This is a genomic window from Thioclava sp. F36-6, assembly GCF_002020305.1.
Taxonomy (GTDB): domain Bacteria; phylum Pseudomonadota; class Alphaproteobacteria; order Rhodobacterales; family Rhodobacteraceae; genus Thioclava; species Thioclava sediminum.
On sequence record NZ_MPZX01000002.1, the window covers coordinates 455,147 to 1,354,284 of the forward strand.

The 899,138-nt window shown below is 63.9% G+C and carries 886 protein-coding genes, 9 tRNA genes, 1 other RNA gene and 8 pseudogenes (2 of these 904 running past the window's edge); 332 read left to right on the plus strand and 572 right to left on the minus strand.

Annotated elements, in window-relative coordinates; genetic code table 11:
• From BMI88_RS09250 to ureE, 11 genes are all read right to left on the minus strand, one after another.
• Positions 1–311, minus strand: partial view of a CHAP domain-containing protein gene (locus BMI88_RS09250; RefSeq protein ID WP_078541839.1) — the 5' portion only. Its footprint begins 253 nt before the window's first position; the window shows 311 of its 564 coding nt (coding positions 1–311); its start codon is at positions 309–311; its stop codon lies beyond the left edge, outside the window.
• Positions 312–476: 165 nt separating this feature from the next.
• A complete protein-coding gene (locus tag BMI88_RS09255; protein WP_078520253.1) occupies positions 477–971 on the minus strand; it encodes a DUF6647 family protein in 495 nt (164 codons plus the stop codon).
• Between the two features lie 89 nt (positions 972–1,060).
• Positions 1,061–1,534, minus strand: a complete 474-nt coding sequence (locus BMI88_RS09260; protein WP_078548004.1) for a c-type cytochrome — start codon at positions 1,532–1,534, stop codon at positions 1,061–1,063.
• Positions 1,535–1,750: 216 nt separating this feature from the next.
• Entirely contained in the window at positions 1,751–2,446 is a 696-nt protein-coding gene (gene urtE / locus BMI88_RS09265; protein ID WP_075776995.1) for an urea ABC transporter ATP-binding subunit UrtE, read from the minus strand.
• A gap of 16 nt (positions 2,447–2,462) precedes the next feature.
• Positions 2,463–3,233, minus strand: a complete 771-nt coding sequence (gene urtD, locus BMI88_RS09270; protein WP_078548007.1) for an urea ABC transporter ATP-binding protein UrtD — start codon at positions 3,231–3,233, stop codon at positions 2,463–2,465.
• Positions 3,230–4,453 (minus strand): urea ABC transporter permease subunit UrtC, encoded by a 1,224-nt coding sequence (gene urtC / locus BMI88_RS09275; RefSeq protein WP_078548010.1) that lies wholly within the window; start codon positions 4,451–4,453, stop codon positions 3,230–3,232. The genes urtD and urtC overlap by 4 nt, the downstream gene beginning before the upstream one ends.
• Positions 4,454–4,547: 94 nt before the next feature.
• A complete protein-coding gene (urtB, locus tag BMI88_RS09280; RefSeq protein ID WP_078548012.1) occupies positions 4,548–6,530 on the minus strand; it encodes an urea ABC transporter permease subunit UrtB in 1,983 nt (660 codons plus the stop codon).
• A gap of 58 nt (positions 6,531–6,588) precedes the next feature.
• Complete coding sequence (gene urtA, locus BMI88_RS09285) at positions 6,589–7,869, minus strand: urea ABC transporter substrate-binding protein (protein ID WP_168173992.1); 1,281 nt, start codon at positions 7,867–7,869, stop codon at positions 6,589–6,591.
• Between the two features lie 289 nt (positions 7,870–8,158).
• The gene (gene ureG / locus BMI88_RS09290) at positions 8,159–8,785 is read right to left on the minus strand and encodes an urease accessory protein UreG (RefSeq protein WP_078548017.1); all 627 of its coding nucleotides are present in this window, start codon (positions 8,783–8,785) and stop codon (positions 8,159–8,161) included.
• A 9-nt stretch (positions 8,786–8,794) separates the two neighbouring features.
• A complete protein-coding gene (locus BMI88_RS09295) occupies positions 8,795–9,433 on the minus strand; it encodes an urease accessory UreF family protein (protein ID WP_078548020.1) in 639 nt (212 codons plus the stop codon).
• Entirely contained in the window at positions 9,426–9,956 is a 531-nt protein-coding gene (gene ureE, locus BMI88_RS09300) for an urease accessory protein UreE (RefSeq protein WP_078548022.1), read from the minus strand. Before ureE ends, BMI88_RS09295 begins: the two co-directional genes overlap by 8 nt.
• Before the next feature lie 70 nt (positions 9,957–10,026).
• On the opposite strand from ureE, the gene BMI88_RS09305 reads away from it, so the two are divergent.
• Positions 10,027–10,377, plus strand: coding sequence for a hypothetical protein (locus tag BMI88_RS09305; protein WP_078520262.1), 351 nt, complete (start codon positions 10,027–10,029; stop codon positions 10,375–10,377).
• An 8-nt stretch (positions 10,378–10,385) separates the two neighbouring features.
• On the opposite strand, the gene ureC is transcribed toward BMI88_RS09305, so the two are convergent.
• The 7 genes from ureC to BMI88_RS09340 form a co-directional block, all read right to left on the minus strand.
• The gene (ureC, locus tag BMI88_RS09310; protein ID WP_078548024.1) at positions 10,386–12,092 is read right to left on the minus strand and encodes an urease subunit alpha; all 1,707 of its coding nucleotides are present in this window, start codon (positions 12,090–12,092) and stop codon (positions 10,386–10,388) included.
• Positions 12,092–12,397 carry an urease subunit beta gene (locus BMI88_RS09315; protein WP_078548026.1) on the minus strand — a complete coding sequence of 102 codons (306 nt, stop codon included), beginning with the start codon at positions 12,395–12,397 and terminating at the stop codon, positions 12,092–12,094. Before BMI88_RS09315 ends, ureC begins: the two co-directional genes overlap by 1 nt.
• Positions 12,398–12,401: 4 nt before the next feature.
• Positions 12,402–12,581, minus strand: coding sequence for a hypothetical protein (locus BMI88_RS09320; protein ID WP_134330715.1), 180 nt, complete (start codon positions 12,579–12,581; stop codon positions 12,402–12,404).
• A 59-nt stretch (positions 12,582–12,640) separates the two neighbouring features.
• Positions 12,641–12,943 carry an urease subunit gamma gene (locus tag BMI88_RS09325; protein WP_075776945.1) on the minus strand — a complete coding sequence of 101 codons (303 nt, stop codon included), beginning with the start codon at positions 12,941–12,943 and terminating at the stop codon, positions 12,641–12,643.
• Between the two features lie 9 nt (positions 12,944–12,952).
• Entirely contained in the window at positions 12,953–13,738 is a 786-nt protein-coding gene (locus tag BMI88_RS09330; protein ID WP_348638897.1) for an urease accessory protein UreD, read from the minus strand.
• Between the two features lie 177 nt (positions 13,739–13,915).
• Positions 13,916–14,377, minus strand: a complete 462-nt coding sequence (locus tag BMI88_RS09335) for an Lrp/AsnC family transcriptional regulator (protein WP_078548032.1) — start codon at positions 14,375–14,377, stop codon at positions 13,916–13,918.
• Entirely contained in the window at positions 14,374–14,832 is a 459-nt protein-coding gene (locus BMI88_RS09340) for an Lrp/AsnC family transcriptional regulator (protein WP_078520268.1), read from the minus strand. Before BMI88_RS09340 ends, BMI88_RS09335 begins: the two co-directional genes overlap by 4 nt.
• A 29-nt stretch (positions 14,833–14,861) precedes the next feature.
• On the opposite strand from BMI88_RS09340, the gene ilvC reads away from it, so the two are divergent.
• Positions 14,862–15,980, plus strand: coding sequence for a ketol-acid reductoisomerase (ilvC, locus tag BMI88_RS09345; RefSeq protein ID WP_281480187.1), 1,119 nt, complete (start codon positions 14,862–14,864; stop codon positions 15,978–15,980).
• Positions 15,981–16,043: 63 nt separating this feature from the next.
• Here the strand turns inward: ilvC and BMI88_RS09350 are convergent, their stop codons facing one another.
• Complete coding sequence (locus tag BMI88_RS09350) at positions 16,044–16,649, minus strand: hypothetical protein (RefSeq protein WP_078548034.1); 606 nt, start codon at positions 16,647–16,649, stop codon at positions 16,044–16,046.
• 161 nt (positions 16,650–16,810) lie between these two features.
• Between BMI88_RS09350 and BMI88_RS09355 the strand changes: the two genes are divergently transcribed.
• Positions 16,811–17,203, plus strand: coding sequence for a hypothetical protein (locus tag BMI88_RS09355; protein WP_078548036.1), 393 nt, complete (start codon positions 16,811–16,813; stop codon positions 17,201–17,203).
• A 129-nt stretch (positions 17,204–17,332) separates the two neighbouring features.
• Here the strand turns inward: BMI88_RS09355 and glmM are convergent, their stop codons facing one another.
• The 8 genes from glmM to BMI88_RS09395 form a co-directional block, all read right to left on the minus strand.
• Positions 17,333–18,676 carry a phosphoglucosamine mutase gene (glmM, locus tag BMI88_RS09360; RefSeq protein ID WP_078548038.1) on the minus strand — a complete coding sequence of 448 codons (1,344 nt, stop codon included), beginning with the start codon at positions 18,674–18,676 and terminating at the stop codon, positions 17,333–17,335.
• A complete protein-coding gene (gene folP / locus BMI88_RS09365) occupies positions 18,673–19,692 on the minus strand; it encodes a dihydropteroate synthase (RefSeq protein ID WP_078548040.1) in 1,020 nt (339 codons plus the stop codon). The genes glmM and folP overlap by 4 nt, the downstream gene beginning before the upstream one ends.
• Before the next feature lie 40 nt (positions 19,693–19,732).
• Positions 19,733–20,653, minus strand: coding sequence for a dihydroneopterin aldolase (locus tag BMI88_RS09370; protein WP_078520272.1), 921 nt, complete (start codon positions 20,651–20,653; stop codon positions 19,733–19,735).
• 114 nt (positions 20,654–20,767) lie between these two features.
• Positions 20,768–21,448 carry a cell wall hydrolase gene (locus BMI88_RS09375; protein ID WP_078541858.1) on the minus strand — a complete coding sequence of 227 codons (681 nt, stop codon included), beginning with the start codon at positions 21,446–21,448 and terminating at the stop codon, positions 20,768–20,770.
• Between the two features lie 256 nt (positions 21,449–21,704).
• Positions 21,705–24,245: a putative PEP-binding protein gene (locus tag BMI88_RS09380; RefSeq protein WP_078541859.1), complete on the minus strand. Its 2,541-nt coding sequence runs from the start codon at positions 24,243–24,245 to the stop codon at positions 21,705–21,707.
• 165 nt (positions 24,246–24,410) lie between these two features.
• Positions 24,411–26,471 (minus strand): glycine--tRNA ligase subunit beta, encoded by a 2,061-nt coding sequence (gene glyS / locus BMI88_RS09385; RefSeq protein ID WP_078548043.1) that lies wholly within the window; start codon positions 26,469–26,471, stop codon positions 24,411–24,413.
• Between the two features lies 1 nt (position 26,472).
• The gene (locus BMI88_RS09390; RefSeq protein WP_078520276.1) at positions 26,473–26,949 is read right to left on the minus strand and encodes a DUF6446 family protein; all 477 of its coding nucleotides are present in this window, start codon (positions 26,947–26,949) and stop codon (positions 26,473–26,475) included.
• Entirely contained in the window at positions 26,946–27,893 is a 948-nt protein-coding gene (locus BMI88_RS09395) for a glycine--tRNA ligase subunit alpha (protein ID WP_078548045.1), read from the minus strand. The genes BMI88_RS09390 and BMI88_RS09395 overlap by 4 nt, the downstream gene beginning before the upstream one ends.
• A gap of 222 nt (positions 27,894–28,115) precedes the next feature.
• Between BMI88_RS09395 and BMI88_RS09400 the strand changes: the two genes are divergently transcribed.
• Positions 28,116–30,050, plus strand: a complete 1,935-nt coding sequence (locus tag BMI88_RS09400) for a trypsin-like peptidase domain-containing protein (protein WP_078548047.1) — start codon at positions 28,116–28,118, stop codon at positions 30,048–30,050.
• Here the strand turns inward: BMI88_RS09400 and BMI88_RS09405 are convergent, their stop codons facing one another.
• Positions 30,051–31,499 (minus strand): TrkH family potassium uptake protein, encoded by a 1,449-nt coding sequence (locus BMI88_RS09405; protein WP_078548050.1) that lies wholly within the window; start codon positions 31,497–31,499, stop codon positions 30,051–30,053.
• A 191-nt stretch (positions 31,500–31,690) separates the two neighbouring features.
• On the opposite strand from BMI88_RS09405, the gene BMI88_RS09410 reads away from it, so the two are divergent.
• Both BMI88_RS09410 and BMI88_RS09415 read left to right on the plus strand, forming a co-directional pair.
• Positions 31,691–35,125 carry a pyruvate carboxylase gene (locus BMI88_RS09410; RefSeq protein WP_078548052.1) on the plus strand — a complete coding sequence of 1,145 codons (3,435 nt, stop codon included), beginning with the start codon at positions 31,691–31,693 and terminating at the stop codon, positions 35,123–35,125.
• A gap of 219 nt (positions 35,126–35,344) precedes the next feature.
• A complete protein-coding gene (locus tag BMI88_RS09415) occupies positions 35,345–36,934 on the plus strand; it encodes a hypothetical protein (protein WP_078548055.1) in 1,590 nt (529 codons plus the stop codon).
• A gap of 196 nt (positions 36,935–37,130) precedes the next feature.
• On the opposite strand, the gene BMI88_RS09420 is transcribed toward BMI88_RS09415, so the two are convergent.
• From BMI88_RS09420 to BMI88_RS09440, 5 genes are all read right to left on the minus strand, one after another.
• The gene (locus BMI88_RS09420; protein WP_078548057.1) at positions 37,131–37,601 is read right to left on the minus strand and encodes a hypothetical protein; all 471 of its coding nucleotides are present in this window, start codon (positions 37,599–37,601) and stop codon (positions 37,131–37,133) included.
• A 63-nt stretch (positions 37,602–37,664) separates the two neighbouring features.
• The gene (locus BMI88_RS09425) at positions 37,665–38,216 is read right to left on the minus strand and encodes a sarcosine oxidase subunit gamma family protein (RefSeq protein WP_078548059.1); all 552 of its coding nucleotides are present in this window, start codon (positions 38,214–38,216) and stop codon (positions 37,665–37,667) included.
• The gene (locus BMI88_RS09430; protein ID WP_078548061.1) at positions 38,209–41,163 is read right to left on the minus strand and encodes a sarcosine oxidase subunit alpha family protein; all 2,955 of its coding nucleotides are present in this window, start codon (positions 41,161–41,163) and stop codon (positions 38,209–38,211) included. The genes BMI88_RS09425 and BMI88_RS09430 overlap by 8 nt, the downstream gene beginning before the upstream one ends.
• Entirely contained in the window at positions 41,160–41,483 is a 324-nt protein-coding gene (locus BMI88_RS09435; protein WP_078548063.1) for a sarcosine oxidase subunit delta, read from the minus strand. Before BMI88_RS09435 ends, BMI88_RS09430 begins: the two co-directional genes overlap by 4 nt.
• Before the next feature lie 70 nt (positions 41,484–41,553).
• Complete coding sequence (locus BMI88_RS09440) at positions 41,554–42,798, minus strand: sarcosine oxidase subunit beta family protein (protein ID WP_078548065.1); 1,245 nt, start codon at positions 42,796–42,798, stop codon at positions 41,554–41,556.
• A gap of 192 nt (positions 42,799–42,990) precedes the next feature.
• Here BMI88_RS09440 and ccmI point away from each other — a divergent pair, with 192 nt between their 5' ends.
• Genes ccmI through BMI88_RS09455 form a run of 3 tightly spaced genes read left to right on the plus strand, consistent with a single transcriptional unit; the run spans position 42,991 to position 45,277 of the window.
• Complete coding sequence (gene ccmI / locus BMI88_RS09445; RefSeq protein ID WP_078548067.1) at positions 42,991–44,565, plus strand: c-type cytochrome biogenesis protein CcmI; 1,575 nt, start codon at positions 42,991–42,993, stop codon at positions 44,563–44,565.
• Positions 44,562–45,035, plus strand: coding sequence for a Holliday junction resolvase RuvX (gene ruvX, locus BMI88_RS09450; protein ID WP_078548069.1), 474 nt, complete (start codon positions 44,562–44,564; stop codon positions 45,033–45,035). Before ccmI ends, ruvX begins: the two co-directional genes overlap by 4 nt.
• A complete protein-coding gene (locus BMI88_RS09455; RefSeq protein ID WP_078548071.1) occupies positions 45,032–45,277 on the plus strand; it encodes a DUF1289 domain-containing protein in 246 nt (81 codons plus the stop codon). The genes ruvX and BMI88_RS09455 overlap by 4 nt, the downstream gene beginning before the upstream one ends.
• Before the next feature lie 4 nt (positions 45,278–45,281).
• Here BMI88_RS09455 and BMI88_RS09460 read toward each other — a convergent pair whose 3' ends face one another.
• Both BMI88_RS09460 and BMI88_RS09465 read right to left on the minus strand, forming a co-directional pair.
• The gene (locus tag BMI88_RS09460; protein ID WP_078548073.1) at positions 45,282–46,382 is read right to left on the minus strand and encodes an ABC transporter ATP-binding protein; all 1,101 of its coding nucleotides are present in this window, start codon (positions 46,380–46,382) and stop codon (positions 45,282–45,284) included.
• 95 nt (positions 46,383–46,477) lie between these two features.
• The gene (locus BMI88_RS09465; RefSeq protein ID WP_078548075.1) at positions 46,478–47,257 is read right to left on the minus strand and encodes an SDR family oxidoreductase; all 780 of its coding nucleotides are present in this window, start codon (positions 47,255–47,257) and stop codon (positions 46,478–46,480) included.
• A 212-nt stretch (positions 47,258–47,469) separates the two neighbouring features.
• Here BMI88_RS09465 and BMI88_RS09470 point away from each other — a divergent pair, with 212 nt between their 5' ends.
• The gene (locus BMI88_RS09470) at positions 47,470–48,453 is read left to right on the plus strand and encodes a Hint domain-containing protein (protein WP_078548077.1); all 984 of its coding nucleotides are present in this window, start codon (positions 47,470–47,472) and stop codon (positions 48,451–48,453) included.
• A gap of 132 nt (positions 48,454–48,585) precedes the next feature.
• Here BMI88_RS09470 and BMI88_RS09475 read toward each other — a convergent pair whose 3' ends face one another.
• Both BMI88_RS09475 and BMI88_RS09480 read right to left on the minus strand, forming a co-directional pair.
• On the minus strand, positions 48,586–49,404 hold the full coding sequence (locus tag BMI88_RS09475; protein ID WP_078548079.1) for an inositol monophosphatase family protein: 819 nt from the start codon (positions 49,402–49,404) through the stop codon (positions 48,586–48,588).
• A gap of 146 nt (positions 49,405–49,550) precedes the next feature.
• Positions 49,551–49,913, minus strand: coding sequence for a helix-turn-helix transcriptional regulator (locus tag BMI88_RS09480; protein WP_078541876.1), 363 nt, complete (start codon positions 49,911–49,913; stop codon positions 49,551–49,553).
• 394 nt (positions 49,914–50,307) lie between these two features.
• On the opposite strand from BMI88_RS09480, the gene BMI88_RS09485 reads away from it, so the two are divergent.
• Positions 50,308–51,276 carry an NADPH:quinone oxidoreductase family protein gene (locus BMI88_RS09485; protein ID WP_078548081.1) on the plus strand — a complete coding sequence of 323 codons (969 nt, stop codon included), beginning with the start codon at positions 50,308–50,310 and terminating at the stop codon, positions 51,274–51,276.
• Here the strand turns inward: BMI88_RS09485 and BMI88_RS09490 are convergent.
• The gene (locus tag BMI88_RS09490) at positions 51,267–52,115 is read right to left on the minus strand and encodes a LysR family transcriptional regulator (RefSeq protein WP_078548083.1); all 849 of its coding nucleotides are present in this window, start codon (positions 52,113–52,115) and stop codon (positions 51,267–51,269) included. The genes BMI88_RS09485 and BMI88_RS09490 overlap by 10 nt on opposite strands.
• Before the next feature lie 114 nt (positions 52,116–52,229).
• Between BMI88_RS09490 and BMI88_RS09495 the strand changes: the two genes are divergently transcribed.
• Both BMI88_RS09495 and BMI88_RS09500 read left to right on the plus strand, forming a co-directional pair.
• The gene (locus tag BMI88_RS09495) at positions 52,230–52,460 is read left to right on the plus strand and encodes a DUF1127 domain-containing protein (protein ID WP_078548085.1); all 231 of its coding nucleotides are present in this window, start codon (positions 52,230–52,232) and stop codon (positions 52,458–52,460) included.
• Between the two features lie 134 nt (positions 52,461–52,594).
• Complete coding sequence (locus BMI88_RS09500) at positions 52,595–53,314, plus strand: Bax inhibitor-1/YccA family protein (RefSeq protein ID WP_078541880.1); 720 nt, start codon at positions 52,595–52,597, stop codon at positions 53,312–53,314.
• A gap of 55 nt (positions 53,315–53,369) precedes the next feature.
• Here the strand turns inward: BMI88_RS09500 and BMI88_RS09505 are convergent, their stop codons facing one another.
• The 14 genes from BMI88_RS09505 to chvE all read right to left on the minus strand — a co-directional run bounded on the left by BMI88_RS09505 (position 53,370) and on the right by chvE (position 69,694).
• The gene (locus tag BMI88_RS09505) at positions 53,370–54,344 is read right to left on the minus strand and encodes a glyceraldehyde 3-phosphate dehydrogenase NAD-binding domain-containing protein (protein ID WP_078548087.1); all 975 of its coding nucleotides are present in this window, start codon (positions 54,342–54,344) and stop codon (positions 53,370–53,372) included.
• 79 nt (positions 54,345–54,423) lie between these two features.
• Positions 54,424–55,521, minus strand: coding sequence for a transglutaminase-like domain-containing protein (locus tag BMI88_RS09510; RefSeq protein ID WP_078548089.1), 1,098 nt, complete (start codon positions 55,519–55,521; stop codon positions 54,424–54,426).
• Between the two features lie 69 nt (positions 55,522–55,590).
• Entirely contained in the window at positions 55,591–56,370 is a 780-nt protein-coding gene (gene pstB / locus BMI88_RS09515; RefSeq protein WP_078549746.1) for a phosphate ABC transporter ATP-binding protein PstB, read from the minus strand.
• Positions 56,371–56,399: 29 nt separating this feature from the next.
• Entirely contained in the window at positions 56,400–57,239 is an 840-nt protein-coding gene (gene pstA, locus BMI88_RS19555) for a phosphate ABC transporter permease PstA (RefSeq protein WP_083079010.1), read from the minus strand.
• Positions 57,240–57,242: 3 nt separating this feature from the next.
• A complete protein-coding gene (gene pstC / locus BMI88_RS19560; protein ID WP_078570087.1) occupies positions 57,243–58,211 on the minus strand; it encodes a phosphate ABC transporter permease subunit PstC in 969 nt (322 codons plus the stop codon).
• Between the two features lie 78 nt (positions 58,212–58,289).
• Complete coding sequence (pstS, locus tag BMI88_RS09525) at positions 58,290–59,342, minus strand: phosphate ABC transporter substrate-binding protein PstS (RefSeq protein WP_078548091.1); 1,053 nt, start codon at positions 59,340–59,342, stop codon at positions 58,290–58,292.
• A 433-nt stretch (positions 59,343–59,775) separates the two neighbouring features.
• The gene (locus BMI88_RS09530) at positions 59,776–60,624 is read right to left on the minus strand and encodes an SMP-30/gluconolactonase/LRE family protein (RefSeq protein ID WP_146673536.1); all 849 of its coding nucleotides are present in this window, start codon (positions 60,622–60,624) and stop codon (positions 59,776–59,778) included.
• Between the two features lie 24 nt (positions 60,625–60,648).
• Positions 60,649–62,166 carry an aldehyde dehydrogenase (NADP(+)) gene (locus BMI88_RS09535; RefSeq protein WP_078548095.1) on the minus strand — a complete coding sequence of 506 codons (1,518 nt, stop codon included), beginning with the start codon at positions 62,164–62,166 and terminating at the stop codon, positions 60,649–60,651.
• 10 nt (positions 62,167–62,176) lie between these two features.
• On the minus strand, positions 62,177–63,088 hold the full coding sequence (locus BMI88_RS09540; RefSeq protein WP_078548097.1) for a Gfo/Idh/MocA family oxidoreductase: 912 nt from the start codon (positions 63,086–63,088) through the stop codon (positions 62,177–62,179).
• Positions 63,088–64,830 (minus strand): L-arabinonate dehydratase, encoded by a 1,743-nt coding sequence (gene araD / locus BMI88_RS09545; RefSeq protein ID WP_078548099.1) that lies wholly within the window; start codon positions 64,828–64,830, stop codon positions 63,088–63,090. Before araD ends, BMI88_RS09540 begins: the two co-directional genes overlap by 1 nt.
• Positions 64,831–64,838: 8 nt before the next feature.
• A complete protein-coding gene (gene araD1, locus BMI88_RS09550) occupies positions 64,839–65,825 on the minus strand; it encodes an AraD1 family protein (protein ID WP_078548101.1) in 987 nt (328 codons plus the stop codon).
• Position 65,826: 1 nt separating this feature from the next.
• On the minus strand, positions 65,827–67,029 hold the full coding sequence (mmsB, locus tag BMI88_RS09555; protein ID WP_078520305.1) for a multiple monosaccharide ABC transporter permease: 1,203 nt from the start codon (positions 67,027–67,029) through the stop codon (positions 65,827–65,829).
• Between the two features lie 8 nt (positions 67,030–67,037).
• Positions 67,038–68,558 (minus strand): multiple monosaccharide ABC transporter ATP-binding protein, encoded by a 1,521-nt coding sequence (mmsA, locus tag BMI88_RS09560; RefSeq protein WP_078520306.1) that lies wholly within the window; start codon positions 68,556–68,558, stop codon positions 67,038–67,040.
• 80 nt (positions 68,559–68,638) lie between these two features.
• Complete coding sequence (gene chvE, locus BMI88_RS09565) at positions 68,639–69,694, minus strand: multiple monosaccharide ABC transporter substrate-binding protein (RefSeq protein ID WP_078541891.1); 1,056 nt, start codon at positions 69,692–69,694, stop codon at positions 68,639–68,641.
• Positions 69,695–69,829: 135 nt separating this feature from the next.
• Here chvE and BMI88_RS09570 point away from each other — a divergent pair, with 135 nt between their 5' ends.
• Positions 69,830–70,762 (plus strand): LysR family transcriptional regulator, encoded by a 933-nt coding sequence (locus BMI88_RS09570; RefSeq protein ID WP_078548103.1) that lies wholly within the window; start codon positions 69,830–69,832, stop codon positions 70,760–70,762.
• Positions 70,763–70,789: 27 nt separating this feature from the next.
• Here BMI88_RS09570 and BMI88_RS09575 read toward each other — a convergent pair whose 3' ends face one another.
• On the minus strand, positions 70,790–72,427 hold the full coding sequence (locus tag BMI88_RS09575) for a Na/Pi cotransporter family protein (RefSeq protein ID WP_078548105.1): 1,638 nt from the start codon (positions 72,425–72,427) through the stop codon (positions 70,790–70,792).
• Between the two features lie 181 nt (positions 72,428–72,608).
• Here BMI88_RS09575 and BMI88_RS09580 point away from each other — a divergent pair, with 181 nt between their 5' ends.
• The 5 genes from BMI88_RS09580 to BMI88_RS09600 all read left to right on the plus strand — a co-directional run bounded on the left by BMI88_RS09580 (position 72,609) and on the right by BMI88_RS09600 (position 78,928).
• Positions 72,609–73,391 carry a DeoR/GlpR family DNA-binding transcription regulator gene (locus BMI88_RS09580; protein WP_246831855.1) on the plus strand — a complete coding sequence of 261 codons (783 nt, stop codon included), beginning with the start codon at positions 72,609–72,611 and terminating at the stop codon, positions 73,389–73,391.
• A gap of 121 nt (positions 73,392–73,512) precedes the next feature.
• Complete coding sequence (locus tag BMI88_RS09585) at positions 73,513–74,412, plus strand: HAD-IIA family hydrolase (RefSeq protein ID WP_246831856.1); 900 nt, start codon at positions 73,513–73,515, stop codon at positions 74,410–74,412.
• A gap of 141 nt (positions 74,413–74,553) precedes the next feature.
• Positions 74,554–75,543, plus strand: a complete 990-nt coding sequence (locus BMI88_RS09590; RefSeq protein WP_078548109.1) for a PAS domain S-box protein — start codon at positions 74,554–74,556, stop codon at positions 75,541–75,543.
• A gap of 118 nt (positions 75,544–75,661) precedes the next feature.
• Complete coding sequence (locus BMI88_RS09595) at positions 75,662–76,957, plus strand: MFS transporter (RefSeq protein ID WP_210402024.1); 1,296 nt, start codon at positions 75,662–75,664, stop codon at positions 76,955–76,957.
• A gap of 132 nt (positions 76,958–77,089) precedes the next feature.
• Positions 77,090–78,928 (plus strand): heavy metal translocating P-type ATPase, encoded by a 1,839-nt coding sequence (locus BMI88_RS09600; protein WP_078548111.1) that lies wholly within the window; start codon positions 77,090–77,092, stop codon positions 78,926–78,928.
• Between the two features lie 48 nt (positions 78,929–78,976).
• On the opposite strand, the gene BMI88_RS09605 is transcribed toward BMI88_RS09600, so the two are convergent.
• From BMI88_RS09605 to BMI88_RS09625, 5 genes are all read right to left on the minus strand, one after another.
• On the minus strand, positions 78,977–79,450 hold the full coding sequence (locus BMI88_RS09605; protein ID WP_078548114.1) for a glycine zipper 2TM domain-containing protein: 474 nt from the start codon (positions 79,448–79,450) through the stop codon (positions 78,977–78,979).
• 147 nt (positions 79,451–79,597) lie between these two features.
• Positions 79,598–79,674 (minus strand) — tRNA-Arg (locus tag BMI88_RS09610).
• A 42-nt stretch (positions 79,675–79,716) separates the two neighbouring features.
• On the minus strand, positions 79,717–80,184 hold the full coding sequence (locus BMI88_RS09615; protein ID WP_078548116.1) for a GNAT family N-acetyltransferase: 468 nt from the start codon (positions 80,182–80,184) through the stop codon (positions 79,717–79,719).
• Between the two features lie 68 nt (positions 80,185–80,252).
• A complete protein-coding gene (locus tag BMI88_RS09620) occupies positions 80,253–81,146 on the minus strand; it encodes a lytic transglycosylase domain-containing protein (protein WP_078548119.1) in 894 nt (297 codons plus the stop codon).
• Between the two features lie 56 nt (positions 81,147–81,202).
• On the minus strand, positions 81,203–82,051 hold the full coding sequence (locus BMI88_RS09625; RefSeq protein ID WP_078548121.1) for a hypothetical protein: 849 nt from the start codon (positions 82,049–82,051) through the stop codon (positions 81,203–81,205).
• Positions 82,052–82,210: 159 nt separating this feature from the next.
• On the opposite strand from BMI88_RS09625, the gene BMI88_RS09630 reads away from it, so the two are divergent.
• From BMI88_RS09630 to BMI88_RS09645, 4 genes are all read left to right on the plus strand, one after another.
• The gene (locus BMI88_RS09630) at positions 82,211–84,283 is read left to right on the plus strand and encodes a [FeFe] hydrogenase, group A (RefSeq protein WP_078548123.1); all 2,073 of its coding nucleotides are present in this window, start codon (positions 82,211–82,213) and stop codon (positions 84,281–84,283) included.
• Positions 84,284–84,473: 190 nt separating this feature from the next.
• Positions 84,474–85,724, plus strand: coding sequence for an efflux RND transporter periplasmic adaptor subunit (locus BMI88_RS09635; RefSeq protein ID WP_078548125.1), 1,251 nt, complete (start codon positions 84,474–84,476; stop codon positions 85,722–85,724).
• The gene (locus BMI88_RS09640) at positions 85,721–86,425 is read left to right on the plus strand and encodes an ABC transporter ATP-binding protein (RefSeq protein ID WP_078548127.1); all 705 of its coding nucleotides are present in this window, start codon (positions 85,721–85,723) and stop codon (positions 86,423–86,425) included. Before BMI88_RS09635 ends, BMI88_RS09640 begins: the two co-directional genes overlap by 4 nt.
• Positions 86,425–87,630 (plus strand): ABC transporter permease, encoded by a 1,206-nt coding sequence (locus BMI88_RS09645; RefSeq protein WP_078520321.1) that lies wholly within the window; start codon positions 86,425–86,427, stop codon positions 87,628–87,630. Before BMI88_RS09640 ends, BMI88_RS09645 begins: the two co-directional genes overlap by 1 nt.
• Before the next feature lie 70 nt (positions 87,631–87,700).
• Here BMI88_RS09645 and BMI88_RS09650 read toward each other — a convergent pair whose 3' ends face one another.
• Together BMI88_RS09650 and BMI88_RS09655 are read right to left on the minus strand one after the other, a co-directional pair.
• The gene (locus BMI88_RS09650) at positions 87,701–88,231 is read right to left on the minus strand and encodes a hypothetical protein (protein WP_078548129.1); all 531 of its coding nucleotides are present in this window, start codon (positions 88,229–88,231) and stop codon (positions 87,701–87,703) included.
• Between the two features lie 356 nt (positions 88,232–88,587).
• A complete protein-coding gene (locus BMI88_RS09655) occupies positions 88,588–88,899 on the minus strand; it encodes an ETC complex I subunit (protein ID WP_078520323.1) in 312 nt (103 codons plus the stop codon).
• A 413-nt stretch (positions 88,900–89,312) separates the two neighbouring features.
• On the opposite strand from BMI88_RS09655, the gene uvrB reads away from it, so the two are divergent.
• Positions 89,313–91,496 (plus strand): excinuclease ABC subunit UvrB, encoded by a 2,184-nt coding sequence (uvrB, locus tag BMI88_RS09660; RefSeq protein WP_078549752.1) that lies wholly within the window; start codon positions 89,313–89,315, stop codon positions 91,494–91,496.
• A gap of 41 nt (positions 91,497–91,537) precedes the next feature.
• The gene (locus tag BMI88_RS09665) at positions 91,538–92,251 is read left to right on the plus strand and encodes a DUF6782 family putative metallopeptidase (protein ID WP_146673537.1); all 714 of its coding nucleotides are present in this window, start codon (positions 91,538–91,540) and stop codon (positions 92,249–92,251) included.
• 3 nt (positions 92,252–92,254) lie between these two features.
• On the opposite strand, the gene BMI88_RS09670 is transcribed toward BMI88_RS09665, so the two are convergent.
• A complete protein-coding gene (locus BMI88_RS09670; RefSeq protein WP_078548133.1) occupies positions 92,255–92,854 on the minus strand; it encodes a rhodanese-like domain-containing protein in 600 nt (199 codons plus the stop codon).
• Between the two features lie 88 nt (positions 92,855–92,942).
• Here BMI88_RS09670 and BMI88_RS09675 point away from each other — a divergent pair, with 88 nt between their 5' ends.
• Complete coding sequence (locus tag BMI88_RS09675) at positions 92,943–93,395, plus strand: YdcF family protein (protein WP_246831857.1); 453 nt, start codon at positions 92,943–92,945, stop codon at positions 93,393–93,395.
• A gap of 15 nt (positions 93,396–93,410) precedes the next feature.
• On the opposite strand, the gene BMI88_RS09680 is transcribed toward BMI88_RS09675, so the two are convergent.
• The 4 genes from BMI88_RS09680 to BMI88_RS09695 all read right to left on the minus strand — a co-directional run bounded on the left by BMI88_RS09680 (position 93,411) and on the right by BMI88_RS09695 (position 95,770).
• The gene (locus BMI88_RS09680) at positions 93,411–93,683 is read right to left on the minus strand and encodes a hypothetical protein (RefSeq protein ID WP_078520327.1); all 273 of its coding nucleotides are present in this window, start codon (positions 93,681–93,683) and stop codon (positions 93,411–93,413) included.
• Between the two features lie 102 nt (positions 93,684–93,785).
• On the minus strand, positions 93,786–94,103 hold the full coding sequence (locus BMI88_RS09685; protein ID WP_078520328.1) for an antibiotic biosynthesis monooxygenase: 318 nt from the start codon (positions 94,101–94,103) through the stop codon (positions 93,786–93,788).
• A 162-nt stretch (positions 94,104–94,265) separates the two neighbouring features.
• Positions 94,266–95,309, minus strand: coding sequence for a TRAP transporter substrate-binding protein (locus BMI88_RS09690; protein ID WP_078548137.1), 1,044 nt, complete (start codon positions 95,307–95,309; stop codon positions 94,266–94,268).
• Positions 95,310–95,581: 272 nt separating this feature from the next.
• Positions 95,582–95,770, minus strand: a complete 189-nt coding sequence (locus BMI88_RS09695; protein ID WP_172976163.1) for a hypothetical protein — start codon at positions 95,768–95,770, stop codon at positions 95,582–95,584.
• Positions 95,771–96,082: 312 nt separating this feature from the next.
• Here BMI88_RS09695 and BMI88_RS09700 point away from each other — a divergent pair, with 312 nt between their 5' ends.
• A complete protein-coding gene (locus tag BMI88_RS09700; protein ID WP_078548139.1) occupies positions 96,083–97,387 on the plus strand; it encodes a UDP-glucose/GDP-mannose dehydrogenase family protein in 1,305 nt (434 codons plus the stop codon).
• Between the two features lie 139 nt (positions 97,388–97,526).
• Here the strand turns inward: BMI88_RS09700 and BMI88_RS09705 are convergent, their stop codons facing one another.
• Positions 97,527–98,717 (minus strand): NAD(P)/FAD-dependent oxidoreductase, encoded by a 1,191-nt coding sequence (locus tag BMI88_RS09705; protein ID WP_078548141.1) that lies wholly within the window; start codon positions 98,715–98,717, stop codon positions 97,527–97,529.
• Between the two features lie 99 nt (positions 98,718–98,816).
• On the opposite strand from BMI88_RS09705, the gene BMI88_RS09710 reads away from it, so the two are divergent.
• Positions 98,817–98,891, plus strand: a tRNA-Gln gene (locus tag BMI88_RS09710).
• 503 nt (positions 98,892–99,394) lie between these two features.
• Here the strand turns inward: BMI88_RS09710 and BMI88_RS09715 are convergent.
• The 4 genes from BMI88_RS09715 to BMI88_RS09730 all read right to left on the minus strand — a co-directional run bounded on the left by BMI88_RS09715 (position 99,395) and on the right by BMI88_RS09730 (position 103,905).
• Positions 99,395–100,435 (minus strand): HlyD family secretion protein, encoded by a 1,041-nt coding sequence (locus BMI88_RS09715; RefSeq protein ID WP_078548144.1) that lies wholly within the window; start codon positions 100,433–100,435, stop codon positions 99,395–99,397.
• Between the two features lie 4 nt (positions 100,436–100,439).
• Complete coding sequence (locus tag BMI88_RS09720) at positions 100,440–102,215, minus strand: hypothetical protein (protein ID WP_078548146.1); 1,776 nt, start codon at positions 102,213–102,215, stop codon at positions 100,440–100,442.
• Entirely contained in the window at positions 102,212–102,691 is a 480-nt protein-coding gene (locus tag BMI88_RS09725; protein ID WP_078541919.1) for a MarR family transcriptional regulator, read from the minus strand. The genes BMI88_RS09720 and BMI88_RS09725 overlap by 4 nt, the downstream gene beginning before the upstream one ends.
• A gap of 149 nt (positions 102,692–102,840) precedes the next feature.
• Complete coding sequence (locus BMI88_RS09730; RefSeq protein ID WP_078548149.1) at positions 102,841–103,905, minus strand: putative sulfate exporter family transporter; 1,065 nt, start codon at positions 103,903–103,905, stop codon at positions 102,841–102,843.
• Positions 103,906–104,020: 115 nt separating this feature from the next.
• Here BMI88_RS09730 and BMI88_RS09735 point away from each other — a divergent pair, with 115 nt between their 5' ends.
• Positions 104,021–104,917 (plus strand): LysR substrate-binding domain-containing protein, encoded by an 897-nt coding sequence (locus tag BMI88_RS09735; RefSeq protein ID WP_078548151.1) that lies wholly within the window; start codon positions 104,021–104,023, stop codon positions 104,915–104,917.
• Here the strand turns inward: BMI88_RS09735 and BMI88_RS09740 are convergent.
• From BMI88_RS09740 to BMI88_RS09755, 4 genes are all read right to left on the minus strand, one after another.
• Positions 104,901–105,290, minus strand: coding sequence for a response regulator (locus BMI88_RS09740; protein ID WP_210402025.1), 390 nt, complete (start codon positions 105,288–105,290; stop codon positions 104,901–104,903). The genes BMI88_RS09735 and BMI88_RS09740 overlap by 17 nt on opposite strands.
• Positions 105,265–108,687, minus strand: coding sequence for a CheR family methyltransferase (locus tag BMI88_RS09745; protein WP_246831858.1), 3,423 nt, complete (start codon positions 108,685–108,687; stop codon positions 105,265–105,267). Before BMI88_RS09745 ends, BMI88_RS09740 begins: the two co-directional genes overlap by 26 nt.
• A 166-nt stretch (positions 108,688–108,853) precedes the next feature.
• A complete protein-coding gene (locus BMI88_RS09750; protein ID WP_078548156.1) occupies positions 108,854–109,417 on the minus strand; it encodes a PAS domain-containing protein in 564 nt (187 codons plus the stop codon).
• A gap of 100 nt (positions 109,418–109,517) precedes the next feature.
• Positions 109,518–109,594, minus strand: a tRNA-His gene (locus tag BMI88_RS09755).
• A gap of 130 nt (positions 109,595–109,724) precedes the next feature.
• On the opposite strand from BMI88_RS09755, the gene BMI88_RS09760 reads away from it, so the two are divergent.
• Entirely contained in the window at positions 109,725–109,934 is a 210-nt protein-coding gene (locus BMI88_RS09760) for a DUF6324 family protein (protein ID WP_078520339.1), read from the plus strand.
• A 3-nt stretch (positions 109,935–109,937) separates the two neighbouring features.
• Here BMI88_RS09760 and BMI88_RS09765 read toward each other — a convergent pair whose 3' ends face one another.
• The 6 genes from BMI88_RS09765 to BMI88_RS09790 all read right to left on the minus strand — a co-directional run bounded on the left by BMI88_RS09765 (position 109,938) and on the right by BMI88_RS09790 (position 114,080).
• Complete coding sequence (locus tag BMI88_RS09765) at positions 109,938–110,396, minus strand: MmcB family DNA repair protein (RefSeq protein WP_078549754.1); 459 nt, start codon at positions 110,394–110,396, stop codon at positions 109,938–109,940.
• Between the two features lie 375 nt (positions 110,397–110,771).
• Positions 110,772–111,116: a hypothetical protein gene (locus tag BMI88_RS09770; RefSeq protein ID WP_078541924.1), complete on the minus strand. Its 345-nt coding sequence runs from the start codon at positions 111,114–111,116 to the stop codon at positions 110,772–110,774.
• Positions 111,117–111,238: 122 nt separating this feature from the next.
• Positions 111,239–111,679, minus strand: coding sequence for a transcription antitermination factor NusB (gene nusB, locus BMI88_RS09775; protein WP_232621793.1), 441 nt, complete (start codon positions 111,677–111,679; stop codon positions 111,239–111,241).
• Between the two features lie 74 nt (positions 111,680–111,753).
• Entirely contained in the window at positions 111,754–112,299 is a 546-nt protein-coding gene (locus BMI88_RS09780; RefSeq protein WP_078548162.1) for a 6,7-dimethyl-8-ribityllumazine synthase, read from the minus strand.
• A gap of 3 nt (positions 112,300–112,302) precedes the next feature.
• Positions 112,303–113,460: a 3,4-dihydroxy-2-butanone-4-phosphate synthase gene (gene ribB / locus BMI88_RS09785; protein WP_078541926.1), complete on the minus strand. Its 1,158-nt coding sequence runs from the start codon at positions 113,458–113,460 to the stop codon at positions 112,303–112,305.
• A complete protein-coding gene (locus tag BMI88_RS09790) occupies positions 113,457–114,080 on the minus strand; it encodes a riboflavin synthase (RefSeq protein ID WP_078548165.1) in 624 nt (207 codons plus the stop codon). The genes ribB and BMI88_RS09790 overlap by 4 nt, the downstream gene beginning before the upstream one ends.
• A 208-nt stretch (positions 114,081–114,288) precedes the next feature.
• On the opposite strand from BMI88_RS09790, the gene BMI88_RS09795 reads away from it, so the two are divergent.
• The 3 genes from BMI88_RS09795 to BMI88_RS09805 all read left to right on the plus strand — a co-directional run bounded on the left by BMI88_RS09795 (position 114,289) and on the right by BMI88_RS09805 (position 118,800).
• Positions 114,289–115,575: a capsular biosynthesis protein gene (locus tag BMI88_RS09795; protein ID WP_078548168.1), complete on the plus strand. Its 1,287-nt coding sequence runs from the start codon at positions 114,289–114,291 to the stop codon at positions 115,573–115,575.
• 199 nt (positions 115,576–115,774) lie between these two features.
• On the plus strand, positions 115,775–116,785 hold the full coding sequence (locus tag BMI88_RS09800; protein ID WP_246831859.1) for a polysaccharide biosynthesis/export family protein: 1,011 nt from the start codon (positions 115,775–115,777) through the stop codon (positions 116,783–116,785).
• The gene (locus tag BMI88_RS09805; protein ID WP_078548171.1) at positions 116,785–118,800 is read left to right on the plus strand and encodes a capsular polysaccharide biosynthesis protein; all 2,016 of its coding nucleotides are present in this window, start codon (positions 116,785–116,787) and stop codon (positions 118,798–118,800) included. The genes BMI88_RS09800 and BMI88_RS09805 overlap by 1 nt, the downstream gene beginning before the upstream one ends.
• Here BMI88_RS09805 and ribD read toward each other — a convergent pair.
• The 8 genes from ribD to dnaG all read right to left on the minus strand — a co-directional run bounded on the left by ribD (position 118,770) and on the right by dnaG (position 126,835).
• A complete protein-coding gene (gene ribD / locus BMI88_RS09810) occupies positions 118,770–119,873 on the minus strand; it encodes a bifunctional diaminohydroxyphosphoribosylaminopyrimidine deaminase/5-amino-6-(5-phosphoribosylamino)uracil reductase RibD (protein ID WP_078548173.1) in 1,104 nt (367 codons plus the stop codon). The two genes, BMI88_RS09805 and ribD, sit on opposite strands and share 31 nt — an antisense overlap.
• Positions 119,870–120,340, minus strand: a complete 471-nt coding sequence (gene nrdR, locus BMI88_RS09815) for a transcriptional regulator NrdR (RefSeq protein WP_075774214.1) — start codon at positions 120,338–120,340, stop codon at positions 119,870–119,872. The genes ribD and nrdR overlap by 4 nt, the downstream gene beginning before the upstream one ends.
• Positions 120,341–120,482: 142 nt before the next feature.
• Entirely contained in the window at positions 120,483–120,899 is a 417-nt protein-coding gene (locus tag BMI88_RS09820; RefSeq protein ID WP_078548175.1) for a secondary thiamine-phosphate synthase enzyme YjbQ, read from the minus strand.
• The gene (locus BMI88_RS09825; protein WP_143595002.1) at positions 120,899–121,222 is read right to left on the minus strand and encodes a hypothetical protein; all 324 of its coding nucleotides are present in this window, start codon (positions 121,220–121,222) and stop codon (positions 120,899–120,901) included. The genes BMI88_RS09820 and BMI88_RS09825 overlap by 1 nt, the downstream gene beginning before the upstream one ends.
• A gap of 94 nt (positions 121,223–121,316) precedes the next feature.
• A complete protein-coding gene (locus BMI88_RS09830; RefSeq protein ID WP_078548179.1) occupies positions 121,317–122,036 on the minus strand; it encodes a hypothetical protein in 720 nt (239 codons plus the stop codon).
• A 189-nt stretch (positions 122,037–122,225) separates the two neighbouring features.
• Complete coding sequence (locus BMI88_RS09835) at positions 122,226–122,594, minus strand: hypothetical protein (protein ID WP_078548181.1); 369 nt, start codon at positions 122,592–122,594, stop codon at positions 122,226–122,228.
• Between the two features lie 63 nt (positions 122,595–122,657).
• The gene (gene rpoD, locus BMI88_RS09840) at positions 122,658–124,673 is read right to left on the minus strand and encodes an RNA polymerase sigma factor RpoD (protein WP_078548183.1); all 2,016 of its coding nucleotides are present in this window, start codon (positions 124,671–124,673) and stop codon (positions 122,658–122,660) included.
• 182 nt (positions 124,674–124,855) lie between these two features.
• The gene (gene dnaG / locus BMI88_RS09845) at positions 124,856–126,835 is read right to left on the minus strand and encodes a DNA primase (RefSeq protein WP_078548185.1); all 1,980 of its coding nucleotides are present in this window, start codon (positions 126,833–126,835) and stop codon (positions 124,856–124,858) included.
• A 377-nt stretch (positions 126,836–127,212) separates the two neighbouring features.
• On the opposite strand from dnaG, the gene BMI88_RS09850 reads away from it, so the two are divergent.
• The 3 genes from BMI88_RS09850 to BMI88_RS09860 are packed head-to-tail and all read left to right on the plus strand — an operon-like array spanning position 127,213 to position 130,309.
• Entirely contained in the window at positions 127,213–129,033 is a 1,821-nt protein-coding gene (locus BMI88_RS09850) for a TadE/TadG family type IV pilus assembly protein (RefSeq protein ID WP_078548187.1), read from the plus strand.
• Positions 129,034–129,049: 16 nt separating this feature from the next.
• The gene (locus BMI88_RS09855; RefSeq protein WP_143595003.1) at positions 129,050–129,634 is read left to right on the plus strand and encodes a hypothetical protein; all 585 of its coding nucleotides are present in this window, start codon (positions 129,050–129,052) and stop codon (positions 129,632–129,634) included.
• 3 nt (positions 129,635–129,637) lie between these two features.
• Positions 129,638–130,309 carry a hypothetical protein gene (locus BMI88_RS09860; protein ID WP_078548191.1) on the plus strand — a complete coding sequence of 224 codons (672 nt, stop codon included), beginning with the start codon at positions 129,638–129,640 and terminating at the stop codon, positions 130,307–130,309.
• A 21-nt stretch (positions 130,310–130,330) separates the two neighbouring features.
• On the opposite strand, the gene BMI88_RS09865 is transcribed toward BMI88_RS09860, so the two are convergent.
• Entirely contained in the window at positions 130,331–131,989 is a 1,659-nt protein-coding gene (locus tag BMI88_RS09865; protein WP_078548193.1) for an NAD+ synthase, read from the minus strand.
• A 238-nt stretch (positions 131,990–132,227) separates the two neighbouring features.
• Between BMI88_RS09865 and BMI88_RS09870 the strand changes: the two genes are divergently transcribed.
• Positions 132,228–133,715 (plus strand): 2-isopropylmalate synthase, encoded by a 1,488-nt coding sequence (locus BMI88_RS09870; RefSeq protein ID WP_078548195.1) that lies wholly within the window; start codon positions 132,228–132,230, stop codon positions 133,713–133,715.
• Positions 133,716–133,733: 18 nt separating this feature from the next.
• Here the strand turns inward: BMI88_RS09870 and BMI88_RS09875 are convergent, their stop codons facing one another.
• The 3 genes from BMI88_RS09875 to BMI88_RS09885 are packed head-to-tail and all read right to left on the minus strand — an operon-like array spanning position 133,734 to position 136,595.
• Positions 133,734–135,260, minus strand: coding sequence for a cryptochrome/photolyase family protein (locus BMI88_RS09875; RefSeq protein WP_078548197.1), 1,527 nt, complete (start codon positions 135,258–135,260; stop codon positions 133,734–133,736).
• Positions 135,253–135,951, minus strand: a complete 699-nt coding sequence (locus BMI88_RS09880) for an SDR family oxidoreductase (protein ID WP_078548199.1) — start codon at positions 135,949–135,951, stop codon at positions 135,253–135,255. Before BMI88_RS09880 ends, BMI88_RS09875 begins: the two co-directional genes overlap by 8 nt.
• A complete protein-coding gene (locus BMI88_RS09885) occupies positions 135,945–136,595 on the minus strand; it encodes an SDR family NAD(P)-dependent oxidoreductase (protein WP_246831860.1) in 651 nt (216 codons plus the stop codon). Before BMI88_RS09885 ends, BMI88_RS09880 begins: the two co-directional genes overlap by 7 nt.
• Before the next feature lie 325 nt (positions 136,596–136,920).
• On the opposite strand from BMI88_RS09885, the gene BMI88_RS09890 reads away from it, so the two are divergent.
• The 7 genes from BMI88_RS09890 (at position 136,921) to BMI88_RS09920 (ending at position 145,429) form a co-directional block, all read left to right on the plus strand.
• Positions 136,921–138,480 carry a 2-isopropylmalate synthase gene (locus tag BMI88_RS09890; protein WP_078549760.1) on the plus strand — a complete coding sequence of 520 codons (1,560 nt, stop codon included), beginning with the start codon at positions 136,921–136,923 and terminating at the stop codon, positions 138,478–138,480.
• A 325-nt stretch (positions 138,481–138,805) separates the two neighbouring features.
• Positions 138,806–139,837: a rod shape-determining protein gene (locus BMI88_RS09895; RefSeq protein WP_038064670.1), complete on the plus strand. Its 1,032-nt coding sequence runs from the start codon at positions 138,806–138,808 to the stop codon at positions 139,835–139,837.
• A 52-nt stretch (positions 139,838–139,889) separates the two neighbouring features.
• On the plus strand, positions 139,890–140,852 hold the full coding sequence (gene mreC / locus BMI88_RS09900) for a rod shape-determining protein MreC (protein WP_078548201.1): 963 nt from the start codon (positions 139,890–139,892) through the stop codon (positions 140,850–140,852).
• Entirely contained in the window at positions 140,849–141,388 is a 540-nt protein-coding gene (locus tag BMI88_RS09905) for a rod shape-determining protein MreD (RefSeq protein WP_078520364.1), read from the plus strand. The genes mreC and BMI88_RS09905 overlap by 4 nt, the downstream gene beginning before the upstream one ends.
• Positions 141,389–141,399: 11 nt before the next feature.
• Complete coding sequence (mrdA, locus tag BMI88_RS09910; protein WP_078548203.1) at positions 141,400–143,349, plus strand: penicillin-binding protein 2; 1,950 nt, start codon at positions 141,400–141,402, stop codon at positions 143,347–143,349.
• Positions 143,346–144,491, plus strand: a complete 1,146-nt coding sequence (gene rodA, locus BMI88_RS09915; protein ID WP_078520366.1) for a rod shape-determining protein RodA — start codon at positions 143,346–143,348, stop codon at positions 144,489–144,491. The genes mrdA and rodA overlap by 4 nt, the downstream gene beginning before the upstream one ends.
• On the plus strand, positions 144,488–145,429 hold the full coding sequence (locus BMI88_RS09920; RefSeq protein ID WP_078548205.1) for a glyoxylate/hydroxypyruvate reductase A: 942 nt from the start codon (positions 144,488–144,490) through the stop codon (positions 145,427–145,429). Before rodA ends, BMI88_RS09920 begins: the two co-directional genes overlap by 4 nt.
• A 63-nt stretch (positions 145,430–145,492) precedes the next feature.
• On the opposite strand, the gene hisG is transcribed toward BMI88_RS09920, so the two are convergent.
• From hisG to hisS, 3 genes are read right to left on the minus strand one after another with little or no spacing between them, the layout of a single operon-like run.
• A complete protein-coding gene (hisG, locus tag BMI88_RS09925; RefSeq protein WP_244176591.1) occupies positions 145,493–146,206 on the minus strand; it encodes an ATP phosphoribosyltransferase in 714 nt (237 codons plus the stop codon).
• Entirely contained in the window at positions 146,203–147,273 is a 1,071-nt protein-coding gene (locus BMI88_RS09930; RefSeq protein ID WP_078548207.1) for an ATP phosphoribosyltransferase regulatory subunit, read from the minus strand. Before BMI88_RS09930 ends, hisG begins: the two co-directional genes overlap by 4 nt.
• Complete coding sequence (hisS, locus tag BMI88_RS09935) at positions 147,273–148,775, minus strand: histidine--tRNA ligase (protein WP_078548209.1); 1,503 nt, start codon at positions 148,773–148,775, stop codon at positions 147,273–147,275. Before hisS ends, BMI88_RS09930 begins: the two co-directional genes overlap by 1 nt.
• A 75-nt stretch (positions 148,776–148,850) precedes the next feature.
• Here hisS and BMI88_RS09940 point away from each other — a divergent pair, with 75 nt between their 5' ends.
• Together BMI88_RS09940 and BMI88_RS09945 are read left to right on the plus strand one after the other, a co-directional pair.
• Positions 148,851–149,057: a SlyX family protein gene (locus BMI88_RS09940; RefSeq protein WP_078548211.1), complete on the plus strand. Its 207-nt coding sequence runs from the start codon at positions 148,851–148,853 to the stop codon at positions 149,055–149,057.
• Positions 149,057–149,482 (plus strand): hypothetical protein, encoded by a 426-nt coding sequence (locus BMI88_RS09945; RefSeq protein ID WP_078548213.1) that lies wholly within the window; start codon positions 149,057–149,059, stop codon positions 149,480–149,482. Before BMI88_RS09940 ends, BMI88_RS09945 begins: the two co-directional genes overlap by 1 nt.
• A 3-nt stretch (positions 149,483–149,485) precedes the next feature.
• On the opposite strand, the gene dnaE is transcribed toward BMI88_RS09945, so the two are convergent.
• Complete coding sequence (gene dnaE, locus BMI88_RS09950) at positions 149,486–152,986, minus strand: DNA polymerase III subunit alpha (protein ID WP_078548215.1); 3,501 nt, start codon at positions 152,984–152,986, stop codon at positions 149,486–149,488.
• 102 nt (positions 152,987–153,088) lie between these two features.
• On the opposite strand from dnaE, the gene BMI88_RS09955 reads away from it, so the two are divergent.
• The 12 genes from BMI88_RS09955 (at position 153,089) to BMI88_RS10010 (ending at position 167,463) form a co-directional block, all read left to right on the plus strand.
• Complete coding sequence (locus BMI88_RS09955; RefSeq protein WP_078548217.1) at positions 153,089–153,445, plus strand: metalloregulator ArsR/SmtB family transcription factor; 357 nt, start codon at positions 153,089–153,091, stop codon at positions 153,443–153,445.
• A complete protein-coding gene (locus BMI88_RS09960) occupies positions 153,442–153,909 on the plus strand; it encodes an SRPBCC family protein (protein WP_078548219.1) in 468 nt (155 codons plus the stop codon). The genes BMI88_RS09955 and BMI88_RS09960 overlap by 4 nt, the downstream gene beginning before the upstream one ends.
• 156 nt (positions 153,910–154,065) lie before the next feature.
• A complete protein-coding gene (gene xdhA / locus BMI88_RS09965) occupies positions 154,066–155,436 on the plus strand; it encodes a xanthine dehydrogenase small subunit (RefSeq protein WP_078548221.1) in 1,371 nt (456 codons plus the stop codon).
• Positions 155,433–157,712, plus strand: coding sequence for a xanthine dehydrogenase molybdopterin binding subunit (gene xdhB, locus BMI88_RS09970; protein WP_078548223.1), 2,280 nt, complete (start codon positions 155,433–155,435; stop codon positions 157,710–157,712). Before xdhA ends, xdhB begins: the two co-directional genes overlap by 4 nt.
• Positions 157,709–158,644, plus strand: a complete 936-nt coding sequence (gene xdhC / locus BMI88_RS09975) for a xanthine dehydrogenase accessory protein XdhC (RefSeq protein WP_078548225.1) — start codon at positions 157,709–157,711, stop codon at positions 158,642–158,644. The genes xdhB and xdhC overlap by 4 nt, the downstream gene beginning before the upstream one ends.
• Positions 158,641–160,155 (plus strand): ABC transporter ATP-binding protein, encoded by a 1,515-nt coding sequence (locus BMI88_RS09980; protein WP_078548227.1) that lies wholly within the window; start codon positions 158,641–158,643, stop codon positions 160,153–160,155. Before xdhC ends, BMI88_RS09980 begins: the two co-directional genes overlap by 4 nt.
• A complete protein-coding gene (locus BMI88_RS09985) occupies positions 160,152–161,231 on the plus strand; it encodes an ABC transporter permease (RefSeq protein WP_078548229.1) in 1,080 nt (359 codons plus the stop codon). The genes BMI88_RS09980 and BMI88_RS09985 overlap by 4 nt, the downstream gene beginning before the upstream one ends.
• The gene (locus tag BMI88_RS09990) at positions 161,228–161,563 is read left to right on the plus strand and encodes a hypothetical protein (RefSeq protein WP_078520377.1); all 336 of its coding nucleotides are present in this window, start codon (positions 161,228–161,230) and stop codon (positions 161,561–161,563) included. Before BMI88_RS09985 ends, BMI88_RS09990 begins: the two co-directional genes overlap by 4 nt.
• Complete coding sequence (locus BMI88_RS09995; RefSeq protein WP_078548231.1) at positions 161,560–162,492, plus strand: ABC transporter permease; 933 nt, start codon at positions 161,560–161,562, stop codon at positions 162,490–162,492. Before BMI88_RS09990 ends, BMI88_RS09995 begins: the two co-directional genes overlap by 4 nt.
• A 55-nt stretch (positions 162,493–162,547) precedes the next feature.
• Positions 162,548–163,633 carry a BMP family ABC transporter substrate-binding protein gene (locus tag BMI88_RS10000; protein WP_078548233.1) on the plus strand — a complete coding sequence of 362 codons (1,086 nt, stop codon included), beginning with the start codon at positions 162,548–162,550 and terminating at the stop codon, positions 163,631–163,633.
• Positions 163,634–163,849: 216 nt separating this feature from the next.
• Entirely contained in the window at positions 163,850–165,136 is a 1,287-nt protein-coding gene (locus tag BMI88_RS10005; protein WP_078548235.1) for an FAD/NAD(P)-binding oxidoreductase, read from the plus strand.
• Positions 165,137–165,297: 161 nt separating this feature from the next.
• Complete coding sequence (locus BMI88_RS10010) at positions 165,298–167,463, plus strand: OmpA family protein (protein ID WP_078548237.1); 2,166 nt, start codon at positions 165,298–165,300, stop codon at positions 167,461–167,463.
• Positions 167,464–167,539: 76 nt separating this feature from the next.
• Here the strand turns inward: BMI88_RS10010 and BMI88_RS10015 are convergent.
• Positions 167,540–167,616, minus strand: a tRNA-Met gene (locus BMI88_RS10015).
• A 137-nt stretch (positions 167,617–167,753) separates the two neighbouring features.
• Between BMI88_RS10015 and selD the strand changes: the two genes are divergently transcribed.
• Positions 167,754–169,919 carry a selenide, water dikinase SelD gene (gene selD / locus BMI88_RS10020; RefSeq protein ID WP_078548239.1) on the plus strand — a complete coding sequence of 722 codons (2,166 nt, stop codon included), beginning with the start codon at positions 167,754–167,756 and terminating at the stop codon, positions 169,917–169,919.
• 175 nt (positions 169,920–170,094) lie between these two features.
• On the opposite strand, the gene mnmH is transcribed toward selD, so the two are convergent.
• From mnmH to BMI88_RS10035, 3 genes are all read right to left on the minus strand, one after another.
• Entirely contained in the window at positions 170,095–171,144 is a 1,050-nt protein-coding gene (gene mnmH, locus BMI88_RS10025; RefSeq protein WP_078548241.1) for a tRNA 2-selenouridine(34) synthase MnmH, read from the minus strand.
• Complete coding sequence (locus BMI88_RS10030; RefSeq protein ID WP_078520384.1) at positions 171,144–171,728, minus strand: L,D-transpeptidase; 585 nt, start codon at positions 171,726–171,728, stop codon at positions 171,144–171,146. The genes mnmH and BMI88_RS10030 overlap by 1 nt, the downstream gene beginning before the upstream one ends.
• Positions 171,729–171,874: 146 nt before the next feature.
• Positions 171,875–172,081: a DUF2892 domain-containing protein gene (locus BMI88_RS10035; protein WP_078520385.1), complete on the minus strand. Its 207-nt coding sequence runs from the start codon at positions 172,079–172,081 to the stop codon at positions 171,875–171,877.
• A gap of 126 nt (positions 172,082–172,207) precedes the next feature.
• Between BMI88_RS10035 and BMI88_RS10040 the strand changes: the two genes are divergently transcribed.
• Together BMI88_RS10040 and BMI88_RS10045 are read left to right on the plus strand one after the other, a co-directional pair.
• On the plus strand, positions 172,208–174,436 hold the full coding sequence (locus BMI88_RS10040) for a heavy metal translocating P-type ATPase (RefSeq protein WP_078548243.1): 2,229 nt from the start codon (positions 172,208–172,210) through the stop codon (positions 174,434–174,436).
• Between the two features lie 102 nt (positions 174,437–174,538).
• On the plus strand, positions 174,539–175,000 hold the full coding sequence (locus tag BMI88_RS10045) for a lytic transglycosylase domain-containing protein (protein ID WP_078541963.1): 462 nt from the start codon (positions 174,539–174,541) through the stop codon (positions 174,998–175,000).
• 137 nt (positions 175,001–175,137) lie between these two features.
• Here BMI88_RS10045 and BMI88_RS10050 read toward each other — a convergent pair whose 3' ends face one another.
• Positions 175,138–177,645: an FtsX-like permease family protein gene (locus BMI88_RS10050; RefSeq protein WP_078548245.1), complete on the minus strand. Its 2,508-nt coding sequence runs from the start codon at positions 177,643–177,645 to the stop codon at positions 175,138–175,140.
• Positions 177,642–178,340, minus strand: coding sequence for an ABC transporter ATP-binding protein (locus BMI88_RS10055; RefSeq protein WP_078548247.1), 699 nt, complete (start codon positions 178,338–178,340; stop codon positions 177,642–177,644). Before BMI88_RS10055 ends, BMI88_RS10050 begins: the two co-directional genes overlap by 4 nt.
• Before the next feature lie 40 nt (positions 178,341–178,380).
• On the opposite strand from BMI88_RS10055, the gene BMI88_RS10060 reads away from it, so the two are divergent.
• On the plus strand, positions 178,381–179,043 hold the full coding sequence (locus tag BMI88_RS10060) for an arylesterase (RefSeq protein WP_078548249.1): 663 nt from the start codon (positions 178,381–178,383) through the stop codon (positions 179,041–179,043).
• A 4-nt stretch (positions 179,044–179,047) separates the two neighbouring features.
• Here the strand turns inward: BMI88_RS10060 and BMI88_RS10065 are convergent, their stop codons facing one another.
• Positions 179,048–179,455, minus strand: coding sequence for a hypothetical protein (locus BMI88_RS10065; RefSeq protein ID WP_078548251.1), 408 nt, complete (start codon positions 179,453–179,455; stop codon positions 179,048–179,050).
• A gap of 117 nt (positions 179,456–179,572) precedes the next feature.
• Between BMI88_RS10065 and hemF the strand changes: the two genes are divergently transcribed.
• Entirely contained in the window at positions 179,573–180,472 is a 900-nt protein-coding gene (gene hemF, locus BMI88_RS10070) for an oxygen-dependent coproporphyrinogen oxidase (RefSeq protein WP_078548253.1), read from the plus strand.
• Positions 180,473–180,617: 145 nt separating this feature from the next.
• Here the strand turns inward: hemF and hemE are convergent, their stop codons facing one another.
• Positions 180,618–181,649 (minus strand): uroporphyrinogen decarboxylase, encoded by a 1,032-nt coding sequence (gene hemE, locus BMI88_RS10075; RefSeq protein ID WP_078548255.1) that lies wholly within the window; start codon positions 181,647–181,649, stop codon positions 180,618–180,620.
• A gap of 99 nt (positions 181,650–181,748) precedes the next feature.
• Here hemE and hemC point away from each other — a divergent pair, with 99 nt between their 5' ends.
• A complete protein-coding gene (gene hemC / locus BMI88_RS10080) occupies positions 181,749–182,702 on the plus strand; it encodes a hydroxymethylbilane synthase (protein WP_078548257.1) in 954 nt (317 codons plus the stop codon).
• 4 nt (positions 182,703–182,706) lie between these two features.
• On the opposite strand, the gene BMI88_RS10085 is transcribed toward hemC, so the two are convergent.
• Positions 182,707–183,267: a hypothetical protein gene (locus BMI88_RS10085; protein ID WP_078548259.1), complete on the minus strand. Its 561-nt coding sequence runs from the start codon at positions 183,265–183,267 to the stop codon at positions 182,707–182,709.
• A 180-nt stretch (positions 183,268–183,447) separates the two neighbouring features.
• Here BMI88_RS10085 and BMI88_RS10090 point away from each other — a divergent pair, with 180 nt between their 5' ends.
• Positions 183,448–184,653 (plus strand): hypothetical protein, encoded by a 1,206-nt coding sequence (locus BMI88_RS10090; protein WP_078541972.1) that lies wholly within the window; start codon positions 183,448–183,450, stop codon positions 184,651–184,653.
• 3 nt (positions 184,654–184,656) lie between these two features.
• Here BMI88_RS10090 and BMI88_RS10095 read toward each other — a convergent pair whose 3' ends face one another.
• The 3 genes from BMI88_RS10095 to clpS form a co-directional block, all read right to left on the minus strand.
• Entirely contained in the window at positions 184,657–185,466 is an 810-nt protein-coding gene (locus tag BMI88_RS10095) for an SDR family oxidoreductase (RefSeq protein WP_078520396.1), read from the minus strand.
• A 40-nt stretch (positions 185,467–185,506) separates the two neighbouring features.
• Positions 185,507–186,586: a class I SAM-dependent methyltransferase gene (locus BMI88_RS10100; protein ID WP_078548261.1), complete on the minus strand. Its 1,080-nt coding sequence runs from the start codon at positions 186,584–186,586 to the stop codon at positions 185,507–185,509.
• A gap of 79 nt (positions 186,587–186,665) precedes the next feature.
• Positions 186,666–186,992, minus strand: coding sequence for an ATP-dependent Clp protease adapter ClpS (clpS, locus tag BMI88_RS10105; RefSeq protein WP_088722630.1), 327 nt, complete (start codon positions 186,990–186,992; stop codon positions 186,666–186,668).
• Between the two features lie 120 nt (positions 186,993–187,112).
• Between clpS and BMI88_RS10110 the strand changes: the two genes are divergently transcribed.
• Entirely contained in the window at positions 187,113–187,811 is a 699-nt protein-coding gene (locus BMI88_RS10110) for an HAD family hydrolase (protein ID WP_078548263.1), read from the plus strand.
• Between the two features lie 287 nt (positions 187,812–188,098).
• The gene (locus BMI88_RS10115) at positions 188,099–189,916 is read left to right on the plus strand and encodes a D-alanyl-D-alanine carboxypeptidase family protein (RefSeq protein WP_338113593.1); all 1,818 of its coding nucleotides are present in this window, start codon (positions 188,099–188,101) and stop codon (positions 189,914–189,916) included.
• A 191-nt stretch (positions 189,917–190,107) separates the two neighbouring features.
• On the opposite strand, the gene ccoS is transcribed toward BMI88_RS10115, so the two are convergent.
• The 5 genes from ccoS to BMI88_RS10140 form a co-directional block, all read right to left on the minus strand.
• Positions 190,108–190,269: a cbb3-type cytochrome oxidase assembly protein CcoS gene (gene ccoS / locus BMI88_RS10120; protein ID WP_078520399.1), complete on the minus strand. Its 162-nt coding sequence runs from the start codon at positions 190,267–190,269 to the stop codon at positions 190,108–190,110.
• Between the two features lie 12 nt (positions 190,270–190,281).
• Positions 190,282–192,507, minus strand: coding sequence for a cation-translocating P-type ATPase (locus BMI88_RS10125; RefSeq protein ID WP_078548265.1), 2,226 nt, complete (start codon positions 192,505–192,507; stop codon positions 190,282–190,284).
• 4 nt (positions 192,508–192,511) lie between these two features.
• Entirely contained in the window at positions 192,512–192,976 is a 465-nt protein-coding gene (locus tag BMI88_RS10130) for a FixH family protein (RefSeq protein ID WP_306461387.1), read from the minus strand.
• On the minus strand, positions 192,973–194,421 hold the full coding sequence (gene ccoG, locus BMI88_RS10135) for a cytochrome c oxidase accessory protein CcoG (protein ID WP_078548267.1): 1,449 nt from the start codon (positions 194,419–194,421) through the stop codon (positions 192,973–192,975). Before ccoG ends, BMI88_RS10130 begins: the two co-directional genes overlap by 4 nt.
• A gap of 124 nt (positions 194,422–194,545) precedes the next feature.
• Positions 194,546–195,430 (minus strand): LysR family transcriptional regulator, encoded by an 885-nt coding sequence (locus BMI88_RS10140; RefSeq protein WP_078548269.1) that lies wholly within the window; start codon positions 195,428–195,430, stop codon positions 194,546–194,548.
• Between the two features lie 100 nt (positions 195,431–195,530).
• Between BMI88_RS10140 and BMI88_RS19745 the strand changes: the two genes are divergently transcribed.
• Positions 195,531–195,695 (plus strand): hypothetical protein, encoded by a 165-nt coding sequence (locus BMI88_RS19745; protein ID WP_168173968.1) that lies wholly within the window; start codon positions 195,531–195,533, stop codon positions 195,693–195,695.
• A gap of 294 nt (positions 195,696–195,989) precedes the next feature.
• Here BMI88_RS19745 and ccoP read toward each other — a convergent pair whose 3' ends face one another.
• Genes ccoP through ccoN form a run of 4 tightly spaced genes read right to left on the minus strand, consistent with a single transcriptional unit; the run spans position 195,990 to position 199,465 of the window.
• Entirely contained in the window at positions 195,990–196,874 is an 885-nt protein-coding gene (ccoP, locus tag BMI88_RS10145; protein WP_078520403.1) for a cytochrome-c oxidase, cbb3-type subunit III, read from the minus strand.
• A gap of 31 nt (positions 196,875–196,905) precedes the next feature.
• Positions 196,906–197,106, minus strand: coding sequence for a cbb3-type cytochrome c oxidase subunit 3 (locus tag BMI88_RS10150; RefSeq protein WP_078520404.1), 201 nt, complete (start codon positions 197,104–197,106; stop codon positions 196,906–196,908).
• Between the two features lie 13 nt (positions 197,107–197,119).
• On the minus strand, positions 197,120–197,848 hold the full coding sequence (gene ccoO / locus BMI88_RS10155; RefSeq protein WP_078548271.1) for a cytochrome-c oxidase, cbb3-type subunit II: 729 nt from the start codon (positions 197,846–197,848) through the stop codon (positions 197,120–197,122).
• Between the two features lie 12 nt (positions 197,849–197,860).
• A complete protein-coding gene (ccoN, locus tag BMI88_RS10160; protein ID WP_078520406.1) occupies positions 197,861–199,465 on the minus strand; it encodes a cytochrome-c oxidase, cbb3-type subunit I in 1,605 nt (534 codons plus the stop codon).
• Positions 199,466–199,728: 263 nt separating this feature from the next.
• Between ccoN and BMI88_RS10165 the strand changes: the two genes are divergently transcribed.
• Positions 199,729–200,568 (plus strand): universal stress protein, encoded by an 840-nt coding sequence (locus tag BMI88_RS10165; protein WP_078520407.1) that lies wholly within the window; start codon positions 199,729–199,731, stop codon positions 200,566–200,568.
• Between the two features lie 48 nt (positions 200,569–200,616).
• Here the strand turns inward: BMI88_RS10165 and BMI88_RS10170 are convergent, their stop codons facing one another.
• Positions 200,617–200,871: a hypothetical protein gene (locus tag BMI88_RS10170; RefSeq protein WP_146673539.1), complete on the minus strand. Its 255-nt coding sequence runs from the start codon at positions 200,869–200,871 to the stop codon at positions 200,617–200,619.
• A gap of 276 nt (positions 200,872–201,147) precedes the next feature.
• On the opposite strand from BMI88_RS10170, the gene BMI88_RS10175 reads away from it, so the two are divergent.
• Positions 201,148–201,561 carry a hypothetical protein gene (locus BMI88_RS10175; protein WP_078548276.1) on the plus strand — a complete coding sequence of 138 codons (414 nt, stop codon included), beginning with the start codon at positions 201,148–201,150 and terminating at the stop codon, positions 201,559–201,561.
• 12 nt (positions 201,562–201,573) lie between these two features.
• Here BMI88_RS10175 and BMI88_RS10180 read toward each other — a convergent pair whose 3' ends face one another.
• Positions 201,574–202,320 carry a transcriptional regulator FnrL gene (locus BMI88_RS10180; protein ID WP_078541984.1) on the minus strand — a complete coding sequence of 249 codons (747 nt, stop codon included), beginning with the start codon at positions 202,318–202,320 and terminating at the stop codon, positions 201,574–201,576.
• A gap of 60 nt (positions 202,321–202,380) precedes the next feature.
• Between BMI88_RS10180 and hemN (BMI88_RS10185) the strand changes: the two genes are divergently transcribed.
• The 5 genes from hemN (BMI88_RS10185) to BMI88_RS10205 all read left to right on the plus strand — a co-directional run bounded on the left by hemN (BMI88_RS10185) (position 202,381) and on the right by BMI88_RS10205 (position 206,431).
• On the plus strand, positions 202,381–203,736 hold the full coding sequence (hemN, locus tag BMI88_RS10185) for an oxygen-independent coproporphyrinogen III oxidase (protein ID WP_078548278.1): 1,356 nt from the start codon (positions 202,381–202,383) through the stop codon (positions 203,734–203,736).
• A 94-nt stretch (positions 203,737–203,830) separates the two neighbouring features.
• Positions 203,831–204,004: a DUF2256 domain-containing protein gene (locus BMI88_RS10190; protein WP_210402026.1), complete on the plus strand. Its 174-nt coding sequence runs from the start codon at positions 203,831–203,833 to the stop codon at positions 204,002–204,004.
• A gap of 31 nt (positions 204,005–204,035) precedes the next feature.
• Positions 204,036–204,665, plus strand: coding sequence for a TetR/AcrR family transcriptional regulator (locus tag BMI88_RS10195; protein WP_078548284.1), 630 nt, complete (start codon positions 204,036–204,038; stop codon positions 204,663–204,665).
• An 11-nt stretch (positions 204,666–204,676) separates the two neighbouring features.
• Positions 204,677–205,669 (plus strand): MDR family oxidoreductase, encoded by a 993-nt coding sequence (locus BMI88_RS10200; RefSeq protein WP_078548287.1) that lies wholly within the window; start codon positions 204,677–204,679, stop codon positions 205,667–205,669.
• Positions 205,670–205,681: 12 nt separating this feature from the next.
• The gene (locus BMI88_RS10205) at positions 205,682–206,431 is read left to right on the plus strand and encodes a sulfite exporter TauE/SafE family protein (RefSeq protein ID WP_078548289.1); all 750 of its coding nucleotides are present in this window, start codon (positions 205,682–205,684) and stop codon (positions 206,429–206,431) included.
• Here BMI88_RS10205 and BMI88_RS10210 read toward each other — a convergent pair.
• On the minus strand, positions 206,428–207,405 hold the full coding sequence (locus BMI88_RS10210; protein ID WP_146673540.1) for a hypothetical protein: 978 nt from the start codon (positions 207,403–207,405) through the stop codon (positions 206,428–206,430). The two genes, BMI88_RS10205 and BMI88_RS10210, sit on opposite strands and share 4 nt — an antisense overlap.
• Before the next feature lie 83 nt (positions 207,406–207,488).
• Here BMI88_RS10210 and cysD point away from each other — a divergent pair, with 83 nt between their 5' ends.
• The 4 genes from cysD (at position 207,489) to argE (ending at position 212,868) form a co-directional block, all read left to right on the plus strand.
• Positions 207,489–208,424, plus strand: coding sequence for a sulfate adenylyltransferase subunit CysD (cysD, locus tag BMI88_RS10215; protein ID WP_256365665.1), 936 nt, complete (start codon positions 207,489–207,491; stop codon positions 208,422–208,424).
• Between the two features lie 58 nt (positions 208,425–208,482).
• Entirely contained in the window at positions 208,483–210,390 is a 1,908-nt protein-coding gene (gene cysN, locus BMI88_RS10220; RefSeq protein WP_078548294.1) for a sulfate adenylyltransferase subunit CysN, read from the plus strand.
• A gap of 134 nt (positions 210,391–210,524) precedes the next feature.
• Positions 210,525–211,709, plus strand: a complete 1,185-nt coding sequence (locus tag BMI88_RS10225; RefSeq protein WP_078541991.1) for a M24 family metallopeptidase — start codon at positions 210,525–210,527, stop codon at positions 211,707–211,709.
• A gap of 4 nt (positions 211,710–211,713) precedes the next feature.
• Positions 211,714–212,868 carry an acetylornithine deacetylase gene (gene argE / locus BMI88_RS10230; RefSeq protein WP_078548297.1) on the plus strand — a complete coding sequence of 385 codons (1,155 nt, stop codon included), beginning with the start codon at positions 211,714–211,716 and terminating at the stop codon, positions 212,866–212,868.
• Positions 212,869–212,874: 6 nt separating this feature from the next.
• Here the strand turns inward: argE and bhcA are convergent, their stop codons facing one another.
• On the minus strand, positions 212,875–214,068 hold the full coding sequence (gene bhcA / locus BMI88_RS10235) for an L-aspartate--glyoxylate aminotransferase BhcA (protein WP_078548299.1): 1,194 nt from the start codon (positions 214,066–214,068) through the stop codon (positions 212,875–212,877).
• Positions 214,069–214,264: 196 nt separating this feature from the next.
• Here bhcA and bhcR point away from each other — a divergent pair, with 196 nt between their 5' ends.
• A complete protein-coding gene (bhcR, locus tag BMI88_RS10240) occupies positions 214,265–215,065 on the plus strand; it encodes an HTH-type transcriptional regulator BhcR (protein ID WP_078548301.1) in 801 nt (266 codons plus the stop codon).
• On the opposite strand, the gene ugpC is transcribed toward bhcR, so the two are convergent.
• From ugpC to ugpB, 4 genes are all read right to left on the minus strand, one after another.
• Complete coding sequence (ugpC, locus tag BMI88_RS10245) at positions 215,062–216,114, minus strand: sn-glycerol-3-phosphate ABC transporter ATP-binding protein UgpC (RefSeq protein ID WP_078548303.1); 1,053 nt, start codon at positions 216,112–216,114, stop codon at positions 215,062–215,064. The genes bhcR and ugpC overlap by 4 nt on opposite strands.
• Positions 216,115–216,123: 9 nt before the next feature.
• Positions 216,124–216,960 (minus strand): sn-glycerol-3-phosphate ABC transporter permease UgpE, encoded by an 837-nt coding sequence (ugpE, locus tag BMI88_RS10250; protein ID WP_078549764.1) that lies wholly within the window; start codon positions 216,958–216,960, stop codon positions 216,124–216,126.
• Positions 216,961–216,992: 32 nt separating this feature from the next.
• Positions 216,993–217,874, minus strand: coding sequence for a sn-glycerol-3-phosphate ABC transporter permease UgpA (ugpA, locus tag BMI88_RS10255; RefSeq protein ID WP_078548305.1), 882 nt, complete (start codon positions 217,872–217,874; stop codon positions 216,993–216,995).
• Between the two features lie 68 nt (positions 217,875–217,942).
• Positions 217,943–219,256, minus strand: coding sequence for a sn-glycerol-3-phosphate ABC transporter substrate-binding protein UgpB (ugpB, locus tag BMI88_RS10260; RefSeq protein ID WP_078548307.1), 1,314 nt, complete (start codon positions 219,254–219,256; stop codon positions 217,943–217,945).
• A gap of 250 nt (positions 219,257–219,506) precedes the next feature.
• Between ugpB and BMI88_RS10265 the strand changes: the two genes are divergently transcribed.
• Genes BMI88_RS10265 through BMI88_RS10275 form a run of 3 tightly spaced genes read left to right on the plus strand, consistent with a single transcriptional unit; the run spans position 219,507 to position 222,402 of the window.
• Positions 219,507–220,121: a hypothetical protein gene (locus BMI88_RS10265; RefSeq protein ID WP_146673541.1), complete on the plus strand. Its 615-nt coding sequence runs from the start codon at positions 219,507–219,509 to the stop codon at positions 220,119–220,121.
• Positions 220,118–220,753 carry a hypothetical protein gene (locus BMI88_RS10270; protein ID WP_146673542.1) on the plus strand — a complete coding sequence of 212 codons (636 nt, stop codon included), beginning with the start codon at positions 220,118–220,120 and terminating at the stop codon, positions 220,751–220,753. The genes BMI88_RS10265 and BMI88_RS10270 overlap by 4 nt, the downstream gene beginning before the upstream one ends.
• A complete protein-coding gene (locus tag BMI88_RS10275; RefSeq protein ID WP_078548313.1) occupies positions 220,741–222,402 on the plus strand; it encodes a hypothetical protein in 1,662 nt (553 codons plus the stop codon). Before BMI88_RS10270 ends, BMI88_RS10275 begins: the two co-directional genes overlap by 13 nt.
• Here the strand turns inward: BMI88_RS10275 and BMI88_RS10280 are convergent.
• Complete coding sequence (locus tag BMI88_RS10280; RefSeq protein ID WP_078548315.1) at positions 222,399–223,055, minus strand: pyridoxamine 5'-phosphate oxidase family protein; 657 nt, start codon at positions 223,053–223,055, stop codon at positions 222,399–222,401. The two genes, BMI88_RS10275 and BMI88_RS10280, sit on opposite strands and share 4 nt — an antisense overlap.
• A gap of 66 nt (positions 223,056–223,121) precedes the next feature.
• Here BMI88_RS10280 and BMI88_RS10285 point away from each other — a divergent pair, with 66 nt between their 5' ends.
• Positions 223,122–224,558, plus strand: a complete 1,437-nt coding sequence (locus BMI88_RS10285; RefSeq protein ID WP_078548317.1) for a PLP-dependent aminotransferase family protein — start codon at positions 223,122–223,124, stop codon at positions 224,556–224,558.
• On the opposite strand, the gene hypE is transcribed toward BMI88_RS10285, so the two are convergent.
• From hypE to BMI88_RS10385, 20 genes are all read right to left on the minus strand, one after another.
• The gene (hypE, locus tag BMI88_RS10290) at positions 224,555–225,574 is read right to left on the minus strand and encodes a hydrogenase expression/formation protein HypE (protein ID WP_078548319.1); all 1,020 of its coding nucleotides are present in this window, start codon (positions 225,572–225,574) and stop codon (positions 224,555–224,557) included. The genes BMI88_RS10285 and hypE overlap by 4 nt on opposite strands.
• A gap of 114 nt (positions 225,575–225,688) precedes the next feature.
• Complete coding sequence (gene hypD / locus BMI88_RS10295; protein ID WP_078548321.1) at positions 225,689–226,831, minus strand: hydrogenase formation protein HypD; 1,143 nt, start codon at positions 226,829–226,831, stop codon at positions 225,689–225,691.
• A gap of 5 nt (positions 226,832–226,836) precedes the next feature.
• Positions 226,837–227,124, minus strand: a complete 288-nt coding sequence (gene hypC / locus BMI88_RS10300; protein ID WP_078548323.1) for a HypC/HybG/HupF family hydrogenase formation chaperone — start codon at positions 227,122–227,124, stop codon at positions 226,837–226,839.
• Positions 227,124–228,599, minus strand: a complete 1,476-nt coding sequence (locus tag BMI88_RS10305; RefSeq protein WP_078548325.1) for a sigma-54 dependent transcriptional regulator — start codon at positions 228,597–228,599, stop codon at positions 227,124–227,126. The genes hypC and BMI88_RS10305 overlap by 1 nt, the downstream gene beginning before the upstream one ends.
• Positions 228,596–229,495: a hydrogenase nickel incorporation protein HypB gene (gene hypB / locus BMI88_RS10310; protein WP_078520434.1), complete on the minus strand. Its 900-nt coding sequence runs from the start codon at positions 229,493–229,495 to the stop codon at positions 228,596–228,598. The genes BMI88_RS10305 and hypB overlap by 4 nt, the downstream gene beginning before the upstream one ends.
• Complete coding sequence (hypA, locus tag BMI88_RS10315) at positions 229,495–229,836, minus strand: hydrogenase maturation nickel metallochaperone HypA (protein WP_078520435.1); 342 nt, start codon at positions 229,834–229,836, stop codon at positions 229,495–229,497. Before hypA ends, hypB begins: the two co-directional genes overlap by 1 nt.
• A complete protein-coding gene (locus BMI88_RS10320; protein WP_078548327.1) occupies positions 229,829–230,713 on the minus strand; it encodes a hypothetical protein in 885 nt (294 codons plus the stop codon). The genes hypA and BMI88_RS10320 overlap by 8 nt, the downstream gene beginning before the upstream one ends.
• Positions 230,710–231,549, minus strand: coding sequence for a [NiFe]-hydrogenase assembly chaperone HybE (hybE, locus tag BMI88_RS10325; RefSeq protein ID WP_078548329.1), 840 nt, complete (start codon positions 231,547–231,549; stop codon positions 230,710–230,712). Before hybE ends, BMI88_RS10320 begins: the two co-directional genes overlap by 4 nt.
• Positions 231,546–232,376: a hydrogenase expression/formation protein gene (locus BMI88_RS10330; RefSeq protein WP_078548342.1), complete on the minus strand. Its 831-nt coding sequence runs from the start codon at positions 232,374–232,376 to the stop codon at positions 231,546–231,548. Before BMI88_RS10330 ends, hybE begins: the two co-directional genes overlap by 4 nt.
• Before the next feature lie 4 nt (positions 232,377–232,380).
• Positions 232,381–232,797 (minus strand): hydrogenase accessory protein, encoded by a 417-nt coding sequence (locus BMI88_RS10335; protein ID WP_078520438.1) that lies wholly within the window; start codon positions 232,795–232,797, stop codon positions 232,381–232,383.
• A gap of 10 nt (positions 232,798–232,807) precedes the next feature.
• The gene (locus BMI88_RS10340) at positions 232,808–233,128 is read right to left on the minus strand and encodes a HypC/HybG/HupF family hydrogenase formation chaperone (RefSeq protein ID WP_078548344.1); all 321 of its coding nucleotides are present in this window, start codon (positions 233,126–233,128) and stop codon (positions 232,808–232,810) included.
• Positions 233,128–233,760, minus strand: a complete 633-nt coding sequence (locus BMI88_RS10345; RefSeq protein WP_078548346.1) for a HyaD/HybD family hydrogenase maturation endopeptidase — start codon at positions 233,758–233,760, stop codon at positions 233,128–233,130. The genes BMI88_RS10340 and BMI88_RS10345 overlap by 1 nt, the downstream gene beginning before the upstream one ends.
• Positions 233,761–234,079: 319 nt before the next feature.
• A complete protein-coding gene (cybH, locus tag BMI88_RS10350; RefSeq protein ID WP_038145390.1) occupies positions 234,080–234,856 on the minus strand; it encodes a Ni/Fe-hydrogenase, b-type cytochrome subunit in 777 nt (258 codons plus the stop codon).
• Positions 234,857–234,861: 5 nt separating this feature from the next.
• Positions 234,862–235,047, minus strand: coding sequence for a hypothetical protein (locus tag BMI88_RS10355; RefSeq protein WP_078548348.1), 186 nt, complete (start codon positions 235,045–235,047; stop codon positions 234,862–234,864).
• A 14-nt stretch (positions 235,048–235,061) separates the two neighbouring features.
• The gene (locus BMI88_RS10360; protein WP_078548349.1) at positions 235,062–236,858 is read right to left on the minus strand and encodes a nickel-dependent hydrogenase large subunit; all 1,797 of its coding nucleotides are present in this window, start codon (positions 236,856–236,858) and stop codon (positions 235,062–235,064) included.
• Between the two features lie 3 nt (positions 236,859–236,861).
• Positions 236,862–237,938, minus strand: coding sequence for a hydrogenase small subunit (locus tag BMI88_RS10365; protein WP_078548350.1), 1,077 nt, complete (start codon positions 237,936–237,938; stop codon positions 236,862–236,864).
• 225 nt (positions 237,939–238,163) lie between these two features.
• A complete protein-coding gene (gene hypF, locus BMI88_RS10370; protein ID WP_078548351.1) occupies positions 238,164–240,428 on the minus strand; it encodes a carbamoyltransferase HypF in 2,265 nt (754 codons plus the stop codon).
• 103 nt (positions 240,429–240,531) lie between these two features.
• Positions 240,532–241,959, minus strand: a complete 1,428-nt coding sequence (locus BMI88_RS10375; protein ID WP_078548352.1) for a nickel-dependent hydrogenase large subunit — start codon at positions 241,957–241,959, stop codon at positions 240,532–240,534.
• Positions 241,956–242,954, minus strand: a complete 999-nt coding sequence (locus BMI88_RS10380) for a HupU protein (protein ID WP_078548353.1) — start codon at positions 242,952–242,954, stop codon at positions 241,956–241,958. The genes BMI88_RS10375 and BMI88_RS10380 overlap by 4 nt, the downstream gene beginning before the upstream one ends.
• Positions 242,951–244,342 (minus strand): ATP-binding protein, encoded by a 1,392-nt coding sequence (locus BMI88_RS10385; RefSeq protein WP_078548354.1) that lies wholly within the window; start codon positions 244,340–244,342, stop codon positions 242,951–242,953. Before BMI88_RS10385 ends, BMI88_RS10380 begins: the two co-directional genes overlap by 4 nt.
• 257 nt (positions 244,343–244,599) lie before the next feature.
• Here BMI88_RS10385 and BMI88_RS10390 point away from each other — a divergent pair, with 257 nt between their 5' ends.
• Complete coding sequence (locus BMI88_RS10390; RefSeq protein ID WP_078548355.1) at positions 244,600–246,018, plus strand: serine hydrolase; 1,419 nt, start codon at positions 244,600–244,602, stop codon at positions 246,016–246,018.
• Here BMI88_RS10390 and cysK read toward each other — a convergent pair.
• The 3 genes from cysK to BMI88_RS10405 form a co-directional block, all read right to left on the minus strand.
• The gene (gene cysK / locus BMI88_RS10395; RefSeq protein ID WP_078548356.1) at positions 245,973–246,938 is read right to left on the minus strand and encodes a cysteine synthase A; all 966 of its coding nucleotides are present in this window, start codon (positions 246,936–246,938) and stop codon (positions 245,973–245,975) included. The two genes, BMI88_RS10390 and cysK, sit on opposite strands and share 46 nt — an antisense overlap.
• A 591-nt stretch (positions 246,939–247,529) precedes the next feature.
• Positions 247,530–248,489: a glycosyltransferase family 2 protein gene (locus tag BMI88_RS10400; RefSeq protein WP_078548357.1), complete on the minus strand. Its 960-nt coding sequence runs from the start codon at positions 248,487–248,489 to the stop codon at positions 247,530–247,532.
• Between the two features lie 67 nt (positions 248,490–248,556).
• Positions 248,557–249,564 carry a glycosyltransferase gene (locus BMI88_RS10405; protein WP_078548359.1) on the minus strand — a complete coding sequence of 336 codons (1,008 nt, stop codon included), beginning with the start codon at positions 249,562–249,564 and terminating at the stop codon, positions 248,557–248,559.
• A 713-nt stretch (positions 249,565–250,277) separates the two neighbouring features.
• Between BMI88_RS10405 and BMI88_RS10410 the strand changes: the two genes are divergently transcribed.
• From BMI88_RS10410 to BMI88_RS10430, 5 genes are all read left to right on the plus strand, one after another.
• The gene (locus tag BMI88_RS10410; protein WP_078548360.1) at positions 250,278–251,438 is read left to right on the plus strand and encodes a hypothetical protein; all 1,161 of its coding nucleotides are present in this window, start codon (positions 250,278–250,280) and stop codon (positions 251,436–251,438) included.
• A complete protein-coding gene (locus tag BMI88_RS10415; protein WP_246831861.1) occupies positions 251,435–252,424 on the plus strand; it encodes a glycosyltransferase family 2 protein in 990 nt (329 codons plus the stop codon). The genes BMI88_RS10410 and BMI88_RS10415 overlap by 4 nt, the downstream gene beginning before the upstream one ends.
• A complete protein-coding gene (locus BMI88_RS10420; protein WP_078549768.1) occupies positions 252,421–253,401 on the plus strand; it encodes a glycosyltransferase in 981 nt (326 codons plus the stop codon). Before BMI88_RS10415 ends, BMI88_RS10420 begins: the two co-directional genes overlap by 4 nt.
• Entirely contained in the window at positions 253,398–255,839 is a 2,442-nt protein-coding gene (locus BMI88_RS10425) for a GNVR domain-containing protein (protein WP_146684035.1), read from the plus strand. The genes BMI88_RS10420 and BMI88_RS10425 overlap by 4 nt, the downstream gene beginning before the upstream one ends.
• A 74-nt stretch (positions 255,840–255,913) precedes the next feature.
• The gene (locus BMI88_RS10430) at positions 255,914–256,195 is read left to right on the plus strand and encodes a hypothetical protein (RefSeq protein WP_078520455.1); all 282 of its coding nucleotides are present in this window, start codon (positions 255,914–255,916) and stop codon (positions 256,193–256,195) included.
• A gap of 21 nt (positions 256,196–256,216) precedes the next feature.
• On the opposite strand, the gene BMI88_RS10435 is transcribed toward BMI88_RS10430, so the two are convergent.
• The 6 genes from BMI88_RS10435 to BMI88_RS19920 form a co-directional block, all read right to left on the minus strand.
• Positions 256,217–258,040, minus strand: coding sequence for an ABC transporter ATP-binding protein (locus tag BMI88_RS10435; RefSeq protein WP_078548367.1), 1,824 nt, complete (start codon positions 258,038–258,040; stop codon positions 256,217–256,219).
• Positions 258,037–259,023, minus strand: a complete 987-nt coding sequence (locus BMI88_RS10440; protein ID WP_078548369.1) for a hypothetical protein — start codon at positions 259,021–259,023, stop codon at positions 258,037–258,039. The genes BMI88_RS10435 and BMI88_RS10440 overlap by 4 nt, the downstream gene beginning before the upstream one ends.
• A complete protein-coding gene (locus tag BMI88_RS10445) occupies positions 259,020–260,909 on the minus strand; it encodes an asparagine synthase-related protein (protein WP_078548371.1) in 1,890 nt (629 codons plus the stop codon). Before BMI88_RS10445 ends, BMI88_RS10440 begins: the two co-directional genes overlap by 4 nt.
• A complete protein-coding gene (locus BMI88_RS10450; RefSeq protein ID WP_210402027.1) occupies positions 260,906–261,313 on the minus strand; it encodes a lasso peptide biosynthesis B2 protein in 408 nt (135 codons plus the stop codon). Before BMI88_RS10450 ends, BMI88_RS10445 begins: the two co-directional genes overlap by 4 nt.
• A 40-nt stretch (positions 261,314–261,353) precedes the next feature.
• Positions 261,354–261,626, minus strand: a complete 273-nt coding sequence (locus BMI88_RS10455; RefSeq protein WP_078548375.1) for a PqqD family protein — start codon at positions 261,624–261,626, stop codon at positions 261,354–261,356.
• Between the two features lie 87 nt (positions 261,627–261,713).
• Complete coding sequence (locus BMI88_RS19920; protein WP_256365664.1) at positions 261,714–261,848, minus strand: hypothetical protein; 135 nt, start codon at positions 261,846–261,848, stop codon at positions 261,714–261,716.
• 346 nt (positions 261,849–262,194) lie between these two features.
• Here BMI88_RS19920 and BMI88_RS10460 point away from each other — a divergent pair, with 346 nt between their 5' ends.
• The gene (locus tag BMI88_RS10460) at positions 262,195–263,301 is read left to right on the plus strand and encodes a nucleotidyltransferase family protein (protein ID WP_078548377.1); all 1,107 of its coding nucleotides are present in this window, start codon (positions 262,195–262,197) and stop codon (positions 263,299–263,301) included.
• Positions 263,298–264,281 carry a glycosyltransferase family 2 protein gene (locus BMI88_RS10465; protein ID WP_078548379.1) on the plus strand — a complete coding sequence of 328 codons (984 nt, stop codon included), beginning with the start codon at positions 263,298–263,300 and terminating at the stop codon, positions 264,279–264,281. The genes BMI88_RS10460 and BMI88_RS10465 overlap by 4 nt, the downstream gene beginning before the upstream one ends.
• 25 nt (positions 264,282–264,306) lie before the next feature.
• Here the strand turns inward: BMI88_RS10465 and BMI88_RS10470 are convergent, their stop codons facing one another.
• Positions 264,307–265,506 carry a glycosyltransferase gene (locus tag BMI88_RS10470; RefSeq protein ID WP_168173969.1) on the minus strand — a complete coding sequence of 400 codons (1,200 nt, stop codon included), beginning with the start codon at positions 265,504–265,506 and terminating at the stop codon, positions 264,307–264,309.
• A gap of 232 nt (positions 265,507–265,738) precedes the next feature.
• On the opposite strand from BMI88_RS10470, the gene BMI88_RS10475 reads away from it, so the two are divergent.
• Entirely contained in the window at positions 265,739–266,509 is a 771-nt protein-coding gene (locus BMI88_RS10475; RefSeq protein ID WP_078548383.1) for a family 16 glycosylhydrolase, read from the plus strand.
• On the plus strand, positions 266,506–267,723 hold the full coding sequence (locus BMI88_RS10480; protein WP_078548385.1) for an O-antigen ligase family protein: 1,218 nt from the start codon (positions 266,506–266,508) through the stop codon (positions 267,721–267,723). The genes BMI88_RS10475 and BMI88_RS10480 overlap by 4 nt, the downstream gene beginning before the upstream one ends.
• A gap of 26 nt (positions 267,724–267,749) precedes the next feature.
• Here the strand turns inward: BMI88_RS10480 and BMI88_RS10485 are convergent, their stop codons facing one another.
• Entirely contained in the window at positions 267,750–269,105 is a 1,356-nt protein-coding gene (locus tag BMI88_RS10485; RefSeq protein WP_146673544.1) for a polysaccharide biosynthesis/export family protein, read from the minus strand.
• Positions 269,030–269,728, minus strand: coding sequence for a sugar transferase (locus BMI88_RS10490; protein ID WP_078548390.1), 699 nt, complete (start codon positions 269,726–269,728; stop codon positions 269,030–269,032). Before BMI88_RS10490 ends, BMI88_RS10485 begins: the two co-directional genes overlap by 76 nt.
• 647 nt (positions 269,729–270,375) lie before the next feature.
• Here BMI88_RS10490 and BMI88_RS10495 point away from each other — a divergent pair.
• Complete coding sequence (locus tag BMI88_RS10495) at positions 270,376–271,149, plus strand: hypothetical protein (protein WP_143595010.1); 774 nt, start codon at positions 270,376–270,378, stop codon at positions 271,147–271,149.
• Between the two features lie 53 nt (positions 271,150–271,202).
• Entirely contained in the window at positions 271,203–272,714 is a 1,512-nt protein-coding gene (locus BMI88_RS10500) for a lipopolysaccharide biosynthesis protein (protein ID WP_078548396.1), read from the plus strand.
• Here BMI88_RS10500 and BMI88_RS10505 read toward each other — a convergent pair.
• Positions 272,680–273,450, minus strand: coding sequence for a sulfotransferase (locus tag BMI88_RS10505; protein ID WP_078548399.1), 771 nt, complete (start codon positions 273,448–273,450; stop codon positions 272,680–272,682). The two genes, BMI88_RS10500 and BMI88_RS10505, sit on opposite strands and share 35 nt — an antisense overlap.
• Positions 273,451–273,558: 108 nt before the next feature.
• Between BMI88_RS10505 and BMI88_RS10510 the strand changes: the two genes are divergently transcribed.
• Both BMI88_RS10510 and BMI88_RS10515 read left to right on the plus strand, forming a co-directional pair.
• Positions 273,559–274,638, plus strand: a complete 1,080-nt coding sequence (locus BMI88_RS10510; RefSeq protein WP_146673545.1) for a glycosyltransferase family A protein — start codon at positions 273,559–273,561, stop codon at positions 274,636–274,638.
• Between the two features lie 28 nt (positions 274,639–274,666).
• Positions 274,667–275,587 (plus strand): glycosyltransferase family 8 protein, encoded by a 921-nt coding sequence (locus BMI88_RS10515; RefSeq protein WP_078548404.1) that lies wholly within the window; start codon positions 274,667–274,669, stop codon positions 275,585–275,587.
• Positions 275,588–275,646: 59 nt separating this feature from the next.
• On the opposite strand, the gene BMI88_RS10520 is transcribed toward BMI88_RS10515, so the two are convergent.
• The 5 genes from BMI88_RS10520 to BMI88_RS10540 form a co-directional block, all read right to left on the minus strand.
• Positions 275,647–276,774 (minus strand): acyltransferase, encoded by a 1,128-nt coding sequence (locus BMI88_RS10520; RefSeq protein ID WP_078548406.1) that lies wholly within the window; start codon positions 276,772–276,774, stop codon positions 275,647–275,649.
• A gap of 288 nt (positions 276,775–277,062) precedes the next feature.
• Positions 277,063–277,323 carry a DUF6455 family protein gene (locus BMI88_RS10525; RefSeq protein ID WP_078569949.1) on the minus strand — a complete coding sequence of 87 codons (261 nt, stop codon included), beginning with the start codon at positions 277,321–277,323 and terminating at the stop codon, positions 277,063–277,065.
• On the minus strand, positions 277,323–277,616 hold the full coding sequence (locus tag BMI88_RS10530) for a DUF6455 family protein (protein ID WP_078548410.1): 294 nt from the start codon (positions 277,614–277,616) through the stop codon (positions 277,323–277,325). The genes BMI88_RS10525 and BMI88_RS10530 overlap by 1 nt, the downstream gene beginning before the upstream one ends.
• Before the next feature lie 76 nt (positions 277,617–277,692).
• A complete protein-coding gene (locus tag BMI88_RS10535) occupies positions 277,693–279,021 on the minus strand; it encodes a DUF2254 domain-containing protein (protein WP_078548413.1) in 1,329 nt (442 codons plus the stop codon).
• Positions 279,022–279,120: 99 nt separating this feature from the next.
• Positions 279,121–279,858 (minus strand): M48 family metallopeptidase, encoded by a 738-nt coding sequence (locus BMI88_RS10540; RefSeq protein ID WP_078549770.1) that lies wholly within the window; start codon positions 279,856–279,858, stop codon positions 279,121–279,123.
• 142 nt (positions 279,859–280,000) lie between these two features.
• Between BMI88_RS10540 and BMI88_RS10545 the strand changes: the two genes are divergently transcribed.
• Complete coding sequence (locus BMI88_RS10545) at positions 280,001–280,267, plus strand: hypothetical protein (protein WP_078548415.1); 267 nt, start codon at positions 280,001–280,003, stop codon at positions 280,265–280,267.
• Between the two features lie 27 nt (positions 280,268–280,294).
• Here the strand turns inward: BMI88_RS10545 and BMI88_RS10550 are convergent, their stop codons facing one another.
• Positions 280,295–280,543 carry a DUF167 domain-containing protein gene (locus BMI88_RS10550; RefSeq protein WP_078542047.1) on the minus strand — a complete coding sequence of 83 codons (249 nt, stop codon included), beginning with the start codon at positions 280,541–280,543 and terminating at the stop codon, positions 280,295–280,297.
• A gap of 108 nt (positions 280,544–280,651) precedes the next feature.
• Here BMI88_RS10550 and BMI88_RS10555 point away from each other — a divergent pair, with 108 nt between their 5' ends.
• Positions 280,652–281,254, plus strand: a complete 603-nt coding sequence (locus BMI88_RS10555; protein ID WP_078548417.1) for a nitroreductase — start codon at positions 280,652–280,654, stop codon at positions 281,252–281,254.
• Entirely contained in the window at positions 281,251–281,946 is a 696-nt protein-coding gene (locus tag BMI88_RS10560) for an EI24 domain-containing protein (protein WP_078548420.1), read from the plus strand. Before BMI88_RS10555 ends, BMI88_RS10560 begins: the two co-directional genes overlap by 4 nt.
• 22 nt (positions 281,947–281,968) lie before the next feature.
• Here the strand turns inward: BMI88_RS10560 and BMI88_RS10565 are convergent, their stop codons facing one another.
• From BMI88_RS10565 to mce, 3 genes are read right to left on the minus strand one after another with little or no spacing between them, the layout of a single operon-like run.
• Entirely contained in the window at positions 281,969–282,646 is a 678-nt protein-coding gene (locus BMI88_RS10565) for a DUF4396 domain-containing protein (protein WP_078548422.1), read from the minus strand.
• A 57-nt stretch (positions 282,647–282,703) separates the two neighbouring features.
• Positions 282,704–282,973, minus strand: a complete 270-nt coding sequence (locus BMI88_RS10570) for a DUF1467 family protein (protein WP_078548424.1) — start codon at positions 282,971–282,973, stop codon at positions 282,704–282,706.
• A complete protein-coding gene (mce, locus tag BMI88_RS10575) occupies positions 282,973–283,377 on the minus strand; it encodes a methylmalonyl-CoA epimerase (RefSeq protein WP_078548426.1) in 405 nt (134 codons plus the stop codon). Before mce ends, BMI88_RS10570 begins: the two co-directional genes overlap by 1 nt.
• A 168-nt stretch (positions 283,378–283,545) precedes the next feature.
• On the opposite strand from mce, the gene BMI88_RS10580 reads away from it, so the two are divergent.
• Together BMI88_RS10580 and BMI88_RS10585 are read left to right on the plus strand one after the other, a co-directional pair.
• Positions 283,546–284,256, plus strand: coding sequence for a response regulator (locus BMI88_RS10580; RefSeq protein ID WP_078548428.1), 711 nt, complete (start codon positions 283,546–283,548; stop codon positions 284,254–284,256).
• A gap of 68 nt (positions 284,257–284,324) precedes the next feature.
• Positions 284,325–284,801, plus strand: coding sequence for a hemerythrin domain-containing protein (locus BMI88_RS10585; RefSeq protein ID WP_078548430.1), 477 nt, complete (start codon positions 284,325–284,327; stop codon positions 284,799–284,801).
• A 154-nt stretch (positions 284,802–284,955) separates the two neighbouring features.
• On the opposite strand, the gene aspS is transcribed toward BMI88_RS10585, so the two are convergent.
• Positions 284,956–286,734, minus strand: a complete 1,779-nt coding sequence (gene aspS / locus BMI88_RS10590; RefSeq protein WP_078548432.1) for an aspartate--tRNA ligase — start codon at positions 286,732–286,734, stop codon at positions 284,956–284,958.
• Between the two features lie 243 nt (positions 286,735–286,977).
• Between aspS and BMI88_RS10595 the strand changes: the two genes are divergently transcribed.
• From BMI88_RS10595 to BMI88_RS10605, 3 genes are all read left to right on the plus strand, one after another.
• On the plus strand, positions 286,978–288,216 hold the full coding sequence (locus BMI88_RS10595) for a cyclopropane-fatty-acyl-phospholipid synthase family protein (protein ID WP_078548434.1): 1,239 nt from the start codon (positions 286,978–286,980) through the stop codon (positions 288,214–288,216).
• Positions 288,217–288,398: 182 nt separating this feature from the next.
• A complete protein-coding gene (carB, locus tag BMI88_RS10600; RefSeq protein WP_078548437.1) occupies positions 288,399–291,728 on the plus strand; it encodes a carbamoyl-phosphate synthase large subunit in 3,330 nt (1,109 codons plus the stop codon).
• A gap of 140 nt (positions 291,729–291,868) precedes the next feature.
• The gene (locus BMI88_RS10605; RefSeq protein ID WP_168173970.1) at positions 291,869–292,564 is read left to right on the plus strand and encodes a porin; all 696 of its coding nucleotides are present in this window, start codon (positions 291,869–291,871) and stop codon (positions 292,562–292,564) included.
• A 54-nt stretch (positions 292,565–292,618) separates the two neighbouring features.
• On the opposite strand, the gene BMI88_RS10610 is transcribed toward BMI88_RS10605, so the two are convergent.
• The 4 genes from BMI88_RS10610 to BMI88_RS10625 all read right to left on the minus strand — a co-directional run bounded on the left by BMI88_RS10610 (position 292,619) and on the right by BMI88_RS10625 (position 297,293).
• On the minus strand, positions 292,619–293,359 hold the full coding sequence (locus BMI88_RS10610; RefSeq protein ID WP_093477057.1) for a GH25 family lysozyme: 741 nt from the start codon (positions 293,357–293,359) through the stop codon (positions 292,619–292,621).
• 199 nt (positions 293,360–293,558) lie between these two features.
• Positions 293,559–294,074, minus strand: coding sequence for an EF-hand domain-containing protein (locus tag BMI88_RS10615; protein ID WP_168173971.1), 516 nt, complete (start codon positions 294,072–294,074; stop codon positions 293,559–293,561).
• A 93-nt stretch (positions 294,075–294,167) separates the two neighbouring features.
• Positions 294,168–294,512: a carboxymuconolactone decarboxylase family protein gene (locus tag BMI88_RS10620; RefSeq protein ID WP_078520492.1), complete on the minus strand. Its 345-nt coding sequence runs from the start codon at positions 294,510–294,512 to the stop codon at positions 294,168–294,170.
• Positions 294,513–294,791: 279 nt separating this feature from the next.
• Positions 294,792–297,293, minus strand: coding sequence for an FAD-dependent oxidoreductase (locus BMI88_RS10625; RefSeq protein WP_078548456.1), 2,502 nt, complete (start codon positions 297,291–297,293; stop codon positions 294,792–294,794).
• 369 nt (positions 297,294–297,662) lie between these two features.
• Between BMI88_RS10625 and BMI88_RS10630 the strand changes: the two genes are divergently transcribed.
• Positions 297,663–298,910: a PRC-barrel domain-containing protein gene (locus tag BMI88_RS10630; protein WP_078520494.1), complete on the plus strand. Its 1,248-nt coding sequence runs from the start codon at positions 297,663–297,665 to the stop codon at positions 298,908–298,910.
• Between the two features lie 158 nt (positions 298,911–299,068).
• On the opposite strand, the gene BMI88_RS10635 is transcribed toward BMI88_RS10630, so the two are convergent.
• Positions 299,069–300,055, minus strand: a complete 987-nt coding sequence (locus BMI88_RS10635) for a D-glycerate dehydrogenase (RefSeq protein ID WP_078548458.1) — start codon at positions 300,053–300,055, stop codon at positions 299,069–299,071.
• 184 nt (positions 300,056–300,239) lie between these two features.
• Here BMI88_RS10635 and BMI88_RS10640 point away from each other — a divergent pair, with 184 nt between their 5' ends.
• Positions 300,240–300,881, plus strand: a complete 642-nt coding sequence (locus BMI88_RS10640) for an SH3 domain-containing protein (RefSeq protein WP_078549772.1) — start codon at positions 300,240–300,242, stop codon at positions 300,879–300,881.
• Between the two features lie 48 nt (positions 300,882–300,929).
• Complete coding sequence (locus tag BMI88_RS10645; protein WP_078548460.1) at positions 300,930–301,814, plus strand: cation diffusion facilitator family transporter; 885 nt, start codon at positions 300,930–300,932, stop codon at positions 301,812–301,814.
• 125 nt (positions 301,815–301,939) lie between these two features.
• Here the strand turns inward: BMI88_RS10645 and BMI88_RS10650 are convergent, their stop codons facing one another.
• The 6 genes from BMI88_RS10650 to BMI88_RS10675 form a co-directional block, all read right to left on the minus strand.
• Positions 301,940–303,961, minus strand: coding sequence for a M3 family metallopeptidase (locus tag BMI88_RS10650; RefSeq protein ID WP_078548462.1), 2,022 nt, complete (start codon positions 303,959–303,961; stop codon positions 301,940–301,942).
• Between the two features lie 37 nt (positions 303,962–303,998).
• The gene (locus BMI88_RS10655; protein WP_078548464.1) at positions 303,999–305,063 is read right to left on the minus strand and encodes a HesA/MoeB/ThiF family protein; all 1,065 of its coding nucleotides are present in this window, start codon (positions 305,061–305,063) and stop codon (positions 303,999–304,001) included.
• 3 nt (positions 305,064–305,066) lie between these two features.
• The gene (gene dut, locus BMI88_RS10660; RefSeq protein ID WP_078548466.1) at positions 305,067–305,537 is read right to left on the minus strand and encodes a dUTP diphosphatase; all 471 of its coding nucleotides are present in this window, start codon (positions 305,535–305,537) and stop codon (positions 305,067–305,069) included.
• Positions 305,538–305,664: 127 nt separating this feature from the next.
• Positions 305,665–306,873: a bifunctional phosphopantothenoylcysteine decarboxylase/phosphopantothenate--cysteine ligase CoaBC gene (coaBC, locus tag BMI88_RS10665; protein ID WP_078548468.1), complete on the minus strand. Its 1,209-nt coding sequence runs from the start codon at positions 306,871–306,873 to the stop codon at positions 305,665–305,667.
• A 59-nt stretch (positions 306,874–306,932) separates the two neighbouring features.
• Entirely contained in the window at positions 306,933–307,745 is an 813-nt protein-coding gene (locus tag BMI88_RS10670) for a ChaN family lipoprotein (RefSeq protein ID WP_078548470.1), read from the minus strand.
• Positions 307,742–308,620 (minus strand): RNA polymerase factor sigma-32, encoded by an 879-nt coding sequence (locus BMI88_RS10675; RefSeq protein WP_078520502.1) that lies wholly within the window; start codon positions 308,618–308,620, stop codon positions 307,742–307,744. Before BMI88_RS10675 ends, BMI88_RS10670 begins: the two co-directional genes overlap by 4 nt.
• Before the next feature lie 469 nt (positions 308,621–309,089).
• On the opposite strand from BMI88_RS10675, the gene BMI88_RS10680 reads away from it, so the two are divergent.
• A complete protein-coding gene (locus BMI88_RS10680; protein WP_078548472.1) occupies positions 309,090–310,601 on the plus strand; it encodes a YifB family Mg chelatase-like AAA ATPase in 1,512 nt (503 codons plus the stop codon).
• Here BMI88_RS10680 and BMI88_RS10685 read toward each other — a convergent pair.
• The 4 genes from BMI88_RS10685 to rsmI form a co-directional block, all read right to left on the minus strand.
• Entirely contained in the window at positions 310,582–311,490 is a 909-nt protein-coding gene (locus BMI88_RS10685; RefSeq protein ID WP_078548474.1) for an alpha/beta hydrolase, read from the minus strand. The two genes, BMI88_RS10680 and BMI88_RS10685, sit on opposite strands and share 20 nt — an antisense overlap.
• A 1-nt stretch (position 311,491) precedes the next feature.
• On the minus strand, positions 311,492–312,433 hold the full coding sequence (gene gshB / locus BMI88_RS10690) for a glutathione synthase (protein ID WP_078542069.1): 942 nt from the start codon (positions 312,431–312,433) through the stop codon (positions 311,492–311,494).
• A 73-nt stretch (positions 312,434–312,506) separates the two neighbouring features.
• Positions 312,507–312,872 (minus strand): YraN family protein, encoded by a 366-nt coding sequence (locus BMI88_RS10695; protein WP_078548476.1) that lies wholly within the window; start codon positions 312,870–312,872, stop codon positions 312,507–312,509.
• On the minus strand, positions 312,869–313,774 hold the full coding sequence (gene rsmI, locus BMI88_RS10700; protein WP_078548478.1) for a 16S rRNA (cytidine(1402)-2'-O)-methyltransferase: 906 nt from the start codon (positions 313,772–313,774) through the stop codon (positions 312,869–312,871). Before rsmI ends, BMI88_RS10695 begins: the two co-directional genes overlap by 4 nt.
• A 134-nt stretch (positions 313,775–313,908) precedes the next feature.
• On the opposite strand from rsmI, the gene BMI88_RS10705 reads away from it, so the two are divergent.
• From BMI88_RS10705 to murJ, 3 genes are read left to right on the plus strand one after another with little or no spacing between them, the layout of a single operon-like run.
• Positions 313,909–315,084, plus strand: a complete 1,176-nt coding sequence (locus BMI88_RS10705) for a penicillin-binding protein activator (RefSeq protein ID WP_078548480.1) — start codon at positions 313,909–313,911, stop codon at positions 315,082–315,084.
• Positions 315,085–315,142: 58 nt separating this feature from the next.
• On the plus strand, positions 315,143–317,905 hold the full coding sequence (locus tag BMI88_RS10710) for a [protein-PII] uridylyltransferase (protein WP_078548482.1): 2,763 nt from the start codon (positions 315,143–315,145) through the stop codon (positions 317,903–317,905).
• 1 nt (position 317,906) lies between these two features.
• On the plus strand, positions 317,907–319,460 hold the full coding sequence (gene murJ / locus BMI88_RS10715; protein ID WP_078548485.1) for a murein biosynthesis integral membrane protein MurJ: 1,554 nt from the start codon (positions 317,907–317,909) through the stop codon (positions 319,458–319,460).
• Positions 319,461–319,633: 173 nt separating this feature from the next.
• On the opposite strand, the gene BMI88_RS10720 is transcribed toward murJ, so the two are convergent.
• Positions 319,634–320,320, minus strand: a complete 687-nt coding sequence (locus tag BMI88_RS10720; protein ID WP_078520509.1) for a rhomboid family intramembrane serine protease — start codon at positions 320,318–320,320, stop codon at positions 319,634–319,636.
• A gap of 127 nt (positions 320,321–320,447) precedes the next feature.
• Between BMI88_RS10720 and trpS the strand changes: the two genes are divergently transcribed.
• The 5 genes from trpS to BMI88_RS10745 all read left to right on the plus strand — a co-directional run bounded on the left by trpS (position 320,448) and on the right by BMI88_RS10745 (position 326,401).
• Positions 320,448–321,488: a tryptophan--tRNA ligase gene (gene trpS, locus BMI88_RS10725; RefSeq protein WP_078548487.1), complete on the plus strand. Its 1,041-nt coding sequence runs from the start codon at positions 320,448–320,450 to the stop codon at positions 321,486–321,488.
• A 253-nt stretch (positions 321,489–321,741) separates the two neighbouring features.
• A complete protein-coding gene (locus tag BMI88_RS10730) occupies positions 321,742–322,440 on the plus strand; it encodes a type 1 glutamine amidotransferase (RefSeq protein WP_078548490.1) in 699 nt (232 codons plus the stop codon).
• Between the two features lie 12 nt (positions 322,441–322,452).
• A complete protein-coding gene (locus tag BMI88_RS10735) occupies positions 322,453–323,808 on the plus strand; it encodes a glutamine synthetase family protein (RefSeq protein WP_078520601.1) in 1,356 nt (451 codons plus the stop codon).
• A gap of 4 nt (positions 323,809–323,812) precedes the next feature.
• On the plus strand, positions 323,813–325,114 hold the full coding sequence (locus BMI88_RS10740; RefSeq protein ID WP_078548494.1) for an FAD-binding oxidoreductase: 1,302 nt from the start codon (positions 323,813–323,815) through the stop codon (positions 325,112–325,114).
• A gap of 102 nt (positions 325,115–325,216) precedes the next feature.
• Positions 325,217–326,401 carry an aminotransferase class I/II-fold pyridoxal phosphate-dependent enzyme gene (locus tag BMI88_RS10745; RefSeq protein ID WP_078548497.1) on the plus strand — a complete coding sequence of 395 codons (1,185 nt, stop codon included), beginning with the start codon at positions 325,217–325,219 and terminating at the stop codon, positions 326,399–326,401.
• A 142-nt stretch (positions 326,402–326,543) separates the two neighbouring features.
• On the opposite strand, the gene BMI88_RS10750 is transcribed toward BMI88_RS10745, so the two are convergent.
• Together BMI88_RS10750 and rlmB are read right to left on the minus strand one after the other, a co-directional pair.
• Positions 326,544–326,963: a CoA-binding protein gene (locus BMI88_RS10750; RefSeq protein ID WP_078520514.1), complete on the minus strand. Its 420-nt coding sequence runs from the start codon at positions 326,961–326,963 to the stop codon at positions 326,544–326,546.
• Between the two features lie 193 nt (positions 326,964–327,156).
• Entirely contained in the window at positions 327,157–327,930 is a 774-nt protein-coding gene (gene rlmB, locus BMI88_RS10755) for a 23S rRNA (guanosine(2251)-2'-O)-methyltransferase RlmB (RefSeq protein ID WP_078548501.1), read from the minus strand.
• Between the two features lie 128 nt (positions 327,931–328,058).
• Here rlmB and BMI88_RS10760 point away from each other — a divergent pair.
• A tRNA-Tyr gene (locus BMI88_RS10760) sits at positions 328,059–328,142 on the plus strand.
• A 420-nt stretch (positions 328,143–328,562) separates the two neighbouring features.
• Here the strand turns inward: BMI88_RS10760 and BMI88_RS10765 are convergent.
• From BMI88_RS10765 to BMI88_RS10775, 3 genes are read right to left on the minus strand one after another with little or no spacing between them, the layout of a single operon-like run.
• Positions 328,563–328,745 (minus strand): hypothetical protein, encoded by a 183-nt coding sequence (locus tag BMI88_RS10765; RefSeq protein ID WP_078548505.1) that lies wholly within the window; start codon positions 328,743–328,745, stop codon positions 328,563–328,565.
• Entirely contained in the window at positions 328,745–328,942 is a 198-nt protein-coding gene (locus tag BMI88_RS10770; protein ID WP_078548508.1) for a hypothetical protein, read from the minus strand. Before BMI88_RS10770 ends, BMI88_RS10765 begins: the two co-directional genes overlap by 1 nt.
• Before the next feature lie 16 nt (positions 328,943–328,958).
• Positions 328,959–329,156: a hypothetical protein gene (locus BMI88_RS10775; RefSeq protein WP_078548511.1), complete on the minus strand. Its 198-nt coding sequence runs from the start codon at positions 329,154–329,156 to the stop codon at positions 328,959–328,961.
• 896 nt (positions 329,157–330,052) lie between these two features.
• On the opposite strand from BMI88_RS10775, the gene BMI88_RS10785 reads away from it, so the two are divergent.
• Positions 330,053–331,033, plus strand: a complete 981-nt coding sequence (locus BMI88_RS10785) for a glycosyltransferase (RefSeq protein ID WP_078548517.1) — start codon at positions 330,053–330,055, stop codon at positions 331,031–331,033.
• Between the two features lie 69 nt (positions 331,034–331,102).
• Here BMI88_RS10785 and BMI88_RS19870 read toward each other — a convergent pair.
• From BMI88_RS19870 to BMI88_RS10950, 34 genes and pseudogenes are all read right to left on the minus strand, one after another.
• A pseudogene (locus tag BMI88_RS19870) lies at positions 331,103–331,480 on the minus strand (IS5/IS1182 family transposase); the annotation flags it as partial.
• 172 nt (positions 331,481–331,652) lie between these two features.
• Positions 331,653–332,021: a hypothetical protein gene (locus BMI88_RS10790; protein WP_078548520.1), complete on the minus strand. Its 369-nt coding sequence runs from the start codon at positions 332,019–332,021 to the stop codon at positions 331,653–331,655.
• Positions 332,018–332,821, minus strand: a complete 804-nt coding sequence (locus tag BMI88_RS10795) for a lysozyme (protein ID WP_078548523.1) — start codon at positions 332,819–332,821, stop codon at positions 332,018–332,020. The genes BMI88_RS10790 and BMI88_RS10795 overlap by 4 nt, the downstream gene beginning before the upstream one ends.
• Before the next feature lie 4 nt (positions 332,822–332,825).
• A complete protein-coding gene (locus BMI88_RS10800; RefSeq protein WP_078548525.1) occupies positions 332,826–333,140 on the minus strand; it encodes a hypothetical protein in 315 nt (104 codons plus the stop codon).
• Positions 333,141–333,211: 71 nt separating this feature from the next.
• Positions 333,212–333,652 (minus strand): hypothetical protein, encoded by a 441-nt coding sequence (locus tag BMI88_RS10805; protein WP_078548527.1) that lies wholly within the window; start codon positions 333,650–333,652, stop codon positions 333,212–333,214.
• Complete coding sequence (locus tag BMI88_RS10810; protein ID WP_078548529.1) at positions 333,652–333,867, minus strand: tail fiber assembly protein; 216 nt, start codon at positions 333,865–333,867, stop codon at positions 333,652–333,654. Before BMI88_RS10810 ends, BMI88_RS10805 begins: the two co-directional genes overlap by 1 nt.
• The gene (locus BMI88_RS10815; RefSeq protein WP_078548531.1) at positions 333,864–334,082 is read right to left on the minus strand and encodes a hypothetical protein; all 219 of its coding nucleotides are present in this window, start codon (positions 334,080–334,082) and stop codon (positions 333,864–333,866) included. The genes BMI88_RS10810 and BMI88_RS10815 overlap by 4 nt, the downstream gene beginning before the upstream one ends.
• Before the next feature lie 10 nt (positions 334,083–334,092).
• The gene (locus BMI88_RS19565; RefSeq protein WP_146673546.1) at positions 334,093–334,815 is read right to left on the minus strand and encodes a hypothetical protein; all 723 of its coding nucleotides are present in this window, start codon (positions 334,813–334,815) and stop codon (positions 334,093–334,095) included.
• A complete protein-coding gene (locus tag BMI88_RS10825) occupies positions 334,812–337,553 on the minus strand; it encodes a fibronectin type III domain-containing protein (RefSeq protein ID WP_078548537.1) in 2,742 nt (913 codons plus the stop codon). The genes BMI88_RS19565 and BMI88_RS10825 overlap by 4 nt, the downstream gene beginning before the upstream one ends.
• 1 nt (position 337,554) lies before the next feature.
• Positions 337,555–337,953 carry a hypothetical protein gene (locus tag BMI88_RS10830; RefSeq protein WP_078548541.1) on the minus strand — a complete coding sequence of 133 codons (399 nt, stop codon included), beginning with the start codon at positions 337,951–337,953 and terminating at the stop codon, positions 337,555–337,557.
• Positions 337,953–338,519, minus strand: coding sequence for a hypothetical protein (locus BMI88_RS10835; protein WP_078548544.1), 567 nt, complete (start codon positions 338,517–338,519; stop codon positions 337,953–337,955). The genes BMI88_RS10830 and BMI88_RS10835 overlap by 1 nt, the downstream gene beginning before the upstream one ends.
• Positions 338,516–339,091, minus strand: coding sequence for a hypothetical protein (locus BMI88_RS10840; RefSeq protein WP_078548547.1), 576 nt, complete (start codon positions 339,089–339,091; stop codon positions 338,516–338,518). The genes BMI88_RS10835 and BMI88_RS10840 overlap by 4 nt, the downstream gene beginning before the upstream one ends.
• Positions 339,091–341,313 (minus strand): hypothetical protein, encoded by a 2,223-nt coding sequence (locus tag BMI88_RS10845; RefSeq protein ID WP_078548550.1) that lies wholly within the window; start codon positions 341,311–341,313, stop codon positions 339,091–339,093. The genes BMI88_RS10840 and BMI88_RS10845 overlap by 1 nt, the downstream gene beginning before the upstream one ends.
• Positions 341,306–341,866 carry a gene transfer agent family protein gene (locus tag BMI88_RS10850; RefSeq protein WP_078548552.1) on the minus strand — a complete coding sequence of 187 codons (561 nt, stop codon included), beginning with the start codon at positions 341,864–341,866 and terminating at the stop codon, positions 341,306–341,308. Before BMI88_RS10850 ends, BMI88_RS10845 begins: the two co-directional genes overlap by 8 nt.
• The gene (locus BMI88_RS10855) at positions 341,866–342,309 is read right to left on the minus strand and encodes a phage tail tube protein (RefSeq protein WP_078548553.1); all 444 of its coding nucleotides are present in this window, start codon (positions 342,307–342,309) and stop codon (positions 341,866–341,868) included. Before BMI88_RS10855 ends, BMI88_RS10850 begins: the two co-directional genes overlap by 1 nt.
• Complete coding sequence (locus tag BMI88_RS19750) at positions 342,302–342,457, minus strand: hypothetical protein (RefSeq protein WP_168173972.1); 156 nt, start codon at positions 342,455–342,457, stop codon at positions 342,302–342,304. The genes BMI88_RS10855 and BMI88_RS19750 overlap by 8 nt, the downstream gene beginning before the upstream one ends.
• A gap of 26 nt (positions 342,458–342,483) precedes the next feature.
• On the minus strand, positions 342,484–342,921 hold the full coding sequence (locus BMI88_RS10860) for an HK97 gp10 family phage protein (RefSeq protein WP_078548556.1): 438 nt from the start codon (positions 342,919–342,921) through the stop codon (positions 342,484–342,486).
• 3 nt (positions 342,922–342,924) lie between these two features.
• On the minus strand, positions 342,925–343,329 hold the full coding sequence (locus tag BMI88_RS10865; protein WP_078548559.1) for a DUF3168 domain-containing protein: 405 nt from the start codon (positions 343,327–343,329) through the stop codon (positions 342,925–342,927).
• Positions 343,326–343,703: a head-tail adaptor protein gene (locus tag BMI88_RS10870; protein WP_281480212.1), complete on the minus strand. Its 378-nt coding sequence runs from the start codon at positions 343,701–343,703 to the stop codon at positions 343,326–343,328. Before BMI88_RS10870 ends, BMI88_RS10865 begins: the two co-directional genes overlap by 4 nt.
• Entirely contained in the window at positions 343,664–343,951 is a 288-nt protein-coding gene (locus BMI88_RS10875) for a head-tail connector protein (protein WP_078548564.1), read from the minus strand. Before BMI88_RS10875 ends, BMI88_RS10870 begins: the two co-directional genes overlap by 40 nt.
• An 18-nt stretch (positions 343,952–343,969) precedes the next feature.
• Positions 343,970–344,455: a hypothetical protein gene (locus BMI88_RS10880; RefSeq protein ID WP_078548567.1), complete on the minus strand. Its 486-nt coding sequence runs from the start codon at positions 344,453–344,455 to the stop codon at positions 343,970–343,972.
• Positions 344,456–344,523: 68 nt separating this feature from the next.
• Complete coding sequence (locus tag BMI88_RS10885; RefSeq protein WP_078548570.1) at positions 344,524–345,828, minus strand: phage major capsid protein; 1,305 nt, start codon at positions 345,826–345,828, stop codon at positions 344,524–344,526.
• Positions 345,829–345,839: 11 nt separating this feature from the next.
• Positions 345,840–346,688, minus strand: coding sequence for a head maturation protease, ClpP-related (locus BMI88_RS10890; RefSeq protein ID WP_078548573.1), 849 nt, complete (start codon positions 346,686–346,688; stop codon positions 345,840–345,842).
• Positions 346,685–347,848: a phage portal protein gene (locus tag BMI88_RS10895; RefSeq protein ID WP_246831863.1), complete on the minus strand. Its 1,164-nt coding sequence runs from the start codon at positions 347,846–347,848 to the stop codon at positions 346,685–346,687. Before BMI88_RS10895 ends, BMI88_RS10890 begins: the two co-directional genes overlap by 4 nt.
• A 65-nt stretch (positions 347,849–347,913) precedes the next feature.
• Complete coding sequence (locus BMI88_RS10900; RefSeq protein WP_078548578.1) at positions 347,914–349,629, minus strand: terminase large subunit; 1,716 nt, start codon at positions 349,627–349,629, stop codon at positions 347,914–347,916.
• The gene (locus BMI88_RS10905) at positions 349,629–350,018 is read right to left on the minus strand and encodes a hypothetical protein (RefSeq protein ID WP_078548580.1); all 390 of its coding nucleotides are present in this window, start codon (positions 350,016–350,018) and stop codon (positions 349,629–349,631) included. Before BMI88_RS10905 ends, BMI88_RS10900 begins: the two co-directional genes overlap by 1 nt.
• A 715-nt stretch (positions 350,019–350,733) precedes the next feature.
• Positions 350,734–351,444 carry a hypothetical protein gene (locus BMI88_RS10915; RefSeq protein WP_246831864.1) on the minus strand — a complete coding sequence of 237 codons (711 nt, stop codon included), beginning with the start codon at positions 351,442–351,444 and terminating at the stop codon, positions 350,734–350,736.
• Positions 351,441–351,899 (minus strand): hypothetical protein, encoded by a 459-nt coding sequence (locus BMI88_RS10920; RefSeq protein WP_246831865.1) that lies wholly within the window; start codon positions 351,897–351,899, stop codon positions 351,441–351,443. Before BMI88_RS10920 ends, BMI88_RS10915 begins: the two co-directional genes overlap by 4 nt.
• Before the next feature lie 281 nt (positions 351,900–352,180).
• Entirely contained in the window at positions 352,181–352,819 is a 639-nt protein-coding gene (locus BMI88_RS10925; RefSeq protein ID WP_146673547.1) for a hypothetical protein, read from the minus strand.
• Positions 352,816–353,049, minus strand: coding sequence for a hypothetical protein (locus BMI88_RS10930; protein ID WP_078548587.1), 234 nt, complete (start codon positions 353,047–353,049; stop codon positions 352,816–352,818). Before BMI88_RS10930 ends, BMI88_RS10925 begins: the two co-directional genes overlap by 4 nt.
• Complete coding sequence (locus BMI88_RS10935; protein ID WP_078548589.1) at positions 353,049–353,267, minus strand: hypothetical protein; 219 nt, start codon at positions 353,265–353,267, stop codon at positions 353,049–353,051. The genes BMI88_RS10930 and BMI88_RS10935 overlap by 1 nt, the downstream gene beginning before the upstream one ends.
• Complete coding sequence (locus BMI88_RS10940; protein ID WP_078548591.1) at positions 353,264–354,052, minus strand: hypothetical protein; 789 nt, start codon at positions 354,050–354,052, stop codon at positions 353,264–353,266. The genes BMI88_RS10935 and BMI88_RS10940 overlap by 4 nt, the downstream gene beginning before the upstream one ends.
• A complete protein-coding gene (locus BMI88_RS10945; protein ID WP_078548594.1) occupies positions 354,052–354,561 on the minus strand; it encodes a DUF1937 family protein in 510 nt (169 codons plus the stop codon). Before BMI88_RS10945 ends, BMI88_RS10940 begins: the two co-directional genes overlap by 1 nt.
• Positions 354,558–354,878: a hypothetical protein gene (locus BMI88_RS10950; RefSeq protein WP_078548596.1), complete on the minus strand. Its 321-nt coding sequence runs from the start codon at positions 354,876–354,878 to the stop codon at positions 354,558–354,560. Before BMI88_RS10950 ends, BMI88_RS10945 begins: the two co-directional genes overlap by 4 nt.
• Positions 354,879–355,414: 536 nt before the next feature.
• Between BMI88_RS10950 and BMI88_RS10955 the strand changes: the two genes are divergently transcribed.
• Positions 355,415–355,744 (plus strand): hypothetical protein, encoded by a 330-nt coding sequence (locus tag BMI88_RS10955; RefSeq protein ID WP_078548598.1) that lies wholly within the window; start codon positions 355,415–355,417, stop codon positions 355,742–355,744.
• Between the two features lie 69 nt (positions 355,745–355,813).
• Here the strand turns inward: BMI88_RS10955 and BMI88_RS19570 are convergent, their stop codons facing one another.
• Positions 355,814–356,164 (minus strand): hypothetical protein, encoded by a 351-nt coding sequence (locus BMI88_RS19570; RefSeq protein WP_146673548.1) that lies wholly within the window; start codon positions 356,162–356,164, stop codon positions 355,814–355,816.
• 1 nt (position 356,165) lies between these two features.
• A complete protein-coding gene (locus BMI88_RS10965) occupies positions 356,166–356,471 on the minus strand; it encodes a hypothetical protein (protein WP_078548604.1) in 306 nt (101 codons plus the stop codon).
• Between the two features lie 16 nt (positions 356,472–356,487).
• Here BMI88_RS10965 and BMI88_RS19830 point away from each other — a divergent pair, with 16 nt between their 5' ends.
• From BMI88_RS19830 to BMI88_RS11030, 12 genes are all read left to right on the plus strand, one after another.
• Positions 356,488–356,889 (plus strand): helix-turn-helix transcriptional regulator, encoded by a 402-nt coding sequence (locus BMI88_RS19830; protein ID WP_210402028.1) that lies wholly within the window; start codon positions 356,488–356,490, stop codon positions 356,887–356,889.
• Between the two features lie 528 nt (positions 356,890–357,417).
• Positions 357,418–357,633 (plus strand): hypothetical protein, encoded by a 216-nt coding sequence (locus BMI88_RS10980; protein WP_078548616.1) that lies wholly within the window; start codon positions 357,418–357,420, stop codon positions 357,631–357,633.
• A gap of 30 nt (positions 357,634–357,663) precedes the next feature.
• Positions 357,664–358,092 (plus strand): hypothetical protein, encoded by a 429-nt coding sequence (locus tag BMI88_RS10985; protein WP_078548620.1) that lies wholly within the window; start codon positions 357,664–357,666, stop codon positions 358,090–358,092.
• Positions 358,093–358,109: 17 nt separating this feature from the next.
• Complete coding sequence (locus BMI88_RS10990) at positions 358,110–359,135, plus strand: DUF2303 family protein (RefSeq protein WP_078548623.1); 1,026 nt, start codon at positions 358,110–358,112, stop codon at positions 359,133–359,135.
• A gap of 94 nt (positions 359,136–359,229) precedes the next feature.
• On the plus strand, positions 359,230–359,478 hold the full coding sequence (locus tag BMI88_RS10995) for a LuxR C-terminal-related transcriptional regulator (protein ID WP_078548628.1): 249 nt from the start codon (positions 359,230–359,232) through the stop codon (positions 359,476–359,478).
• A gap of 22 nt (positions 359,479–359,500) precedes the next feature.
• Positions 359,501–359,761, plus strand: coding sequence for a hypothetical protein (locus BMI88_RS11000; protein WP_078548632.1), 261 nt, complete (start codon positions 359,501–359,503; stop codon positions 359,759–359,761).
• Positions 359,748–360,380, plus strand: a complete 633-nt coding sequence (locus tag BMI88_RS11005) for an HNH endonuclease (RefSeq protein WP_078548635.1) — start codon at positions 359,748–359,750, stop codon at positions 360,378–360,380. Before BMI88_RS11000 ends, BMI88_RS11005 begins: the two co-directional genes overlap by 14 nt.
• A gap of 13 nt (positions 360,381–360,393) precedes the next feature.
• Positions 360,394–360,636: a hypothetical protein gene (locus BMI88_RS11010; RefSeq protein ID WP_078548639.1), complete on the plus strand. Its 243-nt coding sequence runs from the start codon at positions 360,394–360,396 to the stop codon at positions 360,634–360,636.
• Between the two features lie 21 nt (positions 360,637–360,657).
• Positions 360,658–360,846 carry a hypothetical protein gene (locus tag BMI88_RS11015; RefSeq protein ID WP_078548641.1) on the plus strand — a complete coding sequence of 63 codons (189 nt, stop codon included), beginning with the start codon at positions 360,658–360,660 and terminating at the stop codon, positions 360,844–360,846.
• Entirely contained in the window at positions 360,831–361,931 is a 1,101-nt protein-coding gene (locus tag BMI88_RS11020) for a tyrosine-type recombinase/integrase (RefSeq protein ID WP_246831866.1), read from the plus strand. Before BMI88_RS11015 ends, BMI88_RS11020 begins: the two co-directional genes overlap by 16 nt.
• 162 nt (positions 361,932–362,093) lie before the next feature.
• Positions 362,094–362,525 (plus strand): hypothetical protein, encoded by a 432-nt coding sequence (locus BMI88_RS11025; protein ID WP_078548647.1) that lies wholly within the window; start codon positions 362,094–362,096, stop codon positions 362,523–362,525.
• Positions 362,526–362,622: 97 nt separating this feature from the next.
• Positions 362,623–362,793 carry a hypothetical protein gene (locus BMI88_RS11030; protein WP_168173973.1) on the plus strand — a complete coding sequence of 57 codons (171 nt, stop codon included), beginning with the start codon at positions 362,623–362,625 and terminating at the stop codon, positions 362,791–362,793.
• A 36-nt stretch (positions 362,794–362,829) separates the two neighbouring features.
• Here the strand turns inward: BMI88_RS11030 and BMI88_RS19580 are convergent, their stop codons facing one another.
• From BMI88_RS19580 to BMI88_RS11055, 6 genes are all read right to left on the minus strand, one after another.
• A complete protein-coding gene (locus BMI88_RS19580; protein WP_146673550.1) occupies positions 362,830–363,456 on the minus strand; it encodes a hypothetical protein in 627 nt (208 codons plus the stop codon).
• A 348-nt stretch (positions 363,457–363,804) separates the two neighbouring features.
• A complete protein-coding gene (locus BMI88_RS11040) occupies positions 363,805–364,296 on the minus strand; it encodes a hypothetical protein (RefSeq protein WP_168173974.1) in 492 nt (163 codons plus the stop codon).
• Positions 364,262–364,630, minus strand: a complete 369-nt coding sequence (locus BMI88_RS11045) for a hypothetical protein (protein WP_078548658.1) — start codon at positions 364,628–364,630, stop codon at positions 364,262–364,264. The genes BMI88_RS11040 and BMI88_RS11045 overlap by 35 nt, the downstream gene beginning before the upstream one ends.
• A gap of 313 nt (positions 364,631–364,943) precedes the next feature.
• Positions 364,944–365,120, minus strand: a complete 177-nt coding sequence (locus tag BMI88_RS19755) for a hypothetical protein (protein ID WP_168173975.1) — start codon at positions 365,118–365,120, stop codon at positions 364,944–364,946.
• A 14-nt stretch (positions 365,121–365,134) separates the two neighbouring features.
• On the minus strand, positions 365,135–366,439 hold the full coding sequence (locus BMI88_RS11050; RefSeq protein WP_078548661.1) for a hypothetical protein: 1,305 nt from the start codon (positions 366,437–366,439) through the stop codon (positions 365,135–365,137).
• Positions 366,440–366,750: 311 nt separating this feature from the next.
• Positions 366,751–367,167 (minus strand): hypothetical protein, encoded by a 417-nt coding sequence (locus tag BMI88_RS11055; RefSeq protein WP_246831867.1) that lies wholly within the window; start codon positions 367,165–367,167, stop codon positions 366,751–366,753.
• 56 nt (positions 367,168–367,223) lie between these two features.
• Between BMI88_RS11055 and BMI88_RS11060 the strand changes: the two genes are divergently transcribed.
• From BMI88_RS11060 to BMI88_RS11075, 4 genes are all read left to right on the plus strand, one after another.
• A complete protein-coding gene (locus BMI88_RS11060) occupies positions 367,224–368,228 on the plus strand; it encodes a hypothetical protein (RefSeq protein WP_078548665.1) in 1,005 nt (334 codons plus the stop codon).
• A gap of 88 nt (positions 368,229–368,316) precedes the next feature.
• Complete coding sequence (locus tag BMI88_RS11065) at positions 368,317–369,600, plus strand: O-acetylhomoserine aminocarboxypropyltransferase/cysteine synthase family protein (protein ID WP_078548668.1); 1,284 nt, start codon at positions 368,317–368,319, stop codon at positions 369,598–369,600.
• Positions 369,601–369,820: 220 nt separating this feature from the next.
• Positions 369,821–373,036, plus strand: a complete 3,216-nt coding sequence (locus BMI88_RS11070; RefSeq protein ID WP_078548671.1) for a hypothetical protein — start codon at positions 369,821–369,823, stop codon at positions 373,034–373,036.
• A gap of 121 nt (positions 373,037–373,157) precedes the next feature.
• A complete protein-coding gene (locus BMI88_RS11075) occupies positions 373,158–375,050 on the plus strand; it encodes a monovalent cation:proton antiporter-2 (CPA2) family protein (protein WP_078548673.1) in 1,893 nt (630 codons plus the stop codon).
• A 78-nt stretch (positions 375,051–375,128) separates the two neighbouring features.
• On the opposite strand, the gene BMI88_RS11080 is transcribed toward BMI88_RS11075, so the two are convergent.
• The 5 genes from BMI88_RS11080 to BMI88_RS11100 all read right to left on the minus strand — a co-directional run bounded on the left by BMI88_RS11080 (position 375,129) and on the right by BMI88_RS11100 (position 380,053).
• A complete protein-coding gene (locus BMI88_RS11080) occupies positions 375,129–375,638 on the minus strand; it encodes a CarD family transcriptional regulator (RefSeq protein WP_075774088.1) in 510 nt (169 codons plus the stop codon).
• 320 nt (positions 375,639–375,958) lie between these two features.
• Positions 375,959–376,297 (minus strand): ferredoxin FdxA, encoded by a 339-nt coding sequence (gene fdxA / locus BMI88_RS11085; protein WP_078520521.1) that lies wholly within the window; start codon positions 376,295–376,297, stop codon positions 375,959–375,961.
• A 101-nt stretch (positions 376,298–376,398) separates the two neighbouring features.
• A complete protein-coding gene (locus tag BMI88_RS11090; RefSeq protein ID WP_078542109.1) occupies positions 376,399–376,689 on the minus strand; it encodes an RNA-binding S4 domain-containing protein in 291 nt (96 codons plus the stop codon).
• A 9-nt stretch (positions 376,690–376,698) separates the two neighbouring features.
• Complete coding sequence (locus BMI88_RS11095) at positions 376,699–379,530, minus strand: helicase-related protein (protein WP_078548675.1); 2,832 nt, start codon at positions 379,528–379,530, stop codon at positions 376,699–376,701.
• Between the two features lie 19 nt (positions 379,531–379,549).
• On the minus strand, positions 379,550–380,053 hold the full coding sequence (locus BMI88_RS11100; protein WP_246831868.1) for a tetratricopeptide repeat protein: 504 nt from the start codon (positions 380,051–380,053) through the stop codon (positions 379,550–379,552).
• Positions 380,054–380,187: 134 nt separating this feature from the next.
• On the opposite strand from BMI88_RS11100, the gene BMI88_RS11105 reads away from it, so the two are divergent.
• Positions 380,188–380,475: an SCP2 sterol-binding domain-containing protein gene (locus BMI88_RS11105; RefSeq protein ID WP_078520525.1), complete on the plus strand. Its 288-nt coding sequence runs from the start codon at positions 380,188–380,190 to the stop codon at positions 380,473–380,475.
• On the plus strand, positions 380,475–381,458 hold the full coding sequence (locus BMI88_RS11110; RefSeq protein WP_078548678.1) for an alpha/beta hydrolase: 984 nt from the start codon (positions 380,475–380,477) through the stop codon (positions 381,456–381,458). The genes BMI88_RS11105 and BMI88_RS11110 overlap by 1 nt, the downstream gene beginning before the upstream one ends.
• Here BMI88_RS11110 and BMI88_RS11115 read toward each other — a convergent pair.
• From BMI88_RS11115 to BMI88_RS11130, 4 genes are read right to left on the minus strand one after another with little or no spacing between them, the layout of a single operon-like run.
• Positions 381,439–382,164: a peptidase gene (locus BMI88_RS11115; protein WP_078548680.1), complete on the minus strand. Its 726-nt coding sequence runs from the start codon at positions 382,162–382,164 to the stop codon at positions 381,439–381,441. The two genes, BMI88_RS11110 and BMI88_RS11115, sit on opposite strands and share 20 nt — an antisense overlap.
• A gap of 32 nt (positions 382,165–382,196) precedes the next feature.
• Entirely contained in the window at positions 382,197–383,009 is an 813-nt protein-coding gene (locus BMI88_RS11120) for a transglutaminase family protein (RefSeq protein WP_078548683.1), read from the minus strand.
• Positions 383,006–383,968, minus strand: a complete 963-nt coding sequence (locus tag BMI88_RS11125; RefSeq protein ID WP_078520529.1) for an alpha-E domain-containing protein — start codon at positions 383,966–383,968, stop codon at positions 383,006–383,008. Before BMI88_RS11125 ends, BMI88_RS11120 begins: the two co-directional genes overlap by 4 nt.
• A 4-nt stretch (positions 383,969–383,972) precedes the next feature.
• Positions 383,973–385,385, minus strand: coding sequence for a circularly permuted type 2 ATP-grasp protein (locus tag BMI88_RS11130; RefSeq protein WP_078548686.1), 1,413 nt, complete (start codon positions 385,383–385,385; stop codon positions 383,973–383,975).
• Positions 385,386–385,603: 218 nt separating this feature from the next.
• Between BMI88_RS11130 and BMI88_RS11135 the strand changes: the two genes are divergently transcribed.
• Positions 385,604–387,421, plus strand: a complete 1,818-nt coding sequence (locus BMI88_RS11135) for a M3 family oligoendopeptidase (protein ID WP_078548689.1) — start codon at positions 385,604–385,606, stop codon at positions 387,419–387,421.
• Positions 387,422–387,546: 125 nt separating this feature from the next.
• Here BMI88_RS11135 and BMI88_RS11140 read toward each other — a convergent pair whose 3' ends face one another.
• The 4 genes from BMI88_RS11140 to lgt form a co-directional block, all read right to left on the minus strand.
• A complete protein-coding gene (locus BMI88_RS11140) occupies positions 387,547–388,221 on the minus strand; it encodes a Hint domain-containing protein (protein ID WP_168173976.1) in 675 nt (224 codons plus the stop codon).
• A 776-nt stretch (positions 388,222–388,997) separates the two neighbouring features.
• A complete protein-coding gene (pgeF, locus tag BMI88_RS11145; RefSeq protein WP_078520602.1) occupies positions 388,998–389,750 on the minus strand; it encodes a peptidoglycan editing factor PgeF in 753 nt (250 codons plus the stop codon).
• 25 nt (positions 389,751–389,775) lie between these two features.
• Positions 389,776–390,858 (minus strand): SAM-dependent methyltransferase, encoded by a 1,083-nt coding sequence (locus tag BMI88_RS11150; RefSeq protein WP_078548695.1) that lies wholly within the window; start codon positions 390,856–390,858, stop codon positions 389,776–389,778.
• A complete protein-coding gene (gene lgt, locus BMI88_RS11155) occupies positions 390,855–391,760 on the minus strand; it encodes a prolipoprotein diacylglyceryl transferase (RefSeq protein ID WP_078548697.1) in 906 nt (301 codons plus the stop codon). The genes BMI88_RS11150 and lgt overlap by 4 nt, the downstream gene beginning before the upstream one ends.
• A 123-nt stretch (positions 391,761–391,883) precedes the next feature.
• On the opposite strand from lgt, the gene BMI88_RS11160 reads away from it, so the two are divergent.
• On the plus strand, positions 391,884–392,132 hold the full coding sequence (locus BMI88_RS11160; RefSeq protein ID WP_078520603.1) for an accessory factor UbiK family protein: 249 nt from the start codon (positions 391,884–391,886) through the stop codon (positions 392,130–392,132).
• 299 nt (positions 392,133–392,431) lie between these two features.
• Here the strand turns inward: BMI88_RS11160 and BMI88_RS11165 are convergent, their stop codons facing one another.
• Entirely contained in the window at positions 392,432–393,442 is a 1,011-nt protein-coding gene (locus BMI88_RS11165) for a PhoH family protein (protein WP_078548700.1), read from the minus strand.
• Between the two features lie 510 nt (positions 393,443–393,952).
• Between BMI88_RS11165 and BMI88_RS11170 the strand changes: the two genes are divergently transcribed.
• Entirely contained in the window at positions 393,953–394,321 is a 369-nt protein-coding gene (locus BMI88_RS11170; RefSeq protein ID WP_078542121.1) for a hypothetical protein, read from the plus strand.
• Positions 394,322–394,397: 76 nt separating this feature from the next.
• On the opposite strand, the gene miaB is transcribed toward BMI88_RS11170, so the two are convergent.
• Positions 394,398–395,720 carry a tRNA (N6-isopentenyl adenosine(37)-C2)-methylthiotransferase MiaB gene (gene miaB / locus BMI88_RS11175; RefSeq protein WP_078548704.1) on the minus strand — a complete coding sequence of 441 codons (1,323 nt, stop codon included), beginning with the start codon at positions 395,718–395,720 and terminating at the stop codon, positions 394,398–394,400.
• Positions 395,721–395,871: 151 nt separating this feature from the next.
• Between miaB and BMI88_RS11180 the strand changes: the two genes are divergently transcribed.
• The 3 genes from BMI88_RS11180 (at position 395,872) to BMI88_RS11185 (ending at position 397,245) form a co-directional block, all read left to right on the plus strand.
• Entirely contained in the window at positions 395,872–396,756 is an 885-nt protein-coding gene (locus tag BMI88_RS11180) for a glycosyltransferase family 2 protein (protein WP_078548706.1), read from the plus strand.
• Between the two features lie 175 nt (positions 396,757–396,931).
• Positions 396,932–397,099 carry a hypothetical protein gene (locus BMI88_RS19760; RefSeq protein WP_158522126.1) on the plus strand — a complete coding sequence of 56 codons (168 nt, stop codon included), beginning with the start codon at positions 396,932–396,934 and terminating at the stop codon, positions 397,097–397,099.
• Positions 397,096–397,245: a hemin uptake protein HemP gene (locus tag BMI88_RS11185; protein ID WP_075774069.1), complete on the plus strand. Its 150-nt coding sequence runs from the start codon at positions 397,096–397,098 to the stop codon at positions 397,243–397,245. Before BMI88_RS19760 ends, BMI88_RS11185 begins: the two co-directional genes overlap by 4 nt.
• Positions 397,246–397,351: 106 nt before the next feature.
• Here the strand turns inward: BMI88_RS11185 and BMI88_RS11190 are convergent.
• Positions 397,352–397,425: transfer RNA gene (locus tag BMI88_RS11190), tRNA-Gly, on the minus strand.
• A gap of 36 nt (positions 397,426–397,461) precedes the next feature.
• A complete protein-coding gene (locus BMI88_RS11195; RefSeq protein ID WP_078548709.1) occupies positions 397,462–398,130 on the minus strand; it encodes an SOS response-associated peptidase in 669 nt (222 codons plus the stop codon).
• 79 nt (positions 398,131–398,209) lie between these two features.
• On the opposite strand from BMI88_RS11195, the gene BMI88_RS11200 reads away from it, so the two are divergent.
• From BMI88_RS11200 to arsC, 3 genes are read left to right on the plus strand one after another with little or no spacing between them, the layout of a single operon-like run.
• A complete protein-coding gene (locus BMI88_RS11200; protein ID WP_078520541.1) occupies positions 398,210–398,548 on the plus strand; it encodes a DUF952 domain-containing protein in 339 nt (112 codons plus the stop codon).
• Complete coding sequence (locus tag BMI88_RS11205) at positions 398,545–399,606, plus strand: quinone-dependent dihydroorotate dehydrogenase (protein ID WP_246831869.1); 1,062 nt, start codon at positions 398,545–398,547, stop codon at positions 399,604–399,606. The genes BMI88_RS11200 and BMI88_RS11205 overlap by 4 nt, the downstream gene beginning before the upstream one ends.
• The gene (gene arsC, locus BMI88_RS11210) at positions 399,597–399,926 is read left to right on the plus strand and encodes an arsenate reductase (glutaredoxin) (protein WP_078548712.1); all 330 of its coding nucleotides are present in this window, start codon (positions 399,597–399,599) and stop codon (positions 399,924–399,926) included. Before BMI88_RS11205 ends, arsC begins: the two co-directional genes overlap by 10 nt.
• A gap of 184 nt (positions 399,927–400,110) precedes the next feature.
• On the opposite strand, the gene BMI88_RS11215 is transcribed toward arsC, so the two are convergent.
• The 8 genes from BMI88_RS11215 to acs all read right to left on the minus strand — a co-directional run bounded on the left by BMI88_RS11215 (position 400,111) and on the right by acs (position 409,812).
• A complete protein-coding gene (locus BMI88_RS11215; protein ID WP_078548715.1) occupies positions 400,111–402,207 on the minus strand; it encodes an exonuclease domain-containing protein in 2,097 nt (698 codons plus the stop codon).
• Positions 402,207–402,596, minus strand: a complete 390-nt coding sequence (locus BMI88_RS11220; protein ID WP_078548717.1) for a response regulator — start codon at positions 402,594–402,596, stop codon at positions 402,207–402,209. The genes BMI88_RS11215 and BMI88_RS11220 overlap by 1 nt, the downstream gene beginning before the upstream one ends.
• Positions 402,597–402,600: 4 nt before the next feature.
• Positions 402,601–403,137 (minus strand): hypothetical protein, encoded by a 537-nt coding sequence (locus BMI88_RS11225; RefSeq protein WP_078548720.1) that lies wholly within the window; start codon positions 403,135–403,137, stop codon positions 402,601–402,603.
• 9 nt (positions 403,138–403,146) lie between these two features.
• Positions 403,147–404,976: a DUF294 nucleotidyltransferase-like domain-containing protein gene (locus BMI88_RS11230; protein WP_078548722.1), complete on the minus strand. Its 1,830-nt coding sequence runs from the start codon at positions 404,974–404,976 to the stop codon at positions 403,147–403,149.
• Between the two features lie 93 nt (positions 404,977–405,069).
• Entirely contained in the window at positions 405,070–406,809 is a 1,740-nt protein-coding gene (locus BMI88_RS11235) for a sodium:solute symporter family protein (RefSeq protein WP_078548724.1), read from the minus strand.
• Between the two features lie 21 nt (positions 406,810–406,830).
• Positions 406,831–407,088: a DUF4212 domain-containing protein gene (locus BMI88_RS11240; protein WP_078548726.1), complete on the minus strand. Its 258-nt coding sequence runs from the start codon at positions 407,086–407,088 to the stop codon at positions 406,831–406,833.
• 64 nt (positions 407,089–407,152) lie between these two features.
• A complete protein-coding gene (locus tag BMI88_RS11245) occupies positions 407,153–407,848 on the minus strand; it encodes an adenylate kinase (RefSeq protein ID WP_078548729.1) in 696 nt (231 codons plus the stop codon).
• Positions 407,845–409,812, minus strand: coding sequence for an acetate--CoA ligase (gene acs / locus BMI88_RS11250; RefSeq protein ID WP_078522619.1), 1,968 nt, complete (start codon positions 409,810–409,812; stop codon positions 407,845–407,847). Before acs ends, BMI88_RS11245 begins: the two co-directional genes overlap by 4 nt.
• Positions 409,813–410,235: 423 nt before the next feature.
• Between acs and BMI88_RS11255 the strand changes: the two genes are divergently transcribed.
• The gene (locus BMI88_RS11255) at positions 410,236–410,733 is read left to right on the plus strand and encodes a pyridoxamine 5'-phosphate oxidase family protein (protein ID WP_078548732.1); all 498 of its coding nucleotides are present in this window, start codon (positions 410,236–410,238) and stop codon (positions 410,731–410,733) included.
• 81 nt (positions 410,734–410,814) lie between these two features.
• Here BMI88_RS11255 and BMI88_RS11260 read toward each other — a convergent pair whose 3' ends face one another.
• Positions 410,815–413,106 (minus strand): glycosyl hydrolase family 28-related protein, encoded by a 2,292-nt coding sequence (locus BMI88_RS11260; RefSeq protein WP_078548735.1) that lies wholly within the window; start codon positions 413,104–413,106, stop codon positions 410,815–410,817.
• A 253-nt stretch (positions 413,107–413,359) separates the two neighbouring features.
• Between BMI88_RS11260 and BMI88_RS11265 the strand changes: the two genes are divergently transcribed.
• Positions 413,360–414,214 (plus strand): CHAD domain-containing protein, encoded by an 855-nt coding sequence (locus BMI88_RS11265; RefSeq protein ID WP_078548737.1) that lies wholly within the window; start codon positions 413,360–413,362, stop codon positions 414,212–414,214.
• Here the strand turns inward: BMI88_RS11265 and BMI88_RS11270 are convergent.
• Entirely contained in the window at positions 414,211–415,857 is a 1,647-nt protein-coding gene (locus tag BMI88_RS11270) for a lysine--tRNA ligase (RefSeq protein WP_078548739.1), read from the minus strand. The two genes, BMI88_RS11265 and BMI88_RS11270, sit on opposite strands and share 4 nt — an antisense overlap.
• Before the next feature lie 105 nt (positions 415,858–415,962).
• On the opposite strand from BMI88_RS11270, the gene BMI88_RS11275 reads away from it, so the two are divergent.
• Complete coding sequence (locus BMI88_RS11275) at positions 415,963–416,385, plus strand: tellurite resistance TerB family protein (protein ID WP_078522614.1); 423 nt, start codon at positions 415,963–415,965, stop codon at positions 416,383–416,385.
• Positions 416,386–416,449: 64 nt separating this feature from the next.
• Here the strand turns inward: BMI88_RS11275 and dacB are convergent, their stop codons facing one another.
• The 7 genes from dacB to BMI88_RS11310 are packed head-to-tail and all read right to left on the minus strand — an operon-like array spanning position 416,450 to position 423,283.
• Positions 416,450–417,877, minus strand: coding sequence for a D-alanyl-D-alanine carboxypeptidase/D-alanyl-D-alanine-endopeptidase (dacB, locus tag BMI88_RS11280; RefSeq protein ID WP_078548742.1), 1,428 nt, complete (start codon positions 417,875–417,877; stop codon positions 416,450–416,452).
• Between the two features lie 51 nt (positions 417,878–417,928).
• Complete coding sequence (locus tag BMI88_RS11285; protein WP_078522612.1) at positions 417,929–418,546, minus strand: nicotinate-nucleotide adenylyltransferase; 618 nt, start codon at positions 418,544–418,546, stop codon at positions 417,929–417,931.
• 50 nt (positions 418,547–418,596) lie between these two features.
• On the minus strand, positions 418,597–419,799 hold the full coding sequence (locus BMI88_RS11290; protein ID WP_078548744.1) for a GGDEF domain-containing protein: 1,203 nt from the start codon (positions 419,797–419,799) through the stop codon (positions 418,597–418,599).
• Positions 419,799–420,410: a heme NO-binding domain-containing protein gene (locus BMI88_RS11295; RefSeq protein WP_078548746.1), complete on the minus strand. Its 612-nt coding sequence runs from the start codon at positions 420,408–420,410 to the stop codon at positions 419,799–419,801. The genes BMI88_RS11290 and BMI88_RS11295 overlap by 1 nt, the downstream gene beginning before the upstream one ends.
• Positions 420,411–420,470: 60 nt before the next feature.
• Entirely contained in the window at positions 420,471–422,204 is a 1,734-nt protein-coding gene (locus BMI88_RS11300) for a DUF4153 domain-containing protein (RefSeq protein WP_078548748.1), read from the minus strand.
• A gap of 50 nt (positions 422,205–422,254) precedes the next feature.
• Positions 422,255–422,959: an HAD family hydrolase gene (locus BMI88_RS11305; RefSeq protein ID WP_078548751.1), complete on the minus strand. Its 705-nt coding sequence runs from the start codon at positions 422,957–422,959 to the stop codon at positions 422,255–422,257.
• 45 nt (positions 422,960–423,004) lie between these two features.
• Positions 423,005–423,283: a DUF3572 domain-containing protein gene (locus tag BMI88_RS11310; RefSeq protein ID WP_078542139.1), complete on the minus strand. Its 279-nt coding sequence runs from the start codon at positions 423,281–423,283 to the stop codon at positions 423,005–423,007.
• A 143-nt stretch (positions 423,284–423,426) separates the two neighbouring features.
• Here BMI88_RS11310 and BMI88_RS11315 point away from each other — a divergent pair, with 143 nt between their 5' ends.
• The gene (locus BMI88_RS11315; RefSeq protein ID WP_078548753.1) at positions 423,427–424,821 is read left to right on the plus strand and encodes a diguanylate cyclase; all 1,395 of its coding nucleotides are present in this window, start codon (positions 423,427–423,429) and stop codon (positions 424,819–424,821) included.
• A 110-nt stretch (positions 424,822–424,931) separates the two neighbouring features.
• Here BMI88_RS11315 and BMI88_RS11320 read toward each other — a convergent pair whose 3' ends face one another.
• From BMI88_RS11320 to BMI88_RS11335, 4 genes are all read right to left on the minus strand, one after another.
• Entirely contained in the window at positions 424,932–425,438 is a 507-nt protein-coding gene (locus BMI88_RS11320; RefSeq protein WP_078548755.1) for a periplasmic heavy metal sensor, read from the minus strand.
• Entirely contained in the window at positions 425,438–425,860 is a 423-nt protein-coding gene (locus BMI88_RS11325) for a dihydroorotate dehydrogenase (RefSeq protein WP_146673552.1), read from the minus strand. Before BMI88_RS11325 ends, BMI88_RS11320 begins: the two co-directional genes overlap by 1 nt.
• Complete coding sequence (locus tag BMI88_RS11330; protein WP_078548761.1) at positions 425,853–426,437, minus strand: RNA polymerase sigma factor; 585 nt, start codon at positions 426,435–426,437, stop codon at positions 425,853–425,855. Before BMI88_RS11330 ends, BMI88_RS11325 begins: the two co-directional genes overlap by 8 nt.
• A 94-nt stretch (positions 426,438–426,531) precedes the next feature.
• The gene (locus BMI88_RS11335) at positions 426,532–427,404 is read right to left on the minus strand and encodes an EF-hand domain-containing protein (RefSeq protein WP_078548764.1); all 873 of its coding nucleotides are present in this window, start codon (positions 427,402–427,404) and stop codon (positions 426,532–426,534) included.
• 188 nt (positions 427,405–427,592) lie between these two features.
• Between BMI88_RS11335 and BMI88_RS11340 the strand changes: the two genes are divergently transcribed.
• Together BMI88_RS11340 and BMI88_RS11345 are read left to right on the plus strand one after the other, a co-directional pair.
• Entirely contained in the window at positions 427,593–427,994 is a 402-nt protein-coding gene (locus BMI88_RS11340; RefSeq protein WP_078522601.1) for a DUF983 domain-containing protein, read from the plus strand.
• A complete protein-coding gene (locus BMI88_RS11345; protein ID WP_078548767.1) occupies positions 427,987–428,694 on the plus strand; it encodes an NUDIX hydrolase in 708 nt (235 codons plus the stop codon). Before BMI88_RS11340 ends, BMI88_RS11345 begins: the two co-directional genes overlap by 8 nt.
• On the opposite strand, the gene BMI88_RS11350 is transcribed toward BMI88_RS11345, so the two are convergent.
• From BMI88_RS11350 to msrB, 5 genes are all read right to left on the minus strand, one after another.
• The gene (locus BMI88_RS11350) at positions 428,691–429,593 is read right to left on the minus strand and encodes a DMT family transporter (RefSeq protein ID WP_246831870.1); all 903 of its coding nucleotides are present in this window, start codon (positions 429,591–429,593) and stop codon (positions 428,691–428,693) included. The two genes, BMI88_RS11345 and BMI88_RS11350, sit on opposite strands and share 4 nt — an antisense overlap.
• Entirely contained in the window at positions 429,590–430,105 is a 516-nt protein-coding gene (locus BMI88_RS11355; RefSeq protein WP_168173977.1) for a lipocalin family protein, read from the minus strand. Before BMI88_RS11355 ends, BMI88_RS11350 begins: the two co-directional genes overlap by 4 nt.
• Positions 430,093–430,443, minus strand: a complete 351-nt coding sequence (locus BMI88_RS11360; protein WP_078548773.1) for a hypothetical protein — start codon at positions 430,441–430,443, stop codon at positions 430,093–430,095. The genes BMI88_RS11355 and BMI88_RS11360 overlap by 13 nt, the downstream gene beginning before the upstream one ends.
• The gene (locus BMI88_RS11365; RefSeq protein WP_078548776.1) at positions 430,443–431,489 is read right to left on the minus strand and encodes an aldo/keto reductase; all 1,047 of its coding nucleotides are present in this window, start codon (positions 431,487–431,489) and stop codon (positions 430,443–430,445) included. Before BMI88_RS11365 ends, BMI88_RS11360 begins: the two co-directional genes overlap by 1 nt.
• 97 nt (positions 431,490–431,586) lie before the next feature.
• A complete protein-coding gene (gene msrB / locus BMI88_RS11370) occupies positions 431,587–432,027 on the minus strand; it encodes a peptide-methionine (R)-S-oxide reductase MsrB (RefSeq protein WP_078542149.1) in 441 nt (146 codons plus the stop codon).
• Positions 432,028–432,147: 120 nt separating this feature from the next.
• Here msrB and BMI88_RS11375 point away from each other — a divergent pair, with 120 nt between their 5' ends.
• Together BMI88_RS11375 and BMI88_RS11380 are read left to right on the plus strand one after the other, a co-directional pair.
• Entirely contained in the window at positions 432,148–433,770 is a 1,623-nt protein-coding gene (locus BMI88_RS11375; RefSeq protein WP_078548779.1) for an acyl-CoA dehydrogenase family protein, read from the plus strand.
• Positions 433,771–433,823: 53 nt separating this feature from the next.
• Positions 433,824–434,312, plus strand: a complete 489-nt coding sequence (locus tag BMI88_RS11380; protein ID WP_078548781.1) for a cupin domain-containing protein — start codon at positions 433,824–433,826, stop codon at positions 434,310–434,312.
• A 16-nt stretch (positions 434,313–434,328) separates the two neighbouring features.
• Here BMI88_RS11380 and ychF read toward each other — a convergent pair whose 3' ends face one another.
• Complete coding sequence (gene ychF, locus BMI88_RS11385) at positions 434,329–435,426, minus strand: redox-regulated ATPase YchF (RefSeq protein ID WP_078548785.1); 1,098 nt, start codon at positions 435,424–435,426, stop codon at positions 434,329–434,331.
• A 115-nt stretch (positions 435,427–435,541) separates the two neighbouring features.
• On the opposite strand from ychF, the gene BMI88_RS11390 reads away from it, so the two are divergent.
• Positions 435,542–435,958 (plus strand): VOC family protein, encoded by a 417-nt coding sequence (locus tag BMI88_RS11390; RefSeq protein WP_078548789.1) that lies wholly within the window; start codon positions 435,542–435,544, stop codon positions 435,956–435,958.
• A gap of 94 nt (positions 435,959–436,052) precedes the next feature.
• Positions 436,053–436,844 (plus strand): tryptophan synthase subunit alpha, encoded by a 792-nt coding sequence (trpA, locus tag BMI88_RS11395; protein WP_078522591.1) that lies wholly within the window; start codon positions 436,053–436,055, stop codon positions 436,842–436,844.
• A 26-nt stretch (positions 436,845–436,870) separates the two neighbouring features.
• Here trpA and BMI88_RS11400 read toward each other — a convergent pair whose 3' ends face one another.
• On the minus strand, positions 436,871–437,665 hold the full coding sequence (locus BMI88_RS11400; RefSeq protein ID WP_078548792.1) for an ABC transporter permease: 795 nt from the start codon (positions 437,663–437,665) through the stop codon (positions 436,871–436,873).
• A 220-nt stretch (positions 437,666–437,885) separates the two neighbouring features.
• Here BMI88_RS11400 and BMI88_RS11405 point away from each other — a divergent pair, with 220 nt between their 5' ends.
• Positions 437,886–438,488: a GcrA family cell cycle regulator gene (locus tag BMI88_RS11405; protein ID WP_078522589.1), complete on the plus strand. Its 603-nt coding sequence runs from the start codon at positions 437,886–437,888 to the stop codon at positions 438,486–438,488.
• Between the two features lie 71 nt (positions 438,489–438,559).
• Here the strand turns inward: BMI88_RS11405 and BMI88_RS11410 are convergent, their stop codons facing one another.
• Positions 438,560–439,825, minus strand: a complete 1,266-nt coding sequence (locus BMI88_RS11410) for an outer membrane protein transport protein (RefSeq protein ID WP_078548794.1) — start codon at positions 439,823–439,825, stop codon at positions 438,560–438,562.
• 235 nt (positions 439,826–440,060) lie between these two features.
• On the opposite strand from BMI88_RS11410, the gene rimO reads away from it, so the two are divergent.
• Complete coding sequence (gene rimO, locus BMI88_RS11415; RefSeq protein ID WP_078548796.1) at positions 440,061–441,446, plus strand: 30S ribosomal protein S12 methylthiotransferase RimO; 1,386 nt, start codon at positions 440,061–440,063, stop codon at positions 441,444–441,446.
• Positions 441,443–441,913 carry a CAP domain-containing protein gene (locus tag BMI88_RS11420; protein ID WP_078548799.1) on the plus strand — a complete coding sequence of 157 codons (471 nt, stop codon included), beginning with the start codon at positions 441,443–441,445 and terminating at the stop codon, positions 441,911–441,913. Before rimO ends, BMI88_RS11420 begins: the two co-directional genes overlap by 4 nt.
• A gap of 3 nt (positions 441,914–441,916) precedes the next feature.
• On the opposite strand, the gene BMI88_RS11425 is transcribed toward BMI88_RS11420, so the two are convergent.
• The 3 genes from BMI88_RS11425 to BMI88_RS11435 form a co-directional block, all read right to left on the minus strand.
• The gene (locus BMI88_RS11425; protein ID WP_078548802.1) at positions 441,917–442,678 is read right to left on the minus strand and encodes an ion channel; all 762 of its coding nucleotides are present in this window, start codon (positions 442,676–442,678) and stop codon (positions 441,917–441,919) included.
• 112 nt (positions 442,679–442,790) lie between these two features.
• A complete protein-coding gene (locus BMI88_RS11430) occupies positions 442,791–443,342 on the minus strand; it encodes a hypothetical protein (protein ID WP_078548806.1) in 552 nt (183 codons plus the stop codon).
• 276 nt (positions 443,343–443,618) lie between these two features.
• Entirely contained in the window at positions 443,619–443,951 is a 333-nt protein-coding gene (locus BMI88_RS11435; RefSeq protein WP_078548823.1) for a hypothetical protein, read from the minus strand.
• 282 nt (positions 443,952–444,233) lie between these two features.
• On the opposite strand from BMI88_RS11435, the gene ettA reads away from it, so the two are divergent.
• Together ettA and BMI88_RS11445 are read left to right on the plus strand one after the other, a co-directional pair.
• Positions 444,234–445,889: an energy-dependent translational throttle protein EttA gene (ettA, locus tag BMI88_RS11440; protein WP_078548842.1), complete on the plus strand. Its 1,656-nt coding sequence runs from the start codon at positions 444,234–444,236 to the stop codon at positions 445,887–445,889.
• Positions 445,890–446,081: 192 nt separating this feature from the next.
• Positions 446,082–446,891, plus strand: a complete 810-nt coding sequence (locus BMI88_RS11445; RefSeq protein WP_078522580.1) for a division plane positioning ATPase MipZ — start codon at positions 446,082–446,084, stop codon at positions 446,889–446,891.
• A 369-nt stretch (positions 446,892–447,260) separates the two neighbouring features.
• Here BMI88_RS11445 and BMI88_RS11450 read toward each other — a convergent pair whose 3' ends face one another.
• The 15 genes from BMI88_RS11450 to BMI88_RS11520 all read right to left on the minus strand — a co-directional run bounded on the left by BMI88_RS11450 (position 447,261) and on the right by BMI88_RS11520 (position 462,173).
• Positions 447,261–448,007: a VPLPA-CTERM sorting domain-containing protein gene (locus tag BMI88_RS11450; protein WP_078548845.1), complete on the minus strand. Its 747-nt coding sequence runs from the start codon at positions 448,005–448,007 to the stop codon at positions 447,261–447,263.
• A gap of 193 nt (positions 448,008–448,200) precedes the next feature.
• Positions 448,201–450,090 carry an acyl-CoA synthetase gene (locus tag BMI88_RS11455; protein ID WP_078548848.1) on the minus strand — a complete coding sequence of 630 codons (1,890 nt, stop codon included), beginning with the start codon at positions 450,088–450,090 and terminating at the stop codon, positions 448,201–448,203.
• 170 nt (positions 450,091–450,260) lie between these two features.
• Entirely contained in the window at positions 450,261–452,042 is a 1,782-nt protein-coding gene (locus BMI88_RS11460; RefSeq protein ID WP_078548851.1) for an ABC transporter transmembrane domain-containing protein, read from the minus strand.
• A gap of 128 nt (positions 452,043–452,170) precedes the next feature.
• A tRNA-Leu gene (locus BMI88_RS11465) sits at positions 452,171–452,252 on the minus strand.
• Positions 452,253–452,303: 51 nt separating this feature from the next.
• Positions 452,304–453,080, minus strand: a complete 777-nt coding sequence (locus BMI88_RS11470) for an enoyl-CoA hydratase-related protein (protein ID WP_078548853.1) — start codon at positions 453,078–453,080, stop codon at positions 452,304–452,306.
• A 102-nt stretch (positions 453,081–453,182) separates the two neighbouring features.
• Positions 453,183–454,358 (minus strand): acetyl-CoA C-acyltransferase, encoded by a 1,176-nt coding sequence (locus BMI88_RS11475; RefSeq protein ID WP_078548855.1) that lies wholly within the window; start codon positions 454,356–454,358, stop codon positions 453,183–453,185.
• A gap of 8 nt (positions 454,359–454,366) precedes the next feature.
• Positions 454,367–455,659, minus strand: a complete 1,293-nt coding sequence (locus BMI88_RS11480; protein WP_078548858.1) for an ArgE/DapE family deacylase — start codon at positions 455,657–455,659, stop codon at positions 454,367–454,369.
• Positions 455,660–455,667: 8 nt separating this feature from the next.
• Positions 455,668–456,321, minus strand: a complete 654-nt coding sequence (locus tag BMI88_RS11485; RefSeq protein WP_246831871.1) for a 3-oxoacid CoA-transferase subunit B — start codon at positions 456,319–456,321, stop codon at positions 455,668–455,670.
• On the minus strand, positions 456,308–457,000 hold the full coding sequence (locus tag BMI88_RS11490) for a CoA transferase subunit A (RefSeq protein WP_078542167.1): 693 nt from the start codon (positions 456,998–457,000) through the stop codon (positions 456,308–456,310). The genes BMI88_RS11485 and BMI88_RS11490 overlap by 14 nt, the downstream gene beginning before the upstream one ends.
• A complete protein-coding gene (locus BMI88_RS11495; protein ID WP_078548863.1) occupies positions 456,997–458,355 on the minus strand; it encodes an aspartate aminotransferase family protein in 1,359 nt (452 codons plus the stop codon). The genes BMI88_RS11490 and BMI88_RS11495 overlap by 4 nt, the downstream gene beginning before the upstream one ends.
• Entirely contained in the window at positions 458,352–459,122 is a 771-nt protein-coding gene (locus BMI88_RS11500; RefSeq protein ID WP_078548865.1) for an amino acid ABC transporter ATP-binding protein, read from the minus strand. Before BMI88_RS11500 ends, BMI88_RS11495 begins: the two co-directional genes overlap by 4 nt.
• Positions 459,123–459,138: 16 nt before the next feature.
• Entirely contained in the window at positions 459,139–459,795 is a 657-nt protein-coding gene (locus tag BMI88_RS11505) for an amino acid ABC transporter permease (protein ID WP_078548868.1), read from the minus strand.
• A gap of 47 nt (positions 459,796–459,842) precedes the next feature.
• Positions 459,843–460,490, minus strand: a complete 648-nt coding sequence (locus BMI88_RS11510; RefSeq protein WP_078522568.1) for an amino acid ABC transporter permease — start codon at positions 460,488–460,490, stop codon at positions 459,843–459,845.
• A gap of 10 nt (positions 460,491–460,500) precedes the next feature.
• Positions 460,501–461,292, minus strand: coding sequence for a creatininase family protein (locus BMI88_RS11515; RefSeq protein ID WP_168173978.1), 792 nt, complete (start codon positions 461,290–461,292; stop codon positions 460,501–460,503).
• Positions 461,293–461,387: 95 nt separating this feature from the next.
• Entirely contained in the window at positions 461,388–462,173 is a 786-nt protein-coding gene (locus BMI88_RS11520; RefSeq protein ID WP_078522566.1) for an ABC transporter substrate-binding protein, read from the minus strand.
• A 155-nt stretch (positions 462,174–462,328) separates the two neighbouring features.
• On the opposite strand from BMI88_RS11520, the gene BMI88_RS11525 reads away from it, so the two are divergent.
• Positions 462,329–463,285: a LysR family transcriptional regulator gene (locus BMI88_RS11525; protein WP_078522565.1), complete on the plus strand. Its 957-nt coding sequence runs from the start codon at positions 462,329–462,331 to the stop codon at positions 463,283–463,285.
• Positions 463,286–463,294: 9 nt separating this feature from the next.
• Here the strand turns inward: BMI88_RS11525 and BMI88_RS11530 are convergent, their stop codons facing one another.
• The gene (locus tag BMI88_RS11530; protein WP_078522564.1) at positions 463,295–463,879 is read right to left on the minus strand and encodes a cupin domain-containing protein; all 585 of its coding nucleotides are present in this window, start codon (positions 463,877–463,879) and stop codon (positions 463,295–463,297) included.
• Positions 463,880–464,037: 158 nt separating this feature from the next.
• Here BMI88_RS11530 and BMI88_RS11535 point away from each other — a divergent pair, with 158 nt between their 5' ends.
• Both BMI88_RS11535 and BMI88_RS11540 read left to right on the plus strand, forming a co-directional pair.
• Positions 464,038–465,312 (plus strand): 4-aminobutyrate--2-oxoglutarate transaminase, encoded by a 1,275-nt coding sequence (locus BMI88_RS11535; RefSeq protein WP_078548874.1) that lies wholly within the window; start codon positions 464,038–464,040, stop codon positions 465,310–465,312.
• A gap of 1 nt (position 465,313) precedes the next feature.
• On the plus strand, positions 465,314–466,768 hold the full coding sequence (locus BMI88_RS11540) for an NAD-dependent succinate-semialdehyde dehydrogenase (protein ID WP_078548878.1): 1,455 nt from the start codon (positions 465,314–465,316) through the stop codon (positions 466,766–466,768).
• 304 nt (positions 466,769–467,072) lie between these two features.
• Here the strand turns inward: BMI88_RS11540 and BMI88_RS11545 are convergent, their stop codons facing one another.
• Positions 467,073–467,549 carry a cytochrome c-type biogenesis protein gene (locus BMI88_RS11545; protein ID WP_078542176.1) on the minus strand — a complete coding sequence of 159 codons (477 nt, stop codon included), beginning with the start codon at positions 467,547–467,549 and terminating at the stop codon, positions 467,073–467,075.
• Between the two features lie 3 nt (positions 467,550–467,552).
• Positions 467,553–469,520: a heme lyase CcmF/NrfE family subunit gene (locus BMI88_RS11550; RefSeq protein ID WP_078548881.1), complete on the minus strand. Its 1,968-nt coding sequence runs from the start codon at positions 469,518–469,520 to the stop codon at positions 467,553–467,555.
• A gap of 166 nt (positions 469,521–469,686) precedes the next feature.
• Here BMI88_RS11550 and BMI88_RS19765 point away from each other — a divergent pair, with 166 nt between their 5' ends.
• From BMI88_RS19765 to BMI88_RS11565, 3 genes are read left to right on the plus strand one after another with little or no spacing between them, the layout of a single operon-like run.
• A complete protein-coding gene (locus BMI88_RS19765) occupies positions 469,687–470,094 on the plus strand; it encodes an META domain-containing protein (RefSeq protein ID WP_168173979.1) in 408 nt (135 codons plus the stop codon).
• A gap of 40 nt (positions 470,095–470,134) precedes the next feature.
• On the plus strand, positions 470,135–470,863 hold the full coding sequence (locus BMI88_RS11560; protein ID WP_078548887.1) for a rhomboid family intramembrane serine protease: 729 nt from the start codon (positions 470,135–470,137) through the stop codon (positions 470,861–470,863).
• The gene (locus BMI88_RS11565; protein ID WP_078548890.1) at positions 470,863–471,249 is read left to right on the plus strand and encodes a GFA family protein; all 387 of its coding nucleotides are present in this window, start codon (positions 470,863–470,865) and stop codon (positions 471,247–471,249) included. The genes BMI88_RS11560 and BMI88_RS11565 overlap by 1 nt, the downstream gene beginning before the upstream one ends.
• Here the strand turns inward: BMI88_RS11565 and BMI88_RS11570 are convergent.
• The 10 genes from BMI88_RS11570 to pyk all read right to left on the minus strand — a co-directional run bounded on the left by BMI88_RS11570 (position 471,225) and on the right by pyk (position 480,927).
• Positions 471,225–472,847: a GMC family oxidoreductase N-terminal domain-containing protein gene (locus BMI88_RS11570; RefSeq protein WP_078548892.1), complete on the minus strand. Its 1,623-nt coding sequence runs from the start codon at positions 472,845–472,847 to the stop codon at positions 471,225–471,227. The genes BMI88_RS11565 and BMI88_RS11570 overlap by 25 nt on opposite strands.
• Positions 472,848–473,194: 347 nt before the next feature.
• Positions 473,195–475,603: a phenylalanine--tRNA ligase subunit beta gene (gene pheT, locus BMI88_RS11575; RefSeq protein ID WP_078548895.1), complete on the minus strand. Its 2,409-nt coding sequence runs from the start codon at positions 475,601–475,603 to the stop codon at positions 473,195–473,197.
• A gap of 10 nt (positions 475,604–475,613) precedes the next feature.
• Complete coding sequence (locus BMI88_RS11580; protein ID WP_078548898.1) at positions 475,614–475,907, minus strand: YrhK family protein; 294 nt, start codon at positions 475,905–475,907, stop codon at positions 475,614–475,616.
• Entirely contained in the window at positions 475,867–476,301 is a 435-nt protein-coding gene (locus BMI88_RS11585) for an ASCH domain-containing protein (protein WP_078548901.1), read from the minus strand. Before BMI88_RS11585 ends, BMI88_RS11580 begins: the two co-directional genes overlap by 41 nt.
• Positions 476,302–476,375: 74 nt before the next feature.
• Positions 476,376–476,999 (minus strand): hypothetical protein, encoded by a 624-nt coding sequence (locus BMI88_RS19585; protein ID WP_146673555.1) that lies wholly within the window; start codon positions 476,997–476,999, stop codon positions 476,376–476,378.
• Positions 476,996–478,069, minus strand: a complete 1,074-nt coding sequence (pheS, locus tag BMI88_RS11590) for a phenylalanine--tRNA ligase subunit alpha (RefSeq protein ID WP_078522552.1) — start codon at positions 478,067–478,069, stop codon at positions 476,996–476,998. The genes BMI88_RS19585 and pheS overlap by 4 nt, the downstream gene beginning before the upstream one ends.
• Before the next feature lie 406 nt (positions 478,070–478,475).
• Complete coding sequence (gene rplT, locus BMI88_RS11595; protein ID WP_078522551.1) at positions 478,476–478,841, minus strand: 50S ribosomal protein L20; 366 nt, start codon at positions 478,839–478,841, stop codon at positions 478,476–478,478.
• Positions 478,842–478,859: 18 nt separating this feature from the next.
• The gene (rpmI, locus tag BMI88_RS11600) at positions 478,860–479,060 is read right to left on the minus strand and encodes a 50S ribosomal protein L35 (RefSeq protein WP_078542184.1); all 201 of its coding nucleotides are present in this window, start codon (positions 479,058–479,060) and stop codon (positions 478,860–478,862) included.
• Positions 479,061–479,202: 142 nt separating this feature from the next.
• A complete protein-coding gene (locus BMI88_RS11605; protein WP_078548903.1) occupies positions 479,203–479,445 on the minus strand; it encodes a hypothetical protein in 243 nt (80 codons plus the stop codon).
• A gap of 36 nt (positions 479,446–479,481) precedes the next feature.
• The gene (pyk, locus tag BMI88_RS11610) at positions 479,482–480,927 is read right to left on the minus strand and encodes a pyruvate kinase (protein WP_078548906.1); all 1,446 of its coding nucleotides are present in this window, start codon (positions 480,925–480,927) and stop codon (positions 479,482–479,484) included.
• Between the two features lie 136 nt (positions 480,928–481,063).
• Here pyk and BMI88_RS11615 point away from each other — a divergent pair, with 136 nt between their 5' ends.
• The 3 genes from BMI88_RS11615 to BMI88_RS11625 all read left to right on the plus strand — a co-directional run bounded on the left by BMI88_RS11615 (position 481,064) and on the right by BMI88_RS11625 (position 483,606).
• Complete coding sequence (locus BMI88_RS11615; protein WP_078548909.1) at positions 481,064–481,810, plus strand: N-formylglutamate amidohydrolase; 747 nt, start codon at positions 481,064–481,066, stop codon at positions 481,808–481,810.
• A 132-nt stretch (positions 481,811–481,942) separates the two neighbouring features.
• Positions 481,943–482,881, plus strand: a complete 939-nt coding sequence (locus tag BMI88_RS11620) for a calcium-binding protein (RefSeq protein ID WP_078548912.1) — start codon at positions 481,943–481,945, stop codon at positions 482,879–482,881.
• Between the two features lie 215 nt (positions 482,882–483,096).
• On the plus strand, positions 483,097–483,606 hold the full coding sequence (locus BMI88_RS11625; RefSeq protein ID WP_078548915.1) for a hypothetical protein: 510 nt from the start codon (positions 483,097–483,099) through the stop codon (positions 483,604–483,606).
• A gap of 91 nt (positions 483,607–483,697) precedes the next feature.
• On the opposite strand, the gene BMI88_RS11630 is transcribed toward BMI88_RS11625, so the two are convergent.
• The 3 genes from BMI88_RS11630 to dgcN all read right to left on the minus strand — a co-directional run bounded on the left by BMI88_RS11630 (position 483,698) and on the right by dgcN (position 486,611).
• A complete protein-coding gene (locus BMI88_RS11630; protein ID WP_078548917.1) occupies positions 483,698–484,558 on the minus strand; it encodes a D-amino-acid transaminase in 861 nt (286 codons plus the stop codon).
• A gap of 19 nt (positions 484,559–484,577) precedes the next feature.
• Positions 484,578–485,540 carry an N-acetyl-D-Glu racemase DgcA gene (gene dgcA / locus BMI88_RS11635; protein ID WP_078548920.1) on the minus strand — a complete coding sequence of 321 codons (963 nt, stop codon included), beginning with the start codon at positions 485,538–485,540 and terminating at the stop codon, positions 484,578–484,580.
• Between the two features lie 69 nt (positions 485,541–485,609).
• Positions 485,610–486,611 (minus strand): N-acetyltransferase DgcN, encoded by a 1,002-nt coding sequence (gene dgcN / locus BMI88_RS11640; protein ID WP_078549780.1) that lies wholly within the window; start codon positions 486,609–486,611, stop codon positions 485,610–485,612.
• Positions 486,612–486,900: 289 nt separating this feature from the next.
• On the opposite strand from dgcN, the gene BMI88_RS11645 reads away from it, so the two are divergent.
• Complete coding sequence (locus BMI88_RS11645) at positions 486,901–487,857, plus strand: L-malyl-CoA/beta-methylmalyl-CoA lyase (RefSeq protein WP_078522543.1); 957 nt, start codon at positions 486,901–486,903, stop codon at positions 487,855–487,857.
• 190 nt (positions 487,858–488,047) lie between these two features.
• Here BMI88_RS11645 and BMI88_RS11650 read toward each other — a convergent pair whose 3' ends face one another.
• A complete protein-coding gene (locus tag BMI88_RS11650; protein WP_165756995.1) occupies positions 488,048–488,515 on the minus strand; it encodes a GyrI-like domain-containing protein in 468 nt (155 codons plus the stop codon).
• Positions 488,516–488,698: 183 nt separating this feature from the next.
• Between BMI88_RS11650 and BMI88_RS11655 the strand changes: the two genes are divergently transcribed.
• Positions 488,699–489,658: an acetyl-CoA carboxylase carboxyltransferase subunit alpha gene (locus BMI88_RS11655; protein ID WP_078548923.1), complete on the plus strand. Its 960-nt coding sequence runs from the start codon at positions 488,699–488,701 to the stop codon at positions 489,656–489,658.
• Positions 489,659–489,689: 31 nt separating this feature from the next.
• Here the strand turns inward: BMI88_RS11655 and BMI88_RS11660 are convergent, their stop codons facing one another.
• Positions 489,690–490,910, minus strand: a complete 1,221-nt coding sequence (locus BMI88_RS11660) for an MFS transporter (RefSeq protein WP_078548926.1) — start codon at positions 490,908–490,910, stop codon at positions 489,690–489,692.
• Between the two features lie 82 nt (positions 490,911–490,992).
• Here BMI88_RS11660 and BMI88_RS11665 point away from each other — a divergent pair, with 82 nt between their 5' ends.
• Positions 490,993–491,325 carry a helix-turn-helix domain-containing protein gene (locus tag BMI88_RS11665; protein ID WP_078548929.1) on the plus strand — a complete coding sequence of 111 codons (333 nt, stop codon included), beginning with the start codon at positions 490,993–490,995 and terminating at the stop codon, positions 491,323–491,325.
• A gap of 99 nt (positions 491,326–491,424) precedes the next feature.
• On the opposite strand, the gene BMI88_RS11670 is transcribed toward BMI88_RS11665, so the two are convergent.
• The 3 genes from BMI88_RS11670 to BMI88_RS11680 are packed head-to-tail and all read right to left on the minus strand — an operon-like array spanning position 491,425 to position 493,765.
• Positions 491,425–492,201 carry a 1-acyl-sn-glycerol-3-phosphate acyltransferase gene (locus BMI88_RS11670; RefSeq protein WP_078548931.1) on the minus strand — a complete coding sequence of 259 codons (777 nt, stop codon included), beginning with the start codon at positions 492,199–492,201 and terminating at the stop codon, positions 491,425–491,427.
• Positions 492,201–493,097, minus strand: a complete 897-nt coding sequence (locus tag BMI88_RS11675; RefSeq protein ID WP_078548934.1) for an FtsX-like permease family protein — start codon at positions 493,095–493,097, stop codon at positions 492,201–492,203. The genes BMI88_RS11670 and BMI88_RS11675 overlap by 1 nt, the downstream gene beginning before the upstream one ends.
• Positions 493,094–493,765, minus strand: coding sequence for an ATP-binding cassette domain-containing protein (locus BMI88_RS11680; RefSeq protein ID WP_078548937.1), 672 nt, complete (start codon positions 493,763–493,765; stop codon positions 493,094–493,096). Before BMI88_RS11680 ends, BMI88_RS11675 begins: the two co-directional genes overlap by 4 nt.
• A 138-nt stretch (positions 493,766–493,903) precedes the next feature.
• Between BMI88_RS11680 and BMI88_RS11685 the strand changes: the two genes are divergently transcribed.
• Positions 493,904–495,034, plus strand: a complete 1,131-nt coding sequence (locus tag BMI88_RS11685) for a zinc-ribbon domain-containing protein (protein WP_078548940.1) — start codon at positions 493,904–493,906, stop codon at positions 495,032–495,034.
• Positions 495,035–495,087: 53 nt separating this feature from the next.
• Here BMI88_RS11685 and BMI88_RS11690 read toward each other — a convergent pair whose 3' ends face one another.
• From BMI88_RS11690 to argH, 5 genes are read right to left on the minus strand one after another with little or no spacing between them, the layout of a single operon-like run.
• The gene (locus BMI88_RS11690; protein WP_078548943.1) at positions 495,088–497,865 is read right to left on the minus strand and encodes a DUF4175 domain-containing protein; all 2,778 of its coding nucleotides are present in this window, start codon (positions 497,863–497,865) and stop codon (positions 495,088–495,090) included.
• A gap of 39 nt (positions 497,866–497,904) precedes the next feature.
• On the minus strand, positions 497,905–499,170 hold the full coding sequence (gene lysA / locus BMI88_RS11695; RefSeq protein ID WP_078548945.1) for a diaminopimelate decarboxylase: 1,266 nt from the start codon (positions 499,168–499,170) through the stop codon (positions 497,905–497,907).
• Between the two features lie 12 nt (positions 499,171–499,182).
• Positions 499,183–499,308 (minus strand): argininosuccinate lyase, encoded by a 126-nt coding sequence (locus BMI88_RS19590; RefSeq protein WP_143593806.1) that lies wholly within the window; start codon positions 499,306–499,308, stop codon positions 499,183–499,185.
• Complete coding sequence (locus BMI88_RS19770) at positions 499,305–499,463, minus strand: hypothetical protein (protein ID WP_158522131.1); 159 nt, start codon at positions 499,461–499,463, stop codon at positions 499,305–499,307. Before BMI88_RS19770 ends, BMI88_RS19590 begins: the two co-directional genes overlap by 4 nt.
• Positions 499,460–500,866 carry an argininosuccinate lyase gene (gene argH / locus BMI88_RS11700; protein ID WP_078548948.1) on the minus strand — a complete coding sequence of 469 codons (1,407 nt, stop codon included), beginning with the start codon at positions 500,864–500,866 and terminating at the stop codon, positions 499,460–499,462. The genes BMI88_RS19770 and argH overlap by 4 nt, the downstream gene beginning before the upstream one ends.
• Positions 500,867–500,893: 27 nt before the next feature.
• Between argH and BMI88_RS11705 the strand changes: the two genes are divergently transcribed.
• A complete protein-coding gene (locus tag BMI88_RS11705; protein WP_078548951.1) occupies positions 500,894–501,442 on the plus strand; it encodes a TlpA disulfide reductase family protein in 549 nt (182 codons plus the stop codon).
• Positions 501,443–501,658: 216 nt separating this feature from the next.
• Here the strand turns inward: BMI88_RS11705 and BMI88_RS11710 are convergent, their stop codons facing one another.
• A complete protein-coding gene (locus BMI88_RS11710; protein WP_246831872.1) occupies positions 501,659–502,891 on the minus strand; it encodes a PAS domain-containing protein in 1,233 nt (410 codons plus the stop codon).
• 174 nt (positions 502,892–503,065) lie between these two features.
• Between BMI88_RS11710 and BMI88_RS11715 the strand changes: the two genes are divergently transcribed.
• The 4 genes from BMI88_RS11715 to BMI88_RS11730 all read left to right on the plus strand — a co-directional run bounded on the left by BMI88_RS11715 (position 503,066) and on the right by BMI88_RS11730 (position 507,041).
• On the plus strand, positions 503,066–503,908 hold the full coding sequence (locus BMI88_RS11715; RefSeq protein WP_078548956.1) for an EAL domain-containing protein: 843 nt from the start codon (positions 503,066–503,068) through the stop codon (positions 503,906–503,908).
• Between the two features lie 141 nt (positions 503,909–504,049).
• Entirely contained in the window at positions 504,050–505,225 is a 1,176-nt protein-coding gene (locus BMI88_RS11720) for an acetyl-CoA C-acetyltransferase (protein WP_078548959.1), read from the plus strand.
• A gap of 105 nt (positions 505,226–505,330) precedes the next feature.
• Positions 505,331–506,053: a beta-ketoacyl-ACP reductase gene (locus tag BMI88_RS11725; protein WP_078522527.1), complete on the plus strand. Its 723-nt coding sequence runs from the start codon at positions 505,331–505,333 to the stop codon at positions 506,051–506,053.
• Between the two features lie 67 nt (positions 506,054–506,120).
• Positions 506,121–507,041: a DMT family transporter gene (locus tag BMI88_RS11730; protein WP_078548961.1), complete on the plus strand. Its 921-nt coding sequence runs from the start codon at positions 506,121–506,123 to the stop codon at positions 507,039–507,041.
• Positions 507,042–507,123: 82 nt separating this feature from the next.
• Here the strand turns inward: BMI88_RS11730 and BMI88_RS11735 are convergent, their stop codons facing one another.
• The 3 genes from BMI88_RS11735 to BMI88_RS11745 all read right to left on the minus strand — a co-directional run bounded on the left by BMI88_RS11735 (position 507,124) and on the right by BMI88_RS11745 (position 508,395).
• Positions 507,124–507,291: a DUF465 domain-containing protein gene (locus BMI88_RS11735; RefSeq protein WP_078548964.1), complete on the minus strand. Its 168-nt coding sequence runs from the start codon at positions 507,289–507,291 to the stop codon at positions 507,124–507,126.
• Positions 507,292–507,409: 118 nt separating this feature from the next.
• Positions 507,410–508,177, minus strand: a complete 768-nt coding sequence (locus BMI88_RS11740; protein WP_078549782.1) for a methyltransferase — start codon at positions 508,175–508,177, stop codon at positions 507,410–507,412.
• A gap of 5 nt (positions 508,178–508,182) precedes the next feature.
• Positions 508,183–508,395: a DUF2007 domain-containing protein gene (locus tag BMI88_RS11745; RefSeq protein ID WP_075773958.1), complete on the minus strand. Its 213-nt coding sequence runs from the start codon at positions 508,393–508,395 to the stop codon at positions 508,183–508,185.
• 36 nt (positions 508,396–508,431) lie between these two features.
• On the opposite strand from BMI88_RS11745, the gene BMI88_RS11750 reads away from it, so the two are divergent.
• Positions 508,432–509,466, plus strand: coding sequence for a polyprenyl synthetase family protein (locus BMI88_RS11750; RefSeq protein WP_244176598.1), 1,035 nt, complete (start codon positions 508,432–508,434; stop codon positions 509,464–509,466).
• A gap of 47 nt (positions 509,467–509,513) precedes the next feature.
• On the opposite strand, the gene BMI88_RS11755 is transcribed toward BMI88_RS11750, so the two are convergent.
• Both BMI88_RS11755 and BMI88_RS11760 read right to left on the minus strand, forming a co-directional pair.
• Positions 509,514–510,395: a 4-(cytidine 5'-diphospho)-2-C-methyl-D-erythritol kinase gene (locus BMI88_RS11755; protein ID WP_078548966.1), complete on the minus strand. Its 882-nt coding sequence runs from the start codon at positions 510,393–510,395 to the stop codon at positions 509,514–509,516.
• Positions 510,382–512,256, minus strand: a complete 1,875-nt coding sequence (locus BMI88_RS11760; protein ID WP_146673556.1) for a tetratricopeptide repeat protein — start codon at positions 512,254–512,256, stop codon at positions 510,382–510,384. Before BMI88_RS11760 ends, BMI88_RS11755 begins: the two co-directional genes overlap by 14 nt.
• 329 nt (positions 512,257–512,585) lie before the next feature.
• Between BMI88_RS11760 and BMI88_RS11765 the strand changes: the two genes are divergently transcribed.
• Positions 512,586–513,572: a DegT/DnrJ/EryC1/StrS family aminotransferase gene (locus BMI88_RS11765; RefSeq protein ID WP_246831890.1), complete on the plus strand. Its 987-nt coding sequence runs from the start codon at positions 512,586–512,588 to the stop codon at positions 513,570–513,572.
• 2 nt (positions 513,573–513,574) lie between these two features.
• Here the strand turns inward: BMI88_RS11765 and BMI88_RS11770 are convergent, their stop codons facing one another.
• From BMI88_RS11770 to BMI88_RS11780, 3 genes are read right to left on the minus strand one after another with little or no spacing between them, the layout of a single operon-like run.
• Entirely contained in the window at positions 513,575–514,225 is a 651-nt protein-coding gene (locus BMI88_RS11770; protein WP_078548975.1) for an acetyltransferase, read from the minus strand.
• 31 nt (positions 514,226–514,256) lie between these two features.
• Positions 514,257–515,177, minus strand: a complete 921-nt coding sequence (locus BMI88_RS11775; protein WP_078548977.1) for a hypothetical protein — start codon at positions 515,175–515,177, stop codon at positions 514,257–514,259.
• Positions 515,178–515,231: 54 nt separating this feature from the next.
• Positions 515,232–516,878, minus strand: coding sequence for an electron transfer flavoprotein-ubiquinone oxidoreductase (locus tag BMI88_RS11780; RefSeq protein ID WP_078548980.1), 1,647 nt, complete (start codon positions 516,876–516,878; stop codon positions 515,232–515,234).
• 237 nt (positions 516,879–517,115) lie between these two features.
• Between BMI88_RS11780 and greA the strand changes: the two genes are divergently transcribed.
• Both greA and BMI88_RS11790 read left to right on the plus strand, forming a co-directional pair.
• Positions 517,116–517,586 (plus strand): transcription elongation factor GreA, encoded by a 471-nt coding sequence (gene greA / locus BMI88_RS11785; RefSeq protein WP_078548983.1) that lies wholly within the window; start codon positions 517,116–517,118, stop codon positions 517,584–517,586.
• A gap of 57 nt (positions 517,587–517,643) precedes the next feature.
• Positions 517,644–518,690, plus strand: coding sequence for a hypothetical protein (locus tag BMI88_RS11790; RefSeq protein ID WP_232621654.1), 1,047 nt, complete (start codon positions 517,644–517,646; stop codon positions 518,688–518,690).
• A gap of 81 nt (positions 518,691–518,771) precedes the next feature.
• On the opposite strand, the gene BMI88_RS11795 is transcribed toward BMI88_RS11790, so the two are convergent.
• Entirely contained in the window at positions 518,772–519,359 is a 588-nt protein-coding gene (locus BMI88_RS11795) for a GNAT family N-acetyltransferase (RefSeq protein ID WP_246831873.1), read from the minus strand.
• Positions 519,356–519,958 (minus strand): molybdenum cofactor guanylyltransferase MobA, encoded by a 603-nt coding sequence (gene mobA, locus BMI88_RS11800; RefSeq protein WP_281480229.1) that lies wholly within the window; start codon positions 519,956–519,958, stop codon positions 519,356–519,358. The genes BMI88_RS11795 and mobA overlap by 4 nt, the downstream gene beginning before the upstream one ends.
• A gap of 88 nt (positions 519,959–520,046) precedes the next feature.
• Here mobA and BMI88_RS11805 point away from each other — a divergent pair, with 88 nt between their 5' ends.
• Positions 520,047–520,793 carry an AzlC family ABC transporter permease gene (locus BMI88_RS11805; protein WP_246831874.1) on the plus strand — a complete coding sequence of 249 codons (747 nt, stop codon included), beginning with the start codon at positions 520,047–520,049 and terminating at the stop codon, positions 520,791–520,793.
• Positions 520,790–521,122 carry an AzlD domain-containing protein gene (locus tag BMI88_RS11810; protein ID WP_078548989.1) on the plus strand — a complete coding sequence of 111 codons (333 nt, stop codon included), beginning with the start codon at positions 520,790–520,792 and terminating at the stop codon, positions 521,120–521,122. The genes BMI88_RS11805 and BMI88_RS11810 overlap by 4 nt, the downstream gene beginning before the upstream one ends.
• Positions 521,123–521,537: 415 nt before the next feature.
• Here the strand turns inward: BMI88_RS11810 and rpmG are convergent, their stop codons facing one another.
• The 4 genes from rpmG to rnpB all read right to left on the minus strand — a co-directional run bounded on the left by rpmG (position 521,538) and on the right by rnpB (position 523,644).
• On the minus strand, positions 521,538–521,705 hold the full coding sequence (gene rpmG / locus BMI88_RS11815; RefSeq protein ID WP_011750518.1) for a 50S ribosomal protein L33: 168 nt from the start codon (positions 521,703–521,705) through the stop codon (positions 521,538–521,540).
• 159 nt (positions 521,706–521,864) lie between these two features.
• A complete protein-coding gene (locus tag BMI88_RS11820) occupies positions 521,865–522,575 on the minus strand; it encodes a tellurite resistance TerB family protein (protein WP_078548992.1) in 711 nt (236 codons plus the stop codon).
• 80 nt (positions 522,576–522,655) lie between these two features.
• Positions 522,656–523,039, minus strand: a complete 384-nt coding sequence (locus BMI88_RS11825) for a DUF302 domain-containing protein (RefSeq protein ID WP_078548995.1) — start codon at positions 523,037–523,039, stop codon at positions 522,656–522,658.
• 191 nt (positions 523,040–523,230) lie between these two features.
• An RNA gene (gene rnpB, locus BMI88_RS11830) (RNase P RNA component class A) lies at positions 523,231–523,644 on the minus strand.
• Positions 523,645–523,829: 185 nt separating this feature from the next.
• On the opposite strand from rnpB, the gene BMI88_RS11835 reads away from it, so the two are divergent.
• Complete coding sequence (locus BMI88_RS11835) at positions 523,830–524,264, plus strand: DsrE family protein (RefSeq protein WP_078548999.1); 435 nt, start codon at positions 523,830–523,832, stop codon at positions 524,262–524,264.
• Positions 524,265–524,439: 175 nt separating this feature from the next.
• Complete coding sequence (locus BMI88_RS11840; protein WP_078549002.1) at positions 524,440–525,459, plus strand: hypothetical protein; 1,020 nt, start codon at positions 524,440–524,442, stop codon at positions 525,457–525,459.
• A gap of 49 nt (positions 525,460–525,508) precedes the next feature.
• On the opposite strand, the gene BMI88_RS11845 is transcribed toward BMI88_RS11840, so the two are convergent.
• From BMI88_RS11845 to BMI88_RS11865, 5 genes are all read right to left on the minus strand, one after another.
• The gene (locus BMI88_RS11845; protein WP_078549005.1) at positions 525,509–526,402 is read right to left on the minus strand and encodes an SPOR domain-containing protein; all 894 of its coding nucleotides are present in this window, start codon (positions 526,400–526,402) and stop codon (positions 525,509–525,511) included.
• A 65-nt stretch (positions 526,403–526,467) separates the two neighbouring features.
• Positions 526,468–527,100, minus strand: a complete 633-nt coding sequence (gene upp, locus BMI88_RS11850) for a uracil phosphoribosyltransferase (RefSeq protein ID WP_078522510.1) — start codon at positions 527,098–527,100, stop codon at positions 526,468–526,470.
• Positions 527,101–527,111: 11 nt separating this feature from the next.
• Positions 527,112–528,329, minus strand: coding sequence for a phosphopentomutase (locus BMI88_RS11855; RefSeq protein WP_078549008.1), 1,218 nt, complete (start codon positions 528,327–528,329; stop codon positions 527,112–527,114).
• Positions 528,326–529,648, minus strand: coding sequence for a thymidine phosphorylase (locus tag BMI88_RS11860; protein ID WP_078549011.1), 1,323 nt, complete (start codon positions 529,646–529,648; stop codon positions 528,326–528,328). Before BMI88_RS11860 ends, BMI88_RS11855 begins: the two co-directional genes overlap by 4 nt.
• Positions 529,648–530,040, minus strand: a complete 393-nt coding sequence (locus tag BMI88_RS11865) for a cytidine deaminase (protein WP_075773944.1) — start codon at positions 530,038–530,040, stop codon at positions 529,648–529,650. The genes BMI88_RS11860 and BMI88_RS11865 overlap by 1 nt, the downstream gene beginning before the upstream one ends.
• A 242-nt stretch (positions 530,041–530,282) precedes the next feature.
• Between BMI88_RS11865 and BMI88_RS11870 the strand changes: the two genes are divergently transcribed.
• From BMI88_RS11870 to BMI88_RS11885, 4 genes are all read left to right on the plus strand, one after another.
• The gene (locus BMI88_RS11870; RefSeq protein ID WP_078549013.1) at positions 530,283–532,559 is read left to right on the plus strand and encodes an NADP-dependent malic enzyme; all 2,277 of its coding nucleotides are present in this window, start codon (positions 530,283–530,285) and stop codon (positions 532,557–532,559) included.
• 206 nt (positions 532,560–532,765) lie between these two features.
• Positions 532,766–534,658 carry a propionyl-CoA synthetase gene (locus BMI88_RS11875; RefSeq protein WP_078549015.1) on the plus strand — a complete coding sequence of 631 codons (1,893 nt, stop codon included), beginning with the start codon at positions 532,766–532,768 and terminating at the stop codon, positions 534,656–534,658.
• A gap of 174 nt (positions 534,659–534,832) precedes the next feature.
• Positions 534,833–536,374: an ATP-binding protein gene (locus tag BMI88_RS11880; RefSeq protein ID WP_146673557.1), complete on the plus strand. Its 1,542-nt coding sequence runs from the start codon at positions 534,833–534,835 to the stop codon at positions 536,372–536,374.
• A 115-nt stretch (positions 536,375–536,489) separates the two neighbouring features.
• Positions 536,490–537,824, plus strand: a complete 1,335-nt coding sequence (locus BMI88_RS11885; protein ID WP_246831875.1) for a sigma-54 dependent transcriptional regulator — start codon at positions 536,490–536,492, stop codon at positions 537,822–537,824.
• Positions 537,825–537,827: 3 nt separating this feature from the next.
• Here the strand turns inward: BMI88_RS11885 and BMI88_RS11890 are convergent, their stop codons facing one another.
• Positions 537,828–538,592, minus strand: a complete 765-nt coding sequence (locus BMI88_RS11890; protein ID WP_246831876.1) for an NAD kinase — start codon at positions 538,590–538,592, stop codon at positions 537,828–537,830.
• 157 nt (positions 538,593–538,749) lie between these two features.
• Here BMI88_RS11890 and glyA point away from each other — a divergent pair, with 157 nt between their 5' ends.
• On the plus strand, positions 538,750–540,042 hold the full coding sequence (gene glyA / locus BMI88_RS11895) for a serine hydroxymethyltransferase (protein WP_078549024.1): 1,293 nt from the start codon (positions 538,750–538,752) through the stop codon (positions 540,040–540,042).
• 70 nt (positions 540,043–540,112) lie between these two features.
• Here the strand turns inward: glyA and BMI88_RS11900 are convergent, their stop codons facing one another.
• Positions 540,113–540,484 carry a hypothetical protein gene (locus tag BMI88_RS11900; RefSeq protein WP_078549026.1) on the minus strand — a complete coding sequence of 124 codons (372 nt, stop codon included), beginning with the start codon at positions 540,482–540,484 and terminating at the stop codon, positions 540,113–540,115.
• Positions 540,485–540,627: 143 nt separating this feature from the next.
• On the opposite strand from BMI88_RS11900, the gene BMI88_RS11905 reads away from it, so the two are divergent.
• The gene (locus BMI88_RS11905; protein ID WP_078549028.1) at positions 540,628–541,416 is read left to right on the plus strand and encodes an alpha/beta fold hydrolase; all 789 of its coding nucleotides are present in this window, start codon (positions 540,628–540,630) and stop codon (positions 541,414–541,416) included.
• Positions 541,417–541,435: 19 nt separating this feature from the next.
• On the opposite strand, the gene BMI88_RS11910 is transcribed toward BMI88_RS11905, so the two are convergent.
• The 4 genes from BMI88_RS11910 to BMI88_RS11925 all read right to left on the minus strand — a co-directional run bounded on the left by BMI88_RS11910 (position 541,436) and on the right by BMI88_RS11925 (position 543,000).
• Positions 541,436–541,927: a cytochrome b/b6 domain-containing protein gene (locus BMI88_RS11910; protein ID WP_078549031.1), complete on the minus strand. Its 492-nt coding sequence runs from the start codon at positions 541,925–541,927 to the stop codon at positions 541,436–541,438.
• A 118-nt stretch (positions 541,928–542,045) separates the two neighbouring features.
• Positions 542,046–542,228: a hypothetical protein gene (locus tag BMI88_RS11915; RefSeq protein ID WP_078522498.1), complete on the minus strand. Its 183-nt coding sequence runs from the start codon at positions 542,226–542,228 to the stop codon at positions 542,046–542,048.
• Between the two features lie 112 nt (positions 542,229–542,340).
• Entirely contained in the window at positions 542,341–542,658 is a 318-nt protein-coding gene (locus tag BMI88_RS11920; protein WP_078549033.1) for a hypothetical protein, read from the minus strand.
• A 129-nt stretch (positions 542,659–542,787) separates the two neighbouring features.
• Positions 542,788–543,000 carry a hypothetical protein gene (locus BMI88_RS11925; RefSeq protein ID WP_078549035.1) on the minus strand — a complete coding sequence of 71 codons (213 nt, stop codon included), beginning with the start codon at positions 542,998–543,000 and terminating at the stop codon, positions 542,788–542,790.
• Between the two features lie 115 nt (positions 543,001–543,115).
• On the opposite strand from BMI88_RS11925, the gene BMI88_RS19595 reads away from it, so the two are divergent.
• On the plus strand, positions 543,116–543,253 hold the full coding sequence (locus BMI88_RS19595; protein ID WP_108722389.1) for an entericidin A/B family lipoprotein: 138 nt from the start codon (positions 543,116–543,118) through the stop codon (positions 543,251–543,253).
• A 91-nt stretch (positions 543,254–543,344) separates the two neighbouring features.
• On the opposite strand, the gene BMI88_RS11930 is transcribed toward BMI88_RS19595, so the two are convergent.
• Positions 543,345–543,824 carry a pyridoxamine 5'-phosphate oxidase family protein gene (locus tag BMI88_RS11930; protein ID WP_078549037.1) on the minus strand — a complete coding sequence of 160 codons (480 nt, stop codon included), beginning with the start codon at positions 543,822–543,824 and terminating at the stop codon, positions 543,345–543,347.
• A 292-nt stretch (positions 543,825–544,116) separates the two neighbouring features.
• On the opposite strand from BMI88_RS11930, the gene BMI88_RS11935 reads away from it, so the two are divergent.
• On the plus strand, positions 544,117–544,509 hold the full coding sequence (locus BMI88_RS11935; RefSeq protein WP_146673558.1) for a hypothetical protein: 393 nt from the start codon (positions 544,117–544,119) through the stop codon (positions 544,507–544,509).
• Between the two features lie 4 nt (positions 544,510–544,513).
• Here BMI88_RS11935 and lepA read toward each other — a convergent pair whose 3' ends face one another.
• On the minus strand, positions 544,514–546,313 hold the full coding sequence (lepA, locus tag BMI88_RS11940) for a translation elongation factor 4 (RefSeq protein WP_078522493.1): 1,800 nt from the start codon (positions 546,311–546,313) through the stop codon (positions 544,514–544,516).
• Between the two features lie 119 nt (positions 546,314–546,432).
• Here lepA and BMI88_RS11945 point away from each other — a divergent pair, with 119 nt between their 5' ends.
• Together BMI88_RS11945 and BMI88_RS11950 are read left to right on the plus strand one after the other, a co-directional pair.
• Positions 546,433–546,624, plus strand: coding sequence for a heavy metal-associated domain-containing protein (locus tag BMI88_RS11945; protein ID WP_075773932.1), 192 nt, complete (start codon positions 546,433–546,435; stop codon positions 546,622–546,624).
• A 203-nt stretch (positions 546,625–546,827) separates the two neighbouring features.
• Positions 546,828–547,136, plus strand: a complete 309-nt coding sequence (locus BMI88_RS11950) for a hypothetical protein (RefSeq protein ID WP_078522492.1) — start codon at positions 546,828–546,830, stop codon at positions 547,134–547,136.
• A 23-nt stretch (positions 547,137–547,159) separates the two neighbouring features.
• Here BMI88_RS11950 and BMI88_RS11955 read toward each other — a convergent pair whose 3' ends face one another.
• Positions 547,160–547,630 (minus strand): low molecular weight protein-tyrosine-phosphatase, encoded by a 471-nt coding sequence (locus BMI88_RS11955; protein WP_078542237.1) that lies wholly within the window; start codon positions 547,628–547,630, stop codon positions 547,160–547,162.
• A gap of 29 nt (positions 547,631–547,659) precedes the next feature.
• On the opposite strand from BMI88_RS11955, the gene BMI88_RS11960 reads away from it, so the two are divergent.
• Positions 547,660–548,349, plus strand: a complete 690-nt coding sequence (locus tag BMI88_RS11960) for an NAD-dependent deacylase (protein WP_078549042.1) — start codon at positions 547,660–547,662, stop codon at positions 548,347–548,349.
• Positions 548,350–548,392: 43 nt separating this feature from the next.
• On the opposite strand, the gene BMI88_RS11965 is transcribed toward BMI88_RS11960, so the two are convergent.
• The 3 genes from BMI88_RS11965 to BMI88_RS11975 are packed head-to-tail and all read right to left on the minus strand — an operon-like array spanning position 548,393 to position 551,091.
• A complete protein-coding gene (locus BMI88_RS11965) occupies positions 548,393–549,763 on the minus strand; it encodes a glutamate--cysteine ligase (RefSeq protein WP_078522489.1) in 1,371 nt (456 codons plus the stop codon).
• 51 nt (positions 549,764–549,814) lie between these two features.
• The gene (locus BMI88_RS11970) at positions 549,815–550,369 is read right to left on the minus strand and encodes a hypothetical protein (protein ID WP_078522488.1); all 555 of its coding nucleotides are present in this window, start codon (positions 550,367–550,369) and stop codon (positions 549,815–549,817) included.
• Positions 550,366–551,091: a 16S rRNA (uracil(1498)-N(3))-methyltransferase gene (locus BMI88_RS11975; protein WP_078549044.1), complete on the minus strand. Its 726-nt coding sequence runs from the start codon at positions 551,089–551,091 to the stop codon at positions 550,366–550,368. The genes BMI88_RS11970 and BMI88_RS11975 overlap by 4 nt, the downstream gene beginning before the upstream one ends.
• 12 nt (positions 551,092–551,103) lie before the next feature.
• On the opposite strand from BMI88_RS11975, the gene ubiA reads away from it, so the two are divergent.
• The 4 genes from ubiA (at position 551,104) to BMI88_RS11995 (ending at position 556,266) form a co-directional block, all read left to right on the plus strand.
• The gene (gene ubiA / locus BMI88_RS11980; protein WP_078549046.1) at positions 551,104–552,108 is read left to right on the plus strand and encodes a 4-hydroxybenzoate octaprenyltransferase; all 1,005 of its coding nucleotides are present in this window, start codon (positions 551,104–551,106) and stop codon (positions 552,106–552,108) included.
• A 78-nt stretch (positions 552,109–552,186) separates the two neighbouring features.
• Entirely contained in the window at positions 552,187–554,256 is a 2,070-nt protein-coding gene (locus tag BMI88_RS11985; RefSeq protein ID WP_078549048.1) for an OmpA family protein, read from the plus strand.
• A gap of 11 nt (positions 554,257–554,267) precedes the next feature.
• Entirely contained in the window at positions 554,268–554,594 is a 327-nt protein-coding gene (locus BMI88_RS11990) for a hypothetical protein (protein ID WP_078522484.1), read from the plus strand.
• Between the two features lie 196 nt (positions 554,595–554,790).
• Positions 554,791–556,266 (plus strand): glycosyltransferase family 39 protein, encoded by a 1,476-nt coding sequence (locus BMI88_RS11995; RefSeq protein ID WP_078549050.1) that lies wholly within the window; start codon positions 554,791–554,793, stop codon positions 556,264–556,266.
• Here BMI88_RS11995 and BMI88_RS12000 read toward each other — a convergent pair.
• Genes BMI88_RS12000 through BMI88_RS12020 form a run of 5 tightly spaced genes read right to left on the minus strand, consistent with a single transcriptional unit; the run spans position 556,254 to position 562,084 of the window.
• Entirely contained in the window at positions 556,254–556,466 is a 213-nt protein-coding gene (locus BMI88_RS12000; protein ID WP_078549052.1) for a formate dehydrogenase subunit delta, read from the minus strand. The genes BMI88_RS11995 and BMI88_RS12000 overlap by 13 nt on opposite strands.
• Positions 556,463–557,233 (minus strand): formate dehydrogenase accessory sulfurtransferase FdhD, encoded by a 771-nt coding sequence (gene fdhD / locus BMI88_RS12005; protein WP_078549054.1) that lies wholly within the window; start codon positions 557,231–557,233, stop codon positions 556,463–556,465. The genes BMI88_RS12000 and fdhD overlap by 4 nt, the downstream gene beginning before the upstream one ends.
• On the minus strand, positions 557,230–560,115 hold the full coding sequence (gene fdhF, locus BMI88_RS12010; RefSeq protein ID WP_078549056.1) for a formate dehydrogenase subunit alpha: 2,886 nt from the start codon (positions 560,113–560,115) through the stop codon (positions 557,230–557,232). Before fdhF ends, fdhD begins: the two co-directional genes overlap by 4 nt.
• Positions 560,112–561,635 carry a formate dehydrogenase beta subunit gene (locus BMI88_RS12015; protein ID WP_078549058.1) on the minus strand — a complete coding sequence of 508 codons (1,524 nt, stop codon included), beginning with the start codon at positions 561,633–561,635 and terminating at the stop codon, positions 560,112–560,114. The genes fdhF and BMI88_RS12015 overlap by 4 nt, the downstream gene beginning before the upstream one ends.
• Entirely contained in the window at positions 561,632–562,084 is a 453-nt protein-coding gene (locus BMI88_RS12020; protein WP_078549060.1) for a formate dehydrogenase subunit gamma, read from the minus strand. The genes BMI88_RS12015 and BMI88_RS12020 overlap by 4 nt, the downstream gene beginning before the upstream one ends.
• A gap of 138 nt (positions 562,085–562,222) precedes the next feature.
• On the opposite strand from BMI88_RS12020, the gene BMI88_RS12025 reads away from it, so the two are divergent.
• The 9 genes from BMI88_RS12025 to BMI88_RS12065 all read left to right on the plus strand — a co-directional run bounded on the left by BMI88_RS12025 (position 562,223) and on the right by BMI88_RS12065 (position 569,656).
• Positions 562,223–563,062 (plus strand): S49 family peptidase, encoded by an 840-nt coding sequence (locus BMI88_RS12025; RefSeq protein ID WP_078549062.1) that lies wholly within the window; start codon positions 562,223–562,225, stop codon positions 563,060–563,062.
• Between the two features lie 4 nt (positions 563,063–563,066).
• The gene (locus tag BMI88_RS19875; RefSeq protein WP_078549064.1) at positions 563,067–563,282 is read left to right on the plus strand and encodes a hypothetical protein; all 216 of its coding nucleotides are present in this window, start codon (positions 563,067–563,069) and stop codon (positions 563,280–563,282) included.
• Entirely contained in the window at positions 563,279–564,259 is a 981-nt protein-coding gene (locus tag BMI88_RS12035) for a calcium/sodium antiporter (protein WP_078549066.1), read from the plus strand. Before BMI88_RS19875 ends, BMI88_RS12035 begins: the two co-directional genes overlap by 4 nt.
• A complete protein-coding gene (locus tag BMI88_RS12040; protein WP_078549068.1) occupies positions 564,256–565,032 on the plus strand; it encodes an SDR family oxidoreductase in 777 nt (258 codons plus the stop codon). The genes BMI88_RS12035 and BMI88_RS12040 overlap by 4 nt, the downstream gene beginning before the upstream one ends.
• A gap of 364 nt (positions 565,033–565,396) precedes the next feature.
• Positions 565,397–567,238: an excinuclease ABC subunit UvrC gene (uvrC, locus tag BMI88_RS12045; protein WP_146673584.1), complete on the plus strand. Its 1,842-nt coding sequence runs from the start codon at positions 565,397–565,399 to the stop codon at positions 567,236–567,238.
• A 1-nt stretch (position 567,239) separates the two neighbouring features.
• Positions 567,240–568,298: a lysine-2,3-aminomutase-like protein gene (locus BMI88_RS12050; RefSeq protein ID WP_078549073.1), complete on the plus strand. Its 1,059-nt coding sequence runs from the start codon at positions 567,240–567,242 to the stop codon at positions 568,296–568,298.
• 45 nt (positions 568,299–568,343) lie between these two features.
• Positions 568,344–568,973: a CDP-diacylglycerol--glycerol-3-phosphate 3-phosphatidyltransferase gene (pgsA, locus tag BMI88_RS12055; RefSeq protein WP_078549075.1), complete on the plus strand. Its 630-nt coding sequence runs from the start codon at positions 568,344–568,346 to the stop codon at positions 568,971–568,973.
• Positions 568,966–569,214 (plus strand): molybdopterin converting factor subunit 1, encoded by a 249-nt coding sequence (moaD, locus tag BMI88_RS12060; RefSeq protein WP_146673560.1) that lies wholly within the window; start codon positions 568,966–568,968, stop codon positions 569,212–569,214. Before pgsA ends, moaD begins: the two co-directional genes overlap by 8 nt.
• Position 569,215: 1 nt before the next feature.
• Positions 569,216–569,656: a molybdenum cofactor biosynthesis protein MoaE gene (locus BMI88_RS12065; protein WP_078522470.1), complete on the plus strand. Its 441-nt coding sequence runs from the start codon at positions 569,216–569,218 to the stop codon at positions 569,654–569,656.
• On the opposite strand, the gene BMI88_RS12070 is transcribed toward BMI88_RS12065, so the two are convergent.
• Positions 569,657–570,475 carry a sulfotransferase family protein gene (locus tag BMI88_RS12070; protein WP_078549077.1) on the minus strand — a complete coding sequence of 273 codons (819 nt, stop codon included), beginning with the start codon at positions 570,473–570,475 and terminating at the stop codon, positions 569,657–569,659.
• A 150-nt stretch (positions 570,476–570,625) separates the two neighbouring features.
• Here BMI88_RS12070 and BMI88_RS12075 point away from each other — a divergent pair, with 150 nt between their 5' ends.
• Both BMI88_RS12075 and BMI88_RS12080 read left to right on the plus strand, forming a co-directional pair.
• Positions 570,626–572,200 (plus strand): DUF5928 domain-containing protein, encoded by a 1,575-nt coding sequence (locus tag BMI88_RS12075; protein ID WP_078549079.1) that lies wholly within the window; start codon positions 570,626–570,628, stop codon positions 572,198–572,200.
• Between the two features lie 11 nt (positions 572,201–572,211).
• A complete protein-coding gene (locus tag BMI88_RS12080) occupies positions 572,212–572,592 on the plus strand; it encodes an HIT domain-containing protein (RefSeq protein WP_075773907.1) in 381 nt (126 codons plus the stop codon).
• Positions 572,593–572,633: 41 nt separating this feature from the next.
• On the opposite strand, the gene BMI88_RS12085 is transcribed toward BMI88_RS12080, so the two are convergent.
• Together BMI88_RS12085 and nth are read right to left on the minus strand one after the other, a co-directional pair.
• The gene (locus BMI88_RS12085; protein ID WP_078549081.1) at positions 572,634–573,620 is read right to left on the minus strand and encodes an adenosine kinase; all 987 of its coding nucleotides are present in this window, start codon (positions 573,618–573,620) and stop codon (positions 572,634–572,636) included.
• Positions 573,617–574,261 carry an endonuclease III gene (gene nth / locus BMI88_RS12090; protein WP_075773905.1) on the minus strand — a complete coding sequence of 215 codons (645 nt, stop codon included), beginning with the start codon at positions 574,259–574,261 and terminating at the stop codon, positions 573,617–573,619. Before nth ends, BMI88_RS12085 begins: the two co-directional genes overlap by 4 nt.
• A gap of 114 nt (positions 574,262–574,375) precedes the next feature.
• On the opposite strand from nth, the gene BMI88_RS12095 reads away from it, so the two are divergent.
• The 3 genes from BMI88_RS12095 to BMI88_RS12105 all read left to right on the plus strand — a co-directional run bounded on the left by BMI88_RS12095 (position 574,376) and on the right by BMI88_RS12105 (position 576,912).
• Complete coding sequence (locus tag BMI88_RS12095) at positions 574,376–575,230, plus strand: methylated-DNA--[protein]-cysteine S-methyltransferase (protein ID WP_078549083.1); 855 nt, start codon at positions 574,376–574,378, stop codon at positions 575,228–575,230.
• A 141-nt stretch (positions 575,231–575,371) separates the two neighbouring features.
• Positions 575,372–576,052, plus strand: a complete 681-nt coding sequence (locus tag BMI88_RS12100) for an OmpA family protein (protein WP_075773903.1) — start codon at positions 575,372–575,374, stop codon at positions 576,050–576,052.
• A gap of 98 nt (positions 576,053–576,150) precedes the next feature.
• A complete protein-coding gene (locus BMI88_RS12105) occupies positions 576,151–576,912 on the plus strand; it encodes an FCD domain-containing protein (RefSeq protein ID WP_078522464.1) in 762 nt (253 codons plus the stop codon).
• Positions 576,913–576,995: 83 nt separating this feature from the next.
• Here the strand turns inward: BMI88_RS12105 and BMI88_RS12110 are convergent, their stop codons facing one another.
• From BMI88_RS12110 to BMI88_RS12130, 5 genes are all read right to left on the minus strand, one after another.
• Positions 576,996–577,553, minus strand: coding sequence for a F0F1 ATP synthase subunit B (locus BMI88_RS12110; protein WP_078522463.1), 558 nt, complete (start codon positions 577,551–577,553; stop codon positions 576,996–576,998).
• A gap of 4 nt (positions 577,554–577,557) precedes the next feature.
• Positions 577,558–578,121, minus strand: a complete 564-nt coding sequence (locus tag BMI88_RS12115) for a F0F1 ATP synthase subunit B' (protein ID WP_078522462.1) — start codon at positions 578,119–578,121, stop codon at positions 577,558–577,560.
• Between the two features lie 91 nt (positions 578,122–578,212).
• On the minus strand, positions 578,213–578,449 hold the full coding sequence (locus BMI88_RS12120; protein ID WP_038144344.1) for a F0F1 ATP synthase subunit C: 237 nt from the start codon (positions 578,447–578,449) through the stop codon (positions 578,213–578,215).
• A 64-nt stretch (positions 578,450–578,513) separates the two neighbouring features.
• Entirely contained in the window at positions 578,514–579,269 is a 756-nt protein-coding gene (locus tag BMI88_RS12125) for a F0F1 ATP synthase subunit A (RefSeq protein ID WP_093476999.1), read from the minus strand.
• Positions 579,270–579,276: 7 nt separating this feature from the next.
• Entirely contained in the window at positions 579,277–579,633 is a 357-nt protein-coding gene (locus BMI88_RS12130) for an AtpZ/AtpI family protein (protein ID WP_078522460.1), read from the minus strand.
• Between the two features lie 215 nt (positions 579,634–579,848).
• Between BMI88_RS12130 and BMI88_RS12135 the strand changes: the two genes are divergently transcribed.
• A complete protein-coding gene (locus BMI88_RS12135; RefSeq protein ID WP_078549085.1) occupies positions 579,849–580,265 on the plus strand; it encodes a metalloregulator ArsR/SmtB family transcription factor in 417 nt (138 codons plus the stop codon).
• Here the strand turns inward: BMI88_RS12135 and BMI88_RS12140 are convergent.
• A complete protein-coding gene (locus tag BMI88_RS12140) occupies positions 580,262–581,011 on the minus strand; it encodes an SDR family oxidoreductase (protein ID WP_078549087.1) in 750 nt (249 codons plus the stop codon). The two genes, BMI88_RS12135 and BMI88_RS12140, sit on opposite strands and share 4 nt — an antisense overlap.
• Positions 581,012–581,229: 218 nt before the next feature.
• Between BMI88_RS12140 and BMI88_RS12145 the strand changes: the two genes are divergently transcribed.
• Positions 581,230–582,291: a hypothetical protein gene (locus tag BMI88_RS12145; RefSeq protein ID WP_078549089.1), complete on the plus strand. Its 1,062-nt coding sequence runs from the start codon at positions 581,230–581,232 to the stop codon at positions 582,289–582,291.
• A 180-nt stretch (positions 582,292–582,471) separates the two neighbouring features.
• Here BMI88_RS12145 and BMI88_RS12150 read toward each other — a convergent pair whose 3' ends face one another.
• Positions 582,472–583,248 carry a cell cycle transcriptional regulator TrcR gene (locus tag BMI88_RS12150; protein WP_078542268.1) on the minus strand — a complete coding sequence of 259 codons (777 nt, stop codon included), beginning with the start codon at positions 583,246–583,248 and terminating at the stop codon, positions 582,472–582,474.
• 132 nt (positions 583,249–583,380) lie between these two features.
• Here BMI88_RS12150 and BMI88_RS12155 point away from each other — a divergent pair, with 132 nt between their 5' ends.
• On the plus strand, positions 583,381–584,031 hold the full coding sequence (locus BMI88_RS12155; RefSeq protein WP_078549091.1) for a ribonuclease T2: 651 nt from the start codon (positions 583,381–583,383) through the stop codon (positions 584,029–584,031).
• A 4-nt stretch (positions 584,032–584,035) separates the two neighbouring features.
• On the opposite strand, the gene BMI88_RS12160 is transcribed toward BMI88_RS12155, so the two are convergent.
• The 3 genes from BMI88_RS12160 to BMI88_RS12170 form a co-directional block, all read right to left on the minus strand.
• Positions 584,036–584,500, minus strand: a complete 465-nt coding sequence (locus tag BMI88_RS12160) for an STAS/SEC14 domain-containing protein (protein WP_078549093.1) — start codon at positions 584,498–584,500, stop codon at positions 584,036–584,038.
• A gap of 65 nt (positions 584,501–584,565) precedes the next feature.
• Positions 584,566–585,552 (minus strand): NAD(P)H-quinone oxidoreductase, encoded by a 987-nt coding sequence (locus BMI88_RS12165; protein ID WP_078522631.1) that lies wholly within the window; start codon positions 585,550–585,552, stop codon positions 584,566–584,568.
• A gap of 14 nt (positions 585,553–585,566) precedes the next feature.
• The gene (locus tag BMI88_RS12170) at positions 585,567–586,235 is read right to left on the minus strand and encodes a COQ9 family protein (protein ID WP_078522453.1); all 669 of its coding nucleotides are present in this window, start codon (positions 586,233–586,235) and stop codon (positions 585,567–585,569) included.
• A gap of 107 nt (positions 586,236–586,342) precedes the next feature.
• Between BMI88_RS12170 and rpsU the strand changes: the two genes are divergently transcribed.
• Together rpsU and BMI88_RS12180 are read left to right on the plus strand one after the other, a co-directional pair.
• Positions 586,343–586,549 carry a 30S ribosomal protein S21 gene (gene rpsU, locus BMI88_RS12175; protein ID WP_011748553.1) on the plus strand — a complete coding sequence of 69 codons (207 nt, stop codon included), beginning with the start codon at positions 586,343–586,345 and terminating at the stop codon, positions 586,547–586,549.
• 206 nt (positions 586,550–586,755) lie between these two features.
• Positions 586,756–588,204 (plus strand): TrkH family potassium uptake protein, encoded by a 1,449-nt coding sequence (locus BMI88_RS12180; RefSeq protein WP_078549095.1) that lies wholly within the window; start codon positions 586,756–586,758, stop codon positions 588,202–588,204.
• On the opposite strand, the gene BMI88_RS12185 is transcribed toward BMI88_RS12180, so the two are convergent.
• Positions 588,201–588,665: an Lrp/AsnC family transcriptional regulator gene (locus BMI88_RS12185; protein ID WP_078549097.1), complete on the minus strand. Its 465-nt coding sequence runs from the start codon at positions 588,663–588,665 to the stop codon at positions 588,201–588,203. The genes BMI88_RS12180 and BMI88_RS12185 overlap by 4 nt on opposite strands.
• A gap of 144 nt (positions 588,666–588,809) precedes the next feature.
• Between BMI88_RS12185 and ald the strand changes: the two genes are divergently transcribed.
• A complete protein-coding gene (gene ald / locus BMI88_RS12190) occupies positions 588,810–589,934 on the plus strand; it encodes an alanine dehydrogenase (RefSeq protein WP_078522450.1) in 1,125 nt (374 codons plus the stop codon).
• A 94-nt stretch (positions 589,935–590,028) separates the two neighbouring features.
• On the opposite strand, the gene mscL is transcribed toward ald, so the two are convergent.
• The 4 genes from mscL to BMI88_RS12210 form a co-directional block, all read right to left on the minus strand.
• A complete protein-coding gene (mscL, locus tag BMI88_RS12195) occupies positions 590,029–590,457 on the minus strand; it encodes a large conductance mechanosensitive channel protein MscL (RefSeq protein ID WP_078522449.1) in 429 nt (142 codons plus the stop codon).
• Positions 590,458–590,570: 113 nt separating this feature from the next.
• Positions 590,571–591,233: a hypothetical protein gene (locus BMI88_RS12200; protein ID WP_078549100.1), complete on the minus strand. Its 663-nt coding sequence runs from the start codon at positions 591,231–591,233 to the stop codon at positions 590,571–590,573.
• 104 nt (positions 591,234–591,337) lie between these two features.
• Positions 591,338–592,129 (minus strand): inositol monophosphatase family protein, encoded by a 792-nt coding sequence (locus tag BMI88_RS12205; RefSeq protein WP_078522447.1) that lies wholly within the window; start codon positions 592,127–592,129, stop codon positions 591,338–591,340.
• A gap of 211 nt (positions 592,130–592,340) precedes the next feature.
• Positions 592,341–593,246 carry a LysR family transcriptional regulator gene (locus BMI88_RS12210; RefSeq protein WP_075773886.1) on the minus strand — a complete coding sequence of 302 codons (906 nt, stop codon included), beginning with the start codon at positions 593,244–593,246 and terminating at the stop codon, positions 592,341–592,343.
• Positions 593,247–593,339: 93 nt separating this feature from the next.
• On the opposite strand from BMI88_RS12210, the gene metF reads away from it, so the two are divergent.
• A complete protein-coding gene (metF, locus tag BMI88_RS12215) occupies positions 593,340–594,206 on the plus strand; it encodes a methylenetetrahydrofolate reductase [NAD(P)H] (protein ID WP_078549102.1) in 867 nt (288 codons plus the stop codon).
• Positions 594,207–594,281: 75 nt separating this feature from the next.
• Here metF and BMI88_RS12220 read toward each other — a convergent pair whose 3' ends face one another.
• A complete protein-coding gene (locus tag BMI88_RS12220) occupies positions 594,282–595,271 on the minus strand; it encodes a carbon-nitrogen hydrolase family protein (protein WP_246831877.1) in 990 nt (329 codons plus the stop codon).
• 210 nt (positions 595,272–595,481) lie between these two features.
• Here BMI88_RS12220 and BMI88_RS12225 point away from each other — a divergent pair, with 210 nt between their 5' ends.
• On the plus strand, positions 595,482–595,973 hold the full coding sequence (locus tag BMI88_RS12225; RefSeq protein WP_078549106.1) for a PaaI family thioesterase: 492 nt from the start codon (positions 595,482–595,484) through the stop codon (positions 595,971–595,973).
• On the opposite strand, the gene BMI88_RS12230 is transcribed toward BMI88_RS12225, so the two are convergent.
• Complete coding sequence (locus BMI88_RS12230; RefSeq protein WP_078549108.1) at positions 595,875–597,095, minus strand: DUF2235 domain-containing protein; 1,221 nt, start codon at positions 597,093–597,095, stop codon at positions 595,875–595,877. The two genes, BMI88_RS12225 and BMI88_RS12230, sit on opposite strands and share 99 nt — an antisense overlap.
• Positions 597,096–597,285: 190 nt before the next feature.
• On the opposite strand from BMI88_RS12230, the gene BMI88_RS12235 reads away from it, so the two are divergent.
• Positions 597,286–600,405, plus strand: a complete 3,120-nt coding sequence (locus BMI88_RS12235) for a valine--tRNA ligase (protein ID WP_078549111.1) — start codon at positions 597,286–597,288, stop codon at positions 600,403–600,405.
• A 189-nt stretch (positions 600,406–600,594) separates the two neighbouring features.
• Here the strand turns inward: BMI88_RS12235 and BMI88_RS12240 are convergent, their stop codons facing one another.
• Positions 600,595–601,890, minus strand: coding sequence for an MFS transporter (locus tag BMI88_RS12240; protein ID WP_078549114.1), 1,296 nt, complete (start codon positions 601,888–601,890; stop codon positions 600,595–600,597).
• A 148-nt stretch (positions 601,891–602,038) separates the two neighbouring features.
• Between BMI88_RS12240 and BMI88_RS12245 the strand changes: the two genes are divergently transcribed.
• A complete protein-coding gene (locus BMI88_RS12245) occupies positions 602,039–603,148 on the plus strand; it encodes a pyridoxal phosphate-dependent aminotransferase (RefSeq protein ID WP_078549116.1) in 1,110 nt (369 codons plus the stop codon).
• Positions 603,149–603,283: 135 nt separating this feature from the next.
• A complete protein-coding gene (locus tag BMI88_RS12250; protein WP_078522440.1) occupies positions 603,284–603,490 on the plus strand; it encodes a hypothetical protein in 207 nt (68 codons plus the stop codon).
• Here the strand turns inward: BMI88_RS12250 and BMI88_RS12255 are convergent.
• The gene (locus BMI88_RS12255; protein WP_078549118.1) at positions 603,481–604,692 is read right to left on the minus strand and encodes an aminotransferase class V-fold PLP-dependent enzyme; all 1,212 of its coding nucleotides are present in this window, start codon (positions 604,690–604,692) and stop codon (positions 603,481–603,483) included. The two genes, BMI88_RS12250 and BMI88_RS12255, sit on opposite strands and share 10 nt — an antisense overlap.
• Positions 604,693–604,888: 196 nt before the next feature.
• Here BMI88_RS12255 and BMI88_RS12260 point away from each other — a divergent pair, with 196 nt between their 5' ends.
• The 3 genes from BMI88_RS12260 to BMI88_RS12270 all read left to right on the plus strand — a co-directional run bounded on the left by BMI88_RS12260 (position 604,889) and on the right by BMI88_RS12270 (position 608,103).
• On the plus strand, positions 604,889–606,589 hold the full coding sequence (locus BMI88_RS12260) for an ABC transporter ATP-binding protein (RefSeq protein WP_078549120.1): 1,701 nt from the start codon (positions 604,889–604,891) through the stop codon (positions 606,587–606,589).
• A gap of 50 nt (positions 606,590–606,639) precedes the next feature.
• The gene (locus tag BMI88_RS12265; RefSeq protein WP_078549122.1) at positions 606,640–607,371 is read left to right on the plus strand and encodes a folate-binding protein YgfZ; all 732 of its coding nucleotides are present in this window, start codon (positions 606,640–606,642) and stop codon (positions 607,369–607,371) included.
• A 399-nt stretch (positions 607,372–607,770) separates the two neighbouring features.
• Positions 607,771–608,103, plus strand: coding sequence for a DUF6280 family protein (locus BMI88_RS12270; RefSeq protein ID WP_075773874.1), 333 nt, complete (start codon positions 607,771–607,773; stop codon positions 608,101–608,103).
• Between the two features lie 214 nt (positions 608,104–608,317).
• Here the strand turns inward: BMI88_RS12270 and BMI88_RS12275 are convergent, their stop codons facing one another.
• From BMI88_RS12275 to BMI88_RS12285, 3 genes are all read right to left on the minus strand, one after another.
• Positions 608,318–609,634: a hypothetical protein gene (locus BMI88_RS12275; protein WP_078549125.1), complete on the minus strand. Its 1,317-nt coding sequence runs from the start codon at positions 609,632–609,634 to the stop codon at positions 608,318–608,320.
• Between the two features lie 143 nt (positions 609,635–609,777).
• Positions 609,778–611,139 (minus strand): TolC family outer membrane protein, encoded by a 1,362-nt coding sequence (locus tag BMI88_RS12280; RefSeq protein WP_078542289.1) that lies wholly within the window; start codon positions 611,137–611,139, stop codon positions 609,778–609,780.
• A gap of 136 nt (positions 611,140–611,275) precedes the next feature.
• Positions 611,276–611,926, minus strand: a complete 651-nt coding sequence (locus BMI88_RS12285) for a protein-L-isoaspartate O-methyltransferase (RefSeq protein ID WP_078549127.1) — start codon at positions 611,924–611,926, stop codon at positions 611,276–611,278.
• 194 nt (positions 611,927–612,120) lie between these two features.
• Between BMI88_RS12285 and BMI88_RS12290 the strand changes: the two genes are divergently transcribed.
• A tRNA-Cys gene (locus BMI88_RS12290) sits at positions 612,121–612,194 on the plus strand.
• A gap of 68 nt (positions 612,195–612,262) precedes the next feature.
• Here BMI88_RS12290 and BMI88_RS12295 read toward each other — a convergent pair.
• The 15 genes from BMI88_RS12295 to BMI88_RS12365 all read right to left on the minus strand — a co-directional run bounded on the left by BMI88_RS12295 (position 612,263) and on the right by BMI88_RS12365 (position 629,432).
• On the minus strand, positions 612,263–613,294 hold the full coding sequence (locus BMI88_RS12295; protein ID WP_078522433.1) for a tyrosine-type recombinase/integrase: 1,032 nt from the start codon (positions 613,292–613,294) through the stop codon (positions 612,263–612,265).
• Positions 613,291–613,482, minus strand: coding sequence for a hypothetical protein (locus BMI88_RS12300; RefSeq protein WP_078549130.1), 192 nt, complete (start codon positions 613,480–613,482; stop codon positions 613,291–613,293). The genes BMI88_RS12295 and BMI88_RS12300 overlap by 4 nt, the downstream gene beginning before the upstream one ends.
• Before the next feature lie 647 nt (positions 613,483–614,129).
• Positions 614,130–614,822 (minus strand): ABC transporter ATP-binding protein, encoded by a 693-nt coding sequence (locus BMI88_RS12305; RefSeq protein WP_078549132.1) that lies wholly within the window; start codon positions 614,820–614,822, stop codon positions 614,130–614,132.
• 1 nt (position 614,823) lies between these two features.
• Positions 614,824–615,957: an ABC transporter permease gene (locus BMI88_RS12310; RefSeq protein ID WP_078549134.1), complete on the minus strand. Its 1,134-nt coding sequence runs from the start codon at positions 615,955–615,957 to the stop codon at positions 614,824–614,826.
• The gene (locus BMI88_RS12315) at positions 615,954–617,099 is read right to left on the minus strand and encodes an efflux RND transporter periplasmic adaptor subunit (RefSeq protein ID WP_078549136.1); all 1,146 of its coding nucleotides are present in this window, start codon (positions 617,097–617,099) and stop codon (positions 615,954–615,956) included. Before BMI88_RS12315 ends, BMI88_RS12310 begins: the two co-directional genes overlap by 4 nt.
• 3 nt (positions 617,100–617,102) lie before the next feature.
• Positions 617,103–617,702 carry a TetR family transcriptional regulator gene (locus tag BMI88_RS12320; protein ID WP_078549138.1) on the minus strand — a complete coding sequence of 200 codons (600 nt, stop codon included), beginning with the start codon at positions 617,700–617,702 and terminating at the stop codon, positions 617,103–617,105.
• A gap of 145 nt (positions 617,703–617,847) precedes the next feature.
• Positions 617,848–618,390, minus strand: a complete 543-nt coding sequence (locus BMI88_RS12325) for a DUF2478 domain-containing protein (RefSeq protein WP_078549140.1) — start codon at positions 618,388–618,390, stop codon at positions 617,848–617,850.
• A 10-nt stretch (positions 618,391–618,400) separates the two neighbouring features.
• On the minus strand, positions 618,401–619,021 hold the full coding sequence (locus BMI88_RS12330) for a carbonic anhydrase (RefSeq protein WP_078522426.1): 621 nt from the start codon (positions 619,019–619,021) through the stop codon (positions 618,401–618,403).
• 11 nt (positions 619,022–619,032) lie between these two features.
• Complete coding sequence (locus BMI88_RS12335) at positions 619,033–619,827, minus strand: peptidylprolyl isomerase (protein WP_078522425.1); 795 nt, start codon at positions 619,825–619,827, stop codon at positions 619,033–619,035.
• A 5-nt stretch (positions 619,828–619,832) separates the two neighbouring features.
• The gene (gene narI / locus BMI88_RS12340; protein ID WP_078522424.1) at positions 619,833–620,600 is read right to left on the minus strand and encodes a respiratory nitrate reductase subunit gamma; all 768 of its coding nucleotides are present in this window, start codon (positions 620,598–620,600) and stop codon (positions 619,833–619,835) included.
• An 11-nt stretch (positions 620,601–620,611) separates the two neighbouring features.
• Positions 620,612–621,331 carry a nitrate reductase molybdenum cofactor assembly chaperone gene (gene narJ, locus BMI88_RS12345; protein WP_078549142.1) on the minus strand — a complete coding sequence of 240 codons (720 nt, stop codon included), beginning with the start codon at positions 621,329–621,331 and terminating at the stop codon, positions 620,612–620,614.
• Positions 621,331–622,854 carry a nitrate reductase subunit beta gene (gene narH / locus BMI88_RS12350; RefSeq protein ID WP_078549144.1) on the minus strand — a complete coding sequence of 508 codons (1,524 nt, stop codon included), beginning with the start codon at positions 622,852–622,854 and terminating at the stop codon, positions 621,331–621,333. The genes narJ and narH overlap by 1 nt, the downstream gene beginning before the upstream one ends.
• Complete coding sequence (locus BMI88_RS12355; RefSeq protein WP_078522421.1) at positions 622,851–626,579, minus strand: nitrate reductase subunit alpha; 3,729 nt, start codon at positions 626,577–626,579, stop codon at positions 622,851–622,853. The genes narH and BMI88_RS12355 overlap by 4 nt, the downstream gene beginning before the upstream one ends.
• Positions 626,580–626,647: 68 nt before the next feature.
• Complete coding sequence (locus BMI88_RS12360) at positions 626,648–628,042, minus strand: NarK family nitrate/nitrite MFS transporter (RefSeq protein WP_078522420.1); 1,395 nt, start codon at positions 628,040–628,042, stop codon at positions 626,648–626,650.
• Positions 628,043–628,109: 67 nt separating this feature from the next.
• On the minus strand, positions 628,110–629,432 hold the full coding sequence (locus BMI88_RS12365; RefSeq protein WP_078522419.1) for a nitrate/nitrite transporter: 1,323 nt from the start codon (positions 629,430–629,432) through the stop codon (positions 628,110–628,112).
• Between the two features lie 240 nt (positions 629,433–629,672).
• On the opposite strand from BMI88_RS12365, the gene BMI88_RS12370 reads away from it, so the two are divergent.
• Positions 629,673–630,383 carry a cyclic nucleotide-binding domain-containing protein gene (locus BMI88_RS12370; RefSeq protein ID WP_093477004.1) on the plus strand — a complete coding sequence of 237 codons (711 nt, stop codon included), beginning with the start codon at positions 629,673–629,675 and terminating at the stop codon, positions 630,381–630,383.
• 597 nt (positions 630,384–630,980) lie between these two features.
• On the opposite strand, the gene BMI88_RS12375 is transcribed toward BMI88_RS12370, so the two are convergent.
• The 9 genes from BMI88_RS12375 to BMI88_RS12420 form a co-directional block, all read right to left on the minus strand.
• Positions 630,981–632,384, minus strand: coding sequence for a hypothetical protein (locus tag BMI88_RS12375; RefSeq protein WP_133051969.1), 1,404 nt, complete (start codon positions 632,382–632,384; stop codon positions 630,981–630,983).
• The gene (locus BMI88_RS19600) at positions 632,381–634,243 is read right to left on the minus strand and encodes a tyrosine-type recombinase/integrase (RefSeq protein WP_146673561.1); all 1,863 of its coding nucleotides are present in this window, start codon (positions 634,241–634,243) and stop codon (positions 632,381–632,383) included. The genes BMI88_RS12375 and BMI88_RS19600 overlap by 4 nt, the downstream gene beginning before the upstream one ends.
• A complete protein-coding gene (locus BMI88_RS12385) occupies positions 634,233–634,745 on the minus strand; it encodes a hypothetical protein (protein WP_078549150.1) in 513 nt (170 codons plus the stop codon). The genes BMI88_RS19600 and BMI88_RS12385 overlap by 11 nt, the downstream gene beginning before the upstream one ends.
• Before the next feature lie 613 nt (positions 634,746–635,358).
• Positions 635,359–635,685 (minus strand): hypothetical protein, encoded by a 327-nt coding sequence (locus BMI88_RS19880; protein WP_246831878.1) that lies wholly within the window; start codon positions 635,683–635,685, stop codon positions 635,359–635,361.
• 901 nt (positions 635,686–636,586) lie between these two features.
• Positions 636,587–636,997 carry a GFA family protein gene (locus BMI88_RS12400; protein ID WP_078549154.1) on the minus strand — a complete coding sequence of 137 codons (411 nt, stop codon included), beginning with the start codon at positions 636,995–636,997 and terminating at the stop codon, positions 636,587–636,589.
• A gap of 291 nt (positions 636,998–637,288) precedes the next feature.
• A complete protein-coding gene (locus BMI88_RS12405) occupies positions 637,289–637,681 on the minus strand; it encodes a GFA family protein (protein WP_078549156.1) in 393 nt (130 codons plus the stop codon).
• 34 nt (positions 637,682–637,715) lie between these two features.
• Entirely contained in the window at positions 637,716–638,234 is a 519-nt protein-coding gene (locus tag BMI88_RS12410; RefSeq protein WP_078549158.1) for an SRPBCC family protein, read from the minus strand.
• Entirely contained in the window at positions 638,227–638,583 is a 357-nt protein-coding gene (locus tag BMI88_RS12415) for a metalloregulator ArsR/SmtB family transcription factor (protein WP_348638893.1), read from the minus strand. The genes BMI88_RS12410 and BMI88_RS12415 overlap by 8 nt, the downstream gene beginning before the upstream one ends.
• Positions 638,584–639,083: 500 nt before the next feature.
• Positions 639,084–639,779 carry an FCD domain-containing protein gene (locus tag BMI88_RS12420; protein WP_146673562.1) on the minus strand — a complete coding sequence of 232 codons (696 nt, stop codon included), beginning with the start codon at positions 639,777–639,779 and terminating at the stop codon, positions 639,084–639,086.
• A 76-nt stretch (positions 639,780–639,855) separates the two neighbouring features.
• Here BMI88_RS12420 and BMI88_RS12425 point away from each other — a divergent pair, with 76 nt between their 5' ends.
• Positions 639,856–640,611 carry a sulfite exporter TauE/SafE family protein gene (locus BMI88_RS12425; protein ID WP_078549160.1) on the plus strand — a complete coding sequence of 252 codons (756 nt, stop codon included), beginning with the start codon at positions 639,856–639,858 and terminating at the stop codon, positions 640,609–640,611.
• 53 nt (positions 640,612–640,664) lie between these two features.
• Positions 640,665–641,816 carry an HPP family protein gene (locus BMI88_RS12430; RefSeq protein WP_078549162.1) on the plus strand — a complete coding sequence of 384 codons (1,152 nt, stop codon included), beginning with the start codon at positions 640,665–640,667 and terminating at the stop codon, positions 641,814–641,816.
• Between the two features lie 27 nt (positions 641,817–641,843).
• Here BMI88_RS12430 and BMI88_RS19885 read toward each other — a convergent pair whose 3' ends face one another.
• The 8 genes and pseudogenes from BMI88_RS19885 to BMI88_RS12475 all read right to left on the minus strand — a co-directional run bounded on the left by BMI88_RS19885 (position 641,844) and on the right by BMI88_RS12475 (position 648,514).
• Positions 641,844–642,206 carry a 5-formyltetrahydrofolate cyclo-ligase gene (locus tag BMI88_RS19885; RefSeq protein ID WP_341853198.1) on the minus strand — a complete coding sequence of 121 codons (363 nt, stop codon included), beginning with the start codon at positions 642,204–642,206 and terminating at the stop codon, positions 641,844–641,846.
• A gap of 280 nt (positions 642,207–642,486) precedes the next feature.
• A pseudogene (locus tag BMI88_RS12440) lies at positions 642,487–642,776 on the minus strand (transposase); the annotation flags it as partial.
• Positions 642,777–643,742: 966 nt separating this feature from the next.
• Positions 643,743–644,941 (minus strand): annotated as a pseudogene (locus BMI88_RS12450) (IS91 family transposase).
• A gap of 24 nt (positions 644,942–644,965) precedes the next feature.
• Positions 644,966–645,842, minus strand: a pseudogene (locus tag BMI88_RS12455) (site-specific integrase).
• A gap of 119 nt (positions 645,843–645,961) precedes the next feature.
• Positions 645,962–646,312, minus strand: a complete 351-nt coding sequence (locus tag BMI88_RS12460; RefSeq protein WP_146673563.1) for a hypothetical protein — start codon at positions 646,310–646,312, stop codon at positions 645,962–645,964.
• Between the two features lie 44 nt (positions 646,313–646,356).
• Positions 646,357–646,782, minus strand: coding sequence for a rhodanese-like domain-containing protein (locus BMI88_RS12465; RefSeq protein ID WP_078549168.1), 426 nt, complete (start codon positions 646,780–646,782; stop codon positions 646,357–646,359).
• A 24-nt stretch (positions 646,783–646,806) separates the two neighbouring features.
• A complete protein-coding gene (locus BMI88_RS12470) occupies positions 646,807–647,523 on the minus strand; it encodes a DUF1499 domain-containing protein (RefSeq protein WP_078549170.1) in 717 nt (238 codons plus the stop codon).
• A gap of 139 nt (positions 647,524–647,662) precedes the next feature.
• Positions 647,663–648,514, minus strand: coding sequence for a sterol desaturase family protein (locus BMI88_RS12475; RefSeq protein WP_078549172.1), 852 nt, complete (start codon positions 648,512–648,514; stop codon positions 647,663–647,665).
• Between the two features lie 85 nt (positions 648,515–648,599).
• Between BMI88_RS12475 and BMI88_RS12480 the strand changes: the two genes are divergently transcribed.
• From BMI88_RS12480 to BMI88_RS12490, 3 genes are all read left to right on the plus strand, one after another.
• Complete coding sequence (locus tag BMI88_RS12480) at positions 648,600–649,262, plus strand: metalloregulator ArsR/SmtB family transcription factor (RefSeq protein ID WP_078549174.1); 663 nt, start codon at positions 648,600–648,602, stop codon at positions 649,260–649,262.
• A 306-nt stretch (positions 649,263–649,568) separates the two neighbouring features.
• A complete protein-coding gene (locus BMI88_RS12485) occupies positions 649,569–650,543 on the plus strand; it encodes a calcium/sodium antiporter (RefSeq protein ID WP_078549176.1) in 975 nt (324 codons plus the stop codon).
• Between the two features lie 139 nt (positions 650,544–650,682).
• A complete protein-coding gene (locus BMI88_RS12490) occupies positions 650,683–651,267 on the plus strand; it encodes a class I SAM-dependent methyltransferase (protein WP_078549178.1) in 585 nt (194 codons plus the stop codon).
• A gap of 56 nt (positions 651,268–651,323) precedes the next feature.
• On the opposite strand, the gene BMI88_RS12495 is transcribed toward BMI88_RS12490, so the two are convergent.
• Positions 651,324–651,752, minus strand: coding sequence for a helix-turn-helix domain-containing protein (locus BMI88_RS12495; protein WP_078549180.1), 429 nt, complete (start codon positions 651,750–651,752; stop codon positions 651,324–651,326).
• Between the two features lie 110 nt (positions 651,753–651,862).
• Between BMI88_RS12495 and BMI88_RS12500 the strand changes: the two genes are divergently transcribed.
• From BMI88_RS12500 to BMI88_RS12515, 5 genes and pseudogenes are all read left to right on the plus strand, one after another.
• Positions 651,863–654,070, plus strand: a complete 2,208-nt coding sequence (locus tag BMI88_RS12500; RefSeq protein ID WP_244176608.1) for a heavy metal translocating P-type ATPase — start codon at positions 651,863–651,865, stop codon at positions 654,068–654,070.
• A 301-nt stretch (positions 654,071–654,371) separates the two neighbouring features.
• Positions 654,372–654,833, plus strand: a pseudogene (locus tag BMI88_RS12505) (transposase); the annotation flags it as partial.
• A gap of 173 nt (positions 654,834–655,006) precedes the next feature.
• Positions 655,007–655,177, plus strand: a complete 171-nt coding sequence (locus tag BMI88_RS19775) for a hypothetical protein (RefSeq protein ID WP_168173880.1) — start codon at positions 655,007–655,009, stop codon at positions 655,175–655,177.
• Positions 655,178–655,699: 522 nt separating this feature from the next.
• Complete coding sequence (locus tag BMI88_RS12510; RefSeq protein WP_093477009.1) at positions 655,700–657,298, plus strand: serine hydrolase; 1,599 nt, start codon at positions 655,700–655,702, stop codon at positions 657,296–657,298.
• A gap of 207 nt (positions 657,299–657,505) precedes the next feature.
• Positions 657,506–658,150 (plus strand): annotated as a pseudogene (locus BMI88_RS12515) (DDE-type integrase/transposase/recombinase); the annotation flags it as partial.
• Between the two features lie 73 nt (positions 658,151–658,223).
• Here the strand turns inward: BMI88_RS12515 and BMI88_RS12520 are convergent.
• The 5 genes and pseudogenes from BMI88_RS12520 to BMI88_RS12540 all read right to left on the minus strand — a co-directional run.
• Positions 658,224–658,412, minus strand: a pseudogene (locus BMI88_RS12520) (IS5/IS1182 family transposase); the annotation flags it as partial.
• Between the two features lie 212 nt (positions 658,413–658,624).
• Positions 658,625–659,650 (minus strand): CBS domain-containing protein, encoded by a 1,026-nt coding sequence (locus tag BMI88_RS12525; RefSeq protein WP_078549184.1) that lies wholly within the window; start codon positions 659,648–659,650, stop codon positions 658,625–658,627.
• 557 nt (positions 659,651–660,207) lie between these two features.
• Positions 660,208–660,591: a hypothetical protein gene (locus BMI88_RS12530; RefSeq protein ID WP_078549187.1), complete on the minus strand. Its 384-nt coding sequence runs from the start codon at positions 660,589–660,591 to the stop codon at positions 660,208–660,210.
• An 80-nt stretch (positions 660,592–660,671) separates the two neighbouring features.
• On the minus strand, positions 660,672–661,319 hold the full coding sequence (locus BMI88_RS12535; RefSeq protein WP_078523308.1) for a 5-formyltetrahydrofolate cyclo-ligase: 648 nt from the start codon (positions 661,317–661,319) through the stop codon (positions 660,672–660,674).
• 2 nt (positions 661,320–661,321) lie between these two features.
• On the minus strand, positions 661,322–661,750 hold the full coding sequence (locus tag BMI88_RS12540; protein WP_078549189.1) for a PACE efflux transporter: 429 nt from the start codon (positions 661,748–661,750) through the stop codon (positions 661,322–661,324).
• Positions 661,751–661,827: 77 nt separating this feature from the next.
• On the opposite strand from BMI88_RS12540, the pseudogene BMI88_RS19925 reads away from it, so the two are divergent.
• Positions 661,828–662,073 (plus strand): annotated as a pseudogene (locus BMI88_RS19925) (transposase); the annotation flags it as partial.
• A gap of 431 nt (positions 662,074–662,504) precedes the next feature.
• Here BMI88_RS19925 and BMI88_RS19610 read toward each other — a convergent pair.
• A complete protein-coding gene (locus BMI88_RS19610; RefSeq protein WP_078523312.1) occupies positions 662,505–662,780 on the minus strand; it encodes a hypothetical protein in 276 nt (91 codons plus the stop codon).
• 404 nt (positions 662,781–663,184) lie between these two features.
• Between BMI88_RS19610 and BMI88_RS12555 the strand changes: the two genes are divergently transcribed.
• Positions 663,185–664,027: a LysR family transcriptional regulator gene (locus BMI88_RS12555; RefSeq protein ID WP_078523313.1), complete on the plus strand. Its 843-nt coding sequence runs from the start codon at positions 663,185–663,187 to the stop codon at positions 664,025–664,027.
• A 358-nt stretch (positions 664,028–664,385) separates the two neighbouring features.
• On the opposite strand, the gene BMI88_RS12560 is transcribed toward BMI88_RS12555, so the two are convergent.
• From BMI88_RS12560 to BMI88_RS12585, 7 genes are all read right to left on the minus strand, one after another.
• Positions 664,386–665,399: a nitronate monooxygenase gene (locus BMI88_RS12560; RefSeq protein ID WP_075777504.1), complete on the minus strand. Its 1,014-nt coding sequence runs from the start codon at positions 665,397–665,399 to the stop codon at positions 664,386–664,388.
• 16 nt (positions 665,400–665,415) lie between these two features.
• Complete coding sequence (locus BMI88_RS12565; RefSeq protein WP_078523314.1) at positions 665,416–665,805, minus strand: DUF488 family protein; 390 nt, start codon at positions 665,803–665,805, stop codon at positions 665,416–665,418.
• Positions 665,805–666,149: a carboxymuconolactone decarboxylase family protein gene (locus BMI88_RS12570; protein ID WP_078549195.1), complete on the minus strand. Its 345-nt coding sequence runs from the start codon at positions 666,147–666,149 to the stop codon at positions 665,805–665,807. The genes BMI88_RS12565 and BMI88_RS12570 overlap by 1 nt, the downstream gene beginning before the upstream one ends.
• The gene (locus BMI88_RS12575; RefSeq protein ID WP_078549198.1) at positions 666,142–666,627 is read right to left on the minus strand and encodes a hemerythrin domain-containing protein; all 486 of its coding nucleotides are present in this window, start codon (positions 666,625–666,627) and stop codon (positions 666,142–666,144) included. The genes BMI88_RS12570 and BMI88_RS12575 overlap by 8 nt, the downstream gene beginning before the upstream one ends.
• 15 nt (positions 666,628–666,642) lie before the next feature.
• Positions 666,643–667,119 (minus strand): group III truncated hemoglobin, encoded by a 477-nt coding sequence (locus tag BMI88_RS12580; RefSeq protein WP_240497849.1) that lies wholly within the window; start codon positions 667,117–667,119, stop codon positions 666,643–666,645.
• A 591-nt stretch (positions 667,120–667,710) separates the two neighbouring features.
• A complete protein-coding gene (locus tag BMI88_RS19780; RefSeq protein ID WP_166504583.1) occupies positions 667,711–667,860 on the minus strand; it encodes a hypothetical protein in 150 nt (49 codons plus the stop codon).
• A gap of 116 nt (positions 667,861–667,976) precedes the next feature.
• Complete coding sequence (locus BMI88_RS12585) at positions 667,977–668,531, minus strand: cytochrome c oxidase subunit 3 (RefSeq protein ID WP_078549200.1); 555 nt, start codon at positions 668,529–668,531, stop codon at positions 667,977–667,979.
• A 249-nt stretch (positions 668,532–668,780) separates the two neighbouring features.
• Between BMI88_RS12585 and hemN (BMI88_RS12590) the strand changes: the two genes are divergently transcribed.
• Positions 668,781–670,136 carry an oxygen-independent coproporphyrinogen III oxidase gene (hemN, locus tag BMI88_RS12590; RefSeq protein WP_078549202.1) on the plus strand — a complete coding sequence of 452 codons (1,356 nt, stop codon included), beginning with the start codon at positions 668,781–668,783 and terminating at the stop codon, positions 670,134–670,136.
• 136 nt (positions 670,137–670,272) lie between these two features.
• On the opposite strand, the gene BMI88_RS12595 is transcribed toward hemN (BMI88_RS12590), so the two are convergent.
• The 4 genes from BMI88_RS12595 to BMI88_RS19620 all read right to left on the minus strand — a co-directional run bounded on the left by BMI88_RS12595 (position 670,273) and on the right by BMI88_RS19620 (position 674,619).
• The gene (locus tag BMI88_RS12595; protein ID WP_078549204.1) at positions 670,273–670,572 is read right to left on the minus strand and encodes a DUF6522 family protein; all 300 of its coding nucleotides are present in this window, start codon (positions 670,570–670,572) and stop codon (positions 670,273–670,275) included.
• 12 nt (positions 670,573–670,584) lie between these two features.
• A complete protein-coding gene (locus BMI88_RS12600) occupies positions 670,585–671,004 on the minus strand; it encodes an Rrf2 family transcriptional regulator (protein ID WP_078523320.1) in 420 nt (139 codons plus the stop codon).
• Between the two features lie 538 nt (positions 671,005–671,542).
• Complete coding sequence (locus BMI88_RS12610) at positions 671,543–672,508, minus strand: calcium/sodium antiporter (protein WP_078549208.1); 966 nt, start codon at positions 672,506–672,508, stop codon at positions 671,543–671,545.
• A gap of 1,103 nt (positions 672,509–673,611) precedes the next feature.
• Complete coding sequence (locus tag BMI88_RS19620; protein ID WP_146673564.1) at positions 673,612–674,619, minus strand: hypothetical protein; 1,008 nt, start codon at positions 674,617–674,619, stop codon at positions 673,612–673,614.
• A gap of 576 nt (positions 674,620–675,195) precedes the next feature.
• On the opposite strand from BMI88_RS19620, the gene BMI88_RS12625 reads away from it, so the two are divergent.
• Entirely contained in the window at positions 675,196–675,666 is a 471-nt protein-coding gene (locus tag BMI88_RS12625; RefSeq protein WP_210402030.1) for a nuclear transport factor 2 family protein, read from the plus strand.
• A 283-nt stretch (positions 675,667–675,949) separates the two neighbouring features.
• Here the strand turns inward: BMI88_RS12625 and BMI88_RS12630 are convergent, their stop codons facing one another.
• Both BMI88_RS12630 and BMI88_RS12635 read right to left on the minus strand, forming a co-directional pair.
• The gene (locus tag BMI88_RS12630) at positions 675,950–677,713 is read right to left on the minus strand and encodes an ankyrin repeat domain-containing protein (RefSeq protein WP_146673565.1); all 1,764 of its coding nucleotides are present in this window, start codon (positions 677,711–677,713) and stop codon (positions 675,950–675,952) included.
• The gene (locus BMI88_RS12635; RefSeq protein ID WP_078549215.1) at positions 677,674–678,270 is read right to left on the minus strand and encodes a hypothetical protein; all 597 of its coding nucleotides are present in this window, start codon (positions 678,268–678,270) and stop codon (positions 677,674–677,676) included. Before BMI88_RS12635 ends, BMI88_RS12630 begins: the two co-directional genes overlap by 40 nt.
• Positions 678,271–678,915: 645 nt before the next feature.
• On the opposite strand from BMI88_RS12635, the gene BMI88_RS12640 reads away from it, so the two are divergent.
• Positions 678,916–680,265, plus strand: coding sequence for a hypothetical protein (locus BMI88_RS12640; RefSeq protein ID WP_078549217.1), 1,350 nt, complete (start codon positions 678,916–678,918; stop codon positions 680,263–680,265).
• A 117-nt stretch (positions 680,266–680,382) separates the two neighbouring features.
• Here the strand turns inward: BMI88_RS12640 and BMI88_RS12645 are convergent, their stop codons facing one another.
• The 3 genes from BMI88_RS12645 to BMI88_RS12655 are packed head-to-tail and all read right to left on the minus strand — an operon-like array spanning position 680,383 to position 682,824.
• Positions 680,383–681,309, minus strand: coding sequence for a U32 family peptidase (locus BMI88_RS12645; RefSeq protein ID WP_078549220.1), 927 nt, complete (start codon positions 681,307–681,309; stop codon positions 680,383–680,385).
• Entirely contained in the window at positions 681,300–682,298 is a 999-nt protein-coding gene (locus tag BMI88_RS12650; RefSeq protein WP_078549222.1) for a peptidase U32 family protein, read from the minus strand. Before BMI88_RS12650 ends, BMI88_RS12645 begins: the two co-directional genes overlap by 10 nt.
• A gap of 19 nt (positions 682,299–682,317) precedes the next feature.
• Positions 682,318–682,824 carry an SCP2 sterol-binding domain-containing protein gene (locus BMI88_RS12655; RefSeq protein WP_078549224.1) on the minus strand — a complete coding sequence of 169 codons (507 nt, stop codon included), beginning with the start codon at positions 682,822–682,824 and terminating at the stop codon, positions 682,318–682,320.
• Positions 682,825–683,120: 296 nt separating this feature from the next.
• Here BMI88_RS12655 and BMI88_RS12660 point away from each other — a divergent pair, with 296 nt between their 5' ends.
• Entirely contained in the window at positions 683,121–683,534 is a 414-nt protein-coding gene (locus BMI88_RS12660) for an Rrf2 family transcriptional regulator (RefSeq protein ID WP_078549226.1), read from the plus strand.
• A gap of 697 nt (positions 683,535–684,231) precedes the next feature.
• Here the strand turns inward: BMI88_RS12660 and dhaL are convergent.
• Positions 684,232–685,974, minus strand: a complete 1,743-nt coding sequence (gene dhaL / locus BMI88_RS12665; RefSeq protein WP_078549228.1) for a dihydroxyacetone kinase subunit DhaL — start codon at positions 685,972–685,974, stop codon at positions 684,232–684,234.
• A 1-nt stretch (position 685,975) separates the two neighbouring features.
• Entirely contained in the window at positions 685,976–686,794 is an 819-nt protein-coding gene (locus BMI88_RS12670) for a TIM barrel protein (protein WP_078549230.1), read from the minus strand.
• A gap of 227 nt (positions 686,795–687,021) precedes the next feature.
• On the opposite strand from BMI88_RS12670, the gene BMI88_RS12675 reads away from it, so the two are divergent.
• From BMI88_RS12675 to BMI88_RS12700, 6 genes are all read left to right on the plus strand, one after another.
• Entirely contained in the window at positions 687,022–687,873 is an 852-nt protein-coding gene (locus BMI88_RS12675; RefSeq protein ID WP_078549232.1) for a transketolase, read from the plus strand.
• Positions 687,870–688,898 carry a transketolase family protein gene (locus BMI88_RS12680; protein WP_078549234.1) on the plus strand — a complete coding sequence of 343 codons (1,029 nt, stop codon included), beginning with the start codon at positions 687,870–687,872 and terminating at the stop codon, positions 688,896–688,898. Before BMI88_RS12675 ends, BMI88_RS12680 begins: the two co-directional genes overlap by 4 nt.
• Before the next feature lie 33 nt (positions 688,899–688,931).
• Complete coding sequence (locus tag BMI88_RS12685) at positions 688,932–689,687, plus strand: glucose 1-dehydrogenase (protein ID WP_078549236.1); 756 nt, start codon at positions 688,932–688,934, stop codon at positions 689,685–689,687.
• A gap of 144 nt (positions 689,688–689,831) precedes the next feature.
• Positions 689,832–690,806 carry a TRAP transporter substrate-binding protein gene (locus BMI88_RS12690; protein ID WP_078549238.1) on the plus strand — a complete coding sequence of 325 codons (975 nt, stop codon included), beginning with the start codon at positions 689,832–689,834 and terminating at the stop codon, positions 690,804–690,806.
• A 50-nt stretch (positions 690,807–690,856) separates the two neighbouring features.
• Positions 690,857–691,381: a TRAP transporter small permease subunit gene (locus tag BMI88_RS12695; RefSeq protein ID WP_246831879.1), complete on the plus strand. Its 525-nt coding sequence runs from the start codon at positions 690,857–690,859 to the stop codon at positions 691,379–691,381.
• An 11-nt stretch (positions 691,382–691,392) separates the two neighbouring features.
• Positions 691,393–692,649 (plus strand): TRAP transporter large permease, encoded by a 1,257-nt coding sequence (locus tag BMI88_RS12700; protein ID WP_075777519.1) that lies wholly within the window; start codon positions 691,393–691,395, stop codon positions 692,647–692,649.
• A gap of 56 nt (positions 692,650–692,705) precedes the next feature.
• Here BMI88_RS12700 and BMI88_RS12705 read toward each other — a convergent pair whose 3' ends face one another.
• The 6 genes from BMI88_RS12705 to BMI88_RS12730 all read right to left on the minus strand — a co-directional run bounded on the left by BMI88_RS12705 (position 692,706) and on the right by BMI88_RS12730 (position 699,772).
• Positions 692,706–693,695, minus strand: coding sequence for a LysR family transcriptional regulator (locus BMI88_RS12705; RefSeq protein ID WP_078549242.1), 990 nt, complete (start codon positions 693,693–693,695; stop codon positions 692,706–692,708).
• 212 nt (positions 693,696–693,907) lie between these two features.
• A complete protein-coding gene (locus BMI88_RS12710) occupies positions 693,908–694,675 on the minus strand; it encodes a DeoR/GlpR family DNA-binding transcription regulator (protein WP_078521219.1) in 768 nt (255 codons plus the stop codon).
• Between the two features lie 22 nt (positions 694,676–694,697).
• Positions 694,698–695,633 (minus strand): sugar-binding transcriptional regulator, encoded by a 936-nt coding sequence (locus BMI88_RS12715; protein WP_078521221.1) that lies wholly within the window; start codon positions 695,631–695,633, stop codon positions 694,698–694,700.
• A gap of 95 nt (positions 695,634–695,728) precedes the next feature.
• A complete protein-coding gene (locus BMI88_RS12720) occupies positions 695,729–696,661 on the minus strand; it encodes a TIM barrel protein (RefSeq protein ID WP_078549244.1) in 933 nt (310 codons plus the stop codon).
• Positions 696,661–698,169, minus strand: a complete 1,509-nt coding sequence (locus BMI88_RS12725; protein ID WP_078549246.1) for a glycerol-3-phosphate dehydrogenase — start codon at positions 698,167–698,169, stop codon at positions 696,661–696,663. Before BMI88_RS12725 ends, BMI88_RS12720 begins: the two co-directional genes overlap by 1 nt.
• Position 698,170: 1 nt before the next feature.
• Entirely contained in the window at positions 698,171–699,772 is a 1,602-nt protein-coding gene (locus BMI88_RS12730; RefSeq protein ID WP_078549248.1) for an FGGY-family carbohydrate kinase, read from the minus strand.
• Positions 699,773–700,301: 529 nt separating this feature from the next.
• Here BMI88_RS12730 and BMI88_RS12735 point away from each other — a divergent pair.
• The 4 genes from BMI88_RS12735 to BMI88_RS12750 all read left to right on the plus strand — a co-directional run bounded on the left by BMI88_RS12735 (position 700,302) and on the right by BMI88_RS12750 (position 704,579).
• Complete coding sequence (locus tag BMI88_RS12735) at positions 700,302–700,943, plus strand: DUF2291 domain-containing protein (protein ID WP_078549250.1); 642 nt, start codon at positions 700,302–700,304, stop codon at positions 700,941–700,943.
• The gene (locus BMI88_RS12740; RefSeq protein WP_078549252.1) at positions 700,940–702,490 is read left to right on the plus strand and encodes a sugar ABC transporter ATP-binding protein; all 1,551 of its coding nucleotides are present in this window, start codon (positions 700,940–700,942) and stop codon (positions 702,488–702,490) included. Before BMI88_RS12735 ends, BMI88_RS12740 begins: the two co-directional genes overlap by 4 nt.
• An 11-nt stretch (positions 702,491–702,501) precedes the next feature.
• Complete coding sequence (locus BMI88_RS12745; RefSeq protein ID WP_078521234.1) at positions 702,502–703,536, plus strand: ABC transporter permease; 1,035 nt, start codon at positions 702,502–702,504, stop codon at positions 703,534–703,536.
• A 92-nt stretch (positions 703,537–703,628) separates the two neighbouring features.
• Positions 703,629–704,579: a D-ribose ABC transporter substrate-binding protein gene (locus tag BMI88_RS12750; protein WP_078549254.1), complete on the plus strand. Its 951-nt coding sequence runs from the start codon at positions 703,629–703,631 to the stop codon at positions 704,577–704,579.
• 162 nt (positions 704,580–704,741) lie between these two features.
• Here the strand turns inward: BMI88_RS12750 and fba are convergent, their stop codons facing one another.
• The 4 genes from fba to BMI88_RS12770 all read right to left on the minus strand — a co-directional run bounded on the left by fba (position 704,742) and on the right by BMI88_RS12770 (position 708,053).
• Positions 704,742–705,773: a class II fructose-bisphosphate aldolase gene (gene fba, locus BMI88_RS12755; RefSeq protein ID WP_078521238.1), complete on the minus strand. Its 1,032-nt coding sequence runs from the start codon at positions 705,771–705,773 to the stop codon at positions 704,742–704,744.
• Positions 705,774–705,776: 3 nt separating this feature from the next.
• The gene (locus tag BMI88_RS12760; RefSeq protein ID WP_078549256.1) at positions 705,777–706,745 is read right to left on the minus strand and encodes a class 1 fructose-bisphosphatase; all 969 of its coding nucleotides are present in this window, start codon (positions 706,743–706,745) and stop codon (positions 705,777–705,779) included.
• A 61-nt stretch (positions 706,746–706,806) separates the two neighbouring features.
• Positions 706,807–707,271, minus strand: coding sequence for an RpiB/LacA/LacB family sugar-phosphate isomerase (locus BMI88_RS12765; RefSeq protein ID WP_075777653.1), 465 nt, complete (start codon positions 707,269–707,271; stop codon positions 706,807–706,809).
• Positions 707,268–708,053 carry a triose-phosphate isomerase gene (locus tag BMI88_RS12770; protein WP_078549258.1) on the minus strand — a complete coding sequence of 262 codons (786 nt, stop codon included), beginning with the start codon at positions 708,051–708,053 and terminating at the stop codon, positions 707,268–707,270. The genes BMI88_RS12765 and BMI88_RS12770 overlap by 4 nt, the downstream gene beginning before the upstream one ends.
• A gap of 134 nt (positions 708,054–708,187) precedes the next feature.
• Here BMI88_RS12770 and tkt point away from each other — a divergent pair, with 134 nt between their 5' ends.
• Complete coding sequence (gene tkt, locus BMI88_RS12775) at positions 708,188–710,194, plus strand: transketolase (RefSeq protein ID WP_078549260.1); 2,007 nt, start codon at positions 708,188–708,190, stop codon at positions 710,192–710,194.
• A gap of 115 nt (positions 710,195–710,309) precedes the next feature.
• Here tkt and BMI88_RS12780 read toward each other — a convergent pair whose 3' ends face one another.
• The 15 genes from BMI88_RS12780 to BMI88_RS12850 all read right to left on the minus strand — a co-directional run bounded on the left by BMI88_RS12780 (position 710,310) and on the right by BMI88_RS12850 (position 723,710).
• Complete coding sequence (locus BMI88_RS12780; RefSeq protein WP_078549262.1) at positions 710,310–711,041, minus strand: hypothetical protein; 732 nt, start codon at positions 711,039–711,041, stop codon at positions 710,310–710,312.
• A complete protein-coding gene (locus BMI88_RS12785; protein WP_146673566.1) occupies positions 711,031–711,969 on the minus strand; it encodes a sugar kinase in 939 nt (312 codons plus the stop codon). Before BMI88_RS12785 ends, BMI88_RS12780 begins: the two co-directional genes overlap by 11 nt.
• A 12-nt stretch (positions 711,970–711,981) precedes the next feature.
• The gene (locus tag BMI88_RS12790) at positions 711,982–712,932 is read right to left on the minus strand and encodes an NAD(P)-dependent oxidoreductase (RefSeq protein WP_078549264.1); all 951 of its coding nucleotides are present in this window, start codon (positions 712,930–712,932) and stop codon (positions 711,982–711,984) included.
• A complete protein-coding gene (locus BMI88_RS12795; protein ID WP_078521252.1) occupies positions 712,929–713,672 on the minus strand; it encodes an amino acid ABC transporter ATP-binding protein in 744 nt (247 codons plus the stop codon). The genes BMI88_RS12790 and BMI88_RS12795 overlap by 4 nt, the downstream gene beginning before the upstream one ends.
• A gap of 58 nt (positions 713,673–713,730) precedes the next feature.
• Positions 713,731–714,558, minus strand: a complete 828-nt coding sequence (locus BMI88_RS12800) for a transporter substrate-binding domain-containing protein (RefSeq protein WP_078549266.1) — start codon at positions 714,556–714,558, stop codon at positions 713,731–713,733.
• Positions 714,559–714,593: 35 nt separating this feature from the next.
• A complete protein-coding gene (locus BMI88_RS12805; RefSeq protein ID WP_078521256.1) occupies positions 714,594–715,250 on the minus strand; it encodes an amino acid ABC transporter permease in 657 nt (218 codons plus the stop codon).
• A gap of 1 nt (position 715,251) precedes the next feature.
• Entirely contained in the window at positions 715,252–715,920 is a 669-nt protein-coding gene (locus BMI88_RS12810) for an amino acid ABC transporter permease (protein WP_078521258.1), read from the minus strand.
• A 135-nt stretch (positions 715,921–716,055) separates the two neighbouring features.
• Positions 716,056–717,069 (minus strand): LacI family DNA-binding transcriptional regulator, encoded by a 1,014-nt coding sequence (locus tag BMI88_RS12815; RefSeq protein WP_078549268.1) that lies wholly within the window; start codon positions 717,067–717,069, stop codon positions 716,056–716,058.
• Between the two features lie 78 nt (positions 717,070–717,147).
• Positions 717,148–718,596, minus strand: a complete 1,449-nt coding sequence (locus tag BMI88_RS12820; protein ID WP_078549270.1) for a DUF2252 family protein — start codon at positions 718,594–718,596, stop codon at positions 717,148–717,150.
• An 83-nt stretch (positions 718,597–718,679) separates the two neighbouring features.
• Entirely contained in the window at positions 718,680–719,615 is a 936-nt protein-coding gene (locus BMI88_RS12825; RefSeq protein ID WP_078549272.1) for an asparaginase, read from the minus strand.
• A 10-nt stretch (positions 719,616–719,625) separates the two neighbouring features.
• A complete protein-coding gene (locus BMI88_RS12830) occupies positions 719,626–720,171 on the minus strand; it encodes a biotin transporter BioY (protein ID WP_078542375.1) in 546 nt (181 codons plus the stop codon).
• Between the two features lies 1 nt (position 720,172).
• Positions 720,173–720,787, minus strand: a complete 615-nt coding sequence (locus BMI88_RS12835) for an energy-coupling factor transporter transmembrane protein EcfT (protein ID WP_078549274.1) — start codon at positions 720,785–720,787, stop codon at positions 720,173–720,175.
• The gene (locus tag BMI88_RS12840; RefSeq protein WP_246831881.1) at positions 720,762–721,508 is read right to left on the minus strand and encodes an ABC transporter ATP-binding protein; all 747 of its coding nucleotides are present in this window, start codon (positions 721,506–721,508) and stop codon (positions 720,762–720,764) included. Before BMI88_RS12840 ends, BMI88_RS12835 begins: the two co-directional genes overlap by 26 nt.
• 105 nt (positions 721,509–721,613) lie before the next feature.
• Complete coding sequence (locus BMI88_RS12845) at positions 721,614–723,254, minus strand: BCCT family transporter (RefSeq protein ID WP_078521273.1); 1,641 nt, start codon at positions 723,252–723,254, stop codon at positions 721,614–721,616.
• A 39-nt stretch (positions 723,255–723,293) separates the two neighbouring features.
• Entirely contained in the window at positions 723,294–723,710 is a 417-nt protein-coding gene (locus BMI88_RS12850; protein WP_078521656.1) for a universal stress protein, read from the minus strand.
• Positions 723,711–723,925: 215 nt separating this feature from the next.
• Between BMI88_RS12850 and BMI88_RS12855 the strand changes: the two genes are divergently transcribed.
• Positions 723,926–724,504, plus strand: coding sequence for a hypothetical protein (locus BMI88_RS12855; RefSeq protein ID WP_078549278.1), 579 nt, complete (start codon positions 723,926–723,928; stop codon positions 724,502–724,504).
• A gap of 90 nt (positions 724,505–724,594) precedes the next feature.
• On the opposite strand, the gene rpmD is transcribed toward BMI88_RS12855, so the two are convergent.
• From rpmD to rpmC, 11 genes are all read right to left on the minus strand, one after another.
• The gene (gene rpmD / locus BMI88_RS12860; RefSeq protein WP_075773858.1) at positions 724,595–724,780 is read right to left on the minus strand and encodes a 50S ribosomal protein L30; all 186 of its coding nucleotides are present in this window, start codon (positions 724,778–724,780) and stop codon (positions 724,595–724,597) included.
• Between the two features lie 12 nt (positions 724,781–724,792).
• Positions 724,793–725,362: a 30S ribosomal protein S5 gene (rpsE, locus tag BMI88_RS12865; RefSeq protein ID WP_078549280.1), complete on the minus strand. Its 570-nt coding sequence runs from the start codon at positions 725,360–725,362 to the stop codon at positions 724,793–724,795.
• A 114-nt stretch (positions 725,363–725,476) separates the two neighbouring features.
• Positions 725,477–725,836 (minus strand): 50S ribosomal protein L18, encoded by a 360-nt coding sequence (gene rplR / locus BMI88_RS12870; RefSeq protein WP_075773856.1) that lies wholly within the window; start codon positions 725,834–725,836, stop codon positions 725,477–725,479.
• Between the two features lie 11 nt (positions 725,837–725,847).
• Positions 725,848–726,381 carry a 50S ribosomal protein L6 gene (rplF, locus tag BMI88_RS12875; protein ID WP_078521275.1) on the minus strand — a complete coding sequence of 178 codons (534 nt, stop codon included), beginning with the start codon at positions 726,379–726,381 and terminating at the stop codon, positions 725,848–725,850.
• A 10-nt stretch (positions 726,382–726,391) separates the two neighbouring features.
• Entirely contained in the window at positions 726,392–726,790 is a 399-nt protein-coding gene (gene rpsH, locus BMI88_RS12880) for a 30S ribosomal protein S8 (RefSeq protein WP_152845393.1), read from the minus strand.
• Positions 726,791–726,800: 10 nt separating this feature from the next.
• A complete protein-coding gene (rpsN, locus tag BMI88_RS12885) occupies positions 726,801–727,106 on the minus strand; it encodes a 30S ribosomal protein S14 (RefSeq protein ID WP_075773854.1) in 306 nt (101 codons plus the stop codon).
• 19 nt (positions 727,107–727,125) lie between these two features.
• The gene (gene rplE / locus BMI88_RS12890; protein WP_078549282.1) at positions 727,126–727,683 is read right to left on the minus strand and encodes a 50S ribosomal protein L5; all 558 of its coding nucleotides are present in this window, start codon (positions 727,681–727,683) and stop codon (positions 727,126–727,128) included.
• The gene (rplX, locus tag BMI88_RS12895; RefSeq protein WP_078521279.1) at positions 727,683–727,988 is read right to left on the minus strand and encodes a 50S ribosomal protein L24; all 306 of its coding nucleotides are present in this window, start codon (positions 727,986–727,988) and stop codon (positions 727,683–727,685) included. Before rplX ends, rplE begins: the two co-directional genes overlap by 1 nt.
• Positions 727,988–728,356 (minus strand): 50S ribosomal protein L14, encoded by a 369-nt coding sequence (gene rplN, locus BMI88_RS12900; RefSeq protein ID WP_075773851.1) that lies wholly within the window; start codon positions 728,354–728,356, stop codon positions 727,988–727,990. The genes rplX and rplN overlap by 1 nt, the downstream gene beginning before the upstream one ends.
• Positions 728,357–728,432: 76 nt before the next feature.
• Complete coding sequence (gene rpsQ, locus BMI88_RS12905; protein ID WP_078521280.1) at positions 728,433–728,666, minus strand: 30S ribosomal protein S17; 234 nt, start codon at positions 728,664–728,666, stop codon at positions 728,433–728,435.
• 12 nt (positions 728,667–728,678) lie between these two features.
• Positions 728,679–728,879 carry a 50S ribosomal protein L29 gene (rpmC, locus tag BMI88_RS12910; protein WP_075773849.1) on the minus strand — a complete coding sequence of 67 codons (201 nt, stop codon included), beginning with the start codon at positions 728,877–728,879 and terminating at the stop codon, positions 728,679–728,681.
• A 188-nt stretch (positions 728,880–729,067) separates the two neighbouring features.
• Here rpmC and BMI88_RS12915 point away from each other — a divergent pair, with 188 nt between their 5' ends.
• Both BMI88_RS12915 and BMI88_RS12920 read left to right on the plus strand, forming a co-directional pair.
• Positions 729,068–729,703, plus strand: coding sequence for a 2OG-Fe(II) oxygenase family protein (locus BMI88_RS12915; protein ID WP_078549284.1), 636 nt, complete (start codon positions 729,068–729,070; stop codon positions 729,701–729,703).
• A gap of 82 nt (positions 729,704–729,785) precedes the next feature.
• A complete protein-coding gene (locus tag BMI88_RS12920; RefSeq protein WP_078549286.1) occupies positions 729,786–730,319 on the plus strand; it encodes a flavodoxin domain-containing protein in 534 nt (177 codons plus the stop codon).
• Between the two features lie 74 nt (positions 730,320–730,393).
• On the opposite strand, the gene rplP is transcribed toward BMI88_RS12920, so the two are convergent.
• The 5 genes from rplP to rplB are packed head-to-tail and all read right to left on the minus strand — an operon-like array spanning position 730,394 to position 733,036.
• Positions 730,394–730,807 (minus strand): 50S ribosomal protein L16, encoded by a 414-nt coding sequence (gene rplP / locus BMI88_RS12925; RefSeq protein WP_078542381.1) that lies wholly within the window; start codon positions 730,805–730,807, stop codon positions 730,394–730,396.
• A 14-nt stretch (positions 730,808–730,821) separates the two neighbouring features.
• A complete protein-coding gene (gene rpsC, locus BMI88_RS12930) occupies positions 730,822–731,529 on the minus strand; it encodes a 30S ribosomal protein S3 (RefSeq protein ID WP_078521288.1) in 708 nt (235 codons plus the stop codon).
• Positions 731,529–731,909 (minus strand): 50S ribosomal protein L22, encoded by a 381-nt coding sequence (rplV, locus tag BMI88_RS12935; protein WP_078521290.1) that lies wholly within the window; start codon positions 731,907–731,909, stop codon positions 731,529–731,531. Before rplV ends, rpsC begins: the two co-directional genes overlap by 1 nt.
• A gap of 5 nt (positions 731,910–731,914) precedes the next feature.
• On the minus strand, positions 731,915–732,193 hold the full coding sequence (gene rpsS / locus BMI88_RS12940; RefSeq protein WP_078521291.1) for a 30S ribosomal protein S19: 279 nt from the start codon (positions 732,191–732,193) through the stop codon (positions 731,915–731,917).
• Between the two features lie 3 nt (positions 732,194–732,196).
• A complete protein-coding gene (gene rplB, locus BMI88_RS12945; protein ID WP_078521293.1) occupies positions 732,197–733,036 on the minus strand; it encodes a 50S ribosomal protein L2 in 840 nt (279 codons plus the stop codon).
• A 255-nt stretch (positions 733,037–733,291) separates the two neighbouring features.
• Between rplB and BMI88_RS12950 the strand changes: the two genes are divergently transcribed.
• Positions 733,292–733,597: an SH3 domain-containing protein gene (locus tag BMI88_RS12950; protein ID WP_078549288.1), complete on the plus strand. Its 306-nt coding sequence runs from the start codon at positions 733,292–733,294 to the stop codon at positions 733,595–733,597.
• A 118-nt stretch (positions 733,598–733,715) separates the two neighbouring features.
• Here the strand turns inward: BMI88_RS12950 and BMI88_RS12955 are convergent, their stop codons facing one another.
• The 22 genes from BMI88_RS12955 to secE form a co-directional block, all read right to left on the minus strand.
• A complete protein-coding gene (locus tag BMI88_RS12955) occupies positions 733,716–734,012 on the minus strand; it encodes a 50S ribosomal protein L23 (RefSeq protein WP_078521296.1) in 297 nt (98 codons plus the stop codon).
• Positions 734,009–734,629 (minus strand): 50S ribosomal protein L4, encoded by a 621-nt coding sequence (gene rplD / locus BMI88_RS12960; protein ID WP_075773839.1) that lies wholly within the window; start codon positions 734,627–734,629, stop codon positions 734,009–734,011. Before rplD ends, BMI88_RS12955 begins: the two co-directional genes overlap by 4 nt.
• On the minus strand, positions 734,626–735,492 hold the full coding sequence (rplC, locus tag BMI88_RS12965; RefSeq protein ID WP_078542383.1) for a 50S ribosomal protein L3: 867 nt from the start codon (positions 735,490–735,492) through the stop codon (positions 734,626–734,628). Before rplC ends, rplD begins: the two co-directional genes overlap by 4 nt.
• 10 nt (positions 735,493–735,502) lie before the next feature.
• Positions 735,503–735,811: a 30S ribosomal protein S10 gene (rpsJ, locus tag BMI88_RS12970; RefSeq protein ID WP_036639457.1), complete on the minus strand. Its 309-nt coding sequence runs from the start codon at positions 735,809–735,811 to the stop codon at positions 735,503–735,505.
• A 213-nt stretch (positions 735,812–736,024) separates the two neighbouring features.
• Positions 736,025–737,200 (minus strand): elongation factor Tu, encoded by a 1,176-nt coding sequence (gene tuf / locus BMI88_RS12975; RefSeq protein ID WP_078549290.1) that lies wholly within the window; start codon positions 737,198–737,200, stop codon positions 736,025–736,027.
• Between the two features lie 60 nt (positions 737,201–737,260).
• On the minus strand, positions 737,261–739,384 hold the full coding sequence (gene fusA / locus BMI88_RS12980) for an elongation factor G (protein ID WP_078521302.1): 2,124 nt from the start codon (positions 739,382–739,384) through the stop codon (positions 737,261–737,263).
• Positions 739,385–739,402: 18 nt separating this feature from the next.
• On the minus strand, positions 739,403–739,873 hold the full coding sequence (gene rpsG / locus BMI88_RS12985) for a 30S ribosomal protein S7 (RefSeq protein ID WP_075773836.1): 471 nt from the start codon (positions 739,871–739,873) through the stop codon (positions 739,403–739,405).
• Positions 739,874–739,885: 12 nt separating this feature from the next.
• Positions 739,886–740,257: a 30S ribosomal protein S12 gene (rpsL, locus tag BMI88_RS12990; RefSeq protein ID WP_038074720.1), complete on the minus strand. Its 372-nt coding sequence runs from the start codon at positions 740,255–740,257 to the stop codon at positions 739,886–739,888.
• 244 nt (positions 740,258–740,501) lie between these two features.
• Complete coding sequence (locus BMI88_RS12995; protein WP_168173980.1) at positions 740,502–741,239, minus strand: phosphatase PAP2 family protein; 738 nt, start codon at positions 741,237–741,239, stop codon at positions 740,502–740,504.
• Complete coding sequence (locus BMI88_RS13000) at positions 741,220–742,668, minus strand: glycosyltransferase family 39 protein (RefSeq protein ID WP_078549294.1); 1,449 nt, start codon at positions 742,666–742,668, stop codon at positions 741,220–741,222. Before BMI88_RS13000 ends, BMI88_RS12995 begins: the two co-directional genes overlap by 20 nt.
• Complete coding sequence (locus tag BMI88_RS13005; protein WP_078521308.1) at positions 742,643–742,948, minus strand: lipid-A-disaccharide synthase N-terminal domain-containing protein; 306 nt, start codon at positions 742,946–742,948, stop codon at positions 742,643–742,645. The genes BMI88_RS13000 and BMI88_RS13005 overlap by 26 nt, the downstream gene beginning before the upstream one ends.
• Before the next feature lie 5 nt (positions 742,949–742,953).
• Positions 742,954–743,703, minus strand: a complete 750-nt coding sequence (locus tag BMI88_RS13010; RefSeq protein WP_078549296.1) for a glycosyltransferase family 2 protein — start codon at positions 743,701–743,703, stop codon at positions 742,954–742,956.
• A 117-nt stretch (positions 743,704–743,820) separates the two neighbouring features.
• Entirely contained in the window at positions 743,821–744,531 is a 711-nt protein-coding gene (locus tag BMI88_RS13015) for a hypothetical protein (RefSeq protein ID WP_078549298.1), read from the minus strand.
• 138 nt (positions 744,532–744,669) lie between these two features.
• Positions 744,670–748,896 (minus strand): DNA-directed RNA polymerase subunit beta', encoded by a 4,227-nt coding sequence (gene rpoC / locus BMI88_RS13020; RefSeq protein ID WP_078549300.1) that lies wholly within the window; start codon positions 748,894–748,896, stop codon positions 744,670–744,672.
• A 1-nt stretch (position 748,897) separates the two neighbouring features.
• Positions 748,898–749,113, minus strand: coding sequence for a hypothetical protein (locus BMI88_RS13025; protein WP_078549302.1), 216 nt, complete (start codon positions 749,111–749,113; stop codon positions 748,898–748,900).
• A gap of 12 nt (positions 749,114–749,125) precedes the next feature.
• Positions 749,126–753,262 carry a DNA-directed RNA polymerase subunit beta gene (gene rpoB / locus BMI88_RS13030; protein WP_078549304.1) on the minus strand — a complete coding sequence of 1,379 codons (4,137 nt, stop codon included), beginning with the start codon at positions 753,260–753,262 and terminating at the stop codon, positions 749,126–749,128.
• Between the two features lie 248 nt (positions 753,263–753,510).
• A complete protein-coding gene (rplL, locus tag BMI88_RS13035) occupies positions 753,511–753,885 on the minus strand; it encodes a 50S ribosomal protein L7/L12 (protein WP_078521318.1) in 375 nt (124 codons plus the stop codon).
• A 66-nt stretch (positions 753,886–753,951) separates the two neighbouring features.
• Entirely contained in the window at positions 753,952–754,464 is a 513-nt protein-coding gene (gene rplJ, locus BMI88_RS13040) for a 50S ribosomal protein L10 (protein WP_078521320.1), read from the minus strand.
• A 258-nt stretch (positions 754,465–754,722) separates the two neighbouring features.
• On the minus strand, positions 754,723–755,421 hold the full coding sequence (rplA, locus tag BMI88_RS13045; RefSeq protein WP_075773827.1) for a 50S ribosomal protein L1: 699 nt from the start codon (positions 755,419–755,421) through the stop codon (positions 754,723–754,725).
• 3 nt (positions 755,422–755,424) lie between these two features.
• On the minus strand, positions 755,425–755,877 hold the full coding sequence (gene rplK, locus BMI88_RS13050; protein WP_078521322.1) for a 50S ribosomal protein L11: 453 nt from the start codon (positions 755,875–755,877) through the stop codon (positions 755,425–755,427).
• Between the two features lie 106 nt (positions 755,878–755,983).
• Positions 755,984–756,523, minus strand: a complete 540-nt coding sequence (nusG, locus tag BMI88_RS13055; protein ID WP_075773825.1) for a transcription termination/antitermination protein NusG — start codon at positions 756,521–756,523, stop codon at positions 755,984–755,986.
• 242 nt (positions 756,524–756,765) lie between these two features.
• The gene (gene secE, locus BMI88_RS13060; RefSeq protein ID WP_075773824.1) at positions 756,766–756,951 is read right to left on the minus strand and encodes a preprotein translocase subunit SecE; all 186 of its coding nucleotides are present in this window, start codon (positions 756,949–756,951) and stop codon (positions 756,766–756,768) included.
• Between the two features lie 249 nt (positions 756,952–757,200).
• Here secE and BMI88_RS13065 point away from each other — a divergent pair, with 249 nt between their 5' ends.
• Together BMI88_RS13065 and BMI88_RS13070 are read left to right on the plus strand one after the other, a co-directional pair.
• Entirely contained in the window at positions 757,201–757,695 is a 495-nt protein-coding gene (locus BMI88_RS13065; protein ID WP_078549306.1) for a DUF4405 domain-containing protein, read from the plus strand.
• Positions 757,696–757,803: 108 nt separating this feature from the next.
• Positions 757,804–760,173, plus strand: a complete 2,370-nt coding sequence (locus BMI88_RS13070; RefSeq protein ID WP_078549308.1) for a glycosyltransferase family 4 protein — start codon at positions 757,804–757,806, stop codon at positions 760,171–760,173.
• A gap of 3 nt (positions 760,174–760,176) precedes the next feature.
• Here the strand turns inward: BMI88_RS13070 and BMI88_RS13075 are convergent, their stop codons facing one another.
• The gene (locus BMI88_RS13075) at positions 760,177–761,244 is read right to left on the minus strand and encodes a DUF2793 domain-containing protein (protein ID WP_078549310.1); all 1,068 of its coding nucleotides are present in this window, start codon (positions 761,242–761,244) and stop codon (positions 760,177–760,179) included.
• Between the two features lie 145 nt (positions 761,245–761,389).
• Here BMI88_RS13075 and BMI88_RS13080 point away from each other — a divergent pair, with 145 nt between their 5' ends.
• On the plus strand, positions 761,390–762,787 hold the full coding sequence (locus BMI88_RS13080; RefSeq protein ID WP_078549312.1) for a phosphomannomutase: 1,398 nt from the start codon (positions 761,390–761,392) through the stop codon (positions 762,785–762,787).
• Here BMI88_RS13080 and BMI88_RS13085 read toward each other — a convergent pair.
• The 3 genes from BMI88_RS13085 to BMI88_RS13095 form a co-directional block, all read right to left on the minus strand.
• Positions 762,784–765,510: a DUF4214 domain-containing protein gene (locus tag BMI88_RS13085; RefSeq protein ID WP_078549314.1), complete on the minus strand. Its 2,727-nt coding sequence runs from the start codon at positions 765,508–765,510 to the stop codon at positions 762,784–762,786. The two genes, BMI88_RS13080 and BMI88_RS13085, sit on opposite strands and share 4 nt — an antisense overlap.
• 134 nt (positions 765,511–765,644) lie before the next feature.
• Entirely contained in the window at positions 765,645–766,298 is a 654-nt protein-coding gene (locus BMI88_RS13090) for an ABC transporter ATP-binding protein (protein ID WP_078549316.1), read from the minus strand.
• Positions 766,299–766,303: 5 nt separating this feature from the next.
• Positions 766,304–767,473: a hypothetical protein gene (locus BMI88_RS13095; RefSeq protein WP_078549318.1), complete on the minus strand. Its 1,170-nt coding sequence runs from the start codon at positions 767,471–767,473 to the stop codon at positions 766,304–766,306.
• Between the two features lie 135 nt (positions 767,474–767,608).
• Between BMI88_RS13095 and BMI88_RS13100 the strand changes: the two genes are divergently transcribed.
• Positions 767,609–768,406 carry an ABC transporter permease gene (locus BMI88_RS13100; RefSeq protein WP_078549320.1) on the plus strand — a complete coding sequence of 266 codons (798 nt, stop codon included), beginning with the start codon at positions 767,609–767,611 and terminating at the stop codon, positions 768,404–768,406.
• Here the strand turns inward: BMI88_RS13100 and BMI88_RS13105 are convergent.
• The 3 genes from BMI88_RS13105 to BMI88_RS13115 form a co-directional block, all read right to left on the minus strand.
• Positions 768,372–769,541, minus strand: coding sequence for a hypothetical protein (locus tag BMI88_RS13105; RefSeq protein WP_078549322.1), 1,170 nt, complete (start codon positions 769,539–769,541; stop codon positions 768,372–768,374). The two genes, BMI88_RS13100 and BMI88_RS13105, sit on opposite strands and share 35 nt — an antisense overlap.
• Positions 769,538–772,024, minus strand: coding sequence for a glycosyltransferase (locus tag BMI88_RS13110; RefSeq protein ID WP_168173981.1), 2,487 nt, complete (start codon positions 772,022–772,024; stop codon positions 769,538–769,540). Before BMI88_RS13110 ends, BMI88_RS13105 begins: the two co-directional genes overlap by 4 nt.
• Before the next feature lie 91 nt (positions 772,025–772,115).
• Positions 772,116–772,191, minus strand: a tRNA-Trp gene (locus BMI88_RS13115).
• Between the two features lie 162 nt (positions 772,192–772,353).
• Here BMI88_RS13115 and BMI88_RS13120 point away from each other — a divergent pair.
• Positions 772,354–772,914: a type 1 glutamine amidotransferase domain-containing protein gene (locus tag BMI88_RS13120; protein WP_078549326.1), complete on the plus strand. Its 561-nt coding sequence runs from the start codon at positions 772,354–772,356 to the stop codon at positions 772,912–772,914.
• 9 nt (positions 772,915–772,923) lie between these two features.
• On the opposite strand, the gene BMI88_RS13125 is transcribed toward BMI88_RS13120, so the two are convergent.
• The 4 genes from BMI88_RS13125 to tuf (BMI88_RS13140) form a co-directional block, all read right to left on the minus strand.
• Positions 772,924–773,910, minus strand: coding sequence for a zinc transporter ZntB (locus BMI88_RS13125; protein ID WP_078549328.1), 987 nt, complete (start codon positions 773,908–773,910; stop codon positions 772,924–772,926).
• Between the two features lie 70 nt (positions 773,911–773,980).
• Positions 773,981–774,649: a CatB-related O-acetyltransferase gene (locus BMI88_RS13130; protein ID WP_078549330.1), complete on the minus strand. Its 669-nt coding sequence runs from the start codon at positions 774,647–774,649 to the stop codon at positions 773,981–773,983.
• Between the two features lie 123 nt (positions 774,650–774,772).
• Positions 774,773–775,648: an alpha/beta fold hydrolase gene (locus tag BMI88_RS13135; protein ID WP_108722450.1), complete on the minus strand. Its 876-nt coding sequence runs from the start codon at positions 775,646–775,648 to the stop codon at positions 774,773–774,775.
• Positions 775,649–775,791: 143 nt separating this feature from the next.
• On the minus strand, positions 775,792–776,967 hold the full coding sequence (gene tuf, locus BMI88_RS13140; RefSeq protein ID WP_078549290.1) for an elongation factor Tu: 1,176 nt from the start codon (positions 776,965–776,967) through the stop codon (positions 775,792–775,794).
• Between the two features lie 167 nt (positions 776,968–777,134).
• On the opposite strand from tuf (BMI88_RS13140), the gene BMI88_RS13145 reads away from it, so the two are divergent.
• Positions 777,135–778,508, plus strand: coding sequence for a cytochrome P450 (locus BMI88_RS13145; RefSeq protein WP_078549332.1), 1,374 nt, complete (start codon positions 777,135–777,137; stop codon positions 778,506–778,508).
• Positions 778,509–778,640: 132 nt separating this feature from the next.
• Here the strand turns inward: BMI88_RS13145 and parC are convergent, their stop codons facing one another.
• Positions 778,641–780,869, minus strand: coding sequence for a DNA topoisomerase IV subunit A (gene parC, locus BMI88_RS13150; RefSeq protein WP_078549334.1), 2,229 nt, complete (start codon positions 780,867–780,869; stop codon positions 778,641–778,643).
• A gap of 168 nt (positions 780,870–781,037) precedes the next feature.
• Between parC and BMI88_RS13155 the strand changes: the two genes are divergently transcribed.
• From BMI88_RS13155 to BMI88_RS13170, 4 genes are all read left to right on the plus strand, one after another.
• Positions 781,038–781,562, plus strand: coding sequence for an SH3 domain-containing protein (locus tag BMI88_RS13155; RefSeq protein WP_078549337.1), 525 nt, complete (start codon positions 781,038–781,040; stop codon positions 781,560–781,562).
• Positions 781,563–781,683: 121 nt separating this feature from the next.
• Positions 781,684–782,523, plus strand: coding sequence for an SDR family NAD(P)-dependent oxidoreductase (locus BMI88_RS13160; protein WP_078521360.1), 840 nt, complete (start codon positions 781,684–781,686; stop codon positions 782,521–782,523).
• Between the two features lie 61 nt (positions 782,524–782,584).
• A complete protein-coding gene (locus BMI88_RS13165) occupies positions 782,585–782,788 on the plus strand; it encodes a twin transmembrane helix small protein (RefSeq protein WP_078521361.1) in 204 nt (67 codons plus the stop codon).
• A complete protein-coding gene (locus tag BMI88_RS13170) occupies positions 782,788–783,360 on the plus strand; it encodes a cob(I)yrinic acid a,c-diamide adenosyltransferase (protein ID WP_078549339.1) in 573 nt (190 codons plus the stop codon). Before BMI88_RS13165 ends, BMI88_RS13170 begins: the two co-directional genes overlap by 1 nt.
• Before the next feature lie 7 nt (positions 783,361–783,367).
• On the opposite strand, the gene BMI88_RS13175 is transcribed toward BMI88_RS13170, so the two are convergent.
• Positions 783,368–785,557, minus strand: a complete 2,190-nt coding sequence (locus BMI88_RS13175; protein ID WP_078549802.1) for a primosomal protein N' — start codon at positions 785,555–785,557, stop codon at positions 783,368–783,370.
• 137 nt (positions 785,558–785,694) lie between these two features.
• Here BMI88_RS13175 and fsa point away from each other — a divergent pair, with 137 nt between their 5' ends.
• The 5 genes from fsa (at position 785,695) to BMI88_RS13200 (ending at position 789,381) form a co-directional block, all read left to right on the plus strand.
• On the plus strand, positions 785,695–786,345 hold the full coding sequence (gene fsa, locus BMI88_RS13180; RefSeq protein WP_078549341.1) for a fructose-6-phosphate aldolase: 651 nt from the start codon (positions 785,695–785,697) through the stop codon (positions 786,343–786,345).
• Positions 786,346–786,487: 142 nt separating this feature from the next.
• Positions 786,488–787,192, plus strand: a complete 705-nt coding sequence (locus BMI88_RS13185; protein WP_078542595.1) for a DUF484 family protein — start codon at positions 786,488–786,490, stop codon at positions 787,190–787,192.
• Positions 787,192–788,112, plus strand: a complete 921-nt coding sequence (locus BMI88_RS13190; RefSeq protein ID WP_078549343.1) for a tyrosine recombinase XerC — start codon at positions 787,192–787,194, stop codon at positions 788,110–788,112. The genes BMI88_RS13185 and BMI88_RS13190 overlap by 1 nt, the downstream gene beginning before the upstream one ends.
• A 42-nt stretch (positions 788,113–788,154) precedes the next feature.
• A complete protein-coding gene (locus BMI88_RS13195) occupies positions 788,155–788,847 on the plus strand; it encodes a CDP-alcohol phosphatidyltransferase family protein (RefSeq protein ID WP_146673567.1) in 693 nt (230 codons plus the stop codon).
• Positions 788,848–788,898: 51 nt separating this feature from the next.
• Positions 788,899–789,381, plus strand: a complete 483-nt coding sequence (locus BMI88_RS13200) for a hypothetical protein (RefSeq protein WP_078549347.1) — start codon at positions 788,899–788,901, stop codon at positions 789,379–789,381.
• Between the two features lie 4 nt (positions 789,382–789,385).
• Here the strand turns inward: BMI88_RS13200 and BMI88_RS13205 are convergent, their stop codons facing one another.
• A complete protein-coding gene (locus BMI88_RS13205; protein ID WP_078549349.1) occupies positions 789,386–790,222 on the minus strand; it encodes a DMT family transporter in 837 nt (278 codons plus the stop codon).
• Positions 790,223–790,364: 142 nt separating this feature from the next.
• Between BMI88_RS13205 and truA the strand changes: the two genes are divergently transcribed.
• On the plus strand, positions 790,365–791,132 hold the full coding sequence (truA, locus tag BMI88_RS13210; protein ID WP_078549804.1) for a tRNA pseudouridine(38-40) synthase TruA: 768 nt from the start codon (positions 790,365–790,367) through the stop codon (positions 791,130–791,132).
• Here truA and BMI88_RS13215 read toward each other — a convergent pair.
• A complete protein-coding gene (locus BMI88_RS13215) occupies positions 791,094–793,214 on the minus strand; it encodes a polysaccharide biosynthesis protein (RefSeq protein WP_078549351.1) in 2,121 nt (706 codons plus the stop codon). The two genes, truA and BMI88_RS13215, sit on opposite strands and share 39 nt — an antisense overlap.
• Positions 793,211–793,828 carry a sugar transferase gene (locus BMI88_RS13220; RefSeq protein ID WP_078549353.1) on the minus strand — a complete coding sequence of 206 codons (618 nt, stop codon included), beginning with the start codon at positions 793,826–793,828 and terminating at the stop codon, positions 793,211–793,213. The genes BMI88_RS13215 and BMI88_RS13220 overlap by 4 nt, the downstream gene beginning before the upstream one ends.
• A gap of 192 nt (positions 793,829–794,020) precedes the next feature.
• On the opposite strand from BMI88_RS13220, the gene BMI88_RS13225 reads away from it, so the two are divergent.
• The 13 genes from BMI88_RS13225 to BMI88_RS13285 all read left to right on the plus strand — a co-directional run bounded on the left by BMI88_RS13225 (position 794,021) and on the right by BMI88_RS13285 (position 805,070).
• Complete coding sequence (locus tag BMI88_RS13225) at positions 794,021–794,887, plus strand: branched-chain amino acid aminotransferase (RefSeq protein ID WP_078549355.1); 867 nt, start codon at positions 794,021–794,023, stop codon at positions 794,885–794,887.
• A gap of 74 nt (positions 794,888–794,961) precedes the next feature.
• The gene (locus tag BMI88_RS13230) at positions 794,962–795,417 is read left to right on the plus strand and encodes a universal stress protein (RefSeq protein WP_078521378.1); all 456 of its coding nucleotides are present in this window, start codon (positions 794,962–794,964) and stop codon (positions 795,415–795,417) included.
• A gap of 3 nt (positions 795,418–795,420) precedes the next feature.
• Positions 795,421–795,879: a DUF2267 domain-containing protein gene (locus BMI88_RS13235; protein WP_078549357.1), complete on the plus strand. Its 459-nt coding sequence runs from the start codon at positions 795,421–795,423 to the stop codon at positions 795,877–795,879.
• 70 nt (positions 795,880–795,949) lie between these two features.
• Positions 795,950–796,510, plus strand: a complete 561-nt coding sequence (locus BMI88_RS13240; protein WP_078521382.1) for a NifU family protein — start codon at positions 795,950–795,952, stop codon at positions 796,508–796,510.
• Entirely contained in the window at positions 796,503–797,153 is a 651-nt protein-coding gene (gene tsaB / locus BMI88_RS13245) for a tRNA (adenosine(37)-N6)-threonylcarbamoyltransferase complex dimerization subunit type 1 TsaB (protein ID WP_078549359.1), read from the plus strand. Before BMI88_RS13240 ends, tsaB begins: the two co-directional genes overlap by 8 nt.
• The gene (rimI, locus tag BMI88_RS13250) at positions 797,153–797,578 is read left to right on the plus strand and encodes a ribosomal protein S18-alanine N-acetyltransferase (protein ID WP_078549361.1); all 426 of its coding nucleotides are present in this window, start codon (positions 797,153–797,155) and stop codon (positions 797,576–797,578) included. The genes tsaB and rimI overlap by 1 nt, the downstream gene beginning before the upstream one ends.
• Positions 797,579–797,730: 152 nt before the next feature.
• Complete coding sequence (locus tag BMI88_RS13255; protein WP_078521388.1) at positions 797,731–798,720, plus strand: BMP family ABC transporter substrate-binding protein; 990 nt, start codon at positions 797,731–797,733, stop codon at positions 798,718–798,720.
• Complete coding sequence (locus BMI88_RS13260) at positions 798,720–800,402, plus strand: ABC transporter ATP-binding protein (RefSeq protein ID WP_078549363.1); 1,683 nt, start codon at positions 798,720–798,722, stop codon at positions 800,400–800,402. Before BMI88_RS13255 ends, BMI88_RS13260 begins: the two co-directional genes overlap by 1 nt.
• The gene (locus BMI88_RS13265) at positions 800,402–801,499 is read left to right on the plus strand and encodes an ABC transporter permease (protein ID WP_078549365.1); all 1,098 of its coding nucleotides are present in this window, start codon (positions 800,402–800,404) and stop codon (positions 801,497–801,499) included. The genes BMI88_RS13260 and BMI88_RS13265 overlap by 1 nt, the downstream gene beginning before the upstream one ends.
• Position 801,500: 1 nt before the next feature.
• Entirely contained in the window at positions 801,501–802,466 is a 966-nt protein-coding gene (locus BMI88_RS13270) for an ABC transporter permease (protein WP_078549367.1), read from the plus strand.
• On the plus strand, positions 802,450–803,250 hold the full coding sequence (locus BMI88_RS13275) for a purine-nucleoside phosphorylase (RefSeq protein WP_078549369.1): 801 nt from the start codon (positions 802,450–802,452) through the stop codon (positions 803,248–803,250). Before BMI88_RS13270 ends, BMI88_RS13275 begins: the two co-directional genes overlap by 17 nt.
• Before the next feature lie 78 nt (positions 803,251–803,328).
• Positions 803,329–804,246: a sulfite exporter TauE/SafE family protein gene (locus BMI88_RS13280; RefSeq protein ID WP_078521398.1), complete on the plus strand. Its 918-nt coding sequence runs from the start codon at positions 803,329–803,331 to the stop codon at positions 804,244–804,246.
• Complete coding sequence (locus BMI88_RS13285; RefSeq protein WP_078549806.1) at positions 804,246–805,070, plus strand: TIGR02186 family protein; 825 nt, start codon at positions 804,246–804,248, stop codon at positions 805,068–805,070. Before BMI88_RS13280 ends, BMI88_RS13285 begins: the two co-directional genes overlap by 1 nt.
• On the opposite strand, the gene BMI88_RS13290 is transcribed toward BMI88_RS13285, so the two are convergent.
• The 3 genes from BMI88_RS13290 to BMI88_RS13300 form a co-directional block, all read right to left on the minus strand.
• Positions 805,067–805,783, minus strand: coding sequence for an SDR family oxidoreductase (locus BMI88_RS13290; RefSeq protein WP_078549372.1), 717 nt, complete (start codon positions 805,781–805,783; stop codon positions 805,067–805,069). The genes BMI88_RS13285 and BMI88_RS13290 overlap by 4 nt on opposite strands.
• A 50-nt stretch (positions 805,784–805,833) precedes the next feature.
• Positions 805,834–807,378, minus strand: a complete 1,545-nt coding sequence (locus BMI88_RS13295; protein WP_078549375.1) for an AAA family ATPase — start codon at positions 807,376–807,378, stop codon at positions 805,834–805,836.
• A gap of 144 nt (positions 807,379–807,522) precedes the next feature.
• On the minus strand, positions 807,523–809,493 hold the full coding sequence (locus tag BMI88_RS13300; RefSeq protein WP_078549808.1) for a protein meaA: 1,971 nt from the start codon (positions 809,491–809,493) through the stop codon (positions 807,523–807,525).
• A 294-nt stretch (positions 809,494–809,787) separates the two neighbouring features.
• Here BMI88_RS13300 and ccrA point away from each other — a divergent pair, with 294 nt between their 5' ends.
• The gene (gene ccrA / locus BMI88_RS13305) at positions 809,788–811,080 is read left to right on the plus strand and encodes a crotonyl-CoA carboxylase/reductase (protein WP_078542614.1); all 1,293 of its coding nucleotides are present in this window, start codon (positions 809,788–809,790) and stop codon (positions 811,078–811,080) included.
• Positions 811,081–811,371: 291 nt separating this feature from the next.
• Here ccrA and BMI88_RS13310 read toward each other — a convergent pair whose 3' ends face one another.
• From BMI88_RS13310 to BMI88_RS13320, 3 genes are all read right to left on the minus strand, one after another.
• On the minus strand, positions 811,372–812,154 hold the full coding sequence (locus BMI88_RS13310; protein ID WP_078542575.1) for an ATP-binding cassette domain-containing protein: 783 nt from the start codon (positions 812,152–812,154) through the stop codon (positions 811,372–811,374).
• Positions 812,151–813,227, minus strand: a complete 1,077-nt coding sequence (locus BMI88_RS13315; RefSeq protein ID WP_078521410.1) for an ABC transporter permease — start codon at positions 813,225–813,227, stop codon at positions 812,151–812,153. Before BMI88_RS13315 ends, BMI88_RS13310 begins: the two co-directional genes overlap by 4 nt.
• A 101-nt stretch (positions 813,228–813,328) precedes the next feature.
• Positions 813,329–814,339: a sugar ABC transporter substrate-binding protein gene (locus BMI88_RS13320; RefSeq protein WP_078521667.1), complete on the minus strand. Its 1,011-nt coding sequence runs from the start codon at positions 814,337–814,339 to the stop codon at positions 813,329–813,331.
• Between the two features lie 186 nt (positions 814,340–814,525).
• On the opposite strand from BMI88_RS13320, the gene BMI88_RS13325 reads away from it, so the two are divergent.
• Positions 814,526–815,740 carry an ROK family protein gene (locus BMI88_RS13325; protein ID WP_348638894.1) on the plus strand — a complete coding sequence of 405 codons (1,215 nt, stop codon included), beginning with the start codon at positions 814,526–814,528 and terminating at the stop codon, positions 815,738–815,740.
• On the opposite strand, the gene BMI88_RS13330 is transcribed toward BMI88_RS13325, so the two are convergent.
• Both BMI88_RS13330 and BMI88_RS13335 read right to left on the minus strand, forming a co-directional pair.
• On the minus strand, positions 815,728–817,107 hold the full coding sequence (locus tag BMI88_RS13330; RefSeq protein ID WP_078549379.1) for a HAMP domain-containing sensor histidine kinase: 1,380 nt from the start codon (positions 817,105–817,107) through the stop codon (positions 815,728–815,730). The genes BMI88_RS13325 and BMI88_RS13330 overlap by 13 nt on opposite strands.
• Positions 817,107–817,778: a response regulator transcription factor gene (locus tag BMI88_RS13335; RefSeq protein WP_075776881.1), complete on the minus strand. Its 672-nt coding sequence runs from the start codon at positions 817,776–817,778 to the stop codon at positions 817,107–817,109. The genes BMI88_RS13330 and BMI88_RS13335 overlap by 1 nt, the downstream gene beginning before the upstream one ends.
• A 165-nt stretch (positions 817,779–817,943) precedes the next feature.
• Between BMI88_RS13335 and BMI88_RS13340 the strand changes: the two genes are divergently transcribed.
• The gene (locus BMI88_RS13340) at positions 817,944–819,104 is read left to right on the plus strand and encodes a Do family serine endopeptidase (RefSeq protein WP_078549381.1); all 1,161 of its coding nucleotides are present in this window, start codon (positions 817,944–817,946) and stop codon (positions 819,102–819,104) included.
• Positions 819,105–819,174: 70 nt separating this feature from the next.
• On the opposite strand, the gene BMI88_RS13345 is transcribed toward BMI88_RS13340, so the two are convergent.
• A complete protein-coding gene (locus BMI88_RS13345) occupies positions 819,175–820,806 on the minus strand; it encodes a glycosyltransferase family 39 protein (protein WP_168173982.1) in 1,632 nt (543 codons plus the stop codon).
• A 187-nt stretch (positions 820,807–820,993) separates the two neighbouring features.
• Between BMI88_RS13345 and BMI88_RS13350 the strand changes: the two genes are divergently transcribed.
• The 8 genes from BMI88_RS13350 to BMI88_RS13385 all read left to right on the plus strand — a co-directional run bounded on the left by BMI88_RS13350 (position 820,994) and on the right by BMI88_RS13385 (position 829,840).
• Complete coding sequence (locus tag BMI88_RS13350) at positions 820,994–821,263, plus strand: YMGG-like glycine zipper-containing protein (RefSeq protein WP_075776878.1); 270 nt, start codon at positions 820,994–820,996, stop codon at positions 821,261–821,263.
• Between the two features lie 182 nt (positions 821,264–821,445).
• Complete coding sequence (gene cydD / locus BMI88_RS13355; RefSeq protein ID WP_078549385.1) at positions 821,446–823,134, plus strand: thiol reductant ABC exporter subunit CydD; 1,689 nt, start codon at positions 821,446–821,448, stop codon at positions 823,132–823,134.
• The gene (locus BMI88_RS13360; protein ID WP_078549387.1) at positions 823,131–824,792 is read left to right on the plus strand and encodes an ATP-binding cassette domain-containing protein; all 1,662 of its coding nucleotides are present in this window, start codon (positions 823,131–823,133) and stop codon (positions 824,790–824,792) included. The genes cydD and BMI88_RS13360 overlap by 4 nt, the downstream gene beginning before the upstream one ends.
• A 206-nt stretch (positions 824,793–824,998) precedes the next feature.
• Positions 824,999–826,609: a cytochrome ubiquinol oxidase subunit I gene (locus BMI88_RS13365; protein ID WP_078549389.1), complete on the plus strand. Its 1,611-nt coding sequence runs from the start codon at positions 824,999–825,001 to the stop codon at positions 826,607–826,609.
• A gap of 6 nt (positions 826,610–826,615) precedes the next feature.
• Positions 826,616–827,779, plus strand: coding sequence for a cytochrome d ubiquinol oxidase subunit II (gene cydB / locus BMI88_RS13370; RefSeq protein ID WP_078549392.1), 1,164 nt, complete (start codon positions 826,616–826,618; stop codon positions 827,777–827,779).
• A 12-nt stretch (positions 827,780–827,791) separates the two neighbouring features.
• Positions 827,792–827,911 (plus strand): cytochrome bd-I oxidase subunit CydX, encoded by a 120-nt coding sequence (gene cydX, locus BMI88_RS13375; RefSeq protein ID WP_078521427.1) that lies wholly within the window; start codon positions 827,792–827,794, stop codon positions 827,909–827,911.
• A gap of 244 nt (positions 827,912–828,155) precedes the next feature.
• Positions 828,156–828,914, plus strand: a complete 759-nt coding sequence (locus BMI88_RS13380; protein ID WP_078521428.1) for an electron transfer flavoprotein subunit beta/FixA family protein — start codon at positions 828,156–828,158, stop codon at positions 828,912–828,914.
• Entirely contained in the window at positions 828,914–829,840 is a 927-nt protein-coding gene (locus BMI88_RS13385) for an electron transfer flavoprotein subunit alpha/FixB family protein (protein WP_078549394.1), read from the plus strand. Before BMI88_RS13380 ends, BMI88_RS13385 begins: the two co-directional genes overlap by 1 nt.
• Before the next feature lie 75 nt (positions 829,841–829,915).
• On the opposite strand, the gene BMI88_RS13390 is transcribed toward BMI88_RS13385, so the two are convergent.
• The gene (locus tag BMI88_RS13390) at positions 829,916–830,737 is read right to left on the minus strand and encodes a DUF6473 family protein (RefSeq protein WP_078549396.1); all 822 of its coding nucleotides are present in this window, start codon (positions 830,735–830,737) and stop codon (positions 829,916–829,918) included.
• A gap of 155 nt (positions 830,738–830,892) precedes the next feature.
• Between BMI88_RS13390 and BMI88_RS13395 the strand changes: the two genes are divergently transcribed.
• Complete coding sequence (locus BMI88_RS13395; protein ID WP_078521434.1) at positions 830,893–831,768, plus strand: 3-hydroxybutyryl-CoA dehydrogenase; 876 nt, start codon at positions 830,893–830,895, stop codon at positions 831,766–831,768.
• A 268-nt stretch (positions 831,769–832,036) separates the two neighbouring features.
• Here the strand turns inward: BMI88_RS13395 and BMI88_RS13400 are convergent, their stop codons facing one another.
• Genes BMI88_RS13400 through BMI88_RS13430 form a run of 7 tightly spaced genes read right to left on the minus strand, consistent with a single transcriptional unit; the run spans position 832,037 to position 837,413 of the window.
• Complete coding sequence (locus BMI88_RS13400; RefSeq protein ID WP_078549398.1) at positions 832,037–832,897, minus strand: lysophospholipid acyltransferase family protein; 861 nt, start codon at positions 832,895–832,897, stop codon at positions 832,037–832,039.
• Between the two features lie 30 nt (positions 832,898–832,927).
• The gene (locus BMI88_RS13405) at positions 832,928–833,200 is read right to left on the minus strand and encodes an HPr family phosphocarrier protein (RefSeq protein WP_075776868.1); all 273 of its coding nucleotides are present in this window, start codon (positions 833,198–833,200) and stop codon (positions 832,928–832,930) included.
• Complete coding sequence (locus BMI88_RS13410; RefSeq protein ID WP_075776867.1) at positions 833,191–833,598, minus strand: PTS fructose transporter subunit IIA; 408 nt, start codon at positions 833,596–833,598, stop codon at positions 833,191–833,193. The genes BMI88_RS13405 and BMI88_RS13410 overlap by 10 nt, the downstream gene beginning before the upstream one ends.
• Entirely contained in the window at positions 833,595–834,524 is a 930-nt protein-coding gene (gene rapZ, locus BMI88_RS13415) for an RNase adapter RapZ (protein WP_078521438.1), read from the minus strand. The genes BMI88_RS13410 and rapZ overlap by 4 nt, the downstream gene beginning before the upstream one ends.
• Positions 834,515–834,952 (minus strand): serine kinase, encoded by a 438-nt coding sequence (locus BMI88_RS13420; RefSeq protein ID WP_078549400.1) that lies wholly within the window; start codon positions 834,950–834,952, stop codon positions 834,515–834,517. Before BMI88_RS13420 ends, rapZ begins: the two co-directional genes overlap by 10 nt.
• Positions 834,953–836,701 carry a sensor histidine kinase gene (locus BMI88_RS13425; protein WP_078549402.1) on the minus strand — a complete coding sequence of 583 codons (1,749 nt, stop codon included), beginning with the start codon at positions 836,699–836,701 and terminating at the stop codon, positions 834,953–834,955.
• Positions 836,702–836,711: 10 nt separating this feature from the next.
• Positions 836,712–837,413 carry a response regulator transcription factor gene (locus tag BMI88_RS13430; RefSeq protein ID WP_078521444.1) on the minus strand — a complete coding sequence of 234 codons (702 nt, stop codon included), beginning with the start codon at positions 837,411–837,413 and terminating at the stop codon, positions 836,712–836,714.
• Between the two features lie 347 nt (positions 837,414–837,760).
• On the opposite strand from BMI88_RS13430, the gene BMI88_RS13435 reads away from it, so the two are divergent.
• Positions 837,761–839,359: a phosphoenolpyruvate carboxykinase gene (locus BMI88_RS13435; protein WP_078549404.1), complete on the plus strand. Its 1,599-nt coding sequence runs from the start codon at positions 837,761–837,763 to the stop codon at positions 839,357–839,359.
• Between the two features lie 114 nt (positions 839,360–839,473).
• Positions 839,474–841,072, plus strand: a complete 1,599-nt coding sequence (locus BMI88_RS13440; protein ID WP_168173983.1) for a phospholipase D family protein — start codon at positions 839,474–839,476, stop codon at positions 841,070–841,072.
• Between the two features lie 3 nt (positions 841,073–841,075).
• Here the strand turns inward: BMI88_RS13440 and rnr are convergent, their stop codons facing one another.
• The 3 genes from rnr to dapE form a co-directional block, all read right to left on the minus strand.
• Entirely contained in the window at positions 841,076–843,382 is a 2,307-nt protein-coding gene (rnr, locus tag BMI88_RS13445) for a ribonuclease R (RefSeq protein ID WP_078549408.1), read from the minus strand.
• Positions 843,383–843,547: 165 nt separating this feature from the next.
• Positions 843,548–843,964 carry a GNAT family N-acetyltransferase gene (locus BMI88_RS13450; protein WP_078549410.1) on the minus strand — a complete coding sequence of 139 codons (417 nt, stop codon included), beginning with the start codon at positions 843,962–843,964 and terminating at the stop codon, positions 843,548–843,550.
• The gene (dapE, locus tag BMI88_RS13455) at positions 843,961–845,103 is read right to left on the minus strand and encodes a succinyl-diaminopimelate desuccinylase (RefSeq protein WP_078549412.1); all 1,143 of its coding nucleotides are present in this window, start codon (positions 845,101–845,103) and stop codon (positions 843,961–843,963) included. Before dapE ends, BMI88_RS13450 begins: the two co-directional genes overlap by 4 nt.
• Positions 845,104–845,399: 296 nt before the next feature.
• Between dapE and BMI88_RS13460 the strand changes: the two genes are divergently transcribed.
• Entirely contained in the window at positions 845,400–846,500 is a 1,101-nt protein-coding gene (locus BMI88_RS13460; protein ID WP_168173984.1) for a Hint domain-containing protein, read from the plus strand.
• Here BMI88_RS13460 and BMI88_RS13465 read toward each other — a convergent pair.
• Positions 846,497–847,255 carry a sulfite exporter TauE/SafE family protein gene (locus BMI88_RS13465; protein ID WP_078549416.1) on the minus strand — a complete coding sequence of 253 codons (759 nt, stop codon included), beginning with the start codon at positions 847,253–847,255 and terminating at the stop codon, positions 846,497–846,499. The two genes, BMI88_RS13460 and BMI88_RS13465, sit on opposite strands and share 4 nt — an antisense overlap.
• A 208-nt stretch (positions 847,256–847,463) precedes the next feature.
• On the opposite strand from BMI88_RS13465, the gene BMI88_RS13470 reads away from it, so the two are divergent.
• The 3 genes from BMI88_RS13470 to BMI88_RS13480 all read left to right on the plus strand — a co-directional run bounded on the left by BMI88_RS13470 (position 847,464) and on the right by BMI88_RS13480 (position 850,808).
• On the plus strand, positions 847,464–849,128 hold the full coding sequence (locus BMI88_RS13470; protein ID WP_078549418.1) for an acyl-CoA dehydrogenase family protein: 1,665 nt from the start codon (positions 847,464–847,466) through the stop codon (positions 849,126–849,128).
• A 120-nt stretch (positions 849,129–849,248) separates the two neighbouring features.
• Positions 849,249–850,247 carry an NAD-dependent epimerase/dehydratase family protein gene (locus tag BMI88_RS13475; protein ID WP_168173985.1) on the plus strand — a complete coding sequence of 333 codons (999 nt, stop codon included), beginning with the start codon at positions 849,249–849,251 and terminating at the stop codon, positions 850,245–850,247.
• Positions 850,248–850,304: 57 nt separating this feature from the next.
• Entirely contained in the window at positions 850,305–850,808 is a 504-nt protein-coding gene (locus tag BMI88_RS13480) for a GNAT family N-acetyltransferase (RefSeq protein ID WP_078549422.1), read from the plus strand.
• Positions 850,809–850,986: 178 nt separating this feature from the next.
• Here BMI88_RS13480 and recO read toward each other — a convergent pair whose 3' ends face one another.
• Positions 850,987–851,712: a DNA repair protein RecO gene (recO, locus tag BMI88_RS13485; protein ID WP_078549424.1), complete on the minus strand. Its 726-nt coding sequence runs from the start codon at positions 851,710–851,712 to the stop codon at positions 850,987–850,989.
• Between the two features lie 86 nt (positions 851,713–851,798).
• Between recO and BMI88_RS13490 the strand changes: the two genes are divergently transcribed.
• The gene (locus BMI88_RS13490; RefSeq protein ID WP_078549426.1) at positions 851,799–852,422 is read left to right on the plus strand and encodes a Pr6Pr family membrane protein; all 624 of its coding nucleotides are present in this window, start codon (positions 851,799–851,801) and stop codon (positions 852,420–852,422) included.
• Here the strand turns inward: BMI88_RS13490 and BMI88_RS13495 are convergent.
• From BMI88_RS13495 to BMI88_RS13545, 11 genes are all read right to left on the minus strand, one after another.
• Positions 852,412–852,750, minus strand: a complete 339-nt coding sequence (locus BMI88_RS13495) for a DUF1491 family protein (RefSeq protein ID WP_078549428.1) — start codon at positions 852,748–852,750, stop codon at positions 852,412–852,414. The two genes, BMI88_RS13490 and BMI88_RS13495, sit on opposite strands and share 11 nt — an antisense overlap.
• Positions 852,750–853,655 (minus strand): GTPase Era, encoded by a 906-nt coding sequence (era, locus tag BMI88_RS13500; protein WP_078549431.1) that lies wholly within the window; start codon positions 853,653–853,655, stop codon positions 852,750–852,752. Before era ends, BMI88_RS13495 begins: the two co-directional genes overlap by 1 nt.
• 252 nt (positions 853,656–853,907) lie before the next feature.
• The gene (gene rnc / locus BMI88_RS13505) at positions 853,908–854,600 is read right to left on the minus strand and encodes a ribonuclease III (RefSeq protein WP_078549433.1); all 693 of its coding nucleotides are present in this window, start codon (positions 854,598–854,600) and stop codon (positions 853,908–853,910) included.
• Positions 854,597–855,385 carry a signal peptidase I gene (gene lepB / locus BMI88_RS13510; protein WP_078549435.1) on the minus strand — a complete coding sequence of 263 codons (789 nt, stop codon included), beginning with the start codon at positions 855,383–855,385 and terminating at the stop codon, positions 854,597–854,599. The genes rnc and lepB overlap by 4 nt, the downstream gene beginning before the upstream one ends.
• A gap of 53 nt (positions 855,386–855,438) precedes the next feature.
• Positions 855,439–855,840, minus strand: a complete 402-nt coding sequence (gene acpS / locus BMI88_RS13515) for a holo-ACP synthase (RefSeq protein WP_078521475.1) — start codon at positions 855,838–855,840, stop codon at positions 855,439–855,441.
• Positions 855,837–856,295 carry a hypothetical protein gene (locus BMI88_RS13520; protein ID WP_246831882.1) on the minus strand — a complete coding sequence of 153 codons (459 nt, stop codon included), beginning with the start codon at positions 856,293–856,295 and terminating at the stop codon, positions 855,837–855,839. The genes acpS and BMI88_RS13520 overlap by 4 nt, the downstream gene beginning before the upstream one ends.
• Positions 856,292–857,035 (minus strand): pyridoxine 5'-phosphate synthase, encoded by a 744-nt coding sequence (locus BMI88_RS13525; protein WP_078549437.1) that lies wholly within the window; start codon positions 857,033–857,035, stop codon positions 856,292–856,294. Before BMI88_RS13525 ends, BMI88_RS13520 begins: the two co-directional genes overlap by 4 nt.
• Before the next feature lie 76 nt (positions 857,036–857,111).
• Complete coding sequence (locus BMI88_RS13530; protein ID WP_078549439.1) at positions 857,112–857,759, minus strand: pseudouridine synthase; 648 nt, start codon at positions 857,757–857,759, stop codon at positions 857,112–857,114.
• 39 nt (positions 857,760–857,798) lie between these two features.
• Positions 857,799–858,179, minus strand: coding sequence for a GFA family protein (locus BMI88_RS13535; RefSeq protein ID WP_078549441.1), 381 nt, complete (start codon positions 858,177–858,179; stop codon positions 857,799–857,801).
• A 7-nt stretch (positions 858,180–858,186) separates the two neighbouring features.
• A complete protein-coding gene (locus tag BMI88_RS13540) occupies positions 858,187–858,639 on the minus strand; it encodes a GAF domain-containing protein (RefSeq protein WP_078549443.1) in 453 nt (150 codons plus the stop codon).
• Positions 858,636–859,814 carry an acetyl-CoA C-acyltransferase gene (locus tag BMI88_RS13545; protein ID WP_078549445.1) on the minus strand — a complete coding sequence of 393 codons (1,179 nt, stop codon included), beginning with the start codon at positions 859,812–859,814 and terminating at the stop codon, positions 858,636–858,638. The genes BMI88_RS13540 and BMI88_RS13545 overlap by 4 nt, the downstream gene beginning before the upstream one ends.
• Before the next feature lie 87 nt (positions 859,815–859,901).
• Here BMI88_RS13545 and BMI88_RS13550 point away from each other — a divergent pair, with 87 nt between their 5' ends.
• Positions 859,902–860,246: an STAS domain-containing protein gene (locus BMI88_RS13550; protein WP_078549447.1), complete on the plus strand. Its 345-nt coding sequence runs from the start codon at positions 859,902–859,904 to the stop codon at positions 860,244–860,246.
• A gap of 64 nt (positions 860,247–860,310) precedes the next feature.
• Entirely contained in the window at positions 860,311–860,754 is a 444-nt protein-coding gene (locus tag BMI88_RS13555; RefSeq protein ID WP_168173986.1) for an ATP-binding protein, read from the plus strand.
• A gap of 48 nt (positions 860,755–860,802) precedes the next feature.
• On the opposite strand, the gene hspQ is transcribed toward BMI88_RS13555, so the two are convergent.
• Entirely contained in the window at positions 860,803–861,129 is a 327-nt protein-coding gene (gene hspQ, locus BMI88_RS13560; RefSeq protein WP_078521487.1) for a heat shock protein HspQ, read from the minus strand.
• Between the two features lie 190 nt (positions 861,130–861,319).
• Between hspQ and BMI88_RS13565 the strand changes: the two genes are divergently transcribed.
• Positions 861,320–861,898 carry a lytic transglycosylase gene (locus BMI88_RS13565; RefSeq protein ID WP_078549451.1) on the plus strand — a complete coding sequence of 193 codons (579 nt, stop codon included), beginning with the start codon at positions 861,320–861,322 and terminating at the stop codon, positions 861,896–861,898.
• Between the two features lie 4 nt (positions 861,899–861,902).
• Here BMI88_RS13565 and BMI88_RS13570 read toward each other — a convergent pair whose 3' ends face one another.
• From BMI88_RS13570 to BMI88_RS13585, 4 genes are all read right to left on the minus strand, one after another.
• Positions 861,903–862,499, minus strand: coding sequence for an outer membrane lipoprotein carrier protein LolA (locus BMI88_RS13570; RefSeq protein WP_078542610.1), 597 nt, complete (start codon positions 862,497–862,499; stop codon positions 861,903–861,905).
• Positions 862,500–862,728: 229 nt separating this feature from the next.
• The gene (locus tag BMI88_RS13575) at positions 862,729–865,896 is read right to left on the minus strand and encodes a DNA translocase FtsK (protein WP_078549453.1); all 3,168 of its coding nucleotides are present in this window, start codon (positions 865,894–865,896) and stop codon (positions 862,729–862,731) included.
• A 12-nt stretch (positions 865,897–865,908) separates the two neighbouring features.
• Positions 865,909–867,087, minus strand: coding sequence for an aminotransferase class I/II-fold pyridoxal phosphate-dependent enzyme (locus tag BMI88_RS13580; RefSeq protein ID WP_078549455.1), 1,179 nt, complete (start codon positions 867,085–867,087; stop codon positions 865,909–865,911).
• A 120-nt stretch (positions 867,088–867,207) separates the two neighbouring features.
• On the minus strand, positions 867,208–868,524 hold the full coding sequence (locus tag BMI88_RS13585; protein ID WP_078549457.1) for an amidase family protein: 1,317 nt from the start codon (positions 868,522–868,524) through the stop codon (positions 867,208–867,210).
• Between the two features lie 82 nt (positions 868,525–868,606).
• Between BMI88_RS13585 and BMI88_RS13590 the strand changes: the two genes are divergently transcribed.
• Positions 868,607–869,833, plus strand: coding sequence for an FAD-dependent monooxygenase (locus BMI88_RS13590; RefSeq protein WP_146673569.1), 1,227 nt, complete (start codon positions 868,607–868,609; stop codon positions 869,831–869,833).
• Positions 869,834–869,843: 10 nt separating this feature from the next.
• Here BMI88_RS13590 and BMI88_RS13595 read toward each other — a convergent pair whose 3' ends face one another.
• The 5 genes from BMI88_RS13595 to BMI88_RS13615 form a co-directional block, all read right to left on the minus strand.
• Complete coding sequence (locus tag BMI88_RS13595; RefSeq protein ID WP_078542531.1) at positions 869,844–870,056, minus strand: Trm112 family protein; 213 nt, start codon at positions 870,054–870,056, stop codon at positions 869,844–869,846.
• Entirely contained in the window at positions 870,053–870,691 is a 639-nt protein-coding gene (locus BMI88_RS13600; RefSeq protein ID WP_078549461.1) for an LON peptidase substrate-binding domain-containing protein, read from the minus strand. The genes BMI88_RS13595 and BMI88_RS13600 overlap by 4 nt, the downstream gene beginning before the upstream one ends.
• Positions 870,692–870,718: 27 nt before the next feature.
• Positions 870,719–871,636, minus strand: a complete 918-nt coding sequence (locus BMI88_RS13605) for a co-chaperone YbbN (RefSeq protein ID WP_078549463.1) — start codon at positions 871,634–871,636, stop codon at positions 870,719–870,721.
• 96 nt (positions 871,637–871,732) lie between these two features.
• Complete coding sequence (locus BMI88_RS13610; protein ID WP_078549812.1) at positions 871,733–872,521, minus strand: exodeoxyribonuclease III; 789 nt, start codon at positions 872,519–872,521, stop codon at positions 871,733–871,735.
• Between the two features lie 127 nt (positions 872,522–872,648).
• Positions 872,649–874,085 carry an aldehyde dehydrogenase family protein gene (locus BMI88_RS13615; RefSeq protein WP_078549465.1) on the minus strand — a complete coding sequence of 479 codons (1,437 nt, stop codon included), beginning with the start codon at positions 874,083–874,085 and terminating at the stop codon, positions 872,649–872,651.
• A 179-nt stretch (positions 874,086–874,264) separates the two neighbouring features.
• Here BMI88_RS13615 and BMI88_RS13620 point away from each other — a divergent pair, with 179 nt between their 5' ends.
• The gene (locus BMI88_RS13620; RefSeq protein ID WP_078521505.1) at positions 874,265–874,918 is read left to right on the plus strand and encodes a peroxiredoxin; all 654 of its coding nucleotides are present in this window, start codon (positions 874,265–874,267) and stop codon (positions 874,916–874,918) included.
• Positions 874,919–875,057: 139 nt separating this feature from the next.
• Here BMI88_RS13620 and pnp read toward each other — a convergent pair whose 3' ends face one another.
• On the minus strand, positions 875,058–877,202 hold the full coding sequence (pnp, locus tag BMI88_RS13625; protein ID WP_078549467.1) for a polyribonucleotide nucleotidyltransferase: 2,145 nt from the start codon (positions 877,200–877,202) through the stop codon (positions 875,058–875,060).
• Between the two features lie 263 nt (positions 877,203–877,465).
• On the opposite strand from pnp, the gene BMI88_RS13630 reads away from it, so the two are divergent.
• Positions 877,466–878,149: an NYN domain-containing protein gene (locus BMI88_RS13630; RefSeq protein WP_078549814.1), complete on the plus strand. Its 684-nt coding sequence runs from the start codon at positions 877,466–877,468 to the stop codon at positions 878,147–878,149.
• 61 nt (positions 878,150–878,210) lie between these two features.
• Here BMI88_RS13630 and putP read toward each other — a convergent pair whose 3' ends face one another.
• From putP to rbfA, 7 genes are all read right to left on the minus strand, one after another.
• On the minus strand, positions 878,211–879,656 hold the full coding sequence (putP, locus tag BMI88_RS13635) for a sodium/proline symporter PutP (RefSeq protein ID WP_078549469.1): 1,446 nt from the start codon (positions 879,654–879,656) through the stop codon (positions 878,211–878,213).
• Positions 879,657–879,910: 254 nt separating this feature from the next.
• Positions 879,911–880,180: a 30S ribosomal protein S15 gene (gene rpsO / locus BMI88_RS13640; protein WP_075776826.1), complete on the minus strand. Its 270-nt coding sequence runs from the start codon at positions 880,178–880,180 to the stop codon at positions 879,911–879,913.
• A gap of 125 nt (positions 880,181–880,305) precedes the next feature.
• Positions 880,306–881,328 carry a calcium-binding protein gene (locus BMI88_RS13645; protein WP_078549472.1) on the minus strand — a complete coding sequence of 341 codons (1,023 nt, stop codon included), beginning with the start codon at positions 881,326–881,328 and terminating at the stop codon, positions 880,306–880,308.
• Between the two features lie 87 nt (positions 881,329–881,415).
• Positions 881,416–881,946: a DUF1643 domain-containing protein gene (locus BMI88_RS13650; RefSeq protein ID WP_078549474.1), complete on the minus strand. Its 531-nt coding sequence runs from the start codon at positions 881,944–881,946 to the stop codon at positions 881,416–881,418.
• Positions 881,947–882,025: 79 nt separating this feature from the next.
• Positions 882,026–882,928: a tRNA pseudouridine(55) synthase TruB gene (gene truB / locus BMI88_RS13655; protein ID WP_078549476.1), complete on the minus strand. Its 903-nt coding sequence runs from the start codon at positions 882,926–882,928 to the stop codon at positions 882,026–882,028.
• Positions 882,929–882,980: 52 nt separating this feature from the next.
• Complete coding sequence (locus BMI88_RS13660) at positions 882,981–883,730, minus strand: phosphodiester glycosidase family protein (protein ID WP_146673587.1); 750 nt, start codon at positions 883,728–883,730, stop codon at positions 882,981–882,983.
• Positions 883,711–884,142 (minus strand): 30S ribosome-binding factor RbfA, encoded by a 432-nt coding sequence (gene rbfA / locus BMI88_RS13665; RefSeq protein WP_078521678.1) that lies wholly within the window; start codon positions 884,140–884,142, stop codon positions 883,711–883,713. Before rbfA ends, BMI88_RS13660 begins: the two co-directional genes overlap by 20 nt.
• Positions 884,143–884,239: 97 nt before the next feature.
• On the opposite strand from rbfA, the gene dapB reads away from it, so the two are divergent.
• Positions 884,240–885,049 (plus strand): 4-hydroxy-tetrahydrodipicolinate reductase, encoded by an 810-nt coding sequence (dapB, locus tag BMI88_RS13670; RefSeq protein ID WP_078549481.1) that lies wholly within the window; start codon positions 884,240–884,242, stop codon positions 885,047–885,049.
• A 78-nt stretch (positions 885,050–885,127) separates the two neighbouring features.
• Here dapB and BMI88_RS13675 read toward each other — a convergent pair whose 3' ends face one another.
• The gene (locus tag BMI88_RS13675) at positions 885,128–885,313 is read right to left on the minus strand and encodes a DUF1674 domain-containing protein (RefSeq protein WP_078521523.1); all 186 of its coding nucleotides are present in this window, start codon (positions 885,311–885,313) and stop codon (positions 885,128–885,130) included.
• 80 nt (positions 885,314–885,393) lie between these two features.
• Between BMI88_RS13675 and BMI88_RS13680 the strand changes: the two genes are divergently transcribed.
• From BMI88_RS13680 to BMI88_RS13735, 12 genes are all read left to right on the plus strand, one after another.
• Entirely contained in the window at positions 885,394–886,668 is a 1,275-nt protein-coding gene (locus tag BMI88_RS13680) for a transcription antitermination factor NusB (RefSeq protein ID WP_078549483.1), read from the plus strand.
• Between the two features lie 86 nt (positions 886,669–886,754).
• Positions 886,755–888,476: a heparinase II/III family protein gene (locus BMI88_RS13685; protein ID WP_078549485.1), complete on the plus strand. Its 1,722-nt coding sequence runs from the start codon at positions 886,755–886,757 to the stop codon at positions 888,474–888,476.
• A gap of 64 nt (positions 888,477–888,540) precedes the next feature.
• Positions 888,541–890,127, plus strand: coding sequence for a bifunctional phosphoribosylaminoimidazolecarboxamide formyltransferase/IMP cyclohydrolase (purH, locus tag BMI88_RS13690; protein ID WP_078549487.1), 1,587 nt, complete (start codon positions 888,541–888,543; stop codon positions 890,125–890,127).
• 84 nt (positions 890,128–890,211) lie between these two features.
• A complete protein-coding gene (gene lspA / locus BMI88_RS13695; protein WP_078521531.1) occupies positions 890,212–890,691 on the plus strand; it encodes a signal peptidase II in 480 nt (159 codons plus the stop codon).
• A gap of 71 nt (positions 890,692–890,762) precedes the next feature.
• Positions 890,763–891,314, plus strand: coding sequence for a DUF3035 domain-containing protein (locus BMI88_RS13700; protein WP_078542514.1), 552 nt, complete (start codon positions 890,763–890,765; stop codon positions 891,312–891,314).
• A gap of 93 nt (positions 891,315–891,407) precedes the next feature.
• Positions 891,408–892,790 (plus strand): pitrilysin family protein, encoded by a 1,383-nt coding sequence (locus tag BMI88_RS13705; RefSeq protein WP_078542513.1) that lies wholly within the window; start codon positions 891,408–891,410, stop codon positions 892,788–892,790.
• Positions 892,787–894,112 (plus strand): pitrilysin family protein, encoded by a 1,326-nt coding sequence (locus BMI88_RS13710; RefSeq protein ID WP_078549489.1) that lies wholly within the window; start codon positions 892,787–892,789, stop codon positions 894,110–894,112. The genes BMI88_RS13705 and BMI88_RS13710 overlap by 4 nt, the downstream gene beginning before the upstream one ends.
• A gap of 65 nt (positions 894,113–894,177) precedes the next feature.
• Positions 894,178–896,076, plus strand: a complete 1,899-nt coding sequence (mutL, locus tag BMI88_RS13715; protein WP_078549491.1) for a DNA mismatch repair endonuclease MutL — start codon at positions 894,178–894,180, stop codon at positions 896,074–896,076.
• Positions 896,073–897,251 (plus strand): DNA recombination protein RmuC, encoded by a 1,179-nt coding sequence (rmuC, locus tag BMI88_RS13720; protein WP_078549493.1) that lies wholly within the window; start codon positions 896,073–896,075, stop codon positions 897,249–897,251. Before mutL ends, rmuC begins: the two co-directional genes overlap by 4 nt.
• Before the next feature lie 61 nt (positions 897,252–897,312).
• The gene (locus tag BMI88_RS13725) at positions 897,313–898,425 is read left to right on the plus strand and encodes an aminodeoxychorismate synthase component I (protein WP_078549495.1); all 1,113 of its coding nucleotides are present in this window, start codon (positions 897,313–897,315) and stop codon (positions 898,423–898,425) included.
• Positions 898,398–899,015 (plus strand): aminotransferase class IV family protein, encoded by a 618-nt coding sequence (locus BMI88_RS13730; protein WP_078549497.1) that lies wholly within the window; start codon positions 898,398–898,400, stop codon positions 899,013–899,015. The genes BMI88_RS13725 and BMI88_RS13730 overlap by 28 nt, the downstream gene beginning before the upstream one ends.
• Positions 899,016–899,082: 67 nt before the next feature.
• On the plus strand, positions 899,083–899,138 hold the 5' portion of the coding sequence (locus BMI88_RS13735; RefSeq protein WP_078549499.1) for a DUF3775 domain-containing protein. 289 nt of this gene lie beyond the right edge of the window; only the first 56 of its 345 coding nucleotides appear in the window; its start codon is at positions 899,083–899,085; its stop codon lies off the right edge, out of view.

Here is an 899,138-nt window from a genome sequence, read left to right on the forward strand (position 1 = left end):
GGCTGATGACCGCGCGCATAGAGCCCCTTGGCCTGCGACCACCACGTCTTGGCATTGCCGCGAATGTCGATCCCCGAGGCATTGCGCGCAAACGGCACACACCAGACACGCTGGCGCTTGGCGCGCATCTGCTTGGCCACTTCGACCGCGTAGGCGCGGCGTTCGAGGTTGACGGAGCTCGCCTGATCCCGCGCGCTGGCAAAGCCCATCCGGTCGCCGGTGGTCGGGGTGCAGGCCGAGACGGTCAGCGCCGCGATCAGGACAAGCGAGAGGGGGGCCGCGCGGCCCGCAAGGTCAGAGATAGAGAGCATGGGCGATCACTGTCGATGTCGAATTGTTGCGTCTTCGTTACCTCCTCCATAGCCTCGAATACCCCCATCGCCGAAGGAGAATTTCGCCGCGCATCAGCGGGTTGGCAACAATCCGCTTACAGGAATGTAATCTTGGGAACCTTTTGCGATCTCGCGATGCGCGTCCTACGGGTGACGGTCCGAGGGACAGCGCGCATGCAGGTAAATCTCGACCCATTCAAAGCCCGGATCGATTCCCCGCTCGGCCAGCCACGCCTCCTGCAGACGGTAGGCCTCCGGCTCGGCCGCCGCCGGACAGGGCCAGTCGCGCGCATGAAACTGAGCGCGATGGATCAGCTCATGCAGCAGCGAGGAAAGCTGCATCGGATCGTCTTCGGACCAAGGCCCGACGAGGAAGATTCGATCCTCCACCAGATCATAGGCCGCGCGCAGATCGGAATCGACCAGAAGGTCGTGCCCCTCATAGGTGATGACCTCCCCGCTCTGGCACATGAAGATCGCAGGCGCGCCCTGCGGCACCGTGTAGTCGCTATGCGCCTCGATCCATTCGGCGAGCGCTTCCGTCACCGCATCGGGCACAGACATCGGCAGCGGCGCGGGACAGGCCCCGCCCGCTGCCGGACATAACAGTGCAAGCCCTATGACGATGGCTCGGATCATCACGCCTCCTCTCGTGTCAGGATAGCAGCTGCGTGCGGATCTCGGAATTGATGCCGATCATTCGGGCCGATGGCGCATACCGCTCCGCCCTAGTTGGGCATCATCGGCGGCGCCATCACGATATAGGGCGTCGTGGGAGCCTCCCCGGGCGGCAAGGCCTCGGGCATCGGCTCCCCCGGGTCTCCGAGCGATTTGATATACTGGTAAAGCGAGCGCAGATCGCTCTCGGGCATCGCATGCACGTTGTAGAACGGCATTGGCGGCTTGGCGTCGAAGGTCTTCGCGTATTCCACGAAACCGTCCTCGTCCATGTCCTTGATCTCGAGGCGCAAATTGACCGCGTAGGTCGTGCCCCACGGCCCCTGCCAGCCAAGCGGCACGCCCTTGAGCGCCGCCTCCGGGTCGATCTTGCCGCCGGACTCGTTGTACCCGGCCGTGTGGCAGTCGTGGCAACCTGAGGTGATCGAGACCAGTTTGCCCCGCTCCACCGAGACCTCCTGAGCCACAACAGCCGAAGAGCTGGCCAGCGCGCCAAGCGCGGCCAGAATAAGAACGCGTTTCATGGGTTTCTCCCTCCCTAACAGACGCGCCCCTCCCGGCGCGCCTCTCCCTGAGGTCCGGCCTTACGTCCAAACAGACCTGACCTTGCGGAAAGGATGCGCCCAAAGGGGCGAGTCGGGCAATTAGATAAAAGATAGGCTCTCGCAGCCGCGCTCAGGCAACGGACAGCGATGAGGCACAAACCTCGCGAAGGCGCGAAGCGGGCTGCGCCGTCTGCCTCAGACGCTGACCACCTCGCGCAATGCCTCGCGCGTCAGGGTCTCTTTCGTCCCCTCCATCGCGACCGCGCCGCGCTTGAGCACGTAGAAGCTATCGCCCAGATCATGCGCGAAGTCGAAATACTGCTCGACCAGCACAATCGCCATATCGCCCTTCTCGCGCAGATAGGAAATCACCCGCCCGATCTGCTGGATGATATTGGGCTGGATGCCCTCGGTGGGCTCGTCCAACAGCAGCAGCTTCGGCTTCATCAGCATCGCGCGGGCAATGGCGAGCTGCTGTTGCTGCCCGCCCGAGAGGTCCCCACCCCGGCGATTGAGAAAGTCCTTCAGGATCGGGAAGAGCTCGTAAATCTCATCCGGAATGACGTGCTCGGATTTCGGCAGGCAGGCGAAGGCCGTCTCCATATTCTCGCGCACGGTCAGCAGCGGGAAGATCATCCGGCCCTGCGGCACATAGCCCAGCCCCGCCTTCGCCATTGCCTGCGGCGGCACCCGGCCCATCTCGGCGCCATCGAGCGTGACAGACCCGCCCGAGCGCAGATGAGTCCCCGAGATCGCCTTCAGCAACGAGGTCTTGCCCACGCCGTTCGTGCCCATGATGCAGGTCACCTCGCCCGCGCGGGCCACCATGTCGATCCCGTGCAGGATCTGGCTGCCGCCGTAATGGAGCGTCAGCCCCTCGGTCTTCAGCATCGCGGGTTTTGTCAGATCAGCGGCCAAGATACACCTCGATCACGCGTTTGTCGGCGGTCACATGGTCGAGCGAGCCTTCCGCCAGAACCGACCCCTCATGCAGCACAGTCACCTTGCAGTTCAGACGGCGCACGAATTCCATGTCATGCTCGACCACGACCACGGCATGATCGCGCGCCAGATCGACCAGCAGCGCAGTCGTCTGCTCGCGCTCGGCCAAGGTCATCCCCGCCGCGGGTTCATCGACCAGCAGCAGCTTCGGCTCCTGCGCCAAGAGCATCCCGATCTCCAGCCATTGCTTCTGCCCGTGGCTCAGCTCGCCCGATTTGCGCGGCAGTTGATCGGCGAGGCCCACCTGCGCCGCGATCTCTTCGACGCGCGCACGATCGGCATCGCCGGCCTTCCAGCCCAGCACCGCGAAGGGGCTGCGATTGGCCTTGAGCGCCATCATCAGGTTCTCGGTGACGGTCTGATCCTCGAACACGGTGGGCTTCTGGAATTTCCGCCCGATCCCGATCCGCGCGATCTTCGCCTCGTTCAAACGCAGCAGGTTGGTCGAGCTTTCCCCCCACAACACCGAGCCCTCGTCGGGCCGGGTCTTGCCGGTGACGATATCCATGAAGGTCGTCTTGCCCGCCCCGTTCGGCCCAATCACCGCGCGCAGCTCGGTCGGGCCGATATTGAAGCTGAGATTGTTGATCGCCTTGAACCCGTCGAAGCTGACGGAGATGCCCGAGACCTCCAACAGGGTCTGCGATCCTGCCCCCGGTTTGATCGCAACATTCATTCCTGCGCCTCCTCTTCCCGGAAGGAGCCCTTATCCGGCCCGAGCGGCGCGCCATGGCGGTTCGGGCGGCGGATGCCCTCGAACAGATCGATCAGCCCCGACAGCCCTTTCGGGGCGAACAAGGTCACCAGCACGAAGGCGAGCCCCAGCAGCACCTGCCACCAGTCGACCCAGTCGATCGTGTAGAAACCGAGCGGCAGATCGGGCACGCGGCCGCCGGTGAACCAGCTCGAGACGATGGAGACGAAGGCCGCCCCCATCACCGCGCCATAGAGCCGCCCGCGCCCGCCGATCGCGACCCAGACCGCGAGGTAGATCGACGCGATGGGTGCCATCTCGCCCGGGTTGATGATCCCCGCCTGCGGGTAATAGAGCGCCCCCGCAATGGCCGCGATCACCGCTGTCAGGGTGAAGACGAACAGCTTGTAGCCCTCGACCGAATAACCGAGGAAGCGCACCCGCGCCTCGTCATCGCGGATGCCGCGAATGACCGAGCCGAACTTGCCCGACACGATCAGCGACGCCGCGATATAGCCCAGCCCCAGCGCCAGAGCCGAGGCCCAGAGGAACCAGATCGACAGATGGTCCTGCCCCGCGCTCACGCCCGGAATGTTCTGCAGCCCCGACAGCCCGTTATTGCCGCGCAGCCCGCTCTCGTTCTGGAACAGGTAGAGCGACAGCGCGAGCGTCATCGCCTGCGTCAGGATCGACAGATACACGCCCGTGACGCGTGACCGAAACGCGAGCCAGCCGAAAATCAGCGCCAAGAGCCCCGGCACCAGCACCACGAACAAAAGCTGCATCGGCAGGTTGCCCGCGAAGGTCCAGATCGCGGGCAAGTCCGATCCACCCACCACGCCGAATATCTGCGTGCCGATTGCGTCATTGACCTCCTGCGGGGTCATCGGGAACTCACCCGCGGATTTCAGCACGATGTCGCGGGTGCGCTCATACATCAGCCACATGCCGATCATGTAGCCGCCCAGACCGAAGAAGGCGAAATGCCCGAGCGAGAGAATGCCCGTATAGCCCCAGACCAGATCCATCGCGATGGCGATCAGGCACAGGCACAGCGTCTTGCCCAGCGTCTTGACCATCGAGGTCGAGATCGCCCCCGGCCCGTAGGCGTGAGAGAGGAACGTGACGCCCAGCGTGAAGACCGCAAGGAGCAGCAGGAACCACAAGACGGAGGGGTTCTTGGCGAGAAATCCGGATTTCATGCGCGGACCTCCGAGGTTGCGGCGGGGGTTTCGCACCCCCGCACCCCCGCGGGATATTTGGACCAAGAGGAAGGGAAAAGGGTGTGTGCCATGCTCAATCCCCCGCGGCCCGGCCCTTGAGCGCGATGATGCCGCGCGGGCGGAACTGGATGAAGATGATGATGAAGAGGATCATGTAGGTCTGCGCCGCGAGCGTGTTCGACGGGTTCAGCCATTCGATCCCCTTTTGCAGCACGCCGATCAGGGTCGCGCCCGCCAGCGTGCCGAAGATCGAACCGACGCCGCCGACCACGACCGTCATGAAGCTCTGCACGATATAGTCCTGCCCCATCTCGGAGGTGACTTTCGCAAACAGCCCGATCGCCACGCCCGCGATCCCGGCGATGCCCGAGCCGAACCCGAAAGCCAGCATATTGATCCGGTCCGGGTTGATGCCCATAGACGCCGCCATCGAAGGGTTCTGCGTGACCGCGCGGACCTCCAGCCCGAGGCGCGTCTTGCGCATCACCCAGAGATAGAGGCCGAGGAAAATCAGCGCGAGCACGAAGATCGCGATCCGGATATAGCTGATCGACACCACGTCATTGAGCGTCCACGCCCCTTCCAGCCACGGCGGCGAGGTCAGCGGACGCGCTTGCGTGCCGAAGATGTTCTTGAAGAGCTGTTGCAGCGCGATGGAAATACCGAAGGTCGCCAGCAGCGTCTCCAGCGGACGTTTGTAAAGGTACCGGATCACCAGCCGCTCCATCGCGACGCCCGCGCCGAAGGTGATCGCGAAAGCCAGCGGCAGCGCGATCAGGATCGACAGCGTGTAATCGGGCACGAAAAGCTGCACGACATAGCCCGTATAGGCGCCCATCGTGATGAACTCGCCATGGGCCATATTGATCACGCCCATCACCCCGAAGGTGATCGCCAACCCGATGGCGGCGAGGAAATAGATCGAGGCGAGCGAGAGCGCATCGAGGCCGAGATCGACCGTCTGCATCCCCGCCACCGTGCGGCTCACCCGGGTCAGTGCGGCCTCGGCGGCGGTGGTCACTTCCGGGTCCGGCTCGGCATAGATATCGGCGAATTGGTGATCTGCGACGAGTTTCTCAGCCTCTGCATCGGTCAGCCGCATCGGCACCTCGCCGGCAGCGGCCAGCGTCGCATAGGCCTCCTCGCGCTTGGCCGGATCGGCCATTGCAGCCAGTGGCAGCCCGCCCACCTGACCGTTCTCGACATGCGCCGCCAATGCCTGCTGCATCTCGGATGCCGAAATCCGCGCGGGCGCCATATCGGCCGAGACCAGCATCGCATAGGCCTCATCTTCGGGGATATCGCGACCCGGCTTGAGCGTTTCCGCAACATTGCCCTCGGGCGCGCCTTCGAAAACCTTGCGGGTCGTCGCCACCAGCGGGTTCAGCGTGGCGCGGAAATCCAGCCCCAGATCGGCGCCGAAACTGTCGATCGCCGCGACGCGCTCTTCGGCATCCTTGCCGAAGCGGATCGTCAGCAGGCGTTCCAGCCGCTGTTTTTCCGCCTTGATCGCGGGATCGGGCTCGTCGGGGATCGAGGCGCGCAGCGGCTCCAGATGCGAGGCCTCGCCGTTGCGGTCGATCGCGGTCAGCGCCTCGCGGCGTTTCTTCGGATCGGGATCGCTCAGCAGAAACCGCACCAGCGCCACGCCGATCTCGGCCCGCACACCGGAATTCGGCTTCACTTCCTTGATGTCGGATTTCGGCGCGGTGCCGGCGGGCTCTCCGGTGACCGGATCGCTCAGCTCGTATTCGCTGCCGGATTTCTTCACGATGAAGAAGGCGCCGTCGCTTTCGCGCAGCCCGACGCGCTTGTCGGACCAGGCCTGCAGGAAGCGCGAGGCCCCCTCGCCCGAACCGGCGACCGCCTCGATGACCGGGCCGATCGTGCGGCGCGACGGCTTGGCGATCTGCTTGGCATAGTCCTGAAGAACGGCGCGCAGCCCCGTGGCTTCGCTTTGCGTGGCCTCCGCCTGCGGCGCGTCGCCCGCATCCTGCGCCAGCCCCGGCAGAGCCAATGCCAGAACAATCCCGAGCGCGATCAAAAACTTGCGCATCCCGTCCCCTTAGGATGAAACGGCCGGGAGAGGCGCACCCCTCCCGGCCAAGACACGATCAGTAGTTCGATTTCTTCTGAACGCAGGTTTCGGTCTCGGTGTTGTACATGCCGCAATCGAGACCCGGCCAATCCGACTTGAGCACCGCCGATTCCGGCAGGAAGTCGGTCCAGGCGTCGCCCGGCACCGGATCGGTCTGCGAGATGATGTCGAACTGACCGTCTTCCATGATCTCGCCGATGAGGACCGGCTTGGTCAGGTGGTGGTTCGGCAGCATCTTCGCTGTGGAGCCGGTGAGGTTCGGGAATTCCTGCCCCGGCATCGCGGCGATGACTTCGTCGACATTGGTGGAGCCGACCTGCTCGACCGCCTGCACCCACATGTTGAAGCCGATATAGGTGGCTTCCATCGGGTCGTTGGTCACGCGGCTGTCGTCGCCGGTGAAGGCGTGCCACTGCTTGATGAAGGCCGCGTTCTCGGGCGTGTCGGCGCTCTCGAAGTAGTTCCACGCGGCCAGCTGACCGACGAGGTTCTTGAGATCCGCCTCACCCAGACCGGACAGTTCCTCTTCGCCGACCGAGAAGGCCACGACGGGGATGTCCTCGGCGGTGATGCCGGAAGCTGCGAGTTCCTTGTAGAAGCCGATATTCGCGTCGCCGTTGATCGTCGAGATCACGCCGACCTTCTTGCCGTCCGCGCCCAGCGCCTTCACGTCGGAGACGATCTTCGACCAGTCCGACTGACCGAAGGGGGTGTAGTTCACGAAGATATCTTCCTTCGCGATGCCCTTGTCCTGCAGATAGGCTTCGAGAATGTTGTTCGTGGTGCGCGGATAGACATAGTCGGTGCCCAGCAGCGCGAATTTCTCGACGCCAAGCTCTTCGAGGAAGTAGTCCACCGCCGGGATCGCCTGCTGGTTCGGGGCCGCACCCGTGTAGAACACGTTGCGCGAGCTTTCCTCGCCCTCGTACTGCACCGGGTAGAACAGCAGACCGTTGAGTTCCTCAAGCACCGGCAGAACCGATTTACGCGACACCGAGGTCCAGCAACCGAAGATCACGTCGACCTTGTCCACGGTGATCAGCTCGCGCGCCTTTTCGGCAAACAGCGGCCAGTCGGAGGCCGGGTCGACCACGACCGCCTCGAGCATCTTACCGTTGATGCCGCCTTTCTTGTTCTGCTCTTCGACCAGCATCAGGACCGTGTCCTTGAGCGTGGTTTCCGAGATCGCCATCGTGCCCGACAGCGAGTGCAGAACGCCAACTTTGATCTTGTCGTCCTCCTGCGCGAAGGCAATGCCCCCGCTCATCGACATGGCCCCGGCCAGAGCCGCAGACATCATAAGTTTACGCCGATTGATCATTTCATTTCCCTCGTTAGCGTCGACCCTGCGCGGCCCTTGATGGGCTCATTCTGCAGGTGTCGAACCTCCACTATTGGTAACGGTCGAGGCCATCCCTCCGACCAAGGGCGCACAGCCGAGCGCCTCCGACATCCAATCCCTCGCGCTGCGATGCGGCAAAAAATTCCGGCTCCACGCAGCGAAAAACCCGCCGAATGGGCGGGCCTGCCGAAGTTTTCGCACAATTCGTAAGTTTTTGCACAATTAATGAGCAACTATTTCGTCATCAGGCCGGAATCGCTTTCAGCGCCAATCCACCCTCGCGTTCGAGAAACGCGACGACCTCGTCGATGCCCGCGCCTTGGCGCAGCCGCGCCATGACATAGGGTTTCGACCCACGCGCGGTTTGCGTATCCGCCTCGAGCTGCGCCAGATCGACCCCCACATGCGGCGCGAGGTCCACTTTGTTCACCACCAGAAGATCCGACTTCGTCAGCCCCGGCCCCCGCTTGCGCGGGATGTCCTGTCCCGCCGCCGTGTCGATCACATAGATCGTCAGATCGGCCAGCTCGGGCGAGAAGGTCGCGGCCAGATTGTCGCCGCCGCTCTCGATCAGTACCAGTTCCAGATCTGGGAGTTTCGCGGTCAGATCGGCGATGGCCGCCAGATTGATCGACGCATCCTCGCGGATCGCCGTATGCGGGCAGCCCCCCGTCTCGACGCCGCGAATACGCTCGCCCGGCAGCACCTGCGCGCGCATCAGCGCCTCGGCATCCTCGCGCGTATAGATGTCGTTCGTCACAACCGCCATCGACACGCGCGACGCCAAGGCCCGCGCCAGCTGCTCGGTCAGCGTGGTCTTGCCCACGCCCACCGGTCCGCCAATTCCCACGCGCAAAGGTCCGTTGCCCATATCCTCACCTCAAGTCTTGAAGAGACGCACATCGAGCGTCTCATGTTTCATGGCCGAGACCTCGGCGCGAAAGGCGCTGAAGCTCAGGTCAGTCAGTTCCGCCCGCGCCGCGCGTGCCGCGATCTCGGCGATTTTTCCGTGCAGGTCGCTCAGAACCGTTTGTCCCGCGATTTGCCCCAAAGGGACAAGCCGGATCGCCGCGGAGACGAGGTTCGACGCGAAAGAATGCTGGAAAAGGGAAATCACCTGCGCGGCGGGCATATCCAAATTCCGGGCCGCTTCCGCCAGTGCGACCGGCAAGATCCGCGGCGGCAGCTCGACGCCCCGCAACCCCGCCTGCGCCAGCGTGAAGGCCGCCCCCTGCTCCGCCGTCTCGCGCAGCCGCTCGGCCGAGCCCGCCATCGCACGGCCCAACGCGTCCAGCTCGTCGAGATCGCCGCCGCGCAGCCCGCAGGCCAGCAGCACCGCATCCGACCAGCCCGCGCCATGCTCCAACACATCCCCCAGCCAAATCGCGAACCCCGCCGCGTCCCCGATCTCGCCCGCCGCCACCACCTGCTCCAGCCCGTGCGAATAGGCGAACGCCCCGGTTGGAAAGGCCGGGGAGAGCCATTGCATCAGCGAGAGGGAGGCGGTCGGATCAGGCATGGTCGTGATGATGGTCGTGGCTGTGCGAATGGTCGTGGTCATGCGAATGGGAATGCCCATGGTGATGCGAATGCCCGTGCTCATGCCCCATCGTGCGCCCCATCCCGTAGGCGCCGCCCTCAGGCTGGAAGGTCTCGACCGCGGGCGAAACCTCCGCGCCCAGCTGCTTCAGCATCGCTTCGAGCACATGATCGGCCCGGATCACCAGCCGCTCCGCCTCAATCTGGCAGGGCGTGTGACGGTTGCCGACATGCCAGGCCAGCCGCGTCAGATCGCCCGTCACCACCAGCACCGGCTCCAGCGCCGGGCGCACCTCGATGAAGCGACCGTCCTCCAGCACGAAGGCCTCGCCGCCCGTGAGGTTGGTCACCTCCGGCAGATCCACCAGAAACCCCGCGCCCGAGCCCGCAACCAGCCGTTTGCGGCGCAGAAACCGCCCCTCGTAATCCAGCGCCACATAATCGACCGCCGCCTGCCAGGCACCTTTCGGCGCCACTTTCTCGGCCTTGGGATAATCGCTCATTCTCTCGGCTCCCCTTAACGCTTTCTCAAACCTCCGACCGCAGACTGCTCTGCAGCAAAGGAGTCTTTCAATGTTCCACCATTGCTTCGAACCGCGCACTCCCGCGGACGAGCTGGCCCAGATCCGCGCGCAGATCGCACAACTCAAACGCCGCGAGGCAGAGCTGCGCGAGGCCTATCTTACCCAGCCAGACATGCCCTGTCTCGGCCGCTGGACGAAGGTGGAGATCGTCACCAGCCGCCGCCAGGTGCTGGAGCCGCGCCTGCTGCCGCCCGAAATCCGCTCCGACCCGGCCTTTCAGCGCGAGAAAGTGACCCGCACGCTGCAGACCCGACCGCATGATCCGACGCGGAACCGCCTGCCCGAACTCGTCCGGGACAGACCCGTCAACGTCGGGCTGCGCCTCGTATCCGGCGGCTGACGCCATCCTCAGAAGAGGAAGTAACGCTGTGCCAGCGGCAGAACCTCCGCGGGCGCGCAGGTCAGCAATTCGCCATCCGCGCGCACCTCATAGGTCTCGGGATGCACGTCGATCTCGGGCGTCGCCGCATTGTGGATCATCTGCGCCTTGCCGATGCCGCGCGTACCCTCGACGGCAAGCGTCTGCTTTTGCAGACCAAGGCTCGCCGCCAGCCCGTTGGCCTGCGCCGCCTGACTGACGAAGGTGACGGAACTCGCGTGCCGCGCGCCACCCAGCGCCCCGAACATATTGCGCGTATAGAAAGGCTGTGCCGGGATCGAGCCGTTCGGATCGCCCATCTGCGCCGAGACAATCGAGCCCCCGATCAGCACCATCTCGGGCTTCGCGCCGAAGAAGGCCGGGTTCCACAGCACCAGATCGGCACGCTTACCGACCTCGATCGAGCCGATATGCTGGCTCATCCCGTGGGTGATCGCCGGATTGATCGTGTACTTCGCGATGAAGCGCTTCACCCGCACGTTGTCATTGTCGCCCTGCTCTTCCGGAAGACGCCCGCGCTGTTTGCGCATCTTGTCCGCCGTCTGCCAGCAGCGAATGATCACCTCGCCCACGCGCCCCATCGCCTGACTGTCCGAGCTGATGATCGACATCGCGCCCATGTCATGCAGGATATCCTCGGCCGCGATCGTCTCTTTCCGGATGCGGCTTTCGGCGAAGGCCACATCCTCGGGCACCTTGTTATCGAGGTGATGGCACACCATCAGCATATCGAGATGCTCTTCGATCGTGTTGCCGGTATAGGGCCGCGTCGGGTTGGTCGAAGACGGGATCACGTTCGGCGCGCTCACCACCTTCAGGATGTCCGGCGCATGGCCGCCCCCCGCGCCTTCGGTATGGAAGGCGTGGATCGTGCGGCCCTTGATCGCGGCCAGCGTATTCTCGACGAAGCCGCTCTCATTGAGCGTGTCGGTGTGGATCATCACCTGCACGTCCATGTCGTCGGCCACCGACAGACAGCAATCGATCGCGCCCGGCGTCGTGCCCCAATCCTCGTGCAGTTTCAGCGCGCAGGCGCCGCCCTCGACCATCTCGACCAGCGCCTCGGGGCGCGAAGCATTGCCCTTGCCCGACAGCGCGAGGTTGACCGGCAGCGCGTCGAAGCTCTGCAGCATCCGCGCGATATGCCACGGCCCCGGCGTGCAGGTCGTGGCCAGCGTGCCATGCGCGGGGCCCGTGCCGCCGCCCAGCATCGTCGTCATCCCCGACGCCAGCGCATCCTCGATCTGCTGCGGGCAGATGAAATGGATATGCGCGTCGAACCCGCCAGCGGTCAGGATTTTCCCTTCCCCAGCAATGACTTCCGTCCCCGGCCCGATGATGATGTCGACATTCGGCTGCGTGTCGGGATTGCCCGCCTTGCCGATCGCCACGATCTGCCCACTCTTCAGGCCGACATCCGCCTTGTAGATCCCCGAATGGTCCACGATCAGCGCATTGGTGATGACCGTATCGACCGCGCCGCCCGCGCGGGAGATCTGGCTCTGGCCCATGCCGTCGCGGATCACCTTGCCGCCGCCGAACTTGACCTCCTCGCCATAGGTGGTCAGGTCGCGCTCGACCTCGATGATCAGATCGGTATCGGCGAGCCGCACCCGGTCGCCGGTGGTGGGGCCGAACATATCGGCATAAGTGCTACGCGAGATCATAGCCGGCATCAGAGCGCCCCCATAACTTTCTGATTGAATCCATAGACTTCACGCGAGCCGCGATAGGGCACCAGCCGCACTTCGCGGCTCTGGCCCGGCTCGAACCGCACCGCCGTTCCGGCCGCGATGTCCAGCCGATAGCCGCGTGCGGCGTCCCGGTCGAACTCCAACCCCGGATTGGTCTCCGCGAAATGGTAATGCGAGCCGACCTGCACCGGGCGGTCGCCGGTATTGGCGACCATCAGCGTGATCGCCTCGCAGCCCTCATTCAGCGTGATCTCGCCCACCGCGGGCAGGATTTCTCCGGGGATCATCGGCTCACTCCTTGTTGCGACGCAGCGCACGCGCCAGTTCCGGTCCGACATAGGCAACCGCTGCGAGCGCGAGCAGCCCGATCAGCGGACCGTCATGGAAGAACCATGTGCTCCCCGCGCTGTGGCCGGGATGGGCCAGCGCGGCAGTGGGCGCGAGGACGGCGAGAGCAGCTACAAATTTCATCGGACGGCCTTTCATTAGAAAAACTTATTTCGGATCGGTCTGTATAAGCTGAACTTATCTCAGCGGATCGGATGGTGGACGGTGACGAGCTTGGTTCCGTCCGGGAAGGTCGCCTCGACCTGAATGGAATGGATCATCTCGGGGATGCCCTCCATGCATTGATCGGCCGAAATCACCCCTGCCCCAGCCTCCATCAGATCGGCTACGGAGCGCCCTTCGCGGGCCCCCTCGACGACGAAATCCGAAATGATTGCAATGGCTTCCGGGTGATTGAGCTTCACGCCGCGTTCCAGCCGATTGCGCGCAACCATCGCAGCAACGCTGATCAGCAGCTTGTCCTTTTCCCTCGGTGTCAGGTTCATCGTATTCCCTCAGATCTGCCACACGCGCGGCGCCGCTTCACCGCGTCGCAACGTATTGAAAAGTCGTATAATTTGTCGCCGCATCGGCCAACCGTCCCGCGCGAGCAGCCGGATTACGCATTTCCCGTCGAACCCCGAAGCCGCCCCCTCGACGCCCGGCTCATCAAGCACCGCGCGGAGGGGCTCCACCGCGTCTTCCGCACCTTGCTGGCACAGGACCAGCGTCGCGAAAGCGCGCGCCTCGCCCAGAACCGCACTGCGCGCGCCCTTGGCCAAAATATTGGAATTCAGCAAGAAGGGTTCAAAAAACACAGGCTTTCCGGCGCGATCGATCCGACGCATGTCGAAAAACTGCAAGTCCTGCACCCGCTCACCCATCGCGATCCGGCCCAGAACCACCGCCTCGAGCATCAAGCAGGACGCATCGGCGGCCAGCGAAATCGTCGTGTCGCGCGCAAGTTTCGCGCGATCGAACAGGATCGTTTCCTGCGGCAACCAATCGAGATGGCACCCGGCGCCGACAGTGTGATGCACCTCGACCTGCGCCTGATCACCATCGGCGCGATAGGCGCGCTCGGCGGCTTGGGTCGTCGCCACGAGCTTCGCGCCATTTTCCAGATCGGTCTTGTAGGCAAGCCGGTCTCCAGAGGCCAAGCCACCGGAAGTATTCAGGAAAACCACTTCTGCCGCGCCCGGAACGCGCGGCAGAATGGCTTTCGCGGACCCGCTTTGATGAAGACCGGTCAGCCGCGCACCGGAGAAACCGGCCCGCGCCACGCCGCGCGAACGCTGCATCTCTACCGCAGCTTTGGTCTGAATTTTCGCGTCGAACATGGGTCCCTCCCTCCCGATCCAAAACCGCACCGATGAAGCGGTCCATGCCTTGCGCGCGCAGATTTGGCTTTGACCAAAGCACAACGGCAGCTGCGCCCATTTCACGCGCAGTTTGCCCAATTTTTCAACTGTAATGAATCAGCCCAAGGGGCCGGGGCGGCGCTCTTCGTTGAGCAGCACATTCGCCTCGACCTGCCCGACCCCGGGCAAGGTCATGATCCGACGCCGCAAAACCCGTTCGAAATCGGGCAGATCACGGGCGGTGACGCGCAGACGATAGTCGAAGAGGCCGAGAACGTGCTGCACGAGCTGCACTTCCGGGATCGCGGTCACCGCGCGCTCGAAATCCTCAAGGCTGACGCGGCCTTTCGCGGCGAGCTTCACGCCCAGAAAGACCGTCACGCCGAAGCCCAGCGCCTCGGGATCGACAATCACACGGCGCCCCGCGATCACGCCCGCCTCGTGCATCCGGCGGATTCGGCGCCATGTCGCGGGTTGAGAGAGCCCGAGCTTGCGCCCCAACGCACCCGCGCTCTGCGTGGAATCGCGGCTCAGCGCCCGCAGCAGCTGGCGATCGAAATCGTCGAGATCGAGGCTCATATCGGCAGCTCCGCGCTGGATTTGATCGTCGAGATCAGCATCAGGGCATCGAGTTCGGCTATATGCGGCAGGGTCAGGATGCGGTTGCGGTAGATCTCCTGATAATGCGCCATGTCGCGGGCGATGACCTGCAGGCGCATATCGGTGGAGCCGAGGAAGCTTTGGATTTCAATTACTTCCGGGACCTCGCGCGCGGCGGCGGTGAATTCGTCGAAAGCGCGCGGGTTGGTCTTATCCAAGGTAAAGCGCAGAGAGACCTCGACCGCCCAGCCGAGCGCGTGCCAGTCGATCAGCGCCTCTTCGCCACGGATCACCCCGCCTTCGCGCAGCTTCTCGATCCGGCGCCAACAGGTCGCGGGCGTGACGCCTGCGCGCTCGGCCAGTTCGGCCGAGGGAAGACCCGGCTCCGCCATCATCTGACGCAATATCCGGCGGTCCGTATCGTCGATCTGCATGGTTTTTCCGTTTTTATCCAAAAGTGCGAATGACTTTTATCCTCAATAGCAGATACGCTCAACTTCTGAACGCATATTCGCGCAGAACCTCCTATTCTCAGCCTCAGCAAAGAAGGAGGAACGCCATGCGCGTCTATTATGATCGCGATTGCGATGTGAACCTGATCAAGGACAAGAAAGTCGCCATTCTCGGCTATGGCTCGCAGGGCCACGCCCACGCGCTGAACCTGCGCGACTCGGGTGCGAAGAACGTGGCCGTTGCGCTGCGCGACGGCTCGCCCTCGAAAGCGAAAGCCGAAGCCGAAGGCCTGCAGGTCATGGGTATCGCCGAAGCGGCTGCCTGGTGTGACGTGATCATGTTCACCATGCCCGACGAGCTTCAGGCCGAGACCTACAAGAAGTATGTCCATGACAACCTGAAAGACGGCTCGGCGATCGCGTTCGCCCACGGCCTGAACGTGCATTTCGGCCTGATCGAGCCGAAGCCCGGCATCGACGTGATCATGATGGCGCCGAAAGGCCCGGGTCACACCGTGCGCGGCGAATACACCAAGGGCGGCGGCGTGCCCTGCCTCTTCGCGGTCGAAAACGACGCGACCGGCAAGGCGCAGGACATCGCACTGAGCTACTGCTCGGCCATCGGTGGCGGCCGCTCGGGCATCATCGAGACCAACTTCCGTCAGGAATGCGAAACCGACCTCTTCGGCGAGCAAGCGGTTCTCTGCGGCGGCCTCGTCGAGCTGATCCGCATGGGCTTCGAGACCCTCGTGGAAGCCGGTTACGAGCCGGAAATGGCCTATTTCGAGTGCCTCCACGAAGTGAAGCTGATCGTCGACCTGATCTATGAAGGCGGCATCGCGAACATGAACTACTCGATCTCGAACACCGCCGAATACGGCGAGTATGTCTCGGGTCCGCGCATCCTCCCCTACGAGGAAACCAAGAAGCGCATGAAGGACGTCCTGACCGACATCCAGACCGGCAAATTCGTGCGTGACTTCATGCAGGAAAACGCGGTCGGCCAGCCCTTCTTCAAGGCGACCCGTCGCATCAACGACGAGCACGAAATCGAGCAAGTCGGCGAGAAGCTCCGCGCCATGATGCCCTGGATCTCCAAGGGCAAGATGGTCGACAAGTCGCGCAACTGATCTGCACGACAGCGACGAGATCGGACCCCCGGCCTATGCGCCGGGGGTTCTTTTTTGCGGGGGTTACACCCAGTAGCTGGCGCCGTTGGCCATGTTCATCGTCACGCCCCAGGCGAGGTAGAACAGCCAGACGCCGGTCAGCAGCTGGAACACGCCGCCCGCTTTTTCCGCCGTCTCGCTTTTGGTCCAGCGCGCGCCGAATTCGGCGAGGTAGATCAGCATCAGGCCGATGAAGAGGATCGCGGCGGGGATGTCGCCATTGCCCCAGAACGAGATCGTGCCCATCGCGCTCAACCCGAACAGCGGGATCGCCATCCACGCCTCGGGCCCGGGATCGGAATGGGTGTAGCGACGCAGGCCGATGACGAACCAGTGGATGCCGTAGAGCGAGAAGGCGACAGCCGCCATGTAGAGCGGCGCGGCATTGGCGAAGACCGGGAACCAAGTCAGGCCGATCATCAGGTAGATGCCGGTCAGAAGTTGGCCGAACCCGCCAAGGAAGATGCCCCAGAGCCCCAAGGTGCGCTCCTGCGCCAGCGGATCGCCGGACCAGCTCGGGCCGTTCGCGACCGCTGCGCCGCCTTGGACGAAATAGTTGATCGAGAGCGATAGGAAGCCGATCGCGAGCGGCCAGAAATCTGATGTGGGAAAAATGGATGATTGGTCCATGACGCACCTCCGGTAAATATCGCCCCTCCATTGCTCCAAAGCCGCGGAAGGCCTTGAAGTTCAGTCACGTTTTGGTCACTCCAGACGCTGACCGCGGCAGCGCGTCGCCTTGCGGGGCTACGGGTTTCTTGTCACAGTTCCGCGAATTGAAAGGGAAGCAGATGGCCGAACCCGACCACGAGGAACTCGAAGCGATCTTCGAGGAGCGCGCAAAATTCTTCACCCCGAAATGGTTCGGCGATCTCTTCGCCGGACGGCTCGCGCCGGGGGACACGTTCTGGGCGGGCAATTACGGGCCCGCGCTGGTGGTGGTGCCGTTGATCGTGATCCTGGCGCTGTTCACCGCGCTGATCTCGCCGGGCCATCTTGGCGCGTTCTTCGGAAGCTTCGCCGTGGCCGCGGGGATCTACCGGATCGCTGTGTTGATCGGTTTGACCCGCTCGGTCTGGCGCGCGGAGGCCGGCCCGACATTCTGGCGCTGGGTCGGCGTGCTCTGGACCGTGTTCGAAGCGGTCGCCCTGATCTGGCTGGGGCTGGGCCTCTTCGGCGGGTAAGAAAAAAGGGGGCGCGACGCCCCCTCTACTTCGCTCTTTCAAAATATCCCGGGGACGGCCGCAGGCCGGGGGCAGAGCCCCTTCATTCTCCGTTGATTGTCGTCCTACGGCGACGGGGGCAGCGCCCCCTTACGCGGTTTCGGCCTCGACGGCGGCGACGATGCTGTCGACGGTCGCTTCCAGCAGACCCTCATCCTCGCATTCGGCCATCACGCGGATCAGCGGCTCGGTGCCGGATTTGCGGATCAGAAGACGACCCTGACCGTTCAGACGGGTCTCCGCGTCCAATATCGCTTTTGCAACATTATCGGCGCTCAGAGGCTCCTGCCCGGCCTGATACCTTACGTTTTTCAACATTTGCGGCACAGTCTCGAATTGCCGCACGAGGTCGGAGGCGCGCAGCCCGGTCTCGACCATCGCGGCGAGGAACTGCAGCCCCGCCATCAGCCCGTCGCCCGTGGTGGCGTAATCGGTCATGACGATATGACCCGACTGCTCGCCGCCCAGGTTGAAGCCGCCTTCGCGCATCCGCTCGACCACGTAACGGTCGCCGACCTTGGTGCGCTCGAGCCGCAGCCCCTCGGCCTCGAGGAAACGCTCCAGACCAAGGTTGGACATCACGGTCGCCACGAGTGCACCGCCCGAAAGCTGACCGGATTCAGCCCAGCGTTTCGCAAACAGCGCCATGATCTGATCGCCATCCGCCACATGGCCGGTCTCGTCGATGATCATGACCCGGTCCGCATCGCCATCGAGCGAGATCCCGAGATCGGCGCCATGCGCCACCACGGCCTCGGCGCAGGTGCTGACATGGGTCGAGCCGCAGCCATCGTTGATGTTGCGCCCGTCGGGCGAGACGCCGACCGGGATCACTTCGCAGCCAAGCTCCCACAGAACCGCCGGCGCCGCACGATAGGCCGCCCCATTGGCGCAATCGACGACCACTTTCAGGTCGGGCTTGCGCAGCTTCGGGAAGGTGGTCTTGGCATATTCGACATAGCGCCCCAGACCGTCGTCGATGCGCTTGGCGCGGCCGATATTCTCGGGACGTGCGAGACGGATATCGGTGTCGAGCATCGCCTCGATCTCAGTCTCCGCCTCATCGCTAAGCTTGAACCCGTCGGGACCGAAGAACTTGATCCCGTTATCCTTGGCCGGATTGTGGCTGGCGGAGATCATGATCCCCATATCCGCGCGCATCGAACGGGTCAGGTAGCCCACGGCGGGCGTCGGCACCGGGCCGAGCAGCAGCACGTTCATCCCCGTCGAAGTCAGACCCGCCGTCAGCGCGTTCTCGAACATGTAGCCCGAGAGTCGCGTGTCCTTGCCGATCACCACGCGGTGGCCGCGCGAGTCGTCCTGCCGGAAATAGCGGCCCGCCGCAGCGCCCAGTTTCAGCGCCATCTCGGCGGTCATGTTGCCCGAATTGGCCTCGCCGCGGACACCATCGGTGCCAAAAAGCTTCCTGCTCATTCCTCAAAACCTCTTTTGATCGCATCCCAGAGCCGGATGCCTTGGGCGATCTCGGCCACATCGTGGACGCGGTGAATTTGAATGCCCTGATCGAGCCCGGCGAGCGTCACGGCCAAAGTGCCGGGGGCGCGGCTATCGGCCTCCTCTGCACCGCCCACGGCCCCGATGAAGCGTTTGCGCGACACGCCGAGCAGCACCGGGCAGCCCAGCCCGTGAAACAGGGTGAGACCGCGGATCAGGGCGAGATTGTGCTGCGCGGTCTTGCCGAAGCCGATACCGGGGTCGGCGATGATCGCCTCGCGCGCGATACCGTAATCCTCGGCCAGCGCGATGCGGTCTTCGAGATAGTCGTAGACGTCGAGCAGAACATCCGTGTAGCGCGGATCCTCCTGCATCGTCTCGGGCAGGCCCTGCGCATGCATCAGGCAGATCGGCGCGCCGGAGACCTGCGCGACCTCGACCATCGCCGGATCGAATTCCATCGCGGAGACATCGTTGAGCATCGCAGCCCCCGCCTCCAGCGCCTGATCCGCGACCAGCGACTTGCGGGTGTCGATGGAGATCGGCGCATCGAAATCGGCATCGCGCAGCGCGGCGATCACGGGCGCGGTGCGGGCGATCTCTTCGTCTTCCTCGACTTCTGTGGCGCCGGGACGGGTCGACTCGCCGCCGATATCGAGAATGTCGGCGCCCATCTTGCGCAGCGCGACCGCGCGCTCGATCGCGGCGTCCTCGACGTCGAAGCGCCCGCCATCGGAGAAGCTGTCGGGTGTGACGTTCAGGATGCCCATGATCCGGGGCGCATCGAGCGTGATCCCGGCGACCGGCGTTCGCGGGGCGCACAGCCGCTCCATCACCTCTTCGGGCAGATGGGCTGCGGGGATGATCTCGGGCTCGCCATCGCGGCGCAGAATCTCCACCTCATCGAACCAGCACCAGCCCCCCGCGAGGGTCAGGGCTGTGTCGGGGCGGGCGGAGTCGGTTCGGGCGACGGGTCGATAATAGAGCTTCTCCATGCGCACCATTCACCCGATTGCGCCCGAGAGTTCAAGCCGTTCAGAGCGGGCGCGTCTCGACCGGCACGCGGCTTCCTGCCGGGGCTGAAACAGTCCCGTGAACTTCCAGACGTGTCGCGGCCATCTGCTCGGCCAGCCACAGCGCCAGCGCCATCGCGTCGCGCGCGGGGCTTTTCGGGCCGTCGGTCGCGTCCAGCACGATCTTTGAGGGCGCCCAGACGACCATCTGACCATGGCGCATCGCCCAGTCGATCTCGGTGCGGGTCGCCACCACAACGCAGCGCGGATCGCGGGCCGCGAGCCGCCATGCGTTCTGCTCGATCGCGAGAAGGTCGATGCGGCGCTGCGTGGGCCCCTGCCCGCTTTCAGGCACGGCGCCGTCGGGCAGCCCCACGGCGAGGATCACCGGATGGCCCGTCTCCTGCAGCACATCGAGCCGCGCCGAAAGGTCCGGCGCGTCGATGGCCGCGTTCGACAGATAGGCGACGACCGGGTGCAGGCTTTCCTCCACCCCGCTCTCGTCCACGCTTTTGACCGGGACGGAGGCACGGGAGCGCACGATCTCGACGCCGAGCGCGCCGGGGCCGCGGTCGAGCTTTTCGATCCGTACGAAGACGCGCATCGCTTGCGGGCTGGCGAGGATACGCTCTGCCACGCCGGCCGCGAGCGTCTCCAGCAGGTTCACCCGCTCTTCGGCCAATTCCGCCGCGATCGCCTCGGTGATCCGGTCATAGGAGAGGATGCGATCCACGTCGTCCTCGAGCGGCTCCGGCGTGGGCCGCACCTCCACCACCACATTGAATTGCAGGCGCTGCGTATGTCCGCGCTCCTGCTGGAAGGCACCGATATCGGCCTCCACCACATGGTCGCGCAGCGAGATGCGATCCCGGGGGTCGGTCGGCGCAGAGGCCGCCGCCCGCGCTTCGGGATGCGAGAAGGCGAGGGAAATATCGGAACTCATGCGCGCCTCGGGAATTTTTCAGTCATGTCGAGCATAGAAAAAGGGCGGACCGAAGCCCACCCTCAACCGTCATTTCATCGCCCGCCCGCGACGCGGGCCCCTGAAAGCGCGGCCTCAGTTCGAGGCGGTGCGCACCGGGTTGGCGTAGAAGATGTGATGGCCGATCGACGCGGTTTTCGCGAAGCGGCGCGACCAGCTCGGGCGCACGGCGCGCGTGTGGAAATAGGTCGCCCCGTCGGTCAGCGAGCGCGGCGCACCGTCGATCATCGCCCGGGCGACTTTCGCAACCTCGGCGTAGGCGCCCTTGTTGCGGACGGTGTCGGAGCGACCGTCGCAATACCAGCTGAACTGGCAGGCGCGCGAATTGCCCTGATGGACAACGCCGCAGATCGAACCGGGGAAGCGCGGATCGTCGACACGGTTCAGGATGACCTCGGCGACGGCCTGCTGGCCCTTCACACCTTCGCCACGCGCTTCGAAGTAAAGCGCCTGCGAGAGACATTGAAACTGCTCGCCCCCCTTGGCAGCGGGTTGCGCGGCCAGCCACTTGGCCGAAAGGACTTCCGGCAGAGTCGCGTGTTTTTTCGAGCGTTCCGGCGCCATGGTGAGCGCGGTGACGCGTCGTTTGTCGATCGCGCTCATCGCGGAGCGCTCCGTCCACAGGACCGACATCAGTCCTTGTTCGGCGACCTCAGTGGGGTCGTTCGACTGGCTTACCGTGACTTCGGCACGCAAGCCTCCGGCGAGGGCGAGGAGGATGGCAGCACCCCCCGTCCAGCTTTTCAGCAGTGACATGGTTTTCTTCCGATAAGGTCAATCGCCGCGCACCCCCCATTGAGCCGCGACGGCGCATCGCTTACCCGAGCGGGCTATCCATGTCTAGGTTTTCACGAAAAAATGCGCGACCCCCTACGGAGTCACGGCGGATTCTTGCCAAAATGCACGGTGATTTGCGTGCTATGTCCCTGTCGAATCGCATATCGCGACGCGCGAAGATTTGCCAATGGTATTTGAGAAAAACGGCCAAATTTTCGCCTCTGTGACCTTACCTCTAGGGAAAGGATCGTCCACGCGGCGCAAGGAGTGCGAAATGGGCAGCGGCGAGACGAGCGACCGGCACCCGGAAAGGCGAACAGGAGACATAATCGAATCCCGCAGCCCGGCAGAAGGCGATTGATTCGGGGTTTCCGCCATGTTCGCCGCAGACCGAGATCGTGACATCGGGCCGGGCGGAGCGTCCGCGCGCGGCCCCGATCAGCAGCAACTCCCCTACCCCTTCGACGTCGAGGATATGGAACGGGTCTTCGCTATAGACCTGCTGGTTCACGTAGGTCGACATGAAGCGGCCCGCATCATCGCGTGAGAGCCCGTAGGTCATCTGCGTAAGGTCATTGGTCCCGAAGGACAGGAAGGCCGCGTGTTCGGCGATCTCACCGGCGCGCAGGGCCGCACGGGGCGTCTCCACCATTACGCCGAGGCGGTAGGTGAAGTCTTCCTTGGTCTCGGTGCGCACGGCGGCGGCAACCGCATCGACCCGGGTTTTCACAATCTCGACCTCGCGCGAGGCGGAAACGAGCGGGATCATGATCTCCGGCACCACCTCGGCGCCTCGACGGAGCGCCTCCACGGTGGCCTCGAAGATCGCGCGGGCCTGCATGTCGTAGATCTCGGGCACGGTCACGCCCAAGCGCACGCCGCGCATCCCCAGCATCGGGTTGAACTCGGACAGGGCCTCCACCCGGCGCGTGACCTCGGACAGCGGACGGTCCAGCGCCTCGGCCAACTCGCGCATCCCCTCGCGGTCATGCGGCAGGAATTCGTGCAGCGGTGGGTCGAAGAGACGGATGCAGACCGGCTCGCCCTTCATCAGCTCGAACAGCGCGCCGAAATCGTCCCGCTGCATCGGCAGCAAGCGGTCGAGGGCGGCGCGGCGATCTTCCGGCCCGTCGGCGAAGATCATCTCGCGCATCACCGTCAGACGGTCTTCGTCGAAGAACATATGCTCGGTCCGGCACAGCCCGATCCCGTCCGCCTCGAACATCAGCGCAGTGCGCGCATCCTCCGGCGTGTCGGCATTGGCGCGGATGCCGATATCGCGCACCAGATCGGCCCAGCTCAGAAGCGTGCGGAACCCGTCATCCAGCGCGGGCGCGAGCATCTCCGCCGTCCCCACCAGCACCTCGCCATTGGTCCCGTCGAGCGTGATCGTATCGCCCTCGCGGAAGAGCCGCCCCTTGGGGCCGCGGAACTGGCGCTCGCGGCTGTTGATCTCGATCTCGGCGCCGACGATGCAGGGCAGGCCCAGACCGCGTGCGATCACCGCCGCGTGGGAGGTCATTCCGCCGCGTTCGGTCAGCACGGCGACAGCGGCATGCATCCCGCGGATATCCTCGGGCGAGGTTTCGCGGCGCACGAGGATGCAGGGTTCGTCCCGCGCCGCAGAGGCCTGCGCGGCCGCCGCAGAGAACACGATCTTGCCGGTCGCCGCCCCCGGAGAGGCCGCGATCCCGCGCGCCAGCACGTCGCGCGGCGCACGCGGATCGACCTGATAGTGCAAAAGCTCGGTGATCGCGCGCGGCTCGACGCGGAGCAGTGCATCCTCGCGAGAGATCACATCGTCATTGGCCAGCGCCACCGCGATGCGCACGGCAGCCCGCGACGAGCGCGGCACACGCACCGCGTCGATCACATGGACCTTGCCGCTTTCGATGGTGAACTCGATCTGCATCTCTTCGCGCAGCTTCACCCGGCAGCGCGCGCCGTAATCCTTCAGCGTGTCGAACACGCGGCCATCCGCCTCTTCGAGCGAGGCCCCGCGCGGATCGCGCGTGAGATAGAGCGTCTCGACCGCGCTGGTGCGGCCTTGGCTCTGGCCGCGGAACCGCCCGGTGATCTGCGGCGCGCCAGTGACGCTATCGACGAATTGCATCGTGCCCGAGCCTGACAGGCCCGGCCCGATCCCCAGCGCCATCTCCTGCACCAGAAGCCCCAGCACCGCATCGGGCGGCGCGCCCTTGGCCTGCCGCAGGAGCCGCGCCGTCGTGCCCTCCCAGGCCCGCGCCATGGAGCGCAGCACCTCGGCCAGCTGCTGGGCGCCCGATTGCGGGAACCGCTCGTCGGTTTCCTCTTCATAGGCGTCGAGCGCGGCTTCCAGCGCACCCGGCCCGGGCTCCTGCTGGAACATGTCCGGATCGAGCCGCGCCACATGGATCGAGTAGAGCTGCACGAAGCGCAGATAGAGCGCGTCGGCGGCCTCGCTGCCATGCGTGTTCGACAGCACCGCATGCATGTCGTCATTCATGCCGACATTGAGCACCGTGCCCGGCCCGCCCCATTCGGGGTTTTCCGGGCTCGGCCGCACCGAGACCAGCATCTGCGGCCCGAAGCAATCCGCGATCGCGGCCATGTCGAAAACCTGTCCCGAGGCGATCGCGCGCACGGTTTCGGCGGGCAGCGCGACGGTTTTCGGGACGGGAAGGTCGAGCCGGATCAGCCGTTGAAGGCATTTCGCACGCCAGCCGTGGCGCGCCTTATCGACCGACGCCGTGGGCGTAAGGGTCACAAAATCAGCGTTTTCAACGGGTTTCTGCATTGCAGCGCGCCTTCTCTCTCGACGCAGGATAGGCTGATTCCCCGCCCTCGCAAGTGTGACATTCGGACAGAAGACGTGGCGTCACTGGCCCGCCCGGTTTCGGCCTTGCGACAGGAGGCGCCGTGGGGGCGCCTCCGGCGGGGATATTTACACCAAGAGGAAGGATCAGCCTTCGATCTTGGTGAGGTCGGCCACATCGAGACAGATTTGCCGGATGCGCGAAAGCAGGTTGAGACGGTTGCGCCGCAGGATCGGGTTTTCGGCGTTGATCTGCACCGCCTCGAAGAAGGCGTCGATCGGCGCGCGCAGGTCGGCCATGGCGGACATCGCGGCGGCGAAATCTTCGTCTGCCATCGCCGGGGCGATCTTGGCTTCGGCGGCGTCGAGCGCGGCGAAGAGGGCTTTTTCCTCGTCCGTCTCCGCGAATTTCGGATCGGCGCCGAAGCTGTATTCAACCCCGTCCTTTTCCTCGGCCTGCGTGAGAATGTTGTTCGCGCGCTTGAAGCCCTGGATCAGGTTCTCGCCATCGTCTGTCTTGAAGAAGTCCGACAGCGCCTCTGCCCGCTTCACCACGAGGGTGAGATCGTCGCTGCCCGGCATGGCGAGCACGGCGTCGATCACGTCGTGACGGATGCCCGCATCGCGCAGGTGGACCTTGAGACGGTCGTGGAAGAAGGACATGAGGTCGGCGGTATCGGCCTCCGGATTGCCTTGGGCAAACACCGACTGAAGGCTCAGGCGCAGCTCATTCGCCAGCACCAACCGGATCACGCCCAGTGCCGCCCTCCGCAGCGCGAAGGGGTCTTTCGAGCCGGTGGGTTTCTCGTCGATCGCCCAGAAGCCGGTCAGCGTGTCGATCTTGTCCGCGAGCGCGACGGCGACCGAGACGGGCTCGGAGGGCACATCGTCGGACGGGCCCAGCGGCGCGTAGTGGTCGCGGCAGGCATCGGCGACGGCGTCGGACAGTCCCGCCTTTTGCGCATAGTAGCGGCCCATCACGCCCTGCAGCTCGGGAAACTCATAGACCATTTCCGAGCGTAGATCGGATTTGGCGACGCGGGCGGCCTCTGCGGCGAGATCGGGCTTCGCGCCGACCAAGGGCGCGATTTCGCGCGCGAGGTTTTCGATGCGGCGGATGCGGTCGCCTTGGCTCCCGAGCTTATTGTGGAAGGTCACGGCGTCGAGCCCCGCGCCCATACCTTCGAGCCCGTGCGCCTGAACGGTGCGCAGGTCGTTTTCCCAGAAGAACTTGGCATCCGACAGACGCGCCGAGAGCACCTTCTGGTTGCCCGCGAGGATGGTCGCGCCGTGATCGGCGGTCTCGCGGTTGGCGACGGTCACGAAGCCTTCGATCCGGGCGGTCTTGGGGTTCTTCACCGAGAAGAATTTCTGATGCTCTTTCATCGAGGTCTGAAGCACCTCAGGCGGCAGGTCGAGGAATTCGCCGTCGATCTCGCCCATCAGCGTGACGGGCCATTCGACGAGGCCCGAGACCTCGGCCAGAAGGCCCTTGTCCGGCACCACTTCCCAGCCCTTCGCGAAGGCCATCTGCGCGGCATCGTGGTCAATCGCCTCGGCGCGCTCGTTGGGGTCGAGCATGACCTTGGCGGCTTTCAACTGCTTGGCATAGCTCTCGTAGCCCGAGACCTGAAGCACATCGGGCGCCATGAAACGGTGGCCGCGCGTGGTGTCGCCGGCCTTAATGCCGTCCACGTCGAGCGGCACGACGGTCGCGCCGGCCTCGTCGGTCAGGATCGCGAGGATCGAATGCAGCGGGCGCACCCAGCGCAGCGAGCCCTCGCCCCAGCGCATCGATTTCGGCCAGGGGAAGTTGCGGATCGTTTTTTCCAGCACCTCGGCCACGATCTCGGTCGCGGGACGACCGGGCTTTTCGATCACGGCGAAATAGACCTGCCCCTTCTTGTCGTCGCGCGCCTCGAGCTGATCCATGCTCAGCCCGGTCGAGCGAAGGAAGCCCTCGATCGCCTTTTCGGGCGCGTCGGTGCGCGGGCCCTTGCGCTCTTCGCGCAGGGTCGGCGAATTCGCGGTCAGCCCCTCGACGGTCAGCGTCAGGCGGCGCGGGGTCGAGAAAGCGCCGGCGGAGGCATAGGTCAGACCCGCCTCGACGACGCCATCGGTAATCAGTTTCTTCAGATCCTCGCGGGCCTTCGGCTGCATCCGCGCGGGGATTTCTTCGGAGAACAGTTCAATCAGAAGATCGGGCATGTCATTTCTCCGCTTCGTCGTTCAGTTGGTGCCAGACATAGGCCCGGCCATCGGGATAAAGAGCCACGACGCGGTCAACGCCGGGGTGGATGTTGTGTTGAGACAGGAAGGCCACCGCACGGCCTGCCTCGAGGTCCGCGCCGATGGTTTTCGCATCATAGCAGTCGAACCATTTCGGGCCGATCAGAGGGGTCGGTCGGTCGTAGACCTCATAGGTCTCGGTCGCCGTTGCAATCGACAGATCGGTGTCGAAGCAGGCCCGGTAGCGCAGGGGCGAGCTGTCCGCGTCGATCCCTTTGTAGCCTTCGGCCTGCAGCTGGTCCTGCGTCGTGCCGTCCAGCTCCATCAGCGAGACTTTCGCCGCGTCGGAGCCCGGCGCGATCTCGTCGTAATACCCGTATTCCTGCGAATAATAGACCACCGCGCCGAAGACGAGCGCGATTACCACGATGCCGCCTCCGATGAGCTTACCATTCACGCGATGGCCTCGTTGGCTTCGGTCTGCGAGGCCCCGCCCGCTTCGGTCTGCACGAACGCGTCGGCGCAGGCCTTCGCCAGCGCGCGAACGCGGCCGATATAGGCCTGACGCTCGGTGACCGAAATCACGCCGCGCGCATCCAGAAGGTTAAAGAGATGCGACGCCTTGATGCACTGGTCGTATGCGGGATGCGCCATGATGATCTTGCGGCCCGCATCGTCCGCCTCGGGCGAAGCGAGGATGCGTTCGCATTCGGCCTCGGCATCCTCGAAATGGCGCAGCAGCGTCTCGGTATCGGCCACGTCGAAATTCCAGCGCGAATATTCCTGCTCGGTCTGGCGGAACACGTCGCCGTATTTCAACGCGATCGGCGCGGACGGGTCGTTATACGGCATGTCCATGACGTGATCGATGCCCAGCACATACATCGCCAGACGCTCGAGCCCGTAGGTCAGCTCGCCCGAGACCGGCTTGCAGTCATGGCCGCCGACCTGCTGGAAATAGGTGAACTGGCTGACTTCCATACCGTCGCACCAGACCTCCCAGCCAAGCCCCCACGCGCCGAGCGTCGGGCTTTCCCAGTCGTCTTCCACGAAGCGGATATCGTGCAGTTCGGTGTCGATCCCGATCGCGCGGAGCGAGCCGAGATAGAGCTCCTGCAAGTCCGGCGGGCTCGGCTTGATGAGCACCTGATACTGATAGTAGTGCTGCAGGCGGTTCGGGTTCTCGCCATAGCGGCCATCGGTCGGACGGCGCGAGGGCTGGACATAGGCGGCCGCCCACGGCTTGGAGCCGAGCGCGCGCAGCGTCGTCGCCGGGTGGAAGGTGCCTGCCCCCACTTCCATGTCATAAGGCTGCATCACCGCGCAGCCTTTCGAGGCCCAATAGCTCATTAGGCGCAGGATGATTTCCTGAAAGGATTTCGGGGCGTCCGGGTTTGCCATATTTCGCACCTTCCGTTGAAGCGCCTTCTCTCTAGGCAAGGGGCGCGGGGGCGTCAACGCCCTGCAAGGATTAGGGCGGACGATCTGCGCAACTCGACATGCAATGCTGCGGCCCCCGCCCCACAACGACGGATTTCATGACTCAAAAGAGGGCGTTTGGGGGGTGACCTCCGCCCGCGTTTCGCTAAGGTCGGGGGAAAAGCATATTTTACGGGGGCAGCAATGCGGGCAATTTCACGGACAGTTTCGATCGTCGTCGGAGCCAGCCTCACCGGCATGATCTGGACCGGCACGGCCTGGGCCGAAGCCTGGGTGCAGATCGAGGCGAAAAGCTCGCTTGCCCAAGCCGAAGCGCGCGCCCGCGACTGGGCGGGCATGTTCCCCGACACGACCGGTTTCCGGCTCGATTCCGGCTGGTATGCGATCGCTCTCGGCCCCTTTGCCGACGATGCGGAGGCGAATGCGCGCCGCCGGGTTCTGCGCCGCGAGGGGCTGATCCCGCGCGACAGTTTCGTGGCCGATGGCAACAACTTCCGCCAGCAGTTCTGGCCGGTCGGCGCGACCCTGAACTCCCCCGCGCAGGCGCCCGAACAGCCCGCCCCGCAAGCCGACACGCAAAGCGACGTGCGCGGCGCGCCGATGCCCGCCCCGATCGACGTGGAGCCGCTGGACGGGCCGAATGCGACCGCGCAAACGGATGGCCAGACCACGCCCCCGGACACCGCTGCGCAAGACCACGCCACCGCGCCTGAGCCGGTGAGCCCTGACACCACAACCACAACCACAGCCGACACCCCTGCCCCGCAGGAGGTCACCCCCACGCCCGAACCGGTCGAGACGCTGCGGGACTCGCGTCGGCTGGAGGCTGCGCTCGATCCGCAGACCAAGCGCGACATCCAGACCGCTCTGGAATGGGAAGGCAGCTATCAGGGCGCGATCGACGGAATTTTCGGCGGCGGCACCCGCAATTCGATCGCCGACTGGCAGATGAAGAACGATTACGAGCCGACCGGCGTGCTGTCCTCGACCCAGCAGGCGGCGCTTCTGGACAAGGTCGCCTCTGAGCGCGCGGCGCTGGGGCTGCAGACCGTGACCGAAGATCAGGCCGGCATCCGGATCGACCTGCCGATGGGGCTGGTGAAATTTGACCGCTACAACGCGCCCTTCGTGAATTACGCGCCCAAGGACGGCAGCGGCGTGCAGGTTCTGCTGATCTCGCAACCCGGCGATGCGGCCCGGCTGCGCGGCCTCTATGACGCGATGCAGACGCTGGAGATCGTACCGACGGGCGGGGAGCGCAACATTCGCGGCAACAGCTTCACCATCGAAGGCCAGAACACCGCGGTTCAGTCCTACACCCATGCGGAACTCTCGCGCGGGCAGATCAAGGGCTTCACGCTGGTCTGGCCCGCCGGGGACGACGCGCGCAGGGCCCGCGTGCTCGACGCGATGAAAAAGAGCTTCACGCCCATCGGGACCTCGTCGCTCGACGCGACGCTCGGCCAGCCGATGTCGGTGACGCGGGCCGCCCTGATGGCGGGGATCGAGAAACGCGCGCCGATCTTCTCGCGCTCGGGGTTCTTCATCGATGCCGATGGCCATGTGCTGACCGCCGCCGAGGGGCTCGATCAATGCGGGCGGATCACCATCGAGGATCACCCCGCCTCGCTCAGCTTCGACGGCGGCGCCAAGGGCTATGCAGTTCTGACGCCGAAAGACACGCTGGCGCCGAAGGAAGTCGCGAAGTTCAACCCCGATGCCCCGATGGCCGGGAGCAAGGTGGCGGTGGCGGGCTTCTCCTATCCTGAAGCGCTCTCCGCGCCGGTGCTCAATTTCGGCACGCTCTCCGCGCTCAAGGGGCTGGAGGGGCAAGACAGTCAGGCCCGGATTGAGGCGCAGACCCGCGCGGGCGACGTGGGCGGGCCGGTGCTCGACGGCACGGGCGCGGTCGTGGGGATGTTGCTGCCCTCGGGCGGCGACGCGAACCGGGTGCTGCCCGACAACCTGACCGTTGCGCTGCAGGCGAAGGCGATGGCGCCGGGCCTGTCGGACAACGGTTTCACTCCGAAAGCCGCAGGCATCTCGGCCAATCGCGACCCCGAAGACTTGCAGCAGATCGCGGACGGGATGGTGGTGCAGATTTCCTGCTGGAAGTAATCAGCCCCGCCAGAAGCGCGGCAGCAACAGCACGAGCACGCTCATCAATTCGAGCCGTCCGAGGCACATTGCCGCACTCATCAGCCATTTCGCGCTGTCCGGGAAATCCGCGACCGAGCCGTTCGCGGTGATCTCCGGCCCCCATGCGGGGCCGATATTGGCGATCGAGGTCCAGGCGGCGGTCATCGCCGTCTCGGTCCCAAGCCCGGTGAAGGTCAGCGCGATGATCAGAATCCCGAAAATCAGGATGAACAGCGAGAAGAAGGCCATCACCGAGTTGACCACGCTATCCTCGACCGGGCGGCCGTCATACTGCACCTTCAGCAGCCGGTGCGGCGAGTAGAGCCGCTGGATCTGCGCCTTGATCGCTTCGAGAAGGATCAGGTAGCGAAACACCTTGATCGAGCATGCAGTGGAGGCCGTACAGCCCCCGATCAGCCCGGAAATCAGCAGGATCGTGAAGGCCAGATGCCCCCATTGGGTCACGTCCTCCGAGGCATAGCCCGTCCCGGTGAAGGTCGAGACCACGTTGAACGTCACCTCGCGCAGCGTCGGCCAGAAAGAGGCCTCGTGACGGATCATGCGGTAGAGCACGATGATCGCGATCGCATAGCCCATCCAGCGCAGGAAGGCGCGCACCTGCGGGTCACGCCAGAGCGGCATCGTATCGCCGCGCATCACCTGAACGAAGCGGATGAACGGCATCGCGGCCAGCGCCATGAACACCGAGGCCGCGTATTCCGGCGCACCCTTATAGGCGGCGAAGCTGGCGTCGTAATTGGAAAACCCGCCGGTGCTCATCGTGGTGAGCGCGTGCATGATCGCGTCGAACCCCTTCATGCCGAGGCCGATATAGGTCAGCGCGCAGGCGATCGTCAGCCCGACATAGATGCGGATCAGCGCGGTCGAGATATCCATCGCGCGCGGCAGGATTTTCCCAAGCGTATCAAACCCTTCCGAGCGGAAGAACTGCATCCCGCCGACCTTCATCACGGGCAGGAAGATCATCGCGACGATGATGATCCCCAGACCGCCCAGCCATTGCAGCAACCCGCGCCAGAGGTTCACCCCCGGCGGCAGCGTATCGAGATGCGGGATCGCGGTGGTACCGGTCGTGGTCAGGCCCGACATCGCCTCGAAATAGGCATCGACCAGCGACAGATGCGGCACGCCCAGCATGAAGGGCAGCGCCCCGAAGAAGGGTAGCGTCAGCCAGACGAGCGAGGTCAGAAGAAAGCTTTGATGGATCGACAGCGTCCGAGCCAACCCATCGCGCGAGGCGAGCGCCAGCAGCGCCCCCGCCGTCGTCGTCAGCACCGCGCTTTCGACGAAAACCAGCCAATGCGCTGCACCATATCCCAAATCCACCGCTGCCGGGATAAGCATCGTCAGCCCCAGCACGGATGTCAGCATTCCGATGATATATCCAACCGGGCGCAGATCGATCATGCGCCCCACCTTGCCCAGAGCGCCGGTCTAGTCAATCCCAGACGGGCCGGGACGGACCTGCAGTGGCGCAGCGTGACTTTGCAAACCCGAGCGGTTTGGTCAGTAAATTTGCCCAACTTTGCAGGTAGGCCCTTGCGCTGCGGCGCGGCAACTGTACCGTAGCGGCCACTTTCGACAATAGGGAGAACGCTATGTTCAACAAGATCCTCGTGGCCAACCGTGGCGAGATCGCCATCCGGGTGATGCGCGCCGCCAACGAGCTGGGCAAGAAGACGGTCGCCGTCTATGCCGAAGAGGACAAGTTGGGCCTGCACCGTTTCAAGGCCGATGAAGCGTACCGCATTGGCGAAGGCCTCTCCCCCGTCGGCGCCTATCTCTCCATCGAAGAAATCATCCGCGTCGCCAAGGAAAGCGGTGCCGATGCGATCCACCCGGGCTATGGCCTTCTGTCGGAAAACCCCGATTTCGTCGAAGCCTGCGACGCCGCCGGCATCACTTTCATCGGCCCGAAGGCCGAAACGATGCGCGCGCTCGGCGACAAGGCCTCGGCGCGCCGGGTCGCGATCAAGGCCGGCGTGCCGGTGATCCCGGCCACCGAGGTGCTGGGCGAGGATTTCGACGCGATCAAGAAAGAGGCCGCCGAGATCGGCTACCCGCTGATGCTGAAAGCCAGCTGGGGCGGCGGCGGTCGCGGCATGCGTCCGATCCTCGGCGAGGAGGAACTGGTCGAGAAGGTCCGCGAGGGCCGTCGCGAAGCCGAGGCCGCCTTCGGCAATGGCGAGGGCTATCTCGAGAAGATGATCACCCGCGCGCGCCACGTCGAAGTGCAGCTGCTGGGCGACACGCATGGCAATCTGTATCACCTCTATGAGCGCGACTGCACCGTGCAGCGCCGCAACCAGAAGGTCGTCGAACGCGCCCCTGCCCCCTACCTCTCGGACGAGCAGCGCGAAGAAGTCTGCCAGCTCGCGCTGAAGATCGGTCAGGCCGTCGGCTATGAATGTGCCGGCACGGTCGAATTCCTGATGGATATGGACTCGGACAATTTCTACTTCATCGAGGTGAACCCGCGCGTTCAGGTCGAGCATACCGTGACCGAAGAGGTCACCGGCATCGACATCGTGCAGGCCCAGATCAAGATCGCCGAGGGCGCGACGCTGGCCGAGGCCACCCGCGCCAAGTCTCAAGACGAGATCGAGCTGTCCGGCCACGCGCTGCAATGCCGCGTGACCACCGAGGATCCGCAGAACAACTTCATCCCCGATTACGGCCGCCTGACCGCCTATCGCTCGGCCACCGGCAACGGCATTCGCCTCGACGGCGGCACCGCCTATGCGGGCGGCGTCATCACCCGCTACTACGACTCGCTTCTGGTGAAGGTCACCGCCTGGGCGCAGGATCCCGATCAGGCGATCCGCCGGATGGACCGCGCCCTGCGCGAATTCCGTATCCGCGGGGTGAGCACGAATATCGACTTCGTCATCAACCTGCTCAAGCACCCGACCTTCCTCGACATGAGCTACACGACGAAGTTCATCGACACGACGCCGGAGCTGTTCGACTTCAAGCAACGCCGCGACCGGGGCACCAAGATCCTGACCTATATCGCGGATATCACCGTGAACGGTCACCCCGAGACCGCGGGCCGCAACAAGCCCCATGCCGAGGCGAAACCGCCGCGCCTGCCCGCCTACAAGGATGAGGCAAAACCGGGCAGCCGGAACCTGCTGGAGAAAGAGGGCGCGAAAGCCGTCGCCGACTGGATGAAGGCGCAGAAGAAACTGCTGCTGACCGATACCACGATGCGCGACGGCCACCAGTCGCTGCTGGCGACCCGGATGCGCTCGATCGACATGATCAAGGCCGCGCCCGCTTATGCCTCGAACCTCAGCGACCTGTTCTCGGTCGAATGCTGGGGCGGCGCGACCTTCGACGTGGCCTATCGCTTCTTGCAGGAATGCCCGTGGCAGCGCCTGCGCGACATCCGCGAAGAGATGCCCAATATCCTGACGCAGATGCTGCTGCGCGCTTCGAACGGCGTGGGCTACACGAACTACCCCGACAACGTGGTGCAGTTCTTCGTGAAGCAGGCGGCGGAGAGCGGCGTCGACGTGTTCCGCGTCTTCGACTCGCTGAACTGGGTCGAGAACATGCGCGTCGCAATGGATGCGGTGATCGAGAGCGGCAAGATCTGCGAAGGCACGATCTGCTACACCGGCGATATCCTCGATCCCGACCGCGCCAAATATGACCTGAAATACTATATCGGCATGGCGAAAGAGCTGGAGGCCGCAGGCGCGCATGTGCTGGGCCTCAAGGATATGGCGGGCCTTCTGAAGCCCGCCGCCGCCCGCAAGCTGATCGCGGCGCTGAAGGAAGAGGTCGATATCCCGATCCACTTCCACACCCATGACACGAGCGGTATCGCGGGCGCGACCATTCTCGCGGCGGCAGATGCGGGCGTCGATGCGGTGGATGCGGCGATGGACGCGTTCTCGGGCGGCACCTCGCAGCCCTGCCTCGGCTCGATCGTGGAGGCGCTGGCCCATACCGAGCGCGACACCGGCCTCGATATCCACGCGATCCGCATGATGTCGAACTATTGGGAGGCCGTGCGCCACCAATATGCAGCCTTCGAGAGCGGCCTCGAAGCCCCGGCCTCCGAGGTCTATCTGCACGAGATGCCCGGCGGCCAGTTCACCAACCTCAAGGCGCAGGCGCGCTCGCTGGGGCTTGAAGAGCGCTGGCATGAGGTGGCGCAGGCCTATGCCGACGCCAACCAAATCTTCGGCGATATCGTGAAGGTCACGCCGTCCTCGAAAGTCGTGGGCGACATGGCGCTGATGATGGTCGCGCAGGGCCTGTCGAAGGAAGACGTGCTCGACCCGGCCAAGGATGTCTCCTTCCCGGATTCGGTCATCGACATGATGCGCGGCAATCTCGGCCAACCGCCCGGCGGCTGGCCCGAGGGGGTTGTGAAGAAGGTGCTCAAGGGCGAGCATCCCTCGACCGAGCGCCCGGGCAAGAACCTGCCCCCGGTCGATCTGGAAGCCGCCCGCAAGGAGGTCTCCGAGCAGCTCGACGGGCGCGAAATCGACAATGAGGATCTCGCGGGCTACCTGATGTATCCCAAGGTCTTCACCGATTACGCAAGCCGCCACGAAGCCTATGGCCCGGTCCGCACCCTGCCCACCCCGGTCTTCTTCTACGGGATGGAGCCGCAGGACGAGATCTCCGCCGAGATCGACCCCGGCAAGACGTTGGAAATCCGCTATCTCACCACCGGCGAGACCGACGAGCTGGGCGAGGTGAAGGTCTATTTCGAACTCAACGGTCAGCCCCGCGCCGTGCGCGTCCCGAACCGCGCAGTGAAGGCGACGACTGCGGCGAAGCCGAAGGCCGAGGCAGGCAATGCGAACCATATCGGCGCGCCGATGCCGGGCTCGATCGCCTCGATCGCGGTCAATGTCGGCCAGAAGGTGAAGCCGGGCGATATGCTCCTGACCATCGAAGCGATGAAGATGGAGACCGGCATCCATTCCGACCGCGAAGCCACGGTGAAGGCGATCCATGTCTCGCCGGGGGCGCAGATCGACGCGAAGGATCTGCTGGTCGAACTGGAGTAATCGTCGCAGTATTGAACAAAACGCGCGCCGAGGCCCCGCCCCGGCGCGCGTTTTCGTTTGTTGGCCAGATCAGACCCTGAACGTCGTTGGCGACACGGAGGCCCCTGTTTCTTGTCGACCGCCGTACCGGCAGCGTTGACAAGACCGTCCGGGATTATAGGATCGTAACGATTTTTATCAGCATCTTAATCTATTCATAATTTTCAGAAAGATTTGTGAATGACGACGATTAGAGCGGAGTCCGACTGCGCGAAAGCAGGCATCAATTTCGAGAAAATTTCGCGCTGGCAATATCTCCTGACACAACGTGAGATTACGGACACGATCCTGAAGCGTTACAGTTTCGGCGGCTGGCACCTTCATGTCGGCGACGGAGTATGCGTTTCGAATCTGGAAGATGCCAAGGGCCGTACGATCGGCCTTTTCATCGGCATCGGCGTCGATAACGAGACGTTGGTGAAGGGCACCCATAAAATCGCGTCACTCGATTTGGATCGCGATAGCTTCTTTGAGGATTTCGAAGACTGGCTCTTTTACGTTTCCGGTCGGTATAATGTATTTATTGCCAAAGGCGATTCAAAACGATTTTACAGTGACGCAGTCGGTATGAATGGCATGGTCTATGACCGTGAAGAGCGACAGGTCGCGTCGAGTCTTGCACTTTGTATCGAACGCGACGCAACACCTCATCCGCTATACGACCATTCTCTCATCGAGCGCGGCGAAGGCAATTACAGCCTGTTCCACACTTACGATAAGGATGTCCGTCGCGGTAATCCGAATTTTTATCTCGATCTCAATGACTTTTCCGAAACTCGCTTTTGGCCCCGCGACGAGGATTTCACGACAGATCGATCACATGACGATATTTACGGAGAAATAATTCAACGAACCTCTAAGGTTATCGGAGAGATCAACGCCAATTTCAAAACCGCGCTCCCGTTATCGGGAGGGCAGGATAGCCGCTTGCTCGCTTCGATATCGCGCACGAACCTCGCGGGCTTCGACCAATTTTTCACCCATATCCATAATTACGCGAGCAGGATCGACGCAACGATCGCTGGAACACTCGCGAAGGTCCTGCAGGTCGAGCATGAAATCCACGACAAGCGGAATATAAAGGTCTCTGAAGAGGATGTTTCGCGGTTCGAAGCCGAATTCCATGCCGCGCTCGGGTTCAAGAAAAAGCTGACCCGAGAAGTCGCTCACGGGCTGCATGAATGCCTCGAGGATAGAATGGTAATCCTGCGCGGCCACCAAACCGACTTGTTGCGTGCCGTGTTCATCGACAAGCTGGGCGCGGACGGAAGAAACAATCTACGCTGGCAAGTCAAACGCCTGCTGATCGTTCCGGGCAAAGCGTTCGACCGCAAGACATACAGGACGTTTCTTCCCGAGTATCAGAACTGGGTCGAAACGCTTCCCGAAAACGCTGCGAAACGCCAAGTCGACCTTATGTTCCTCGAAATATACTACAGCTCGACAATCGGGCTCATTTTCCCGGCACTTACGCGAAATTTCTTCATGTCGCCCTTCAACAGTCGACATCTGATATCCCTGTCTCTTTCAATCGAAGAGGGTTATCGCAAAAACAGCTTTGCGGTTAACGATATTATTTTCCAGGTTGATCCAGAGCTTCACGACGTCCCGTTCGATTATGAATTCGGCGGTGCCGATCTCGGGCGCATCGACGACCAACAGGCGATGGCGGAGCTGACAGCCGCGCGCCGCAAAGCCAGCGAAACGCGCGTCGCACTCAGGACGCAGCACCCAGATTTGGCGGCGTCCGAGGACGTCCTTGTGCCCTGAGCGACAAGCTCGCGCATGAAGCTCGAGGGACGAGGGTCACCGTAGAGGGCTGAACTTCCGTCTCGCGACGTCGCAAAACGTGTCTGCGCGCCTCCAGAGGTCGGCAATGGTTAGACATGCGGCCAAACTCTGCACGTTCGACAGATGACAAACGCTCAGGAGCGCCCGCCTTTGATTACGATGTCTTGTCGTAATTCTACGACGAAGAGGCCGCGCCCCCTGCCCCGGCTCGGATCGCATGGATCGGGTCGCAGGAGCCCCAAGCCGTCTCAGACCGATAGCCTCGCGGGCGCACCGCGATCGAGGCCTTACCGCTGGCCTTCAAACGGGTCACGCGAAACTCGACGCGCGGGGTGTAGTAGTTGCGCTTGGTCTTGAGCCTGTCGACCTTCCAGCCAAACGTCGTGCGCTTTGGATTGTCGACAAGCACCTGCACCGGCTGCAACGGCAAGTCGAAATGATGGAGGAACGTGTCGTAGACCTTCCATTCCCCGCCCGGGATTTTCAGCAAATCGACCTCGCCGGGTGTCGAATTCGACAGATGGCCGGTCTCGAAGGTGCAACGCATCACCTGCGTTCCACGCGGCAGCTTCGGCTGCTCGGGATTGGCCAGAACCGGGCCAGCGGAAAAGACGACGAAAGCTGCAAAAAGAAATGGACGGAACATATGGCCTCGACAAATTAATCGGGCACGAAGCGGCCCGATTAATGCAAGACCAACGCCCGGATGTTAAAAGAGATCGCTGCCCTCACGGGCGGAAACTTCAAGCAGTCCCATAACATAGCCGGCAACAGAGCGGAAAGATATGAGTGAGATTTCACTTTCCCCGGAGCGCCAGAACGCGGCCGCGACCTGCGCCGTGCGGGAGCGGCGGATCTCGCCTTCGGGCAGGGTCGCGATATCGGCGGGCGAGAGCTTCATCACCACCTGATCCGCCTTGTCCCCACGAATGGTAAACATTGCGCGGGCATCCGAGACGTTGACGACCAGCGCGTGGTCTGCGGCAAGCGCCTTGGCCAGCCGATCGGTCAGCGCGGGGGCCTCGTCATGAGCGCAGATCAGCAACAGCTCATCGGGGCTCATCCAGGCGATGGAGCGCCCGTCAACGGTCTCGATCCGGCGCGGGCCGGGGACGGGTAGCCCCTCGGCCTTGAGCGCCTTGGCGAGCCCCTTGGCCTCCAGATCGGAGCGGATCGAGATCATGCCCACCAGCCCGGCCTCGGACACGGTGACGAAACCTTCGTGGGTCTGCCCGGAAAGGGCGCTGACAGCCTCAGACATTCTGCTTCTCCCCGTCCTTGTCGTAGAAGACCGGATCGACGATCCGCGCCTTAACCATTTCCTCGCCCTCGCCGGTGAATTCGATCACCTCGCCCATACGGTCGGGCCCGTTCAGCACCAACCCCATCGCGATCCCTTTGCCGATCGTCGGCGAGTAATAGGTCGAGGTGACGCGGCCTTGTGTGTGGCGCTGACCGTTGGCGTTGAACCCGTCGGCGGGCGCGTGGCTGCCATCGGGGATCACCGATCCGTCGAGCGTCTCAAGGCCGACCAGCTTCCAGCGGTTCGGGTCGGTCATGTGGGACCGCTCCTGCGCGCGCTTGCCCAGATAGTCGGTCTTCTTCTTCGAGAGCGCCCAGTTCAGCCCCAGATCCTGCGGGATCACCGTGCCGTCGGTCTCGTCGCCGATCATGATGAAGCCCTTCTCGGCGCGCATCACATGCAGCGCCTCGGTGCCGTAGGGCATCACGCCAAGCGCCTCGCCCTCGGCCATGAGCGCCTTCCACAGCGCGAGGCCTTGGCTCGCAGGCACCGCGATCTCGTAGCTCAGCTCACCCGAGAAGGAGATCCGGAAGATGCGCGCGTCGAACGTGCCCAGCTTGCCCTCGGTCCATTTCATGAAGGGCAGCGTCTCCTTGCTGACATCCATGCCGCCCAAACGCTCCAGAAGCTCGCGCGATTTCGGTCCGACGACGGCGATCTGCGCGTATTGCTCGGTCAGGTTCGCGGTATAGACCTTCCAGTCCCACCACTCGCATTGCAGCCAGTCTTCCATCCAGCCGTGGATGTGATCGGCCCCGCCCGAGGTCGTGTGGCACAGCCACGTATCCTCGTCGAGCCGCGCTACGACGCCGTCATCCATCAGGAAGCCGTTCTCGTTGCACATCAGCCCGTAGCGGCATTTGCCCACCGGCAGGGTCGACATCATGTTGGTGTAAAGCATGTCGAGGAATTTCCCCGCATCGGGCCCTTTCACCACGATCTTGCCTAGCGTCGAGGCGTCGAGCATGCCCACATTCTTGCGGGTATTGGTGATCTCGCGATTGACCGCGTCGCGATGGCTCTCGCCCGATTTCGGGTAGCAATAGGGGCGACGCCAATGGCCGACCGGCTCCCAATGCGCGCCCTTGGCCTCATGCCAGGACTGGATCGGGGTGCGGCGCAGCGGCTGGAACAGCTCGCCCTTGGCCTCCGCCGTCACAGCGCCGAGCGAAATCGGCGTGTAGGGCGGGCGGAAGGTGGTGGTGCCAGTGGCGGGGATCGGTTGGCCAAGCGCGTCCGAGAGGATCGCGAGCCCGTTGATATTGCTAAGTTTCCCCTGATCGGTCGCCATGCCGAGCGTGGTGTAGCGCTTGGTATGCTCAACCGACTCGTAGCCCTCGCGCGCGGCGAGTTGCACGTCGGAAACCTTCACGTCGTTCTGGTAGTCGAGGAAGCTCTTGAAGCGCAGCGCGTCGGGCGCACCTGCGGGCATCATCCAGACCGGGGCGAGCGGCGCTTCTTCCTCGGACGCCGCGCCGATACCCAGACCGCCCATCGCTTCGGAGAGCGTCAGATCGCCATTGGCGGCCCCCACGACCGTCGCCATGCCGGTCCCGTCCGCGCCGGTCGGCGGACGGTTGGGATCGGGGCGGAACATCGCGCGCGCATCGTCCCAGGTCAGCTTGCCGCCGCAATGGGACCACAGGTGCACGACCGGCGACCAGCCGCCCGACATCGCGACGCAATCGCAGTCGATCATCTCGACCGCACCGCCCTCGCCTGCCTGTGCGCAGATCTCGACGCCGGAGACGCCCTTGCGGCCCAGCACTTTCGCGATGCCGCGCCCTTCGAGGACACGCACGCCGCGCGCCTTCACGGCTTCGGGCAGCGCACCATGGGTTTCCTCGCGCGCATCGACCACGGCCGAGACCGTCAGCCCCGCATCGAGGATCGCGAGCGCCGTGCGATAGGCGTCGTCATTATTGGTCACGAGCACCGTGCGATCGCCGGGCGAGACGGCCCAGTTCACGATGTAATCGCGCACCGCCGAGGCCAGCATCACGCCGGGCACGTCGTTGCCTGCGAAGGCCAGCGGACGCTCGATCGCGCCGGTCGCGGTGATCGTGTGCCCCGCACGGATGCGCCAGAGACGGTGGCGCGGACGGCCATCGCCGGGGGTGGTGTCGGCGAGGTTCTCATAGCCGATGACATAGCCATGATCGTGCAGACCCGCCGCCATCAGGCGGGTGCGCATCGTGACATTCTCCATCGAGGACAGCTCGACCAGCGCGCTGTCGATCCAGGTCTGCGCGTCGTGACCGTCGATCTGACCGCCATCGACCGGCGTGCGCCCGCCCCAGTTCGGGGTCTGCTCGATCAGCCAGACCCGCTTGCCCGCGCGACCTTCCTTGAGCGCCGCGGCAAGACCCGCCACACCACCGCCTACGACGAGCACGTCGCAATGGGCATAGACCTGTTCGTAGCGATCGGGATCGGCCTCTTTCGGCACGCCGCCGAGACCTGCGGATTTGCGGATGATCGGCTCGAAGAGGTGCTTCCACGCAGCCCGCGGCGCCATGAAGGTCTTGTAGTAGAAACCTGCGGGCAGGAATTTGTAGAAAGTGTTGTTGATCTCGCCGATATCGAAATCGAGCGACGGCCAGTGGTTCTGGCTGGTGGTCTCGGCCCCTTCGAACAGCTCGGTCGTGGTGGTGCGCTGATCGGGTTCGAACCGCGCGTTACGGCCCAGACCGACGAGCGCGTTGGGTTCTTCCGCGCCCGACGCCACGATGCCGCGCGGGCGGTGATACTTGAACGACCGGCCCACCATGACCTGACCGCCGCCCAGCAGAGCCGAGGCCAGCGTATCGCCCGCAAAGCCGCGCATCGGCTTGCCGTTGAAGGTGAAGGCGAGCGGTTTCGCGCGGTCGATCAGACGACCACCCTTGGAAAGACGCGTGCTCATTTATAGCCCTCCCAGTCGGGGCGTTTCGCTTTGATCTTCGCGATCACATCGGCGGGGGGCTCGGTGGTCTGCGCCTTGTAGGTCGCAAACACCTCGAGCGTGTTGGTGTCGCGCGCCGCCAGGAACCACTTGCCGCAGCCATAGGCGTGCCGCCAGCGCTCGAAATGGACGCCTTTCGGGTTCTTGCGGGCGAACAGGTAGCCCTCGAACTCGTCATCCGACGAGCCCGGCCCGAAGCGCTTGAGATGCGCCTCGCCGCCCGGGGCGAATTCGGTTTCCTCGGCGATGACGCCGCAGCAGGGACAGGTGAGGGTCAGCATTTGGGATGCACCTCGCAGTTGGAGAGCGCCGGGAGGGATTTGAAGCAGGTCGAAAGGGAGGTCGTCTTCATCAGTGCGCCACCCCTGCGGCGACGCTTTCGTCGATGAAGCGGCCTTCCTTGAAACGGTCGAGGCCGAATTGGTCGGTCAGCGGCGAGTGGCCGCGTGCGATCAGCTCGGCCATACCATAGCCCGAGCCCGGGATCGCCTTGAACCCGCCGGTGCCCCAGCCGCAATTGACGAAGATGCCCTCGACCGGGGTTTTCGACAGGATGGGCGAGCGGTCACCGGTCATGTCCACGATGCCGCCCCATTGGCGCAGCATCTTGAGGCGCGAGATGATCGGGAAGGTCTCGACCAGCGCGCGGGTGGTTTCCTCGACATGGTGCCACGAGCCGCGCTGGGTGTAGTTGTTGAACCCGTCCGTGCCGCCGCCGATCACCATCTCGCCCTTGTCGGATTGCGACATGTAGCCGTGCACGGTGTTGGCCATCACGACGACATCCATGCAAGGTTTGATCGGCTCGGACACCCAGGCCTGCAGCGCCACGCTCTCGATCGGCAGGCGGAAGCCCGCCATTTCGGCCATGACCGAGGAGTGCCCCGCGACGACGATGGCGAGCTGTTCGCAGTCGATCTCGCCCTTGCTGGTCGAGATACCCTGCACCTTGCCGCCTTCGGTGCGCACGCCGGTCACTTCGCATTTCTGGATGATATCCATGCCCATATCGGAACAGGCCCGCGCATAGCCCCAGGCCACCGCATCGTGCCGTGCCGTGCCGCCGCGCTTTTGCAGCAGCGCGCCCAGCACCGGATAGCGCGGCCCGTCGATATTGATGATCGGCACGAGATCCTTGACCTCCTGCGGCCCGATCCATTCGGTGTCGATGCCCTGCAGGCGGTTCGCGTGCACCGTGCGCTTGTAGCCGCGTACCTCATGCTCGGTCTGGCCCAGCATCAGAAGACCGCGCGGCGAGAACATCACGTTGTAGTTCAGGTCCTGGCTGAGATCCTCGTAAAGCGCGCGGGCTTTCTCGTAGATCGCCGCCGAGGGATCCTGCAGATAGTTCGAGCGGATGATCGTGGTGTTGCGGCCCGTATTGCCGCCGCCCAGCCAGCCTTTCTCGATCACCGCGACATCGGTGATGCCATGCACCTTGCCGAGGTAATAGGCGGTGGCGAGGCCATGCCCGCCCGCCCCAACGACGATGACCTTGTAGCGTTTCTTCGGCTCGGGGGAGCGCCATGCTCGTTCCCAGCCGCGATGGAAGCGCATCGCCTCACGTGCAACGGCAAACATCGAATAGCGTTTCATGAGCGCGCCTCCGAGCAGTCTCGACTCTTTCGCCTTTGTGATGGACCGGGGCGGCGGACGAAAGCCCCCCTGTTGCGGCATCGCAGGGAAAAAAGCGACATGGGCCTGCGACATCGAGTTCCATTCACGTGCTAGACCCTTTCGGCGCGGCGTCATCTCGCCTAAATGGGGAACGAAGGATGAGGAGACGCCATGCTGTTCTGGATTATCGCCGCCGCGCTCGTTGCGGTCATCGCGCTTTTGTTCGCCCTTGCGCTGCTGCGTGGGCGCGGCGAGGACGAGATGGCCCCTGCGGCCTCGTATGACGTGCAGGTCTATCGCGACCAGCTGCGCGATCTGGAGCGCGACGTCGAACGCGGCGTCACCTCGCGCGAGGAAGCCGACCGCGCGAAGCTGGAAATTTCGCGCCGGATGCTCGAGGCCGACCGCAAGGCACAGGCAGGCTCCGATCTGGGCCGCGCGCCGAAAGGGGCGACCATCGCAGTCGTGCTCGGCGTCGTCGTGATTTTCGGCGGGGCATTCGCGCTTTACGATTACGTGGGGCAGGACGGGTACGAGGACCAGCCTATCGGCGTGCGTCTTGCGGATGCCGACAAGCTTTATGACAGCCGCCCCTCGCAGGCCGAAGCCGAGAAAATGGCAAAGGCCCGCGCGACCGCCCCCCAATCCAACCCGGATCCGCAATTCCTCGCACTGATGAAGAAGCTGCGCGAAGCCGTGGCGAAAAAGCCCAACGATCCGAAAGGTCTCGAACTGCTGGCACGCAACGAGGCGACTCTGGGCAACTTCGATGCCGCATGGAAGGCGCAGCAGCGTCTCGTCGCGACCAAGGGCGATTCTGCGACGGCGCAAGATTACGCCGAGCTGGGCGACATGATGGCCGTGGCGGCAGGCGGAATGATCACCCCCGAGGCGGAGAAAGTCTTCGCGACCGCACTGACGATGGATCCGAAGAATGGGCTGTCGCTCTATTATGTCGGCCTGATGATGCTGCAGAACGGGCGTGCCGACCGCGCGTTCCGCTTCTGGGACAGCGCGTTGCGCAACTCGGAGAATAGCGACCCCTGGGTGCCGATGATGCGGCAGAACATTAACGACCTGGCATGGCTCGCGGGCGAGAAGGACTACACCCCGCCCAGACCGCGCGGCGCGCCCGGCCCGTCGCAGGCCGATGTCGCGGCGGCGGCGGATATGTCGCCCGAGGCCCGTCAGGACATGATCCGCTCGATGGTGGAGCGGCTGAACGACCGGCTCGCGCAGGAAGGCGGCAGCGCGGATGATTGGGCACGTCTCATCTCCTCGCTGCGCATGATCGGCGAGGTCGACCGTGCCGATGCGATCTATGGCGAAGCGAAGGACAAATTCAGCTCGCGCCCGGAAGACATGGCGAAGATCGACGCAGCCCATCAGGCGCCCGCTGGTCAGGCGCTCAAGGATATGGGCGGCGCTTCGGCGGGGCAAAGCGCACCGCAAGCGCCACCCGCCCTCCCCGGCCCGAGCGCCCAGCAGATGAAGGACGCGCAGTCCATGACGCCCGAGGAGCGCCAGCAGATGATCCAGGGCATGGTCGACGGTCTCTTTGACCGGCTGACCACCGACGGCGGCACGCCGCAGGAATGGGCCCGCGTGATCTCGTCGCTCGCGACGCTGGGTCAAACCGACCGCGCCAAGGAAGCTTGGAGCGAGGCGCAAAAGGCGCTGGCGGACAACCCGGACGCACTGGCTCAGGTAGAGGCGGCGGCGAAATCGGCAGGTGTGGCGGAATGATCTGCGAGACGATCGAAGAGTTCGCCGAAGCGATCCCCCGCATGGGCGGGGTCGCGGGGCTCGATCTGGGCACCAAGACCATCGGCGTCGCGGTGTCCGACGGGCTGCGCTCGGTCGCGACGCCGCTCTCGACGATCAAACGCAAGAAATTCGGCGTCGATGCCGAGGCGCTTCTGAAGATCGTGGCGGAGCGCGAACTGAAGGGCCTGATCCTCGGCCTGCCGAAGAACATGGACGGGACCGAGGGCGCGCGCTGCCAATCGACCCGCGCCTTCGCCCGCAACCTCACCCGCTTCACCGATCTGCCGATCGGCTACTGGGACGAGCGGCTGAGCACGGTCGCCGCCGAACGCGCGATGCTGGAGGCCGACATGTCGCGCGCCAAACGCGCCGAGGCGATCGACCACGTCGCGGCCAGCTTCATCCTGCAAGGCGCGCTGGATCGGCTGCGCTATCTGGGGGCGGCATGAACGATCCGCAAAACACCGACGACATCTGGAAACGCGCCGAGATCGAGAGCCCCTGCGTCAAGCTCTGCCAGATCCACCCCGAGGCGCGGATCTGCATCGGCTGCTACCGCACGATGGAGGAAATCGGCGCATGGTCGCGGATGACGCCCGAGGCGCGCCGCGAAGTGATGGCGGAACTGCCCGAGCGCGCGCCGCAACTGCGCAAACGCCGGGGCGGGCGCGCGGGGCGGCAGGACCGCTGAGCGCTTAAGCGCCAGCCCCTTTCGCCGGGAAGACGAAGCAGCGGTCGCGGCGGATCATCAACCACATCGGCGTGCCGGGCTTAGGCAGGAAGACGTTGGGAACGCTGGCGCGCAGGATCGTGCCGTCGAAATCCATCCGGAACTCGACGAGGCTCTCGCGGCCCAGGAAGCGCGCGCGTTCGACCACGCCACGCGCGGGCGTTCCGTCCTGCGGCGTCGGGGATGGGCCGCGCCCTGCCCGGTCGAAATCGATCTTCAGATGCTGCGGGCGGATCACGATGTCGATCTCGGTCCCGTCTGCATGGCCCGGCGTCAGGAAATCGCCGAACGCGGTCACGGTCAGCGCGTCCTGCACCTGCCCCTTGAGTACGTTCACATCCGAGAAGAACGCAGCCGCCGCCCGGTCCACCGGCGCGTTATAGAGGTTATAGGGCGCACCGCGCTGCACGATCTTCCCGCCGCGCATCAGCAGGATCTCATCGGCCATCCGCATCGCCTCATGCGGCTCATGCGTGACCAGAAGAACGGCCGTGTTTTCGTCTTTCAGAAGCGCCAGCGTCTCGTCGCGGATATCGTCGCGCAGACGCTCATCCAGTCCCGAGAAAGGCTCGTCCATCAAGAGGATGCGCGGCCGTGGCGCAAGCGCACGGGCCAAGGCCACGCGCTGCTGCTCGCCGCCCGAAAGCCCGTGCGGATAGCTGTCGCGATGCCGCGTGAGCCGCACCTTTTCGAGCAGTTCCGTCACGCGGGCGCGCTTCGCCGCCGCATCGCCCTTGAGGCCGAAGGCAATATTCTCGGCCACCGTCAGATGCGGAAACAGCGCGAAGTCCTGAAACATGAGCCCGATCGCGCGTTGCTCGGGCGGGATGCGGAACACCGTGTCGCAGATCAGCTTGCCATCGACGTAGATCTCGCCCGTATCCTGCATGTCGACGCCCGCGATCAGCCGCAGCGTCGTCGATTTGCCGCAGCCCGAGGGGCCCAGCAGACAGGTCACCTGCCCCGCAGGGATCGCGAAGGACACGTCATCGACGACAGCCCGCCCGTCGAACACGCGGCCAAGCGCGCGAACTTCGAGGCGCGGAGGGGGTAATTGTGCGCTCATGCAGCGAAATCTCGACCGAAAGTGTCAGGCAATGCAGGGCGGGAGATAGCAGCCCCCCGCCCCCCAAGCAAGCCCGGCAGGGCTGGCAGACCGGCTTAGATCGAGATGTTGTTCAGCCCGCCATCGAGCATCACGTTCTGCCCGACCATGAACCCAGCAAGAGCCGAACACATGAAGGCGCAGGTCGCGCCGAACTCCTCGGGCGTGCCGTAGCGGCGCACCGGGATCGTCGCTTCGCGCTCAGCCTTCGCCTCCTCGACCGAGATACCCTTCGTCTTCGCCGCCGCCGTATCGAGCGACACCGCGCGGTCGGTCGCGTGCAGGCCCGGCAGCAGATTGTTGATGTTCACGCCATATTCGGCGACCTGCCGCGAGGTGCCCGCAACGAAGCCCGTCAGGCCCGAGCGCGCAGAGTTCGACAGGCCGAGCTGCGCGATCGGCGCGCGCACGGATTGCGAGGTGATATTGACCACCCGGCCCCAGCGTTGCTCGATCATGGCAGGCAGAACCGCCTGCATCATCGCGATCGGCGCGAGCATGTTCGCGTCGAGCGCCGCGATGAAATCGTCACGCGACCAGTCGCGCCAGTTGCCCGGGGGCGGCCCGCCCGCATTGGTCACCAGAATATCGACCTCGCCCGCCGCGCTCAGCACCGCCGCGCGGCCCTCGGGCGTGGTGATGTCGGCGGCCACTGGCGTCACGGTCACCCCGGTCGCAGCCATGATCTCGTTCGCGGTCGCGGCCAGCGCATCGGCGCCGCGCGCGTTCAGCACGATCTCGACCCCCGCCTGCGCCAGCGCCATCGCGCAGCCCCGTCCAAGCCCTTTCGACCCCGCACATACAATCGCCTTGCGGCCCTTGATCCCAAGATCCATCGCGCCCTCTCCTTTACTGTCATTCTCCAGCGTGCTCCGGCGGGGCCCCTCGTACGAAACACCGCGCGCCGCCCTGCCAGCTTCGCATCGGACAGTAGCTTGCGCGCGGGGGAGGACAAGCGTGCTGTCGCCGCTTGACCATCGGGAGCAGCCCGCGGTAAGCCGATGCGATCCATCAGTTTCAGGCGGCCCGGCAGGGCGAGGAAGAGCGCGTGTCAAACCCGAGCCAGATCGTTCACGTCTTCGAGGCCGAGGATATCTGGGTCACTTCCGGGGCCAATCAGGGCGACGCGCTCGGTCATGCCGAAGACTGCGAACCCGGCGACATCTATCAGCTTCATCGCGCCGCCAAACCGCGTCGCCTCGTGCTGGCCCAGCAAGGGACCGCGCCGACCGTGGCGACAGGCTCCGAGATCGGCGCGCCGGGCGATGCGCTCGCGCTGATCGCGCGGCACCTGCTGATCACGCCCGAGGGCGACACGGTCGACATCCTGATGATCCGCCACGACGCCACGGACGCGCTTTATGCGCTGCCGCTTTCGCCGATGGCGGCGCGCTTCGATTACACGCTGCTGGAAGCCAGCGAAGACCCCGGTGAGGCGCTGCTGTCGGACCTCGTCTGCGTGGCTTTCACCACCGGGACGATGATCACGCTGGCAGGTGGCGCGCAGATGCCGATCGAGCAACTCACTCCGGGCGCGCGCGTCCTGACCCGCGACAACGGTCCGCAACCGGTGAAGCTGGTGGCGAAGGCGACGATGCGGGCACTGGGATCTTTCGCGCCGGTCGTGATTTCGGCGGGCGTGCTGGGCAATGAGGGCGATCTGGTGATCTCGCCCCATCACCGCGTGTTCCTCTATCGCCGCGGCGTGCACAAGCTGGGCGACACGTCGGAAATCCTCGTGCAAGCCAAGCATCTCGTCGATGGCGAGAATGTCTGGCAGCGCGAGGGCGGTTTCGTCGATTACTACGCGCTGGTCTTCGACCGGCACGAGATCATCTATGCCGAGGGCATTCCGGTGGAGAGCCTGATGGTCTCGGAGGCAACGCTCTCGCTGCTTCCCGAAGAACTCGGCCGCGAGATCTCGAACCGCCTGCCCGACCTCGCCCACCGCCAGCATTTCGGCACGGAAGCCACGCGCGAACTGCTGGACCGGATCGGACGCGAGAAGCTGTTCCGCAAGCGCAAGGACTGAGGGTGGAGGGGGCGCTGCCCCCGCTCTTCTCTGCCCTCCGCTCGCGCTTCGGGCGTTCGGCGGGGCGTCCTTCCACTGGAAGGCTGCTAAACCCGCCTCACCCCCCGGGATATTTTTGCCAAGAGGAAGAGGTTAGCCGTTCAGCACGTCGAGCGCGGCTGCGTGGATCTCGGGCGATGCGGCAGCAAGCACCTGCCCGCCGCGATGGGCCGGACCGCCCTGCCAGTTGGTGACAAGGCCACCCGCCGCCTCGATCACCGCGATCGGGGCCGCGACGTCATAGGGCTGCAGCCCCGCCTCGACCACCAGATCGATCTGACCGGCGGCGAGCAGCGCATAGGCGTAGCAATCCATGCCGTAGCGCGTCAGCCGCACCTGTTGCGAAAGCCGCGCGAAGGCCGCGCCTTCGTCGGGCGTGCCGACTTCGGGGAAGGTGGTGAAAAGCGTCGCGCTGTCGAGCCCGCGCCCGCTGCGCACGCCGAGATCGCGCCCGCCATGCGGCCCCTCCAGCGTCGCGCGGCCGAAGCCGCCGGTGAAACGCTCTCCGATATAGGGCTGGTCGATCACGCCCATCATAGGCGCGCCGGGGCCATCCGCTTCCTCGGCGCATAGCGCGATCAGCACGCCCCAGGTCGGCGTACCCGACAGGTAGCCGCGCGTGCCGTCGATCGGGTCTAGCACCCATGTCAGGCCGCTCTCGCCACGGGTCACCCCATGTTCTTCACCGTAGATGCCGTCTTGCGGGCGGCGTTCCGCGATCAGGGCGCGCATCGCGGCCTCGGCGGAGCGGTCGGCCTCGGTCACCGGATCGAAACCGCCTTCGAGCTTGTTATCCGCGCCGATCCCGCCCACGGGCCGGAACTGCGCCAGGGTCTCGCGACGGGCGCAATCGGCAAGGTCATTGGCCAGCACGGCGAGCGCCGCACGGGTATCGGTGTCGAGATCAAGCATCGGTGTCCTCCCCGGGCCGTGCCGTCACCGCAACCGCCCCCCAGAAATGAGATAAGGGGAGCGGTAACCGCCCCCCTTCTCCGGGTCAAGCTGCCGACCGCCCCACATTCGGTCGCCAGTTGCGCCTAAACTCGTCTGCGTGGCGCTCAGGCCGCGTCGGACAGAACCTTGGCCAGTTCGAACAGCCGGCGGCGCTGCGCCTCCGGGATCGCGTAATAGGAACGCACGAGTGCGAGCGCCTCCTTGTCGGACAGAATATCCCCCGCCACTTCCGGTTGCATCCCGCTGTCTTCCGCGAGACCCTCAAAGAAGAACGAGATCGGAACCTCGAGCGCATCCGCGATATCCCAGAGACGCGACGCCGAGACGCGATTCATCCCGGTTTCGTATTTCTGAATCTGCTGGAATTTGATCCCAACTTTGTCCGCAAGCTGTTGTTGGGTCATCCCAATCATCCAGCGCCGGTGCCGGATCCGCTTGCCCACGTGGACATCAACCGGATGCTTCATACTCTTTCCCCTTTAAGCCAATTTCACCCGCAAACTACCGTGCGCTGAGTGTGGCCTGCGCGGGTAAAATCGCAAACCTGTCTAAAAAGACAGGGAATTTGCGGCTTTCCGCAGCACACCTAACCTAAAGGATAGGTCGCCCGCTATTCGCCTTCCGCGTGTTTTGCGATTTGCAAATCAACGACTCAGGTGCCGTAGGGGAAGATGGTGGCGCTAACCGGTCTTTCACGAGGGATTGATTCGCGCGTCAACCCGCGGATCGGACCTGCCGCGGGGTCGCTTCCGGCACCAAAAGCGCGGGCTGGTCCTGATCTCTCGCGCGGTTTATCACGGACGCCGAAGGGTCCGCCCGCTTGGCAGACCCGCCTCGAGACACAACCTGCCGGAGCATTCGATGCGCGCCTATGTTCAGACCGCCCCCGGGCAACGCCCCGAGCTGACCGAAATCCCCCTGCCCGCGCCGGGGCCGGGCGAGGTTCAGGTGGCCATCCGGGCCTGCGGCCTGAACTTCGCCGACCTGCTGATGATCGAGGGGAAATATCAAGACACCCCCACCCCGCCCTTCACGCTCGGGATGGAGCTCGCGGGAGAGGTCATCGCGGCAGGCGAGGGCTGCACCCTCACCCCGGGCACCCGCGTCGCCGTCTTCGCAGGACAAGGCGGGCTGGCCGAGTCGGGAAATTTCCCGGAAACCCGCTGCACCCCGATGCCGGACGCGATGAGCTACGCGCAGGCGGCGGCCTTCCAGATCGCCTATGGCACCAGCCACGTGGCGCTGGAGACGCGCGCAGCGCTTGCCGAGGGCGAGACGCTGGTGGTTCTGGGCGCGGCTGGTGGTGTCGGCCTCACCGCGGTCGAGATCGGCAAGAAGATGGGCGCGCGGGTGATCGCCTGCGCGCGCGGCGAGGCGAAGCAGCAAATCGCGCGGGACGCCGGAGCCGATGAGACGCTCGACAGCGAGAGCGACGACCTCAAGGGGGCCATCAAGGCGCTTGGCGGCTGTGACGTGGTCTATGACGCGATCGGCGGCCCGGCGGGCGAAGCGGCGTTCCGCGCGCTGAAGCCCGGCGGGCGCTATCTCGTGATCGGGTTCGCCAGCGGCAGCCAGCCGAAGCTGCCGCTCAACCACGCGCTGGTGAAGAACATCGCGATCCACGGGCTTTACTGGGGCGGCTATCTCAAGCTCGACCCGCAGGTGCTGACCGGTTCGATGGCGCGGCTCTTCGACTGGTTCGCTCAGGGCGGGCTCACCCCGCATATCGGCGCGACCTATCCGATGGAGCAGATCCCCGACGCGCTGGGGGATCTGCGCGCGCGCCGCTCCACCGGCAAGCTGGTCATCGAGATCGGCGCTCAGGCGTAAGCTTCACGGATCAGCGTGCGCAGCCCATCGACCGGATCTCCGGTCAACCGGCCCGTGTCGTAGAAACAGATGCGAGAGCGGCCCAGCGGCGGCAGACCGCTTTCCGCGCCCAAGGCCACGCAGCCCGGCGGGACGTCGCGCGACAGACGCACCGCGACTCCCATATCGGCGGCCACCGCCGCGCTCGCCATTTCGTCCGATTGCCCGTCGAAAGCCGGTCTGGATTCGATGCCGACAGCTTCCAGCGCCTGTAGTGCCGCCCCGTGAAAGGCGCAGCCCTCCTCGATCGAGAGCATCAGCGGGCGCTCGCAAAAGGCGCGCCCCTTTTGCGCCCCGATCCAGACCAGTTGATCGGAGGAGAGCACCTCGGCATCGGAGCCGGGCTTTTCTTCCGTCGTCAGGATCATGTCCAACTCGCCCGCCTCCAGCAGCCGGCGCAGGGTCATCGAGCGGCGCGAGGCAAGCTGCAGCCGCACCATCGGCCATTGCTGCGACAGCGCGCGCAGCAGGTTCGGCATCTGCGGGCTGACCAGATCATGCGGCACACCGAAACGCACGGTGACTTCGGTCTCGGAGGCGCGCAACCGGGCCAGCGCGGCATCGTTCTCGGCACAAATGCGGCGAGCGTGATCCAGAAGCGAGCGCCCCGCACGGGTCAGCGCCATCTTGCGGTTCGCCCGATCGAAGAGAACCTTGTCGAGCGCCTCCTCCAAGCGGCGGATCTGCATCGACACCGCCGATTGCGTCAGGTTCAGAAGTCGCGCCGCCTGCGTCACCGACCCGGTCTCGGAGACAGTCAGCAGCGCCCGCAGCGCTGCAATATCGAGGTTTTGTGCCATGTCGGACTATCCATCACGTTTCGTGATGCTGAATAGCACAATCATTCGTTTTCATCATCAATAAACTTGCGCCATCCTTCTCGGCAGGAACGATCTGCCACGGAGGATGAGACGATGACCTTCCTGACCCGGCGCAACGCCGCCAGCTGCGCCCCTGCCCGTCCCGCCCGGCAGGGCTTCTTTGCGACCCTCGCTCGCATGGCCGCCTATCACCGGTCGCGCCGGGCACTCGAGCGCCTTGATTCAAGGCTTCTCGACGACCTCGGGCTGAGCGAGACCGAGGCCGCATTCGAGGCACGGCGCCGGATTTGGGACGCCCCCGATCACTGGCGCGCGGGCCGCTGAGACAAAAGACGTGAAAACAGTGTAAAACGAGGCATTTTCGAGCGGCCCCAAATCTTGAATTTCGGGGCTGCTCTGCCAATATCGGTACCGAAACCGGTCCGAGGGACGACCGGGAGATATAGTTGGAGGTGCTGATGGCTGATTTCGAAACGATGCGGACCCCCCAGGCGGGCACGCGTCAGGCTGCGATTGACGAGGGTCTTCGCGCACATATGAACAAGGTCTACGGGCTTATGTCGCTGGCGATGCTGGTGACCGGGGCCGTGGCGTTTGGTGTGGGTACGAACCCGGCGCTCGTTGCCGCGATCTTCGGCTCGGGCCTCAAATGGGTTGTGATGCTGGCTCCGCTGGCGATCGTCTTCGCCTTCGGCGCGATGATCAACAAGATGTCGACCAGCACGGCGCAGATCGTGTTCTTCGTCTATGCCGCGCTTATGGGGCTGTCGATCAGCTTCATCTTCGCCGCCTATACCGGCATCTCGATCGCGCAGACCTTCCTCGTGACGGCGATCTCCTTCGCGGGTCTTTCGCTTTATGGCTACACCACGAAGCGTAACCTGAGCGCGATGGGCTCGTTCCTGATGATGGGTCTGATCGGCCTGATCGTCGCGTCGATCGTGAACATCTTCCTCGCCTCCTCGGCGATGGCCTTCGCGATCTCGGTGATCGGCGTTCTGATCTTCGCGGGCCTCACGGCTTACGACACGCAGAACATCAAGAACACCTACCTGCAGCTCGCAGCCAGCGACTCGGAGTTCATGGGCAAGGCCGCCATCATCGGCGCGCTGCAGCTCTACCTGGACTTCCTGAACCTGTTCATGTTCCTGCTGCAATTCATGGGCAACCGGAACTGATCCGCGCCCAAGCCAGACAATGAAAGCCCCGCCCATCCGGCGGGGCTTTTTCATGTCAGCCCATCCGCAGCGCCATATCCAGCATCCGGTTGGAGAAGCCCCACTCGTTGTCATACCAGCCGAAGACCCGGATCAGCCCGTGCTCGGTCGCGCGGGTCTCGGGCAACGCCATGACGATGCTCTCGGGGCGCGCACGCAGATCGGTGGAAACGAGCGGCTTCCCGGTCGTGCCGATCACGCCACCCGCGCCTTGCAGCACCGCTTTGACCTGTTCGACCGTGGCAGGATTTTTCACCGTCACCGCCAGATCGACCGCCGACACGGAGGCCGTGGGTACCCGCACCGCCTGCGCAATCAGGCGACCGGCGAGATCGGGGAGCACCTCTTCCATCAACTTGCCCGCGGAGGTCGTCGTCGGCACCATCGACAGCGCCGCCGCGCGCGAGCGCTCCATCGGGCCGCGCGGCTTGTCGACCGTGGGCTGCGAGCCGGTATAGCAATGCACCGTTGTCATCGAACCGGTGACGATCCCGAATTCCGCGTCGATCAGCCGCGCAAGCGGCGCCAGAGCGTTTGTCGTGCAGCTGGCGTTGGAGACGATCTTCTGCCCGTTCAGCGCCGCGTCATTGGCGCCCAGAACCACCGTGATCTCCGCCGCTTTCGCAGGTCCCGAGATCAGCACGCGGGCTGCCCCGCCTGCGATCCCCTGCCCTGCAATCTGCGTACTGTCGGCGCGGCCGGTGCATTCCATCACCAGATCGACATGCGACAGATCGAGCGTGGAGATATCATCCGCGCGGTGCAGCGCGATCCGGGTACCGTTGATCACCAGCGCGCCCTCTTCCAGCGCGACCGTGCCGCGCCACGGGCCAAACACGCTGTCATATTCGAACAGGTAAGCCAGCATCTCGGGCGCTTCGATATCGTTGACGCCCACGATCTCCAGTCCCGGCCAGCGCGCAGGCGCCTCCGCCCAGGCGCGCAGCACCGAGCGACCGATCCGTCCGAACCCGTTTATGAAAACACGCATCTGGCGCACCTCCTGCAAACGCCCTTAGCGCCGGAGGGCGCCAAGGGAAAGTGCGCGATTGTCACCGATACGAGAGACTTCAGGCCGACAGTTCGTGCGCGGTGATCTGATAGGTGAAGTCCTTGGCGTCTAGATAATCGCGGCGTTTGCCGTCGATCTCGGCCTGCGGATACATCAGATAGGGCAGCTCCGGCCCGTCCGAGCCCGGCAGGTCCACGTCATGCGCGTAGTTATAGCCGATCCAGTTGCCTTCCCATGCGCCAAACAGCTTCGCACGCACATCGACCACCTTGGGGTCTTTGAGGCCTAGATGCCCCTCGCCTTCCTGCAGCATCACCTTGCGCACATCGGCGGCGTCTGCAGGCACCCAGCCGAAGCCGCTGAGCCAGACTTCCGAGCGGCAATGCTGCGCGCCGGTGGCATCGTCGGATTTCAGACCGAGGCTCTTGTAGCCGAAGCGCGAGGGCGCGACGCGGATGCCATAGACATCACGTGCGGGCAGACCGGCGGCACGCGACAGCCCGACGAAGAGAGCGTTGAGATCGGCGCATTTGCCCGACAGGTCGCCTGAGGTCAGCATGAAGGAGATATCGCCCAACCCGCAGCCCGGCGTCTTCGGGTTGCGCACGGTGTTCTCGACGATCCATTCGTAGATCGCGCGGGCTTTCTCCAGATCGCCAGTCTTCCCGCGGGTGATCGAGTCGGCGGTCTGCTTCACGATCCCGTCGGTCGGCAACAGCTTGGTCGCGGCGGTGAAACGCGCGCGCTCGACCTCGTCCAGCGGTTCTACGTCGCCCGGTTTACTCAGATCGACCACGAAGTCTTGCGTCTGCGCTTGCGTCGTCAGGGTCAGCGTACGCGGGCCGTCGGAGGCACCCCAGACCGCATGCACCATCGGCGTGCCGGTGTCGGATGCATTCACGATCTGCACCTCGTCCGCATCGCTTTCCCAGTTCACCGCGCCGGGCTTCATCCAGCCGTCGCCATGAACCGAGGGCACCGGCACCCAAAGCTGCGCGGTCTCGCCACCGCCGGGCAGGCTGACCTTGGTGACCAGCTCGAAGCTGCGCCAGCCCGTGGGCTTGGGATCGAACGCCGCCCTCGCGCCGCGCGGGCTCGCCGCCAGCGCCATCGAAGCCGCGCCGAGTTGCAGAAGACGCCGTCTGTTCAAAGCCATGTCACCACTCCGCTGAATACTGGCCGCCTTCTACGCCCGCGTCCCTGCAAGAACAAGGCGACAGTGCGATCAGCCGAACCGCCCGGTGATGTAGTCCGAGGTGCGCTCGACCCGCGGGCGGGTGAAGATTTGCGCGGTCTCGCCCTCTTCGATCAGCTCGCCCAGATACATGAAGGCGGTGCGGTCGGAGACGCGGCTCGCCTGTTGCATGTTATGGGTGACGATGGCGATGGTGAACTGCTCCTTGAGCTGGTGGATCGTCTCTTCCAGCTTGCCGGTCGAGATCGGATCGAGCGCGGAAGCCGGCTCGTCGAGCAGGATCACCTCCGGCTCCACCGCGATGGTGCGCGCCACGCACAAACGCTGCTGCTGACCGCCCGAGAGAGACTGGCCCGAGCTTTGCAGCTTGTCTTTCACCTCGTCCCAGAGTGCCGCGCCCTTCAGTGCCGCCTGCACCCGGTCGTCGATCTCGGATTTCGCGTAATTCGCGAGGCGCAGCCCGAAGGCGATATTCTCGTGGATCGTCATCGGGAAGGGCGTGGGTTTCTGGAACACCATGCCCACTTTCGCGCGCAGCCGGTTCAGATCGACCTTCTTGCCGAGGACATTCTCGCCATCGAGCAGCACCTCCCCCGTCGCGGTCTGCTTCGGATAGAGGTCATACATCCGATTGAGCACGCGCAAGAGCGTGGACTTGCCACAGCCCGACGGACCGATGAAAGCCGTCACACGGTTCTCGGGCAGGTCGAGATTGATCGATTTCAGGGCTTTGAAATCACCGTAGAAGAAATCGAGGTTCTTGATCGAGATGCGCGATTTCGGCGCGGGATCCACCCCGTCGAAGGTCATCGGAGAGCGTTCGCGAGTGAGGGTATCCATCAGTGTTTCTCCTTCTTGGAGGTGACGAGGCGGGCGACAATCGACAGCGCCAGCACCGCGACGGTGATGAGAAGTGCGCCTGCCCAGGCAAGGGCTTGCCAGTTATCGTAGGGCGAGAGCGCGAATTGGAAGATGGTGATCGGCAGCGAGGCCATCGGCTGCGTCAGATCGAGGCTGAAGAAGTTGTTACTGAGCGCCGTGAAGAGAAGCGGCGCGGTCTCGCCCGAAATCCGGGCGATGGCCAGCAGCACGCCGGTCACGATCCCCGCCATTGCCGCCTTGTAGGCGACCGTGCGGATCACGATCCAGCGGGGCCAGCCCATCGCAAGCCCTGCCTCGCGCAACTGGTCGGGCACGAGGCGCAGCATGTCCTCGGTGGTGCGCACGACGATCGGGATCACAAGGATCGCCAGCGCGACCGAGCCCGCAAGCGCCGAGAAATGCCCGAGGCTGACGACGAGCACCTGATAGACGAAGAGGCCCACGATGATCGAGGGCGCCGACAGCAGGATGTCGTTCACGAAGCGGATCACCTTCGACAGCTTCGCATAGCGCCCGTATTCGGCCATGTAGGTCCCGGCGAGGATGCCGATCGGCGTCCCGATCGCCACCGCGATCGCCGACATGATGACCGAGCCGAGGATCGCATTGCGCAAGCCCCCCGGCTCCATCGGCGAGGGCGTGTCCTGGGTGAAGACGGAAAGGTTCAGCGCGCTCGCCCCCTTGTAGAGCAGGTAGAGCAGGATCACGGCGAGCACGAAGAGGCCGAGCGCCGCCGCCCCCGTGGACAGCGTCATCATCACCGCGTTGACGGTCTTTCTGCGGGTCATCGAAGCCATGTCTTACGCTCCCGACTTTTGCTTCATGCGCTTGAGCATCCACTGGGCTGCGGCAAGCACGATGAAGGTAAGGATGAACAGAACGAGGCCCAGCGCGATCAGCGACGAGGTGTAGATCGGCGTCGTGGCCTCGGTGAATTCGTTGGCGATCGCCGCCGAGATCGTGGTGCCCGGTGCGAGGATCGAGCCCGAGATGCGATGCGCGTTGCCGATCACGAAGGTCACGGCCATCGTCTCACCCAGCGCGCGACCGAGCGACAGCATGATGCCGCCCACCAGCGCGGTGCGCACATGCGGGATCACGATATGGCGGTTCACCTCCCAGCGGGTCATGCCCATGCCATAGGCACTTTCACGCAGCATCGGCGGCACCGTCTGGAAGATGTCGCGCGCGAGCGAGGCGATGAAGGGCAGGATCATCATCGCGAGGATCAGCCCCGCGGTCAGCATCCCGATCCCGTAGGGCGGGCCCGCGAAGAGGGTGCCGATCACCGGGACATGGCCCAGCGTGTCGATCAGGAAGGGCTGGATATAGCTCTGCATGAAGGGCGCGAAGACGAAGAGGCCCCAGATGCCGTAGATGATCGAGGGAATGCCGGCGAGCAACTCGATCGCGATCCCAAGTGGGCGGCGCAACACGCGCGGGCAGGTCTCGGTCAGGAAAATCGCGATGCCAAGCCCCACCGGCACCGCGATGACCATCGCGATGATCGAGGTGACGACCGTGCCGTAAAGCGGCGCCAGCGCGCCGAACTTGTCGGTCACCGGGTTCCATTTCGCGGTCCACAGGAACGGCAGCCCGTATTCCTTAAACGCCGGCCACGCCCCCATGACGAGCGAGGCGAACACGCCCAGAAGAACCAGCAGCACCACCACCGCAGCGGCCAGCGTCAAAGAGCCGAATATCCGGTCGGACTGGGCCACCGGGCGCGTGCTCTTCACGCCGCTGTCGTAATCGCTTGTCGCCGTCATCGCGCACTCCACTCAAAATCGCAGAAAGGGAGGGCCGCAGATGCAGCCCTCCCCCGAAGGTGTTTATGGCAGGAAGGATCAGTGGTTCATCGACCAGACAGCGTTGCCGTCCTCGCCTTTGATCTGGCCCCATTCTTTCTTGATCTGAGCCACGACGTTTTCGGGCATCGGGATGTAGTCCAGCTTGGCGGCAGCATCGCCACCGTTCGCATAGGCCCAGTCGAAGAACTTCAGCGCTTCGGTCGAAGCTGCACCGTCCTTGGCGTCCTTGTGCATCAGGATGAAGGTCGCCGCGGTCATCGGCCAGGTCTTGTCGCCCGGCTGGTTGGCGAGGATGACGCCGAAGCCCGGCTGGCTCGACCAGTCGGCATTGGCGGCGGCAGCGGCGAAGGCTTCGGCCTTCGGCGCGACTTTCTTGCCTGCTTTGTTGATCATGTCCGTGTAGGTCATGTTGTTCTGCAGCGCGTAGGCATATTCGACATAGCCGATCGAGTTCTTCGTCTGATCGACGTTCGCAGCCACGCCCTGGTTGCCCTTGGCGCCAAGACCCACCGGCCATTCGACAGCGGTCGAGACGCCGATGTCGTTCTTCCAGGTCTCATCGACCGAGGCGAGGTAATAGGTGTAGTTGAAGGTGGTGCCCGAACCGTCCGAACGGTGGACAACGGCGATCGCCGCGTCGGGGAGTTTCACGCCTTCGTTGAGCTTGGCAATGGCCGGATCGTTCCACTTGGTGATCTTGCCTTCGTAGATCTTCGCCAGCGTCTCACCGTCGAGAACCAGCTCGCCCGGCTTGATGCCTTCGACGTTCACGACCGGAACGATGCCGCCCATGACGGTCGGGAACTGAACCAGCGTGTTCTTCTCCAGCTCGTCGCCGCCCAGCGGCTTGTCGGACGCGCCGAAGGTCACGGTGCGGGATTCGATCTGCTTGATGCCGCCGCCCGAGCCGATGGCCTGGTAGTTGAGGCCCGTGCCCGTCTTCTCTTTGTAGGTTTTCGCCCAGGCCGAGTAGATCGGATAGGGGAAGGTCGCGCCGGCGCCGGAGATGTCGGCGGCCTGCACCGCGGCGGCCGAAGCCAGCGTCGCACCGGCAATCGCGGCGGTGAGGGTGAGGCGGGTGATGAACATTGAACAGTCCTCGCTGTCAGAATTCGGAAGCTATGAACGCGGTAACGAAACTCGTCCCGTCCGCTGGGTGCACTCATGACGGGGCTTTTTGACAGCTATGTAACAGTCGCGATTGCGTGACAGAGCGTGATAATCTGGCGTTTTTAGGGGCTTCTGGATCACGACACGCCTTGGGCAAGAAACCCCGAAAACGGAAGTTCCATAGGGCCTTTCACACGCCTCCGGCGATCACGCTCTTTTCGCAACGCCGCGAGGCATGGGGCGCATACGGCGCCCCCTACGAAAATTTCGCCGAGAAAATGACAGCCTGCAGGCGGTTTTTGTGACGGTTTCGGTGTCACGAAGCGGTCGCGAAGGCCGGATTACCCTGCCCTCGCGACTCAGAGTCGGCGTGCGGCGAGCGAACGCCGCACGAGCTGACTCGCGACAAAAGTTACAAGATCACGCGCGGCTCGGGCACACCGACGACCGGCGCGCGCAGCAGATAGGACAGCCCCTGATCCGCATCGGGGTCGGTCATGCCCTCCAGCGCGCTCGTGACCAGCACGTCGCGCATATCCGCGCCCCCGAAGGCCGGACAGGTGCTGTTCTTCCCCGGCAGATCGAGATGATGGGTCATGCGGCCTTCCGCATCGAAACGCGCCACCCGCCCCGAACTCCAAAGCGCGCACCAGAGGCCACCCTCTGCATCGACCACTGCCCCGTCAGGGTAGAGGCCCTCGGACGCGAGGTCGAGAAACAGCCGGCTCTCGCCCTCGGGCCAGCCATCCGCATCAAGCGACTGACACCAGACCTTCCGGCTGGGCGTATCCGCGAAATAGGCCGTGCGACCATCGAGCGTGAAGCAAATCGCGTTGGGGATCGAAATCCCCGAGACGAGACGGCGCAGCTCGCCCCGGTAATAGCGATAGATCGTGCCGCGCCCGCGCTCGGCCTCTTTGCCCATCGTGCCGAACCAGAAGCCACCCTGCCGATCCGCCCGCCCGTCATTCGAGCGGGTGCCGGGATCGTCGGCCTCCACTTCGACGAGCGGCTCCAGAGTGCCCTCGCCGATATGGAACAGCGACAGGCCGGTCTCGGTCGCGAGGATCATCCGCTCGCGATCTACCCAGCCTGCCGCCGAGGCCATGCCCTCGAACTGCCATTCGAGCGGCCCGTTGGCATCGCGCGTCAGCAGCTTGCGGTTCAAGATATCGAACCAGAAGAACTGGCTGCGCTCGGGATGCCAGAACGGCCCCTCCCCCAGTTCGCAAACCCTGTCATCGAACAAGCTCATATGAATCCTCCCGCGATTTGCGGAAGCCTCTCACCCCTGCAGGTCTTCGGGCAAGAGGTTCTCGGGAATGTTCTGGAAACAAACAGGCCGGAGGAAGCGCCGGATCGCGAGCGTGCCGACGCTGGTCGCGCCGAAATTCGTGGACGCCGGGTAAGGCCCGCCATGAACCATCGCGTCACAGACCTCGACGCCGGTCGGGAACCCATTCGCGAGCACCCGGCCCGCCTTGCGCTCCAGCACCGGCAGCAGCCGTCCGGCCAGCGCCGCGTCGCCGTCATCCATATGCAGCGTCGCGGTCAACTGCCCCGAGAAGCTGCGCGCGACCTTCAGCATCTCGTCGTCATCCTTGACGGTCACGATCAGCCCGAGCGGGCCGAAGACCTCCTCGGAGAGAACCTCGTTCTCCAGCCAATCGGCGGCGGAGACGCGGAACAAGTAGGGCTTCGCCTCGCGCCGGTCGCAAACCTGAGTGAGCAATTGCTGAACGCCGCCGGCCTCCTCGAACCGCGCGGCGCCCTTGCTATAGGCTTCGGCGATTCCGTCGGTCAGCATGACCTGCGATCCGCCCGCCTCAAGCGATGCGAGGGCCGCGTTCACGAAACTCTCGCCTTCGGTGCCTTCCCTGACGACCACGATGCCGGGGTTGGTGCAGAACTGGCCCGCACCCATCATCAGCGAGGCCGCCCAGCCTACGCCCAGATCCTCGCCGCGCGCTTTGATCGCTTCCGGCAGCAGGAACATCGGGTTGACCGAGCCCAGTTCGCCGAAGAACGGGATCGGCTCTGGGCGCTGCGCGCAAAGGTCATAAAGCGCTTTGCCGCCGCCCAAGCTGCCGGTGAAGCCCACCGCCTTGATCAGCGGGTGCTGCACCAGCCCCTGCCCCACATCATGCGAGCCGCCTTGGACGAGGCTGAACACGCCCTTGGGCATTCCGCATTTCTCGACGGCGGCCTTGATCGCTTCGGCCACGATCTCTCCGGTGCCGGGATGCGCCGGATGGCCCTTCACCACGACCGGGCAGCCCGCCGCCAGCGCCGAAGCCGTGTCGCCGCCCGCCGTCGAAAACGCGAGCGGAAAGTTCGACGCACCGAAGACCGCGACCGGCCCGATGGGACGTTGGATCATCCGCAGATCGGGGCGCGGCAGCGGCTGTCGATCGGGCAGCGCTTCGTCGTGGCGGCGATCGAGATAGTCGCCCTTGCGGATATGCTCCGCAAACATCCGCAGTTGGCCGGTGGTACGCCCGCGCTCACCATTCAGGCGCGCTTCGGGCAAGCCGCTTTCCTGCGTGCCGATCTCGGTGATCGCCTCGCCGCGCGCTTCGATCTCGTCGGCAATCGTCTCGAGGAACTTCGCGCGGGTCTCGCGGCTCGAATAGCCATAGTCCCAGAACGCCTCCTCGGCCGCTTCGCAGGCGGCATTCACCATCTCGACCGTGCCCATGCAGAACTCGTGCGAGGGCCCATGCGCCGGGTCAGACGTGAAACGGGTCTCGGTCTTTACCCAATCGCCTGCGATCAGATTCTTGCCATGCGGGGTATAGGTCATTTGGTATCCTTCAGAATTCGAAGTCTTCAACAGCGGTGCGGTGGCCCAGCAGGAACGCGTCGGCCACATGCACCATCGGCGCGAGATCCACATCGGATGCGCCCTGCCGCACCAGCTCTGCCATGCGGGCATAGAGTGCGGGGTATTCTTCCATGATGCTCTCGGCACCCTCGGCTTTCGCGCCGCCGATCTCAAGGACGTTGCCACCAAGGCGCAACGCCATCGACCCGGCATCGGTTTCCAGCGCGATATCCCAGGTCTGGGGGCCTTCCTGTCGCCAGTCGAAATCCGCCTCGATCGCGCCGGTAAAGTTCAGCCGCGCGGCGATGGGGGCCTGTCGGTTGGCGGGAAACTCCAGCTCCGCCGAGGTCAGGTGGATCGGCGCGGGCAGGATTTCCGTCAGGATCGAAAGTGCATTGATGCCCGGATCGAAAACGCCCATGCCGCCGGGTTCGAACACCCATTCCTGTCCGGGGTGCCATTTGCGCACATCCTCGCGCCATGTGATCCGGCCCGAATGCACCTTGCGATCCGCAAGCCACGCCTTTGCCGCCGCGACCGCGTGCGCCATGCGCGAATGCCACGTGGCAAACAGCGTCAGACCGCGAGCGGCGGCCATCGCCTCGAGCGTATGCACCTCGGCCAAGGTCGCCCCGGGCGGCTTTTCGAGCATCACATGCCGCCCGGCTGCAAGCGCGGCGCGCGCAGCCAGAAAGCGCGGAACGGGCGGCAGGCAGAGGCTCACCACCTCGATCTCGGGATGGGCGGAGAGCATCCCCTCGATCTGCGTATAGGCGGGCACCCCTTCGACCGTACCATGCCGCGAGACCGTCGCGGCCAGTTCCCAATCGGGGCTGGCAGCGATTGCGGGCACGTGCTGATCCAGAGCGATCTTGCCGATACCGACGAGCGCGAGTTTCATCAGTGACTGTCCTTTCCGACCGGGTTGCCCCGGCAGCCGACGAGGAAATCGAGATCGGCCCCGGTATCCGCGCCCATCACATGCGCCTGATGCAGCCACGCATATCCACCTTCCGGCCGCTCATGGCTCGGCTGCCACTTCGCAAGGCGCTCGGCCAGCTCCGCGTCCGAGATTTCGAGCGTCAGGCTCCGGTTCGGCACGTCGAGCGAGATCATGTCGCCGTTTTGCACGACCGCCAGCGGCCCACCGGCCGCCGCCTCGGGCGAGGTGTGCAACACGACCGTTCCGTAAGCCGTCCCCGACATCCGCGCATCCGAGATGCGGACCATATCGGTGATGCCCTTCTTCAGCACTTTCGGCGGCAAGCCCATGTTGCCTACCTCGGACATGCCCGGATAGCCCTTGGGACCGCAATTCTTCAGCACCATCACGCAGGTCTCGTCGATATCGAGCGCGTCGTCGTTGATCTTCGCCTTGTAGTCGTCGATATCCTCGAAGACGACGGCGCGCCCACGGTGGGTCAGCAGATGGGGGCTGGCGGCGGACGGCTTCAGAACCGCCCCTTTCGGCGCGAGATTGCCGCGCACCACCGCGATGCCGCCCTGATCGGTCAGCGGCTTGTCGGCGGGCAGGATCACGTCCTCGTTCCAGTTCACGACGTCCTTGACCTCGTCCCAGATCGCCCCGCCCGACACGGTCAGCGCGTCCTTGTGGAGCTGCCCCGCCTCGCCCAGACGTTTCAGCACGACCGGCAGACCACCCGCGTAGAAGAACTCTTCCATCAGGTATTTCCCCGACGGCATCAGGTTGACGATGGTCTTCACATCGCGCCCGCAGCGGTCCCAGTCATCGAGCGTGACATCCACGCCGACGCGGCCCGCCAGCGCCAGAAGATGCACCACCGCGTTGGTCGAGCCTCCGATCGCGCCATTGGTGCGGATCGCGTTCTCGAAAGCCTGCTTGGTCATGATGTCGGAGGGTTTCAGATCGTCCTTCACCATCTGCACGATGCGCCGTCCCGAAAGCTGCGCCATCACGCGGCGGCGGCTGTCCACCGCCGGGATCGCGGCATTGCCCGAGAGCGCCATGCCGAGCGCCTCGGCCATGCTCGCCATCGTCGAAGCCGTGCCCATCGTGTTGCAGGTGCCCGAGGAGCGCGACATCGAGGCTTCGGCTTCGAGGAATTCCTCCTGCGTCATCTCGCCCGCCTTCACGGCCTCGGAGAATTTCCACAGATGCGTGCCCGAGCCCACGCGCTCGCCCCGGAAATAGCCGTTCAGCATCGGCCCGCCGGTCACGACGATGGACGGAATATCACAGCTCGCCGCTGCCATCATCAGCGACGGCGTGGTCTTGTCGCAGCCCACCAGAAGCACCGCCCCGTCCATCGGCTGGCCGCGGATCGTCTCTTCGATCGCGAGGGCTGCAAGGTTGCGAAACATCATCGCGGTCGGGCGGAACGTGTTCTCCGAGGCCGAGAAGACCGGCACTTCGACGGGGAAGCCGCCGGCCTCCCAGATGCCCGCCTTCACCTTCTCGGCCAACTCGCGCAGGTGGCCGTTGCAGGGCGTCAGATCCGACCATGTGTTGAGGATGCCAATGATCGGGCGCCCGTCGAACAGGTCATGCGGATAGCCTTGGTTTTTCATCCAGCCGCGGTGGTAGATCGTGTCGCGCGTATTGCCGCCATACCATTCCTGCGAGCGCAGTTTGCGGGGCCAAGGGGCGGGGGTGAAAGCCATATCGGACCTCAGAGGCTGGCGACGGCCACGGGGGCCGACGCGTCGGAATTACGGGCGAGCGGATTGCGCAGCGGCAAGCCGAAAGCGGGGCATTCGATCTCGAACACATCGCCCGGCGCGGCGTTGATCCCGTCGGCGAAGCTGAGCGTCGCAGTGCCGAAGAAATGCACATGCACATCGCCCGGATCGCAGAAAGGCGCGTATTTGAAGTGGTGATGCTCAAGATTGGCGATCGTGTGGGACATGTTAGCCTCGCCCGACAGGAAGGGCTTTTCCCAGAGCGCCTCGCCATCGCGCAGGATGCGGCTGGTGCCCTCGACGCTTTCGGGCAGATCGCCCACCAGCATCTCGGGGCCGAAGCTCGCCGGGCGCAGCTTGGAATGGGCGAGCCACAGGTAGTTGCCGCGCTCGGTGACGTGGTCAGAGAACTCGTTGCCCAGTGCGAAGCCCACGCGCACCGGCTGACCGTCGGGCGCGATGACGTAGAGCCCCGCGACCTCCGGTTCCTCGCCACCATCGAGCGCGAAGCTCGGCGAGGTGAGTGCCGCGCCCGGTGCGACGGCGGCCAGACCGTTGCCCTTGTAGAACCACTCGGGCTGCACACCCACGGAACCAGCGGCGGGCTTGCCGCCCTCCAGCCCCATGCGGAACATCTTCATGCTGTCGGTCATCTCCTCGGTGACCTTGGTGTGCATCGCATCGCGGGTGGAGGCGGAGCCCAGATGGGTCAGCCCCGTCCCCGTCAGATGCAGATGCGCAGCATCGGGATGATCGAGCGGCACCAGCATGCGGCCTTCGGCATAGGCGGCCTCTAGGTCCACCTCGTCCCCCTGCCCGCGCGCGGCGATCTCGGCAGCCAGATCGTGCCCGGCGGCGATGGCGGCCAGCGCCAGATCGCGGGTCGAGGTGACGCCCGGCACCAGATGCGCGGGGCCGTCTTCACGCACGGCCACGGCGCGCGATCCGTCGGCAAGGGTCAATTGCGAGAGCAACATCTCAGGCTTCCTTGTTCTTGTTGTAGACATCGAAGAAGACGGCGGCGAGCAGCACGAGCCCCTTGATGACCTGTTGGTAATCGATGCCAATCCCGAGGATCGACATGCCGTTGTTCATCACGCCCATGATGAAGGCGCCGACGACCGCGCCGATGATCTTGCCGGAACCGCCCGACATCGAAGCGCCCCCGATGAACACGGCCGCGATCACGTCGAGCTCCACCGCGAAGCCCGCCTTCGGGGTCGCGGTATTCAGACGTGCGGCGAAGACGAGACCAGCGAGCGCCGCCAGCAGGCCCATATTGACGAAGGTGAGGAAGGTCAGCCGCTCGGTGCGGATGCCCGACAGCTTGGCCGCCTTGGAGTTACCGCCCACCGCATAGACCCGGCGACCCAGCGTGGTGCGTTCGGTCACGAAGACATAGATGATCGTCAGGATCACCATCGAAAGCAGCACGTTCGGCAGGCCACGGAACCATGCGAGCTTCCACGTCACGAAGAGAAGCGCCACGGCGACGATCGCATTGCGCAGCACGAAGAGGCCAAGGGGTTCGCCCTCGATCCCGTAGCGCGCATCGCGCGACCTAGCCCGCAGGCCCAGCCACACCAAGAGCACCACAGCCGCGACACCGACCGCCAGCGCCAGCATGTTCGGACGTCCCACGCCGAACGGATCCGCGATGAACCCGGTCGAGAGCGCCTGGAACGACTTCGGGAACGGGCCGATGGATTGGCCTTCGAGTAGCCAGAGCGACAGCCCGCGGAACACCAGCATCCCCGCCAGCGTCACGATGAAGGACGGAATTTTCCAATAGGCCACGAAATAGCCCTGCACCGCGCCGATCGCCATGCCCATCACGAGGCACGCCGGGATCGCCACCGCGACCGGCAGGTCCATCGATACGATCAGAACTGCTGCAAAGGCCCCGATAAAGCCCATGACCGAGCCGACCGAGAGGTCGATATTGCCCCCCACGATCACCAGCAACATGCCCAGCGCCATGATGATGATGTAGCTGTTCTGCAGGAACAGGTTGGTGATGTTGACCGGCTTGAGCAACGTGCCGCCCGTCACGATCTGGAAGAACAGCATGATCGCGATCAACGCAAACAGCAGTCCGTATTCGCGGATGTGGCGCGCGATATAGGCGCCGATCCCAAGGCCTCCCGAAGGCTCGGAATTCGCTTGTTCGATCTGGTCCATGACTTTCCCTATTCCCTAACGATCAAGGACATGATGCGCTCCTGGCTCGCCTCGTCGGCGTTCAACTCGCCCACGAAGCTGCCCTCGTTCATCACGTAGATCCGGTCGGACATGCCCAGAAGTTCCGGCATCTCCGAAGAGATCATGATGACGGCCTTCCCGGCCGCGCTCAGTTCATTGATGATCCCGTAGATTTCGTATTTCGCGCCGACATCGATGCCGCGCGTCGGCTCGTCGAGGATCAGCACCTCCGGCTCGGTAAAGAGCCATTTCGCGAGCACGACCTTCTGCTGGTTGCCGCCCGAGAGGTTCATCACCTTCTGGAACACCGAGGGCGTGCGGATATTGAGATCGCGGCGGTATTTCTCGGCCACTTCGGTTTCGCGAAAATCCTCGACCACGCCGTTCTTCGCCACCGCGCCGAGATTGGCGAGGCTGGTGTTGCGCTGGATGGTCTCTTCGAGGATCAGCCCGAGGCTCTTGCGGTCCTCAGTGACATAGGCGAGCCCCGCCGCGATGGCGCGGTCAACGGTGGAGACATCGGCGGGCTTGCCGTGGATCAGCACCTCGCCCGAGATATCGCGCCCGTAGCTGCGTCCGAAGACGCTCATGGCAAGTTCCGTGCGGCCCGAGCCCATCAGCCCCGCGATGCCGACCACCTCGCCGGCGCGGACATGCATCGACAGGTCACGGATCATCTGGCGGTCGCGATGTTCGGGGTGGCGCACGTTCCAGTTCTTCAGCTCAAACAGCACCTCGCCCGCGCGACGGGTCCGGTCGGGGAAGCGATGCGCCATGTCGCGACCCACCATGTCGCGCACGATGCGGTCTTCGGTGAGGTCACCGCCGCGCGCGTCGATGGTGGAGATCGTGGCGCCGTCGCGGATCACGGTCACGCTGTCGGCCACGCGCTTCACTTCGTTCAGCTTGTGGCTGATGATGATCGAGGTGACGCCCTGCGCCTTCAGCTCCAGCAGCAGATCCAGCAGAGCCTGACTGTCGGATTCCGACAGCGCCGCGGTCGGCTCGTCGAGGATCAAGAGGCGCACGTTCTTCGACAGCGCCTTCGCGATCTCGACAAGCTGCTGCTTGCCCACGCCGAGGCTGTCGACCAGCGTGCCGGGCGCCTCGCGCAGCCCGACCTTCTTCAGCAGGCCTTCGGTCTGCTGGAAGGTTTCCTGCCAGTTGATCACGCCGCTCTGGGCGCGTTCGTTGCCCAGATAGATGTTCTCGGCAATCGACAGCAGCGGCACGAGCGCCAGTTCCTGGTGAATGATGATGATGCCACGATCTTCGCTGTCGCGAATGTCGCGAAATTCGGCAGCGGCGCCGTCATAGACGATCTCGCCCTCGTAGCTGCCTGCGGGATAGACGCCTGAGAGCACTTTCATCAGGGTCGATTTTCCCGCGCCGTTCTCGCCGCAGATCGCGTGGATTTCACCGTCACGGACCGCGATCGAGACGTCGTCGAGCGCTTTCACACCAGGAAAGGTCTTGGTGATGTTGCGCATTTCAAGAAGGGTGGTCATCCGACCTCTCCGGCGTCAAATCGAGTGGGGGACTGGCCGCCCCAAAGGGCGACCAGCGTGGCAAGTCGGGGAGGCCCGGCTTACTCGATCTGATCCTTGGTGTAGTAACCGGAGCCGATCAGAACCTTTTCCCAGTTCGATTTGTCCACCGGCACCGGCTGGAGCAGGTAGGACGGGATCACCTTGACGCCGTTGTCATAGGTCTCGGTATCGTTGATCTCGGGCTCGCCGCCCTTGAGCATCGCGTTGACCATGCCGACGGTGACTTTCGCCAGTTCGCGGGTGTCCTTGAAGATGGTCGAGTACTGCTCGCCCGCGAGGATCGATTTCACCGACGGAACTTCAGCGTCCTGACCGGTGACGATCGGCATCTTCATGTCGCCCGAGCCGTAGCCCACGCCCTTGAGCGAGGACAGGATGCCGATGGACAGCCCGTCATAAGGCGAGAGCACGCCCTGCACCTGCTTGTCGGTGTAATTGGCCGACAGAAGGTTATCCATGCGCGACTGTGCCACGGCACCGTCCCAGCGCAGCGTGCCGACCGTGTCCATGCCCATCTGGCCCGACGGGATCACCACATCGCCCGAGTCGATGAGCGGCTGCAGCACCGACATCGCGCCGTTATAGAAGAAATAGGCGTTGTTATCGTCCGGCGAGCCGCCGAACAGCTCGACATTCCACGGCTTCGTGTCGGGGAAACGCTCCTTGAGCCCCTGCACCAGCGAATTGGCCTGCTCCACGCCGACCTTGAAGTTGTCGAAGGTCGCGTAATAGTCGACATCCGGCGTGTCGCGGATCAGGCGGTCATAGGCGATGACCTTGATATCGGCGGCCTTCGCGTTGGCCAGAGCGTTCGACAGCGTTGTGCCGTCGATCGCCGCGATCACCAGAACGTCCACGCCCTTGGTGATCATGTTCTCGACCTGAGCGAGCTGGTTCGGAATATCGTCTTCCGCATATTGCAGGTCAGTGTCGTAGCCTGCGGCCTGGAACTGTTCGACCATCGAGTTGCCGTCAGAAATCCAGCGAGCCGACGATTTGGTCGGCATCGAGATGCCTACGGTTTCGGCCCAAGCTCCGGAACCGAGCATAGCGGTGCCGATCGCCAGCACTGCGGCGGCGGTTTTGATTTTCATGGTGTCCTCCCTATGACGGTGCGCGACCCGTCTGTCCTCCTCGCGCAGCCCGATACCGGGCGTGGGAGAAACACTAGCAATGTGAGAGCATGATGATAAAATTACATTCAACGCAATCTGCATACCGAAAGTGATATGCCTCTTTCTCACCTGATGCTGAAACCGGCGCAACTGCGCCTGATCCGGGCGGTTGCAGAGTCCGGGCAACTCCAGCTCGCCGCTGAAAGCTGCGCCATGACGCAGCCGGCCGCGTCCCGAATGCTGGCCGAGGTGGAGCGTCGGGTCGATGCGCCGCTGTTTACCCGGCAGCCCAAGGGGATGGAGCCGACAGAGATCGGTCTGGCCGTGTTGCGCCGCGCCCGGGCCGTTCTGCGCGAACTCGAGAGCATGGGCTCCGACATCGAGGCGCTGCGCAGCGGCCATGCCGGGCGCGTGCGGATCGGCGCGGTGACCGGCCCTGCGGTGGGCTATCTCGTGCCCGCGATCCGCGCCGTCAAACGCGCCTCGCCCGAGAGCGACATTTCCGTGGAGGTTCTGCCGTCACGCGATCTGTTGGGCTATCTCGCGGCGGGAGAGATGGATTTCATCCTCGCCCGGGTTCTGCCCGAGTTCGACAGCGAGCTTTTCGACATCACCCCGATGCGCGACGAGAAAATCGTCTTTCTCGTGCGCGCCAATCACCCGCTGGCCCGCTCGCCCTTCGTCACGATGACCGAACTGGGGGATTACGAATGGATCCTGCAACAGCGCGGCGCGCCGATCCGCGAGGCGACCTTCGAGGCCTTCGCAGCGCTTGGCCTGTCCGAGCCGCGCGACTGCGTGAACAGCCCGTCGCTGCTGTTCACCATCGCCTATCTCGCGCAAAGCGACGCCGTGGCCGCCGTTTCGGAAGAGGTCGCCCAGCTTCTGATCCGCGAGCCCGTCAACGCGGGCTTCGCGGTCCTGCGCATCCAGCAAGAATTTCGGGTGTCGTCCTATTACCTGCTCGGCCTGCGCCGTCGCCCGCTCTCGCCGCTTGCCCTTAGATTGCGCGAAGAGCTGCTGCGACTTTCCGGGCAAGGAAACTGAGTCAAGGAAGGTACGAGTCCGAGCGGCTCACCCGGTCAGGCGCGTCGCCCGCAGATCGCCCGCCTGTTCAAGGATCGGATAGGCAACATAGGTCACGTCCGTGTTGATCTGCTTCAGCGCGCGCACAGTTTCCTGATGGATGTTCGTGGTCTCGATAGAGGCGCTGTTATTCGCGCGCAGCCGGGCAAGGTGGGCAGCCTGCAACTCGGCCTCGGCGGCGCGGGTGCGGTCTTTCTCCTCCACGAGCTGGCGCGCATCGTCGATCTCCCCCGACATCAAAACGTTCAGGGCCAGACGCGTGTTCGAGGTGACGCGGTCGTGGAAATCGGTCAGCTCCCGCAGCCCCTCTTCCGAGAAGGTCAGGCCGCGTTCGTGGATGCGCTGGGCGAGATCGACGAGATTGGTCGAAATCTGATCGCCCGCATCCTCGAGATGGTTCGCCACCATCGCGATCTCCATCGCGCGACGCGATTGCTCGGTGCTCAGCCGCGTCTCGTTCAGCCGCGCGACATAAAGCTTGATCTCGTAATGCATGCGGTCGACTTCGCTCTCGTTGCGCTTGATGCGGGCGGCGACCTCCGGGTCCCAACGGACGAAAAGACCGAGCGCCGGCTGCAGCATCTCCAAGACCTGCTCGCCCATGCGCAGCAACTCGCGCGCCGCATTGCCAAGGGCATGACCCGCGTCCCCCAACCCCTTTTCATCGAGCGCGGTGATCCGGGAGGGCGACTGGTCCTTGCGCTCGACCACGACCGCCTCGGCAAGGCGCAACACCCCAGGGATCAGCGGCAGCGACAGGATCGCGACGCCGAGGTTGAAGACCAGATGCAGGTTGATCACCTGCCGCGCTGTCGTCGCGCCCAGAAAGTCGAGCGCATGCGGGAAGGCCATCAGACCGATCAGCACCAGCGCGGCCCCGCCCCCGCGCAGGACGAAATTCGAGACCATGATGCGGCGCGGGATCGGATCGGCCGACAGCGTCAGCATCACCGGGATGATCGCCCCGCCGAGGTTCGCGCCCAGCACCATCGCCGCGGCGCCCGTCCCCGGCAAAAGGCCCTGGCCCGCGAAGGTCACGAACATCAAGACCGCCGCGATCGAGGAATGCATCGCCCAAGTCAGCAAGGCCCCGAGGACGAAGGCCGAGACGAGGTCGCTGCCCAGCCGGGTCAGCACCGCGTCTACCAGTTCGCTGTCGCGCAAGGGCGCCGTCGCCTCGCCGATCAGACCCAGCGAGAGCAGCACCAGCGCCAGCCCCACGAAGATGCGTCCCGCCTGCCGCGGCCGCCGGGCTTTTGATTTGAGAAACAGTGTCACCCCGATCACGAGAAGCGTGGGCACGAGAACATGGATCGGCGAGAGCAGGATCTGCGCCACGATCGACGAGCCCAGATCGGCGCCCAGCACCAGCGCCACGCCCGACACGGCGGCCAATGTTCCGCTCGCGGCGAAACCGGCGGTCAGGATCGCGACGGCGGTCGAGCTTTGCAGCAGCATCGCCGCCCCCGTCCCCGCGGCCATCGCGCTGATCCGCGTGCCTGCCGTGCGGCGCAGGAACTGGCGCAGCGAGGCCATGAAGGCGCGCTCGACCCCGGTGCGGATCAAACGAACCGCCCAGAGCAGCAGCGCAACCGCGCCTGCGAGATTGATCAGGAAATAGATCATAAGCTCTCCCAAATCCCGCGTTCGGCTTCGGATGCCCTCCACGACCACGCGGTTCTACCTCGTTAAACTGCATCAAAATGTGGGGTTCGCAACATTTTTCTTGAATTTATGCGGCATAGGCCACATCAATTTTAGAGTTCGGTGAGGATTCTCACCTTCGGGAAAAGCGATGGATGCGAGCGTGAAACAAGAGGGACAGCGACTGCGCAAACGCGACCGGCGCGAGCAGATCCTGTTCGAGTTGAAGCTGCGCCCCCATCTGCGGATCTCGGAACTGGCCGAACGGTTCGGAGTCTCGACGGAGACGATCCGGCGCGACTTCGATGCGCTCGAAGAGAAGGGGCTGATCGACCGCGCGCATGGCGGGGCCTCGCGCCCCGATCCGGGCCATTACCCGACGCTGAACGAGCGCGAACGCGACCAGTTTCAGGAACGCGAGCGGATCGGGCGCATGGCCGCAGCGCAGGTCGCGCCCGGCGAGACGCTGATGATCGATTCCGGCTCGACCACGCAGCAGATGGCCCGGTTTCTCGCAATGGCAGGCACGCCCTGCCGCGTCATCACGAATTCGCTGCCCATCGCGATGCTTCTGGGCGGAAGCGAGGGGGCGGAGGTGATTCTTGCCCCGGGGAATTACCTGCCGACGGAATCGGCGGTCGTGGGCGAAGAGACGCTCGAATTCCTGTCGCGCCATCACGTCGACCGGGCAGTGATCGGGGCCACGGCGCTCTCGGTCGAGGGCGTGTCCGAGACCATTCCGGGCTTCGCCGCTATCAAGCGCGTGATGCTCGCGCAGGCGCAGGCCGGAATGCTGCTGATCCTCGGGTCGAAATTCGGCATTCACGGCTTCACCCGCGCCGCCACGCTGGGCGCGCTCGCCTCGGTCGTAGTGGACCGCGCGCCGCCCGCCGATCTGAAAGAGGCGCTGCGCGAGAACGCCGTGGAGGTACTGCTCGCGAAGTGACGCCACCCACGAGAGTTCCCTGGGATGCCCGGCGCACCGCAGACCTGATCGTGCTGGTGATCGCTGTCGCTGTGGTGATAAGTGAGCCCCTATCGGCACAGGCGCGAAGGACGACCCTCTGATGACAATGACAGCGCAGGAAGCGCTCGCGGCCTATGAGCGCGCGCGCCATCGACTGCCCTCCCCCAGCGCGGGCACGACAAGCCAGATGGCGCGCGACCTCTCGGAGCTTGCCGATCTGTTCGACGTCTTCCTGCTGGACGCGTTCGGCGTGCTCAATATCGGCGAGACCGCGATCGAAGGCACGCCCGAGCGCGTCGCGGCGCTGCAAGCGCAGGGCAAGCGGGTGATGGTCGTGTCGAACGCGGCGGGCGTCCCGCATGACAGCCTGATGCGGAAATACGCACGGCTCGGCTATGACTTCGCGCCCGAGGATGTCGTCACCAGTCGCACCGCTCTCGTTGCAGCCCTGCGCGAAGCGCCTGCCCAGGCCTGGGGCCTGATGGCGAGCCAAACGACGGGCGATGACGAGCTGGATCAGTTCGACGTCACATGGCTCGCCGAAGACCGCACCGCCTATGACGCGGCCGAAGGCTTCCTGCTGATCGGCGCGGCGGACTGGACCGAAGAGCGACAAGACCTGCTCGAAGCGTCCCTCCGCGACAACCCGCGCCCGGTCTGGGTCGGCAATCCCGATATCGTCGCCCCTCGTGAGGTCGGGTTCTCACAGGAGCCGGGTCACTTCGCGCATAGGCTCGCCGATGCGACGGGTGTGGCGCCGGAGTTCTACGGCAAGCCTTTCACCAATATCTACGACATCGCCTTCGCGCGTCTCGGTCCGGTCGATCCTGAGCGCGTGCTGATGGTGGGCGACAGCCTGCACACCGACATTCTCGGCGCACAGGCGACCGGAATCCGCTCTGCCCTGATCGCGGGATACGGTTTCTTCGGCGGCGAGGACGCGCAGGCGGCCATCTCCTCCTGCGGCATCGTTCCGGATTTCGTTCTGGAACGACCGTGAGCGCGCCGCCGCTGACCCCGGCGAAATGATGTGATTTTTCAAAACCATCGCGCGCGCTTCTGACCCGGCCGCGATGGGCTATACTTGATATGCACCTTTTAGTATGTGTGTCCCCCGAGGAGCACGGAGGCCAGACCTGTCATGGACTCACCAGAAAGCATCCAACAGCACTTGGCTGCGATCGTGGAAGGCTCGGAAGATGCGATTGTCACCAAGGACCTCAACAGCATCATCCTGAGCTGGAATCGCGGCGCGGAAAACCTGTTCGGCTACACTGCCAAAGAAGCCGTCGGTCAGCCGATCACGATCATCTTTCCCGACGACCGGATGGATGAGGAGGTCGACTTCATCGCCCGTCTGCGGCGCGGAGAGCGGATCGCCAATTACGAGACGATCCGCCAGCGCAAGGACGGCAGCCCCGTTCCGGTGTCGCTGACCGTCTCGCCCGTGCGCGACGCCGATGGCCAAGTCGTCGGCGCGTCGAAGATCGCGCGCGACATCACCTTGCAGCACCAACTGGCAGAGCAGCAGAGACTGCTCCTGTCCGAGATGCGCCACCGGGTCGGCAACGCCTTCGCGGTGGCCGCGTCGCTGATTGCCGTTGCCGCGCGACAGGCGGACAGCGCGGAGCAACTCAGTAGAGAGATGCGCAGCCGCCTTCACGCGATCGCGTCGCTCAACTCGATGACCGTGAACGACCCTTCGGGTGAACAACCCGATGGCATGCCGCTGTCCTATCTCGTCAGCACCATCCTGAAACCCTTCAGCGAAGGGGCGAGCGTCCAGACCTCGCTTCCGGATATTCAGGTGCGCCCTGCTGCGATCACGCCGCTGACCCTCGTTCTCTTCGAGCTTGCGACGAATTCGGTGAAATATGGGGGCCTGTCGCAGAGCGGCCACGGCGTCGAGATTAGCGCGGAGATCGAGGACGGGCGCTTCAGGCTTGCATGGAAAGAGCCCGGCATCACCGAAGCGGGATCCGGCAAGGACGAAAACAAAGGGTTCGGCACATCGCTTTGTCGGCTCACCGTGTCCACCTCGCTAGGCGGTAGCTTCTCGCGCGATTTCACGCCAGAAGGATTGGTCGCGGCGTTGGATCTCGATCTGACCATGGTAGCGCAGATGCCGTGAGACCGCCGGGCGCGGAGCTGCACCTGCGGTCCGAGGCTGTTGGTCCAAGATTTGCGTCCGGGCCGAAGGAACGGCTACTTATACCCCCGAGGCAGCAGGAAAATTGCGAGGCTCGGCGATGACACCGGACGAAACCACCCCCAAACCGGCAGAGCTTCGGCATCGGATCATGGCCGGTTTCATCGGCAACGTGGTCGAATGGTATGATTTCGCGCTCTACGGCTATCTTGCAGGCGTCATCGCCCCGGTCTTCTTTCCGTCCAACGACCCGACCGCGGGCCTGATCGCGACCTACGGGATTTTCGCGGCCGGTTTCCTGATGCGTCCGCTTGGCGCGGCGGTGTTCGGATGGTTCGGCGACCGCTACGGGCGCGCGCGCACGATGCAGATATCGGTCGTGATGATGGCTATGCCGACGCTGTTTCTGGGCATATTGCCGACCTATGCGCAGGTCGGCGTTCTGGCGCCGGCGCTTCTGGTTCTGGTGCGGCTGCTGCAGGGCTTGTCGGTCGGTGGGGAGTTCTCGTCCTCGGCCACATATCTCGTCGAAACCGCGCCCCTGAAGAAACGCGGCCTGACGGGGAGCTGGGCCAATATCGGCTCCATGTCGGGCTCGCTTCTGGGGGTCGGGGCAGCAGCGCTCGTGACGAACCTCTTCGATGCGCAGACGCTCGCGGAGTGGGCGTGGCGCCTGCCCTTCCTCGGGGGCGCGCTCCTTGGCACGGTGGCGATCCTGATCCGCCGCAACCTGCACACATCAGAGCATTTCCAGCAGCACCAGGAGGGGCGCGACGACACATCGCCCCTGCTCGAAGCCTTCACGACGAACCGCAGAGAGACGCTTCTGGCGGTGGCCTTCGCGGCCAGCTACGGCACCTGCTACTACATCGCCTTCGTCTATCTTCCGGAATGGCTGTCGGGTCAGGGCTTGATGGCGCGGGACACGGCGCTGCTGATCAACACCGCGATGACGGTCCTCGTGATCCCCGCGATGCCGCTGGCGGCGATCGTGGGCGACCGGTGGGTGCCGCGTCGGGTCTGGATCGCTCTGGCGATCGGGTTGCTGGCGCTGGTCGCATGGCCTCTGCACGAGTGGATGCTCGTGTCGGGCGGCGCATTGCTGCCCGTGGTCGTCGCACATGCGGTGACCTTCCTGCTGTTGGCCGTACCGCTGGGCTCCGGCCCCGCCCTGTTCGCGGAGATGTTCCCCGAGCGGGATCGGCTTTCGGGCTATTCCGTTGCCTTCAATATCGGCCTCGGCATTTTCGGAGGCCTCACGCCGATGATCGCCACGAGCCTCATTGCCGCGACCGGTATGGTCACCGCGCCTGCGCTCTACATGCTCGTGGCGGGTTTGATCGCTGTGGTCGCGCTCGTCTTCACTCCGGATCGCAGTCGCGCGCCTTTGCGCTGAGCGAAGCACTCCCGCGAAACCAAATTGGAGGCTGGACCGATCACCGGGATGCGCTATCACGGTGACGGCGCGCACGCTTTGGAGATGTGAGGCGCCATCGACCGTGAGACGTGCAGAAGGACCACAGACCGGATGGAACAGCGCGGAACCGACCGTCTGAAGCTCGCCCTCCTCGCGCTCGCCGTAGCGGCGCTGGTGGTGGGCCTCGCCTTCTGGGCGGCTGGCGCGGACGCCTTGGCGAAAGCCAGCTGGATCGTTGGCGTCGTGCCCACCCTCGCCGCGCTTGTCTTTGAGATATCTCGCAGCCTCCGACGCGGCGAAGTCGGTCTGGATATCGTGGCCGCGCTCTCGATGACCGCCGCGCTTGTCTTCGACGAGACCCTCGCCGCGGCGGTCGTCGCGGTGATGTATTCCGGCGGCACCTTTCTTGAGAGCTTCGCCGAAGGCCGCGCCCGGCGCGAGATGCACGACCTTCTCTCGCGTGTTCCACGGACCGCGACGCGGCATCGCGATGGCGGGCTGGAGGATATCCCCCTCGACGAGATCGCACCCGGGGATCGGCTGCTGATCCATCAGGGCGACGTGGTGCCGGTGGACGGGACATTGGCCTCCGAGACGGCCTTTCTGGACACATCGGCACTGACCGGGGAGTCTCTGCCGGTGCGTCTGGCGCATGGGGCCGACGTCATGAGCGGCTCGACCAATGCTGGCGAGGCGTTCGACCTGTTGGCGGTGCGGCCTGCGAAGGACAGCACCTATGCCGGGATCGTCCGGCTGGTCGAGGAAGCCCAGGCCTCCAAGGCGCCGATGTCCCGCCTCGCGGATCGCTGGTCTCTGGGCTTTCTGGTGGTCACCCTCGTCATCGCCTTCGCGGCCTGGTGGTTCACCGGAGACCCGATCCGGGCCGTTGCGGTTCTCGTGGTCGCCACGCCCTGCCCGCTGATCCTCGCCGTGCCGGTCGCTCTGGTCGCGGGGCTCTCGCGCGCGGCGCATTACGGCGTGCTGATCAAGGGGGCGGGACCGCTCGAGACGATGGCGCGCATCGGCACGCTGGTCCTCGACAAGACCGGCACGCTGACCGAAGGCCGCCCGCAGATCGTGTCGATCGACAGTCACGACGGGATGGAGGAGGACGAGATCCTGCGCCTCGCCGCAGCCCTCGATCAGGCCTCGAAACACCCGGTGGCACAGGCGATCGTCACCGCCGCGAAAGAGCGCGGTTTCACCCTGCCCGTCCCGTCGGATGTGGCGGAAATCGCGGGCGAAGGCGTCGTGGGCCATGTCGATGGGCGCAAGGTCATCGTGGGTGGCGACGACTTCGTGGCGGCACGTGTCGGGCGCAAACCGGGCGATCACCCGACGATGGCCGCCGGGGCGGTTCTCGTCGCGGTCGCCGTGGACGGGCGCATGGCCGGGCATCTGGTGATGGCCGATCCGCTGCGCGAAGATGCGGGCGCCATGCTCGACGGGCTGCGCCACGAGGGGGTCGAACGGATTCTGCTCGCCACCGGCGACCGGACCGATGTGGCTGAACGCGTGACCGAGGGGCTCGGCCTCGACGGGCTGCGCGCGGGTCTCACACCGGACCAAAAGGTCCTCCTCGTGCTGTCCGAGCGCAAACACGGGCCGGTCATGATGGTGGGCGACGGCGTGAACGACGCGCCCGCGCTCGCCGCAGCCGACGTGGGTGTCGCGATGGGCGCGCGGGGCGCCGCCGCCTCGGCCGAAGCAGCGGATGTGGTACTTCTCGTCGACCGGATCGATCAGTTGCGCGCAGGCATTGAAATTGCCGCATCCTCGCGGCGGATCGCCTTCGAGAGCGTCGCCGCCGGGATCGGCCTCTCCGTGCTGGGCATGGTCGCGGCCGCCTATGGCTACCTCACGCCGGTGGAGGGCGCCATCTTGCAGGAGGCGATCGACGTCGCCGTGATCCTGAACGCCCTGCGCGCCCTTCGGATCAGGCCCAAGTGAGGGCGCAGAGCACGCCTGCCCCCTCACCCGAACCTGTGCCCACCGGTGTTATCGCAGATAGACCTGATTGCCGCTGCGCACGACGCTCACCCTGTCGCCGACGCGGAACGAGTTCGACATTTGGATGACCGTAATCGAGCCACCATTGTCGAGCCGCACGGTCCACGCATAGGACGTGTAGGTGCCGCCTTGGCTGGCGACGTTGCTGCCGATAATTGTGCCCGCGATCGCGCCCGCGCCGGTCAACACGTCCTTGCCGGTTCCGGAGCCGAACTGGTGGCCGATCACCGCGCCGACGAGGCCGCCCGTGACCGCGCCGACGATCTGGTCGCCGTCGGTGGTGCGGCGCATCGTGACCGGCTGCACCGAAACGATGCGGCCATATTCGATGCTGTCATAGCTGTAGGTGGTGCGCGGGCCGGGGCCCGGACCGGTATAGGGACCGTTCGCATAGGGACCCGGCGTCGGGTTGCAGGCGGCAACGCTCAGCGCCGCAGGGAGAACAAGAAGAAAAATACGCATTTTGAACCTCCATGGTAGCTCCGCCGCATGTCTGTGACATCCGGGCGTAAAAGAAGCTTGCCGCGATTCAGAGCGCGTTTCCTTGTTTTCGGACAATGAGGTTGAATAAGTCGCAGGCGGAGGCCGCGTCGCAAGAAGCGAGGATTTTGGCGATCCCTCGAGGACTCGAACCCCGAACCTGCTGATTAGAAGTCAGCTGCTCTATCCAGTTGAGCTAAGGGACCGCGTGGCCCCCTAAATGCGCGATCGGCGCGCTTGGTGCAAGTTCAGATCGCGCGCATCAGGAAGACGGAATTCGGATCGGGCTGGTAGCCGACATAGGGCCCGCATTCGGCGAAGCCCGCGCGCAGATAAAGCTGACGCGCCGGGGCGAAGGAGTCCTGCGATCCGGTCTCGAGATAGAGCCGCGCCATCCCTTCGTCGCGCGCCGCCGCGATCAGCTGCTCAAGCATCCGCCGCGCGAGCCCCTGCCCGCGCATCTCGGAGAGGATATGCATCGATTTGATCTCGCCCTCATCGGGCGCGATGCGCTTCAGCGCGCCCATGCCCACCGGGCGCCCCGCCTGCCGCATCACGAAGAAGGAAATGCCGGGCGCAGCCAGCGCATCTGGCGGCAGCATATGGATCGACTCGGGCGGCGTATCTTCATGCATCGCCGCCGCGTGGCGGGTATGAAGCTCTGCAAGATCCGCGCCCAGCGGGGTTTCGCGCGCGATTTCGATCGTGTCTTCCATGGGGCGTCCTCATCCGTGTCGGCGGCAGATTAGGCCCGGCGCGCGCGAGCCTCCAGCGCGAAAACGCCTTAGTTGCGAATGACTTTGCAGAAGCCGCCCTGTCCGCGGATTTTCTCGCAGGTCGCCAGCGCCTCCTTGCGCGAACCTGCCGGGACTTGCGCCGTGTATTGCGCGCGCCGCCCGAAGCCCGGCATCACCGCGCGCACGAAGCGCAGCCTGGCGTCACCAATCGCGCCGGAATGACGCGCGGCGGCCCGTTTCCCGAAGACCTCAGCCGATCTCTGGGTGCGCCCGGCGGCCACGATCACGCCCCAGGGAGGGACCGGATCGCGGAACTCCCGGATCGCCCTGCCCTTCGCCAATGTGGTGCAGGCCGCAAGGAAAGGCGTCTCCCCATCGAGCCGGAAATCCACCTCCTCGGGTGGGGAGTCGCGCCAATCCTCCGCCGAATGGCCGGTAATCGCGCGCACATAGGCGCGGGTCTCGCCCGCAAGCCCGCCGGTCTTCGCGATGAACCCCGCCGCACGGTCCTCACCGCCGTTATAGCCGATCGCTGCGAGTCCGGGATTGCCGAAGCGTGCGGCCATCTCCGCCAGATAGCGCGCCGAGGCTTCGATCGCTTCGGCCGGATTGAACGGGTCTCCAAGCGCGCGCAGCCGCGCGGTTCCGGGCATGAACTGCGCAATCCCCTGCGCCCCCGCCGGGCTGATCGCCGCCGGATCAAACCGGCTTTCGCGCCAGAGAAGCCGTGCGAAATATCCCGGGTCGATCCCCGCCTCCTGCGCTGCGTTTTCGATAAGCCCGCAGGTATCGGCGAAATAGTTTTTCAGCCCGATGCATCGGCGCCCGTCCTCGGTGCAGCGCAGATCGGGCGCCGGAGGCCCGATCATCGCCCGCGCAGGCTGCGCGTTCAGCGCCCCCGCGAGGATACAGAAAAACAGGGCTGAGAGGAGGGTTTTCATCACTGAAAATTAGCGGGAATTCCGGCATGGCGCCAGAGCGACGTCGAGGCCGAGCCTTAGTCGCGCAGCACACCGGCGGCGGCGAGCACTTCGCGGTCCGGGCGCCAGATATCGCGATGCGGTGTCGCGAAGGCGCGCGTGGAGAAGCTGGCACTCACGCCGCGATCGCGCAGGAAGGCCCGGTCGATCGCCTCCTCTTTCGCGACGTCGATCGGCAGCGGATAGGCTTTCAAGCTATAGCCGTGAAAGCCCAGCGTGCCCTCCGGCCCAAGATCGCGATGCGCGCCCGCCATGAAGATCAGCGTGCAGGCGGAATAGCAGCGTTTCGTCACCTGCGTGCTCAGCCCCCGCGCCAGCACGCGTTGCGCCAACGCCCGCGCGGCGAAGACCTGCCCGCCGGCACTGTCGAGATCGACCGCCGAGACGTCCGTCGCCGGGGTCGCCTCGAACCGCGCCAGAAGATCGTAGCCGATATCGCCGGTCAGATAAGCGACGCCGTTGCGCACCTCCAGCGGCTGCGGCCCGGCATAGGCGATCGGCGCCAGGGCAGTGGTCTGCCGCGCGGCCTGATCGAGCGCATGGGCCACCGTCACCACTGTGACCGCCACCACCGCCACGCGTCCAGCGATCAGCACGTGGCCCCGCGCCTGCGCGTCGATCCAGTGCGACAGGCTGCGCCACGCGCCCACCAGCTGCCACAGCGCCAGTGCCATATCCGCGAGGAACAGCAACGCGAAAAGCGGCATCGAGAGCGGCGACGACAAGGCTTGCCACAGCTCGGCGACCGCCAACCGCCCGCCGATCAGCACCACGACGAGCGCGATCCAAGGCGGGCAGTCGCCCTGCCAGTAGCTGCCGAGACCCCAGTGTGAGGCGGGCTGAAATATCCGGGTGGCTCGGGCCATTTACGTCGTCCTTTCGAGCACCATCGGCTTTCAGTGTAGCACGACTGACCCGAAAATTGGGAAACTGCTGGAAAGGACGCGATTGCGGGCGGGCCGAAGGCGGGACTTCTGCGGCGAGCCATGCCTCTGCTATACTAAAGAGACGGGAGGTTCCTTCGCATGATCACGCTTACGATCAACGGGCGGCACGTCGAAGTCGATGAGGGCACCAGCTTGCTGGAGGCGGCGAAGCAGGCTGGCATCCATGTCCCGACCCTGTGCTATTACCCCGGCTTGCCCGCCCATGCCGTGTGCCGCATGTGCCTCGTGGAGATCGAGGGCAGCCATAATCCGCAACCGGCCTGCCGCACCCTTGCGAAGGAGGGCGATGTCGTTGCGACGGACACCGAGGCGCTGGCGGCCTTTCGGAAAGCCGATGCGCAATGGCTACTCGCGCGTCACCCCAATGACTGCATGCGCTGCGAGGTGAACGGGGCGTGCCAACTGCAGCGTCTCGTCCATGAGAACCAGTGGGAGGAGCGTTGGCCGAAGATGCCCGCCGGGGCGCCTGCCGCCTCGGAAGAGCTCGCGACCGATCACACCTCCCCCAGCATCTGGCGCGACCTGTCGAAATGTATCGAATGCGGGTTGTGTGCGGAGGTCTGCGGCGACAGCGTGCAGAACCAGAATGTCATCGGGTTCGCCAATCGCGGCTTTGACCGCCGCCCTGTCACCGTCTTCGACGTGCCGCTGTCGCAGACCAATTGCATCTCCTGCGGACAGTGCACGCATGTCTGCCCTGTCGGCGCGCTGATCGAGGCTCCGCATTGGCACGCGGTGCTGCAGACGCTCGACGCTCATCGGCGCGTCTCTGTGGTTCAGGTGGCCCCGGCGACCCGCATCGCCATCAGCGAGGAATTCGGGCTGGAGTCTGGCACCGTCAGCACGGGGCGCTTGATCAACGCGCTGCGGCTTCTGGGGTTCGATTACGTATTCGACACCAATTTCGCCGCCGATCTGACGATCATGGAGGAAGGCACCGAACTGCTGTCGCGGCTCGAGGCGGGGACGGAGCTGCCGCTGTTCACCTCCTGCTGTCCGGGCTGGGTGAATTGGGTCGAGCTGAACCGCCCCGATCTTCTGCCGCATCTGAGCACGACCAAATCTCCCCAGCAGATGCATGGCGCGATCGCGAAACGGGGCCGCTTTGCACGGTCTCTGGGGCCCGATTTCGCAGACGGCAAAGCCGAGCCCTATGTCGTGAGCGTGATGCCCTGCACCGCCAAGAAGGACGAGGCGCAGCGCCCCGGCGTCTCCGGCGACGTGGATCATGTGCTCACCACCCGCGAACTGGCCCGGATGATCCGGTCGCGGGGGATTCCGTTCGGAGCGCTCTCCGAGGACGGGCAATTCGACAGCCCGCTGGGCGAGAGCACCGGGGCCGCCCAGATATTCGGCGCCTCCGGCGGGGTCATGGAGGCGATGGTCCGCACGGCTGCACATTTCAAAGGGGTCGAGCACGATTTGCCGCTGGAATGGGAGGCGCTTCGCGGCGTCCGTGAGGGCGTGAAAACCGCGACCATTCCCGGCGTCGGCACGGTGGCCGTGTGCAACGGGATCGCCTCGGCCCAGCGCATGCTGGAGGACGAGGCATGGCGCGACGACTATGTCGCGATCGAAGTCATGGCCTGCGTCGGCGGCTGTCTCGGCGGCGGCGGCGAGCCGAAATCCATGGACCCGCATATTCTGCAAAAACGCGCCAAGGCGATCTACAGCGTCGATGCGAAGGCACCGCGCCGCCGCTCCTATGAGAACGCGGATGTGCAGGCGCTTTATGCCTCGGAACTGGGCGCGCCAAACTCCCCGACCGCGCATCGCCTGCTCCACACCCATTACGCCGCCAGACATTCCGAGCGCTCGCTGCTGATGCGCTTTCTGGATTGCGTGGACCGGCGCGACGGTGCGGCGGCCGCAAAGCTGTTTCATCCCGACGGGGTCTGGTCGACCGCCTCTCCCTTCGGCGTGCTGACCGGCGCGGACGAGATCGCGGGGCTCATCAACGCGAAGCTGCCGCCGAACCTGCGCGGCGCGAAATATGCGCGTCACCAGATGGAGCGCGCCTCGGATATTGACGATCTCACGGTCCTCGCCCCCGACGGGAGCCGCAGCCGCTTCGATCTGGAGCTGAGCACCGTGGAAGCTGACGGCTGTTCTCAGACGGTGATCCAGACCCTCACACGCACCGTCCTTTGACACTCTCCTGCGCAGGCTTTCCGCGCAGAGGGCGAAGACAGGTCACAAATTCATCATCCCGACGATCACAAGCGCGTTTCTTTTTCCTTTCTTGTTCTAGAGCAAAGCCATAGCGGGCGACGGGGTTCATTTTCTCGGACGTAATACTCCCGCCCGAGCTTGCGGGGAGAGAAACCGGAACGGATGAACGATGCCAAGCCAGAGCCGCGACGAAATCGAACAAATGCTGTCCACTGCGAAGAGTGGACGCCCCTGGCGACTCTGGGCTTTCGGCGCGGGTGCCGTCGTGATCGCGCTCGGCGCATGGCTCTGGCTTGCGCCCTCCGGCGACACCACGGGCACGAGCTATGTGACGCAAGCCGTCACGCGCGGGGATCTGACCGTCACGGTCACCGCGACCGGTACGGTGCAGCCCACGACGAAAGTCGAAGTCTCTTCGGAGCTGTCGGGCACGCTCGATAGCATCGATGTCGACTATAATGACGAGGTCAAAGTGGGTCAGGTCCTCGCGCGGCTCGACGACACGAAATTCAAGGCGCAGGTCGCCAATGCCGAAGCCGCGCTTGCCGCCGCCAAGGCGCAGCTCGCACAGGCCGAAGCCACCCAGACGGAAGCGACGGCGCTCTATGAGACACAGGCCGAGCTGGACCGGCGCGGTGTCTCGACCCACAGCACCTTCGTCACCTATATCGCGGAGCGCGATCGCGCCGTAGCTTCGGTTCAGGCCGCGAAAGCGTCGCTGACTTTGGCCGAGGCGAACCTTGCCCTGGAGAAGGACGATCTGGAGAAATCGGTCATCCGCTCCCCGATCAATGGCGTCGTTCTGGACCGCAATGTCTCGGCCGGTCAAATCGTGGCCGCCTCGCTGTCCGCGCCCACCCTGTTCACGCTGGCCGAGGACCTGCGCCGGATGCAGTTGCTCGTCGATATCGACGAGGCGGATATCGGGCAGGTCGCGGTCGGCATTGACGCGACATTCACCGTCGATGCCTATTCCGGTCGTTCCTTCCCGGCGACGATCACGCAGGTGCGCTACGCCCCCGAGACCACCGACGATGTCGTGACCTACAAGGGCGTGCTGGCGGTCGACAACTCCGATCTTCTCCTGCGCCCCGGCATGACCGCGACGGCGACGATCACCGTGGACGAGGCCAAGGACGCGCTCCTGATCCCGAATGCAGCGCTGCGCTACGCGCCCCCGCAAGAGGTCGAAGATGCGGGCAATGGCGCGAGCGGGCTCGTCGGCCTCGTGATGCCGAGCCGACCGAGTTCGGAGAGCGGCACCGCGAGCGGGAAATCCGTCTGGGTTCTTCGCGACGGCACCCCCGTCGAAGTGGCGGTCACGCCGGGCGCGACGAACGGCAAGTTCACGATCGTCACCGCGGGCGATCTGGCCGTCGGCGATCAGGTCATCACCGATCAGCGGGATGCATCGCGATGAGTGAGCCGCTTCTCGAGCTGCGCGGGATCGAGCGCCACTATGGCCACGACGAAACCCTCGTGCGCGCCCTCGATGGCGTCGACCTTCGCGTCGAACCGGGGGAATTCCTTGCGATCATGGGGCCCTCGGGGTCGGGAAAATCGACCGCGATGAACATCATCGGCTGTCTCGACCGACCGACCGCGGGGAACTACCTGTTCAACGGTGTCGAGGTCGCGACCCTGAACCGCGACCAGCGGGCCTTGCTGCGCAGGCACTACCTCGGCTTCGTCTTTCAGGGCTACAACCTTTTGCCGCGCACAACCGCGCTGGAAAATGTCGAACTTCCCCTGATCTACAAGGGGATGCGCAAGTCCGAGCGCGTGGGGCGGGCCCGTCAGGCTCTGGCGCGGGTCGGACTTGAGGGGCGCGAGGATCACACGCCGTCGCAGCTCTCGGGCGGTCAGCAGCAACGCGTCGCCATCGCGCGGGCGCTTGCAGGCGAGCCGATGGTGATGCTCGCCGACGAGCCCACGGGCAACCTCGACACCAAACGCAGCGTCGAGATCATGAATCTGATGCAGGACCTCAACCGCGAGACCGGGCTGACCATCGTCATGGTCACCCATGAAGAGGACATGGCCGCCTATGCCTCCCGCCTCGTCGTCTTCACCGATGGCCGCGTCGTGCGCGACGAGAAGATGCACGAAGGAGCGCTGTGATGCTTTGGGAAACCATCCGCCTCGCGCTTACCGCGATCATCCGCAACGCGCTTCGGTCCTTTCTCACCGTGCTGGGCGTGGTGATCGGGGTTGCCGCCGTCATCGCGATGGTGACCGTCGGACAAGGCTCCTCCGAACAGGTCTCGGCCAATGTGGAATCGCTCGGGACGAATGTGCTGGTCCTGCGCTCGGGGGCGCGGATGATGGGGCCCGGATCGCGCGATACCGCCCCGCCCTTCAAGCTATCGGATGCAGAAGCGCTGGAGGACCTGAGCAGCCTCTCGGCGGTCGCACCTGTCGTCTCGACCGCAGCCACGGCGGTCTTCGGCAACAACAATCGCACGACATCGATCACCGGCACGACGTCGCCCTATCTCGAGATCGGCGGCTGGACGATCGCGCTCGGGCGCAGCTTCACCCCGGCCGAGGACCGCAGCGGCGCCAATCTTTGCATCATTGGCGAAACCGTGCGGACAACCCTGTTCGGCGCGACCGATCCGACCGGCGAGAAGATCCGCATCAAGTCGATCTCCTGCGAGGTGATCGGCGTGCTGAAATCCAAGGGCGCCGGGTCCTTCGGGCAGGATCAGGACGACCTCGTGCTGATGCCGGTCCGAACGGTGCAAAGGCGGCTGATGGGCAGTCAGGACGTCTCTTCGATTTCGCTTCAGGTGGCCCGAACGGCCTCTGTCGAGCGGGCCACCTCCGATATCGAGGCCCTGATGCGCGAGCGCCGCCGCATCGCCATCGGCGAAGACGACGACTTCTCGGTCTTCGACATGGCCGAGCTGAGTTCGATGCTGAATTCGGTCAATTCGGTTCTTACCGGCCTGCTCTCCTCCGTCGCGGCGGTCAGCCTGCTCGTGGGCGGGATCGGCATCATGAACATCATGCTCGTCTCGGTGACCGAGCGCACCCGCGAGATCGGCATCCGCCTCTCGGTCGGCGCGCAGGCGCATCAGGTTTTGATGCAGTTTCTGGTCGAGGCGGTGGTGCTGTCGGTTCTGGGCGGGATCATCGGGATTCTCTTCGGCCTCGGCCTCGCCTATGTCGCGGCGCAGATCATGGCGATCCCCTTCTCGCCCAGCCTGAACGTCATCGCCCTCGCCTTCGGCTTCTCCGCCGTGGTGGGGATGGTCTTCGGCTACTTTCCGGCACGCCGGGCAGCCCGGCTCGATCCGATTGACGCCCTGCATTATCAGTAGATATCAGGCACAAAAAAGCCCCCTGTCGCGTAGGACAGGGGGCTTCGGGATCATGTATCGTCGAAGGTGATCAGGCGTTGTTGTCGACCACGACGATCAGATTGCCTTCGGCGTTGATATAGGCGGCAGCGACATCCTCGGGCGTGTAGTCGGTGCCATCGAAGACGCTGGACGGAAGCTGGCTGTAATCGGCATCCACGTCAGCGCCCATTGCGTTCTCGAGAGCCGCGGAGCCATTCTCGGCGCCTTCACCCTTCAGATCGGACAGAGCGACGATCTTGGCTTCGCCATCGGTTCCCACTTCATAATCGGCGAACTGGTCGGTGGACGCAGCGCCATTGGCCTGAAGGTCCGCGACGAGCTGACCATAGGTCTTCACCGACCCATCTTGGCCCATTCCACCATTCGAGCCCGCAGTCGTTGCGGCGTCCGTCGATGCGCCCATATCCGCGCTTGCGCCGACATCAGCGCCTGCAGCCTGCGCCGAGACCGATGCGCCAGCGTCCGTTCCGGTGGATACGTCAGCCTGAGCCAGGGCCGCAACGGGCGCGGCAGTGGCCAGAATACCTGCGAGAGCGATCGACTTGATGGTGTAGGTCATAGTGTTCTCCTTGCATTTCATGCGCCGACCGTCAGCCGGCAGACAGAGAACACTGCAGAAAGATCACCGTTCCTGAGCGCGAGCAGGCTCGGAAAAACTCTGCTCAAACGTCGAAAATCGTGAGCGCGATAATGCCAAGGAACAAAGCGACGGGCTCTTGGGCCGGAACACGGAGTTATGTCAGAGATTCGAACCACGTTCGAACCTGCGCGAGACCGTCGGTGGCACAGGTTGGAAAGCTGGAGGAAACCGAAACGCAGCCTGACGCGCCAGCTTCATTCACGTGGAATGCGCGGGGTCGCGGTGCGGAAAAGCTCCCCCTTAGCCGGGACAGCTTTCGCCGCTGGCGCAGGTATTCAGTGCGTCCAGTTCGCGCGGCGGTCGGTCGCGAAGTTCTCGCCATAGCCGCGGGCACGGACATTCGGGGCGCGCTTATGCGGCTCCGTCACGACGTAATCTATGCCCTTTTCCTTGGCATAGGCTTCGGCGGCCTCGCGGGTCTCGAAGCGCAGCCGCACTTGGGCCTGCGTGTCGTTGGAGCTGGTCCAGCCCATCAGCGGGTCGATCTCACGCGCGTCGGAGGCGACATAGTCGAGATACCAGAACCGCGTCTTCGCGGTGCCCGATTGCATGGCGTTGCGGGCGGGTTGGTAGATGCGCGCGCGCATGGGCAAACTCCTCTGCGATACCTCTGACTTTTCTTAGTGCATCTGAGCCAAATCGCAAGCCCCGGAGCGCAAAGCCGAAAGATGCGCGGCGATCGTGCATGACATGCCGGACCCTTCGATGACGCCGCCGCCCGCCGTGCCGGGAGGATACCGGGAGCACCCGTAAGTTGAGGAACTGCCGACCGGCTGGGGAGCAAGAGGTGGGGGTGGTGCGCCGGCCGGCAATCTGATGCTGCTTGCAAAAGGCAAGATGCGCGCGCCCCGCCATGAATTCAAGCCAAACGGAGACGCAAGCCCCTGTTAAATATAGACAATTCTAAACTCCGCGTTAAGCCTTCCGTAACGCCTTTCGCAAACCCTTGAATGCGAACGAAAAGAGGACAACTTTGGGGGGCAAGCAAAAGGTCTGCGCGATGCCTCACAACAATACCAATCTGCCCTCCGAACGCCCCGACGTGCTCACCCGCCCCAAGCTGGAAGGCGGCAAGCGGTTCGTGATGCAGACTCAGTTCAACCCGGCCGGCGACCAGCCGACCGCGATTGCAGAGCTGTCCTCCGGCGTCGAGGCGCTCGAACGCGATCAGGTGCTGCTGGGGGCGACGGGTACGGGCAAGACCTTCACCATGGCCAAGGTGATCGAGGAAACCCAACGCCCCGCGATCATCCTCGCGCCGAACAAGACGCTGGCCGCGCAGCTCTACGGTGAGTTCAAGAGCTTCTTCCCCGACAACTCGGTGGAATATTTCGTCTCCTACTACGACTACTACCAGCCCGAAGCCTATGTGCCGCGCTCGGACACCTATATCGAGAAGGAATCGCAGATCAACGAGCAGATCGACCGGATGCGCCACTCGGCCACCCGGGCGCTTCTGGAGCGTGACGACGTGATCATCGTGGCCTCGGTCTCGTGCATCTATGGTATCGGCTCGGTCGAGACCTATTCGGCGATGACGCAGGACCTCAAGACCGGCGATCTGATCGAGCAACGCAAGTTCATCAACGAACTTGTGGCGCAACAATACAAGCGACTCGATGCGGCCTTCCAGCGCGGCGCGTTCCGCGTGAAGGGCGACACGGTGGACCTGTGGCCCGCCCACTTGGAGGACCGCGCCTGGCGCTTCTCCTTCTTCGGCGAAGAGCTGGAGGCGATCACCGAATTCGATCCGCTGACCGGGGCGAAGACCGACAGTTTCGACCAAATCCGCATCTATGCGAACAGCCACTACGTCACGCCGCGCCCGACCCTGCAGCAAGCCGCGAAGGGCATCCGCAAGGAGCTGGCGCTCCGGCTGAAGCAGCTGGAAGAGGAAGGCAAGCTGCTGGAGGCGCAACGCCTTGAACAGCGTACGAATTTCGATCTGGAGATGCTGGAGGCGACCGGCGTCTGCAACGGGATCGAGAACTACTCGCGCTATCTCACCGGCCGCGCACCGGGTGAGCCGCCGCCCACCCTTTTCGAATTCATCCCAGACAACGCGATCGTCTTCGCGGACGAGAGCCACGTCACCGTGCCGCAGATCGGCGGCATGTATCGCGGGGACTATCGGCGCAAGTTCACGCTGGCTGAACATGGCTTCCGCCTGCCGTCCTGCATGGATAACCGCCCGCTGAAATTTGAGGAATGGGACGCGATGCGCCCGCAATCGGTCTTCGTCTCGGCCACCCCCGCCGCATGGGAGCTGGAACAGACCGGCGGCGTCTTCACCGAACAGGTCATTCGCCCCACGGGCCTCTTGGACCCGGTCGTGGAGATCCGCCCGGTCGAGACGCAGGTGGACGATGTGCTCGATGAGATCCGCACCGTTGCCGCGCGCGGCTATCGCACATTGGTCACCACGCTGACCAAACGCATGGCCGAGGATCTGACCGAATACCTACACGAACAGGGCGTTCGCGTGCGCTACATGCACTCCGATATCGACACGATCGAGCGGATCGAAATCCTGCGCGACCTGCGCTTGGGCGCGTTCGACGTGCTGATCGGGATCAACCTGCTGCGCGAAGGTTTGGACATTCCCGAATGCGGGCTGGTCGCGATCCTCGATGCCGACAAGGAAGGCTTCCTGCGCTCGGAAACCTCGCTGATCCAGACCATCGGTCGCGCCGCGCGGAACTCCGAGGGCCGCGTCATCATGTATGCCGACAGGATCACCGGCTCGATGCAGCGCGCGATGGACGAAACCGACCGCCGCCGCGCCAAGCAGATCGCCTATAACGAGGAACACGGCATCACGCCCGAGACGATCAAGAAGAATGTCGATGACGTTCTGGCCGGTCTCTATCAGGGCGACACCGACATGTCGCGCGTCACCGCCAAGGTCGATGCGGTCAAACCCGGCGCGAACCTGCAGGCGCATCTCGACGACATGCGCGCCAAGATGCGCAAGGCCGCCGAGGATCTGGAATTCGAGGAAGCCGCCCGCCTGCGCGACGAGGTGAAACGTCTGGAAGCGGTGGACCTCGCCGTCCACGACGACCCGCTCGCGCGGCAATCGGCGGTGGAGGCGGCCAGCGAGGCCGCGGTCAAAGCGCAGGGCCGGTCAACTGCGGGACGGCCGGGTCAGCGCGGGGGTGTGAAGCGGAAGAAGGGTCGGTGAGGCGCGCCCGGTACATTGCCCTGAGCGCCTGGCTCGGTGTGATGACCGGACCGGCGCACGCCCAGATCCTCACTTGTGCCGCCCCACCCTTCGATGAGCCGCCCGAAATCGCAGCGCTCGTCACGCAGTTGCGTCCCGCCCTCGACCGCTGGCCGAGCCTGCATGTCGCGCTCTTTCAAGACGCTGGCGAGCTGTGTCTCGCCGACACGCTGCACGATGCGCGGGGATATTTCGAGCCGCGCTCCTCCCGGCTCGTGATCGCCACCGACATGGCACCCGCCCTGCAAAAGGCAGTTCTGATTCACGAATTGCGCCATCTGGAGCAGAAATTCCACGGTTCCTGTCCCGATCCGAACCTGTCGATGAAGGAAAATGCCCGCGCGATCTTCGCGATGGAGGCGGATGCGACGACCTTCAGCCTCGCTGTGGCTTGGGATCTGCGCGAAGCCGGGATGCCCGACGCCTGGGACGCGCTTGCAGGATGGCCGATGCAGGACGATATCGCCGCAGCCTTCGAGACAGAAATGGGCCGCTCGGGCGACCTTATCAGCGCGGCCAGCGCCGCTTTCACCCAGTGGTACGCGAAAGATGCACGACGCGAGCTATACTACCTCGCGTCGTGCAGCGATTATCTCGAGTCCCGCGACCGGGAACACAGAATGCTCAGCTACGATCGGCTTTCCAGCAGCTTCTTCGACGCGCTTTGCCGACTGCCAGATGGCGAAGCCTACCCGTGCACAGAGCCCGGAGACTGAGGTTCAGCCACCGCTGACCGTCAGCCCCAGCAGCCGCCATTGCTGCATCCCGCCGCGGTAGTAATAGATCTTCTCCGCCGGGAAACCGGCTTCGATCATGCGGCGTGCGGCGGCGGGCGACTGGCCGCACCACGGGCCGTTGCAGTAAAGCGCGACCGATTTCACGTCCTCGCCGTCGCAGATGAAGCCCTCGAAATCGGGCTCGCAGCCCAACTCGCCCAGACGGTCGGCGGCTTGGGTATAGGGGATGTTGATCGCACCGGGGATTGCACCACCCTCGAAGTCGCGGGTCACCCGCCCATCGATGACAACGACGTTGGGATCCTTGAGAAATTCCATCATCTCCAGCTCCCCCACCGGGGTCACGCCGGGGGCCGGGATCATCGGCTGGATGCAGAAGCTCGGACAGGGGCGCGAGGTCTTGGCCCAATCGCCCTCGAGCTTGTTCTCGTTATCCTGAATCCGCTTGATCTCGACCGGCCCGTTGGCAGTGTCGACTGTGACGGACATGACGTCGGGGCGAATATTGACCGGCTCGGCGAAAGTGGGCTCGACCAAAACAGGCACGGCAGCCAGCAGCGCGGCAAGAAAAATGAAACGCATGTTAACCTCCCTTTTTCGTGATCATAACACGACTGCCAGCCTTGTCGCCGGCAGTGTGGACCTTTAGCTCAACGAAATGAGAGCGATTTTGATCCTTGGTGCAGCGGTTTGGGCGCAAGAAGCCCCCTCGCCCACATTGCTGCGGCGCACCCGTCACGCGGCATCGCTCTGGCATTCCGGCGCGGCGGAGCGGGTGATCTGTTGCGGAGGTGTCGGGCGGCATCCGCCGAGCGAGGCCGAAGTGATGGCCCGGATCCTGCGCGCGGAAGGCGTCGACGACGGGGCGATCACGCTCGAGGACCGCTCGACCACTACTTACGAGAATATCGGCTTCGCCCGGGCGCATCTGGAGAGCGACGAGGTGATCATCGTCACTGACCCCTATCACGCGCCGCGCGCGGTGATGATCGCGCGGCAGATGGGGCTGCGGGCGCGCGCGGACTGCCCGCCGCATCGGGCGAGCGCGAAGGCCCGCGCCCGTGAAGGGTTCGCCTACCTGAAGCTGGGATGGTGGCTGGCGCGCGGCGGGCCTTTGCCCTGAGGCGCGTGCCTTGCGTCAGTCGAGGATCATCTTGCCGATGACCAGCACGATGACCGCGCCGACAAGCGCGATGGCAATGATCGCAAGCAGACCGCCCGCCGCAAGCACCGCCCCGCCCAGAAGGGCCACGATGAAGGGGGTGATCAGGGCGCCGACCACGCCGATCGCCAGATAGGCGGCCTTGTGACGCCCACCCGAGACGACGCTCGCGATCCAGCCCGCCAGAAGACCTGCGAGCACGAGAAAGATCAGCCCGACCGTGCCGATTGCTTGCAGAACGCTTTCCATGATGTCACTCCGATATGTCTTTTCACAACAACGCGAAGAGCGCCCCGAAGTTCCCTCTCCACGCGACCAATTCGGCAGCGCAGCAATACGCACGCCGGTCCGTCAGAAATCGGCCGAGACCTCGTACATCACCGGCTCGAAATTGCGGCACAGCGTGTAGATCACGCGGTTGCGCGAGATCATCTCGGGGCTGCGCAGCATCGCTTGATAGTCGCCCCGCTCGTTCCATTTCGAATAGGTCGCGATCCGCGTGCGCGCGTCGTTCATATGCAGGCCCGCGCCGATGAAACCGGGCGCTTTCGAGATCACCTCGGAATAGGCGGCTTGCAGCTTCTCCATCAACTCGTCGGCTGTGGCGGGCGTCATCTCGAAGGTGCAGATCACGGTCTGCCCTTTGAAATCGCTGGTAATCTCGGTCATGGGCGGTCCTCCTCGGCCTCATGCTCGCACAGAAGCGCGCAGAAATCACCGCTCTTTTGCGGACCTGCGTCAGAGTGGCAGAAGCGCCAGCGCCGGGACCGCCACGGTCAGCGCGATGCGGATCAGATCGGCGCCCACGAACCAGCTCACTGCGCCTCATCCTCAGAACGAATGTTTCTCGATCAAGGCACGGGCGGAGGTCAGCAACTCTTCACCCGGCACCCCCTTCTCTTCCATCTCGGCAACCCATGCGTCGATCACCGGCTGCGAGGCGTCTTTCCAGATCGACGTATCCTCGGCCGGGATCGTGATGATCTCATTGCCCAGATCCATCGCGGCCTGACGCGAGGGGATATCCTCGGCCTGCTGCAGGTGTCCCGCCTGCGCCGAAAACTCAACGCCCGAGACGCTGTCGATCGCGGCCTGCAGATCGGGGTCGAGCGCGGCGTAGCGGTCCTTGTTCATCGCGAGAATGAAGCTCGCCGTGTAGATCGAGGGGCCAGCGAATTGCGTGTGATGATGGACCAGCTCGCCGATCCGCAGCGAGGCCGAGACCTCCCAAGGCAGGAGCGCCCCGTCGATCGTCCCGTGCGAGAGCGCCTCGGGCACAGCCGGGACCGGCATCTCGACAGCCGTCGCGCCGAAATGCTCGAGCAGCTTCGTCGTGACCCGCGACGGGCCACGCAGTTTCAGCCCTTCGAAATCGGGGATCGCGCGCACGGACTTGTTCGCGTGGATCACGCCCGGCCCGTGCACCCAGGTCCCCAGCAGGTGAATGTCGCGGAAATCCGTATCGACCATCTCCGCCTGCGCCAGCTCCCACAGCGCGGCAGACGCGGCCTCGGCCTCGGCGACCAGGAAGGGAAGCTCCATCACCTCGGTGCGCGGGAACCGCCCCGGCGTGTAGCCCGGCAGCGTCCAGACGATGTCGACAACCCCGTCAGTGACCTGATCGATAAGATCGGTCGGCTTCCCGCCAAGCTGCATCGAGGGGTAATGCTGGATGCGCACCCGGCCCTGCGACGCCTCTTCGACCGCCTTGATCCAAGGGGTGAGGATATGGGCGGGCACGAAGCTGGTCAGCGGCAGGAATTGATGCAGGCGCAGCGTGACCTCGGGCTCTGCGGCCAGCACAGGCGGCGCGGCCAAGGCGGCGGCACCGGCGGCAAGGGCGAAACTCTCACGGCGGGTAAATCTCTGGCTCATGCGGGTCTCCCTCTCACGCGGTCCAAAGCGGATTTACCCGGCGGATGCCCCCAACGTCCAGTTTTGCTTTTCGCGAGATGACGGGACCTGTCGTGCGACGACAGCAGCGGTACTCGACGCATGGCAAAACCGCTCCTTCCCGCAAAAGAAAAACCCGCGCCAAGCGCGGGTTTTTCCTGTCCCCGGAGCGTCAGGCCCTACCCCGTATCTCCGGAAATGAAAAAGGCCGGAACGCGTACGTCCGGCCCCTTCCAATTCGGTGTTACCCGAAATTAGTTGTTCGAGGCTGCGACAGCAACGCCGAGCAGCAGCAGAACCGGGATGATGATGCCGGCGTTCGAGGACGACGACTGCTCAACCACAACGGGCTCGGGCTCGACGACCGGAGCGGTGTAGCCGCCAGCAAAAGCGGTCGAACCGGTGAGGCCGAGGGCCAGGGCGATGGTAGCGATCTTTTTCATAGTAATCTCCGTCATTACCGTAGGGAGCCGCCGGACTTTTCTGGCAGCTTCCCGGCGAGACTTACACAGCTTCCCAGGATTGCAAAGAGTGAAATACACGGCCCATTCACGCAGAGGCGAAGACTGTTGCACTTTGGCACTTTTCTTGCATGAAATGCCCAGAATTCGTGTCTAACGCGGCACAGGCTACCATTCCGCGCTTCTGGAGCGACGCGGATTCTGAGAAGAATTACGAGAACTTGTCCGGAACCGGCTTGCAATTTCGCCGCCCGGGAATCAAGGCACCGACACAGCACAGGCAAGGACGAGAATATGAAAATCGCGATGATCGGCACGGGCTATGTTGGCCTTGTTTCGGGGGTGTGTTTCTCCGATTTCGGCCATGAGGTCGTTTGCGTCGACAAGAACCCCGCGAAGATTGAAATGCTCGAGGGCGGCCGCGTGCCGATCTACGAGCCGGGGCTCGACGAATTGATGGTGAAGAATGTTGAAGGCGGGCGTCTTTCCTTCACCACCGATCTCAAGGCTGCGGTGGCAGACGCCGATGCGGTCTTCATCGCGGTGGGCACGCCGACGCGGCGCGGCGATGGCCATGCGGATCTGACCTATGTGATGGCCGCCGCCGAGGAGATCGCAAACGCGATGACCGGCTACGCGGTGATCGTGACGAAATCGACCGTGCCGGTGGGCACCAACCGTCAGGTCGCCGAGGTCGTGCGCAAAACCCGCCCCGACATCGAATTCGACGTGGCCTCGAACCCCGAATTCCTGCGCGAAGGCGCGGCGATCGACGATTTCATGCGGCCCGACCGGGTCGTCGTCGGCACCACCTCGGAGAAGGCCGAAGCCGTGATGGGCGAAATCTACCGCCCGCTTTTCCTGCGCGAATTCCCGATCCTCTATACCGATCTGGAAACCGCGGAGATGATCAAATACGCGGCCAACGCGTTCCTCGCGACGAAGATCACCTTCATCAACGAGATCGCGCGGCTCTGCGAGAAGACCGGCGCCGATATCAAGCAGGTCTCGCGCGGCATGGGGCTCGACGGCCGGATCGGCAACAAGTTCCTCCATGCGGGCCCGGGCTACGGCGGTTCGTGTTTCCCGAAGGACACCGCGGCGCTGGCGCGGATCGGTCAGGACTATTCCTGCCCGATGGAGATCGTCGAGACGGTCATCAAGGTGAATGACGACATCAAGCGCCGGATGATCGAGAAAGTCGTCGATCTCTGCGGCGGCTCGGTCAACGGCAAGACGATCGCGATCTATGGCGTGACCTTCAAGCCGAACACCGACGACATGCGCGAGGCGCCTGCCCTGACCATCGTGCCCGCGCTCGTGGGCGGCGGCGCGAAGGTGCGCGTGGTCGATCCGCAGGGCAAGCGCGAGGGCGAAGCGCTGCTGCCGGGCGTGTCCTGGATGGACGATGCCTATGCGGCAGCCGAGAAGGCCGATTGCGTGGTGATCCTGACCGAGTGGAACGAGTTCCGCGCGCTCGACCTGCAGAAGATCGCAGCGACGATGGAGACCGCGCGCATGGCCGACCTGCGCAACATCTACGCCGAGAAGGACGTCAGGAAGGCGGGCTTCGCGGATTACGTCGCGGTCGGGCGGTAAGGCCTGACGGCATAGAAATCGATCCGGGAGGGGGCTCTGCCCCCGTCACCGGAGGGCGACAATACTTAAGAGGGAGGGGGCTCTGCCCCCGCCCTTCGGGCCCCCCGGGATATTTTTCCCAAGAGGAAGGGTCAGCCGCTCAGGCCACCTGCCCTGCGGCCCAGCCGGACGCCCAGGCCCACTGGAAGTTGTAGCCGCCGAGCCAGCCGGTGACGTCCACCACTTCACCGATGAAATAGAGCCCCGGCACCTGCTTCGCCTGCATCGTCTTTGCATCGAGCGCATCGGTCGACACGCCGCCCAGCGTGACCTCCGCCGTGCGATACCCTTCCGAGCTGACCGGCCGCACCTGCCAGCGATGGATCTGATCGTCGAGCTTGGCGAGGTCCTTGTTCGATTGCTCGGCCAGCCGCCCCGATAGCTTCGCCTCCGCCACCACGAAATGCGCGAGCTTTTCGGGCAGATGCCGCGCGAGCGCATTGTGCAGCGCCTGCCGGCCCGCCGCGTCGCGCTGCTCCGACAGGGCCGCCGCGATGTCATTGCCCGGCGCGAGATCGACCTTGAGCGTGTCACCCTCGCGCCAATAGCTGGAGATTTGCAGGATGGCGGGCCCTGACAGCCCGCGATGGGTGAACAGCAGATCCTCGGCGAAATGCGTCTTGCCGAGGCGCAGATCGACGGGCCGTGCGAGACCCGACAGCGTCGCGGTGCGCGCCAGATCCTGCTCGGCGAAGGTCAGCGGCACCAGAGCGGGTCGCGTTTCCACGATATCGAGGCCGAATGTCTGCGCGATTTCGTAGCCGAGGCTGGACGCGCCCATCTTCGGGATCGACTTGCCGCCCGTCGCCACGATCACCGAAGCCGCGCGGATCGGGCCTTGCGAGGTTGTGACGAGGAAGCCGTCGCCCGCGCGCTCCACCCGCTCGATCTCCGTCTCGAGCGAGAGCACGCCCCCTGCCGCGCGCAGATCGCGCAGCAGCAGGTCGATGATCTGCGTCGCCTTCCCGTCGCAGAAGAGCTGCCCCAGATGCTTCTCGTGCCAGGCGATCCCCGCCGCATCGAGCCGCGCGATGAAATCCGCGGGCGTGTAGCGCGACAGCGCCGAGAGCGCGAAGCGGGGATTGCGCGACAGGAATCGTTCGGTCGCGTTTTGCCGGGTCAAGAGACGGTTGGTGAAGTTGCACCGCCCGCCGCCAGAGATTCGAATCTTCTCGCCGGGGCGCCGCGCATGGTCGAGCACCCGCACCGAGCGCCCGCGTCGCGCCGCCTCGATCCCGGCCATCAGTCCGGCAGCCCCTGCGCCCAACACTAAAACATCGCAATTTTCCATGCCGTCTCGCTTGCCGTAGCGGCGCGTGACGCGCAATCGAAATTTGTCGGATTTTCCTCTTGAAGCCCCGCGCCCACTTGGCTACATACCCCCCCACGTTGGGGCGTAGCCAAGTGGTAAGGCACCGGTTTTTGGTACCGCGCACCGTAGGTTCGAATCCTACCGCCCCAGCCACTTTTCTCAGTAGAACTGAATTGTTTGAGGTTTCGCTGGCCGCTCAGGCCATGAGATCGGCGGCTGGCTGGCTTGGCGACACGAGGCGGCGACGGGACGCTTCCAGAGCTGTGCTCTCTCGCCTCAATCCAAGGCCACAAATCGCAGCACCTTTCGCTCGAGGACGAACGGCTTCACTTCGCCGCCGGAATCACGCTGACCAACTATTCCAACCGGACTTTCATGTGGTCGCGCCGATCAACAGCTCGAACGCGTTTTCACGATTGAAGCCGGCGCCGTTTAGTGGCGCATGTCGGTCATCCAAGGGGAGGAGGAGGCGGTGACCTCAGGGAGGAGGAGAGAGGCCACCGCCAATTTCCGAGGCTCAGGGAGGAGGAGAGAGCCTCAGGAACTGTTGCAACGAGTTGCTCGCTGCGTTGAAATCTTTTTCGCACAAATGCTGCGCCGCAGAAACAGCTTATTCGACATAGCCGCGCTGCGCCTTCCGCATAGCTGACGGCGGATCACGATCCGTGCTGCGGGGCGCTGACCTCGGCGGACAGACCCGGGGCCAGTCGTTGGGCCTGCGGTTGATCGGGATCGATCGCGATCCGGACGGGCACGCGCTGCGCGATCTTGGTGAAATTCCCGGTCGCATTGGAGCCCGACAGCAGGCTGAACTGCCCTGCCGTCGCGGGCGAGAACCGCTCGATATGGCCTTTGAACTCGGTCTTTCCCAGCGCATCGACGGTAAAGGTCACCGGCTCGCCCATCTGCAGCCCCGCAAGTTGAGTCTCCTTGTAATTCGCTATCAGCCAGAGATCGGAGGGCACGAGCGACACCAGCGTCGATCCGGCGCTGACGAATTTGCCGACTCGCGCCGAGACCTGGCCCAGCCGCCCATCCTCGGGCGCACGGATCACCGCGTGATCGAGCGCCACCTGCGCCGCATCCAGCGCGGCCTGAGCCGCATCGGTTTTCGCGGCGAGCGAGCGTTTGTTTAGTTCCGCCGTCTGCACCGCTTGCTCGGCCACGTCGATGGCGCTTTGCGCCTCCTGTACGCCCGCCTTCGCCTGATCGAGCGTAAGCTGCGCCTGATCGGCATCCGATTGCGAGACATAACTTTTCTTCGTCAGTTTTGACGCCCGGTCCCGCGCGGTCTGCGCCGTGGCTTGAGCTGCTTTCGCCGAGGCGAGCGAAGCCTGCTTAGCCTCGAGCGTAGCTTTCGCCGAATTCACCGCCTGCGCCCCGTTCGACTGCGCGGCCTTCGCCGTCTCGAGCGCAGCCTGCGCCTGCTCCACCGCCGCTTTCAGCGCGCGATCATCGAGCCGCACCAGCACGTCGCCTTTCTTGACCTCTTCGAAATCACTGACCGGCACAGCCGTGACCTCGGCCGCGACCTGTGCAGAGATCGGCGTAACTTTGCCCTGCAGATAGGCATTGTCGGTCCAGGCCACGTCAGAACGGAACGGCGGCAGGCGCCATGCGTAGAGCACGGTCGCGACACCGGCGAGCGCGATGAGAAGGATCAGGGCGGAAGCGAGATAGCGGCGGGTCTGTGACATCGGATCAACTCGTAGAAACGGGGGTGGAGGGCGTGAGGCGCAGGCGCGGGAGGGGCCAGCTTTGGCGCAGGGCGACATGGGCGATCAGTCCGGCCAAGGCCGCCAGCGCGAACCAGAACACGGCGCGGAACGCATCGTCATAGGCGAGAATAGTGGCCTGCTGCTGCACCGTAGAGGCGACGGAAGACAGCGCGGCCCCTGCCCGCGCCCCGGCATCCGCAGTCTGGCTGCCCAGCGATGCGGCACTCTGCGCGAGGGTCTGGCTCAACATCGGGTTGTCGGCCGATATCTGCGGCGAAAGCTGCGCCATGTGATAGGCGGTGCGGTCGACCACCAAGCTCCGGAACAGACCGGAGCCGATAACCCCGCCGATGGATTGCGTGGCCAGAAACAGCACGACGAAGCTCAGCAGGTAGTGCGGCCCCTTCGCGAAGGCAGCTCCCAACCCTTTCGCCATCGCTGGCGGCAGGAACAGGATACCGGCAAAGCCGATCATCGCTTGGCTAAGATACATCTGCTCGGGCCCGGTGAGCGCGGTCGATTGCGAGTCGAGCCACGCCCCTGCCGCGATCAACACCAGCGCGATCCCGTGGAACAGCGGCGCGCGCGCTCCGCTATTGGTCAGCATCAGGACACCGGTCGCGGCCAGCATCGACAGCGCGATGATCCCGAACAGCAGTTGCTCCTGCCCGGGCTGCAGCCCCATCGTGCGCAGGAAACCGACGGCGCCCGCGCTTTGTTCGGCCAGCGCGATACGGAACACCAGCAGGGTCCCCGCCAGATGCAGGATCGGCGGGCTCAGCAACCAATGAAAATCGATCAGAGGATTGGCCCGCTGCATTTCGATCAGCACCGCGCCCGCGACCATCACGATCGCAGCGACGAGCGCCACGCCCAGCCATTCGGTCTGCGTCCAGTAGTCGAGCGCACCGAACATGAAGACGCTGGTGAATGCACCGAAGCCAACCGCGAGCAGCGTGAAAGAGACGAAATCGAGCGGCTTGAGAACCTTTTGCAGCGGGCGCGGCGTCAGTGGCAGCGCGAAGATCAGTGCCAGCGCCACCAGCGCCATGCCCATCTGGAACAGGCTCACCGCGTGCCAACTGGCATTCGCGGTGAGTTCGGGCAGCAGCACCCGCGCCAAGGGCCTGCCCACCATGATCATCGTCAGGACAGCGGGGATCGCGACCTTGAGGCGCTGAGCGGCGGGAATGGCCTCCAGCATGTAAAGAAAGCCGAGGCTCGACAACGGGGCTGCGGCGCAGCCGCTCAGGAAGGCCACGATGACCGCGGAATGCAGATCGTCCACCCAGAGATTGAGCACCATCGCCAGCACGAAGCAGACGATCCCGACCTCGGCGAAGCGGCGCAGGCCGAACTGGTCGCGGATGCGGATCAGCATCAGCGGCATCGAGGCGCGCGGTGCCATGAAGGCCGCCATCACCCAATAGGTGTGGTTCGTGGTGGCGTGCAAATCGCCCGCAAGCTGCGGCAGGTTGGCCGAGACGAAGCCGGTGGCAAGCGATTGCGACAGCGCCACGAAGACGGCGGCGCTGGCATAGACGAGCCGCTTGGGCGTGGAATGGTCAGGCTCCGCAGGCGCGGCGGGCTGGGGCGCGGTCTCCGTCTCGGCGGTCTCAGCCTCTGCGGCCTCGTTCTGCGCGATCTCGGCGTCGTTGACCGGAGCCGCCTCGGGCCGCACGCGATCGCGCGGCGATACCGGTTCGGCAGCCGTCGGACTCGCGTCCGGGCCGTTGATGTCGCGAATCTGGGAGTTCATTCGCCGCGCATCCTTTCGAGATTGGCCTGCATCCTCTCCATCGTCTCGCGGGCGCGGGCGACCTCCTCGGCGTCGATACCGTCGTAGAGCCGGGCGCGCAGAGCCTCGACGAAGGTTTCGATCTCGGAGGCATTTGCGCGGGCATGTTCGGTGAGGAAAATCTGGCGGACGCGTTTGTCGTCGGGATCGGCGCGGCGCTCCACGAAATCGAGCTTTTCCAGCCCGTCGAGCGTCCGGTTCAGCGTCGGCGTCTCAATCGCCAGCATCTCGGCCAGCTGCGTCTGGTTCAGCCCCTCGTCGCGGGAGATCGCAAGGATCGCCTGCGCCCGCGCGAAGGTCAGCCCCATGTCCCGCGCCTGCGCGTCGAACATCGCGCGCACCGACCGCGCCAGCAGCATCATCGTGCGCGTCAACTCGGCACGGTCGCGGCGGGCGGCTTCGGTGGGTGCGGATGTAATGGCGGCGCGGTCGGACATGGGGGCCTCGGGAATAAAGTTAGCCTGCTAACGTTTTCGTCCCATCCCACATATCGTCTCGGTCGCGAGGATCAACACAGGCAGCCCGCACAGGGGGCCGTGCGAAATTGCGAAAGGCCCCGGATCGCGCTGTCATTCAGCGTTCGCGCTCAGGCGGAAAGCAAGGTCACAAGCCCGAGACCTGCGCCGACCAGCATGACGAGCGACAGCGTCACCGTCGCGATCACACGCGGCCCGGCGGCTGCCACCGCCCGCGCATCGACGCCAAGCCCCAGCGCCGCCATCGCGATCACCGTCAGGATGGACGCCCCCTGCCCCATCGGCGCAAGCGCAGCCTCCGGCAGCGCCCCGGCAGAGCGCAGCACGATCATCCCGAGAAACCCGAGGATGAAGAGCGGCGGCATCAGCCCGCGCCGCATGCGGCCCTCCGGCGCGGCAGAGCGCCCGTCGTCCGGCAGATGCGGCGCAAGAAGCGACAGCACCACCGTGATCGGCCCCAGCATCAGGACCCGCACCAGCTTCACCAAAGTGCCGAGCTGGATCGCCGCGGCCCCCATCGGCGCTGCGGCAGCCAGAACCTGCGGCACCGCGTAGACGGTGATCCCCGACAGGATGCCATAGCCATGCACGCTCATCCCCGCGACATGGCCGACCACCGGCAGCAACAGCACCACCGCGACGCCCAGCACGGCGGTGAACGCGATTGCGGCACTGACATCGTCGCTATCGGCGTCGATCACCGGGGCGACGGCGGCGATGGCGGAGTTCCCGCATATACCATTGCCGCAAGCGATCAGCAGCGCCATGCGGGCCGGTAGGCGCAGGGCCCGCCCCAGCAGGTAGGCGGCGGGCACCATCAGCGCGACCACCGCGACGATGCCGCCCAGAAGCCCCGGCCCCACCGACAGAAGCGTCTGCGCACTCACCGAGGCGCCAAGCAACACGATCGCGATCTCCAGCACCGTCTTGGCGGAAAATCGGATACCGGCATCGAAGCGCGCAGGCGGTGTCCAGAGGGAGCGCACCACCGCACCGATGAGGATCGCAAGCACCAGCGGCTCCAGCCATGCCGCTCCGAACAGCGCGTGCTCAGCAAAACCGCCCAAGGCCGCGAGCGCGGCGACGCCGATGCTCAACCCAAGCCCCGGCGCGAAGGCGCGAAGCGCAAGCCGCGGGCGGGTGAGGCTGCAGGCAAGGGTCGAATGGTGCGGCACGGCGGCCTCCTATCGTCTGGTCTTGTCCTGTAATTGCCCGCGCCAATTCATTCTTCAAACGAAATGTTTTTGTAGATATGATCGTTTTTGTCGATCAATAGAGCCGGAGACATGCATGACCCCCGAACAACTCCGTGTTTTCGTCGCGGTTGCGGAAGAGCAGCACATGACCCGCGCCGCCGCCCGGCTGAACATGACGCAATCGACGGCCTCAGCCGCCATTGCGGCGCTCGAGGCGCGTCATGAGATCAAGCTGTTCGACCGGATCGGGCGGGGGATTTCGCTGACCGAGGAAGGCCGCGCCTTTCTGCCCGAGGCGCGCGCGGTGCTGGCTCGGTTTGCCGAGGCGGAGGCGATGCTGGCCGAGACCCGCGGGCTCGAACGCGGGCATATCCGCCTGATCGCGAGCCAGACAATCGCGGGCTACTGGCTGCCGCCCTACCTTGCCGCTTTCCGGCAAGCCCGCCCGGGGATCGAGGTGACGCTGGAAATCGGCAACACGCAGGAGGCAGCGGAACGCCTGCGCGCGGGCCTGCACGATCTCGCGCTCGTCGAAGGCGATGTCGAGGATGCGAAGCTGGAGCGGGTTCAGATCGGGGCGGATCGGCTGATGCTGGTCAGTGCCGCGCCACCCCCCGGAAAGCTGGATGCGCGCGCGCTGAGCGCGGCGAGTTGGGTGCTGCGCGAGCCGGGCTCTGGCACGCGCTCTACCGCGGAAGCGGCCCTCGCCGATCTGGGTGTCGCGCCGCGCGCGCTCTCAGCCGCGCTGGTCCTGCCCTCGAACGAGGCGGTGCTGAGCGCGGTCGAGGCAGGGGCCGGGATCACCATACTCTCGGCCCATGTCGTCGCGCGGTCGCTAAGCCTTGGAACAGTCCGGGACTGGGATTTGCACCTCGCGCCGCGGCCCTTCTATGCGCTGCGTCACCGCGACCACCATGTCAGCCACGCCACGCGCGACCTGCTGGCACGGATCGATCAGTCCCAGCTGGACGATCTCACTCAGACGGAATGAACCAATTCGCGAGCTTCGCCTCGATCTCCGAGGGGAGCGCGGGCTTCGGGCAGACAGCCGCGCCGGGATAGCGCTCGCGTAGCTGATTGGCTTCGGCATGGCCGGAATGGAACAGGAGCGGCACGCCCGCCTTGTGAAGATGATCGGCTAGTTCGTAGACTTCGCCATCGGCCAGCATCACGTCGAGGATCGCAGCGCCGGGCAAACGATCTCGGACCAGGTCCAGCCCCGCACGCACGGTGGCGCACGGTCCCCAGACCTCCATCCCGAGATCCTCGAGCATGAACTGAAGATCAAGCGCGACGACGGCTTCATCTTCGACAAGGAGCACCTCGCTCGGTGCTTTCTCAGTCAGCGTCGCCATCGATTTCATGCGCGAAGATAATCCTGTTGCAACGGCTTTCCGGTGTCTGACGCGTGTCGACCCGCGCCGATATCTGGCTTGCGGAAATATCGACCAACGTCGAGCCGAAGCCCTGTTTGTTCGTGTCGAGTTGCAACGCTTCACGGTACCGCTCGTTCCACGAAAGTATCACGGTATCGTCGTTTTCCATCGACCATGTGATCTCGAGATCACCCTCTCGCGGCCCCAATACCCCATATTTAGCGGCATTAGTGCTCCATTCGTGGAAAATCAGCGCAAGAGCAGTCAGGTGATGCGTCGGAACATCAACATCCGGCCCATCGATCAGGAAGTTCGACGGGTCGTCATAAGGGGCCAGAGTCGTCTCGATCACCTCGCGCAGTGGGATCGCCGCACCAGAGGTGCGAGTGCGGGCCAGATCATGCGAGCGCGCCAGCGCGTTGATCCGCTGGCCGACATCTTCGACCAACTCGCGCGGGCTGGCCGCCGAACGCCCCGCGATGCGCAGCATGCCCGAGACGATGGAGAACAGGTTCTTCACCCGGTGGTTCATCTCGCGCAGCATCAGCTCGCGCATCTGCGCCGCCTCTTCATCGGCGGTGATATCGACGCTGAGCCCCAGCAGGCGGTTTTCATTCCCCTCGCCCATCGTCCGACCCGTTGCGCGCAGATGGCGCTTCGTGCCGGAGGGGAGGTCGAGTTCGTAGTCGACTTCGAGTTCGGATCCAGTCTCGCGGGCCTCGCGCACCGCCTGTTCGACACGCACACGGTCATGCTCCGCGATGCGTTCGAAGAACCGCTCGATCGGATAGGTTCCGGCCGCTTCGAGTTCGAAGAAGGCGGCGACGGCCTCGTCGATTTCGACTTCGACTTCGCCATTCGGTTCGACGATCGACCAGATGCCGATCTGCGCGATTTCCAGTGCGAGTTGCAGCCGCTCACCCTTCTGGGTCAGCTCCGTCTCGAGTCGCAGTGCCTCGGTGATGTCGGTGAAAACGAGCGTCGCGCCTTCCACTTCGCCGCGCGAATTCAGATACGGCGTCGCGGAGAGCGACCAGACCTTGTTGAGCTCGGTGGACTTGACCCGGCGCGGCCGCGGCAACTCGCCCTCGAGAACCACATTGATCAATTCGATCATCACCTCGGGCGTGTCGAGCAGGTTCTGGATGTCGTCGAGCGGACGTCCACGGTCACTGCCGCGCAGGCGGATCATCTCGCTTGCGCCATCGGTGAAGTTGCGCAGGCGCAGCTTGCGATCGACCGTCACCAGCGCATGCAGCTTGGAATCGAAGATGTTGCGCAGGTCGGCATTCGCGGTCGAAAGCTCCTCGACCTTGGTCTTGAGTTCGTCGTTGACCGTCGCGAGCTCTTCGTTCGTCGATTGCAACTCCTCGTTCATCGACATCATTTCCTCGTTCGAGGATTTCAGCTCTTCGTTGGCGGTCTCCAGCTCTTCGACCGTCGTGCGCAGGCGGTTGCGGGTCGCGCGCAACTCGGCCTCGAGCACCTGCACATGGCTTTCCGACGGCGCGATCTCGTCGAAATCATATTCGTCCAACGCTTCGAACGGGCCACGGTCGCGGAAAACGATCAGCAGCGTATCGTCGGAGAGCGGATCGGCCAGCACATCGACACGCTGCCGCCCGGTTTCCGAGATCACTTCGACATCGCGCACGATCTTGCGCGTGCCAAGCTCCGCCGACTCGCGGATCACGGCGGAGAGCGCCTCGCGCAGGCCCGCGCGCGCGAGCGATTGTGCATAGCCCTGCCCGGTCTCGGACGGGTCGATCTCAAGATACTTACCCAAGCGCCCTGTCGCGGCGAGGATCGCCCCATCGCGATCGACATTCAGCGTCGCGGGCGCATAAAGATCGAGGATACGATTACTGGCCAAGGTCGTGTTCCAGTCTTTGGTTCTTCTGTCAGTCGTCTTCGGTCGGAGTGGCGCAAGTCGCGCATGAGGGTCGGAGCGCATCGGCAGTTCGGTCGGATAAGGAGACCGGGGCCCTATGCTGCGGAAGATGCGCATCGCGCCGTCTATGGGATCGAAAAGTTCCTCATGCCGCCCGATCGTCTCGGAGGGGCCGAGGAAGAGAACGCCCCCCGGATTGAGCGCGTAGTGGAAGATCGGCAGGGCCCGCGCCTGCAACTTCTCTCCGAAATAGATCAGCAGATTGCGGCACGACACCAGGTCGAGCCGCGAGAACGGTGGGTCCTTGATCAGCGAGTGCGGCGAGAAGCGCACCCGGTCGCGCAGCGCGGCGGTGATCTGGAAATTGCCCTCGCGCCCGATCGTATAGAGGTCGCGATACGTTTCGGGCAGATCGAGCAGGACCGAGACCGGATAGCGCCCCTCGCGCGCGATCGCGAGCATCCGCTCGTCGATATCGGTGGCGAAGATCTGGAAATCGATTTCCTTGCCGCTCGCATGGATCGCCCGGTCGACGAGCATCGCCAGCGTGTAGGCTTCCTCGCCACTCGAGCACCCCGGCACCCAGATGCGCAGCGCGCCGCCATCTTCGGCCTTCTCGACCATCGGCTTGATCGCCGTCTCGTTCAGCGCCTCGAAATGCGCGCTGTCCCGGAAGAAGCGGGTGACGTTGATCAGAAGGTCGCCCAGCAGCGCCAGAGGCTCGTCCTCTTCGCGTTCGAGCCGTTCGAGATATTCGCGCGGGTGCAGAATGCCCACGACCTGCATCCGGCGCTGAATCCGACGCTCGAGCGTCGAACGCTTGTATTGCGCGAAGTCATGCCCCGTCAGACGGTGCAGCGCCGCGCAAATCTCATCCAGCGTGCCAGAGACCGGCGGCGCCGTGTTCACCTGATCCGGATCGACATTGCGGAACTCGGTGATCCGCGCGATCACGTCGGAGGGCGCGCTGACCACATCGACCATCCCGGTCGCGACCGCCGAATTCGGCATGGAATCGTAACGCGCCGTTGCATCCTGCGCGATGCAGAAGCCGCCATGCTCCTTCACCGCCCGCAGCCCGACGGAGCCATCCGTGCCGGTGCCCGACAGGATCACGCAGACCGCGCGGCGCCCGAGATCCTGGCCCAGCGACACGAAGAAATCGTCGATCGGACGGCGCAGACCGCGGGGTTGGGCGAATTCCGAAAGCTTCAGGCGCCCGTTTTCGACCTCCAGCCCGTAACCCGGCGGGATCGTGTAAACGTGTCCGGCCTCCAGCTTCGCGCCGTCTTCGGCCTGCAACACTTCGAGCGAGGTCGACCGGCCGAGCAATTCCGCCAGAAGCGACTCGTGGTTCGGATCGAGATGCTGAACCACGACATAGGCGCTGGGGTCATCCACCCGCGCGGGCTCCAGCAGATCGCGAAGCGCTTCAAGCCCACCAGCGGAGGCGCCGATGCCGACAACGTATAGATCCTCGGGGGCGTCCGTCACTGCACGGCCCGCCGATCCGCGCAGCGCGCGTCCAAAAGGGCGCGGCCTGCGCGCCCTTCTCTATAGTTCTCTTTGCAGTTCATCCGGAGATCGGTGTCACTAGCCTCAGGGCCCTGCAATAACATTTGACATAGTACTGAACACATAACCGTGGCCGCAGCCATTCTTAGCCCTCGCGGTAGATAATCGTGGCCATCGTGGAGAGGCTCTCCGACAGAACCTTCGCAGAGCCGATCATCGCGAGACCGAATCCGCGCGACATCGCGGCGAGATCGTCGGCATTGCGCAGCAGGCTCTCGTCATGCGCAGCGATGTCGACCTTCACGTTCTGACGTTCTGCCGCGGAAGTGAGGTCGAACTGCGACCCGAGAAACAAGCGCGTCTCTCCATTGGGTTCGCGCAGACGCGTCATGAAGACGAAATTCTGGAAGGTTTCGCCATTCGCGCGGCTGTTGGTGACGCGGAAACGGCCCGCGGAGATGTCCTCGTCGTCGATGAACTCCCGCATCGCAGAGCGTTCTTCCTCGGTCGCGGCCCCTGCCTGGAGGAAGCGGCAGTTCTGCCCCAGCACCTCTTCAGCGGAATACCCGGTCAGATTGAGAAACGCCTGATTCACGTAGACAAGCGGCACATCCTCACGATCAGCCGCGGCAATGGTCAGTGCGACATTCGACTTGTCGCAATAGCTGACCAGCGCATCTGGCAGTTCGTAATCTGTGTAAACGGGCATGAAGCCTCCGCTGCGTTTGAGAAAACAAGATTGATCATTGCGCGGAAAAGTCCAGCGCGCGAGGCGAAATACCACCGATAACCGATTTGAAGGGGGGGGATGGTACCGCCTCCCCGGCTTGAACGGGGGACCTCTGGATCCACAATCCAGCGCTCTAACCAACTGAGCTAAGGCGGCACTGGCGCGGGATTTAGACCCCTCGCGCGCGGAATGCAAGTGTCCGATGACGAGAAATTCGCACCAAGTCTTGCCTGCGCACGTCGCGGGGGTTAGGTGCATTTTCCATCCAACCTCTCAGGAGTTTTCGATGAGCATCGACAAGGAAAGCGACATCTCCGCGAATCTGCAAATCGGCCCGACCTCGCTCGGAATGGTGCGGATCTATGTCGAGGGCGAAGGCGTCGAGCTACCGCTCGATTTCGATCCCGACGAGGCGATGGAAATCGCCGAAGAACTGCAGGCAGCCGCGGAAGCTGCGCGTGAAATGAGCAAGGGCGGCAAGGGCAAGAAGCGCTGAGCCTCAAAATCCGGGCGGTATCGCGCCCGGATCGCACAGCCGCTGCAACCGCCGTGCCGACGCGCGCGCGAAATCGAGCGTCAGCGCCTTGCGCCGCGCCGGCGCAAGCTTGGACAGCGGCGCCTCGCGGATCATCTCGGCCCCGTAGCCATCCGCGATGAAAAGCCCCGTCCCCTCGGGCAGAAGATCCGTGGGGAAATCCTGATCCACCGCCCAGAAATAGCGGTCGCACCACTCCAGATAGCCGTCCCATTTCCGATCCGAGGTGAAATCGGCGCGGCTCGACTTGCACTCCACGATCCAGATTTCGCCCTTCCGGTCGATCGCCATCAGATCGGCGCGCAACCTTGGGCGCAGCACCATCTCCGGCAAACTGTCGAGCCCCAGCTCGGACAGCGCGCGGGCCGTGCCACGCGCGAGCACCTGGCCCGGCTGAAGTTCGGAAAGCGGAATCTGCGTCATGCGGACAAACATGAACGAAGTGTGAACAAAAGTCCAGTCGCCCAGCACACGCGCCCTTCCCCGCCGCACATAAGACGCGCGAGACGCGCTGTTCATTCTCCCCCCTTGTCGGAACCCGATTTCACCCCTATCTGGGGGTCTGACGGTTACTGCTCTTTCTGTGAAAGACCCTTTTCCAGTGGCCTATACCATTCCTGAGGGAGCTGGCTCTGCCGGGGTCCTGGCCTCGGTATCTGGCGCCCACCTGACTTTTCAGGTCTCCGGGAACTCTCGTCTACACGTCTGCTGCGGTTTCCGTCACTCCACCCATCGCAAGACAGCAAAAAGCCCCGCCGGATCGGTCGGGGCTTTTGTCGTCTCGGGACGTGGATGGGTTCAGCGGCGCAATTGCATCTGCTGGCGCGATTTCGGTGTATCGACCGGCACCGGGATCGCCAGATGTTCGGCCGCCATATCGGTGGGGATGCCGTCGCGTTTACCGCCGCCGGAGCTATCGTCATCCTCGGCCATGCGCATGACCGCGATCGCGAATTGCACACCGGAGAAGACGATCGTGTTGAACACGACCAGCAGCGCCATCGCGATGTAGCCGATATCGGACGTGAAAATCAGGTGGCGAAGATTGCCGACATTGAAGCCGAGAAGAAGGCCAACGAAGGCAAGCGCGATGAAGAAGCCGATGACGACGTTCTTGATGTAGAGCCGGACCAGTTCGGGCATGAAAAATCCTCCTGCTTACCTCACAATCTAGTGCATATTCCCAAGTTTCAAACAGGGAAACGGGCGACGATTGCGAGATAAGCGGGCGTTTGCCCGTGGCATGGTGTCGCGAGTGAGCGCGCTCAGAACGCGTCGGGCTGCAGCGCGCGCGCCATGTGATCGAGCACCGCGTTGACGAATTTCGGCTCCTTGCCTTCGGGGAAGAAGGCGCGGGCCACATCGACGAATTCGGTGATGACAACGCGCGGCGGTGTCGCGGGGGTGATCAGCTCGGCCCCGGCCGCGCGGAACAATGCGCGCAGCACCGGGTCGATCCGATCGATCGGCCATTTCGCGACCAACGCACGGTCTGTCGCCTGGTCGATCTTCGCCTGCCAGGTCACCGCATCGTCGATCAGACGGCGGAACAGGTCGAGATTGCCCTCGGCCATTTCGGTGCCGTCCTCATCCACGGCGCCAAAGCGGAAGTCCTCGAACTCGCGGCGCACCTTGTCGGCACCCTGCCCGGCCGCTTCCATCTGAAAAAGCGCCTGAACCGCGTAAAGACGCGAGGCGGATTTCATCTGGCGCTTCTCCTCTTGGGTGAGCTTGCGCGGTTTCGGTGCGTCTTGGGGCGCGTCGGAGGAGGCGTCGTCGGTCATGCGTTGTTCGATCCGTCAGTGTCGCCGGCGATAAGGAAGGATTCGGCGGGTTTGAACCCGATACCCTTCGTCCGGCGCGCCCATTTGCGCGACAATGAGATGAGATGCAAGGCCGCAGCCGCCGCACCGCCACCTTTGTTTTGATCGGCAGGGTCGGCACGCACGGCCGCCTGCTCGTAATTTTCGACCGTCAGGATGCCGTTACCGATGCAAATCCCCTCGAGCCCCATCAGCGTCAGCCCGCGCGAGCTGTCGTTGCAGACGGTGTCGTAATGGGTGGTCTCGCCACGGATCACGCAGCCAAGCGCCACGAACCCGTCGTAATCGGCCATGCGCGCCGCCATCGCGATCGCGGTCGGGATTTCCAAAGCGCCGGGCACCTCGATCACGTCGACATGGGCCCCCGCCTCTTTAGCCGTGGCTTTCGCGCCCGCAATCAGGTTGTCCGCGATATCCTTGTAATACGGCGCGACCACGATCAGCAGCCGCGGCGCGCTGTCGCATTTCGGCAGGTCGAGCGTGTAATGCGAGATTCCGGCCATGTCTTACTCCGTAATGGGGCGTGTGCCGACGATGCGCAGGCCATAAGCGTCGAGGCCCACATATTTCGTCTGCGGATTGTCGGTGAGAAGGATCATGTCATGCAGCCCCATCGAGGACAGGATCTGCGAGCCCAGACCGATCTGCTTGATCGTGCGCGGCCCCTGATCCTCTTCGCGCAGCAGGCGGTTCGACGGGTCGCGGAACAGGCAGACGAGGCCACGACCTTCCGCAGCCACGATCTCCATCGCGCGACGCACCTCGTCGGCGGGACCGGGGCCGATGCCCAAAACGTCGTCGAGAATGTTGAGCGAATGGGTACGCACCAGAACCGGCTCGGGCGTTGAGATGTCGCCCTTCACCAGAACGATGTGATCGACACCCTCGGCCATGTCGGTGAAGACGCGCATCTCCCACTCACCGCCATGGCTGGAGGTGACCATCTGGCGCAGGCCCTCGCGCACGAGATTGTCGTGGCGGCGGCGATAGGCGATCAGATCCGAGATCGTACCGATCTTCAGCCCGTATTTTTTGCCGAACTCGATCAGCCCCGGCAGGCGCAGCATGTGACCGTCATCGCCCATGATCTCGCAGATCACGCCAGCGGGCTTGAGCCCGGCCAGACGCGCCACGTCCACGGCGGCTTCGGTATGGCCCGCGCGCACCAGCACCCCGCCGTCGCGCGCCCGCAGCGGGAAGATGTGGCCGGGCGAAGCGATATCTTGCGGGCCTTTGCTCGGGTCGATTGCCACCTTGATCGTCTGCGCCCGGTCATGGGCGGAAATCCCGGTGGTGATATTCTCGCGCGCCTCGATCGAGACGGTGAAGGCCGTCTCGTGGCGCATCGAATTGGCGCGCACCATCGGTGCGAGGCCCAGCTGATCGACGCGATCCGAGGTGAGCGGCAGGCAGATCAGCCCGCGCCCGTAGGTCGCCATGAAGTTCACCGCCTCGGGGGTGCATTTCTCGGCGGGAATATAGAGATCGCCCTCGTTCTCGCGATCCTCGTGATCGACGAGGATCACCATGCGCCCGGCCTTCGCCTCGGCGATAATGTCCTCGGCGGGCGCGATCACGTGGCGCAGGCTTTCCTCGACCTCGCCGGGCACGTCATGGGTGCCGGATTTGTCGACCGGGGTCAGGGGTTTGCCGTCGGTGGTCATGCGTTCCACTCCTGCAGCCGCGCGACATAGCGCGCGAGCGTGTCGATCTCGAGATTGATCCGGTCGCCCGCCTTGGCATGGCCCCAGTTGGTGACCTGCTTGGTATGCGGGATGATGTTGACGCCGAAGCTCGCGCCATCGACCTCGTTTACGGTCAGCGAGGTGCCGTTCAGCGCGACCGAGCCTTTCGGCGCGATGTATTTCGCCAGCGCTTCGGGTGCGCGGAAGGTGAAGCGCGTGCTGTCGCCCTCATCCACCATCGCCACGATCTCGGCCACACCATCGACATGGCCCGACACGATGTGACCGCCCAGCTCGTCGCCCACTTTAAGCGCGCGTTCGAGATTGATCTTTTGGCCCACCTGCCAGCCGCCGCTCGCATCGTTGCCGCGGCCGCCGATATTGGTCTTGGCCTGGCTCTCGGCAGAGATTTCGACGTCGAACCAATTTTTCGGCTCGGTGCCGGTTGCGATCACGGTCAGGCAGCAGCCGTCGCAAGCGATAGACGCGCCCAGCTCGATGCTGCCCACGTCATAGCTTGTGCCGATCCGCGCGCGCAGATCGCCGCGCTGCTCCAGCTCCAGAATTTCTCCGATATCGGTCACGATCCCGGTGAACATGGCATATCCCCTCAGATTTCGGACCTTAGCTAGCCCGCAGGGCGCGCCTTCGCAAGAGATGAGCGCCTCGCCGTCCCGTCACACTCTGCGCAGCCCCGCACAGCGCCTGCCCTAAAATTGTCCAATATTTAAGGGATTACCCCACAAACTCCGTGACTTCGCGCGCATCCTGCGCAATCACGGAGGCAGGCCAAGGACCCACGACCGGATGAACCGTTTCGAAAATCGCCACTTCCTGATGCTGCAGGGGCCCCACGGCCCCTTCTTTCATCAGCTTGGCGCGATGCTCCGGCAGGCAGGGGCGACGGTCTGGCGCGTGGGCTTCAATCGCGGGGATGAGGTCTTCTGGTTCGACCGCGCCTCCTACCTGCGCTTCGACGCCCCTCCGGAGGATTGGGCCGATCACCTGCGCGACCTGATCGCCGAGAAAGGCATCACCGATCTCGTGCTCTATGGCGACACCCGCCCGATCCATGCGCAGGCCGTCGAGGTCGCGAAGGCGATGGGCCTGTGCGTGCATGTCTTCGAAGAGGGGTATGTTCGCCCCTATTGGGTCACCTACGAGCGCGGCGGCTCGAATGGGCATTCCCGGCTGATGGAAATGTCGGTGGCGCAGATGCGCACCGCGCTTGCCCAGTCCGAAATCGAGTTTCCCGACGCGCCGCCCCGCTGGGGCGATATGCGCCACCACGTTTTCTACGGCGCGCTCTACCATTTCTTCGTGATGCTCCGCCCCGGCCCCTATCGCCGCTTCCGGCCGCATCGCGACATCACGGTGTTTCAGGAATTCCGCCTCTGGCTGCGCCGCCTGCTGCTGATGCCGCTGCATATGCTGGAGCGCAAACGCGCGACGCGACGCATCCGGCATGGCGGCTTCCCCTATCATCTCGTGCTGCTGCAGCTCGAACACGACTCCAGCTTCCGGATGCATTCACCTTTCACCAGCCAGACCGAGTTCATCGATCTGGTGATGGAGAATTTCGCGAAAGGCGCGCCGCCCCATCATCACCTCGTCTTCAAGGCCCATCCGCTCGAAGACGGGCGCGCCCCGATACGCGAAACGATCCGCAAGGCCGCCCGCGCGCATGGGTTGGCGTCGCGCGTGCATTTCGTGCGCGGCGGCAAGCTGGCGGGGCTTCTGGCGCAGGCGCGCTCCGCCGTCACGGTGAATTCGACCGCCGCGCAGCAGGCGCTTTGGCGCGGGCTGCCGCTGAAATCGCTGGGCCGCGCGATCTTCGACAAGCCGGAATTCACCTCCGCGCAACCGCTCGAGGCCTTCTTCGCAAGCCCGGCCCGGCCCGACAGCCGCGCCTATCGCGACTACCGTCACTACCTGCTGGAAACGAGCCAGGTTCCGGGCGGCTTCTACTCTGCGAAAGGCCGCCGCGCCCTGCTGCGACAGGTGGTCGACATGATGCTGGCCGCCGAAGACCCTTATGATGCGCTGGTCGCGGGCAACGCGGCCCCACGGCAACAGTTGCAGGTGGTACGATAATTTTTCTCGTTTTTTTCCCGAGGCTTCGGTAGCTTGGTCGCAAAACGATAAGCAGCATCCCGAACGAGGAGCTCGAGCAGTGACCATTACCCCGACTCGCAGGGCCGTTTTGACGGGCCTTTCCGCCACGCTTTTGACCGCATCTTGTGGCCTTCCGCGCTCCGGCCCCAACAAGCGCGAACTCTTCGCAGGCTCCGTGATGCGCCAGGGCGATGCGTTCGTCGTCAAGGTGAACGACTTCGTCACCCGCGCAACCGCCGTGCAACCCGCGCTCGGCTTTACCTCCAGTTTCATCAATGCCGGTCAGATCGGCTCCGATACGATCCGCCCGGGCGACACGCTTTCGCTGACGATCTGGGAGAACGTCGATGACGGGCTGCTCGCCAGCAAAGGCGCCAACGCGACCCAGCTGCAAGAGGTGCAGGTCGATGGCGCGGGCTTCATCTTCGTCCCCTATGCGGGCCGCATTAAAGCCGCTGGCAACACGCCCGACGGGCTGCGCCGCATCATCACCACCAAGCTCGACGCGCAAACGCCGGACCCGCAGGTTCTCGTGACCCGCGTGGCAGGCGATGGCGCGACGGTGTCGGTCATGGGTGCGATCAACGGTCAGGGCGTCTATCCGATCGAGCGGCCGACCCGGACGCTTTCGGCGATGATCGCCAAGGCGGGCGGCGTGTCGATCCCCCCCGAGGTCGCCAAGATCACCGTGACGCGCGGCGGCATGTCGGGCTCGATCTGGCTCAAGGATCTCTACGAGAACCCCAAGATGGACATCGCGCTGCGCAACGGCGACGTGATCCTCGTTGAGAAGGACCAGCGCGCCTTCACCTCGCTCGGCGCGACCGGCAAGCAGGCCCGCGTGCCCTTCGAGACCCAGACGCTTTCGGCGCTGGAGGCCATCGCGACGGTGGGCGGCTTGCAGTCGAACCTCGCCGATCCGACCGGCGTCTTCGTGCTGCGCAACGAGCCGGCCGATATCGCGATGAAGGTGCTTGGTCGCACCGATCTGGTCGGCGATCAGCGCATGATCTACGTGCTCGACCTGACCCAGCCCAACGGCATGTTCATGGCGCGCGATTTCGCGATCCGCGACGGCGACACGGTCTATGTCACCGAGGCGCCCTTCGTGCAGTGGCAGAAGACGCTCTCGGCGCTGACCCAGCCGCTGGGCACGGTCAACACGCTCAATACGCTCGCCGGGAACTAATGCTCCGCGACAGTGACCACAAGGCCGCCGGGGCGATCCCCCGGCGGCTTTTTTTCTACAATGGCGGGGTGCTGCGCCAGACGCGCCTGCGCGAGATTTTGCGGGCAGCAGGCCATGCCCCGCGCCTCGGCCTGCCCGGCCCAGACGATGGCGTTATGGTCTGGGGCCGCTCGCCCTATGCGGCACGCGGCGAGGCGGTGGCCGCCAAGCGCGGCGTGCCGCTGATCCGGGTGGAGGACGCGTTTCTGCGCTCGATCCATCCGGGCCGGACGGGCGCGCCGCCTTTGGGCCTGATCCTCGACCCGATGGGCGTGCATTTCGACAGCGCCCAGCCCTCGCGGCTCGAACATCTCCTTGCGACAGAGCCGCTCGACGATAGCGCCGTCTTGCAGCGGGCCCGCGACGGGATCGCCCGGCTGAAAGCCTCGGAGCTCTCGAAATACAACGATTTCGACCCGGGCCTGCCCGTCCCCGATCCGGGCTATGTTCTGGTAATCGACCAGACGCGGGAAGACGCCTCGATCACCCATGGCGGGGCGAGCTCCGCCACGTTCCGCGAAATGCTGGCCTATGCGCGGATCGAGAACCCCGGCGCGCGCATCCTGATCAAGACCCATCCCGAAACGCGCGCCGGGCTGCGGGGCGGCCATTACGGGCCGGAAGACTGCGACGCGAATTCCGAGATTTACGACGCGCCGGTCTCGCCGTGGAAACTGCTCGAAGGCGCGATCGCGGTCTATACCGTGTCGTCGCTCATGGGCTACGAGGCGATCCTCGCAGGCCACAAGCCGCGTGTCTTCGGCCAGCCGTTCTATGGGGGCTGGGGGCTCACGCAGGACGAAAACCCCGTACCCCGCAGATCGCGCAACCTGACGCGCGCGCAGATTTTCGCGGTATCGCATATCCTCGCGCCGATCTGGTTCGATCCCTGCCGCAAGCGCCTGTGCAGCTTCGAGGAGGCGGTGGATCAGCTCGAGGCCGAAACCCGCGCCTATCGCGAGGATCGGCAGGGCTATGTCGCGGGCGGCATGTCGCTATGGAAACGCCCGCATCTGCGCAAGTTCTTCGGGCGTCACGGGTCCCTACGGTTCAGCGAAACACCCGACCCGACGCGCCCCTATCTCTACTGGGCCACGCGCGCGGCCCCAGATGACGACCGCGACCCGATCCGCGTCGAAGACGGGTTTCTGCGCTCACGCGGTCTCGGCGCCGAACTCGTCCCGCCGCTCTCGCTGATCGCGGATCGCACAGGCATCTTCTACGACCCGACCCGACCCAGCGATCTGGAGGCATTGATCGCGCAGCCTCTGCCGCCGGGCGGCGAGGCGCGAGCGCGCAAGCTCATCCAACGGATCACGACTGAAGGCCTGACGAAATACAATCTCGGCGGCGCGCTTCCCGAACTGCCCCAAGGCCATAAGATCCTCGTGCCCGGTCAGGTCGAAGACGATGCCTCGATCCGGCTCGGCGCGGGGGAGACTTGCACAAATGCGATGCTTTTGGAGAGGACCCGGGCCGAAAACCCCGGTGCAGTTATCCTTTTCAAACCTCACCCCGATGTCGTCGCCGGTTTGCGTCCCGGCGAGGTGCCCGAGAAGGTGGCGAAGACATATGCCGATCTGATCCTGCCCGAGACCAACACGGCCGCACTGATCGACGCGGTGGACGAGGTCTGGACGATGACCTCCGGCCTCGGCTTCGAGGCGCTCTTGCGCGGCAAAGCCGTCACGCCCCTCGGGGCGCCCTTCTATGCAGGCTGGGGGCTGACGCGCGATCGCGGGGCTGTTCCGGCGCGCAGGACGGCGCGCCCGGATCTGCTGCAACTCACCCATGCCGCGCTCATCGCCTATCCGCGCTATCTCGACCCGCTCAGCGGGCTGCCCTGCCCGGTCGAGGTCGCGCTGGATCGTCTGAGCGAGGGCCGCACCCTACCGCGTGGGCCGCTCAACCGGATCGGCGCGAAGCTGCAGGGGGTATTCGCGTCCTACGCGTGGCTCTGGCGCCGCCAGCGGTGAAGCAGGTCGTCGCCGATGGGGCGACTTTCGACCAGCGTGTAACGCGGCGCAGAGGCCAGCGCACTCAGCCCCATATCGCCGACCCCGGCGCGACCATCCGCGCCCAGCACCATGCCCGCCGTGAAGCCGATCAGCTCGTCCACCAGTCCCGCATTGATCAGAGAGGCCGCGAACTTACCGCCGCCTTCGCAGAACACGCGCGTCAGGCCGAACCCGGCCAGAGCCTCCATCAGCGCCAGCGGATCGAGACCGCCGCCAACTGTCTCGGCCACCTCGATCAGTTCCGCGCCCGCTTCGCGCCAGTAATCTTTCGCCTCATCGGGAGCCTCGGCCCCATGGATCAGCCAAAGCGGCGCGACGTCCAGCGACCCGGCAAGCCGCTTGCGCGGTAGATCCAGTCCCGCCGAGGCCACGATCCGCAGCGGCTGGCGCAGCGGCGTGAAGCTGCGCACGGTCAGAAGCGGATCATCGGCCCGCGCGGTACCGCCGCCCACCATGACCGCGTCGAACTCGGCGCGCATCGCATGGACCAGCGCGCGAGACTGCGGCCCGGTGATCCATTGGCTTTCACCCGTGGAGGTCGCGATGCGCCCGTCGAAACTGCTCGCAAGCTTCAGCGCGAGCCACGGACGCGCGCGCGTCACGCGGCTCAGGAACCCGGCCTGCAGATCGCGCGCCTCCGTCTCCATGAGCCCGGTCTCCACCTCGATCCCGGCCTCGCGCAGCATCGCGTGACCGCCGCCAGACACCCGCGGATCGGGGTCTTCCATCGCCGAGACGACACGCGCCACCCCGGCCTCGCGCAGTGCCATCGCGCAGGGCGGCGTCTTGCCGTAATGGGCGCAGGGTTCAAGCGTGACATAGGCCGTGGCGCCACGCGCCGCCGCCCCCGCCTGCGAGAGTGCGCGCACCTCGGCATGGGGCCGCCCGCCCGGCTGAGTCCAGCCGCGCCCGACGACGCGGCCCTCTCTCACGATCACGCAGCCCACCGCCGGGTTCGGCCAGACATTGCCAAGGCCCCGGCGCGCGAGCGTCAGGGCCATCGACATGAACCGCCGGTCTTTTTCGGTCACTCGGGGTCGCCCGCTCCCGGCGGACGCAATTCGGAGACGAACTTGTCGAAGTCGTCCGCTTCCTGGAAGTTCTTGTAAACGCTGGCAAACCGGACGTAGCCGACCGTGTCGATCCGCGCGAGCGTCTCCATCACGATCTCGCCGATCACCTTCGAGGAGATGTCGGTCTCGCCCATGCTTTCCAGACGCCGCACGATGCCGGAGATCATCTGGTCGATCCGCTCGGGTTCGACCGGGCGCTTCTGCATCGCGATCCGGATCGAGCGTTCGAGCTTGTCGCGATCGAAATCCTCACGCTTGCCGGAGGTCTTGATCACCACGAGGTCGCGCAGCTGGACGCGTTCGTAAGTGGTGAAACGACCGCCGCAGGCCGGGCAGAACCGACGTCGCCGGATCGCGACGTGATCTTCCGCCGGACGGCTATCTTTCACCTGAGTATCGACATTTCCGCAAAATGGGCAGCGCATTCGCTTTCCCCCGTTCGTTGTCCCGCCTCACGATAGGGTCTGCATGCCCCTCTTATCCACAAGACCTTAGCCTAGCGTCGATGGTTTGGGTAGGAAAAATCTTTCGACCCCAGATGTGGCGGTTGCCTGTGGCGAATGAGACTCAGCGCATGAGGGCCATGACCTCGCGGCGATGCGCGCGGCTGCGATGTTCGAAAAGGTAAATTCCCTGCCACGTTCCGAGCGCCATACGCCCCGAAATGACAGGAATCTGCAAGCTGACCGGTAGAAGCGCCGATTTGATATGGGCCGGCATATCGTCCGGCCCCTCATAGGTATGGGTCAGGTAGGACATGCTGGGATCGGTCGTGGGCGGCACGAGCCGATGGAAGAATTCCTTCAGATCGGAGCGCACTTCCGGGTCGGCATTTTCCTGGATCGCGAGACTTGCCGAGGTGTGACGGATGAACAGCGTGAGCAACGCCTCCTCCGCATCGGCGCCCGCGACCCAAGCCGCCACGTCACGCGTGAACTCGTAGAGACCCGGGCCCGATGTTGCGATCTCGAACCGGCGATGCATCAGCTTTTCGGCGCGGGACGCGCCTCGGAGCGATCCGTCGCGACGATCGCGAGGCATTCGGGATTGATGTCCATGATCTTGCGCTCTTTCGCCCACACCGCATCGGCCTGCGCGCCGCTTAGCCCGCGCTTGACGATGGCCTTGGGTTGCGGCGTGCCGTCGCCCACCCCTGAGATCACCGAATAGGTGCCCCCGGCCTCTTCCTGCACATAAAGGAAACAGGTGCCTGCCTGATCCATGCGCGGCGTGCCCGATTGCATCGTGCCGACCTGACAGGCAGCGAGAACGAGAGGGGCGAGCAAAGCAGGGGCAAACTTAGACATGGTATCTCCGGTCATTGGGTCGCCTCAATTTGGACCGCCGCAATGCGACAGGCAATGCCTTTCGCCCACGCGCGCCACGCGAATTGGGCTAGCACTACGCGTAGGAAACCTCGGCACTACGGAACTGCGCGAGCAGGTAACTGAAACCGTAGCCGCAGGCGATGGAGGCGAAGATGATCTCACCGCCATCTTCGATCAAGCCGAGAAGCCATGAGAGCGGAGCGCCCTCGAACACGCTATGGATTGCGTCGAACCCCACTCCACAGATGATGAGGCCGAAGATCGAAGCGGAAAAGCGAAGCACATAGAGGCGCTGCTCCGGCGACCCGAAGCGATAAGCGAGCCACAGAAGCGCGACAACAACGACGCCCTGTCCCGCGAAATACACAAGCTCTCCGATCGTCTGCGCGGCATGCGGATCGGCGATGACTTGTTCGAACACCCCTTCCCGCAGAAACCGGCCTGCGTGTTCGTGCAACTGCTTGCTGTCATCGGCAAGCAGAATGGCGAAGACAGCGAATATGACTACGCTGACCGCATTGGGCTTCTTCAGAAACGACGCGATCATGAACACCATGATCGACGTCCATTTGAAGAACCCGAAACTCTCGGAAAAGCTGATATCGAGGCCGATATCGAACCGCCAGAACTGCCGGGCGATCAGCTCGTCGCCCTGATTGAGCCCCAAAACGTTGTAAGTGATGAAAATAGCCAGCAGCACTGCATCCACGAAAAGCAAAGCGAACAGAAACTTTCGCGTTAACTCGTCATTGAACGGTTTCAGCAGGGCTGGCGCGTAATTGCGCAGCCGCATTTAACTCCCCCCAACGAACACCCCAATTGTCCGTAAGGTGACGATAACACGATCAGGGGAATTTCAAACTTTCCAGCAACTTGAGGGACGAAAAAGCCGTTCCACCCCCCGAAATGCTCAAGAAATGTGCGAAATATGCGGTTTAGGGGCCGCCGCCTCGACGCAGCAATGCAAGCGGACCGCCCTCCGTCACGGCAAGTGAACGAGACCGTTCATCTTGCAGCCCAGCGGAGCAAGATCGGCTTCGACCGCGGCTTTATGTGCGTTGAATTCGACGTTATGGGCGTCGATCGCCTCTTGGCTCGGGGCATGGCCGGACTCGCGCTGCGCCGTGGTTTTCGCCTCCAGACGCGCAGCCTCTTCTTGATGATCGCTGGCGAAGACGGCCTTGGCCTTCTCCCAATTCTCGGCGATCTCGTCCTGGCTCTCCCCTTCGCAGGTGAAGAGATAGACCAGCTTGGCGGGCTTGTCGGGAATGTAGAATTGCGCGCGCTCGGCGGCGCTGGCGGACCCAGCGACCAGAAGGGCTACAGCCACGAACGTAGTGAAGACTTTCATGCTCCCCTCCCCCGGATGACATGAAAACGCCCCCGAAACCGGGGGCGTCCTGATCGAATGCTATTACTGGTCGAGGAACGAACGCATCTTGCGCGACCGGCTCGGGTGCTTGAGCTTGCGCAGCGCCTTCGCCTCGATCTGACGGATACGTTCGCGGGTGACCGAGAACTGCTGCCCCACCTCTTCAAGCGTGTGGTCGGTGTTCATGCCGATACCGAAGCGCATCCGCAGAACCCGCTCCTCGCGCGGGGTGAGCGAGGCCAGAACCCGCGTCGTCGTCTCCTTCAGGTTCTCCTGAATGGCGGAGTCGAGCGGCAGAACGGCGTTCTTGTCCTCGATGAAATCGCCAAGTTGGCTGTCTTCCTCGTCGCCGATCGGCGTCTCGAGCGAGATCGGCTCCTTGGCGATCTTCATCACCTTGCGGACCTTCTCGAGCGGCATCTGCAGCTTGTCGGCCAGTTCTTCCGGCGTCGGCTCGCGGCCGATCTCGTGAAGCATCTGGCGACCGGTGCGGACCAGCTTGTTGATCGTCTCGATCATGTGGACCGGGATACGGATCGTGCGCGCCTGATCCGCGATCGAGCGGGTGATCGCCTGACGGATCCACCACGTCGCGTAGGTCGAGAACTTGTAGCCGCGGCGATACTCGAACTTATCCACAGCCTTCATGAGGCCTATATTGCCTTCCTGAATGAGATCGAGGAATTGCAGACCGCGGTTGGTGTATTTCTTCGCGATCGAGATCACGAGACGCAGGTTCGCCTCGACCATCTCTTTCTTGGCCTGACGGGCTTCTTTTTCGCCCTTCTGAACCTGCTGCACGATGCGGCGGAATTCGGAAATGTCGACGCCGACATACTGGCCGACCTGAGCCATCTCCCCGCGCAGCTCTTCCACCTTGTCGGCGGAACGCTCGAACAGGGACTGCCAGGCGCGGCCCGACTTCGCCTGCATCCGCTCGGACCAGCTGGGGTCCAGTTCGTAGCCGCGATACTCTTCGATGAACTCGCGACGGTTGATGCGCGCCTGATCGGCGAGCTTCACCATGCCGCTGTCGATCGACATGATCTTGCGGTTGATGCCGTAGAGCTGGTCGATCAGCGCTTCGATCCGGTTGTTGTGCAGGTGAAGCGAGTTCACCAGCTCGACGATCTCGGAGCGCAGTTTCTGATAGGCGGCTTCCTCGGTGACAGAGAAGGAGCCATCCTCGTTCAGCGTCGCCGACATCCGCAGGTCCTGCATCTCGGCAAGCTGAGCATAATCGCGCGCGATCAGTTCGAGCGTCTCGAGGACACGCGGCTTCAGTGCGGCTTCCATCGCGGCGAGCGAAAGGTTCGCGCCTTCGTCCTCGTCGTCATCGTCGGATTGGATCGGGTTGCCGTCCGCGTCGAGCTCAGGCTCCGAATTGCCGCTATCTTCGGATTTCTTGCTACCCTCTGTCGTCGCCTCGGCTCCGACGGTGGGCGGTGCGATTTCTTCTTCTTCGCCTTCGACCCCTTCGAGCGAGTTGCCGAAGGTGGTCTCGAGGTCGATCACGTCGCGCAGAAGAATTTCTTCGTTGAGAAGTTCGTCGCGCCAGATCGTGATGGCCTGGAAGGTCAGCGGGCTCTCGCAGAGCCCCGCGATCATCGTGTTGCGGCCAGCCTCGATGCGCTTGGCGATGGCGATTTCGCCCTCGCGCGACAGCAGCTCGACCGAACCCATCTCGCGCAGATACATCCGCACCGGGTCATCGGTACGATCGAGCGTTTCCGAGCTGGTGGTCGAGACCGCGACTTCGCGCGACCCCGAAGCCGTCGTCGCGACTTCGCCGCCCTGGCTGCTGCTTTCTTCCTCATCGGCCTCTTCGGCTTCGATGACGTTGATGCCCATTTCGGAGAGCATCGACATGACATCTTCGATCTGGTCCCCCGAGACCTGATCTTGCGGCATCACCTTGTTGAGCTGGTCATAGGTAATGAACCCGCGTTCCTTCGCCTCGGCGATCATCCGCTTCACGGCGGCCTGACTCATATCGAAGGACGTCGCGTCGTCGCTCGGGGTGTCGGATTTATTGTCGTCGATGTCTTTGGCGGCCATGTGGGCTCCTCGGTCAGGGCTTGGTTGGGCTCAAGCTATGACGAAAGCGAATCATATCTCGTCTGTGTATCGAATCGCGGCGGCGAATCACAGGGGCGCGAGGGCTGTGGACAGAAAGTTGATTCTGAATGTGTCCGCAACAATTCGCTTTCCCGTAATCCGTTGGCCCGCAACCATCCGGCTCAATGTTTCTTACGCCAGATTTCCCCGTCGATCATGGCCTGAAGCGTCGCGGACAGCGCCGCTTGGTCTTCGCCCATATCGGAGGAGTCCTCCAGTTTCGATCTCTCTGCACGATGGCGAAGCGATGCTGCTTGCGCCAGACGCCATGTCACGCCTTCGTCGGCAAGCCCCGCCAGATCCTCCATCGCATCGGCGACCTCTTCGCGCACGGCGCGAGCGGCGTCCAGCTTGGCCAGTTCCTCGGTCAGGCACATCCGCGCCAAATCGAGGTTCTCAGCGTTGCGAACCGGAGGGGCAGAGCGCAAATGGGGCAGGTTCAACAGTTTTTCAAGGTCGGCCGCCATTTCCGCGTAAAGGTTTTTCGCGATTTCCGGGGCGGGCGCGGCGACATGGGCGAGCATCCGGTGCCGCAGCTGATCATGCGTCGCGTCGCGCAGCGGCACGGCTTCCAGTTCCGCCTCGAATTCGGCGATCAGCGCCGGGTGGGTGACGCAGATGCCGAGGATCATCGCCTCGCGCAGATGCTCGGCCACGTCGCTCGGCGCGGTCGCCAGAAGCGAGGAGCGCGTCTCGGGCAAGGCTGGCGGCGGCGCACCGAAGCGGCCCTTGCCGCGCTTGCCGCCGGGGCCGAAACCGCCCGGCGTGAAACCCCCGCGGGACCCTTGCGCACCGCCCTGTGGGCCAGCCTGCGGACCGGTGCCGAACAGCTCCCAGCGCAGGCGTTTGATCTCGTCTCCGTAATGGCCGCGAATCGAGGGATCCTGAATGCGCGCAATCGCGGCGCGCAGGCTCTTGTCCAGGGCCGCCCGGCGCTCGGGACTGTCGAAGACTTTCCCCTCAGTCTCACGTTGCCACAGCAGCGAGACCATCGGCTTTGCCTCGGCGAGGATCGTCTCCATCGCCTCGCGGCCCTGCTTGCGGATCACGTCATCCGGGTCGAGCCCCGGCGGCATGATCGCGAAACGCACGCCCTTCCCCGCCTCCAGCAGCGGCAGCGCGAGATCGATCACCCGCAGCGCCGCGCGCAGACCCGCCGTGTCGCCATCGAGCGCGATGATCGGCTCGTCATGGATGCGCCACATCAGGCGCAGCTGATCCTCGGTAATCGCGGTGCCCAGCGGTGCGACCGCCCCGCCGAAGCCCCCTTCGACCATAGCGATCACATCCATATAGCCTTCGCAGACCACAAGCGGCGCGCCCTTGCCGCAGGCTTCGCGCGCGGGACCGTGGTTATAAAGCGAGCGCCCCTTGTCGAAGAGCGCGGTCTCGGGCGAGTTCAGGTATTTCGCCGGATCGTTCGGATCCATTGCCCGGCCGCCAAAGGCGATGCAGCGCCCGCGCGGATCGCGGATCGGGAAGATGATACGGTTGCGGAAGACGTCGAAGGGTTCGCGCCCCTTCTGGCTGTCCTTCGCAAGCCCGGCGCCCTTGATCAGCTCGTCGGAAATCCCCTTCGCCTTGAGCGCATCGCGCAGCCCCTGCCAGCCGGGCGGGGCGAAGCCGATCTCGAAGCGGTCCACGGCGGGTTTGTTCAGGCTGCGCCCAGCCAGATAGTCGCGCGCGGCGCTTCCGGCCTGCGTGTTCAGATGGAGGCGGAAATACTTCACCGCCTCTTCCATCACATTGGCCAACTCGGTGCGCAGATCAGCTTTCTCCTGCGCCATCGGATCGCGCGCGGGCATCTGCATCCCGGCCTCACGGGCGAGGATTTCCACCGCCTCCATGAAGCTGACATTCTCGGTCTCGCGCACGAAGCTCAGCGCGTCGCCCTTCGCGTGACAGCCGAAGCAGTAGTAATAGCCCTTGCGGTCATCGACATGGAACGAGGCCGATTTTTCCTGATGGAAGGGGCACGGCGCCCACATGTCGCCCTTGGCCTGGTTCGACTTGCGCATGTCCCAAATGACCTTGCGCCCCACGACCTGAGCGATCGAGGAACGGCTGCGCAATTCGTCGAGAAATCCGGGTGGCAGGCTCATGCTCTCTATATTGTCTCCATGTGCGGCAGAGTCGAGAGGACCCGCTGAGCTACCCACAGCTTTCGGCCCCTCGGGTGGTGAAAACTTCGCGTCAGCCGAAGGTGAGAAATCCGCCCCTTGAGGCGAGTTAACCTAGTTTAAACGACTCAGTCTCTAAGACGACGCCCAGCGTCAGAAGCCCCTCAGATTGGTGGCCGATTGGGAAACTATCTCACACACGCTGCGGCATTCCATATTTAAAGCACAACAATTCCATGAAGTTAGACAAGGTTTTGCCTTAATTTCGCCTCAGGAATTATGCAGTTTCATCCGGTGATTTTTTTACGAGTTTTCTCCGCTGGCGGCGAGGCCATGGGACAAGGAGAAGGAGGTCGGGGATGAGGGACAAAACCGAACAAAACGGCTTGGCACGCCGTATCGAAGCCGCGCGCGCCCGAATGGGGCGGTTCGCGCAGGACGAGGATGGAGCGGTTTTCATCTTCAGCCTGCAGGTTTTGATCGTGCTGATGGTCATTGGCGGCATTGCGATTGATTTCGTCCGCCAAGACGAACGCCGTACGCTTATCCAAAGTTCGCTCGACCGAGCCGCGCTCGCCGCCGCCAATCTGGATCAGACGCTCGATCCCGCGACCGTGGCGAAAGACTACCTCTCCACCAGCGGCCTCGACTATCTCAATATCGAGCCCGTGGTCGAAGAGGGCGCGCAGAAGGAATACCGCCGCGTATCGATGACCGCGCAGGATGACATGCCCACGATCTTCGGTGACCTGATCGGCTTCGGCGTCGATTCCTTCCGCTCCAACACCGCAGCCAAAGCCGAGGAATCCATCGGCAATGTCGAAATCTCGATGGTGCTCGACGTCTCCGGCTCGATGGGTCAAACGGATTCCGGCTCCTATTACGGCGAGACGAAGATCGCCTCGCTGCGCGATGCCGCGACGAATTTCACCAACAAGATGTTCGACAACGTTCAGCCTCCGGGCGCGCCGGCCGGTCGCCTTTCGATCTCGATCGTGCCCTACAACCAGCAGGTCTCGCTCGGCCCCGATCTGGCGGCGGCGTACAATCTGTCGAACGATCACAGCTACAACACCTGCGCCGACGTGCAGCTTCAGGGTTTCAACAGCGTGAGCCTGCCGACCACCGGCCTGCAGCGCACCATGTATGGCTGGAGCTATGATCTCGTTGGCCAAGGCTACGGCGTGTACAAAACACTCTCGGAATCCTCCGAGAACTGCTACGAGCACAGCTATTCTGACGTGATGGCCTTCGAAGACAATCAGAACGACGTCGTGAACAAGATCGCGTCGCTGCGTGCAGGTGGCGATACCGCGATCGACATCGGCGCTCGCTGGGGCTTCGCGCTGCTCGACCCTTCGGCCAAACCGGTCTCAGCTGCTCTGGTCCAAAACGGGACGATTTCTGCTGATGTGGACGACCGCCCCCTGCCCTATCCGGCGACCGGTCAGAGCATCGATGAACGCTCGATGAAGGTGATGATCCTGATGACCGACGGTCAGAACACACGCACCTTCTCGACCTATATGAAGTACAGGACGGGCGATTCCGGCCTGTTCTCGATCGACAGTTCGACGGCGTTTAATGACGACAGCTCGACCATGTCGCACATGTACTGGTTCTCGCAGGAGCGCGCAGATCAGGGAGAGAAGCCCTATTACTCATTCGCCGATCGCAACTGGTATGCGCCCGAGGAAATCGGCGAGACCATCGCGACGAAAGTTTACGAGACGAAGTGCTATACGGATTGGCGGGGCCGCGAGCGTTGCTACCAGGACTCGCATTACGAGTATCAATTCGAGCCGCGTGATCTGCATGCGATCGACTGGCGCACCGTCTGGAGCAAGGGATGGACGCTGCAATATGTGATCCAGACCTTCCTTCTGCCGCCGCGCCAGCGCCTAGACCCGCAAGAATCCGTGGCTTCGATCTACGACGAGATGGCGATCTCCTCGATGTTCTCGGAGAAGGACAAGAACCTGCACGACGTGTGCCAGGCCGGGAAAAGCAAGGATATCATCGTCTTCACTGTGGCCGTGGATGCGCCCCAGAGTGGCAAGACGGCGCTCGCCGATTGCAGTTCGGGTCCGAGCTACCAGTATGACGTCGACTCCGCCAATCTCGCGGATGCGTTTTCCTCGATCGCGACGCAGATCTCTACCCTGCGCCTGACGAACTGACCGGAGAGCGCAGAGCATGGCATTGAGGCTGACGCATAAACGAGCCTTCCTGAGGGCGGAGGACGGGGCGGTGACGATCCCCGCCCTGCTCTGGATCGTGTTCCTGATCTTCTTCATGTTCGCCGGCATCGAGCTGGGCGTGATCTTCATCAAGCAGACCCTGCTGACCCGCGCGACCGAAGCCACGAGCCGGATCATCCGCATCGGGAACTACTCAAGCATCGACGAGAAAACGCTGCGCCACGAAATCTGCAAACAGGCGGGCTTCTTCGGGAACACCTGCATGAACCGGGTTTCGGTCGAGATGTTTCAGGTCGACAAGACGAACTGGACCTCCTCAATCGCCAATCACCCGGTGCGCTGCGAGGATTTCTCGGACGTAACCAAGCCACCGCCCTCCGGCACGCTGGAATCCGCCGCCCCGGATCAACTGATCCTCGTGCGGGTCTGCCTGCGCGAAAAGCCGATGCTGCTGGAAGATTTCATCGCACAAGCTTTCCTCGAAGCATCGCCAGTCGGCGCGGATGGCGATTACGCCTTGGTGACAACGACCGCGATCGTGATCGAACCGGCGGTCGCCTCTGCTGCAGGAGGGACCTGAGCGATGGTCATGGCAAAGATGCGCAATGTGTTCCGCCGCTTCCTTGACGACGAGACCGGATCCATCCCGATCGAAGGGCTGATGGCCTTCATCATGCTGTCGGGCTGGCTGATCCTGTCGATCGAAATGTATGACGTGTTCAAAATTCGCGGCGCCGCGACACGGGCCAATGTAACGGTCTCGGACCTGATCTCGCGTGAACGGGATCCAATCGGCCCGAAATTCGTCGCAGGCATCAAACAGGTCTACGATTTTGCGACCGGCAATAGCGACCCTTCGCGCAGCTGGATGCGTGTGACCTTGGTGAGTTGCTGGGACGATCCGCAGGATTTGAACCACGCCTGCAACGATCCCACCGAAGGCAGCGACGCAAAAAAGGTGAAGCTGGACGATTCCTTTGCGACCGGCCTGGCGCAAAAGTACACGCAGGAGGCGCTCGATCTCGAGGCGGACCGCATTCCGGTCCTCGCGGCGGGCGACCAGGCGCTGATCGTGGAGACGTCCTACGCCTATGATCTCCCCTTCAAGTTGTCGGAAGCCTACAAGGCTTATCTGACGTCGATCGGCAAAGATCCCACGAAGCATTTCGTTGGCTTCCACGACGCGATCTCGTTCGACAATTTCATCGTCACCCGGCCGCGCGTCGCCCGCCTGACGTGGAGCGACGCAAACTGAGCGGTAGCTCGAACGCCGCGCTCAGCCGTGATCGCGCCAGCGATTGACGATCGGATAACGGCGATCCAGCCAGAACGCCTTGCTCGACAGGCGCGTGCCCGGCGCGGACTGGTGGCGCTTCCATTCCGAGATATACAGCAGATGCTCGACCTTCTTGATCGTCTCGCGCTCGTAGCCCTCGGCCACGAGATCGGCGACCGAAGCGTCGCGCTCCACCAGCCCTTCGAGAATACCGTCTAGCACCGGATAGGGCGGCAGGCTGTCCTCGTCCTTCTGGTCGGGGCGTAGCTCTGCGGAGGGCGGTTTGTCGATGATCTCGCGCGGGATCACCTCGCCTTCCGGGCCCTTCATCCAGTCGCGGTAATTCGTATTGCGCCAGCGGCAGGTTTCGAAGACGCGGGTCTTGTAGAGATCCTTGATCGGATTGTAGCCGCCCGCCATGTCGCCATAGATCGTGGCATAGCCCACGGCCATTTCCGACTTGTTGCCAGTGGTCAGAAGCATTTCACCGAACTTGTTCGACAGCGCCATCAGCATCACGCCGCGCAGGCGCGACTGGATGTTTTCCTCGGTCACGTCGGGCTCGGTGCCTTCCATCAGATGGGCAAGCGCATCCGAGACCGCATCGCGCGCCCCGTCGATCCGCACCGTATCGAGACGCATCCCCTGACGCTTTGCCAGATCGGCCGCGTGATCGAGCGAGCCCTGCGAAGTGTATTCCGAGGGTAGCATCACGCAATGCACCGCCTCCGGCCCCAGCGCATCCGCCGCAATCGTCGCCACCAGCGCGGAATCGATCCCGCCCGACAGGCCGAGCACGACCTTGGAGAAGCCCGACTTGCGCAGGTAATCGCCAAGGCTTTCGACCATGGCGCGGTAATCCTGCTCCCATTCCGAAGGCTGCGGATCGTCGCGGCCCGCAAAGCAGGCCCAGCCTTCGCCGTCACGCTCGAAATCGACATGGTCGATGATCTCGTCGAAAGGCGCGAATTGCGCGGCCAGTTGCCCGTGACGGTTCAGCACGAAGCTAGCCCCGTCGAAGACCTGATCGTCCTGCCCACCGACCGAGTTGAGATAGGCGAGCGGCAGCCCGGTCTCGACCACGCGCGCGACCATATGGGTCATCCGCACGTCGAGCTTGCCCCGGTGATAGGGCGAACCGTTCGGCACGATCAGGATCTCGGCCCCGGTCTCGGCCAGCGTCTCGGCCACATCCGGGTGCCACGCATCCTCGCAAATCGGCGTCCCGATCCGCACGCCGTTGATCGCGTAGGGCCCGGAAATCTGACCGGTATCGTAGATGCGATACTCGTCGAAAATCCCGTGATGCGGCAGATCGTGCTTTAGCATCCGCGCGACCAGCGCGCCGTCCTTCCAGACCCAATAGGCGTTATACTGCCCCTGCTCGGTCCAGTAGGGCCCGCCGATGCCCAGCGCCGGACCATCGGTGATGCGCGCACCCAGCGCCTCCATCGCGGCGACCGCGTCGCGCACGAAAGCGGGCTTCGCGATCAGGTCCTGCGTCTGGTAGCCGGTCAGGAACATCTCGGGCAGCACGACCATGTCGGCGCCCGCGCGCTTGCCCTCTTCCCAGGCGGCGAAGGCCTTCTCGGCATTGGCCTCCAGCGCGCCCACGGTGGGGTTGAGCTGGGCCATGGTGAGGCGGAAACGATCGGCCATAAGCGTCCTCGGGGCTGTTACCGCCCCTCATTTAGCAGAAAACGATGGGGTGAAAAGGGGATGGCTGCCCTGCATTTGCCGCCCCTCCCGTGACGCCCCTCAACACGACCGCCCCGACACGCTCCCCTGCCCGCTTGTCAGGCTACCCCCGCGCAATTAACCTTTCCCCAAGCACGGCAGAGCGCGAATCCACGCGCTCGCGAGACCGGAGCACAGGCAGCACCATCAGGGGGCACGCATGGCAGGCGCGCAGCTTCGCATCGCGACATTGGCAGTTCTGATCGGCTGGACCGCGCAGATCGCGCCGGCGCAAGAGGTCATCACCAAACAATACGATGACGGCGGCCTCTATGAGGGCACCTTCACCGATGGCAAGCAGGACGGCTATGGCAGCTACAAGCTGCCCTCGGGCTACGAATACGAAGGCCAATGGGTGATGGGCGAGATCAAGGGCAAGGGCCGCGCGCGCTTCCCCAACGGCTCGATCTACGAGGGCGAGTTCGATCACGGCAAGCCCAACGGAAAGGGCAAGATCACCTTCGCCGATGGCGGTACCTATGAGGGCGACTGGCTCAACGGTCAGATCACTGGCACCGGCACCGCGCATTACGCCAACGGCTCAGTCTATGAGGGCCAGTTCCGCAACGCGATGCATGACGGCAAGGGCACATTGGAGAGCGCGAACGGCTATCGCTACGAGGGCGACTGGCTGGGCGGCGTCAAGCAGGGCAACGGCAAGATCACCTATCCCGACGGCTCCACCTATGAGGGCCAGATGGCGCATGGCCAGCGCGACGGCACCGGCACGCTCACCATGGCGGACGGTCTGACCTATGTCGGCGACTGGAAAGCCGGCCAGATGAACGGTCGCGGCAAGCTGACCCAACCCAATGGCGATGTCTACGAGGGCCAGATGGTCAACGGCAAGCGCCACGGCTCGGGCAAGGTCACCTATGCCAATGGCGACACCTACGAGGGGGACTTCCTGCTCGACAAGCGCCACGGCACCGGCACGTTCCGCGGCAAGGACGGCTATGTCTATACCGGCCAATGGAAAGAGGGCCGGATCGAAGGTCAGGGCAAGGTGCAATATCCCGACGGCTCGGTCTACGAGGGCAGCTTCAAGAACGACCTGCCCGACGGTCAGGGCAAGATCACCTATCCCGACGGCTCCAGCTACGAGGGCGGCTGGGCGCATGGCGTCATTCAGGGCACCGGCACCGCGCGCTACGCGAACGGGCTCGTTTATGAGGGCGAGTTCAAGAACGCGCGCAATGACGGGAAGGGCAAGATGACCTACCCGGACGGCTACAGCTACGAGGGCGACTGGGTGAACGGGCAGCGTGAGGGCCAGGGCACCGCGCGCTATGCCGATGGCACGACCTATGAAGGCGCCTTCAAGAATGGTCAGCGCGACGGGACCGGCAAGCTGACCATGCCCGATGGTTTCACCTATGAGGGCGAGTGGCGCAACGGCGCGATCGACGGCCAAGGCCGCGCGACCTATGCCAATGGCGACACCTATGTGGGCAGCTTCTCGAATGGCAAACGCGAGGGGCAAGGCACGATGACCTATGCCTCCGGCACGGTGGCGAGCGGCGAATGGTCGAACGACAAGCTGCAGGATACCAGCGCGCCTGCGACGCAGCCCACGCCCGATGCCAGTACCGAGACCCCGCCGGCCCCGGCGAACGAACCGGCCACGGCGGAGCCTTCAGCGAACTGATCCGCTCTTCTAACAGGCCTACAGCGCCTCGCCCTTGTCGAGCTTCGCGAGCAGCGCCTCCGCGGTCTTCAGCTTGGCGTCGCGCGTCTCTTTCTTCTGCTTGTCCCAGTTACGATAGACGAGCCCCATGCGCGGATTGCCCTCGAAGCGGTCGCGATGCCGGTCGAGGAAATGCCAGTAGAGGCTGTTGAACGGGCAAGCCTTCTCGCCGTCCTTCGCCTTCACGTCATAGGCGCAACCGCCGCAATAATCCGACATCTTGTCGATATAGGCGCCCGAGGAAATGTAGGGCTTCGAGGCCACCACCCCGCCATCCGCGAACTGGCTCATCCCCGCCGTGTTCGGCGCCTCCACCCACTCATAGGCGTCGATATAGACCGCGAGATACCAGTCCTGCACTTGGCGCGGGTCGATCCCGGCCAACAGCGCGAAATTGCCAGTCACCATCAGACGCTGGATATGATGGGCATAGGCCAGATCGCGGGTCTGCCCGATCGCGGCTTTCATGCAGGCCATGTCGGTCTCGCCCGACCAGTAGAACCACGGCAGGTCGCGCTTGTGGTTGAGCGCATTGCGCGACGTGTAATCCGGCCCTTCGCGGAAGTAGATCCCGCGCATATATTCGCGCCAGCCGAGGATTTGCCGGATGAAGCCTTCCACCGAATTGATCGGCGCATTGCCTGCCTTGTAGGCCTCCTCGGCAGCCTTGCAGACCTCCAGCGGCGAGAGCAGCCCGAGATTGATGCACGATGACAAGATCGAGTGATGCAGCAGCCGGTCCTCGGCCAGCATCGCGTCCTGATAGGTTCCGAAGTCGCGCAGATTGTGAGCGATGAAATGCTCCAGCGCGCGTTCGGCCTGCGCGCGGCTGACCGGCCAGTTGAATTCCTCGAGCGATCCGAAATTGTCGGGGAACTCCGCCTCGACCATCTCGAGCACCTCCTGCACCAGCGCATCCTTGCGGAAGGTCGGCGCGGGCTCTCGGAACAGGTCGGGCTGGGCGGGCTTGCGGTTCTCCTTGTCGAAATTCCACTCACCGCCCGCCGGATCGTCGCCCTCCATCAAGAGCCCCGTCTCGCGGCGCATCTCGCGGTAGAACCACTCCATCCGCAGTTCCTTGCGCCCCTCGGCCCACTCCGCGAAGCGTTTTTCGGAGCAGATGAAGCGGTCGTCAGGCAGTTGCCGGATCTTGAGCGGCACGCTCTCGAAGGCCTGACGCAGACGCCATTCGCCGGGGGCGAGCGTCACCACCTCCTCGGCCCCCTCTTCCTCGGCGCGGCGCGCGAATTCGCCCACCAGCGAGCCTGCGTTGTCGTCGTCGGTCAGCTTCGTATAGCGAACATGCCAGCCGTCGCGCTCCAACTCGTCGGCGAAGCGACGCATGGCGGCGAAGGTCAGGGCCAGCTTCTGCTTGTGATGGCCGGTATAGGTCGCTTCCTCGCGCACCTCGGCCATGACCACCACATCCGTGCCCTTGTCGCCGCAGCGCAAAGCCGCGCCATCATGGCTCAGCTGGTCGCCCAGCACCGCGATCAGCTTAGTCATAGATCATCTTTCGGGTCATGCCGCCATCGACGACCAACACCTGCCCCGTCACGAAGCCGGCATCGGCAAGGTACAACACCGCGTCGGCGATGTCGGAAGGCTCGCCCACCCGGCCCACCGGATGCAGCGCGTGATCCTCTTCGCTCAGGGCCTCACCGCTCGAATTGATCCAGCCGGGCGCGATAGCGTTGACGCGCAGCTCCGGCCCGAGGCTCACCGCCATCGCGTGGGTCAGCGACGTGACGCCGCCCTTCGCCGCCGCATAGGCGAAGGTGTCAGGCTCGGATTGCAGCGCGCGCGTCGAGGCCATGTTGACCACCGCGCCGCGACCCTTGCGCAAGGCGGGCAGAGCCTCGCGCGTCATCAGGAACGTGCCCGTCAGATGCGGGTCGATCCACCTATGCCACGCTTCCAGCGTCAGTTCCTCCAGCGGTCCGCATTCGGGATTGGCCGGACCGCCATTATTCACCAAGAGATCGAGCGTCTCGAACCCGGCCTCCGCGACGGTGGCGCGAATGTCATCCTCGCTCCCTAGATCGCAGCGGATCGCCTGCAAGCCTTCGCGCGCCTCCAGCGGGTCGATATCCAGATCGAGCGCCGCGACCTGCCAGCCGCGATCCAGCAGCGCCTCGGTGATCGCGCGGCCGATCCCGCGCGCGGAGCCGGTGACGATGGCGTTTCGGGTTACCATGGGATCTCCTTGCCTGCGTAATCGTAAAACCCGCCCGATTGCGCGGGGGTCAGCCCGTCCAGCACATCCAGCAACCGGCGCGCGGCGTCTTCCGGGGCGAGCTTGTCGCGCGGGTAATCGGCGGTAAAGGGGGTGTCGACCGTGCCGGGATGCAGCGCCGCGACCACGAGCTGCTTGTGAGAGCGCCCCAGTTCGATCGCCGCGCCGTGCAGCACCTGGTTCAGCGCCGCTTTCGAGGTCCGATAGCTATACCAGCCGCCCAAGCCGTTATCCCCGATCGAGCCGACCCGCGCCGAGAGCGCCGCAAACCGTGCGGGCTGGTCGCGGGGCAACAGGCGGGCGGCGTGTTTCAGCACCAGCGCCGGGCCCATCGCATTCACGGCGAACTGGGTCTGCAATTCCTCGGGCGTCAGATGCGACAGCGCCTTTTCCGGCGTGCCAAGTGCGCCCGAGGCCACGAAGATCAGATTGACCGGCCCCTCGATCTCGCGCAAACCCGCCTCGACCGAACGCTCATCCGTCACATCGAATCCATCGCGCGACCGCGACAACCCCTTCACCGCGAAGCCGCGCGCTTCCAGCTCTGCCCGGATCGCCGAACCGATCCCGCCCGTATCTCCGATCACGATTGCCTGACCCGCCACCTTGTCCTCCGTCATATGCGCCAAAAGGCTACGCGCCCCCGCCGCGAGCGGTTCCTTTTTTGCTTTTCATTTATCACTTGGCGCCTATAGTGCCCCCCATGACACGGGTTAAGCATATTCAACTCACCGCAGCCGGGGCTCTCGCCCAAGGCGCGATGCCCCGTGGTCTCCTTCTTCTTAGCAGCCTCTGAGCGTGCCTTCGGGCGCGAACGCTCAGGGGTAACCAGCGCCCGGACAACTTCCGAAAGCCACCGCGCAATGCTGGCCTTCGGGACCAAGTAACGCTAAGAGCCAAGACGAAAGAGACTAGCAGATGGCCCAGACCATGATCGACAAAAACCGCGTTCTGATTTTCGACACGACCCTGCGTGATGGCGAGCAATCGCCGGGCGCGACGATGACCCATGACGAGAAGCTCGAGATCGCCGATCTGCTCGACGAAATGGGCGTGGATATCATCGAGGCCGGCTTCCCCATCGCCTCGGAGGGCGATTTCGAAGCCGTCAGCGATATAGCGAAACGCGCCAAGTTCTCGACTATTTGCGGGCTGGCCCGCGCGAAGCTGCCCGATATCGACCGCTGCTGGGAGGCTGTGCAGCACGCGAAATCGCCGCGCATCCACACCTTCATCGGCACCTCGCCGCTGCACCGCGCGATCCCGAACCTGACGATGGACGAGATGGCCGACGTCATCCACGAGACCGTCAGCCACGCGCGCAACCTGTGCGACAACGTGCAATGGTCCCCGATGGATGCGACCCGGACCGAGCATGACTACCTCTGCCGCGTCGTCGAGATCGCGATCAAGGCGGGCGCCACCACGATCAACATCCCCGACACGGTGGGTTACACCGCGCCGACCGAATCCGCGGACCTGATCCGGATGCTGCTCGAGCGTGTGCCGGGCGCCGACGAGATCATCTTCGCGACCCACTGCCACAACGATCTGGGCATGGCGACGGCGAACGCACTGGCCGCGGTCGATGCAGGCGCGCGCCAGATCGAATGCACGATAAACGGTCTGGGCGAGCGCGCGGGCAACACCGCGCTCGAAGAGGTCGTGATGGCGATGAAGGTCCGTCAGGACATCATGCCCTACCAGACCCATATAGACACGACGAAGATCATGAACATCTCGCGCCGCGTGGCGCAGGTTTCGGGCTTCCCGGTGCAGTTCAACAAGGCGATCGTCGGCAAGAACGCCTTCCTGCACGAAAGCGGCATCCACCAGGATGGCGTGCTGAAGAATGTCGAGACCTTCGAGATCATGAAGCCCGCCGATATCGGCCTCAACGAGGCGAATATCGCGATGGGCAAGCACTCGGGCCGCGCCGCGCTGCGTGCGAAGCTCAAGGATCTGGGCTACGAGCTGGGCGACAACCAGCTCAAGGACGTCTTCGTTCGCTTCAAGGCGCTGGCCGACCGCAAGAAGGAAATCTACGACGAGGACCTGATCGCGCTGATGACCGACAGCGCCGCGAACACCGCGGATGACTACCTGCAGGTGAAATGGCTGCGCGTCGTCTGCGGTTCGGACGGGCAGGAAGCCGAGCTGAAGATGCTCGTCGACGGCGAGGAGAAATCCAGCAAGTGCCAAGGCGACGGCCCGGTCGATGCGGTCTTCAACTGCGTCAAGGAAATCTACCCGACGCAAGCGAAGCTGAAGCTCTATCAGGTGCATGCCGTGACCGAAGGCACCGACGCGCAGGCGACCGTTTCGGTCCGCCTCGAAGAAGACGGGCGGATCGGCACGGGGGCGGCGTCGGACACCGACACGATCCTCGCCAGCGTGAAGGCCTATGTCGGCGCGCTCAACCGCCTGCGCTTGCGCAGCCAGAAAACCGCGCCCGACGCGGATGTGAAAACGGTGAGCTACAAGCTCTGAGCCGACCACAAATTGCACAGGTTTCGGGCAGCTCGCGAAGGGCTGCCCATTTTCATTTCGACACCGCGCGAAATCGCCGATTTCAGCACGATTTCGTGACGTATCGCATATCTGTAATTTCAAGCACTTTTTCCGGGCAAAATCCGCCCAAAATGTTGAAAAAGGTCAATCCCTTGGCCCAGCCTCAGCGGATAACCGCAAGGGGGCCTTGCCTACGGCGCAAATCCGCTTCCCCGTAAGGGCCGCTTTGACTATACGAGGCGCGGGCCGTGGCTTGGCGCGAGTCGCGGTGTTTCTAAGAAATTTGGGATGGGACAGGCGTAATATGGTTGGTGGGATCTTCTCCTCGGACATGGCGATCGACCTCGGGACGGCGAACACGCTGGTCTATGTCAAAGGCAAGGGGATCGTGCTGAACGAACCCTCAGTGGTCGCCTATCACGTCAAGGACGGCAAAAAGCAGGTGCTGGCGGTCGGTGAAGACGCCAAGCTGATGCTCGGCCGGACCCCCGGCTCGATCGAAGCGATCCGCCCGATGCGCGACGGCGTCATCGCGGATTTCGACAGCGCCGAGGAAATGATCAAGCATTTCATCCGCAAGGTGCATAAGCGCTCGACCTTCTCGAAGCCGAAGATCATCGTCTGCGTCCCGCATGGCGCGACTCCGGTGGAGAAGCGCGCGATCCGTCAGTCGGTTCTCTCGGCAGGTGCGCGCCGCGCCGGCCTGATCGCAGAACCGATCGCAGCGGCCATCGGTGCCGGCATGCCGATCACCGACCCCACGGGCTCGATGGTGGTCGATATCGGCGGCGGCACGACCGAAGTTGCCGTCCTCTCGCTCGGCGACATCGTCTATGCGCGCTCGGTGCGCGTGGGCGGCGACCGCATGGACGAGGCAATCATCTCCTACCTGCGCCGCAACCAGAACCTTCTCGTGGGCGAATCCACTGCAGAGCGGATCAAGACCACGATCGGCACCGCGCGGATGCCCGATGACGGGCGCGGCATGTCGCTCCATGTGCGCGGCCGCGACCTGCTCAACGGCGTGCCGAAAGAAACCGAAATCACGCAGGCGCAAGTCGCCGAGGCGCTGTCCGAGCCCGTCCAGTCGATCTGCGACGCGGTGATGCAGGCGCTGGAAACGACCCCGCCGGACCTCGCCGCCGACATCGTCGACCGTGGCGTGATGCTGACGGGTGGCGGTGCGCTGCTGGGCGAACTGGATCTGGCCCTGCGCGAGCAGACGGGCCTCTCGATCTCGATCGCCGATCAGTCGCTCAACTGTGTTGCGCTCGGCACCGGCAAGGCGCTTGAATATGAGAAACAGCTTCGCCACGTCATTGATTACGACAGCTGAGCCGGGACCGGGATCGCACCACGCCCGGCCAGTGATCTGACCGGAGACGGATTTGGCCAGAAATCGCGACGACCAAGACTATATCGGACCGCTGCGCCGACTGGGCGTTGCGGTTCTTGTCGTCGTGTTGCTCGCGCTCTTCCTCGTCTGGCGCATCGACAGCCCGCGGATGGAGCGGTTCCGCTCTGCCCTCGTGGATCGCTTCGTGCCCAGCTTCGATTGGGCGATGGCCCCGGTCACGAAACTGACCGACATGGTCGAGGGCTTCCAATCCTATTCCCGCATCTACGAGCAGAACCAGGAGTTGCGCCGCGAGCTGCAGCAGATGAAGGCGTGGAAGGAAGCCGCCGTTCAGCTGGAGCAGCAAAACGCGAAGCTTCTGGCGCAGAACAAGGTGCGGCTCGATCCGAAGCTGACCTCCGTGTCGGGGCGCGTGCTGGCCGATAGCGGCTCGCCCTTCCGCAAATCGGTGCTGCTGAATGTCGGCAAGCGCGACGGCATCGTCGATGGCTGGGCCACGATGGATGGGCTGGGCCTTGTGGGCCGGATCTCGGGCGTGGGCTCCTCGACTTCGCGGGTGCTGCTGCTGACCGACGCCTCGAGCCGCATCCCGGTCTCGATCCCGGCCTCGGGGCAGAACGCAATCCTCGCGGGCGACAACTCCCCCTACCCGTTCGTGGATTTCCTAGAACATCCCGACCGCGTGCGCCCGGGCGACCGCGTGATCTCCTCGGGCGATGGCGGGGTCTTCCCGGCGGGACTGCTGGTCGGTCAGGTCTTCCAGGGCCGCGACAAACGGCTGCGCGTGCGCCTCGCCGCCGATTACGAGCGGCTCGACTTCCTGCGCGTGCTGCGCTCGCACCCGGCCGAGCGGATCGAGAATGCCGGCGGGCTGATCGCGCCCGATCCGAAAGTCATCGAACAGGAAGCCGCCGAGAAGGCGCGCTCGGAGGCCGCCGAGGGCGCGCTCGAACCCGATGACGGGTCGGAGGACGGCAACGGGGGCAGCCAATGATCGACCCCATCACCCGCCGCCGCCTCAGCTACCGAACGCTCTTCGTCGTGATCGGCCTCGTGTTGATCTTCGTGCGCCTGATGCCGGTCGACCATTCGCCGGGCGGCCTGCCCGGCCCCGACCTGACCTTGGCCCTGACGCTGGCCTGGGTGCTGCGACGCCCCGAATACGCCCCGGCCCTGCTGATCGTTCTGGTTTTCCTGCTCGAAGACATCATGTTCTGGCGGCCCATCGGACTTTGGGCGCTGATCGTCCTCGGCGCGACCGAATTCCTGCGCCGCCGCGAGCAAAGCCTGCGCGATCTACCCTTCGCGCTGGAATGGGCATTGGTCGCAGGGCTGCTGATCGCTATGGTGGCGGTGAAGCGCATCGTCCTGCTGGTCACGATGGTCGATCAGCCGAGCCTCGGGCTGGAACTGTTCCAGATGCTGGTGACGCTGGCCGCCTACCCGGTGGTGGTGCTGGTGTCGCGGGTGGCCTTCGGCCTGCGCCGCGCGGCGCCGGGCGAGGTCGACGCCTACGGACATAGAATGTGAGGGGGCCCAGAATGAGACGATCCCCGAAAGAGACCGAAGTCAGCACCCGCCGCATCACGCGACGCGGCTTGCTCTTGGGTGGCGCGCAGGCGGCGGTCGTGGCCGTGCTCGCGGCACGGATGCGCAAGATGCAGCTCGAAGACGCCAAGCAATACCGGCTGCTGGCCGAGGGCAACTCGGTGAAAATCCGGCTGATCCCGCCAGCGCGCGGTCTGATCTTCGATCGCAACGGGGTCATGCTTGCGGGTAACGAGCAGAATTACCGTGTCACGATCACCCGCGAGGATACCGACGACGTCGATGCGACGCTGGAAGCTTTGCGCCGTCTGATCCCGATTACCGATGGCGATACGAAAGATATCCTGCACGACATCCGCCGCCGTCCGCCCACGACGCCGGTCACCGTGGCCGACCGCCTGACATGGGACGAGTTCTCGCGCGTCGCGGTGAACGGCCCCTCGCTGCCCGGTGTCAGCCCCGATGTCGGCCTGTCGCGCCTCTATCCGCGCCGCGAGGATTTCGGCCATGTGATCGGCTATGTCGGCCCGGTCTCGGATTACGACCTGAGCAAAATGAAAGATCCCGATCCGCTGCTGCTGATCCCGAAATTCCAGCTGGGCAAAACCGGGATCGAGGCCAAGGAGGAAAGCGTTCTGCGCGGCGCGGCCGGTCAGCGCCGCGTCGAGGTGAACTCCGCCGGGCGCGAGATGCGCGAGCTGTCGCGCGAACCCGGCCAGCCCGGCGAAAACCTTCAGCTGACGCTCGATTATCGTCTGCAGAACTACGCTCTGCAGCGGCTGGAAGAAGAATCCGCCGCAACCGTGGTGATGGATGTGACCAATGGCGACGTGCTCGCCTGCGCCTCCGCGCCGAGCTTCGACCCCAACCTTTTCGTGCGCGGGATTTCGGTCGCCGATTATCAGCGCCTCACGCAGGACGATCACCGCCCTCTCGCCGACAAGACCGTGCAGGGCCTCTACCCGCCGGGCTCGACCTACAAGATGGTCACCGCGCTCGCCGCGCTGGAGGCGGGGCTGGTGACGCCCGAGGAAACCATCTGGTGCCCCGGCTATGTCGAGATCGCGGGCCGCCGCTTCCACTGCTGGAAGGGCGCGGGCCACGGCCATGTGAACATGACCAAGAGCATGGAGCAGTCCTGCGACGTCTATTACTACGAGCTGTCGCAGCGCGTTGGCATCGACAAGATGAGCGACATGGCCAAGCGTCTGGGCGTGGGCGTCCGGCCCGACCTGCCGATGTCGGCGGTGAAGGAGGGCGTGGCCCCCACCAAGGAGTGGAAGCGGGAGCGCTACGGCAAGGACTGGCTGATCGGCGACACCGCGAACGCGGCCATCGGTCAGGGCTATGTGCTGGCCTCGCCGATGCATCTCGCGATCATGGCGGCGCGCATCGCCAGCGGGAAGAAGGTCGAGCCGCGTCTGATCCGCGCCCGTGACGGGGTCGAGCAACCGATCCGCGTCACCGATGATCTGGGCGTCGAGAAGGTCTATCTCGATAGCGTGCGCAAGGGGATGACCGCGGTGGTGAACTCCTCGCGCGGCACCGCGCGCGGCTCGCGCATCGCGATGAAGGAATGGAAGATGGCGGGCAAGACCGGCACCTCCCAGGTCCGCAACATCACCAAGGCCGAACGTGCCCGCGGCGTGATCCGCAACGAGCAGCTTCCCTGGAATCGCCGCGACCACGCGCTCTTCGTGGCCTTCGCCCCCATCGACAATCCGCGCTACGCGGTCTCGGTCGTGGTCGAACACGGCTCGGGCGGCTCGACGGCCGCCGCCCCGATCGCGCGCGACGTGTTACTGTTCGCGCTGGCGGGCGGTCTGCCCCCGGACGATGCCTACCCGTCCTTCGCCCGCGCGAAGGCCAAGGAGCTGAACGAAACGCTCGATCTGGTCGACCCCGACACCGTGCAGAAGCCGCAATCGAGGTCGCGCGCATGAGCTATCTCGAGAGCAATCTCAAGACCGTCCCGACGGGATGGCGCAAGATCTTCTATCTGAACTGGCCGCTGGTGATCTTGCTGACGGCGGTGGCCTGCGCGGGCTTCCTGATGCTCTACTCGGTCGCGGGCGGCAATATCCATACCTGGGCGGAGCCGCAGATGAAGCGTTTCGCGCTCGGTATGATCGCGATGTTCACCGTGGCCTTCATCCCGGTCTGGTTCTGGCGCAATGTCTCGGCGCTAGCCTATTTCGTGGCGCTTTTGCTTCTGGTGGCGGTGGAGTTCTTCGGCGCGATCGGCATGGGCGCACAGCGCTGGCTGGAGATCGGCCCGCTGCGCATTCAGCCCTCCGAGCTGATGAAGATCACCCTCGTGATGCTGCTGGCCGCCTATTACGACTGGCTGCCGGTCGAGAAGGTCTCGCGCCCGCTCTGGGTGTTCATCCCTGCGGTGATCATTCTCGCGCCCACCTTCCTCGTGCTGGCCCAGCCCGACCTCGGCACCGCCGTGATGCTGGTGCTGGGCGGGGCCTTCGTGATGTTCGCAGCCGGGGTGTCGTTTTGGTATTTCGGCACCGTAATCGCGCTGGTCGTCGGGCTTGTCTTCGGCGTGATGGAAAGCCGCGGCACGGAGTACCAGCTGCTGCACGACTACCAGTACAAGCGTATCGACACTTTCCTCGATCCGGGCTCGGACCCGCTTGGCGCGGGCTACAACATCATGCAGGCGCAGATCGCGCTCGGCTCGGGCGGCTGGTCGGGGCGAGGCTTCATGCAGGGCACGCAAAGTCGGCTGAACTTCCTGCCCGAGAAGCACACGGACTTCATCTTCACGACGCTCGCCGAAGAATTCGGCTTCGTCGGCGCTTTCTCCCTCCTGATGCTCTACACCGGCATCATCGGCTTTGCGCTTTACACCGCGATGGCAACGAAGGACCGCTTCGCCTCGCTGCTCAGTTTCGGGGTCGCCGGGACGTTCTTCTTCTTCTTCGCGATCAACATGGCGATGGTGATGGGGCTGATGCCTGTCGTGGGCGTCCCCTTGCCACTGGTGAGTTACGGGGGCACCGCCATGATGATCCTGCTCGCGGCCTTCGGGCTGGTGCAAAGCGCCCATGTCCATAGACCGAGGCAAAGATGATCCGCGTCCTTTTCGCCGACAAGCCCGAGAACTGGGCTCGTTACGAACGCCCGCTGACAGAGGCCATCGCAGCGACCGGTGTCGAGGCGCAGATCGTCCAGCCGGACGAGATCGATCCCGCGCAAGTCGACTACGTCGTCTATTCGCCGCAGGGACCCGTGCAGGACTTCACCGCCTATACCGGCGCGAAGGCCGTACTAAACCTCTGGGCCGGGGTGGAGCGCGTGGTGGGCAACGAGACCCTCACCCAGCCGCTGTGCCGAATGGTGGATGCGGGGCTCGAGCGCGGCATGGTCGATTACGTGACCGGCCATGTGCTGCGCTATCACCTCGGGATCGACGCGACACTGGCGCAGCAGGACGGTGTCTGGCGCCATGACGGGGGCGTCCCGCCCCTGGCGCGGGACCGCTCGGTGGTGATGCTGGGCTTGGGCGCTTTGGGCAAGGCCTGCGCCGAAGCGCTGGCGGGTCTGGGCTTTGCGGTCACCGGCTGGAGCCGGTCGCCGAAAGACATCCCCGGGATCACCTGCCTGAGCGGCGATGACGGTCTGGCGAAGGCGCTGTCGAAGGCGGAAATCCTTGTCTCGATCCTGCCCGACACGCCCGAGACCACCGAGCTTCTGAACGCGGACACGCTGGCGCAGATGCCGAAAGGCGCGCGGATCATCAATCCGGGTCGCGGCACGCTGATCGACGATGACGCTCTCTTGGCTGCGCTGGATCGCGGCCAGATCGGCCACGCGACGCTCGACGTGTTCCGCGTCGAACCCCTGCCCCCCGAGCACCCCTATTGGGCGCATCCCCACGTGACGGTGACGCCCCATATCGCCGCCGAGAGCCGCGCTGAGACCGCCTCCGAGGTCATCGCCGAGAATATCCGGCGGGGCGAGGCCGGCGAGCCGTTCCTCTATCTCGTGGATCGCTCGCGGGGCTATTGAGCGGCGCAGGCCGGGGGTTTCACACCCCCGGACCCCCGTGGGATATTTCGACCAAGAGGAAGATCAGAGCGTTGGCGCAGGCAGTCCGAGCTGCTGCGCGAGACCCGCAAGGCGGCTTTCCTGCCCCGACCAATCGGCGGCGCGCGAGGCAAACAGCGTCGCCTGAGACTGGTGGATCAGCCCGTCCGAGAGGATCTTCAGATGGTTCGCGCGCAGCGTCTCGCCGCTCGAGGTGATATCGGCCACGGCCTCGGCGGTGAGGTTCGCGATGGTGCCCTCGGTCGCGCCTTGACTGTCGACGAGCTGCCAATCGGCCACGCCTTCGCGGGTCAGAAATTCGCGCACCAGCCGATGGTATTTCGTGGCGATCCGCAAGCGGAAGCCGTGGGTGGCGCGGAAGCGGTGGGCTGCGGCGTCGAGGTCTTCGAGGCTGTCCACATCCGACCAGCAGGCCGGCACCGCGATGATCAGATCGGCATGGCCGAAGCCCATCGGCGCGAGATCGGCGACCTGGCTTTCCCAGTCGGCGAGCTTCTCGCGCACGAGATCCGAGCCGGTGACGCCCAGATGGATACGTCCCGCCGCCAGTTCGCGCGGAATTTCTCCGGCCGACAGCAGCACGAGCTGCACGCCCTCGGCCCCTTCGACCGCGCCCGCATATTCGCGCTCGGACCCGGTGCGCTTGAGCGTGATGCCCGCTTGCGCAAACCAGTCGAAAGTCTTCTCCATCAGACGCCCTTTGGAGGGCACACCGAGTTTGATCATGGCTTCGCTCATGCTTGCGCCTCCAGATCGGCCATCAGCCCCGCGCGGATCACGCCGCCCACGGCGGGGATTTCGCGCCCCTGCCCCAGTTGCCGGGTCAGCGCATCGTAGCGCCCGCCAGAGGCGACCGGCGGCAGCGCCGGATCGGTGGCAGTGAAGGTGAAGACGAACCCGTCGTAATATTCCATCGTCGAGCGCCCGTGGCTCGCGTCGAAGGTGATCGCGGAGAGGTCGATGCCGCGCGTGGCGAGCGCGTCGAGACGCTTTTCGAGCCGCGCAATGGCCGGTTCGATGGCTTCAATGCCGAGCGCGCGCAGGGCGGCAGGCGCCTGATCCGCAGCACAGCGCAGTTCAGCCAGTTTGCCCATCGCGGCAACCGCATCGGTCGGGATCGGCGCGGCGGCGGCATCGGCGGCGAGCGTGGCGATCCGCGCCTCCATCTCCTCGCGCGAGCGCAACCCGATCCACGGGGCACCGGAGCGTTGACCGGTCAGCAGATCGGCGCGGGCTTTCGGCACCTCGACCTGCCCCGAATAGCGCGCAAGCAGATGCTGGAAGCGCTTGGGACGCCAGATGTGACGCGCAAGCGCGGCCTTGCGCTCGGGCAGCGTATCCAGCCCGTCGACGGCGGCGCGCAGCAGGCCCATATCCCCGATCGTGGCGGACAGGTTCAGCTTGGCAAGAAGCCCCGCGAACAGCGCGAAGACCTCGGCATCTGCGGCTTCAGGATCGGCGCGGTCGAAGATTTCGAACCCGGCCTGAAAGTACTCATGGGCGCGCGCGGCGCCGCGATGATCCTGACGGCGGAACACCTCGCCCGCGTAAGCGTAGCGCGCAGGTTCGGCGCCATTGGCCATATGCTCCTGCACGACCGGCACGGTGAAGTCCGGGCGCAGCATCATCTCACCGCGCAGCGGGTCGGCGGTGACATAGGCGCGGGCGCGAATATCCTCGCCGTAAAGGTCGAGAAGCGCCTCGGCGGGTTGCAGGATGTCAGGCGTTACCTCGACCGCACCGGCGGCGAGGAATAGCTCCAGCAGGCGGCTTGCCTGTCCCCGCGCTTGCGCCTTGTCCGCCATCACTCGGCCTCGTAGCGCGCAAGAATCTCTTGCACTTTTGCGACCATTTCCCCGGTCGGAACCTCGAATTGCGCCGGTTGGGATTTCCATTCTTCAACCGTCGCGTCCTGCGCGATCTTCGCGCCAAGGATCAGATCCTTGATCTGAACGACGCCGCGTTCGGCCTCGTCCGAGCCTTGGATGATCGCCACCGGGCTTTCGCGTTTGTCGGCGTATTTGAGCTGGTTGCCGAAGTTCTTCGGGTTGCCCAGATAGACCTCGGCGCGCAGCCCTGCGCCGCGCAGCGTGGAGGCCAGTGCCATGTATTCGGCCATCCGGTCGCGATCCATCACGGTCACGACGACCGGGCCCTGCGCGGAGCCACCGATGCGGCCCTTGGCGCGGAGCGCGGCCAGCAGGCGGTCGACACCGATCGAGACGCCGGTGGCCGGGACGACCTGACCGGTGAAGCGCTTGACCAGATCGTCATAGCGCCCGCCGCCTGCGACCGAACCGAATTGGCGCGGGCGGCCCTTTTCGTCGGTGATCTCGAAGGTCAGCTCGGCCTCGAAAACCGGGCCGGTGTAATAGCCCAGACCGCGCACGACCGAGGGGTCGATCACGATGCGGTCGGGGCCGTAGCCTTGCGCGTCGAGGAGCGAGGCGATCTGCTCGAGTTCATCCACGCCTTCCGCGCCCAGCGCCGAGCCTTCGACCAACTCGCGCAGCCGCGCGACGGTGGCGGCGTTGTCTTCGCGCTTGGCCTCCATGAAGCCCATGACCGTATCGGCCTGTGCCTCGGACAGCCCCGCACCCTTGGTGAAGTCGCCGGAGTCGTCCAGACGCCCCTCGCCCATCAGAAGGCGCACGCCCTCCTCGCCGAACTTGTCGAACTTGTCGATGGCGCGCAGGACGATGCCGCGCTCTTCCTCGAACTTGGTCGGATCGGCAGGGTCCAGAACGCCCGCCACTTCCATCACACCGTTCAGAACCTTGCGGTTGTTCACCCGCACGACGTAATCGCCGCGCGGAATGCCGACCGCCTCCAGCGCGTCCGAAAGCATCCCGCAAATCTCGGCGTCAGCCGCCACCGAGGGCGCGCCCACGGTATCGGCATCGCATTGATAGAACTGGCGGAACCGGCCCGGACCGGGCTTTTCGTTGCGCCAGACGGGACCCATCGTGAAGCGGCGATAGGGCGTCGGCAGATCGTTGCGATATTGCGCAGCGACCCGGGCCAGCGGCGCCGTCATGTCGTAGCGCAGCGCCAGCCACTTGCCGTCATCTTCCTCCTGCCACGCGAAAACGCCCGCATTCGGGCGGTCCACATCGGGGAGGTATTTGCCCAGTGCCTCGACCGTCTCAATGGCCGAAGTTTCCAGCGCCTCGAAGCCATGCGTGCGATAGACCTCTGCGATCTTCGCCAGCATATCGGCCCGCTCGGTCACCTCCGTCCCGAAATAATCGCGGAAGCCCTTCGGGGCCTCTGCCTTGGGACGGGGCTGCTTTTTCTGTTTCGCCATCGGCTTGCACCTGATCTTATCTCGCGCGAGGGTGTAGCCCAAGGGGCTGGCCCCGGCAAGCAATAGGAACGGCAGATGCAGGAACGGCTGGAACGGGCGGAAGAACAGATCGCCTATCTGACGCAAACGGTGGACGAACTGTCCGATGTCGCGGCCGCGCAGGCGCGTCAGATCGAACGGCTGGAGCGCCATTTGGGCCTGCTGATGGAGCGCGAGGCCGAGCGCGAATACGACAGCGGCAGCGCGATCCCCCTGGCCGACCAGAAACCGCCGCACTGGTAATGGACGCGGCGCTCTGGGGGCTGAACGGTGTTTTCGTGAGTGCCCAAGCGCTCATCTACACCGCTTTGCTGATCTGGCCCCCGGGCATCGACCTTCGTTCGACACTCGACCGGTTCGAACTGTGGCAGGGCAGCGGCATCCTTGCGATGCAGGTGTTCTTCGCCGTGCCGCTGATGTGCGGGCTGATCTGGCGGCTGCGCAGCCATCGACAGGCGATGATTTTGGTCTCAGTGAGTTTTCTGGCAACTGCCGTGCTGGGCGCGGCGGCGTGGCTGGAGATGGGGATGATCTCCGGTGCGGTACGCGACGGGATCAACGAGCCCGATCTGCTGCGCGGCTTGGCGCTGCTGCGGTGGGGCGAGTTCGCCACCGCCCTTGCCGCCGCGATAACGCTGAGGCTGGCATGGGTGGCGCGCAGCCTGTGAGGCTCAAACCTCTTCGACCTCGCTCACCCCGCGCAAGGAGCGCAGCGCGCCTTTCACCTGTGCGTTGACCGGCGCCTCGGGCATCGCGGTGATCTGGTAGCGGCAGCCGCGCTCATTGTCATAGACCATGAAGCTGATCGGGCCGCGCGAATGGACCTTCCCTTCGCGGGCGACCCGCTCGACGAGGCTCGCGACCGAGGCGACCGCGTCATTGTTGTCGATATGCACCAGAAGCCCCGACGAGCCCGCATCGGCCGTCGCCTTCTCCACGGTCTGGGCCGAAGTGGCGACCATACGCACCGACTCGCCATCCACCTCGACCTTCACGGTCAGCACCAGAAGGTTGCCGGTTTCCAGCACGTCGCGGCAGGCCTCCAGCGCCTCCGACCAGAAGGCGACCTCATAGGGCCCCGACGCATCCGACAGCGCGACGAAGGCGAAGCGGTTGCCCTTGGCGGATTTCTTCTCGCGCACCGAGGCGACCTCGCCCGCGATCTTGGTCACGAAAGGACCGCCCACGGCCTTTTGCTGCACCTCTTCCCAGCTCAGCACCTTCTTGCGCTTGAGCGCGGGCAGGTAATCCTCGATCGGGTGACCCGACAGGTAGAAGCCGATGGCCTTGTGTTCTTCGGCCAGACGTTCGCCCGGCAGCCAGTCGTCGGTATCGGCCAGACGCGGCGGCGGCAGATCGTCGCCCGCCTCGCCGAACAGCGACACCTGCGCCGACTCGCGCGCCTCGATCACCGCGCCCGACCACGCCATCAGCGATTCCAGCGACTCGAAGACGCGCTTGCGGTTCGGATCGAGCAGATCGAAGGCCCCTGCCCGCGCCAGCATCTCCAGCGGGCGCTTGCCCACCCGCTTCATGTCCACGCGCCGCGCGAAATCGAACAGGTCCTTGAAGGGCTCGTCGCCGCGCGCGGTCACGATCATCTGCATCGCGTCCGCACCGACGTTCTTCAGCGCGCCCAGCGCATAGACCAGTTTCTGATCGACCACGTCGAAGGTCGAAAGCGAGCGGTTCACGCAAGGCGGGATGATCTCGATCCCGAGCTTCTTCTGCACCTCGTCGGCATAGATCGCGAGCTTGTCGGTCAGATGAATATCGCAATTCATCACGCCGCCCATGAACTCGACCGCGTGGTTCGCCTTCAGCCAGCCGGTGTAATAGGACACCACCGCGTAGGCCGCCGCGTGGGATTTGTTGAAGCCGTAGTTCGCGAATTTCTCCAGAAGGTCGAACACCTCGGAGGCCTTCTTCTTGTCGACCCCGTTCTTCGCCGCGCCCGCCTCGAATTTGGGGCGCTCGGCGTCCATCGCCTCCTTGATCTTCTTACCCATCGCGCGACGGAGAAGGTCTGCGCCGCCAAGCGAGTAGCCCCCCATGACCTGCGCGATCTGCATCACCTGCTCCTGATAGACGATGATGCCTTGGGTCTCTTCGAGGATATGGTCGATGGTCGGGTGGACCGAGGTGATCTTCTTGAGCCCGTTCTTCACCTCGCAGTAGGTCGGGATATTCTCCATCGGGCCGGGACGATACAGCGCCACAAGTGCGACGATGTCCTCGATACAGGTGGGCTTCATCTGGCGCAGGGCCGATTTCATGCCTTCCGATTCCACCTGGAACACGGCGACCGTCTTCGCATCGGCGTAGAGCTTGTAGGTCTTCTCATCGTCCAGCGGGATCGCGTTGATATGGTTCTCCGCGCCATCGGCCGGCTCGTAGAGCTGGTTGCCCGCGGCATCGACATGCAGCGGACGGCCCGATTTGAAGATCAACTCCATCGCGGAGCGGATCACGGTCAGCGTCTTCAGGCCGAGGAAGTCGAACTTCACCAGCCCCGCCTGCTCGACCCATTTCATGTTGAACTGGGTCGCGGGCATGTCCGAGCGCGGATCCTGATAGAGCGGCACCAGCTCGTCGATCGGACGGTCGCCGATCACGACGCCCGCCGCGTGGGTCGAGGCGTTGCGCAGCAGACCTTCGATGGCTTTCGCGTAATCGAGAAGCCGCGCCACGACCTCTTCGTTGCGGGCCGCTTCGCGCAGGCGCGGCTCGTCGGCCAGCGCCTTCTCGATGCTGACGGGCTTCACGCCTTCGACCGGGATCAGCTTCGAGAGCTTGTCGACCTGCCCGTAGGACATCTGCAAGACCCGGCCCACGTCGCGCACGGCGGCCTTGGACAGAAGCGCGCCGAAGGTGATGATCTGACCCACCTTCTCGCGCCCGTATTTGTTCTGAACGTATTGGATCACCTCCTCGCGGCGATCCATGCAGAAGTCGATGTCGAAGTCCGGCATCGAGACACGTTCGGGGTTGAGGAAGCGTTCGAACAGCAGCGAATAGCGCAGCGGATCAAGGTCGGTGATGGTCAGTGCGTAAGCGACAAGTGAACCCGCCCCCGAGCCCCGCCCCGGCCCGACCGGAATGTCGTGATCCTTGGCCCATTTGATGAAGTCGGCAACGATCAGGAAGTAGCCCGGGAAGCCCATCTGCTCGATGATGTCGAGCTCGAATTGCAGACGTTTCTCGTAATCTTCGACGGGTGCTGCATGCGGGATCACGTCAAGACGGTTGCGCAACCCGTCCCAGGCCTGACGCCGCAGTTCCTCCACCTCGTCATCTGCGAATTTCGGCAGGATCGGCGCGCGTTTATAGGTCGAGAAGGCGCAGCGTTTCGCGATCTCGACGGTGTTCTCCACCGCTTCAGGCAGATCGGCGAAGAGCGCGACCATCTCGCCTTCGGATTTGAAATAGTGCTGCGGGGTCAGACGCCGGCGCGGTTCGATCTGATCGACATAGGCACCTTCCGCGATACAGATCATCGCGTCATGGGCCTCGTAGATCGCGGGCTTCGGGAAATAGACGTCGTTCGTGGCGACCAGCGGCAGACCCAGCTCATAGGCCCATTCGACGAAGGGCCGCTCGGTCGCGATCTCCGCCTCGGTCAGCGTGCCGCCCTCGCCCGGGTGGCGCTGCAATTCGACATAGAGGCGGCTCGGGAAAATCCCGGCAAGCTGTTGCAGCAGCGCCTTGGCGCGGTCCTTCGCGCCATTCCGGATCAGCCGCCCGACGGGGCCGTCTGGGCCGCCCGAAAGACAGATCAGCCCCTCGGAATACCGCTCCAGCTCCTCCAGCGTGACCTGAATAAGCGCCCCGTGCTTGTCGAGATAGAGGCACGAGTTCAGCTTCATCAGGTTCTCGTAGCCGCGCTCGGTCTGGGCCAGCAAAACGATCGGTGCGGGCAGGCGCGGACGCTCGCCGGGCTTGGCCGGATCGAACTCCAACGAGACCTGACAGCCGACGATCGGCTGCAGCCCCGCCCCCGTCGCGGTCACGGAAAATTCGAGCGCCGCGAACATGTTGTTCGTGTCGGTCACGGCGACGGCGGGCATCTTCGCCGACTCGCACATCTTCACGAGTTTCTTGGCGGGCACGGCGCCTTCGAGCAGGGAATACTCGGTATGGACGCGCAGATGAATGAATCGGGGGCTGGTCATGCCACCAGATTTAGCGGGTCGGGCGCGCTGCAGAAAGCGGGAAAAACTTAGCGATCAGACTAACCATTGACTCGAATCGGCAATACGCAAACAGTTAGCCACATGGCTAAGCATTTCGACACACAGGCACTCGACCGCTATTTCGCCGCCATGGCCGACCCGACCCGCCGCGCGGTGCTGGAGCGGCTGACGCAGGGGCCCGCTTCGGTCTCCGACCTGCACGCGCCGCATCAGATGGCGCTGCCCAGTTTTCTGCGCCACCTGCGGGTGCTGGAAGACGGCGGGCTGATCGTGACCGAAAAGCGCGGTCGCGTGCGCATGGCGAGGATCGAGGCGCTGCCGGTCCGCGCCGCCGAAGACTGGCTGGCCACCTTGCGCCGGCAATGGGAGGACCGCCTCGACCGGCTCGATACGCTGGCAGAGGCCTTGGAGCATGACACGAAGGGAGATGCGCAATGACAACCGAACTCGACCTGACTCTGACCCGGCGCGTGGCCGCCAGCCCCGCCACGGTCTATCGCTGCTGGACCGAACCAGAGTTGCTGAAACAGTTCTTCGCTCCGAGACCCGGCAAGACGGTCGACGCCAAGCTCGACGTCCGCCCAGGCGGCGCGTTCTACACGAAGATGGTCTTCGAAGAGTACGGCGAGATCGAATCCGAGGGCTGTTACCTGATCGTCGAACCGGCAAAGCGGCTCGTCTTCACCGATTGCCTAAGCGCCGATTTCCGTCCTTCGGCACAACCCTTTTTCACCGCAGATCTGAACTTCATCGAGACCGAGGAGGGCTGCGAATACAATGTCATCGCCCGGCATGGCAGCGCGGAAAGCGTCAAACGCCACGAGGAGATGGGCTTCCATGAAGGTTGGGGCACCGTCGCGAGGCAGATGGCCGAGATCGCTGAAGCCATTGAGCGCGGCTGAACGCCCAATTCTTGATCACCGGATCAAGTTTCGGGCAACGCGCAGCCGCGAATCCCTTGCCAAAGCCTGCCTGCATCGGCTTTGCTGGGCCGGTCCCGTTCTACGCCGCATCGAGGGGGACCGCAGGGACGACTGGTAAGGCGGCGGATTTTTCGTATGGAGATCACGTTTCTTCTCAATGGAGAAACCCGGACGGTGGCACTTACCGATCCGACGCAATCTGTGCTCGACTGGCTGCGCGCCGAGGGGCTGACCGGCACCAAGGAGGGCTGCAACGAGGGCGATTGCGGGGCCTGCTCGGTCATCGTGACCGACGCGGAGGGCGCCAAACCGCTCAATGCCTGCCTGATGATGATGCCTCATTTGCACGGCCGCGCGCTGCGCACCGTCGAGGGCGTCGCCGGGCCGAAGGGTGAATTGCACCCCGTTCAACAGGCGATGGTCGATCATCACGGCTCGCAATGCGGTTTCTGCACGCCCGGTTTCATCGCCTCGATGGCTGCGGGGCATCTCAACGGACGCACGGATCACGACGATCTGCTGGCGGGCAACCTGTGCCGCTGCACCGGCTACGCGCCGATCATCCGCGCCGCCGAGGCTGCGCAGAACGAGGCCGTGCCCGCATGGATGCATGACACGGTTCCTGATCTGACAGATGTCGCGCCAAAGGCCGATCACGTCTTCCTGCCGGATAGCGCCGATGCGCTGGCGGAGTGGTATCTCGCCCATCCGGACGCCACGCTAATCGCGGGCGCGACCGATGTGGGTCTCTGGGTTACGAAACAGCTGCGCGAGCTGAAAGAGGTCGCCTTCCTCAACAACTGCACGGACCTGCAGAGCATCGAGGAAACCGACGACCGCTACATCGTCGGCGCGGGCGTCACCTTGGCCGCGTTGCGCGAAGCGATCCGCGACACGCTCCCGAGCTTTGCCGAATTGCTCCGCCGTTTCGCCTCCGAACAGGTGAGACAGGCGGCGACCATCGGCGGCAATATCGCGAACGGCTCGCCCATCGGCGACAGCCCGCCGGTGCTGATCGCGATGGGCGCGGAGCTGACGCTGCGCAAGGGAGAGGCGCGCCGCACGATCCCGCTGGAGAATTTCTTCCTCGACTACGGCAAACAGGACCGCGCGCCCGGCGAATTCGTCGAAAGCGTCAGCTTCCCGAAATCCGCGCCCGATCTGGCCTGTTACAAACTGTCGAAACGCTTCGATCAGGACATTTCCGCCGTCTGCGGCGCGCTGAATATCCCGCGCGATGGCGACAAGATCGGCGCTCCGCGTATCGCCTTTGGTGGCATGGCGGGTATCCCGAAACGCGCCTCAGCATTGGAGGCCGCGCTGGCAGGTCAGCCCTTCACCGAAGAGGCGATCACGGCCGCCCTGCCCGCGTTGGAGCAGGACTTCACGCCGCTCACCGACATGCGCGCCTCGGATGCCTACCGGATGGAGGCGGCCAAGGCGATGCTGATCCGATACGTCCGCAATGCCCAAGGCGCCCTCTCCATTCTGGAGGTGCAACCATGAGCGTCGGCACCAAGAAACCCCACGATTCCGCACAGTTGCATGTCACCGGCGCGGCGCGCTACGTCGATGACATCCCCTGCCCCGGCAATACGCTGCACCTTGCCTTCGGCCTCTCGACCGAGGCCCATGCCGAGATCGCCTCGCTCGATCTGAGCGCGGTGCGCGCAGCGCCCGGTGTCGTCGCGGTGCTGACGGCCAAGGACATGCCGTTTGCCAACAATGCCTCGCCCGCGCCCGAGCCCGAACCGGTTCTGGCCGAAGGCGTCGTGCATTTCGTCGGCCAGCCGATCTTCGTCGTCGCAGCGACCAGCCATCATGCGGCGCGCAAGGCGGCACGGCTGGCGAAGATCGACTATGCGCCCCGCCCGGCAATCCTGACGGTCGATGAGGCGCTCGACGCGAACAGCCATTTCGAAGGCGGCCCGGTCACCTGGGCGCGCGGCGATACCGCCGAGGGCTTCGCGCAGGCCGAGCATATCGTCGAAGGCAGTTTCGACATGGGCGGGCAGGAACATTTCTACCTCGAAGGTCAGGCCGCCCTCGCGCTGCCCGACGATCAGGGGATGGTGATCCGCTGCTCCTCGCAGCACCCGTCCGAGGTCCAGCACAAGGTGGCCGACGCGCTCGGTTGCGCGATGCATGACGTCCGGGTGGAGATGCGCCGGATGGGCGGCGGCTTCGGCGGCAAGGAGAGCCAGGGCAATGCGCTTGCCATCGCCTGCGCGGTGGTGGCACGTGCCACCGGGCGGCCCTGCAAGATGCGTTACGACCGCGACGACGACATGGTCATCACCGGCAAGCGCCATGATTTCCGGATCAAATACCGGCTCGGCGCGGATGCCGAGGGCAAGATCGTCGCGGCCGAGTTCACCCATCTCGCCCGCTGCGGCTGGTCGCCGGACCTGAGCCTGCCGGTCTGCGACCGCGCCATGCTGCATACCGACAGCTCTTATTACCTGCCGAATGTGAAGATCGAGAGCCACCGGCTGCGCACCAATACCCAAAGCGCGACGGCCTTCCGGGGCTTCGGCGGCCCGCAGGGCATGATCGGCACGGAAGCCGCGCTCGATCACCTCGCCCATGTGATGGGGATCGATCCGCTCGATCTGCGCAAGCGCAACTACTACGACCCCGAGGGCGGGCAGAGCACGCATTACGGCCAGCCGGTCGAGGATTTCATCCTGCCCGAAATCACCGAGCGTTTGGAGCAATCTGCCGAGTTCGCGGCGCGCAAGGCCCGCGTGGCTGAGTGGAACGCCGCCAATACGACCCTGAAGCGCGGCATCTCGCTGACGCCGGTGAAGTTCGGCATCTCCTTCACGCTGACCCAGCTGAACCAGGCGGGTGCGCTGGTGCATGTCTATGCCGACGGCTCGATCCAGCTGAACCACGGCGGGACCGAGATGGGTCAGGGCCTGCATCGCAAGGTTTGTCAGGTCGCGGCCTCGGTCTTCGGCGTCACGGATGAGGATGTGCGCATCACCGCGACGGCCACCGACAAGGTGCCCAACACCTCCGCGACAGCGGCCTCCTCCGGGGCCGATCTGAACGGCATGGCGGTGAAGGCCGCGTGCGAGACGATCAAGGCGCGGCTGGCGGGTTTCATGGCCGAAAGCGCGGGCGCTGCGGTGGAAGACGTGACGTTTGCCGATGGCGAGGTGCGCGCGGACGATCATGCCCTGCCCTTCGCGAAGCTGGTGAAGCTCGCTTACGAGGCGCGGGTATCGCTGTCCTCGACGGGCTTCTACGCCACGCCGAAAATCAGCTGGGACCGGATCAAGGGTCAGGGCCGCCCGTTCTTCTACTTCGCCTATGGCGCGGCGGTGACCGAGGTGGTGATCGACACGCTGACCGGCGAGAACCGCATCCTGCGCACCGACATCCTGCACGATGCAGGCACCTCGCTGAACCCAGCCATCGACATCGGGCAGATCGAGGGCGGCTACGTGCAGGGCGCGGGGTGGCTGACGACCGAGGAACTGGTCTGGGACGACAAGGGGCGTCTGCGCACCCACGCGCCCTCGACCTACAAGATCCCCGCCTGCTCGGACCGCCCGCGCATCTTCAACGTGGCGCTCTGGGACGAGCCGAACCGCGAGGACACGATCTATCGCTCCAAGGCGGTGGGTGAGCCGCCCTTCATGCTGGCGATTTCGGCTTTCCTCGCGCTGCAGGACGCCTGCAAATCCTGCGGCCCGCACTGGCCCGATCTGCAAGCACCCGCCACGCCCGAGGCGGTTCTGGCTGCCGTGCACCGGGCAAGGGGGGACGCATGAGCCTCGACCCCGCAGCCCTCGCCCGCGCGGCAGACCGCGGCCCGTTCACCCGCGTCGTGGTCGCGCGCGCCCAAGGCTCCACCCCGCGCGAAGGCGGGGCGGAGATGCTTGTCTGGGCGGATCATGTCGAAGGCACGATCGGCGGCGGCGCGCTGGAATTCTCCGCCATCGCGAAGGCGCGGGGCGGGCTGACGGGGATCGAGAAAGTCCCGCTGGGCCCCGCGATGAACCAATGCTGCGGCGGGGCCGTGGTGCTGGGCTACGAGCGAATGGACCAGACCACCGTCGCGCAGATCACCGGCGACTGGCACGCCCGTCCACTGGCGCCGGGTACGCCCGAGCCGCTGGCCGTCACCCGCGCGCTGGCCCGCGCCCGTGATCGCGGCGAGACGCCGCCGCTGCTGGTCGAGAACTGGCTGATCGAGCGGGTCGCGCCGCCCGCTACGCCCGTCTGGGTCTGGGGGGCTGGCCATGTCGGTCGTGCGCTGATCGGCGCGCTGAGCCCCCTGCCCGGTCTCGCCCTATCCTGGGCCGATAGCGGGGCGGAGCGGTTTCCCGACATGATACCCGAGGGCGTCACACCGCTGATCGCCGAGAACCCGGCGGATCTGGTTTCCCTCGCCCCAACTGAGGCCCGCCACTTCGTGTTGACCTATTCACATTCTCTCGATCTGGAGCTTTGTCACCGGCTGCTCGCCCATGGCTTCGGCGGGCTTGGCCTGATCGGGTCGGACAGCAAATGGGTCCGCTTCCGCAAGCGCCTCGCCGCGCTCGGGCATTCGGATGCACAAATTTCGCGCATTGCCTGCCCGATAGGCGATCCGACCTTGGGGAAGCATCCTCAAGCCATTGCCCTTGGGGTAGCGACCGGGCTAGTGAAAGAGCTGAACGCCGCGCAAGCGGCGACGGGGAAAGGGAAACGCGCCGGGTGACGGAGCTGCTCAAGATCGACGGGCTGACGAAAGCCTATCCTGGTGTCGTGGCCAATGACGGCGTCGGCTTCTCGGTGCGTCCGGGCGAAGTCCACGCCCTGCTGGGCGAAAACGGCGCCGGCAAATCGACGCTGGTGAAGATGATCTACGGGCTGGTGAAGCCCGATTCCGGCACGATGCACTTCGCGGGCCAGTCCTTCGCGCCCGCCGATCCGCGCGCCGCACGCGCTGCGGGCGTCGCGATGGTGTTCCAGCATTTCTCGCTTTTCGAGGCGCTCAACGTCGCCGAGAACGTGGCCCTTGGCATGGAAAACCCGCCGCCGATGCGCCAGCTTGCCAAGCGTATCCGCGAGATTTCGACCGCCTACGGCCTGCCGCTGGACCCCGCACGACTGGTCGGCGACCTCTCCGCGGGCGAGCGTCAACGCGTCGAGATCGTGCGCTGCCTGCTGCAGGACCCCAAGCTTCTGATCATGGACGAGCCGACCTCGGTGCTGACGCCGCAGGAGGTGGAAATCCTGTTCCACACCCTGCGCAAGCTGTCGGCCGAGGGCACTGCGATCCTCTATATCAGCCACAAGCTCGAAGAGATCCGCACGCTTTGCGAAGGCGCGACGATCCTGCGCGCGGGCAAGGTGGTGGCGAGCTGCAATCCGCGCGAGAAAACCGCACGCGAGCTGGCCGAACTGATGGTCGGCGCGGAGCTGAAAGTCACCGACCGGGCCGAGCGCAAGCTGGGCGATGTCGTGCTGAAAGTCTCGGGCCTGTCGCTCGCGCCGCTGTCGCAGTTCGGCCCTTCGCTGAAGGATCTAAACCTGGAGTTGCGCGCGGGCGAAGTGCTGGGCATCGGCGGCGTCGCGGGCAACGGTCAGGAAGAACTGCTGGCGACCCTGTCGGGCGAGCGGCCCTCCGCCCCCGGCACGGTCAGCCTGATGGGCGAGGATATCTCCGGGCTCGGGCCGAACGGCCGCCGCGCGAAGGGGCTGCTGGCTGCGCCCGAGGAACGGCTGGGCCATGCCGCCGTCCCCGCGATGAGCTTGACCGAGAACGCGATCCTCACCGGGACGATGCGCAAGCCGCTAACGCGCAACGGATTTGTCGATCAGGGGGCTGCGAAGACCTTCGCCGACGAGATCATTCAGGCCTTCGACGTGCGCACGCCGGGTTCGCATGTCGCGGCCCGCGCGCTCTCGGGCGGCAACCTGCAGAAATACGTGATCGGCCGCGAGGTACTGCAAAACCCCGCCGTTCTGGTGGTGAACCAACCGACATGGGGCGTCGATGCCGCCGCCGCCGCGTCGATCCGGCAGGCGCTGCTGGACCTCGCAGCAAAAGGCGCTGCGGTGATCGCGATCAGTCAGGACCTCGATGAGCTTATGGAAATCTCCGACCGCTTCTCGGCGCTGAACGAAGGCCGCCTGAGCGCCTCGCGCCCGACGCAAGGGCTGACGATCGAAGAGATCGGCATGATGCTGGGCGGTGCGCACGGGATGCAGGAGGCCGCGGTATGATCACCCTCGTCCGGCGCCCCACCCCGTCGCAATTCTGGTCCTACTTGACCCCGCTCCTCGCCGTGATCGCCACCATGATCGCGGGCGGCATCCTCTTCGCGATACTGGGCAAACACCCGGTCGAGGCGATTCGCGTGATCTTCTGGGATCCTCTGTTCGGACCCAACTGGAAATATTTCCTACCACAGCTTCTGGTCAAGGCCGGGCCGCTGATCCTGATCGCCTGCGGGCTCGCCGTAGGCTTTCGCGCGGGCATCTGGAATATCGGCGCCGAAGGGCAATACATCATGGGCGCGCTGTTCTCGGCATGGCTGGCGCTGAAGATGTACCCCGCCGAAAGCCACTGGCTGTTCCCGGCGATGATCGTGCTGGGCGCGCTTGGCGGCTTCCTCTGGGCGATGATCCCGGCGGTGCTGAAGGTGCTGTTCGGCACCTCGGAAATTCTCGTCTCTCTGATGCTGGTCTATGTGGCCGAGAACCTGCTGGCCTATATGGCCTTCGGCCCGCTCAAGAACCCTGAGGGCTTCGGCTTTCCCGGCTCGCGCAACCTGCAAGAGTTCCCCTCGGCCTTCAATCACGAGCTGATCGAAGGCACGGGGATGCATTGGGGCGTCGTCGCAGCGCTGATCGCGGTGATCTTCACCTACGGCCTGATGCACCGCCATATCACCGGTTTCCGCATCCGTGTCGCGGGCGAGGCTCCGCGGGCTGCGCGCTTCGCAGGTGTGATTCCGGCGCGGCTGGTGATGCTCGGGCTTGGCATGGGCGGCGCGTTCGCAGGGCTTGCGGGCATGTTCGAGGTCTCCGGCCCCTCGGGACAGATCACCGACAGTTTCAACGTGGGCTACGGCTTCACTGCGATCATCGTGGCCTTCCTTGGCCGCCTGCATCCGATCGGCATCCTGCTGGCGGGGCTCCTGATGGCGCTCACCTATATCGGCGGCGACATGGCGCAGTTGATGCTCGGCCTGCCCTCGGCGGCGATCCAGGTCTTTCAGGGGATGCTCCTGTTCTTCCTGCTCGCCTTCGACGTGCTGACCAATTTCCGCATCCGCTTCGGGAGGGTCGCGGCATGACGCAGAAACTCCCCTCGCTGCGCCTGATGATCATCTTCCTTGGCGGCACCGTCATGGGGCTTGGCCTTTACTACCTGCTCGCCGTGGCTCAGGCGTTCTGGGCCTTCGTCGTGATCGGCGTGGTGATGATGGTGGTGTTCGAGCTGGCGCTGGGAGCCTCGCGGGCGGTGATCTACCGCATCGGCGCGCGCCCCGACAGCGAAGAGCCCCGCCGCCCCACCCTGCATGGACGCGAGCGTTACGCCTCTGTGGCCGGGCTCATCGTCGGCCTCGTCGGCGGCTATCTGGCCTGGGGGCCGGTTCTGTTCTGGGGACATGGAGGCGCACTATGATCGTGGGCGGCATCGATATCATCACCCTGACGGCGACGCTGATGGGCGCATCGACCCCGGTTCTGCTGGCCGCGACCGGCGAGCTTGTCGCCGAGAAATCAGGTGTGCTCAACCTTGGCGTCGAGGGGATGATGATCATGGGCGCGGTCGCAGGCTTCGCCGCCGCCGTCGCCACCGGCAGCCCGGTTCTGGGCTTCCTGATGGGCGCGATCGCCGGAGCCTTACTGGCGACGCTTTTTGCCTTCCTGACGCAGAAGCTCCTGTCGAACCAGGTTGCGACGGGCCTTGCGCTGACGCTGTTCGGGCTCGGCCTGAGCGCGCTGATCGGCAAGGGCTACGAGGGTGTGCGCCCGCCGCCGACCGCCAAGATCGATTTCGGGCCGCTCTCGGATATTCCGGTTCTGGGCCGCATCCTGTTCTCGCATGACTGGATCGTCTATCTCTCGCTGATGCTCGTCGCGGTGGTCTGGTATGTGCTGCGCTCCACCCGCGCCGGGCTGATCCTGCGCGCGGTGGGCGAGAGCCATGATGCCGCCCACGCGCTGGGATACCGCGTCGTCGCCGTGCGCTTCGCCGCGCTGGCCTTCGGCGGGGCGCTGGCCGGTCTGGGCGGCGCCTATCTCAGCCTCGTGCGCGTGCCGCAATGGACCGAAGGCATGACCGCAGGCGCGGGCTGGATCGCTCTGGCCATCGTGGTCTTCGCAAGCTGGCGCCCGTGGCGGGTGCTGCTGGGGGCCTACCTCTTCGGCGGCATCACCGCGCTGCAGCTGCAATTGCAGGCCGCAGGCTACGCGATCCCGGTGCATATCCTCTCGATGGCCCCTTATGTCATCACCATCGTGGTGCTGGTCATCCTGTCCGCCATTCACCGCCACGGCGTGCAGGCCGCCCCTGCCAGCCTCGGCAAGTCTTTCCACGCCTCGAGCTGAGGCATCTCTCGAAGGGCCCCATCAAGAGGCCCGCCACCCAACTTGGAGTAACGCGATGAACCGCAGATCCTTTTTGAAAACCACCGCCGCCACGGCCGTCGTCGCGGGCGTCGGCGTCCCGGCTTTCGCCGCTGACGAGCCGCTGAAAATCGGCTTCATCTATGTCGGTCCCGTCGGCGACATGGGCTGGTCCTACCAGCACGACCAAGGTCGCCAGGCGATCGAAGAGAAATACGGCGACAAGGTGAAGACCTCGTTCATCGAGAACGTGCCGGAAGGCCCCGATGCCGAGCGCGCGCTGACCCAGCTGGCGCTGGACGGCAACAAGCTGATCTTCGCGACCTCCTTCGGCTACATGGACGCGGTGATGAACGTCGCCAAGAAATTCCCCGACGTTAAATTCGAGCACGCCACCGGCTACAAGCTCGCTGACAACGTCGCGACCTATGACGCGAAATTCTACCAGGGTCGCGCCATTCAGGGCACGATCGGCGGTCGCATGACCAAGACCAACAAAATCGGCTATATCGGTTCCTTCCCGATCCCCGAGGTCTATCAGGGCATCAACGCCGCCTATCTGGCCGCGAAGAAGGTGAACCCCGACGTCGAGATGAAGGTGGTCTGGGCTTACACCTGGTTCGATCCGGCGAAAGAGGCCGACGCGGCCGCAGCCCTGATCGCCGATGGCGTGGACGTGCTGCTGCAGCACACCGACTCGACCGCGCCGCAAGCCAAGGCGCAGGAAGCCGGCAACGTCATCACCTTCGGTCAGGCCTCGGATATGTCGAGCTTCGCACCGATGCCGCGCGTCGCGTCGACCATCGACAACTGGGCGCCCTATTACATCGAGCGCGTCGGTGCGGTCATGGACGGCTCGTGGAAGTCGGAAGCCACCTGGGGCGGCATCGACAGCGGCATGGTGGAGATCGGCGAGGTCTCCTCGGCCGTGCCGGACGACGTCAAGAAAGAGGCGCTGCAGCTCAAGGAAGATATCGGCTCGGGCAAGGTCCATCCCTTCACCGGCCCGCTGAACAAGCAGGACGGCACGGCCTTCCTCGCCGATGGCGAAATGGCGACCGACGATCAGCTTCACTCGATGACCTTCTACGTCGAGGGGATCACGGCAGAACCGCCGAAGTAAGTCAGTCCTACTGATGCGAATGGGAAAGGGTCGGCCGCGCGCCGGCCCTTTTTCGTTGTTTCGCAAGTGTCTTTTCACTTCACGTTAGCGTCAGACTTGTTCCACAGGCTGATTCGTCGCAGGATTTGAAAGGCGGGTCTTCTTGACACATTCAAACAATTGCATCTATCGAGTTAGACGTGACAAGTTGATGACCGGGTAACGGGAGGGAACAAAATGGCACATATCGTGGTGCTGGGCGCAGGTCTTGGCGGCGCCATCATGGCTTATGAATTGCGTGACCAAGTCCGCAAGGAAGACGAAATCACCGTCATTACCAAGGACCCGAAGTACCACTTCGTGCCCTCCAACCCTTGGGTCGCCGTCGGCTGGCGCGACCGCAAGGACATCACCGTCGATCTCGAACCGACGATGAAGAAGAAGAACATCAAGTTCATTCCGGTCGCGGCAAAGCGCCTGCACCCCGATGACAACAAGGTCGAGCTGGAGGATGGCCGCGAGGTTTCCTACGATTACATCGTGCTCGCCACCGGCCCTGAACTCGCCTTCGACGAGATCGAAGGGCTCGGGCCCGACGGCTTCACCCATTCGGTCTGCCATGTCGATCACGCTGAGGATGCCGGCACCGCCTTCAAGCGCTTCTGCGAAGATCCCGGCCCGATCATCGTGGGCGCGGTGCAAGGCGCGTCGTGCTTCGGCCCAGCCTATGAATTCGCCTTCATCCTCGACACCGCGCTGCGCCGGGCGAAGATCCGCGATCAAGTGCCGATGACCTTCGTCACCTCCGAGCCTTACGTCGGCCATCTCGGCCTCGACGGCGTCGGCGACACCAAGGGCCTTCTCGAAGGCGCGATGCGCGACAAGCACATGAAGTGGATGACCTCGTCGCGCGTGAAGAAGGTCGAAGACGGCGTGATGCATGTCGAAGAGATCGCCGATGACGGCTCCGTCAAGGCGACCCATGAGATGCCGTTCAAATACTCGATGATGCTGCCGCCCTTCCGCGGCATCCCGGCGGTCATGGGGCTGGAAGGTCTCGTGAACCCGCGCGGCTTCGTCATCGTCGACAAGCACCAGCGCAACCCGAAATACCCGAATGTCTTCGGGATCGGCGTCGGCATCGCGATCCCGCCGATGGGCCCGACCCCGGTGCCCTGCGGCGTGCCGAAAACCGGCTTCATGATCGAGTCGATGGTCACCGCCACCGCGCATAACCTCGGCAACATCGTACGTGGTCAGGAACCCGACGAGACCGGCACCTGGAACGCGATTTGCTTGGCCGATTTCGGCGACAGCGGCATCGCCTTCGTGGCCCAGCCGCAGCTTCCGCCGCGCAACGTCAACTGGTCGAGCCAGGGCAAATGGGTCCACCTCGCCAAGATCGGTTTCGAGAAATATTTCATGCGCAAACTGCGCAAGGGCACCTCGGAGCCGTTCTACGAGAAGACCGCGATGAAGATGCTGGGCATCGACAAGCTGAAAGCGGTCAAGAAGACCCACTAAGCCGAACCGGCATAGATTTTTCTTCCCAAATCACGGGGCGGGCCTGCGGGTCCGCCCCGTGCTGATTCACGCCGATGAACAAGTGGACGCCGGAACACACAGCCTCGTGAAACGTTTGGACCCCCGATACGCGGCCAGATGCCGCATGAAAGGGAGACGACATGAAGACGTTGAAGACGACCACTGCGCTCGTTGCCGGCCTTGCCGCGCTGAGCCCGGCGATCCTGCCGTTCAGTGCGCTTGCCCAGGATAGCAATACCGCCGCCGCTGAATGCATCGCGAAGGCGGTCGCCGATGGCACCCCGATGGATAAGGCGAAAGCCGATTGCGAGGCCGACGCGGCAAATGCCGATGGCTCCGCCGAAGCTGCGGCAGGCACCGATCCGGCGAATGCCGACGCGCCGATGAGCGACAGCGAAGCCGATCAGGCCGCAAAAGCCGCGATCGAAGGCGCAGCCCCGCCCGCCGACCAGGACCCGGCTGCGAGCGGTGACACCCCCGACGCCAGCGCGAAAGCCGCAGTCGAAGGCGGCGCGGATGTGACCACTCAATCCGAGACCACGGGCACCGATACCAACGCCGACGCGGCCGCCGCTGCGACGACGGATGCCAATACCGATGCCTCTACCGAGACCGACGCGGCAGCGACCGACGCGCAGCCCGATGCTGCGGCACCGGCAGAGACCGACGGTTCGGCTACCGCAAACACCGATGGCTCGACCTCGGCGGATACCACCGCAGAGACCACCGCAGAAACCGATGGCTCCGCTACGGCTGAAACCGATGGCTCGACCACCGCGACCGCTGATGGCTCGACCGATGCCACCACCGCGGCCGACGGCCAGACGGATGCCGAAGCGACGAACACGCTCAGCCCCGACACCACCTCGCAGGACGCCCCTGCCCCGGTGACCCACACCACCGAAAACGCGATACAGAACTCGGAGGCCCAAGCGGACAGCACCGCGACGGCAGAGCCCGAGGCGAAACCTGCAGGCGAGACCTCAACGGACACCACTTCCAACACGCAGGTCGTGCAGGAAGGCAATGGCGGGTCCGGCTCCGAAGTCGAACCGAAGGTGATCCAGCCGGAAGAGGCTGCCAATGCCGACGCGACGGCAGACGGCTCGGCCAGCGCGGACACGACCGCAAATGCCGAAACCGATCAGCAGGCAAGCCAAGACACGGCGGCCACCAAGGCGACGAAGCTGCTGGAGAACGCGCTGACCGATACGAAAGCCGCGATCGAAGGCGAAGCCGTGCAGAACGAGGCGCTCAACGCGCCGACCGACAGCACCGACACCGCCAATGCCACCGAAGAGACGGTGACCGAAGAGACCGCGCGCAGCGCATCCGAAGACTTCTCGACCTCGGTCGACGCCAAGCCCGACGCTCAGGCGCAGGCAACCGCGCAAACCGACTCGTCGAAGAAGAAAAAGAAAGACCGTCTGAGCACGCTGGAAACCGCCGCGCTCTCGGGCCTTGGTGCGCTCGCCGTGGGTGCGATCCTGAACAACGGCTCGAAAGTGGCCGTGAATTCGGGCGACCGCGTCGTGGTGCAACAGCCCGACGGCTCCTACCAGCTGGTGAAGGACGACAACGCGCTGCTGCGTCAGCCCGGCTCGAAGATTCGCACGCAGGACTATGCGGACGGCTCGTCGCGCACGATCGTGACCAAGCCCGATGGTAGCCAGATCGTCACCGTCTATGACGCCCAGCGCCAGATCCTGAAGCGCACGCTGGTCCAGCCCGACGGCACGCAGTACCTGCTGGTCGACGACGCGCGCGGCGCCGACCCGGTCGACGTCTCGGCGCTTCCCAAGCCCAAGCCCGTCGCGACGGTTTCGTCCAGCAACGAGCAGGCTCTGCGCGATGCGCTGACCCGTCAGAGCGGCATCGACCGTACCTTCACACTCTCGCAGGTGCGCAACATCACCCCGGTTCGCGATCTCGCCCCGGCGATCTCGGTCGAGAACATCAACTTCGAGACCGGTTCCTCCGCGATCCAGCCCGATCAGGCGCAGGCCCTTTCGGCTTTGGGTCAGGCGATCCAGCAGCGCATCGACGAGAACCCGCGCGAGCTGTTCCTCGTGGAAGGCCATACCGACGCGGTCGGCAGCGCCGCCTACAACCTCGCGCTCTCGGACCGTCGCGCGGAATCGGTTGCGCTGGCTCTGAGCGAGTATTTCGACGTGCCCGCCGAGAACCTCGTGGTGCAGGGCTATGGCGAACAGGACCTGAAGGTGCAGACCGAAGGTGCCTCGGAAGCCAACCGCCGCGCCGTGGTGCGCCGGATCACCGATCTTCTGCGCACCGCCTCGAACTGAGGTTGAGCCAGAGACAAAAGCAAAGGGCGCCCTGCGGGGCGCCCTTTTCGCATCTCTCCCGAAAGAGGGGGAGGAGTGGTGGCGAGGGGGGGACTTGAACCCCCGACCCCACGATTATGAGTCGTGTGCTCTAACCAGCTGAGCTACCTAGCCACTGGGGGGCTAACTAGGCAAAGCGGATCGTCCAGTCAAGGACGTTTTGCGGGAAAATTGCCCCCATTTCGCTGCGGCATATTGGGAATTGGCGAAGCCGCGCGCAAAGGCTAGGCATGAGGGGAAAAGGAGAGACCATGCACGCCGCCCCTGCCCTGCCCCTGACACGCGATATCGTTCTGATCGGGGGCGGTCATACCCATGCGCTGGTGCTGCGGATGTGGGGGATGAACCCGTTGCCGGGTGTGCGGCTGACCGTGATCAATCCAACGCCCTCCGCTGCCTATTCGGGAATGCTGCCGGGCCATGTGGCGGGGCATTATACCCGCGACGAGCTGCAACTCGATCTGGTGAAGCTCGCACGGCATGCGGGCGCGCGGCTGGTTCTGGGGCGCGCAACGGGAATCGACCGGGCGCGGCAGCTGATCGAAGTGCCGGGGCGCGCGCCGATCGCTTATGACGTGGCCTCGATCGATATCGGGATCACGGCCGAGATGCCGCAACTGCCGGGCTTCCTCGACCATGTGGTGCCTGCGAAACCGCTCGACGCTTTCGCCGATGCCTGGGACGCTTTCGCAGCCAATCCGCCCGAGTCGCCGAAGATCGCCGTGGTCGGCGGCGGCGTGGCAGGGGTGGAGCTCGCGATGGCCTGCGCCCACCGTCTGCCGCAAGCGCAGGTCACGGTCTATGAGGCAGCCCCCGAGGCGCTGCGCGCGCTTGGCACCGGCGCTCGGAACGCGATGCTGAAGCACTGTGCGCGGCTCGGCGTGACCATCGAGACCGACGCGGCGCTGATCGGCGCGGAAAAAGGGCGGCTTCTGCTGGAAGGCGGCCGCACGGCGGAGGCCAATTTCATCATCGGCACAGGCGCCACGAAACCCGCTGACTGGCTGCCCGAGACCGGGCTCGATCTGACCGACGGCTTCGTCACGGTCGGCCCGACGCTGCAAAGCTCTGACCCCGCGATCTTCGCCGCAGGCGACGTAGCCCATCTCAGCCACGCGCCGCGCCCCAAGGCGGGCGTCTATGCGGTGCGCGAAGCGAAGCCGCTCTTCGCCAACCTGCGTGCGGCGGCGTCAGGCGGGGTGATGAAGACCTATCAGCCGCAGCGCGATTATCTGAAGCTGATCTCCACGGGCAGCAAACAGGCGGTGGCCGATAAATGGGGCCTGCCGCTGAACGGAAAATGGCTTTGGCGCTGGAAGGACCACATCGACCGCAAGTTCATGGCGAAGGTCCACGATCTGCCCGCGATGCCGACGCCGCCCCTGCCCCGCGAGCATGCGCAGGGGATCGCGGAGGTGCTGGGCAGCAAACCGATGTGCGGCGGCTGCGGCGCGAAGCTGGGCGGTCAGGCGCTGCGCGAGGCGCTGTCCGATCTGCCTGCGCCCGCGCGCGGCGATGTGCTGAGCGGTCCGGGCGACGATGCCGCCGTGCTGTCTTGCGGCACGCAGACGCAGGTCTTCACCACCGATCACGTCCGCGCCTTCACAGAGGACCCGTGGCTGCTGGGCCGGATCGTGGCGCTGCATGCGATGAGCGACGCCTGGGCGATGGGCGCGGCCCCGCAGGCGGCTCTCGCCCAAGTCACCCTGCCCCGACAATCCGAGGAACTGGGCGCGCGGGCCCTGCGCGAGATGCTGGGAGCCGCGTCCGAGGCTTTCCGCGACGCGGGCTGCGATCTCGTCGGCGGTCACACCTCGATGGGCGCGGAGCTGACACTGGGCTTCACCGTGACCGGGCTGACGCAACGACCTTTGGGCCAAGACGGCGCGACGCCCGGCGAGGTGCTGATCCTGACGAAGCCGCTTGGAACGGGCGTGATCCTCGCTGCCGAGATGGCGAAACACACGCCGGGCGAGGTGGTCGCAGGCGCGCTGGAGAGCATGGGGCGCAGCTCTGCCGAGGCCTCCGCGATCCTCGCGCCCATAGCCTCTGCGATGACGGATGTGACGGGCTTTGGCCTCGCGGGGCATCTGCTGGGGCTGTGCGAGGCATCGGGCGTCTCTGCAGAACTGGACCTTACCGCGATCCCGCTGCTCGACGGGGCCGAGACTTTGGCCAAAGCAGGCGAGCACTCGACGCTTCTGCCGCAGAACATCGCCAATTGCGCGGGCCGGATGACTGCACCACCGGGGCCACGCACGGAGCTGCTGCACGATCCGCAGACCTCGGGCGGGTTGCTGGCGAGCGTGCCCGCAGCGCGGGCTGCGGAGGTTCTGGCAAAGCTGGAAGCAGCAGGCTACCGCGCCGCGCAGATCGGCGTGATTGCGGAGGGTCCGGCGTTCCTGCGGGTGCGGTGAGAAAAGGGACGCGCCCGAGCCTTGGGTGGGCGCTTTGACCGGTCGGTGGCTTGGCGCTTTATCACGCAAGTCCGGACGACATTCCTACTCGCGATGACATCACCAATGCGCCCTCCCGGGGGGGGGAGGGTCGGGCGCGGCCCGGGCTGGTCGCCCGCACCAAGGGTCACGCCCCTCAGCGCTCCGCCATCTCCTGCGCCTCTTTCACCACCTGCGCAGCCAGCCCCTCGATCGCCTCCGGCGCGAGGCTGTCCGCCTCGATCACCCGCTCCCGCTCCACATGGCGCGCGCGGTGCTTCTCGTATCGTGGATCGTAATGGTCGCGCATCAACTCGCCCGCCAGCGCCGCATATTCCCCCGCCGTGGCCTGTGCCTGCCACGCTGCGATCCGCTCGGCGGGTTGGAAGGGCCGCAGCTGATCGAGCACCGCCAGCAGCCGATCGGCATCCGCCGTGATATCCGCATAGGCCCGCGCGAGATACTGCGCCCGCTCCGACAGCGGCGCACGCACTCGCAGGCGCGGCGCGTCCTTGATCGCGGCCCAGATTCCGGCGGGCAGTTGCAGATCACCGATCTTGGAGCTTTCCGCCTCCAGCAGCACCGGCCGCGCCGGATCGAGCGCTGCGATCTCCATGATCAGCCGCGACTCGAAATCCTTCTGGCTCGACTGGCCACCCTCCATCGCCCCGAAGAGCGAGCCGCGATGATTGGCGAGCCCCTCCAGATCGATGACCTGCGCCCCCTGCGCCCGCGCGGCTTTCAGGATGTCGGTCTTCGCGGTGCCGGTGTTTCCGTCGAGAACGACAACGGGACAGGGCATCGCGGCAAGCCCGGCCTCCACCACCAGCGACCGGAAAGCCTTGTAGCCGCCCTCGACCAGCTCCACGCGCCAGCCGACCTGCTTGAGGATCGTCGCGAACGACCCCGAACGCTGCCCGCCGCGCCAGCAATAGACCAGCGGCCGCCAGCCGCCCTCCTTATCGGCCAGCGGACCCTGCAGATGTTTGGCTGCGTTCTGCGCCACCAGCGCGGCACCGATCTTGCGCGCGTCAAAAGGCGCGACCTGCTTGTAGATCGTGCCAACGCGGGCGCGCTCCTCATCGTCGAGCACGGGCAGATTGATGGCGCCGGGGATATGATCCTCGGCGAATTCCGAAGGTGAGCGCACGTCGATGATCGTGTCGAAATCGAGCGCGGCGACCTCGGCAATCGAGGTAAGTTTCATCAGTAGACAGTGACCTGCGTGCCGACGGGAACGCTGTTGAACAGATCGATGACATGATCGTTCACCATCCGGATGCAGCCGTTCGAGACCGCGTGCCCGATCGAACCCGGTTCGGTCGTGCCGTGGATGCGGATCGCCGTGTCACGCCCGTTCTGATACAGATACATCGCCCGCGCGCCGAGCGGGTTCTGCGGCCCGCCCTTCATGCCGTCCTCGTATTTCTTGTAGGCCGGATTGCGTTCGATCATCTCGCGGGTGGGCGTCCAGCTCGGCCATTTGACCTTGCGCGCCACCGTCGCGGTGCCGCGGAACTTCAGCTCATCCTTGCCCACGGCCACGCCGTAACGCATCGCCACGCCCGGCGCGGTGATGTGATAAAGGAAGAACTTATCCGAAACGATGATGATCGAGCCCACCGGCAGATCCGGTTTCACCGCCACTTTCGTTGGGTAATATTGCGAGCCGATCGGCCAGCGCTTGGCCGGCCCGGTCTCGACGCTTTGCGCGGGTTCGGTTGCGGCAAAGGCGGGCAGGCTTGCGAAGGGCAAGGCGGCCAGCGAGAGAAGAAAAGCGCGGCGATCCATTATCAAACTCCTGCAAAATCCTGCGGCGTCTCCCGGCAAAGCGTTCGACACAAACCAAGGGCGAGGCTAGCAAAGCCGCCCCACCCTCTCAAGAATTTGGTCTCGGGTCAGAAAAAGGCCAGCGCCAATCGTTGCCGCTTTGTCGATTACTTACCGAAAGCGCAGCCCGATTTGATGCCGAACTTGCCGAAGATCATCGCCGCCGGGCAGAAGCCGGTGAAAGCCGATTGCAGCAGGTTCGCGCCGATGAAGGCGGTGAACCACAGCCAGTACATCGAGACATAAACGGCCAGCAGCAGCGAGATCAGGATCATCACGCCAGCAAAGGCAAAAATCGCACGGTCGAGGTTCATTCGAGGGCACTCCACGAAAAAGGTTACGTTGTCAGAAGATATAACAGTTACTCACGACAAATTCAATTGCTTGCATATGTCGCGCGACGCTTGACCGCAGCCCCGTGCAGGATCAGATAACGCCCTATGAGCGAAGCCACTTTTATCATCGACGCCATGCATTGCGGGGCCTGCACCGGTCGGGTCGAACGCGCACTCATGGCACAACCCGGCGTACAGAACGCCTCGGCCAACCTGATGGCGCGCAGTGCGCATGTCGAATTCGACGGGCCTGCCGATCTCGAAAGCCTCAAATCGGCCCTCGACCAGGCGGGCTATCCGGGCCGTCTGAAAGAAGAGATGGCCAACGGCCCCAGCGCAGCCGAGCGCCAGATGCAGGAGGCGCGCCAGCTCAAGCGTCAGTTCCTGACCGCGCTCGCGCTGACCGCACCGGTCTTCGTGCTCGCGATGGGCGCGCATATGATCCCCGGCATGCATCACCTGATCGCCAATACGATCGGGATCGAAGCAAGCTGGTGGGTGCAGATGATCCTCACCGCGCTGGTGCTGGCGTTCCCCGGCCGCGTCTTTCTGCGCATCGGCGTCCCGGCCCTGCTGCGCGGCTCGCCCGAGATGAATTCGCTCGTCGCGATGGGCTCGCTCGCCGCGTTCGTCTATTCCGCCCTCGTCACACTTGCGCCCGGCCTTCTGCCCGAGAGCGCGCGCGGCGTCTATTTCGAGGCGGCGGCGACCATCGTCACGCTGATCCTGCTGGGTCGCTGGCTTGAGGCGCGCGCCAAGGGCCGCGCAGGCGAGGCGATCTCGCGGCTGATCGGTCTGCAGCCCAAAACTGCGCGCGTGCAGACCGAAAATGGTGTCGAGGAACGTCCGATCGAGGAACTCGTGCCCGGCGACATCCTTCTGCTCGCCCCCGGCGAGCGCGTAGCCCTCGATGGGGTGATCGCCGAGGGCGCCGGCCATATCGACGAGAGCATGCTGACCGGCGAGCCGGTCCCCGTCGCAAAAACCGAAGGCGATCCGATCACCGGCGGCACCGTGAATGGCGAATCCGCACTCAGCTACCGCGTCACCGCGACCGGCGGCGACACCGTCCTGTCGCGGATCATCGCGATGGTCGAAGCCGCGCAGGGCGCAAAACTGCCGGTGCAGGCGCTGGTCGACAAGGTCACCCGCGTCTTCGTGCCCGTAGTCATGGCGCTGTCGCTCCTGACCTTCGCGATCTGGATGATCGCGGGCATGGGCTTTTCGCATGCCTTCGTCGCGGCGATCTCGGTGATGATCATCGCCTGCCCCTGCGCGATGGGTCTGGCGACGCCCGTCTCGATCCTCGTGGGCACCGGGCGCGGCGCCGAACTGGGCCTGCTGTTCCGCCGTGGCGACGCGCTGCAACGGCTCTCGGAAGTCGCAGTCGTGGGCTTCGACAAGACCGGCACGCTGACCGAAGGCCACCCTGCCCTCACCGATCTCGAACCGCTCGCCGATCTGCCCGAGACGGAAATCCTCGCGCTGGCCGCTGGCGCCGAGGCGCGCTCGGAACACCCGCTGGCCCGTGCGATCCTCGCCGAGGCCGAGACGCGCGGCATTCCCCACGCGCCTGTCAAACGCGTCAAGGCGTTGTCCGGCAAGGGGCTGCGCGCGCAAGCCGAAGGCGCCAAGCTCTGGATCGGCAATGCCGGTGCGATGGAAGAAGCTGGGGCCGATATCACCCCCTTCGCCGAACGCGCGAAGGGGCTAGCCGCGAAAGGCCGAACCCCGGTCTGGATGTCGCTCGACGACCGCCCCGTCGCCCTGATGGCGCTGTCAGATCCGATCAAGGCAGAGGCGCGCGAAGCGGTCGACGCCCTCCACAAGGCGGGCAAGCAGGTGGCGATGGTCACCGGCGACACGCGCGCCACTGCGGAAGCGGTCGGCCACGATCTCGGCATCGACCGGATCGAGGCCGAAGTGTTGCCCGACGGCAAGCGCGACGCGGTCGAAAGCCTGCGCCAGATCGGCCCGGTCGCCTTCGTGGGCGACGGCATCAACGATGCGCCTGCCTTGGCTGCTGCCGACGTGGGCCTCGCGATCGGCACCGGCACCGATGTCGCCATCGAGGCCGCCGAGGTCGTGCTGATGCGCGGCGACCCGAACGGCGTCGCGATGGCGCTGGAACTGTCGCGCGCGGTGATGCGCAACATCCGGCAGAACCTGTTCTGGGCCTTCGCCTATAACGTCGCGCTGATCCCGGTCGCGATGGGCATCCTCGTGCCCTTCGGCGGGCCCGGGCTGTCACCGATGCTGGCGGCGGGCGCGATGGCATTCTCGTCGGTCTTCGTGGTCACCAACGCGCTGCGCCTGCGCCGCGCCCTGCGCTGATCCGGGCGCGGATAGGCGAGAGCGCGCCGAGGCTGGAACTCCGCCCTTCCCAAGCGGCAAGGAGGACGTTTAGCTGCGACGACCCACCTTCGGAGCGCCCGTATGCTGACTCGTCGCCTCTTTCTGCTCTCGCTCGGCGCCCTCGCGGCCTGTGGCGGCTCGCCGCGTCCGATGGCGAAACCGGCCTATGCGCTGCCGCTCCATCGCAACGAGACACCGGAAATCCGCGCTCTGATCAACCGCTATTCGGACCATTACGGCGTTCCGCGCAGCCTCACCCACCGCGTGGTCCAGCGCGAGAGCCGCTACCGCGCCGATGCCCGCAACGGCCCCTATTACGGGCTGATGCAGATTCTGCCGCAGACCGCGCGTGGCATGGGGTTTCGCGGCAAACCGCATGACCTGCTCGATCCCGACACCAACCTTAAATACGCGGTAAAATACCTGCGCGGCGCATGGCTGGTCTCGGATGGCTCGGAAGATCGCGCGGTGAAATGGTATTCGCGCGGCTATTATTACGAGGCGAAACGGCGCGGATTGCTCCGGGAAACCGGGCTGCGCTGACCCGCGACCTGCGCGGGACCGACCTGAGGGACGCTCCGCGGGGGATATTTACGCCAAGGCGAAGCAAAGCGCCTTCCCTTCCTCTTGGCCGAAATATCCTCGCCGGAGGCGACCAACCTTTGCAGGCAATGCCGCCCTCACTCAGGCGCGCGCAACACACCCGCAGGCCGGGCCGCAAGCGGGCGCAGCGCGAAGACGAGACCTGCCAGCAGCGTCGCGATCACGCCGCCCGCGACGATCAGAAGCGCGGGGATCGGGGCGAAATGGAACTCCGCCCCCATCACCAGATCAACCACGGCCCAACCCGCGAGCCCGCCGAACAGAATCGCGACCAGACCCGCAGCCGCGCCCATCAGTGCCGAACGCAGCGCGAAACTCGCAAGGATCGCACCGCGCGTGGCGCCGAGCGTCTTGAGCATCGCAGCCTCCCAGGCCCGCTCCCGCTCGCCCGCAGCCGCCGCCCCGATCAGGACGACGAAGCCGGTGAGCAGCGTCACGCCCGCCGCCAGCGAAGTCGCCCGTGCGATGGCCGAGAGCGCATCGGTCACGCGCTGCAGGGCGTCGCGCACGCGGATCGCGGTGATATTCGGGAAACGTTCCGCCAGATCGCGCATCACCTGCGCCTCGGCGCTTGGCGGCGCGTAGATCGTGGCGAGCCATGTATGGGGCGCGCCGCGCAGCGCCGCCGGATCGAGGGTCAGGACGAAGCCGATCCCGCCGGTCGAGAAATCCACATCACGGAACGACGTCACCTTCGCGGTGATGTCCCGCCCGAGGATGTTCACCGTGATCGTATCGCCGAGCTTCAGGCCGATCTCCTGCGCCTCCTTGGCCGAGAAGCTGGCCAGCGGCGGGCCGCTATAATCCTTCGGCCACCACTCGCCCGCAGTGATCTTTTCGCGCGGGGTCTCCGCATAGGTCACGCCGCGATCGCCGCGCAGCACCCAATGCTCGCCATGCGTCTTGCGCGCGTCCTCGCCGTTGATCTTGGTGATCACGCCGCGCAGCATCGGCACGCTTTCGACCTTGGTGACTTCGGGCATATCCGCCAGCAGATCGGTGAAGGGCTGGATCTGGTCGGGCTGGATATCGATCACGAAATAGGCGGGTGCGACCTTCGGCAAATCGCGGTCGATGGCCCCGCGCAGACCGCTATCGACCTGCCCGACCGCGGCCAGAACGGAGAGGCCAAGTCCCAGCGACAGGATGACCGAGCGCGCTTCGGAGCGCGGCCCGCCGATGGCGGCAAGGGCGGCGCGCAGCACGGGGCGGCCTCGGGCGCTATGCTGCGCGCGGCGCGCCAGCCAGCGGATCAGGCTCGCCGCGAGCGTCAGGATCAAAAGCGCCACGGCGATGCCGCCGAGGCTTGCCAGCGTCAGGGTCCAGAGGCCCGAGAACCACGCCGAGACGGAGACGATGATCGTCAGAAGCGCCGCCGTCAGCAGAAGCGTGGGCCAGCCCGGCAGGCGGCGGCCTGCACCGGTGTCGCGGTAAAGCGTCGCCGCGCGCATCTTCGACATGCGCGAGAGCGGCCAGAGGGCAAACAGCATCGCGACCAACGCGCCGTAGAGCGCGGCCTCGCCCAGCGGCCCGGGATCGAGGCCGATCTCGACCGGCAGCGGCAGCGACCGTTCGATCAGCCCGGATGCGCCGAGGACGAGACCGGCGCCAAGGACGAGCCCGCCGAGAATGCCTGCGAGGCCGAGAGCGGCAAGTTGGATCAGGAACGCCGCGCGGATCGTACTGCCGGTCGCTCCAAGCGCGCGCAGGGTGGCAATGGTGGGGGCCTTGCGTTCGATCCATGCGGCGACGGTGGCGGAGATGCCGACGCCGCCTACGGCCAGCCCGGCAAGCCCCACCAGCACGAGGAAAGAGCCTAGCCGTTGCACGAAACGCTCCGCCCCCGGCGCGGCTCGGCGGCGGTCGGACCAGCGCATGCCAGCCCCGTCGAACCGGGTCTCTGCCTGCTGTTTCAGGGTGGCGAGATCGGTGTCTGGCGGCAGGGTCGCGCGGTATTCGGTCTCGAAGAGCGAGCCCGGCGAGAGAAGCGGCGTGTTCTCGATGGCCGACAGCGCGACAATGGAATGCGGGCCAAGCCCCATCCCCGTGCCCGTCGAATCCGGCTCGCGCACGATCCGCGCCATCATCACGAAGTCCTGCCCGCCAAGCTGCACCCGGTCACCAGGGCTCAGGCCCAGACGGTCGGCGAGGATCGGATCGAGGAAGATCCCCGGCACACCGCCCTGCCCCTTCAGCGCATCGGAGGCGACGGGCGGATCAAGCTGCAGCTTTCCGGTCAGCGGATAGGCCCCGTCCACCGCCTTAACCTGCGTCAGCGCGCGGTCGGCGGGATCGGTGCCGGTGGACAGCATCGAGCGGAAGTCGATCACCTCGGAGACCGCCGCAGCGCGGTCAGTGATCCATTGCAGCTCCTCGGGCTTGGCGCGGCGATAGGTGAACTCGTATTGCGTGTCGCCGCCCAGCAGCACCGCGCCCTGATCCGACAGCGCGCGCTCGATGGCCGAGCGCACCAGACCGACCGAAGCGATCGCTGCCACGCCCAGCATCAGGCAGAGCAGCATCACCCAGAAGCCGCGAATGCCGCCGCGCAGCTCGCGCCGGGCGATGGAGAGCGCGAGGCTCATGCGGACGCGTCCGTTGCAATGTGATCGCCCACGACTTCGCCGTCGCGCAGCTCCACGATCCGGTCGCAGCGCGCCGCCAGTTCGGGCGCGTGTGTCACCAGCACCAGCGTCGCGCCGTGTTTCTCCTGCAGGCCGAAGAGCAGCTCGATGATCGTCTCGCCCGTGGCACTGTCGAGATTGCCGGTGGGTTCATCGGCCAGCAGGATCGCAGGCCGCGGTGCAACCGCGCGGGCCAGTGCCACGCGCTGCTGCTCGCCGCCCGACATCTGGCTGGGATAATGCTCGAGCCTGTGCGCCAGTCCGACGGCGTCCAGCTCTGCCGCGGCGCGCTCGAACGGGCGCTCCACGCCTGCGATCTCAAGCGGCATCGCGACGTTTTCCAGCGCCGTCATCGTCGGGATGAGGTGGAAGCTTTGGAAAACCACCCCCATATTACCCCGACGAAACCGCGCCAGCGCATCCTCGGACAGTTTCGAGAGATCGTGGCCCAAAGCGGTGACAGACCCGGAGGTGGCGCGTTCGAGCCCGCCCATCAGCATGAGGAGCGACGATTTGCCCGATCCAGACGGCCCCGTAAGCCCGACGCTTTCCCCTTTCGCGATGCTCAGGTCGATCCCGTTGAGGATCTCGACCGGCCCGGTATTTCCATCGAGCGCAAGCCGCGCGTCTTTCAACTCAAGGATCGTGTCACTCATGCGCCGTCTTTCTTTTGCTTCAAAGGGAGATGGGCCGCGGATGGGGATACGCAAGCGGATCGCGGCGGGTTTTATCGCCGCAGGGTTGGCACTGGGGGCCGCGCCCGCGATGGCGGAGGTGTCGATCCTCGCATTGGGGGACTCGCTGACCCAAGGCTACGGGCTCGATAATCCGGCGGACGGGCTGGTGCCGCAGCTGCAGGGCTGGCTGCAGGATCATGGGCAGGATGTGAAGGTGATCAATGGCGGCGTCTCGGGCGACACCACGGCAGGCGGGCTGTCGCGGATCGACTGGCTTCTGACACCCCAGCCCGACGCGGTGATCGTGGCTTTGGGCGGCAATGACCTGCTGCGCGGGCTGCCGCCCGAACAGGCGCGGGCGAACCTCGATGGCATTCTGGCAAAACTGCAGGCGAAGGAGATTCCGGCGCTTCTGGCAGGGCTGCCCGCGCCGGGGAATTTCGGGCCGAAATATCAGCAGGATTTCGACGCGATCTATCCCGATCTGGCGCAGAAATACGATGCCGTTCTGGTGCTCAACCTGCTCGCTCCGATCACGGGAACCCCGATCGAGGAGCGCGCCAAGACCGACCTGATGCAGCCCGACAATATCCACCCCTCGCCCGAAGGAGTGAAAAAGGTGGTCTCAGCTCTGGGGCCGAAGGTGCTGGAGCTTCTGGCGAAGGTGAAACAGGGGAGCTGAGCGCTCAGCTCTCCTCTTCGGGATAGGCCGCCTTGCAGGCCGCGATCTGCGCCTCGGCGGCCTTCGACAGCTCCGCCTGCCGCTTCAGCAGCGCGTCGAGCTTGCGTTTCTCGGCGGCCGGGTCGATCGGGATCGGACGCTGGCGCGTCACCGTGTAATCCTCGAGGCACATGCGCGGCTTCTGGATCACCTTGTCGCCCTTGGTGATCGTGTTGTAGCCGCAGACTTCCCAGCGGCTCGAGGTGGTCTCGTAACTCTGCCACGCATAGCCCCGCGCGATGTTGCCCTGCACCTCGCTCACCAGATTGGTGACGCGCCGCAATTCGGTCGTGGACTGGCGGATGCAACGCTCCTGCGGGGTGCCGCAGGCGGCGAGCAGGACGAGCGGGATCAGCATGAGGGCGTGGCGCATGGACTATCTCCTTGATGAGTCGAGCCTACGCCCGCTTCCGACCGCGATCAATCGCGCCCTTCCCGCATCCCTCGGCGCCTGATAAGGATCACGCTAAAGATTTGGGAGGCCCTACGCATGACTGACACGGTTGAGGATTTCGACGCCCGCAAGGCCCGCGCGAGCCAATGGTTTTCCGACCTGCGCGACCGGATCGTCACGGCGTTCGAGGGGCTGGAAGACAGCCATGCGCAAGGCCCGCTTTCTGATCAGACGCCGGGTCGTTTCGAGGTGACGCCCACCGAGCGCAAGGGGCCGAACGGCGAGGACCATGGCGGCGGCAAAATGAGCGTGATGCGCGGCGGGCGCGTCTTCGAGAAAGTCGGCGTGAATATCTCGACCGTCTGGGGCGAACTGGCGCCCCGCGCGCAAAAGGCGATGGCCGCACGCGGCGTACCGGGGATGGAGGACGACCCGCGGTTCTGGGCCTCGGGGATCAGCCTCGTCGCACATATGCAGAACCCGCATTGCCCCGCCGTCCACATGAACACGCGCATGTTCTGGACGCCCGGCGCGTGGTGGTTCGGCGGTGGCGCGGACCTCAATCCGTGTCTTGAGTATGACGAGGACACCGCGCATTTCCACGCCGAGATGCAGGCCGCCTGCGACGCTCATGACAAGACCTATTACGACCATTTCAAAGCCTGGGCGGACGAGTATTTCTTCATCCCCCACCGTGGCCGGGCACGTGGCGTCGGCGGGATTTTCTACGACGATCTGAACACCGGCGAGTGGGAAGACGATTTCGCCTTCACCCAATCGGTGGGCGCGGGCTTCCTGCCCGCCTTCCAGCCGCTGATCGAGAAGCGCCGCGTGCAGGATTGGTCCGAGGAGGACCGCGAGGCCCAGCTGCGCCATCGCGGGCTCTATGCGGAATATAATCTCGTCTATGACCGAGGCACGAAATTCGGGCTCGAGACCGGGCATAACGCCGATGCGGTTCTGATGAGCCTGCCGCCCGTCGCGAAGTGGTATTGAGGGGCTGAGGGCCTCCTAGGCCCAAGGGTGGAGGGGCGCTGCCCCTCTTCGCTTGCGCGAATTCACCCCGGGATATCTTCGCCAAGAGGAAGAGGGGGATGCGCGCCCGAAAGCTCGGACGCGCGCGCTCGGTCGAAACCGCGCGTCAGCCGTTGCGGATCGTCTCGACCATCAGGGCCACATTCTCCGGATCGGCATCGGGGGTGATCCCATGGCCGAGATTGAAGATATGCGGCCCCTTGCTGAAGGCCTGCACCACGTGGCGCGTCTCGTCGATCAGCGCCTGACCGCCGGTGACCATATGCGAGGATGCGAGGTTGCCCTGCACGCAGCCAGACACCTGCACATGCTCGGCGCCCCATTCGGGCGTGATCGAATTGTCGAGCGCGACGCAATCGGCGCCGGTCTTCTGATGGAAGCCGATATAACCCTCGCCCGCCTCGCGCGGGAAGGCGATGACCGGCAGGCCCGGGAAGCGCGCTTTCATCTCGGCGATGATCTTGCGCGCCGGTTCGACGGCGAAATCCTCGAAATCCTGACCTTTGAGCGAGCCCGCCCAGCTGTCGAAGATCTTCACGACCTCGGCCCCGGCCTCGACCTGTTTCGACAGGTATTCGATTGTCGAGACGGTCAGCAGGTCGATGATCTTCACGAAGGTTTCGCGGTCTTCGGCCTTCAGCGCATGGGCCGGGCCCTGATCCTTCGTGCCGCGGCCCGCGATCATGTAGGTCGCGACGGTCCACGGCGCGCCGGCGAACCCGATCAGCGTGGTCTCTTTCGGCAGTTCTTCCGAGAGGATCGAGACGGTCTCATAGACCGGGTTGAGCGTCTCGTGGATGTCGTCCTTGGTCTTGAGCTTGGCGAACCCTTCCGCACCGGTGATGGTCGAGAGGCGCGGACCCTCGCCGGTGACGAACCACAGATCGGCGCCCAGAGCCTGCGGCAGCAACAGAATGTCGGCAAACAGGATCGCCGCGTCGAAGCCGTAGCGGCGGATCGGCTGCAGCGTCACCTCGGCGGCCAGTTCGGGATTGTAGCACAGCGACAGGAAGTCGCCCGCTTTCGCCCGCGTCGCGCGATATTCCGGCAGGTAGCGCCCCGCTTGCCGCATCATCCAGACCGGAGGGGTCGGCAGCACTTCGCCTTTCAAAGCTCGCAGGATCTTCTTGTCGGTCATTCTCGCGCCTCCTCTTTGCACCCCTTCGACGCGACCTGTGGCGTCATGTCAAGCGCAGGGCTTCTTGCAAGGTCCATCTGTCGCGGATATTCCGGGACCATGACACAGATGCCCGATGCGAAATCCCCGCTCAAGATCGGCACCCGCGGCTCGCCGCTGGCGCTGGCGCAGGCCTATGAGACCCGAGACCGGCTGATGGCCGCGCATGGTCTGCCCGAAGACGCTTTCGAAGTCGTGGTGATCAAGACCACTGGCGATGACCGGGCGATGATCGCGGCGGACAAGCCGCTCAAAGAGATCGGCAACAAGGGCCTGTTCACGAAGGAAATCGAAGAGGCCATGGTCGATGGCCGCATCGATATCGCCGTGCATTCGATGAAGGACATGCCGACCGAGCAACCCGAGGGGCTGGTGCTCGATTGCTACCTTCCGCGCGAAGACGTGCGCGACGCTTTCGTCAGTCTCGAATACGACTCGATCATGGCCCTGCCCGAAGGCGCGACGGTCGGCACGTCCAGCCTGCGCCGCCGGGCGCAGCTTGCCCATGTGCGCCCCGATCTGAAACTTGTCGAGTTTCGCGGCAATGTGCAGACCCGGCTGAAGAAGCTGGCGGACGGCGTCGCGGCGGCGAGCTTCCTCGCCTATGCGGGGCTGCGTCGTCTGGGGATGGAGGACTCGGCGCGCGGGCCCATCGCCGCCGAGGAGATGCTGCCGGCCGTCGCGCAAGGCGCGATCGGGATCGAACGCCGGATGGCCGATGCCCGCGCCGAGGCGCTCCTCGCGCCGATCCATGATCTGGTCACCGAGCAGCGCCTGTTGGCGGAACGTGCCTTCCTCGCGACGCTGGACGGCTCTTGCGAAACGCCGATTGCGGGGCTCGCGCTGATCGAGGGCGGCCGGCTCTGGCTGCGCGGCCAGATCCTGCGTCCCGACGGCTCCGAGGCGCTCGCGGGCGAGCGCTGGGGCAATATCGACGAGGGCGCCGCGATGGGCGAGCACCTCGCGCGCGATCTGCTGTCTCAGGCGGGCGAAGGGTTCTTCGACTGGCGCTGAGCACTCAGCACAGAAGCTGACCGGCGGCGCGACGCTCCAGCGCCCGCTCCATCTCGGGGACCTCGCCGTCGCCGAAGCCGCGCAGGGCAAGGCGTTCCAGCGGGCTGATATCGCACCAGAGGTTTTTGAGCACCTTGTCGCGGCGCTTGCGCGGCACATCGGCCAGACGCATCTCGTAGATCTCGTCCGCCGCCGCGAGCAGGCGCGGATGCAAGGCCTCCAGAAGCGGCTCGAACGCGGCACGCGCGGATTTGGCGTTGCGCAACCGCAGGATCGCGCCTTCCCCTATCGTCATCGTCTGGATCAGCGTCCAACCGAGCACGTCGGCGGCACGGTGCGGCGGGATCGGGGCGTGACCGCTGAGGCCGTAGGTGAGGCTCAGAACCCCGCGCTCCTCTTGCGGCATCGCCAGCACCACCCGGGCGCACTCCTGTTCCAGAGCGGTTTCGGCATCTTCCAGACGGCCCAGACGCGGGGTCGTCACCTGCGCGGGCGGAACCTCGGCGCGCAGCAGGATATTGCGGATCACATTGTCGAACTTCAGTGCGATATGACGCGAGAGCATGATGCTTCCTTTTACATGTACAACCTCTCCCGCCCTGCCTTTTGAACTAGCGTTCCAGCGCCGCCGTTCCCTGCCTGTGGCGGTTTTTCGCCGAGCATTTCGCTAAGCCTTTGTAGCTCCACGAGTAAGGCTTCGCGGCTGCCTCTTGAACTTGGACGCCCGAAGGCGCAAAGCGGCGACATGCTACGTCCGATCCGCCTTGTCCTCTCCGATCCTGCTCTGCGTCTCGCCGCCATTTTGCTGGTGCTGTTCGGCGCCCATGCGGCGACGATGGGGCCCTATGTCTCGGCGCTGGCGATCAAGGTGTTCGGCCTCTCGGACCGTGCGTATTCGGGCGTTCTGATGGTGGCATCGGTGCTGTCGGTCTCCGCCTCGGTCGGGCTTGGCATCCTCGCCGATCAGCGCGCGAACCGCCGGGCCATCGCACTTGGCACCTCGGCGATGCTGATCGTGGGCTCGGGGCTGGTGCTGGCGGGCGACAACTGGGTGGTCTTCGTGATCGCCAACGCGCTGATCCTGCCGCTCTCGGCATCGATCTTCGGCCAGCTCTTCGCGCTCTCGCGGCTGGCGGCCTCGACCCACCCCGCAGAGGACAGGCCCGCGATCCTCTCGACGCTGCGCGCGCTCTTCGCGCTGCCTTGGGTGGTGGTGCTGCCGATCTGGTCGGTGGTCTTCGACCGAGGCGCTGCGATGACCTCGATCTACCCGGTGACGCTGACGCTCGGGGCCACGATCCTCGCGCTGACCTTCCTGTTCTGGCCGCGCGACGGGGCGACCCGCTGGCCCGATCCGAAATCGGGGCTGACCTTCCGGCAATCCCTGCACGAGATGGCGAATCTGCCGATCCTCGCCCGCGTCGTGGCGCTTGGGACGATCAACGGGTCGATCATGCTCTATCTCGTCGTGATGGGGCTGGTTTTCGAGGCGACGCCCGGTCGTGGGGCCGCCGATACCGCGCTTTACGCAGGGCTCATGGCGGGGCTGGAGGTGCCCTTCATGCTGGCGCTGCCGCTGGTTCTGGGTCGGATCGAGCGCACGACGATGATCTGGATCGGGGCTGCGCTTTACGCAACCCATCTGGGGCTGCTGCCGCTGCTTGCGCCCACGCCTTACGTCTGGTTTCTCGCCCTGCCTGGCGCGATCGGCGGCGCGGTCGTGCTGACCCAACCGATGGCCTATCTGCAGGACCTGCTGTCGAACCGGCCCGGCGCGGGGGCCTCATTGATGGCGCTGCAGAAACTGGCAGGCGACGGGTTCTCGGCGGCCATCTTCGCCATTGGAACGGCTATTGCGGGCTATGAGCTGGCCGCAGCGGCAGGCGCCCTTCTGGGCGTGGCCGGCGCGGGCGTACTCTGGGCGATGGACCGGCGCGCGGCGCGGTCCTGAGCCTTAGAAGGCCGGGACCTGCACGCGATCCAGAAGACTGCGCCCGCCATCGACATTGATGATCTGCCCGGTGACGAAGCTCGCCCCCGAAGACGCCAGATACTGCACCGTCTCTGCCAGCTCCGACGGCGGCGCGATCCGGCCCAGCGGCGTGCCTTCGCAGATCGCCTCTCGCCAGTCGTCGTTTTCCTTCAGCGCATCCTGCAGCGAGCGGCTCATCACCGAGGCGAAGCTGACGCCGTTCACCCGGATCCGCTTCGGCGCGAGCGCCACGGCGAGCGAACGGATCGCCTGATCCTGGGCCGCGCAGGCGATCGAATAGGCCATCAGCTCGGGCTGGGTACGGTTCGAGGCCAGCGTCGAGACATTGATGATCGAGCCGATCTCGCCCTCGGTGCGACCCTCATCCTCGGCCTGCTTGATCATCCGCTTGGCGGTCATCTGACTGACCCGCAACGCCGATTTCATGTTCTGCGACAGCATCGAGTCGAGCACCTCGACGGACGGATCGAGCGGATCGCATGGCGCGAAGGTGCGCGCGCAATTCACCAGAATGTCGATCCGGTCGAACGCGTCCACCGTGGCCGAGAGCAGGTTCTTCACCGCCAGCTTCTCGCACAGATCGCCCGAGAAATAGCGCACCGGCCCTTCGGTCTTGGCCGTGTCGCCGAGTTCGGCGGCAAGCTTCTCTTCATCGATATCGGCAAACATCACCTGCGCGCCGCGATCGACGAAATGGCGCGCGATGGCCTGACCGATACCGTGGGCTGCGCCCGTGACGATGACGGTCTTGCCGGAAACAGAAAGGGACATTGGGTGTCTCCTCGTGGATGTTGAGGCAGGTTAGGCGAGCTTAGCGCCGCTTGCGAGGGGCAAGGCTGCGTTTCGGCTCGGCTGTGGCGCGCGTGCCCGCCGATTTCCCCGAGGTCTTCCCTGCGGGGATCGGCTTGGCTGCGCGAATGATACGGAAACGGGTCGAGGGACCGCTGGGCGGCGTGACCTCTTCGATCTCGTGGAACGCGGCGGCGAGCGCATCGGCATAGGGCAGATGGCGGTTCGCCACCATCCAGAGCGTGCCCGAGAGCGACAGCATCCCGCGTGCGGCCTGAATGAAGGCCAGCCCCAGCGCCGGATCGGCCCCGCGCGCGGCCCCATGGAAGGGCGGGTTCATCACGACGGCGGTATAGCGCTCTTCCGGCACATGGCGCGTGGCATCGGCCCAAAGGAACTGTGCGCGCGGATCGCTGATGTTGCGTTTCGCGCAATCCAGCGCGACCGCATCCGACTCGACCAGATCGAGCCGTTCGACGCCTTTCTTGGCGAGGATCTGCGCCGAGAGCCAGCCCCAGCCCGCGCCGAGATCGGCGACTTTCGACGGCAGGCTATCGGGCAGGCATTCGGCCAGAAGCGCCGAGCCCTCATCCACCGCATCCGCGGAGAACACGCCCGGACGGGTCACGAAGCCTTCGACCGGGTGAATGTCCTGAGCCGCCCAGTCGCTCAGCAGGTCGGGGGCTGCGGCGAACCATGCGATCTTGCCATGGGCCTTCGCGATCGGCGCGGAAAGATCCACCCGCCCCCGCAACTCCTTGAGCAGCGAGTCGATCCCTTCGGTCTTCACCCCGTCGACATAGATCGGGCCGCCCGGCGCCACGCGCTGACAGGCTTCGGCGATCAGCGCGCGGGCTTCGGCCTTGGCGCGGGGCGCGAAGATGATCGCCGCGGCATAGCTGCCCTCGGCAGTCGGCGAGACGCGAACGCCGCGCTGCGCGAGCACGTCGTGATCGGGCTTCTCGGGCTGGATCGCCACGAGCCGATCGACCGGCAGACCGCCGAGGTCCAGCGTGCCCACAGGCGCGAACAGCGCGATGTCTCCCTCGGGCGGAAGCGCCTCGGGCATCTCGAGAGCGAGCGAAAGTCGCGGATGGCTCATGCAGGGAACCCTCTGAAAGAAACGAGCCCGCCGAATAGGCGGGCGCGACTGAATTTGCAAGGAACCGCTTGGGCGGCCTTTATTCCTTCTCCATCGTGCATTGCAGCGGGTGCTGGTGGCGGCGCGCGAAATCCATCACCTGCGCCACCTTCGTCTCGGCCACCTCGAAAGAGAAGACACCGACCACCGCAAGACCCTTCTTGTGCACGGTCAGCATAATCTCGAACGCCTGCGCGTGGTTCAGACCGAAGAACCGCTCGAGGATATGGACGACGAATTCCATTGGCGTGTAATCGTCGTTCAACAACATGACCTTGTACATCGGCGGACGCTGCGTCTTCGGCCGTGTCTTGGTCGCGAGGGACGCGTCGTTATCGCTGTCGTCCTGGTCGTCGTCGGACATCATGTAAAGAGGCTCGGTCAAGGGCGCTCCGGCATCAGGATTCGTTGAGGGGCTCTGGCGGAATATAGGGTCTTCGTGACATATGAAAAGTCCTTCGACACCTGTGACGAGAAAGGCGGGACCATGCGGCTCACGGCGATTGGCTTCGATGCGGATGATACGCTTTGGCATAACGAGCGTTTCTTTCAACTCACGCATGACCACTTTACCGAATTGCTGCGCGACCACGCCGAGCCCGATCATCTGGCAGAGCGGCTGATCGCGGCGGAACGTCGCAACATCGCGCATTACGGCTTTGGCATCAAAGGCTTCACCCTGTCGATGATCGAAACCGCGATCGAAGTCAGCGAGGGCCGCGTGCCCGCAACGATCCTGTCGGAGATTCTCGCCGCCGGGCGCGAGATGCTGTCGCACCCGATCGAGCTGCTGCCCCATGCACGCGAGACGATCGAGGCCCTGTCGGACGACTACCGCATCCTTCTGGTGACGAAGGGCGACCTGATCGACCAGGAGCGAAAGCTGGCGCAGTCGGGCTTGGGCGATCTGTTCGACGCGGTCGAGATCGTCTCGGACAAGAAAGCCCCGGTCTACACCGAGATTTTCGCGCGCCATGCCGAAGGGGCGGAGCACGGCCTGATGGCGGGCAATTCGCTGAAATCCGACGTGATCCCGATGATCGAGGCGGGCGGCTGGGGCGTGCATGTGCCCCATGAATTGACATGGGCTTTCGAGCATGCCGAGCCCCCGATGGATCATCCCCGCTTCGCGGAATTGCCGCACCTCGGCGCGCTGCCAAATTTCGTCGCGAAAATCACGGACTAAAATCTTTCTTCTCAGAAAAATTTTGCGAGCGCCGCGCCTTTGCGTCGCGTCACCTGCCGCATGACCTCACGCGCGCGCGAGCGGAACCAACCACTGCTAGAGACAACTTCGCGAGAGACCTACCACATATTGCGGTATTGCATGAATGTCGCAGTGAAAGCTCTTGAAAATAGACAGTTTCCAGCCTGCAACACCCATGCTACGCTTCTCTCTAACAAGCCCCGCAAGCTGGCTCAGATCGGCAACGCAAGAAGGGGCAAATTTGAGGCAGTGAAATAGGTGAAACCGTGACCACGCTGATGCGCTGGGTCCGTGATGGGCTATTCGTAATCCTTCTGACACTCATTGCGCCGATCGCTGCGCAGGCCGCGCCCTACGCGGCGATGGTCATGGACATGCGATCGGGCGAAGTTCTCTACTCCAAGAATGCCGACACGCCGCTGCATCCTGCGTCGCTGACGAAGATGATGACGCTCTACATCACCTTCCAGGCGATCGAGCATGGCGAGTTCAGCCTCGATTCCATCGTCACCGTGACGAAGCACGCCGCCAGCCAGCCGCCCTCCCGGCTCGGTCTACGTCCCGGTCAGAAGATCGCCGTGCGCTACCTGATCCGCGCCGCTGCGATCAAATCCGCCAATGACGCCGCAGCAGCGCTCGGCGACTACATCGGCGGCTCGGAAGAAGGTTTCGCCGCGCGGATGAACCGCACCGCCCGGCAGCTGGGCATGAAGAACACCCATTTCGTCAATGCCAATGGCCTGACCCGCAAGGGCCACCTGTCCTCGGCGCATGACATGACGATCATGGGCCGTCACCTGTTCTTCGACTATCCGCAATATTACAACATCTTCTCGCGCCGCTCGGCGGATGCGAAAGTGCGCACCGTCTATTCGACGAACCGCAAATTCCTCGCAGCCTACAAGGGCGCGGACGGCATCAAGACCGGCTATACCTCGGCCTCGGGCTTCAACCTGACCGCCTCCGCACAGCGCGGCAACAAGCGCATCATCGCGACCGTCTTTGGCGGCACCTCCACCGCGCAGCGCAACGCGAAAATGGCCGATCTGCTGGATCTGGGCTTCAAGCGCGCACCGAATAACGCGCCGACGAACCGCCCCCGGATTCCGCAATATATCGAGCCCGCGCAATCGCCGATGCTGATGGCGAACCTCGCGCCGAAGAAGAGCCCGCGCCCCGATATCCGCCCGACCGCGCCGACTGCGGATAGCGATGCGATCTCGATGGCGCTCGCCGCCGCGGTGCAGGCCGATCAGGTGGACGAGAGCACCGACATCCCCGAGGACGTGGCCGAAGGCGCGCAGGACGCTACTGCGGACACGCAAGATGTCGTCGTGGCCGATGCCGGCACGCTCGGGATCGGCGCGGAGATCACCGCAAGCCCCCGCCCGCAGCGCAACCCGCGCGAGATTCAGGTCGCGGACGCGACGAAGGCGCTGCCTGCCGAGGTGACCAAGGCCACCCCGCTGGCACAGGCGCAGGCGCATGACGCCGCCGTCGCCGCCGGCAAGGCCAGCGCGGATGGCAGCGAAGAGCCGAGCGACGTGCAGCTTGCCTCCTACGAGCCCGGCGCGTCGGACGGCCCGAAATTCGTCCAGTCCACCCAGCCGCAGCCGGAGACGATGGAGCTGGCCGAGGCACATACGCTCGATCTGGACCAAAACGGCAAGTCCGATGGCGCCAAGGCCCCGTCCAGCTTCGTGCAGTCGACGGACCCGCAGCCCGAGACCGCGCAGATGGCCGCAGCCCCCGAGAAGCGCAAAAGCGAGATCATCCTCGCCGCTCTCACCCCCCCTGCCCCGGCCCCCGAGCAGAAGCCGCGCGTGGTCGCCCGCGTCTCCAGCTCGGGCGGGCGCAACTGGGGTGTCAGCCTCGGGCTGTTCGGTTCGCGATTCGCCGCAGAGCGCCACATGCTGACCACGGCACTGATGGAAAGCGACACTTTGGGCGAAGCTTTGCGCAAAGTGGCCACCCGAAAGACCGGTTATGAGGCGAATTTCGTAGGAATGACCCAAGACATGGCACAACTGGCCTGTGCAAGGCTCGAGTCTCGCGCTATGGACTGCAAAGTGGTCGGCCCCTGAGAGTCTTCCCTTAGGGGCAAAATATGAAAAGCCGCGCTTGGTCAGCGCGGCTTTTCCTTTTTTCGGACCTTGTGGCACCCGCCGCGCAGATCGCACCGACAGGAGCCTCCGGCGGGGATATTTGTGCCAAGGCGAAGGGGCGCGGTTCTGAGGGGATCAGGCCGCCCGGCCCGGCCCTCCGCGTCGCGCGCTCAGTCCTGCTTCGGGTGGTCGTCGAACTCGTCGGACAGGATACGCTCGGCATCGCCTTTCGGGTCGTCATACTGATTGTTCTTCAGCGACCAAAAAAACGCCCCGAGGCCAATCCCGCCGAGCAACAGGGAAATCGGAATCGAATAGAGAAGAACCTCCATGAGGGGCTCCTTTCAGCGCAGGCGCAGCGAGTTGAGCGAGACCGTGATCGAGCTGGCCGACATCGCGAGCGCCGCCATCAGCGGCGTCGCAAGCCCCGTCAGCGCGAGCGGCACGGCGATGATATTGTAGACGATGGAGATGCCGAAGTTCTGCTTGATCCGGCGGCGGGCGCGCACCGAGATCGAGGTGGCATCGGAGACCGGCGCGAGATCCTTGCCCAGAAGCACGATATCCGACGCCGTGCGCGCCGCATCCAGTGCGGAGGCGGGCGATACCGAGACATGGGCGGCAGCCAGCGCGGCGGTGTCGTTGAGACCGTCGCCCACCATGAGCACGCGGTGGCCCTGTTGGGTGAGATCGCTCACGAGCTGCGCTTTCTCCGCGGGCAAGGCGCCGGCGCGGTAGGTGTCGATCCCGAGGCGCGTGGCGAGATCGCTCACCGCGCCTTCGACATCGCCCGAGACCAGCCAGACCTGCTTGCCCTGCGCCTTCAGACCGGCCACGGCCTCTTCGGCCCCGGTGCGCAGCGTGTCGGCAAAACGGATCGAGATCGGGGCCGCCTCACCGATCGCGAGATGGGTCGCTGTGGTCGTGCCGTCCTCGGCGCCGATCCAGTTCGCACGACCGAGCCGCACGCGCTGGCCCTGCCAGACGCCCTCGACGCCGTAGCCCGGAACTTCGCGCAGATCGCTCAGCGTGGCGGGGACGACCCCCTGCCCTGCCGCCGCCTCGTGCAGCGCGCGGGCGAGCGGGTGGCTCGAACCTTCGGCCAATGCCATCGCGACAGACAGCGCCTCGGGCGAGAGATCGGAGAGGTTCTGCGGGCGCGGCGCGCCCATGGTCAGCGTGCCGGTCTTGTCGAAGACGACCGTGTCGATCTCGGCCATACGCTCCAGCGCGGTGCCATCCTTGATCAACAGGCCCTTGCGGAACAGCTTGCCCGATGCTGCGGTCACCACGGCAGGCACCGCAAGCCCCAGCGCGCAGGGGCAGGTGATGATCAGCACCGCCGCCGCGATGTTCACCGCCAGACGGAAATCGCCGCCGGTGATCCAGGCCCAGGCGCAGAACGCACTGAAGGACAGGATATGCACGATCGGCGCATAGGCCCGCGCCGCCCGTTCGGCGAGCGAGGTGTATTTGGTTTTCGCGCTCTCGGCCATCGCGACGAGATCGGCCATCCGATGCAGCGAGCTGTCGCGCCCGGCTGCCGTCACGCGCAGGGTCAGCGGCCCGGTCAGGTTCACCTCACCGGCGGAGAGCGTCATTCCGGGCAGCACCTGCACGGGGAGGCTTTCGCCGGTCAACAGCGAGCGGTCGCTCTCGGATTGGCCCTCGGTCACTTCGCCATCGGCTGGGATACGGCCTCCCGGGCGCACCCGGATCAGATCGCCGGGCACCAGTTCGCCCACGGGCACGGTGACCTCGTCGCCGTCGCGCAACACGGTCGCGCGGGGCACTTCCAGCGCGGCTAGCTCTTCGGCGGCCGAGCGCGCCACGGCGCGGGTGCGATAGTCGAGATAGCGGCCCACCAGCAGGAAGAAGGTGAGCATCGTCGCCGCTTCGAAATAGGCATGTGCCCCGGAATGCATCGTCTCGAACAGCGAAATCCCGAGCGCGAGCAGGATCGCGAGCGAGATCGGCACATCCATCCCGAGACGCCCGCCGCGCAAGCACGCCCAGGCATTGGCGAAGAAGGGCTGGCCCGCGAAGATCGTGGTGGGCAGCGCGATCGCCGCCGAAATCCAGTGGAAGAGGTCGCGCGTCGAATCCTCGGCCCCGGACCAGACCGCGATCGAGAGCATCATGATGTTCATCATCGCGAAGCCCGCGACGCCCATGCGCATCAGGAGGTCACGTCCGCGCTTGTCGGCCTCGGTCGCGGACAGCATGCCGGGATCGAGCTCGTGCGCCTCATAGCCGATCTTGTCGAGCGCCGCGATCAGCCCCGCCGGCTCGACATCGCCCGCCGCATCGACCGAGGCGCGTTTCAGCGTCAGGTTCACCCGCGCCGATTTCACGCCCGGCTGCTTCATCAGCTCGCGTTCGACATCGGTGATGCAGACCGCACAATGCGCCGTGGGCAGCGACAGCATGATCCGCGCGCCCTTGATGTCACCCGACTTCGCTATCTGCTCGGCCGAGGGGGCCGCGATGCAGGCGGGACAGGCCGAAGCCGAGACATGCTCGTCCTCGAACGGTTCGCTATGCGATGGAGAAGCGGGCGACACCGACATCGGCTCAGCCTTTCACGAACAGGTCAATCCGCTGGCGGAACTCCGTGCCGTCGGCGGCTTTCGCGTCGAGATGCACCAGCCAGACGCCCGGCGCAAGATCGAGCTTCGTGGTGAAGATGCCGCCGACATAGTCGAAATCGGGCGTCATGTCATCGCGGACATGGGTGGTGCGCCCGACAAGCGCCTTGAACTCGGCCACCCTCGCGGGCAGCCCGTCCTCGTCGCGGATCACGAAGCTCAGCTTGCCGTCGGAATATTCCGGCGACACGGTCCAGCCGAGCGCATCCTGCGCCAGTTTCTCTTCATTGAAGGTCTGCGAGGCGACATAGGAATTGTCGACCTCGAGGCCGGGGAACGTGCTGACGGCCTGCCACGCCATGACGAGGTTGACCGCGATGATCACCCCGAAGGAGGCCACCGCGATCATCAGCACTTTTCTTCCGGTCAGCGGTTTCGCCATCTCGGTCATTGTACCCTTCCGTTGAATACGGTCGTCTCCGACACGCGATCAGTATTGGTCATGTCCTCGATCCACATCGTCAGTTCGGTGCGCTCGCTGGTGGCGATGGACGAACCGGGCTCGGCGACAATATAGACCCTTTGGGTCATGGTTTCATCTGCGGGCACCGTCACGGTGTTTCCGTCCTGGCCTTCCAGCAACACGCTCAGCGTGCTTTGCTCGGCCGGATCGGGGGCTTTGACGGAGACCTTGAACTCGGTCGCCTCGCCCGCCTTGTTGCGCAGCCGCAGCGTGTAGATGTTGCGGATCGCGCCAGAAGGCTCCACCACGAAGAGCGGATCGCGGTTCGGCGTCACATTGAAGTCGATGGGCGAGCGCATGAAGAGCGCGACCACCAGACCGATGCCGATCAGCGACCACATCGAGAAGTAGAGGATCGTGCGCGGGCGCATGATGTGCTTCCAGACATTGATGACCGGATTGCCCGAGCGCTCGTTCGCCTCGTCCTTCAACGCCATGTAGCCGATGAGGCCGCGCGGCTTGCCGATCTTGTCCATCATCTCGTTGCAGGCGTCGATGCACAGGCCGCAGGTGATGCATTCGAGCTGCTGGCCGTCGCGGATATCGATGCCCATCGGGCAGACGTTGAAGCAGGCCATGCAATCGATGCAGTCGCCCTGCGTCGGATCGTGCTGGCCCTTCTTGAGCTTGCCGCGCGGCTCGCCGCGCCATTCGCGATAGGCGATGGTGATCGTGTCTTCGTCCATCATCGCCGCCTGAATGCGCGGCCACGGGCAGGCGTAGATGCAGATCTGTTCGCGGGCGAAGCCGCCGAAGGCGAAGGTCGTGAGCGTCGCCACCGCGATCGTCGTATACGCGATCGGCGAGGCGGTGCCGTGGAACAGATCGGTCAGCAGCGTCGGCGCATCGGTGAAGTAGAACACCCAGGCCCCGCCGGTCGCGACGCCGATCAGCAGCCAGAGCACCCATTTCGTGATGCGCTTGCGGAACTTCTCGGCGTTCCATTTCTGACGCAGCAGACGGATACGCGCGTTGCGGTCGCCCTCGACCCAACGCTCGACAAGGATGAACAGATCGGTCCAGACGGTCTGCGGGCAGGCATAGCCGCACCAGACGCGCCCCAGCGCCGAGGTGAACAGGAACAGGCCAAGGCCCGCCATGATCAGAAGGCCCGCGACGAAGTAGAATTCATGCGGCCAGATTTCGATCATGAAGAAGAAGAAACGGCGGTTCGCGAGGTCCAGAAGCACCGCCTGATCAGGCAGTTCCGGGCCACGATCCCAGCGAATCCACGGCGTGATGTAGTAGATGCCAAGCATCACCGCCATGAGCACCCATTTCAGGTTGCGGAACTGGCCGTGCACGCGGCGCGGAAAGATCGGCTCGCGGGCGGCGTAAAGCGGCGGGGGATCGACTGGTTCGGTGGAGCTCACGACTCTCTCCGTTCATATATTTCTCTGCGTCACAGGCTCTTCTGGTATGACACAGTCGTGAAGGCTTTGACCTGCGTCAAAAAGACAGGTCTGCCATACAGGAAATCTTCACTGGTTGGTATTTTTACTGGTCACCGGCATGCGCCGCTTGCTTGAAGAGCCAAGACATGAACTGGCGTAGCGCCGGTCGCCTCACGCCCGGTCGCGTAACCGTGTAATAGCCTTTTTCCTCGCTGTCTTCAAACAGTAGCCGCAACCGCCCGGCCGCAATATCCTGCTCCACCCAGACCAAGGCGGTCACCGCCACCCCCTGCCCGCCGCGCGCCGCTTCGAGCAAAAGATTGCCCGGCATCGCTGTCAGGCTTTTGGCCTGATCCTGCGTGACACCATGGCGCGCGAACCAGTCGGTCGACTCGGAGGTGCCGAGTTCTTGCAGCCACGGCAGGCCACGCAAATCCGCCGGACAGTCATACCGCCCCTCCCCCACCAGCGCGGGGGCCGCGACCACGACGATGGGCGAGCGCACCAGAAGCCGCGACTCGAGACCGGGCCAGTCCCCCGATCCGTAGCGCAGCGCCATCTCGACCCCGCCCGGCGCAAGCGTGGAGACGGTCGCCGAAGGGTCGATGGTCAGACCGATCTCGGGATGGGCTTCGCGAAAGTCCGGCAGCCGGGGCAACAGCCAGGCCGAGGCGAAGCTTGGCGTGGTGGCGATTTGCAGCGGGCGGGAGTCGGCGGTGTCGCTCAGCGAAGCGACCGCTTCGGCAATCGTGCCGAACCCGTCGCGCAGCGCCTGCGCAAGGCGGCGACCGTCGGGCGTCAGCGCAGGCCGCGGGCCCGACCGGTCGACAAGCGTCACACCGAGCCGCTCTTCGAGCCCGCGCAATTGCTGACTGACGGCCGCATGCGACACGTTGAGCGCACGCCCCGCCTGAGCCACCGAACCGGAGTCGGCAAACGCCGAAAAGGCCCGCAGCGCGGTCAGGGAGGGAAGGGTTCGCCAGTCCATATCCGTAACTTCATCTTACATCGTGGAAAGTTTCCTGAGTCGCATCTTCGCGTAAATAGCGCATCCTGACCAGAGTTGCCCCGCCTTCAGGAGATCAGACATGAAAGATGGAGTTACGCCCGACACGCTATTGCTGCTCGCCCGCATGGGCCTCGACGTGCCGCAAAGCAACTGGCCGCACCTGCCGGACCCGATAGACTCGCGCAAGCGCCATCGCGCACCGCGTCCCTCACTGCGCCAACGGTTTCGGGAGTTTTGGAAATGATCGGGATCTGGGCGCAGAGCTTCACCATCGCCACGGGCCTCGATCAGAGCCCCGGCCTGCCGGCGGCCCGCTCGCATCGGCGTTCACATCGGCGTGCAAAGACAAGCGCGGAGCTTGTTTTGCCCAAGGATGACCCCAAGATAGACGACAGGTAACCCTCGACAAACGAGAGGGCCCCGCGACGGGGGCCCTCTGAAATTGGGCACCGGCACCCCCAGGAAACGCGCGAACAGGACGGGGTGCCGGTGCGACCCGCCAGACCAAAGCCCCGCGGGATCTCTGTATTTTCGACCGTTACTGGCCGCCGCCCAGACTGTGAACGTAGGCCGCCACGGCGCGGATATCCGCTTCCGACAGACGCTCGTTCCAGTTCGGCATAACGCCAAAGCGGGCGTTGGTGACCGTGTAGGTCAGCGTGTCCACATCCCCACCGTAAAGCCAGACGGCGTCGGTCAGGTTGGGCGCACCCTGCATCTGGTCGCCGGTGCCATCTTCAGCATGGCAGGCCGAGCAGTTGTCCATGAAGACGGTCTCGCCTTCAGTGGCCATTGCTTCGTCATGGTCCTGACCCGAGATCTTGCGGACGTATTGCACGACCTGATCGATCTGCGCGGGCTCGAGAAGCTCGTCCGTGCCGAAAGCGGGCATTTGCGAGTAACGTGCCTCGCCATCCGGGTCCGTCTCGTTGCGGATGCCGTGCGTGACGGTGAAATGGATGTCCTCCATCGTGCCGCCCCACAGCCATGCGCTGTCGAGAAGGTTCGGATAGCCCAGCTTCGAGTTGCCGCCCGCACCCGCACCGTGGCACTGCGCGCACCAGGTCCGGAACACGGCCGCACCGGCGTTCTGGGTGTAGTTGTTCAGCTCGGGATCGCTCGAGATTTGGTCGAGATCGACCGAGACGAGCTTCTCCTGGATCGGCTTATTCGCCGCAGCGAACTTGTCGATATCGGCCTGCACATTCGCGCGGGTCGACGAGTGCATGATCCCCGGCGTCGCGCCGGATTTGAAGATCGGCCATGCCGGCATCGCGATCGAGTAACCGATCCCCCAGATGACGCAGGCATAGAAGGTCCACAGCCACCATTTGGGCAGCGGATTGTTGTATTCCTCGATGCCGTCCCACTGGTGACCCGTGGTCTCGACCTCGTGCTTGTGCTTGCTTGGTCTCTTGCTCATGTTCTCCACGCCTCCTTACAACGTGGCGCCGTCAGTCCTTGGAGGACCGGCTCTCGCCGGCCTCCGAGGCATTGGCGGGTTTGTCTTCGTGCCGGAACGGGATCTCGGACGTATCTTCGTAGGTCTTGCGCGAACCGGGCCGGAAGACCCAGGCCACGACGGCCAGGAAGAAGACGAACATGAAGATCAGAAACCAGCTGTCCGCGAATTCCCTGAAGATGTGATAGTCCATTGATCAGCTCCCCTTACCGGCTGGCCACGGGTTCGAAGGTCGAGAAATCGACCATGGTGCCGAGCACCTGCAGATAGGCGACGAGTGCGTCCATCTCGGAAATGCCCGGGCGACCGTCGAAATTACGGACGTTCGTCGCGTTGGGATAACGCTCCATCAGCCCGTCATAGTCGCTGTTCGGATCGGCCTGAGCGGCAAAGTCCGCCTTGGCGTTCTCGATCATGTCCGAAGTGTAGGGCACGCCCACCATCGCATCGGTCGAGAGCCGCTCGTCGATATGCGCGGGATCGACCATGCGATTGAGCAGGAAGCCGTATTTCGGCATCACCGATTCCGGCACGACCGACTGCGGATTGGTCAAGTGATCCACATGCCAGGCGTCCGAGTAGCGGCCGCCGACGCGGGCGAGGTCGGGCCCCGTCCGCTTCGAGCCCCACTGGAACGGGTGGTCGTATTGCGACTCCGCTGCCAGCGAGTAATGGCCGTAACGCTCCACTTCGTCGCGCATCGGGCGGATCATCTGCGAGTGGCAGACATAGCAGCCCTCGCGGATGTAGATATCGCGCCCGGTGAGCTCCAGCGGCGTGTAGGGCCGCACCCCTTCGACGTCCTCGATGGTGTTTTCGAGGTAGAAGAGCGGTGCGATCTCCACGATGCCGCCGATCGTGACGACCAGGAAGGCGAAGATCAGCAGGAGCGTGGCGTTCTTTTCAAGAACACTGTGCTTGTCGAGAAGTCCCATCTGTTCCTCTCCTTATTCAGCCGGCACGGCGGCAACCGAACGCGATTCCACGCGCGGCTGACGAGCGACGGTCATCCACAGATTGTAGGCCATGATGATGCCACCCGTGAGGTAGAGCACACCGCCCAGACCACGGACCACGAACATCGGATGCATGGCGGCCACGGTGTCGGCAAAGGCGTTCACGAGGAAGCCTTGGCTGTCCACTTCGCGCCACATCAGGCCCTGCATGATCCCGGCGACCCACATCGAAGCGGCATAGAGCACGATCCCGATGGTGGAGAGCCAGAAGTGCCAGCTGACCAGTTTCAGCGAGTAGAGCCCTTCACGCGCCCACAGACGCGGCACGAGGAAGTAGAGCATGCCGAAGGTGATCATGCCGTTCCAGCCGAGCGCACCCGAGTGCACGTGACCGATCGTCCAGTCGGTGTAGTGCGAGAGCGAGTTCACCGCCTTGATCGACATCATCGGGCCTTCGAAGGTCGACATGCCGTAGAAGCCGACCGACACCACCATCATGCGGATGATCGGATCGGTGCGCAGCTTGTCCCATGCGCCCGAGAGCGTCATCAGACCGTTGATCATGCCACCCCAGGAGGGCATCCACAGGATCACCGAGAAGGTCATGCCCAGCGTCGAGGCCCAGTCGGGCAGCGCCGTGTAGTGCAGGTGGTGCGGACCGGCCCAGATATACAGGAAGATCAGCGCCCAGAAGTGCACGATCGACAGCTTGTAGGAGTAGACCGGACGTTCAGCCTGCTTCGGCACGAAGTAATACATCATGCCCAGGAAGCCTGCGGTCAGGAAGAAGCCCACCGCGTTGTGGCCGTACCACCACTGCGTCATCGCGTCCTGCACGCCCGAGAAGACCTGAACCGACTTCGAACCGAAGAACGAGACCGGGATCGACAGGTTGTTCACGATGTGCAGCATCGCGATGGTCACGATGAAGGACAGGTAGAACCAGTTGGCGACGTAGATATGGGGTTCCTTGCGCTTGAAGATCGTGCCGAGGAAGGCCAGCAGATAAGCGACCCAGACGATCGTCAGCCAGATGTCGACATACCATTCCGGCTCGGCATATTCCTTCGACTGCGTTGCGCCGAGGATGTAGCCGGTCGCAGCGAGCACGATGAACAGGTTATAGCCCCAGAACACGAACCAGCCGAGGCCGTTGCCACCGAACAGCCGCGCTGCCGAGGTGCGCTGCACCACGTAGAACGACGATGCGATCAGCGCGTTGCCACCGAAAGCGAAAATCACCGCCGACGTATGCAGCGGGCGCAGTTTGCCAAAGTTCAGATAGCCCTGAGCCCATTCGAAATTGAGCGCCGGATAGGCCAGCTGGAAGGCGATAATGACGGCGACCAGGAAGCCCACGACACCCCAGAAGGTCGTCGCGATCACCCCGGCGCGAACCACGCCGTCGAAATACTCGTTCTGAGCCACCGGCTGGCGGCTCCCCATGGTGCGAAGCACCCAGATGAATGCGATGGCCGCGGCCAGCATGACCTCGACGGCATTCACCTGATAGGCAAGATCGCGCGCGTAGCCGGCCGCAATGGCGGCCAGAACCGCCACAAGGCCAAGCGCGATCAGCTTGATATAATCCCACATTTTGTGCGTCCCTTCGTCTGGTCTGCCCCTGCGGCACCCTCGTAAACCGAGAATCCTCCTGGGCTTGACTGGAGTCCTTGTGGTCCGAGGGTATGCACGATGCCTTGATCTGCATCAAATGCTCGCGATCACAGTGCGCCATTCGGTCGCAGTTATGTGATATGACCATCACGTCCCTTGATCCGCGTCAAAGTGCGGCCGATCTCTTCGGGTTAGGCTCTGGTCTCACATGCTTATTCGCTTTTGGCGCAAGGACAGGACCCATGGCTTACAAGACACTTCTCACGATCGTCACGGATCCCAAGGCGGCCGCGACACAGATCGATACCGCCGTGGCCGTCGCCCGGCGGCGCGACGCCCATCTCGACGTGCTCTGCCTCGGCGTGGACCGCACGCAGACCGGATATTACTACGCGGGCGCGACCGCCTTCGTGCAGCAGGAAACGATGGACCGCGCGCAGGACGATGCGCGCAATGCCGAGACCGCGGTGCGCGCGCGGCTCGAAGCCGAAGACATCCGCTGGGGCGTCGATGCGGTCGTCTCGCAAATCGGCGCGATGCCGACCGTTGTCGGGCAGCGCGCCCGCTTCGCCGATCTGGTCGTGATGGGCCGCCCCTATGGCGAAGGCCGCGGGCCGGAAATCGAGGCCGCGGTCGAAGCCGCGCTCTTCGAGGGTCAGGTTCCGGTCGCGATCGTGCCCGACGGGTATAACGGCGACATGCCCGCCAAGCGCGTCGTTATCGCGTGGAATCAATCTCATGAGGCGATGCGCGCCGTCCGCGCCGCCCTGCCCGTTCTGAAATCCGCCGATCTGGTCGATATCACCGTGATCGACCCGCCCGCGCATGGGCCCGAGCGCTCCGACCCCGGCGGCCAACTCAGCCAGATGCTGGCGCGCCACGGCGTCCATGCCGAGGTGTCGGTGCTAGCCAAGACGATGCCGCGCGTCTCGGACGTGCTCAACCGTCATGTCAGCGACAGCGAAGCCGATGCGATCGTGATGGGGGCTTACGGCCATTCGCGCTTCCGCGAAGCGATCCTGGGCGGGGCGACGCGCCACATGCTCGAGATGGCAGAGGTTCCGGTGATCATGGCGCACTGAGCGCGCCACCTTTCTGAACGGATGACGGCGCCTCTCGGGGCGCCGTTTTCATGACCCGAAGTCGGTCTTTATGCCCTTCGCCTTGCCGAGCTTGCGGCAATAGCTGGCCCAGTCGCGGAAGTCCTGCGAGAAGGCCGCCATCTTGCCGCGCCCGCGCCAGTCGTCAAAGCTTTCACGCTGATGAACCGCGACCCAGCTGGCGGCATCCGTGCGCCCTTCAGCCTCGGCCTGCTTGATCGCCGCGCCTCGCCAGATCATCCCCGCCCGGTCGAGCTTTTCCGCCCGCGCGGGGTCGGACATCATCGTACCGACTCCGTGAAACAGGCCCGAGCATTGCGCCATACTCTGCGACAACGGCTGCGCCACACTCAGGCCTGGAACGGCAACGAGGAAGAAACAAGTAAACAGGATACGCATAAGACCTTCCTCGATGCTGCCACCCCTTGTTTACCTAACGACAGTGCCGAAACCGGGGCATAACCCGCACGAATTCGCGACCTTGTCGCGACATCCCTGCCCTGCGCGGAACTCCGGTCGCGCTGACGGGTTGGCTGGTTAAATAAAGACCGGAGCCCCACAATGACCCGCCGCATCATCCTGCCCGCCCTTCTCGCCAGCCTCTCCCTGCTCGCCGCCTGTCAGGAGATGACGCCGAAACAAGACGGGGCGATGCCCAAGACGCTGCCGGAGGGCATGGTCGGGCGCTGGGGGCTGACGAAGGCCGATTGCGACAGCTCACGCGATGACAACAAGGGGCTGATGGTGGTGAAGCCGGACAGCCTGCAATTCTACGAGTCGCAGGCCAAACTCACTGAGATCGACAGCGCGACCGATCGCGTGGTGCGGGCGACGTGGAATTTTACTGGCGAAGGACAAAAATGGCAGCGCGACATCGTGCTGACCCTGTCGAGCACGGGCATCTACCTCTCGCGTCAGGATATCACGCGGGACTCGATGAAGCCCCTCACATATCGTCAGTGCGTGTCCCCCTGAGCGGACGGATGCTCAGATGAGGAAACCGCCGTCGCTGTCATCACCTGCTTCCAGCAGCAGCCGATCCATATCCGGCACGGTGACATGGCGCTTGCCCTGCAGCTCGATTACCCCGTCGCGTTTCAGCGCGGACATCTGACGGCTCACCGTCTCGAGCGTCAGCCCGAGGTAATCGGCCATCGCCTCGCGCGTCAGCGGCAGATCGAACACCATCTGCCGGGCGCTGGGGCTCATGTTGATCGACGCATCGCGCCGCGCCACGATCGACAGCAGCGAGGCGATCTTCTCGCGCGCGGTCTTGCGGCCCAGAAGCAGCATCCATTCGCGCGCCGCGTCCAATTCGTCGAGCGTCATCTGCAACAGGCGCTGCGCGATATGGGGCGTGCGCTCCATCATCTCCTCGAAGGGCTTGCGGCGGAAGCAGCACATCAGAATGTCGGTGGTCGCGGTCACATTATAAGCGGCACGGTTGCGCCCGGGACGGCCCACGAAATCCGAAGGCAGCAAAAGGCCAACCATCTGCGTGCGCCCGTCCTCGAGCGTCTGCGTCAGAGTCGCGATGCCCGAGACGACCGAGGCCACGAAATCCATCTGGTCGCCGGCCCAGATAATCGTCTGGCCTGCCTCGAAACTCCGGTAATATTTGATCTTCTCAAGCTGTTCGAGCTCGTCTGCATCGCATCGTGCGCACACGGCGCGATGTTGGATCGGGCAGTCTCCGCAGGCGAGCGAAGCAGGCTGAACGTCATCATGTGCCATGTGGATATTGCTTGATCTGGGTCAAATTCTGTTGCGCGTCTTACATCTAAAGATACGCCTATGGAACAGGAATCGCAACTGACCCGGCTCGGGCTCTTCGACGCACGGGTGCCCCGCTACACAAGCTACCCCACCGCCCCCCATTTCGCGGGCGATGTTGGGCCGATGGAATTCGCGCACTGGATCGAAGCGATCCCCGAAGGTGCGTCGATCTCCCTTTATATGCACGTGCCGTTTTGTCGCCGGCTGTGCTGGTTCTGCGCCTGCCGCACGCAAGGCACGCAAAGCGAAGAACCGGTGCGCGCCTATGCCGAGACTCTGCTGGCCGAACTGCGTCTTTTCAAGGAACGGTTGGCGCCCGGCGTCACTCTGTCGCGCCTGCATTGGGGCGGCGGCACGCCGACGCTGATGCCCGCCGAGATGATGCGCCGCCTCGCCGATGCGGTCTTCGATGCGGTGCCGATGGGCGAAGGCGCAGAATTCTCGGTCGAGATCGACCCGAATGAGATCGACGCCGAGCGCATCGACGCGCTGGTGGAATCCGGAATGAACCGCGCCTCGATCGGGGTGCAGGATTTCGACCCGCAAATCCAAGGCGTTATCGGGCGCGATCAGAGCTACGAGATCACCAAGGCCGCGGTCGACATGATTCGCGAACGCGATGTCGCGAGCCTGAACGCCGATATCCTCTACGGGCTGCCGCATCAGACGCCGACGAAGATCGCGGACTCGGTGCAAAAGCTGCTCTCTCTCGGCCCCGACCGGGTGGCGCTTTACGGCTACGCGCATGTGCCGTGGATGGCGCGCCGCCAGACCATGATCCCGTCGGATCACCTGCCCACTCCGCAGGAACGCCTGAAGCTGTTCGAGGTGGCGCGCGAGTTGTTTGTGGCCGACGGTTATGACGAGATCGGCATCGACCATTTCGCCCTGCCGACCGACGGCCTCTCGATCGCGCAGAGGGCAGGCAAGCTGCGGCGCAATTTCCAGGGCTATACCGACGATCAGGCCGAAGCGCTGGTCGGGCTCGGCGCCTCGTCGATCTCGCGCTTCCCGCAAGGCTATGCGCAGAACGCACCCGCCACCTCGGCCCATACCGCGGCGATCCGGGCGGATCGGTTCTCGACCTCGCGCGGGCACCGCTTCACTGCAGATGACAAGATGCGCGCGCGGCTGATCGAGGCGCTGATGTGCGATTTCGAAGTGAGCGCAGCGGAACTGGTGCAGGACTTCGGCGCCGATCCGGAAGAGCTGTCCGCGCTGTTCGCCACCTGCGCCGAGCATTTCGGCGACATGGTTCAGGTGAGCGCGGAGGGGCTGCGCATTCCGGTCAAGGCACGCCCATTGACCCGGATGATCGCACGCCATTTCGATGCCTATGATCTGTCGAAAGCCGGGCATAGCTCGGCGATCTGATCGCAGGGAAGAGGGACGAGAAAGGGGTCGCGGCGGCGGCCCCTTTTCTTTTGCGCGGGTCATCCGGGGCCGCGCCCGCCGCGTATCGCTCTGCATGAAGATGCGCCGTAAATCCGACCTGCCGACGAAGCTCTGTGCCAGCTGTGGCCGCCCCTTCGCGTGGCGCAAGAAATGGGCCCGGGACTGGGAGAGCGTGCGCTACTGCTCAGAGCGCTGCCGCAGGTCGGTGACCCCCGGCGCGGCGCAGCGTGAAAATTGCGGCAATTGATTTATCATACCACATGGTATATTAATTCCGCATGACCGCTACGCCAGCCCCCTCGCGCCGTGGCCGCCCGCGCCGCAAACCGGAGGATCAGGACGCCCGCAAGGCGCTGATCCGGGCGGGGCTCGCACAGTTGACCGAGCGTGGATACGCGAGCGTCGCCCTCGACGAGATCACTGCCGCCGCCGGTGTCACCAAGGGCAGCTTTTATCATTACTTCCCGACGAAAGCGGCCTTCGGCGCGGCCCTGATCGACGCCTATGGCAGCTATTTCGAAGACAAGCTCCGCCGCGCCTTCGACCGCGCGGACCTTACCCCCCTCGCCCGGCTCACTGCCTTCACCGAAGAGGCCGAGGCCGGAATGGCCCGGTTCGATTTTCGCCGCGGCTGCCTGATCGGCAATCTCGGTCAGGAGATGGGCAGCCTGCCCGAGGAGTTCCGCACCCGCCTGATCGCGGTTTTCGAGCGCTGGCAAAGCCTCACCGCGACTTGCCTGCGTGACGCGCAAGCGGTGGGCGAGATCGGCCCCGATCACGACCCCGACGCCCTCGCAGAGCTGTTCTGGACCGGCTGGGAAGGCGCGGTCCTGCGCACCAAACTTCAACGCAACTCCGAGCCGCTGCGCCGTTTCACAGACGGCTTCCTGCGGCTCGCCCGAAGCTGAAAGGATACCCCATGGTCAAAGCCATTCTGATCGAGAAACCCGAAGAGACCCAGAGCGCCGCGCTCAAGGAGATCGACCTGCCCGATCTGGCCGAGGGCCAGGTTGCCGTCGACGTCGCCTACTCGACGATGAACTACAAGGACGCGCTGGCGATTACCGGCGCGGGCCCCGTGGTGCGCAGCTTCCCGATGGTGCCGGGCATCGACTGCTCGGGCATCGTCGCCAACAGCAAGCATCCCGATTTCGCGAAGGGCGACCGGGTCGTTCTGAACGGCTGGGGCGTGGGCGAGAAACATTGGGGCGGGCTGGCCGCGCGCGCCCATCTGAAGGGCGACTGGCTGGTAAAGCTGCCCGACGGGATCTCCTTGCGTCAGGCGATGGCGATCGGCACCGCGGGCTACACGGCGATGCTCTGCGTGATGGCGCTTGAGGCGCATGGCGTGACCCCCGAGAGCGGCGAGGTCGTCGTGACCGGCGCGACCGGCGGCGTGGGCAGCGTGGCGACCGCGCTTCTGGGCAAGCTCGGTTATACCGTGGCCGCCGTCACCGGACGCCCCGAAGAGGAAGACTACCTCAAGGGCCTCGGCGCTTCCTCGATCGTTCCGCGCGAGGATGTCTCGGGCAAACCTCGCCCGCTGAACAAGGAACGCTGGGCCGGGGCTGTCGACGTGGTCGGCGGCGAGGTGCTCGCCAATGTCCTGTCGATGATGACCTATCGCGGCACCGTCGCGGCTTGCGGTCTGGCGGGCTCGATGAACCTGCCGACCTCCGTGGCCCCCTTCATCCTGCGCGGCGTGACGCTCGCAGGCGTCGACAGCGTGATGTGCCCGATCGAGGACCGCGTCGAGGCATGGCGTCGCCTGGCCGCCGATCTCGACATGGACAAGCTGGCCGCGATGGAGACCGAAGTCGCTTTGGAAGACGTGATTGCAACCGCGCCGAAATTCCTCGAAGGAAAGATCCGCGGGCGGATCGTCGTTCCGGTCGCACCTGACCTCGGCTGATTACGGTAAAAAATGCTGTCTTTTCTGATCCTCGCGCTCGCCGGTCTCGCGGCGGGCGCCTTGAATGCGGTCGCGGGCGGCGGGACGTTCCTGTCCTTCCCCGCGCTTGTCTGGACCGGCGTGCCGCCGATCACCGCGAATGCGACCGCGACGCTGGCGGCCCTGCCCGGCTATCTGTCGAGCGCTTGGGCCTTCCGCCACGAGCTGCGCCACAAGGGCCCGATGGCACTGCGCACGATCCTGATCGCGGCGGTCGCGGGCGGGTTCCTCGGCGCGCTGCTGCTGCTGATCACCCCCGAGAAACTGTTCGCCGGCGTGGTCCCGTGGCTGTTGCTGCTGGCGACGGCGGCCTTCGCTTTCGGGCCGTTGCTGCTGAAGGCGCTTCAGCGTTCGGGCCGCACGTTGGGCGCCGTGTCCGCCTTTGCCCTCCTGATGGCCGTGACGATCTACGGCGGCTATTTCAACGGCGGGCTGGGCATCATGCTGCTCGCCGCCCTCGGCCTGATCGGGTTTACCGATCTGCACGCGATGAACGGGTTGAAGAACCTCGTCTCGGCGGTGCTGTCGCTGGTCTCGGTCGTGACCTACGCAGTGGCCGGGCTGATCGACTGGCAGGCGGTACTGGTGCTGGGAATCGCGAGCGCCATCGGCGGTTACTTGGGCGCGCATCTGTCGAAGCGGATCACCAATATGGCGCTGCTGCGCGGCTTCATCATCGCGGTCGGGCTGGTGATGGCAGCGGTCTTCTTCGCACGCGGTTAACCCAGCCAGAGCGCCGAGCCGAACATCTTGCGCAACAGCCCCGTCTGGCCGCTGACACCCGCGCGGGCGTAGATCTGCTTCGAGGTCGAGCGCGCGGTCTCCAGCGTCCAGCCGAGCTGATCCGCCGCCTCGCGCAGCGTTGCCCCATCGCACAGAAGCGCCGCAAGCCGCGCCTCGGAGCGGTTGAGATCGAGCGCGCCCGCGATCCGCGCGACTGGCAAAGCTTCGGCCCGCGGCATGTCCCGCAGATGACCGATCAAGGCGGAACTGCCCTGCCATTGTCCCGGCGCGAGCCGGAGAACACCCCGCCCGTCATGACCAAGCGGGATCGGTCGGACGACCTCCCGCCCCTCTCCAAGTGCAGCAAGGTTCTGACGGAAGCGCAGCGCGGCGTCGGGATCGGCGAATTCCGGGCGCGCGCCCATGCGCAGCCGCAACCAGCCTTGCGCGTCGAACACCGCCGCCACGCGCGCGTCGAATGCGAGCACCGTGCCCGCAGGCGTCAGCACCACCCAGCCCGCGCCGAGCGCTTCCGCAGCCTCAGTATCACGCGCAGCACGGGCCCGCTCGCTACCGAGCGCCTCGCGGATCATCATCGCCTGCCCCAAATGCGGCGCGAGCGTCGAGAGCGCCAGCGCCTCTGCCGCGCGAAAATCCCGATGCGGGCGCGCGATCATCAACACAGCCTGACCCGCCGCCCCCGCCGCAACTTTCAGCGCGCGGAGCGGCCCGGGCCATTCGATATCGCCCGGGAGGTCGATCTGCGAATAGACACGGTCCAGACGCATCGGATGCAGACGAGCGGCATCGGGCAAGGCAATCCTGCCAACCTGCCAGCCTGCGCCCTCCCCCTCATTCGCGAGAATCTGAACCGCCGCGCCCTCGGCATGAGCCACCGCGCAAAGCCGTTCGAGAAAGCGCACCCAGCCCGCCTTTCCCGCCTCACTCGCGGCCGCGAAAAGCGCGTTGATCAACAGAGTGTTTTCGGACTGACCCAACATAAGCCGTATTTACCCCCCATTTGGGGGGTTATCCAGAAAAACGCGCCGCCTATATCTTGGAAAACCGCGTTCAGACAGAGACCTCCCTCATGAACAAGACCCTGACTCACCTGCAGCGGCTCGAAGCCGAGAGCATTCACATCCTGCGCGAAGTCGTGGCCGAAGCCGATAATCCGGTCATGCTCTATTCCGTCGGCAAGGACAGCGCGGTGATGCTGCATCTCGCGAAAAAAGCCTTCTACCCCTCGCCGCCGCCCTTCCCGCTGATGCATGTCGACACGACGTGGAAATTCCAGGCGATGTACAATCTGCGCGACAAGGCCGCGAAGGATGCGGGGATGGAGCTGATCGTGCACCAGAACCCCGAGGCGAAGGCCAAGGGGATCAACCCGTTCGATCACGGCTCGCTGCATACCGACATGTGGAAGACCGAAGGGCTGAAACAGGCGCTGGACAAACACGGCTTCGACGTGGCCTTCGGCGGCGCACGCCGCGACGAGGAGAAATCCCGCGCGAAAGAGCGCGTCTTCTCGTTCCGCTCGGCCAATCACCGCTGGGACCCGAAGAACCAGCGCCCGGAGCTTTGGCGCCTCTACAACGCCAAGAAGGCCAAGGGCGAGAGCGTCCGCGTCTTCCCGATCTCGAACTGGACCGAGCTGGACATCTGGCAATATATCCACCTCGAAGGGATCGAGATCGTCCCGCTCTATTTCTCGGCCCCGCGCCCGACGGTGGAACGCGACGGGCTGATCCTGATGGTCGACGACGACCGCTTCCCGCTACGTGACGGCGAGGAGCCGAAGATGCGCTCGGTGCGCTTCCGCACGCTGGGTTGCTACCCGCTGACCGGCGCCGTCGAGAGCGAGGCGCAGACCCTTCCGGAAGTCATTCAGGAAATGCTGCTGACCACCACCTCCGAGCGTCAGGGCCGCGCGATCGACCACGATCAGAGCGCCTCGATGGAGAAGAAAAAACAGGAAGGCTACTTCTGAGCCCTCCTCTCCCGAGCCGCACGCGCGCCTTCATTTCCACCCTATCAGGTGAGCCGACATGACGACCAACGATCCGATCTACAAGACCGACGCGCTGATTGCGCAGGATATCGACGCCTATCTCGAGGCGCATCAACACAAGACCATGCTGCGCTTCATCACCTGCGGCTCGGTCGATGACGGGAAATCGACGCTGATCGGGCGGCTGCTCTATGACAGCAAGATGATCTTCGAGGATCAGCTTGCCGCCTTGGAAGCCGATTCCAAGCGCGTCGGCACCCAAGGGCAGGAGATCGACTTCGCGCTGCTGGTCGACGGCCTCGCCGCCGAGCGCGAACAGGGCATCACCATCGACGTGGCCTACCGCTTCTTCGCGACCGAGAAGCGCAAGTTCATCGTCGCCGACACCCCCGGCCACGAGCAGTATACCCGCAACATGGTGACCGGCGCCTCGACCGCCGATCTGGCCGTGATCCTGATCGACGCGCGTAAAGGCGTGCTGACCCAGACGCGCCGCCACTCCTATCTCGTCCACCAGCTTGGCATCCGCCATATTGTGCTGGCCGTGAACAAGATGGACCTCGTCGATTACGATCAGGCGACCTTCGACGAGATCGTGGCCGATTACAAAATCTTCGCGGACAGCATCGGCATCGAAGGCTTCACCCCGATCCCGATCTCGGGCTTCAAGGGCGACAACATCACCGGCCCGAGCGAGAACACGCCTTGGTACAAAGGCCCCTCGCTGCTGCCCTATCTCGAAGCGGTCGAGGTGGACGTGACCTCCGATCAGGAGCGCCCCTTCCGGATGCCCGTGCAATGGGTGAACCGCCCGAACCTCGACTTCCGCGGCTTCTCGGGGCTGATCGCTTCGGGCACCGTGAAACCGGGCGATGAAGTCCGCGTGCTGCCCTCGGGCAAGACCTCGAAAGTCGCGCGGATCGTCAGCTTGGAGGGCGACCGCGACATGGCGGTGGCAGGCGAATCCACGACGATCACGCTCGCCGACGAGATCGACTGTTCGCGCGGTCAGGTCATCGTCGCCGCGAAAGAGCCGCTGGAGGTTGCCGATCAGTTCGAATCCACACTCGTCTGGATGGACGAGACCGAACTGGTGCCGGGCCGCGCCTATTGGCTGAAAATCGGCACGCAGACGGTTTCGGCGACCGTCCACGAGCCGAAATACGAGGTGAACGTCAACACGCAGGAGCATCTGGCGACGAAGACGCTGGACCTGAACGCGATCGGCGTGGCCAACATCACCACCGACCGCGAGATCCCCTTCGCGCCCTATGGCGAGAACCGCGATCTGGGCGGGTTCATCCTGATCGACAAGATGACCAACCAGACGGCGGCTGCGGGGATGATCAATTTCGCGCTGCGCCGGGCTCAGAACATCCACTGGCAGGCGACCGATATCGGGCGCGAGCACCATGCCAACATGAAGCACCAGAAACCCGCCGTGGTCTGGCTGACCGGCCTCTCGGGCTCGGGCAAATCCACGATCGCCAATATCGTCGAGAAGAAGCTGGCACGGATGAACCGCCATACCTTCCTGCTCGATGGCGACAACGTGCGTCACGGCCTGAACAAGGATCTGGGCTTCACCGAGGCTGACCGCGTGGAGAACATCCGCCGCGTCGGCGAGGTCGCGAAGCTGATGACCGATGCAGGCCTGATCGTGGTCACCGCCTTCATCTCGCCCTTCCGCTCCGAGCGCGACATGGTCCGAGCGATGATGCAGCCGGGCGAATTCCTCGAAGTCTTCGTGGACACGCCGCTGGAAGTGGCCGAGGCCCGCGACGTGAAAGGGCTTTATGCCAAGGCACGCGCCGGTCAGCTGAAAAACTTCACCGGCATCGACTCGCCCTATGAGGCGCCCGAGAATGCCGAGATGCGGATCGACACCACCGCGATCAGCCCCGAGGAAGCGGCCGATCTGATCATCGAGCGGCTCATTCCGTAAGCGGTTACATCCGCTGCCCCAAGTCACGCGAACGTGCGGCCCTCCCGGGGGTCGCACGTTTTCGTTTTGGCCTTGACCTCGCTCGGGGGCGCGCCCCAACCTGCGCGAAATACCGCCAGCAGAAAGAAGCCCGAATGCCGATCGAAAACGTGCACTTCAGCGAACTCGAATATTCCCGCCGGATCGCGCTCGTGCGTGCTGCGATGGCGCAACGCGAGATCGACATTCTCTTCATCACCAACCCCTCGAACCAGTTCTGGCTGACGGGCTATGACGGCTGGTCCTTCTACACCCATCAGGGGGTGATCCTGCCGATGGAAGGCGCGCCTTATTGGTGGGGCCGCTTCATGGATGCCAATGGCGCGCGCCGCACCGTTTGGATGGAAGAGGAAAACATCCTCCATTACAATGACGCGATGGTGCAATCCGACATCATGCACCCGATGGAAGACCTCGCCTCGCACCTGCGGATCATGGGCTACGGCAAGGCCCGGATCGGTGTCGAGATGGAGACCTATTTCTACACCGCGAAGGCCCATGCGGTCCTTTATGAAGGGCTGCCCGAGGCCACGCTGCTCGACGCCTCCGTGCTCGTGAACTGGCAACGCCTGATCAAATCCGACGAGGAGCTGCGCTTCATGCGCCGCGCCGCGCGGATTTCCGAACTGGTAATCGAACGCGCGATGGAGCTGGCCGAGCCGGGGCTGCGCAAGCACGATCTGGTGGGCGAACTCTATCGCACCGCCGTGCAGGGCGAGGAAGACAGCTGGGGCGACTACCCGGCCATCGTGCCGATGCTGCCCTCGGGCCCCGACGCGTCTGCGCCGCACCTGACATGGAACGGCGAGGCGCTGAAGGCGGGCGAGGCGACCTTTGTCGAACAGTCGGGCTGCTACCGCCGCTATCACGCGCCGCTCTGCCGCACCGTGTTCCTCGGCAAGCCGCCACAACACATGATCGACGCCTCCGAGGCTCTGACCGAAGGGCTGAACGCCGGGATCGAGGTCGCCCGCGCCGGCAACCGCGCCTGCGACATCGCGCGCGCGTTGAATGTCGAGCTGGCCAAGGTCGGCATCGAACGCCCCAACCGCGCGGGCTATGCGGTGGGCTGCTCCTACCCGCCGGATTGGGGCGAGCACACCGTCTCGATCCGCGACACCGACGAGACGATCCTTGAGCCCGGCATGACCTTCCACTTCATGCCCGGCCTCTGGATGGATCATTGGGGAATGGAGACGACGGAGACCATCGTGATCACCGAGGACGGCCCCGCCATGCCGCTGTGCAACGTCGAGCGCAAACTGTTCATCAAGGACTGACCCCATGCGGATCGACACCACCCGCGCGATCCTCTCGGACCTGATCGCCTACCCGACGATTTCGACCGACAGCAACCTGCCGATCATCCATTACATCGCGGACCGGCTGGAAACCGTCGGCGCGGCGGTGGAAGTGATGGTCGACGAAAGCGGCCACAAGGCGAACCTCTTCGCGACACTGGGCGCGCCGCGCGACGGCGGGCTCGTGCTGTCGGGCCATTCGGATGTGGTGCCGGTCACCGATCAGGATTGGAGCAGCGATCCCTTCACCATGACAGAGCGCGACGGCAAGCTCTACGGGCGCGGTGCTTGTGACATGAAAGGGTTCATTGCGGCCTGTCTCGGCTCGCTCGACCTCTTGGCCGAGGCCGCGAAATCCCGCCCGATCCATTTCGCCTTCACCCATGACGAGGAGGTCGGCTGTCTCGGCGCGCAGGAACTGGTGAAGCTGCTCGCGAAACGCCCGGTCAAACCCGGGCTTTGCATCATCGGCGAGCCGACCTCGATGCAGGTTTTCGACGGCAACAAGGGCTGCTGCGAATATACCGTGCGCTTCGAGGGCCTGCCGGGGCACAGCTCCGCCCCCGAGAAGGGCGTGAACGCGGTCGAATATGCGGTGCGCTACATCAACCGGCTGTTCGAGCTGCGCGCCGAACTGATCAAACGCTGCCCCGAAGGTTCGCGCTTCGACCCGCCACAGACGACGCTCAACGTGGGCGCGCTGAAAGGCGGCATCTCGCATAACGTGATCGCGCCCCGCGCCGAACTGGCTTGGGAGATGCGCCCGATCAACGCCGCCGATATGGAGTTCGTCAAAGGCGAGATCGCGAGCTACGTCGAAGACACGCTGCTGCCCGAGATGCGCGCAATCGCCCCTGAGGCCGGGATCGCTACCGAGACCATCGGCGAGGTCGTGGGGCTCGAGCCGATGGACGACAATGCCGCGCGCGATCTGGTCTTCGCGCTGACCGGCCAGAACCACGCAGGCTGCGTCGCCTTCAACACAGAGGCCGGGCTGTTCCAGTCGCTCGGGATGGATGCGGTGATCTGCGGGCCCGGCTCGATCGAGCAGGCCCACAAGGCCGACGAATTCGTCTCGCTCGAGCAGATGGATCAGGCGCTGACGATGCTGGGAAGGCTCGCCAGCGCCCGATCCTGACCGCTCTTACGCGGCGGCTTGTCGCACAGGGGTGGCGGCGGTCTCGCGGAAATGCGCCTGGGCTGCGGCAACCCCGCTGCCCAGCTCCACCGGCAGGCCGAGATCGACCATCGCCATCTCGGCCGTGGCCAGCCCCGAGAGCGCCATCACATCGGTCATCAGGCCCAGATGCCCGATGCGGAACACCTTGCCCGCGACATCGCCCAGCCCGCCCCCGAAGGCCACGCCATAGGTATTCAGCCCCTGCGCCACGATCCGGCCGGCGTCGAACCCATCGGGCGCACGCACCGCGCTGACGCTGTTGGAGTAGAGATCGGGCGAGACGGCGCAAAGCTCCATCCCCCAGGCCGCCACCGCGCGGCGTACGCCTTCCGCGATCCGGGCATGACGGGCGAAGACATTGCCCAGCCCTTCCTCCAGCAGCATGTCGCAGGACGCCTTCAGCCCGTTCAGCATCCCCACGGGCGGCGTGTAGGGGTAGCCATTGGCCGCGTAGCCCGTACGCATGTCGCGAATGTCGAAGAAGCAGCGCGGCAGCTTCGCGCCCTCGACCGCCTCCAGCGCCTTTTGCGAAAAGCCGGTGATGGCGAGGCCCGGCGGCAGCATGAAGCCCTTCTGACTGCCAGTGACCGCAACATCGACGCCCCAGTCATCCATCCGGAACTCCATCGACCCGATCGAGCTGACCCCATCCACGAAGAACAGCGCCGGGTGCCCCGCCGCATCCATCGCGCGCCGGATCCCCGCGACATCCGAGGTCACGCCGGTCGCGGTCTCGTTATGGGTGGCGAGCACCGCCTTGATCTGGTGGCCCGTGTCGGCGCCGAGGATGTCCGCGAAGCGCTCGACCGGGATGCCCTCACCCCAAGCGACGCTGACCACCTCGACCTCCAGCCCGTAACGCTGGCACATGTCGATCCATTTATGGCTGAACATCCCGTTGCGGCAGGCCAGAACCTTGTCGCCGGGCGAGAGCGTGTTGGCTATCGCCGTCTCCCAGCCGCCGGTGCCGGTCGCGGGGAAGACAAAGGCCTCGCCCGTGGTCGTCTTGAGCACCTTCTTCACACCGTCCAGCGCCGGGTGGATGATATCGGCGAAACCGGGGCTACGATGATCCATCGTCGGGATATCGACGGCTTTGCGCAGCGCCTCGGGGATGTTGGTCGGGCCCGGAATGAAAACGGGATTGAGATGGATCATGACGCCTCCTCCATGTGTCGGAAGCGTTTCTACCATGGCGCGGCTGACGCAGAAATTTTTACGGATCGTGGGCGTTTGCGCCGCGTCAGCCAAGAATTCTTATGGAATTCAGGGCTTTGTTTTTTTCACACAGTGAAATTAGATTTTGCTTTATACTGCGTAAGATATTTCTTTTTGCCGCTCAGAGGTGCGCCCGATGACCACGCCCCGCCGGAAGGGCCGCCCGAAAGGCTTCAACACCGACCCCGCGCAGGGCACGATCCTCGCGCTGGACCGGGCGCTCGACGTGCTGGACCTGCTGGCGCGGCATGGCGGGCTGTCGCTGAGCGCCATCGCGCGCGAGCTGGACCAGTCTCCGGCGACGATGCACCGGGTTCTGGCCACGCTGCATGCCCGCGATTTCGTGGAGCCCGAGGCACAGGACTGGCATATCGGCCCGGCGGCCTTCCGCATCGGCTCGGCCTTCCTGCGGCGCACCAATGTCTTCGAACGCGCGCGCCCGCTAATGCAGGATCTGATGCGCGCGACCGGAGAGACGTCAAATCTGGGCGTGGAGCGCGCGGGACAGGTTCTGTTCACCGGGCAGGTGGAGACGCATGATCCGATCCGGGCGTTCTTCCCACCGGGCACGGTCGCGCCGCTGCACGCGTCTGGCATCGGCAAGGCGCTTCTGAGCACCTACGCGCCGGACCGGCTCGACCAGCTCCTCGCGGAGTACGATTTCACGCGGTTCAATGACCGCACGATCGGCGATGCGGAAGCCTTGCGCGCAGAACTGGAGCGGGTCACGGCGCGGGGCTACGCGGTGGACGATGAAGAACGCACGCTCGGGATGCGCTGCATCGCCGCGCCGATCTTCGACGCGCATGGCGATGCGGTGGCGGGGATTTCGGTCTCCGGCCCCGTGCAGCGGATTCCCGATAGCCGCCTGCCCGCCCTCGGGCACGCGGTCGCTCAGGCCGCGAAAGCGATCAGCCACCGGATCGGGGCGGCTTAATTCAGCCGTTGACCGGTTTTCGGATCGAAGAGATGCAGGTCCTCGGCGTTCACCGAGAGCCGCACCTGCCCCACGGCTTCCTTCTCCATATGCACGCCCGGCAGCGCCGCGGTCATCGCCTCGCCGCGCCCTTCCAGCGTGCCGTGCAGGAGCGTATTCGCGCCCAGTGGCTCGGACAGGGTGACATTCAGAGACAGAGGCCCGTTATCGTCGGGATGCAGGTGTTCGGGCCGAATACCGAGGCTGACGGGGCGATCGGGCAGATCGGTCGGGCCAAGCGTGACATGGCCAAGCATCACCTGTCCGCCGCGCACCTCGGCATCGAGAATGTTCATCGACGGGCTGCCGATGAACTGCGCTGCGAAGATCGTCACGGGGCGCTCATAGACTTCGAGCGGCGTGCCGATCTGCTCGGCTACACCGCCGTTCATCACGATCATCCGGTCGGCCATGGTCATCGCCTCGACCTGATCGTGGGTCACGTAAAGCGCGGTCACGCCCAGCTTGCGCTGCAGCTCGCGGATTTCGACACGCATCTGCACCCGCAGCTTGGCGTCGAGGTTCGACAGCGGCTCGTCGAACAGGAAGACCGACGGCTCGCGCACGATGGCGCGGCCCATCGCCACCCGCTGTCGCTGCCCGCCCGACAATTCGCGCGGCTTGCGCTCGAGATAGTCCGATAGCTGCAGCAGCTTCGCCGCCTCATCGACGCGTCGCTTGATCTCGGTTTTCGCCATGCCCGCGATCTTCAGGCCGTAGCCCATGTTCTGGCGCACCGACATATGCGGGTAGAGCGCGTAGTTCTGGAACACCATCGCGATGTCGCGGTCCATCGGCTCACGCTCGTTCACGCGGGCTTCGCCGATCCGGATTTCGCCCTCGGAGATGCTCTCCAGCCCCGCGACCATGCGCAGAAGCGTCGATTTCCCGCAGCCGGAAGGACCGACGATGACGATGAATTCGCCATCCTGGATGTCGATCGAGACCCCGTGCAGAACCTCGGTCTTGCCGAAACGTTTCTTGATATTTTCGAGTTCAACGGTCGCCATTGTCTGCCCTTATTTCTCGCTGTCCACGAGGCCGCGAATGAAGAGTTTCTGCATCGAGATCACCACGATCACCGGCGGGATCATCGCGAGGATCGAGGTCGCCATGATGACCGGCCAATCGGCGATATCGTCGCCCGATGGGAACATCTGCTTGAGCCCCATGACGATGGTGTTCATCTCGGGATTGGTGGTGATGAGAAGCGGCCAGAGATACTGGTTCCAGCCGTAGATGAAGAGGATCACGAAGAGCGCCGCGATATTCGTGCGGCTCATCGGCAGCAGGATATCGAAGAAGAAGCGCATCGGACGCGCGCCATCGACGCGCGCAGCCTCGGCCAGCTCGTCCGGCACCGTCAGGAAGAACTGCCGGAACAGGAAGGTCGCCGTGGCCGATGCGATCAGGGGCAGGATCAGGCCGGAATAGCTGTTGAGCATCCCGAAGCCCGCCACGACCTCGTAGGTCGGCACGATCCGCACCTCGACCGGCAGCATCAGGGTGATGAAGATCATCCAGAAGAAGAAGCGCCGCCCCGGAAAGCGGAAATAGACGATCGCGAAGGCCGACAAGAGCGAGATCGCGATCTTGCCGAGCGCGATCCCCAACGCCATCACCAGCGAGTTCACCAGCATCGTCGCGACCGGCACGTTCACCCCGGAGAACAGCGCATCCGAATAGTTCTCGATCAGGTGCGAGCCCGGCATCACCGGCATCGGCGCCTGCGCGATCTCCTGCTGGGTGTGGGTCGAAGCCACGAAGGCCAGCCAGATCGGGAAGAAGATCACCAGCACGCCCACGATCATGAGCACATGGGTCAGCCACAGACCGGAGCCGCGCTTTTCCACCATGCCCGGGGGCGGTTCGCTGTGCATGTCAGCCATCAGTAATGCACCCGCTTTTCGACGAATTTGAATTGCAGCACCGTCAGGAAGCCCACGACCACCAACAGCACCACGGATTGCGCGGCGGAGCTGCCGAGATCCTGGCCCACGAACCCGTCGGCGTAGACCTTGTAGACGAGGATCGTAGTGGCCTGTTGCGGCCCGCCGGAGGTGATCGTGTGGATCACGCCGAAGGTCTCGAAGAAGGCATAGACGATGTTGACGACCAGCAGGAAGAAGGTCGTGGGCGACAGGAGCGGCAGCACGATCGTGAAGAAGCGCCGCCAGAACCGCGCCCCGTCGATCGCCGCCGCTTCGATCACCGATTTCGGCACCGCTTGCAGCGCCGCGAAATAGAACAGGAAGTTGTAGCTGATGCGACCCCAGGCCGACGCCACGACGACAAGCCCCATCGCCTCATGCTCGTTGAGCACATGGTTCCAGTCGTAACCCATCTGGTTGAGATAGAAGGCGACAACGCCGATCCGCGTGTTGAACATGAACAGCCACAGCACGCCAGCCACCGCGGGCGCGACCGCATAGGGCCAGATCAGCAGCGTGCGATAGGTCCCCGCCCCCTTCACCAGCCGATCCGCCAGCACCGCGAGGAACAGCGCCGGGATCATCGAGACCAGCGTCACGAGGGTCGAGAACACCCCCGTCGTCACGAAGGACGCGCGGTAATAAGGGTCGTTGAACAGGTATTCGAAATTGCCGAGGCCCACATACTGCATCGACAGGCCGAACGGATCGGGGATGAACAGCGATTGCCACACCGCCTCGCCCGCCGGGTAGAAGAAGAACACGCCCGAGACGATCAACTGCGGCGCAAGCAGCAGCATCGGCAAGAGCCAGCCCTTGAAGGTTACGCGTTTTTCCATATCGGGATCGGGGCCTTCGAATAGAAATAGCCGCGGGCAGGTCTCGCCTGCCCGCGGCCGGATTTGGGTTAGCGGTTGGCTTGCTCGAAGCGGCGCAGCAGCTGGTTGCCACGCTCCACCGCGTTGTCGAGCGCGTCCTGAGCGGTCTTGTCACCGGCCCAGACAGCTTCCAGTTCCTCGTCGATGATGCCGCGGATCTGGTCGAAGTTGCCCAGACGGATGCCCTTCGAGTTCTCGGTCGGCGCATTCGCAGTCATCTGCTTCACAGCCACGTCGGTGCCGGGGTTCGCGTCATAGAAGCCCTGCTCGCGGGTCAGATCAGCCGCTGCCTTGGTGATCGGCAGATAGCCGGTGTCCTGGTGCCACTTCGCCTGCACTTCCGGCGAGGAGAGATAGCTCAGGAATTCGGCGACGCCCTTGTAATGGCTGTCATCCTTGCCCGACATCACCCAGAGCGACGCGCCCCCGATGATGGTGTTCTGCGGCGCGCCGTCCACGTCACCCCAATAGGGCAGCGGGTGAACCTCGAAGTTGAACTTGGCTTCGGACTTGATGCCCGCGTACCCGGCCGAGCTCTCGGTGAAGAGCGCGCAGGTGCCGGCGCGGAAATCGGCGCCGCCTTCGTTGCGGCGGCCTTTGTAGACGAACTCGCCCTTTTTGGCCCAGTCACCCAGCGTCTGGATATGCTTGACCTGAACGGGGCCGTTGAATTCCAGCTTCGCGTCGAGACCGGCGAAGCCGTTCTCTTGGCTGGCGAACGGCACATTATGATAGGCCGAGAGGTTCTCGAGCTGAATCCAGCTCTGCCACGCGGTGGTCATCGGGCAATCGACGCCCGAGGCCTTCAACTGGTCGAGCACCTTGCCGACATCTTCCCAAGTCGTCAGCGGTGCATCCTTGGCCACGCCTGCCTCGTCGAGCATGTCGCGGTTGACCCAGAGAACCGGCGTCGAGGAGTTGAAGGGCAGCGACAGCATCTTGCCGTCGGTCGTGGTGTAATAGCCCTTCACCGCGCCGATATAATCGTCGGGATTGAAGTCGACGCCCGCGTCTTCCATCACCTGATAGACCGGCTTGATCGCGCCCTTGGCGGCCATCATCGTCGCCGTGCCGACCTCGAACACCATCAGGATGTCGGGCTGCTCACCGGCGCGGAAAGCCGCGATCCCGGCGTTCAGCGTTTCCGAGTAGTTGCCCTTGTTGGTCGCCACGACCTCATACTGGTCCTGGCTGGCATTGAAGTCCTTGACCTGCTGATCGACGAGCTCGCCGAGACGGCCGGTAAAGGCGTGCCAGAACTGGATTTCCGTCGCCGCATTGGCCGTGAAGGGCGCAATGAGCGAGGCCGACGCAAGCGCCGCACCGAGTGCAAAATTCTTCATGTCTTCCTCCCATATGTAGCGGGATTCATTGTTGGATGGATCTGAGGCCCCGAGCGAAGCCTCCGCGCTACGCGGCGTAGTGTGCGGATGTAACAGGAACAAAACAAGAGAGTGATTTCGTTTTCGCTTTGACGCTCGGTCGCGTTACCCGATGCGGAGCCGTGCCTCCTCAACCCCTATTTTTCATAGGAATTTCGAAGTTTCTCGAAGTTAGGCCAATCCATTGCTCACGATTTTGTGAAGCGCATTTTTGCGCGCTTCGACCAAAACCGAACAAAAACCGACAGCTCCGCGCAACGTCCGAGCATGTTTCGCCCCGCCCCCGCCGCGCTTTGCCGAATCCCTTCGATTTGCTAGCCTATTGAAATGGTTCAACTCGGTTCGGATCATCGTCATGTTCGTTGCGTCGTATCAGTTTTCTGCCTTTCCGATCCTTGCCGCCGCAGGGATCGCCCTCGCATCGACGAGCGCAGCGTTCGCCCAAAGCTCCGGTGAAGGTCCCGCCCTTCGATGGGATCAGGCCGAGTGCCTGCGCGATCATGCAACCGACTACCTCGAGCAACGGGCATTCCCGTCAATCCTCTTCGTGGGCTTCTGTAAGGACGGGGTTTTCGACCCCACCGCAGCGGAGATCGCACAGGGAACGAGCCGCAATTCCGCCATCGACTCGGAAGGTCTGCCGCGGTTGCAATCCGGCGCGGTCATCCCAGCCAATCCCAAAGCTGCAGTGCTCGTGTTGACCCGTGCGCAGCTCGAATGCCTGCGCGACAGTTTCGACAGCGTCGCGCGCAAGCAGGTCGCGAAACTCGACGAGACGACCGAAATTCCGGTGGCCGAGCTTGATTTCTCGGGATGCCCGCAGTGAGCGCGGGGCAAACGCCGCCCGCTCCCGCAGACGCCCCCAATGTGCCCAGAGACGCGCCTGAAGCGGATACCGCCCCGCCCGAAGTCGCGTCCCGTGAGCCCATAACCCCGCTGCGGATCATCGAAGCGGGGTCGTGGGCTGCCACGATCATCGCCCTCGTCTTCACCGGCTGGCAAGTCTTCCAATGGCGCGAGGACCGGAAAGCCGATCTCTCGCTCGAAATGGTCGCGCGCTTTTCCGACCTCGAATATGCAGGAAGCGCCCGCCGCGAACTTGCGCAATTCTGGTGGCAGAACTCGGACGCCCTAGCCAAAGTCACAGCGATCAAAGGCGGTATCCCTCCCGCGCAGCGGCAAAAATTTCTTGACCTGCTCTTCCAGAAACGCCCTCCCGTGAAACGTCAGGAGCAATTCGCGGCCGTGTCAGAGATGGCGAATTTCTTCGATCAGGTCGAGCTGTGCATCGCGACCAAACGCTGCGACGCACAGATCGCGACGGACTACTTCTGCGGCTACGCCGCGAATTTCGCCGACCTCTACCAAGGCCCGCTCACCCAAGTGCGCGACACCTTCGGCACGGCGGGTCTCGGGACCGGCCTGCAAAATTTCGTGGAGGCCAGATGCGACGACTGATCCCAGCCCTCGCCCTGCTGAGCGCCCTCGGCATCGCCCCACCAGCGCTCGCCGCCGATATAGACTGGGCGCCGCCGATCACGGATGAGTTCGTGCTGCCCTATGTCGGCGCGAACATGGCCACCGGGACCAAGCCGGGCGACAGCTTCGATTTCAAGAACGCGTTGCACATTCATATCAGAGGCGAAATCACGCCGGGCGACGCAGAGACATTCAGAAACCTGATCACCGACAAGGCCAGCGAGATCTTCGACCCGATTTCGGGCGGGGTGAATATGCGCCCCGTCGTCGTCTCTCTCGACAGTGACGGCGGCGATTTCTACGAGGGTCTCAAACTCTCCGACTCGATCCGCGGCTTCGCTACATTCGTCGGCAAAGGCGACCGGTGCCTCTCGGCCTGTGCGATAGCGTTTCTGGGCGGCTCAGAGCGGATGCTGCGCGGCTACCCGATGTGGAACGCGCGATACGTCCACACCGAAGGCGTCGTCGGGTTTCACGCGCCATTCTCGAGCCTCTCGAATACGCTTATGATCCCCGATGGCACGCCGTTTTCGGGCACGCTCGGCAATCAGATCGCCACGCAATTCTACGCGCAGGCTCAGGACGCCATCAACGAACTCACGAAGCGGATGGGGACATGGAATATCGCTCCGGGCTTCGTCTTCGAAATGATCGGCAAGAAATATCAGAAGGAGGACGACAGGCCGCTGGGCGAGCAGTACCTGCTGATCAATTCATATAACCGGCTCGATCAGACCAAAACGACTGTCCTTGCCGACCGCGCCCCGAACCCGGCCAATGTGGACATTCTCGGCGCCATAAACGCCTGCGAATTCGTGGTATTCGCAAATACCGGTCGCCGGGTGATGACTGGCCCGCCAGTATCTTCAGAGACCATCCCGGAGCATGGCCTGATCCGCTTGTGGTCACGTTACTCAAGCTTCGGACAGGCGACAGAGGAAGGTCTTAAGACCTCGGGCAACGCCCGCCCTCGGCTGCTGAGATCCAAGATCGGCCCGCTCACGTCGAACGTCCTTTTGCCGGCGGCGGGCGACGACTCCTATTACCTGCAAGCGAAGCTCTCAGGCCCTGGCCGCGTCGACTGCAATGTTTTCAGGGACGCTGACGGCCAATGGTATGTCAAAACCTACAATATCGACATTCATGGCAACGATACGTTTCTCACGATGAACGGGACAACAGCCACGCAGCGCGATGTGCTCGACTATAAGGGCCCCTACCCGATCAACGATTACACCATACTTGGCCCCGACGGCGTCTGGAACAATTTCCCCGCCATCGAGCCCTCTGAAGACGTCGCGCCGATCCTCGCCAAATTCCCCGCTATCACCGGCCCCAGCTTCGACTGCACCGGCAAGCTCGATCCGGCGGCGGAGGTGATCTGCCTGATCCGCCCGCTCGGCCAGCTCGACGGGGTGCTGGGCAAGCTCTATCCCCGCGCCGTCGCGAAGGACGCAGAGGGCACGAAGCAGAGCCAGCGGCATTGGCTCAAGATTCGCGACCGCGCCTGTCGTCCGGGCGGGATCGACACGAACGACCCGCTGCAATTCCGCAGCCTGATCGATTGCCTCACCTTCTTTTACGAGATGCGCCTTGGGGAATTGGACCAGATCGCGCAGGCCAATTAACCCCCATAGCGGAAATCGCGCACATGCGCGGGCATCTCGACACCGTCGAGATTGCGCGGATCGGGGATCGGGTCGCCCACCTCCATACGGATCGGGATCACCCCGGCCCAGATCGGCAGCGCGTAATCCTCTTCGTCGTCACTCGGCCCGCCGGTGCGGACCTTCGCGGCGCCCTCGGCGATCTCCATCCCCAGCACGGTCGTCGCTTTCAGATCCTGCGCGTGATCGGGGCGCAGCATCTCGTAGCGGCCCGGATAGAGATGGTTCACGAAGGTCCCGAGCTTTTGCAGCTTCTCGTCCGGATCCTCCACCTTGAACGCGGTCCCGTAGAGCATCACCGACCGCGTGTTCAGCGAGTGATGCATCCCGGAGCGTGCCAGCACCAACCCATCGAGGATCGAGACCGTCAGGCAAACCTCGGCCTGCGTCTCGCTGCGCAAAGCGCGGCTCGCGGAAGAGCCGTGCCAATAGACGTGATTACCCTCGCGCCATTGCATCGTCGGCGTCACATAAGGCCTGCCATCGCGGACATAGCCCACATGGCACATCGGCTGCGCATCGAGGATCGCGTTGATCGTCTCGCGGTCGAAATGGCCGCGCTCATGCAGGCGGCGCAGGCGGGAACGGTCAGTCACGGGAAGGGTCTCGGTCATGGGGCTCTCACTCAAAGCGGGTCTATCTTGTCCCGGCAGCGATACCGCCCTATTGGATAGGAAAACATGTCCAGTTTCGCCAAAATGTACCAGTCCAATCTGAACGCCGCCCTCTTCGGCCTGTCGCTGGATCGCCGCTCCGGCTTGCCGCTGCACGCGCAGCTGACGCAAGCGCTGCGCGAGATGCTGCGTGCCGATCCCGCCGCAGCCGGAGAGCGCCTGCCGCCAAGCCGCGCTCTGGCCGAGGAGCTGTCGGTCTCGCGCATGACGGTGACCACCGCCTATGATCAACTGATCGCCGAGGGCTATCTGAGCACCCGCCCCGGCGGCGGCACCTATGTGGCCGAGGACCTGCCCCATCTCGCACCGCCCGCGCCGCGGCACGCGCCACATTCGGAGCCGCACGCGGCACAGACGTGGCTGCCCTTTCAGCCCGGCCTGCCCGATCAGGCGCTGTTCCCGCACAGGCTTTGGGCGCGCCACCTCGAACGGGCATGGCGCAACCCCGATCCCGCGCTTCTGGACCGGCCCGACCCGTTCGGCTGGCCCCCTTTGCGGCAGGCGATCCGCGACCACCTCGCGGCATGGCGCGGCCTCGACTGCGCGACCGAACAGGTGGTGATCACCGGCGGTGCGTGGGACGGGTTCGACCTGATCGCGCGGGCGGCGCTGCCCCCCGGCGCGCTGATGGCGACCGAAGATCCCGGCTGGGCGACGATGGGTCATGTGCTGGCCGCAAGCGGGATCACCGAGCGCCCGGTGCGCATCGACGCCGAGGGGCTCGACCCCGCCGATCTGCCGCCCGAGACCCGCGCGGTCACCATCACCCCATCGCGCCATTTCCCGACCGGGATCGCGATGCCGCTGACGCGCAGGCTGGCGCTGCTTGACTGGGCGCGCGAGCGCGACGCTTTGATCGTCGAGGATGATTACGACAGCGAGTTCCGCTATCGCGGCCAGCCGCTGCCCGCGCTCGCCGGGCTCGATGGATTGCAGCGCGTAATCTATATGGGCAGCTTCTCGAAATTGCTCAGCCCGGCGCTGCGGATCGGCTATCTGGTGTTGCCCGAGCGGCTGATGACCCCGATGCGCGACGCGATTGCGACGACCGGATCGCGGGTCTCGATGGTTCCGCAACCGGCGCTGGCGAGCTTCATGGCGAGCGGCGAATTCGCGACCCATCTGCGGCGGATGCGGCGCCATTACGCCAAGCGACAGCGTCACCTGCTGAACGAACTGACGGGACTGGAGGACTATCTTCAGCTTCAGCCCGATCCGTCGGGAATGCATCTCTGCGCAGGCCTCGGCCCGGCCCTCGCCCCTCTGGGCGACCGTGCGATATCCGAGCGCGCCAAAGCGGTGGGCCTCACGCTGCGGGCGCTATCGTCCCACGCCCGCCTGCCTGACCCGCCGCAAGGCCTGCTCTTGGGCTATGCCGCCTTCGACGAACGGGCGTTGAGCACCGCCGCAGACACGCTGCGCGCCCTGCTAAAGGAACTCTAGCAGATACGCGGCAGTTGCTCGCCCACCAGCATATCGACGATGCGCTGACCGCCGAAGGCCGTCGTCATCCGCACCTGCTTATGCCCCTCGACCGCACGGCCCACGATCACCGCGCCGGTCCCTTCGGGGCGCGCGCGCATCGCGGCCAGCGCCGCCTCGGCCTCGACCTCGGGCACGAAGACCACCAGCCGCCCCTCATTGGCCAGATACAGTGGATCGAGCCCGAGGATCTCGCACATCCCGACGACCTCGGTGCGCAGCGGCAGCGCGTCCTCGGCGATCTCGATGCCGCAGCCAGCGGCTTCCGCAATCTCGTTGAGCGCCGAGGCCAGCCCGCCCCGGGTCAGATCGCGCGCGGCCTTCGCGCCCGGCGCCACCGCCAGCACATCCGCCATCAGATGCCCCAACGCAGCACAATCGCTCTCGATCGCGCTCGACAGCGCCAGATCGCCGCGCGCGGCAAGGATCGTCGCGCCGTGATCGCCCAGGACCCCGTTCACGATCGCCACATCGCCGGGCGCGACCCGCCCTGCGGCCATCTCGACCCCACCGGGGATCACGCCGACGCCTGCCGTGGTGACGAACACCCCGTCACAGGCCCCACGCCCGACCACCTTCGTGTCGCCGGTGACGATCTTCACACCGGCAGCCTCGGCCTCGCGCGCCATCGTCGCCACGATCCGGCGCAGCAGCGCGATCTCGGAGCCTTCCTCGATGATGAAGGCCGCCGAGAGCCAAAGCGGCTTCGCGCCGCCCACCGCCAGATCGTTCACCGTGCCGCAAACCGCGATCTTACCGATATCGCCGCCCGGAAACTCGATGGGCGTGACGACATAGCTATCGGTCGTAAAGGCCAGCCGCGCGCCGGGCTCGGCCAGCGCCTCGGCCTGCAGCCGCGCCTGATCCTCCATGCCGGGCGGCGCGAAGACCGAGGTGAACACCTCCTCGATCAGATCCCGCATCGCCTTGCCACCACCACCATGGGCCAGCGTCACCCGCTCGTCGCGCAGAGCCATTCTACCTACCTTCGCCTTGGTCCAAATATCCCGGGGGAGCGGCAAAGCCGCGGGGGCGGAGCCCCCTCTTCCCTCAATCACTGTCGCCCTCCGGCGACGGGGGCAGCGCCCCCTTTACTCCGCCGGCTCGACAGCGCGCGCGCCGCCATATTGCCAATAGGCCGCACAGGCACCTTCGGAGCTCACCATCAGCGCGCCAAGCGGCATTTCCGGCGTACAGCCACGCCCGAATTGCGGACACTCCACCGGCTTCATCCGCCCCGTCATCACCTGCCCGCAGGCGCAACCCTCGGCCTCTTCGACCTCGCGCCGACCGGCGGCATAGCCGATGCAGAATTTCTCCTCGGCGTCATAGGCCTCGTATTGCGTACGGATGCGCAGCCCCGACTTGTCGATCTCGCCCAAGCCGCGCCATTCAAACGACGGCCGCGTCTCGTAGACATCGTCGATCGCGGCAAGGCTAACCGGATTGCCATGCTCGGGCACGACGCGGGCATATTGGTTCTCGACCTCGGCGCGGCCCTCCGCGATCTGGCGCAGCACCATCAGTACTGATTGCAGCAAGTCGAGCGGTTCGAAGCCTGCCACCGCGATGGGCTTGCCGTAATCCTGCGCGATGAAATCGTAAGGATGGATGCCGATCACCATCGAGACATGGCCGGGCCCAATGAAGCCATCAAGGCACATATGCGGATCATCGAGCAGCGCCTTGATCGGCTCGGGCACGGTGATGTGATTGCAGAACACACTGAAATTGCCTAAGCCTTCGCGCGCGGCCTGCTGGATCGCGAGCGCCGTGGAGGGGGTCGTGGTCTCGAACCCCAACCCGAAGAACACCACTTCGCGCTCCGGGTTACGGCGCGCCAGCTCCAGCGCGTCGAGCGGCGAATAGACCATGCGGATATCCGCGCCATCGGCCTTCGCCTGCAGAAGCGATTTCTTCGTGCCCGGCACGCGCATCGCATCGCCGAAAGTGGTGAAGATCACGCCCGGACGCTCGGCGATCTCGATGCATTCATCGACCCGCGCACGCGGCAGCACGCAGACCGGGCAGCCGGGGCCGTGGATGAACTCGATGCCCTCATGGACCAGCTTGTCGAGCCCGTAGCGGAAGATCGAATGGGTATGCCCGCCGCAGACCTCCATGATGTGGACGGGCTTTTCCTTCGTCGCGCCGATCTGATCGGCCACCTTGGCGATCTCGGCCAGCAGCACCTTGGCGGCTTTCGGATCGCGGAATTCGGATGCGAATTTCATCTGCCTCACTCCCCTGCCAGCGCGGCGTCGCCCGCGGCCATTTGTTCCAGCGCCTCCTGCGCCTCGCCAAGATCGCGCAGCGCGATCAGCGTCTTTTCGGCCTCGACCTCGTCGATCAGGCTCATTGCGAAACCGACATGGATCAGCGCCCATTGCCCTACGAGCCCCTCCAGCGCGCCATCCGCCACGCAAGCCACATTCACTTCGCGGCGCACGCCCGACACCTCGGCCATCGCCATCTGGCGCGTCTCATCGGTGATCGCCACGATCTGGCCCGGAATACCCAAACACATCAGTCACTCTCCTCCTCGGTGGCCACCGACGGGTCGGCGATGCCGTAACGATCCAGTTTCGCCCGCAGGCCCACGCGCGACAGGCCCAGCTCGGCCGCCGCACGGCTCTTGTTCCAGCGGTTGCGGGTAAGCGTCTCGCGCAGGATGCGCATCTCCATCAGCTCGATCCGGTCCTTGAGCGTGCCCTCGGCGGTCATCACGTCCTCGGCGGCGCGATCGGCGCCCTCATCCGATGGATCGGCCTGCAGGATGTGGCGCGAGATCAGCTCTGCGCCCAGCACATTGTCCTGCGCGAAGATCAGCATCCGCGTGACCTCGTTGGTCAGTTCGCGCAGATTGCCCGGCCAGTCGTAATTCTCCAGAAATTCCAGCGCCGCCGCCTCGAACCCCATCACCGGCTTGCCGTGGCTCGTCGCGACCTCGGACAGGATCGCCTGCGCCAGCATCGCCACGTCGCCCCGCCGCGCGCGCAGCGGCGGGATCGCGATCTCGCCAAGGCTCAACGCATAGTAAAGATCGGTGCGGAACCGCCCCTCGGCGACGCCTGCGCGCAGGTCGCCCGACGCGCCCGCGATCAGTCGCAGATTGGTCGAGACCGCCTCCTGCCCGCCCACCGGGGTCACGACCCCGTCGCGCAGCATCCGGTGTAGCGCAAGCTGCAATGCCGGGCTCGCTCCTTCGATCCCGGCCAGATAGAGCGTGCCGCGATCGGCTTTCTGCGCCAGCCCGATCTTGGCCACGCCACCGGGCAGCACGCCGCGCTTGGCGCCGAACAGCTCGACCATCGCGAGATCTTCCGGCATGCCGGAAATATTCAATTCGTAGAATGGCTTCTCCGAGCGCAGCGAGCCGTAATGCATCGCGCGGGCCATCTGCGTCTTGCCCGTGCCCGGCTCACCCGTCATCAACACCGGCACGTCGAAGCTGGCATATTGCCGCGCGAGAGTGACCGCCGCGTTCATCGCGGAATTGGGCGCGCGCAGGATCGTCTCGAACCCCATCCCCTCGCGCAAGGACCGGCGCCGCTTCTCGACCCGCGTCTCGGTGGTCGAGTTGAGGAACCGCATCTCCAGCGTCAGCCGCTCGTTCTCACGCGACAGCTGGAACATCCGCGCGGCATTGCGGGCCACCGCCAGAAGCTGCTCGGGATGCCAGGGCTTGGCGATAAACTGGTGAATGCCCGCATCATTGATCGCGGCCACCATCGACGCGCTGTCGGTGTAGCCGGTGATCACGATCCGCACCGTTTCCGGCCAGCGCTCGCGCACCTCGGTGAGGAAATCGACCCCCGAGCGGCCGGGCATCCGCTGATCGCAGAAGATCACCTGCACCCATTCCTCTTCGAGTACCGCCATCGCCTCTTCAGCCCCCGGCGCGGTGAGGATCTCGAACTCGTCCTCAAGCGCCATTTTCATCGCCTGAAGCGAATGGGGCTCGTCATCGACGAGGAGGATGGCCGGGGTCGAGCCGGTCATGACGCGGCCTTCCGGTCGAGCCCGCGCTTGAGCCAATCGAGCCACGCCTGCATCCCCTCGCCCGTGCGGGCCGAGACGCGCAGCACCTCGATCTCCGGGTTCACGCGCTTGATGTTGGCCTCGTAGAGATCGAGATCGACATCGCAATAGGGGGCCAGATCGGTCTTGTTGAGGATCGCGAGACCGGCGGCTGCGAACATGTCCGGATATTTCAGCGGTTTGTCCTCGCCCTCTGTGACCGACAGGATCGCGACCTTCGCATCCTCGCCCAGATCGAAGGCGGCGGGGCAGACGAGGTTGCCAACATTCTCGATGAACAGAAGCGACCCTTCGGGCAGCGCGAGCCGGTCGAGCGCGGTTTCCACCATGCGCCCGTCGAGGTGGCAGCCCTTGCCGGTGTTCACCTGAATGGCCTTCGCGCCTGTCGCGCGGATGCGGTCCGCGTCATTGGTGGTCTGCTGGTCGCCCTCGATCACTGCGAGCGGCGCATCGCCCAGCATCTCGATCGTGCGGCACAGGAGCGTGGTCTTGCCCGAGCCGGGAGAGGAGACGAGGTTGGTCGCGAAGATGCCCTTCTGCGCCAGTCGCGCCCGGTTCTTCCCGGCGAAATCGTTGTTTTTCGAAAGGATATCGGTCTCGATCTCGATCAGACGTTCTTGGCTCATACCCGGCACTTCGGTGCCTGCCGCCCCAAGGCCGATATGGATATCGCCGTGGTCGTGGTGGTGATGGTGGGGGGCGTGATCGTGAGACTGATGGCCCTGCGCGGGTGCCGGAGCTCCTTGCGCGAGCACCGCCAGAGGCGCCGCTTTCGGCACGGCCTGACTGCTCTTTTCCAGATGGGCGCGGAACTGATCCTCCACGCTATGTCCGCTGCATCCGCACACCGTGCACATCAGAGCACCTCCATATCCTTGATCCGCATCTCCTCGCCGCCCTGCGCCAGCAATTTGCCGCCGCCGCAGTTCGGGCAAGGGTCCAGTCGATGTTCGATTTCCACAGTCTCCGCGCAATCATAGCAGAGCGCTTTGCCGGGGATGTCGATAATCTGCAATTCCGCGCCTTCCGCGGGCGATCCGCGCATCACCACGTCGAAGGCGAATTCCAGCGCGTGTTTCTCGACGCCTGCGAAACGCCCGATTTCGAGCCGCAGCGTGGTCACGCGCGAAAAGCTGTTGGCCTTGGCCGCATCCTCGATCACGCCGCGGATGCCTTCGGCGATCGACATCTCATGCATCGGCGACCTCCCGCATCAGAACTGGCACGCAGGGATCGAGTATGTCCACCACCAAGCTCGCCAAAGACACTTTCTCTGCGGGCAGGCTCTCGAGGCTACGCTGCAACATCCCGCCGGGCACCGTCAGATGATCGGTCGGCGTGATCCGCGTGAGCGCGCTCACACGACCGCCGCTCAGTCTGACCTGCAAGGTATAGGCACCGCGTGCCGCCGCGACCGAGGCCACTCCTGGCGCGATATGGCGCGCGGGTGGCCGATCGAAGCACAGCCGATCCAGATCGACCACGCGCCCCAGCGCCCGCCAGAGCGGCCCGCGCCCGTAGCGCGCTTCGGCCTGACGCATCAGATCCGCATCGCGCATCCGACCGGCGGCGGAATTTTCCTGCGGCACCAGCGACAAAGGCTGCGACAGGTCGGGCAGATCGGCCACCGCTTCGCCCGGCGCGAAACGCTCCGCGATCGCCGCCAGAAGCGGACTGATCCCCGCACCGGAACTCAGCCAGTCCGCGAGCTGCGAGGGCCGCGCACCGCCCCAGATCCAGCGCTGCAACGCCGCGCCGCCCTTCGACCAATCCGCGGGCAGCGGCATCGGGTCGTGACCGATCTGCGCGGGCCAGCGCAGGCATAGCTTGGAGAGATGGTCGCGCAAGATCTCGCGCCGCGGGTCGCATCCGGCAGCCTCCAGCCCCGTCGCCAGCCGCACCGCGAGGCCCTGCGCCATGCCGCACAGGTTGAACAGGCGGGGCATCAGTTCCGCGACCTCTTCGGGGGTCTTGCCCAGCATCATCGCCTCGACCGGGCTCGGCGCGGGCAGCGCAAGCACCGCCTTCAGCCGAGCGCCGTCGCGCGCAATGGTTATGCCGAGCGTTTGGTTCATTCCGCGTCATCCGCCGCGTCGCGCGGCGCATCCTCGGCCAGACCGGCCGAGATCAGCTTGCGCCGGGTCGGTTGCGCCATCTCCTCGACGCGCGCATCTTCCGCCGCCTGCGCAGCCTCGGCCTCCTCGACCGCGGCAAGCTCGGCCTCGCGACCGGCGCGGATTTCGGATTTGCGATCCGTCTCGGCGCGGTTCTCGTCCTTGAACAGTTCCATCATGATCGCGCGGGCGACATCGGTCGCCTGCATCTGCGTCTGGAAATCGCCCATCGGCGAGAAAAGCGAACACGCCTTGTAGCCGCCGCCCATCTCGCGGACGTTATGGATGAACTCGTACGTGCCGGACGGGAAGTCGATGTTTTCCTTGGCGCCGGGGACCAGCGTCGACCAATCCTCGCCCTCGCGCGGCAACATGATCAGGTTCATGAACCACGGGCTGACAAGCACACCGAGCCCGCGCCCTTCGTGCGAGACGAAGCCCACCGCCTCGACCGAAAGCGCCTTGTTGACCAGTGGCACGTCGCGCATTTTCGAATGCCAGACCTCGCGGAAATCGGCCGTGAGCTTGACCACCTGTTCCTCGATCCGGCGCGCCTCCAGCATCGCGGGCGCGCCCGGATCGGTCTGCACCATGAACTGCTCTTTCGGCGCGTCGCAATTCGGGCAATGCCAGTCCTCGGGCAGCATTGAGAACGGCGTGCCGGGCAGGACCTGACGGAAATCGTCGCCCTCCGCCGGATCGTAAGGCGTCCAGCAGATCTTGCATTCCATGATCGCCTGATCGGAAATCCGGTCATTGGCGCCCATGTAGCTTCCCTCGAACCCCGCGACGCTCATCGGATCGCCTCCAGCACTTCGACGATCCGCTCGGCGGAGTCGACGAGATCCTCTTTCGCGGCGATCGCCACCTCGGGCATCGTGGTCACTTCGAACGTGTCGAGGATCAGCGTGTCCATCGAGTTGAAGAACTGCACCCGCCAGACATGGGGCAGCGCGGTGGCGGAGACGCGGCAATTGCCGTAGCCACGCGACAGGATCGTCACCGCGCCTTCGCCCGTCGCCGCATCCAGCCAGACGAGGTCTTCCTCGGTATGGGGCAGCAGGGTCAGGTTCACCACATGCGGCTCGCCGCCCATAAAACTGCCCGATTTATCCTCCAGTTCGGCCATCAGCGCCGGGGCGTTGACAACGCCCGGACCGCGCGGATGGGTCTTGCCTTCGGCCTTGCGGAACGGCTCGAAGGCGCGGCTCAGCGCCGCCGAAGGGACCGGTCCGACCTCGATCTTGTCGACGCCCGAACCTGCGATCATCCAGACGCCCGCGAAGACCGACTCCTGCACCGCCAGCGCCGGGATGCCGCGGATCTTCATCGCGACCTCGCCCTGCCCCATCGTCTCTGCGATGAGCGCGCGGTTCTCGGCATCGAGATGGCTCAGATCGAAGCTCGCCATGCCGCCTTGCGCCGCCGCCTCGCAGGCCTTCGCCACATCGGCGAGCGTCTTGAGCGCGGGCGTCACGCTGGACGGGTCGTCGATGTCAGGCATATGCGCCGAATAGGTGCGCATGCCGGAGGGCAGCTTCATATATTCAAGCTGCGCATCCTCGTCTTCGGGTTGCGAGCCGGGACCGAAGCCCATGGGCGGAAGGTGGAAATTGGAAACCATCGTCTCAGCCTTTCGCGGTCAGGATATGGGAGGTGCGGGCGACGTAATCGTCCCAGTCGCGGATCTTCTCGATCGCGCCGAGATATTCGCCCTCGCGGTAGAACAGGAAACCAGGGGCTTTCAGCGCGCGGGTCTGCTGGCGCAGCTCGGTCTCGATCGCATCTCCCACCACCGCGCAGTCGAAGGCGTGCTGGAAGGCCATGCGGATTTCCGGCAGCACCACGGCGGCGTCGGGGGTCTCGAGGTTGCGCTTGGCGTCGCCCGGAATGAACAGGCAATGCGCCCCGGGACGCGCGGTGAACTCGGCCACATCGGACATGTTCGCCAGAAGCGGATAGCCCATCTCGTCGATCAGGCGGGTCACGAGCGGGTGCATCGCGCCCGAGGGCGGGGCCGTATCGGGCATTGCGAAATCGTGCATGTGTCTCTCCTCAGGCAGTCGTTTTGCCGGCATCGCGCGCGGCTTGCAGATGGGGCGGCAGTTGCGGCTCGCGGGCGTCGAGATCGGCGAAAGCATCGCCCAGATCGCCGCCCTGCATCAGGGCCCGCAGCCCGCCAAGCGCGGCCGCGATCTTAGTCGCCTCGTCCTCGGTGATCACCTCGCGAGAAGCCCCGAGAAAGGCCAGAAGCCAGTCGCCGGGCTTGGCGTCGGGCGTCAGCGACAGGTCGACAATGCCGGGCTGTCCCTCTTCGAGAACCTCGCCGCGGATGCCATCGACCGCCACCAGTTGAACCGGGATTCCGACGCACATCAGGCGCGGACCTTCTCGGCGCCGGGGAAGAAGCGGTGATCGCCCATCCGGCAGGCCTCGCCCTCGGTCGGGCGGCCCCCTTCGTACGCGCCACGGCGGATCGAGGCATCGGCGAGGTCATCGGCCTGCGTCACGCCTGCCGCGACCGAAATGCCCCAGCGCGCCAGTTCGGCTTCGCATTCGCGGATCGCGGGCTCGATCTGGGCTGCGACCGCGGGGCGCAGGCCTCCGCCATAATCCTCCAGCTCGACCGGCTGGCAGCCGATCAGCGTCAGCTTCGCCGGGCAGCGGTTCATCAGCTGCGCGGTGGCGATCACGTCCTGAAAACCGGTCTGGTGCAGGCTCATTTTCTTGGCGCCCATGAAGGCGGGCACGTCGTCGTCGCGCAGTACCCGCATCTCGCCCGGCTCCAGCCCGAAATCGATCGCATCGAAGACGATCAGCGCATCGGCCTCTTCGAGAAACGGCAGCAGATACAGGCCCTGCGTGCCGCCGTCCAAGAGCTTGACGTTCTCCGGCACGGCGCGGGTCTCGGCCATCACCTCGACGCAGCGCACGCCGAAGCCCTCATCCGCCCAAAGAACGTTCCCGATACCCAGAACGAGCACCCGGTCCGGCGCAAAATCCGACATGATTTTCTCCCTCTCCCCGAGGCGGCAAGCGCGTTGCCATCCTCGCCTCGAACCGACAATAGGCTTTGCAGAGGGGCGGGTTTCACGGAAATCGCACGAAACTGCGACAATCTGTCTAGTCTTTGTTTTTACGAAATTTTCCTGAAAAATGCGCCGCTATCAAAGCCGCCAATGTGGAAACTATATTTCCACCTAAGCAGATTTTTCGCAATGAAATCTTCCACCGGCAGGCAACGCTGGAAACAGCTCGAATCCGGGCCCAAATGCAGAACGGGCGCGGATTGACCCGCGCCCGTTCGCCCTACCACCGCACGAACCGTTACTCGATACGATCGTCCTTAAACGTCCGGTGGCCGGAGATCATCGTGGAGACCATCGACTGACGGCTCATGATGTCTTCGCGGATCGCCGCGTAGATGTGCACGATCATGAAGATCACGATGGCCCACATTCCCAGATGGTGCAGCGTGTGCAGCCTTTGGGAGTTCTGCACGAGGCCCAGCACCCAGCCCATCAGCGTATCGGGCAAAGAGCCCTGCCCCGCACCTTCCGCATAGAGCGCCCAGCCGGTGATCAGCATGAAGGTGATCCCAAGCGTCATGAAGAAGAACATCGCAAGCTGTGCCAACGGGTTGTGGCCCACGTATTTCTTCGGCGTCTTTTCGAGGAAAGCATACCAGCGCAGCTCGTGACCCAGCTCTTTCCACCAGCGCTTGCGCCAGACCGGCACGTAGAACAGCTGGCGGGCGTGGTGATTGCCCACGAAGGCCCAGTAGATGCGCCCGAAGAAGATCACCGTCAGGACCTGCGCCGCCGCGAAATGGCCGAAGCGGATATAGCCCATGACGAATTGCTCGGTCGCTTCGCCGATCTGCAGCGACGGCAGGGGCGCGCCGATCAGGAAACCGGTCACGATCAGAACCGTGATCATCAGCGCGTTGAGCCAGTGCCAGAGGCGCACGGGCGCCTCGTAGACATAGACGGAAGTCCGGCGGCGGATCGAGTCGAGATCTTCCTCGGTCGCGTCGCCGGTCAGGCGGGAGGCCTCGAAGGCCCCTGTCGCCTTGGGGTTTGGCGTGTGGATCGTGTCCTCCATCGCCCTTACTCCTTGCGGACGCGCTTGACGGCGCGGGCGATTTCGACGGCCACATAGGCCAGGGCGATCGCGCCAGCCGCCATCGCGATATGGGCGATGGTGTGCCCTTCCGCGCCGGGGGCCACCGCGTGGCCCGGATGGGCCAGCGCGGGACCTGCGATCATGCTGAAAGCGAATGCGAGTTTCTTCATGATTTCCTCCTCCCTCAGCGCACCTTGACGGTGGTGAGCTCTTCGCCGTCGGGCGACATCACATGGGTCGAACAGGCAAGGCACGGATCGAAGCTGTGCAGGGTGCGCAGGATCTCGACCGGCTCTTCGGGACGCTCCACCTTGGTGTTCATCAGCGAGGCCTCGAAGGCACCGATATTGCCCTGCGTATCACGGGGCGAACCGTTCCAGGTGGTGGGCACGACGCATTGGTAATTCTCGATGCGCCCGTCCTTGATCTTGACCCAATGCCCCAGCGCGCCGCGCGGAGCCTCGGTCATGCCGACGCCCTTGGCCTCTTTCGGCCAGCTCGACGGATCCCATTTCTCGACATTGGCGGTGCTTTCGTCGCCATTCTTGATGTTGGTCATCATCTTGTCGAAGAAGTGCCGCTGCAGACGCGAGCAATACTCGGATTCCAGCGCCCGCGCCGCGGTCCGGCCCAGCGTCGAGAAGACGGCGCTCAGCGGCAGGTCCATCTTGCGCAGCAGACCGTCGACCTGGTTCTTGATGTCTTCGTGACCCTTGGCGTAGCCCACGACGTAACGCGCAAGCGGACCGACCTCCATCGCGTGCCCCTTCCAGCGCGGGGCCTTGATCCAGCTGTATTTCGCAGCCTCGTCAAGCTCGATGATATTGGTCCGCGTGCCTTTGGCGTTCGGCCCGAGCTCGTATTGCGGCTCGGTCACGCCATCCCACGGGTGCAGGCCCTTGCCGGGCTCGCCATAAGTGTACCAGGAGTGGTCGACGAATTCCTGCACCTGCTCGGGGTCGCGCGGATCGACGTCATGCACCTCGTTGAGATTGCCGTTGATGATCGCGCCACGCGGCAGGTGAAGCTGCTCGGGCGAGAAGTCGTTCGGGTTCTCCGGGATGTCGCCATAGGCGAGGCAGGCCTGCGACGATAGACCGCCGCCGTAGAGCCAGTTCTTGTAGAAGCCGCCGATCGCGATCACGTCCGGAATGTAGACGTTCTCGTTGAACTCCTGACACTTGTCGATGATCGAGGAGACGAGGTTCAGCCGCTCCATGTTGATCGCACCGACCGAGCCGACGCCGTCGATATTGATCGGGCACGGCACGCCGCCTACCAGCCAGTTCGGGTGCGGGTTCTTGCCCCCGAAGATGGTATGAACCTTGACGATCTCCTTCTGAAGATCGAGCGCCTCCAGATAGTGCGTCGTCGCCATCAGGTCCGCTTCCGGCGGAAGCAGATAGGCCGGGTTGTCCCAATAGCCGTTTTTGAACAGCCCGAGCTGCCCGCTTTCGACGAATTTCTTGAGACGGTTCTGCACGTCCCGGAAATAGCCTGGGGAGGAGAGCGGATGGCTCGGGCTGACCTTCTGCTGCAGCTCCGAAGTCGCCTTCGGGTCTGCGCGCAGAGCGTTGACCGGGTTGACCCAATCGAGCGCATGCAGGTGATAGAAATGCACGATGTGGTCATGGATCTGCAGCGCGAGCTGCATCATGTTCCGGATCGAGTTCGCATTGTCGGGGATCTGGATTTTCAGCGCATCTTCCACCGCACGGACCGAGGTCAGCGCGTGGGTGCCAGTGCAGACGCCACAGATCCGTTCGGTGAAGGCCCAGGCGTCGCGCGGATCGCGGCCCTTCAGGATCACCTCGAGCCCGCGCCACATCGTGCCGGTCGAGACCGCGTTGGTGATCATGTTGTTTTCGTCCACATTCACTTCGCAGCGCATGTGACCCTCGATCCGGGTCACCGGGTCGACAACGACCCGCTTGCCCGAATTGTCCATCGTGTAGCCGTTCGGCGTGTTGAGAACCGACATGGATTACGCCTCCTCGTTCTTCTTCTGGGCGCGTTTGAGCGCGGAGACGGCAGCGTGAACTGCCACCGCACCGCCGACGACGGCCGCCGTGGTGCCGCCGACCACATCGGCATTCGCTTCGATCCCGAATTGCTTGATGTTGGTGAGCCGGTCGTAGAAGGAGCCCTGATCCCAGAATCCGTCCTCGGAGCAGCCGATACAGCCGTGACCCGACTGGATCGGGAAGCTGACACCCTCGTTCCAGCGCACGGTCGAGCACGCGTTGTAGGTGGTCGGCCCCTTGCAGCCCATCTTGTAGAGGCAATAGCCCTTGCGCGCGTTCTCGTCGTCCCACGTCTCGACGAACTGACCGGCGTCGAAATGCGGGCGGCGGTAGCATTTGTCGTGGATACGCTGCGAATAGAACATCTGCGGCCGACCCTGCCGATCCAGTTCGGGCATCCGGTCGAAGGTCAGCATGTAGGTGATCACGCCGGTCATCACCTCGGCGATGGGCGGGCAGCCCGGCACCTTGATGATCGGCTTGTCGGTGATGACCTTGTGCACCGGGGTGGCGCGCGTGGGGTTCGGGGCGGCAGCCTGCACGCAGCCATAGGAGGCGCAGGCGCCCCAGGAGATAATGGCTTTCGCATGCTCGGCAGCGTGGCGGAGTTGATCCACGAAGGGCTTGCCGCCCACGATGCAGTACATCCCGTCTTCGTTGAGCGGCGGATTGCCCTCCACGGCGAGGATGTAATTCCCTTTATACTTGTCGATCGTCTCCTGCAGCGCGGCTTCCGCCTGCGCGCCCGCCGCCGCCATCAGCGTGTCGTCATAGTCGAGCGAGATCATCGAGAGCACGACATCCTTGGCCAGCGGGTGGGCAGAGCGGATGAAGCTTTCCGAACAACAGGTACATTCGAGCCCGTGCACCCAGATCACCGGGGTGCGCGGCTTGGTTTCCATCGCATGGGCGATCTTGGGCACATAGGCCGGGCCGAGACCCAGCGCCGCCGCCGTCAGCGAGCAATATTTCATGAAGCTGCGGCGGGTAATCCCCTGCCGACGCATCACGTCGTAAAAGGTTTCGATCGCAGGCAAAGTGTCCCTCCCTCTGTGATCCCGATGACCGGATTCTCCCTCCTCCCGAGGGGAATACGCATGTGTGATCTCAGGATTGGCAGGTCGGGTCCGCGAACAGAACGAAATAATGACAGGATGTCGCAGGCGCGAATTCCTGTTTGTTTCCGATATGTTGCCCGTCAAAACCCCGGTGCGGCGCGGGGCCGCACTGGCACGTCAGTGACCAGCTTTCCGGGATTCCGGTCAGTCTCTTTCCGACTGCGCCGCAGCAATCACCGCCTGCCCCAGTGCCAGCGAGCCGTCATTCGCCGGAAGCGTGCGATGGCTCAGCACCGGCAGATCGCCCAGCGCCGCGCAGGTCAACCGATGCAACAGCGCGTTCTGATAGACGCCACCGGTCAGCACCACGGCTTTCGCGTCTCCGCTTTCGATCAGCGACCGCGCCCGGCGGGCAAAGCCCTGCGCCAGCGCCGCATGGAACCGCAGCGCGATTGTCTCGGGCGCGACCCCGGCCTCCAGATCGGCGGCGAGCGCCTGAAAGAACGGTCCGGCCTCGAGCACGTCGCCCGCATCCGCGAACGCATAGGCCCCGGCCTCCGCTGGGGCGCCGTGTGCCAACGCGTGCGCCGCCAGCGCCTCAAGCCGCATCGCGGCCTCGCCCTCATAGCTCTGCCGCATCGGGCAGATCCCGAGGCAGGCCGCCACCGCATCGAAGAGCCGCCCCGCCGACGACGACAGCGGCGCGTTGACCCCCTTCGCCGCCGCCTGACGCGCCAGATCGCGCGGGGCTTCCGGGAACAGGCTGTCGGCCAGCCCCGCCAGCCCCGCCGCATCGAGCCGCACCAGCGCGTTGCGCCACGGTTCTGCCTGCGCCCGGTCACCGCCGATCAGCGGCGCGGGCTCAAGCCAGCCGCGCCGCGCGAACCCAAGGTAATCGCCCAGCAACAGCTCGCCGCCCCAGACCGTTCCATCGGGCCCCAAGCCGAGCCCGTCGAGCACGATCCCCGCGACCTTGCCGCCCTCCAGCGGCCAACCGTTCTCGGCCATGCAGGCCGCGAGATGCGCATGGTGATGCTGCACCTCGACCAGATGCAACCCGTCGCGCGCGGCCCGTTCGACCCCGTGGCGCGAGGCCCGAAAATCGGGATGCAGATCGACCGCCACGACCTCGGGGCGATGATCGAACAGCGCCGCATAATCCGCATCGGCCTGCTCGAACGCCTCCCATGTCAGCACCTCGTCCAGCTCGCCCAGATGATGGCCCAGCAGCGCCTGCCCGTTCTTGATCAGGCAGATCGCGGCCTTCATCTGCCCGCCATAGCCCACCACCTGCGGCGCGCCCTCGAACCCGTCGGGCAGCGGCAAGGTGCCCGGCACCTGCCCCCGCGCGCGGCGCAGCACCATCGGCGGATCGGCCCGCACGACGCTGTCATCGAGCCGCCGCGCGATCTCGCGGTCATGCATCAGGAAGGCATCGACGAAGCCAGCCAGCTTCTCCCGAGCCTCACCGTTTCCGATCACCTGCGGCTCGCCCGAGAGATTGCCCGAGGTCATCACCAAGGGTCGCCCCTCTTCCCCCCGCGCCCATTCGCGCAGCAGCAGATGATGCAGCGGCGTATAGGGCAGCATCCAGCCGAGGCTGTCCTGCCCGGGCGCCACCGCCTCCGGCAACACCTCCCCCCCCTTTTGCAACAAAACGATCGGCGCCGCAGGATCGCGCAGCAGTTCCGCCTCGGCTTCCGAGACCTTGGCATAGCGGCGGATCGTCTCGATCTCGCCCATCAGCGCGAAGGGCTTAGCAGGCCTGCGCTTGCGCGCCCGTAATAGCGCCACCGCCTCGGCATTGCTCGCATCGCAGGCGAGATGAAACCCGCCCAAGCCCTTCACCGCGACGATCCCGCCACCCTGCAAAACCGCTCCGACCTCTTCGGCTCGACGCTCTTCCCCGCCCATCTCCAGCCACACCCGCGGCCCGCACTCGGGACAGGCGATCGGCTGCGCGTGAAAACGTCGATCCGCCGGGTTCTCATATTCCGCGCGACAGGCCGGACACATCTCGAAGGGCGCCATTGTCGTCTGTGCCCGGTCATAGGGCAGCGCGTGCAGGATCGTGAAACGCGGCCCGCAATGGGTGCAGTTCGTGAATGCGTAGTGCCGCCTGCGCCCGTCGCCCCGGATTTCCGCAAGACAGTCCGGGCAAGTCGCCGCATCCGGCGTCACCCGCGTCTCGGCCCCCGCCCCTTGCGAGGCCACGATCGCGAAGCCCTCAGGCGCGGTGTCGAACACAAACTCCGACACCTCCACCGCATCGAGCCGCGCAAGCGGCGGTGCCTCATCCGAGATCGCCTCGGCCAAACCGGCCAGTGCCCCCGCCACCCGGATCAACACGCCCTCGGGGTCGTTGAGCACATGGCCCGAAAGCCCACGCTCCTGCGCAAGCCGCCAGATGAAGGGGCGAAACCCCACCCCCTGCACCTGCCCGCGCACCCTGATCTCGAAACCCTGCATCTTCCTCTTGGCTCAAATATCCCGGGGGTTTGGCGGCGGAGCCCCCATTTTCGTCAACGTTTCTCGCCCTCCGGCGAAAGCAGGCGCCGCGCCCCCAACTTACTCAATGCACCGTGCAGACCATGCAGGGATCGAAGCTGCGCACGATATGCTGCACCGAGACCGGGGTGGTCTCGCCCGCCGCGACCGGCGCGCCGACCAGCGCGGCCTCCAGCGGGCCCGGCACACCCTCCGCGTCGCGCGGGCTGAAATTCCACGTCGTCGGCGCGATGATCTGATAAGAGGCGATGCGCCCGTCCTCGATCCGCAGCCAATGGCCCAGCGCGCCGCGCGCGGCCTCCACCAGCCCCGCGCCCTGCCCTGCCTCGGGCAGATCGCCCTGCACCATGAACGCAGCCCCGGGGTCGATCCCGCGCGCCAGACGCTCCATGAAGGCTTGCGTGCGTGCCAGCTCCAGCAGCCGCCCTGCAACCCGCGCCAGCACGCCGCCGCCCGCCAGCGCCCGCGCAAGCGGATGCCCGTCCACGACCTGCCGCGCGAGCGCGCCGGTCTCCACCGTCTGCCCGTTCAGCCGCGGCGCCTTGCACCAGCTGTAGGCGGCGTCGCGCATCGCCTCGTCGGGACGTGTCTCGCCCTGCCAGGGATGCGCCTGCGCCCCCAGCATCCATGCATGGCTGAGGTCTTCCGTGATCGCGCCGAAATCGACCGCGCCCAAAGCCCCGTCCCACAGCCCGCGCCCGAAGCCGAACCCTTCGGCCAGCGGATAGGCTCCGAAGCTCATATACCGGCCCGAGCCGCGCCCGAGCCGGTCCAGATCCAGATCGGCCGCGATGCGCAGGAAGAGACCCGCATCGCCCGCCTCCCATGCCATCAGCTGATCGACGGTCTCAATCGCACAGAAGGCCTCGAGCGACCCGCCGAAAACCACCTCCTCCAGATAGCGCCGGAAAGCGCGCAACGTCGTCTCGATGCGCACCTTGTCGCGCGGTCCCGGCGCGCGCGTCACGCCGCCGGGCTGGATTGCGAGCGTATGGGGCCATTTGCCCGCCATCAGCCCGAGGATATGCATCAGCTCGGCACGCGCCGCGACCGCCGCACGCTGCGCGCCGCCCTCGGCGGGGGTAAACCGCGCCACGGCCCGATCGAACCACGGATTACCTGCGTAAACGGGGCGGATGAAATCGGGCATGAAGAACAGGTTGAAATGGAACAGGTGGTCCGAGAGATTCTCGACCGCATGGATCAGCGCCGCCATGGCCGCGCCCTGCGGCGTGGGCTCCAGCCCCATCGCAGCCCCCAGCGCGCGCGCCGCCGCCGCCGACTGGCTGATCGAGCAGATGCCGCAGATCCGCGGCGTGATCGTCAGCGCATCGCGCGGGTCTTTGCCTTCCAGCATCCGTTCGAACCCGCGATAGAGCGGCGAGTTCACGCGGGCCTCAGCCACCGCCCCATCGGCGAGGTCGAGATGCACTTCCAGATCGCCCTCGACCCGATTGAACGGGCCCACGACAAGGCGCGGCGTCTCTGTCATCTGCGTCCTTTCGGCTTGCGGATCGTCGGCGTCACCTCGACCCGGTCGGCAACCGCGTTCTTCGCGATCCGCTCGGGCGTCGCCGCCTTTGACAGCGAGGCGAGCGCCATGAACCACGCTTTGGGCATATCGGTCGGAAGCCCCACCGGGATGCCCGCAATCTTCGGCGTCTCGGTAAAGGAATGGCGTGGTTCCTCGAATTCGGGCGCGGTGCAGTTGATGCAGGGGTATCCGCCCGAGGTGCATGACCCGTCGCCGTTCCACGGCCGAATATTGCAATCGCCCACGGCCTGCGTGCCGATGCAGCCTAAGTTCTCCATCATGCAGCCGATATCGGACAGCTCCACTGCCGAGGCCTTGTATTCGTAGAACTCGTTTTTCGAGCAGCCATGATGGACGAGGTGCTTGGCATAAAACAGCGGCCGCCCGAAGGCGTCGAGATCTTCCGCCCCCAGCGCGCCTTCATTCAGCAGCATAAGCGTCTCGGTCACCCAGTCGGGATGGGTCGGGCAGCCCGCCACGTTGATCACCGGCAGGCCAGAGCCCGAACGGAACTCCACCGGCAGCGCTCCGCCCGGCAGCGCACCGTCATATTGTACGCCGACCGCATCGGAGGGGTTGCCGCCCGCCGAGGTCACGCCGCCATAAGTCGCGCAGGTGCCCACCGCGACGACATGGCGGGCTTTCGGCGCGAGGCTTACCACCCAGTCGAGCATCGAGCGCCCGGTGCCGGACACCATCTGGAACTTGCCCGTTCCGCGCGGCCCGCGGGCGATGGAGCCCTCGACGGCCAGCACGTCCAGTTCGATCTCGCCGCTCTCGACCGCCTCGAAAATCGCGCGCACCTCCGCCCCAGTTTCGAGGCTGACTGTCGGGTGCCAGAGGAACTCGATCCCCGCCCCGCCCAGCGTGTCGAAGACATTCGGGGATTCCGCGCAGAGGAGCGACATGGTGCAGCCGCCGCAGCCAGCCGCTTGCAGCCAGAGAACCTTCATTCCGCTCCCTCACCCAGTTCCAGATCGAAGGAGAAACAGGCCCCGCCCAGCGCCGACCCTTTCGGGCAGAGCCGCAGACGCCCGCCATGTTCCTCGATGATCTTATGGCTGATCGCAAGGCCCAGCCCCGTGCCCGCACCCACCGCCTTGGTGGTGAAGAACGGATCGAAGATCGCCTGCGTCAGCTCTTCGGTCACGCCGGGGCCATTGTCGCCAACCGACAGCGTGCCGCGCCCCTCAATCACGCGCGCGTCGACCTCGATCCGGCCGGAGCCCTCTTCCAACCCGGAGAGCGCGTCGATCGCATTTTGCACGAGGTTCATCACGACCTGCTGGATATGTCCCTGCCGACCGCGCACCTGCAGCGTCTCCGCGCCGGTGAAGGCGATCTCGACCCCGGCCTTGGAGCCGCGCTGCACCCAGTTCGCCGCCACCCGCGCGGTCTCGACCAGATCGAAGACGACCATCTCGCCCGAGCCTTCGGCACTCAGCCGCCGCAGATCCTCGACGATGTCGCGCACCCGTTCGGCCCCGTCGCGCGCGCCCTCGATGGCCGAGCGCAGGTTGCGGATTTCGCGGTCGAGCTTCAGCTCCTCGCGCAGGGCGATAAGCGCCTCTCGATCCGCTCCGGCCTGCACTTTCTCGAAATAGGCCTCGAACTTGCCCGCATAGCGCTCCAGCGCATGGGTATTCGCGTAGACGAAGGAAATCGGGTTGTTCAGTTCATGCGCGACGCCTGCAAGCAGACGGCCCAGCGAGGCCAACTTCTCGTTGCGCACCAGCTGCGCCTGCGTCGATTTCAGTTCTTCGTGGCTGCGCTCCAGCTCGGAATAGGCTTGGCGCAACTCGCCCAAGGGTCGCCCGGTCAGCACATAGCCCGCGATGCGAGAGCGTTCGTCCATGCGCGGGCTGATCGACAGCTCCAGCGGCGCGGGGCCTTCCGGCCCGCTCAGCGCCGCTTCGATCGTCACCGGCTTGCGGGTATTCGCAGCCTCCGCCAGCCCGCGATCCAAGGCCTCGACCGAGCGCGCATCGAACATGCCTGCGAGCTTGCGTCCGTGCCACGCGCCGGGCGGCTCGCCAGTCAGGCTTGCGACCGAGGCCGAGGTTTCCAGCACCTCGCCCGAGCGCGAAATCACGATCAGCGCATCCGAGACCGAGGCGAGGATCGAGCCCAGAAACGAGCGCAGATCCTCCAGTTCGTGGTTCTGCTGCTCCAGCCGCTCCTGATAGTCCACCAGATCGGCATAGGTCCGGTCGACCGCCGAGAGCACATCGAACCAGACGTCTTCGCCCTCCCCTTCGCCAGCGCCCGGCGCGTGGCGCAGCAGCCCGGCCAAGGTCGGGTCCAAAGGGTGCTGGCTATCGGGTGCGGACTCGCGCGACATGACACTCTCAAAGCCGGGCGCGACGGGCGCCCATCCCTTATCGCTAGCCCATTCGCGGCGCTCAGTCCATGATCTCGGGCCCCGTACCGAAGGGCGCATTTCGTGTCAAAAGACGCGCCATACCCCAAGATGACCTTCCGTCAGCCCGCGCCTCGCCCTCTTGGCAAGGGCGCGCGCTTTGCCAAAACTACAGCGCGAGCGCAAACAGGCGGGTGACTTGGCGCGTCCGGCGCGGCGGGAACCCGAGGGAGGACGAGATGCGGGGATGGAAAGCGGTGCTTGCCGGGATCGGCGGGCTCGTCGTGGTTACGGTGCTCTACGCGGTTATGGTGCCGCCGGAACTGCTGCGCGTGGGCGCTGGCTATAGCGCGAAGATCACCTGCTCGGCGGAAGCGCTGCAAGGCCGCGACCCCGACGAAGTTCTCGAAACCGATGTGCAGGCGCCGGGCAACCCGTTGCTGCGCGCCTTCTGGGTCAGCACGGATCGCCGGGCAGGCCGGGTCCGGGCCGCCTTCGCCGGGATCATCGCGCCCACCACCGCCGAGGAGCGCGTCGGCCTTGGCTGCGCGACCTACCCCGATGGCAATCTGGCCGACGCCGGCGATCAAAGCGCCCCGTCGGCGCCGGGACCGAGCAAGAGCGCCGCTCTTTGGCCCACCGGTGCGCAGACCGACCTGACCGGTCAAGGCCGCTTCGAAGCGGTCTTGCGCGACGATGCGCTGACCGGGCCGGGGATGCGCGCGGTGGTGGTGATCAAGGATGGCAAGCTGGTGGCCGAACGCTACAGCGATGGCTTCGATGCCGCGACGCCGCTTCTGGGCTGGTCGATGACGAAGACCGTCACCGCGGCCCTTGTCGGCACCGCGATCGAGGCGGGCAAGCTGCGGATGGACCAAAGCGACCTGCTGCCCGAATGGCAGGGCGACGACCGTGCGAAGATCACCGTCGCGCAGCTGATGTCGATGTCGAGCGGGCTGCGCTTCAACGAGGATTACGGCGACGTCTCGGATGTGACGCGGATGCTCTATCTCGAGCCGGACATGGCGAAATTCGCAGCCTCCCAGCCGCTCGATCATCCGCCGGGCACTCATTTCAGCTATTCCAGCGGCACCGCCGTGCTGCTGTCGCGCATCTGGCAAAATGCGGTGGGCGACACCTCCACCGCGCTCGCCTGGCCGCGCCGCAAGCTGTTCGATCCGCTCGGGATGAGCTCGGCCACGCTCGAGACCGACGCCTCCGGGACCTTCGTGGGCAGTTCCTACCTCTACGCCACCGCGCGGGACTGGGCGCGTTTCGGCCAGTTCCTGCTACAGGATGGCACATGGGATGGGCGGCAATTGCTGCCCGCCGAATTCGTGCAGCGGATGCATGCGCCCGCCCCGACCGACGGGGTCTATGGGCAGGGCATGACTTGGCTTGCGGGGCCGAGTAATCAGCAGAAAGCGGGCGATGACGCGCGGTTCGGGCTGCCCGCCGACACCTACTGGCTCGAGGGGCATGACGGGCAGACCGTCACCGTGGTCCCCTCGGCCGATATGGTCGTGGTGCGGATGGGACTGACACCGTCGGACCTGAACTACCGCCCGCAGAAGCTGGTGGCGGCATTGCTGGAGGCGGCGAAGGCGACGGCTCACGCCTCGTCGAACATCCCTTCGAACAGCGCCGAAGACAGGTAACGCTCGCCGGAATCCGGCAGCACGACGACGATGGTCTTGCCCGCGTTCTCCGGTTCGCGCGCGAGGCGCAGGGCCGCAGCCGCAGCCGCGCCGCAGGAGATCCCGGCCAAGATGCCCTCTTCGCGCGCCAGCCGCCGGGCGGTCTCGATCGCCTCGTCATTGCTGACCTGCTCGATCCGGTCCACCAGATCCATGTCGAGCACCTTCGGCACGAAGCCCGCCCCGATGCCCTGAATCTTGTGCGGACCGGGGTGCAGCCCCTCGCCCGCGCGGGCCTGCGTGAGAACCGGGCTGGCCTCGGGCTCGACCGCGACCGAGATCACCGGCAGGCCCTTTTCCTTTTTCAGATAACGCGAGACGCCGGTGATCGTCCCGCCCGTGCCGACGCCCGCGACGAAGATATCGACCACGCCATCGGTATCCTCGAAAATCTCCGGCCCCGTGGTCTTCTCGTGAATCTCGGGGTTCGCCGGGTTGTTGAACTGCTGCAGCAGCACGTAGCGGTCGGGATCGGAGGCCGCGATCTCCTCGGCCTTGGCGATCGCCCCCTTCATGCCCTGCGCCCCTTCGGTCAGCACGAGCTTCGCGCCATAGGCCAGCAGCAGCTTGCGACGCTCGATGCTCATCGTGTCGGGCATGGTCAGCGTGATCGGAATGCCGCGCGAGGCGGCGACGAAGGCCAGCGCGATCCCGGTATTGCCCGAGGTCGGCTCGACGATCTCCTTGCCGGGACCGAGCAAGCCGCGCTCCTCGGCATCCCAGATCATGTTCGCACCGACGCGGCACTTCACCGACCACGCCGGGTTGCGCCCTTCGATCTTGGCCAGAACGGTCGCGCCCGCCCCCTCGGTCATGCGGTTGAGCCGCACCAGCGGCGTGTTTCCGATGCTGAGCGAATTGTCTTCGTAAATACGTGCCATGCGCGCGCTCCCTTCCTGTCGTTTGCCGCGCCATCAAAGAGCAACACGCGCGGAAGGGAAAGACGAAAGCCTCGCATCGCTGCGAGGCTTCCACTTCTTTACCGGGCAACTGGCAGCACCCGGAGCTTTCCGAACGCCGTTACGAGAAGGCCAAATCCGGCGGACAGTACGAGCCGTGTCCGTCATAATCGTCATCCTTGTGTCCGCGACCGCGGCCGCCATGCGTCAGATCTTCGAGAGACCCCAAATGTTTCAATTTGGGCCGCTCATACCGGATGGCGTCATTTTTGCTTCGAGAATTTTCAATCACCACATATACCCCCACGTTTGATTGAATATAGAAAGGGTTACACAGCTCTGATGAACCGCTAGCGGTTTTTGCAGCGATTCAATCCGCGGTTGCGCGCGCATTAAAAAGTCACCCGAAAATGCTTAAAAAACGCGCATTTACGGGCTGGATTCCTGATTTTAATGGAATTGCGATCGGCGGCGGCTGGCCGAAACCCCCTGCGCAAGACACGAGGGAATCGCCTGACCGTCAGCTATTCGCGGCGGAACGTCCTGCTTTCACACACTTAATGCGTGTTAATTTCAGTTACTTACTCTCGGCAAAGTGGCATCTACAGAGGAATGAGCGCGGCCGACAAAGCGCACGGCATTCCGCTTCAAGATCGCCTTTGGCTGGAAATTCCCCGGAACCCCGTTCGCCGCAATTCCCGCCTTCTGGAGCGCCTCGATCCGTGCCGAACGCGGTATCCGCAGAACCTCGCCAGAAAGAAACGCTTCCTTCGCCTCTGGCGAGGTTCGGGCCCAGATCGCCCGTTGAAGCCGCGTGATCGACGCCTTGAGATCAAGCTCGCGCCGCAGCCACCCCTTGTCGAGGCCCAGATTTCTCGTGGTCGATGTCTCGTTCTCTGCCCAGGCGGCCAACCGCTCCCGGCTGACATAGACAGGTTCGGAGATCAGAGCCGTGCGCAGATATTCCTCCAGCGTCGGGATCGTATCGACCTTCACCGCCAGACTGCCCTCCATCTTGCGCGACCAGAACAGCGCACCATTCGACACGCCGATCGACCCAAAGATCGCCAGATGGACCTCTTCGGGCGTGTAGGTGCGCTCGTCATAGACATCATCGAAAATGCCCTTGTCGCCGAGACGGGCGTTGGGCGTCCGGCTTTCGTGCTCGATGACCTGGCTCAGCATGCAGAGGTTCACCCCCTGCTGGGTGCAAATCTCGTGGCCTCGCGCAAGGTAGTCAGGGAAGACCTGATTATCGTCTTCCAGCATGCAGAAATAATCGGCCTTGTAGGGGTTCTCCTTGAGAAAGCAGTCATCGAGATTGCGCGTCATGAATTTCTGCGGGCGGTTCTGCACGTAGTGAACCCGCGGATCGCCAATCTCTTCGACCATCGCGCGGCCGCTCGCATCGGGGCAGTCATCGCGCACCTCACAGACCCAGTCCTCGAAGGTCTGCGCCTGAAGCGTGCCTATGGCGCGCCGCAACAGGTCGGGGCGCCGATAGGTCGGCATACGCACGAGCGCTAACGGCATTGGAACACCTTCCTCGTCGAAAAGAGGTTTGACCGACCGCGGCGCACCGGACGTTTACAGTTCGGCATCACGCGATCCTCTCAAACAAGTTCAGAAAGCGTCGCGCGCCGCGCTCGAGGGAAAGCTCGTCGAGGATGTATTCGCGCGGCTGATATTCCGGCAACCGCGCCCAGAAGTCCTCGAACCGGTCTTCCATATTCGCACGCGTCCAACGCAGCCCGCATCGATCGTCGAAATAAGGAACGGCCGAGACTTCCAAGCCTTCGGGGACGAATTTGGCGCCGAGCGGGTCGACGAGTTCGCCCTCGTCCCACGCAAAGACCGGAACGCCGGAAGACATCGCCTCCTGATAAGCAAGGCCTTGGGTTTCGTGCTCGGTCACGAAGATCAATGCACGCCCTTTGGCCAAGGCGCTGCGATACTCGGCCAACTCGTGCTCGCCATATTTCAGCTCGACCGAACTCAGGCCGCGGCGGTCGAGCATGGCCCGCAGCGGCTGCATCGTATCCGCCTCGCGCGCGGCGTGGTTCCAGCGGATCTTGTTGTAGATGACACAGTCGATCTGCTTTCGGTTCTCAGCGAGAAGCGGCCAGCGGTCCGTATCGATCCCGACGAACATCGGCGCCATTTTCGCGGCTACCTGAGGCGTATAAAGCCGGATCGGCCATTCCGACGGCTGCGTGACGATCTGATAGTTCCGCTCGGCCAGCATCGCCTCGGCACGGTCCGGATAGGGTACCCAGCCGGGCCCGAACAGGGTCGGATTGGGCAGATCGACATCGCTCCAGACCGACTGATGACCGGCAATGGCGATCGGCCTGTCCGGTGACCGACGGGCGAGCGCGAAATCATTGATCCGAACGTCATACCCGTTTCGCCGCAGACTTTCCGTCAGGTTCAGGAACGCTGTGAAGAACCCGGTATAGGGCTGCTTGCGCTTCAGCTTGCGGTAGCTGCGCCGCGCAACCCCGCGCAGCTGCGAAAGCTGCCGCCCCAGAGGCATCTCCCAGGCGCGCATCTCGTAACCGTCATAGAAGACGGGAATGACCTTGTTCGTGAAAGCTGCCCCAGCCAACGTCCACCTTCCCCTTCGCGCTGCGATCGCGCCGCAAACCGAAGTGGCTTTTCGGGGATCACATGCCCCGCACGCGACGCCCTATGCACTTCAGATGTCCTCCAAGGGTTTCCATGACGCGCCGCTCCGAGCCAGCCCGCAGGCAATTCCCGCCACTCGTGCAGCCATGGACGCACAATCACTCAGCAGTGAAAGGTGCAAAAGATGCCAAGCGCCTATTCAGCAGGCATTTTATCGACAACCCACTAACGAATTCCCGCAAACTCCATTTCTGAATAGGCAACCAACCGGGTTTTCTCAGAGCGCGCGTCGAAAGAACTCTCATTGCGTAAATAGAATCGCTACCAAAGCGCCAAGCAGCCTCGCTGCAGCGCAGAAAGCGCCGCCGATTATTCGTTCACATTACGCACAGTTTCTAAGCGCCTTGGATATTCGCGCGACGTTTCCGCATGCCGCGCGGTAATTCGGCAAACCTGCCCTCCTTAGCATTTGACCGGAAACTGCCCAGATCGAAGCCTGATTTTGCGGTGGTTGGTTTTCGTCCGCTCCGCGCCGCGTTTCAGGCGATCTGGAGGAAGTTGAATGACTCGAAGTGGGCCCGATGCGAATGTCCCGCCCCTGCAGACTGACGGTCACGCGGACCATGTGCAGATCGGTGACTGCCACGCCGTTGATCGCGCGGCAGCGTGAGCGCAGGGAAGACGGCTTTCAAGATGCGTTTGATCTACCTCGTTCATGACCTCGATGATGCCGCGATCTGGCGACGCGTTCAGATGTTGCGCGCTGGCGGCGCCGAGGTGACGCTTGCGGGGTTCCAACGCTCAGCGCGGCCACTGCCGGAGCCTGCGCTCATTCTCGGGCATACCGCAAACGGGAAAATGGCGCAGCGCGCGCTCTCGGTGCTCAAGGCCCTCCCCGGTCTCGACAAGCAGTTTCCGACGCTCCAGGAGACCGATGTCATCATCGCTCGCAATCTCGAAATGCTCGCGCTCGGGGCGTATCTCAAGCGACGCGCACCGACGGCACGTCTCGTCTACGAACTGCTCGACGTGCATCGCCTGTTGTCGGGGAACGGTCCGGCGTCCAAGGCGATCCGCGCGATTGAAGCGGCGGCGCTCAAATCCGCCTCGGGGCTTCTGTATTCCTCGGAAGGGTTCAAGCGCGGCCACCCTCAGCCGTTCGAGAAGCTCGCGCCGCACCTGTGCCTGATTGAAAACAAGCCGCTCGCGCTTGATCCGGCACAGCTTAGCACACGCACGCGCCCTCTGGAGGGGCCGCTGCAGATTGGCTGGAATGGAATTCTCCGGTGCCGCTGGTCGCTGGACACGCTCGACGAACTCACCCGCAACGCACCGGGACATTTCCGGATCAAGTTGCGCGGACGTCCGGCGCTCGATCAACTCCCGGATTTCCATGAGCGCGTCGCCGCAAATCCTGATCTCGAATTTGGCGGCCCCTATACTGCGCCCGATGATCTTGATGAGATTTACGACGCGGTCGATCTTGCCTGGCTGATCGACCGCTACGAGGCCGGAGAGAATTCGGACTGGCTGCTGCCAAATCGCCTTTACGAAGGCTGCCTGCATGGTGCGGTCCCGGTGGTTCTGTCGGGAACCGAGGTCGCACGACGTACCGAAACTCTCGGCATCGGGGTTCAGGTGGCAGAACCGTCGAGCGCGTCGGTCGCGCAAGCCTTTACCGACCTGAGCAATGCGGATCTCCAGAAGCTTCGGCAAGCGGTCGCTGCAAAGCCACGCTCCACCTGGGAGGCGGGTCACGCAGAATGCCGCGCGCTCGTGTCCTGGTTGGCGGATCTTCCCACGCTTGGCGCGCCTCGCAGCGACGCCACGCATCTGCGGGAGGCGCAATCGTGAGCCGCATTCTCATCGTCATCCCCACGCTGAATGAGATCGACCATATCGCCTCGGTCATCTCGGCGCTTTTGCCCTTCGCGCGCGCCCAAGACGCGACCGTCATAGTGGCAGACGGCGGATCGACGGACGGGACCTGCGCCATAGTCGAGAAAATGGCACAGGAAACGCCGCAAATCGTCCTGCTGCACAACCCCGACAGGCTGCAGGCCGCAGCGGTCAACCTCGCCGTGGAGCGTTTCGGCGACGACGCGGAATGGTTGATCCGTGTGGACGCACACAGCGCCTACCCGAGCGATTTCTGCGAAACGCTGATGAACGAGGCCATTGTGACTGGCGCCGACAGCGTCGTCGTGCGGATGCGCGCCGAAGGTGTCTCCCCGTTGCAGACCCAGATCGCGCGGGCTCAGAATTCGCGCTTTGGGAATGGTGGGTCGGCACATCGCGGCGCAGGGGAAGGCCGTTGGGTCACTCACGGTCATCATGCCCTGTTTCGGCTGAACGCCTTTCGGTCGGTCGGGGGTTACAACACCACATTCAGCCATAACGAGGATGCGGAACTCGACCACCGCCTGATCCGCGCGGGCTTCAAGATCTGGCTGACCGCAAGCACCTTCGTCCGCTACTTCCCGCGCAAATCCCTGCGCGATCTCGCGTCGCAATATTTCCGGTTCGGCAAGGGACGCGCCCGCACGCTTGCCTTGCATCGGGAACGCCCGGCGATGCGACAGGCGATCGTCGCAGCTCTGGCACCGGCACTCGCTCTTGTCGTGCTGGCCCCGCTGCACCCGGTCTTCGCCCTGCCCGCGATCATCTGGCTTCTGGGCTGCGCGGTTGCTGGACTGGCGATCGCGATCCAGACGAAGCGCCTCGCCAATCTCACGGCTGGCCCGATTGCGGGTATCATGCATCTGGCCTGGTCCGCGGGGTTCTGGGCGCAGATTTTGGGCAATAGCATTCCAACCATCTGTCGCGGGGTGCCCGAGTGACCAGTCCGAAGCGCAACGACAAGATCGGCATCGGCCTGTGTACTTATCGCCGCGAAATCGTGCGCGACACCCTCGCGTCGCTTGCCGAAACGCTCCCGCCGGATCTCGATATCTGCGTCATCGTCGCGGATAACGATCTTGAACCCTCGTCCGAAGACCGGGTTCGTTCGGTGCCGCTTCCCTTCGAGCTGCACTATCTGCACGCGCCCGCCCACAACATCTCGATCGCGCGCAATGCGGTTCTCGACGCGGCCGAGGCGCAAGACTTGGACTGCCTCGCCTTCCTCGATGATGACGAGCGCGCCCTACCCGGCTGGCTCCCTGCCCTGATGGAGGCGCGCCAATCCGAAGAGAGCGCCGCGGTGATCGGCCCCGTGCGCGCCTACCACAATGACGCGGCTCCCGAATGGATGCGCGCTGGCCATATCCACGACACCCTCGCCGAGCACGATAGCGAAGGGCGCGTGCGCGCGGGCTACACCTGCAACGTGTTGCTCGACCTGAAACACCCCGCCGTCTCTGGCCTGCGGTTCGATCCCGAATTCGGTCGCAGCGGCGGCGAAGACACGATCTTCTTCGACCAGATCAAGCGCCGCGGCGGGACGCTTGCCTACGCCCCGGACGCGTGGCTCGAAGAGGATGTGCCTGCTGAACGCGCGCGGCTTTCGTGGCTTTTGCGGCGCCGCTTCCGCATGGGCCAGACCCATGCCGTTCTGGTCTCGCAGGGCAAGACGTTCGCTGCACGAATGATCGAACTCGGACGCGCCGGTGCGAAAGCACTCGCCTGTCTCGGACTTTCGCTGGGCCACGTCACCGACCTCTTGGCGCGCAACCGGAATCTGATGCGCGCGGCCTTGCATATTGGTGTCGTCTGGCGACTTGCCGGCGGAAGCCGAACGGAAATCTATGGCGGCGCATCTGCCGATGCCACGCACAACACAGCCTCAAGGCGCAACGCGCGAGGAACGACCTCTTGAGACAGACGCAATTCAAATTCGCAGATACCAGCAACGATCTCGAGCGGCCGATCTCGAAACCGCCCGAAACCGTAACGCTGGGCCAGCTCACGCGTATCCTGCGTCGTCGGCGGTGGTCGATCATCGTGCCCGTCGTGATCCTCGGTATCCTCGGGATCATCTATCTGGCGACCACGCCGCGCAGTTACCTTGCAAATTCACTGCTGCTGCTGGATGCGAATATCAGCCGGTCGATCGAACAGCTCGGGGCTTCGGAGAGCAACAATCTCAGCGAGTCCGCGCTTGAGGATGCCCGGCTGATCATCCGCTCCGACCGGATCTCGCAATCGGTCGTGAAGGAGCTCGACCTTCTCGACAATCCCTCCTTCACGTCGCCGCCGAGCTCGCTGTTTTCCCGGCTGATCGGCGGCGCGATCAACACGATCCGCACACCGATCAACTGGCTACGCTCGAAGCCCGAACCGAGCGGCACAACCACTCTGACGCCCGAACAGATCACCGCCGCGCGGCAAGACCTCGCCGCGCGCGCCCTGCAAGCGCGCATCGATGTCGGGCGTGTCGGCAGAAGCTCCGTGATCTCTATCAGCTACGAGTCCTACGATCCGGCCATGAGCGCCGCGATCGTGAATTCGCTCGCCGAGGGCTACATCGCCGATGTCCTCAACGCGAATTTCGAAGCGACCGAGCGGACGACGAACTGGATGCAGGACCGCCTGACGGAGCTGCAAAATCAGGCGCAACAAGCCGCGCTCGATGCGGAGACCTTCCGGGCCGAGCATGGGCTCGTCTCCTCGCGCGGCGTTTCGATGACAAAGGATTCCGTCGTCCAGCTCAATGCCGAGATGGCCAATGCGGTCAGCGATGTGGCCCGCGCACGGGCGCGCGTCGATACCTACAACCAGATCATTGCCGGTGGGGTCCAAGCCCTCGTCGATGGCGGCTCCACCGGGGTTGGCGGCGGAAGCGACCCGGCCCTGCAGCAAGCCCGCGATACGCTCACCGACTCGCTGGCGATGCTCAATCAGATCAAGACGAACTTCGGCGAAGATCACCCGCAGTATAAGGTGGTCCAACGACAGGTTCAGGCGGCTGCGGAACGCCTGTTCACCCTTCTCAAGCAAGGAAGCGCACAGGCGAAGAGCGATCTTTCAAGCGCCGAAGCGAAGGTCGATGCGCTCAAGAACAGCCTCGGCCTCGCGATCGACAGCGACACGAGTTCCGGCACCGTCGAGGTTCAATATAGCGCGCTGCAGCAACGCGCCGACACGCTCTCGACCCTGTACCAGGCGTTCCTGACGAAGTTTCAGGAGATCGAACAACAGAAATCCTTCCCCGTCTCGAACGTGCGGATCCTGACCAAGGCGGACGTGCCGCGCAACCCGGTCGGCCCGAGCACGAAGCGCGCGCTTGCGATCTCGATCGTGCTCGGGTTGATCATCGGGATGATGATCACGGCCTGGCAGGAATGGCGGGAGCGTTTCCTGCGTACCTCGGATGACGTTCAGGACGAAACCGGTGGACCGTTCCTCGGCTATCTGCCGGAGTTCGAAACCTCGGCGCAGTCGGAACCGGTCCGATCGATCACAAGCACCGCCGTGTTCCAGAACCTGCGGGACGGGCTCGCCGAGAATATCTCGAAACCGAGAAACGGGTCGCATTCGACCAGTGAAAGCGCCATTTACGCCGTGCGCCACCCCAGATCTTTCTTCGCGGAAACCTTGCGCAGCGTGCGGCTCGCCGCAGAAATCCGCGCGCCGGTCGAGACCGGGGCAATCGTTCTGGGGGTCACCTCCGCACGTCCCGAGGAAGGCAAATCGACGGTCTCTCTCAATCTGGCTGCCGTGCTCAACATGTCCAACGCACGGGTGCTCTTGATCGATAGCGACATCCGGCGCCCGGGGCTCAGCCAGCGCCTCGGCTTCCGCCATGGCGACGGACTTGTCGAAGTGCTCGCCGGCCGCGCGCCTTGGCGCAACCTGGTGCGTGAGGTGGAAGGCACCGGTGTGCATATCCTGCCCTGCATTCCGCCGAATGGCTTCACCCACAGCGCCGAGCTGTTGTCCTCACGCGGCATGCGCGAGTTGATCGCCGAGGTGCGCAGCGAGTTCGATTTCGTGATCATCGACCTCGCCCCGCTCGGCGCGATCGTCGATGCGCGTGCCATGATCCCGAACCTCGACACCGTGCTCCTCGTGGCAAGCTGGGGCAAGACGCCGAAGTTGATGCTGAACCGCATCCTCTCGGCCAATGCAGCTTTGCGCGAGCGCCTCTTGGGAACGGTGCTGAACCGCGTGGATATGGAAGACTTGCGTGACTTCGTCGACGTCTCCAGCACCGAGGCCTATTTCGAAGATTACAACGGATATTTCGGGGATCCGGGAAAAAGCTGGGACAAGCCCGAAATGCGCGGCACAAATACCAACACACGCAACAATTGAATTTCAAATGCTTGACCGGTTATTATCGAGAAGGTAACCGCTTGAACCCAGCCCAAGTTTCGGAGTGCCAAGCCATGCGCTTGATGCCATTTCTCGTCGTCCTGACTCTTGTCACGATCATCGCTGGCGCGGTCGGGTTCTGGAATGGCATGTCTTTGGGAATGGTCGCGATTTTGTGTATTGCGATCTTCTTTCTCGGTCAGATCCTGTACGTCGGCCTCGTCGCCATCATGACCCGCGAGGAAACGGCCCGGAGAAAGAATCAAGGGCGCGCGCAAGCCGGTCGCGAGGCTTCGGACGACAATACGACGTCGCAAGTTTCGCGCGGCGCCTACCTCAATCAGGAAAATCGCTGAGCTTCAGCGCACCGTTTAATGTCACACCGCGCGGCTCGTGCTGCGTTCGGCATCACGCATTTTCATGAACCTTGCGTCGGGCTTGGTGCGCAGGATCGCAGGCGCACCGCTTTCGACGATCCGACCCTCTTCCAACGCGAAAACCATATCCGCGAATTCGACCATCGAATAACGATGCGCGATCGTGAGGATAGCCATCGGGGTTTCGATCTTCGCAAGGTTCGCCACGATACGGTTCTGACTTTGCCAATCGAGCGCGCTCGTCGCCTCGTCGAGGATCAGCAGCTCGGGCTTTCTCAGCAAAGCGCGTGCCAGCGCGATCCGCTGGCGTTCGCCCCCTGACAACAGCACGCCACGCTCGCCCAGCAGAGTGTCGAGCTGCGCGGGAAGCGAGAAGACGAAGTCCGCGGACGCGACGCGGAGGGCCGCCTCCATGTCTTGCTGATCCGCCTCCGGCGCGCCAACTTGCAGAGCTTCGCGCACCGTCATCGGTGGCAGATAGGTGTCCTGCGTGACGTATGAAATCCGGTGCCGCCAGCTCCGGATATCCATCGGATCGAGGTCTTGACCGTCGATGAGGATCTTGCCGGTCTCGGGCCGGATGAGGCCGCAAATCAGATCCGCGATGGTCGATTTTCCAGAGCCCGACGGCCCGATCAGCGCCGTCACCTCGCCCGCGCGAACCGTAAGGCTGACATCCTCCAAAGCACGCGGCAGGCCTTCGCCGTGACGATAGGATACGTTCTCCAGCCGGATCTCGTGCCATGGCGCGCGCGTCGCGATCGGCAATCCCGCTGCAACGTCGCGCTGGCGGATCATCTCACCCTGGACATTTCGAATGTGCTGCCACCCCGGTAAATTCACCAAAAACATCTGCGCCTGCTGCTGAAGCGTCATGAACCGCGGGGCCAGCCGCATCATCACGAGCAGCAAGACGACAATCTCGGAAATCGCGAGGCCGAGCTGCACGAGCGACAGGTAAATGAAGATCACCGCGCCGATCGCCTGAGCGATCTGAAAAATCCCGGAGCCGGTCGCGGTGCGCCGCGCGAATTCGCGCGTATCGGTTCGTTCCATATCAAGGATCGCGTCGAACCCCGCGATCTCCGCCTCCTCGAGGTTCATCGCTTTCGCCGTCTTGAGCCCCGACAGGAAACCCGAGACCGCACGAAACTGATCGCGACGAAGCCCCTGCAGCTTCACACCATATTCCGCCGACATTTTCCGGTAAGGCCTGAGGGCGAGAAAGGCGACGACGCCAAATACGGCGGATAACACCGTCATCGGCACGGAAATCATGAGCCCCAGCGCCACGTAGAGCACAAGCGATGCAGAGCCCTGGATAAGCGACATCAACAACATCGATGCCATCCGAACCCGCTCCACCTCGCCGACCAGCGCATGTTCCAGATCGGCGTTGCGCTGGCGAACCAGATGATCCCACCGGCTCTCGGCGATGGCGGAAAACAAACCATGCCGCAAGATCGCGGAGAACCTCAGCTGGATGTCGGTGACATAGACCGTGCGCATCCGATTGAACAAAGCCTGCAGAATGAGAAAGCAGACGAGCATCGAGAGCAGCACGGCGAGCGGGAGCGTAAAGGCGGGAAGCGTCACGCCCATGAATTCGCGCTCAGTGATCTCGATGATCGGCGCGCCTTCCTCCGAACGGGAGACGAGGCTCAGGATCGGCAGAAGCAGAAGGACGGAAATGCCTTCGCTGAGGCTGCTCAGCATCAGCATGCCCAAGGCGATATAGAGCTTGTTGCCCGCCGCACGACGCATCGTCGTGAAGAGGTTGCGCGCCTCGCTGAGAGACGCCCTGGCGGAGAGAACGTCGCTCAATCCTCGTCTCCGGTCATTGCGCGATCCGAATTCAGATCGGCGCGAATGGCATCTGCGAGGGTGGTCATGGCATCAAGCGTTGCGGGAAGGCGCAGGATGCGGACTTTCACCCTCCCAGCAAGCGCGACGGCGTCCCGGAAATGGCGATTGGCTGGCTCTCCCGACAGCAGGTTCTCTCCGAAGCGCACCCCGTAGGAGAACCGCAGGATCGCGGGCAGCGACTGGCTGGCGGCCACGTCGGCGGTGGAAGCCATCTCGCCCTCTCCGCGTTCGAGGATGTAGAGACGCACGGCGGGGGCCGCATATTCTGCCGTCGCATCGCGAGGAAGCTGCACCCGCTTCTTGTCGATTGCCGCATGCACATCGCCCCGGGCGACGGACTTCTGCGGCCGGTGCGCCTCAAGGGCCGCGTCGGACAGCTTCACCTGACCGAAGCCCGACAGAACCTCCCCATCCGGCGTAAAGGCGACAAGGTCATCTGCAAGGAGCTTGCCCCCGGCATTCAGCAATGCCGCCGCGGAGGTCGACTTTCCCGTGCCCTTATCCGCCATCAGAACGACGGCCTGCCCCCCGAGGGCGACCGCACTCGCATGCAGGACGAAATGCCCCTGACGCCGGAGCGACTCGAACAGGATCGGACCGAGCAGCGGAAACGCGATGAGGTCGTCGCTGACGCCCTCTGCGGGCTCGCAGAGAATTTCCGTACCGTCGAGATTGACGGAGAAGGCCCCGACGGTTTGCCAGTAGAACCGTGTTTCCGTGGCCCCGAACTCGTACCAGGTCGGCAAAGATCTGGCGTTTTCGGGCAGTTCCACCGGCGCGCGGCGAATGCGCAAGCTGCGCGGCTCTGCCACCGAGCCGGCAACGACAGAGGCCAGTTCCGGGAGTTCAATATCGGAAACGACCTGCATGCCATATGTGCTGTAGGAATATGCGGGGGCGCCGAGCCCCTGCGCGGCTTCAATATGTTCGAGTTCGGTCACGCGTGGACCTCCCTTATCGGTTCTATTCCAGATGCAATCGGTTGGCGGGCGCGTTCTTCCCGCTCGAGCCACATGTCGAGCCACGCAGCGCGCCAGAGCTGCATGACCTCCAATCCACCGGCATCGGCGGAGGTGTCGAACAGCGCCCGCGCGGTCTCTTGAAGGCGCGCGATATTGACGTATGGCTCAAGTCGTTCTGGCGGGTTGTCGATATACCGCCGCAACTGTCCCTGCGGATCCTCGCGCATCGCGCGGCGATTGTTGGCGGTGAAGTCGACCTTCGTCGATCTCAATCGGACATGCTCCGGCAGGATGCCTTTCATCGCATCGCGCATCAGCGCGCGCGGCTGTCCGTTCTTGATCTTGTCCGCATCGGAGCGGTTTACGCAAAGCTCGACAACGCGCCGGTCGTAGAATGGGAACCGCAATTGTAGCCCCATGGGGCGCGTGGCTCGATCAAGCAGCTCGAACGCGCTCGGCGTCAGATCCCCGGCGAGCGCGCGCGCATGCGTCGCAAACCCAAATGGCATGTCCGAATAGAGTGCGGTGCTCGCCGCTTCGGAACGCGCGCGCAGATCCAAGCGCGAAACCAGTTCCGGCGAGACGATGCTCAACCAATCCGGTTGGGCCGGATCGCTCGAGCTGAAAAGCCGACGCTGCAACCGACCCGCCAATTTCGCGGCGCTACGGTTTCCGCCGTGGCGCGCATAGGCCATCACAAAGGACGCGACCGCACCACGCCCCCCCGCGAACCCGTGCAGCTTTCTCAGCAACGTCCAAAGCTTCGCCCACTCACCGGACCGGGCGAGTTCGTTGAGATAGGAGAAGGACGCGCCTCCGATGACTTCATCGCCGCCATGCCCGTCGATCAGAACGGCATGCCCATCCGCGCGCGCCGCGGAACAGATCGTGTGCGTCGTCACCATGCCAAAGCCCGGAAACGGCTGTTGCTGGTTCGTCAGAAAAAGGTCCGAAAGCGTTGGATCGAGTGCTGTTCCAACGCCGCCATTCAACATCTTGGGCCGGAAGTTTCCGGCCTCCAGAACGGCATCGATATATTCGCCCTCATCGAGTTCAGGCGCAGAGGGAAACCGCAGCGAGTAGGTCGGGAAAGGTTCCGACGACAAGCGCGATGCGAGGATCGCCAGCGAACTCGAATCCAGGCCCCCGCTGAGCATCGCGGCGGCGGAGCCTCCGCTCATTGCTTCGCCGGTGGCGTCCGAGAGCGCATCTCGCAAGGCCTCGTCAGTTTGCTCGGCCGCGCTCAGGTCGCGGGGCTCGAGGCTCCACCACGTGCGCTGGGGCGACAGGGTGCCATCGCGATAGTGCATCAGCTTTCCCGGAGGCAAGCGGACGATATCTTTCCAAGCCGTGCGCGTCTGATTTGTCAGCTGCCCCGAGAGATGTTCGGTGATCCAGAGGACGTCATGCTCCGGACGGTCTCCGGTCATCGCGATGACAGCTTCGGGATCGCTCGCCAACGCAAGCCCGCGCGCATTGGCCCGGTAGACCACCGGCTTGAGACCAAACCGGTCCCGGACGACAACAAGGGTTGCGCGCTTTGGATCCCAGATTGCGATCGCGAAAGCCCCCTCGAGCACATGGCCGAGCTCGTCGTCGAAGCGATCATAGGCTGCGGCAACAAGTTCGATGGCCGAGCTGTTTGGCGGCATCGCCAGACGCCGCGCCGTGTCGCTCAGGTGGGTCAGGTCCAGGTCTGCCGCGACAAGCGCGCCGGTTGCGCTGCGCGTCGTCTGCGGCCCCGACATGAGAACCGAAGACCGCGCGGATGCTTCAACCACGGCGTTCCGCAGCTCGGGAACGGCTGCCAGCTTGGCGGGATCCGCGAAACCGCCAATTGCGCAATGCAGTGCGGGCCGGTTCATGGGCGCGCCTCGCCTTGCGCAAACGCCGTCATATTCTTCAACAGCGTATGACGCGCGAATTCCGCGCGCGTTCCACCCAGCACGATAATATTGTCGGACATCAACCAGGCATGTGGGCGAAACTCTTCCCCGCCTATCGGCAGCGACAGGCGCACGGTGGAGTCGATCCCGCGACGTGCGAGCAAGAGCTGCCCCGACGTGGCCTGTGTCAAACAGGTCGCTTGCGGGACGAGACGCGCAGCAGCCGCCACGGCCCATGAAATTTCAGCGAGAGTGCCGCGGTCGGCGGCTTTCGGCTCCGGAAAACGCGCGGCGTTGGACACCACGGTCTTGCGCAATGCATCGTGGCGGTGGCGCCACAGATCGACACGCACACGCACGACTGTCACGAGCGCCTCGAACAACAGTCGAGCGTCGTGAAGGATCGGCCGTTTCCAACGCATTTCACGCAGCCTCGACGAGACCGTTTTCGTGAAGGTCGCTCAGGAGCACCGAGACATCCTCGGCAACGGTGTCGCGCGGAACAGAATAAGCGCCCGAAATCGTATCGATAATTTCTTCGACGCTCTTTTGGTCGCCCAATAGATTCCAGACGATAGCGCCGATAGAATCCAGACTGAAATAGGCATTGGAATTTAAATCCAAAATCGCGACGCCGTCACCATAAGGACAAGCAACACATTCGGAACGAACCCGATATTGGGACATTGCATTCATAGACTACCCACCCACACCTTGAGAGCCACGTTGCATAGAGTGGACAGAGGCGAGACCACGCCCCTGTCCTTCTCATTTTTTTACGAATTACGAGAAGGTAAGACCCGCAATATCCGTACCGGGCGGCAGCACCTGGTCGGCGATCGTGGTGCTACCTGCACCGTGGGTCAGGTCTTCGAGCTTGCCGTGCTTTTGAAGCTGCGGACGAGTATACGTTTTCATCAGTAGATACCCCCTTTTGACGTTACGTACTCATTTTGGCTTGCGCCTCCTAAAGTCTTTAATCAGGCTCCACTTGAGTCAAACCTTAGTCCATTCGGAGCGTCACAGCTTCAGTTCGCTGCGAAAATAACAGGCAAAATCAAGGCAATATTCCCGCGGCCGATTTCAGGGGGTCCAATATGCGAGCATCCTGTCCGAAAACCCGCTCAAGAAATGAGCGCGTTAAAATTTCGCCAGAAAGCTGGACATTTAGAATTGCAACCTTGGGGGAATTAAAAAGTCGCGCAATTCAACCTGGGGTTGATCTCTCGATGGATTCGATTCGCGATTTCGTGAAGGTAGGCGCGTGAGCTTTCCGGAGAAAGAGCTCACTTACGTGAAGCGGCGCGACTGTTCGACACAGGTCGAAATTCTCAGGAAGATGGCATCCGGTCAAGCGCCGCCGATCAGCACCGACCCTCGCCTTCTCTTTGAAATCGCGCGCGTGAACAAGCTGTTGATGCACCCCGGGTGGCCAGACCTTCAAGGCGACGCGGCCGAGCAGGTGAACGCTGAGCTCAACTTCGGACGCATGCGCGGAATGGTTTCGAATAATCGCGGGCTGAAGCTCGCCGCCGAGATCACCGAAGCGCTCGATGCTGGCCAGATTCCGCACCTTCACCTGAAAGGCCCGTTGCAGCAAATCCGGCTCTACGGCACGCCCCTTTTCAAGCCGTCCGGGGATGTCGACATACTGGTCGCGCCCAAGGACCGGATCGCGGCGGGAAAGATCCTCGAAGAGGCTGGGTTCAAGCCCACCGAAGCCGAACTCGGCAGCTGGTGGGTGCATTTCCTCGGCGAACGCCATTTCGAAGCGCCCGACCAACCCATCTTCGTGGACTTGCACCATAGCGTCCAACAGCCCGGCTTGCCGCGCCCTCGGAACTTGGTGGGCTTCCTGCATCGGGCGGTGAGGCAGTCGGTCGCGAACAGCACACTGCCGGTGCCGTCCCCGCCAGACATGTGTTTGATCGCCGCAATCACGCTCTGCAAAGCCTTTCTTTCGCATGAACCTGCGGGCTCTGTGGCCCTCGACATGATCAAGGCGTTCGAGAGCCTCGAGTTGGCCGAGCGGGATCAGCTTGAACAGCTCGCCCGACAGACGGGTCTTTCGGAAACGCTGGATTTCGCAATGGCCCTCGCAACCACCAGCATCGGGCAAGACGGCCTCCCGCCGCTATCGCACGAATTGCTTGCCGGTCGTTCCGCGGAAACCGTTCGCGACATGGTCTTCCAGCCTTGGAAGAAAGGGCTGAATTTCCCCAGGCGACGCGAAATTCTTGCAAGCCTCTGCGGGCGCGACCTGTGGCGCCTTGCCCGTGAAAGCAATCGAGCCTTTCTTTCAAATACCTTTCTTAACGTGATCGCCCGCGCACGGAAGCCCGTCGGCGAAGTGGGAGGAAAAAAGCAATGACCCCAGAGATTTGCGTCGTGAGCACCGCCTATAACGCCGAAGACACCATCGGCGATGCGGTCCGGTCTGCGCTCGAACAGCCAGAGGTCGCGGAAGTTGTCGTGGTCGATGATGCCTCCACTGACCGAAGTGCAGAGGCCGCGCAGGAGGCCGCCGCGGGGGACGCGCGTCTGATCGTGCTTAGAAACGACAGCAATCAGGGGCCGGCCGCAGGCCGGAACCGTGCGATCGCCGCCTCCCGGTCCCCGTTTCTGGCAGTGCTCGATGCAGATGACTTTCTGCTCCCCGGCCGCTTCTCGCGCCTCCTCGCCTATGAAGGCTGGGATCTGATCGCGGACAATATCGCCTTCGTGCCCGCCGATATGGCGCAGGCCTTCGATCCCTCGCGACTTCCCGGGGATGATGCGCGCGTTTTCGAACTCGATCTGGCCGGGTTCGTAGAAGGGAATATGGGCAAACGCGGCGAGACGCGGGGCGAACTTGGCTTTCTCAAACCGCTCATGTCGCGCGCCTTTCTGGAGCGGCACGCTCTGCGCTATGACGAAAGCCTGCGGCTGGGCGAGGACTTCGATTTCTATGTGCGCATGCTCGCGCGCGGCGCGAAATTTCTTGTCTCCAATGAATGCGGCTACGCTGCACGCGTGCGGGAAAATTCGCTCTCGGGCCGGCACGGGACGAAGGATCTCGGCGCGCTGATGACAGCGGCCTCTGCACATCTCGACGACCAATCGGTGCCCCGCGCCGCGAATTCCGCCATGCGTCGGCATCACGACCAGATCCGCGACCGCTACCTGCTGCGGCGCTTTCTCGACATCAAGGCGCAGGACGGTCTCGGGGCGGCCTTCGGGTTCTCTATTAAACCGCCGCAGAACTTCATGCCGATCGCCTCGGGTATCCTGCGGGACAAATTGCGTGCGCAAAAGCAACCCGCCGCACCGGTGACGAATACGCTCCGCCTCTTGCTTCGCCCCGAGGACTAAAGCGCGGTCTGCGGGTTAAATCCGCCTATGCCTGCTCCTGCGCCCATTGCGGCAACAGCCACCGCGCCCAGGCCCCTGCCCCATCCAGAGCCTCCGGAATGACGTCATTCGCTTCGGAAAGGGCGCTCAACTTCGCGGCCATTTTCGCGGGCGGCGAGGCCCACATCGCACCGGGCGCGACGGGCCTCGGTACGCTGATGTGTAGTCTTTCCGCGACTGATACGTTTGCGTTTTCATCGATCAGCCCCTCAACCGCTTCCCCGATCCCGAGGGAGACCTGAACAGCGCGGCGCTCTGGGCCAATCGCTTCGTTGCCTTTGCGTCTCTCCGCGAGACTTCGAAGAACTTCCAACGCTAGAGACGGACGCCGCGCCAATGTCATCGTTGCCGCAGGGAACTGCCGGGCTTTCAGATGGGTCACGAGCGCTTCGAACTCAGCCATCTTCTGCAATCCGCGATGGCGCGCGGCCAGCTGCACGGCAACGGCTGGGTCCAGCCCCTCCGACAACCGCTGCTGAGCGCGGATCATCGCACCGATCGCAGCAGACGAAAGCCGATGCGAAATAGAGGCATTATGTCGACGGTACAGATACATCGGGTCGGGCAACACACAGAACTTCGCGCCCTTCAACAAGAGACGTAGGACGAAATCGAAATCCTCACCGATCCGCAGGTCGGGATCGTAGCGCAGATCATCGAGGATCGAACGACGGATCATCGGCTTGAGATACCCAAGCGGCGGGAGCTCGGTCTCCGGCGCCGCAGCCTCGACCCACAGCTTCGCCGTAATCTCGAGCGGAGCCACCAAGGACATCGGTTCAAGCAAAGTGCGACCGCCCGATCCCGGCACGGTCCCGAAGAACACCATGTCATCCGCAATAACATCCGCGCCCAGCGCGTCCGCCCCTTCCAGCATCCGCTCCAGCCGCTCTGGATGCATAAGGTCGTCACTGTCGAGAATGGCGACCCACTCGCCTTTGGCCCGCTCGAGCGCGCGATTGCGTGCGGTGGCCGGGCCGGAAGACGTATCAGCTGTCAGCACTTCGATGCGCGGATCCTGCTGCGCGAAATCCTGTGCAATCGCCACGCTGTCATCATCCGATCCGTCATCGGAGATGATCAGCCGCCAGTCCGATACGGTTTGGCGGCGTAGCGATGCGATTGCAGCCGCGAGATAGGACGCGCCGCACCAGTTCGCCATGATAACCGTGATACGCTCGGCCAAGACAGTCTCCACCAGTGATGAAGACACGCTAGCCCATGCAGGCTGCCGAGTCGGCGGCACGCGCGCCTGACAAGAAAGCTGCCGAAGTCGGGTCTGCATCACGCTGCATTTGCGAGCCACAGAAAGCGAAACGCCAAAAAATCCATCGCTTTGAGACAGCTACGCCCGAGGCCTCCTGCATGTGCCACCAAAGCCCGAGCGATTCGACTGCGGGGCGCGGTACAAAGGCTGCATGTCGATCTTACGCATCCTTTCTTGTCTCGTCGCTCTCGCCATTTTGGCACCGAGCCTCGCCCGCGCGGAGAAACCTCTGGGCGGTGCCTTCTTCGACAGTTTCGACAGCTTCAACAAGAAGCGATGGTATATCTCCGATGGCTGGACCAACGGCGACCACCAGAGCTGCACCTGGGTGCGGCGTGCCCTCAAGCTCGAGAAAAGCAAACTGGTCATGTTCTTCCTGCCCGAAGCGGGACCGGACAAGACCAACCTGTGCGCCGAGATTCAGACCCGCGCTAGATACAGCTACGGCACCTACGAAGTGCGGCTGAACACGCCGAAGAATTCGGGGCTCAACGCTTCGTTCTTCACCTATATCGGGCCGGTCCACGGCATGCCGCATGACGAGATCGACATCGAGATCCTCACCAAAGACCCCTCGAAAGTCTCGCTCAATCGATACCTCTCGGGCAAACCGATGGGCGGCGGGGAATTCCCCCTGCCGAAACCGACGACCGAAGGGTTCCAGACGCTTGCCTTCCGCTGGGAGCCGGGCGCGATCACATGGTATGCCGACGGCAAGGAAATCCTGAAGGTCACTTCAGGCGTGCCCAGCGCGGCTCAGAAGATCTATCTGTCCTTCTGGAGCACGCAGACGCTGAGCGAATGGATGGGGCGCTATAAGAAGCCCCCCGGCCCCTTGCGCTACACGATCGACTGGGTCGGTTACACGCCGCTCGGCGAGACATGCCAATTCCCTGAATCGATGCTGTGCAAGGAACCATGACGGCCCAAACTGCACATGGCGGCTATCCGTATCGAAATGAGATCGTGATCAGCCCGACGGCGCTCTTCGCGACATTGGCGCTGTTCATCCTGCACATCACGCCGAAGATCGGAACGCTGGGCGCGCTCGGCTTTCTGATCGTGGGGTGCTTCCTGATTCTTCGGCAACCGTGGCGTTCGCGCGATGAGATCGTCGATATGTGGTGGCTTCTCGCTCTGCCCGGCTGGACCGTGCTTTCGGTGCTCTGGTCGGATGCGCCAGCTCTCAGCCTTCGATACGGCATCCTTCTGACATTCACCTTCATGGTCGCCATCCTGATTGCGCGGCGCCTGTCCCCGCTCAACTACTACAAGGCCGTTTTCTACTCGTTTGCCGCGGTCAACATCATCAGTGCGGTGCTGGGGCGCGAGCGCGCAGATGGGCTGGGCTTCCTCGGGATATTCCACAGCAAGAACGCAATGGCGAGCACCGCCTCGATGCTGCTCATCTCGGCGGCGCCGCTGTTTTTCGACCGCAGCCTGCCGCGATGGCTGCGCTACTCGGGCGTGGCGATGACCCTGCTGGCCGCGCTGCTTCTCGTGAAAGCGCAATCCGTCGGCGCGATCCTTGCGAGCGTGGGGGCTTTGGCCGTCGCCGTGGGGATCGTGCTTCTCTCGCGAACCTCGGCATGGAAGCGGTTCTTCCTGCTCGTAATGATGTCGATGCTATTGCTTCTGGCAATTCTGCTCATCATGGCGAATTTCAGCCATGTCGAGTCATGGTTCTTCCATTCGACGGGCAAGGACGTCACGCTCACCGGGCGCACCGACCTCTGGGCGATCGCGATAAGACAGATTGCCGAACGTCCGGTTCTTGGCACAGGTTTCCAGGCGTTCTGGATTCCCGGCCAGCCCGTCGCGGAGGAAATCTGGGCGCAGTTCGGGATCGCGTCGAAATCCGGTTTCCACTTCCACAACACCCTGCTGACGAACGCCGTGGAGCTCGGCCTGCCCTTCGCGCTGCTGCAGACCGGCATCGTCTTCTGGGCCGGCTATGTCGTGATTGTCTGGGCGATCCGCGATGTCCGCGCCGAAACGATCTTTTTCGCGGCCTTCATGATCCGTCAGTTCGTCCTGTCGCTGGTCGAAGTGACGTATTTCTTCCAGTTCGATCCGATCACGGTGATCACGGTCGGCGCGATGGTTTACGCGATCCGATTGCGACGCGGAGAATAAAGCGGGGCGAATAGGCAGGACGCGCCTCAGCCGTTGCTTCCGGCCGCCTGCTTTTGCGGAGCTTCCGTCGTGGCCGCTGTCTCATTGGGGTCACGCGAAAGCGTCACCTCCACGAGGTCACCCGGTGACAGCCGCGTGTCGAAATCGGCAACGGTCTTCGCAGCCCCCCCGCCTGCAGGCGTGACGACGACCTGCAATTGCGGGCCGCCCTCTTCGCCTGCCAAGCCTGCGCCGATAGCGCTCGGCACGGCCAGCCGCATCAACCCACGTTGAAGGTCGAGGCGCTCACGCACATCGGAAAGTTCGGATTCCGCTTTCTGCTTATCGTTCAGCAGCTGTGTGATGCGCCCGGCGCCCAGATCGAGACGATCATTTTCGGCGCGGGCCAGTGCTTGACGAGACCGCAAAATCGCAGTGTCGACATCGAGGATCTGACTTTGGATTGCGGCAAGCTTCTGTTCGGCTTCGATTGCCCGGTTACTGGGGCTCAGGCCGCGATCAACGAGCTGCGCAACCTTGTCGCGCTGCTCTGCAATCAACTCCCGTTGGTGGTCCAAGCCTTTGGATTTTTGCTGCAACTTGTCGATCTCTTGAGTCAGGAGGGTCACCTGCCCGTCCACGAGTTCGCTTTTGCGCTTCGCCGAGTCGAGCCGCAATTTCAGAAGCGACTGCTCTTGTGCAACGCGCAGCTCTCCATCCTGCCCGAGTGAGGCAGCCGTCGGAAAATTCGCATCACTGGTGCCAGCCTGTTCCGCGTCGAGACGCGCGATGCGCAGGCGCAAATCGCCCTCTTGCCGCGCCAGCTGGGCCTCCTGTGCCGCAATCGAAAGATATTGGGACATCGTCCCATCGCCGGAGACGCCGGTCAGCCCCCCCGCGAGTGCGAGGGCGTGACGGACAGTCATCCCGGAGGTGAAGTCCACCGGCCCCGGCTTTCTCGCGAGCCCGCCGACGATCACCGGCGCGCGCTGCGTGATGCTCAGCTGAACATCGAGCTGTTCCGTCAGCGCCAAAGTATCCTTCAGCCGCGCCGAGATTTCCTCGGCGACAGCCTCAGCCTCGCGCCCCTTCGTCTCGACCTTCCCGATAAACCCGATATCCAAGGCACCGTCGGACGAGATTTCATATGGCCCCTTCAGCGCGGCCCATTGCGCCATTTCACCGGCGACGCTGCGCCACTCAACGATATTGAGCGAGACAACATCACCGGCTTCAAGCTTTTCGGCATAGGCCGGAAAGGCAGTCAGCGCAGTTACGGCCAACGGAAAGAGGAAACGCCGTAACGGGACACGGGACATTGGCACAGCTACCTCGCCCCGCTCGCAAACAGAACCGCCGGGATCGTGAGAACGAGAACCTTGATATCCAGGAGCACGTTCCACGACATCACGTAGTGGCGATCGAGAAGCACCCGCGTCGCGTAGCCAGTGTCGCTACGTCCGCTGATCTGCCAGAGGCCCGTCACACCGGGACGCACGCGCAGATAGTGACGGCCAGAGCGGCCATATTTGCGCATCTCCTCGTCAACGACGGGACGCGGCCCGACGAGGCTCATCTCGCCGACAAGCACATTGATCAGCTGCGGAAGTTCATCGAGGCTGAGCTTGCGCAGGACAGCCCCCAAAGACGTGACCCTCGGGTCGTCATGCAGCTTTCTCTCTTCTTCCCAGATAGTGCGCTCTTCGGGGAAACGCCGGAAATGCTCTTCCAGGATCCGGTCGCCATCGACGACCATCGTCCGGAATTTCCAGCACCGAAACTTCTTGCCGCCCCGACCGACGCGGACGTGTCCGAAAAGCACGGGCCCCGAACTCGTCATACAGACAAGCGCGGCAACCCCGAGCAAAAGCGGAACAAGCAGCGGCAGGAAAACGAGCACAAGCAGCAGGTCGAGCCCACGCTTGGCAATATCTCCTGCAGGACGCTCAACGAGCGGTTCAGCAGAAGCAGCACTATGGACTGTAGTCGGAGCAAAGAAGTGCCCCTTACGCGTTTCAAAGGTCATGTTTTCACCCCCCAGTGAAAGAGCGACAGTTTGAAATCCCTCGATTAACGATTTGGTAACCTTGCGAAACGAACAAGACCAAATGCCCCTTTCGCACCTGCAGCATAAATTTCGCATCACCGATCCGCGAAATTGCGCCATTCTGGAGGCGGTCCGCACGAAAAACGGGCGCTAGGAATCCAATTTGAGGATTATGGGCGGCAGAATCACCTTTAATCCCAGGTGCGAAGCTCGTTCGCTCTCCCAGAATTCCGCTAAATCGCGGAATTACCCCTAATTCGAAGAAATTCCTGCGACTTATTTTAGCGATGGCCAGAAAATTGGCCAATTGTGTGGCAGGCGTACGGTTTCATTAAGAGCGCTCGCCCCGTTCAGCGCTTTGCACCTCACAGCGCGGGCCGTTCCTCAGTAAGCCATTGGTATGAAGATGCCGCGACCGGCCCTTTCAAAGGAGGCCGCAGACGCAGCGGCGGCTGCCGACCGCAGCCTGAAGCAACGGTGAGAAGACGGAGGATGATGTGACGACGCCCCGAATTCGCCTCCATCTCGGAGCCCACAAGACAGCGACAACCTATCTCCAGGCGCGCCTCGAATTGAACGCGAAGCTTCTTGCCTCGCAAGGTGTCGCTTTCTGGCCGATCAATAATGTGCGGCCCCTTTTCCATCAGGCATGGGCGGAAAGCGAAGGCACGAGCAGGTCGGAAAAGCTCAAGGCACTCTCGGGCCGTCCAACGCGCCTCGACAAGCTTGGATCGAAGATCTCGAGCCTGTTCGACACCTCGGACGAACTGCTTGTTTCCGAAGAGAACCTGTTGGGCGAAACGGGTGAATTCCTCGACGGGGCGTTTTATCCGACGGCGATATCGCGGCTCAGCCTCTTGTCGACTTTCCTGCCGGATCGCCCCTTGGATATCTGGCTCTGCATCCGGTCCTATCCCGACTTTCTGGCATCGATCTATGGCGAAGCGATCCGCTTCTCTCCCGTGCCGCCCCCAGAGCAATTCGCATCCGCCTTTTCCTCACCAAAGGGGGCGTGGCTGCAGATCATCGACGACATCCGCGATGCCTTGCCGCACGCGAATGTCTTCATCTGGCGCTACGAGGATTTCCGCGACCTCGAGCCCCGCATCCTCGAAGGGTTGAGTGACGTCGAGGCTGAGGCGTTTGAGCCGCTGCAGAACCCTACTGTGCGGGGAAGCGCTTCCGACAGTGCAATCCGCGCCATGGCCGAGACCGCTGAACCGCTCTCAGCGACGGAATGGCGGTTTCGAATGGCGGCTCTGGAGCATGAGTATCCGGTGCAAGGCGCTCAGGACCGGTTCTCCCCATGGCCCGAGGACCAATTCCGAAAAATGCAGCAAGACTACGTTTCGGACATCTCCGCGATCGAAGCGCGCGCGGATATCACGTTCATCCATTGATCGTCGGGCGACCACCTCGATCATAGCTTGCTGCGAAAGGACGCCCAGAACAGATGACCGACACACGGACACGCCTGCTGAAGGGAGCCGTCTGGATCGCGCTCGGAAGCATGATCGCGAACGGAATCGGGTTCCTGAACACGATCATCATGGCCCGGCTTCTGGTGCCCGAGGATTTCGGGCTTGTGGCAATCTGTGCTGCAGTGATGGCCATTCTTCTGTCGCTCGCGGAAATGCCCCTGTCGGAGACGCTGGTGCGCCATGACGCCCCGACCGAAGAGCATTTCAACACCGTCTTTTCGATGTCCTTCGCGCGTGGCCTCATCGTCGGGGGCGCGGTGGCCGCGCTGTCCTACCCGGTCGCGTTGCTCTATGGCGATATGCGACTGCAGAACATCCTGCTCGTGATGGCGGGGTCCTTCGTCTTCGCCGGTCTCGCAAATCCAAAACTCGCCTTGTTCGAGCGAGAACTGGTTTTCCATCAAGTCGTCCTCATGAAGGTCGGCGAGAAACTCTTCGGCACGATCGTCGCAATTACGCTTGCACTCGTGTTTCGGTCCTATTGGGCCTTGGTGCTTGGCGCCGTGGCTTCAGACGTCGCCCGGATCGTTCTGTCCTATGTCTTCTATCCCTTCCGGCCCCGCCTGACCTTCAGCAAGTATCGCGAGATCCTCTCTTTCTCGATCTGGATCACACTGGGCACCTGGATCCAAGCGATGAACTGGCGCGCCAATCCGCTGCTTTTCGGGGCCGTGCTGCCAACCAACATTCTGGGGCAGTACAGTTTCGGCAACCGGATCACGAATGTGGTCATCGCGCAGCTGAACCAACCCCTGCAAAGGACGTTCTTCCCGGCCTTTTCCCGGGTGAAGAACGATCGGCAAAAACTCGTATCCGCCTATAAACGTGTGCAGGGCGTTGCCTGCCTCTGGATTTTCCCCTTCGGCTTCGGCCTCGCGGTGGTCGCCCATGACCTTGTCGCGCTGGTCTTGGGAGAGAAGTGGATGCCCGCCGTCCCCGTCATTCAGATACAGGCGATCATCCTAGCCTTGCAGGCGACGGTGGCGATCCAGCCGATCGCCATGGCAACGGGAGACACACGGCATCTCTTTTTCCGCGACCTGCGCGCGTTCTTCATTCGATGGCCACTGATCCTGCTCGGGATGTATCTCGGCAGCGCGAGCTACTACGGCATGCTCATCGGCGCCCTGATTGGCGGCGCGGTGGCGGTCGTCATCAACATTATCTGGAACATGACCCTGGTCACGCAGATCGCAGGCATCAGGCTGCGCGAGCAGCTGCAACTCGCCCTGACCCCGGCAATCGCGGCGGCCTTCATGGCCCTGGTCGTCTGGCTCACCGGTAGCCTGTGGGAGAAGCCGCCGAGCGTCCCTCTGGAGGCGGTGCGTCTGGTGAGCCTGATTACGATAGGCGGCATGGCCTACGTGGCTGCGGTCGCCGCGCTCTGGCAGTTCAACGGGCGCAAGGCGGGGCCGGAACTCGAAATGGCTCAGTTGTTGAAGGCGCTATTCACGAAAGCATCGAAGTTTCGCCGGACTTCTTGATCGCGCGCTCCGCGAAACGCTTCGAAAGCGCGCGTTTCAGGCGGAGGAATTTCCCGCGGTCATCGTGTGACTTCTGCAGGTGAACGAGCCAATTCTGCGACACCGAGGCCAACAGGGTCTCGTCGACCTCCTCTCCTAGCCACTCGAGCAGAGGGCGGAACCCGTCCGGTTTACCCTTGTAGTCGGCATAGTCGATCAAGAAGGCCCGATCTCCGAGCGCCTTGGCCGACGCTTCGAAACGGCGGTCCGCATCCTCGATCAGATCGCGGATCCGTTTCATGTTCGACTCGTAGCGCCACCAGCCGGACTCTGCGACCTCGCGCCAATCGCGCGTGTTGAAGATGATACGCGCGCCGGGAAAATATTGCGTCAGGAACGCGATGGAGCTCTCGTACTCTGCCAGCGTAGTCTCATGGGCGGTGAACCGGATTTCCTTGAAGCCGGTGACGCGTGTGTCCGGGTCCGGGCGTAAGATCTCCTCAACAAACGCACCCGCCAGCTTTTGGCCCCAGCTGTCGACCTTCGGATCGTTGATCCCGAACCAGGGCGCGTCCGGATTATGGGACTTTGCATGCGGGTGCTCCTGCGCCTCGGCAAGCACGGAAACGCTCATGCCAAGATGGTTGGCAATCCCGTTATTCTCGCCGCGAATGCAATACCCCTCCAAACTGTTGAGCAAGTTGAGCAGGACCGTTGAACCGGACCGACCGTAAGTGACGACAAAAAGATACTGCATTCTCTGGGCTACCTTTGAACTGTATCGAGCACTCCCCACTCGAACCTAAGCGAGCCCTGCGCCCTCTTCACCGCGTGACGGTTCTCGCGCCTCCGATCCGACCCCGAGTTGCAATTTATTTGGGCAGATGCGGGCGCGACGGATAAGAAACCGGCGCATCTCATATGCGAGTCGGCCACCGAGGGCTCCGGCGCGCGGGCTGTCTTGCTCGGCTGGGGCAGCCCTCCTACCGTTTTTCGAAGCGATACTCAGGAACGGAAACCTGCCCGTGCCTGCCTTCAGGAAAGCGTTTTCAAATTGCGGCAAGAAACGATGGCCTCACAGTCCCGACCTTTAGCCGAGCAGCTTCCACGCGACGACGCGTCCCCGCGATATGCGGCGCTGATCAGGGCCTATGAATGCCCGCCGCTGCTTGCAGAGGTAATCGCGAAACTCCGCGAGCAGAGCTTCCCGCCAGAGGACATCATCATCGTGGATTCCTCGCATGATGCAGCGGTGCGCGACCAGTTCGCTGCCCTGGGCGCGACCGTCGCGCCTTACGACGACACCGAGTTCAACTATTCCAAGGCGATCAACGTCGGCGTCGCGGCGAACACGCTTCCCTATACGCTGATCTTCAGCAGCCATGTTGTCTTCGACGATCCGAAGTTCGTGGAAAACGGCTGGCGGGAGATGAAAGCGCGAGATCTCGAGATCGTCTACTGGGCGCCGGCGCATTCCGAATGCCCGGACCCGAGCAAGCTCGAACCCGTCTCGATCACCCCTCGGCTCTTCAACGGGCGCAACGGGATTTCGAATAGCGCAGCGTTGGCACCCACGGCTTTGATGCGCGAACGCCCTTTCCGCGAAGAGGTCTTCTCAGCCGAGGATCAGGAATGGACGCGTTACTATCTGAAGCGCTTCAAGCGGCCCGTGCTCCGGATCGAGAGCGAGAAGTTCCGCTACCTCAACCCCAATCACGGAGAGACCGTCTGGAGTCAGGCCAAACTTCTCAATGAAGAACTCGCGATCGGGCATTTCGTGAATCGAAGATTGGTGATGCCCGACCGGATCGCCGCACGTTTTCTGCGCGGTGTGCTCGCCACCATCCGCCGCCGCCCCGATCGTGCCCGGATGCATTTCGCGATCGCCAAAGCTCTGCTGGCAGCGAATTTCAAGCCTCCCAAGAGACAGTCCCGATATTTCTAACAGGCGAACTGATCGCAAAGGACTCCGAATGATGTACGACGTCCGCGAGCCGCATGCCGCGTATGACCCGAACGTGATCGACATCGTTTGCGTGACCGATTCCAACTATGCGCCGCATTTCGTGTCGCTGCTGAAATCCATCGAGGCGGGCAAAGGCGCGGAGAAGATCCGCGTTCACGCGATACTCGATTCCGTCGATGAGGCGCGGTTCTCGAAGATCGCAGAGACTGCTACGGGTCTCGAAATCCATCCCTATCACGTTGCGGATCATAAGGCGCTGAAGCTTCCGCCGATCCTGCATATCAGTCGCGCGACCTACCTGCGCCTCATCATGGCAGAGCTTCTGCCGCAGGACATCTCACGCGTGATCTATCTGGATATCGACATGGTTGTGACCGGAAGTCTCGTCGACCTCTGGAGCACCGATCTGAAAGGTATGGCCTGCGGAGCCGTGCAAGACGCGTTCGTGGACCCGACGAACTTCGCGCGGCAACATGAGCTGCCGAGCGCGGGCACTTATTTCAATGCCGGTGTCCTCCTGTTCGATCTCGACGCGGTCCGGGCCACGGACGCATTGTCCCAAGCGCTCGACATGCTCCTGGCCGCGCCCGAGAAATACGAGTTCGCGGATCAGGACGCATTGAACAAGGTATTCTGGGAGAACTGGTCACCGCTGGACGCGAAGTGGAATTTCCAGCGCCTCTTTCTCTGGGAAGGGTGCGACTACACCTCTTCCGTTCCCTTGGCTCAGGCTTTGCCGCGGATCATCCATTTCACGGAGTCGCCGAAACCCTGGCAGGCAGCCGAATGGCACCCCTATGCGTGGCTCTACTGGAAATATCTTCGCCGCACGCCCTTTCTCGAAGAGGTCATGCAGCGCGAGAAGGTCGGCTGGTTTAGGCTTCTGAAATTCTGGCTGAAGTTTTACCTGAAGAAACCGCGCTCCTGAGCGAATAGAATGCCGGCGCCGGAAGGCAAGCAAAGGCGGTGACGAGCTACACTCTCAACTCATGCCGCAGCCCCGTGCCTAGGACGCTGGCGCATGTTTCTAAGGATAGCTCTCTGGAGTGTCGCGGTATGACGCTCAAAAAGCCAATGAACACACCACGCGAGAAAGAAGGAGGACAGAATATACACCCCGAACAGGACCATCCCGTTCCCCAAAGCGTCGAACCTCGCGACATGACGCATCGAACTGAGCAAGGCCATCAGAGGGAAATGAACAAGATACAGAGAGTAAGAGATCTTGGAGAGGAACTCTGCCAGTCGCGCGCCGTGGTCGAAAACAGGATTTGAGAGCGCGATCACAGCGAAAAACGCCGCAACAGCCGTGATGTAGAGTGAGCCGATTGAGTAATCATTGACGAACTTGAGAGCGGACATGACGACGAAAAGCGCGAAGACCACCGCGAGCGCGTAGATCGCTTTCGTTGCAACAAGGCGTCCGAGAAGCCCGTCGCGTGCTTTCCACGCAAAGTATCCAAACAACCAAGTCGGAAAGAGTACTGCCAAGTCGAGCCCGATGAACCACATCGTCAGAACGAAGAGCGCGGCAAAAAAGAGCTGATAACGACCTGGTTTCAATGCAAAAAAGCCAAGCGGAAAAGCGACGTAATACCAAAATTCGTAGGCGATGCTCCAAAGCGGTCCATTACTCCCGTAAACGGGAACGATAATATTGTGCAGGAAGAAAGCATTGCCCAGAAAAACGAGAACCCCGTTGGCCACCGGCTCGTTCGGGGCGCTCGCGAACTCGGCCCCAAACTCACCTCGATAGTAAGCCGGGTCAAATTGAGATGCTCCAAGCCAGTCGAACATCGCTGTCATGACGAGTACCGGGAGCAAGACGATACCCAAACGGACGACCCTGTGAACCGCGTACTCTTTCCACGACCATCGACCTTCGTGATGGGCCCGATCCACGGAGCCAGCGACCAGATAGCCTGAGAGCACGAAGAAAATGATTACGGAATAGGTGCCGAGACCGGTGAGCAAATAGAAGACTTTGGCGACGACCGTCGGGTCGTTCGCAAGCTCGGAGAAGTCGACGAAAAGGAAAGCTCTCGCGTGGCCGATCATCACCAGTATCGCGGCGATTGCGCGAAGCCAGTCGAGACCTACAATCTTCTGTGCCATTGCGCGCCCTCGTAGCTCGAACGGGGCAGGGCGATTTCGATGCGAATTAAACTTGGGTGCCGCGCTCCCTCAACTCAGGGAGCGCGCGTACCATCCGCAAGGCAAGTATTGCTCATTGCGGCCATCCGATACCACGGAGCCACACACGTTAAATGAAGCATTGTTGGCCTTCATGCTAAGAAATTACGCAAGCGATGAACACGAAGATTTGAAAGGATCATCGATCCGCTCTGCACGGGGGGACGCGACCGCCCCTCACATGCTTCGCGACGTTAACGGTGCCCTCAGTTATTGCAGGGCGCGCAGAGAGGTCAGAACCTCGTAATTGGGGCAATCCGACGGAATGGCCTGCGGGCCCTCCCCTTTTTCAGCCAGAACGGCGAGGCAGAACTCGGTGCGGCCGCAGGTGCGGCAGGTGGTGATCATCTCGGCGAAATCGGCTTGCGTGAGGAAGCCGTTATGCATCGCTTCGGAAATATTCACGCCAAGACGCCGCGCCATGCCGCGCGTCACCCAGAAGTTCAGATCGACTTCGCTTTGCATTCCCATCATTCCACTCCTTGGGGTTCGGCGCCGACGGTGGCGCGCAGCCGCGTCATCATCAGGCGGTTTTCGCAATAGGCGGGCGGTGCCTTCGCGGGGTTGCTTTGCGGGTCATGCTCGGCCAGCCAGAGCAGGCAGGCCCCGGCCTCGCGGCATTTGGTGCAGCGGATCAGCGCGTCTCTCCAGCCCTCGCCACTGAGCCGTCCGCTGGCCATTTCCATGCTGAGATCGCCGCCCATCTGCTGGGCCATCCGGTTCATCATCGCCGCGTGGCGATTGAGATGTTTGGCAGCGGTCATGGCGGCCTCCCTTGAACAGTCATCCCGGTGATGGGGGGACTCTGCCGTAGGGTCCGCAATTTCGATATGATTCAGATCAAGCGTTGCGATCCGAGGTATCGCCGTCGATTTCATGTCCGACATTGCAATCCAGATCGGGCGCGAAGCGCGCGGCCAACGCCTGCGCTTCCTCTGCGACCACGGCGCGGTCGCGCCTCAAGGACATCGCGGATTGCGAATGAGCTGCGGCGCGCAGGGCCTGATGCGCGGCGGGACGGCCGAAGTGATCGGGATGCATCTCGGCCACGGCTTCCAGCACTTCCTGCTGGCGCAGAGCGACTTCCAGATGCCCCGCCCCATCGCGCCCGATCGCGGCGAAAGCGTCCTCGGTATATTGCTCGGGCGTCACCGCGCGCACATAGACGCGGTCGAAGACGCATTCGGGGCTGTTCGGCGGGTGCCATTCGGCCAGCACCCTCGCGAGCCGCCCCAGAATGTCGATCCCGGTACCGGGGTCGTTGATCGCAGGCGAAAGCGCGCGAGAGGCGATCTCGGCCAGCGCGATCAGGCCGAATTGGGGGTCCTGATCATAGTCGCGGGCATGGTCGATGGTGAAGGCGTCGCGCGCGGCCTCTTCGATCTCCTCGCGGGTCTCGGTATCGCCCGGCAGCGCATCGCATTGGACCAAATGAGACGCCCCATGGACGAATTCGCCGGGCCGCGCGCAAAGCCAGATCCGGCAGTCATGCGCCTCGGCGACCTTTTGCAGCGCGCCCATATCGACATGCTGCACATGGCCGGTCCGCGTCGAGGTGATCCCGAAGACCCCCACGGGCGGCTCCTCCCATTCCTTGCCGCCGAGCCACGGCCGCTCGCAGCGTGCCTTCAGCGCCGTGCTCGCCGCAGTCTCGACCCGGCTGATCACATCGCCGAGCCGGCCGAATTCGCTCAGATGCTGCACCCAGCGCAACAGCGAGATCACCACCATCGCCACCACGCCAAGCGTCACCACCAGAAGGATGAACCGCCCCGAGTCGTCATAGACATTCGTCTCGAGCGCGATGATCCCTACCAGAGAGAAGACGAAGGAGCCGATGAAGCTCGCCAGCACGTTCTGCGTGACGCGGTCGGTCTGCATCAGCTTGATCGCGCGCGGCGTCGCCCCTGTCTGGGCCGAACTGAACGCGGTAATCATGATCTGCAGCGAAAAGGTGGTGACGGTCAGCATCGCGGTCGCGATGATCTTCAGGATCGGCTCCACCGAGCCTGCCCCCATCTTGTAGCCGAGATCCGGCGGCACGAGATAGCCGAAGCCCGCCGATCCCAGCGCGGTCAGGACCCCCAGCACGCCGAAGGCCGTCACCCGCACCCAGATCTCCCGCAGGATGACCTTCAGCCGCCAGCGCAGTCGCGAAAAGATTGCCATTGGTTCTGTGTCCCCGTCCCCAGTCCCCGCGTCCCGGACCCGCCTTTGCCGGGGGCCTCTATGTCAAATCCCAAGTGCGCAGGCCCTGAACGGGTTCCCTCAGCTGCCCGCCGGGATCTTGCCCGCACGCAACTGGGCGACGGTGTCGCGCACCACGTCGAAGCGCAGCTGATTGGGCGGATGGGTACCCAGCGTCTTGTCGCCCGGATCGGGCAGGCGCAGGAAGAACTGCGCGCCTTTGAGCGGATCGTAGCCCGCGTCCCATGTGATGATCGTGCCGAGCCGGTCGGCCTCCAGCTCGTAATCCTTGGAATAGAGCCGCGAGCCGATCTCGGCCCCGATCCGCCGCGCACGCTGCACAGTCAGGGGATCGGCGCCCTGCGCCTGCACCGCGCGCCCCAGATAGGCCGCCCCAACCGCCGCGTCGCGTTCGCGCGCCGCGATATGACCCGCGATGTGATGGGCGGCCTCGTGGCCGATCACGAAGGCCAGTTCGTCGGCATTGCGCACCTCGGCGATCATGGCGAGCGTCACCCCGATCACCGGGCGGCCGGAGCGATCAGTCGTCTGAAACGCGTTCGCATCCAGATCGAGCCGGTCATCGACGACGAAGAGGTAATCGCAGTTGAGCTTGCGCGTGCGCTTGCGGCATTCCTGCTCGATCTGCGGCTCCATCCGGTCGCCCACAGCGACCAGCCGCGATACGGCCACTTCGGCGCGCTGCCTGTCTTCGGGCGAGATTTCGGTCTGCGGCATAGGCGCCATCGTCGGCACGCAGCCCGAAAGCAGCGTCACGGCGAGCGACAGGATTACGAGGAGAAAACGGAAGGAAGGCATCGACGGGAAAGCGTCCCTGAAAGAGGATTTCCCCCAGCTTAGCGACTTGGCTCGCAGCAGCATAGCCTCCTGCACGCGATCGCCTGCAAGCAGCGGCGTGATTTCGCTTTTTCGGATCGAAAAGCCGCGCTAGCATGAGGACATGTTTACCATCGAACACGAATTCGACGCGACCGTGATCACCCTTGTCGACGAGGGGACGGATCCGCTTGATTATCTGCAGGAAGACATCACGATCAGTTCCTTCGAGGACTGCGTCGTGGTCGAACAGCTCGACGAGCAGACCGAGCAGGTGCAGACGATCACCTTCAGCCATGCCCAGCTGCGCGAACTCGCGGCGGCGCTCAACCTGCCCGAAGGCGTCTATCGCCTGAAGCAGACCGGCAGCGCCTCCAGCGAGGACGGCTGAGGTCCCTGCCCGCGCCGCAGCGCCCGGTCAATCGAGGCGAAACACCTTGTCGCGTGCGGTCTCGCCCCGGATCAGCGTCAGCCGCGATTTCGCGACGCCCAACGCCTTTGCCAGCAATTTGACGACCGCCGCGTTGGCCTTGCCGTTCTCCGGCACGACCGTGACATAGGCCCGAAGCCCTTCTTCGCTTTCCCGAATCTCGTTGCGCGACGCTTTCGGCGTCACGCGCAGCGCGATTTCGCTGCCCGGAATGGCAAGGTGGCTGAGATCCGTCATCGCGCCGCAGCATAGACCCTGCTCAATGGCGCACAAGCCAGTTGCCCATGCTGCGGTTGCAATCGCGCGCCGAGCGCCCGATATCTGGCGCAACAGACGGAGATTTTCATGACTGAACTGCCCGAAGTGAACCCGGCCGAACGCAATGACGCGGCGATGGCTTTCCTTCTGACCCGCCGGTCGCGCCCGGCCAAGACGCTCAAGGCCCCTGCCCCCGACGCGGCCGCGCTGCGCGAAATCCTGACCGCCGCTGCGCGCACCCCCGATCACGGGAAGCTGGAGCCGTGGCGTTTCATCACCATCACGCGCGAGGCCGCGCAGCGTCTGGGCAGCGAGGCCGAGACCCGCGCGAAGGCGCAGGGCCTGCCCGAAGACAAGATCGCCAAGGCGGGCAAGCAATTCCATGACAGCCAGCTTTGCGTGGCCGTGGTCTTTTCGCCCAAGCAAAGCGAGAAGGTGCCGCAGGTCGAGCAACTCTATTCCGCGGGCGCGGTTTGCCTGTCGCTGCTGAACGCCGCCCTCGCGGCGGGCTGGGGTGCGAACTGGCTCACCGGCTGGGCCGCGCATGACGAAGCCTTCGGGCGCGAGATGCTGGGCCTCAAGGAGGGCGAAAGCGTCGCAGGCTTCATCCATCTGGGCACCGAGGGCGTCGCGCCTCCGGAACGCCCCCGTCCCGACCTCGACGCGATCACGACGCGGATTTCGGAATGATCATCTCGAGCTATGTGAAAGCCTGGGCCGACCTGCTGCGGCCCGGTGCGATGAAAGTCGTTGGCTTCGGCGTGGCCCTCTCGCTGGGCCTTCTGGTCGCGATCTATGTGGCGATGGTGATGCTGATCGGCTGGCTGGTGCCGGACAGCTTCTCGCTGCCCTTCATAGGCGAGATCGGCCATATCGATACCGCGCTGTCGATCGTCTCGGCGGGCGTGATCCTGTTCGCCTCGATCTTCCTGATGGTGCCCGTGGCCTCCGCCTTCACCGGTTTCTTCCTCGAAGACGTGGCCGAGATGGTGGAGGACGTGCATTATCCGACCCTGCCGCCGGTGCGCAAACTCACCTTCGCCGAAGGGATGCGCGACACGGTGCGGTTCTTCGGCGTGATCCTCGTGGCCAACATCATCGCGCTGATGATCTACCCCTTCGTGATCCCGCTGGCGCCGTTTCTGTTCTTCGGGCTGAACGGCTACCTTCTGGGGCGTGAATATTTCCAGATGGCCGCCTTCCGGCGGATGGAGCGTGAAGCGGCACTCGAACTATACGAGCGCAACAAGGTCACGATTTGGGCCGCGGGCGCGCTGATGGCGGTGCCGCTGTCGATCCCTCTGGTGAACCTGTTCGTGCCGGTACTGGGCGCTGCGGGCTTCACCCACCTATTCCACGCGATCACCGGTCGCCGCGGGTGACGGGGCGGCGCTAACGCGCCGCTCACATCTCTTCCTTGATTCCCTTGCGGATCAGCAGCCAGTTCACCGGATAGGCGGTCACGAAACCAGCCATCATCGCGATCTGCATGGCGAACCAGAATTCCGGGTCGGCGGCGTTGATCTCGGCGCCCCAGAGCCCTTTGAACACGGCGAAATGGAAGATCGCCATCATCCCGTACATGCCGACCTGCCACGAGGTGAGTGAGGCCACGTCGGCTTTCGCCGCCTCTTTGAGGCCTTTGGCGAGGCCGAGACCGCGCATCGGGGCGATCGAGAAATACTGGAACACGATCCCGATCACGAGGGCGAAGACATAATCGAGCCCCCAGAGCGCGAAGATCTTGTGTTGCCAAAAATCCGGCCAGCCGAACGGGATCAGGAGCGCGGGAACCGCAAGCGCGAGATTTTCGGCAAGGATATCCCCCAAGGTGCAACCTGCCCCGCAATGGAGCGTCCCTTTTGCGACCGAAATCGGGAACGGGGAGTCGCCATGCCCGGAATGGCGCTTGTGGAACCAGATGATCAGCGGCCCGGCGAACAGCCCGCAGATCGGCCAGACCCAAGCCATAATCGCCATATGCGGCGGGTTCCGACGCATCTCGACCACGAGATAGAGGAACGAAATCACGCCAATGGCGAGCGAAAGCCAGCTGAGCGCGGTAAACCAGATGGGTGTCATCGGGAGGCTCCTTTCAGCTTCCCAACACACGCTTATCCGAAACGGTTCCGCGCCCGCTTAACGGCGCAACTGCCCGAAGAAGTCGATATCTTCCAAAGTGATGATCCCCGACAGCAACACCGCCGCGATGATCGCCCAGAGCACGATGGTGACAACGGTGGTGATCTTCACCTTCGCGCCCAGATGCGCCTCGTGCGGCGCCCCTGCGGGGGTGCCCGGCACGACCTCGTCCACATCGCCTTGCGTCTTGAGGCGAACCGGCAAGACCATGAAGAAGATCATGAACCAGATGACCGCGAAGAGGATGATGCCGCCGGTGAGGCTCATCAGACCTGCTCCAGTTCGACGAGGCAGCCGTTGAAGTCTTTCGGGTGCAGGAACAGCACGGGCTTGCCATGCGCGCCGATCTTCGGCTCGCCGCTGCCCAGAACCCGCGCGCCATCCGCTTTCAGCTTGTCGCGCGCCTCGAGGATGTCTTCCACCTCGAAGCACATGTGATGAATGCCGCCCGCGGGGTTCTTTTCCAGAAAACCGTTGATCGGGCTGTCCTCGCCCAGCGGGTAGAGCAGTTCGATCTTGGTGTTGGGCAGCTCGATGAAAACCACCGTGACGCCGTGATCGGGCTCGTCCTGCGGCGCGCCGACATTGGCACCCAGCGTGTCGCGATACTTGGCCGAGGCCGCCTCGAGGTCGGGCACGGCAATGGCGACATGGTTCAGGCGTCCGATCATTTGGGTCTCCTCCGGTAACGCGGGCGTTAAAAGGGGTAGCCGGGCGCGCGGCTTCGCGCAAGCCTTGCGGGGACAGTTGTGAACCCGGTTCGGATTAACGCAGTGTTAGGCAATCTGCGCCCTACTGATCGGACAGCCGAATCCGATCGCAGCCGAAGGGGCCACGACATGAGCGACACGATCCCGACCCTGACTCGCATACCGACACCCGAACGCCCTCTGACCGGGCTGACGGTGCTGCTGGTGGAAGACAGCCGCTTCGCCTCGGAAGCTGTGCGGCTGCTGTGCCTGCGCTCGGGCGCACGAATCCGGCGCGCCGATTGCCTCGCCTCGGCAGATCGGCATCTCAAGACCTATCGGCCCTCGATCGTGATCGTGGATATGGGCCTGCCCGATGGCTCGGGAAGCGACCTGATCGCCGAGATACGCGGGACGCGCGGGCCGCATCCGGTGATCCTTGGCACCTCGGGCGACCCCGATCTGAAAAGCGCGGCCCTCGCGGCGGGCGCGGACGGGTTTCTGGAAAAGCCGATCGAAAGCCTCGCCGTATTTCAGGAAGCGATCCTGTCGACCCTGCCCGAAGAGATGCGACCGCTCGGCCTGCGCGCGCTTGCCGATCTTGTGATCGCGCCGGACCCGCTCGCGCTGCGCGACGACCTGCAGCACCTCTCGGAACTGCTGCGCGACACAAAGGGGGCCGACACGCGCGCCCTGCCCTATGCCGCACATTTCCTTCATAGCATCGCGTGCTCGGCTCATGATGCGGCGCTGGACGATGCGGCGCAGCGCCTGAGACGGTCCGGCGGTCCCACGCGCGAGGATATGACCCGGGTCACTCAGATCATAGATGCGCGGATCGCGGCGGCCGGGGCGTTCTGACGCAGCCGGGAACTGCCTGATCGACTTCGCGTTGCTCAAACAAGTCAAAGCAACCGGAGGACAGCCCGATGAGCTCGATCTACGACGCCATCAAGCAAGATCACGACAACCACCGCGCCCTGATGAAGAAGATCGCCGATACGTCCGGCGACAGCACAGAGCGCACGCAGGCGTGGAATGAGTTCTATTACGACATCAAGTCCCACGCCGCCGCCGAGGAAGAGACCTTCTATTCCAAGCTGATGACCAAAACCTGGGGTCAGGATTCGGCGCGTCACTCGGTCGAGGAACATGCCGAACTCGACGATCTGCTCGAAGAGCTCAACGAGATGGACATGGCGAGCCCCGGTTGGCTGAACAAGTTCCACAAGCTCGAGCATGATTACAATCACCACATGGACGAGGAAGAAGACGAAATCTTCGGCCGCGCCAAGGACGTGATCGACGAAAGCGAGATCGAGAATTACGGCGAGAAATTCCTCGAGCGTAAGAAGAAAGAGATGAAGCTGGTCGACGAGAAGAAGGAAGACAGTCTCGAAGACTGATCGGGGTTTGAGACGTAGGGTGGCTCGGCTTCGGCCAGAGCCCCTTCGCCTTACCCCTCCGCGCCTTTTGCGCTGGCGCGCTCCTCCACCGCGAATAGAAAAAGGCCCCGCTCCATCCCGAACGGGGCCTTTTAAATCGGTAACCGTGCGAGGATCAGTCCTCTTGCGGCAGAACCCGCAGGCGCAACTCGCGCAGCTGTTCGTTCATCGGCTCCGACGGCGCGCCCATCATGAGGTCTTCGGCGCGCTGGTTCATCGGGAACATGATGACTTCACGGATATTCGCGGTATCGGCGAGGATCATCACGATCCGGTCGATGCCGGCGGCGCAACCACCGTGCGGCGGGGCGCCGTATTTGAACGCCTTGACCATGCCGCCGAAACGTTTCTCGACTTCCGACGCCGGGTAGCCCGCGATCTCGAACGCCTTGTACATGGTCTCGAGCTTGTGGTTCCGGATCGCGCCCGAGAGGATCTCGTAGCCGTTGCAGGCGAGGTCGTACTGGTAGCCTTTGACCTGCAGCGGGTCGCCTTCCAGCGCCTCCATCCCGCCTTGCGGCATCGAGAACGGGTTATGCGAGAAGTCGATCTTGCCCTCGTCATCGGCCTCGTACATCGGGAAGTCGACGACCCAGGCGAACTTGAACTTGGTCTTGTCGGTCAGGCCCAGCTCTTCGCCGATCACGTTGCGCGCACGGCCTGCGACGCCCTCAAAACTCGACGGCGCGCCGCCGAGGAAGAAGGCCGCATCGCCCTCGCCCAGACCCAGCTGCACGCGGACCGCCTCGGTCCGCTCGGGGCCGATATTCTTGGCCAGCGGGCCTGCGCCTTCGAGCGAGCCATCCTCGCCCTTGCGCCAGAAGATGTAGCCCATACCCGGCAGGCCCTGCTCCTGCGCGAACTTGTTCATCCGGTCGCAGAACTTGCGCGAGCCGCCCGTGGGGGCCGGGATCGCGCGAATCTCGGTGCCGTCCTGCTCGAGCAGTTTCGCGAAGATCGCGAAACCCGAGTCGCGGAAGTGATCGGAGACCACCTGCATCTCGATCGGGTTGCGCAGATCGGGCTTGTCGGAGCCGTATTTCAGCATCGACTCGGCATAGGGAATGCGCGGCCAGTTCGGATCGACCGTACGACCGTCGGCGAATTCCTCGAACACACCCTGGATCACCGGCTGCATCACGTTGAAGATGTCTTCCTGCTCGACGAAGCTCATCTCGACGTCCAGCTGGTAGAAGTCGGTGGGCGAGCGGTCGGCGCGCGGGTCTTCGTCACGGAAGCACGGCGCGATCTGGAAATACTTGTCGAAGCCGCCGACCATGATCAGCTGTTTGAACTGCTGCGGCGCCTGCGGCAGCGCGTAGAACTTGCCCGGATGCAGGCGCGACGGCACGAGGAAGTCGCGCGCGCCTTCCGGCGACGACGCGGTGATGATCGGCGTCTGGAACTCGTTGAAATCGGCGTCCCACATGCGTTTACGCATGGATTTCACGACGTTGGAGCGCAGGATCATCTTGTCATGCAGGCTCTCGCGACGCAGGTCGAGGAAGCGATAGGACAGACGCGTTTCTTCGGGATATTCCAGCTCGCCGAAGACCGGCAGCGGGAGCTCCTCGGACTCGCCCAGGATTTCGATGTCGCGGACATAGACCTCGATCTCGCCGGTCGGGATTTTCGGGTTGATCAGGCTCTCGTCGCGCAGCTTCACGGTGCCGTCGATGCGGATCACCCATTCGGAGCGCGTTTTCTCCATCGTCTTGAAGGCGGGGCTGTCGCCGTCACAGAGCACCTGCGTCATACCGTAATGATCGCGAAGATCGATGAAGAGCACCCCCCCGTGATCGCGCACGCGATGGACCCAGCCCGCAAGGCGGACGGTCTCACCGGCGTTGGCGGCGCTCAGATCTGCGCAGGTATGGCTGCGAAAGGCATGCATGGGAGGCTCCCCGGATCGAGAATTGCGTATAGTCGCGCCGATACACCCGTTGAGCGCGCAAAAGTCAAGCTGTGCGGAGGCACACAGGCCCGTCTCGAGCTGTTCACGCGCGCGTGGCTCGAAAAAAGGTAAATTTTCGGTTAACTTCAGAGACAACGGGAACTTTGGTAATTTCACAAAGGTTGCCGTCGTGAAGGCTAACGCTGGAGCCTGCCAAGCCCCGGCATGATCCGGAGAGACCATATGAGAGCTTGGGACTCGCTTCTCGACCGAATGTTGCGCCACCTGATCCGCAGGGGCACGCTCGAACTCGTCTATTCCGACGAGACGCTCAGACGCTATGGCGACGGCACCGGAGAGCCGGTCCGCGTCACCATCGAAAACCCCGACGTGACGCGCAGGATCGTGTTGCGCCCCGATCTCGGCGTCGGCGAAGGATATATGAACGGCGACTACACGATCGCGAATGACGATCTGCGTGGCTTCCTCGCCCTCGCGATCCGCAACCAGACCGGATCCGGCATGCCGTGGTTCGAGAAACCGCGCGAGGCGAGCCGCTTCTTCGGGCGCCGCTTCGCGCAGTTCAACCCGGTCAACAAGGCGCGCACCAACGTCGCGCATCACTATGACCTGTCGGGCGAGCTTTATGACCTCTTCCTCGACGAGGACCGGCAATATAGCTGCGCCTATTTCGAGCGCCCCGACATGACGCTGGAAGAGGCGCAGGAGGCCAAGAAACACCATATCGCCAAGAAGCTGCTGATCGAACCGGGCATGACCGTTCTCGATATCGGCTGCGGCTGGGGCGGCATGGCGCTGACGCTGGCACGCGATTTCGGCGCGAATGTCGTCGGCGTGACACTTTCTACCGAACAGCACGCGCTGGCCCGCAAACGGGTCAAAGAGGCCGGCCTCGAAGACAAGATCGACATCCGCCTGACCGATTACCGCGATGTGACCGACAAGTTCGACCGGATCGTCTCGGTCGGCATGTTCGAACATGTCGGCGTGCCGCATTACCGCGAGTATTTCTCGAAGGTGCGCGAGCTTTTGAAACCGGGCGGCGTCTCGCTGATCCATTTCATCGGACGCTCGGGCCCCGGTGGCGCGACCGCCGATTTCATCACGAAATACATCTTCCCCGGCGGCTATTGCCCGGCCATGTCGGAAGCGTCGAATGCGGTCGAGCATGAAGGCCTCATTACCACCGATCTCGAGGTCTGGCGGCTGCATTACGCCGAAACCCTGCGCCATTGGTGCGATCGGTTCGAAGCGAATATCGACAAGGCCGTCGCACTTTATGACGAGCGGTTCTGCCGGATGTGGCGCTTCTATCTCGTGGCGTCCGAGATGGCCTTCCGCCATGGCGGGCAGGTCGTGTTCCAGTATCAGCTGGCCCATGAGGTGGGCGACGTGCCGCTGACGCGCGACTACCTCTATCGCGACGAAGACGAACAGGAACACCGGCTGGCCGCCGAGTAAGTCGCCCCCTCCCTGACCGGGCTGAAATCAGGCTGCGTTCCTACCGGTGCGCGGCCTGACAGGCTTGGGCGCGCGCCCTCGCGTCACCCTGCAACCCGGCTATCGCGTCCTGACCCTCTTGCGACGCCTGACCCTTTGCGTATAAAGCGCCTCAATTTGCGCAGTGACCAGAGGGGATTCCCATGCCGAAGAGAACAGACATCACGTCAATCCTCATCATCGGCGCCGGGCCCATTGTGATCGGGCAAGCCTGCGAGTTCGACTACTCGGGCGCCCAGGCCTGCAAAGCCCTTCGCGAAGAAGGCTACCGCGTCATCCTCGTGAACTCGAACCCCGCGACGATCATGACCGATCCGGGGCTCGCCGACGCCACCTATATCGAACCGATCACGCCGGAAGTCGTCGCCAAGATCATCGAGGCCGAGCGCCCCGATGCGGTGCTGCCGACGATGGGCGGCCAGACCGGCCTGAACACCGCGCTGTCGCTGGCCGATATGGGCGTACTGGAGAAATTCGGCGTCGAGCTGATCGGCGCGAACCGCGACGCGATCGAGATGGCCGAAGATCGGAAGCTCTTCCGCGAGGCAATGGACCGGATCGGCCTCGAGAACCCGAAAGCGACGATCGTTTCCTCGCCCAAGCGCGAGAACGGCACCTATGACGTCAACGAGGGCGTTCGTCAGGCGCTGCTTGAGCTGGAGCATATCGGCCTGCCCGCGATCATCCGCCCCGCCTTCACGCTGGGCGGCACCGGCGGCGGCGTCGCCTATAACCGCGAAGATTACGAGCGCATCTGCCGCTCGGGTCTCGACGCCTCCCCGATGAGCCAGATCCTCGTCGACGAGTCGCTGCTGGGCTGGAAAGAATTCGAGATGGAGGTCGTGCGCGACAAGGCCGACAACGCCATCATCGTCTGCGCCATCGAGAACGTCGATCCGATGGGCGTCCATACCGGCGACTCGATCACCGTGGCGCCCGCGCTGACGCTGACCGACAAGGAATACCAGATCATGCGCAACGGCTCGATCGCCGTGCTGCGCGAGATCGGCGTGGAGACCGGCGGGTCGAACGTGCAATGGGCGATCAACCCTGAAGACGGCCGCATGGTCGTGATCGAGATGAACCCGCGCGTGTCGCGCTCCTCGGCGCTGGCCTCGAAGGCCACCGGCTTCCCGATCGCGAAGATCGCCGCGAAGCTCGCCGTGGGCTACACGCTCGATGAGCTGGACAACGACATCACCAAGGTCACGCCCGCCTCCTTCGAGCCGACCATCGACTACGTCGTCACCAAGATCCCGCGCTTCGCCTTCGAGAAATTCGCAGGCTCAAAGCCCGAACTGACCACCGCGATGAAATCGGTGGGCGAGGCGATGGCGATCGGCCGGACCTTCCACGAATCCGTGCAGAAAGCGCTGGCCTCGATGGAGACCGGCCTGAGCGGCTTCGACGAGATCGAGATCGAAGGCGCGCCCGAGAAGGCCGCCGTCATCAAGGCGATCTCGCAGCAGACGCCCGACCGGATGCGCCTCATCGCGCAGGCGATGCGCCACGGGCTGAGCAATGACGAGATCCAGCACGCGACCTCCTTCGATCCGTGGTTCCTCGACCGGATCCGCGAAATCGTCGAGGCCGAGAACGAGATCCGCAAGAAGGGCCTGCCGCTCGACGAGAAGGGCCTGCGCAATCTCAAGATGATGGGCTTCTCGGATGCACGTCTGGCCACGCTGACCGGCCGCGACGAGGCGCAGGTCCGCCGGGCCCGCCGCAACCTCGGCGTCACCGCGGTCTTCAAGCGCATCGACACCTGTGCCGCCGAATTCGAAGCGCAGACGCCCTACATGTATTCGACCTATGAAGCCCCCGCGATGGGCGAGGTCGAATGCGAGGCACGTCCGTCCGACCGCAAGAAGGTCGTCATCCTCGGCGGCGGTCCGAACCGGATCGGCCAGGGGATCGAGTTCGACTATTGCTGCTGCCACGCCTGTTTCGCGCTGACCGATGCGGGTTACGAGACCATCATGGTCAACTGTAACCCCGAGACCGTGTCGACCGATTACGACACCTCGGATCGCCTGTATTTCGAGCCCCTCACGCTGGAACATGTGCTCGAAATCCTGCGGGTCGAGCAGGATAACGGCACGCTGCACGGCGTGATCGTGCAGTTCGGCGGCCAGACGCCCCTGAAACTCGCGAACGCGCTGGAGGCCGAAGGCATTCCGATCCTCGGCACCACGCCCGACGCGATCGACCTCGCCGAAGACCGCGAGCGGTTCCAGGACCTGCTGAACCGTCTTGACCTGAAGCAACCGGTCAACGGCATCGCCAGCTCGGACGAGCAGGCCTTCGAGATCGCGGGCCGCGTCGGCTATCCGCTGGTGATCCGCCCCTCCTACGTGCTGGGCGGCCGCGCGATGGAGATCGTGCGCGACCTCGACCACCTCAAGCGCTACATCAAAGAGGCCGTGGTGGTCTCGGGCGACAACCCGGTGCTGCTCGACAGCTATCTGGCGGGCGCCATCGAGGTCGACGTGGACGCGCTCTGCGACGGCGAGAGCGTCCATGTCGCGGGCATCATGCAGCATATCGAGGAAGCCGGCGTCCACTCGGGCGACTCGGCCTGCTCGCTGCCGCCCTACTCGCTGAGCCCCGAGATCGTTGCAGAGCTGAAAGTGCAGACCGAGAAGATGGCCAAGGGCCTCAACGTGGTCGGCCTGATGAACGTGCAGTTCGCGATCAAGGACGGCGACATCTACGTCCTCGAGGTCAACCCGCGCGCCTCGCGCACCGTGCCCTTCGTCGCTAAAGCTACCGACTCGGCCATCGCGTCGATCGCAGCGCGTCTGATGGCGGGCGAGAAGCTGTCGGCCTTCCCGGCGCGCCCGCCCTATCCCGAAGGCGTTGGCCCCGACACGCCGCTGCCCTTCGCCGATCCGCTGACGCTGGCCGACCCGCAAACGCCGTGGTTCTCGGTCAAGGAGGCCGTGCTGCCCTTCGCCCGCTTCCCCGGCGTCGACACGCTGCTCGGCCCGGAAATGCGCTCCACCGGCGAGGTGATGGGCTGGGATCGCGACTTCCCGTCGGCCTTCTGGAAAGCCCAGCTTGGCGCGGGCACCGTGCTGCCCGAAAGCGGTCGCGTGTTCTTCTCGATCAAGGACTCCAACAAGACCGACGATCTGGCCGAAGCCGCAGCCTCGCTGGTCTCGATGGGCTTCACCATCGTCGCGACTGGCGGCACCGCCGCATGGCTCGCCGAACATGGCGTGGAAAGCGAGAAGGTTCTGAAGGTCTATGAGGGCCGCCCGAACATCGTCGACCGGCTGAAGAATGACGAGATCGACCTCGTCTTCAACACCACCGACGGCAGCCAGGCGATTTCGGACAGCCGCGACATCCGCGCGGTCGCGCTCTATGACAAGATCCCCTACTTCACCACCGCCGCCGCCTCCATCGCCGCCGTCTCGGCGATCAAGAGCCGCAAAGAGGGCGAGGTGAACGTCCGCTCGCTGCAGTAAGCGACGGATACAATTAGAGAAATGATGTGACTCGCGGAACACGGTTTCCGCGAGTTTCTTTTTCAACCCGGGGGTGATCTTGCTGCGCCTCGGTGGCTCACGCATGGCTAAAGCCTAAAAACAATTTCATGAGGCAAGTTATGAACAAATGCGTTTTCGCAGCCGCAGTCCTTTTCGCGGCGCTCCCGCAAATCTCCAGCGCGGCTGAAATCACCGGCGGCACCGTCGGCATCGGCTTTTCGCAATTCACCGATGACGGCGATCTCGACAAGACCTCGGCCACCGGCTCGCTCGAAGTCGGGTTCAACCGGCAATTCTCGCTGCAAGGCGATCTGGCCTTCGCGAGCTTCGGCGCAAGCGACACCGACGCCAACAACGTCGCACTTCACGCGATCTACCACGCCGGTCCGGCCACCTCCTTCGGCGCCTTTGCGGGCCACGACCACGCTGAAGGCGCAGGACTGGATTACTATGGCCTCGAAGCGGGTCATTCCTACGGCCAGTTCGGCGGCGAAGCCTATGTCTCGCACGCCAAGGAAGACGGCGTCAGCGGCAACCTGTTCGGCCTGTCGGGGCGCTATGCAGTCAACGACGCGTTCGGCGTGACTGCGGGCTATGACCATATCGACGTCGAGAGCTTCGACGCGAACCGCACGCAGATCGGCGTCGACTACAAGCTCGGCAATGTGACGCTGAGCGGCGATTTCGGCCATGCCGATGGCGACGATCTGGGGTCGAGCAACTACGTCTCGGTCGGCGCGACCTTCGCCTTCGGTCCGCAGCGGCGCACCACGTTCAAGCAGCGTGATCTGATCCGCGTCATCCCCGGTCTCTGACCGCGACGCGCTTGCAGGGGAAAGGCGGCCTTTCGGGGCCGCCTTTTTTGATGCTCAGGCCCGCTGCGCCCGCCGGGCCAGCCAGCTTTGCCACGCGGCCGGAGAGCCCGCGAAGGCGTTCATGTCCACGTTCCCCGGCACGCCCGGCACGACACCCGTGCCGCTATACTGCCAAAAGCTCCAATCGGCGCCGGGGTAGCGCTCCATCGGGTGCGCGGTGACCGAGCGCAGCCACATTTCATAGCCGGAGAAGCGCGACAGATCGTTGTCACGCCAGAAATCGATCGTCGTGTAGATCACCGGGCGCGTGCCGTAATGACGCGTCAGGGCCGCGAGGAAACGGTGCATCTCGGCGCGGGTGACATGGGCCGCAGGACGACGCTGGCAGGTACGCGAGGTGTGGTTCCACTCGATATCCAGCACGGGCGGCAGATCGCCCCGGCGGCGCGGCACGTTGCGGATATACCAATCGGCCTGCTCTTCGGGGGAGCGGCAGAAGTAATAGAAGTGATAGGCCCCGACCGGCACGCCCGCCGCCCGCGCGCGGGTCGCGTTGATGTGGAAACCCGGATCGGAGTGATCGCCGCCCTCGGTCGCCTTGAGCCACGCGAAGGACACCCCCGCCGCGCGCGCCCGGCGCCAGTCGATCTCGCCCTGATAGCGCGCCGCGTCGATCCCGTGGACCGGCAACCGCGCCGGCGCCAGACCTTCCCAATCATGCGGGTCGGTATCGCCGAAGCGCGCGGGAATGCCGCTCGCCCGGTAGTTCGAGGCCGACAACACTGCCGGACGCATCAATTTGGCCTGCTTGCCACTTGGCGCGCCGCCGCAGCCCGCCAAGGTCAAGGCTGCGCCCGAGACGAAGAACCTGCGTGAAATCCCCATGCTCACTCCCCCGTGATTTTTTCCCAGCCTCTCATGCAAACGCCCGCCTGTCATCGCTGACAGGCGGGCGTCTTTTTACATCGGCGAGGCTTCGCCTAAGAGGGGGCGCTCAGCTCCGGGGGCCGAAATCGGCTTGGGTCAGCACGCCATCCCCGTTGCGATCGCGCATCGCGAACCACTGATCGGTGCCACCCACGAATTCCGCGCGCGAGATCACCCCGTCGCCATTCGCATCGAAGGCCCGCAGCCCCTCGGCGGTCGGGATATCGTGGCCCGCGCGCATCGCGTTGCGGCCCTGACCCTGTCGCTTGCCGGGCCCCTGCCCCATGCCCTCGGGCATCTGGTGCCCCGGACCTTTGCCGGCTTCGCGTTCCATTTCCTTATGCTCGTCGATCATCGCGATTTCGGCGACGGAGTAAGTGTCATCCTCGTTCGCGTCGAACATCGTAAAGATGTCGCCGCGCCGCTCGCGGGCTTCGGACAGCGTGACGCCGCCATCGCCATCGAGATCCCATTGCAGGAGGAATTCCTGCCCCGGCACCGGGGCGGTTTGCGCGAACCCCGGAGCGGCACCGAGCAGCAGTGCAGCGGCAAACGGGGCGGCGAGAGAAGCGATGCGTTTCATCTGTCTGTCCTTCATTAGATTTGTCGTGAATGAAACGAAACGGCCCGCGCCTTTCCGGCGCGGGCCTGACAACATGTCGCAGAGCGGGGCAGCTCAGCCTTTCGCGGCGGCCAGCTCATCCCAGCAGCCCAGCGCGTGACCGGCATACATCACCCCCGGGCCACCGCCCATCTGGATCGCCATGGCGAGCACGTCGCCCAGCTCCTCGCGCGTGCCGCCCGCCTTCATGAGCGCCTCGACATGGAACATGATGCAGGGCTCGCAGCGCAGCACGACCGCCATGCCGAGCGCGATGAATTCCTTGGTCTTCACATCGAGCGGCCCGTTCTCCTTCACCGCTTTCGACAGCACACCGAAGCCGCCGACAGCGTCGGGGATCGTCTTGTTCATCACCCGTAGTTCGTTGCGCATCTCGTCGATTTTCGCCTTGTAGCTCATCGCAGGTCTCCTTCGCATTTCGTCCCTCGCGGCGTGACACGGGGCGCGGGCGAAATCCTTGACCTGCGTCAAGCCAACGGGGTGGCGCTGCGTGATGTGACCAAAGTTGAGGGGGCTCCGCCCCCGGCGCGGGACGCGCGCCTCCCCCAGGATATTTTCACCAAGCCGAAGACAGCAGTATTTTCCCCTTCGCCTTGGTGCAAATATCCCGGGGGGTGAATTCGCGCAGCGAAAAGGGGGGCAGCGCCCCCCTTCTCCGGTCTCAATCGCTAGACAGGCTCAGCCGTCGACGCGGATGCGCGCGTTGCTCGGGTCGTGCGGGCTGTCCTCGGTCACTTCCGCCGGATAATCGGCGCCGAGGATGCGCACGGAAAGCTTGGTGCCCGGTTCAGCCAGATCGGGGCGCACATAGCCCATCCCGATCTGCTTGCCGAAGGCCACCGACCAGCCGCCCGAGGTCAGACGCCCGACCTTCTCGCCATCCTGTTTGATGACTTCCTTGCCCCACGGGTCAGCGTCGTCCGGCCCGTCGATCAGAAGCGTCACGCATTTCGAGCGGATGCCGGTGTCGAGCATCGCCTGCTTGCCGGTGAACTCCTTCTCGAGGTCGATGAAGCGGTCGAGACCGGCTTCCTGCGGGGTCGCGTCGCGGCCCAGCTCGTTGCCGAACGCGCGATAGCTCTTCTCCTGACGCAGCCAGTTCTGCGCGCGCGCACCCACCAGCTTCATCCCGTGCTTCTCGCCCGCCTCGACCAGCAGATCCCAGAGGTAGCGGCCGAATTCGACCGGGTGATGCAGTTCCCAGCCCAGCTCGCCCGTATAGGCCACGCGCACCGCGCGCACCGGGCACATGCCCAGCTCGATATTGCGCATCGAGAGCCACGGGAAGCGCTTGTTCGACAGCACCGTCTCCGGATAGGCGTCCTTGACCACCTCCTGCAGAATCTTGCGCGCATTGGGGCCCGCCAGCGCGAAGACGCCCCATTGGGTGGTCACGTCGTGGCAATCGACATAGTCGCCGCCCGCCGCGCGGAAATCCTCGATCGATTTACGCAGGAAGTCGCCGTCGTAATCGGTCCAGGCGCCCGCCGAGATCAGGTAGTATTCGTCCTCGGCCAGACGCACGATCGTATATTCGGTGCGGGTCGTGCCGGCTTCGGTCAGCGCGTAGGTCAGGTTGATCCGGCCCACTTTCGGCAGCTTGTTGCAGGTGAAAGCATCGAGGAAAGCCGTCGCGCCGGGGCCGCGCACCATATGTTTGGTGAAGGCGGAGGCGTCGATCAGGCCAGCCGTGTCGCGCAAAGCCTCGGCTTCGGCCTTGGCATATTGCCACCATTCCCCGCGACGGAACGAGCGGCTGTCATGGTCGAAGCTCGAAGGCGCATCCTTGGGCCCGTAATAGTTCGGGCGTTCCCAGCCGTTGGTCTGGCCCATCTGCGCGCCCGCCGCGATCTGGCGATCATAGGCAGGAGCGGTGCGCAGCGGACGGCAGGCTTCGCGCTCTTCATCGGGGTGGTGCAGGATGAAGACGTGCTCGTAGGCCTCTTCGTTCTTGCGCGCCGCGTATTCGGTCGTCATCCAGCTGCCGTAGCGCTTGGGATCGAGCGAAGCCATGTCGATCTCGGCTTCGCCTTCGACCATCATCTGCGCGAGGTAATAGCCGGTGCCGCCCGCAGCCGTGATGCCGAAGGAGAAGCCTTCCGCCAGCCACATGTTGCGCAGGCCCGGCGCGGGGCCGACCAACGGGTTGCCATCGGGCGTGTAGCAGATCGGGCCGTTGAAATCGTCCTTCAGGCCGACTTCTTCCGAGGTCGGCAGACGATGGATCATCGACATGTATTCTTCTTCGATACGCTCCAGATCGAGCTGGAACAGATCGGCGCGGAAGGTCTCCGGCACGTCATAGAGGAAGCGCGCGGGTGCGTTGCGCTCGTAAGGGCCGAGGATCCAGCCGCCGCGCTCTTCGCGGACATACCATTTCGCATCGGCATCGCGCAGCACCGGGTGCTCGGGGTTGCCCTCGGCGCGCCATTTGACCAGCGCCGGGTCGGCATCGGTGACGATGAACTGGTGCTCGACCGGGATCGCAGGGATCTTGATGCCCAGCAGGCGCGCGGTGCGCTGCGCGTGGTTGCCGGTGCAGGTCACGACATGCTCGGCGCGGATCTCGATCTCTTCGCCGGAGCCGACGAGGTTGCCGCCCTTCTCGACCATCTTCTCGAGCGTGACGACCCATTCCGAGCCGGTCCAGCGATAGGCGTTGACCTGCAGCTTGCGCGCGATCTCCGCGCCGTGCTGACGCGCGCCCTTGGCCATCGCCTGCGTCACGTCGGCGGGGTTGATATAGCCGTCCTGCGGGTGGAACAGCGCACCCTTGAGGTCCTCGGTGTTCAGAAGCGGCCAACGCTCCTTCATCTGCGCGGGCGTGAGAAACTCGTGATAGACATCCGCGGTCTCGGCGACGGAGGAATAGAGCTTGTACTCGTCCATCCGCTCTTGCGTCTGCGCCATGCGCAGGTTGCCCACGATCGCGAAACCAGCGTTCAAACCGGTCTCGGCCTCAAGCGTCTTGTAGAAATCGACCGAGTATTTGTGGATGTGGGTCGTCGCGTAGCTCATGTTGAACAGCGGCAGCAGACCCGCCGCGTGCCAAGTCGAGCCTGAGGTCAGCTCGTCGCGCTCGATCAGCAGCGTGTCCCAGCCCGCCTTGGCAAGATGGTAGGCGACACCGCACCCGACTGCGCCGCCACCGACGACCAAAGCTTTCACATGGGATTTCATCGCGGGGCCTCCTTGCCGATACGGACGTAGGGGCAGATTGACCCTCATATTCGCAAACGCAATCCGATCCGGGCGACATTCGCGCGACAAAAACGACAAAAGCGCACGCGCGGCGCTTCGGGGGCGCGGCGCCTGCCCTGTGGGGCCCGCTTATGAAAGCTCAAGCCCCATTGGATGCGCGCAAACCCCGCGATGACGCTTCCGTGAGGCGAGTCGCGAATCCGTGTTTTGTTCCCGCGATTTGCAAAAATTTTTCCCCCATTTGCACAGGAACTGTGCGCGGTTTCACCAGTTTTGAGACCATCAGAGGCCGGGGAAACCAGAAACCGGGACCGACGCGCCTCACGTAAAACGAAAGGGAGACGAGATATGAAAAAGCTCATCACCACTACCGCCATCGGCCTGATGCTTGCCCTGCCCGCACATGCCGAAGACAAAGCAAATGCAAACGCGACGGCTGAAGCCAACGCAAATGCTTCGGCCAACATGTCGGGCGACATGTTCATGAAGTCGATTCCGGACTCCTTCAACGCTTCGGGCCTCATGGGCAAGCGCGTTTACATCTCGAAGGACAAGGTCGACGCGAAGACCGCGATCAACGAAGCGCAGGATAGCTGGGATGACGTTGGCGAAGTCAGCGACGTCGTGATCGGCACCAACGGCGAAGTCGATGCCGTGCTCGTCGACGTGGGTGGTTTCCTCGGCATTGGCGAGAAAACCGTCGCGATCTCGATGGATTCGCTTAACCTGATCCCCGACGGCGACACCGACAATTCCTATTTCGTCGTCGCTCAGGGCAGCAAGGACCAGCTGGACCAAGCGCCGAAATATGACGCCGAAATGCAGACTGCGTTCAGCGCGGATGCTAATGGCGACATGAACGGCAACGGCGAAGACATGCAGAACGCCGATGCGTCGCAGAAGATGGATGAGGCTGGCGACAACGCCGAAGCCGCTGCCACCGCGACCGCCGCTGCTGCTGGCGCCGCTGCGAACGAAGCTGCCGACAAGACCGCCAAGGCTGCCGACAACGCAGGCGAAGCGATGGACAACGCCGCCGAGAACACTGCCGACGCTGCTCAGAACGCCGCGCAGGAAACCGAGCAGGCGATGAACAACGCTGGCGACAAGACCGAAGAGATGGCGAAAGACGCCGCTCAGAACACCAAGGAAGCGGCAAACGCGACTGGCCAAGCCGTCGAGAATGCGGCTGACAACGCTGGCGAAGCGACCAAGGAAGCCGCGAACGAGACCGGCAACGCAATCGACGACGCTGTCGACAGCACTGCCGCTGCCGTGGGCACCATGGGTCAAGCTGACCAGGAAGACGGCCAGAAGGTCGATATCGCTTCGGTCGCTCCCGACACGCTGCGTGGTGAAGGCGTCTATGGCCCGAACGACGACAAGGTCGGCGACGTGTCCGAGCTGGTTCAGGGCAATGACGGTAAAGTCTCGGGCGTCGTGATCGACGTGGGTGGCTTCCTCGGCATTGGCGCCAAGCCGGTCGAAATCAAGGCGAGCGAGCTGACCGTTCTGCAGAACGACACCTCGATCACCGTGCATACCGGTCTGACCGAAGAGCAACTGAAGAAGCTTCCGAAATACGAAGCGAAGTAATCTTCGGATGATGTGACGGAGAGCCGGGGGCAGCCCCTGCTCCCAGCGAAGGCCCCGGGCGTGTCCCGGGGCCTTTCGTCATTGCTGGCCCGACTCAACCGAAGCCCAAATGAAAAGGCCCCGGATCTCACCGGGGCCTCAAAACAGTTTCGCGCGGATCAGGTCATCGACGGCACGACCAGATCCGGCGGGCGGTGCCCGTCGGCGAAGGTCTTGATGTTGACCAGAACCTTCTCGCCCATCTCCACGCGCCCCTCGACGGTGGCCGAGCCCATATGCGGCAGCAGCACCACGTTCGACAGCTCGCGCAGCCGCGGATTGACCTCCGCGCCATGCTCGAACACGTCGAGCCCGGCCCCGGCCAGCTCGCCCGCGCGCAACGCCCGCGTCAGCGCGTTCTCGTCGATCACCTCGCCCCGCGACGTGTTCACGATCACCGCCTCGGGCTTGAGCATCTTGAGCCGCCGCGCATTGAGCAGGTGGAAGGTCGAGGGCGTGTGCGGGCAGTTCACCGAGATCACGTCCATCCGGCTCACCATCTGATCGAGGCTGTCCCAGTAGGTCGCTTCCAGCTCCGCCTCGATATCGGGGTGAACCTTGGTGCGGTTGTGATAGTGGATCTGCATCCCGAAAGCCTTGGCGCGCCGCGCCACTGCCTGACCGATCCGGCCCATGCCGAGAATGCCCAGCCGCTTACCGCCGATGCGATGCCCCATGAAGGCGGTGGGCGCCCAGCCCTCCCAATTGCCCGCCTGCATATGCGCAAGCCCCTCGGGAATGCGCCGCGTCACCGCCAGCATCAGCGCTATGGTCATATCGGCCGTATCATCGGTGACGACGCCGGGCGTATTCGACACCAGCACCCCACGCTGACGCGCCGAGGAAACGTCAATGTGATCGACCCCGGCGCCGTAATTCGCGATCAATTTCAGCCGCTCGCCCGCCTGCGAGATCATCGACGCGTCGATCCGGTCGGTCACGCAGGGCACGAGGACATCGGCACGTTTCATCGCCTCGACCAGCTCCTCCCGGCTCATCTTGCGATCGTCGTGATTGAGCTCGACCTCGAACAATTCCTTCATCCGGGTCTCGACGACCTCGGGCAGGCGTCGCGTCACGACAACACTCAGGCGCGGTGCAGGCATCTCGGTCCTCTCCTCTCTTCCATCGCGGGGCGGTTGGATGCAAACTGCCCCTCAAAGCGGGCAGGCACAAGGCCCGGCAAGAGCAGTAATGGCCGAAATCGACATGGGAGCGCAATTTTATTGCGCGCCGGATGTTGCAGACCCGCGGATCAGCCAGCGGGCGGGCCGGGATATGAGGCGGACGATGACGGGCAGCAAAATCCTCGCGGCGGTATCCTCAATTGCGATTCTGGTCGGCGCAATCTGGAGCGTGTCGGGCAATGCCTCGGGCGCGCAGTCGAAATCGAACGCCCCCGCCGCTCAGCCCGCAGCAACCAGCCAGACCACCAAGCCGCAAGCGAAGCCCGCGGCCAAGCCCGCCCCCAACGGCCCCGACGTGCAACTGGCGAAACCCCAGCGCCGCGGCCCGGTCACCCACCTGCCGATCCCGCGCTATGTCTCGCTCAAAGGCTCCAAGGGCAATGTGCGTCGCGGACCCTCGCTCTCGCACCGGATCGACTGGGTCTTCACCCATCCCGGCATGCCGTTGAAAGTCACCGCCGAATTCGGCCATTGGCGGCGCGTCGAGGATAACGAAGGTCAGGGCGGCTGGATTCACTACACGCTGATCTCGGGCGTGCGCAACGTGATCGTCATGCAGGACATGGTGTCGCTCCACGCCCGTCCCGACCCGAAATCCGCAGTCACCGCCAAGGCACAGGCCGGCGCGATCGCGGGCCTCGGCGCCTGCACCCACGATTGGTGCGAAATCGAAGGCTCTGGCGCGGATGGCTGGCTGCCGAAAACCGAAATCTGGGGCGTCGACCCCGACGAGACCCGTGACTGAGACGCTCACCTGCGCTAGAGCATCGGCGCAAAGGTAGAGACGGCGGCGATGGCCTATAGCGAAAACGAACACCGGATGAACACCTCGGCGGGTCTGGCCTCGGTCGGCACCGCAGCACTGCTCGTGGCGATCAAGGCCTGGGCGCTGTGGCAGACCGGCGCGCTCTCCGTGGGCGCCTCGCTCGCCGACAGCGCGGTGGACCTGTTGATCTCGGGCGCGGGGCTGCTCGCGATTCTCTATGCCGCGAAACCCGCAGATGACGATCACGCCTTCGGGCATAGCTCGGCCGAAGACCTCGCTGCCCTCGGTCAGGCGCTGATCGTGCTGGGCGCGGGCATCACGATCGGCATCACCGGCGTTCAGCGCCTGCTGGCCCCGACCCCGCCCCCGCTTGCCGCCGAAGGTATTGGGATCGCGGTCATGGTCGCCTCTGCGGCGATCACCTTCGGCCTGATCTGGTGGCAGGGCCGCGTGGCGCGCAAGACCGGCAACAAGGTCGTCGCCGCCGACCGGCTGCACTATGTGGGCGACCTGCTGCCGACGCTGGGCGCGATCCTCGCGCTCTGGCTCTCGCATGCGTTCGGCTGGGGCGACGTGGACAGCATCGTCGCGCTGATCGCCGCCGCGATCATGCTTTTCGGCGCGGCGAAGATCTTCATTGGCGCATGGCACGCCCTGATGGACCGCGCGGCCCCTGACGACGTAATCGAAGGAATCGCCAAGATCGCCCGCGACTGGCCCGGCGTGCGCGGCTTCCACGATCTCAAGACCAGGACGGCAGGGGCACAGATCTTCGTGAACCTGCATATCGAACTCGACGGGGATCAGACGCTGGAAGAGGCCCATGACATCGGCGCCGCGCTCAAACGCGCCATCGTCGAAGCCTATCCGCAGGCCGATGTCATCATCCACAAGGATGTCTATCGGGGCTGAGCGCGGAGGGGGCGCTGCCCCCACGGCTTGCGCCGCCCCCCGGGATATTTTGGCCAAGAGGAAGAGCGCCTCCCCTTCATCTGGCCCAAAATACTCCCGCCGGAGGCTCCGGCATCACCGCCCGCTCAGGCGGCCGGATCAAGCAGCCCGCGGCCCTTAAGAAGCGGCTCCACCCCCGGCATCTTGCCCCGGAACTCGGTGTAAAGCTCTTCGGGCGGACGCGAATTTCCCGCCGACAGCACGAAGCGTTCGAGCTTCGCCGCCGTTTCCGGGTCGAACACGTCGCCTGCTTCCTCGAAAGCCTCGAACGCATCGGCATCCATCACTTCCGACCACATGTAGCTGTAATAGCCAGACGAGTAGCCGTCGCCCGAGAAGACATGGGCGAAATGCGGCGTCGCGTGGCGCATCCGGATCGCACGCGGCATGCCGATCTCGCGCAGCACCTCGGCCTGTTTCGCCATCGGGTCTTCCGGCGCCGCACCCTCGTGGAAGGCCAGATCGACCAGCGCCGAGCCGAGATATTCCACCGTCGAGAAGCCCTGATCGAAGGTGGCGGCCCCTTTCAGCTTCTCGCGCAGCTCCATCGGCATCGGCTCGCCGGTCTTGTAATGACGCGCGTGCTTTTCCAGCGTCTCGGGCACGTCGAGCCAATGCTCGTAAAGCTGGCTCGGGAGTTCCACGAAATCGCGCGCGACCGAGGTGCCCGACAGGAACTGATAGGTCACATCCGACAGCATCTGGTGCAGCGCATGGCCGAATTCATGGAACAGCGTGCGCGCGTCGTCATGGCTGAGCAGCGCCGGATCGCCCTTGGCAAAGTTGCACACGTTCACCACGATCGGCACCGGCGCGCCACCCAGCTTGCGCTGCGAACGCATCGCCGAGCACCACGCCCCCGAGCGTTTCGAGCCACGCGCGAAATAATCGCCGAGGAACACGGCCAGCACTTCGCCCCCGCGCGAGACTTCCCAGCCGCGCACGTCCGGGTGGTAGAACGGCCCGTCGATCTCCTTGAACTCCAGCCCGAACAGGCGGTTCGCCGTATCGAAAGCCGCGCCGATCATCGCGTCGAGCGAGAGGTAGGGCTTGATCTGCCCCTCATCGAACTCATGCTCGGCCACGCGGCGCTTCTCGGCATAGTAGCGCCAGTCCCACGGCTCCAGATCGCCGTTGATCCCGTCGGCATGCATCATCGCGGCCAGCTTCGCGGCATCCGCCTCGGCGGCGGCCTTCGCAGGCTCCCAGACGCGCATCAGAAGGCCGCGCACGGCCTCGGGCGTCTTGGCCATCTCGGGTTCCAGCTTGTAGGCGGCGAAACTGTCATAGCCCAACAGCTTCGCACGCTCCTCGCGCAGCTTCAGCACCTCGGCGGCGATCTCGCGATTGTCGGTCTCGCCCCCGTTTGCGCCGCGCGCCGTCCAGGCCTCATAGGCGATACGCCGCAATTCGCGATTAGGCGAGAATTGCAGGAAGGGCACGATCAGCGAGCGCGAGAGCGTCAGCACCGGGCCGTCCTGCCCGCGTTCCTTGCCCGCCGCGCGCGCGGTGTCGATCACGAAATCGGGCAGGCCTTCCAGATCGTCCTCGGCCAGCGGGCGGAACCAGCTGCTTTCATCGGCCAGCAGGTTCTGACTGAACTGCGTGGTGATCGAGGCGAAGCGCTGCTTGATCTCGCGCATCCGCTCGGCCGCGTCCCCTTCCAGCGCTGCGCCCGACCGGGTGAACATCTGGTAATACTGCTCGAGAAGCCGCGCCTGCTCCGGTCCAAGGCCAAGGCTCTCGCGGCTCTGCCACAGCTGGTCGATCCGCCCGAACAGCGCGGTGTTCATCGTGATCTCGGAGGAAAACGCCGCAAGCTTCGGCGCCAGATCGCGCATCAGCTCCTGCCGCGCTGGCGTCGCATCGGCCCCGGCGAGGTTGTAGAACACGCCTGCAACCTTTTCGAGCGCCTCTTCCGCCAGCTCCATCGCCTCGATTGTATTGGCGAATGTCGGGGCGTCGGGCGAGCCCGCGATCGCCGCGATATTGGCACGCGCCTCGGTCAGAGCCGCGTCGAACGCAGGCGCAAAATCGGCGTCGGAAATCTTCGCGAAGGGCGGGAGTTCGTAGGGGCCGGTCCAGTCGGTGAGAAGCGGGTTGGTCATGGCGGGTCTCCTTTGCATCGCAAGCTAGGGCGCGTGCTCAGGATTGACCATCCCCCGCGCCGCGCACTTCTCCGCAAACCGCGCAATCGGCACGCCGCTTCACGCCGAACTGACGGCTCTCACCCCAGAGCGCATCATAGATCATCAGCCGCCCGCGCGCGGATTGCCCCGCGCCGGTGATCTCCTTGATCGCCTCGGTCGCCATCATCGAGCCCACCACGCCCGGCAACGCGCCCACCACGCCCGCCTCGGCACAGCTCGGCGCAAGCCCGGCGGCAGGCGCTTCGGGGAACACGCAGGCATAGCAGGGCGCACCCTTCGCCGGATCGTAGAGCGACAGCTGCCCTTCCCATTGCGTGATCGCGCCGGAAATCAGCGGCGTGCCGGTCGCCACGCAGGCCGCATTCACCAGATAGCGCGTGTCGAAATTGTCGGTCCCGTCGAGGACGAGGTCATATTCGGCGATCAGCCCTTCGGCATCCTCGGCGCTCAGGCGACGGTTATAGGGCAGCACTTCGATATGCGGGTTGAGCGCCAGCATCGCCTTTTGCGCGGAGAAGACCTTGGGCATCCCGAGATCGGCATCACGATGGATCACCTGCCGCTGCAGGTTGGAATTCGAGACGATATCGTCATCCACGACGCCGATCCGCCCCACCCCGGCCGCGGCGAGATACAGAAGCGCGGGCGAGCCCAGCCCCCCGGCCCCAACCACCAGAACCTTAGCCTGCTTGAGCCGCTTCTGCCCCGGCCCGCCGATCTCGCGCAGCATGATGTGGCGCGCATAGCGATCCAGTTCGGCCTCGGAAAAGCTGCCCGGTTTGGCCGCGGGCGCCTCAGCCTCTTTCGCCTCGGCCTTCGCCCGGATCGCCCCGAGCATTCGGCGATAGGTCATGACCAGCGCGACGACGACACCGAGGCCAATCCACCCCGCAAGCGAACCGCCCAGAACGCGCCCCAACGGCCCGAACCCGGGGATTGGCAGATGCGCGATCACCAAGGCCGCCCAGATCAGCACGAGCATCCCGAAGATCGCGCGCACGGAGGCCTTGAGCACCAGCCCGAGTCCCACAATCGCCGCCATGAGGGTCAGTCCGAGCATGCCTCAGCCCTTGCCGGTCGAGCCGAACCCGCCCGCGCCGCGTGCGGTGTCGCCCAAAGCGTCCGTGACCTCGAAGCGCGCCTGCACCACCGGGGCGATGATCGCTTGCGCGATGCGGGCGCCGTGCTCGATCAGGTAAGCCTCAGTGCCGAGATTGATCAGCAGCACCCCAAGCGGCCCGCGATAATCGGCGTCGATCGTGCCGGGCGTGTTGGGCAGGCTGATCCCGTGTTTCAGCGCCAGCCCCGAGCGCGGCCGGATCTGCATCTCGAACCCTTCGGGGATCTCGACGCGCAGCCCGGTCGGAATGATGGCACGCTGCATCGGGGCGAGCGTGATGCCGCCTTCTCGATCCTCGGGGGCGAGATTCGCGCGCAGATCGGCCCCGGCGGCGCCGTGGGTCTCATAGCGCGGCAGGGCGATCTCGGGATCGGCCCAGTCTTCGCGCAGAACCTTGATGATCGGTGTGCTCACGTGTCCCTCTCCTGCCCGATGTCGCGCGGGCGTCAAATGCGGATGCCTCCGGCGGGGATATTTGGACCAAGCCGAAAGAGGCGTATTTCGTTTCGGCTTGGCATAAATATCCCCCGCGGAGCGTCCCTCAGGCGCCAGCCGCGCCCAAGCTTTCTGCGATGCGCGCAGCCAACCGCCGCGCGACCTCTTCCTTGCTCATCCGGTCCCAGCTTTCCGCGCCGGTCTCGTCGATGATCGTCACCGCATTCTCGGTCCCGCCCATGATCCCGGTCGCGGGGCTCACGTCATTGGCGACGATCCAGTCGCAGCCCTTGCGCGCGCGCTTGTCGGCCGCAAACCGCGCGACGTCATGGGTCTCGGCCGCAAAGCCCACCACGAGGCCTGGCCGCCCTTCGCCCATCTTCGAGACGGTGGCGAGGATATCGGGATTCTCGGCGAATTCGAGCGCGGGCGGCGCGCCGGTGCCGTCCTTCTTCATCTTCCGCTCCGCCGCGTTCGCCACGCGCCAATCGGCCACGGCGGCAGCGAAAATCGCGGCCTCGGCAGGCAGCGCGGTCTGCACCGCGTCCAGCATTTCGCGCGCGGTCTCGACCTTGACCACCCGCACGCCCGCAGGCGGCGCAACCGTCGCGGGACCGGTGACGAAGGTGACAGTCGCGCCGAGGTCCCGCAGCGCTGCGGCAATCGCCGTGCCCTGCGCGCCCGAGGAGCGGTTCGCGATATAGCGCACCGGGTCGATCGGCTCATGGGTGGGCCCAGACGTCACGAGAATATGGCGGCCCTTCAGCGGCCCGTCCGACAGCGCGGCGTCGATCGCGGCGAGGATTGCCTCGGGTTCGATCATCCGGCCCTCGCCGAACTCGCCACAAGCCATGTCGCCCTCAATCGGGCCTGCGAAGATCACGCCATCGGATTTCAGCGTCGCAATATTGCGCTGCGTTGCGGGGTGCTCCCACATCCGCACATTCATCGCGGGCGCGATCAGCACGCGCTTGTCGGTGGCAAGCAGCAGGGTCGAGGCGAGATCATTGGCCAGACCGTTCGCCATCTTCGCCATCAAATCGGCGGTGGCGGCCACGACGACCACCAGATCGGCCGCGCGCGACAGCTGAATATGACCGATCTCGGACTCATGCGTCAGATCGAAGAGGTCGGAATGAACCGCCTCGCCCGCGAGCGAGGAGACGGTCAGCGGCGTCACGAACTCGGCCCCGGCCTTGGTCAGGACCGGGCTCACCGAGGCCCCAGCCCCGCGCAGCAGACGGATCAGCTCGGGCGCCTTGAAGGCTGCGATACCGCCGCCGATGATCAACAGGATGCGTTTGCCCGCAAGCATTTGCCTCTCCGTGAAACTCTCTCAGATGGTCTAAGCGCCGGGGCGCATTGGCGCAAGGATCACTTGAACGCGGCGCAGGGATCGGCGCGTTCGGTCGGGGGCGTGATGATCCAGTCGTCAAAGGGCTGCGTGCCGGGATCGGTGCCCGGCTCCGCCTCGATCTGACCGATCGCCACAACCTTCGCCTGCGGGTCCGCCTTGCGCAGAAGCGCGGGCACGGCGAGGTCGGTCTTCGCATGACCTGACCCGGTGATGACCGCGACCGGACCGCCGGTCTCCTTCAGCGCCTCGAGCGCGACCCGCGCAAACGCTGCATCGCGGAAGCGTTGCGCCGCGACCATGCCGGGCAGCAGATCGGGCGGCAGCGCGTTGCAATGATCCTCTTGCGACTCCGCTTCCAGCTTGGCCTGCAGGTCTTCCGGATAGGCTTGATCGAGCCCGTAGCGAGCAGCGTCCTTGCCGAACACCTCCGGCAGCGGCTTGGTCATCGCGGCGCGTACGGTCTCGCGCGGCTGCGCGGCGCCATAGACCTTCGCATCGCCCAAAGCTTCGAAAATCGGATAATAGATCGCGAAATCGGGCCAGCCCGAATTGTCCCAGTCCAGCGCCTTTTCCAACGCGCCCTCATCCTTCAAAAGCGCCGGCGTGATCTTCGCCGCCTGCTCGGGCGTCAATTGCTCGAACACCACGGCGGCGGGCTTCAGCGCCTTGATCGCACGCGCCTGATTGAGGTGATGGGTCGGATTGTCGTGAATCTCTCCCAGAACGACAATATCGCCCGAAAGCGTATCGAGCTGGGCGGGCGATATTTCGGCGCCAAAGGCGGGACCGGTCAGAGACAGTAGGCAGAGCGCGGCAAGAAACTTCTTCATACGAAGAAGCTTTGCACCTCGCCCTGATGGGTTTCAAGCGATTTGCGCATCTTGCCGAAAGCCTGCGCTTCGAGCTGACGAATACGCTCTTTCGAAAGCCCCAACTCTTCACCGAGGCTTTCCAAAGTGCGCGGATCTTCGATCAGACGACGCTCGCGGACGATGTAGGCTTCGCGGTCGGTCAACCGGCCCATCGCCTCGCCCAGCCAGACTTTCATCGTCTGACCGTCATGGCTGTCGGCCACGGTTTCCTCAGGGCTCGCGCCGTCATCTTCCAGCGTATCGACCCATTCGCGGCCTTCGTCTTCGCTGGACTGCGTTGCGTTGAGCGAGAAGTCGGAGCCGGACAGGCGGCCTTCCATCATCTCGACATCCGAGAGCGGCACACCGATCACTTCGGCCACGCGCTGACGCAGCTGCATCGCATCGAGCTGTTCGCCCTCTTGCTGCGCTTCGCGGGTCAGCTGGGCCTGAACGCGGCGCATGTTGAAGAACAGCGCTTTTTGCGAAGAGGTGGACCCGGTGCGCACCATCGACCAGTTGCGCATCACGAATTCCTGGATCGAGGCTTTTATCCACCACACCGCATAGGTCGAGAACCGCACACCACGTTCCGGATCGAACTTGTCGGCGGCTTTCATCAGACCAAGTGAGGCTTCCTGGATCAGATCGTTCATCGGGGCGCCGTAGCGGCGGAACTTCGAGGCCATCGAGATCGCGAGGCGCATATAGGCTGTCACAAGCCGGTGCAGCGCCTGCTCGTCCCGATTGTCGCGCCACGCTCGCGCCAGTTCCGCTTCGGTTTCTGCATCCAGGAACTCTGCCCGCATTGCTTGGCGTGGCAGGGTTTCATCGGTCATACCATCGAGTGCCATTTACAATCTCCCTGGGGTGTCCAGCCCAAACCGGCGCAACCTTGAATTGGGTGGCTGCTTTGCCCACCCAATGCGAATGACATGTTTTGGTTCCTCACGGAAATGTTGAATTTTGCCTGAAACTTTGTGCGCGTGGCGCACTTGACGACGTTTTCAAGCGAAAAATGGAAGAAATTCATGCCGCTACGGGAAGGCCATCACTCCTTCTTGAGCACCGCATATCATAAGCGTGCTCACGGACACTTGAGCGGCTGTAACGCAACATGTTGATCTTGTGCGCGAAACTGAAGCGATGGCTGTGCAGATATGCAGGAATTGCACCTTTATCCCTCTATTTGCGCTGATGTTTCGAGCGGCGCGTCCGTCTCCGAGTCGAGGGGGCGGAAGACGCGGTTCCTGTCCCTGCACCCGTTAACCATTCCTAAACCACGGCTGCGCTACCCCTCGGGGAAGAGGCGCAGGAGAGCCGATGGTCAGCCAGAGCTACACGGTCGCGTTCGAGGGGGTGGAGGCCCGCCTCGTGGAGGTGCAATGCGCGCTCTCCGAAGGCATGCCCGGCTTCGCGGTCGTGGGCCTGCCCGACAAGGCCGTGTCCGAGGCGCGCGAACGGGTGCGCGCGGCGCTCGGCGCGCTGGGGATCGCGCTGCCGATGCAGAAGATTACCGTGAACCTCTCGCCTGCCGACCTGCCGAAAGAGGGCTCGCATTTCGACCTGCCCATCGCGCTGGCGCTGCTGGGCGCGATCGGGGTCGTGCCGCGCGACCGGATCGAGACGCTGGTCGCCGTGGGGGAGCTGTCGCTCGACGGGCGGCTCCTGCCTGTCGCGGGTGCCCTGCCCGCCGCGATGGCGGCCGCCGCGCAGGACAAGGGGCTGATCTGCCCGAAGGGCTCGGGGGCGGAGGCGGCCTGGGTCGGTGCGGCCGAGGTGACGGCGCCGGAGACGCTCGGCGCCGCGATCGACCATCTCAGCGGTCGCCGGCCGCTGGAGCCCGCCCGCCCGGGTCTCGTCCGGGACGCACCGCATCCGCGCGACCTGCGCGATGTGAAGGGTCAGGAACGAGCCAAACGCGCGCTGGAGATCGCCGCTGCCGGACGCCACCACCTGATGATGATCGGCACGCCCGGCTCGGGCAAATCCATGCTGGCCGCGCGGTTGCCCTCGATCCTGCCCGAGATGCGCCCCGAGGAGATGCTGGAAACCTCGATGATCCAATCGCTGTCGGGGCTGCTGGCCGAGGGCGGCATCTCGCGCACGCGCCCCTTTCGCGAACCGCATCACACCGCTTCGATGGCCGCGATGATCGGCGGCGGGCGTGGCGCCCGCCCCGGCGAGGTCAGCCTCGCCCATAATGGCGTGCTGTTCATGGACGAGTTCCCCGAATTTCCCCGCGCCGTACTGGAGACCCTGCGCCAGCCGATCGAGACCGGCGAAGTCGTCGTCTCGCGCGCCAATGCCCATACCCGCTATCCCTGCCGCTTCCTTCTGATCGCGGCAGCGAATCCGTGTAAATGCGGATATCTCGGCGATGCAGAACGCGCCTGCGCCCGCGCGCCCGGCTGCGGCGACGACTATCTGGGGCGGATTTCAGGGCCTCTGATGGACCGGTTCGACCTACGAATAGAGGTGCCCCCGGTGCGCTATGCCGATCTCGACCTGCCAGCCTCCGGCGACAGCTCCGCCGAGGTCGCGGCCCGCGTCGCGGAAGCGCGCGAGCGGCAGGCCCAGCGCTTCGCGGATCACCCCGCGATCCGCGTCAATGCCGAAGCCGAAGGGCAGCTACTGGAAGACATCGCGACGCCGGATGCGCAGGGGCGAGATTTACTGGCCCAGATGGCGGAGCGGGTCGGACTGTCGGCGCGCGGCTACCACCGGGTTCTTCGGGTTGCGCGCACCATCGCCGATCTCGACCATGCCAAGCACGTGCGCCACCCCCACATCGCCGAAGCGTTGAGCTATCGGCTCAGCGCCGTGGCAGGTTGAGCATCCGGCGCGCCGCCGCCGCCGCATCCTCCAGTGCCTCGCGCGCTTCGGGGACCCGACCGTCGAAGAATTGCCAGACATGCGGCGCGTCGGGCCAGCTTTGCACCGTGACATCCGCGTCGAAGCTGCGCAGCCGCTCTGCCATGCGCAGCGCATCGTCGCTCAGGATCTCCCCCATCGAATGCTGGATCAGCACCGGAGGCGGATCGGGGAACTCCGCGAAAAGCGGCGAAAAGCGCGGATCGCGCGCGTCATGCCCGCGCAGCACCATCTCGCAGCTATCGCCAAGTCGTTCGACCGGCAGCATCGCATCTTTCGCCGCATTTAAACGCAGGCTCTCGCCCGAACAGGTCAGATCCGTCCATGGGCACAAGGCAATCGCCCCGGCGGGCGGCGTGCCGCGCTGGCACAGCACGCTCAGAAGCGCCAATGTCAGACCGCCCCCCGCGCTGTCGCCCGCGATAACGATCGCGCTCGGGTCGTAGCCCACTTCCACCAGCGCATCGAAAGCTGCGGTCGCATCCTCGAGCGCGGCACCGACCGGCGCCTCGGGCGCAAGCCGATAATCCGGCACGATCACCTCAAGCCCGCTCAGCTTCGCCAAGCGCCCTGCGAGCCCACGATACATCCACGGGGAGCCGGTGACGTAACCGCCGCCATGAAGATAGAGAATGATGCGCCCAACCGAGGACCGCCCCGCGCGCAGCGACAGCGCATTGCGCCCGGCCAGCTTGGTCGGCAGACGGCAAAGCCCGGTGGGCTCGCGCACGACCCAGCTGGCCAATCTCTCCGTCGCGCGCCGCGTTTGCGCAGCCCCGTGGAACCGTCGCACCATCGGTTTCGCGATGCTGCGCAGCCAAAGATTGAGAAAGACCAGCCGGATCGACATATCAGCTCCGTTTCGCTTCGATCGCCTCCCAGATGCGGGCGGTGATATTCACGCCGTCGAACCGCTCAAGCTCCTGAATGCCCGTCGGCGAAGTGACGTTAATCTCGGTCAGCCAGTCGCCGATCACGTCGATGCCGACGAAGATCTGCCCCTTCTCACGCAGATACGGGCCGATCCGCTCGCAGATTTCGCGATCGCGCGCGGTCAGTTCGACCTTCTCGGGCCGCCCGCCGACATGCATGTTCGACCGCGTCTCACCCGCCGCCGGCACCCGGTTGATCGCGCCCACCGGCTCGCCATCGACGAGGATGATCCGCTTGTCGCCCTTCGAAACGGCAGGCAGGAATTTCTGCGCGATCAGAGGCTCGTTGTTGATGCCGATGAACAGCTCGTGCAGCGACGACAGGTTGCGATCGTTCGGATCGAGCCGGAACACCCCCGCCCCGCCATTGCCGTAGAGCGGCTTGAGAATGATATCGCCGTGCTCCGCCTTGAAGGCCCGAATGGCCTCCAGATCGCGCGCGATCAACGTCGGCGGCGTCAGGTCAGGAAAATCCAGAACGAGAAGCTTCTCGGGCGAATTGCGGACCCAGAAAGGATCGTTGACGACCAGCGTCTCAGGGTGAATCCGCTCCAGCAGATGGGTCGTCGTGATATAGCCCATATCGAAGGGCGGGTCCTGCCGCAGCCAAACCACATCCCAGTCGCCCAGATCGACCTCGGTCTCTTCGCCCAGCGTGAAGTGGTTGCCCTTCTCACGCCGCACCACCAGAGGCCAGCCACGCGCATAGACGTGCCCCTCGCGGTAGATCAGGCGATCCGGCGTGTAGTAGAATAGCTCGTGCCCACGCGCCTGCGCCTCTTCGGCGATCCGAAACGTGCTGTCAGCCTCGATATTGACCGCTTCGATCGGATCCATCTGGATCGCAACTTTCAATCCCATCCGCGCCCCCTCTTTAGACTGCAATCTTGATGCAATGTGGCGCGTCTGGATGCAACCTCAACCCACGGGCCGGTCACATTCCGAAATAGGCGTTCTCCAGCACCTTGATCTCCCCGATCTCATTAACCAGGGCGAGATCGAACCGGACCTTGCGATTGCAGTTTGCCGGAGCGGGATGTCGCATCAGATATTCTTCGACCGAAATGCATATACGGCGCATCTGGCGCTGCGAGAGGCGTTCCGCGGCGCGGGCATGGCTGCGCGATTTTTTCACCTCGACGAAGATCAGGGTATCGCCCTCCCGTGCGATCAGATCGATCTCGCCGCCATACTTGCCCCGCCAGCGATGTTCCGAGACCGCGCGCCCTGCCCGTTCGTAATGCAGCATCACTTGCTCTTCGGCGGCGAGACCGGAATGATATGATAGCGATCCACTCATCTCTTTTTCTCCATGGCCAGAGCGGCCTGATAGACCTTGCGCCGCGGCAACCCGGTCGCCCCTGCGACGGCGTCGACCGCGTCGCGAAGCGACTCGCGCGCCAATGCCGCTTCGAGGCGCTCTTCAAGTTGGGCGTCGTCGATTTCGACTGCATGCGGCCTGTCGACCACGACGACGATTTCGCCCTTGACCGGCGACTCAGCCACGCTTTCCGCAAGCTCTTCCAGCGTGCCCCGGCGGACCTCTTCGAAGCGTTTCGTCAACTCCCGGCACAGCGCCGCTTGTCTCTCTTTTCCCAGACTATGGGCCGCGTCAGCTAACATTTCCCTAATGCGTTTGGGGCTTTCATAGAAAACCAGCGTCGCCGGAATTTCCTTGAACTCCGCGAGCCAGTTGCGCCGCGCGCCTTTGCTGTTCGGGGCAAACCCCGCGAAGAGGAAGCGATCCGTTGGCAGGCCCGACAGGGTCAGCGCCGTCAGCACCGCCGAGGGGCCCGGTGCGCTATAGAGCGGCAGCCCGGCCTCGATTACCGCGCGGCCAAGCTGATAGCCCGGATCAGCGACCAGCGGCGTGCCTGCCTCGGAGGCGTAGACCACCGATTTCCCCGCCTCCAGGGCTGCGAGGATTTTCGGGCGCATCGCGGCGCCGTTATGGTCGTGATAGGCGAGCACCTGACGCCCGTTCAACGGCACGCCGTGAATCTCCATCAGGTGCCGCAGGCTGCGCGTATCCTCGGCCGCCAGAACGTCGGCTGCGCGCAGCATGTCGAGGGCGCGCAAGGTGATGTCGCGGGCGGCTCCGATGGGTGTGGCAATGAAATGAAGCCCCGGGCTTAACGGCGCCGGAACACTCCTGGTTCCCTTATTTTCCGCGTTTGCATCAGATACAACACCCTCGCCCATCGCCCGCCTCATCACTTGTGTGGAACGTTTACTTCACGCCTGCTTGTGCGTAGTCTCGACCGCGTCATTTCCTCGCGGTTCGCAGGCGTTGCTTCAGTGCCCGGACCGGACGCCAACGCCCAAAAGGACGTATCATGTTTAATCTCATTCGTAACCCCCGCGCCCTCGCCGCGCGAATCGCAGCCCTCCTCGCATTGGTCTGGCTTGCGGCCTGTCAGCCGGGGCCGATGGGCAATTCCGGTCAGAAGATCGACACCAGCGCACCGGTCAAGGTCGCGCTTCTGGTTCCGGCCGGGTCCGGCAACGCTGGCGACGAGACGCTCGCGCGGGCGCTGCAGAATGCGGCAAATCTCGCGATTCAGGATCTGCAAGGCGCACGGATCGACCTGCAGGTCTACAACACCGCCGGCAATCCGCAGCAAGCGGCCGCGATGGCCACCAAGGCCGCCGACGAGGGCGCCAAGATCATCCTCGGCCCGGTCTATGCGCAATCGGCGAATGCCGCAGGTCTTGCGGTCGCCTCGCGCAACATCAACGTGCTTGCGTTTTCGAACAACACCAACGTCGCGGGCGGCAACGTCTTCGTGCTCGGCCCGACCTTCCAGAACACCGCCAACCGCCTCGTGAGCTTCGCGACACGTCAGGGCAAGAAGCGGATCATGGTCGTGCATGAGCAGACCACTGCGGGCGAGATCGGCGCACAGGCGATCCAGACCGCGGTCGCACGCTCGGGCGCTTCGCTCGCAGGCGTGGCCTCCTACCCGTTCTCGCAGCAGGGCGTGGTCGATGCGACGCCGCAGATCGCAAGCCGCGTGAAGTCCGGTGACGTCGATGCGCTGTTCCTGACGGCCGATACCGCAGGCGCGCTGCCGCTGCTCACGCAGCTGATGGGCGAGCAGGGTGTGACCCCGCAGATGACGCAATATATCGGCCTGACCCGCTGGGACATTCCGCCGGCGACGCTGTCGCTGCCGGGCACTCAGGGCGGCTGGTTCGCCGAGCCCGATCCGGCGCTGCAACAGCAGTTCGTGTCGCGCTACAGCGCCGCTTACGGCCAAGCGCCCCATCCGATCGCAGGCCTCGCCTATGACGGGATCGCAGCCATCGGCGCGCTGGTGAAGTCCGGCAATCCGAGCGCGCTGACCAAGCAGGGCCTGACCCAGCGTTCGGGCTTCGTGGGCGTCAACGGCGTCTTCCGCTTCCTGCCCGACGGCACCAACGAACGGGCGCTCGCCGTGGCGCAGGTCCGCAACGGCCAGGCGGTCGTGATCGACCCGGCGCCGCGCAACTTCGGCGGCTTCGGGTTCTGACCCGGACCGCCTTCAAACGAAAGGGCCCGTCAAGGGACAAGACTGCGCAGTGACCAGCATGACAGACCCCGCCCCGGCATCGACCGGGGCGCCCCTCCTTCTAAATCAACAGCGTTTGTTCGAGGCGCTCGACGCAGCGACCTCTGACATGCGCGACCCGAAAGATATCCGGGCCGCGACAGTTACGTTCCTCTCCGATGAACGCCGCGCCGCCGCTGCCGCGATCGAGGCCGATTTCGAAACCCATCCGCGCGCCGCGCGCGACACGGTCGAAGCCTGTGCCGAGATGACCGACGGCATCGTCCGGTCTGTGCTGCGCATCGCGACTCAGCGTTTGCACCCCAGCGGCATCCGCACCGAGGCGGAGCGTTTCGCAGTTCTCGCCGTGGGCGGCTATGGCCGAGCCGAGATGGCACCGCATTCCGATGTCGATCTCCTGTTTCTCACCCCCTACAAGGTGACCCCCTGGGCCGAGAGCGTCATCGAGTCGATGCTCTACATGCTTTGGGATCTGAAGCTGAAGGTCGGGCATTCGTCCCGCACACTCGACGACTGCATCCGGCTCGGGCGCGAGGACATCACGATCCGCACCGCCCTTCTCGAACATCGCTGCGTGGGCGGGGACGAAAAGCTGGCCGAGGCGCTGTCGCTTCGCCTTCGTCACGATCTGTTCGAGGGCAGCGAGGCCGAGTTCATCGAGGCCAAGCTGGAGGAACGCTCGCAACGCCACCGCCGTCAGGGCGGGCAGCGTTACGTGCTCGAACCCAATGTGAAAGAGGGCAAGGGCGGGTTGCGCGACCTGCAGACCCTCTACTGGATCGGCAAATATATCCATCACGTGGGCCGCGCCCGCGAATTGATGGAGATCGGCGCCTTCTCCCCCGAGGAATACGAGACATTCCACGAGGCCGAGAACTACCTCTGGGCGGTGCGCTGCCACCTGCATCTGATCTCGGGCCGCGCCTCGGATCAGCTGACCTTCGACATGCAGGTCGAGGTGGCCGAGCGCATGGGCTACCGCGATCTGGCGGGCCGCCGCGCGGTCGAGGTCTTCATGCAGGATTACTTCCGCCACGCGACCGCCGTGGGCGACGTGACCCGCATCTTCCTGACCAAGCTCGAAGCGCAGCACGTGAAAAGCGCGCCGATGCTGCAGCGGATTTTCCGCAGGCGGCGCAAGCTGAAAGCGCCCTATTCCGAAGAGAACGGCCGCATAAATGTCGCCGACGAGAAGGCGTTCCTCTCCGATCCGGTGAACCTGCTGCGGCTGTTCGAAGAAGGGCTGCGCTCGGGGATGCTGATCCACCCCGACGCGATGCGGCTCGTCTCGGCCAATCTCGACCTGATCGACGACAAGGTGCGCAACAACCGCGAGGCGCAGCGCATCTTCCTCGACCTGCTGCTCAAGCACGGCAACCCGGAACGCGCGCTGCGGCGGATGAACGAGCTGGGCGTGCTGGCCGCCTTCATCCCGGAGTTCGAGCCGATCGTGGCGATGATGCAGTTCAACATGTATCACAGCTACACGGTGGACGAGCACACGATTCAGGTCGTCTCGACGCTGGCGCAGATCGAGCGCGGCGAACTGGTCGAGGATCTGCCGCTGTCGTCGCACATCCTCGAAGAAGGCATCAATCGCAAGGTCCTCTATGTCGCGCTGCTGGTGCATGACATCGGCAAGGGACGGCCCGAGGATCACTCGATCCTCGGCGCGAAGATCGCCCGCAAGGTCGCGCCGCGACTGGGGCTGAACCAAGAGGATTCCGAGACCGTCGAATGGCTGGTGCGTCACCACCTGCTGATGTCCGACGTGGCGCAGAAACGCGATCTCTCGGACCCGCGCACCATCCGCGATTTCGCCAAGCGCGTGAAATCGCGCAAGCGGCTCGACCTGCTGACCGTGCTGACCGTCTGCGACATTCGCGGCGTCGGCCCGAATGTCTGGAACAACTGGAAAGCCACGCTGCTGCGCAAGCTGCATTCCGAGACCGCGATGGCGCTGGAGCACGGGCTGGAAGCGGTCAATCGCGAGCAGCGCACCGACGAGGCCAAGCGCGCCTTGCGCGAAGTGCTGGAGGCGGATGACAACTGGGACAAGGCGCAAATCCGCGCCGAGCTGGGGCGTCACTACGCGCCCTATTGGCAAGCGCTCGCCACCATCAATCACGAAATCTTCGCGCGTCTGCTGCGCGATCTGGGCGATGACGAGATCCGCATCGACTTGCATCCCGATGACGATCACGACGCGACCCGCGTGAGCTTCGCGCTGGCCGATCACCCCGGTATCTTCTCGCGGCTTTCGGGCGCGCTGGCGCTGGTCGGCGCGAATGTGGTCGACGCGCGCACCTATACCTCGAAGGACGGCTATGCGACCGCCGTCTTCTGGGTGCAGGATGCCGAGGGCCACCCCTACGAGGCCTCGAAGCTGACCCGCCTGCGCGGCATGATCGAGAAGACGCTGAAAGGCGAGGTCGTCGCCCGCGAGGCGCTCAAGGATCGCGACAAGCTCAAGAAGCGTGAGCGCGAGTTCAAGTTCCCGACCCATATCACCATCGACAACGAAGGATCGGATATCTACACGATCATCGAAGTCGATACCCGCGACCGGCCCGGCCTCCTCTACGACCTGACCCGGGCGCTGGCGTCGAACAATATCTCGATCTCCTCGGCGGTGATCGCCACCTATGGCGCGCAGGTCGTGGACAGCTTCTATGTGAAAGACATGTTCGGCCTGAAACTGCATTCCAAACCCCGCCAAGAGGCGCTCGAGAAGAAGCTGATGGACGCCATCGCGTCGGGTGCGAAACGGGCGGGCAACTAATATGAAACCAATCCGGCTGGTGCGCGGCTTCCTCACGGTGGGCGGCTGGACCATGGCGAGCCGCATCCTCGGTTTTGCGCGCGACATGATGATCGCAGCCTACCTGGGTGCGGGCCCGGTGGCCGAGGCCTTCCTCGTGGCCTTCTCGCTGCCCAACCTGTTCCGCCGCTTCTTCGCGGAAGGTGCATTCAACACCGCCTTCATCCCGATCTTCTCGAAGAAGCTGGAGGGCGGAGAGAATGCACAGGGCTTCGCACGCGAGGCGATGGGGGGATTGGCTTCGGTGCTGATCTTGCTGACGCTGGTGGCCTCGGCGGCGATGCCGTGGCTGGTGCTGGCGATGGCCTCGGGTTTCGCGGGCGATGAGCGATTCACGATCGCCACAACTTATGGCCGGATCGCCTTTCCCTACATCCTCTTCATCTCGCTCAGCGCGCTTCTGTCGGGCGTGCTGAACGCGGCCGGTCACTTCGCAGCCGCGGCCGCAGCACCCGTGCTGCTGAACGTGACCTTCGTGATCGCGATGCTGATGGCCGATCAGGCGGGCTGGCCGGTGGGCGATGCGCTGGCCTGGGCTGTGCCGGTCGCGGGCGTGGCACAACTTGCGCTCGTCTGGGTCGCCGCATGGCGCGCGGGTTTCAAGATCGTCCCGAAGCGCCCGCGCCTGTCGCCCGACATGAAACGCCTTATCCGCATCGCGATCCCGGCGATGCTCGCGGGCGGTGTGGTCCAGATCAACCTGCTGGTGGGCCGTCAGGTCGCCTCGCATTTCGACGGCGCGATCGCATGGCTGAACTATGCCGACCGTCTCTATCAGCTGCCGCTGGGCGTCGTGGGCATCGCGATCGGCGTGGTGCTGCTTCCTGACCTGTCACGCCGCTTGCGCGGCGGCGACACGGCCGGCAGCCGCTATTCCTTCTCGCGCGCAGGCGAATTCGCGCTCCTCTTCACCGTCGGCCCTGCCGTAGCACTTCTGGTGGCGGCCCAACCCATCGTCTCGGTCCTGTTCGAGCGCGGGCAGTTCACCCACGAGGACACGATCGCGACCGCCTGGGCCACCGCGATCTACGGGCTCGGCCTCCCCGCCTTCGTGCTGCAGAAAGTCCTGCAGCCCTTGTATTTCGCCCGCGAGGACACCCGCACGCCGTTCAACTACGCGCTGGTCGCGATGGTGGTGAACGCGGTGCTGGCGATCGGGCTGTCTTTCGTGATCGGCTATCTGGCCGCCGCGGTGGGTACGACGCTCGCCGCCTGGGCGATGGTCGCGCAGCTTTGGCTCGGTGCGCGTCCGATGGGCGAGGCTGCGAGCTTCGATCACCGTTTCTACCGCCGCCTGCCCCGCATCGTGGTCGCGGCGCTGGTGATGGGCGCTGCGATCTGGGCGGTGACCTGGGCGGTGCCCGGCGCGTTCGCCGTGCCGGGCCTGCGCGCGCTGGCGCTGCTGGGGCTCGTGCTGTTCGGGATGCTCGTCTATTTCGGCACGGCTATCGCCATCGGTGCGATGCATATGGCCGATCTGAAAGGTGCGATGCGCCGCGGTCCGGGCGGGGCGTGAGGGGCTACTTTAGCGCGGGGCGACCAGCCCCGGGCCGCGCCCGACCCTCGCCACGGGAGGGCGCATGGGCGATGACATCGCGGTTTCAGATGACTTTCGGGCTTGAGAGATAAAGCGCCAAGCCACCAGCGAACCGAAGCGCCCACCCGAGGCTCGGGCGCGCCCCTAAGCCTTCACCGCCGCCGCAGCCGCTGCAAGGTCCGTTGCATCCCGCCGGGCGCCACGAAGAAGCTCAGCACGAAGCCCGCGACGAAGCCCACGATATCCGCGATCCAGTCGGGCCGCGCGCCGAAGATCATCGCGAAGATCAGTTGGATGCCCATCAGCGCCCCGATCAACGAAAACGCCCGCAGCTGGTTCGCATTCTCCTGCCCCAACCGCGTCCACAAGATCCACGTGAAGGCCCCGATCAGCCCGTAATCGCCCGGATAGCCGCCATAGAGCCCGATCTGCGTAAACGGCAGCGCCGCATAGACCAGCGCGCCAAGGATCGTCGCGCCGAAGAACACGATCGCCACGGCGAGGCCCGAGAAGATCTCCCCCACCATCTTGCCCAGCGCCAAGAGGAACACGAGCACGAAGATCGCCTGCGTCACCGAGGCGTTCACGAAAGGATAGGTCAGGATCCGCATCATCTGCTCCGGCGGATATTGACCGGTTTCGAACATTGCGCGCATCACCTGCGGCGAGAAGGCGAATTTCTGCAGCGCGTCGAGCCGCCAGCCCGCCGCCTGCGCCCCGCCGATCAGCCCCGACTGGCCCATCGCGAAGAACAGCTCCGTCGCGATGATCGGCAGCGCCAGAAGCCAGACCACGGGCGGCAGCGGGTTCATCGGGTGTTCGTCATAGCCGTCGCGCATATTGGTCTCCTGCTCGCGGGCTCAGTTGCGCCCTTTGCGCTTTAGCGATAAGCGAGCGGAGAGCGGATTTCCACCCCGGGAGATCCTCAATGGCGGGCTTCCACCCCCCGCAGATCAGGAGCATCAGATGAGCGAGCAAGCGCAACCCCTCAACGCCAATTTCAAACCGCGGATCTTCTCCGGCATCCAGCCCTCTGGCGGGCTGACGCTGGGCAACTATCTGGGCGCGCTCAAGCGCTTTGCCCAGAAGCAGGACGAAGGGATCGAGACGATCTACTGCCTCGTCGACCTGCACGCGATCACGGTTTGGCAGGAGCCCGACGCGCTGCGCCGCAACACCCGCGAGGCGGCTGCCGCCTTCATCGCCTCGGGCGTCGATCCGAAACGCTCGATCCTGTTCAACCAGAGCCAGGTCTCGGCGCATGCCGAACTGGCCTGGGCGTTCAATTGCGTCGCGCGTCTGGGCTGGATGAACCGGATGACCCAGTTCAAGGACAAGGCAGGCAAGAATGCCGAGAAGGCCAGCCTCGGCCTCTACGCCTACCCCGCGCTGATGGCCGCCGATATCCTTCTCTATCATGCGACGATGGTGCCGGTGGGCGAGGATCAGAAGCAGCATGTGGAGCTGACCCGCGACATCGCGGCCAAGTTCAACCATGACTACAAGACCGATTTCTTCCCCGCCCCCGAGCCTCTGATCGAAGGCGCCGCGACCCGCGTGATGTCCCTGCGCGACGGCACCAAGAAGATGTCGAAATCCGACCCGTCGGATGCGAGCCGCATCAACCTGACCGACGATGCCGACACGATCGCCAAGAAGATCCGCAAGGCCGTGACCGATCCCGAGCCCCTGCCCTCGGATCTCGACGGGCTCAAGGACCGGGCGGAAGCGCGCAACCTCGTGAACATCTACGCGGCGCTGGCCGACATGACGCCGACGCAGGTGCTGGGCGAATATGGAGGCGAAGGCTTCGGCAAGTTCAAACCGGCGCTGGCGGAACTGGCGGTCGCGAAGCTTGCTCCGATCTCGGACGAGATGACCCGGCTGATGAACGACCCCTCCGAGATCGACAATATCCTCGGCGACGGCGCGAACCGGGCCGACGAGATCGCGCAACCGATCCTGGGCAAGACGCTCGAGATCATGGGGATGGTCCGCTCGCGCTAAGCGCGGCAAAACCAAAGCAAGAGGGGGCGCTGTCCCCCGTCGCCCTAGGGCGACAAGACTTAAGGGCGAGGGGGCTCTGCCCCCTCGGGCTTTCGCCCTCCCCCCGGGATATTTCAACCAAGCCGAAACGCATCTTCCTCTTGGCAGAAATATCCCGGGGGGAGGCGCGGCACGCGCCGGGGGCGGAGCCCCCTTGCCGCCGCCCACGGCCCGCACTACGCTTCGGCAACAAGAGCTTACGAGCGGACCTCCCATGCGTATCGGCATCCTCCAAACCGGCCAATCCCCCGACGTTCTGCGCGACAAGGCGGGCGACTATCCTGACATGTTCGAAGCGCTGCTCGCCGGGCGCGGCCTCGAATTTCAGCGCTACGACGTCGAGCATATGCACTTCCCGAAAGACGTGCATGACTGCGACGGTTGGCTGATCACCGGCTCGCGCCACGGCGCCTATGAAGATCACCCTTTCATCAAGCCGCTCGAGACGTTCATTCGCGACGCCCATGCCGAGGCTGTCCCGTTGGTGGGCATCTGCTTTGGCCATCAGATCATCGCGCAGGCGCTTGGCGGAAAGGTGGAGAAATTCTCCGGCGGCTGGGCCGTGGGCCCGCAGGATTACGATTTCGGCGGCGAGGTAATCGCGCTCAACGCGTGGCATCAAGATCAGGTGACCGAGCTGCCGCCGGGCGCGACCCCGATCGCGGGCAATGATTTCTGCGCCTATCCCGCGCTCGCCTATGGCGACACGATCTTCACCGTCCAGCCCCACCCCGAATTTCCCGACGCATTCGTCGAAGGGCTTATGGACACACGCGGGCGCGGCGTCGTGCCCGATGACCTGATGCAGGCCGCCCGCACGCGGCTGGGGCAGCCCAACGGCGCGTCCCGGATCGCCGAGCGCATCGCCGATTTCTTCCTCAAGACAAGGGTGCCTGCGCACCCGGAAAGCTGACCGATGAGCGACATGAAGGACTGGACCGACCGTATCCCGCAGGCCGCACGCGATTACATCGAGGGTCGGCGTCTCGACGAGGTGGAGTGCATTGTCGCCGATATCGCAGGGGTCGCCCGCGGCAAGGCGATGCCCGCGTCGAAATTCAAGTTTCAGGATCGGTTCTTCCTGCCGAATTCGATCTTCCTGCAGACGATCACCGGCGAATGGACGGACAACCCCTCTGGCGCTTTCACCGAGCCGGACATGATCCTGACGCCCGATTTCTCGACCGCGACGGCCGCGCCGTGGACCGCGGACTGGACCTTGCAGATCATCCACGACGTCGAGGACCAGCAGGGCAATCCGGTGCCGATCGCGCCGCGCAACGTGCTCAAGCGCGTGCTCGCGCTCTATGAAGCAGAGGGCTGGACGCCCGTCGTCGCCCCCGAGATGGAGTTCTTCCTCGTTGCGCGCAATGTGGACCCGAACCAGCCGATCATCCCGCCGATGGGGCGCTCGGGCCGTCGCGCGGCGGCGAAACAGGCCTATTCGATGTCGGCGGTCGATGAATACGGCAAGGTCATCGACGACATCTACGATTTCGCCGAGCTTCAGGGCTTCGAGATCGACGGCATCTTGCAGGAGGGCGGCGCCGGGCAGATCGAGATCAACCTCGCGCATGGCGACCCGGTCGAACTGGCCGATCAGATTTTCTACTTCAAGCGGCTGATCCGCGAGGCCGCCCTGCGTCAGGATTGCTTCGCCACCTTCATGGCGAAACCGATCGAGGGCGAGCCGGGCTCGGCCATGCATATCCACCAGTCGGTGATCGACACCAAGACCGGCCAGAACATCTTCTCGGACGAGAATGGCGGCGAGACGGAAGCCTTCCTGCATTGCATCGCAGGGCTTCAGACGCACCTGCCCGCGGTGATCGCGCTGCTGGCGCCTTACGTGAACAGCTATCGCCGCTATGTGCCGGATTTCGCAGCGCCCATAAATCTCGAATGGGGTCGCGACAACCGCACGACGGGCCTGCGGGTGCCGATCTCAGGCCCCGCCGCGCGACGGATCGAGAACCGTCTGGCGGGGATGGATTGCAACCCCTATCTCGGGCTCGCCGCCTCGCTCGCCTGCGCCTATCTGGGCCTCAAGGAAAAGCAGATGCCGAAGCCCGAATGTCTCGGCGACGCCTATATGTCGGCCGAGGACGTGCCGGTAAATCTGGGCGATGCGCTCGATCTCTTCTCGGAAAGCGCGCCGATCCGCGATGTTCTGGGGCCGGAATTCTGCGCCGTCTACGAGGCGGTCAAGCGCAACGAATACAAGGAATTCCTGCAGGTGATCTCGCCGTGGGAGCGCGAGCATCTGCTGATGAACGTGTGATGCGATGAACCTGCTCTTCGCCAATGACCGCAAGGGCGAGCACGCGCCGAGCTATTACGCAGCGACCGCGCTGACCGACCGGCGCTGGCCCGAATTGAAGGGCCGCCACCGGGCGGATGTCTGCGTCGTGGGCGGCGGCTTCACCGGTCTGTCGGCGGCGCTGCATCTGGCGGAGAAGGGTTACTCGGTGCGGCTGCTCGAGGCCCATCGCGTGGGCTTCGGGGCGTCGGGACGCAATGGCGGGCAGGTCGGCTCGGGGCAGCGGCTGGAGCAGGACGATCTGGAAAAAGCCCACGGTCCCGAAATGGCGCGCAGGCTCTGGGATATCGGCGAAGACGCGAAGGCGCTGATCCGCGACCTGATCGCGCGCTACGAGATGCCGGTCACCTTCTATCCCGGCATCGCCCATGCCTGCCGGACGCAATCCGAGGTCGCGCATTCGCACCACATGGCGGAAAGGCTGGCCCGCGATTACGGTTACGATGAGGTGGAGCCGCTCTCGCGCGATGCGCTGCACGCGATCCTGCCCTCGGAGGCCTATCTCGGCGGCGATATCGATCGGGGCGCGGGGCATCTGCATCCGCTGAACTTCGCGCAAGCCTTGGCGCTTGCCTGCGACAAGGCGGGCGTGACGATCCACGAAGGCTCGCTCGTCCATCACATCCGCCCCGGCGAGCCGGTGCGCGTGCAGACCGAACACGGCCATATCGATGCCGATCACTTGATCCTCGCGGCCAACGGCTATCTGGGAAACCTCGCCCCGCGTGTGGCCTCGCATGTGATGCCGATCAACAATTTCATCGTCGCGACAGAGCCGCTGGGGCCGCGCGTGGCTGAAGTGCTGCGCGAGAACGTCGCCGTGGCTGACACGAAATTCGTGGTGAATTACTGGCGGCTCTCTGACGATAACCGCCTGCTCTTCGGCGGCGGCGAGAGCTACGGCTACAAGTTCCCCGACATCGTGCAGACCGTGCGCAAGCCGATGCTGGAGGTCTACCCCTCCCTCGCGGATGTGAAGATCGACTACGCGTGGGGCGGCACGCTCGCCATCACCCGCACCCGGATGCCCTATTTCGCGCGGCCTTTGAAAAACGCGCTCTCGGCCAGCGGGTTTTCCGGCCATGGCGTCGCGATGGGCACGATGGCGGGCAAGATCATGGCCGAGGCGGTGGCTGGCCAAGCCGAGCGCTTCGACCTGATGGCCGGGCTGAAAGTGCCGGGCTTCCCGGGAGGCTCGCTCCTGCGCAGCCCGCTTCTAGTCGCCGCGATGACGTGGTTCTCGATGCGCGACAAGCTGGGGATCTAGGCAAGCCGCCGCCGCCTCAAATTTGGTCATGAATTCTTCATTGGCGCAAAAAGCGGCATTCGTGTAAAGAAAACCTGAAAGTCAGTTTCAGGATATCTTGCCATGCCGCGTGACGGACAGACCGCCCCGAATTGCTACGACGCCGAGGCCATCCCCGAGGCCGCCCGAGCCGAGATCGAACGTCTCCTGACCAGCGGGGACCTGTTCCGCTACACCTCTGCAGACGCGCCGGTCGCCAAGCTGGAAGCCGAATTCGCCGAATTCATGGGCGTGAAATACGCGGTCGCCGTGTCGTCGTGCTCGCAGGCGCTGTTCCTGTCGATGAAGGCGCTCGCCCTGCCGCGCGGGGCACGCGTGCTGGTTCCGGCCTTCACCTTCGCCGCCGTCCCGTCCGCCATCGTCCATGCCGATTGCGTGCCGGTTCTGGTCGAAGTCGGCTCCAATTTCCGCATCGACCTCGACGATTTCCGCGCGAAGTTCGACGACAGCATCGACGCGGTGATGATCTCGCATATGCGCGGCCACACCTCCGACATGGACGCGATCTTGGAACTGGCCGCCGAGAAGGACGTGCCGGTGATCGAAGACGCCGCGCATTCGCTCGGCACGCTCTGGAATGGCAAGAAGATCGGCACGATCGGCAAGATCGGCTGCCTCTCCTTCCAGTCCTACAAGCTGATCAACGCGGGCGAAGGCGGCATCCTTCTGACCGACGATCCGGAGCTGGCCGCGCGTGCGGTGATCATGTCCGGCGCCTACGAGCATAACTGGAAGAAGCATCCGGGGCTGCAGAACAGCTTCCATCACTGGCAGAACAAGCTGCCGCTTTATAACTGCCGGATGCAGAACCTCTCCGCCGCCGTCATTCGCCCGCAGCTTGCGGAGGTGGAGCGCCGTGTGAATGATGGCCGCGCAAACCATGACTATGTCGCCGAGCGCCTGAACACGAGCGATTGGCTCGACGTGCCGCCGCCGCTCGGCCCCGAAACCCGCGCCCCGGATTCGCTGCAGTTCAACCTCGCGGGCGATTGGTCCGACGACGAGGCCCGCAAGCTGCAAGCGGAGACGAAAGCCCGCGGTGTCAGCGTGCAGGTCTTCGGTCTCAGCCAAGATAACGCGCGCGCCTTCTGGAACTGGCAGTTCCTTGGTGACGTGCCGGAGCTGCCGAAGACCCGCGCCATGCTGATGCGCGCCTGCGATACACGCCTGCCCGCACGCCTCAAGCAGCCCGATCTGGATTACATCGCCGATGCGATCCTGGAGGCGGTCATGGCGGTGAAGGGTTAAGGGGCGCTGCCCCTCTTTCCTGACGGAAATTCACCCCGGGATATTTGGAAAGAGCGAAGACGGTGGGCGCACAGCCCCCCTTCGCTCTTGGGAAAATATCCCGGGGGTGAGGCCGTCAGGCCGAGGGGGCAGAGCCCCCGCCTTACCCGGCCATCACGCGCGGATAGTCGATCTTCGGGCAGCGGTTCATCACGACCTTGACCCCCTGCCCGCGCGCCGTCTCGGCCGCTGCGTCATGAGACACGCCAAGCTGCATCCAGATGGTCTTGAGATGCGGCAGATGTGCCAAGGCCTCATCCACGACCTCAGGCACTGCCTCGGAGCGACGGAACACGTCGACCATATCCACCGCGATCTCGTCGGGGATTGCGCCGAGATCGGCATAGACCGTCTCGCCCAGCAACTCCTGCCCGGCGAGGCCGGGGTTGACCGGAATCACGCGGTAGCCTTTGGACTGCAGGAACTGCGCGACCCCATAGGAGGGGCGCTCCGGCTTGTGGGACATGCCGACCACGGCGATCACCTTCGCATTGCCCAGAATGTCGCGAATCTCGTCTTGCATCTGAAACCTCTTCTTTTTCGCAGCCCTCTAAGAAAAATGCGCCCAAGCCTTAAAGGCTGGGCGCAATAGTGGCGGAACGAGGGACAGTGAACTAGAGGCGCGGCGGTTCCGAAGCTGCGCCTCTGACAGTGAGATAGGAACGCATCTCACTGGTTTTAAGGTCCATACCCTCATAATCGCGATTTTGTGACCGTCAGCGGCTTGCGGATGCGTAAAGAGACACTGCGGCGGCATTCGAGACGTTGAGCGACCCGAATTCGCCCGCGAAGGGGATTCGCACCAGACGGTCGCAGGTTTCACGGGTTTTCTCGCGCAGCCCCGGCCCTTCGGCGCCCAGAACCAGCGCGACCGGTTCCATTCCCGCCTCGGACAGCCCGTCTTCGAGCGACATCTTGGCTTCACCCGCAAGCCCGATCAGCCGGAAGCCCATCTGGCGCAGCTCCTCCATCGCATCGGAGAGGTTCTTCACCCGCAGATAGGGCTGACGCTCCAGCGCGCCGGAGGCGGTTTTCGCAAGCGCACCGGTCTCGGGCGCGGAATGGCGATGCGGCGCGATCACGGCAGCCGCGCCGAAGACCTCGGCCGAGCGCAGGATCGCGCCCACGTTATGGGGATCGGTCACCCGGTCGAGCAGCACCACGCGGCGCGCATCGTAGCAGACATCCTTCAGCGCACCCCAATCGAGCGGCTTCACCTCGAGCGCCGCGCCCTGGTGGACGGAATCGGTCGAGATCGGCACGAATTTGTCGAACTTGCGCACATCGACGATCTCAGGCTCCATACCCGAGGCCGCGATCGCCTCGCCCAGCTTGTCGGCGGCATTCTTGGAGCAAACCAGCCGCAACCGCTCGCGCATCGGGTTTTGCAGCGCGTCGCGCACCGCATGCAGGCCGAAGAGCCACACGGTCTCGGCGGCCGCAGCGCGCTTGGCACGTTCCTTTTCGATCACCCAGACTGGCTTTTTCATCGCGGGTCTCCTTTGGCCCCTACCTGCGCGGAATGGCCTCGTTTGGCAAGCTCTGATCCGGAGGGCAATTTTTCGGCAAACTCTCTCTTGACGCCTCCCGCCCCCTTTTGTATCTCCCGCCCAGCGTCGGGTGACGTGCTGCAAGGTGCGGCAGCGGACTGTAACTCCGCCGGGGCGACCCACGCCTGGTTCGATTCCAGGGTCACCCACCAAATTCCCCAATTTGGTAGTGGTTTCAATGAGCATGTGTCCCGCACATGCCTCATTGGGCGTTATAGAAAACAATGGCTTACAGGTAGGGTGTCCCGCAAAATCGTCGGGGCACCGGCGTCGCGGCATACGAGATCGATCACACTCAGCTCGATCATGAGCGCACGCGCCGCCGCTGGGACCGATATTCATCATGGCTCCGAAAGAACGACTCGCCGCCGATGTTTGCGAATCCTGCTGACCGGCTACAGAATTTTTCAGGACGGCGATAAGCGCCCCGCCCTTCCGCGGCGGATTTTGAATTATACCGACCTTGTGGCTTTTCATGCAGTTAGTCTATTTCGTTCCCAAGAACACGACGCGAACATACAGCGAATGTGGGAACGTGCACCCGATGCACCTGCCCGGCCACTAAACCAGCCTCACCGGAACTTCTTGAAGATCACCCTCGCCCCGTGCTGCAGAGAGATCGTCTGACCAGGTAGGGCCTCGACACGATCGAAGGCGTCTTTACCGTCGATGAAGTTGTCATAGGGCTCGTCGGAGATGATCCTGTCATTCTCGTCTCGGATGACGATGCGATGGCAGACGTGCAGCTTGCCCATCAGCTCGCCTTCGCCGCGCGCAGCGCCTCGGACATCTCGCGATACCCGTCATAACCGTGCTGCTCGTGCATCTGCGCGTACCAATCGATCCAGTGGTCGATCATGTCAGCTTGGATCGTGTCGGACCAGGTCTCTTTCGAGACATGGAAGGAGCCGTCCTCACGGCGCTCGACCTTGACCTGATTTGCAGACGCCATGCCTCGCGACCCCCTCTTAGATATCTTGGATTTTGCGCAGCTTCTCGATCAGCGCCTTCGTGCCCATCATCGACTTCTGAAGCGCGGCGGAAAAGGTAGCCACCGCCTCGGCCTTCCTCTTCTCAGCGAGGCGCATCTTGCGCAGGTAGTTAACCATCAGCACGCACAGAGCAACCTGAACCAGCGACAACGGCACGACGACCATCACACCCATGCCTGCGCTCCTATCCGGCGTCTACCCAGTTACGATCGACCGGCTGGTGGCCGCCACCCGCCCAGAGAACTCGGCGGCGGCCGGTGGCGCGGTTCTGTTGGTAGAGCCAGACGCCTGTGTCCCGAACTGTGCGCCAACGAAACACCTCTCGTAAGAACCGGATCACTACCTCACTCCCTATACCTTCCTGGTTCGCACCAATACCGAACACTGACCCCAGGCTGAGACATGAAAAGGCGCGCTGTCAGCTGACAGTTGTCCAGATTGTAAGTCGGGTCCGGCTCATCTGCGTCGAAGGTGGCCATGTGTATCCTCATAGTCGCTGAGATCGGCGAGGCGCGGTAGAGCGTGAAGACCGTGCCATTGTCTTTACAACCAACCAGCGAGAGAGCCGCCAAACCCAAAATCGATACCCGAAACAACTCTTCGCTCCTTTTCAGACACCAGCTCGGGCGCGCATTTCAGCCCCTAACGCAGCAGCTTTTTCATCTCGACCGTCCAAATCGGACGGGGACAACTATGCGCGGATATACTCTCCCGCCCGTAAACGTGCAGATCAGCTTCAGCGGGGGGCGAGCGAGCGCATATATGCTGCACCAGATCCTAGCGGTGAACGGCGATCTACGGGAGTGGGCGAAGGTCATATTCGCGAACACCAGCCGCGAGATACCAGAGACGCTCGAATTTGAGCAAGAATGCGCTGGCCGCTGGGGCGTCCCTAATCATCATGAGCTCGAACTTTAGCACTCGGTCAACTTTCTCTGAACCACTGAGTGTTATGGTGCCGCCGGTGACACCGCAAGCCGACTAATGGGTCATGAGCCTAGTTGCGCTCTGCGCACGCTTCAGTTAAGCATGAGTGCTGATCAAGTGACGTGTGGATATTTAAATTTAAGATGATCGTACCTGTCGCGCTATTCTTCGATAAAAACTACCTAATACCCGCATCAGTAGCAATAACGTCTCTCCTGATGAACTCTAATCGAAATTACGAATATCACATCCACGTATTTTACAATGATATTCCGGACGACGATATTTCAACTCTTTCAGAGTTGTGCTCTGGATTTTCTAATGCACGCTTCTTCAGCAGAGACATGGGCGGTAGGTTTCTTGACCTGTTTTCAAAAACAAAAACAAAGGGGCACTACACAAAGGAAATGTATTATAAGTTCCTAGTTCCTTCGCTCATGCCGGATTACCCAAAGGCGATTGTAACTGATGTGGATGTTGTTTTCCTTGGTGATGTATCTTCTACATTTGAAAATTCTATTAGATCTCCAGACACATTGATTGCTGGCTGCAAAGTTCCTGCTCCCTATGATTCTCTCTATGGGAGGAATATCGAGAAATATCGAAGCCAATTTTCTGATGACGAAATCGCAAAGCTGAACGTGGGTGGTGGATACTACGTTTTCAACCTTGATGCCATGCGAAGAGAGGGAGTTGAGAAAAAGCTCATTGACGTGGCTCACATCAATGCGTATCGCCTGAAGCAGCCAGAGCAGGACGTAATTTCGCTTGTTTGTCATCCACGCATAGAAATTCTACCTTTGGCAAGCATGATCTGTAGCTACTGTTATGACATTTTTTCCGAAAGTGATAGCTTCGAAAAGGTTCCCGGTTATTCAGCTGAGGATGTAAAGTTAGCGATAAACAACCCTATTCAGCTACACTTTGCGACGCGCGTTAAGCCATGGAACACCCCTGGCAGCACCAAAAGCGAAGTCTGGCATAAATATATCTGCATGACCCCATTCTTAAAGTCATACCTTGAGAGCTTAGACAACAGAGATAATTTCGATATTCAGTGGGCCATCAAGATGCCGTTTAGTCGTCGAAAGATGCTTTCTGTTATCCGAAAGCGCGACACGTAAGCTCAGGCCTCATAACCAGAAGAGCACTGTTGCGGCCAATGCGATGGCAGAGAGAAAGACCTTCGAGCATCAGTTGTAACGCGTCGCCACGCGTTGCCACTCCCTAAGCCTGCCGAACGATATTTCGATCCGGTTGCGATATTTGTATCGGCACTTCTCGTATTTGACGGAGACCTTGCGCGCCTTGCAATCAGGGATGCAGCCCCTTATCCCCTTGTACTGCGGGACTTCTCGGAACCAGTGGGCATCGTAACCTCAATCATCCAGCAGTCACTTTGCGGCGGGCAGGTCACCGAGAAGGGCCGCCGCGCCAGTTTAGTCACCGGCCAGGCCCGCAGACATAAAGAACCGGACTGGGCGACCGCACGTGTCGGTCACACCGTGCAGCTCGGAGTTCATCCTGCCCCTTGTTCGATCGATCAGGCGCCTCCGCATCCCCGGCTATCTGACACTCACCGCGAGCGCCCGCCGCCGCTCACAATCGATCAGCGCATCCCCGAGCCGCGTGATCGTCACTGCGTCCGCACGTAGCGTCCCGCCTGCCGCCACAAGCGTCTCTGGCGCCGGGCACGGAACGCGCGCCGCTGCTGGGACTTCCACGAGGATCTGCGGCAGCGGCTCATTGGGCCCAATGTCCGCGGATTTGGTCGAGCACGCCGCCAGGAAGACCGGGAGCATCAAGACCGGGATCATCTTCAAGCGCATCGAAGAGCCTCCTTTCGGCTGCGGCGCGGGCATCGCGAGCGGTGAGAAGCGCGGACTCGGCCTCGGCCAGTTGGCGCGCCTTGTCATTGGCCTCAGCGATTGCATGAGCGATGCGGACCCGCTCGGCCCGGAGGGCGGCTGTCGTGGCCTCCGCAGTGTCCGCCTGCATCTGAGCCACCTTGGCGCGGCAGAAGGCATCACGCACCCACACGCCCGCACCGAACGCAGCGGCGAGCAGGCCAAGCGCCGCCACGATCCGCCAGTTCTTGGCGAGCCAGATCACGCGCCCACCATGCACATGTCGTAATTGTCGCCCCGCCGGACGACGAGACCAGCGAAGATCACACCGCCCGCCTTGTTAAACCAAGTCATCGCTTTGCAACTACCCCGGACGTTGCCGGCATTCAGCCGCCGCATCGCGGTGGAGCTACTCGCCGCGCCGATACCGACGTTGATTGTGAAGTCGGTCCATGCCGCCCCGCGCGGCACGTTGATCCGCAGCCGCTTCGTCTCCAGCGTCATCGCGCGCGAGACACCGCGCCAGTATTCCGTGGCCTCGGATGCGATCAGCCGGTCACAGCCTGAGGCTGAGATCGTCATGCCCATGCGGACGCCACGGATCGATCCGGAGCAGATCGTAGGAATGCCAATCGCGTCTCGGTAAGCCGTGAGCCGAACGCCCTCGTGCCGCTTGATCTCGGGCAGCGCGCGCATGACGATCTGATGCTCAGTGACGGATGCACCGGGCGCGATCGCTGAGTGGCTGGGCGAGAGCTGGGGGCCCGCCGGCCGATACACCTCGGCAGCGGCGAAATGCACCATCGCGAGAACCATAAGGGCAGCCATCAGACCGATGCGCCACAGGTTCGCCCAGATACCCTGCGGCTGCGCGATGAAGCGCCCGATCGCGGAGACAGCGAGGGTGCCTAGCGCGATGAAGAACACGGCGTTCGGGTCGAGCTGATAGCCGAGCCCATACCAGATCACGACAGGCGCTAGCAGCGCGCAAAGCGTGAGCACGATGCCTGCGAAGGCATAACCGATACGAGCGCGCTGGCGCTCCTTTTTGGAGATCAATTTCATAGTTTCATTTCCCCTGTTCAATCCGCTCGAGGCGGGCGTCGATGCGCGTGAGGTAGCCGAGGATGTTCGAGAACTTCTCGTCGCTGCGGGCCTGCTGTGTCTCGATACTGCGAAGACGGTTGTTGATGACGGTGATTTCAGCGCTCTGGTCGGCCGACCGCGCCTTATTGTCCTGCGTGATCGATTGCAGCGCCGTCACCTGCGAGCCGACCCAGAACCCACCGGCAATGAGGGCTGTGAGGATCGTCCATGCCAAGGACTTGTTGAGCGTGATCCCTCTGTCGCTGTTTTCGATCCGTGGCCGGATGTCTTCGTTCATCACGTCATGCCCCCTTTCGGCATAAAAAAGCCCGCCTGTGGCGGGGTGTCGTCATCAGGTTGTGCGGAGGGTTAGCGCCGCCCGCGAAGGGCCAAGCCGAAGATGCCGACACGGCGACCATCCACTACCTTCGGGCGGAACCCGGCGTAGGCTTCCCAGTGGGTGAACTGCAGCTTGAAGAACGGTCCACCGTTCCATGCCAGCAGTATGTGGCCAGCGGGCGTGATTGTAGGGAGCGTGCCGTCCTTCGGCTTACCGATAAGCAGGCGCTGGCGCTCGAACGGGATAGCCATGAGGTAGTGCGTCAGGTTGTGCGCAGGGTTGCGCAGCCACCAGCGGATCGTCGCGGGCCAGTTCGGATCGGGCTTCGACGTGTCGCGTGGAAGCCAACCGTAAGGGCCGCCGTTGTCGCCCTCGTTCCCGTTGCCGAACAGCGCCCAGATCAGGAGCCGGAGCGGCCGACGCCACGATGGACGCGGACCGAAAGCGATAAACCAGAGCTTGTCGAGCATTACGCAGAACCAGGCGCCACCGGCCATTCCGCGCCGTCCGAATCAGGAAGGTCGCGCAGGGCCTGCCGATAGGTGGCCCACGCCTGCTTATCAGCATCGGAGAGCGGACTGTCAGGCATCTGCGTCCAGTCAGACGCAGAGAGGGCGGCATCGCGCTTAGTGCGAAGGGCGGCAAGCTTCGCAGCGGCCGCTTTCGTCTGGTCGATCGAGATCATGCGCCAACTCCATCTGTGAGGTCTGCTTCATCGACGATCCAAGCGTCACGCTCGCTGCGGTCTGCTGGGATGTCTGCCGCGTCGACGATCTTGTAGGGCTTACCGGTCGGGACATCCTTCGCCGCGATCTGCTCCAAGGTCAGACCGGACCCGAGCCAAGGAACGATCACTGCCACGCCGCCTTGGCTATTCTGATAGATGATGCGCTTTACCATTTACCTCTCCTCAGTGGACAATCGCGAGTTCGACGATTTCGTTGTCACCAAAGGCAAAAGCCCCTGCATTCATCCCGCCGGTTCGAACTCTTATGGCCGTTGTGGTTCGTGCCGATTGGTAACTTTCAAACACGAACGGCGCCGCGCTGTCGCTACCGTTGCCAGCCCGACTTCCACCGAAGAGGACTGCATAATTTGTGTCAGCCTGCGCAGACGACAGGTTAACGGTGTAATCGCCGCTGCCGTTGTCCGTAATGCTTGAGACGTTCAGGGCGTCACGAATTGCGACAGTGCCTGTCCCGTTGAAATTCACCCATGCCTTGACCGGGTTCGGCGCAGCCGCGATAGCAGCCTCCACGTTCTTGCGCTTCGGTAGATTTTCTGGGTCGACAGCCATGTCATCGTTATCGGTGACCGCTGTCTGCGCTCCGCTTTTCAGTTCGAGGGCAGTGCGCTGTGCGGCCTTCGTTGTAGCCTTGAACAGAGCAATTCCGGGCGTAGTCCCACCGAAGGCAGAAAGCGCATCAACCCAGCTTGTATTCGCATCATCTCGGATTTTCAGTACCGAAGGCGAAGTCGCAGTATCCCGCCAAAACATGCCGGGGAATGGATTTGACGGAGCTGTAGATCCAGAAGAACACGTCGCAAGCGCATCCAGAATGGCGTTAAACGCCTGTCTCGTGGCAAGCCCTGAAAGCCCACCATTAGCCGCAAAGCTATCCACTTGGCTCATGCTGCCACCTCATCTGATTTAAGCCGTAGTTTGGACACGAGCGGTTGGAAGCTCGTGTCATTCGTTTTCAGAAGCGCCCGAGCTCGCACGTAGCGGGCCTCTACCTCGCCAGCGTCCAGCCGCGCCCAATCCGTCCATGCGATGTTATCGTCGGAAAGAGCTACCTCGACATGGACATCACACTCGTCGGAGGCCTCGCCGTCCCAGCTATCCCAACTGTCCACCGTCCCGGGCCGCTCGTCGAAGATGTCGCTAAGATTGTTCGTCACCATTTCGACTTCGGCACGAAGCCTCACTCGCTTCACAGCCCCGAAATCAAGCACGGTCGCAAAATCGTATTCGCCGTAATCGGAGACCGATCCGGTGATATAGTCCCAGCTCGTGAGCGCATCGACTTCAGCAACATCATCGAAGACCCCCGCAGCATCTAGACTGAGCTTTCCTTGATAGGCGGCGCTCCCGTTGTGGGTGCCACTAAATTCATCGTCCTCTTGAAGCACTCCGATGCTCACCAAAGAAATCACCTGCGCGCCTGAGGCATAGAGCGTCGTCACCGGCCCCAAGATGCCAGAGCTATCCCGAGCTCGAAGAAGGTATGTACCAGGCATAAGCGGCATCGCAGCAATCGTCTGATTTCCGGTGATCTCATCGAGAGATCTGGAAGAGGCCCATGTGGGACTAGTATTCTCGGAGTGACGAATAACGATATGACCACCCATACGAACGTCGAGATCCGGATGGAGTGCCCACTTGATGATCGCGAGCCCCCCTGCCGCTTGCAGGGTCGCGGCGTTGAGCGCCGCAGGCTCAGCACCGAGGCCGTAGATCTGCGAAGTGACCGTTGACCAATCGGACTCTGCGCCGAGCGCGGTCACGGCACGCACACGGAATGTCCAGTTACCCGGGGTGATGTCGTCGACACTGGCAGAGAGGTTCGGCGTGATCGCCAAGAGCTCATAATCGCCGCCGTCGAGGCTGCCTTCCAGCTCGTACCGATCGACGCTGCCGCTTAAACTCTCCGACCAAGTCACCGTCGTGCGCGCCTTCACAGCGTTCTGGCGCGTCACATACAGGCTCTCGGTCACATTGGTGATGCCCGGCGCGTAGACGTCAAACGGATCATCCAGAGAGGTCCGCGGCGCGGCAGCGTAGATCTGCGCCTCGGTCGCGTCCCAGTCGTAGACAAGCGGCGACGTCTCGGCGAGCCGCAAGCTCGGGATCAACCCCTTGTCCGCCTTCTCGAAGGTAAAGCCCGTCACGATGAACGGCTTGCCATCGAAGCCCCAACGATCGCGTGTGACGATCACGACGTCGCCGCAACCGACCTGCATGACGCTCAGGTTTCCGGGCCACTCGATCGACATCTGACGGCGCGCCTGCTCGAGTTCGATCTTCGCGATCCGCTGTGCCATCGACGCCGAGATGGTGAAGGGAAGCTCGATATCCTGCCACGACTTCCGGCCGCGATCCTCCGCGAGGTAGGCGGCGCTCTCATAGGCCGGAAAATCATCGACCTGCCAGTCATTCTCCGGGCTGACGAATGTGCCCCGGACGGCGTTGAAGTTGTCGCTCCGAGAGAGCCGTGTCACGAGCTTGAGCGAACCCGTCGCCTGCCCGTCCGTGAGGCTCATCGAGGGCGGACGATAGACACCGGGCAGCACATACCACTGGCCGCTTCGCCGTACCGCATGCCCTGCCATCGATGTGAGCATAGAGCGAATGACTGTTTGCGGTGTCTGGCTGGTATCGACAATCCCGTTGAGCGTGTACCGCGTCTCGGTCGCGTCATCGACGGTTGCGACAACTTCATCGCAGGCATTCGCCGCCGCGATCAGCTCATCCTCGTTGGTGCCGCGCGGGTCGTCGATCTCGGCACCGAGTCCGTAGGTGCTGTCTGCGAGGTAGTCTGCGAGGCAAAGTGCTGCGTTGTCGGTGTAGCCGCGGGTGCCGGTGCGCGGATCAAGGATGTTGTTCTTCCCGCGCACGTTCGCGGTGACGTTCGGCATCCCATTGGCGAAGATCTTCGGGTCGAAATACAACGAGACGCAGAGCGCCGCGCAGCCACTCAGCTTGTGTTCAGCTGTCCACTTATAGGGCAGGTAATCGCGCACAAGCGTGAAGGCTTCCTGATCCGGCGCGCCGAGACGCTTCTCGATCTGAGCGTAAACGTGATTACCGGTGAACTTGGGCTTTCCATGCTTGTCAGGCGCCTGAGTTCCGTCCGCGTTGAACGCGAGAACGCCGTCGAAGTAGACCTCGTCGATCGCCTCGACCTCGTGACCTGCGAGCACGATCACCATGTGCAGCATGCGCTTGCCGGGGTTCTCAAAGGTCTTTTCGGCACCACCACCGAACGCGTCCTGAATAGGCCCGAGCAGCTTGTCGAGCCATTCCTTCAGCTCGGACAGATCCCAAGGGCCATTGAGCCAGTCGTCTTGGTTTTGGTCGGACAGGCGCTTCTCGCCGCTGGTCTCCAGAAACACGATCGTGCCGCCGGTGCGAACCGTGCCGTAAGCCATCTTGCGCGGCGAGGCAGGCTCTCGCACCGTGACATCGCGGGATTTGAGCCCGAAGTCAGGTTTAGGCGCGAACGCGGCAGAGGCTGCGGACAACAGCAGCGAGGCGCCGAAGTTGGCCGCGATGCCGATAAAGCCGGTCGCAGCAAGCGCAGCACCGACACCACCAGCAGCAACAGCCGCCCCACCAAGGGCCAGAGCACCAACAGCAGCCTGCGGCATATCACACCCTCCAAGCCAGCGCGCAGTCGCGCAGCAGCTTGCCTTTCAGCCCGTCCGCGCCCACGAACGCGGCCTCTTTCCCGATGCAAATTCCGAGCGCGCCATCCGCGAAGACAATATCGCCGCGCTGTGCCAGCCGAGCTGATGCCAGAGCCTCGCCCAGCAGCGCCCGCGCGCCCGCCTCGACGCTCTCCCAGCCGAGACGCTTCATGACCCGCGCGCAGCCGATCTCGGTGCTGTAGCGCCCGCGCCATTGCTCCGCAGGGTTATTCCCACCGGTGAGCGCGTGGCAAACGTCGAATGCCCAAGTCGCGCAGTCATGCTCGCCGTATGAAAAAGGCCGCCCTCTGGCAGCCTCGATCTCGTGCGTCAGAATGCTGGGCCAATCCGGTTTCCGCATCAGTCCTTGCCCCAATTTACGGTCTTGTTCTGAATCGAGGTGACGTATTCGAAGCCCTTATCGCCGGGATAGAGCACCTGCTGGCTTTCATTCGTGTAGCGCCACTCCCGCTCACGCTGCAGGTCGATCAGCTGGCTTTCATAGCTGATCGTGACAGTGCAGGTGTCGGCCCCATCCTCGATCGTCGGAACATCGAGCAGACCTGAGAAGACAAGCTCGGGATCGGCCAGCAGATGCCAGTCCTCGGACATGAACCCGATCCAGAGCGTGCCAGGGGCGTTCTGTTCCGCTTCCGCGATCACGATCGCCACCATGTCCACCGGGACGCCGGAGAGCGAGACACTGATCCCGCTGGCCACGACGTCATTCGTCTCTTCGATATTCGAGAACCCGAGCAGCGTCCCTGCCCCGGCCCATTCCTTGCCGTCCCAGATGAAGTTCGTGCCGATGTCGCCTGTCCACAGACGCACCGTGCCACCCGCGAACTCGCCCTCGAAGAAGCCGACGATCCGCACCATCTGATCGCCGATCGCCGCAATGTTCGCGGCCTGCATATCCCGGCTCATATTGCCTCCGCCGCGTTGACCGTGAACCGCATCACACCGACAGAGATATTCGTCGGGACGTCCTCTGTCGCGCGCATGGCTACCTGCGGATAAGCGATCTCGACCGCCTCGCCGTCGCTCGGCATCAAGCGCAGCCGCGGCACGAATCTCAGAGTGCAGGAGCCAGCCACCGGGATGCAGTCCTCGGTGATCTGGTAAAGCCGCGCCTGGTCGCCAACGCCGATCGAGAAGAAGTCGCCAGCCGCGATGCCAGCCGCGCCCCAACCGCTGGTGACCAGCTCGTTGCCGGACTGACCGCCGCCGTCCACCGTGATCGCCTCGGTGCGGCTCGGGTTGCAGATCAGCGCATCGCGCAGCGTGAAGATCTTGCGCTTGTTCAGCGTGGCATTGGCGAAGGCTTCGAAGGAGCGTGAATCCTTGCCGCGCAGCACCACGTCGATCTGGAAGCGCCAGATTTCGCCGCCCCAGTCTTGGATCTGACGCCCAAGCGTGAACGGCGACTGCGCTGAGGTCACGGCGCTCACCAGCTGCCGAGTGACGCCGGTGATGATCGTCTTCGGAAAATCCGGCATCAGTACCCCCGCTTCTGAGCGGCTTTGACCTTGGCGACGGCTCGGTCGACGATCTGGCTGGCCACGCGCTGCAGGTTCTGCGCCTCACCACCAGAGGCGCCGCGCGCGTCGATGCTCATGCTGACGGTGACGCCGCCGGACTGACCTTTTGTATGGTCAAGGATCGTCTCGTTCGGGTGCAGAATAGCTGGAAAACCGCCCTTTCCGTCGACACCGCCAGATCGAGCGCCGAGGCCTGTGAAGCCGCCGCCGTCGTAGCTGTTGACGTTTGCCAGCGTGTAGCCACCCTTCGGCATCATGGGGGTGGTGCCGCCACCGAAGATGCTCGAAACGAGGCCGCCGAGAAGTCCAGACCCACCTCCGCCAAGCGGCCCCTCACCGAACAGCGCCGCCTGCAGCGCAGCTTTCGCAAGCATCTTCGCCAGATCCTCCAGCACGCCAGACAGGTTCTTACCCTCGACGATCGCGTCGACGAGACCATCCTTCAGCGTCTGTTGAGCCTGCTCGAAGAACTGAGCCCGCTCCTGCGCCTGCTCGTATTTCGCGGTCAGATCACCGATGGACTGCGCCTGCCTGTCGATCTGTTCGCGCACCGTCTCGCCGGAGCCTGCGACTTGGCTGTCGAGATCGATCCCGCGCTTCTTCGCCTCGTCGAGCAGCTTCCACTTGGCTTCGAGGGCGGCAGTTTCGGACTTGGTCTTCCCGAGAAGGTCGATCTGGCGCTGCAGGTTGGTCAGCTGCTGATCAGATGCCTCAAAGAGACCAGGTTTTTCTGCTTTTGAGGCTGACCCGCCGCCGCCTCGGCCAGGTTTCTTCTCCGGCTTCCAACCATCTCGGATCAGTTTCTGCGCAGATGCATGCCCTTGGCCGTATTGCTCATACTGATATTTCGTCCACTTCTTCTCAGCGTCGACGGCTTTTTGCGTCACAGTTGCCTGTGCCTTCGCTGCGTCCCAAAGGTGACCTGCCAGCGCCTGAGCCTTTGCAATCGCGCCGGAGAGCCAGCCCTCACTCGGCTCAGCACCAGCAAGAGCGATCATCGTGTTCAGCGCATCTTCGAGGACATTTGCCAAGCCCTGTGCGGATGCTGCAGCGGTCTCCATAGATCCGCCAAGCTCACCAGCCTTTAGCACCACCGCATCGATTGCATCGACCTGCTTGGCAATCTCCGGCGGCATCTTCTCGTATGCGCCGAAGGTATCAACGAGAATTGACCGCAATGCCTGAGCCGCATCAACCGTTTGCTGAGGCCCCTCGGCACTCGCGAGATTGTCCATTGCGGTCTTGACGCGAGACGCCGCCACTGCACCGAGATCGAACTGCTTGACCAGCGCCATGAAAGCTTCGGATGCACCGATGAAGTTGCCCTCGGCGTCTGTCCGGTTTTGGAGGCTGCCAATCTGGCTTGCGGCTGCGGTTGCAGCTTCGCCGAGCTCGCGCAGAGCTTTGATGCGCGTGGTGTCTACGATGGCGTCGAGCGTCTTTCGCATCGCGTCGGACAGCGCGCCGTATTTCTCGGCCATCTCTGCCGTCGTGGCGAGGCTGTCTTGCACGGCGGTGTTGTAATCCCCGACCGCGGTCGAAAGCTCTTGCAGCGTATCAGACCATTTCTTCGACTCTTCCTCGCCGCTCATAAAGCTTGCGATCAGCGGGACGATAATCGCCGCCGCCGCACCAGCGACGGCACCGAAGACGCCGAAGCTACCGAGAAGCTGCGGCAGCTGCATACCGAGCGCGCGTGCCGCGCTTGTGCCGGCTCCAACCTGTACCGCGAAGTCGCCGACCTGGAAGGCCGCATTCTGGATGCCACCGCCCATCCCGCGCGCGAACATTCCGGCAGATTTTGCCGTCTTCCCCATGGTGTTCGCCGCGCCGGCGCTGCGCTGATACTCGCGCGTCAGTTCAGCAAGGGCCGCGTCGTATTGCTTCGACGTGAGAGCGCCGACCTTCTGCGCGCGGTTCAGCTCTTCAACAGCGGCCTCGTACTGCTTCGACGCGCGAAACAGCGGGTCATACTTCATCCGAAGGCGGTCCATCTCTTTGCCGATCGCGACCGCAGACTGCTCTGCCGTCTGGGACATCTTCTTGTTGTACCGCGTGAACTGGTTCTCGATGCCCTTGGAGACGTCGTTACCGACCTTCTGCGCCCGCGCCATCTGCTTCTCGAATTTGGCGAGCGAAGCCTCAAGCCGGAGCACAAGGCCGGTATCAACGTCAGCCATCATTGGCCTCCATCATCTCTTCGTAAGCAGCAGGATCATGCTTGCGCAGGATTTCGGCGAACTCTTCGTCAGTTGGCGCTTCGAGCTTCCGACCGCTGGATGCGGCATTGAACCCGGCGACCAAGTTCGCGAATTCGGCGTAGGTCATCGCTCGCAGATCATGCGTCGACATGTTGAACGTCTGGCAAATCTGAGATGCGGTAGAGAATTTGATCCGTTGCGGCTCGGCATCGGATGCTTCCTTGCTGGTGTCCTCGATGCCCACCATCAGCGCGATCAGGATTTCACCAGCGAGCGCCGCGAGGTCAGAGAGCGGATAGGCATCGAAACGACTCTCGACGAGCTTTTTGGCCTCGACCTTTCCCATGCCGCCGCCGATCAGCGCGAGGCGGATCGTTTGGTAGACGTCCTTCGCGTAGAAGCGCCCAGACGATAGGCGCAGGAAGATCGCGCCGATCGCATCGTTTAGCGCCTCTTCGAGATCGAGGACGCCGCCGAAGTCGAGCCGGAAAAGACGATCCTTTCCGGCCCACTCTGTGATCAGCTCAGCCATCAGGTCGCGTCAGTCCAGACGCGCGCACCGGCGCCAGAGATCGTCGCCGTGAACTCAGCAGTCGCGGAGCCCTGCTTGTTCAGCTCCAGCGAGCCGAGGAAGGCCGGGAGGGTCCAGAACCCGCCGTTATCGGCCGCAGCCTCGTCCAGCAGGATCTTGATGTTCTTCGTGGACCCGGTATCTGCCCAGTCACGCCACGTTGCAAACGCGCTTTTGGCGACCTTGCCGGAAATCGTCGCCGACGTGTCCTGGCTCTCCAGGTAGCGCATGATCTTGGCCGGAACATCGAGCGGGTTGTCGCAGTCCAGCACGGTGTCTTCGCCGAGGTTGTTGGTGAGCGTGATGCCGTACGTGTTGGCGCCACAGGTGAAGCCGAACGTCTCTGGGTCGCCGCCGTCACCCAGCTGGATGATGAGGCGAGTGGTGGTATCGGGATCAGCCATCGTTGGCCTCCTTCTTCTGGGTGACAAGTTCAGCAGCGCCCTGCTCGATCAGAGCCTGCCCGGTCTTCCGCGGCACGGTGTATTCGCGACCGTCTGCGAAATGCTGTGAGAGAGCCGAGCTGATCCGATGATCAGCGGCGCGCTTCATTCTGATTTTCATGATTGCCCCGCGGGTTAGATGCCCTTGATAGCCTTGTTGATCTCGCGGGTTACGCGGGACTTCACGCGCCGCTTCTTGGCGCGGTAAACTGGAAAGAAATACGGATGAGCGGCGATCCGGCCGCGATACCAGCCCTGCTTTGTGCGGCGCTCAGACGTGCCGAACTCGAACCATCGTGCAACCGCCGGGAAATTCCCGTCTGCAGTTGTGGCGGTCGCGTAAATCGTGATGCGCAAAGACTGCCCAGGCTCACTGTAGCTTCCGAGCGTGATCGACCCTTTAGGAGCCTCTCCCCACGTCCAGCCAACCTGAATTTCCGGAATCGGCTTGGTCTTGTTCATGTCCGCGACAAGCTCTGCCGCTCCCTTCTCGAGCGCAGTCTGGGCGGCGAGCCGAACGGCCTTGGGTATGGCACCCCATCTTTTGTTGAACTCGTTGAGGCCCTGAACCATCCGTCAGCCCTCGGTGATCGCCTTGAGCGAAACGATCCCGTGCGCGACCTGCTCGTCAGGATCGCTGATCACGCGCGTGCTTTCGATCTCGACCAGCACAAGCGCGACCGGATCAGCCAGCACCAGAGCGGCGTTGTGGAGCGCCTTCTTCACCGCCGCGCAGATCACCTTGGCGCCGCGCTTCGACCCGCCTTCCTGAGTCCAGACATCGATCTGCAGATAGTTCTCTTCTCCGTCGATGCACTCCACGTCGTCCGTGACCGCCTGCGACGGGCCGAGCGTGATGTAAGGGTAACCGACACCGCCCGGTGCATTGTCATAAACGCGATCGCCAACCAGCGCCGAAACACCAGCATCAGCGAGCAGGGCAGCCACAGCTGCGTCCTGCAGGGCTACGTCCGGGCTCATGCCGCTTTCCCTCCTTCGACGACCACATAGACCCACATCGGGTCCGTGATGGCGTCGACCTCGATAACCGCATAGGCCGTGTCAGCCCGGTGCAGATCGATCATCCGGTGATCCGTGGTGATCGCGCGTGCTGCCACGCAGGAGCGGATCTTGACCTTGTAGATTGGTCGGCCCTCGATCCGGGCCGCTTCGACCACTTCGCTGCCGCGCTGATAGATCAGCTGCGCTCGGCAGTCGTGATGGCGCTGCCAAGTCGGCGACACGACACCGCCGGGGCCGACCGTCGAACCAGGGGAATCGAACGCTACACGCTGATCAAGCGCCCCTGCCCTAGTCAACTGAACACCCGGTAAGTCGAGAGCAGCTGTTTCCATCCCATAGGAACTTCGGTGATGCTCGAAGCCGAAGCTGTCTCCCGGAAACGATACATGTTCGCTGCGTGCTGCATGATTGCTACCTCGATCGGCTTCGGAAGGCCGTCTGGGTACTCAGTCGCGAAATCGCGCCGGAGGTAACGCTCCGCATGCATCGTGGCCGCAGAGAGCATCCGATCCAGTTCAAGATCGTCGTCGGGAAAGTCGATCTTGAGATGCGTTTTCAGGTCGGACACCTGCAAAGCCATGCGGAGCGCTCCCTACCGTTATTTCTTGCCGTCTTGCTTCGGCTTCAGGTCGTCCTTTTCGGCGACCAGTGCCTGCAGCTCGTCGATCTTTGCTTTCTGCTCGGCGGCCTGCGCGATCACATCATCGCGCTGCTTCTCAGCGTCTTCGAGCGCCGACGTCAGCTCGGAGATCTTGGCGTCGCGCTCGGTCACCTTCGCGACCTCAGCATCACGCTGCTCTTCCGTCGTTTTCAGAGCACCAGTCATTGCCTCGAATTGCGCCGAAAGCTCATCAGCATCCTCGCTGAGCGTGGGCGATCCATCCTCAAGGTCGAGCGACACCATCTTGGTGGCGAGCTTCTTCGCTTCCGCCGCACTGACCTTCTTCATCGCGGGGTTATCTCCCCCGGTGTGGGCTGCGACCACGGAACGAGCCGCCTGGTTCTTTTCGTCGATCGCATACACGACACCGCGACGGAGGGTTCCGATCTTGGTATGCCGCGTCGATTTCACATGAACGAACATGTCAGTCTCCTTTTCAGTGAGAAAGCGGCGCGATCATCTGACCGCGCCGCTACGCTCTGCTACGTCGATCAGACGAAGGTGAAGTCGCCCTGCACCATCGCCAGCGGACGCTTGTTCGCCATAGCAGCGCGCTTGCGCGCTTTCATGGTGACCATGTCCTCGATGAAGTTCGTGCCGTGCTCGGTCGAGAACAGAACTTCGACTTCCGAACGATCGTAGTAAGTCGCCGCCATCGCGAGATCCCCGACCAGCCATTCGCCCGATGACATCGAGGCCGTGTCGACCACATCCTTGCCCCAGAGCATCGGCGTGTTGCCGGTTGCGGGGTTGCCCCAGACGTAGCGGTTGTCCGTGCCCGACACCTTGAGCAGTTCGATCGCAGCCCAGTCGAGGGGGTTCAGCAGCATAGCCGAAGCGATGTAGTCTTCGAGGGTCACCTGCAGGATGCCGAGCCGCAGACGATCGATCCGCGTTGCGTTCGGAAGGCCAGCAGCTGCAACGAAGGCCGGAGCGTTGGTCAGCAGCCCCGAGAGATTTTCTCCGGTGCCGTCGCCCGCGAGGATCTGGTTTTCTTCTTCGAGATCGAGACCGTAGCGAAGCTCACCATCGATCTCGGTCTGAAGCTGATCGGCGTCAGCCAAGGCCTCTTCGGAAACATGGGTGACGTGGCCGATCTTCTTGACCTGCGCCGTCGCCTTGTCCCAACCGTAGGTCGAAGCCTGGTAAGTCCCTTCCTCCGCAACCGGAGCGGCCGCGTTGGTGCGAACCACCTGCTTTCGGTAGGTCACCAGATCGGACGAGGTGCGCCCCTGCGTGAGCAGCTGACGAACCAGCAGCCGGCGGCGCGGCATACGGACGGGTTCACGTTCTTCGTCGTGGAAGATCAGCCCACCGCCGGAACCCGCAGCGGTCGTGATGGCATTGTTCACCGTGAGGGCAATCGTGCCGCCATTGAAGGCCTTGATCTTGTCGTGGCTCTCAAGCACTGCCTGACCCAGCGACTTCACACCGCCAGCTTTGTTACCCGGGAGACCATCGGCGATCTGTTGAGCGATATCGAGGTGCTTTTGATTCACACCCTCAAGCTCGTCGGTCAGCTTTTTGACAGCATTGTGGAGCTCGGTCTGCTGCGTCAGCAGTTTGTCGGCCGCCTCCTTGGTTTCCGCCGAGACTTCGCCCGCCTTCTTGGCTTCGCTCAGCGCGTTCTCGGCGGTCTTCTTGGTCTCGCCGTTGATCTGGTCGAGCTGCTGGCTGACCTTCTTCAGCATCGCTTCGGTATCGAGCGTTTCATTCCGCACGCCACCGATCACTGCAACCGGGACATGCGCCTGCATTGCCGCCAAGTGAATGGCGGGCATCATGAGCTTTTTCATTGTCGTGTTCCTCAGAGAGTTTTCAGTTTGTCGAGCGCAGACTGCGCCCAGTCGCTAACGGCAGCGCCAGACTTGCCGGTCGGGGCAGCGCCAGACTTGCCCCCCTTTGCCGCGGCGAGAAGTTCCCGCCGTTCGGATTTCGTAGCCCTCACCCCGTTCGCGAGCAGCATGTCGAGCTTCTTCAGCGCAGCATGGCCAGCGCCCGCACTGTTGGAAGGTGAGGCGTCGATCTGATCGGAGTTCAGAAGATCGTCGGCGAAACCCTGTTCGACCGCAGCATCGCCGCCAATCCAGGTCTCTTTGTCGAGCATCGCGCCGAGCTTCTTCTCATCGATACCGGTTCGCGCTGCGTAGATGCTGACGGCGGCTGCGTCGAAGGGCTCAAGCCAATCCGCGACCTCGCGAAAAGCATGGCGATCTCCGGCGGCGAGCACCCAGGTATTGTGGATCATCAGGAAGCTCGCACGGGCCATCAGGATCTGATCGCCAGCCATTGCGATGACCGAAGCGGCCGATGCTGCCATCCCGAGCACATGAACGGTGACTTCCCCGTTGTGCTCACGCAGAAGATTGTAGATCGCCAGCCCCTCGAAGAAGTCCCCACCCGGGCTATTGATGTTCACCGTGACAGGCCCATCCCCCATCGCGCGCAGCGCACCGGCGATCCGCTTGGCGGTAATGCCGTCGCCCCACATGTCAGCACCGATCACATCGAGAACGGAGATCGTGCGCTCAGAATCGGAGCTGCTCGCCGCCGCGCGAATATCCGGGTTCCAGCGCTTCGCGGCCACTTCACCGACATGCGACTTCACGCCAGGATGGACGGGCACATTTGCTTTCGGGAGATTGCGCATCGTCATTGGTTCGTGTCCTTTCCAAGGTCTCCGAGCGGCGCGAGCGCGGTCTGTGCCAGCAACTCATTCGCGTTGGGATCAGAATGCGGCGGGAGGTCCAACTTCGCACGGCGTTCATTGGCGGTCATTGTGCCCGACTGGCCCATCTTCGACAGGAACTCAGCCTTCGATTTGCTATCCATCTGCAGCATTGCTTCGCGATTGAACTTGAAGAACCACTTGCCACGCTTCTCGGCGGGAATGATGTCTCGGTTCAGCCGAGCCTCGATCCGCGTCAAGAGCGGGTTGATCCCCAGCGTTAGCCAGGACAGCATGATCGCCTCAATCCCGCTCCCCCACATCGTCTGCCCCTGCGCCGCGTGGCCGATGATGATCGGCGGCACTCCGAACCAGCGGCACACATCCTCAACCTGAAACTGGCGTGTCGCGAGAAGCTGCGCATCCTCCGGGTTCATTTGAACCTGCTTGAAATCGAACCCAGCCTCGAGAGTCATCATCTTGCCAGCGCGGCGCGATCCAGCGAAGGCTTGCATCATGTCCTGCACCTGCTGGCGCTGTTCAGCGTCGAGCGTCTGCTCCGACATCAGAAAGCCTGCCATCATCATCATATTCGAGAACACGCTTCCCGCAGTTTCATCTGCCGCGAGAGCAGCGCCGATTGAATTGGCGCCGTATTTGATCGCAGACAAACCGATCCCGGTACCCGGGTCAAAGCTGCGAAGATGCAGAACCTTCTCCGAAGGAAGCTTCTCGCGTTTGCCGCGGTCATAAAACTCGTAGACCACCTTTCCGGACTGATCGAGATAGGGCGTAAGCCCCGGGAGCGGCTTGAGCCCGACCAAGTTGCGCCCCACGAATTGGCGCTCCGCGACAGCATTTCCGCGCATCGTCAGATGCGCCACCATCCCGTCCCAGAACTCGACGTTCGTCTGCACCGAATTCGGGCTCGATCCGACGATCGAGGCGATGTCATGATCCACTTCGCGCCGTGCATCCGGACCGCTGCGCTCAAAGAGCTTGAGCGGCAGCGAGGAAACGACCTGCGATGTGACCTTGACGCAGTCCCACACGGCAGAGACCTGCAAAGCGGAATCTGCCGAGACATTCTTTCCCGCTGCCGAGCTATAACCAACTGTCGGAAGCGACTGCGCGGTGGTGGTGCTCACCCAGCCACTTTGACCGACGGCCAGCTCCTGGCGAACGCCTCGAATGGCTGCTTTGATCAATCGCTTCATACCACCATCACCGGGTTAGACAGGAAGTCGCGCAGGTCGTTTCTTTTCGCGGCCACTGGATTCCAGCTCATCAGCATGACCGAGTTGAAGAGCGCCATGAGCGGGTCGATCTTTGCCGATCCGCTCTGAGCCTTCGTTACGATCACCGCATTCCCGCGCGCTTCGGTCTTTGCGTTACTCACGCACCAGGTCATGAGACGCTGGTTGCAATGAACGAATGTTCCATTCTTCAGCTTGACCGGCGCGGTCTTGATCGCCGCGTTCAGCTTGTAGCCTTGGCTGATCGGGCAGATCATCGACATTTCGAAGTCTGCCTCGACGAGTGCGTCGATGATCGACCCGACCCCTTCCGGGTCCATCCCGATCCCACGTTCCTCAGGTAGCAACCCCGCCTCGCGCAACCGCGTGCAGATCTCGACGATCTGCGGGTTAGCTTCGTCCTCGATATTGTCGACGAGCGTCAGCTGGCCGATCTGCTCGAGCTTCGTCAGTTCCGGAGCGACGACTTGGCGCAGACGCAGGACGTCGCGATCCGCCCAGGCGCGCCCCCAGTGCTGCCACTTCTTCGTTTCTGAATGCCGGCCGAGCACCGAAAGCCCCAGAAGATCGTCGAGACCGCCACCATCGATCCCAACGACACAGACCTCAGATGTCTCGATCACGTCGTCGAGCGACATCTCGCGCCCGGCCTTCTCCCAGTAATCAGCGCCGACCCAGCGGCCGCTGCCGAGACCGATCCCGATCTGCACGTTCAAGTGCTGGGACGCGAACAGCGCCAAGGCCTCGGGCCCGTCGCTTTCCGCTTCGATCATCTTGTCGCGCAGATAGTCGAGCGATACCGACCGCTCCAAGTTCGGATTGACCAGCCCCCAGGTCTTCTGGTCGCGCCATGCTTCCGCTTCGATCATCTTCTTCGGCAGCTCGTAGAGAACCGCCAGCACCGGCAGGTCGAGCTTCCCATCGCGCACATCGCGGGCCCGCTGCAGCTCTTTCTCAAACTGCCCGGTTGGCCGATCCTTCGACTGCGTCGTGATCTGCAGCATGAAACCTTCGGGCCGCGAGGCAAGACCTCCGCGCAGCTCGATGAAGATGTCCGGTGCCTTGTGCTTGCTCGCGAGAACGTGCGTCTCATCGACCAAGATGTAGGTGGCCTTCGATCCCGTCACGACATCGCCGTCAGCCGACAGGATCATGATGACCGCGTTCGTTGTCCGGTGGGTGATCTCCTTCAGATTGCTCTGAACATGAAACAGCGTGGTGAGCTGCGGATCGAGCGCGATGATGCCCTTTGCCTGCTTGAACGCGATGCTCGCGATTTTCTGCGTCGGCGCGATCAGGATCAGCTCCGCCTGCGGGCGCTCATTCAGGATCGCTGCCGTCACGATGATCGCCGCAGCGATCGCCGACTTCCCGTTCTTCTTGGGGATGAGCAGGAAGAACTCCCGCAACATCCGTTTCTTGGTCTCCGGATCGTAGCTCCCGAAGATCACCCGCACGAGGTCGAAGACCCATTCCTCGCAGACTTCGCCATAGGTCGGCGTGCCGATCAGGTCCGGCACGCGCAGCCGCTTGAAGATCCGCAGCGCCTTCTCCGCCACCTCATCGAAGAGCGGCAGGTCCGGAATAAGCGAGCGGCCTCCCCGGATCCGATCTTCCCAGTCCGGAACGGCTGTCGACCAATCGTCCCGGCAGAGATCGAGCGCGCCGTCCATCAGTTCCGATACCCCGGGCTCAAGTCATCGCCCCAATTGCCTTGGGCATCCCCGGAGACGAGATCATTCGCCGCGCGCCGCTGAGCCTCCTTTTTTCCCACCACTTCCGGCTCGTCCTTTTCGTCCGGCAGGTCGCGAAGCTTGCGCTCGATCTCAAGCGCTTCATCTTCTCCGATCAACTGCCGGAGCTGGCGGACCGCGCCCATGTCGCCTTTCTCCAGAGCCTTTCGAACTGTTGATGCGAACAGCGCCAGCTTGAGGCGATCCGGGAACTCACTGCGCTCCCGAAGCATCGGCCCAAAATTCCGCTTGAGCGTCGAGAGACCGACGCCGAGCACATCGGCGAGCCGCTGATTTGACCAGCCCTTCATCAGGCCCGCTTCCAGCATGTCGACGTCTTTTTCAGTCAGCTCTTTGGAAGGCCGCCCACGGCGCCCCTTACCGGCTCTCACGGGGTTACCGAATAGGTCTCTTTCACGAGGATCGTTCAAAATTCCGCCCTCCCCAGAAAAAAACGTGCGGATGAGGGGTCGGCGGGTCTGGGCGCGGAGCCCCGCTGGACTTTTGACCCACCCCCCGCCTGCGGCCGGTCGGAACCAACCGCGCGCGGCGGTCGGCCTCGCGGCGCTATCCGTGGAGGCCAGCCGCCTCCTCGCGTTGCTTGTGAATGTCGTGGCACCTCTTGCAGAGGCACTGCAGGTTCCCTTCGTCCCAGAAGAGAGCCGGGTCACCTCTATGAGGTATCTTGTGGTCGGCGACCGATTGACCCTTTCCGATCGCTAGCTCATCGCACCGGGCGCAGGTGAAGTTCGCCGCGACGCGAACCTTCAAGCTCAGTTTCTGCCAGCGCGAAGTCGAGTACCACGCGCGCCACGGCGATACCTCACGGCGTCGCACCGTTCGGCTCACCGATGCATCTCCTGTTGGGCTCGAAGTGGTGAAGCGCGACGGCGCCTTACCCAATCGCGACGGCAGCCCTCGACCTGCAAGCTTCCCCATGCATGTCTCGCTGATCTACCACTGAAACGAAGAACGCCCGGCAGCGGGATCTCCGCTCCGGGCGCACGTGTTGCAGTGGCAAGATGTCAACAGCTCTAGATTTCGTCAAGAACTTTCTGCTCGCCACGGATGAAGCGGCGGCATCTCATCGGTGATTTTGATACCGGAAAGAACACCGGTCAGCCTCAGATGCGCACCGATCTCCAGCAGCGCCCCCCACCATTGAAGATAGTTGCGCCGGGCCGCTGCGATGGTTCGAGCGGTCGGGGTGTAGATCACGGGGCAATACCGCACTGGATCATGGACAACGACGCCCTTTCGGTTCCTACGAGGCACAGCCTTCCACCCTGCTGACCCGAGATCTGCAGCGTCCGCCGTCGCTGCTCCGCCGCCGTGTCGGTTTCCCTTCCATTCTGCCGCGACACAGCGTGGCCGAGCATCTTTCATCCAGTCAGGCCGCATCCCGACCCGCGCAAGCTCAGCCACCTGCAGCGCCATCTTTCGACCGCCGGAACCTTCCGACAGAGCGGCGACCTGTGACGAGATCATCTGCGCGTCATCGTGCGGCTCCGAGTACCCGCCACCGTCGACCCGGCACCCGAGCCGCCCGCGCTTCATCAATGTCCAAACCGAATCCGCGCTGCCGCCACCGGCATAGCTGTCAGGGTCTCGCTCTTCCGCGAAATCGATGCCGGATCGCTCTGTTGCGAACGCCCAGACCAACGCATCCTCGATCGCCAGCTCGCGCATTCCGCGCCCAACCCCGACCGCCGCGAGAGCTACCGATGCCTGCGAGAAGTCCAAAACTTTTGTCATTGCGAGCCACCTGCATTGGACCACTCTTCGCACCGAGAAATCACCTCACGCCGCCGATCTCGCCACTGTGCTTCCTGAGGCGTCACCTCGCGACCGGCCATCAAGCGTCGCTCGATATCTTCCAGCCTCACGATGCTGTCGCGCGCTCTGCTCTGCGCCTGGTCGACGATGTAGGAACCGGGCCAACGACGGTGCTTCTTGATCTCTGCGAGCAGCTCTGGAGCGAACCCGCCATCAAGCGCGCGCCGACCGATATCATGAGCGAAAACCTTGCGCATCAGCGGCGATCCGTCGTCTCGCGGCGGTTCGATCTCCGCAGCCCATTTGAGCAGATCGTTCGCGATGGGCAGCCGATCCCGCCCCTTGCCGCCGGGCTGAGCTGCCGCACATTCTTCGAGCGCGTCGAGACCAGCCTCGGTCATATATGCCAGCCGCGCGCAGAGATCGCGGATCATCTCGTCATACTGTGCCCGCGTCAGCGTCGAGGGCTTCACCAACCCGCGGCGCTCAAGCGGAAGCACGAGGTGCTCCCTGACCCGCTTCTCTCCGGCTTCCTGATCTGCGCTGTCCATGGCTCAGGCTCCTTTTCTCAGCACTTATCCACATCTCAGCCCGCGTTCCGGTGCGATCTCTGGCGCGGACTGTCCCTCTGTCTTTTCTATTTCTCTGTCTTTTCCCTATCGTGCGGGACAGTCTGAGATTGTCCGAGACTGTCTCGAACTGTCCCCGGGACACTTCAGGACATTGTTCGGCGGTTCTTCATGTTGAGGGCGAGCATGTGATCGGACCACGCCGCCATGGCGCGCTCGACCCATTGCGAGGTGCGGTATTCGCATCCTTGCTCTTGCAGCCACTGATACATGAAACGGATCGCGGCATCGTTCTTCGCCAGCTCGGCGTGATATCCAGCTATGACGCTGCGCAGCCGCTGAATGCGCTTCTTTGCGTTGGCTGCCTCGTTCCGCGCGCGGTTGTCTTCCTTGCGGGAAATTGCCTCGGTCAGCGTGCGCAGAACCATCGGATGCATCAGCCGGACCTCACCGCCCTCGACGATGCATTGCGACCACTTGTGCAGCGGCCCGAAGTCGAGACGACACAGAGAACGGAAATGCGCAGCATCCACGAACAGCAGCTTCGCGAGCAGCTCCATGTCGAGCGGCAGCGTCCCGATCGGCGACTGGTCATAGGAGATATTGATCAGGTCGAAGTAATAGGCCCGGCACTCTGCCGTTGCTTTGAGACGCATGTCGCTGTTTAGCCAACGGCGGCGCTCCCAAACCATGAAGTAATGGCTATCGAGCCGATCTTCCGACCCGAGCGGGTATTCCGGAAGCTCTCCCGAATCCACCAACGTCATCGCAGCAAACTCGGTCATTCGCTCACCTCGCGCGCGGTAAGCTCGGACTCGACCGCATTGGCAAGCGCGCGTAGCTGCGCAGGCATCTCGGCACGAGGGAAGTCATTCCAGAGGACCGGCCGCGCATCACCGAGGTCGCGCAGGATCACCAGCGACACACCCGCCTCGCCTCGCGATAGGCGCGCGATGCAGTCTCCAAGAGGCAGCTCTCGCAGCGCGTCTTTCCGGATCACCCGGGCGCCAGCCATCACCAGTACCCCGCTGCGACAGCTTCGAGCGGCTCACCGCTCTGCGTCGTGTCCGCGTGTCGAATGTCATTTGTGATCCGCAGAACTGACCCGCGCGCCATCCCGAAGCGCGGTGCGATCGCGGACGCCGGAAACCCTTTGCAGCGGAGTGCGAGCATCTGCAGGTCGCGCTCATCGTCGGCGCGATCCAACGTATGCGTGCCACGGTAAGGCATCATGCAGCCCTCCGCTTCGTTTTCCCACTCGCCTCAAGCCTCGAGAGCACCGAGCTCACCGTCTCTTCCGCACGGCCAGTGCAGGCCGAGATCTCGGAGACTGACATTCCTGCCCGCCACGCACGAAACCACACCATGTGGCGCGCCCGAACGAGAACAGCTTTGCGGCACCGGCCGAGGATCGCGTGGCGCGATAGCCCCGTGAGTTGGCGCTGGAATGAGAGTGCCGCCTCGAAACGCGTGTCGACAGGCAATGCATCGACCTCGATCTCACCAACACGCTTCTTTTCAGCTGCTGCAGCAGCCGCGTCCTCCGCATCGCGCTCACGCTTCAGGCGCACAGCAGCATGCACTGCCTTCCAGAGAGCAGAGTGGCGCCCGAGCTTCTTTGCATGGGCGATGTAACCAGGGGAGAACCCAAGCGCCCGATCGGCAGCGGCATGGGAGCTGAACGTGATACCGGAGATCGTGATCGGCATAGCCCGCGAGACGCCGTATCGCTGCGGCAGCCCGATCTGGTCGATGCGGCCATCGTTCAGCGCCTTCCAGATCGCGCCCGGCGTCACGCCGAACTCTTTCGCGGCGGCTCGGGCGTTGGGGTAATCCACGCCCCTGATCCGGATCGGCATAGCCTTCGCCGACGGGCCCAAACCAATCTTGTCTGCGCGCCCGCGGCGCAGCATCAACCGGACGTTTTCCGTTGAGACACCGAGCGCGCGCGCGGCGTCAGCCGTGGTGGCGTATCTGACGCCTCTGATCTCGAAATCTGTCCATACGCGCGCGCCCATCAGCATACCTCCGCAACCGGCGAGGCGATCAGGCAGACCGGCACATTCCGTTCAAGCGCCCAGCACGCTTCACGCCAGACCCCGATCGAGCGATCCCAGCCCGAAATCGGCGGCACGGCGAACACGGCAGCATCGCGCATCAGAGGCAAACACCACGCCGACCAGAAGTTATCATCGAGCGGGTCTGGCCCCTGCCCGAGATCAATCCCAACCTCGCAGATCGCAGTCGAAAGGATCACAGGAGACACCGCGCTCGCGCCCTCCTGCGCTAAGCGCCACGACCAAAGAGCGGCAGCAGACGCGGCCTGCCGACCGAGCCAGCGATCGAACCTGCCATCCGCATTGGTCACTTCGCGGCGGTATGGGGTCGCTAGATAGACCGATCGACCGGAGCCGAGCCCCGCAACCTCAGGGACGCTCACGCCGGGCCGCAGAAGCTTCGAGCCATCAAAGAGGCCCTGAAGGGCCGACCAATCTGGGGCCTCATGCTGAATTCCGGCGCAGGTCATGCGGTTACCCCAGCATCCTGCAAAGCGATCACCGCGCCCGAGGTAGACAGCTCGAAGATCCGAAGATCTCCATTGGCTTCGCCGCCGCTCCCGCGCTGCACCCAACCGGCCGCGCGCAGGTGAGACAGCACCTCAGCAGCGAGCACCCGTTGTGCCGCCGGGAGACAGGTGACGAATTCGCCATAGGTCAGCGCAACAGGTATGAGTTTGCCGCTGCGCCGGCGCAGGAAATGCGCCAGAGCTGGGCGCCTGGTCGCAGGGTCTGGCGCGCGCGCCAGCACAGCACCACCGATCACTTTGGATGCGAGCGCATTCATTGGAGGCACCCCGATGTCGAAGACTGTGAAAAGGCGGGCGAGGCGAACCCCGCCCGCAGGTCCAACAAGGAAGGCCGTGCTTTTCCCCGCACGGAAGGGATCCGCACGCGGCGGGACATGTGGGGCCCCTGCCCCGCCGCGTGATCTCGGCACTCGGAGGAGAAGCGCGCCGAAATGGAAATGGGCGCCGGGGAATTCCGGGCGTCACCGCCCCCGGCTACGATGTTACCTGCGTTGTGGGGCCGCTCGCCCGGAATGGGTGCGGGGGCTTTCCGACCGTGACCGCCCCCCGCTACGGCTCGCAACCCATGGCTCCATAGGCCGGCCGGAAAGAAAAGGACGCGCGGTGCGAGCAAGCCCCGCGCGCCAGTTGAGCCCGTGCGGGCGGCAGTGAACACAGGTTTCGAACCCCGCACATGGCATATTTCGAAAGGTTTTGACGCTGCGCTAGTTTTGCGCATGCTGAATAGGCACTCGACCGGAGCACCACCTCCGGCCGAGCAATCCACCCGGTCACATTGGAAAGGACCAACCGAATGGAAACCCTGTTTGGCAAGGTCGCAGGCGATCTTGCCGCCCTCGTGAGCGAGAAATGGTATGCCGGAATGGGACTGATCGGGCTTTTGATTTTTATGTGGGTTCTCGTAATCGGAACCCCGCACGACGACGTGCTGATTGGACTGATTGCAGGCGTGATGATCGGATTTGGCTTTGGCGAAGCGGAAACGCGAACCTTTCGGCAGATCGTTGGAAGCGACTTTAAGATCACCGGACCCGCCAGAAAGATTACCGTCGTCAGCGTCTTGCTTTACATTTCCGGCACGGCCTGTTTGATCGCTGCGATCTGGCGCGCAATGACCCTTTGAGAAAGAGTGCTTCCGCGCTTTCTCCAGCCCGTTTGCAATCAGAAGATCAACCCCACACCGGCGCATAGTTCACGCCTCGTCCATGAAGCGCGCGAACGCCTCGGGCCAGGTAATCGCCGCCAGCGCCACCTTATCGCCAGAGGGCCGGTTCGTGCCGTCCCACCAATTGCATGCGGTCTGGAACGTAACGCCAAACGCCGACGCGACATCCTCACGCGAGCCGAACAAATGACGGATAAGCGCCGACCAGCGGTCGAGAAACGCCACGCGATAGGGCAATGGGTCAACGCGCCAACCATGCGCCCGACGATGCGCTTCGCGGCCTCTGCCGCGACCGTCGAACGGATTGGGGTGGGACTTTTGCGTCGCGCCTTTGGCAGGCTGCGGAGATGAGACGGAAACGAGACGAGGTTTGGTCATGTCAGGAAGCCTTTTGCGAAGTTTCAAAGGCAGGCATCTCGCAACCTTGCGGCCAGTTTTCTTGAAACCAGATCACTGCGGCATTGAAGCGCCGAAGCGTGATATCGGCTCCAGATCGAATAGCGGTAAGCTTCTTGCTGTCTCTGAATACGCGGTACGACACAGTCGTATCCTCCACGACTCCAGCGCATCGTTTGTAGTCATCCGCCAACTGGATAAGGTACTCGATAGTCTGCATTCCATACTGATGCAGATTTTTTACCGCTTCGTCAACGGTGTTCTTACCGCTAACCGCAGCAATCGTCATGCATCATAATTACCGCATGAAGATGAGCGACATCTTAGCGCGCATCGATGCGCGCCGCGAAGAATTGGGGCTGAGCGAGAATGCTCTTTCCCTTGAGGCAGGCTTGTCGCGCGATGCGATCCGGAACTGGAGACGCCGCGTCGAAAAAGGCGACCAAAAGGCTGGACTAACTGTCACCGCGTTGGCGGGCATATCGCGCCGCCTTGGCGTATCTGAAACCTGGTTGTTGCACGGAACCAATCTATCAGGCACCGCCGAGCAACGAGCAGCAAGCATCTCGGAAGCTTATCAAAACCTACCGGACGAACTTAAGTCTCAGCTGGATTCTTACCTTCAGTTTCTTGAGCAGCGCGTTCATGAGCATCGCGCAGCTCAGGCTCGGAAGGTTGTTGAGGAAGATTATGACGTTGAATACTGATAAGCACAAACAACCGATCCTGCATCACGGCCGGTAAACTCGCAGCCCTACGGCCGAATTCATCCGAATTCATAATCCTCCCCCCACAAACCGGCAGCAGCCGTTTCGGCAGCTAATAAGCACTAATCTTATAACCTTACGCCACTTGCCCAAAGGATGCGCCGCGCCAAAAGCCAGCGCAATCCCTCAATTCACACAGCCCCAATTGGGGGGATTGATAACCGCAAGGAGACAGCTTCGAACCTTCGCAGAGATTCGTTGTGCATATTTTTTACCGCATACTTCTTGAATGCGGTTTCTTTACCGCATACCTTTCCTCTATCGCAACCCGATGGAGGCATCCATGCACACCCTCACGACGAACTGGGCAAAGACCCTCGTGACCGACCCGGCCCGCGCTGCCGCTACCAGCAAGAAGGCTCGCGAGTCCGCGTGGCTCAGCCTCATGCACGAGCGCGGGAAGCGCTGTCGCTATAGCTGGAATTTCAGCGACCGCGTTTCCCGCCACGGTGGCCCAGGAGACGCAGCATGACCAACAGCTATGACCACCTGCGCGACCAATTCATCCGCGATGAAACGGCCAAGGCGGAACGGCAGGACGCCGAGTTCTTCTCAGCGCAGGAAAACCTGAACCGCAACGCGATCCGCGCTGATCGCATGCGGCAGGCCATGCGGCCAGGACTGGCATTCGCTGCTCTGGCGGCACTGCTCATTGGCGCCGCGCTGATCTTCAGCTTCGCCTGAAAACGACCACCAAACGAAAAGGAAGCCCACATGATGGCGCGCAAGAAAGACACGAGCCGCGAAGCGGCGATCTCTTCACCGCATGATCCGTTCAAGATGCGCTCGATCGAGCAAATCCTGATGCTCTTCGACGGTGGCGGCTTCCTCACTGAAATCATGGATGGCCATCAGGAGTTGATGCAGGACTTGCTCGAACACAATGCCGAGCACGGGCCGAAGGGCTGCAGCGGATCGATGACGATCCAGCTGAGCTACGCAGTTGGCAATGCGGGCGATGTCGGCATGGGCGCGACTGTCACTTTCAAGGCTCCGAAGAAACCGCCGAGCAGCGCCTCCGCGTACATCAACGAGAACGGCGAGCTCACGCTCTACAGCCCGATGATGGCACGCATGCAGCAACCCGTTCGCGACGTGCCTCCACACGATCCCGAGACCGGCGAAATCCGCGACATCGACTAACCAGAGGAAAATCAGGCATGACCATGACAGACCATGAATTGCAGCTGCACGGCGAGAACGTCGCCGCCACCATGCGCGACGTGATGGAGAAGCTCGGGGCGACCGAGGCGATCAGCGACCCGCGCTCCGACGATCAGGCTGGCGAGACAAAAGCTTTTGACCTGACGGCCGCACATCTCGTTTCCGTGCCAGAGCACCGCAAGATCGAAGACCTCACCCGCCTTCACCGTGAAGCGGCGGAGTTCCTGAAACCCTCCCGCCGGAAAGGAACGGCGCGGCTCGCCAATCTCCAATCGCTCATCACCTGGGCCGAGCGATTCAAAGGGGAAAACAGCGTACTCTATGCGAACCCGAACATGCAGCAGCCGACGCTCAGCTGCATCGCGGATTACCACGAGGCGGGCCCTTCCTCGCCTCTCTCGCCCACGGGCGACCCCAAGGCACGGCATTGCCATCATCGCGCGGTTTATGACTTCCCGCTCTCCGACGAATGGAAGGCCTGGACGGGCATTTCTGGCGAGCCGATCGAGAAGGACACGCTTGGCGAGTTCATCGAAGCGCAAGCGAAGGACGTGATGGATCCGACGCCGGCCATCATCGCGAACCGCATCAGCGACGATAACGAGCCGTGGGAAAATCGCCTGATCGAAACTGCCCAGAAGATCGAGGGGCGGTTCGGGCAGCTCACGCAGCTTCTCGCGATGTCTAAGCAGTTCCAGGTCTTCGAAACCAGCAACCTCAAGATCCAGACCAATCGCGACACCGGCGAACAGGAAGTGCAATTCCTATCGGAGCACAAAACGCCGGAAGGAAAGCCGCTGGCAGTGCCGAACCTGATCATCATCGCCATCCCGGTCTTCGAAGGCGGCGCCCCCTACCGGATGCCGGTTCGCTTCCGCTACCGCAAAGTCGGCGGCAGCGTTCGCTTCATCCTCTCGATCTACAATCCTGAGAAAGCCTTCAAGGCAGCCTTTGAAGAGGCGACGACCGAAGCCACCGAAGCTACGAGCCTCCCCCTCTTTTTCGGCACGCCCGAAGCGTGATGCCTCTTTCTGCCCCCTGAATGCCAGGGGACAGCGACGGACATCATGAAATGCCCGAACCCACGACATTTGAACAACACGAGGACACGTCACCATGATGTTCCAAGGTCCAATCCAACCGGCGATTCTACCGGGTTTCACAAAGCGCGAGCGCGAGATGATCCACCTGCTCGCACTCCCTCGCAAGATCGCAGCGCATCGGCTTGCGTGCTCCGAAAGCAACGTGAAGGCCATATCGACCAACATTTGCCACAAGCTCGGCGTCTCCGATCGTCAGAGCGCGCTGGTCCGCCTCGCCGCTGCCGGAGTTGCGATCGAGGTGACGGAAACCCAAGACTCCTGACAAACAACGCAAGGACAAGACGATGAAGAACAAGCTCACCGACTTGAACGATCACCTGTTTGCTCAGCTGGAACGGCTCTCAGAAGAAGACCTGACACCCGAGCAGATCGCGACAGAGGTCAGTCGGACCGAAGCCATCGTCTCCGTCGCCGACAAGATCACTTCGAACGCGGATCTGACGCTCAAGGCCGCGAAGCTGTTCGCGGAACACGGTCGGGCCATTCTGCCCATGTTGCCCCAGATCGGTGGCAAGGCGAAGGAAGCTGACAATGCCGAAGGGTGAGCGGATCAGCTATAGCGACGAGGAGCTCGCGTGGATCGAGGTGCATAAGTCGATGATCCGTCGCGAGGCGCACACGCTGTTTATCGAGAAGTTCGGTCGCGAAGACGTTTCCCTCGCGAACTATCATTCGTTGTGTAAACGGCACGGTTGGCTCACAGGCCGCACTGGGCAGTTTGAGCGCGGCCACGAGACGCACAACAAGGGGATGAAGGGTTTTTGCGCGCCCGGCTCGGAGAAGGGCTGGTTCAAAAGCGGTGAGCGTCGTGGCGTTGCGGTGAAGATTTATCAGCCGATCGGAACCGAGCGCGTCTCCAAGGATGGCTATCTCGAGCGCAAGGTGAACGATGATCTGCCTCTCCAGAAGCGATGGCGCGCGGTTCACCTGATCAACTGGGAAGCCGTTAACGGTCCGATTCCCGCGGGTCACGCGCTCAAGTGCCTGGATGGCGACAAGCAGAACACCGCCCCGACGAATTGGACACTGGTGTCGCGCTCGATGCTCCCGCGCCTCGCCGGAGCGAAAAAGGGCGTGCATTACGACAGCGCGCCGAACGAGCTGAAGCCGACGCTGCTCGGGATTGCACGCCTTGAGCAAGCGGCGCGCGACGCCAAGAAATGACCAGGAGATCGCAATGCTCCCCCTACGCATAGCCAATGCCACCCGCATCCTCGCAGAGACTCAAGACGAGTACTACGCGCTCGCGATCAAAGACGAGATCATCGACGGCACCAACCAGATGACGAGCGTTTGGGAACCAACACCATCGGAACTGAAGATGCTCAATGAAGGCGGTGCAGTTCGCCTGACAATACTCGGCACTGGGCATCCGCCGGTAATGATTACCGCACAGCCCGCGCCAGGTCTGTCCAGCTAACCCACGCGAACCGGAGCAACCATGCCCGCCCCTGCCGCCACAGAAGCCGCGATCAAGCGTGCCCTTGCCGCCGCCAAGGCGACCGGTCTTGCCGTGACCAGCTTCACGGTGACGCGCGACGGCACGGTGACCGTCTCGACCGCGCAGAACATGGACAGCCAGCCCGAATCCTCCCAAGCTCGTAAGCCTAAGCAATGGGCCAAAAGGTGATGGATGTGCGGGTCGACTTTCCTGGGCTGCTGATCGAGCGAAACCGTAACGGCTCGCCGCGGTATCGCGTGCGGGTCGAGGGTGACAAAAAGCGTCGCATCACCATCCCCGTCGCGCCGGACCATCCCGAATTCGCGAACCACTACTACGCTGCGCGCGCCGGCGAGGCGTGGCAGCCCGGATACCGCCGCGCCGTCGAGAACTCCCTGGACTGGCTCGTTATGCGCTATCTGGACCATTTCGAGAAGACTGTCGCGGCTGGGACAGCAAGCGCCGACACGCTGCGCCAGAAGCGCTCCGTGCTGGGCCGCATGCTTGACCACAAGGACGCAAACGGCACGCGCTACGGTGAGTGCGACATCGATGCGCCGGCTAGCGCCTTCATCGAGATCCGCGACGCCTGGGGCGCAACGCCAGGTGCGGCTGACAATATGATCCGCTCGGTGCGTGCGCTCTACAAATGGGCGATCGAGCGCGAGTATGTTGCCAACAACCCGGCCGCTGGGATTGCAGCGATCAATACCGCCTCGAAAGGCGGCGCCGTGCCGTGGACGCCGGATGATCTGCTCAAGTTCAAGAAGAAGCACCCACCTGGCACGACGGCGCACCTCTGGCTCACCCTGCAGGCTTTCACCGCTTGCCGCGTTGGCGATGCGATCTGGCTTGGACGAGACCAAGAGGTCACGCGCAACGGGCAAATCTGGCTTGATTGGCAGCCGCGGAAGAAGGGATCGGCGTTCGTCTCGATCCCAATGCTCCCGCCCCTACACGAGGCGACGCGGGCCGCGACCGTAGTTGGGCCCACCTATCTGCTAGGCGATATGGGCAAGCCGTTCGGTAGCTCGGAGAGCCTGCGCAATCGTATCCGTAAGTGGTGCGACAGCGCCGGGCTCTATGGGAAGTCCTCGCACGGCGTGCGCAAAGCCGTGGCGCAGATGATGGCCGAGGCCGGTTGCACGCAACACCAGATCATGTCGGTGATGGCGCACACTCAGGCGAAGACGTCGGAGATCTACACGAAGCGTGTGGAGCGCCGGAAGTTGGCGGAGTTCGGGGCGCAGGCGCTGGCTGGGATCAAGTGGTGAATAGCGATGTCTACTAGGAAGGCCACCTGGACATTGGCGGTCGCTTGATCTCACGTGGTGATTTCGTAAAATCTTCTCACAGCTATGAAAATTGGGGTTTCTCTTTTGGACCAGAAAAGACTTTGGCACGAGATTAGCCGTGTCCTTCTGAAGACGATGCCTATGGGAAGAACTGCCAACGACATTTTAGTTTTGGTTGGTAAAATCAACTCTTCTCAAAGGGATCTCGATCAGCAAGTTGAAGAAGCGGTGGAAGCACTTACCACGTCCACTCAGTTGATTTCCAACCTTGAGGCCTCGCTTGAACAACGCGCCAGAAAACTCGACGAGCTAAAGGAAGAGTATCAGCGCGTCGCAAGCCTTGCGGAGCTGACTAAGGAGCAAGGAGAAGCAGTCGCCAAGACCCTTGAGAAGACTTTGGGTAAAAGCCAAAACCGCGAAAGGTATATTGCCTTCTTAATAAATATACTTGCGGGTCTCATCATCTTCGTAATGGGCGTATTTCTATCGGATTGGATCCAGGATTTGCCCGGCAGACTCGGCTTGAAAGCAAATGCGATTCAAGCTGACGCTCCTTTGGCCGATACCGAATGAAACTTGAACTGAACTGAACCGCAAAATACCCAGTGTTTCTTTATGCTTGGTGCGGACTTGCGACAGCGCCGGGCTCTACGGGAAGTCCTCGCACGGCGTGCGCAAGGCCGTGGCGCAGATGATGGCCGAAGCCGGATGCACGCAGCACCAAATCATGTCGGTGATCGCGCACACCCAGGCTAAGACGTCGGAGATCTACACGAAGCGGGTCGAGCGCCGAAAACTGGCGGAATTTGGGGCGCAGGCGCTGGCTGGGATTAAGTGGTAGTGCCAAAGCCTTGCTTTGGCGTAGGCCGAGTGCTTTTTAGATTAGAGCTCCATCACTCTCGTTGTCGCGCGCGCTCTTCTCTTTGCGCCTCAGCTCAAAGGCCGCGACTTTCTCAAGAAGGTAAGCTTTCGGCTCCCACGACTCATCTGGCACAACCTTGCTCGCAGCTGCAAATTTAAACGCAGCAGCAAGGCTCTCCGCTAGGGTCAGAGCCTCGATTCCTAGCCTCGCATAGCCCTCTTGTCGCGCCTCGAAGAACTCTTGGTAGTCCGGGTAAGATGCGACGTACTCAGCCACACCCTCTATGTGCCGATTTGTCAGTCTTGCGCTATTCGGGAGCGCCAGCACCCCGAACATTAGATTTTTCGGTAGGCTGCGCCAGACGATGTCATCTGGATACGTTGGTGGATTGGGCAGTTGGACTTGGGGAATATAGTATTCTTCGCCGTCGTCCTTTCGACCTGCCGGCCTACCAAAGCTGGTGCCGTCATCACCCACCACTCCGATGCAATGATCTGCGTATTCATCGAGAATACCGACAAGCCGAACAGCTGAAAACGAACCCGACTTTCTATCTCGTCGCCACGCGGAAACTGCGTCCTTAGCGATGGTCATACCGCCGCCGACGATCACCCCGACCAAACCCCAAATCGCTTCGTTCAAAATTACCCCCGATCTCGCAATCTAGATCAGCATAGCCCTTAATTCTGATGCGGCACAGTCTAGACGCTACCTGCCAACCCCGGCTGCATGCAGCACCATATCATGTCGGTGATTACGCATACTCAGGCGAAGACGTCGGCAATCTACACGAAGCGGGTCGAACGGTGGAAGCTGGCGGTGTTTGGGGCGCAGGCGCTGGAGGGGATCAAGTGGTAGGCGATGAAGTTCCCTTCCGCAAGAATTTCCCACGACTCACGATATTTGCTTAACTTTCACGTAGGCCGCGTATGCACGAATATTCAATCACTCGTGAGTTCGACACACTGGCATCAACAACCAAGTGCGTGGTCAGCTTTTCCTGTAGTCATTCCAAGCTTCAAACACTGCCGCCGCAAACTCCTCAGATGCCCTTCCGAGGTGCGACCTACGAGCGGATTTGATCTGTCTGATATCGTCAGGGAAAAAGACGGTGACCTGCTCGAAGAGACAAACCCATTGCTCCCTTGCATCAAGGCCCATGCCTGCTTTCTCATGGTAAGGGACGGTGATAGCGTCTTTGTTCTTCCATGACACTTTTTGCTCGCTGTGAGTGATAGCGAGCGCCATTACACCAACCTTTTCAACGCCATCACGAAAGCCGACCATAGACTTAATTACTATCCCGGGATGAGGATAATCCACGGTCCCCCCAAATGGGAACATAAAACCAAAGACTTCGCCTCTTGAGACCGGACTAAGGGCGGGCTGTTTCTTGGATTTCGCTCTGTCGGCCGCTTTTGTAGCCGGTCTTCCTGAAGGCAAAAGTCTACTTCTCCAGACCGAAAAAAGCGAGATCCTCATCCGGCATGTCCTTAGGGTTTCCCCACCACATGTCGTCGCTCTCCAGCACTGCAAGGCTCGAGCGCTCATCGACCCCATGAGCGACTGGGGACGCTGCGCTTTCAACCTCGGCAAAGGCTTCCTGAACCGTTTCTATAGCCGTTTCTGTACGCTTATTAAATGTGACGCCGCTAACATCCGAACCAAACTCATACGTCTCAACTTTGACCCCGCTAACGTTCAGCGTGCTCTTACGGCGGCCAGCAGGCTTTATGCGTGTGATGCCACTAACTGCGTCCATGACAAAGGCTGCAGCTATCATCTTACCCGCGCTCTGCGTCTTGCTTTTGGCCATGCGGCCACCTCGCCTTTTCGGCGAGTCGACCATCAGGCCCATAGGGGGAGATTTGCGATTTCGAGCCATAAAAAAATCCTAAGCAGCATGCATACGCTACGTCATTGAACGAGTCAATTCTAGCGCCGCGTGTAAGGTTCCGCATTTTTTAGAGCCTCGGCTGCGCTCCCTCTCATCTTTTCCGGATCCTGGAGCGCTTGAGCGATACTCCGCCTGACCGATCACTTAAGCGTGCCGCACCAGATGACGCGACACTCATTAGTCAACCTTCCGTTGGCGCAGCGTGGGGAGTAGGCCTAGTGCCCTCCAACCGTCAACGAGCGGTAACCATAGCGCGTTCGCGCTGCTTGGCGAACACAGCAGCGATCTCCGCTCGAGCTTCTTCGATCACATCTTCTAGTGGCCTGACCCTCTCGGGCGGCATGTTATAATCAGCGTTACGCCGCACATCCTTCTCAAGCAGCGTTCCAGACAATGAAAGTTCACTCATAGTTTGTCCTCCACTTATGCCCCATCACTCTTACCAACGCGACAAAAGTAACGATGGTTCAATTCGCTCGGGAAGTAGTGCTTCCGTTTCACCCACACGAATCCATCGCTTTTCGATATCACCGCAACGTCGACCGGACCACCCACGGTTTCCAGCCCCTGCGAGACCTTGCGCTTTATCGATGTAAGATCGATTAACGCCTCTGCCATTTTCGCGAGTTCGGGCTTCGGCATGAACTCCACCATATCCTCGATCTCGTGTCGCGACCGGTGCTCAAAGGACATGAAGGCTGTGTCGTTAAGATTTCGAATAAAGGCGTCCTCAGCTTGCTTGGCCAACTTGAGAAGCTCTTCTTGATCAGCATCATCTGCGAACTGGACTCCTGCCAAGATACCTTCGGCGATACTTCCGATAGTCTCACGGCAGTATTTCGTTATGTCGCTACGAAGACGATCATCCAGACCGTGCAGGAAACGATCGACCATCTCTTTCTGCGCAAAGGGCCGAACGTACGCTCGCATGCCATTCCTATCGATGTCGCAACAGTCGGTCTCGATAGAGCGAATTTTTGCTTCGAAGACGCCATCGATCTCGTAGGAAATCAGAGTCGGGAAGCGCTCTTCCTCCCCGAAGCCCGCGAAGACAATCCCCGTCTTTCCGTTAGAAATGACTTGGGCCCGCAAAAGCTTGAGAGAGAACTCGACAATCCGGTCAATGTGTTTCACCACGAAACCACTCACACCTTCCTCGACCGCGCGCCGCGTAAACGACCTATACTTCTCTTTTTGCGCCTTATTGTCACTCCGAGGCAGGAAATCGATTTCGCCCAAGCCTTCCACTGTACCCTCGTAGAATTCCAGCACGTCATTCATGGTCTCAGCAATAAAGGCGTCAAAATCCTCTCGGGTTTGCGGAGGGGTGCCTTCACTCACCCGTTCGATGACCCTCTGCTCCACCTTCTGGCTGATCTCTTCAGCGATAGGCGATATGAGGGCGACTATGCCGCTGTAGATTTCCTCTTCGGGAGCAGCGTCCACGTATTCATAGAGGTGCCCTAAGAAAGCATTCGCCGCATCCCGCACAGTCCGGAACGACGCTTCGCGCTGCCGGAACGACTTAATTATAGTCTCCAGCGGCACGCCGAGAAACTGCATGCCGTTATAGACCATGATCCCTATCGGCTGCGATTTTGACAACTCGAAGAGCTTATCCGCGCTTTCAAAAATCTTAAGCGCTTGAGTTCCTGCAGAAATTGTGACGGCGCTATCTGTCGCAAGCGCGACTGCACTCTTATTGAGAACCGCAATTTCGGCAGTCATCCCAAAACCCTCCTAAATGTAGCTTTTATCGCAACATCTAGACGTTCGATCAACATTTTGTTCGAAGATTTGTACCGTAGTGTGGCCGAAACTCGCCATCACCCCAACTCGCTGAAGATGCAAGGCCAACAATCCCTCGAACGAAAGGTGTCCCGCAGAAGCGCTCCGCGGGACACTTTCACCTGACAATTAACACCGTTTATGCACGAACTCGATTCCAGGGTCACCCACCACTTCCCCTCTTTAGGAACTGGTGACACGCGGCTCCCACGGGGGCCGCTGCGTTGAATAACGCGTATTCTCTGCCCCGTTTACTGCAGCACCGCTTTGCGGTTGAACCGCGCCTCTTCCGAGCTGCCGTCGTCATAGATCAGCTTCACCCGCACTTCGGAGACCGAGCCCTGCGGCTGGCTGACATAGACATTATCGCCCGAGATCGCGTTGGGCTGGGCCGTGCCCTCGTGGCACTTCTCCATCTTGAACGACTTGCTCGGCGGCGCGCCATTGAAACCATAGCGAATCTCGCTCAGCCCGCAGCGCCACGCCAAAAGATGGGTGAAATAGACCAGATCCTTCCCGCCATATTCACGGATCGCGACCCAGGAATCGCGGGTCATGCCGAGAATCGGGCGCACTTCGGCGGCGGTGGTGAAATTCTGCGCAGCGACGGGGCCGCTCGACACGAGGCCACACAGCGCCAACGCAGTTAACTTGCTTATCCGTATCACCTTTTACCCCTGAACTTTCTCGCTATACTGCAACAAACCCTCCGACAGGCGGCAGTATGGCGGCGACCCCCCGGACTTCACAACCCTATAACATCTTCTGTGTTGCACAGGCGGGACGGCTGGAATTCGAGGCAATTCTTTTCGCGCTGAGCTTTCGCGCGGCCAATCCGGATTTCAAAGGGCGCCTTCTGATAGCCGAGCCGCAGCCCGGGCCGCGCTGGTCCGACGAGACGCGGATTTCCGGTCCGGTGCGCGCGCTGCTAGAAGACGCGGGCGCGGAGATCGTGCCCTTCGAGTCGAAGGTCTTCGGTCAGTCCTATCCCTATGGCAACAAGATCGAGGCGCTGGCCGCCCTGCCCGAAGGCGAGCCCTTCGTCTTCTTCGACACCGATACGGTCTTCACCGGACCGCTGTCGCAGGTTGGCTTCGATTTCGACCGCCCCTCGGCGTCGATGCGGCGCACCGGCACATGGCCCGAACCGCCGCTGTACGGTCCCGGCTACGCGGGCATCTGGAAATCTCTCTACGATAAGTTCGGGCTGGACGGATTCGAGGAGACGCTCGATCTGAGCCAGCCGGACGAATACTGGCGGCGCTACATGTATTTCAGCGCGGGCTGGTTCTTCGGCGCCGACCCGGTCGAATTCGGCGCGCGCTTCCTGCGATACGCCCGCGAAATCCGCGACGATGCACCCGACGAACTGGCCTGCCAGTCGCTCGACCCGTGGCTCGATCAGGTGGCCCTGCCACTGGTGATCCATTCCTTCGGCGGCGGGCGTCCGGGGCCGGAGCTCGATGGGCTCGACGGCGAGATCACCTGCCATTACCGCGCCCTGCCGCTGATGTATGCGCGCGAAAGCGAGGCCGTGATCGACACGGTCGAAGAGCTGACGGCCCCGAACAAGGTCAAGAAGGTGCTGAAGGCCTACGAGCCTGCGAAGAAGCTGATCTATCAGGGCAAGGGCCGCAAACTGCGCGCGATCATCGCCGAAGAAGGGATGCCGCGCCACGAGAAGGCGCTGCGCAACCGGATCAAGCGCGCGAAGCTCTGGATGCGCTGAGCCACGCTCTCATTACCGAAAACGAATGTGTTTGTCGGCTCTCTTTCGCGCAGCTAACGTCTCGGCAAGAGAAGAGGAGCCCCAGACCATGTCCGACTACGCTTTCGACACGCTGCAAATTCACGCCGCCGCCGAGCCCGATCCCGCGACCGGCGCGGTGCAGGTGCCGATCTACCAGACCACATCCTACGCCTTCCAAGACGCCGACCACGCGGCGCGCTTGTTCAACCTCGAAGAAGTGGGCTTCATCTATTCGCGCCTGACCAACCCGACGGTGATGAAACTGGCCGAACGTGTCGCGGCGCTGGAAGGTGCTGCGGGCGGGGTCACCTGTTCCTCGGGTCATGCGGCGCAGATCATGGCGCTCTTCCCGCTGATGGGGCCGGGGCTGAACATCGTGGCCTCGACGCGGCTCTATGGCGGCTCGATCACCCAGTTCAGCCACACGATCAAACGCTTCGGCTGGTCCTGCACCTTCGTCGATTTCGACGATCTCGACGCGCTGGAAGCAGCGGTGGACGAGAACACCCGCGCGATCTTCTGCGAGTCGATCTCGAATCCGGGCGGCTACATCACCGACCTTCCGGCGGTGGCGAAAGTCGCCGACAAGGTCGGCCTGCCGCTGATCGTCGACAACACGCTAGCCACCCCCTACCTGTGCCGCCCGATCGAGCATGGCGCGACGCTCGTCGTCCACTCGCTGACGAAATACATGACCGGCAACGGCACCGTCACCGGCGGCTGCGTCGTCGATAGCGGCAAGTTCGACTGGTCGGCCTCGGACAAGTTCCCCTCGCTGAGCGAACCCGAACCCGCCTATCACGGGCTGAAATTCCACGAGGCGCTCGGCCCGATGGCCTTCACCTTCCACTCGATCGCGGTGGGGCTGCGCGATCTCGGCATGACGATGAACCCGCAAGGCGCGCATTACACGCTGATGGGGATCGAGACGCTGAGCCTGCGGATGGACAAGCACAACGCCAATGCCAAGGCTGTGGCCGAATGGCTCGAGAAGGATCCGCGCATCGACTACGTGACCTATGCCGGGCTGGAAAGCTCGCCGTGGCATGAGCGGATGAAGACCATCTCGCCGAAGGGCGCAGGCGGGCTGTTCACCGTCGCGGTGAAGGGCGGCTACGACGCCTGCGTGAAGCTGGTGAACAATCTCAAGCTGTTCAGCCATGTCGCGAACCTGGGCGATGCGCGCTCGCTGATCATCCACTCCGCTTCGACCACGCACCGCCAGCTGACCGAAGCGCAGCAAATCGCCGCAGGGGCCGCGCCGAACGTGGTGCGCCTGTCGATCGGCATCGAGAATGTCGACGATCTGATCGCCGATCTCGATCAGGCACTGAGCGCCGCAACCAGCTGATAACAAACATGGCGCGCCGCGATACCGGCGCGCCATTCAAACCACTTCTCATTGCATTTCGAACATTTCTTCCGGCGCTCGCTGCGGCTGCGCCGTCGAAACAGTGGAAAACCGGCAATTGCCCGCTCCGCCCCGGTCGCGACGCTTTTCAGAAGATCGAATCTCCTTTACGAAGATGTGAAGAGTTGGACCGGACCGCTCCGAGGCGCGCGCAGTACCCATGAAACCCGATTTTGCATTGATCCTCTCGCATGATGGCATCGCTCTGGTGCACCGCGCGAAAGAGGGCTGGACGCTTCTGGGCGAGGCCGCGCTCGAAGGCGATGACCCGATGGCCGAGGTCGCGGCCCTCCGCGACAAGGCACGGGCGCAGGCGCCGCGTGGCTTCACCTCGAAGCTCGTGCTGCCGGATTCGCAGATCCTCTACACCGCGATCTATGCGCCCGGACCGAGCCCCGCGCAGCGCAAGACCCAGATCGAGACCGCGCTGGAGGGCATGACGCCCTACCCGGTCAGCGAGCTGGTCTATGATTTCGCAGGCCCCGGCCAGACTGTGCAGGTCGCCGTGATCGCGCGCGAGACGCTGAAGGAAGCCGAGAGCTTCGCGCAGGAAAACGGTTTCAACCCGGTCAGCTTCGTCGCCGCCCCCGAGCCCGGCGATTTCCCCGGCGAGCCGCATTTCGGCCTGACTTCCTCGGTCGCGCAGCACATCCCCGAAGGCGCGCATGTCGAGCCTGACAAATCCGCCCTGATCGTGGCCGTCGATCTCTCCGAGGAGGCGACCGAGGCGTCGGCGGAAGCCGCGACGCAGGAGGCGCCCCTCGCTAAGGCGGACGCAGCCGACGCTCAAAGCGACATCACAGATCTTGCCGACGATAGCGCGGTCTCGGAAACCGAACTGGCCGAATTGAGCGCCTTGGACCAACCGACGGAGGCAGCTTCGGCGGAGGAACCCGAGGCCACGCTGCCGGAAGAGCCGGGCGAATTCTCCGATCTGCTCGCAGCCTCTGAGGCTGAAGCGGATGCGCAAGATACGGGTGCGCCCGAAGCCCCGAGCGAAGACACGCCCGGCGCAGAAAGCCCCGCCGCCAAGGCTGCCGAAGCGGTCGCGGCAGGCGAAGTCGCCTCCGAGGAAACCCAGGCGACGGAGGCGGTCGAGCTCGCCGAGGCCGAGCCGAACGATACGGCCATTGATGACGCCGAGGATGGCGTTGAGCCCTCGGACGCGTCGCTGACCGCCGCAGGCCTTGCCGCCACCCCGGCCGTGCCCGAGGCCGCAGAACCCGACGCAAAGCCCGAGGAGGCGACCTCTAACTCGGAGGACGAAGGCCACGATACATCCGAGGATGACGACGACGATCTGCCGAAATCCGATGCCAGCGTAATCGCCGCCGCTTTCGCCTCGCGCCGGGATCACACGACCACCGTGACCGTGAACGAGACGCCCCCCCGGCTCGGCGGAGCCACGCGGCTCCACCCTCAGCCCGATCGCAGCGAGATCGCCGCGGGCAGCGCCAAGATCACTGCGCCGAGCCTCGATTTCGACGAGCCCGATCCGCGTTTTGAGCCGAAAGCGGCTCCAAGAGCCGGCGCGAAAGGGGCCAAACCCGTGGGCGCCGCGGCACGCAAGGGCACCGGCGGCGCGGGCGCGCTTGGCGCGAAACCCGCGACCTCGCTGCTGCGCAAGGAGGCGAAGGACGGGCCGGATCCGAGCACCGCGACCCCGGCCCCCATCGTCGAGACCTCGCAGGACAAGACCGTTTTCGGCGGCACCAAGCGTCCCGTGACCGGCGGCAAGCCGCGCCATCTCGGGCTGATGCTCACCGGTGCGCTGGTGCTGGTTCTGGCGATCATCGCGCTCTGGACCACCCTGCTCGACGACCCCGCTCCCGTCGACGCACCGACGGGCGCCATCGCCGAAGCGCCTGCCCCGGATGCGAATGACGCACCCGCGCAGACGGCCCTCGCACCGGCCACGCCCGAGACGACCGCAGCTCCTGAAGCCACGGAGCCTGCCTCGCAGACGCAAGCCGAGGCGGAGCCCGAACAGCCTGCCCCCGAGAGCGACCAAGTCGCAGCCCTCACCCCTGCCGATGAGCAGCCCGCTCCAGCGGCGCCAAGCGACGAGGCCGCGATCGACAACACCGCCCCGGCGGATGAGGCGTCGCCCACCGAGACCGGCACCGAGACGGCGGCAACTGAGCAGCCTACCGATGCGCAGCCAGCCGACACGGCCACGGCAGACGACCCCGCAGATACACAGTCGGACGCGCCCGCTACCGCGGTGGACACCCAAGCGGACGCGGTGACCGCCGATGCCCCGCAGAGCGACGCGACCGAGCCCTCGGCGACCGACGCGCAAACCGCGACGACCGAGACGCAGCCGTCCGACCTGCCGGCCTTCACCGCGACGCCGCTCGATCCGCCAAGCGCCGAGACGCTGACGCCGGACACCCCGCCCGTTACACCGACGGAGGACGGGGTCGAGATGCCGGGCGGCTTCACGCTTTTCGCGGGCGAACCCGACGTTACGCCGGGCGCTCGCCCCGAAGCGGTCGCGCAGGCCTATGCGCAGACGCAGCCGATCACGCCGGAAGGCACGCTGGGCGCGATCCCTTCGCTCTCGGGCTTCCGCCCGGCCAGCCGCCCCGAGGACCTCACCGGTGCGGCCCCCGCGCCGGAGCAGACCGATCCCGCAGCGCAGGCCGATCCCAACGACCAAGGCGCGCTCGACCCGGCGCTGCAGCCCTACCCCGAGCTCCAGACCACGCGCCCGACGGCTCGACCTGACGCTGTGACCGAGCTCGCATCGACGCAGGCGCCCGCTTCGGAATCGGCCGCGGTCGCGAACCCCGAACTCGCCGCGCTGCGCCCCGAGCGTCGCCCGACCTCGATCCAGGAAGCTGTCTCCGCAGCGGTGCAGGCGCAAGATGACGCCGTCGCCGAGAACACCGATCCCTTCGCCGGAGCGACTGCTCTGGCCGTGGCGCGCTCCGCTCCCCCGCCGACCAAACCGCGTAACTTCTCGCGCTCGGTCGAGAAGGCGCTGGCCGCCGCGATAGCCGCCGAGCCCGCCCCGTCGGTCGCCGCAGCGGCTGCGCGCGCCCCGGTCGCCACTCCCGTGCCCGACCCGAGGCCCGCCGATCTCGACGAGCCCGAGCCCACCGCCGCACCGCCGCGCCTGCCGACCTCGGCCTCCGTCGCCCGTCAGGCGACCGAAGAGAACGTGATCAACCTGCGCAAGATCAACCTGATCGGGCTTTATGGCTCCTCCTCGAACCGGCGCGCACTGGTGCGGCTCTCGAATGGGCGCTTCGTGAAAGTGGGGGTGGGTGACCGGCTGGATGGCGGGCGCGTGACGCAGATCGGCTCCAACGCGCTGACCTACAAGAAAGGGTCGCGCAACCTGACGCTGAAGCTGCTGCAAGGCGGCTAACCGCGCCCGGCGCAACCATTCTTTCCCCTGCGCCCTTGCGCACCGCCCGCGCCGGACTACGCTGGGGAATAGCCGCGTCGCGCGCCTCCCCCGCGCACCCGCCCAAGGATGCAAGCCGCCAATGGAAAGCTTTCTCTTCCAAGCCACGTTCTACCTGCTCGCGATGGTCATCGCGGTGCCGCTGGCCACGCGTGCGGGCCTCGGCTCGGTGCTGGGCTATCTGATCGCGGGCATCCTGATCGGCCCCGCCACGGGACTCTCCGGCGCGGAAATGACCGACCTCCAGCACTTCGCGGAATTCGGCGTGGTGATGATGCTGTTCCTGATCGGGCTGGAACTGGAGCCGCGCGCGCTTTGGGCAATGCGCGACAAGCTGATCGGCCTTGGCGGGTTGCAGGTGCTGGTTACGATGATCCTCGTCACCGTGATCGTCATGGCGATGGGCGAGGATTTCCGCGTCTCGCTGGCGATCGGGATGACGCTGTCGCTGTCCTCGACCGCGATCGTGCTGCAGACGCTGAATGAAAAGCGGTTGATGCAGACAGCGGGCGGGCGGTCATCGTTTGCGGTGCTGCTGACGCAGGATATCGCGGTGATCCCGATGCTGGCGCTGATGCCGCTTCTGGCGCTGCCCGGCGCGCGCGCGGTGGCCAAGGCGGGGCATGGCGATCACGTCGTGGCTCGCCTTATCGACTCGCTGCCCGCCTGGGGTGTCACGGTGATCACGCTGGCCGCCGTCGCCCTCACCGTCTTGATGGGGCACTACCTCGTGCGCCCGCTCTTCCGCTTCGTTCAAGGCGCGCGGCTGCGCGAGGTGAATACCGCAATGGCCCTGCTGATCGTGGTGGGCATCGCGAGCCTGATGAACCTCGTGGGGCTCTCGCCCGCGCTTGGCACCTTCCTCGCGGGTGTCGTGCTGGCCGACAGCGAGTTCAAGCACGAGATGGAATCCGACATCGAGCCCTTCAAAGGGCTGCTGATGGGGCTGTTCTTCATCACCGTGGGCGCGGGCATCAATTTCGACGTCATCACCGCGCAGCCCGCCAATATCTTCGCGCTGGTCTTCCTGCTGGTCGCGCTGAAATCGGCGGTGCTCTATGGCCTCTCGGTGCTGTTCAAGATCCGCGGGCCGGATCGCTCGCTGTTCACCCTGAGCCTCGCACAGGCGGGGGAATTCGGCTTCGTACTGGTCTCCTTCGCGGTCGGGCAACGGATCCTGCCCAACGCGCTGGCCGAGAAGCTTCTGGTGGTGATCGCGCTGTCGATGCTGATCACGCCCTTGCTGTTCATCCTGCACGAGCAGATCGGGTTGCGGCTGCGCAAGCCTCCCGGCCCGGACCCGGACGCGATCGACGAGCAGCAGCCGATCATCATCGCGGGCGTGGGCCGCTTCGGTCAGGTGGTGAACCGCCTGGTGACGATGTCGGGGATGCGGACCACCGTTCTGGACGCCGACCTAAAGACGATCCAGCTGATGCGGACCTTCGGCTTCAAGGGCTATTTCGGCGACCCGACGCGGCCCGATCTGCTTGCCGCGGCCGGGATCAATCAGGCGCGTGTGCTGGTGGTGGCGCTGGACGGGCGCGAGAACACCACGAAACTGGTCGCCTATGCGCGCCGGATCCGGCCCGATCTGCATATCGTCGCGCGCGCCCGCGACCGGACGCATGTGTTCGACCTGTATCGGGCGGGCGCGAATGACATCGTGCGCGAGATGTTCGACAGCTCGCTGCGCGCCGGGCGCTACGTGCTGGAGAATGCGGGGCTCTCGGCCTTCGAGGCCTCCGAGCTGGAGAAGCTGTTCTTCAAGCTCGACCGGGCCGCGGTACGCGATCTGGCGCAGGTCTGGAAGCCGGGCGTCCCGGTCGAGCAGAATCCCGATTACATCGCGCGCACGAAGGAGCTCAACGCCGAGTTGGAAGCCGCGATGATGGAGCAGTTCCGCCGCCGCGGCGAGCGCGACGAGAGCGACCGCGAGGCACCGGGCAACGAGAAGACCGGCCCCGAAGCCTGAGCCCCCCCCTGCCCTGCGCGCATGAAAAAACGCGAGGCTCGCAAGCCTCGCGTTGGAAAAGTTCCGCTAATGTCGGGATCAGGCGGCGCGGCCGACCAGAACCTCGTCGACGGTTTTCGCGGCACGCTCTTCGTCGGTGCCCGAAACGGCGGCGACTTCGCGGGTCAGACGCTCGAGCGCAGCTTCATAGAGCTGACGCTCCGAGTACGACTGCTCGCGCTGATCGTCGCTGCGGTGCAGGTCGCGCACCACTTCAGCGATCGCGAGCAGGTCGCCCGAGTTGATCTTCTGTTCGTATTCCTGCGCGCGGCGCGACCACATCGCCCGCTTGACCTTCGCCTTGCCCTTGAGGGTCTCAAGCGCTTTGGTCACCATGTCAGGCGACGAGAGGCTGCGCATCCCGACTTCGGTCGCCTTGTGCGTCGGCACACGCAGGGTCATCTTGTCCTTCTCGAAGGAGATCACGAAAAGCTCGAGCTTGAGCCCGGCGATTTCCTGTTCTTCGATGGACATGATTTTCCCCACGCCATGCGCCGGGTAGACGACGAAATCATTGGGGCGGAATTCGGTCTTCTTGGTCTTGGTCATGCGGTTCGTTTCCTTGCAGCCGGTCACGAACCCCGGTATCCAGCGAGCATACGACGCCCACGGGGCTGAATAGCTCCGCGTTCGTCAGTCAGTCACGAGATCTCTTTTGCGGGCGAGCAGGCGACGCAAAAGGTGGGGTCGAACTCATTTTGTAACAGTAATATAGCAAAAAACGCGTGCATTTCAAAGCGCGTTACTGTCGCGCATGTGTAATATCACACGATTTCAGTGGGTTATACGGCGCATTTTGACACTTTGCCGCAGCGTAAATCGCCCCAATTCGCTCAGAATCGGGCAAATTGGTCAGAATCACCGACCCGTCAGTCGCCTTCGCCGGGCGCCTCGGAGAAATACTTCTCCAGCTTGCCACTCTCGCCGTCGTGCTTCTCGGCATCCGGCATCGGATCTTTCTTCTGGGTGATCACCGGCCAGAGTTCGGAATATTTCCGGTTGAGTTCGACCCAGGATTCCATTCCCGGCTCGGTATCCGGACGGATCGCATCGGCGGGGCATTCCGGCTCGCAGACGCCGCAGTCGATGCATTCGTCAGGATGGATCACCAACGTGTTCTCCCCCTCGTAGAAGCAATCCACCGGGCAGACCTCGACGCAGTCGGTATATTTGCAGTTGATGCAGTTATCGATGACGACGTAGGTCATTGGTGAAACCCCGATTGAACAGCTTCCTGACCCGTCCTAGCGGGGGATGCCACCTCTTTCAAGAGAGAGCCCGAGCTTTTCGCTGCGGCATTGCGCACAGCTTAGCCTTCCGGTTCGAGCAATGCGTAAAGCGCCTGCGCCTCGACCGCCGGACCGCGCCGGGTGCCGCAGTCCAGCACCCGCAAAACGCAGATCCGCGCGTCCTGCCCTTTGCCGAGTCTGAGCGTCAGCACATCGCCCGGTCCGATCGCTCGGCCGGGCTTGTCGATGCGCTGACCGTTGACGCGCGCCTTGCCACCCTGCACCAGCTCCTGCGCGAGGCCGCGGGTCTTACAGAACCGCGCCTGCCAGAGCCATTTGTCGATGCGGATGCGCTCGGGCGCGTCAGCCATGGCGGGTCGTTACTTCTTGTCCTTGAGGGCAGCCAGAACCGCGAAGGGGTTGTCCGGATCGACCGGCTTGTCCTTCTTCGGCGGACGGGCCTCGAAGTTGCGCGCACCTTGCGGCTTGCCCCCCTTCTTGCCCTTGTGACCGTCGCGCTTGCCATGCGGCTTGCCGCCACCCTTGCGCTCGCCACGTTCGCCACCGGGCTTGCCACCTTGGCCCTGCTCGCGGCGCGGCGGACGGTTGCCGCGCGGACGCGGCGCCCAGGTGAAGGTGTAGAAGACCTCGACCTCGTCGCTGGCCACGTCATCGGCTGCCACCATGTCGCCGCCAGCCTCGGCCGCAGCCTCGGCCTCGGGATGGGTCTCGGCAGGCTGCTCGCCGCCGCCAGCCTCGGCTTTCGCCTCGTCGGCCTGCTCGGTCTTGAGCGCCTCGGCACCGGCTTGCTCTTCGGCCTTCTCGAGATCGGCGGCTTTCACCTTCGCGCGCTCGCCTTTCTCGGCCTTGTAGCCCATGCCGCCCATCAGATCGGCGAACTGGTCCAGCGTCATGCCGGTGATCGAGAGCATGTCCGGATTGGCTTCGAACCCGCCGCGGCTGTCCTGCGTGCGCAGCAGATCGGCGAGACGTTCGAGCATGTCGATGCGGATCGCCCGCGCGCCCGAGGGACGGTAGCCCGACAGGCGGTAGGTCTCGGCATCGAACGCGTCGATATTCGGGATCGTCACGAGGCCCGGAGGCGGGCTTTCGGGGAATTCATCCGCACCCGACCACAGCGAGGCCAGCACCAGCCGCAGCCGCGTCGGCGCGGGCTTGAGAAGCGCGGGCATGAAGATCGTGTATTGGCCGAAGCGCACGCCGTGCTTGCGCAGCGAGCCGCGCGCGTCCTGATCGAGATCCTTCACCTCGGCGGCGACCTGTTCGCGCGGGATGATGCCCAGCGATTCCACCATGCGGAACGCGAAGCCACGGGCGAGACCCGTCAGTTCTTTGTCACGGCTCATCGCCAGAAGCGGCTCGAACAGGGCTGCGACCTTGCGGTCGATGAAATGCTGCAGACGGCGCGTGACCTTCTCGGCCACATCCGCACCCGCCTCGTCATCGACGAAAGCCTGCACGGTCGGCTTCAGGAGATCGGGCCCCTTCACCAGCTTGCCGACAGCGGTATCGCCCCACATCAGGCCGCCCTGCTCGGTGAAATCCATCTCCGTATCGGGGGCGTTGTAGAAGCGGTCCGCGCGCAGGCTGAACTCGGGCGCAAGCGCCTCGTAGGCCGCGCGGGCAAGCATCTTCGCCTCGTCGGGCGAGCCGGTCTCGTCCTGCTTGAACCGGAATCCTTCCAAACGGCCCGCGAATTCGCCTTCAACCGTCACTTCGCCCTTGTCGTTCACCTCGGCCACGAGGGTCTCCTTCTGCTTGAGCCGGCGCATCAACACAGAGGTGCGCCGGTCCACAAATCTTTGCGTCAGCGCGCCATGCAGCGCGTCCGACAGGCGGTCTTCTACAGCGCGGGTCGCCTCGCGCCAATGGCTTTCATCATCGACCCACCCTTTGCGTTGCGCAACATAGGTCCATGTGCGGATGAAGGCGAGACGACGCGAGAGCGTGTCGATATCGCCGCCCGTCCTGTCGATACGCTCGATCTGACGTGCAAGCCAGTCCGAGGGCACGCCCTTGCCCGATTGCAGGAACTCGAAGATGCGCGCCAGAAGCGTTGCATGTTCGGCCTCGGAAATCGAACGAAAATCGGGGATTCGGCAGACATCCCAGAGGAGTTGCACATCCTTTGGGCTGGTGATGCGGTCGCGGATCGCCGGATCGTCAGCCAGCACCTTGAGCGCGCGCGCATCGTCCGCCTCGCGCCCCTTGGTGAGCCATTCGCCCTCTGGCCGCGCGTCGAGCGACTGGATCAGCCGGTCCACGGTGCCGAATTCGAGCCGACCGTTACGCCATTGCAGCCGTTGCAGCGGCGCGAAACGGTGGTTCTCGACAGCTTCGATCACCTCGGGCTGCAGCGGTCGCGCCTCACCGGTCACGCCGAACGTGCCGTCGGTGGTGTGGCGCCCTGCCCGGCCCGCGATCTGTGCCAGCTCATGCGGGAAGAGCGGACGCATCCGCCGCCCGTCGAATTTCGAGGTGGCCGAAAACGCGACATGGTCGATATCGAGGTTGAGCCCCATGCCGATCGCATCGGTGGCGACCAGATAATCGACGTCGCCATTCTGATACATCTCGACCTGCGCATTGCGGGTGCGCGGGCTAAGCGCGCCCATCACCACCGCGCAGCCGCCTTTCTGGCGGCGGATCAGTTCCGCTATCGCATAGGTATTCTCGACCGAAAACCCGACGATGGCCGAGCGCGGCTTCATCCGGGAGATTTTCTTCGACCCGGAATAGGTCAGCTCGGAAAACCGCTCGCGCTTCGTGAATTGCACCTTCGGCACCAGCGCCGCGATTGCCCCGCGCATCGTCTCCGAGCCGAGGAACAGCGTCTCGTGCAGCCCGCGCGCATGCAGCAGCCGGTCGGTGAAGACATGACCCCGCTCGGGATCGCCACAGAGCTGAATCTCGTCGATGGCCAGGAAGTCCGCGCCGATCCCCGTCGGCATCGCCTCGACCGTACAGACCCAGTACTGCGTGCGCTCGGGCACGATACGCTCTTCGCCGGTGACCAGCGCCACGACAGAGGGCCCACGCTGCGCGACGATCCGGTCATAGACCTCGCGCGCGAGCAGCCGCAGCGGCAGCCCGATGACGCCGGTCCGATGCGCCAGCATCCGCTCGATTGCGTAATGGGTTTTGCCGGTATTGGTCGGCCCCAGAACGGCCGTGATCCGCCCGCCTTGCATCGCAGCTCCGTTCCAGCCCTTAGAGAGCCGTGCCCTGATGCGCCTTATCGAGGCGCGCAATGGCGTCTTTCACATCCTGTTGATGCGGATTCAAGGCAAAAGACTTCTGATAGGCCTCAAGCGCGCGCTTGTCGTCGCCCATCTCTTCGAGGATCGCCCCCAACCCGGCAAGCGCGCCCCAATGACGCGGCTCCAGCTTCAGGGTACGTGCGATATCCGCCGCCGAAGGACCGTAAAGCCCGGCCATGAAATAGGCCGTCGCCCGCCCGTTCCAGCCAGCTGCAAAATCGGGAGCATGATCGGTCAGCGCCGTGAAATGCTCGATCGCGGCCTCGGTGTCGCCCGCGTCCAGTGCGTCCTCGCCGCGCTTGAACAGCAAATCCATCGCCGCAGACCCCGAGCGCGACCACGCCCTGCGGATGTCCGCCTCGGCCCGCGACCAGCCCGGATCGTTCGGATCGGCCAACTCTTTGAAATACGGCTCGAGCCCCGCGGTTTCGGCGCTGGCGGGGAATGCCGCCATTGTTCCCAGCATCGCCGAAAAGCAAAATGCCGTGACGACACATTTGTATCTGTCAAATCGCTGCCACATAAATCATGACTGTAATGCAATTGCCGGAGAATGCGAGAGCCCGGCCATCAAATTTGGAGGACGCGATGAGCGAGGTTATCGACAAGGCCGTTGAGGCGCTGCGGGCGAAACTGCCCGATGGGTTTTCTTCGACTGCAAAATTCGTGATCGAGGACGAAGGCTCGATCATTGCCGACGAAAACGGCGTGCGTGAAGGCGACGACGACGCAGAGGTGGTTCTGACCGCCGACCGCGAAACTTTCGAAGGCATGCTCAACGGCGAAGTGAACCCCACCGCGGCCTTCATGTCCGGCAAGCTTTCGGTCGACGGCTCGATGGGCCTCGCCATGCAGCTGGGTGCGGCGCTCGCCTGATGGAACGCGCACCGCTTTTCGAAGAGATCGCGCGCGGCCCCGAGGGGGGCGCGGCCTACTGGCTTACGGCGGAAGATGGTGTGCGGATACGTTTCGCACATTGGCCAGCACCGCCCCAACCACGCGGCACGGTCTTTCTGGGATGCGGGCGCACCGAATATGTCGAGAAATACGGCCCTGCGGCCGCGGAGTTCGCGGCCCGGGGCTATGCCATGCTCGCCATCGACTGGCGCGGGCAAGGCTTGGCCGACCGGCTTTTGCCGGACGCGCCCGAAAAGGGCCATGTCGGCGGCTTGCAGGATTACCAGTGGGATCTGCATGCGGTGATCGCGGCTGCAGACGAGCTGAGCCTGCCGCAACCCTATTACATCGTGGGTCACTCGATGGGCGGCGCGATCGCGCTGCGCGCGGTGATGCACGAGCACCATCGCTTCAACGCGGTCGCGTTCTCTGCGCCGATGTGGGGGATCGCCACCTCAGCCCTGCTGCACCCGTTCCGGATCGTTCTCGCGAACCTTCTGGGCGAAGGCTTACTTGCGAACAGCTATCCGCCCGGCATGAACGGCACCACCTATGTCTACCGCGACAGTTTCGAGTCGAACCGCCTGACCCGCGACCCCGAGATGTGGGCCTGGCTGGTCGAGCAGGCCGCGAAACATCCCGAACTGACGCTGGCCGGCCCGACGATCCACTGGGTCGCCGAGAGTCTGCTGGAATGCGAGGCGCTGGCCGCGCTCCCTTCCCCCGACCTGCCCTGCTATTGCGGTTTGGGCGGGGTGGAGAAGATCGTGCACACGCCCGCGGTCCATGAGCGGATGAGGCGCTGGCCGAAGGGCACGCTGGACGTGATCCCCGGCGCCGAGCACGAATTGATGATGGAAGTCCCCGCGACGCGGAAACGCTTCTACGACGGCTGCGCCGCGCTGTTCGACGCAGCGGGCGGGCTGGAAGCCCGCGAACCGGTCAAAGCTGAATCTGCGTAAAGCTGTCGCGCAGCGCGTTCGACCAGGCTTCCGACATTTCCGCGAAATCGCTGTCGCCCGCCTCGATGCGGCGCTGGCTGGAAATCCGGCAATCGTCTTTCTTGATCACCGCCAGATCGAGAGGCATCCCCACCGAGAGGTTCGAGCGCAGCGTCGAATCCATCGAAAGAAGCACCGCCTTCTGAGCGTCGATCAGGTTGGTCTCGGGGCGCACCACGCGATCGAGGATCGGCTTGCCGTATTTATGCTCGCCGATCTGCAGGAAGGGCGTGTCCTCGGTCGCTTCGATGAAATTGCCTTCCGGGTAGATCAGGAACATCCGCATCTCGCCGCCCGCGCGCTGGCCCGCGACGATCATCGAGGCCGAGGTCGAGACCCGCTCGGCATCCATCCGGCTCGTGATGTCCTTGCGCACGCCCGCCATCGTGTTGCCGATAATCTCGGCCACTTTCAGCATCGTCGGCGCTTCCATGATCGAACTGTCGCCCGTCGCGTCGCTCGCATCCGCCGCTTCGCGCAACCGCGCCAGCGTCGTTTGCGTCACCGAGAGCGAGCCTGCGGTCATGATCGCGATCACCCGTTCGCCGGGCTCCTCGAAGGTGAACATCTTGCGATAGGTCGCGATGTTGTCGAGCCCGCCATTGGTCCGCGTGTCCGACAGCAGCACCATCCCCTCGTTCAGCAAGAGGCCTACGCAATAGGTCATGTTCGTTCCCTGATCCCTGACAAGCGCGCAATCTATTGCTGGACTTGGTCCAAGGCAACTGTGACGTGCAGTCGCTCCTCACCCGAGCCTTGGGTGATGCCACGGATCGGCGCGGCTTCGCGCGCATCGAGACCGGAGCCGAGGCGGATGTAGCGCTCGTCGGGGCAGCATTTGTTCGCCGGGTCGAAGCCGATCCAGCCGATCCCTGCGACCCAAATCTCGCCCCAGGCATGCGCGGCCTCGTGCGGCGTGCCGTCATCGGTCGCGAAGAGGTAGCCCGAGACATAGCGCGCGGGCAGATCGACACAGCGGGCCACGGCAACCAGCGCGTGGGCGTGGTCCTGACAGACCCCCTCGCCCTGCGCCAGCGCCTCGGCGGCGGTGGTGTGGGAATGGGTCGCCCCCGGCTTGTAGGCGATCGCCTCGGAGATCGCAGCGCTCAGGCGATGCGCCCGGTTGAGATCTTCCGTGGCCCCTGCAACGGCCTCTTCCGCCAGCGCCGCCAGACTGTCGTCGATCCAGGTCGCGACGGTCTCGCGCAGGTACGCCATCGGATGCACCAGCTCGCGATGGCCGCGCAGCACGCCCGAGGTATCGAATGTCTCGACCTGCCCTTTCACGGTGATCGCGACCTCGTCGACCGGCGGACGGATCGACCAGCCCTCGATGCGGTCGCCCGCGCCGTCGCGGAACGACCCGCCACGGAGACCGCCTTCGACCGAGACGTCCCATTCGATCACGCGCTGGCCTTCGAAGCGCGAGGGGAACATGCGCAAAGATTGCACCGCAGCGCCCATCGGCGCGTCGTAATCATAGGTGGTGACATGGTTGACGGTGAGGATCATCGCGCATCTCCCGACAGGTAGGTTTGCTGAACGAGCGCGGTAAGCTGCCCGACCTCGCCGATGAAGCGGGTGAGGAACTCGTGCAGGCCTTCGTCGATAATTTCGGCGACCTGCGTCTGGTTCAGCTCGGTCATGATCGCCTTGGCGCGCATCTGCGGCAGGCCGGTGCCCGGCTCGACCTCGTAGAAGCTTTCGAGATTGTCGAGATGGTGCATCGCCTTGCGCGTGGCCGAAATCAGCGAGCGCGGGCTGGCCGGATTGAGGATCAGGAAATGCATGATCTTCGACGCCGTCAACTCGCCGCCATAGGCCCAGTGGAAGGCCCGGTAGGATTGCAGCGCGCGCAGCAGCACCTGCCATTGGTAGTTGTCGAGCCCCGAGCCCACCATCTCCACCGAGGGCAGTAGCACGAAGTACTTAACGTCGATCAGACGCGCAGTGTTGTCGGCCCGCTCCAGCGCATAGCCGAGGTTCATGAAGAAGAACCCGTCATTGCGCAGCATCGTGCCGTCCATCGCCCCGCGCAGCAGCGCCGATTGTCGGGCCACCCATTCGCAGAGCTCGGTAATCTCCCATTCCGAACGCGGCTGACGCTCGATCTGGCGGATTTCCTGAAACGCGGTGTTGAGCGTATCCCAGACCTGACCGGTGATCGCCGTCCGCACGATGCGGGCGTTTTCCCGCGCCCGCTCGATGCAGGACACCACAGAGGACGGGTTGTCGCGGTCGAAGAACAGGTAGCTCTCTATATTGCGCTGCACCGGGTCGCCGTATTTCTCGGAGAAGCCGTCGGCGGTGCCCGAGGCTTGCAGCAGGCTCTCCCATTCCGAGCGGTAGCCATGCCCGGTCGAGGGCGTCAGCGCGATCCGCGCGCCGACCTCCAGAAGCCGTGCCATCGTCTCCGCGCGCTCCATGTAGCGCGCGACCCAGAACAGGTTTTCAGCGGTTCTACTCAGCATCCGATCACTCCGCCAAAACCCAGGTGTCTTTCACGCCCCCGCCCTGCGAGGAGTTCACGACGAGCGACCCTTCGGTGAGCGCGACGCGGGTCAGCCCGCCGGGGACCAGCTCGACCTTCTCGCCGACAAGGCAATAGGGCCGCAGATCGACGTGACGCGGGGCCACGCCCTCTTCCACGAAGGTCGGCGTGGTCGACAGCGCCAGCGTCGGCTGGGCGATGTAGTTCTCGGGGTTGTCCTCGATCTTGTGACGGAAATTCTCGATCTGCTCCTTGGTCGATTTCGGACCGACGAGCATCCCGTAACCACCCGAGCCGTGGACCTCTTTCACCACCAGTTCGGAGAGGTTTTCGAGAACGTATTTGCAGTCGTCCTTCTTGGCGCATTGCCAGGTCGGCACGTTTTCCAGAAGCGGCTCTTCGCCCAGATAGAAGCGCACCATTTCAGGCACGAAGGTGTAGATCGCCTTGTCGTCGGCCACGCCCGCCCCGGGCGCCGAGCAGATCGAAACGCCGCCCGAGCGGTAGACATCCATCAGCCCCGGAATGCCCAGCATCGAATCCGGGCGGAAGCAGAGCGGGTCGAGGAATGCGTCGTCGATCCGGCGATAGATCACGTCGAGCTTCTTCGGGCCTTCCGTCGTCCGCATCCAGCAGAAGCCGCCCTCGCAGAACAGGTCCGGGCCTTCCACCAGTTCGACACCCATCAGGTCGGCGAGGAAGGAATGCTCGTAATAGGCCGAGTTGAAATGCCCCGGCGTGAGGATCGCGACCGTCGGCTCGCCCTCGCATTTCGTCGGCGCGACCGAGGCCAAGGTGCGGCGCAACGCATCCGAATAGCCATCCACCGGCTCGATCCGGTTCTCGCGGAACAGCTGCGGGAACATCCGCATCATGATCTCGCGATTCTCCAGCATGTAGGAGACGCCCGACGGGGTGCGGCAGTTATCTTCGAGCACATAGAACTGATCGGGCCCGGTGCGCACCAGATCGACGCCGACGATATGGCTGTAGATGCCACGCGGTGGAATGAACCCCGAAACCGCCCGTTCGTAAGCGTCGTTCTGATAGACCAGCCGCGCCGGGATTCGCCCCGCCCGCACGATCTCGCCGCGCCCGTAGACGTCGAGCAGAAAGGCGTTGAGCGCCCGGGCGCGCTGCTTGATGCCACGCTCCAGTTTGCGCCATTCGGGCTGGGTGAAAACGCGCGGAAACATGTCGAAGGGAATCAGACGGTCCGGATCGCCGCCCTCGCCATAGACGGCGAAAGTGATGCCGATCCTGCGAAACAGCGCCTCCGCCTCGGCTTGCTTCATCGCGCGCAACTCGGACGGCATTTCGCGCATCCAGCCGTCGAGCCCGTTATAGGGCTGACGCACTTTGCCGCCGTCGAACATCTCGTTGAAATACTCTGTCATCGCGCCGGTTAAGTCCCCCTAGTCTTTTATTTATGTCTAGGCCCTGTACCCCGCGAGTAAAAGGCGATGGCCGATGTTATGCAACGCGCCGCGTCCGGGAAAAGTTCATTTCATAGCATCTGCCGAAAAATTGTGCAGCACCGAGCGACCCCGCGCCCTTGTCAGGGCGGCGCCCCTGCCCCTATCTGGAAAGCAACCGATCAGACACGAGGAACCTCATGACGCTCACACCCCGCCGCCCCGTTTTCGATGCGAATTCAAATGCAGGGGCGTTCGGCGATCTGCCCGAATGGGATCTGAGCGATCTCTACCCCGCACCCGACGCGCCGGAACTGACCAAGGACATGGCATGGCTGGAAAAAGCCTGCGCCGAGTTCGCCGCCGATTACGAAGGCAAGCTGGCCGATCTTGATGCCGCGGGCATGGCAGAGTGCATCAAGCGCTACGAGGAAATCGACGAGAAAGCGGGCCGCGTGATGTCCTATACGGGCCTGCGCTATTACCAGAACACGACCGACCCGGCGCGGGTGAAGCTGCTGTCCGATGCGCAGGACAAGATCACCACCTACACCACGCCGCTCGTCTTCTTCAGCCTCGAATTCAACCGCATCCCGGACGAGACCTACGAGGCCGTCTTCGCCGATTCGAAAGTCGCCCGCTACAAGCCGGTGTTTGACCGGATGCGCGCGATGAAGCCCTATCAGCTCTCCGACGAGCTGGAGAAATTCCTCCACGATCAATCGGTCGTCGGCGCCGCCGCCTGGAACCGCCTCTTCGACGAGACCACCGCCGCGCTGGAATTCGAGGTGCAGGGCGAGAAGCTCTCGCTTGAGGCCACCACCACCCTTCTCTCCGACCACAATCGCGAAAAGCGCGAAGCGGCGGCGAAAGAGCTGGCGAATGTGTTCGGCGAGAACATCCGCACCTTCTCGCGCATCCACAATACGCTGGCGAAGGAAAAGGAAATCGAGGATCGCTGGCGCAAGATGCCGACGCCGCAGACCGGTCGCCACCTGTCGAACGACGTGGAGCCGGAAGTCGTGCAGGCGCTGCGCGACGCCGTGGTCGCAGCCTACCCGCGCCTGTCGCATCGCTACTACAAGCTGAAGGCAAAATGGCTCGGCCTCGACACGCTGCAGATCTGGGACCGCAACGCGCCGCTCCCCACCGAGGCCCCGCGCGACATCATGTGGGACGAGGCGAAGGACACCGTGCTCGACGCCTATTCCGGCTTCGATCCGCGCATGGCCGACATCGCACAGCCCTTCTTCGACAAAGGCTGGATCGATGCGGGCGTGAAGCCGGGCAAGGCACCGGGCGCCTTCGCGCATCCGACCGTGACCACCGTCCACCCCTACGTGATGCTGAACTACCTCGGCAAACCGCGCGACGTGATGACGCTGGCGCATGAGCTAGGCCACGGCGTCCACCAGGTGCTGGCCGCGAAACAGGGCGAGATGCTGGCCAACACGCCGCTGACGCTGGCCGAGACGGCCTCGGTGTTCGGCGAGATGCTGACCTTCCGCAAGCTGCTGGCTGCCGCGAAAACCAAGGAAGAGCGCAAGACGCTTCTGGCCGGCAAGGTCGAGGACATGATCAACACGGTCGTCCGCCAGATCGCCTTCTACGATTTCGAGTGCAAGCTGCATGCAGCCCGCGCCGAAGGGGAGCTGACGCCCGAGGATATCAACGCGCTGTGGATGTCGGTGCAGGGCGAAAGCCTCGGCCCGGCATTCGAGTTCATGGAGGGCTATGAGACCTTCTGGTCCTACATCCCGCACTTCGTCCACTCGCCCTTCTACGTCTACGCCTACGCCTTCGGCGACGGCCTGGTGAACGCGCTCTACGCCGCCTATGAGGCCGCGCCCGAGGGCTTCCAGGACAAGTATTTCGCGATGCTGGAAGCGGGTGGCTCGATGCACCACAAGGCACTGCTCGCGCCCTTCGGCCTCGATGCGTCCGACCCGGCCTTCTGGGACAAGGGTCTGTCGATGATCGAAGGCTTCATCGACGAGCTGGAGGCGATGGAGGAGTAATTCTCCCGCCCCGTTCTGAAAACGAAAAAACGCCGCGCGAGGTTCTCAACGCGCGGCGTTTCCGTGACCGGCTCCCCACAAGCACTGTCAACTCCAACCGGAACCTTTACCCCTGAAGGTCCCGATCAGATTAGCATTTCTTCGACCTCGAACCGGGTCAGCCGCGGCGCGGCGATCGGGCCGAACTCGCGCAGCTTGTCCATCTGCGGAAACAGCGCGAGGAACAGCTCAGCCATCCGCGGGTCGATCATCCGCTCGAACCCTTCGCCGGGATGGAAGCTCTCGACCTCCATGCCGCCGACCTTGAGCGAGCCGTGCTGCTCGAGCACCAGATGATAGGCGGAGACCGGCGAGATCGGCGTAACCTCGATGACGCTCACCCCATCGACGAAGGCCGCGATCGGCGCATAGGCCGCCTCGATGCCCAGACGCCCGCGCAGCCGGGCATCGCGCAGGCAGATCCGCGCATGCGGACCCAGCACCAGATCCTGCGACGGGCGGCCGTGTCCGAAGGCTTCGGCAGTCACGCGGATCATCCGCGCGGCCACGTCCTTCGCCGCCGGGAACATCGTCATCGAGCCTTTCCAGGTGACGGTCTCGACGCGCTCATCGGCGGTCAGAACCCGCATCCCCGGCACCAGATCCTCAACCGAGACCGGGCCTTCCTCGGTCGCGATCACGGCACCGCGCGCCAAGGCGGAGAACGCCTCCTCGAACAGCGGAATCGCCGGGGCGACGCGGGATGTTTCTTCGATGAAGCCGTTCGCCCCCAGCCACCACGCGGCATAGCGGCGGGTCATCGCAGAGGCGCGCAGGGCGCGTTTCGGCGCATTCGGACTCGCCCGCAAAGGGCGCGGCAGAGGCGGTTCGGTTTCGGTGGGACGTAGCGCGGCAGCTGCCGTCCGGTGGGGTAGATTCATGCGATAGGCCTTTCGGTCTTCTCACGGCTGCATCGGCCCCCACCGGTTGCAGAGAGACGCTCACAACATGGCTAAAACGTGCGAGGCCGTCAAATTATTGACGCGATTGTCTCGCGATCGCCGAGCAGTCAGCCCCTGCCCTTACGGCACGTTTCCCCACCGCGCACAAACGGCCACAGTCTCACCACATTCGAAACGAATCACCCGCCCCCAGAGACACTGGAGACGGGTGATGAAAATGGCCGGGCGTGGCAGCGCCCGGCCAGGTCTCGCATTGCGATCAGCATGACCAATTACGATCGCCGCGCGAGAAGGGAGGTCACTGTGCGGCGCTGACCCGGCGCGTTGCAGACGCCACAGGGCGGCCGGCCTGCGAAGGGCGCGCCTTGCGTGCCCAGGGCATCCGCGTGTCGCAGTCGCGAGCGGAGGCCACGGCAGCTTTCATCCAGCGGCGGGTCGGTTGAGATTTGTTCATATCTTTGTCCCCTCGTCTCGAGATCGTTTTCGATCCGGTTCGGGACTGTTCTGCCCGCGCAATGGGGCCAGCATGGGGCGGGAGTTGGATTTTTTCGCGCAAGGAAACGAACGAATGCGGCAACGCGGATTGTCTCAGCCGCCCCGCCAATATCGTAAAGCGCGCCGCCCGCGTGCCCGGATCAGAGCCGGATCGCCGAGAGCAGACGCCCGTAATCGGCCTCGCCCGCATGGGTCGTGCGGCGATAGGAATAGAAGCGCTCAGGCTCCTGATAGGTGCAGCGGCGCATCCATTCCGCCTCGCCGACGCCCGCCTCGCGCAGCCGGTGCAGCGAGAAGCTCGGCAGGTCGAAATGCGGCTTGCCCGAGGGCCCGGGCGAGAAGAACCGGCTGTAGTCCATGTCCTCCATCAGGAACTGCTCCATGAAGTCTTCGCCGACCTCGTAGGAATGGACCGAGATGCAGGGCCCGATCACCGCCGTGATATTCTCGCGATGCGCGCCCAAACGCTCCATCGCGTCGAGCGTGTTCTCCAGCACACCCTCCATCGCGCCGCGCCATCCCGCATGCGCCGCGCCGATAACGCCCGCTTTCGGATCGGAGAACAGCACCGGCTGGCAATCGGCGGTCAGGATCGAGATCGCGATGCCCGGCACCTTGGTCACGGCCGCATCGGCGCGCGGCGGCGGATCGGTGATCTCTTCGATCACGGCGACATCGGGCGAATGCACCTGATTGACGCCTTGCAGCGCGTTCAGCTCCACGCCCATCGCATCGGCGGCCCGAGCGCGATTGGTGCGCACCGCCTCGCTTTGATCCGACGAGCCGGGACCGCAGTTGAGCCCCGCGAAAATGCCCGAGGACGCGCCGCCCTTGCGCGTGAAGAACCCGTGCTTCACGGTTCCCAAGGCGGGTGAGGTCAGAATTTCGAGCATCGTCGACATCGCGTTCCTCAATAGCTCAGACGGTCTTCGGATCGAACCCCGGCGGCAGCGGCGCAGCGGGTGCGACAATCGCCAGAGCTTGGAACAGGTGACCCATTTCCTCGGGGTGGGTCAAGCGGCGATGCGCGGCGATATGGGTCTCTCGCGCGCGCCCCGATAACGCCTGCGCGAGGCGCTGCGCACGTGCCGTGATGCCGAGCCGCTCCAGCAGAACGCCCTGCGCGGTCATGCCCGAAACGGCGGCCCCCGCGTCTTGTGCGGCCTGCGCGAGAGGCTCGAAATCGACATGGGCGGTCAGGTCCGCCTCGCCGGGCTGTGCGAAAGGATCGACGGGCTCATGGCCCTTGAGCGCCTGAAACGTGTCGCCCTTGGAATGCCAGTTGCCATAGTCGATCAGCAGCGCCGCGCCGCCTTGGTTTGCAATCCGCGCAGCCAGCGTCTCGGTGAAGTTCACCGCAGCCGCACAGGTCTCGACCACATCGCCCGGCATGGTGTCGGACATGCGCGCCTCCAGCGCCTCGAGACGCGACGGCGGCGCGAGGCCGGGCGTCAGATCGCCGTCGTCGGACAACCCCACCTGCCGCTCGGCCCAGCCTTCGCCGTCCCGCTGGAACTGCCGGATCGGCAGCGCGTCGAGAAACTCGTTCGCGACGAGGAAAACCGGCCTCTCGGGCAGGTCGTCGATCGTCTCGTGCCAAGTGACCTTATGCGGCGCCAGAGTCTCGCGCTGAATCTCGCGCAAGGTCGGCGAGGCCTCGATCAGATGGATCTCTACGGCCTCCACCATCCCCGGCACCGCCTTCATCGCGCGCAGCATATCGGCCATCAGCGTGCCACGCCCCGGCCCTGCCTCGGCCAGCACGAAGGGCGCGGGCCGCCCCTGATCGAGCCACGCCTGCGCCAGACATAGCCCCAGCATTTCGCCGAACATCTGGGAAATCTCCGGCGCGGTGATGAAATCACCTGCGCGCCCGAACGGATCGCGGGTCGCGTAATAGCCATGCTCGGGATGCAGCAGGCAGGCGCTCATATAGCGGTCGAGCCGCATCGGCCCTTCTGCCGCAATCTGCGCGGCAAGGATGTCGCCCAGCGGGGTCACGAGGCTTTCGGCGCCCGAAGCGCGCGGATTACGAAATACAGCCCCACCGCGATCATCGGCAGCGACAGCACCTGCCCCATCGTCAGCCCCCAGCCATCGGTGAAGCGGATCACGTGGCCATACGGGTTGCCGAGGGTCACGAATTGCGGATCGCCCTGGCGGAACAGCTCGACGAAGGCACGCGCGGCGCCGTAGCCCATCAGGAACACGCCGAGGCTCAGGCCCGGGCGTTTCAGCGAGCGGCCGAACCACACCATGCTCCACAGGATCAGGCCCAGCAGCAGCCCCTCCAGCCCCGCCTCGTAGAGCTGCGAGGGATGGCGCGCGCAGGTGCCATCCACCTGCCCCGCGATCCCGAGGCAGGTCTGCGCCAGTTCACCGGGGAAGATCACGCCCCACGGGACGTCCGTGGGCCGCCCCCAAAGCTCGGGCTTGATGAAATTCGCGATCCGCCCGAGGAACAGCCCGATCGGCGCGACCAACGCCATCGCATCGGCCAGTTGCAGCTTCGGCACGTCATGCCGTCGCGCGAACCACCAACCCGCGAGCAGCGTGCCCAGAAAGCCCCCGTGGAAGGACATGCCACCCTGCCAGACCTTCACGATATCGAGGGGATGGGACAGATACCACGCGGGCTCATAGAACAGGATGAAGCCAAGTCGCCCGCCCAGAACCACGCCGATGATCACCGCCGTCAGCAGGTCCTCGACCTTGCCGTGCTCCATCGGCGAGCGGCTCTGAGGCCAGAGCGTATCGCGCTTCATAAGCGCCACGATGATCTGCCAGCCCGCGATCAGCCCCGCGATATAGGCCAGCGCATACCAGCGGATCGGCAGGCCGAGACCGGGGATCGTGATGGCCACCGGATCGAAATCGGGGAAGGGAATGGCGAGAGGCAGCAAGGCAGTCTCCTGTCAGAAATCGCCGCGAGAAAGCCCTGCGCGGGCCGGGAAGTCAACCTTGCCAGCGGGACCGCCGGGGCCCATATAGACAGGGAAGCAAAAATTGACCGCAAGGGGATGCCGATGCAGCCGCCCAACAAGATGTTCGACGAAATGTCCAAGCTGATGACCAACGCGATGGGCGTGGCCCAAGGCGCGAAGGACGAGGCCGAGACGGCGATGAAAAGCTGGATGGACCGCTGGCTGGCCGACCGTGACCTCGTGACCCGCGAGGAGTTCGACGCGGTGCGTGCGATGGCACAGAAAGCGCGCGAGGAAAACGAGGCGCTGAAAGCCCGCATCGAGGCGCTCGAAGGCAAGTCCGAGAGCTGAACTCTTCGCGATGGAATTTGAAAACGCCCGGTCCGAATGGCCGGGCGTTTTTCATGGGGGACCCGCTCGGGGGCGACAAGCCCCGGGCCGCGCCCGACCCTCCCCCCGGGAGGGCGCATTGGCGATGTCCTAGCGGGCTCGAATGTCGTTCGGGCTTGCGAAGATAAACCGCCAAGCCACCCACGCTACAAAGCGCCCACCCGAGGCTCGGGCGCGTCCCTTCCGTGTCCCCACCGACAAACCAATCTGCCCGCGCCGAGGCGCGGGCAGATTGAAACTCCGTCGAAAGCCTCGCGGCCTTACTCGCCTTCCGCCTTGTCATAGGCGTCGATGATCTTCGCGACCATCGGGTGACGCACCACGTCTTTCGCGGTGAAGTAGTTGAAGCTGATCCCCTCGACATGGCCGAGGATACGCTCCGCATCCTGAAGGCCCGAGGGCATCCCGCGCGGCAGGTCCACCTGAGAGCGGTCGCCGGTGATCACCATCCGCGAGCCTTGGCCGAGACGGGTCAGGAACATCTTCATCTGCATGGTCGAGGCGTTCTGCGCCTCATCGAGCACCACGAAGGCGTTCGACAGCGTGCGGCCGCGCATGAAGGCGAGCGGTGCGATCTCGATCCGCTTCTCCTCCAGCAGCTTCGCAAGCTGCTTGGCCGGCAGAAAGTCGTTCAGCGCGTCATAGAGCGGCTGCATATAGGGATCGACCTTGTCCTTCATGTCGCCGGGCAGGAAGCCAAGACGCTCGCCCGCCTCGACGGCCGGACGCGACAGGATGATCTTGTCGACATGACCGCCGATCAGCATGGTCACACCCACGGCCACGGCGAGATAGGTCTTGCCGGTGCCCGCAGGCCCGATCCCGAAGGCCAGCTCGTGCTCGAAGAGATGCTTCACATAGGCTTTCTGCGCCTCGGTGCGCGGCTCGACCTGCTTCTTGCGCGTGCGGATCTCGAACTTGCCCGCCTCGAACATCTCGAGTTGTTCGTCGACCGTGGTCCCGGTGCCGCCCAGATCGGCCATGCGCAGCGCCGCATCGACCTCTTCGGCGTCAATCGGCTTGTTCTGTTCAAGGCGTTGATACAGCTGATGCAGCACGGCAGCGGCTTGCGATTGCGCTTCGGGCTCGCCCACCACGGCCAGTTGGTTGCCGCGCCGCAGGATGTGAACCTGAAGCTTGTGCTCTATCTGGGCCAGATTGCGGTCGAATTCACCGCAAAGATCGATCAGCAGCCGGTTGTTGGGGAACTCAAGAAGCGTCTCGTGAGCATCCTGAGAGCGAGGCGGGGGTGTGATCGCGCTGAAGCCCAAATACAGAGTCTCCTTAGCTGGTTTGGTAAAGATATGGTGCCTGCCTCGGGGGATTCACGCAAGCACTGGTTTCCCGCCCTCCTAGGCGCGGCGGCGAATTTCATCAAACTGAAACCAAAAAACGCAGGCGCGGTTCCGCTTGGCGGCATTGCCTATTTATTAGGCGAAGTCGGTTTCGCAAGGGGATGCGCACCGATACGCTGATCGAAACGTCACGTCTTCGCCGCACCGCATCATGCCCGCCGAATCGCTGGCTGTGAAAAAGGGCTTCCGTGGCGCAGAATCGCGCGGCAAAAGCCAAACGCCCCACAACCCTAGCGCGAGAACTGTCGCAACAATCGGAACACCCGCTATCTTTTTTGGCTATTGTTCTCACAAACCCGGCAAATATCGACAATCTCTCGCCAATTTAGGTTTATTCAGGGCAAACTGCACCCTGACGGCGCTCGGGTCGGAGGGATCTTGAGCGCCGCATGTTATTCCGCTGCCCGATCAGGAGAGTCTCGAGAGATGAAGACCATTGCAATCACCGCCGCCGCGCTGCTCACCGGTATGGCGTTCGCTGGCGCCGCACAGGCCGGTACGAGCTGCTACACCGGCCCGGTCGGGCGCGATCACGTCAATAACCAGACCGTCTGCGGACCGACCCGCAAGCAACAGATTCATATCGACTGCTTCCGCGGCCCGTGGCGCGAGACGATCTGGGATCACCCGCAGGGCAGCTTCGTCGATGATCTGGTGGCTTTCGGCTACGATTACGGCGATGCGAACGGCCTCGCGACTCAGATCTGCAAGAACGAGAGCCTCGTGGGCAATCCCGAAGGCCTTCGTAGAGAGCTTTTGAAAGCGATCGCAAACGACCCGCCCGGCCCGAACTGATCGGTCAGGGTTACCTAATCATAAGGGCCGCGGATCACGCGGCCCTTTTCATTTGAGACGTCGGCGCGAAGAGAGCTCAGATCAACTCGCCCGCCAGCGAATTCGGCGCCGTGCCGGTGATCCGCACCTTCGCCAGAACGGCGGGGCCAAGCCCCTCGCCCGAGACATGGACCGCCTGCAGGTAATCGGATTTGCCGACCCACTGGCCGTCCAGCCGCCCGGGCTTCTCAAAAAGCACGTTCACTTCGCGCCCGATCATGCTTTCCTGACAGGCCCGCTGTTGCGAGGTTAGAAGCGCCTGCAACTCCTGCAGCCGCGCATCGGCGACCTCGGCAGGCACCGCGCCCTTCGCGCCAGCCGCGGGCGTGCCCGGGCGCGGCGAGTATTTGAACGAATAGGCCATGCCGTAATTGACCTCGCGGATCAGCGCCATCGTGTCCTCGAAGTCCTGATCGGTCTCGCCGGGGAAGCCCACGATGAAATCGCCCGAGATCACGATGTCGGGGCGCGCGGCGCGGATACGCTCGATCAGGCGGATATAGCTCTCCGCCGTATGCTTGCGGTTCATCGCCTTGAGGATCTTGTCCGAGCCCGATTGCACCGGCAGATGCAGATAGGGCATCAGCTTCGGCTCGTCGCCATGGGCCGCGATCAGATCGTCTTCCATGTCGTTCGGGTGCGAGGTGGTGTAGCGGATGCGCTCCAGCCCATCGATCTTGGCGAGCGACCGGGCCAGCCGCGCGAGCGACCAGTCACCGCCCTCACCCTCGCCGTGATAGGCGTTGACGTTCTGACCCAGCAGCGTGATCTCGCGCACGCCTTTCTCCACCAGCGCCTGCGCCTCACGCAGGATCTTGTCCGCCGGGCGCGAAACCTCGGCCCCGCGCGTGTAAGGCACCACGCAGAAGGCGCAGAACTTGTCGCAGCCCTCCTGCACCGTCAGGAACGCCGTCGGGCGCGTCTGCACGGGCCGCGCGGGCAGATGGTCGAACTTGTCTTCCAGCGGGAACTCGGTCTCGACAGGGCGCGCGCCATTATCGGTCCGCGCGACCAGTTCGGGCAGCTTGTGATAGCTTTGCGAGCCCACGACCAGATCCACCAGATCCGAGCGCCGCAGGATCTCGTCGCCCTCGGCCTGCGCGACACAGCCCGCGACGCCGATCTTCAGGTCGGGCTTGGCCTCCTTGAACGGACGCAGGCGGCCCAGATCGGAATAGACCTTCTCGGCCGCCTTCTCGCGGATATGGCAGGTGTTGAGCAGCACCATATCCGCCGCGCCAACATCGTCGGTCAGCTCATAGCCCTTGGCGCCCATGGCCTCGGCCATGCGCTCGCTGTCATAGACGTTCATCTGACAGCCATAGGTTTTGATATGCAGCTTTTTCGGAGCGTCGCTCATGCCAATCCTCGCGCGTCTTTCCAGCGGGCCTGATACAGCCAAATCACCCTTTCCCGCAAGGTCGCGCTTGGGGCGGGCCGTAAAGGCTTGATTTCATGCGAGCCTTCCCCGATCCTGCGCCCGAAGACCCCGCGAAAGGGCTGCATCGGGCATGAAATATTCCTCGCTGATCGATTTTCTCAGCCGCCAGAGCGCGGCGCTGTCCAAAGGCCCGGTCGGATTGATCCTCGCGGAGGACGGGGTCGAGCTGGAGAGCACGATCCGCCACCATGTCGACCTCGGATTTCCGGTGCTGCTGGTTCTGGGCCATGCCGCGATGGACCTGCCGGACGATCTGGCCGCCGACAGCCCGACGAAAATCTACCGCATCGATTTCGAGCTGAACCGCCGCGACGCAGCGCCCCTCGCAATCAACCCGATCGTCGCCGCAGTCCCCCCGGGCACCTGGCTCTATTACTGCTTCAACGCGGAATACCTATTCTTTCCCTTCTGCGAGAGCCGCTCGATCGGCGAGGTTCTGAGCTTTCACACCGAAGAACGCCGCGCCTCGATGCTGAGCTATGTGATCGACCTCTATACCGGCGATCTGGAGGCGCATCCGAACGGCGTCGATACCGAGAACGCGATGTTCGACAAGGCAGGCTATTACGCGCTCGCTCGGCTCGACCCCGAGAACCACGACCACCCGAAAGAGCGGCAGCTGGATTTCTTCGGCGGGCTGCGCTGGCGCTTCGAGGAGCATGTCCCCGCCCAGCGCCGCAAGATCGACCGGATCGCCCTGTTCCGCGCCAAGTCCGGCCTGAAGCTGCGCCCCGGTCACACGTTCAACGACGAGGAATACAACACCTATTCCTGCCCGTGGCACCATAACCTGACCTGTGCCACCGCCTCGTTCCGGGTCGCGAAAGCGCTGAAGTTCAATCCCGGGTCGACCTACGATGTGCACAGCTTCACCTGGGTCAATTCCGAACGTTTCAACTGGTCGAGCCAGCAGCTCATGGATCTGGGTCTGATCGAACCCGGCCAGTGGTTCTGATCCGCCCTTCCAACTGATCCCGGATGGTTCCCGAATTATGTCTGCGCGGGCGCAGAGTGATCTGTGCAATTCCTTAGTAAAAGAATTGCCTTTACAATTCCGATCATTTCACTCAGGTTATTTCCATCAGCCAGTCGATCCCCGACGAGCCGCTTTCGCGAGATGGAGACCGGAGATGAAACGCCCCTCTTCCCCCGGCCCCCGATACCGGGCCGACACGCATGTTGATATCGATCCGCCGCTGAGCCTGCGCGACATCGTCGAGGCGCTGTGCAGCGGTTTCCCCCCGGGCCAGAGCGCGCTCGAAGCGACGCTCGACCGGATCGAGGGAGGCCGCAGATGAGCATCAATGAAAGCTTCGCCAACGCCCTGCCCGTCCATGACGCAGAGGTGCTGACCGGCAAGGGCAACCTCGCCCATATCGTGCTGGACGGTCAGGTCTATACGCTGCGCATCACCAAGGCGGGCAAGCTGATCCTGACCAAATGAGCGCAACACTGCGCGCCCCACAGATCCCAAACGTCTGAAGCCGCCCGATCGTCCCTCGGGCGGTTTTTCTGTCTCAAAGACGCGTATCGCAGTGATCCGGGGGAGATGGAGCGGGTGATGGGAATCGAACCCACGTCTTCAGCTTGGAAGGCTGCGGCTCTACCATTGAGCTACACCCGCGCTCTGGCCTCTCCTTAGCGGTCCACGCCGCACCATTCAAGCGGGATCGGCAAGAGGTTCGCGCAAACCCGGCCCCGAGGCGCGGTTCGAATTGACCTCCTGCCCCACGCGCCACGCCTGCAGGATGCCCTCGGGCCTCGGCTGCATCAGGGTCGCCGCGCCATGGCCTTCCTCGCCCAGCCATTTCGCCCAATCGGTTTGCTCAAGGACCAGCGGCTCGCGGTGATGGATCGGGGCGAGCGTTGGCCCCGCCGGCAAGGTCACGATGGCGCAGGTGGTCAGCAACTCGCCCCCCTTCTCCCAATCCTGCCAGAGCCCGCCGAACACCATCGGCGCGCCGTCCTTGCGCGAGACATAGAAAGGCAGCTTCGCCTCCCCCTCGCGATGCCATTCGTAAAACCCGTCCGCCGGGATCAGGCAGCGCCGCGACCGGATCGCTTCTCGGAAGGCAGGTTTCTCCGCCACGGTCTCGGACCGCGCATTGATCAGCAAAGGCCCGTCCGTCGGCGTCTTGTACCAATGCGGGATGAAGCCCCAGCGCATCGCCCGCAACTGCCGCTGCCCCTCGCCGGAGATGCAGACCGGCAGGCTTTCGGTCGGGCAGATGTTGAACCGCTCGCCACCCGGCACGTCATTGCCCGGCACCGCCTTGAACAGACGCGCCATCGCATCGACGGGAAGAGTGTTGGCCATACGTCCGCACATGGCACAAAGCTATGCCCCTACGCGTCCTGCGCAAGCCCCACGCTTGACCGGACGGCGCGTTTTCGGGCAAGGGAAAGCCATGTTGATTTACAAAATCCTCCGCCGCCCCGAATGGGATGCATTTCGCGAAGCCGGGCACACGCTCGGCGCGCCGGTCGACCTCGCGGACGGCTATATCCATTTCTCCACCGCCGATCAGGTCGTCGAAACGGCTGCGAAACATTTCGCGGGCGAATCCGATCTGGTGCTGGTCGCCTTCGACTCCACCGCGATGGGCGCAGATCTGAAATGGGAGCCCTCGCGCCGCGATCAGCTCTTCCCGCATCTCTACCGCCCGCTGAATCTCAGCGAAGTCGTCTGGGACCACGCCCTGCCCCTGGGGGCTGCGGGCCATATCTTCCCGAAGGAAATGTCGTGACCACCCTGATCGAGCGCGTGGGCCTTGCGGCCTTCCAGAAGATCGACCCGGAAAAGGCGCATGGCCTGTCGCTGCGCGCGTTGCGGATGGGGCTCGCGCCCCTGCCCGGCCCGATCACCTCGCCCCGGCTGAAGACCGATCTGGCGGGAATGTCGCTTCTGAACCCGGTGGGGCTCGCCGCAGGCTTCGACAAGAATGCCGAGGCCGTGCCGCAGCTGATGCGCGCGGGTTTCGGCTTCATCGAAGTCGGTGCCGCGACGCCCCGCGCGCAGGAAGGCAACCTGCCGCCCCGCCTCTGGCGCCTGCCCGCCGACCGCGCCGCGATCAATCGCTTCGGCTTCAACAATCAGGGCATGGAGCCGATCACCGAGCGGCTGGCAAAGCGCCCGCAAGGCATTCCGGTGGGGCTCAATCTGGGCGCCAACAAAGACGCCGCCGACCGCGCGAAAGATTTCGCGACCGTGCTGGCCCATGCCGGCCCGCATCTCGATTTCGCGACGGTCAACGTCTCCTCGCCCAACACCGAGAAGCTGCGCGACCTGCAGGGCAAAGCCGCGCTGTCGGCGCTGCTGGCAGGCGTGATCGAGACCCGCGACTCCCTAGCGCGGCGCATCCCCGTCTTCCTGAAAATCGCCCCCGATCTGAGCGCCGAGGAACTGGCCGAAATCGCCGAGGTCGCGCTGGAAAGCGGGATCGACGGGATCATCGCCACCAATACGACGCTTTCGCGCGAGGGGCTGACCTCGCCGAACCCCTCCGATCAGGGCGGCCTCTCCGGCGCGCCTTTGTTCGAGAAATCGACCCGCGTTCTGGCGCAGCTTTCGCAACATACCGCGGGCGCGCTGCCGCTGATCGGCGTAGGCGGCGTGGGCTCTGCCGAGCAGGCCTACGAGAAAATCCGCGCAGGCGCCTCCGCCGTACAACTCTATACCGCGATGGTCTTCGCGGGCCTCTCGCTCGCCGCCGATATCGCGCGCGGCCTCGACGCGCTTCTGGAACGCGACGGCTTCGCCAGCCTTTCCGAGGCAACCGGCACCGGGAGGGACAAATGGCTGTAACGATCTGGCACAATCCGCGCTGCTCGAAATCGCGCGAGACCTTGAGGCTGCTCGAAACCCGCGGGATCGCCCCTGAGGTGCGCGACTACCAGAAAGAGCCGCCGACCATGGCCGAGCTGCAGGACGCGCTGATGAAACTCGGCCAGCCCGCCGCCGCGATGATCCGCTGGAAGGACACGGATCTGCCCAAAGACGCCGATGAGAATGAGATCCTCTCGGCCCTTACAGCCAATCCGAAGCTGATCGAACGCCCGCTCGTGCTGACGGACACTGCCGCCCGCATCGGGCGCCCACCCGAGACGGTTCTCGAAATCCTTTAAGATTGAGGGGCGCTGCCCCTCTTCGGCTCCGCCGAATTCACCCCGGGATATTTCAATCAAGGAGAAGCAAAACAGCCTCTTCGCCTTGGCCAAAATATCCCGGGGGAATCTCCGGAGGAAATGGGGGCAGCGCCCCCTCTTCCTTAAGTCTTGTCGCCCTACGGCGACGGGGGGGGCAGCGCCCCTACCCGTTCAGATCCTTGATCAGCCGCCCGTGTTTGCGCAGCTCGGCCACCAATTCGCCGAAGGTCCGCAAGCCCCGCGCCTGCAGCGCCGGGAGCATCTTCAGGAAGGCATCCGCCGTGGCGACCGTGTCGCCGATCGCGGTGTGGCGCGCTTCCTCGGGGATGGTGATGCCGAGGCGATGGGTCAGCGCGTCGAGCGTGTGGCTCTCGGATTGCCCGAACACCACCGCCGACAGCAGCACCGTGTCGAGGATAGGGTGATCGAACCGTTCGCCGATCGCCACCTCCTTGCGATGCAGGAATTCCATGTCGAAAGGCGCGTTATGCGCGATCAGCACCGCCCCCTCGGCGAAGCGGTGGAAATCGCGCCCGACCTTCGCAATGTCCGGCGCGCCTTCGACCATCGCGTTTGAGATGCCATGCACCTCGGTCGAGCCGGGCGGAATCGGGCGCTTGGGATCGACGAGCGTGTCGAACACCTCGGTATCGATCCGTCGACCGTTGACGATACGCACGGCGGCGATCTGCACGATCTCGTCGCCCTCGGTGGGCAGCAGGCCCGTCGTCTCGGTGTCGAAGACGACATAGGTCAGATCGGTCAGCGGCGTGTCGGCGATCTCGGCCACGCGCTCGCGCGCGAGCAGGTCGAAATCATAGACCACCGCGCGCGGCACCGGCTTCGGGCGCTTGGTGACATGGCGCGCCTCGCGCAGCGGGATGCAGAGCCGCGCACGCGTGTCGCCCTGCTTCTCGGGCCAGATTTCGGCAGCATGGGTGGTCAGCACGCGATGCCCGGTGACGTCTTCCAGCCCCACATCGAGCGGCTGCTCGAGCCAGCCCTCGAGCTCCGCGATAGGCACCGGCGCGCCTTCCCATTCCAGCGCAATCAGCGCGCCGGGGCCGTCCTCGGTGATCTCCAGCCGGAAGTCGCGACGCCCCGTCAGCTTGCGCACCAGCCCCGCCAGCAGGGCCACCATCTCGAAGCCCTCACAGCGTAGCATCAGCCCCGCGGTGACCGGCAGGATCGCCCCGCCCTCGGCGGTCACCCGCGCGGCCACCGCCTGACCCAGATCGGAGGCGCGGATCATCGCGAGCGGCCACCAGTCGGCACGGTTCGCCTCGTGGCGCTCGAAGAACTCGTGGATCGCGGCGGAGAGGTGATGCGCCTCGGAATTGGCGGCCTCGCGAACCCGGTCGCGCTCGGGACCCGGCGCGGGGCCGTCATCGGCGGTCAGCACCCCGATCAGCGATTGCAGGGCTGCGGCAGGGCGGCGGATGCGGTCGAACAGCTCGTCCATCAGCTGCTCGCGCTGCGCATGGGAGGCCATATCGCCCGAGACATCGCGCAGCGTCAGCACATAGCCCGGGCGCGCGCTCAGATGGTGATCCTCGCCCTCCGACAGCAACCGCATGCGCGCAGCGAGCACCCGGCCCTCCGCCTTCGTCGAACAGAGCAGATCCGAGGCCGCATCCGGGTCTTCCGTCGCCAGAAGCCGGTCATAGGCATGGGCGATAGGCGGCTGGTTGAGATAGTCGAAGACGCGCCGATCCAGCCCCGGCGCATGGGCCGAGCCCAAGAGCTCCACCGCCTGCCCGTTATAGAAGGCCAGCTGATGATCCGCGGTGCAGAGCAGCACACCCACCGGCACGTCCGACAAGAGCGCCTCGAGCCGCTCCTTTTCCTGCGCGAGCCGCGTCGTCTCGCGCTGCACGGCCTCGGTCAGGGCGTTGCGGGTTTCCGACAGGTGGCGCGTGACCGAGGCGGCAGCCGGAGCCAGATCGCCCAGATAGCGCGCGATATCGGCGTCCATCTCGCCCTCGATCTCGGCCGTGGTACGGGCGCGCAGCATACCCGAGAGCCGCTCGATCGGCTTGGCCACGTTCTCGTCGAACAGAAACCAGATCCAGGCGATCAACCCGAGGATCACGAAGCCCGCAACCGCTCCGCCGATCACCATCGCATTCAGAAGCTCAGGGTCGCCAAGCCGGGTGAAGCCGAACCACAGCCCCGCCACCAGCGCCACCAGATTGCCGAGCGCCAAGGCGGCGAAGAACAGAAACACCCGGGTGCGCAGGGAAAGCCGGGTGAGGTCCATCAGGCCGTCTCCCCGTCGAGAATGCGGTGGACCTCCTCGCGCAATTCGCGCAGCTCGAAGGGTTTGGCGATGAAACCGTCGGCACCGAGCGCGAGGCCCTTACGGCGCTCCATCGCGGAGCCGCGCGCGGTCATCATCAGGATCTTCACATCGCCGAGGCCCTTGTCGGCGCGCACGCCTTCGCAGATCTCGTAGCCCGAGACCTCGGGCAGCATCACGTCGAGGAGCACCAGATCGGGGCGGGTCTCGCGGATTTTCTCCAGCGCGCCGCGCCCGGTATCGATCCGGTCATGGTCGAACCCCTCGCGGCTCATCAGATAGTCGAGCGCGATGGCGATATTGTCCTCATCCTCCACGATCAGGACGCGATGTTTCCTCCCCCCCGGCATGGTCTCATCCTCCTGCGCATACCGCTTTCAGCCCCGGGTCGTCGGGCGTGAGTTTCAGCCAGCCGCCGCCCGACAGCTCTCCGTCTTTCGTCAGCGTGGCCCCGTTCACCAGATCGGCGCGGCTGTCGGTCTTGCAGTCATAGACCGTCGGCACCGTCTGCAAATTCTGCCAGCGCCCGATCAGCAGCAGATCGGTCTCGGCCAGCTCTGGTTTGCCCGCCACCGGATGCTCCACCTTGCCGGCATCGACCGCCATGAAGCGGGTGACCATCGGCACCAGATAGGTCCAGGGCCGCCAGCCGACGCTCTCATCAATCTTCTGCAGCACCACGACCGTGTCGGGCATGTCCGCGCGCATCTTGGGATACCACGAATACTCGCTCCAGACCGTGTAGCCGATCAGCGCCGCCCCGACCGCTGCGGGCATCACCCATTTCGGCAGCTTCTCGCCGCGGAACTTCTTGCTCAGATGAGAGAGCAGGAAGACCACGAGAGCGGCAAGCGCGCCGGCAGCAAGGGTCGAGATGTAATCATTCGTCATAAGCTCTCCTCAGCTCATCGCGCCTTTGCCGTGACCGGCGGCCGATTGCATGGTGCGCACCACCACGAAGGCGTCGCGCAGATGCGAGCGTTCGAAATCGGACAGGTCCGAGGGTGCAAGATAATTGTCGGGCTTGCGCCCCGAGCGCGCGAGATGCGCCTGGTTCTCCAGCCGCATCGACGCGATCAGATCATAGGCCTCGACCAGATCGCGCGCGCCGGAATGGCTCAGCACGCCGGCATGTTCGGCCTCGATCAGACGGGCGCGGGTGTTCACTTCGGGCAGGCGCCCTTGCAGCGCGTAGACGCGGGCCAGATCGGTCACCGGGACCACGCCGTTATGCTTCATGTCGATATGGTTGCGATGCTCGCCCGAGCGGATCGTGGCGAAGCCCCGGATCAGACCCAGCGGCGGGTGATGCTTGAGGCTGTTGGCGATCATATGGGCCACGAAGATCGAGTTCTTCGACGCCTTCGCCAGGGTCTCTTCCTGCAACTGCTGGAACAGCCCCGCCCCGTTGCCGCCGATCGCGCGCAGATCGAACATCACCGAGGCGAGCATCTGCGCCTCGGGGTTGGGCTTGGCGATCCAGCCGCGGAAATAGTCGCGCCAGACGCGGACCGGCTGACACCAGCGCGGGTTCGTCGCCATCATGTCGCCGGGGCAATAGACGTAACCGCAGGCGTCCAGCCCGTCCGAGACGATCTTCGCGAGCTGGCGGAAATACTCCATATCCGCCTCGGTCACGGCGTCGTCGAGGATCAGGCAATTGTCCTGATCGGACACCCCGGTCTGCTCCTGGCGCCCCTGCGAGCCGCAGGCCAGCCACAGATAGGGCACGGGCGGCGGCCCAAGCGCCTCCTCGGCCATCTTCAGCAGGCGGCGCGTGACCGCATCGGCGATATCGGTGATCAGCCGGGTGATGACCTCATGCGCGTGATGCCCGCCCACGAGCTGCACCAGAAGCTGCGGGATGCGCGCGGTGACGGCGGCCATTTCCGGCACGGTCTCGGCGCCCGCCACATCGCGGATCAGCACGGCTGAGCTGACCGCCTGAAAGCGGGTCAGATCGGTCTGGGTTATCATGCCCACGAAGCGCCCGCGATCGGTGATCGGCAGGTGGCCGACGCGCTTTTCCAGCATGACATGCAGAAGGTCGGTGCCCAGCCCCTCGGGGGTCAGCGTCACCGGGTCGGGCGTCATCACCTCGCCCACCGGCGTATCGGGCGCGCGGCCTTCGGCCAGAACCTTGTTCGACAGGTCGCGCACCGTAACGATGCCCACCAGCGCACCCTCGCCATCGGTCACGCCGAGCGAGGAAATATGCGCATCGCGCATCTGCCGCGCAGCCTCGGTCACGGTGGTCTCGGGCGCGCAGCCCATCGGTTCCTGCGCCAGAAGATCGGCGATCTTCATCGTCGCGATGGAATTGGTGCGGGTCTCGCCACCGCGCACGCGGTTGAAGAAGCGCGCGAAGGCGGGGGCGTTTTGCGACAGCTCGCGGAACTCTTCGACCGGCAGTTCCAGCAGCACGGTCTCGGCGGTGGTGCGCGCGGTGGTCGCGGCCAGACCGTCGCGCATCAGCCCGCGCTCGCCAAAGGTGTTGCGTGCGCCGAGGATCGAGACCAGCGCCCCGTTCTGATCGGTGACTTCGACCGCTCCGCGCTTGATCAGGTAGATGCCCTTGAGCGGCTCGCGGTAGGAATAGACGGTCTCGCCCGCGGGCAATTCTCTGCGGCGGAAGGAACTGGCGACATGCTCCAGCTCGTTGCGCGACAGATTGTCGTAAGGGTGGACGCCTTCGAGAAATGCGAGGATCGGGGTCAGATCGGCGGCCATGATCTTTTCCTTTGGGTGGTGGCGGCGCCCCGAGGGGCGCCTGCCGAAGCTTCAGAGGTCGGGACGAGGCGAACCCCGTCCCGCGCCGCTGTCTTAGTGGTCGACTGCCGCACCGGCGCCTTTCGGCACGCGGATCGACTCGACGAGCTCCTGGATATCTTCCGGGGTCTCCTTGGTCGCGTTCGACACGACATAGGCCACGATGAAGTTCAGGACCGCGCCGATAACCCCGAAGGAGGTCGACTTGATCGAGAGGATCATCGGGTTCGCATCCGTGAACGTGTTGGTGTCCGGGATGAAGAACCAGCCCTTGTGCAGGAAGATGTAGATCAGCGTGGTCGCGAGACCCGTGAGCATACCTGCAACCGCACCGGTGTTGTTGATGCGCTTAGTGAAGATGCCCATCATCAGCGCCGGGAAGATCGACGACGCTGCCAGACCGAAGGCCAGAGCCACCGTCTGTGCCGCGAAGCCGGGCGGGTTCAGACCCAGATAGGTCGCGATGACGATCGCCACGGCCATCGAGATACGGGCGGCCAGAAGCTCGCCTTTTTCCGAGATGCCCGGGTTGATCTGCGACTTGATCAGGTCATGCGAGACCGCCGACGAGATTGCCATCAGAAGACCGGCAGCCGTCGACAGAGCCGCAGCCAGACCACCAGCAGCCACCAGCGCGATCACCCAACCCGGCAGGTTGGCGATCTCAGGGTTGGCAAGCGTGATGATGTCGCGGTTCACGCTCAGTTCGTTGGTGTCGCCCGCATTGTACTCGATGCGGCCGTCGCCGTTCTTGTCGTCGAAGGTCAGAAGACCGGTCTGGGCCCAGTTGCGCACCCAGGAGAGGTTCTGATCGTTCTCGATCGCGGTCATCTCCACGGCCGGCTGACCGACGCCGTTCGGGTAGAAGGTCGAGATCAGGTTCAGACGCGCCATCGCACCCACAGCCGGAGCGGTGAGGTAGAGGAGCGCGATGAACACCAGCGCCCAACCCGCCGAGGAGCGCGCATCGGCGACCTTCGGAACGGTGAAGAAGCGCACGATGACGTGCGGCAGACCGGCGGTGCCGACCATCAGCGTCATGGTGAACAGGAACATGTTCAGCGTGGTGTCATGCTGGCCGGTGTAGGACGCGAAGCCCAGATCGGAGACCAGACCGTTCAGCGTGGTCAGGATCGGCGCACCGGTGTTGACGTCGTTCGAGAACAGACCCAGACCCGGGATCGGGTTGCCGGTCAGCTGCAGCGAGATGAAGATCGCCGGGATGGTGTAGGCGATGATCAGCACGACGTATTGCGCAACCTGCGTGTAGGTGATGCCCTTCATGCCGCCGAGAACCGCGTAGAGGAACACGATCGCCGCGCCGATGAAGAGGCCGGTGGTGTTGTCCACTTCGAGGAAGCGCGAGAACGCAACGCCCACGCCGGTCATCTGACCGATAACGTAGGTGATCGACGCAACGATGAGGCAGACCACGGCCACGGTGCGCGCGGTTTGCGAGTAGAAACGGTCGCCGATGAATTCCGGCACGGTGAACTTGCCGAACTTGCGCAGATAGGGCGCAAGCAGCATGGCCAGCAGCACGTAGCCACCGGTCCAGCCCATGAGGTAGGCCGAAGTGTCGTAACCGCCGAAGGCGATGATGCCCGCCATCGAGATGAACGACGCGGCCGACATCCAGTCAGCGCCCGTAGCCATACCGTTGACGACCGGGTGAACGCCGCGACCGGCGGCGTAGAATTCCGACGTGGAACCCGCACGGGCCCAGATCGCGATGCCGATGTAGAGCACGAAAGTCGCGCCGACCACCAGCAGGTTGAGGGTAAACTGATCCATGTCCCTCTCTCCTCCCTGAGATTATTCTTCGACGCCGTGCTCGCGGTCCAGTTTGTTCATCCGCCACGCATAGGTGAAGATGAGCACCAGGAACACGAGGATCGAGCCTTGCTGGGCGAACCAGAAGCCGAGATCAGTGCCACCAATTTTGATGCCTGCCAGCATCGGGCGCAGCACGATACCGAAGCCGAAGGACACGATGAACCAGATCACCAGAGAGATCTGGATGGTCCGGATATTCGCCTTCCAATAGGCGTTGGACGAGGATTTGTCCGCCATGAGACTAACTCCCTTTTAGTTTCTCTCCAGACGGGCCCCTCATGGGCCCGCCCCTCCCCAAAAATCAGGCCGAGACGCGCTTTACGATCGACCCAAGACCCGAGGCGATCTCGTCGATGGAGCCCATCGCGTTGATCTCCTCGAGAACACCGAGCGCCTTGTAATGGGCGATCAGCGGTGCCGTTTGCGCGTGGTAGGCCTCCAGCCTCGCGCGCGCCGTCTCGGCATTGTCGTCGGCCCGGCGTTTGAATTCCGTGCCGCCGCATTTGTCGCAAACACCCGCAACTTCGGGCTGTTTGAACTCGTCGTGATAGCCTTCGCCGCATTTGGCGCAGGTGTATCGGCCGGCGACGCGGGCGATCATCGCCTCGTCGTCGACCTCCAGGCTGATCGCTGCGGTCACCGACTGGCCATTCTCCTCCAGAAGACCGTCGAGCGCCGCAGCCTGACCGGCGGTGCGCGGGAACCCGTCGAGGATCACCCCTTTCGCAACATCCGGTTCAGCCATGCGATCTTGCAGGATCGCCAGAACGATCTCGTCCGAGACGAGGCCGCCCTCCTCCATCACCGCTTTCGCGGCGAGACCGGCCTCGGTGCCCTGAGACACCGCGGCCCGCAGAAGATCGCCCGTCGAGAGCTGCACGAGGCCGAAGGTCTCTTCGAGCATCCGCGCCTGCGTGCCCTTGCCCGCGCCCGGAGGGCCGAGAAGGATCAGAACGGCAGGCTTGGTCTGCGTCATGGTCGTGCTGTCCGACATCATTTGTTCCCGCGATTTTCGATCAGATCATCGACGACCGACGGATCGGCCAGCGTCGAGGTGTCCCCGAGCGACCCGAAATCGTTCTCGGCGATCTTGCGCAGGATGCGGCGCATGATCTTGCCCGAACGGGTCTTCGGTAGGCCCGGCGCCCATTGGATGATGTCCGGTTTCGCGATCGGACCGATCTCGGTGCGCACCCACTTCTCGAGCTCCTTGCGCAGCTCGTCGGAGGGTTCGACATCGTTCATCAGCGTGACATAGGCGTAGATGCCCTGCCCCTTCAGCTCGTGCGGGTAGCCGACCACGGCAGCCTCTGCCACGGCCTGATGCGCGACCAGCGCGGATTCGACTTCCGCCGTGCCCATGCGGTGGCCCGAGACGTTGATCACGTCATCGACGCGGCCGGTGATCCAGTAGTACCCGTCGCTGTCGCGGCGGCAGCCGTCACCGGTGAAGTAATAGCCCTTGTACTGGCTGAAATAGGTCTCCTGGAAACGCTCGTGGTCGCCCCAGATGGTGCGCATCTGACCCGGCCAGCTGTCCGAGATGCACAGCACGCCTTCGGTCTCGGTCTCGTCCTGCTTCACCGCGGTCTGCGGATCGAGCACGACCGGCTTCACGCCGAAGAACGGACGGGTCGCCGAGCCGGGCTTCGTGGGCGTCGCCCCCGGAAGCGGGGTCAGCATGTGGCCGCCGGTCTCGGTCTGCCAGAACGTGTCCACGATCGGGCATTTTCCCTTTCCGACGTACTTGTCGTACCAGGCCCAGGCTTCGGGGTTGATCGGCTCGCCGACCGAGCCCAGTACCTTCATCGCCGAGAGATCGTATTTCTCGACCCATTCCGGCCCTTGGCCCATCAGCGAGCGGATCGCGGTGGGCGCGGTATAGAACTGGTTGACCTTGTGCTTTTCGCACACGGCCCAGAAGCGGCCCGCATCCGGATAGGTCGGCACGCCTTCGAACATGATCGTGGTCGCGCCATTCGCGAGCGGCCCGTAGACGATGTAGCTGTGGCCGGTGACCCAGCCCACATCCGCGGTGCACCAGAACACGTCGCCATCGTGGTAGTCGAACGTGTATTGCATCGTCATCGCGGCGTAGACGAGATAGCCGCCGGTGGTATGCACCACGCCCTTCGGCTTGCCGGTCGAGCCCGAGGTGTAAAGGATGAACAGCGGATCTTCCGCATTCATCGGACGCGGCGGACATTCGGGCGAGACGTTCTCCATCATCGCCTTCACGTCGACATCGCGACCGTCGATCCACGAGGTCTGGTCGCCGGTATGCTTCACGACGAGGCAGCGCACCTTGTCCGAGCAGTGCAGCAGCGCCGCGTCGGCATTCGCCTTGAGCGGCGTGCGACGGCCACCGCGCGGGGCGGTGTCGGCGGTGATGACGACCTTGGCGCCCGAGTCGTTGACACGGTTGGCCAGCGCGTCGGGCGAGAAGCCCGCGAAGACGATCGAGTGGATCGCGCCGATACGCGCACAGGCGAGCATCGCGTAAGCCGCTTCCGGGATCATCGGCAGATAGATCACGACGCGGTCGCCGCGCATCACGCCCTGGCTCGAAAGCACGTTGGCGAAGCGGTTCACCTTCTCGGACAGCTCCTTATAGGTGATGTGCTGCGCCGGGGTTTCCGGATCGTCGGGCTCGAAGATGATCGCGGTCTGGTCGCCACGCGTGGCGAGGTGACGGTCGATACAGTTCACGCTGGCGTTCAGCACGCCGTCCTCGAACCATTTGATATCGACATGGCCGAAGGTGAAATCGGTGTTCTTCACCTTGGTATACGGCGTGATCCAGTCGAGGCGCTTACCTTCGCGGCCCCAGAACTTCTCCGGATCGGTGATCGATTCCTGATACATCTCGCGATATTTCGCGGCGTCGGCATGGGCGTTCTCGAAGCCCGGCGGGACCTCTTTGACCTCTGGAACCTGAGTCACCTTGTCTTGCGCAGTCATGAGCTTCCTCCCAGCAATTTCGCATTGCGGCACGGCGTGTCCGCATGTCGCCCGCGTGATAGTGCAGGCCCTCTACCCCGCGCCACTGTAACTCAAAGGTTAAGATTCATGTAACCCCCTTTATACGCTACATATTTCTGTAAATTTTTTGACACCGATTGCGCTAACGCTGTAAATGCACGGAAATGAGGCAGAAAATAGGCGAGCCAATTCAAGTGCTTGCCTGTAGCGTTTCCGCTCGGACCCGACTGAATTTGAAAATCGACCGCACGGTTAAAATCATGCCGCAGCTGCGACGAGACGAATCGGACGCTCAGAATGATTCGGCGCGCGACCTTCCGTTACGGCATCCTGTGGATAAATTCGACGATTGTCGCCCGCAGGCCCGCGCCCTACCATCGCGCCGCCTTGAAGGAGCCTCCCATGCCACAGCCGACCCCGCCGACCAACCCGATCCGTCCCACGGATGCCGAGGCCCGCGCCTTGGCGCAAAGCCTGATCCGTGAAGCCCGGTTCGGCGCGCTTGGCACGCTCGACCCGGATACGGGCGCGCCGGTCGTGACACGCGTCGCCCTCGGCCCCGGCCCTAAGGGAGAGCTGTTAACCTTCGTTTCCAGCCTCGCAGCACACACGACCGCCCTGCTGCAAGACCACCGGGCCGGGCTATTGCTCGGCGAGCCCGGCACAAAAGGCGATCCCCTCACCCATCCCCGCCTCTCGCTGCAGGTCGAGGCGCATGCCATCCACCGCGACGATCCCGCCTTCCCGGCGATGCGCGACCGCTGGCTCTCCGATCATCCGAAATCGAAGCTCTATATCGACCTGCCCGATTTCTTCTTCTTCGATCTCCGCCCGATCTCGGCCAGCCTCAATGGCGGCTTCGGTCGCGCCTTTCGTCTGACATCTGCCGACCTGACATAGAAACGGCGCGCGAGACCTTCGTCCCACGCGCCGTCCCGCCAATCCGTCCGCCCCGGCCCGGACCGGCTCCGCTCACATCGTTCAGATCGGGTTATCCATCCGCAGCGTGACCTGCAGCCGACCCTTCGCTGCCTCCGGCCAGTTCACCGTGATCTGGTTCTTGGCCGCGCCCTGCTCCACCGCGACATAGGGCATCGCGTCGATCCGCGCCCCCGAGCCGTCGCGAACCATGCCCTCGGCGATCAGGCTCTGCACGTTGCGCGCCCAGCCCCCGAAGGGCAGATACTCGCTCGCATCCACCGTCCAGACCGATTGCGCCGTGGACTGGTTCACCTCGACCATCACCGGGTTCTGCGAGATGTCGTTGATCGCGTTGAACATATTCGCCTCGAACACCACGTTGCGCACCCGCGAGCGGTCGATATCCGCGAAGCTCGTGTCGATCTTCTCGATCCGGTCGACACTGCCGTTGAGCGACTTGAACACGTTGTTCGTCACGCTCAGCCCCTGGATGAAATGCCCCGGCCCGTAGGGTTTGATCGACAGCCAGGTGAACCACGGCGCGACATTGATGCACACGCAGGTATTGCCCGTCACCGTCAGCCCGCCAAAGCTATATTCGCTCGCGAAATCCGGCTCGGCGTCATGCTCGTTGGTCCACTCGATCACCGAGTTGTCGATGTAATTGCCGGTCACCGCCGACTGCACATTGGTCTGGGTAAAGACCAGCCCCGCCACGCGCACGCCGTTGCTTTCCTCATCGCCCTGAAACCAGTGATTGCCGACGATCAGATGCCCGGAGCCATTCAGCACGAAACTCGTCCCGAAGCGTACGAAGCGCGAGTCGCGGATCTTGCTGTCATTGGCATTGACGTTGAGCACCATCGACTTGCGATCCTGCGCGGGCACCAGCATCTCGTCCGACAGGAACTGACAGCCATCGATCAGCAGATCCTGACACCCCCGCCCGATCGAAGTGATCGCGCGATCCTTGGGCCGCACCACATAGCTGTCGCGGATCTGGAACATCTGCCCGTCAGGCGCCAGCATCACGCAGCTCGCCGCGCCGTTGCAGAGGAATTCCACATTGGCGATGTTGAACCGGTCGAGCTTCTCCATCCCCGAGAAATCCAGCACATATTGGTGGCGCGTAAACGTGTAGGTCCGCGTACCCGACCCGCCATAAAGCGGCTGCGAAAGATACAGGGTCTGCACGCCGATATTCTTCGACTTCACATAGACCTCGCGCCCGACTCCAGTGCCGGTGATCCGCGCGCCCACCGGGATGTTCGCGATATTGGCGACCGAAGTCAGCTGCATCGACTGGCTCACCGAATAGCTCGCCTGCGACGTCACCACCTCATCGTCCCAGGCAGAGCCCGCGATCACGTTGATCTGCCCGTTCTGCAGAACCCGGCGGTTGGAAAAGCTCGTAAGGTCCGGCGCGATCTCCTCGATGCGGATCGGCTCGGTCACCTCGACGCGGCGCCCTTTCAGGTCCAGCACGTTGTGATCCGTATAGCCGAACAGCGCCTGTAGCGCCTTCTTGAACCCCGCCGACTCATCGCCGAACGCCGCCGCATAGGTCGGAAAGTCGAAGGACGACATCAGCGCCAGTTTCGCTGCGACCGGCATCACCAGCGTGCCCACGAACTCGACCGGCGACGAGATCGAAATCGTGCGGCCCAGGTAATACACCCCCTCCGAGACGAAAACCTTGCGCCCGTTCGCCGCCTGATCGGCCGCGTTGAACGCCGCGACATTGTCGGTCGTCCCGTCGCCCACCGCGCCGTAATCTTTCACATCGACCCAGCCCATCAGGTCGCGCAGGAACGCCTCGGTCACATCCTCGATCTCGATATCGTCGATGCGCACCACGCCGCCATTCGCGCCGGTTAGGTCCAGCCCGAAATGCCCGTAGACCGCATCCAGCCCCCACGGCATATCGACACCGTCGCGCGAGCCGGTCCCGACGATCGCCGACACTTCGACCACCGCGCCATAGCTTTGCAGCGCGACCGTCGGACCGACTTCGACCACGCCGCTCACATGGGCACCCGACCCCGTCGCCGCATAGCCCGCGACGCGCACCTCCGGCAGGTTGCCGCTGACCGCCTTCAACCGCGCCCGGATGCGCAGATAGGTGCCCGGCAGGATCGGCGTGTCGCCCATGTAGCGCAGTTTCTGCACTGTCTGGGTCTTGAGCATCTCCAGACAACCGCCGAAATCCGCATCCGCTGGAACCAGCACGGCATTGCCCGTGCTCTCATAGGTCGTGGAGCCCGGCGTGCCATCCTCGCTCGACCATTGATCCAGCCCTTCGGCGAATGCGGGCGGGGTCAGCACCAGCCCTTCGGTAATCGCGACGTTCATCTGCAATCCTCTTGTCCATGTTCCCACCCGCGCGCCCCTTGCCATGCCAATTGCGCGCCGGGACCGACCGAAAGCGCCCGCGCTTCGGCCCGAACAGAGCTAGAAGGAAAGGTTAAAGAAGACCTGAGAGGGCCGTTCGCAGCCTCCGGTCACGGCCTGCGCTCCCGCTGCCCCTCCCGCTTCGCAGGTGACAGCGTCATGCGCCTGACATATCCTCGCGCCACATCGGGTGAGCAGCCAAGAGGAGCCGCAGATGGTTTACGCCATATCCCCCGACGACAAGACCCCGACGAAAGCCCTGCGCCGCATCGCGCGCAGCGAGCTTGGGACAGCCGTTAAACTGGCCGGCAAGCCCGACCCGTCGGTTCACTCCCTTCGCAAAGCGATCAAGAAGACCCGCGGCCTGATCCGCCTCGTCGCGCCGCATTTCTCCGATTTTCACAAGGAGAACGATGCTTTGGCCGAAGCCGCCCGGGGCATTTCTGGCCTGCGCGACGACGAGGTGATGCGCGCCTCGCTTATCCGGCTCGGGCGCGAAGGGCCTGATCTCGACGGTGCGTCTGCCGCCCGTGCAATGCTTGACGCGCTGCCCGCGACCCAGCCCCCGAAGGAAGGCGACATCTCGACATTCGCGAAACGCGTCACGGAAATCCGCAAACGCGCGAAGGATTGGGACGTCACCGAAAAGGGCTGGCCCGCCTATGAGGCCGGATTGCACGCAACGTTGAAAGATTGCCGCAAGCGTCTGAAAAGCGCGCAGGAATCACGCGCTGGCTTAGACCTGCACCATTGGCGGACGCGGGTGAAGCAGCACTGGTATCACACCCGCCTGCTCGCCCCGATCTGGCCAGAAATGCTGCATCCGCGCGAAGACGCACTCGACACTTTGGGGGAGTTGATCGGCGACCATCACGACCTGCATGTGCTCGAGATGAAAGTGCCAGAGCATCTCGACCCCGAAAGGGCCGAGGCTTTGCTTGCACTGATCCGCACCGAATCCGCCCGACTGGAGGCCGAAGCCTTCACCCTCGGCGCCAGGATATTCGCCGAGCCCCCCGAGCCGCTTTGCGACCGCTGGGGGGCTTGGTTCGATCTCTGGAAAGCTTAGTCGACCAGTTCGCCCGCCAGCGCCCGCTCGATCAGCGCGACGGTCTCATCGACACCGTAAAGCGCGATGAACCCGCCGAAACGCGGCCCTTGGCTCTGGCCCAGCAGCACCTCGTAGAGCGCCTTGAACCAATCGCGCAGGTTCGCGAATTCGTGGTTCTTGCCGACCGCGAAAACGACCGTCTGAAGGAACTCGTCGCTATGGAAATCGGCCTCCGGCAGCGGCTCTTCGTTGCCGGCCGCCGCGTTCTTGCGCGCGATCTGGTCGAGCGCCGCCTCTTCCGATTTCAGCGCCTTGGCCAGATCTTCCAGCGCGGCACGTTCGGAGGCGTCGGGCGCGCGGAAGACCAGCGTGGGTTTCACGAAATCCTCGAAATACTTCAGCGCGAAGCCTGCCGCCTGATCGAGATCGGGATTGCCTTCCGGGCTCGCCTCGGGCGCGTAGCGCTTGATGAAGCCCCACAGCCCTTCCTTCTCGGTCGCGCCCGCGACGCTCGCAAGATTGAGCAGCATCGCGAAAGGCACCACCATCCGGCTCTCGGGAGGATTGCCGCCGTGGATGTGCCAGACCGGGTTGTTCACCTGCTGCTCGATCGGCTGATCGGGATAGGCGCGCAGCTGCTGGTGATATTCGTCCACCGCCTTCGGGATCACGTCGAAATGCATCCGCTTCGCGGTCTTCGGCTTGAGATACATGAAGTAGCTCAGGCTCTCCGTCGCCGCATAGGTCAGCCATTCGTCGATCGACAGGCCATTGCCCTTCGACTTCGAAATCTTCTCACCATTCGCATCAAGGAACAGCTCGTAGGTGAAGTGCTCCGGCGCACGCCCACCCAGCACGCGGCAGATGCCGTCATAGATCGGCGTGTTGGTCGAGTGGTCCTTGCCATACATCTCGAAATCGACGCCGAGCGCGGCCCAACGCATCCCGAAATCGGGTTTCCACTGCAGCTTCACATTGCCGCCCGTGACCGGCAGAGTCCATTCGCGCCCGTCCTCGTCGTCGAAGGTCACGGTACCGTCGCGCGCATTGACCTCCTTCATCGGAACGTAGAGCACGCGGCCCGTCTCGGGATGGATCGGCAGGAAGCACGAATAGGTCTGTTGACGCTCTTCGCGCAGCGACTTCAGCATGATTTCCATGATTTGATCGTATTCGTAAGCCGATTTGATCAGCATCTCGTCGAACCGGCCCGACTTGTAGTAATCGGTCGCGCTCGCGAATTCATACTCGAACCCAAAGGTGTCGAGGAAACGGCGCAGCATCGCGTTGTTGTGGTTGCCGAAGCTGTCGAACTCGCCGAAGGGATCGGGCACCGAGGTCAGCGGCTTCTGCTCATGCTGGCGCAGCATGTCCTGATTGGGCACGTTGCTCGGCACCTTCCGCATCCCGTCCATATCGTCCGAGAAGCACAGAAGCTTCGTCGGGATATCCGAGATCACCTCGAAAGCGCGACGGATCATCGTGGTGCGCGCAACTTCGCCAAACGTGCCGATATGCGGCAGACCCGACGGCCCGTAGCCCGTCTCGAACAGGACGTAACCCTTTTCCGGGTCCCGTTTCTCGTAACGCTTGAGCACCCGGCGGGCTTCCTCGAAGGGCCAGGCCTTGGATTTCATCGCAGCGTCACGCAAGCTCGTCATTGCATACCTCATGAAGGCGCCCCGTGCGCCCAGTCGCGCCTGACCTATTGAAGCGGAGGGGGACAGTCAATAATTAGCACTCGAACACTATCAAGGAGCTCCCACGTGCCCGACGTTCTCGCCTCGCTTTCGCCCCAAGACGCGCTCGTCGCCGTGATGGTCGCGATTTCCGCCGCCGATGAGGACGTGCCGACCTCCGAACTCGTCGCGATCGAGCGGATAGTGAACCACATGCCGATCTTCGCGGGCTACGATTTCGACCGCGTCTCGCGGGTCTCCCGCTCGGTCTTCACGCTTTTCGAAGAGGAAGACGGGCTCGAGGCGCTGTTCGGCCTGATCCGCGACGCGCTGCCCGAGCATATCTTCGAAACCGCGTATGCGCTCGCCTGCGATGTGGCCGCCGCAGATGGCACGATCCGTCAAACCGAACTACGCCTCTTGGAAGAAATTCGCGGTGAGTTGGCGATCGACCGGCTGCACGCCGTCGCCATCGAATGGGGTGCAAAAGTGCGCCACGTCACGCTCTGATCGGACGATAGAGTCCCGGCGAGAAAACCTGACGACCGCCCCGCCGCCCAGGCGGAGCGACCCCTCAGCCGTAAATCCCGGCCCAACGCTCCAACAGCTGGCTCTGCAGGATTTTCGACGCCCGCACCCATTGGACCTGCCCCGGCGGGCGCGGCGCCGAGCCCGCACGACGACGCCGGTTTAGATCGGCGGTGAAGATCGCGAAGACAAGCTCGGTGCCATCCGGCGCGGTCATATAGCCCGCCAAAGTCGAGACGAAATTCAGCGTCCCTGTCTTGGCATCGACGCGGAATGGCTGGGCTGGCATGTTCTTGCCCGTCGCATCGCGCAGCTTGAATGGCTTCATCAAACTGCGCAGCCCCATCGGCGCACCGAGATTGCGCAGCGCCGCCACCATGTCCTGCGGCGAAAGCTCGGCATCGGCCCGCAGCCCGGAATGGTCGGTGAACCGGGCCGAGCGCGCGCCCGTGCGCTGCTGCAGCCATTGGGTCATCGTCTGTCCCGACTGCTTCAGGGAGTTCCCCGCGCCCAGCCGCTTGCTGACCGTCATACCCACCGCTTCCGCGGTGATATTGGTCGAATATTTCATCATCTCGCGCAGAACCGGCACAAGCGGATCGCTGCCATGGCTCACCAGAACCGTGCCGCCGGGCAGGTTGCGTACCTCTTCCGGCGCGGGCAGCGGTGTGCCCTGAGCGCGGGCCAATGTCTGGAACACGTCGCCCGCATAGGCCGCCGGATGGCGCACCGGCAACCACCGGCTTCCGCCCCGCCCCAAGGCCGCCGAGGCGACCGTCCAATGCTCGACCCCGCCGCGGTCGGAATAGGTGAAGGTGGGCGAGGAGCGTTTCGCGATCGACGCCTTCGCGGTATAGGCCTGCGGCTGCACGTCGCGCCCGCGCGCATCCATGCTCAGCGCCCAGCCCCCACCGGAGCGGCGCCACTGGAAATGCACGCGATTGAAGTTCAGCATCAGCCCGGAGATCGACGGGTTGTAGCCCGCGAAAATCGGCTGATCGTTTGCAATCTCGTTCTTGTAGGGCAACGCCCCGGCCCAAGTCAGAAAACGCCCCGTGACGCCCTGCACGCCCTTCGCCGCCAGCGACTTCGCCATCGCGTTCAAATCGTCAGTCGTCAGCGTCGGATCGCCCCCGCCCGCGAGGATCAGATCCCCCTGAATGCGCCCGCCAGAGATCGGGCCGGTCGCGATCAACTGCGTGCCAAAACGGAAATCGCCGCCCAGTTGCTCCATCGCATAGAGCGAGGTGATCGACTTGAGCGCGGAGGCGGGCGGCATCGCTTGGCCTGCATTGCGCTGTTCGAGGATCTGGCCGCTCTTCAGGTCCGCGACGACATAGCCCACATCGCCGCTGAGCCCGGCCATCCGGACCAATTCGGCTGCCGCGACCGTCTGGCCGAAGCCCGTTTTCGGAGTGGCGAAAAGCGCGGCGCCACCCAGCAGTGCAAAGCGGCGCGATATCGATAGTGGCATGGCGATTCCTCCCTCGGCGTCAATCCGAGCGTAGCGCGCCCCGCACCGTCTTCAAGCGGGTGTCGATGCCCGCCAGCCGCCTTTCTCGCGAATTTCCGTGGAGGAAAGAGACGACATCGGAATGTTGACGAAGCACCAGCGCGGCGCCGGTCCGTCGAGGAGGCGCTGCGAGGCGACCGCGGGCAATTCGGCCCCCGCATAAATGCGCGCCGCGCGCGCCCAGCGCCCCGGCATCCGCCAGCCCGGACGCGCCAGCACACCGACCGGCACGCTCTCCATGATCGTGCGCCAATGATCCCAGCGGTCGAACTGCACGAGGTTATCGGCCCCCATCAGCCACGCGAAATCCACGCCGGGATAGAGCGCACGCAGCCGCGTTATCGTGTCGGCCGTGTAACGCGTGCCGAGCCGCGCTTCGAGGTCGGTCACCACCACGCGCGGATCGCCCCCAAGGCTCGCCCGCGCACTCGCGATCCGCTGATCGAGCGGCGCGGGCCCATGCGCCTTGAGCGGGTTGCCGGGGCTCACGATCCACCAGACCCGATCAAGATTGAAGCGGCGCAGCGCCTCACGCGTGATCAGGACGTGACCTTCATGCGCCGGATCGAACGACCCGCCCAGAAGACCGATGCGCTGTCCGGCGCGGGCATAGGGAAATCCTTGTCTCATGCGCTGCCCTTACCCGAAGGCGACCGGTCAGGAAAAGAGCGTTTGTTCGGCTAACGCGCAGCGCCGGGTGACGTCGCCGGCCCATCCTCGACGTTTTCGACAGGCCCGGACCCAAAACGAAGGCATCCGCGCCCTGCGGTCTTCGCGGCATAGGTCGCCCGGTCGACATCACTCTGCAGCGCCTCGATCTCGAGGCTCTCGTAGTCGCGCGACGACACAGCGCCGAGCGATCCGGACACCAGACATTCCTGCCCCCGATACCATTTCGGCGCTTCGAGCTGTTCGATTATGCGTGCCGCGAGCGCGCCGATCTCCGTACGGCTCGGGTCGCCACGCAAGAGAACGAGGAACTCGTCGCCGCCCATGCGCGCGACCAGATCGCCTCCGCGCACGCTTTCGCACAGGTTGCGGGCCACCAGTTGCAACACGAAATCCCCCGCCGCATGGCCTTGCGTGTCATTGATCGTCTTGAAGTGATCGAGGTCGACCTGCAGCAATGCGAAATTCGCCAGCCCGTTCGTCGCATGATCGACGGCCCTGGCAAGCGCCTGAGCCATTGCCCGGCGGTTGGCGAGTTTCGTCAGCGGATCGCTCAGCGCCTGATCTTCCGCCGCTTTGCGCGCCTGATCGAGCCGCCCGGTCAGGGCCCGCAACTCTTCCAGCACGAGCGATTTCGCTTCCTGCAGATACAGCATTTCCATCGCGAGATCGGCGGCGGAGAAATCATGTTCGGTCAGGTCGAATTCCGCCACGAGTTCACGCAGGTGAATACCGAAGCTGAAATTAAGGAGCATATCGCCCCCCGCCCGCGTCGGCGCGCGCCCCGGAACTGGCGGACCCGTATGGCTCACCAGTGCGCCGCGCAGGCTTACCTGTGGGCGCATGCGAAGGATGACATGCAGCATCTCCTCCGCCGTCATGGCCCCGAGGGAGCGCCCGCAGCGCCCGATCTGGCGATCGCAATCAACAGCCCCGCAACTTGAGCGCAGTTCTTTCGGGCACATCCGTACCGCCCCGCCGCGCCGCGCGACCGAGAAAAACCGCGAGAACGGCGCGCCGACGATCTGGGCTTCCGGCACCCCCAGAACCTTGCGCAACGTGCGCCCGACCCCAAGGATGCAGGCCCGCTCGTCGAGCCAGAGAAACATCGGCAAAAGCCCGGTCAACAGCGCCAGCCAATAGGCGTGCGCGCCCCGATCGGCGGGTGGCTGCGCGGCCAGTCTCGTGACAGTGTTCTCGCCCGGCACGCTCATCAGACCTCACCAATCATGCGCGCGAGGGCGAACTGGCGCGCCTCGGCATGGGTGGCGTCGAGCAGCTGGATCGTCACGGTCTCCGCCATCGGGTCGGGGTCGCGCAGATCGCTCCCGGCGACACGCGGCGGCACCTCGATCAGCGCGAGACTGCCATAGTCATCCGCCATCGCACGCAGTATCCCCGCCAGCACCGCCCCCCATCCCGGCAGATCCGCGGCGACGCGCAGACGGAACTGCCCCGACTGGGTTGCGGCCAGATGCAGGTCCGGCAGCTTGAGATCGGGAAGCGCCATGCGCGCGCGGTCATTCAACTCGTTGAGCGAGTTCAGAAAACCGCGATAGTCGCAGCCGCCGTAACGTAGCAGCCGCCGCACCGCTTCGCGGCTGCACAGATGCGCCCCAAGGTCTTCCAAAAACTCGGATCGCGCCCGCCCCAACTCGTCGCAGGCGGCATTGATCAGCCGCAAGGTCTGCGCATCGTCATATTGCAGCAGGGGTTCATAGCTCTCGCCCGGCAAATCCGCGCGCCGCCGCACACGCGCGCAGAGCGCCGCCCCGTGAGTGTCGGTCAGAAACGTCTCGATAGAGCGGTTGATCAAGCCGAGCATGTGCCCTCCTGACCGCCACGCTAGCGGTCAGAAGTTAACAAAGCTCCAAATTCGCCCGGCTCAGCGCGACAGCGGCAAAAGACGCAGCCCACCGGCCTCAAGCGCCATGATCCCGCTCGGGGCCAGCTGCATCTCACCACGTTTGATCGCGGCGATGACAGGGGCCAGATCGACGCGGAAGCGCGGCTCGCCCTGCGCATCGACGACGCTGCCCCAACCGATCGAATCCCACGCGCCTTTCGACTGCCGCAGCACGTAGATCGCATCGCGGTCGGGCAGATGCAGCAGCACCATCGCCTCGTCGCCGGGAACATCCGAAAGAAAATCGGCCTCAATCAAAGCGCAATTCGCCGCCGCCCCCTCGGCCGAGGCGCAAAGCCCCGCCGCAACCTCGGGCGCGCGCGCGCGGATCGCATCGAGCAGCGCATCCTCGGGCGCTTTCGCACCGGGCGGCAGCACGAGATCCCGGCGCAGTTGGGCCCGCGCGGCGCTGGCACCCTCCGCCCCATCCGCAGACGGGCTCAGACGGGCCAAGGCCGTTGCGAGTGCGCGGTCATCACCGGCTTGCGCTTCCAGCTCCGCGAAGGCCGCCTGCCCGGCAAGCCCCCAGTGGTTCTTCAAAGCGTAAAGCGGCAAAGCGCCTGCCGTGATGCGCCCCTCGCGATACAGCGCCAGTTGCGAGCGCGCAGCCACTCCGTTCGCATCCAGCACCGGCGTCAGCCATGCCAAAGCGGCAAGCAGCAGGACACCCGCCATGGCGATATTGATCCGCCGCAAGCGCACCATCCAGCCGCGCCCCAGCAGCACCGACCCGGCATATCCCAGCGCATAGCCCGCCAGAAGCACGATCAGCACCGCCTGCGCCACGCGTCCCGGGGTCCAGCCTTGCGCGGTGACGCTTTGCCATCCGGTCCAGGCCGCCGCCCCGACCAGCACGGGCAGCACCAGCGCCAAGCCTTGAGCCGACAGGCGCAAGACCCGCGCACGGACGGCACTTTCATCGTCGCGCTCAATACCGATCGAGATCAGCGTCACCGCCGCCGCGGCCATCGCCAGCAGCGTCTCGATCTGCGAGAACCCGATCAGCGAGACCTCCCCGCGGCGCGCAATGAACCCAGCCACAAAGATCACCGCGACCAGAAGCACAGGCGGCAGCAACAGCCTCAGAAGCCGCAGGATCAGGGTCGGAGAGATCATCTCCTCCAGCTCGGTCACCACTGCCAGCCCGAGCCCGAGAATGCCGCCCGAGACTGTAAAGGCGAACAGCTTCTCCCGCAGAAGCTGGCGCAGAAAATCGAGGTCCACACTCTCGAGCAACCGCGCCGAGAGATAGAGGACGAGCCAGACCATCCCGAGGAAAATACACGCGGCGGCATAGCGCACCACGATATTCCAAGCATGCAGGAACAGCGCCGGATAGTCGCTCCAGGCGTGCGAACCGCCCTGCGCCACGGCCATCGCGAAGGGCATCGGCAGCATCGCCAGAACCGAAAGCGCGAGCAGCTCGTAAGGCATGTAGCCCGCCAGCGACTCGCTCGCAGCATAGCCAAGCGACGCCCACCATCCGAGCAACGCGACCGGAACCGCAATCATCGCCGCCGCGCCGAACGCCCTGCGCCAGCCGATCTCGCCCAGCATCGCAAGCGCGGTCGCGAAGAACACCGTGCCCAGAACCGACACGCCGAATTGTCCGTGCGCGTCAATCGGAAGCCGTTGCTGCAACTGGTTATCGAGTGCCCAGAAGAACATGCCCGCCAGCAGCCCGAGCAGAATATGTTGCAAACGTAGTTGCATGCGTCCCTCTCCTGTCTTGCGCGAGGCTCCCGCGCGTCTGACGCGCCTTGTTAGCCCGCGCGCTGAGCGAGCCAGTCGGGAAGCCCCCCGATATGATCGAGCACCGCATCAGCGAGCGGGGCCAGATCGGCCCGCTCCGCCGGTCCGCTCAGCACGCCGATCGCAATCATCCCCGCCGCACGCGCCGCGTGCAGGTCATGCTGGCTGTCGCCGACCATCACGACCTCGGCCGGGTCCAGCCCCAGCGAATCCGCGAAGGCCAGAAGCGGGCGCGGCGTTGGTTTCGCCCCGTGCCCGCTGTCATAGCCGATAATCCGGTCGAAAAGATCGGTGATGCCCGCCTGTGCAGCATGCGCCCGCGCCGAGGACTCGGCATCGTTCGTACAAATGCCCAGCTGCAATCCGCGTCCGCGCAGATCGGACAGAAGCGCAGCAAGCGGCACCGGCTCCACCAGAGGCACGTCATGCGCCGCCTGCTCCAGTTCGAGCACCAGATCATCGAGCGACCGTCCCGGAAGATGCGGCAACAGCAGTTCCGCCGCCTCCCGAACCGTGCCCGCGATCACCGGCGAGTGCGGCTCGAATTCTATCCGATTGAGGTCGAATCCGATTGCCGCGGCAAGCCTACCAGCCTGCTGTGGATCCTTTGCCAACGCCTCGATCTGCAGCTTCGCCCAAGCGCCCCATGTCGCGTCGAAGTCGAAAAGCGTACCGTCCTTGTCGAACAGCACCGCCCGTATCTTGCCGCCTGCCATCTGCGATCTGCCTCCCTTTGCGGGCAGATTGCCCAAAGCTGCGCGTCAGGTCCAGTGGCGCAGATCGCCGCGCCCGAGAACCGCGCGCGCCTGCATCAGCGCCTCGGGCTGCACACCAAGGTCCTGCGCGCAATCCAGGACCACCTGATCGTCCTGCAGAACATGGTCGAGAACTCCTGCAAGGAAGTCCGGATCGCTCGCCTGCGCCCGCAAATCGTCCACGCTCGCCCCGGAATTGGCGAGGAACGCGCCGATCAGATCTTCGCGACCGGCAAGCCAGCCGAGGGTCTGCAACGCGAGCGTATGAGCGTTTTCTTGCCGCATGACGGGTCCTTCTTTGTCGGGGAGAAACGCTTTGTTAACCTATCGACCGCTAAGGTCAAGAAAAGGCGCGATGAGAAGCTGGCGCAGTCGGGAACCGCCCGATGCAAGCCGCACCGCGCCGGAGGTTGAAGGAGTAGCGTTATATGCCGGGATCGATCCTCATCGTGGATGATGTGGCGACCAATCGCATTGTGCTTAAGGCGAAGCTGACCGGCGCGCGCTACAACACGCTGCAAGCCGCAAGCGCGGCGGAGGCGCTCGCCCTCGCCGCGGCGCAACGGCCCGGCCTGATCCTGCTCGACGTCGCCTTGCCCGACATGACCGGAGAGGGCCTCATTGCCCGGTTGCGGGCGAACCCGCGGACCCGGCGCATCCCGATCATCGCGATGACGGGGCGCGACACGCCGGAACTGCGCGTGACGCTGCTGCAGGCCGGGGCGAATGAGGTGCTGGCCAAACCCTTCGACGAACTTGTCCTGCTCGCCCGACTGCGCAGCCTGATACGCGCCCATGTCGGCGACGAGGATTCGGCGCTGCGCGAACAGACCTGCCGGGAACTCGGTTTCGCGGAGGCCGCGAGCGACTTCGTCCCTCTCGCGCGGATCGCTCTGATCGCGCCCAGCCCGTCCGAGGGGCTGCGCTGGAAATCCGCGCTCGCGCCCCTGCTGACGACGAATCGGATTTTGCTGACCAGTTACGACGAGCCCTGCGGCGACGATCCCACCCGTCGCACCCCCGATCTATTCGTGATCGGCGCAGACCTCGCGCAGCGCGGCGATGGGCTACGGCTGATGTCGGAATTGCGCTCGCATCCCGAAACGCGCCATGCGGCGATCCTGATCGCCAGCCAGCCCGACGCGCGCGAAACGCAAGCCAGCGCGCTTGATCTGGGTGCGGATGATCTGCTGCCCGCCGAGATGTCGACGCCGCTCGCGGCAAAGGAAGCCGCACTCAGGATTGGTGCGCAGCTCCGCCGCAAGCGCCTGTCCGATCAACTGCGTCTCTCGGTCGACGAAGGTCTGCGTCTTGCGCTGGTCGATCCGCTGACCGGGCTGCACAATCGTCGCTACGTGAACGCGCATCTGTCGCGCATGTCCGAGCGCGCGCGCCGCACGGGCCATGGCTATGCGGTGATGCTGCTCGACCTCGACCGTTTCAAATCAGTGAACGACACCTATGGCCACGGCGCGGGTGACGAGGTGCTAGCGAGTATCGCCCGCCATCTGCGCCAAAGCCTGCGCGACGTCGATCTCATCGGTCGCATCGGCGGCGAGGAGTTTCTCGTAGCGCTGCCCGACAGTTCTCTGGTCGAGGGTTGCCGGATCTCGGAACGGCTCCGGCACGAAATCGCACAGAGCAAGATCACGCTGCCCGACGGACAAATGACGCAGGTCACCATTTCGATTGGCCTCGCCTTCGGCGGCACGCGCCATGACGATCCTCAGCATCTTATCGACGAGGCGGATGCGGCGCTTCTCTGCGCCAAGGGAAGCGGTCGAAACCAAGTGTCCCTCGCCCAGCACACAAACGCGGCCTGACCCGAAATAGAAGGGTCACGCCGCGCTCGGGCAGGTGATGAGACTGAGGGTTGGCGATTTTCCAAACGGCGAATGGTGATGCCCCCTTGGGGGCGCCCGTCCGCCTGACCTCACGGCTTGGGCTTTGGGGCGTCCTCGCGGTCCTTCTTGCGCTTGTCGAACCGCGCCGCGCCCTCGCGCAGACGCTCGGCAAAGCTATGCCGCGCCTCGGCGCTCATCGCGTCGAGCCGGTCGAGGATCAGTTGCTCGCCGATATCGACCCGCTGCACCGTCCGCGCCTTGTGTCGCTCAAGCAGCTCGGCCACCTGCGCACGATCCCAGGGCTCCGCGTCGATCGCAGCGATCAGCGCCGTCATGTCGCTGCGCGCCTGCCGCCGCATATCGCGGAACTCCGAGCCGCGCGCCTGCGCCGCCTTGCGCAGCGCATCACGATCTTCCGGGCTCAGCGCACCGGTAAAAGCGCCAAGGCTGACATCGCCCACGACCGGGCGCGGCGGATGCCGCTCATGCGCCAGCCAGCCGCCGATGAAGAACCCCAGCAAAAGCAGGTTCAGCACCGCCGACCCTATCAGCGCCCAGCGCAATCCCCGGCCATTTCGCGTCTCGGCAGCCGCCATCAGAACCCTCCTTCATCGGCGAAGGCGAAGGTGTCGCCCTCGGGTAGCAGGTTGACCGTGCCGAGGCTTTCGGTCGTGCTGCTGGCGTAAAACGGGCTGAGCGCGCCGATCTCGTCGGCGCCCACGAAGCCGATCCAGACCCCGGCCAGCGCGGCCGTGACCAGACCGCCCATCGGAGCCCAGCCGCCGAACGCGCCGCGAAGCGCGTCCCAGATACCGGCCAAGACGTCAGGCTTGTCGGGCGCTGCAGCGGGGCCAGAACGCGCGAAGCCCGCTTGCTCCGCCTCCGCATCGGCCAGAACCCGGGCGAGGAAACCCGCCTCAGGCTCGGGCCCTCCCGCCGCGCGCGCCTCGCCGAAAAGCGTCTCCAGCGCCGCGTCGTCCAACGCGTCCGTCTCGCGATCCATGCGTTTGTCAGTCATCGCCAAACCCCAATTTCTCTCGCTGCCCCCGAAGCAGCTTGCTCAAAGCGCGTTTTCCACGCGCTGTCAGACTTTCTACGGCCTCGACGCCAGTTTCCATCGCGGCAGCGATCTCGGGATTGGACAAACCGTCGATATGTCGCAGTGTCACCGCGATCCGCTGCCGTTCCGGCAATTGCTCCAGCGCCGCTTCCAGCGCCGCCACCCGGTCGCGCGCGATCAACTCGTCCAGCGCGCTCGCGCGGTCATCGGCCACCTCTGGCGCCTCGTCCAACCCCACGCCGCGGCGCTTGCGCAGCCGGTCCGTCGCGAGGTTGGCCACCACCCGGTAAAGCCAAGTCGAGACCTTCGCCTCGCCGGCGCGCCACTCCGGCGCGATCTTCCAGAGCCGCAAGAGCCCCTCTTGCGCGACATCCTCGGCCTCGGCCGCATCGCGCAGATAGCGATAGGCAAGCCGATAGGCCAAGGGCCCGAAGCGCAGCGTCAACGCCCGCGCAGCCGCTCGGTCGCCCTGCGCGTAAAGCTCCAGCAGCGCCTCGTCCGAAGCCTCGTTCATCGCATCCAGTGCCATCGTCATTCCGTCAAAGGCCTAGCCTGCTTTCCCTGCGCATGCAATTTGACATGCAACCGGGGCGCTTTGCTGCGCCCCGGCTTTTTTCACTGCTCGAAACTCAGTTCGTGGATCGGCCCGAGCCATCCGCCGGGCCGTTGCCCGGACCTTGACCTTGGCCAGCCCCGGCGCCCGGCTGCATCGGCGGCGTGCCCTGCGGGCCTTGGCCGTTCGGGCCTTGCCCCATCGGACCCTGACCCATCGGGCCATCGCCTTGCATCATCCGCCCGTAGCCGTCGCGGTCGCCGTTCCACCCCATACGGTCATGGCCATGGCGATCCCCTTTGCCCATGCGGTCATGGCCGTGGTAATCGCCCTTGCCCATCCGGCCATGGTCGCGGCGGTCGCTCATCCGCTGCATGAAGCGTTTCGCCATCTGCATCTCATCGGCACTGATCGCCCCGTCATTGTTGCGGTCCATCCGGTCGAACATGCGCGTCGGCATCGGATGCGCCATCAGTTCGGCGGCCGACAGCTCGCCGTCGCCATTGCTGTCCTGCGCGGCGAAGCGCGCTTTCACGCGGGCCTCGATGCGGGCTTTCACCTTGGCCATCTCGGAATTGACGAGCTCCTCCTGAGAAATCATCCCATCGCCATTGGCGTCGAGCGCCTCGGCGTCGGCGGCCCGCTTGGCCTGAATTTCCTCCATCGTCACCTGACCGTCGCCATCGGTGTCGAAGCGGCTGATGTCGAAACCGAAGCCGCGCCCGTCTTGATCGCGCATCGCGCCGGGCTTCATGTTCTGCCCCATACCATTGGCGGGGCCATTGCCAGCACCGTTGCCCGGTCCGTTGCCCGGCCCATTCCCGGGCATGACTTGCTGTCCCTGCGCCTGGTTGCCGGTCTGGTTCTGCGCCACCACCGGCATTGCGAGGGTGATCGCGCTGCCCGCGAGGATTGCCGCGACGAGGGTCTGCCTGTTCATGACTTTCATTCGAAACTCCTGTTCTCGCTCCCACGGCACATCTCGCGCCGTCGATGTCTAACCAAACGAGGCGCCCGCAGCATTCCGTCGCCAAACTCACGCATCCGTGATAGACCCGCCGGACTTTCCATCCGCCCCGGCTGCCGCCATACTGCCCTGCGAACGGGCGGAGAGAGACCGCCACAAGGGAGAGCGCAATGCAGTCGCATGACGAGTATCACGATGACCGCCCGCTGGGCCGCTCGATCGGGCGGGGCCTGCGCTGCCGCTGCCCGGCCTGCGGCAAGGGGCGGATTTTGCACAGTTATCTCAAGGTGCGTGATACCTGCCCGGCCTGCGGCGAGGACCTCTCGCATCAGCGCGCCGATGACGGCCCCGCCTATCTGACGATCCTGATCGTCGGCCATCTCGCGATTCCGATGATGGCGGCCTATTTCATCGCCTTCCGCCCCGGACCGTGGGAGATGATCTGGATTTTCGGCATCGGCTCGATGGTGCTCTCGGCGGTGCTTTTGCCGCTGATGAAGGGGATGCTGGTGGGCATCCAATGGTCGCGCCGGATGCATGGTTTCGGCGAAGGCGAAATCGTCCATGACTGACACGCGCCCCCCGGTCGACAAAACCGCGCTACGCGACGCGGCCAGCGTGATCGTCCTGCGCCGTGATGCCGATGCGGTGCCGAGCGTGCTGATGGGCCAGCGCGGTGCGGGGGCGGCCTTCATGCCCTCGAAATACGTCTTCCCGGGCGGCGCGCTCGACACCACGGATTGGGAGGTGCCCTTCGCATCTCCCCTACCCGCGCCCGATCACGCGCGGCTCGAGGCCGATGCGCCCGCAGGGATCGGCGGGGCGCTGGCCGCCGCCGCTCTGCGCGAATTGTGGGAAGAGACCGGGCTGGTGCTGGGCGAGAAAACCACGTGGCCCGGCGCGGTGCCCACCGATTGGCAGGGCTTCGCCGATCTGGGCTTTCTGCCCTCGGCGGCCAATCTGCATTTCGTGTTCCGCGCGATCACGCCGCCGGGCCGCCCGCGCCGCTTCGATGCGCGGTTCTTCCTGATCGATGCGGGAGCGATCCAGGGCGATCTCGACGATTTCTCGCGCGCCTGCGACGAGCTTTCGCATCTGCATTGGGTGCCCCTGCCCGAGGCGCGTGCGCTCAACTTGCCCTTCATCACCGAAGTGGTTTTGGCCGAAATCGCCGCCCTCATCACCACCAAACACGCGCTTGGCACGCCGCATTCGGTGCCGTTCTTCGACAATCGTGGGCCGCGTTCGGAGTTCCGGCGGATCGGGCTTTAACGTCCCGCCAGCACGATCACGATCAGCGACACCACGACGAGCGCGATGCCCACCCCTTCGCGCTTGTGCAAGCGCTCGTGGAAAACCAGCGCCGAGGCGAGCAGCGTGAAGACGATCTCCACCTGACCCAGCGCGCGCACGAAGGCCGCGTTTTGCAGCGAGAACGCGGTGAACCAACCCGCCGAGCCCAGAACGCCGGTGATCCCCACCAGCACCGTGCGCCGCCATGCGCCGAACACGCGGGTCAATTCGCCTGGCTCGCGCAGTCGCAGATAAAGCCCCATTCCGATCGATTGCGCGAAGGTCGCGCAGGCCAACGCGACAATGGCGCGGGCGAAGAAGTCGAGCGGCTCCAGCTCCAGCGTCGCGCCGCGATAGAAGATCGAGGACAGGCCGAACAGCGCCCCCGCCCCGACGCCGTAAAGCGCCGCGCGCGGGTTGAAGCCGCCTTCGGGCGGTTTGGTCAGGAACAACACCCCCGCCAGTCCGATCGCGATCCCGATCCAGCCGATGGGCCCGACGAATTCGCCGAGGATGATCGCGGAGAACAGCGCGACCTGCACCGTCTCGGTCTTGGTGAAGGCCACGCCCACCGCGAAATTGCGCAAGCCGAACAGCGCCACCGTCAGGAAGGTCGCCGCCACCTGCGCCGCCCCGCCCGCAATGACGAATCCCCAGAAGGGGCCGCTCAGATGCGGCCATGGCGTGCCGGTCGCAGCCAGAAAGCCCAGCGCCGTCGCAGCCGCGAGCGGGAAGCCAAACAGGAAGCGTGAAAACGTCGCACCGCCCACCGAGAGCTGCGCCCCCGCCAGCAGCTTTTGCAGCATGAAGCGAATGGTCTGGACGGCCGCGGCGAACAGCGTCACCCAGACCCAGAGATGCACCGGCGCGTCGGTCACTTACCGACCTGCGTCATGTCATAGCCGTTGAAATCCATGACATCGCGCGCCGCCTTGATCAGATCGGGCCGTGGCGAGGCCTGCCGCGACAGGATCATCCCCCAGCCGCCCGAAGGTGTGCCAAGCACCGCAACCCGATAATCGAAATCGACCCAGAGCACCCAGATCGGCTCGCCGCCGAACGCGTCCTTCGCCAGCAGTCGCCCGCCCGGCCCGGTCAGCGTGACTTTCTCGTCGACAGCGGCAGGCTTGATCGCGCAATTCGTACCGCGTAGCCGGTAGGCGCTCTTGCCGTCCCACGCCCAGTTCTGCGTGCCCGAACAGCCCGGGATGCCGCTCTCGACGACATGCCACTCGCCACCGAAGCGCTGCGGATCGAAGAGCGACGCCGAAGAGATCAGCGCGCCCGGTTTGCGCAGCGACGCGGTCTCCGGGGGCGCCGCACAGCCCGCGAGGGTCAGCGCGAGCATCCCGCCCAGCGCAGCGATCTTCGCCCGGCTCATTGCACGCATAGTTGCATCGGGTAGCCCGCCTCGCTCATCACCTCGTTGCACCCCAGAAGCGGGGTCACCGGCGCGCAGGTCTTCGAGCGCGCGAGGCATTCGCCCTCGCACTCGCTGCCCGCCTGACAGCTCTTGCCGCTATCGGAGGTCATCTTAACGCAGATGAACGCCCCGTCGCGCGCGAGCCATTTGCCGCCGCGCGCAACGCATTCGAATTTCCCGGCATCGATCTTCTCCTGCCCGACCAGCGGCAGTTGTTCTGCCGTATCGCCCTCGTCCGTGGGGCCGAAGGGATTGCAGCCCGCCAAGGCGAGCGCTGCACACAGAAGGATCGACGCCCCGCGCATCAGTAGGGCATCGGGTGATGCTTGTGGAGCTCCGCGATCTTGTCGAGCAGCTCCTTCGGCAGTTCCACCCCTTCGGCGTCGAGGTTCGGCTTGAGCTGATCGACCGAGGTCGCGCCAACGATCGGGATCACCGGGAAGGGACGGCTCATCACCCACGCAATCGCCATCGTCACCGGGTGAAGATCGAACTCCTTCGCAAGCGCGACATACCGGTCAGCGATCTCGAAAGCGCGCGGATTGGCGCGCCCACCGAGATTGTTGACCAGCGACCGCCGGGTGTTGTCGGGGATCACGTCGCCCGAATATTTGCCCGTCAGGATACCGGCGGCGAGCGGCGAATAGGCCAGCAGCGTCACTTTCTCCTGTTGCCCCAACTCCCCCAGATCGAGGTCGTAGTAGCGGCACATCAGCGAATATTCGTTCTGGATCGACTCGACGCGCGGCCCTTTGCCCGCCTCGGCCAGTGCCAGCCATTGCGCGGTGCCCCAGGCGCTCTCGTTCGACAGGCCGAATTCGCGGATTTTGCCCTCTTTACGCAGATCTTCGAGCGTCTCGAGACACGCGCTCATATCGTCGAGCACCTCCTGCTTCGAAGGCTGCTTCGACGGATCGAAGCGCCACGTCTTGCGGAAGTGATAGGAGCCGCGATTGGGCCAGTGGAACTGGTAGAGGTCGATGTAATCCGTCTGCAGCCGGGTCAGCGAATCCGTCACCGCTTGGCGGATCCGGGTCGGGCTGATCTCGGGGCCGCCTTCGATCGCATTCGAGCCCTCGCCGGTGATCTTGGTGGCCACCACCAGATCGTCGCGCTTGCCGCGTTTGGCCAGATAAGTGCCCACGATCTGCTCCGTCCGGCCCATCGTCTCGGCCTTCACCGGGTTCACCGGGTACATCTCGGCCGTGTCGAGGAAATTGACCCCGCGGTCGAGCGCGAAATCGATCTGGTCATGGCCCTCGGCCTCGGTGTTCTGGCTGCCCCAGGTCATCGTCCCGAGACAAATCTCGGACACCATGATCCCGCTTTGACCAAGTTCCAGCTTGCGCATGCCCGCGCCCCCTTTGTCATATGATGTTGCGCGGACCCTGCCACCGGGCCGCGGGAAGGTAAAGGCCCCTGACCCGGTGCTTCGTTTGACGTCGTGCTTACTCGACCCGGTCCATATAGTCGCCGTAGCCCTCGGCCTCCATCTCCTCGTAAGGCACGAAGCGCAGCGAGGCGGAGTTGATGCAATAGCGCAGACCGCCCTGATCGCGCGGCCCGTCGGGGAAGACATGGCCCAGATGGCTGTCGCCGTTTTTCGAGCGCACTTCGACGCGGGTCATGCCGTGGCTGGTATCGGTCAACTCTACGACATGATCGTCGATCAGCGGTTTGGTGAAGGACGGCCAGCCGCAGCCCGCGTTGTATTTGGTCGAGGAGGCGAAAAGCGGCTCGCCCGAGACCACGTCGACATAGATGCCCTTGGCGGCGTGGTTGTCATATTCGCCGGTGAAGGGCCGCTCGGTGCCGTTCTGCTGGGTGACGCGGTATTGCTCGGGGGTGAGCTTCGCGATCGCCTCGTCGGATTTCTGCCAGTTGCTCATGATGGGTCTCCCTTTCGGGCCTGATCTAGGCGGCGGCGGCCGCGAGAAAAGCCCTGCCGCCGCGTTTCGCTCGCATGTTCTACGGCGCAAGCCTACCATCCGGATCAGGAGGAGCCGACCATGACCACACCCGATCCCCGCGCCGATCTGCCCACCCACCGCGTCGAGAACCAGCCGCCCGCGCGCGGTGACGTCGATCTCTACGCCACGGATGCACCGCTGCGCGAGGCCGTGGCGCGGGCGGGCGGTCAGGCGGAGGGGCTGTCAGATTATGGCCAGACGCTCGGCACCACAGAGATGCGCGAGGCGGGCCGCGACGCGAACCGATACCTGCCGGAGCTGCGGCTCTTCGATATGGGCGGGCGGCGGCTCGACGAGGTGCGCTTTCATCCTGCCTATCATCGTTTCATGGAGGCCGGGATCGGCGCGGGCTATGCCGCGCTGCCGTGGGAGGGCGCGAAGGGCGCTCATGCCACCCATGCCGCGATGGTCTATCTCGCAAGCCAGATCGAACCCGGCAGTTGCTGCCCGATGACGATGACCTATGCCGCCGTGCCCGCGCTCGAAGCCACGCCCGAGATCGCCGCACTCTGGCGTCCGAAACTCACCGCGCGCAGCTACGATCCGCGCGTGCTGCCGGTGGGCGAGAAGACCGGCGCGACGCTGGGGATGGCGATGACCGAGAAGCAGGGCGGCTCGGACGTGCGCGCGAACACCACGCGGGCCGAGCGCGCAGACGGGCATTGGCGGCTGACCGGGCATAAGTGGTTCTGCTCTGCGCCGATGTCGGACGGCTTCCTGACGCTGGCGCAGACCGAAAAGGGGCTCAGTTGCTTCCTCGTACCGCGCTGGCTGGAAGGCGAGCGCAACGCGATCCGCATCCAGCGGCTGAAGGACAAGCTGGGCAATCGCTCCAACGCGTCTTCCGAGATCGAATATGAGGGCGCGGTGGCCCATCTTCTGGGCGAGGAAGGCCGGGGCGTCGCGACGATCATCGAGATGGTGCACCACACCCGGCTCGACACCGCGCTCGCGCCTGCGGGGCTGATGCGCGCCGCGATCTCCGAGGCACATCACTGGGCGACGCATCGCGCTGCCTTCCAGCGGCGCCTGATCGATCAGCCGCTGATGCGTGCGGTGCTGGCCGATCTGACGCTGGATTGGGAAGGCGCGCTGACGCTGGGGATGCGGGTGGCGGAGGCCTTCGACAGCGCCCACCCCGAGGATCGTGCCTTCGCCCGGATCGGCGTGGCGCTGGCGAAATATTACGGCAACAAGCGGTGCCCCGTCGTGACCTATGAGGCGATGGAGGTGCTGGGCGGCATCGGCTACGTCGAGGACACGCCGATGCCGATGCTCTATCGAGAAGCGCCGCTGAACGGCATCTGGGAGGGCTCGGGCAATGTGATCTGTCTCGACATACTGCGCACGCTGGCGAAAGAACCACTGGCGGCGGAGATGCTGCGCGCGGAGCTGGACGCGGCGCGCGGCACCGATCCGCGCTACGACGCGGCGCTGGCCGATCACCTCGCCCGCTGGCCAGCGCTCCCACCCGAGGCCGAAGCGCGCTGGTTCGCGGAACGGCTGGCACTGCTCCTGACCGCGTCGCTGCTGATCCGAAATGCACCTGCGGCGGTGAGCGACGCCTTCGTCGCGACGCGGCTTGCGGGCGAGGCGGGCCGGACCACCGGGGCGATGGCGGGCAGCGATGTCTCTGCTATCCTGGGCCGGATCGCTGGCTGAGACTGCGGAAGCCTCCGGCGGGGATATTTGGATCAATGAGAAGGAGAGGCGCGATGAGCGAAGACCGGTATCTGATCCGGGCCGATGAGATCGCGGCAATGGAAGGGCTGGCGAAGAAGCATTTCCTCAACCCGAATGCGCGGCGGATCAACAAGAGCCTTGGCGACGCGACGGGGCTGACGGGGATCGGGGTGCATATCATCGAGGTGGAGCCCGGCTGCGAGACCACCGAGTTTCACCGCCACCACCATGAGGACGAGGCGATCTTTGTGCTGAGTGGCGAGGCGACCGCGCGGATCGGCGAAGAGCGTCACGCGATCGGGCCGGGCGATTTCATCGGCTACCGCGCGGGCGGCGCGGCCCATACGATCGAGAATACCGGATCGGAGCTGTTGCGGCTGCTCGTCATGGGCCAGCGCTTGGGCCATGACGTGGGCGACTACCCCGACCTCGGCAAACGGCTCTATCGCAATGCGGGAATGGCGTGGCAGATGGTGGAGGCCGACGCGATCACGGAGGTCACGGCGGGGGCGAAGAAGTAACGCCCCCAGCCGAGGTTCACGCGTTGAACAGGAAGTGGAGGACGTCGCCGTCTTTCACTTCGTAGGTCTTGCCCTCGACGCGGAACTTGCCCGCCTCTTTTGCGCCCGCTTCGCCCTTATTGGCGACGTAGTCGTCGTAGGAGACCGTCTCGGCGCGGATGAAGCCGCGTTCGAAATCGCCGTGGATGACGCCCGCTGCCGCCGGGGCCAGCGTGCCCTTGCGGATCGTCCAGGCGCGGGCCTCTTTCGGGCCGACGGTGAAGTAGGTCTGCAGGCCGAGCAGGTCGTAACCCGCGCGGATCAGGCGGTCGAGACCGGCCTCTTCCAGACCCATCTCTTCGAGGAACATCTCCGCTTCCTCGGCGTCGAGCTGCGAGATTTCCTCTTCGATCTTGGCCGAGATCACGACGGTGCCCGCGCCCTGCTCGGCGGCCATCTTGGCGACCGCTTCGGATTTCGAGTTGCCGGTCGCGGCGGAGCCTTCCTCGACATTGCAGACATAGAGAACCGGCTTGGCGGTCAGCAGCTGCAGCATGTTCCACGCCTTGCGGTCGTCCTCGGAGACTTCGATGGTGCGCGCGGGACGACCGGCTTCCAGCGCCTCTTTCGCCTGCTCCAGAAGGCGCATTGCCTCTTTCGCTTCCTTGTCGCCGGATTTCACCTTGCGGGCGAGGTTCGCGATACGTTTCTCGAGGCTTTCGAGATCGGCAATCATCAGCTCGGTCTCGATGGTCTCGGCATCGGCTACCGGATCGACGCGGCCCTCCACATGGGTCACATCGCCATCTTCAAAGCAGCGCAGCACATGGGCAATCGCATCGACTTCGCGGATATTGGCGAGGAACTGGTTGCCGAGGCCCTCCCCTTTCGAGGCGCCTTTCACGAGGCCCGCGATATCGACGAAGGTCATGCGGGTCGGGATGACCTCTTTCGAGCCGGCGATCTCGGCCAGCGTGTCGATCCGCTCATCGGGAACGGCAACTTCGCCGACATTCGGCTCGATCGTGCAGAAGGGGAAATTCGCCGCCTGCGCGGCCGCCGTTTTGGTCAGCGCGTTGAAGAGGGTGGATTTGCCCACGTTCGGCAGACCCACGATACCCATCTTGAAACCCATTTCGCCCTCCTGTTTGTGGCTGCGCGCTTCTTATTCATTGGCCGCCCCCGGTGCAAGCGCGCGCGAGGGCCGGAATCGTGATAGGCTGGCCTTCTTGTTCAGGGAGGTGACCGCAATGAGTTTCGAACCCTACATCCACTTTCAGGGAAACTGCGAAGAGGCGATGCGCTTCTATGCCGAGCTTTTCGGCACCGAGCCGCCCTTCATCATGCGCTATGGCGATATGCCCGAGGCCAGCGAAGGCATGAGCGAGGCAGGCAAGGCGCGGATCATGCATGCGCTGATCAAGCTCGGCGATGGCGCGTTGATGGCCTCGGACTGGCCCGAGGGGCGCGACCGCCCGCAAAGCTCGGTCTCGATCTCGCATGTCTCGGAGAGCCGGGAGGCCGCGAAGGCGATCTTCGAGCGGCTGATGGACGGGGCCGAGGAGGTCATGATGCCCTTCGACGACACGTTCTGGGCCGACGGGTTCGGAATGCTCCGCGACCGCTTCGGCACGGCGTGGATGATCAACGGTCCGGCAAAGATGTAGGCGCGGGCCCTCGCGGCGGGCGGGAGCGCGCGCGAGGCATTGATTTTCCCGCCCTCTTCGCGCAAACCGCTTCGGGACCAGCCGGAGGGACGCCATGACTCGCATCGACGCCAAATTCGCCAGCCTCAAGGAAGAGGGCAAGAAAGCCTTCGTCTCCTACATCATGGCGGGCGACCCGGATCTGGAAACCTCGCTCGAGGTGATGAAGGGGCTACCGGCGGCAGGCGTCGACATCATCGAGCTGGGCGTACCCTTCACCGATCCGATGGCCGACGGTCCGACGATCCAGCTGGCGGGTCAGCGCGCGCTCGACGGTGGGCAGACGCTGCAGAAGACGCTCGATATGGCAGCGGAGTTTCGCAAGACCGACGACACCACGCCGATCGTGCTGATGGGCTATTACAACCCGATCTATTCGCGCGGCGTGGATCGCTTCCTCGAAGACGCGAAGGCGGCCGGGATCGACGGGCTGATCGTGGTCGACCTGCCGCCCGAGGAAGATGTCGAGCTTTGCATCCCTGCGCAGGCCGCCGGGATCAACTTCATCCGCCTCGCGACGCCGACGACCGATGACAAGCGTCTGCCGAAGGTTCTGCAGAACACCTCGGGCTTCGTCTATTACGTCTCGGTGACGGGGATTACCGGCTCTCAGGCCGCGCAGGCGACCGAGGTCGGCCCGGAAGTCGCCCGGATCAAGGCGAAGACCGATCTGCCGGTGATCGTGGGCTTCGGCATCACGACGCCCGAAGCCGCGAAGACCATCGCGGGTGTCGCCGATGGCTGCGTCGTGGGCTCGGCCATCGTGAAAGAGATCGCCGAGGGCAAGCCGGTGGCAGAGGTGCTGGACTTCGTGAAGGGCCTCGCAGGCGGCGCGCATTCGGCCTGAACGGCCACGCGCCGCTTAAGCGCGGCTCAGGGCTTCATGCGGTAGCCGATGCGCAGCCAGTACCAGCCAAGCCCCAGAACCACGACCAGTGCGGCGCAGATCACGGCCAACCCATGCCACGGCGAGGCGTCGGAGACGCCCAGGAACCCGAAGCGGGCCATGTCGATCAGGTAGAAGACCGGGTTGTAATGGGTCAGGATCTGGAAGGCCGGCGGCAGCGCCTTGGCCGAGTAGAAGGTGCCCGACAGGAACGACAGCGGCGTGATGATGAAGTTGGTGATCGCCGCCATCTGGTCGAACTTGTCGGCGAAAACCGCCGCCAGAATACCCAGACCGCCAAGGAAGGCCGCGCCGAGCACGACAGCCGCAATCGCCCAGAACGGATGCGCGATCCCCTGCCCCAGCACGGCGAACAGCCCGAGCCAGATCACCACGGCCACGATCAGCGCACGTGCCACCGCGCCGGTCAGATACCCCACGAGGATTTCCCACGGCGCAAGCGGCGGCATCAGCGTGTCGACGATATTGCCCTGCACCTTCGCGATCACGATCGAGCTGGACGTGTTGGCGAAAGCGTTCTGGATCACCGTCATCATCAGGATGCCCGGCGCGATGAAATGCAGGAAATCGACGCCCAGAACATCGGCGCGGTTGCGCCCGAAGGCCAGCGCGAAGACGGTCAGGAACAGACCGGCGGTGATCAGCGGCGCCAGCACCGTCTGCTGCCAGACCGCGAGAAAGCGGCGAATCTCGCGCCACCCCAGCATCCGCAGGCCCATCCAGTTCACCGCGCCAAAACGGCGCACGCCGATCTCGTACATCCTGATACTCCCGTTGTTGCCCGCTCCCTACACGCTCGCGGCCCGCAGCTCAACGTAGCCCGCGCACAGCTGGTTTCCCGCTTGCGCACTGCTCTGGACGTCCTCGCGGGCCTTGAAAAGCGGGCCTCGCGATTGTATCTCTGCGCTCTCCCGCTAAAATAGGGATTGAAACTGGAATGGCCTGCGAGACGGACTTGCAGGAAACCAAGGAAGGATGCCCATGTCCTGGACCGATGAACGCGTCGAATTGCTCAAGAAGATGTGGACCGAAGGCCAATCGGCCAGCCAGATCGCGAAAGAGCTGGGCGGTGTGACGCGCAACGCGGTGATCGGCAAGGTGCATCGCCTCGGCCTGTCGAACCGCACCGGCGGCGCAGCAGAGCCCGCGAAACCCGAGCCGAAAGCCAAGCCCGAGAAGGTCGAGGCGAAGGCCGAGAAGCCCGCCGCGCAGCCCGCAGCCGAGGCGCCCGAGCCCAAGCCCGCCGCGAAACCGGCAAGCCCCGCGCCCGCACAGGCTGCAACGCCTGCTGTCTCGCCTGCGCGCAAGGCGATCATCCCCGCCGGTCAGCCGCTTCCGCCGCAGCCCTCCGCCAACGAGATCGACCCGGCCGCGCTGGCCAAGGTCGGTGAGGTCGAGAAACACGCCAAGAAGCTTGGCCTGATGGAACTGACCGAGCGCACCTGCAAATGGCCGATCGGCGACCCCGCGACCGAGGAATTCTGGTTCTGCGGCCTGCCGAGCCAATCCGGAAAACCCTATTGCGAGGCCCATGTCGGCGTCGCTTTCCAGCCGATGAGCTCGCGCCGCGACCGTCGCCGCTGAGGCAATCGCGATACGAATGACGAAGGGCGCCCCGCGAGGCGCCCTTTTTCTTTGGTCGGTTGGTCGGAGGGTCAGAACCGCCGGGTCCAGCCCACCGAGGCCGAGAACTGATGCATGTCCAATTCGACATCGCCGCCGAACATGCCCGGCCCTTTGACCTTATGCGGCGCAACGTAGTTGATTGCGAAGTCGAACGTGTCGCGCTCGTTGAGCTTCTTCGCCCCGCCGAAGCTGAAATGATGCTCGACCACACCGGGGGCGAGCACGCCCAGCATCACGTCCTCCTTGCCGATCGGGTTCGTCGCGTAGGCATAGCCCGCGCGCCACGTCATGTCCGGCGTCTGCTGCCATTCCGCGCCGATCCGAACGACATCCACATCGTCCCAACCGAAGCCCGCGCCGCCCTTGGCTCCGAAAAGTCCGTTGGTATTGGAATTCCCGACCGCAGCTATATTGCTGTAGAATATCCGCTGGTAATCGAGCATCAGCGCCAGATCGCTGCGCGGCTTGAATGTGACGCCCGCGCTGATCGAGGCGGGAATGTCGAAACTGCCGCCATCCTCGAAAAGCCCGGCATATTTGTCGAATTTCGTCATCTTGAAGCGGGTCTGCCCCGCGACGCCTACCGTGACCTGCGGCGAAATCTCGTATTTCAGACCGGCGCGCAGGCCGAACCCGGTGGAGATATCGTAGCCTCTGCCACTGAAATTGCTGGCATCCGTCGTCATCGGCCCGAACAACGCAGGGTTCAGGCCGCGCGCCGCGAACCGTTGTGCGGCGAAGGTCGGCGCGATGCCCCAGCTGAAGTTCCCGTCCTTGCGCCCGTAGCCGACCGAGACGAACATCTGCATCAGATCGACGCCCGCCTTCCCGTCGCAGAAAATCCCGGAATCGCCCGGCGCGGCCGCGCAGTTCGGGTTCGCGACATCGGGATAGCTCGTATTCATGCCGCCATTGCCATAGACCATGACGTTCAACGCGCCGCCGCCTTCCAGCGGGCGGTTATAGCCGAAATTCGGGATCGCGAACCATTCATGCCCCGACTCCGCCCCGCCATCGGGCAAGGGGAAGGCCCCGTTTGCGTCAAATCCCCGCCGCGGCGAGAACGCCTCGAGCCCGAAGGTCATCGCGTGGCCGATATCGGCGATATTCGCGGGGTTGATCGCCGCTGACATCGGGTCGACCGAATAGGCCACCCCTGCCCCGCCGACACCGCGCTGCGCGGGTCCGTAAGCAAGGGCGAAGTAGCCCTCGGTCGCGCTTGCGACACCTGGAACGCCCAACGCCAGGCACAGCGAAACCGCCCCCGCAAAACGGGGTAATTCAAACTTCTTCATTAGTTTCCTCCCTCTGAGCCGGTTTGTCGCGCAGGCAGGCTCTCCCTTCCCCCCTGCGCCTCGGCTGTGCCGTTCGAAAAACAGCTTCAAATATTCAACTTTAAATATACCTGATCTGGCAAGTGTTTTCTCGTTTGGCGCGAGTGGGGCCGAAATCCGCCTCTCATGCCACGGGAATACCCCCCGTCACGCGGGGGGCTTTTCGGAACGCTCTGCAAGGGCTATATCGCGCGCCATGAGCACAAACCCTCCGAACCTGCGTCCCGATCTCGCGCCCCGCGCGCGCATCTCGGATGCCCCCCGCCCCGGTCAGCCGCTGATCGGGATGGTCTCGCTTGGCTGCCCCAAGGCACTGGTCGACAGCGAACGCATCCTCACGCGGCTGCGCGCCGAGGGCTACGCGATCTCGCCCGATTACGCGGGCGCGGATGCGGTGATCGTGAATACCTGCGGGTTTCTCGACAGCGCCAAGGCGGAAAGCCTCGAGGCGATCGGCGAGGCGCTCAATGAAAACGGCCGGGTCATCGTAACGGGCTGTCTGGGCGCGGAGCCCGAATATATCACCGGCACGCACCCCTCCGTGCTCGCCGTGACCGGCCCGCATCAATACGAGCAGGTGCTGGACGCGGTCCATGCCGCCGTGCCGCCCGATCCCGATCCCTTCGTCGATCTTCTGCCCGCCGCCGGCGTGAAGCTGACGCCGCGCCATTACAGCTATCTGAAGATTTCCGAGGGCTGTAACCACAAGTGCAAGTTCTGCATCATCCCCGACATGCGCGGCCGCCTCGTCAGCCGTCCGGCCCATGCGATCGTGCGCGAGGCCGAGAAACTGGTCAGCGCGGGCGTGCGCGAATTGCTGGTGATCTCGCAGGACACGTCCGCTTACGGCGTCGATATCAAACACGCGGAGGAGCGGGGCCACCGCGCGCATATCACCGATCTCGCGCGGGATCTGGGCTCGCTCGGCGCTTGGGTGCGGCTGCATTACGTCTACCCCTACCCGCATGTGCGCAACCTGATCCCGCTGATGGCGGAGGCGCAGGAGAATGGCGGCGGCGTTCTGCCTTATCTGGATATTCCGTTCCAGCACGCCCACCCGGATGTGCTCAAGCGGATGGCGCGGCCCGCGGCCTCGGCCAAGACGCTCGACGAGATCGCGGCGTGGCGCGCGGCCTGCCCGGATATCACGCTGCGCTCGACCTTCATCGTGGGCTATCCCGGCGAGACCGAGGACGAGTTCCAATATCTGCTCGACTGGATGGACGAGGCGCAGCTCGACCGCGTCGGCTGCTTCCAATATGAAAACGTCGAGGGCGCGCGCTCCAACACCCTGCCCGATCACGTGCCTGACGAGGTGAAACAGGATCGTTGGAACCGCTTCATGGAGAAGGCGCAGGCGATTTCCGAGGCGAAGCTGCAAGCCAAGGTCGGCTCGGTGCAACAGGTCATCGTCGATGCGGTCGATGCCGAAGGCGCCACCTGCCGCACCAAGGCAGACGCGCCCGAGATCGACGGCAACCTGTTCATCGATGAGGATTTCGAGAATCTCAGCCCCGGTGATATCGTGACGGTCGAGGTCGATGAGGCCTCGGAATACGATCTCTGGGGAAGGCTCGTTTGATCCGCACTCTCGCTTTGCTCGCATTGCTTCTCGGCCTGCTGCCCGTCGCGGCGCAGGCTGGCGAATGCGCCATCGATGCCGCCCAAGGTCGCGAGATTGCGCAGGCGACTTCGCAACAGCGGCAAGCTCAGGGGCTGAACGCGCTCGCGATGGATCCGCAATTGACGCAGGCCGCAGCAACGCAAGGCTGCGACATGGCCCGGCGCGGCTTCTTCGATCACAAGGGCTCGGACGGATCGACCCCGCTCAGGCGGGCGGCGACGGCTGGCTTCCGCGCCTGCCTGATCGCCGAGAATGTCGCGATGGGCCAGCGCGATCCGGGCGAGGTGTTCGACGCCTGGATGCATTCGCCCGGCCATCGCCGCAACATCCTGCTGCGCGGCGTGACCAGGATCGGCGTGGCGGTCGTGCCCCGGCGCGATGGCAAGGGCCCGTGGTATGTGATGGTGCTCGCGAATCCCTGCTGAAGCTCAGGTCAGCCCTTCGGTGTCGATGTGGATGACCTCGCCGCAATGTTTGCAATGGATCGCATCGGCATCGTGCAGGCTCAGCCCGCAGGTCGGGCACTCATGGCGTACCTTCGTAGGCCGGAACAACACCTGCGCGAGTCGCAAGAACAGCGTCACCCCGAAGATCATGATCGCGACCGAGATCATTCGCCCCCATTCGCCCTTGGGCGTAATATCCCCGAACCCAGTCGTGGTCAGCGTCGTCACGGTGAAATAGAGCGCATCGGCGTAGTTCTTGATCTCCGGGTTGATCCGCACCTGCGTGGCGTAGATCAGCCCCGTCATCACGAAGAGAAAGACCACAAGATTGATCGCGGCGACGATGATTTCTTCATGGCGACGGAAGAATCTAAAGTCGGAGCGCAGACGCTCGAGTAGCTGATAGGTGTGCAACAGCCGCAGCGTCCGCAATATTCGCAGGAAGCCCAGCCCCTGCCCCGCGATCGGCGCGAGAAACGAGCCGATGGAAACCAGATCCGCCCAAGTCGGCGCGCGGGTCCAGAACCGTATCTTCTCATCCGAGATCGCATATCGGGCGAGGAAATCGGCCACGATCACGACGCCGATGATCACGTCGATGACGCTGATCGTGCTGGAATGGGGGAAGAACGAGGAGACAATGACGAAGACGATCGTCACGAGGTCGAAAATCAGAAGCCCGTAGCGGAAGACATGCGCCCGGTGGCTGTCGCCTTCGTAATAATGTCTTAGCGTTTCGAGCATCGTCTCTCCCATCGTCTTCGCTCAGGGATACAGGCTTTGAACGCCCTGTCAAAGCGCATGAAAAAGGCGGCCCCGAAGGACCGCCCTTTTCGTCGAGTCAGGGAATGTCAGCTCATTGGGCACTGGGCGCAAACAGCATCATCGCGGGTTGCGACGAGGCGCCTTGGGTCACGATGAAATTGGCGTCGCCGTAGTTTCCGCGCTGCACGTCATGCTGGATGCGCTGAAGCTGGGCCACGGTGTACTCATCTGGGTTGAGCCCAAGCTGCGCGGCCATCTGGGTCTTGCCCGGTGTGGTCTCGCCAAGGCCGGGACCGCCCTGGTGGCGGACTTCGTGGCTACGGTAATAGGCCAACTTGGAGGCATCGCCTTTACGCGCCGCGTGCAACATCTTCTGCAACTCGTCCACCGAGTATTGCGTGGGATCGACATTGTTCAGGCCGGGGAAGGTTTGCAGCTCTGCGGCGATCTGGTTTTTCCCCTGATTGGTCGCATTGACGACCATCGACGAGGCAGGGGATTGCGGCGTCATCGAAGGGGCGATGACACCCAGATCCGTTCCATTGTCGGCCCCGACTTGGGTCGTGGCGGCCGAGGCGATCCCGGCGGAGCCGGCAGCAAGGGCAAGCGCCGTGATGGCAGTGGTCAGAAGATTGCGGGTCATGATGAAATCCTTTCATCAGCAGGTTGATTTCCAGCGGCACCCTGTGGCGCCGATGACCCCGACATATGAGCCCAATCATTGCACAAAAGGCCGTTTTGGCCCCACCCCATGTTCGCTCAAACACATATACACAGGGAACTCTCGGCTGGTCCGGATTCCGTGAAGTGACTGGAATACAATAGGAAATCTATTTTCTCGAAAGAAATGGGTACGATAGCCCGGAGATAGAAACGGCCCCCAGAGGGGGCCGTTTTCGGTCAGAAGACTGCGTCGAACTTACGCGTCACGGCCCATCACAGGCTGCGGCGCCACGTCAACCGGCTGACGGTTGGTGTGGTTGATGACGAATTTTGCCTCTTCGCGGTTACCGTTACGCAGAGCGTTCTGGATGCGGAACAGTTCAGCGGTGGTGTATTCGGTCGGGTTCAGACCGAGTTGGGCTGCGATCTGCGCTTTGCCGGGGGTCACTTCACCAACAGCCGAGCCTTTGCTGGCCGAGGAGCTTTGCGACATCGTGGGCGCGATGGAGCCGTAGCCGTCACCACCGGCAGCTGCCAGCGAGGTGCTCAGGGCGAGGGCGAGGACGGAAGTCGTGATCAGCGTTTTCATTGTTACTCTCCTATACGAATACGCATGTTGTTCTTCTCACCGAGAGCGAAGCGACAGGGGGAAGCGTCTGTGCCCTCGGCGATGACGGTGATTTAGGACCGTTCGCATCCGCAGAAAACTACCCTTTTCACACACAGTTCTGCGCATTTTCGCACGTTGAAAAATGATGGTCAGACGACAGAAGCGACAGGCTCGCCCGTAGGCCCCCGCCACGCCCCCTTTCCCTATGCCTGCTTTCCGCATAGAAGGCGCCCAAACCCCTTATTCCAAACGAGGTCGACCATGGCGTCCTATCAATATGTCTATCACATGGATGGTGTCTCGAAGACCTATCCGGGTGGCAAGAAATGCTTCGAAAACATCCGCCTGAATTTCCTTCCCGGCGTGAAGATCGGCGTCGTCGGTGTCAACGGCGCGGGTAAATCCACGCTGCTTCGCATCATGGCGGGCCTCGACAACGACTTCTCGGGCGAGGCCTGGGCCGCGAAAGGCGCGAAGGTCGGCTACCTCCCGCAGGAGCCCGATCTGGACCCGGCGCTGAACGTGCGCGGCAATGTCATGGAAGGCGTGGCCGCCAAGAAGGCCAAGCTGGAGCGTTTCAACGAGCTGGCGATGAACTACTCGGACGAGACCGCCGAGGAGATGGCCCAGCTTCAGGACGAGATCGACTCGGAAAACCTCTGGGATCTGGACAGCCAGGTCGACGTCGCGATGGAAGCCCTGCGCTGCCCGCCCGACGAGGCCGATGTCGAAACCCTTTCGGGCGGTGAGCGCCGCCGGGTCGCGCTGTGCAAGCTGCTGCTCGAAGCGCCCGACATGCTGCTGCTCGACGAACCGACCAACCACCTCGACGCGGAAACCATCGCCTGGCTGCAAAAGCACCTGATCGAGTACAAGGGCACGATCCTCTGCGTCACGCACGACCGTTATTTCCTCGACGACATCACCTCGTGGATCCTCGAACTCGAGCGCGGCCGCGGCATCCCCTACGAGGGCAACTACTCCGCGTGGCTGGAGCAGAAAGCCAAGCGCCTCGAGCAGGAAGCCCGCGAAGACAAGGCCAAGCAGAAAGTCCTCGAGAAGGAACTTCAGTGGATCCGCGCCGGTGCGAAAGCTCGTCAGGCGAAGTCCAAAGCGCGTATCTCGGCCTATGAGAAGATGGCGGACCAGTCCGAGCGCGAGCGCGTCGGCAAGGCCCAGATCATCATCCCGAACGGCCCGCGTCTGGGCGGCAAGGTGATCGAGGTCGAGGGCATCTCGAAACATTACGGCGACAAGCAACTGATCGAGAACCTGTCCTTCTCGATCCCGCCGGGCGCCATCGTCGGCGTGATCGGCCCGAACGGCGCGGGTAAATCCACGCTGTTCCGCATGATCACCGGTCAGGACAAGCCCGACACCGGCGAGATCACCGTCGGCGACACCGTCAAGCTGGCCTATGTCGACCAGTCGCGCGACGCGCTGGATGCGAACAAGACCGTCTGGGAGGAAATCTCCGGCGGGGCCGAGCTGATCGAACTGGGCGACGCGCAGGTCAACAGCCGCGCCTATTGCGGTGCGTTCAACTTCAAGGGCGGCGACCAGCAGAAGAAGGTGGGCCTGCTCTCGGGCGGTGAGCGCAACCGCGTCCACATGGCCAAGCTGCTGAAAGAAGGCGGCAACGTGCTGCTGCTCGACGAACCGACCAACGATCTGGACGTCGAAACCTTGCAGGCGCTGGAAGCCGCGATCGAAGACTTCGCCGGCAACGCGATCATCATCTCGCACGACCGCTTCTTCCTCGACCGCCTCTGCACCCACATCCTCGCCTTCGAGGGCGACGCCCATGTGGAATTCTTCGAGGGCAACTTCGAGGATTACGAGGAAGACAAGATCCGTCGTCTGGGGCCGGATGCGGTCGAGCCGAAGCGGGTGAAGTATAAGAAGTTCAGCCGGTAAGTTCCGACATACACTTCGAACGAAACGAAAGAGCGCAGAGCATATCCATGCTCTGCGCTCTTTCTCTGTTGCTTAAACGCAGTGTTTCTACGCCACGGCACCTCGCACCTTGCGCGCCACCTTCCCCAGTTCCCCATTGCCATCTATAGTGTCTGGTAAGGGACAAGACACAAGACAAAGCGGGGATGGGACTTGGCGCATATCATCGTGATGGGCAACGAAAAGGGTGGGTCGGGGAAGTCCACCACCTCGATGCATGTGGCGACCGCCTTGGCGCGGATGGGATGGAAAGTGGGGGCGCTCGATCTCGATCTGCGGCAGCGCAGTTTCGGGCGCTATGTCGAGAACCGGCTGGCCTATATGGACCGCGAGGGGCTCGACCTGCCCTGCCCCGATTATCGCGAACTGCCCGAGGTGGACGCCTCGACGCTGGGTCCGGGGGAGAACCCCTATGACCATCGTCTGTCGACCGCCGTGGCCGAGATGGAGCCGTCTTGCGACTTCATCCTGATCGACTGCCCCGGCTCGCATACGCGGCTGTCTCAGGTCGCACATTCGCTGGCCGATACGCTGGTCACGCCGCTCAATGACAGCTTCATCGATTTCGACCTGCTGGCACGGATCGACCCGGTGACGTCGAAGGTGATCGGCCCGTCGATCTATTCCGAGATGGTCTGGTCGGCGCGGCAGCTGCGCGCGAAGGCGGGGTTGAAGCCGATCGACTGGATCGTGCTGCGCAACCGCGTGGGCGCTCAGCAGATGCATAACAAGCGCAAGGTCGGCGCGGCGCTGGAGCAGCTCTCGAAGCGCATCGGTTTCCGCGTCTCGCCCGGCTTCTCCGAGCGGGTGATCTTCCGCGAGCTGTTCCCGCGCGGGCTGACGCTTCTGGACCTCAAGGATCTCGGCGTCGAGAGCCTCAACATCTCAAACGTGGCGGCCCGTCAGGAAGTGCGCGACCTGATGAAGGAGCTGGACCTGCCCGGCGTCGCGGTCGACTTCTGAGCCGCGCTCACGGCGCGACAGGCCCCTTGAGACAAACAAACGCCCGCTGGGAATGACCCTCGGGCGTTTCGTACTGGTACGGGTAGCTGACTAAAGCGCGTGCTTTTACTGAGGCTTCGGCATCTCGGCGAAAGGCGATACGCGTCTGCGGCACGGTGCGGGCATCGAGCCGAGTTCTTTCATCCGCAGGTCAATCCGATCCTCGCGGCGCTTGAAGAGGTGAAAAAGGGCAGCCAGACAGCGCATTTCGTGTCTCCTTTGTATCGACGCCGTTTTGGCGTCACCCTTCGAGATTTCCGGCCAATTGAGGCGCTTACGTGGCGGGCTGAGGATATGTCAGTGGCGTTGTCGGGACGCTTTCACGGCCTCTTACGCCGCGACAGGACCGTCGCAGTTTGCGATATCCGCGCCATTACGGACCTTGCGCGACCAGCCAAGCGCCGCGAAAAGCCCCAGCCCCGCCAGCATCATCCAGACCGAGGCGGGAAGCGGCACCGTGGCGGGCGTTTCCACCATCATGGCAATGTCGTCGAGCGAGGCGTTCATATAGTAATAGCTCGTCTCGACATCGAACTGGATGCCCAGCGTCGAACCTGCCCCGGCCTGCAGATAACTGGTCAGATCGTAGCTCAGCGGCGTCGCGCTCTGCACCGACGCGTCGCCCGGCTGGGTCGAGAAAATCTGCGAGATCACCGCGCCCGCATCGTCGATCAGGCTCACGCGGAACTGCTGATTAGGGTCGTCGAAGCCCGACGCGTAGTGGTTCACGAGCTGATAGGTGAAGTTGAAACTTGCGCTGATCACCCGATCGGGGACCGTGAAGAACTGCGTCAGGGTCGAAATCCCGTAGCCGGTTTGCTCGTTCATCACGTCGTAACTGCCCGAGATCGGGTCCACGCGGCGCGTCGGCCCGCGCGGATTGAACCGCCCGTTATTGATCTGGAAATCCTCTGCATAGGAAGAGCTGGTCGAATTCCAGCCCGACAGATCGCCGGTCTCGAAATCACCGTTGGCGATCAGATCGACCGTCACCGCCTGCGCGGCGGAGGCATAGAGGACGCTCGCCACCACAAGGGCGAGACAGCGTTTCGCAAAACTGGCAATCGGTAACAACATGACACGCTCGATCTCGATGTGGCCGCCCCGTTCTTGATGCGGAGACGACTTCGTTACCTTTCATTAACCATCGGAATCGGGACGCACTGGGGCTCCACCGGGGCAATTTCACGATGGGCCGCCATGATGTTTCCACAATCGAAACGCCGCCCCGGAGGGCGGCGCGATTGTTGCTAGCGATGCGAGAGGGAGGTTACCGGGCCCAATCCCACGGCACGGTGAACTCGCCCAACTTATGGGCCAGCGCATCCTGATCGCAGTCTCCCGTGGTCGCCAGATGCGCCACCAGACCGCGCTTCTTGTCCTCGGTGACCGAGATGACGTGCGCCTCGATGCCCGCCGTCTCCAGCTCGGCATTGAGCACCCGGATGATCGCCTTCTTGCGCAGGTCGGGCTTAAAGATCTTGCCCACCGCCGTCTTCGGCAACTCGTCCATCACCTCGAGATATTTCGGAACCGCAGCGCGCTCGTGGATATTGGCGCGCGCATGCTCCATCAGCTCCTCGTTGGTCACCTCGGCATCGGCCACCAGCTCGACATAGGCGCAGGGCAGCTCGCCCGCGAAACTGTCAGGCTGGCCGATCGCACCGGCGAAGGCCACCGCCGGGTGGCTCAGCAACGCGTCCTCGATCTCCGCCGGGTCGAGATTGTGCCCGCCCCGGATGATCAGGTCCTTCGCGCGGCCCGTGATCCAGAGATAGCCATCCTCGTCGATACGGCCCAGATCGCCGGTACGCAGGAAACGCTCCTCGGCGAACAGATCGTGGTTCTTGTCCGGCTCGGTATAGGTCGAGCCCTCGAAGACGCCCGGATTGGCGACGCAGATCTCGCCGACCTCGTCGCGCGCGCATTCATCGAACGTGCCGTTGCGCTTCTTGAGAATGCGCACATGGGTATAGGGCATCGGAATACCGACCGAGCCCACCTTCTTCATCCCGTCCACCGGGTTGACCGACACCAGACAGGTCGCCTCGGTCAGGCCGTAGCCTTCCGCGATCTCGACCCCGGTCGCGGCCTTGAAGCGGTTGTAAAGCTCGATCGGCAGCGGGGCCGAGCCCGAGAGCGCGATCCGCAGCGAGGAGATATCGGCATCGACCTTGCGCTGCACCATCGCGGACACAGCGGTCGGCACGGTGATCAGGAAGGTCACCTGCCAGCGCTCGATCAGCTTCCAGAAATTGTCGAACACCCCTTCCCCGCGATAGCCCGCAGGGGTTGGGAAGATGACATGCGCGCCGCTCGCGATGGCCGACATCAGGATCGGATAGGCCGCGAAGACGTGGAACAGCGGCAGTGGGCACATCATCACGTCGTCTTGCTTGAACAAGAGCCGCCCGCCGAGCCAGCCATTGTAGATCATGCCGGAATATTTGTGCTGCGCGACCTTGGGCATGCCCGTCGTGCCACCGGTGTGAAAATAGGCCGCGACGCGATCCTCGTTGGGATCGTCGAACATCAGCCGGTCGCCGGGCATCTTGCTGGCTTCGCCGTTGAAGCTCATCACCTTCGCGTTGTGCTTCACCTCGGTCTTGGGACGAATGAAGGGCACGATCCAGCTTTTCGGCGGCGAGAGGTAGCGATTGAGATCCACCTCCAGCACGGCCTCGACATTGGGCGCAAGGCGCACGGCTTCAGCCGCCTTCTGCGCCACGTCGGTCTTCGGGAACGCCTTCAGCGTCACCAGAACCTTCGCCTTGGTCTCACGCAGAATGGCGCCGATCTGCTCGGCGTCGAGAAGCGGGTTGATCGGGTTCACGATCCCGGCCGTCGCGCCTGCCAGAAGCACCGTCGCGGTCTCGAGCGAATTCGGCAGCAGGTAGGCCACCGTATCGGTCGGCCCCACGCCCAGATGACGCAGCAGGTTCGCGGCCTGCGTGACCTTGCCGTGCAGCTGCGACCAGCTCAGCGTCTCCGCCTTGTCGGTCGGGCCGGACATGATCTGGAATGACAGGGCCGGACGATCGCCATGGGCCTTGGCGGTCTCGCTCAGAAAGCCGTAAAGCGTTTCGGGGCGGTTGCGCGCCTCCCAGGGTTTCTCGGCCTCGACCGCATCACGGTCGGCAACTGTCGCGAATTTCTGCATTATTCTCCTCCCGGGGCCGCCGCGTTCCTCCACTGACGGGCCATGCGCAGGATGCGGCAAAAGCGCCCGTCACGGCAAGAGTTACGCCGCCGCCAAAACGTCACGTCACGCAAATTCTGACGTGGGGAAACAAGCGTCCGGGTTCAAGGTGCAAAGGCGCGAACGCCCCGTCACGCCCCTTCGGTGAACTGCAGCCTCGCGAGTTCGGCATAAAGACCACCTTCGGAGACGAGGCTGTCATGTGTGCCCTGCGCGACGATCTTGCCCTCCTCGAAGACGACGATCCGGTCGGCCTTCTTCACGGTGGCCAGACGGTGCGCCACGATCACCGTGGTGCGGGTCTTGGCCAGCTGATCGACAGCCGCCTGCACTTCGCGTTCCGAGGCTGCGTCGAGCGCCGAGGTCGCCTCGTCCAGAAGCAGGATCGGCGCGTCGCGCAGGATCGCCCGCGCAATCGCGATCCGCTGTTTCTGACCGCCCGAGAGCATCACGCCGCGCTCGCCGACATAGGTATCGAACCCTTCGGGCAGCGCATCGAGGAAGTCGTAGGCATGGGCCGCGCGCGCGGCTTCTTCGACTTCGCGATCGCTCGCATCGGGACGACCGAAGCGGATGTTTTCGCGCGCCGAAGCGGCGAAGACGACCGGGTCCTGCGGCACCAGTGCGATCGCCTGGCGGAAATCGTGCCGCGCCATGTCGCGCAGGTCGTAGCCGTCGATCGTCACCTTGCCGGTCTCGGGGTCCCAGAACCGCTGGATCAGCTGCACGACGGTCGTCTTGCCCGCGCCCGACGGGCCGACCAGCGCCACCGTTTCGCCCGGCGCGATGTCGAGATCGACATGGTCGAGCGCCGAGGCCTGCGGCCGCGACGGGTAATGGAAGCTCACATCCTCGAACCGGATCGCGCCGGTTGCGGGCAGCGGCAGCGGCACCGGATGCTCAGGGTCTTTCACCGAATCCTCGCTCTGCAGCAGTTCCACCAGACGCTCGGTCGCGCCCGCAGCCCGCTGCAATTCGGACCAGATTTCCGACAGCGCGCCGACAGAGCCCGCCACCATCACCGCGTAGATCACGAACTGCACCAGCTCGCCCACGCTCATCTCGCCACCGCGCACATCGCGCGCACCGATCCACAGCACGCCGACGACGCCTGCGAAGACGAGGAAGATCACGATCACGGTCATCACCGCGCGCGTGCCGATCCGCTTCTTGGCGGAGAGATAGGCTTTCTCGGTGACGTCGGAGAATTTCTCGCGGGTGATCGCCTCGTGGGTGAAGGCCTGCACGGTCTGCGCGGCCAGAAGCGACTCCGAGGCCGAGCCCGACGAATTCGCGATCCAGTCCTGGTTCTCGCGCCCCAGCACCCGCAGGCGGCGGCCCAGAACCACGATCGGGACCACGACCACCGGCACGACCAGCAGCACCAGCCCGGTCAGCTTGGCCGAGGTGAACATCAACATGATCAACCCGCCGATCAGGATCAGCACATTACGCAGCGCCACCGAGACGGAGGAGCCGATCACCGAGAGGATCAGCGTCGTGTCGGTGGTGATGCGGCTGATGATCTCGCCGGTTAGAATTCGCTCGAAGAAGGCGGGGCTCATCGAGATCACCCGGTCGAACACCGCCTTGCGGATATCGGCCACGACCCGCTCGCCGAAGCGCGTCACGAGGTAGTAGCGCAGGCCCGTCCCGATCGCGAGCAGCCCGGCGATCACCAGAGCGGCGAAGAAGTATTGATCGAGAAGCGCCGCGCCCTTCTGGAACCCGTCCACCACGCGGCGCACCGCGAGCGGCAGGATCAGCGAGATCGAGGCGGTGGCGATCAGCGCCAGCAACGCCCCGAAGGCAAGTCCCTTGTAAGGTGCGATGAAGGGGCCGAGCCCCTTGAGCGCGCCGATCTTCTTCGTCTTCGGCCGGTCATCGGCCGGTCCCGTCGGTCTGCGAGCCATGAATTCTCCCTTGCTTGGTTCAAGGGTTTAGGGGGCGGGAGGTCAGCGGGCAAGCCTCGATTGGCCAAGCCTGCGGCACGCCCATGCCCGGACGGCCTCACGATAGCTCACATTTTCGCCGAAAAGGCTACGGGCGGCCGGACTCGAACCGGCACGGGCAATGCCCAAGGGATTTTAAGTCCCGTGCGTCTACCATTTCGCCACGCCCGCAGCGCGCTCTGGCTAGCGCGGGCGCGGCGACTTGGCAAGGCCGCGAGGCGCTCAGCGCCCCTCGAATTTCGGCGCGCGCTTCTCGAGGAACGCGGTCACGCCTTCGCGGAAATCATGGCTCTGGCCGAGGCTGCCCTGCAGCTCCGCCTCCAGTTCCAGCTGGGTCGACAGATCATTGCTGTAGCCCTCGCGCAGCGACCGCTTCACCGCGCGATAGGCTGCCGTCGGGCCATTGGCCAAATGCGCCGCGCGGGCGCGCCAGTGATGGTCGAAATCGACCTCCGCGATCGCTTCCCAGATCATGCCCCAATCGGCCGCCTGCCGCGCCGAGATCTTGTCGGCGAACAGCGCCATGCCCATCGCGCGGGCAAAGCCCACCTGACGCGGCAGCCAATAGGTGCCGCCCGCATCCGGCATCAGCCCGATCCGCGTGAAGGCCTGAATGAAGCTCGCCGCTTCCGAGGCGATCACCACATCCGCAGCCAGCGCGATATTCGCCCCCGCCCCTGCCGCAGGCCCGTTCACCGCGGAGACCACCGGCAGCGGGCTCTCGTAGATCGCCTTGAGCATCGGCTCGTATTCGTCGCGCAGCACCCGCTCCAGATCGAGCCCAGCCGCCGCGACCCCGTCGCCCAGATCCTGCCCCGAGCAGAAGGCCCGGCCCGCGCCGGTCAGCACGATCACCCGTGCCTCATCCTCGGCGCGCTTCACCGCCTCGAGGATTTCCGCGCGCATCTGCGCGTTGAGCGCGTTCATCACATCGGGCCGGTTGAGCGTGATCACCGCGACCTGCTCTTCGACCTCGTACCGGATAACCTTGAACACCATCTGGAAAACGCGCCTCCCTCTTTGTCGCGCGCCCACGATAACGCGGGTAACGCGAAGGGAAAGCGGAACGGGGCGTCACGAAGGACGCCCGCCTCGTTTTCTTCAGAAGATTTCGAACAGGCCCGCAGCCCCCTGCCCGCCGCCGATGCACATCGACACGACGCCGTAGCGCGCGCCGCGGCGCTTGCCTTCCAGCAGGATATGGCCCGCCATGCGCGCGCCCGACATGCCATAGGGGTGGCCGATCGAGATCGCGCCGCCATTAACGTTGAGCTTGTCGTCCGGGATGCCCAGCCGGTCGCGGCAATAGAGGAGCTGGGAAGCGAAGGCCTCGTTGATCTCCCACAGGCCGATATCCTCGATGGAGAGCCCCGCACGCTCCAGCAGGCGCGGGATCGCGAAGACCGGGCCGATGCCCATCTCGTCGGGTGCACAGCCCGCAACCGCCATGCCCCGGAACGCGCCCAGCGGCTCCAGCCCGCGCCGTGCGGCTTCCTCGGCGGACATCACCACGCAAGCGGACGCGCCGTCGGAGAGCTGGCTCGCATTGCCTGCGGTCACGCATTTGTCGGGGCCCAGCACCGGCTTGAGCCCTTGAAGCCCCTCCAGCGTGGTCTGCGGGCGGTTGCACTCGTCGCGCTCGAGCCGCACCGACTGCTCCGAGACGTCGCCCGTGGCCTTGTCCTTTACCAGCTTCACCGCCTCGACCGGCACGATCTCGGCGTCGAAGCGGCCCGCCTCCTGCGCGGCGGCGGTGCGGGCCTGACTTTGCAGCGCATAGGCGTCCTGCGCTTCGCGGGTCACGCCATAGCGCTCGGCCACGACCTCCGCCGTCTCGATCATCGACATGTAATAGGCGTCGGGCACACCGGGGCTGCGGTAGCGATAGCCGTTCCAATGCTCGTTCTGCACCAGCGAGATCGAGTCGAGCCCGCCCGCAAGCGCCACGTCCATCTCGCCCGTCATCACGCCATGGGCCGCCGCCGCGATGGCGTTGAGCCCCGAGGCGCATTGCCGGTCCAGCGTGACGCCCGCCACGCTATCGGGCAGACCCGAAGCCTGCGCGATATGGCGCGCGACATTGACGCCGGTGGAGCCCTGCGTGAGGGCCGAGCCGAAGATCGCATCGGCGATCTCGCCGCCCTCAAGCCCGGCACGGGAGACGGCCGCGCGCACGGCATGGGCGGCCAGCGCCGGGCCTTCGAGATTGTTGAACGCCCCGCGATAGGCCTTGCCGATGGGCGTGCGGGCGGTTGAGACGATGACAGCGTCGCGCATGGGAATCCTCAGATGGTTTCGAGCCCGCACCAGTCCGCGATGAACAGGGCGGTGCTCTGGGTGATGCGACGGATGCTTTCCAGCTCGACGCGCTCGTTGAAGCCGTGGATCGCCTCGGCGCGCGGCCCGTAGACCAGCGCGGGCGTATCGGCATAGAGCCCGAAGAAGCGGGCATCGGTGGTCGCGGTAATCGCCACGCGGTCGAGATCGCTCTCGTTGACGCTGCGATGCGCCCCTTCGAGGGCACCGATCGCAGCCTTCGCCGTGGCGGAGTGGTCGTCGGAAAGCGCATAGCCCTCGGCCATGAACCCGTGCCAGACGATCTCGGGCAGCGAGTTCTTCAGGAAGGCGTTGTTGCGCGCGGCATCCATGATGGTCTCGGTGATCTCGGCGCGTGCGGCGGCGATATCCTGACCCGGATAGATCGCGATGCGCATGTCGAAGATGCACCAGGCGGGGACGGAGGACGCCCAGTCGCCACCCTGGATCTTACCGATATTGAGGTTGATCGGGTGATGGACATGGCCGAAATCACCGTGCCGGCAGCCCGGCGCGTTCCAGCGTTCTTCCAGCCCGTGCAGCGCCTCGATCAGCGGGATCGCGGCCTCGATCGCGTTCGCGCCGGTGCCCGCATAGGCCACATGCGTGGGCAGACCCTTCAGATGCACCTGCGCCCAGACCACGCCGAGCTGCGCGCCCACCAGCTTTTCCTCGAACGGTTCGGGGATCAGCGCGGCGTCGGCGCGGTAGCCGCGTTCAAGGCAGGCCAGCGCGCCGTTACCGGTGCACTCCTCTTCCACGACGGATTGGAAGAACACATCCGCGCCGGGGGCGAAGCCTGCCTTGCGCAGCGCATCGAGCGCGAAGAGGTTCGACACCAGCCCCGCCTTCATGTCGCCCGCGCCGCGCCCGTAAAGCCAGCCATCGGCGACATGCGGCTCGAACGGCGGCGCGTCCCACATATCCAGCGGGCCCGCGGGCACCACGTCGATATGACCGTTGAGGATCAGCGAGCGCCCCTTGCGCGATTGGCTGCGATGGGTCCCCACCACATTCACCGCGTCCTCGTAATCGCCCATCACCGGCGAGAAGCCCGGCATGTCGCGGATCTTGTCGACATCGATCTGCCAGCGGTCCACCTCGTAGCCGCGCTCGTCGAGGGCGGCGGCCATGAAGTCCTGCGCGCTCTGCTCCTGCCCACGGGTGGACGGGTGCGAGGTCAGCTCGGAGAGAAACGCGGTCTCGTCGTCGAATGCGGCGTCGACCGCCGAGAGGATGCGGGTTTTCAGCTCGGTATCCATGTGGTGCCTCAGAATCTGGGAATGTCGCCTTGCGGCAGTGCAAGGGGCGCGCCGGTCGCTTCGCGGATCTCCGACTCGGAGATGCCCTCGGCCAGTTCGACCAGCGCGAAGCCCTGCGCGGTCACGTCCACGACCGCCATGTCGGTATAGATCCGCGCCACCCGCGCCTTCGCGGTCAGCGGCAGCGAGCAGGTCTCGAGCAGCTTCGGGTTGCCCTTGCGGTCGCAATGGGTGGTCATCACGACGACGCGGCGCGCCTTCTGCGCCAGTTCGATTGCGCCGCCCGCGCCGGGGGAGAACTTGCCCGGGATTTTCCAGTTCGCCAGATCGCCGTTCTGCGCGACCTCGAAAGCGCCCAGCAGCGTCAGGTCGAGCCGCCCCGAGCGCACCAGCGCGAAGCTCACCGCGCTGTCGAAAAAGGCCGAGCCGGGGATCGTCGAGACATAGGCCCCGCCCGCGTCGATCAGGTTGCGGTCGGCGCGCTCGGGCGGCAGCGTCGGCCCGATCCCGGTCAGCCCGTTTTCCGAATGCAGGCAGACGGGGAAGTCGGCGGGCAGATGGTTGACCACCTTGGTGGGCAAGCCGATACCCAGGTTCACGACCATGCCGGGCGCGATTTCGCGCGCGGCACGGGCCACCATGCGGGATCTAGCGTCTGACAATGCCATACTCCTCGGAAATCTCGTCGAGCTTCACGACGTGGTCGATGAAGGCACCGGGGCTCTCGGCCGCGTCCGGGTCGATCCCGCCCAACGGCAGCAGCTCTTCGGTCTCGGCGATCACGCGGGTCGCGGCCATCGCCATAAGCGGGTTGAAATTGCGCGCGGTGGCGGCATAGGCGAGGTTGCCGAAGCAATCGGCGCGCGCGGCATGGACCAGCGCCACATCGCCACGCAGAGCCGGTTCGACCAGCATCGGGCGGCCATTCATCTCGACCACCTGCTTGCCCTGCGCCAATTCGGTGTCGATGCCGATATCGGTGAGGATCGCGCCCAGCCCCGCGCCGCCTGCACGGATACGCTCGGCGAGGATGCCCTGCGCGCAGAACTCGACCTCCATCCGGCCCTCGTTCATCGCCGCGATGGCGTTGGCGTTGAGCCCGAGATGGGTCACGATCAGCTTGCGCACCTGACCGCCCGCGATCAGGTGGTCGATACCCATGCCCGCCTCGTTGGCGTCGTTCTTGACCAGCACGAGATCGCGCTGCCCCTGACGGGCCAGCTCGCGCAGCAGCGCGAAGGGGGTACCGGGCACGCCGAAGCCGCCCACCAGCACCGTGGCGCCGTCGGGGATCTGCGCGACCACCTCTTCCATCGCGATGGATTTGTCGGGCAGCTTCATGCGCTGACCTCCTCGACCACCGGCAGGTCGTGATTGGCGGCGAAGGCATCGAGCGCGTCGATGAGAATCGCCCTGATCTCGTCGATCTGCTCTTCGGTCACGATCAGCGGCGGGCAAACGAGGAAATGATCGCCCTCGTAGCCGCCTCGCGTGCGACGCGAATAGATTATGAGACCGCGCTCATAGGCCAGTTCGACCAGTTCGGTATGGGCGTTCCACTCTTTCGGCAGAACCTCCATCGTGTCGCGGTCCGAGACCAGCTCGAAGGCCAGCAGCAGGCCCTTGCCGCGCACGTCGCCGATGAAGGGGTAGCGGTCCATCAGTCCGGTCAGCCGGGCCTTGAGAACATCGCCCATCCGCGCGGCATTGCCGATCAGGTCCTGTTCTTCCATCTCGTCGAGCACCGCGAGACCAGCCGCGCAGGCCAGCGGGTTGCCCGCATAGGTGAAGCCGTGCAGGAAGCCGCCCGCGTCGAGCAGCGCCTCGACCATGTCGTGACGCGCGACCACGGCGCCCAGCGGCGCGTAGCCCGCCCCGAACCCTTTCGAGAGCGCGACGATGTCGGGGGTGATCCCCCAATGCTCGGCGGCGAGGAACTTGCCGGTGCGCCCTGCCCCGGTCATCACCTCGTCATAGATCAGCAGGATGCCGTATTCTTGGCAGATCTCAGCCACGCGGGTGTAATAGCTGTCGGGCGCCACGAGCGCGCCGGTCGAGGCCCCGCCCACCGGCTCCATCAGGAAGGCGAGCACCGTCTCGGGGCCCTCGGCCTCGATCTTCTCACGCAGCATCTCGGCATATTTGATGCCGCGTTCTTCCTCGGTGAGATTGTCGCGGTCGAGGTAGCAGGTCGGTGCCGGAACTTTCGGCATCTCCGTGAACATCGGCGCGAATTTCCCGGTGAAGAGCGGGCTGCCGGTCACACTCAACGAGCCCATCGTCGCGCCGTGATAGGAGGGCAGCCGCGAGATCACCTTGTAGCGGCTCTCCTCGCCCTGCGTGACGGCGTATTGCCGTGCGAGCTTGATCGCGGTCTCGACGGCCTCGGAGCCGCCGGAGACGAAGAACACCTTGTCGAGCCCTTCGGGCATCCGTGCGGCGACCCGTGCGGCGAGGTCCTCGGACGGGTGCGTGCGGAAATGCAGCCGGTAGCCGAAGGTCGAACGGTCCATCTGCGCCTTCATCTTCTCCAGCACGCGCGGATTGGAATGGCCGATATTGGAGACCATCGCCCCCGAGGAACCGTCGATATAGCGTTTCCCGTTCTCGTCGTAGTGGTAGATCCCCTCGGAGCGTTCGAGGAAAGGCCGCGGCTGGCGCGACTGGTAGAACAGGTGAGACTTTTCAGTCGTCATTTTGCACCTTCGAGATGTTTGCGCAGGAAATTCCGGGTCCGTTCCTGGGTCGGGTTCTTGAAGACCTGCTCGGGCGGCCCCTCTTCGACCACGACGCCCTTGTCCATGAACAGCACGCGGTCGCAGACCGAGGCGGCGAAATCCATCTCGTGGGTGACGATGATCATGGTCATGTGCTCTTGCGCGAGCTTCTTCATGACCAGGTTCACCTCTTCCACCAGCTCGGGATCGAGCGCCGAGGTGGCTTCGTCGAACAGCATCAGCTTCGGCTTCATCGCCAGCGCGCGGGCGATCGCCACACGCTGCTTCTGACCGCCCGAAAGCTGCGCCGGGTAATAGTCGATGCGCTCCAGCATGCCGACGTGATCGAGTTGCTCTTCGGCGAGCTTGTTGGCCTCTTTGTCGGAGATCTTCTTCAGCAGCTTCGGCGCCATCGTCACGTTGTCCCGAACGCTGAGATGCGGGAATAGGTTAAAGTGCTGGAACACCATGCCGATGTCCTGACGCATCTGGTTGATGTGCTTCTCATACTGGTTGTGCGGCAGGGACTTATTCACCTGCACCCCGTCGAGCCAGACCTCGCCGCCGGTGAGCGGGTCGAGATCGTTGATGGCGCGCAGCAGCGTGGATTTCCCCGAGCCCGAGGGCCCGATGATCGCGACGATCTGGCCACGCTCCACGTTGAGCGAGATGTCCTTGAGCACTTCCAGCGTGCCGTAGGATTTCTGGGCGTGACGGATTTCGACGAAGGATTTTTTCTCTGTCATGTCGATATCTCCCGGATCAGCGATAGAGGCGGTTGCGGTTCTCGAACCAGCGGATCACCGCCTCCATGCCGAGATTGATGATGTAGTAGAGGACGGCAGCGGCCGCGTAGAACTCGAAGGCGCGGTAGGTCTGGCCGATTGCGCGCTGCGCCGAGAGCGTCAGTTCCGACACCCCGATCACCGAGACCAGCGCCGAGTCCTTCAGGAGCGCGATCATGTTGTTGCCGATGGGCGGCAGCACGTCGCGCACCGCCTGCGGCACCACGACCTTGACGAGCGCCTGTCTGCGCGACAGGCCCAGCGTCCGTGCGGCCTCCATCTGACCTTTGTCCACCGCAAGCATCGCGGTCTGGATCAGCTCGGAGTTATAGACGGCGAAGTGGAAGCCGAGGCCGATCACACCTGCCACGAAGGCCGGAAGGTCGATGCCGACCTGCACCAGCCCGAAATAGATCAGGAAGAGTTGCAGCAGCAGCGGCGTGCCCATGAAGAGCCAGGCGATGAAGCGCACCGGCAGGCGGATGATGGCAGGCGCGTAAAGCGCGATCACCGCAAGCAGGATACCCCCGAAGAAGCTCAGGAGCGCCGAGGCGGCGGTAATGGCGATGGTCCACAAGACACCCAGCAAGAGCGTGCCGTAGAAAGGCGGGATGACGGAGAAATCGAGACCCATGGCTCACTCCTTCTCTTGCGGACGGGAAAGGCGGGCGGATGCGCGGCTCATTGGATGCGCACCTTGCGGTCGAGGAACGACACGCCCTTACCCACCGCGGTGATGATGATGAGGTAGAGAACCCCCGCGAGGAAAAACATCTCGAACGGCTTGTAGGTCGAACCGATGTAGCGCTGCGCGGTATAGGTCAGCTCCACCACCGAGATCGCCGAGACGAGCGCCGTGCCCTTGATCTGCGCGTTGATATTCACGCCGAGCGGTCGGATCATCAGGCGCAGCGCCTGCGGCAGCGTCACCTTGCGGAAGGCCTGCGCCTTCGACAGACCCAGCGTGCGCGCGGCCTCGGTCTGCCCCCGGTCGACCGCGACGATCGCGCCGCGCATCGTCTCGGTCATGTAGGCCCCGATATTGACGCCCAGCCCGATCACACCTGCCTGAAAGGCATCGAGCTGGATGCCGATCTGCGGGCCGCCGAAATAAAGCAGAAACAGCTGGATCAGCGCGGGCGTGCCACGAAAGAAGCTGACATAGGCCGCCCCGATGAAGCGCAGGATGGCGAAGCGCGAAAGCCGGGATGCTGCGCCAAGTGCGCCGCAGATGAGCCCCAGCACGATGGTCAGAACCGACAGTTCGACCGTGATCACGGCGGCCTTCAGGAAGTACGGATAGACCTTGAGGATTAGTTCGATATCCACGGCATTCCCCTTAATGATGATCGCGGCGGGACAGGATGGGCAGCGCGCGTATCTCGCGCACGAGCGCTGTCGTCTCTTCGATCGCCGCTTCCAGGAACGCCTTCCCGGTCTCGGCATCGGCGACGGTTGGATCCCCCATCGTGCCGTCGGGTGACACAGAGGACCACCAGCGCATCAGCATCGCCTTGCCACCACCGGCCGCCAAATCGAGATTGAAGAATTTGGTGTCTGGATCGTGCAGGTTCTGACACTCGGCCTTGTCGAGATCGACAAGCTCGGGGTGCAGATGCTTGTACATCGCAGCTTCGAATTCTCCGGCATGGGCAATGCCGCCCACCTCGGATTTGCGCAGGCCCTGAATTCGGTCGCTGCACAGGTTCCAATAGGACGCCGAGACACAGATGATGCCGGTGCGGATGACCGTCTTGCGCGCCGCGAGATCGAGGATCGGGTGGTTCGACCCGTGCGAGTTCAGCAGCAGGACCCGGCGGAAGCCGTGATGCGCGAGGGACTCGGTCACATCGCAGACGAAATTGATCAGCGTCTCCGGCTGAATCCAGATAACCCCCGGAAAGTCCTTGTGATGCTCGTTGAAGCCATAGGGGATCGCGGGCATGACGAAAACTTCGTCAGGCGCGGCTTCGGCAACGCCATTGGCCACCGCCATTCCCAGAACCGTATCGGTATCGAGCGGCATATGCGGCCCGTGATCTTCCGTTGCAGAAACATTCAGGATCACCACACGATCCTTATCCGCGTCACGGACCTGCTCCCAAGTCAGCTTTCCATAGTCGGCGGTCATCCGTTTGGTGTCCTTTCGGGAATCCATCGAAGTTTGGGGGGTGGCGGGGCAGCCGTCAGACGACGGACTGCCCACCATTCCTTGGATCGCGCCGATCAGCGGATGTCAGCGCCGATCCACTTCATCGCGATTTTCTCGTAGGTGCCGTCTTCCATCATGGAATCGAGCGCCTTCTGCATCGCGTCTTTCAGCTCGGGATTGCCCTTGCGGATGGCGATGCCCGCACCGATCGCGTCGGTCTTCAGATCGTCGAGAATACGGTATTTGTAATCGTTCTTCTTCATCGCGAGGATCGCCGCGATCGAGTCGTTGATGATCGCGTCGACACGACCGTTCTGAAGCTCGAGGATCAGCTCGGGCAGACCTTTGTAGGTCTTCACGTCATAGCCTTGCTCACGCGCCCACTCTTCGTGCGTCTCGCCCAGCGTCACGCCGACAGTCACGTCCTTCAGGTCGGCAACGGATTTGATCGGGCTGTCGGGCAGCACGAAGATCGCGCGCTTTGTCGTGTAATACGGACCGACGAAATCGACGACCTTCTCGCGCTCGGGCGTAATCGACATCGAGCCGACAATGGCGTCGTATTTGTTGGCCAGCAGACCGCCGATGATCCCGTCCCACGCGGTCGTCACGATCTCAGTCTTCAGCCCCATGCGCTTGGCGATCTCCTCGCCGATAGCCGGGTCGAAGCCTACGACCTCGTTCGAATCGTTGATGAAGTTGAAGGGCGGGTAGGCGCCCGACATGGCGATCCGGATCACGCCCTTGTCCTTAAGGCTCTCTAGCTCGTCAGCCGCGGCGAGGCTGGGCAGCGAAATGCCGGTCGCGGCGAGCGAGCCAGCCCCGAGGATGGTTTTGAGAACGGTTCTGCGGTTGGTCATGGATTTCTCCTGTTGGTCATGACTGCGGGCGGCCTTGTTTCCGGCGCGTCCCGCCACGGCGAGCGCCCCTTCCAGAGCCTCGTTGACGGAAACGCTTGCATGGCGACCGCCATTGCGCAAATAAATAATAGAAATCTTCAATATAGATATAGGCTATGGTCAAGCCCTACGAACAACGATTCCCCTGGCATCTCGACTGGAACCTTCTGCGCACCTTCATGGTGGTGGTGGAGCAACGGGGCATCTCCCGGGCGGCCTATCTTCTGGGGCTCAAACAGCCCACGATTTCGGCCGCGCTCAAGCGGCTGGAGGAACGCACCGGCCACGAGCTGATCATCCGAAAACCAAATGAATTCAAGGTCACTAGGGCGGGAAACCTGCTTTATCAGGAATGCGCCCAGATCTTCGGCGCGGTGTCGCAGATCCCTTCCCTGCTGGAGACCGGCGCGGAGGAGCTGCGCGGCCATATCGCGATCACGACGACCTCGCATGTGATCTCGGATCACTACGACGCGGTGCTGCATGATTTCGCCACCGAACATTCGAAGGTGACCTTCTCGATGACGGTGGCCGAGAGCGAGGAAGTGGTGAACCGGGTGCAACAGAATCGGGCGAGCCTGGGGATTTGCCTGCTTCACAAGACGCCCGAGAACCTCCGCGCGCAGGTGCTCTACCGCGAGTATTTCGGATTGTTCTGCGGCACGCGCCATCCCCTTTTCGACCGCGAGGACATCACGCTCGCCGAAATCGAAGGCGAGACCTCGGTGTCGTTCCAGACCGAGACCGAGGACGGCCCGCTTCACCCGGTTTCGCTGCTGCGTGCGAGGGCCAAGCTCGCCCCGAGCTGGCGCGGGGTGTCTTCGAACCTGCACGAGCTGCGCCGGATGATCGTGGCCGGCATCGGGATCGGGGCGCTGCCGCTGCACGTCGCGCATCGCGACGTCGAGTCGGGTCGGCTACGCCAGTTGCCGCCCTATGACGGGTTGCCGATGGTGAATATCTACCTGCTCACCAATCGGCAGCGAAAGCAGTCGAGCGCGGAAGCCGCCTTCCTCGCAGCCTGCGAAAAAATGATGGCCGAGAGCGACCTGAAAGAGCGGACTTATTACTGAGCGCACCGCTCAGAAAGTCGGCGGGGTCGCGGCCGAGACCACCACGCAACGCGCCTTGGCCACGTTCCGGAACCGGTGCGGCAGGCGACTGTCGAACAGGTAGGCATCGCCCGCGCGCAGAAGCTCGGTGGTCTCGCCCACCGTCAGCAACAACTCGCCCTCGATAACGAAACCGCCCTCCTCGCCCTCATGGGCATAGGCCTCCGCTCCGGTATCGGCGCCGGGCTCATAGGTCTCGTAGAGCAGCAGAATGTTGGTCTGCCCCGACTTGCCCGCCCGCTTGAGCGAGAGCGCATCGAGCGCCGCACCGCCCGAGCGGTAGATCCGGCCCGGGTTGATCTCGGTGAGCTCGGAATGACGGAACACGAACTTGCCGGGCTCGGAGGGCGTATCGCTGTCGAAGAACTCCGCCAGCGTCGTCTCGAGAATTTCGAGGATCTTGCGCAGCGAGGTGATCGAGGGCGAGGTCTTGTTGCGCTCGATCAGCGAGACCAGCCCGTTGGTCACGCCCGACCGCTGCGCCAGCTCGCGCTGCGACAATCCCTTGTCCTCGCGGATCGCCCGAAGCCGTCCGCCCACGTCGAATTCGCTCACCGCAAGCCTCCTGTCCTGTGCCTGTTCTAGAGTGCGGCCGGGCGGATTTCCAGCGCGCGCACCTTCGCCATGCGTTTAACAAACTAAACATTGCACAGTTATCCGTTAAACACTAGCGTCACATCATTCCGTGATTCTCCAGCCCCTGAGGAGTGCCCATGTCCAGCAATGCCGACCTCGAAACCCGCCGCGCCGCCGCCCTTGCCCGGGGCGTGGGAGTGCAGACCCAGAACTTCGCCGTCTCCGCCGAGAACGCCACCGTCACCGATGCCGATGGCCGCGAACTGATCGATTTCGCCGCCGGGATCGCGGTGGTGAACACCGGCCACCGCCACCCGAAAGTCATCGAGGCGGTGAAAGCCCAGCTCGACGCCTTCACCCATACCTGCCATCAGGTCATGCCCTACGAGCCCTACGTGCGCCTCGCCGAGCGGCTCAACGAAAAGGTGCCGGGCGATTTCGACAAGAAGTCGATCTTCGTCACCACCGGCGCCGAGTCGGTCGAGAACGCGATCAAGATCGCCCGCGCCTATACCGGTCGCAACGCGGTCATCGCGTTCAGCGGCGGCTTCCACGGCCGGACCTTCATGACGATGACGCTCACCGGCAAGGTCGCGCCCTACAAGGCGGGCTTCGGCGCAATGATGCCCGACGTGTTCCACGTCCCCTTCCCGAACGCGCTGCATGGCGTGTCGACCGAGGACAGCTTCGCCGCGATGGAGAGCCTGTTCAAAACCGACCTCGACCCCACGCGCCTCGCCGCGGTGATCTTCGAGCCGGTGCAGGGCGAAGGCGGTTTCAACCCGGCCCCGCATGATTTCGTCAAGCGCCTGCGCGCCTTCTGCGACGAGCATGGCATCGTGATGATCGCCGACGAGGTGCAGACCGGCTTCGCGCGCACCGGAACGCTGTTCGCCATGGACGCCTACGACGTGGCGGCCGACGTCACCACGATGGCGAAAGGTCTGGGCGGCGGTCTTCCGATCGCGGCCGTGACCGGTCGCGCCGAGATCATGGACGCGGCGAACCCGGGCGGTCTGGGCGGCACCTATGGCGGCAACCCGCTGGGTATCGCAGCCGGGAACGCGGTGCTCGACGTAATCGAAGAGGAAGACCTCTGCGCCCGCGCCAACGAGCTCGGCTCGCGTCTCAAGCAGCGTCTCGAAGCGATCCGCGCCAACATGCCGGAGATCGCCGAGATCCGCGGCCCCGGCTTCATGGTCGCGGTCGAGCTGATGTCGGACGGCAAGCCCGATGCAGCGCTGACCCAGCGCATCCGTGTCGAGGCGCTCAACCGCGGTCTGCTGCTGCTGACCTGCGGTGTCTATGGCAACGTGATCCGCTTCCTCGCGCCGATCACCATCCCCGACGACCAGATGGCCAAGGCGCTCGACATCCTCGAAGAGGCGATGACCGCCGCGAAGGAGGGCTGATATGCTCAAGCTGAACGACCCGAGCCTGCTGGAAACCCGCGCCTATGTGAACGGCGAGTGGATCGAGGGCGCGAAGCGCTTCGCCGTGCAGGATCCTGCGACCGGCGAGACCGTCGCCGAGGTGGCCGATCTCGACGTGGACGCCACGCGCGCCGCGATCGAGGCCGCCCATGCCGCGAAACCGGACTGGGCTGCGCTCACCGGCAAGGAGCGCGCGGGCTACCTGCGCCGCTTCCACGACCTGATGATGGAAAATCAGGATGACCTCGCCGCGATCCTGACCGCCGAGATGGGCAAGCCGCTGGCCGAGGCCAAGGGCGAGATCGCCTATGGCGCAAGCTTCCTCGAATGGTTCGCCGAAGAGGCCAAGCGCGTCTATGGCGACGTGATCCCCGGCCACCAGCGCGACAAGCGCATCCTCGTGATCCGCCAGCCCGTGGGCGTGGTGGGCTCGATCACGCCGTGGAACTTCCCCAACGCGATGATCGCGCGCAAGCTGGCCCCGGCGCTGGCGGCGGGCTGCACCTTCGTCGGGCGCCCCTCCGAACTGACGCCGCTCTCGGCCCTCGCGATGGCCGTTCTGGCCGAGCGCGCGGGTATCCCTGCGGGCGTCTTCAACATCATCCCCGGCGTCGATGCGGCGGGCATGGGCGAAGAGCTCTGCGCCAACCCCAAGGTCGCCAAGATCACCTTCACGGGCTCGACCCGCGTGGGCAAGATCCTGATGCGCCAAGGGGCGGAGACGGTGAAGAAGATCAGCCTGGAACTCGGCGGCAACGCGCCCTTTCTCGTCTTCGACGATGCCGATCTCGACGCAGCGGTCGACGGCGCGATGATCGCCAAGTTCCGCAATAACGGGCAGACCTGCGTCTGCGCGAACCGGATCTACGTGCAGGCCGGGGTCTATGACGCCTTCGCCAAGAAGCTGACCGCGCGTCTTGCGACCCTGCGCCCCGGCAACGGCTTCGAGCCGGGCGTGACCACCGGGCCGCTCATCAACGCGGACGCGCTGGCCAAGGTCGAGGCGCATATCTCCGACGCGACCGAAAAGGGCGCGCAGGTCGCGGCGGGCGGGCATCGCTCAAACCTCGGGCGCACCTTCTTCGAGCCGACGCTGCTGACGGGTGTGACGCAGCAGATGCGGGTCGCGCGCGAGGAGACCTTCGGGCCGCTCGCTCCGCTGATCCGCTTCGAGACCGAGGCCGAGGCGATCGAGATGGCCAACGCGACCGAATTCGGGCTGGCGGGCTATTTCTACGCCAACGACCTCGCCCGCGTCTGGCGTGTAGCCGAAGCGATGGAGACCGGGATCGTCGGCGTGAACACCGGCCTGATCTCGACCGAGGTCGCCCCGTTCGGCGGCATCAAGCAATCCGGTGTCGGCCGCGAAGGCTCGAAATACGGGATCGAGGATTTCACCGAGCTGAAATACATGTGCCTCGGCGGGATCGAGTAAGCGCTGAACCTGAGACATCAGGACGAGAATAGAGAAGCGGCGGGCTTTCCCGCCGCTTCTTTCATTTTTAGAGGCCTGAAGAGCGCCTGCGCCCGGAGCGCGCCGAAGGCGCAGGGCGCGCGCCGGCCCGTCCCGACGGGCTGGCGCATTGGTGACCGCGCGCGACGCTCATTCGATGGAGGGGCGCGGCTGGCATAAAGCGCCTGCCGTCCAAGGTCGCGTTGCGCCACCCCACGGGCCGCCGCGCGCCCTGCTTTTCCGTCTGGAGGGAAGGCTCGAGCTAGGCTCGGAGCCGGAAAGCCCCCTACTCCCCCATCAACTCATTGAGCCGCTTGCGCTCGTCCTCGGAGAGATCGGGCTGAGCCGGACCCTCGGACGCGGAGCGGCGCGAGCGGACATAGAAGAACCCGCCGATCAGCGCGACAATTAAAGCCCCCGGGCCGAGATACCACAGCAGCAGGTTCGCCCCGCGCTTCTCCGGCTCGAACAGGACATATTCGCCATAGCGGGCGGTGATGTAGTCGATCACCTGGCTATTGGTGTCGCCCGCCTGCAAGCGCTCGCGCACAAGCAGCCGCAGATCCCGCGACACTTCGGCATTGGAGTCGTCGATATTCTCGCCCTGACAGACCGGGCAGCGCAGCACCTTGGAGATTTCGCGCGCCCGCGCCTCCAGCGCCGGGTCCTTCAGGATCTCGTCGGGCTGCACCGCAAGCGCAGGCCCGATCGAGAGGAGCGCCGAAAGCATCAACGCCAAAGCAAAGAAGGTTTTCCTGAGCATCGTTTACTCCGCCGGAGACGCTTGCGACGGGGCGGCACGCGATTTGCGCGCCCCCGCTGCGACACGGTAGCGGCGATCCGAAAGGCTCAGCAGCCCACCCAACGCCATGATGATCGCACCCGCCCAGATCCAGTCCGCGAAGGGCTTGATATAGGTACGCACCGCGTAGCCGCCCTGATCCTGCGGATCGCCGAGCACGAGGTAGATATCGCCCAGCGGCGTGGTATGGATCGCGGCTTCGGTCGTCGGCATCCGCTGCACCGGATAGACGCGCTTCTCGGGATGCATGGTGCCGATCAACTTGCCGTCCTTCTCGACCGTCATCGTGCCGGTGGAAGAGGTGTAGTTCGGACCTTTGACCTGTTCGACCTTCTGAAGCGTGATCTGGTAGCCGTCCACGGTGAAGGGCTCGCCGATCTTGGCGACGCGGATATCCTCGATCTGGCCCGCGGTCAGCAGACCGATCCCGATGAAGGTAACACCCAGACCCGCATGGGCGGTGGCCTTGCCCCAATCGGCGCGCGGCAGGCGCTTGAGGCGCCCGAAATTGCGAGCCGAACGCTGCCACAGCTCGGTCATGGCCCCGAAGACGAGCCAGCTGCCCAAGAACACCGCGACGAGGGCGAGCAGCGAATTGCCGCTCTCGACCGCCCAGGCGAGGCCGCCCACGGCCAGCGCCAGCACGAAGGCCGGGATCAGCGGCTTCACCACGCGACCGAGACGCGCGCGTTTCCACGGCATCATCGCGCCGATCGGCAGGATCAGGGCGAGGATCACCATGAACGGCGTGAAGGCCTGATCAAAGAACGGCGCGCCGACCGACAGCTTGCGGCCGAAGAACATCTCCGCGACCAGTGGCCAGACCGTGCCCACGAAGACCACCAGCGCCGCGACGGCCAGCAGGATGTTGTTGATCACCAGCGCGGTTTCCCGCGACAGCATCGAGAACACGCCCTTGGCCTGCATCGAGGTCGCTCGGAACGCATAGAGCGTCAGCGCCCCGCCCACGAAGAGCGCGAGAATGCCGAGGATGAAGATGCCGCGCTGCGGGTCGGAGGCGAAGCTATGCACCGAGGTGATCACGCCCGAACGCACGATGAAGGTGCCGATCAGCGAGAAACCGAACGCCATGATCGACAGAAGGATGGTCCACGACTTAAGCGCCTCGCGCTTCTCGACCACGATGGCCGAGTGCAGCAGCGCGGCGGCCAGAAGCCACGGCATGAAGGAGGCGTTCTCCACCGGGTCCCAGAACCAGAAACCGCCCCAGCCAAGCTCGTAATAGGCCCACCACGAGCCCAGCGCGATGCCGATGGTCAGGAAGATCCAGGCCGCCAGCGTCCACGGCCGCACCCAGCGCGCCCAGGTCGCGTCGACCCGGCCCTCGATCAGCGCCGCCACCGCGAAGGAGAACGACATCGAGAGACCGACATAGCCGAGATAGAGGAAGGGCGGATGGAAGGCGAGCCCCGGGTCCTGCAGCAGCGGGTTCATCCCCTCGCCGTTGAACGGCGGCTCCGCGAGACGCAGGAACGGGTTGGAGGTGAAGATGATAAAGCCGAGGAACGCCACGCCGATCCAGGCCTGAACGCTCAGCACGCGGGCGCGCAGCCGCGGCGGCAGAGCGCCACCGAACACGGCCGCCGCCGCCCCGAAGAGCGACAGGATCAACACCCACAGAAGCATCGAGCCTTCGTGGTTCCCCCAGACGCCGGTGATCTTGTAGAGCATCGGCTTGTCGGTATGGGAATTCGCCCAGACCAGCTTCAGCGAGAAGTCCGAAACGACGAAGGCGTGGGTCAGCGCCGCAAAGCTCACCGCGATGAGCAAAAACTGCGCTGTCGCTGCGGGTTCGCCGACCGCCATCCAGCCGCGCCAGCCTTTTTGCGCGCCGACGATGGGCACGATGGCCTGCACGATGGCCACCGCAAAGGCGAGAATCAGGGCAAAATGCCCGAGTTCATTGATCATGGGACTCCTCCTGTCGCGGGGCGAGAGCATAGAGATATACGGCCTTCGGGCCAAGGAGGATGCGCGCCGATGTCGCAACTTTCCGACAGCCGCTCACGGGGGCGTGAATGGCACAGCCCATTCTCAAGGTCTAAGCAAGGCGCGTGAGACCAGGAGGGATGCGAAAATGCGTGCGATCGTGATCGGGCCGCTGCTGGCCTTGGGGCTTGTGGCAGGATGCCAGTCGGAGCCGGGCGACCCTCTCGAGGCCATCGCGCCGAACGCGATCTGGGAAGTCGTGTCGATCGATGGCAAGCCCCTGCCCGACGGGGTCGAAGTCACCCTGACCCATCCCGAAAAGGGCCTTATCGCGGGCAAGGCGGGCTGCAATCACTATAACGGTCGCATCTCGGAGAAGGATGGCCGGGTACGCGTCGGCGAACTGGCCGGAACGCGCATGATGTGCCCCGAGCCCGCGATGGGTGTGGAGAAGGCCTTCCACTCGGCCATGGCCCGCGTCGATACGGTGAAACTGTCGCAGGATCGGCTGGAGCTGATCGCGCAGGGCGACACGGTGATCGAAGCCACGCAATAAGCGCCTTGACCGGCGGTGCAGGGCGTGGCCCTCTCGGGCGATGTTCCCGATCCGCGATCACAACCCCTCTTACAGCACCCCGTGGGTCACATGGACCCTGATCGCGATCAATATCGTGGTCTATGTCTTCACCGCCCCCTGGGGCGGCGATATGCGGGACCTCTGGCTCAACAACGCGCTCTGGCCTGCCGCCGTAACCCATGGCGTCGCGTGGCACGGGCTTTTCACCCATATGTTCCTGCATGCGGGTATCCTGCATCTGGCGGGCAACATGCTGTTTCTCTGGGTCTTCGGCGATAATCTCGAAGACCGGATGGGGCGCGTCCTGTTCCTGATCTTCTATCTCGCCTGCGGGCTGGCCGCCGCCTTCGCACAGATCGCGGCAAACCCCGATGCGACCGTGCCGATGGTCGGCGCCTCGGGGGCGATTGCAGGCGTGATGGGGGGGTATCTGCTGCTCTATCCGAAAGCCCGGATTGACGTGCTGTTCTACTTCCTCGTCTTCTTCAAGATCTGGGCCACACCTGCGTGGCTGGTGCTGGGCCTGTGGTTCGGGATCCAGCTATTCAACGAGCTGACCTCCGGCGCGTCGGGCGGCGTCGCCCACATGGCCCATATCGGCGGCTTCGTGGCGGGCGCGCTTCTGACGCTGCCGCTCTGGTATCGCCTTGGCGGGCCGCTCTTCTGGCGGCTCACCCATGGCCACCCCCCCTTCCCCGAGGCGCGCGAGCGCCAGACCAATATTCCCACAGTCACACGGAGACGCTGATGCTGCCCGAAATCCAGTCGCCCCACCGCCTGACCTGCCATTGCGGCGCGGTAGAGATGGAGGTGACCCTCTCCGACGGGCTGAACACCAAACGGCGTTGCGATTGCTCTTTCTGCCGTCGGCGCGGCGCCGTGGCGGTCTCGGCCCCGCTCTCGGGCATCCGCATCGTGAAGGGCGAGGACAACCTGACGCTCTACCAATTCGGCACGATGACCGCGAAGCATTACTTCTGCAAAACCTGCGGCATCTACACCCATCACCAGCGCCGCTCGAACCCGAACCAATACGGCGTGAATGCCGCCTGTCTGGAAGGGGTGAACCCGCGCGATCTCGATCCGGTGCCGTGGAATGACGGCGTCAATCACCCGACCGATCGCGCCGACTGATCCTTTCGAATGAACGTGGCGGCGCGCTCGGCGATCATGATCGTCGGCGCGTTGGTATTGCCCGAAATCAGCCGCGGCATCACCGAGGCATCGACAACGCGCAGCCCGTCGATCCCGCGCACCCGCAGCTGAGGATCGACCACCGACATCTCGCCCTGCCCCATCGCGCAGGTGCCGACCGGGTGGTAGATCGTATCCGCCCGTGCCCGGATATCGGCCATCAGCCCCTCATCCGTGCCGTCATGCGGATAGAACCTGCGCCCCCGCCAAGGCTTAAGGGGCTCCGCCTCGGCAATCCGGTCCAGAAGCCGCGCGCCTTTCAGCAGCAGTTCAGCGTCGCGCGGATCGGAGAGGTATTCGGGATCGATCAAGGGCGCCGCGCGCGGATCGCTCGAGGCCAGCCGCAGCGTGCCGCGTGACTGAGGCCGCAGCGGGCAGATATGAGCGGACCAGCCATCGGCCAGATGCGGCTTGCGCATATGCTGATCGACGATGCCCACGACGAAATGGATCTGCAAATCGGGTCGGGTGAGGCTCGGATCGCTCCGCAGGAAGGCCCCGCCCTCGGCCATGGGCGAGGCGAACAGCCCCTCGCCATGCTTGCGCCACGCGCTCGCCGCCCGCGCCAGCCGCATCAGTCCGCGCGGGTTCAGCCCCACCACGTCGCGCCGGGGCGAGGTGTAGCTGATGACGTAATCCAGATGATCCTGCAGGTTCGCGCCCACGCCCGGCAGATCGAGACGCGGTTCGATTCCGACCTCGCGCAAATGATCCGCAGGCCCGATCCCTGAGAGCATCAGCAGCTGCGGAGAGCCGAACGCCCCCGCCGAGACGATCACCTCGCGCACCGCCTCGATCTTCATCCGCTTGCGGCCTTGCCGGACGATTGCCCCCGTCGCGCGCCCGTCCGCGATCTCGATCTGCTCGGCGCGCGCGCGGGTCAGCACGGTCAGATTGGGCCGCGCCATCACGGGATGCAGATAGGCCGCCGCCGCTGAACAGCGCTCGCCCTTGCGCGGACCGTCCCAGAACTGCGTGACCTGATAGAGCCCCGCCCCTTCCTGCCGCGGCCCGTTGAAATCCTCGTTTGGCGGACACTGCACCGAGCCGCAAGCCTCGATGAAAGCGCGGCTGATCGCGCGCGGCCGCCGCTGATCGCCGACCTGCAACGGCCCCGCCGCGCCATGCCAGTCCGACGCCCCGCGCGCATTGCGCTCGGAGGCGAGGAACCACGGCTTCACGGTTTCCCAGTCCCAGCCCTCGGCGCCCGCCTCGGCCCAACCGTCGTAATCCTCGGGCTGGCCGCGCGCATAGAGCATCGCGTTGATCGCCGACGATCCGCCAAGCCCCCGGCCCCGCGGCTGAAACCCGCGCCGCCCGTTCAACCCCGGCTGCGGCACGGTGCGCAGCGCCCAGTTGTGGATCGGCGGCCGCCCCGCGACCATCGTCGCGACCAGCGCAGGCGCACGCACGAAGATGTCGCGCGCCTCGCGGCCTGCCTCGACAATACAGACAGTCACGAGCGGGTCCTCCGACAGCCGCGCCGCCAGCACCGACCCCGCCGAGCCGCCGCCCAGAATGAGATAATCGAAACGCAAGGGCTCCTCCTTCCCTCGTTCGCGAAAAGCCTAACGGGTTTCGGAAGATAGGGAAGAATTACGCTGGGTCGGACGGGTCAGGGACGCGCCCAAGCCTCGGGTGAGAACGGCTAGAGTTGAATGCCCGGATCAGCCGCGAAGCGGCCCGGGCAACGCCCGACCGCCCCCTCGGGCGGGCGCTTTTGTGGCGGCAGCGCGCGGGTCGAGGTCGCCCGGACGTGGCGGGGATAAAGCGCCAACCTGAGAGGGCGACGCCCACCCGGCGGTCGGGCCCCGCGCTCCCCTACACACAAAAGAAAACGCCCGGTCTCTCCGACCGGGCGTTCCACACTCTCTCGAGGACAACCTTAGCTGCGCAGCGTGCCGCCGGTGGCCTTGCTCACCTTCTCGACGATCTTCTTGCTCACCGCTTCGATCTCGGCATCGGTCAGCGTCTTGTCGGCAGGCTGCATCCGCACCGTCAGCGCGATCGACTTCTTGCCCGCGCCCATCTGCTCCTCGGCCTTGGCGCCGGTGAACTGGTCAAAGACATTGACGCTCTCGATCAGCTTCTTGTCGGCGCCCATCGCCGCGTTCACCGCCGTCAGCGCCTCGACATTCGCATCCACGACGAAGGCGAAATCGCGCTCGACCGCCTGCAAGTCGGAAATCTGCAGCGCGGGCCGGGTCGCGCCCTTCTTCTTCGGGAAGGGGATGTTTGCCAGACGGATCGTGAAGGCGACCGCCGGGCCCTTCACGCCCAACTCGCGCAGCACCTTGGGATGCACTTCGCCGAAGGTCGCCAGCAGGTTCGGGCCGAGCGCCACATTGCCCGCGCGACCCGGATGCCACCACGCGTCCAGCTTGCGGTTGATCTGCGCACGCGCCGGAGCGCCGACCGCGGCCAGCACGGCCTCGGCATCGGCCTTCGCATCATAGAGGTCCACCGGACGGCGCGACCCAAAAGGATCGCGCGACGCGGAGTGACCGACCAGAAGCCCGGTCGCCTGCAGAACCTGCTCGCCCGGCTCGCCGCCGTTGAACGCAGGGCCAACCTCGAACAGTGCCAGATCGTTCAGGCCGCGCGCCTGATTGCGGGCCGCCGCCTGCAGCAGACCCGGCAGCAGATCGGGGCGCATATGCGTCATCTCCGAGCTGATCGGGTTCTCCAGCTTCGTCGCGTCCGCACCACCACCGAACAGCTTGGCGGACGCCTCGTCGATGAAGCTGTAAGTCACGCACTCATTATAACCCAGAGCCGCCGTCGTGCGCCGCGCCATCCGCTCGCGCTGCTGCATCGGCGTGAGGATCGCGTCCGGCACGCCGGTCGTCTCGCGCCCCATCGGCTTACCCTCAAGCTTCGTCAGCGAGGCGATCCGCGCCACTTCCTCGACGAGATCGGCCGAACCCAGCACATCGGGGCGCCAGGTCGGGGGCGTCGCCATGTCGCCGTCGAGCGTGAAGCCCAGAGCCTCCAGCGTCTCGCGCTGCGTGGCCTCGGGAATGTCCATGCCGACGAGCGAGATCACCCGCGCCGGGTCCAGCTTGTAAGCGCGACTGACATCCGGCACCGCGCCGTCCATCACCAGCTCCGACACTTCGCCACCGCACAGATCGACAACCATCTTCGCCGCCAGATCGAGCCCCGGCAGCGTGAAAGCCGGATCGACACCCCGCTCGAACCGATAGCGCGCATCCGAGTTGATCTTCAGCGCCCGGCCCGTCGCAGCGATGGTGATCGGGTCCCAATAGGCGCTCTCGAGGAACACATCGACCGTCTCCTCATCCGCACCGGATGCCTCGCCACCCATGATCCCGGCAAGGCTCTCGACGCCCTTGTCGTCGCAGATCACCATGTCGCCTGCGCGCACGGTATAGGTCTTCTCGTCGAGCGCGAGGAACTCCTCGCCGCCCTCGGCCGGTTTGATCACCAGATTGCCCGCCACCTTCTTCATGTCGAAGACGTGGAGCGGCCGGTTCAGGTCATAGGTGAAGTAGTTCGTGATATCGACCAGCGTCGAGATCGGGCGCAGACCGATCGCCTTGAGCCGCTTTTGCAGCCACTCGGGCGACGGCCCGTTCTTCACACCGCGGATCACGCGGCCAGCAAATAGCGGGCATCCCTTGTCCCTCAGCGCCGGGTCGATCGTCACCGAAATCGGCGCGTCGAACGCAGCCTCGACCTTCGGCACGTCGAGCGGCTTGAGCTTGCCCAGCCCCCGCGCTGCCAGATCGCGCGCAATCCCGCGCACGCCAAGCGCGTCCGGCCTATTCGGCGTAATCGCAATCTCGATCACCGGATCGACCGCCTCGGGACGGTTCGCAGCCAGCCAGTCGGTGAACTTCTGACCCACCTCGCCCGAGGGCAATTCGATGATCCCGTTATGCTCGTCCGACAGCTCCAGCTCGCGCTCGGAGGCCATCATCCCGTGGCTCTCCACCCCGCGGATATTGCCCACCGACAGCGTCACGTCGATGCCGGGCACGTAATCGCCGGGCTTGGCCAGCACGACCGTGATCCCGGCCCGCGCATTCGGCGCCCCGCAGACGATCTGCGTCACACCCTCATCCGTCTCGACCATGCAGACCCGCAGACGATCGGCGTCGGGGTGCTGCTCGGCGGACTGCACTTTGGCGAGCGTAAACGTCTCCAGCTTCGCCGCCGGATCGACGACTTCCTCGACTTCCAGACCCAGATCGGTGAGCGCCTCGGCGATCTGATCGACGGTGGCCTCGGTCTCGAGATGATCCTTGAGCCAGGACAGGGTGAATTTCATCGGACTTCCCTCAGGATTGCTTGCGCTGCGCGAGGTCCTTGTAATCCCCCATCTCAAGGAGTTTCAACTCCCGCCAAAGCCGGATCGAGGGTTTTGCAGCGAAAAGGAGCGACCCGATCAGGAACAACCACGTGCCGGGGATCATCAGGCTCTCGTAGAAGAAGAAGATCGAGCCGATGACGAAACAGAAGGCCGCGCCGAAATCGACCACCGTATAGGCGATCTCCGTGAGGGCGATGAAGCGGCGCTGCTCGGGGGTCTGTTCATGCTTCGGGGTGTCGAAGAGGCGTTTCTTCTGGGCCATCGGGTTCTCCTTGAAAGTCCTTTACCAAGCGAAACCGCTCGCAAACGAGTTCCATCTCAGGGGTAAAACCTCCGTTACGCTCGAAATAGGCCTGATGACCCTGCCGCCAGCCTTCCAGCGTCTCGTCCTCTCCCTCGGCCAGCGCGAAATCCTCATCGACATCGCAAAACCGCCGGATCGTGACCTCGATGGTTTCGATCATCACGGCTGGCTTGCCGTCCCAGTCGAGCGCGATATCGCGCCGACCCACCACCGGCATATCCTCGCCCCCTTCGGTGAAGTAAGTGAGCGCACCGCAGGTGGCGGCCTTCTTGCCTTCGCGGATCAGGGTGAGGAGCTGGTCGCAGAGTTCGCGGTTATCGCCGAAGGTGAAGGTGATGGGGGTGTTGGGCATTGGGGGCTTCCTTTTTGGTTGGGGGAAGCGGGCGGCGGATCAACCAAGGGCATGTCTCTATTCCCCCATAAGGGCTAGTTTGCAGCCTTTGTCATCCGAATAGCTTCGCGCAAATGATCGTATGCAATCTCCAGATCGCCTCTGAGATCAGAGGAAGTTACGGCTGACAGTTTGCGAAGCTCATCTTCCGCTATTTGAAAGGCATGTCGGACAGCTTCTTTGTCATCAGCTGCTCCATTCCACTCATTGTATCGGTCAAACGCATCCCAAAGACATAATTCAGCTTCACGAACTTGCTTCTGAAGCCTGTCAAGGAACTCATACTCATGGGAATAGATGCCAAGCGCGGACAAGCGGATAGTCTTTTTCGAAAGTTCTCTTAGCTCAGATTTGAGCTGCGGCAGATTCCCAAGAACACGTCGACAGTCTTCGTAGTAGCGATGAAATGGTTTCCCTCCATACAGAGCAGCTATGCCGTCAAACTCAAGCGATGCTCGGGGAACACAATCGTCAAGGCCTTCAGCTATATCGAGAAGACCCTGCAGAACCTCTTCCGCGTGCTGGCTACTTTTTAGGGTGAGTTGCTGCCTCTGCCACTTCCTGTATTGCCAGATCGCAAACGCCACCCCAAGGACGGTCGCCAAATTCGCGGCAGCCTGCAAGATTAGCAGAGCGTTAGCCGCGAACGAGGCGCTCACCGGCTCAACCCACCAGCCACCGTCGGCAGATCCAGCGCGCTAAACCCATAGTGCTTCAGCCAGCGCAGGTCGCTCTCGAAGAACGCCCGCAGGTCCGGGATGCCGTATTTCAGCATCGCGAGGCGGTCGATCCCGATGCCGAAGGCGAAGCCCTGCCATTCGTTCGGGTCGATCCCGGCGGATTCGAGCACTTTCGGATGCACCATCCCCGAGCCGAGGATTTCCATCCAGTCGTCGCCTTCACCGATCTTCAGGCTACCGCCCTCCCACGAGCAGCGGATATCGACCTCGGCCGACGGCTCCGTGAAGGGGAAATGCGAGGCGCGGAAACGCAGCTCGACGCCGTCCACCTCGAAGAAGGCCTTGCAGAACTCTTCCAGCACCCATTTCAGGTTCGCCATCGAGATGTCTTTCCCGATAGCCAGACCTTCGACCTGATGGAACATCGGCGTGTGGGTTTGGTCCATATCCATGCGGTAGACGCGGCCCGGCGCGATCACGCGGATCGGCGCGCCCTGCTCCAGCATCGCGCGGATCTGCACCGGCGAGGTATGGGTGCGCAGCACATGCGGCGGACGATTGTCGCCCTCGTCGCGATGCATGAAGAACGTGTCGTGCTCCTGCCGCGCGGGGTGTTCGGGCGCGATGTTGAGCGCGTCGAAATTGTGCCAGTCGTCTTCGATCTGCGGGCCTTCGGCGACCGCAAAGCCCATATCGGCGAAGATCGCGGTGACCTCGTCCATCACCTGAGAGACCGGGTGAATGGTGCCCTGCCGCCGCGGCCGGCCCGGCAGCGTCACGTCGAGCCATTCCTCGCGCAGCCGCGCATCGAGCGCCGCATCCGCCAGCGCCGCCTTCTTCGCGCGCAGCGCCGCGTCGATCTCGTCCTTCAGCACGTTGAGCGCCTTGCCCGTGGTCTGGCGCTCCTCCGGGGTCATCTTGCCCAGCTCACGCATCTTAAGGCTGATCTCGCCCTTCTTGCCCAAGGCGGCCAGACGGATCTCTTCCAGCGCGGCCTCGTCGGTCACATCGGCCACGGCGCTCAGGTATTTATCGCGAAGCTCTTGCATATCATTCCCCGGGAATTTGCTTGGCCCACGGGTTAGCCGCGCCGGCGCGCCTTTGCAACCTCGCGCTTGCAGGCAAAGGGCGGATGGGGGCGCTGCCCCCTCTGGCTTCGCCATTCACCCCCGGGATATTTCCATCAAGAGGAAAGTTAGCGGTTCATTAACCGGAATCGCGTTCACTCGGAGATGCGGTACAGGCGGGGACGCCGATGACCGCTCAAGGGGAAGCGCCCGGTCTGCCGCCCGATGATGGGTCCGAGCCGGGCGTTTTTCTTCCTCTTGGTGGAAATATCCCGGGGGGCTCGTGAAACGAGCGGGGGCAGCGCCCCCTCCCCGGCCAACCACCCACCCGAAACGAAAAAGGCCGCCCCAGATGGAGCGGCCCTTCCCGAATTCTATCGTCAGCCGATTACGCGGCGGCGGCGGCTTTCGCCTGCTCGACGATCGCGCCGAAGGCTTCGGGCTCGTGCACGGCGAGATCGGCGAGAACCTTGCGGTCCACTTCGATGCCAGCCTGGTTGAGGCCGAAGATGAACTTCGAGTAGCTCAGATCCGCATCGACGGCGCGCACGGCGGCGTTGATACGCTGGATCCAGAGCGCGCGGAAGTTGCGCTTACGGGCTTTACGGTCGCGGGTCGCGTATTGGTTCGCCTTATCGACCGCCTGGGTCGCAGTGCGGAAGTTGCGCGAGCGCGAGGAATAATACCCTTTCGCCTTCTTGAGCACTTTCTTGTGCGCGGCGTGGGTGACCTTACCGGATTTGACGCGTGCCATTGTTCAAGTCTCCCGAGTTCAGCGGTTATAGGGCATGTATTTCTTGACGATCTTCGTATCCGCCTCGCAGAGCACCATGGTGCCCGAGGTTTCGCGGATGAATTTCGTCGAGCGTTTGATCATGCCGTGACGCTTGCCGGCCGGACCCACCTTGACCTTGCCGGTCGCGGTGAACTTGAACCGCTTCTTGGCAGCGGATTTCGTCTTCATCTTGGGCATTTACAGCTCCTTTGCAGGGTGTGGAAGCGCGACTCGGCATGCCACTTCGGCCGGCCGCGCGGGTTCAGAGTGGGCCTGTTAGACGCCACAGGTCAGTTTGGCAAGGGAAAAATCCGGAACGACCATACCCCGGAGGGGGACGCTAGTAATTGACCACGCGAGCCAACACGCGCGCCACCGCGTCTGGCACCGTCTTGAGCGTATAGCCCCCCGGCCGGGCGTAGAAAGCCAGCAGGATCAACGCACCAGCCACCAGGATCCCGACCGTCGCCGCCCGCGGCGGGCGGCTGTCGGAGAAGGCGGAGATCGCAGCCGGGATCGCGATGATCGCGATCGCCAGCCCGATCGTAAGCAGGAGATCGGCATCTACCGAAGAAAGATCCATCACCTGCGCCCTTGTCACCAACCCTCTCGGGAAAGGTTACTCAGGGTCAGTACGGTAAATCAATCGCTCATCACAGGGCGCGACGCGCAGGATGTTCGTGGTGCCCTGCACGTTGAACGGCACGCCAGCGGTGACGACGATCTGCTGCGTCTCGTCGGCAAAGCCGAAATCGCGCGCCGCGCGGGCGGCGTTGACGACGGCCTGCTTGAACCGCTCCAGCTCGCCGCACGGCACCGCATGCACGCCCCAGGTCAGCGAGACCCGGCGCAGCGTCGCCTCGATCGGCGAAAGCGCGATGATCGGCACCCGCGGACGCTCCCGCGCGATGAGTGCGATCGTCTTGCCCGATTGCGTATAGGCGCAGATCGCCGCGATATCGGTCGTCTCGGCGATCTCGCGCGCGGCGGCCACGATCCCGTCGGCGACGGTTTGACGAGCCGCATGGCGCGAGGCTTCGATCACCTCGCGATAGGTCGGATCCTTCTCGACCGAAATCGCGACGTTGTTCATCGTCTCGACCGCTTCGACCGGGTAGTTGCCAGCCGCGGATTCCGCGCTCAGCATGACCGCATCGGCGCCCTCGTAGATCGCGGTCGCGACGTCGGAGACCTCTGCACGGGTCGGCATCGGACTCTCGATCATCGATTCCAGCATCTGCGTCGCCACGATCACGGGCTTCGCCCAGGTGCGGCATTTGCGGATCAGCTGTTTCTGGATCGGCGGGACGGCCTGAACGGGAAGCTCCACGCCCAGATCGCCGCGGGCGACCATGATCCCGTCCGAAGCCTGAAGAATCTCGTCGAAGCTGCGCACCGCCGAGGGTTTCTCGATCTTCGACAGGATCGCCGCGCGACCCTTGGCCAGCTCGCGCGCCTCTTCCACGTCCTCGGGACGCTGCACGAAGCTCAGCGCGAGCCAGTCGACACCCATCTCGCAGGCGAATTCCAGATCCTTGCGGTCCTTCTCCGACAGCGCGGCCAGCGGCAGCACCACGTCGGGGACGTTCACGCCCTTGCGGTCCGAGATCGTGCCACCAACGGTGACGGTGCAATTCGCGAAATCATCGCCGCAGTCATCGACCACCAGACGGATCTTGCCGTCATTGACCAGCAACTCCGAGCCCGGCTCGAGCGCCTGGAAAATCTCGGGATGCGGCAGGCACACGCGATGCGTGGCGCCCGGCGTCTCGTCGAGATCGAAGCGGAACTTGTCGCCATCCTCCAGCTCCGCACCATGCGCGGCGAAGGTGCCGACGCGCAGTTTCGGGCCTTGAAGATCGGCGAGGATCGCGATCGGGCGACCGAATTCGGCTTCGAGTTGGCGGATGATGGCGTGCCGAGCGCGATGCTCTTCGTGGCTGCCATGGCTCATGTTCAGGCGGAACACGTCCGCACCTGCGACGAACAGAGCTTTGATGCTGTCATAGTCCGAGGAAGAAGGGCCCAGCGTAGCCACGATCTTCACGTTGCGAAGGCGTCTCATGCGTCCTCGTTTTCCGTTCAAATTGATGTCATTTCGTGGGCCAAGTAAGCGTATGGCGCAATTTGTCGCGGGCCGCAACTGGCGTGGCGCAATCTTTCCCGTTATCTGAGCCATATCGAGCAAGCGTGAAGACACTATGAACGAAAAACAGCCCCTTTCGATCACTGGAGAGGCACGGCCCGGACGCTGGCTGGTCACGTGCGATCATGCGCGCAACACCGTGCCCGATTGGGTGGGCGGTGGCGATCTGGGCATCGAGGCCGAGGATATGGCGCGCCACATCGCCTATGACGTGGGCGCGCTGGGGCTGTCGGAGGCGCTGGCGGAGCGGCTCGATTCACCGATGATCGCGAGCGACTTCTCTCGACTGGTGATCGACCCGAACCGGGGCGAAGACGATCCGACGCTGGTGATGAAGCTTTATGACGGCACGATCATCCCCGCGAACCGCCATGCCGACGCGGCAGAGGTCGAGCGGCGGCTGGACCGGCTCTATCGCCCCTATCATGCGGAATATGCCCGGCTCGCGGCGCGGCGCGGCGATACGGTGATCTGCGCGGTCCACTCCTTTACACCGCGCCTGCGCGGGCGCCCGCCCCGGCCGTGGGACGTCGGCATCCTGCACGCTCCGGCCGATCCGCGCCTCGCCTATGAGATGATCGCGGCGCTCGAGGCCGAGGGCGATCTTTGCGTGGGCGACAACCAACCCTATCTGGGCCATCTGGAGGGCGACTCGATCGACCGCCACGCTCTGGCCCATCGCCGCCCGAACGTGCTGATCGAACTGCGCAACGATCTGATCGCGACACCCGAGCAGCAAGCGGCATGGGCCGACCGCCTCGCACCGATTCTGACGCGGGTTCTGGAGCAGAGCGGTCTCTGATCAGCGACAGTAATCGCGCGGCGCGAGGGATTGTTTCCAAACTACGTTACTCCTGCCACATTTTGATCACATTCTATTGACGACTTCGTGAGCGTTGCGGATATTTCCCCTGATTTCAGGGGGATATCACCGATGCTCGCGACTCTTCTTCTCGCCTTCCTGCCGATGGCGCTCCTTGTCGGGGCCAGCCTCGACGGTGGCGGCGACCATAAAGACGACCATGACGACGAGGAGGCGGCTCGTCCTGATGAAGAAGGCACCGGCGCAGGCGAGGAGATCGACATCTCCGAGCCCGATCAGCTGACCGAAGGCACGTCGGGCGACGACACGATCCGTGGCACCGATGGGACCGACACGGTGATGGGGCTCGCAGGCAACGACGACATCTATCTCGGCGATGGCAATGACGGCGGCGACCTCTCCCCCGAGGACCAGCAGGCGATGGATCAGGCGACGAGCCTCGGCGAATTCCTCGACCTTTATGAGGCCTCAGGCGTCTTCGGCGCGGTCGGCGGCTCGGGCGACGACTATATAGACGCGGGCGCGGGCAACGACTCGATCACCGGCAGCCAGGGCGACGACACGCTGCGCGGCAATCTCGGCGCGGATTACCTGTTCGATGCCGAAGGGTCGAACGCCCTCTATGGCGGCTATGGCGATGACGAACTCTATGCCAGCGATCTGGACGGCGCGCCCGACCTGATCGATGGCGGCGCGAATAACGACGACCTCCATGGCGACGACGGCGACACGATGACCGGCGGCACCGGATCGGATTGGTTCGGGGTCAACTGGAACGAGGGAGACGCGCCGGTAACCGTGACCGATTTCGGACAGCTCGGCCCGAACCCGGCCCCCAACGCGTCCGGCGAATTTCTGGGCATCGAGGTGGACGACCTCGCCAACGTGTCCGACTTCACCGTCTCGCAAAGCGGCAGCGACTCCATCGTGTCGATCAATGGCCAGCAGGTCGCGACGCTCAAGGATGTCGAATATGCCGCGCTCAAGGCGGCGGGCGGCGCGATCTATGCAACCGACGGACTCAACTACGGTCAGCCAGTCTACGCCTGACCCGTTCTCGAATCGTGCCGAGAGGCCGCCGATCGCGCGGCCTCCTTCCGTTTCGGTAAAGCCCCAAAAACGCGACCATATCCGATCGCGATACTAATCCTCGTCATTCTCTCTGATGGTTAACGACCCCTGAACAATGGGGCGGTTTCGGCCTCACAAAACTTTTGCGCAGCCGACAAAATGTCGCGACGATCAAGGCAAGATCAGGAGAAACCATGCTCGCCTTGTTCATCGCCACCACCATCGCGTTATGCCTTCTCGGCTGGGCCGAGGGCTTGCCGCGCCAGCGCCAGGTTCGCGCCGCCGCCGACACCGGAGCGGAGGCCGCCACGATGACCGCTGCGCCCGCGCAGGTCTCTTCGCCGAAAGAGGCGCTCGGCGCTTCGGCCGAGGACGCGAACGACCTCGATGCCGCCGTGATGATGCGCATCGAAGCGCTGCTGGCGCATCCGAACCAACAGGCCGAGACCCGCGCACACGCTCCGGCACCTGCACCCGCCGCAGGCCCCGAGCCGCTGCCGCGCATAAACGGGTTCGAACCGGGCGACGCCATCGCCCTCGATTTCACCGGCTCTGCGCCCCGACGCGACGACATCACCTTCCGCACCTGCGCCGAAGGCACGCTCGTCGTGATTGAAGGTCAGGCCGAACTGGTCATCACAGGCATCGCGCCCGAGCAAATCGCGCCAGATGCCTTCCAATTCCGCGCTCATGCGGCGGCCTGAGAGACACCGCCCGCATGACAGGAAAAGACCCCGGTTGGGCTGGCCGGGGTCTTTTCTTTTTTAAATTCTGGATGTTGCGCCTCGGCGCGGATCAGATCGCGGCCTTGCGGCTCTCGTCGAGATAGATCTCGCGCAGACGCATAGCCACCGGGCCAACCGCGCCCTCGCCCACCGCCTCGCCGTCGATCTCCACCACCGGCATCACGAAAGCCGAGGCCGACGTGAAGAAAGCTTCATCCGCACCCTGAGCCTCTTCGATGGTGAAGGGACGCTCCTCGATCTCCATCTGGCTCTCGGCGGCATATTTCAGCAGCGAGGCGCGGGTGATCCCGTGCAGAATGTCGTGGCTCAGATGCCGCGTGATGATCTTGTTGCCCTTCACGATATAGACGTTGTTCGACGAGCCTTCGGTCACGAAGCCATCTTCCACGAACCACGCATCGTTCTTGCCCGCCTTCTCGGCCGCCATCTTGGCCATCGACGGATAGAGCAGCTGCACCGTCTTGATGTCGCGGCGATGCCAACGCAGGTCGGGCAGCGAGATCACCTTGATGCCCTGTTTCGCCTTCGGATCGTCGGCGAGGTTCGGCTTCGACTGGGTATACAGCACCACGGTCGGGGGCGTGCCCTCCGGCGGGTAGTGGAAATCGCGATCGCCCGCATTCCCGCGCGAGACCTGAAGGTAGATCATCCCTTCGTCGAGATCGTTACGCTTGACCAGCTCGCGGTGAATCTCGATCCATTCGTCTCGGCTCAGATCGCAGGTCATCTCCAGCTCCGCCAGCGAGCGACCGAGCCGGTTCATGTGACCTTCGAATTCGAGAATCTTGCCGCCCAGAACGGAAGTCACTTCATAGACCGCATCGCCCATCACGAAACCACGGTCGAAGACGGAGACCTTGGCCTCTTCCTCGGGAATATACTCTCCGTTGAGATAGACGATCCGGCTCATATTCTTGCTCCTTGAAAACTCAGCCCCAGAGCTCCGGCTCCGGCGGCTCCACCACGCTGCCCTTGTAACGCAGCGGCACATCGCGGTCTTCGGCCAGAAGCAGCGGGCCGTCAAGATCGACGTAATCGGCCCCCTGCGCGACCAGCATCGCCGGCGCCATCGCAAGGCTCGATCCCACCATGCAGCCGACCATCACACCGAACCCCTCGGCGCGCGCGAGATCTCGCAGCCGCAGGGCCTCCGTCAGCCCGCCGGTCTTGTCCAGCTTGATGTTGATGACGTCGTATTTGCCGCGCAGGTTCAAAAGCCCGTCGCGAGTATGGCAGCTCTCATCGGCGCAGATCGGCACCAGCCGCTGAATATCCGACAGCGCCTCGTCCCCCGCCGCAGGCAAGGGTTGCTCGACCAGCGCGACGCCCAGCTTCTTCAGCTCGGCCTGAATGTCGAGGAAGGTCTCGATCTCCCAGCCTTCATTCGCGTCGACGATGATTTTCGACTCCGGCGCGCCCTCGCGCACCGCGCGCAGACGCGGCATGTCTTCGGGCGTGCCGAGCTTGATCTTCAGAAGCGGGCGATGCGCATGCTCGGCGGCCGCCGCGCGCATCTTCTCCGGCTCGTCGAGCGACAGCGTATAGGCTGTGGTCTGGCTCACCGGCTTGTCCAACCCGGCCAACTCCCAGACCGGAACGCCCTTCTTCTTGGCTTCCCAATCCCACAAAGCGCAATCGACCGCGTTGCGGGCGGCGCCTGCGGGCAGCGCCTCTTGCAGCTCGGCACGGGAAATCCCTTGCGGCAGGCTTTCGATCTGCGCAGTAACGCTGTCGAGGCTTTCGCCGTACCGCGCATAGGGCACGCATTCGCCCCGCCCCGTCACGCCCTCGCGCTCCAGCGTCACGCTCAGCACATGCGCCTCGGTGCGCGAGCCGCGCGCGATGGTAAAGACCTGCGCCAGCTTGAACGTATCATGACTCACCCGGATCATCCGCGCCCCCTTCGACTTGGTACAAATATCCCCGCCGGAGGCATCCGGCAGGGGTCACAAGCGAGACAATCAGATCGCGGCGAGCGCGTCTACCAGCTTGCCTGCACCGAAGCGGAACGGATCGGTCGTGGGCAGGCCCATTTCTTCCTCGACCTTCGCGAGATAGGCCTTCGCCTCGTCCTCACCCATCTTCTGGGTGTTCACCGAGATGCCGACCACCTGACAGGCGGGATTGGCGACTTTCGCCAGCGCCAGCGCCATGTCGCTCAGCTCTTGCAGCGAGGGCAGCTTGTAGCCGGGCAGCCCGCGCATATGGGTGCGCGTCGGCTCATGGGCGAGGATCAGCGCGTCGGGCTGACCGCCATGGATCAGCGCCATCGTCACGCCCGAATAGGAGACGTGGAACAGGCTGCCCTGCCCCTCGATCAGGTCCCAATGGTCGGGATCGTTGTCGGGCGTCAGGTATTCGATCGAGCCGGCCATGAAATCCGCGATCACCGCATCGAGCGGCACGCCGTCGCCAGTGATCAGGATGCCGGTCTGACCGGTCGCGCGGAACGTGGCCTTCATGCCGCGCTCGCGCATCTCGCGCTCCATGCAAAGCGCGGTATACATCTTGCCCGCCGAGCAATCGGTGCCCACGGCAAGGCAGCGCTTGCCGGTGCGCTTCTCGCCATTCGCGATCGGGTATTTCACCGACGGGATGCGCACGTCATGCAGCTGACGCCCGCAGGCCTTCGCCACCGCGACCAGATCGGGCTCGTCGCGCAGCAGGTTGTGCAGGCCCGACGCGAGGTCGAGACCTTCTTCCAGCGCCTCGATCAGCACTTTCTTCCAGCCCTGCGAGATCAGGCCGCCACGGTTTGCGACGCCGATCACCAGCGTCTTGCAGCCTTGCGCGATGGCTTCTTTGATATCGAGATCGGGGATGCCCATGTCGGCTTGGCATCCCTCCATCCGGTACTGGCCGACGGCATATTCGGGCCGCCAGTCTTTGATCCCCTGCGCGACCTTCGCGGACAAGGGATCGGGGGCATCGCCCAGGAACAGTAGATAAGGGGTGTCGATCAGCGACATGCGGGTCTCCCTGTGGTCTGTGTTTTGTCTTGTTTGTTGATGATATTAGGGCGGGGCGCAAAAATTTCTTGGGGATTTCCGTGCAACATTTCCGGCAAAACGGAAGATCCTTCGACAAAAGCACCAATTCGCCGCAATTTCGTGCATCACTCGGATTTTCGGATACCTGCAATGCTGCAGCGCGGCCCTGATTCTGCGCCTGCAAAATCGCCTTGCAAGAGGCCGCGCAACAATATACCCAATCTGCAACCCGAAACGTAACTTCCTTGCGAAAGGCCGCTTCATGAGCTTCCGCGTTCAACCCACGCCCCCTGCCCGTCCGAACCGCTGCCAGCTTTTCGGCCCCGGCTCGAACACCAAGCTCTTCCCGAAGATGGCTGCCTCCGCCGCCGATGTGATCAACCTCGACCTCGAAGATTCGGTCGCGCCCAACGACAAGGCGCAGGCGCGGCGCAACATCATTCAGGCCAGCCACGAGATCGACTGGGGCAACAAATACCTCTCGGTCCGCATCAACGGTCTCGACACGCCCTATTGGTATCGCGACGTGGTCGAACTGCTCGAAGAAGGTTCCGAGCGCATCGACCAGATCATGATCCCGAAAGTCGGCTGCGCGGCGGATGTCTATGCCGTGGACGCGCTCGTCACCGCGATCGAAACCGCGAAGGGGCGCAGCAAGAAAATCTCGCTCGAAGTCATCATCGAAAGCGCCGCCGGTCTCGCGCATGTCGAGGAAATTGCTGCATCTTCTCCGCGTCTGCAGGCGATGAGCCTCGGCGCTGCCGATTTCGCCGCCTCGATGGGCATGCAGACCACCGGCATCGGCGGGACGCAGGAAAACTACTACATGCTGCGCAACGGCGAAAAGCATTGGTCCGACCCGTGGCACTGGGCGCAGGCCGCGATCGTCGCCGCCTGCCGCACTCACGGCATTTTGCCGGTCGATGGCCCGTTCGGCGATTTCTCCGACGATGACGGCTTCCGCGCGCAGGCGCTGCGCTCGGCGACGCTCGGCATGGTGGGCAAATGGGCCATCCACCCCAAGCAAATTTCTCTTGCAAATGAGGTCTTTACGCCGTCTGATGAGGCTGTGACCGAGGCCCGTGAAATCCTCGCGGCGATGGAAGAGGCCAAGGCACGCGGCGAAGGTGCGACCGTCTACAAGGGCCGTCTCGTCGACATTGCATCAATCAAACAAGCCGAAGTGATTGTAAGACAAGCCGAAATGATTAAAGATTAAGCCGCGCGCGAACGAATCGCGATATAGTTATCGAATCCCGGAGCGGTTGGGAGGGGAGGCCCGGCCGCATGAGGGAAAAGGAGCGCCCTGGCTTACGGCCGGGGCGTTTCCGTTTTTCTAGCGCCGGGGAATCCCACGCAAACGCCATCTAGCCGCGCTGTGCGACGGCCCGATGACAGCTCCGCAGGCCTTAGCCCTTCAGCGGCAAGCGGATCTCCGTCAGCAAATCTTCCGGCTTCGTGTTCATCGGATCGTTGAGATAGACCTCGTAGGCCACCAGATCGCGGTGCTCCATGCCAGACGCCGGGAACCAATCCTCGTCCAGCCAGCGATAGGCCTCGGGCAGTTGCTCATAGGGGCCCTTCACCGTCACCACCGCATATTTCCCGGCCGGATAGCGAATCTCCGCAAGCGGCGGGAAGATCACGAACCCCTCGCCCACCGCAAAACAGGCATGAGAGCGCAGCTCCTCCGCCGGCACTTTGCGCGGATTGTCATGCCCGATCATCGCCGCGTGCTCGACTTCCGCCCAGGACGGCTCGGGGATCAGCGAAACAAGTTTCTGAAAGACCGGGCCGACCGACGGGTAAGGCCCTTTATGTGCCAGCCCGGCAAGCCGCACCGCTGGCATCTCTTTGATCTCGACTTCATACGCCAAATTAACCCTCATCCGGTTAAAGCGCGCGTTTCCTCAAGTAGTCTATCACCTCCCATCCGCCGCGCCTATGAGGCAAGGCGCCGCCGCTCCCGCAATCGGGACGCGCCCGCCATGCGCCACCCAGTTGCAATTCCCGAGCGTTGAAGACATTAAGGGCGCGAGTTTCCGGATGCGGAGTGATCCATGACCTATCTCGAATTCGAAAAGCCGCTGGCAGAAATCGAAGGCAAAGCCGAAGAGCTGCGCGCGCTGGCCCGGCAAAACGAAGAGATGGATGTCGACAAGGAAGCGTCAGCCCTCGACAAGAAGGCCGAGGCGATGCTGCGCGACCTCTACAAAGACCTGTCGCCTTGGCGCAAATGTCAGGTCGCGCGTCATCCCGACCGTCCGCACTGCAAGGACTATATCGACCAGCTCTTCACCGAGTACACGCCGCTCGCGGGCGATCGCAACTTCGCCGACGATCACGCGGTGATGGGCGGCCTCGCGCGTCTTGGCGACAAGCCGGTAATGGTGATCGGCCATGAGAAGGGCAACGACACCGCAAGCCGCATCGAGCGCAACTTCGGCATGGCCCGCCCCGAGGGCTACCGCAAGGCGATCCGCCTGATGGACATGGCCGCCCGCTTCGGCCTGCCGGTCGTCGCCCTGATCGACACCCCCGGCGCCTATCCCGGCAAGGGCGCGGAAGAGCGCGGCCAGTCCGAGGCCATCGCCCGCTCGACCGAGAAATGCCTTCAGATCGGCGTGCCGCTGATCTCGGTCATCATCGGCGAAGGTGGCTCGGGCGGTGCAGTGGCCTTCGCCACCGGCGACCGCGTCGCGATGCTGGAACATTCCGTCTATTCGGTGATCTCGCCCGAAGGCTGCGCCTCGATCCTCTGGAAGGATTCCGAGAAGATGCGCGAAGCCGCCGAGGCGCTGCGCCTGACCGCGCAGGATCTCAAGAAGCTCGGCGTGATCGACCGCATCATCTCCGAACCGATGGGCGGCGCTCAGCGCGATTCCACGGCGACCATCGCCTCGGTCGGCTCGGAAATCTCGCTGATGCTGGCAGAGCTGGAGGGCAAGAAGCCCGCCGATCTGATCAAGGCACGCCGCAAGAAGTTCCTCGACATGGGCACGAAGGGGCTTTCGGCCTAAACTCGAAGCCCCCGCGCATCGTGAACCGGCCTCACGCCGGTTCCGCCTGCCTGCGCATCAACCCCGCCCCCAGTGCAAGCGCGATGATGACTGCGCCGTAGATCTCGGTCGTCAGCCGCAGCCCCAGCTCCGGCACCGCCAGACCTGCCAGCACCGCGGGCACCCCGAAGGCCGAGTAAGCCAGCGTGAACAGCGCCGCGAAAAGCCCGCCACGCTCATCCGGCGCGGCCAGCGGCGCGAGCGAACGCAGCACCCCCGCGAAACAGGTACCAAAGCCGATCCCCGCGATGAAAACGCTCGCGAGATAGAGCGCGAAACTCCCCGTCGTGAGCGCCGCGAGCGACAGCACCGTGCCCAGCACCAGCCCGTCCGTCCCCAGAAGCGCGATACGGCGCGGGGCCAGATTGCGCGTCGCATAGCACGAGGCCGCTCCGGTCCCCGATAGCAGCGCCACGATCGCGCCCTGCGCCAGCGCCGTGTGAACCTCGAAGACCTGCGCCACGATCGGCGCACCTAGCGACAGAAACAGCGAGCCGGTTCCCCACCCCGCCAGCACCGCAGGCGCACCGCGCCGGAAGGCCGTACGGATATGGGGCGGCACCGAGACCTGCGGGCGCAGCGAGGCCAGCGTCCCCTCATGGCGCGGCGCGGTTTCCGGCGGCAGCCAAACAAGCACCGCCAGCACGCCATAGACGACCGCCAGACCGAGGAAGGTCACCAGACGCGGCGCAGGCGCGTAGGCCAGCAACGCCCCGCCCGCGAGCGCCCCGGCCGCCAGCCCCGCCAAGGGCGCGACCGCGTTCCAGACTGCCGCGAGACCGGGCCGCGTAGACGGCTCATGATCGGTCGAACTCGCACTCAGCGTCGAAATCAGCAGACCGCTCGCCAGCCCCTGCAACACCCGCGCCAACAGCAGCGCCATCGCCGTATCCGCCCAGAGGAATTCGAGCATTCCAAGCGCCAACAGCACGAAGCCCACCGACAGAACCGGTCGCCGCCCGAGATGGTCGGAGAGCCGACCGAAGACCAGCAGGGTCACCAGAAGCGCCCCGGCATAGATCGCGAAAATCCCTGTCATCATCGCCGAGGAAAAGCCGATCCGCGCCTGCAGGACCGGGTAGAAAGGCGACGGTGCACTGGCTCCGGCCAGCATCAGAACGAGCCCCGTGATCGCCAGCACGAAGCCTGCGCGGCTCCGCGTCGGCAGACTTGGAGAGGCGCCGTTCGGGCCGGGATCTGTCTCGTCGGTCATCGCTGTCTCCTGAGGCGTAGGTTCGAAAATTCTCGAACCTCCACATACTCGACATGGCCGATGGTTCAAGTATTATCGAACCATGAACACGCAACCCGAACTCCCGCACCCTCCGCTCGAGGCGCTGTCGCTCTCGCAGGTGCTCTTCGCGCTAAGCGACCCGGCGCGACGCGAGATCGCGCGCAATCTGCGCGAAGGACCACTCGAAGCGGCGGCCTGCAGCTCGGCAGGCGCGGAAGTTCCGAAGTCGACGAAATCCCATATTCTCAAGGTTTTGCGAGAATCCGGCGTAATCCGGAACGAGCCAAACCCGAACGGTCGTGGCCGCCTGCTCACGTTGCGCCGGAACGACCTTGAGGCGCGCTTTCCCGGCCTGATCGACCCGATCCTCGACGCCGATCTGCGAGAGAGTTGATCACGCCAACGTGTTCGGCGCACGCCACCCACAGCGCATCCGCACCTCTTCCTCTTGGCAGAAATATCCCCGCCGGAGGCTCCCTCCGCCGCCACCCGCTCAGGGCTTCGGCAGCGCGAACCCGGCCTCCAGCATGAGCGCATCCGAGCGCGGCTCGACCACTGCCTCGACCGCCGCCAGTGTCTGCGGCGCAGAGCCCGCCGCCTCGATCGCCGGCAGGAACTCGGTCACCGCCACGCCCGACCGGATCGGCCAGCCGCGCTTGCTCCAGAACAGGCCCGCATTGGTCGCGGCGGGCACCACCGGCAGCTTCGTGGCCTCCGCCACCACGCCCACGCCCTGCTTGTAACGGCGCCTCTCGCCCGGCGGCACGCGCGTGCCCTCGGGATAGATGATCAGCTGCCCCAGCCCATGCGTCGCGCGCGCCTCTTCGACCGCGCCCAGCATCACCTTCATCGCTTCCGACCCCTTGGAACGGTCGATCGGAATGCAGCCCGCCTTATGCGCGAACCACCCCATCACCGGCACGTTCAGCAGCGCCTTCTTCATCACGAAAGCCCGGCGCGGCAGGTGATTGGCGAGGATCAGGATGTCGAAAAAGCTCTGATGCTTCGCGGCGACGATGCAGTCGCCCTCAGGCGGCGTGCCGCGCAGCTCATAGCGCAGCCCAAGATAGACCCGCGCCATATCCAGAAGATGCTGCGTCCAGATACCGGCGGTGCGATGCACGCCGGCCCGCCCCTTGGGCAGCACCTGAAACACAAGACCCCAGGCCCCGATCAGCACCGTCGCGATCGAGATGTGAACGTAGTAAAGCCCGGTCATCACATGGGTCAGCGGCGTGACCTTTCCGGGGCGGCGCGAAGGGTCGGACATCAGCGAAGTCTCCTGAGCATACGCAGCGCGGCGAAGCGGGTGGCGGCAAAGGCCACGATCGCGGCGATCGGCGGAATGATCAATGGCCAGAGCCACGCGGCCCCGGAAAAGCCCAAGCCGGTGAGGAAGCCGCCTGCGGCGTCGGTCGAGGGCAGCAGCGCCACCGCAAGCATCCCCAGCACCGTGCCCGCCACCGCGCCGATCAGACCGCGCGTCGTGAAGCGGCGCACGAAGGCCCGCGCGATAAAGGCGTCTTTCGCGCCCACCAGCCGCAGCGTCGCGATTACCTGACCGTTGGCGGCCAGCGCGGCTTGTGCTGCAAGCGTGATCATCCCCGCCATCGCACCGAAGATCAGCAGCAGCGACAGCAGGCCGAGCGTGCGGATCCGCTCCGCCGCCGCAACCAGCGGACGCCGCCAGCGGGTATGGTCGTCGAAGATCGCGCCGGGCGCTTCGGCCTGCAGCCGCAGCCGCAGCCCCTCGGCATCGACGCCCGCGCCGGTCTCGGTCACTGCGATCAGCTTCGGCAGCGGCAGCGCATCCACCGGCAGATCGGGACCGAACCACGGCTTCAGCAGCCCCTTCATCTCGTCATCGCCCATCACTCGCGACGAGGCGACGCCCGGCGTCGTCTTCAGCACTTCCTGCACGGCGGCGACCTGCGCATCCATCTGCTCGGGCGGGGCAGAGATGCGGATCGTGGCCGAGCGCGCGAGGCTGTCGGCCCAGCGATCCGCAAGCCGCCCCGTCGCCAGCGACAGCGCCAGCGCAAAGACCGCAAGGAAGGCCATCGCGGCCGCGGTGAACAGCGTCAGCCGCGCGGTGAACCCGGTCGGCGGCACGACCCGATCCGGCCCGGTCGTCTCGGAGGCGAATGTCAGCAAGGTCAGCTTCACAGATCGGCCCCCGCCGTATGCAGATGGCGCTTCGCGATGCGCAGAACCCGCGCCGAGACCTGCGGTTTCGCCTGCCGGATCAGGTTCAGATCGTGGGTCGCGATCACCACCGTCTTGCCCATCTTGTTCAGCTCGACCAGCAGCGACAGAAGCCGAAGCGACATCTCCCAATCGAGGTTCCCGGTCGGCTCGTCAGCCAGGATCACGTCCGGCGACATGATCACCGCGCGGGCCAGAGCGACGCGTTGCCGCTCCCCGCCCGACAGTTGCGGCGGCAGCGCATTCGCCTGCCGTTTCAGCCCGACCCAAGCCAGCAATTCGCGCAGCTGGGTCATGTCCGGCGTGCGGCGATTGACCGTCATCGGCAGCGCCACGTTCTCCTCCACCGAGAGGTGATCGAGGAACTGGCAGTCCTGATGCACGACGCCAATGCGCTGGCGCAGCCCGGCGATTTCGTCCCGGTCCATCCCGCGCACATCCTTGCCGAACAAGGACAAATGCCCTGCCGTCGGCAGCAATTCCGCGTAGCATAATTTGAGAAATGTGGTCTTCCCGGCCCCCGACGGCCCGGTCAGAAAATGGAATGACCCTGGGGCAAGCGTCAGGGACATTTCGCTTAACAGCTCCGCCCCGCTATAGCTCATCGCCACATTTTGCAGCTCGATCACTGCCAGCCCCTTTATTTGGTGCGCGTTTCGCGAATTAAGTGGCCCAAATCATTTGGACATTCCGCCCGCGCTTGCTACAACATAAGAAAGTGGTTGGCCAGAACGGCAAAACGCCAACACGGGCAGGGATGGGACAATATGCGGTTGGTTTGCCCCAATTGCGGTGCGCAATACGAAGTGGATGACGCTGTCATCCCAGATGGCGGACGGGATGTGCAATGCTCCAATTGCGGGCACGGCTGGTTCCAGCCGAGCAAGGATATGCTCTCCGCCGAGCCCGACACCACCACCGCTGCACCCCCGCCCGAAGGTTGGGATCTCGACGCCGAGATGGAGGCAGAGGCGGAGGCTGCATCCGAGGAAACTGAGGCTGAGGTGACGGCGGAGACGCCCACCGAATCTGAGCCCGTTTCCGAACCCGAACAAGTTTCCGAGCCTGAGCCGCTGCCCGAACCCGAGCAACAACCAGAGCCCGAGGCCGCAACGCCCCTGCCCGAGCCCGAGCCAGTCGTGACGACGCAAAGCACGGACGACACGGATGCCGCCATTGCGGCGATGGTCTCGACGCCGGAGCCCGAGGATCAGGACGACGACGAGGAGGACGAGCCGGGCCTCGGCCCTGCCCCACGTGTCGGCGCCACCCCGCGCAAACCGCTCGATGACGGGCTGCTGTCGATCCTGCGCGAAGAAGCCGAGCGCGAAGCCGCGCAGCGCCGCGCCGAAGGCTCGAGCGAGCTGGAGACGCAAGACGAACTGAATCTCGAAGAGCGCGAGACCAGCGAAGACGCGGAACGCGCCGCCGAGGCCGCCGCCGCCGATCTGGCGCGCCGCCGCAAAACTGCGCAGGACTTTTCCGATCTCAACGAGTCCGAAGAGGATCGCGTGGCCGACCTGCTCGGCGAGGACGACGAAGACATGCGCGCGATCCGCGGACGCGAACGGCTGCCCGACATCGACGAGATCAATTCGACCCTCACCGCGACCTCGGATCGCGAGGGCGACAGCGTGGCCGAATTCTCGCCGGAAATGGCGCGCCGCCGCCGCTCGGGCTTCAGCCGCGGCTTCATCTTCGTCATGGCGGTCACCGCGATCCTGGCGCTGCTCTATGCCTTCGCGCCGGACATCGCCGCGAAAGTCCCGGCGCTCAAATCGCCACTGACCCAATATGTCGTGGCGGTGGACGAGGGGCGCATCTGGCTCGACGACCAGTTGCAGATCCTGACGCATCGCCTCTCGCCCGAGGCGACCTCGGACGGCTTCACCGAATAAGTTTTCCTAATAATCTGCCGCCGCGCATAAGTTGAATTTATGCGCGCGCGGCGTCAGCCCGCATTCGAGAACTGATCGAGCAGCCGCTTGAGGTAGTCGAGCTCTTCCTCGGGGCGCAGACGATCGGCCGAGCGGCGGCGGATTTCATCGAGCAGATCCTGCGCCCGGCGATAGACATCTTCGCCGTTAAGCATCTGACGGTCGGTGCCAAGCTGGTTGCCCTCGCCCTGCGCCCGACCCAGCGGATCGCGCGGCATCTCGCGCCCACCCTGCTGTCCGGGCTGACCCGCCTGCTGATTTCCCTGCTGACCGGGCTGCTGACCGTCGCGGCGCGCCTGTTCGTTGCGCATCGCCTCGCCAAGCGCGCGCATCCCTTCGCGCAGCGCCTCGATCGCGTCGGCCTGACGGTCGATCGCCGCCGAGTTGTCGCCCTCGCGCAGCGCTTCCTCGGCCTGATCCATCGCGCGCCCGGCATCGTCGAAACGCTTCTCGGCCTGCTGGCCCGCCTCGTTGCCGAAGCCCGGCAGCAGCCCGCGCTGGCGGTCGAGTTCGCGCCGCAATGCGCGCTGGCGATCCGCGAGGCTTTGACCATCGACACCGCCCTGCCCGCCGTTCATGCCGGGCTGATCGCCCTGCCCCTGACCGTCGCGCTGCGCTTGCCCGTCCTGGCCTTGGCCCTGACCGGGCTGGTCGCCGGGCTGCTGGCCCTGACCTTGTTGGCCTTGCTCTCCCTGCTGGCCTTGTTGACCCTGCTGACCTTGCTGCTGACCCTGTTGCCCTTGCTGACCTTGTTGACCTTGCTGACCGTTCTCGGCCTGCTGCTGGCGCTCCTCCGGGGTCATGAACTGATCCTGCAGGTCGCGGAACGCATCGTCCGACAGCTCCTGCTGCTTGCGCAGCGTATCTTGCATGTCGCGCATCGCTTGACCGCCGGGCATGTCGCCCTGACCGTTCTGGCCCTGCTGGACCTTGAGGTTCTCCATCATCCGCGCGAGCTGGTCGAGCAACTCCTGCGCCTCGGCCATCCGGCCCTCCTCCATCAGCTTCTGGATCTGGTCCATCATCTGCTGGATCTGGTCGCCGGTGATCTGTTGACCCTGCTGCGGCTGCTGACCGAATTGCGGGCCTTGTTCCTGCTGCTGCGAGCGCTCGGCAAGCATCCGGATGTAGTTGTCGGTCGCCTCTTTCAGCTCCTGCATGAGCTTGGCGATCTCATCCTTGGACGCCCCGTTGCGGATCGCCTCGGAGAGCTTTTCCTGCGCCTTCTGCATCGCGGCCAGCGCATCGGCGAGCCCGCCATCCTCGACCAGTTCGGCCATCTTCCACAGCGCCTCGGCGATCTCATCGCGGGCCTCGGGGGACAGGTCGGGATCGTCGAGGCGCCCGATCACGAGGCGGATCATCAGGTAGACCTCCTCGCGCTTGATGAAGCCCTCGTGCCGGTTCGAAATCGCCCGCAGCAGCTGATCGGCATAGCCGCGGTTGTCGCGCGACCACAGCAGATCGCGGCGCACTTCGATCAGCGCAGAGGCGAGCGGGTCGAAGAAGCGCTTGCCGGGCAGGATGATCTCCTGCGTGCCGGAAGTACCGGTCTGGCCGCGCCCGTCCTCGACATCGAGCGTCAGTTTCACCGGCAGGTTCGCCCAAGGATGCTTCGCGGCATCCTCGACGAGGCTCTCGGTGAAATCGGCCCGCGAGCCGGAAATCGGCAGCGGCAGATCATAGATCAGATCGTCGCGCGGCTCGGGCGGAATTTGCAGACCGTAACGGCGATCGACCTTCGCCAGATCGAGCGAGATCACCGCATGGCCCTTGGTCACGGCGTAATCGTCCTGCGCGGTGAAGGGCAGGCTCAGCTTGCCATCTGCACGGCGGTCGGGCGTCCCGGCCAGCGCGACCGAGGGCGCCTCGTCGGGGCGCACGACCACATTGAAGCGGCGCGCCGCGGGGCCTTTGAACTCCAGAAGCCCGTCGCGGACCGCTTCGAATTCGTGGGTCTCGATGCCGCTTGCGGTCTGCGCCGCGCCCTGTTCGGGCAGCGCGGCCGGGTTCGAAACACTCTCGGAAAAGCCGATCGCGCCGGAGGACCCGTAAAGCCGGATCGAGAAGCGGGTGCCTTCGGGCACGATCAGCTCGTCGCCCTCGACCTTGTTCAGATAGAGCCCCGGCTTGCCGGTATAGCGCGGCGGCGCGGCCCAGCCTTCCCAGCTTGGCCCCATCGCGGCCTCGGCAGAGCCCGCAGGCGTCGGCAGGCCTTCGGTCGGGTGCAAAAGCCGCTGCGGCACGCCGAAGATCACCGCGACGACCAAGGCCGTCAGCGCGGTCAGACGCAGCGCATAGGGATCGCGGCGGGCGAGATCGGGTTTCGGGCGCGGTGCGCGGGCGGCCTGCGCGGCCTTGGCCATGCGCCGCAGATGCGCCATCCAAAGCGCGCGGGCGGCGGGATCGTCCTGCCCCAGCGCCATCTCGTCGGTCAGCGCGGAAAGCGGACGGCCCGGCAGCGTCGCATCGAGGCGCGCAATCGCATCTACCCGGCGCGGCCAGCGCATCCGCCACGCGCCCCATGCCAGCGCGGCGAGCGACGCGATCAGCGCGACCAGCCAGAACCAGCGCCCGCCCGGCCCCAGATAGGCGGGCAGCGCGAAGGCGATGGCGGTGGCGATCAACGCAAGAACCGAAAGAAGCGGCCAGAACGCGCGCAGCCCCCGCTCGACGATCATCCCGGCATGGGTGAGCGCAATAGGCCGGGCGAGCGGGGCCAGAGCGGCCTGCCCGTCCTCCTTCGTCGCCGCGTCGCGCGAAGCTTTGCTGAACCAGTTCCTGACCGGCATACTCTCCCTATCCGTCGGCCCCGATTCCCTTCCTACGGATCAGAGCCACTCCGGGATGGTATCGCGGGAGAGCATTTCCTCAAAGCTCGGTCTTGCCCGAATGAGAGCGAATTCGCCGCCGCGGACCAGAACCTCGGGGATCAGCGGACGCGAATTGTATTCCGACGACATGACCGCGCCGTAAGCCCCCGCCGAACGGAAGGCGACCAGATCGCCCGGGCCGAGCGGCGTCAGATTGCGCGCCTTGGCGAAGGTGTCGCCGGTCTCGCACACCGGGCCGACGATGTCGAAAGGCGTGGATTCGGTGCCCGGCGCGGCTTCGATCACCGGGACGATGTCGTGATAGGCGCCATACATCGAAGGCCGCACGAGGTCGTTCATCGCCGCGTCGAGAATGAGGAAATCGCGCCCCTCGCCCTCTTTCAGCCAGATCACCGAGGTGACCAGCAGCCCGGCATTGCCCGAAATCAGGCGACCCGGTTCGATCTCGATCTCGCAGCCCAGATCGCCCACGGTGCGCTGGATCACCTGCCCGTATTCGATGGGCAGCGGCGGCGCGGAATTCGACCGCTCATAGGGGATGCCCAGACCGCCGCCGAGGTCGAGACGGCGGATATCGTGGCCATCTGCGCGCAGCGCCTCGGTCAGTTCGCGGACCTTGAGGAAGGCCGCCTCGAACGGCTCCAGATCGGTCAGCTGCGAGCCGATATGCACGTCGATGCCCACGACCTCGATGCCGGGCAGCTGGGCCGCCTCGGCATAGACCGCGCGGGACTTGGCAATCGGGATGCCGAACTTGTTCTCGGATTTGCCGGTCGCGATTTTCTCATGGGTCTTCGCGTCGACATCCGGGTTCACCCGCAGCGCGATCGGCGCGGTGACGCCCATCGACGCGGCAATCTCAGAAATCGCGAGCAGTTCCGGCTCGGACTCGACATTGAACTGGCGAATGCCGTTCTCGAGGACGTAAGCGATCTCCTCGCGGGTCTTGCCGACGCCCGAGAACACCACGCGATCCCCCGGCACACCAGCCGCCCGCGCCCGGCGATATTCGCCGCCCGAGACCACATCCATCCCCGCGCCCAGATCGCCCAGAACCTTCAGCACCGCGAGGTTCGAGTTCGATTTGATCGCGAAGCAGATCAGGTGATCCGTCCAGCCGAGCGCCTCTTCGAACAGCTTGAAATGGCGCTCCAGCGTGGCGGTCGAATAGACGTAGAACGGCGTGCCAACAGCGGCCGCGATCTCGGGGATCGGCACATCCTCTGCATGAAGGACGCCGTCGCGATAGAGGAAATGATCCATGAGAGGTCTCGATTACTGGGCCGAAGCCTGCTGGGATTGCGTGCTGTCCGCCTCGGACGGCGGGACGGGCGGACCGTCGACACCGCAGGCGGCGAGCGAAAGAAGAAGCGTCAGGGCGAGGGTCAGGGTCTTGGTCATGGGGTCACCGAAAGGGTCATGATGCCAACGCGCGCCGTCGCGGCGGGATAAACTTTGATGCCGTCACGGTTGATGCCGACATGTGTGTGCAGCTCCGGATCGGCGGCACAGGCGCCAAGCAGACCGATCAGCACGAACGGAGCCGCGAATTTCATCCAAGCCGTTCCTTCCAGCGAGCGATCTGCGCGCGCACCTGATCGGGCGCGGTTCCGCCGTAAGACTGGCGCGAGGCGACCGAGTTGTGAACCCCGAGGACGTCGAAGACGCTCTCGGTGATCGCCGGGTTGATCGACTGCATCTGTTCGAGGCTCAAATCGGGTAGATCGCAGCCTTTTTCCTCAGCCATGGCCACCAGCGAGCCGGTGACGTGGTGGGCGTCGCGGAAGGGCAGCCCCGCCTCGCGCACCAGCCAGTCGGCCAGATCGGTCGCGGTGGAGAACCCACCCGAGGCCGCGGCCTCCAGCTTGTCCGCGTTCACCGTCATGTCGCCGATCATCCCCGCCATCGCGGCAAGCGCGAGCATCAGGTTGTCGGCGGCGTCGAAGACCTGTTCCTTGTCTTCCTGCATATCCTTGGAATAGGCGAGCGGCAGCCCCTTCATCACCGTGAACAGCGCGACCGAGGCCCCGAGGATGCGCCCGATCTTGGCGCGGATCAGCTCGGCCGCGTCCGGGTTGCGCTTCTGCGGCATGATCGAAGAGCCCGTCGACCACTTGTCCGACATCGCGACGAAGCGGAACTGCGCCGAGGACCAGATCACCAGCTCTTCGGCGAGGCGCGACATGTGAACCGCGCAGATCGACGAGGCCGACAGGAACTCCAGCGCGAAATCGCGATCCGACACCGCGTCGAGCGAGTTCGCCATCGGCCGGTCGAAGCCCAGCGCCTCGGCCGTCGCATGGCGGTCGATCGGGAAGCCGGTGCCGGCAAGCGCCGCCGCCCCCAGCGGGCATTCGTTCATCCGTTTGCGCGCATCAATGAATCGGGATTTGTCGCGCGCGAACATCTCGACATATGCCATCATGTGATGGCCGAAGGTCACCGGCTGCGCGGTCTGCAGATGGGTGAAGCCGGGCATCACCCAATCGGTGCCCTCCTCGGCCCGGGTCAGCGCAGCGCGGATCAGCGTGTCGAGCCCGGTGATCGCGGCGTCGCATTGCTCGCGCACCCAGAGGCGAAAATCGGTCGCGACCTGATCATTGCGCGACCGCGCCGTGTGCAGCCGCCCCGCCGGTTCGCCGATGACCTCCTTCAGCCGCGCCTCGACATTCATGTGGATGTCCTCGAGCGCGGTCGAGAAGGGGAAACCGCCCGCTTCGATTTCTGACAAAACCGTGAGCAAACCTTCTCCGATCGCCTCGGCGTCCTTATCACTAATGATGCCTTGCGCGGCGAGCATCGCGGCGTGGGCCCGGCTGCCGCGGATATCCTGCGCGTAGAGCCGCTGGTCATACCCGATCGAGGCGTTGATCGCCTCCATGATCGCGTCAGGTCCCGCGGCGAAACGCCCGCCCCACATCGCGTTGGAGGACTTGTTCTCGTCGGTCTGATCGGTCATGGTCTGAGGCCCTTGCTAGGAGGCTATATGTTACGGTTTCTCGTCCTTTATACGGCGCTGGCGCTGGGTGCAAATGTTGCGCAGGCCGCGGATCTAGATGCGGTGAAATCGGGACAGATGGAATCCCTCGTCACCTATGACGAACCGCTGCCGCTGCCGCCCTTCACGGTGACCGATGAAAGCGGCGACGAGCATTCGATGAAAGATTTCGAAGGCAAGGTGGTCCTGATCAACTTCTGGGCGACGTGGTGCCCGCCCTGCCGCGAGGAAATGCCCTCGCTGAATGCGCTGCAAAAAGCCTACGGCGAGAATGGGTTTCAGGTGATGACGATTGCCACGGGCGGTTCGAACTCGCCCGAGAAAGTCGCCGCCTTCTTCGACAAGGAGGGCATCGACGCCCTGCCCCGCTTCCACGACGACGCCAATTTCGCCGCCCGCGCGATGGGCGTTCTCGGACTGCCGGTCTCGGTGCTGGTCGACAAGAACGGCCATGAGGTCGGCCGGATGATCGGCGGCGCGGAATGGGATTCGCCCGAGGCGAAAAAGGTCATCGAGGCGCTGATCGACGAGAAGTAAGCGCAGGGTGATGTAGCGGCAGCAGGCACTTTGCCGCCGGACCGGTCTTCCGTTGCGGCCCGATCTTCGATCGCATCCCGCGCAACCCGGTCCGCGTGTCGCAACATTCTGCAGAGCCCGGCGTCTGGGCTGCATCTGAACTGCCCGCCACGCCTCTGCCCCCGCGAGCCATGTTCTACGCCGAATGTTTTCCTTTGCGCTCGGGTCTGCCGAGACTCACGCCGCGCTTCTCCCCGCGCGCAGATAGCGCCCTAGCCAATGTTCAATCTCTTCCGACAGGGCCAGGATGGCCTCCAGTCGCCCTTTGATATCGTCATGGAAACTGTCGAGCTGGTCGATCGTAGCCGCGAGCCCGCCATTCGCATCCCGCATGCGCCCACACTCGACGCGCCCAAGGACGCGGATCGTGTCGAGCCCGAGCAGCTGGCGACGAATGTCTCGGCTCTGGTTCATCATGTCGTCGGCGAGTTCGGCCGCTTGACGCATCGCGGCATTCGCATCGGCAGTGCCTTTGGTGACGAGCGACTGCAGCAAAGCGCGTTCTTCCTCTCGGGGCCGATCATTCTGCGCCTCTTCGCCCATAAAATTGGTGCTCATTTCGTTGAGGACGCGCGCGCAGCCCAGTTGGAACACTGCGCGCGCGACCTGAAAGGCCATCTGACCACAGAGATTGCCGCGACCGGCAACGAATTTGCGCAGCCGCTCCGAGATGACAGCAGACGAGGCTTTGTAGTTTTCCGAGATCGCAGACACCGGCCCCCCGGACGGCTCGAGCCGCGAGGCGACGATCCGCATGTTGTTCGGCACGGATTGCAGCGCTTCGAAACTGCGTAGAAGTCCGAATTGCTCCTTCGTGAGCCGCCCCATCGCGGTGTTCAATTCGGCCAGCATCCGCGTATTCTCATCGGCATTTCGATTGAGGCGACGATCCCGTTCGGTAAGCTCGAGCGCCAGCGCATAGGCCATGAAGGCGGTGTAGCTGGAATAGCCGCCACGCTCCGCGAAATCACGTAGCAGCGTCGCGCTCTCCTCCGGGTCGAGGGACTCCGCCCGTTCGCGCGCAGAGAGATCACGGTAAAGCGTATGGATTTCATCGGACAGCTCGCTCGTCGGTTTCAGCCGGACCGAGAGGTAGCCGCCCTCGATCGGCATGACGACCGCAAAGACCCAATACCACCCGCCGCCTTTCGCCTTGTTCTTCACATAGGCGCCCATGGGATAGCCTTTTTTCAGCGCATCCCAAAGCACCCTGAACACCGCGCGCGGCGTATCGGGATGACGCACGATCTTATGCGGCGCCCCGATCATCTCGGACCATTCAAAACCCGCGGTGCGCCGAAAAATCTCGTTGCCCGATTGGATCACCCCACGCGTATCGGTGCGCGAGTAGAACAATTCTTCCAGCGCGAAAGGCACCTCGTTGGTGCCGCGCAGTGCCGGCTGCCCCATTTTCGTCATCGCCCATTCTGTTCCATCAAGCTCCACCCTAGGCACCTGCCGGTTACCATCGACTTAACGCCGGATGCGAATTTCCAGTTAACCACGAGTCCGGCCTATTTCCCGGTCTTTACCCCTTCTTAGGCGCTTGCGCGGATGCTTGGCTCGAAGGCGAAGGAGGGGCAGATGACGAATCGAGACGCGAGGGCCATGCCGGTGCATCGTGACGAAGATAGCCCGCTGAGCTTTGCGGCTGCCGAGCAAAGCCGACAGGCCTTGGCCATGGTGCGCGCGGCGATCGACCGGCATGACGTCATGCTGGCCTATCAGCCAGTGATCCAGACCTGCCGCCCCGACCGACCTGCGTTTTACGAGGGCCTGATCCGGGTTCTCGACGATCGCGGGCGCATCATCCCCGCGAAGGAGTTCATCAACGCGATCGAACGTACGGAGGTCGGGCGGAAACTCGATTGCCTCTCGCTCGAACTGGGTCTGAAAGCGCTCCTCGGGCAGCCGGATCTGCGCCTGGCGGTCAATATGTCGGCGCGCTCGATCGGCTATGCGCCCTGGACCAAGGTTCTCAATCGCGGCCTCGCGGTCGATGAGACCGTCGGCGAGCGTCTCATACTGGAGATTACCGAAAGCTCGGCGATGGAAATTCCCGAACTGGTCAGCGTCTTCATGGAGGATTTGCAGGCGCGCGGCGTCAGTTTCGCGCTCGACGATTTCGGGGCGGGTTACACGTCTTTCCGCTATCTGCGAGATTTCTACTTCGACATCATCAAGGTCGATGGGCAGTTCATCCGCGGCATCTCGCACGATCCGGACAATCAGGCGCTGACGAAATCGCTGCTCGACGTGGCGCGCCATTTCGAGATGTTCACGATCGCCGAAGCGGTCGAGTCGCTGGAGGATGCCGAATATGTGGCAAGCCTCGGCGTCGATTGCATGCAGGGCTATTACTTCGGCGCGCCGACGATCCACCCCCCGTGGAGCCAGTCTCACGAACCGCAACGGAGACGTGCATGACCCCAGCCAGAGCGCAATAAAGTTGCGTTAACAATTTCCAGAGCGACGGGATTAAGCTTGACCTCTCGTTCCCTTCCGCCATGCTGCACAGCAGCAGAACGGACGCGCTGTCGCGCCCGCTTAAGTGATGAGGAGGATCCCATGACCAATGTCGTCATCGTCTCGGCCGCGCGTACGCCCGTCGGCTCGTTTTTGGGCGCGTTTGCCAATACGCCCGCACATGACCTCGGCGCCGCCGTGATCGAGGCCGTCGTCGCCCGCGCCGGGATCGAGAAGTCCGATGTGTCCGAAACGATCCTCGGTCAGGTGCTGACCGCGGGCCAAGGCCAGAACCCCGCCCGCCAAGCCCATATCAACGCGGGCCTGCCGATCGAAAGCGCTGCCTGGTCGATCAACCAAGTCTGCGGTTCGGGCCTGCGCACGGTCGCGCTCGGCGCCCAGCATATCATGTGCGGCGATGCCGATATCGTCGTCGCGGGCGGTCAGGAAAGCATGTCGCTCAGCCCCCATGTCGCGCATCTGCGCGCGGGTCAGAAGATGGGCGACATGAAGATGATCGACTCGATGATCAAGGACGGCCTGTGGGACGCGTTCAACGGCTACCACATGGGCCAGACCGCCGAGAATGTCGCCACCCAGTGGCAGATTTCGCGCGAGATGCAGGACGAATTCGCGCTGGCTTCGCAGAACAAGGCCGAGGCCGCGCAGAAGGCCGGCAAGTTTGCCGACGAGATCGCCGCCTTCACCGTGAAGACGCGCAAGGGCGACACGGTCGTGGATCAGGACGAATATATCCGCCACGGCGCGACGATCGAGAACATGCAGAAGCTGCGCCCGGCCTTCGCCAAGGACGGCTCGGTGACCGCGGGCAACGCGAGCGGCATCAATGACGGTGCGGCCGCGGTGCTGCTGATGTCGGAGGAAGAGGCCGAGAAGCGCGGGCTCACGCCGCTGGCCCGCATTGCCTCCTATGCGACCGCCGGGCTCGACCCGTCGATCATGGGCTGCGGCCCGATCCCGTCCTCGCGCAAGGCGCTGGAGAAGGCGGGCTGGAAAGCCTCCGATCTCGACCTGATCGAAGCCAACGAGGCCTTCGCGGCGCAAGCCTGCGCGGTGAACAAGGACATGGGTTGGGATGTCAGCAAGGTGAACGTCAATGGCGGCGCCATCGCCATCGGCCACCCGATCGGCGCCAGCGGCGCGCGAATCCTCAACACCCTTCTGTTCGAGATGAAGCGTCAGGGCTCGAAAAAAGGCCTCGCCACGCTCTGCATCGGTGGCGGTATGGGCGTCGCAATGTGCATTGAAGGCCTCTAACGGCAAAAAAATGCTGCATCTGCAAAAAGAGCGCGCAACTTTGTTGCGCGCTCTTGTCATTTTCGGTAACAGCATTTCAAGGGCATTCCATTTGGAGGAGGAATCATGGCGAGAGTTGCATTGGTCACCGGCGGATCGCGCGGCATTGGCGCGGCGATCTCGAAGGCGCTGCAGGCGGCGGGCTACACGGTCGTCGCGAACTATGCCGGCAATGAGGAGGCTGCGGCCAAGTTCACCGAGGAGACGGGGATCAAGACCTACAAATGGTCGGTCGCCGATTACGACGCCTGCGCGGCGGGGATCGAACAGATCGAATCCGAAGTCGGCCCGATCGACGTTCTGGTGAACAACGCGGGCATCACCCGCGACGCGCCCTTCCACAAGATGACCCGCGAGCAGTGGAACCAGGTGATCGACACCAATCTCAGCGGCATCTTCAACATGACCCATCCGCTCTGGACGAAGATGCGCGAGCGCAAGTTCGGCCGGGTCGTGAACATCTCCTCGATCAACGGCCAGAAGGGCCAGTTCGCTCAAGCGAACTACTCGGCGGCGAAGGCGGGCGATCTGGGCTTCACCAAGGCGCTGGCGCAGGAAGGCGCACGCGCGGGCATCACCGTGAACGCGATCTGCCCCGGCTATATCGCGACCGAGATGGTCATGGCGGTGCCGGAGAAGGTGCGCGAGTCGATCATCGGCCAGATCCCGGTCGGTCGTCTGGGCGAGCCCGAAGAAATCGCGCGCTGCGTGGTGTTCCTCGCCTCCGACGATGCGGGCTTCATCACCGGCTCGACGATCACCGCGAATGGCGGTCAGTACTTCATCTGATTTCGCCTCTTGGCATTCTCGACGGAGGCCCGCATTTTGCGGGCCTCTTTGTTTTGGCGGGGACAGCATGACACGCGGCAAGGCCACTTCGATCGGGTTCACGGCGGTATTGCTGTGGGCGCTGCTGGCGCTGTTCACCGTGGGATCGGCTCCGGTGCCGCCCCTGATGCTGAACGCGCTGTGTTTCGCGTTGGGCGGCGCGGTGGGCGTGATCTGGCTGGTAGCGACCGGTGCGCTGGGGCAGCTGCGGCACGTGTCGTGGAAGGTCTATCTCGCCGGGACCGCGGGGCTGTTCGGCTATCACTTCCTTTATTTCTCGGCGCTGCGCCTCGCGCCCCCGGCCGAGGCCGGGCTGATCGCCTATCTCTGGCCCCTGCTGATCGTGCTGTTTTCGGGGTTGTTGCCCGGCGAGCGGCTGACGCTTTGGCATGTCGCGGGAGCGGTGCTTGCTTTCGGGGGCGCGGCGCTGATCCTCGGGGGCGGAATCTCCGCCGATCCGGCGGCGCTGCCCGGCTATGGGCTGGCGCTGATCTGCGCGCTGACATGGTCGAGCTATTCGCTGCTGTCGCGGCGCTTCGGCGCGGTGCCGACGGCGGCGGTCGCGGTCTATTGCCTCGCGAGCGCGGCCCTGTCGGCCGTCGCCCATCTGGCACTGGAGCCGACGATCTGGCCGCAGGGCGCGATCGGCTGGGCCTCGGTGATCGGCTTGGGGTTGGGGCCGGTCGGGCTTGCCTTCTATACATGGGATCTTGGCGTGAAGCGCGGCGATATTCAGCTTCTGGGGACCGCCTCTTACGCCGCACCGCTGGTCTCGACGCTGGTGCTGGTCGCCGTCGGGATCGCGAGCGCCCGCCCAACCCTGCTGATTGCGGCGGCGATGATCGCGGGCGGCGCCGGGCTGGCGGCGCTTGGCGGTCGGCGTCGGCGCGCCGCGCCTCCGCCGCCGGATATGACCGGGCAGGAGATACCGCGGAAAGGTTCGGCCTGAGTCGGCATCCGCTCTAACGGCCCTTTTTCAAAAGAGACGGGCCGCCCCGAAGGACGGCCCGGTTAAACTCGTGGGAGGGCCCTCAGGCCGTTTCGAGGCGGCGGATTTCCTCTTTCAGCCTAAGTTTTTGCCTTTTCATCTGAGCGATTTCGAGATCGTCGATGCCGGGTCTGCGCGATGCGCGCTCGACCTCCATCGACAGAGCCTCATGTTTTTTGCGAAGTTCGGTGATATGCGAACCAAGCGACATGGCAGTCTCCTCTCCAGTTGTCAGCCCATCGATTGCAGCACAGGTTTTGAGTCGTGTCACGGAAATGTCGTATAGCGACGGGTTATCCCCAGCATTTTCGCGAAATCTTGCGAAAGCGTTAACGCGGAATCGGCAATTTTTGACCTTCGCGCAGGATTTCGCGCGCAATATCCGTCAAATCCTCTGCGTCGCGTGAATGCACCGGCGCCGAATGCAGGATCAGCGGCGCCAGAAGCTGCAGCGGCGTCCGCGCGCCTTTGCGGGCCGTGACGATCACCCGCCGCGCTGCGCGCCCTGTGCGAGGGGCGATCGGCAGAACGGTGATCGCGCCGGTCCGCCCGTGCAACCCCGCCAATAGGTCCGCCAGACGGTCGGCCTGCTGGATCAGCGTGATCCGCCCCTCGGGCTTGAGCCGCCGTAGCCCCGCGTCGAGCCATGCGCTGATCGGCGTCGCCTCGCGCTGTGCGCGCTCGCGTCCGGGATCGGCGGCGGGCGTGCCGTCCTCGGGCCCGAAATAGGGCGGATTGGCGATGACATGATCGAAGCTGCGCGCCCGGAGATCGGCCGGCATCTGCGCCAGATCGCCTTCGATCACCTCGAGCGCGATCCCGTTCTCCGCCGCGTTGCGCCGGGCCAGATCGGCATAGGCGGGCTGCAGTTCCACCCCGCTTTGCGCAAGCCCCGACACCCGCCAGCCAAGGCACAGGCTCGCCACCCCTGCCCCGCAGCCGAGCTCCAGAACCGACTGGCCCGCCTGCGCCGGACAGGCCGCCGCCAGCAGGACCGGGTCCATCGCCGCGCGGTAGCCCGCGCGCGGCTGGGCGATGCGCAACCGCCCGCCGAGAAAGCCATCGACTGTCAATTCATCGGGCCCGAACCGATCCATGGGCATCAATCCGATTTGATCTCGTTATCGCGCAGAACCGCCTGCGCCATGAACATGTCGCTGTCGCGCACCATCAGGCGGCGCGGAAGGATTCCGAGCGAGCCTTCCAGCACGCTCGTATGGACGTCGAGTTGAAACGTGCTTATACCCTCGCCCTCGAGAAGGGCGGTCGCCATGGCCAGTTTCACCGGGTCCGTGCTGCGCAGTAGCTCTTTCATATCCCTCACTTACGGCCCCTTGCGAGGGCTGTCGAGATGAGGCAGATCGAAGGGATGAACATGAGCCTCGACGACAAGCCCGACAACACGGCGAAACCGCATGACCGGCTCGCGGAAGCCTTGGCCAGCGACATGGCGGCGGTGGATGCGCTGATCGCCGAGCGCATGGCTTCGGAAAACGCGCCGCGTATCCCCGAAGTGACCGCCCATCTGGTCGGCGCGGGCGGCAAGCGGCTGCGGCCGATGCTGACCGTCGCGGCGGCGCGGCTGTGCGGCTACGAGGGCAGCCTGCATCACAACCTCGCGGCAGCGGTCGAGTTCATCCATACCGCGACGCTGCTGCATGACGACGTGGTCGACGAGAGCAAGCAGCGCCGGGGCCGCCCGACCGCGAACCTGCTCTGGGACAACAAGTCGAGCGTGCTCGTTGGTGATTACCTGTTTGCGCGGTCGTTCCAGTTGATGACCGACACCGACAACCTGCGGGTTCTGTCGATCCTGTCGAACGCCTCCGCCGTCATCACCGAGGGCGAGGTTCTGCAGCTCTCGGCCGCGGAAGACCTGAACACGACCGAGGACACCTATTACAAGGTGGTGCGCGGCAAGACGGCGGCGCTGTTCTCGGCGGCGACCGAGGCGGGCGCGGTTCTGGCCGGTGCGCCGGAGGACCAGATCGCGGCGCTGCACGATTACGGCGAGAGCCTCGGGATCGCGTTCCAGGTGGTTGACGATCTGCTGGACTATCTCAGCGATGCCGAGACGATGGGCAAGAACGTGGGCGACGATTTCCGCGAGCGCAAGCTGACCCTGCCGCTGATCAAGGCGCTGGCGAAAGCCGACGCGGACGCCCGCGCCTTCTGGACCCGCACCATCGACAAGGGTGACCAGCGCGAGGGCGATCTGGAGCATGCGATGGAGCTGCTGCACGCGACCGGCGCGCTGGAAGAGACCCGCGCGGCAGCCCTCGAATGGGCCGATCGCGGGCGCGAGCGGCTCAAGGTCCTGCCCGAGAGCGAGCTGCGGCAGATGCTGGACGATCTGGCGGATTACGTGGTGGCGCGACTGCGCTGAGGGGGGCTCTGCCCCCCGCCCTGCGGGCTCCCCCGGGGATATTTAGGTCAAGAGGAAGAGGCGCGGCTTTGAGGCTGCGCCTTTTGCATCTGATCGCCGAGCATGCCCGAGGCGCGCCACCAGTCGGGGCGACGTTGGGCCAGCATCGCCTCGGCGGCCTGCGCCCCGTCCAGCGTCTCGAACAGCGCGAAACAGGTGGCCCCCGAGCCCGACATGCGCGCGAGGCGGCAACCGGGCAGCATCATGAGACCGTCCAGAACCTCCCCGATCACCGGGGCGGAGGCGATGGCGGGGGCTTGGAGGTCGTTGCGCTGGGTCGCGAGCCAGTCGATGCAATCGGCCGCGCCAGTGAAGGTCGGCAGCACTTCCGGCATCGGGGGATTGTCCTTCGAATCGAGCCCTTTGAAGATCGCAGGCGTCGGCACCTCGACGCGCGGGTTGACCAGTAGCGCGGGCAGCGGCGGCAGCGGCACGGGGTCGAGCGTCTCGCCGATACCGCGCACGCGCTGGGGCTGCGGCGTCAGGCACATCGGCACGTCTGCCCCAAGCTGTGCGGTCTCTGCCGGAAGCGGCTGGTCCCAAAGCGCAGCCAGCCCCCGCAGCGCAGCCGCCGCGTCTGACGATCCACCGCCGATGCCCGAGGCGGGCGGCAGATATTTGTCGAGATGGATCTCGGCCCCCTGCCCTGCCGGGCGCGACAGGAGGGCCGCGGCTTTCAGCACGAGGTTCGACGGGTCGGCGGGCACGCCCGCCGCCTCGGGCCCCGCGACGCTGAGCGACAGCACATCGCTCTCACGCAGCACCAGCCGGTCGCCCATCGGCCCGAAGGCCACGAGGCTGTCGAGCAGGTGGTAGCCATCGGCCCGCTGGCCGGTGACATGGAGCGTCAGGTTGATCTTCGCCGGCGCGAAGGCGTCAATTATTCGCATCGCTCGCGGGAGTTTCGGGGGCAGCCTGAGCGGTATCCTTGCTCGGGCCCTTGTCCTCGAGCGGCGGCAGACCCTGCTCCTTGCGCAGCTGGTCCAAACCCACCTCGATCTTGCGGCGGATCGCATCGGGATCGAGCTCCTCGGTGGTCTCCGCATCGTCGGTCGCGAAGGACAACGCGCGGCGCCACTGGAATTTCGCCTCGCGCTGGCGGCCCACGGCCCAGAGCACATCGCCGAGGTGGTCGTTGAGCAGCGGATCGCGCGGCTCGAGCTCCACGGCGCGCTCCATCTTCTCGGCCGCCTCCTGATAATGGCCAAGCTTGAACAGCGCCCAGCCGAGGCTGTCGATGATGAAGCCCGCATCGGGACGCTCGGCGGCGGCCTTGCGGATCATGTCGAGCGCCTCGTCGAGATTCTCGCCCTTGTCGACATAGGAATAGCCCAGATAGTTGAGCACCGAGGGCTGATCGGGCGAGAGACGCAGCGCCTCGCGGAAGCCCTTCTCGGCCTCGTCCCAATTGCCCGAGCGTTCCTGCGCGATGGCGCGCGAATACCAGACGAACCAGTCCTTCGGCTCGGGCTGGCCAAGCAGGTCGATCGCCTTGTCATAGGCCTTTGCAGCCTCGGCAAAGCGGCTCTCGCGGCGCAGCGTGTCGCCCAGAGCGGTCCAGACGCCCACGAGCTTGGGACGGCTGCGCGACAGGTTCTCGAGCACTTCGATCGCCGCATCGTTGCGGCCCGCGCGCACCATCGATTCCGCGCGCCCGATCTCGGCGGCGTGGTAGATCGGGCTGTCGGGCTTGATGTCGGCATAGGCTTCGATGGCAAGGTCGTATTGGCCCTGCTGGTCGAGCATCGACGCGGTCAGCAGCGTCGCGTCATCCATGTCGGGCCGGATCATGTTTGCCAGCCGCGAATGCACCAGCGTGAACGTGTCGGGTGCATCCCCGATCAGCGCCTGTGCGACCGAGTAATAGACCTCCGCCACGCCGTCGGACGCGTTGCGCACGACGTCGAAGGGCAGCGTGTCGCCCGCCTCCAGTTTGGTGCGAATATCCTTCAGCTGCGGGTCGAGATCCTTGCCAAAGCGATCCTCGATCAGTTTCAGCGCCTCTTTGTTCTTCTCGAGCTGCGAGAGCACTTCGACATGGGCCAGCACGCCGCGGCGGGTCGAGGTGATCTTCTCGCCGTGTTCGCCGCTCAGGATCGCATCGGCGCCTTCGTAATCGCCGACCAGCGCCAGCGCGAGCGCCTTGTGGAAGCCCGCGAAGGCGGCGAGGCCCTGCTGCTTGCCGACTTCGTCGAAGGCCGCGGAGGCGTCGGACATCTTGCCGTCGCCCGCCAACGCCCAAGCCTTGGTCAGACCGCCCACGAGCGGCCCGGGATCGGCGCCGCTGTCGAGAAGCGCGAGCGCCCCGGTCCAGTTCTTGTCATGCGCATCGGCCGCCAACGCGGTGAGCGCCGCGATCTGGCTGCCGGTCCCGGCCTCCACCATCTGCTGCGCAAGCGGCGTGGCGCGGTCAAAATCGGCGATCGCAATCTCGGAGACGAGCGTCGCTTCCGCGGTCGCGCCGCTGGTATCGCCGCTGGTCATCAATTGGCGGTAGTAATGCGCGGCCTCGGCGAAATCGAATTGCTGCGACGCGATGCGCGCGGCGAGATAAGCCCCCGCCTCTGCGGGGCTCGGGTCATTCGCGGTCTCGCCAGCATCGCCTTTGGCCTCGGCGTCATCGGCAGCCTGCGCCGCATCTTCGGCGCTGCCAGCCTTCGGCGCATCCTGAGCCAGCAGCGGCATCGGCGCGGTGGAGCCCATCAAGAGGGCGAAGAGCGCAAGGCGCAGCGGGGTCTTCAAACTCGACACGAAACGGTCCTCTCATTCGGGTTGAAATCGAGCGTAACGGCGCGCTGCGGGCATTACAATGAGCCGAACCACCGCACGCGGGAAGCCGCCTGCACAGACACGGCGTTGTGATGAGGGAATTGACGTAAAGTCGTCGCGCGCGGATACTCAACCACAGCTTCAGGCGAGACGACGAGAATTCGCCAGGCTCGAAGGCTACGCATAACGAGTATTTGCAGATTGCACATCTTTAAGGTTATCAGTCTGCCTGTAAATTCTTCTTCGAGTTGAAAGACGATCACCTTGTGACTGATACCCAAGTCAAGTTCATCAACGCCAAATCTCCCGATATGACTCGAGTGACCACGCTGCTCGATCTCTGCAGTCGCGAAAACAGCTGGGCAAATCGCGGCCCTCTGTATCGAAAGCTCGTAGAATCATTCGCTGCGCATTTCAGCTTCGGACCGCAAACATCCGTCACGCCCTGCGCGAACGCCGGAATTGCATTGGAGGCGATGGCGAAGCTTCTGGCGCTGCGCGAGGGGCGCGCGCTGCGATGGGTCGGCTCCGCGTTCAGCTTTCAGAACCTGGGACGCGGCCACTTCGCCGATATGCACTTTGTCGATTGCGACGATCAGGGGCTTCTCGACCTGGATCAGTTGAAGGCGCTTCCCGAAGACAGTTTCGACGGGCTCGTCGTCGTGAATCCGTTCGGCCTTCATCGGGACTTCTCCGCCTATATCGAATACGCCAAGGCCACCGGGAAACTCCTGCTTCTGGATAACGCGGCGGGGATCAATCGCGATTTACCCGATTGGCCGTGGCAGGCGCTCAGCCTGCACCACACCAAGCCTTATGGCATGGGCGAAGGTGGTCTTGCGATTACGCCCGCGGAGCTATCCGAAGAGTTTTACAGCCTGATCAATTACGGCGCGGTTCCGGCAGAGCCGTCTTGCTGGGTGAACAACGGCAAGATTTCCGACATTTCCTGCGCCTTTCTGATCGACCGCCTCGAGCGGGTCGACACTTGGGAGAAAGAGTATTTCGAGCAGGCCGAGCGCGTCCATCACATCGCGCGCGAGCTTGGCCTGCGCCCTTTGACGCCATTCAACATCGGCGCGCCCGCCATGAGCTGGGGTTATCTTGCCGAGACGGAAATCCCTTTGGAAACGATCTTGGACAGCAAACAGCTGACCTTCGGAAAATATTACAAACCGCTGGCTGACCTGCCGAAGACGACGGAGCTGTATCGCAATCTCGTCAACATCCCGACGCATCCCGATGTCGCCCTGCTGAGCGACCGGGATTTGCGGGAGGCGATCGAGCGCCTGCTTTGAACTCAGGCGGGATCGCTCTTGGTCTGGATAACCTTCGCGGGGACTCCCACCGCGACACTGTTTTCGGGAATTTCCCGGACCACAGCAGCCCCCGCGCCGATCACCGAAGCCCGGCCGACGGGGATGCGTTGAATGATGCTCGCCCCGGTGCCGATCTCGACTTCCTCCGCCAAGCGGACGTTGCCCGAGATATTCGCCCCCGGGCTGATCGTCGAGAAGGATCCGATTTCCACATCATGCCCGACCGTCGCGCTGAGATTGATGTGAACATGATCGGACAGCTCGATATCGGTCGTCAGGCAGGCGCCTGCGCAAATGATGACACCGTCGCTCAGCCGGACATTCTCACCGAGCCACGCCCTCGGATGCACCAGCACCGGAAAAGCGTGTCCGCGCGCGCCCAAACGGGTCGCAATGCCCTTGCGTGCAGCCGGAGACCCAATCGCGATCACGACATCCGGCAGCGGATCGTCTCCGAAGGTGGACAGATCGGAGGTGACCGGCAGCCCGTGGACCGTCTCCGGGTGCTCAATGCCGGGATCGACCGCGAAACCGAGCACGTTCCATGTCGCGGCCTCCGCGTTAATCGCATGAATCACCTGAAGCACTTCGCGCCCGAAGCCGCCGCAGCCATAGATCACGATGTTTCGCATGGGCACAAATTCCTCCTCGCAGCCGGCGCGATCAGCCGAAGCGCTCTTTCAGAATAGCGAGAAAGCGCAAGACATTCTCGGTTTCCTGCTCTCTGGCCGCTGCCATGTCGGCAATCAACTGATCGCGCGTCGCGCGCGCCCAGTCGATCTCCTCCTCACCATAAGCGACCCCGTGCTTCAACTCGAAGCCGTCCCGCCAGTCTTCCGCACTCAAGCCGGGACGCGGGACGACCACCGGCACACAGCCCGCCAGCGCCGCGTAATAGGCATACATCGTGTAGAGGTCGTGGCAGTAGAAAACTTCGGTCTTATTGAAGACCTCGGCGATTTCTTGGTGACTGAGACCGTCGAGCGGAATAGCGCGGTCGCCTTCCGGGATTTGCGAGAGCGTGTCCGTTCCCTTCCGGATCATCCGGCAACTGCCGGAGCGCGGGCGATTTTCATCGCGATAGACGTCCTCGCGCAACCACCGCACCCGCAGCAGACGATCGGGGGAAACCGGGGCGACACCCTCGGCGAAGGCTTCCTGATAGAAGAAGACTTCCTCGCTCGGATCGAGGGTCTCATTGCCGCCCAACAGGCCGGGGCGGTTCAGCAGCCAGCGGACCACGCGCTCGGCTTCCAGCGGGTTACCCCTGACCGTCTCCGGATAGACAATGATCGCATCGTCAAGGACCGCATCGGAGGCCATGGGCACATCCATGCTCTCATGCGCAAAAAATTCGGGCAGCTTCCGGCGATAGTTCCAGCGCTTCAACGCGCCAAGCCACGCGGGGCGCAGAGACCGGTAGGTCTTGCAGGGCTGACTCGCATAGGCGTCGACGCCAAGGCTCCGCATGCGGTCGATCAACGCGTGGAGCACGATCTGCCCCCCGCTGTTTTCGTCGAAGGGGCGACAGACCACGACGATCGGCCGGGTCGGAAACGAGCCAGTCGGTGTTTGCGTCGGCATATTCGGCCTTCCCAGAGTCCGGTGCAAAAAGGGGCCCGCAGGCCCCTTTCGCGATCACATGTTCGGGTAGTTTGGCCCGTCGCCGCCCTGCGGGGTGGTCCAGTTGATGTTCTGGCTCGGGTCCTTGATGTCGCAGGTCTTGCAGTGGACGCAGTTCTGGAAGTTGATCTGGAACTTTGCGTCGTCGCCCTCGCCGACCACCTCGTAGACGCCTGCCGGGCAGTAGCGCTGCGCGGGCTCGTCATATTTCGGCAGGTTCACCGAGATCGGGATCGACGGATCCTTCAACTTCAGGTGGCAGGGCTGGCTCTCTTCATGGTTGGTGTTCGAGAAGCTGACATTGGTCAGGCGGTCGAAGCTCAGCTTGCCATCGGGTTTGGGATAATCGATCGGCTTGAAGTTGCTCGCCTCGCCGGTCGCTTTCGCATCCGATTTGCCATGCTTGAGCGTGCCGAACAGCGAGAAGCCGAAGACATCGTTGGTCCACATGTCGAGCCCGCCGAGGACGAGCGAGGGGACCATCCCCCATTTCGACCACATCGGCTTCACGTTGCGGACCTTCTTGAGGTCGTTCGCGATCGGACCCGAGCGCAGATCGGCTTCGTATTCGGTCAGTTCATCGCCCGAACGGCCACCTTTGATCGCCTCTGCCGCAGCTTCCGCCGCCGCGATGCCCGACAGCATCGCGTTATGGTTGCCCTTGATGCGCGGCACGTTCACGAGCCCCGCCGAACAACCCAGCAGCACCGCGCCCGGCACGGTCAGTTTCGGGATCGACTGCCAGCCGCCTTCCGAGATCGCCCGCGCGCCGTAGGCCACGCGCTTGCCGCCCTCCAGAAGTTCCGCGACCATCGGGTGATGCTTGAAGCGCTGGAACTCCATGTAGGGATACAGGTGCGGGTTCTCGTAGTTCAGGTGCACCACGAAGCCGACATAGACCTGATTGTTCTCGAGGTGGTAGATGAACGACCCGCCGCCCGCATTGCCGCCGAGCGGCCAGCCCATCGTGTGGGTCACGGTGCCTTCGCGGTGCTTCTCCGGGTCGATCTCCCAGATTTCCTTCATGCCGAGGCCGAATTTCTGCGGGCAGTGACCGTCGGAGAGGTTGTGCTTCTCCATCACCACCTTGGCGAGCGAGCCGCGCACGCCTTCGGCCATCATCACGTATTTGCCGCGCAGCTCCATGCCCGGCTCGTAGCCCGGGCCTTCCGTGCCATCGGGGTTCTTGCCGAATTCGCCCGCGACGACACCGGCGACGCGATCGCCGTCCCAAACGATTTCCGAGGCGGCCATACCCGGGAAGATCTCGACGCCCAGACCTTCGGCCTGCTCGGCCATCCAGCGGCAGACATTGCCCATCGAAACGATGTATTTACCGTGGTTCGACATCAGCGGCGGCATCGGCCAGTTCGGGATGCGCATCGCCCCGGCCTCGCCCAGCATGTAGAAATTGTCCTTCTTGACCGGCACGGTGATCGGTGCGCCCTTGTCCTTCCAGTCGGGGATCAGCTGATCCAACCCGCTGGTGTCGAGCACCGCGCCCGAAAGGATATGCGCGCCCACTTCCGAGCCCTTCTCGAGCACGACGACCTCGAGCTCCGGGTCGATCTGCTTGAGACGGATCGCCGCCGAAAGCCCTGCAGGCCCCGCGCCCACGATCACCACATCATATTCCATCGACTCGCGCGTCACGTCGGTCATGTCTGTCGAACCCCTTGCTGGTCGTCCTAGCTGGCGTCCTGCCTAGCCTACCTCGCGTAACGAGGCAATTGTTACGCTGCGATGCCGCGCAACAATCTTGCGCCAAATTACAATCCCTTCCCAGACTGAGGAGATCGGCAATTCGCCGCGAAAATCGCGCTGTCCACTTGACTTCCGGGGGTCAGAGAAGATTTAGATGCCCTGAATTGGGGACAGTTCCGAATTCGGGAGCCTTCCATGGACAAACAACCGATGACGCGCGCGGGTTTCGACGCGCTCAATACAGAATTGAAAAAGCTCAAGTCCGAAGAGCGGCCCGCGATCATTGCTGCGATCGCGGAAGCGCGGGAATTGGGCGACCTCTCGGAGAATGCCGAATACCACTCGGCACGCGAGAAGCAGGGCTTTATCGAAGGCCGGATCAAGGAGCTCGAAGGGCTTCTGGGCCGGGCCGAGGTGATCGACCCGTCGAAGATGACGGGCGCTGTGAAATTCGGCGCGACCGTCACCATCGTCGACGAGGACACCGACGAAGAGAAGACCTACCAGATCGTCGGCGAGCCCGAGGCCGATCTGGAGAAGGGCAAGCTCAACATGAAATCGCCGCTGGCGCGTGCGCTGATCGGCAAGGACGAGGGCGACTCGGTCGAGGTTCGTACGCCGGGCGGCGACAAGGCTTACGAAATCCTCAAGATCGTTTTCGCCTGACGCGGTCGTCCCCTGCGCGGTGAGCATCTGACCGCGCGCCACTGACGGAGAGCCTGAATGGAAGGACCCGCAGAGCAGGACAAGGACCGGTTCGCCATGCCCGGCGGACCGCAATCGCCTGCCGGTCGTCCACGCCTCAAGACGCGATACCCCGGCGCGCCGGAATGGATCGCGCTGGGGCTTAGCCTCCTGTGGGTTTTCATGGTCGTGGCCTTCTGGTTCTTCGCCCCGGGGATCGCGCGCGCCGCATCGCTGTTCGCCACCGTCAGCCTCGTCGTCGGGATGGCGGTGCCGATCGTGATGATCTGGGTCGCGGCCGTAACGGCCCGCGCAACCCGCGAGATGCGCGCCGAGACCGCCGCTCTCAAGCAATCCATCGAGGCGATGCGCACGGCCTGGCTCAATCAGCAGGCGCTGCGCACCGATCAGAATGTCGAGAAGAAGCTCGACGAGATCGCCGCCGTCGCCCGGCAGGCCGAAACCACCATCGCGACCTTCGCCTCGCGCCGCGACGTGCAGGCGAGCCAGCCCTCGGCCGATCGCAAGGCGGCGCTGGTGGCCCCGCCCCCGCCGCGGCCCGATGACAGCGAACCGATGCTGGCGCTCGGCACCCCTGCCGAGGAGTTGCGCGCGCCGCTCTCGGTCGCGGATTTCGTCCGCGCCCTGAACTTCCCGGATTCGCCCGACGATACCGAAGGCTTCCGCGCGCTGCGCCGCGCCCTTGAAGACCGGTCGACGGCTAAGCTGCTGCGCTCGGCGCAGGATGTGCTGAACCTGCTCGCGCAGGACGGCATCTACATGGACGACCTCAAACCCGACCGCGCCCGGCCCGAGCTGTGGCGTCGCTTCGCCCAAGGCGAGCGCGGGCGCGAGATCACCAGCCTGGGCGGCATCCGCGACCGCTCGTCTCTGGCGCTCAGCGCTGGCCGGATGCGCGGCGACACGATCTTCCGCGACGTGGCGCATCACTTCCTGCGCCAGTTCGACCGCACCTTCGCGGAGTTCGAAAAGAACGCGTCGGATCAGGACATCGCCGAGATGGCCGAGACCCGCACCGCGCGCGCCTTCATGCTGCTGGGGCGCGTCACCGGAAGTTTCGACTGAGGGGGGCCCGCCCCCTCGGGCTTCGCCCTCACCCCCGGGATATTTTTGCCAATACGAATGGGCGCGGCGGAGGCAGAGCCTTCACAGCGCGCGGCGCATCAGTTGCACCGACCGGAAGTCGAAGACCAGCCGCGTCAGCCGCGATGTGCGCCGCCCCGTGACCTCGAAGCCCAGCCGTTGATACAAGGCACGTGCGCGCAGATTCTCGTCGATCACGTCGAGGCAGAGCGCCGCATAGCCGCGCCTGCGCGCCTCATGGGACAGCGCCTCGATCAGCGCGCGCCCGATGCCCGCCCCGCGCAGCTCGGGCCGCACCGCGATCCCGTCGACCATCATCCCGCCCGCGGGCAGATCATGCGCCAGAAGATGCAGGCAGGCGCCACGCCAGAGCCCGCCGCTGCGCCCGTAATGGCTGCGCAGATCGGACCAGCTTCCGCCGACGAAGGAGCCGCGATGGGTGCGAAACCCGACCACCCCGACGAGCGTGCCGTTGCCGTCGAGCGCCGAGAGCGCGTGGCTGGGGTCGATCACGTCGGCGATGAAGCCCAGGGCGCGCGGCTCGGGGCCCATCACCCGCCCGAGCTTGCCGCCGAAGGCCTGCCAGTAGAGCCCCGCCGCAGCCGTGCGATGCTCGCGTGCGAGCCCGTGCCGGATCGACACCTGAGTCACCGTGTCGCCTCCGCCAGATGCGCGGCCGCCGCTGCGAGATCTTCCGGCGTGTTGAGATTGGTGAACGGGTCGGGGCTGCCCTCGAATTCCACCGGCGCCGCGTCCGGGAAGGCCGCGCGCAAGCGCCGCTCTCCGGAGGTGAAGAGTTCGGCGATCCGGGGGCGTTCCGCGACCGGGCATAGCGCCACGCTCGGATGGTCGCGGCCATTCGAGGCGGCATAGGCCGCGCCACCGGGGGCGCTTAGCCGGGCCACGAGATCGTGGGGCAGGAAGGGCGTATCGACAGGCACGCATAGCAGCCGCTCCGCGCCCTGCTCCGCCGCCCAGTCGAGCGCGCTCAGGAGCCCCGCCAGAGGCCCCTCGCCGCGCCGCTGGGGCGGATCGGGCAGTACGGGGATCGGGGCGAATCGCAGCGCCGCCCCATTGGCGGAGATCGCGAGCCTGGCCACCTGCGGGCCGATCCGGGCTGCGACATGCGCAAACAGCGGACGCCCGGCGAGCATCACCGTCGCCTTGTCGACGCCGCCCATGCGCCGCCCTTGCCCGCCCGCAAGGATCACCGCGACCACACGCGGCCCGACATCTTCGCCAGCGGTCAAGATGATTGCCTCCAATACAATCGCGCGCTTTGCCTTTGCCCGCATCCTTCCCTATCTGTCCCGCAACTGAGAACGGGAGACAAGCATCATGTCGGACATGACCGCGAACGGGACGGCCCCGAAAGGCACGATCCGAGCCGCCTATTGGCGCGGATTTCGGCATGGCCTGCCGTTCCTTCTGGTAATCATGCCCTTCGGGCTGCTGTTCGGGGTGGCGGCAACCAGTGCGGGGCTCGATCTGGCGCAGGTCATGGGCTTCTCGGTGATGGTCATCGCGGGCGCTGCGCAATTCACAGCGCTGCAGCTGATGGGCGATCACGCGCCGGTCCTGCTGATCCTCGCGGCCTCGCTTGCGGTCAATCTTCGCATGGCCATGTATTCGGCAGCGCTGACGCCGCATTTCGGCAAGGCGAAGACATGGCAGAAGGCGCTGGTGGCCTATTTCATGGTCGATCAGTCCTATGCGATGGCGGCCAATGAATACGAGGCCGAGCCGGAGATGAGCCGCGCCGAGAAGCTGGCCTATTACGCAGGCGTCTGCAGCCCGATCTGCCCGAACTGGTATGTGGCGACGCTGCTCGGCGCGCTGGTGGGCGCGAAAATCCCGCCGGAATTCGCGCTCGATTTCGCGGTGCCGATCACCTTCCTCGCGATGATCGGGCCGGCGCTGCGCACGCTCGCCCATGTCGCGGCGGCGGCGGTCTCGGTCGTCGGCGCGCTGGCGCTGAGCTTCCTGCCCTCCGGCGTGGGACTGATGATCGCCGCGGTCGCCGCGATGGTGACGGGTGCGCAGGTCGAATTTTGGGTCGCGCGCAGAAAGGCGGTGCGGGAATGAACGGGTATTCGGACGCCCTGATCTGGGGAATCATCATTGCGCTGGGGATCGGCACGTTCTTCCTGCGTTTCTCTTTCATGGGCTTCCTCGGCGACAGGCAATTGCCGGAATGGGCGCTGCGCTACCTGCGCTATACGCCGGTCGCGGTTCTCCCAGGGCTGGTGGCGCCGCTGGTGCTGTGGCCTGCGGCCACGGGCGGTGAGACCGACCCTGCACGGATGATCGCCGCCTTCGCGACGCTGGGCGTCGGCATCGCCACGCGCAACACGCTGTGGGCGATTCTCAGCGGCCTCGCCGCGCTTTACCTGTCGCTGTGGCTGGTGGGGTGAGCCGCGCCTCGGAGGGCTTCCAGTGGAAGCCCTCAGCGGCGAACGCGCCGACCGTGGAGGCGCCGGGGCGCGATTGCTGAAGGCGCAGATCGGGGGCTCCAGTGGAGCCACCGAAGCGGCGAACGCGGATTGCGTAGGCAATTCGCCCGGGTAAACCCGCTAACTCCGTCTTATGCCTCCAGAGGGCCGCGCCCGACCTCGGGTGGGCGCTTTGCAGCGCTCGGTGGCTGGGCGCTTTATCCCGCAAGCCCGTAGGACAGCGATACCCGCAACGACATCGCCAATGCGCCCTCCCCGGGGGAGGTCGGGCGCGGCCCGGGCCGCTTCGCGGCTGATCCGGGCAGCGAGTTTCCAATCCAAAAGAAAAAGGCCGTGCCCGGAGGCACGGCCTTCTAACCGTCAAGGTCAGGCGATCTTACTTGATCTTGCCTTCCTTGTATTCGACGTGCTTGCGCACGACCGGATCGTATTTGTTCACGGTCATTTTTTCGGTCATGGTGCGGGCGTTCTTCTTGGTCACATAGAAGTGCCCGGTGCCCGCCGTCGAGTTCAGACGGATCTTGATCGTCGTCGGCTTCGCCATTGTTTATCTCCTAGCTCCGGGCATCGAAAAAACTACGCACCCGCGGAATCCTTGAAGCCCGCCTTTTAGCGATGCGCGATGCGGAGTCAACCGGCAAACCGGGCCGCAGGCTGAAAATTCTTCGCCCACGGCTCATAAAGCGGTGACGCCCTTTTCCGCTCAGATCAGCGGCTTGCCCATCGTCTCGTGAATCTGGGCGACTTTCTCGGTCTCGAGGCCCAACGCCGCGGCGAGATTCGCCAGATATTGCTTCTCCGCCTCGGTATCGACGGTGATCGGCAGAAGCGCAGACGAATAGACCTGCGACTTCATGTGATCCGAGGTGGCATTGGCCAGAGCGGTGATGTCGATCGGACCGTCGAGTTCGGATTTCACGAAGGCGATCTCTTCGTCGGAGGCGTCGGACAGGTGATCGAGGATGGTCTGGCGCTCGGTGTCATCGATCTCGCCATCGGCCTTCGAGGCCTGGATCATCGCGCGGATCATCAGCTTGGCCTGATCTTCCATCATCGCGTTGACCGGCGTGCCGGAGGTCACGGCGCCAAGCATCTCCGAGATATTGCCCGCACCCGTTTTCGCAGCGCCGGTCATGGCGCCAATCAGCGCGCCAAGCCCCGCCTCGGTCGCCGCCGTCGCGGAGGCTGCCTGAGAGCCGAACTGGCCGAAGAGACCGCGCACGGTTTCCTTGCCGCCGGGCATGCCCATCCTCTCGGCCCACTCGCCCATCTGGTCGCCCATACCGCCGGGCTCGCCCGCTTTGCCGAGCGCGTCCTTCATGCCGTCGAGGCCGCCCATCTTGTTGAAACGCTCCACGCCCTTGGCGGCGGCGAAGCCCACCGCGAGCGTGGCCAATGTCTTCACGAAGCTCATATCATTCCCCCGAAATGCGGATTCCTGTTGAGACAGCTTCGCGCGCAGGGACGCGCTTGGCTAGAAAAAACTCACGCGATTTACAGCTTGGCAACCACGTCGGCGAGCATCTGGCGCACCTGGCTCGCAACTTCGGTGAGGTCGTCATTCTCGACCGCGAGCATCGAGGCCACGGGATCGACGGCGCAGACTTCGATCCCGTCCTCCACCTCGCGCAGCACCACGTTGCACGGCAGCATCGCCCCGATCCGCGGCGCGACGCCGATCGCCTCATAGGCAAGCTTCGGGTTGCAGGCGCCGAGGATCTTGTAGCGCGGCATGTCCTTGTCGAGCTTGGCCTTCATCGTGGCGGACACATTGATCTCGGTCAGCACGCCGAAGCCCGCTTCGGCCAGCGCCTCGCGCACTTTCGCCTCGACCTCGTCGAATGCCCCGGTCATCACCTTGTCGATCGTATAGCCCATGGCAATCTCTCTCCCCTAGTTGGTCTTGGCTGTTCGCGCCTTTGCGTCGAGCGTGGCCAATTCGATGCGAAACGCAAGTCACGATCATGGAGAGGCCTGTGCTTCAATGCGCGCTCACTGTGCCGCAGTGGCGGGAACCCGTGCGGGCGGGGGCTTGTTCCTTGCCCTCGATCTTGAAGCGAAAGAAGAATTTGCGCGGATGGCCTGTAAGCCGGATTTTGTCCCGGGGGCTTGCACCCCCATGGATGACCATTCCTCTCGCCCTGCGATTGCTCACAGGGTCTAGCTGCCAACCCGGATCGCTCGGGGCGAAGCTCCCCTGCCATCACCGCAAGCGGCGCAGCACGCGATCCCTATTCGGCGTTGCTCCCGGTGGGGCTTGCCGTGCCGGTCCTGTTACCAGTCCCGCGGTGGGCTCTTACCCCACCGTTTCACCCTGACCCCGGCCGAAACCGAGGCGGTTTGTTTTCTGTGGCGCTTTCCGTCGGGTTTCCCCGCCCGGGCGTTACCCGGCACCGTTGCTTCATGGAGTCCGGACTTTCCTCGGGCCCCCGGCTACCCGCATACACGGGGCTACGGGAACTCGCGGCCATCCAGCCATCCGCGCAAGGCAGCAGATAGACACTCGCCTGCGCGCGGTCAATCGCCCCCGCGCTGGCTTGTTCCGTCACCAAGAAGCGCCGCCCCGCATCACGAGGCCGTGAAATTTCGGGAGCAGTCCGTGCAACCACTTGCTTTTCAGGTGCGGCACGTTGACGCTGGCCGTCCATGAAGTGAAAGGGAGATCACGATGGTAAAGGGAGGACTCCGCCTCGGGCTTGCGCTCGCGGCGATGGTTTGGGCGTTGCCCGCTATGGCGAATGAGAAAATCGCCATTCAGGTCAATAGCGCCGATCCGCAAGTGATGAACATGGCGCTGAACAACGCGCTCAACATGATCAAATATTACAAAGACCAGGGCGAAGACGTCCAGATCGAGCTGGTCACCTACGGGCCGGGCCTCAACATGCTGCGCGCCGACACCTCGCCGGTGAAAGCGCGCGTCGAGGAAATGGCGATGCTGGGTCAGCCGATCCATTTCCGCGCCTGCGCCAACACGCTCGCGGCGATGACCAAGAAGCTCGGGAAGGAGCCTCCGATGGTCGAAGAGGCGGAAATCGTCCCCTCCGGCGCGGCCTATCTCGTCGATCTGCAACGCGATGGCTACGCTTATCTGCGCCCCTGACGAACGACCGCGCGGGCGGCCCTTCGCTTTCCGCGCGCTTCGATTTGAATTGCGACCCATCTCGCCCCGCTCGGCTTTCCGCGCGGGGCGGTTTACGTTACAGGCAGGGCTGTTTGATTGACCCCCCGGCAGGATCGGCTATCCTCTTGACAAACAAGAGCAGAAACGGGCCCGCATGACCGCCCTCTCCGAATATGAACGCCTCGAGGCGATCGGTATATGGCGTCCCGATGCGGACGCGCAGCGCCGCGAGGTGATCCTCTCGCTGGGCGACGCGACGCTTGTGCTGTCGGAGTCGCGCTCCGGCACGGCGCTCGCGCATTGGTCGCTGCCTGCCATGCATCGCCGCAATCCCGGCAAACGCCCCGCGATCTTCGCCCCCTCCGAGGAGCCGGGCGAAGAGCTCGAGATCGAAGACGAGACGATGATCGCCGCGATCGAGAAGGTCCATGCGATGATCGAGGCAAAGCGCCCGCATCCGGGGCGGCTGCGCGGCGTGCTCATCGGGGCGGTGCTGCTGGCAGTTGGCGCCGTGGCCCTGTTCTGGCTGCCCTCGGCGCTGGTCGATCATGCCGCGCGCGTCGCCCCCCAGGCCAAACGCGTCGAGATCGGCCGCAAGCTGCTCTCCGAGATGGTGAAGATGACCGGCTCGGCCTGTCACAGCCCCGGCGGGGATCGCGCCCTGTCCGCGCTGGCGGAACGGCTGCCCGGACAATCGGTCATCGCGGTCCTCCCGCAGGCGCTCGAAGGGGCGCGGCTACTGCCGGGCGGGATGACCGTGGTCGGCCGCGACACGATCGACGGGCCAGACACGCCCGAGGTCGTCGCGGGCTACATCATCGCCGCGCAGAACAGCGCCGCCGGAGGGCGCCCGTTGCACCGGATGCTCGACCGTCTGGGCCCCGCGGCAGCACTGCGGCTGCTGACGACGGGCGATCTTCCCGAGAGCGGGCTTGCCGAATATGCGCAGGATCTGCTGCAGCACCCCCCGGCGCGGGCCGATGGCGACACGCTGCTGCGTGCCTTCCGCGATGCCGGGGTCAGCGCGACGCCCTATGCCTACGCGCTCGACCCGACCGGAGAGTCGGTGCTGGGCCTGATCGAGGCCGACCCGTTCAAGGGCCAGCCGGCGCCGAAGCCGGTTCTGGAAGATGCGCAATGGGTGGCGCTGCAGGACATCTGCTCGGCGCAATGAAAAACGGCCCCGAAGGGCCGTTTGATCCGCCTTGCGCCTTCACGCCTCTTCAGCGCACCAGCGCATCCGGAAAGCCCGACCGACGCGCCGAGGCCAACGCCGAATTCAGCTTCGCACTGTCATAGAACGGCCCGGCATAGACCACCGTCAGCTCCTGCGTCTTGGAGGTCGCGACCGGCAGTCCCAGCGCCTGCAGACGCTTCGTCGCGGTCGCGACATTCGCGACATTGGCGAAGCTGCCGACCTGCACATATTGCTTGCCGTTCGAACCGACCGGCGCGACCGATTTGCTCGACATGGTGACGGTCGGCACCACCACGACCCGGGGCTTCGGCACCGGCGGATAGGAGCCCTCGGCATAGACCTGATCCGGCGTCGCCGTGGGGCGAAGCTGCATCGGCGTCTCTTCGGTCCAGCGCGCGCGCATCTGTGTGTTGCCGTGGACGGTGCGCGGGCCGCGATAGGGGTTCAGCCGCCCGTCGTCGAAGGCATTCGTCCAGCCATTCTGCGGCTTGGGCGCGTGGGTCATCACCGGGGCGAGCCCACCGACGCTCACGCTGTGAGACACGCGCGACGGATCGCGCGGCACAGGCGGAGAGGTCGGGGTCGGCGAATAGGGCGCGCGCATCGCGGCAGTGGCGCGGGCCGCAGGGCTCGGAGCCACGGTTACCGACGCAACCGGCACGGTGGGCGCCACGCTGGGCGTATGGCCGCAGACGATGCCGCGGTCGCTATTCATCTGCGGCACCCAGCGCACGGCCCCGCCATAATCCGCGCGCACGAACACGCAGCCCTGACTGTCGACATATTGCGGATCGGTATAGCTCGCCGGGGGCATTTCGGCGGGCGCATATTGCTGCGCCCGCGACTCCGATGCGAAGCCTCCCAGCCCCAGCGTGAGAATTGCGCCCAGACCAGCCGCCGCTCCTGCTTTCAGTCGCATATCCACCCCCTGATGTTTCCAAGGGGAGGATAGACGGGTTTGCCTTTGAGTAAAGGGTGTTGGCCTTACTTCGTGCCGAACATCCGGTCGCCCGCATCGCCCAGACCCGGCACGATATAGGCGTGATCGTCGAGCCTCTCATCAAGCGCTGCGGTCACGATCGGCACGTCCGGATGCGCCTCTTTCATGCGCGCGACACCCTCGGGGGCCGCCAGCAGGCACATGAAGCGAATGTTCTTCGCGCCCTTTTCCTTGATCAGGTCGATCGCCGCGACCGAGGAGTTGCCGGTGGCCAGCATCGGATCAACCACGATGGTCAGACGATCTTCGAGCTCGCTCGGCAGCTTGCAATAGTATTCGACCGGCTTCAGCGTCTCGGGGTCGCGGTAGAGGCCGACAAAGCCCACGCGCGCCGCCGGGATCAGCTCCAGCACGCCATCCAGCAGACCGTTGCCCGCCCGCAGGATCGAAACCAGCGCGAGTTTCTTGCCTGCGAGGATCGGCGCGTCCATCTCCTGAAGCGGCGTCTCGATATTCTTCGAGGTCAGTTCAAGCTCCGACGTGATCTCATAGGCCAGCAGCAGGCTGATCTCGCGCAGCAGACGCCGGAAGGACGCGGTCGACGTGTCCTTCTCGCGCATCAGGGTCAGTTTGTGCTGCACCAGCGGATGTTTGACGACGGTCAGATGGTCACTCATTGTGTTGTCCCTCACAGAAAGCTTTTGCCCGGCCCTTGCGCCGGAATGTTCAGATGCGTGGCGAGCGAGGCCGCGAGATCCACATAGCCCACATTGCCCACGCTGCGCGACCCGATACCGGGGCCCGCGCCCAGAACCGGCACGCGTTCGCGGGTGTGATCGGTGCCGCGCCAGCTTGGATCGTTGCCGTGATCGGCGGTGAAGATCGCCAGATCGCCCGGTTGCAGGCGGTCGAGGAATTTGGCCGCCATCGTGTCGAACCATTCCAGCGCGCGGGCATAGCCCGAGATGTCGCGGCGATGGCCGTAGAGGCTGTCGAATTCCACGAAATTGGCGAAGGTGAGCGAGCCCTCCTCGGCCTCATCCGCTAGCCGGATCAGGTGATCTGCCAGATCGGCATCGCCCTTGCCCTTGTGCAGATGGGTGATGCCGCGATGCGAGAAGATATCCCCGATCTTGCCGATCGCATGGGTCACGCGGCCCGCATCATAGGCCCAGTCCAGCAGCGTCGGCGACGGCGCCGGGATTGCATAGTCGCGGCGGTTCGGCGTGCGGGTGAACTGCCCGTTCTCGCCGATGAACGGTCGCGCGATCACACGCCCCACCTTCATCGCATGGAGCGTCGGCGCGAGCCCCTCGCAGAGCTTCAGAAGGCGGTCGAGGCCGAAATGCTCCTCATGGGCTGCGATCTGGAACACGCTATCGGCGGAGGTGTAGCAGATCGGCCAGCCGGTGCGGATATGCTCGTCACCCAAGTCTTCGATGATATTGGTGCCCGAGGCGTGGCAATTGCCCAGAATGCCCTCGGTCCCCGCGATCTCGCAGGCTTTCGCGACGATATCCGCCGGGAAGCTGTTGGTCTGATCCGGGAAATAATGCCATTCCCACGGCACCGGCACGCCCGCCAGCTCCCAGTGCCCCGAGGGCGTGTCCTTGCCGGGAGAGATCTCGGTGGCCGCGCCCCAGAGCCCGACAGGTTCGACCATCAGCCCCGGCGCCTCCTCGCCCGAGGCGAGCTTCACGCCCGCGCCCAGACCCAGACCGGCCAGCGTCGGCATATTCAGCGGACCGGAACGGCCTTCCTCAGCGCGCCCATCCGCACAGGCCTGCGCGATATGACCCACGGTATTCGCGCCCGTATCCGGCGCGCCGTCGTTGAAGAAACGATCCGCATCGGGCGCGCCGCCGATCCCGACGCTGTCCATCACGATCAGAAAGGCACGGCTCATTGCACATCCTCCGGGCCGATCCGTTCGTGGATCAGGGGCGGCTCTTCGGGGGCCTCGTCGCTTAGCTCGATCGCGGCCAGAAGGGCGGCTTCGGCGGCATCGGCGTCGCGGTCATTCGCGGCATGGATCGTCACCAGCGGCTCGCCCGCGGCCATGTCCTCGCCCAGAGCCACGATCTCCCACAGACCGACCGAGGGGTTGATCTTGTCGGTGCCGACCAGACGGCCGCCGCCCAGATGCACCACCGCCTCGCCCACCGCGCGGGTGTCGATGCGGCTGACGAAGCCCGCACGCGGGGCCTCCACCGCCCGGATCACCGGGGCCGACGGCAGACGGTCGGGGAAGCGTTCGACGAAATCGCTCGGGCCGCCCAAAGCTGCGATCATCTTGCCGAACACCTCGACCGCGCGCCCGTTGCTGAGCACCTCGTCGATCCGTGCCGTGCCCTCGACCGCGTCCTTGGCCAGCCCCGCGAGCACCAGCGCCTCGCCGCCCAGCGCCGCCGTCACGTCCCACAGCGCCTCGTTCACGCCGGTTCCGGTCAGCGTCTCCATCACCTCGATCACCTCCAGCGCATTACCCGCCGAATGGCCCAGCGGCTGGTCCATGTCGGTGATCAGCGCCGTAGTCTTGCAGCCTGCGCCGTTCGCCGTGGAGACAAGGCTTTGCGCCAGCGCCTTCGCATCCTCGGGCCGCGCCATGAACGCGCCCGAGCCGACCTTCACGTCGAGGATCAGCCCTTCCAGCCCGGCGGCCAGCTTCTTCGACAGGATCGACGCGGTGATCAGGTCGATGCTCTCGACCGTGCCGGAGATGTCGCGGATTCCGTAGAGCCGCTTGTCGGCGGGGGCGATTTCGCCCGTGGCGCCGACGATGGCGCAACCGACCTCGCCCACGACCTTGCGCAAAGCGCCGATGCCGGGCGTCGCGTCATAGCCGGGGATCGCTTCCATCTTGTCGAGCGTGCCGCCGGTATGGCCCAGACCGCGCCCCGAGATCATCGGAACGTAGCAGCCACAGGCCGCCAGCGCCGGCGCGAGCAGCAGCGAGACGGAATCCCCCACCCCACCAGTCGAATGCTTGTCGATCACCGGGCCGGGCATGTCCCAGCGCAGAACCTCGCCGGAATCGCGCATCGCTTGCGTCAGCGCGACGCGCCCCTCGGTGCCGATGCCTTTCAGCAGAACGGCCATCGCGAAGGCCCCCGCCTGCGCATCCGAGACCGAGCCATCGGCCAGACCGCGCGCGAACCATTGGGCTTGATCTGCGCTCAGGCTTTTGCCGTCGCGCACCGATTGGATAATGCTGCGGGCGTCCATCAGGTGTTTTCCATATGGCTCATGTCGAAGCGACCGGGCAGCAGATCGCCCACCGTCGTGTCGAGCCGCTCGCCTTCGGTCGTGGCCAGTGTCACCGGCGTGTCGTGGCGCGCGAATTCCGCCAGCTTCTGACGGCAGCCGCCACAGGGCGGCACGGGTGTCGGGCTGTCGGCGATCACGGCGACCTCGGTGATCTCGGTCTCGCCTGCCGCCACCATCGCGGCGATCGCGCCAGCCTCGGCACAGGTGCCTTCGGGATAGGCCACGTTCTCGACATTCACGCCGCTATAGATGGTGCCGGACGCCCCGCGCACCGCCGCACCGACCTTGAATTTCGAATAGGGCGCATAGGCGTTTTCACGCACCTGACGGGCAGAATCGAGCAACGACATCGGCGGTCTCCGGGCCATGGCCGGAGCGTAAAATTTGTCCAGCCGGTTGAGTTCTCCCGATCCTGCGCCGCGCCTGCGTCGGATGCAAGCGCTCACCTCGCGCCACCCCGCCGCCTCGCGCGGAGTTCATGCCGCAACGTAATTTCATGGGGTTGCAATCACCCCCTTCGTGCTATCTAGAACGACGGGAGAGTCGCGCGCGAAAAATTAGTTTAGCGCTAAACCAGTTTCGGGAGGATCTCATGGAAGAGCTGCGTCAGGACAACCTGCGTCAGTCGGCACTGGACTATCACGCCAAGCCGAAACCCGGAAAACTGGAAATTCGCGCAACGAAGCCGCTCGCCAACGGGCGCGATCTGGCCCGCGCCTATTCCCCCGGCGTGGCGGAGGCCAGCCTTGCGATCAAGGAAGATCCCGACACCGCACGCGACTACACCGCGCGGGGCAATCTGGTCGCCGTCGTCACCAACGGCTCGGCCGTGCTGGGCCTGGGCAATATCGGCCCGCTCGCCGCGAAGCCGGTGATGGAAGGCAAGGCGGTTCTGTTCAAGAAATTCGCCGATATCGACTGTTTCGATATCGAAGTCGCCGAGAACGACCCCGAGAAGCTCGCTGAGATCGTCTGCGCGCTCGAGCCCTCCTTCGGCGCGATCAACCTCGAAGACATCAAGGCCCCCGATTGCTTCATCGTGGAGAAGATCTGCCGCGAAAAGATGAACATCCCGGTCTTCCACGACGACCAGCACGGCACTGCGATCGTGGTGGGCGCGGCTGCGACCAACGCGCTGCGCATCGCGAAGAAGAACTTCGAGGACATCAAGATCGTCTCGACCGGCGGCGGCGCGGCGGGCATCGCCTGCCTCAACATGCTGCTGAAGCTGGGCGTGAAGCGCGAGAATGTCTGGCTCTGCGACATCGAAGGGCTGGTCTACAAGGGCCGCGAAGCTGACATGACGCCGCAAAAGGCGGACTATGCGCAGGACAGCGATCTTCGCACGCTCGACGAGGTGATCGAGGGCGCGGATATGTTCCTCGGCCTCTCCGGCCCCGGCGTGCTGAAGCCCGAGATGGTGCAGAAGATGGCCAAGCAGCCGATCATCTTCGCGCTGGCGAACCCGAACCCGGAAATCCTGCCCGACGTGGCCCGCGAGGTCGCTCCCGATGCGATCATCGCGACCGGGCGCAGCGATTTCCCGAACCAGGTCAACAACGTACTGTGCTTCCCCTTCATCTTCCGGGGCGCACTGGACGTGGGCGCGACGACGATCAACGACGAAATGCAGATCGCCTGCGTCGAGGGGATCGCGAAGCTCGCGCGGCAAACGACCTCCGCCGAGGCCGCTGCCGCCTATCGCGGCGAGAAGCTGACTTTCGGCGCGGATTACCTGATCCCGAAACCCTTCGATCCACGCCTGATCGGCATCGTCGCCTCTGCCGTGGCGAAGGCCGCGATGGAGACTGGCGTGGCGACCCGCCCGCTGGAAAATCTGGATGCCTACAAGGTTCAGCTCGACGGCTCGGTGTTCAAATCCGCGCTGCTGATGCGCCCGGTCTTCGATGCCGCCGCGACCGCAAGACGTCGTATCGTCTTCGCCGAGGGCGAGGATGAGCGCGTGCTGCGCGCCGCCAATGCGATGATCGAGGAAACCACAGACACGCCGATCCTGATCGGTCGTCCCGACGTGATCGAGATGCGCTGCGAACGGGCGGGCCTGCCGCTCGATCTGGGCGCGGTCGAGATCGTGAACCCGGAAAACGACCCGCGCTACCGCGACTATTGGGGCACCTATCACGAGCTGATGGCCCGGCGCGGCGTCACACCCGATCTGGCGCGCGCGATCATGCGCACCAACTCCACCGCCATTGCCGGGGTCATGGTCCATCGCGAGGAAGCGGATTCGATGATCTGCGGCACGTTCGGGCAGTATCTCTGGCACCTGAAATATGTGCGCGAAATCCTCGCTCGCGACGGGCTGCATGCCCAAGGCGCACTGAGCCTGATGATCCTCGAGGACGGCCCGCTTTTCGTGGCCGATACCCATGTCCATCACGCGCCCACGCCCGAGCAGATCATGGAAACGGTCTGCGGCGCCGCACGCCACGTCTCGCGCTTCGGCCTGAAGCCGAAGATCGCGCTGTGTTCGCATAGCCAGTTCGGCAATCTCGACAGCGACTCCGGCGAGCGTATGCGCGCCGCGATGAACCTGCTGATCCGGCGCGAGGTCAATTTCGACTTTGAGGGCGAGATGCATGTCGACGCGGCCCTCGATCCCGAGACCCGCGCCCGATTGATGCCGAATTCGCGCTTCGAGGGGGCGGCGAACGTGCTGGTCTTCGCCAACACCGACGCGGCCTCGGGCGTGCGCAACATCCTCAAGATGAAAGCAGGCGGCCTCGAAGTCGGACCGATCCTGATGGGGATGGGCAACAAGGCGCATATCGTGACGCCCTCGATTACCTCGCGCGGGTTGCTGAACATGTCGGCCATCGCGGGCACGCCGGTCGCTCACTACAGCTGAGTCGCGTGCACCTGCGAAATTTGCAAACCCCTCCCGGGCTGCAAAGAAGCTGAATACTCGCCCGCAGTTTGCAAAAGTTTGCGGGCGATTTATCGCGCTTTCTGCAAATTTTTTGGCGTCGCACCCGATTGTGCGCGGTAACATTCTTGCGCCAACGCGTTGCGCTTCGTAACACATCTCCAAATTCCTGAGGAGGAGATGTTCGCATGGGCTACAAAGAGGTCTATTCCGCCTGGCAGGCCGATCCCGAAAAATTCTGGATGGACGCCGCCGAGAAGATCGACTGGGACGAGAAGCCCTCGAAGGCCCTGTTTGACGGAGACGCGCCGCTCTACGAGTGGTTCTCGGACGGAATGGTCAACACCTGCTGGAACGCGGTCGACCGCCATGTCGAGCAAGGGCGTGGCGATCAGATCGCGATCATGCATGAAAGCCCGATCACCCACTCGACCAAGGGCATCACCTACAAGGAATTGCAGACCCGTGTGGCCTCGCTCGCCGGTGCGCTGAAGATGCGCGGCGTCGAAAAGGGCGACCGCGTCATCATCTACATGCCGATGATCCCCGAGGCGCTGGAAGCGATGCTCGCCTGCGCCCGGATCGGCGCGGTCCATTCGGTCGTGTTCGGCGGCTTCGCGGCGCACGAGCTCGCGGTGCGGATCGACGACTGCACCCCCAAGGCGATCATCGCGGCAAGCTGCGGCCTCGAGCCCGGGCGCACCGTGCATTACAAACCGCTTCTGGACGAAGCGATCGAACAGGCCGAGCACAAGCCGGAGTTCTGCGTCATCTTCCAGCGCGAACAGGAAGTGGCGAAGCTGATCGAGGGGCGCGACTTCTCGTGGCACGGCTTCCAATATGGCGTGAAACCCGCGGACTGCGTGCCGGTCGAGGGCAACCACCCGGTCTACATCCTCTACACCTCCGGCACGACCGGCCAGCCCAAGGGTGTCGTGCGCCATACCGGCGGCCATCTCGTCGCGCTGCAATGGTCGATGAAGAACATCTACAACATCGAGGCGGGCGACCGTTTCTGGGCGGCGTCCGATGTCGGCTGGGTCGTGGGCCACTCCTACATCTGCTACGGCCCGCTGATCGCGGGTGCGACCACGGTGGTGTTCGAGGGCAAGCCGATCGGCACCCCGCATCCGGGCGTGTTCTGGCGGATCATTCAGAACAACCGCATCAAGAGCTTCTTCACCGCCCCCACCGCGCTGCGCGCGATCAAGCGTGAGGATCCGAACGGCGAGTGGATCAAACGCTACGCGCTGCACGATCTGCAGGCGCTGTTCCTCGCCGGCGAGCGGGCCGATCCCGCGACCGTCGAATGGGCGCAGAAACATCTCGGCGTTCCGGTGGTCGACCACTGGTGGCAGACCGAGACCGGCTGGGCCATCGCCGCGAACCCGATCGGGATCGAAGAGCTGCCGACCAAGGTAGGCAGCCCCTCGGTGCCGATGCCGGGCTACGACATTCAGGTGCTCGACGAGGGCGGCCACCCGGTCGAGACGGGCCAGCTTGGCGCCATCGCGATCAAGCTGCCGCTGCCTCCGGGCACGCTGCCGACGCTGTGGAACGCCGAAGCGCGCTTCAAGAAAAGCTACCTCGAGCAATTCCCCGGCTATTACGAGACGGGCGACGCGGGCTATGTCGACGAGGACGGCTATCTCTACATCATGGCGCGCACCGATGACGTCATCAACGTCGCGGGTCACCGCCTCTCGACCGGGGCGATGGAAGAGGTCCTTGCCGGGCATAACGACGTCGCCGAATGCGCCGTGATCGGCGTGGCCGACGACCTGAAGGGGCAGACGCCGATGGGCTTCCTGTGCCTCAATTCGGGCTGCAACCGTCCGCATGGCGAGGTGGTCAAGGAATGCGTGAGCCGCGTGCGCGAGCAGATCGGCCCGGTCGCGGCCTTCAAACTCGCCACCGTGGTAGACCGCCTGCCGAAGACCCGCTCGGGCAAGATCTTGCGGGCCACGATGGTGAAGATCGCGGATGGGCAGGACTGGAAAATGCCCGCGACGATCGACGACCCCGCAATCCTCGACGAAATCACCGAGGCGCTTAAGGGGCTTGGCTATCCGAAGAAATAAGCCGAGCTTATCATAAGCGCACTCATTTTGAGCGACGCAGATAGGCACCACATCAAAAGTTTACGCGAGAGTTAAGAAGCCGCATCCACAATGGGTGCGGCTTTATGCTATTGTTTATGTTATCGAAGGTTAATTTGAGAACCGTACCCCGGAACCATCCATCGAGGGGTTATTTTGACGAACCGAAAGTTGCCCGATCCCGCTGCGCAGGAGCCATTCGCATCGTTGCGATGCGATCTCGGTCCTTTGTGGCAGCACGATCTGCGCGCCGCGCTTGCAGATGTGATGTGCGGTCTGGATGCGGCGCTCGCCGATCCGGGCGGTCAAAGCACGCATGGACAATTGGAGCGCGCGCGCGAAGCGGCGAGCGATCTGGCACAGCTTCTCGATCTGGACGGAGCGAAGAAAACTGCGCCCGCCGCGTCGAGCCATGAAGCGACAAGCGAGCTTTCCGACGCGTCCGAGGCAAGCCCCGCTCCCCCGCATCTGGTCATTGCCGATGCGCTTGAACGGGTACGCCGCCGCTGGACAAGCGCGGCCCATGTTCGGGGCATGTCGCTCGCGATCCACATGGCCCCTGATCTGCCGCCCGTTCTGGCGATCGATCGCGTGCCGCTCACCCGCATCTTCGCCAATCTGATGCGCAACGCGCTGTGCTATGCCCAGCGCGGCACGATCCACCTGTCGCTCGACTTCGACCCGACCGAGGGGCTGCTGCTGACCGTGCGCGACGAGGGCGATGGCTTCCCAGAGGAACGTCTGCGCGCGCCAGCCTGCGCAGGGCAGCGCAGCGAGCCCGCCACGTTCCGCAACCCCGAGGGGCAAGGTCTGGGCCTCGCGATCTGTCACGCGCTGGTGGCAGAGGCCGGCGGCAAGATAGACCTCGCCAACGCGCCCGAAGGCGGGGCCGAAATCCGTGTCTCGCTCCCGGCCCATCCCGTCGATATCGGCTCCACGATGCGCGATGCCCCCCTGCCCGATCTGAGCGGGTGGAACGTGCTCGTTGCCGATGACAGCGAGATGAGCCGCGCCGTGCTCGAACAATTCCTGAGCGCGATGGGCGCGCAGGTGACCGGGCTGCGTCGTGGCGACAGTGCGGCCGCGCAACTGCGGGCCGAACGCTTCGATCTCGCGGTGCTGGATGTCGAGATGCCCGGCTGCCGCGGCCCAGAGGTGATCGCCAGCATTCGCCGCTCCGGTCTGCCTTGGGCGGACCTGCCGATCATCCAGTGCAGCGGCTATCGCGACGTGGAGAAAGGCGCGGCCGATGCCTGCCTGATCAAGCCGGTGCTGGGCCTGCAGCCGATCCTGCGCGCCTTGGAAGAGGCTGGTTGCATGACGACCGTGCCACGCGTAACTACGCCGCCGCGCGGTTTGCTCGCCCATCTGCGTCTGGCCGAGAAGGCATTGCCAGTGGGGCTCGGACAGGAACTGATCGCCGATCTCGAGACGGTACGTCACGGGCTGTCGCTCGCACTGCCCCCTTTCGACCTCTGCGCCCTGCAATTGCTGAGCCATAAGCTCAGTGCGGTGGCCGGAGTGGCGGGTGATCACCCCCTCTCGCGGCATGCACGCGCGCTTGACAGTGCAACCCGACATGGGACTTATGAAGATATTCAAGATCTTGGCCGGGTCGCCCTCATTTTCATCGACCGGCTGATAGCCACCACCCGAAATAATTTGAACACGAAGACTGATTTACAGCATGAGAACTAGTGACTCCGATACGACCACCCCGGACAGGGATACCAGCTCCAAGACGGATAGTCCGCAACACGGCCTCAGTCGAAACGGGCGGAACAGCGTCGACACCGAGACCGAACATTTTCTATTGATCGAAGATGTGGGATCGCTCCGGGCGATCTATGACGCCTATCTGCGCAACGCCGGCTTCATCACCCATCTCGCGGCAAGCGCCGAGGAAGGGATGCGCATCTTCCGCGACAACCCGATCCGCATGGTGCTGTTGGACCTGATGCTGCCCGATCGCGACGGCGACACGCTGATCGCCGAAATGCTGGCCCTGCGCCCCTACGCGGCGATCATCGCGGTCACTGCCGACCGCTCGATCGACCGCGCGGTGCGGGCGATGCAGGAGGGCGCGATCGACTTCCTCGTCAAACCGATCGACGAACCTCGCTTCAGAAGCGCCATTGAGAGCGCACGCAGCCTGTCGCTGCGTTCGGATGTCGACGACGCGAGCGCGAGCGAAGATACGGTCGGGGATTTCGTCGGCAACGCGCCGCAGATGCGGGCACTTTACGCCCGGACCCGCGCTGCCGCCCGCTCGACCGCGCCTGTCTACATCTGGGGCGAGAGCGGCACCGGGAAGGAGCTTTGCGCCCAGGCGGTTCACGCCACGAGCCCCCGCGCCGATGGTCCCTTCATTGCGCTCGATTGCGGCGCCCTGGCCGCCGAACGCGTCGACAGCGAACTCTTCGGCCATAACCGCGGGGCCTTCCCGGGCGCTTTGGAGGACAAGGACGGTGCGCTCCTCGCCGCCGATGGCGGCACGCTTCTGCTCGACAATATCTGCGAACTTGCCCCCACCGCACAGATCAAGCTGCTGCGGTTCCTGCAGAGCGGCCAAGTCAAACCGCTCGGCGCCAGCCAACCGGTCGACGTCAATGTGCGGATCGTCTGCGCGGCCAAGAGCTCGCCTAGCGTCATGCTGCAAAACGCTGTGCTCCGCGAGGATCTCTATTACCGGCTGATGGTGCTCACGATCGAGATGCCGCCGCTGCGGATGCACCGCGAAGATATCGGCCCTCTGGCAAGGATGGCGCTGGAGCGGTTCGCCTCCGAGGAACAGCGCGACTTCAGCGAGATCGAACCTGAAGCAATTACCCGCCTGGAGGACCGCCCGTGGCCCGGCAATGTCCGCCAGCTGATAAATGTGATCCGCGCGGCGATTGTGATGCATGACGGTCCGGTGCTGCGCGCTCATATGCTGCCGGAATTCGATCCGACGACGAGCCGTGCCGCGCCCACCACCGCCCCGGCGGTCGATCCTTTCGCGGACCGCACCCTGGCCGAGATCGAACGTGCGGCGATAGAGGCCGCGATCAACCGGCATGACGGATCGATCCCGCGCGCGGCGCTGGAACTGGGGGTCGCGCCCTCTACGATCTATCGCAAGCGCGACGCGTGGCTGTCGAAGGGCTGAGCTTCAGGCGAACTGTTCGCGCATCAACCGCTCTTCGAGCCCGTGACCGGGGTCGAAGAGGATGCGGTGCTCGATCTCCGGCTCGGAGCGCACCTCGACCCATTTGACCGGCTTGACCGAGCGGCTGTCCGCATCGGCCATGACCGGGCGCTTGTCGGGTTCGAGAATGTCGAAGCGCACCAGCGCGGAGGATGGCAGGATCGCGCCCTGCCACCGCCGCGGCCGGAAGCTCGCGATCCCGGTCAGCGCCAGCACGTCCGAGCCGATCGGCAGGATCGGCCCGTGGGCGGAGAAGTTATAGGCGGTCGATCCGGCGGGCGTCGAGACGATCGCGCCGTCGCAGACCAGCTCCTCCATCCGCACTTTGTCGTTGATCGAGATTTTCAGCTTCGCCGCCTGCGGGCCCGCGCGCAACAGCGAGACCTCGTTGATGGCAAGCGCCTCATGCAGCATCCCGTCCTGGGTCTCGGCCTTCATCGACAGCGGATTGATCACCGCCTGCTCCGCCGCTTCGAGCCGCGCGGGCAAATCGTCAGCGACATAGTCGTTCATCAGGAAGCCGACCGAGCCGCGGTTCATCCCGTAAACCGGCAGCCCCGTGCCCTCGTGCAGGCATTGCAGCATGAACCCGTCCCCGCCAAGCGCCACGATCACATCGGCCGCATAGCGCGGCACCTGCCCGTAGCGCGCGACCAGATCGGCCTGCGCCGCCTGCGCCGTCTCGGCGTGGGAGGCCGCGAAATGGATATGGGTATACTGGTTCGCCACCGCGCGGTCCTCCTGCTTGTCCAAGGTGTTGCAAGGGCTTGGACGAAAGACAAGCGTCAATCCGGCGCGGAAATGACCGATTTGGTCGTTTGTCTGCTTTCAGCCCTGTGAAATCTGCGCTAAACGGTCGGCGACCGGATCTTTGCGAGGAATGGCCATGAAAGACCAACGCGATGCGGGCTTCTTCACCGAAAGCCTCTCCAGCCGTGACCCCGAACTCTTCAAGTCGATCACCGATGAACTCGGTCGCCAGCGCGACGAGATCGAACTGATCGCCTCGGAAAACATCGTCTCGAAGGCGGTGATGGAGGCGCAGGGTTCGGTGATGACGAACAAATACGCCGAAGGGTACCCGGGCAAGCGCTACTATGGCGGCTGCCAATATGTCGACGTCGCGGAGAACCTCGCGATCGACCGCGCCAAGGAGCTGTTCGGCTGCGAATTCGCCAACGTGCAGCCGAACTCGGGGAGCCAAGCGAACCAGGGCGTGTTCACCGCGCTGCTGAAGCCGGGCGACACGATCCTCGGCATGAGCCTCGATGCGGGCGGCCACCTGACCCACGGCGCCAAGCCGAACCAGTCGGGCAAGTGGTTCAACGCGATCCAATACGGCGTGCGCAAGCAAGACAGCCTGCTGGACTACGAGCAGGTCCGCGAACTGGCGCTCGAGCACAAGCCGAAGCTGATCATTGCGGGCGGCTCGGCCATTCCGCGTCAGATCGATTTCGCCAAGTTCCGCGAGATCGCGGATGAGGTCGGCGCTTGGCTGATGGTCGACATGGCGCACTTCGCCGGCCTCGTGGCCGGTGGTCAGCACCCCTCGCCCTTCCCCTATGCGGATGTCGCGACCACCACGACGCACAAGACGCTGCGCGGTCCGCGTGGCGGCATGATCCTCACCAACAACGAGGAGATTGCGAAGAAGGTGAACTCGGCGATCTTCCCGGGCATCCAGGGCGGTCCGCTGATGCATGTCATCGCCGGCAAGGCCGTGGCCTTCGGCGAGGCACTGCGCCCCGAGTTCAAGGGCTATGCCAAGCAGGTCGTGAAGAATGCTCAGGCGCTGGCCGACGAGCTGATGAAAGGTGGCCTCGACATCGTCACCGGTGGCACCGACACCCACGTGATGCTGGTCGACCTGCGCCCGAAAGGCGTGAAGGGCAACGCGACCGAGAAGGCTCTGGGCCGCGCGCATATCACCTGCAACAAGAACGGCATCCCGTTCGACCCGGAAAAGCCGATGGTCACCTCGGGCATCCGTCTGGGCACGCCCGCCGGCACCACCCGTGGCTTCGGCGAGGAAGAGTTCCGCGAGATCGCGCGCCTGATCGTCGAAGTGGTCGACGGGCTCGCCGCGAATGGCGAAGAGGGCAATGGCGAGGTCGAAGAGGCCGTGAAAGCCAAGGTCGCGACCCTGCTCAGCGGCTTCCCGATCTACCCCGAACTGTGATCCGGTTCCGAGATTGAATTGAAGGCCCCCGCGATCCGGGGGCCTTTTCATGTCTGGGGGTGTGGAGCGATCAGATCGCTCCGGTCCAGACCATCGCGGCCAGCAAGGTGCCGCCCACGATCACCACGATCACGGCGATCGAACTGGCAAGGCCAAGCGCCGCAGCGCGCAGCCGCTCCGCCGCGCCCAGCGGCTCGAGATAGTCGCGACAGGTCGCGAAAGCGCCCTCTACCCGGCGGGCATCCAACTGCCGGGCGATCTTGGGCGCGTGCGCTTTGCGCTCGGCATCGACCAGCACCAGCGCCGCCTTGCGCACCTTGCGCGGCAACGCCCGGGCTCGCGAGGCGACCCGCGCCTCGAGCGTCGCCCCCTTCGCCCCCAGCCGCTGCGCCAGAAGCCGCGAGACCTGCCCCACCATCTGATTGATCTTCTCCGGCCCCATCCGGCCCTCTCCCTTACGCAGCGTTCAGCAATTCCGCACCGGACGCTACCCGCCGCGCGAGATCAGCGCAACTGCGCGCATGGACGCAGATTTTTTCGCATCCGCTCTGGAAGCGCCCCGGGAGGCGATCTAGCTTAGGCGCCATGTTGAATACGACCCCCTACACCTCCGACAGCAATCCCGGCGCGCGACCGCTGATCATCGCCCCCGGTCTTTTCGGATCGGCCCGGAACTGGAACGCGATCGCCAAGCGGCTGAGCGCGGACCGCCCCGTCATCGCGCTCGATATGCGCAATCACGGCGACAGCCTCTGGGACGACGATCACAGCTATCAGGCGATGGCAGGCGATATCGCCGAGGTGATCGAGGCGAATGGCGGGGTCGCGGATGTGCTGGGCCATTCGATGGGCGGCAAGGCGGCGATGACCCTCGCCCTGACGCAGCCGCAACTCGTGGCGCATCTCATCGTCGCGGATATCGCGCCTGAGAACTACGATCATGGCGACAACCACAGCGCGCTGATCGAGGCGATGCAGGGGATGGATATCAGCGACCTCACCTCGCGCTCCGCCGCGGATGAGCGACTGGGCGAGCAGGTCTTCGATCCGGGCACCCGCGCCTTCCTGCTGCAATCGCTCGTGCTGCGCGACGGCCCGCCCCGCTGGAAGTTCAACCTTACCGCATTGAAGGCGAATATGGACGACATCCTCGGCTGGCCCGAGGCGCTGGAGGGCAAGCAGTTCGACGGCCCGACGCTGTTCCTGTCGGGCGCAGACTCGCATTACGTGCGGCCGGAAATGCACGACCGTATCCGCGGTTTCTTCCCGCAGGCGCGTTTCGAGGAAATCGACAACGCCGGGCACTGGCTGCATGCCGAGAAGCCCCGCGAGTTCGAAGCGGACGTGGCGCGTTTCCTCGACTCGACGAGCTGAGGAAACCGCGCCGCTGCGCTCACGCGCCCGGCTTCATCATCCGCCGGATCAGGTGATCGCGCTTGACGTATTGGTGATAAAGCGCGGCCGCCACATGCAGCCCGGCCAGCCACAGCAACAGGGTCGTCAGGATCGAGTGCGTCTCGGCCGCCCATCCCAGCTGCCCGTAATAGGCCACGAGGCCCGCAATCGGGATCAGGAACAGCAGCGCGTAGAGCAACCAGTGGACTGCAGCCGCGCCGCGCCGGAAAATGGCGGGATCGTTCTCCGGCGGCTCGGGCGCGCCATGGCTCGCGCGCAGTATCAGGCGCCAGATCGCAAGCACGAGCACCGCGACACCCAAGACGATGTGGCCATAGGTCAGGACACCGGCGTCAGCCGATCCGCTCTCCATCAGATCGTGGAAGGTATGGCCCATCGCGTCATTGAACAGATACTGGACGATGAGCAGCAGGACGACGGCCCAGTGGAGCCAAATCTGGGTTTTCGAATAACCGGGAGCGTAGGACATATTACCTCTTTGAATTGACGAAACGCCGCCGCGCCTCGCCGGACTAGCGCGGCGAAGGCGCAGAGGTTCCGCCCTTCACGAAGTTGGGATTTTCCCGACGCCTGTGCCGCCCGCGCCGTCAGGCGTTTTCGCGGATCATTTTGGCGATATACCATGCAACGGGCACGGCGACGAGGAACCCGATTACCGCGGAGACGATCATCGCGTTGGTGGTGAACATATTCATCGTCAGCGCGGCAGTGATGAGGATACCCGCGAGGGTCGGTCCGACGAGGGCGTAGATGATACCGAAGAGGCGCATGTCTGATCTCCATTGAGCGGCGCATTTCGGTGGTCAGACTGACTCCGATCACGCGGATGTGACCTTGATCCGCATCAAGTCCGCGCGGTCGCCGCTGCGGCAGGGCGTCGCATCAGCAATCGAGCTGGAAGCGCGCCTCCCCCGTATCGCCGGGCAGCGAGGGTGATCGATAGAGCCCGCCCGCCGGTCCCGCGACCTTGCAGCCCGAAACCTGCTCTGCCGCGCGGATCATCAGGGGCGGCACGCGCCCCCGCTCTGCCCGGCGTAGATAGCCCATGCGCACCACCTCCGCCCGGTCTCCCTTGAGGAAGACGACGAACTCGATGCCGTCGAGCGTGACCGTATGCCGCGATGCCCCGAAGAACTGCGGCGCCGGGGAGGCGCAGCCCGCGAGAAGGCCAAGAATAAGGAAAAACGGGGCTTTAGACATTGAAAGGCTCCGGGGAGGGACAACCCGGAGCCTTTCAGAGCTTAATTAACAAGAAGTTAACCAGCTCGGGCGGAGTGTGCGGCCCCCGCGAGGGACAAAGCAGGGGCCGCAAGACCGTTCTGACAGGGATCATGCCTGGCGGGGCGGCCAGAACGGGTCATTCCTTTTTATGCGCCGCTCGGTCCAAAGACCTGCGGGAATTCCTAAGACAATCCCGACGATCACGGCGAACGCGAATTCCTGCCATCCGACAAAGCCGAAAGTCAGAGCTGCGATCACCACGACCCCGGTCACGACGAGGGCCGAGAGGGCGGCGAGGAATAAGCGCAGAGGCTTCTTCATTCGGGCTCTCCCTTATGTGTTCGAGGGCAAAACGCCGCTCCTTGCCTCCAGTTCCACGGAACCGTAAATTTTTTCGTACGTTGGCCGGTGATGGCTTAATAGGAGAGCGAAAGAGATGACGAAATCGGTTCAAATGGCGGCAATGACCGTGATCCTTCTGGGCCTCGCGGCCTGCAACACCGTGCAAGGCGCAGGCCAGGACCTGTCCGTTGCAGGCAATACGATCGCGGGCGAAGCGCGTCAGGCGCGCTAAATTTCAAGCCTGACAGCCACACGAAAAAGTCAAAGGCCCCGGAGTTTTCCGGGGCCTTTTTCTTGCCTCTGACGTCAGGGACGCGCCCGGCTCAGTAATTCACATGAGCGACACGGTCCTTCATCGACTCGCCCGGGTCCGACGACAGCAGGATCTTCGCGCCCGCGACCAGCGCGTTGCCGCTGTCCCAGATCTCGGCCTGATCCGGATCGAAGCGCAGCAGCACCAGTTTGGGGTCGTCCTTGCCCTCATACCAGGCGCCGATGAAGGGGGTCCAAAGCCGCTCCACGGTCTGCGGGTCGGTAGTCTCGGTCAGACGCCCCGTGACGGTCGCGAAAACCTTGTGGCCCTTGTCCGAGAAGGTGAACATCGCCCCTGCCCCGGGGGCCAGCCCTTCCATCAATTCCGTGTCGCGCGCGGTGAAGAACCACACAGGACCGGGCTTTTCCTCGACGATCGCGGTCATCGGGCGCGGCGCTGCCGTCTCGACGCCCGCGCGCGCCAGCATCACGGTGCGATCCGAGTCGAGCGCATCCCAGAAATCTTTCTCGATCTTGGCTTGGTCGGTCATATCGTTTCCTCCTGAAATAGGTCTGGGAGGAGAACGTGGGGGTGGGAGGAGGGTTCCGACGTTGCAACCTTCGGTGGGGCGGCTAAGCTCTATAGAATATGTGCAAGTTTCTGAGCCATTTGCCAACACGTTCATATTTCTGAGACCTAGAGCTTTGCCCAATCACCAAAAACCATTCGTACAAGAACAATTGGGCCCAAATTTTCTTCTCGATTTGGGCGTATACTTGCAGACCTGCGCGCACATCGAACTAATCGTCTGCGCTCTCATCTGCGAACTTGAAGAGCTTGAGATGAACAGTACCGAATGGGTTCTGCGCCACAGCGAACTTCGAAAAAGCAAACCCAAGACACTATTTAACGCGCTACGCAATGCAGCCAGTCGGACGACACATCCGAAAGCCATTGAAGCGGAAACCATCCACGACCTTGTCGATTGGATGGAGACTTACATAGGTAATCGCCACATCGCCGCCCACGGCGCATTCTTCTGGGAGCCGACCGGGAAACTGCGCGTAAATTACTGGCACGTCGACAAATCAGTCACGCCAAATCGAAGAGCGATCGATGAGACTCACATCACCAAAGAACTGGTGAGCGAAGTCATCGATGATGCAGATCGAATTCTTCGATCCCTCTGGGGCGCGTTGGCGCAATTAGGCGCGGTTCCGGCCGAACAAAAATAGTTTTTCACTCATCCATCTTCAGCGCCGCGATAAACGCGCTTTGCGGGATTTCGACTTTCCCGAACTGGCGCATCTTCTTTTTACCGGCTTTCTGCTTTTCCAGCAGCTTCTTCTTCCGGCTCGCGTCGCCGCCGTAGCATTTCGCGGTCACGTCCTTGCGCATCGCCGACAGGGTCTCGCGCGCGATCACGCGGCCACCGATGGCGGCCTGGATCGGGATCTTGAACATGTGACGCGGGATCAGGTCTTTCAGCTTTTCGCACATCGCGCGGCCGCGGGCTTCGGCGCGGTCGCGGTGGACCATGATCGAGAGCGCGTCGACCGGCTCGTCATTGACCAGAATCGACATCTTCACGAGGTAATCCTCGCGATATTCGGTGATCTGGTAGTCGAAGCTGGCATAGCCCTTGGTGACCGATTTCAGGCGGTCGTAGAAATCGAACACGACCTCGGCGAGCGGCAGGTCATAGACCACCATCGCGCGGCCACCGACATAGGTCAGGTCCTGCTGGATGCCGCGGCGGTCCTGACAAAGCTTGAGCACATCGCCGAGATATTCGTCCGGCACGAGGATCGTCGCCTTGATGCGCGGCTCCTCGATATGATCGACATAGGTCAGATCGGGCATGTCGGCGGGGTTGTGAAGCTCGATCACCTCCCCATCCTTCATGTGGATCTTGAACACGACCGAGGGCGCGGTGGTGATCAGGTCGAGATCGTATTCCCGCTCCAGACGGTCGCGCACCACTTCGAGGTGCAACAGCCCGAGGAAGCCGCAGCGGAAGCCGAAGCCGAGCGCCGCCGAGGTTTCCATCTCCGCCGAGAAGCTCGCATCGTTCAGCTGCAGTTTCTCGATCGCGTCGCGCAGCGCCTCGAAATCGTTCGCATCGACCGGGAAGAGACCGCAGAACACCACCGGGATCGAGGGTTTGAAGCCCGGCAGCGCCTTGGCGCAGGGCTTTTTCTCATGGGTGATCGTGTCGCCGACCTTGGTATCGCGCACCTGCTTGATCGAAGCGGTGAAGACGCCGATCTCACCGGGGCCCAGCTCGTCGATATTGACCATCGCGGGTTTCAGAACGGCGAGACGGTCGAGCTTGTAGGTCGCCCCCGTCTTCATCATCTTGATCTGGTCGCCCTTCTTGATCACGCCATCCATGACGCGGATCAGAACGACGACCCCCAGATAGGGGTCATACCACGAATCCACGAGCATCGCTTTGAGCGGCGCGTCGCGGTCGCCCTGCGGGGCGGGTAGACGCTGCACGATGGCTTCCAGAACGTCCGGGATACCCAGACCGGTCTTCGCGGAAATCTCGACGGCGTCCGAGGCGTCGATCCCGATCACGTCCTCGATCTGCTCCTTCACGCGCTCGGGCTCTGCCGCGGGCAGGTCGATCTTGTTCAGGACCGGAACGATTTCGTGATCCGCGTCGATCGCCTGATAGACGTTGGCGAGCGTCTGCGCCTCGACGCCCTGCGAGGCATCGACGACCAGCAGCGAGCCTTCGACCGCCTGCATCGAGCGCGAGACTTCATAGGCGAAGTCCACGTGACCAGGGGTGTCGATCAGGTTCAGCACATAGGTTTTGCCATCCTTGGCGGGATAGTCGATCCGCACCGAGTTGGCCTTGATCGTGATGCCGCGCTCTCGCTCGATATCCATCGCGTCGAGGAGTTGGTCCTTCATATCGCGTTCGGCCACGGTACCGGTCAGCTGGATAAGCCGGTCGGCAAGCGTGGATTTACCGTGGTCGATATGCGCCACGATGGAGAAATTGCGGATGCGATCAAGATCAGTCATGGGCGCGCGTATACAGGGGAAAAAGCGGGCCGGGAAGAGGGATTGAACGCCATCTGCCATTGACCTCGGCCCGGTCGCGTCCGACATATCCCTGAGACACGAAACACGGGAGACGCAAGATGATCTATTCCGTTCCGAACATGACCTGCGGGCACTGCAAAGCCTCGGTCGAGGCTGCGATCGAAGAGGTTGGCGGCAAGGCCGATGTCTATCTGGAAGATCGCGAGGTCGAGGTGGAAGGGCTGCCCGAATCCACCGTGATCAGCGCCCTGAAAGGCGCAGGCTACGAGGCCACCCCGGTCGAAGAGTGATCTGGAGAGCGGACGCCATCCAGATTTAGTGGGCCCGTGCGTGCGCAACGCGACGGCTAGAAAACGGGTTCCCTCCCCTGCCCCGAACCGGCGGAATCCTGCCTGTTTTGTTGCCCGCTTTTTGAATTTGAGTTAGAATCGCGGACAAATGAGCAGGCAGGATCGGCAAACACATGCCGGCCGCAACGACAAAGGGGCAGTAGATGATTTTCAAGACCACACTCGGACTCTGTGCATTCTCGGGCGCCATGGCGCTTGCTTCGATGGCTTCGGCCGGGCCGATCGACAACGCGTGTCAGAAAGCGGGCCGCGCCAGCAATCCCGGCACCTGCGGCTGCATCCAGCAAGTCGCGGATATGACGCTGAGCCATCGCGACCAGCGCCGCGCCGCCAGCTTCTTCCACGATCCCGACCGCGCGCAGGAAGTGCGCATGTCCGACCGCCAGTCGGATTCGGACTTCTGGGACCGCTACAAGAATTTCGCCGCGACGGCGGAAGGCTTCTGCAAGTAAGCGCTTGATCGGCGGCGCGCGGTCTACTGCCCGCGCCGCTTTTCTTCCTCATCGGCCAGCAGGTCGGCAATCAGTTGATCCGCGCCCGCCTCGATCAGATCGAGGGCTCCATCGAAATTGCGGGTGAAATAGGGATCGGGCACATCGCGCGGACCCTCCGGGCCGTCGATGAACATCTGCACCTGTGCGCGCATCTCGCGCGGCGCCCCGTCGAGCGCATCGCGCAGGTTATTCTCATCCATCGCGAGGATCACATCGAACCCGTCGTAATCGGCGGGCTGGATCTGCCGTGCGCGCAGGCTGCGCATGTCGTAGCCGCGCGCTTCCGCCGCCGCGATCATAGGATCGTAGGGCGGCTCGCCCAGATGCCAGGTGCCGGTGCCTGCACTGTCGAACTCGATATCGAGCCCCGCTGCGGCGGCCTTGTGACGGGTCACCGCTTCGGCGGCGGGCGAGCGGCAGATGTTGCCAAGGCAGAGAAAGAGGATACGCATAGGGTGAAGTGATAACGGAGGGCGCAGCGATGGCCAAGGTCGTGATTCTGACGGGCGCGGGAATTTCTGCCGAAAGCGGCATCCGCACGTTTCGCGCAAGCGACGGCCTGTGGGAAGAACACCGCATCATGGACGTGGCAACGCCCGAGGGCTTCGCGCGCGACCCCGCGCTGGTGCATCGCTTCTACAACGCGCGCCGGGCAGCAGCGCGGACGGCCCAGCCGAACCCCGCCCATCTCGCGCTGGCCGAGCTGGAGGCCGATCCGGGCCACGAGGTTCTGGTGGTGACGCAGAATGTCGATGACCTGCACGAGCGCGCCGGCTCTCAGAACGTGATCCACATGCATGGCTCGCTCTTCGGCGCGCTGTGCCACGCCTGCGACCATCGCTGGCCCGCGCCCGAGGCAATGCAGCCGCGCGACACCTGCCCCGAGTGCGGACGCAAAGCCACGCGACCCGACATCGTCTGGTTCAACGAGATGCCCTATCAGATGGATCGGATCATCCGCGAGCTGGAGGCGGCGGATCTGTTCGTCTCGATCGGCACAAGCGGCAACGTCTACCCGGCGGCAGGCTTCGTGCAGGACGCCGCGATGTGCGGGGTGGAGACGCTGGAGCTGAACCTCGACCCCTCGGCGGGCAGCACGATGTTCGACACATCGCGCCAAGGCCCGGCGAGCGTGCTGGTCCCTCAATGGGTGCGCGAGCGGCTGGGATAGCCGTGAGAGGAACGACAGGGCGGCTGACCGCCCTGCCCTCCCGTCAGTAGCTGTATTCGGCGTAGATCTTGCTCAGATCGCCATTCCACTCGCCGTGGTATTTCTCCAGCAGCTCGTCCGCAGGCACGCGGCCCGTCTCGACGCTCTCTTCCAGCGCGTTGAGGAAATGCGTCTCGTCGGGGATCATCCCGCCCGCGCCGGGCTTCGCCCGCGCCGCCAGACCGGATTTCGCGATCGCCACCGTCTCGCGTGCGAGGTCATGCAGCTTCACGCCGTTGAACTCGCCCTGCAGCGCATCGACCGCCGCCGCGCGGCGCAGACCTTCGCGGGTCTCGTGGTCGAAGCCCTTCACCAGATCCCATGCCGCATCCAGCGCGGTCTGGTCGTAAAGCAGACCGACCCACAGTGCGGGCAGCGCGCACAGACGCCGCCACGGCCCGCCATCGGCGCCGCGCATCTCGATGAATTTCTTCGCGCGTGCCTCGGGGAAGACGGTCGTCAGGTGATCGGCCCAGTCGCTCAGCGTCGGCTTCTCGCCGGGCAGCGCGGGCAGTTCGCCCTTCAGGAAGTCGCGGAAGGACTGGCCCAGAGCGTCGATATATTTGCCGTCGCGATAGACGAAATACATCGGCACATCGAGGACGTAGTTCACGTATGCCTCGTAGCCCGCGCCCTCTTCGAACATGAAGGGCAGCATGCCCGTGCGCGCGTCGTCGAGGTTCTGCCAGATATGGCTGCGCCAGGACTTCATGCCGTTGGGTTTGCCGTCGAGGAAGGGCGAATTGGCGAAGAGAGCCGTCGCGACCGGCTGCAGCGCCAGCGCCACGCGCATCTTCTGCACCATGTCGGCTTCCGAACCGAAGTCGAGGTTCACCTGCACGGTGCAGGTGCGATACATCATCTGCGTGCCCAGCTCGCCCACGCGCCCCATGTAATCGGTCATCAGCCGGTAGCGCCCCTTGGGCATCATGTGCATCTGGTCCTGCGTCCAGATCGGGGCCGCGCCCAGACCGATGAACTTCACACCGATATCGTCGGCGACCGACTGCACTTCGCGCAGGTGTTCGTTCACCTCGTCGCAGGTCTGGTGGATCGTCTCGAGCGGCGCGCCCGACAGTTCCAGCTGACCGCCCGGCTCGAGGCTGACATTCGCGCCGTTCAGTTCCAGCCCGATGATCTTGCCCTGCTCTTCCACCGGCTTCCAGCCGAAGCGGTCGCGCAGACCTTCCAGCATCGCCTTGATCGACCGCGGGCCGTCATAGGGCAGCGGCAACTGCTTGTCCGCGCAATAGCCGAATTTTTCATGCTCGGTGCCGATGCGCCAGTCGTCGCGCGGCTTCTCACCTTCGGCCAGATATTCGGCCAGTTGCTCGAAGCGCTCGATCGGGCCACCGCCCTGCTGCGGAATGGACATGTCTTTTCTCGCGTCGCTTTATGGAGCGCCACAGGTGGCGCGGGGGTTAGCTCAAGTCAAGCGTGAAACCTGTTTGCGGGTCCAGAGGCTCTGTGCGGCAGTCTTTTGGTCAAGCGCGGCAGAGATCTTCCCCATATCGATCCCCGGCAGGCTCGCGAAGGCATCGTAGAGCGCATCCGCCCCCGCCGCGTCGAGCGGGATCAGAAGCGCCTCGCCCGAGAGGCTGCGCAGCCGCCAGTATTGTTGGCCCTGCAGCGTCAGCAGTCGGATTTCCGCCAGTTCGCGCAGGGGCAATTCGCCGCCCATCCCGAGCGCCGAGACATTGCTGCCCGGCCCCGCGATGGCGCGCGCCCGGCTGGCTGCGAAATAGGAGATACGGCCCTCGTCGATCTCGACCAGACCCGGCGCATTTGTTTCACGCGCGAAGCGCAGCCGACGCCAGCCGATCAGCGCCCAGCCAAGCCCGAGCGCGACCGCGACCAGTCCCAGCGGCATAAGGATCAATCCACCGAGCCAGATCAGCCACGCACCGAACGCCACCACGACGCCAGCCGCGATCACCTCGCTCCAGCGCTTGAACCCGTCTGCGACCTCGGGACGGATCACCGCCAGTCTCCCAGCGCCGATTGCCACAAGGTGATCGCCGCGCAGACCGCGGTATCGGCGCGCAGGATGCGCGGGCCGAGGCTGACCGGAGTTACGAATTCGAGGCTGCGGAGCCTCTCGCGCTCGGCCTCCGAGAACCCGCCTTCGGGCCCGATCAGGATCGCCCAAGGGCCGGGCTGCAGCCCCGCGAGCGTCTCTGCGGGGCCAACCAGAGCCTCGTCGGCCCAGAGAATACGACGGCTCGGATCCCAGTCATCCAGCAGCTTCTTGAGCCCCTGCAAATCCTCGACCGGGGGGACATAGGTGCCCAGACATTGCTCCGCCGCTTCCTTGGCATGGGCCTGCAAGCGGTCCTGCCGGATGCGCGCGGAATTGGTGAACTCGGTCTGCACCGGCAACACCTTGGCGCAGCCCAGCTCGGTCGCCTTTTCGACGATGAAATCGGTGCGCTCTTTCTTGATCGGCGCGAAGATCAGCCAGAGATCGGGCGGCGCGAGCTGCGGCGCGGCCTGCTCGATACAGGCCAGAATGCCGCGCTTCTTGTGGGCCTCGACGACCTCAGCCGTCCACTCGCCATCGCGCCCGTTGAACAGAGCGACACGGGCGCCCACGGCCAGCCGCATCACCGCAAAGAGGTAATGCGCTTCGTCCTGAGTCAGAGGCACGGCTTGCCCCGCGCCCAGCGGGTGCTCTACACAGAGCCTGATCTTGGCACGTTCCATGAGGCGGACTGTATGAGCGGAAAAACCGAAACGCCAGAGGCGGCAAACGCGAGCACGGGCGAGCCCCCGAATGATGCAAACGGCACGGTCGCGGATGCCTATCGCGGCAACTGGGTCGACCGGCTGGCCCCGGCATGGACGCGGCCCTACCTGCGGCTGAGCCGCGCCGACCGTCCGATCGGGACGTGGCTGCTGCTCTTGCCCTGCTACTGGTCGATCGCGCTGGCGGCATCCTCGACGGGCGGCTTCATCTGGTGGGACCTGTGGCTTGCCATCGGCGCTTCCATCGGGGCCTTCCTGATGCGCGGCGCGGGCTGCACATGGAACGACATCACCGACCGCGACATCGACGCAGGCGTGGCGCGCACCCGCTCGCGGCCGATCCCCTCGGGGCAGGTCACGACGAAACAGGCGCTGGCCTGGGCGGTGATCCAGTCGCTGATCTCCTTCGCGATCCTGCTGACCTTCAACGTGCCCGCAATCATCCTCGGGATCGTGTCGCTCGGTCCGGTCGCGATCTATCCCTTCGCCAAGCGCTTCACCTGGTGGCCTCAGATTTTCCTCGGCATCGCCTTCAACTGGGGCGCGCTGCTTTTGTGGGTCGCGCATACCGGCAGCCTCAGCTGGCCGCCCGTCGTACTCTATTTCGCGGGCATGGCCTGGACGCTGTTCTACGACACAATCTATGCGCATCAGGACAAGGAAGACGATGCGCTCATCGGGGTGAAATCCACCGCGCGGCTCTTTGGGGACGATAGCGCGAAATGGCTCGGCGGCTTCCTGATGACTTCTGTTGCGCTGATGACCATCGCGGTGATGGGTGCGCTGCTGCCCGGCGCGCCGCCGCTGCGCCTCGCGATCTCGCTGCTCGCGCCCTGGGCGATGGGGTGGCACATGCTCTGGCAGATGCGCCAGCTCGATATCGACGAGCCGGACACCTGCCTGAAACTGTTCCGCGCGAACCGCGACACGGGCCTCATCGCTGCGCTGTTTCTCGCCGTTGGCGCAATCGTGTAACGGCGTTTCGATTGATCCCCGCGCCCCTGCGCCTTAAGGAAACGGGATAAAGATTCCCCGGGGGAGGGCCTGAGACCGATGCGCAGCCGCGCCACCTTGTTGACGATCGCCGCCTTTGTCCTCGCACTCGTCGTGTCCGCAGTCATTGCGGGCGGCGCTGCGACCGTTGTCGAGAAATCCACGAAACAAGAAGTACGCGTCGCGATGGAGGCGCAAGGCTACGGCTGGATGCGGATCCATACCGACGGGCTGCAAGTCCTCCTCTCCGGCACCGCCCCGACCGAGGCCGAGCGCTTCCGCGCCGTCTCGGAGGTCGACAAATACGTCGATAGCTCGCGGGTCGTCGACAATACCGACACGCAGATCACCAAGCCGATCACGCCCCCCGCCTTCTCGCTGGAAATGCTGCGCAACGAGAACGGCATCTCGCTGATCGGGCTGGTGCCCTCTTCGGTCGACCGCGATGCGATCGTCGAGAAACTCTCGAAAGTCGCGGGCGAGGATGGCGTTACCGACATGCTGGAGAGCGCCGATTACCCGGTGCCCGGCGGCTGGGACCAGGCGATGCAGTTCGCGATGACCACGATCGAGACGCTGCCGCGCTCGAAAGTGTCCGTCACCGCCGGCAAGGTCTCGGTTCAGGCGATCACCGACAGCCCCTCCGAGAAAGGCCGGGTGGAGACGTCGCTCGCACGCCGCCGCCCGACCGATCTCAAGCTCAGCTTCGACATCTCCGCGCCGCGCCCCGTGATCACCCCCTTCACCCTGCGCTTCCTCATCGACGAGGAGGAAGGCCCGCATTTCGACGCCTGCTCCGCCGATAACGAGCGCGCACGCGACCGCATCCTGACCGCCGCCCGCGCGACAGGCGCGAAAGGCACGCTGACCTGCACCATCGGCATGGGCACCCCGTCGCCTGATTGGTCCAAGGCCGCGCAGATGGCGATCAAGGCGGTCGGCGATCTCGGCGCGGGTTCAGTGACATTCTCCGATGCCGATATCGCACTCGATGCCCCCTCGACCGTCGATCAGCAGAAGTTCGACGATGTCGTGGGCGAACTGGAATCGAACCTGCCCGGAGTGTTCTCGCTCAAGGCCAAGCGCGAACCGGCCCCCGATGCGAAAGCCGCCGAGGCCAGCTTCACCGCGACCCGCGACGGCGGCGGCCATGTCGAGCTCAAGGGCCGCGTGACCGACGCGCGCGAACGTCAGACCATCGAAAGCTACGCCCGCGCCAAGCTCGGCCATGACAATGTCCACGGCGCGACCCGCGTCGACAAGGAGCTTCCCGCCGGTTGGCCGGTGCGCACGCTGGCCGCGCTCGACGCGCTGTCGGTGCTCCATGACGGCAAGGTCACGGTCACCCGCGACGGCATCTCGGTCAACGGCATCTCGGGCGATCCGCAGGCCTCCGACACGATCTCGCGCATCCTGACGAGCCAGCTCGGCGAAGACGCGCAGATCGACCTGAGCGTGAAATACGACAAGCGCCTCGATGAGCAGCTGGCCCTGCCGACCGGCAAGGAATGCGTCGCGCGCCTCAATGAGACGCTGCAGAAGAAGAAGGTCGATTTCGATCCGGGCTCGGCGCAGGTCGCCTCGGAAAGCCTGGACGCGCTCGACGCTTTGGCGAAATCGATGAAGAACTGCACGGACTTCAAGATGGAAGTCGCCGGCTACACCGACAATCAGGGCCGCGAGGAAATGAACCTGCAGCTCTCGCAGCAGCGTGCGCAGGCGGTGATCCGCGGGCTCCTGGACCGTGGCGTGCTGATCGGAAATCTCGAAGCGAAAGGCTACGGCGAAGCGCAGCCGATCGCCTCGAACGACACCGAGGCAGGCCGCGAGAAGAACCGTCGGATCGAATTCGTCCTGCTGGATGAGGCACCGGTGGGCGACGACGCGCTGCCTGATGCCACAGCAGATGCGACGGGCGCAGCAGAAGACGGCGAGCCGCATTGGAACGGCGCAGTGACCGACGACGGTGCGCCCGCCACCGAAGACGGCGCGCAAAGCGAAAACGGCGATGGGGACACCGCCGCTGAACCGGGGGAAAACACCCCGCAAGAAGAAGAAATTCCGGTCGAGACGCCCGGCGATGAAACGCCGCGCCCGCAATCCCGGCCGGAGGACCTGTCGAAGGGCTGAAGGGACGTCAAATGAACAGAACCGAATTCATCATCGCCACAGCGATCATCCTTTTCGTGGCTTTCGCTCTCGGCTGGTTCGCGAGCTGGTTGATCCACCGCCTCACCCGCGTGAGCCAGGCCGATATGGGCGAACTGGAGCAGATGGCGCAGGCGTTGCATGAAGCCGAGGAGACCCGCGATCAGGCGCTCGTCTATGTCGAGCAGCGCGAGGCGGAACTGGCCAATCAGCTCAGCCAGACCGAGGCGGAACTGCGCGCGGCGATGGATGGTCTGCGCGACGCCCGCCACGAGGCCGAGGAGCTGCGCGCCTATATCGAGCGCTCGAAAGAGGCCTGAGCCGTCGCAGCCCCGCGCTCACCGAGGGCGCGGCATCGTGGCCACGCCCGGCGAAACTCGGACATCTCGCGCTTTGGCCCGCCTGTCGAAAGTGGTATCGCCCTCTCTGTCCGCCATGCGCGGCAGCCCCGCCAGCCAATAGGTGCGCCATGCTCCAGACCCTTCCCGTGATGCGCGTCCCCACAGGCACGCCCGCATGAGCGCCGACCCGATGCCCCGCGCTGCGGGCCGCGCCATACCCGATGCGATCTGGCCCCTGAGCATCGTCGCCTATTTCGTCTTCCAAACCTTCTACCGCACCGCCTTGGGCGGCGCGCTCGGGCTCGACGATGCGCAGATGATCTTCGATGCGCGCAGCTTTGAGTGGGGTTACGGGCCGCAATTGCCGCTTTTCGCGTGGCTGCAGCATCTGGTCTTCATGGTGACCGGGCCGACGATGTTCGGCCTCGCGGTTCTGAAAAACACCCTGCTCTGCGGTACCGTCCTGACCTGCTACGGGCTGATGCGTACGCGGCTCGATCCGCGCCGGGCATGGGTCGCGACGCTGGGCCTCGTGCTGCTGCCGCAAATCGCTTGGGAAAGCCAGCGCGCCCTGACACATTCCGTCCTCGCGACCTTCTCGGCGGCGCTGTGCTTTGCCACGATCTGGTGGATTGCCCGCCGTCCCAGCCTTGCGGGCTTCGTGACGCTCGGGCTGGTGCTGGGCATGGGGCTGCTGTCGAAATACAACTTTGTGCTGCTGCCGATCTCGACGACCCTCGCACTGATCGGCCTTCCCGAGTTCCGCGCGTCCTTCCGTGACCGCCGCCTGTTTCTGTCGCTGCTGATCGCCGCCGCGATTGCGCTGCCGCCCTATGTCTGGATCCTGAACCATCCCGAGATCGCCTTCGCCTCGGCGAAGAAATTCGACGCCGCCGAAGACGTCTCGCTGGGGGCGCGGTTTATCGGTCCGGTTCTTGCAACCGGTCAGGGTGTTCTGAATTTCCTCGCTTTGCCGCTGCTGGTCGGCGGGCTGCTATACTGGCGCTACCGGGAGAGAAAACCCGAAGCTCCGCAACGGCTGTTGCGGATGATGCTGCGCGTGATGGTGATCGGGCTTGTACTGCTGCTGATCGGTGCGCTCGCGGTCGGAGCGGGGCAGATCAAGGATCGCTGGCTGCAACCGCTGCTGTTCCTCGCGGGCCCCGCGCTTGGCCTTTGGCTCCTGCCCCGGCTCAGTGCGACCGGGTTGCGGCGGCTGCAGCAGGTCTATGCGGTGCTGCTCGTGCTGGTGATGATCGCGCTGCCGATCCATTTCTTCCAGGGCAAGAGCCGCAATGCCGCCCCCTTCGAGACGCTGGTGCCGCAGCTGGTGGCCGCCGTTGGCGCGGATGCGACCCTGATCGCGCCGCAATGGGAAGGCGCGAATATCCTCTACCGTGCGCCCCGGATGACGGTTCTGAATGCCAGTTCGGACTTTGCAAAACCTCTGCCCGATGGCCCGGCCTTCGTGATCTGGGACGGCACGAATGCAGCAACCGGCGCGGGCCTTCTGCGCTCGACTTACCCGGACCATCCCGACTGGACGACCGGAGAGGTGCAGCAGCTCGCGGCCCCCTACCCCTTCGCGGATGGGAAAAACTTCACCCTCTCCTTCGCACCGGTCGTGAAGCCCGGCGATCAGCCTCGCTGAGGGGCGCGGATCTCCGGCAGGGCCGCTTTCACCAGCGGATGCAGCTCCAGCTTGTCTGCCGCCGCGAGGAACGTGTCGCGCATCGTGGGCGCCCAGTTGGCATTGATGTGATCGGCCACGGCATGCGCCTGATCCCCGGGCTGGCTCTCGAAGAACTGCGCGATCTGATTGGCCATCCCGGCGAGTTTCTCAGGCTTCATGCGGTGGCCTCCTGCGGCGCGGTGTAAAGCGCGAGGCCCCGGCCTGCGCGCGCGATAACGGTAAGGCCCGCGTCCCGTGCCTCACTCACCGCAAGCGCGGTCGGGGCGGAGGGGCCGACGATCACCGGGATACGTAGCGTCACGACCTTCTGGATCAGGTCGACCGAGAGCCGCGAGGTCATCACCAGCGCGCCGCCTGCGGGGTCGATCCCCTGCCGGATCAGCGCCCCGATCAACTTGTCGAGCGCGTTGTGCCGCCCGACATCTTCGCGCGTCAGCACGATCCCCTTGCCCGGCTGCCAGAAGCTCGACGCATGGGCGGCGCGGGTCTCGTCCTGCAGCGGCTGGTGGTCGCGCAGGGTCTCGAGCGCCTCCGAAGCCTGCTCCGGCGACATGGTGAATCGCGGCGGTGCGACCGGCGGAAGCTTGCGCCGCGCCTCTTCCAACTGCTCGATCCCGCAGAGCCCGCAGCCCACCGGCCCCATCGTGGCGCGGCGGCGTTCGGCAAAGCGCGCGCCCGCAGGCGCGGCCAGCCAGTTGCGCGCCTCGATCCCGGCCTCGGTCACTTCCACCTCCTGCCGGGTGATCTCGGACGCGTCCGCGATCAGCCCTTCGGAGAGCGCAAAGCCCAGTGCGAAATCCTCCAGATCGGCGGGGCTTGCCATCATCACCGCCTGCGTCACCCCGTCAAAGGACAGCGCCACCGGCACTTCCTCGGCGAGCCGCTGCACCGCGCCGCTGGGCATGTCCCAATCGGTTGCCGTCATTCAGCCGCCTCGACGCGGCGTGTCAGCTTGGTCTGTGCCGTGTAAAGCTCCTGCCAGTCCGAGGGCCCGTTCGACAGCCCCACCTGCACCGCCGTCACCTTGTATTCCGGGCAGTTCGTCGCCCAGTCGGAATTGTCGGTGGTGACCACGTTGGCCTGCGTGTCGGGGTGGTGGAAGGTCGTGTAGACGACGCCGGGAGAGACCCGATCCGTGATCGTCGCGCGCAGGCTCGTCTCGCCCGCCCGGCTCGCCAGACGCACCCAATCGCCGTCGCGGATACCGCGAGTCTCGGCGTCATGCGGATGGATTTCCAGCCGGTCCTCGGCATGCCAGACGGAGTTCTCGGTTCGCCGCGTCTGCGCGCCCACGTTATATTGCGACAGGATGCGCCCCGTCGTCAGCAGCAGCGGGAAGCGCGGTCCGGTGTGTTCCTCGGTCGCGACATAGGCGGTGCGGATGAAACGCCCCGAGCCACGCACGAAGCCATCCTCATGCATCACCGGCGAGCCTTGCGGGTGCGTGTCATCACAGGGCCACTGCACCGAACCCATCTGGTCGATCAGATCGTAGGTGACGCCCGCGAAGGCCGGCGTCGTACGCGCGATCTCGTCCATGATCTCGGACGGGTGGGTATAGCTCCACCCCGCGCCCAGCGCATTGGCCAGCGCCTGCGTCGCCTCCCAATCGGCCAGCCCGGCCTTTGGTGCCATCACCTTGCGCACCGGATTGATCCGGCGCTCGGCATTGGTGAAGGTCCCATCCTTCTCGAGGAAGGTCGAGCCCGGCAGGAAGACATGGGCGTAGCGCGCGGTCTCGTTCAGGAACAGGTCATGCACGATCACACACTCCATCGCGGCGAGGCCAGCGGCCACGTGATGGGTATCGGGATCGGATTGCAGGATATCCTCGCCCTGAATGTAGATCGCCTTGAAATCCCCCGCGACGGCCGCGTCGAGCATGTTCGGGATGCGCAGCCCCGGCTCGGGGTCGAGCGTGACGCCCCATTCCACCTCGAACCCGTGGCGCGCGGTATCGTCCGAGACATGGCGGTAGCCCGGCAGTTCGTGCGGGAAGGAGCCCATATCACAGGAGCCCTGCACGTTGTTCTGCCCCCGCAGCGGGTTCACACCCACGCCGGGACGCCCGATATTGCCAGTCATCATCGCGAGGTTGGCGATCGCGATCACGGTGGTCGAGCCCTGCGAATGCTCGGTCACGCCCAGCCCGTAATAGATCGCCCCGTTCGGCGCGGCGGCATAGGTACGCGCGGCTTGGCGCAGCGCCTCGGGCGCGACACCTGTCAGCTCTTCGACGGCTTCTGGCGAGTGGGCCGGATCGGCGGCGAATTCGGCATAATCCGACCACTCGTCCCAATCGCAGCGCTCGCGGATGAAGGCCTCGTCGAACAGCCCTTCCGTCACGATCACATGGGCCATCGCGGTCAGCACCGCGACATTGGTGCCCGGACGCAGCGGCAGGTGATGCCCCTCGCCCATATGCGGGGTCTCCAGCAGGTCGATCCGGCGCGGGTCGACCACGATCAGCTTCGCCCCCTGCCGCAGCCGCTTGCGCAGCCGCGAGCCGAAGACCGGGTGCCCGTCGGTCGGGTTCGCCCCGATCACGACGGCGCAATCCACCTGCTCCACAGAGTCGAAATCCTGCGTGCCAGCCGAGGTCCCAAAAGTCTGCTTCAGCCCGTAGCCGGTCGGCGAATGGCAGACGCGGGCACAGGTGTCGGTGTTATTCGTCCCCATCACCGCGCGGGCGAGTTTCTGCACGAGGAAGGTTTCCTCGTTCGTGCAGCGCGAGGAGGTGATGACACCGACGGAATCCTTGCCGTGTTTGGCCTGCGCCGCCTTGATACCCTTTGCCGCGAAGTCCAGCGCCTCTTCCCACGACACTTCGCGCCACGCATCGGTGATGCTGTCGCGGATCATCGGGTTGAGGATGCGGTCGCCGTGGTTCGCATAGCCCCAGGCGAAGCGGCCCTTCACGCAGCTATGGCCGCGGTTCGCCTTGCCCTCTTTCCACGGCACCATGCGCACCAGCTGGTCGCCACGCATCTGCGCCTCGAAGGAGCAACCCACGCCGCAATAGGCGCAGGTCGTGACCACCGAATGCTCCGGCACGCCGATCTCGTCGACGGTCTTCTCCTGCAGGGTCGCGGTCGGGCAGGCCTGCACGCAGGCGCCGCAGCTGACGCAATCCGAGTTCAGGAAATCCTCCGTCCCGGTGGAGATGCGGGCATCGAAGCCGCGCCCGTCCACGGTCAGCGCGAAAGTGCCCTGCACCTCTTCGCAGGCGCGCACGCAGCGCATGCAGACGATGCATTTCGACGGGTCGTAGAAGAAATACGGATTGGAATCGTCGCGCGGGATGTAAAGCGGATTGGCCCCCTCCGCCGCGCGCGTCTCGACATGGTTCTGGCCCGGCGCATAGCGCACGTCGCGCAGGCCCACGGCCCCTGCCATGTCTTGCAATTCGCAATCGCCATTCGCCGCGCAGGTCAGGCAATCCAGCGGGTGATCGGAGATATAGAGCTCCATCACCCCGCGCCGCAGCCGCGCAAGCTGATCGGTCTGGGTCTTCACGACCATGCCCTCGCGCACCGGGGTCGTGCAGGACGCGGGCGTGCCGCGCATCCCTTCGATCTCGACCACGCACAGGCGGCACGAGCCGTAGGCATCCAGCATATCGGTCGCACACAGCTTCGGCACGGTGATCCCGGCCTCGGCGGCGGCGCGCATCACGGAGGTGCCCTCGGGCACGCTCACATCCATGCCATCGATCACCAGCGTCACAGGCGGGCCCGATTTTTCAGGCGTGCCCATATCGGAGAGTTTCGGCCCGTGCACTCCGTCGGGGATGATGAAATCCTTCATTCCGCAGCCTCCTGTGAGAGCGAGAATTCTTGCGGGAAAAGCCGGATCGCCGAGCGCACCGGGTAAGGCGTGAAGCCCCCCATCGCGCAGAGCGAGCCCTTCTCCATCACTTCGCAAAGCTCGTGCAGCAGCTCGATCGCCGCCGGGTCACCCGCCGCCACTCGGTCGAGCGTCTCCATGCCACGCACCGCGCCGATCCGGCAGGGCGTGCATTTCCCGCAGCTCTCGATGGCGCAGAACTCCATCGCGTAGCGGGCGAGCGCGAGCATGTCGGCGCTGTCGTCATGCACCACGAAGCCGGCATGGCCCACCAGCCCGCCCTGATCGGCAAAGGCCTCGTAGCAGACTGGCAGGTCGAAATCGTCCTGCCCGTGATAGGCGCCCAGCGGCCCGCCGACCTGCACCGCCTTGAACGGACGCCCCGAAGCCGTGCCGCCGCCGATCTCATTGACCAGCGTGCCGAGGCTCATCCCGAAGCCGGTCTCGAACAGCCCGCCATGTTTGACATTGCCCGCGATCTGGATCGGGATCGTCCCGCGCGAGCGGCCCAGCCCGAACTCCGCATAGGCTGCGCCACCGTGGACCAGAATCCACGGCACGGCGGCCAGCGAAAGCACGTTGTTCACGACCGTGGGCCTGCCGAACGCGCCTTCCAGCGCGGGCAGCGGCGGCTTGGCGCGAACCATCCCGCGCTTGCCTTCGAGCGAATTCAGGAGCGACGTTTCCTCGCCGCAGATATAGGCGCCCGCGCCGACGCGGACTTCGAGATCGAAGGCCGGTCCCTGCCCCATCAGGCTGTCGCCGATGATCCCACCCGTGCGCGCCGCCTTGATTGCCGCGTTCAGCGTGCGGATCGCGTGCGGATATTCCGAGCGCACATAGATGAAGCCCTTGGTCGCGCCCACCGCGAGACCGGCAATCGCCATGCCCTCGATCAGGCAATAGGGGTCGCCTTCCATCAGCATTCGGTCCGCGAAAGAGCCGCTATCGCCCTCATCCGCGTTGCAGACGATGTATTTTTGCGGCGCCTCGGCCCCGGCGACGGTCTTCCACTTGATACCCGTCGGGAAGCCCGCACCGCCGCGACCGCGCAGGCCAGAGGTGGTGACCTCTTCGATGGTCTGCGCGCCGCCCAGTTCCAGCGCGCGTTTGAGACCCTGCCAGCCCTCATCCGCCTCGTAATCGGCCAGCGAGAGCGGATCGGTGCGCCCGCAACGCGCGAAGGTCAGACGGGTCTGTTTTGCGAAGAAGGGGATCTCCTCGACCGGGCCGAGCGCCTTCGGGTGATCGCCGTCCTCGAACAGCGCCGGCACATCCTCGGGCGCCATCGGGCCGAAACCGTGGCGCACGCCGTCGCGTTCGATCTCGACCAGAGGCTCCAGCCAGATCATCCCGCGCGTGCCGTTGCGGATGATCTCGACGTTCTCGCCACGCAGCCCGGCCGCCGACGCGATCGCGGCAGCGACCTCATCGGCCCCACAGGCTAAGGCGGCGGCATCGCAGGGAACCCAGATCTTCATGCCGAGACCTCCGCAACCAGAGCCTCGATCCGCTCGGGCGTCGCCCGCCCGACCAGTTGATCGCCCACCATCGCGGCGGGCGCGCAGGCACACAGCCCGAGGCAATAGACCGCCTCAAGGGTCACATCGCCCTTCGTTTCCCCGACTTTCATTCCCAGCGCCCGCTCCAGCCGCGCGATCATCTCGGTCCCGCCCATCGACTGGCAGGCCTCGGCTCGGCACAGCTTGATCACATGCTTGCCCGCGGGCGCATCGCGGAAGTCGTGATAGAAGGAGACGACGCCCGCCACCTCGGCCCGGCTCAGCCGCAAAGCATTGGCGATCGGCTGGTAGCAATCGGCGGGCACGCAGTCGTAAGCGGCCTGCACATCGTGAAGAATGGGCAGCAGCGCACCTTCGCGCCCCGCATGATCCGCCAGAATCGCGGCGAGCCTGTCGTCTTCGGTCATATCCATCCTCCCGGCCCCGATGATGGGGCGAGCATGCCCCGGCCAGCAAGTCACGACTGGTTCAATCGCGAACAGGCGCGGACAGGAACCGTCATCGCTGCGCTTGCGCGGGCAGGGGTGAGCCTCTACATCCCTCACATGAGCCTGATCCAACGCCTCCCTTTCGTCAAGAAATCGCCCTTCGTCGCGGTTATCCGTTTGCACGGCGCCATCGGCGTCTCGCGCCCCGGTGCGCCCGGCCTGTCGGACGCCGCAATGGCCCCGATCATCGAGCGTGCCTTCGCGCGCGGCAAACCGGCCGCGGTCGCACTGCTGATCAATTCGCCCGGCGGATCGCCCGTGCAATCGGCGCTGATCGCGGGACGCATCCGCAGGCTTGCGGATGAAAAAGGCATTCCCGTCCATGCCTTCGTCGAAGACGTCGCGGCTTCGGGCGGCTACTGGCTGGCCTGCGCCGCCGACCAGATCTGGGCCGATCCGACCTCGGTCGTGGGGTCGATCGGGGTGATCTCGGCGGGGTTCGGGCTCGACGAGTTCATCAACCGCCACGGCATCCAGCGCCGCGTTCACACGGCAGGCGGCTCTAAAAGTTTCATGGACCCGTTCCGCCCCGAGAAGGACGAAGACGTCGCGCGGCTCAACAAGCTGCTCGACGACATGCATGTCTCGTTCAAGGAGCATGTGCAGTCCCGGCGCGGCGCGAAACTGCCCGAGGATCGCGACCTCTTCACCGGCGACATCTGGACCGGGCGGCAGGCGCTGGCCGAGAATACCGGCCTGATCGACGGGCTCGGCCATGCGGTCCCGAAGCTGAAAGAGATCTACGGCGAGAAGACCCGCATCGTGCCTTACGCGCCCAAACGCTCGATCTTCCGGCGCTTCGGCGCGCAGATCGCCGGCGAGATGGCAGCGGCCACCGCAGGCGCTTTGATCGACACGACCGAGGAGCGCGCACTCTGGGCGCGCTACGGGCTGTAACCGGATGCTCATCAAGGGCATGACACTCTTCCTCGTCGTCATGGCGGTGCTCGCCATGTTCGGCAAACTGCGGATGCCGAAACTCAAGGGCCCGCGCGGACCCGGCAGGCTATCGGCGCGTTGTCCGGACTGCGGACGTCCGAAAATCGGCCGGGGCCCCTGCCCCTGCAAGACGACCTCCAATAGCAAGAGTGCGAAGAAGACGGAGCGCCGTAAATGATCTGGGATTTCGGCGAGATCATTGCCGGGCTGGTACTGCTGGTCGTGGCGGGTGACCTGCTGGTGAAAGGCGCAGTGGCGATGTCGCTGCGCCTTGGCATTCCCGCGCTGATCGTCGGCCTAACCGTGGTGGCCTTCGGCACCTCCGCGCCCGAGCTGATGGTCTCGGTCGCCGCCGTCCTCGACAAGGCACCCAGCATGGCGCTCGGCAATGTCGTGGGCTCGAACATCGCCAATATCCTGCTGGTGCTGGGCCTGCCTGCGATGATCTCCGCGATCCGCACCGACTTGCACGACACGCGCGAGAGCTTCGTGTTGATGATGGGGGCGACGATCCTCTTCATCCTCGTCTGCTTCATGGGCCCGATCGGCTGGGCGCAGGCGCTGCTCCTGCTCTTCGCGCTCGGCATCATCCTGTTCCGGCAGATCCGCGAGGCGCGCGCCCATCGTGCCAATCGCGGCGCGGGCTCCGGTCCCGAGACCGAGGCCGATGAAGAGGTCGAGAGCGTCGATCCGAAAATGCCGCTCTGGCGCATCGGGCTCTATGTTCTCGCGGGGCTCATCGGGCTGCCTCTGGGGGCGAGCTGGCTTGTCAGCGGCGCTTCCGAGATCGCAAGCGCGATGGGCGTCTCGGATGCGGTGATCGGCCTGACGCTGGTCGCGCTCGGCACCTCGCTGCCCGAACTGGCGACCTCGATCACCGCGGCGATGAAGGGCCGTTCGGACCTCGCGCTCGGCAATGTCGTGGGCTCCAACATCTTCAACCTGCTCTGCATCATCGGCGTCGCGGGCCTGTTCGGCGACATTCCGGTGCCGAGCCAGATGCTGCATGTCGACCTTTGGGTGATGGCGGCGGCCTCGATCGCGCTTGCCCCCTTCATCTTCGGCAACCGCGTGATCACCCGAGGCATCGGCATCGCTTTCACCGCCGCGTACCTGGCCTATATGGTGGCCCTCTTCATTGGAGGCAGCGCATGAAACGAGCATTGGTGACAGGCGGCGCGAAACGGCTGGGACGCGCGATGGCGCTTTATCTGGCCGAGCGCGGCGTGGACGTCGCAATCCATTATCACGGATCCGCAGAGGACGCGGAGGCAACGGCGGCAGAGGCCCGTGCGAAAGGCGTGCGCGCCGAGATCGTGCAGGCCGATCTGCTGGACGAGGCCGCGACGGCGGAATTGGTGCCCCGCGCGGCGCAACTGCTCGACGGGCCGCTCGATCTGCTAATCAACAACGCCTCGATTTTCGAATACGACACGATCCGCTCAGCCACGCGCGAAAGCTGGGACCGGCATATCGGGTCGAACCTGCGCGCGCCCTTCGTGCTGATCCAGCATTTCGCGGCGCAGGCCCCGGAAGCCGACCGCTCGGGTGCGGAGCCCAAGGCCCGCGCGCTGGTGATCAACATGGTCGATCAGCGGATGCGCAAGCTGACGCCGGAGTTCATGACCTACACGCTCGCGAAGATGGGTCTGTGGACTCTCACGCAGACGAGTGCGCAGGCGCTGGCTCCCGCTATACGTGTGAACGCGATCGGCCCCGGCCCGACCCTGCAAGGCGCCCGCCAGTCTGAAGAGCACTTCAACCGGCAGCGCGCGGCGACGATCCTCGAACGCGGCGCAGACCCTGCAGATATCGTCGCGGCGCTGGGATATTTCATGGACGCACCGGCCGTCACAGGGCAGTTGCTCTGCGTCGATGGAGGCCAACATTTGGGCTGGCGGACCCCCGATGTATTAGGTCCGGAATGAGCCTGAAAACGAATCGCAGGCCAAAGTTGTGCACTGCGCGGCGGCTTGTAACAGTACCGTCACAAAAGTAGTAATCCTTTCAATAGCTTGGCGAGTGTGCGAAAAATTTCTCAATGAAATCAACGCACTCGTAACTTGCTCAAAAAATGAGCAAACACTCTATCAACCCTTATATTAAGGTCGGAACCCACGGTCCCACATGTTTGCCAACAGAGTTATCCCCAAATTTCGTGGACATGTTTTTCCTTGAAAACGTCTTCGCGAGGTTGCAGCCACAGGGGAGAATCGAAGCCTGCTCATGAATGACGACGTAAACAGCAACGACGCCCTCGATCCCCCGGCGGCCACGCGCCCGCAACACGGGATGACGGGCCATGCGCTGATCACGGATTACCTCAAGCGTCTCGACGGCTCGCCCGGCGTCTATCGGATGCTGAACGCGAAGGGCGAGGTGCTTTACGTCGGCAAGGCGCGCAACCTGAAGGCGCGCGTTTCGAACTATGCACGCCCCTCGGGACACTCGGCGCGGATCGCCCGGATGATCCATGAGACCGCCTCGATGATGTTCCTCACGACGCGGACCGAGACCGAGGCGCTGCTGCTCGAGCAGAACCTGATCAAGCAGCTCAAACCGCGCTACAACGTGCTCGCGCGGGACGACAAAAGCTTCCCCAATATCCTGATCGCGACGGACCACCCCTATCCGATGATCAAGAAGCATCGCGGCGCGCGCAAAGAGAAGGGCCATTACTTCGGTCCCTTCGCGAGCGCGAGCGCGGTGAACCGCACGCTCAACCAGCTGGAGCGGGTCTTCCTGCTGCGCAACTGCTCGGATTCGATGTTCGAGACCCGCACGCGGCCCTGTCTGCAATATCAGATCAAGCGCTGTTCCGGCCCCTGCGTCGGCAAGATTTCCGAGGAGGATTACGCAGCGCTGGTCGACGATGCGAAGCGGTTCCTGCAAGGCAAGTCCACCACGATCCAGCGCGAGCTGGCGGAGCAGATGCAGCAGGCCTCCGACGATATGGAATTCGAGCGCGCCGCTGCGCTCCGCGACCGGATCAAGGCGCTGACCAACGTGCAGCAAAGTCAGGGGATCAACCCGCGCAGCACCGCCGAGGCCGACGTGATCGCGCTCCATCAGGAGGGCGGGCAGGCCTGTGTGCAGGTCTTCTTCATCCGCGCGAACCAGAGCTGGGGCAACCACGACTTCTATCCCAAGACCGGCTCCGGCGCCGAAGCGCCCGAAATCCTGCAGGCCTTCATCGCGCAGTTCTACACCAACCGTCCGCCGCCGAAGCTGATCCTGCTGTCGCACCCGGTCGAGGATGAGGAACTGGTAAGCGAATTCCTGTCCGAGCGCGCCGAGCGCAAGGTCGAGATCACCGTCCCGCAGCGCGGCGAAAAGGCCGAGCTGGTCGAGAATGCCGCGCGCAATGCTCGCGAGAGCCTCGGTCGGAAGATGTCGGAATCTGCCGCGCAGGCGAAACTGCTGGCCGGCGTGGCCGAAGCCTTCGGGCTGGAGAAGCCGCCGCAGCGCATCGAGGTCTACGACAACTCGCATATTCAGGGCGCACATGCCGTGGGGGGCATGATCGTCGCGGGGCCCGAGGGATTCATCAAGAGCCAGTATCGCAAGTTCAACATCAAGAACGCCGACCTGACGCCGGGCGACGATTTCGGGATGATGAAAGAGGTGCTGACCCGCCGTTTCACCCGGTTGCTGAAGGAAGACCCGGAGCGGAAATCCGAGGCTTGGCCCGATCTTCTGCTGATCGACGGGGGCGCCGGGCAGGTCTCGGCGGTGCGTGAGATCATGGACGAGATGGGCGTGAGCGACGTCGCGATGGTCGGTGTAGCGAAAGGCGTGGACCGCGACCACGGCAAGGAAGAGTTCCACCGCACCGGCCAGCGGCCCATCGCCCTGCCCCGGCAATCGCCGGTCCTCTATTACATCCAGCGCCTGCGCGACGAGGCGCACCGCTGGGCCATCGGCACCCACCGCGCGAAACGCGCCAAGGCGCAGATGGCGAACCCGCTGGACGAGGTGCCGGGTATCGGGGCGGCCCGCAAGCGCGCCCTGCTTGCGCATTTCGGCTCGGCCAAGGCGGTCAGCCGCGCGGCACCGATCGATCTTATGGAGGTCGACGGCATCTCCGAGGCGATGGCCGAGACGATCCACAATTTCTTCAACGAGAAGGGCTGAGATGACCGATCACAGCCGCCACCCCCGCGCGCTGACCCGCGTGGCCGATCTCGAACGCGACGGTCTCACAGCCTCGGAGACGCGCGCCGATCTCGAGCGCGTAGCCGAAGAGTTCCGCATCCGCGTGACACCCGAGATGCGCGGGGCGATTGCCGATCCGACCGACCCGGTGGCCGCGCAATTCGTGCCCTCCGCGGCCGAGCTGGTCACACGTCCCGAAGAGCTCGAAGATCCGATCGGCGACGACGCGCATTCCCCAACGCCCGGTCTGACGCATCGCTATCCCGACCGGGTGATCCTGCACATCACCAAGACCTGCGACGTCTATTGCCGCTTCTGCTTCCGCCGAGAGACGGTGGGCGAAACCGGGCCACTGCCGGAAGACCAATTGACGCAGGCGCTCGACTATATCGCGGCGACGCCGGCCATCCGCGAGGTGATCCTGACCGGAGGCGATCCCCTGACGCTCTCGACGCGCAGGCTCGGCGCGGTACTCGACCGCCTTTCCGCAATCGCGCATCTCGACCAGATCCGGCTGCATACCCGCGTGCCGGTGGTCGCCCCCGAACGGATCACCGAACAGCTTTGCGCCATCCTGCGCGCCGCGCCGACCGCGTGGATCGTGCTGCACACCAACCACGCGCAGGAACTCACACCCGCCGCCCGCGATGCCATCGCGCGGCTGGTGGATCGCGGCATCCCGATGCTGTCGCAAACCGTGCTGCTGCGGGGCGTCAACGCGAGTGCCGACGCGCTGGAGGCGCTGTTCCGCGCCCTCACCAAGCTGCGCGTCAAACCCTATTACCTGCACCATTGCGACCTCGCGCGCGGCACCTCGCATTTCCGCACCACCATCGCGGAGGGTCGCGCGCTGATGGCCGAACTGCGCCGTCGCTGCTCGGGGACGATGCTGCCGACCTACGTGCTCGATATCCCCGGCGGGCACGGCAAGGTGCCGATCACCTCGGACCACTTCACACCGGGCGACAACCCCGGAGACTGGCGCGTTACCGACCGCAATGGGACGGTGCATGCGTATCGCGATCCCGCGACCCGTTAACGCGCCCTCTTCCGCTTTGCGAACCACGCAGCTAGGTTGCCTCCCATGAAATGGACCCTTCCCAATATCCTGACCGTGCTCAGGCTCTTGGCTGCCCCCGGTGTGGCGGTCTTGTTCCTTTATTTCTCGCGCCCCTGGGCCGACTGGCTGGCTCTTGCGCTGTTCATCAGCGCGGCGATCACCGACTGGTTCGATGGCTACCTCGCTCGGGCGTGGAAACAGGAGAGCCGCTTCGGCGCGATGCTCGACCCGATCGCCGACAAGGCGATGGTGGTGATCGCGCTGGTGGTGCTGACCGGCTATTCGGGCATGAACCCGTGGCTGATCCTGCCCGCAACCGTGATCCTGTTCCGCGAGGTCTTCGTCTCGGGGCTGCGCGAATTCCTCGGCGCGGATGCCGGGCGGCTACGGGTCACGAAACTCGCCAAATGGAAGACGACCGCGCAGATGGTGGCGATTGCCGTGCTGTTCCTCGGCACCGGGCTCGCCTATCTCGAGCAGGGTCAGGCCCCGCGCGCCGGTGAAGGCGATATCCGGATGGGCGCGAGCCTTGCCGATATCGCGACCCATATGGGCCTTGCGCTGATCTGGATCGCCGCCGTGCTGACCGCGATCACCGGCTGGGACTATTTCCGCAAGGCCCTGCCCTATCTGAAGGAGCCGAGCCATGATTGACGTGCTCTATTTCGCTTGGGTCCGCGAACGGATCGGCGTGCCGCGCGAGAAGGTCGAGACGCAGGCCGTGACCGTGGCCGATCTGGTCGAGGAGCTGAAGGCACGCGAGCCGCGCTACGAAGCGGCATTTGCCGACATTTCCGCCCTGCGCGTCGCGCTCGATCAGGATCTGGCGGAGTTCGACGCGCCGCTCGAAGGCGTGCGCGAGGTGGCTTTCTTCCCGCCGATGACGGGGGGCTGAGATGAAAGTCTCCGTTCAGGCCGAGCCCTTCGATCTGGGCGCAGAGCTTGCCGATTTCGGCACGGGCCGCGCGGATGTCGGCGCCGTCGTCAGCTTCACCGGCATCGTGCGCGACGACACCGGCGCGATGGAGGCGCTGGAGCTGGAGCATTACCCTGGCATGACCGAACGCGCGATCGCGGGTATCGTGGATCAGGCGGTCGAACGTTGGTCCCTGTCGGACGTGACCGTCATCCACCGCCACGGACGGCTGGGCGTGGGCGAGCAGATCATGATGGTCGCCACCGCCGCACGCCACCGCGTCGCAGCGTTTGAAGCCGCCGAGTTTCTGATGGACTACCTGAAATCCCGCGCACCCTTCTGGAAGAAGGAACACGGCCCCGAGGGCACCTCCTGGGTCGCCGCGAAGGATGAAGACGAGGACGCGCTGAAACGCTGGTGATCAGTCGCCCAGCTTGGCGTGCACCTCGTCCAGATCGACCTCTCCGATCGGCAGCTTGTTGTCCGGATCGTCGAAATCATATTGGAACAGCTGGAAATCCTTCTTGTAGATTTCCCAGATCAGGTGGCGCGACAGGTCGTCGAAATAGTCGCTCACCTTATGCGCGCGCTTCGGCCCATGCCCTTCGGATTCGTTGAACCGCGGCACCTTGGCCAGATCGACTTTCACCGGCGTCTCGACCGCGTCGAGCACCGACTGCATCCCCTCGTTGAACTTCTCGGTGAAGAAGATGTTGTCGTAGCGCCCGCCGTTGACGATGAAGGTCGAGATATGGCCCGACATAGCCGACCAGTGAATGTCCGGCTCCATCGGGCGGCGCCAGCGGATCGTGTCGCGCGCAAACAGAAGGAAGCGGCGGAACGAGGCGACTTGGTCGAAATCGAAATTGTCTTCGGGAGAGCCGACCTCGATCCCGTATTTCTGAATCAGCTGCGGCACCAGCTTGCCGCGATAGCGTTTGCCGTTGCGCTGGATGCCCGCGATCTTGTCGAAGAAGGACGACAGGATGCGCTGATAGGGATTGCGCACGCAGGTGAAGGCGTAGCTTTTGTGCGCCAGCACGTTTTCGGTGATCGGCGTCTGGCTTTCGTCCTGCGACCACTTATGCAGCCCGGCCTTGGAATCGTGGATGTCGCCGTCGAAGAATTTCCCGTGATCGGAATAGAACATGATCTGCCCGATGGAGGAGCAGGCGCATTTCGGCACGACGCGATACACCATGCTTTCGCTCTCGGTCATCCAGGTTCCGGGAAATCCCATTCAAAGCCCTCCAGAAGGTCGCATACCCGTGACCGGGTAACGCAGACATAATAAATATCGAGTAAAGAGCAAAGAAGTCCTGTCTTTTCAACGCTCATTCCGGCTAACAAGTCGGATAATACCAGCAAGTGACATCGCATCGTTTCCCGTATGGCCCGAATCGCCTTTATTCTTCTGACCCATAAGGATCCTGACGGGATCATCGCGCAGGCGGAACGGCTGACGCAGACGGGCGATTATGTGGCGATCCATTTCGACGCGCGCGCCAAGCCCGAACATTACCGCAAGCTGCGCAGCGCGCTCGATGCCAATCCCAATGTCACCTTCGCGAAAAAGCGCGTCAAATGCGGCTGGGGCGAATGGAGCCTCGTCGCCGCGACTCTGGAAGCAGTAAAAGCCGCGGTCGCCGATTTCCCGCGCGCCACCCATTTCTACATGCTCTCGGGCGATTGCATGCAGATCAAATCGGCCGAGTACGCGCATAACTTCCTCGATGCGGAAGAGGTCGATTACATCGAAAGCTTCGACTTCTTATCGTCGGGCTGGATCAAGACGGGGATGAAGGAAGACCGGCTGGTCTATCGCCACTGGTTCAACGAGCGCAATCAACCCAAGCGGTTCTACCTCGCTTATAACCTGCAAAAGCAACTCAAGCTGTCGCGCGAGGTGCCGAGCGATCTGCAGATGATGATCGGCTCGCAATGGTGGTGTCTGCGGCGGCGGACGATGGAGCAGGTGCTCGATTTCATCAAGGCGCGGCCCGATGTGATGCGGTTCTTCCGCACGACCTGGATCCCGGACGAGACCTTCTTCCAGACCATCGTCCATCACCTGATCCCCGAGACCGAGATCCGCACCCGGACGCTGACCTTCCTGATGTTCACCGATTACGGGATGCCCGCAAATTTCTACAACGACCATTACGATCTGCTGCTGGCGCAGGATTACCTCTTCGCGCGCAAGATCAGCCCCGAGGCGCGCGACCTGAAGCAGCGTCTGGGCGAGCTGTGGACGCGCGAGGGCGTGGAGTTCGCCGTCTCGAACGAGGGCCGCGCGCTGCATCGCTTCCTCACCGGGCGGGGGCGCATTGGCCGTCGCTTCGCACCGCGCTTCTGGGAGGCGGAGGCGACCTTGGGCCGCGAGCGCACGCTGACCCTGATCCTGTGCAAGAAATGGCATGTCGCGAAACGGCTGGTGACCGAGTTCCGCAAACGCTCCTCGATCCCCGCGCTCGATTACGTCTTCAACGAGATGGGCCCTCTGCCCGATCTCGGCGGCATCGAGACCAGCCCGGAAAAGCGCAACCGTCACCGCCGCGCGCTGATGCGGATGGTCTTCGACCACGAGAACGCCGACCGCATGGTGATCTGCGTCGATCCCGCCGAACTGGACGTGATCGAGGATTTCACCCGCGACAAATGCCAGACCCGCATCCTCGAGATCGAGTGTCAGTTCTCCGACGACTATCTCAAGGGGCACGCGCAGCGCGTCGGCCTTGCCGGGCAGCATACGCCGCCGCAGGTGGTGGAGCAGATGCTGCCGACGATCCGCGCCGATCTGCACCACGAATCCGAACGGCTCCGCGATGCCGAGTTCGAGAATTACGCGCTCATGCGCGAGGGCGGCGAGATCGAGGACAACGCCCGCGCGCTGGCCCATGCGCTCGACATCCCCTCCGATATGGCGCAGGAATTGGCCGAACTCGACTACATCTTCCGCGACTGAGGAGAGAGGCCATGGCCTATACCTATGACGATCAGAATATCTTCGCCAAGATCCTGCGCGGCGAGATTCCGAACGACACCGTTCTGGAGACCGAGCATACGCTTGCCTTCCGCGACATCGCCCCGAAAGCGCCCGAGCATGTCCTCGTGATCCCGAAAGGCGCCTATGTCGCGCTCGATCATTTCTGCGCTGAAGCCAGCGATGCCGAGATCGTCGATTTCCACCGCACCGTGGCCGAGGTCTGCAAGATGACCGGCGCGAGCCCGGGCGAAGGCGGCGAAGGCTATCGCGGCATCACCAATGCGGGCGAGAATGGCGTGCAGGAAGTGCCGCATTACCACCTGCACATTCTCGCGGGTCGCCCGCTCGGGCCGATGCTGCTGATGCGCTAAGTCTGGCGGCGCGCCCTAGGCATGGGCGCGCCTCAAGAGGCTCAGATGAGCCCGCGCTCGGCGAAGAGCGCCTTCACATCGATCTCGGGCCGTGCGCCGTAATGGCCGATCACTTCTGCCGCCGCAGCACAGCCCATCTTGCCCGCCGTCTCGAGGCTCTGCCCCGTCGCGTAGCCGTAGAGGAAGCCGGCGGCGAACTGATCGCCCGCGCCCGTCGCATCGACCGGCACCACGCGCTTGACCGGAACCGCCGCGCGCTCTTCACCACGGATCAGGATCACGTCGTCGCCCGAGCGCGTGCAAACCACCAGCTCGCATTCCTTAGCCGCTTGCTCCAGCGCCGCATCCAGATCGGTCTGGTAGAGCGATTCCCATTCGTGCTGGTTGCCGATCACGTAATCCATCTGGTCTCGCACCAGACGGCGGAAATCGGCGCGGTGACGGTCGACGCAGAACGGGTCCGACAGCGCGATCCCCGCCTTGCCGCCGCCCCGGTGACAGCCCTGCGCGGCCTTCAGAAACGCGGCCTTCCCGTGATCCTTGTCGAAGAGATAGCCTTCGAGGAACAGGATCTGCGTGTTCTCCACCACCTCGAGGCTGACATCCTCGGTCGAGACCTCTGCCGAGATCCCCAGATAGGTGTTCATCGAGCGCTCACCGTCGGGCGTCACGAAGATCATCGAACGCGAGGTCGGCAGCTCGCCATCCTTCACCGGCGGGTTCGGGAAATCCGTGCCCTCGCCATGCAGCGCCGCCTCGTAGAAGCGTCCCAGCGTGTCTTCGCGCACCCGGCCGATAAAGGCAGTCGTGAGCCCCAGATTGCCCAGCCCCGCGATCGTGTTGCCGACCGAACCGCCCGGCGCCTGCGTGCGCTCTTTCATGGCACCGTAGAGCGTCTCGCCGCGTTCACGCTCGATCAGCTGCATGATGCCTTTCTCGATGCCCATATGCTCGAGAAAGCTGTCGTCGCATTGCGCGATCACGTCCACGACGGCATTGCCGATGCCGACGACCTGATACTGTTTCAAAGGTTTTTCTCCTCAAACTGGCACAGATCCTTGATCGGACAGGCCTGACATTTGGGTTTGCGCGCCACGCAGATATAGCGACCGTGCAGGATCAGCCAGTGATGGGCGTGGCGCTGGTATTCGACGGGCACGTTGTCTTCGATGGCGCGCTCGACCGCGTCCACATCCTTGCCCGGACAGATGCCGCTGCGGTTTCCGACGCGGAAGATATGCGTGTCGACCGCCTGCGCGGGATGGCCGAACCACATGTTCAGCACGACATTCGCGGTCTTGCGCCCCACGCCCGGCAGCGATTGCAGCGCGGCACGCGAGGACGGCACCTCACCGTTATACTGATCGACGAGGATCTGGCTCAGCTTGATGACGTTCTTCGCCTTCTGCCGGAACAGACCGATCGTCTTGATATGTTCGGTCACGCCTTCCAGACCCAGCTCCAACATCTTCTCGGGCGTGTCGGCCACGGCGAAAAGTTTCCGCGTCGCCTTGTTGACCCCCGCATCGGTCGCCTGCGCAGACAGCGCCACGGCCACCACCAGCGTATAGGCGTTGACGTGCTCGAGCTCCCCCTTGGGATGGGGTTCCGAGGCTTCGAACCGCGCGAAGACCTCTTTCATCGTGGCATAATCGAATTGCTTGGCCATGCTTTCCTAATGCCCGCCACGCGCGCGAAGGGCAAGGCCGCGCGCAAACCGCAGCTTTCGGGTCGCGCGCCTGACGCCCGCGCCCTAGGATCGACGAGAACCAAGAGGTGCGTGATGAACGACCACAGCGACATTGCCGAGAGCTACCACTATCAGGTCATCGCCCGCGCGCTGGCCGAGATCGACGCAGCACAAGCGGCGGGTGAATTGCTGACGCTCGAAGCGATCTCGGCGCGGCTGTCGATGAGCCCCGCGCATTTCCAGCGGCTGTTTTCGGCCTGGGTCGGGGTCTCTCCGAAACGCTACCAGCAATATCTGACGCTCGACTTCGTGCGTGAGTTGCTGAGCCAGCGCCTGCCGCTCGACGAGGTGGCCGACCGATCGGGACTGTCCGGCACGGGCCGGTTACACGATCTGGTGCTGCGCTGGGAGGCGATGACGCCCGGGGCGTTTGCCCGCGGCGGCGAAGGCGTCACGATCCGCTGGGGACGGTTCGACAGCCCCTTTGGCCCGGTGATCGCGATGGGCACCGATCAGGGGCTCTGCGGCATGGGCTTCACCGCCGAGATGGGCGAACGCGAAACCTTTGACGATCTCGCCCGCCGCTGGCCCGAGGCTCGCTTTACCGAAGACCCCGAGCCGCTGCGTCCTTGGGTCGACGCCGCCTTCAGCCGCCACGGCGAGGCGAAGCTGACGCTGATCGGCGCGCCGTTCCAGATCAAGGTCTGGGAGGCGCTGCTCTCGATTCCTTCGGGGCAGGTCACCACCTATTCCGACATCGCCGAGGCGATTGGCAACCCCAAGGCCGTGCGCGCCGTGGGCACCGCCGTGGGCCGCAACCCGATCTCCTTCCTGATTCCCTGCCACCGCGCCCTGCGCAAATCGGGCGGATTGGGCGGCTATCACTGGGGTCTGGGCGTCAAACGCGCGATTCTGGGCTGGGAAGGCGCCCGCGCAGAGGCCGATTGAGCGTCCCTCCGCCGCTTCTACCGCCAGATGATGCGCGGATTTCCGCGCTTCACGAAAAGGGCATGGAACCTGCGCGAATTTTACGCGTATCTTCCGGCAAGCCTCGAGACATGGGGCGACCAGAGAAGGCAGAGACAGAACATGACCACCGTTCTCAAGACCAAAACCATTCTTCTGAGCGCCGCCGCTGCGATGGCGCTTACCGCTTGTGTGCCGGGCGGCTACACCGGGGCGAACAACCCCGACCAAAGCCCGAACGCAAACCGCAATGCCGGTGCGATCACCGGTGCGCTGATCGGCGGCGCCCTCGGCGCCAAGAGCAAAGGCGACGAAAAGCTGACCAAAGCCGCAGCCGGCGCGATCGTCGGCGGCGTGATCGGCGGCGCGATCGGTTCGCAGCTCGACCGTCAGGCGCAGGAACTGCGTCGCGACCTGACCACCAACGGCGTCAGCGTCGTGCGTCAGGGCAACCAGCTGATCGTGACGATGCCGCAAGACGTGCTCTTCGCGACCGACAGCGCGGCCGTGCGCCCCGATCTGCAGCGCGACCTGTACACGCTCGCAGGCAGCCTCAACCGCTATCCGGACACCACCGTCGAAGTCGTCGGCCATACCGACAACACCGGCGATGCGGCCTACAACATGCGCCTGTCGCGTCAGCGCGCGCAGTCGGTGGCCAATGTCCTGATTAACGGCGGCGTCCCGAGCTACCGCGTGATCCCGACGGGTCGCGGCGAGGATCAGCCCATCGCGAGCAACCTGACCCCCGAGGGTCGTCAGGCCAACCGCCGGGTCGAATTCATCATTCGTCCGAACAACTAAACCGCTCGTCAGAGTGGGAAAAGGGCCGGGGAAACCCGGCCTTTTTTCATTGCCGACGACCCGATCTGGTCATACATCTTTACCACATGGAGGGGTGCATGCCATTTCAGAAGATCGAATCCGAGAAGCTCGCGAATGCTGTCGTGCGCCAGATCGAGCAGCTCATCCTGCAGGGCATTCTGCGTCCCGGCGAGCGTCTCCCCTCCGAGCGAGAGCTGTCCGAGCGCCTTGGCGTCTCGCGTCCGAGCCTGCGCGAAGCGGTCGCGGAACTGCAGGAATCGGGTCTCCTGACCACCCGCGCCGGGGCCGGGATCTATGTCGCCGAGGTGCTCGATTCCGCCTTCTCGCCTGCCCTGATCCGGCTGTTTGCGCGCAACGATCAGGCGCTGTTCGATTACATCTCGTTCCGCCGCGACATGGAGGGGCTCGCCGCCGAGCGCGCGGCGCAATGCGGCTCGGACACCGATCTCGCGGTGATCCAGACGCTGTTCTCCCAAATGGAAGCGGCCCATTCCAAACGCAATCCCACGCAGGAGGCGCAGCTCGATGCGCAGTTCCACATGGCGATCATCGAGGCGAGCCACAACGTCATCATGATCCACATGATGCGCGCGATGTTCGACCTGCTCGCCGAGGGCGTGTTCTACAACCGCTCGATGATGTTCCGGAACCGCGGCACGCGCAGCAAGCTGCTCGACCAGCACCGGGCGATCAACGAGGCGATCCAGCGCCGCGACGCCTCTGCCGCGCGCAAGGCCATCGCGGCCCATATGGAATTCGTCGAAGTCGAGATGGCGGCGATGCGCCGGGCCGAGCGCAACGAGGCCACCGCGCGCTTACGTCTCGAACATAACCGCTGAGCCCACATCACTTCTGAGCCCAAGACAAAGAAAAACCCCGGCCCATCGGACCGGGGTTTTCAATGTCACCCGTTAGGGGGAGATCAGTTCAGGCGCTGTTCGACTTCCGAAAGCGAGCTGTCGATCATCGCGGCACGGTCCGACGCGCTCAGCTGCTTGGCGAGCACGTCACCAGCGGCGGCCACGGCGACCGACACGGCACGGTCCTTGACCTCTTTCAGAGCCTGCGCCTCGGCCGAGGCGATCTGCTCGTCAGCGGCCTTCAGGCGGCGCTCGATCGAGACCTTAAGGTCTTCCTTGGCCTTCTCGGCAGCGGCTTCGGCGTCGCGCTTGGCGGCGGCGACGATCTGGTCGGCCTGCCCCTGCACTTCGCGCGATTTGCGCTCGTAGCTGGCGAGAACCGCTTGCGCCTCGTCACGCAGCTTGCGCGCTTCGTCGAGATCCGAGCGGATGTTCGTCGCGCGCTTGTCGAGCATCTTGCCCAGCATGCCCGGCACCTTCGCGTAGAGCACGATGCCCACGAAGATGATGAAGGCGATGGTCACGATGAAGTTCGTGTTCCAAAGCGAGAAGAACGGGCCCGTCGCTGCGAAGGCGGGCTGTGCCGCCACGAACGGAAGGAGAAGCGAGAGTTTCTTCATCGTCTTACCCTTTCAGCCGTTGTTCGACAGCCGCGTTGACAGCCGATGCGTCCGAATTGCCACCCAGAGCCGCGACGATCTCGCCGGCGGTGTCCTTGGCGACCTGATCGACCGCTGCAAGCGCGCCGTCACGGATTTCCGCGATGCGGGCTTCCGATTCCGCGGAGCGTGCGGCGATCTCGGCATCTGCCTTGGCGATAGCCGCGTCGAGGTCCTTTTGGATCTCGGCCTTGGTTTCGCCTGCGATCTTCTGCGCCTGAGCGCGTGCTTCGGCCAGAGCCTTCTCGTAAGCGGCTTCGGCCTCTTCGGCCTTGCGCTTGAAGTCTTCGGCCGCGGCGATGTCACCCGCGATCGTACCCTGACGATCGGCGAGAACTGCCTCGATCCGGGGCAGTGCGATGCGCGTCAGCAGCCAGTAGATCGCGACCAGAGCGACCACGAGCCAGAAGATCTGGTTCGGGTAGCTCGAGAAGTCGAGCTGCGGCATACCGGCCTTTTGCGCGGTATGTGCCGCGCCTTGGGCCGCATCAGCGGCTGCGTGCGCTGTATTTTGCGTTTCGCTTGCCATGTCGTCCCTCGACCCTGATCACAAATCCCCTTGCGGGTCACGGGATGGGCTCCGAATGAGCCCACCCGCCCTCAAGGAAAAGCGTGCTGGATCAGACGGCGAACATCAGCAGCAGCGCGACGAGGAACGAGAAGATCCCGAGCGCTTCTGCGAAGGCGATGCCGATGAAGAGGGTCGCGGTCTGGCCAGCGGCCGCCGAGGGGTTGCGCAGTGCGCCCGACAGGAAGTTGCCGGCAACGTTGCCCACACCGATAGCCGAGCCGCCCATGCCCATGCAGGCCAGACCAGCGCCGATGTAAGCACCCATTTGAACGATATTGCCTTCCATTGTCGTAACTCCTTGAGGTTGGAAGTGGCAGAAATTTGGTGAACTGGTTCGATCCGTTATCCGGTCAGTGTGCCGGGTGAAGCGCGTCGCGCAGATAGACGCAGGTCAGGATCGTGAAGACATAGGCCTGAATGAAGGCCACGAGAACTTCGAGCCCGTACATCGCGGTGATCGCGAGGATCGACAGCGGGGTGACGGCGATGCCGACGCCCGAGAACAGGATCAGCGGCGCGAAGGCGGCGAACACTTTCATAACCGCGTGGCCAGCCATCATGTTGCCCGCAAGACGAATGGAGTGGCTGACGGGGCGCACGAAGTAGGAGATGATCTCGATGATCGCGAGGATCGGGCGCAGCGCCAGCGGCGCCGAGGCCACCCAGAACAGGCTCAGGAAGCCCGCGCCGTTCTTGACGAAACCGATCACGGTCACCGCAACGAACACGGCGATCGCCAGCAGACCGGTCACAGCGATATGCGAGGTCGTGGTGAAGCCGCGCGGCAGCAGGCCGAGGAAGTTCGAAAAGACGATGAACAGGAAGACCGTGAAGATATAGGGGAAGAACTTCAGCGCGTCTTTGCCCGCCACGTCTTCGACCATCTTGTGAATGAAGCCGTAGGACAACTCCGCGATCGACTGGGCGCGCGAGGGCACCACGGCGCGGCCGCGGGTGCCGATGACGAGCATGAAGAAGATCGCCAGAACGGCAATCGCCATCCACAGCGTCGCATTGGTCGGCGTGTACCAGTGAACCGGGCCATCGCCGAAGAGGGGCTTAACGATAAACTGATCCATCGGGTGGAAGGTCAGTTCACTGCGCATTTCCTGTTCAAGAGTTGCCACGGTCGTCTTCCTCTTCATCGGCCATGTCGGCCGCACGCTCTTCGTTCATTTCCTTGGCCGAGCGAAGCATCACCTTCACCCCGGCCGCGAGCCCGAGAAGCGTGAACAGCACCATCATCCAAGGCATCGTGCCCATAAGCACATCCAGCCCGTATCCGATGCCGAAGCCGATCCCCAGCCCCGAAACCATTTCGATCACCATACGCCAAGCCATATTCGCCTGGGACAGATGATGATCGGCACGTTGCGGAGGCGGTTCTTGCGTCTTTCTCACTGCCGCAAGCTTCTTCTCAAGCGCTGCGAGGCGCTCGGGATCGGGCTCGTCGGAGCGGTGATCAGGCATGGTTCGGCCCCCACTCAGGTCTCAGCCGTGATAGCCGTGCCCCCCGCCTGAGTCAATTCCGTACAGGCCTCCGAAAGCACCTCGCAACCCATTGATCCGTAACGATTTTGAAAATAGGCCTCAAATTCGCGCCGCGCCAAGCTCACGCAAATGCGAGCAATCGCATATTCAACCGATCGGTTGACGTTTATCGCGGGGCGCCCCATCAAGGAGCGATGCTACCGCCGCCCACCCCATCTCTCGATGCGATCTTCGCCGCGCTCGCCGATCCGACCCGGCGGACGATCCTGACGATGCTGCTCGAAGACGACATGGCGGTGACCGACGTGGCCGAGCCCTTCGAGATGTCGCTCGCGGCCGTCTCCAAGCACCTCGCGATCCTGACCAATGCCGGGCTGATCTCTCAGGAGAAACGCGGCCGGGTGAAATGGTGCAAGCTGGAGCCGCTCGCGATGTCCGCCGCCACGACATGGATTCAAGGAATCGGCCAGTTCGAGCCGCTGGATTTCGACGCGTTCGAGAAATTCCTCGAAGCTGAACTGGCGCAGATCGAGATCGAGCCGGAAGAAACCGGGCAGATGGAGAATGGGCAAAGCGACGCGCCGCCCGGCAGCGCGTCGCAGCACGATTAGATCGAGCCCGCCTCGACCATGTAATTGTTCGCAGTGCACATCGCCGCATCGTCCGAGGCGAGGAATAGCACCATCCGCGCGACATATTCCGGCTGGATCAGATCGGGCAGACATTGGTTGCGACGATGATCCTCCAGCGCCTCGGGCGTGGCCCAGAGAGTTTTCTGCCGGTCCGTCATGATCCAGCCCGGCACGACCGTGTTGACCCGGATGCGATGCCCGCCCAACTCGCGTGCCATCGTGCGGGTCAGCCCATGCACCGCCGCTTTCGCCGTCGCATAGGCCGGGAAGCCGCTGCCAGCCTCCCACCACGAATTCGACCCCATATTGATGATCGACCCCGCCCCTTTCGAGATCATGTCCGGCGCAACCGTCTGGATCGCGAAGAACATGTGGCGCAGGTTCGTGTGCTGGCGCTCGTCCCAATACTCGGCATCGATCTCGCGCCAGTCGTGGCGGTCGTCGCGCGCGGCATTGTTCACCAGCACATCCGCCGGGCCGATCTTTTCGCGGAGGCGGCCCAGCGCCTCTTTCATCGCAGCGATGTCGCGCAGGTCGCACAGCTCGTAATCGACGCCGAACCGTTTCGCGATCGCCGCGCTCCCCTCCGCATCGCGGTCGAGAAACCCGACCTTCGCCCCTTGCGCGGCGAAGCCTTCGACGATCAGCGCCCCGATCCCCGAGGCGCCCCCGGTCACGATCACGGATTTGCCCTTCAGGCTTGGATAGTTCGCGAATTCCGGCATCTGCTCCTCCTCTTTTCGCGGAGAGCATCGCGCCCGACGCCACGACTGTCCAGACGGCGACGACAGGGCCTACGTCACAAATCCTTCGCCCCGGCGTCAGCGGGCTGTCACAGCCCGGGGTATTATGACGCCCGAAGCCCCGAGCCGACGACCTGCCGCCCGACGCGGCACCTCGCCCTCAGGGCCTTCATCATATCAAGTCACCTTTGGGGGTATATATGCCACGCCTTTCCCGTTCGTTCACGCTGTCCGCAGCGCTCACCGCTGCCCTTCTCTCGACCGCACTGGTGGCTCCGGCCTACGCACAATCCACGTCAGGCGCGGGCGTTCTGAAGGTCGCGCTCTGGGGTGACGAGTTCTACAGCAAGGATCCCGAGGAGAAGGCGAACTGGATCGACCAGACCGTCGCCTCGATGAACGATCACGATCTCGACTTCACGATCTTCGCCGGCGACACCAAGAGCGGCAGCAGCGAATGCACCGATCAGGCGATCGGGGCGGACGTGCAGGCGATCTTCAACCGCCTCGACATGCCGACGCTCTACGCCCTCGGCGACAATGAATGGGTCGACTGCCACCGCACCAACAACGGCAGCTACGACCCGGTCGATCGACTCTCTTACCTGCGCAAGACCTTCTTCGATGCGGCGAAGTCGCAGGGCTCGAACCCGATCGACGTCGAACGTCAGGGCGCTCCGGGCGAAGCCTACAGCGAGAACAGCCGTTTCGAGCGAAACAAAGTGATGTTCGTCGCCCTCAACGTGCCGGGCAGCAACAACAACCTCGTCGCGACCGACAAGCAATGCACCAAGAAGTCCGACCGCACGCAGGCCGACTGCGGTGCCGCGACCGCGGAATACGAAGCGCGCAACCCGAAGAACGTGGAATGGCTCAAGGAGTCCTTCGCGAAGGCGCGCGAGAATAGCGACGCGGGCATCCTGATCGACATTCAGGCTGACATCTTCTTCCCGTTCGAGCTGAGCGACGGCGGCTACGAAGACGATTTCCTGCCGACCCTCGACGACAAGAACGGCTTCACCGATTTCTACAAGACCCTCGTCGACGAGACCCACAACTTCGACGGTCAGGTCCTGCTGGTCCACGGCGACTCGCATTACTTCAAGGTCGACAAGCCCATGCTCCAGCCCGATGGCCGCAGCACCGCGAATTTCACCCGCGTCGAGGTGTTCGGCAGCAGCGACAACAGCTGGGTGGAGATGACGGTCGATCCGAAATCCGAAGGTGTGTTCTCGTTCCAACCCGTGGTGCTGAAGCAGTAAGCCGCGCCTGTCGCGGGGCATTGCCGGTTCTCAGGCAACTCACACCAACCTTTGAGACACGGGCGGCGGTTCATCCGTCGCCCGTGTTCCCATTAAAGCCTCAACGACGCGACCCGTTGCACCGCAACGAAAAAGGCCGCCCCCGATGGAGCGGCCCTGATCTTTCGCGATGGCGACAGCTTACTTGCGGTTGTCGTCCTCATCCTCGTCGTCATCGTCCTCGGGCAGGTTGAAGAAGCTGTCCGCATCCGAGTAATCGGCGTTATCCGCGGCGTCGTCCTCTTCCTCGTTCTCCTGCTTGAGATCGGAGGAGGAGAAGTTCTCCAGACCGGCGATGCCGGAGGGCAGGCGCGGCTCGTCGGGCATGCCCAGCGACTGCTCGGTCGAGACCAGCTTGCGACGCTCGTCATCGCTCATCACGCCTTCGGCGGCGGCTTTCTTCGCGGCCTTCTGCACTTCGATATCCAGTTCCGACTGGCGGCACAGACCCAGCGCGACCGGATCGATCGGGGTCATGTTCTGGATGTTCCAGTGCGTGCGCTCGCGGATCGACTGGATCGTGGGCTTGGTGGTGCCGACGAGACGCGCGATCTGCGCATCGGCCAGCTCCGGGTGGAACTTCACCAGCCACAGGATCGCGTTCGGACGGTCCTGACGCTTCGACAGCGGCGTGTAGCGCGGACCGCGACGCTTGTCCTCGCCGACGGCAGCTTTGTTGAACTTCAGCTTGAGCTTGTGCATCGGGTCTTTCTCGGCCTTGTCGATCTCTTCCTGATCGAGCTGGCTCGAGGCGACCGGATCGAAGCCCTTCACGCCGGTTGCGACGTCACCATCGGCGATGCCCTGCACTTCCAACTCGTGCAGGCCACAGAAATCCGCGATCTGCTTGAAGCTGAGCGTCGTATTGTCCACCAGCCACACGGCGGTGGCCTTTGCCATCAGGGGCTTGTTCGTCATTGCAGCCATCCTTTACATATCTCTCCCGGGCCGAGAAATCGGCTGCGGCGCGGGAATTCCCTGCCGCGGTCCATTTCTGGAAGGGGAATTGCCGCCTCATATAGTCAATCGCGCGTCAGGAGAAAAGAGAAAATGACTCGTTTGAGCCTTCTGGCCGCAGCCCTGCTTGCGCTTTCGACCGCCGCCCCGCCCGCCCATGCCGAAGGCGAGCGCGCGGGCGATTTCGACTATTACGTCCTCTCGCTCAGCTGGTCGCCCACTTGGTGCGCCCTGACCGGCGATGCGCGCAACTCGCCGCAATGCGAACCGAAGCACGATCATTCTTTCGTGCTGCACGGGCTTTGGCCGCAATACGAGCGCGGCTGGCCCAGCTTTTGCCGCACGCCGCATCGCGATCCCTCGCGCCAGCAGACCGCCGCGATGGAGAATCTGACCGGCGCGCCGGGGCTGGCTTGGTACGAGTGGAAGAAGCACGGGCGCTGCTCGGGCCTGTCAGCGACGGATTATTTCGCGCTGGAACGCGAAGCCTATGCCAGCATCGAAATCCCGGACGTGCTGGCCAATCTCGACCGCGACGTGAGACTGCCCGCAAAGGTGGTGGAGCAGGCCTTTCTGGAGGCCAATCCCGGCCTCGATGCCGACGAGATCACCATCACCTGCAAGTCGGGCCGCATTCAGGAGGCCCGCATCTGCCTGACCAAGGATCTCGAGCCGCGCAAATGCGGCTCCGATACGATCCGCGATTGCAGCCTGTCCGACGCGCTGATGGAAAAGGTGCGCTGAGGCGTCAGTCTTCCAGCGGCGGCTGGCGATCTTCCAACGTGGGCAGTTTATGGCGCGCCGCGACGTCGTGGCTGTGGTCTTCCTCAGCCTTGCCCGCCGCGCAAATCCACGCCTTGGCCTGATCCAATTCGCTCAAGCGGAACAGCTTGACCGTGCCGGGGATCATCGGCGCGAAGGCCTGCACACCCCATCGGATCCAGTCGACATCGCTGACCAGCGCCACCGCGGCGAAATCGCCCAGATGCGACAGGCCCAGCTTGGTGTCGTCCCATGCCGCTTTCGCGGTGTAGCCGTCGAATGCGTCGCCGATGATGTAGAGCAGCTTCACCTTGCCCTCGGCGGCAATCTTGGCCTCCACCGCCGGGATCAGATGTTGTTCGTAAGCCTCCGCGCCGATCGTGCCCTTGGCCTCGAATGCCAGCACATCGGCCGGAAACCCGTCCAGAAATTCAAAGCGTCCTTCGCTCATGACCGCCTCCCCTCGTTGGTTCGCGCGCGCCGCAATGATACACCCGGCGCGCGCGTGACGAAAGTTCAGCCGCCCGCAACTTCCAACACGATTTTGCCAATATGCTGGCTCGTCTCCATCCGCTCATGGGCTTTTGCTGCCTCGGCCAGCGGGAAGGTGCTGTCATGGATCACGCGCAGCTTGCCCGAATTGATCATCGGCCAGACATTGGCGCGCAACTGCCGCGCGATCTCTGCCTTGGCGGCATCCGATTGCGGGCGCAGCGTGGCCCCGGTGATCGTGAGACGCTTCACCATGACCTGCGCGAAGTTGATCTCGGCCTTGGGGCCGCCGAGGAAGGCGATGAAGACGAGCCGCGCGTCATTGGCCATCGCCTTGATATTGCGCGCGATATAGTCGCCACCCACCATGTCGAGCACGAGGTTCGCGCCGCCTTCGGCCTTCAGTACATCGACGAAATCGCCCGTCTTGTAGTTGATCGCCGTCGCGCCAAGCTCTTCGCAAACCGCGCATTTCTCGGGGCTGCCAGCAGTGGTGAAGACCCGCGCGCCCAGCGCCGTCGCGATCTGGATCGCGGTCGTGCCGATCCCGGAAGAGCCGCCATGCACAAGAAAACGCTCGCCCGCCTGCAACCCGCCGCGCATCACCATGGTCGACCACACGGTGAAGCAGGTCTCCGGCAGACAGGCCGCCGATTTCAGATCGAGCCCCGCAGGCACGGGCAGCGCATGTTCCGCCGGACAGGTCACATACTCCGCGTAGCCGCCACCGGGCAGCAGCGCGCAGACCTGATCGCCCACCTCCCAATCCGTGACGCCCGGCCCGATCGCCGCGACCCGGCCCGAGCATTCCAGCCCCGGCAGGTCCGACGCGCCCGGCGGCGGGTTATAGGCGCCCGCACGTTGCAGCGCATCGGGGCGGTTCACCCCGGCATAGGCCACCTCGATCAGGATCTCACCATGGCCTGCGACGGGCACGGCGCGGGTGACTTCCGTCAGCACCTCCGGCGCGCCATGTTCGGAAATCTCGACGCAGCGCATCTCGGTCGGCATCTCGACAGGTTTCATCAATGCGCCTCCCGGCCCGGCATGTCGTCAGTGCCTTTCGGCGCACGGATGCCGCCGAGAAGCTTCGGCAGGAAGGGCAGCTTCATCGCAGCGCCCTTCACCTTTTCAAACTGCATCACGTCCTCGATGCGACGGTCGAGGAAGGCCCAAGTGTCGGCCTTGCCCTCGCTCTCATCGCCCATCCAGTAAAGCACGGTCGAGCTATAGACCCCGGAAAGGGTCATCCGCTTCGTGTACCAGTTGTAATCCTCGCTGACGTCGCCCAGCGCGCGCCAGATCTTGTCCGAGGTCTCCCAGATCAGCTTCGAGCCGGTCGTGGCATTCTGCGGCAGCGCGAAGATCGCGGCCCCTCGGCGCACCAGCTCCGGATCGGCCTCTTCCAGACGGAAGCGCACGGCGGTCGCGATCCGGTCGCGGAACTTCATCCCCGACAGATCGGCCTCTTCCAGACGCTTGAGCATCGCCGCATCGCCCTCGCGGTGATAGGCCACCGCCAGATCGACGGCGCCACGCGGACACACGACCCGCGCCAGCCCCGGATCGAGCCCCAGATCGGAGACCGCGAGCTTGAAGGCAGGCTCGGACCAGCCGTCGAAAGGCACATGCGGCTTGATCGCCGCCAACAGCTCGGATCGCGTGCGGTCCATATCGAGATGGTCGTTTTTCATCGCGTTTCCTCTCTCAGCTTTGGCGGTAGACAAACCGCCTTTTGGTGACTATATGGAGCGCTCCTGCAAGCAACTGCAACTCTAACTTAGGAAGGTGGTGACACCACATGCAGGTCAGCGTTCGCGACAACAACGTCGAACAGGCGCTCCGTGCTCTGAAGAAAAAGCTTCAGCGCGAGGGTGTGTTCCGCGAAATGAAGCTCAAGCAGCATTTCGAGAAACCCTCGGTCAAAAAAGCGCGCGAGAAAGCCGAAGCCGTCCGCCGTGCCCGTAAACTGGCACGTAAGAAGGCTCAGCGCGAAGGCGCGCTCTAAGCGCACCGCTCCGCGTCTGAAAAGGCGCCTGAAAATGCTGGCGGGCTTGCCCGCACCGATGACCCCCGAGGCTTGGCCGCGGGGGTTTTTGGTTTCTGGAAGACACCTCCACAAGAAAGCGCAACCGACGCCGCTTTGATCTTGCCTAAAGCGCCGCGCCCCCTACCCTAGCGCCAGCACTTCGTTCTGGCGGGAACCGCTTTCACATGTCCGATATCCGGCCAGTCCTGCATCTTTTCGGCCTGATCCTTACAGTCCTCGGGACAACCATGCTGGTCCCGGCAGCCATGGACTTCAGCGATCTCAATCCGAACTGGCAGGAATTCCTCGAGGCAGCGGTCGAGACCGCGCTGATCGGGATGGTTCTCTCGCTCGCGACCCGAACCAAAAGCGCGAACGGGCTCAACACGCGGCAAGCTTATCTGCTCACGGCGGCGATCTGGCTCGGCTTGCCGATCTTCGCGGCCCTGCCGTTCATCGAGGGCGCGCCGCACGCGACATGGACCAACGCCTATTTCGAGGCCGCCTCGGGCATCACCACCACCGGCTACACCGTCTTCGAACATCTCGACACCCTGCCGCGCGGGGTGGTGCTGTGGCGCGGGATGCTGAACTGGTTCGGCGGGCTGGGGATTGCCTTCGTCGCGATGATCTTCCTGCCGGTGCTGCGCATCGGCGGGATGCGCTATTTTCAGGCCGAAGGATTCGACACGCTGGGCAAGGTCATGCCGCGCGCCCATAATATCGCGCGCTCCCTGCTTTGGGTCTATGTCTCGCTGACGCTGGCCTGCGCGATCAGCTATGCCGCCGCGGGCATGAGCTCGTTCGACGCGATCTGCTACGCGATGGCGACAATCGCGACGGGCGGCTTCGGCACGCATGACAGCTCCTTCGCGAGCTTCTCGCCGGGTGCGCAATATGCCGGTGTCATCTTCATGCTGGGCTCGGCCCTGCCCTTCATCCGCTATGTCCAGCTTGGCCGCGGCGATCTGCGCCCGTTCTGGGACGACCCGCAAATCCACGCCTTCCTGCGCTGGTTCGCCCTCGCGCTCGCGGCGCTCCTGATCTGGCTCTACACCCACGCGCCCGACGGGATCGAACCCACCTTCCGCTCCGCCGCCTTCAACCTGTCCTCGATCATGACCGGCACCGGCTTCGGCACCGCCAATGTCGCGAATTGGGGAAGCTTCGCGATGGTGCTGGCCTATTGGGTCGGGCTGATCGGCGGCTGCACCGGGTCCAGCTCGGGCGCGCTGTCGGTCTTTCGCTGGCAGGCGCTCGGCGCGGTGATCCGCGCCGCCGTGCGCCGCCTTCAGATGCCGCACCGTGTCCTGCAACCGCGCCTCGGCGACAAGCTGCTGGAGGAGGACGTGCTCTCCTCCCTGATCCTCTACTTCACCGGCTATATGCTGACGCTCGGGCTGATCTCGGTCGGGATCTCGATGACCGGCGCGGATTTCGTCTCGGCGCTCTTCGCGACATGGGGCGCACTTGGCAATATCGGCTACGGGGTCGGCCCGCTGACCGATCGCACCGGTACGATGATCGACTTCAGCGATGCCGCGACCTGGCTGCTGACCCTCGCAATGCTGCTGGGCCGGATCGGGATGCTCGCGATTCTCGTCGTGTTCCTGCCGCGCTTCTGGCGCGCTTAAACCGGCATCGCCGTGGTCGAGACCACGCATTTGAGCGAAAAGCTCGACTGGATCTGCGCCACGCCCGGGATATTGGCGAGCTTCGCCCGGTGCAGCCGCGCGAAATCCTCGGCATCGGCGGCCACCACCTTCAGCAGGTAATCCGCAGCCCCCGCCATCAGGTGACATTCGAGCACTTCCGGCACCTCCTTCACGCCCTTCTCGAACGCGTCGAGAACCTCGTCCGCCTGGCTCGACAGCTTGATCTCGACATAGACCGTCGTGGTCCGCCCCAGCTTGCGCGGGTTCAGCAGGGCAACGTAATCCCGGATGTAGCCCTCTTCCTCCAGCCGCTGCACCCGGCGATGGCAGGCCGAAGCCGACAGGTTCACCCGCTCGCTCAGCTCGGCATTGGAGATTCGCCCCTGCCGCTGCAAAACCTCCAGCAGCCGACGATCTGTCGCGTCCAGCTTGTCGCTCATGCAATATCCTGCCGATCTTTGCGCATTTCATCGAAGATACGAGCGACCCACCCCATCCACAACCGGCAAATTGGCAAAGCACTTGCTTGTGACGGAGCGCATACTGGGGGCAGGACGTTTCCATTTTTTGGAGGAGGACACGCGATGAAGATCGGTACGGTGCGCGAGATCAAGGCGCAGGAATTCCGCGTCGGGCTGACCCCGGCTGCGGCACAAGAGGCGGTCGCCCATGGCCACGAGGTGCTGGTCGAAACCGGGGCAGGTCAGGGCGCGGGCTTCACCGACAGCGATTACGAGGCGGCCGGCGCGAAAATCCTCGGCGATGCGGCGGATGTGTTCGCCCAAGCCGAGATGATCGTGAAAGTGAAAGAGCCGCAGGCCTCCGAGCGCGCGATGCTGCGCGAGGGCCAGCTTCTCTTCACCTATCTGCATCTGGCCGCCGACCCGGCGCAGACCCATGACCTGATGAAATCGGGCGCGACCTGCATCGCCTACGAGACGGTCACTGCGAAGGACGGCACCCTGCCGCTGCTCGCGCCGATGTCCGAAGTGGCGGGTCGCCTCGCCCCGCAGATGGGCGCATGGACCCTGCAGAAAGCCAATGGCGGGCGCGGTGTGCTGATGGGCGGCGTGCCGGGCGTTTCGCCCGCGAAGGTCGTCGTGATCGGCGGCGGCGTCGTGGGCACCAACGCCGCGCGCGTTGCTGCCGGGATGGGCGCGGATGTGACCGTGCTCGACAAGTCGCTGCCGCGTTTGCGCTATCTCGATGACACGTTCGGCGGCACTTTCCGCACCGCCTATGCCTCGAAAGCCGAGACAGAGGCGCTAGTCGCAGCCTCCGATCTGGTGATTGGCGCGGTGCTGATCCCCGGGGCCGCAGCGCCGAAGCTGGTCACCCGCGAGATGCTGAAGACGATGAAGCCCGGCGCGGCGATCGTCGATGTCGCGATCGATCAGGGCGGCTGCGTCGAGACCTCGCATCCCACGACCCATGACGACCCGATCTACGAGGTCGAGGGCGTGATGCATTACTGCGTAGCCAACATGCCCGGCGCGGTCGCGCGCACCGCGACCCTCGCCCTGTCGAACGCGACGCAGCCGTTCCTGCTGGCGCTGGCCGACAAGGGATGGGAACGCGCCTGCGCCGAGGATCCCCACCTGGCCGCGGGCCTCAACGTCCATGCGGGCAAGGTGACCTACAAGGCTGTGGCAGAAGCGCTCGACCTGCCGCTCGATGCGCCGGACGCGGTGAAGCACGCAGCCGAATAAGGGTCGCCCTGCCCCACGAACGAAACGGCCCGGAGCTTTGCCCCGGGCCGTTCTCATATCTGCCGGCGACGTCTGCCTGAGACGCCCCGCGCCGTCACTTCCGAAGCGCGTCGCGGATCTCGAGCAGCACGTCGAGCTGGCTCGGCCCGGTTTCCACCGCGGGCGCGACATCGTCGGGCTTCTCCGCCGCGGCCTTCACGCGATTGACCATCTTCACCAGCATGAAGACGACGAACGCGATGATGAGGAAGTTGATCACTGCCATCACGAAGGCACCATAGGCGAAGACCGACGCCCCCGATTTGCGCGCCTCGTCAAGGCTTGCCCCCGCGGGAACCTCGCCGGAGAGCACGGCATAATTATTGGTGAAATCGACCCCGCCCGTGAACAGGCCGATGATCGGGTTGATGATGTCGCCGACGAGCGACGTGACGATCGCGGTGAAGGCCGCGCCGATGATGATGCCAACCGCCATGTCCATGACATTGCCCTTGGCGATGAAATCCTTGAATTCCTGAATCATTTCAGACCCTCTTTCCGATGCGCCTTTTGCGCCGCAACAGGCTAGCACGATCTTGCGGTCTGCATAGTCTCCAACGCAGGGCAAAGCGGGCCGTATCAAGACGGGATCGCGGCTCAGCAAAGTCTCCGGCGCGCATCCTCGACAAGGCGGCGGGCGACCTGCGCCGCCGTGGTTCCCGTATCACCGCCGCGGCGAGGCGAGAGAGGCGATGCGACCGGCAGGGCCGCGAAGCCGTCGCTGAGACGTGCGCGGGCCTCCTGCCGGGCGATATCGGCGATGGCTTCCGCATCGAAACGCAGCGCCTGCTGGATCTGATCCGCCGCGTCTTCGCACGGCCCTGCCCCGGCACGGCTACACGCCCAAGCACAGCCGAAATGATCGGGCATCTGAGAAATGTTGCGCAGGCGGCGTTGTGTGGCGCGGATGCGCTCGCAGGCCGCGTCGCGCTGATCGGCGCGCAGGGATAGCTCTAGCGGCAACGTCTCTGCCAGAGTCGCGCGCTCTTCCTGCAGCCCTTCGGCCGCTGCGCGCAGGGCCGCTGCCGTGTCCGGCTCGGCCGTTTCCGCATCCTCAAAGCAACCCGAAATCATCTCGTCCAAGACCGCGACCCGGTGACGTGCGATCAGGTCGGCCGCCTCGGCAAAAGCGAGATCGGAGACCGCCTGCCGCAACTCTTCCAACGCGCGGTCGACGGCGCAATCGCCCGGCCCGTGCAGTGCAGTCAACGCACGCTGTTCAAGCGCGATCGACGTAGCTCCGTACTCCTGTCCAACCATGGCGGCATCCCTTTCTGGTAACCGCATCAGGCTGGCACAACGGAATGAACGAAAGGTGAACCTTCGTCCACCTTTCGCCGCCACATCTAAATTTCAGAGATTTCTCAGTCGTTTGACCGAAGCGCTTTCGTGAGAGCCGGGAACATTTCGGCATTCGACGCGATCACCGAGCCCGATTCGAGAACGCCGCGACCTTCGCGCACGGCTTCCACGAAACCGCCCGCTTCCTTCACGAGGAGCATGCCCGCAGCCACGTCCCACGCGTTCAGCCCGCGCTCCCAATAGCCTTCGTAGCGACCCGCCGCGACATAGGCCAGATCGAGCGAGGCCGCACCCCAGCGCCGGACGCCCGCGCATTGCGGCATCAGCTTGGCAAGGTCCTTCAGTGTCGCCGGAAGGGTCGATTTGCCACCGAAGGGCACGCCGGTCGCGAAGACCGATTCGATCATCTTGTGACGGCCCGAAACCCGCAGGCGCGTATCGTTCATGAAAGCGCCAAGGCCCTTCTCGGCGAAATACATCTCGTCTTTCGCCGCGTCGAAGACCACGGCTGCGATGATTTCGCCCTTATGCTCCAGCGCGATCGAGATCGCCCAATGCGGCAGGCCGTGCAGGAAGTTCGTGGTGCCGTCGAGCGGGTCGACGATCCAGCGGCGGGTCGGGTCGTCGCCCGCCTCTTCGCCGGTTTCCTCGCCGATCCAGCCATAGGAGGGGCGCGCGCCGCGCAGCTCGTCCTTGATGATCTTCTCGGATTCGCGGTCGGCCTTCGAGACGAAATCGCCCGGGCCCTTCGAGGAGACCTGAAGGTTCTCGACCTCGCGGAAATCCTTGACCAGCGAGCGGCCTGCCTTGCGGGCGGCCTTGATCATCAGGTTGAGGTTTGCGCTGCCTTGCATCTCTGGGCTCCTTCGCGTTTCAAGCGGTCGCCTTACAGGGGTTGCGTGGAAAATCCAAGACCTTTGGCGCGTCAGGCAAACTGAGGAGCGGCTCTGCCCCGCTCGCTGCCGGCCCTTCGCTTGCGCTCCGGGCGTTCGGCGGAGCGTCCTTCCACTGAGAGGCCGCCATTTTCCGCCTCACCCCCCGGGATATTTCGGTCGAGAAGAAGGCTCAGGCGCGTTGCAGCTTCACCGGCTCGGTGCGCGCAAGCCGCAGGAAATGCGCCATGAAGGGCTGGGTGGCATCCTCGGACCGGGTCGCGGCATAGAGCCGCTTGGTCAGCCCGTGTTCGGTCACCGGCTTGGTGATGTAGTCGGGCTGGTATTTCACCTCGCGCAGCACCCAGTCGGGCAGCACCGCCACGCCGCGATTCGAGGCGACCAGCATCAGGATCACCGCGGTCAGCTCCACCTGTCGCACGGCTTTCGGCTCGACCCGGGCGGGCGTCAGAAGCTGCGTGAATATGTCCGAGCGGCCGCGGTCGATCGGATAGGTGATCAGCGTCTGATCCGCGAAATCCTGCGCCTCGATATAGGGCTTCGCGGCCAGCGGCGAATTCGCGGCGGCGATGAAGGTCGGCGCATAGTCGAAGAGCGGGTTGAAGGTGACGCCGTCGATCTTCTCCGGGTCCGACGAGATCACCAGATCGACCTCTTCGCGGCTCAGCGCGGGCAGTGCGTTGAAGGCCAGACCGGGCCGGATATCCACGTCGATATCGGGCCAGGCATGGCGGAAGCGTTCCAGCACCGGGAACAGCCAGTCGAAACAGGCATGGCACTCGATAGCGATATGCAGCCGCCCCGCGCGACCCGATCGCAACGCGTCGAACTCGGCCTCGGTCGCGGCGATCTCGGGCAGGATGCGTTCGGCCAGCCGCAGCAGCTTCTGCCCCGCCGCCGACAGCTTCAGCGGTTTCGAGCGGCGCACGAACAACTCCACCCCGGTCTGATCTTCCAGCCCTTTGATTTGGTGCGACAGCGCGGATTGTGTTATGTGCAGCACGTCCGCTGCCTTCGCGAGCCCCCCGGCATCGTGAATCGCCTTGATTGTGCGCAGGTGACGGAACTCGAGATGCATCTTGTTGTTACACTCATAACGATTTTGAAGATTATGAGTTTGTCTCACAAAGCCCGATCTGGCACAAGAGAGCGAACGAAAGGACAGATTCCCATGACGACGCCCAAGGTCAGCTTCGAATTTTTCCCGCCGAAGACGCTCGATGCGTCGTTCCGGCTGTGGGAAACCGCGCAGGTTCTGGCACCGCTGAAACCCGAGTTCACCTCCGTGACCTACGGGGCGGGTGGCACGACGCGCAAGCTGACCCATGAGGCGGTCGGCACGATCCACAAGAATTACGGCCTCAATGTCGCCGCCCACCTGACCTGCGTGGAAGCGACCAAGGCCGAGACGATGGAGATCGTGGACGCCTATGCCGAGGTCGGCGTCACCGAGATCGTGGCGCTGCGGGGCGATCCGCCGCAGGGCGCCAAGCATTTCACGCCGCATCCCGAAGGCTTCGCCTCGTCGGTCGAGCTGATCGAGGCGCTGGCCGAGGATGGCCGCTTCACGATCCGCGCGGGCGCCTATCCCGAGCCGCATCCCGACGCCGCCGACAATATGGCCGACGTGCGCTGGCTCAAGCGCAAGGTCGAGGCGGGCGCGACCTCGGCGATCACCCAGTTCTTCTTCGAGCCCGAAACCTTCTTCCGCTTTCGCGATGCCTGCGAGCGCGAAGGGATCGACGCGAAGATCATCCCCGGCATCCTGCCGATCCAGTCGTGGAAAGGCGCCAAGAAATTCGCGCAAAGCTGCGGCACCTCCATCCCCGCATGGGTCGAGGAAGCCTTCGAGGCCGCGATCCGCGACGGGCGCGAGCATCTTCTGGCAACCGCGCTGTGCACCGAGCTGTGCGACAAGCTGATCGAGGGCGGCGTGGAAGACCTGCATTTCTACACGCTCAACCGCCCCGGCCTAACCCGCGACGTCTGCCACGCGCTGGGTGTCACGCCCGATACGGTGCTGGAGAAAGTGGCCTGAAAGGGTCGCGACACGGATTGAACGAAGGGGCCCGGCTGGGCCCCTTTTTCTTTGGCGGCGGGCGGCCTCACCGTGTCAGTCGAAGGAAATGGGCGACTGCTTGGCTCGGTTGACGTTGAGAGTGAAAACATCCGGCCGGGCGTAATGACCACTGACATCGAATTTGCGGCGTGAAGCCCTGGCGGCATCCACGTCCACCGTCGCGACCAGCAGCCCCTTTTCCTTCCTCATCGGGCCCGCGTGCAAACTGCCGAAGGGTTTGTAGACCACCGCATCCCCGGGATTGATCCACTCGTTGTCGTCAGGGAAAAGCTCGTCACGATAGGGGATATCCGCGGGCACGTCGCTTGCCTCGAGCGACGTGGCGCAGCCGAGAACCCAACATCCGCCTTCGCGCGCGATATGCTGCATTGTCGCCAGCCAGGTATCGCCGCTGTCCCAGGTCGGTGCACAATAGATGTCGATATTCTGGGCATAGAGCGCGAACCGCGCCAGCGGCATGTAGTTTTCCCAGCATATCAGGGCGCCCACACGCCCGACTGCGGTCTCAACGACCTTGAGGGTCGAGCCGTCTCCGAACCCCCAGACCATACGCTCGGGGTTTGTCGGCATCAGCTTTCGATGGTTGTTCAGAAGGGTCCCGTCGGCGTCGATGATCGCTGCGCTGTTGAAAAGCGTGCTGCCGCTGACCGCCCCATCCACCTCCTGATGGCCCATCACGACCACCATCGAATGCTCTTTTGCCGCTTCCTTTATCGGCGCAAGCTCGTCTTTGCTGAGATCGATCGAATTGGCCTGCGAAAGCGCGAAGAGATCGTCGGTCTTCTTCATCCCTGCCCCCGGCGGGAGCCGCCAGACGAAAGTGGGGTAGCCCGGCAACCATGTCTCGGGAAACACGATCAGTCGGCACGCCTGAGAAGCCGCCTCGGCGAACAGTTCGACCGCTCGCTCCAGAGACGCCGTCTTGTTCATGTAGACCGGCGGTTGCTGTACGATAGCAATTTGCATGAGATCGTCCTCCCAATGGCTGTTCGGCGCGCGGCCATCAAAACGGAAGACGGTCAAGACGCCCCACTCCGTCCGCGGAGTGATGTTCGAGAATAGCACAAGACGCCCATCCACCGGAGAAACCCCACAAGCACCCTTGGAGCGCCGCGCCTCGCGATGCTGACCCCGAGGGCAATGCTGCCCTTTGCGATGCGGATCGCAAACGCTCCCCCCTTCCCTTTCCGGCCCATCGCGATAGCTTGTCGCCCGACCCAACAGGAGCCAGACATGCCCGATCAATATTTCGCCGAAGGACCCGACGATTTCCTCCCGCTCGAGGAGGTCCTCTCGATGCCGGGGCTCGACTACGTCCGCAAGATGGTTACCGGCGACGTCCCCTCCCCCACCGTGCAGAAGCTGATGGCCTATCGGATCACCGAGGCCGAGGAGGGCCGCGTCACCTGTCGCGGCACGCCGGGCCATCCGCAGACCAACGGCTATGGCGGCATTCACGGTGGCTGGTATGCGATGATGCTCGATACGGTGATGACCTGTTCGGTGATCACCGGGCTGAAGAAGGGGCAGACGCAGACGACGCTCGAATTCAAGGTGAACCTGATCCGCGCGATCAAGCCCGGCACCGAGGTGATCGGCGTGGGCCAACTCGATCATATCGGGCGGTCAACTGGCGTCGCGCGGGGTGAGATCCGGGGCGCCGAGGATGGACGCCTCTACGCGACCGGCACCGCCACCTGTTTCGTCATGACGCCCGAGCTCTGAGGCCGGCGCGGAGCCGCGCGCGAGGCGGCGGATTTCGGGGCGCAGAATGCGCGGTCGGAAAATCGCGCGGGAGCCTTCGGGCAACACGACGCTCTCATGCAGCCCCTCGGAGGGGTCACGGCCCACGACACGCGGCGCGCGCAGCCAGAACAGCTTGCTCCAGCCAGTCCATGTGCCGACGGATGGCGCATTCGGATCGCGCGGAAACTCCGCCTGCCAGCCGGGCGGCAGGCTCAGGCCCAGCGACTCGGCGCGTTCCAGCATCCACACGAGCGGAATATTGGCGAGCGGTCGGGCATCGCCAAAATGGCCCAGCATCCCGCCGATATCGCCATGCGCCCCGCGAAACCAGCGCTGCTCGATCCGGGTCGCGGGAGGCGCTACCTCCGAAGCCCCCTCGTCGCTTTCCCAAACCAACGGCTCCAGCACCGAGCGCCGCTCGTCGAGCGCGAGCGCCTGAAATCCGTGGCGCACGTGATCGCTCAGGTGGTGATCGTGAAACCGCACGCGCTCTTCGCTGACGATCCAGAAGAACGGGACGCGGATGCCCAGCGCCTGCACCGTGTCGAACGCGCCGACCATCTCGATCTCGACATTCTCGTGGCATAGGCTGTTGCGGAAGCTTTGCAGAATGTCGGCGGGGGTCTCTTCCTCGTAATGGCGCCAGGCGAGGCGGGTGTTCCGCTCAATCGCATGTTCGGGACGCAAGAGACCGATCCGCCCGATCATCCCGGCGAGCGAGCGCGCCGCGAAGGCGCCCCGAGAATAGCCGATCAGAAAAATCCGGTCGCCCGGACGGTAGCGCATCGCGAGCCAGCCATAGGCGCGCGAGATCTGCTGGTTCACACCCCAGCCGAACCAGACATCCGACATGTCGTGCCAGTCGCGCCAGCGCAGCCCGCGCCCGTAATAGACCGACACTTTCGGCGCGGCGCGGCGCAGGAAGCGATAGATCAGCCCGATCGAGGTGAGGCGGTCAGCGCGCAACGAGCCGAGCGTCCCGTCGAGCAGCACAACATGATCCACCGGCCCACGGCCTGCACCAGCTGCCGCGCGCGCCTCGGCCCGTTCCGGGCTGCGGCGACGCAGGGCAGAGATCACACGCTCGAAGAGACCGCGCATATCAGCGCTCCTCAGATAAGTTGGGCTTATACTATCCAATGTAGGATAAGTTTCTCTTATCTTCAGGGGCAATCGCGGCAGTTTGTTGACCCGATCGTGCCCGCCGCGCTTTTTCGGACCGCGCGCACGGGGTTTTCCTTGCCGCCTGCGCGGGCTAAACAGCCCTCAAGCCGAGCCAAGGATGCCTGACATGACGATGGACAAGACTTTCGATGCCGCGAGCGCCGAGCCGCGGATCTACGCGAAATGGGAAGAGGCCGGAGCCTTCAAGGCCGGGGCCAACGCATCGCGCGACGAGACCTTCTGCGTGATGATCCCGCCGCCCAACGTGACGGGCGCGCTGCATGTGGGCCACGCCTTCAACAACACCGTGCAGGATATCCTCGTGCGCTGGCACCGGATGCGCGGTTTCGACACGCTCTGGCAGCCGGGTCAGGACCATGCGGGCATCGCGACCCAGCTGATGGTCGAGAAGGAACTGGCCAAGACCCAGCAGCCCAAGCGGGTGGAACTGGGCCGCGAGAAATTCCTCGAGAAGGTCTGGGAGTGGAAGGGCGAATACGGCTCGACCATCATCAACCAGCTCAAGCGTCTGGGGTCATCCTGCGACTGGTCGCGCAACGCCTTTACGATGTCGGGTGCGCCCGGTGCGCCGGAAGGCAATGAGGGCAACTTCCATGACGCGGTGATCAAGGTCTTCGTCGACATGTACGAGAAGGGCCTGATCTATCGCGGCAAGCGACTGGTGAACTGGGACCCCCATTTCGAGACCGCGATCTCCGATCTGGAAGTGGAGAATATCGAAGTCGCCGGTCACATGTGGCACTTCAAATACCCGCTCGCAGGCGGTGAGACCTATACTTACGTCGAGAAGGACGAGGACGGGAATGTCCTCTTCACCGAAGAGCGCGACTACATCTCGATCGCGACCACGCGTCCCGAGACGATGCTGGGCGACGGCGCGGTTGCGGTGCATCCGTCGGATGAGCGTTACGCCCCGATCGTCGGTAAGCTCTGCGAGATTCCGGTCGGCCCGAAAGAGCATCGCCGCCTGATCCCGATCATCACCGATCAATATCCCGATCCCGATTTCGGCTCGGGCGCGGTGAAGATCACCGGCGCGCATGACTTCAACGACTACATGGTCGCCAAGCGCGGCGGCATTCCGATGTATCGCCTGATGGACACCAAGGGCGCGATGCGCGCCGACGGGCTGTCCTACGAGGAATGCGCGGCCCGTGCGATGGACATCTCGAAAGGCGCGGAGTTCACCGAGGCCGAGATCGACGCGCTCAACCTCGTGCCCGAGGAACTGCGCGGGCTCGACCGGTTCGAGGCGCGTGAAGCCGTGATCCGTCAGATCACCGACGAAGGCCTCGCGGTGACGATCACGAAGACCATCACCGACGAAGACGGCAATGAGACGGAAACCACCGTTCCGTATGTCGAAGACAAACCGATCATGCAGCCCTTCGGCGACCGCTCGAAAGTGGTGATCGAACCGATGCTGACCGATCAGTGGTTCGTCGATGCCGAGAAGATCGTGGGCAAGGCGCTCGATGCGGTGCGCAACGGCGACACGGTGATCATGCCCGAAGCCGGCGAGAAGACCTATTTCCACTGGCTGGAAAACATCGAGCCGTGGTGCATCTCGCGCCAGCTCTGGTGGGGCCACCAGATCCCGGTCTGGTACGGTCTGGACATGGACGCGCCCGACTTCCGCGATGACGAGGGCGACGGCACGATCGACCTCGTGGAGATGGGCCGTCTGCTCGTCGAGACCAAGATGGTGCATCGCGACGACCGCTACCACTGCGCCTCCGATTTCGAGAGCGTCATCGGCTGGTTCAAGGCGCAGAATGCCGAGCTGCCAACGCCGCTGAACGTGGCGCGCATCGTCGAGGTGGAAGACCGCCACAAGGCGATCGAAGTGCTCGCCGCGAGCCTCGCGCAATACGAGATGACCGAGGACCCGACGCAGCTCGTCTATCCGGTCTGGCGCGATGCGGATGTGCTCGACACCTGGTTCTCGTCGGGCCTCTGGCCCATCGGCACGCTCGGCTGGCCCGAGGATACCGAGGAGATGCGCAAGTATTTCCCGACCGACGTCCTCGTGACCGGCTTCGACATCCTGTTCTTCTGGGTGGCGCGGATGATGATGATGCAGCTGGCCGTCATGGATCAGGTGCCCTTCCACACCGTCTATCTGCACCAGCTCGTCCGTGACGAGAAGGGCAAGAAGATGTCGAAGACGACGGGCAACGTGATCGACCCGCTCGAGATCATCGACGCCTACGGCGCGGATGCGCTGCGCTTCACCAATACCGCGATGGCGGCGATGGGCGGCGTGCTGAAGCTGTCCGAGGAGCGCATCAAGGGCTACCGCAACTTCGGCACGAAGATCTGGAACGCGACCCGCTTCGCCGAGATGAACGGCGTGTTCGAAGGCCCGGTCGTGACCGAGATCCCGCAGCCCACTCACACGGTGAACCGCTGGATCATCGGCGAGACCGCGAAGATCCGCGAGCAGGTGGACGAAGCCTTCGCCGCCTATCGTTTCAACGACGCGGCCCTCGGGCTTTACGGCTTCGTCTGGGGCAAGGTCTGCGACTGGTATGTCGAATTCGCCAAGCCTCTGTTCGACGGCGAGCATGCCGAGGAAACCCGCGCCACGATGCGCTGGGTGCTCGATCAGTGCTACACGCTGCTGCACCCGATCATGCCCTTCATCACCGAAGAGCTGTGGGAGCTGACCGCGCCGCAGGGCGACCGCGCGAAGATGCTCGTCCATGCCGACTGGCCGGATTACAAAGCCGCCGATCTGGTGGACGAGGCCGCGGACCGCGAGATGAACTGGGTAATCGACCTGATTGAGGCGATCCGCTCCTCGCGCACCCAGATGGGAGTGCCGGTGGGTCTGAAACTGCCGATGGTTCTGGCCGAGGCCGATGACGCCGCGCGTGCAGCGCTCGCCAATAACGAGGCGCTGATCTTCAAGCTGGCGCGCATCGAGAGCATCACCGAGGCACCGATCCCGAAAGGCGCGATCTCGATCCCGGCGCAGGGCGCGCTGTTCGGTCTGCCGCTGGAAGGCGTGATCGACATCGCCAAGGAGAAGGCGCGTCTGGAGAAGGCTCTGGGCAAGATGGAGAAGGAAATCGGCGGCATGAAGGGCCGTCTGAACAATCCGAAATTCATCGCCAATGCCGATCCCGAGGTCGTCGTGGAAACCCGCGAGAACCTCGCCCGCGCCGAGGAAGAGGCCGAGAAGGTGCGTCAGGCCGTGGCGCGTCTGGCCGAGTTGGGCTGAGCGAGGCCTTTAGCGATCAGGGCCGCGTCTGACCCTCGGGTGGGCGCGGCTCAACACGTGAGGTCCGCACTTTATCTCACAAGCCCGAACGACGGATGAGCGCGCGCGACATCGCAATGCGCCCTCCCGTGGGGAGGGTCGGGCGCGGCCCGGGGCTGGTCGCCCCGCGCCATGAGCTGAGCGGAGACCTCACTCCGACACTTCCTTCATCGTGAAGGCCACGCCCGAGGCGACCACGCAGATTCCCGCATAGACGATCAGCACCATATCCGGCCCCGCCATCGCGAGCGCCGAGCTTGCCGCGCCGAAGGCCAGCAGCATCACCCCCACGGTCGTGTTCGACACCGCCGTATAGGCCGCGCGGTCATCCTTGGGCGACATATCCACGAGGTAGGTCGAGCGGCCCAGCCGCACCCCCTGATAGCCGATCATCAGCCCGAACAGCGCCACCGGCGAGGCCCAGATCGTGCCCATCAGCCCCGACCAGCCCAGCACCACCGCCAGCGCCAGAAACGCGGCTGCGACCAGCCCGGTGAAGATCAGCACCTTGCGCGAGGAGCGATCCGCCAGCCGCCCCCAGATATAGGAGCTCACCAGCGAAGCCAGCGCCGAGGCCAGCACCATCGCCCCCAGCGCGCCGAACCGGTTATCGCCCGCCTGGGCCGCGAGCAGCACGATATAGGGCGGCGCGAGCGCGGTCGGCAGCAGCAGCACCCGCGCGATCACGAACTTGCCCAGATCGGCGTCCTTCCACAGCAGGCTCAGCTCGGACAGGCCGATGCTGCCCTTGTCCTCGCCCGGCTGATCCTCCTCGCGCAGCGTCGAGAACAGCACCGCCGCGGCGACCCAGAGCACGGCGGCCAGCGAGATCGCTCCGATCACGAGGCTCAGCCGCTCCACCACCCCGGTCATCAGGATGATCGCGAACAGGATCACCCCGGCGGCAGAGACGCTCGTCGCAATCCCGGTCGTCGTGCCGCGCCGCGTACGGTCCACGGTCTTGCCTAGCACATCCTTGTAGCTCACCGAAGACAGCGAGCGCGCAATCGCCAGCACGCCCAGCGCAACCAGCATCGCAAGCCCCGCAGCCATCCCCTGCATCGTCAGTGCGATCACCACGATCGCCGCCGCGGCCAGCCCCTGGATCAAGCTCCCCGCCGCCCAGGCCCATTTGCGCTGCGGCATCTGGCGGACATGCGGCGCGGTGAACAGCTGCGGCAGCAGAGAGCCCGCCTCGCGCACCGGCACCAGCCAGCTGACCAGCGCGGCGGGCGCGCCCACCGCCTGCATCAGCCAGCTCAGCACCAGTTTCGGATCGATCAGCCCATCGGCGAGCTTCGTCATCGACAACGAGCCGACATGGCGCAGGAAACTGCCGGGTTCATGCTTCGCCGCGCTGTCGCTGAGCTCTTTTACGTTCCCCGGCGCATCTCCGGTCAGGGTCTCGAACAGGGAGGTGGAGAAAGAGGTGTCGCTGGCGCTCATCGGCTGGCTTCCCAAACATATGTGATTTTTAAAGATTACGCGGGGACAAGCCTTTAGCCTAGTCCCCGGTTCCGGTGTTCCGGCTCCCCTCGCTACCTCTTGAAGCGCCCCCTTGCCGCATGACCGCTTTGCGCTTACGCCTGTAGCCATGACCGGACCCCGATATACCCGCCTGATCGACAGCCTTCCCGCCACCGTGCCCTTCGTCGGGCCCGAGGAACACGAGCGCATTGCCGGCCGCCGCTTCACCGCGCGACTGGGTGCGAATGAAAACGGCTTCGGCCCCTCGCCGCGCGCGATTGCCGCGATGGCGGCGGCGGCAGGCGAAGTCTGGAAATACGGCGACTCGACCAGTTTCGAACTGCGCACGGCGATTGCCGAGCATCACGGTGTCGCGGTCGAGAATGTGCTGGTCGGCGAAGGGATCGACGGGCTTCTGGGTTATCTATGCCGTCTGGTGATCGAACCCGGCGACCCGGTCGTCACCTCGGAAGGCGCCTACCCGACCTTCAACTACCACGTCGCGGGCTTTGGCGGGGTGCTGCACAAGGTGCCCTATGCCGATGACCACGAAGACCCGCAGGCGCTGATCGCGAAGGCGGCGGAGGTGGGCGCGAAGCTCGTCTATATCGCCAATCCCGACAATCCGATGGGCACCCATCACCCGCGCGAGATGATCGAGGCGATGATCGAGGCGGTGCCCGAGGGCACGCTGATGGTGCTGGACGAGGCCTATGTGGAATTCGCCGAAGACGGGACCGAGGCGCGCATCAAAGCCGACGATCCCCGCGTGATCCGGATGCGCACCTTCTCGAAGGCGCATGGGATGGCGGGCGCGCGTGTGGGCTATGCCTTGGCCGCGCCCGAGCTGATCGCGGCCTTCGACAAGATCCGCAATCATTTCGGCATGTGCCGCATCTCTCAGGCAGGCGCGCTGGCCGCGCTGCAGGACAAAACGTGGGCCGCCTATATGCGCCTTCTGGTGGCAGGCGCGCGCGACAGGATCGACACCATCGCGCGGGCGAACGGGCTGAGCACTCTGCCCTCGGCCACGAATTTCGTCGCCGTCGACTGCGGGCAGGACGGTGAGTTCGCGCGGGCTGTACTGCAGGAACTGGATGCGCGCGCGGTGTTCGTGCGGATGCCTTTCGTCGCCCCGCAAAATCGCTGCATCCGGGTTTCAGTCGGGCCGGAGGCCGAGCTCGACGCCTTCGCCGCGGCTCTGCCCGACGCGCTGAAAGCCGCCCGCGCGCGCTGAGCCGCGCGCCCTCTCAGACACAATTCCGCCGATCAAATCGGCAAAAAAGCACCGGCGTCGGCGCGTCTCGCTGCAAGGTGAGTTGCGCCGACTCGGGGGCGCGCCCATGTTTTGCTCAACAACAGGAGCAGACCCATGAGCCGCAAGACTCGCAACGCCCGTATCGCAATGCTTAGCCCGCTGGCCTTTGCCTTGGCCTTCGGCGCTTATGCAGGCATGACCCAATCCAGCCGCGAGATGAAGCTCTCGACGTCGCGCACCGAAGCCCCGCAAATCTCGCGCGAAGCCTCGGAAGAGGTCGAACAGCTCACCGACTGGCTGGAGCGTCACGGTCAGGCCTGACCGGCGCCTTTCGCAATCGCGCCAGCCGCCGCGGCGATGCCGCCGGGGTTGTGCGGGATTTTCAGCGCCTGCATCCCGGCCTCCATCGTCGCCAGCGCGCCGAGCGTCATATGGGCGTTCACGTGGCCCATATGGGCGACACGCAGGAAATCGTTGGCCTCGGGCGTGCCGGGTTCGGCCATCCCGAGCCCGATGCCCAGCGTCACCCCCGCCTCGCGTTCGAGCCAACTGCGCAGCCGCTGGGCGTTGCCCGCCCCGATCCGCGCCGCGGTCACCGAATGGGCGCGATGGGCCGGGTTCGCGATATTGAGCGCGATGTCGCCCTCCTGCCCCCAGGTCTCGAAAGCCGCCCAGACAGCGGAGGCGAGCGTCGCGTGACGCGCCCAGATATGGGTCAGCCCCTCTTCCTCCAGAATCATCTTTAGCGATTCATCCAGGCCGAAGAGGTGATGCGTCGGCGAGGTGCCCCCGAAATACTGATAGACCATCTCGGGGAAGGCGCGCGGCTGCCAGTCCCAATAGGGCGTGACCAGATCGGCCTCGCGGCTCGCGGCCAGCGCCTTGTCGGAGAACCACACGAAGCCCAGACCGGGCGGCACCATCAGGCCCTTCTGGCTGGCGGCGACCATCACGTCGACGCCCCAATCGTCCATCCGGAACTCGTCGCATCCCAGAGAGGCGATGCAATCGACCATCAAGAGCGCCGGGTGACCCGCCGCGTCGATCGCCGCGCGGATCGCCGGCACGTCGTTGACCACCGAGGTCGCGGTATCGACATGGGTGAGCAGCACGGCCTTGATCTCGTGGGTCTTGTCGGCCCGCAGCGCCTCTTCGACCTTTGCAGGATCGGCGGGGGCCTTGATGCCGAATTCCAGCCGCTGAACGTCCACGCCCATCGTGGCCGCGTTGCGCGCCCAGATATTGCCGAAGCGCCCGGTCACGAGGCTCAGCGCCTTGTCCCCGCGCGAGAACACGTTGGAGATCGACGCCTCCCAAGCGCCGTGCCCGTTGGCGATATAGATCGCGACATGGGACGAGGACATCGCCACCCGACGCAGGTTCGCCGCGACCCGCGCCGCGATCTCCTCGATCTCGCCTTCGTAGATATTGGGCGCGGGACGATGCATCGCGGCCAGAACACGGTCAGGCATCGTCGAGGGGCCGGGAATGGCGAGGTAGGGGCGACCTTGGGCAAGGCTCATCGGGTATCTCCGTCTGGCACAACGGACAATCGGTAATCCCGCCCGCCCGCCGCGTCAATCTCGCGCCCGGCTTGCACGTGCCCCCTATCTCGCGGTAATTCACGGGCTTAACCGCGTGCCGAATGGCGCGCCTATCGCATGGTGCCTCGTGGCCAAGACTGCAAATCCTTACACGTCGAAACACCTCGCGGGCCGGATGTGGCGCGATTATCTGCTAAAGCACTGGCCGATGATCGGCGTGTCGATGGTGCTTCTAATGATCGAAGGCTCGACGCTGGGCGCGCTGAGCTGGATGCTCAAGCCGCTCTTCGACAAGGTCTTCGTGCAGGGCGAGAGCGGTCTGATCTGGTGGGTCGGCGCCGCGATCTTCGGGCTGTTCCTGATCCGCGCCGTGACCTCGGTGGCCTCGCGCACGGTGATGACGAGCGTCTCGCTGCGCACCTCTAGCGATATGCAGACCGATCTGTTCCGGCACATGCTGCGGCTCGACCAGCATTTCTATCAGGCCAACCCGCCCGGCGCGCTGATCGAACGCGTGCAGGGCGACACCTCGGCCGTGCAGAACGTGTGGAAGATCTTCATCTCCAGCACCGGGCGCGACGCGGTCTCTCTGATTTCGCTGTTCGGCGTGGCGGTCGCTATCGATCCTGGCTGGACGCTGGGGGCCGTGATCGGCGCACCGCTCCTAATCCTGCCGGTCGCGATGGCGCAACGCTATATCCGCCGCAAGACCCGCCAGATGCGCGAAAGCTCTTCCGAACGCGCAACCCGGCTCGACGAGGTTTTCCACGGCATCGCCGCCGTGAAGCTCAACGGGATCGAGGAGTATCAGGCGGGGCGTTTCTCCCGTCTGGTGAACGAAGTCCGCATCGCCCAGATCAAGACCACCTTCATCTCCGGCCTCGTGCCCGCGATGATCGACATCATCACCGGTCTCGGCTTCTTCGTTGTGCTGATCCTCGGCGGCCAGCAAATTCTGGAGGGCGAGCGGTCCGTCGGCGATTTCATGTCTTTCTTCACCGCGATGGCGCTGGCCTTCCAGCCGCTGCGCCGTCTCGCGAATTCCGCGGGTGCCTGGCAGACGGCGGCCGCGAGCCTCGAGCGCATCTATCGCCTGTTCGACACGCAACCGACGATTACCTCGCCCACGCAGCCTGCCGCCCTGCCCGAGACCACGCGGATCGAGTTCGACGACGTGCATCTGCATTACGGCGACAAGCACGTCCTGCGCGGCCTCAGCTTCGTTGCCGAACCCGGCCAGACCACCGCGCTTGTCGGCCCCTCGGGCGCAGGCAAGACCACCGTGTTCAACCTGCTGACCCGGCTCGTCGATCCCGATAGCGGGCGCATCACGCTGGGCGGCACGCCGCTGAACGATCTCGGCCTTGCCGAACTGCGCCAGCATTTCTCGACCGTGTCGCAGGATTCCGCGCTGTTCGACGAGACGATCCGCGAAAACGTTCTGCTCGGGCGGCAGGAGGTCGATCCCGACCATATCCAGACCGCGCTCGAAGCGGCCCATGTGACGGAATTCACCGACCTTCTGCAAAACGGCATCAATACCGGCGCAGGCCCGCGCGGCTCGGCGCTGTCGGGCGGGCAACGCCAGCGGGTCGCCATCGCGCGCGCCGTCCTGCGCGACGCGCCGATCCTGCTGCTCGACGAGGCGACCTCCGCCCTCGACACCGTCTCCGAGGCCAAGGTCGCGCAGGCGCTGGCGGACCTGAGCCAGGGCCGCACGACGCTGGTCATCGCCCACCGCCTGTCGACTGTGCGCAATGCCGACAAGATCGTCGTCGTGGTCGAGGGTCAGGTCGTCGAACAGGGCACGCATGACGAGCTGCTGGCCAAGAACGGGCCCTATGCGGGGCTGTGCCGGATGCAGCTTCTCGATTGAGTTGGCATTCCCGTCCCGGCTGCCTACATGGGCGGGGAAAGGAGACCTCTATGGCCGAGCGCATTCTCTACGAGATCACCGGTGCGGATCGCGAGCACTTCCTGCAAGGGCTGGTGACGAACGACGTGAGCCACGTGAAAGACGGGCTGGTCTATACCGCCCTGCTGACGCCGCAGGGCAAATACCTTGCCGATTTCTTCCTGCTCTCGCGGGGCGAGGCGATCGTGCTCGATATCGACGCCAGCATCGCCGAGGCGACGATCAAGCGGCTGAGCATGTACAAGCTGCGGGCCGATGTCGCGATCGTCCCCTCTGATCTGAAGGTCTATCGCGGCACCGGGCCCGCGCCCGAGGGCGCGCTGGCCGATCCGCGCCATCCCGACATGGGCTGGCGGCTCTACGGGGACGAAGCGGGCGATGACGGCACCGATTGGGACGCGATCCGCGTTGCGCATTGCATCCCTCAGACCGGTGTCGAACTGACCCCCGACACGTTCATCCTCGAGGCCGGGTTCGATCGGCTGGACGGCGTCGATTTCCGCAAAGGCTGCTATGTCGGCCAGGAAGTCACCGCACGGATGAAGCACAAGACCGAGCTGCGCAAAGGCTTCGTCACGGTCGGGATCGAAGGCCCTGCCGAGCCGGGAACCGAGATCACCTCGGACGGGCGCAGCGTCGGGCGTCTTTTCACCCGTTCGGGCGATCGCGCGATCGCCTATCTGCGCCTCGGACGCGCATCGGGCGAGATGTCGGCGGGTGACGCGGTGGTCACTTATTTATGACCAGCAAGGATCAAATGTTTCGGAAAGCGCAAGCCCCATCCATGCGTTTTACGGAACATCGTGACGCAGAGGAAACGACCGCAAGAAATCCTTCGTAATACGAACGAATTCGCGTAATCTGAAGACCATCAATAGAGCGCAATTTCAATCACTTAGGAGACCATCTAGGCCTTTGTGCGTTCGCGCTTCGCAAATAGCCGGCCTTGAATTCCAGCGGCACACGCTTACTTCGCGTGCATTGCGATCCCTTGTGAGGGGCCTAGCTTTTGGTGAACGGCAAAGGTGATATGCGCCAGACGCATACCTGCCATGTGACCCAAGGCATATCGAATCGGGGGCCGAACGGCCTAGATGGCCCTCACGCCAGGAAACGCAAGAGCAATAACAAAGGACGGAAGAATGCGCGATTTCGTTGACGGCTCGGCCTTCAATTACGAGCAGGGCCAACGAGCCCGCAAACTGTTCGCCGCTGTGGTTCTCGCGGCGCTGGATGATGCGATTGCAGACGACAAGAAATACGGCAACGGTCCCGAGCAGATCGCCCGCTGGGCACGCTCGCGCGATGGTCGTGAAGTTCTGTCCTGCGCCGGCATCGATCCGAACGAGCGCGTCGTCCGGGGTTTGATGGAATTCGTCGGCAAAGGTGTCCGCACGTCGGTCGCTCTGTCGCGCGAAGAAAGCGAACGCCGCCTCGCCGCGATTTCGGACGAGCACGAGGCCGAAGCCGCCTGATCCTGTCAGGCGCCACGGCGACAGTTGGATACACAAAACGGCGCGCCCCACAGGGCGCGCCGTTTTGAATTTCTTGGGTGTGTTTTCGCGATGATCTAAGGGGACGTCTTGCGTGCCTTGTCGGTGGCATGAGCTTCCCGGTCGATGCACGCTTTGCTGGCCGCGCAGAGCAGGGCTAAGTCGCTCTCGGGCGTCCCTGCCCGAGCATCTCCACTCAGTCCAGATCGCGGCTCATCAGAGCGCGCTGCACTTCGCGACGCACCATCTTGCGCAGGTTGCGCGTGATCTTCGCACCGAGCGCGCCTTGAAGCTCTTCGCGCAGCAGCGACGACACGAGGTGCCGAAGCTGGGTCTCGGTCATCGATTGCGCCAGCGGATGCAAGGCGGCATCGGGCTGGTCCGATGTGGACGCAAGCTCGGCCTCGAGCGCGGCGATCTCATCCGCCTCGAAATCCTCTTCGAGCGACGCACGAAGCTCCGCATAGCTGGACGTCCGCGACTCCGGCTCCGGGGCACGCGCCCCGGCATCGCTGAGATGCAGGCGACGCGGCGGCGTATCAGCCGCATGCTCGCTAGCCTGCACGAAGTTGGGAGCACTGTCAGCGCCGTCCATCTCCGGCGTGAGATCTTCCCAATCCTGCGCTGCGGTGGCGTCCTGCAGCGACTCAGGCTCAGCCTCGGCCCCCGGCGGCACGTCGAAGCCGATCACGGCCTCGGTCGCGAAGGCCTCATCGTCGATGCTGATGTCTTCCGGCTCGGCCTCTGCGGGAGCGGCGTCATCGAAATTGAGCCCCGCCAGAGGGTCATCCTCGGCGGACGTATCGTTCTCGGCGCTCTCCAGCATCTCGGCGGCAGCGTCCGCGTCGCCTTCAGCTGCGTCGCCTTCCGGCGCTTGGGGCGCGACGAAGCCGGCCACGTCCTCCCACTCGGCGCTGGTGAAGGTCTGCTCCGGATCGGAGCCCTGATCCCAAACCGGCGTAAAACTTTCGGGTAGTTCGGTCAGCGGCGCGGTGCCTGCCGGTTCGAACCTGTCGCCCGTCTCGGATTCGTAATCGGAACCATCGCGCGCCACTTCCGCCTCAAGCTGGGCGAGCGAGCCCTCCAGCCGCTTGAGCTCATCGTCAAAGCTGCCCTGCGGCAATTCCGCCTCCGACGGCCAGGGCTCGGCCTCTGCATCATCGAATTCGGGTTCGAAATTCTGCGGCTTGCGACGCGCCTCGGAAAGCGGTGCGGGCTCCGCCGACCCGGCGGGCGCCTCCGACAGGTCGGCGGCGTCATCCTGCGCCTCTGCGGCTTCCTCTTCCGGCGAAACACCCGGCGCGGACCATTCGAGATCGTGGATATCGCCTTTCGACCCCGCCTGAGTGTCCGACACGAGATGCGCAGGCGTCAAAACCAGAGGATCGGGCGTCGAGCCCTCCCCTCTCGAGGTCGGATAGCTCTCGGCCACACGCGGGCTGTCCTGCGACACCAGTCGCCGGATCGATGCCAGCACATCTTCGATTTCGGGTCTGGGTCGGGTATCAGCCATGATCACTCCATCCTGCCGCGCGCACGCGCGCCTGTCCAGCCGTGACGGATCCGAAACTGCGAGGGACACCCGGAGGCTGCGATGCCTGCGCCACAGCGGCGCGGCAGGCGGGCCCGAAAGCCCGCCGAAACACCGTTCGGTCGTTACTGGCCGATGGCCTTGAGCACACGATCCAGACGCTTGCCCTGCGGGCTGAGCGTGAGGGGCGCGGTGCGGACCGAGTTGTAATAGGCCGCGGGATCATAGGTCGGAATTCCAAGCTTCAGGTTTTCTACCGTCAACAGACCCATAGCGGACAAAAGTTGATAATAAGCTACCTGCAGAGTGGCCGCCGCGTCGATCCGGCCCGCCTGCGCATCCAGCAGGTCCTGTTCAGCCGAGAGCACGTCGAGCGTGGTGCGCGCGCCCAGAAGCGCCTCTTCCTTGACGCCCTGATAGGCGGTCCGGGCTGCAGTGATCTGCTGGTCGTAAGCAGAGATTTGCGCCTTCGCGATGTCGATCGCCGCCCAGGCGTTGGCCACGTTTTGCGAGACTGTCACACCGGCCTGGCTCAGCTGCGCGCGGGCCGATTGATCGTTCGCCACGGCCTGACGCTGCGCCGAAAGAAGCGCGCCACCCGAATAGAGCGTCTGGTTCAGCTCAATCCCGGCGGATTGCGTCTGCACGCCCTGCTCTTGCTGGCGCAGGCCAAGCGAACCGGTGATTTTCGGCAGGCGATTGGCGCGGGCGTAATCCACGCCGAGGTCATAGACCGCGACGGTGTGCTGCAGCTGCTTGATGCTCGGATGGGTGCGCAGCGCGATGTCACGTGCAGCGTCCAGCGAGCCCGGAAGCGACGGACGCTTCGGGAAGGCCGCGAGGTTGCTCGGATAGTGGCCTGTCGCCGCCTTATAGGCCTCGCGTGCGGAGCGCAGGTTGCCCTGTGCCGCAGCGAGCGAGGCGCGGGCGGAGGCCAACTGCGCCTGAGCGAGCGACACGTCGGTCTTGGTGACTTCACCCACTTCGAAACGGTCGTTCGAGGCCTTGAGTTCTTCGTTTAGGACGCGCGCCGAGTTCTGGTTGATCGCAACCTGCTCGGAGGCCGATTTCACGTCCGAATAGGCTTGGATCGCCGACAACAGCACGTTTTGTTCGACCGAGCGCAGACCCTCACGGGTGGCCAGCACGGTCTCTTTCTTCATCGAGACATTGATCTTGTTGCGACCGAAATCGAACAGCGTCATCGACGCGCCGAGCGAGGTCGAGGCGCTCTGCGAGATCGCCCCCGTGGCGTCGGAATTCAGGTAATCGTAGCTCGCGGTCCACTGCAGGACCGGGCGCAGATTCGCGACCGCCTGAGCGACGTCTTCATCGGCGGCCCGCAGCGCGGCCCGGTTCTGCTCCAGCAGGTTCGAATTGCGATATGCAGAGACCAGCGCATCGGCGAGCGTCTCCGCCCCTGCCGCGACCGGCCCAAATGCGGTAGCCGCGACCAAAGCGGTCATAGTCAGAGTCTTGCGCAGCATCGAATGTCCCTCGTTTCCTGTATCGCCGCAGATGCAGGTGTTGTCCCTCTGCCGCCGGGCGCGATTGCTTCAAATTCTATCGGCTCAGCGCCCGATTGCATATCCTGCAAAACAGCTAGCCTATTCGATGTGCTCCTCAGAGCACGAATTCACGCGGCTTCACGAACCCCTGGAGGACAGGTGCGGTGCCATTGAAAAGATCGCGCCAGCTCATCGCACCGTCGATCTTGTAACCGATCCGGGCGACCCCGAGGGCGCCTTCCATGAAAATTGCGGTGATCCGGCCGCCTTCTTTGAGTTGCTCGATCAGCGCGGCGGGAACGGTTTCGACCGCCCCTTCGATGAGGATCGCGTCATAGGGGCCATGCTGCGCCGCGCCCTCGGTCAGCGCGCCGGTGACGACGGCGACATTGTCGGCCCCCGCCTCTGCCAGCGCAGCCTCTGCCTGCGATGCCATCTCTTCGTCTTCGAGCGCGACGACCGCCTCGGCCATCCGAGCGATCACGGCGGAGGAGTAGCCGAGCCCCGCGCCCACATCGAGGACCAGATCATCGGGCTGGATGTCGAGCGCATCGAGCATCTTCGCGAAATTGCGCGGTTCCAGCAGCACGCGGCCCTGCGCCAGTTCGAGGTTTTCCCCGATATAGGCGGCTTCGCGCTTGGCCGCGGGCACGAATTGCTCGCGCGGCACATGCAGCATCGCCGCGATGATCGGGAATTTGGTCACATCGCTGGGACGGACCTGCGTGTCGACCATCATGGTGCGGCGCGTAGCGAAATCTTGCATGTCGAGAACTCTTCGGTAGCAAACCCTTGTGGCCGGTTTTGCCACAGAAGCAGGGTCTGAGCAAGTTATGCGAGAGGGCCCTCGGACCTGCTCTTGCGCTCAGAGCCGACGTCGCCTGCGCACAATGCGCCAAAGGCACAACTCGCCTCTTGCGCGGGCGCTTGCGATACCGTATCTGACGCCAACACCACGGCGGCGAGTTGGCGGAGTGGTGACGCAGCGGATTGCAAATCCGTGTACACCGGTTCGATTCCGGTACTCGCCTCCAAATTTTTCAATGACTTACGTCGCGCTTTCTCGTTCAGAAATCGGATTTTGAAACAAGCGTTGAAACTTTCACGTTCCCTTCTTGTTCTGTTCCATTCGATTCCGGGCTTCTTGGGCCTGCTGTGCAAAAAGTCGCTGTCGGACCTCACCACCATATTTTTTCAGCATTTCTACGCCCGAGTGACCTGTGACGGCCTTCACCATTTCGTCGTCGCATCCAGCTAAGTAGAGCTCGATCGTCGCATTCTTGCGCAGACCGTGCGTGACATATTTCTTAGCTTGCGGATGCTTCATGCTTGCCTTCACCTTACGCATCTCCTCGGCGATCATGCGGTAGCTTACTGGCCGCCCCTTTGCATCTGTGATCACGTTAAGTCCCTTCTTCGGAACCGCAGATAGATACTCCGCCAAGCGTTCGGTGAGCGGGATCCACAACTCCTTGTCAGTTTTGCCTTGCTTAACCCGATAGACGCCCTCCGAAAGGTCGCCCCAACGGATCTTCACCACATCGCCAATGCGCTGGCCGGTCCCGATACAAAGTTCGTAAACAAGCCTTGCTCTAGCTGTTGCAACTTCTTCGAACTCTTCGCGCACATCCTGCGGCCACGGCTCCCAGCCGTCACTTTTTTGCTTCAGGAGAGGAACGCCATGCGCCGCGGTTTTGTCACCGGTTCCTTTAATAAAGCCTTTCAGTCTTGCATGGTTGAGGAGCACCACCATAACCTGAACGAGATAGTTCGCTTGGCGCCAATGATGCCTGTTCGCTTGCTGTAACTCGTAGATGTGCGTTGTTTCGATCTTAGCCGGCTCATAGTCGCCCCAAATATCTCGAATATGGCTAATATACTTGTGGTAGTCGCTTTTCGTGCGGGGAGCGAGTTTCTGAAAAGCCTCGCTTTCATAATAGCTTAGAATAAGGGCCTCAAAGTTCCTCTTGGAAGGAGCTGACTTTTCTGCCTTAAGAAGCCGATTATAATGATCCCAAAATTCTGGCGACCCCGGCTCCTCGTGCATCATCTCTGACTGGCCGCGAGCCCGGCGAATAAACCGAACATACTCACGATCTTCGTAGACATATTTAGGGAGCGCTCTCCTCGTCATTTCTTCCCCATCCTCAGATCACCGCTGAGGAAGTCATCAGGGTGTTCTTGTTCAATCTTCGTCATGTGGAGGATGACACAGCCATCTGGCTTAATCTCGATCCGCGCGCCGGCCAATCCAGCGTCGGACAATTCGCGCACAAGTGTGGCGACAAGTCTTTTCGAGTGTGCCTGGGGGCTTGTGGCCATCTTCTTTCCTAGCGATATTCCCTCTTGGGGCCTGAATTTCCGAGGTTTTGGCCCCGCATTCCCTATTGTGGTGCTTTGGGGTGAAATACCGAAGAGGTTTCGTTCCTCAATCCACAGGAAATCGTGGACAGGATGTAGCCGTTGCCTACGCCACATGGGCCCGGGCGCGGCTCTTCTGCTTCGGCGTGAGGATTAGCCTGATTGATCTGGAGCTTCGATTTTCTTTGCTCTCGACCTAGATCGGCAGCCATTCTCGTCTGAATAAACTTCGCGGATCGAGCACATGAAGCGTTCTTCAATCACGTGTTCGGAACTCGATGGAGACGTCAGACGGCATCCAATTCGAACGCCCCTGCTAAAGAAGATTTCACGACCTTGATCACGCCACGAGCGGCCTTTGTCGGGCTGCATCAGAAACGCTCCCCACTCCGACTGGTGTGCCACGCAATCACTCTGCGTCTGCAAACAAGCTGAAACGCGCGACCAACGCTAAATTCTCGGGAGAAAGCGCACCTTCATGACACTGCCCCCGAGGCGTCTTTCACGAAAGCGAATAGCACCTCCTGTTTGTGAAGAAGATGAACCTTTGCCGCGCGGCTCCAATATTCGGAAGACAAGCGAAGCAACGCCTTCTTCGCGGAAACACCTCACGCTTCGATCAGTGCCCCGTCGCGGAGATGGATCAGCCGATCGAAGCGGTCGAAGATTTTCTCGTCGTGCGTCACGGTGAGAATACAGGCTTCCTGCTCGACGGCGAGCTTTCGCAGCAAATCCATCACAAGCTGAGCCCGCACGGAATCGAGAGCAGCCGTTGGCTCGTCGGCAAGAATGATCCGTGGTCGGTTCGCTAATGCGCGCGCGATGGCAACGCGCTGCGCTTCCCCACCTGACAGATGCGCGGGCTTGACCTCGGCGCGATGTCCGACCTCGAGATAATCCAGCAATTCGCGTGCCCGTGCTTTCGCCGCCGCAGGCTTCCAGCCCGCGAGATTCAGCACCACCGAGACATTCTCTTCGGCTGTGAGGAACGGAAGCAAGTTATGCGCCTGAAAGATGAAGCCGATTTTGTCGAGACGAAGTTGACGCAGGTTGCCACGCAGCCATCGGCCGTCAAACACCGTCTCGCCATCGAGCAAGAGACGGCCTGCCGAGGGGTCAACAATGCATCCGATAATGTTGAGCAGTGTGGTCTTTCCCGAACCCGAAGGGCCGAGCATCGCCACCACCTCGCCCGCATGGATCTGCAAATCGACCACGCGCAATGCATCGACGCGTGTTTCACCCTCGCCATAATGCTTGGCTACGCCTGACACATCGACGAGAAGGTCACCAATTGCCATATCAGCCTCCAATCGCCGTCGCAGGGTCAACCTTGAGCGCGGCACGGATACCGAGCCCGGAGGCCACGATGCAGACACCAACGATGATCCCGGCAAGCACCAATGCGTTGGTGGGCTCCAGCACAACACGGCGAGGAAAACTGTCTTTCACCAGCAAAATCAAAGACAGCCCGATCGCCCAGCCGGAAATTCCCAGGATCAGAGCCTGCTGAACTATGAGACCGAGGATCGTGCGATCTGGTGCCCCGATCAGCTTGAGCGTCGCGATCTGTTTCAGCTTCTCCATCGTCATCGTGTAGATGATCAGCGCGATCACCACTGCCGAGACGGTGAGCAGGATGCCCAAGAATAGACCGATCTGGCGGCGTGCGCGATCGACGACCGATGCGAGCAACAGTTCTTCTTGCTGTGCCTGGGTCAGGGCGCCCAGATGTTTCCATTGCCTGATCGTCGCAGCCACCCGCTCAACATCGGCATCGGGCTCGATCCGTGCAATTACTGCGGCGACATTGCTGGCGTCTGGCGATGTTGCGCCACGCGCCGCGCGGACCCTCTCGGCTGCGGGATCGAGTTCGCTTTGAAGGGCCATCGCGTCGGAAAGCGTCATGAAGACCGCGGGGTCACCGCCGGAGTTCATCGCATTTTCTGTCAGCCCGACGACGGTAAACCGGTTTCGTCCGATACGGATCGTGTCGCCGACCTGAAGCGCCGACTTTCGGTCGGCCACCAGTTCGTAGTGGCTGCGCCCAAGCCCACGCCCATCAGTGATGGTGGAGGGACCTCCGGGACGACCGCGCTCGTAACCTATAACATATAGCCGAAGCGTCTGCGTCCCGTGCTGTGCCTCGATCGTCTGGTAAGTGATCGCGCCCGCGTCAGAGATCCCCGGAAGACGCGCCACCGCATCGCGCGTCGCGGAAGGTAGCGAAGACGCCTCGGCAAAGGGCCCCTGAGTATTCGCCTCAACGACCCAGAGATCTGCGCGCGGTGCTTTGACTGCCGCAAGTGCATCCGAAACAAGACCGTTATAAATCCCGATCATCGCCAGCACGACAGTCATCAGCAACCCCAACCCGAAGCAGGTCAGGACAAAGCGAAACAGGCTATGCCGGATATCCTTGAGCGCAAGATTCATTCGTCTACCTCGACTCTCACCTTTCGGCCTTCGACAGCGCCTTTGGGAACCGGCGAAACAACCTCTGCGCCTTCCGGCAGACCGTCCGTCACCTCTGCGCGGCCGAGATCGTCGCGCGCACCGAATTCCAGGGTCGCCTGCGCGAGCGCACCATCCTGCGCTATCCAGACCGTTCCCGAAGCACCGTCGAAGCCCGTGATATCGACCTCGGGCACCATCAACGCCCGATCGCGATGACCCGTCGTGACCAGAGTCTCAGCCTGTTCGCCCAGATACATTTCGGCGGGGCAATCCGCGCAGGCGAGCCAGACCTTGCGCTCCTCGTTGACGCGGTCGCTTTCCAGCCCGATCCGCACGATTTCGCCATGAAACTCTTGTTGCGGGCGCGAACGAAGACGGATGGCGCCCACCTGCCCCAGCGCAAGCTGACCCGCGCGCCCCTCGTCGATATAGGCCTGAATCCAGATCGTCTGCGGATCAATCAGGCTGAAGATCGTGTCACCCGCCTTGACCACCGTGCCGGCCTCGGCCTTGCGCGCAATGATCAAGGCATCATAGGGCGCCGCCAGAACGTGTTTTTCCAGAAGCGTGCGGGCCGATTGCAGATTAGCATCCGCTTCCGCCGCCTGAGCCCGCAGCACCATCAGCTCGGTTTCGGCCACCGCGAGATCGGCGCGCGCCACATCGAGATCGCGCTGGGTTTCCTCCGCGCTCTGCTTTGAGGCGCGATCCGTTCGTGCAAGTTCCTGCTGGCGCGTATTGGCCGCCTCGCGCTGTGACAAAACCGCCTGAGCGCGTGGCAGGGCAGCTTCCGCCTTGGCGAGCGCTGCACGTGCCGCTTCCACCCCCGCATCAGCCTGGGCAACGCGCGCCTGTTGTTCTTCGGGATGCAAACGCGCCAATTCCTGCCCAGCCATAACACGATCACCAGCATCTGCTGACAGGCTCTGCACGGCGCCCCCCAGTTCGAAGCCAACGGCGCTCAGCACACGTGCCTCAACTGTTCCCAAACCATAAATCCGGAGCGTGACATCCGTCTCTGGCGAAAGCACCGTTACCGGCAGCGGACGGTGGCGCAGCACCCAAATCCCAACCGCCAGCGCGACTGCGGCTACACCGACGACAAACCAGCTCTTACGCATCTCTCAGCCATCCTTCCTGCATTCGAGCAAGCGCAGTTGCACATCCAGCAGCGCCAGCCCGGTCTCTTCCATTGACGACGTGCGCGGCCCGAGCGCCCATCGGATCGCGGCGCCCTGGACAAGCGAGCTCAGCAGATAAGCAGCATCACGCGGCGTGAGATCGACCGATACCCGCCCCTGTGCTTGTGCGGCGGCGATGTCCGCCTCAAGCGTTTCATGGAATACGCTTAGGCGCTCCCGAAAAGCCCCGCGCAGAACTTCGTTCTCGGTCGTCAATTCTCGCGAGAACAGGAGCATTGGGATCGCCGGAGTGCGCGCGATCACCCCAAGCTGTGCCGCCACCAATGCGCGCACCCGGTCCAGCGGATCTGACACACCCTCGAGCGCTGCCTCCCAGGCTGCCGCCAGGGTGTCGGTGACATGCTCGGCGACCGCACCCCAAAGCTCCGCCTTGGACGGGAAGTGCCGGAACAGAGCCGCCTGTGTCAGCCCGATCTGTTTCGCGACCGCATTCGTAGTCACGCGATCAGGGCCGATCTGGTCGGCCATCTCGAGGACGGTCGAAACGATTTCTGCTTTTCGTAGATCTGCGGATTTTCGCATCACATGCCCATTAGTAAGTTATTGATTACTTACTAATGGGTGGCTTTCGAAACGTCAACTGGCTCTTAGAACTGAAACCAATCCCGCATTGCCAGCGACCATTGCTCTCGGAATTTGCGAAATCGAAAGCACCCTCGGTGGCCCGTCAGGCGCCCACAAGACCGCGCGCATCGTCGAACCAGTCGTTGAGCGCCTCGAGTGAGAAAGGAAGGCGACAACCATATCCGCCCGTAAACTCATCATAAGCAAGTTCGTTCAGGCCGTTGATACCAACGAGGACGGGAATTCCCTGCAGTATAGCTTCAGCAATCACCGGGCGAAACCCGCGCCCCTCGGACTCCATCTTACCGAACTTATTCACGACAAGCAGATCGGCTCCACATGCAAGGCTATGTGAAACCGCTGCGACAGAAGCCTCAAGCGCTGCAGGATCAAGGCGGCAGCCGCGAGATCCCTCGCCAAGTGATTGCGAGATCGATAACACCGGCCCGTCGGGCAAAACCTTAATATCCATATCGCAGGCATGGCTTTTGGGCCGATCAATATTGACCTGAACAACGCCGCACACGCGATGCCCTCGCGCAATCACCTGTCGGGCAAAGCGCGCCATCAGAAAGTCCACGTCGCCCCGGCCAGGGCTTTGAATAGCTGCGATAGGAAACATTTCATGTCCTTTCCAATCAATCATTCGCCAAGATTCAGCGCTGCACATCCTCACCGAAAACGCTCGCGCGCGTGATGGTGCAGTCGAGGTCAGCGAGAACCCCGTCCTTGAGCCCATAGATCAATCCGTGAACCTTGACGGGCTCTCCTGCGGTCCAAGCTTGCTGAAGAATTGGTGTCTCAGCTATGCGTCGCACACCCTCGATCACGTTGAGCTCGGCCAAACGGTCGCGCCGGGCCTCGATATTGGCCAGCTGCCCCAGATCAATCGCATAGGCGCGCGCAAGACGACGAATTGGTTCAAGCCAATGGTCCGTGAGACCGCCGAGCATCTCCTCGGTCGCAGCTTTGACACCGCCGCAGCCGTAATGACCACAAACGATAATCTCGCGAATACCAAGGCTTTCGACGGCAAATTCAAGCGCACTCAGCAAGTTCATGTCTGAAGAATGCACGACGTTGGCGACGTTCCGGTGGACGAAGACCTCGCCGGGATCAAGCCCCGCAACAACATTCGCAGGCACGCGGCTATCGGCGCAACCAACCCAGAAGAACTCCGGGTTTTGCCGCGTCGCAAGACGTGAGAAATAGCCAGGCTCCTCCGCCTTGCGGCGTTCCGACCAAGTGCGGTTGCGGGTGAAAAGATCGCTCAGCATCGCTTTCGTCCCTATGCCGCCAGATCGACCCCAGAGATATCTGCTCGTGCGGCGAGCTCCGCCACGAAGGCGCGCACTGCGCGTGTCCAGGCTGCCTTCTCCATCGCTTCGGCAATACGCGGACGCACGGTCTCGTATGGCAGTGGAGCGCCTTCGGCGACCGCATCAAGCCGGATCACATGCCAGCCGAAGCGACTGAGCACGGGCTCCGCGGTAAGCTCTCCTTCGCCAAGCGCACGCAGCGCTTTCTCGAACTCAGGAACGGTGTCGCCCGGGCCGAGCTGGCCGAGGAAGCCGCCCTCGCCGCGCGACGAGCAGTCGCTATTCTCCTTGGCTAGACGCGCAAAGCTTTTGGGTTTTTCGATCGCCTCTGTCGCCAAGGCGCGCGCGCGGGCCTCAGCTGTCTCGCGTTGCGCCTCGTTGCGCGGATCGCAGGCGATCAGTATATGCGCGGCTTCCCAAAGCGGCGGGGCGCGGAACCGCGTGGGATCACGGCTCCATTCGACTTGGATATCCTCCTCGGAGGGAGGCGTCACCTCGACGGCATCCTCGAGAAGCGCACGGATCAGAGCCTCGTCCTCGGTCTCGATCTGTCCCGGAGCGACCTCCTGAGGGTCGACGTCAATCGCACGTTGCTCCGCTTCTTGCAGAAGAAGCGCGCGAACCGCGAGCGCATTGGCCGCCTTGCGCCAGGCAATGCCGGGTTTGTCACTCGGGCCGTTATGATGCTGGGCTTCCGCAGCAATCGCCGCGGAAGGGATAGTCTGGCCATTCACGACCACATCGGGAAAGAGCGGTTTGGTCATTGCTCTCACTCCGCAGCCGAAGGTCGCTTCGCCGCAGCGATACGCCTCTTATTGATGTCGGCAGCACTGCGCTCAGGCAACTTGGAGCTCCGGCGAGACCGCACGATCTGATAACCGGGGCGCAGCAGCAAATAACGTAGCGGCGCGAAGATCCCCGAAGCTATGTGAACGAGGCGGGTGAAGGGGACCAACAGGAAAATGGTCAGTCCGAGCGCGATGTGCAGCTTGAACACAAGCGCCGCGCCCGCGACATAGTCCGCAGCACCCGGCTGGAACGTCCAGATCATCTGCGCCCATGTCATGAACTTGACCATCTCGTGACCGTCGGAGTGTTGCCAGCTCACCGGAACCGTCCCGAGACCGAGCAGAAGCTGAGCCAGCAGGAGCACGAGGATCGCGATATCGGCAAAGCTCGACGTCAACCGGATACGTTGGTCGGTCCAGCGGCGATAGAGCAGCATCCCGCCGCCGATCGTCGCCATCACGCCCGCGATCCCGCCTGCCACGATTGCGAGGATTTGTTTGGCGCCGTGGCTGACATGGAGCATGTCGAATACCCAGATCGGCGTCAGAAGGCCGACGACATGGCCCACGAAGATCACAAGAACCCCGACATGGAACAGGATCGATGCGATCGCGAAATGACGCTGTCGCAGCAACTGGCTCGACGAGGTTTTCCAAGTGAAGGGATCACGATCGTAACGCGCGATCGATCCCAGGAAGAGCACGGAAAGTGCGATGTAGGGGTAGATGCCAAAGAGAAACGTATTCATCTGAGCCTCCGTCATTCCGCCGCGGTTTTCGCGTGGCGCAGTTTGGGCGGATCCATCTGCGCGAGCATGTCGCGCACCTGCGGACAGCCTGCATTCGGGTCGGGACCGAAGGTAACCTCGGTTTCTTCCCAGATCTTGTCGATCTCCTCGAGATCGTCGGGGGACGGATCAGGTCGCGCGAGAATCTCGGCCACAGCCTCCTCGTCAGCCATCTCACCCGACATTTGCACGAGCGCCGTGAAGATCGCCGCATAGGCGCTCTCGCGCTTGCCCAACCGTTCCCCGACCGCAGCGAGGATATGGGCTGCATCCGCCAGCATATCGCGCGCTTCCTCGGGCGGACGAGCCGCAAGGAACTCGAGCAGCACGGGAAGATGGTCGGGCAGTTCGGTCGTTGCTGGCTCAAAACCTGCCGCACGATAGGTCTCGAGCAGGTCGACCATGGCACCGCCACGATCACGGCTTTCTCCATGGACATGTTCGAAGAGGTTGAGCGACAGGCTGCGCGAGCGGTCGAAGAGCATCACATAGTCCTCTTCGAGCGCGTAGATGTCACGGGCACCGAGTTCTTCGATCAGCGGGCGCAAGTCCCGCCGTGCCGCCGCCGTGAGCCGCGTCTCGGAGGCGAGAACGCCCCCGATTTCCGGCATCGCTTGTTGCAGTTCCTGCGTCGGATAGCTCAGCAGGACCGAGAAGGCCTTGAGCGTGCGATCGTTGAGTTGATGGTCCATCACTGCACCTCCTGCGGCATCTTGAGCGGTCTTTTGGAGCCCCCGAAGAGCGAGCCCTTCGAGATCCCGGTCGAGCAGCCGTTGCAATCGGTGAACCCGGTGCCCGCGCGCAGGTCATAGGCATCCTCGACCTGTTCACGATGGGTCGTCGGGATCACGAAGCGGTCCTCGTAATCGGCGAGCGCCATGATCTTATACATATCCTCGATCACACGACCCGAGAGACCGACACGTGCGGCGATCCCTTCGTCGCGAACCCCGTCGACGGTCTTGGCCCGCATGTAGGAACGCATCGCAAGCATCCGCTCAAGCGCGGTAGCGATCGGCGCCTCGTCACCGGCTGTCAGCATGTTGGCGAGGTAGCGCAGCGGAATACGCAGGCTCTTCACGTCCGGCATCGCGCCATCCATGCCGATCGCGCCCGCCTCGGCGGCGTTCTGGATCGGTGAGAGCGGCGGAATATACCAGACCATCGGCAGCGTCCGGTATTCGGGATGCAGCGGGAAGGCGACCTTCCACTCCATCGCCATCTTCCAGATCGGGCTTTGCTGCGCCGACTTGATCCATTCCTCCGGAACGCCATCGGCTCGTGCGGCCTCGATTACGACCGGATCGTTGGGATCGAGGAACACGTCGAGCTGCGCGTCATAGAGCTGCTGCTCGGAGGGCGCATTCGCCGCTTGCTCGATCTTGTCGGCATCATAGAGCATGACGCCGAGATACCGAATCCGGCCCACGCAGGTTTCCGAACAAACGGTCGGGTTGCCGCTCTCGATCCGCGGGTAGCACAGGGTGCATTTCTCGGATTTTCCGGTCGACCAGTTGTAATAGACCTTCTTGTAGGGGCAGCCCGAGACGCACATCCGCCAGCCGCGGCATTTTTCCTGGTCGATCAGGACGATGCCGTCTTCCTCACGTTTGTAGATCGCACCCGAAGGACACGACGCTGCACAGGCCGGATTAAGGCAATGCTCGCACAGTCGCGGCAGATACATCATGAAGGTGTTCTCGTATTCCCCGTAGATCTCCTTCTGCACCCCCTCGAAGTTGTAGTCCTTCGAGCGTTTCGAGAATTCGCCGCCAAGGATTTCTTCCCAGTTCGGCCCCTTTTCGATTTTCTCGATCCGTTCGCCAGTGATCTTGGAGCGCGGGCGGGCGGTCGGAAAAGCCTTCATCTCGGGCGCGTTGGCGAGATGCTCGTAGTCGAAATCGAACGGCTCATAATAATCGTCGATCGCAGGCAGGTCGGGGTTGGCGAAGATATTCGCCACGATCCGCCATTTCGAACCCTGCCGCGGGATCAGCTTACCGGAACGGGTGCGTTTCCAGCCACCGTTCCAGCGTTTCTGATTTTCCCAGTCGGTCGGGTAGCCGGTGCCGGGCTTAGTCTCGACGTTGTTGAACCAAGCGTATTCGACACCGTCGCGGCTGGTCCAGACGTTCTTGCAAGTCACGGAGCAGGTGTGACACCCGATACATTTGTCGAGGTTCAGCACCATGCCGATTTGTGCGCGGACTCTCATTCTGCTGCCTCCTGGGTAGCGGGCTCATCGAGCCAGTCGATCTTCTTCATCTTGCGCACCACGACGAATTCGTCGCGGTTCGCACCCACGGTGCCGTAGTAGTTGAACCCGTAGGAAAGCTGGGCGTAGCCACCGATCATATGCGTGGGCTTGAGCGTCGCGCGGGTCACCGAATTGTGGATGCCTCCACGCAGGCCGGTCTTCTGAGAGCCGGGCGTATTCACGATCTTCTCCTGGGCGTGATACATGAAGATCGTGCCTTCCTTCATCCGCTGCGAGACAACCGCCCGCGCGGTCAGCGCGCCGTTAACGTTGTAGGCTTCAACCCAGTCGTTATCTTCGATTCCCGCTTTCTTCGCGTCGGTCTCCGAAATCCAGACCACCGGCCCGCCGCGGTTCAGCGTGAGCATCAGCAGGTTGTCGGTATAGGTGGAGTGGATGCCCCACTTCTGGTGCGGAGTGATGAAGTTCAGCACAACATGCTTGTCGTCGCCGGCGAGCACATCTTGCGTCACAGTCTTCAGGTCGACCGGCGGACGATAGGACACGAAGCCCTCGCCGAAAGCGCGCATCCAGAGGTGGTCCTGATAGAGCTGCTGACGACCTGAAAGGGTGCGCCATGGGATCAGCTCATGCACGTTGGTGTAGCCGGCGTTGTAGCAGACTTCCTCGCTCTCGATACCCGACCAGGTCGGGGACGAGATGATCTTGCGCGGTTGCGCGGCGATATCACGGAAGCGGATCTTCGTGTGCTCCTGCCCTTCGGCAAGGTGCTTATGCCCGCGGCCGGTGGGCTTCTCGAGCGCCCCCCAAGCCTTGACCGCAACCTCGCCGTTGGTTTCGGGCGCGAGCATTAGGATCACCTCGGTTGCGTCGATGTCGGTATCGATTTTCGGACAACCTTTGGTGGGACCATCCTCCCATTCGCCATTGAGTTTGCGAAGCGCTTCGACCTCGTGCTTGGTATCCCAGCCAATGCCCTTGCCGCCATTGCCCAGCTTGTCCATCAGCGGACCGAGCGCCACATACCGATCGTAGATCGCACCGTAGTCGCGCTCGACAGTGACGTAGTTAGGCGCGGTTTTACCCGGGATCAGGTCGCATTCACCCTTCTTCCAATCGCGCACCTCGGGCTGAGCCAATTCGCCTGCCGTGTCGTGCAGGATCGGCGCCTGGACAATGTCGGTTTCCTGACCAAGAACCTCCGGCGAAACCTCTTGGAATTTCTTGGCGATCGCCTTGAAGATCTCCCAGTCGGACTTCGACTCGTAAGCTGGGTCTACAGCCGCTTGAAGCGGGTGAATGAACGGGTGCATGTCCGAGGTGTTGAGGTCGTTCTTCTCATACCACGAAGCGGTCGGCAGAACGACGTCGGAATAGACTGCGGTCGTCGACATACGGAAGTCGATGCAAACGAGCAGGTCGAGTTTGCCTTCCGGTGCCTCGTCATGCCAAACGGCCTCCTTCGGCTTCGCCCGACCTTCCTCGCCGAGATCCTTTCCGAGAATCCCGCTGTCGGTGCCGAGTAGGTGACGAATGAAATATTCGTGCCCCTTGCCCGACGAACCCAAGAGGTTCGAGCGCCACACATAGAGATTGCGCATCCAGTTTTCAGGAGCGTCAGGGTCCTCGCAGGACATCTGCAGCTCACCGGACTTCAGCTTTTCGGCCACGTAGTCTTTGGGATCCATGCCCGCTGCCTTGGCAGCCTTGGTGACCTCAAGCGGGTTCGTCTTGAGTTGCGGCGCCGAAGGCAACCACCCCATACGCTCGGCGCGTATGTTGTAGTCGATCAGCGAGATGTCCCAGTCACCCTTCGGCGCGGTCGGAGACAGGATCTCGTCCACCCCGAGCGTTTCGTAACGCCATTGGTCGGAATGGGCATAGAAGGCTGAGGTGCCGTTCATCTGACGCGGCGGGCGCCCCCAATCCAGAGCGAAGGCGAGCGGAAGCCAACCCGTTTGCGGGCGCAGTTTCTCCTGACCGACATAGTGGCTCCAACCACCACCTTCCTGACCGACGCAACCGCACATCACCAGCAAGTTGATGATGCCACGGTAGTTCATGTCCATATGATACCAGTGGTTCAGACCCGCCCCCAGGATCACCATGGATTTGCCGTGAGTCTTTTCGGCATTGCTGGCGAACTCGCGTGCGACCGCGATGATCTTGTCGGCGGAGACCCCGGTGATCTTCTCGGCCCATTTCGGCGTGTAGGGCAGGTCCTCATTGAAGTCATGGCTGACCCAGTCGCCCCCCAGACCACGATCGAGACCGTAATTCGCACAAAGGAGGTCAAACACGGTCGCGACCATGGCCTCGCGGCCATCAGCGAGCGTGACCTTTCTAACCGGCACGTTTCGGGTCAGGACGTCAGGGTGTTGGCACTTGACGAAATTCTCCGTAGCGGCGCCGCCGAAATAGGGGAAATCGACACCGACGACATCGTCATGGCACTCTTCCATAACCTGGCTAAGCCGAAGCTTCGCCTCTCCCGTGCTGGCGCGGTCCTCGAGGTTCCACTTGCCCTCTTCCCCCCAACGGAAACCGATGGACCCGTTCGGCACGACCATCGCCCCGGAGGCTTCATCATAGGCAACGGTCTTCCATTCGGGGTTGTTGCTCTCACCCAATCCGTCTGCGAGGTCCGAAGCCCGAAGCATCTTGCCGGGGATGTGGCGGCCATCCTCCTCATCGAGCAGCACGAGCATCGGCATGTCCGAATAGCGACGCGCATAATCCTCGAAATACTCGGCCTGACGGTCGAGATGATATTCGCGCAGGACCACATGCCCCATCGCCATCGCCAGCGCCGAGTCGGTGCCCTGCTTGGGATTGAGCCAGATGTCACCGAATTTCGAGGCTTCCGAGTAATCAGGGCAAATCACGGCGGATTTGGTGCCGCGGTAGCGGGCCTCGGTATAGAAATGAGCGTCCGGCGTGCGGGTTTGCGGCACGTTCGAGCCCCAAATCAGCAGATAGCCCGCATTATACCAATCCGCAGATTCCGGGACGTCGGTCTGCTCGCCCCAGGTCTGCGGCGAGGCAGGCGGAAGATCGCAATACCAGTCATAGAAGGACAGACAGGTGCCGCCCAGCAGAGACAGGTAACGCGCACCTGCAGCGTAGCTGACCATCGACATGGCCGGGATCGGCGAGAAGCCGAAGACGCGATCGGGCCCGTAGGTCTTTGCAGTATAGGCATTGGCGGTCGCAGCGATCTCGGTAGCTTCGTCCCAGCTCGCGCGCACAAAACCGCCCTTCCCGCGGGCCTTGGTGTATTCGGCGCGCAGCAGAGGATCGCTCTGGATGGCAGTCCATGCTTCGATTGGCGACTTGGTCTTGCGCATCTCGCGCCACATTTTCAGCAGCTTGCCACGCACCATCGGGTGCTTCATCCGCGCTGCGGAATAGAGATACCAGCTATAGGAGGCGCCGCGGGCACAGCCGCGCGGCTCGTGGTTGGGCAATCCGGGACGCGTGCGCGGGTAATCGGTCTGCTGGGTCTCCCATGTCACGATCCCCGACTTCACGTAAATCTTCCAGCTGCAAGACCCGGTGCAGTTCACACCATGGGTCGAGCGGACGATCTTGTCGTGACGCCAGCGGGACCGATAGGTCTCTTCCCATTTACGGTCCTCGCGGGTCACCTGCCCGTGGCCGTCGGAGAACTGCTCCAACTCCTTGGATTGCAGGAAATTAAGTCTGTCGAGCAAGTGGCTCATGTCGCGTCTCCTTGCGGAAATGGATTGGAAGCGCGCGCCGCGGGACGCCACGGCGCGCGCCGGTCGCGTCAGCAGGGAACGGAGGCGCCCTTGCGGCTGTAGAAGAACCACGTCACCACCACGCAGAGCGCGTAGAAGATCATGAAGCCCCACAGAGCTGCGTTGGGAGCGCCGGTCAGGCTGATCGACGTGCCGTAGAATTTCGGGATGAAGAAGGCACCATAGGCCGCGATCGCCGAGGTGAAGGCGATGATCGCCGAGCTCTCCAGCTCCGATTGCTTGAGCGTGGCGGCCGCGTCGAGATGCGGGTTCAGACGCGGCACTTCCTGACGCATGATCGAGGGGATCATCTGGAAGGTCGAGGCATTGCCCACGCCGGTCAGGAAGAACAGCGCCATGAAGCAGGCGAAGAAGCCCCAGAAGCTACCGGCGTCACCGGCCGAGGGCAGAAACTGCAGCACCCCCCAGACGGCGACGATCATGCCGACGAAGGTCCAGAAGGTCACGCGACCGCCACCGAACTTGTCGGAAATCCAACCCGTGCCGGCCCGGCTCAGCGCGCCCACGAGCGGCCCGAGGAAGGCGAACTGCAGCACGTCCACCTCAGGAAACTGCGTCTTCATGAGCAGCGGGAAGCCAGCGGAATAGCCGATGAAGCTTCCGAACGTGCCGGTGTAGAGGACGCACATCACCCAGTTGTGGAAGCGCGAGAAAATCACTGATTGCTGTTTGAACGAAGCGCTGGCCGATGCGATGTCATTCATCCCGAACCATGCGGCGATCGCCGAAAGGACGATGAAGGGCACCCAGACGAAACCAGCGTTCTGCAGGAAGAGCTCACCCCCTGCCGACAATTGCTGGGGCGCGCCGCCGAGGGAGCCGAAGACGCCCGTGGTGATCACGATCGGCACGAGGAACTGCATCACCGAGACGCCCGCGTTGCCGAGGCCTGCATTGAGAGCCAGCGCGTTCCCCTTGGTCTTCTTGGGGTAGAAATAAGCGATGTTGGCCATCGAGGAGGCGAAGTTTCCACCACCGAAGCCGCAGAGCAGCGCGAGCAGCAGGAAGATGGCGTAGGGGGTCTCGGGGTTCTGCACCGCAAAGCCGATACCGAGCGCGGGCAAAAGCAGCGTGGCGGTCGAGAAGGCCGTCCATTTGCGGCCGCCGAAGATCGGGATCATGAAGCTGTAGAAGATGCGCAGTGTCGCGCCCGACAGGCCCGGCAGTGCCGCCAGCCAGAACAGTTGTCCGGTAGAGTAGTCGAAGCCGATTGCGGGAAGCTTGGCGACCACGACGGACCACACCATCCAGACCGAGAAGGCGAGGAGAAGCGCGGGGATCGATATCCAGAGGTTGCGGGTGGCGATCGCATGCCCGCGGGTTTTCCAGAACTCCGGATCCTCGGGACGCCAGTCGGTCAGCACGTGGCCGCTTTGACCGGAGGTTGCTGTTGTGGTGGCCATTGGAGTGGCTCCTTCAGAAATGTGCGAGGGGGGCGGGCCACCCAGCGGGAAGCCCGTTGGGTATTCATCAAGGCATGGACTTCGCGAGCGGCTCATCGGGCACATCGGAAAGATACTTCTCTCCTTTGAGACCAGGATGCCGTGCATGTTCCATGCGGCGGATGGCGATGTGCATCCAGACCGTCGAGACGAGGACCAGCACGAAGAGCAACATGAAGGGAGCAGTCCAGACACCGCTTTGGTCGAGCAAGAAGCCGAAGCTGATGGGCAGGAAGAAACCACCCAGTCCCCCGATCATGCCGACGAGTCCGCCAACGGCCCCGACGTGATGCGGGTAATAAACCGGGATATGCTTGTAGACGGCAGCCTTTCCGAGGCTCATCACGAAGCCCAAGATCACGGTCATCACCATAAACATCGTCGCGTTGAGGCCGAAGGTGAACGAGATCGGGCCGTGGATGCCTTCAACTGTGTAGCTGGTCTCGGGGTAGCTCATGACGAACAGGAGCACGAGCGAGACAATGAAGGTCAAATACATGACGAAACGCGCGCCCCATTTGTCGGACATCCACCCACCAAGAGCGCGGAAAACGGAACCAGGCAGGGAGTAGAAGCCAGCAAAGACTCCGGCCGTCGTGAGCGGCAGCCCATAAGCCCCGACATAGTAGCGCGGCAAGAACGAGGCGAGCGCAACAAAACCGCCGAAGACGAAGAAGTAATAGGTAGCGAAACGCCAAACCTGGATATTCTTGAGCGGTGCGAGTTGGTCCCCTGCAGATACCGGTTTGGCGCCAGTCTTCTTGCGTTCCTGTTGCACCGGATCGGTCTTCGCAGTCAGGTAGAAGAACACTGCCGTTGCAGCGAGAACGACGGCATAGACCTTCGCAGTCCCTTCCCAGCCAAGCGCGACGACAAGGAAGGGAGCAGCGAAGTTCGTCACCGCAGCGCCGACGTTGCCCGCGCCGAAGATACCCAAGGCGGTGCCCTGACGTTCTTTCTCGAACCAGCGTGACGTGTATGCGACGCCGACAATGAAGGACCCCCCCGCCAGGCCAAGGCCAAGTGCTGCGATCAGGAAAACCTCGTAGGTGTGAACCGTTGCCAGCAGCCAGACAGCAACTGCCGTAATGAGCATCTGCAGCGGAAACATGATCCGGCCACCGAACTGCTCGGTCCAGACGCCAAGGAAGATACGGCTGATCGAACCCGTCAGAACCGGGGTGGCAACCAACAGTCCGAACTGCGTATCGGACAAGCCAAGCTCCTGCTTGATCCGGACGCCAATGATCGAAAAAATCGTCCAGACCGCGAAGCAGACGGTGAAGGCGAAAGTGCTGAGCCCCAATGCCCGGTATTGGTCCGAACGAGTGACTCCATCGAGTGTATGCATGTTCTCTCTCCGCAGTTGGGCCGACGTGAACCGCCGGTCTGGTTGCGGACAGATCAACAGGCAGGGAGACTGGAAAAGGTTGATCGAAATCAAACCGATTAGCTGGTAGGATCGAAATAAGTCACCGCTCGGCAAGGATCACGCCGACAGAAAACACCTATCAACCCGCTCGCCAATCGGTGACAATTGACCGCTTGATATTTATCAAGCATCACCGTCAGGCACGATTAGAGGTGAAGCATGGCCATCCGCTTGCGCGACGATGAATCTTCCGAGATTCGCGCGCTACGACTGTTTTCCGGGATCGACGACGAGAATTTTTCTGCGTTGATCCGAGGTGCCTATGTCCAAAACTTTCCGCCGCAAATCGAGTTGTTCACTGAGGGCGAGACTAGTGATTTCCTTCACGTCGTCATCAGTGGGTCGGTGGAATTGTTCGCAACATGGAATGGGCGCGAAACGACGATGGAGACGCTGCAGCCCGTCTCAACCTTCATCGTGGCGGCTACCGTCAAAGCAGCGCCCTACCTGATGTCTGCGCGCACGCTTGAAAAGTCGCGCATCATCTTGGTGCCATCAGAGGATGTTCGTGCAATCTTCGATGCCGACCAGACATTCGCACGCAACGTCGTAACAGAGCTCGCTCAGGGATATCGTGGGGTTGTGCGGAACACAAAGAACCTAAAGCTCCGAACTTCCCTTGAGCGCCTGGCCAACTACCTTGTTCATCGCCACACATGCGAGGATAAGGCAGATGTCTTTGATCTTGGGATCGAAAAACGGCGTCTGGCTTCTTACTTGGGCATGACACCAGAAAACCTGAGTCGAGCGATCCGTCAGCTGGAACCCTACGGCGTGCAAGTTGACGGAAGCTGCGTTACGATCACCGATGCAAAAGATCTTCGTGCTTTTGCCAAACCTTCTGAACTGATCGACGATCCCTGTTCCTGAAGGTCAGCGCCTTCCGTCGGCCTCGTCGATCAGTAAGCGTTGCATCTGACCCCGCTCACGCGTCTGTCGTTTCGCGCTCAGGGAGCCTATCTTGGCGCTACGCGCCAAGATGGAAAGCAAGCAATCATTGCCTTTTCCGTTAGTGAGCTTTGGAACCCTATGCAGCGAGGTCGGACGGTTGCCTTTCTCGGGGCTCCGTCCTCGGCCGCGAATTCGCCAAGATGCAATGAGGAAGGTCGGAAACCAGTCTTCATCGATCCCTAGATTCTTGCGGCGCAGTTCCGAGAGTGTCTTAGAGAGACGGGTCTCAATGTCATTTGCTGTGTCCGACGGGAAGAACCGAATATCGGCAATCCGAAAGTGAACCGAGCGACGCGGGCCGCTCCTGGTGGGGACGGAACGTCTCGTCATTCCAACGACCCTGCAGTTCGACAGAAAATCAAGGGTTCACGGCTATGCACGATAGAAAACCTCACCCGTGGTTCGCACAAGCGGCGAGCCGTCCTCCGAGAGAACTCATGGGGCTGCACTCCGGCGACATTCCACGAACGGGGTCAATACATGCGGTTCTCTTGTCAGGAGCGCTTTTGAGCATCGTCATTGAAAAAACTCCCGCCACTCATCGTCGGAGAAATTGCAAGAAAGATCGTCGTGAACCTTTTCCAAGGCCAGACGTTCAAACGCAGCTGTGCGATATGCCTCAGCGGTTCTTTCGCTTCGGTGACCACAGGCCTTCATGGCTAACTCGACGCCGCGGGAACCGAAACGGGCGAATTCATCATGGAGCTTCGTTCGCGCCGCGTGCGATCCTGTCCCCAGAACTTGGCTCCAGAGGAAGCTCACGTAATTCTTGTGAGGTGCTGTGTCGTCATAGTTCACAAACAACAATCGTCGTTTCTGGAAACAAGATTCTCGCATTTCCGACAAGTAGATCGGCGCACACCCTTGCAGCACGACTTGATCAATGAAGAAGGCGAAGACTGGATGGATGCGGGACTGAAACCGACGACCAGTCTTCGATACCTTCAAATCGAATTTGTAGCCAGCTTCGTCCCAGGCAAGTTCCTTGCCGAACGAGATGCGTGTATCCGCGACGCGCAACGGTAGTGCTGCAAACAGAGTGATCGCAAGCGCGGCATTCCGTCGATACTGAGCATGTCGTGGATTTGGCAGCCGGTCGGCTTCTCCAAGCATCTCGAAAGCTATCGCAAACATCTCCGAATATGTCGGCAATGAGAGGACCTTTGCCTCCTTCTTTGGCTGAATCTTGGCGGAACGACGCTCGTGGAAACGAACACGCTCAAGAAGATAATCGAGAACTTCCTCCTTGGCGCCGATGTATCGTGCGAAGTCGCGCACTTGCCGCATCGCAGAATGAATAGTGACCGGTGAGAGTGGGCGCTCTCGGTTGAACAGGGACTTCTCATACTCCCGGGTTGCCTCCAATGTCAGGTCCATCGCCAGACCGCGATCACGTGCGACTTTGGCAAACTCCCGCAACTTCACTTTCGTCGTTGCGATCATGGAAGGCGCAGGGGGATTGGCCGCAACGCCCGGCAAGCCATCTTCCATCGCTGCAAGGGCCTCCAACCAGCTGTGCGGAAGATCACTAATATCCAGGGAGAACCTTTTCTCGCGCGGCTTGTGAGATCTATGCCTGTCTTCTGGGGGGCCGTGCCATCGCGCAATGGCGATGTCCAATTCACGTTCAAAAGGAGAGCGCTCAAAGATTTTCCTGAGCGCCGCTCGCAGCGAGGTCAGTTTACCCCACGTCCAATATTCGGTAGCTTTCGATATAAGGCCCGCATCAATGTGTGCCTCAGCATCCAGTTTCAATGCAGAAAAAAACTCGTCTACAATCGAAATCTGTGCAACCGAAATTTCACGCCTAACGATCTGAGTCAGAGTTTGGTCAATATCCAGCATTTGTGTTAATCGCCCGCGCTCGATAATTTCTCTTGCCCTTTTCACGCGATACGTCGGTGCGTTTCCATTCTTCATTTGGAGAACCCCGCCATCTTAATAATCTTATCCTGAACTTCGAGAAGCTCTCGCTCTTCATCAATCCAAGCATAATATTTACGAACTACGTTCGGGGTATTACACAAAAGCCGCGCGGCGCCAGCGTAGTCTCCAGGCTGAGCTCGTAAGTAAAGAGAAGCGAGTCCATGCCGAAAATTATGCGGGAACATTTGAAGGTGATGATTGCGTGCGTGGCGATGCAGCCAGCCCCGCAAAACGGTTGAAGAAAGTTGGCCCCCCCCATAGCCAGGAAAGAGAAAATCCGACTCTTCCGATCCATGAATCTCTGGCCGAATTTCATCAAGATACCAGATCAATACCTCCAGCGCTCGCGTTGGACCGTCCACGAGCGATGCCTTGATATCACGCTTATTTTTCACGGAATGCGCTGGTAGTAATACGTATGCTTGCCTCCGCGCCCCAACGGGAAGGATGAGATTTGCATCCTCTCCCCTATGTCGAAGTTGAAGCATATTCGACACTCGCAGCGGCACCCCCCATAACGCGATCGCGGAAAAGCATGCAAGAACTCCCAGCTGAATAATTCTTCGCTCCTTGTAAGGAGAATTAAAGACTTCCGCTCGTAATGACTGAGCGTCCCTCATGAATGCCAGATGTAAACTTTGAAAAGTAAGTTCGGCACGACGATTTCGAAGAAGATGCTGGCAAAACGCTTTTGCCGGTTCAGACATCTCTTGCGCGTCGCGTTGCCCCTTTTTTAAGGTAGGGTTTATCTTGAGCGATGCTCTCATAAAGCTCGTATCAAGGTGCAACCACTCTGCGAGGATGGCGATGTTAGTTATATAGGAACGCATCGTGCGCTCCGAAATGCGGATGTTTCCATCTTGGTCTTGGATCCAAGCCCGAACAATTTCGAGAAATACAGGGCGATCGAAAATCTTCTCAAACGCGAGGATCTCATGTCTGATGACACCGATCATTAATCCGGTCCGAAGATACTTATTGAGAGCCGCCTGGCGCACATTTTGCGCAGCTTTGGAAAGCCCAAAGACCGCTTCCCCACTAATTTCATCCATCTCGCCGGACGAAGCGCTTTCGATCAACTGATGGGCTTGCTGTTGCAGATGAAAGGGAATGTGATCGGGCGCCGACCTCCGCACCCTATCCGGAACTTCCAGGTCGCATGTTGGCAGAGTCCCCGCGATTTCGGATGAAAGGTGTCGATACTCATTCAGCCTGCGCACCGCCTGAGAAATGGTTCGACGACGTCTTGCATCGAGTGCATCAGAGAGGGTAGAGAGCCATGCGCCGTCAAGTTCATGAGGCTGGCGTCCAGAACGTCTAGCTTCTTTTGCAAGCTGCACGATCGGTATAAGTTCCTGGCGCCTGCGGCCAAAGGTTCCATCGACTAGCCTTTCGCATTCGAAAAGTAATTTGCTCCAGAGATCATTGGGGACGACGGTGTTCGCTGTCGTGGCTCCGCTGCTCTTTTTCAGTATGGAAACGACCCTCTGGCGCCAACCTTTGTAGGATTTGAATGTTTTGAAAAGATCGGGATCATAGTTTTTGCGATGGAAACGCCCCTCAAACGCCACCACATCCGCAGGGATACTAGCGAGACTGTTGACTTGATAAACTTTCAAGCAACGGCGGATCGCATCTCGGTAGATCTTTTTCGTTCCATCCGTATATCCCGCCTCGCATTCAATCCACCGAAGCACATCTACCATTGTGCCAACTGCGCCATCTTCTTTCTTTCCGGACATGTTCGCTAATTCCACTTTTCTTCGATATAACCGACTGGAGAACCGAACACTCCATTTCTTTGAGACGCCGAAAAAGAGAGAGTGTTCCGTTGTTTTCTCGCTAACACCCACTCTGTTCCTTATTACGCAGGTAGAGCATCGTGCTCGCCTTCGCCGTGTCGCCCCCTGTAGTGTCAACCAGACGCACAGCCTTCCCAAATCGCGGCTCAAGCCACCATTCGAATGGCTCGTTCAAGCGCCACGCATCGACGTGCGCGGGCAAGTAGCGACGAATTCGCGGGCCAAGATCCGCGTGATGCGGCAACCTCCACTTCGGGTCTCTTTCGTTGCCAGCCCGGCGGATCGTGTGTTCCTCGACGCCCGCCATCTCCGCTAGCTGCTTCACCGAAAGAAGTGGCCGCTGGAGCTGTGGCAGCTCTGAAGATGGGATCTGATGAAGTCGCCACAATCGGCGGAGCAGGTCGACGAAATTCACGCGCCCGCCCGGCATCATCTCGCAAGAGAGCTCGCCCACTACTTTCGTGGCGGTCTTGCGTGTAACGCTCAGGTGCTCTGCGATCCTCGATATCGTCATCGGATGATAGCTCGCATATTTGATGGCAATTTTTCTCATGCCATCATTTTTTCACATCACACCTCTAAACGGGAACGCCCAAAGACGGTCAAAAGCCACGAAACAGCAAAAGACTTGTGGATTACGAGGCATTTCCGAACTCGAACAAGAAGGCTCAAAGCGAATTAGGAGATAATTGCGCAATTTTAGCCGAAATCGACCCTTCTATTGCGCAAAAACATATATTTTTTCGCACAGGAAATTGCCATTACGGATACGATTTCTTTTTCGATTTTTAGACGAAAGAAACCGACGAGTAGGCAGGCAAAAGCAATTGCCTTGGAACGGGTTCTCAACCTGGCAATCGGATGTAATTGACTCATCGCTGTATTTGACTGCAGCGCTCGTCGGCGTGGAGACCGTTGTGCTCCTCAAGCCAATAGGATCAAAGCCAGTGGCCGTGCGGTGCGCAAGATGGGCGTGCGGTCATCCTCCGCGCCCGGGACGAGCATACGCGCGGCCTCCCGGCAGCCCCCTACCAGTTCTCGGGGCTCGCGTTCGATTTCAACCGTTCCCGGCTGCATCCGGGACAGTCGTAGGGTTGCCGCGAAAGTCTTCCCCTCCATCGTTGCTCTCGCCGCGACAGCAATATTCTGGATATTGGATCCTGAGCCTAAGCGGAAAGTCCATCGATAGAGACGATGCGACCATGCAGCTTCACCAGATCTGCTTGGCGCGCCGGGACCTGACGAAGTCCAGTATGCCCGAGATAAAGGGCGAGACTGACAATGACGATCACGCCGCCGACCAGCATGGACGGCGTTGGCTGAATGCCGGTTCCGGCCCAGATCCAGATTGGGCCGAGAACGGTTTCGCGAAGCATCAGCAGGCTCACGTTCGATGGGTGCGTGTAGCGAGATGAAAGCGAGAGCGAGAAGAACGACACGGGGAGCACCAGCCCGCCTGCGAGGGCAGTTGCCCAAACGTGCCACTCAGTCATGCGCCCGGTCCCGTCAATGCAAGACCTGCAAGCCCCGCCAGTGTGGCCCCACCACCTACCAGGAGCAGGATCGGCAATTGCGCATTGGCTCGGATGGTAACGAAACTGATCGCCAAACACATCGCGACGCCCAGACCTATTGCTGCACCAAGCAGTGGACTACCGGTGGTCTGCCCGGGATCCGTCCCGAAAACTGCAATGCCGATTCAGGACAGCACGACTGCGGTCGTGACCCAGGTCGTCCAATGTTCCCGTTCGCCCAGAAACATCTAGGACAACAGCACAGCAAAGATCGGCACGGTGGCAACGCTGAATAAAACAACCGAGACCGGCGCAACCGCGATGCCAAATGCGAAAAGCGAAGCGTTTCAAGATTGACAAAGCAGGACGAGCACACCGGCCCAGCAGATAGTGACACGCAAATCTTTGCGAAGTTGCCGTCGCCGGAAAATCAGCCAAGCCAGCAACATCGCAGAGCCCATCAGGAGCCCGCGCCAAGCCATCATCTGGCTGCCGCTCATCTCCGACCACCGCATGAGCAGAGTGTCAGGTGAGATCGCCAGCGCCCCAAAGAGGGCGAGGAAGATACCGAACCTGGGGTTGCTTGTCATTTTCGATTCCAGAAGCGAGGAAGCGCCCAAGCCTTACCGGTCCACTGGTAGCATTCCAAGCTTTGTCGAAGCATCGTTAGGTCTCAAAAGGAACAGAGCAGCATCTCGTCGCTTCCGACCCTTACCTGCCGTCCGCTTCGCGTCCGAGCGCTGCGGTGCAGCGTCTCGAGAGCGGCCATTGGTTCATCGTGCAGCATTTTTGGAGGATGACGGTCTGCTGTGCGGACGAAGCCGACGGTCGCGCCCTCGTCGTCTGGTTGTTGCCCGAGATGCGTTATCGGCGCGACCGTTCAGCCGGGAAGCCCGTCGATTCTTTCGATGGCGACCAGGTCGTTGTCCCAGGTCGCGCGACTGGAACAGCAGATATGCGCGTTGGGTCGTATATCGATCCGGCTGTCCAGCGACCCTGCTGGCACGACAAGCAAACCAATCTCCGGTTGGGAAACAGGCAGCGCGGCCCCGCAGTCGGAGCAAAAGCCCTTAACATGGCGTGAACCGGCGAGCCGGAACGTCTTGATGTTTTCCTCACCTGACATCCATTTAATTTTGGCCGTGGACGAAAACAGGTTTGCCGAATGGGCCGAACCGCTGTCCTTGCGGCAGCGGGCGCAGTGGCACAGGAAAAAGCTCTCGAACTCTCCCGATATGCGGAATTTCACAGCGCCGCACAGGCATTGTCCTATGGCCGGATTGTCGTCCATTCACACTCCTCTCGAGAGACAAGCTCCTGCCGCCAGTCGAATGCATTTTCATTTCCTCCTTGTATCCGCGTGTTGGATCACGGTCAAAAGGGGCTCGAAGCGGGCTTGCGGCGTCGCGGCACGGCTGGGCGCTCTCAGTGAGCAAAGATCGTCGCTCTCGGCCCTGAGTTGGACATTGAAGTTGGCGGGTCTGCGCAAATGCTGCTTGATCGAACCCGCCATTTTCGCATCGTGCAGCCGTCGCTCACGGCTTGTAGACGAATGATGCTTCGCCAAGAGATGGTGCTCACTTTAATCGTTGCGGTGGTTGGTCTCGTCGCGATCACGTTCATATCTTTTCATGTCCGGAAATTCCGGCAGCCAGGCTTCGCGACGAACGACCCAATTCTCATAGGTTGGTTTCAATTGGTCGGGCGCATCGAGGCAACCGAGATGCAGTTCGACCTCATCGCCACTTCGCGCGAAAACGGACGATCCGCAGCGTGGACAAAAATTCCTCCCGGCATATTCACGCGTGTCGCCGTCGATCTTCACCGCGTCTTCAGGGAAAACGGCGGCCGCGTAGAATAGGGCGCCATGATGTTTGCGACAGTCGAGGCAGTGACATATGCCGACCCGATAGGGGCGACCCGAAGCCACAATTCGAACATCGCCGCACATGCAACCGCCCGTGAAACGCTTCATGATCGTGTTTCCCCTCGATCAAACCTGTGAAAATTCAGCCGCGCGCTGCGGCATCGCCGGTCTTGCCCGCAACATGAACGGCCAGTTTGCCAAGCGTTTGAGCGCCAAATTCGACAGCCCCAAAGCCGATAACCACTGCGCGGCGTGCTGGCGTCGGATGCATCTGGCGCAGGGTGACAACCGTCTTTCCATTATCCTGCTTGTCGAAAGTGACCAGAAGCCGGAACCGGTCAGGATCATCATCGACATCGCGACCGTGATCGGCCTCGATCAGGCTTGGTGCCTCGACCCGCAGAAAATCCATACGGTTCGAGAACGGCGTGCCGTCCGGGGCAATCATGTCGAACCGCCATACACCGCCTGCCCGGATGTCGGCTTCATGCGACTCGATCTGGAAGCCGTCAGGCCCAAACCATTGCACGATTTGCGCTGGATCGGTCCATGCTGCGAAGGCGGTTTCTCGGTCAGCGTCGACGACACGCGAGATGACAATTTCTTTTTCCAAAGGCCACTCAGCCCATGCAGAGACGATATCGGCGGCTCCATCAGTCATCGGATTTCTCCTCCTTCATTTTCTCGAGGTGACTCTCAAAGCGATCCAGGCGGCTCTCCCACTGCTTGCGGTGGGAGGCCATCCAATCTTCCGCAGCTTTCAAAGCCATCGGGTTCAACGTGCAGACACGGCTTCGCCCCTGTCGTTGCGACACGATAAGGCCAGCGTCTTCCAGAACACCGAGATGCTGTGTGAAGGACGGCAGCGCCATGTCGAATGGCTGGGCCAATTGTGAGACGGCGGCCGACCTTTCGCTAAGTTTCTGAACTACTGCCCGCCGCGTCGGATCGGACAATGCGATGAAGACCCGTTCTATGGGGCGTTTTGAGTTAGGCATGCGCCTAAGCATGTGGCTGCAATAAGGTTAGGTCAATACCTAACCTTGAGAAGCCTGCAGGGGCATAGCCGATTTCGGTGCGACGCACAGCAACGGGAATGCTCAGCTCAGTGCGGCTTTGCGGGTCCACAGAGATCAGAAGTTCAGGCAGGGAAGAAAACGTTGGCCTTCGGCCCATTGCGGCCCTTGATCCCAAGGCGCACCGCTGCGGCACAGCGTCACCGAACCGCTCCTCCGTCCCTTGCGCAGCAAACTGGTTCCGCAGAGGTCCGCATTGCGGACAAAGTCGCCGCGCCTTGGCTTCGGTCTTGTCCAGATGCCGCGTTACCATGCCGAGGCGGCTCTGACCGCCCGCGAGTTCGTCGAGGTTCTGACCGATTTTCCGCCGTCACTCTCGCCGGTTTCTATCCTCTACCCACGCAACCGGCGGCTCTCCCCCGCCTGTGGATGTTTCGAGATTGATTGGGGGCAGTGGTCTGAGGGCGCAGGGCTCCGGCGGAGCGGCACCGCTATCAGGGCGGCAGACCGGACTCGCGCATCGCCGTGAAGATCGCCTGCAGGTGCCCGCGCATGGCATCCGCGGCGGCGTCCGCCGCGCCCCGTTGAATGCAGGCGACCACCTCCTCATGCTGTAGGCTGTGACGTTCGGTGAATTCGGCGACACCGAGTTTTCGGTAAGTGACTTCCCATTCGCGCTGCCAGGCCGCATGGCGGCGCGCGCCCGCGAGATAGTCGAGAAGGCCAAGCAGGATGGGATTGCCTGTTACCTCTGCGATACCACGGTGAAAGGCGGCGTCGAGCCGTTCGCAGTCGGCCCGGGTTGCGGCACGGCGGCCCCGGTTGACCAGATCGGAAAGATAGGCGATCTCGGCAGGGGTCGCGAGCGCAGCTGCCTCGGCGGCGACGGAGGGCTCGAGGGTCAGGCGCGCCTGCATCAGCTGAAGCGGTGAAGCCCCTTGCACTAGAATGGTCTCGCGCACAGGGTGGCCCCGCGGGCGGGGGCCAAGGAACGTGCCTTGCCCGACATGCCGCCAGAGGTCGCCAGCGAGCTCCAGCTCGGCCAAGGCATTGCGCAGCGTCTCACGGCTGCACCCCAACCGACGCGACAGATCCCGCTCCGGCGGCAGCTGTCCGCCCGGCGCGATGGCGGCCGCCGCGCAATAGTCGCGCAGCGCTTCCACAACCTTTCGAGTTCGCTTCGTGGTCATTCGCACCCCCATACAGACCAATTTGCAGACCAATCCGGCATCATGCAACAGCGGCGCGGTTTGAAGGAGAACGAACATGCTGACAGGTATAATACTCGTGCTGGCCGGCTTGGGCGCCGGTGCGCTCAATGCAATCGCGGGTGGTGGCACCTTTCTGACGTTTCCGGCACTCGTCTGGGCCGGTGTTCCGCCCATCATGGCGAATGCGACCGCGACCTTTGCAGCCCTTCCGGGCTATGTGGGCAGCGCCTGGGCCTATCGCACGGATATCGAGCGCGGCGGGAAGCCTCCTCTCGCCCATCTTTTCGGCACGGCGATCGTCGGGGGGCCCGCTGGCGCTAGTCTGCTGCTGGTCACGCCGGAAGAGCTGTTCTCGGGCGTGGTGCCCTGGCTCTTGTTGATGGCGACCTTGGCCTTTGCCACCGGACCGTCCTTCGTTCGGTATCTCGCGAAGTCCGGGCGCGAGACGCCCAGCCCCACCGCACTTGCTCTTGTGTTCGTGGTCTCGGTCTATGGCGGCTATTTCAACGGTGGCCTCGGCATCATGCTGCTCGCGGCTTTCGGCGTCATCGGCATGACCGACCTGCACCGGATGAATGGGTTGAAGAACTTGATGTCCGTGATCCTATCGGTGGTCTCGGTCGCGACATATGCCATTGCGAGCCTGATCGACTGGGGCAACTTGCTGATCGTCGGCCTGTCCTGCGCCATGGGCGGATACATCGGCGCGGTTCTGGCGCGGCGGGTTCGGAACACGGCCGTGCTGCGTCTGTTCATTATCGCAATCGGCTTGATCATGACCGTTGCCTTCTTTATGCGCCCCGCAGGTTGATCTTTCGTCAAACCGTTGAAACTTTCGGCGAAAGCTGATGTTGAGGCGTCGCGTTGCACATTCTGAAGTCACTTGGCCCGGCTGTGGCCCGCGTTCCAACCAAGGAGGCGCTGCGCGCGGGGCTTGGCGCGCTGATCGGATTGGCGCTAACCGGATTGTTCCTGTTGTCGCCGACCGTCGATCTGGACCTCGGTCTTTATCTCGTCGCGCCCTTTGGGGCGTCCTCGGTTCTGCTCTTCGCCGTTCCGAACAGCCCCCTGGCGCAGCCCTGGTCGGCGATCGTGGGCAATACCGTCGCGGCCTTTGTCGGGGTTGCGGTGTGCCTTTTTGTAGCGGACCCCGCCTTGCGCATCGCGCTCGCCGTCGGGCTTGCCATCACCGCAACCATCCTGTGCCGCGCAGTCCATCCGCCCGCTGGTGCCGTCGCCATGACCGCGGCCATGTCCCCGGACGCCATCGCGCATCTGGGGTTTTGGTTCGCCCTGACGCCAATTGCGTTCGGCACCATCGCACTGGTTCTGCTGGCAACCCTCTATGCGCGACTGACGGGACGCCACTATCCTTTCCGGCAATTCGAGGATCCCAATATTCATGGAACCGCAGATCGCAATCCGATCGAGCGACTTGGGCTTTCGGAAGAGGAGCTGACCGGGATTCTCGAACGCTATCGTCAGTCGTTCAACCTCGGCGTCGAAGACCTAGCCCGACTGATCGGGGCCGCCGAACTGCAGGCGGCGGCGCATTCGTCGGGCCCGTTGACTGCGCAAGACATCATGTCGCGCAGTCTCGTCACCGTCACGTCGAACGCCCCATTGGGCGAGATCGCGGATCTGTTCCGGCAGCATCACTTCACATCGCTTCCGGTCGTTGGCGTGGATCAAACCTTTCTGGGCGTGATCTTCCAGATGCATCTCATCAGCCAGGCCCGCGACGATGCCCTGCGCCTTGATCGCGGCTTTCGGGCAGCGTTCCGCAGGTTGTTGGATCGGGACAGGGAAAGACCGATGACCGCCGCTGATATCATGAGTGTCGCCAGCCCCCGCGCTACCGGCGACACCCCGATCGGGGCCTTGCTGCCGATGATGGCCGAGGGAGATACAGATGCCGTTCCGGTCCTTGAATACGGCAAGATCGTCGGCATCGTCACCCGGACCGACCTCGTGGCAGCGCTGTCCCGGAGCGCGGCGCGCGCCGGCTCCGCCTGACCGGGGTGCCTGGGACCTGGATGCGGCTCAGACCACGTCTCTCACGGTCTGGATCCCTTTCTCGGTCACGATGAGATCGAGCGGGATGTCACGAGGTTGCGGGAAGATCGTCTGAAGGCGCGCCTCTTGAAACCCGATACCGACGACAAAGGGTTTCGGTTCCAGCGCGGCTCGAGTTCGGTCGAAATAGCCCCCGCCATATCCGAGGCGATAGCCTTCTGTGGTCCAGCCGACGAGCGGCGCAATTGCGATATCGTGCGTGACGATCCGAGCGTGCGGAGCCGGGACGGGAATGTTCCAGTCGCCGCGCGCCATGCGGGTATCGGGCGTCCAGCGGCGAAAGGTGAGCGGGTCCGCGTTGGTTTCGACCAGTAGCAGGGCGACGGTGATCGGTCTTGTGACGCTTGGCCATCAGTTGGCGCAGGTCGGGTTTACTCTTGATCGGCCAGTAGGCGGAAAAGACCTTGCCTGGTGCCCCGCCGAAGCGGTCTTTCAATACCTGCCGCAGATGCCGACCAGCGGCTCGCTGATCTCCTTGCGCTCTGCAACCGACAGAGCCAGACGCGCAGTGCGGCCGCGGTCGGCCTTTCGCCAACGGGCCACGTCGCGGGCCTGTTCGCGATCGACGGCCAGCGAATCGAAATAGCCCGGGCGACCTCGGAGGCAGGTCAATGCCGCCTCTGGTCCGACCAATTAGACGGCCACGCATCCTTTTTTGGCGGCCATGCTGGTCGCCGTTCGATGGGCCTTGAGGTATGTCGCGTCGATCATCACGGCCTTTTCTCCGCCGTGTTCCGACGCCAGCCCAGACATCATCCGCGCGAAGATGCCTTTTTCGCTCCGACGCCTCCATCGGCTGTAGAGCGTTTTGTTGGGGCCATAAGCAGCAGGAGCGTCGCACCTGCGCAAGCCATTGCGGTTGACGAAGATAATCCCGCTCAGCACCCGCTTGTATTCAATTGGGCACTAGCACATCGTGCGGTCATAAGCTTCATCGTCCAAACGGTAGAACAGCTGACCGGAAAAGAGGTATCGCCGGTTGTCGCCAATGCCCTCAAGTAGATACGCGATGGCAACCTAGCGATGGTGGCCCACGACAGCCCACTTAGCAAAGGCACCGATGAGGAGCTCGATAATCTCATCGAAAGGTCCTAAGTATGATAGGCCAGCCGGCCCCCGCGCACAGGTAAGCGCAGAGGCCTATTGATTCCCGACTGTTTTTGCTCTAAATTGATCACGTAACCTTTCATCGAGAGTTGGGTTGAAAAGGCCGTTGGGTGTGTCGCAGCCTCAATGGCCTTTACTTTTGCACGGCGCCGAACGAGGGCAGCGCGCGCTCGAAAACAGGCTGCCGCACTGCGTTTAGAGATGCTGGCCGTGCCCTCGTTGCAGGACCACCGCCATGCGCCCTCATATCGTCGTTCAGTTGGCTGGTGCGCCGCCTCTGCGCATCTTTGCCTCGATAGCCCGTTTCGTCGTTAGGAGCGCGCGCGAAGCCAGGGAAGACCGAGTCACAAATGCGGTCGATATGAAGAAGTTGCTTCGCGTAGCAGACATCGGTGTAAAGTGCAGCGAACGACCGCATTCCTGAAGGTTTTTCGATGCGGGCCGCGGCGCGACGTGGGCGGCCGGGAGGCGGCGGCCCGCGTTGACAAACCTCGGAAGGAGGAAGCCGCGGGGGGCTTGGATAACCCTATGGGGAAAATGCGTGGGCGGTCGGGGCAGCGGCTGCATCCGGGGTGCGAGTGATGGCGAGCCAAATGCCTGATACGGTCGCAAACGACGCGGCCGGTGATCCCGACAAAGCTGTGCGTTTCTGAGCGCCTGCCGGCTTTGGCCGCGCTGTAAACGGGAGCGCACAAGCTATTCGGACCGGATCAGCGGATTGTAGCCGGTGCTGCTTCGTGTCGGATGAGGGGCGATATCTCATGCGGCCTGCTCCTTGGATGGCGCACGTGCCATCGGTTTCTGGCCGCGCCGGAAGATTTCGACGATGCGCATGGGTCCGCCGCAGCAGGGGCATGGCTCACGCAGGGTGAGCGGGGTGATCTTGGTCTGCGGGTCCGGCACGGCGACCTGTTGAGACCGCTGGACGCAGAGCAAAGCGCGGATTCTGGTGATGTTGGCCTTGCGGGCGGAGCTGGAGAGCAGCCCGTAGTGCCGGATGCGGTGGAAGCCGTCTGGCAGGACGTGGATCAGGAAGCGGCGGATGAACTCCGGCGTGGCCAGCCGCATGACCTTTTGCCGGTCGCCGGATTTGATCCGGTAGTCCTTCCAGCGGAACGCGACGGTATCGGCATCGGCGCTGACCAGGCGATTGTTCGAGATCGCCACCCGGTGGGTATAGCGACTGAGATAGGCCAGCACAGCCTCGGGTCCTCCGAAGGGTGGCTTGGAATAGACCACCCATTCGTTCTTGCGGAACGGGGCGAGCCAGGCGGCGAAGGCTCCCGCGTCAGCCAGTCCGGCGAGGTCACCGAAAAAGTTGAGCGCGCCCGTGCGATGCAGGTCGAGAAGGTCCTCGATGAACAGCCGCCGGAACAGCCGCGACAGCACCCGCACATGCAGGAAGAAGCCCGGGCGGTGGGAGACCCACCGGGTGCCGTCGGGCGACAGGCCGCCGCCCGGAGCGATCATGTGGATGTGGGGATGATGCGTCAGCGCTGAACCCCAGGTGTGGAGCACGCTGGTCATTCCAACCCGGGCGCCGAGGCGCCTGGGGTCGGCCGCGATGGTCATAACGGTTTTGGCCGAGGCGCGGAACAGGAGACCGTAGACCGCCTTCTTGTTCCAGTAGGCGATCTGGGCGATCTCCGCTGGCAGGGTGAAGACGATGAGGAAGTATTCCACGGGCAGCAGGTCTTCGGCCCGCGCCGCCATCCAGTCGCGCGCCGCCGGTCCCTGACATTTGGGGCAATGCCGGTTCTTGCAGCTGTTGTAGGCGACATGGTGGTGGCCGCACTTGGCACAGCCCGCCACATCCCGCCGAGCGCCTCGGTCCGGCAGGCCTCGATCGCTGACATGACCTTCAGCTGGGTCAGGCTGACATGCCCTTCATTGGCCTGCCGCCACGCAGGACCATGGGCACGGAAGATGTCAGCGATCTCCAGCCTTGGCCGGAACACCGACCCCGGGGGCTACTCCAGTCCTCATCGCAGGGTCTCGTCCTGAAGCAGCTTCATCTGCTCGAAAGGGCTGACCGTGCCGCGGATCGTCTTCGTCGCCACATGGGTGTATCGTGCCGTCGTCGTCAGCTTGGCATGCCCGGAGCAGCACCTGGATCACCCGCACATCAGTGTTGGCCTCGAGCAGATGGGTGGCGAAGCTGTGTCGCAAACTATGCAGTGTCGCGGCCTTCTTGATGCCCGCCATATGCTTGGCCGAGGTGAACGCCCGGTTCAATTGTCGTGGCGACAGCGGGTTGATCTTGGGCTTACCGGGGAACAGCCAGCCCTCAGGATGGGACTCGCGCCAATAGTCCGGCAACAGATCCAGCAGGCTGGGCGAGAGCATGGCTTTGCGGTCACGCCCGCCCTTGCCGTCATCGGCATGGATCAACATCCGGTCGCTGTCGATATCCTTGACCTTCAGGTTGCAGACCTCGGATGCGCGGAGCCCCGCTCCGTAGCTGATCCCGAGCGCTGCGCGATATTTGAGCCCAGGGCCGGGCACGGCGGCCATCAGATCGGCCACTTTCCCGACGCTCAGGACAATGGGCAACTTCCGGGGATTGCGGTGGAACTGCATGAAGCGCTTCATCTCGTCGCGACTGCACGTTACGCCGAAGAAGAACCGCAGCGAGATGATGCGCACGTTGAAGGTGCTGGCGGTCACCCCCTCTTGGGTCATCTTGAGCTGGTATGACCGCAGATCCTCCGGCGTGGCGGTGTCCGGCGGCCTCCCGAGGAAGGACGCGAAATGCTTCACATTCCGAATGTGCGCCTTCTGCGTTTTCTCGCACAACCCGCGGATGTTCATGTCCTCGATCATCCGCTGGCGCAGCGGGGTGGTGTTCTTCTCCTCCATGGGAATCTCCTGTCTGACGGTGGGAAGACCCCCATCGTCAGCCCAGAAAGCTCAGCCACATAGAAAAACGCGGAAATGACGGGCAACGCCAGCCACGAGCGCCATTGCCGCGGAGCGGCTTAGTCCTCCCGCCCTTCGTCCGCGAGGACTGAAACGGTCCTAACCAGACATTCGTTGTCCTCGTCGGCGCTGCCGCGCAGCTTCTCCGAAGCGGTCTTCTGGGCCCGGCGCAGCACCTTTCCAGCTCCGATAGAAGCTCTGCGGGACAAGCCTGCCGATCGCAGCATTCGCTCGATCTGTGCCGCAAGGGCGAAGGGTTTTGCAAGGGCGCTGAAATTGGGCTTTTGCTGCAGTATCGATGAATGGCTGAACAAGAAAAGGAACGGCTGATAGTAGGTTGTGCTGAGCCGACTATTCTGTTGCCCCATCGCTTCGGAGACATCGTTCAAAGCAGTTCGATCGACGGTCAACCCGTGCCAACGCCATGGCCCGGCGCCATCACAAGCGGGTCAGATCAGGGCTTGTAGGCCGCGTCTTTTTCCCAACCAGCGAAACCGGTTTGCAGAACAACGACGTTCGTTCGACCTGCCACCCGCAGGGCAAATGCCGCTTGGGCGGACAGGCTGCCGGTGTTGCAGAAGAGGACTGTCATTCGATCCTCGGGGATCTCGTCAATCCGGTCCAGCACTTCGCGCCATTCGATATTGATGGAACCGGGAATCGTGGCAGCGTCGAACTGCTCTGCGTCGCGTGTGTCGACGAAAAGCGCCGTTTCAAAGACGGCTTGGTCGATCTGTTGCGGCAGTATGATGCCGGCCTCATATTCCGAGAACATCATGTATTCCTGCATCGCCTCGATGGCGGCGTCCTGCGCCAAAGTGGGAGTGGAATGAAGGCAAAGCGCGACAGTGGCCGCGCCAAGGACGTGGGACAGTTTCATCTGGGTGCTCCTTGGTTTTCGCTCTTATTCGGTGACTTGTGCTTGCAGCTCCGTAAGGAACGCCTCGATGCGTCGGGCATTGGCGCCGCGGTCGATCTGCCCAAGGCGCGAGCGTGACCGCATGTCGATGCGGCTGCCTGTCTCAATGTCGGTGACCCGAACTGCCACTTCGTCCTCGAAGCCGAAGATGCGGCTTCGGGCGATGGCTTCAATCTGGTTTTCCGCAGGATCGGCCGAGAGAACCTCCCAGCCGCGTGTTTCGACAAGGGTCAACGCCTCTGAGAATGCATCCTCGACCGGGATCGGAAGGACCAGCGGGCGCACGTTCGGATAGGCGGAGCGTTGTGGCTCGGCATTCTGCGCCGGGTAGTCCGTTGGGGTCGCGGTGAACCAGTAGACCGGCGGGTCTTCGGTATCGGTCGAGATGTCGTTTATCGGCGGTGTCGTCCGAGCGGCGATTTCGAAAGCCACCCCGAGGCCTGCAACGGGCAATGACAGGATAAGGCCAATCAGCGCAATGCTGGCACCGTGCCTCTTGCGGATAGCCCCCGCCAACGTCACGAGCGCTGCGACGACCCCCACTAATGCCGCCCAGACACCCCAACCGGCGAGGTTATAGGCTTGGGGCCAAGGCCATCCGCCCGCACGATAGCCCCAGACGGACAAAGCAAGAAGCGCAAGGGACACAAGGCCCAGAAGGATCGTCGCAAAGCCAAGGCGTCGCGTTATGAATTCAAGCATCTGTATCTTCCTGCTCGGGGGCGGGATTTAAGGCGGGGTCGTTTCCAAGGATCAACGGGCCGCCTGAAAGTCGAAAAGAGCACCTGCAAGAACTGTTCAGGAAAGGGGCGCGGGTTCTCGCGGATGCCGATGGTGTAGGTCATTCCTCTTCCTCCACCGCGATGCGTGGATCAAGGGCATGACCCGAAGCTGGGCCGCGCAGGGGCTGGAGCAGCATCCTGTCGATCCAAAGGTCACGGCGCGTGCGGAACTGTTCGATCCCGATCTCCATGTCCTGATGCCCCCTTGCCGGTTGCGCGACATAGGTGCCTAAGAGCCGATCCCACCAGGGCAGGTTGAAGCCGTAGTTCGAATTGGTCTCACGCGGGTCGACGGAATGGTGGACGCGATGCATGTCGGGCGTGACCACGATCAGGCGCAGCACTCTATCAACCGGACGCGGCAGATCGATATTAGCGTGGTTGAAAAGCGCGGTCGCATTCAGGATCACCTCGAACAGCAGCACCGCGACCGCAGGCGGCCCGAGCGCCGCGACCACCGCCAGTTTGATCCCCATCGAGATCAGGATTTCCAGCGGATGGAACCGCAGGCCCGTCGTTGCGTCGAAGTCGAGATCGGCATGGTGCATCCTATGCAGACGCCAAAGTCCGGGAACCGCGTGGAACATGACATGCTGAAGGTAGATCGCCAAATCGAGCACCAGCATCGAAACAAGGATGGCCGCCCAAGTCGGCCACTCCAGATTGTTGAACAGCCCCCAGCCACGGTCCTCGGCCATGACGGCCAATCCGACTGCGAGGATCGGGAATGCCAGGCGCAGGATCACCGTATCTATAAAGACCATGGCAATATTGTTCGTCCAACGGATCAAGCGCGGTATCTCTCTGCGCCGCCGGGGGGCCGCGACCTCCCACAACGCCATCGCCGCCAACACGCCCAAGAAAGCGGCAAGTCGGATCGTCGGCTCGGCAGAGAGGATCGTTTCGGTCATGCGTTCGGCTTTGCTCTTGTGGCGCAGGCTGGATTCGCTATCATTCAATTATTCGATTGAATGATGTAATACTCCGAGGCAGCCCATGTCAATTAGCCCGAAGATGGCCCTTCTCGAAGAATACGCCCTTGTCGCGCGGGCCTTGTCGGCCCCCGCACGCCTTATGCTTCTTGAACAGCTCGCCCAGAACGAGCGCAGGGTAGAGGCGCTTGCGGAAAAAACCGGGCTCACTGTCGCGAACTGTTCGCAGCATTTGCAGCAATTGCGGCGCGCTGGCCTTGTCACCAGTCGGCGCGACGGCAAGGCGATAATCTACAGGCTGACCGACGCGAGGACACTGACGTTGTTGGGGGTTTTGGGCGATGTGGCCGAAAGGAACCTCGCACAGGTTGGGGAGATTCTGCGCGGAATATCGAACGGCGAAGACGCGCCGGAACCGATCAACCGCAACGAGCTTGCCGCTCGACTGAGTGAAGGGTCGGTGACCGTCCTCGACGTGCGCCCCGCCGACGAGTTCGCCGATGCTCATATCCCGGGCGCGCTCAACATGGCCGTGACGGAGCTGGGCAAGTTCCTGACGGATCTCGACCGAAACACCGAGATTGTGGCCTATTGTCGTGGTCCATACTGTGTCTACGCTCACCAAGCCGTGGCGTTCTTGCGCAAGAATGGCTTCAACGCTCGTCGTCTTGACGGCGGTCTGCCTGAGTGGCGCGAAGACGGTCGAGCCATTCAGGCAACATCCTGATCGACAAAGGCCTTATTCGATGTCGCTACGGGTCGACCTGACTATGTGATCGCACTGCATGCGAGGCCTTCAAAAATGCAATGACAATTCGCCCAGACTTCACATGAGATCTCATGATGGAAGCAACCTCCGCTTAGTGTCTGCTACCGGGTCGCCGTTCATGGACGGCCAGTTGCTGCCGTTGATACGCATGCCGGAGCGCTGCTCTACACCGCGACACACCTCGCGCAACTCTCTTGATACCCGCGCGCGCCACCGCCATTTTGCGTGCGGTAAGCGGCGATGACCGCATAGGGATGGACTGAGATGTTCGAGATTTGGGGGCCCATTCTGGCGGGGCTGGTCGCGCTGGTGGTCGGAGGCGAGCTTTTGGTCCGCGGGGCGGTCCAGACCGCTGAGCGGATCGGTATCTCACCGCTTGTGATCGGATTGACACTGGTGGGGTTCGGCACCTCGACACCGGAACTGGTGACATCGGTTCAGGCCGGTCTGAGTGGATCGCCAGGCATCGCCTTCGGCAACGTCGTGGGCTCAAACATCGCGAATATCCTTCTGATCGCTGGCGTTTCTGCCGTTATTGCGCCCCTCGTTGTGGCGCGCGTCGCCCTGCGACGAGATGCGATGGTGATGCTGGTCGTCGCCGTGGTCTTCGCTGGGGTCGCGCCGTTCGCTCCGATGGGGCGGATCGCTGGAGTTGGATTGATCGCAGCGCTGGTCGGCTATTTGGGCTTTGTGATCCATCAGGAACGCCAGCACGCTGACCGCGGCGCGATCTACGACAAGACGGTGGCCCTTGCTGACGCGGATCCCGGCCTCGCGCCACCGCATGCACCTCACGGTATTCTCATGCCGCTGTTGCTCGCGTTCGCCGGATTGGGACTCGTGGTTTTCGGTGGCTCATTGCTGGTTGGTGGCGCCGTATCGCTCGCGCGGGCTTTTGGCGTCTCGGAAACGGTCATCGGTCTGACCATCGTGGCGATTGGCACCTCGATGCCCGAGCTGATCACCTCGATCGTGGCGGCGCTGAAGCGTCAGGGCGAGGTGGCTTTCGGAAATGTAGTCGGATCAAACATCTACAATATTCTCGGCATCGGTGGGACGACGGCGCTGATCGCCCCGTCGCGCGTGCCCGAGGAAATCGCGCGATTTGACGCCCCGCTGATGGTTCTTGTCTCACTCCTTCTAGTGGTCTTCGCGACCACCGGGCTACGGATCACCCGATGGGAGGGGCTGGCGCTAATCGCGGGCTACGGTATCTATCTTTGGAAGCTTTGGCCTTGAGAACGTTGGAGCCAAAGGTGAAAACTTTGGAATGTCGAACCCTTGGCGGGGCGGCGTCAAAATCTGAAAAAGCATATGGATCACGAACACCAGGCGCCTTGATAGCAATGCTATTATTGCCAGCGAATAGGGGACTTGGATGAACGAAGCACGGAAGGATCACTGGGACCGGATCTACGGCAGCAAGAGCGACAGTGACCTCAGCTGGCATCAGGACGCTCCGGAGATCTCGCTCGAACTTGCCGAACGCGCCGGTGTGACGCCGGACACCCGGGTGATCGACGTGGGCGCCGGCACTTCGCGGGTCGTTGACGGCTTGATCGCGCGTGGCCTGCGCGACATTTCCGTTCTCGACCTCTCCCAGACGGCCCTCGACGCCCAGCGTGCCCGGCTTGGGCCGCGCGGCGCGGATGTGGAGTGGATCGTCGCCGATATCACGCGCTGGTCGCCCCAGCGGGTCTATGACCTCTGGCATGATCGCGCCGTGTTCCACTTTCTGGTCGACCCATCGGACCGGGATGCCTATGTGACGCGCCTGTCTCGTGCTCTGCGCATTGGGGGGCACGCGATCATCGCGACCTTCGCTCCTGACGGGCCGGAGACCTGCAGCGGCCTTCCCGTTCGTCGCTACAGTCCGGAGGCCCTTGGCGGTGTGCTGGGCCCCGATTTTGAGTTGGTGGCGAAACGGTTCCAGAAACACACGACGCCCTCAGGCAACCTGTAGTCTTTCCAGTTCAGCCTGTTCCGGAAGCTCCGCTGATCGGCCCCTGTGCAGCGGGGTCAGCCTATCGCGTCGTGATCGTCGGCGAGACATTCCGAGTGGTCGCGCAGCACCTCCAGCACCCGGCACTCCGAGGCTGTCCCACCCCGACATTCGCCGATCATCCGTTCCAGCTCGCTCCTGAGCGCTTGGAGACGCGCGATCCGGGTCTCGACCTCGCGCAACTGTCGCCGCGCGATCGAATCCGCAGCTCCGCAATCGCGCGCTGGATGATCTGACAGGTCCAGCAATTCGCGGATCGCTTCGAGCGGGAAGCCAAGCTGGCGCGAATGACGGATGAAGGCGAGCCGGTCGAGATCGACATCGCCGTAGCGCCGCTGGCCGCCCTCGGTCCGTCCGGGCTCGGGCATCAGGCCTATCTGCTCGTAATAGCGGATCGTCTGCACCTTGGTGCCGGTGCGGCGCGCCAATGTTCCGATTGTATGCATGTCGCTCCCATCACGGCCGCGTGAGGGCGGATTTTCCCCTTGAACCTATAGTTGCTGTAGCTCTTATCTTCCTCGCTGTCGAGAAATCGAGAGTGAGAGGATGGTAACAGATGTCCGAGGCGAAAAACCTTCAGGAGTGGCGCGTGACCGGTATGGATTGCGGGGCCTGCGCCGCGAAGGTGCGAGGTGCCGTCGAGGCTCTGCCCGGTGTCGAGGGGGTCGAGGTAACGCTGATGAACGAGCGGCTGCGGTTGCGGCTCGATACCGCGACCACCTCGCGCGAAAGCGTGGAGAAGGCGATCCGCCGCCTCGGCTATGGCGTCTCGGCCAAAGGGGCTGAGCCGGAAAAGCCCAAGGGCGGATTTGTTCTTCCCGAGGGTGCCCTTCCGGGGGCGAGCGAGACGAATGAGACGCCTGCGGTCGAGAGCGCGCCAACGCCGCCTGCCGATCCCGCGTGGTATGCGACCCCGAAGGGACGCTACCTGATCGCGACCGGGCTTCTGCTGGCCGCCGCCTGGGTGGTGGAGCTGCTGGTCGGCGGCCCGATCGCGCATTGGGTCTTCGTGCTCGTCACCGTGATCGCCGTCGCCCCCGTGGCGCGGCGGGCCGCCCTGATGGCACGGGCGCGGATGCCTTTCACCATCGAAATGCTGATGAGCATCGCCGCGATCGGCGCGCTTTTCGTCGGGGCGGCGGAGGAAGCCGCGCTCGTCGTCTTCCTCTTCGCTGTCGGCGAGATGCTCGAAGGGCTTGCGGCGTCGCGCGCCCGCGGCTCGATCCGGGCGCTGGCCGATCTTGTGCCGAAGACTGCGCGGCTCGTCAGCGGAGACCGGATCCGAGAAGTTTCGGCGGACAGCCTCGACATCGGGCAGATCGTGCAGGCCCGCCCGGGCGACCGCATCCCAACGGACGGCGTCATCGTCTCCGGCAATTCGGGTGTCGATGAAAGCCCTGTGACCGGCGAGAGCGTGCCAGTCCTGAAAGAGCCGGGCGACGCGGTCTTCGCCGGCTCGATCAATACCGAGGGCGAGCTGCGCATCCGCGTCGAGAAAGCCGCCGAAGACAACACGATCTCGCGCATCCTGCATCTCGTGGAGGAAGCCGAAAGCGCCCGCGCCCCTGTAGAGCGGTTCATCGACCGGTTCAGCCGCGTCTACATGCCCGCAGTGGTGGGCGTGGCGCTTCTGGCCGCGATCGTGCCGCCGCTCGCCTTCGGCGCGTCTTGGGAGACGTGGATCTATCGCGGCCTCGCGCTCTTGCTGATCGGCTGCCCCTGCGCGCTGGTGATTTCTGTGCCTGCCGCCGTCGCCGCCGGGCTCTCGACCGGGGCGCGCCACGGGCTGTTGATGAAGGGCGGCGCGGTGATGGAGACAGCGGCCAGAACCAGCCTCGTCGCCTTCGACAAGACCGGCACGCTGACCGAGGGCCGGCCGCAGATCACCGATCTTTTGCCCCTGAACGGGAGCGAGGCCGACCTTCTCGCCACCGCCGCAGCGGTCGAGACGGGCAGCAGCCATCCGCTCGCACAGGCGATCGTCGCCCGGGCGGAGGCACGTGGCATCGCGGTGCCGCAGACCACCTCCGTCACGGCGATCCCGGGCCGCGGTGCGCGCGCCGAGATCGACGGCGAAATCTGGAATGTCGGGGCACCGCGCCTCGCGACCGAAACGGGCGTGCTCAGCGCCGCCGACAGCGCCACTGCCCACCGCCTGGAAAGCGCGGGTAAGACCGTGGTCGCCGTCTTCACGCCTGAGCGCCTTCTGGGCCTGATGGCTCTTCGCGACGAGCCGCGCGCTGATGCGGCAGAGGCGGTCTCCGCGCTCAAGCAAATGGGTATCTCGTCGGTCATGCTGACCGGCGACAACCCGGTGACGGCTCGGGCGATCGCCGACGGGCTTGGTATCGAGGCCCGTGCCGGGCTGCTGCCAGAGGACAAGGTTACGGCGGTGCGCGATCTGGCGCGGGATGCGCATGTGATGATGGTGGGCGACGGCATCAACGACGCCCCGGCGCTCGCCACCGCCCATCTCGGCATCGCGATGGGCTCGGGCACCCATGTCGCGCTCGAGACCGCTGATGGCGCGCTGCTACGCAATCGGGTTACCGATGTCGTCGAGCAGATCCGGCTGGCGCGCGCGACGATGGCCAACATCCGTCAGAACGTGGCCATCGCGCTCGGGCTGAAAGGGGTGTTTCTGGTGACGACGCTGCTCGGTCTCACCGGTCTCTGGATCGCGGTAATGGCCGATACCGGCGCGACGGTGCTGGTCACGATGAACGCGCTCCGCCTCCTACGGTTCAAGGCGGAGGCGCAGTAGGCCTGAAATCTCTGCTCAAGCGCTGGAGATTTCCTAAATCGACAAACCCCGTGCCGTTCAACCGGGCAGCCGAAAACGTTTGAGGCAACTCGGAGCTGGAGTGCCTACTCTTTCTTTGAAGGAAACCGCCGCGGTAATTTGTGGGATAGCGTGCCCTGAATGGCCGCTTCCAAACGATAGAGGCACCACTTTGTCTTTGTAGCGAACGACAGCTTTCCGCCCATTCTATTGAAAAAGTCTTTGTTGCAGTGCGGCAAGTCTTTCGATTCACTCGTCGATGAGGGGATGGGAGGATTTCGGGATGATGGGTCGGCAGGACGCTCCAGTGCAGCTGTTTTATGATTTCAATCTGGACCGTCATGTCCCGGCCGATCATATGCTGCGAGAGATCGATCTGTTCCTTGACGGCGACAGCCTGCGGGACGCGCTGCGACCGTTCTACAGCCACCTTGGCCGCCCCTCCATCGACCCCGAACTGATCATTCGGATGCTGGTGATCGGCTACGTCATGGGCATCCGATCCGAAGGACGCCTGTGCAACGAGGTTCACCTGAACCTGGCCTATCGTTGGTTCTGCCGGTTGGGCCTAGAGGGCAACGTCCCGGATCATTCGACCTTCTCGCGGCATCGCCACGCCAAGTTCCGCGAAAGCAACCTGCTGCGACAGGTGTTTGAAGCCACTGTGGAGCGGTGCCTGAAGGAGGGGCCGGTCTCCGAAAAGGGCTTTGCCGTCGATGCCAGCCTGATCTCCGCCGACGTGAACAACCACCTGCCCGGTATCGGCGATCTGATCGACTTGACCGTTCAATCCGACACGTGGCACGTTTTCGACCCTTCAAGCGGCGCGAACCTGTCGCTGGCCTAGCGTCGCCTGCGCCCCAAGCAAGGATGATCCGATGACGCCCCTCCCGGCCCTTTGCCGTGACGACCAAGCCAATGCGGCCTCGTTGCAATATCGACTGCAAATATTGCTATTACCTTGAAAAGGAACATCTCTACCCGCAGGAAAAGAAGTTCCGCATGTCAGATGCAGTTCTCGAAACTTATATGCGCGATCTGATCGCGGCGAGCGTCAAGGCGGGGCAGCGCGAGGTGCAGTTTGCCTGACCGGGCGGAGAGCCGACCCTGCTTGGCCTGCCCTTCTTCGAGCGCGTGGTCGCGCTGCAGCGCCACTATTGCCCCGTCGGCGTGACTTGCGCCAATCCGACAGACGCGCCGGTCCCGCTCTACGAACATCGAGCGAAATGCGGACTGCCTTTCCCCGGTTCCAATATCCACCCGAGGGCGGAATTGCGGCGTGGCATACGATGCGGCTGACGGAGGCCTGGCCAGGATCGCGACGGCATTGAGGCGCTGGAGTTGCAAGAGGCCCTGTGGGCCTTTGAGGCGCGCGACAAGGCTCGGATCGGCACTTAGAGAGCTATGGCCGGAGGCGAGAACTCGGGTCACGCCAGCTTTACAAAGATCCAAACCTTTTAATTCGCGCGACTTCTGTCAAGATGCTGTGAGGTCGTCCAAAAACATTTCCGAGCCATGCCGCAAAACCCTTTGAGACAACAAGCCGAACGCCCCGCACCCTCCGACGCGCCACAGGCACGGGGCCGTTCGAGACGTAGTCACGCGCATTACATGCTGCTGGGCGGCGCGCTGCTCTTGGCCAGTCTTATGGCCGGGCCTTTGTCTGCGGCGGCACAGACGACCCAGCCGCTGCCCGAGCTGGCCTTGCCCAAGCCGATGCCCGCGCCGCCCATGACGGTGCTGCTTCCCGTTCCGGACGCGCGGATCACGGCGGCGATCTCGACATTGGATGATCTCAGTCAGGATATCCTCAAGCGAACCGGCATTCCCGGACTGGCGGTCGCTGTGGTTCATAACGGACGCACCGTCTATGCGCGCGGCTTTGGCAAGCGCGCCGTTGGAAGCCCGGAGGGCGTCGATCCCGAGACGGTCTTCCTTCTCGCCTCGCTGTCAAAGCCCGTCGGTGCCACCGTTGTCGCCACCCAAGTGACCGCAGGCCGCGTCAAATGGGACAGCCCGATCCACGATTTTCTGGCCGCCTTCAGTTTGGGCGATCCGTGGATCAACGAACATATCACCATCGCCGATCTCTATGCGCATCGCTCGGGCCTGCCCGATCATGCCGGAGACGATCTGGAAGATATCGGGTTCGACCGGAGCGAAATCCTCAAGCGGCTCGCTCTGCTGCCCCAAGGCCCATTCCGGGCGCAATACACCTATACCAATTTCGGCATTACGGCTGCAGCCCAAGCGGTGGCCACGGCCGCAGGCAAGGATTGGGCGCGCCTGTCGGAGACGGCGCTCTATGCGCCTCTTGGCATGGGCGCGACCAGCTCGACCCATGCCGATTACATGGCGCGGGACAATCGGGCCGCAAGCCATGTGCCGGGTGGCGATGGCTATGTGATCTCCGACAAACGCCAGCCCGACGCGCAAAGCCCGGCGGGCGGGGTCAGCTCCAACGCGCACGACATGGGGCGTTGGATGGCGATGGTGCTGGGCGGCGGTATGGCGGACGGGACGCGCCTGATCTCTGAAGAGGCGCTTCTGCCTGCAACCTCCCCGCAGATGATCCGAGGCGCGCCGATGGCGGTCTCTGCGCGCGCGGGCGCCTATGGGTTTGGCTTCAATGTCGATACCCGCTGGTCAGGCCGTGTGATGCTAAGCCATTCCGGGGCCTTCGCATTGGGCGCATCGACAAGTGTCGCAATGCTGCCCGAGCTCGATCTGGGCATCGTCGTCTTGACCAATGCACCGCCGACAGGGGCCGCCGAAGCCATCACCGCGAGCTTCCTCGATCGCGCGGAACTGGGGAGGGATACCCGCGACTGGCTGGCGGCCTATGCCCCGATCATGGCGCCGCTATCGGCCCCTGTGGGGCAGCTGGTGGGTGCAAAGCCCCCCGCTGACCCTGCCCAGGCAGCGCCCGCGCAAACCTATGTCGGCACCTATGACAATCCCTATTTCGGCCCCGCCTCGATCTCTGAGACCAACGGATCGCTTGTGCTAACGCTTGGCCCGGACCACCGAGCGCTGCCCATGCGCCATTGGGATGGTGACACCTTCGTTGTCTATCCGGTGACCGAGAACCAACCCGCAGGTTCGGTCTCGCGCGTCACCTTTCGCGCAGCCTCCCCCGGACCGGCCACCGAAATGCAGATCGAACACCTGAACGAAGAACATCTCGGCATCTTTCGACGCCCCGACTAACACAGCCGGGTGTGCGCAAAATGCCCCTCAGTCCTCCCAAAGTGCTCAGTCATCGCCCTTTGCGGCCTTCTCAGCGGGTGAGTTTCGCGACCGAGCGGTCATCAGCGATCAAACGCGGCGCAAAATAGGCAAATGCCTCACGAAACATCGGATGCCAACTTGCATCCAATGGCTGGTGCAACGGGTGCCGGAAGAAAACGAACAGATGACCTAATCACCAGCCCGGCCTTCGTGGTGATCAAGGCGGCAGAGGAGTTCCACGAGAAGACGGTCCGACCGAACCAGCTCTGGCAGACCGACTTCACCTACCTGAAGGTCATCGGCTGGGGCTGGTTCTACCTCTCGACCATCCTCGACGACTACAGCCGCTACGTCATCGCCTGGCGGCTCTGCACGACGATGAAGGCGTCTGATGTGACCGCGACACTGGAAGATGCTCTGGTCGCGTCCGGCTGCAATCAGGCCACAGTTGCCAACCGGCCCCGGCTGCTCAGCGACAATGGCAGCAGTTACATCTCCGGGGAACTGGCCGACTGGCTTGCTGACGAGGGCATGGATCACGTCCGGGGTGCTCCCCGCCACCCTCAGACCCAGGGCAAGATCGAACGCTGGCACCAGACCCTCAAGAACCGCATCTTGCTCGAGAACTATTACCTGCCCGGCGCTCTGGAATAGGCGATCGGCGACTTCATCGACCACTACAACCATCACCGCTACCACGAGAGCCTGGGCAACCTCGCGCCCGCCGACGTCTATCTCGGCAGGGCCGAAGCCATCCTGAAAACACGAAAGGAGATCAAAGCCAAAACCATCGAGAAGCGCCGCTTGCTGCATCGCCAGACCGCGGCATAAACTGAAACCACAACGAGCCAGGCCCTCCGTTCTCGATCAGGCCCTCGTGTCCCAAATCATCTCACGACGGACAGGATGGATGGTAGCCCGGGCGACCGGTTCGAGCAGGCACACAACGTCCGAACCCGAGCGCGCGAAGATCAAGCTCATCGACGAGGAGGTCGATGATACGGACCAGATGATCCTCACTAATCCAATCGTCGACGCGCTCGGGGAAAAGCGTGGTTTGCTCCCGGTCGATGCCGTCGATGAAACCCGCCATCCGTGCCTCCCGCTGCCTTGCGAAAGTATACCATGGGCTTAAGTTTCCACACAGCCTCGGCCCGAAGCTGCCATTCGAACAGGGCGCGTCGAAGGCCCCGACCAGCTCTTTCCAGATGCTCGCAGGCCACCGCAGCGCTATCACGGATCGTCCATCGGCCCTGGCGACGCGCGATGGGTCAGTTCCACGCACATCCGGGTGGATGCCTATATCTATTGCGCTAAGGCATCCAGTTCGTCCATCAGCCCTGAGAACCGTCTCAACTGATCGTATTGCTCTTCGTCGATCCCGTCCGGATCGAAGTGCATCACGTCGTTTCGGATTTCGCGGACCTTATCCAGCTCAGCGCAAAATACGCCCCTGTCTACGCGAAGGTCGAGCAGTTTCCAGTTCTCTGGCTTCTGAATTATCCGAAGATACTCACCAAACGTTAGGTCTACGACAGATTGAATTCGCTCCCTTCTCGCCGAGTCCGTGTCGCCACAGACCTCCTGCAAAGTCTGGGTAGTGAACTTTCCATTCATCAGTTTTCGGATCTGGTTCTCAATCTGTCCGATGAGGAGAAATGGCTCTGATAGAAACTGAAATTGCTCGCTCAGATCTGTCGCGGTGACGATGCCAGTAACCTTCTTGTCGGTTGAGGATCGGACGAAGACGAATTCGTGCTCGATGATCAATTTCGTAGCTTTGAACAGCGCTTCGCTTTCTTCCAGAGCGACGGCCGTCTCCATGGCGTCTCTCACTTCGACGAGATTATTCTCGTGGCTCAAGCGCTTGCCGATCGTCTTCCAGCTAATCGCACCGTTCAGCGTGTGCTCGTTCGACATGACCGCCAGCTGCGAGAAATCGTGCGCCAGCATCAGGGTAATCGCCTTCTCGACGGTATCCTGCGGGTTGACCGAAACCACACCGCAGTTGGCCGCCTTGAGCATGCTGATGAGGAAGTTTGCCTCTTTTGGGGCATAGGCTGCACCATCCTCGCCTTGGTCGCTACCGGTAGATTTGGTAGCAGCCGCTGCAACCGGCGCTTTCTTGAACGTTATTTCTGCGTCAATCCAGACCTTAGTGAAATCTGGGCTGGTTATGATACCCGCATTATCCAACTCGGTTTGTATTCTCTTGACGACGCCGGTGCGGCGCCTGCGGGCACCGAACCAGCGAAGCAACTCTCGGACCGTCGTCGAAGCTTCCTTTCCTTCGCCGATGTCGGCTTTGACCTCTTCGAACTCCTTGTTCAATTTGGTGCCCCTCCGATCATCCCGTTCCGATCGCGGTGAATTGCCCGGACGCTTCTATGCAGTCCCATACGTGGAGGACGAGGCGGAGGCCTCGATATTCCATTGCGGTAATTTATGCCACGGCTTGATTAAATCCAAAAGAAAGAATGACAGCTAGGGACCGGCCGCACCCCTACCCTATTGCTGACGGCCCTGGCTATGCAGAAGCTTTCTTTCTGCACATTGCGGGCCTTGATCCCTGCGCCGCGAATGACCGCTCCCCGCCCCGAACAACCTGGCTCGTCGGTTTCGGCCTTTTGTGGACATTCGCGCGACAGCCATTGCTGCCGCGCAATGCCTCCGAACCAGCATTTGGCGGCGACGTCCAGCATTGTCCGGCAGGCGAAGGCCCCACAGCGGCCAGTTCAGCCGGCCAGCTTATTGCCAGTAAGCCCGCCGGAGTTAGCTGATTGGGCGTAAAGCGGCGGGAATGGGTCAGGTCTGATTGTGGTTATTGGGAGCCGTCCAGCTGCCTGCTAACTTTCCTTCTCGGGGGAGGTGGCTCATTCATCGGCGATTCACGGCAAAAACGCCAACTCGTCTAGAGGTGCTAAGGCTCTAAAGACACCGCCCTTTTTCGCGCTATCAGTTCCGGCGCTATCAAACACGTTGAGAAGAAGGTCATACACCGGTTCAAAATTGTCGAACCCGTCCGGTAGCGCCTGAATGGCTCTGGCTATCGCGCGATCATCCTCCTCTTCAAAAAGACCAGCAAAATCCCCGTCGATCATCTTTGCGAGGATTGGCACAGCTTGCCCTCCAGCAGCGTTGAGCGCGCTTCGTTGGCCTCTCAATCGCTCTAAGGCGTTGGCTTTGCTATTCGCGTAGACTGCTACGGTTCCATTCAATGCTTCAATCGCTTGAGCCTTCGTCACCCCCGCCTGGTTCAAGAAGTAAAACATCGGCCAACCATTGGCGCTGAACTTGGGCGGATACCTTTACATAGAAGCGTGACGAGGCAGCGACACAGTTCCTCTCTGCACTATCTCGTCAAATGGGTGCCATCCGACAGAATAATTTCGTCCATCGGCACATCCCAAGGCATCGGGTAGATGGTGGGCAAGACGCAGTTTGAAAAGCCGATACCAACGATCCGCGGCTTCTTATCAAAACGGGCGAGCGTGCGGTCGTAATAGCCTCCCCCGTTTCCGAGGCGATGAAGCGTCGTGTCGACACCGACAAGGGGGACGATCACGAGGTCGGGCGTGCGAGGTTCGCCTGCGGCTGGCACGGGGATGTTCCAGACGCCGCGCACCATGCGGCAATCCGGGGTCCACGTATGGAATTCGAGCGGCGCATCTCGTTCGATGACGACGGGCAACAGGACTTCGGCCCCGGCCTCATGTGCCTTGCCCATCCAGCCCCGCAGATCCGGTTCGCCCCGGATCGGCCAATAAACAGCCACGGTGAGGCGGGCATCGAGAGGAACTGTCCGGTCGAGACCGTCAATCAGCCGGACGGTCGCGCGCTCTCGATCTTCTGCGGACAAGGCCCGCGCGGCCACAAGCCGAGCGCGCTCCGCCCGTCTGAATCGCGCCACATCGCGTGCCGCCTCGGGATCGACCAGGTGCCCATCGACCAGAAGATGGGCAAAGCAGGCGGGGGCTCCTCCGGTAGCATCGTCATCCATATCTATGCCATCCGCTTACGTTTCTGAGGCGGAAAGATCGTATCGTATCCCCAAGTGAAAACGAAGGCGTAGACGAGGTAGAAGCCTGCAAAGGACAGTTCCATCACGACAATGGTCAGCAGGAAAGCGTCGAGCCACCATGCGAAAACCGGCAGAAGCAGGGTAAGCAGCGTCACCTCGAAAAGCACCGCGTGAGAGATCCGAATTGGCATAGTCTTACGGACATCGCCACGACGCCAGAGCAGGAGATGATCGAAGGCCAGGTTGAAAAGATAGTTCCAGGCAGTAGCCGCTGTTGCGCCAAGCACGACCAGCACGCCCATTTCCTCCATCGGATGATCGAAAGCCCAGGCGAAAAGCGGCGTTACGATGAGGAGGCCGATGATTTCAAAGCTCACGGCTTGGCGGATACGGTCTGGGGTGCTGCGCATGGAAAATGTTCAATCGTGGGTCAGGCGGTCCAGCGTGCAGAGCTTGTGATTGGGCGAGGTCATCCCCGGGAAGCCTTATGGTGGGACCCGTGCGTCCGCTTTTCAAGCATGGGCGCACGTCGCGCGGTCACGATGTCCAACCTCTCGGTGCGGCCCTCGCCGATCTTGTGCAACTCAAGTGCAGGGCAGCGGAGGACAGCCTCAAGGAAGCTGGCGAGCGCCTCTTCACCTTCAGCAGGCTCGACCCGTCGCAATGGAAATCGGCCAAGACCGCAAACGCCATCAAACGCCTGAACGACGAATTCCGCCGCCGGATCAAGACCTAGACCGTGCTGCCCTGTGCCGAGACCGTGCCGATGCTGCTTTGGGGGCTACTGGCCTCTTCTTTCGCTATTTCTGTAGACACTTGATCAGCGCTGCTATGGTCAAAACCACCAACACCAGAATAAGAAGGCCGAAAAGCCAACCGATCACCATTTCGAAACTCATTCCATTTTCCATGTCCCTCTGGTCCACTGTTTCGTTGTCATGATCTTCGGTCGACGCGCCGCGATGCACGCGGCTATTCGCGACTAACCATCGGCGGGCCGAGCTAATCCACTGCGAACTCCACCGCGAATGAGTGCGGAGACGAGAGCATCCCGATGCCGCGGCCATCGTTGTCTTCCATCACGCTGGGATCTCTCAAACGGCTGTTTGCTGATGCGGTCAGCACAGCGGACGATGTGCGCGGTGCCTCGAGTGGGAGCCGGCCTCACAGTTCGAGCGTGCGTCGAATGGCACCCGCTCCCCACAGCAGCAGGCCGGTGGTCAGCGCGCTGACCCCAACGCTGTGCGCCCATGGCCCCGCAATGCCCGTGTCGCCGAAGGTGATGAGGGTAATGCCGGCCAACGAAAGCCCGAGCCCAGCCATGAGCCGACATTCTCCCGGGGTCGGGCACGGCCTTCGCTCGTCATAGCTCTCCTCCTTCGGCGCGGCGGGATCGCTCCCCGTCACGCTGTTCGCTCCGTTCAAATCGCTGTTTCTCATGGCCTTGCGAACCTCCTTTCGAGATACTCTTTCAGCGCAACGTCAGTCGCATAGATCTATAGCGCGGGTCGGGCGGGCGCCGAATTCTGCCCAATGCGCGGCTTCGAGGTTGCCCACCGGCCCGCGGCGTGTCGGAGCCTGCGGCGGAGTTCCAGGCTCCGCGGTTTTCGGAGCTTCTGACCCCGGCAGCTTCTCCCACGCCACGCTTTGCGGCCAGACGCGATCCAAGAGACGCTGTTGACTGCCGGAAACCCTGCGGCCCGGTAAGCTCGTTTAATCCATATGCCGGTCATCTTCCGGTCGTCCGCGGGAAGCGCGGACTTCAAGTATTGCGCGATTCATAATATTGGGAAAGCAAATATAAATGCGATATGATATTCGTAAATGCGATACATGGGGGATCCATGAACATCGAACATGCCCGAACTTTCCTTGCCGTCGCCGATACCGGCAGCTTCGTAGCGGCCGCCGAAAGGCTTCACGTCACCCAGTCAACCGTGAGCGCTCGTATCCGAGCACTCGAAGATCAGTTGGGCACCAGGCTTTTCACTCGCAACAAGGCCGGCGCGGCGCTGACTGCGGGCGGTGGCCGGTTCCTGAAGCATGCAGCGCAGATGGTGCGAGCCCTCGAACGCGCGCGGCACGACGTCGGCCTTCCTGGACAATTCCGCGCGCGTGTCGTCATCGGTGCGCGCTTCGGCCTGTGGGAAGGGCTGATGATGAAATGGTTCGCCAATATCCAGCGGACCCATCCCCGAGTTTCGTTTCATTCCGAAATCGGCTTCGAGCCTGAACTGATGCAGGCGCTGGTCGACGGGCGGATGGATATCGGAGTCATGTTCACCCCGCAGCGCCGTCCGATGCTCGAGCTCCTGCCATTGCTTACTGAACAGCTGGTGCTCGTCTCTACCGAACCGACCGCTAGCATGCAGCCTGACGGCTATATCCATGTCGAGTGGGGCCCGGAATTCGACAATCAGTTCCGCGCTGGCTTTCCGGAGTTTCCCGGTCCTGCACTCTCGGCCAACATCGCCTGGCTCGGCCTTCAATATCTCAAGCTCAATGGCGGCAGCGGCTATTTTCCCCGGCGTCTGGTCGAACACCAGATCGATAGCGGCGCCCTGTTCCCGGTGCCCGGTGCGCCAGTGTTCGAATTGCCGGCGTGGATCGTGATCCGCGAGGATCGCAACAAAGCGCTTGTTGATCCGATGGTCCAGAGTTTGATGGTTGGCCTTGTGGCGCCTTGATCTGCGATCAATTTCCGCTCTTGTCCTTTCCCAGCGGCCTGTCGCTCGCGTTCGGTATCCTGCTGGAACATTCCCGATCGGTCACCTCGCGTTCGGGCTCGCTGCGTAGTGCTTTCGCGGGATCGAAAAAACTCCTTCCGGCAAGGTTTCGTCCGCCCTTTGGTCGATCGAACCGAGTATGTCTGTCAGAGGCTTCATGCCGCGACCGAGGGTCCATAACTGATCGTTAGACGACCATCCACGCGGGAAGCAGTCGCGCCAGTTCTCTGACCGGCGCGCAAAGCGAGGTGGTGAGCAAAAGCAACCTTGGCAGCTGAGCTCTTGAATTCGTCGTTCACGGCTTCGACTTAAAAGCACGTCAAAACGGGTGTTCCAGGAGATGACGGGCCTGCGCGACCATGCCGTCCAGACGTGCAGCGGCCGTGGGGACATCGTTGAGCGCACCCACACCCTGACCCGCATAGAGTGCCATCGCCTCCAAGTCGCCGGTCGTGGTTCGCAGCGGCGAATCCGTGCTGAAGCGCAGGCGCGGCTGCTCGCCGTCGCGGGCGATGGCCTCGCGCGGAAGACTGTCAGGGTCGTGGCCGAGGTAATGTCCGTCCAGGCTCTCGGTCACGCTATTGGCGATCACCCGCACCGCAGCGCCCTTGGGCCAATTCAGAACGAAAACATCGGTCAGAACCGTGTGGTCGCCGGTGGCCTCCGTGATTCGGGATTTGTGATAGGGATGAGCGAAGGATTCCTCGGTCGCCAGAAAGGCCGTGCCGCATTGCACGCCATCGGCGCCGATGGTCAACGCGGCGGCGAGGCCCTCGCCCGTTGCGATCCCTCCGGAGACGACGACCGGCAGGTCGGTCTGCGCAAGGATTTGCTCGGCCAGCCCGAAAGCCGGGTGTCGTCCATGCACGTGACCGCCCGCCTCGACGCCCTGCGCGATGATCACATCCGCTCCGGCCTCTTCGGCGATCCGCGCGGCCTCGACCGTGCCGACCTGATGCAGAACAAGGCAACCGGCACGTTTCACGCGGGCCACCACGTCAGGCATCACGTCCCAGAAAAAGCTGAAGGCCGGCACGCCAAGATCGAGACAGCAGGCGATCTGCGCATCGAGCAGCGCTGGTTCGGTCGCCGCGGGGATCAAGTTGACGGCAAAAGGTCGGTCAGTCGCGTCCCGCAGCGCAGTAACCTCTGCGGCGATCAGGGCTGGGTCTTCGCGCACCATGCCCAAAATCCCGTAACCGCCCGCATTGGCCACGGCGGCGGCCAGTTCCCAGCGGGAAACGCCGCCCATCCCGGCCAGCAGAACTGGCTGGGCGCACCCCAGCAGGTCGCAAAGCGGTGTGTGCAGCGGGTTTATTGGCTGGTCCGTCATGCTTGCTCCTCCCGTTCTATAACCATTGGCGCAGGTAATCGCGTAACACGACGGCGTTATTATGTGCCTCGTCCTTTGAAGCATAAAGTAGCGTAACGACGTTCTCGCGTGCATATCCGGCGAGCTCGCGGACCAAATCGTCATGAGCGGCAAGTTCCGCCTCATAACGCGTGGTGAACTCCTGCCACCTATCAGGGTGCTCGTGGAACCAGCGCCGCAATTCGTCGCTCGGCGCGATCTCCTTGCACCAGTGAAACAGTCTGGCGCGGTCCTTCGCCATGCCGCGCGGCCAGAGACGATCGACCAATATCCGCTTGCCATCTGACACGCGTGCCGCGCGATAGATCCGCTTGACGCGGATAAGCTCGCCAGGAGCTTCGGAGGTGGGGGGGCTTGCTGACGGCATCAGCTGTCCGGCTTGTCCGTGTCGCCGATCATCTCAACTGCTTTCAGAGCATGGGTCCAAGAGGCGCCGGCGCGCATTTCCGCGGCGACCCAAATCGCTTCCATGACCTGTTCGTCCGAGGCGCCCGCACGCCGGGCGGCTTTGACATGGCTCTCGATGCACCATGGGCACTGCGTTACGTGCGCGACGGCCACGGCGATAAGGTGCTTGCTGCGCGCATCGAGCGCCCCTTCAGTGAACACCGCTTTCGAAAATGCGCGGAAGGCGTCCTCGGTCTTCGGCGCCAAGGCATGACGCCGCTCGAAGAGATCCTTAGTTGGGTTGGGAAGATACATCTCAGACATGGCCTGCGCCTTGGGTTTCGAATTGCGGGAATAACACGTCGTTTTCCAGCCGAATATGGGCTGCCAGGTCTTCAAGAAATTCACCGACCCCGGCATAGAGCCGCGTCCAGCTTTGGCATGCACCGTCCGGCAATGTGAGATCGTTTGTCAATTGCCGGATCTGTCCGACCTCCGCCTCATGGTCGTCGTGATCCGCGCGCATCGCAGCGATCGGCCCGTCCAGCCTCGGTGCCGCGTTGCGAATGGCGGGAAACAAAACCAGCTCCTCCTTCTTCATGTGGACTTCGAGCTCGCCGATCATCCGGTGCAGTAGCGCGGACAGCCCTGCAGGGACATCTGCTTGCCCGGCATGGACGGTTTCCACCTTTTCCGAGAGCGCCGCCAGTTCAGGCAATTGAGTGCGATGCTTGGCGTGATACTCTGCCTCGATGTAGCGGGTGAGGTTGGCGGAATCTTGCGGGGGTAGCGGTCTCGTCATGTTGGTATCCTTTGGTCAGAGCAAAGAGGGGACGGTTCGGGGCGTGGCGTTCTCGACCGCCATATGCAGCGAGCGCGCGATCCGCTCGGCGCGTTCGATGAGATGGGCGGCCCCCTCGGGGGGACAGGTCTCGGTTGCGGTCTCGCGGAACAGCATCAGCCACCGTTCGAAATGATCCCATTCCACTGGCAAGGACGCATGGACCTGCATCGGGGCGCCGTGAAAACGACCGGTCATGAGTGCGACCGAAGACCAGAACTCCACCATCCGCTGCAAATGCGGCGCCCAGTCGGAAATCCTGGAGGCGAAGATCGGCCCGAGAACCGCATCAGCACGCACCTTGTCGTAGAAACGATGCACCAACTGGGTCAGTTTATCCTCGTCCAAACCCGTTTGCGCCATGATCGCAGCGGTCGTTTCGGGGCGCGCGGATATGATCTGTCGATCAGCAGGTGACATGGGATCCCCCGAGAATTTGAACTTGAGGCTCATGCTATCTCCACAAAATAAGCATTGTAAATACCTATTGCGGTGAGTGTAGGATGCCCATGAACTTCGCATTCTCGCAAATTACGGGCGGAGCATTTCGAGCCGGATGGCAAGCGTCCGCGAATCTGGTCTTCCCGACCGCACGCCCTCGGCTGAATCCTTGATGCTCAAGAGGGTGCAGGGGTTACGTTTTCGGACCGTAGCCAGAAGACACGAAACCCTTCAGCACCTCGTCCCTGGCGAAGGTTTGGTCTGGGCTTCCTGCGTGGCGCATCAACACGCGCAGGCCGTTATCGGCGGAAGAGGTGGGGCGAATTGTCGCGGCTCACAATGAACATTTGAATTACTTGCGCGCCTTGCCACCCTATGCGGGGAGGTCGGACTAAGTAACGGCTTCTATCACGGCGAAGCTGGGTATCGTCGGATCGCCATGGCAGCGACGGCCTGATGCCCGCACCTCTCGTCGCGAAATTCGCGCAACGGGGGTTGTCCATTCGGACCGGCTCACATCAGGTTGTTCGAGGAGCAGAGCGCATCAGGCGAGCGTTGCAAATGCAGGTTCGATGGTCGTTACCGAACAGACCAGCGGGTTCCCTATAGCCCCAGTGGCGCGAGATAGAGCACCAGCAACAGGAGGCACACGCCTGTCAGCGCCACATCGAAGCCGCGCTGCCAAGCGGGCGCCTGCACCAATCCCAGATATTTTCCGAGGATGATCCGCGCCTTTTGCCAGGCAAGTGCCATCACGACCACCGCTGCCGCCCCTGGCCACTTGGCCCAGACCCCCGAGAATGAAAGCAAGGACGAGCCAAGGGTGAGGAGAACAAGCGTGCCGAGGGCGATATAGAGGGACCGGCGTGTCATTGCAGGAGATAGACCACTGGAAAGAGCAACACCCAGATCAGATCGACCATGTGCCAGAACGCGGTCGCATCCTCGATATTTCCCACATGATCGCGCCACGCCACCAGCAGCAACAGGATGACGCCGGCTGCGACATGCGCGGCGTGAAATCCGGTCAGCAGGAAATAGAAATTGAAGAAAGGATGCGTGTCCCAGACAATGCCTTGCGCGGCCTTGGACGCGAATTCGGCGCCCTTGATCCCGAGAAATGCCGCGCCGAGCAAAGCGGCACACACAAGAGAAACGCGTGCGCCGCCACGCCTGCGCGATTGCCTCAGATTCAGTGCCAGGGCAGCGAAAAAGCCGCTCGTCAGCAAGATGATCGTGTTCGTCGCAGCGGCAGTCCGGTTCAGCGCATTCTGCGCTTCGGCAAAGCCCGTCGGATCAGTGATCCGCACCGAAAAGAAAACGATCAACCCCGCACCGAAAACCAGCAATTCGCTGATAATGAGAACCCACATCAAAAGATCGCCGGGCAAATCGTCCAATGCAGTTCGGGTTTGATCCGTCATTCAACAAGACCTTTGCAAGAGCCTTCGGCCCGTCACGACTCAATCGGCTTCAATCTTCGTCGCCATGATCTCTCCTGCACTATTTTAATGCGCATTGTAAATACCAATTGGCACACACAAGGCGACTCGATGCCCTTCTGTCACTTTCACGGTCGAACGAGGGGACCTGTGCGGTCACCGGCTGCGTCGTCGCACATTTAGTTTGAGCCACAGCAAAGAAGCCCGATTCTGTCTGTCTGATAAGAGGGCATGGAACACACAGAAACACTTCGGGCGCTTGGCCTCTTCGATGCGCGCGTGCCGCGTTACACGTCCTACCCAACTGCGGCGGCCTTTGCGCCCGACACAGGCGCGTCCTTTCAACGCCATGCGCTCGAACGGTTGGACCCGAGCGAGCCTGTGTCAGTCTACATGCACATCCCATTTTGCGAGCGGCTATGCTGGTTCTGCGCCTGTCACACACAAGGCACGAAAACCCTTGGCCCGGTGGAAAGCTATATCGAGGCGCTCGAGGCAGAGCTCGATATGGTGCGCGCCATCATACCGAACGGCCTGAAAATGGGCCGCCTTCACTGGGGTGGCGGAACGCCTACCATCCTGCCGCCGGAATTGATTCATCGTCTCTCGGCATCGATACGCCGTGTGTTTCCACCAGCCCAGGAGTTCGAGTTCTCGGTGGAGATCGACCCGACCATGGTCGATCGCGCGAAGATCGAAGCTCTCGCCTCCGAAGGCATGAACCGCGCGTCGATCGGCATTCAGGATTTCGATCCCGAAGTCCAAAAAGCCATCGGTCGCCTGCAACCGTTCGAAACCACACGCGCGTGCGTCGAAGACTTGCGTGCAGCCGGCATCGCCTCTCTCAACACCGATCTGGTCTATGGCCTCCCGCACCAGAGCCTCGCGCGCATCGAAGACACGATCGAAAAGGTTCTCACCTTTACGCCGGACCGCGTTGCGCTCTTTGGTTACGCGCATGTGCCTTGGGTTTCAAAACGGCAAAAGCTGATCGACGAAGAGGCGCTGCCGGACGATTTGGCGCGCTACCACCTCGCCACCCGCGCCGGAGAACTGTTTGTTGCAGCCGGGCTCACAGCTATCGGCATCGACCATTTCGCGCGCCCCGGCGACACTCTGACGGCGGCGCTCGAGGCCGGACGGCTGCGTCGCAATTTCCAAGGATACACGACCGACACATGCAGCACTCTCATAGGGCTCGGGGCATCGTCGATTTCGCGCTTTTCGGAAGGTTATGTCCAGAATGCGCCCGCGACCGCAGCTTATCAGCAGCGGATTGCAACCGGTGTTTTTCCGGGCGCTCGTGGCTACCAGTTAAGCCCCGAAGACCAGCTGCGCGCTCGGGCGATCGAGGAGTTGATGTGTCGGTTCGCAGTGGATCTTGACGATTTGAGCCAGGAGTTCGGCACCAATGCCCAGAAGCTGCTGCCTTGCCTGACGGAAATGGCCACGCGCTTCGCGCCATTCGCAAGACTGACGGGAAAGCGCATCAGCATTGCACCGGAAGGTCGACCGTTAACACGGATGATCGCTTCGGTTCTCGATCAGCATGTGCCCGAAGGGATACGCTATTCGCGCGCGTCCTGAACAAGGCGCGTCTCATGGCGGAGCGCGCCTTCAGCAAGGTGTCACGCTAGACAACTCGCCGCCGGCAACAAGAAGCGGAGCTTGCGGGGGAGGGAGGGGCAGATCGTCGTGCTTCTTTCCCGCGGGAAATTGCTGGTCAGGACTTCGAATGTGTCGTCTCGAGGTCGCGCGGAGCCGCAACGGGTGCGTGTGAGGGAAAGGTGCCGCGTGACAGGATCGTGCCGTTCTCATCGACAACGAGGCGTAGAGCGCGACCGCCAAAGTAGAAGGTCAGCCGCCATCGGCCGGCGTCGTCGTCGACACCGGCCTCGCATCTGCTTGTGACCTCGCCGTCGCGGAGTTTCGCGAGAACATCGGCTGGTGGGAGGCCGAAGACGCGTCCAACGAGTTCTGCGTCGACCGTGAAACCGTCAGTGGTGAAAGACACGTTACGCATCGCTATCTCCTTTCAGACCGCAGATGGAACAGTGGCCGGCAAGGCGATGTCTGCCAGCGTCGAACGATCGAGTTCTGCCAAAAACGCGGTCTCTGCGGCGCGGAGTCTGCCCTTCAGGCCGCAGACGGGGGTAATGCAGCACGCGCCGTCAGGAGAGAAACATTCGACAATGGCCTGGTCCTGCTCGAGAAGCCGCACGAGGTCTCCCAGAACGATCTCGTGGGCGGGACGGCCGAGCATTGCGCCGCCACCGGTCCCGCGCCGCGTGGTCACGAAGCCGTGCCGGGCCAGGCGCTGAATGACTTTATTCAGGTGGTGGCGAGAGATACCGAACTCTTCGGCGATCTCGGCTGTCGAGAAGGCACGCTCCGGCGCGCTGGCCATCCGCATCAGCGCTCGGAGTCCGAAATCTGTGAAACTGGTCAGGCGCATATGGTGCCTCCAACAAACAAGCATCAGAAATGCTTGTTATAGATTTAGCCACGATCACGCAATGATCTTCGCGTTAGGTCGGTCATATTGAGGCGCGATCCTCGGTTCCGTAGTTCTAACCCGCGCGAATTGCGAACAAGCCTGCGCGGCAGGAGATGTCCAGCTTGCCATCGGCGCGCTTGCGGCAGGTGATCACGCTGGAGGGGGCGATGCCGAGCTCGGCCGCGATTGCCTCGGATTTGCGATCAGAGGGGATGGCGAGGCAGACGGCGCGCTCGCGGTCGCCGAGCACCGTGAGTGGGGCCGGGACGCCGGTGTCGAGGGCGCGCTCGAAATGCAGCAGGGCGAGCCGCGCGGCCAGTCTGGCGAGGTCTGGATCGCAGACGTCGTCCTCCGCCTCGACCGTCTAGAAGCTGACGAAGAGACGCAATGTCTCGCTCACGTCGAGCACCGTCGTCGTCGCCTTGAAGCGCGGCCGTTGACCGGGCGCTCTCTGTTCCAATGCCTTGGATGAACGAACGCCCCGCTGTTAGAAAAGCTAGCTGGCAATACCGTTGGAAAACAAGAGCACCATATATGCGGCATAGGCGGCCAACATCAGCGCACCCCACACGCGACCAATCTTCTTAGTAGCGAACAGCAAGCCCAGCAGTATGAGAGACGACGCCAGCATGACTGGGGTATCGATCTCGCGGAAGCGCGTGCTGATTTCGATCGGCTGGATCACCACCGTGACGCCGAGGATCGCGAGGATGTTGAAGATATTCGAGCCGATAACGTTGCCGAGCACCACATCGGGGTGGCGCCGGATCGCCGCGACGATACTGGTGGCGAGTTCGGGCAGCGACGTTCCTATGGCCACGAGCGATAGACCGATTACCGCGTCGGGCACCCCGAACTCGCGGGCGATGTTTACTGCCCCTTCGACCAGTAAGTCCGCTCCGAACACCAGAGCGGCAATGCCAGCAATAACCAAGAGCGGCGCAAGCCAAGGTCGCGGTAGCGGAATGTCTTCGAACTCCTCAGCTTCATGTTGAAATGCCGTTGCCCGGCGGTTGCGTCTTTCCAACCAGTAGCTGGAAGAGAGGTAACCCGTGAGGACGAGAAGCATTGCGATGCCTTCGATCCGAGTGATGATTTCACCCTGAGCAAGAGCGTAGGTCGCCAGCGAAACAAGTGTTGCGACCAGCGCCTCGCGCACAGCTGTTCGCGCCCAGCCGAGGATCGGTGTGATAACTGCTGCCACGCCGACAATGAGCAGAATGTTCGCGATGTTCGAGCCTACGACGTTACCCAAAGCAATCTCAGGCGCGCCGTCTATGGCTGCGTTCACGGAAACAAGCAGTTCCGGTGTCGACGTGCCGAAACCGACAATGATCAGACCGATTAGAAGCTTAGATATGCCGAGGCGCTCGGCAATTGCGACCGAGCCACGCACGAGCCCTTCGCCGCCGACAAAAAGGAGAACAAGGCCGGCAGCCACGAGGAGGAGGTCATGCAACATTTCTATTTCTGTCCAATAGTTGGACTCGCCTAAGAAGACGCATCGGCATGACTTAGTGCGCCAGATATAGGAAAAGAATAGGGAGGCCGCACGCTCAGGCGCGGACCGGTCGGTATTCCGCCAAAGTGCCTTTAACCGGCAGTCTGTCTTTCGACTATTTCTGAGCTTGGCCTCCTCGTCAGCTCTTTCAGAAAACACTCCCAACGTGGGCCGACAATCGTGGTTCTCGGAACGCGTAACTCGGACATGTTGATACAAGTCGGAGCCGCCCCGAAATTCGGACACTGAAATAAGCTACGATTTGCGGTCTGCTGATCTTCGCCGAGAAGGGGGGCAGAGATGTCGAATCGCACGCAGCACGCGACCGAGTTCAGTGCAAAGGTCGCGCTGGAAGCCTGAAGGGTGAAGAGACAGCGGCCGAGCTGGCGAGCCGGTTCGGGGTGCATCTGACGATGATCCATCAATTGAAACGGGCCCTGCTCGAAGGCGCGTCCGATGTGTTCGAGCGCGGGGAGCGCACTGGAGAGCGGATCAAAGTTGGGTCGGACTCTAATCGATGGTGGAGGAAAATCCCCATGGCAGGTCAGCTGGCCCCCGCGCACAGGTAAGCGCAGAGACGTATTGATTCCCGACTGTTTTTGTTCTAAATTGATTATATAACCTTTCATCGAGAGTTGGGTTGAAAAGGTCGTTGGGTGTGTCGCAGCCTCAATGGCCTTTACTTTTGCACAGCGCCGAACGAGGGCAGCGCGCGCTTGAAAACAGGCTGCCGCGCTGCGTTTAGAAATACTGGCGGTGCCCTCGTTGCAGGACCACCGCCATGCGCCCTCATATCGTCGTTCAGTTGGCTGGTGCGCCGCATCTTCGCCTCGATAGCCCGTTTCGTCGTTGCTTCGCGTAGCAGACATTGGTGTAAAGCGCAGCGAACGACCGCGTTCCGCCCTTCCTGTTTAGGAGCAGTGAACGGCCCTCTCCCGCCGTTCAAAAAGGCGCCACATGCCGCGGTGCAGCTTCCCCGAAGCTGCCATTCGTCCCCTCACGCAGCATTTTCGACCGGCCAGAGTCCGGAGGGCGGACAGAGCGAACGTTCTCGAAATCTCGTGCTATAGCCAGCTGTAGCGATGTGGATATCGTGACTTGAGCGCCACTTTCATACGCTCGCGTTCCCCTCGCGATGCAGCTGCAAGGATCGACCGAATCTCTCGATCAATCGATTCCTGATCGGCGCCCAAGGCTTCCGCCTTCGCATACCAGTCGGCGCCGGCTGTGAGGTCTCCCATTTCCATGTGGACTGCACCAAGTAGCGTGCAGGGGCGAAAGTCAGTTGGTGTCAGGTCGTGAGCCTCTCCACCGGACCGCTTTGCTTCATCGTAACGCTGGAGATCACGTTGCGCGCCGCCTCGTGTCGTAAGGGCCGCCGAGCGCGTTTTCTCATCAGTGATACGACTGAACGCCTGCTCAGCAATGGTCAGTCCTGCTTCGGCACAATCGGCTTTCCTCCAATGCGCACATGCATTGATGGCCTGCCAAACATCGCCGGTCTGATGCCATGCTTCGGTAAAGACTTTTGCTTTGTTGCAGTGGTGGGCTTTGCGCAGCTCTTCGGTCCAGTAGTCCAAGCCAGTGGAGCCCAGCCAAAGAAGGTCATCTGTGTCGATCGGATTTCCATCTGCGACCGATCGGAGGATACGCATGACTTTCCCGTAATGCGCTTGATCAATATAACCTTGGCCGAACATGTCACGAAACCGGCGACGCTCGAGCTGTTTTTCCCTCTTCGCGAATAATACGTTATTCGTTCGCTCTGTTGCTTCATCTCTTCGCCGCCGTTCTGCCGCTTCTTTCTGCTCGGCGGCAATCTTTGCTTTGAGACGTTTTTCCTTTTCAATCCGTGAATTTTCACGGAAAGCTTCCCTGTCCAGTTTGCCGTTGGCAAACTGAAGGAGCGCTTCGTATCCGCGCTCTCGCAAAAAATGCTGTTGAATGACCGTCAGCGGAGAGCAAGTATCAACCCTTTGAAGAACGGCGTGAAGGCGACTTCCAGGAATAGCGGCGCCAGGCACGTCATCGAGAAAATACGTTGAGGCAAGACCAATATTAGATGAGTTCAAGGTGCGCTCCCTCCGTGAGCCGTTGCAATCAGACTGCGTCAGGCTGTCTACCGATCGCAAGTCAATACTTCCGCCGGTTTCAGGCGCTAATATTTCCACGATGGACTTGCGGCGTTGAGGCCATCAGGGGCGACGATCTTTGAAAGACGAACCGTCGCTTCGGTCTCCAAGCCGACTTGAGGCAGTGCGACACGACCCCGCACGCACCACCGCCTCGGACAGGTTATCTCCATGACTGCTGTCAGCAGAACGGCGTTTCTATGCGCGCGTATCGAGCCTGAGTAAAAGCTGGCTGTCGCGAAGCCATTGCCGCAACCATGGGCTTGAGTTGGCGCAGTGAACGGCCCGAAGCTGCCATCTACGATCTTCGCTCGAGCTGCGGCGCACCTTCGCCAAACCGGCCGTTCGTCCAACTTGCAGCATTTCGGGAGGGCGAAGGTCGGCAGTGCGGACAAAGCGGCCATTTGGTCGAACACGCATTGCCTTCTCGCGCCGCCAGCGATATCAGGCCTTCATGATCAGTCAGCACATCCAGCTTGCTCAAGGCACCTATTACCGCCGCTCCTGAGGCGGTGGATGGTGTTGCTGATCCAAACCGCCGTGATTGGGCGGTTTGCTTCTTCGGACATCCCCGGTCGCGGCTCTTTCAATGGAGCTAAAATGACGACCAAACAGCTTTGCATCGACTATCTAAAAGCCCTGAACGAGGGGAATCTCGCGGAGGTGCGCGCCCTCTTCAGCGACAACGCGAAGGTTGTATCCCCGCTCTATGGGGTGCTAGATGCCTTTGATTTCTATGCCGATCTTTTCAAAGATACGAACAGATCAGAAACCTCGTTACTGAATGTGTTCGACACGTCTGAAATGTCGAAATCGGTTGCCCTTCACTTCCGATACGAATGGACCTTGGCTGACGGTAAGCTGGTGTCGTTTGAATGTGTTGATGTGTTTGAACTGAACGACGCGCGAGATCGGTTCGAGAAACTGACGATCATCTATGACACCGCCCCGCTTCGGCAGGACTTCGACAATCTCAGACGCACGTAAGCAAACCGCGTGGCCCGAGTGTGAATGGATGCGCTCGGGCCTCAATGGCGGAAATGGGCTCGAAGCCGACTTGCGGCGGTGCAGCACGCGATACTTGATCGGAATGGCACCTGAGGGGCCCGCAGATGACTGCTCTCAGTCCCTTGAGGCCACTAAAATATGGCATTCCATTTTTTCCAGTCACGCCCCACCCACATTCGAAATCTGAGTAGAAGCCATCTCGAACGCTCAGTATGGTTTCGACGGGATTCATCATTTTCCGGTTTCAATTCGCCCTCTCGGGTCACTCCTTGAGCTGATCAATGACATTGGCGAATTTCTCTCGGCTATCCAGCTCGACCCCCTTTTCGCGATACGCAGCCAGAACGTATGCATAATTCCTGCTGTTGCGATCTGCGAGAGTGTGCGCCTCATCCAGTTCGCGACCTTCCAGTTTGAGGCTCTCATCAGACAATAGCCGTTCAGCGAACCGCGCCCGACCAAATTCCGCTGCCATGACAAGAGGTGTCTTGCCCTCGCAGGTTTGGATATTTGGGTTTGCACCGTGTTCGAGCAACAGCTCGAAGCAGGAATATGAACCAGATCGAATGGAAGAATGCAGGGCTGTACGCCCAAGCCTGTCTTGCTGATCAGTCTCAACCCCGCGCTCGAGGAGTAAGGCCATCAGCTCTTTATCCTTCTGGTCGCTGGCCAGCATGAGCGCCGTTTGTCCGAGGTAGTCCTGAGCCGAAAGATGATCCACAGGAAGTTGTCTGGCGATACGCAGGTAGGTTTGGCGCAGTCGGTCCGACATCTCTGCAGCGGTTGGTAGATTATTGGGGCCGCGCATGTAATCGAGTGGGATCATATCCTGCATGCCGCCAATCAAATTCGGCATCATTTTCGTCAGCATCGTAAACACCGTGTCCCCGCGCACATCCCGAAGCTTTGCCTTCAATGCACGCTTGTGCTTTTTCTTGCACACGCGAATTGCATTGTCGTCCGCACCTGAGAGCATGAGAGGAACAAGCTCTTTAAATATTCTTGCGGATTCCTGAATGGGGTGGCTCCGCGCGTTTCCTGGATACGGACGGCAGGACCGTGGAAAATCCTCGGCGGCCTCAACTGCAGCCAATCGCATGGAGTATTCCAGCGGCGCCCGCCCGAGGAACCAACGCTCTGCCTCGTCCGGAGCCAAGCAGCGCGAGAAAATGCGAAAATACTTCTCGGTCTCGTTTCTGCTGAATGGTGCCGCGCTGACCTGAAAGCCGAAGCTGAGCCTTGCAAGTACAGGCTCAACCGGCCCGAAGCTTCCAGCGGCGCAGGCTGCCAGGCCATCGTTGAGATGCACTGCAGCATCATCAAGGTCACCACGTGCGAGGGCGTCCAGCGCGGCAAGGTAGTGGATGTCAGCCTTGACCTGATGTGCGTGCGGATGCTTGTGCAGTTGTGAGAGTATTCTTCGCACCTCTATGGCACGGTGGCGCGACCGAGAATGCCAGGCGTCATATCCTGTTTGCAAGAGCGTTCTTAGCTCTGTGCGGACCTGCGCCATTGTGCATTCCCGTCGAGCGGATGCTGCTGAAATCATGCGGCTGTCCCCAAAAATATCCGGCAGTTCAGCGTCAGGATCCATAAGACGAAGCCGCTCTGTCAGAGTGGCGGCGACCTCTTCGGCACGTGGCAATTGGCCTGTTGGTTTGGGGAGAATGGATTTGAACGGTCCTTGCTGTAGCCATTCTGGTATGGCCTGCTTGAAAAGGCCATCAGAGACCTTGGTGTTTCCTTTGCCGGCGGCGAAGGTGAACAGGAATGCCAGGCGAAACAACTCGGCCAGCTGCAACGCCTTGTTTCGCATAGGGTCCGGGTCGTGCGGAGAGACGCCTGGCGTGAGGACTGCGACCAGATCCTTCCAACCCTGTTCAAGGCTGCGCGCAAAGAGCATCAGGCGCCGCACCGTTTGGGTGCTGGGCGGCGCCATAACGTCGGATTTATAGGCAAAGACCTGCGCGTCATTAAAAAGGCGCTCTATGCTTTTGATGTCAGGAGTGTTTTTCCCGTGACCCAAGGCTGGAAGGTTCTGTGCGCCTCCAGTGCTTCACCATTTTCAAGATAGAGATCAGCCCAGATGTTCTCCCGCGGCCCATCCAGCAGATTGGCCCACCACCGTGCGATGACCTCCACGGGCAATACCAACCGTTCAGGCTCGTCGTGGCTGGGTTTGGGCAGGAACCACAAGTCGCCGCCGGGGAGATCCGGCACGAATTTCTCATCCAGACACCAAAATCCCCATGTCCTTCCGAGTGCGCCTGCTGCATCGGTTCCGATAGCCCACATCACCTGCCGCTTCGGCGCACCATGTGTGGCAACTTGAAGAGCGTAGGTGTCGAATGTAGAGGCGAAGGCAGAGAGCTGATGCACGGCATCCTGCCAAACTGGCTCCTCACCGGACAGCGACAAGGCCACACGCAGGTTGTCAATCAATTCGACAACTTTGTCCTGTTGAGTTTCAATCCGCAACCCGTAGGTTGCGAACCGCCTGCGCTCCACCGCCTGCCATCCAGCGGAATGGAAAAGTGACGCCACTGTCAGGATGAATTGCGCGGCGTTGGGAACTTTGTTCATAGCGGTTTCAGATCTTCTGCGGATGCGCAGGTCGAACTACCGACCTGCGCTGCGATTTACTTTGTGCGAGGCGGATTGTTGCCGCGCCCTCCACCCGAGGGATTGCCGGTTGTGGATGGGCCGTTGTCGGGGCGATCTTTGGACATCAGTGCTTCCTCTTCCTGGTTAATGTCGTCGAAAATATGGCCAGCGCTTCAGATCTGCTGACTGAAACACCCATATCTCCGCCCCTCGTGGCCCTCACGCAGGTTGACGATACAGTTGCGAGATCGGTTCTAAACGGATTGCCTTTTCGCGCAGTCACATGCTTGGTTCCGCTCCCTGCGCATTGCTGATCTTGGCGGCTGGTGCAGCAGGGCGTTCCGTCGAACCTGAGCCCTGAATGGCCGCTTTCATGTGTTTGGCAGTGTGCGTTCGTAGGCGCGGCGAATTCACACTTTCCGCCCCCTATTGACCCAGAGGCTGCTCACAGCAGATAGTCGCCATCGCTGCCGTGTGCAGCGGATGGCCACTCCTCGATCCGAAATTCTAATCTAGAACAGTTTGGAAAGCCCACAATCGCCAGCCCACTGCCTGAAAATCAGGAAAGTAGACGGTTCGATTTCGAGTTGCTAGCCTTTGAATACATTTCTCGGAGAGCTAGTGATGAAAGAATTACCTGATTTCCTCTCAAGCGGTGATGAGGCACGTTTATTCCCGGTCCTTGCCGAAACGAGTAAGGAAAAACGTGTGGCCTCGATATTCCTCGCTGTGATGACGCAAATCCCCGCGCTGGCGCAGGAAGTCTTAGCTTCAACCGGCGTGCGCGTTGGGAAACGCACCAAGGTCCAAGCCTTCACGGAAGTAGTTTTTCGGGAAAAAGATTTTGCGAACTGCCGGCCCGACGGATTGATTGTAATCGACACCGGACGCACGCGATGGTCTGCTTTGATCGAGGCGAAAATCGGCAAAAACGATCTCGATGTCGAGCAGGTGCAACGTTACGTCGAGATTGCTCGGGCCCAAGGGATCGACGCGGTTATTACTGTCTCAAATCAGTTTGTATCGCGGGCGGATCATTCCCCTGTGAATCTCCCGAAGACACTTCTGCGCAGGGTTTCACTTTTTCACTGGTCCTGGACCTGGCTTGCCACGATCTGCGAAATTCTCGGCTATCAGAACGCTGTCGATGATACTGAACAGTCCTATCTCTTGGCGCAGCTCAATGACTTCTTGGCTCATCCAGCTACGGGCGTTGAACGCTTCACACAAATGGCAGCTCAATGGAAAGACATCGTCCAATCGGTCGCGAATGACGAAAAGCTGAAGAAATCGTCTTCTGAGGTTGAAGCGTCTGCCGCGAGTTGGATCGCCGAAGAACGCGACCTATGCCTACACATGTCGAGCCATGTAGGGACACGCGTTGACAGCATCGTTGAACGCAAACTCCGGGAAGATCCTGCAGCAAGATTGAAGGAGCAAATAAGCTCGATCGTCGAAACGCATATGCTGACCTCGAAGCTCCGGGTTCCAGATTGCGCATCAGATATCGACCTCTGTGCAGATATTGCGCGCAAAACCGTGTCAGTTTCGATGACTGTCAAAGCGCCGACTGATCGAAAGTCAACAAAGGCGCGGCTCAATTGGCTGCTGAGGATGCTTCCCCAAAATGACGAGCGGATTTTTGTTCGCGCTCTTTGGCCGGGCCGTTGCCCTCCAACCATGAAGCCCATTTCGCTCCTACGCGAAGAACCGGAACTAATTCAGACCGACAATTTGGACCTCGTTCCCCATGGATTTGAGATATTGATGATCGAAGGGCTCGGAAAGCGTTTCGGAGGCCGAAGGACTGTTATCGAAGACATTGAGCGTATCGTTCCAGAGTTTTACGATCTTGTGGGAGCAAATCTAAAAGCATGGCAGGCGCCTCCACCAAAACCAGTGAAGTCGCGCGCTGCGCCGGACCCGGGAGAACTCGAACCAACTGATCTCGGCGATGCCGGTTCACTACCGTAAAGCAAGGCGTAAGAAAGCGTTCCCTTCGTCGCCGCGGCGAGTTTAGAAATGCAAAGGTCTACGGCCAGGTCCCTGAATCTCGAAAGTCCGAAATTAGCTATCGCGCCCTTGTCGCGATTAGTTTGCCGCGGCAGCGGCAATGCGCCGATACCCCGCTTGACCGTGATAGAACCCGTTGGAGAACGAAATCCCGTCGCAAAGTTTGCGCAACGCTTGTTCACCGTCGATCAAGCTGTGGGTGCCATCCAGAACGTTGCGGAACGTCGTAGCCACCGCAACCATATCCACCGCCTGTGGCATCAGCCGAAAATGGGTGACGCCGTTTACGATCATCTGTCCAGCTTCGGGCAACAGGCCGATGTAGCTTTCCGACTGGGTCTGAATACCGTTCACGCGAAGGATCGGGCGGTCGTCTGTGGTGCGTAAGGGCATGCCGTCCGCGTCCTCTTCGCACACGAATTGGCAGTTATCCTTGGTCCGGCCATGGGCGCGCGCATGGTAGCATCGTGCGGACACCGCAAGCGAAGCACGGCCAAACACCTGCACTTCCACCCCCAGCCCAAGCTCGCGCGCCGCCGCAGCGGCCGCAGCAATCGCCGGGGCAGGCATTTCGGTCGGCAGGCAGACATGCGTCGCACCCCGGCCCGCCATCCAGGCGATGGTCGCCTCATTATAGGCGTTCATGAACGGACCGATGCGGTGCGGGCGCTTGCCTCGTGCAAACAGGCCCGCCGCGTTATTGATCTCGATCTCTGGCGCTTCCATGGCGGCCAGATCGGCTGTCGCCTTGCGTTCGCGTTTCAACATCACCTCGGCCAGCGACGACAGGATCACCGTCTTGCCACCGCGTTCCAGCCGTTCGATCGTGGCAGGCAGATCGGCCTCGTGAAACGGCGCGCGCTTCGAGCAGATGACCTCGCCCAGATAGACCTCGTCAATCGGCGCCTCGTCGGCGACACGAGCGTAGAAGTCGCGCCGCGTCTGGGTGGACCAGTGATAGGCGATGGGGCCCAGGGTCAGTTTCGTCATGTCGTTTACCGCCATTTCTTTGTCTCGAACGCGCCCTGGGTCTGTTTCTGGCCCTCGGTCAGGGCGACCAGATCGGCAATATTCGCCTCTCGACCCGCGCGGATGTCATCAACGGCCTGCCGGAAGGCCGACACCACACCTCGGACATAGCTCTTCGATCGCTGGCGACCTTCGATCTTAAAAGCGTGAACACCGGCGTCGATCAGGTCGGGAAGCAGCCGGGAAAGGTTCAGGCTGATCGGCTCCTCGAAGGCATAATATGGCTCGGAGCGGTGCGGCGCCGTATAGCGCCCCTTGCAGATTGTCGGGTAGCCTGCCTTTTCGTCTGCCCCGAAGCAGTCGATAGTGAAACCCGCGAGTTGCGAGGACATAGAGCCATCCGTGTGGCGCTTGTATTCCACGTCCGAGGCCGGAGAGCACACCCCGTCCATGTTGGTCGATTGCCCGGTGAGGTAGTTGGTCAGGCTGCACCGTCCTTCGACCATCAGCCCGTGATTACCGAAGATGAAGGTCTCGATCTCACAGGGAATTTCCTTGCGGATTTCACGGATCTCGGGGATCGTCAGGATGCGCGGCAGCACGACGCGTTTCACCGCGAAATTCTCGCAATAATACCGGATCGCCTCGGGACTGGAGGCGGCGGCCTGAACTGACAGGTGCAGACGAACACCGGGATGGGTGCGCGCGATATAGTCTGCCACGCCCATATCCGCGACGATGAAAGCATCGACCCCAAGCAGCGCGCCTGTATCAGCGGCTTGTCGCCAAAGATCGACCTTGCCCGCAGGCGGGTAGGTGTTCAAAGCGAGCAACACCTTGGTGCCCTTGTCATGCGCGTAGGCGACCGAAGCGGCCAGTTCGTCCGGGGTGAAATTCAGTCCGGGAAAGTTGCGTGCGTTGGTGGCATCCTGAAAGCCGCAGTAAACCGCATCGGCGCCGGCATCGACGGCGGTGCGCAGGGCGGCGGGTGTGCCGGCCGGGCAGATCAGTTCGGCGAGGCTCATGGGAAGAGGGGTCCTTTCTTCACGTTGGATAGGCGCGGCGTAGCCTTGCCAGAATGGCGCGGCCAGCAGGGCCGAACATTCCAGCGGTTTCCTCGGCGATGGATCCATCGACATCGTCGAGTGCATTGCGAAGCCGCACGACAGCTTCGGTGTCGCCCGTGACTTCCAGGTCGCGGGAGAAGAAAGCGGCATCTCCATCCTCTTCGGAATCGACCAACTCCAGAAGCAGCATGAACTTCCCCCGAATTGTGGCTCCCGCTTCGGGCGCCGCATTGCGCGCGACGGCCCGGAACACCAGCGCTTGCGGATCTGGTCGCAGGTGCAGGGCAAAGGGCAGTTCCACCGGATCGATTACGAAATCGGTCCCCTGATGTGGACCGAGCCGCGAGAAAAGCGACGGATGCTGTTTGGCGACGCGCCTGACCACGCGGGTCAGGACGGGTTGCACGATCAAGCATGAGAGGCGAGCGAGCACGGACGTGCCTGGGTCGGCAGCGCGCGGGAGTGTGTCGTCGCCCGCGCTCATGACTGGAGCTTTCTAGTGGCGCGCGCAGGCGATCCGAGCCGGGAAGGCCGGGCGAAAATGATGGAAAGGAGTGAGTGGATCATCGTCTTGCCGTTTCTTGTCCCAGCGAGTGCATGGCCGCCTCGATCCGTGAAAAGAGCCCCGCGTTCTCGAGGCTGCTGCTTTCGTCGAGATTTTCCGCGAGCGGAAATCATGGCAAGGCTTTCTAGATTGCGGATTCTCTAGGTAATTAGTATTTGGATTACGCATTACACTCACTTAATGCGCATTGCAAATACCAAATCGCGAAGCTGCATTTGCGTCTCACCTCCTTCACCGACTTCGGACTACGCGTCCTCATGGGGATGGCCAGCACCCCTGATCGACCGTTCACCACCGCGGAGCTGGCGGAAGAGTTCCGTATTTCACGCAATCATCTGGCAAAGGTGTTCTCGTCACTGTCGGCTGCTGTCTATCTGGAAACGCGACGCGGCGGCGGCGGCGGTGCGGTGCTCGCGCGGCGGCCTGAAGAGATCCTTCTGGGCGACGTCGTCGCCTATCTCGAGGCAGACCAGGCTCTGGTCGAGTGTTTCCTGTCCGGGAGCGCCGCCTGCACATTGACGCCGCACTGCCGTCTCAAGGCCAGCCGGGCCGCTGCCGAGACCGCCTTCATTGCCGATCGCAACCGCAGTTCGCTTGCGGAATGCGTCTATCCGCCACTTAACGTGTAATCGGCCGTCAGGGTCGTTAAGGCGAGGACGGCGAAGCGCAACGTCTTCGTAACCACTGTGCGCAGCTCGAGCATTTAAGTTCTAGAAAACCAAGCGAAGCTAAGCAAAAGACCACGTCCTGCCTAAAGACACGCAATAGAAAGTGTCTGGATGCGGCTACTCCGAACACGGCACGGGCGCGTCTTCTTCCGCTCTGAAGGCGTCAGTGGCGCCAATTTTGCGTTTGAAACTTTCACGAATGGTTCACGATCTGTCCGTGACTTTTTGAAACACTTACCCATTGAAAAGCAACGTTTTCTTCCCGGATTGCAAATCCGTGTACACCGGTTCGATTCCGGTACTCGCCTCCACTATTCAGCCGAAATTCGGAGCACTGCATTGCAGTTTGGTTTCCAGAACCAACCCCGGTTTCCGGGTTTTCCGGCTGACATTCCAGATACCCAATCGTAGCCTAGCGCCGCAGCAGCAGCGGACTGGAATGAGGCGAAAAACGCCGCGATCATAGCGGATGGCTTCGCCATGATCACAGACGGTCTTTACGGGAAAGCGCGCTCCGCGCCGCCGGTTGGGACAACCTCGCCCACGAAATCGTAGTGGTGGTGATGTGACCCTCGCAAACGGGACTATCCGAAACCGGGGATTTCGGACATCGAACGCGATGACGGGCGGGGCGCCCTTGAGAGCGCCCCGATCATGATCAATCGCGCAGGGCCTCGGTCATCGCGACCAGCATGACATGGGCCGAGGCCGCGCCCGGGTCCATGTGCCCGACAGAGCGTTCCCCCAGTTTGGCCGACCGGCCCCGGCGGCTTTCGATTTCAGCGGTGTAGTCGCGACCGTTTTTTGCACCGGCGCAAGCCGCGTCGAGGCAGGCGATCACGTCACCGCCCGATTGCAGGGTCTCGCGCGCTTTCGCCACCGCCGGAACCCATGCGTCGATCATCGTCTTATCGCCGACCTGTGCGCCACCGCGCGACTGGATGCCTGCGCAAATCCCTTCGATCCACGCGACCATCGCACCGGCATCGAGGTTGAGCCGATCGGACACAGCCTCGCCCGCCTTGCGGAAGGCGGTCGCATAAAGTGGCCCGGAAGACGCGCCGACCGCGTCGAGAAACGCCTTGGCCATGCGCGCGCAGGTCTCGGACACGGTTTCATCCGTCGGGTCTTTCAGCTCCTTGCGCACAGCGGTCCAGCCGATATCCATCGTGACGCCGTGATCGCCATCCCCGATAACCCCGTCGAGCTCCGACAGCCAGTCGCGGTTCGCGTGGATCGCATCTGCAATCGCCAGCATCATCTGGCGGAAACGCTCGGGGGTGACGGGGCCGTCGATAGCAAGGTCAGACCGCTCGATCCCGCTCGTGCTGGAGGCGGTGGCATGAGTGCGGCGGGTGCGCTTGCCCACCGGCTCGAGGTTTCCGGCGACCGTAAGTGCAGGGGTCCGGCACGGCATATCGAGCAGCGTCTTGAGGTCGTCGTCCAGCTTGAGCAGCGTGACCGAAGCCCCGGCCATTTCCAGAGAGGTGCAGTATTCTCCGACCCAGCTGTGGTGGATTTTCACGTCGCGCTCGCCAAGAATCTGCGCGATCCGGCGGTGCAGGATGTAAAGCTCCAGCGGCCCGGTTGCGCCCAGCCCGTTGACCAGCACCGCGACCTCGTCCCCCTTGCCCAGTTCCATGTCGGTCAGGATGGCCTGCATCAGCTCGTCGCTGACCGCATCGGCGCTTTCCAAGTGACCGCGACGCATGCCCGGTTCACCATGGATCCCCATGCCGATTTCCATCTCGCGCGGTCCGAGGTCGAAATTGAGCTTGCCGGTCTGGGGCAAGGAGCACGCGCTCAGCGCGACGCCCATCGAGCGGCAATTGTCATTGGCGTGCTGTGCCGCGGCATAGCAGGCTTCGAGATCGCGACCGGCCTCGGCGGCAGCGCCCGCGATCTTGAAGACGAAGAAATCCCCGGCGATGCCGCGTCTTTCTTTCTCCCGGCCCTTGGGCGCCGAGGCCACGTCATCGGTGACCTGAACCGAGCGGGCGGGAATACCCATCCCCTCGCATTCCTCAGCGGCCATGTCGAAATTCATCACGTCGCCGGTGTAATTTCCATAGAGGAACATCACGCCCGCACCCCCCTCGACCGCGCGCGCGGCATCCATGATGTGCTCGGGCGAAGGCGAGGCAAAGACGTTGCCGACCGCCGCCGCATCCGCCAGGCCGCGCCCGACATAGCCCGCGAAGGCCGGTTCGTGCCCCGAACCGCCACCGATGATGATCCCGACCTTGCCGTCGCGCGGACCATCCTTGGCCACGATCGCGCGGCGCGTGGCGCCTTCGACGGTCAGCAGGTCGGGATGGGCGGAAAGCATTCCCTCGATCGCCTCGGGGATAATGTCCTCGGGCGCGTTCATCAGTTTCTTGGTGCGAATGTCGTCGGTCATCTCAACGCCCCTTGGTAAAAGTTTTCGCGGCTGCGGTGGTCTGTTCGATCCACGGCTGTTCCTTGGCAATCGCCGCCTCGAGGCCGTCGCTCTCCAGCATCAGCCAATGTTCGAGGATCACGCTCATGTCGGCGGGGCAATGCGCCAGCTGGTCGAGGGTCCACGCGATCGGCGCGCGGCCCGTGCCCAGGGGCACGCCATGAATGCGGAAGCCGACGCCATAGGGGTCGGGCGTGATCTCGTAATCCTTCAGGTGCAGGTTGATCGTCCACGGCGCCAAGAGGCTGATCGTCTCTTCGGGCCACTCGTTTGCACAGATCGAATTCGCCACGTCGAGACAGACCCCGAGGTGATCGTCGCCGACCGCTTCCAGCAGCTCGACCATACGCGGGCTGGGATAGTTGAAGTGGTTCTCGATCGCGATTTTCATGCCTGCGGCACGCGCACGATCGACCCGGGGGCGCAGCTGCTCGGCCAGCTCGGCCACCGGCATATGGCTGTCCTCGGCATCGAGGGCCACGCGCACGATCTTTGAGTGAAGACGCTGGCCGATCTCGATATAGCGGTCGACTTCATCAGCATCGAAACATTGCGTCCCAAGCTCGAGTTGCAGGCCCTTTTGTTGGGCGATCTCGTAGAGCTTGTGATGATCGTCCGCAGTGTAACGATCCAGCGGCATGTTGTCCGCATATTGCACGACCTCAAGTCCGAGCGCTTCCGCACGATCCAAAAGGTCGAATGCCGTCAGCGGCTTAGAGGGGATCTGATCCTTGATCCCAATAGACCAGCGATAGGCGTAACTGCCCAAACCCAGTTTCATGATGTCCTCCCGTAGTCATGCTCCGCACACGTCCTCCTCAGTGTAGCGCGCAGAGCTTCCCCAACAGGAGTAGCGGGGAAACCACCGCTCGGACATCAAAACCAGCCAGGAAGTTGTGAAGAAATACTAACAACGAGTTTAAGTTTCCTTTCTTTTTTTGGAGCGCTCCTCGCGGCAGTGTTCTGGGCAGGATGCGGCTGATGGAGGATCGCCGCAGGGGAGGAACCATGCCAAAACTTACCGCAAATCTGCGGTCGAACGTCTCGTTGGCGCGCCGCGCCTGGGGCATCCGTCGCAAAGCCCTCCAGATGGGCGAAGTCCAGGGACAGGGCTATGTCGGCCAGGCGCTTGGTGTGGCTGACGTTCTGGCGACCTCTTATTTCCACGCATTGAATCTGCGCGCCGACGATCCCGAATGGGAAGGGCGCGACCGTTTCCTGCTGTCGATCGGTCATTATGCGATCGCGCTCTATGCCGCGCTAATCGAGGCGGGCATCCTGCCCGAGGACGAGATCGGCACCTACGGGATGGACGACTCGCGGATGCCGATGTCGGGCATGGCCTCTTACACACCGGGGATGGAGATCACCGGCGGCAGCCTCGGCCATGGGCTGGGCATCGCGGTCGGCATGGCGCTCGGGCTGAAGGCGAAGGGCGGCGATCAGTTCGTCTACAACCTGATGTCCGATGGCGAACTGGGCGAAGGCTCGACCTGGGAGGCCGTGATGTCCGCAACCCAGCATCAGCTGAGCAACCTGATCTGCATCGTGGATTTCAACAACCAGCAGGCCGACGGTCCGACCCGTGACGCACTCGCCGTCGGGGCCGAGGCACCGAAATGGGAGGCCTTTGGCTGGCACGCGCAAGAGGTCGACGGCAATGACCTCGATGCGCTGGTCGCGGCCTTTGACGCTGCCCGCACCTGCCCCGAGCCAAAGCCCCGCGTGATCATCTGCAATACCAAGATGTGCAAGGGCGTGCCGTTTCTCGAAGAGCGCGAGATCACCCATTTCGTCCGCGTCGAGCCCGATGAGTGGACGCGCGCACTGGATATTCTAGACGCAGAGGTGCCCGCATGACCGCCGCAGCCCGCGCCCGCAAATACGAACCCCGCCGCGTGCCCGAGACGAAGGTCGCGACAAGCGCGATGATCGCTTCGCTGGCGGCGGAAGGCTATGACACAGTCGCCGCCCCCTTCGGCCATGCCTTGGTCGAGGCCGCGAAGGATGACGCCCGCATCGTTGGCCTGACTGCGGATCTCGCGAAATATACCGATCTGCATGTCTTCGCGCAGGCCTATCCCGACCGGTTCTATCAGATGGGTATGGCCGAGCAGCTTCTCATGTCGGCCGCTGCCGGGATGGCGCATGAGGGCTTCATTCCTTTCGCGACGACCTATTCGGTCTTCGCCTCGCGCCGGGCCTATGACTTCATCTGCATGGCGATCGCGGAGGAGAACCTGCCGGTCAAGATCGTCTGCGGTCTGCCGGGCCTGACCACGGGCTACGGGCCCAGCCATCAGGCGACCGAGGATCTCGCGATCTTCCGTGGTTTGCCCAACCTGACCATTCTCGATCCCTGTGACGCGACCGACGTGGCGCAAATGGTGCCTGCGATGATCGCTCATGACGGGCCGGTTTATGCCCGGCTTCTGCGGGGCAAGGTGCCGGAGGTGCTCACCCGCTATCGCCCCGACTACCAGTTCAAGCTGGGCCGGGCGCAAATGATACGCGAGGGGCGCGACGTTCTGGTGGTCTCCTCGGGGATCATGACCATGCGCGCGCTCGACGCGGCGGAGTTGCTGGCCAAGGACGGGATCGACGTCGCGGTTTTGCACTGCCCGACGATCAAGCCGCTCGATACCGAGACAATCCTCGCCGAGGCCGGCAAGGGCCGACTTCTCGTCACCGCCGAGAACCACTCCGAAGTCGGCGGGCTGGGCGAAGCGGTTGCCCGCTCGCTCCTGCGCGCAGGTGTGACGCCGGCTTTCCGCCAGATCGCGCTGCCCGATGAATTTCTCGAAGCGGGCGCATTGCCCACGCTTCACGACCTCTATGGCCTGAGCACCGCGAAGGTCGCCCAACAGATCCGCGGCTGGCTTTGAGCGCCGCGCCAACGACACGAAGAAAGGAACACAATGGGACTTCTGGACGGTAAATTTGCCATCGTGACCGGGGCGGCCAGCCCCCGCGGGCTCGGCAAGGCGACGGCGACGCTTTTTGCGCAGCATGGCGCGACCGTGGCGATCCTCGACCTCGACGCAGATCAGGCCGCTGCAGCTGCCGCCGATCTGCCTGGCGAGGGACATGTCGGGCTTGCCTGCAACGTCGTCGACAAGGCAGCCTGTCAGGCCGCCACGGACGAGCTGATCGCCAAATGGGGCGCGGTGGATATCCTCGTGAACAACGCGGGCATCACCCAGCCGCTCAAGCTCATGGACATCATGCCGGAGAATTACGACGCGGTGACCGATGTGAGCCTGCGTGGCACGCTCTACATGACGCAGGCGCTGACGCCGCATTTCCGCGAGCGCAAGACCGGTTCGATCGTAAACCTGTCCTCGGTTTCCGCGCAGCGCGGCGGTGGCATCTTCGGTGGCCCGCACTATTCGGCCGCGAAGGCGGGCGTGCTAGGGCTGACCAAGGCCTCGGCGCGCGAGCTTGCCCCCGACGGCGTGCGCGTGAACGCGCTCTGCCCGGGCTTCATCGCCACCGACATCACCGCAGGCAAGCTGACCGAAGAGATGCGCACGCAAGTCCTCGCCGGAATTCCGATGGGACGCGCGGGCACGGCAGAGGATGTCGCTGGTTGCGCGCTGTTCCTTGCCTCTGACCTTTCGGCCTACTGCACCGGCACCGAAGTCGACGTGAATGGCGGTTCGCTCATTCACTAGGCCGACCGAATAACGCCTGTTCGCGGTTGTGCCTGACCGCAAGGCAACTAATGTCCGGCCCGCAGTGAGGTGGGCCGGATAAAGCCGGAGCCAATCCGGCATGGGCGGTGAGGAGACCGCCTGAAGCAATCGGGAGAGAGACCAATGAAATCTATGTTGACCATCGCACTTCTCGGCGCGACGGCCCTTGCAGGGGCCTCGACGGCGCAGGCTGACGAAGTGATCTTCGCGCATGGCGCGAACCCTGGAAACCCGCGCTATATCGCGGCGGAAAAATGGGCTGAAGTCTTCACCCAGTGCACCGACGGCAAGGATACGGTGAACGTCGCGGCTTCGGCCACGATGGGCGACGACTCTGAGATGCTGACCTCGACCGCGGCAGGCGTGATTCAGGTCACGGCCAACAGCCAGGGTCCGATGGCGCAGATCGTGCCGCAGATCGGTCTGCTGGGCCTGCCCTTCCTGTTCAAGGATCTGCCGACGGCATGGAAAGTGCTCGATGGGCCGGTGGGCGACTCGCTTGATGCCGACGCACAGAAAGCCGGGCTCAAAATCCTCGGCTTCTGGGATAACGGCATTCGCAACATCACCACCGTCAACAAGTTCGTCAAAGAGCCTGCCGACCTCAAGGGCCTCAAGATCCGCACCCCGCCGGATCAGATGACGATCGACATCTTCGACGCGCTCGGCGCATCGCCCGCGCCGCTGGCGTGGTCCGAGCTGCCCTCGGCGCTGCAATCGGGCGTGTTCGACGGTCAGGAAAACCCGCTGACCAACATCAACTCGGCCAAGCTGCAGGAGATCACGCCCTACATCACGATGACCGGGCACAAGTATGAAAGCACCCCGGTCGTGGCCAGCCTATCGTGGTGGGAAGGCCTTGATCAGGCGACGCAGGATTGCGCACTCAAGGCGACCTCGGAAGCGGGCGCGATGGAGCGTGACATGTCGCTCAAGGCAGACAAGGAGCTGATGCCGAAGATGGAGGCAGACGGCGCCAAGTTCGCGGAGGCGGACCGCGCGGCCTATATCGAGGCGACCAAATCGGTCTATGACAAATACGCCAAGGACTACCCCGATACGGTTGCCGAACTCAAAAAGGCTGCGGGGCTGGAATGATCGATTCTGACCGCAGCGACGCCGCGGGATCAGGCGAAGGGAGGGGGCGTATGCGCCCCTTCCTGCGCCTCGCACAAGGCGTAATCGACCTGCTGGAATGGTCGGGAAAGCTGATCGCTGCGGGCACGCTCTCGGTGCTGTTCGTGGCGCTTTTGACAAACGTGATCCTGCGCTACGGGGCCGGTAAGGGCATCCCGTGGGCCTATGAAATTCACGCAATCCTGCTGCCGTGGCTCGTGGCAGGCGGCATCGTCATCGCCACCGCGCGCTCGCGCAACATCGCGATCACCCTGCTGCCGGAGTTGGCCGGAGACCGGGTTCGGCGCGCCTTCATGCTGTTTGTCGAAGCCGCGATCATCGTGATCTCGATCTCGGTCCTCTGGTCCAGCCAGCCGATCCTGCGCGCCTCGACCTTCCAGACGCTGTCCACGCTCGGGGTCAAGGCGATCTGGGGCTATTCCAGCATGGTCTATTCTTTCGGAGCGATGGCCATCATCGCCGCGCTCGACATCGTGTTGCTGCTGGGGGGCAAGTCCGTGATGGATGACGATCCCGCCCATGCAAGCCTGAGCTGAGGAGACCCGCAATGGCCGGTGTCATGATCTTCGTCTTCTTCGTGCTGCTCGCGCTTGCCGTGCCGGTGGCACATGCGATGCTGGGTGGCGTCGCCGCCGCGCTGTGGCTCGACCACAAGCCGCTGGCGGTCATCGTGCAGCGTCTCTACACGCCCACCCAAAGCTTTCCGATGCTGGCGGTGCCGTTCTTCATCCTTGCCGGCAACCTGATGATGGCGGGGCGGTTCGGCACTTATCTGGTGAATATCGCGCGTCTCGTCGTGGGGAATTTCAAGGGTGGCCTGGGACAGGTCTCGATCCTTGGATCGGTGATGTTCGGCGGCGTCTCGGGGTCTGCCGTGGCCGATGCGACCGCGATGGGCAACGCGCTTATCCCGGTGCAGAAAGCCGAAGGCTATCCGGGCGGTTTCTCGGGGGCGATCAACTCTGCCTCGTCGACCGTGTCGGTGCTGATCCCGCCGTCGATCCCACTCATTCTGTACGGGCTGGTGTCGGGAACCTCGATCATCAACCTCTTCGTCGCGGGCATCCTGCCCGGGGTGATGCTAGGTGTGGGCATGTTCATTGCCGTCGCGATCGTGGCGCGCCGCCGTAATCTGCCGCGCTCGCCGCTGGAAGGAGGCTTTGCCGCCTTCCGCAGCCAGATCTTCAGCGCGATCCCCGCCCTGCTGATGCCCGTCTTCGTGATCGGAACCCTGCGTTTCGGCGTGGCCACCCCGACCGAGGTCAGCGTGATGGCCGTCGCCTATGCCCTTCTGGTCAGCGGTGTGATCTACCGTGACCTCAACCCCAAATCCCTGTGGGAGGCGGTGGTCGACACGGCGATGATGACCGGCGCGGTCATGTTCATCATCATGGCATCCTCCACGATCCAGTGGCTGCTGACCGCAGAGCGCGTGCCGCAAGAGCTCGCCGCATGGGTGGCTGCGACCATTCAGGAGCGCTGGCTGGTGATCCTTGCACTGAACGTGGTGATGTTGATCGTGGGCGCGTTCCTCGATCTGCCCGCAGCGGTGCTGCTACTTGGCCCGCTCTTCGTGACGATCGGGCATACGATCGGTCTCGATCCGGTGCAGCTTGGCCTGATGATGGTCGTGAACCTGTCGATCGGTCTTTATACGCCACCTGTAGGGACGACGTTGTTCATCTCAGCCGCGATCGCACGGGTCGGCGTGATGGAGGTGGTGCGCTCGCTCGCGCCCTTCTACCTCGTGGCGATCCTCGTGCTGGCGCTGATCTCCTACGTGCCGGCGCTGACGATCTACTGACCCGGATCCAGCATCCGCATCAATTGCGCGCGCCTTGGCAACAGGGCGCGCGCGTCTCATTCGGGCAGGTACTCTTCCCCCGGTAGCTGTCGCCCGCGCTGCTCGCGGATGCGACAGCCCAAGCCAGTGATCAGCGCCGAGGCGCGCGCATCATGGGCAGCACCTTCCTCCCGCATCCAGTCCGAGAAGATCCGCACGATCCGACGGCTGGTATGGCGCGCCGGAGAGACGAGCCAGTAGGCAGGGAAACGGATCGCCTCGAACGCGGTCGACAGCGGGACAAGGGCGCCACGCTCCAGCTCGTTCAGCGCAAGCGTCGTGCTTTCCAGAACGACCCCAGCCCCGTCAGTCGCCAACTGAATTGCCATCGACGAGCGGTCGAACCGCATCGGGTAGATCATCCGCTCTCCCATGATGCCGTGCCGCGCCAGCCAGAAATCCCACCGGTAATGCGTCTTCACGGAGTCGATCAGCCGCGCCTGTCGCAACTGCCCGATCGGATCGTCGGACAGCGCGCGCAACTCTTCCAGATAGCCGGGCGAGCACATCGGCAGCACGAGGTCATGGACCACCGATTCTTCATGCAGGCCAGTCCAGCCGCCTTCGCCATAGCGCAGGTCCAGATCGACGACCTCCGTCTCGAAGTCGGAGAAGTCGGGCGCGGCGTCGATCCGCATGTCCCAGTTCGGCGCAAGCTCGAGAAACGACTTGAGCCGCGGAGACAGCCATCGCACCGCGAAAGAGGGCGACACCCGCAGGATGAAATGGCGCGTCTCGCGCTGGCGCTGGATCGCGGAGCGCACGTCGCGCATCATCCGGAATGCCTGCGTTGTCGTTTGGAACAGCCGCTCGCCATCCAGTGTCAGCGACAGCCGCCGTTTCTCGCGTTTGAATAGACGCACACCCATTTGCTGCTCGAACTGCCGGATTTGCTGGCTGACGGCGGAAGGCGACACGCCCAGCTCCTCGGCCGCCTTCGATATGCCGCCGAGCCGAGCGACGGCCTCGAAGTGGTTCATCGCGTTGAGATTGATGTCTTTGAGCATGTCCTGCGCCTTGGAAATACGACCGTGCCGGATGCGATTGCGCGCAAATCGTGTGGCGGAAGCCGTCACGGATGCTGCCCGGCATCGCGGCAAGCCTTTCCTTGATGTTTAATAGCAGATGCAAATCCTGTGAAGCGCTGCTTCAATTCACTGCGCTTTCTCGATGGCGCAACCGACCCGCCGTCGTGACAGAGGTCGCAAAAAACGGTGCCCTACCCGCTTTTCGCGACTTTGAGCACGGCCCCCGTGGCTTCGATCTGCGCCCGGGCCGCTTCCGACGGTTCGGCATCGGTGATGACCGCCGCGAATTCCGAGAAGTCGGCCAGAACGTGCAGCGCCGTCCGGTCGAAACGCAGATGGTTGATCAGCAGCACCGACTGCGCCGCGGCGTCCATCATGCCCCGTTTCGCACGCGTGATGTCGTCGTCCATGTGATAGGCGCGCCCATCCCCCGCCGCCGGCGTCGAGATGAAGGCCAGATCGGCGCGCAGCGTGGCCAGCGCGCCTTCCGTGACCCGCCCGATCCAAGCGTTGTATTTCGCCGAATAGCGCCCGCCCAGCGCGATGACGGTCATCCCCGGCTCGGCTTTCAGCGCCTCCATCACCGCGTCATTGTTGGTGATGACCGTCAGCGGGCGCTTCTCGGGGAGCAGGCTGCCCAACACGGACGCGGTCGAGCCATCGTTGACCATAACGGTCATCCCCGGCTCCACCCATTCGAGCGCGGCGCGGGCCATTCGTTCCTTGAGGTCATGACCCTGCAACTGACGGAACCGGAAATCGCTCTCGAATTGCGAGCCGGGCTCGATCGTGGCGCCGCCCCGGATCTTCCGCAGCAGCCCTTCCGTTTCGAGATCGTCGAGATCGCGGTGGATCGTCATCTTCGAGACACCGAACCGTTCGGCCAACTCGTCGAGCTGCACCGCCCCGTCGCGCACCAGTGCGTCGAGGATGCTCTGCCTCCGGTCGTCTCGTTTCATCAGGGTCGTCCTTTGCGTGCCGTCAGCTCAGTAGCGCGCGCGCGGTCCGCTCGTCGGTGATCAGCCCGGCCACCCTGCCAGACCGCAGAACCGCCCGGATCGCTTCGACCTTGTCCGGCCCGCCCGCGATGGCGACGATATCCTCTTCGCGCTCGGGATCGTAGCCCACTGCGAGCGTTCGGGCCGAAAGCGTGGTTTCTACAACATTCCCGGAGGCATCGAAGAAATCGCCAAGCATCTCGCCCTGGGCGCCCGCCGCTGCAATCGCCTCGATCTCTCCCGGTTCGATCATCCCCGACGAGACCAACTGCGCATCCGCCGTGGCAGTACCGATACCCACGATCTTGAGCGTCGCGGACTGCGCCATGCGGAAAACCTCATCGACGCCGCGCTGCGACAGCAGCACCTCGCGGTCCTCGACCGTATTGGCGAAGAACGGCACCGGCATCACATAGGCGCGCGCGCCGGTCTTCTCCGCGATGCGATGCATCACGTCATGCGGGTTGGCCGCGAAATTGCGAGTCAGCCCGCCCAGCAGCGAGACGAAATGCAGCCCCTTGGCATCGGTGCGCGGCAGTTGCCGGGTCACCTCGGCCAAAGTCCGACCATGTCCCAGCCCGATGATCGAATGTTCGCCCGCTTCAAACTGACGCTTGAGATAGGCCGCGCCCGCCAGTGCCAATGCGCGCAGCGGCAAGCCCTCTTCGCCGATATCCGGCGCGACTTCGCAGAGCTTGAGGTCGTAGGTCTCGAACAGCCGCGTCTCCAGCTCGACGCATTCGACGATATCGCCCTCGATCGACACTTTCACCCTACCGTCGGCCACCGCCTTGGCGATCAGCCGGTGGGCCTTGACCGACGGCAGACCGAGCCGCTTGGCGACCTTGGCCTGCGTGAGCCCGCCCACGTAGTGCATCCACGCTGCGCGGATGGCGAGTGTTTCATCGGTGTCGTTCATGCTGTCCTTCGGCTCGGGCCGCGCAAGATCGTTGCGCGGCGTTATTGATAAGGCGCAGGCGAGACCTAGGGAAGCCCCGCCGCGTTGCCCGGACCTCAGACCTTGAGGTCAGAGGCTCCGGTGTCGATATGCGGCGCCCAGAACGCCACGCTCTCGGCGATCTGCGGGATCACCTCGCGGTCGTTGGGCTCGCGCTCCTTGAAGGACAGCTCGAGGCAGATCTCGTTATCCGCCGCGCCGCCCTCGGCAAAGGCCTTGAGCAGTGGCTCGGGCTGGATGCGGCCGCGCGCGTTGAACTCCGCCGTGAAGGGCCGATGCCCGCCCTTGTCCATCAGGCTTTGCTTGATGTGGATGATCGGAGAAACCTTCGGCACCGCCCGCGCCCAGGCATAAGGGTCGAAATCGTCCGGGTTCTCGGAGGTCACGTCGCCATGGTCGATATCGGCCATCATCCACATCGGAATCGCCATATTCGCTGCGGTCAGCCGGTCCTGCAGCGCCATGCATTCGGAGATGGTCTCGCCGAATTCGCGCGCGACGCTCATCGGCTCCCAGAAGATATAGTCCAGCCCGGCGGCCTTGCCGTGCTCGGCCACCTCGGCCCAGCAGTCGATGGCGATCCGGATCATCTCTTCGCGCTTGGCCGGGTCGTCCTGCTCGCGATAGGTCAGAATGGCGAATTGTGTGCCGACAGACGTTCCGCCGAGATCCGCGGTGATGTCCGCGAAAGTCTTGAACCAGTCGACATAGTAGCGCCGCACGTCGCGGTCGGGATGGCCGAAATGGTTGAGCCGCCCGTAAGGCCCCGTCATCCCAGAGGTCACCCGCACCCCGGTCCGCGACAGCGCCACGCTCATCTGCCGCGTCAGACGTCGGATCACCGGCGCGGGCCAGGACGGGTTGATGAACTCGTGCGTCAGTTGCAGGTCGCGAATCCGCAGATCGCGGGCGACGCAATCGATCAGGTCATCCGGATCGGCGAAGCGGTTCACCAGCGGATTGGTGTTCAAAGACAGCGTCAGTCCCATCAGGCAGCCACCGCATGCGCCGTGTCGAACCATTCGGTGAAGGCCGCAATCTCGGCCTCGGACATGGTCAGCCGGTGCTTGGTGCGCCGCCAGAGGATATCCTCCGCCGTGGCCGCCCATTCGTTCTCGACCAGCCACGTCACCTCGGCCTCATAAAGATGCCCGCCGAAATGACGCCCCAGACCCTTGGGGTCATTGGCCGTGCCCACGATCCGGTGCGTGAGGGTCCCGTAGCGACGTCCATAATATTCGCGCAAGTCCCGGGACATCCACGGATATTCGGCCTTCAGCGTCTCGCGGAACGCATCGTAATCCGCCCCCGGCATGTCGCCGCCCGGCAGCGCCGCCTCTTCGGTCCAGTCGCCGCCCATCTTCGGGAAGACGTGGCGAATCTCGTGCATGCCCCGTTCGGCCAGCTCGCGGAAGGTGGTGATCTTGCCGCCGAAGATGTTCAGCAGCGGCGCGCCGCCGGTCTCGTCGAGATCGAAGACATAGTCGCGGGTCACCGCCGAAGGGTTGCCCTTGCCGTCGTCGAAGAGCGGCCGCACCCCCGAGAAGGTCTCGAGGATATCCTCGCGCCGCAACTTCTCCTTGAAGTAGCGGTTCACGCAGTCGAGCAGATAGGTGATCTCGCCGTCATCGATCGAGACATCCTCGGCCCGGCCTTCATAGGCGATATCGGTCGTCCCGATCAGCGCCTTGTCGCCCTCATAGGCATTGATGAAGATCACTCGCTTGTCGGTATTCTGCACGAGGTAGCTATGCGGCCCCTCCCAGAATTTCGGCACGATGATATGGCTGCCTTTGACCAGCCGGACGTTGCGCGTCGAATTGGCCCCGGCGACCCGGGTCAGCACATCGGTCACCCAAGGACCGGCGGCATTCACCAGACACTTGGCGAGGAATTCGCGCTTTTCTCCGGTCAGGGTGTTCTGCGTCACCACCCGCCATTTACCGTCCTCGCGCCGCGCGCTGATCGCGGGCGAGCGGGTCATCACGATGGCCCCGCGCTGCGCCGCATCGAGCGCGTTCAGCGTCACCAGACGGGCATCGTCGACCCAGCAATCGGAATATTCGAAGCCGCGCGTATATTTGTCGAGGAGCGGCGCGCCCTCGGGATCGCGAAGCAGGTCGAGCGTGCGCGTCCCCGGCAGCTTCTTGCGCCCGCCGAGATGGTCGTAGAGGAACAGCCCCAACCGCACGAGCCATGCCGGGCGATCCTGTGGCGAATGCGGCAGCACGAAGCGCAGCGGCCAGATGATATGCGGCGCGGCGTTCATCAGCACCTCGCGTTCGATCAGCGCCTCGCGCACGAGCCGGAACTCGTAATATTCGAGGTAGCGCAGCCCGCCATGAACCAGCTTGCCCGAGCGCGACGACGTGCCCTCGGCAAGGTCGTCCTTTTCGCACAGCGCCACCTTGAGGCCACGGCCCGCCGCGTCGCGCGCAAAGCCCGCGCCGTTGATGCCGCCTCCGATGACGAAAAGATCCAGTTCCTGCGTGCTCATGTCACGATCCTCCTTGCGCAGTGCGCGGCGCATCGATTTCGGGGGTGGTCCGCCGGTCGCGATGAACTGCGAGCCGGTCCCATACCGGTTCGAGCGCCTCGCGGGCTTCGGCATAGGCGGGGTAAAGGTCTGCATAGGTGGTCTGAAGCGCCGGGTCCGGCGCTTCGGCCTCGCCCAGAAGCGGCGTGACCCATTCGGCGACGCAGCTTTCCATGTCCGGATAGGCGCCGATTGCGACGGCGGCCATCATGGCGCAGCCAGCGGCGCCCGCCTCCTCGCGCGCCGACACCCGCACGGGTGCCCCGACGGATGCGGCAAGAATTCCGCGCAACGCGCCGGAGCGCGCAGCGCCGCCGGTCAGTCGCAACTCCCGCGGCAGCTCTCCCATCGCGCCATAGCAGTCGCGCGCGGCCATGCCGAGGCTTTCGACCACGGCACGGATCATGTCCGGGAAACGGTGGCCTGCGGAGAGGCCGATAAACCCGGCGCGGGCATTGGCGTTGACCATTGGCCCGCGCTCGCCCGCCTCGGAGACATAGGGTTGATAGAGCAGCGCGCCCGGTTCGGATCGGGCCAACCAGCCATCGATCCGCGCTACCAGATCGGCGTAGTCATGCGGATGGCCGGTCTCGCTCATCAGATCGGCCGCGACGCGCAGCGCCCAGTCGATGTTCAGCGTGGCGGCCATGTTCGTCTGCACCTGCGTGACCATGCCCTCTGCCGGAAGGCAGATCACATAGCCCGAACGTCCGTTCAGCGTTATGTCCTCGTCGCGCACCGCGCGCATATGCACCCCGGTCGAGCCGATAGTGGAACAGGCCGCCCCCGGCGTGCCGGTATGCACGCCCGCACCGAGCGCGGTCATCACCATATCCACGTAGCCGAGGCTGACCGGCGTGCCGGCCAGCAGGCCCGTCGCCTCAGCCGCCGCGTCGCTTAGCGGATGGGTCTCGCGGCTGCCGTCGAGGATCGGCGGCAAAAGATGGCTGCGGCCCCGCAGCTCCAGCGCCTCGATCACGAGGTCGGAATAGCTGCGGGTGCGGAAATCACCAAAGGTGAAGCTCGCCTCGGAGGGATCGGTCGCGCGGACGCCCGTGAGGTTCAGATAGAGCCAGTCCTTGCAATGCAGCGCCACCTCGGCGCGATCCAGAAGCTCGGGGCAATGGCGATCTATATGCGCCATCTGCGCGCCCTGCTGGCAGGTGTTGAGCGCGGTGCCGGTGGCGCGGAAACGGGCCGCGTCCCGGCCATGACCGGCCAGCCTGCGGGTCGTCTCCGCCGCCCGCGCGTCGAGCCAGAGCCAGGCATCACCGACCGGGCGATCACCCTGCCCTACGAGCCACGTCCCGTCGCCCTGCGCGGTCACGGCAAGCGCAGCGGTGCGGCGGGCGAGCCCGTCGACACGTTCGCCGAGGCTGCGCAGCGCGCTGGCGCAGTCGGCCCATGTCCGGTCCATGTCCTGTGTCGCGGCCCCGTTCGGGCCGCTGTCGTAACGGTTCGGCACAGCCGCCGCCGCGATCTGCCGACCCGACAGATCGAAGGCCACAGCCTTGATGACGGAGGTTCCCGCATCGATGCCGATAATGATGTCGCGATCAGCCATGCTGCACCGTTTCGGGACGCAGATGGCGAGCCACGCAAGGCGCTTGAGCCATGCGACCTCCTCCCTTGATTTGCGACCGCGGCCCCTCCAGCCAATGCGGTCTTCTCGGGGACAAATCTGTCCTCGAGACGCATCAAGCATACCCAAGCCCGACCACATGTCGAGTGTATTTTTTTTCTTTCTTTGTAATTTTTTTCAGGTATGGTGATCAGCACGAACCGAACGCCACTGCCCGCCAAACGGAGGAAAAGGCTGGCAAATTCAGTGGATTCGGCGAGTGGCAGGCGGAACGGGCATCGGCACGATTCGTCTTGCGAAACGGGAGGATGGCGGTCTGCACTTTGGATAGGCCGCGCGAGATCTCAGCCGTGACACGCACCTCGACGACGCCGCCCGCGCGGCGCGCGACAGGTGCTGGTCTCAAGCGCGCCGGGATCGAGCGAGCCGGTGTCGTTTGGCGCCCGGGTCAACATCTCCCAACACAGGATCAACAGGCCCCGCCGGGGCCCGAGGGGAGGAGCGACAGGCCATGAATGCCACCGATATTTCCATGAAACCGCGTATCGGCCGGCGGGGCGTCATTGTCGGCGCCGTGGCGCTGTGCACCCTCGTCGCGATCGGGCTCGACACCACCGTCGTCACCATCGGCTCCGAACAGGATACCCGCGTCGACGGGTTCTCCCCCGATGCCTATGGCGCCAAGGAATTCCCCCGCATCCGCGACGATGTGAGCAAGCGTGCCGTCGACGCCAAGACGCTCGCCGCCGCACTGGCCGAGGACAAATCCGCAGCCGCCAAGAAATACGGCACCGGCGGCGCGATGCCTGTGCTGCCCGTGCGCGTGACCGGCACCGTCGGCGAAGGCAAATCGGGCATTTACGATATCAATGTCGATGGGCTCGACAATGTGCGCATCCGCGTCCAGACCGGCCCCGCGATCAACGGCACCGACCTGCGCGACGCCCCCGGCGACATCTCCTTCGGCGCCTTCAAGAACCAGATCGAATACCAGGATGCGGGCGCGGGCATTAACCGCGCGATGAAGGCCGAGGTGCTCGACGGGATCGACACCTCCAACCTGACCGGCAAGACGGTGACCGTCACCGGCGCCTTCAAGCTGATCAATCCGAAGATGTGGCTGATCACGCCGGTCGAGGTGAAAGTCCAATGACCGTGCAGCAAAGCATCCGCCCCGAGGCACCGCGAGGGACCGGCGGGGTCGTCATGTCGGCCCGCCACGTCGCCAAGCATTACGGTGCGGTGAAGGCGCTCAAGGGTGTGAATTTCGACATCCATCGCGGTCAGGTGACGACGCTGTTCGGCGAGAACGGCGCGGGCAAATCGACGCTGATGAAGATCCTCGCGGGGATCGTGACGCCGACCTCGGGGCAGATTCTGCTCGACGGCGAACCGGTGACCTTCAACGGCGCGAACGACGCGCTGGCGCAGGGCATCTCGATCATCCACCAAGAGCTCGCGCTCGCGCCGAACCTGAACGTGCGGGACAACATCTTCATGGGGCGCGAAATCCGCACCCGCCGCGGCGTCGATTTCGCCGAGGAAGAGCGGGTTACGCGCGCCCTGATGGAAGAGCTGGAAGAAGAGATCGACCCGCTCACCCCGGTGGAGGAACTGCGCCTCGGGCAGCAGCAGATCGTCGAGATCGCCCGCGCCCTTCAAGCGAAAAGCCGCATCCTGATCATGGACGAGCCGACCTCGGCGCTGTCGGCCTCGGAAGTGGAAGTGCTGTTCAAGGTGATCAACGACCTCACCGCGAAAGGCGTCAGCATCGTCTATATCTCGCACCACCTCGAAGAGGCGCTGGAAGTGACCGATCACGCGGTGGTGCTGCGCGATGGCGAAATGACCGCCTACGCGCCACGCAACGAGATCGACCTCGAATGGATCGTGCGCAACATGGTCGGCGAAGGCTTCGACCTCGGCACGCCTCCCGACAGCAAGATGGGTGAACCCTCGCTGATCGTCGAAGATCTCTGCGTTCCCGACCCGTCGGGTCACGGGCTGGTGGTCGATCACATGAGCCTAAGCGTGCGCGCGGGCGAGATCGTCTGCATCTACGGGCTGATGGGCGCCGGGCGCACCGAAATGATGGAATGCGCCGCCGGGCGTTTGCGCGCGAAAAGCGGCGCGGTGAAGCTGCACGGGCGCGACATCTCGCATATGTCGATCGCCGAGCGCATCGAGGCCGGGCTGGTGCTCGTCCCAGAGGATCGGCAGCGCGACGGGCTGGTGCAGACGATGACAGTGGGTCAGAACCTGTCGCTGTCCTCAATCGGTGCCTTCACGCGCGGCCTGTTCACCAGCCGCAAGGACGAGCGCAAGGTGATCGACGACTCGATCCGCGAAGTGACCGTGAAAACCGATGGCGGCGGCGCGATGATCGGCTCGCTCTCGGGCGGCAACCAGCAAAAGGTGGTCATCGGCAAGATGCTCGCCACCCGGCCCGAAGTGATCCTGCTCGACGAGCCGTCGCGCGGCATCGATATCGGCGCCAAAGCCGAAGTCTTCAAGCTGCTCGCGCGCACCGCGCAGGAGCGCGGGCTGGCCGTACTCTATTCGACCTCGGAAGTCGGCGAATGCCTGAGCATCGCCCACCGGATCATCGTGATGAACAGGGGCCGGATCGCGGCCGAGTTCGATCACACCGCAACCAAAGAACAGATCATGGCCGCCTCTGGCGAAGCCGTGCACCACTAAGGGAGGCCAACATGGCGGACGTTACGAATTCCAAGCCCGGATCGGGCGGCATGGGCCTGAACATCGGCAAGATCCTTCTGGAGGGGCGCGCATTCTTCGCCCTCGTCGCGATCATCGCCGTCTTCTCGATCCTGTCGCCGGTCTATTTCAGCATCGGCAACTTCCTGATCATGTCGTCGCATGTCGCGATCTTCGGGCTGCTGGCGATCGGTATGCTGCTGGTGATCCTGAACGGCGGCATCGACCTGTCGGTCGGCTCGACGCTGGGCCTCGCCGGGGTCGTCGCGGGCTACCTGATGCAGGGGGTCGAGATCCCGGCCGCCGGTGTCGTGCTCTACCCGCCGGTCTGGGCCGTGGTGGTGCTGACGATTTGTCTGGGCGCCTTCGTGGGGCTGATCAATGGCGTGCTGATCGCGTTCTTCAACGTGCCCGCCTTCGTGGCCACACTGGGGATGCTCTATGTGGCGCGCGGTGTCGCACTGCTGATGACCAACGGTCTGACCTACAACAACCTTGGCGGCGCCGAAGCACTTGGCAATACCGGCTTCGACTGGCTCGGTTTCAACCGCATCGCGGGGGTGCCGATCGGGGTGATCGTGCTGGCGCTGGTCGCGCTGACGGTGGGACTCGTGCTGGCGCGCACCGCCTTCGGCCGCTGGCTCTACGCCTCGGGCGGCAACGAGCGCGCAGCGGAACTCTCCGGCGTGCCGACCCGCAGCGTGAAAATCTCGGTCTACGTGCTGTCGGGCATCTGTGCCGCCATCGCGGGCCTCGTGCTGTCGTCGCAGCTGACCTCGGCGGGCCCCACCGCAGGCACCACCTACGAACTGACCGCCATCGCGGCCGTCGTCATCGGCGGGGCCGCCCTGACCGGCGGGCGCGGCAACGTGCGCGGCACGATGCTGGGCGCCTTCGTCATCGGCTTCCTGAGCGACGGGCTCGTGATCATCGGCGTCTCTGCCTACTGGCAGACCGTCTTTACGGGCGCCGTGATCGTGCTCGCCGTGCTGCTCAACAGCTTGCAATACGGCCGCGCGCGGCGCTGAGACTTCGAGGACGCGGGACAGGGAGGTCCCGCGCCCGAATACCCGCCGGACCTATCCGGCATCTACAACAACCCAACGGGAGGAAACCCAACATGAAATTCACCAGGCGCACCATTCTCGCGACCGTCGCAATGATGCCGTTGATGGCACAGGCCGCGATGGCTGACGGTCTGATCTCGATCATCGTCAACGATCCCTCGAACCCCTACTGGTACACCGAGGGCGAGGTCGCCAAGGCCACCGCCGAAGAGCTTGGCTATGACGCCAACGTCTCCGCTCACAAGGGTGACACCAACACCGAGAGCAACCTCGTCGACACCGCGATCACCAACAAGGCCAAGGCGATCATCCTTGACCCGGCGAACGCGGACGGTTCGGTCGGCGCCGTGAAGAAAGCGGTCGAAGCCGGTATCCCGGTCTTCATCGTCAACGCCGAGATCAACCAGTCGGGTCTGGCCAAGGCACAGCTGGTGTCGAACAACGCGCAAGGCGCGGCACTCGGCGCGATGAAATGGGTCGAGGCAATGGGCGAAAAAGGTTCCTATGTCGAGCTGTTCGGCGCCCCGTCCGACAACAACGCGCAGACCCGCTCGAACGGCTTCGAGACGGTGCTGAGCCAGTATTCCGACCTCGACAAGAAGGCGCAGGAAGTCGCCAACTGGGACCGCACGCAGGGCTATTCCAAAATGCAGTCGATGCTGCAGGCCAACCCGGACATCACCGGCGTGATCTCGGGCAACGACGAAATGGCGCTCGGTGCGATCGCCGCGCTCAAGGAAGCGGGCAAGCTCGACGGCATGGTCGTCGGCGGCTTCGACGGCTCGCCCGATGCGGTCGACGCGGTCAAGGCAGGCGAGATGACCTACACCGTGCTGCAGCCGGTCGCGATCTTCGCCGAGCAAGCCGTGCGTCAGGCCGATCACTTCATCCAGACCGGCGAGCTGGAAGTCTCGGAAGAGAAGCAACTCTTCGACTGCATGCTGATCGACTCGAGCAATGTCGACGCCTACACCGGCCCGTTCACCCTGGATCAATCCTCCTGATCCGGCGCAACGGGACACTGGGAAAGGGGGCCGCGCGGCCCCCTTTTTCGTTTTGACAGGCGCGTGGGGATTTCGGGGGCGTCACGTAGAACGCGACCTCGCAACGAAGAAAGGGCGCCCGCGCGGGCGCCCTTTTTCTGTGTTCTGCAAAGGGTGACGCGCTCAGCGCGCGGCCATCGCCTCCAGCGGCAGCGGCGTGATCCGCGAGGCGTGACCGGCGGTGCCAAACGCTTCGAACCGCGCCTTGCAAAGCTGCTGCATCAGCGCCTTGCCCTCGGTCAGATATTTCCGCGGATCGAATTCGCCGGGCGTCTCGGACAGGACTTTGCGCACGCCTGCCGTCATCGCCATGCGGTTGTCGGTGTCGATATTCACCTTGCGCACGCCCGAGCGGATGCCGCGCTGGATTTCCTCGACCGGCACGCCCCAAGTCGGGCGCATATCGCCGCCATAGCTGTTGATCATCTGCCGCAGATCCTCGGGGACGGAGGACGAGCCATGCATGACCAGATGGGTATTGGGCAGGCGGCGGTTGATCTCTTCGATGACATTCATCGCGAGAATGTCGCCATCGGGCTGGCGGGTGAACTTGTAGGCGCCGTGGCTGGTGCCCATCGCCACAGCCAACGCATCGACGCCGGTTTCGCGCACGAAGCGTTCGGCTTCTTCGGGGTCGGTCAGCAACTGCTCTTCCGAGAGCTTCTCGGTCGCACCGTGGCCGTCTTCCTGATCGCCCATGCCGGTCTCGAGCGAGCCGAGCACCCCCAGTTCGCCTTCGACCGAGACACCGCAGGCATGCGCCATCTCGACCACGCGCGCGGTGATATCGCGGTTATAGGCGTAATCGGCGGGTGTCTTGCCATCGGCCAGCAGCGAGCCGTCCATCATCACCGAGGTGAAGCCATGCTGGATCGCGGTGGCGCAGGTAGCCAGATCGCTACCGTGATCGAGATGCATGCAGACCGGCACTTCGGGGAAGGTCTCGACCAGCCCATCGATCAGCCGCGCCAGCAGGCGGTCCCCCGCATAGGCCCGCGCGCCCCGCGAGGCGGCAAGGATCACCGGCGCATCGGCCTCGCGCGCGGCGGTCATGATCGCGAGACCCATCTCCATGTTCGAGATATTGAACGCGGGCACGGCATAGCCGTTCTCCGCCGCGTGATCGAGCAACTGGCGCAAGGTGATGCGGGCCATAGGTCAGGTCTCCTCCGAAAGATATGTCTTGATGATGTCGACCTCTTCCGATGCGCCGAACACGAGCGGCACGTTCTGGTGCGGCGCCTCCGGCACGAGATCGAGGATACGCTTGGTGCCATCGGTGGCGCGCCCGCCCGCCGCTTCGATCAGGCAGGCGATCGGCACCGCCTCATAGGCCAGCCGCAGCCGCCCTTCGCGATAGCCTTCGCGCCGGTCCGCCGGATAGAGGAACGCGCCACCTTTCAGCAGGATACGGTGCAGTTCACCGACCGCCGCCGCCAGCCAGCGCATGTTGAAATCGCGCCCGCGCGGACCATCCGCACCGGCGCGCAACTCGGCGGCCCAGCGTTGCAGACCCGGGCTCCAGTGACGCTCGTTCGAGGCGTTGTAAGCGATGGTCGATGCCTTGGCCGACAGCCGGACATCCTGCGCCGTCATGCGGAAATCGCTGCCGTCATAGGTCGCGATCTGCACCCCCTGCCCGGCCGTGAACCCGAAATCCAGCGAATGCCCGAAGGAGGCGTAGCCAGCTGCGATCGCCTCCGAGCCCGGACGTCGGAAATCGGAGGGACCGGTCGGATAGATCGCAAACAGCATCCCCAACGGCGCGCCGATACCGATGGAGCCCGATCCGTCGATCGGATCAATCGCGAGGTCGAATTGGCCCTCCGGGTCGAGCAACTCGACCTCTTCGGCCTCTTCCGACAGCATGTGCCGCACGCCCAGCCCCGCGAGCGCCGCAAGGATATGGTCATGCGCGCCGACATCGAGCGCCTTCTGCACATCGCCGCTTTCGTTCTGACCGCAGGGCGCGGCAGGATCGCCGGGCAACCGACCCGCCGCGAGCCGCTGCTCGATCGGGGGCAAGGCATCCGCCAGCGCGGCGATGATCTCTCCAAGCCCGCCAGCAGGCAGGCAGTCACGCAGGTACGCCGCCTGCGAGGGACGGTCGTTCGGCAAGGTCAGCATGTGGGAATTCCGTCAGTGAGTTAGGACCGGGCGGCGAACCGCCCGACCCTCGGGAGTTCGCTCAGGCCGTCGTGTGATACTTGGCGTCGACCGCGTCAATGGCCTGAACGTTGCCCGCCGATTTCCCCTCGGGATCGAAGGACGAGGACAGGAAGGCATCGGCGATGTCTTTCGCGAGCTCCGCCCCCACGACCCGCGCGCCCATCGTGATGATATGCGCGTTGTTCGAGGTCGCCGCCTTGCCCGCCGAATAGGTGTCGTGGGTCTGGGCTGCGCGGATACCCGGCACCTTGTTGGCCGAGAGGCAGACGCCGATCCCGGTGCCGCAGCACAGGATCGCACGGTCGTAGGTTCCGTCCTTGACGCCCGATGCGACGCGATCCGCGAGATTGGCGTAGAAGTCGTCCGGCCCAGCCTCGGTGCGCGAAGCTTCGGTCACCTCGTAATCCGGGTTCTGGCTAAGATATTCGGCCAGGATCTTGGCGAGCGGTTCGCCGGCGCTGTCGCCGGCCACTGCGATTTTCATGACAGTTCCTCCGTTTTGACTTGTGCGTCCAGCGCGGCATTGCAGCGCGCGAGAATGTCGAGATATCCGGCCACGTTCCAAGCGGAGCGACCGATGAACAGCCCGTCGATATGCGGGCAGGCGATCAGCTCTGCGCAGTTGTCGGGATTGACCGAGCCGCCATAGAGGCAGGGCACGCGGCGGCCCGTCACCTCTTGCGCCACCGCGATGATCTCGGCTTGGCGGGCATCGGCATAATCGGCCGTGGCGGGGATACCGTTTTCGCCGATGGCCCAGACCGGCTCGTAGGCCAGCCAAATCTCGGCCTGTTTCTGGTCCTCCGACAGCTTCAACAGCGCGCCGCGAACCTGCGTGGCCAGCACTTCAGCGGCCCGCCCCTCTTCGCGATCCTCGAGCGTCTCGCCTATGCAGATGAGCGGGATCAGCCCGTGGCGCACCGCAGCCTCGGTCTTGAGGCCGACCGTCTCGTCGGTCTCGCCGAAATGAGCGCGGCGTTCGGAATGGCCGAGCTCCACAATGTCGAGACCGCAATCGACCAGCATCGGCGCGGACACTTCACCCGTCCAGGCGCCGGCATCGGCCCAATGCATGTTCTGCGCACCGACCAGCGCGGGCGTCTCCGCCAGCGCGGCCTTGACCTGCCGGGTCGCGGTGAAGGGCGGAATGACGAAGCTCTGGATTCGCGGCGACAGGGTCGCAGCCGCGAGGCCATCCGCCCAGGCCATCGCCTCGGACAGGGTTTTGTTCATCTTCCAGCTGGTGCCGATCCAAACCTCGGGCATGTCGAACGCTCCTCCGTCGTGTTGAGGTTAAATAACATGCGCCACGTTAGTTTCAACATTATTTTTGTTACTTTGTGATTTTTAATTGTTAGAACCTGTGACCGCTGCTAGCGTTCGCGCCATAGGAGGATCCCATGCTCGATCACGCTCAAGTCGCGGCCAAAGCCGCTATCGACCCTGAAAACTTCGCCCTCGCCAATTGCCTGCGGGCGTTGGCCATCGATGCGGTGAATGCTGCCAATTCCGGCCATCCCGGTGCGCCGATGGGCATGGCCGACGCGGCCACAGTGCTGTTTCGCAACCATCTGAAATTCGACGCCTCGGCCCCCGACTGGCCCGATCGCGACCGTTTCGTTCTGTCCAACGGCCATGCGTCGATGCTGCTTTACGGGTTGCTGCATCTGACCGGCTACGAAGACATGACGCGCGAGCAGATTCGCAATTTCCGGCAGTGGGGGTCGATCACCGCCGGCCATCCGGAATGGGGCCATGCGAAGGGCGTCGAGACGACGACCGGTCCGTTGGGTCAGGGCCTGGCGACCGCGGTCGGCATGGCGCTGGCCGAGCGCGCGCTCGCCGCCGAGTTCCCCGGCCTCGTCGATCACCGCACATGGGTGATGCTGGGCGACGGCTGCCTGCAGGAAGGGATCGGACAAGAGGCGATCTCGCTTGCAGGCCACCTTGGGCTGGGCAAGCTGAACCTGCTTTACGACGACAATGACATCACCATCGACGGGCCGACCTCGGTGTCCTTCTCGGAAGATGTCCCGGCGCGGCTTGCGGCCTGTGGCTGGCATGTGATCCGCTGCGACGGTCATGACGCCAAGGCGCTCGACGAGGCGATGGCGGCCGCGAAGGCCGAGACCGCGCGGCCCAGCTTGATCGCGATGAAGACGGTGATCGGCTTCGGCTCGCCGAACCGGGCGGGCACGGCGAAGGCGCATGGCGCCCCGCTCGGGGACGAGGAAGGCGCGCTGGCCAAGCAGGCGCTCGGTTGGGACGCCGCGCCGTTCGATATCCCCGAGAACCTCGCTGCAGCCTGGGCCGCGATCGGGGCCCGTGGCACGCAGGCCCGCGCGGAGTGGGAAGACGCCCTCGCCGCCTCCGGCAAGGCCGAAGAGTTCACCGCCCGTGTCGAGGGCAAACTGCCCGAAGGCTACACCGCCGCCGTCGAGGCTGCGCGCGCCGAGCTGTTCGAGAAACCGCAATCGGTCGCAACCCGCAAAGCCTCGCAGATCGCGCTGGAACATCTCGCCAAGGCGGTGCCCGCGATGATCGGCGGCAGCGCCGATCTCACCGGCTCCAACCTGACGCGCGTCGCCGCCGTCGACTCGTCGTACACCGCCGCCAAACCGGGCCGCTACATCGGCTACGGTGTGCGCGAATTCGGCATGGCGGCGGCAATGAACGGTCTCGCGCTGCATGGCGGCTTCAAGCCCTATGGCGGCACGTTCCTCGTGTTCTCGGACTACGCGCGCAACGCGATCCGCCTGTCGGCCCTGATGGGGCTTGGCGTCACCTATGTGATGACCCACGATTCCATCGGGCTGGGCGAGGACGGCCCCACGCACCAGCCGATCGAACATCTGGCCTCGCTTCGCGCGATCCCGAACCTCAACGTGTTCCGCCCCGCGGATGCGGTGGAGACGCTGGAGGCGTGGGATATCGCGATCCGGTCGACGGGCACGCCGTCTTTGCTGGCGCTGTCGCGACAAGGGGTGCCGCAGCTGCGCGGCGCGGGGGATGAGAACCTGACCGCGCGCGGCGCCTATGTGATCCGCTCCTTCGGGGAGGGCCGCGATGTAACGCTTCTCGCGACGGGGACCGAGGTGGCGCTGGCTGTGGAGGCCGCAGAGGCGCTGCATGCGGACGGCGTCAATGTCGCTGTGGTCTCGATGCCGTGCTGGGAACTGTTCGACGCGCAGCCCGAGGAGTACCGGGCCGAAGTTCTCGGCACCGCGCCGAGGATCGCAGTCGAGGCCGCGTCGGCCTTCGGCTGGACCCGCTACGTCGCGCGCGAGGCGGATGTGATCGGCATGCCGGGCTTTGGTGCGTCCGCCCCGGCAGAACGGCTCTATGCCGAGTTCGGTATCACCAAAGATGCGATCGTTGCGCGCGCCAAGGCGCTGATCGCGGGCTAAAGGTGGCGCGGGTCTGAGTGACAGGCCCGCGCTTTTTCCTCAGCCGTCGAGGCGGCGCTCGATCCCCGACGACGCGCCTGTTGCTCCATCGACCAACCACAGCGTGCTTGGGCGTTCAGAGCGCCCGCGTGGTCATCGAAACCTGACAGCCCTCTAGCCCGCCACGCACCACCACCCCGGCGGGCAGAGGTTGCGGGCCGATGCGCGCGCCGGTGACGATGCAATGCTCCGCCCGCAACCCCGGCCCGATGACGGCGGCCCGCTCGGCAAGGAAGCTGAGGAAGCACACGATCTCGGAGAGCGACATGCCCGCGGCCATCGTGGGCGGATCGGAAGGCGTGCCGATCGCAAGCGGCAGACGCGTCAGATCGCGGCTCTGCCAATCCGGGACCTCGTCGCCCAGAATGATCGCTTGGTTCGAGAATCGGTCCGCCATCTGCGCCAGCGGCGGCTGCTTTTCGAGCGCGGTAAAGCGCGATTGCAGCACCTCGAAGGCGACATGAACGCTGCCGATCGCATCCAGAATCTCGGCGGGCTTGGCCTTGGGCGAAATATCGGCGCGCAGTCGCACCGCGATCTCCAGCTCGAGCCGGGCATGGGGCGCGACGTCAAGTGTCGCCCCCGTCGGGTGGATCGCTCGGTCCAGAACCGGTGCGCAGGACAGGTCGCGCCCACCCAGCAGCGCGTGTTTCCAGCCGCCCACCGGACCGAGATGGCGCAGGCTTTCGGCCTGCACCGCATAGGCCTCCGCCGGGCTTTCCGGGAGCGGGGTCAGCGCGTCGAGCGTCTCGCCGTCATTCGCGGCGGCCAGAGCTTCTGCTGCGCTTACGATTTGGTCACGCTGCATGATGTGCAACCTCTTCTTTCATAGCGTCGCGCGGGATAATCGCGCCGGGATAACGGACGACGCAGCTTGCGAGGCGTGCGCCATCGAGAATTGCTGCCTCCAGCGGCTTGCCGCGTTGCAGGGCGGAGAGCAGCGCGGCGTCGAAACTGTCGCCTGCGGCGGTGGTGTCGACGGCCGGAACCGGCGCGGGCAACGCAACCCGCAGCGCCGTACCCGATGCGTCGCGCGCCAGCACCGCACCGCCCCCCGTCGTCAGCACGATGGCGCCGGGCGCATGTGTCTCGCAGCGCGCGATGACCGCCTCGGGATCGGCCTCGTCCCAAAGGGCCGCGAGATCGTCGAGCGAGGGAAGCGCGAGGCTCGTCGCCGCCAAGGCGCGCTCCGTCCACTCCGCCGCCTCGGCCCGGTCGCGCCAGAGCCGCGGGCGGTAATTCGTGTCGTAGGCGACCGTGACGCCACGCTGGCGCAGAGCATCGAGCTCCGCCAGCAGCCGCGCGCGCGCCTCCTCGGGAAGGATCGCCAACGTGATACCGGAGAACAGCAGGACACGCGCCTGACCGAGCGCCGCGACCTCAGCCCCTTTCGCGCCGAACATCCGGCGCGCCGGCGCCTGATCGCGCCAATAGGTGAAGCTGCGCTCGCCCGTTGCATCGGTGGCGATGAAGCTCAGCCCCGGGCTGCCATTGGCCTCGGCCCCGATAGCCTCGATCTCGACACCCTCCTGCGCAATCGTGTCGCGCATCCAGCGGCTCATCCCGTCTTCGCCCAGCCGCGAGAGATAGCCGACCCGCAGATCAGGCCGCAGCCGCGCGAGATAGATCGCCGCGTTGAGCGTGTCGCCGCCGAGGCGACGATGGAACAGATCGGGCGTTGCGGGATCGTTGGTGAATTCGGCGAGAGGCTCGCCGATGCAGAGAAAGTCCAGCATGTGAGGCTCCGGTCAGGCAGGCGTTACCGGGCTCGGAAGCGGGCTTCCGGCCAGATAGGCGTCGATATTGGCGATCACCAGCTCCGCCATCGCGCGCCGCGCCTCGTTCGTCGCGGAAGCGATATGCGGCGTGAAGAGCGTATTAGGCGCACGCAGCAGACCGTCCTCCGCCCCATCGGGCGCGACAGGTTCGACTTCGAACACATCGAGCGCAGCAGAGCCCAGCGTGCCGCCATGCAAGGCCGCCGCGAGCGCCGCGCTGTCGACGACCGAGCCGCGCGCGACATTGACCAGAGTGCCCTCGGAGCCTAGCGCCTCCAGCACCGGCGCATCGACGATATACCGCGTCTCGGGCGTGGCCGAGAGCGTGACGAACAGGACATCGCTTTCGGCGGCCAGGGTCCGGGCGTCGGGGCGCCATGCCTCGGGGGCGTCATCATGGGGCTTGCGCGCATGGTAGATCACATCGACCCCCAGCGCGCGGAGCATATCCGCCAGCGCCCGCCCGATCCGGCCATAGCCGAGGATACCCGCCCGGCAACCGGTCAGCGCCTGACCCAGCCGGGGTTTCTGCCCGTTCGACCAACCGCCGGAGCGCAGCAGCCGCTCGCCCTCGCCGATCCGGCGCCGCACCGAAATCGCAAGACCCAGCGCCAGTTCGGCCACTGCCTCCGACAGCACGTCGGGCGTGGTCGTCACATGGATGCCGCGCGCCGCTGCCGCATCCAGATCGACCGCATCGGTTCCAACGCCATTGACCGCGATCAGGCGCAGGTCGGGAAATTCGGCGATCTCCTCGCCCGAGAGACCGCGCGCGCCGCTGGTCAACACGACCTCGATGCCGTCGCGGGCCTCGGCATCGCGGGTGACCGGATGCTCGGCGCAGAACGCTTCCATCATGTCGGCGGGTTTCAACTCGATCAGCGCGAGGATCGACGGGTTCGATTTGGTCTCGTCCTTCATGAGATCTGCCCCAGGAAGTTGCGCAGCCGCTCGGATTTCGGATTGCCGAAGAACTCCGCCGGCGGCCCTTCCTCGATGATCGCGCCCTGCTCCATGAAGATCACGCGGTCGGCAACGGCGCGGGCGAAATCCATCTCGTGGGTGACGCAGAGCATCGTCATGCCTTCGCGGGCCAGATCGATCATCGTGTCGAGCACTTCCTTGACCATCTCGGGATCGAGCGCCGAGGTCGGCTCGTCGAACAGCATGATCCGCGGCTCCATGCAGAGCGCGCGCGCAATCGCGACCCGCTGCTGCTGGCCGCCCGAGAGTTGGGCGGGAAACTTGTCGGCCTGCTCGGGGATCTTCACGCGCTCCAGATATTTGCGCGCGGTCGCCTCTGCGGTGGCCTTATCCGCACGTCCCGTCTTGAGCGGCGCGAGCGTGCAGTTCTGCAGAACAGTCAGATGCGGGAACAGGTTGAATTGCTGGAAGACCATCCCGACATCGCGACGCACCTTCGCGACGTTCTCGCCGCCAGCCGTCAATTCGATCCCGTCGACGGTGATCTTGCCCTCCTGAATCTCTTCGAGTTGGTTGAGCGTGCGGATCAGGGTCGACTTGCCGGAGCCGGACGGACCGCAGACCACGATCCGCTCGCCTTGTTCGACCGTCAGATCGATCGACTTCAGCGCCTGAAACGCACCGAAGAACTTGGTGACGCCGCGCATCTCGACGGCGGGCTGCTGTGCTTGTGTCATGGGATGCCTTGTAGGGTGATCCGGCGCAGCGCGGGGCTGCGCCGGATGTGGGATGAGATCAGTTCGTGGCCGATTTCGGCGTCGCGGCTTCCTCGGCCGAGCCGTTGCGGACGAAGTCCGGGATGTCCGTCGCGAGCCACTGCTCGGAGATCTTGTCCATCGTGCCGTCTTTCATCGCGGAGCCGACGAACGCGTTGATCTTCGCCAGAAGCTTGTCTGCGCCCGGCTCGACCGCGATGCCCTGAACCTGGCTCGAGAGCGGGAACTTCTCGTCGAAGCGACCCGGCGCGGCCTTCTCGATCTGGGCGGCCACGACGTTCGACACGCCGATCAGCGGCACCTGACCCGAGAGCAGCGCCTGCACCGCGCCTGCATCGTCGTCGAAGCGGCGGATCGTTGCGTCATCGGGGGCGACCTTGGTCACGCCCGCATCCTGCGTCGAGGCGCGCACGACGCCGACCGACTCGCCCGACAGATCAGCCGGCTTGGAAACCTTCTCGTCCTTCTTGCCGTAAACCATGATCTCGATCCCGGCATAGGGGCGCGAGAAATCGACCCGCTTGGCGCGCTCGGGCGTGATGCCCAGCGAGGCGACCAGCACATCGACCTGACCCGAGAGCAGGTAGGGGATGCGGTTCGGGCCAGTCACCGGCACGATCTCGATCTTGGTGCCGAGGTAATCGGCGAGCGCCTTGGCGGTGTCGGCGTCATAGCCCTCGGGCTTGCCGGTGGTGCCCATCAGACCGAAGGGCGGAAAATCGACGAGCATGCCGACTTTGAGCACGCCGGCCTTCTCGACCTGATCGAGCGTGGTGGCCTGCGCGTGGCCTGCCATCAATGCGCCGACCGTCAGGGCCGCCGTTGCAACTGTCTTGAGAAACTTCATGGATTACTCCTCCTAAACCTGAAGCGGGTGAAAAATCAGCGGGTGAATGCGAGGCGCATCCGCCCTTCCAACCGGCGCGCGTAAAGCGACAGCGGCCAGCAGATGATGAAGTAGATCGCGGCCACCAGCCCGAAGACGACGAACGGGTCGAAGGTCGCGTTGTTGACGATCTGACCGGCGCGGGTCAGCTCGGTGAAGCCGATGATCGAGGTCAGCGAGGTGCCCTTGATCAGCTGCACGAGAAAGCCGACGGTCGGGGCCACGGCGATCCGTGCCGCCTGCGGCAGAACCACATGCTGCATCCGGTCGCGATAGCTCAGCGACAGCGCGGTCGCGGCCTCGGTCTGGCCCGAGGGCACCGCCTCGATCGAGCCGCGCCAGATCTCGCCCAGATAGGCGCTGGCATGGAAGGTCAGCGCGATCGCCGCCGCCAGCAGCGGGTTGATCGGCAGGTTCAGCACGGTCAGCCCGAAATAGAACAGGAACAGCTGCATCAGAAGCGGCGTGCCCTGGAAGATGCGGATGAACCCGGCGCTGATCCGGCGCAGCGCTTTCGAGCCAGAGCTGCGCGCCAGCGCCACGAAGAGCCCGCCGATTGCGCCGCCGATGAAGGCGATGGCCGACAGCAGAAGCGTCCAGCGCACGGCCTCGATGATGAACAGAATGTCGGAAGGTCCGAATTGGCGGATCATGTCAGCGGCTCGCAGGATAGTTGAATACGGCGTTCTGAATGAGCTTGAAGAGGCCCGAGAACAGCAGCGAAAGGACGAGGTAGATGCCGGTCACGACGAGGTAGATCTCGAAGCTGGCGAAGGTCTTGGCGTTCAGATCCGCGCCGATGGAGGCCAGATCGTTCGCCGAGATCGTCGAGACGACGGACGAGGTCAGCATCAGGTAGATGAACTGGCTCGTCATCGCCGGATAGACGTTGCGCAGGGCCGGTTTCAGGATCACGTAGCGGAAAATCTGGATCGGCCCGAGCCCCAGCGCGCGCCCTGCCTCGATCTGGCCGTTGGGTACGGATTCGATGCCGGCGCGCGTGATCTCGGTCCCGTAAGCGCCGACATTGATCACCAGTGCGATCAGCGCCGCGACATTCGGATCGAGCGAGATCCCGATCGCGGGCAGCCCGAAATACAGAAAGAAGATCTGCACGAGGAAAGGCGTGTTGCGAATGATCTCGACATAGGCGCCGACGATCGCGTGCAGCACCTTGGAATGCGACGTGCGCGCGGCAGCCCCCAGAACCGACACGATCAACCCCAGGATCATCGCCGCGAAAGACAGGCGGATGGTCAACCATGCGCCATAGAGCAGCAGGTCGAAATTCTCGAATACGGGCGTGAAATTGAAGTGATACACGTCGCCTCCCCTGCGTGTAACCACATGCCTGCTCGCTCCTCAACGATCGGACATATGCATTTTTAGATCGATCTAATTAGAACGATCTAAATCCTGAGTCGCAAATCACGGATGCGTGATGCTCTTTGTTGGATATCAGTCGACGGGGCCGGTGGTGTCGCGCACCCGCAGGCGCGGTGTCACGATCTCGGATTTGAGCTCTGCGCCCGGGTCCTTGATCCGCCGGAGCAGCAGCTTGGCCGAGGCCGCCCCGATCTGGCGCGGAAAGACCTGCACCGTCGTCAGGCGCGGCGGCGCGCCGAGATCTATGAAGGACAGGTTATCGTGCCCCACCACCGAGAGATCGCGCCCCGGCATCAGGCCGAGGTCGAACAACCCTCGCAGCAGACCCGAGGCGAGGATGTCGTTGAAGCAGATCGCGGCGGTCGGGCGCGGCTCCAGCGCCATCAGCATCGCGGCCGATTGCGGCGAGCCATCCCATTCCAGCGGCACGTCGATCACCCCGGCATTGACGAGCCCCTGCGCGCGCAACTCCTCTTCGAAGGCCCCGAGACGTTCTTCCCGCGTCGACACCTTCCCGGCGAGCGAGACAAAAGAAATCCGCCGGTGGCCGAGATCGCGCAGATGCCGCACGCTCAGTCGCACCGCGAGGCCGTGGTCGGACCCCGCGAAATCGCTCAGATCGCGCCCGACATGGCGCATCGCCTGCACCAGCGGCACGCCTGCCGCGACCAGTTTCTCTATCGTGTCCGGCTCGGTCCCTTCGGCGGGAAAGAGGATGATCCCTTCGGCATCGTGCTCGCGCAACCGGCGCAGCAACCCCGACTGCCGCTCGGGATCGTCGCGCGAGCTGGCGAGCATGACCTGATAGCCTTGCTCGTCCAGCTCCGCCTCGATCCCCTCGACGAATTCCGAGAAGAAGCTGTTCACCAGGTTCGGGATGATGACGCCGACCGTACGGCTTTTCTGACCGCGCAGACGGGCTGCCCCGCTATTGGGCACGTAGTCGAGCTCGGAGATGACTTTCTCGACCTTCTCGCGCGTCTTGTCCGCGACCAGATCGGAGCCGCGAATGACGAGAGAGGCGGTCGCGCGGGACACGCCCGCCGCCCGTGCCACATCCATCAATGTCGTACGCTTGACCGCCATAATCGCGGAGTAACGACACGAAGGCGATCACGCAAGCACGACAGATTCGCCGCGCCGACCGCTGCCCAGACGCGGCCCCTAGCGGTAATGCTTCTGCGTCATGTCGAAGGCGCCGCGCTTCAGATCCATCTTGAAGAACTTGTGGTCGCGCTTGAGACGCTTCACCGCCTCGCGTCCGAAACATAGCAAGTCATCGACAAACAGGTCGAAGGGCTGCATCGCCTCGATGATGCGCGGCTCGATCCGGTAATCCAGTTCGCCCGCATCGTCGGAGCGCGCATGGGCCTGCGCCAGCGCCTGACCGCAGGCATGGGCATAGTCGCGCCAGCTGCTCTTCGAGAGATCGTCGAGATCGATATCGTCGCGGAACGGCGCGCGCTCGCGCGACATGAAGCTCATCACGTCGATCTCCACGCTGCCGTAGAACACATCGCCCTGCGCCAGGTGGACCCGCTGGCCATGCGCGATCCGGTCGCCCTTGTCGCCGGCGACGAAATCATTCTCCGGCACGAGGCCTTCCAGCGCGGATTGGCGAGCGCGCTTGAACTCGATGATCAGATCGTCGCTCGCATCCTTGCTCGGCCCTTCGATCAGGCAATAGTAGCGCGGCAGCCCCAGCGACGCCGTGCCCTGCCCGTGGCGGATGCAGACATCCTTCACCTTCAGCTCGCCCGCGCGACCGCCCGGATCGATCCCGTTCTGCTTGGCCACGTCATTGATGTAGCCCTGAAACTCCGAGATCCGGCTGGAGATCGGCGTCAGTTCGTCATTCGCCCGGAAGCCCCGCCCGGTCTCGTTGAGATAGCGATCCCAGAGCCATTTCTTCCGGCTCTTGCGCGCCTTCTTGAACATCCGCTGGATCACCTTCGGGCTGTTATCGGGGCGCATCTGCTGGCTCGCCTCCTTGTCGTGGCGGGCGTAGAATTCCATCCCGTCGCGATAGCCTTCGACGAATTTGCGCACGATCTTCTCGCGGTGCTTTTTCTTCTGATCGCCCTCTTCCTTGGCCGCGATCAGGAAGCCCGTGATCCCCCGCTTCAGATCCCAGGTGAAGGGCCCGTACAGCACGTCGTCGAAATCGTTCACACCGAAGATCGGCACGTTATCGGCATTGGGCATGATCCCGAAATTCTCGGGGTGAACGTCGCCGAGCGCCAGCACCGTCGGCATCCGCTCATCCTCGCCCAGCATGTCGCGGTGGAACAGAAGCGAGGTGCCGCGGAAGAAGGAGAACAGCGAATCCGCCAGTTCCTCGAATTTCTCGCCCGCGCCCTCGGCCTTCTCGTCGATCCGCACCGCGTGGTCCTCGATGATCGTAGAGCGCACATGCAGGCGACGCGCGAGCCCGGTCAGGTCGCCCGGACGCATCACGCAGGGATATTTCACATAGGCCTCGGCAAGCTCGCGATAGGCCTCGACCCGGCTCTGGAGCTGTTCGACGGGCGCAACCCCGGTGGCCTTGCGCGACCGCTTCGGGCTTTGCGCTTTCGAATTGGAAGATTGCGGCTTGTTGTTGCCTTCGGCCATGGGAGGTGCTCCTTTTCGGGGTTCGCTCTCCTAACGGAAAGGCGGGCGAAGACGTTCCGAAAAACCGGCGTGAGCACCAAAGCTCAGGGCGTATATTCCCCGCAGAGCGCGCGGGACAGGCGGGCGGCCCGCTCCTGTGGATCGTCGAGCGAGAGGACATGGGCGAGCTTGGTATAGGCCGCCTCGGGCGTCATGTCGCGCCCGTCGATCACCCCGTGATCGCGCAGGATCGCCCCCGCTGCATAGGTGCCAAGCGCCATGCCGCCCTCGGGGCATTGGCTGACCGCGATGACGGGGATCGCGCGCTCTTGCGCAGTGGCAAGCGCTGCGCGCAGGCCGGGCGTGTCGGGCGCAGTGCCAGAGCCGTAGCAACGCAGCACCAGCCCGTCGCAGGTCTTGGCGGCATGTTCGAGAAGGCTCTCTTCCGCCCCCGGCGCCACCGCCAGAACGGCGATCCGCGCGGACCGGATCGGGTGGCGCGTCAGGCGCGGCCCCGGCTGACGGGGCGGGATGTCGGAGGGATCGGCGGCAAAGGCGTCGAAGGCGCGCGAATGGCTTTTGCGGACCCGCGCGCCGTGCAGCAGGCGCCCTGCGAATTGCACCCAGACGCCGGGCTCGGTCTGCCCTGCCGCCGTGATTGCGTCGCGCAGGTTGCGCGCGCCGTCATTGCCCTCGACCGACAGCGGCAGCATTGAGCCGGTCACGATCACCGGCTTGCCCAGCCCTTCGAGCGCGAAGCACAAAGCGCCCGCCGTATAGGCCAGCGTATCGGTGCCGTGGGTCACGATCACGCCGTCGTAGCGGTCGTGATGCGCGGCGATGGTCTCGGCAATCCGGTTCCAGTCGGCGGGCGTGGCATTTGCGCTGTCGATCAGCGGATCGAGACGCAGGGTCTCGACCGCGCGCCCGTCGGGCAAGGTGGCGAGGAACTCCTCGACGACGCCCTGCTGCGGCACGAAGCCCGCGTCCGAGGCGACCATGCCGATCGTCCCGCCCGTATGGATCAGAAGCAGCGCCACGCCACGCGTCTCAGTGCCGCGACAGGACGCTGGAAGGCCGCGCGCGCGACAGCGACACGGTCAGCGCAGCCACGATCAACGCCTTGATCATGTCACCCGGGATAAAGACCAGCATCAGCGAGGTGCTCTCGATCAGGCTCTTGCCGAGTGCCAGCGACAGCCCGACGATCCCCATCGCGTAGGACAGCACGATCCCGCCAAGGATCGCCCCCACGAAGACCGAGGCACCCAGCGGCACCGAGCGCCACTTCTCGACGATGAAGCCGGTCAGCCACGCAGCCAGCGGCCAGCTGAACAGGAACCCGCCCGTCGGGCCGAAGAAGACGCCAAGCCCCCCACGACCACCGGCCAGCAACGGCAGACCCACGGCCACCAGCAGCAGGAACAGCAGGACCGCCAGCGCACCGCGCTTCGATCCCAGCACGGCGCCCGCCAGCATGATCCCAAGGCTCTGCGCCGTGATCGGCACCCCGAAGCCCAGCGTGATTTTCGGGATCAGCGCCAGCACCGCAATCAGAGCCGCAAACAGCGCGATCAGCGCGACATTCTTTTCCATCTCAAGTCTCCCTCTCGGATGTGAGCCCTCCCCGGGCCCGTAGCGCATCGCCGACATGGTCGGCATCGTCAAGCGCAAGAAGCGTGAAGGGCAGCACCAGCCGCCAGCTTGGCCGCCGGGTGGCGCGGGCGCGCCAGCTCTCGGTGAGGCGCCCCCCTTTGTTGGTCAGCACCGGCACCATACGGATCACCAGCGCGATTGCGATCTCCAGCGCGGCGGTAGACAGCCCGAAGCGGCGCAACGGTGTCGTCAGCCAGCGCACGACCGCAATCATATCACTCAGCCGCGTCGTCATCGACACAAGGTTCGCCAGCGCCACGGCCGAGACCATCCGCATCACGATCACCGCGCCCTGTACCAGCTCGCCGATCACCGCCTGCCAGATCACGACGATCACGATGAAGGGCCAGAGCAGTTTCAGAGCCGCGAGCCCCGCGCGCAGGAAGGCGCGGCCCGGCAAGGTATAGGCGATCGCGATCGCCGTTACGACGCCCGCAAGGATCAGCGGGTTTTCGATATAGAACAGGCCCACGGTCGCCACGCAGAGCGCGGCGAGCTTCAAACCCGCAGGCCAGTCATGGGCAGCTGTCTTAACGGGAGAGCTGAGCGATATCATCGGCCTCTCCCGCGCGGGTCATCTCTTCGACGTAGACGGGCAGCACGTCGCGCGCCGCGCCATGCATCCGCAGCCGCCCTTGGTCGAGCCAGAGGATTTCGTCGTAATGCTCCAGCTCGCGCGGGTCGTGCGTGACCTGCATCAGCGTCCCGCGATAGAGCGTCAGAGCCCGCCCCAGCTGCGCTTTGGTCGGGATGTCGAGGCCGGAGAAGGGCTCGTCGAGGATCAACAGGTTCGGGGCCATCGCGCTCACCGCCATCAGGCACAGAAGCTGCTTCTGGCCCTGGCTGAGCGTCGTCACATAGGCATCGCGCCACGCCGCCTTGCCGAACTGCTCCAGGGTGCGATCGGCCGCCGCTTCGGCCTCGGGCTTCTTCATCCCCTGCTGACGCAGCCCGAAGGAAATCTCCTCGATCACGGTCGGGAAGATAATCTGATGATCGGGGTTCTGGAACAGGATACCGACCTCGCGGAGCGCTGCCTTCCGGTCGGCGGCCAGATCGTGGCCGTTGATCCGCAGACTGCCCCGGCTCGGCGCAATCAGCCCGGCCATCAGCCGCGACAGGGTGGATTTGCCCGACCCGTTGCGCCCCACCACGCCGATGCGCCGCGCGCGGGTCTCCAGCGAAATTCCCTCCAGCACCGGACGACCGTCAAGATCGTGGCCGAGATCGGAGATCGCGATATGGCTCGCGGAGGTTTGGGTCGCGCCGTCAGACATGCGCCGGGTCATATACGCAGACGCGCCGCGTTTCCAGACGCCCTGCACATAGCGAAAGGCGCGCGAGGTCTCCCTCGCGCGCCTTTGTCTCAAATCTTGGTCAGCTTACCGAGGCTCGGTCCGCAGACCCTTCCAGATCGCCCAACACATCACCAGCAGAACCAGCGTGAAGGGCAGACCGGTGGAGATCACCATCGCCTGTAGCGCGCTCAGACCGCCGCCGATCAACAGCACGATCGCGACCGCGCCCTCGAAAGTGGCCCAGAACACACGCTGCGGGACCGGCGCGTCGACCTTGCCGCCTGCGGTGATCGTATCGATCACGAGCGAGCCGGAGTCCGACGAGGTCACGAAGAACACGATGACCAGGACGATCGCGATGACCGAGGTGATCGAGGCCAGCGGCAGCCCTTCCAGCATCGCGAAGAGCGACAGCGGCGGGTTGTAGCTATCGATGACCTGCGCCTTCACGAGCGAACCGGACGGATCCGAGATCACCTGATCGATCGCGACGCCACCGAAGACCGCCATCCACAACACGCAGACGAGCGACGGGATCAGCAGAACGCAGATGATGAACTCGCGCACGGTACGGCCACGCGAAACGCGGGCGATGAACATGCCGACGAAGGGCGACCAGGAAATCCACCACGCCCAGTAGAACGCGGTCCAGCCGTCGCGATAGCTGTCATCCGTGCGCCCGATCGGGTTCGACAGCGGGATGATGTCTTTCGCATAGGCCAGAAGACCCTGACCGAAATCGGTGAAGATCATCAGCGTCGGGCCCGCGAAGAGCACGAAGAGTAGCAGCAGCGCCGCGATCCCCATGTTGATCTCGGACAGAAGCTTCACGCCGCCATCGAGGCCACGCAGCACCGAGAACAGCGCAACGCCGGTGATCAGCGTGATCAGGATGACCTGTACCGTCGTGTCGATCGGAACGCCGAACACGTGGTTGAGACCCGCATTCGCCTGTTGCGCGCCAAAGCCGAGCGAGGTCGCAAGGCCGAACAGCGTCGCGAACACCGCGATGATGTCGATGATATGGCCGGTCCAGCCCCAGACCTTCTCGCCGAAGATCGGGTAGAAGGCCGAACGGATCGTCAGCGGCAGCCCCTTGTTATAGGAGAACAGCGCCAGCGCGAGCGCCACGACCGCATAGATCGCCCAGGGGTGCAGACCCCAGTGATAGATCGTCGCGGCGAGGCCCATTTCTTTGGCCCGTGCGACATTCTCCGGGATCAGGTTGCCATCCGCATCGAAGGGCGAAGGCGTGCCCAGAGGCTGCGAGACCGCCATGTGATAGACCGGCTCGAGCACGCCGAAGAACATCAGGCCGATGCCCATACCGGCGGCGAAGAGCATCGCGAACCACCCCATATAGGTGAAGTCCGGCTCCGCATCCGTGCCACCCAGACGCACTGCGCCATAGGGCGAGACGATCAGGGCAAGGCAGAAGATGACGAAGATGTTCGCGGCGCTCATGAAGAACCAGTCGAAGGTCGAGGTCAGCCACGGGCGCATCGCGCCAAACAGCGAACTCGCCTGCTCAGGCAGAGCCAGCGCATAGAAGACGAAGGCCACGATGGACAACGCCGAGATCATGAAAACAGGGTTGTGAATGTCGAAACCGAAGGGCCCTACCTGCCCTTCGAGGTTGTCTTGACCGATCTCATAGTCGGTCTCGATCAGTTGTGTGTCCCCTTCGGGGGCAGGGATGCCCTGAACTTCTTCAGGTTCGGCCATATGCCGTCCTCCTGTCCTTATTGGTTATATTGGTCCGCGTTATCCGCGTACGAGAAACACCGACGCATCGCTGTGCGCGGCGAGGTGGCCGCCATGCGACGCAAAGAGATAGTTGGCCGCGTTGGGCACATGCGTGGCCATCACCACCAGATCAGCGCCGAGATCATCAGCCGTCTTCAGCAACGTCTTGTCGAGATCAACGGCCGGGTCGGGCACGATGACTGCCTTCGACGACCCCTTATGCCCAAACTCGTTGGCATGGCTCTGCGCGAAATCGTCCAGTTTCGCGGCATATTCCTTGGCATTGTGGCCGAATTCGCTCGGCTCTTGGCTAGTGACACCTATGAAAACAACTTCTGCGTCGTGTTTCGCTGCGATTTCCGAAGCGACTTTCAACGTCTTGCCCATCTTCTCGACATGACGCAGGTCGACCGGAACCATGATTTTTTCAAACATATCGATCCGTCCCTCAGTCTTGAAGCGCAGCACCCTATTGCAGGATGCAACGATATCCAACCAACCCAGTGTGTCACATTCGGTTCCGGATTTCGTGAAGAAAAATTAAAGAAATGACATGCCCGCCTAGGGGCCTGCGACGCGCGGTCACATCCGCGCCGGACTCTGTCCGGCGCGGCCGTATCAACTCCAGTTGGCTCAGGAAGGAGAGAGCGATGCGTTTTCACAGCTCACTTGGAACAAGACTTGGCGCGATAGTCACCGTGATCGCGGTCGTTTTAGGCACGGCCCTACCCGCACAAGCGGCGCTCACCTCGGCGGAACATAGGGCGGTGCTCGCGGCGCTAGATGATGAGTATCACGCGCAGGCCACCTATCGGGCGATCATGGAGAGGTTTGGCGCCGTGCGCCCCTTCTCGAATATCGAGCGGGCCGAGATCTCCCATGCTGCGGCGCTGATCGCTGTGCTGCGGCAGAACGGGCTATCCGTGCCCGCCAACCCTTATCTGAGCGGGGCCAAGCCTCTGGCCCCGGTGCCGGGCACCTTGGCCGAGGCTTGTGCGCTTGGCGTGCAGGCGGAGATGGCGAATTCCGGGCTCTATGACGGGCGGCTCCTACCGGCGGTCACCGGGAATGCCCAACTTACCCAGATCCTGACGCGCCTGCGCGATGCCTCTCAGACCAAGCACCTGCCCGCCTTCCAGCGCTGCGGGGGAGGTGGGCATATGCAGGGGCGCGGCATGGGCGGCCAAGGGCGCGGCTATGGCGGCGGCAGAGGCCCGGGCTGGAACTGAGGCGCCCTGCCCCCGAAGACGCACCCCACGAATGCAAAACGCCCCGGCCTTTCGGTCGGGGCGTTTCGGTATTCAGACGAACCGGTCGGCTCAGCCGCGCTCTTCGACGATTTCGACGAGGTGCGGAATCTTCGCGACCATACCGCGCACGGCCGGGGTATCTTCCAGCTCACGGGTACGGTTCATCTTGTCCAGACCCAGACCTTTCAGCGTGGCACGCTGGATGGCGGGGCGACGGATCGGCGAACCGATCTGCTTGACGACGATGGTAGCCATTGATCGCTCTCCTTACGCTTCCGTGGCTTCGGCAGTTGCCTCAGCCTCGGGCTTCTTGAGGATGTCGGCCACTTTCTTGCCGCGGCGCGCAGCCACCTGACGGGGGCTTGCTTCGCGGGTCAGACCGTTCAGCGTGGCACGGATCATGTTGTAGGGGTTCTGGGTGCCGGTCGATTTCGACACGACGTCCTTCACGCCCAGCATCTCGAACACGGCACGCATCGGACCACCGGCGATGATCCCGGTACCTTCCGGTGCGGTGCGCATCACGACCTTACCAGCGCCGTGACGGCCCTCGATGTCGTGGTGCAGCGTGCGGCCATCGCGCAGCGGGACGCGGATCAGGTTGCGCTTCGCTTGCTCGGTGGCTTTGCGGATCGCTTCCGGAACCTCTTTGGCCTTGCCTTTGCCGAAGCCGACACGGCCACGCTGGTCGCCGACGACCACGAGGGCTGCGAAGCCAAAGCGCTTACCACCCTTCACGGTTTTCGACACGCGGTTGATCGCGACGAGGCGATCGGCGAATTCCGGGTTTTCGTCGCGGTCGTCGCGGCGGCCCCGGCGGTTGTCACGTTCTGCCATGAGGCATTCCTTCTCGTGATGGCGTGGTTTCACGCCGTTTGTCTCAATCCAGGTGCCCCGCCCCGAAGGGCGCGGCCCGGATCATCGGGGGGACGCGAACGTCCCCCACCAGTCTTAGAACTTCAGACCGCCTTCGCGGGCTGCGTCGGCGAGCGCCTTGATCTTCCCGTGGAACAGGAAGCCACCGCGGTCGAAGTAGCAGGTTTCGACACCGGCCTTCTTCGCACGCTCGGCGATCGCGGCGCCAACTTTGGCTGCCGCTTCGACGTTGTTCTTGCCGACCACACCGAGATCTTTCTCGAGCGTGGAAGCGGCGGCCAGAGTGCGACCGTTGACGTCGTCGATCAGCTGAACGCTGATATTTTTCGACGAACGATGCACCGAAAGACGGGCGCGACCAGCGGCCATCTTGCGAAGCTTGTTCCGGACGCGCAGGCGGCGCTTGAGGAACAGATCCCGTTTGCTGTTTGCCATTTTCGCGTTCCTTACTTCTTCTTACCTTCTTTGCGGAAGATATACTCACCCTTGTAGCGGATGCCCTTGCCCTTATAGGGCTCGGGAGCACGCCATTCGCGGATATTTGCCGCGACCTGGCCCACCTGCTGCTGGTCAGAACCTTCCACAACGATCTCGGTCTGCTTCGGAGCGGTGACAGTCACGCCCTCCGGAACCTCGAAGTTGACTTCGTGCGAATAACCGAGCGACAGCTTCAGGACGTTGCCCTGCATCTGCGCACGATAACCAACACCCTGGATCTCCAGCTCCTTCTTGAAGCCTTCGGTCACGCCCTGGACGAGGTTCGCGACCTGCGAGCGGGTCATACCCCACTGCTGGCGCGCGCGCTTCGACTGGCCACGCGGGGTGACGGTGACGGCGTTGTCCTCGACAGCGAGGGTCACGTCGTCGGTCGCGGTGAAGGTACGGGTGCCTTTCGGCCCCTTCACTTCGATGGTCTGGCCCGACAGCTGCGCAGAAACGCCGCTGGGAAGCTCGACCGGTTTCTTACCAATACGAGACATTGAGCCCTCCTTAGAACACGGTGCAGAGCACTTCGCCGCCAACATTGGCGGATCGTGCGTTTGCATCCGACATCACGCCCTTCGAGGTCGAGACGATCGAGACGCCGAGGCCCTGACGGACCGACGGAACGTCTTTCGCGGCCATGTATACGCGGCGACCGGGGGTCGAGACGCGCTGCAGCTCGCGGATGACCGGGGTGCCCTCGTAGTACTTGAGGCTGATTTCCAGCTCCGGATGGCCGGCAGCAGACGTCGCCTGCTCGTAACCACGGATGTAGCCTTCGTCAGCCAGCACGTCGAGAACCCAAGCGCGAAGCTTGGAGGCCGGGGTGCGGACGGTGGATTTGCCACGCAGTTGTGCGTTGCGGATGCGGGTCAGCATATCGCCGAGAGGATCGTTCACAGACATGTCGCCCTCCTTACCAGCTCGACTTCACCATGCCGGGGATCTGACCGTAGGAGGCCAGGTCACGCAGCATGATCCGCGAGAGTTTGAGCTTACGGTAGTAAGCGTGGGGACGACCCGTGAGCTGGCAACGATTGTGCAGCCGGACCGCCGACGAGTTGCGCGGGAGTTCCGCGAGTTTCAGCGACGCCTTGAAGCGCTCTTCCATCGGGCGCTCCTGGTCGTTGATGATTTCCTTGAGCGCGGCCCGCTTGTCAGCGTACTTGTTCACAAGACGCTGGCGCTTCGCTTCGCGCGCAACCATGGATTTCTTAGCCATAAGTTTCGTTCCTCCGCGATCAGGCGTTGAAGGGCATGTTGAAATGCTTCAACAGCGCCTTCGCTTCGGCATCCACGTCAGACGTGGTCACCATGATGATGTCCATACCCAGAACCTCATCGACCTTATCGAAGTCGATCTCGGGGAACACGATGTGCTCCTTGAGGCCCATTGCGAAGTTGCCACGACCGTCGAACGACGGCTTCACACCGCGGAAGTCGCGAACGCGCGGCATAGCAACGTTGATCAGGCGATCGAGGAATTCGTACATCCGGTCACCGCGCAGGGTCACTTTCGTACCCAGCGGCATCTCTTCCCGGACGCGGAAGCCAGCGATCGACTTCTTCGCCTTGGTCATCACGGCCTTCTGACCAGCGATGAGCGAGAGCTCTTCGGCGGCCTGCTTGACCTTCTTGGTGTCTTTCACGGCTTCGCCGACGCCCATGTTCAGCACGATCTTGTCGAGCTTCGGGATCATCATGTCGTTCTTGTAGCCGAACTCTTCTTTCAGCGCCGCCTTGATGGTGTCGCGGTAAAGAGCGCGAAGACGCGGAGTGTAGGTTGCTTGATCGAGCATCAGATCGCATCCCCCGTGGTCTTGGCGAAACGCACCTTCTTGCCGTCTTCCTCGCGGAAGCCGACGCGGGTGGCTTTGCCGTTTGCGTCCATCAGAGCCAGGTTCGACAGGTCGATCGGCATAGCCTTGGGCTGACGACCGCCCTGGTTGGACTGGGTCTGACGCTGGTGGCGGATCGCAACGTTCACGCCGTCGACGACAGCTTTGCCGGCTTTCGGGTCAACAGAGGTGATCTCACCCTGCTTGCCCTTGTCCTTGCCAGCGAGAACGACGACCTTATCGCCTTTGCGGAGCTTAGCAGCCATTACAGCACCTCCGGAGCAAGCGAGATGATCTTCATGAAGTTCTTCGCACGCAGCTCACGCACGACCGGCCCGAAGATACGGGTGCCGACCGGCTCGCCCGCGTTGTTCAGGATAACGGCGGCGTTGCGGTCGAAACGGATGGCGGTGCCATCGTCGCGACGAACTTCCTTGGCGGTGCGCACGACGACGGCCTTGCGGACGTCACCTTTCTTCACGCGGCCGCGCGGGATCGCTTCCTTGACCGACACCACAATGATGTCGCCCACGGATGCGTAACGGCGGTGCGAGCCGCCGAGGACCTTGATGCACTGAACCCGGCGAGCGCCGGAGTTGTCAGCAACATCCAGATTGGTCTGCATCTGGATCATGGGGTTACTCCCGACCTTTGGGGACGCCTATGCAGTAAGGGCCCCAGGGTTTCGAATACTGACGGATGGCCCCGGCTTACGCCGAAACCACAACCCGCCAGCGCTTGGTCTTCGAGACGGGTGCGCACTCTTCGATGCGAACAATGTCACCGGTCTTGAACTGGTTTTCCGCGTCATGGGCGCGGTATTTCTTGGACTTCCGGATCGTCTTCTTGAGAACCGGATGCGTGAAGCGGCGCTCGACCGAAACGGTTACGGTCTGGTCGTTTTTGTCCGACGTCACGGTACCTTGCAGGATGCGTTTGGGCATAGGAAGCTCTCCTTACTTCGCGGCTTCAGCGGCTTTTTGGTTCAGCACGGTTTTGATACGTGCAACGTCCCGACGAACGGTGCGCATGCGCGCGGTGTTCTCGAGTTGGTTCGTGGCCTGCTGAAAGCGGAGGTTGAAGGCTTCTTTCTTCAGCGAGACGAGCTGGTCACGCAGCTCATCAGGCGTCTTCGCCTTGAGTTCTTGGGCGTTCATCCCGGGTCCTTTCTTGGCATCAGAGGGCCCCTCGCGGGTGACCCTGCTTTCTGATGGGTTATGTCGGTCCTGATTTCAGGAACTTGGGGCCAATATCAGAGCGAATCGAATATGGCAAGGATTGTTTGGCCTTCGGGCCGCTTTGGCGTAACAGGGGGATAAATCCACGCCCAGTTGCGAGAGCCCTAATGTCCGAGCCCAAGACCCAGATCGAGTCCCTCTTCGTCACCCGCCTCTACCGCGCCTCCCTATCCGCATTCGGCCCGAAGGTCGATACGGGCGAGCTGGAGGCCTCGTGCTACGCCATCGCCGAGGATGACGAAGCCGGTCAGGACTGGTGCGAGGAGAACGGCTATCCGGGCTATACCTCCTACGCCTCGCTCACCGACCTGCCCTGGCGTTTCCCGATCTTCGCCGACATGGTGAAGGCGCTCGACAAGCACGTCGCGGCCTTCGCCGAGGATCTGCAATTCGATCTGGGCGAGGGCAAGCTGGTGCTCGAAGACCTCTGGATCAACATCCTGCCCGAAGGCGGCACCCATAGTTCGCACCTCCACCCCCATTCGGTGATCTCGGGCACGACCTATGTCGCGATGCCCGACGGCGCCTCTGCGCTGAAGCTGGAAGACCCGCGCAGCGCCCGGATGATGGCGGCCCCGACCCGCCTCAAGACCGCCCGGCGCGAGCTTCAGCCCTTCATCTACATCGCCCCCGAACCCGGCGAGGTGCTGCTCTGGGAAAGCTGGCTGCGCCACGAGGTGCCGATGAACATGGCCGAGGACGAGCGCATCTCGGTGAGCTTCAATTACAAATGGGTGGATTGAGCCCTACGCTTTGATCGCAATCATAGCCAAACCGGGTCTCACCTGATTTCCTTGCTGCGCAACCAGATAACGGGAGCGCAGCATGAAAACACTCGTCGCCTATGCCTCCAGCGAGGGGCAAACCCGCAAGATCGCGCGGCACGTCGCCGACCGGATCTCCGAATTGGGCCATTCCGCCGAATTGATCTCCACTAGGGAAGCCGAGGGGATGGACCTCGACCGGTTCGACCGGATCATCCTCGCGGCTTCGATCCATGTCGGACATTATCAGGGCCGCTTCGCCGATTTCGTCGCAGAGCAACGCGACATCATCCGGAACCGCCCGAGCCTCTTTCTCTCCGTCTCTCTGGCCGCCGCGGGCCACGACGCAGAAGATTGGCGCGCCCTCGACAAGATCCTCAAGGACTTCGAAGAGGCGACCGGCTGGACGCCGGATCTGACCGAACAGATCGCGGGCGCCTATCTGCCGTCGAAATACGATATCTTCCGCCGGTTCGTGATGCGCCGCATCGTGGCGAAGAAGGACCCCGATGCCGATCTCGACGCCGATATCGAATATACCGACTGGGAAGCGCTCGATGCGCTGATCGACGGTTGGATCTCCGACGGCGCCTGATCATACCGCCAACAACGCAAGAGCCCCGCCATCTCTGGCGGGGCTTTCGTTTGTCTTCAGCAGTCAGACCGGGATTACCAGTCCTGACGCTCGACGATACGGCAGGCGACCGGAAGCTTGGCCGCGCCGAGGCGCAGAGCCTCGCGAGCGGTCTCTTCGTTGACGCCGTCGATCTCGAACATCACGCGGCCGGGCTTGACCTTGGCGGCCCAACGGTCGACCGAACCCTTACCTTTACCCATACGGACTTCGGTGGGTTTCGCGGTGATCGGGGTATCCGGGAAGATCCGGATCCAAACACGGCCTTGACGCTTCATGTGGCGGGTGATCGCACGACGCGCAGCTTCGATCTGACGGGCGGTGACGCGCTCGGGCGCCTCTGCCTTGAGGCCGAAGTGACCGAAGTTCAGGTCGAAACCACCTTTGGCTTCACCGTGAATCCGGCCTTTGTGCATCTTGCGGAACTTCGTCCGTTTCGGTTGCAGCATAACTATCTACTCCCTCAGCGATCGCGACGCGGGCCGCGCGGTGCCGGGCCCTCTTGGGCTTCAGCGTGCTTGCGGTCACGAGCTTGCGGATCATGTTCCATGATCTCGCCTTTGAAGATCCAGACCTTCACGCCGATGATCCCGTAGGGGGTCGACGCTTCGGACAGCGCATAGTCGATATCGGCACGCAGGGTGTGCAGCGGCACGCGACCTTCGCGATACCATTCGGTACGCGCGATCTCGGCGCCGCCCAGACGGCCAGCGACGTTCACACGGATACCAAGACCACCCATACGCATCGCGTTCTGCACCGAGCGCTTCATGGCGCGACGGAACGAGACACGACGCTCGAGCTGCTGTGCGATCGACTCGGCGACGAGCTGCGCATCGAGTTCCGGCTTGCGGACTTCGACGATGTTCAGGTGCAGCTCGCTGTCGGTGAAGTTCGCCAGCTTCTTGCGGAGCGCTTCGATGTCAGCGCCCTTCTTGCCGATGATGACGCCCGGACGTGCAGCGTGAATGGTCACACGGCACTTCTTGTGCGGACGCTCGATGATGACGCGGCTGATGCCGGCCTGCTTGGCTTCCTCGTGGATGAACTCGCGGATCTTGATGTCCTCGAGCAGCAGGTCGCCATAGTCTTTGCTGTCGGCGTACCAGCGGCTATCCCAGGTGCGGTTGACCTGGAGGCGCATGCCGATCGGATTAACCTTCTGACCCATTACGCTTGCTCCTCAACCTGACGCACCTTGATGGTGATTTCCGAGAACGGCTTCATGATCTTGCCGAAGCGACCACGTGCCCGCGGACGGCCACGCTTCATCACCAGGTTCTTGCCAACCCAGGCTTCCGCCACGACGAGCTCGTCCACGTCCAGGCCGTGGTTGTTCTCAGCGTTGGCGATTGCCGACTGAAGGCACTTCTTCACGTCGAGCGCGATGCGCTTCTTCGAGAAGGTCAGGTCCGAAAGGGCCTTGTCGACCTTCTTGCCACGGATCATCGCGGCGACGAGGTTCAGCTTCTGCGGCGAGGTGCGAAGCATGCGGGTCTTCGCCATCGCTTCGTTCTCCGCCACGCGGCGCGGATTCTTTTCCTTACCCATGACGATTACTTCCTCTTGGCTTTTTTGTCGGCCGCATGCCCGTAATAGGTGCGGGTCGGCGAATATTCACCGAACTTCTGACCGATCATTTCCTCGGTGACGTTCACCGGGATGTGCTTGTGGCCGTTGTAGACCCCAAAGGTCAGACCAACGAATTGCGGCAGGATGGTGGAGCGACGCGACCAGATCTTGATGACGTCGCCTTTGCCCGACTCGCGAGCCTTCTCTGCTTTTTTCAGCAGGTAGGCATCAACGAAGGGGCCTTTCCAAACAGAACGAGACATATGTTAGCGACCCTTCTTCTTCGCGTGACGCGAACGCAGGATATACTGGTCCGTCTTCTTGTTGACGCGCGTGCGCTTGCCCTTGGTGGGCTTGCCCCACGGCGTAACCGGATGACGGCCACCCGAGGTACGACCTTCACCACCACCGTGCGGGTGGTCGATCGGGTTCATCGCGACACCGCGGACGGTCGGACGGACACCCATGTGGCGCTTACGACCGGCTTTACCGAGGTTCTGGTTCGAGTGGTCGGCGTTCGACACGGCACCGATGGTCGCCATGCATTCCTGACGCACGAGGCGCAGTTCGCCCGACGAAAGACGCAGCTGAGCGTAGCCACCGTCACGGCCGACGAATTGGGCGTAGGTGCCCGCGGCGCGTGCGATCTGGCCACCCTTGCCGGGCTTCAGTTCGACGTTGTGGACGATGGTACCGATCGGCATGCCCGAGAACGGCATCGCGTTGCCCGGCTTGACGTCGTGACGCGAGCCCGAAACGACCTTGTCACCGACAGCGAGACGCTGGGGTGCGAGGATGTAGGCCTGCTCACCATCTTCATAGTTGATCAGCGCGATGAAGGCGGTCCGGTTCGGATCGTATTCGATCCGCTCGACGGTGCCTTGAACATCGAACTTGCGACGCTTGAAATCGACGATGCGGTAGAGACGCTTCGCGCCACCACCCTTGTGCCACATCGTGATCCGCCCGGTGTTGTTCCGGCCACCCGACTTGGTCAAACCCTGCGTGAGGGCTTTGACCGGACGGCCTTTCCAAAGCTCCGAACGGTCGATCAGAACCAGCCCACGCTGGCCCGGCGTCGTCGGCTTATACGACTTGAGTGCCATGCTTTCTGTCTTCCGTTGGTTTGCGGCGAGTTGCCTCGCCTGTCTGTGTGTATAGGGCCCCGAAGGTCCCCGAATTCAAAAATCACGGGCCCCGGAACGAATCCGAGGCCGCGAGACTGGCGCGATGTAGCAGGGATGTGGGGGTGAGTCTATAGGCTTGGCCTGTTTTTGCGCGCGTTGGTCCAAGCAACTGGCGCTTCGCGGTCAGGGCAGGCAAAATGGCTCCCGAGGCAGAAGACATAACAGGAGCAACCAATGCGTCCAACCCGAGCAATCCTCCTCGCAGCCCCGCTCTGCGCGGCAGCGACCCTCGCGACCCCGACCCTCGCCGACGCGTGGCGCGGCACCTATGAGGTCGCCGGGGTGAAAGGCGAGGACATGCTGAAACTGCGCGCAGGCCCCGGCACCGGCTACAAGGTGATCCTGGGGCTTCCCAACGGCGCGCTCGTCCATGTGCGCAGCTGCGAGCGCAGCGGCAATACCCGCTGGTGCAACGTCTCGCTCGACGTCGCCCGCAACCTGCGCGGCTACGTCTCGGAAAGCTACCTGCGCGAGAAGTGAGGCGCTGGCGCTGCCCGGGCACTCCATGAGCGGCAAGCGCCCCCTCCCCTAGCGATCACGCAAACGAAAAGGCCCCCGCGGATCGCGAGGGCCTTTCCAATGTCTCAGTCCTACCGGATTACAGGCCGGTGGTGACGTCGATCGTGTTGCCTTCTTCCAGCGTCACGTAGGCTTTCTTGAAGTCCGAGCGACGACCGGGGGTGCCCCGGAAGCGCTTGGTCTTGCCCTTGGTGATGGTGGTGTTGACCGCCTTCACCTTGACGCCGAAGAGAGTCTCAACAGCTTCTTTGATCTGCGGCTTCGAAGCGTCTTTCGCGACTTCGAAAACAACAGCGCCGTTCTCCGAGGCCATGGTGGCTTTCTCGGTGATGATCGGCTTGACGATCACGTCGTAATGTTCGGGTTTCGCGCTCATTTCAGACGAGCCTCCAGAGCTTCGACACCCGCCTTCGTGAGCACGAGCGTGTCACGCTTGAGGATGTCATACACGTTGGCGCCCATCGAAGGCAGCACATCGATGCCGTCGATGTTGCGCGCGGCTTGGGCGAAGTTCTCGTTCACCTCGGCCCCGTCGATCACCAGCACCTTCTTCCAGCCCAACTCCTTGGCGGCTTTCGCCAGCAGCTTGGTCTTGGCTTCGGCGAGCTGCGCGTCCTCCAGGACGATCAGTTTTCCAGCGGCGGCTTTCGACGACAGCGCGTGCTTCAGACCCAGAGCCCGGAACTTCTTGGGCAGGTCATGAGCGTGGCTGCGCGGGGTCGGGCCCTTGTAGACACCACCCTTGCGGAAGATCGGCGCCTTGCGGGAGCCGTGACGTGCGCCACCGGTGCCCTTCTGACGATAGATCTTCTTGGTCGAGTAGCTGACCTCCGAGCGGGTGAGAACCGAGTGGGTGCCCTGCTGAGCCTTCGCGCGCTGCCAGCGCACGACGCGATGCAGGATGTCCGCACGCGGCTCGAGCCCGAAGATCTCGTCGGCGAGGTCGATCGAACCGGCTTTGCCGGCGTCGAGCTTGATCACATCGAGTTTCATTGCTTGTCTCCTTCGGGCGCTTCGCCGCCGTCTTCGCCTTTGTCGGCTTCGATCGACTCTTCAGCTTCCTTCAGCGCAGCAGCTTCCTGAGCGGCCTGCTCCTCGGCGAGACGCTGAGCTTCGGCTTCAGCCTCGGCAGCAGCAGCGGCAGCGGCTTCTTCAGCAGCTTTCGCAGCGGCTTCGGCAGCCGACTTCAGCGCGGCGGGGTAGATGATGTTCTCGGAAAGCGGCTTCTTTACCGCATCCTTGACCGTCACCCAGCCACCTTTGGCGCCCGGCACCGAACCCTTGACCATGATCAGGCCACGGTCGGCATCGGTCTTGACGACCTGAAGGTTCTGGGTCGTGACGCGCACGGCACCGAGGTGACCTGCCATCTTCTTGCCCTTGAACACTTTGCCCGGGTCCTGACACTGACCGGTCGAACCGTGCGAGCGGTGCGAGATCGACACGCCGTGCGTGGCGCGCAGACCGCCGAAGTTGTGACGCTTCATAGCACCGGCGAAACCCTTACCGATCGAGGTGCCCGCGATATCCACGAACTGACCTTCGAAATAGTGGTTCGCGGTGATTTCCTCGCCCACTTCGATCAGGTTTTCTTCAGCGACGCGGAATTCCGCGACTTTGCGCTTCGGGGCGACATTGGCTTTCGCGAAGTGACCACGCAGAGCGGCGGTCGTACGCTTGGCCTTGGCTTCACCAGCGCCGAGCTGAACGGCCGTGTAGCCGTCGAGTTCGGAAGTGCGCTGAGCCACCACCTGAAGCTTGTCGAGTTGGAGAACGGTCACAGGAACCTGCTTGCCGTCCTCAAGGAAGAGCCGGGTCATGCCCAGCTTCTTGGCGATAACACCAGTCCGCAGCATAATGCCCTCCTTACACCTTGATCTCGACGTCGACGCCCGCTGCGAGGTCGAGCTTCATCAGCGCGTCCACGGTCTGGGGGGTCGGATCGACGATGTCGAGAAGACGCTTATGCGTCCGGATTTCCCACTGGTCACGCGACTTCTTGTCGATGTGCGGACCACGCAGAACCGTGAATTTCTCGATCTTGTTCGGGAGCGGGATGGGCCCGCGAACCTGAGCACCCGTGCGCTTCGCGGTGTTCACGATTTCCTGGGTGCTGGCGTCCAGCACGCGGTAATCGAACGCCTTGAGCCGGATGCGGATATTTTGGCCGGTCATATGTCATGCCTCTTCGCATGGCGTGAAGGTTGAGAGGCAGACGGCACCGAATGTAGCGCCTGCATCGAACCTGAAAATCTTGGCAGATCAGGCGCGTCCTCTATGGCGTCACCCTGAGTCTGTCAAGAGCGAATGGCGCGCCTTTCGGCGCACCATTCAAATTCTTTCCAACTGTCGTTTTCGGGGCCCCGGAGAGGGCCCCGAAACCATCGATCACGCGATGATTTTGGAGACGACGCCGGCGCCGACGGTGCGGCCGCCTTCGCGGATTGCGAAGCGCAGACCGTCTTCCATCGCGATCGGGGCGATCAGTTCGACTTCGAACTTCAGGTTGTCGCCCGGCATCACCATCTCGGTGCCCTCGGGCAGCGTCACGGTGCCGGTCACGTCCGTCGTGCGGAAGTAGAACTGCGGACGGTAGTTCGCGAAGAACGGGGTGTGACGGCCACCTTCCTCTTTGGTGAGGATGTAGGCTTCTGCCTCGAACTTCGTGTGCGGCTTCACCGAACCCGGCTTACACAGAACCTGACCACGCTCAACGCCGTCACGGTCCACACCGCGCAGCAGCGCGCCGATGTTGTCGCCAGCTTCACCACGGTCCAGCAGCTTGCGGAACATCTCGACGCCCGTGCAGGTCGTCTTCGTGGTGTCGCGGATACCCACGATTTCCAGTTCGTCGCCGACGTTGATCACGCCACGCTCGACGCGACCGGTCACAACCGTACCACGACCCGAGATCGAGAACACGTCTTCGATCGGCATCAGGAAGGGCTGGTCAACGGCGCGCTCCGGCGTCGGGATGTAGCTGTCGACAGCTTCCATCAGCGCGCGGATCGAGTTCTCGCCGATTTCCGGATCACGGCCTTCCATCGCGGCCAGAGCCGAACCCTTGACGATCGGGATATCGTCGCCGGGGAAGTCGTAGGACGACAGAAGTTCGCGAACTTCCATTTCCACGAGCTCGAGCAGCTCCTCGTCGTCGACCTGGTCAACCTTGTTCAGGTACACGACCATCGCCGGGATGCCGACCTGACGGCCGAGCAGGATGTGCTCGCGGGTCTGCGGCATCGGGCCGTCAGCTGCGTTCACAACCAGGATTGCGCCGTCCATCTGCGCGGCACCCGTGATCATGTTCTTCACGTAGTCGGCGTGGCCGGGGCAGTCAACGTGCGCGTAGTGACGCGACTCGGTCTCGTACTCCACGTGCGCGGTCGAGATCGTGATCCCGCGGGCCTTCTCTTCCGGCGCGCCGTCGATCTGGTCATACGCGCGGAAATCACCGAAATACTTCGTGATCGCAGCCGTCAGCGTCGTCTTGCCGTGGTCAACGTGGCCAATCGTGCCGATGTTGACGTGCGGTTTGTTACGTTCAAACTTTTCCTTTGCCATGATGGCCTCCTGTCAGTGCGTTGGATTGGAAAGGCGCCGGGTTGCCCCGGCGCACGTCCCTTACGCGTATTTCTTCTGGATCTCGTCCGAGATGTTCTGCGGCACGGCTTCGTAATGGCTGAAGAGCATCGTGAAGACCGCACGGCCCGAGGACATCGAACGCAGGTTGTTGATGTAGCCGAACATGTTGGCGAGCGGCACGAAGGCGTTCACGACGACCGCGTTGCCGCGGGTGTCCTGACCTTGCACCTGGCCCCGACGCGAGGTCAGGTCGCCAATGATGCCACCGGTGTATTCTTCCGGGGTCACCACTTCGACTTTCATCATCGGCTCGAGCAGCTTCGCGCCAGCCTTGCGCAGACCTTCACGCATCGCGGCACGCGAAGCGATTTCGAAGGCGAGCACCGAGGAGTCGACGTCGTGGAAAGCACCGTCAACCAGCGCAACCTTGAAGTCGATCACCGGGAAGCCTGCCAGCGGACCGGAGTCCATGACCGACTTGATGCCCTTTTCGACGCCCGGGATGTATTCCTTCGGAACAGCACCACCAACGATGCGGCTCTCGAACGAATAACCTTCGCCCGGCTCGGTCGGCGTGATCTCGAGCTTGACGCGCGCGAACTGACCGGTACCGCCGGTCTGCTTCTTGTGCGTGTAGTCGATCTCGGTCGCGTGGCTGATCGTCTCGCGATAGGCCACCTGCGGCGCACCGATATTCGCCTCAACCTTGAACTCGCGCTTCATGCGGTCGACCAGGATGTCGAGGTGAAGTTCGCCCATGCCCTTCATGATGGTCTGACCCGACTCGAGGTCGGTCTCGACACGGAAGGACGGGTCTTCGGCTGCCAGGCGCTGAAGGGCGAGGCCCATCTTCTCCTGGTCGGCTTTCGACTTCGGCTCCACGGCGATCTCGATCACCGGATCGGGGAAGGTCATCGTTTCGAGAACGACCTGGTTGTTCGGGTCGCACAGCGTGTCACCGGTGGTGGTCTCTTTCAGACCGGCCAGCGCGATGATGTCGCCCGCATACGCTTCTTCAATCTCGGTCCGGTTGTTCGAGTGCATCATCATCATACGACCGATGCGCTCTTTACGACCTTTGGTCGCGTTCAGGATCGAGTCGCCCTTCTTCATCGTGCCCGAGTAGAGGCGCGTAAAGGTGAGCGAGCCCACGAAGGGGTCGTTCATGATCTTGAATGCGAGACCCGAGAGCGGCTCTTCGTCATCGGCGTGACGCGCGATGTTCCGGGTTTCCGTCTCGTCGTCCGGCGAGAAGCCCATGTAGGCGGGCACGTCGAGCGGCGAGGGCAGGAAGTCGACCACGGCGTTGAGCAGCGGCTGGACACCCTTGTTCTTGAAGGCCGAACCACCCAGAACCGGAACGAAGGACAGCGACAGCGTGCCCTTACGGATCAGGCTGCGCAGCGTTGCGATATCGGGTTCTTCGCCTTCGAGATAGGCCATCATCGCGTCGTCGTCTTGCTCGACGGCGTTCTCGATGAGGTGCGAACGCCATTCGTCCGCAGTCGCCTTCAGATCGTCACGGATCGGCTGACGCACCCAGGCAGCGCCCAGATCTTCGCCTTTCCAGACCCACTCTTCCATGGTGACCAGGTCGACGATGCCTTCGAGTTGATCTTCGGCACCGATCGGGAAGTTCACCGGAACCGGGGTCGCACCGGTGCGGTCTTTGATCATCTTCACGCAGTTGAAGAAGTCCGCGCCGATCTTGTCCATCTTGTTGACGAAGACGAGGCGCGGAACCTTGTAGCGGTCAGCCTGACGCCACACGGTCTCGGTCTGCGGCTCAACACCGGCGTTCCCGTCGAGCAGCGCAACAGCGCCGTCGAGCACGGCCAGCGAACGCTCCACCTCGATGGTGAAGTCGACGTGACCGGGGGTGTCGATGATGTTCATACGGAACTTGGTATCATCCGTACCTTCGGCGGTCGGATCTTCCTGCCACTGCCAGAAAGTCGTGGTAGCTGCCGAGGTGATGGTGATGCCGCGCTCGGCCTCTTGCTCCATCCAGTCCATGGTAGCAGCACCGTCGTGCACTTCGCCGATCTTGTGCGACTTGCCGGTGTAGAACAGGATGCGCTCGGTCGTCGTGGTTTTACCAGCGTCGATATGCGCCATGATCCCGAAGTTGCGATAACGCTGTAGGGGATATTCGCGAGCCATTGTGGCGTCCTTCCGTTATTACCAGCGATAATGGCTGAACGCTTTGTTCGCGTCGGCCATCTTGTGGGTGTCTTCGCGCTTCTTGACCGCGGAACCACGCGAGTTCACCGCATCCAGAAGCTCACCAGCGAGGCGCTCTTCCATGGTGTTCTCGTTGCGGGACTTGGCGGCAGCGATGAGCCAGCGGATTGCCAGCGCTTCGCGGCGGGTCGGGCGCACTTCGACCGGAACCTGGTAGGTGGCACCACCCACACGACGCGAACGCACTTCGACCGAGGGCTTCACGTTGTCGAGGGCTTCGTGGAACACCTCGATGGGCTCACGCTTGAGCTTGCCCTCAACGCGGTTGAGCGCGTTGTAGACGATTTTCTCGGCGGCGGACTTCTTGCCGTCGATCATCAGGTTGTTCATGAATTTGGTCAGCACGCGATCGCCATATTTGGCGTCGGGCAGGACTTCGCGCTTTTCAGCGGCGTGACGACGAGACATCTCGAGATCTCCTTACTTCGGACGCTTCGCGCCGTATTTCGAACGGCGTTGACGACGGTCTTTAACACCTTGCGTATCGAGCACACCGCGCAGGATGTGGTAACGAACGCCCGGAAGGTCTTTCACACGGCCGCCACGGATGAGCACAACGGAGTGCTCCTGGAGGTTGTGCTTTTCGCCCGGGATGTAGGAAATGACCTCGAAGCCATTCGTCAGGCGCACCTTGGCGACCTTACGCATAGCGGAGTTCGGTTTCTTCGGCGTCGTCGTGTAGACGCGCGTGCAAACGCCACGCTTTTGCGGGCACTCTTGGAGGTGTTGCGACTTAGAGCGCTTCACCTTGGGCTGCCGCGGTTTGCGGATCAGCTGTTGGATCGTCGGCATTCGGTTCCCCGTTCTGCTGTCAATACTCGCCCCGTTTCCGGAGGCGCCACTTCTCGACGCGTTTCCGCGCGGATTCGCGAAAACGCCAAATCGCATTCCTCCCCGGCCCGAGGACCGCGGCGAATGCGTTGAATTCCAGAGGATCGGGGCGAAGGCCCGGATCATGACCACTAGAAATCGGCGACCCTCCGGGCAGACTTCGCCCGTCAGGTAGCGCGGCGTATAGGGGGAGTCGTGTGGGTTGTCAACTCTCGCGGCGGGTCCGTGCGAGGAGCTGCGCGCCCCACCCCGCAAACAGGATCCCCCAGAGCAGCCAGGCCACCGTAAGGCTCACCAATCCGGCGAAATAGGTATCCGACAGGAAGTGCCGCCCGGTACCGACTCGCTGCACGATGATGAAGACCGCGACGAAGACGCCGATGGCCCGCAGATAGAGCAATCCCCAGCGCGGCAGGCGCAGCCGCGACAGCTCTGCGCCGAGCCAGATCAGCAGCCCCAGCGCCACCGCCGCCGCCACCTCGCCCGACACGAACGAGCAGTTTCGCGAGCATTGATCGGTGAAGGTGCCCGCCAGGCTGAAATGATGCGCGCCGCCGAAGAGATCGACATCGGCCGGGCGCGCGCGCCCCGAATTGGCCTTCAGGACCCCGTTCACGACCACGATCGGGCCAAGCAGGTAGAGCAGGCAGATGAACGCCCAGATCCGCGCAGGCAGGCGCAAAAGCGTGCGATGGCGCAGCCCCGCCCACGGCCAGGCCACGAGCGAGACGAGAAACAGCACGATCGAGACATCCCAGATCCGTTGGCGCAGCCATTCCCAGAGCGGATTGGTGATCACCGAGAACCCCTCCCCTGCCCGGTAGAACAGCCCGGCGACGCCGAGGTCGAGCTCCGGCACGAAGCGGAACAGCAGGAAGCCCCCGATCCACGCCGCCAGCAACAAGCGGCCCGCGAAGATCATGTCAATTTTCGGAACGGACACAGCGCGCCTCCACCAGATAAGCCGCATAGCCTTTGCCCGCCCATGTCCCGGTCGCGTCGAGTTGCGCCTCGGGGGAAACCGGACCGCTGCCGCAATCGGGCGCGCTATTAGCGATCACCAGCAAACGACCATTATAGTCCTGTGGCAAGGGCCACATCTGCTCGTAATAGCTGTCGGCCCGCACGACAGGCTTCGGCGCGTAGACGGTCACGCCCGCATCCTGCCCGGTATAGAACAGATCGGCGAGGATCGCGCGATTGCCCGTGTAGACCGGCACGTCGGCCGCTTCCGCAAGCGTCAGGATCTGGCGGCTCAGATCGGCCTGCCCCAGCCACCGCTTCAGAAGCGGCGCGCCATCCTTCTGCGGATAGGGCGCGAGGACCGTCAGCAGCGGGATCGACAGCGCGATCAAACCGTTGATCACGATCGCGATCCAGCGCCAGATGCCGCGCAGCACCATCACCGCCAGAACGGTCCCCGCGAAATAGGCAGCGACCGCCCAGTTGGCATAGGCCCGGTCGAGCAGCGCCTCGATCGTCACCGCGACCAGCGGCGGCACCGAGAGCATCGCCAGCCCGCGCTTGTCCGGATCGCCCCAGCCCGCATAGCCGATCAGCAGCGCCACCATCGTCACCGGCCCGAAGACCGCGAATTGCGAGGCGACGAACTCGGCCATCGAGCCGAAATTCAGCGCGGCGCCTTCGCGGACCCAGCCGACATTGTCCATCGTGTGCGAGACCGTGGTCAGCCCGTTATTCAGGTTCCAGACCACGTTCGGCGCGATCACCAGCCCGAAGGCCAGCGCCGCGATCACCGTGTTGCGCCAGCCGATCCGCCACGCCGGCGCGACGAGCGCCGCCAGCGCCAGACCGGGGATCAGGTAGATCGCGGCGTATTTCGCCATGAAGGCCAGCCCCGCCGTGACGCCCGCGGCCAGCGCGTCCGACCAGCGGCGGCTCTCGCCGGTGCGATGCAGGAACAACAGGCTCAGCGCGTAGAACGGCGCCATCACCGTGTCGGTCGAGATCAGCACCGAGCCGACCGCGACGAAGGGCAGCGTGACATAGATCGCCGCCGACCAGATCGCGACCGAGCGTCCCGCGATCCGAGCGCCCAAGGCGCCAAGCACCAGCGCCGTGATGCCGTGCAGCACAGCCCCCGGCATCCGCACCCAGGACGGCGCGTCCGAGCCCGCCAGATCGGTCACCGCCCGGAGCAGCCAGCCGATCAGCGGCGGTTTCGAGTAGTAACCGAAATCGAGATGCTGGCCCCAGAGCCAGTATTGCGCCTCATCGACGAAGAGATCGGTCTTGTTGAACGCCAGAAGTACCAGCCGCAGCGCGGTGACTGCGGCGACGACGATCAGGGCCGGGACGAGCCAGCCGTCCCGATCGCCCCTGCGTTCAAGCTTCGCGTTTACGCTTGGCATGGATCAGCCACAGATTGCGCCCGTAGATGAACACGCCGAGCGACTGGCCGAGAACAAAGACCGGATCTTTGCGATAGAGCGCATAGGTCAGCAGCATCACGCCGCCGGCGAGCGAGAAATACCAGAATGCCACCGGCACCACGGATTCGCCTTTGCGCTCGGACGCGATCCACTGGACGAGAAACCGCCCCGTGAACATGAGCTGCGCGAGCAGGCCGAAGAGGACCCACCACAGCTCGAGAACGCTATCCGCGTGAAGCACATCCATCAGCCAGTCCATAGGCGTTACTCCTCGCGCATCACTTCGCCGGGCTGCGCTTTCTTGCGCCGACGGAGAAGCCACGCGACGCCCATCAGGTCGACGATGCCGACGAGACCGCGCTGCAGGTTGTTGTAATTCGAGCTGCCGCCGCCGCGCGAACGGTGAGCGACGTCGACATGGGCCACCTGCCACCCGTCGCGCGAGAACAGCGCGGGGAGGTAGCGGTGCATATGGTCGAAATAGGGCAGCGCAAGGAACGCCTCGCGCCGGAAGGCCTTGAGGCCGCAGCCGGTGTCGCGGGTGCCATCCTTGAGGATCGCGCCGCGGATCTTGTTCGCGAGCTTCGAGGCGAGCTTCTTGGACATCGTGTCCTGCCGCCCGACGCGTTGGCCTGCGACCAGACCGATCTTCTCGGAATTCGCCGCGCGCAGCGGCGCCATCAGGGCGGGAAGCTCGGAGGGCGGGTTCTGACCGTCGCCGTCCAGCGTGCAGATGATGCTGCCCTTTGCGGCCCGAACGCCCGAATGGACGCCCGCGCTTTGACCGCCCGAAGCCCGCTGACCCGCCGCATTCTTGTGCTGCAGCAGGCGCAGGTTCGGATGTGTCTTCATCCGCTCGCGCAGGATCTGGTCCATCCCGTCATCCGAGCCGTCATCGACCACGATCACCTCGTAATCGCAGACCGGCGCGCAGGCGGTGTCGATCTCGTCGAGAAGCCCCGCGATGTTCGGCGCTTCATTCTTCGCGGGGATCACGATTGAAATCTCGGGCATGGGTGCCGGAACTCTCTTGTCGCTGGGCCGGGATGGCGCCGAAGGTGCGGCTCTATTAGACCCGCCACCCGGTCTTGTAAACGGATCATCCCGGGGCAGCCGCGTCCCTGTGGCGGATCAGCCGAATTTCGCGAAAAGCTTCGAATAGCTCGGCTTGAGGGCGTTTCGCATCTCCATTGCACGTTCCATGTCGCCCGCCATCGCCGCATCGTAGAAGAACGCGACAGAGACCGCGAAGCCGTCCACGAGCTTTTGATACCCCATGTCGGTCTCGGCTTCCGGCGCGGGATGCTTGACGATCTGCGCCGCGAGATAGCTCAGAAGCGAGGCATCCGCGATCAGCTGACGCGCGCCCTCGCCGCCCATCCCCGCGTAGTCGCGCGCGAGCACGTCTTCCATCTCCGCGTGATAGGCGTTCATCCGGTCCGAGAAGCCCACAACTCCATTGCGGATATGCAGTTCGCCGATGCTGTCGCGCACCCCTTCGAGGGTCTCATGCGCCTCGGGCAGATTCCCGGCGGCCACCTCTTCCTCGGCCTTCGCCGCTAGCTCGCTGACCTTGTCGAAAGTCGCGCCGAGAACCGCGTCATCGGCATATTGCGGCGGCGGCTCGGCGGTCCAGGCGTCGGACAGCGTCTGCCATTCGCCGGCGAAGCGATCGAGCGCGGCCTTGGTTTCCGGCTGCTTGCCCTGGTTCGACAGGAACAGCGCCGCGCGGTAGTCGCCATAGGCCTTGCGCAACTGCGCCTCCGCATCCTGATAGGCGCCCGCAAAGGCAGGCATGGCGATCAGCGCGCTCAGCGCGAACGGGGTGACAAAGCGGATCATCGGGGTCCCTCCTCCGGCAAACAGGCTCTCGCCTTTTCGACGTTACCCTGCCCCAGAGATCGGGTTCGCGCAAAGAAAAACCCCCGCGCGATCTCTCGCGCGGGGGGATGTTTCAGATCGTCTCCAACCGGAGGTGGATCAATCGCGGCTTTCCGGCGTCTCGACCGGACCGAAATCGGCCTCTGCCTCGGCCGGAGCCGCCAGCGCTGCCGCGGCTTCCGCCTCGGCCTGACGCTGCTGGATGACCTTGGAGTCACGCTCGGTCGCGATCTTGCGGACCTTGGTGGTCGCGCCACCGGTACCCGCCGGGATCAGACGACCGACGATGACGTTCTCCTTGAGGCCCACGAGCTTGTCGCGCTTGCCCTGCACCGAAGCCTCGGTGAGAACGCGGGTCGTCTCCTGGAAGGAGGCCGCCGAGATGAAGGACCGGGTCTGCAGCGAGGCCTTGGTGATGCCGAGCAGCACGGGTTCGCCATGCGCCGGGCGCCCACCACGGGCTGCAACCTTGTCGTTCTCCTCGTCGAACTCTGCCTTGTCGACATTCTCGCCTTTCAGGAGCGTCGTATCGCCGGAATCGAGGATCTCGATCTTCTGCAGCATCTGGCGAACGATCACCTCGATGTGCTTGTCGTTGATCTTCACGCCCTGCAGTCGATAGACGTCCTGCACCTCGTTGATGAGGTAGTCGGCCAGAGCCTCGATCCCCATGATGCGCAGGATGTCATGCGGCGCCGGGTTGCCGTCCATGATGTAGTCACCCTTCTGCACGAAGTCGCCTTCCTGCACCGGGATGTGCTTGCCTTTCGGCACCATGTACTCTGCCGGCTCCAGACCATCGTCACGCGGATCGATCGCGATCCGACGCTTGTTCTTGTAGTCCTTGCCGAAGCGCACATAGCCATCGATTTCGGCGATGATCGCGTGATCCTTCGGACGACGTGCTTCGAAGAGTTCGGCCACACGCGGCAGACCGCCGGTGATGTCCTTCGTCTTCGCGCCTTCGCGCGGAATACGCGCAACGACGTCACCCGCCTTCACGTCCTGACCGTCTTCCACCGAGAGGATCGCATCCACCGACATGGTATAGGTCACCGGGTTGCCCGCTTCGTTGCGGACCGGCTCGCCATCCTCGCCGAGGATCAGAACTTCCGGCTTCAGCTCGTTGCCCTTGGGCGCAGCGCGCCAGTCGGACACGATCTTCTGGGTCATGCCGGTCGCATCATCGGTATCCTCGCGCACGGAGATACCCGAGATCAGGTCGACAAAGCGAACCTTACCGGGCTTCTCGGCGATGATCGGCAAGGTGTAGGGATCCCATTCGATCAGCTTGTCGCCGCGACCGACCGCCTCGCCATCCTTCACGAAGACCTTGGTACCGTAGCCGATCTTGTGCGAGGCAAGCTCGTCACCCTGATCGTTCACGATCACGAGCTGCATGTTCCGGCCCATGACGATCTGCTCGCCCATCTCGTTGAGGATGATGTTGGCGTTACGGAACTCGATCTTGCCTTCCTGGCTGGCCTCGAGGAACGACTGCGAGCCACCCTGAGCAACACCGCCCAGGTGGAAGGTCCGCATCGTCAGCTGCGTACCGGGTTCACCGATCGACTGCGCGGCGATAATGCCCACCGCTTCGCCCTGGTTCACCAGCGTACCGCGTGCGAGGTCGCGACCGTAGCAGAGCGCGCAAACGCCCTCTTCGGCCTCACAGGTCAGCGCAGAGCGGATACGGACGGATTGCACGCCCGCCTGCTCGATCGCGTCGGCCTTGCGCTCGTCGATCAGCTCGCCGGCGCGGACGATCACCTCGTCCTCGCCCGGAACCGTCACGTCGTCCGCTGCGACACGGCCCAGCACGCGCTCCGAGATCGGAGCGACGATTTCGCCGTCATTCACAGCCGCCGAAGCGGTGATCGCGCGGTCGGTGCCGCAATCATGCGTGCGCACGATGCAGTCCTGAGCGACGTCCACCAGACGACGGGTCAGGTAACCCGAGTGCGCCGTCTTCAGTGCGGTATCCGACAGACCCTTACGGGCGCCGTGGGTCGAGTTGAAGTATTCAAGAACGGTCAGACCTTCCTTGAAGTTCGAGATGATCGGCGTCTCGATGATCTCGCCGTTCGGCTTGGCCATGAGGCCACGCATGCCGCCCAGCTGCTTCATCTGCGTCACCGAGCCACGAGCGCCCGAGTGGGCCATCATGTAGACCGAGTTCGGTTCCTGCTCGGCACCGTTCTCGTCGTATTTCGGCGCGGAGATGGTGTTCATCATCGCGTCGGTGACCTTGTCGTTACACTTCGACCATGCATCGACGACCTTGTTGTACTTCTCACCCTGGGTGATCAGACCGTCCATGTATTGCTGTTCGAAGTCCTTGACCTGATCGCGGACGGTTTCGACGATGTCCCACTTGTTATCTGGGATCACCATGTCGTCCTTGCCGAACGAGATGCCCGCCTTGAACGCTTCCTTGAAGCCCATGCCCATGATCTGGTCACAGAAGATGACCGACTCTTTCTGACCGCAATAACGGTAGACGGTGTCGATCGTGTTCTGCACGTCTTTCTTACGCAGAAGACGGTTCACCAGTTCGAACGGCGCTTTCGCGTTCAGCGGCAGCAGCGCGCCGAGGCGCACACGGCCGGGCGTGGTCTCGAAACGCTCGTAGACCTCGTTGCCGGTTTCGTCGATCTGCTTGATCCGCGCGGTGATCTTGGCGTGCAGATGCACTTCGCCCGAGTTGAGCGCGTGCTCCACTTCCTCGACCGAGGAGAAGGACATGCCTTCGCCCTTCATGCCTTCGCGTTCCATGGTCACGTAGTAGAGACCCAGAATCATATCCTGCGAAGGAACGATGATCGGCGCGCCGTTGGCGGGCGACAGAACGTTGTTCGTCGACATCATCAGCACGCGCGCTTCCAGCTGGGCTTCCAGCGAGAGCGGAACGTGGACGGCCATCTGGTCACCGTCGAAGTCAGCGTTGAACGCCGAACAGACGAGCGGGTGCAGCTGGATCGCCTTGCCTTCGATCAGCATCGGTTCGAACGCCTGGATACCCAGACGGTGAAGCGTCGGCGCACGGTTCAGCAGAACCGGGTGCTCGCGGATGACCTCGTCGAGGATATCCCACACCTCGGGACGCTCTTTCTCGACCAGCTTCTTCGCCTGCTTCACGGTGCTCGACAGGCCTTTGGCCTCGAGGCGCGAGTAGATGAAGGGCTTGAACAGTTCGAGCGCCATCTTCTTGGGCAGACCGCACTGGTGCAGCTTGAGTTCCGGGCCGGTCACGATGACCGAACGACCCGAGAAGTCGACGCGCTTACCCAGAAGGTTCTGACGGAAGCGACCCTGCTTACCTTTCAGCATGTCCGAGAGCGACTTCAGCGGGCGCTTGTTGGTGCCCGTGATGACGCGACCGCGACGGCCGTTGTCGAACAGCGCATCGACCGATTCCTGCAGCATCCGCTTTTCGTTGCGCACGATGATGTCGGGCGCACGCAGTTCGATCAGACGCTTCAGACGGTTGTTCCGGTTGATCACACGACGATAGAGGTCGTTGAGATCCGAGGTCGCGAAACGGCCACCATCGAGCGGGACGAGCGGACGCAGTTCCGGCGGGATCACCGGAAGCACGGTCAGCACCATCCACTCGGGACGGTTGCCCGACTCGAGGAACGACTCGACGATCTTCAGACGCTTGATGATCTTCTTCGGCTTCAGCTCGCCCGTGGCTTCCTTCAGCTCTTCGCGGAGCTGTTCGGCCGTGGCTTCGAGATCGATGCCAGCAAGCATTTCACGGATTGCCTCAGCGCCGATATTGGCGGTGAAGGCATCCGCGCCGTAGGTGTCCTGCGCGTCGAGATACTCTTCTTCGGACATCAGCTGACCGTATTGCAGGTCGGTCAGACCCGGCTCGATCACCACGAAGTTTTCGAAGTAGAGGATACGCTCGAGGTCGCGCAGCGTCATGTCCAGCATCAGGCCGATGCGCGAGGGCAGCGACTTGAGGAACCAGATGTGAGCGACGGGCGAGGCCAGTTCGATGTGGCCCATACGCTCGCGGCGCACTTTCTGGAGGGTAACTTCGACGCCGCACTTCTCGCAGACGACGCCGCGATACTTCATGCGCTTATATTTGCCGCACAGGCATTCGTAGTCCTTGATCGGGCCAAAGATGCGCGCGCAGAACAGACCGTCACGCTCGGGCTTGAACGTACGGTAGTTGATGGTTTCCGGCTTTTTGATTTCACCGAAGGACCAGCTCAGGATCCGCTCAGGCGAGGCGAGCGAGATCTTGATCTCGTCAAACGCCTTCGGCTGCGCGAGCGGGTTGAACGGGTTTTGGGTCAGTTCCTGGTTCATTTCATTTCCCCCAAACGGGTAAGGTTCTGAAGATCGCAAAGTCCAGGCCAGAGGCTACGAGCCCGATGCCCGGAAAGATGAAATAAAGGTTCTCGGGGAACGGCCAGCGCCAGATTTGCCACCACTTTTCTTCCTGTTCTGCGGGCCAAAGCCCAATTGAGATGAGCACAAGACCCGCAGGGATGAATAGATAGGCAATCGACGCCGGGATCGTCATGTTCCGAACACCTTATTCCTCATCCTCCGCGTCCAGAAGTTCCATGTTGAGGCCGAGGCCGCGCACTTCCTTGACGAGAACGTTGAACGATTCCGGCACGCCGGCTTCGAAGTTGTCCTCGCCCTTGACGATCGACTCGTAGACCTTCGTCCGGCCTGCCACGTCATCCGACTTCACCGTCAGCATCTCCTGCAGGGTGTAGGCGGCGCCGTAAGCTTCCAGAGCCCAGACCTCCATCTCCCCGAGACGCTGACCACCGAACTGCGCCTTACCACCCAGCGGCTGCTGCGTGACGAGCGAGTACGGACCGGTCGAACGGGCGTGCATCTTGTCATCGACGAGGTGGTGAAGCTTCAGGAAGTACTTCACACCCACCGTGACCTGACGCGCGAACTGCTCGCCGGTGCGGCCATCGAACACGATCGACTGACCGGATTCGTTGAAGCCCGCACGCTTGAGCGCGTCGTTGATGTCGGCCTCTTTGGCACCGTCGAAGACCGGGGTCGCGATCGGAACGCCGGTGCGGACGGCTTCGGCGCTCTCGATGAACGCCTCGTCATCCATACCTTCGATGATCTCACCGTAGGTCTCGTCGCCATAGCCGATCTTCATCGCCTCGCGAACCGGGGTCAGGTCGCCGTTACGACGATAGGCTTTCAGCGCCTCGTCGATCTGGTTGCCCAGACCGCGCGAAGCCCAACCCATGTGCGTCTCGAGAATCTGACCGACGTTCATGCGCGACGGCACGCCCAGCGGGTTCAGCACGAGATCGACAGGGGTACCATCGGCGAGGAACGGCATGTCTTCCATCGGAACGACTTTCGACACGACGCCCTTGTTGCCGTGACGGCCAGCCATCTTGTCGCCAGCCTGAAGCTTGCGCTTCACAGCCACGAAGACCTTGACCATCTTCATCACGCCCGGAGGCAGATCGTCGCCCTGACGGACCTTCTCGACCTTGTCCTCGAACCGCAGGTCGAGCGCGCGCTTCTGCGCCTCGAACTGGTCGTTGAGGGCTTCGACTTCCTTGGCGTCGCCCTCGTCTTCGAGCGCGAGCTGCCACCACTGGCCCTTCGACAGGGTGCCCAGCAGTTCTTCGTCGATGGTCGAGCCAGCCTTGACGCCTTTCGGCCCCTTCACAGCGGTCTTGCCGGTGATCAGGGTCTTGAGACGCGCGTAGATGTTGCGCTCGAGAATGGCGAGCTCGTCGTCCCGGTCACGGGCCAGACGTTCGACTTCCTCACGCTCGATCTGCAGCGCACGCTCGTCCTTGTCGACGCCGTGACGGTTGAAGACGCGGACTTCCACGATCGTGCCGTAAGCCCCCGGCGGCAGACGCAGCGAGGTGTCGCGCACGTCCGATGCCTTCTCGCCGAAGATGGCGCGGAGGAGTTTCTCTTCCGGCGTCATCGGGCTTTCGCCCTTCGGCGTGATCTTACCGACGAGGATATCACCCGGCCCCACTTCGGCGCCGATATAGACGATCCCGGCTTCGTCGAGGTTGCGCAGGGCTTCCTCGCCGACGTTTGGGATGTCGCGGGTGATCTCTTCCGGGCCGAGCTTGGTGTCGCGGGCCGCCACTTCGTATTCGTCGATATGGATCGAGGTGAACACGTCGTCGCGGTGGATCCGCTCGGAGATCAGGATCGAGTCTTCGTAGTTGTAGCCGTTCCACGGCATGAAGGCGACGACCACGTTCCGGCCGATAGCCAGTTCGCCCATGTCGGTCGACGGACCGTCAGCGACGATCTGCCCCTTCACCACCCGGTCGCCCACTTTCACGATCGGGCGCTGGTTGATGGTCGAGGACTGGTTCGAACGCTTGAACTTGCGCAGACGGTAGATGTCCACGCCCACGTCGCCCGCTTCGAGATCGTCGGTCACGCGGATAACGATACGCTGCGCATCGACCTGGTCGATGATGCCGCCGCGGTTCGCCATGATCGCAGCACCGGAGTCGCGTGCGACGGTCGCTTCCATGCCGGTACCGACATAGGGCGATTCCGAGCGCAGCAGCGGCACGGCCTGACGTTGCATGTTCGCACCCATCAGAGCGCGGTTCGCGTCGTCGTTTTCGAGGAACGGAATGAGCGCCGCACCGACCGAAACCAGCTGCTTCGGCGACACGTCGATCAGGTCCACCGTTTCCGGCGGGTTGAGCGCGTATTCGCCCGACTGGCGGGTCGAGACGAGATCGTTGATGAACTTGCCGTTCTCATCGAGCGTCGCGTTCGCCTGCGCCACGGTGTGACGCATTTCCTCGGTCGCGGACATGTAGACCACCTCATCGGTGACCTGACCGTCGTTGACCTTGCGATACGGGGTTTCGATGAAGCCGTACTTGTTCACGCGGGCGAAGGTGGCCAGCGAGTTGATCAGACCGATGTTCTGACCTTCCGGCGTCTCAATCGGACACATCCGACCGTAGTGGGTCGGGTGAACGTCGCGCACTTCGAAGCCGGCACGCTCACGGGTCAGACCGCCCGGGCCGAGCGCCGAGAGACGCCGCTTGTGCGTGACTTCCGACAGCGGGTTGGTTTGGTCCATGAACTGCGACAGCTGCGAGGAGCCGAAGAATTCACGCACTGCAGCCGCGGCCGGTTTCGCGTTGATCAGATCCTGCGGCATGACCGTGTCGATCTCGACCGAGGACATACGCTCCTTGATGGCGCGCTCCATGCGCAGCAGGCCGACGCGATACTGGTTTTCCATCAGTTCGCCGACCGAACGCACACGGCGGTTGCCGAGGTGGTCGATGTCGTCGATCTCGCCCTTGCCGTCGCGCAGTTCCACCAGGCCCTTGATGCAGGCGATGATGTCCTCTTTGCGCAGCGTGCGCTGGGTGTCCGGCGCATCGAGGTCGAGACGCATGTTCATCTTCACGCGGCCCACGGCCGAAAGGTCGTAGCGCTCGGAGTCGAAGAACAGGCTGTTGAACAGGGTGTCCGCAGCCTCGACGGTCGGCGGCTCACCCGGCCGCATGACGCGGTAGATATCCATGAGCGCGGTTTCGCGGTTCATGTTCTTGTCCGACGCCATGGTGTTGCGGATGTAGGGACCGACATTGACGTTATCGATGTCGAGCACCGGGATCTCGGTGATGCCGTTGTCGATCAGGGTCTTGATCGAACCGCCCGAGAGCTCGCCGTTCTTGTCGTATTCCGCCGTCAGCTCGTCGCCCGCTTCGATGTAGATGAAGCCGGTTTCGTCGTTGACGATATCCTTGGCGCAGAAGCGGCCCATGATGTGGTCGAACGGCACGAGCAGCTCGGGGACCGAGTTGTCGTCACGCCATTTCTTGACCATGCGCGGGGTCGCTTTCTCGCCCGCTTTCAGGATCACTTCGCCCGACGCCGCATCGACGAGGTCGAAGGTCGGACGGGTGCCGCGCACGCGGTCGGGGAAGAACTTGGTGACCCAGCCCGACTTGCCCTTCGCAGTGTAGGTGACGGTGTCGTAATAGGCATCCATGATGCCTTCCTGATCGAGACCCAGCGCATAGAGCAGCGTGGTCACCGGCAGTTTCCGACGACGGTCGATACGCGCGAAGACGAGGTCCTTGGCGTCGAATTCGAAGTCCAGCCACGAGCCGCGATAGGGAATGATGCGGCAGGCGAAGAGCAGCTTGCCCGAGGAGTGGGTCTTGCCGCGGTCATGGTCGAAGAACACGCCCGGCGAGCGGTGCATCTGGCTCACGATGACCCGCTCGGTGCCGTTCACGATGAACGTACCGTTCTTGGTCATGAGGGGCATATCCCCCATGAACACGTCTTGTTCCTTGATGTCCTTGACCGAACGCGCGCCGGTTTCCTCGTCCACATCGAACACGATGAGGCGCAGGGTCACCTTCAGCGGCGCCGAATAGGTCATGTCACGAGCCTGGCACTCGTCGACATCGTATTTCGGTTTTTCGAGCTCGTATTTCACGAACTCCAGAATGGCGTTGTCGTTGAAATCCTTGATCGGGAAGACCGACTGGAAGACGCCCTGGATACCCTCGCCATCGGTGGGCTGATCCACTTCGCCGGAGCGCAGGAACAGATCGTAGGAGGATTTCTGAACCTCGATGAGGTTCGGCATTTCGAGGACTTCGTGGATTTTGCCGTAATAGCGACGGATGCGTTTCTGACCAACGTAAGCTTGAGCCATGCTCTGCGTGACCTTTCGTCTCTTCGCGGCACATGCAATGTCGGGGCCCATTGCACGCCGCAAGGCGAATGAAGGGGGGGCGGTTCCATACCTGCCTTTCGTCCCACCGAAAGGCTCCCGAACCGCGAACACCGCCTTGGAGAAGGCTTCAGGGCGCCAAAGCCCTCTCCGAGACAGGTTCGGCTGGGCCCGGGAAAACCCCGGACCCAGCCCTTTTTTCAGATCGGATGCAGTCGCATCCGGCTCGCTTACTTGAGCTCGATTTTCGCGCCAGCGTCTTCGAGCTTTTTCTTGATCTCTTCGGCTTCCGCTTTCGCAGCGCCTTCCTTGACCTTGCCGCCAGCTTCAACGAGCTCTTTGGCTTCTTTCAGGCCCAGGCCGGTGATGCCGCGGACTTCTTTGATCACGTTGATCTTCTGAGCGCCAGCTTCGACGAGAACGACGTCAAATTCGTCTTTCTCTTCAGCAGCTTCTTCGCCACCAGCAGCCGGACCGGCCATCATGACAGCGCCACCAGCGGCGGGCTCGATGCCGTATTCGTCTTTCAGGATGGTTTTCAGTTCCTGGGCTTCCAGGAGGGTCAGACCCACGATTTCTTCGGCGAGTTTTTTCAGATCAGCCATTTTTCAGTTCCTAGATTTGGGTTTCCAACGTCGCGGTTTCAAGCCGCTACGGGACAAGTCGATTGCTTACGCAGCCTTTTCCTCGATGGTCGAAAGGATGCTCGCGATGTTCGAAGCAGGCGCGCCAACGGCACCGGCGATGTTCGAAGCGGGTGCGCCGATCTGCGACACGATCTGAGCGATGAGCTCTTCACGCGACGGCATGTCAGCGACAGCTTTGACACCAGCGATGTCGAGTGCCGAGTCTCCCATTGCGCCGCCGAGGATCGAGAGTTTCTCGTTCTCTTTGGCATATTTGACGACCACTTTCGCCGCAGCGACAGGATCCTCAGAATAGGAAAGCACGGTCATGCCCGTCAGGTATTCAGCGATGCTTTCGCAGGGCTGACCTTCAAGGGCGATCTTGGCGAGCTTGTTCTTGGCAACACGAACCGAACCACCCGCTTCACGCATGCGCGCGCGGAGGTCCTGCATGTTAGCAACCGTCATGCCTTCGTAGTGAGCAACCACTACGACGCCAGAGCTTGCGAAGATCTGGCCGAGTTCCTCGACCACTTTCTCTTTTTGGGCTCTATCCACAGTTACACTCCAAGTATGGGGGTTTCCCCCCGGCTCTCATTGTCCCGGTTTCCCGGGGTCGGGTCCGAAGGGCCCGAGGCCAGATCGCCCGAGATCGGCCCGAAGGCCCAAACCCGGAATTGGTCTCGATCCCCATCTCAGGAAGGAAATTAAGCCGTCACCTTGCGGGATCAGGCACCCTCCGTCTCGGACAGGTCAGGGCGGAAGCGTCAGGCCGCCGCCCTACCACCCACCGAGGTTTCCCCCGGTGGAATTCTCTTAGTTGCCGGTCGCCGAAGTGATGTCGACGGCGACGCCTGGGCCCATCGTCGAGCTCAGGGACACCTTCTTCATGTAGGTGCCTTTCGCGCCGGCGGGCTTGGCTTTGGTCACGGCATCCACGAAGGCGCGGATGTTTTCGGCCAGCTGCTCCTCGGAGAAGGAGACCTTGCCGATGCCGCCATGAATGACGCCGGCCTTCTCGACCTTGAACTGAACCTGGCCACCTTTCGCCGCTTCGACAGCCGCTTTCACGTCCATCGTCACGGTGCCGACTTTCGGGTTCGGCATCAGGTTGCGCGGGCCCAGGACCTTACCCAGACGGCCGACGATCGGCATCATGTCCGGGGTCGCGATGCAGCGATCGAATTCGATCGTGCCGCCCTGAATGGTTTCCATCAGGTCCTCGGCGCCGACGATATCGGCCCCGGCTTCCTTGGCTTCGTCCGCTTTCGCGCCACGAGCGAAGACAGCCACGCGGACGGTCTTGCCGGTGCCGTTCGGCAGAGCGACGACGCCACGAACCATCTGGTCGGCGTGACGGGGGTCGACACCGAGGTTCATTGCGATTTCGAGGGTCTCGTCGAATTTCGCGTTCGCGTTCGACTTGATCAGCGAAACGGCTTCCTCGACGGAGACGTTGGACTTGCCGGCGAAGGCTTCGCGGGCGGCTTTGGTGCGTTTACCGAGCTTTGCCATGACTTAGCCTTTCACCTCGATACCGATCGACTTCGCGGAGCCGAGGATGATGTTCATCGCGCCTTCGATGTCGTTGGCGTTCAGGTCCTTCATCTTCGCTTCGGCGATCTCACGCACCTGAGCGGCGGTGATGGTCGCGGCGACGACGCGGCCCGGAGCTTCCGAACCCTTCGGACGGTTACGCTTGCCGACCGGCTTGAGGCCGGCTGCCTGCTTGATCATGAAGCTAGCCGTGGGCTGCTTGATCTCGAAGGTGAACGACTTGTCGGCATAGTAGGTGATGATCGTCGGGATCTTCGCCTGCTTGTCCATTTCCTGCGTCTTGGCGTTGAACGCCTTGCAGAATTCCATGATGTTGATCCCGCGCTGACCCAGCGCCGGACCGACCGGCGGGGACGGGTTTGCGCCGCCTGCCGGAATTTGCAGCTTGAGCTGCCCAACAACTTTCTTGGCCATGTGGCCCTCTCCTTATCACTGTCACGCCCCTAGGGGGTCGCGAAGTTTAGTGGTTCGGTTCGGGCGTCCCTGTCGCGCAGGGCCCCTCGCCTCCCACGGCTCACACTCAGGCGGTTTTCTGCACCTGCGTGTATTCCAGCTCGACCGGCGTCGGCCGGCCGAAGATCGAGACGGTGACTTTCAGGCGGCTCGCCGCCTCGTCCACTTCCTCGACCATGCCCGAGAAGCCCTCGAAGGGCCCGTCGGTCACATTCACGTTCTCGCCGACCTCGAAGGTGATGAGGCTGCGCGGCGCGGCCTGTTCACCCGATTCATCGACACGGCTGAGGATGCGGTTCACTTCCGCATCGCCCATCGGCATCGGCCGGCCCTGCGGCCCGAGGAACCCGGTGACCCGGTTCGTCGAGTTGATCAGGTGATAACCCTTGTCGGTCATCTCCATCCGCACCAGCACGTAGCCCGGCATGAAGCGACGTTCGGAGGTCACTTTCTTGCCGCGACGCACCTCGATCACTTCCTCGGTCGGCACCAGAACCTCTTCGATCTGGTCTTCCAGACCTTGATCGATCACGGCCTGACGGATTTGCTCGGCCACTTTCTTCTCGAAGTTCGAGAGAACGCTTACCGAATACCAACGCTTCGCCATGCCGATTCTTTGCCCCTTGCCGACGACGCCAGAGCGCCGAAAATTCCTGTTATTTCACGGGATTACCCGTGTCTCCCAGAATAAAAAACAGCGCGCACCACGCGAATCGATGCACGCCGCCTCTGGGAAAGTCCCGCCCCTTTACCGCCGGAGCCCTGTGATTTCAAGAGCGTAAGGCCGGAGCGCGATCACTTCGTTGCCGCAACTGCGAATGAGGTCTGGCGGAGAGCGCCGGAAGCCTATCAGCTCCCGATCACCTGCGTCACGCCGAGACGGATGACCCAGTCCACGAGCGAGAAGAAGATTGCCGTCAGCGCAGCCATCGCCAGCACCATGCCGGTCGTCAGCAGAACTTCGCGGCGGCTCGGCCAAGCCACTTTGCCCGCTTCCGAGCGCACCTGCTGGAGAAACTGGAGTGGGTTTGCCATCGTCGTCGTTCCTTACGCGCCCAATGCGGCGCCCTTGAGCCGAAAATACCGCGCCGCTTTCGGCGCAACTGCCGCCAGATACTTGCTCCCCTCGCGGATTTCAAGGCTGTTGCGACCGCCTGCCCCTCCGCGGACGCCATGCGCCCACTGCAAGCCGGCTTTGATAACGGAAAATCCATCGATGCGCGTGCAACTTAACATCCGACAACCCGCGCGGTCAGCACAGCCGCGATTCGACAGGAGCCATCGATGCCCGCCATCCTCAACCGCTACGCCACACCGCTCATCACCGGCCTTTTCCTCGTCTCTTTGATTTCAGGAATCGCCTTGTTCTTCCATTGGGGCAGCGCGTGGTTCCACGGGATGCATGAATGGCTCTCGATGGTGCTGATCGTGCCCTTCGTGCTGCATATCTGGAAGAACTGGCGGCCGATGACCACCTACTTCAAACGCGCGCCGATGGGGCTGGCGCTCGCGCTTTCGGTCGTGGCGGCGCTGGCCTTCGTCCTTCCCGCCGCGACGAGCTCTCAAAGCGGCGCGCGCGGTGGCCCTCCGCAATTCGCGATCGCGCAGGCGCTGTTCGACGCGCCTTTGTCGGAGGCCGCACCCGTGCTCGGCCTGTCGGGCACCGACGCCGCCGCCAAGCTGGACGCCGATGTGACGCAAAGCCTGACCGAGATCGCCGCGGCCCGCGAAAGCTCCGCCGCGACGCTTGCCCAGCAACTGATGGGGCAGCCGCAATAACGGCCCGTCGCGCCGTGCGGGGCATCTCGGGCGGCGCAAGACGGTTGCGACTGTCACGCAATCGACTAGGGTGACTCTACCAAAGGTTGTTTTTCATCAAGGAATTGCATGTCGACTTTCGTTCCGCCGCCGTCAGCCATCTCACTGCTCCATCGCCTGCGCGGCTATCGCGGCGCGCTGGAGCGGATCGAGAACGGGAGGGTGATCGGCTGGATCGCGAAAAAAGGCGACGGCACTCCGCTCGACATTGAAATCCACTGCAGTGCCGGGCGGCTCCTCTCGGGGCGCGCGGCGATGTTTCGCGCCGACCTTGCACAGGCTGGCATCGGCACGGGCAATCACGGCTTCGCCTTGCCGCTGTCGGCGGCCCTGCAAGAGGCCGCGGGCGGCGAGATCAGCCTCCACATCCCCGGCAGCGCCCCAATCGCCACGCTGTGCTTCGACCCCGACGCGACGCCGCTTCCGAAAGAGAAAGACGCCCTGCATCGCTATATGCATGGCCCGATCATCACGCTGCGCGCCGCGTCCACCGCACAGACGGACACGCGCGATCTGACCGCGCAGCAACCGCTTTTCGCGGTACGGTCAGCGCATGGCGAAGACCTGCCCGCACCCCTCTTTTCCTACATCGATTACGCACGCCATCGCGCGGGCATTGCAGAACAGCTGCCCCTCGATGGCAGCGACGCGGCAGTGTCGGACATCCTGCGCTGGTATCTCGACAGCTACGCCGCGCAGCATCCGTCGCAACAAATCCCGCTGAGCCGCGCCGCGATCGACTGGCTCAATGCGCAGACCCGCCCCGGCGGACCGAGCCGCGCGATGGACCTCTTCGGCAAGACCGGCGACCCGGACGCAGCATCCGCATGGGCGCTCCGCGATGCCCCGTCGCTCGGGCTCGGCGATTGCCTCCTCCCCGACAGCCTGATGGAGGCGCTGGCAGAGACGAAAGGCTCCAGCCCCTGGCCGATGACCCGCGGGCTTCTGGCCCTGCGCGAGGCGACCCCGCCGCTCGCGCAATTCTCGCCGAAGACCGAGCGCCACCGCCGGATGCTGCATGTGCTCGCGATGATCCTCGCGGTCGAGCGGCCCGAGATCCTGCTGTTCCTGCCTCGCAGCGAAACGAAAACGCTGCTCGAAGGTGGCCGGCTCTCGGATGTCTGCTCGCAACTGCATCCCGGCCCGCCGATCACACGCGCGCGCTATGCTGCGGCGCTGCGCGAGAAAGGTTTCGACCTCGACAGCATGTCCTTCCAGCGCACGCCCGACGGCCATCGGATAGCCGCCACCACGCGCCCCGTCCCCGAGGGCATCCCCGTCGACGTTCAGATCCACGGTCCCTTCGCGAAAGCCTCCGGGCTGGGCCAATCGACGCGGCTGTCGCATGACATTTTGTCCCGCTGCGACGTCACGCTGAACGCGGTCGAAAGCGCGCGCGACAATCCGACGCCCGCACAAGACGGCGCCAAGACCGGCGCGCCCCGCCCCGCGCGCATCAACCTGCTGCACCTGAATGGCGACGCAGTCCCCCCGGCCTTCGCCTTCGACGCCGACAGCTACTCCGGCGCCTACAACATCGCCTATATGCATTGGGAGTTGGACCGCGCTCCGGCCTGTCACCACCTCGCGCTCGACCTTGTCGACGAGCTCTGGGTGCCCTCGGAATACTGCGCCGAGATTTACCGCAAAGCGACCGACACGCCGGTGGTGAATGTCGGGATGTGTTATCCCGAACCGCCCGCCATCGACCGCGCCCACGCGCGCAGCGCCCTGCGCCAACGCAATGATTGGCCCGAGGAAAGCTTCGTCTGCCTCGCCAGTTTCGACAGCTTTTCCTTCGTGCAACGGAAGAACCCGCTCGGCACAATCCACGCTTTCCGCGAAGCCTTCGCCGAGGACGCGGAGGTACGCCTGCTGATCAAGACGCAAAATCGCGGCCATGTCTGCGATGCGGCGCAGGCCACGCTCTGGGCCGAAATCGACCGGCTCGTCGCAGCCGACCCGCGCATCGCTTTGCTCGACGAGACGCTCGATCACGCGGGGGTGCTGGAGCTGATGGCCGGCGCGGACCTCTACGTGTCGCTACATCGCTCCGAGGGCTGGGGGTTCGGCATGCTCGAGGCTATGGCGCTTGGCGTGCCGGTCCTGTGCACGGGCTATTCCGGCAATCTGGAATTCTGCAACGAGGACACTGCGTGGCTCGTGCCCGCGTCCGAGATCGAGGTCGCGCCGCAGGACTATCTCTATGTCGAGCCCGGAATGCACTGGGGCGAGCCCGATCACGCCGCTGCGGTCGCCCAATTCCGCGCGGCACGCAGCGACCCAGACGCGCGCAAGAAAACGGCGGCGCAGGCCGAAGCCTTCGTGCGCCGCCACTTTTCTGCCGATGCGATTGCCGCGCGCTACAGTGCCCGCCTGTCCGAGATTTTCACCCGGCTCGACGGGGCGCACAAACCGCTCGCCCGCCCCGCCGAGTGAGCGTCACACCCAGCGCCCGATCGCGGTGACGCTCAGGTCGCAGCTTTCACCGCTGAGGAAACTCGCACCATTCGCGGCGTAGACCACGGCGCGCGCGCCCGAGCTTGTGACGCCCTCGACCCCCGCGAAGGAGATCGCGCCCGCGCCGATGGCGCTGCCCGCCGCGAGGCTGTCCGCATCGAGCGCGACACTCAGAGAGGGCGCCTGCGCGAATTGCGCCGGATAGGCCCAGTCCTGCTTGAGCGCCCAATCCGCGACATAAGCAAGGCTCACCAGCGCCGTGCAAATCTGTGTGCCATCGGCAAAGCGGATGTAGTCGCCCGAGGCGGTGCTGCCCTGCTCGATCACAGCGCCCGTCGACACGCCGCCGACCTGTGCGACGGTGCCGACGACACCGCTGCCCGTCAGCGCCCCATCGATCACCGCGCCTTGCGGCATCGCTGCGCGCCCGGTGGCAGCGTCGATGCGCAGCCCCTCGAACCACGTCGCACCGTCCGCGCTCGTCTTGATTGCGAAATCGTCGCTGCCTGCCAGCCCCATCTCGGCCCGGCCCGACCAGTTCGACTGGAACAGAAGACTCGCCGTCTCGCCCGCCGCCGCCTTGTTCAGCTTGAGCTGATGGCCTGCCCCGGCATGGCTCAGAAGCGTGGCCTCCGCCACGACGGAAAGCCGGTTCACCGCGTCATAGCCGGTCATGATCCCGACCCCGTCGAGCTGACTCAACTCCGGCAACGGCGGCACGTCCCAAGCGCCCGCGGCGAAGACCAGCTCCACCGCCTCATCCAGCACGAACGCGCGCCAGCCCTCACGCGGGGTCAGGAATTGCCACGCCCCGGCCGCAAAGATCGCAAGCGCCCCGTCCTGCCCCGCCCATACGCCCAGCGCCCCGGTCGGCAGCAGATACCGCGCCCCCTCCGGCGGACCGAGCGGCGGTTCGGTCACGCTGCGCGAAATCACCGCAAGCTGCACGAGCGCGTCGAGCCGCTGCAGCGCCTCGTTATGGGTGACGTGTTTCTGGGCTTGGCTGCCAAGGATAAGCGGCAGCGCGAGATTGGCGGTCTGATCGGACATCGGGAGTTCCTGCGCTGGGTTGCGATGGAGGCCGACGATAGGAACCCGGCGTTAACCGTGTTTGAGAGCGGCGCACGGTGCTTGCCTGTCCGCCCCCCTCCCCCTAGGTTCGGCCCAATTTCAACGGCGCAGCATTCGAGGACATATGGCACCGAAATTTGGCACCAGCGGCCTGCGCGGCCTCGTCACCGAACTGACCGACGCGCTGGTCACCGATTACACCCGCGCTTTCATTTCGGCCTGTCCGCAGGGCGAAGCCGTGCATGTGGGATGGGACCTGCGCCCCTCCTCCCCCGCAATCGCCGAGACCGTCATCGCCGCGATCCGCGCCGCTGGCCTCACCGCCATTCGCGAAGGCGCGCTTCCCACGCCTGCCCTGGCGCTTGCGTCGATGGGGGCGGGCAATTCGGCGATCATGGTTACCGGCAGCCACATTCCCGCCGATCGCAACGGTCTGAAATTCTACGTCCCGCATGGAGAGATTGCGAAGCAGGACGAGGCGGCGATCCTCGAGCGGCTGGGCCAGGACCATTCGCCCGACGAAAAGCGCGGGGACGAAGTCCCGGGAACCGATAGCGCGGCGCGCTACATCGCCCGCTATGTCGACGGGTTCGGGGCGGACGCCCTCGATGGGCTGCGCATCGGCGTCTATCAGCACAGCTCGGTCGCGCGAGACATCCTCGTCACCGCGGTGGAGGCGATGGGCGCGACCGCAGTGCCACTCGCCCGTTCTGACGTTTTCATCCCCGTCGACACCGAGGCGGTCGATCCCGAGACCCGCAAAACCCTGCAAGGATGGTGCGCGGAACATGGGCTCGATGCGGTTATCTCGACCGATGGCGATGCCGACCGTCCGATGCTGAGCGACGAGACCGGCACGCTGATCCCCGGCGACGTGCTGGGCGCGCTGACCGCGCGGCTTCTCGGGGCGAAAATCCTCTGCACGCCGGTCTCCGCCAATACGATGGTCAATGCGATGCCCGAATTCGACAGCATCCATCGCACGAAGATCGGCTCGCCCTTCGTGATCGCCGCGATGGAGGCCGCGCGCGATGCCGATCCCTCCGCGAAGGTCGTGGGCTATGAGCCCAATGGCGGCTTCCTCCTGGGCTTCACCGCGACGGGTCCAGCGGGGCCGATTGCGCCGCTCGCGACGCGCGATTGCCTGCTGCCGATCATCGCGCCGCTCGTCGCAGCGAAACAGGCCGGCACCGCCCTCAGCGGCCTTGTCGCCCAGCTTCCCGCCCGTTTCACGGCGGCCGACCGGGTCGCCGAAGTCCCGACGGACCGCTCGCGCGACTTCATCGACCGCCTTGCTGACGACCCTACCGCCCGGGCGGAATTCTTCAGCGATTTCGTCCCGGCCGAACAGATCGACCGCACCGACGGGCTGCGCCTGACCTTCCCCTCGGGCGAGATCGTCCATCTACGCCCCTCGGGCAACGCACCCGAATGCCGTTGCTATGCCGAAGCCGCAACACCGGAGCGCGCACAGGCCCTCGTGGCGCGCTATCTTGAAGCGCTACGAACTGAACTCGCCTAGCCCGAGACGTCGAACATCCCGTCGGTGAACAGGCCGAGATCGGCATCGATGAACTCGACCGTGACGCCCTGATCGGTGAAGGTCACGCCGGAGCCCGCCTCGACCATATGGCTGCGGGCTTCGGCGGCAGAGCTGTAGTTGAAGCCATCGAAGCTCAGCCGATCCCAGGGCTCGATGTCGATAATGACGTGATGCCCGTCCTCATCGGCGCGGAAGACGAACTGATCCGCCATCGCACCGCCCTGCAGCAGATTGTACCCCTCGCCGCCATCGAGTTGATCCTCGAAGCCGAAAGAGCGGAACCAATCGATCTGCGGCTGCGCCGTCTGGGTGATCATCTCGGGGCTTTGCGCAAATGAGGCGACCACCTTCTCGCGGGTGTAGCCCCCGCTGTCGAGCTGATCGACCCACCATGTCAGCCCCTCGCTATCCGGCGCGCGCCCCAAGACGTTCTGATAGAGAAGCGAGACGAAACCGGCATCGTCGAGATTGCCATAGGTCGACGTGAATTCGGGCGAATTGACGAAGCCGGAGACGACATCGAGAAACTCCATCCCGTCCGCCTGCATCTCGCTCCAATACATCATCCCGCCAAGGTTCGGCTCGCGCCCCAGCGTCGCTTGATACAAACGGAACACGTCATCGGTGAAATCCGTCTGCGCACTGGCATGGCTCAGCATGAGCGTGTCGATCTCTGTCGAATCCCGAAATTCCGGGCTTTCCGAAAATCCCAAAACAATCTCCTCCCGACTTTTTACCCCCTGATCCAGCTGGTCGAGCCAATAGGTCAGCCCCCCGTCATCGGGGTCCCGATCCAGAACATTCTGGTAAAGCAGCGTCAGAAACTCCGCGTCGCTCGTCTCCGCGTAGTTCGACTGGAATTCCGGCGAGTTGATGAACCGATCCGCAACCTCCTGCAGTTCGACCGCGCCGCTCGACAGAAGGTCCGTCCAATAGTGCAGACCGTTCCCATCGGGCGCCCGGTCAAGCGTCGCCTGATAGACCCGGAACACCTGTGCCGCGAACGGGTCGTAGCTGCGATCGATCCGCCCGCCATTGAGCAGATCATCGCCCGCCATGCCTTGCAGGATATCCGACCCGTCATTGCCGACGAGCAGATCATCGCCGCCGCGCCCGTCGATCAGATCGCCCTGCGCGGTACCTTCCTTGTGGATATCGCCAACCTCGAGCGGGTTGATCGCGGAATGCCACAGATCGCGCAGCTCCGAGGTTTCGAAATCCGCGGCGCTCAGGCTTGAGCCGTCCGCGGTATTCACGATCACCCGCTCATCGCCGATCCGGATATCCGCCCCCGTCGCGGTCGGGGCGATATCCAGAGCCTCCTTGGTGTAGAACCACGCCATGCTCGAGAGGTCGAGCCGATCGATGCCGGGCTCGTAATCCATGATGAAATCGGTTCGCCCGTCCGCGTCGAGCACGAACACATCCTGCCCCTCGCCGCCCCAGAGAGAATCGGCGCCACCGCCATCTTGCAGTATGTCCGCCCCCGCCCCGCCACGGATTTGGTCATCGCCAGCGCCACCGGAAATCTGATCGTTTTCGACGCCTCCGTTCGCGGTGTCGCCGCCATCGCCAAGCTTCAGCGCCAGACCGTCAGGGCCCAACTCCACCTTGATATGGCTGATCCCCATCCCCTGATCGCTCACGCTCGCGGGCACGTCGCCCGCCACGAAAATATCGAGCCCGGTCGCACCGGCGATCATCGCCGCCGCAGCTGGATCAGACAGCGCGGTTTCTAGCCCGTCCGCCAGCGTCCCGATCTGGACCAGTTTGCCGCCGGGCAGCAGCGTGAGCAGGCTGACCCCGTCATCGGCGCCTCCGGCCAGCACATAAACCTGATCGCCCATCGTCACGGTTTCGAGCGTCGTCACGCCGTCGAACCGCGTGCCCAGATCGTCATTGATCTGATCGGTGACCTCCATCCGCCCGCCCGGACCAAGCGCCACGACAGAGATCGAGCTTGTGCCCGCCGCCCCCAGAAGCGCGTAGGCCTGTCCGCCCACCTGGATCGTCTCGATCGAATTCGGTGTGTTGATGAAGAGGCCGTCGCGCGCATCGATCTGACTGGCGATTTGCAGCTGTGCCTGCGCATCGAGCGCGAGCGTGGTCAGCGAATTATCCGTCACCGACGCCGCAAGGATATACTGCGCGCCCTCGATCTCGACCGTGTCGAGCGCATGGACGTCATTCTCTGACCAGACCTCGCCCGCGATGCCCTGCGCGATCTCGGTCATCCGGCCTCCAGCACCCATCTGCCAGACATGCAGCCCGCTGCCATGCGACAGGGCCCCGACGAAAAAGCTCTGCGCGTCGAGTTTCAGCGGCGCGATCGCAAGCACCGCACCGGGCGCGACCGCCCCCGGCAGCGTGAATACATCGCTGATTCCGCCGTCATTCTGGTTCAGCCAGACCGCCTGAAACGCGCCCGACGCCGAACCGGTCACCATCAAGGCAGGGCTGCCATCGATCGAAACCTCGGTCAGCGTCCCGGCTGCATCCAGCCCCGCACTCTCGCTCAGATAAGCCAGATCGCTCGAATTCAGCCGCGCAGTCAGCGGAATCTGCGAGATACCGCCCGGCGCATTCGAAATCGAATAGAGCGTCGGCCCCGTCTCGCCCTGCATTAGAAGCAGGTCGGTGATCGACGTCAGGAAGTTTTCCGCGCCATTCGTAACAGTCGCGACCGGCACCAATTGAGGCATAGTCACCTCCGCTTTCCATGTTCACACTGTCTCAAATGTGAGGCGCGGCTGGGCACGGAGCGCGGAGGAAAAGCGGCCCAAAAAGGGTTTTCTCTCAATATTTTAATAGAATGCGACGGCTCACAGCGCCCAACTCACAGCATGTTGCGTTCGTGGCAGGCAATCGCGGCGTTGAGATCGTCGAAAAACTCAAGCCGCCCACGCTCCAGCACCGCGCCGCAATCGCAAATCTCGCGCAACTGGTTCATCGAGTGGCTGACCACAATCGCCCCGGCATCTTTCAGCCGGTCGCGAAACAGGGCTGCGCTCTTCTCGCGAAACGCGGCATCGCCGACCGCCGTAATCTCGTCGACGAGATAGGTGTCGAAGCTGATCGCCATCGACGCCGCAAACGCCAATCGCGCGCGCATCCCGGAAGAATAGCTGCGCAGCGGCATCCGGAAATGCGCCCCAAGCTCGGCGGTCGCCTCGACGAAAGTCACCATCTCATCGGTATCCACACCGTAGATCCGCGCGATGAAGCGGCAATTCTGCGCGCCCGTCAGATCATTGTGAAACGACCCTGCGAAGCCCACCGGGAACGACACGCTGCCCCGCGTGATCACCCGTCCCCGATCGGGCCGCGCGGTGCCTGCGATCATCTGCAGCAGCGTCGACTTTCCGGCCCCGTTTCTCCCCAGCAAAGCGACGGATCGCCCGCTTGGAAAGCTCGTGCAAATATTGCGCGCCACGACCTTCTCGCCACCGGGAACGCGGAACCTCTTGCTGAGATTTTGCAGCCGGATCATCGCCGTTACCGACGGTCCCGGATCGCGTAGCCCACCAGGATGCCAATCGCCCAAAGCAAAACGAGGCTACCCGCGATCAGCGCCAGAAGCGTTTCGCGCCGTGGATATTCGGCACTTTCCGCAAGGGTCGGCGCCATGAATGTTGCGAGAAAGCGGCTTTTCCGGCGCGCCTCGGCCTCCGCCGCATCATAGCTTGCGCGCGTCGCCGCATAAGCACGCTCTGAGAATTCGCGCTCCGCCATAAGCCGCTCGTACTCGCCGACGATGCTCGCGAAAGCCTCTTCCTGGGAGCCGCCATCGATCCCAAGCTTGCGGCGCTCCGCCCCGATTCTGTCCTCGATCACCGCAAGTCGCCGCTCCGCCTGCTTCAACCGAGGATCCGTCCCGCTGCGCACCGTGCCGCGCAGCAGATCACTCTCGATCATCACCTGCGCCTGCTGTTCGAGCAGCGACCCCAGAACCCCTGCCTGACTCTGTAAATCCATCTCCGGGCTGATCAGTTGGTGGCGATTGCGGAAAGTGGTGAGCGCCGTGCGCGCCGTCGTCAGACGCGCCTCGGCGCGCCGCAACTCTCCGCGCGCATGGCGAATCGCATCCTCGCGCGCCGCGTTGCTGAGCCGGTTAATCATCGCAGAGCTTTGTGCCATCAAGGTCTGCGCGATCCGCTGTGCCGCGCCGGGATCGAAAGCGCGCACCTCGATGTCGAGCAGCCCCGCGCCCGCCCCGTGCCGGACATGAACCATGCGATTCCAATAGGCGACAAGCTCCTCCAGAGTGGCGTCGCCAGGAAGCCCGAACACCGGATCGGATCGATCGCGCGACCAAATGGCCCTCAGATCGAGCGCATCGTCGATCTGCGCAACAAGGCTCGGGCTTTGAATGAATTCATAGAGAATGTCGGTGTCGCTTGAAGACGCGCCCGACAGGCTGGACAGACCGCCGAAAAGATCGAGCGCCGGCGCCATTTCCTCCCGCTGCACCGTGAAGCCGACGCGTGAAACGAACTGATCCGCCGCCTGCGCATAGAGATAATAGGCCGCCACCAGAACCGGCGCGATCACCAGCGCCAGAAAGCTTAACGCCACAGCCTGATGCCGCCGCCGCCAGCGCGCCTTGCGTGCGGGAGGCGCGTATGCGCTCGGCACCGGCCGGAGCGGTAAAGGCACTTCGCGCAACCCAGCCCCCTTTGCGGGGACGGGTGTCGCCTGCGCAGGCTCGTTAACCGCGTGTTTCACAATTGGCTCCACTATCGGTCGCGTCAGGATCCAGTGAACACGATCCGAATTGAAAACCGGTAAACGAGGCTCGAAATGTTCTCCTCCCGCGTGGCGCGCATCCCGGCCCGGTCCTTTCCGGCGCTTCGTGCCATCGGCGCGCTCATTCTGCGCGAGATGTCGGCAAGCTACGGTCGCTCCCCGGGGGGCTATCTTTGGGCGTTGCTCGAGCCGATCGGCGGCGTCGGATTGTTGACGCTTTTCTTTTCGCTGACCTTTCACGCCCCGCCGCTCGGGGCCAGTTTCGCCCTTTTCTACGCGACGGGCTTACTGCCATTCATGTTGTTTTCAGACGTTCAATCGAAGGTCGCCAACGCCCTCACCTACTCCCGCGCGCTCCTCGCCTATCCCACTGTGAGCTTTGTCGATGCGCTCATCGCACGGCTCGCCCTGAATGCGCTGACGAAACTTGTTGTTTCCTACCTCGTCCTTCACGGATGCCTCCTGATGTTCGACACCCGCGCGAGCCCGGATCCGCTGCGTATCTTCGAAGCAGCAGGTCTCGCCGTACTGCTGTCGTTCGGAATCGGTACCCTGAACTGTTACCTCTTTCTACGTGCACCGGTCTGGCAGCAGATATGGTCGATCCTGATGCGACCGATGTTCCTGATTTCCGGAGTCTTTTTCCTCACCGACCAGTTGCCACGCTGGGCTGCGGACACCCTTTGGTTCAACCCGCTGGTCCATGTGATCGGCTATCTGCGGAGCGGCTTTTTCCCGACCTATCAGCCCGATTACCTCTCTGCGTTCTACGTAATCGGCGTGTCGCTCGTGTCTCTGGCCCTTGGCCTTTTTGCCCTCAGGACGAGCTACCGGGATCTCCTCGCAAGGTGAACGATCTGGGCCGCGGCGTTTGATCTCGCGGCGCTCTAAGGAGCGCGGTCCGCCACCGATGAAAACGGTCCTCGCGCAGAAGGACACCGAGCCGCTCCGCTATAGACGCGTCGAGTGCACCGAGCTCGGCCCCCTCGGACAACGGTTTTGAAAGAAGCCGTCCTGCAAACGCGCGCAATTCATCGAGATCATCGAGTGGCGCCGGGCCGCGCTCGATTTCAGGATGATACGGATATGGCGCCGTCCAGAGCGGGTCGTCGAATATCCCCTCCGCTTGTACGTTGGGTAAGACGCGCTTGAGCTCTCGACGATGGCTCTGCGCGAGCCGCTGCAGTGTCTCAACGTGATGTGGCGCGATCGCCCACGCGCGGCGCAGCGTGGGGCCGTTCGCCATTTGCCGTTGCAATACGAACTCGATCTCCGCGCGATGGCTGTCCGGCCGAAATCGACGATTGCGCAGCAAAAAACCGAACTGTGCTGCGCTGCCCGTGCTGTGGCACGGTCCGATTGCGTTGCCCAGCGTTCCCAGCAAAGCGTCGGCGAAGGTGACCACATCCTGCTTTGCCGGCGCGACCTGCAATCCTACGTTGGGAATGCGCGCCCAGGCTGCGAGATCTCCGCCAAAGCTGAACGGGACACGGCGGGACGAAAGCCAATCGTCGAAGCGGGGCCGGCTCCAGACACCCCATTGCCAGAACGCCGCGTTCATCCACGTCAGGGGAGGACGCAGAAAGGCCAGCACGGTCACGGGCGGATGGCCGAGGTCTGAAAGCAGCCGCGTGAAGAATTCGGGACGACGAATCCAGCCCTCATTCGAGAAGAACGGGATGTAGCCGCGCCGCCGCGCGCGTGCGATCTCGCGCAAGACGAAATCGCCGAGAGACTTCGCCGCGACCTCGCGGCCGGGATCGGGCATCGAGACATAGCCATAGGGAGACAACGCAGCAGCGCGGCGCACGGCCCTGCCACGCAACGGCATGAGTTTGCCGCCCACCCGCACCGCGCCGATATAGCGCAGACGCAAACCGGCGCGCGACGGCCGGTCCGGTTCCGCGCTCCATGCTGCTTGAAGAGCCGAACTGCCGCATTTCGGGGCGCCTATATGAAAGATCGCATGACTGTCTTCGAGCGTCATGCCACCCACCTCTGCGTGGCGGGCGCCCCAAAGAGGCGATCGATGTCTATATCCGATGGCCTGCGTGGCACCGGTAAGACACCCTCCTGTGCGCCTGCCGCTCTGACCGCTTCAGCTTGAGCGCCAAGGTCGAAACAATACACCGGCAGGCCGGTGGCGAGCGCCTCATGCGTGGTGAAGGAAAAGGTTTCCGGCCAAAGCGATGGGATCAGCCATCGATCAATTTCGTACCGCGCTACCAGCATCTGCAAATCTAGGGGCTCAAACGGGCCGTGAACGTGGTTCGGCGCTCCCAAATGAAACCGCGGATCGAGATTTCCCAACAGGACCAGCCGCGCGCGGCCGTCCGCAGCGAAGGCCTCCCCCAATGCCTCGACAACCGCGGCGCCTTTGTGGACGCCGATATGACCAAGCACGCCAAGAACAGAGCCCGCGGCGCGGGCGCCTGCGTGGAGCCCCGGAGGCGGACGGATGAGAACAGCAGGCCGGGCCACATGATGCGGTTTGCAGTCGATCTTATGCGCGAGATCGGAACGGGCCGAGGCCACAATCTCTGCGGAGCTGCGCGAGAAAACTTGCAATCGCGTTGCGCTGGTCAGTGCCGCGCCCCACGCGCTTTCCCAATCCGAGAGTTCGTCGGTTGAAGAGCGCCGAGACGACTTTCGAGACTTGGCCCGAGGGCCGATGTACTCGGGGATCTCGCGCAAGCTGTTTGGCGCACGCAGGAGCGTGTAGGCCTCGCTTAGGGGCAAGTAGTCGTGAAACAGGATATTGAGCGGCTGCGTCGCGGATAGTTCCGTAAGCAGCGCGGGTATCTCGAGCGGGGTCGGATGGCCAACGCCGCAGGAATAGATGACGTGGCGATCCGGCAGAAGCTTCAGCAGGGATAGCACTACCGCGCGATCCGATGTCTCGACCGTGCTCAGGCCTAGCGGGTCGTGAAGCTCGATGGACCAGCGCACGGGCCCACCGACGCGAAGAACGACGCACCGCCGGCCGGCGCGAAGCTCCGAGGCGATTTCTTTGCGCAACCACATCTCCGCCCCACCCCCGAGGGAATGTCCGAGCCAGATCTTGATCGGCTCGGTTTGCAGTGCTCCCGCTCGGGCCAGGGCGAGCGCGAAACGCGGGGCCCCCAGCGGATCGCTGGTTAGAAAACGATCGACGGCGCGCGGATAGCTTGGATAGCGCCTCTCGATCTTCGCCTGATTGGCGTCCAGTAGCTTTCGCCGCGCCGCCGCACCGAAGGAGGCGCTACCGCGATGCTCCACGAAGAGCGAGCCGATCCCGATATGCCGCCCCCCGAGCCGCCTTACTTTCTGACACCAATCCGTCTCCTCCCCGTAGCCGCGCCCAAACGCAGGGTCGAATTGCGGAAGCTTGACAAGAAAGCGCGGTGCGAGCGCCATGCAAAAGCCGATCCCTGTCGGCAGCTCGGCGCGCGCCTGCACCGGGTTCATGCGCGCGGCGACTGCATCGATCTGATCGACGGCCCCGGGCGGTAAATCGCTCCGCGCTCCGGCTGTCGGCACGGACAATATCTGCGCGTCATTCGACATTGGCGTGACGCTTGCGACCTGCGGATCGGAAAGTGGGGCCACAAGACGTGACGCCCAGCCCGCGGGCACAAGGGCATCGGAATTCAGCAAGACCACGGGGCGCTCGGGAAAGTGCCGACGCGCCGCCTCGAACCCGCGATTGACCGACGCGACAAAGCCGAGATTTGTGTCATTTTCCAGAAGACTCGCGTTCGCCCGGCCATCACACCAATCGCGCAGAAACGGCCGCATCTCAGGATCGGTCGAGCGATCCTCGATCACGATCAGATGCCAGTCGAGATCGGTGTGCTGCACGACGCGGGCGAGCGCCTCGCGCAGCAGCGCCCGCGCATTGAACACCGGCAACACGATCACGATCCCGGGGAACGTGGGCGGCTCAGTCGGCGCCGAGCCGCGGAGAAGGTCGGACGGCAGGGTCACGCCCCGCGACAGCCCCACGAAACCGAGCGCGGATTTCACGCGAATCCCCGCGGCACCGTCGTCGTGGTTTCGCCAGCGCCAGATATCGCGAGCATGACGGGCGATTCGCCACAGGAACACCGGGGCGATGCGCAGCTGCCCCCATGCGAGGCGAGCCCTGCCAATCGGCGGCAAAACCCAGCTTTCCTCACCCTGCCCATCGGCATCCGTATCGGGAAGGGCCAGTTCCACCTTGTCGGGCCAGAAAGGCACGTCAAAGGCAAACTTCGCCAGCCCCGACGCATCAGGCTCGAGCGCGCAGCGCTGCGCCACGCCCCCCAAGCGTAAAATCACCTCGCGCGCATCGATTCGCCCTTCGAGGCGAAGACGGTTGCCGCAGAAATCGTAGCGCGTGACATGCACCCGCCGAGCCGCCGCGCGCGGCCCCAGATCCGGCACCCTTCGCGAAATCCGGAGATTCGCATCGACATATCGCTGAAAGACCCGGAAAATTCTGCCAAGCACGACGGTTCCTCGCGACAGCGCCCAAAACCGGCGTCAGAGGACGCCACTTCAGGAACGTTACGCGAACGAACGTAAATTTTCAGGAAACGGCTGGCAGGGGCAGAGGGACTCGAACCCGCGACCCTCGGTTTTGGAGACCGATGCTCTACCAACTGAGCTATACCCCTAGGCCGTGGCGTGGGTGCTAAAGTCTCACGCGACCGAAATCAAGTGCCTTTCCACCTATCTTTCGCATTTCCCCGCCGAAGAAATCGCCGTGGAACGCATGCCGGGCGCAGATCGTTTTTCTTCCGAACCTGCGCAAGCTGCGCCTTAGGAAAGGAAAGCAAATGCCCAAGATTTCCGAAGCCCGCATTCTGATCATGGCTACCGACGGTTTCGAGCAAGCCGAATTGACCGTTCCGCGCGACAAGCTGGCCGAGGCCGGTGCGCAAATCGACCTCGCCTCGCTCGATGGCGAAGACATTCGCGGCTGGGACGAGACCGACTGGGGCGAGACCGTTTCGGTGCAGTGCAAGATCTCCGACGTCGTCGCCTCCAACTACGATGCGATCGTTCTCCCCGGCGGTCAGATCAACCCCGACCTTCTTCGTGTCGAGAAAAGCGCGCTGGATCTCCTGCGTAGCTTCTACGACCAAGGCAAGGTGGTCGCCGCGATCTGCCACGCGCCGTGGCTCCTGATCGAGACCGGCATCGCCAAGGGGCGCAAGATGACCTCGTATCATTCGGTGCGCACCGATGTCGAAAACGCCGGTGGCGACTGGGTGAACGAATCCGTGGTGTCCGACAACGGCGTCGTCACCTCGCGCAACCCGAAGGATCTGGACGATTTCATCGCCAAGATCATCGAGGAGGTTCAGGAAGGCCGCCACATGCGCGAGGCCGCTTGATCGCGCAACCTATCGCTTCCCGCGCCTCGAATAGAGGCGCAGGAGGCCCATCACCATCAACGGTGCCGCGACGATGAGAACGCAGGCGATCACCAGATAAGTGAACGCGTTGTCGGAGTTCAGCCCCGGCATCCCGCCAATGTTGACCCCGAACAGACCGGTAAGAAACCCGAGCGGCAGGAAGATCGTGGAAACAACCGACAGGACGAAGGTGTTGCGGTTGACCCGGTCCGAGAGTTGGCTCGACAGTTCTTCGCGAAGCACCTGCGCCTGATCGCGCAGCTCGTCCATATCTTCCGAAATCCGCGTCATCTTCAGCGCTTCTTCCTCGATCTCGCGCCGCGTGACCTCGTCGATGATCGGGCTCTCCGCCTGTGTCAGACGGATCAACGCCTCGCGTTGCGGCGCGAGGTACCGCCGCGCCGCGATCACCTGCAGCCGCAAGTCCAGAACGTCGCGGCGCATGTGATCGGCCTGCCCGCCATAGACCTGATCTTCCAACGCCTCGGCACGCTCGTCCAACTCGGTCTGGAACACCCCGATATTGCCGACGATATCCTCGGTCAGTCGCACGAGGAAGGTTCCCGCATCGCTGGGCCCCTTGCCGTCGCGGATCGCCGCGTTCATCCCTTCGATCGCGCGCACCCGCTTGCGCGAAATCGTCAGGATACGCTGCCGGTCGAGATACATCCGCAGCGAGACCATATCTTCGGGGTCTTCGCCCTCGTTGAAGTTGATCGCGCGCAGGATCACCAAAAGCCCCTCACCGATCTGGCTCATCCGCGGGCGCGTATCGACATCCAGCAAGGCCTCCACCGCCTGCGGGTCGAGGTAATCCAGCTCCTCACGAATCCAGCGCTGCGCCTGCGGATGCGTCCCGTCGAGATGCGCCCAAGCGAGCCGCTCGTCCCGCAACGCCTCGACGATGTCGGCAGGCCCGTCGGGATCGGGCGCACCAGTCAGGATATGCGAGAAGAGGATCGGGCTGTTGGTCATCCGGGCTCCGGGAGAATTCGTCGCGTTGCCCAGAGCCTAGCGTCGTTGCGCGCAGCGGCAAGCCTCTCGCTCAAGGTGCGTGTTCGGCCAGCGCCGCCACATCGCCCGCCTCCAGCGCGGGCAACGCCCTCTGGATCGCCTCCACCGGCCAGTCCCACCACGCCAGATCGAGCAATCGTGCAATCTCATCGGTGCTGAACCGGGACCGCACCACGCGCGCCGGATTACCCGCGACGATGGCAAAGGGCGGCACGTCCTGTGCGACAACCGAGCCAGCCGCCACGATCGCCCCCGCCCCGATGCGCACACCGGGCATCACCATCGCATTGAAGCCAAGCCAGACATCCGGCCCGATCACGGTGTCGCCGATCGCGGCATTCTCCTCGAGATATTTCCCCGCCGTCTCCATGTCGAAGATCCGGAACGGATAGGTGGTGATCCCGCCCATCGGATGATTGGCCGAGGCCGTGATGAAGCGCACCCCGTGCGCGATCTGCGCGAAAGCCCCGATCACCAGCCGCTCGGGGCAGCCGGGATAGAGGTAGGGCGCAAGCTCCGCCGCCGCGTCCGTCACGGGGACAAGCGGGCTGTAATAGGCATAGCGACCGACCTCGATATTGGGATGGTCGATCACCGCCTGCAGGAACACGGTGGGTTCATGCGGGGTGCCATCGGGCAGCAGAACGGGATTGCGGGTATCGGGCGCAGGAAAGCGCCGCGGCAGCGGATGGGCAGACATGGAGAGACCTCTCTCGATCAGAGTTTCAGGGAAACGGGATCAGAAAAGGGTCTTGTCCATCGGAGCCTCCATCATGCGCTTCATCAGTCTAGCGCAAGCGACGGGGCCGCGCCAGCCGCCCGCTTACAGCTTGCGCGCAAGCCAGCCCTTCACCGCCTCCGCGATCTGCTCCGCCGCCTCCGGGTCGAGGTGGAAATGGTGGTCGCCCGCGATCTCGTTGCTCTCGTAATCGGCGATGAGCTCGCCCCCCCACTGCGCCAGCTCCGCCGTGCCCTCGCGCTGCGCCCGGATCCCGTCCCCGGCCCAGATGTTAAGGACCGGCGCCCGGATCGCCCGCAGCACCGCCTCCACATCGTCGCGGTCGAGCTTCACCGCCGAGCTCGCGAACAGCCGCCGGTCGCCGCGCAGATGCCAGCCCTCCGGACCTTCTTCCAGCGCACGCTCCGCCAGCGCCTCGGCCACCGCGCGCGCATTGCCCTGCCCCGCGCGGCGCGCGATATAGTCCTCACGCGTCGGGAAACTGCGCGCGGGCCGCGCCGCCTGCGTTGGCACCTCGGTCAGATAGGCGCGCAGGGTTGTGACGAAATCCTGCGCCACCGGCTCGGGGACCAGCGAATCGAGCGCGATGACCCCGCGCACCCGCTCCGGCATCGCCGCCGCCAGCAGCGCCGAGATATTGGCGCCGCGCGAATGGCCCAGCAGCACGCAGTCCTCCCAGCCCAGAGCGTCGAGCACCCGCTGGATCTGCGGCAGGTCGTCCCAGATATTGTAGCTCGCATGGGCCGCGCGATGCCCGCTCAGGCCCTGCCCGCTCAGATCGAGCGCGACGACGTGGCAACCCTCGAGCCGCGGCGCGAGCGCGGCAAAGCTGTCCGCATGATCCATCCAGCCATGCAGTGCCAAGACCGGAAGACCGTCCTCGGGCCCCCAGGCCCGCCCAGAGATCCGCAGCCCGTCCACATCCCAATGGCACTCGCGTGCCGCAGTTGCCTCTGCCATGTCCCGCATCCTCCCCCATGGTCCGCCCTGCAGAAGACCTAGCGCGACACGCCCGCGATTACGACCACCCGCACAGGCCCTTCACGCAAAGCAAAAGGGCCGCCCAACCGGGCGGCCCTTCGCAAATCGCTATGATCCGAGGATCACGCGATGATTTTGGAGACGACGCCGGCGCCGACGGTGCGGCCGCCTTCGCGGATTGCGAAGCGCAGACCGTCTTCCATCGCGATCGGGGCGATCAGTTCGACTTCGAACTTCAGGTTGTCGCCCGGCATCACCATCTCGGTGCCCTCGGGCAGCGTCACGGTGCCGGTCACGTCCGTCGTGCGGAAGTAGAACTGCGGACGGTAGTTCGCGAAGAACGGGGTGTGACGGCCACCTTCCTCTTTGGTGAGGATGTAGGCTTCTGCCTCGAACTTCGTGTGCGGCTTCACCGAACCCGGCTTACACAGAACCTGACCACGCTCAACGCCGTCACGGTCCACACCGCGCAGCAGCGCGCCGATGTTGTCGCCAGCTTCACCACGGTCCAGCAGCTTGCGGAACATCTCGACGCCCGTGCAGGTCGTCTTCGTGGTGTCGCGGATACCCACGATTTCCAGTTCGTCGCCGACGTTGATCACGCCACGCTCGACGCGACCGGTCACAACCGTACCACGACCCGAGATCGAGAACACGTCTTCGATCGGCATCAGGAAGGGCTGGTCAACGGCGCGCTCCGGCGTCGGGATGTAGCTGTCGACAGCTTCCATCAGCGCGCGGATCGAGTTCTCGCCGATTTCCGGATCACGGCCTTCCATCGCGGCCAGAGCCGAACCCTTGACGATCGGGATATCGTCGCCGGGGAAGTCGTAGGACGACAGAAGTTCGCGAACTTCCATTTCCACGAGCTCGAGCAGCTCCTCGTCGTCGACCTGGTCAACCTTGTTCAGGTACACGACCATCGCCGGGATGCCGACCTGACGGCCGAGCAGGATGTGCTCGCGGGTCTGCGGCATCGGGCCGTCAGCTGCGTTCACAACCAGGATTGCGCCGTCCATCTGCGCGGCACCCGTGATCATGTTCTTCACGTAGTCGGCGTGGCCGGGGCAGTCAACGTGCGCGTAGTGACGCGACTCGGTCTCGTACTCCACGTGTGCGGTCGAGATCGTGATCCCGCGGGCTTTCTCTTCCGGCGCGCCGTCGATCTGGTCATACGCGCGGAAATCACCGAAATACTTCGTGATCGCAGCCGTCAGCGTCGTCTTGCCGTGGTCAACGTGGCCAATCGTGCCGATGTTGACGTGCGGTTTGTTACGTTCAAACTTTTCCTTTGCCATCTCGCGGGGCGCCTCTGGTTAGGGGGCCGCTAGCAGCGAGCCCGAGTCAATATCGCGCGCTACCTATTGCGCTGGCGGGGAAAAATCAAGCCCGGAATGCAGGGTTTCCCCTGTCTGTGTTCGCGGTTTCCCTTGGGCAGCGACCGGCGCCGCACTACCATCTCTCCATGGATTACGCTGCGACAGACGACACCCACCGCCTTCCGGCCCGTGCGCCCCTTGCCGAGCATCCGCTGGGCATCTTCGCGAGCTTCCGCGCCGCGCGGCGCAACCTGTTGGAAATCATACCGGAACTGGCGACCCATGCGCCGATCATCTCGGGCAATACGGGGGCGCGCTGGCATATGGTTATGGACCCCGACAGCCTGCGCCACATCCTCAAGACGCGCGTCGAGGATTATCCGAAATCGGTGGTGACCAAGCTCATTCTCGGCCCTGCCGTAGGGGAAGGGCTGTTCGTCGCCGAAGGGGCCGAATGGCGCTGGCAGCGCCGCGCCGCCTCTCCAGTCTTCGCCGCGCGCAACATGGAGGCGCTCGCCCCCGTCATGGGCGCCGCAGCGGAGGCCTCTGCGGCGCGCATCAGCACCGCCGCCGATACCGGCCGCGCGGTGGACCTGCATCAGGAGATGGTTGCCGCGACCTTCGAGGTGATCTCGGACGTGACCTTCTCCGGCGACGAGGGCTTCGACCGTGCCGCGATCCATCGGGCGATCGACGCCTATATCGCGCAGACGGCGAAGGTCTCGCTTCTCGACCTCTTCGCCCTGCCCGCCTGGGTGCCACGCCCGCACAGGGTGATCTCCTCGGGCGTCGTGCGCGACCTCAAGCGCCATGCCGACCGCGCCATCGAGGCCCGGCGCGCGGGCGAGGCGAAATCGGTGCCCGACCTTCTGGACCTGCTCGACGGTGCGCAGGACCCCGAAACCGGCCGCGAGATGAGCCCTGCCGAGCTGCGCGACAACCTGCTGACCTTCATCGTCGCAGGCCACGAGACGACCGCGCTGACGCTCGCCTGGGCGCTCTACCTCTGCGCCTTCGACCCGGAGGTGCAGGAGGCCGCCCGCAGCGAGGCGCAGGCCGCGCTCGGCGCGCGCGCGGCGACCGTCGACGACCTGCCGAAGATGCCCCTCGTCGCGCAGATCGTGAACGAAAGCCTGCGCCTCTACCCGCCTGCGGGCTTCCTGTCGCGCACGGCGCGCAAACCCGACACGCTTCTGGGGCGCGAGGTACGCGCAGGCGACACGGTGATGCTGCCGATCTACGCGCTCCACCGCCACCACGCGCTGTGGGACGACCCGCATGCCTTCCGCCCGGATCGTTTCGCCAATCCGACGCATGACCGCTTCGCCTTCCTGCCCTTCGGGGCCGGGCCGCGCATCTGCATCGGCGCGGGCTTCGCGATGCAGGAGGCACAGATCATCCTCGCCACGCTCCTCGCCCGGTTCCGCTTCACCGCCGTGCCGGGACGCGAGCCCGTGCCGGAGATGATCCTGACGACACGCCCCAAAGGCGGCATCTGGCTGACAGCGGAGCGTGCGTAACGCGCGAGAGCGAACACGCGCCCTTCGCCTTGGCAAAAATATCCCGGGGGTGAATTGCCCGACAGGGCAAGAGGGGGCAGCGCCCCCTGCCGGATCGCCCGGGCCTGCCCGGACGATCCCTCAGGCAAAGCCTCAGGTGAACCTGTTGTCCCGCGGGAAGCCACGCGGCGCCATGCGACCCGCCGAGGCCCGCTTGCCGGTCCATTCGGCGAGATCGGTCTCGGTCCGGGTGCGGCCCGCCGGATCCTTCCAGCTCAGACCATCGGCCAGGGTGAAGGTCTTCGCATCGCTCAGCCCCCCATCCTTGTATTTCTGCAGCCGGACGCCTTTGCCGCGCGCCATCTCGGGCAATTCTTCAAGCGCAAAGACCAGCAGCTTTCGGTTCTGACCGACGCAGGCGACCGTATCGCCGTCGATCTTCGAGCAGACGGTGGTTTTCGCCGCGCCCTTCATGTTCAGAACCTGCTTGCCCGATTTGGTCTGCGCCACGAGCTCTTCGCCCGGACAGACGAAGCCGTCGCCATCCGAGGAGGCCAGCAGATATTTCTCGCCCGCCTTCGGCAGCAGCAGATGCGTCACCTCCGCCTCGTTGGGCAGGTCGACCATCAGGCGCAGCGGCTCGCCCATGCCGCGCCCGCCGGGCAGGTTGGCCCCCAGCACGGTATAGGCGCGCCCGTTCGAACCCATCGCGACGATCCGGTCCGTGGTCTCGGCATGCATGGCGAACATCGGCCCGTCGCCATCCTTGAACTTCACCTCGGCATCGAGCGCGTTATGGCCCTTCATCGCCCGGATCCAGCCCATCTTCGACAGGATCACGGTGATCGGCTCGCGTTCGATCATCGCCTCGATCGGCACTTCCTCGACCTCGCCGGCCTCGGCGAAGCCGGTGCGCCGCGCGCCGCCTTCGGCATTGCGGCCGAATTTCTTGTCGATGTCTTTCAGCTCACCGCCGATCGTCTTCCATTGCAGCTTTTCGGAGGCGAGCAGGTCTTCGAGCCCCGAGCGCTCTTCGATCAGCGCGTCGCGCTCGCGCTTGAGCTCCATCTCCTCGAGCTTGCGCAGACTGCGCAGGCGCATATTCAGGATCGCTTCGGCCTGCACATCCGACAGCTCGAACTCGGCCATCAGCATCGCCTTGGGCTCGTCCTCGTAGCGGATGATCTCGATCACCCGGTCGAGGTTCAGGAAGGCGATGATGTAGCCTTCGAGCACTTCCAGACGCGCGTCGATCTTGTCCATCCGGTGCTGCGAGCGGCGCAGCAGCACCTCGCGCCGGTGATCCAGGAAGGCGCGCAGCACTTCCTTGAGCGAGCATACCTTCGGCACACGCCCGTCGATCAGCACGTTCATGTTGAGCGAGAAGCGGACCTCCAGATCGGAGTTCTTGAACAGCATGCCCATCAGCATCTCGGGCTCGACGGTGCGCGATTTCGGCTCAAGCACGATGCGGATATCGTCGGCGCTCTCGTCGCGCACATCGGCCAGCGCGGGCACCTTGCGGGTCTGAATGACCTCGGCAAGACGCTCGATCAGCTTGGATTTCTGCACCTGATAGGGGATCTCGGTGACGACGATCTGCCATTGACCGCGACCCAGTTCCTCTTTCTCCCAACGCGCCCGCAGGCGGAACGCGCCGCGGCCCGTGCGATAGGCGTCGCGGACATTCTCGGGCGGCTCGACCAGCACGCCGCCGGTCGGGAAATCGGGGCCGGGGATATGCTCGACCAGCTCGTCATCGGTGATGTCAGGACGCTTGATCATCTCCAAAAGCGCCTCGACCAGCTCGCCGAGATTGTGAGGCGGGATGTTCGTCGCCATGCCGACCGCGATGCCGCTTGCGCCATTGGCCAGCAGGTTCGGGAAGGCGGCGGGCAACACGACCGGCTCGGTCAGCGTGCCGTCGTAATTCGGACGGAAATCGACCGCATCCTCGGCAAGACCTTGCAGAAGCGACTCGGACGGAGAGGCCAGACGCGCCTCGGTATAACGCGAGGCTGCCGGGTTATCGCCGTCGATATTGCCGAAATTGCCCTGCCCATCGACGAGCTTGTAGCGCATCGCGAAATCCTGCGCGAGACGCGCCATCGCATCGTAAATCGCGGCATCGCCATGGGGGTGGTAGTTCCCCATCACGTCGCCCGAGATTTTCGCGGATTTCCGGAAGCCGCCGGTGGGCGACAGCTTCAGCTCGCGCATCGCGAAGAGGATGCGCCGATGCACCGGCTTCAGGCCGTCGCGCGCATCGGGCAAGGCCCGGTGCATAATCGTCGAGAGCGCATAGGTCAGATAGCGCTCGCCGATCGCACGGCTCAGCGGTTCGGAACTGGTGGAGAGGGGATTTTCTTCGTCACTGCTCATGCGGATTTACTAAAGCCGCGCCCGATCCCGGTCCAGCGGGAAAAGCAGGAATAGGAATTTCCATGGAACTTTTCCCCCGTCGGCGGAATTTCACCGACGTAGAGCAGAGAGAATCGTGTTAATATTTTCACGCTTCCCCAGCTGCCAATCGGAATCAGGGGGTTGATCATGGGCAAGTTGTTGCTGACCACTTTGGCGGGTATTTACGCCGTTATGGCCATCGCCGGACGCGACGTTCCCGGGAACGTCGAACAGGCCTCTGCGGCCACGTCGAATGACACCGTACAGGTCTCACGCGCCGCGAGCGATAATCAAGAGCTTTCGGCCAGCGAGGCCCCTCAAATTGTCGCGAAGGCTGCTGCATCACAAGCCAACACGCCGAAGATCGAGAAAGCCTCGTTGATCACCCGCGTCACGCCGAACGCGCGGATGCCGGGCCCCGAGCTCAAACCGTCGCCGGAATATCGCGACACCTCGGCGCCGAAAGTCGAAGGCGGCACGCTCTGGAGCGTGACAGCCAATGCGCTCAACGTGCGCTCGGGCCCCTCGACCAGCAACGCCGCGATCGACCGCGTCCGCAAGGGCGACGATGTGCTCGTCGTGGCCGAGATCGGCGGCTGGGCGAATGTGAAGATCGAGGGCGACGGCACCGAAGGCTGGGTCTCCAAGAAGTACCTGCGCCCGGCAAATTGACCTAAACCGGCCTGCCAGCCGCTAAAATCTTGCCTTTTCAAATGGCTCGAAATACCCCCGTCGGAGGCAAATCTCCGGCGGGTTTTTCTTTGCGTCGCCGGATCAGAGGGAAGGCGCGCGCATGGCCAAGACGATCCTTATCACTGGATGCTCCTCGGGCATCGGCTATGACGCGGCCCACGGGCTTAAAGCCGCGGGCTGGAAAGTCTTCGCCACCTGCCGCCGTGAAGAAGATTGCGAGCGCCTGCGCTCCGAAGGGCTGATCTCGTTCCAGCTCGACGTGGCCGATCCCGAAAGCATCGAGGCGGGCTTCAACGAGGCGCTGGCGCGCGGACACGGCCGGCTCGACGCGCTCTACAACAACGCAGCCTTCGCCTGCCCCGGCGCTGCCGAGGACATCCCCCCCGGCGCGCTGCGCGAGATTTTCGAGACCAACCTGTTCGGCCTGCACGACCTGACGACCCGCGCGATCAAGGTGATGCGCGCGCAGGGCGACAATGGCGAGGGGCGCATCCTGCAATGCTCCTCGGTTCTGGGCTTCGTCGGGCTGAAATGGCGCGCGGCCTATGCCTCGACGAAATTCGCGTTGGAAGGGCTGACCGATGTGATGCGGCTCGAGATGGCCGATACGAATATCAAGATCGTGCTGATCCAGCCCGGCCCGATCACCTCGAAAATCCGGGTCAATTCGATCCCGCCTTTCGAGAAATGGGTGGATTGGGAGAACTCCGCCCGCCGCGCACAATACGAGGGCAGCCTGCTCAAGCGCCTCTACCAAAGCCGCGGCAAGCCCGACACGTTCGAACTGCCGCCCTCCGAGGTGACCAAGGCGATCCTCAAGGCGCTCGAGGCCCCGAACCCGAAGCCGCGCTACAAGATCACCACGCCGACCAAGGCAATCAGCGTCGTGCGCCGCTTCCTACCGGACCGGATGCTCGACTGGGTGCTGGACAAGGGCTGAAAATCCTTTCGCATTTTCGTGATCTCCAGCTATGTCTTGAGCCCAGAGGGAGAGAGACTACATGCGCAACGACCCGTTATTTTATGTCGTCGCTCTGGCGAGTTTGGCGGTTCTGGTGATCTTGATGATCGGCATCGCGGGCTTCGGACGCGGGGGCGATTTCAACAAGAAACATGCCAACAAGCTGATGCGGTTGCGCATTGCCGCCCAGGCGGTCGCGATCGCGCTGATCCTGTTGTTCGTTTATCTCAGAAGGGGTGGCTGATGGTCGTTCTCAATCGCATCTACACGCGCACCGGCGATGCCGGGGAAACCGCGCTCTCGAACGGAGTGCGCGTCGCCAAACATTCCGCGCGCGTGACCGCCTATGGCACCGTGGACGAGCTGAACGCGACCGTGGGCATTGCGCGCCTGCATGCGGATGAGGCGCTGCAAAAGCAGCTCTCCGTGATCCAGAACGACCTCTTCGATCTGGGTGCCGATCTGGCGCGGCCCGATATGGAGCATGACGACGAGGCGGGCTACCCCGTCCTGCGCATGGTCGAGTCTCAGGTGACCCGGCTCGAGACCGAGATCGACGCGATGAACAAGAAGTTGGAGCCGCTGCGCAGCTTCATCCTGCCGGGCGGCACGCCGCTTGCCGCGCACCTGCACATGTCGCGCACCGTGGCACGCCGCGCCGAGCGCGAGGCCGTGTCGCTGGCCGCAATCGAAGGCGTGAACGAATGGGCGGTGAAATACCTCAACCGCCTGTCCGACTGGTTCTTCGTCGCTGCCCGGATCGCGAATGACGACGGCAAGGACGATGTGCTCTGGGTTCCAGGCGGGAGCCGCTAAGCGCCCCCTACAGAAAGCTCTGCGGATCGATATCGACCGCGAGCCGCGCATTGGTCGGCAGCTTCAGCCCCTTGAGCCAAGCCTTGAGCGCGCCCTGTAGCGGCGCGCTTTTCTCTGCCTTCACCAAGAGCCGCACCCGGTGCCGCCCGCGCACCCGCGCGATCGGCGCAGGCGCGGGCCCGAAGACCTGCGCCCCGATCCGGCGCAGGGCGGCATCGTTGCGCGCAAGGTGATTGCCCACCTCAAACAGCGGCTGCAAATCCGGCCCTGACAGGATGATCCCCGCCATCCGCCCGTAAGGCGGCACGCCCTGCGCCTGCCGCGCGGCGGCCTCCTGCGCCCAGAACGCCTCCTCGTCGCCGCCCAGAATCGCGCGGATCACCGGGTGTTCGGGCTGATAGGTCTGCAACAGCGCCGCGCCCTTCTCCTCGGCGCGGCCCGCCCGGCCCGCCACCTGCCGCATCAGTTGGAACGTCTTCTCCGCCGCGCGCAGGTCCGAGCCCTGCAAGCCAAGATCGGCGTCAATAACGCCCACCAAGGTCAGGCGCGGGAAGTTATGCCCCTTCGCCACGATCTGCGTGCCGATGATGATATCCGCCTCGCCCTGTGCGATCTCCGCGATCTTCTCCTTCAGCGCGCGGGCCGAGCCGAACAGGTCCGAAGACAGCACCGCCAGACGCGCCTCGGGAAAGCGCTCCGCGACCTCCTCGGCCAGCCGCTCGACCCCCGGCCCGACTGGGGCGAGTTTCCCCTCCACCTCGCAGCTCGGACATTTCACCGGGATCGGCTTGGTCTCGCCGCATTGGTGGCAGACGAGCCGCTTGAGGAAACGGTGCTCCACCATCCGCGCGTCGCAATGATCGCAGCCGATCTGATGCCCGCAGGCCCGGCAGATCGTGACCGGCGCATATCCGCGACGGTTGAGAAACAGCATCGCCTGCTGCCCCTCGGCCACCCGCGCCAGAACCTCTTTCACCAGCGTCGGCCCGATCCAATGCGCGCTCTCGATCGCCTCGTCGCGCATGTCGATCGTGCCCATCTCAGGCAGTTCCGCCGTGCCGAACCGCGCCCCCAGATCGAGCCGCTGATACTTCCCCGCCTCCGCGTTTGCCCATGTCTCGAGGCTGGGTGTCGCCGAGGCCAGCACAACCTGCGCCGAACAGCCCGAAGCGCGCAGCACCGCCATGTCGCGGGCGTTATAGAGAACGCCCTCCTCCTGCTTGTAAGAGCTGTCATGCTCCTCATCGACCACGATCAGTCCCAGATCACGAAAAGGCAGGAACAGCGAAGACCGCGCACCGACGACAAGCTGCACCTCGCCCGCACCGCAGGCCTTCCACAGCCTGCGCCGCTCGCTCTGCGTGACGCCGGAATGCCACTCGCCGGGGCGCGCGCCGAACCGCGCCTCGACCCGCGAGAGAAACTCCGAACTCAGCGCGATCTCGGGCAGCAGCACCAAAGCCTGCCGCCCCTTGCGCAGACATTCCGCGACCGCCTCCAGATAGACCTCCGTCTTGCCCGAGCCGGTCACGCCCTTCAGAAGCGTCGTCGAATAAGCCCCGGAGCCCGCGCGTAAAGCCTCCGCCGCCGTGGTCTGTGCCTCCGACAGCGCCTTGCCGGGCCGCGCCGGATCGAGCCGCGGGAACGGCTGATCGCGCGGCACCTCCGCCTCGATCAGCGCGCCGGTCTTCACCAGCCCTTTGACCACCTGCGTCGTCGCCCCGGCCAGATGCGCCAGCTCGCTGAGGTAGAAGCCCGCACCGCCATGCTCTTCCAGCACCTCCAGCACCCGCGCCCGCGCATCGGTCATCCGCGACGGCTCCCGATCACCCAGCCGGTAAATCGTTCGCATCCCCGGCGGATCGCCCAAGCCCGGCGCCCGCGTCGCCAGACGCAGCACCTGCGGCAAGGGCGTCATCGTGTATTCCGCCATCCGCTCCAGAAACACCCGCAGTTCGTCGCGCATCGGCGGCACGTCGAAGACCCGGTTCACCGCGCGCAGCTTGGCGGCATCGAAACCGCCCTCGCCCGGTCCCCAGACCACGCCCAGCACCTTGCGCGGCCCCAGCGGCACCTCGACGAAAGCCCCGCTGAAACACCCGCCCTCCGGCGCGCGATAATCGAGCGGCCGCCCGATCGGCTCCGCCGTCAGCACCGCGACCCGCGCGCCCTCTTCGAACCAACCGGGTTCAGACATCGCCATGCCTTCCAACTGCGCTAAATATCCCGGGGAGCGGCGACGCCGCGGGGCGGAGCCCCCGTCCTGCTGCGACCTCTTTCGCCGTCGCCACTTTTGCGCTAACACGCTCGCGACTGCTGCCAAGGAGAGCTGCCATGAAATTCTTCGTCGATACCGCCGACACCGCCGCGATCAAGGAACTCAACGATCTGGGCATGGTCGATGGCGTGACCACCAACCCGTCGCTGATCCTGAAATCGGGCCGCGACATTCTCGAAGTCACCAAGGAAATCTGCGACATGGTCCACGGGCCGGTCTCGGCCGAAGTCGTGGCCACCGAAGCCAAGGACATGATCGAAGAAGGTATGAAGCTCGCCAAGATCGCCCCCAATATCGCGATCAAGGTTCCGCTGACCTGGGACGGCCTGACCGCATGCAAGGCTTTCGCATCCGAAGGCCACATGGTCAATGTCACGCTGTGCTTCTCGACCGCGCAGGCGATCCTCGCCGCGAAGGCGGGCGCGACCTTCATCTCGCCCTTCATCGGCCGTCTCGACGACATCAACATCGACGGGATGAACCTGATCGAGGACATCCGCACGGTCTATGACAACTACGACTTCACGACTCAGATCCTCGCCGCGTCGATCCGCTCGGTGAACCACATCAGCGACGCCGCGCGCATCGGCGCCGACGTGATCACCGCACCGCCGGCGGTCATCAAATCGATGGTCAACCACCCGCTGACCGACAAGGGTCTGGCCCAGTTCCTCAAGGACTGGGAAGCGACCGGCCAGAAGATCTGACCTTCCGCCCGCGTCCGATACAACAAAGGCCCGCCTCTCCGGCGGGCCTTTTTCGTCGAGCGGGCCGATTTTTTCGACTGCGTCGCGGGGCGCATCGTGTATGCTTGGAAAAAATGATGCATCGACCAGCGACGAGACAGGCATGACCGAACCGGCCCTCGTGGAGCAACTCCGCGACAAGATCATTTCCGACCCTGACGTGATTCTCGAGGACCGCGACCTGATGCGGGCGCTGATCGCTGCGAACGAGGCCGCGATGGGCGGCAATATCGTCGATCTGCGCGGCGCGGCCATGTCCCGGCTCGAGGCGCGGCTCGACCGGCTGGAAGATACCCACCGGTCTGTCATCGCCGCGGCCTATGAGAACCTCGCGGGCACGAACCAGATTCACCGCGCCGTGCTGCGGATGCTCGACCCGCATGACTTCCAGTCTTTCCTGTCCAACCTCGCGACCGAGGTGGCCGAGATCCTGCGCGTCGACGCGGTGCGCCTCGTGCTGGAAAGCCACCAGAACGAGAACGACCCGGCGCTGCGCCAGCTGGGCGAGGTGCTTTGCGTGGCCGAACCCGGCTTCATCACCGAATACATGCGCGGCGGGCGCGGCGGACAGCCGCGACAGGTCGTGCTGCGCCAGACCGTGCCGGGCTCCGAGGCGATCTTCGGCGAAGCGGCGAACTGGGTGCGCTCCGAGGCGCTGATGCAGCTCGATCTGGGCGAGGGCCGCCTGCCCGGCATGCTTGTCATGGCCGCCGAGGACCCGCATCAGTTCAAACCGTCGCAAGGCACCGATCTTCTGGCCTTCTTCGCAGGCGTATTCGAACGCACAATGCGCCGCTGGCTGGATTGATGGCGGAGCCGTCCGCAGGGCTGCAAGACGCGCTCGCCGAATGGCTGAGCCATTTGCGCGGGCTGCGCGACGCTTCCGACCATACGATCACCGCCTACCGGCATGACGTGGCGAGCTTCCTTGGCTTTCTGCAAACCCATCATGGCGAGAGCTTGGGCACCGCTCGGATCGCACAGCTGGGCCCCTCCGATATGCGCGCATGGATGGCGCATGAACGCGGCCGCGAGGTCTCCTCGCGCTCGCTCTCCCGCGCGCTTTCTTCGGTGAAAAGCTTCATCCGCTGGCTCGCCGATCGCGACGGGTTCGACGCGAGCCATATCCTCTCGACCCGCAGCCCGAAATATCAGCGCAAACTCCCGCGCCCGCTGAACGAGGACGCCGCGGCCGGGATGATCGAACAGGTCGACACACAGGCGATGGAGCCGTGGATCGCCGCGCGCGACGCCGCCGTGCTGACGCTGCTCTACGGCTGCGGGCTGCGAATCTCCGAAGCGCTCGCCCTGCGCGCCGACGCCCACCCCCTGCCCGAGGTGCTGCGCATCCGCGGCAAGGGCGACAAGGAGCGGCTCGTGCCGGTCGTACCCGCCGCCCGCGATGCCGTAGCCGAATACATGCGCCTGTGCCCCTACCCCGCCGAGCCGGATGCGCCCTTGTTCTACGGCGCACGCGGAAAGCCGCTCAATCCGCGCATGATCTCCAAGGCGATGGAGCGGGCGCGCATGTCGCTGGGCCTGCCCTCCACGGCGACGCCGCACGCAATGCGCCACAGCTTCGCGACGCATTTGCTGGCGGCCGGCGGCGACCTGCGCGCCATTCAGGAACTGCTGGGCCATGCGAGCCTCGGAACGACTCAAATCTACACCGCCGTCGATGCAGCGCGGCTGATGGAAATCTACGACAAGAGCCATCCGCGCGCCTGAAGTTCGCTTGCCCCTGCGTCGCAAATCCGGCATCACGGACAGATGGATATCCGCATCAAAGCCCTGTTCGTTCACCTCCTCACCGCCACCGGCGCCGTGCTGTCGATGCTCGCGCTTCTCGCGGCCGCAGAGGGCGAATGGGCGCTGATGTTCCTCTGGCTCGTCACCGCGTTCTTCGTCGACGGGATCGATGGCCCGCTCGCGCGGCGCTACGATGTGAAGGCGAATTTCCCTCTCTATGACGGCGTCCTGATGGACCTGATCATCGACTATCTGACCTATGTCTTCATCCCCGCCTTCGCGCTGTTCCAGTCGAGCCTGCTGCCGGGATGGACGGGCTGGCTCGCGATCATCGCGATCACCTATGGCAGCGTCGTCTATTTCTCCGACACCCGGATGAAGACGAAGGACAACTCGTTCCAGGGCTTCCCGGGCGCGTGGAACATGCTGGTGCTGGTGCTGTTCGCGCTCAAGCCGGGCTATTGGACGATCCTTCTCGTCGTCGTGGCGCTCGCCATCGCGATGTTCCTGCCGCTCAAGTTCATTCACCCGGTGCGCACGAAGCGCTGGCGCGTGGTCTCCTTGCCGATGGCGCTTTTGTGGACCTTCTTCGCGGGCTGGGCCGCATGGGTCGATTTCGACCCGGCAAGCTGGGCGCATTGGGGGCTGGTCGTCACGTCCATCTACCTGCTGCTCGTCGGCATCGTGCAACAACTCGTGCCCGAGAGACGTTGATCCTGCGGTAGCCACACCGGCTACCCGCACCAACATCTTTCAGGAGGCCTCATGCGTCGTACTCTCGCGCTCCTCGTTCTCGCCCTCTCCGGGCACGCGGCTATCGCCGCGCCAGACTACATCGACGACCGCTCGACCCCCGCGGCGCTGATCCGCTCGCTCTACAACGCGATCTCGCTGCATCACTACGCCCGCGCGTGGAGCTATTTCGCCCATCCCGAAAAGAACGGCGATTATGCGGATTTCGCGAAAGGCTATGCAGACACCGCCGAGGCTTCGGTAACGATCGGCCCGGTGACATCGGAAGGCGCAGCCGGTTCGATCTACACCACGCTCGGGGTGACAGTGAGCGCCCGGACGCGGGACGGCAAAACCGAGAGCTTCGGCGGCTGCTATGTGACCCGCCAGATCCAGCCCGCGATTCAGGAGCCGCCCTTCACGCCTCTGCAAATCGTGACCGGGCACCTGATCGCGCGCCCGGCGGACGACGCCATGCCTGCCAGCTGCGACGAGCAAGGCCAGCCGCAGTTCTGAGCGCTCAGACCCGCGTCAGCACCACGCCCGACACGATCAACAGAGCCGCCAGCGCTTTCGTCATCCGCATTTTCTCGCCGAAGACGAGCCAGCCGATCAACACCGCGAACAGGATCGAGGTCTCGCGCAGGGTCGCGACCAGCGCGATCGGCGCGCGGGTCATTGCCCAGATAGAGATCGCATAAGCCCCGTAGGAAGCCGCTGCCCCTAGCGTCGCGATCCCCCATTCGCGTGGCGCGGCGCGCAACATCGCGGTCCCGCGCAGCCCGAGCATGCCCGTCGCGAAGAACACCCCGCCCAGCACCATGATCCATCCGACATAGCCCACGGGCTCGCCCGAGATGCGCGCGCCCATCCCGTCGACCAGCGTATAGCTCGCGGTCGCCAGCGCCGAGCCCAGCGCATAGGGCAGCAGGCGGCGGCTTTCGCCATCGGTGAAAACCCCGCGCGCCATCAGGGCGATCCCGAGCCCCAGCACCGCGATCCCCGCATATTCGAGCCCGCTGATCGCATCGATCGCCAGTGCGGCGGAGACGATCGCCACCATCATCGGCGCGGTTCCGCGCGCGATCGGGTAGACCCGGCTCAGATCGCCCTGCTCATAGGCATGGGCGAGGAAGAACTTGTAGCCGAAATGGATCACCCCCGCGGCAAGGATCCAGCCCAGCGCGGCGCTGTCCGGCAAGGGGCGCGACAAAGCCACGACAAGCCCGATCAGAGCCTCGGCAATGGACAGCATCACCATGGCGCGGATTTTCGAGCCGCCCAAACGGATCAACGCATTCCACAGGGCATGCAGGAAGGCCGCGCCCAGCACCGCCGCCATGATCGTCAAACTCATATCCGCGCCCTTCTCTGCCCGACCGGCCATCGGTAGCTCCGGGCCATGACGAGGGCAAGCCGCCCCGTGCATGGGCCCGCAATCGCGGCGCGTGGCCCGGAGGGGATTGCGAAACGGGGCGCGCTCGGGCTATGGCCGCTCCATGCCGAGATACGCGTTCAAAATCGAATATGACGGGGGCCCTTTTTCCGGGTGGCAGCGTCAAGCCGACCAGCCTTCGGTGCAAGGCGCGGTCGAGGCGGCTTTGGCCAAGCTCGAACCCGGCCCCCATACGATCGCCGCGGCTGGCCGCACCGATGCGGGCGTTCATGCCACCGGGCAGGTCGCCCATGCCGATCTGACGAAGGATTGGGACCCGTTCCGGCTGTCGGAGGCGCTGAATTATCACCTGCGCCCCGCGCCGGTCGCGATCCTCGCCTGTGCCCGCGTCGAAGACGAATTCCACTCCCGGTTTTCTGCACTAGAGCGGCGCTACCTGTTCCGGCTCGTGCAACGCCGCGCGCCGGTGACCCATGATCGCGGGCTGGTCTGGCAGGTCCTCAACCCGCTCGATATCGAGGCGATGCGCGAAGGGGCCGCGCATCTGATCGGGCATCATGACTTCACCACCTTCCGCTCGACAATGTGCCAGTCGAACTCGCCGGTCAAAACGCTCGACGAGATCAGGGTCGAGGCGATCGACATCCCGCATGGGCGCGAGGTCCGGTTTCACCTGCGCGCGCGCAGCTTCCTGCACAATCAGGTCCGCTCGATCGTCGGCACGCTGGAGCGCGTCGGCGCCGGGTCCTGGCCGCCCGAGCGCGTGGGCGAAGCGCTCGCCGCGCGCGACCGCGCCGCTTGCGGACCGGTCTGCCCGCCGCAGGGGCTCTATCTAAGCGCGGTCGGCTATCCGAGCGACCCCTTCGCCTGACGCGCCCCGCGCGCCGGGCGGGGCGGGAAGAAACGGCATTCGTGTTGGCACGGCGACGCCGCGCGTTTCAGCAGGGACGAACGCCGCGTCCTCATTCACGGCGCTTGCCACTTCGCTTCCGGGCGTTCCGTTTTGCCGGCGCCAGCCCTTCGCGGTGACATCGATTTCCCGCGCGTCCGCGCTTTGTAGACGCGACGCTTCGTCCAAAACGAGCGGCGCTAGGGCATCGCCCTCAATTCGCCGCAGCGTCGATATGAGTTCCTCAAGCCGCTCTCGGCAACGCTGCGCCACAGCCACATCTAGATCACGCAGAAGCAGGGCGGTCTCGCGTTCCGAGAGGTGGGCCACTGGCGCATGCGTGATCTTCGGATGCGCAGTCGCGCAGCTATGCGCGCCGGTCACGGGGGCCTCGTGCAACTTCTCCCCCCTCCGCAAACCGATCCGCAACAACTCGATCTCGCCGTCGGGGCAGTCCGGCCCGCGCAGCCGTAACCCGCGCGCCTCGACCATCTGCCGGGCGAGATCGCCGATCCGGATCGGTGCGCCCATATCGAGCGCGTAGACCCGCCCCGAAACCTCCCAGCGCCCGGCGATCAGCACGAGCCGCGCCGCTTCGGCGATGGTCATGAAATAGCGTGTGGCGTCAGGATCGGTGAGCGTGAGCGGCCCGCCTTGCGCGATCTGCCGCTCGAAAATCGGCACGATCGATCCCGACGAGCCGATCACATTGCCGAAGCGCACGATCGAGAAAACCGTCGCGCCCGCGCGGGTCGCAAGATCCTGCACCACCAGCTCGGCCATCCGTTTCGACGCACCCATGGCCGAGCGAGGTGCAATCGCCTTATCGCTGGAAATCAGCACGAACCGCGCAACTTTCGCGGCCCGCGCCCCCCGCGCGAGGCAGACCGTGGCGGTGACGTTATTCGCGAATCCGGAAAGCGGGTTTTCCTCAACCAGTGCGACGTGCTTGTAGGCGGCGGCGTGGAACACGGCATCGATCGCCTCTTGCGCGAAGATCTCTCGCACCAGCGCCGCGTCCCCCGCGGAGCCGAGCCGGGTGACGAGGTCGACACCCGCGCGGGCGGCGAGCGGCGTCAGGTCGGACAGGAGGGCGAAAAGCGCGGGCTCCGAGAGTTCGAGCAGGACGAGTTTCGCCGGGCTACAGGTGAGAATCTGACGACAAAGCTCTGCCCCGATGGAGCCGCCCGCCCCCGAAATGAGCACGGATTTTCCGCGGTAGAACTCCGCCTCGGGCGGGTCGCCCCCGGTGATCTCACAGCGGCCCAGCCAGCGCTCGGGGCGCACCGGTTCGAGCCGCGCGGCAAGATCCGCGCCGCCGACCAGCAGGGCGAAATCCGGCAGCGCCTCGCAGCGCAATCCAAGGCGCGAGAGGTCACGCGCCAGCGCGGCCTTGCGCGGCTCGGGCAGGCGCGGATCGGCGAGGACGACGCGATCGACATTGAATTTGCGGATCAGCGTCTCGCGCGCCGCGGGACCCAGAACCGGCACCCCGTCCAACGTCGCGCCGCGCAAAACCGGGCTGTCGTCGAGATAGGCGCAGGTCAAAAACCCGGATCGGTCGCGCAACGCCCGTGCCAGCGCGATCCCCTCCGGCGTAGCACCGTAGATTGCGATGCGCGAGACGACGTTCGAGCGTCGATAGAGCCATCCCGTCAGCGCCAGAAGCGCCCAGCGCTGGACCACGAGGCCCGACAAAAACGCGCAACCGAAGAAGAGCGCAGTGCCGCCACCCTGCCATCCGAGGCCGACCCAGAGGGCGAGTGCAGGGAAGCAGGAGAGGACGACCGCCCTTCCCGCTCCCAGCATGGCGAAGTCCTTCAGGGACACGCGCGCTAAACCGGTACCGAGGCTTGCCACTGCGGCGAGACCACTTCCGGTCAGGACTAGGAGCCAGGCATTCCCCCCGAGGCCCCCGCGGCTCAAGGCAGGCGTGAGTTGCAACACCAGCGCAAGGCACGCCATCGCGAGCAGCGCATCGAGCTTCGCGATGACAGCCGCCTTGCGCGGGCGCGACAGCGCGATCAGGCGCGTCGCGATCTTGTCGATAAGCGCTCCCCTCACGCGATCCCTCCGCGCAGGGTTTGCCAGATCAGCGCAAGATCGAGCCGCCACGAGGCCTGCCTTTGGTATAGCAGATCGAGCCGGGCTTTCTCGGGGACGCAAGCCTGATCGTAGATCCGCCGCGCCTCCTCCGCCGTCCGACATCGCGCCAGCAGACGCGCCTCTTTTTGTGCAAACTGCACGCTCGCGAGACCGGTGATCCCCGGCGGGCTTGCGAGCACCTGCGCATAGAGCTGCGGGAAACGCGCTACCACCTCGCGCAGCGGAGGGCGCGGTCCGACGAAGCTCATATCGCCGCGCAGGACGTTCCAGATTTGCGGCAGCTCATCGGCGTGGCAGCGGCGCAGAACCCGCCCGAGCGGGGTGATCCGTGCACGCTTATGCCCGGCGGTGATGCCGTGATCGCCCGCCTCCGCCTCCATCGTGCGGAACTTCCACATCTGAAAGCTGCGCGTGGGACTGTGCATCCGTTCGCCGCCGTAGAACCACGGTCGCCCCTGCACCAGTGCAACCGCCAACCAAACAAGCACGATCAGCGGCAAGACCACGGGCAGCGCCAGCACCGCCAGCGTCAGATCGAAGAGACGTTTACGCCTGCGCCGGGCCGGGGTCATGCCAAATCTCCAGTTACGGGTAGCCACAAGGGGCGAAACTTCCGCAAGCCTAGGCAGGTCGCAGTTGCGATGCGGTTAACGCAGCCCCGCTCCCATGACCGGACCTCACGACACCTGACACCGATACAATCGGTCGTATGGACTTCGCGGGGCGCGAGTGGTTGGATCGCGCCCGATACGAAGGAGGCACCGATGGCATTCGGCAAAAACATCCGCACATGGTTCGAAGGCGCATGGCACGAGGGCGATATCGCCGTGATGCGCGCCGCCGATCACGGGCTTTGGCAAGGCAGCTCGGTCTTTGACGGGGCGCGGCTTTTCGACGGGGTCGTGCCCGATCTCGACTTGCATTGCGCACGCACCAACCGCTCCGCCGAGGCGCTGATGATCACGCCGACCCTCGCCGCCGAGGAGATTGTCGAGATTGCGCGCGAGGGCCTGCGGAAATACGACAAGGGTGCTGCCGTCTACGTTCGCCCGATGTATTGGGCGATTGCGGGTTCCGATCTGGGAGTCGCGCCGAAGCCCGGCGAGACCGGATTCGCACTGTGCCTCGAAGAGGTGGCGATGCCCGATCCCGGCAAGTCGACGACGTTGACCACCACGCAATTCCGTCGCCCCGTTCTGGCCGATAACGTCACCGATGCGAAGGCGGGCTGCCTTTATCCGAACAACGCCCGGATGCTGGTCGAGGCGCAGCGCAAGGGCTTCGGCAACGCGCTGGTGCAGGATGCGATGGGCAATGTCGCAGAAAGCGCGACCGCGAATGTCTGGATGGTGAAGGATGGCGAGTATTTCACGCCCATGCCGAACGGCACATTCCTCGCGGGGCTCACGCGCAAGCGGATCATGGGGCTTCTGCGCGAGGGCGGCGAGACGGTGCATGAAGCGGTGCTGACGCTCGACGATTTCCGCAATGCCGACGAGGTCTTCCTGACCGGCAACTTCGCCAAGGTCACGCCGGTCGCGGGCTTCGACGATGTCAGCTACACGCCCGGCAAGCGCACCCAGCGGGCGCGCGAGGCCTATATGGACTGGGCGCAAGGGTCGCCGCTTTGAGCCTCGACACCCCCGCGGTTGCCAAAGACCTCGCGCCGGGCGATGATCCACGCACACCCCGTCCCGGAGGAGCCATGCGCAAGTTTCTGGTTGTGCTCGACGATACCCGCGAATGCCTCAACGCGATGCGTTTCGCGGCGATGCGCGCGAACCATACCGGCGGCGGCGTGATCATCCTCTCGGTGATCCCGCCCGACGAATACCAGCACTGGATCGGCGTGGCCGAGATCATGCGCGAAGAAGCCCGTGAGCGGATCGAGGCGCATTTCGAGGTCTTCGCGAAATGGATGCGCGACCGTCAGGGCGTGGAGCCGGAACTGGTGATCCGCGAGGGCGAGCCCGTGCCCGAGATCATCGCCGTGATGGACGAACATCCCGAGATCGGCGTGCTGGTACTTGGAGCAGGCTCCGGCAAGGGCGGTGCGGGGCCGCTGGTCAGCCAGATGGTCAAGCAGGCCGGAACGCTGCCCTGCCCGCTGACGATCGTGCCGGGCGAGATGTCGAAGGAAAAGCTCGAACAGATCACCTGACCGATGCCGATGCCCTGGACCTATCGCCATGCGCAGAAGGAGTTCGCCTCCTTCCTCGCCGATGCGCGCGATCGGATGGGCCTCGACTCCGACAATATGACCTACACGGCGGTGGAGGGCGTCTTCGTCACCTTCCGTGCGCGGCTGCGCCCTGTCGAGGCCATCGCCTTCGCCGATTGCCTGCCAGCGGTGTTGCGCGCCATCTTCCTGTATCACTGGGATGTGATGGCGACGCCGCGCCCATTTGGCAGCCGGACCGAGATGACCCGCGAAGCGCAGGCGTTGCGCCCGCATCACAACCTGACCCCCGATAACGCCATCGAAGCCACCGCCTTTGCGCTCTGGCGCCATGTCAATCATCGTGACTTCGAGGCCGCTCTCGCGCGGATCGGGCCGGACGCGGAGGCATTCTGGCGCCCGGAGGTCACCGATCCCGCCCAGATCGCGCCGCGCTTCATCTAGCGCATAGCCGCGATTACTTGATTAATTCAGTCGGAAGGCGCATATGAGCGGCAAGCCAAGGAGGCACGCGATGTTTATTCAGACCGAGACGACCCCGAACCCCGCGACGCTGAAATTCCTGCCCGGCCAGACCGTGCTGGAGACCGGCACCGCTGATTTTCCCACCGCCGAGACGGCGGCCAAATCGCCGCTGGCCAAGCGCGTTTTCGCAGTGCCCGGCGTGACCGGCGTGTTCTTCGGCTCGGATTTCGTGACCGTGACGAAGGACGATGCGACCAGCTGGGATCACGCGAAACCGGCGATCCTCGGCGCGATCATGGAGCATTTCCAGTCCGGCGCCCCGGTGATCGAAGGCGAAGCCGCGCCCTCGGGCCATGCAGAGCATGACGGCGAAGACGGCGCGATCGTCTCGCAGATCAAAGAACTGCTCGACACCCGCGTGCGCCCGGCCGTGGCGCAGGACGGTGGCGACATCACCTTCCACGGGTTCGAGCGTGGTGTGGTCTACCTGCACATGCAGGGTGCCTGCGCCGGTTGCCCGTCGTCGACGCTGACGCTCAAGATGGGGATCGAGAACCTGCTCAGACATTACATCCCCGAGGTTTCAGAGGTCCGTCCGGTCAATGCCTGATCTGACGCTAGGCTTCGACACATCGGCCGCGCATTGCGCGGCCGCTTTGCTGTCGGGTGATGACTGCCTCGTTTCGCGACACGAGGAAATGGGACGCGGACAGGCCGAACGGCTGATGCCGCTTCTCGAAGAGGTGCTCGCAGAGGCGGGCGTCGGCTGGCGCGACCTGACGCGGATCGGCGTCGGGATCGGGCCGGGAAATTTCACCGGCGTCCGCATCGCCGTCTCTGCCGCGCGCGGCCTTTCGCTGAGCCTGCGGGCCCCGGCGCTCGGCGTCTCGATCACCGACGCTGCGCAATTCGGCAGTGAAGGTCCGGTGCTTGCCGCCGTCGCAGCACCACGCGAGCGCGTCTATCTCGAAGGGTTCCGCACCGCACAGGCCATTCCGCTCGATCTGCATGAGCTCGACGCGCTGCCCGAGGGCTTGGCCGAACCCGGCCTGACCTGCATCGGCACCGCCGCCGAAGAGGTCGCCCAACGGATCGGTGCCGCCGCCGCGCCCGCAGCCTTCGCCCCCGCCGAAGCCATCGCACGGATCGCGGCCTCTCGCGAATTCATCCCCGGAGAACGCCCCGCGCCGCTTTATCTGCGTGCCGCTGACGCCGCTCCGCCCTCCGATCCGCCGCCGAGGATCCTCGACTGATGCGCGCCGAAGCCCTCGCCGAGCTGCATGCCGCCTGCTTCACCACACCGCGCCCGTGGAACGAGGCCGAATTCCGGGATCTGATGCGCGGCCCCGGCACCTTTCTGTTGAACGAAAATCGAGGCTTCCTGCTGGGACGCGTCATCGCGGGCGAAGCCGAGCTTCTGACCCTCGCGGTCGACCCGAAAGGCCGCCGCAACGGCACGGGCCGCGCGCTGGTCGAGCGGTTCGCACAGGAAGCCGAAGCGCTGGGGGCCGAAAGCGCCTTCCTCGAAGTCTCCGCCGAGAACGACGCCGCGCGCGCGCTTTATGCCGCGACCGGCTGGAAGGAATCGGGGCGCCGGAAGGGCTATTACCGCAACCCGGAAGGCGATCGCATTGACGCTCTGGTTCTCACTTTGCCGCTCGCTAGAGCGACAAGCTGACCGTTCAATCAAATTTGTCTTGCGACCTCGCGTCATCCACAACTTGACGCTTGACCCCCTTGGCAAGCTCTGCCCAAATCGGCCTGTCCGCGCGCTGAACCGAGCGCGCCAACAGGCTTATCCAACAGGGCCATAACGTTCGGGAGTAATCCATGACCTATTTCACCAAGTTCCTTGGCGCCGCGACCGCGCTCGCGCTCAGCGCCGGGGCCGCGCTGGCCGATCCCGCGATCATTTACGATCTGGGCGGCAAATACGACAAGAGCTTCAACGAGGCCGCCTTCAACGGCGCCAAGCGTTGGGCCGAAGAGACCGGCGGCTCCTACAAGGAACTGGAAATGCAGTCGGAAGCTCAGCGTGAGCAGGCCCTGCGCAAACTCGCCGAGTCCGGCGCCAACCCGATCGTGATGACCGGCTTCGCCTTCGGCGACACGCTCAACACCGTCGCTCCCGACTACCCCGACACCAAGTTCGCGATCGTCGACATGGTCGTCGACCAGCCCAACGTCGAGTCGATCGTCTTCAAGGAAGAGCAAGGCTCCTACCTCGTCGGCATGATGGCCGCGATGGCCTCGAAGACCGGCACCGTCGGCTTCGTCGGCGGCATGGACATCCCGCTGATCCGCAAGTTCGCCTGCGGTTACGTTCAGGGCGTGAAAGCCGTGAACCCCGACGCGAAAGTCATCCAGAACATGACCGGCACCACCCCGGCGGCGTGGAACGACCCGGTGAAGGGCGGCGAGATCGCCAAGGCCCAGATCAGCCAGGGCGCGGACGTGATCTACGCAGCCGCCGGCGGCACCGGCATCGGCGTTCTGCAGGCAGCCGCGGATGGCGACGTCCTGTCGATCGGCGTGGACAGCAACCAGAACTACCTGCACCCGGGCAAGGTCCTGACCTCGATGCTCAAGCGTGTCGACAACGCCGTCTATGACGCGTTCTCGGCGGGCCCCGATCTGAAGCCGGGCATCAAGGTGATGGGTCTGGCCCAGAACGGCGTCGGCGTCGCGATGGACGACAACAACAAGTCGCTCGTCACGCCCGAGATGGAAAAAGCGGTGGAGCAGGCGAAAGCCGACATCGCTTCGGGCAAGATCGAAGTGCATGACTACATGTCGGACGACAGCTGCCCGGTCGAGTGATGAACACAACAGAGTCGAACAACGCGGGGCGGCAGGCAACTGCCGCCCTTGCCACTGAAAACGCCAGCGATGCGGCCGAGGCGGCCCACGCTGCCGCCACGCCCACGGGCGCGCCCGCGATCGAGCTGAAAGGCATCTCGAAAGCCTTCGGCACGGTGCAGGCCAACAAGGACATTTCGATCCGGGTCATGCCCGGCACGATCCACGGTATCATCGGCGAGAACGGCGCGGGGAAATCCACCCTGATGTCGATCCTGTACGGCTTCTACAAAGCCGATGCGGGCGAGATCTGGATCAAAGGCAAGCACACCCATATCCCCGACAGCCAGGCCGCGATCAGCGCCGGCATCGGCATGGTCTTCCAGCATTTCAAGCTGGTGCAGAATTTCACCGTGCTCGAGAACATCATCCTTGGCGCCGAGGATGGCGCGCTGCTGCGCCCCTCGCTCTCCAAGGCCCGCAAGGAACTCAAGCGCCTCGCCGAGGAATACGAGCTCAACGTCGATCCCGACGAGAAGATCGAAGAGCTCTCCGTCGGCCACCAGCAGCGCGTGGAAATCCTCAAGGCGCTCTATCGTCAGGCGGATATCCTGATCCTCGACGAGCCGACCGGGGTGCTGACGCCCGCCGAGGCCGATCACCTCTTCCGCATCCTCGATTTCCTCCGCAAGGAAGGAAAGACGATCATCCTGATCACCCACAAGCTGCGCGAGATCATGGAGATCACCGACACGGTCAGCGTGATGCGCCGCGGCGAGATGACGGCGACGGTGAAGACCGCCGAGACCTCGCCCGAGCAACTCGCCGAGCTGATGGTGGGCCGCAAGGTTCTGCTCAACGTCGACAAGACAGCAGCCCAACCCGGCAAGACCGTGCTGGAGGTCGAGAACCTCCGCGTGAAAGACGAAGACGGGATCGAGCGCCTCAAGGGCATCAATCTCGAAATCCGCGCGGGCGAGATCCTCGGCATCGCGGGCGTGGCGGGCAACGGCCAGTCCGAACTGCTGGAAATCCTCGGCGGTTTCGCCAAGGGCACCGGCAACATCCGCATCAACGGCGAAGAGATCGACCTCACCGGCAAGCATAGCGACGGCCAGTCCCGCCGGCGCCGGGGCATCTCGCACGTCCCCGAGGACCGCCATAGCCTCGGCCTGATCCTCGATTTCGCCGCGTGGGAGAATATGGTCTTCGGCTATCACACCGATCCGGCCTATCAGAAGAACCGCTTCGTCATGGACAATGCGGGGATCGTCGCCCACACGGCCGAGGCGATGGAACGCTTCGACGTGCGTCCGCCGATCCCGACCCTGCCCGCGAAGAGCTTCTCGGGCGGCAACCAGCAAAAGATCGTGCTGGCCCGCGAGATCGAACGAAGCCCGGCGCTGCTGCTGGTGGGCCAACCCACCCGCGGCGTCGATATCGGCGCAATCGAATTCATCCACAAACGCATCATCGAACTGCGCGACCAAGGCGCCGCGATCCTGTTGGTCTCGGTCGAGCTTGACGAGATCCGGGCGCTCTCGGACCGGGTCGCGGTCATGTTCGACGGGCAGATCATGGGCATCGGCCCCGTCGAGACCGCCACGCAAACCGGCATGGGCTGCCTCATGGCGGGCATGGGCGGCGAGGACGTGCGCGGCATGGACGGCTGGACGATCGCCGCGCCCGAGGAGAGCCAATAATGGAAAAGACACCGAAATGGGTCGATGTGGCCCTGATCCCGCTCCTCAACCTGCTGATCGCTTTCGTGATCTCGGGGATCGTGGTGCTGCTGATCGGCGAAGACCCGATCAAGGCGATCAAGGTCATGGTCTCGGGCGCGCTCGGCTCGCCCTATGGCTGGGGCTACACGCTGTATTACGCGACCAACTTCATCTTCACCGGCCTCGCGGTCGCGGTCGCCTATCACGCCAGCCAGTTCAACATCGGCGGCGAGGGTCAGGCGACGCTGGGCGGGCTTGGCGTGGCGCTGGTGCTGCTCGCGTTCCCGTGGCCGCATTGGACCATCGCGCTGATCGCGGCGATGGCAGGCGGCGCGATCTTCGGCGCGGCCTGGGCGGCGATCCCGGCCTATCTGCAGGCCAAGCGCGGCAGCCATATCGTGATTACCACGATCATGTTCAACTTCATCGGCGCGGCAGTGCTGAACTACATGCTGGTCAACGTGCTGCGTCCGCGCGGCTCGATGGACCCGGCCACCGCGCGCTTCGGCGCGTCGACACATCTGCCGACCTTCCATGACTTCCCGCTCGTCGGTCAGTTCTTCTCGAAATCGGTCCCAGCGAACGTGTCCTTCTTTGTGGCGATCCTCGCCTGCTATCTCGTCTGGGTCCTGATCTGGCGCACCAAGCTTGGCTTCGAGATCCGCGCTTTCGGGCGGTCCGAGTCGGCAGCGCGCTATGCCGGCATCTCGCCGGTGAAAATCGTGATGGCGGCGATGCTGATCTCGGGCGGCCTCGCCGGCCTGATGGCGATCAACAACGTGATGGGTGAGGCGCATCGCCTCGTGCTCAACTCGGTCGAGGGCGCGGGCTTCATCGGGATCGCGGTCGCACTGATGGGCCGCAACCACCCGTTCGGCGTGTTCCTCGCGGCACTTCTCTTCGGCTTCCTCTACCAGGGCGGCGGCGAGCTGGCGCTGGAAACCACGATCCCGCGCGAGCTGATCACCGTGATCCAGGCGCTCGTGATCCTGTTCACCGGGGCCTTCGACAACATGCTGCGCGCACCGATCGAGAGCTTCTTCGTCGCGCGCGCCAACGCCCGGAAGGAGGCCTGAGATGGATTTCGGAACGATCATCGAAATTCTCGATAGCGCCGTTCGCCTCGGCACGCCGCTGCTGCTCGCCTGCCTCGCGGGCCTGTTCTCGGAACGCGCGGGCATCTTCGACATCGGCCTCGAGGGCAAGATGCTGATGGCCGCCTTCTTCTCCGGCGCGGTCGCGGCGGTGACGGGCAATGCGTGGCTTGGCCTTCTCGCAGGCGTCGGAGGCTCGATGAGCCTCGCCTTCGTGCACGGCCTCGCCTCGATCACCTTCCGCGGCAATCAGCTGATTTCCGGCGTCGCGGTAAACTTCCTTGCCTCGGGCTTTACCGTTCTGATCGCGCAAAGCTGGTTCCATCAGGGCGGCCGCACACCGCAACTCTCGGGCAACGGGCGCTTCGATCCGATCACCCTGCCCGGCGCCGACGCGGTCCAAGATGTACCCTTCCTCGGTCCGATCTATTCGAACCTGATCTCGGGACACTCGATCCTCGTCTATGTCGCCTTCGCGATGGTGCCGATCACCTGGTGGGTGCTGTTCCGCACCCGCTTCGGCCTGCGCCTGCGCGCGGTGGGCGAGAACCCGGAATCGGTCGACACCGCAGGCATCTCGGTCATTCGGATGCGCTACACCGCCGTCGCCATCACCGGCGTTCTGGCGGGTCTGGGCGGCGTCTATCTGGCAACCGGTCTGGCGGCTGGCTTCGTGAAGGAAATGACCGCCGGGCGCGGCTATATTGCTCTGGCGGCTCTGATTTTCGCGAAATGGCGGCCGGTTCCGGCACTTGGGGCCACGATGCTCTTCGGCCTGCTGGAAGCGATCTCGAACCGCTATCCGAATATCGATCTGGGCGTCGTAACCCTGCCGATCCAGTTCATGCAGGCGGTGCCCTACATCCTCACCGTGATCATCCTCGCGGGTTTCATCGGCAAGGCGATCCCGCCGCGTGCAGGGGGGCAGCCCTATGTCAAAGAGCGCTGAACTCGCGCAACTGATCCGCGAGCGTGCGGGCGACGAGGCCCCGCGCCTCGGCCTGATCCTCGGCTCCGGCCTCGGCCATCTGGCCGAGGAGATCGAGGGCGTGGCGATCCCCTATTCGGAGCTTCCGGGCTTTCCTCATGCGGGCGTCTCGGGGCACAATCCGAAGCTGGTGATCGGCACGCTCGAAGGCATCCGCGTGGCCGTCTTCGGCGGTCGGGTTCACTATTATGAACACGGCAATCCCGCCGAGATGCGCCTGCCGCTGGAGATCCTCAAGGAACTCGGCTGCGAGAGTCTGCTGCTGACCAATGCGGCCGGCAGCCTGCGCGAGGACATCCAGCCCGGCGGGCTGATGATGCTGAACGATCACATCAACTTCTCGGGCAACAATCCCCTGATCGGCGAGCCCTCGGATGCGCGTTTCGTGCCGCTGACCGAGGCGCATGATCCGGACATCCGCGCCGGGCTCAAAGCCGCCGCCAAGGCCGAAGGGATCGAACTGCCCGAAGGGGTCTATTGCTGGTTCTCCGGCCCGACCTTCGAAACCCCCGCCGAAATCCGCGCCGCGAAAGTCTTCGGCGCCGATGCGGTGGGCATGTCGACCGTGCCGGAAGTGATCCTTGCGCGCTTCCTCGGGCTGCGCGTGGCCGCCGTCTCCGTCATCACCAATATGGGGGCGGGCATGGCACAGGAGAATATCAGCCACGAGCAGACCAAGGCGATCGCGCCCATGGGCGCGGCCAAGCTCGAACAGGTTTTGCGACGATATCTGCAACAGTTGTAACCCCGCGGCACGGCGGGGTTTGACTTCGCCTGCCCTTCGGGGACACTAACGATGCAACCTCCTCAGCGGGTGCAGTTCATGCAGATCTACCTGCCCATCGCCGAAGTCTCGGTCAATATCTTCACCCTGCTGGGGCTCGGCGGCATCGTGGGGCTGCTCTCGGGCCTGTTCGGCGTGGGCGGCGGCTTCCTGATCACCCCGCTTCTGTTCTTCATCGGCATCCCCCCTTCCGTCGCCGTGGCCACCGGCGCGAACCAAGTTGTCGCCTCGTCCGTGTCGGGCGTTCTGGCGCAGCTCAAACGCAAGGCGGTCGACATTCCGATGGGGCTCGTGCTGCTGGTGGGCGGCCTGCTCGGCTCGGCCAGCGGCATCTACGTCTTCAACCTGCTGACCGAGCTGGGCCAGATCGATCTCGCGGTGCAGCTTTGCTACGTCGTCTTCCTCGGCCTGATCGGCCTTCTGATGCTGCAAGAGGGCATCCGCACCATCCAAAAGCAGCGCAAGGGCGGTGGCGTGCGCAAGAAACGCGTGCAGCACACTTGGGTCCACAAGCTGCCCTTCAAGTTCAAGTTCCGCGCCTCGGGCCTCTATATCTCGGTGATCCCGCCGCTGCTGGTCGGTGTCGCGGTCGGTATCCTCGCAGCGATCATGGGCGTCGGCGGCGGCTTCATCATGGTTCCGGCGATGATCTATCTGCTCAACATGCCGACCAAGGTCGTGATCGGCACCTCGCTGTTCCAGATCCTGTTCGTCTCGGCCTTCACCACGCTGATGCACGCGATCACCAACCAGACGGTCGACGTGATGCTGGCGCTCCTGCTGATCGTCGGCGGCGTGATCGGCGCGCAGATCGGCTCGCGTCTCGGCGCGCGCCTGAAGGCGGAACAGCTGCGCATTCTGCTGGCGCTACTGGTGATCATCGTCGCCGGCAAGCTCGGCCTCGACCTCGTGCTTCATCCGAGCAACCTCTACTCCATCGCGACGGGGGGCGAATGATGATCCGAGCCGCCCTCCTCGCCCTCGGCCTCTGTGCTGTCGCCCTGCCCGCTCTGGCACAGGACCAACAGGTTCTGCCCGCGCGTCCGGGAATGCCGATCACCAATCGCCCCGAACCCGATGAGCAGATCGTGGCAGGCCTCAGCCGCGACAATATCGGGATCACCACTTCGTTCGACGGCAGCCAGATCCTGATCTACGGCGCCATCAAACGCGAGAAGCCGGAGCCCGAAGGGCAGAAGCTCGCCGTGATCGTGACGCTCGAAGGGCCGCTCGGCCCGGTCACCATCCGCAAGAAATCGCGTGAATTCGGGATCTGGGTGAACACGGCTTCGGTCGGCGTCGCCGCTGCCCCCAGCTATTACGCCGTCGCCACCTCCGGCCCGCTCGGCGATATCCTCGATCGGCGCACCGACACCCAGCAGCGGATCTCGATTCCGCTCGCGATGCGCGCTTTCTCCGGTCCGATCACCGTCGACGATTCGATCCCCTTCACCGAGGCGCTCGTCGATATCCGAAAGGAACAGGGGCTCTACAAACTCGAGACCGGCGGCGTGCATATCGTGGATAACACGCTGTTCCGCGCCGATTTCGCGCTGCCTGCGAACCTCACCGAGGGCGATTACAAGACGCGTATCTTCCTGCTGCGCGACGGCAAGCTGGTGGACAAATACCAATCCGCGATCGAGGTGCGCAAAGTCGGGCTGGAGCGCTGGCTCTACACGCTCGCGCATGAGAACGCGGCGCTCTACGGGCTCTTGTCGCTGGCGCTTGCCGTCTTCGCAGGCTGGGCCGCCGCCGCGATCTTCCGCTTCGTGCGTTAACCGCGCCCGACGAAGGGCATCGCGCTCGCCATCACCGTCATGTTGAGCACATTCGCCTCAAGCGGCAGCCCGGCCATGTGCAGCACCGAGCGCGCGACATTGGCCACGTCCATCGTGGGCTCCGCCGTCTTTGTCGCTGCGGCATCGATATTGGCCAGCAACCCGGTGCGCGCGTTGCCGACGTCGATCTGCCCGCAGGCGATGTCGAAATCGCGCCCGTCCAGCGCGATCTGCTTGGTCATACCGTTGATCGCGTGTTTGGTGGTCGTATAGGCGAGCGATTTCGCGCGCGGCACCTGCCCCGAGATCGAGCCGTTATTGATGATCCGTCCGCCGCGCGGCGCCTGCCCTCGCATCTGCGCGAAAGCGGCGCGGGCACACAGGAACATACCCGTCAGATTCACCGCGATACAGGCATCCCAATCCTCCAGCGTAACCTCGTCGGGCAAGGCCGCAGGCGGGAACATCCCGGCATTGTTGAACAGCACGTCGATCCGGCCGAACCTGGCGACCACCTCGGCGAAGGCGCGCTCCACCGCTGCCGCATCGCTCACGTCGCAGGCCACGGCCAGCCCGTCGCCTTGCGCGGCGCTCTCCGCCAGCTTGTCCTCCGAGCGCGCCAGACAGGCGACCTGCCAGCCCTCGGCCAGCGCGGTCTCTGCCACTGCGCGCCCGATCCCGGCGCTCGCCCCGGTCACCACCATCACGCCCATCTCGCCCCTCCTTCGCCTTGGCTCAAATATCCCCGCCGGAGGCTCCTGCCCTATCCGTCCTGCGGTTCGGCTTTCAGTTCCAGCTTACCGCCGCCTTTCGGCAGATCGTCAATGGTCAGCGGCGCCGAGGGCCGCGCCAGCCGCGCCCGCACCACCCACAAGAGCCGATGCTGCGCCCGGGTGATCGCGACATAGGCCAGCCGCTTCCACAGCGGGATGCCCGCCTCGATACGCCCTGCCCGGTAGGCCGCATAGATATCCGGCGCGAAGACCTGCACGTCTTCCCATTGCGAGCCCTGCGCCTTGTGGATCGTCACCGCAGCGCCATGCAGGAAGGTCGCGCCCATCCGGGCCGCGAAAGGAATGAACGGCTCCTCCTCGTCCGGCATTTCGATCTTCACGATCGAGGCCGCCGAGAGCCGCGGGTCTTCCGCCCCCATCACATGCAGCCGCGAGAAACCGGGCTTCTTGCCGGGGCCGAGATAGATCACCTGCGCGCCCTTGATCAGGCCGCGCGCCTCCAGATCGATCCGCTTCTTGCGGTGCTTCACCGGCAGTTCGATCCCGTCGCAGATCAAGGGCTCGCCCGGCAGCATCATGTCGGCTGGCGCGGAATGCGCGGCGCGGAAGGCGTGGATCAGCCGGATGCGTGTGGCGTTGCGCCAGACCAGCACCGGCGAACGCGCCATCAGATCGCTCTCCACCCGCTCGGCCCAGACGACGCGGTCATCCTTGGCGGCGGCCTTTTCGATCTCGCGCTCGAACTGCTCGAAGGTCACGCTCTCATCGCCCAGCATATGCGCCAGATCGAGGATCGGGTTATCCTCGGCCTGCCGGTGGATGCGGTGCAGGATGTGTTTGCGCTCGTCGGGCAAACGCTCGAAGACCATCTCGCCCGACTGGTTCACGGGCGCCAACTGCGCCGGGTCGCCGAACAGCACCAGCGTCGGGAAAATTTCGCGCAGGTCGTCGAACTGACGCTCATCCAGCATCGAGGCCTCATCGACAAACCCGATATCGAGCGGGTCTTCGCGCCGCTTCCAGCCATTGATGAAATCCGAGCCGCGCAGCCCCGCCGAGGCCAGCGCCGCCGGGATCGATTTGTGCAGATCGTAGAAGGCTTTCGCCCGGTCGAGCGTCGCTTCGGTCAGGCCCATCTCGATCAGCAATTCGGGCTTGGGCCGCTCGCCCTGCCCGGTCAGCCATTCCGCGATCCGCTCATATTCGGGATCGTAGACCGGCGTGTAGAGAATGCGGTGGATCGTCGTCGCGGGCACGCCACGCGACCGCAATACGCTCGCCGCCTTGTTCGTGGGCGCGAGGATCGCCAGCGTGCGCTTTTCGCGGCGCCTCTTACCCTCGAAATCGCCCGAGACCAGATCGACGCCTGCCGCCTCCAGCGCCTTGTACAACTCCGCCAGAAGCAGCGTCTTGCCCGACCCCGCCTTGCCGATCACCGAAAGCACGCGATTGCTGCCGCTTTCCGGCGTCATCGAGCCTTCGAGAATATCGACCCCCGCCGCCTCGAGCGCGGAAGCAACGGCATCCCAAGCCTCGGCCTGGTCCTCGGAAAACTGGATCATGGGGGTCGTCATGGCGCGACCTTACCTGCGCGCCTTGGCGGGCGGAAGGGCGAAAGGGCTCGGTTTTCGCGGGGTCCGACGCCGGGAGCCTCCGGCGGGAATATTTGGGTCGAGAAGAAGACGCCGCTTCTTCCCGATCCCAAACGGGCTGCGCGCTCAGGCGGCTTTCTCGGCCGGGGTCGCGAGCGTCACGATATCCATCATGATCCGGTTCAGCTCGAAATCCTTGGGCGTGTAGACGCGCGCCACGCCGAAGCTCAGGAGCTTCTTGGCGTCCTCATCCGGGATGATCCCGCCGACGACGACCGGGACATGGTCGAGGCCAGCGGCGCGCATCCGCTCCATCAACTCCTCGATCAGGGGCATATGCGAGCCCGACAGGATCGACAGCCCCACCACATGCGCCTCGTCCTCGATGGCTTTGGCGACGATCTGTTCCGGCGTCAGGCGAATGCCGTCATAGGTGATGTCCATGCCGCAATCGCGGGCGCGGAAGGCGATCTGCTCGGCGCCGTTCGAATGGCCGTCGAGGCCCGGTTTGCCGACGAGGAATTTCAGGCGACGGCCCAGCTGCGAGCTGACCGCATCCACGGCCTCGCGGATATCGTCGAGCCCTTCGGTCTGGTTCGAGGGCGAGCGCGAGACCCCCGTGGGGCCGCGATACTCGCCATGGACGGCGCGCATCACGCCCGCCCATTCGCCCGTCGTCGCGCCCGCTTTCGCGGCAGCGATCGAAGCTTCCATGATATTCTTGCCAGCCTTCGCGTCCGCCTTGAGCTGAGCCAGCGCCGCCTGCACCGCGGCCTCGTCACGCTCGGCGCGCCAGGCATTCAGACGGTCGATCTGCTCCTGCTCCACCGCCGGGTCGACGACCATGATGCCGCCATCGCCTGCGGTCAGCGGCGAGGGCTCGCCCTGCTGCCAGCGGTTCACGCCGACGACGATGGTTTCCTCGGCCTCGATGCGGTTGATCCGCGCGGCGTTCGATTCCACCAGACGCGACTTCATGTAGTCGATCGCGGCAATCGCCCCGCCCATACCGTCGAGCGTTTCCAGCTCAGCCCGCGCGCCGTCCTTCAGCGCCTCGACCTTCGCACTCACCGCCGGGTTGCCGTCGAAGAGATCGCCATATTCCAGAAGGTCGGTCTCATAGGCCATGATCTGCTGCATCCGGAGCGACCATTGCTGATCCCACGGGCGCGGCAGGCCGAGCGCTTCGTTCCACGCGGGCAGCTGCACGGCGCGGGCGCGCGCGTTCTTCGACAGCGTCACGGCCAGCATCTCGATCAGGATGCGGTAGACGTTGTTCTCGGGCTGCTGTTCGGTCAGGCCGAGCGAGTTCACCTGCACGCCATAGCGGAAACGGCGGAATTTTTCGTCCTCGACGCCGTAGCGGTCACGGCAGATCTCGTCCCACAGCTCGGTGAAGGCGCGCATCTTGCACATCTCGGTAACGAAGCGGATGCCCGCATTCACGAAGAAGGAGATGCGCCCGACCATCGCGGGGAAAGCCTCTTCCGGCACCTTGGTTTTCAGATCATCCAGCACCGCAATCGCGGTCGCGAGCGCGAAGGCCAGCTCCTGCTGCGGCGTCGCCCCGGCTTCCTGCAGATGATAGGAACAGACGTTCATCGGGTTCCATTTCGGCAGGTGCTCGCGGGTATAGGCCGCGACATCGGTGATCATCGCGAGCGAGGGCTTCGGCGGGCAGATATAGGTGCCGCGCGAGAGGTATTCCTTCACCAGATCGTTCTGAACCGTCCCCTGCAGCTTCGACACATCCGCACCCTGCTCCTCGGCCACAGCGATATAGAGCGACAAGAGCCACGGCGCGGTCGCGTTGATCGTCATCGAAGTGTTCATCTGCTCGAGCGGGATCTCATCGAACAGCGCACGCATGTCGCCCAGATGGCAGACCGGCACGCCGACCTTGCCCACCTCGCCGCGCGACAGGACATGATCGCTGTCATAGCCGGTCTGGGTCGGCAAATCGAAAGCCACCGAAAGCCCCGTCTGCCCCTTGGAGAGGTTGTTGCGATAGAGCGCGTTCGAGGCGGAGGCCGTGGAATGGCCCGCATAGGTGCGAAACAGCCAGGGGCGGTCTTTGGCGGGCATCGTGTCGGTCATGGCGGCCTCCATCGGAATACGAATCTTCGTTGCGCAATATTGTTGCGCGTTGAGATGGTTTAAATTGAATTTTGTGATCCTGTCAATTCGCTGCAACGCGGCGTGACTGGTTTCACGCAGCGTCCGCGACGCGAAGCTTTATAAATAAGAGTTTGCTCGCAGCTCGAAAATCGAGAGGGACATAAAATTACAAAAACGGAACGTCAGGGATTGAAAAGTTGCGCAGCCATGCGTATCCCTCTGAACGAACACCGCCCGATTCTGCGGCGCGGCAAGGACAGACAGGAGAAAGCCATGGCCCTTGATCAGGAAACCGGTATCGCGCCCTACGATGCGCCGGAGAAGGACCTTTACGAGATCGGCGAGATGCCGCCCCTCGGCTACGTCCCCCCGAAAATGTACGCTTGGGCGATCCGTCGCGAACGCCATGGCGAGCCCGAGCAGTCGTTCCAGCAGGAAGTCGTCGACACCTGGGAGATCGACAGCCACGAAGTGCTCGTTCTCGTGATGGCCGCGGGCGTGAACTATAACGGCGTCTGGGCCGGTCTCGGCGTGCCGATCTCGCCCTTCGACGGTCACAAGCAGCCCTATCACATCGCAGGCTCGGACGCGTCGGGCATCGTCTGGAAGGTGGGCGACAAGGTCAAACGCTGGAAAGTCGGCGACGAGGTGGTAATCCACTGCAACCAGGACGATGGCGACGACGAAGAGTGCAACGGCGGCGACCCGATGTTCTCTCCCTCCCAGCGGATCTGGGGCTACGAGACGCATGACGGCTCGTTCTCGCAGTTCACCCGCGTGCAGGCGCAGCAGTTGATGCCGCGCCCGAAGCACCTGACCTGGGAAGAGGCCGCCTGCTACACGCTGACGCTGGCCACCGCCTACCGGATGCTGTTCGGTCACCACCCGCATGAGCTCAAGCCCGGCCAGAACGTGCTGGTCTGGGGCGCCTCGGGCGGTCTGGGTTCCTACGCGATCCAGCTTGCGAACACCGCGGGCGCCAATGCGATCGGCGTGATCTCGGACGAGAGCAAGCGTCAGTTCGTGATGGATCAGGGCGCCAAGGGCGTGATCAACCGCAAGGACTTCAAATGCTGGGGTCAGCTGCCCACGGTCAACACGCCGGAATATAACGAGTGGCTGAAAGAGGCCCGCAAATTCGGCAAGGCGATCTGGGACATCACCGGCAAGGGCGTGAACGTGGACATGGTCTTCGAACACCCCGGCGAAGCGACCTTCCCGGTCTCGACGCTGATCGTGAAGAAGGGCGGCATGGTCGTGATCTGCGCCGGCACCTCGGGCTTCAACTGCACCTTCGACGTGCGCTACATGTGGATGCACCAGAAGCGCCTGCAGGGTTCGCACTTCGCCAACCTCAAGCAGGCGGCCTCGGCCAACAAGCTGATGGTGGAGCGGCGTCTGGACCCCTGCATGTCCGAGGTCTTCCCGTGGGATCAGATCCCGCAGGCCCATACCAAGATGCTGCGCAACGAGCATAAGCCGGGCAACATGGCGGTGCTGGTTCAGGCCCCGAAAACCGGGCTGCGTACCTTCGAGGACGCGCTGGAAGCGGGTCGCCGCAACTGACGACCCGTTGTTGTTTCACGGGAAACCCGCGCTCGGGAGGGCGCGGGTTTTTCTATTTTTTGGGTGAGGGACGCGCCCGAGCCTTGGGTGGGCGCTTTGTCCGGTTCGCGGCTGGGTGCTTTAACTCACGAACCCGTCGGCCCTTCGTGCCCGCGCTGACATCGCCAATGCGCCCTCCCGTGGTGAGGGTCGGGCGCGGCCCGGGGCTCTTCGCCCCGCGCCAAGGACGCAGCCCAAAAGAAAAACGCCCGGCCTTTCGGACCGGACGCTTCCCACTCGTACCACCGGTTGTCAGGCTGCCTCGTTAACGTCGTCGGGCTGCTTCGCGCCGGTCATGTAGGCCACCGCATCCGACATCGAATGGTTCTTCGGATCGATCACGCAAAGCCGCTTGCCCAGCCGGTGGACGTGGACACGATCCGCCACCTCGAAGACGTGCGGCATGTTGTGCGAGATCAGGATGATCGGCAGACCTTTTGCCTTGAGATCGAGGATCAGGTTCAGCACCTGACGGCTTTCCTTCACGCCCAGCGCCGCCGTCGGCTCGTCCATGATGATCACTTTCGACCCGAAGGCCGCAGCACGGGCCACCGCCACGCCCTGACGCTGACCACCCGACAGCGTCTCGACCGCCTGATCGATGTCCTGAATGGTCGCCAGCCCCAGATCGTTGAGCTTCTCTCGGGCGAAGGCACGCATCGCGGGCTTGTCGAGCATCCGCAGCCATTTGCCCATCGGACCGGCGCGGCGCAACTCGCGCCCGACGAACATGTTGTCCACGATCGACAGCGCGGGAGAGAGCGCGAGCGTCTGGTAGACCGTCGCGATCCCGGCATCCTGCGCCTCCAGCGGGCTCTTGAAGGAGATCGGCTTGCCTTCGAGCTTGATCTCGCCCTCGTCGGCCGTAACGGCCCCGGAGATCGCCTTGATGAGCGAGGATTTCCCGGCCCCGTTATCGCCGATCACGGCAAGGATTTCGCCCGGGTAGAGATCGAAGTCGCACTCGTCGAGGGCGGTGACGCGGCCATAGCGTTTGACCAGACCGCGTGCGGTGAGAATGGGTTCTTGCGTCATGCCGAAACCTTTCTGATCCATTGGTCGATAGCGACCGCGATGATGATGAGCCAGCCGATGGCGAAGACCTGCCAGAGCACGTCCACATTCGCGAGCCGCAGCCCCGACTGGAACACGCCCACGATCAGCGCCCCGAACAATGCGCCGAGGATCGAGCCGCGCCCGCCGAAGAGCGAGATGCCCCCGATCACCACGGCGGTGATGGAATGCAGGTTCGCCTCGTAGAAGGCCTGCGGCGAGATCGAGCCCACGCGGCCGATCGACGCCCAGGCTGCGATCGCGCAGACGAGACCGGCGAGACCGTAGACCGACAGCAGCGTGCGGTCGGTGCGGATGCCCGCGAGTTCCGCCGCCTCCTTGTCGTCGCCCACGGCATAGACGTGGCGGCCCCAGGCGGTCTTGTTCAGCAGATACCAGAGCACGAGGAACACCACGACCATCAGGACCGACCCATAGGTCAGCCGCGCATTGCCGACGGTAATCGTGTTGCCGAAGAATTTCAGAAGGGGCGCGAACTTGTCGATATCCTGCGAGCGGATCGACTGCGCGCCCGAAAGCCACAGGTTGAGCGCGTAGAAGATCGACCAGGTGCCGAGCGTGGTGATGAAGGGCGGCAGTTTCACCTTGGTGACGAGGAAGCCGTTCAGCAAACCGGCGCCGGTGCCGCCTGCGAAGGAAATCAGTAGCGCGATCGGTGCGGGCACGCCCATGTAGACGGCAAGGTTGCCGGCGATCACCGACATCAGCACCATGATCGCGGCCACCGACAGGTCGATGCCTGCGGTCAGGATGATCAGCGATTGCGCCGCAGCCAGCATCCCGATGATCGAGACCTGCTGCATGATCAGGGTCAGGTTGAAGGCCGAGAAGAACTTGCCCCCTGCGACCAGGCCGAACACGGCGACGGACAACAGCAGCACGATCACCGGCACCATCGTCGGATTGCCGTGCAGCCCGTGCTGGATCGTGCCGAGAAGCCCGCGTTTCTTACTCTTGAAGGCCGCGACGGTCTTGTCGCTTTGGTCGAGGCCGTGCTCGAAGGACTGGCCGCGAGGCGGAACGGTCTGGGTCATGTCCGTCATCCTCTTTGTGCAATGTGGGGTGAAGGGCCGTCACGCGGCCCAAAGGAAAGGGCCACCGCGCGGGGCGGCCCTTCCGGTCTTTCAGGCGGGGATCAGCCCCAGCACTGCTTCAGGCCTTCTTCCGACGAGATCGAGTCGATGCCATCGACCGGCTGGTCGGTGATCAGCGTCACGCCGGTGTTGTAGAAATCGAGACCTTCGGAGTTCTGCGGCTTGGTGCCGTCCTTGGCGAAGGCCGCGATCGCTTCGATGCCCATCGAGGCCATCTTCAGCGGGAACTGCATCGAGGTCGCGCCAATGATGCCTTCCTTGACGTTCTGCACGCCCGGGCAGCCGCCATCGACCGAAACGATGATCGCCTGATCCTGCATACCGACCGATTTCAGCGCCTCGTAGGCACCGGCGGCAGCGGGCTCGTTGATCGTGTAGACGACGTTGATGCCCGGATCCTTCTGGAGAAGGTTCTCCATCGCGGTGCGGCCGCCCTGCTCGTTGCCGTTGGTCACGTCATGGCCGACGATGCGCGGATCGTCTTCGTCGCCGATCTTCTTCTCGTCTTTGATGTCGATGCCGAAGCCCTTCATGAAGCCCTGATCGCGCAGGTAATCGACCGAGACCTGGCTCGGGTTGAGGTCGAGGAAGCCGATCTTCGCATCCGCAGCCTTGTCGCCCATTTTCGCCTTGGCCCACTGACCGATCAGCTCGCCTGCCTTGAAGTTGTCGGTGGCGAAGGTCGCATCGGCGGTGTCGGCGGGCTCGAACGGGGTGTCGAGCGCGATCACCAGCGCACCGGCCTCGCGCGCCTTCGTAACCGCAGGCGCAAGCGCACGGCTGTCGGACGGGGTGATCAGGATACCCTTGGCGCCTGCCGCGATGCAGCTTTCGACCGCCGCGACCTGGCTTTCCACGTCGCCGTCGAGCTTGCCCGCATAGGTGTTGAGCGTGATGCCCATCTCTTTGGCCTTGGCCGAGGCACCCTCTTTCATCTTCACGAAGAACGGGTTGGTGTCGGTCTTGGTGATCAGGCAGGCGGTGGTTTCCGCCCAAGCGCCCGTCGCCATCAGGCCAAGCGCGGTTGCACCGAGAATTGCGGTTTTCTTCATCATGTCAGGTCTCCTCCCAGAAACAATTCAGCCGTCTCTCCGATCGGCTTCGAGGCAAATCATGTGCGAAGACGGGGCGACTCGTCAATAGATAAATCACGTGGATTTATTAATTGACAGAACACCCTCTGGAAGCCGATAAATACTCAGCGTAACTTAAGCGCGAGCAGCCTCGGAGAATGAACTGTGCCCCAGCGCGTAATGGAAATGATCAAGACCGCCCCGGTGAAAATTGGCACGGATCATTCCTCGATGCGCAACCGCAACGAACGGCTGGTGATGTCGCTGATTCGCCGCCGTGGCGCCTTGGCGAAATCAGAGATCGCGCGGATGACGGGCCTCTCGGCGCAGACCGTTTCCGTCATCATGCGTGCGCTCGAAGATGAAGGTTTCCTGCTGCGCTGCGACCCGGTGCGCGGCAAGGTCGGTCAGCCCACGGTGCCGATGCGCCTGAACCCGGAAGGCGCGTATTTTCTGGGCCTGAAAGTCGGACGTCGCCGCAGCGAAGTGATCCTGATCGACATGATGGGGACGCCGATCTCGCGCAGCGTCTCGCGCCACGACTACCCCACCGCAGCCGACACCATCGCCTTCGCCATCGACGCGATCGCCCGGATGGTGACGGAATTGCCCGCCTCGAAACGCGAGCGCATCTCGGGCCTCGGCATCGGCGCGCCGTTCCGGATGTGGGACTGGGGGGTCGCGCTCGGACTGGACGAAAGCGCGATGGCCGATTGGCGCGAACGCGACATCCGCGCCGAGCTGGAGACGATCTACCCGTTCCCCGTGGTGCTGGAAAACGACGCCTCCGCCGCCTGTTCGGCAGAGCTGTTGCTGGGCGATCAGACCCTGCCGGACGATTTCCTCTATGCGTTCGTGGGCTTCTTCGTGGGCGGAGGACTGGTGATGAACGGCTCGCTTGTGACCGGTCCCAACAACAATGCGGGCGCGCTTGCCTCGATGCCGGTGCCCGACGGTCACGGCGGCCAGTGCCAATTGCTCGACGTGGCCTCGCTCTCAGCCATCGAAGCGGCCATGGCGGAGCGTGGCCTCAATGCGAGCTTCCTCTGGGAGCGGCGCGATGTGTGGGAGCTTCCCGAAGACATCGTCGAGGACTGGCTCGCGAAAGCGGCGCGCGGTCTCGCGACTGTCGCCGCGTCCTCGGCGGCGCTGTGCGATCTCGATGCGATCGTCATCGACGGCTGGATGCCTGACGATCTGCGTGCGCGGCTCGTCGCCGCCACCGAAGCGGAACTGGCGAAGATCAACCTCTCGGGCGCGGGCATTCCGATCGTACGCGAGGGTCAGGTGGGCCCCGATGCCCGCGCACTGGGGGCCGCGACGCTACCGCTGAGCCTGCGTTTCCTGACCGAGATCGACCTGCCCGATCAGGCCGACTGACCCGGCGCGGCGAAGCACAGCGAAACGATCAGGCCGGGCTGGTTGTCGGACAGCTCCAGCTCCGCCTCGTGCAGCCCTGCCACCGCCTGAACCAGCGCAAGCCCCAGCCCATTGCCCGGCGTCGTGCGCGAGCGTTCCAGCCGATAGAGCCTACGCAGAACCTTCTCGCGCTCCGCCGCAGGAATACCGGGACCATGATCGGCGACGCTGAGAATGATTGCGCCGCGCTCGCGAGACAGGCGCACCGCGATCTGCGGCGCGGGCCCACCGTGACGGATCGCGTTCTCGATCAGGTTCGACAGCATCTGCCCCAGCAAGCCCCGGTCGCCGTGCACCATCAGAGGCGCATTGGGCCGTTGCAGGGTCAGCGCCCCGCCCGCCTCTTCCGCACTGGCCTCGTAAAGCTCGGTGATATCGGCCGCGAGCGCGCCCAGATCGACCCGCGCGAACCGCGCCTTCGGACTGCCGCCCTCGATCTGCGCGATCCGCAGGAGAGAATGGAACACTGCCACCGCGCGTTCGGCCTCGGTGCCCGCTTGCTCGGCCAGCGTCCGGGGCGGCGTGTCCTCGGGCAAAGCCTCTTGCAGCTCCGACAGCAGCACAGAAATCCGCTGCATCGGCGTCTTCAGATCATGCGCGATATCGGCGGAGACCTGACGCAGCGCCGCGACCGTCGCCTCCTGCGTCTCGGCCATCACGTTCAGCCGCGCCCCGATCCGCGCGAGGTCGTCGCCTTTCCGGGCCTTCACCTCGTCGCGCGGCACCCGCGCCTCCAGCCGCCCTTCGGTCAGATCGTCCAGCGTCTCTTCGATCGCGCTCACCCGCTTGCGCGCCCGCATCCCGACCCAAGCGCCATAGGCCGCAGAGACCAGCAGCGACGGCACAAAGGAGAAAACGAGGATCGCGAGGAAGGTCGAGGTCAGTTCCGCAATCGGCGCACGGCTCTCCCCGATCACCAGCAAACCACCCGCAAGCGGCATGGTCAGAGTGAAATAGCCATGTTTCGAGAGCGGCGCATATTCGGGATGCCGCGAGATGACCCAGCGGTCGCCCTGATGCGTGACCCGCACATTGCCGACCTGCCGCCCGTCCGACATGACGAAGGCGATCGCCCTCTCGGACGGGTCCGAGGCCCGCGCCTCCGCCGAGACGATCACCGACAAAGTCTCGGGGTTGGCCGCGACCTGAAACACCGCCGTCTGCTGCTTGAGATCGGCACGGATCGAATCCTCGGTCGAGGAGCGCAGCGCGACATAGGCAAAGCCCAGCGTCACCAGAAGGATCGCGAAGACGATCCCCATCAACCCCAGCGCCTGCCGCAGCGGCGTCGAGGCAAGGATTTCCGCGCGGTTCAGACGTGCCTTCATCAGCCCTCAATCCGGTAGCCCGCGCCGCGCACGGTGTGGATGAGGTCACGGTCGAACGGCTTGTCGACCTTGTTCCGGAGCCGGGAGATATGGGTCTCCACCACATTGGTCTGCGGGTCGAAATTCAGATCCCACACGCCCTCCAGCAACATCGTCCGGGTCTGCACCCGGCCCTTGCGGCGCAGCAGGAATTCCAACAGCGAGAACTCCCGAGGCAGAAGGTCGATCTCCTGCCCGCCGCGCGTTACCTTGCGCGCGATCAGGTCCATCTTCAGATCGCCTGCCTCCAGCATCACCTGCTCCGACTGCGCCTGCGGGCGGCGCGCCAATGCGGCGAGCCGCGCCGAGAGCTCGCCGAAGGCGAAGGGTTTCACGAGGTAATCATCCGCGCCTGCGTTGAGCCCCTCGATCCGGTCATCCACCCCGCCGATCGCGGTCAGGAAGATAATCGGCGTCGTGACCTTTGCGGCGCGGATCGCGCGGGTAATCGAAAGACCGTCCAGCTCGGGCAGCATCCGGTCGATGATCATCACGTCATAGCTGCCGCCCAGCGCTTGGGTCAGCCCGTCGCGGCCATTCGCGAGATGGTCGACCGTATGGCCCTCTTCGCGCAGGCCCCGCAGCACGTAATCGGCGGTGGTCGCGTCGTCTTCGATCAACAGCAGTTTCATCGCACTCGCTTTCTCGGTTCGCGACATATGTCGCCGATGCCACCGCACAAGTCACGCACCCCTCCCCTAAAGGTGAAAAGGATAACAGGTCTGCAATCTTCCCGCAGAGTCCCTGACAGGCTAGGCCCTCACATAGGGTGCATACCTGTCAACAAGGAGAGAAACATGCAGGACTTCCGCAAAGCCCCCCTGCTGCGCACCCTCGCCACCACCGCCATGCTCGGCGCAGGCGCCGTTGCGACGAGCGGTCTGGCACTGGTCCCGAACGTGGCCGCCGCCGAAACCTTCACCAACACCGTCGATCTGGTGAAGAAGGTGATGCCCGCCGTGGTCACCATCGAGATCAAGAAGCAGGCCAACGATCAGGAAATGGCCCAGATGGGGATGCCGCAGGATTTCCCCTTCGAGTTCTTCCAGCGTCGTTTCGGCATGCCCGACATGGGTCCGGGTCCCAACGGTCAGGGCCAGCAGATGCAACGTCCTGAGATCACTGGCCTCGGCACCGGCTTCATCATCCAGAAAGACGGCCATATCGTCACCAACGCCCACGTCGTCGACGGCGCCGAGAGCGTGAAGGTCACCTTCTCCGACGGCTCGACCGCGGATGCGAAAGTGATCGGCGAAGACAAGGCCACCGATATCGCCGTGGTCAAGGTCGATACCGACAAGGACCTGCCGACCGTGGGCTTCGGCGACAGCCAGACCGCACAGGTCGGCGAGCCCGTCGTGGCAATCGGCAACCCGTTCGGCCTTGGCACCTCCGTGTCGACCGGCATCGTCTCGGCCAAGGGCCGCGACTTGAAATCGGGCCCGTTCGATAACTACATCCAGACCGATGCAGCCATCAACAAAGGCAACTCGGGTGGCCCGCTCTTTGATGCCCAAGGCGAAGTGATCGGCATGAACACCGCGATCCTGTCGCCCACCGGCGGTTCCGTCGGGATCGGTTTCTCGGTGCCCTCCGACACGATCAAGGGCGTCGTCGCCGATCTGCAGAACGACGGCACCGTCAAGCGCGGCTTCCTCGGCGTGCAGATCCAGCCGGTCAGCGAGGACATCGCCGCGGCGCTGGGTCTCGACAAACCCGAAGGCGTCCTCGTGGCCGATGTGTCGTCCGATACGCCCGCGAAGAAAGCTGGCCTGAAGCGCGGCGACATCATCGTCGGCGTCGATGGCAAGCCGATGAAAGAGCCCCGCGATCTGACCCGTGCGATCGGGTCCGACGCGCCGGGCACCGAAGTGCAGCTCTCGCTGCTGCGCGCGAACAAGCCGCTCACGCTCTCCGTCACTCTTGATGAGCGGCCCACCGAGAAGACCAAGTCGTAATACTTGACGTCTATCGGTTAGAAGTCACGCCCGGAGCATCTGCTTCGGGCGTGACTTTTATTTTAAAAGGTCAGTTTGCGCTGTCGGGCGCGGGAGTCGGCGCGTTCTCGGGCGCAGCTTCAGCGGGCGGCGCGATCGTCTCCGCCACCTGATAAAGCCGCCAGTCGTCCTGCCGGAAATGCCGCTCCGCGATCTGGCTGAGACCGTCGGCGCCCTCGATCGGCTTCGCTGCGAGGATCAGACCGCCGGGATGATCCGCCATCCAGCGCCCCAGATCGGCGCTGTTGTCGAGCACCGTCACGGGTTTCTCAAGCCGCGCGACGAACGAGAACTGTCCCGCATAGCCGCGATCGGTGGTGGCCACACCATTCTCGGAATGAGAGGCGATCAGGCTCGCGATCGGGGCCGGATCGTAGACTTTCCAAAGGATCGGCCAGACCATGATCTGAATGGCGATCAGCACCAGCGGCGCGACAAAAGCTTCGGCGAACCACCCCTGCCGCGCTTTCAGCACGATCAGCGCACCACCCACGAGAAGCGCCACACCCGCGATCACGAAGAGCCACGAGCCGGTGCCTTCAGGCAGATCCGGGAACGCCCCGAAATGCACCGATGCCGCGGCAATCGCCGTCGCCACGCCGGGCAGAAGCCACAGCAGCCGCAGCCAACGCATCCGACGCTCCGCCGTGGGCAGCAGCCCCGACAGGATCAGCGCCAGCGCGGGCAATTCGGGCACGAGGTAATGCGCCTGTTTGCCCGAAATCAGCGAGAAGGCGACAAAGGCGGTGACGAACCAGACCGTCGCCAACCGTGAACCCGCATCCTCCCACAGCCGCGAGGGTTTGAAGGTGGCCAGCCCCGCGCGGCTCCAGCCCCACGGCCAGAGGAAGAAGGGCAGCAGCGCCACGAAGAACCAGACCGGGCGGCCATGGGCGAAGCTTTCCACCATCCGCCCGGCGCTTTGCTTCCAGAGGATCTGCTCGCGATATTCCGCGCCACCGAAGATGATCGCCGGACCGAGCCACAGCAGCACGATGCCGAAACCGATCAGAAAACCGATCCCGATCCGCGCATACCATTGCTTCAGCGCGGGCCGCTCCGCCCCCGTCGCCCAAAGCGGCATCAAAAGCGCGGTCGGCAGCACATGCACCAGGATCACCGGCCCCTTGGCGAAGACGCCGAAGGCCAGCGCGATACCAAGCCCGATCACCGGGGCGAAGCGCTCCGTGTCGCGCATCGCCCAGACCGCGAGCATCCCCAGCAGCGTCGCCGCCGTCAACATCGTGTCGAACATCGTCGTCGAGCCGAACAGCAGGAACACTCCGCTCGTCCCGAGGATCAGCGCGGCGAGCCCGGCGCGCTCGGGTTCCTCCGGCCAGAGCCTGCGCGCGAGCATCGCGACCAGCCCGACCGACAGCAGCCCGAAGGCGGGCGCGACCAGCCGCGCCGCCCATTCGCTGGGGCCCGTGACGCTCCAGACGATATTGATGAGCCAGAACAGAAGCGGCGGCTTGTCGGAATAGATCGCGCCGTTGAGATGCGGCACCAGCTTGGAGCCGCCCTGCCACATCTCCCAGGCGACCGTGACATAACGCGTCTCGTCGATCGCCATCAGCGGACGCATGATCATCAACACCACCGCGCTCAGCGCGAAAAGGAAAAGCGCCCCGATCAGGGGAACGCGCCAAGCGGTCGAACTCATAGGCGTGTCTTTCTGTCGTCTGTGTCGAAGGGTTCCATACTGCTTGACCCCCGAATGACCTCGCGTGTCAAGGCGCACGACCATCACGGCTTCAGGATAGGCGCTCAAAACTAATTAATAAAAACTTGGAACTGCTCGGAGAGGGGCGACGTTGGATGTCCGAAGATACAGAAGGGAGACACGTACCATGAAGAAGATGTTCCTCATCCTGCCGCTCAGCGCCACCGTTGCCGTTGCAGGCTGCCAGATGTCGCAACAAGACCGCGCTGCCGCGACCGGCGGTGTTGCCGGTGCCGCGATCGGCGCTGCTGTTTCGGATGACGGCGACCGCGTGCAGAACGCCGCGATCGGCGGCGCAGTCGGCACCGTTGCCGGCGCTCTGATCGGCAAAGCCAACCAGCCGGGTCAGTGCCGCTATCGCGACTCCTATGGCCGCGAGTACATCGCGCCCTGCTAAGGCCCCACCACAGGTAACCTCGAAAACCGTTCGGACCCTCATCCGAACGGTTTTTTCATGCGCGCATGGCGGGATGTCCCGCAGACGTGACAAGCGCGGATTGTCGCACGCCATTGCCGCAGACCCTCTGCCCGGCTATCTCCACAGCCAAGCGCGACAGAGGAAAAGACCCCAAAATCCCTATGACAGACGCCACGACCGAAGCGCCGAAACCGAAAGCCGTTCTTGCCCGTATCGCTCAGCCGGTGGCGGGGAAGTTGAAGCTCGCCGGTTGGCTCGGAGTGGCCTCGGCGTTGATCTGGCCCGCACAAGCGGCGCTGATCGGGCTGGTGCTGGGCGATCTGGTAGCGCCCGGGGTAAGCCCCGCGCTTTCGCCGCTTGCCGGGGCCGCTGGTTTCGTGGCGCTGGCGCTCGTGCGGATCGTGCTCGACTGGATTTCGCAGAAGCTTTCCGCCGATGCCGCCGAGGTCGTGCTGCGCGAGAGTCGCGAGAAATTGATCCGAAAGGCGCTGCGTCAGGCCAGCGGGGCCGCCGCGCTGTCGCCTGCGGAACTGGCCTCGCTCTCGGCGGAGAAGCTCGGCGCACTCGGTCCTTGGGCCACGCGCTACCAGCCCGCCTTCCTGCGCGCCCGGATCATTCCCCTCGCTTTCATCCTGCTCGCCGCCACGCAAAGCTGGGCGGTCGCGGGCATCTTGCTGATCGCCGGGCCGCTGATCCCGCTCTTCATGGCGCTTGTGGGCATGGCCGCGCAGGACGCCTCGGAAAAGCAGATGGTCGAGATCGGCTCTCTGAACCGCCTGCTGATCGACCGGATCGCCGCGATCACCGATCTGCGGCTCTTGGGCGCGGAGGCCCGCTCGCGCGCCGATCTGGAGACCAAATCCGAAGACCTGCGCGTCCGCACGATGGCGGTTCTGCGGGTGGCCTTCCTCTCCTCGACGCTTCTGGAACTGTTCGCCGCAATCGGCGTGGCGCTGGTCGCGGTCTATGTCGGCTTCTCGCTGATCGGCTGGATGAATTTCGGCACATGGGGCAGCAAGATGACCCCGGCCGAGGGGATTTTCCTGCTGATGATCGCGCCCGAATTCTTCCAGCCGCTGCGCGATCTGGCTGCCGCATGGCATGACCGGGCCGCCGCTCTCGCCGTCGCCTCCGAGCTGGAGACGACCGAGACCGAAATCGCCAAGGCCAACACGCTGATGGGCACCGGCGGCGAAGGAACGGCGCCTACGCTTGGCCCCCTGCACTGGCACGGTCTGCAAATCCGCCCCGGCGAGGCCGCCGATCCGATCCCCCTGCCCGATGGCGACATCGCGCCGGGCGAGGCCGTGGCGATCACCGGGCCGTCGGGCGCAGGCAAGACGACGCTTCTGACCGCGCTGGTCGGGTTGATCCATCCCGAGGCCGGGGAGATCACGCTGGGCGACACCGCGCTGACCGAGCAAAACGCCGATGACTGGCGCGCGGCCTTCGGCTGGATTCCGCAAAGCCCGCGTTTCGCCGATGCGAGCCTGCGCGAGCTGATCACGCTGAACCGTCCCGGCGATCTCGATGCGGCGCTGGACGCCGCGCAGGCGACCGAGGTCGTCGCGGGCCTCCCCGGCGGGCTCGACGCCCGGCTGGGCGATATGGGCGGCGGCGTCTCGGGCGGCGAGGCGCGGCGCCTGCTGATCGCGCGGGCCCATTACGCGGGCCGCCCGATCGTGCTGGCCGACGAACCGACCGCCGATCTCGATGCCGAGACCGGCGCCAAGGTGATCGCGGCACTGCTGGCGCTGCGCGCCCACGGCACCACCTTGATCGTCGCGAGCCACGACCCCGCGCTCGTTGCCGCGATGGACCGCCAGATCGACTTGGAGGGCGCAGCATGAAAACGCTTCTGACCCTCACCGCCCGCCTAATCGCCGATCAGAAATGGGCCTTCAGCCGAGGGCTCGCGCTATCCTTCCTCGTGCTCGCGATGGGGGCGGCGCTGCTCGGCCTGTCGGGCTGGTTCATCACCGCCTCGGCCTTGGCCGGGATCACGGGGCTGGGCCTCAACTTCAATTTCTTCACCCCCTCGGCAGGCGTGCGCGGGCTGGCTTTGGGCCGCGCGGTCTCGCGCTATGGCGAACGGTTGCTGACCCATGACGCCACGCTGCGCGCGCTGGCAAAGCTGCGCATCGACTTGATGGATGGCGTCTCCCGCCGTCCGCATGAGGAGCAGGCGCGGCTGCGCGGTGCGCAGGCGCTGAACAGGATCACCTCGGATGTGGATGCGCTGGACGGCGTGCTGCTGCGGCTGGTCATCCCCTTCCTCGCAGGCGGCATGGTGCAGATCGCGGCACTTCTGATGCTGTGGTGGCTCGAAGGGCTGCCGATCGGGCTGGCGGTCTTCCTGATCTACCTGCTGGGCGGCGGGCTCGGGCTGATCTGGGTGGCCCGCGCCGCCCGCCACGATGCCCGCGCCGCCGAAACCGCGCTGCAAAACATCCGCCGCCGCGCGCTGGAGACGATGCGTGCGCGCGCCGATCTGGCCGTGGCCGGACAGTTGGAAACCGCCACAGCGCAGACCTTGGCCGAGGTCGAGGCCGAGGCGCTGGCGCGGCGCAATCTCGAGGCGCTCGACCGGCGCGTGGGGGCCGTGATTTCGGCAACCACCGCGCTTGCCGGAGCCGCCGCTCTGGCTATCGCCGGGCAAATGGCACTGGCGGGGCAGATCACGCCTGCCCGCGCGGCGATGGGCCTGTTCGTGGCACTCGCACTGGCCGAGTCGCTGATGCTGCTCCGTCGCGGCATGGCCGAGATCGGACGGATGCAGGAGGCGGGCGCGCGGGTCATGGACCTGACCGATACGCCCGAGCGCCCCCAGCCCGACGGCCACGCCCCCACCGATATGGACGCCCCGCTGATCGAGTCGCGCAACGTGGCCTTCACCCGTGCCAAGAGCTCCGCGCCGCTCTTTTCCGATCTGACCTTTAGCCTCGCGCGTGGCGAGACGGTGATGCTTGCCGGACCTTCGGGCGCGGGGAAATCCACCGCGCTCGCCGTGCTGTCCGGTCTTCTCAAGCCCTCCGGTGGCGAGATCACGGTGAAGGGCCGCGCGCTACCCGACTGGCCGGAAGGCGACCTGCGCGATGTGCTCACCATGGTCCCGCAGCGCAGCCAGCTGATCGGCGGCACCATCGCCGAGAACCTCGCGCTCGCCCTGCCGCCCGAGGCGGAGCTCGATGAAGACGCGGCTTGGGCCGCGCTGCGCGCCGTCGCGCTCGATGAGGTGATCGCCGCGCGCGGTGGCCTCGAGGCACGGCTTGGCGAAGGCGGCACCGGACTTTCGGGCGGTCAGACGAAACGTCTGGCGCTGGCCCGTGCGGCGCTGCGCCAGCCCGACATCCTGCTGCTGGACGAGCCGACCGAGGGGCTCGACGCCCCAACGGCCGCCGCGACTCTCTCCGGATTGCGCGCGCTTTTGCCCAACGCGGGCTTCCTTCTGGTCTCTCATCGCCAGACCGACCAGAGCGCCGCCACGGGTACCATCGCGCTGAAATGACGCACGACCTGCGACAATAAGCCCTTAATTTCATGTGACATATTGTCGTTCACGGCTCTTCACACCTCCGTGCGACACATCGTCAATTTGATTTGGCTCAATGTCAGGCGCAGACCGCCCGCCCATAAGCTGCATCCAGGAATAATATTTCCGAGAAACTCGGCTTTTGGCGAGGTCGGGTGCAAGTAGGGAAACGGAGAACGAGAATGGATTTCGGGATCGTTGAGCTGTCACGGCTGCAATTTGCCATGACCGCCATGTATCACTTCCTCTTCGTGCCGCTGACGCTTGGTCTATCGATCATCGTGGCGATCATGGAGACGGTCTATGTGATGACCAACCGCCCCATCTGGCGGCAAATGACCAAGTTCTGGGCCACCCTGTTCGGCATCAATTTCGTGCTGGGCGTGGCCACGGGCCTCACGATGGAATTCCAGTTCGGCATGAACTGGAGCTACTATTCGCATTACGTCGGCGACATCTTCGGCGCACCGCTCGCGATTGAGGGCCTGATGGCCTTCTTCATGGAAGCGACCTTCGTCGGGTTGATGTTCTTCGGCTGGGAGAAGCTCTCGCCGGTCAAGCACATGGTCGTCACCTGGCTCGTCGCCATCGGGTCGAACTTCTCGGCGCTCTGGATCCTCATCGCCAATGGCTGGATGCAGAACCCGGTCGGGGCGCATTTCAACCCGCTGACGATGCGGATGGAGATGACCTCCTTCTTCGACGTCGTGTTCAACCCCGTTGCCCAGGCCAAGTTCGTGCACACGGTGTCGGCAGGCTATGTCACGGCGGCTGTCTTCGTGATGGGCGTGTCGAGCTGGTACATGCTCAAGGGCCGTCACTTCGAACTCGCCCGCCGCTCGATCGCGGTTGCGGCCGCCTTCGGCCTCGCCTCGGCCCTGTCGGTCGTCATCCTCGGTGACGAGTCGGGCTACGAGACGACTCACAACCAGAAAATGAAGCTCGCCGCGATGGAAGCGATGTGGGAGACCGAACCGGCCCCCGCCTCCTTCACTCTCTTCGGCATTCCCGATCAGCAAGATCGCGAGACCAAATACGCGATCCATATCCCGTGGGTGATGGGCCTGATCGGCACGCGCTCGCTGACCGAGCAGATCACCGGGATCGACGAGCTCGTGAAAGGCTCGGAAGAGCGGATTCGCAACGGCATCGTCGCCTATGACGACCTGCTGAAAATCCGCGAAGCCAAGGGCGACGTGTCCGCCGATGTCGAGAAGCAGTTCAACGAGAATGTCGGCGATCTGGGCTATGCCTATCTGCTCAAACGCTACGTAGACGACCCGCGTCAGGCGACCGATGCGCAGATTAAGATGGCCGCGGATGACACCGTCCCGACGGTCTGGCCGATCTTCTGGTCCTTCCGCCTGATGGTGGCGCTTGGCTTCTCCTTCATCGCGCTGATGGTCTACTTCTTCGTCGTCTCGAACTGGAAGGGCATGCAATATCCGCGTTGGGCGCTGCGTCTGGCCGTGATCGTCATTCCCGCCCCGTGGATCGCCGCGGAACTGGGCTGGTTCACCGCCGAGTTCGGACGCCAACCCTGGACGGTGGACGGCGTGTTGCCAACGGCACTCTCGGTCAGCCACCTGTCGGTGGGCGACCTGCTGTTCACGCTGCTGGGCTTCGTGGCCTTCTACACCGTGCTCTTCGTCATCGAGATGGGCCTGATGATCAAATACATCAAAAAAGGCCCGTATCAGGATGTCGAGGTCACTCAAGAGTGGCTGCAGCGCCATGACGACCGCCTGTCCGGTCGCGACGGCAACGCCCCTGTCACCATGCCTGCGGAGTAAGAACCAATGATCCTCTATGAACTCATCCCCCTCGACGTTCTGCGCGTCATCTGGTGGCTGCTGCTGGGCGTCCTGCTGATCGGCTTCGCGCTCACCGACGGCTTCGATATGGGCGTGGGTGCCCTTCTGCCCTTCGTCGGCAAGACCGATAGCGAGCGCCGCGTGGCGATCAACACGGTCGGCCCGGTCTGGGAAGGCAACCAGGTCTGGTTCATCCTCGGCGGGGGCGCGATCTTCGCGGCCTGGCCACCCCTCTACGCGGTGAGCTTCTCGGGGTTCTACCTCGCGATGTTCCTCGTGCTCGCGGCGCTGATCCTGCGCCCGGTCGGCTTCAAGTATCGCTCGAAGCGCGACTCGGCGGCATGGCGCAACGGCTGGGACTGGGCGCTCTTCGTGGGCGGCGCGGTGCCGGCACTGATCTTCGGCGTCGCCGTGGGCAACGTCCTGCAAGGCGTGCCCTTCGAGCTCAACGACATGCTGATGCCGCTCTATCCGGGCAACTTCATCATGAAGCTGCTGGGCCTTCTGAACCCCTACGCGCTGCTGGCGGGCGTGGTGTCGCTCTCGATGCTGATGACGCACGGCGCGGCGTGGCTCTCGGTGAAGACCGAAGGCGCGGTGAAGGTTCGCGCGACCGAGATCGGCTCCGTTGCGGGCATGGTGGCCTTCGTGGCCTATATCCTCGCGGGGATCTGGCTCGCTTTCGGGATCACGGGCTACCACATCACTTCGGTGGTGCCGGACAACGGCCCCTCCAACCCGCTCTTCTCGACGGTCGAGCATAGCGGGAGCTGGATGCAGGCCTATGCGGACCGCCCGTGGATCGCGATTGCGCCGATCCTCGGCCTCGCGGGTATCGCAATGGCGGTACGGGGGCTGCGCGCCGGGCGCGAAGTCTCGACGCTGCTCTGGTCGAAACTGGGCATCTTCGGCGTGATCTCCTCGGTCGGCCTGACGATGTTCCCCTTCATCCTGCCGAGCTCGAAAATGCCCGACGCGTCGCTGACGGTCTGGGACGCTTCGTCCTCGCACCAGACGCTGTTCATCATGCTCGTCTGCGCGCTCATCTTCATGCCGCTCATCCTCGCCTATACCGCATGGGTCTATAAGGTCCTGTGGGGCAAGGTGACGGTCGAAGATGTCGAGCGCGACAGCCATACCGTTTACTAAGGAGACAGACAGATGTGGTATTTCGCATGGATCCTCGGGCTTCCGCTGGCCGCTCTGGTCGCCGTCGCCAACGCGATGTGGCTCGAGATGCAGAACGACTGCAAGATCGCCGGTGAGTGCAAGGACGACTGACCTTGCCCGGCAGACAAACGCGAAAGGCCGCCTTCGGGCGGCCTTTTTCATGGGCGGATCGTGAACACAGCGCGACGCTAGGGCAATCTGCACGCACCGCTAGCGCAAACAGTCGAAAAGACGTGACGTTTCAGGGCCAAAACGAGGCGTTTTCCCCCTGTCCCTTCGCCCTTTGCTCTTGTAACAAAATTGCCGAATGAATCCGTTCGCCGCAATTTGGCGGACTACACAAGGGAGACACGCCATGAAGGTTCTCGTGCCTGTGAAGCGCGTGATCGACTATAACGTGAAAGCTCGCGTGAAAGCGGACGGAAGCGGTGTCGATCTCGCCAATGTCAAAATGTCGATGAACCCGTTCGACGAAATCGCTGTCGAAGAGGCGATCCGTCTGAAGGAGAAGGGCGCCGTCGAAGAGATCATCGCGGTCTCGATCGGCGTGAAGCAGGCGCAGGAAACGCTGCGCACCGCGCTCGCGATGGGTGCGGATCGTGCGATTCTCGTGGTCGCCGCCGATGACGTGCAGACCGATATCGAGCCGCTGGCCGTTGCCAAGATCCTCGCCAAGGTCGTCGAGGAAGAGCAGCCCGGCATGGTGATCCTCGGCAAGCAGGCGATCGACAACGACATGAACGCGACCGGCCAGATGCTGGCGGCGCTTCTGGGCTGGGGTCAGGCGACCTTTGCCTCGGAAGTCGTGGTCGAGGGCGAGGCCGCGAAGGTCACCCGTGAAGTCGACGGCGGTCTGCAGACCATTGAGGTCAAGCTGCCCGCGATCGTCACCACCGACCTTCGTCTGAACGAGCCGCGCTACGCGTCGCTGCCGAACATCATGAAGGCGAAGAAGAAACCGCTCGACGAGAAAACCGCCGACGACTACGGCGTCGACGTCTCGCCGCGCCTCGAAGTGGTGAAGACCACCGAGCCCGAAGCGCGTCAGGCTGGCGAAATGGTGCCGGATGTCGACACGCTGGTTGCGAAACTCAAAGAGAAGGGGGTCGTGTGATGGCCGTTCTGCTGCTGGGTGAAGTGAATGATGGCGAACTGTCGGTCGACGCGACCGCCAAGGCCGTCTCCGCCGCAAAATCACTGGGCGATGTGACCGTGCTCTGCGCGGGTGCGTCTGCCGCTGCCGCGGGTGAAGCCGCCGCCAAGATCGACGGTGTCGCGAAGGTTCTCGTGGCCGAGGACCCGTCGCTGAGCCACCGTCTGGCGGAGCCGACCGCCGCGCTGATCGTGTCGCTCGCAGGCGACTATTCGCATATCGTGGCGCCTGCCACGACCGATGCGAAGAACGTGATGCCGCGTGTCGCAGCCCTGCTCGACGTGATGGTGATCTCGGATGTCTCCGGCGTCGTCGATGCCGACACGTTCGAGCGCCCGATCTACGCGGGCAACGCGATCCAGACCGTGAAATCGAAGGACGAGAAGAAGGTCATCACCTTCCGCACCTCGACCTTCGACGCCGCTGGCGAAAGCGGTTCGGCTTCGGTCGAGACCGTCGCCATGTCGGACGCGCCCGCTCTGTCGAGCTGGATCGAAGACAAGGTCGCCGAGAGCGATCGTCCGGAGCTGACCTCGGCGAAGATCGTCGTGTCGGGCGGCCGTGGCGTCGGCTCGGAAGAGGACTTCAAGGTGATCGAAGCGCTGGCCGACAAGCTTGGCGCTGCTGTGGGTGCCTCGCGCGCCGCCGTCGACTCGGGCTTCGCGCCGAACGACTGGCAGGTCGGTCAGACCGGCAAGGTCGTGGCTCCCGAGCTCTACATCGCCTGCGGCATCTCGGGTGCTATCCAGCACCTCGCCGGCATGAAGGACTCGAAGATCATCGTCGCGATCAACAAGGACGAAGAAGCCCCGATCTTCCAGGTCGCCGATTACGGCCTGGTCGCGGACCTCTTCGACGCTGTTCCGGCGCTGACCGAGAAGCTCTGATCCGCGGAAGGGGCGCTGCCCCCCGCAAGAGTTGAACCAAGTCGAAAGGGCGGGGAATTTCCCCGCCCTTTACTGTTAGAGAAATGGCCGCAGCGCAGTCGCGAGCGCCGCGGCGATCTCCTCATGCACCAGCGGCCCCGGCACCATTTCCGCCGCAGGCTCTTCCAGTGCGGAGAAATGCATCCCCGTCGTGCCTGCACTGCGCGCCGCCACCGAAGGCTCGACCCGCACAATATCGGCCACGAGCGGTCGCAACGTCTCCACCATCGCCTCCGTCACCATCAGCGGCTCGTGTCCGAGCGTGTCGCTATGGTCCGGATCGTGGAATTCGCCCAGCCACAGCAGCAGCTTGCGCCCCTTGATCTTGGCCAGAAGCGCGGTCATCCGCTGCTGCCATGCCTCCTGCAATTCGACCTCAAGCAGTGCGAACTTCTCGGACTCGCGTTCTTTCAATGCGCTCAGCATGTGGCGCGTGAAGTTGAACTCGGTGAAATCCACGCCGCGGAAGATCGAGCGCATCAGACTCGACGCCCGCAGGAAGCGGTCATTGCGGCGCGGATGCACCGCATAGAAGCGGTTCGACATGTTCTGTGCACCGAGCAACTGGATCACAGTGACCTTCGCGGCCTCTGACGCGGCGGCCAATTGCGGCTCGTGCAGGAACACGTCGATCCCGGCATTCAGATAGCCGAAATTCACCACCGGCATCTCCAGCCGCGCCTCGAGCAGCACGGGCCAGGGATGCTCCACGAATTTACCATAGGTCTCCGTCCCGCCCATCGCGGCGATGAAATCCCCCTGCAGCGCACGACGCGGCCCGCGGAACAGCAGTTTGGATTTCCCGTATCTGCACGGGAAGTAATCGAGGGCACCATCGCCCGTATATTCGAAAGCCATTATCCCACCTCAGTCTGTGTTCGACTCACCCGAGGCCAGATTGCGCCCAAATTCTTGCCAAACGGCTAATGTTAAAATGATCTCAGCCCTGCGTTTCGCTTGCATGGACCGAGCGGAGAACTATGGTCAGGGCGCAAAGCGTGAGAGGGAAAATTATGGCGATCGAGAAAGTGGGCATCGTGGGTGCAGGGCAGATGGGCAATGGCATCGCCCATGTCTTCGCGCTGGCCGGATATGACGTTCTGCTGAACGACATCAGCGAAGACGCGCTGACGAAGGCGCTCACCACGGTTACCAAGAACCTCGATCGACAGGTGTCGCGCGGCAAGATCTCGGAAGACGAGAAAAACACCGCGCTGAAGAAGATCACCACGACCACGAAACTGAGCGATCTCGGCCCGACCGATCTGGTCATCGAGGCCGCAACCGAGCGCGAGACGGTCAAGCAGGCGATCTTCGAAGACCTGCTTCCGCATCTCAAGCCGACGACGATCCTGACCTCGAACACCTCGTCGATCTCGATCACCCGGCTCGCCTCGCGCACCGACCGACCCGAGAAATTCATGGGCTTCCACTTCATGAACCCGGTCCCGGTGATGCAGCTGGTCGAACTGATCCGCGGCATCGCGACCGATCAGGAGACCTACAAGGCGCTGCACGAAGTGGTGGAAAAGCTCGGCAAGACCGCCGCGTCTGCCGAAGATTTCCCGGCCTTCATCGTGAACCGCATCCTGATGCCGATGATCAACGAGGCGGTCTATACGCTCTATGAAGGCGTGGGGAACGTGCGCTCGATCGACGAGTCGATGAAGCTCGGCGCGAACCATCCGATGGGGCCGCTGGAGTTGGCGGATTTCATCGGGCTCGACACCTGCCTCGCGATCATGAACGTGCTGCATGACGGGCTGGCCGATACCAAGTATCGCCCCTGCCCGCTTCTGACGAAATATGTCGAAGCCGGCTGGCTCGGCCGCAAGACCGGGCGCGGCTTCTACGACTATCGCGGCGAGGAGCCGGTGCCGACGCGCTGAGGCGCGGCGCAAGTGAGAGGCACTGCCCCTCGCGCTTTGCGCTCACCCCGGGATATTCCGGGCAGTTGGAAGACCGGTAAGGTTTTCTAAACCCTGATCCCCTTAAATGGTCTCACGGAACAGGCGGGGACGCCGATGACCGTGCAGTTGGAAGCGCCCGGTTCGCCGCCACCTAAGGGGCGCAACCGGGCGTCTTTCTTTCCAACTGCGTCAAATATCCCGGGGGGGCGGCGAAGCCGCGGGGGCAGAGCCCCCTCCACCAGTCGCCTTACAGCGCTAGCGTTTCCGCCCGCAGATCCGCGAGGAACTTGCGCGGGTTCTGCAGCGCCTCGGCGATCTCGTCTGCGCTCTTCGCCGGACCAATCGCGGGGCTCTGCGGCTTGTTCAGCGCGCGTTTGATCTCGTAGAGCAGAAGCCCCTGCCGCACCGTCGCGCTGAGCTTGTTGGCGATCTGATAGGCGCGCGAATTCTGCCCCGGGAAATGGATCGGCAGCACCGAGGCGTTCGACCGGGCGAGCATCTTCGCGGTGAACGGGTTCCATTCCTGCTCGATCACCGGGCCCATCAGCGTCTCGGAATGCGCCACCTGCCCCGCCGGGAACAGCACCACCACGCCGCCACGCTTGAGCTGCGCCATGCAGGCGGCGCGCATCTTGAGGCTGTCTTCGCGGGCGTTCGGCTCATGCGGGAAGGGCACGGGCAGCATGTATTGCTCGACTTCGGGAATGCCGGTCAGCAGCGAGCGGGTGAGGATCAGGAAATCGTCGCGCACCTGCCCGATCAGGTAGGCCAGCACCATCCCGTCCACGAGCCCATGCGGGTGGTTGGCGACGACCACCAGCGGGCCCTCTTTCGGGATATGCGCAATCTGCTCGGGCGGCGTGGTGACATCGATCCCCATCACGTCGAGCGCCTGCGGCCAGAACTCGGCCCCGACCGGCGCGCCGCGCTTCTCGAACTTGCGGATCAGATGCAGAAGCTGCGCTTTCGCGGTCAGCCATTCCAAAGTGCGGATCGTACCAACCTTGAACGGGTTGGAAAACGTCCCCGCATAGGACAGGCGACGCTTGTCATACGGCTTCGATACGGCTTGCGCGGCTTCGATTGCGATCTCGCTCTCTTGGTTCATTGGGCGAACCCCCTCGCTGGGTGCGGAGCGTCACATACCTTCGCCGAACTTGTCGGCCACCAATGCCTGAAGCGCATCGGCGAGCTTTTCTGCCTCGGCCCCGCTTGTCGTCACTTCAATAGTGGTTCCACGCGAAGCTGCCAACATCAAAAGCCCCATGATCGAGTCGCCCGAGACCGACTGGCCGTCCTTCGCCACCGTCGCACGGGCGTCATGATCCTCGACAACCTCGACGAAACGGGCAGAGGCGCGCGCATGCAGGCCCTTCTCGTTCACGATCTCCAACTCGCGGGTCACGGACATTTCACCACTCCCGCTTGGGCATTGTAACTATTGATATATTTGCGCCCCGCATCGAGCGCGGCCTCAACCGCAGCATGGACCGCGAGGCTGCGGGATTTCGCCAGCTTGATCAGCAGCGGAAGGTTCGCACCGTAGATGATTTCGCGGTCTCGCGCCTCGCAGGCCATCAGCGACAGGTTGGACGGAGAGCCACCGAACATGTCGGTCACAACCACGACACCGGTGCCGTCATCGACCGCATCGGCGGCGGCGCGAATCTCCGCCTGCTTGCCCGCGCGGTCGTGATCGTCCTCGATCGTGATGGCACGAATGCCGCGCTGCGGGCCCACGACATGCTCTATAGCGGCGAGATATTCGCGCGCCAGACCACCATGTGCCACGATCACGATACCGATCACGCGCCCGACCTCACCTTCGTTTCTTCGTTCTCGGCATGGCCGAGACGCTCCAATTCCCTATGACGTTTAGACACGCGCCACCCTGCTTCCGCAAGCGCTTTGGCGATGCTCTCGGTCATTGCAACCGAGCGGTGTTGCCCCCCGGTACACCCGAAGCCGACCGAGAGGTAAGCCTTGCCCTCCGCGACATAGGCGGGAAGCAGGAACAACAGTAGATCGAGCACGCGCTGGTGGAACTCCGCAAAGCGGGGATCGGCGGCGACATAATCGGCGACCGCCGCGTCGCGCCCGTCAAGCGCGCGCAGCTCCGGCTCCCAATGGGGATTGGCGAGGAAGCGGCAATCGAACATCAGATCGAGCCCGCGCTGCACCCCGCGTTTGTAGCTGAAGGAATTCACCGTGACCGAGAGCGCCTCGGTGCGGCCCGTGTCAAAGAAGCGCCCGACCTCGGCGCGCAGATCATGCGGGCTCATCTCGGAGCTGTCGATCAGGACATCGGCGCGCATGCGGATCGGCGAGAGCAGGTCCATCTCCTGCGCGATGCCTGCGCCGGGGTCTTCCTCGGGCGACAGCGGATGGCGGCGACGGGTCTCGGAATAGCGCCGTTCGAGCACTTCGGGGCGCGCATCGAGATAGAGCAGGTCGAGATGCAGGTCCGGGCGCTTGGTCAGCATATCGACCAGTTCGATCAGCGCCGCGGCCGAGAAATCGCGACCGCGCACATCGACGCCAAGCGCGACCGGACCGGTCAGATGGCCCTTGAGAAGGCGCGGCACAAGACTCAGCGGCAGGTTGACGATCGGCTCGTAGCCCAGATCCTCCAAAGCGCCGATTGCGGTGGTGCGGCCCGCACCTGACGGGCCGGTCACCAGCACGACGCGCTGGCCAGCCTGTGCCCATACCGGATCTGATCGGGTCACGCCCATCGGCCCCCTTTCAGCCATTGCAAGATTGCCACATCAAGATGACCATGCTGCACGCGCAGCACAAGGGGCAGATTGACCCCCAACACCCTGTCTTTTCGACAGGTTGGCAGGCGGTCGTCCTCTTCCCGATCGAGATCGACCAGCAAAGTGATGCGGGCCTGCGACAGGTGATCGGCGCGCAGGATACCCACGCCGCGCGCCTCGATCCGGCCCGCGATCGCCTCCGGTGCGCTTGCGATCAGCGCCCCATTTTCGGCGCGCAGGTCGACCCGGTCATCGGCAACAAGTGACGCCCCAAGCCCCATCAACCGCAACGCGAGAAGCGACTTGCCACTGCCCGAGGCGCCGCGAATGAGAACGCCGCGCTCGGGGTCGAGCGCGACGGCACTGGCATGGAGATTGGTCGAGAGGTCGTCCGACCCAGCCATTCAGCTGACCGGCAGGCCCACGACGAAACGCGCGCCCAGAGGATCGGAGGTCCGGTCGGCATCGGTGGGGCGGATATTCTCGGCCCAGATCACGCCGCCATGGGCTTCGACGATCTGCTTGGAAATCGCGAGCCCGAGACCCGAGTGATCGCCGAATTGCCCCTCGGGGCGCTCCGAATAAAACCGCTTAAAGACCTTGGTCAGCGCCTCTTCGGGAATGCCCGGCCCGGTATCCTCTACCACGACCAGCACGCGATTGTCGCGCTGGCGCGCCCAGACCCGCACCGCATCGCCCTCTTCGCAGAACGAGGTCGCATTGGTGATCAGGTTCACGAAGACCTGCGCGAGACGCGCTTCCAGACCCGAGATGACCACAGATTGCGACGGCAGGTCGGTGATGAAATCGACGCCCTTCTCGCGCGCCTGCTGCCCGAGGAATTCGCTGAGATTCGACACCATCTTGATCAGGTCGAACTGCTCTTCCTCTTCTTTCACCAGCTCGGAATCGAGCCGCGATGCATTGGAAATGTCACTCACCAGACGATCCAATCTGCGCACGTCGTGATCGATGACCTCGAGAAGACGGGTGCGCTGTTCGTCTTTCTTGACCATATGCAGCGAGGCCACGGCAGAGCGCAGACTGGCCAGCGGGTTCTTGATCTCGTGGGCGACGTCGGCGGCGAACTGTTCGTTCGCGTCGATACGTTCGTAAAGCGCGCCGACCATGCCGCGCATCGCGCCCGACAGCCGCCCGATCTCGTCAGGTCGCGCGGTCAGGTCGGGGATGCGCACTCGGGCGGGCGCCATCTTGCGCGCGTTCTTGTCGCGCCCGATTTCGGCGGCCGCGGCGAGGTCGGAAAGCGGATTGGCGATGGTCGAGGCCAGCACCAGCGAAAGCCCGATCGAGACGATGATCGCGATCACGAACATCTGCAGCACCTGCTCGCGCTCGACGCGGACCAGCGCGTCGATCTGCCCCGCGACGGAGATCAGCCCGACCACGCCCACGACACGATCGCCCTGCCGGATCGGCGTGGCGACGGCGAAGATGGTCTCGCCGGCGGCGTTCTTCTGCGAGGCGATCTTGGTGCGGCCATCCAGCGCCGAGGGCACCAGATCGCGCACCATGTCGAGCGCGCTATCGGCGGCGGTGCCGCCACCGCGCTCGAACAGACCCGCGACCGAGTCCCAGATCTGACCGAGGAAATCGCTCAGCACGGTGGAACGCTTGTCGAAATTGAGCCCGTCGACCTCTTCGACCGGCGCGCGGTCGCCCGTGGTCGTGGTGCCAAGCAGCGCCGCACTGGGATCGAACAGGTAGAGATCGGCGCCCTCGGGCAGCTCCATCCCGCGGATCGTCGCGAGCGGGTCGAGCCCGTCTCCCGCCGCCAGATTGACCGGAGCGCCCGCCGGAAGCTGCGCCTCGAACACGTCGGCGGCCAGCTGCGCCTCGTTCACCAACCCGCCTTCGCGCTGCAGCACGAGGCTGTCACGAAACGGGTTGAGGTAGAGCACGCCGGTCACCAGCACGATCATCGCCAACAGGTTGAAGGTGATGATCTTGCGCGCCAGCGGCGAGCGGTTGAGCGAGAACATCGACCGCCGCGCCCGACCCTTGCGCAGATCGTCGTCGACGATATCGGCCGGGCCGATCCAATCCTCGCCAAGCACGACTTCCGTTTCCGGCGCGCGACGGGCGAAGTTTGAGGAGCGCTTTCGAGCCAATCCGATCTTCCCGGCAATACTCATCGACGTAGCATCACTCTTCGTTATACCGGTATCCGATGCCGTAGAGTGTCTCGATCGCCGTGAAATCATCATCGACGCTGCGCATCTTCTTACGCAGGCGCTTGATGTGGCTGTCGATCGTGCGGTCGTCGACATAGACCTGATCGTCGTAAGCCACGTCCATCAGCTGATCGCGCGATTTCACGAAACCGGGCCGCTGCGCGAGCGCCTGAAGCAGCAGGAATTCGGTCACGGTCAGCGTAACGTCCTTGCTCTTCCAGGTCACCGCGTGGCGCAGCGGGTCCATTTCGAGCGAGCCGCGTACCATGACCTTGGTGTCTTCGGTCGAGGCGACTTCGCCGGTCGAGATCGCTTCCTGCCGGCGCAGCAGCGCGCGGATGCGTTCGACCAGAAGACGCTGCGAGAACGGCTTCTTGACGTAGTCGTCCGCGCCCATGCGCAGGCCCAGAACCTCGTCGATTTCGTCGTCTTTGGAGGTCAGGAAGATCACCGGCATCGCGGTTTTCTGGCGAAGACGCTGCAGCAGCTCCATGCCGTCCATTCGCGGCATCTTTATATCCAGAACCGCCATGTCCGGGAGACGCTTGGTGAACGCGTCGAATGCAGCCTGTCCATCGTTATACGTTTCGACATCGTAACCTTCGGCCTCGAGCGTCATCGAGACAGAGGTCAGAATATTGCGGTCGTCGTCGACCAGCGCGATTCTCGACATGTCGGAATATCCCTTCACTGCTACTTTATAGTTATTACACGCATATTCCGCGTTCGTTGCCTTCAAATCAACAAAAAGCTGCGAATCACCAAGGTTTCGCGAATCATCAGAGCCAGAATTTCCGAACCTTTGACTAATTTGCCTCACCTTTCCGCGACATTTCGCCGTGATTGCGCTAAACCTAGAAATGGTTGCGCTAACTCCCCCTATCCATTCTGTTCCTTCGCAAAATTGTCATGCTATAGGCGATCCATCCGGGTAACATTGTTGCTCGGATCGGCGCTTCGAGGCCCCGACGCGCCGGGAATAACCCTGTGAACGCCGCGCGACGGCATCGGGAGCATCAGATGGACATTGGACGCGTTAACCCCGCGAAACGGCTGGAAGATCAAGGCATCGAAGGTCTCGGGAATGTCTATTATAACCTGCTGGAACCGGCGCTGATCCAAGAAGCGATCAAGCGCGACGAAGGTACGCTCGGCAAGGGTGGCGCCTTCTACTGCACCACCGGGAAACACACGGGCCGGTCGCCCAAAGACAAGTTCGTCGTGCGCACCGCCTCGGTCGAAGACAGCATCTGGTGGGAGAACAATTCCCCGATGGAGCCCGAAGCCTTCGACCGCCTTTATGCCGACATGCTGGAGCACATGAAGGGCAAGGATTACTTCGTCGAGGACCTCTTCGGCGGCGCCGACCCCGAGCATCGGCTCGACGTGCGCCTCGTGGCGGAGATGGCCTGGCACGGGCTGTTCCTGCGCACCATGCTGCGCCGCCCCGAGCGTGAGGAGCTCGACGCGTTCAACCCGGAATGGACGATCATCAACTGCCCGAGCTTCAAGGCCGATCCCGAGAAGCACGGCTGCCGCTCGGAAACCGTGATCGCGCTGAACTTCGAGAAGAAGACGATCCTGATCGGCAACACCGCCTATGCGGGTGAGAACAAGAAGGGCGTCTTCACCCTTCTCAACTACATCCTGCCCGGCGAAGGCATCATGGCGATGCATTGCTCGGCCAACCACGCGATCGACGATCCCGACGACGCGGCGGTCTTCTTCGGCCTCTCTGGCACCGGCAAGACGACGCTCTCGGCCGATCCCTCGCGCATCCTGGTGGGCGATGACGAGCATGGCTGGTCGCATAACGGCATCTTCAACTTCGAAGGCGGCTGCTACGCCAAGACGATCAACCTGTCGAAAGAAGCCGAGCCGGAGATCTACAACACCTGCTCGATGTTCGGCACCGTGGTCGAGAACATGGTGTTCGACGAGGAGACGCTGGAGCTGGACTTCAACGACAACTCGATCACCGACAACATGCGCTGCGCCTATCCGCTGCATTACATTCCGAACGCCTCGGATACCGCGATGGCGGGCCAGCCCAAGAACGTGATCATGCTGACCTGCGATGCCTTCGGTGTCCTGCCGCCCATCGCGCGGCTCACCCCGGCGCAGGCGATGTATCACTTCCTGTCGGGCTTCACCTCGAAGACCCCGGGCACCGAGGTCGGCGTGGTCGAACCGCTCCCGACCTTCTCGACCTGCTTCGGCGCGCCCTTCATGCCGCGTCGCCCCGAGGTCTATGGCAAGCTGCTGCAAGAGAAGATCCGCAACACCGGCGCGTCCTGCTGGCTGGTCAACACCGGCTGGACCGGCGGCGCGTTCGGCACCGGCTCGCGGATGCCGATCCGGGCGACCCGTGCGCTGCTGAAAGCCGCGCTCGACGGCTCGCTGCATGACGTGCAGTTCCGCAAGGACCCCAACTTCGGCTTCGAAGTTCCGGTCTCGGTCCCGAACGTCTCGGACGTGCTTCTGGACCCGCGCCGCACCTGGGACGACGCGGCGGCCTATGATGCGCAGGCGCAGAAGCTGGTGGAGATGTTCTCGGACAACTTCGCGCAATACGTGCCCTATATCGACGACGACGTGAAAGCCGCGGCGATCGGCTGATCAGCCTGACTGATCGATAATCACGAATATTGGAAGGGCCGGCGATCACGTCGGCCTTTTTCATATGCGACGCCCACTTTCCTAAACCCTTGAACCGCCTACATGATGCCAGCCATGAAACTGGAACTGCTTCATATTCTGGGCTTCGCCCTGATCGCCGGCCTCATCGCGCTGGCCGGTGTGACGCTGATCGTCGCCCGGCTGTCGCATCGGCGCCCCAAAGGCCCGTTCCCCAAGTCCCATATGCAGGTCGCCCCCGAAACCGGGCGCTTCGCAACCGCGCTGCAGGACCGGCTCGCGGGAATTGAGACAAAGAGCGCGGTCCAATTGCTTGCCGATCCGCTCGACGCGCTGGCGGCGCGGCTGGAACTGATCGACGCGGCGGAGGTCTCGCTCGATCTGCAATATTACATCTGGCAGAACGACACCGCGGGCGCGATCATGCTCGGGGCGCTGCGCAAGGCGGCCAAACGCGGGGTCCGTGTCCGGCTGCTGATCGACGACAACGGCACGGCGGGGATGGACCGCACGCTGGCCGCGCTCGATCAGTTGCCCAATGTCGACGTGCGCCTCTTCAACCCCTTCCCGATCCGCACCGCGCGCTTCCTGGGCTACTTGTCCGATTTCCGCCGCCTGAACCGCCGGATGCATAACAAGGCGATGATCGCGGATGGGCGGATGGCGATCCTCGGCGGGCGCAATATCGGCGACGACTATTTCAACAGCCTCTCCGAGAGCGGGCTCTACATGGATCTCGACGTCGCCGTCGCGGGTCCGGTTCTGGCGCAGATCGGCAAGCAGTTCGACCTGTATTGGAACGCGCCCCCCGCGATCCCGGCGGAAAAGATGTTGGGTGGCTGCGAGGCGAAAGAGGCCGAGACCATCATCAAGACCGAAGAGCTCCGCCTCTCGGAGCCCAAGGCGAAGCGCTATGCCGACGACCTTCAGCATCCCGACCGGCTGTCGCGGCTGCTGTCGGGCAAGGCGCGGGTGATCTTCGCCGAGGCGCAGTTGATCTACGACCACCCGTCGAAAATCCACGGGCTTTTGCAGGGGCGCAAACTGCTCTGGCAATATCTGGTGCGCGCCTTGGGGCAACCGCTGGAGGAACTGGTTCTCGTCACGCCCTACCTCGTCCCGACGCGGACGGGGGTGCGTTATCTCAAGCGGATCGCGCAATCGGGGGCGACCATCAAGGTGCTGACGAATTCCTATGCCGCGACCGATGTGGCGCTGGTCCATTCCGGCTATGCGCATCGCCGCAAGGCGCTGTTGCGCGCCGGGATCGAACTTTACGAATACGCAGCCGATGCCGAAGACCGCCGCCCGAGCGACCGCAACCGGCGCGAAAGGCTGCTGGGCTCCGACATTCGCGGCACCTCGCCCTTCTCGCGCAACAAGCTGCACGCCAAGGTTTTCGCGGTGGATCGCGCGCGCGTCTTCATCGGCTCGTTCAACTTCGATCCACGCTCGATGCGGCTCAATACAGAGCTGGGCATCGTGATCGACGCGCCCGAGATCGCGACGGAAATCTCCGAGACCTTCAAGGAATTCATCCCCGCCCGCGCATGGCGTCTGCGCCTCACCCGTGCGCAGCAATTGCGCTGGTCGCGCCCCGGGCATGGCGTGCGCAAGCGCGAGCCGGGCGTGCCCTTCTCGCACCGCATCTTCCTGTGGATCGCGCAGCGCCTGCCAATCGAGTGGATGCTGTAAGCCTCAGCTCTTGCGCGTGCGCTTCACCTTGCGCGCGACCGCCTTCTTCTTGGCAGCGTCGCGGGCCGGTTTGCGCGGGCCCTTTCCGGGGCCTTTGCGCGGCGGACGCGTGCCGGGGCGGCGGCCCTTGCGGCGCTTGCCGTCACCCGAGGGCATCCCCTGCCCTTCGACTTCCAGCAGCTCCAGCATCAGCCCGCCGGTGATCGGCACGGCCTCGGACAGCCGCACCCGGACACGCTGCCCGATGGTGATGACCATCCCGGTATCGGAGCCCACCAGCTCCTGCGCCTCGCGGTCGAAATGGAAGAACTCGCGCCCGATCTCGCGGATCGGGATCAGCCCGTCCGCGCCGGTCTCGTCGAGCTTCACGAAGGCGCCGAATTTCTGCACGCCCGAGATGCGCCCGGTGAACTCGCTGCCCACCCGGTCCGACAGGTAGGCCGCCAGATAGCGGTCGGTCGTGTCACGTTCGGCCACCATCGACCGCCGCTCGGTATCGGAAATCTGCTTCGCGGTGTCCTCGAGATTCTCGATATCCCACGCGCTCAACCCGTCTTTGCCCCAGCCATGGCCGAGGATCAGCGCACGGTGCACGATCAGGTCGGAATAGCGCCGGATCGGCGAGGTGAAATGCGCGTAGGAGCGCAGCGCGAGGCCGAAATGCCCGTAATTCGTCGGCGCATAATAGGCCTGCGTCATCGAGCGCAGCGTCGAGATGTTGATCAGCTCGTCGAACTCGGAGCCCTCGGACTGGCTGAGCAGATTGTTCAGATGCGCGGTCTGCAGTACCTGCCCCTTCGCCAGCGTGAAGCCCGATGCCTGCGCCACTTCGCGCAAGGCTTCGATCTTCTCGAGACTCGGTTCTTCGTGAACACGATACAGCAGCGGACGGCGCAGCTTTTCCAATTCCTCGGCGGCGGCCACATTGGCCAGCACCATGAACTCCTCGATCAGCTTATGCGCGTCGAGCCGCTCCTTGAACCGGATCGAGGCGACATGGCCATCGTCGCCGATCACGATCTGCCGCTCGGGCAGGTCCAGCTCCAGCGGTTGACGGATCGCCCGGGCATGTTTGAGCGCCTCGTAAGCCTCGTAGATCGGGTCGATGATCTCCTCGACCATATCCTCGGTCTTCTCGTCCGGGTTGCCGTCGCGCGCCGACTGCACCTGCCCGTATTCGAGCGAGCCGACCGAGCGGATCATCCCGCGCGTGAAGCGGTGGCTGACCTTGCGCCCCTGCGCATCGATCTTCATCCGCACCGCCAGCACCGCGCGATCCACGTTCTCGTGCAGAGAGCACAGATCGCCCGACAGACGATCCGGCAGCATCGGCACGACGCGGTCGGGGAAATAGGTGGAGTTGCCGCGCTTGCGCGCCTCGCGGTCCAGCTCGGAGCCCGGCGTGACATAATGCGCCACATCGGCAATCGCGACCCAGATCAGGAAGCCGCCCTCGTTCTTCGGATCGTCATCGCGGATCACCAGCACCGCATCGTCGCGGTCGCGCGCATCCGCCGGGTCGATCGTGACGAAAGACAGCTTGCGCAGGTCTTCACGCTCGCCAAGAGGCGCGGGCTCTGCGGCATCGGCCTCGGCCACGACTGCATCGGGGAAATCGTCCGGGATGCCATGCTGGTGGATCGCGATCAGCGAGACCGCCTTCGGCGCGGACGGATCGCCCAGCACCTCGATCACGCGCGCCTTGGGCAGCCCCATGCGCCCGCGCGGCCCGGTCTGTTCGGCCTCGACCAGCTCTCCATCCTTGGCGCCCTGCGTCACCGCCGCCGGCACCTGCCATTCGTTGCCGACACCCTTGTCGATCGGCATGATCCGCCCGCCCTCGGCATTCTTGCGGAAGATGCCGACGATGCGATGCGAGGCCTGCCCGATCTTGCGGATAAGTCGCGCCTCGTAGCCGTAATCCTCATCCTCGACCGGGGTCAGGCGGCCGAGGATACGGTCGCCCTCGGCCAGCGTGGGATCGCCGTCCTTCGGAACGAAGAGCACAAGCGGCGCAGGCCCGTCGCCAGTCCATTCCGCAGGCTCGGCCCATTGGTCGCCCTGACTATCCTCGCGCATCACGCGCAGCACCGACACCGGCGGCAGCACGTTGGGGTCGCGGAAATTGCGGCGGCGCTTCTCGATCAGACCTTCGTCGGCCATGTCCTTGAGAATGCGCTTCAGCTCGATCTTCGCCTGCCCCTTCACACCGAAGGCCCGCGCGATATCGCGCTTGGCCCCTTGGTCGGGGTTGTCGTTCAGCCAGTCGAGGATCTGCTGGCGCGAGGGGATGGGGGCGGGTTTGCTCATGGGTTTGCCTAACATGGGGCGTGAGGGGCGTCACTCAAAGAGTGTGGCGCTAATTACGGGTGTCGAGCCCTGCGCTTGCGCTTCGGGCGTTCGCCGGGGCGTCCTTCCACCGGAAGGCCGCCGACCCCGGCTCCCCCCCCCGGGATATTTTCGCCAAGAGGAAGCTCAGAGCGGCTTTTCCATATCGCGATGCGGAATGCCCGCGTCGTCGTAATCTTCGCCGTAGGGCACGAAGCCGAGCTTCTCGTAGAACGGGATCGCGTAGCTCTGGGCCGAGAGATAGGCGCGGGTGCAGCCCATCTCGGCGAACCGCTCGCAGGCGTCGCGCACCAGCGCCGCGCCGAGCCCGGTGCCACGCGCGGATTTCGCCACGCAGATGCGGCCGATCTTGCCGGTCTCCTCCTTGCGGATCAGCCGCGCGGTCCCGAGTGGCGTGCCCTCCTCGCTGGCCAGCAAATGGACCGCCTGATCGTCGAGATCGTCCCATTCCTCGGGCTCCGGGATGCCCTGTTCTTCGATGAACACGGCCCGGCGCAGCGCGTGGCAGGGCGTGTAATCGGTGACCGGCTCGATCTTGATCATGCGAAATAGTCTCTCAATATGCGGGCATAGACGCGCGTGAGGGCTTCGATCTGATCGAGGGGCACGCGCTCGTCCACCTGATGCATCGTCGCGCCGACGAGGCCGAATTCCACGACCGGGCAGTGATCCTTCACGAAGCGCGCATCCGAGGTGCCGCCCGAGGTGGACAGCTCCGGCGCGCGGCCCGTTTCCGCCTCGACCGATTTCGCGACGAGATCGACGAAGGGACCGGGCGGGGTAACGAAGCTTTCGCCCGAGATATCGGGGTTGAGCGCGATACGGATACCGGTCTCGGCGGCGATCTCGGAGGCCATCGCCTCGGCCCAGGCGATCAGCCCCTTGCCGGTATGGGCGTCGTTGAAGCGGATATTCACGGTCGCGCGCGCCTTGGCCGGGATCACGTTATTGGCAGGGTTACCGCAATCGATGGTGGTGATCTGCAGGCTCGACGGCTGGAAATGATCGGTGCCGTGATCGAGCGGCTCTGCGGTCATCCGGCCCAGCAGTTCGACCAGCGCATGCAGCGGGTTCTTCGCGCGATGCGGATAGGCGGCATGCCCCTGCACGCCCTCGGCCTCGATATAGAAGCTGAGCGAGCCGCGCCGCCCGATCTTCATCATCTCGCCCATCTCATTGGGGCAGGTCGGCTCGCCAACGAGGCAGACCGACATCGCCTCGCCCTCGGCGGTCATCCAATCCAGAAGCGCCCGCGTGCCGTCGCGGCCCGGGCCTTCCTCGTCGCCGGTGATGGCGAGGATCACCGCGCCGTCGGGCGGCGTCTCGGTCACGAAATCCACCGCCGCCGCTGCGAAGGCCGCCACGGCGGTCTTCATGTCGGTCGCGCCGCGCCCCCACATCACGCCGTCGACGATCTCGGCGCCGAAGGGATCATGGGTCCAGGCGGCGGCATCGCCTACCGGCACGACATCCGTGTGCCCGTTGAAGCCGAAGCTTTTCGCCGCCCCCTTCGCGCCCCAGCGCGCGTAGAGGTTCGGCGTGCCGTTGCGATCGACGCGCGTGCAGGTGAAGCCTGCCCCGCTCAGCAGGCCCTCCAGCAAGACCAGCGCGCCGCCCTCCTCCGGGGTCACCGAGGGGCAGCGGATCAGATCGGCGCTCAGGCGGATGGGATCGGTCGTCATGGGCACTCCTTTTCAGCGCTACAGGCTTAGAGCGCCGAAGCCTTCGGGGCAATGGCTGTTGCAGGCTCGACACCGGGCGCAAGTGACGCAGAGACAGGGACTACCCAAAGGCAGGTCGCGGTGTCATGATATGTCAAAAGCAAAAGCCCGGAATCGGGCATATCGAGCAGGGCAAAGCCCGGATCCAGACGCAACAGACCCACGCGCGGCCCATTCAGGCGGCGTGCGTTTTCCGTGTCGGCTTCCCCGGGCGCGGAGACAGGCATGGGATCAAAGCAACATTCGGAGCGTCGCGGATGAGGGCGCAACAGGGCTGGATCGGTGCGCAGATCGCACATCGCGGCGCGGTCAGGTTCGACGAGCGCAGATTGCTGGAGCTGCTCGCACGCGGCAGCCTGATGCTGGAATTCACCCTGATGCGCGGCGAGCAGTCACCCCTGCCGCTGATCCATCTGCATCAGCGCGAAGGCTGGCGGAATTTCCTCTCGCTCAATCTCGATGTCGACGGGCGCATCGTGCTGGCGCAGCGGCGCGGCGCGGCGGTCCATGCGATCTCGATCGACGCCACGCAAGAGCGGCTGACCGGTGGGCGAATGCGGCTCACATGGCGCTGGGACGGGCCGGGACGCGAAAGCCTGCTGACGCTGGAGGCGCTTGACCAGCGCACGATCCGGCAGCAGGCTGGCGTGGCGCCGCTGCCGCTGACGCGCGACGAGGCCTCCGCCCTGCTCGATCCGGCGGGGCCCGCGCGGATTGGGCCGCGCGTCGACTGGCTGGCGCTTGGCGATCATCTGCAACCGATGGGACCGGCGGGCTGTTTCGCCCCCGCGACGCCGATCCAGACGCCGGAGGGCGTGGTGCCGGCCGCGCGGCTGCGCGCAGGCGATCTGGTCGAGACCGTCGATGCCGGGCCGCAGCCGGTGCTCTGGTCGGGGCGGGTCAGCCTGCCTGCGATCGGGCACCTGCGTCCGGTGAAACTCTGTGCGCCGGTCTTCTCGGCGCGTCAGGATATCTGGGTCATGCCGCAGCACCGCGTGGCGCTCAGCGGGCCGTCGGTGGATTTCATCTTCGGCGAGGACGAGGTGCTGATCGAGGCGCGGTCGCTGGCCGATGGCTGCGCCGCGCTGCAGCCCGATTGCCCCGGCGTGCTGGAATGGCACGGGCTGCTCTTGGGCGGCCATCACCTGCTGATGGCGGATGGCTGCAAGCTGGAGAGCCTGCATATCGGGCGGCTCGCCCGGCAACCGCTTCTGGCGGCGACCACGGCCTTTGCGGGGCTTGTGCGCGAGGGCGGGGTGCCGCTCCATCGCAAGCCGGTGCGCAAGATCGTCTCGGGCTATGAGGCGAAGACGCTGGCCTCCGCCCGCCGTCAGGGGCTGCGCCCCTTCGTCGCTTAACCCATCAGCGCACGGCGCAGCAGGTTCAGCCCGGCCACGCCCAGCAGAATCAGTGTCCACCACCGGAAGCGCACGGGATCGAGCCGGTCCTGCGCCTTGAAGCCCAGCTTCATCCCCGCCAGCGCGGGCAGGATCATCAGAAGCGACAGCGGGATCGTCTGTGCGTTCAGCACGCCCGAGACCAGATGCGAGCCGGTGAGGATGATCGCCCCGGTCAGGAAGACGACGCCGAGGATGCGCACGGCCTCCCGTTTAGGTGCGTCGATCGAGATCAGGTAGATGATCAGCGGCGGTCCCCAGATCCCGGAAATCCCGCCATAGAGCCCCGCGACGATGCCCAGCCCCGTTTCGGTCACCGCCCGGTGGCGCGTGGGCATCGGGATCTGCCGCCCCGAGATCTGCCAGATCGAGAAGGCGACGATCGGCCCGCCCAAGAGCGCGTACATCACTGGCTGCGGGATCACGTCGACGAGGGTCGCGCTGATCGGGATGAAGACGATGATCATCGCGATGAACAGCCGGTAATTCTTGATCGAGCCCACCGCAGCGCCGACCCCTTGACGGAAGGCCTGCATCACGTTGGTCACCAGCGTCGGCAGGATCAGAAGCGCCAGCGCTTGATGCGGCGGCAGGAAGGACGCGAAGCTCGAGAGCATGATCATCGGCATCGCGAAACCGACCGCGCCTTTCACGAAACCTGCGAATAGAGTGACGCCAAGCGCCGCGAATATTTGCCAAACTTCCATCCCGAACATGCGCGTTCCCTTCTGTGTCCCGCGTCGCTTCTACCGGGTTACGCGGCGGGATACAGCCGTGAAGCGACGTGAAATCAGGCGCATACCCGACCACGCCGACAACCGCCGCGACATTATCCGTCGCAATTGTCGCTACTGGCGAATTTTTATTGCGCTGCGGTTGCGAAGTAACTAGACAGGCTGCAACTGCAGAATAAGGAGCCGACTCATGGCACATGACGGGGCCGATATGCCGACGACGATCATTCTGGACGACCTGATGGGCCTTGCTGAGGCGAGTCTGCCCGAACTGGAGGCGCTGGTCTCCGACGCGACCGCGAGCCTGCGCGCCGCAACCGAGAAAGACGGCCGCATTTCCGGCGCCGCCCTCGAGGCGAACCAATATCGCGCCCACGGTCTTGCCTGGCTGACCACCTATCAGCAGTCGCTCAAGCAACTGCACGGCTGGGCCGCACGTCTGGCCGAGGACGGCAAACTGGGCGAGATGGAGAAGCTGATCGTGCAGATCGGCTTCGGCGAATATCTCGCGCAGATCGCGGGCGGCATCCAGATGAACCAGGGCGAGATGGTGCGCCTGGCCGATATGGACGTCAGCTGGACCCCGTCCGAGGCTGCCGCGAAGCTGATCGCCGAGGGCAATTCCAACGCCGCTCGGATGCGTCTGGTCGAGCTGATGCGCGACGTTCAGGGCCGCTCGATCTTCGGGCAGTCGGGTCTCGACGAAGACCTCGAGATGATCCGCGAGCAGTTCTACCGCTATGCCGAGGACCGCGTGAAGCCGAATGCGCATGAATGGCACCTCAAGGACGAGCTGATCCCGATGGAGATCATCGAGGAACTGGCCGAACTGGGCGTCTTCGGCCTGACCATTCCGGAAGAATATGGCGGGCTGGGCCTGTCGAAAGCCTCTATGGTCGTCGTGACCGAGGAGCTTTCGCGCGGCTACATCGGCGTGGGCTCGCTCGGCACCCGGTCCGAGATCGCGGCCGAGCTGATCATCTGCGGCGGCACCGAAGAGCAGAAGCAGAAATGGCTTCCGGGCCTGTCGTCGGGCGAAATCCTGTCGACCGCCGTGTTCACCGAGCCGAATACCGGCTCGGATCTGGGCTCCTTGCGCACCCGCGCCGTCAAGGATGGCGACGACTGGCTCGTGACCGGCAACAAGACGTGGATCACCCATGCGCAGCGCACCCATGTGATGACGCTGCTGGCGCGCACCGATCCCGCGACCGACAATTACAAGGGTCTGTCGATGTTCCTGGCCGAGAAGACGCCGGGCACCGATGACAACCCCTTCCCCACCGAGGGCATGACCGGCGGCGAGATCGAAGTGCTCGGCTATCGTGGCATGAAGGAATACGAGCTCGGCTTCGACAATTTCCGCGTGAAGGGCGAGAACCTTCTGGGCGGCGAAGAGGGCAAGGGCTTCAAGCAGCTCATGGAGACGTTTGAATCCGCCCGCATCCAGACCGCCGCCCGCGCCGTGGGCGTCGCGCAATCGGCGCTGGAGATCGGGATGCAATACGCGATCGACCGCAAGCAATTCGGCAAGTCTCTGATCGAATTCCCGCGCGTGTCGTCGAAGCTCGCGATGATGGCAGTGGAGACGATGATCGCCCGCCAGCTGACCTATTTCTCGGCCTGGGAAAAGGATCACGGCCATCGCTGCGATCTGGAAGCCGGTATGGCGAAACTGCTGGGTGCGAGGGTGGCGTGGGCCGCTGCCGACAACGCGCTGCAGATCCATGGCGGCAACGGTTTCGCGCTGGAATACCAGATCAGCCGCATCCTCTGCGATGCGCGCATCCTGAACATCTTCGAAGGTGCCGCCGAGATTCAGGCACAGGTGATCGCGCGGCGTCTCCTCGGCTGAGCCAGAGAAACTCTATTCAACGGGGCGATGCGGGCGAACCTCGCATCGCCCCGTTCTGATTTGACACCCGCCCAACGCCCCCGCAAGCTGAACGACGAGGTTCAGCACAATGGAGGGCGCATGGCTCGCACAATTCTGGTCACAGGCATCACCGGCTTCATCGCCAAACGCATTGCCTATGACCTTCTGGCGCAGGGCGAGATCGTGCGCGGCACGCTGCGCAAGGCCAGCCGCGGCGAGGAGGTGAAAGCCGCCTTGAGTGACCTCGGCCCCGAAGCGCTGGAACGGCTGAGCTTCGTCCAAGCCGATCTGATGGCAGACAAGGGCTGGGATGCGGCGATGGCGGGGGTCGATGCCGTGATCCACACCGCCTCCCCCTTCCCGCTCGGCAAGCCCAAGAACGAGGCAGAGGTGATCCAGCCTGCGGTCGAGGGCACCAAGCGGGTGCTGGCTGCGGCACAGGCCGCCGGTGTGACCCGCGTGATCCAGACCTCCTCGATGGAAGCGGTGATGCATGGCGTGACCTCTGACCCGATCACGGAAGCCGACTGGTCGAACCCGCGCGCGCCGACTTGCAGCCCCTATACGCGCTCGAAGATTTTCGCCGAGGAAGCGGCGTGGGAATTCATCGAGGATCATCACGAGATGCGTCTGACGGTGATCAATCCGGGCCTCGTCTGCGGCACGCCGATGGATCGCCATACCGGCTCGTCGGTCGCGGTGATCGAACGGCTGATGGCGGGCAAGGATCCGATGGCGCCGGAGTTCGACATTCCGGTGGTCGATGTGGCCGATGTTTCCGCCTGCCATGTAGCGGCGCTCGACCGGTCCGAGAGCATCGGTCGCCGCTATATCTGCGCAGAAAGCTTCATGTCCTTCCTCGAGATGGCGAAGGTGCTGAAGGCCGAGTTCCCCGACCGCAAGATCCCGACGCGGAAAGCGCCGAACTGGATCGTCTCGATCCTCGCGCTGTTCGACGAGCAGATCGCGCTGATCAAGCCGATGCTCGGGATGAAGATGCGGCTTAGCCACGAGGCCGCGACCCGCGATCTTGGGGTGGAGTTCGTATCCGCCGCCGAGGCCGTACGCCGCACCGGACATTTCATCGTGCAGAAATAGCGTTGCGCTCGCCCGGTTTCGCGGCCAAATCTGGCGCGACAGACTGGAGGGGCGCAGATGATCCGCGACGCAAGACCACAAGACGCAGAGGCGATTACCGAGATTTACAATGACGCGGTGCGCAACACGACCGCGATCTGGAACGAGATCGAGGTCGGCCCCGAGAACCGCCGCGCCTATATCGCGGATCGGCAGGCGACGGGCTATCCGGTGCTGGTCTGGGAGGAAGACGGGCGCGCCGTGGGCTATGCGAGTTTCGGCCCTTTCCGCCCTCATGACGGCTATCACCTGAGCGTCGAGCATTCCGTCTATGTCCACCGCGACCACCGCGCGGGCGGCAAGGGCGCGAAGCTGATGGAAGCGCTGATCGCGCGCGCCAAGGAAGGCGGTTTCCACGTCATGGTCGGCGCGATCGACGCCGCGAATGAGGGCTCGATCCGGCTGCATGAGCGGCTGGGCTTCACGCAGGTCGGCTTGATGCCGCAGGTCGGCAAGAAGTTCGGGCGCTGGCTGGATCTGGCGCTGCTGACGCTGCTGCTGGACGATCGCGAGCGGCCTTGAGCTTGAGGTGAGGGCCGCGCCCGACCCTTGGGTGGGCGCTGTGCTCCGCCTGTGGCTTGGCGCTTTATCTCGCAAGCCCGCATGCCGGGTGTGCCCGCGATGACATCGCCGATGCGCCCTCCCGGGGGGAGGGTGGGGCGCGGCCCGGGGCTGGTCGCCCCGCGCCAGGCTTTATGAGCTACCGCGCACTGCGCCCCAGCAAATCCACGAACCGCTGCCGCGCCTCGGGCAAGGGCCTATCCCCCAGATCGGGCGCCATCCGTTCGCCAAGGAAGAACCCGGTCAGTCGCAGTCCCTGCACGATCTCGCCAAGGCTCGCAGGCCCCTGCCCCAACAGGCAGAGCGGCAGTGGCAACAGTCTCGGGGCCCATTCCCCGGCCCCTTGCCGGCTGACGGCACGGCCCGAGCGCGGGCTGACATAGGCCAGATCGTCGCGAGACCCGGTCACCGCGCAGCGCGACAGGTCGAGCCCGTAGCCCATCTCTTCCAGCAGCCCCAATTCCCAGCGCAGATAGGTCGGCACCCAGTCGCCGCCCTCGGCCATCGCGTCGAACAGCGCCTCGGAGGCCATGAACAACGCGTCATGCGCCTCGCGCTCGGGTAGCGTGAACCGCAGCAAAGCCGTCGCCGCGTTCAGCCCCGCCAGCGCCTGCCGGTCCGACAGGATCACCGCGCGGCTCTGCAAAGGCTCGATCGTATAGCTGCCAAGATGATCTTCCAGCCGCGCGCGCCACGTCGCCGTGACTCGGTTGCCCGGCTGCAAGATCCCCGTCATCTTCCGCGACGCCCCGCCGCGCACGACGCCCGCATGCCGACCATGCGCCGAGGTGAACAGCTCGACGATCATCGAGCTTTCGCCATGCGGTCGTGCCGAGAGGATCGTGCCGAGGTCTTGCCAGTCCATGCGAGGAACTATCCTTTCCGTGACGTTGCGGCGCAAGCGGCTTCGTGAATTGCGCAGACGTCGCGCGCCGCACTAGCTTCACACCCATGAAACGCGCCTCAATCCTTTTCGCCGCCCTGATCGCCCTCGTCGAATTGGCGGCGTTTGGCGCGAGCTTCGTCAACAACATGGCCGAACACCCCCACGCTGCCGTGCCGCTGGGCATCCTGTGGCTGATGTTTCGCTACTTCACGATCTGGACGAATACGCTGGTGGGCCTCGCCTTCGGCTGGATGGCATGGCGCAAACGGGCACTGGCGAAGCCGTTCCTCGCGGCGCTGGTGCTGTGGATCCTGATCGTCGGCGTGGTCTACCACCTGCTGCTGGCTGGCGACGCGCCGCTGCACGGGCTCGATTACGTCTCGAACCTGCTTTATCACACCGCCGCCCCGATCCTTGTGCCGGTCTGGTGGCTGGCCTTCGCGCCGAAAGGCGGGCTGACGAGCCATCACGCCGTAATCTGGCTGGTCTGGCCGCTCGTCTATCTGGTCTATGCGGTGATCCGGGGGCTGGAGACCGGGTTCTACCCGTATTTCTTCCTCAACCTCGACAAGCTCGGATGGGGCGGGCTGGGCCTGTGGTGCGTGAAGTTCCTCGTGGCCTTCTGGATCGGCGGGCTGGTGATCGTGACCTTGGGCCGCGGGCTCAACCGGCTCGGGATCAGCCGCTGAGGCCGTCCTCGTCGAGCATCGTGTGCCCGTCGCGGCTCTCGATTTCGATCACCCAGAGGTCCGGGTCGAAACTGCGTTGCTTGCGGATGCTGGCATCGACCTCAGCCTCGGGACCGTCATGCAACAGCATCCACGCGCTCTCTCCGGTCATCAGATCGGCACGCCGCTCGTAGCTTTGCGCGGTCCCGTCGAGCCGCGCGCATTTCACCAGCACGGCCCCCGAAGACGCCTGCCCATGCGCGGTGACGTAGGCGGGGATATTCGCCAGCTCCAGCCGCTTGAGATAGGCGCGGACCCAGAAATCCGTGGTCAGACGCCCCTCGCTCATCACTTCGAGTCCTTGAAATCGAGACCCATCTCGGAATAGCGCTCGGCCTCTTCCAGCCAGTTCGGGCGCACTTTCACCTGCAGGAAGAGATGCACGGGCCGGTCGAGAAACTCGATCAGTTCTTCGCGGGCGGCTTTCGAGATCGCCTTGATCGTCTCGCCGCCCTTGCCGAGGATGATCCCCTTGTGACCATCGCGCGCGACGTAGATCACCTGATCGATCCGCGCGGAGCCGTCCTTGCGCTCTTCCCAGCTCTCGGTCTCGACGGTGAGCTGGTAGGGCAGTTCTTCATGTAGGCGCAGGGTCAGCTTCTCGCGGGTGATCTCGGCGGCGATCATGCGCATCGGCAGGTCGGCGATCTGGTCTTCCGGGTAGAGCCACGGCCCCTCGGGCATCTCACCCGCAAGCCAGTCCTTGAGATCCTGCACGCCGTAGCCACGCTCGGCGGAGATCATGAAGGTCTTGGTGAACTGATACGCCTCATTGAGCTTCGCGGTCAGGCCCAGAAGCTCCTCGGACTTCACCTTGTCGATCTTGTTGATCGCAAGCGCCACCGGCTGCGTGCCTTCGCGACCGCGCAGGGCTTCAAGGATGCTTTCGACGCCGGGCGTGAGGCCGCGATGGGCTTCGACCAGCAGAACGATCATGTCGGCATCGGCCGCCCCGCCCCAAGCCGCGTTGACCATTGCGCGATCCAGACGACGGCGCGGGCGGAAGATGCCGGGCGTGTCGACAAAGACGATCTGGCTCTGGCCTTCCATCGCGACGCCACGGATGCGGGCGCGGGTGGTCTGCACCTTATGGGTGACGATCGAGACCTTCGCGCCAACCATCGCGTTGAGCAGCGTGGATTTGCCCGCATTGGGCTCTCCGATCAGGGCGACGAAACCGGCGCGTGTGGTCATGGGTGTTCCTTTTTGGCGATACGCGAAGCGATACGGGGCGCGGGGTAGCTTATAACGGCCCGCGTTGCCAGTCATCTTGTCATGTGGCTGAGGGTTGCGGCTGACCGCCGGGTGGGCGGGATACCTGTGTGGTCTGCGCTTGATCGGGCAAAATCCGCAAGAGTTGTCCGCGCGCGATGGTGTCGAAAGCGCCCGCCCGAGGGGGCGGTCGGGCGCTGCCCGGGGCTGGTCGCCCCACGCCAAGACCTTGGCTCAGCCCTCGGCGCCCTCTTCCAGACGTTTCAGCAGCGTCTTCGCCGCCGTCATCTCGCCCTGACGCTTCGATCCGGCCTTCGCGGTTTCGCGCGCGCCGTTTTCCAGACTCACCTCGATGGTGAAATTGGGGGCGTGATCGGGACCGTCGCGATGGATGATCTCGTAGCGCGGCGGCGGCAGGCCGCGGGCCTGCGCCCATTCCTGCAACGCGGTTTTCGGATCGCGCGCGTCTTCCTCGACGCTGTCGAGCCGGTCTTCCCAGAGCCGTAGGATCAGCACTTTCGCCGCGTCGAACCCGCCATCGAGATAAACCGCCGCGATCACCGCCTCCATCGCGTCGCCCAGCAGCGCCAGCTTGCGCCGCCCGCCGGTCATCATCTCGGACCGGCCGAGCTTCAGCACCGCACCGAGGTCGATCTTGCGGGCGATATCGGCGCAGGCTTCCTTGCGCACGAGTGCGTTGAAGCGCGGCGCCATCTGGCCCTCGGAAGCGGCACGATCGCCCAGGAACAGCGCCTCGGCCATCACGAGGCCCAAAACGCGGTCGCCCAGAAATTCCAGCCGCTGGTTGTCGGGCCGGGTCGGCGTGGAGATCGAGCTATGCGTAAGCGCGCGCGCGAGCAGCTCGGGCCGTTTGAACTTGTGCCCGAGGCGCTGCTCGAATGCCTTGATCTCCGCGCTTAGCTTCAATTGATCGCCTTGAAGAACCGATCCGGACGCCAGGTCCAGAAGTAGAACAGCGAGCGACCCGCCGAGGAGAACATCACCCGGTCGGCCCGGCCGATCAGGTTCTCTTTCGGGACGAAGCCGAGACCGCCCACCGATTGCGGGAAGCGGCTGTCCTCGGAGTTGTCGCGGTTGTCGCCCATGAAGAAATACATGCCCTCGGGCACGGTGTAGACGGGCGTGTTGTCCACGGGGCCGTCATTGTTGATCTGCAGAATGTCATGCGTGACGCCATTGGGCAGCGTCTCGGCATAGCGCTTCTTGATGCAGGTATCGCCCATGCCGACCGGCGAGTTCGAGCAGCGCGGCAGCAGCCCCTGCGGACCCTGCGGTTGCATGACTTCCTCGAAATCGGGCTCGGGCTTCATCTCGACGGCCTTGCCGTTGATCTGCAGCACGCCGTTGATCATCTGGATCTTGTCGCCCGGCAGGCCGATCAGACGCTTGATGAAATCGACGTTCTTGGTCGGGTGACGGAACACCACGACGTCGCCGCGCTCGGGGTCGCTGGCCAGCAGGCGCCCGTCGAAGGGGCAAGCCGAGAACGGGCAGGAATAGCGCGAATAGCCGTAGGCCATCTTGTTCACGAAGAGGAAGTCGCCGATCAGCAGCGTGTCCTTCATCGAGCCGGAGGGAATCCAGAAGGGCTGGAAGAACAGCGTGCGGAACACCCCCGCGATCACCAGTGCCCAGACAATCGTCTTGATCGTGTCGAGGATACCGCCCTCGGCCTTGTTCTTCGCCATTATCTCTTACCCTGCCTCAAAATTCCTTGGCCTCAATACGCGGCCTCGCGCCCGAGTCAAGAAAGCTTGCGGGCCTCGATCACGACGAAGGCCTGCGCCCAGGGGTGGTCATCGGTCAGCGTCACATGGATGACGGACTCGTAACCCTCTGGTGTCATTTCCTTAAGCCGGTCCGCCGCCCAGCCCGTGACCTGCATCACCGGCTGCCCCGTTGGCAGATTCGTGACCGCCATATCCTTCCATGCGATGCCCATGCGCAACCCGGTCCCAAGCGCTTTGGAACAGGCCTCTTTCGCCGCCCAGCGTTTGGCATAGGTGCCGGCCACATCCTTGCGGCGCTCGGCCTTGCGCTGCTCGGTCTCGGTGAAGACCCGATTGCGGAAGCGGTCGCCAAAGCGTTCGAGCGTGCGCTCGATCCGCTCGATATTCGCGAGATCGGTGCCGATACCGAGGATCATGGGGTGACCTCGGTGGTGATCGCGCCTGTCGCCTGATTGAGCGTCATGTGCAACTGATGCGACATTGCGTCACCCGTGCCGTCATAGGTGGAGACCGGCAGGGTGAGGCTCAACCCGGTCGCGGGATCGTAGCTGGCCGAGAGCGCCGCGAAATCGACCCCGCCGAAGCCGGTGTCCTTTGCAGCCGAGATCACCCGGCATTGCCGCCCGCCGACCTCGTCATAGGGGGGCGACAGGACGAGAATATGGAACGCCGCCGCAGCCGGCTCGATCGTATCCATCAGCGCCAGCCGCACCGCGCCCTTGGCGAAAGTCGCGGTATTCTCCGACCAAGGCTCGACGATATTGTCGGCGCGCGCAGCGAAATCGCAGGGCCCGACATACGCCGGACCTGCCTGCGCCGCGCAAGCCGCGCCAAGCAACGCACCGGTCAGCATGACGCCGCGCAGCTTCATCCCCGCGCCGCGTCCATCAGCTTGCGCATATGCACGATCGCGGGCCCGAGCCCCACGAAGATCGCCTCGGAGATCAGGAAATGGCCGATGTTCAACTCGCGGATCTGCTTCATCTCGGCGATCGGCTCGACCGTCTCATAGGTCAGACCGTGGCCCGCATGGACCTCCAGCCCGAGGCTGTCGGCATAGGCAGCGCCTGCTTTCAGCGCCTCCAGCTCGGCGTCGCGCGCGGCGAAATCGCCCGCGTAATGCATGTCGCAGAAATGGCCCGTATGCAGTTCGATCACCTGCGCGCCGATCTTGGCAGACGCCTCGATCTGTGCCGGGTCATGGCCGATGAACATCGACACGCGGATGCCCGCCTGGACGAGCGGCCCCACGTAATCGGTCAGCCGCGACAGATCGCCCGCGACGTCCAGACCGCCTTCGGTCGTCACCTCTTCGCGCTTTTCCGGCACGATGCAGCAGGCATGGGGCAGATGGCGCAGCGCGATCTCCTGCATCTCGGGCGTCGCGGCCATCTCGAAATTCAGCGGGATGTCGAGACCACTGCGCAGCGCGTCGATATCCGCGTCGCGGATATGGCGGCGATCTTCGCGCAGATGCGCGGTGATCCCGTCGGCGCCCGCCTGCTCGGCCAGACGCGCGGCGCGCAGCGGGTCAGGATAGGCCGAGCCGCGGGCATTCCGCACGGTGGCCACGTGATCGATATTCACACCAAGGCGCAAAGGTTTGGGCATCGGGCTCTCCGCAATAAGTCTCGCAGGAGTATGCCTGCGCGCGCAGGCGGGGAAAAGACCTGCGATTGTATCGGTTTCAGAACGGAACCGGCGCGGTGAAGGTCATATGCATCCCGCCATCGGGATGCCGAAAGCGCAGGGTCTCGGCATGGAGCATCAGGCGCTCGAACGCCTGCGCCGGGCCTTCGGCATACAGCGGATCGCCGAGGATCGGATGGCCCAGCTCCGCCATATGCACCCGCAGCTGGTGGCTGCGCCCCGTGATCGGCATCAGCCGCACCCGCGTCGTGCCGTCCTCATGGCGCATCACCCGCCAGTCGGTCTGGGCGGGGCGGCCGTTCTCGTGATCGACATGCTGGCGCGGGCGGTTCGGCCAGTCGACACACAGCGGCAGGTCGACCCGCCCTTCCTTCTCGGCCAGTTCGCCACAGAGCCGCGCCTGATAAGCTTTCTTCGTCTGGCGTTTCTCGAATTGCAGGCCAAGGTGGCGCTGCGCATGGGGCGTCAGCGCGAAGACCATCACGCCCGAGGTATCGGTATCGAGCCGGTGGACCAGCAGCACCTCGGGGTAAATCCCCCGCAGCCGCGCAATCAGACAATCCGCCTTGTCCGGGCCCTTGCCCGGCACCGAGAGCAGCCCCGCCTGTTTGTCGACCACGAGGATTTCGTGATCGGCATGAAGGATGCGCGGGGCGTCCTGTGGCGGGTCATAGACGTAACTCATGCGCTGCGAGATGCACTGCGCCGCCTGTCGGGTCAAGCCTCAGGGCGATTGCGGCGGCCCCGGCTCGATCTCGTAGTAATCGCCCTTATCGGCCACGAAGATGTGCTCCGCCATCGAAAGCCCTGTCGGCAGGTCGAGCGTGCCCGCCGCGATCGAGATGCGCCCCTCACCGTCCAACCGCCAGAACACGGAGCTGCCGCAGAATTGGCAAAAGCCCCGCTCCGCCGTCTCGGAGGAGCGATACCAGCGCAGCCCGTCGCGGTTGATCAGCACAAGCTGATGGTCGTCGATTTGCGAGGAGGCCCAGATATGGCCGGAGGTTTTGCGGCATTGGCTGCAATGGCAGGCCAGCACGGGCCGCATGTCGCCCTCGACCTCGTAGCTGACCGCCCCGCAGAGGCACCCGCCGGTATGTTTCATGGCTTCCTCACAAATGTCCGAACACGTCTTTCAGAATCCCCTCCAGCGCCGCCGCATCCTCTTCGGTGAAGGCATCCGGCTGGTCGCTGTCGATATCGAGCACCGCGATGAGACCACGCTGCGCATGGACCGGGATCACCAGTTCCGAGCGGGTGGAGCTGGCGCAGGCGATATGGCCCGGGAAGGCCTCGACATCGGGGACCAGCTGCGTGCGCCCTTCGCGCGCCGCCGCCCCGCAGACCCCGCGCGAAAACGGGATCACGAGGCAACCATGCCCGCCCTGATAGGGGCCGATCTTCAGCAGTTCCGGCTCGGTGACCCGGTAGAACCCGGTCCAGTCGAAGCGGTCATCCGCGTGATGGATTTCGCAGGCCAGCGTCGCCATCAGCGCGACCTCGTCGGTCTCGCCTTCGGTCAGCGCGGCGATGCGTTTAGCCAGATCATCGTAATCCACGCTCATACCCGTTCGATCGCGATGGCCGTGCCCTCGCCCCCACCGATACAGATCGCGGCCACGCCGCGCTTGAGATCGGCCTTTTCCAGCGCATTGAGCAGCGTCACGATGATCCGCGCGCCCGACGCGCCGATCGGATGGCCAAGCGCACAGGCTCCGCCATTCACGTTCACCTTGTCATGCGAAATGCCCAGCTTGTGCATGAAGGCCATCGGCACGACCGCGAAGGCCTCGTTGACCTCCCACAGATCGACGTCATCGACCGTCCAGCCGAGCTTCTTCAGCAGCTTCTCCGCCGCCGGCACCGGCGCCGTCGGGAAATCGGCGGGCGCCTGCGCATGGCTCGCATGGCCCAGGATGCGGGCGCGGATCGGCAGGCCCTCGGCCTTCGCCGCAGCCTCCGAGGCCAGCACCAGCGCCGCCGCCCCGTCCGAGATCGAGGACGAATTCGCCGCCGTCACGGTGCCGTCCTTGCGGAAGGCGGGCTTGAGATGCGGAATCTTGTCGGGGCGCGCATTGCCCGGTTGCTCGTCGATCGCGACCACGGTCTCGCCTTTGCGGGTCTTCACGGTCACCGGCGCGATCTCGTCGGCGAAGGCCCCGGATTTCTCCGCTGCAACGGCCCGGTTCAGCGACGCCATCGCGTAATCGTCCTGCGCCTCGCGGGTGAATTGGAACGCCTGCGCGCAATCCTCGGCAAAGGTCCCCATCAGACGCCCCTTGTCATAGGCGTCCTCCAGCCCGTCGAGGAACATATGATCGAGCGCCTGAGCATGGCCCAACCGAGCCCCTGCGCGCATCTTCGGCAGCATGTAGGGCGCGTTGGTCATGCTCTCCATGCCGCCCGCGACCATCACCCCGGTATGGCCGAGCGCGATCTGGTCATAGGCCACCATCGCCGCTTTCATGCCCGAGCCGCACATCTTGTTCAGCGTCGTCGCGGGCACCTCTTCGCCAAGCCCCGCCGCGAAGCCTGCCTGTCGTGCGGGCGCCTGCCCCTGACCTGCGGGCAGCACGCAGCCCATCAGAACTTCCTCGATCCGCGCAGGCGCGACGCCTGCACCGTCCATCGCCGCCTTGATGGCGGCCCCACCCAGTTCCGACGCAGGCACAGCTGCAAACACGCCCTGCATTCCGCCCATCGGCGTGCGCGACGCTCCGACGATCACCACGTTTTCCATGATATCCTCCAAAATTCTGTCCCACGGATACCGAATGGTAAGCATTGCCGTCTAGCCTTCCCGTCAGATCAACCGTGGGAGTCGGACATGAACCTCACTGCCGAAGCGCTGGAAGGCGCGCTTGTCGTCCATCTTGCCGAGGCGCGGCTGGATGCTGCCATCGCGATCCGGTTCAAGGAAAGAATGCGCGAGGTGACCGTGCAACCGGCGGCGCGGGTGCTGCTGGACCTCTCGAAGGTGGAATTTCTCGACAGTTCCGGGCTGGGTGCGGTGGTGGCGGTGATGAAATCGCTCGCGCCAAACCGACAGCTGGAGCTTTGCGGGCTGACGCCGAATGTCGCGAAGGTTTTTCGCCTGACCCGGATGGATTCGGTGCTGCCGATCCACGCCGACATCGAAGCCGCGCTGGGGGAGGGCCGGAAATATGCGTGAGCGCGTCAGACCGAAATCACCCCCCAGCACCCCGCGCCCAAGCCCGCACCCGCAGCAGACGGAAGTGCGGGTCTTCAACCTCAGCTTCGCGGCGACACCGATCGCGGTGCGCGACGCGCTGCGGGCCGCCGTGGCGCGTTTCATCCGTCTGATGACCGAGGAAGAGGCCGGGACGCTCGAATTGATTCTCGCGGAAATCCTCAACAACATCGTCGAGCATGGCTACGGCGATAGCGGCAAAGGCACGATCTCGCTCTCCGTCGCGCGCGACGGTAAGGGGCTCACCTGCTCGGTCAGCGACGACGGGGTCGCGCTGCCCCCGGCCTGCCTCGATCTGGAAGACCGCGACCCGGAACGGCCCGACCCGACCAGCCTGCCCGAAGGTGGTTTCGGCTGGTTCCTGATCCGCGATCTTGCGACCGATCTGGGCTATCACCGCGAGGAGGGGCGCAATCTGCTCGCCTTCCGCATGCCGCTAGACCCGATCGAAATTCGACAGGCGGGATAAGGCCCCTGCCCGACCCGGAGCCTTGCACCGTGGGCGGCGCGGTTCAGTTCAGTTCAGTTGGAATTGCAGCCGGTAGGAGCCATTGCCGAATTCGCCGAAGAGATCCTCGAGATCGGGATGGCTTACCGGCTCGCCGGAGAAATCCGCGACGAGATTCTGTTCGGACACATAGGCCACGTAGTAGCTCTCATCGTTCTCGGCGAGCAGGTGGTAATAGGGCTGATCCTTGGACGGGCGCGACTCCTCGGGAATCGCGTCATACCACTCCTGCGAGTTGGAGAAGATCGCATCGACATCGAACACCACCCCGCGGAACGGGTGGTTGCGATGCCGCACCACTTGGCCGATGTGATATTTCGCGTGCGTGGTATGCATATCTATCCTCATACCTTAATTCTAAATCGTGAAACCGCTCAGGTCCACGTTTTCGCCTCATTTCCGCCGGAAACAGATTGTCCGATTCGTCGCGACAGTCCGCTGATCCTGTGCGTTTCCCGGTTTTCGAACGGGCCAATTACGCATAGACTGACAAAAAACAAGGCCGTCAGAGCAAAGAAGAGCAGCTATGAAGAAATACCTCGCCCTCGGCGTAGTGCTTGCGGTGGCCGCCTGCGGAGGCGGACCGTCCAAGCCCCCGCGCAATCTTGATGACGCCTGCGCGATCATCAAAGAACGCCCGCAATACTTCAACGCCATGCGCCGGACGGAGGCCCGCTGGGGCGTGCCGGTCGCCGTGCAGATGGCCACGATCCACCAGGAAAGCAAGTTCGACGGCAATGCGAAGACGCCGCAGCGCTTCGCGCTCGGGATCATCCCGTTGGGCCGTCAAAGCTCCGCCTATGGCTACAGCCAGGCCCTGGACGGCACTTGGGACGAGTATCGCGAAGACACCCATCGCTTCGGTGCAAGGCGCAACCGCATCTCGGATGCCACCGACTTCATGGGCTGGTACATGGACGGCACGCAGAAGAAGCTCGGCATCTCCAAGGCCGACGCGCGCAACCAGTATCTGGCCTATCACGAAGGGCGCGGCGGCTACTCGCGCGGGTCACACCGGTCGAAATCCTGGCTTCTTGCCGTCGCCAACCGCGTCGCATCCCGCGCGCAGATGTATCAGATTCAGCTGCAATCCTGCCGGCGCTGAGCAATCAGCGCCGCTGGGCCAATGCCTGATCGATGGAGAACATCGACGTGGCGAAGTTGCCGCCCTTTTGCAGGTTGTTCAGGATCGTCGTGGTCTTCTCGCCCGACTGGTTGGTGATGACCCATTGGCGCAGCTCGACCGGCCCGTCGGTGAAGACCAGCTGAATATTCCCGTATTCGGGATGCTGCGGATCCTGTGCGGTTACGATCGTCTTCGGCCCGTCCGTCGTGTAGCCGACGACCATGCCGTTGCGATTCAGGTCGATATTGCGCCCGAGGATCAGGTTCAGCGGCGTCTTCACCAGCGGATATTGCTCCGGCGGCTGGTTCGATTTCGGATCGAACACCGCAACCCGGTTGGCCGAGGCCAGCACGAGCGTCTTGTCGTTATTGTACTGAAAGCGCGCCCGACCGGGCCGCTTGATGAACAGCTTGCCGGTCGAGATCGACCCGTCCGAGTTGACCTGCGTGAAATCCGCCGAGGCGGAGGTCAGCGAGTTCAGATAGGACGATATCTGATTCAGCGAGACTTTCCCGGCCGAGGCCGGAAGGGCGAGCGCCAGCGTGAAGATCGCGGCGAGCAGGATGCGGATCTGTTTCATGACCATAGATTTAGGCACTCCTTGCGAAAGCGGAAGTCCCGCCGTAACGCGCCAATCGCGCTGCGGGTCCGTCTTGAGCGCATTTGCGCCTAACAGGGGATGTCATTCAATAACAGCGCCCCCGTATCGGATCACTGCGCCCGGCGGTCGTCCCGAGTAAGGGGCCCCTGAAACGCAAAGCGCCCCGAGGTCTCCCCCGGGGCGCGTCGCATTTCTGATTGTGACCGGCTTACTGCTGCTCGGGCACGAGGATTTCGCGCTTACCGACATGGTTGGCCGAGGACACGATGCCCTGATCTTCCATCTGCTCCACGAGGCGCGCGGCCTTGTTATAGCCGATGCCCAGCTTGCGCTGGATGTAGGATGTCGAGCATTTGCGATCCTTTATCACGATGCCCACCGCCTGATCGTAGAGCGCATCCTCGCCGCCGGTATTGCCGCCGGTGTTGAGGCCGAGCACCGCGTCGATATCGCTCGCTGTGTCGTCATCGGGGCCTTCGACCACGCCCGACATGTATTCCGGCGGACCGAAGCTCTTGAGGTGGTTGACGATTTCTTCGACTTCCTCGTCGGACACGAAGGGCCCGTGGCAACGGGTGATCTTGCCGCCGCCCGCCATGTAGAGCATGTCGCCCATGCCCAGAAGCTGCTCGGCGCCCTGCTCGCCCAGAATGGTGCGGCTGTCGATCTTCGACGTCACCTGGAAGGAGATCCGGGTCGGGAAGTTCGCCTTGATCGTGCCGGTGATGACATCGACCGAGGGGCGCTGCGTGGCCATGATCAGGTGGATCCCCGAGGCCCGCGCCATCTGCGCCAGACGCTGGATGCAGGCCTCGATCTCTTTGCCCGCGACCATCATCAGGTCGGCCATCTCGTCGACGATGACGACGATATAGGGGAAGGGCTCGGGTTGGAATTCATCCGTCTCGAAGATCGGCTCGCCGGTCTCTTCGTCGAAGCCGGTCTGCACGGTGCGCTTGAACATCTCGCCCTTGTCGAGGCTTTCCTTCACGCGGCCGTTGTAGCCCTCGATGTTGCGCACGCCCATCTTGGACATCTTGCGGTAACGCTCTTCCATCTCCGAAACGACCCATTTCAGCGCGACGACCGCCTTCTTCGGGTCGGTCACAACCGGCGACAGCAGATGCGGAATGCCGTCATAGACGGAGAGCTCGAGCATCTTCGGGTCGATCATGATCAGGCGGCACTCTTCCGGCGTCAGACGGTAGAGCAGCGACAAGATCATCGTGTTGATCGCCACCGATTTACCCGAGCCGGTCGTCCCTGCGATCAGCAGGTGGGGCATCTTGGCGAGGTTGGTCACGATCGGCTCACCGCCGATGGTCTTGCCCAGAGCCAGCGGCAGCTTGATGTTCTTGTCGTCGAAATCTCGCGCCGAGAGGATCTCGCGCAGCACGACCTTTTCGCGGTGATCGTTCGGCAGTTCGATACCGATCACCGAGCGGCCCGGCACGGTCGAGACACGTGCCGACAGCGCCGACATCGAGCGGGCGATATCGTCGGCCAGACCGATCACGCGGCTGGCTTTCAGACCCGGCGCGGGCTCGAGTTCATACATCGTGACGACGGGGCCGGGGCGGACCGAGACGATCTCGCCCTTCACGCCGTAATCGTCGAGCACGGTTTCGAGCATCCGCGCGTTCTCTTCCAACGCCTCGTCGGAAAGCTGGTGGCGCTGGATCGTCGTGGGGTTGGTCAGCAGCGACAGCGGCGGCATCTCGAAGGGCGCGGTTTTCGGCTTCTCGAAAGCCATCTTCGGCTGCGCCTCTTCGATCGCACGACGCGAGGGGGCTGCGGGTTTCGCCGCAGGCTGCACGACGCGCTTCGGCTCGGGCTGCTTGATGACCTGACGGTCGAGACCACGCGCGGAGGCCGGGATCTCCGGCACGACGTCTTCCTCGATCCATTGCGCAGCGCCCGACTCGTCGAAGGAGTGCGGCTCGCCTGCGTAGAAATGCTCGGTGCGCATGTCGCGGGGATCGGCCTCGAAGCCTTCGTAATCCGGGTGGGTCCAGTCGCGGCTGTCGTCGCCCGTATAGTCATAGTCCTGCGCGACCTGCTCTGCCGACGTCATTCGCGGCTCGTCGGCACCGGCATAGGCCATTTCGGGTGCATGCTCGGGGGCGGCAGCGGCCGGCGCGCCAAAGCCCGGCATGAAGCGCGGCTTGGCCTTCAGCGGCGGCTCGGCGCGCAGTTGCGGCTCGGCCCGCAGCGGCGGTTCCTGATGCACGACCTGCGGCTGGCGCGGTGCGCGCGCGAGGCGCTTGGCGACGGCGGCCAGCACCGAGGCCGACGGACGCGGCGGCTCCGGCTCGGGGTCGGCGAAAGTCTCGGGCATATCGTGATGCAGCGGGGCCTCGGGCTCGGGCGCGTAATCGGTCACGATCGGCGCCGACTTGCGGTTCTGCACCGCTTGGCTGATCCGGGCGCGAATGCGATCCTCGGTCGGCGCCGCAGGCTGCGGCTGGTCGTCCCAATAGGGCTCGGTCTCGAACAGTTCGGGCGAGGCATCATAGGGATCGTAATCGGGTTCCACCGGGCGACGGATGCGCGACAGGAAGGACGGGCGTGCCGCCGGGGCCGCTTCGACCTCGGGTGCCCAGTCATGCGCGGCGTAGGCCTGCTGCTCTTCCCATGCGGCTTGTTCTGCAGCACGTTCGGCTGCTTCGGCGCGACGCTGACGCGCCCGCTCTGCCGCCGAGCGAGCCCCCGTGACCGAGGCCGACGCCCCACGGCCGAGAACGTTCATCGCGCCGACATAGATCGCGACCGTGCCCAGCCACATGAAGCGCGTGATTGCTTGCAGCTCAGGCTTGGTGAAGCCGAGAACGAAGGTCGCCATGGCCAGCATCGCCGCGGCGAGGACCAGCGACAGAAGCTTCAGCCCGACCACGCCCGAGATCGGAACGATCCCCAGCATCGCGCCCGCGATCATGTCGCCGAAATGCCCACCGAGGCCGAAGGCCTGACCCCATTGATCGCCCGGCACCAGAAGCGCCGCGTAAACGGCGGCGACGGCCACGGCGATCGGGAAGAAGATCATCCGCGACACGAGGCGCTCCTCGCCGCGATGGGTGATCATACGCAGCCCCCAAGCCACTAGCGCCGCGGGCAGCAGCCACGCGCCGTGCCCGACGATCACGAAGAGGGGCGAGGCGATCCCGGCACCGATCCGGCCCAACCAGTTCTGCACAGGCTCATCCGAGGCTGCCATCCAGCTTGGATCTTCGGGGTGATAGGAGAACAGCATCATCGCGGCGAGCAGGCCGAAGACGACCAGCAGCCCCCCTACCAACTCCTTGCCACGCCGTTCCAGAACGGCTTGCGTGTCCTGATCGAAAAGCGGATCGCGCTGTCGAACCTGATAAGATGCCATAACCTACCGTCCTCAACCGTATAGGCAGTCGCGGAGCTGCATCAGCCCGCGCTGCGTTTCTGCTTTTGGAGCGACCAGAGCCACTCTGATATATTTCTGGCCGGGGTTTTCCCCGTTCACCTCGCGCGCGAGATAGGCGCCCGGCAGCACGCGAATGCCGGTCTCTGTCCAAAGCTTGAGCGCCGCTGCCTCCCCGTCTTCGACGGGAAGCCAGAGGAAGAAGCCGCCCTGCGGCAGCTGGAAGCCATCGACGCCGTCGAAGATCTGTCCCGCGATCTCGTATTTCTCGGCGTAGAGGCGACGATTTTCCGTGACATGAGCCTCATCCGCCCAAGCCCGCTCGGCCACGCGCTGCAACGGTTGCGGCAGCGGCGCGCCGGCATAGGCGCGCAGGCGACGGATATGTTTGATGCTTTGCGGCCCCGCGGCGAGGAAGCCCGAGCGCAGACCCGGCAGGTTCGACCGCTTCGAGAGCGAATGGAAGATCACTACGCGCTCGGGGTCGATGCCCTCCTCGGCGGCTACCTGTGCCGCACCGGGCGGCGGGGCCTCGCGCCAGATCTCGGAATAGCACTCGTCGGCGAAAACGATGAAATCGTGCTTCTCGGCCAGATGCAGCAGATCGGCCAGATAATCGCGGCTCGCGACCGCGCCCTGCGGGTTCGAGGGCGAGCACAGATAGGCCACGGTGATGCGGTCCAGCACCTCGGGCGCAAGTGCCGAATAATTAGGCAAAAACCCCGTATCAGCGCCTGCAGGCACGAAAACCGGCTCCGCGCCGACCGCTGCCGCCGCCACCGCGTAGACCTGATAGAACGGGTTCGGGATCGCGATCACGGGCGTTTTGCCGCGTTTCGTCTCGGGCGAAAGCGCCATCGCGGCGTTGTAGAGACCCTCGCGGGTGCCGTTGAGCGCCATGATCCGCTCGGGTCCGATCTCGACCGAATAGCGCCGTTTCAGCCAGCCAGAGATCGCGTCCAGCAATTCGGGCGTGCCGTCATTGGCGGGATATTTCCCAAACTCTCCAAGGCTTTGCGCGATCACATCGCCGACGAACTCGGGCATGGGATGGCGCGGCTCACCGATGGACATGGCCAAGACGTCGCCGCCCGGTTCATGCGAATCGAGCAGCGCGCGCAAACGCGGAAATGCGTATTCGGGCAGGTTCGAAAACCGCTCGGGAAAGTCCATCTGTGCCTCATCGAATGGGGTCTATGTCGCCCCTTATTGCCGACGAGGTTACAAAAGCTCCGCCGTTTCGTCCAGAAAAAGACAAGCTCCAGAGCGGGTTGACCACAAGAAATGTGGTTTTCAGGCCAGCGACGATTCGGCGGCCATGCCCAAACGCAGCAACCGATCCTCCGTCATCGGCGGCGCCATCAGCGAAATCCCGCAGCTTGGGATGCCCGTCGGAAGGTTGAGCGCGCATAGCCCCAACACGTTGCCGATCCGGGTGTTGCGCAGCGCGAGCACGTTCTCTTCCTGGAAATAGGCCTTGTCGCTTAGAAGACGGCGCACATCGGGCGGCAGGATCGGCGAGGTCGGCACCAGCACGGCGTCATATTCCGCGGTCGCCTCCAGATAGGCGGCGCGGTAGCCCGCCAGTTCGTGCCAGCCTTTCGCGTAATCCGAGGCCAGCGCGTCGCGCCCGCTGCGGAACCGCTCGAGGATCGCCGCGAACATCTTCTCGGGCGCGGCTTCGATCTCGTGCTTCCATTCGCCATAGGCTTCGGGAGCGAAGAGAACACCGGAAAGATCCATCGCCGGGCGCACCATCGGCAGGCCCCGGCGCTCGATCACCGCGCCCGCCTTGGCGAAGGCCTCGACGGCCCGCTCGAAGCCCTGCACCGGCTTTTCGCGGGTGCCCTCGAAGGGCAGCCCTTCCAGCACCAGAAGCCGCTTCCCCTTGAGGCTCGCGTCACGCAGATCGGGCGCGTTGCGCCGTTCGAGCAGCGCAAAGACATGAGCGGCATCCTCGACATTGCGCGTGATCGGCCCGACCGTGTCGAAGGTCCGGCACAGCGGCACGACACCTTTCGTCGTGATCCGCCCATGAGTCGTCTTGAGCCCGACCAGATCGTTCCACGCCGCCGGAATGCGCACCGAGCCGCCCGTGTCCGAGCCAATCGCCGCCGCCGCCAAGCCGCGTGCCACCGACAGCGCCGCACCCGAGGACGAACCGCCCGGCGCGAGCTCGGGATCATGGATATTCGGCGGCGTCGCGGTCATCGGGTTCACGCCCAGCCCAGAGAAGGCCAGTTCGGTCATATGCGTCTTGCCCAGACAGACCGAGCCGCCCAGCGTGGCTTCGGTCAGCACATCCGCATCGCGCTCGGGCACACGCCCGGCCAACAGTCGCGAGCCCGCCTCGGTCGCGACCCCGGCGGTGTCGTAAAGGTCCTTCCAAGACAGCGCGACCCCGTCGAGCATCCCGCGTCTGGTTCCCTGCTTGGCGCGTTGATGCGCGGCCATCGCCTCGTCGCGCGCCCGCTGCGGCGTGAGACGCGCATAGATGTCCTCCGAGGCTTCAGCCGCCTCCAGATAGGCCTCGGTCTGCTCCACCGGATCGAGCTGACCGGCGGCAATCGCCCGCCCTTGTTCCGCAGCCCCTGCCAACCGCCATTCCATGCCCGCCTCCTTCGTTCTTTCCGCCACGCTAGCGACAGTCCCGCGCATGGACAATCCCGCTTCCAGCGCCATAGTAAGCGCCATGAAACACGATTCAGACGTCATCATCGCGGGCGGCGGGCTCAACGGCCCCGCCTTGGCGCTTGCACTGGCCTCCGCCGGCCTTTCCGTGACCCTTGTCGACGCCGCCCCGGCACGCCAGCGCGCGACCGACACGTTCGACGGCCGCGCCTATGCGCTGGCGATCGCGTCGCAGAAATTGCTGCGCGCGATTGGCGTCTGGGACGGGCTGGCCGATCAAGCGCAGCCGATGATGGAAGTGAAAGCCGCCGACGGTCACGCGGGCGAAGGGGCGGCCCCGTTCTTCCTGCATTTCGACGCGCGCGAGCTGGATCAGGCGCCGGTCGGCTACATGCTGGAGGACCGCTACCTCTATCGCGCTTTCCTCGATGCGATGGAGGCGAGCGACAAAATCACGCTGCTGCACGAGACGCAGGTGACAGGCCAGCAGGTCGTGCCGGGCGGGGTCGAGGTGAGCCTGTCCACCGGCAAGACCCTGACCGCGAAGCTGCTGATCGGCGCGGACGGTCGCCGCTCAGGCGTGGCCGAACGCGCCGGGATCACCCGCGAAGGTTGGGGCTACGGCCAGACCGCGCTGGTGGCCGCGGTCGAGCACGAGAAACCCCATAACGGCATCGCGCAGCAGTTCTTCATGCCGACCGGGCCGCTCGCCATCCTGCCGCTGAAGGGCAACCGGTCCTCCATCGTCTGGAGCGAGACGGAAGAAAACGCGAAGACCATTTCGGCACTGGATGACGAGGATTTCCTCGCCGTGCTGCGCCCGCGCTTCGGGGATTTCCTGGGCGAGATCAAACTGGCCGGGCCGCGGTTTTCTTACCCGCTGAACCTGACGCTTGCGAAAGCCTATGTCGCGCCGCGCGTGGCGCTGGTGGGCGATGCGGCGCATGGCGTGCATCCGATCGCGGGCCAAGGCCTGAACCTCGGGCTACGCGATGTGGCGGCGCTGGCGGAGATCGTGGTGGAGGCAATGCGCCGCGGCGAGGATATCGGCGCCGAGGACGTGCTGGAGCGCTATCAGGGCTGGCGGCGCTTCGACTCGACCTCGCTCGCGCTTGGCATGGATACGGTGAACAAGCTGTTCTCGAACGACAATCCGCTGCTGAAAGCAGGGCGCGATCTGGGGATGGGGCTGGTGCAAGCGATCCCGGGACTGCGCCGCGGGTTCATGCAGCAAGCGGCGGGCCTGTCGGGCCCCCTGCCCCGCCTGTTGCAGGGCCGCGCGCTGTAAGCGACGCGCCTTACTCGTCGATCCGGCGAGCCTCGTCTGCCAGCAAGATCGGAATCCCGCCCCGGATCGGGAAGGCCAGCTTTGCGGGCTGCGAAACCAGTTCCTGCTTCTCGGCATCGTATTTCAGCACCGCATGGGTCAGCGGGCAGACGAGCGCCTCCAGCATGTGCCGGTCGAACAGCGGCTTCTCGCGAGCCGTTTCGCTCTCAGTCTCGTCGCTCATTGCAACCGCTCCTCTCCGCCGCCATGCAGCGCATATTCGATCAGGGTCACCAAGGTCTCGCGCCGGGTGGCCAGACAGGGCGCCTCTAGCAGCGCCTGCTTGTCCTCCGGCTCCAGCGGCAACAGCATCCCGAGCGAGTTGATCAGCAACTCGTCATCGGCATCTTTCAGCGTTTCCCAATCGGTATCCAACCCCTGCGCGTGGAAAAACTTCGCCAGCAGGTCGAGAAATTCGTCGCGGTCGAAACCGTTGTCATGCTCGGCCGCACCCAGATCGCGCTCGAACCCGGCCCAGCTGACCTCAGCGCGGATATAGGGCGTGAAGCCCTCGATCTGTTTCACGATGCGATAGCGCGAGATCCCCGACAGGGTGATCATGTAGCGCCCGTCCTCGGTCTCGGAGAACCCGGTCAGACGGCCCGCACAGCCGATCGTGTTGAGGTGGTTCTGCCCCTCCGGCCCCTTGATCGGCTGGATCATCCCGATCAGCCGAGACTTGGTCTTCATGCAATCTTCGATCATCTGCAGATAGCGCGGCTCGAAGATATGCAGCGGAAGCCGCGCCCGGGGCAGCAGCAGCGCACCGGGCAGCGGAAAAAGCGGAAGGATTTCGGGCAAGTCGCCTTTCTTCATCATGCGGATGAAACTAGCGCGACCCTGCCCTCAGGCAAATATCATCGACGACAGACGACGGCGGCCTTTTGCCACGATAGGATCGTTCGGCTTGAGCGCGTCGAAAATGGTGAAAAGCTGCGTCTTCGCGGCCTCGTTGTCCCATTCGCGATCCCGGCGGAACAGCTCGAGCAGCTGGTCCACGGCCTCTTCGACATTCCCCGCCGCATAAAGCGCCTGCGCATAGTCGAAGCGCGCCTGATGATCGTCGGGATTGGCCTCGACCTTGGCTTTGAGATCGTCGAGCGGCCCGGCCGATTGCGCCTGTTTCGCCAGATCGAGCTGCGCGCGCGCCGCCTCCACCGGGGCGCTGTCGGACAGTTTCGGGGGCACGGCGGCCAAAGCCGCGCCTGCCGCGTCCAGTTGATCCAGCGCGATGCGCGCGCGGATCAGGCCGCCATGGGCCTCTGCCAGCTCGCCATCTTCTTCGAGGATCGCCGCGAAGGTCTCCGCTGCGTCTTCCGCCGCGCCCTCGGCCAGCATGGCTTCCGCCGCCTCGACCGCATCGCCCAGACCATTGCCGGTCTCGCCACCGGATGCTTCGATCAGCTTGGCCACGAAGCTCTTGATCTCGGAGGGCGGCAGCGCACCCTGGAACCCGTCGATCGGCTGCCCCTGCCAAAAGGCGTAGACGGTCGGGATCGACTGCACGCGCATCTGGCCTGCGATCATCTGGTTCTCGTCGACATTGACCTTGGCCATCACGACCGCGCCTTTCGCGGCTTCGACCTCGGCTTCCAGCGCCGGGCCGAGCTGCTTGCACGGGCCGCACCACGGCGCCCAGAAATCGACGATGACCGGCACGGTCTGCGATTTCTCGATCACCTCGGCCATGAAGTTGGCTTCGGTCACGTCCTTGACGTATTCGCTCTTGCCTGCGGCCTTGGCGCCGCCACCCAGTTCCAGCATGTCCGTCTCCCGAAATTGCGGAGGATTTGCTTTCCTATATGGCCTCGGATGGGCCGAACGCAAACCCGTTTGACCGCGGCGCGCTGCCGCAAGCGATTACAGATCGAAGGTCGCGAAAACCGGCGCGTGATCGGAAGGCTTCTCCCAACCGCGCGCAGCCCGCAGCACCCGGCTACCATGAGCCGCGTTCGAGATATCCGGCGTCGCCCAGATGTGATCGAGCCTGCGCCCCTTGTCGGCGGCATCCCAGTCGCGCGCCCGATAGGACCACCACGAATACAACAGCCCCTCGGGGATATCCTGCCGGGTGATGTCCACCCATTTGCCCGCTTCCATCGTGTCGTGCAGATGCTCGACCTCGATCGGCGTGTGGCTGACGATCTTCAGAAGCTGCTTGTGGCTCCAGACGTCATCCTCGCGCGGAGCAATATTCAGATCGCCCACGAGGATCGATTTCTGCGGCGTTTCCGCTTTGAAGTAATCGCGCATCTGAGTGAGGTAATCGAGCTTCTGCCCGAACTTCTCATTCACCTCGCGGTCCGGCACGTCGCCGCCTGCGGGCACGTAGAAATTATGGATGGTCACCCCGTTCTCGAGCGTCCCCGCGACATGGCGCGCGTGCCCGAGATCGGCGAAATCATGGGCGCTGTTCTCTTCCATCGGGATTTTCGAGAAGATCGCGACGCCGTTATAGCCCTTCTGGCCGCGCGCGACCATGTGGGTGTAGCCCAGCTCTTTGAACCCTTCGAGCGGGATCTTCTCGACCGGGCTCTTGCACTCTTGCAGGCAGAGGACGTCGGGTGCCTCTTCCTCCATCAGCTTGCGCACCAGCCCCTCGCGCAGCCGCACCGAGTTGATGTTCCAGGTCGCCAGCGTGAAGCTCATCTCATTCTCCCGTTCCAAAAGCCGCGCGATCATGTCGAAGGGCGGCCGCTTGCGCAACCGCCCCTGTTCCTCTTGGCAGAAATATCCCGGGGTGAATTGGCCGATAGGCCAAGAGGGGCAGCGCCCCTTATTCCGCCCAGCCCGAGATCGACTTCACGTCGCAGAATTCCTCGATGCCCCAACGGCCACCCTCGCGCGCCCGGCCAGAGGAACCCACGCCGCCGAACGGCGCGCCCGCGCCGCGGTCCTGACCGTTCATCTCGACCATCCCCGAGCGCAGCTGCCGCGCCAGACGGTTGCGCCGCGCGCCATCGCCCGATTGCAGGTAATTGGTCAGACCGTAAGGCGTAGCATTGGCCACTTCGATTGCCTGCTCCTCGCTGTCGAAGGGCATGATCGACAGGACGGGGCCGAAGATTTCCTCGTTCATGATGGTCATCGAGGGGTCGCAATCGGCGAAGACCGTCGGGCGGACATAGAAGCCGCGATTGAGATGCTCGGGCCGCCCGGGACCACCCGCGACGAGCTTCGCGCCTTCCGCGATGCCGGTCTCGATCAGGCCCTGAATCTTGTCGAATTGCGCCTTGTTCACGACCGGGCCGATATGCTTACCCTCCTCGCGCGGGCTGGCCACCTGCGTGGCCTCTGCGGTTTGGCGCGCGATTTCCACGGCCTTGTCGTAGGCCGAACGCTCCACCAGCATCCGCGTCGGCGCGTTGCAGCTTTGCCCGGAGTTCTGGAAGCAGTGCTTCACGCCGCGCGCCACCGCATCTTCATCCGCATCGGCGAAGATCAGGTTGGCGCCCTTGCCGCCCAGCTCCAGCGTCACCCGCTTGAGCGTATCGGCCGCCGCCTTCGAGATGGCCTTGCCGGCCCGGGTCGAGCCGGTGAAGGAAATCATCTCGACATCGGGATGGGTCGAAAGCTGCGTGCCAACGCCAACGCCATCGCCATTCACGAGGTTGAACACGCCCTTGGGCAGACCCGCCGCGTCGAGGATTTCCGCAAACAGCAGCGAGGACAGCGGCGCTTCCTCCGACGGTTTCAGCACCATCGTGCAGCCTGCGAGGATCGCCGGGATCACCTTCAGCGTCACCTGATTCATCGGCCAGTTCCACGGCGTGATCAGACCGACGATGCCCACGGCCTCATAAGCGATCATCGCGCCCGGCGTGCCGTCGCCCAGCGGATGCACCCAGTCGAACGCTTTCGCCGCGTCGATGAAGTTCTTGATGTGATAGGCGCCCGCGCCCCACTGGTTGCGGCGCGCGAGATCGATCGGCGCGCCCATCTCGAGGCTCATCGCCTGCGCCATGTCCTCGGCGCGCTCGGCATAGACCTTGGCGATCCGCTCGACCGCCGCGATCCGCTCTGCCGGGTCCGTGGCCTTCCAGCCGGGCAGCGCGGCCTTCGCCGCGGCGACCGCCGCATCCGTATCGGCTTGGTCACCCAGCGAGATCACCGCGCAGGGATCCTCAGTGGACGGGTCGATCACCTCGTAGTCGCGCGCAGCCTTCGGCGCGACCCATTCCCCGTCGATGTAGAAATTCCGCTTCTCGATCATATCAGCCTCCGGCACACAGATGTTGCGCGCGAGCGTTTCACCACTCCCCGTCCTGCGCAAGGCCTGACGAAAGGTCGCAGGCTCCGAGTTTAAAAAGGTTCTAAACTGGCTGGAACGGACCCCGGCGAGGGCTTATATCCCGGAAAGACGTGATTTTACGCAAACACAGGAGGTTTTTCATGGGCCTGCGTATCAATGACACCGCTCCCGATTTCACCGCCGACTCGACCGCTGGCGAGATCAAGTTCCACGACTGGATCGGCGACAGCTACGCCATCCTGTTCTCGCACCCGAAAGACTTCACCCCGGTTTGCACCACCGAATTCGGCGCCGTGGCGCAGCTCGCCCCCGAGTTCGAGAAGCGCAACACCAAGGTCATGGGTGTCTCGGTCGATAGCGTCGAAGAGCACGTGAAGTGGAAATCGGACATCGAGCAGGTCGCCGGCGCGCCCGCGAACTTCCCGATCATCGACGACACCTCGCTGAACGTGTCGAAGCTCTATGACATGCTGCCCGCCGATGCCTACATGCCCGACGGTCGCACCGCCGCGGATTCGGCCTCCGTGCGCACCGTCTTCATCATCGGCCCGGACAAGAAAGTCCGCCTGACCATGTCCTATCCGATGTCGGTCGGCCGCAACTTCGCCGAGATCATCCGCGCGCTGGACGCCGTTCAGGCGACCGACGGCAAGCCCTTCGCGACCCCCGCGAACTGGGTGCCGGGTCAGGACGTGATCGTCGCGCTCTCGGTCTCGACCGACGAGGCGAAAGAGAAGTTCGGCGAAGTCGACGTCAAGCTGCCCTACCTGCGCACCGTCAAGTCGCAGGGCTGAGCCCAGCTTACCCGCTTACGAGAGAGCCCCGGCAGCGTCCGGGGCTTTTTCATATCCGCGCGCCCCACCCGAAGCGCAAAAAGCAAAAGGCCCCGGATCGCTCCGGGGCCTTTCTCAATCTTCCAGCGGATCAAACCGATCAGTCGGCTTTCTCTTCACGCTTTTCCGGCGCGATTTCTTCGCCGGTTTCCTGATCGACCATCTTCATGCCAAGGCGCACCTTGCCGCGATCGTCGAAGCCCAGAAGTTTCACCTTCACTTCCTGACCTTCCTTGAGCAGATCGCTCGGGTGGTTCAGGCGCTTGTTGGCGATCTGGGAGACGTGGACGAGACCGTCACGCTTGCCGAAGAAGTTCACGAAGGCGCCGAAATCGACGAGCTTCACGACCTTGCCGGTGTAGATCTGGCCTTCTTCGGGCTCAGCCACGATGGCGTGGATCATGTCATGCGCTTTCTTGATGGCCTCGGCATTGGCCGAAGCGATCTTGATCACGCCGTCGTCGTTGATGTCGACTTTGGCACCCGAGACTTCCACGATCTCGCGGATGACCTTGCCGCCCGAACCGATCACTTCACGGATCTTGTCGGTGGGAACGGTCATCGTCTCGATGCGCGGAGCATGGGCGGAGAATTCCGTGCGGCCCGCGGAGAGCGCCTTGTTCATCTCGCCGAGGATGTGCATGCGGCCAGCGCGTGCCTGCTCCAGAGCTTTCTCCATGATCTCGGCGGTGATGCCGGCGACCTTGATGTCCATCTGCAGCGAGGTGATGCCCTCTTCGGTGCCTGCGACCTTGAAGTCCATGTCGCCGAGGTGATCCTCGTCGCCAAGGATGTCGGTCAGAACGGCCCAGGAGCCATCCTCTTCCAGCACCAGACCCATCGCGACACCCGCCACGGCCGATTTCAGCGGAACGCCCGCATCCATCATTGCCAGCGAGCCACCGCAAACCGACGCCATCGAGGACGAGCCGTTGGACTCGGTGATCTCGGAGACGAGGCGGATCGTGTAGGGGAAGTCGGTCGCAGCCGGCAGAACCGCCTGCAGCGCGCGCCATGCGAGCTTGCCGTGGCCGATCTCACGACGACCGGGCGAACCGACACGGCCCACTTCGCCGACCGAGTAGGGCGGGAAGTTGTAGTGCAGCAGGAAGTTCGAGCGCGAGTTGCCGTGCAGCGCGTCGATGATCTGCTCATCGTCGCCGGTGCCCAGCGTGGTCACGACCAGCGCCTGCGTCTCGCCGCGGGTGAACAGCGACGACCCGTGGGTGCGCGGCAGCAAACCGGTTTCCGCCACGATCGGGCGAACCTCGTCCAGCGCACGACCGTCGATGCGGCGACCGTTCTTCACGACGTCACCACGCAGAACAGCCGATTCCAGCTTCTTCATCGCGGTGCCGAGGGTCGGATCTTCGAGCTGCTCTTCGGTGAGCTGCGCCTTGATCTCTTCCTTGGCGGCGTTGACCGCGGCCACGCGCTCTTGCTTGTCCGAGATCGCGTAAGCGGCACGCATCTTCTCTTCGCCCAGACCTTTGACGGTCTCGAGCATCGCCGAGTAGTCAGGCGCCTTGAAGTCGAAGGGCTCTTTCGCGGCGGCTTCGGCGAGATCGATGATCATGTCGATCACCGGCTGCATCGCGTCATGGCCGAACTTGACCGCGCCCAGCATCTCGGCTTCGGACAGCTCGTAAGCTTCCGATTCCACCATCATCACGGCGTCCTTGGTGCCCGCAACGACGAGGTCCAGACGCTGCTCGGGGTTCTCCCGCAGCTTCTGCATGTCGTCGACTTCGGGGTTCAGGATGTATTCGCCATCAGCGAAACCGACGCGCGCGGCGGCGATCGGGCCCATGAACGGCACGCCCGAGATCGTCAGCGCGGCCGACGCGGCGATCATCGCGACGATGTCGGGCTCGTTGACGAGGTCATGCGACAGCACGGTGCACATCACGAGCACTTCGTGCTTGAAGCCTTCCACGAAGAGCGGACGGCACGGGCGGTCGATCAGGCGCGCGGTGAGCGTCTCTTTCTCGGACGGACGAGCCTCGCGCTTGAAGAAGCCGCCCGGCACTTTACCGGCGGCATAGTATTTCTCTTGGTAATGAACCGTGAGCGGGAAGAAATCCTGACCCGGCTTCGGTTCCTTGGCAAAGGTCACGTTGGCCATGACGGAGGTTTCGCCCAGCGTGGCGATAACCGAACCGTCAGCCTGACGTGCGACCTTGCCGGTCTCCAGCGTGAGCTCTTCTTCGCCCCACTGGATCGATTTTTTAACGGTGTTGAACATTCAGCGTATCCTTCTGGGAGCTCTCACAGGCGTATCCCGTGTCTCCCGATTTGCATGGCGGCCCCATTGCCGCCGCCCCCTTATCCTGTTGCACGCGCCCGGGGGCTCGAGGCGTCACGTCTCAGATGGGCCTGCCAATACAGGAAATGAAGGGGTTTGGGAAGCGAAGAGTCCTTAGGGAAAGAAACGGTCTGCGCCCAATTCTGGTCAGATTGGCGCGCCATCCTCGGCCTGTAGTTATTAACATTGATCATTGTGACCCCATGAGCAAACCCACAGCCCTTTTCATCGACGGCGAGAATATCTCCGCCGCATTTGCTTCCCAGATCCTCACGTTCGCGCCAGACGCTTTCATCCGGCGTGCCTACGGTGATGTCGCGCAAATCAGATCTTGGGGTGACAGCCCTTCGATCCGGCTGGTGCATTCCGGAAGCGGCAAGAACGCAGGAGACGTGTTGCTCGCCCTCGACGCACTCGAGCTCGCATTGGAACGACGCGCCGAACGGTTCGTCATCGCAAGCTCCGATGGTGACTTCACCCACCTCGCGACCAGGCTCAGGGAAAAAGGGATGGAAGTGCACGGCGTCGGACAGCAGAAAGCGCCGAAGGCATTTCGCGAAAGCTGTTCAGTGTTTCATCTGCTGAAGTCAAAAACGACCGCAGCTCCGGCACGACCGCCAGCAGTCAAGAAATCTGCCAGTCTCGATGAAAAAATTCGCGCAGCGATCGAGGCACACAGCAAGGACGGCGCTGGAGTGCCCCTCGCGGAACTGGCGACGATCATGAACAAAGACCACGGGGTCTTGATCGGGAACTTGCCAGATAAAAAGTGGCGCCCCTATTTCTCGAACCGTCCGACCCTCTTCGCGCTTGATCCAAAGGGGCCCAAGGCACGCGTGCGATGCCGTCCTAATGGATTTTCTCAACTTTCCGCCGCAGCGAAATAGCCAGAATGCAAAACGCCCGCCCCTTTCGGGACGCGCGCAATGATGCTCGTAAGCTCTTCGATCATTCGATCGGGCGGAACTCGCCTCTGTCTTCGGACGCGAGGCTCACCACGATGATCGCGATGAAGGCCGCGATGAAGCCCGGGATGATCTCGTAGAGGAACGAGCCCCAGCCCAGCGAAATCCAGACGATCACGGTCACAGCACCGACGACCAGGCCAGCCACACCGCCCAGACCCGTCATGCGTTTCCAGGTCAGCGACAGGATGATCAGCGGACCAAAGGCGGCGCCGAACCCGGCCCATGCGTTCGACACGAGGCCAAGCACTTTGCTGTCGGGGTTCGACGCGATGATGATCGCCGCGATCCCCACGGCCAGCACCGCGAGACGGCCCACATTCACCAGCGCGCGATCCGAGGCGTCCTTGTTCAACACGATCTTGTAGAAATCCTCGGTCAGCGACGAGGACGACACCAGAAGCTGGCTCGACACGGTCGACATGATCGCCGCCAGAAGCGCGGCATAGAGGAAGCCGGTCACCAGCGGATGGAACAGCAGGTTCGAGAGGATGATGAAGATCGTCTCCGGATCCTGCACGTCGAGACCGTTGCGCTGCGCATAGGCGCGGCCGAAGATACCGACCGAGATCGCGCCGATTAGCGAGATCGCCATCCAGCCCATACCGATATTCCGCGCTTTCGGCACATCGGCGACCGAGCGCACGGCCATGAAGCGCACGATGATATGCGGCTGGCCGAAATAGCCCAGCCCCCAGGCGACCGCCGAGAGCCAGCCCGCGAAGGTCAGCCCGTTCGTCATCGACAGGAAATTCGGGTCGATATTGCTCAGCCGGCTCGCAGCCGCGTCCACGCCGTCGCCCTGACCGGTCGTGAGGATCACGATCGGCATGATGACGAGCGCGAGCATCATGATGCAGCCCTGCACGAAATCGGTGAGCGACACCGCGAGGAAGCCGCCGATCACGGTGTAGACCAGCACGACACCCAGCGTCAGGATGACACCGGTCATGTAGCTGCCGCCGAAGGCGCTGGCGAAAAGCTTGCCGCCGCCGACGAGGCCCGACGCGGTGTAGACCGCGAAGAACACCACGATGATCACCGCCGAAACCATCCGCAACAAGGTCGCGTGGCTCGGGAAGCGATTGGCGAGGAAGCCGGGGATGGTCAGCGCGTTGTCATAGCGCTCGGTCTGCTCACGCAGGCGCGGCGCCACGATGACCCAGTTCACGAAAGCGCCGACGAAGAGGCCGATGCCGATCCAGCTTTGCGTCAGACCCGACACGAAGAGCGCGCCCGGCAGGCCCAGAAGCAGCCAGCCCGACATGTCCGATGCGCCTGCCGACAGGGCGGCAACCGCGGGCGGCAGGTTACGTCCGCCCAGCATATATTCCTCAGAGCTCGACGTGGACTTGCGCCACGCATAGACCCCGATGGCCAGCATCAGCACGAAATACAGTGCCAAGCTGATCCAGACTCCGATCTGCATATCTCAATCCTCCCTGTTAACGCACCTGCAAGGTAGGGCAGATGCTTGCGTTTTCCCGTTTGGAGCGGACGATACAGGAGGACAAGAAGTCGAACCGACCAAAGTTTTTTGGTGGGAAGACCATTTACCCAAAATTTTGGAATTTTGAAGCCAGGATGGCTATTATTGCCAATTTACGCAATTCAGTCGGAATAGCTCAAATGAAAACGCCCGCACCAAAGGCACGGGCGTTTCGAATTCCAATCCGAGGCGGATTAGCGGCGCAGGCCGAGACGCTCGATCAGCGACTGGTAACGTGCGACGTCTTTCGCCTTCAGGTAGTCGAGCAGCTTGCGGCGCTGCGCGACGAGCATCAGAAGACCACGACGCGAGTGGTTGTCTTTCTTGTGCTCTTTGAAGTGCTCGGTCAGGTTCGCGATGCGCTTGGTCAGAACTGCGACCTGAACTTCCGGGGAACCGGTGTCACCTTCTTTGGTGCCGTATTCCTTGATAAGCGCGTTCTTGTCTTCGACAGTGATCGACATCGGGATCTCCTTACATTGAGGGTTCGGGCGCAAGCCGGGATGTCGTCCAGCAAGGTCCATAGACTGCCCCTTTCGGAACAGATGCGCGCGTATAGACGCGAATCGTCTTGTTGAAAAGCCTTATTTCAAAGCGCTATGGCCTGCTGCGCCGCGAATTGCGCGGGCGTGAGCAGCGCCACGTCCTGCGCGCTCAGCCCGGCCGCGTCCAGCACCTCGGCCAGCCGGATACCGTCGAGCAGGATCCACGCCGCATCGGGATGCGCCTCGGACGGCTCGATACTGATCTGCGGCATGGCCGCGCCCTGCGGATCGTAGATGACCGCCAGCCGGTCCTGCCCGGCCGTGTAATCTGCGATTGTCGCAGGGGCGTTCGGATCGATCCAATCGCCCAGCGCGAAGCTATCGCCCCCTTCGCCGCCATGCAGCCAATCGCCCGAGCCGCCTAGCAGCACGTCCTCCCCTGCCCCGCCATTGAGCGTATCGGCATCGGCCGCCCCCGCATCGCGCGTCTCCGGCGTGACGCCGAACAGCACATCGTTCCCGGCATCGCCGTTCAGCTCGTCGCGCCCGGCATCCCCGCTCAGCACATCCGCGCCTTCGGCCCCGATTAGCGTGTCGTCGTCGGCGCCGCCCGCGAGCATATCGTCGCCCGCGCCCCCGATCAGCGTGTCCTCCCCGGCCTCGCCAAAGAGCCGATCCGATCCGAACTCGCCGGATAGGAGATCCGCCTCCATGCCGCCGACGAGTTCATCCTCGCCGTCGCCGCCGATCAGCGTGTCGGTCCCCGCATCGCCCCAGAGCGTATCGTTGCCGGACGCACCGAGGATCTGGTCGTCGCCGTCCCCGCCCCAAAGGCTGTCATCGCCATCATAGCCGTTGATCTGATCGTCACCCGCCTCCCCGGCGATCGCATCGTCGGACGCATCGCCCCAAGTGATGTCATCGCCCGGCCCCGGCTCGGACGCTGCGAGCGGCTCGGGTGCGATTTCTCCAGCACTGACCTCGGCCAGCAGAGAGACCTCCCCAGCCTCGGCATCAGCGGTCTCGAGATCGTCCGGCGTCTCCTCCTCGGGTTCGGAGGAAGCCACCATGAGACCCGCCGTGGCGCCCGCCATCAGCAGGCCCAGAACACCCGACAGAAACAACATCTCTCTCACCCCCGTGAAGATGCGAGAAATCTACCGCTGCCGGCGCGGATACCCTAGGAAACAAGCGTTAAATGCTTAACGGTTCGCTCAGCCTTCGCGGGTGAACCACAGCTCGGGCTGATGCTCATAGGCGATATAGAGCGGATGCTTCGGCGCGCCCGCCTTGGTCAGCCCGAGGTGATGCAGCGCCCGACCGCTTTCGCGCAGCAGGTCTTCCACCGCAGCGCCCCGCGCGAGATGCGCGCCATGCGCGCCCCAGGCGCAGATGATCCGGTCCTCGGGACCGCCCGCCCAGTCGACGCTCTCGCGGATCGCCGCATCGTTCTCGGGCCCGACCGGGTCCGGCTGCGCCCGCATCACCTTCGGATCGGTCGCACGATAGGCGAAGATATTGGTCACCCGGAACGCCCCGAAGCCCAGCGCCCGCGCGCGGCGCTCGCAGCGCTCCACGGTCGGGTCGTTCTGCACCTCGGTCGCGGTCGAGGGGTTGAGCATGATGAACAGCGCCCGCGGCTTGCTGTCATCCCAGACCCGCGTGAGCAGATAGCGGTAATTCTCGCAATCCGAATAGACCGCGATGGAGGGGGCGTCGCCTTTGATATGCTCGCGGGTGATCATCTCTCGTCCTGACCGTTATGTGCGTGACAGAGGGCGGATGCCTCCGGCGGGGATATTTGGACCAAGGGGCAGGGGCGCGTCAAAGGTTGAAGACGCGGCTCGGGTGGACCTCGCCGGATTTATAGATACCGACGGCAAGCGGCTTGCCCTCATGGCTGACCCAGACTTCCTCGCCCCATTCGGCCTCGCCCGGCAGCACCATGCCCGGATTGCCGTTCTTCAGCCGCACCGCGCCTTCGGGCGTGGCCTTGAGCTGCGGCAGATCGTCGAGCCCCAGCTCCACGGGCAGAAGCTTCTCATCGAGCTCGGGCGTCTTGGCGAGCTCTTCGATCTCGGCAAGCGTGATCCCGTCGCTCGCCTCGAAGGGCCCCGACCATTCCCGGCGCAGCCAGAGCACATGGCCGAGACAGCCGAGCTTTTGCCCCAGATCGCGCGCGATGGAGCGCACATAGCCGCCCTTGCCGCAAACCAGCTCCAGCTCGACCGTGTCGGCATCGGGACGGCCCAGCATCACGAGGCTTTCGACATAGAGCGGCCGCGCGGCCAGATCCATTTCCTCACCCGCCCGGGCCAGCGCATAGGCGCGCTCGCCATCGACCTTCACGGCGGAAAACTGCGGCGGCACCTGTTCGATATCGCCCTCGAAAACGGTGAGCGCGGCGGCGATTTCTTCATCCGTGGGGCGCAGATCGGAGGTCTCGATCACATCGCCCTCGGCATCGTCGGTCTTCGTCGCAGCGCCCAGCCGTACCTGAAACCGATAGCATTTCAGCGCATCGGTGATGAACGGCACCGTCTTCGTGGCCTCGCCCAGCGCGACCGCCAGCACCCCGGTCGCCGCCGGGTCGAGCGTGCCCGCATGGCCCGCCTTCTTGGCGCCCAGCGCCCAGCGCACCTTGTTCACCACCGAGGTGGAGGTGATGTCTGCGGGCTTGTCCACGATCAGCCAGCCGGAAATGTCGCGACCCTTCTTGCGTGCCATGAGGCCTCCATATTCGACAGGGTGCGCCTGCTAGCCCAAGCGGCGCGAGCCGTCAATCTCCAGCAGCGGGGGCGGCAGGCGCGATCAGCGCGACGATCGGTCCCATCGGCAGGCCCATATCCTCGCGCCCCTGACCGGGCACGGTAAGCCGCGAAATCTTGCCGTCGAGATAAAGCGCGTTGGGCACCTGCATCTCGTCACGGAAGAAGCGGCCGAATTCGTGAAAGCTCACCGGCGCATCGGAGATCGCGAAATAGGCGGTCTTGCCATCGGCCGAGACCCCCACACCGTTGCGAATATTCTTCGACGTGCCATCGGCGAGGAATTTCGGGTGCAGCGCGCCGTCGATCACCAGCATCGGCCCCGATTGCGTCGCATAGGTGCAATCCTTCGGATCGGCGGCGAAGGCGCGCGATTCCGTCACCGAGAACGTCTCGCCGATGCAGAAGACCCCGTTGGGCAGCAGGCCGAAATTGCCCGGCCCTTCCGAGGTGACGATCGAATGCAGCTCTTTGCCGTTCTCGATGAACAGACCCACCGGCTTGCGATCAGGATGGTACATCCCGGCATTCATCGCGAAGACGACACGGTCGCCCTTGGGCACGACTTCCGAGAGCCGCTCGGGCGTACCGATCAGATTGCCGTCGGGATCGTCGAGGAACAGCTTCAGGTCCTGCCCGAGCTTGGCTTCGCAGACCGTGTAGGTCGTGCCGTCGAAGCTGCGATCTGCGCAGGGTGCGTCGGCCAGCGCAGGCGTGGCCAGCAGAATCAGCGCCGCAGCATTAGTCGCGATCGTCTTCATCGTCTTCGTCATCGTCGCGCGCAGCGATATCGCGCTGCACCGTCTCGTCCGAGAAGATCCGGCGCGTCTCATCGAGACGGTCATAGGTCTCGTCCAGCCGGAAGCGTAGATCGGGGCTGTATTTCGCGGTCATTTCCTTGCCGAGCAAGCGGCGCAGCTCGCCCTTGTTGCGCGCAAGCGCCGCGATCAGCTCTTTCCCGCCTTCGCCGCCCAAGGGCGTCACATAGGCGGTCGCGACCTTCAGGTCGGGAGAGCAGCGCACCTCGCCCACCGTCACCGAGACGCGGTTGAGGTCGGGATCATGCACATCGCCGCGCATCAGGAGGTCCGACAGCGTGCGTCGGATCAACTCGCCCATGCGAAGCTGACGTTGCGAAGGGCCATCGCCCGAGGAGAAACGGTTCTTTGCCATGGCGCTCACATAGGGCGTCTGCGGGTTTTGCGCAACGGGGGCTTTGCCAAGCCCGCCTGTGCAAGCTAGATAGCGCGAAACCGTGAAGGAGAAAGACATGAGCGACCTGCCGGGCATCGTGATCACCGGAGCGTCGGGCCGGATGGGCCAGATGCTGATCCGCACCGTGAGCGAGAGCGACAAGGCGCGCCTTGTGGGCGCCGTCGAACGCACGGGCCATGACTGGGTCGGCAAAGATCTGGGCGAGGCGATGGGCGGCGCGCCGAACGGCGTGATCGTGACCGACGATCCGCTCGAGGCGTTTTCCGGCGCGCAGGCCGTGATCGACTTCACTGCGCCAGTTGCCACCCGCGAATTCGCCAAGATCGCGGCGCAGGCACGCCTGACCCATGTGATCGGCACGACCGGCATGGATGACGATGACATCGCGGCGCTCAAGCCCTGTGCCCGTCACGCCGTGATCGTGCGGGCGGGGAACATGAGCCTTGGGGTGAACCTTCTCACGCAGCTGACGAAGAAAGTCGCAGCCGCGCTCGATGCCGATTGGGATATCGAAGTGATCGAAGCGCATCACAACAAGAAGGTCGATGCGCCTTCGGGCACCGCGCTGATGCTGGGCGAGGCGGCGGCGGAAGGCCGTGGCATCTCGCTCGAAGACAATCGCGAGTCGGGCCGCGACGGCATCACCGGCGCGCGCAAACACGGTGCGATCGGTTTCTCGGCCATTCGCGGCGGCGATATCGTGGGCGAGCATGACGTGCTGTTTGCAGGCCAGGGCGAGCGGATCATCCTGCGCCATGTCGCCACCGACCGCGCCATCTTCGCGCGCGGTGCGCTCAAGGCCGCGCTCTGGGGTCAGGACAAGCGGCCGGGCGAATACGACATGCTCGACGTGCTGGGGCTCTGAAAGGCGCCCTCTTCCTCTTGGTTCAAATATCCCGGGGGTCCGGGGGCAGCGCCCCCGGCCTCTGAGACCGCACCGCGATCAGAAGTCGATCGCGAGGCCTTTCTTCTCCCAATCGCCATAACGCACGGGCTCGGGTCCGTCGCGACCGCCAAGCTCGGTCGGCAGTTCCGCCGCCTGCGCGTTCTTGCGGCGTTCCTCGGCTTCGGCGAGCGCGCGGATCGCGGCGGGCGGCAGGTCGCGGGTCTCTTCGGGCTGATCGGACATGGCGCGTCCTTTCTTGTCTGTGGATCGGGGCATGATATAGGCCCGTGCTTAAACCGCAACAAGCCAGGAAGCCGCAGCCCATGTCCAGACCCGACCCCGCGCGCCGCGCAGCCCTTGGCCTGATCGTGGGCGTTCTCGAGGATCGCGAAAGCCTCGCCGAACAGATCGGTGCGGAGGCGCTCGACGGGCTGGAGCCGTCGCAACGCGCTCGCGCCCAGCGCCTCGCGACGACGACGCTGCGCCATCTGGGCCGCGCCGACCGGATCATCAAACCGCATCTGCGCCGCCGCACGCCAACGGACGTGATGGCGATCCTGCGGCTGGCCACGGTCGAGCTGCTGGAGGAAAAGCAAGCCCCGCATGGCGTGGTCGATGCCGCCGTGACGCTGGTGAAATCGGCCGGACCGAAGCTGCAAAGCTTCTCGGGGCTGGTGAATGCCGTGCTGCGCAAGGTCTCCGAGGAAGGCGAGAAATGGGCCGCGACGCCTGCGCCGGAAATGCCGGGCTGGCTGCGCGGGCGCGTCATGTCGTCCTTTGGCAAGAAGGCCGCGCAAGCGATGGAGGTTGCGCATCTGGCGGGGGCGCCGCTCGATCTGAGCGTAAAGGACGATGATGCCGCAGGTTGGGCCGAGACGCTGGGGGCGACGCTTCTGCCGACGGGCTCGCTGCGGCTGACCGATCCGGGCAAAGTGTCCGAACTGGCCGGTTTCGAAGACGGCGCTTGGTGGGTGCAGGATGCTGCCGCCGCGCTGCCCGCGAAGCTGCTGGCCCCGGCATCTGGCGCACGCGTGCTCGACCTGTGTGCAGCCCCCGGCGGCAAGACGCTGCAACTCGCCGCGATGGGCGCCGATGTGACCGCCCTCGATATTTCCGAGGCGCGGCTGGAGCGGCTGGCGGAAAACCTCGACCGGACGCAGATGGAAGCCGAGATCGTCGCCGCCGATGCGCTCGAATGGGAGCCGGATGCGCCCTTCGATGCGATCCTGCTCGATGCGCCCTGCTCGGCCACTGGCACGATCCGCCGCCATCCCGACCTGCCCTTCATCAAGGACGGCGCCTCGATCAAGCCGCTCTTCGCGCTGCAGGAACAGCTTCTGGATCGCGCGCTGCAATGGCTCAAGCCCGGCGGCACGCTGGTTTATGCGACCTGCTCGCTTCTGCCCGAAGAGGGCGAGGCGCAGATCAAGGCCGCGCTTGCCCGGCATCCGGACCTCACCGTGATCCGTCCCGAGCTGCCCGGCATCGCGCCGGACTGGGTCACCGAGGAGGGCGGGCTGCGGCTGCGGCCCGATTTCTGGCCTGATCTCGGGGGGATGGACGGGTTCTACATGGCGCGACTGCAACGCTCTGCGTGAACCGAGCGCCGAGGCGGTGACAGCGCGCCTGCCTCCCAGTAACGTGACCGCATTCCCCGACAGAAGGGCACGCAAGCGGCAACGGAATGGGTAAGGACAGAACCCGATCATCGGCAAAATTTGGCACGGCGCTGAACCGCCTTGCTGCTGCGCGCGCAGGCCGTGCGCAGACGGCGACCGGATTCGTCAGCCAGCCCGAGCCGCGCACGATCGGCTCTTACGCCAAGGGGCGGCAACTCGTGCAGGGCAACTTCCTGTTTGCGGGCTCTCTGATCGAAGGCCCCGGGGTCAATATCTGGGACCTGCCGATACCCGGCCCGGCTTTTGAGGATGCGCTGCAGGGCTGCGGCTGGCTCGACGATCTCGCGGCGCTGGGAACCCGCGAGGCGCGCCTGCGCGCACAGGACTGGGTCTTCGGCTGGATCGACCGCTTCGGCGACGGCAGCGGGCCGGGCTGGACGCCCGATCTGACGGGCCGCCGTCTGATCCGCTGGATCAACCATGCGATCCTGCTGCTGAACGGACGCGAGCGCGAGGATGCCGACCGCTTCTTCCGTGCGCTCGGCCAACAGACGATCTTCCTGTCGAAACGCTGGGCGGGCGCGGCCTGCGGGCTGCCGCGGTTTGAGGCGCTGACCGGGCTTGTCTATGCGGGGCTCGCGCTGACCGGGATGGAGCGCCATGCCGACCCCGCGCTGGAGGCCCTGTCGCGCGATTGCGCGGTGGAGATCGACGCCGAGGGCGGGATCGCGACCCGAAACCCCGAGGAATTGCTGGAGATTCTGACGCTGTTGAACTGGGCAGCGGAGGCGTTGCAGACGGCAGGACGCACGCCGCCCGGTCCGATCCTCGATGCGATCGCGCGGATCGCGCCAACCCTGCGCGCGCTGCGCCACTCCGATGGGGCACTGGCGCGGTTTCACGGTGGCGGGCGCGGACCCGAAGGGCGGCTCGACACGGCGCTTTCGGCGACCGGCATCCGCAGCGTCCGGCGCGAGCCGATCGCGATGGGTTTCGTGCGGATGCAGGGCGGGCGCGGCTCGCTGATCATCGACGCGGCGCGACCGCCGCAGGGCGAGGCCTCGGCCAATGCCCATGCTTCGACGCTGGCCTTCGAACTGACCTCGGGCCGCCGCCCGCTGATCGTCAATTGCGGCTCGGGTGCGCAGTTCGGCTCGGACTGGCACCGCGCAGGCCGCGCCACTGCCAGCCATTCGACCCTCTCGATCTACGGCTATTCCTCGTCCCGCCTCGGCCCCGAGCGTCTGTTCGGGCGGGCCCCGCGCGCCTATCTCGACAAAACGCCGAAAACCGTCTGGTTCAAGCCCGACGACCTGTCGGAGACCGGGATGATCTTCGGCCATGACGGCTATGCCGAGACCCACGGCATGTCGCATATCCGCGAGCTGGACCTGTCCGTCGACGGGCGCGAATTGCGCGGGCGCGACACGCTCGGCGCGATGACCCCTGACGACATCGACCGGTTCGACCAGATTTTCGAGCGCGAGGGGCTGCGCGGCATTCCCTTCGACATCCGCTTCCACCTGCATCCCGATTGCGACGCGGCGCTCGATCTGGGCGGTACCGCCGTTTCGGTCGCGCTGCGCACCGGGGAAATCTGGATTTTCCGGCATGACGGGGTCGCCGATCTGGCGCTGGAACCCTCCGTTTACCTCGAAAAAGGGCGCATTCGCCCGCGTCCTGCACAACAGATCGTGCTTTCGAGCAAGGTTCTGGACCGGGCTTGCCAGATTGGCTGGACCTTTTCGCAAGCACGCGATAACTCCACGGCCATCGACGCGCCCTGACCTTGGGGCAGATCCCGAGGATGGCCCTGGGCGCCCCTGACCTGAGCCTTGCGAGGAGCTGCCCGTGACCCGCCCGATCCCCCTGACCCGTGCGCTGATTTCCGTTTCCGACAAGACCGGACTGGTCGACTTCGCCCAAGCGCTCGCTGCGCGCGGCGTCGAACTTCTCTCGACTGGCGGCACCGCCAAGACCCTGCGCGAAGCCGGTCTCAGCGTGCGCGACGTCGCCGATCTGACGGGCTTCCCGGAGATGATGGACGGCCGCGTCAAGACGCTGCATCCGAAAGTGCATGGCGGCCTGCTGGCGCTGCGCGACAACGAAGAACACCTCGCCGCGATGGAAGCGCATCAGATCGAGGCGATCGACCTGCTGGTGGTGAACCTCTACCCGTTCGAGGAAACGGTCGCGAAGGGCGCCGATTACGACACCTGCATCGAGAATATCGATATCGGTGGCCCGGCGATGATCCGGGCTGCGGCGAAGAACCACGCCTTCGTCTCGACCGTCGTGGATGTCGAGGATTATGCCGCCGTTCTGGAAGAGCTCGACGCGAATGACGGCGCGACCTCCTACCCGTTCCGCCAGCGCCTCGCCCAGATCGCCTATGCCCGCACTGCGGCCTATGACGCCGCCGTCTCGACCTGGATGGCAGGCGCGATCGGCGAGCAGACCCCGCGCCGCCGTGCCTTCGCAGGCACGCTCGCGCAGACCCTACGCTATGGCGAGAACCCGCATCAGCAGGCTGCCTTCTACCTCGACGGCACGAACCGTCCCGGCGTCGCGACCGCCAAGCAGCTTCAGGGCAAGGAACTGAGCTACAATAACATCAACGACACCGATGCCGCCTATGAGCTGGTCTCGGAATTCGGCACCGAGAAACCCGCCGTCGCGATCATCAAGCACGCGAACCCCTGCGGCGTGGCGACCGGCGAGACCGTGATCGAGGCCTATAAGCGCGCCTTCGACTGCGACCGGACCTCGGCCTTCGGCGGCATCATCGCGCTGAACCAGACGCTGGATGCGGCGACCGCCGAAGAGATCACCAAGATCTTCTCGGAAGTCATCATCGCGCCCTCGGTCGATGAGGCTGCGAAAGAAGTCATCGCGAAGAAGAAAAATGTGCGCCTGCTGGAAACCGGCGGCCTTCCCGACATCACCGCACCGATCACGACCTATCGTCAGGTCGCGGGCGGCTTCCTCGTGCAGGACAAGGACAACGGCGTGATCACGCTCGACGACCTGAAAGTCGTGACCGAGCGCCAGCCCTCCGAGCAGGAACTCAAAGACCTGCTCTTCGCGTGGAAAGTCGCGAAACACGTCAAGTCGAACGCGATCATCTACGTCAAGGACGGCGCGACCGTGGGCGTGGGCGCGGGCCAGATGAGCCGTGTCGACTCGACCCGGATCGCGGCGCGCAAGGCTGAAGACATGATGGAAGCCGCCGGTCTGACCGAGACGCCCACCAAGGGTTCGGTCGTGGCTTCGGACGCCTTCTTCCCCTTCGCGGACGGTCTGATCACTGCGGCTGAGGCCGGCGCCACCGCGATCATCCAGCCCGGCGGCTCGATGCGCGATCAGGAAGTGATCGACGCGGCGAACGAGCGCGGGCTCGCGATGGTCTTCACCGGAATGCGCCATTTCCGCCACTGATCTGCCGGTATCTTTGCGTAGCCCGGTAGATACCGGGCTGCGCCTTCTGGCATGAAGACGTGACGAGAAACAAACGAGGGCCAGATGCGGCTAGCAGCGAAAGTGACAGCGGGCGTCCTGCTCCTCGACCAAGTGTCGAAATATATCGTCGTGCAGGGGATGCATCTCGATCAGCGCGGCGCGATCGACGTGGTGCCGCCCTATCTCAACTTTCGCATGGCATGGAATCGCGGCGTCAATTTCGGCCTGTTCTCCGGCGAAACCGACTGGATGCGCTGGGTGCTGATCATCGTGGCGCTGGTGATTTCGCTCTGGGTCTGGGTCTGGATCGCCCGTGAGCCGCATTCGGCGCGGGTGAATATCTCCGCCGGGCTGCTGGTCGGCGGTGCGCTTGGCAACGTGGTCGACAGGCTCGTCTATGGCGCGGTGGCGGACTTTCTGAACATGTCGCTACCGGGTTGGCAGAACCCCTATTCTTTCAACGTCGCCGATGTGGCGATTTTCCTCGGCGCGGTCGGTCTGGTGCTGTTCACCGGCAAGGACCATCGCGCCAACGACGGCTAGCCTGTTTTTCGCAGGTGACGACGCTCCAATGTTGCGTTAAGACGGGGGCGGAACTGGCAAGGGAGTGGTTCATGCAGGCGAAGATCGGCACGCTCGGACTCGCGTTTACAGCGGTACTGACGCTGGCTGCCTGCGGCAATTCCCGCGACCCCAGCCTTATGAATCTGCGCTCTTCGCACCAAGGCCCGGACGAATTCGGCGTGATTCCGACGAAGCCGTTGGAGATGCCGGAGAACCTCGATGCGCTACCGCCGCCCACGCCGGGTGGCAAGAACATCACCGATCCCACGCCCGAAGCCGATGCCGTTGCAGCCCTTGGTGGCAATCCGCGCCGCCTCGACGAGACCGGTCAGGTCCCGACCTCGGATCGCGCGCTGGTCTCCGCCGCATCGCGTTACGGCAGCCAGTCGGGCATCCGCCAGACGCTTGCCGCCGAGGATTATCAGTGGCGCAAGGATCACGACGGCCGCCTGCTGGAGCGTCTGTTCCAGGTTTCGGTCTATTACAAAGCCTACAAGCCGATGGAGCTCGACCAGTCGGCAGAGCTTGAGCGCTGGCGCCGCCTCGGCGTCGTCACGCCCGGCGCACCGCCCTCGGGCGAAGCGCAGCGCGCGGTCAAGTAATCCGAAAAATCATCACGAGAACGTCACCGGCGTTTGCACGTCGGGCGAGAGTGCTTATCTTCGCCCAAACTGTGTCTTGTGAGGAGTTGGGCATTGCGTGCATTTCTGTTCGCCCTGCTGACATTAGCAGGTCTGAGCCCGGCGGTGGCCGGTGACGTCTCTACCTTCGAGTTGGAAAACGGCCTGAAAGGCGTCGTGATCGAGGATCACCGTGCCCCGGTCGTGGTTCATATGGTCTGGTACAAGGCCGGATCGGCCGACGAGAAGCGCGGTAAATCCGGCATCGCCCATTACCTCGAACATCTGATGTTCAAGGGCACCGACACGATGGCGCCCGGTGAGCTGTCGAAGACGGTCGCGGCCAATGGCGGTTCGGACAACGCCTTCACCAGCTACGACTACACCGCCTATTTCCAGCGCATCGCAGCCGACCGGCTGCCGCTGGTGATGAAGATGGAAGCGGATCGGATGCGCAATCTGCGGATCTCGCCCGATGATGCGAAGACCGAGCTGCAGGTGATCCTCGAAGAACGCGCGCAACGCACCGATTCCAACCCGCGGGCACTGTTCAACGAACAGGAGCGCGCCGCCCAGTTCCTCAACTCGCCCTACGGCACGCCGGTCATCGGCTGGCGCAAGGAGATGGAAGGGCTGACCCGGCAGGACGCGCTCAACTGGTATCACGAATATTACGCACCCAATAACGCGATCCTCGTGGTCGCGGGCGATGTGAAGCCCGACGAGGTGAAGGCGCTGGCCGAGAAGTATTACGGCAAGCTGAAACCGACCGAGGATCTGTCGCCCCGCGCCCGTCCGCAGGAGCCGCCGCAACGCGCCTCGCGGCACCTGACCTTCGAGGACCCGCAGATCGCCCAGCCCTATCTGGTGCGCAGCTACCTCGCCCCCGAACGCAATCCGGGCGACCAGAAGCGCGCCGCCGCCCTGACCGTGCTGTCCGAGATTCTCGGCGGCAATCAGGCGACCTCCGTGCTGGGCCGCAAGCTGATCTATGGCGACGGCACCGCGATCTATGCGTCGAGCTATTACGACGGCATGTCGATCGATGCGACGACCTTCAACCTCTCGGTGATGCCCGCCAAGGATGTGAGCCTCCCCGAGGCCGAAAAGGCGCTCGACACGGCGCTGAAGCAATTCCTGAAGGAAGGCATCGACCCCGAGCAATTCGCCCGCATCAAGACGCAGGTGAAGGCCGCCGAAATCTATTCGCGCGACAACACGCAGGGCCTCGCGCGGCGCTATGGCGAGGCGCTGGCCTCGGGCTTCTCGGTGAAAGATGTCGAGGATTGGCCGGATGTTCTGACCTCGGTGACGGAAGAGGACGTGATGGCCGCCGCCCGCGACCTGTTCCAGAACAAGGACTCGGTGACGGGCTATGCCAAGCGCCCCGATGACGCCCCCACCGAAGCTGCGGCCCCCGCCGCGCCGCCCGCGCCTGCGCAGGAGATCACCCAATGATCCACACCCGTTTCCCGATCACAGCGCGCCTCGTGATGGCGTCGCTTTTTGCCTTCGTGCTGGCGCTGCCTGCCCGTGCGATCGACATTCAGCAGGTCACCTCGCCCGGTGGCATCAAGGCGTGGCTGGTGGAGAATCACGACATTCCCTTCACCGCGCTCGACATCGCCTTCCGCGGCGGGGCGAGCCTCGATGCCGAAGGCAAGCGCGGCGCGATCAATCTGATGACCGCCACGCTCGAAGAGGGCGCGGGCGAGAAGAACTCGCAGCAATTCGCCGAGGCCGAGGAAGCGCTGGCCGCGCAATTCGGCTTCGACGTGGGCGACGACTCGCTTGATATCTCGGCCCGGATGCTGACCGAGAACCGCGACAAATCCGTCGACCTTCTGCGCGAGGCGCTGGTCAATCCGCGCTTCGATCAAAGCGCGATCGAACGCGTTCGCCAGCAGGTGCTGGCCGTGATCGCGTCTGACAAGCAAAATCCCAACGACATCGCGGCCGAGAAATTCCGCGAGATCACCTATGGCGATCACCCCTATGGCAGCTCGCTCAACGGCACCGTCGACAGCGTGAAGGGCCTCACGCGCGAGGATCTGTTCGAGGCCAAGGACCGCGTGATGAGCCGCGATCACTTGGTGGTCTCCGCCGTGGGCGACATCACCCCGGAAGAACTCGGGCCGATGCTCGACAAGCTGCTGGGCGATCTGCCCGCCACGGGCGCCGACATGCCGCCCCCCGCCGACCCCGCCTTCAAGGGCGGCGTGACCACGGTCGATTTCGACAGCCCGCAATCGGTGGTGATGTTCGGCCAGAAGGGGATCGGGCTGAAAGACCCGGATTTCTTCGCGGCCTATGTGCTCAACCAGATCGTCGGCGCGGGCGGGTTCTCGTCGCGGCTGATGGACGAGGTGCGCGAGAAGCGCGGCCTGACCTATGGCATCGCCTCCTATATCGTCGACAAGGATCTGGCGAAGACGTGGCAGGGCAGCTTCGCCTCCGCCAATGAAAAGGTCGCCGAGGCGATCTCGGTCGTCAAAGAGCAGTGGAAGAAAGCGGCGACCGGCAATGTCACCGACAAGGAGCTGGAGGACGCCAAGACCTACCTCACCGGCGCCTATCCGCTGCGCTTCGACGGCAATGGCACGATCGCGGGCATCCTGACTGGGATGCAGCTCAACGACATGGCGCCGAGCTATATCGACACCCGCAACGACAAGGTGAACGCGGTCACGAAAGAAGATGTCCAGCGCGTCGCCAAGCGGATCCTGAACCCCGACAACCTGACCTTCGTGGTCGTCGGACGCCCGCAGGGCCTGAACTGATTTGGCTGGGGATAGCTGGCGCGAATCTCTTTAGATGAGCGTCGCGCCATGCTATCCCTAGTGGAATGAACCAGCACAACCGCAATATCGGCGCGACTGAGCGTCCCGTGATCCGGCAGCTCGATGACGCTGCGGCAAACCGCATCGCGGCAGGCGAGGTGGTTGAGCGCCCGGCCTCTGCCGTGAAGGAACTGGTGGAGAACGCGCTGGATGCGGGCGCCTCGCGGGTCGCGGTGGAATATTGCGATGGTGGCAAGACGCTGATCCGCGTGACCGATGACGGCTGCGGGATGACCGCCGAGGATCTGCCGCTGGCGCTCTCGCGTCACGCCACCTCGAAGATCGACGGCTCGGACCTTCTCAACATCCACACGTTCGGCTTTCGCGGCGAGGCGCTGCCCTCGCTCGGCGCGGTCGGACGGCTGACGATTACCTCGCGTGTCGATGGTCTCGACGCCTTCCAGATCAGCGTGGCGGGCGGCCAGATCGGTCCGGTGAAACCGGCGGCGCTGAACCGGGGCACAGTGGTCGAACTGCGCGACCTGTTCTTCGCCACGCCCGCGCGGCTGAAATTCATGCGCACCGACCGGGCGGAGGCGCAGGCGATCGCCGATGTGATGAAGCGGCTGGCGATGGCGGAGCCCTATGTCAGCTTCACCCTCACCGATGTCTCCAACGGCAAATCGCGCGAAATCTTCCGCGCCGATGGCGAACAGGGAGAGCTGTTCGATGCGCTCTCGGAACGACTGGCCCGGGTGATCGGGCGCGCCTTCTCGGATAACGCGGTGCGGATCGAGGCCGAGCGCGAGGATATCCGCCTGACCGGCTACGCGGCGCTGCCCACCTATTCGCGCGGCGCGGCGGTGGAGCAGTTCCTGTTCGTCAATGGCCGCCCCGTGCGTGATAAGCAGCTGACCGGGGCGCTACGCGCGGCCTACATGGATTTCCTCAGCCGCGAGCGTCACCCCGCCGCCTGCCTGTTCCTGACCTGCGAGCCCGAGCGCGTCGACGTCAACGTCCACCCCGCCAAGGCCGAGGTCCGCTTCCGCGAGGCCGCGACCGTGCGCGGGCTGATCGTGACCGGGCTGCGCCATGCGCTGGCACAAGCCGGGCATCGGGCGTCCTCGACCGTCTCGGATGCGACGCTTGGCGCGATGCGTCCCGAACCGGGGCCCAACCAACCGCCGCGCATCTATCAGATGGATCGCCCGAGCCTCGGCGCGATGCGGTCGTCCTACTCCGCGCAGGCGCCGCTGCCCGATCCGGGCTATCAGCCTCTCTCCTACCAGCAGCCTTCCTTCCAGGAGGCCCCCGCACCCAGCTTCGACTATGCGCCCTCGGCCCGCGCCGAGGCCCCGGCCCCCGCCGAACCCGCGCTGACCGAGAGGCCCTTGGGCGCGGCGCGTGCGCAGGTGCATGAGAATTACATCATCGCCCAGACCGAGCGCGGCATCGTCATCGTCGATCAGCACGCCGCGCATGAGCGGCTCGTCTATGAGAAGCTGAAAGGCCAGATGGCCGAGAATGGGGTGCCCGCGCAGGCGCTGCTGATCCCCGAGATCGTCGAACTCAGCCAAGGCGACGCCGCGCTGCTTTTGGAACATGCCGACGCTCTGTCGCGCCTTGGCCTCACCATCGAACCCTTCGGCGGCAGCGCGATCGCGGTGCGCGAAACCCCCGCCGTTCTGGGCGAGATCAATGCCGAAGGGCTGCTGCGCGACGTGCTCGACGAGCTGTCCGATCTCGGCGACAGCCAGTTGGTGCAGGCCAAGATCGAAGCGGTGCTCAGCCGCATGGCGTGTCATGGCTCGATCCGCTCGGGCCGCCAGATGCGCGCCGACGAGATGAACGCGCTGCTGCGCCAGATGGAGGCCACGCCCCATTCTGGCCAGTGCAACCATGGGCGTCCGACGTATGTCGAACTGAAGCTCAGCGATATTGAAAGACTGTTTGGCCGCACATGATCCAGCTTGGCGATATGACCCTGACCCTGAACGACCCGCTGACGCTCGGCCTTCTGCTCGGCAGCGCGGCACTTGTTGTCCTGCTGATCCTGATGGTCGCCATGCTGCGCGCTGCGGGCCGTCAGACCCGCGCGATGGACCCGATGGTCGGCCAGATGAACCTTCTCGCTCAGCGGGTGCAAAACCTCTCGGACGGGCAGCAACAGCTGTCCGGCGGTCTGCATCACGTCTCCGAGGCGCAGGCCGCGAGCCAGACCAAGGTGCTCGCCCTGATGGAAAGGCGTCTGGCCGAGGTTTCTCGCGGCATGTCGGAAAGCCTGCATGGCACCGCGACCCGCACGGCGCGCTCGCTGGGAGACCTGCATCAGCGACTGGAGGCGATCGACAAGGCGCAGGCCAATATCGAGAAGCTTTCCGGCAATGTGCTGGGCCTGCAGGACATCCTGTCGAACAAGCAGACCCGTGGTGCTTTCGGGGAGATTCAGCTGCACGATATCGTCGGCAAGGCGCTGCCCTCGGACAGTTTCACGATGCAGGCGACCCTTTCGAACGGGAAGCGCGCGGATTGCCTGATCCATCTGCCGAACCCGCCCGGCCCCATCGTCATCGATAGCAAATTCCCGCTGGAAGCCTATGAGGCGCTACGCCGCGCCGACACGCAATGGGAGCGCCAAGAGGCCAGCCGCGCGATGAAAACCGCGGTGCGCGCCCATATCAAGGCGATCTCGGAGAAATACATCCTCGAAGGCGAGACGGCGGACGGCGCGCTGATGTTCCTGCCCTCCGAGGCGGTCTATGCCGAGCTGCACGCGAATTTCCCCGAACTGGTGCGCGAAGGCTTTGCCGCGAAGGTCTGGATCGTCTCGCCGACGACCTGCATGGCGACGCTGAACACGATGCGCGCCGTGCTGAAGGATGCGCGGATGCGCGAACAGGCCGGCGCGATCCGCAAGGAACTGGCCGCGCTTTATTCCGATGTCGACCGGCTCGGCACCCGTGTCGAAAACCTCGACCGGCATTTCGGGCAGGCGGCGAAAGACATCTCCGAGATCAAGATCTCCGCCGAGAAGGCCGGGAAACGCGCGCGTCGGCTCGACAATTTCGATTTCGAGGAGCTGGCCCCCGATACCGCCGCACAGCCGCTGCTTGTCTCGACCGCCGAAAAGAAGGCCTAAGCGGCGCCAAGCGTCGCTTTTCGGCTGCGCCCCCCTTCGGAGATTGGCATAGAGTGCGCCCATGAGTGACGAGGTCCGTTTCGACAGGGGGCCGGACGGTCGGCCCTGCCGCTTCCGCGACCCCCATGAGGTCATCCGCGCCGATGCGCCGGAGGATCTGCCCGCAGCATTCGCGGCGATCACGCGCGCGCAGGACGAGGGGCGATGGCTGGCGGGGTTCGCCTCCTACGAGCTGGGCTATTGTCTGAGCGAACGCCTCGCACCGCTCTTGCCCGAGAACCGCGACCTGCCGCTGCTGGCCTTCGGGGCTTACGACGCGCCCGAGGATGTGCCGCCGCTGGTCTCGGAGAACGCGCCGCGGATCGAGCTGGGCGAGCCGCTCTGGTCGGAGGCGCGCTATGCCGAGGCCTTCCGGACGGTCCACGATTATATCGGCGCGGGTGATTGCTATCAGGTGAACCTGACTTTCCCGATCCCCGTGACGAGCGGCGCCGCGCCCGAGGCGCTATATGCGGCCCTGTCCAGCGCGGGCCAAGTCCCGCACGGGGCCGATGTCGCGCTAGCCGGGGTGCGCCTGCTGTCGCGCTCGCCCGAACTGTTTTTCCGGGCCGAGGGTGGCAAGATCGTCACCCGACCGATGAAAGGCACCCGCCCGCGCGGGGCGACGCCCGATGAGGACGCCGCGCTGAAATCCGATCTGATGGGGGCCGAGAAAGACCGCGCCGAGAACCTGATGATCGTCGATCTGCTGCGCAACGACATCTCGCGCATCTGTACGCCGGGCTCGGTCAAGGTGCCGCGCCTTTTCAAGGTCGAGACCTATCGCTCGGTCCACCAGATGATCTCGGAGATCGAAGGCGAACTGGTCCCCGGCACCGGCCTGCCCGAAATCCTGCGCGCGATGTTCCCCTGCGGCTCGGTCACCGGCGCGCCGAAAATCCGCGCGATGGAGATCATCCATGAGCTGGAACCCGACCCGCGCGGCATCTATTGCGGCGCGATCGGCTGGGCCGCGCCCGATGGCCGGATGGAGTTCAACGTCGCGATCCGGACGCTCATGCAGACCGGCCCCGGCCAATGGCGGGTGAATGTCGGCGGCGGGCTGGTCTATGACTCCACCGCCCACGGTGAATATGAGGAAGCGCTTTGGAAAACCCGGTTCCTGCAGATCTGAAACTGATCGAGACTTTCGGCTGGCATCCCGGCGAAGGCATCCGCCGCCGCGCCCGCCATATCGCGCGGCTGACGAGCAGCGCCGAGCAGCTTGGCTATCCGCTCGACGGAGAGGAACTGACGGCAGCCCTCGCGACAGTTTCCGGCGAGAACCCGCTGCGGGTGCGCCTGACCCTCGACGCGAAGGGCGCGCTTGAGATCACCTCTGCGCCGCTGACCCCGACAACCGCGTGGCGCCTCCATATCTCGGGCGTCACCCTCGACAGCCAGGATCCGATGCTGCGCCTCAAGACCACGGCGCGCGCGCCCTATGATGCCGCCCGCGCGGCCCTACCCGAGGGCGTGGACGAGGCGATCCTGCTCAATGAGCGCGGCGAGCTCTGCGAAGGCACGATCACCAATCTCTTCCTGAAACGCGGTGGAATCTGCCTGACCCCGCCGCTAACCTGCGGCTTGCTGCCAGGCATCCTGCGCGAGGAGATGCTGGAGACAGGGGCCGCCCGCGAAGCCGTCCTGCGGCCCGAAGACCTGGCGCAAGGCGAGGTCTTCATGGGCAACTCCCTGCGCGGCCTGATCCCCGCGCAGTTGTGATGCGACACGCAAACGCTTGCGCAGGTCGTGCAATGGCGAGATGATGAGCCCAAGAACGGAGGCAGCCATGCTCACCATCAGCCCGGCGAAAATCGCCCATGTCATCATCCGCGCCCGCAAGTT

Bases quoted from the DNA above. Each gene is read 5' to 3' on its own strand.
- BMI88_RS12105 (WP_078522464.1), top strand. From the start codon at position 576,151: ATGCCATTTCAGAAGATCGAATCCGAGAAGCTCGCGAATGCTGTCGTG.
- BMI88_RS10560 (WP_078548420.1), top strand. From the start codon at position 281,251: ATGATCATCTCGAGCTATGTGAAAGCCTGGGCCGACCTGCTGCGGCCC.
- BMI88_RS10525 (WP_078569949.1), bottom strand. From the start codon at position 277,323: ATGGGAATGCAAAGCGAAGTCGATCTGAACTTCTGGGTGACGCGCGGC.
- BMI88_RS12335 (WP_078522425.1), bottom strand. From the start codon at position 619,827: ATGACCAAACCGCTCTTTCCCGATGTGGTCGTGAATGGCCAGACTATC.
- BMI88_RS11060 (WP_078548665.1), top strand. From the start codon at position 367,224: ATGGCGGCGACCCCCCGGACTTCACAACCCTATAACATCTTCTGTGTT.
- BMI88_RS12040 (WP_078549068.1), top strand. From the start codon at position 564,256: ATGAAACGAGCATTGGTGACAGGCGGCGCGAAACGGCTGGGACGCGCG.
- BMI88_RS09835 (WP_078548181.1), bottom strand. From the start codon at position 122,594: ATGAAAGTCTTCACTACGTTCGTGGCTGTAGCCCTTCTGGTCGCTGGG.
- BMI88_RS10565 (WP_078548422.1), bottom strand. From the start codon at position 282,646: ATGACACCCATCTGGTTTACCGCGCTCAGCTGGCTTTCGCTCGCCATT.
- BMI88_RS11525 (WP_078522565.1), top strand. From the start codon at position 462,329: ATGGTCAAGCCCTACGAACAACGATTCCCCTGGCATCTCGACTGGAAC.
- BMI88_RS10730 (WP_078548490.1), top strand. From the start codon at position 321,742: ATGCGTATCGGCATCCTCCAAACCGGCCAATCCCCCGACGTTCTGCGC.
- BMI88_RS09335 (WP_078548032.1), bottom strand. From the start codon at position 14,377: ATGAGCCTCGATCTCGACGATTTCGATCGCCAGCTGCTGCGGGCGCTG.
- bhcR (WP_078548301.1), top strand. From the start codon at position 214,265: ATGACCACGCCCCGCCGGAAGGGCCGCCCGAAAGGCTTCAACACCGAC.
- BMI88_RS09500 (WP_078541880.1), top strand. From the start codon at position 52,595: ATGGCTGATTTCGAAACGATGCGGACCCCCCAGGCGGGCACGCGTCAG.
- BMI88_RS12570 (WP_078549195.1), bottom strand. From the start codon at position 666,149: ATGTCTGAGATGTATCTTCCCAACCCAACTAAGGATCTCTTCGAGCGG.
- BMI88_RS13125 (WP_078549328.1), bottom strand. From the start codon at position 773,910: ATGACCAACAGCCCGATCCTCTTCTCGCATATCCTGACTGGTGCGCCC.
- BMI88_RS09960 (WP_078548219.1), top strand. From the start codon at position 153,442: ATGACAACCGAACTCGACCTGACTCTGACCCGGCGCGTGGCCGCCAGC.
- BMI88_RS11735 (WP_078548964.1), bottom strand. From the start codon at position 507,291: ATGTCGCTTGGTTCGCATATCACCGAACTTCGCAAAAAACATGAGGCT.
- BMI88_RS19770 (WP_158522131.1), bottom strand. From the start codon at position 499,463: ATGAAATTCGCGGCTCCGTTCGTGCTGATCGGTCTGCTTGGCGCCTGT.
- BMI88_RS10150 (WP_078520404.1), bottom strand. From the start codon at position 197,106: ATGGACTATCACATCTTCAGGGAATTCGCGGACAGCTGGTTTCTGATC.
- dhaL (WP_078549228.1), bottom strand. From the start codon at position 685,974: ATGACCGACGACATTCGCACCAAGAAACTGATGAACGCGCCCGAGGAC.
- BMI88_RS09540 (WP_078548097.1), bottom strand. From the start codon at position 63,088: ATGAAACTCGCGCTCGTCGGTATCGGCAAGATCGCTCTGGATCAGCAC.
- BMI88_RS13070 (WP_078549308.1), top strand. From the start codon at position 757,804: ATGTCGACTTTCGTTCCGCCGCCGTCAGCCATCTCACTGCTCCATCGC.
- BMI88_RS12805 (WP_078521256.1), bottom strand. From the start codon at position 715,250: ATGATCCGCCAATTCGGACCTTCCGACATTCTGTTCATCATCGAGGCC.
- BMI88_RS10095 (WP_078520396.1), bottom strand. From the start codon at position 185,466: ATGTCCCTTTCTGTTTCCGGCAAGACCGTCATCGTCACGGGCGCAGCC.
- BMI88_RS10635 (WP_078548458.1), bottom strand. From the start codon at position 300,055: ATGCCTGCACCGCGCCTGAGTGTTGTCGTGACGCGACGCCTGCCCGAG.
- BMI88_RS12580 (WP_240497849.1), bottom strand. From the start codon at position 667,119: ATGAGCCTCAAGTTCAAATTCTCGGGGGATCCCATGTCACCTGCTGAT.
- BMI88_RS10650 (WP_078548462.1), bottom strand. From the start codon at position 303,961: ATGACCAACCCGCTTCTCACCGACTGGACCGGCCCCTACGAACTCCCG.
- BMI88_RS12365 (WP_078522419.1), bottom strand. From the start codon at position 629,432: ATGCATACACTCGATGGAGTCACTCGTTCGGACCAATACCGGGCATTG.
- BMI88_RS12165 (WP_078522631.1), bottom strand. From the start codon at position 585,552: ATGCCGACCGAGATGCGCTGCGTCGAGATTTCCGAACATGGCGCGCCG.
- BMI88_RS13090 (WP_078549316.1), bottom strand. From the start codon at position 766,298: ATGATCCGGCTGCAAAATCTCAGCAAGAGGTTCCGCGTTCCCGGTGGC.
- BMI88_RS13075 (WP_078549310.1), bottom strand. From the start codon at position 761,244: ATGTCCGATCAGACCGCCAATCTCGCGCTGCCGCTTATCCTTGGCAGC.
- BMI88_RS10090 (WP_078541972.1), top strand. From the start codon at position 183,448: ATGCTACGTCCGATCCGCCTTGTCCTCTCCGATCCTGCTCTGCGTCTC.
- BMI88_RS13010 (WP_078549296.1), bottom strand. From the start codon at position 743,703: ATGCCCGAGATTTCAATCGTGATCCCCGCGAAGAATGAAGCGCCGAAC.
- BMI88_RS10625 (WP_078548456.1), bottom strand. From the start codon at position 297,293: ATGAAATCCCATGTGAAAGCTTTGGTCGTCGGTGGCGGCGCAGTCGGG.
- BMI88_RS11375 (WP_078548779.1), top strand. From the start codon at position 432,148: ATGACCACACCCGATCCCCGCGCCGATCTGCCCACCCACCGCGTCGAG.
- BMI88_RS12725 (WP_078549246.1), bottom strand. From the start codon at position 698,169: ATGAGCACGCAGGAACTGGATCTTTTCGTCATCGGAGGCGGCATCAAC.
- BMI88_RS10675 (WP_078520502.1), bottom strand. From the start codon at position 308,620: ATGGCACTCGATGGTATGACCGATGAAACCCTGCCACGCCAAGCAATG.
- BMI88_RS11945 (WP_075773932.1), top strand. From the start codon at position 546,433: ATGATCTATTCCGTTCCGAACATGACCTGCGGGCACTGCAAAGCCTCG.
- BMI88_RS11565 (WP_078548890.1), top strand. From the start codon at position 470,863: ATGCTGCCCGAAATCCAGTCGCCCCACCGCCTGACCTGCCATTGCGGC.
- BMI88_RS19880 (WP_246831878.1), bottom strand. From the start codon at position 635,685: ATGACTGAGTGGCACGTTTGGGCAACTGCCCTCGCAGGCGGGCTGGTG.
- BMI88_RS11955 (WP_078542237.1), bottom strand. From the start codon at position 547,630: ATGCGTATCCTCTTTCTCTGCCTTGGCAACATCTGCCGCTCGCCCGCC.
- BMI88_RS11480 (WP_078548858.1), bottom strand. From the start codon at position 455,659: ATGGATACCGAGCTGAAAACCCGCATCCTCTCGGCGGTCGACGCCGCA.
- BMI88_RS10010 (WP_078548237.1), top strand. From the start codon at position 165,298: ATGAAGACGTTGAAGACGACCACTGCGCTCGTTGCCGGCCTTGCCGCG.
- BMI88_RS11875 (WP_078549015.1), top strand. From the start codon at position 532,766: ATGGGCTACAAAGAGGTCTATTCCGCCTGGCAGGCCGATCCCGAAAAA.
- BMI88_RS11355 (WP_168173977.1), bottom strand. From the start codon at position 430,105: ATGCGTGCAATGAGCCGGGCGAAGATCGCTGCGCTGGGCGGGATGCTC.
- BMI88_RS09305 (WP_078520262.1), top strand. From the start codon at position 10,027: ATGTTCCACCATTGCTTCGAACCGCGCACTCCCGCGGACGAGCTGGCC.
- hemF (WP_078548253.1), top strand. From the start codon at position 179,573: ATGACTGACACGGTTGAGGATTTCGACGCCCGCAAGGCCCGCGCGAGC.
- rpoB (WP_078549304.1), bottom strand. From the start codon at position 753,262: ATGGCTCAAGCTTACGTTGGTCAGAAACGCATCCGTCGCTATTACGGC.
- BMI88_RS11115 (WP_078548680.1), bottom strand. From the start codon at position 382,164: ATGACCTATTGCGTAGGCCTCTTGCTGAACGAGGGGATGGTGCTGCTG.
- hisS (WP_078548209.1), bottom strand. From the start codon at position 148,775: ATGGCGAAACAGAAAAAGCAGCCCCGTCCCAAGGCAGAGGCCCCGAAG.
- BMI88_RS09355 (WP_078548036.1), top strand. From the start codon at position 16,811: ATGGCCGAACCCGACCACGAGGAACTCGAAGCGATCTTCGAGGAGCGC.
- BMI88_RS11430 (WP_078548806.1), bottom strand. From the start codon at position 443,342: ATGACCCGCAATCTTCTGACCACTGCCATCACGGCGCTTGCCCTTGCT.
- BMI88_RS11505 (WP_078548868.1), bottom strand. From the start codon at position 459,795: ATGGGTCTCGATTTCTCCGTCATCCCGCCTTTCTACGGCACGCTCTTG.
- BMI88_RS10745 (WP_078548497.1), top strand. From the start codon at position 325,217: ATGCCGCGTGACGGACAGACCGCCCCGAATTGCTACGACGCCGAGGCC.
- BMI88_RS11125 (WP_078520529.1), bottom strand. From the start codon at position 383,968: ATGCTGAGTAGAACCGCTGAAAACCTGTTCTGGGTCGCGCGCTACATG.
- BMI88_RS10915 (WP_246831864.1), bottom strand. From the start codon at position 351,444: ATGACAAAAGTTTTGGACTTCTCGCAGGCATCGGTAGCTCTCGCGGCG.
- lysA (WP_078548945.1), bottom strand. From the start codon at position 499,170: ATGGATCATTTCCTCTATCGCGACGGCGTCCTTCATGCAGAGGATGTG.
- BMI88_RS11515 (WP_168173978.1), bottom strand. From the start codon at position 461,292: ATGACCGCCGACTATGGAAAGCTGACTTGGGAGCAGGTCCGTGACGCG.
- BMI88_RS13495 (WP_078549428.1), bottom strand. From the start codon at position 852,750: ATGAGCGAGGGGCGTCTGACCACGGATTTCTGGGTCCGCGCCTATCTC.
- BMI88_RS09495 (WP_078548085.1), top strand. From the start codon at position 52,230: ATGACCTTCCTGACCCGGCGCAACGCCGCCAGCTGCGCCCCTGCCCGT.
- hemE (WP_078548255.1), bottom strand. From the start codon at position 181,649: ATGACCGACAAGAAGATCCTGCGAGCTTTGAAAGGCGAAGTGCTGCCG.
- pnp (WP_078549467.1), bottom strand. From the start codon at position 877,202: ATGTTCAACACCGTTAAAAAATCGATCCAGTGGGGCGAAGAAGAGCTC.
- BMI88_RS11835 (WP_078548999.1), top strand. From the start codon at position 523,830: ATGGTAAAGGGAGGACTCCGCCTCGGGCTTGCGCTCGCGGCGATGGTT.
- cybH (WP_038145390.1), bottom strand. From the start codon at position 234,856: ATGGAGGACACGATCCACACGCCAAACCCCAAGGCGACAGGGGCCTTC.
- BMI88_RS10685 (WP_078548474.1), bottom strand. From the start codon at position 311,490: ATGTCGATCCGGCTGGTCTTTCTCAATCTTTGGCTGCGCAGCATCGCG.
- BMI88_RS11660 (WP_078548926.1), bottom strand. From the start codon at position 490,910: ATGACCGACGAGACAGATCCCGGCCCGAACGGCGCCTCTCCAAGTCTG.
- BMI88_RS09715 (WP_078548144.1), bottom strand. From the start codon at position 100,435: ATGTCACAGACCCGCCGCTATCTCGCTTCCGCCCTGATCCTTCTCATC.
- BMI88_RS12230 (WP_078549108.1), bottom strand. From the start codon at position 597,095: ATGCGCGGTCTCTTCGAGCGTGTGATCTCTGCCCTGCGTCGCCGCAGC.
- BMI88_RS10905 (WP_078548580.1), bottom strand. From the start codon at position 350,018: ATGCTGGAAGCGGGCCTGATGAAGGGCTGGTCAAATCAGCGGCTCGCC.
- BMI88_RS13465 (WP_078549416.1), bottom strand. From the start codon at position 847,255: ATGTTCGGGATGGAAGTTTGGCAAATATTCGCGGCGCTTGGCGTCACT.
- msrB (WP_078542149.1), bottom strand. From the start codon at position 432,027: ATGAGCAACTGGCAGAAATCCGACGAGGCGATCGCGAAGCTCACCCCC.
- rpmC (WP_075773849.1), bottom strand. From the start codon at position 728,879: ATGAACGCCCAAGAACTCAAGGCGAAGACGCCTGATGAGCTGCGTGAC.
- BMI88_RS13310 (WP_078542575.1), bottom strand. From the start codon at position 812,154: ATGACGCAAGAACCCATTCTCACCGCACGCGGTCTGGTCAAACGCTAT.
- xdhB (WP_078548223.1), top strand. From the start codon at position 155,433: ATGAGCGTCGGCACCAAGAAACCCCACGATTCCGCACAGTTGCATGTC.
- BMI88_RS09595 (WP_210402024.1), top strand. From the start codon at position 75,662: ATGACACCGGACGAAACCACCCCCAAACCGGCAGAGCTTCGGCATCGG.
- rbfA (WP_078521678.1), bottom strand. From the start codon at position 884,142: ATGGCAAAGAACCGTTTCTCCTCGGGCGATGGCCCTTCGCAACGTCAG.
- BMI88_RS11645 (WP_078522543.1), top strand. From the start codon at position 486,901: ATGAGCTTCCGCGTTCAACCCACGCCCCCTGCCCGTCCGAACCGCTGC.
- BMI88_RS09880 (WP_078548199.1), bottom strand. From the start codon at position 135,951: ATGGTAACCCGAAACGCCATCGTCACCGGCTCCGCGCGCGGGATCGGC.
- BMI88_RS12245 (WP_078549116.1), top strand. From the start codon at position 602,039: ATGACCGGACCCCGATATACCCGCCTGATCGACAGCCTTCCCGCCACC.
- BMI88_RS13580 (WP_078549455.1), bottom strand. From the start codon at position 867,087: ATGGACTTTCCCGAGCGGTTTTCGAACCTGCCCGAATACGCATTTCCG.
- BMI88_RS09590 (WP_078548109.1), top strand. From the start codon at position 74,554: ATGGACTCACCAGAAAGCATCCAACAGCACTTGGCTGCGATCGTGGAA.
- BMI88_RS09985 (WP_078548229.1), top strand. From the start codon at position 160,152: ATGATCACCCTCGTCCGGCGCCCCACCCCGTCGCAATTCTGGTCCTAC.
- rimI (WP_078549361.1), top strand. From the start codon at position 797,153: ATGCGCGCCGAAGCCCTCGCCGAGCTGCATGCCGCCTGCTTCACCACA.
- BMI88_RS11490 (WP_078542167.1), bottom strand. From the start codon at position 457,000: ATGAAGCTGCCCGACAAATCCATCGCGATGGAAGAGGTGGTCGCGCAG.
- BMI88_RS10550 (WP_078542047.1), bottom strand. From the start codon at position 280,543: ATGACGGATCTCAGCCACCTTGCCATTCCGGGCAGCGAAATCGCGCTG.
- BMI88_RS11010 (WP_078548639.1), top strand. From the start codon at position 360,394: ATGCTCCCCCTACGCATAGCCAATGCCACCCGCATCCTCGCAGAGACT.
- BMI88_RS11425 (WP_078548802.1), bottom strand. From the start codon at position 442,678: ATGCTCGAAACGCTAAGACATTATTACGAAGGCGACAGCCACCGGGCG.
- rpmD (WP_075773858.1), bottom strand. From the start codon at position 724,780: ATGGCTACCATCGTCGTCAAGCAGATCGGTTCGCCGATCCGTCGCCCC.
- BMI88_RS12275 (WP_078549125.1), bottom strand. From the start codon at position 609,634: ATGGCTGATACCCGACCCAGACCCGAAATCGAAGATGTGCTGGCATCG.
- BMI88_RS10340 (WP_078548344.1), bottom strand. From the start codon at position 233,128: ATGTGCGTCGGAATCCCGGTTCAACTGGTGGCGGTCGATGGCATCCGC.
- BMI88_RS13360 (WP_078549387.1), top strand. From the start codon at position 823,131: ATGAAAACGCTTCTGACCCTCACCGCCCGCCTAATCGCCGATCAGAAA.
- BMI88_RS11730 (WP_078548961.1), top strand. From the start codon at position 506,121: ATGACACGCGGCAAGGCCACTTCGATCGGGTTCACGGCGGTATTGCTG.
- ilvC (WP_281480187.1), top strand. From the start codon at position 14,862: ATGACTTTTATCCTCAATAGCAGATACGCTCAACTTCTGAACGCATAT.
- BMI88_RS10810 (WP_078548529.1), bottom strand. From the start codon at position 333,867: ATGATCTCGATCGACCAGACGAAAGCGGCCGCTGCGAAGCTTGCCGCC.
- narI (WP_078522424.1), bottom strand. From the start codon at position 620,600: ATGAATACGTTTCTCTTTGGCATCTACCCCTACATCGCACTTTCCGTG.
- BMI88_RS12770 (WP_078549258.1), bottom strand. From the start codon at position 708,053: ATGCCCGAGGTTTGGATCGGCACCAGCTGGAAGATGAACAAAACCCTG.
- BMI88_RS12845 (WP_078521273.1), bottom strand. From the start codon at position 723,254: ATGGCCGAACCTGAAGAAGTTCAGGGCATCCCTGCCCCCGAAGGGGAC.
- BMI88_RS12635 (WP_078549215.1), bottom strand. From the start codon at position 678,270: ATGAACAAAGTTCCCAACGCCGCGCAATTCATCCTGACAGTGGCGTCA.
- pstS (WP_078548091.1), bottom strand. From the start codon at position 59,342: ATGTTCATCACCCGCCTCACCCTCACCGCCGCGATTGCCGGTGCGACG.
- mnmH (WP_078548241.1), bottom strand. From the start codon at position 171,144: ATGAAACTTACCTCGATTGCCGAGGTCGCCGCGCTCGATTTCGACACG.
- BMI88_RS10205 (WP_078548289.1), top strand. From the start codon at position 205,682: ATGCTGTCTTTTCTGATCCTCGCGCTCGCCGGTCTCGCGGCGGGCGCC.
- recO (WP_078549424.1), bottom strand. From the start codon at position 851,712: ATGGACTGGCAAGACCTCGGCACGATCCTCTCGGCACGACCGCATGGC.
- pgsA (WP_078549075.1), top strand. From the start codon at position 568,344: ATGAAATGGACCCTTCCCAATATCCTGACCGTGCTCAGGCTCTTGGCT.
- BMI88_RS13205 (WP_078549349.1), bottom strand. From the start codon at position 790,222: ATGAGTTTGACGATCATGGCGGCGGTGCTGGGCGCGGCCTTCCTGCAT.
- BMI88_RS10200 (WP_078548287.1), top strand. From the start codon at position 204,677: ATGGTCAAAGCCATTCTGATCGAGAAACCCGAAGAGACCCAGAGCGCC.
- BMI88_RS10965 (WP_078548604.1), bottom strand. From the start codon at position 356,471: ATGACGATTGCTGCGGTTAGCGGTAAGAACACCGTTGACGAAGCGGTA.
- BMI88_RS11095 (WP_078548675.1), bottom strand. From the start codon at position 379,530: ATGCAAGGCGGGCGGATCACGGCCGTTCTGGGGCCGACCAATACCGGC.
- BMI88_RS09930 (WP_078548207.1), bottom strand. From the start codon at position 147,273: ATGGCGGACAAGGCGCAAGCGCGGGGACAGGCAAGCCGCCTGCTGGAG.
- hypE (WP_078548319.1), bottom strand. From the start codon at position 225,574: ATGGCTCTGCGCGACGAGCGGGTGACGCTGGCCCATGGTGGTGGTGGC.
- BMI88_RS09435 (WP_078548063.1), bottom strand. From the start codon at position 41,483: ATGCTGACCCTCACCTGTCCCTGCTGCGGCGTCATCGCCGAGGAAACC.
- BMI88_RS10695 (WP_078548476.1), bottom strand. From the start codon at position 312,872: ATGAGTGGATCGCTATCATATCATTCCGGTCTCGCCGCCGAAGAGCAA.
- BMI88_RS11305 (WP_078548751.1), bottom strand. From the start codon at position 422,959: ATGGCAGGCGGCAAGATACGGGCGGTGCTGTTCGACAAGGACGGTACG.
- BMI88_RS11580 (WP_078548898.1), bottom strand. From the start codon at position 475,907: ATGGCCCAGAAGAAACGCCTCTTCGACACCCCGAAGCATGAACAGACC.
- lspA (WP_078521531.1), top strand. From the start codon at position 890,212: ATGCGGCTAGCAGCGAAAGTGACAGCGGGCGTCCTGCTCCTCGACCAA.
- BMI88_RS12370 (WP_093477004.1), top strand. From the start codon at position 629,673: ATGGCCATCCGCTTGCGCGACGATGAATCTTCCGAGATTCGCGCGCTA.
- BMI88_RS09440 (WP_078548065.1), bottom strand. From the start codon at position 42,798: ATGAAACGCTATTCGATGTTTGCCGTTGCACGTGAGGCGATGCGCTTC.
- BMI88_RS12210 (WP_075773886.1), bottom strand. From the start codon at position 593,246: ATGCATCTCGAGTTCCGTCACCTGCGCACAATCAAGGCGATTCACGAT.
- cydD (WP_078549385.1), top strand. From the start codon at position 821,446: ATGACAGACGCCACGACCGAAGCGCCGAAACCGAAAGCCGTTCTTGCC.
- BMI88_RS10670 (WP_078548470.1), bottom strand. From the start codon at position 307,745: ATGAAGAAGTTTCTTGCCGCGCTCTGCCTACTGTCTCTGACCGGTCCC.
- BMI88_RS12485 (WP_078549176.1), top strand. From the start codon at position 649,569: ATGTTCGAGATTTGGGGGCCCATTCTGGCGGGGCTGGTCGCGCTGGTG.
- BMI88_RS10285 (WP_078548317.1), top strand. From the start codon at position 223,122: ATGTCCAGTTTCGCCAAAATGTACCAGTCCAATCTGAACGCCGCCCTC.
- xdhC (WP_078548225.1), top strand. From the start codon at position 157,709: ATGAGCCTCGACCCCGCAGCCCTCGCCCGCGCGGCAGACCGCGGCCCG.
- BMI88_RS09850 (WP_078548187.1), top strand. From the start codon at position 127,213: ATGAGGGACAAAACCGAACAAAACGGCTTGGCACGCCGTATCGAAGCC.
- BMI88_RS10280 (WP_078548315.1), bottom strand. From the start codon at position 223,055: ATGACCGAGACCCTTCCCGTGACTGACCGTTCCCGCCTGCGCCGCCTG.
- BMI88_RS11290 (WP_078548744.1), bottom strand. From the start codon at position 419,799: ATGAGCGTGCCGGGCGAGAACACTGTCACGAGACTGGCCGCGCAGCCA.
- BMI88_RS09760 (WP_078520339.1), top strand. From the start codon at position 109,725: ATGAGCATCGACAAGGAAAGCGACATCTCCGCGAATCTGCAAATCGGC.
- BMI88_RS12730 (WP_078549248.1), bottom strand. From the start codon at position 699,772: ATGGCTGATCGCGACATCATTATCGGCATCGATGCGGGAACCTCCGTC.
- BMI88_RS13000 (WP_078549294.1), bottom strand. From the start codon at position 742,668: ATGCCAAGCGTAAACGCGAAGCTTGAACGCAGGGGCGATCGGGACGGC.
- BMI88_RS13345 (WP_168173982.1), bottom strand. From the start codon at position 820,806: ATGAGTTCGACCGCTTGGCGCGTTCCCCTGATCGGGGCGCTTTTCCTT.
- BMI88_RS12200 (WP_078549100.1), bottom strand. From the start codon at position 591,233: ATGGTTGGACAGGAGTACGGAGCTACGTCGATCGCGCTTGAACAGCGT.
- hypC (WP_078548323.1), bottom strand. From the start codon at position 227,124: ATGTGTTTGGGTATTCCGGGCCAGATCGTGGCGATCACCGATGAGACG.
- BMI88_RS10875 (WP_078548564.1), bottom strand. From the start codon at position 343,951: ATGGCTTTGCAGGTGTCCGACCTGAAAACGCATCTCAAGATCGACTTT.
- cysK (WP_078548356.1), bottom strand. From the start codon at position 246,938: ATGGCACGTATTTACGAAGACAATTCGCTCAGCATCGGAAACACGCCG.
- BMI88_RS11500 (WP_078548865.1), bottom strand. From the start codon at position 459,122: ATGACAGAGAAAAAATCCTTCGTCGAAATCCGTCACGCCCAGAAATCC.
- BMI88_RS09340 (WP_078520268.1), bottom strand. From the start codon at position 14,832: ATGCAGATCGACGATACGGACCGCCGGATATTGCGTCAGATGATGGCG.
- nusB (WP_232621793.1), bottom strand. From the start codon at position 111,679: ATGAAATCCGCCTCGCGTCTTTACGCGGTTCAGGCGCTTTTTCAGATG.
- BMI88_RS13135 (WP_108722450.1), bottom strand. From the start codon at position 775,648: ATGGCAGAGGCAACTGCGGCACGCGAGTGCCATTGGGATGTGGACGGG.
- BMI88_RS12020 (WP_078549060.1), bottom strand. From the start codon at position 562,084: ATGACCGAAGACGACAGGCTCGCCGCGATTCTGGCGGATCATGCGGGG.
- BMI88_RS11255 (WP_078548732.1), top strand. From the start codon at position 410,236: ATGCCACAGCCGACCCCGCCGACCAACCCGATCCGTCCCACGGATGCC.
- BMI88_RS12795 (WP_078521252.1), bottom strand. From the start codon at position 713,672: ATGACACAAGCACAGCAGCCCGCCGTCGAGATGCGCGGCGTCACCAAG.
- glyA (WP_078549024.1), top strand. From the start codon at position 538,750: ATGAAAGACCAACGCGATGCGGGCTTCTTCACCGAAAGCCTCTCCAGC.
- BMI88_RS10945 (WP_078548594.1), bottom strand. From the start codon at position 354,561: ATGACCTGCGCCGGAATTCAGCATGAGGCCCCAGATTGGTCGGCCCTT.
- BMI88_RS11015 (WP_078548641.1), top strand. From the start codon at position 360,658: ATGCCCGCCCCTGCCGCCACAGAAGCCGCGATCAAGCGTGCCCTTGCC.
- BMI88_RS19765 (WP_168173979.1), top strand. From the start codon at position 469,687: ATGCGTGCGATCGTGATCGGGCCGCTGCTGGCCTTGGGGCTTGTGGCA.
- BMI88_RS13240 (WP_078521382.1), top strand. From the start codon at position 795,950: ATGTTTATTCAGACCGAGACGACCCCGAACCCCGCGACGCTGAAATTC.
- BMI88_RS19745 (WP_168173968.1), top strand. From the start codon at position 195,531: ATGAAAGATGGAGTTACGCCCGACACGCTATTGCTGCTCGCCCGCATG.
- BMI88_RS13120 (WP_078549326.1), top strand. From the start codon at position 772,354: ATGCCCAAGATTTCCGAAGCCCGCATTCTGATCATGGCTACCGACGGT.
- BMI88_RS10920 (WP_246831865.1), bottom strand. From the start codon at position 351,899: ATGATCCGCGATCTCTGCGCGCGGCTGGCATATATGACCGAGGCTGGT.
- BMI88_RS11080 (WP_075774088.1), bottom strand. From the start codon at position 375,638: ATGACCAAGACCAAGAAGACCGAATTCCGCCCCAATGATTTCGTCGTC.
- BMI88_RS11545 (WP_078542176.1), bottom strand. From the start codon at position 467,549: ATGCTCAGGAAAACCTTCTTTGCTTTGGCGTTGATGCTTTCGGCGCTC.
- trpA (WP_078522591.1), top strand. From the start codon at position 436,053: ATGACTCGCATCGACGCCAAATTCGCCAGCCTCAAGGAAGAGGGCAAG.
- BMI88_RS10505 (WP_078548399.1), bottom strand. From the start codon at position 273,450: ATGCAGTATCTTTTTGTCGTCACTTACGGTCGGTCCGGTTCAACGGTC.
- BMI88_RS10545 (WP_078548415.1), top strand. From the start codon at position 280,001: ATGTTTACCATCGAACACGAATTCGACGCGACCGTGATCACCCTTGTC.
- BMI88_RS10480 (WP_078548385.1), top strand. From the start codon at position 266,506: ATGACGGCCCAAACTGCACATGGCGGCTATCCGTATCGAAATGAGATC.
- hypF (WP_078548351.1), bottom strand. From the start codon at position 240,428: ATGCAGGGTTTCGAGATCAGGGTGCGCGGGCAGGTGCAGGGGGTGGGG.
- BMI88_RS11920 (WP_078549033.1), bottom strand. From the start codon at position 542,658: ATGTCTAAAGCCCCGTTTTTCCTTATTCTTGGCCTTCTCGCGGGCTGC.
- BMI88_RS12025 (WP_078549062.1), top strand. From the start codon at position 562,223: ATGAGCCTGATCCAACGCCTCCCTTTCGTCAAGAAATCGCCCTTCGTC.
- rplR (WP_075773856.1), bottom strand. From the start codon at position 725,836: ATGGCAAACAGCAAACGGGATCTGTTCCTCAAGCGCCGCCTGCGCGTC.
- ccoS (WP_078520399.1), bottom strand. From the start codon at position 190,269: ATGGAGGTTCTTCTCTATTCGATTCCGATTTCCCTGTTGCTCGGCGGG.
- BMI88_RS12495 (WP_078549180.1), bottom strand. From the start codon at position 651,752: ATGCATACAATCGGAACATTGGCGCGCCGCACCGGCACCAAGGTGCAG.
- rplV (WP_078521290.1), bottom strand. From the start codon at position 731,909: ATGGGTAAGGAAAAGAATCCGCGCCGCGTGGCGGAGAACGAAGCGATG.
- BMI88_RS11825 (WP_078548995.1), bottom strand. From the start codon at position 523,039: ATGGGCTATACGATCGACAAGGTGATGACCGGGGCATTCGACGAGGTC.
- ugpC (WP_078548303.1), bottom strand. From the start codon at position 216,114: ATGGCGACCGTTGAACTCGAAAATATCAAGAAACGTTTCGGCAAGACC.
- ettA (WP_078548842.1), top strand. From the start codon at position 444,234: ATGGCGTCCTATCAATATGTCTATCACATGGATGGTGTCTCGAAGACC.
- BMI88_RS11865 (WP_075773944.1), bottom strand. From the start codon at position 530,040: ATGTCGTTGCTCGATTCTGCCCGTCAGGTGCGTGAAAACGCCTATGCG.
- BMI88_RS13350 (WP_075776878.1), top strand. From the start codon at position 820,994: ATGAAGAAGATGTTCCTCATCCTGCCGCTCAGCGCCACCGTTGCCGTT.
- mutL (WP_078549491.1), top strand. From the start codon at position 894,178: ATGAACCAGCACAACCGCAATATCGGCGCGACTGAGCGTCCCGTGATC.
- BMI88_RS11935 (WP_146673558.1), top strand. From the start codon at position 544,117: ATGAACAGTACCGAATGGGTTCTGCGCCACAGCGAACTTCGAAAAAGC.
- BMI88_RS11345 (WP_078548767.1), top strand. From the start codon at position 427,987: ATGACTGACACGCGCCCCCCGGTCGACAAAACCGCGCTACGCGACGCG.
- BMI88_RS11985 (WP_078549048.1), top strand. From the start codon at position 552,187: ATGCGCAGCCGCGCCACCTTGTTGACGATCGCCGCCTTTGTCCTCGCA.
- BMI88_RS11845 (WP_078549005.1), bottom strand. From the start codon at position 526,402: ATGCGACTGAAAGCAGGAGCGGCGGCTGGTCTGGGCGCAATTCTCACG.
- hemN (WP_078549202.1), top strand. From the start codon at position 668,781: ATGGAACACACAGAAACACTTCGGGCGCTTGGCCTCTTCGATGCGCGC.
- BMI88_RS10805 (WP_078548527.1), bottom strand. From the start codon at position 333,652: ATGCTCGACAAGCTCTGGTTTATCGCTTTCGGTCCGCGTCCATCGTGG.
- BMI88_RS12820 (WP_078549270.1), bottom strand. From the start codon at position 718,596: ATGGCCGAAGGCAACAACAAGCCGCAATCTTCCAATTCGAAAGCGCAA.
- BMI88_RS09615 (WP_078548116.1), bottom strand. From the start codon at position 80,184: ATGGAAGACACGATCGAAATCGCGCGCGAAACCCCGCTGGGCGCGGAT.
- BMI88_RS13275 (WP_078549369.1), top strand. From the start codon at position 802,450: ATGTCAAAGAGCGCTGAACTCGCGCAACTGATCCGCGAGCGTGCGGGC.
- rpsS (WP_078521291.1), bottom strand. From the start codon at position 732,193: ATGTCTCGTTCTGTTTGGAAAGGCCCCTTCGTTGATGCCTACCTGCTG.
- BMI88_RS10860 (WP_078548556.1), bottom strand. From the start codon at position 342,921: ATGGTTCAGGGCCTCAACGAGTTCAACAAAAGATGGGGTGCCATACCC.
- uvrC (WP_146673584.1), top strand. From the start codon at position 565,397: ATGACGGGCCATGCGCTGATCACGGATTACCTCAAGCGTCTCGACGGC.
- BMI88_RS10640 (WP_078549772.1), top strand. From the start codon at position 300,240: ATGACGGGCAGCAAAATCCTCGCGGCGGTATCCTCAATTGCGATTCTG.
- BMI88_RS12695 (WP_246831879.1), top strand. From the start codon at position 690,857: ATGCGCCCCTTCCTGCGCCTCGCACAAGGCGTAATCGACCTGCTGGAA.
- BMI88_RS19750 (WP_168173972.1), bottom strand. From the start codon at position 342,457: ATGAAGCGCGCCGCTGATCATCGGATCAGCTCGGCTCTCTCACAGCAT.
- BMI88_RS10985 (WP_078548620.1), top strand. From the start codon at position 357,664: ATGATGGCGCGCAAGAAAGACACGAGCCGCGAAGCGGCGATCTCTTCA.
- hypA (WP_078520435.1), bottom strand. From the start codon at position 229,836: ATGCATGAGATGTCGATCGCCGAAGGCATCCGCGGCGTGATCGAGGAT.
- BMI88_RS11000 (WP_078548632.1), top strand. From the start codon at position 359,501: ATGAAGAACAAGCTCACCGACTTGAACGATCACCTGTTTGCTCAGCTG.
- BMI88_RS11230 (WP_078548722.1), bottom strand. From the start codon at position 404,976: ATGGCCGCCGATCTGACCCCGATCCTCGCATTTCTCGAAGGCGTCCAC.
- BMI88_RS13490 (WP_078549426.1), top strand. From the start codon at position 851,799: ATGAAACGCGCCTCAATCCTTTTCGCCGCCCTGATCGCCCTCGTCGAA.
- BMI88_RS10980 (WP_078548616.1), top strand. From the start codon at position 357,418: ATGACCAACAGCTATGACCACCTGCGCGACCAATTCATCCGCGATGAA.
- BMI88_RS10140 (WP_078548269.1), bottom strand. From the start codon at position 195,430: ATGGACTGGCGAACCCTTCCCTCCCTGACCGCGCTGCGGGCCTTTTCG.
- cydX (WP_078521427.1), top strand. From the start codon at position 827,792: ATGTGGTATTTCGCATGGATCCTCGGGCTTCCGCTGGCCGCTCTGGTC.
- BMI88_RS09535 (WP_078548095.1), bottom strand. From the start codon at position 62,166: ATGACCTATACCCCGCATGGCAAGAATCTGATCGCAGGCGATTGGGTA.
- argE (WP_078548297.1), top strand. From the start codon at position 211,714: ATGCGGATCGACACCACCCGCGCGATCCTCTCGGACCTGATCGCCTAC.
- BMI88_RS12850 (WP_078521656.1), bottom strand. From the start codon at position 723,710: ATGTTTGAAAAAATCATGGTTCCGGTCGACCTGCGTCATGTCGAGAAG.
- BMI88_RS11435 (WP_078548823.1), bottom strand. From the start codon at position 443,951: ATGAAAACGCTGATCACGACTTCCGTCCTCGCCCTCGCCCTGAGCACC.
- araD (WP_078548099.1), bottom strand. From the start codon at position 64,830: ATGGCTTTCACCCCCGCCCCTTGGCCCCGCAAACTGCGCTCGCAGGAA.
- rplN (WP_075773851.1), bottom strand. From the start codon at position 728,356: ATGATCCAGATGCAGACCAATCTGGATGTTGCTGACAACTCCGGCGCT.
- BMI88_RS10705 (WP_078548480.1), top strand. From the start codon at position 313,909: ATGTTTAATCTCATTCGTAACCCCCGCGCCCTCGCCGCGCGAATCGCA.
- BMI88_RS10225 (WP_078541991.1), top strand. From the start codon at position 210,525: ATGCCGATCGAAAACGTGCACTTCAGCGAACTCGAATATTCCCGCCGG.
- BMI88_RS12305 (WP_078549132.1), bottom strand. From the start codon at position 614,822: ATGGCAATTGGTGACCTTCTCGTCGATGTGTCAGGCGTAGCCAAGCAT.
- BMI88_RS10885 (WP_078548570.1), bottom strand. From the start codon at position 345,828: ATGAAAAAGCTCATGATGCCCGCCATTCACTTGGCGGCAATGCAGGCG.
- BMI88_RS10835 (WP_078548544.1), bottom strand. From the start codon at position 338,519: ATGAGCCGGGATATGCAGGCCGCGAACATTGCGGCGATCGGCGATCAG.
- BMI88_RS10475 (WP_078548383.1), top strand. From the start codon at position 265,739: ATGTCGATCTTACGCATCCTTTCTTGTCTCGTCGCTCTCGCCATTTTG.
- BMI88_RS11200 (WP_078520541.1), top strand. From the start codon at position 398,210: ATGTTGATTTACAAAATCCTCCGCCGCCCCGAATGGGATGCATTTCGC.
- BMI88_RS10870 (WP_281480212.1), bottom strand. From the start codon at position 343,703: ATGGAAACAGCTGCTCTCGACTTACCGGGTGTTCAGTTGACTAGGGCA.
- BMI88_RS10275 (WP_078548313.1), top strand. From the start codon at position 220,741: ATGCGACGACTGATCCCAGCCCTCGCCCTGCTGAGCGCCCTCGGCATC.
- BMI88_RS13265 (WP_078549365.1), top strand. From the start codon at position 800,402: ATGGAAAAGACACCGAAATGGGTCGATGTGGCCCTGATCCCGCTCCTC.
- BMI88_RS12955 (WP_078521296.1), bottom strand. From the start codon at position 734,012: ATGAGCGCGAAACCCGAACATTACGACGTGATCGTCAAGCCGATCATC.
- BMI88_RS09255 (WP_078520253.1), bottom strand. From the start codon at position 971: ATGATCCGAGCCATCGTCATAGGGCTTGCACTGTTATGTCCGGCAGCG.
- mscL (WP_078522449.1), bottom strand. From the start codon at position 590,457: ATGATTCAGGAATTCAAGGATTTCATCGCCAAGGGCAATGTCATGGAC.
- murJ (WP_078548485.1), top strand. From the start codon at position 317,907: ATGAAACCAATCCGGCTGGTGCGCGGCTTCCTCACGGTGGGCGGCTGG.
- BMI88_RS13390 (WP_078549396.1), bottom strand. From the start codon at position 830,737: ATGGCTTTCGAATATACGGGCGATGGTGCCCTCGATTACTTCCCGTGC.
- BMI88_RS13025 (WP_078549302.1), bottom strand. From the start codon at position 749,113: ATGACGATCCCGGCGTCGATTGCCTATCTATTCATCCCTGCGGGTCTT.
- urtB (WP_078548012.1), bottom strand. From the start codon at position 6,530: ATGCGCAAGTTTTTGATCGCGCTCGGGATTGTTCTGGCATTGGCTCTG.
- pheT (WP_078548895.1), bottom strand. From the start codon at position 475,603: ATGAAATTCACCCTGTCCTGGCTCAAGGATCATCTCGAGACCGAGGCC.
- BMI88_RS11065 (WP_078548668.1), top strand. From the start codon at position 368,317: ATGTCCGACTACGCTTTCGACACGCTGCAAATTCACGCCGCCGCCGAG.
- BMI88_RS13200 (WP_078549347.1), top strand. From the start codon at position 788,899: ATGCGTCGTACTCTCGCGCTCCTCGTTCTCGCCCTCTCCGGGCACGCG.
- BMI88_RS12355 (WP_078522421.1), bottom strand. From the start codon at position 626,579: ATGAGCCACTTGCTCGACAGACTTAATTTCCTGCAATCCAAGGAGTTG.
- BMI88_RS11495 (WP_078548863.1), bottom strand. From the start codon at position 458,355: ATGACGACTGAAAAGTCTCACCTGTTCTACCAGTCGCGCCAGCCGCGG.
- ruvX (WP_078548069.1), top strand. From the start codon at position 44,562: ATGATCTGCGAGACGATCGAAGAGTTCGCCGAAGCGATCCCCCGCATG.
- BMI88_RS12285 (WP_078549127.1), bottom strand. From the start codon at position 611,926: ATGCAAGATTTCGCTACGCGCCGCACCATGATGGTCGACACGCAGGTC.
- BMI88_RS11870 (WP_078549013.1), top strand. From the start codon at position 530,283: ATGGAAGAGCTGCGTCAGGACAACCTGCGTCAGTCGGCACTGGACTAT.
- mmsA (WP_078520306.1), bottom strand. From the start codon at position 68,558: ATGACCACCCTTCTTGAAATGCGCAACATCACCAAGACCTTTCCTGGT.
- BMI88_RS12360 (WP_078522420.1), bottom strand. From the start codon at position 628,042: ATGGCCACCACAACAGCAACCTCCGGTCAAAGCGGCCACGTGCTGACC.
- BMI88_RS11995 (WP_078549050.1), top strand. From the start codon at position 554,791: ATGAGCGCCGACCCGATGCCCCGCGCTGCGGGCCGCGCCATACCCGAT.
- BMI88_RS12815 (WP_078549268.1), bottom strand. From the start codon at position 717,069: ATGGCGGTCAAGCGTACGACATTGATGGATGTGGCACGGGCGGCGGGC.
- BMI88_RS10455 (WP_078548375.1), bottom strand. From the start codon at position 261,626: ATGAATGCAATGTCCCAATATCGGGTTCGTTCCGAATGTGTTGCTTGT.
- BMI88_RS10400 (WP_078548357.1), bottom strand. From the start codon at position 248,489: ATGCCGTTAGCGCTCGTGCGTATGCCGACCTATCGGCGCCCCGACCTG.
- dgcA (WP_078548920.1), bottom strand. From the start codon at position 485,540: ATGATCCGGGTGAGTCATGATACGTTCAAGCTGGCGCAGGTCTTTACC.
- BMI88_RS11770 (WP_078548975.1), bottom strand. From the start codon at position 514,225: ATGCGAAACATCGTGATCTATGGCTGCGGCGGCTTCGGGCGCGAAGTG.
- BMI88_RS09695 (WP_172976163.1), bottom strand. From the start codon at position 95,770: ATGAAAAAGATCGCTACCATCGCCCTGGCCCTCGGCCTCACCGGTTCG.
- tkt (WP_078549260.1), top strand. From the start codon at position 708,188: ATGCTCGATCACGCTCAAGTCGCGGCCAAAGCCGCTATCGACCCTGAA.
- BMI88_RS12735 (WP_078549250.1), top strand. From the start codon at position 700,302: ATGAATGCCACCGATATTTCCATGAAACCGCGTATCGGCCGGCGGGGC.
- BMI88_RS09405 (WP_078548050.1), bottom strand. From the start codon at position 31,499: ATGATCGATCTGCGCCCGGTTGGATATATCATCGGAATGCTGACATCC.
- urtD (WP_078548007.1), bottom strand. From the start codon at position 3,233: ATGAATGTTGCGATCAAACCGGGGGCAGGATCGCAGACCCTGTTGGAG.
- BMI88_RS12160 (WP_078549093.1), bottom strand. From the start codon at position 584,500: ATGAGCGAAGGACGCTTTGAATTTCTGGACGGGTTTCCGGCCGATGTG.
- BMI88_RS12420 (WP_146673562.1), bottom strand. From the start codon at position 639,779: ATGACCACGAAGCGAACTCGAAAGGTTGTGGAAGCGCTGCGCGACTAT.
- BMI88_RS09455 (WP_078548071.1), top strand. From the start codon at position 45,032: ATGAACGATCCGCAAAACACCGACGACATCTGGAAACGCGCCGAGATC.
- BMI88_RS10785 (WP_078548517.1), top strand. From the start codon at position 330,053: ATGATCGTACCTGTCGCGCTATTCTTCGATAAAAACTACCTAATACCC.
- BMI88_RS12150 (WP_078542268.1), bottom strand. From the start codon at position 583,248: ATGACGAACAAGCCCCTGATGGCAAAGGCCACCGCCGTGTGGCTGGTG.
- BMI88_RS09400 (WP_078548047.1), top strand. From the start codon at position 28,116: ATGCGGGCAATTTCACGGACAGTTTCGATCGTCGTCGGAGCCAGCCTC.
- BMI88_RS13105 (WP_078549322.1), bottom strand. From the start codon at position 769,541: ATGACGCTCGAAGACAGTCATGCGATCTTTCATATAGGCGCCCCGAAA.
- BMI88_RS11100 (WP_246831868.1), bottom strand. From the start codon at position 380,053: ATGGCGGCATTCCCCGCCAGCGCCGAAACCGCGGGGCTCGAGCCGTAT.
- BMI88_RS12300 (WP_078549130.1), bottom strand. From the start codon at position 613,482: ATGGCCACAAGCCCCCAGGCACACTCGAAAAGACTTGTCGCCACACTT.
- BMI88_RS09620 (WP_078548119.1), bottom strand. From the start codon at position 81,146: ATGAAAACCCTCCTCTCAGCCCTGTTTTTCTGTATCCTCGCGGGGGCG.
- BMI88_RS09800 (WP_246831859.1), top strand. From the start codon at position 115,775: ATGCGCCAGGGCGATGCGTTCGTCGTCAAGGTGAACGACTTCGTCACC.
- BMI88_RS11755 (WP_078548966.1), bottom strand. From the start codon at position 510,395: ATGCGAATAATTGACGCCTTCGCGCCGGCGAAGATCAACCTGACGCTC.
- uvrB (WP_078549752.1), top strand. From the start codon at position 89,313: ATGCCTCACAACAATACCAATCTGCCCTCCGAACGCCCCGACGTGCTC.
- era (WP_078549431.1), bottom strand. From the start codon at position 853,655: ATGACCACACGCGCCGGTTTCGTCGCCCTGATCGGAGAGCCCAATGCG.
- BMI88_RS11715 (WP_078548956.1), top strand. From the start codon at position 503,066: ATGACGAATCGAGACGCGAGGGCCATGCCGGTGCATCGTGACGAAGAT.
- BMI88_RS09640 (WP_078548127.1), top strand. From the start codon at position 85,721: ATGAGTGAGCCGCTTCTCGAGCTGCGCGGGATCGAGCGCCACTATGGC.
- BMI88_RS09260 (WP_078548004.1), bottom strand. From the start codon at position 1,534: ATGAAACGCGTTCTTATTCTGGCCGCGCTTGGCGCGCTGGCCAGCTCT.
- BMI88_RS09635 (WP_078548125.1), top strand. From the start codon at position 84,474: ATGCCAAGCCAGAGCCGCGACGAAATCGAACAAATGCTGTCCACTGCG.
- BMI88_RS12170 (WP_078522453.1), bottom strand. From the start codon at position 586,235: ATGAAAAACGACCATCTCGATATGGACCGCACGCGATCCGAGCTGTTG.
- tuf (WP_078549290.1), bottom strand. From the start codon at position 776,967: ATGGCAAAGGAAAAGTTTGAACGTAACAAACCGCACGTCAACATCGGC.
- BMI88_RS09855 (WP_143595003.1), top strand. From the start codon at position 129,050: ATGGCATTGAGGCTGACGCATAAACGAGCCTTCCTGAGGGCGGAGGAC.
- BMI88_RS11840 (WP_078549002.1), top strand. From the start codon at position 524,440: ATGACCGCCCTCTCCGAATATGAACGCCTCGAGGCGATCGGTATATGG.
- ureC (WP_078548024.1), bottom strand. From the start codon at position 12,092: ATGCCGGCTATGATCTCGCGTAGCACTTATGCCGATATGTTCGGCCCC.
- BMI88_RS12560 (WP_075777504.1), bottom strand. From the start codon at position 665,399: ATGACGGACCAGCCAATAAACCCGCTGCACACACCGCTTTGCGACCTG.
- BMI88_RS13285 (WP_078549806.1), top strand. From the start codon at position 804,246: ATGATCCGAGCCGCCCTCCTCGCCCTCGGCCTCTGTGCTGTCGCCCTG.
- BMI88_RS10880 (WP_078548567.1), bottom strand. From the start codon at position 344,455: ATGTTCGTTCATGTGAAATCGACGCGGCATACCAAGATCGGAACCCTC.
- BMI88_RS12645 (WP_078549220.1), bottom strand. From the start codon at position 681,309: ATGGCGGTAAACGACATGACGAAACTGACCCTGGGCCCCATCGCCTAT.
- nusG (WP_075773825.1), bottom strand. From the start codon at position 756,523: ATGGCGAAGCGTTGGTATTCGGTAAGCGTTCTCTCGAACTTCGAGAAG.
- BMI88_RS10865 (WP_078548559.1), bottom strand. From the start codon at position 343,329: ATGAGCCCGGACGTAGCCCTGCAGGACGCAGCTGTGGCTGCCCTGCTC.
- BMI88_RS10190 (WP_210402026.1), top strand. From the start codon at position 203,831: ATGAAGATGCGCCGTAAATCCGACCTGCCGACGAAGCTCTGTGCCAGC.
- rapZ (WP_078521438.1), bottom strand. From the start codon at position 834,524: ATGGGCGTGACCCGATCAGATCCGGTATGGGCACAGGCTGGCCAGCGC.
- BMI88_RS11720 (WP_078548959.1), top strand. From the start codon at position 504,050: ATGACCAATGTCGTCATCGTCTCGGCCGCGCGTACGCCCGTCGGCTCG.
- moaD (WP_146673560.1), top strand. From the start codon at position 568,966: ATGATTGACGTGCTCTATTTCGCTTGGGTCCGCGAACGGATCGGCGTG.
- BMI88_RS09295 (WP_078548020.1), bottom strand. From the start codon at position 9,433: ATGCCTGATCCGACCGCCTCCCTCTCGCTGATGCAATGGCTCTCCCCG.
- BMI88_RS12500 (WP_244176608.1), top strand. From the start codon at position 651,863: ATGTCCGAGGCGAAAAACCTTCAGGAGTGGCGCGTGACCGGTATGGAT.
- nth (WP_075773905.1), bottom strand. From the start codon at position 574,261: ATGGCCAAGCAATTCGATTATGCCACGATGAAAGAGGTCTTCGCGCGG.
- BMI88_RS10335 (WP_078520438.1), bottom strand. From the start codon at position 232,797: ATGCACGATTTCGCAATGCCCGATACGGCCCCGCCCTCGGGCGCGATG.
- BMI88_RS10825 (WP_078548537.1), bottom strand. From the start codon at position 337,553: ATGCCGCAGGCTGCTGTTGGTGCTCTGGCCCTTGGTGGGGCGGCTGTT.
- rpsU (WP_011748553.1), top strand. From the start codon at position 586,343: ATGCAGGTCAGCGTTCGCGACAACAACGTCGAACAGGCGCTCCGTGCT.
- BMI88_RS13525 (WP_078549437.1), bottom strand. From the start codon at position 857,035: ATGCCCAAACCTTTGCGCCTTGGTGTGAATATCGATCACGTGGCCACC.
- BMI88_RS13320 (WP_078521667.1), bottom strand. From the start codon at position 814,339: ATGAAGAAAACCGCAATTCTCGGTGCAACCGCGCTTGGCCTGATGGCG.
- BMI88_RS10610 (WP_093477057.1), bottom strand. From the start codon at position 293,359: ATGCGTCCGGCAGTGTTGTCGGCCTCGAACTACCGGGCGAGCGGCATT.
- BMI88_RS10035 (WP_078520385.1), bottom strand. From the start codon at position 172,081: ATGAACCTCGACCGTGCGATTTTTGCCTTTGCTGGCGTGATGATCCTG.
- BMI88_RS13330 (WP_078549379.1), bottom strand. From the start codon at position 817,107: ATGAAGGCACGTCTGAACCGCGCGGAAATCCTTGCCTCGACGCCGCTG.
- BMI88_RS10585 (WP_078548430.1), top strand. From the start codon at position 284,325: ATGAGCTCGATCTACGACGCCATCAAGCAAGATCACGACAACCACCGC.
- BMI88_RS10645 (WP_078548460.1), top strand. From the start codon at position 300,930: ATGGCCTATAGCGAAAACGAACACCGGATGAACACCTCGGCGGGTCTG.
- BMI88_RS13435 (WP_078549404.1), top strand. From the start codon at position 837,761: ATGGACATTGGACGCGTTAACCCCGCGAAACGGCTGGAAGATCAAGGC.
- BMI88_RS11180 (WP_078548706.1), top strand. From the start codon at position 395,872: ATGAAATATTCCTCGCTGATCGATTTTCTCAGCCGCCAGAGCGCGGCG.
- BMI88_RS11295 (WP_078548746.1), bottom strand. From the start codon at position 420,410: ATGCTCGGCTTGATCAACCGCTCTATCGAGACGTTTCTGACCGACACT.
- pstB (WP_078549746.1), bottom strand. From the start codon at position 56,370: ATGACCTTCGACGGGGTGGATCCCGCGCCGAAATCGCGCATCTCGATC.
- fdhF (WP_078549056.1), bottom strand. From the start codon at position 560,115: ATGAAGGATTTCATCATCCCCGACGGAGTGCACGGGCCGAAACTCTCC.
- BMI88_RS09410 (WP_078548052.1), top strand. From the start codon at position 31,691: ATGTTCAACAAGATCCTCGTGGCCAACCGTGGCGAGATCGCCATCCGG.
- BMI88_RS11790 (WP_232621654.1), top strand. From the start codon at position 517,644: ATGGAAGGACCCGCAGAGCAGGACAAGGACCGGTTCGCCATGCCCGGC.
- BMI88_RS11930 (WP_078549037.1), bottom strand. From the start codon at position 543,824: ATGACCGACCAAGCCAAGATCGAGAAAGATTTCTGGGATGCGCTCGAC.
- clpS (WP_088722630.1), bottom strand. From the start codon at position 186,992: ATGATGTCCGACGACGACCAGGACGACAGCGATAACGACGCGTCCCTC.
- BMI88_RS12065 (WP_078522470.1), top strand. From the start codon at position 569,216: ATGAAAGTCTCCGTTCAGGCCGAGCCCTTCGATCTGGGCGCAGAGCTT.
- rpmG (WP_011750518.1), bottom strand. From the start codon at position 521,705: ATGGCGAAGCCGACGACGATCAAGATCCGTCTGAACTCGACGGCGGGC.
- hemN (WP_078548278.1), top strand. From the start codon at position 202,381: ATGGAACAGGAATCGCAACTGACCCGGCTCGGGCTCTTCGACGCACGG.
- BMI88_RS10955 (WP_078548598.1), top strand. From the start codon at position 355,415: ATGGAAACCCTGTTTGGCAAGGTCGCAGGCGATCTTGCCGCCCTCGTG.
- BMI88_RS10770 (WP_078548508.1), bottom strand. From the start codon at position 328,942: ATGGCGTCTGCAAATCAGGTCAAGGTCGAGCGCCGTGAGGACGGCTCC.
- BMI88_RS10375 (WP_078548352.1), bottom strand. From the start codon at position 241,959: ATGACAGAGACGCCGCGCCTTGTCGTGGGCCCGTTCAATCGGGTCGAG.
- BMI88_RS11405 (WP_078522589.1), top strand. From the start codon at position 437,886: ATGTCCTGGACCGATGAACGCGTCGAATTGCTCAAGAAGATGTGGACC.
- BMI88_RS10125 (WP_078548265.1), bottom strand. From the start codon at position 192,507: ATGTCGGTGTCGCCCGCTTCTCCATCGCATAGCGAACCGTTCGAGGAC.
- BMI88_RS13590 (WP_146673569.1), top strand. From the start codon at position 868,607: ATGAAACACGATTCAGACGTCATCATCGCGGGCGGCGGGCTCAACGGC.
- BMI88_RS09630 (WP_078548123.1), top strand. From the start codon at position 82,211: ATGATCACGCTTACGATCAACGGGCGGCACGTCGAAGTCGATGAGGGC.
- BMI88_RS10045 (WP_078541963.1), top strand. From the start codon at position 174,539: ATGCTGACTCGTCGCCTCTTTCTGCTCTCGCTCGGCGCCCTCGCGGCC.
- BMI88_RS11960 (WP_078549042.1), top strand. From the start codon at position 547,660: ATGGCCAAGGTCGTGATTCTGACGGGCGCGGGAATTTCTGCCGAAAGC.
- cysN (WP_078548294.1), top strand. From the start codon at position 208,483: ATGACGACCAACGATCCGATCTACAAGACCGACGCGCTGATTGCGCAG.
- BMI88_RS12640 (WP_078549217.1), top strand. From the start codon at position 678,916: ATGAAAGAATTACCTGATTTCCTCTCAAGCGGTGATGAGGCACGTTTA.
- BMI88_RS12125 (WP_093476999.1), bottom strand. From the start codon at position 579,269: ATGCGCAGTGAACTGACCTTCCACCCGATGGATCAGTTTATCGTTAAG.
- BMI88_RS11235 (WP_078548724.1), bottom strand. From the start codon at position 406,809: ATGGATCAGTTTACCCTCAACCTGCTGGTGGTCGGCGCGACTTTCGTG.
- BMI88_RS12555 (WP_078523313.1), top strand. From the start codon at position 663,185: ATGAACATCGAACATGCCCGAACTTTCCTTGCCGTCGCCGATACCGGC.
- BMI88_RS11855 (WP_078549008.1), bottom strand. From the start codon at position 528,329: ATGAGCCGTGCCTTTCTGATCGTGATGGACAGCGTCGGGATCGGCGGC.
- BMI88_RS13270 (WP_078549367.1), top strand. From the start codon at position 801,501: ATGGATTTCGGAACGATCATCGAAATTCTCGATAGCGCCGTTCGCCTC.
- BMI88_RS10380 (WP_078548353.1), bottom strand. From the start codon at position 242,954: ATGAAGGTTCTCTGGCTGCAAGCGGCTGGCTGCGGCGGCTGCACCATG.
- ccrA (WP_078542614.1), top strand. From the start codon at position 809,788: ATGGCCCTTGATCAGGAAACCGGTATCGCGCCCTACGATGCGCCGGAG.
- BMI88_RS09770 (WP_078541924.1), bottom strand. From the start codon at position 111,116: ATGCCCGAACTGGTCCGGCTCTACATCAAGAACGTCGTCATCGGCTTC.
- BMI88_RS09475 (WP_078548079.1), bottom strand. From the start codon at position 49,404: ATGCTTGATCTCGACACCGATACCCGTGCGGCGCTCGCCGTGCTGGCC.
- BMI88_RS13575 (WP_078549453.1), bottom strand. From the start codon at position 865,896: ATGGCATCTTATCAGGTTCGACAGCGCGATCCGCTTTTCGATCAGGAC.
- rplF (WP_078521275.1), bottom strand. From the start codon at position 726,381: ATGTCTCGTATTGGTAAGAAACCGGTCGAGCTTCCCAGCGGCGTTTCT.
- BMI88_RS12050 (WP_078549073.1), top strand. From the start codon at position 567,240: ATGACCGATCACAGCCGCCACCCCCGCGCGCTGACCCGCGTGGCCGAT.
- BMI88_RS11805 (WP_246831874.1), top strand. From the start codon at position 520,047: ATGTCGGACATGACCGCGAACGGGACGGCCCCGAAAGGCACGATCCGA.
- BMI88_RS12535 (WP_078523308.1), bottom strand. From the start codon at position 661,319: ATGGATGACGATGCTACCGGAGGAGCCCCCGCCTGCTTTGCCCATCTT.
- ccmI (WP_078548067.1), top strand. From the start codon at position 42,991: ATGCTGTTCTGGATTATCGCCGCCGCGCTCGTTGCGGTCATCGCGCTT.
- mmsB (WP_078520305.1), bottom strand. From the start codon at position 67,029: ATGGACCAGATCGAACAAGCGAATTCCGAGCCTTCGGGAGGCCTTGGG.
- parC (WP_078549334.1), bottom strand. From the start codon at position 780,869: ATGAGCAGTGACGAAGAAAATCCCCTCTCCACCAGTTCCGAACCGCTG.
- BMI88_RS11020 (WP_246831866.1), top strand. From the start codon at position 360,831: ATGGGCCAAAAGGTGATGGATGTGCGGGTCGACTTTCCTGGGCTGCTG.
- BMI88_RS11335 (WP_078548764.1), bottom strand. From the start codon at position 427,404: ATGAAAGTCATGAACAGGCAGACCCTCGTCGCGGCAATCCTCGCGGGC.
- BMI88_RS09860 (WP_078548191.1), top strand. From the start codon at position 129,638: ATGGTCATGGCAAAGATGCGCAATGTGTTCCGCCGCTTCCTTGACGAC.
- BMI88_RS11170 (WP_078542121.1), top strand. From the start codon at position 393,953: ATGAAGACCATTGCAATCACCGCCGCCGCGCTGCTCACCGGTATGGCG.
- BMI88_RS10410 (WP_078548360.1), top strand. From the start codon at position 250,278: ATGCGTTTGATCTACCTCGTTCATGACCTCGATGATGCCGCGATCTGG.
- BMI88_RS11690 (WP_078548943.1), bottom strand. From the start codon at position 497,865: ATGCCGGTCAGGAACTGGTTCAGCAAAGCTTCGCGCGACGCGGCGACG.
- BMI88_RS13615 (WP_078549465.1), bottom strand. From the start codon at position 874,085: ATGATCGAGAAGCGGAATTTCTACATCGACGGGGAATGGGTCGCGCCG.
- BMI88_RS10085 (WP_078548259.1), bottom strand. From the start codon at position 183,267: ATGCTCTCGCGTCATATCGCACTGAAGTTCGACAATGTGATCCGCAAT.
- BMI88_RS11620 (WP_078548912.1), top strand. From the start codon at position 481,943: ATGCTCGCGACTCTTCTTCTCGCCTTCCTGCCGATGGCGCTCCTTGTC.
- rpsO (WP_075776826.1), bottom strand. From the start codon at position 880,180: ATGTCGATCACTGTCGAAGACAAGAACGCGCTTATCAAGGAATACGGC.
- dacB (WP_078548742.1), bottom strand. From the start codon at position 417,877: ATGCCACTATCGATATCGCGCCGCTTTGCACTGCTGGGTGGCGCCGCG.
- BMI88_RS09605 (WP_078548114.1), bottom strand. From the start codon at position 79,450: ATGCGTATTTTTCTTCTTGTTCTCCCTGCGGCGCTGAGCGTTGCCGCC.
- BMI88_RS11665 (WP_078548929.1), top strand. From the start codon at position 490,993: ATGAACACGCAACCCGAACTCCCGCACCCTCCGCTCGAGGCGCTGTCG.
- rpsE (WP_078549280.1), bottom strand. From the start codon at position 725,362: ATGGCAGAACGTGACAACCGCCGGGGCCGCCGCGACGACCGCGACGAA.
- BMI88_RS12780 (WP_078549262.1), bottom strand. From the start codon at position 711,041: ATGCAGCGTGACCAAATCGTAAGCGCAGCAGAAGCTCTGGCCGCCGCG.
- BMI88_RS13475 (WP_168173985.1), top strand. From the start codon at position 849,249: ATGGCTCGCACAATTCTGGTCACAGGCATCACCGGCTTCATCGCCAAA.
- BMI88_RS09490 (WP_078548083.1), bottom strand. From the start codon at position 52,115: ATGGCACAAAACCTCGATATTGCAGCGCTGCGGGCGCTGCTGACTGTC.
- BMI88_RS13340 (WP_078549381.1), top strand. From the start codon at position 817,944: ATGCAGGACTTCCGCAAAGCCCCCCTGCTGCGCACCCTCGCCACCACC.
- BMI88_RS12540 (WP_078549189.1), bottom strand. From the start codon at position 661,750: ATGCGCAGCACCCCAGACCGTATCCGCCAAGCCGTGAGCTTTGAAATC.
- BMI88_RS13460 (WP_168173984.1), top strand. From the start codon at position 845,400: ATGAGGGCGCAACAGGGCTGGATCGGTGCGCAGATCGCACATCGCGGC.
- BMI88_RS10040 (WP_078548243.1), top strand. From the start codon at position 172,208: ATGAGCGAAGCCACTTTTATCATCGACGCCATGCATTGCGGGGCCTGC.
- BMI88_RS09795 (WP_078548168.1), top strand. From the start codon at position 114,289: ATGAACCGTTTCGAAAATCGCCACTTCCTGATGCTGCAGGGGCCCCAC.
- BMI88_RS11380 (WP_078548781.1), top strand. From the start codon at position 433,824: ATGAGCGAAGACCGGTATCTGATCCGGGCCGATGAGATCGCGGCAATG.
- xdhA (WP_078548221.1), top strand. From the start codon at position 154,066: ATGGAGATCACGTTTCTTCTCAATGGAGAAACCCGGACGGTGGCACTT.
- rpsQ (WP_078521280.1), bottom strand. From the start codon at position 728,666: ATGCCCAAACGCATCCTGCAAGGTACCGTGACGTCGGACAAAAACGAC.
- BMI88_RS09575 (WP_078548105.1), bottom strand. From the start codon at position 72,427: ATGATCTATTTCCTGATCAATCTCGCAGGCGCGGTTGCGCTGCTGCTC.
- BMI88_RS12320 (WP_078549138.1), bottom strand. From the start codon at position 617,702: ATGCGAAAATCCGCAGATCTACGAAAAGCAGAAATCGTTTCGACCGTC.
- BMI88_RS09685 (WP_078520328.1), bottom strand. From the start codon at position 94,103: ATGACCGAGATTACCAGCGATTTCAAAGGGCAGACCGTGATCTGCACC.
- truA (WP_078549804.1), top strand. From the start codon at position 790,365: ATGCCGAGATACGCGTTCAAAATCGAATATGACGGGGGCCCTTTTTCC.
- acpS (WP_078521475.1), bottom strand. From the start codon at position 855,840: ATGATCCTCGGTATCGGCACCGATCTCGCGAATATCGAGCGGATCGAG.
- BMI88_RS13535 (WP_078549441.1), bottom strand. From the start codon at position 858,179: ATGAAACATACCGGCGGGTGCCTCTGCGGGGCGGTCAGCTACGAGGTC.
- BMI88_RS12530 (WP_078549187.1), bottom strand. From the start codon at position 660,591: ATGTTTTACTTCTTGAACCAGGCGGGGGTGACGAAGGCTCAAGCGATT.
- BMI88_RS13440 (WP_168173983.1), top strand. From the start codon at position 839,474: ATGAAACTGGAACTGCTTCATATTCTGGGCTTCGCCCTGATCGCCGGC.
- narH (WP_078549144.1), bottom strand. From the start codon at position 622,854: ATGAGAGTCCGCGCACAAATCGGCATGGTGCTGAACCTCGACAAATGT.
- BMI88_RS11245 (WP_078548729.1), bottom strand. From the start codon at position 407,848: ATGATGTCGGACAGCACGACCATGACGCAGACCAAGCCTGCCGTTCTG.
- BMI88_RS09690 (WP_078548137.1), bottom strand. From the start codon at position 95,309: ATGAGCCAGAGATTTACCCGCCGTGAGAGTTTCGCCCTTGCCGCCGGT.
- BMI88_RS12705 (WP_078549242.1), bottom strand. From the start codon at position 693,695: ATGCTCAAAGACATCAATCTCAACGCGATGAACCACTTCGAGGCCGTC.
- BMI88_RS09315 (WP_078548026.1), bottom strand. From the start codon at position 12,397: ATGATCCCCGGAGAAATCCTGCCCGCGGTGGGCGAGATCACGCTGAAT.
- BMI88_RS09765 (WP_078549754.1), bottom strand. From the start codon at position 110,396: ATGACGCAGATTCCGCTTTCCGAACTTCAGCCGGGCCAGGTGCTCGCG.
- BMI88_RS09430 (WP_078548061.1), bottom strand. From the start codon at position 41,163: ATGAGCACGCGTCTTTCCAAGGGTGGTCGTCTGATCGACCGCGCGAAA.
- BMI88_RS13065 (WP_078549306.1), top strand. From the start codon at position 757,201: ATGCCCGCCATCCTCAACCGCTACGCCACACCGCTCATCACCGGCCTT.
- BMI88_RS12710 (WP_078521219.1), bottom strand. From the start codon at position 694,675: ATGAAACGAGACGACCGGAGGCAGAGCATCCTCGACGCACTGGTGCGC.
- BMI88_RS12585 (WP_078549200.1), bottom strand. From the start codon at position 668,531: ATGACGGATCAAACCCGAACTGCATTGGACGATTTGCCCGGCGATCTT.
- BMI88_RS09905 (WP_078520364.1), top strand. From the start codon at position 140,849: ATGATCGACCCCATCACCCGCCGCCGCCTCAGCTACCGAACGCTCTTC.
- BMI88_RS11535 (WP_078548874.1), top strand. From the start codon at position 464,038: ATGTCCAGCAATGCCGACCTCGAAACCCGCCGCGCCGCCGCCCTTGCC.
- BMI88_RS13235 (WP_078549357.1), top strand. From the start codon at position 795,421: ATGCCGATGCCCTGGACCTATCGCCATGCGCAGAAGGAGTTCGCCTCC.
- BMI88_RS11965 (WP_078522489.1), bottom strand. From the start codon at position 549,763: ATGTCCATTCCGCAGCAGGGCGGTGGCCCGATCGAGCGCTTCGAGCAA.
- rpoC (WP_078549300.1), bottom strand. From the start codon at position 748,896: ATGAACCAGGAACTGACCCAAAACCCGTTCAACCCGCTCGCGCAGCCG.
- BMI88_RS10930 (WP_078548587.1), bottom strand. From the start codon at position 353,049: ATGGCTGGCGCCCGGGTGATCCGGAAAGACGCGCTGCGAGAGCTGCCT.
- BMI88_RS09415 (WP_078548055.1), top strand. From the start codon at position 35,345: ATGACGACGATTAGAGCGGAGTCCGACTGCGCGAAAGCAGGCATCAAT.
- folP (WP_078548040.1), bottom strand. From the start codon at position 19,692: ATGGAGAAGCTCTATTATCGACCCGTCGCCCGAACCGACTCCGCCCGC.
- rplC (WP_078542383.1), bottom strand. From the start codon at position 735,492: ATGCTGCGGACTGGTGTTATCGCCAAGAAGCTGGGCATGACCCGGCTC.
- BMI88_RS10030 (WP_078520384.1), bottom strand. From the start codon at position 171,728: ATGGATCGCCGCGCTTTTCTTCTCTCGCTGGCCGCCTTGCCCTTCGCA.
- BMI88_RS10355 (WP_078548348.1), bottom strand. From the start codon at position 235,047: ATGAAGAAACTCGCATTCGCTTTCAGCATGATCGCAGGTCCCGCGCTG.
- greA (WP_078548983.1), top strand. From the start codon at position 517,116: ATGGACAAACAACCGATGACGCGCGCGGGTTTCGACGCGCTCAATACA.
- BMI88_RS09790 (WP_078548165.1), bottom strand. From the start codon at position 114,080: ATGTTCACCGGGATCGTGACCGATATCGGAGAAATTCTGGAGCTGGAG.
- BMI88_RS10935 (WP_078548589.1), bottom strand. From the start codon at position 353,267: ATGATGCCTTACCGTGGCACGCATACGTTGGATCGCGCCGACGATGAG.
- BMI88_RS13680 (WP_078549483.1), top strand. From the start codon at position 885,394: ATGTCCAGACCCGACCCCGCGCGCCGCGCAGCCCTTGGCCTGATCGTG.
- BMI88_RS13595 (WP_078542531.1), bottom strand. From the start codon at position 870,056: ATGAGCGACGAGACTGAGAGCGAAACGGCTCGCGAGAAGCCGCTGTTC.
- BMI88_RS11330 (WP_078548761.1), bottom strand. From the start codon at position 426,437: ATGACGATGGCACTGGATGCGATGAACGAGGCTTCGGACGAGGCGCTG.
- BMI88_RS11390 (WP_078548789.1), top strand. From the start codon at position 435,542: ATGAGTTTCGAACCCTACATCCACTTTCAGGGAAACTGCGAAGAGGCG.
- rsmI (WP_078548478.1), bottom strand. From the start codon at position 313,774: ATGGGCGAGGGTGTTGTATCTGATGCAAACGCGGAAAATAAGGGAACC.
- BMI88_RS10515 (WP_078548404.1), top strand. From the start codon at position 274,667: ATGATGTACGACGTCCGCGAGCCGCATGCCGCGTATGACCCGAACGTG.
- ugpE (WP_078549764.1), bottom strand. From the start codon at position 216,960: ATGGTGGAAAAGCGCGGCTCCGGTCTGTGGCTGACCCATGTGCTCATG.
- BMI88_RS10100 (WP_078548261.1), bottom strand. From the start codon at position 186,586: ATGAGCCATCCGCGACTTTCGCTCGCTCTCGAGATGCCCGAGGCGCTT.
- BMI88_RS12225 (WP_078549106.1), top strand. From the start codon at position 595,482: ATGCCCGATCAATATTTCGCCGAAGGACCCGACGATTTCCTCCCGCTC.
- BMI88_RS09510 (WP_078548089.1), bottom strand. From the start codon at position 55,521: ATGGCTTTGAACAGACGGCGTCTTCTGCAACTCGGCGCGGCTTCGATG.
- argH (WP_078548948.1), bottom strand. From the start codon at position 500,866: ATGACCGATCAGACCGACGAGAACAAGTCCTCCAACGCGATGTGGGGC.
- ccoN (WP_078520406.1), bottom strand. From the start codon at position 199,465: ATGTGGGATTATATCAAGCTGATCGCGCTTGGCCTTGTGGCGGTTCTG.
- dnaE (WP_078548215.1), bottom strand. From the start codon at position 152,986: ATGACCAGCCCCCGATTCATTCATCTGCGCGTCCATACCGAGTATTCC.
- BMI88_RS10595 (WP_078548434.1), top strand. From the start codon at position 286,978: ATGAGAGCTTGGGACTCGCTTCTCGACCGAATGTTGCGCCACCTGATC.
- dapE (WP_078549412.1), bottom strand. From the start codon at position 845,103: ATGACGACCGATCCCATCCGCCTGAGCGCCGATCTGATCCGCTGCCCC.
- rplD (WP_075773839.1), bottom strand. From the start codon at position 734,629: ATGAAACTCGATGTGATCAAGCTCGACGCCGGCAAAGCCGGTTCGATC.
- BMI88_RS09645 (WP_078520321.1), top strand. From the start codon at position 86,425: ATGCTTTGGGAAACCATCCGCCTCGCGCTTACCGCGATCATCCGCAAC.
- BMI88_RS11160 (WP_078520603.1), top strand. From the start codon at position 391,884: ATGCAGCCGCCCAACAAGATGTTCGACGAAATGTCCAAGCTGATGACC.
- BMI88_RS12840 (WP_246831881.1), bottom strand. From the start codon at position 721,508: ATGTCTGACGGCGCGACCCAAACCTCCGCGAGCCATATCGCGATCTCC.
- BMI88_RS13365 (WP_078549389.1), top strand. From the start codon at position 824,999: ATGGATTTCGGGATCGTTGAGCTGTCACGGCTGCAATTTGCCATGACC.
- BMI88_RS13335 (WP_075776881.1), bottom strand. From the start codon at position 817,778: ATGAAACTGCTGTTGATCGAAGACGACGCGACCACCGCCGATTACGTG.
- BMI88_RS11105 (WP_078520525.1), top strand. From the start codon at position 380,188: ATGAGCGAGGTTATCGACAAGGCCGTTGAGGCGCTGCGGGCGAAACTG.
- BMI88_RS11685 (WP_078548940.1), top strand. From the start codon at position 493,904: ATGCGGTTGGTTTGCCCCAATTGCGGTGCGCAATACGAAGTGGATGAC.
- BMI88_RS10620 (WP_078520492.1), bottom strand. From the start codon at position 294,512: ATGAGCTACAAGGCGAAAATCGACGAGATGCGCAACGAACTACGGGTG.
- BMI88_RS12280 (WP_078542289.1), bottom strand. From the start codon at position 611,139: ATGCTGCGCAAGACTCTGACTATGACCGCTTTGGTCGCGGCTACCGCA.
- rplE (WP_078549282.1), bottom strand. From the start codon at position 727,683: ATGCTCGATCAAGCAACCTACACTCCGCGTCTTCGCGCTCTTTACCGC.
- BMI88_RS10940 (WP_078548591.1), bottom strand. From the start codon at position 354,052: ATGGGCGCGCGCGTATGGACAGATTTCGAGATCAGAGGCGTCAGATAC.
- BMI88_RS11710 (WP_246831872.1), bottom strand. From the start codon at position 502,891: ATGGGGCAGCCGGCACTGCGCGGCACCAACGAGGTGCCTTTCGCGCTG.
- BMI88_RS10995 (WP_078548628.1), top strand. From the start codon at position 359,230: ATGATGTTCCAAGGTCCAATCCAACCGGCGATTCTACCGGGTTTCACA.
- BMI88_RS12785 (WP_146673566.1), bottom strand. From the start codon at position 711,969: ATGCTGGACTTTCTCTGCATCGGCGAGCCTCTCGCCGAATTCACCAAC.
- rodA (WP_078520366.1), top strand. From the start codon at position 143,346: ATGAGCTATCTCGAGAGCAATCTCAAGACCGTCCCGACGGGATGGCGC.
- BMI88_RS10180 (WP_078541984.1), bottom strand. From the start codon at position 202,320: ATGGCACATGATGACGTTCAGCCTGCTTCGCTCGCCTGCGGAGACTGC.
- BMI88_RS12765 (WP_075777653.1), bottom strand. From the start codon at position 707,271: ATGAAAATCGCAGTGGCCGGCGACAGCGCCGGCGAACCGCTCGCCAAG.
- BMI88_RS13185 (WP_078542595.1), top strand. From the start codon at position 786,488: ATGACCGAACCGGCCCTCGTGGAGCAACTCCGCGACAAGATCATTTCC.
- BMI88_RS12265 (WP_078549122.1), top strand. From the start codon at position 606,640: ATGGCCGAGCGCATTCTCTACGAGATCACCGGTGCGGATCGCGAGCAC.
- BMI88_RS09505 (WP_078548087.1), bottom strand. From the start codon at position 54,344: ATGCGTGTTTTCATAAACGGGTTCGGACGGATCGGTCGCTCGGTGCTG.
- dnaG (WP_078548185.1), bottom strand. From the start codon at position 126,835: ATGAGCCTGCCACCCGGATTTCTCGACGAATTGCGCAGCCGTTCCTCG.
- BMI88_RS11925 (WP_078549035.1), bottom strand. From the start codon at position 543,000: ATGAAGAAGCCTCTGCGCTTATTCCTCGCCGCCCTCTCGGCCCTCGTC.
- BMI88_RS12330 (WP_078522426.1), bottom strand. From the start codon at position 619,021: ATGCTGAGCGATCTTTTCACCCGCAACCGCACTTGGTCGGAACGCCGC.
- BMI88_RS11110 (WP_078548678.1), top strand. From the start codon at position 380,475: ATGGAACGCGCACCGCTTTTCGAAGAGATCGCGCGCGGCCCCGAGGGG.
- rmuC (WP_078549493.1), top strand. From the start codon at position 896,073: ATGATCCAGCTTGGCGATATGACCCTGACCCTGAACGACCCGCTGACG.
- BMI88_RS10580 (WP_078548428.1), top strand. From the start codon at position 283,546: ATGAGCGACACGATCCCGACCCTGACTCGCATACCGACACCCGAACGC.
- BMI88_RS13195 (WP_146673567.1), top strand. From the start codon at position 788,155: ATGGATATCCGCATCAAAGCCCTGTTCGTTCACCTCCTCACCGCCACC.
- BMI88_RS12375 (WP_133051969.1), bottom strand. From the start codon at position 632,384: ATGAAGAATGGAAACGCACCGACGTATCGCGTGAAAAGGGCAAGAGAA.
- rpoD (WP_078548183.1), bottom strand. From the start codon at position 124,673: ATGGCCGCCAAAGACATCGACGACAATAAATCCGACACCCCGAGCGAC.
- BMI88_RS11725 (WP_078522527.1), top strand. From the start codon at position 505,331: ATGGCGAGAGTTGCATTGGTCACCGGCGGATCGCGCGGCATTGGCGCG.
- BMI88_RS12575 (WP_078549198.1), bottom strand. From the start codon at position 666,627: ATGACGAGACCGCTACCCCCGCAAGATTCCGCCAACCTCACCCGCTAC.
- BMI88_RS19775 (WP_168173880.1), top strand. From the start codon at position 655,007: ATGCGGCCTCGTTGCAATATCGACTGCAAATATTGCTATTACCTTGAA.
- BMI88_RS11070 (WP_078548671.1), top strand. From the start codon at position 369,821: ATGAAACCCGATTTTGCATTGATCCTCTCGCATGATGGCATCGCTCTG.
- BMI88_RS12415 (WP_348638893.1), bottom strand. From the start codon at position 638,583: ATGCTTAGGCGCATGCCTAACTCAAAACGCCCCATAGAACGGGTCTTC.
- BMI88_RS10500 (WP_078548396.1), top strand. From the start codon at position 271,203: ATGACCGACACACGGACACGCCTGCTGAAGGGAGCCGTCTGGATCGCG.
- BMI88_RS11765 (WP_246831890.1), top strand. From the start codon at position 512,586: ATGACTCGAGTGACCACGCTGCTCGATCTCTGCAGTCGCGAAAACAGC.
- BMI88_RS12740 (WP_078549252.1), top strand. From the start codon at position 700,940: ATGACCGTGCAGCAAAGCATCCGCCCCGAGGCACCGCGAGGGACCGGC.
- urtA (WP_168173992.1), bottom strand. From the start codon at position 7,869: ATGTCTGCGGCTCTGGCCGGGGCCATGTCGATGAGCGGGGGCATTGCC.
- BMI88_RS11605 (WP_078548903.1), bottom strand. From the start codon at position 479,445: ATGGATCTTTCTTCGGTAGATGCCGATCTCCTGCTTACGATCGGGCTG.
- ald (WP_078522450.1), top strand. From the start codon at position 588,810: ATGAAGATCGGTACGGTGCGCGAGATCAAGGCGCAGGAATTCCGCGTC.
- BMI88_RS13160 (WP_078521360.1), top strand. From the start codon at position 781,684: ATGGCCAAGACGATCCTTATCACTGGATGCTCCTCGGGCATCGGCTAT.
- BMI88_RS10540 (WP_078549770.1), bottom strand. From the start codon at position 279,858: ATGCCTTCCTTCCGTTTTCTCCTCGTAATCCTGTCGCTCGCCGTGACG.
- BMI88_RS11705 (WP_078548951.1), top strand. From the start codon at position 500,894: ATGTTACGGTTTCTCGTCCTTTATACGGCGCTGGCGCTGGGTGCAAAT.
- BMI88_RS13605 (WP_078549463.1), bottom strand. From the start codon at position 871,636: ATGCTGGAACTGGGTGGCGGCGCCAAGGCCGCAGGCAAGAGCGAATAC.
- BMI88_RS12655 (WP_078549224.1), bottom strand. From the start codon at position 682,824: ATGAGCGCGGGCGACGACACACTCCCGCGCGCTGCCGACCCAGGCACG.
- BMI88_RS12490 (WP_078549178.1), top strand. From the start codon at position 650,683: ATGAACGAAGCACGGAAGGATCACTGGGACCGGATCTACGGCAGCAAG.
- BMI88_RS10305 (WP_078548325.1), bottom strand. From the start codon at position 228,599: ATGACCGGCTCGACCCCGGCCATCCTCCTCGTCGATGACGAGCCCCAT.
- putP (WP_078549469.1), bottom strand. From the start codon at position 879,656: ATGCAGATCGGAGTCTGGATCAGCTTGGCACTGTATTTCGTGCTGATG.
- BMI88_RS09330 (WP_348638897.1), bottom strand. From the start codon at position 13,738: ATGCAGCGTTCGCGCGGCGTGGCGCGGGCCGGTTTCTCCGGTGCGCGG.
- chvE (WP_078541891.1), bottom strand. From the start codon at position 69,694: ATGAAAATCAAAACCGCCGCCGCAGTGCTGGCGATCGGCACCGCTATG.
- BMI88_RS13405 (WP_075776868.1), bottom strand. From the start codon at position 833,200: ATGTCCGTGACCCGCGAGTTGGAGATCGTGAACGAGAAGGGCCTGCAT.
- BMI88_RS11320 (WP_078548755.1), bottom strand. From the start codon at position 425,438: ATGGCGGCTGCCGAGACGCGAAATGGCCGGGGATTGCGCTGGGCGCTG.
- BMI88_RS12000 (WP_078549052.1), bottom strand. From the start codon at position 556,466: ATGAAGCCTGAGAAACTCGCCGGGATGGCCAATCAGATCGCGCAGTTC.
- BMI88_RS09325 (WP_075776945.1), bottom strand. From the start codon at position 12,943: ATGAACCTGACACCGAGGGAAAAGGACAAGCTGCTGATCAGCGTTGCT.
- BMI88_RS11140 (WP_168173976.1), bottom strand. From the start codon at position 388,221: ATGACCCGCCGCTATGCCGCGTGGTGGCTGGGGGCGAACGGCTTCATC.
- rplX (WP_078521279.1), bottom strand. From the start codon at position 727,988: ATGGCTGCTAAGCTCCGCAAAGGCGATAAGGTCGTCGTTCTCGCTGGC.
- urtE (WP_075776995.1), bottom strand. From the start codon at position 2,446: ATGCTGAAGACCGAGGGGCTGACGCTCCATTACGGCGGCAGCCAGATC.
- BMI88_RS12270 (WP_075773874.1), top strand. From the start codon at position 607,771: ATGCGCGATTTCGTTGACGGCTCGGCCTTCAATTACGAGCAGGGCCAA.
- BMI88_RS09670 (WP_078548133.1), bottom strand. From the start codon at position 92,854: ATGCGTTTCATTTTTCTTGCCGCGCTGCTGGCTGCCGTGCCTGTTTTG.
- BMI88_RS10175 (WP_078548276.1), top strand. From the start codon at position 201,148: ATGACCCGCCGCATCATCCTGCCCGCCCTTCTCGCCAGCCTCTCCCTG.
- BMI88_RS09585 (WP_246831856.1), top strand. From the start codon at position 73,513: ATGACAATGACAGCGCAGGAAGCGCTCGCGGCCTATGAGCGCGCGCGC.
- BMI88_RS12675 (WP_078549232.1), top strand. From the start codon at position 687,022: ATGCCAAAACTTACCGCAAATCTGCGGTCGAACGTCTCGTTGGCGCGC.
- BMI88_RS10855 (WP_078548553.1), bottom strand. From the start codon at position 342,309: ATGGCTGATCCCGATACCACCACTCGCCTCATCATCCAGCTGGGTGAC.
- BMI88_RS12410 (WP_078549158.1), bottom strand. From the start codon at position 638,234: ATGACTGATGGAGCCGCCGATATCGTCTCTGCATGGGCTGAGTGGCCT.
- rimO (WP_078548796.1), top strand. From the start codon at position 440,061: ATGAGCACAAACCCTCCGAACCTGCGTCCCGATCTCGCGCCCCGCGCG.
- BMI88_RS11990 (WP_078522484.1), top strand. From the start codon at position 554,268: ATGAACAGAACCGAATTCATCATCGCCACAGCGATCATCCTTTTCGTG.
- BMI88_RS09465 (WP_078548075.1), bottom strand. From the start codon at position 47,257: ATGGATCTTGGGATCAAGGGCCGCAAGGCGATTGTATGTGCGGGGTCG.
- BMI88_RS10990 (WP_078548623.1), top strand. From the start codon at position 358,110: ATGACCATGACAGACCATGAATTGCAGCTGCACGGCGAGAACGTCGCC.
- BMI88_RS10750 (WP_078520514.1), bottom strand. From the start codon at position 326,963: ATGCAAGACGAGATTCGCGACATTCTGGGCAATGCGAAGGTGATCGCC.
- BMI88_RS12855 (WP_078549278.1), top strand. From the start codon at position 723,926: ATGCGTTTTCACAGCTCACTTGGAACAAGACTTGGCGCGATAGTCACC.
- BMI88_RS12110 (WP_078522463.1), bottom strand. From the start codon at position 577,553: ATGAAGAAACTCTCGCTTCTCCTTCCGTTCGTGGCGGCACAGCCCGCC.
- BMI88_RS10465 (WP_078548379.1), top strand. From the start codon at position 263,298: ATGACCCCAGAGATTTGCGTCGTGAGCACCGCCTATAACGCCGAAGAC.
- BMI88_RS13380 (WP_078521428.1), top strand. From the start codon at position 828,156: ATGAAGGTTCTCGTGCCTGTGAAGCGCGTGATCGACTATAACGTGAAA.
- BMI88_RS12950 (WP_078549288.1), top strand. From the start codon at position 733,292: ATGCGTCCAACCCGAGCAATCCTCCTCGCAGCCCCGCTCTGCGCGGCA.
- BMI88_RS09375 (WP_078541858.1), bottom strand. From the start codon at position 21,448: ATGTCACTGCTGAAAAGCTGGACGGGGGGTGCTGCCATCCTCCTCGCC.
- BMI88_RS10520 (WP_078548406.1), bottom strand. From the start codon at position 276,774: ATGGCACAGAAGATTGTAGGTCTCGACTGGCTTCGCGCAATCGCCGCG.
- BMI88_RS10735 (WP_078520601.1), top strand. From the start codon at position 322,453: ATGAAGGACTGGACCGACCGTATCCCGCAGGCCGCACGCGATTACATC.
- BMI88_RS10925 (WP_146673547.1), bottom strand. From the start codon at position 352,819: ATGACCGAGTTTGCTGCGATGACGTTGGTGGATTCGGGAGAGCTTCCG.
- fsa (WP_078549341.1), top strand. From the start codon at position 785,695: ATGAAATTCTTCGTCGATACCGCCGACACCGCCGCGATCAAGGAACTC.
- BMI88_RS10570 (WP_078548424.1), bottom strand. From the start codon at position 282,973: ATGAGCCTCACCGGCGGCATCATCCTCTTCGCGGTCATCTGGTTCATG.
- BMI88_RS12405 (WP_078549156.1), bottom strand. From the start codon at position 637,681: ATGAAGCGTTTCACGGGCGGTTGCATGTGCGGCGATGTTCGAATTGTG.
- BMI88_RS19875 (WP_078549064.1), top strand. From the start codon at position 563,067: ATGCTCATCAAGGGCATGACACTCTTCCTCGTCGTCATGGCGGTGCTC.
- glyS (WP_078548043.1), bottom strand. From the start codon at position 26,471: ATGCCCGATCTTCTGATTGAACTGTTCTCCGAAGAAATCCCCGCGCGG.
- BMI88_RS10815 (WP_078548531.1), bottom strand. From the start codon at position 334,082: ATGGTAAAGCGCATCATCTATCAGAATAGCCAAGGCGGCGTGGCAGTG.
- BMI88_RS11240 (WP_078548726.1), bottom strand. From the start codon at position 407,088: ATGGCGGACAAATCCTCGTCCAACGCCTATTGGAAGGCGAATATCCGG.
- BMI88_RS19570 (WP_146673548.1), bottom strand. From the start codon at position 356,164: ATGACCAAACCTCGTCTCGTTTCCGTCTCATCTCCGCAGCCTGCCAAA.
- BMI88_RS10840 (WP_078548547.1), bottom strand. From the start codon at position 339,091: ATGCCGGATTTTCCGAAGACGATCATCACCGGCGTCACTCGGCAGCTG.
- BMI88_RS12650 (WP_078549222.1), bottom strand. From the start codon at position 682,298: ATGAGCCTCGCCGAACTGATCTGCCCGGCCGGCACACCCGCCGCCCTG.
- BMI88_RS11260 (WP_078548735.1), bottom strand. From the start codon at position 413,106: ATGAACGTCGCGATTACCGAAGGGCTGGTGCTGACCCCGCCCGCATTC.
- BMI88_RS12800 (WP_078549266.1), bottom strand. From the start codon at position 714,558: ATGAAGTTTCTCAAGACAGTTGCAACGGCGGCCCTGACGGTCGGCGCA.
- BMI88_RS13080 (WP_078549312.1), top strand. From the start codon at position 761,390: ATGGCACCGAAATTTGGCACCAGCGGCCTGCGCGGCCTCGTCACCGAA.
- araD1 (WP_078548101.1), bottom strand. From the start codon at position 65,825: ATGTTGCTCTCGCAATTGACCCTTGCCGACGGATCGCGCGCCGTGGCC.
- BMI88_RS13220 (WP_078549353.1), bottom strand. From the start codon at position 793,828: ATGACCCCGGCCCGGCGCAGGCGTAAACGTCTCTTCGATCTGACGCTG.
- BMI88_RS13315 (WP_078521410.1), bottom strand. From the start codon at position 813,227: ATGACCCAGACCGTTCCGCCTCGCGGCCAGTCCTTCGAGCACGGCCTC.
- BMI88_RS09655 (WP_078520323.1), bottom strand. From the start codon at position 88,899: ATGCGCGCGCGCATCTACCAACCCGCCCGCAACGCCATGCAATCGGGC.
- rpsL (WP_038074720.1), bottom strand. From the start codon at position 740,257: ATGCCGACGATCCAACAGCTGATCCGCAAACCGCGGCAGCCCAAGGTG.
- BMI88_RS13165 (WP_078521361.1), top strand. From the start codon at position 782,585: ATGCGCAACGACCCGTTATTTTATGTCGTCGCTCTGGCGAGTTTGGCG.
- acs (WP_078522619.1), bottom strand. From the start codon at position 409,812: ATGACTGCGCAAGACAAGGTGACTCAGGTTCCAGAGGTCAAAGAGGTC.
- BMI88_RS11195 (WP_078548709.1), bottom strand. From the start codon at position 398,130: ATGTGCGGACGTATGGCCAACACTCTTCCCGTCGATGCGATGGCGCGT.
- BMI88_RS09650 (WP_078548129.1), bottom strand. From the start codon at position 88,231: ATGACCTACACCATCAAGTCGATCGCTCTCGCAGGTATTCTGGCCACT.
- pyk (WP_078548906.1), bottom strand. From the start codon at position 480,927: ATGAGACGCCTTCGCAACGTGAAGATCGTGGCTACGCTGGGCCCTTCT.
- arsC (WP_078548712.1), top strand. From the start codon at position 399,597: ATGGCTGTAACGATCTGGCACAATCCGCGCTGCTCGAAATCGCGCGAG.
- BMI88_RS09600 (WP_078548111.1), top strand. From the start codon at position 77,090: ATGGAACAGCGCGGAACCGACCGTCTGAAGCTCGCCCTCCTCGCGCTC.
- BMI88_RS13600 (WP_078549461.1), bottom strand. From the start codon at position 870,691: ATGATGAAGAAAGGCGACTTGCCCGAAATCCTTCCGCTTTTTCCGCTG.
- BMI88_RS11220 (WP_078548717.1), bottom strand. From the start codon at position 402,596: ATGCCGGGGGGGAGGAAACATCGCGTCCTGATCGTGGAGGATGAGGAC.
- BMI88_RS19920 (WP_256365664.1), bottom strand. From the start codon at position 261,848: ATGAAAACGTATACTCGTCCGCAGCTTCAAAAGCACGGCAAGCTCGAA.
- carB (WP_078548437.1), top strand. From the start codon at position 288,399: ATGCCGAAGAGAACAGACATCACGTCAATCCTCATCATCGGCGCCGGG.
- ccoP (WP_078520403.1), bottom strand. From the start codon at position 196,874: ATGAGCAAGAGACCAAGCAAGCACAAGCACGAGGTCGAGACCACGGGT.
- BMI88_RS11540 (WP_078548878.1), top strand. From the start codon at position 465,314: ATGCTCAAGCTGAACGACCCGAGCCTGCTGGAAACCCGCGCCTATGTG.
- BMI88_RS10605 (WP_168173970.1), top strand. From the start codon at position 291,869: ATGAACAAATGCGTTTTCGCAGCCGCAGTCCTTTTCGCGGCGCTCCCG.
- BMI88_RS12080 (WP_075773907.1), top strand. From the start codon at position 572,212: ATGGCCTATACCTATGACGATCAGAATATCTTCGCCAAGATCCTGCGC.
- BMI88_RS19760 (WP_158522126.1), top strand. From the start codon at position 396,932: ATGAAACGCCCCTCTTCCCCCGGCCCCCGATACCGGGCCGACACGCAT.
- BMI88_RS12700 (WP_075777519.1), top strand. From the start codon at position 691,393: ATGGCCGGTGTCATGATCTTCGTCTTCTTCGTGCTGCTCGCGCTTGCC.
- BMI88_RS10390 (WP_078548355.1), top strand. From the start codon at position 244,600: ATGCGGGGATGGAAAGCGGTGCTTGCCGGGATCGGCGGGCTCGTCGTG.
- BMI88_RS13015 (WP_078549298.1), bottom strand. From the start codon at position 744,531: ATGATCCGCTTTGTCACCCCGTTCGCGCTGAGCGCGCTGATCGCCATG.
- BMI88_RS13400 (WP_078549398.1), bottom strand. From the start codon at position 832,897: ATGAACCAAGAGAGCGAGATCGCAATCGAAGCCGCGCAAGCCGTATCG.
- BMI88_RS11410 (WP_078548794.1), bottom strand. From the start codon at position 439,825: ATGAAGAAGTTTGAATTACCCCGTTTTGCGGGGGCGGTTTCGCTGTGC.
- BMI88_RS09865 (WP_078548193.1), bottom strand. From the start codon at position 131,989: ATGGCCGATCGTTTCCGCCTCACCATGGCCCAGCTCAACCCCACCGTG.
- BMI88_RS12100 (WP_075773903.1), top strand. From the start codon at position 575,372: ATGACCACCGTTCTCAAGACCAAAACCATTCTTCTGAGCGCCGCCGCT.
- BMI88_RS10385 (WP_078548354.1), bottom strand. From the start codon at position 244,342: ATGTCGCGCGAGTCCGCACCCGATAGCCAGCACCCTTTGGACCCGACC.
- BMI88_RS12475 (WP_078549172.1), bottom strand. From the start codon at position 648,514: ATGACCGAAACGATCCTCTCTGCCGAGCCGACGATCCGACTTGCCGCT.
- BMI88_RS10615 (WP_168173971.1), bottom strand. From the start codon at position 294,074: ATGAAACGCATCGCTTCTCTCGCCGCCCCGTTTGCCGCTGCACTGCTG.
- BMI88_RS12250 (WP_078522440.1), top strand. From the start codon at position 603,284: ATGAGCCGCAAGACTCGCAACGCCCGTATCGCAATGCTTAGCCCGCTG.
- BMI88_RS13660 (WP_146673587.1), bottom strand. From the start codon at position 883,730: ATGAAGACGATCGCGACTAATGCTGCGGCGCTGATTCTGCTGGCCACG.
- BMI88_RS13420 (WP_078549400.1), bottom strand. From the start codon at position 834,952: ATGGCTGGGTCGGACGACCTCTCGACCAATCTCCATGCCAGTGCCGTC.
- secE (WP_075773824.1), bottom strand. From the start codon at position 756,951: ATGGCAAACCCACTCCAGTTTCTCCAGCAGGTGCGCTCGGAAGCGGGC.
- BMI88_RS10195 (WP_078548284.1), top strand. From the start codon at position 204,036: ATGACCGCTACGCCAGCCCCCTCGCGCCGTGGCCGCCCGCGCCGCAAA.
- fdxA (WP_078520521.1), bottom strand. From the start codon at position 376,297: ATGACCTACGTCGTCATCGATAACTGCATCAACTGCAAATATACCGAC.
- gshB (WP_078542069.1), bottom strand. From the start codon at position 312,433: ATGGGATTGAAAGTTGCGATCCAGATGGATCCGATCGAAGCGGTCAAT.
- BMI88_RS09625 (WP_078548121.1), bottom strand. From the start codon at position 82,051: ATGGCCCGAGCCACCCGGATATTTCAGCCCGCCTCACACTGGGGTCTC.
- BMI88_RS09870 (WP_078548195.1), top strand. From the start codon at position 132,228: ATGGCAGGCGCGCAGCTTCGCATCGCGACATTGGCAGTTCTGATCGGC.
- BMI88_RS10830 (WP_078548541.1), bottom strand. From the start codon at position 337,953: ATGCGGAAACCGGATTGGCCCAGCATTCTGACGCACGAGATCGAGGCT.
- rplK (WP_078521322.1), bottom strand. From the start codon at position 755,877: ATGGCCAAGAAAGTTGTTGGGCAGCTCAAGCTGCAAATTCCGGCAGGC.
- BMI88_RS12145 (WP_078549089.1), top strand. From the start codon at position 581,230: ATGCCACGCCTTTCCCGTTCGTTCACGCTGTCCGCAGCGCTCACCGCT.
- BMI88_RS09350 (WP_078548034.1), bottom strand. From the start codon at position 16,649: ATGGACCAATCATCCATTTTTCCCACATCAGATTTCTGGCCGCTCGCG.
- fba (WP_078521238.1), bottom strand. From the start codon at position 705,773: ATGGCCCGCATCACCTTGCGCCAGTTGCTCGATCACGCGGCGGAGAAC.
- BMI88_RS13230 (WP_078521378.1), top strand. From the start codon at position 794,962: ATGCGCAAGTTTCTGGTTGTGCTCGACGATACCCGCGAATGCCTCAAC.
- BMI88_RS10530 (WP_078548410.1), bottom strand. From the start codon at position 277,616: ATGACCGCTGCCAAACATCTCAATCGCCACGCGGCGATGATGAACCGG.
- metF (WP_078549102.1), top strand. From the start codon at position 593,340: ATGACGACGCCCAAGGTCAGCTTCGAATTTTTCCCGCCGAAGACGCTC.
- fusA (WP_078521302.1), bottom strand. From the start codon at position 739,384: ATGGCTCGCGAATATCCCCTACAGCGTTATCGCAACTTCGGGATCATG.
- BMI88_RS11040 (WP_168173974.1), bottom strand. From the start codon at position 364,296: ATGAGGATCTCGCTTTTTTCGGTCTGGAGAAGTAGACTTTTGCCTTCA.
- BMI88_RS12255 (WP_078549118.1), bottom strand. From the start codon at position 604,692: ATGAGCCTTGCCCAAGGTCGCCCCTACCTCGCCATTCCCGGCCCCTCG.
- BMI88_RS11400 (WP_078548792.1), bottom strand. From the start codon at position 437,665: ATGTACGAGATCGGCGTGCGCCGTTTTGGCGCGGTGAACTGGATGGGC.
- BMI88_RS11900 (WP_078549026.1), bottom strand. From the start codon at position 540,484: ATGGGGCCGGAGAAGATCAATCAGATGGTGGGGCAGGTCTCGCGGCTT.
- BMI88_RS11325 (WP_146673552.1), bottom strand. From the start codon at position 425,860: ATGACTGACAAACGCATGGATCGCGAGACGGACGCGTTGGACGACGCG.
- BMI88_RS13100 (WP_078549320.1), top strand. From the start codon at position 767,609: ATGTTCTCCTCCCGCGTGGCGCGCATCCCGGCCCGGTCCTTTCCGGCG.
- ubiA (WP_078549046.1), top strand. From the start codon at position 551,104: ATGAGCGGAAAAACCGAAACGCCAGAGGCGGCAAACGCGAGCACGGGC.
- BMI88_RS13450 (WP_078549410.1), bottom strand. From the start codon at position 843,964: ATGATCAAGATCGAGCCGGTCACCGATTACACGCCCTGCCACGCGCTG.
- BMI88_RS11560 (WP_078548887.1), top strand. From the start codon at position 470,135: ATGTTCCCGATCCGCGATCACAACCCCTCTTACAGCACCCCGTGGGTC.
- BMI88_RS11120 (WP_078548683.1), bottom strand. From the start codon at position 383,009: ATGATCCTCACCGTCAACCATGTCACCACCTATGATTACGACGCGCCG.
- BMI88_RS12135 (WP_078549085.1), top strand. From the start codon at position 579,849: ATGCTACCGCCGCCCACCCCATCTCTCGATGCGATCTTCGCCGCGCTC.
- rplA (WP_075773827.1), bottom strand. From the start codon at position 755,421: ATGGCAAAGCTCGGTAAACGCACCAAAGCCGCCCGCGAAGCCTTCGCC.
- BMI88_RS10110 (WP_078548263.1), top strand. From the start codon at position 187,113: ATGCGGCTCACGGCGATTGGCTTCGATGCGGATGATACGCTTTGGCAT.
- BMI88_RS09805 (WP_078548171.1), top strand. From the start codon at position 116,785: ATGCTCCGCGACAGTGACCACAAGGCCGCCGGGGCGATCCCCCGGCGG.
- urtC (WP_078548010.1), bottom strand. From the start codon at position 4,453: ATGAAATCCGGATTTCTCGCCAAGAACCCCTCCGTCTTGTGGTTCCTG.
- BMI88_RS09320 (WP_134330715.1), bottom strand. From the start codon at position 12,581: ATGAAATTTGTAGCTGCTCTCGCCGTCCTCGCGCCCACTGCCGCGCTG.
- glmM (WP_078548038.1), bottom strand. From the start codon at position 18,676: ATGAGCAGGAAGCTTTTTGGCACCGATGGTGTCCGCGGCGAGGCCAAT.
- BMI88_RS09825 (WP_143595002.1), bottom strand. From the start codon at position 121,222: ATGTCTAAGTTTGCCCCTGCTTTGCTCGCCCCTCTCGTTCTCGCTGCC.
- BMI88_RS13710 (WP_078549489.1), top strand. From the start codon at position 892,787: ATGATCCACACCCGTTTCCCGATCACAGCGCGCCTCGTGATGGCGTCG.
- BMI88_RS09875 (WP_078548197.1), bottom strand. From the start codon at position 135,260: ATGACTAAGCTGATCGCGGTGCTGGGCGACCAGCTGAGCCATGATGGC.
- BMI88_RS09460 (WP_078548073.1), bottom strand. From the start codon at position 46,382: ATGAGCGCACAATTACCCCCTCCGCGCCTCGAAGTTCGCGCGCTTGGC.
- BMI88_RS09485 (WP_078548081.1), top strand. From the start codon at position 50,308: ATGCGCGCCTATGTTCAGACCGCCCCCGGGCAACGCCCCGAGCTGACC.
- BMI88_RS10950 (WP_078548596.1), bottom strand. From the start codon at position 354,878: ATGAATGCGCTCGCATCCAAAGTGATCGGTGGTGCTGTGCTGGCGCGC.
- upp (WP_078522510.1), bottom strand. From the start codon at position 527,100: ATGAGTGACCATCTGACCGTCGTCAAACATCCGCTGGTGCAGCACAAA.
- rplP (WP_078542381.1), bottom strand. From the start codon at position 730,807: ATGCTGCAACCGAAACGGACGAAGTTCCGCAAGATGCACAAAGGCCGG.
- pheS (WP_078522552.1), bottom strand. From the start codon at position 478,069: ATGCAAGAGCTTCGCGATAAATACCTGAGCGCCGTGGCCGATGTGACC.
- BMI88_RS11090 (WP_078542109.1), bottom strand. From the start codon at position 376,689: ATGGCTGACGCGCCCGAGCGCATCCGCATCGACAAATGGCTCTGGCAG.
- rlmB (WP_078548501.1), bottom strand. From the start codon at position 327,930: ATGAAAAAGCCAGTCTGGGTGATCGAAAAGGAACGTGCCAAGCGCGCT.
- BMI88_RS13385 (WP_078549394.1), top strand. From the start codon at position 828,914: ATGGCCGTTCTGCTGCTGGGTGAAGTGAATGATGGCGAACTGTCGGTC.
- ccoO (WP_078548271.1), bottom strand. From the start codon at position 197,848: ATGGGACTTCTCGACAAGCACAGTGTTCTTGAAAAGAACGCCACGCTC.
- BMI88_RS11615 (WP_078548909.1), top strand. From the start codon at position 481,064: ATGAACGAAAAACAGCCCCTTTCGATCACTGGAGAGGCACGGCCCGGA.
- BMI88_RS10800 (WP_078548525.1), bottom strand. From the start codon at position 333,140: ATGAACGAAGACATCCGGCCACGGATCGAAAACAGCGACAGAGGGATC.
- BMI88_RS11810 (WP_078548989.1), top strand. From the start codon at position 520,790: ATGAACGGGTATTCGGACGCCCTGATCTGGGGAATCATCATTGCGCTG.
- BMI88_RS11265 (WP_078548737.1), top strand. From the start codon at position 413,360: ATGGTTTACGCCATATCCCCCGACGACAAGACCCCGACGAAAGCCCTG.
- BMI88_RS11310 (WP_078542139.1), bottom strand. From the start codon at position 423,283: ATGCGGCAAGAAAACGCTCATACGCTCGCGTTGCAGACCCTCGGCTGG.
- BMI88_RS13145 (WP_078549332.1), top strand. From the start codon at position 777,135: ATGGATTACGCTGCGACAGACGACACCCACCGCCTTCCGGCCCGTGCG.
- BMI88_RS12140 (WP_078549087.1), bottom strand. From the start codon at position 581,011: ATGCCGGAATTCGCGAACTATCCAAGCCTGAAGGGCAAATCCGTGATC.
- BMI88_RS11045 (WP_078548658.1), bottom strand. From the start codon at position 364,630: ATGGCCAAAAGCAAGACGCAGAGCGCGGGTAAGATGATAGCTGCAGCC.
- BMI88_RS13565 (WP_078549451.1), top strand. From the start codon at position 861,320: ATGAAGAAATACCTCGCCCTCGGCGTAGTGCTTGCGGTGGCCGCCTGC.
- ureG (WP_078548017.1), bottom strand. From the start codon at position 8,785: ATGGGCAACGGACCTTTGCGCGTGGGAATTGGCGGACCGGTGGGCGTG.
- BMI88_RS12690 (WP_078549238.1), top strand. From the start codon at position 689,832: ATGAAATCTATGTTGACCATCGCACTTCTCGGCGCGACGGCCCTTGCA.
- rplT (WP_078522551.1), bottom strand. From the start codon at position 478,841: ATGGCACGCGTCAAATCCGGTAAGGTCACCCACGCCGCGCACAAGAAA.
- BMI88_RS12315 (WP_078549136.1), bottom strand. From the start codon at position 617,099: ATGCGTAAGAGCTGGTTTGTCGTCGGTGTAGCCGCAGTCGCGCTGGCG.
- BMI88_RS13175 (WP_078549802.1), bottom strand. From the start codon at position 785,557: ATGTCTGAACCCGGTTGGTTCGAAGAGGGCGCGCGGGTCGCGGTGCTG.
- BMI88_RS09830 (WP_078548179.1), bottom strand. From the start codon at position 122,036: ATGCGGCTGCGCAATTACGCGCCAGCCCTGCTGAAACCGTTCAATGAC.
- BMI88_RS13005 (WP_078521308.1), bottom strand. From the start codon at position 742,948: ATGGACTGGCTGATGGATGTGCTTCACGCGGATAGCGTTCTCGAGCTG.
- rpsG (WP_075773836.1), bottom strand. From the start codon at position 739,873: ATGTCTCGTCGTCACGCCGCTGAAAAGCGCGAAGTCCTGCCCGACGCC.
- BMI88_RS11340 (WP_078522601.1), top strand. From the start codon at position 427,593: ATGCAGTCGCATGACGAGTATCACGATGACCGCCCGCTGGGCCGCTCG.
- BMI88_RS10890 (WP_078548573.1), bottom strand. From the start codon at position 346,688: ATGACGATGCGCAATCTCCCGAAAGCAAATGTGCCCGTCCATCCTGGC.
- BMI88_RS11655 (WP_078548923.1), top strand. From the start codon at position 488,699: ATGACCTATCTCGAATTCGAAAAGCCGCTGGCAGAAATCGAAGGCAAA.
- BMI88_RS13255 (WP_078521388.1), top strand. From the start codon at position 797,731: ATGACCTATTTCACCAAGTTCCTTGGCGCCGCGACCGCGCTCGCGCTC.
- BMI88_RS12480 (WP_078549174.1), top strand. From the start codon at position 648,600: ATGTCAATTAGCCCGAAGATGGCCCTTCTCGAAGAATACGCCCTTGTC.
- rpmI (WP_078542184.1), bottom strand. From the start codon at position 479,060: ATGCCCAAGATGAAGACGAAATCCGCTGCCAAGAAGCGGTTCAAGTTC.
- BMI88_RS12720 (WP_078549244.1), bottom strand. From the start codon at position 696,661: ATGGGACTGACGCTGTCTTTGAACACCAATCCGCTGGTGAACCGCTTC.
- BMI88_RS12130 (WP_078522460.1), bottom strand. From the start codon at position 579,633: ATGCCTGATCACCGCTCCGACGAGCCCGATCCCGAGCGCCTCGCAGCG.
- BMI88_RS12835 (WP_078549274.1), bottom strand. From the start codon at position 720,787: ATGATATCGCTCAGCTCTCCCGTTAAGACAGCTGCCCATGACTGGCCT.
- BMI88_RS12035 (WP_078549066.1), top strand. From the start codon at position 563,279: ATGATCTGGGATTTCGGCGAGATCATTGCCGGGCTGGTACTGCTGGTC.
- coaBC (WP_078548468.1), bottom strand. From the start codon at position 306,873: ATGCTTGCGGGCAAACGCATCCTGTTGATCATCGGCGGCGGTATCGCA.
- BMI88_RS12325 (WP_078549140.1), bottom strand. From the start codon at position 618,390: ATGATTGATTGGAAAGGACATGAAATGTTTCCTATCGCAGCTATTCAA.
- tsaB (WP_078549359.1), top strand. From the start codon at position 796,503: ATGCCTGATCTGACGCTAGGCTTCGACACATCGGCCGCGCATTGCGCG.
- BMI88_RS19595 (WP_108722389.1), top strand. From the start codon at position 543,116: ATGACGAAATCGGTTCAAATGGCGGCAATGACCGTGATCCTTCTGGGC.
- BMI88_RS09570 (WP_078548103.1), top strand. From the start codon at position 69,830: ATGCCTCTTTCTCACCTGATGCTGAAACCGGCGCAACTGCGCCTGATC.
- BMI88_RS11780 (WP_078548980.1), bottom strand. From the start codon at position 516,878: ATGACCGACGTGACGCGCGAGTCGATGGAATATGATGTGGTGATCGTG.
- nrdR (WP_075774214.1), bottom strand. From the start codon at position 120,340: ATGCGCTGCCCATTTTGCGGAAATGTCGATACTCAGGTGAAAGATAGC.
- BMI88_RS10535 (WP_078548413.1), bottom strand. From the start codon at position 279,021: ATGGCAATCTTTTCGCGACTGCGCTGGCGGCTGAAGGTCATCCTGCGG.
- BMI88_RS10845 (WP_078548550.1), bottom strand. From the start codon at position 341,313: ATGGCTGACGTTGATACCGGCCTTGTGCTCCGGCTTGAGGCTTCGCTC.
- pstC (WP_078570087.1), bottom strand. From the start codon at position 58,211: ATGACGGCGACAAGCGATTACGACAGCGGCGTGAAGAGCACGCGCCCG.
- BMI88_RS19755 (WP_168173975.1), bottom strand. From the start codon at position 365,120: ATGAGTGAACTTTCATTGTCTGGAACGCTGCTTGAGAAGGATGTGCGG.
- BMI88_RS12685 (WP_078549236.1), top strand. From the start codon at position 688,932: ATGGGACTTCTGGACGGTAAATTTGCCATCGTGACCGGGGCGGCCAGC.
- BMI88_RS09700 (WP_078548139.1), top strand. From the start codon at position 96,083: ATGAAAATCGCGATGATCGGCACGGGCTATGTTGGCCTTGTTTCGGGG.
- BMI88_RS10005 (WP_078548235.1), top strand. From the start codon at position 163,850: ATGGCACATATCGTGGTGCTGGGCGCAGGTCTTGGCGGCGCCATCATG.
- BMI88_RS10130 (WP_306461387.1), bottom strand. From the start codon at position 192,976: ATGACCGAGATGGCGAAACCGCTGACCGGAAGAAAAGTGCTGATGATC.
- BMI88_RS10165 (WP_078520407.1), top strand. From the start codon at position 199,729: ATGGCTTACAAGACACTTCTCACGATCGTCACGGATCCCAAGGCGGCC.
- BMI88_RS12155 (WP_078549091.1), top strand. From the start codon at position 583,381: ATGACTCGTTTGAGCCTTCTGGCCGCAGCCCTGCTTGCGCTTTCGACC.
- BMI88_RS12745 (WP_078521234.1), top strand. From the start codon at position 702,502: ATGGCGGACGTTACGAATTCCAAGCCCGGATCGGGCGGCATGGGCCTG.
- BMI88_RS11455 (WP_078548848.1), bottom strand. From the start codon at position 450,090: ATGCAGAAATTCGCGACAGTTGCCGACCGTGATGCGGTCGAGGCCGAG.
- rplL (WP_078521318.1), bottom strand. From the start codon at position 753,885: ATGGCTGATCTGAAAAAACTCGCCGAAGAAATCGTGGGTCTGACCCTC.
- BMI88_RS11270 (WP_078548739.1), bottom strand. From the start codon at position 415,857: ATGACGAGCTTGCGTGACGCTGCGATGAAATCCAAGGCCTGGCCCTTC.
- BMI88_RS10655 (WP_078548464.1), bottom strand. From the start codon at position 305,063: ATGCTCGGACTGACCCTCATGGCGGCGATTGTGGGACTCGGGCTGGTG.
- BMI88_RS09890 (WP_078549760.1), top strand. From the start codon at position 136,921: ATGATCGACAAAAACCGCGTTCTGATTTTCGACACGACCCTGCGTGAT.
- BMI88_RS12425 (WP_078549160.1), top strand. From the start codon at position 639,856: ATGCTGACAGGTATAATACTCGTGCTGGCCGGCTTGGGCGCCGGTGCG.
- narJ (WP_078549142.1), bottom strand. From the start codon at position 621,331: ATGGACCATCAACTCAACGATCGCACGCTCAAGGCCTTCTCGGTCCTG.
- BMI88_RS11910 (WP_078549031.1), bottom strand. From the start codon at position 541,927: ATGTCCTACGCTCCCGGTTATTCGAAAACCCAGATTTGGCTCCACTGG.
- BMI88_RS10680 (WP_078548472.1), top strand. From the start codon at position 309,090: ATGGTCAGCCAGAGCTACACGGTCGCGTTCGAGGGGGTGGAGGCCCGC.
- BMI88_RS12180 (WP_078549095.1), top strand. From the start codon at position 586,756: ATGTCCGATATCCGGCCAGTCCTGCATCTTTTCGGCCTGATCCTTACA.
- BMI88_RS13260 (WP_078549363.1), top strand. From the start codon at position 798,720: ATGAACACAACAGAGTCGAACAACGCGGGGCGGCAGGCAACTGCCGCC.
- BMI88_RS13425 (WP_078549402.1), bottom strand. From the start codon at position 836,701: ATGAGTATTGCCGGGAAGATCGGATTGGCTCGAAAGCGCTCCTCAAAC.
- BMI88_RS09705 (WP_078548141.1), bottom strand. From the start codon at position 98,717: ATGGAAAATTGCGATGTTTTAGTGTTGGGCGCAGGGGCTGCCGGACTG.
- BMI88_RS13290 (WP_078549372.1), bottom strand. From the start codon at position 805,783: ATGGGCGTGATGGTGGTGACCGGGGCGAGCGCCGGGATCGGGCGCGCA.
- ureE (WP_078548022.1), bottom strand. From the start codon at position 9,956: ATGAGCGATTATCCCAAGGCCGAGAAAGTGGCGCCGAAAGGTGCCTGG.
- dapB (WP_078549481.1), top strand. From the start codon at position 884,240: ATGAGCGACCTGCCGGGCATCGTGATCACCGGAGCGTCGGGCCGGATG.
- BMI88_RS12750 (WP_078549254.1), top strand. From the start codon at position 703,629: ATGAAATTCACCAGGCGCACCATTCTCGCGACCGTCGCAATGATGCCG.
- BMI88_RS09425 (WP_078548059.1), bottom strand. From the start codon at position 38,216: ATGTCTGAGGCTGTCAGCGCCCTTTCCGGGCAGACCCACGAAGGTTTC.
- rnr (WP_078549408.1), bottom strand. From the start codon at position 843,382: ATGAGCAAACCCGCCCCCATCCCCTCGCGCCAGCAGATCCTCGACTGG.
- BMI88_RS12070 (WP_078549077.1), bottom strand. From the start codon at position 570,475: ATGGGATTTCCCGGAACCTGGATGACCGAGAGCGAAAGCATGGTGTAT.
- BMI88_RS12115 (WP_078522462.1), bottom strand. From the start codon at position 578,121: ATGGCAAGCGAAACGCAAAATACAGCGCACGCAGCCGCTGATGCGGCC.
- tuf (WP_078549290.1), bottom strand. From the start codon at position 737,200: ATGGCAAAGGAAAAGTTTGAACGTAACAAACCGCACGTCAACATCGGC.
- hisG (WP_244176591.1), bottom strand. From the start codon at position 146,206: ATGAGCGAAGCCATGATCAAACTCGGTGTGCCCTCCAAAGGGCGTCTG.
- BMI88_RS13700 (WP_078542514.1), top strand. From the start codon at position 890,763: ATGCAGGCGAAGATCGGCACGCTCGGACTCGCGTTTACAGCGGTACTG.
- BMI88_RS09995 (WP_078548231.1), top strand. From the start codon at position 161,560: ATGATCGTGGGCGGCATCGATATCATCACCCTGACGGCGACGCTGATG.
- BMI88_RS13225 (WP_078549355.1), top strand. From the start codon at position 794,021: ATGGCATTCGGCAAAAACATCCGCACATGGTTCGAAGGCGCATGGCAC.
- BMI88_RS09945 (WP_078548213.1), top strand. From the start codon at position 149,057: ATGGACGCGGCGCTCTGGGGGCTGAACGGTGTTTTCGTGAGTGCCCAA.
- BMI88_RS12185 (WP_078549097.1), bottom strand. From the start codon at position 588,665: ATGAGCGACAAGCTGGACGCGACAGATCGTCGGCTGCTGGAGGTTTTG.
- BMI88_RS11130 (WP_078548686.1), bottom strand. From the start codon at position 385,385: ATGACAGAGTATTTCAACGAGATGTTCGACGGCGGCAAAGTGCGTCAG.
- BMI88_RS09420 (WP_078548057.1), bottom strand. From the start codon at position 37,601: ATGTTCCGTCCATTTCTTTTTGCAGCTTTCGTCGTCTTTTCCGCTGGC.
- BMI88_RS11450 (WP_078548845.1), bottom strand. From the start codon at position 448,007: ATGTTGTTACCGATTGCCAGTTTTGCGAAACGCTGTCTCGCCCTTGTG.
- BMI88_RS12920 (WP_078549286.1), top strand. From the start codon at position 729,786: ATGAAAACACTCGTCGCCTATGCCTCCAGCGAGGGGCAAACCCGCAAG.
- BMI88_RS09380 (WP_078541859.1), bottom strand. From the start codon at position 24,245: ATGCAGAAACCCGTTGAAAACGCTGATTTTGTGACCCTTACGCCCACG.
- BMI88_RS10775 (WP_078548511.1), bottom strand. From the start codon at position 329,156: ATGGGTGTGATGGTCGTCGTGCCGTTGTCGCTGGTTCAGGTTGCTCTG.
- ugpA (WP_078548305.1), bottom strand. From the start codon at position 217,874: ATGGAAAAACGCGTAACCTTCAAGGGCTGGCTCTTGCCGATGCTGCTG.
- BMI88_RS13620 (WP_078521505.1), top strand. From the start codon at position 874,265: ATGGGCCTGCGTATCAATGACACCGCTCCCGATTTCACCGCCGACTCG.
- BMI88_RS13530 (WP_078549439.1), bottom strand. From the start codon at position 857,759: ATGAGTTACGTCTATGACCCGCCACAGGACGCCCCGCGCATCCTTCAT.
- BMI88_RS11625 (WP_078548915.1), top strand. From the start codon at position 483,097: ATGCTCGCCTTGTTCATCGCCACCACCATCGCGTTATGCCTTCTCGGC.
- BMI88_RS10720 (WP_078520509.1), bottom strand. From the start codon at position 320,320: ATGCGCGACGGCTATGACGAACACCCGATGAACCCGCTGCCGCCCGTG.
- BMI88_RS10630 (WP_078520494.1), top strand. From the start codon at position 297,663: ATGAAAAAGCTCATCACCACTACCGCCATCGGCCTGATGCTTGCCCTG.
- BMI88_RS11025 (WP_078548647.1), top strand. From the start codon at position 362,094: ATGGGAAGAACTGCCAACGACATTTTAGTTTTGGTTGGTAAAATCAAC.
- BMI88_RS13300 (WP_078549808.1), bottom strand. From the start codon at position 809,493: ATGACCGACACGATGCCCGCCAAAGACCGCCCCTGGCTGTTTCGCACC.
- selD (WP_078548239.1), top strand. From the start codon at position 167,754: ATGCACGCCGCCCCTGCCCTGCCCCTGACACGCGATATCGTTCTGATC.
- BMI88_RS12595 (WP_078549204.1), bottom strand. From the start codon at position 670,572: ATGCGTAACGTGTCTTTCACCACTGACGGTTTCACGGTCGACGCAGAA.
- BMI88_RS09725 (WP_078541919.1), bottom strand. From the start codon at position 102,691: ATGTCCGACCGCGCCGCCATTACATCCGCACCCACCGAAGCCGCCCGC.
- BMI88_RS13545 (WP_078549445.1), bottom strand. From the start codon at position 859,814: ATGGAAAACGTGGTGATCGTCGGAGCGTCGCGCACGCCGATGGGCGGA.
- BMI88_RS12625 (WP_210402030.1), top strand. From the start codon at position 675,196: ATGGTGTTGCTGATCCAAACCGCCGTGATTGGGCGGTTTGCTTCTTCG.
- BMI88_RS19590 (WP_143593806.1), bottom strand. From the start codon at position 499,308: ATGACCAAGACCCTGACCCTCGCCCTGACGCTTCTTCTTTCGCTCGCC.
- BMI88_RS12385 (WP_078549150.1), bottom strand. From the start codon at position 634,745: ATGAGAAAAATTGCCATCAAATATGCGAGCTATCATCCGATGACGATA.
- BMI88_RS10900 (WP_078548578.1), bottom strand. From the start codon at position 349,629: ATGGACGGCGCGCTCGATCTCTGCCGGGACGATTGGTCGACAGCCGTT.
- rpsJ (WP_036639457.1), bottom strand. From the start codon at position 735,811: ATGACCGGCCAAAATATCCGCATCCGGCTCAAGGCGTTCGATTACCGC.
- BMI88_RS09480 (WP_078541876.1), bottom strand. From the start codon at position 49,913: ATGAAGCATCCGGTTGATGTCCACGTGGGCAAGCGGATCCGGCACCGG.
- BMI88_RS11005 (WP_078548635.1), top strand. From the start codon at position 359,748: ATGCCGAAGGGTGAGCGGATCAGCTATAGCGACGAGGAGCTCGCGTGG.
- pstA (WP_083079010.1), bottom strand. From the start codon at position 57,239: ATGGCTTCGATGACCCGCAGAAAGACCGTCAACGCGGTGATGATGACG.
- BMI88_RS10320 (WP_078548327.1), bottom strand. From the start codon at position 230,713: ATGAACCAAACGCTCGGCATAACCATTGCGCGCGACGGCGCTCGGCTG.
- BMI88_RS09735 (WP_078548151.1), top strand. From the start codon at position 104,021: ATGACCCCCGAACAACTCCGTGTTTTCGTCGCGGTTGCGGAAGAGCAG.
- BMI88_RS09895 (WP_038064670.1), top strand. From the start codon at position 138,806: ATGGTTGGTGGGATCTTCTCCTCGGACATGGCGATCGACCTCGGGACG.
- trpS (WP_078548487.1), top strand. From the start codon at position 320,448: ATGAGCGAGCAAGCGCAACCCCTCAACGCCAATTTCAAACCGCGGATC.
- BMI88_RS13295 (WP_078549375.1), bottom strand. From the start codon at position 807,378: ATGACGACCCCCATGATCCAGTTTTCCGAGGACCAGGCCGAGGCTTGG.
- BMI88_RS11185 (WP_075774069.1), top strand. From the start codon at position 397,096: ATGAGCATCAATGAAAGCTTCGCCAACGCCCTGCCCGTCCATGACGCA.
- hypD (WP_078548321.1), bottom strand. From the start codon at position 226,831: ATGAAATTCGCATCCGAATTCCGCGATCCGAAAGCCGCCAAGGTGCTG.
- BMI88_RS09720 (WP_078548146.1), bottom strand. From the start codon at position 102,215: ATGAACTCCCAGATTCGCGACATCAACGGCCCGGACGCGAGTCCGACG.
- BMI88_RS09955 (WP_078548217.1), top strand. From the start codon at position 153,089: ATGGCTAAGCATTTCGACACACAGGCACTCGACCGCTATTTCGCCGCC.
- BMI88_RS10330 (WP_078548342.1), bottom strand. From the start codon at position 232,376: ATGGTTTCCAATTTCCACCTTCCGCCCATGGGCTTCGGTCCCGGCTCG.
- BMI88_RS09395 (WP_078548045.1), bottom strand. From the start codon at position 27,893: ATGGCAAACCCGGACGCCCCGAAATCCTTTCAGGAAATCATCCTGCGC.
- BMI88_RS09750 (WP_078548156.1), bottom strand. From the start codon at position 109,417: ATGCCCGTTTACACAGATTACGAACTGCCAGATGCGCTGGTCAGCTAT.
- BMI88_RS12260 (WP_078549120.1), top strand. From the start codon at position 604,889: ATGTGGCGCGATTATCTGCTAAAGCACTGGCCGATGATCGGCGTGTCG.
- BMI88_RS13645 (WP_078549472.1), bottom strand. From the start codon at position 881,328: ATGTTGTTTCTGTCGGGTGTTCTGGGCCTGCTGATGGCGGGCGCCACG.
- BMI88_RS11360 (WP_078548773.1), bottom strand. From the start codon at position 430,443: ATGCGCGGGGCGTCGATCCTTCTGTGTGCAGCGCTCGCCTTGGCGGGC.
- BMI88_RS11745 (WP_075773958.1), bottom strand. From the start codon at position 508,395: ATGAAAGAGCTACTGCGCAGCACGGACCCGGTGAAACTGGCCATGGCG.
- BMI88_RS12760 (WP_078549256.1), bottom strand. From the start codon at position 706,745: ATGCTGACCTTGCCGAACGACCGTCCCTCGCAGGCGGCGTACCTGCGT.
- BMI88_RS13675 (WP_078521523.1), bottom strand. From the start codon at position 885,313: ATGTCCGATCAGCCCGAAGAGACCCGCGACCTGCCGCCCGCCGCGATC.
- mrdA (WP_078548203.1), top strand. From the start codon at position 141,400: ATGAGACGATCCCCGAAAGAGACCGAAGTCAGCACCCGCCGCATCACG.
- miaB (WP_078548704.1), bottom strand. From the start codon at position 395,720: ATGAGCGACGCTCCGAAAAAGCTGCATATCAAAACCTATGGCTGTCAG.
- BMI88_RS10050 (WP_078548245.1), bottom strand. From the start codon at position 177,645: ATGAGCCTCGCGCTCTCCATCGCCCGGCGCGAGCTGCGCGGCGGCATT.
- BMI88_RS11285 (WP_078522612.1), bottom strand. From the start codon at position 418,546: ATGAGACAAGGATTTCCCTATGCCCGCGCCGGACAGCGCATCGGTCTT.
- BMI88_RS09680 (WP_078520327.1), bottom strand. From the start codon at position 93,683: ATGGAAAGCGTTCTGCAAGCAATCGGCACGGTCGGGCTGATCTTTCTC.
- hybE (WP_078548329.1), bottom strand. From the start codon at position 231,549: ATGAGCGTCGCGGGGTTCGAGGGAAGCTACATGGGCGCCAATGACCGG.
- BMI88_RS10710 (WP_078548482.1), top strand. From the start codon at position 315,143: ATGACAGACCCCGCCCCGGCATCGACCGGGGCGCCCCTCCTTCTAAAT.
- BMI88_RS12120 (WP_038144344.1), bottom strand. From the start codon at position 578,449: ATGGAAGGCAATATCGTTCAAATGGGTGCTTACATCGGCGCTGGTCTG.
- BMI88_RS12790 (WP_078549264.1), bottom strand. From the start codon at position 712,932: ATGAAGGACGAGACCAAATCGAACCCGTCGATCCTCGCGCTGATCGAG.
- BMI88_RS11860 (WP_078549011.1), bottom strand. From the start codon at position 529,648: ATGGACGCCCGCAGCATTATCCAATCGGTGCGCGACGGCAAAAGCCTG.
- BMI88_RS13170 (WP_078549339.1), top strand. From the start codon at position 782,788: ATGGTCGTTCTCAATCGCATCTACACGCGCACCGGCGATGCCGGGGAA.
- BMI88_RS12465 (WP_078549168.1), bottom strand. From the start codon at position 646,782: ATGAAACTGTCCCACGTCCTTGGCGCGGCCACTGTCGCGCTTTGCCTT.
- BMI88_RS11050 (WP_078548661.1), bottom strand. From the start codon at position 366,439: ATGACTGCCGAAATTGCGGTTCTCAATAAGAGTGCAGTCGCGCTTGCG.
- BMI88_RS10000 (WP_078548233.1), top strand. From the start codon at position 162,548: ATGAACCGCAGATCCTTTTTGAAAACCACCGCCGCCACGGCCGTCGTC.
- BMI88_RS13130 (WP_078549330.1), bottom strand. From the start codon at position 774,649: ATGTCTGCCCATCCGCTGCCGCGGCGCTTTCCTGCGCCCGATACCCGC.
- bhcA (WP_078548299.1), bottom strand. From the start codon at position 214,068: ATGATCCATCTCAATCCCGTTTTCATTCCGGGCCCGACCAACATCCCC.
- BMI88_RS12400 (WP_078549154.1), bottom strand. From the start codon at position 636,997: ATGGACGACAATCCGGCCATAGGACAATGCCTGTGCGGCGCTGTGAAA.
- BMI88_RS13630 (WP_078549814.1), top strand. From the start codon at position 877,466: ATGAGCAAACCCACAGCCCTTTTCATCGACGGCGAGAATATCTCCGCC.
- BMI88_RS12680 (WP_078549234.1), top strand. From the start codon at position 687,870: ATGACCGCCGCAGCCCGCGCCCGCAAATACGAACCCCGCCGCGTGCCC.
- BMI88_RS13610 (WP_078549812.1), bottom strand. From the start codon at position 872,521: ATGAGCTTCACGCTGGCGACCTGGAACATCAACTCGGTGCGGCTGCGC.
- BMI88_RS12915 (WP_078549284.1), top strand. From the start codon at position 729,068: ATGTCCGAGCCCAAGACCCAGATCGAGTCCCTCTTCGTCACCCGCCTC.
- BMI88_RS11740 (WP_078549782.1), bottom strand. From the start codon at position 508,177: ATGGATCGGTTCGGGCCCGATGAATTGACAGTCGATGGCTTTCTCGGC.
- BMI88_RS13685 (WP_078549485.1), top strand. From the start codon at position 886,755: ATGGGTAAGGACAGAACCCGATCATCGGCAAAATTTGGCACGGCGCTG.
- BMI88_RS19830 (WP_210402028.1), top strand. From the start codon at position 356,488: ATGAAGATGAGCGACATCTTAGCGCGCATCGATGCGCGCCGCGAAGAA.
- BMI88_RS09920 (WP_078548205.1), top strand. From the start codon at position 144,488: ATGATCCGCGTCCTTTTCGCCGACAAGCCCGAGAACTGGGCTCGTTAC.
- BMI88_RS11670 (WP_078548931.1), bottom strand. From the start codon at position 492,201: ATGTCCGACCCTTCGCGCCGCCCCGGAAAGGTCACGCCGCTGACCCAT.
- BMI88_RS11550 (WP_078548881.1), bottom strand. From the start codon at position 469,520: ATGATCAATGAACTCGGGCATTTTGCCCTGATTCTCGCCTTTGCGGTG.
- BMI88_RS09665 (WP_146673537.1), top strand. From the start codon at position 91,538: ATGACCGGACCGGCGCACGCCCAGATCCTCACTTGTGCCGCCCCACCC.
- BMI88_RS12240 (WP_078549114.1), bottom strand. From the start codon at position 601,890: ATGAGCGCCAGCGACACCTCTTTCTCCACCTCCCTGTTCGAGACCCTG.
- BMI88_RS10345 (WP_078548346.1), bottom strand. From the start codon at position 233,760: ATGTCGGATTTTGCGCCGGACCGGGTGCTCGTTCTGGGTATCGGGAAC.
- BMI88_RS12310 (WP_078549134.1), bottom strand. From the start codon at position 615,957: ATGAATCTTGCGCTCAAGGATATCCGGCATAGCCTGTTTCGCTTTGTC.
- BMI88_RS12670 (WP_078549230.1), bottom strand. From the start codon at position 686,794: ATGAAACTGGGTTTGGGCAGTTACGCCTATCGCTGGTCTATTGGGATC.
- BMI88_RS11315 (WP_078548753.1), top strand. From the start codon at position 423,427: ATGCCGGGATCGATCCTCATCGTGGATGATGTGGCGACCAATCGCATT.
- ugpB (WP_078548307.1), bottom strand. From the start codon at position 219,256: ATGAAGAATTTTGCACTCGGTGCGGCGCTTGCGTCGGCCTCGCTCATT.
- BMI88_RS12600 (WP_078523320.1), bottom strand. From the start codon at position 671,004: ATGCGCCTGACCAGTTTCACAGATTTCGGACTCCGAGCGCTGATGCGG.
- BMI88_RS10055 (WP_078548247.1), bottom strand. From the start codon at position 178,340: ATGAGTGACACGATCCTTGAGTTGAAAGACGCGCGGCTTGCGCTCGAT.
- BMI88_RS12715 (WP_078521221.1), bottom strand. From the start codon at position 695,633: ATGAACGACACCGATGAAACACTCGCCATCCGCGCAGCGTGGATGCAC.
- BMI88_RS19610 (WP_078523312.1), bottom strand. From the start codon at position 662,780: ATGAGAAACAGCGATTTGAACGGAGCGAACAGCGTGACGGGGAGCGAT.
- BMI88_RS11630 (WP_078548917.1), bottom strand. From the start codon at position 484,558: ATGAGCCGGATCGTCTATCTCAACGGAGAGTATATTCCCGAGGAAGAG.
- BMI88_RS09820 (WP_078548175.1), bottom strand. From the start codon at position 120,899: ATGCATCGCCGGTTCGAGATCGCAACATCGGGCCCGGGTCTCTACGAG.
- BMI88_RS11585 (WP_078548901.1), bottom strand. From the start codon at position 476,301: ATGCCCAACACCCCCATCACCTTCACCTTCGGCGATAACCGCGAACTC.
- BMI88_RS19565 (WP_146673546.1), bottom strand. From the start codon at position 334,815: ATGAGCCAAGTGGATAGCTTTGCGGCTAATGGTGGGCTTTCAGGGCTT.
- BMI88_RS13540 (WP_078549443.1), bottom strand. From the start codon at position 858,639: ATGAGCGTGGATTACGATGATCTGGCTAAACGCATCGCCGCGCTGACC.
- ribB (WP_078541926.1), bottom strand. From the start codon at position 113,460: ATGACCACCGACGGCAAACCCCTGACCCCGGTCGACAAATCCGGCACC.
- lepA (WP_078522493.1), bottom strand. From the start codon at position 546,313: ATGACTGATCTTGATCGCATCCGCAATTTCTCCATCGTGGCGCATATC.
- BMI88_RS10490 (WP_078548390.1), bottom strand. From the start codon at position 269,728: ATGACCTTTGAAACGCGTAAGGGGCACTTCTTTGCTCCGACTACAGTC.
- BMI88_RS10360 (WP_078548349.1), bottom strand. From the start codon at position 236,858: ATGTCGGTTCTCAACACGCCGAACGGCTACACGATGGACAATTCGGGC.
- BMI88_RS12295 (WP_078522433.1), bottom strand. From the start codon at position 613,294: ATGACGAGGAGAGCGCTCCCTAAATATGTCTACGAAGATCGTGAGTAT.
- BMI88_RS13550 (WP_078549447.1), top strand. From the start codon at position 859,902: ATGAACCTCACTGCCGAAGCGCTGGAAGGCGCGCTTGTCGTCCATCTT.
- BMI88_RS09740 (WP_210402025.1), bottom strand. From the start codon at position 105,290: ATGAAATCGATGGCGACGCTGACTGAGAAAGCACCGAGCGAGGTGCTC.
- BMI88_RS10445 (WP_078548371.1), bottom strand. From the start codon at position 260,909: ATGAACCGGCCCGCACTGCATTGCGCAATTGGCGGTTTCGCGGATCCC.
- BMI88_RS11975 (WP_078549044.1), bottom strand. From the start codon at position 551,091: ATGGAACGTGCCAAGATCAGGCTCTGTGTAGAGCACCCGCTGGGCGCG.
- BMI88_RS11460 (WP_078548851.1), bottom strand. From the start codon at position 452,042: ATGGCTCGCAGACCGACGGGACCGGCCGATGACCGGCCGAAGACGAAG.
- BMI88_RS12095 (WP_078549083.1), top strand. From the start codon at position 574,376: ATGAACGACCACAGCGACATTGCCGAGAGCTACCACTATCAGGTCATC.
- BMI88_RS12470 (WP_078549170.1), bottom strand. From the start codon at position 647,523: ATGCTTGAATTCATAACGCGACGCCTTGGCTTTGCGACGATCCTTCTG.
- hypB (WP_078520434.1), bottom strand. From the start codon at position 229,495: ATGTGCACGGTGTGCGGATGCAGCGGACATAGCGTGGAGGATCAGTTC.
- BMI88_RS11300 (WP_078548748.1), bottom strand. From the start codon at position 422,204: ATGCAACTACGTTTGCAACATATTCTGCTCGGGCTGCTGGCGGGCATG.
- cydB (WP_078549392.1), top strand. From the start codon at position 826,616: ATGATCCTCTATGAACTCATCCCCCTCGACGTTCTGCGCGTCATCTGG.
- BMI88_RS11820 (WP_078548992.1), bottom strand. From the start codon at position 522,575: ATGAGCTTCGTGAAGACATTGGCCACGCTCGCGGTGGGCTTCGCCGCC.
- BMI88_RS13480 (WP_078549422.1), top strand. From the start codon at position 850,305: ATGATCCGCGACGCAAGACCACAAGACGCAGAGGCGATTACCGAGATT.
- BMI88_RS11775 (WP_078548977.1), bottom strand. From the start codon at position 515,177: ATGCCGACGCAAACACCGACTGGCTCGTTTCCGACCCGGCCGATCGTC.
- BMI88_RS09940 (WP_078548211.1), top strand. From the start codon at position 148,851: ATGCAGGAACGGCTGGAACGGGCGGAAGAACAGATCGCCTATCTGACG.
- BMI88_RS11905 (WP_078549028.1), top strand. From the start codon at position 540,628: ATGTTGAATACGACCCCCTACACCTCCGACAGCAATCCCGGCGCGCGA.
- BMI88_RS11915 (WP_078522498.1), bottom strand. From the start codon at position 542,228: ATGCGCCTCTTCGGTATCATCTACGCCCTCGTCGGACCGACCCTCGCG.
- aspS (WP_078548432.1), bottom strand. From the start codon at position 286,734: ATGCATGCCTTTCGCAGCCATACCTGCGCAGATCTGAGCGCCGCCAAC.
- ychF (WP_078548785.1), bottom strand. From the start codon at position 435,426: ATGGGTTTCAAGATGGGTATCGTGGGTCTGCCGAACGTGGGCAAATCC.
- BMI88_RS10795 (WP_078548523.1), bottom strand. From the start codon at position 332,821: ATGAAATTGATCTCCAAAAAGGAGCGCCAGCGCGCTCGTATCGGTTAT.
- BMI88_RS11365 (WP_078548776.1), bottom strand. From the start codon at position 431,489: ATGCGCAAGCTGGAACTTGGTCAAAGCGGGATCATGGTGTCCGAGATT.
- BMI88_RS10430 (WP_078520455.1), top strand. From the start codon at position 255,914: ATGCGCTTGATGCCATTTCTCGTCGTCCTGACTCTTGTCACGATCATC.
- BMI88_RS11075 (WP_078548673.1), top strand. From the start codon at position 373,158: ATGGAAAGCTTTCTCTTCCAAGCCACGTTCTACCTGCTCGCGATGGTC.
- BMI88_RS12015 (WP_078549058.1), bottom strand. From the start codon at position 561,635: ATGAAGATCTGGGTTCCCTGCGATGCCGCCGCCTTAGCCTGTGGGGCC.
- BMI88_RS10555 (WP_078548417.1), top strand. From the start codon at position 280,652: ATGACTGAACTGCCCGAAGTGAACCCGGCCGAACGCAATGACGCGGCG.
- rpsC (WP_078521288.1), bottom strand. From the start codon at position 731,529: ATGGGTCAGAAGGTTAATCCGATCGGCATGCGCCTCCAGGTCAACCGC.
- BMI88_RS13085 (WP_078549314.1), bottom strand. From the start codon at position 765,510: ATGCCTCAATTGGTGCCGGTCGCGACTGTTACGAATGGCGCGGAAAAC.
- BMI88_RS11225 (WP_078548720.1), bottom strand. From the start codon at position 403,137: ATGACGAATGATTACATCTCGACCCTTGCTGCCGGCGCGCTTGCCGCT.
- BMI88_RS13280 (WP_078521398.1), top strand. From the start codon at position 803,329: ATGCAGATCTACCTGCCCATCGCCGAAGTCTCGGTCAATATCTTCACC.
- rpsH (WP_152845393.1), bottom strand. From the start codon at position 726,790: ATGTCTGTGAACGATCCTCTCGGCGATATGCTGACCCGCATCCGCAAC.
- rplB (WP_078521293.1), bottom strand. From the start codon at position 733,036: ATGGCACTCAAGTCGTATAAGCCGACGACGCCGGGCCAGCGTGGGCTG.
- BMI88_RS12205 (WP_078522447.1), bottom strand. From the start codon at position 592,129: ATGCAAGGCAGCGCAAACCTCAACCTGATGATCAAGGCCGCCCGCAAG.
- BMI88_RS10060 (WP_078548249.1), top strand. From the start codon at position 178,381: ATGGGGATACGCAAGCGGATCGCGGCGGGTTTTATCGCCGCAGGGTTG.
- BMI88_RS13650 (WP_078549474.1), bottom strand. From the start codon at position 881,946: ATGATCACCCGCGAGCATATCAAAGGCGACGCCCCCTCCATCGCGGTC.
- BMI88_RS13585 (WP_078549457.1), bottom strand. From the start codon at position 868,524: ATGGAATGGCGGTTGGCAGGGGCTGCGGAACAAGGGCGGGCGATTGCC.
- BMI88_RS11520 (WP_078522566.1), bottom strand. From the start codon at position 462,173: ATGACCAACCGCAGAACCGTTCTCAAAACCATCCTCGGGGCTGGCTCG.
- BMI88_RS12610 (WP_078549208.1), bottom strand. From the start codon at position 672,508: ATGTTGCATGACCTCCTCCTCGTGGCTGCCGGCCTTGTTCTCCTTTTT.
- fdhD (WP_078549054.1), bottom strand. From the start codon at position 557,233: ATGACGGCAACCGATTGGGACATGCCCAGCGGCGCGGTGCAGCGGCTC.
- BMI88_RS12565 (WP_078523314.1), bottom strand. From the start codon at position 665,805: ATGCCGTCAGCAAGCCCCCCCACCTCCGAAGCTCCTGGCGAGCTTATC.
- hspQ (WP_078521487.1), bottom strand. From the start codon at position 861,129: ATGCATACCACGCACGCGAAATATCACATCGGCCAAGTGGTGCGGCAT.
- BMI88_RS11135 (WP_078548689.1), top strand. From the start codon at position 385,604: ATGACGCTCACACCCCGCCGCCCCGTTTTCGATGCGAATTCAAATGCA.
- BMI88_RS10170 (WP_146673539.1), bottom strand. From the start codon at position 200,871: ATGATGTCCGACCCCGCGCGGGCGGAAAAGCTCGACCGGGCGGGGATG.
- BMI88_RS10850 (WP_078548552.1), bottom strand. From the start codon at position 341,866: ATGGCTGAGCTGATCACAGAGTGGGCCGGAAAGGATCGTCTTTTCCGG.
- BMI88_RS13470 (WP_078549418.1), top strand. From the start codon at position 847,464: ATGGCACATGACGGGGCCGATATGCCGACGACGATCATTCTGGACGAC.
- BMI88_RS13570 (WP_078542610.1), bottom strand. From the start codon at position 862,499: ATGAAACAGATCCGCATCCTGCTCGCCGCGATCTTCACGCTGGCGCTC.
- BMI88_RS10065 (WP_078548251.1), bottom strand. From the start codon at position 179,455: ATGCGCCACGCCCTCATGCTGATCCCGCTCGTCCTGCTCGCCGCCTGC.
- BMI88_RS13155 (WP_078549337.1), top strand. From the start codon at position 781,038: ATGGGCAAGTTGTTGCTGACCACTTTGGCGGGTATTTACGCCGTTATG.
- BMI88_RS09780 (WP_078548162.1), bottom strand. From the start codon at position 112,299: ATGGCCGGAATCTCGCATTACACGCTCGACCTGCCGAAATGCGACAGC.
- pgeF (WP_078520602.1), bottom strand. From the start codon at position 389,750: ATGCTCGAAATTCTGACCTCACCCGCCTTGGGAACCGTGAAGCACGGG.
- rpsN (WP_075773854.1), bottom strand. From the start codon at position 727,106: ATGGCTAAGAAATCCATGGTTGCGCGCGAAGCGAAGCGCCAGCGTCTT.
- BMI88_RS13725 (WP_078549495.1), top strand. From the start codon at position 897,313: ATGAGTGACGAGGTCCGTTTCGACAGGGGGCCGGACGGTCGGCCCTGC.
- BMI88_RS12075 (WP_078549079.1), top strand. From the start codon at position 570,626: ATGGCCCGAATCGCCTTTATTCTTCTGACCCATAAGGATCCTGACGGG.
- BMI88_RS13190 (WP_078549343.1), top strand. From the start codon at position 787,192: ATGGCGGAGCCGTCCGCAGGGCTGCAAGACGCGCTCGCCGAATGGCTG.
- BMI88_RS13430 (WP_078521444.1), bottom strand. From the start codon at position 837,413: ATGTCGAGAATCGCGCTGGTCGACGACGACCGCAATATTCTGACCTCT.
- BMI88_RS11950 (WP_078522492.1), top strand. From the start codon at position 546,828: ATGATTTTCAAGACCACACTCGGACTCTGTGCATTCTCGGGCGCCATG.
- BMI88_RS11750 (WP_244176598.1), top strand. From the start codon at position 508,432: ATGAGGCAGATCGAAGGGATGAACATGAGCCTCGACGACAAGCCCGAC.
- BMI88_RS12235 (WP_078549111.1), top strand. From the start codon at position 597,286: ATGACGATGGACAAGACTTTCGATGCCGCGAGCGCCGAGCCGCGGATC.
- BMI88_RS09370 (WP_078520272.1), bottom strand. From the start codon at position 20,653: ATGAGTTCCGATATTTCCCTCGCCTTCTCGCATCCCGAAGCGCGGGCG.
- BMI88_RS09990 (WP_078520377.1), top strand. From the start codon at position 161,228: ATGACGCAGAAACTCCCCTCGCTGCGCCTGATGATCATCTTCCTTGGC.
- BMI88_RS12830 (WP_078542375.1), bottom strand. From the start codon at position 720,171: ATGGAAAAGAATGTCGCGCTGATCGCGCTGTTTGCGGCTCTGATTGCG.
- BMI88_RS11470 (WP_078548853.1), bottom strand. From the start codon at position 453,080: ATGGTGTTCAAGGTTATCCGGTACGAGGTCGAAGAGCAGGTCGCGGTG.
- BMI88_RS11475 (WP_078548855.1), bottom strand. From the start codon at position 454,358: ATGCGCGACGCTGTCATCGTCTCAACCGCCCGCACGCCCATCGGCAAG.
- BMI88_RS12510 (WP_093477009.1), top strand. From the start codon at position 655,700: ATGCTGCTGGGCGGCGCGCTGCTCTTGGCCAGTCTTATGGCCGGGCCT.
- hemC (WP_078548257.1), top strand. From the start codon at position 181,749: ATGACACAGATGCCCGATGCGAAATCCCCGCTCAAGATCGGCACCCGC.
- truB (WP_078549476.1), bottom strand. From the start codon at position 882,928: ATGGCACGCAAGAAGGGTCGCGACATTTCCGGCTGGCTGATCGTGGAC.
- BMI88_RS10765 (WP_078548505.1), bottom strand. From the start codon at position 328,745: ATGGGCAAGCTGCACGTCTGCCATCGCATCGTCATCCGAGACGAGAAT.
- BMI88_RS11215 (WP_078548715.1), bottom strand. From the start codon at position 402,207: ATGGACCTCACCCGGCTTTCCCTGCGCACCCGGGTGTTTCTGTTCTTC.
- BMI88_RS13520 (WP_246831882.1), bottom strand. From the start codon at position 856,295: ATGAAGCTGCGCGGCGTCATGCTGACCGGTGCGTTGCTTGGCGCGGCT.
- BMI88_RS10740 (WP_078548494.1), top strand. From the start codon at position 323,813: ATGAACCTGCTCTTCGCCAATGACCGCAAGGGCGAGCACGCGCCGAGC.
- mce (WP_078548426.1), bottom strand. From the start codon at position 283,377: ATGATCGGACGCCTGAACCATGTCGCCATTGCCGTGCCCGACCTCGAG.
- BMI88_RS13395 (WP_078521434.1), top strand. From the start codon at position 830,893: ATGGCGATCGAGAAAGTGGGCATCGTGGGTGCAGGGCAGATGGGCAAT.
- BMI88_RS19780 (WP_166504583.1), bottom strand. From the start codon at position 667,860: ATGGCACTTGCCTGGCAAAAGGCGCGGATCATCCTCGGAAAATATCTG.